Here is a 922,746-nt window from a genome sequence, read left to right as displayed (position 1 = left end):
CGCAGCCGCCGCTGACGCGCTATCTGGTGTTGCGGGGCGAGTTCCCCCGGCCGGCCATGGCGCGCGATGGCCGCGCCGCCTTGTTCATCGACCGGCTGGCCGCCGATCAGGCGGTGTACGTGAACGGGCGCGCGGTGGAGGCGGCGCCGCTCGACGGCGGCCTGGCGATCGCGCTCGACGCCGCCCAGCTGCAGGACACCAACAGCCTGGCCTATGTCGTGGCGACGCCGAAGGATGGCGTGCAGGGCATGTTCGAGCGTTCCGTCGGCACCAGCAAATGGGGCGTGCTGCGCGTCACGGCGCCGGCCGCGCCGTGGCAGCGGCGCGTGTTCAACGGCTGGGCGCAGGTGATCGTGCAATCGACCGGACAGGCCGGCGAGGCCGCCTTGACGGCCAGCGCGCCCGGCTTGGCGCCGGCGACGGTGCGCTTCCAGACCGGCCAGGGCGCCCGCTAGCGTCCGGCCGGAGGCGGCAGGGGCGCGCTACGCGGCCCGCCGCCCCGGTTTGCCGATGCCCGCGCTCAGCATGTCGAACAGCGTGCGCGACGCCGGCGGCATCGCATGCTGATGCCTGCTGATCAAGCCGAGCGTGCGGTTGACAACGGGATTGACCAGCGGCACGCCGACCACCGCGCTGTGCGCCTCGCGCGGGATCGATAGCCCGGGCACCGCCGCCACCCCCAGCCCCGATTCCACCAGCGCCAGAACGCCCGACACGTGGTTGATCTCGCACGAGATCCACGGGTGCTTTTCCACGCCCGACAGCGCCGCGTCCAGCACGCTGCGGTTGCCGCTCGACTTGGCCACCGAGATATAGCGTTCGTCGACCGTCTCCTTCCAGTTGAGTTTCTTGCGCTTGGCCAGCGGATGGTCGCGCCGCATCGCCAGCACGTAGCTTTCGACATGGATCGGCTGGAAATGGATCTCCGGATTTTCCGCGCCGGTGAAGCAGACGCCGAAGTCCGCCTCGCCGCTCAGCACCAGGTTGAGCACGTCCTGCGCGCTTTCGTCGTGCACGCGCACGCGGATTTTCGGAAAGCGCGCGCTAAAGCGCTTGAGCACGTCCGGCAGGAAGTGCCGCACGGCCGACGGCACGCACGCGAACGTGACCGTCCCGGTGCGGTGCGCGGCGAGGTCGGCGACGCCCAGCACGGCATCCTCGAGGCCGTTGAGCGAGTCGCGCACGTTCACCAGGAACATCTGGCCCACATTGGTCAGCTGCACGCGCCGGGTGGTGCGCTCGAACAGCTTGACCCCCAGCGCGTCCTCCAGTTTCTCGATCCGCCGGCTGAGCGCGGGCTGCGACAGGAACAGGTCGGTGGCGGCCTGGCGAAAGCTGTTGCGCTCGGCGACGGCGACGAAGGCCTGTAAATCATGAAGTTCGTAATTGATGCGCTGCATGCATTAATCTCCGGAAAAATTGCAATTATCAAATTATGCCATTTCAACGATGATGCGCTATCAATCAGCAGCCTCGTCAAGAAGGCATCATTCGAAAAATGGAGACACGATGCGAAATCGTTGCGCGTTCGCGCTGTTGTTGGCCGCCAGCGGCGCCTGCCTGGGGCAGGGCGGCGCGGTGTTATATGGCATAGCCGATGCCGGCGTCCGTTATGGCAAGGGCTTGACCGCCGCCAACGCGCCGATGGCCGGCGGCGCGCAGCCGTCCATCAGCAGCGGCGTCAACAACACCAGCCGCTGGGGCCTGCGCGGCCAGGAAGACCTCGGCGGCGGCTGGCAGGCGGTGTACCGCCTCGAGGGCGGGCTCAATCTGGATACCGGCAGCGCGGCCAAATCCGACAAGCTGTTCGACCGGCAGGCGTGGGTGGGCCTGAAGTCGCCGCTGGGATCGGTGTACCTGGGGCGCCAGGCGACGCTGCTGGCCGACGCCATCGCGCCGGTGGACCCGCTGGGCATCCGCTACGCCAGCTTCAATCCGAACATCAACATCACCGGCTTGAGCAACACCGCGTTCGGCGGCCATGCGTTCGGCCAGCAATATGGCAGCAGCGGCTATGCCGACAATTTCTATCGGCTCGATAACATGGTCAAGTACACCGCCAACCTGGGACCGGTGGTGGCGCGCGCGGCGTATTCGTTCGGCGAGGTGGCGGGGGCGACGTCGCCGTTGTCGACCTGGGGTGGCGCCCTGGCTTACCAGCGGGACGGGCTGGCCGTCTCCGGCGCCGTGATGCGCTTTCGCAACCGTGACAACCTCGTCCTCGATGCCGCCACGCTCGGCGCCGCCTACAAGGTGGACGCATGGCAGTTCAAGGCCAATGCCGGCGTCAACCGCGCCGACGTCGGCGTCGACCGGTCGGTGCGGCAGGGTGTGGTTTCCGCCGGTGTGAGCCGGCAATTCGCGCCCGACCTTCTGCTGACGACCGCCTGGTACAAGGTGCGCCGCTCGGCCACCGGCCATATCGACGACGGCTTCCAGCGCGCCTTCGCCTACCTGGAAAAAACGCTGTCGCCGCGCGCCACGCTGTACCTCGAATCGGACTACACGCTGTGGCAAGGCGATGCCGCCGGCGCCGCCGGGACGCGCGCCAACGACCGCCACGGCGCGGCCCTGACACTCGGCTTCATGCAAAAATTTTAACGATCGGAGAAACGACTATGCTTCCACATCATCTGGCACGGAAATCGGGCCCATTGCTGGCCGCGCTGGTTTTCCTCGCCGCCGGCGCGGCCAACGCCGCCGACATCCGCGTGGTCAGCTCGGGCGGCTTCGCCCAGGCCTATAAAAACCTGGCGCCCGAATACGAACGCGTCAGCGGCGACCATCTGCAATCCGAATGGGGACCGTCGATGGGCACCACGGCCAACGCGATCCCGGCGCGCCTGGCGCGAGGCGAGCGGATCGACGTCGTCATCATGGTGGGCGACGCGCTCGACCAGCTGATGGCGGCGGGGCGCCTGGTTCCCGGCACCAAGGTGGTGCTGGCGAACTCCCCCATCGCCTGCGCCGTGCGCCACGGCGCGGCCAAGCCCGACATCAGCACGACCGAGGGTTTGCGCAGCGCTTTCCTGACGGCGCGCAAGGTGGCCTATTCGGACAGCGCCAGCGGCGAATACATCGAGGGCAAATTGATGAAGAAGCTGGACATCGCCCAGCAGATGCAGGGCAAGGCCGCGAAAATCCCGGCCACGCCGGTCGGTGAAATCATCGCCCACGGCGAGGCCGATTTCGGCTGCCAGCAGCGCAGCGAACTGATGCCGGTCAAGGGCATCGACATCGTCGGCCTGCTGCCGCCGGAAGTGCAATTGAAGACGGAATTTTCCGCCGCGCTGGTGCGCGACGCCGGGCAGCCGGAGGCCGGACGCGCCTTGCTGCGCTTCCTGGCGTCGCCCGCCAACGCCGCCGCGATCGAGGCCACCGGCCTGGAGCCGGCGTCGACCCCGCTCCAGCACTAATTTTCATTTTTCATCGATAGGTAACCCATGGCTATTCCATCCAGCGTCCAAGCCCTCGCCGAGGCCGTGCCGCCGCGCGAACCGGCGCGCGCCCCGTCCCGCATCGCCACCGTCATCCGGGTGACGAGCGGCAATTTCATCGAAATGTACGACTTTTTCCTGTTCGGCTTTTACGCCACCTATATTTCCAAGGCGTTCTTCCCCGCCAGCAGCGAATACGCGGCGTTGATGATGACGTTCGCCACCTTCGGCGCCGGGTTCTTCATGCGGCCGCTGGGCGCGATCATCCTCGGCAGCTACATCGACCGCATCGGCCGCCGCAAGGGCCTGGTGCTGACCTTGGCGATCATGGCCTCCGGCACGGCGCTGATCGCCTTCGTGCCCGGCTACGAGACCATCGGACTGCTGGCGCCGCTGCTGGTGCTGATCGGGCGCTTGCTGCAAGGCTTTTCCGCCGGCGTGGAGCTGGGCGGCGTGTCGGTCTACCTGTCCGAGATGGCAACGCCCGGCAACAAGGGCTATTACGTCAGCTGGCAATCGGCCAGCCAGCAGGTCGCCATCATCTTCTCCGCCGCCCTCGGCTACGGGCTCAACGAGACGCTCAGCAAGGCGTTCATCGCCGACTGGGGCTGGCGCATCCCGTTCTTCATCGGTTGCTCCATCATCCCGGTGGTGTTCTACATCCGCCGCTCGCTGCAGGAGACCGAGGCCTACCTGGCGCGCAAGTCCCATCCGACGTTCCGGCAGATGCTCAAGACCATCAGCCTGAACTGGCCGCTGGTGGTCGCCGGCACCATGCTGATCGTGTTGACGACGGTCGCGTTCTATCTGATCACCGTCTACACGCCGACCTTCGGCAAGAGCGTGCTCAAGCTGAGCACCGAGGAAAGCCTGCTCGTCACCTTGTGCGTCGGCCTGTCGAACTTCATCTGGCTGCCGGTCATGGGGGCGCTGTCGGACCGCATCGGGCGCTGGCCCATCATGGCGATCTGCTCGGCGCTGACGGTGCTGACCGCGTATCCGGCCTTGTCCTGGCTGGTTGGCCATCCCAGTTTCGAGCACATGGTCGTGGTCGAGCTGTGGCTGTCCTTTCTCTACGGCAGCTACAACGGCGCCACCATCGTCGCGCTGACGGAAATCATCCCGGCCAGCGTCAGGACCACCGGCTTTTCGCTGGCCTACAGCCTGGCCACGGCGCTGTTCGGCGGCATGACGCCGCTGGTGTCGACCTTGCTTATCGAGAGTACCGGCGACAAGGCCGCGCCGGGCTACTGGATGGCCGGCGCCGGCGCCATCAGCCTGGCGGCGACGTGGCTGGTCTATCGCGGCATCGTCAAGGAGCGCCATCCGGCGGCGGCGTGAACCACAGCGGCCCGGCGCGGCGACAAAGCCGTTATGCCCACAGCCGGCCGGCGCCGCTGTCGAGGTGGGTCAGGTACAGCCGCAGGTCGAACTCGAACTGGTGGTAGTTCGGTTCCATGTAGGTGCACAGCTTGTAGAACGCCTTGTCGTGCTGCTTTTCCTTCACGTGCGCCAGCTCGTGCACGGCGATCATGCGCAAGAATTCCAGCGGCACCTCCTTGAACATGGTGGCGACGCGGATCTCGTGCTTGGCCTTGAGCTTGCCGCCCTGGACGCGCGAGATCGACGTGTGCAAGCCCAGCGCGTGGTTGATCACGTGGATCTTGCTGTCGTACTCGACCTTGTTGATCGGCTCGGCGTTGCGCAAATGCTCATCTTTCAAGCCTTGCACGTACTGGTACAGCGCCTTGTCGGTGCGCAGGTCGTGCGGTTTCTTGTAACGCTTGAGCAGCACGTCGCCTAGCTGGTTCTTGGCCAGCAACTCGGTCACTTGCTGCTGCGTTTGCTCGGAATAGGCGCTGAGGTACTTCAGGGAGGACATGGCGTGACGGCGGAGGAGATTCGAGGCGTGAATGTACCACATCCGGGCGATGGGCTGGCGATGCCCCGGGCGGCCGGACGCGGCGAGATCGGTTTTACGGGAATTGCTTGCTCAGCACGAGCTGGGCGTAGACACTGATCACCAAGTCGCGGCTGGCCGCCAGTTGCCGCAGACGCCGGTCGGCGTCCGGCCAGCGCCGCGCGCCGTCGGCCAGCGCGCGCAGGTCGGCCAGCCTGCGGTCATGGTCGCGCGCGCCGGCGCCGTCGGCAAGCCAGGCTTGCAGCCGGGCGAACGCGCCGTCGCGCCGCGCGCCCGGCGGCGCGTATTCCAGGTAGCGCAGCAGCGCATGCACGGCGATGCGTTGTAGACGGCCGCCGGCGTCGCCGGCGGCGGCGGACATGACGCCCGCGCTGTCCAGGGTGGCCAGCAAATCGTCGGCGTCCGGCGGCTCGGACGGGGACGCGTCCGGGCCTGCGTGCAGCCGTGCCATCGTCGTCGCGGCGGCGTGACGGATGGCGTCGGCCGCGGCGGCGTACGGGGCCGGCGCAGTGGCCGCGCGCGGCGCGAGGTCGGGCGTATCCGGCGCGTCGGCCGCGTCAGCGTTGTCGCCGGCGGTGAAGCCGCGCTCAAGCTGCCTGTACTCGCCGCCAAGGCTGGCAGGGCAGCGCGCCGCCGCCAGATGGGTGGCGACATAGTTGCGGAACGCCGCTTGCACTTCGCGGCGCGCGTCCGGCATGCCGTTGTAGCGGGCCAGCAGCGCCTCCATGCCGGAAGCGAGGCCCGGCCCGGTGGCGGCGAAACCGGGGTCGTTGCCCTGCGCTCGCGCGAACAGCGCGCTCAAGCCCTGCGCGAGCGCGGCCTCGTCGCGCGGCGCCAGCGGCGGCAACGCGGTGATGAATTGGACGGCCGGCGCCAGGTCCATTTCCGTCCTGGCACGGCTGACGACCTTCAGCGCGAACGCGGCGCGCGCGTAGGCCTGGGCGGGCAAGGTCGCCGACGCCAGCTCGTACACCGCGCCCGGGTCGTCGACATAGTCGGCGTCGCAGTCGGCCGCGCGCGGTCCGGGGAACGGCGACGACAGCATGCCGATGCGCTCCGGCGCGATCGCCAGCATGGCGCGCACGGCGCGGATTTGCAACGATAGCTGGTCGAGCCCGGCGGTTTGCGGCGGCAGGACGACGTCGTCGCCGCCGGCCCAGGCGCGCGCGACCCGGCCCGGCAACGGCCGCGCCGCCTGCGGCGCCAGCCGGTACGCTTGCAGGATCAGGTCGGCGGCATCGCGCGCCTCCGGCCCGGCGGCCAGCCGCAACAGGACGTCGGCCTGGAAATCGGCGGGCAGTCGCGCCGCCTGCCGGCGCAACGCATCGGCGGAGGCCAGGGGCGGCGGCGCGACAGGTCCGGCGGCGGCGAGGTAGGACAGCAGCCCGCCGGAGGAAGCGCCCGCCACAGAGCCCTGTTGCGGCGTGGCGGCGCGCTCGCCTTCGCCCGCGCCGGCCGCCCACAGCGCCGCGCCGAGCAGCACGGCGATGGTCGGGAGCGCCAGATATCGGTTCAGTGGCATGGTCTTCCTCCGGGGCCGGTCGCTTATTGATACAGCTGGGTGTTACGGCGGCCCTGCTTGATGGCGGCATTGCTGACGGCAAACGGATTGTCACTGATGATGCTGGTGAAACCACCCTTCAACAGTTCCGTCACCTGCCAGCGGTCGTCCTGGGTTTCGCGGCCGAAGTACTTCGAGTTGGACAGGTAGTCCGACAGTCGGGCGCAGCAGGTGCCGTTGCTGCGGATGTAGTAGGCGCCGTCACCCGCGTTGGCGCGGTACTCGGGGACCGGGCTGAAGCCGCCCATGGCGCGTTTCAGCCCGCTCACGTGGTTGACCAGGAAACGCGTGGGGTCGCCGCCGTTGAACGCTTGCTTGTTGCCCACTTCCAGCCACGCGTAGTTCTGCACCCTGGTCGCCTGATCGGCCCAGGCCTCGATGCGGCACTGGTACTTGTCCGCGCCCTGGTCAGCGCAGCTCGTCATGTTACCGGCGTAGCCGCTGTCGATGATCTGGTCCATATCGCCGGCGTAGACGGTCGGCGCGAACGCCACGCCCTTGGTGAACTTGATGATGTCGGCCGGATTGTGGGCGAACAGCGAGGAGCTGAACTTGAGCACCACCTGGTTTTGCATGCCGCGCGTGTTGACCATGTCGGCGATTTTCGAGACGGCGTCCGCCGTCTTGATGTCGAATACGATGACGACATGGTTGGCGCCGAACTTGACGTTGTTGAGCGCGGTCGAAACCAGCAGCGCGTTGTAATTGCTGACCTTGAAGTCGTGGTCCATGAGGCGCGAGTCGTTCAGCTGCTGGTCGTTCATGGTGCGGATGTCGGGGTTCCAGCCGGCGCCGGTGTAGATGTCGAGGCCGCCGCTGTGGCTGACCAGGCGGCCGGCGTTCTGGTCGTGGAACAGCCATGGCGTGCCGCTGGACGATTCCTTGACGTCCAGTTCGATCGCTTCGATATTGTTGTTGACGGCGTTGGTGATGGCGCAGGCCGAATTTTCCGGGCAGCCGGGGCCGACCAGGCCGCGGTGGGCGATGGTGACCACGTTGCCCCCGGCATTATGCGAGTAGGGGAACTTTAGCGCGAGCATGATGTGCTCGGGATTCCAGCTGTTGGCCAGCGCCGGCGCGGCGGCGCCGACCAGGCCCAGTCCGAGCAGCGCGGCGCTCAGGCGTTTGGCGGTCGAGAAGATAGGTGTCACGGGTGGTTCTCCTTGAAGTGAAGTGGGGACGTGCGTGCCGGGTGGTGCGCGCGCCGGGGCGCGCCAGTCCTGCCGGCTCAGGACTTGTTGTGTAGCCGCAGTTGCGGGCGGAATTCGAACATGTCGTCGAAGTAGCAGAACTCCGGCGCCTGCAGTTCGATCAGCGGCGAGCGGGCGATGAAGCTGGTGAGCATGCGCTGGCGCAACCGCGCGAATTGCTGTTGCTCGGCGTCGTTCAGCGGCGACGAGAAATAATTGAGCGTGGTGTGGAAGCGGTAGCTGTCGTGCTCGTCGTCGCGGAATTGCAGCAGCGCGGCCAGGCGGTCGCGCAGCCCCCGGATCTTGTGGTTCTCGGCGGCGTCGACCGGCTCCAGCTGGATGTTGTAGGGATTGGTCTGCAGTTCCAGTTTGCTCGGACGCATGCGCAGCGGCAGCCGGCAGCCGAGGTCGAACTGTTGCAGCTTCTTCAAAAAAGCGGCGTCGCAGGCTGCCTCGCTGGCGTCGCGCGGCAGGTCGCGCGGAAAGCGGCGCGCGCGCTGCGGATACGAGATGCCCTCGAACACCGTCGTGTGGTAGCTGGCCGGCGGCAGCGGCACCACGCGGTGCGTCAGGCCGCTGCGCATCAGCACCGTGTGCAGGTCGAGCATGGCCATGAAGGTGTCGCTGCGCCGGTCGATGTGGCAGATGATCGTGTTGCCCGGCCAGTGCGCCGGCGTGCCGTCGGCGTGGAATTTGGGCGCCTCGTCGGCCGCGCCGGGCAGGGCGGCGGCGTGCGCCGGCGGTTGCGCCAGCGCCGGCTCGGCGATGGCCAGCAAGCCGGTTTGCAACATCAGGCGCATGGCGCCGCGGCGGGGTTTGATCACATTCATAAAACCATACTTTCTTAAAAAAGCGACCGGGCGCACCCGGTCCGTGGGGCGTGGTGACGGCGCGCTACCAGCGGTAGGCCAGCGACGCCTGGTATTGGCGCGCGAACACCGGGCGGCCGTAGATGGCGGTGGCGCTTCCCTGGCCGCTCAGGCTGTCGGTGCGCGGATTGCCTTCGGTCAGGCCGGCCGAGTTGCCGGCGTTCTTGACCGACAACTGCCATTCCCACGCGCCGACCGGGATGCGCGCGCCCAGGTCGACCGTGGTGTAGGCGGGCAGGGCGGTGCTGTTGGCGTAGTCGACGTAGCGCTCGCCGATGCGGCTGGCCGTCGCGCTCAGTTCGACGAACTGGCCGGCGACGTCGAGGTTCCAGACCGGCTGCACGCTGGCCAGCAGTTTGGGTATCTGCGTCAGCTGCTTGCCGTCGTAGGCCGCGCCCGACGAGCCGGTCGCCGGGTTGGCCAGGCGCTTGGTTTTCGGCTGCTGCAACGTCAGGTTGCCGTTGACCGAGAAGCGCGGCGAGGCGCGCCAGTTCGCCTCCAGCTCCAGGCCCCTGGTTTCGGTCTCGCCGATCAGCGGCAAGGTTTCCAGGTTGCCGGTGGCCTGGTTGAGCACCAGCCCGTTGAGCGAGAGCCGGTTGAAGTGGCTGTAGAAGCCGATCGCCGAGAACGACAGCGGCCCGGCCACGCGCCAGCCGGCCTCGGCCTGGCGGATGTCGGTCACCGGCGTGGTTTGCAGCAGGTAGACGTTTTGCAGGCGCGGGAAGCGCACCGCCTTGGTCAGGCGGGCGAACAGCTGTTGCGCGTCGGCCGGCTTGTAGGCCGCGCCCAGGGTCCACGAGTTGCCGCCCAGCGTTTCGCGCTTGGCGGTGGTCGCGCCGCTCAGGCCGCCGACATTGTTGTCGGCCAGGGTGGCGGGGTCCTGCTGGTTCTGCGTCACGGTGCCGGCGTTGTCGCCGCGGTCGGTGAAGAGGGTGCGGCGCAGGCCGGCGTCCAAGGTCAGTTGCGGCAGCACCTGCCAGGCGTCGGCCAGGTAGGGCGAGAGGTAGGTGCCGGTGGCGTGGCCGGCCGCCGCGCCGTTGCCGTAGCGGACGAAGCCGTCCTCGGTGACGGCGCCGACCACCGCGCCGCCCTGGTCGTAGGCCAGCACGTCGAGCGCCTTGGCCTGCGAGCTGACCGTGGTCAGGATGACGTTGGGCAGGCGGCGCTGCGTGAAGTCGAAGTGGCTGTAGTACAGGCCGGCCGTGAGCTCGTGCTTGCCCAGCAGCGGCGTATCGATCTTCTTGCCCAGGCGCAGGTCGTCGGTGATCGTCCTGAGGCCGGTGTCGACGGCGTTGAGCTGGCTCTCCAGCACCAGGCCGCCGAGGCCGGCCGGATCGAACACCACGCGCTGGCCGTTGGCGCCGCGCTGGTTGGCCAGCACGTAGCCGAGGCGGTCGACCGAGGCGCCGAAACCGGCGCGGGCGGCGGCCAGCTTGCCGGCCAGATAGCCGTTGGCGTCCTGCGGGCTGGCGCCGGAGAACACGGCGTCGTAGCTGACGTCGGCGTGCACGGCGCCGAAGCGGTTGGCCACGCTCCAGCCGTCGCCGAGCTGCCGCTCGAAGTTGACGCTAAATTGCTTGAGGTCGGTGTGGATGCCGTCGGCCAGGTCGCGGTCGACCTTGCCGGCGACGCCGTTGTCGACCGTGCGCACCTGGTAGTGGCGGAAGTCCGACGAGTTGAGCGTGCCGGTGCCGGCGTCGAGCTGGCCGTCGAGCGACAGCGACGGCGTGCGCGGGTCGAACAGCGGGATCGCCGTATAAAAGGCGGTGCGGTCGTTGAGCACCTTGGCCTCGACGTCGAGGTGGCCGCCGTCGAGTTTGAGCGTGGCGGCGGCGCTCAGTTGGCCACCCTTGTCGGCCGTGTAGCCGGGCTCGCGCCAGCCCTTGTCGCGCCGGTAGAAGCCGCCGATGGCGTAGTTGAGGCGGTCGTTGACGGGGCCGGCCACATAACCGTCGTAGCGGGTCAGGCCGTGGCTGCCGACGGTGGCGCGCACGGTGCCCTCGGGCGTGTCGCTGCCCTTGCGGCCGATGATGTTGACGGTGGCGCCGGGGGCGTTGTTGGCGTAGATCGGCGAGGTGCCGCCGCGCACCACCTCGACCCGCTCGGTCATCAGGTCGAGCCGGTACAGCGTGTCGATGTTGAAGAACGATTCCTGCGGCTCGTCGAACATGGTCAGGCCGTCGTGCTGCAGCTGGACGTAGAACCAGCCGCCGGCCGGCAGTCCGCGCACGTAGATGTTCTGGCCGCCGCCCTGGCCGCCGGAGGCCTCGACCGACAGGCCGGGCACGCGCTTGAGCATGTCGACCGTGCTGCCGGAGGCGTCGCGCTGCAGTTGCGCCTCGCTGAAGGTGCTGATCGCGAACGGCGCGCTGAGCTTGGTACGCCCCTTGGCGGTGCCCGTGACGACGACCGACTGCATGCCGTCGGCCTGGTCGGCGGCCGCCGCCGGCGTGTCCGCCGGGGCGGCGGGGTCGGCCGGCGCGGCGGCGGCCAGCGGCGCGGCGCACGTCAGCAGGGCGGCGTAATAGAGCGGGGTTGCCCGGGGGCGGCGGGCCTGGCGAGGTTTCATGCGGTGTCTCCGGTGTATAAAATATTATTATGCGTGACGCATATTACTTCTTGATGACAAAAACACGCAAATTATTTCGGCGCGGCGGCGCGCCGGCGGTGGGGCCGCGCCATGACAAACGGCGGTGCTTCGAGTACGATGGCGGATTCGTTCAGGAATAAACTCTTGCCTTCCTTCTCACATCCCGCGCTGGCCGCATGACCGATCCGCATCCCAAAACGCTGTTGCAAAACGAGCGCAAGATCCTGAATCTGGTGCGCGTCAACGGCGCCATGCAGCGCGCCGCGCTGGCCGGCGAAACCGGACTGACGCAGCCCTGGGTGCACCGCATGACCGACCAGTTGCTGGCGCGCGGGCTGCTGGTGGCCGGCGCGCCGCCCAAGGGCGGGCGCGGCCAGCCGAGCATCACGCTGGCGCTGCGCCCGCAGGCCGCCTACGCGGTCGGCGTGGCGCTGGGCACCGACAGCGTCGACGTCTGCCTGGCCGACCTGGCCTGCCAGGTCACGGCGCAGCGGCGCATCGACAGCGTCGCGCTCGACCGCGACGCCACCTTGCGCGCGCTGGCGGCGATGATCGACGGCATGTTAGAGGAGCACGGCGTCGCGCGCGGCGACGTGATCGGCGTGGGCTTGTCGATTCCGGCGTTTTTCATCGCCGGCGGACGCCAGGTCAACGCCCCCGAGCCGCTGCGGGACTGGTCGCTGGTCGATCTCGAGCCGGTCGTCAGCGCGGCGCTGGGCTTGCCGGTGACGATCCAGAACAACGCCACCGCCGCCGCCATCGGCGAGAACCTGCTTGGCGTCGGCCGCTGGGCGCGCAGTTTTTGCTACCTCGATTTCGGCTATGGCTTCGGCTCCGGCGTCATCCTCGACGGCAAGCCGTACACGGGCCGCCACGGCAACGCCGGCGAGATCACCTTCAGCGTCCCGGGTGTCAATCCGGCCAGCCGGCCGGCGCTGCGCTATCTGCTCGAAGCGCTGCAGGCCTTATCGGTGCCGGTCGCCACGATCGCGCAGCTGAGGCAGTCGTTCGACCCGGCCTGGCCGGGCGTGGCGGCATGGATGGAAGGGGTCAAGCCGGCGCTCGACCAGATCGTCAACGTGCTGGCCGGCCTGTTCGATCCGGACGCCATCGTCTTCGGCGGCGAGCTGCCGCCGGCGCTGGGGCGGGCGCTGATCGACAACGCCAGCTTCTGGGACCGCGAGCACCGCTACGGCGTCGCGCCGCCGAGGCCCCGGCTGGTGCTGGCCGAGGGCGGACAGCACACGCAGGCGCTGGGCGCGGCCCTGGTGCCGCTGTGGGCACATTTTTATACCGAAGAATAACGCCCGTCCATGCTTGATATCCTCGCCATCACCAGTCCGATCTACATCATTGTGCTCGCCGGCTACCTCGCCACCCGCTTCGGCGTGTTCGAGCGGACCGACATGCGGGTGTTCGGCAAGTTCGTGCTCAACTTCGCGCTGCCGGCGCTGATCTTCAACGCGCTGGCCCAGCGCCATATCCGCGAGGTGCTGCACCCGGCCTACCTGCTGGCCTATCTGGGAGGCTCGTTGCTGATGATGACGATCGCCTACCTGACCGCCCGCCGGCTGGCCGGCTTGAACCGCATGCGCAGCACTTTCCTGGCGATGGGCGTGTCGTGTTCGAACAGCAGTTTCATGGGGTTTCCGATCCTGCTGTTGCTGGTCGCGCCGGTGGCCGGCGTGGCGCTGGCGCTGAACGTCATGGTCGAGAACCTGGTCATGTTGCCGCTGCTGCTGGCGATGGCGGAAAGCGCGCGCGGCGCGGGCGGCTCGTGGCGCCACGTGGTCGGGCAATCGCTCAAGCGGCTGGCGCGCAACCCGCTGGTGCTGGCGGTGACGGCCGGCCTGGTTGTCAGTCTGGCGGAGCTGCAGCTGCCGCAGCCGGTGCTGCGCAGCGTCACCTTGTTCTCGCAAGCCAGCGGCGGGGTGTCGCTGTTCGCCATCGGCGGCACGCTGGTCGGGCTGTCGCTGAGCAGCGGCTGGCAGCGGGTGCTGCCGGTGGTGGTGGGCAAGCTGGTGGGGCACCCGCTGGCCGTGCTGCTGATCCTGTCCGTGCTGCCGCTGGCGGGCGTGGCGCCGATGGAACCGGCGCTGCGCGCGGCGGCGTTGCTGATGGCGGCGATGCCGATGTTAAGCATCTATCCGATCGTCGCGCAGGCGTATGGCGAGGCCGACCGCAGCGCCACGACGCTGTTGATTTGCATGGTGGCCTCGTTCTTCACGTTGAGCGCGTGGATGTGGCTGCTGCACTAAGGGACACCACGGTTCCACGTAGGGCGGATTAGCGCAGCGTAATCGGCCATGCCTGCGTTTCGACGGCGCATGCATTGGCCGATTACGGCGTTCCGCCTAATCCGCCCTACGTGTCACAGGCATTATTTTGCGTCGATCCTGGCGCGCACCTTGGCGACATCCTTCTCCGACACCGCCGCCGCCGTATTACCCCAGCCCTGACGCAGGAAGCTCGCCAGCGCGGCCGCCTCGCCGTCGCTGAGCCGCTTGCCGAAGCCCGGCATCACCAGCACCGACGGCGCCTTGTCGGTCGACGGCGTGCGCGCGCCCGCCAGCATCACGTGCAGCAGCGCGGTCGGGTTCTCCGCGTTGACCACGCTGGCGCCGTCGAGCTCGGGGAACACCCGCGTCGCGCCCTTGCCGGTGACGAAGTGGCACGCCGAGCAATTATCCAGGTACAAGCGCTCGCCCAACGTCAGGTCGACGGCGGCCGACAGTTTCTTGACCGTGGCCTCGCGCCCCTGCGGCTTGACGGCCGCCTCGCGCGCCGGCGCCGGCGGCAGCGCCTTCAGGTACGCGGCGATGTCGTTGAGGTCGGCGGTGGTCATTTGCGAGGTGCTGTGCTGGACCACGGCGGTCATCTCGCCGGCCACCGCCGAGTTCTTGTTGCGTCCCGTTTGCAGGTAGTCGACGATGGCCGCCAGGTCCCAGCGCGGCAGGCCGCGCAGCGACGGCACCGGCCAGCCATTGAGCTCGCCGCCGGCGAGGAACTTGGCCTCGCCGCTGTTGCTGGCTTTTTCGTTGATGGCGAAGCCGCGCGGCGTGTGGCAGGTGCTGCAATGGCCCAGGCCCTCGACCAGGTAGGCGCCGTTGCGCACCTGCGGGCTCCAGCCCGGCTGCGGCTTGAACGGTTTGTTGTCGGCGAAGAAGAAGTTCCAGAACACCATGCCCCAGCGCTGGTTGAACGGGAAGCCCATCTTCGACTCCGGCGGGGCGTAGGCCGAGGCTTGAACGCCGGTCTGGAAGTAGGCGTACAGCGCCTTGATGTCCTCGTCGCTGACCTTGGCGTAGCTGGTGTACGGCATGGCGGGGTACAGGTGGGTGCCGTCGGCGCGCACGCCCTTGCGCACGGCGTCGGCGAACTGCTGCTCCGTGTACTTGCCGATGCCGTGTTCCTTGTCGGGCGTGATGTTGGTCGAGTAGAGGACGCCGAGGCCGCTGTCGATGGGCAGGCCGCCGGCGAAGGCGGGCTTGCCCGGCGCGCTGTGGCAGGCGACGCAATCGCCCACGCGCGCCAGGTAGGCGCCGCGTTGCGCCAGCGTCTGGCCCGGCGCGGCCGGTGCGGCGGCGGCCGCGTGGCCGGCGATGCCGAGTCCGATGACGGCGGCGGTCAGAAGGCAGGTCAGTGTTTTCATCGCGTGCTTGCTCATGCCTGCACCAGCGGTCCGGGATTTTTCAGGTATTGCTGTTTGATCGCCTCGGCCGCGAACAGCGTGATGGCGCCGATCAGCGCGGTAGGATTGGCCTGGAAGTTCTGCGGGAAGGCGTTGCCGCCCGGGACGAAGACGTTGTGCACGTCCCACGACTGGGTGTAGCGGTTGAGCGCCGAATCGCGCGGCGAGGTGCCTATGATGGCGCCGCCGACGTTGTGGGTGGAGACGTATTTGGTGATGTCCCAGTGCGAGTCGAGTCCGAGGAAATTCTCCGACATGGCGTCCGGCTTGAGTTCCTTGGCGATGTCGAGCACGATGCCGCGCAGGTGGCGTTGCAGCTTGAGCTCGTTCTGGCGCCAGTCGAACGTCATGCGCAGCAGCGGCTGGCCCCACGGGTCCTTGTAGTTCGGGTCCAGGTCCAGGTAGTGGCCGCGATAGGCCATGCAGCTGGTCGAGATGCTGACCTTCATCGCGCGCCCGTACCAGTCGACCATGCCGTCCTTCCAGCCCTTGCCCCAGGTCGGCGTGCCGGGCGGCAGCGCGGTGCCGATCGGCGCGCCGCTGGCCTGCGAGCTGTGGATCTTGGCGCCGCCGATGAAGCCGAGGCCGGGGCCGTCGAAGTTGCCCGGCGAAATGTCGTTGAACATCTCGCCGGTGGCGCCGGCCGTGGCGAACGGATTGAAATGCTTGTCCTTGAAAAACAAGGTGGCGTCGCCGACGCTGAGGAAGGCGTAGTTGCGCCCGATCATGCCTTGCTCGGTGACGGGGTTGTACGGCTCGCCGATGCCCGACAACAGCATCAGGCGCACGTTGGCGAACTGGAAGCTGCTGAGGATGACGATCTTGGCCGGCTGGAACACCTCGCGCTGCTGGCCGTCGATGTAGGTGACGCCTTTGGCGGTCTTCTTGTCGGCGTGCAGGTCGACGCGGATCACGTTGGCGCCGGTCTTGTAGTCGAAGTTGGGCAGGCGCTTGACCACGTCGAGGATGGTGGTCTGCGGCGACGCCTTCGAATAATTCAGGCACGGATACTTGCTGCAAAAGCCGCAGTAGTTGCACGGGGCCAGCTGGGCGCCGTACGGATTGGTCCACGGCTGGGTGACGTTGGCCGACGGGTTGGGGAAGGGGTGGTAGCCCAGTTTTTTGGCGGCGGCCGCGAACAGCGAGCTGTTGAGCGTGTCGTGCAGCGCCGGCAGTGGGAACGGGCTCGAGCGCGGGCCCTCGAACGGATCGCCGCCCGGCTGGATCTGGCCGCCCAGGTTGCCGGTGGTGCCGGACAGGCCGCAGATCTTGTCGAACTTGTCCATGTGCGGCTCGATCTCCTGCCACGTGAATGGAAAGTCTTTGATGCGCATGTCGGGATCGAGCACGCCGCGCTTGTAGGCCTGGTCGGCGTAGGTCTTGAGTTTGATGTCGGTCTGGGTCGGGCGGATCAGCACGCCCGTCCAGTGCAGGCCGGAGCCGCCGACGCCATTGCCGGGCACGAAGGCGCCCCATTTGCGCGTCGGCAGCGCCGTCTCGGCCGTGTTGTAGCGCACCGTCAGGGCGGCGTCGCGCGGCGTCACGAACACCTTGTTGCGGATCGCGTAGGCGTATTGGTCGGCCGGTTTCGGATAGGCGAAGTCTTCCGGCGGACGATCGGGGCCGCGCTCGAGCGCGCGCACCTTCAAGCCCTCCCTGGCCAGTTCGATGGCCATGATGGAGCCGGCCCAGCCGAGGCCGACGATGACGACGTCGACCTCGTCGTTAGTGATGGTTTGCATAAAGTACCTGAAGAATAAGGAGGAGGGCCGGTCAGGCGCGTTTGCCGCTCAGGCTCACCGGCCCCAGCGGATATTTGACATCGTGCACGTCGACCCACTCGGTGAAGGCCGCGCGCGCGCCGGGAAAGCCGATGGCGACCCAGGCCTTCATATCCTTGTTGCCGCCGTACATGGGGTCGGCCAGGTAGCCGTTCTTGGTGTCGTCGAGCAGCTGGCCGAAGAATTGCGACGCCTTCAGCGACGGCTCGCCCAGGGCGGCGAAATCGGCGGTGTTCTTTTCCAGCGCGGCGAGGAGGGCGTCGCGCTCGGCCGGCGCCAGTTGCTCGAACGACTTCTTGTGGACTTGCTGGCTGTATTGCTCGGCCAACTTGATGCCGAGGCGATACATCTGTTGCGGCGTGTGGTCGTGCTGGAAGCCCAGCGTGGAGGCGGCATCGTTCTTGTGCGGCCCCTGCATGTAGACGTCGGCGCCGAGGCCGGCGTGCAATTGCTGGTCGATAAAGACGGGGACGTTGGTCTCGAGCGCGCCGGGGCCCTTGCCCTCGGCGGGGATCAGGCGGTCGCAGGCGGCCATGACGAAGCGCCACTCGGCGGCGGAAAAGAACAGCGGCTGGTAGCGCTGCAGCTCGACGCCCTCGAGGCCGGCGGCGCGGGCGCGGTACAGCGGGGCGGACACGAGCGGAACGGCGGCGGCGGTCGCCATCAGCAGCGTCCGGCGCGAGAGGTTGATTTTAGGTGTGGGCATGATGGGCTATCGATGGATGGCTGGGCTCGCTACTACAAGGATGGAACTTACTACATATTTGAATATGTCACATATGAAATTAAAAGTTTCGTGCGGCAACCACACTCCGGGGTCAGGTCTAACATTGCTACACGAGCTCAGCGCTAATGCGCTTTAAAGCTCAGTTCGTGTAGCAATGTTAGACTTGACCCCCTCTTTTAGTCGGTCACGAAGAGTTCGCGGTACGCGCCGGCGTCGAAGTAGATGATCTCGCAACTGGCTTCGCCAAAGCACAGGCCGATTGCTTCGTTGCTGATCATTACCGGCGCGCAGTGACCGCCGTCGTGGCAGACCGGCGCGTAGCTGCCCGGCTTGACCAGCGACAGGCGCGGCGCGTTGGGCCCCTTATCGGTGAACGTTTTGACCACCTTGGCCGGCTGGCTGCTTGAGGCGTCCGGGACCACCACCAGGCCGTATTGGTCGTCCTGGCCTTCGTGGCTTTGGTACATGAGCAGGGCGATATCGCGATTGCCCTGCTGTTGGAAGCTGCCCGGCAGCACAGGTAGCGACAGTGCTGTCCAGCCCTGCGGCAAGGCCCGCTCGTTCAACCCGCTGGTCGCCGCGGCCAGGTCGGCGGCGCGTTCGTCGCCCACTCGCCGCACGCCGCCGGTGCAGTGTTTCTCGGGACCATGGATGCCCTCGCGCTCGAAGCAGGCCGACCAAACTTCCTGATCCGATTGCGGCAGGTTCTGCACGATATAGTCGGACGATGGACCGCGCCAGCTGCAGCCATAGCGGTCGTTGTCGCGCGCGCAGCCGCCATCGAGCGTGCGCGTGGCCGATGGCGACGGAGCGGCGGGGTTGGTGTCGGCGTGGGCGTGGGCGGCCAACGCCAGCAGGCACGCCATCAACCCGCCGTGTAGTGGACGCGTGGCGGCGCCGTCGCGCAGTGTGTGGGACATCGCTATTTCCTCCAGTGATCATTGCATTTAATGCAAGCTGGAGGTCATGGTAGGTTTTTTTGATGCGAGTGCCAATATGGAAATCATTACGATTTGGTAATGAACGCTGTGGTTGTCAGTCGCCGCCACCGCCGCAGCCACCACCACCGCAACCGCCGCCGCAGCCACCATCGCCGCCGCCGTCGGCGCCACCATCGCCGCCGCCATCGGCGGAGCCGCCGTCGCCACCACCGTCGCCACCGCCCAAGTCGGCGCCGCAGTAGACGCCGCCGGCGGCGTAACCCGTGTCGTCCTTGCGCTTGAAACCGCTGCAATCGGGCACGTAGTTAAAACCGTTGGGGATGTCCAGTTTGCTGTCCAGGGCGAACAGCAAAGGCAGCCGGCTCGGCTTGTGCGGATTGATGTTTTCCTCGTGACAGGCAAAATACCAGGTGCGGCGGATGCCGGCGTTGCCCTGATTGCGCTTGCTAAGCACGACCGCCGGCGTGTGGTGCAGCGTGCGGCCGAAAGCGCGCCGGCAGAACTGTTCGTAGGCCCGGGTGTAGAGGATGAACTCGTGCCACAGATCGTCGGCGACCTGGGATGGCATCGAGACGAACTTGCCGCCGCTCTTCAAATGCGCCAGGAAGAATTGGCGCAGCCCTTGCGATACCAACTGGCAGTCCTTGAGCGTGAGCTGCGGGTGATGCACCCGCAGCGCTTCGAACAATCCCTTGGGCAGCAGGAAATCGCGGATGTAGGCTTCGCGTTTTGCACGACGCTGGCGCTGCCAGAGGACGCCGGAAAAAGTGGCCAGCGAGATACAGGCGATGGAGACGGCGACGCTCATGTTTCAGGCCCTGTGAACGAGATGCCCGATGATTGCATAAAAGATAATTCTTTGCAAGATTGTGGCCGCGCCAGTCCGCCCCTACGTGTCGCGCGCTCGGGCGTTCTCGAAGCGGGCCCTGGTGGTGTCCTCGTCGCGCTGCCCGAAGGCGTAGTTCGATTCGAGCCACATAACGTTGATGATGGCGGCGGCCAATGCCAGGCCGACGCCTAAAATCCAGGCGAAATACCACATGCTGATTCCTTTCAATATGCCGTGTGTTGATTCTCAAGAATGTGCGCCTCGGTGACCTTGCCGCGCACCACCCGGTACACCCAGCCGGTGTAGGCGACGACGATCGGCAGCATGACCACCACCACCCAGAACATCACGGCCAGGCTCTTGTGGCTGGCCACGGCGTCCCAGGCGGTCAGGCTGCTGCCCGGCGCCAGCGACGAGGGCATGATGAACGGGAACATCGCCGCGCCGGCCGTCAAGATGATGGACGCCACCGTCAGCCCGCTGGCCAGGAACGCCGCCAGCGCCATGCGCCGCGCCGTGAACACGATCACCAGCCCGGCGCCGACGAAGGCGGCCACCGGCAACGCTTGCATCAGCGGCCAGCGCGCGTAGTTGTCCAGCCAGGCGCCGGTGGCGGCCACCACCGTTTTGGCGTTGGGCATGAAGGCGCTGTTCGCCTCCGGCATGGCGGTGATGCGGAAGCCTTCGATGCCGAGCGCGATCCAGACGCCGGCGCCGGCGAACAACAGCGTCGTCAGCGCGGCCGCGCCGACCGCCACCCGGCGGGAGCGGGCGGCGATGACGCCCTCGGTCTTCTGGCCCAGATAGGTGGCGCCGTGCATCAGCAGCATCGTCACGCTCAGCGCGCCGGCCAGCACGCCGAAGGGATTGAGCAGCGCGAGGAAGTTGCCGCTGTAGGTCAGGCGCATGGTGTCGTCGTAGCGGAACGGCACGCCCTGCAGCAGGTTGCCGAAGGCGACGCCGAAGATCAGCGGTGGCACCAGGCCGCCGACGAACAGGCACCAGTCCCAAGTGCCGCGCCAGCGCGGATCGGCGATCTTGCTGCGGTAGTCGAAGCCGACCGGACGGAAGAACAGCGCGAACAGGCACAGCATCAGCGCGATGTAGAAGCCCGAGAAGGCCGCCGCGTACACCAGTGGCCAGGCCGCGAACAGGCAGCCGCCGGCGGCGATGAACCAGGTCTGGTTGCCTTCCCACGTGGCGCCGATGGTGTTGATGATGACGCGCCGTTCGGTGTCGTTCCTGCCGAGGAAGGGCAGCGACATGCCGACGCCGAAGTCGAAGCCGTCGGTCAGCGCGAAGCCGATCAGCAGCACGCCGACGAAGCACCACCAGATGATTTTATAAGTTTCGTAGTCGAATAGCATGGTTTTTCTCTTTGAAATTGCCGCGGGTGGATGGAGCCGGGGCCCAACCCGGTGAGGCGGGGTCGTACCCGGCGGCTACGACCCCCTATGCGCCGCCGTGCGGGTTCAAGCCATTGCCGCCTTGTGCTCCCAGTGGTATTTGCCGGTGTGCAGGCTGCTCGGCCCTTGCCGCGCGAACTTGACCATCAACGTCATTTCAACCACCAGCAGCAAGGTGTAGAAGCCGATGAAGCCGGCCAGGCTGAAGTACAGGCTGCCCGCCTGCAGGCTGGATGCCGACAAGTGCGTCGGCAGGATGCCGGCGATGGTCCATGGCTGGCGGCCGTATTCGGCCACCACCCAGCCCAGCTCGGCCGCGACCCACGGCAGCGGAATGGCCGCCACCGCCAGCTTGAGCAGCCAGCGCTGCGCGGCCAGGCGCTTGCGCACCAGGAAGTAGAACGAGGCGCTGAAGATGAACAGGAACATCAGCCCCAGCGCGACCATGATGCGGAACGACCAGAACATCGGCGCCACTTTCGGCACGGTGTCGTTGGCCGCCATCCTGATTTGCGCGTCGGAGGCGTCGACGACGTTGGGCGTGTACTTCTTCAGCAGCAGGCCGTGGCCGAGGTCGTCCCGCAATGCGGCGAAGGCGGCGCGCGCCGCGGGCGACTTGTCGCCCGACTTCAGGCGCTCGAGCGCGGCATAGGCGCGCATGCCGTTGCGGATGCGCGCTTCGTTGTTTTGCTTGAGCTCCTTGATGCCGAGCACTTGCTTGTCCACCGAGCGCGTGGCGATCAGGCCCAGCGCGTACGGTATCTTGACGGCATAGTCGGTGCGCTGGGTTTGCTCATTGGGCAGGCCGAACACGGTGATGCCGGCCGGCGCCGGCTGGGTCTCCCATTCGGCCTCGATGGCCGCCAGCTTGGCCTGGTTGACCTCGCCGACGGTGTAGCCCGATTCGTCGCCCAGCACGATCACCGACAAGGTCGACAGCAGGCCGAAGCCGGCCGCGATGGCGAACGAGCGCAGCGCGAAGTTGACGTCGCGCGCCTTGAGCAGGTAGAAGGCCGAGATGCCGAGCACGAACATCGAGGCCGTCACGTAGCCGGCGGCGACGGTGTGGACGAACTTGACCTGGGCCACCGGATTGAAGATCACTTCGGTGATGCTGACCAGCTCCATGCGCATGGTCTCGAAGTTGAACTCGGCGCCGACCGGGTGGTTCATCCAGCCGTTGGCGATCAGTATCCACAGCGCCGACAGGCTGGAGCCGAGCGCGACGAGGAAGGTCACGCCCAGGTGCTGCACGCGCGAGAGCTTGTTCCAGCCGAAGAAGAACAGGCCGACGAAGGTCGATTCGAGGAAGAAGGCCATCATGCCTTCGATCGCCAGCGGCGTGCCGAAGATGTCGCCGACGTAGTGGGAGTAGTAGGCCCAATTGGTGCCGAACTGGAATTCGAGGGTGATGCCGGTGGTGACGCCCATGGCGAAGTTGATGCCGAATAGCTTGCCCCAGAACTTGGTCATGTCCTGGTAGATCTCTTTGCCGGTCATGACGTAGACCGATTCCATGATGAAGAGTATCCAGGCCAGGCCCAAGGTGAGCGGTACGAACAGGAAGTGATACATCGCGGTCGCGGCGAATTGCAGGCGCGATAAACTGACGACATCGTCGAGCGGACTCATTTTCTACTTTCGTGGGATGTTGGAGGAGGGGATGCCGGCGCCAGCAGGTGGTGTTCGACCCTGGCGGTCGGCATGCGCATGTGTTTGGCCTGCGGCGCGGAAAAGAACGCGTACCACAGGCCGTAAAGGATCAGGGCCTTGACGATGAGCGCCAGCGTGATGGCCAGCGCCAGCGGCGTGCCGTAACGTTGGCGCAGGCTCATGGCCGGTCCTTGCCGGTGGCGTCGTCTTCCTGCTGCGTGGCGCCGGACTTGTCGTCCTCGCGGTGGCCGAAGCGGAAGGTGTCGCGCACCGATTCGCCGACGTCGATCAGTTTCTTGACCTTGGAACCCATCTTCATCAGCGAGGCCAGCGTTTCCGGCGACAGCCGCTGCACGTCGTCGAACCATGAGCTGGACAGCTCGATCAGGTCGTACATCTCGCGCATGCGCTGCTGGGCTGCGCGGTCGGCCTCGTTCGACGGGGTTTCCAGCAGCGCGTCGCGCAGCATCGACAAGGTCGGTTCGATTTCGCGGCGGCGGCGTTCCTCCAGCAGGGCTTTGAAGATGTCCCAGATATCCTTGGGCGGCTCGAAGTATTCGCGGCGGTCGTTCGGTTTGTGCAGCAGCTTGACCAGGCGCCACGATTGCAGCTCCTTCAGTCCCATCGACACGTTGGAGCGGGAGAACGACAGCGATTCGGCGATCTCGTCGGCGTTCAGCGGCCGGGCGCTGACGTACAGCAGGGCGTAGATCTGGCCGACGGTGCGGTTGATGCCCCAGCGGCTACCCATTTCGCCGAAGTGCATGATGAAACGCTGGGCCAGCGGGGTGAGCGGGGCGACGTCGACAGGCGTGGGGGACATGGATCTTTCCTTTGTTTTGAATTTTCAGTAATTCCTGAAATTATAAAAGAGTTTCCTGCAAGCCGCTGGCGCCGGCCTCGTTATATAATCAGGTATATTGCGATCGACCCGTAAGGTCGGTGCCAAACGGGGAATCACGTAAGGCGGATTAGTGCAGCGTAATCCGCCATTGCATGCGTCATCGGCGGCGCAGGCAATGGCGGATTACGGCGTTCCGCCTAATCCGCCCTACGTCATCACCATAAAGGAGAAGTATGCGGGCTTTGAAGATGATCATGACGACGGTCCTGGCAACCGTTGCCGCAACGGCGTCGGCCACCGACATCACGGTGTCGGCCGCCGCCAGCCTGACCAACGCCTTCAAGGAAATCGGCGCCGCCTACGAGAAGGAACACGCCGGTGACAAGGTATTGTTCAACTTCGCCGCCTCCGACCCGCTGGTGCAGCAGATCGCCAAAGGCGCTCCTGTCGACGTGTTCGCCTCCGCCGACCAGGACGCGATGGACAAGGCCGAGTCGCTCAAACTGCTGGCCGCCGGCAGCCGCCGCGACTTCGCCACCAACACCCTGGTGCTGATCGCCCCGGCCAACAGCACGCTGGCGCTCAAAAGCGTGGCCGACCTGCGGCAAGCGGCCGTCACCCGCGTCACGATGGGCAACCCGGCCAGCGTGCCGGTCGGGCGCTACGCCAGGCAAGCGCTGGAGCAGGCCAAGCTGTGGGCGGCGGTCGAGCCGAAAGCCATCTTCGGCACCTCGGTGCGCCAGAGCCTCGATTACGTCGCCCGTGGCGAGGTCGACGCCGGCTTCGTCTACGCCACCGACGCCATCGTCCAGAAGGACAAGGTGCGGGTGATCGCCACGGTACCGACCGCGACCCCGGTCAGCTATCCGATCGCCGCGATCGCCGCCGGCCCGCAGCCGGCGGCCGGCCGCAAGTTTGTCGACTACGTTCTGTCGCCGGCCGCGCAGGCGATACTGGCGCGGCATGGCTTCGGCCGTTCGTGACGCAGGAGCGCGCGGTTGGATAGTATTTTCTCGGAGCCGGCCTGGATCGCGCTGCGCCTGTCATTGAAGGTGGCGCTGTGGGCCACGCTGATCGATCTGGTGTTGGGCGTGGCGCTGGGCTATCTGCTGGCGCGCAAGCGTTTCCCCGGCCGCGAGCTGCTCGACGCGCTGCTGACCTTGCCGATGGTGATGCCGCCGACGGTGCTCGGTTACTACCTGCTGGTGGTGATCGGCCGCGAAGGCGTGATCGGCGCCTGGTTGCGCGACAGCTTCGGCATCAACCTGATCTTCACCTGGCAGGCGGCGGTGATCGCCGCGGCCGTGGTGGCGTTTCCGCTGGTGCTCAAGGGCGCGCGCGCGGCCTTCGAGTCGGTCGACCGGCAATTGGAACAGGCCGCGCAAGTGCTGGGCGTGCCGCCGTTCGGCGTGTTTCTGCGCGTGACGCTGCCGCTGGCGTGGCGCGGCGTGCTGGGCGGCACCTTGCTGGCGTTCGCGCGCTCGATGGGCGAGTTCGGCGCGACCTTGATGGTCGCCGGCAGCATTCCCGGCAAGACGCAGACGCTGTCGATCGCCGTCTACGAGGCGGTCCAGGCCGGACAGGACGACAGCGCCAATCTGCTGGTGGTCATCACGTCGGTGGTGTGCATCACCGTGCTGATCGTTGCCAACAAGCTGACGCCGAACCGCAATCCCTTGGGGTGACCATGCAAATCAAAGTCGACATCGGCAAGACCCTGCGCTCCGGCGCCCGCATCTTCGAGCTGAGCGCGCGCTTCGAATCGGCCAGCCAGCGCGTGGTGATCCACGGGCCGTCCGGCGCCGGCAAGAGCCAGCTGCTGAAGGCGCTGGCCGGCCTGGCGACGCCGGATCACGGCCGGATCGAGCTGGCGGGGCGCCGTCTGTTCGACAGCGGCGCCGGTATCGACGTGGCGCCGCAGCGGCGGCGGGTGGCCTACCTGTTCCAGGATTACGCCTTGTTCCCGCATTTGAATGTGCGGCAGAATATCGGTTTCGGCTTGCAGCGCGGCTGGCGCAATCCGTGGTCGCGCGTCGACGGCGAGGCCATCGCTTATTGGCTGCGGGCGTTTGAACTGGAGCACGTGGCGCACCAGCTGCCGCATGAGTTGTCCGGTGGCCAGCGCCAGCGCGTGGCGTTGGCGCGCGCGCTGGCGCCCCGGCCGGACGCGCTGTTGCTGGACGAGCCGTTCGCGGCGCTGGACCACGGCCTGCGCGAGCGCATGCGCGCCGAACTCGACGCGCTGCAGCGCAAGCTGGCGATACCGATGATTTTAATCACCCACGATCCGGAGGACGTCAGCGCGTTCGGCGACCACGTGCTGCGCATGGAGCAGGGCCGCATCGTCTACGCGGAGGAGCAATGATCATGAAACCGACCATGGCATTGCAAGGCAACGTCTGGATGACCGTCGACGGCCAGAAGCTGGGCGGCCAGGAACGGGTGGCCTTGCTGGCGGCGATCGCCGCGACCGGCTCGATCACCAGCGCGGCCAAGGCGGTGGGCATGAGCTACAAAGGCGCGTGGGACGCGATCGAGGCGATGAACAATCTGGCCGGCGAGCCGCTGCTGGAGCGGGCCGCCGGCGGCAAGGGTGGCGGGGGCACACGGTTGACGCCGCGCGGCGCGCAGTTGGTGGAAAACTTCCGTAAGATTGACGAAGAGCACCGCAAGTTTGTCGCGCATCTGAGCGGGCAGTCGTCCGCGCTGGCCGACGATTTTCTACTGATACAAAGGATGAAGATGAAAACCAGCGCGCGCAACCAGTTCAGCGGCAAGGTGGTGGACTTGAAGGAGGGCGCCGTCAACGACGAGATCACGCTGGAGATCGCCGGTGGCCAGCACATCGTGGCCACCATCACGCGGGACAGCAGCGACAGCCTCAGTCTGACCGTCGGTGCCGAAGCGTTTGCGTTGATCAAGGCCTCGTCGGTGATCGTGGTGGCGGAGATGGGGACGGCGCGCTTGTCGGCCCGCAATCAGCTGGCCGGCAAGGTCGCGCGCCTGGTGCCGGGCGCCGTCAATACGGAAGTGAGCATCGAATTGCGCGGCGGCGGTGTCATCGCCGCCATCGTCACCCGCGAGAGCGGCGAGGCGCTGGCGCTGGCGGTCGGCAGCGAGGTCATCGCCGTCTTCAAGGCGTCGAGCGTCATCATCGGCACGCCGGCGTAGGATGGATGGGCGGGCCAAACCCGCCCATCCATCGATCTTAGCTGCCCGGGCCCTTGCCCTGGCGGCTGCCGCCCTTGGCCGATTGTTCCGAGCTGCCGCTGCGGGCGCCGCCCGCCGCGGCGTTTTTTTCGGCATTGGCGCGGGCGGCGGACTGGCGGCTTTCGCCACCTTTACGGCCGATCTGCGCCATGTGCTCGCGGTCGCGGCTGACCGCCTCGCCGCCTTTTTGGCCGGCCTTGCGCGCCTCTTCCGAGTCGAATTCGTGTGCCGTTCCTTTTTGGTGGGCGGCTTGTCCGCCCTTGCTGGCGATGGCGCGCTGGGTGGCTTCATCCATCGCCGCAAAGCCACGCTTGGCGGTGCCTTTCGGTTTCGGCTGGTCGTTTCCTGGGTTATTGCTGTTACTTGCCATAACTTCCTCCTGGTGGGTACTGGTGGTTCCGTCGGGTTGGGGAGCTGCGACGCTAACCGCCGCTCTGTGTGGTTAGAGGTGCAAGGTTGACGGAAGTTCCACATGCGCCGGCTCGCGGGCCGGGCTGATTAGTGGCGCAATGGGCTCGCGGCGTGGTAGCGCGACAGGTTTTCGGTGGCGCGCGCCGTCTGTTCCGAGGCTTGGTTGACGAATTCCTCGGCCACGGCGCCGGCCGTGCGGCGTACCGCCGGCAGGTGGGTGGTCGCCGTTTGCGCCATGCTCGAACCGCTGCGGCCGAGCAGATCGGCCAGGCCGCGCTGGTACGTTTGCAGCGCGGCGGCGCCCGGCATCAGCTGTGCGCCGACGGCGCCGCCCAGTTGGCTGGCGTCCCTGGCGGCCATCACGCGCTGGCAGTTGGCGCCGAATTCGGCGATCAGGTCACGTCCCAGCTGCAGGTTCAACTCGCCGAGGCTTTGCAGCGTTTCGAGCGTGCGCTGCGCCATGTCGGTGTACAGCGTGAGCATGGTTTCCAGGTGCGATTTGACTGCGGGCGTGAAAAATTGCTGGGGAAATTGCGAAGGGAAAGGGGACAGCATGGTGAGCCTCGTCGTGTGCTTTGTTTAAAAAAAACGCCGGGTTCTCGGCCCGGCGGGGGTGGTCGGCACACGGATAGACACCATTCAGGCGGAAAGGTTCCAAAATCACACTAGTTTTACTCGATGAGCCCAGCCGTGCGACAATACCGGCCTTGTTATTGTTCCGTTGATATCGAAATCTACCGTGATGGCCATGACCAAACCCGTAAATCCCGAATACATCCTGACTATTTCTTGCCTCGATCAGCGCGGCATCGTGCATCGCGTCTCGGGTTTTCTGGCCGACCACGGCTGCAACATCATCGATTCGGCGCAGTTCGGCGACAGCGAATCGCGCCTGTTCTTCATGCGCGTGCACTTCGCGCTGGAGGACCGCGCCATCGACGACGAGTTGCTGCGCGCCGACTTCGGCCTGCTGGCGGCCGACATGCAATTGACCTGGGAAATGCGCGACGCCCACTACAAGCCGCGCGTGATGCTGATGGTGTCGAAGATCGGCCATTGCCTGAACGATCTGCTGTTCCGCTACAAGAGCGGCCTGCTGCCGGTGGAGATTCCGGCGATCGTGTCGAACCACATGGATTTCTACCAGCTGGCGGCGAGCTACAATATTCCGTTCCACCACCTGCCGCTGGCCACCGGCGCGCCGCAGGAGGCGAAGCTGGCGCAGGAAGCCAAGATCATCGAGCTGATGGCGACCCACCAGATCGACCTGGTGGTGCTGGCGCGCTACATGCAGATCCTGTCGCCTGGCCTGTGCACGGCGTTGAAGGGCAAGGCGATCAATATCCACCATTCCTTCCTGCCCAGCTTCAAGGGCGCCAAGCCGTATGCGCAGGCGCACCACCGCGGCGTCAAGCTGATCGGCGCGACCGCGCACTTCGTCACCGGCGATCTGGACGAGGGTCCGATCATCGAGCAGGACGTCGAGCGGGTCGACCACTCGATGGACGCCGAGACGCTGTCGGCGATCGGCCGCGACGTCGAGTGCGTGGTGCTGGCGCGCGCCGTGAAGTGGTTCGTCGAGCACCGCATTTTGCAGAACGGCGACAAGACTGTCGTCTTCAAATAATTTATCCGAGATTGACCGATGGCCCTCAAAGCAACAATTTATAAAGCCGACCTGCAGATCGCGGACATGGACCGCAATTTCTACGAGACCCAGTCGCTGACCCTGGCGCGGCATCCGTCCGAGACCGACGAGCGCATGATGGTGCGGCTGGTGGCCTTCGCGATCCACGCCAACGAGGCGCTGACCTTCACCAAGGGCTTGTTCGACGTCGAAGAGCCGGATATCTGGCAGAAGGACTTGACCGGCGCGATCCAGCTGTGGATCGAGGTCGGCCAGCCGGACGAGAAGGTGATCCTGAAGGCCAGCGGCCGTTCGGAGCACGTGTACGTGTACAGCTACGCGGCCACCAGCCATATCTGGTGGAAGGCGCTGGCCAACAAGGTCGAGCGCTGCAAGAACCTGACCGTGATCAATTTGAACGCCGACGCCACCGAGCAACTGGCGCGGATGGCGCAGCGCTCGATGCAGCTGCAATGCACGATCCAGGACGGCCAGATCTGGCTGACCGACGGCACCACCACCGTCGAAGTGGGCCGCGAGACCTTCAAGGGCGAGCGCTGATCCTGCCTACCTGACCACGGCGCCGCCCTTCATCACCCACCGCACGCGCTCGAGCACCGTCACGTCCTTGAGCGGATCGCCGTCGACGGCGATCATGTCGGCGAACTTGCCCGCCTCGATGGTGCCGATGCGGTCGCTCCAGCCCAGCAACTCGCTGGCGTTGACGGTGGCCGTGCGGATCGCCTGCGCCGGCGTCATGCCCAGCTTGACCAACACCGCGAACTCGCGCGCGTTCAACCCGTGCGGATAGACGGCGGCATCGGTGCCGAAGGCGATCGGCACGCCGGCCTTGATGGCGCGGCCGATGTTGATGCGCGCCTGCGGCAACACCACCTTGGCCTTTTCCAATAGCGGCTTGGGCAGCTTGATCGCCTCGGCGTTCTCGATCAGCCAGTCGCCCAGATACAGCGTGGGCACCAGCCAGGTCTTGTGTTCCTTCATCAGCTTGATGCCCTCGTCGTCGATGTAGGAGCCGTGCTCGATCGAATCGACGCCGGCCAGCACCGCCAGTTTGATGCCGTCGCCGCCGTGCGCGTGGGCGGCGGCCTTGCGTCCCAGGCGGTGGGCGTCGCCGATGATGGCCTTCAATTCCTCCAGCGTGTATTGCGACGTGCGCGGATCGTCGCCGAACGACAGCACGCCGCCGGTGGCGCAGATCTTGATGACGTCCGAGCCGTACTTGATGTTGCGGCGCGTGACCTTGAGCGCCTCCTCGACGCCGTCGGCCACGCCCAGGCCGGTGATGCCGTATTGCGGCGCGTGCATGGTGTCGTCGCAGTGGCCGCCGGTGATGCCCATCGCCGGGCCGGCGGCGGCGATGCGCGGGCCGGGCACGTCGCCGTCGTTGATGGCGTCGCGCAGGCCGATGTCGGTGTAGCCGTCGGCGCCGACGTCGCGCACGGCGGTGAAGCCGGCGTTGAGCGTGACGCGGGCGTTCTTGGCGCCGGTCAGGGTCGAGCGCGGGATCGATTTGGCGACGATGGCGTAGCCGGCGTCCTGCGGATCGCCGGTCAGGTGGGTGTGGGCGTCGATCAGGCCGGGCAGCAGCGTCTTGTCGCCCAGGTCGATGACGTTGGCGCCGGGCGGGATCGCCAGCCCGCTGCCGGCGGCCGTGATGCGCTCGCCGCTGACGAGGACCACGGCGTTGTCGATCAGCGCGCCGTTGCGCACGTCGACCATGTGCGCGGCCTTGACGGCGGTGATGGCGGGCGGGGCCGCGGGAGGGGCGGCGGGCGGTGTGGAGGAAACAGCGGCGGTGCTCAACAGCATGGCGGGCAGCGCCAGGGCGCGGCGGACAGATGAGACGATGACGTTCAAGTATTTCTCCCTGTGGTTGAGGTTTGTTTGACGAGCGCCAAACCGGGCTCGCCGACTAGCGTACTCGTCAACGATGTCAAACGCTACACTTTGTCGATGAAAAGTCGCGGCGACATGTTGTACAAACAGTTGTTCGGGCATCCGGAAATGGTGCGCGACTTGCTGGCGGCATTTTTATCGGCGGAATGGGCGCGCTCGCTGGACGTGGGCGCGTTCGAGCGGGTGAACGCCAGTTACGTCAACGATCGCGGCAAGGCGCGGCACGACGATGTGGTCTGGCGGGCGCGGATTGGGAGCGACTGGATCTACGTCTACATCCTGCTGGAGTTTCAGGCGCGGCCGGACGAGTGGATGGCCTTGCGCATGCAGGTCTATGTCGGATTGCTGTGCCAGGATCTGGTCGCGCGGCACTGTTTGACGCGCGGCGGCAAGCTGCCGCCGGTGCTGCCCATCGTGCTGTACCACGGCCGCGCGGCGTGGCGCGCCAGCACCGATCTGGCCAATCTGATGCTGGCGCCGCCGGAGGGAATGGAGCAATTCCAGCCGCAACAGAAATACATGCTGATCGACCAGCACCGGAACAAAATCGCGGATCACCGCTCTAATATCGTATCCATGTTGTTTGGTTTGCTGCGTTCAAGAAGTGCTCCGGAGATGCGCACGTTGTTGAGTTCGCTTTCCGAACGGATGAAAGCACCGGAAATGCAGTTGGTGCGTGGGAGTATCGAGCGCTGGGTGCGGTCTACTTTGCAGGATGAATTTCGCGGCTCTAGTATGTTTGCGCAGACGGAGGGACCGGCGATGTTGTTTAATCGAAGATTCAAGACATTCGAAGAACTTTTCGAGTATGAAGCGCTTCAACGGGGCTGCGCGAAGGGCTTGCGAATGGCGATTGAGGAAATGCTGCAAGCGTCCATGCCGGCTGGCGGCGCTCAACCCCCTCCCGAGGTGGCCGAGCGCTTGGCCGCCGCCGACGTGCCGCAGTTAAAACGATGGCTCAAGTCGCTGGCGCGGGGCTCGAGGCCCCGCTCGCTTTTCGCCTAGATAACGCTCAATTCGGCGCCGCGCCCAGCCGCTTGATGCTGCCCGAGCCACGGATGTTCTGGCTCAGTTTCGGATCGCCGTAGTAGCCGATGTCGCCGGAGCCGGCCACGCTCAGGTTCAGCGTTTTGCTCGCCCACACGGTCGCCTCGCCCGAGCCGCCGATGCTGACCACGGTGTCGCGCGTGGCCAGCCGGCCGGCGTGCACCTCGCCCGAGCCGCCTATCGATATCTGCAGGCGCTCGGCGTTGCCGCCGACGTTGAGGTTGCCGCTGCCGCCCAGCGACACCGCCAGCGACTCGGCGCGCAGCTCGCGCACGTTGAGCTCACCCGAGCCGCCGATGTCGAACTGCATGCGTTCGACGTCGAGCTTGTCGGCCGTGACCGCGCCCGAACCGGCCACCGACACCCGCTCCAGGGTGCGCGCCATCACCACGATTTTCATGTTGCGCGTCTCCAGCGACAGGTTTTTCTTGGCCGGACGGATCCGCAGCGTACCGTTTTCCACCACCGTCTCGACCAGCGCCTGCAGGTTGTCGTCGGTCTCGACGGTGACGCCCTCGGTGTTGCCCTGGCGGATCTCGACATGGCCGCTGACGCTGGTCGTGAACGCCGTGAAGTGGCCCACCTCGCGGCTCTGCTTGACGATCTTGCCGTTGCCCTGGACACGGTCGCCGCCGATCCAGCTCAGCGGCCCGGCCAGCGCCAGGTTGGCCGGCGCGGCGACCGCCAGCATGCCGGCGGCAAGGATCAGGACGCGCAGGGTATCGCGGACGGTGGTGGTGGTCATGCTGGTCTCCCGGTAAATAATCTTGAGCTTGAATACTACGCGGCCGACGGCGCCGGCGACACCGGGCTGCGACAGAATGCACGCTGGGCGTGCTGGAATGCGCTGCGCCGGGAATCAGCCGGGGCCAGCGGCGGCAACCGGCGGGCCGGCGTGCCGCATGAGGTATCATTCGGCCTATTCCGCAAAACCCCCGCAACACGATTGCAACACTATCTGGACTCACATGCTGATCATCACCATCAAACAGGGCAAGGAAAAGAGCTTGCTGGCCGGCGACCCCTGGATCTACCCCACCGCGATCGACAAGGTCGACGGCAAGCCGCAGGAAAAAATGAAGCCCGGCTCGACGGCCATCGTACAAAGCTCGGCGCGCCAGTTCATCGGCCGCGCCGCCTACAACTCCAAGTCGCAGATCCGCGCCCGCATGTGGAGCTACAAGGAGGACGAGCCGGTCGACCACGCGATGATGAAGCGCCGCGTCAAGGCCGCCGTCGCCAAGCGCGCCGCCGCCATCCGCGCCGCCGGCCCGAACGCGCTGGTGCCGGTGATCCTGGGCGAGGACGACGGCCTGTCCGGCCTGCTGGTGCACGGCTGGGGCGGCGTCGACGGCTATCTGATCTGCCAGTTCCAGTCCGGCGGCGTCGACGCCTGGAAGGTGCCGATCGTGCAAGCCCTGTTGGCCGAGACCGGCTGCCCGAACGTCTACGAGCGTTGTGACGACCTGATCCGTAAAGGCGAGGGCCTGCCGCTGTTCTCCGGCGCGCTGGCCGGCGAGGAGCCGCCCGAACACGTACTGGTGCTTGAGGGCAATCAGCGTTACAGTATGGACTTATGCACCGGCTTCAAATATCCGAAGCTGAAGAGCTAAACCATGCCATACGCCCGGAGAGCAGAGTACAGATGGAAAATTACTTGTCGTCGCAAATACGCACGCTGACCTATATCGAGAACGAAGACCATCCGGTCTTCGGCACCCTGGTACAACAGATCCTGCACCTGCTGAACTCCAAGCTCATCTTCAGCGACATCCTGATCCATCAAAACAGCCCGCTGCTGCTGCGCCAGCCCAAGGGCCTGGTGGCGGTGACCGATTCGCCGATCACGCGCGAGGAGCTGGAAGAGTTCTTCGAGGTCGTCGAGCCGAACTGGGCCGAGCGGATCCAGGACCGCGCCTTCGACCGCGCCGTCGATCTGCACACGGCGCGCATCCGCGCCAATTGCTTCACCTTCCAGGGCAAGAAGCGGCTCGGCTGCGTGATCCGCCGCTTCCCCAAGGAACCGATGCCGCTCAGCCAGCTCGGCCTGCGCCAGCACGAGCAGAATTTCGCCAAGCTGACCAGCGGCCTGGTGTTGATTATTGGCGACACTTGCCAGGGCAAGTCGACCACCATCGCCTCGATGCTCGACGAGATCAACAAGCACCGCTCCGGCCACATCATCACGATCGAAGATCCGGTCGAGACCTTGATTCCGCAGCGCCAGTGCGTCATCACGCAGCGCGAGGTGGGGTTTGACGGCGATGTCGAGAGTTTTTATCTCGGCGCACTGGACGCGCTGCGCGAACGGCCCGACGTCATCGTCATCGGCGAGATCCGCGACGCGCAGACGGCGCAGGAGGCGCTGGCGCTGGCCGAATCCGGACCGCTGGTGCTGGCGTCGCTGCACGCGCGCTCGACCGAGCTGGGCTTGCAGAAGATGGTGCGGTTGCTGGGCAACACCGAGCCGCAGTCGCAGGCGCTGGCGCATGCCTTGCGCGGCGTGTTGTGCCAGGCGCTGCTGCCGTCGGTGGAGGGGGAGCGCTACTACCTCGCCACCGAGTGCCTGACGTCCAATCCGGAGGTGGTCGACATGATCGCCGGCGGGCAGTTGTCGGCGCTGCGCGGCTGGATGGCCAGCAAAAGCAGCGAGGGCTGCCACACGATGAACGCCTCGCTGCGCGTGCTGCTGGCGGAGGGCAAGATCGGCGTCGATGACGCGCGCAACGCCACCACCGACCGCATCGGCTTCGCCGAGCATCATTAAACGTAATCCGCCATTGCGTGAGCCGTCGAAACGCATGCATGGCGGATTACGCTGCGCTAATCCGCCCTACGTGTCTCCGTGGTTATTTGGGATGGTCGGTCGATGCGGTCATCAATCCAGCGGAATCGCGCGGTAGCGGTTGACATCATTGCTGTCGACCGGCGGCGCGTTGTTGCCCCAGGCGCTGCGCAGGTAGGACACCACCTGCGCCACCTCCGTATCGTTGAGCACGTGACTGAACGGCGGCATGCTGTACGGACGCGGATTGCCCGCCGTGCCGGGCGCGAAACCGCCATTGAGCACGATGCGGATCGGATTGACCGCCTGCTCCATCGTCAGCGCGCGGTTGCCGGCCAGCGGCGGATAGCCCGGCGGCATGCCGGCCCCACCTGCGCCATGACAATCGACGCAGTGCTTCTCATACAGCTTGGCGCCCGCCGTCAGGAACGCGGTGGCCTGCGCGCCGCCGTCGCGCTCGAACTCCGGTTTGACGCCTTGCGCCGGCAACGCGCGCAGATACACCCCCATCGCGTTGATATCGCTGTCGTCCAGATATTGCAGGCTTTCCCTGACCACCTCCGCCATCGGCCCGAACACGGTCGCGCGCGGCGAGACGCCGGTCTTGAGCAGCGCCGTGATGTGCTCGGGCCGCCAGTCGCCCAGGCCGGCCTCGGCGTCGGCGTTGAGCGACGGCGCGTACCAGCCCAGCACCGGGATCAAGCCACCCGACAGGCTGTCGCCGCTCTTGCCGCTGACCGCGCCCAGGGTGTTGCGCTGGCTATGGCAGGCGCTGCAATGCCCAAGTCCCTGCACCAGGTACGCGCCCCGGTTCCAGTCCACCGACTGCCCCGTCTCCGGCCGGAACACCGCCGGCTTGAAGTACAGCGCGCGCCACGCCGCCAGCATGAACTGCTGGTCGTAGGGGAAGCGCAACTCATGCGGCTGGTTGGCCCGGCTGACGGCCGGCACCGTTTGAAAATAAGCGTGCAGCGCGTCCGAATCGTCGCGCGTGATGCGCGTGTAATTGGTGTACGGGAAGGCGGGGTACAGCAGGCGGCCATCCTTCGATTTGCCGTTATGCAGGGCCAGCCAGAAATCGTCGGCGCTCCAGCCGCCGATGCCGGTCGCCTTGTCGGACGTGATGTTGGGCGAGATCACGCTGCCGAACGGCGTTTTGAGCGCCCGCCCGCCGGCGTATTGCTGGCCGCCACGCGTGGTGTGGCAAGCCATGCAGTCGCCGGCTCTGGCCAGGTAAGCGCCACGGGCGATTTTTTCGGCCGGCGCCAGTTTGGCGGTGATGGTCGGCGGCGGACCGGGATCGTCGCCGGTGCGCGCCAGCATGGCGAGCACGCCGGCCACCACCAGGGCCAGCGCGCCGGCCAGTGCGAGGGTGATTTTTTTCATGATGTCGTCCCCCGGCTCATTTGGCGTCGGCCGGCACGCTGCCGCAACGCAGCGGCAACGGCATGGCGATACTGGCGGCGGGCCGCGCGGCGGCGTCCGGCGGCTGTCTGCTGAGCCAGGCGGAGACGGCGGCCACGTCGGCCTCGTTCAGCTTGGCGGCGATCTCGGCCATGCAGTCGGGCGCGGCGGCGTGGCGCACGCCGTTTTTCCACGCGCCGAACTGGGCGTTGATGTAGTCGCTGGGCAGGCCGACCAGTCCGGGGATGGCTGGTTCGACGCCGTACAGCGCGCCGCCGTGGCAGCTGACGCAGGCGGGGATTTTGCGGGCCGGATCGCCTTGCCGCACCAGCGCCTCGCCGCGCGCGAGGGCGGCGGCGCCGGCGTTGGCGCCGCTGCCGGCCTGGGCGGGCGGGTAGGGCGGATGCTGGGCGGCGAAATAGTCGGCGATCTCGCGCAGGTAGGCGTCGGGCAGATGGTCGACCATATAGGTCATCATCGGATAGTTGCGGCGGCCCTCGCGGAAGTTGATCAGCTGGTTGTACAGATAGCCGGCCGGTTTGCCGGAGATGCGCGGGAAGAAGGCGTCGCCGCGCTCCTTGGCGGCATGGCAGGAAATGCAGGCGGCGACGCGCTGCGCCAAAGTGTCCGGCGGTGTGGCGGCCGCAGCGGGCAGGCTCAACGCCAGCAGCGCGCCCAATCGTGTGATGGCAGAAGTCAGCATCCAGTCCCTCGTCCTAGTCCTTGGTTTGGCCGCGGATGGCACTTGTCGGATTACGCTGCGCTAATCCGACCTACGTGTTTAACGGGCACATTCAATATGTGGGTCGTTGACCAAGTCCGCGTTCCACGTGTACCTACCGATGCCTGCGTTCCACGTAGGGCGGATTAGCGCAGCGTAATCCGCCGCCGAGCCGCCCGGGAATCCAAAGCATACCCTTGTGTTGCCAAAAAGAACAGTGGACAGAACGTCTAAGCGTCCGCTTGCGGCGGTTTCGGCGCGCGCGGCAGCTTGACCGGCCGCATCGGCGGCAGCTTGCCGCCGTTGGCGATCCAATGCCGATACACGCGCAGCGCCACCTGGGCGTCGTCGGCCGCGTACAGGATCTGCTTGTCGTTCAGGCGCGGCAGCGCCCAGTTGGTCGTGGAGATCTTCTTCGACTTTTGCAGCTTTTGGCTGAAGAACTTGGCCACCGCCGTCTTGGCGCCGAGGTCGTTGCGCTGGCCCGGCGTGCGCAGCGCCACCGACAGGTCGACCACGCCGGCGGCGCGGATCGCCAGCTTGGCGTGCAGCCGCTTGACGTCGTCGGACAGGCCGAAGCCGACCTTCAGCGGCGCCGGCGCCTCGAGCACGGCCTGCAACACCTCGAGCGTATGCGCCGCGGTGGTGCCGCCGATCTGGAACAGATAGGCCTTGTCGTCGGTGGAGAATTGAATCAGATGGGGGCCGGTCGAAGCCTCGCCCTTGATGAAGGTCGGCTTCGATTCGGTGTCGAAGCCGATGGCGTCGCTGGCCAGCAGGGCGTCGCGCGCGGCCAACGCCTGCTCGGCCGTCGTCACCAGTTGCACATCGGCGATGCGGATGCCGACGTAGGGCGGAAGCTCGGCCTCCGCCGCCGGTGACTGCCGTTCGCGATCCAACTTAACCCTTGCGCGAGAATTTCGCGGTCAGCTGGTTCAGTTTGTCGGCGCGCACGCGGGCCGCTTCCTCGGCGGCCGCGGCCTCGCGCTCGGCCTTCTTGCGTTCGGCTTCTTTCTTGAAGCGCTCCTGCAGCACCTGGGTCGCGTGGGCGCGGTGGGTGTCGGTCACCTCGGCGCCGGGCGTGCCGTCGAGGTCGTGGCGCACCTTGGCTTTTTCCATGACCTTCAGGTAACGCAGCGAGCCGGTGTGGATGCCGAGCGCCGAGCGCATGGTCTTGCGGTCCAGTTCGGGCATGATCGCCAGGATCTGCTTGTCGATACCGATCGACAGCGGCAGAAAATCGCGGAACGCCGGGAATTGGGTTTGCAGCTGTTTCAACAGGGTGCGCGGGGTCAGGGCCGCGGTGGCCGGAGCGGATGCGGCCGGCTCGGTCGCCAGAGGCTGAGGGGTAAGGCTAGTGTTCATCGACTTCGTAGGTTAAGCAAGAGGCGCCAGCATATCATGCGCCCCCCGGGATTGCAGTGCCTTTTAGGCTACCGTGCCGGTTTGCTCACACTGCGGCCAATGAGAGATGGACGACAGGTGCGGCGGCGGCCTAAAACGTGTATAATGCTTGACGCACCATTGCAGGGCGGTGCGTTTCAGTTGGTACAGGATGCGATTGGTCTGACAGGGGCGTGTGCCTTTGTTATATGGTTTCTGGATATCGGATATGGGATTTATTCATTATCCTGATGTCCCGCTATACGGCATACTTTGCCCTCTCCTCATTCTTCACTGAAAAGAGAAACAAGCCCGTCGTTGGAAGCGGGCTTTTTTTATTCCGCAGATAATCGTCAGCTAAATTACAACATTTCCATCCATGCGCACCGGTAACGGTCGGCGCGGGCTATGGCATTTTGTATTTTCTGGCGAATACGCATTGAGAGACTTTTAATGACAAAAACGCCGAAAACTTTAACGTTGTCCGTCAAGGCCGCCCGCACCAGCTCCGCGCCGCTGGTGGTGCCAAAGACGACTCTATCCTATGTGATCGATAATGCGCAAGAGGCAGCGAGCAAAGTAACGGTAGTCAAGAAAAAAACGCGCCTGAGCGCCGCCGCCGAGGCGGCCCAGGCCGAGGCGCAGGTGGCGCTCGAGTCGCCGCTCAAGACCGTCAAGGTGGCGCGCAAGGGCGCCATCTCCGGCGCCGTCGCGGCCGACGAGCCCGTCGCCGACACGGTGGTGGTCAAGGTCGCGCCGAAGTCCAAGCTGGTCAAGGCCGTCAAGGTCGCCGCTGATCCGGCGCCGGTCACCATCGTCACCGCCGGCCCGGCCGTCAGCCAGGTCACCGACGCCGCCACCCTGGCGTCGATCGACACCTCCGGCTATCTGCTGCCGAGCGTCAAGGTGCCGGGCCGCCGCGGCCGCAAGCCGTCCGAGTTCACGCCGGAAAACGATGAAGTGGCGGCGTTGAACGCCGTCGAGCGCGCCGAACTGAAGGCCGTGTCGAAGGCGCGCGAGCGCAAGGCCAAGGGCGGCGCCGCCGACATGCTGGGCATCGATTCGAAGAGCACCGCCGAGGAGCTCGAGCGCCGCCGCACCCAGATCAAGAACCTGATCAACATGGGCAAGGAGCGCGGCTTCCTGACCTACGCCGAGATCAACGACCAGCTGCCGGAAAACATCGTCGACCCGGAGGCGATCGAAGGCATCATCGCCACCTTCAACGACATGGGCATCGCCATCTACGAGCGCGCCCCGGACGCCGAATCGCTGCTGCTGACCGACAGCGTGGCCACCGTCACCTCCGACGACGAAGTGGAAGCGGCCGCCGCGACCGCGCTGTCGACGGTCGACTCCGACTTCGGCCGCACCACCGACCCGGTGCGCATGTACATGCGCGAGATGGGCGCCGTGGCGCTGCTGACGCGCGAAGGCGAGATCGAGATCGCCAAGCGTATCGAGGGCGGCCTGAAGGACATGATCCAGGCCATCTCCGCCTGCCCGACCACGATCGCCGAGATCGTCGCGCTGGCGCGCAAGATCGAAGCGGACGAGCTCAAGGTCGATGAAGTGGTGGACGGCTTCGTCGACCTGAACGAGGCCAACAACGCGCCGGCCGTCGCGGCCGCGCCGGCCGCGCCGTCGGACGACGACGAGGAAGAGGAAGAAGAAGTCGAGGAAGAAGACGGCGACGCCAACGGCGGCGCGGCCGGCTTCTCGACCGAGCAACTGGCGCAGCTGAAAAAAGCCGCGCTGGAAAAGTTCGACGTCATCTCGACCCAGTACGACAAGATGCGCAAGGCCGCCGGCGGTTACGGTTCGAAGGCGTACGTCGCCGCGCAGGAAGCCATCTCGGCCGAGCTGCTGGGCATCCGCTTCACCGCCAAGGTCGTCGAAAAGCTGTGCGACACCTTGCGCGGCCAGATGGAAGAAGTGCGCCACATCGAGCGCGCCGTGCTGGAACTGTGCGTGAACAAATGCGGCATGCCGCGCGCCCACTTCATCAAGGTGTTCCCGGGCAACGAGACGGACCTGGACTGGGTCGACGGCGAGGTCGATTCCGCCTACCCGTACAGCGCCATCCTGGGCCGCAACGTACCAGCCGTCAAAGAGCTGCAAAAGAAGATGATCGACCTGCAGGCCCGCGTGGCGCTGCCGCTGGCCGACCTGCGCAAGATCAACAAGCAGATGGCCGCCGGCGAAAAACGCGCGCGCCAGGCCAAGCGTGAAATGACGGTCGCCAACTTGCGTCTGGTGATTTCGATCGCCAAGAAGTACATCAACCGCGGCTTGCAGTTCCTCGATCTGATCCAGGAAGGCAACATCGGTCTGCTCAAGGCGGTCGACAAGTTCGAATACCGTCGCGGCTACAAGTTCTCGACGTACGCGACGTGGTGGATTCGTCAGGCCATCACCCGTTCGATCGCCGACATGGCCCGCACCATCCGCGTGCCGGTGCACATGATCGAAACGATCAACAAGATGAACCGCATCTCGCGCCAGATCATGCAGGAAACGGGCAGCGAGCCGGACCTGGCGACCCTGGCGGTCAAGATGGAAATGCCGGAAAACAAAGTGCGCGAAATCATGAAGATCGCCAAAGAGCCGATCTCGATGGAAACGCCGATGGGCGAGGACGGCGATTCGCAGCTGGGCGACTTCATCGAGGACAACACCACCCTGGCACCGCTGGACGCCGCGCTGCACGCGTCGATGCGCAACGTCATCAAGGAAGTGCTGGACTCGCTGACCCCGCGCGAAGCGAAAGTGCTGCGCATGCGTTACGGCGTCGAGATGTCGAACGACCACACCTTGGAAGAGGTGGGCAAACAATTCGACGTCACGCGCGAGCGGATACGCCAGATCGAAGCGAAGGCGATGAGCAAGCTGCGCCAGCCGTCGCGTTCGGACAAGCTGAAGACGTTCCTGACGCAAAACTAAGCGTCAAGCGGGAAAACGGAAGGGAGGCCATGCGCCTCCTTTTTTTTCGTCGTTCAATGTGGATACACGCTGGATATACGCTGGATATACCTTGGAAACACGTAGGGCGGATTAGCGCAGCGTAATCCGCCATTGCATGCGTCTCGACGGCGCATGCAATGGCGGATTACGGCGTTCCGCCTAATCCGCCCCACGTGTCAACGCGACCGCGGCCGCCTCCGCCATCGCCTGATAGCCGCGGTCGTTCGGATGCAGATGATCCCCGCTATCGAAGGCGGGCAGCAGATGCGTCGGCCGCTGCGGATCGCGCAGCACCCGGTCGAAATCAACGACCGCGTCGAACCCGCCCGCCTCGCGTATCCACGCATTGACCTCCTGCCGCTTGGCCTCGCCGAGCGCCGAATGCACGAACGGCTTGCCTACGCCGCCATACGGCGTCAAAGTGCCGCCGCAGATCCTCACGCCCCGCGCGTGCGCCTGCCGTATCAAGGTTTGCAGGCCATCGATAATCTGCCGCGCCGATACCTGCTCGGCCGGCGACGCCAGCATGTCGCCGGCGCTGATGTCGTTGAGCCCCTCGTGCAGCACGATCCAGCGCACGCCCGGCTTGTCCAGCGCGTCGCGCTCAAACCGCGCCAGCGCGCTCGGTCCGACAAACGGCTTGCTGGCGCCCTTGAGCAGCCGGTTGCCCGCGATGCCGGCGTTGACGACGGCGATCGACGACGTCGTCAAGCGCGCGGCGAGCAGGTCGGGCCAGCGCGCGTTGGCCTCCTCCTTCGAGCCGACGCCATCGGCGATCGAGTCGCCGACCACCACGACCGCCCGCGCCTTGGCGCTGGAAGCGACTTCGACGTCGGTCAGGAAGTAGCGGCTGTCGTCGGTTTCCGTGACCGCGAAGGCGAGGGCGGCGGTCACGTCGGCGCCGCGCACGATATAGGCCGTCTGCATGCCGGCGCCGTGGATGGAGGCGACGCCCGCGCCGTCGGGCAGGTACAGGCTGACCGCCAGTTCCCGCAGCGGCGCCACGTTCAGGTCGACAGCGTCGCTCAGGACGCTTTCGCCGTTGGCGATGGTGACTGTTGGGCTGCCGTTGAAGGTCAGCGCGCGATCGCTGCCCGGCTCGATCGACGCCCCGGCGGCTCGGAGCGCCACATGCACGGGTCCGATGCCGACCGGACCGGCGCCGTGCAGATTGGACAGGCGGATGCGCACGCTGTCGCCGCCGACGCTGGCGCGGACGATCTGGCGGATGGTCTGGGCTTGCAGCGCCGGCCCGGCGCTGTCGGGGGCGGCCGTCCAGGTGGTGACCCAGTTCGGCGGCGTCGCCGACATCGCCGGCTCCGGGCTCCCGGTGAGCGCGAGCAGCAGGGCCGCCGCGCAGCGTAGATATACAAGTTTCATCGATCGATCCCGTGACTGTTGGAAATGCAAGTGCCCAGTCTAAGGAAGCGGTGTCATCAGATCAACTGGCGGGGACGCATAGTAAGTATGCGGGCGCGGCATGGCGCTCACTCGGCATTGAAGTGCGTGACGCCGTGGTCGAAACGGTGCAGCACGTCGAAGACCTGATGGCGGAACCATTGATGCGCGGGATCGTGGTGATTGCGCGCATGCCACAGCAGCCAGTAGCGGTAGACGGGCGCCTCGAACGGCAGCGGGCGCCAAACGACGGGCGCCCGCGCCGCCATTTTGATGGCGATATGTTCCGGAATCGTCAGCAGCAGGTCGTTGTCGCCGACGATGCGCAGCGCCGACGAGAAAAACGGCACCGTCAGCCGCACGTCGCGGCGCAAGCCTTGCCGCGCCAGCGCCTGCTCGACGAAGCCGTCCTTGTCGCTGCCGCCGGTAATGCGCGCGTGGGGCCAGCGGGCGTAGTCGGCCAACGTGAGCGCCGGTTGCCGCGCCAGCGGATGGGTGGCGCGCATGGCGCAGACCGGCCGGTCCTCGCCCATCGCGCGCCCGTGCAGATTGTCCGGCACGGTGTCGGCGATGGTGGCCACCAGATCGACGCCTTCGTCGCTGAGCAGCCGATAGTAGCCCGGCTCCCACAGATGGAAGGCGAGGCCGGCGCGCGGCGCGTTGGCCGCGACCGCCGCGACCAGCAGCGGCAGCATATGGTCGGCCAGGTAGTCCGAGCCGGCGATCGAAAACGTGCGCGCGCAGGTGGCGGCGTCGAAGCCGGGGCCGTCGATGATCGCCTCGAGCGCCAGCAGCGTGGCCTTGAGCGGTCCGCGCATCGCCTCGGCGCGCTGGGTGAGCAGAAAGCGCTGGCCCTCGCGGATCAGCAGCGGATCGTCGAACTGGGAGCGCAGTTGCGCCAGCTGGCGGCTCAGCGCCGACTGCGTCAGCCCGAGCATGGTTGCCGCCAGCGTCAGGTTGCGGGTTTCCAGCAGCGCGTCGAGCGAGCGCAGCAGATTTAAATTCGGTGGCGGCTGCGGCATGGCTTGGAACCCCGGGGTCAAGTCTAACATTTCGACACGAGTTCAACCGTATCGTCCGTCCATGGCCGGGCCCGTGTAGAAATGGTGGACCTGACCCTGGAGCTTATTTCTGTTTCCACGGGGTTTGGCCGGCCGCGCTGGCCTTGGCGAACACTTGCTGTTCGTAGTCGAGGTAGGCGCGCAGCATCGGGCGATAGGTCGATTCGGCGATCTGTGGCGACAAGCCGTTTTGCGCGGCCAGCGTCATCGCCTTTTGCACCACGGCCTCGGCGCGCGCCGGCACTTCCACATGGGTGGGATCGGCCTTGAAGCGCGCCGCCTCGTGCACATAGCGGCCGCGCTCGGCCATCAGGCGCACGATGTCGTGGTCGATGCGGTCGATGTTGGCGCGCACTTCGTCGAGCGTCTGGCAGCAGGCGCCGTTGTCGACGGTCGGGCTGCCCCATGGCGCCGGTTTGGCCGCCGCCGCCTCCTGCGCGTGCGCCGTGGCGGCCGTCAGAAGGAAAACAGTAAGTATGCACAACCGCATGTGGCGCTCCGTTTGATATGGCGATGGGCGCGATTCTACCGGTTTTCAAAGACGGGGTCAGGTCCACCATTTCTACACGGACCGGTCCGTAAAAGGCTTTACGGAAGAGCCCGTGTAGAATTGGTGGACCTGACCCCGGAGTTTATTGCATGAACCAGCCGTGGCTGACCACCAGCGATTGCCCCGTCAGCGCGTTCGACGGGAAGCTGGCGAACAGCAGCGCCACTTCGGCGACGTCTTCCACCGTCGTGAACTTGCCGTCGACCGTGTCGGCCAGCATGACTTTTTTGATGACGTCGTCCTCGGAGATGCCCAGCGTCTTGGCTTGCTCGGGAATCTGCTTGTCCACCAGCGGCGTGCGCACGAAGCCGGGACAGATGACGTTGGCCCGCACGCCGTGCTCGGCCCCTTCCTTCGAGACCGCCTTGGCCAGGCCGATCAGCCCGTGCTTGGCGGTGACGTAGGCCGATTTGAGCTTCGACGCTTCCTTCGAGTGCACCGATCCCATGTAGATGACGCTGCCGCTGCCGGCCTTGTACATGTGCGGCAGGCAGGCCTTGGTGGTGAGGAAGGCGCCGTCGAGGTGGATCGAGAGCAATTTTTTCCATTCGTCGTAAGGGAACTCCTCGACCGGGTGGATGATCTGGATCCCGGCGTTGCTCACGAGCACGTCGATTTGCCCCCAGGCGTCGACCACAGCGGCGATGCCGGCGTTCACCTGCGCTTCGTCGGTGACGTTCATGGCCACGCCCATGGCTTGGCCGCCGCCGGCCTTGATCTCGTTGGCGGTGGCCTGGGCGGCTTCCAGATTGAGGTCGGCGATGACGATCTTGCCGCCTTCGCGCGCGTAGATCAGGGCGATTTCCTTGCCGATGCCACTGGCGGCGCCGGTGACGACGCAGACTTTGTCTTTCAGTTTCATGTGCGGACTCCTTGGGGTTGTGGGTGTGGACCAGACATTACACTCCTTTGCGGCACCACGTGTCGATGCTCCAAACGTACAGTGCCCGACCTGGCTGAAGGGAGGGTTAAGACGCGCGCCGATCCGTCCCGCGTGGCAGCGTGACCCGCACCAAGGCGCCGCCGCCGTCGACGCCGCCGACCTCCAGCGCCGCCCCCAGGCGCGCGGCGCGCTCGCGCATGCCGACCAAGCCGTAATGGCCGCGCCGTTCGCCCGCCTGCAAAATCTCCTCCGGGATGCCCTTGCCATCGTCGCGCACCAGCAAGGTCAGCGCGTCGGCGCCGAAGTTCAGTTCCACCACGATGTGGCCGGCGTCGGCGTGGCGGAAGGCGTTGCCGATCGCTTCGCGGCCGATGGCGAACAAATCGTCCTTGGTCGTCGCAGTCAGCGCGTACGGCGCGCCGCGCACCTGCAGGCGGAAGCGGGCCGGCAAGCCCTCGGCCAGGCCGTCGCCGAAACAGGCCAGCGCCTCGGCCAGCGTTTCGTCGGCGCGCGCCGCCGAGCGCAAGCCCATCACCTCGTCGCGGCCCTCGATCAGCGCCCGTTCGATGTGGCCGATGCCGCGCTCCATCGCGGCGCGCGCGGGCAGGGCGGGCGGGATCTGCTCCATCGCCGTTTGCATCATCAGCAGCGTGCCTTGCGCCTGTTGCAGGAAGGTGTCGTGCAGCGCGCGGGCGATGCGCTCGCGCTCTTCCAGGCGTTCCAGCTGGCGCGCCTCGATCAGCGCGGCCAGCTGCGCCAGCCGCCAGCGCCAAGCCAGCGCCACCAGCGCCACCAGCGCCAGTCCGCACAGCAGCTTGAACCAGACGCTTTGCACGAACGTCGGCGGCAGCTCGATGTCGAGCGTGGCGCCTTTGTTGTTCCAGACGCCGTCGCGGTTGGCGGCGATCACGCGGAAGCGGTAGCTGCCCGGTTGCAGGTTGGTGTAGAACGCTTCGCGCCGGCCCCCGGCGTTCTGCCAGTCCTGGTCGACGCCGTCGAGCCGGTAGCGGAAGGCGCCGCGCTCCGGCACCGACAAGCCGGGCGCGGTGAAGGCCAGGTGCAGGTTGTTCGCGCCCTGCGGCAGGCGCAGCGGCCGGTCGGCCGGGTAGTCTTTGCCGTTGCTCGAGACGGCGAGGAGCTCGACCGGCGGCGGCAGCGGGTCGCGGCGGATGGCGCCGGGCGTGATCAGCATGGCGCCGCCGGTGGTCGACAGCCATAATTTGCCGTCGCCGGCCCGCACCATCGACGGGAACGGGCCGCTGGGCTGGACCGTGCCGGTCAGGCCTTCTTCCTTGCCCAGCAGCTCATAGTCGACCCGGGCGCCGCCGCGCACGAAGGCGCCGAGCTGGCCGGCGCCGATACGGAAGGCGCCGTCGTGGCCGTGCAGCCAGAGCTCGCCGTCGTCGGTGGCGACGATGCCGCTGATGCCGCGCAGTTCGCGGCCGTCGGCCAGCAGCAGCGGCACGAAGCGCCGGCCGTCGTAACGCGCCGCGCCCGATTCGCCCGCGACCCACAGGTTGCCGTGGTGCTCGTAGATGCACAACACGTTGCCGATGCGCAGGCCGTGCTCGGCGCCCATCAGGGTCGCCTTGCCGCCGTCGACGACGGCGATGCGGTTGCCCTGGTAGCCTATCCATAGCCGGTCGCGGCCATCCGACAGCAGCGCCATCACCCGCAGCTTCGGCAGCGACGGGTAGGGCTGCTCCCATTTGCCGTCGCGGAAGCGGAACAACTCGTAATTCAGGTAGCTGGCCCACCAGTCGCCGCGGCGGTCGCGCGCCAGCGCGTAGATGGTCGGGCTGTCGGCCAGCGGCGCGGCCGGCGAGGGTATCGTTTGGCCGGCCTGCCAGATGCCCTGGTAAGTGCCGAGCGCGGGCCCGCCGGCGCCCGCCGCCGAGCTCCAGAAGCCGCTGTCGAGGGCGGCGTGCTGGCGGCCCTCGGCGTCCATCAGCCAGGCGCTGCTGCTGGAGTTGCTCAGCCAGACCTTGCCGTCCGCGCCGGCCGCCAATGCCGGCGTGACGATCGGCAGGTCGACCGGCAGCGGTACGGCGCGGTAGCGGCGGAAGCGATCGAGGCCGGTCGCGGTGCCGAACCAGATATTGCCGTCGCGGTCCTCGAAAAACGTTTGCGGACTGAGCCCGCTCAAGCCCTGGTCGCGCGTGAGGCGCTGGCGCGGATCGGGAAACACATCCGCCAGCACCCGCTCGACGTGGGTTTCGCTGGCCAGCCACATCGTGCCGGCGCGGTCGAACCACATGCCGCTGCCCGGCAGCTCCGGCCTGGGCGCCGTAGCGCCGGCCACCGGCGGCGCCGTCGACAGGCGGTAATTGGCGTCGGCCCCGTTCGATACCCAGACCGTGCCGTCCGGCGCGGCCGCCAGCGAGGCTAGTTCGATGCCGGCGGGACTGGCGACGCGGTAGCGCGCGTCGCCGGCGCGGCGGTAGTAGACGGCGTTGGAGGTCGACACCCATTGCGTGCCGGCGCGGTCGAACAGCACCTGCCAGACCGGCACGCGCGGATCGAAGCCCGTGTCCGGGCCGATTCGCACCCAGCGGTCGCGCGCGCGGTCGAGCCACGCCAGGCCGCGCGCGGTGGTGGCCCACAGCACGCCGTCCGGGGCGGTGGTGAAGCTGTGCGCGGCGCCGGGCGGGAAGCCGTTGTCGGCGCCGTAGTGCGCGGCCTTGCCGTCCTTGAAGACGCTGGCGCCGCCGAAGCGGTAGCCGACCCACAGGCCGCCGTCGGGCGCGGTGTGCAGCGGCAGCACGATGGTCGACAGCAGCGCGTGGCCGCCGATCCGGTCGCGGCGCTCGAAGTTGACGCCGTCGAAGCGGTACAAGCCGGTCGGGGTGGACAGCCACAACCAGCCGTCCGGCGTTTGCGTGATGGCCTGGATTTGCGCCGGCGCGCCCTGCGCGGCGCTCCACGCGGTGTGCGCGTAGTCGCCCAGCAGGCGCGCGTGGCGCGCGGCGCTGGCCGGCGCGGTCGGCGCGGCCAGCACGAGCAGCGCACACAGGGCTCCCACCATCAGCAAGCGGGCGCGCGAAAATGTCCAACTTGTGATGACTTTCATAACGACAGCATAGCGGATTCCAGATTGGAAATGAAGGTGGCGGCGCCACCTCCCAACCCGCCGCGCTTTGAGCGATACGCTCGCGCTACCGCCTAGGGGACGGACCCGCAGGGTCCGTCCCCGCTTGGCCGTGCGGGTTATGCGAGCAAAAAAACGCCCCGGGGATGAGCCGGGGCGTTGGCGCTGCAGGTTGGACGGCGCGGCTTAGCCGGTGTTGCGCAAGCCGGCGGCGACGCCGTTGATCGACAGGTGGATGCCGCGGTGGACCCGTTCGTCCGTCGCCTTGCCCGGTTCGCTGGTCAGCGAGCGGTGGCGCTTGATCAGCTCCACCTGCAAGTGGTTCAGCGGATCGAGGTAGGCGATGCGGTTCTGGATCGAACGCGCCAGCAGCGGATTGCCGGTCAGGCGTTCCGACGCGCCGGTGATGCTTTCCAGGATGGTCAAGGTGTTGGCGTGCTCCTCGGTGATGCGCTTGAAGATGCGCTCGCGCAGTTCCTTGTCCTGCACCAGTTCGGCGTAGCGCGAGGCGATCGCCAGGTCGGTCTTGGCCAGCACCATGTCCATGTTCGACAGCAAGGTGGCGAAGAACGGCCACTGCTTGAACATGGCCTGCAGCTGGGCCAGGCGTTGCGGCTTGTCGCCGTCCTCCACCCAGGCGCCGATGGCGCTGCCGAAGCCGTACCAGCCCGGCAGCAGCAGGCGGCACTGGCCCCACGAGAAGCCCCACGGGATCGCCCGCAAATCCTCGATGCGCTTGGTCGACTTGCGCGAGGCCGGACGCGAGCCGAGGTTCAGTTCGGCGATCTCGGCGATCGGCGTGGCGCTGAAGAAGTAGTCGGTGAAGCCCGGGGTTTCATAGACCAGGTTGCGGTAGGCCTTGTAGGCGCGGTCGGAGATCTCGGCCATGACGGTCTCGAACTCGCGCAGCTGGGCCAGGTGCGCGCTGTCGTCCGACTGCGGCATCAGGCTCGCCTCCAGCGTGGCGGCGACCAGCAGCTCGAGGTTGCGGCGGCCGATGTCCTTGTTGGAGAACTTCGAGGCGATGATCTCGCCCTGTTCGGTCAGGCGGATCTGGCCGTTGACGGTGCCGTGCGGCTGGGCCAGGATGGCCTCGTAGCTCGGACCGCCGCCGCGGCCGACCGTGCCGCCGCGGCCGTGGAACAGGCGCAGCTTGACGCCGGCCTTTTCGAACACCGTCACCAGGTGGGTTTCGGCCTTGTACAGTTCCCAGGTCGAGGTCAGGAAGCCGCCGTCCTTGTTCGAGTCCGAGTAGCCGAGCATGACTTCCTGGATCTGGCCCTGCTTGGCGATCAGGCCCTTGACCAGCGGCAGCGCCATGACCGCCTCCATGATGCCGGCGGCGCGCTGCAGGTCGGGGATGGTTTCGAACAGCGGGATCACCATCAGGTCCAGTTCCGCCTCGGTGCGGCCTTCACCTTCGCCGGCGGCGATGCGCAGCAGCCCCATTTCCTTCTGCAGCAACATCACTTCCAGCAGGTCGGAGACGGTCTCGGTGTGCGAGATGATGTAGTTGCGGATCGCGCGCGCGCCGTAGCGGGCGCGGATCTCGCGCGCCGCGCGCAGCACGCCCAGCTCCGAATCGGTTTCGTCGGAGTAGTCGATGTACGGCGAATACAGCAGGCGCGGTTGCGACAGCTCGCTCAGCAGCAGCGCCACCTTGGCGTCCTCGTCGAGCCCGGCGTAGGCCGGCTCGCCGCCGGCCTTGGCGAACAGCTCGGCCAGCACGCGCTCGTGGATGTCGGACGACTGCCGCATGTCCAGCGAGGCCAGGTGGAAGCCGAAGATGTCGGCCGCGCGCTTGAGCGTCGACAGGCGCGGGCGCACCAGCACCTCGCCGTGGTGGGCGGTGAGCGACTCGACCAGGGTGTGCAGGTCGGCCGAGAACTCGGCGGCGCTGGCGTACGGCTCGGCGTGGCCGACTTCCTTGCGCAGGATGTTGGTCGCGCCCAGCGCGCGGGCGGTGCTGGCCAGGCGCGCGTAGATGCCGATCAGGGCGCGGCGGTACGGCTCGTCGGCGCGGTGGTCGGAGGTGTCGGGCGACTGGTCGGCCAGCGCCTGCAGCGCCGGGGTGCAGCCGATCATCAGGGTCGAGATCGACAGCTCGGCGCCCAAGGTGTGCGCCTCCTCCAGGTAGAAGTCGAGGATGGTGGTGGCCTGGCGCGTCAGCGCGTGCTGCATGGTGCCGCCGTTGACGTTGGGGTTGCCGTCGCGGTCGCCGCCGATCCAGCTGCCCATCTGCACGTACGGGGCGTTGATCGGCTTGACTTGCGGCTCGTGGTCGTCGGCCGGCGCCTTGCCGTAATGGTGGGCGATGTCGCTCTCGATGTCGTCGTACAACCCCGGCAGTTCGCGCAGGAAGGTGGTGCGGTAGTACGACAACGCGTTTTCGATCTCGTCGGCCACGGTCAGCTTGGTGTAGCGCAGCATGCGGGTCTGCCACAAGGTGGCGATGCGCGCGCGCAGCAGGTGCATGTTGGCGGCTTTTTCCTTCGGCGTCAGCGGCAGGTCGCGCTCGGCCAGCAGGCGGGCGATGTCGTGCTCGGCGTCGAGGATGGATTTGCGCTGCACCTCGGTCGGGTGGGCCGTCAGCACCGGCGCGATCAGCGCCTGGTCGAAGAATTCGCCGACGGTCCGCTCGCTGACGCCGGCCTCCTTCAGTTTGCACAGCGCGAAGTTGACGCTGCCTTGCTGCGGGTTCGAGCCGGCCAGCAGGTGGGCGCGGCGGCGGCGGATGTGGTGCTGGTCCTCGGCGATGTTGGCCAGGTGCGAGAAGTACGAGAACGCCCGCACCACCGAGATGGTCTGTTCGCGGGTGAGGATCTTGAGCATGCCGTCCAGTTCCTTGGCGGCGCCGGCGTCGGCCTCGCGGCGGAAGCGCACGGCCGTCTGGCGGATGGTTTCCACCACGGCGAACACTTCCTCGCCCTCCTGGTCGCGCAGCACGTCGCCCAGCAGGCGGCCGAGCAGGCGGATATCTTCTTTAAGGGGCGCGTCTTTGTCTACTTCCGTAGCCGTCCCTGGTTGTTCAGCGATGTTGTCGTCGATTGCACTAGATTGTTTTGCCATGTGATAAGCCGCAAAGATGTGAAATGTCGGTGCAAAGGCTGGTAGCCCGGTTCTGCAAGAAGGTGAGCATGATAAAATTTGTGATCTTAAACATGCGCGATTTACTGGCCTGGCGCCGGTGAGCGTCAGTTACAGCGAAAGAACTGGTTTTGAAAACATCCGAAGTGGTCCAAACTCCCCCATCCAGACTGGTGATCGCGTCGCGTGAGAGCCGCCTCGCCATGTGGCAGGCGGAGCACGTGCGGGAGCGCTTGACATTATTATATCCTCAGTGCGATGTCAAAATTGTCGGAATGACGACAAGAGGTGATCAAATTCTGGATCGCACCTTGTCCAAGGTCGGCGGCAAGGGCCTGTTCGTCAAGGAACTGGAAGTAGCGATGGCCGAGGGCCGCGCCGATCTGGCCGTCCATTCGCTCAAGGACGTGCCGATGGAGCTGCCCGAGGGCTTCGCGCTGGCCGCCGTGCTGCAGCGCGAGGACCCGCGCGACGCCTTCGTGTCCAACGATTACGCCTCGCTGGCCGAGCTGCCGCCGGGCGCCATCGTCGGCACCAGCAGCCTGCGGCGCCAGGCGCTGATCGCGGCGCGCTATCCGCAACTGGTCATCAAGCCGCTGCGCGGCAACCTCGACACCCGGTTGGCCAAGCTCGATCGCGGCGACTACAGCGCCATCATCCTGGCCGCCGCCGGCCTCAAACGCCTGGGCCTGCCGCAGCGCATCCGCGCCGTGCTGGCGCCGGAGGACAGCCTGCCGGCCGCCGGACAGGGCGCGATGGCGATCGAGATCGCCGAACGCGACGACGGAATGGACCTGAAGGCGCTGCTGGCGCCGCTCAACGACGTCGCCACCGAGCAGGCCGTCCGGGCCGAGCGCAAGGTGTCGAAGGTGTTCGGCGGCAGCTGCCAGATTCCGCTGGCGGCCTACGCCACCGTCGATGACGGCCAGATGCACTTGCGCGCCATGGTCGGCACGCCGGACGGCGCGCGCGTGGCCAGCGCCGAGGTGCGCGGCCCTGCCGCCGATCCCGAGGCGCTGGGCCTGCAAGTGGCCGAGCTGCTGCGCGCGCAGGACGCGGTCGGCATCCTGGCCGCCTGCCTGAGCGACGCCGCCCAGGCCGAGGAGGCGGCGCGCTCGCGCGAACTGCAGGCCGACGGCTCGACCGGCCCGCAGCCGGTCTGACCGGGGATGAGCGGCGCCGTCGTCATCACCCGTCCGCTGGCGCAGGCGCGTCCGCTGGCCGCGCGCGTGGCCGCGCTGGGCCGCCAGGTCGAGCTATTGCCGCTGCTGGAGATCGCGCCGCTGCCCGACCAGTCCGCCCTGCGCGCCGCGCTGGAACGGCTGTGCGCGCCGGTGCCGGCCTATGCGATGGTGGCGTTCGTGTCGCCCAACGCCATCGACGCCGCCTTCGCCCATATTAATCAGTGGCCGGCCGGCGTGACGGCGGCCGTGGTGGGCGAGGGCAGCCGGCTGGCGCTGGCCGCGCACGGCGTCACGCCGGATAAATTCACCATCGTCAGCCCGGCCGACAACGGCCACAGCGACTCCGAACACCTGCTGCAAACCCTGGACCTGGCCGCGCTCAAGGACCGGCCGGTGCTGATCGTGCGCGGCGAGAGCGGGCGCGAGCTGATGGCCGACGGCCTGCGCGCGGCCGGCGCCAGGGTCGAGGTGGTGGCCGCCTACCGGCGTTCCGTGCCGCGCCTGACGCCGGCGCTGGAGGCGACGCTGCGCCGCCTGCTGGCCGGACACAACGACTGGATCATCACCAGCTCGGAGGCGCTGCGCGGGCTGTGCGCGCTGCTGCAAGAGCTCGATACAAAAAGTCCCGGCCACGCGCCGCCATCTGTTGTATCAATGCAACAACAACATTTGATCGTGCCGCACGCCCGAATTGCCGAAACTGCAAGCGATTTGGGCTTTTCCCGTCTGACGCTCAGCGGATCAGGCGACGAACGCCTGCTGGCCGCGTTACAATCACGCCTATGAACGATTTGCCTACATTACCCGATCCTGTCGCCCCGAACGCCTCGGCGTCCGCCGCCGAGTCCGCGCCATCGGCGCCGAAGCCGCCGTCCGAGCCCGGGCTGTTCGAAACGCTGCAGCAGCCGCGCATCCTGCTGGGCGGGGTGGTGGTGCTGGCCGTGCTGCTGGCGGCCCAGACCTGGTCGACCCACAACCGGATGGGCAAGCTGCGCCAGGAAATGGCGCTGCGCCTGCAAAAGGGCGACTCCAGCAACGCCGAAACCGGCAACCTGGCGCGCGCCGTGCAGGAAAGCAGCCGCGAACTGCAGATCAAGGTCGGCTTGTTGGAAAGCAAACAACTGGAGGCGCAGAGCCAGCAACTGGCGCTCGAGCAGCTGTACCAGGACTTGTCCAAGAACCGCGACGAGTGGGCGCTGACCGAGATCGAGCAAGTGCTGTCGACCGCCAGCCAGCAGCTGCAACTGGCCGGCAACGTGCCCGGCGCGCTGATCGCGCTGCAAAACGCCGACCGCAGCCTGTCGCGCTCGGACAAGCCGCAGTTCATCACGATCCGCCGCGCCATCGCCAAGGACACCGACAAGCTGAAAGCCTTGCCGAGCGTCGACTCGGTCGGCGTGGCGCTGCGGCTGGACAACGTCATCGCGCAGATCGACACCTTGCCGATGCTGTCGGACGAAAAACCGACCTTGCCGGCGCCGCCGGAGAAAAAGGTCAAGGCCAAACCGGTGCTCGACAAGCACGGCAAGCCGGTGCCGGCCGCCGAGCCGAGCGAGCCCCATCCATGGCTGCTGGCGCTGCAAAACACCTGGACCGGCTGGAGCACCGAAATGTGGACCGACGTGCGCCAGCTGATCCGCGTGCGCAGCGTCGAGACGCCGGACGCGCTGATGCTGTCGCCGACGCAGGCGTATTTCCTGCGCGAGAACCTCAAGCTGCGCCTGCTGAACGCCCGCATGGCGCTGTTGTCGCGCAATGAGGCGGCGTTCCGCGCCGACCTGATCGCCGCCCAGGAGGCGCTGGTCAAGTACTTCGACACGCGCGCCAAGAACACCCAGACGGTGCAGGCGCTGCTGCGCCAGGTGCAGACCAGTAATCTGGCGATCGAGATGCCGACCTTGTCGGACAGCCTGAACGCCGTGCGCAACTACAAAGCGAAGCCATAGTCATGCGATTATTTCTCTGGATAGTCGCCTTGATGGCCGCCGCCATCGGCATCGCCGTGACGGCGCGTTTCAACCCGGGCAACGTGGTGCTGTTCTACCCGCCGCACCGGATCGACATGTCGCTCAACTTCTTCTGCGTGCTGGCGGCGGCGCTGTTCGTGTTCCTGTACGCGGTGCTGCGGGCCTTGCGCGCCACCATGAAAATGCCGGCCAAGGTGGCCGCCTACCGCCAGCAAAAGCGCGAACGCGACGGCAACAAGGGTCTGCGCGAGGCGCTCAAGGCGCTGTTCGAAGGCCGCTTCGGCCATGCCGAAAAAGCCGCCGCGCGCGCCTCCGAACTGCCCGAGAACGCCGGCATGGCCGCGCTGATCGGCGCGCGCGCCGCGCACCGCATGCGCCAGGGCGCGCGCCGCGACCAGTGGCTCGCCAAGCTCAACGACGACAACGCCATGAAGACCGCGCGCCTGATGACGATGACCGAATTGCTGGTCGACGACCACCAGCCGGAGGCGGCGCTCGACGCCGTGCGCGAGCTCAACGCCAGCGGCACGCGCCACATCCACGCGCTGCAATGGTCGCTCAAGGCGCAGCAGCAGGCCAAGAACTGGCCGGAAGTGCTGCGCCTGGTGCGCTCGCTCGACAAGCACCGCGCGCTGCATCCGGCGCTGTCGGCGCGGCTGCGCGAGCTGGCCTACGCCGATTTATTGTCGGACCAGGGCAACGACGCCGAATCGCTGCAACGGGTCTGGGCCACGGTGCCGACCAGCGACCGGATCAAGCCGTATGTGGCCTGCCTGGCCGCCACCGCGCTGAACGCGCGCGGGCTGCACGACGAGGCGCGCCTGGTGGCCGAGGAATCGCTGGCCGCCGACTGGGACGACCGCGTGATCCGCGCCTACCGCGAGGCGGCGGCGCCGGCCGGTTCGGCCGCGCTGCTGGCGCAGATCGAGGCGTGCGAGCGATGGCTGCACGCGCGCCCGACCGACGCCGAACTGGCGCTCACGCTTGGGTCGCTGTGCCTGAAGCAAAAATTGTGGGGCAAGGCGCAGCGCTATCTGGAGCAGGCGCTGTCGGATGCATCCGATCCGCGCATGGTGCGCGAATCGCACCTGAAGCTGGCGCAGATGCACGAGGCGCTGCAGCAGCAGGAAGAGGCGGCCAACCATTACCGCCAGTGCGCGCTGGCGACCATACTTTAATATCGGCCGCCGTGGCGGGCGGATGGCGCGGCCCGGGCCGGTTCCGATCAGGAGCCGGCCTTTTTCCATTTTGCGCTGGGTACGGTCGCGTACAGATGGGGGCGGCATAAGCGCGCACGATGGGTGCACTGGCCGATGGTCGATCTCTCGACCAACCGGTCCTCCGCAGCATCCCCCACCTCAAGGAAAAACCCCATGTCGTTTCAACACGCAGTCGTCTGGCTCGACCAGACCGAAGCCCACGTCATCCATTTCACCCGCGACGACGCTGAAACCGAAGTGATCAAGACCACCTCGCAGCACCGGAAGGCCGGCGTCGTGGGCAACAACCGCGCCGAGGGAGACACCGGTTATATGGATGAGGTCATCGCCGCCATCACCGAAGCCAAGGAAATCCTGGTGGTCGGCCCCGGCCAGGAAAAGCTGGCGCTGATGCGCCACATGACCAAGAGCCACGCCGAAACGGCCGATAAAGTGGTCAGCGTGGAAACCGTCGATCATCCGAACGACGGCCAACTGCTGACCTACGCGCGCAAGTATTTCGTTAAGGCCGATTTGACGCATTGATCGGGCCGGCCGGGGCGGACCACGGCGTTACCCCCGGTGGTTTAAAAATTTCCGCACGGTAGTGCTGCGACGCACAAGCAGTCTGGACTTCGTTATAATTACGCAGTTAAACATTTGTCAGCACACACACGAGGAAACCCATGAGCTTGAATAAAGTGCCTTCCGGCCGCGATTTGCCAAACGACTTCAACGTGATCATCGAAATCCCGATGAACGCCGATCCGATCAAGTATGAAGTGGACAAGGAATCGGGCGCGATCTTCGTCGATCGCTTCATGGGCACCGCCATGCACTACCCATGCAACTACGGCTATGTGCCGAACACCCTGTCCGACGACGGCGATCCGGTCGACGTGCTGGTGATCACCCCGTTCCCGCTGATCCCGGGCGTGGTGGTGCGCTGCCGTCCGATCGGCGTGCTGAAAATGACCGACGAATCCGGTGAAGACGCCAAAGTGCTGGCCGTGCCGGTCGACAAAGTACTGTCGATCTACAGCCACTGGCAAAAGCCGGAAGACCTGAACGAACTGCGCCTGCGCCAGATCCAGCACTTCTTCGAGCACTACAAAGACCTGGAAAAAGGCAAATGGGTCAAGATCGACGGCTGGTACGGTCCGGAAGAAGCCAAACAGGAAATCCTGAACGGCGTCGCTTCGTACAACAAGGAATCGGCAGCGTAAGGCCGCCCCCCGGCCGACCCGTCAAGGCGGCCGGCAACAAAAAGCCCCATGCGGTTGCGCGCATGGGGCTTTTTTTATTGGTTCAGGCGTAGGGCGTGCCGGCCAGCGCGGCGTTCAGCCCCACCGTTCCCTGGTCGACCAGCGCCAGAAACGCCGCCCGCGCCGCCTCCGCGTCGCGCGTTTGCCGGTACACCCGGTGGCCCTGGATCAGCGCCACCGTCCAGGTCGCCGACAGCAGGCCGGCCGCCAGCTGGGCGTCCGGGTCTTCCGGCTGCCGTCCCGCGCCGGCCGCCAGCTCCACCGCCACCATCTGCCAGATCTCGTTGCGGATCGCCCGGGCCCGCGCCTTGAGCGTTTCGCTGCCCTCGATCGTCTCCACAAAGCCCTGGCTGTCGGCGGAAAACCGCAGGTAGGGACGCTGTTCCGCGACCATGCGGTGAGCCAGCAGACGCAAGGTCTCGACCGGCGGGACGCCCGCGACCCGCTCGCGCAGCGCCGCGCGCAAGGCCTCGCGACCTTCCTCGTCGCGGTCGAAGAACATGTCCTCCTTGCGCGGAAAGTGGTTGAACACGGTCATCCGTCCGACGTCGGCCGCCGCCGCGATCTCGTCCACGGTCACATGGTCGAAGCCGCGCTCCAGGAACAGGCGCGTGGCGGCGTTGGAGATGGCCTGGCGCGTGGCCAGGCGCTTGCGGAAGCGGAGGTCGGAGGGCGTTGACATGGCAGCCATCATAGCATATCGTATATGTACTGAGTACATATTGGGATTGAGTATGGATAGCTATGATGTCATCGTTGCCGGCGCCGGGCCGGTCGGTTTGTTCCTCGCCTGCGAGCTGGCGCTGGCCGGATGTTCGGTCCTGATACTGGAAAAGGCCGGGCAGCCGCAGTCGGCGCTGAAGCGGGTGCCGTTCGGGATACGCGGACTGTCCGCGCCCACCGTCGAGGCGCTGTACCGCCGCGGCTTGCTGGACCAACTGGCGGCGCCGGCCCTGCGCGCGCCGTTCGGACAGCCCGACGCGCAGTCGCGCCGGCAGGCCGGGCACTTCGCCGGGATTCCGTTTTATCTGGACGACATCGATACCTCGCGCTGGACGCGGCGCTTGCCAAGTTCCACCGCCACCAGCGTGCTGTCCGAGCTGGAGGCGCTGGAAACGGTGCTGGCCGGCCGCGCCGCGTCCCTGGGCGTGGAAATCCGGCGCGGGGTCGGCGTCACCGGCTTGCGGCAAACGGCGGACGGGGTGACGGTGGTGGCGGGCGGGCTGTCTTTCCGGGGGCGATGGCTGGTCGGCTGCGACGGCGGGCGCAGCGCGGTGCGCAAGGCGGGCGGTTTCGAGTTCGCCGGCACCGAGCCCGAATTCACCGGTTATTCGGCCGAGGTGGAACTGGCCGATGCGGACCAGCTCAAGCCCGGCCGCAACCTGACGCCGGCCGGCCTGTACTTCCAATCGCAGCCGGGTTTCCTGGTCATGCAGGAATTCGATGGCGGGTCGCACCACGGCGCCGGGCCGGTCACGCGCGAGCATTTGCAGGCGGTGCTGCGCCGGATCTCGAACACCGGCGCGACCATCCGCGCCGTGCATGCCGCCAGCACCTGGACCGACCGCGCGCGCCAGGCCACCAGTTACCGCGCCGGCCGGGTGCTGCTGGCCGGCGACGCCGCGCACATCCACGCGCCGCTGGGAGGGCAGGGCCTCAACCTGGGCATCGGCGACGCCATGAACCTGGGCTGGAAGCTGGCCGCGACCATCCGTGGACGGGCCGCGCCGGGCCTGCTGGACAGTTATCACGAGGAGCGGCACCCGGTCGGCGCGCAGGTGCTGGACTGGTCGCGCGCCCAGGTCGCGCTGATGCGGCCGGACCCGCACGCGCGCGCGCTGAGCGCGGTCATGCGCGAGCTGATCGCCACGCGCGACGGCGCCACCCACATCGCCGCCAGGGTGTGGGGTGTCGACACCGGCTATGACCTGGGCGGCGGCCACCCGTTGACCGGCCACAGCGTCCCCAACTTCGAGCTGGAGGACGGCACGCGGATAGGCGAGCTGATGCGGGATGGCCGGGGACTGCTGCTGGATTTCGACGCGGACGCGTCGCTGGCAGCGCTGGCCGGCGCCTACGCTGGCCGGCTGCGGTATGTATCGGGCCGGCCGAAGCAGGGACTGGGCCTCGGCGCGGCGCTGATACGGCCCGACGGGATGGTCGCCTGGGCCGGCGGCCCGCTGGCGGACCCGGCGCAGGCCGGGCGCGCAGCGGCGCGCTGGTTCGGCTAGCCGCGCGCGGCGGTCTCGGAGCCCTCGGAGGCCTCGGCCGCCTCGGCCTCGCGCCGCAGACGCGACATGTATTGCGGCGTGATGCCCAGGTAGGAGGCGATCGCGCGCTGCGAGATGCGCGCCTCCAGGCCGGGATACTCTTCGCGGAACGCGGCCAGCCGCTCCTGCGCCGAGGTCTCGCCGCTGCTGTAGGCCCGCTGCGCCAGGCTCTGCAAGCCGTGCATCGCCGCCTGCAGATGATAGTGCTGCAACACCTCGTGCTGGGCGCGCAGCGCGCAGCTCTGCGCCCAGTCCAACGTGAAGCCGTGGATGGTGGTCTCGGCCACCAGGAACTGCACGGCCGGCTGGCCGGTCTCGCCGTTGATCAGATCGGTCAACGTGGTGGCCGACTCGCCCTCGCGGAAAAACCGCAGCGTCATCTCGACGCCGTCACGGTTGAAGAAGCCGCTGCGCGCGACCCCGCTGGCGAGCCAATGCACCTGCGTGGCCGGCACCCCGGCATGCTGCAGGAACTCGCCTTTGCGCGCGTGGAACGGCTGGGCGATCGTCGCCAGCAGGTTGGTCACGTTGGTGTAGGACTCTTCGCTGACGTTTATCCGCTTTATCGTGGCGGCCTTGAAGCGGTTCCGTTGCTTTATAAAATCTGCATTCATGCTGTGTGTGCCACATTCCTCATAAAACCTTCCAACGGGGCATAGAGTATAGGCGCGATTGAAAATGCTGGGAAGCAAACTGGTTTCATCCCGCCGGACATAATTGTTTCAGACTATTTTAACCTGCCGATGGAATGTGGGTATCGGCCGATGGGATGAGGGCTTTTCGCGGAACCGTTTACGCCTCCACCCACTCTGACTCTGTGTGAAGCTTATTTGCTATCGGAGGAGTCATGATTGCCAAACCGATGTTGTTGCGTTCGTGGTGGATGCTGGCGCTGCGCGGCGTGCTGGCGCTGTTGTTCGGCGTGCTGGCGTTGCTGATGCCCGGTCCCACCGTGCTCAGTCTGGTGCTGCTGTTCGCCGTCTACGCGCTGCTGGCCGGCGTGGTCTACCTGGTCGGCACGGTGCGCAACCGGCGCCACGCCACCGGCGCCCACGCGCTCGACTGGTGGCTGCTGCTGGCGCTGGGCGTGGTCAGCGTGCTGGCCGGCATCCTGGCGACGATGCGGCCGGCGCTGGCGGCGCTGGTGCTGGTGCTGGTCATCGGCGTCAACGCGCTGATCACCGGCGTGCTCGACATCGTGCTGGCGGTGCGCCTGCGCAGCCACGCGCGCGGCGGCGACTGGCTGCTGCTGGCCAGCGGCGTCGCCTCGGTCATCTTCGGCACCGTGCTGATCGTGCTGCCCGGCGTCGGCGCGCTGGCGCTGGTGTGGCTGATCGGCGTGTACGCGATCGTCGCCGGCGTCCTGTACCTGGCCTTGGCGCTGCGCAGCTACGAGCGGGCGCCGAGAGCGGCGACGGTGGACCAGCCGCAAGCGGCCGCGCCGGCCGCGCAACAGGGCGCGACGGCGCCGGACGGCATCGTGACGAAGGAGGCGGCCGGCGCGAAGGCGGTGCTCACCGAGCGCCGGGTCGGCGAGCGCCGCATGACGCCGGCCGGCCAGCACTGAGTCCGCGTTCCCACGCGGCGCACTGGATACGATTACAATAAAGGTCCAAGTTCACAGAAGGAGTTACACATGGATGCAAAAGCCTCCAAGATCGATATCGGTCTTTCCGACGAAAGCCGCGCCGCCATTGCCGCCGGCCTGTCCGGCCTGCTGGCCGACAGCTACACGCTGTACCTGATGACCCACAATTTCCACTGGAACGTCAAGGGGCCGATGTTCAACAGCCTGCACCAGATGTTCATGGCGCAGTACACCGAGCAATGGACCGCGCTCGACCTGATCGCCGAGCGCATCCGCGCGCTGGGCTACCCGGCGCCGGGCACGTATTCCGAGTTCGTCAAACTGGCGACGATCAAGGAAGTCGAAGGCGTGCCGAAGGCGATGGAGATGGTGCAGCACCTGGTGACCGCCCAGGAAGCGACCGCGCGCACCGCGCGCAAGCTGCTGCCGCTGGTCGAGGGCGCCGACGACCAGCCGACCGCCGACCTGCTGGCCCAGCGCCTGGACACGCACGAAAAAACCGCATGGATGCTGCGCAGCCTGCTGGAAGAGTAAAACCGGCAAAGCCGTGTTCCGCGTTGTGCGGATTGGCGGGCCTCGCCCGCTAATCCGCTCTCCGTGTTTTAACGGAAATCACGCGCCGGCGGGCTTGAAGGGAACGTGTTCACCCAGCTCGTCGATGTACTGGTTCATCGCCGCCGTCTCCTGCGCCAGGAAATCGGCGATGGCGTCGGCGAAGCGCTCGTCGGCGATCCAGTGCGCCGACCACGTCGGCGTCGGCACCAGGCCGCGCGACATCTTGTGCTCGCCCTGCGCGCCGCCCTCGAAGCGGGCGATGCCGTGCCGGATGCAGTATTCAATCGATTGCACGTAGCAGGTTTCGAAATGCAGGCCTGACACGAACTCCTGCGTGCCCCAATAGCGGCCGTACATGATATTGCCGCCGACCAGATTCAACGCCACCGCCACCGGCTGCTCGCCGCGCCTGGCCAGCACGATCATCAGGCTGTCGGGCACCTGGTCCAGCAGGCGCTCGAAAAACTTCAAGCTCAGGTAGGGCTTGGAAAAGTGCGCCTGGTAGGTCGACACGTAGCAGCTGTAAAAGAAGCGCAGCACCTCGGGCGTGATCGCGCGGCCGGCCAGATGCTCGAAGGTGATGCCGGCCTCCTGCACGCGACGGCGGTCCTGGCGGATCTTCTTGCGCTTTTCCATTTTAAAACCGGCCAGGAAGGCGTCGAAGTCGGCGTAGCCCGGATTGTCCCAATGGAACTGCACGCCTTCGCGCAGCATGAAGCCGGCCGCCGCCAGCGCCTGCCGGTCCCGCTCGTCGGGGAACAGGATGTGCAGCGACGACGTCTCCAGCTGCCGCGCCACCTGCAGCGCCGCGCGCGCCAGCAGCGCGCGGTCCGCCGGGGTGCGCGCCAGCAGGCGGCCGCCCGTCACCGGCGTGAACGGCACCGCCGACAGCAGCTTCGGATAGTAGGGCAGGCCGTTGCGGTGGAAGGCGTCGGCCCAGGCGTGGTCGAACACGTACTCGCCACGGCTGTGCTCCTTCAGATACAGCGGCATGGCCGCGGTCAGCACGCCGTCGCGGTGCATCACCAGATAGCGCGGCGTCCAGCCCGTGTGCGCCGAGGCGCAGCGGGTCTCGTGCAGCGCATGCAGGAAGGCATAGGCCAGCGTCGGGTTGTCGCCGGCGAGGGCTTGCCATTGCGCCGGGTCCACGCTTTCCAGGGAATCGATGATCGAAAACTCTGCTTCTGACACGCTTTGCTCCAGCTCTGATGTTGGCGCCAGTCTAGCCTATCTGGCGCTGATCCGTTGGCGGCGGCGCCTGCATGGCCGTGCGATAATTGGCTTTTGTTCGTCCGTTGTGCACGCGAAAGACCTTACATGAGCTCCCATTTCCTCAATTTGTACACGCACGATTTCGCCCGCGTGGCGATCGCGGCGCCGGTGTGCCGCATCGCCGATCCGGCCTACAACGCCGGGCAGACCATCGCCCTGGCCGAACAGGCGGCCGCCCAGGGCGCGGCGCTGGTGGCGTTTCCCGAGCTGGGCCTGTCGGCCTACACCTGCGACGACCTGTTCCACCAGCGCGCCTTGCTCGACGGCTGCCTCGAGGCGCTCGACGCCATCGTCGCCGCCTCCACGCAATGGAAAATGGCGCTGGTGGTGGGCGCGCCGCTGCGGGTCGAGCACCAGCTGTACAACTGCGCGGTGGTCATCGCCAACGGCCAGATCCAGGGCGTGGTGCCGAAGAGCTACCTGCCCAACTACGGCGAATTCTACGACGCGCGCCAGTTCAGCAGCGGCGACTACGCGGTCGCCACCGAGATCGACCTGCTGGGCGAGCGCGTGCAATTCGGCTCGGGCCTGCTGTTCGAGGTGGCCGACATGCCGCTGCTCAAATTCCACGTCGAGATCTGCGAGGACGTGTGGGTGCCGATTCCGCCGTCGTCGTTCGCCGCGCTGGCCGGCGCCACGGTGCTGGTCAACCTGTCGGCGTCGAACGCGCTGGTGGGCAAGGCCGGCTACCGCAACCAGTTGGTGTCGCAGCAATCGGCGCGCTGCATCGCCGCCTATCTGTACACCTCGGCCGGCGGCGGCGAATCGACCACCGACCTGGCCTGGGACGGGCAGGGCGTCATCTGCGAGAACGGCGACATGCTGGCCGAGTCCAAGCGCTTCACCGACGAGGCCAGCCTGACCTTCGCCGACATCGACCTCGAGCGGCTGTCGCGCGAGCGCATGCGCATGAACACGTTCGCGCAATCGGTGCAGCGCCACGCGGCCGAGGTCAACAAATTCCGCACGGTGTTCTTCGAGCTCGAGATCGGGCGCGACCAACCGCTGGCGCTCAAGCGCTGCGTCGAGCGCTTCCCGTACGTGCCGGCCGACGCGCGCCGGCGCGACGAGCGCTGCAACGAGGTCTACAACATCCAGGTGCAGGCGCTGGCGCAGCGCCTGACGTCGAGCGGCATCCAGAAGGTGGTGATCGGCGTCTCCGGCGGCCTCGACTCGACGCACGCGCTGCTGGTGTGCGCGCGCGTGATGGACAAGCTCAAGCTGCCGCGCACCAACATCCTGGCGTACACGATGCCCGGCTTCGCCACCAGCGAGCGCACGTTGACGCAGGCGCACGCGCTGATGAAACTGGTGGGCTGCTCGGCGCAGGAAATCGACATCCGGCCCAGCTGCATCCAGATGCTCAAGGACTTGAACCATCCGTATTCGGCAGGGCAGGCGCAGTACGACATCACGTTCGAGAACGTCCAGGCGGGCGAGCGCACCAACCACCTGTTCCGGCTGGCCAACCACCACAACGCCATCGTCGTCGGCACGGGCGACCTGAGCGAGCTGGCGCTGGGCTGGTGCACCTACGGGGTGGGCGACCACATGTCGCACTACAACGTCAACGCCAGCGTGCCGAAGACCTTGATCTCGCACCTGGTGCGCTGGGTGGCCGAATCGGGCGTCATCGGCCGCAACGACGCCCAGGTGCTGCTCAACATCCTGGCCACCGAGATCAGTCCCGAACTGGTGCCGGGCACGGCCGAGGGCCAGCCGGAGCAGCGCACCGAAAGCACGATCGGCCCGTACGAGCTGCAGGATTTCAACCTGTACTATGTGCTGCGGTTCGGCTTCCGGCCGTCGAAGGTGGCGTACCTGTCGCTCAACGCCTGGCAGGACCGCGAGCGGGGCCGCTGGCCGGACGGCGACCACGTCACGCGCAACGAATACGACCTGGCGGCGATCAAGAAAAACCTCGGCATCTTCCTCGACCGCTTCTTCCGCACCAGCCAGTTCAAGCGCAGCTGCGTGCCGAACGCGCCCAAGGTCGGCAGTGGCGGATCGTTGTCGCCGCGGGGCGACTGGCGCGCGCCGAGCGACGCGCAAAGCGCGGTCTGGATGGCCGAATTACGCTCCATTCCGGTGCAAGACTAGATAAAAATCAGGTAAAAATGGGTAAAAGGGCGTGTTTTCGGGCGCTTTTTCAGTCGGGAGTGGACAGTCTGGAGTTGTCGATTACAATATACTTAATCGCTTGCGGAACGCCGGCTACAGATTGTTGAATTTAGATTGCCCATAAGGAGAAGTCATGAAACAGATTACCGCTGTGATTAAGCCGTTCAAACTGGACGAGGTGCGTGAAGCGCTGGCCGAGGTCAACGTCACCGGCCTGACGGTCACCGAAGTCAAGGGTTTTGGCCGCCAGAAGGGCCATACCGAACTGTATCGCGGCGCGGAATACGTCGTCGACTTCCTGCCGAAGGTCAAGGTGGAAGTGGTCGTCGACGACGGCGTGGCCGAGCAAGTGGTCGACGCCATCATCAAGGCCGCGCGCACCGGCAAGATCGGCGACGGCAAGATCTTCGTGCAGAACGTCGAGCAGGTGATCCGCATCCGCACCGGCGAGACTGGCGCCGACGCCGTGTAAGCGCTTCTCCCGCACCACATTCCAATGCCGGCCCAGCCGGCATTTTTTTTCTTTAAACTCCGGGGTCAAGTCTAACATTGCTACACGGGCTCGGCCCTAAGCCCACCACAGCCCCGTTCGTGTAGAAATGGTGGACCTGACCCTGGAGTTGACCTTGGAGGGGAGAGCAGCAATGATTAACGAAACCAACAAACGTCGCCGCATCCTGAAATCGCTGCCGGCGCTGGCGCTGGCCGGCTCCGTGCCGGGCGCCTTGGCGGCCGGCAAGCGGCAGCCGAACGTCCTGTTCATCCTGGCCGACGACCTCGGTCACGCCGACCTGGGCGTCTACGGCCAGACCGATTTCAAGACGCCGCACCTGGACAAGCTGGCCGCGCAAGGGCTGCGCTTCACGCAGGCGTACGCCAATTCGGCGGTGTGCTCGGCCACCCGCTTCGCGCTGATCACCGGCCGCTACCAGTACCGGCTGCGCGGCGGCCTCGAAGAGCCGATCCACGGCGCCTCCGACACCGTCGGGCTGCCGCCCACCCATCCGACCCTGCCGTCGCTGCTGAGGAAAAACGGCTACCGCACCGCGCTGATCGGCAAGTGGCACCTGGGCTCGCTGCCGAACTTCGGTCCGATCAAGAGCGGCTATGACAGCTTCTTCGGCAACTACGGCGGCGCCATCGATTACTTCACCCACAAGCCCGGCGTCGGCCCGACGGTGAAGGAGGATCTTTACGAGGACGAGGTGCCGGTGCACCAGATCGGCTACTACACCGATCTGCTGGGCGCGCGGGCGGTCGACTTCGTCAACAGGCAGCAGGCCGGCAAGCCGTTCCTGCTGTCGCTGCATTACACGGCGCCGCACTGGCCGTGGGAGGGCCCGGGCGACGAGGCGGTCTCGCGCGACATCGACGACATCTTCCACTACGACGGCGGCGACCTGGCCACCTACGGCCGCATGGTCGAGGCGCTGGACGCGTCGATCGGCCGCGTGCTCAAGGCGCTGCGGGACAAGGGCTTGGCCGACGACACCATCGTCATTTTCACCAGCGACAACGGCGGCGAGCGCTTCTCGAAAACGTGGCCGCTGACCGGCCAGAAGACCGAGCTGCTGGAAGGCGGCATCCGCGTGCCGGCCATCGTGCGCTGGCCCGGCAAGATCGCGGCGGGGCAGGTCACGGACCAGGTCGCCATCAGCATGGACTGGCTGCCGACCCTGCTGGCGGCGGCCGGCGGCGCGCCCGATCCGGACTATCCCACCGACGGCCGCAATCTGTTGCCGACCTTGCTGGGCCAGGCCAAGCCGGCCGAGCGCACGCTGTTGTGGCGCTACAAGGCCAACGCCCAGCGCGCCATCCGCTCCGGTAACTGGAAGTATTTGAAGATCGGCGGCAACGAGTTCCTGTTCGACGTCGTCAAGGACCAGCGCGAACGCGCCAACCTGGCCAAGCGCCATCCGGACGTGTTCGCGCAACTGAAGGCCCGGTGGGAGAGTTGGGACAAGGAAATGTTGCCAATCACCGCCGAGGTGCGCACCCACGGCGTCAGCGGTAATGTGCAGGCGGACCGGTATGGCGTTGCGCCGGCAGGGCGAATCGCCGACTAAAGTTCAGTCATCCCCGCCTCGGCGGGGATTTTTTTTTGTTAACCTATGTTTAGCTTTTGCGGTTAAACAGCGACATTTACGGAAGATTTATTTGTTCGTTGCTCGCATTAATGTTAATTTGCAATCTACCAGCACCAGTTGCGGGACATACATAAAAACACGGGAGACGGCATTGAGCACGCTACAGAACACGGCCATCGTGGTGGCCACACTCGCCCTGGCCTGCGAGGCAAGCGCACAAATCGCCCTTAATTCGAAGCAATATGAAAACGTTGTCATAGTTAGTCCGTCCTGAATAAATACTAAGCGTTGGTCCAGGCTTAGGCGGGATGGAAGCTAAAAAAACTATGACAGGAGGGCGAGATGAGCAGCAATGACACGCATGGTGGCGCGGTCCGCAGGATCGTCATCGTCGGTGGCGGCACCGCCGGCTGGATGGCGGCGGCGCCGCTGGCCCAGCGCCTGGCGCGCCACCCCACCCAGCCGTGCGAGGTGACCCTGGTGGAGTCGCCCGAGATCGGCACCATCGGCGTCGGCGAGGCCACGCTGCCCACGATCCGCGTCTACAACGAGGCGCTGGGCCTGGACTTCGCCGACTTTGTCAGCAAGACCCAGGCCAGCTTCAAGCTCGGCATCGAGTTCAAGGACTGGGGCCACGTCGGCAACCGCTTCTTCCACGCCTTCGGCGATTTCGGCCCGCCGCTGGCCGGCGTCGACGCCCACCAGCACTGGCTGCGCCTGGCGCAGGCGTTCAACAACATGCCGGACATGGAGAACTGGTCGATGCCCTCGGTCATGGCGCGCCACGGCAAGTTCATCCCGCCGAACGAGGAAACGCCCGGCGTGACCGACGCCTATTCCTACGGCTTCCATTTTGATGCCAGCCTGTACGCCGCCTACCTGCGCGACTACGCCATGGCGCGCGGCGCCCGCCGCGTCGAAGGCATGATCGTCGAGGTCGAGCAGCATCCGCAGAGCGGCTTCGTCACCGCCGTCAAGCTGGGCGACGGCCGCCGCGTCGAAGGCGACCTGTTCATCGACTGCTCGGGCTTCCGCGGCCTGCTGATCGAAGGCGCGCTCAAGGCGGGCTACGAGGACTGGAGTGCCTACCTGCCATGCAACAGCGCGCAGGCCGTGCCCTGCGCCTCGGTCGCGCAACTGACGCCCTACACCCGCTCGACCGCCAGGGAAGCCGGCTGGCTCTGGCGTATCCCGCTGCAGCACCGCACCGGCAACGGCCACGTGTACAGCAACGGCTTCACCAGCGACGATCAGGCGCGCCGCGTATTGCTCGACGGCCTGGATGGCGCCGCGCTCGACGAGCCGCGCCAGCTGCGCTTCGTCACCGGGCGGCGGCGCAAGTCCTGGGTCAAGAACGTGGTGGCGATCGGCCTGTCGGCGGGCTTCGTCGAGCCGCTGGAGTCGACCAGCATCAACCTGATCGAAATTGCCGTGCGCAAGCTGCTCGAACTGTTCCCGGACCGCGATTGCCCGCAGGCGCTGGCCGACGAGTTCAACCGCTTCATGGGCATCCGTTACGAATCGGTGCGCGACTTCATCGTCCTGCACTACAAGCTGACCCGGCGCGACGACTCGGAATTCTGGCGCTACTGCGCCAACATGGCGGTCCCCGATTCGCTGCGCCACCAGATCGCGCTGTTCCGCGAGACCGGGCGCGTGGCGATCGTCGATCGCGGCGGCTTCGCCGAGCCCTCGTTCGTGGCGATGATGATGGGCCTGGGCGTGGTGCCGAAGCGCTACGACCCGCTGGCCGACCGCGTCGACCTGCGCAAGGTGCACGGTCATTTCGCCGAACTGCGCCACCTGATCGCGCAGGCGGCGGCGGCGATGCCGGATCACGGCGCCTATGTCGCGGGCCTGGCGGGAGCCCCATCGCGGGCGGCCGCCTGACATGGATTATCTAATCATAAAACTGATGGAGGCGTGAACTTTCCAACGAGCATTTATAAAAAGACCGGTGTCTGCCTCAGCGCGCAGCACCGGAGCGTTATGACTGACTATAAAAACCACCTTTACAGGGGGAGACAAATTGAATAAGTTACAAAAAACTGCAATCGCCGCGGCGGTCGCACAGGTTGTCGTGCTGCATGCCAACCCGGCATGGGCCCAAACGGCGGATACCGCCAGCGCCGCGCCGGCCGTGGTGGTGGTGAGCGGCCAGCGCGCCGCGCTGCAATCGGCGCAAAAACTCAAACAGAATGCCGACGAGGTGGTCGATTCGATCGTCGCCGAAGACATCGGCAAGCTGCCCGACCGTTCGGTCACCGAGGTGCTGCAGCGCATCGCCGGCGTCACCATCGACCGCAACATGGCGGGCGACCCGAACCGCCAGTCGGTCGAGGGCTCCGGCGTGTCGGTGCGCGGCCTGACCTACGTGCGTTCGGAAATCAACGGCCGCGACGCGTTTTCGGCCGGTGGCGGCCGCTCGCTCGGCTTCTCCGACGTGTCCCCGGAGCTGATGGCCGGCGTCGATGTCTACAAGAATCCGTCCGCCGAGCAGGTCGAAGGCGCCATCGCCGGCCTGGTCAATCTGCGCACCGCCATGCCGTTCGACTACAAGGGCTTCAAGGGGACGGCGGGCTTCTCGGAGTCGTATTCCACGCTGCGCAAGGGCAAACCTTCGCCGACCAGCACCATCCTGCTGTCGAACCGCTGGAACACGCCATTCGGCGAAGTCGGCGCCCTGGTCAATTTCGCCAAGGCGGAGAGTCCGAGCCGTTCGGACGGCGTCGGCGTCGACCCGTACTTCCCGCACGTGAACTCCACCGATCCGGCCCTGTACGACCGCTCCAAGACGCAATGGATACCGCAGGGCGTCGGCTATCGCTCGCAGGACTTCGAACGGACCCGCCGCGGCGACTATGCGGCCCTGCAGTGGAAGCCGAACAAGGACTTGACGGCCGCGCTGACCTACTTCAAGACCCACTACAAGGAAGACCTCGACGAGCACGTGGTGGCTTCGTCCGAGGACAAGTGGTACCAGCAGGTCGCCAGCAGCAACTCGGTGTTCGACAAAAATGGCGCCTTCCAGAGCGGCACGATCTCGAACCCGACCTATGGCGGTTCGCCGTTCAACAGCTCGCAGCGCATCAACACGCGTGAATCGGCCACCCGCGACACGTCGCTCAACGTCCAATGGCGCATCACGCCGGACCTGACCTGGACCAACGACTTCCAGCACGTGCATTCGACCACCGAGGGCTTCGACGCCGACGTCTCGACCGGCTTCATCCTGCCGAACCAGACCATGGATATGACCGGCAAGGTGCCGCAGCTCGGCCTCGGTTCGGCCGCCTACATGGCCGACCCGAAAAACTACTACTGGGCCTATACCCAGGAAGCGCTGGACCGCGCCTCGGCCAACCAGAAGGCGTGGAAATCGGACGTCAAGTTCTCGTTCGACGATCCGGTGCTGCGCGACATCCGCTTCGGCGTGCGCCTGGCCAACCGCGAAGGCGAGAACCACAAGGCCCAGAAGTTCTACAACTGGTCGGCGATCACCTTCCCGTGGATGGAAGGCTGGCAGATCAACGGCGTCGCCCGCCTGAGCGATCCGCGTTTCGCCGGCGGCTCTTCGCTGCAAACGATGGACAACTTCTTCGGCGGCAAATACAACGTCCCGGCGATGCTGTTCGCGGACGAAGCGACCGTGCGCGGCTTCCCCGACCAGTGGAGCAAGATCCACGCCTACCACGACGTGCTGTGCGCCGAAAAAGGCTCGACCTGCGATCCGTGGAAAGCGGCGAGCTTCAACGACCCGGCCGCCAACAACACGCAGACCGAGAAGACCCGGGCCGCTTACACGCAACTGCGCTTCGGCTGGGATAACCTCAAGTATCCGATCGACGGCAACATCGGCATCCGCTACGTCAAGACGACGGGCACCGGCAGCGGTTACGTCTCGTTCACGCGGCCGTCCCTGCCCACCGCCGGCAACAGCGGCGTGGTCCCGACCGGCCAGGGCAACCTGATCGACATCGCCTCGTTCGCGCAACAGCAGTCGGTCAACAATTCGTACGACAACTGGCTGCCTAGCCTGAACCTGCGCATGAAGGCCAACGACCAGCTGCAGTTCCGCTTTGCGGTGGCCAAGTCGCTGTCGCGTCCGGACTTCAACCAGCTCCAGGTACAGACGACGCTCAACGCCCAGCATAGCCAGACGGTCACCCGTGACGCGGCGGGCAACACCACCGCCATCCACTTCGACGGCACCAACCTGAGCGGCACCAGCGACGGCAACCCGCTGCTCAAGCCGACCACGTCGACCAACGTCGACCTGACCGCCGAGTGGTACTTCGCCAAGGCCGGTTCGCTGACGTTCTCGGCCTTCAACAAGGACCTCAAGGACATCATCACCACGAAAAACTACAGCTACAACGCGGTCGACGTGAACGGCACGCCGCGCACGTTCGTGGTCACCGGTCCGGTCAACGGCGCCAACGGCTTCGCCCGCGGGTTCGAGCTGGCCCACCAGCAGTACTACGATTTCGTGCCCGACTGGCTGCGTGGCATCGGCAGTCAGGCAAGCTGGACTTATGTGTCGAGCGAGCGCAAGCTGAAAGAGCCGGTGTTCAATGCCTGGTGCTCGGGCAACGACGCGTCGACCAACTTCAACCTGTTCATCAACGGCTGCGATACCGATGGACGCGCGTTCGGCAAGACCCCGTTGCAGGGCCTGTCGCGCCACACGGTCAACCTGGCGCTCATGTACGAAGCGCACGGCTTGTCGATGCGCGTGGCCTACAACTGGCGCTCGCGCTATCTGCTGGGCGTGACCCAGTGGGGCAGCCGCGGCACCAACGGTTTGAACACGAATCCGGCCGCCCCGGCGGACAAGTACTTGATCCCGACGACCGTCAACGACCAGGCCTTTGGCCTGCCGTTGTACCAGGCGGCGTACGGCCAGGTGGACGCGTCGATCTTCTACGATTTCACGGACAAGTTCCGTGTCGGTCTGCTGGGGACCAACCTGACGAACACCTACACGCGTCAGATCATGGAGCAGCACGCGGGCGACTTTACCCGCCAGGTCTTCATGAGCGGCCCGCGCTACACCGTGCAAGCGACGTACGCGTTCTGATCGCGGCGTAATCCTCGATCCGCCGGCGGGGACGCTCTCCACGCCGACGATCTTTCCTCCCGCCCGGGCTTGGCCCGCGCGGGATTTTTTTTGCCCCGCACGGCCATGCGGGGTCGTACCCGGCGGGTACGACCCCTAAGCGGCGGCGCTTGCGTCTCGCCAAACGCGTGCGGGGGAGGGTTTTACGGAGCCGGCACCATGTCGACCGCGTCCCACGAATAGCCCGGGCTCAGCCAACCCGTGCTGGTGGTGCCGCTGATCGCCGTCAACGTCACCGTGTTCTGCCCGACCACGAGCGCGCTGGCCGGGATGTCGAAATTGAACGTGGTGTTGTTGCCCCGGTAGATGCCGACCGTCAGCGTGCGCGTCTTCGGCTGGGTCGACGCGGCCGGGTTGGCCGACGACCAATTGTTGACGGCGATCTTGGGCCGCCCGCCGGCCGTGGCGACGGTGATCCCGGCGCGCAAGGTGTAGTTCCTGATCTGGCCGGCCGTCAAATTAAAGCGGATCACCGTGTTGTTGTTGATGTCCTTCCACTGGTAGGCCGGGAAGCCGGTGGCCGCGTTCGACGCGCCGATCACATAGTCCGGCACCGTCCACGCGGCCATCCGCACATCCGACGGGTGCATCGTGCTGACCCTGGCGCCGTTGATGAACTCGAGCGGCGTGCCGTCCCAGTCGCCGATGCGCCACAGCGCGGCCGTGCTGCTCGGGTCGTTGGCGATGTTGATCGTGTTGAGCGTGGCCATGCCGCCGGCCGTGACGGTGACGCTGCGGCTGTCGACCGCCAGCTCGTTCTTGTAGATCGTCATCGTGTAGGTGCCGGGGATCATGCCGCGGCTGTCGAAGTGGCCGCTGGCGGCGTCGGCGTCGACCCAGTACTGCGCGGTCGCGTTGGCGAAGCCGACCGTGTAGGTGTAGCGGCTGTCGCGGTTGCCGATGCCGACCCCGGCCACGCCGCCGCGCGCGCTGGCCGGCACGTAGCCGGTCATGCCCATGCCGGCGAACCACGAGGTGTCGAGCGCGGCCGGCGCGCCGCCGCCGGTAAAGCTCATCGTATAGGTGTTGAGGATGCCGGGGCGGAAGGCCTCGGTTTGTCCCTCGCCGTAGTTGATGATGTAGGTCAGCTCCTGGTTGGTGGACGTGGCCTGGTTGATCAGGCTGCGGTAGAACGGGCCGCCCGAGTTGCCCTCGTTGTTGTCGCGCACCATCCACAGGCCGACGCCGGGGCCGGTCGCGCCGAAGTAGCGCCAATCCTTCAGGCGGATGTTGGAGTAATGCTTGGAGCGCGTCTCGCCGTTGGCCATGCCGAACACGTCGCCGGACTCGATGGCGCCGGTGTTGTTGCGGATGTCGGACGGCGTCGGCCCGTTCGGCAGCACGGCGATCGGCACGCGCACGATGAAGCGCGCCAGCCCCAAGGTGCTCGGCTCGCTGGTGAAGTAGGTGCCCATGTAGATGTTGGCCTGGCCGCGGCGCGCCAGGTAGTAATGCGTCAGGTCGCCGGCCCGGACGGTGATCTTGATGGTGTCGGCGCCGACGGTGGTGGCGCTGACGTCGACCGCCGACACGCCCGTGTACAGGTAGTCGAAGCCGGAGTTGAGCTGCGAGCCGCGCGACTGGTCCTGGTATTGCACGCCGTTGTAGACCATCGAGGCGATGTCGCCGGCCGATTGTGTGCTGACGCCGTTGTCGGTGCGGCGGATCTTGAAGACCAGTCCGGCGCCGGTGTCGACGGTGTAGAAATTGGCGTCCTCGGTCAGGCCGAACGTGGCGGCGGCGTCGGTCGCCGAGACGACGGTTTCGGCGCTGAGGCGGTTGGCGGTGGTGGTGGCGGTGTCGGCCGAGCCGCCGCCGCAACCGGCGAGCAGGGTCAGCGCCGCCGCGCCGGCGAGGGCGCGCAGTGTGGTGTGGTCCAATTGTGTCTCCCGAATGTTGTAGATGTTGTTTGGACGCGCCGGCACGCGAGTTCCATAGTCTTTTTTTGCGCAGGCGAGGTCAACAGTACGTGAGCAACAATGATGAATAAATCACACAGTTGAGCAGGATTGCGTTTCGACGGAATCGGTTTCGGGATGGGCATCCATGCTAGGGAATGTGAATTTCGCAACAATTTTCGAGCAAGCCGTGCAGTTTACCCGGGCCCTGGGGCGGGCTAGCTTGGGGCAACTAAGAAAAGGCTAGCTCTTTGCTTTAGCTGCTTTCGGCTTAGTCGGCGCTACGTCGGGCGTCACAAAGCCGATGGATCGTTTCGTCGCCGGCTCGGGCGGCGTCATCAAATCGCGGATGGCGTCAAAAACCTGCTTGAGCTGAACCCGGGTGTTGTGTTCGAAGGTGTCGTTCTTCAAAGACATTAGTTCGGCCTTGTTTTCCAACTGGTCCAAGCGTTGGGCCAGTTCCTTGTTCGATGCGATCACTTGGCGCAGGCGCACGAAGGCGCGCACGATCTCGATGTTGACGGCGATGGCCTGCGCGCTGTTCAACACGGAAGAGAGCATTGCAACGCCTTGCTCGGTGAACGCATATGGCGCATAGCGCCGACCGCCGCGTCCGACGTTTGAGATCACAGATTGTGATCTCAAAGTCTCCCATTCGCCGGCGTTGAGCTGGAACATGAAGTCATCTGGGAAACGGTTCAGGTTGCGCTTGACCGCTTGTACCAAGGCGCTCGTTGTTACGCCATAAAGAAGGGCCAGATCGGTATCGAGCATGATCTTCTGGGCGCGAACGAGCAGAATTCGGTGCTCGATGTGGACCAGCAGCGCCTGCGTCGAAGTTTGTGGCTTCGGGCTCATCATTTCGACCCTTCCGTCTTGGCCTGTGCCATGATCCTCTCCCTTTAGTATCGGCCGCGTGGTGCCGCAGCAGTTTGGACCATTGGCCGGCCGGACAGTTCGGCGAAGATGAAGATCAGCGCTAATCGGCCGGTTCGTACGAAGAAGATTTCAGCTGCGGTCAGTGGCGCCCGATGCGCAGGTCGAACTTCCACGTCACCAGCCGCAGGGTGGTGATGAAGGTGGCGCTGACCCACAGCGCGTAGTCGTCGGAGACTTTGGTGTACTGCAGGCCGATGTACATCCAGCAGCCGAAGAAGGCGCAGATGGCGTACGGCTTGCCGTCGCGGAAGACCATCGGCACCTCGTTGCAGACGATATCGCGCAGCACGCCGCCGAAGATGCCGGTGATCACGCCCATCATCGAGGCGATGAACAGCGGCATGCCGGCCGCCTGCGCTTGCGACACGCCGGCCACGGCGAACAGGCCCAGGCCGATGGCGTCGGCGATGACGATCAGGCGTTCGGACAGGATCTGGCGCAAGGTGCGCATCAGCGGCACGGCGATCAGCGCCAGCACGAAGATGAGGATCGCGTATTCCTGGTGCATGACCCAGAACAGCGGACGGCGGTCGAGCAGGATGTCGCGCAAGGTGCCGCCGCCGAACGCGGTGATGAAGGCGACGGTGAACACGCCGACCAGATCCATGCGCTTGCGGCGGGCCTCGACGAAGCCGGAGAACGCGCCCACCAGGATGGCCACGATTTCGATGACGGTGATCAGGGAAACGTGGACGGGGACGGGCTTCATGTAGGAAAACGGACGTAGTGGCGATGCCCGTAGGTTAACATGCCGCAACACTTACGTGTGAGCCACTTATGTCCCGGGGATCTTGATGCGTCGTGGAGGCACGTAGGGCGGATTAGCGCGCAGCGCGTAATCCGCCATTGATGAGCCGCCGACGGAACATGCATGGCGGATTACGCTGCGCTAATCCGCCCTACGTGTCTCCGTGGCTCGGTTATCTTTGCGGTATTAATGCCGCGCGCAGCAGCACGATCAACGCGCCTTCGCCGCCTTCGGACGGCCGCGCCTGGCAGAAGGCCACCACTTCCTCCTTCTGCACCAGCCAGCTGTGCACCATCGACTTGAGCACCGGCTCCTGGCTTTTCGAACCGAAGCCGCGCCCGTGGATCACGCACACGCAGCGGTGGTTGCGCATCGCCGACTTGCGCAGGAAGTCGCCGATGGCGTCGCGCGCGGCGTCGCGCCGCAGGCCGTGCAGATCGAGCTCGTCCTGCACCGGCCAGTGGCCCTTGCGCATCTTCTTGACGATGTCCGGGCCGACGCCCGGCGCCGCGTAGTTGAGCGCCGGGTCCTCTTCCAGATAATGATCGACTTCAAACAGGTCCGACAGCGACTCGCGCAGCACCGCCGCGTCGTCCTCCGCCTGTGTCAGCTTGCGCGCCGGCGCGGCCACCGGCCCGGCCGACTTCGGCAACGACGGCACGTAGCGGTCCGACACCGGCATGCGCTTGACGCCGCCCACGCTGGACTGGAAGATGTTGGCCTCCACCGCCTGCGTTTTCTCCCGTTTGACGCGCTCGGCCTCGGCGGCGGCGCGCGCGTCGGCCTGTTCCTTGAGCTGCTTGGCCAGGGATTTCAGGTCGGCGAAGTCTTTCAGGCCCACTGTTACTCCTGCGCTTCCAGGTAACGCTGGGCGTCCAGCGCGGCCATGCAGCCGGTGCCGGCGCTGGTGATGGCCTGGCGGTAGATGTGGTCCTGCACGTCGCCGGCGGCGAACACGCCCGGCGCGCTGGTGGCGGTGAACATGCCCTCGGTGCCGGCCTTGGTCTTGATGTAGCCGTTGTGCATCTCGAGCTGGCCTTCGAAGATGCCGGTGTTCGGCTTGTGGCCGATCGCCACGAACAGGCCGTGCACGGTGACGTCGGTGACTTCGCCGGTGTCGGTCGACTGGATCTTCAGGCCGGTGACGCCGCTGTCGTTGCCGACCACTTCGTGCAGGGTGTGGTTGTACTTGATCTCGATCTTGCCTTCGGCGACCTTGGCGTTCAGGCGGTCGATCAGGATCGGCTCGGCGCGGAACTTGTTGCGGCGGTGGATCAGGGTGACCTTGGTGGCGATGTTCGACAGGTACAGCGCTTCCTCGACGGCGGTGTTGCCGCCGCCGATGACGGCCACTTCCTGGCCGCGATAGAAGAAGCCGTCGCAGGTGGCGCAGGCGGACACGCCTTTACCCATGAAAGCTTGTTCCGACGGCAGGCCCAGGTACTGGGCCGAGGCGCCGGTGGCGATGATCAAGGTGTCGCAGGTGTATTCGTTGCTGTCGCCCTTGAGGCGGATCGGGCGCGCGGCCAGGTCGACGGTGTGGATGTGGTCGAACACGATGTCGGTGTTGAACTTTTCCGCGTGCTGCAGCAGGCGCTGCATCAGGTCCGGGCCTTGCACGCCCATCGGGTCGCCGGGCCAGTTTTCCACGTCCGTGGTGGTCATCAACTGGCCGCCTTGCTCCATGCCGGTGACCAGCATCGGGTTCAGGTTGGCGCGGGCGGCATAGACGGCGGCACTGTAGCCGGCGGGACCGGAGCCAAGGATCAATACGCGGGCGTGTTTAGGAGTGGTCATGGAGGGCTTCTTAAGTATGTTGGATTAATCCGAATTTGGGGGCGTTTAGAGTGGAGGCAAGGGCGGCTGTCGGCAGGTACGCCAGCGGTCGCCATCGCATTCACGCAGGCAATACTAGATTATAGTGCAAGCAGGCGAAGAGCATGAATCGTCGGGTCGGTTGACCCGTTCATGACGTAAAATACCGGTATATGAATATTTCCTCCCCGCTAACGTTGCAACACCTTAATACCTATGAGCAGTAAAAAAGTTCAGGAGAGGCCATCAAAAGTTGGAGCGTCCTCCTCGCCGGGCTATACCCGCACCCCGACCGAGCGCCAGCCCCTGCCGAACCGGCTGGTGCGGCTGCTGTCGGAGGCGCGCTGGCTGGCGCTGGCCGTGCTGGGCCTGTATTTCGTGCTGATACTGGCCAGCTACAACAAGATGGACCCGGGCTGGTCGCATGAAACGCTGGTGCCCAAGGTGACCAACCTGGGCGGCCGCGCCGGCGCCTGGCTGTCCGACCTGCTGCTGTACATCTTCGGCATCTCCGCCTGGTGGTGGGCGTTTTGCCTGCTGCGCCTGGTCTGGAACGGTTACCGCAAGCTGACCCAGAAATACGTGATGTCGAAGGAGGCCGATCCCGAGCACGCGCAGGAGGGCTTGATACGCGCCATCGGCTTCCTGCTGCTGTTCGCCGGCAGCGTCGGCCTGGAATACCTGCGCATGTACTCGATCCACGCCGAACTGCCGCGCGCGCCGGGCGGCGTGCTGGGCGAGCTGATCGGCCACTCGTCGCACGTGGCGTTCGGCTTCACCGGCGCGACCTTGCTGTTGCTGCTGCTGTTCGGCCTCGGTTTCAGCCTGTTCTTCCACGTGTCGTGGCTGGCGGTGGCCGAGCGCATCGGCTACGCCATCGAAACCGGCATCGAATGGTTCATCCAGCGCTACCAGTACCGCGAGGACCGCCGCCAGGGCGAAGTGGCGGCCGTCAAGCGCGAGGAGGTGGTCGTCATCGAGCGCGCCAAGCACGTCGAGAAGCACGTGGTGGCGGCGCCGGTCAAGATCGAGCCGCAAATCGTCGCCGTGGTCAAGTCCGAGCGCGTCGAGAAGGAGCGCCAGGCCGTGCTGTTCCAGGACCTCAGCGGCGACACCCAGCTGCCGGCCCTGTCGCTGCTGGACGAGGCGGCCGAGGTGCTGGAGACCGTGCCGGTCGAGACGCTGGAGTTCACCAGCCGCCTGATCGAGAAGAAGCTGTCGGACTTCGGCGTCGAGGCTAAGGTCGTGGCGGCCTATCCGGGTCCGGTGGTCACCCGTTACGAGATCGAGCCGGCCACCGGCGTCAAGGGCAGCCAGATCGTCGGCCTGGCGCGCGACCTGGCGCGCTCGCTGTCGCTGACGTCGATCCGCGTGGTCGAAACCATCCCCGGCAAGAATTACATGGCGCTCGAGCTGCCCAACGCCAAGCGCCAGATCGTGCGCCTCTCCGAGATCGTCGGCTCCAAGGTCTACAACGACAACCCGTCGCCGCTGACGGTGGCGCTGGGCAAGGACATCGCCGGCAAGGCCGTCGTCGCCGACCTGGCCAAGATGCCGCACTTGCTGGTGGCCGGTACCACCGGTTCCGGTAAGTCGGTCGGCATCAACGCCACCATCCTGTCGCTGCTGTACAAGTCCGATCCGGCCGACGTGCGCATGATCCTGATCGATCCGAAGATGCTGGAGATGTCGGTCTACGAGGGCATTCCGCACCTGCTGGCGCCGGTGGTGACCGACATGCGCCAGGCCGGCCACGCGCTCAACTGGGCGGTCAACGAGATGGAGCGCCGCTACAAGCTGATGTCCAAGCTGGGCGTGCGCAACCTGGCCGGCTACAACGCCAAGATCGCCGAGGCCAAGAAGCGCGAGGAGCACATCCCGAATCCGTTCAGCCTGACGCCGGACTCGCCGGAGCCGCTGGAAAAACTGCCGACCATCGTCATCATCATCGACGAGCTGGCCGACCTGATGATGGTCGTCGGCAAAAAGGTCGAGGAATTGATCGCCCGTATCGCGCAAAAGGCGCGCGCGGCCGGCTTGCACTTGATTCTGGCGACGCAGCGCCCATCTGTGGATGTGATCACCGGCCTGATCAAGGCCAACATCCCGACCCGGATCGCGTTCCAGGTGTCGTCCAAGATCGACTCGCGCACCATTCTCGACCAGATGGGCGCGGAAACCCTGCTGGGCATGGGCGACATGCTGTACATGCCGCCGGGCACCGGCCTGCCGGTGCGGGTGCACGGCGCCTTCGTCTCCGATGACGAGGTGCACCGCGTGGTCAAGCACCTCAAGACCACGGGCGAGCCGAACTACATCGACGGCATCCTCGAAGGCGGCACCCTGGAAGGCGAGGGCGGCGCGGCCGGCGAGGGCGCCGGCGAGGGCGGCGGCGAGGCCGATCCGATGTACGACCAGGCGGTGCAGGTGGTGTTGAAGAACCGCCGCGCGTCGATCTCGCTGGTGCAGCGCCATTTGCGCATCGGCTATAACCGCGCGGCGCGTTTGCTGGAACAGATGGAAAATAGCGGCGTCGTCTCGGCGATGCAATCGAACGGCAATCGCGACATCCTGGTCCCGGCCGCCAGTGCGGAATAACAAAGGAATAGATATCGTATGAAGTATGCAAAAAACCTCGTGATGCTGACGGCCGGCCTGCTGCTGGCGGGCGCCGCCGGCGCCACGGCGCTGGACCAGTTCAAGACCTTCGTCGCCTCGACCAAGGCGGCCAAGGGCGAGTTCACGCAGCGGCAAATCAAGAACACCAACGGCGAGGCGGCCAAGCCGTCGCAGCAGTCGAGCGGCACCTTCCTGTTCGCCCGTCCCGGCAAGTTCATCTGGACCTACGTGAAACCTTACGAGCAGGTGCTGCAGGCCGACGGCGACAAGCTCTACATCTTCGACAAGGACTTGAACCAGGTCACCACCAAGCGCCTGGGTGACGCGCTGGGCTCGTCGCCGGCGGCCATCCTGTTCGGCAGCAACGATCTGGAAAAGAACTTCACCCTGTCGGAAGCGGGCACCAGGGACGGCATGGAGTGGCTCAAGGCCGTGCCCAAGGCCAAGGACACCAGCTTCGAGCAAATCGCCATCGGCCTGCGCGACGGCTTGCCGCAGGCGATGGAGCTCAAGGATTCCTTCGGCCAGACCTCGGTGCTGACGTTCAGCAAATTCGAGAAAAATCCCGCGCTGACGGCGACGAGTTTTAAATTCGTCATGCCGAAGGGCGCGGACGTGTTCAATAATTAAAGACTCAAGCAAGCGATCGACGCCGCGGCATTGACGCCGCGGCGTTTTTCCATTTCAAGGCACTATGGCTGACCTATTTGCAACAGAACCGCGCCAGCCGCTCGCCGAAGCACTGCGGCCCAAGACGCTCGACGACGTCATCGGCCAGCATCACCTGCTGGGGCCGGGCAAGCCGCTGCGCCTGGCGTTCGAGTCGGGCCAGCCGCATTCGATGATTTTGTGGGGCCCGCCCGGCGTCGGCAAGACCACCCTGGCGCGGCTGACGGCCAACGCCTTCGAGTGCGAGTTCATCGCCTTGTCGGCGGTGTTCTCGGGCGTCAAGGACATCCGCGCCGCGATGGAGCAGGCCCAGCAGAACCTGACGATGGGCAAGCACACCATCCTGTTCGTCGACGAGATCCACCGCTTCAACAAGTCGCAGCAGGACGCGCTGTTGCCGTACGCCGAATCCGGCCTGGTCACCCTGATCGGCGCGACCACCGAGAACCCGTCGTTCGAGGTCAACTCGGCGCTGTTGTCGCGGGCCCAGGTGTACGTGCTGCAATCGTTCAGCGAGGACGAGCTCAAGCAGCTGGTCGCCAAGGCGCGCGCCAAGGTGCTGGCGCATCTGGAGTTCGACGACGCCGCCATCGACACCCTGATCGGTTACGCCGACGGCGACGGCCGCCGCCTGCTCAATCTGCTCGAGCAAACCAGTACCGCCGCCAACGCGGCCAAGACCAACAAGGTCACCAGCGAATTCATCCAGAACGCGCTGACCCTGAACGCGCGCCGCTTCGACAAGGGCGGCGACAATTTCTACGACCAGATCTCGGCGCTGCACAAGTCGGTGCGCGGCTCCAATCCGGACGCCGCGCTGTACTGGCTGTGCCGCATGCTCGACGGCGGCGCCGACGCCAAATACCTGTCGCGCCGCATCGTCCGCATGGCGTGGGAGGACATCGGCCTGGCCGACCCGCGCGCCATGCAGCTGGCCAACGACGCCGCCGCCACCTTCGAGCGGCTCGGTTCGCCGGAGGGCGAGCTGGCGCTGGGGCAGGCGGTGATCTACCTGGCGATCGCCGCCAAGAGCAACGCCGGCTACAACGCCTTCAACCAGGCGATGGCGTTCGTCAAGAAGGACAAGTCGCGCGAGGTGCCGGTGCACCTGCGCAACGCCCCGACCAAGCTGATGAAGGAACTGGGCTACGGTCACGAGTACCGCTATGCCCACGACGAGCCGCACGCCTACGCGGCCGGCGAAACCTACTTCCCGGACGATATGCGCGAGCCGGGCTGGTACCAGCCGGTGCCGCGCGGCATGGAGAGCAAGATCGCCGACAAGATGGCCTTCCTGCGCAAGCTCGATGAAGACGCCGGTAAAAGCTGATCGTCGACCCGCACGGCCATGCGGGGTCGTACCCCGTACGGGGTACGACCCCTAAGCGGCGACGCATGCGTATCGCAAAAGCGGATGGGTTAATTTTTATATTTGAGGAGCGGCATGCAGCAAATGATCGTGGTCGACGACATCGACGTGTATATCGAAGGCGGGGTGGAGGGTTCCGAGACGATCGTCATGATCCACGGCTGGCCGGACACGCACCGGCTGTGGGACGCGCAGGTCGAGGAACTGAAGGACCGTTATCGCTGCGTGCGCTTCACCTTGCCCGGCTTCGACATCACCAAGCCGCGCCGCGCGTACTCGCTGGACGCGACGATGCGCATCCTGTTGCACATCGTCGCCGCCGTCAACCAGAAGCAGAAGGTGATCCTGATGCTGCACGACTGGGGCTGCGTGTTCGGCTACGAGTTCTACATGCGCAACAAGGCGCTGGTGTCGGCGATTATCGGCGTCGACATCGGCGACGCCAATTCGCAGGCCACCGACCGCTCGCGCACGTTCGGGCAAAAGATGATGGTCAGCGGCTACCAGAACATCCTGTCGCTGGCGTGGGCGATCGGCGGGCCGATCGGCAACATGATCACCCGTGGCATGGTCAACGCGATGAAGGTGCCGGCGCCGAAGGAATACATCAGCTCGGCGATGAATTTTCCGTATTACATATTAACGGCGGGCGCGGCGGGGTCGTACCGGTCGCTGGTGCCGTTCTTCCCGAAGGTGCCGATGCTGTTCATCTACGGCACGCGCAAGCCGTTCATGTTCCACTCGACGCAGTGGCGCGACAAGCTGGCGGCGAAGGAGGGGTGCAAGGTGGTGGCGATGAGCACGGACCACTGGCCGATGGTGCGCGACCCGCAACGGTTCAACGAAGTGGTGTCGGAATGGCTGGAAAAGCCGGCCGCAAAAGAAGAAGCCGCCGGCGAGGACGCGGCGGCCTAATTCTGGACAAGACCACGGAAACACGTAGGGCGGATTAGCGCAGCGTAATCCGCCATGCATGCGTCTAGACGGCTCATGCATGGCCGATTACGGCGTTCCGCCTAATCCGCCCTACGTGCCTCCGCGTATCAGCGCAGCTTGATCGGCTTGTAGTACGGCGCGAACGGCGGCGCCGGCAGCTGCGCGTCGGCATACGCCTGACGGAAGCACTCGGCCTTGCGGTTCTCGACATCGGTGGTGCTCTTCACCACTTTGCCGGCCGCATCCAGTGTCAGCACGATCACGACCGGATACTTGGACAAGTCATGGCAATTGCCTTTCTCGTCCAGCTTTTTCGCGTTGTTATAGTTCAGCGAAACTTCCTCGTACTTGGTCGCCTTGTCGTTCGGGAACTGCTTGTTGAACTTGTCCATCTCGGCGGCGAAGTTCGGGTTGGCCGGCGGCGGCGCTTCGTTGGCTGGCGGACCGCCACCCATCGTCGAACAACCTGCCGCCAGGACCATCAACGCGCCCACGGCGCCCATCTTCAGAAACTGATTTTTCAAATTATTCTCCTCGGGCTGTATTGTTGACGCATTGTACATATTCCAAGAAGACGTGGCGCACGATTAGTTGCGTAGGTGAAATCCTACAGATGCAGGCTCGACAGCACCGTCGCGACCTTGCGCTGGAGGCCGCGCCAGCCGGGCGGCGGGGCGGTTTCGGCCGGCAGGCGCACCCTGACCACGCCGGTGCCGGCCGCCTCGATCAGCATCAGGCCGTCGTTCGGCAACTCGAACGTCTGGCCCCGGCGCAGCATGAAATCGGTGTGCTCGCCATAGGCCGTCAGCCAGGCGGTGCCCTCCAGGCACTCGATCCGTTGCCCGGCCGCGTGGGCGATGCGCAGCGGGTGGTCCTGCGTCAGACGGTATTCGGCCAGGCCTTGTTCTACGGTGATTAGTTGCGGTTTCATGGTGGCTCCTGCACGGGTGAATCATGCAGCCAGAATACTGAGCGGCGGCAGACCATAACAGATGCAGCAAATCGAAATTGTTACCATCACAGACGCGGTTTCGTTAAACTGTGATGGTCAAAATGATTGCCCGCTGTACCTGTCGGCGCGGGGTGGGGCTGGGCGACAATATCGAAATGCACATCAATTTATACGAGCAGTTGGCCAACGAGCTGGGCGGACTGATCGCCAGCCGCGTGTTCGCGCCGGGCGACCGGCTGCCGTCGATCCGCCATCTGGCGCAGCAAAAACGCCTGTCGGTCAGCACCGTCATGCAGGCGCTGCGGCTGATGGAGGATCGCGGCCTGATCGAAGCCAGACCGCAGGCCGGCTATTATGTGCGCCACCGCAGCCGCACGATGGCGGTGATGACCGACGCCGCCCATCTGCAGGAGCCGGCCTTTGTCGGCATCAACAACCTGCTGATGCGGGTGCTCAAGGCCAACGAGGAGCCGGAGGTGGTGCAACTGGGCTCGGCCTGGCCGCTCGACGAAATGTTGCCGATGAAGCGCATGCAAAAGATCGTGGCGGCCGTGGCGCGGCGCGACTCCACAATGCTGAGCACGGTCAGCTGCTACGAGACCAACCACCCCGAATTCGCGCGCCAGATCCTGCGGCGGGCGCTGGACTGGGGCCGCCTGGACCCGGGCGAGATCGTCGTCACCACCTCGTGCACCGAGGCGATCAGCCTGTGCCTGCGCGCCGTCGCCAAGGCCGGCGACACCATCGCGATCGAATCGGCCAGTTACTTCGTGCTGTTGCAGCTGATCGAATCGTTGGGCATGAAAGCGCTGGAGATTCCCACCCATCCGAAGACCGGGCCGTCGATCGACGCGCTGGAGCTGGCCATGAACGCCGGCCTGGTGCAGGCCGTGCTGTTTATCCCGAACGCCAACAATCCGCTCGGCTGCATCATGCCGGAGGCGAACAAGAAGCGCCTGGCAGGCTTGTTGTCCAAACATGGGGTGCCGATGATCGGGGACGACATCTACGGCGACCTGTGCTTCACGCCCGAGCGTCCGTGGCCGGTCAAGGCCTACGACACCAGCGGCCACGTGATGTTGTGTTCGTCTTTTTCCAAGGCGGTCAGCCCGGGCGCGCGGGTCGGCTACGTGTTGGCGGGGCGGTACGCGCAGGACGTGGCGGTGCTCAAGATGGTGTCGAGCGGCGCCACCAGCCACTTCTTCCAGGCGGTGCTGGCCGACTTCCTGACCGGTAGCGCCTACGAGAACCAGCTGCGCAAGATGCGCCGGGCGCTGTCGCAGCGCATCGCCCGCATGTCGGACGCGGTCTGCGCGTCGTTTCCGCAGCAGTGCACGGTGTCCGAGCCGCAGGGCGGCTTCGTGGTGTGGGTCAGCATGCCGGAGCAGGTCGACGCGCTGGTGCTGCACCAGCGCGCGCACGAGGCGGGGGTGGCTTGCATGCCGGGGCAGTTGTTCTCGGCTTCTGGCAAATACGGCAACTTCGTCCGGCTTAATTGCGGCAATACGTGGAGTCCGCGGGTGGAGGCCGCCGTCGGCAAGCTGGGCGGGTTGGTGCACCGTCTGGCCGACGAGGCGCCGGCGCTGCGCAGCGCCGCCTGATACGGCCATCTTTATGGGGCGCCGACGGCGCATGCATTGGCGGATTACGCTGCGCTCTCAAGTCCTCCGGCAGGAGGACGCTCGTTCGATGGGCCCCCGGGGCGGATTGGCGGGCCTCGCCCGCTAATCCGCCCTACGTGTTTCCGTGTCCATGCTGCTTCAATCGGGTATCGTTTTTTGCACTTCATGCGCTGTTTTTGGCGCTTCGTCGCATCCCGGTGGTTTCGCATACGCCCTTTAGGTACAGTACAACCATACCAAAGCGGCAGACATAAGTCGGCTGAAACCACCACCCCAGGGAGCTATCATGAACATCGCCAAAAACATGGAATTCATCTTCGTCGCCGCCGCCATCGTCGCCGGCGCCACCACCTTCGCCACCGCCGCCGACGCGCCCGCGATCATGGTCGCCGCCGACACGCGCGTCACCCAGGTCGCCACGGCCAGCGTCGACATGCCGGTCGTCACCGTCAGCGCCAAGCGCCTGACCGCCGCCGAAAAAGCCGCGCTGTAATCCGGCGGGGCTTTTACACCAGCCGGCGGGCTGTTCAAAACTCGCAAGGAAGTGGCATCCTCTTGGTACAATTGACGTTTTCGATACAAACGGCACTTGTCCCCATGATTGATATCCAACTTCTCCGCAAAGATATAGCCAACGTCGCCGCGCGCCTGGCGACCCGCAAGTACCAGCTCGACGTGGAAGCGTTCAACGTCCTCGAAGCTGAACGGAAAGCGATCCAGACGCGCACCGAAGAGCTGCAGGGCAAGCGTAACTCGCAGTCCAAGCTGATCGGTATGATGAAGGGCAAGGGCGAGGACACGACGGCGATCATGGCCGAAGTGGCCGGCCTGGGCGACGAACTGAAGGCCAACGAAACCGCGCTGTCGGCGGTGCAGGCCAAGCTGGGCGACTTCATGCAGGCGATCCCGAATCTGCCGCACGAATCGGTCCCGCAGGGCACCGACGAAACGGGCAACGTCGAAGTGCGCAAAGTCGGCACGCCGCGCAGCTTCGACTTCGAAGTGAAGGACCACGTCGACGTCGGCGCGCCGCTGGGACTGGACTTCGACGTCGCCACCAAGCTGACCGGCTCGCGCTTCTCGGTCATGAAAGGCGGCATCGCCCGTCTGCACCGCGCGCTGGCGCAGTTCATGCTCAACACCCACACCGACGAGCACGGCTACACCGAATGCTACACGCCGTACATGGTCAACGCCGACTCGCTGCGCGGCACCGGCCAGCTGCCGAAGTTCGAAGCCGACCTGTTCTCCGTCAAGAAGGGCGGCGTTGAAGGCGAGGGCGAGACTTTCTATCTGATTCCGACGTCGGAAGTATCGCTGACCAACATCGTGCGCGATGAGATCATCGCCGCCGACACCTTGCCGCTGAAGATGACGGCGCACACGCCGTGCTTCCGTTCGGAAGCGGGCAGCTACGGTCGCGACACGCGCGGCATGATCCGCCAGCACCAGTTCGACAAGGTCGAAATGGTGCAGGTGGTGCATCCGGACACCTCGTACGCCGTGCTGGACGAGATGGTCGGCCACGCCGAAACGATCTTGCAGCGTCTGGGCCTGCCGTACCGCGTGATGTCGCTGTGCACCGGCGACATGGGCTTCGGCGCCACCAAGACCTTCGATCTGGAAGTATGGCTGCCGGCGCAGAACACCTACCGCGAGATTTCGTCGCTGTCGAACTGCGAGGCGTTCCAGGCGCGCCGCATGCAGGCGCGTTTCCGCAACGCCCAGGGCAAGCCGGAGCTGGTGCATACGCTCAACGGTTCCGGCCTGGCGGTGGGGCGCACCCTGGTCGCCGTGCTGGAAAATTACCAGCAGGCCGACGGCAGCGTCGAGATCCCGGAAGTGCTGCGTCCATACATGGGCGGGCTGACGCATTTGAAAGCGTAAAAATAGTCCTTCCCTTTTTGTTGGGGGCTGCTATAATCTTGCCTTCTCGCAGCAGTGACGTGGGAAAAGGAGAGGTGGCAGAGTGGTCGAATGTACTTGACTCGAAATCAAGCGTACGTTAAATCGTACCGTGGGTTCGAATCCCACCCTCTCCGCCAGTATTTAGAAAAACCCGCTTCGGCGGGTTTTTTGTTTTGCGGAGAGGAGCGAGCGCAGCTCGCGCGTGGGATTCGAAGACTCGCGCGTACTCGCGCGAGGGCGGCCTGCGGAATGTAGGCGAATCCCACCCTCTCCGCCAGTATTTAGAAAAACCGCTGCGGCGGTTTTTTTGTGCGTCCGCCACCGGCCCGCTGGCGCTGCCCCTCAGATTTTCAAATGCCACCCCTCCGAAAAGACGATTTGCCTGGCGCGGCGCGGCAATCATAAGATTCAGGGCTGTAAATGATTCTCATTTTCAAATATGCCTGCCGGCGTTTTGTCATGAGAAATACGTTCATTCTGCCCGTCAGGATCACTGGTGCCCCGTCTTCGATCGCTTTCCTTCTTTTTCACCGCCGCCTGGCTTGCGTTGGCTGGCGCCCAGGCGGCGCAGCCGGCGCCGACGACGCCCATCGAGCGCTATACCATCGCCGACGAGCAGGGCGACTTTGGCCTGCCCACGCCGTACACCCATGCCAGCGGCGGCATGGGCTATACGCTGACCAGCCTGGTGTTCGACACGCTGGCGTGGCGCGACGCCAGTGGCGAGCTTGCGCCGGCCCTGGCGAGCGGGTGGAAGGAAAGCGCGGATCATCGCACCGTGGAGTTCACCTTGCGGCCGGACGCGCGCTGGCACGACGGCAAGCCCGTCACGGCGGCCGACGTGGTCTTCACCTTCGACTATTTGCGCCGGCATCCCCATCCGCTGTTCGACCTGGGCGCGGTCGACAGCGTGGACCAGCCGGGCGAGGGGCGCGTGCGCGTGCGCCTGAAGCGCGTCTACGCGCCCTTCATGGCGCAGCTGGCCGGCGCGGTGCCGATCCTGCCGCGGCATGTCTATGCGGGCCTGGCCGATCCGCAGCGCCTGAAGCAGGCGGACATCGTCGGCAGCGGCCCCTATCGCCTGGGCGCGTACGACAAGGCGGCCGGACGCTATCTGTTCATCGCCAACGACGACTACTACCTGGGCCGTCCCCGCGTGCGCAGCCTGGCCTTGCTGCGCATGCAGCCCGCGCTCGCCGCCGGGGCGCTCGAACGCGGCGAAGTGGACATGATCCGCGCGCTGCCGTCGCCGCTGGCCGCCGGGGTGGCCCGCTTCGCCACCGTGGTCAACGCCCCTTCCGGCCATCCGCTGCGGCTGCGCTTCAACCATGCGCGCCCGCCGTTCGACGACAAGCGCCTGCGCCAGGCGATCGCCCGCGGCATCGACCGGCAGGAATTGTTGCGCGTCGTCGAGAACGGGCAAGGCGAGGTCAGCGATGGGCGTTTCGCGCGCGGCAGCGCCTGGCAGACCGGGGCGCCGCTGGCCGCCTATGCCTACGATCCGGCGGCCGCGCGCCGCGCGCTCGCCGGCCTCGGCTACCGCGCCGCGCCCGACGGCCAGCTGCGCGACAGCGCGGGAAAGCCCTGGGCGCTCGAACTGGCGACCACGCGCAACCTGGCACGCCCCGCCAGCGTGCTCGCCGGCCAGCTGGAAAAGCTGGGGCTGCGGGTCGATGTGCGCGTCATCGATGGCGGCATTCTGGCCGCGCGCGTCGGCGCGGCCGATTTCGACCTCGCCCTCCTGAGCCAGGGCAGCAATGGCGATCCGGAAAGCATGCTGCGGCAAACCGCCGGCAACGGGCCGTTTAGCGATGGCTTCCGGCGTGCCGACCTGCTGGCGTTGCTGCAGCAACAGGTGGGCACCATGGACCCCGCCCAGCGACGCTTGCTGCTCGACCGCGCCCAAGCCATTTACGCCGACGAACTGCCGGCCTTTTTCCTCTATTCCCCACGCTGGAGCACGGCGGCCAACGCGCGCCTGCGCCCCTGGTTCACGCCGGGCGGCATCGCCGTCGGCATCTCCCTGCCGCTGAACAAATTGATGTTCGTGCGCTAGACGGGAGCCGGCGCTGAGACCCTTGACCTTCCCCCTCGCCGGCCGCCGCGCCGCCGGCTACGCGCTGGCGCTGCTGGCGCTGGTCGGCCTGGACTTCGCGCTGCCGCTGCTGATGCCCGGCGACCCGGTCACGGCCTTCCTGGGCCAGGACGCGCTGATCGAGCTGAGCGATGAGGAACGCCGCGCCCTGCTGGCGCGCTACGGCCTGGGCGACGGCCGGCCGCTGTGGCGGCTGTACCTCGGACACCTGGCGCAGTTGCTGCGGTTCGATTTCGGCTATTCGCTGCGCCATGGCATGCCGGTGGCGGACTTGCTGGCGCAGCATCTGCCGTCGACCCTGCTGCTGGTGGCCTGCGCGATGGCGCTGGCCCTGGCGCTGGGCGTGGTGCTGGGCATCGAGGCCGCGTTCGCCCGCGGCGGGCTGCCGGACCGCTTGCTGACCGGCGCCACCCTGGCGCTCGACGGCATCCCGCCGTTCGCCCTGGCGATGGGCTTGGCCATGGTGTTCGCCTACGGTCTGCAATGGTTGCCCGGCAACGGCGCCACGGCGCCGTTTTCCGTGCTGACGGGGCCGGCGGCGTGGCTGGAGCGTGCGCGCCACCTGGTGCTGCCGACCTGCGCCATTGCGCTGCCGGCCGCCGCCGGCGTGTTCCTGAGCGCACGCGCCACCGCCGTCGCCCTGCACGGGCGGCCCTTCATGGACTTCGCCCGCTCGCAGGGCGTGGGACGGTTCGCCTTGCGCTACCGCCAGCTGGCGCCGAACGTGCTCGCGGTGGTCCTGTCGCGCCTCGGCGGCCTGGCCGCGCGCCTGCTGTCGGGCGCGGTGTACGCGGAGACGGTGTTCGCCTATCCCGGCATCAACCTGGTGCTGACCGACGCCATCGTCAAGCACGACTACCCGCTGGTGCGCGGCGTGCTGCTGGCGACCGGGCTGCTGCTGTTCGCCATCAACCTGCTGGCCGATGGCCTCGCCGCGCGCCTGGCGCGGCGCGCGCCATGAATGGCTTGGTCCGCGCGGGCGCGCTGCCGCTGCTGGCATTGGCGCTGGCGCTGGCCGGCGCCGCCTGGCTGCAGCCGGCCGCCGGCGCCGCCATGGACGCCGTGCTGGCGCCGCCGGACGGCGTCCATTGGCTCGGCACCGACGACTTGGGCCGTGACGTGCTGCGGCGCCTGGCCGCCGCCGCCGCGCCCACCATCGGCATCGGCCTGGCCGTGAGCGGCGCCGGCGTCGCGCTGGCGCTGTCGCTGGCGCTGGCCGGGCTGGCCTGGCCGGCGGCCGACGCCGGCGCGCTGCGGCTGGCCGACCTGTTCAACGCCTTGCCGTCGACCCTGATCTTCATCGTCGTCGCCTCGGCCATGCGGCCGGGCGTACCGGCCTTGATCGCGATGCTGGCGGCGTTCGGCTGGGATGCCGAGTTCCGCGCGCTGCGCCTGCGCCTGCGCCAGGTGTGGCGCCAAGAGAGCCTGGACGCCGCGCGTCTGGCGGGCGCGTCCGGCGCCTACCTGCTGCGCCGCCACGCGTGGCCGGCCCTGGCCGGCCTGCTGGCGGTGCAGGCCGTCGCCCTGGTGCGCCGGGCCGTGTTCCACTACGCCGGCCTGGCCTTCCTGGGGCTGGCCGATCCGCGCCTGCCCACCTGGGGCGGCATGCTCAACGAAGCCATGCCCTATCTGGCCGACGGCGCCGCGCGCGCCTGGATCCTGTCGGCGTGGTCGTGCCTGGCCACCCTGCTGGTGGCGCTGGCGCTGCTGGGCCAGGGACTCGACCGGCGCGCGCGATGCTAGCGGCGCGCGATTTTTGCGTCGAAGCGGACGGCCGCCAGCTGCTGCGCGATCTGCGCTTCCAGGCCCGGCCCGGGGTGCCGCTGGTGATCATCGGCGAGTCGGGCGCCGGCAAGAGCACCTTGGCGCGCGCCTTGCTCGGGATGGCGCCCGGGCGGGGCAGCGGCCGCCTGTACGCCGGCGGCATCGAGCTGGTGGGCGCGGACCAGGCGGCGCTGCGGCGCTGGCGCGGCCGCTGCGCGGCGCTGGTCCCGCAGGCGGTGCACGACGCCCTCAATCCCCAGCACACCTTGCTGGAGCAGGTGGCCGCGCCGCTGCGGCGGCATCTGGGCCTGCGCCGCGGGGCGGCCGCGCTGGCGGCGGCCGACTTGCTGGCCTCGCTTGGCCTGGAGCCGGGGCTGCACGGGCGCTATCCGGCCCAATGCAGCGGCGGCCAGCTGCAGCGCGCGCTGCTGGCGGCGGCGCTGGCGCCTTCGCCGGCGCTGCTGGTGCTCGACGAGCCGACCTCCGCGCTCGACCCCGCCGCCGCCGCGCTGGTGCTCGCGCGCCTGCGCGCCGAGGCCGCGCGGCGCCAGTTGGTGGTGGTCACGCACGACCTCGACCTGGCGCGCGCGCTCGACGGCGATGTGCTGGTCTTGTACGGCGGCTGCGCGGTCGAGACCGGGCCGGCCGCGGCGGTGCTGGAGGCGCCGCGCCATCCGTACACGCGCGGCCTGCTGCGCGCCTGGCCGCGCGAGCATGGCAAGGATTTGCAGGGCATCGCCGGCGTCCACCAGGAGGGCGCGCGCGGCTGCGCGTTCGCCAACCGCTGCGGCCAGCGCATCGGCCGCTGCGGCGAGGAGGTGCCGGCGCTCGACGCCACCGGCGTCGCCTGCCTGCGCGGCGGCATCGTCACCGTGCTGGCCGCGCGCGCGCTGCACAAGCGCCTGGGCCGGCAAACGGTGCTGGCCGGCCTGGACCTGGACGTGCAGGCCGGCGAGACGGTGGTGGTGGTGGGCGCCTCGGGCGCCGGCAAGTCGACGCTGGCGCGCATCCTGGTCGGCTTGCTGGCGGCCGACGCCGGCAGCGTGCATACGGCGGCGCGCGAGGACGGCGCGGCGGCGGCCGGCGTGGCCTACGTGCCGCAGCACGCCGCCGCCTCGGTGGCCGGCCACTTCACGGTGTTCGACGCGGTGGCCGAGCCGCTGGTCATCGCCGGCGCGCCCGCGCCGCGCGCGGCGGCGCTGCGGGCGCTGGCCGACGTGCGCCTGCCGGCCACGGAAGCTTTCCTGGCGCGCCCGGCGCGCGGCCTCAGTGGCGGCGAGCTGCAGCGCCTGGCCATCGCGCGGGCGCTGATCGGCGATCCGGCCGTGCTGGTGGCCGACGAACCGACCGCCGCGCTCGACGCCTCGGTCCAGGCCAAGGTGTTGCGGCTGCTGCTGGACGTGCAGGAGGCGCGCGGCCTGGCGCTGCTGCTGATCACGCACAATATGCGCATCGCCCGCCACGTGGCCGACCGCGTGGTGCGGCTCGAGCACGGGCGCTGCGCCGCGGCGGCGCCCGGCTAGCCCAGGAAGTCGCCGACGTAGACCAGGTGTTCGAACGGCGGCTTGGCGTCTTGCGTGCTTTCGAGCACGGTGTCGAGCGTGGCGCGCAGCACCGTCTGTCGCTCGTCGGCGCCGGCGTGGGCGACGATGGCGATCGGGGTGCTGCCGGGCAGGTGGCGCGCCAGCCGTTCGACCAGCGAGGGCAGGTCGCCGCGCATGGTGAAAAACACCAGGGTCGAGCCGGTGGCGGCGAGCTTGTCGAGCGTGTCGGTGCCGCCGTAGTCGTCGCGCGTGTCGGCCGAGGCGGCCAGGATCACCGAACGGCTGCGCCGGCCGCCCGTGACGTCGCGGCCCAGCGCCGCGTTGGCGGCGTTGAAGCACGACACGCCGGGCACGACGATCGGGTTCAGGTCGGCGAACTCGGCGAGGTAGCCCGCCTGCGGCCCGAAGATCATCGCATCGCCATAGTCGAGCACGGCGACGGTCTTGCCCGCCGCCGCCGCCGCGCGGATGGTGGCGCGCGTGCGCCGTTCCATCGCCTCGACTTCCTCCTCCGGCGTGTCGCGCCGCGCCAGCGGGCTGAACAGGCCGTGGCCGGCCGGGTGCGACTCCTTGCCGCTGAGCAGTTCGGCAAACGCCTCCAGCAGGCGCGGGATGCCGAACACGATGTCGACGCCGCGCAGTATTTTTTGCGCCTTGACGGTGATGCTGTCGGGGTCGCCGATGCCGGCGCTGACGAGGTACAGGCCGCAACGCGGGCCCGCTTGGATGGTGTCGGTCATGGTTTTCTTCCCTTTACGGATGGGTGGTTGGATGGGTGGTCGGCGCTCAGAACCGGTAGTCCGCGCCCAGGCGCACGTCGCGCCCCGGCTCCGGCAGGATGTTGCCGACCCCGCCGTCGAGCGAACTGTGGCTGGCGTAGCGCTTGTCGCCGAGGTTGCGGATGGCCAGCGCCAGGCTCAGCGCGGGCAACGCCGCCGGCCGCCAGCGCAGCCCGATATCGTGCAGCACGTAGCCGGCCCGCTGCGATGCCGCCGCCGGCGCGCGGTCCAGGCGCCGCACGGCGTTCAGCGTGTAGCCGGCGCTGACGCCGGGCAGCACCGCCCAGTGGCTGTCCCAGCTGAGCCGGTCGCCCAGCGCGCCGCCCACGCGCCGCTCGGGGGCCAGCGGCCGGCCGCCGAGCGTGGTGTCGGCCAGCACCAGGGCCAGCGACGTGTCCAGGCCGTCCAGCGTCCAGCCGGCCCGCCATTCCCATCCGCGCGAGCGCAGCGTCCCGGGCAGGTTGCGGATATACGCCGGATACGCCGTCCCCGTTCCGGCCCACTCGATCAGGTCGGCGATCCGGGTGTCGAAATAGCTCACGCGCGCATGCAGGCGGTCGCCGTCGCGCAGCGCGCCGTCGGCCTCGTAGCGCAGCCCCGCCTCGCGCGTTGCCGAGCGCTCCGGCTTGAATGGCTTGCCGTCGTTGAAATTGCTGTTGCTGTCTACGCCGGTGAGAAAACCGATGGGAACGATGCCGCCGGCGCGCACCGCCTCGCCATAGCTGGCGAAGGCGCCGGCGCCGCGGCCCAGCTCCACCTCGGCGCCGGCGTGCGGCGAGGTCCGGCCGCCGCGCAGGCTGCGCGGCCCGAGCGCGCTGTCGTAGCGGTCGTGGCGCAGGCCCAGCGACAGCTGCACGGCCCGCCAGTCGACGCGCTCGCGCAGGAACAGGCCCAGGTTGCGCGTGCGCGTGGCCTTGCGCCCCGGCCCCGCGATGGCGGCGCCCAGCACGCCGTAGGTCTCGCCGTCCTCGTGCAGGAAGTCGGCGCCGGCCGTCAGGCGCTGGCGGCCGCCGGCGAAGGCCAGGGCGGCGGTGTTGCTGACGGCGCCGCCGCGTTCGGTCGTGGCCGCGCCGCGCGAGCGGCTGGGGTCGTCCAGCGCGTTCTTGTTCCGGTACAGGTTGAGCTGCCAGTCGAGCAGCGCGTTGCCGGCCGGCCGGTAGCGGTGCTCCAGGGTCGTGGTGTGGCGTTCGCCGCGCTGGTAGGTGGCCGCCGCGTCGGCCGGCGCGTAGCCGCTGTCGCTGCCGACCCGGCTGAAAAGATAGCGCCCGGTGTCGCGCTGGCGCCCGGCGCCCAGCCGCAGGCTGTGGCCGTCTTGGTCCAGCAGGCTCAGTTTGAGCAGGTAGTCGCGCTGGTGGCCGGCCGAATAGGGCACGTCGCCGCCGCCGCCGACGCGGTAGTTGTCGCGGTTGACGGCGCCGACATGGCCCAGCAGGCCCAGCCGCCCGCCCAGCAGGCCGTACACGGTGGCCGCGCCGCGCGCCGCCTGGTCGGCGCTGGCGGCGCCGGCGCGCACGGTGGCGCCGGCGCGCCGGCCGGGCGCGAGCAAGTCCTGGGCGTCGACGGTCTCAAAACGGATGCTGCCGCCAAGCGCGCCCGGGCCGCCGCCGGCGCCGGCGCCGGCCTCGATATCGACCTGTTTGAGCAGGTCCGGATCGATGCCGCCCAGCTCGCCCCGGTGCTGGTGCAGGCTGCGCCCCTGGCGCGCGCCGTCGATGCTGATGTGCAGGTTGGCGCCGTCGACGCCGCGCAGGGAGAGCCGCCGGGCGTTGCCGGCGCCGCCGCCGACGCTGACGGCCGCCTGGTTGGCGAAGATGTCGGCCACGTCCGTCGCTTGCTGGCGCTGCAGCGTTTCGCGGGTAACGCGCGTGACGGCGTCGTCCGGCGCGGCGCGCTCGATCAGCAGCACTTCGGGCAGGGTGGCCGGCGCATCCGGGGCGGGATCGGCGGCGGGCCGCGCGCACGCGGGGGAAACGATGGACAGCGCGCTGGCGCCGAACAGGAGGAGGGGAACTGCTTGTCGCATAGAAATGAAGTCTTTATCAGAAGGGAAGCCCGAGGGGGGATGCGCGGACACGGCTGCGCGCGGCGTCAGTCGAATCTGCTACAGCAGCGCTGTCCCCGGATGGCAGGTGGCGCGCGCGCCCCTCCCGGCCCCGGAATACCCGGTTGGCTTCATCTAATGTCAGGCGCCATTTTGAAAGACGCGGGCGAGGTTGGCTATTTGTTTTTGCTGAGCCCCGCCATCAGCAAAGCCGAGGCCCCCCCGGGCCCGCCTTCAATGCCCGGGGCGCTTGGCGACCAGGGTCAGGATGTCGTAGCTGGCCACCAGTTCGTCGCGCTGGTTGGTCACCTGCACATCCCACGACACCACGCCCTGGCCGACGCCCTTGTCGTCGCGCCGCTGGCGGTCGACCTTGCGCTTGCACGTCAGGCGCGCGCGGATGGTGTCGCCGATGCCGACCGGCGCGACGAAGCGCAGGTCGTCGAGGCCGTAGTTGGCCAGCACCGGGCCCGGCGCCGGCGAGACGAACAGGCCGGCGGCGGCCGACAGCACGAAATAGCCGTGCGCGATGCGCTTGCCGAATTGCGAATCGCGCGCGGCGATCTCGTCGAAGTGCATGTAGAAGTAGTCGCCCGAGATGCCGCCGAAGGCCACGATGTCGGCCTCGCTGACGGTGCGCCGGTGGGTCAGCAGCGATTCGCCCACCTGCAGCTCGTCGAAATGTTGGCGGAACGGATGGCGGTCGCTCTCGCGCACGGCCGCGCCGCGCACGTATTCGCCGGTCACCGCCGTTAGCATCGTGGGCGAGCCCTGCAGCGCGGAGCGGCGCAGGTAGTGCGACACGGCGCGCAGGCCGCCGAGCCGCTCGCCGCAGCCGGCGCGGCCCGGGCCGCCATAGGTCAGGTGCGCCGACGCCAGCGCCTCGGTGCCCGCCGCGGCCACCTCGCGCTCGAGGATCAGCACGCGCCCGTGCGAGGCGGCCAGGCGCGGCACGGCGTAGGCGGCCAGCGCCGGATCGCGCGTCGCCAGCGTGCTCGCCAGGCTGCCGCGGCCGCGCGCGGCCAGCGCCAGCGCCTCCTCGACGTCGGCGTAGGGCAGCAGCGCGCACACCGGGCCGAACGCCTCGATCTCGTGCACGGCGTTGCCGCCGCGGCACAGCAGCAGGGTCGGGGCGGCGAAGGCGCCATGGCGCACCGCGTCGTCGGTGGGGGCGTAGCCGTCCGCCTGGCCGCAGACGATCTCGCCGTCCTCGGCCAGCGCCCGCACCCGCGCGCCGAGCTCGCTGCGCTGGGCCTGCGACGCCAGCGGTCCCATGTGCACGTCGGCGGCGGCCGGATTGCCGATCACCACCGCCGCCAGGCGCTCGCGCAGGCGCGCGGTGAGCGCCTCGATGTGGGCGCGCGGCGCCATCACGCGGCGGATGGCGGCGCCGTCCTGGCCCGCCTTGACCGTCATCGAGCGCACGATGGCGTCGACCAGCAGCTCGAACTCCGGCGCGTCGGCGCCGACGTCGGGCCCCAGGATGGCGCAGTTGAGCGACGCCGCGGCGACGCTGACCTGCACCGGGCGCGCCAGCAGGTTGGGGTGATTGCGCAGCGCGCGCGCGGTGGCGTCCGAGCCGGTGAAGCTGACGGCGTCGTCGTCGCCCAGCCGCGCCACCAGCGCCTCGGCCGGGCCGATGGCCAGCTGCAACGCGCCCTGCGGCAGCAGGCCGGAGGCGTCGATCAGGCGCACCAGCGCCTCGGCCAGGTAGCTGGTGCTGGTGGCCGGCTTGACCACGCAGGGCATGGCGGCCAGGAAGCTGGCGGCGAATTTCTCCAGCAGCGACCAGACCGGCAGGTTGAACGGGTTGATATGCAGCGCGACGCCGCCGCGCGGCACCATGATGTGGGTGCCGGCCGCGGCGCCGCGCCGGCACAGCGAGACGGCCGGCGCCTCGTGCAGCACGTTGCCCGAAGGCAGGCCGCTGGCGGCGATGCCGGCGTAAGCGTTGAGCACGCCGATGCCGGCGCAGATGTCGTGCTTGCTGTCGGCGCGCGTGGCCCCGCTCAGGTAGGCGATCGTGTAGAGCTCGTCGCGGTGGCGCGCGATGTGCGTCGCCAGCGCCCGCAGGCGGGCCGCGCGCTGCTGGAAGTCGAGCGCCATCAGCGCCGGCACGCCGGTGCGGCGCGCGTAGTCGAGCGCCTGCTCGGCGTCGACCGGCTCGGCGTGGGTGTGGTAGATCAGGGCGTTGTCGACGGCGCTGCGCAGCGACAGGCCCGCCTCGGCGCCGATCCAGCGCCCGCCGATCCAGCTTTGCAGGGTGCCGACCGGGTTCATGCCAGCCCCCCGTGCGCCGATGCCGACGCCGCCGCCTCGAGCGCGTCGATGAACATGCCGGCGACGTCGAAACCGGTTTGCTGCATGATTTCGCGGAAGCAGGTCGGGCTGGTGACGTTGATCTCGGTCAAATGCGCGCCGATGACGTCGAGTCCGACCAGCAGCAGGCCGCGCGCCGCCAGCGTCGGCCCCAGCGCGTCGGCGATCTCGCGGTCGCGTTCGGTCAACGGGCGCGCCTCGCCGCGCCCGCCGGCGGCCAGGTTGCCGCGCACCTCGCCGCCCTGCGGAATGCGCGCCAGCGCGTGCGGCACCGGCTTGCCGCCGATCACCAGGATGCGCTTGTCGCCGTCGCTGATGGCGGGGATGTAGCGCTGCGCCATGATGGTGACGGCGCCGTCGCGCGTCAGCATCTCGATCGTGGCGCCCAGGTTCATGCCATCCTCGCGCACGCGGAAGATGCCGGCGCCGCCCATGCCGTCGAGCGGCTTGAAGATCACGTCGCGGTGCTCGGCGTGGAAGGCGCGCAGGCGCGACGGCTCGCGGCTGACCAGGGTCGGCGCGCAAAACCGCGAGAACTCGATGATCGCCAGTTTTTCGTTGTGCTCGCGCACGCCCGATGGCCGGTTGAACACGCGCGCGCCCTGCCGCTGCGCCACCTCCAGCAGGTAGGTGCTGTACAGGTACTCCATGTCGAACGGCGGGTCCTTGCGCATCAGCACGGCGTCGAAGGCGGACAGCGGCTGCGTCGCGGCCGCCTCGCGGTGGAACCACGCGCCGTCCTCGTCGACCAGCCGCACGCGCGCGGCGTGGGCGCTGACCACGCCGCCCTCGCACAGCAGGTGGCGCTGTTCGAAAACGTGCAGTTCGTGGCCGCGCGCGGCCGCCTCCCGCATCATCGCGTAGGTCGAATCTTTTTTGATGTTGAACAGTTCGAGGCGGTCAGCCAGGATCGCGATTTTCATCGGTGCGCCTTTCGTACAAGGGGATGGAGGGGGAAGGGGAGGGGCCGCGGCGGCGTCGCGCGCCGGGCCGCCACCGCGCTCTTCGGCACCGATGGTAGCGCAGCGCGCGCCGTTGCGCTCCTCACATATTCGGACGGCCCCCCTCAGATATTGCGTCTTGCGGGGCGGTGCCGATCGGTCTTAGCATCGTTATCGAAATGTCAGCACCCAAGCCGGCCCGGCCGGATATAACCATCACCTGAGGACACCACGATGCGCCGCTCTTTCAAGACCAATCTCGATATACGTTACCGCGACACCGATTCCATGGGCCACGTCAGCAGCCCGGTGTACTACGAGTACATGCAAACGGCCTACCTCGAATACATGCACACCATCCTGGAAATCCCCAAGACCGACAAGCTGCCGCACATCATGGTCAAGACCGGGTGCGAGTACATCGCCCAGGCGAAATACGGCGACAAGGTGCAGGTGCTGAGCCACGTCTCCAAGTTCGGCGGCAAGAGCTTCGAGATGGAGCACGTCATGCACATCGACGACGAGAACGGCGTCGTGATGGCCAAGGCTTTCTCGGTGCACGTCATGTACGACTATGACAAGCAGGCCACCCAGGCCGTGCCCGAGGCGTTCAAGCAGACCGTGCTGGCCTATCAGGGCAGCCTTTAAGATGGCGCGCACGGCATTCCCGGGGGCGGCGCTGGCCGCGCTCGGCTTGTTCGCGGGCGCCGTGGCCGCTGCCGCCGCCCCCGAGCCGGTGGCGCGCGTGGTCGCGCCGATCGACTGGCAGGCGGCCGGCCGCGCGCGCGCCGACGCGGCGCAAGCCGAGGCGGTGCTGGCGCCGCTGCGCGCCAGCGCCACCGGACTGTCGCGCGTCAGGCTGCCGGTGCTGTTGCTGCCGGCCGAGGGCGACTGGGGCGCGCCGCGCTTCCACGGCCGCGACACCACCTACGCGGCGCTGTACGCGCCGGCGCGCGCCAAGCTGGGACTGTTCGGCAGCGGCACCCAGCTGGTGGCGCCGGCCGACCTCAAGCTCGAGCACGCGGGCGGCGCCTTCGAATCGATCGGCGACGGCGCCGATTACAGCTTCACCCGCTTCGGCGCCGCCTACACGCTGCGCATCACCTGCGACGAGCCGCTCAAGGACAAGCGCTGCACCGATCCGCAGTATCTGACCGAGGCGGCGCGCGCGCTGCTGCTGGTGGCGGGAGCGGCGCAATGAGACAAGGCACAATGAAGAAGACACTATTATCGCGGCCGGTCCTGATGGCGGGCCGGGCCCTGTTGCTGGCCGGCGCGCTGGGCGCGTCGGCACTGGCCGGCGCCGACGAGCGCTTCCTGGCGCCGGGCGACTTGTTGCCCAACAGCGGCAGCGGCGTGACCAGCAACGCCGTGCTGTATCCCGGCATGCGCTTCCCGATCGAGCGGGGCGTGGCCTACGCCGGCTCGCAATTCTATGGCGTCGGCGGCCTGCGCGGCAAGGACGGCGATTCCTGCGACGACGCCAACTACAGCTATCCATGGCGCGACAATTTCTGCGAGCTGCGCAAGGACAACCTGCCGTTTTGCCAGTCCGGCGGCCACCAGGGCCAGGATCTGCGCCCGGCCACCTGCCGCGCCAACTTCCACTGGGCGGTGGCGGCCGAGGACGGCGTCATCGTGCAGATCGGGCGGTTCAGCGTGACGCTGCAGACCGCCGCCGGCACCTTGTACCGCTATGTCCACCTCAACACCGCCGACCTGGCCGTGCGCGAATTGCAGCCGGTGGCGCGCGGCGCGCGCATCGGCAGGATTTCCAACAACTGGGTCGACAAACTGCCGATCCACCTGCACTTCGACGTCAAGGACGCCGTCAAGGTGGGGCCGCAGACGGTGGTGAGTTTCGTGCCGCCGTACGCCAGCCTGGTGGAGTCGTATTTACAGCGCAACAAGACTGAGGGAGAACCACATGAGTAAGCCGATCCAAGGCCGGCGCGGCAGCAAGCGGCCGATCCTGGCCATCCTGCGCCAGGAGGCGTCGACGCCGGGCCGCGCCGGCCAGCTGCTGCGCGACAAGGGCTTCGCGCTCGACATCCGCCGCCCGGTGCGCGGCGATCCGCTGCCCGACACGCTCGACGGCCACGCCGGCGTGATCGCGTTCGGCGGCCCGATGAGCGCCAACGACGGCGACGCCCACATCCGCCGCGAGATCGAGTGGCTGTCGGTGCCGCTGGCCGAGAACCGGCCCTACCTGGGCATCTGCCTGGGCGCGCAGATGCTGGCCAAAAACCTCGGCTGCACCGTCAAGGCGGCCGAGGGCAACATCACCGAGATCGGCTGGTACCCGCTGAAGCCGACCGCCGAGGGCCAGCGCATCATGCCCAAGTGGCCGGGCATGGTGTACCACTTCCACATGGAGGGCTTCGAGCTGCCCAAGGACGCCGTGCTGCTGGCCGAGGGCGACGCCTACCGCAACCAGGCGTTCCGCTACGGCGAAAACGCCTGGGGCATCCAGTACCACCCGGAGCTGACCCTGGCCATGCAGCGGCGCTGGGCGGAGAAGGGCGCGCACCGCTTCCACCTGCCCAACGCGCAGCAGGGCGATCAGCACCTGCGCGGGCGCGTGCTGCACGACCGCGAGCTCAAGGCGTGGTTCAACGGCTTCCTCAACCGCGTGTTCACCGAAGCATGAACGGCCGGTCTCCCATCATGCAGGACGGCCTGGTGCTGAGCCTGGACCAGGTGCTGGCGCGCCAAAGCTTCAAGTGGCGCCAATATTCCCCCGGCGTGCTGGCCGCCTGCGTCGCCGACATGGACCTGGGCACCGCCCCGGCGGTGCGCACGGCGCTGGCGCAGCTGTTGCAGCGGGTCGACCTGACCTATCCGTTGCGCGACGGCCGCAAGGCCGACCGCGCCGTGGCGCGCGCCTTCGCCGCCCGCATGCACCGGCTGTACGGCTGGGCGGCCGAGGCCGACCAGGCGCTGGTGCTGCCCGACCTGGTGCAGGCCACCTTCGCCGCCGTCATGGCGTTTTCGGACCCGGGCGACGGCGTCGTCGTGCAGGTGCCGCACTACGCGCCGTTCCGCGAGGCGGTCGAGGGCACGGGCCGGCGCCTGGTCCCGCTGGCGATGCGCGCCGGCGCGGACGGCCACTATTTCGACTTCGAGGCGCTGGAGCGGGCGGTCGACGCCCGCACCCGCGTGCTGATCCTGTGCAATCCGCACAACCCGACCGGGCGCGTGGCCATCCGCGCCGAGCTCGAAGCCGTGCTGGCCTTCGCCGAGCGCCACGCGCTGGTGGTGGTGTCCGACGAGATCCACGCCGACCTGGTCTACCCGGGCGCGCGCCACCTGCCGTTCGCGTCGTTGTCGGCGGCGGCCGCCGCGCGCACCGTCACGCTCAACTCGGCCACCAAGAGCTTCAATATCGCCGGCCTGCGCTGCGCCGTCGCCCATTTCGGCACGGCGGCGCTGCAGGCGCGCTTCCACGCGCGCGTGCCGGCGCGCCTGACGGGCGCGGTCAACAACCTGGGCATCGACGCCACCGTGGCGGCCTGGAACGACGGCCAGCCCTGGCTCGACGCCGCGCTGGCGCACCTGCTGGCCATGCGCGACCACCTGGCCGAGACCTTGCGCCGCGAGCTGCCGGCGATCCGCTTCCACGTGCCGCAGGGGACCTATCTGCTGTGGATGGATTGCGCGGCGCTGGAGCTGGGGCGCCCGGCCGCCGAGTTTTTCCTGCAGCACGCGCGGGTGGCGCTGAGTCCGGGCGAAGTGTTCGACGCGGGCGCGCCGCACTGCGCGCGCCTCAACTTCGCCACCTCGCGGCCCATCCTCGACGACATCCTCGAACGCATGATCGCGGCGGTGCGCGCCCACCAGCGCCGCCCCGTGCATGCCTGATCAACCAGGCACACCCGTGCCGCCACCTGGGTAAACACCATGGAAACGCCATCGAAAAAACACAAGCCGCGCATCCTCATCGGCGTCACCGGATCGCTCGATTCGACGCTGCTGCCGAACTACCTGCGCATCATCAAGGACAACCTCGATTGCGAGCTGAGCGTGCTGATGACGCCGAACGCGACCAATTTCCTGCGGCCGGAGGCGATCGCGCTGTACGTCGACCGCGTCATCAGCGGCGAGCGGCCGCAGGATTGGCCCACCGACAAGCCGGGCAGCATCGCCGCCGGCCACGACATCATGCTGGTGCTGCCGGCCACCGCCAACACGCTGGCGGCGATCGCCAACGGCTTTTCCGGCAACCGCCTGACCACCGTGATCCTGGCGGCGACCTTTCCGGTGCTGCTGTTCCCCGTCATGGGCGGGCCGATGATGGCCAAGGCGGCGGTGCAGCGCAACCTGGCGCAGCTGCGCGAGGACGGCTACATCGTGGTCGAGCCGGTGTGGCGCGACCACTTCGATCCGCTGCTCGCGCGCATGCACGGCCACCATTCGCTGCCCGCCCCCGAGCAGGTGCTGGCGCTGCTGCGCGAACGCTTCCCGGCCAGCGGCGTGCAGCGCCTGGCGCTGACCGGCGCCGCCGCCTGACCCTTAACCCCACCTGAAAGGACACCATGTCCGTTATCCTGTACAGCCTGTGCGCCGCCGACGGCCGGCGCCATTATTCGCCCCACGTCTGGAAGATCATCATGGCGCTGCGCCACAAGGGCGTGCGCGCCGAGGTGCGGCCGGTGTCGTTCGCCGACATCGCCGCCATCGAGGATGGCTCCTTCAAGAGCGTGCCGGTGCTCAACGACAACGGCCACCTGGAGGGCGACAGCTTCGAGATCGCCGTCCACCTCGAGCGCGCCTATCCGGACGGCCCCACCCTGTTCGGCGGGCCCGGCGGCCAGGCCATGGCGCGCTTCGTCGAAAGCTTCAGCCAGGCGGTGATCCATCCGCCGGTGTCGGCCGTCGCCGCCATGGACATGCACGCGCTGATGTCGCCGGCCGACCAGGCCTATTTCCGCGCGGCGCGCGAAAAGCGCTTCGGCATGACGCTCGAGCAGGCCGCGGCCACGCGCGAGGTCGAACTGGCGGCGCTGCCGGCCAAGTTCGCGCCGCTGCGCGGGGTGCTGGCCAAACAGCCGTGGCTGGGCGGGCAGCAGCCGCTGTTCGCCGACTACATCCTGTTCGGCGTGCTGCAGTGGGCGCGCATCACCTTGCCGCACGCGCTGCTGCCGGCCGACGATCCGGTCAGCGCCTGGTTCGAGCGCTGCCTCGACCTGCATGGCGGCGTCGGCCGCTCCGTCACGCTGTCCGACCACTAGCCTTCCCGCCGGCCGCAGCCGCCGCCGGCGCTTCCCCCCACACCGACCCACGAGGTTTCACCATGCTATTCACACCGCAACACGGCGAGCTACGCCAACGCTACGCCGCCATCGGCGCCGAGATCGCCGCCGGCGCCGATGCCCGCGCCGAGGGATTCGACTTTGACGGCTGGCACCGCCTGCGCGAGGCCGGCCTGTGGCGCCTGATCGTGCCCGGCGCCGACCACGCGCAGGGCGACTGGTGGGCCTTCACGGCCGCCCTCGACGGCCTGACCTCGACCATCGGCGCGCCGGAACTGGCGCTGTCGGTGATCGCCCAGGCGGGCATGGTGCGCGGCCTGGCGCGCCACGGCAGCGAGGCGCAGCGCGACCGCTACTTCGGCGCCATCCTGCGCGGCGAGATCAGCGCCACCGGCATCGCCGAGCCGGGCACGGGCACCGACGTGCGCAGCGTCCAGAGCACGCTCAGCGCGGTGGCCGGCGGCTATGTGCTCGACGGCGGCAAATACAATATCGCGCACGCGCCGATCATGGATTTCGCGCTGATCGTGTGCCGGCTGGCGGACGGCGAGCGCAACGGCATCGCGCTGGCGCTGATCGACCGCGACAGCCCCGGCCTGCGCGCCGGCCTGGTGGACGACAAGCTGGGCAACCGCAACCTGCCCACCGGCGCGCTGCACTTCGACGCGGTGCCGGTGGCCGCCTCGCAGCTGCTCGGCGCGCCCGGACGCGGCCTGGCCACGCTGATCGACACCATCTCGCTGGGGCGCCTGTACTACGGCCTGGCGGCGGCCAATTTGATCGCCCCGCACCTGGACGAGGCGATGCGCTACGCCGCCGGCCGCACCAGCTTCGACAGCAGCATCGACCAGCACCAGCACGTGCAGCGGCGCCTGGTCGACATCCGGGTCGGCATGGAGCGTTCGCGCTGGCTGGCGTTGGGCGCGCTGTCGCAGCTGCTCGACGGCCGGCCGGAAGCGCTGATGAGCTGTTCGATCGCCAAGCTGGTCGGCTCCGACGACCTGATCGCCAGCGCGACCAGCCTGGTCAAGCTGTACGGCAGCCTCGGCTACCACAACGGCCGCGTCGCCGGCCTGCTGCGCGACGCGCTCGGCTTCGCCAGCGTCGGCGGCACCGAGGAGATGCACCGCAAAAACATCTTCAACCAGATGCAGCGCCTGGCCGGCTAGCCGCGCCGCCTGCTGGCGGTTCAGGCCGCCAGCATGCCCGCTTCGCCCAGGGCCTCGTTGATCGCCACGAACAGCGGTTCGGCGGCGCGCGAGGCCAGGTGCGCGAACAGGTTGCGCACCGACGACTGGGCGATGCACAGGATGTCGATCTCGCCCAGGCGCTGCGCCTCGAGCGCGGTCTCGCCGTGCAGCAGGCCGACCCCGAGCCGCTCGATCAGCATCGAGCGGGTGACGCTTTCGCGGTCGATGCTGATGATGCGGCGCGGGCGGAAATTGCGCGTCTTGAACAGGTGTTCGGCGGCGCCGCCGCAGCACAGGCTGGAGGGGGCGAAGATCCACGGCACGTCGGCCAGCGTGGCCCAGTCGAGCGGCACGCTGGTGTCGAACATGCCGGCCGGCGCCGCCACGTACACGGGAAAGCGCGCCACCTCGATGGTGACCAGGTCCTCGTCGGGGTTGCGCGACTCGTTGTAGAAGCCGGCGTCGAGCAGGCCGTTGCGGATGCCCGCCAGGGTGCCGTTGGAACTGCCGTGCTCGAGCGAGACCTCGACCTCCGGATGGTGTTCCGAAAAGCGCCGCACCAGGCGCCCGATGGCCTCGTTGTTGGACTGGCCGCCGACGCCGATGCGCAGCCGGCCGGCCAGGCGGCCCTTGATGTGGTTGGCCTCGTCGAGCAGCTCGCGATGGATGTTGAGCGTGCGTTCGGCCTTGGCCAGGATGCGCTGGCCGTTGCTGGTCAGGCTCATGCCGCGCGCCGTGCGTTCAAACAGGGTCAGGCCAAGATAATCTTCCATCGCCTTGACATGGGCACTGACCGCGGGCTGGCTCAGGAACAGGCGTTCGGAGGCGCGGGTGATGCTGCCTTCGCGCGCCACCGCGGCGAAGGTTTTCAGGTGATGGATTTCCATGATGGGGGTTCCATGAAGTTGAAAGACGGTTTAACTACCAAATATCCATATGCGTTTTCCACCTAAAGATTATATGCGAATATGTTAAGAGTGTGCCGATGACAATACTTTCGACGTGGTGATTATTTAACGTGCCGGCGGCGCCGCGACGCGCCGCTACAACAGGCCCAGCACGCGCCACCACAGCAGGTCCAGCGGGGTCAGCACAAGCAGGCTGAGCACGAACAGGCCCAGGCATAAACGGGTGACGGCTCCAACTTGCAAGTTGGCAGCTTGCATCGCGAAAATCAGCGGCGGCGCCTGGTACGGCAGGCACACGTTGGAAAATGCCAGCACCTGGGTCATCAACACCGTCAGCAGCGGCAGGCCGGTGGCCGCCGCCAGGTCCTTGGCCAGCGGCGTCATCGTCGCCGGCACCCCGGCCAGGTTGGTCACCAGCGAGACCGCCGTCGAGATCCACGCCAGCACGGTGACGTTCCACACCGGGGTGTCGGCGGCGAAGCGCGCGTGCCGGCCCAGGCCGCGCACCACCGCCTCGCCCAGGCCGCTTTGCGAGATCACCGCGCCCAGCCCCATCACGGCGGCCACGAACAGCAGCGAGCCGTAGTTGATTTCCTGGTTCAGGCATTTGGCCGACGTCAGGTCGGCGCCCGGCCACAGGCAGACCAGCGCGGCGGCCAGGCCGATCCAGGCCGGCGACAGGTGGTGCAGGCCGTCGGTCATCCACAGCGCCAGGCACAGGCCCAGCACCACCGCCAGCGCGCTCTCGCGCGCCGACATCGGCCCTTGCGGCGCCGGCGCGGCCGCGCGCGCCGGGTCGGCGGCGGGGAACATCCACAGGATCAGCCCGACCAGCAGCACCGACTTGAGCGCGCCCAGCACCGGGAAGTGCAGCGCCAGGTAGCCGACGTACGAGATGTGCACGCCGTACAGGTTTTCCGCCATGCCCGACAAGATCATGTTGGGCGCGTTCGACGGCAGGATCGCGAAGGTCGGCAGGAAGCTCGAAAAGCTGGCCGCCATCAGCATGCCGGTGCGGCCGTTGTGGCCCGGTCCGTAGCCGATGTGGTCGGCGACGGCGATGGTGATCGGGATCAGCAGCACCACCCGGCCCATGCCCGAGGGCATGACGAACGCCAGCGCCACGCTGAACAGCACGATGCCGGCGACGACGCCGCCGTAGCGCTTGCCCAGCATGCGCGACAGGATGGCGGCGGCGCGCTTGCCCAGGCCGGTGTGGCCGATGGCCGCGCCCATGACGGCGCCGCTGAACAGCAGCCAGAAGGTGGTCGACTGCAGGCCGGAGAACACCGTCTGCGCCGGCGCCATGCCGCCCAGCATCGCCACCAGGAAGAAGGCCAGCGCCGGCCAATACTCCGGCACCAGCGCGGTGGCCCACATGCTGATGCAAAACACCAGCAGCGCGACCACGCTCGCCATCGGCGCCGGCAGGTAGAGCGAGGCGGCCAGGCCGCTGGCGCCGGTCAGGGCGGCGATGGCGACCAGCGCGCGGGTGCGCGCGCCGGGGACGGGGAGGGCGAGGGACAGGGTCTTCAATGGACAACTCCGGAGCGGGCGGCGGCCGCATGGCCGCCGCGCCGGTGGGTGGGGGAAGCGGCCGCGGCCGGACGGCCCGGGCGGGCCGCTGGCGCGGGACTCATTGGTAGCGCCGGATGGCGATGGTGCGCATCGGCGGGCGCGCCGGCGGCGCCGCAGTCACGGCCGCGGCCGGCGGCACCGGCTGATCGAGCGCGGCCAGCAGCGCGGCCGCGCGCTGTTCGGCCGCGTCGATGCTGGCCAGCTTGACGTGGCCGTAGCCGCGGATGGTCTGCGGCAGCTCGGCCAGCGCGACGACGGCGGCCAGGTTCTGCGCCGTCAGGCGCGGCAGCAGCGCCTCGAGGCGCGCCGCGTAGTCGCCGATCAGCTGGCGCTCGCGGCGCCGCTCGGCGCTGTAGCCGAACACGTCGAGCCGGGTGCCGCGCAGGCACTTGCCCTTGGCCAGCACCGGCAGCAGCCGGCCCAGCCACGGGCCGAAGGCGCGCTTGCGCGTGCCCAGCAGCGGCGGCGCCATGTGGAAGGTCAGCGTCAGATCGCCCTCGAACTGCTGGCGCAGCTCGCGCTGGAACTGGCCGTCCGAAAACAGCCGCGCCACCTCGTATTCGTCCTTGTAGGCCAGCAGCTTGCTGTAGTTACGCGCCACCGCCAGCGACAGCGCCGGCGCCGCCGCGGCGCCCAGCACGGCGCGCTCGCGCTCGCGCACGCGGGCCACGAAGGCTTCGAAATGCGCCGCCAGCGCGGCGTTCTGGTAGCGCGCCAGCATCGCGCCGCGGCGCGCCACCAAGGCCTCGAGGCTGTCGTCCGGCGGCGCCGCCGGCGCCTCGGCCAGGCCGCGCGGCAGCGGCGCGCCGCTGGCGGCCAGGCGCCCGGCGGCGAAGGCGGTCAGGTTGGCGTCGACCGCCACGCCGTTGAGCGCGATGGCCCGTTCGAGCGCCGCCAGGCCGACCGGGATCAGGCCGCGCTGCCAGGCAAAGCCCATCAGCAGGATGTTGGCCGTGACGGTATCGCCCATCAGCTGGCGCGCCAGCGCCTGGCCGTCGCATTCGGCCACGCGTTCGGCGCCGACGGCGTGGTGCAGCTTGTCCATCAGCGCGCCGGCGTGGTGCGGCGCGTCCGGATCGCGCACCATGGCGGCGGTGGGGAAGCGGTGGGTGTTGGCGACCACCCGGGTGTGGCCGTGGCGCAGGGTCTGCAGCGCGTCGGCGCCGGCGCCCACCACCATGTCGCAAGCGAGCATGGCGTCGCTCTGGCCGACGTCGATGCGGGCCTGGTGCAGGTCGGCGCCGGCCAGGGCCAGGCGCACGAACGACAGCACGGCGCCGCCTTTTTGCGCGAAGCCCATGAAGTCGAGCACCGAGGCCTGCTTTCCCTCAAGGTGGGCGGCCATCGACACCAGCGCGCCGACCGTCACCACGCCGGTGCCGCCGACGCCCGTCACCAGCAGGTTGTAGGGGCCCTGCCAGGCGTGCGCGGCCGGCGCCGGCAGGGCGGCGGCGGCGCGCCGCAGCGCCTGCGGGTCGACCTCGGCCGCGGCCGCCTTGCGCAGGGCGCCGCCGCGCACCGAGACGAAACTGGGGCAAAAGCCGTCGGCGCACGAGTAGTCCTTGTTGCACGACGATTGGTCGATCGCGCGCTTGCGGCCGTAGTCGGTCTCGAGCGGCGTGAGCGACATGCAGTTCGAGGCGGCGCCGCAATCGCCGCAGCCTTCGCATACGGCGCTGTTGATGACCAGCCGGCGCGCCGGCTCGGGCAATTGCTTTTTCTTGCGGCGCCGGCGCAGCTCGGCCGAGCAGGTCTGGTCGTAGATCAGCACGGTGACCCCCGCGATCTCGCGCAGGCGCCGCTGCACCGCGTCGAGCTCGTCGCGCCCGTGGAAGGTGGCCGGCGGCGGGAAGCGGCCGCGCAGGCCGGCGTATTTCTCCGGCGCGTCGCTGACCACGGCGATCGCCCGGGCGCCCTCGGCGTGCACTTGCCAGGCGATGGCGTCGACCGCCAGGTTGCCGTCGATCGGCTGGCCGCCGGTCATGGCCACGGCGTCGTTGTAGAGGATCTTGTAGGTGATGTTGGCGCGCCCGGCGATGGCCTGGCGGATCGCCAGGAAGCCCGAGTGGAAATAGGTGCCGTCGCCGAGGTTCTGGAACACGTGCGGGGTGGCGCTGAACATCGAATGGGCCACCCAGTCGACGCCCTCGCCGCCCATCTGGATCAGTCCGGTGGTGTCGCGCTCCATCCACGAGGCCATGAAGTGGCAGCCGATGCCGGCCTGGGCGCGCGAGCCGGCCGGCACCTTGGTCGAGCTGTTGTGCGGGCAGCCGGAACAGAAGTACGGCAGGCGCCGCACGCCGTCGGCGGCGTTCGACAGCGGCGCGGCCGGCGCGAAGCCGGGCAGCAGGGCGCGGCGGTCGAGCCCCGGATGGTGGCGCGCCAGCCAGGCCGCCAGCACGCCGGCCACGCGCGAGGGGCGCAGTTCGCCCTGGGCCGGCAGCAGCGGCGCGCCGCCGGCGTCGAGCTTGCCCAGCACCAGCGGGCGGGCGCCGTCGGGCAGGTTGTAGAACAGGTTGCGGATCTGCTGCTCGACCACCGGCCCCTTTTCCTCGATCACCAGGATTTCCTTCAAGCCGTCCTTGAAGCGCCCCAGCCGGGTCGGCTCGAGCGGATAGCTGAGCCCGACCTTGTAGAGGCGCACGCCGGCGCGCTCGAGCGCGTCGAGCCCCAGGCCCAGGCGGCGCAGCGCCTCGAGCACGTCGAGGTGGGCCTTGCCGCAGGTGACGATGCCGATCTCGGCGGCGGGGCTGGGGCACAGCAGCCGGTCGATCGCGTTGGCGCGCGCGAACGCGTGCACGGCGGCCAGCTTGTGCGCGTGGCGCGTCTCGATGGGCAGGCCCGGCAGGTCGGGCCAGCGGTAGTGCAGGCCGCCGGCCGGCACCGTGTACTCGGGCGGCTGCTCGAAGCGGGTGCGCACCGCGTCGAGGTCGACCGTGGCGCCGCTCTCGACGGTCTCGGAGATGGCCTTGAACCCCACCCACATGCCGGAAAAGCGCGACAGCGCCCAGCCGTACAGGCCGAATTCGAGGTAGTCGGCGATGCTGGCCGGATTGACGATCGGCATGTTCCAGCCCTGCATCGCGAAATCGCTCTGGTGCGGCATCGACGACGACACGCAGCCGTGGTCGTCGCCGGCGACCACCAGCACGCCGCCGTGCGGCGAGGCGCCATACACGTTGCCGTGCTTGAGCGCGTCGCCGGCGCGGTCGACGCCGGGCCCCTTGCCGTACCACAGCGCGAAGACGCCGGCGACGGTGCGCTCGGGGTCGGTCTCGACCTGCTGGCTGCCCAGCACGGCGGTGGCGGCCAGCTCCTCGTTGATGGCCGGCAGGAAGCGGATCTGCTGCGCCTCGAGCACGCCGCGCGCGCGCCACAGCGCCTGGTCGTAGCCGCCCAGCGGCGAGCCGCGGTAGCCGCTGATGAAGCCGGCCGTGTCGAGGCCGCGCTCGCGGTCGAGCCAGCGCTGCATCAGCGGCAGGCGCACCAGCGCCTGGGTGCCGGTCAGGAACACGCGGCCGTCGCGGGCCAGCAGGTTGTCTTCCAGCGCATAGTTGCTCAGGCGTACAACGCCCGGGTCGCCCACGACCATCTTATCCATCACTTCCACCTGTATTCTCCCATTGCCATGTGTGCGTCGGTGTGCCTCGTGTACGCGGACCGTTCCGGCGCGCCGGATACGGGGGGAAGGCGGCGCGCCCGCCGTGATTGCGGCCTGGAGCGCGTCCACCAAACTTTTTCGTCTATCGATATTCGATTGTCAAGATACGGGGCCGCGCCGCACCGCGCAATTCGCAAATGCTGAGTGCAGCGCTCCACAACGCTGATGCCGGCCGGCCTCAGCGCCGCTGATCCCGGCACTCAGCATTTGCGAGTTGTGCGCAGCCGGCCCCGGGCTTATCGTTGTTGTCGAGACGGCAAGCCGAACCCTCCCTTTTTTGTGAAGGCAGCACAGTTATGAGTTCATCTTTGACGCGCCGCATGGCGCTGTTGGACGGCGCCGACGGCCTGGCGCTGCTGGCGCAGGGCCTGCGCGGTATCGAACGCGAGGCGCTGCGGGTCGACCGCCGCGGCCACTTGGCGGCCAGCGCCCACCCGCCCGCGCTCGGTTCGGCCCTGACCCATCCGACCATCACCACCGATTACGCCGAGGCCCTGATCGAACTGATCACGCCGCCCGAGCGCGACACCGCCGCCATGCTCGACGGCTACGACGCGCTGCACCGCTTCGTGTTCGGCGGGCTGGGCGACGAAATGTTGTGGAGCCATTCGATGCCGTGCCGCCTGCCGGCCGAGGAGGACATCGCGATCGCCTGGTACGGCACCTCGCACATCGGCATGCTCAAGCATGTGTACCGGCGCGGCCTGGCGCTGCGCTACGGTAAAAGCATGCAGTGCATCGCCGGCATCCACTACAACTATTCGCTGCCGCCGGAGCTGTGGGAACGGCTGCGCGCGGTCGAGGGCGACGGCGAGACGGCGATGGGCTTCCAATCCGAAAGCTACATCGCCCTGATCCGCAACTTCCGCCGCTACGGCTGGCTGCTGATGTACCTGTTCGGCGCCGCGCCGGCGCTGTCGAACCACTTCCAGGGCGGCGGCGCCTTCCCGCTCGAGCAACTGTCGGCCGACACGGTGTACCTGCCGTACGCGACCAGCCTGCGCATGAGCGACATGGGTTACCAGAACGACGCCCAGGCCGGCCTGACGCCCGACTACAACACGCTCGACAGCTATATCACCAGCCTGGCGGCGGCGATGAACCACCCCTATCTGCCGTATGTCGAACTGGGCACGCGGCGCGCCGGCGAGTGGGTGCAGATCAACACCAACCGGCTGCAGATCGAGAACGAGTATTACTCGGCGATCCGGCCCAAGCGCGTGGTCCACAGCGGCGAGCGCCCGCTGCACGCGCTGGCCCAGCGCGGGGTGCAGTACGTCGAGGTGCGCTGCCTCGACGTCGACCCGTTCGAGCCGCTCGGCATCGCCGCCGGCACCTGTCATTTCCTCGACGCCTTCCTGCTGTTTTGCGCGCTGGAGGACAGTCCGCTCACGGGCGGCGACGAGAGCCGCGAAAACACCGAGAATTTCGCCCGCACCGTCAAGGAGGGCCGCCGTCCGGGCCTGCTGCTCGAGCGCCACGGCCGCCAGGTCGGCCTGCGCGACTGGGCCGGCGAACTGCTCGAGCGGATCGCGCCGATGGCCGCGCTGCTCGACCGCGCCCGCGGCGGCGCCGAGTGCGCCACCGCGCTGGCGGCGCAGCGCGCCAAGCTGGCCGACGTGGCGCTGACGCCGTCGGCGCGCGTGCTGGAGGCGATCCGCGCCGAGCAGGGCAGTTTCGACGCCTTCGCGCTGCGCCGCAGCGAGGAGCACGCGGCGCATTTCCGCGGCCGCCCGCTGGATCCGGCGGCGCTGGCGCGCTTCACCGCCGAGGCGGCGGCCTCGCTGGCCGAGCAGCAGCGCGTCGAGCGCGCCGACAGCGGCGAGTTCGGCCAGTTCGTCCAGCGCTACCAGGCCGGCGCGCGCTACCTGCCCGTGCCCGACGAGCCGTTGGCCCCGCAGCAGCGCGTGGCCTGAGCCGACCCACTATCCACCGGAGCCCTTACGCCATGCGCATCCTCCACGCCATGCTGCGCGTCACCGACCTCGACGCCGCGCTGCACTTTTACGAGCACGCCCTGGGCATGACGCCGCAGCGGCGCCACGACTATCCCGACGCCCGCTTCACGCGCGTGGTCGTCGCCCACGGCGCGGCGCCGGCGCAGGCCGCCATCGAGCTGACGCACAACTGGGACCGCCACGGCTACACCCACGGCGACGCCTTCGGCTACCTGGCGCTGGCGGTGGACGACGCCGCCGCCGTGTGCGCCAAGGTGCGGGCCCATGGCGGCACCGTCACGCGCGAGGCCGGGCCTATGAAACACGGCAACAACGTCATCGCCTTCGTGCAGGACCCGGACGGCTACCGCATCGAACTGATCGAGGAGAGCGCGTGCTACGATTGAGGCTGGCGCCACGGCGCGGCGCCCGCCATGCATTTTCTCCGCCACGTATTTTTTTAAAAGGGAACCACTGAATGGTGCAAGTATCAAACGCAAGCAAGGCCGGCCCGGCGCCGGCGCCGCAGCGACCGGGAGCGCGCACATGAGCGCGGGCATGAGCGCGCAGGCGCTGGCCCAGGCGGCCGTGGCCGCCGCGTGCGCGCTGACCGTGGCGCTGCCGGCGGCGGCGCGGGCGGCGGACCAAAAGCCCGGCGGCGCGACCGAAATCTGTTATGGCGTGGCCAAGGCCGGCCAGAATGAATGCGCCAATACCACCTGCTTCCATTTGTGCTCCGGCATGGCCACGGTCGATCGCGACCCGGGCGAATGGATGACCGTTCCGGCCGGCACCTGCACGGCGCTGGGCGGCAAGGTGGAGGCGGCGCCGCTGGCCTGCCCGGGCGCGGCGCCGGCCCGCACCGGCCCGCCGGCCGACGTCGCCGCCGGCGACGCGCTGTACCACCGCGGCGACGCGGCGCGCGCGCTGCCGGCGTGCGCCGCCTGCCACGGACCGAAGGGCAACGCCGGCGCGGCCGACTATCCGCACCTGGCCGGGCAGAACCCGGGCTACCTGGAGGGCCAACTGCGCGCCTTCCGCGACCACACCCGCGCCAGCCCGCTGATGAACACCGCCGTCGCCGCGCTGACCGAGGCCGACATCGCCAACCTGTCGGTCTATCTGTCCCGGCAAAAGCTCGGCGCCGTCGACCCCGGCCGCACCAGCGCGGTGGTGGCCGGCGCGGCGTTCCGCGATTGCGACGCCGCGTGCCCGGAGATGGTGCCGCTGCCGGCCGGGCGCTTCGTGATGGGTTCGCCGGCCGGCGAGCGCGGACGCTTCGGCAATGAAACCCAGCATCCGGTCGAGATCGCGCGGCCGTTCGCCATCGGCCGCTTCAGCGTGACGTTCGCGCAGTTCGACGCCTGCGTCAAGGACGGCGGCTGCGACGGCTACCGTCCGGCCGACGAGGGCTGGGGGCGCGGCGACCGGCCGGCCGTCAACGTCAGCTGGAACGACGCCCAGGGCTACCTGCGCTGGCTGTCGGCCAAGAGCGGCGCGCGCTACCGCCTGCCCACCGAGGCCGAGTGGGAATACGCGGCGCGCGCCGGCACCGTCACGGCGCGCTGGTGGGGCGACGACATCACCCGCGGCGACGCCAAGTACGGCCCGGACGATTGTCCGCAGCAGAAGCATTGCGGCGGCGTGGCCTCCGGCGCCGGCAACTGGCTCACCACCGCGCCGGTGGGCAGCTTCGCGCCCAATCCGGCGGGGCTGTACGACGTGCTGGGCAATGTGTGGCAGTGGACCGCCGATTGCTGGCACAGCGACTACGAGGGCGCGCCGAAGGACGGCAGCGCCTGGGTGGAGGCCGGTTGCAAGAAGCGCGTGGCGCGTGGCGGCTCGTGGACCGACACGCCCGCCTTCGTGCGCGCGGCCACCCGCCTGGGCCTGGGCGGGGAGGGGCGGCGCGGCTGGATCGGCTTGCGCGTGGTGCGCGAGATGGACACCCCGCCCGCCGCCGCGGCGCGCTCCGGCGCGGCGCCGGCCGGCGCCCGCGGCCGGCCCTGATGCGGGCGGCGGCGCCGGCGCCGATGGTCGGCGTCGGCCTGCGCGGCGCGCATTACCGGGACTTTCTGGCGCGGCGCCAGCCGGTGGACTGGCTCGAGGTCCACAGCGAGAATTACCTGGCCGAGGGCGGCTGGGACTTGCACGTGCTCGAAACGCTGCGCGCCGACTATCCGGTCGCGCTGCACGGCGTCGGCATGGGCATCGGCTCGGTGCACGGCTTCTCGCGCGAGCACCTAGGGCGCGTCGCCGCCCTGGCGCGGCGCATCGACCCGATGCTGGTGTCGGAACACCTGTGCTGGAACGCCACGGCCGACGCCGCGCTCAACGACTTGCTGCCGTTGCCGCTGAACGGCGCCAGCCTGGAACTGGTGTGCCAGCGCGTGGCGCTGATCCAGGACGTGCTGCGCCGCCCCATCCTGCTGGAGAACGTCTCGACCCACCTGCGCTTTCCCGGCGACAGCTGGGGCGAGACCGATTTCCTGGCCCAGGTGGCGCGCCGCACCGGCTGCGGCGTGCTGCTCGATATCAATAACCTGTATGTCAATCAATGCAACCACGGCGAGGACGCGCTGGCCGCGATGGCGGCGCTGGCGCCGGGCCTGGTGGGCGAGCTGCATCTGGCCGGCCACTGCGACGACGGCGGCGTGCTGGTCGACCACCATGGCGCGCCGGTGGCCGGCGCCGTGTGGGACTTGTACCACGCCGCCGTGCGCCGCTACGGCGCGGTGCCGACGCTGGTCGAATGGGACACCAACCTGCCGCCGTTCGCCACGCTGCTCGACGAGGTGGCGCGCGCGCGGGCGCTGGCGGCAACCGTGATGGCGGCTGGCGATGACGCTTGAGGAGCTGGCGCGCCTGCAGGCGGCGTTCGGCGCGCAGATCAGCGCGCCCACGCCGGACGCGGGCGCGCTGGCGCCGTGGCTCGGCGCCGACGCCGGCGCCGACGGCCTGGCGCGCTATGGCCAGGCGCTGCGCCAGCACCACCTGCGTTCGCTGGAGCTGGTCTATCCGGTGCTGCGCGCGCTCGGCGGCGCGCCCTGGTTCGCGGCGCTGGCGCGCGCCTATGGCGCCGCCCATCCCTCGCGCAGCGCCGACCTGGCCCGTTTCGGCGCCGACCTGGCCGCGTTCCTGGACACCTGGCCGGGCGCCGCCGCGCACCGCTACTTCGCCGACGTGGCGTGGCTCGAATGGCTGCTGCACCAGGCCCATGGCGCGCCCGACGCCGCCGCCGTGACGCTCGACGATGTGCGGGCGGCCGGCGCCAGCCAGTTCGACGCCTGGCGCCTGGCGCTGCATCCGGCGGCGGCGCTGTTCCGCTCGCGCTGGCGGGCGGCGGCGATCTGGCTGGCGCACCAGGCGCCGGCGGCGCACGCCATGCCGGCCAGCGCCGAGGGCGACACGCTGGCGCTGGTGTACCGTGGCGGCTGGACGGCGCGGGTGCGCGAGCTTGACGCGGCCGAGGCCGCCGCGCTCGAGGTGCTGGCCGCCGGCGCCACGCTGGGCGAGGCGCTGGCGGCGGCGCAGGCGGCGCACGGTCCGGCCGGCGCGCCGTTCGCGCCGGCGCCGTTGCTGCTACGCTGGCTGGATGATGGCGTGCTGGTGCGCGCCGACGCTGAGATGCGGAACGCCGTAAGCGGTCATTGATGAGCCGCCGATAACGCATGCATGGCGGATTACGCTGCGCTAATCCGCCCTACGTGGTTCCGATGTCTGCTTAACTTAGCGTAGGGCGGATTAGGCGGAACGCCGTAATCGGCCATCGATGAGCCGCCGATGACGCACGCATGGCCGATTACGCTGCGCTAATCCGCCCTACAGGGGCCGATTACAGTGGCCAGCCGCCCGTGCCCCAGCCGGTGGCGTCGAGCGGATAGGCGTCGGCGGGCGCGGTCGCCGCCCGCTCCGCGCGGCCGGGTGCGACGCGCCGCGTCAACCACGACAGCAGGCGGCTCACCGCGCGCCCCCGGTCGCCGTCGCCGCCGCGCGATAGGCGGCAGCGGCGGCGAGGCCAAGGGAAAGGAGAACGGGAACGGCGGCAACGGCTACAGCTGGCATGTCGGTCTCGATCGAAGTGGCGATGCATTCATCGTAGCGCCGCGCCGGGCGCGCCACAAGGCGTGCGGCGCGCAATCTATCTGTGCGTCCGGCGCCTTGTCGCCGGGGCGCCGGCAAATCATGTTAAGGTGGGAAACCATGTCAATACCGGATCTGAACCTGCTCATCACCCTCGATGTCCTGCTGACCGAGGGCAGCGTCACGCGCGCCGCCCAGCGCTTGCGCCTGAGTCCGTCGGCCATGAGCCGCGCGCTGGCGCGCCTGCGCGAGACCACCGGCGATCCGCTGCTGGTGCGCGCCGGCCGCGAACTGGTGCCGACGCCGCGCGCGCTCGAGCTGCGCGAGCGCGTCGGCCCGCTGCTGGGGGAGGCGCTGGCCGTGCTGGCGCCGGCGCGGCAACTGGACCCGCGCCAGCTCGAGCAGACCTTCACACTGCGCGCCAGCGACGGTTTCGTGGAAAATTTCGGCCCGGCGCTGCTGGCGCACATCGGTGCCCAGGCGCCCGGGGTGCGCTTGCGCTTCGTGCAGAAAAGCGACCGCGAGAGCGTGCTGCTGCGCGAGGGCAGCGTCGACCTGGAAACCGGCGTGATCGGCGGCTTCACCAGCCCCGAGGTGCGCGCGCGCCGCCTGTTCGCCGACCGCTTCGTCGGCGTGGTGCGCCAGGGCCACGCGCTGGCGCGCGGCGAGATCGATATCGCGCGCTACGCCGCCGGCCAGCACGTGCTGGTGGCGCGGCGCGACCAGGACACCGGGCCCATGGACGAGGCGCTGGCGGCGCACGGCATGCACCGCACGATCGCCAGCATCGTCGGCGGCTTCACGGCCGCGCTGGCGCTGGCGGCCGGCTCCGACCTGATCGCCACCGTGCCGGAACGGCACACCGGCAACCTGCGCGCCGGCATGTTCAGCTTCGCGCTGCCGCTGCGCATGCCGGAGTTGACCGTGTCGCTGATGTGGCATCCGCGCATGGACGCCGATCCGGCCCACCGCTGGCTGCGCGGCTGCGTGGTCGAGGCCTGCGCCGGCCGGCCGGCCGCGGACTGAGGCCGGGGCCGGCGGCAGGTTATTGCCGCAGCGCCGGCGCGTCGGCGTCGAAGCCGCCCGCCATGGCCGTGTAGCCGCGCGCGGTGGCGATGGCGACGTCGCGGTGCGCCGTCACCAGCTGCTCCTCGGCGGCCAGCGCGATGCGTTCGGCCTCGAGCACGCCGAGCAGGCTCTCGCCGCCCTCCTGGTAGCGCACCCGCGCCAGCCGCGCGCTGTCCTGCGCCAGCTGGTGCGCCGTGCGCAGTTCGGCGTGCCGGGCGCGCAGCTGCACCCAGCGCGAAATGGCGTTGTCGGCATCCTCCAGCGCCAGCGCCAGCGCCTTGTCGAAGCCGGCCTGCGCGGCCAGCACCTCGGCGCCGGCCGCGCGCGCCCGGGCGCGGCGCGTGCCGCCGTCGAACAGCGGCAGCGACAAGGCGGCGCCGGCGTGCCAGCGCGCCGCGTCGCCGCCGTTCCAGTCGCCGGCCACGCCGGCGGCGCCGAACAGCGCGCCCAGGCTGATGCGCGGGAAGCGGTCGGCGATGGCCGCGCCCTCGCGCGCGCTGGCCGCCGCCAGCGCCTGTTCGGCGGCGCGCACGTCGGGCCGGCGCAGCAGCAGGTGGGCCGGCTCGTCGGTCAGCAGCGTGGTCGGCAGCGCCAGCGGCAGCGGCCGGTCGAGCGCCAGCAGTTCCGGCGCGTCGAGCCGCTGTCCGGTCAGGCTGGCGAGGCGGTTGCGCGCGACGCGCTCTTCCGCTTCCAGGCTGGGCAGGCGGGCGCCGGCCAGGCGCATCTGCGCCTCGGCGCGCATGCGCTCGGCCGGCGCGGCGCGCCCGGCGTCGACGCGCTCGCGCACCAGGCGCAAGGTGCCTTCCTGGTTGGCCAGCTGCTCGCGCAGGCTGGCGCGCAGTTGCTGGGCGCCGCGCAGTTCCAGATAGGCGTCCACCACCTGCGCCACGATCAGGCGCCGCACGTCGTCGCGCACGGCGGCGCTCTCGGCGGCCGAGGCGTCGGCCGCCGCCACGCTGTGGCGCACGCGGCCGAACAGGTCGAGCTCCCAGTTGAAGACCGCGGCCCATTGGACCGGCGAGGCCACGCGCGCCTGGCCGTCGCTGGTTTCGATCGCGGCCAGCCGGGAACGCCCGGCCGAGGCGTCGAGATCGAGCGAGGGCAGGCGGGCGCCGCGCGCCGCCCGCGCGAACTCGCCGGCGGCGGCCAGGCGCGCGGTGGCGATGCGCACGTCGTAGTTGTCGCGCCAGGCCCGTTGCACCAGTTGCCCGAGCCCGGCGTCGCCCAACTCCTGCCACCATAGCGCCGGCGGCGGGCCGGCGCGCAGCCCCGCGGCGCCTGCCGCGCCGGCGGCCGACGGCAGCGCCGCCGGCACCGCCTCCGGCGCGCGCTGCGCGGTGGGCGTGCCGACCGCGCAGCCGGCCAGGCCCATCAGCAGCGCCAGCAGCGGCGCGGCGCGGCGCGCGCCCGGCGCCGGGGCGGTGGTGTGCGTTATCTGTTTCAATTGCTTCATCTGCTTCAAGTGCTTCATGCGGCCTCCCCGACCGGTGCCGCGCGGAGGGCGGGCGCGGCGCGGCGCCTGCTCAGCACGGTGAAAAACAATGGTGTGAACAACAGGCCCGACAGCGTCACGCCCAGCATGCCGGCGAACACGGCCGTGCCCATCGATTGGCGCATCTCGGCGCCCGGGCCGGTCGAGAACATCAGCGGGATCGCGCCCAGCAGGAACGCCAGCGACGTCATCAGGATCGGCCGCAGCCGCGTGCGGGCCGCGCCGATGGCCGCCGCGCGGGCGTCGGCGCCGGCGGCCATCGCCTGGCGCGCGAACTCGACGATCAGGATGGCGTTCTTGGCCGCCAGGCCGATCAGCACCACGATGCTGATCTGGGTCAGCACGTTGTTGTCCAGGCCGCGCCAGGACACGCCCAGCAGCGTCGCCAGCACGCAGCTGGGCACGATCAGCACCACCGACAGCGGCAGCAGCCAGCTCTCGAACAGCGCCGCCAGCAGCAGGTACACCAGCAGCACGGCCAGGCCCAGCACCAGGCCGGTGCTGCCGCCGGCGTGTTTCTCCTGCAGCGCCAGTTCGGTCCACTCGTAGTCGAAGCCGGCCGGCAGGCGCGCCTTGAGCAGCGCCTCCATGGCGGCGATGGTCTGCCCGGTCGAGTAGCCCTGGCGCGTGTTGCCCTGGATCTCGGCGCCGGGATACAGGTTGTAGCGCGGCACGCGGAACGGCGCCGTGCCCTCGCTGAAGGTGGCCAGGCCGCCCAGCGGCACCATGGCGCCGTCGTTGGCGCGCGTCTTGAGCGCGGCCAGGTCGGCCACGCCGCGGCGGTACGGCGCGTCGGCCTGGGCGGTGACGCGCCAGACCCTGCCCATCAGGTTCATGTCGTTGACGAACACCGGCGCCATGTAGCTTTGCAAGGTCTCGTTGACCCGCTGCAGCGGCACGCCCAGGTACTCGGCCTTGGTGCGGTCGATGTCGACCTTGATCTGCGGGCTCATGGCGTTGTACGGCGTGAACGCGCCCATCACCGACGGCAGCTTGGAGGCCTCGGCGACGATGCCGCGCGCGGCCGCCTGCAGCGCCTGCGGCCCCAGGCCGGCGGTGTCGCGCAGGATCAGCTTGAAGCCGCCGCCGGTGCCGATGCCGGGCACCGACGGCGGCGGGATCACCATCACGCGCGCCGCGCTGATCGGCGCCAGCTTGCCGCGCAGCGCGCCCAGCATGGCCGGGCCGTCCAGGCCGTCGCTGGCGCGGTCGCCGAAGTCCTTGTACATGGTGAAGATGACGGCCGCGTTGGGCGCCGAGGTGAACGTGGCGCCGTCGGTGCCGACGAAGGCGGCGGTGTGGGCCACGCCCGGGTGGCTCATCAGGCGGGCGGTGGCGTCGCGCACCACCTCGCTGGTGCGCGCCAGCGTCGAGCCGGCCGGCAGCTGGATCGAGACGATCGCGTAGCCGCGGTCGAGCTGGGGCACGAAGCCGCGCGGCGTCACGTCCAGGCGCCACACGGTCAGGCCCGCCACCGCCAGGTACACCGGCAGCATCAGCCAGCGGCGCGACAGGATGCGGCCGGTCAGCCCGACGTAGCGCCCGGTCAGGCGGGCGAACCCGCCGTTGAACACGCGCATCCAGCGCGCGCCCAGGGCGTTGGGGTCGCGCCGCGGCTTGAGCAGCAGCGCCGCCAGCGCCGGCGACAGCGTCAGCGAGGTCAGCGCCGAGATCACGGTGGAGGCGGCGATGGTGACGGCGAACTGGCGGTAGAACATGCCGGAGATACCGTCGATGAAGGCGGTCGGCACGAACACGGCCACCAGCACCAGCGCGATGGCGATCAGCGCGAAGCCGACCTCGTCCATGCTGCGCTGGGCGGCGGCGACCGCGCCCAGGCCTTCCTCCATGTGCCGCTCGACGTTTTCCACCACCACGATGGCGTCGTCGACGACGATGCCGATCGCCAGCACCAGGCCGAACAGCGAGAGCGTGTTGAGCGAGTAGCCCAGCGCGCCGAGCACGGCGAAGGTGCCCACCAGCGACACCGGAATGGCCAGGATCGGGATCACGGCCGCGCGCCACGAGCCCAGGAACAGCAGCATGGCCAGGCACACCAGCAGCGCCGCCTCGAAGATGGTGTCGCGCACCTTGTCGATCGAGGCGCGGATGTACTTGGTCGGGTTGTAGTGCGCGTGGAAGGCGACGTCGCGCGGGAAGTCGGCGCGCATGCGCTCCAGTTCGGCCAGCACGCGCTCGCCGGTGGCCAGCGCGTTGGCGCCCGGCAGCAGGTTGATGCCCAGCGCGATCGCCGTGCGGTTGTCGACGAAGCCGCTTTCGGTGTAATCCTGGGCGCCCATCTCGACCCGCGCCACGTCGCGCAGGCGCACCACGCCGCCGTCGGCGGGGGCGGCGACCACGATGGATTCGAACTCGGCGACGTCGCGCAGCCGGCTTTGCGCCTGCACCTGCACCTGGTAGGCGCCGCCGTCATCGACGCCGGGCGGCTGGTTCAGGGCGCCGGCGGCGACCTGGGAGTTGGCTTGCCGCACCGCCGCGATCACGTCCGCGCCGCTCAGCCCGCGCGCGGCCACGCGCGCCGGATCGAGCCAGATGCGCATCGAGAAGTCGCGCGCGCCGCGGCTGTAGATGTCGCCCACGCCCTCGACCCGGGCCAGCTTGTCCTTGACGGCGGTGCCGATGAAGTTGGAGATGTATTGCTGGTCGCGGGTGCCCTCGGGCGAATCGAACAGCACCACCATCAGCAGGTCGGGCGAGGACTTCTTGACGGCCAGGCCGAGCCGGCGCACCGCCTCGGGCAGGCGCGATTCGGCCACCGCCACGCGGTTTTGCACCAGCGACTGGGCCTGCTCGACGTCGGTGCCGGGCTTGAACACCACGCTGATGGTGAGCTTGCCGTCGCCGACCGATTGCGACGACAGGTAGAGCATGCCGTCGACGCCGTTGATCTCCTGTTCGATCGGGGCGGCGACGGTGTCGGCGATCTCCTGCGCCGAGGCGCCCGGGTAGGTCGCCTTGACGGTCACCGTGGGCGGCACGATCTCGGGATATTCCGAGATCGGCAGGCGCAGGGCCGACACCGCGCCCACCAGGGTGACCAGGATCGAGAGCACGATGGCGAACACCGGGCGGCGGATGAAGAATTGGGAAAAACGCATGGCCGCCCCCTTATGCGCCGTTGGCGCGCGCGGCGGCCACCAGCACCTGGTCGCCCGGCTTGACCTTGGCCGCGCCGGAGACGATCACGCGCTCGCGGGCGCCGAGGCCGGACAGCACGATCTGGCGGTCGCCGCGCAGCCCGCCCAGTTCGAGCCGGCGCGGCGCCACCTTGCCCGCCTCGTCCACCACCAGCACCATTTTTTTGTTCTGGTCGCTGAGGATGGCGGCGTCGGGCACCAGCAGGCGCGTCTGCGCGTTGCCGACCGGGATGCGCACGCGCGCGAAACTGCCCGGCATGACGGCGTGGTCGGCGTTGGCCAGGCTGGCGCGCAGGCGCACCGTGCCCGAGCGGGCGCCGATCTCGTTGTCGACGAAGTCGACCGTGGCGTCGCGCACCGGACCGCCGTCGAGCGACAGTTCGACCCGGGCCGGCAGCTTGTCCTGCTGGCGCAGGCGTTGGAAGTCGGCCTCCGACAAGTCGACCACGGCGCGCGCGGGGCTGTGGGCGACGATGGTGGTGAGCACGCCGCCCTGGGCGGCGCCGCCGGCGACATAGTTGCCGACATCGACGCGGCGGTCCGAGACGGTACCGGCGATCGGCGCGCGCATGGTGGTGAAGGACAGCTCCAGTTCGGCCGCGCGCAGTTCCGCCTGGCTCAGCAGCACGGCCGCCTGCGCGCCTTCCAGTTCGCCGCGGGCGCGCTCGAGTTCCTCGGTGCTGCCGGCGCCGGTGCGCTGCAGGCGGTCGCTGCGCTCGAACTGGGCCTGGGCCAGCTTGCGGCGGGCGCCGGCCTGGGCCAGGCCGGCCTGGGCGCGGTCGCGCGCGGCCGCGAACGGCCGCGGGTCGATCACGAACAGCGGGTCGCCGGCCTTGACCTGCTGGCCGTCGCGGAAGGTGATTTGCTGCAGGTAGCCCGACACGCGCGAACGCACCTCGACCCGTTGCGACGGTTCGATGCGGCCGGTGTATTCGAGGCTGGCCTGCACCATGGAGGTTTCGGGCAGCGCCACGGAGACGGTGGCCGGGGGCGGCGGGCCGCCGGCGGCCGCCTCGGAGCGGGCGCAGCCGGACAGGGTGGCGCTGGCGGCCAGGGCCAGCAGCGATAACAGCGCCGCCGGCAGCGGCGGGATGGGACGGGGGAGCTTCATGCTTGGTCTCCAGAAGGCGAAGGGGTTTGGATCGGGGCGCGGCGGAGCGCGAAAATGGCCAGCGCGGCGGCGATCAGCGCGCTGGCCACGGCGAAGGTGGCATGCATGCCACGGATCATGGCGACGGGTGGGGCGGCGGCGATGTCGCTGGCGCCGGCGAAGTAGGCGAACACGGCACCCATCATCGAGGCGCCGGTGACCAGGCCGAGGTTGCGCGACAGATTGAGCATGCCGGACACGAGGCCGCGCTGGTCGGCGGCGATGTCGCCCATCACGGCGGTGTTGTTGGCCGCCTGGAACAGCGCGTAGCTGGCCGTGAGCAGCATGATCGGCGCGGCATAGCCGGGGATGCCCAGGGTGGCCGGCGTCAGCGCTAGCGCCAGGCAGGCCGCCACCGCGCCGCACAGGCCGGCGCCGCCCATGCGGCGGGCGCCGTAGCGGTCGACCAGCCAGCCGGACGGCACGCCGCAAAAGGCCGCCACCAGCGGCCCGGCCGCCAGCACCATGCCGGTCACGGCCGGGCCCAGGCCGAGGCCGCGGCTGAGGTAAAACGGACCGACCACCAGGGTGGCCATCATGACCGTCGCCACCAGCAGGCTGGTGGCCAGGCCGGCGCTGAGCACGGGCGCGCGCAACATGGCCAGGCGGATCAGCGGCGCCGGCGCCTTGAGCTCGACGCGCACGAACAGCGCGGCGCCGGCGCACGCGGCCAGCAGCAGCGCCACGTTGCGCGCGCCGAACTGGCCGCGCCCGAGCGTCATGGCCAGCGCGTAGGCGGCCAGCGTCACGGCCAGCAGCAGGGTGCCGCGGTGGTCGAACACGGGCCGCTTGGCGTCGGCGGCGCGCGGGTCGGCCGGCAGGAAGCGGTACACCAGCAGCAGCGCCAGCAGCGCCGGCGCGACGTTGACGAGGAAAATGGCCTGCCAGCCGAAGCTTGCGATCAGCAGGCCGCCGAGCGCGGGGCCGAGCGTGGTGCCGACCGCCGACATGGTGCCGAGCAGGCCCATGGCGCTGCCGGTGCGGGCCTTGGGCACGACGCCGCCGACAAAGGCCATGGTCAGCGCCATCATGACGGCCGCGCCCAGGCCCTGCAGCGCGCGCGCGGCGACCAGCAGCCACAGCGACGGCGCCAGCGCGCACAGCACCGAGGCGGCGGCGAACAGCGCGATGCCGGCCAGCAGCAGGCGGCGCCGGCCGACCATGTCGCCGAGGCGTCCGACGCTGACGATCAGGGCGGTGATGGCCAGCAGGTAGGCCAGCACGATCCATTGCACGTTCTGGAACGGCGCGTGAAGGGCCCGGGCCATGTCGGGCAGGCCGACGTTGGCGATGCTGGTGCCCAGCGCCGGCAGCAGCATGGACAGCGACAGGCTGGCGAGGGCGCCGCGCACGGACATGGACAGCGGGGCGCCGGCGGCGGGGGCCGGCGCGGTGTGCTGGCCGGGGGGGATGGGTTTCAATGGCAGGTTCATGGAGTGGCTTGTTTATCCGATAAGGGTGATGACATGGTACGGCGGGGTGTGACATGGCGGAAGGCGCATCATTTGCACTTTGCTCTTGCGTCAGACGCCATGTCTGGGGGCGGGCTAGGGCATTTGGTCCATCTCGAACGCCGGGCGGCTGTCGACCTGCTGGTAGCGGACGATGCGCGCGGGGATGCCGGCGACGGTGCAATGGGCGGGCACGTCGTGCAGCACCACGCTGCCGGCGGCGACCTTGCTCATGGCGCCGATTTCGATGTTGCCGAGGATTTTGGCGCCCGCGCCCAGCATCACGCCCGAGCGGATTTTCGGGTGGCGGTCGCCGTGTTCCTTGCCGGTGCCGCCCAGCGTGACGTTTTGCAGGATCGAGACGTTGTCGTCGACGACGGCGGTTTCACCGATGACGATGCCGGTGCCGTGGTCGAGCATGACGCCCGAACCGAGGCGCGCGGCGGGATGGATGTCGATGGCGAACACCATCGCCGCGTGGCTGGACAGGGCGAACGCGGCCTCCTTGCGCTCGGCCCGCCACAGGCTGTGCGCGATGCGGTAGGTCTGCAAGGCGTGAAAGCCTTTCAGGTTGAGCAGGGCGTGCAGGGCGTCGGGGCAGGCCGGATCGCGTTGCACGATCGCCTGCAGGTCGGCCGCGATGCTGGCGACGATGTCCGGCCGGGTGGCCAGGATATCCTCGAACAGCGGCCGCAGCACGGCCGGGTGGATGTCGCGCGCGCCCAGGCGCCGCGCCAGCACGGCGGCGATCAGCGCGGCGGGGCTGCGGCGCGAGAGGACGAGTTCGTCGAGCGTGGGGCGCAGCAGCGGTTCGCGGACGGCGAGCCGCGCCGCCGCCTCGCATACTTGTCCCCAGATGCCGTCGAGGGCGGGGCGATGGCTGGCCGCGCCCTCGATCCGGCGCGGCGGAGGTGCGGGTGGCTGAAGGCTGGCGAAGGTCAAGGAGGTCATGGTGGCGCCTGTCGGCATAGGAGGAGTGGAGGAAGGCGCGCGGCCTCAACACCGGCGCCGGCTGGCAACCCCCGCCCGCTTTGACGGGCCGGGCTGCTGGGATTGCGGATACACGATAAGCCGCTGCGGGCGGCGGAAGCAAATCGTAAATACTGAGCGCGCGGCTCACGATTGCTGATGCTAAGTCGCTGGCGCCGGGGGGCAGCACGGAGCCGCCCCGGTGGGGCGTGGCCGGTGATGTGTTTTGGGGCTTCCGTCTTGGTTGGTTGCCTGTTATAATCTTGCCTTCGCCGAATAGGCGGTGCAGGACCATTAGGAGAGGTGGCAGAGTGGTCGAATGTACTTGACTCGAAATCAAGCGTACGTTAAATCGTACCGTGGGTTCGAATCCCACCCTCTCCGCCAGTAATATAAAAACCCGCTTCGGCGGGTTTTTTCATTTGGCGCGTCCCCGCGCCATGGCGGACCGCCGCTATGCCCCCCCCCCCACACACGATGACGAGCCGCCCCGGGGCCGGCCCGCCTGTTTCTTTAAATAAAATAAATCTTGACAATAAAATATAGTTATCTCATGCTCCACATAATCATCCCGACGCCTCTACCGGCTGCCTGAGGCAGGAAGCGGGGGAGCTAAACCCGCCGCTTGGTTGTATGAAGATAATTCGACGTGTCTGTGTTGCCATCTTGTTGTTGCTGCCCCGGCTGATCAGCGCGGCCCCGCTCCCCGCCGTTGCGGCGGAATACCAGCTACCGGGCGCGGAACTGCAGGCCATCGTCGATGCCCCCGCCGCGCCGACCTATCTCGGCGGCCCGCTGCGCCGCGTGGTGGCCCAATTCGGGCGCGCGGCGATGCCCGACTTGAAGGTGGTGGATGAGCAGACCATCAGCCTGGCCGGCGTGACCATCAGTACCAAATTTCACGCCGGTGCCCGTACGCAATTTAGCAATTCCTTGTCGCTCCTCTCCATCGCCGACGGCAAACCCGTCGCGGTACGCGGCTTGCCCCCCGCGCCCCGCATCGCCGATGCCCGTTTTTCTCCCGACGAGCAATGGCTCGCCCTGAGCTTGTGGGAGGACGATGGCGTCAAATTATGGCTGGTGGATGTCAAGGCCGCGCGCGCCCGGCGCTTGCTGTCGCTGCCGCTGAACAGCGTGCTGAGCACCGGTTTCGCCTGGCTGGCGGGTTCCGACACCCTGCTGGTGAGCCTGGTGCCTGCGCGGCCGTCCCGCGCCGAACCGACGCCCCGCAAGAACGTTCCCGTCATGACGGAGTTTCTTGCCAACGCGGCACCGCAGCCGCGAACCGGCGCCGATCACCTCAAGAGCCTGCAGGACGCGGACGTGCTGGACTGGTACCTCGCCAGGCAGTTGGCGCGGGTCGACGTCGGCGGGCGGGTCACGAAGCTTGGCGCCCCCGACCGGTTCCTGGCCGTGGCGGCGTCGCCGGACGGCCGTTATTTGCTCGCCAGCCGGCTGCTGCGCCCGTATTCGGATGCCGTCGCCGTGGATCGCTTCCCCCGCGTTACCGAGGTGCTGGACCGGGAGGGCGCACGCGTAATTGGCTTGCACGAAAACGGCGCCTGGGAGCGTGGCGGCACCGACCGCGACGTCGTGGAAGCGGGCCCGCGCCAGTTCGGGTGGCGCGCCGACGCCCCGGCGACGCTGTATTGGGCCAGCGCGCTCGATGACGGCGACCCCGCCCGGGCCGCCGACTACCGCGACGCGGTGTACATGCGGGCGGCGCCGTTCCGCCAGCCGCCCGTTTTACTGGCGCGTCTGAAGGGCCGGCTTGCCCGGATCATGTGGGGAAGCGATGACCTGGCGGTGGCGGCCGAGCGCTGGGGGCGGCAGCGCTCGACCCGCACCTGGCGCCTGCGGCCCGGCCAGGCGGACGCCGCGCCGACGCTGATGTTTGAGGTGGCGGACGGCGATCGCTACGGCGATCCCGGCAAGCCGCTGCAGCGCACGCTGGCAAACGGCGAGCAGGTGCTGGCGACCACCGGCGACGACCAGGCGCTGGTCTTTTCGGCCGACGGCGCCGGGCCGGAGGGCGATCAGCCGCTGATCAGCCGCTACAACCTGGCGGACGGGCGCTTCACGACCCTCTGGCGCTCGCGGGCGCCGTATTATGAAAAGGTGCTGGCGTTGCTGGACCGCGATGGCCGGCGTTTCGTCACCCAGCGCGAAAGCAGCAACGAGCCGCCCAATCTGTACGTGCGCGAGGGCGACGGCGCCGCGCGCCAGCTGACGCACCACGCCAGCCCGGCGCCGTGGATGTCCGCGGTCGAATCCCGCCAGCTCGCTTATGTGCGCGCCGATGGCGTGCCGCTGTCGGCCAAGCTCTACTTGCCGCCGGGGTATCGCGCCGAGGCCGACGGCCGCCTGCCGGTGCTGGTGTGGGTCTATCCGCAGGAGTTCCGGTCCAAATCGGCGGCGGCGCAGGTCCAGGGATCGCCCTACCGCTACGCCGCGGTCGATCCCCGCGGGCCGTTGCCGATGCTGCGGCTGGGCTATGCCGTGCTGGACGGGCCAGCCATGCCGATCATCGGCGACGCCGGCGCGGCGCCGAACGATAGCTATGTCGGCCAGCTCGCGGCGTCGGCCGAGGCGGCCGTCGCCGAGATCGTCCGCATCGGGGTCGCCGACCCGCGCCGCATCGCCGTTGGCGGGCACAGCTACGGGGCCTTTACCGTCGCCAATTTGCTGGCGCACACCAAACTGTTCGCCGCCGGGGTGGGCCTGTCGGGCGCCTATAACCGCACGCTGACGCCGTTTGGCTTCCAGCTCGAGGCGCGCGCGCTGTGGCAGGCGCCGCAGGTGTACCAGGCGATGTCGCCATTCAATTACGCCGATCAAATCAACGCCCCTTTGCTGCTGGTGCACGGGCTCGATGACAGCAATCCCGCCACGCCGTATCTGCAGAGCGAACGGATGTTTTCGGCGCTCAAAGGCCTGGGCCGCACCACGCGGCTGGTCGGCTTGCCGCGCGAGGACCATCTGTACCGCGCGCGCGAATCGATCCTGCACGTGCTGTGGGAGGAGCAGCGCTGGCTGGACCGCTTTGTCAAACACGGCGGCGAAGAAAAATGACTCAAAATGGCACAGGGGCGGCATCGATGATACGCGCGCGCGCGCCGCTGCGTCTGGGCTTGGCGGGGGGAGGGACCGACGTCTCGCCCTACTGCGATCTGTACGGGGGCATGGTGCTAAACGCGACCATCGGCCGCTATGCCTACGCGGAACTGGCGCACGGCGCCGATGGCGCTTGCGTGTTGCGCTCGATCGATCAGGGGCTGCGCGTCCGCTGCGTGCCGGGTGAAACCTTCACGCCACCCGGCGGGCTGGCGCTGCACTGGGCCGTGTATAACGAAGTCATCCGTCGTTACCGCGGCGGACGGCCGATGGCCGTCGAGCTCAGCACTTTTTGCGATCTGCCGACCGGCTCCGGCCTGGGCGCCTCGTCCACCATCGTGGTCGCCATGTTAAAGGCGTTCGACGAGTTTCTCGGCCTGGGCATGAGCGCCTATGCGATCGCCGAGCTGGCGTTTTATATCGAGCGGGTCGCGTGCGGTTTTCACGGCGGCAGGCAGGATCAGTTCGCGGCGGCTTTCGGCGGCTTCAATTTCATGGAATTCGGCCCCGAGCGCGCGGCATCGATCCACCCGGTGCAGGTCCCCGACTGGATGCTGTGCGAGCTGGAGGCCTCCATTATTCTGTATTACACGGGGACCTCGCGCGTCTCGGCCGAGATCATCACCGATCAAAGCATGAACATCCGCGGCGGCGTCAAAACCGCGCTGCAGGCCAGCCATGCCTTGAAGGACGAGGCCATATCGCTGCGCGACAGCCTGCTGCGCGGCGATTTATCGGGCGTGGTCGGGTCCATGCGGACAGGCTGGGAAAACAAGAAAAAACTGTCGGCGTCCATCAGCAATCCCCGGATCGACGCCATTTATGACGCGGCGCTACAGGCCGGCGCGATGGCGGGCAAGGTGTCCGGCGCCGGCGGCGGCGGCTTCATGATGTTCCTGGCGCCGTTGGCGGCGCGTCCGCGCGTCGTCCAGGCCTTGCTGCGTTTCGGCGGGGAGATCGGCGCCTGCCGGTTCGAGCCGCGCGGCGCGCACGCCTGGCGCGTGCGGTCGGCCGCCGGCGCCTCGCTGGCGGCCGCCGCGGCGGGGCCGATATGCGCGTGACGCGGCGGTTGCGCCCGGGTTCCGCCGGCATCCGTCCGGCGCCCGCAGATTGCCTTGACTATAAATTAAATGTAATTAAAATGCAAAATCCGGTTTGCTTGATTTAAGGCACGGAAGCGCTTCGGTAATCGCCGGGCGTTAAATGTAACTCTAAGGAGCATTTATGGAAAAGATTGTCGCTGAAGAGAAGATTATCGCTGAGCTCAAACGCGAAGAAGTCGCCGAAGTCGCCGGTGGCGCGACGCTGAGCGAGAAGCTGGTCAATGTGCGCGACTGGGACGCCAGCGTCATCGAGGGCTGCTGTGGCCAGAGCTGCTGCGAGCAGAACCAGGAGATGGCCTGGGAATAAGCCCATTACCGGCTTGTCATGGAATGTTAGCTAGAAGCTAGTTGGGATTTCGTGACCTGGGCGGTCTGACATTGGTTGGCTGTTCGTGCGTGTGGAACCAGGCTTCGGTGGCAGGGCCGCCCTGTAGGTCGGCAAATTCGTGAGCGACGATTTATTCAACTTAAAGATTACTATGACCAAGAAACGTTATTGGTGGCCGCTCGCCCTGGACGATGGCCTGGAAGCGCTGCTCGCGGCCCACACCGCCGCCTTGTCCCGGCGCCAGGACGCGCTGGACCTGGAGCTGGCCGACAGCGCCGACCGCAAGCTGGTCGAGTTTCTCGCCAAGCCGGTGCACGCGATCATCGCGCGCGACGGCTTGCCCTATCTTGGACACGTCTTTGTCGGCTGGGGCAACGCCACCGTCGATGGCCATCCCTTGCTCGACCGCGTGGCCTCGTTCGTCCACCAGGACCAGCACGGCAAGCCGTACATCTACCAGTGCCATTCCGAGGGCGACTACCATCCATGGCAGACCTACGCCTACACCATGATGGCCGGCATTTCGCCCGACGCCCGGATCGGCACGTCGCCGTTCACGCTGCGCGAGGTCGCTGAAAACTCGACCGTCATCAGGACCTCGGCGATGCACGACCTGGGGCATCTGATGTACGCCTTCGCCGCCATGAAATTGCCGGCCACCATGACGTTCACCTTCGACGGCAAGCCGCTGACCTTGCCGGAACTGGTCGAGCACGCCATTCACGCCCACCACTTCGGCCCGTTCTACGTGTGCCGCAAGTTCCATCTGACCGAAGGCTTGTGCGCCATCGCCGCCGCCTATCCGGAGCTGGCCGGGTATAAAGAGGTCGCGCAGAAATTCCTCGATGGCCAGTTGGACGTGATGCTGACGTTTTCCTTGTTGCTCAGCCAGATCGAGGCGGTCGCCGCCGGCGACATGGCCATGGCCGACAGCCAGATCCCGGCCCTGCGCAAGGCCATGCTGATCGGCACGCTGATGGAAAACCATATCTATTCGGCCGGCCATGTCATCGAGCTGGCCGCGCTGAGCCTGCGCATGGGCTACCAGTTGACGCCGGCCCATATCGGCGCCATCCACCACATCCTCAACCATTTGAACGGCTGCGTGGTGCGCTCGCTGGACCGGTTCGCGCCGATGGCCGCGTTCCTGCCCATGGGCCACTACCGCCGCGCGCTGACGCTGTACCGCGCGCTGTCGGCGGTGCCGTCCGAGCGGTGGGGGGACAACGCCCTGCTGACCGGCTACCAGGCCAATTTCGACGCGTGCGCCGAGCTGGTGTGCGATGCCGCCCGCGGTCCGGTCGACGCGCTGTACACGATCGCCGCCCATGCCCCCAAAATCCGGCCGTTCTTCCAATCGGTGCTTGATGAATTTTCCCAGGGAAACTCCACCGGCATGACGCTGTACGGCGGCTTCAATCATTTCCGCCGGCTCCATCCGGACACCTGGCCGCGCCAGGTGCATTTCGAGTTCCTCGACTATGCCGACCGGGTGGGCGTCGAGCTGCATTTCGAAAATCCGGACCTGCTGCCTTTGATGGACGCGGTGTCGGCGCACCTGCCCGACTTGCAGGCGAAGTTCGCCGGGGTGCAGGTCGACGGCTTGCGGCGCACCGACCGCAGCGAGGCGAAAATCAGGCTGTACCTCACCGAGGCGCACGGGCCGGTGGCGATTTCCCGCTTCATGCACGAATTCGTCGATTACATGCAGCCCATCGTGAGCGCTGAAATGAACAATCCGGCGCACGGCATCGTGCGCACCCGTTCGGATATCCATCTCAACTGACCCGGCTTTGCCGTTTGAACAGGAACCATCCTTGCCTGCATCTTCCTCCTTCACCATGGCCGCCTGCGGGCTGGGCTCGCACGACTGGCCCAGCGTCAGCCGGACCGCGCGCTTTTACCTGGAGGCGCTGACGGCCATGGGGGCCCGGGTGCTGCACACGGCCGACGGCGGCTGGCCGCGGCAAGCCATCGATATCGGCATCAATTTCTCGGGCGGGGACGGCTGGGAGCGCGCCGCCGGCCCGCGCGATTTTCCGCTGATGTTCGCGATGCATGGCGGCTGCGTGCTCGACGCCGGTTTTTTGCGCGGCGCGCTCCCGCGCCTGACCACGCACGACGCGCTGATCGTCAATTGCCAGTCCGACGCCGACATCTTGCGCGCCATGTGCGGCCAGGCCGAGCCGCTGTTGGAGATCCTGCCGCTGCCGGTCGACACCACGCTGTTCACGCCGGAGGGCAGGGCGGCGGCGCGCGCGCAACTGGGCTTGGGCGCCGACACGTTTTGCGTCGGCATCGTGGCCAGGCTGCTGCCCCAGAAAAACATCCATGGCGCGCTGGAGCTGGTCGCCGAGCTGATCGCGCGTAATCCCGGGCGCGATGTGCGGGTCGTCATCGTCGGCAACTTCTGGATCGATTACAAGATTTTGCGCTTCGACGACCAGCCGTATTCGGCCCGGCTGCGGGCGCTGATCGAGCGCCATGGCTTGACGCAGCGCGTCAGTTACTTGCCGGCCAAGCTGTCGGACCAGGAACTGGCCGCCGCCTACCGGTCGTTCGACGTGCTGTTGCACCCGACCAACTCGATCGACGAAAATTTCGGCTACGCGCCGGTCGAGGCGATGGCCAGCGGCGTGCCGGTGGTCGGCTGCGCGTATGGCGGCCTGAAGGAGACGGTGCGCGACGGCGTCACCGGCTTCCTGGCGCCGACCTGGCTCAGCTACGGCGGCCTGCGCGAAGACCGCGGCGCGCTGCTGCGCGGGCTGGAACAGCTGCTGCGCTCGGCGACGGCGGCGCGCGCGATGTCGGCGCAGGCGCGCCGCCACGCGCTGGCGCACTACGGCACGGCGCGCGCCGCGGCGACGCTGCAGGCGAGCGTGCGGCGCTGCCTGGCGCGGCGCGACGGCGCGCCGCCGCGGGCGCTGGCGACCACGGCGGCGGCCGACATGTCGGCCTACGACCGCTTCCTGGCGCCCCGGCACGACCGCTTGTCGGACTACGCGGCGTCGATCCTGCGCTACGTCAGCCACGCTTGCCCCCGGGTCGCGCCGGGCATGGCGCTGCGGGCCTACGCCGGCTACGCGGACGACGGCGTCGCCGTCACGCTGGACAACCCGGCGTGGCCGGCGCGCTACCCGCTCAGCGCGCGCCAGCGCGACATCCTGCGCCGGGCCGGGACCGGGCGGGCGGTGGAACAGCTGGCCGGCGGCGGCGCCCAAGAGCTCGACGACATGCTGGAGCTGGGCCTGCTGGTGCCATGCGCGGCGGCGGACCGATGAGCGGCGTCGACAGCGGCCGCGCGCCGTCGGTCTCGGTCATCATCTGCTGGCGCGACCGCCTGGAACTGGGCCGCACGCTGCGGGAGAACCTGCCGCTGCTGCGCGCGCGCGACGTAGAGATCGTGGTCGTCAATTACGGCGGCCAGGCGGCGCCGCTGGACGCGCTGCTGGCCGAATCGGGCGCCGCCGTGCGCCTGGTCGAGGTGCGGGCCGAGGCCTTCAACAAGTCGCGCGCGCTCAACATCGGCATCCATTTCGCACGCGGCGACTACGTGCTGCTGCTCGACGCCGACGTCATCCTGCGCGAGTTCGATTTCGAGCGCGCCATCGCGCTGGTCGACGACGGGGCCTGGGTCACGTTGAAAAAAGTGGTCGAGTCGGAGGCGCGCGCGCGCCCGCCCGGCCGGCTCGCCCAATTCGCCAGCTGCTTCGAACTGGTGCTGGACGACGGGCGCGGCGTCCGCGTCGAGACCAAGCGCAGCTACCTGGGCGAGGGCGCCCGCTCGTGCGCCGGCATCATGCTGCTCAAGCGCGCCGACGTCATACGGATCGGCGGGTTCCACTCCGGGCTGGAAGGCTGGGGCTGGGAGGATATCGATCTGCACGTGCGTTTGAGCCTGGTGCTGCAGCGGCGGCATGCCGAGCTCGGCGAGGGCGTCCACCTCAGCCATGGAGACGAGCGCCGTTCTTACGTCGGCGCCAGCCCGGACGCCAACAACCACCGCAACCAGCAACGCTGCCTGCAGCGCTATAACGCCGGCGATTTCGCCGGAACCTATCTTGCCGATACGCAGGCGTTCGATTTCACGCACGTGGCGGCCACATGAGGAACCAGGCATGGCATTGATCTTGCGTCCGCTGCCGCTGTCGGTGCTCGACCTGGTGCCGGTGCGCATCGGGCAGTCGCTGGCCCAGTCGTTGCGCGATGTGGCGCGGCTGGCGCAAGGCGCCGAACGGCTCGGCTACCGGCGCTACTGGCTCGCCGAGCACCACAACGCGGCCGCCTTCGCCAGCGCCGCCACCGCCGTGCTGATGGGGTATGCGGCCGGGGCCACCTCGTCGATTCGCATCGGCGCGGGCGGCGTCATGCTGCCCAACCACGCCCCGCTGATGGTGGCCGAGCAATTCGGCACGCTGGCATTGCTGTATCCCGAGCGCATCGACCTCGGCGTCGGCCGCGCCAGTGGCGCGGACCCGGCCGCCGGCGCCCACCTGGCGCGCGGCGCCGCGCAAGGGGGCGCGGCGTTCTCCGCCATGCTGGGCGAGCTGGTCGATTTCCTCGCCGAGCCGTCGCCGCGCCAGGCCGTGCGCGCCGTGCCGGGGGCCGGCCTGGCGTTGCCGGTATGGATACTCGGCGCCAGCGCGGCCAGCGCCGCGTTCGCGGCCTCGCGCGGCATGCCGTTCGTGTTCGGCGGCCACCTCAAGGCGGCCGGCGCGGCGCAGGCCTTGCAAACCTACCGCCGAGAATTTCGTGCCGCCGCCGGCGGCGCCGGCCCGCGCGCCTTGCTCAGCGTGAACCTGATCGCCGCCGATTCCGACGCCGAGGCGGCCCGCTTGGGCCGTTCGCGCAAGGCGCGGCTGCGCGACATGCTGCTGGGCCGTCCGCGGCCGCTGTTCGCGCCCGAGCAGGCCGGCGCCGACGACCTTGACGGCGAGTTGCGCGGGCAGCTGGCGGCCGCCGGCGGCATCGCCATCGAGGGCGGCGCCGCCACCATCGCCGCGCAACTGGACGCGCTGATCGCCGATTGCCAGCCGGACGAACTGCTGCTGCACACGGAGATCCACGACTTCGAGGCGCGCCTGCGATCCTATGCCATCGCCGCGCGCGTCTTCGGGCACGCGTGAGGCGGCACGCCTTGCCACTATTTTATGGAATCAAAGAATGAAGATCAGTAACCCCGCCCGGCTTGACCACATGATCGGGCTGGCGCGCGCGCAGGGCTGCCCGCTGTATCTGCTGGTGATCGCGACCAAGCCCTGTTACATCAAGCTGGCCTCGCTGGTGCACGAGCTGCGCCGGCGCCAGGTGCCGGCGCTGGTCATCGACGCCGGCCACCACTACGACGCCGTGCTCACCAGCGCGGCCCAGGACTTCGACTATGTCGACGAAATCGACGTGTTCCTGGAGATCCGCGGCAGCATCCTCGGGCGCACGGCCAACCTCGCCACGCAGGCCGAGGCCTTGCACGAGCATTTGAGCGGCAAGTGCGGCAGCGTGCGCCCGGTGCCGGTGGTCTCGGGCGACACGTCCACCTCCGGCACCTTCCCGGTGTTCTGGTATCTGCAAAGCGGGATCCGCTCGATCCACGTCGAGGCGGGCCTGCGCAGCCTGACGCCGTTCGCCCCCGGCCAGAATATCGACCTGCCATCGGTGCTGGGGCAGGCGCGCGCCGCGTGGCGCGGCGCGCCCGATGAACCGTTCCCCGAACAGGTCGACTCCCGCTTGACGTCGGTGGCGTCGTCGCTGTTGCTGGCGCCGGTAGGGCGCAACCGCGACAACCTGGTGGCCGAAGGCTACGCGCCGGCGGCGATCCGGCTGTGCGGCTCGCTGAGCGCCGACGCCGTCCAATACGGCAGGGCGCGCGCGGCGGGCGGCCAGCTCGACGCGCTGTATCCCGAACTGCGGCGGCGGCGCTGGTTGCGCGTCGACCTGCACCGGCGCGAGAACATGGCGCCGCGGCGGCTCGACGCCGTGGTCGAGGCGCTGTGCGCGCTGGCGTCGCAGGGGATGCCGGTGATCTTCATCCTGACCAATCAATTCAACTTCGCCGAGCGCCGCCATCCCGAACTACGGTTCAAGCAGCGCTTGCTGGCCAGCGGCGTGCATTGCCACGACATGTGGCCATCCTACCTGGACGTGCTGGGTTTCCTGGCCTCGCCCCAGTGCCTGGCGATTTATACCGACAGTGGCGGTTTGCAGGAGGAGGCCAACATTCTGGGCGTGCCCTGCATGACCTGCCGCTATTCGACGGACCGTCCGGAAACCATTTTGGACGTCGGCACCAACCTGCTGATTCCGCCGAGCGAGCAGCGGCTGGTGTATCAGAGCATTTTGCATTGCATCGAACGGGGTGCCGACACGCTGTGGCGCGACCTTGGCCACAACCTGTACGGCAGCGACGTGGCCGTCAAGATCGTCGATCATTTGATCGACACCGTGGCGCTGCAGTAGGCGGCCCGGCCGCTGTTTTCCGTGCAACGCCTTTCCTTAGGACCGATCAAGATGAATAGAGTGCCGAAATATGTGTCGCCGCCGCTGCTGGCGCTGCTCGCCTTGTGCGGGCGGCTGCAGGCGGCGGAGCAGGGCCCGGCCGCCCCGGCGCCGGCCGCGCCGGTCCAGGCCGCGCCGGCCAGCGACGCGGCCGCCGCCGACCAGCCGATGGCCACGGTGGAGGTCAACGCCACGCTGACGGACGGGCGCCGCGAGTCGGTGGCGATGGCGCGCTCGATCGGCGCGGCCGAGCTGACCCGCTTCGGCGACGCGAGCGTGCTCGACGTGCTGCGCCGCCAACCCGGCATCGTCGTCAACGGCGTGCCCGGCAGGAAAGGCGGCGAGATCGGCATGCGCGGCCTGGGGGCCGGCTATGTGCGCCTGCTGGTCAACGGCGAGACGGCGCCGCCGAATTTTTCCCTGGATAATTTATCGCCCGACATGGTCGATCGCATCGACATCCTGCCGGTGCCCAGCGCCGAGCTGGGCATGCAGGCGATCGCCGGCACCATCAATATCCTGTTGAAAAAGACCGGCAGCAAGCGCCAGCGGCAAATGAACGCCGGACTGAACCAGGACCAGGGACGGGTCAAGCCGTTCGCGTCGGCGACATTGGGCGACACCCAGGGCAAGCTGGCGTGGCTGGTGACGGGCTCGGTGCGGCGGCAGAACGGCGACGAGCACAACCTGACCGACACCGAGGGCGTGGAAGCGGACGGCGGCGCGCTGTCGCGCATCCTGAGGCAATACAACCACGACCGCGGCTGGAGCGCCAGCCTGGCGCCGCGGGCGACCTGGAAATTCGACGCCGACGAGTCGCTCGGCGTGCAAGGCTTCATCAGCAAAACCCGTTACGACAGCAACGGCTTCGACGCCACCACCTTCGTGCGGGGGCCGGCCACCGGGTTCGCCAACGACACCTATGCCAGCCAGGGCGAGAACAGCACCGCCCGCGCCAATCTGAACTGGCTGCGCAAGCTGGGCCAGGCCAGCCGCCTGGAGCTCAAGCTGGGCGGCACCACGTCGCGCAAGCGCAGCGGCAGCCAGATCGATTTTTACGACGAGGGCCGGGTCCAGAACTTGCGCGCCGACGCCGACAGCGATGGCCGGCTGGCCTCGGTCAAGCTCAACACTACGCTGTCGGCGCGCCACGCGCTCGTCAGCGGCGCCGAGTTCCAGCGCGACGGCAGCGACGAAACGCGCGTCAACCTGATCGACGCGGTCGACCAGCTGGGCGGGACGGGATCGGCGTTCCACGTCCGCATCAAGCGTTACGCCGCGTACGCGCAAGACGAGTGGGAAGTGAGCGGCAACTGGTCGATGACGCTGGGCCTGCGCTGGGAGCAGGTGGACCTGTTGAGCGCCAGCAATGCCGGCGTGAACGTCGAAACCACGCAGAAGGTGTTGAGTCCGGTCGTGCAAAACCGCTGGCGCGTGCCCGGGTCCAAGGATCAATTCAGGCTGGGGCTGGCGCGCACCTGGCGCATGCCCGACACGGCCAGCCTGATCGCCGGGCGCACGCTGTCGAACGTGAACACGGTGACCACGCCGGACACCACCGGCAATCCGAACCTGAAACCGGAGACGGCGCTGGGCCTGGACGCGGCGTACGAGCACTACCTCGCCGGCGACGGCATGTTCAGCGCCAACGTCTTCGCGCGGCGCATCGCCGATTACAGCGTGGTGCAGGAGAGCCTGGTGGACGGGCGCTGGGTGGCGGCGCCGCGCAACGTCGGCCGCGCCTTTTCGCGCGGGATCGAGCTGGAGGGCAAGCTGAAGCTGTCGCAACTGGTCGCCGGCATGCCCGCGGTCGATCTGCGCGCCAACCTGACGCGCGTCTGGTCCACGGTCGACGCCGTGCCGGGGCCGGACAACCGGATCGGCCGCCAGGCGCCGTTGTCGGCCAACGTCGGCCTCGACTACGCCTTGCGCGGGCTGCCGTTGACGGCCGGCGCCAGCCTGGGCTATGTGAAGAACGGCACCGTGCGGCTGAGCCCCTATCAGCGGGCCTACGACGCCAATGTGCGCACGCTCGACGTCTATGCGCTGTGGAAGATCGATGCCGCGACGCGGTTGCGGCTGGGCGCCTCCAACGTGCTGCACCAGGACGCGGTCAAGGCCACCAGCTTCTCGAGCGACCAATTGACGCAGCGGCGCACCACCGTCTCGCCGACCAACGTGGTCGCCAAAATCACCCTGGAAATCAAATACTAGACGATGGCGGGCTTATATCGCGAACAGGCGCGCAGCGCGCGCCGCAGCCGGCACTACGGCCAGATGTTGCACCTGCGGCCCTACGCGTTCAAGGGCGCGCTGGCGGCGGCCGGCCTGGCGCTGGCGGCGCTGCTGGCCATGCTGTTCCTGGCCGACGCTCCGGCGGCGGCGCGCATCGGGCCGGCGGCGGTGGCCGCCGCCGGCGACGGCGACGGCGTGCTGGTGGCGCTGGCGCATGCCGATCCCGGCTTGCGCGCCGGGCAGCGCGCCACGCTGATCGTCGACGCCGCCGGCGCGCCGGCGCGCCAGCTGCAGGTCACCATCGCCGCCGTGCGCCCGGGCGCGGACGGCGGCGCCCAGTTGCGGCTGCGGATGGTTTCCGGCGAGCGCAGCCTGGGCGCGTGGATGCTGGCGCGCTGGCGGCAGCAGGGCGGCCAGCAGGGCGGCCAGCAGCGATGAGGCTGGGGCGTTTTTTGCGCGCGAACAGGCGGCGGGCGCCACGGCTGATCCTGCAGTCGGAGGCGGCCGAGTGCGGCATCAGCTGCCTGGCGATGGTGGCCGGCAGCCACGGTTACGAGATCGACCTCGGTTCGCTGCGGCGGCGGTTTTCCCCGTCGGCCAAGGGTTCGCGGCTGCCGGAGCTGATGGATATCGCCGAGCATCTGCAACTGTCGGCGCGCGCCGTCAAACTCAATCTGGCGGCGCTGGACCTGCTGGTGACGCCGGCCATCCTGCATTGGGACTTCAACCATTTCGTGGTGTTGGCCAGGGTCGAGGCCGGCCGGGTGGAAATTCTCGACCCCGCCCGCGGCCGCTACTGGCTGTCGATGGCGGAAGCGTCGGAGCATTTCACCGGCATCGCCCTCGAACTGCGGCCGCTGGCGCGGTTCGCGCCGCAAAGCGCCGTCCGCACGGTCCGCTTCAGGGAGCTGCTGGGCAAGATGCCCTCGATGGGCAAGCATGTGCTGCAGGTCGTGGGCTTGTCGGTCGCGCTCGAAATGCTCGGCGTGCTGACCCCGCTGTTCGTGCAGTGGGTGGTCGACCACGCCATCGTCACGCGCGACAAGGCGCTGGTGGTCCAGCTGGGGCAGGCGTTTTTCCTGCTGTTGCTGGCGCAGGTGCTGATGTCGGCATCGCGCTCCTGGCTCATGACCTATTTGGGAACGCACGTCAACCTGCGCCTGGGCGGCAACCTGTTTCATCACCTGATGCGCCTGCCGATCGAGTTTTTCGAGCGGCGCCACCTGGGCGATATCGTCTCCCGCTTCGACTCGTTGAACACCATCCAGCGCACGCTGACCAGCGGCTTTCTGGCGGCCATCCTGGACGGCGCCATGACGGTCATCACGCTGTCGATGATGTTCTACACCAACGCCCGGCTGTCGCTGATCGTGGTGGGCGCGGCGCTGGTCTACGTCGCGTTGCGGGTGGCGCTGTACCGGACCTACCGCGCGGCGTCGCAGGAACAAATCGTGTGCGCGGCCAGGCAGCAAAGCCACTTCCTGGAATCGGTGCGCGGCATCCAGAGCGTCAAGCTGTTCGGACAGGAACAGGCGCGCGAGGAATCGTGGCTCAACCACGCGGTGGCCACGTCCAACGCCGGTTTGCGCACGCAGCGCGCCACCTTGTTTTACCAGATGGCCAATACGCTGTTGTTCGGCGCGGAAAACATCCTGGTGGTGGTGGTCGGCGCGCAAGCGGTTATCGACGCCGATTTTTCCGTCGGCATGTTGTTCGCCTTTATCGCCTACAAGCTGCAGTTCGTCGCCCGGCTGGGCAGCCTGGTGGAAAAGGTCGCCGACTACGCCATGCTGAGCCTGCATCGCGAGCGGGTCGGCGACATCGCCCTGAGCCCGGCCGAACAGGTCGACGGCGGCACCCGCGCGCCGGCCACGCCGTGGGCGCCCACGATCGAATTGGTCAACGTCGCTTACCGCTATTCGCCGGCCGAGCCGCCGGTGTTTAGCGGCGTCAACTTGCGCATCGAGGCGGGCGAGTTCGTGGCCATCACCGGCCCCTCCGGCTGCGGCAAGACCACGCTGGTGAAGGTGATGCTGGGATTGCTGCAACCGGACCAGGGCGAGGTGTTGATCGACGGCATACCCTTGCGCGAACTGGGCTTGAAAACCTGGCGTGCAGCGATCGGCTCGGTGATGCAGGAAGACAAGCTGTTTGCCGGCTCGATCGCCGACAACATCCATTTTTTCAGCGACGGCGCCGACCACGCCGAGGTGGTGCGGGCCGCCAGGATGGCCGACATCCACGACGACATCGAGCGCATGCCGATGGGATATGAAACGCTGATCGGCGACATGGGCGGCCTGGTGTCGGGCGGACAGCGGCAACGCATCCTGATCGCGCGCGCCCTGTACCGGCGCCCGCGGCTGCTTTTCCTGGACGAGGCCACCAGCCATTTGGACGGCCAGCGCGAGCGCGCCGTCAACGCGGCGATACAGGCCATGTCGCTGACCAGGATCGTGGTCGCCCACCGCGCCGAAACCATCCGGATGGCGGCGCGCGAAATCCGTTTTCCGCTGTGACGGCGGCCATGGCGCGGCCTTGGGGAGGACCATGAAAGTACTGATACTGGCCGGTGGAACGGGAACACGGCTGCGCGCGCGCGTGCCCGACTTGCCCAAACCGATGGCGCCGATCGGCGGGCGGCCGTTTCTGGCCTATTTGCTCGACCACCTCGCGGCGGCGGGATTTGTCGACGTCACCTTGTCGGTCGGCTACATGGCGGCCGCGATACGGGAGTATTTCGGCGCCGGCTACCGTGGCGTGCGCCTGTCGTACAGCGAGGAGGCCAGCGCCCTGGGCACCGGCGGCGCCATCCGCCAGGCCCTGGCCGGCAGCGGGGACACCCCGTATCTGGTGATGAACGGCGACACCCTGGCCGACATCGACTACCGCGCGTTGATCGAGCGCCAGCGCGCCCGACCCGGCCACCTGGCGATCGCGCTGCGCCGGGTGGACGACTGCGCGCGGTACGGCGCGGCGACGGTGCGCGACCAGGTGCTGACCGGCTTTAGCGAAAAAGGCGGGACCGGCCCGGGCTTGGTCAACACCGGCAACTACATCGTCACCGAGCGGCACCTGCTGGCGGCGCCACCGTCGCCGTTCTCGTTCGAAACCGACTTCCTCCAGCCGCACTGCGGCGTGTTGCTGCCCGGCGTGGTCATCTCGGACGGCTATTTCATCGACATCGGCATACCGGCCGACTTCGACCGCGCCCAGTCGCAGATACCGTTGTGGGCCGCCGCCAGGGGCGACTAGCCGCGCTCACGGCGGCGGCGCGGTGATGCGCGCGTCGCAGGATCGGCATAGCTCGTTGAACGAGGTTTCGATGGCGTCGATATGGGCCTTGGACACCCATAATTGATCGAGCGGCGTCTCGATGAGGTTGCCGAACCTGTATTTCATCTGGTAGTCGTCGCAGCACAAAAACAGGTCGCCGGACGAGTTGATGTGTATCCAGCCATATATCCTAGCGCCGGGAACGATCCTGGTGTGCGCGCAGCCGACCACCGGCCGCGACGACTTGGGCGGTTCGACGAACGCGCCGTGCTTGGACAGCAGGCCGGCCCGGTTGGACAGGCTGTCGAGGGCGCGGATATTAAATCTCGGAAACTCGTGCTTGAACTGCAGGGAAATCTTGTCCGCCTCGCTTTTGGACGTCAGGATGCCCGCCGCGCCCAGCGAGGCCGCCTGCAGGTCGGTCACCGAATTGATTTGTATCGACAGCGGCAAGTCGGTTTGATCGTGCACGTAGCGCAGGTTGCGCATCAGGTTTTGATGCAGCCGGACGTGCATGCCGGCTTTTTTCGACCAATCCTGGGGCTCGAAGGCGGGGATGTTCAGTAAAACGGATTTGGCGACGTCGTGGTAGCGGGTCAGGATGTCGGCTTTTTCCGGCGTCAGCGGCGTGCCGTTGGACAGCAGGCTGGTGGTCATGCCATGGGTGCGGAACGCCGCCAGTATCCCCTCCAGATCCTTGTGCAGCAAGGCCTCGTTGTAATGGCAGGTGTACATCAGTTTCATGTCCGGGCTGACATGGGCCGATTCGCGCAGGCGGCGCAGGATGGTGTTGGCGTCGGCCACCGACACTTGATGCTGAAACGCCTTCGGATTGTCTTCGTATTTGACGGGGCAATACCAGCATTTCGCGTTGCATTTTCCATTCAGGTCGAACTGGCCGACGCGGATGGGCGTAGTGCTGAGCATTTCTTCGATGACTGCGCGGATGGTCATGTCTTGCGTTCTTTCGGCGATGTTGCAAAGGCGAGTGGCGCAAGGTGTTCAGCCGAGGCGGGTGATTACTGTAGCATAAACCGCAACGCTGTCAAATTTAAAACAATGCCGGCCGGTCACGGGGGCTGCGTCCCACGCTGGCGTCGCATCCTGCCCGGATCGCGTAGCATAGCGCCGCAAATGGAGGGGAAATTATGCAAGGTGTTCATATCCGTCTGTCGTGCGCGCTCAACGCGGGATTGCTGGCCGGCGTGCTGCTGGCCAGCGCCTGGCCGGCCATGGCGCAACGCGCGGCGCCGGCGCGCCACAGCGGCGCCGCCACGCCGCACGAGATGTTCGGCCCCCTGTTCGAGGCGGTGCAGGCGGCGCGCATCTATCCCGACGCCAAAACCTTCGCCGACGCCGTCGCGAAAGAAGATCCGCAAACCATCCTCGCGCGGTACCGGCGCGAACAGCCCGCCGACGGCGCCGCGCTGAAAGCCTTCGTCGAGCGCCACTTTTCGCTGCCGGCGCCGGCCACCGTCACGCTGCGCCAGCACATCGCCTCGCTGTGGCCGGTGCTGACGCGTCCGCCGCTCGATCCGCCCCGATGGTCGTCGGCGCTGGCGCTGCCGGCCAATTACGTGGTCCCCGGCGGGCGTTTCCGCGAGATTTATTATTGGGATTCCTACTTCACGATGCTGGGCCTGAAGGCCGATCACCGCGGCGACCTGGTCGATTCGATGATCGTCGATTTTAAAAGCTTGATCGAGCGCTACGGCTTCATTCCGAACGGCACCCGCAGCTATTATCTGAGCCGTTCGCAACCGCCGTTCTTCGCCGCGATGACCCAGATCAAGCCGCTGGGCGACCGCGCCGATGACGCCGGCGTGCTGGCCGCCCTCAAGACCGAGCACGCGTTCTGGATGCGCGGCAGCGGATGTTTGCCGAAGACCGGCGCCGGCGCCTGCGAGCGGGTGGCGCGCCTGGCCGATGGCACGCTGCTGAACCGCTACTGGGACGCCAAGGACACGCCGCGCGACGAAGCCCTGGGCGAGGACGCGGCCACCGCGCGCGAGGCCCGGCGTGCCGCGCCCGAGGTCTACCGCGACCTGCGCGCGGCGGCCGAGAGCGGCTGGGACTTCTCGTCGCGCTGGCTGGACGATCCCGCGCGCCTGGCCACCATCCACACCACCACGGTCATTCCGGTCGACCTCAACAGCCTGATGTACCAGCTGGAAGGGGAGATCGAACGACGCTGCAAGGCCGCCGGCGACAGCGCCTGCGCGGCGCAATTCCGGCGCGCGAAGGCTGCGCGGGCGGCCGCCGTGCAAAAATATCTGTGGCTGGCGGCCGAACAGCGGTACGCGGACTTCGACCTGCGCGACAACGCGCCGACCAAGGTGCGCAGCGCCGCCACGCTGTATCCGCTGTGGGTGGGCATGGCGACGCAGGCGCAGGCCGACGCCGTCGCCGCCGCCACCAAAACCGGGCTGCTGGCGGAAGGCGGCCTGCGCACGACGCTGGTGCGCACCGGCCAGCAGTGGGATGCGCCGAACGGCTGGGCGCCGCTGCAATGGATCGCCGTCGACGGCCTGGCCCGCTACGGCCACAAGGAGCTCGCCCACGAGATCGCCCGCCGCTGGGTCGGCACCGTGGGCCGCACCTGGGCCGAGACCGGCAAGCTGCTGGAAAAGTACGACGTCGAGGAGCGCAAGAGCGGCGGCGGTGGCGAGTATCCCACCCAGGACGGCTTCGGCTGGACCAACGGCGTCACCAGCGCGCTGCTGGAGCGCTATCCCGACCTGAACTGAGCCGGCGGCGCTATTTACCGTCGCCGCAGCACTTCTTGTACTTCTTGCCGCTGCCGCAAGGGCAGGGATCGTTGCGGCCGACCTTGACGGTCTTGACCGGCTCCGGATGGCAGTAGGCGTTGATCTGGATGACCGACCGCGTGACGGCGCGCTCCCAGTCGTCGCCTTCGCGCTGCAACGGCGCCAGCCATTCCGGATGGGCGGCCCGCAGCGGCGCCCAGCCTTCGGCGTCGAGCCGCATGCCGGTCTCGAAGCCTTCGGTCCACGCCTGCGCGCTCCAGGCGCCGCCGCATTCGTAGATCGGCTCGAAGCTGCCCGGGTCCTGCTCCATCCATTTGCGCATGTATTCGAAGTGGCGCAGCACCAGCCCGGTCGCCGCTTCGGTGCCGGCCGCGTCGCCGCCCCAGACCTTGGGCAGCCACACCGCCTGCGCCACCGGACGCGGGCCGACCACCAGCGCGGTCAGCAAGCCTTCCAGCCCGGAGACGTCCATCGCCTGCTCGCCGAGGTCTTGCAGCAGGTCGTCAAGCTGGTCGTATTCTTCGTCGCTGAGGGGTGTGGTGAGCATGGTGTGAAGGCGTTGGCTGCGGGAACCGACATTCTACCTGCTAGCGACGAACTCAAACAGGCGAGCAATTTTATTGAATTCGCAATATGATGCGTGCCAACACTAACTCATTCTGTATTCCAAGGAGTCGACATGAAAGTACGCACCATCCTGGCCGCCGCCGGCCTGAGCATCGCCACCCTGGGCGCCACCGCCGCCGCGCCCGACGCCGCGCAAGTCAAGGCCGCGCATGATCTGCTGCAGTCGATGCAGGCGGAAAAGCTGCTGCGCATGACCGCCGGCATGAGCAAATTCCCCAGCCCGGCCCAGCGCGAGCTGACCATGGCCAAGGTGGAAAAGCTGACGCCGGAGATGGTCTATACCCGCCTGTCGGCGCCGGTGTCGCGCCTGGTCAGCGCCGAGACGGCCGCCGAGATGACGCGCTACTACCAGTCCAGCTATGGCCAGAAGCTGCTCAAGGAAACCTATAACGGCGCGCCGCGCATGTACGCGGCCGATCCGACGCCGACCCCGGCCGAAAAGGCCGAGCTGAAAAAGCCGGCCTTCGTCAAAGCCAACCAGGAATTCAAGGCGGCCGAGCCGGCCATCCGCCACGAGGTGTTCGTGCTGCTGACCGAGATTAATAAAGGCAAATAAGTTTCGTTGCAAATTGAAAATTATTAAAAAATAAAGCATACTAAGTCCATAACTTTTTAAGGACTGCCGATGCTGAAGAAATTAGTTCTGGTGCTGGCGTTGTCGCCGCTGCTTGCCCACGCGGTCGATTTGCCGACCTATCCCTTCATCCACGTCGGGGGCGAGGGATTCATCATGGCGGCGCCGGACATGGGCGAGATCGACTTCGACGTCAGCGCGTTCGACGCCGATCCGGCCGCCGCCGTGGCGGTGATCCAGGCCCGCGTCGAAGAGATCCGCGCGCTGCTGACCGAGCAGTCCGGCCCGCCGGAGGGCGACAGCGCGGCCGCCATCGAGGTGCAGGACATGCGCAAGGAGATGCGCAAATCCGCCAACCCGGACGCCAACGCGCCGCCGGACTACGATATCCGCAGCGCCGTGCACATCGTCGTGCGCGACCTGACCAAATGGCGTCCCATCATGCTGGCCTTGCTGCAGAAGCCGAACATCGATCATATGTCGACCACCTTCGGCAAGAGCGACCGGCTCAAGGTCGAGCAGGAGTTGACCGCCGCCGCCATCAAGGACGCGCTGCGCCGCGCCGATGCCATGGCGGCCGGCGTCGGCAAGAAGGTGGGGGCGGTCACCGCCATGTCGTCGGGCCAGCTGCGCAACCTGACCAAGGCCGTCGGCCTGATGCCGAGCGATTACTACAACACCGAAGGCCGCGCGCAGGGCCAGACCGCCGACAAGGATTTTCTGTCGGTGACGGTGCTGCGCTGGACGCAGACGGTGGACATGATCGTCCGCATCAAATAACAGCGGCGTGGGCTTGCGACGGCCTGCGTGCGCTGCCGCACGCAGCGCGCCAATGCGGCGCTTGTGAATCCCGGCTTGTGCCCGATCTACCTGTGGAACCCACTGAGGAGGACAGAGCCATGACCGACATCGACCACGCCGTGCCGCGGCGCGCCCATTCGACACCCGACCCCGAGGTGCCGCCGCCGCAACCGGAAAAAGATCCGCCGCCCGACAACATGCCGCTGCCGGACCAGGCGCCGATCGAGGAGCCGACGCCCAAGGCGCCGCCGATCAAGACGTAGGCGGGACAGTGCGCCGGGCGGCGACCCGACAGGGCGGGGTCGTACCCGGTGGGGTACGACCCCTGCATGCCGGCGTGCGGGGTTAAGCCAGGGCCGCTTGGGGCTCCGGTCAAAGGTGCTAAGCGCGCGGCGGCTGCTTTGGCTTGCGGGGCTCGCCGTCGTGCGGCAGCGGCGGTATGCTTTTGATGGCCTCGTCGGTTTCCTTTTGACCGGGCGAGCGCTCGCCGCTGCCGATGTCGGCCTCGTCGAGCATGTGGCCGGCTTCCGCGGCGTGTTCGTCGCGGTGGGTTTTGGCAGGTTGATTCATAGCGGACTCCGTGAGTGACTGAACATTCATGCTAGCAGTTTGCCGCGCGGACCGGCGCGCGCTGGAGGCAGTGAGAATTGGTGACTATCGTTGCTCGATGGATACAAATTTATATGTTTGTGTTCAACGTCACACTGCCGTCATGAAACTGTTCCTATAATTTAGTCATGTCATCGTTTTTCGTTCACGGAGAGCATCATGGGCAATTCCTTACACAACAAAATCTACCTCGGTCGTCGTCGTAGTGTCGCGTTGAGCGCGAAGCGTGTGCAAGCCCTGATTTGCATCGCCGCCTTTGCCAGCATCGGGCTGGTGTGGCTGGCGATCCGGGCGCTGTAAGCAGTCGTCCGCCATTTTGAGGTGGGGCGCGCGTTTCGCCGCGAACGCGCTGGCGGCGCATTTTCTTGCCGTCATCCCGCCGGGCGCGTACCATGAGGGCCGCAGCAGTCTCTTATGGAAAAAATGGCAATGAAGAACGAGAAATTAACGCAGGACGAGTACAACGCGCTGGACGAGGTCAAACGCGGTATCAAGGGCGAGCGCGTCAGCGCTTGCGTCGGCCGCAACACCAAGCGCCTGGCCGGCATCAAACTATTCAGCATCGCCAAGAACGGCCGCATCTCGCTCACCGACAAGGGGGAGGAAGTCTTGTTCCTGCGCCGTTGCATCCTGGGCCTGCGCGCCATCGAGGCCGATCCGGCCAGCCCGATCGATGCCGACGTGGCCATGTTCCTCGGCAAAAAATCCCATATCGTGCCGCGCGCCGAAGGCGGCTTCGACATCAGCGACAAAGGCCGCGCCTCCTTGGCCGATATCACCAACCAAGGTTTGTGATCGAAAAAACGCTCCGCCGGAGCGTTTTTTTTGTTGTAATGTGCTAACAAACGAGCAACCCGCGTAAAGAGAGCGCGCCCCCCCGTGATGAGAGTCGATACCCTGCGGAAGTTCCGGAAGCTGTATGGCGTGCTGGTGGCCGCCGTCGCCGTCGTGTTGTTGATCGTGCTGCTGGGGATAGGCCATGTGCTCAACCAGAGCCGGCTGCGCTACTACGCCGCCGCCGACGAGACCTCGCGCAACCTCGCCATCACGCTGGAGAAATTCCTCAACTCCCATTTCCTCGAGGTGGACCTGGCGATGCGCCGCGCCGGCGTCGAGTTCCAGGCCATGCACGCGGCCGGCCATTTCGACGACCAGAAGTTCAGCGCCTACCTGCGCTCGCTCAAGGAGCGCATCCCGCAGGCCGACGCCGTGCGCGGCGCCGACGCCGCCGGCCGCGTGATCTACGGCGAACGGATCGACCTGGCCAAGCCGCAGGACTTGAGCATCCGCGAATTCTTCCAGCGCGCCAAGACCGAACAGGAGCTCATCATCGGCCTGCCGGCGCGCTCGCGCATCAGCGACGAGTGGGTGCTGCCGCTGGCCTTTCCGCTGACCCTGCCCGACGGCGGCTTCGGCGGCACCGCCTACGTGCTCATCAACAGCACCCGGCTGACCACCGCGTTCGCCGCGCTCAACATCGGCGAGCACGGCGCCATCGTGCTGCTGGATAACCGCAAGCGGGTGCTGCACCGCTATCCGGAGGCCGAGGATATGCTGTTCGGCACCACCATCAAGGTCAACGCCATCACCCAGCGCATCATGGACGGCGAACTGGACCGGGGCACCTACACCGTCGTCAGCCCGCGCGACAAGCGCGAGCGCACCTTGAGCGTGTCGCGCATCGGCGCCTACCCGGTGTACGTGGTGGTGGGGCTGGCCAGCGACGATTTCCTGGCGCCGTGGCGCAAGGAGGTGCGCAACGCCGCCATCTTCGCCACAGTGCTGCTGGTGCTGGCCGCGGCGTTGCTGATGAGCGTGCGCTTCGGCCTGCGCAAGCAGTTCCAGTCGGTCGAGCAACTGATGGAAAACAAGCAGGCGCTGCAGGATTTGTTGACGCAGCTGACGGCGTCCGAATCGCGCTGGCGCTCGCTCACCGAGGGCTTGCCGCAGATGGTGTGGACCGCCACGCCGGAGCTGCGCGTCGATTTCCTCAGCCACCACTGGGAGGAGTTCAGCGGCATCCCGCCCGAGCGGATGATGGGCGACGACAACTGGGCCAGCGTGATCCACCCGGACGACATCGCGGCGATGACGGCGGCGTGGCGCCACGCCAGCACCTACGGCAGCGAGTTCCGCTGCGACTGCCGCATGCGCCGGCGCGACGGCGCCTGGCGCGTGTTCGACAACCACGCGCTGCCGCAGAAGGACGACCACGGCGTCGTGCTGAGCTGGGTCGGCAGCAGCACCGACCGCACCGAATCGCGCGCCTCGCGCCTGGCGCTGCAGCGGGCCAAGGAGGAGGCGGTACAGGCCGGGCGCGCCAAATCGGAATTCGTCGCCAACATGAGCCACGAGATCCGCTCGCCGATGAACGCCGTGCTGGGCATGCTGCAACTGCTGCAGCAGACCGAGATGAGCGAGCGCCAGCAGGATTACACGGCCAAGGCCCACTCGGCCGCCAGCGCCTTGCTGGGGCTGCTCAACGACATCCTCGACTTTTCCAAGGTGGAGGCGGGCAAGCTGGCGCTGGACCCGCACCCGTTCCGGCTCGACAAACTGTGGCGCGACCTGGCCGTGATCCTGTCGGCCAACGTCGGCAGCAAGAACATCGAGGTGCTGTTCCGCATCGATCCGGCGCTGCCGGACCTGATCGTCGGCGACGGCCTGCGCCTGCAGCAGATCCTGCTCAACCTGGCGGGCAACGCCATCAAATTCACCGAGCGCGGCGAGGTCGTGCTGTCGGCCAATCTGCTGGCGCGCGACGGCGACCGGCTGTCGATCGGCTTCGCCATCCGCGACACCGGCATCGGCATCTCGGAGGCGCAGTGCCGGCACATCTTCGACGGCTTCTCGCAGGCCGAGGCGTCGACCGCGCGGCGCTACGGCGGCACCGGGCTGGGCCTGGCGATCAGCCAGCGGCTGGTGGCGCTGATGGGCGGCACGCTCGGCGTCGACAGCACGCCGGGCAAGGGCAGCGTGTTCGACTTCACCATCGAGTGCGAGGCGCCGCCGCAACCGGCGCGCCAAGCCGAGGCGGCGGCGCCGGTCGACGCGCTGATGCGCGGCCTGCGCTGCCTGGTGGTCGACGACAATCCGGTCGCGCGCGTGGTGCTGAGCGAAATGGCCGGCTCGTTCGGCTGGCAGGTCGACCTGGCCGCCAGCGGCCACGAGGCGCTGGCGGCCGTGGCCGGGCAGGTGGCCGGCCAGCGCGCCTACGACGTCGTGTTCATCGACTGGCGCATGCCGGCGCTCGACGGCTGGGAGACCAGCTGCCGGATCCGCAAGCTGGCGCCGTCGGGCAAGATGCCGCTGATCGTCATGGTCACCGCGCACGACCGCGAGCTGCTGGCGCAGCAGCACGAGGACTTGTCGCCGGTGCTGGACGGCTTTGTCGTCAAGCCGGTCACCGCCTCGATGCTGTTCGACGCCGTGGCCGACGCGCGCATGGAACGGCGCACGCCGCTGACCTTGGTGTCGGTGCCGTCGAAGCAGCGGCTGGCCGGTTTGCGGCTGCTGCTGGTGGACGACAACCCGGCCAACCAGCAGGTGGCCAGCGAGCTGCTGAGCAATGACGGCGCGCGCGTCGAGGTGGTCGGTTCGGGGCCGTACGCGATCGAGGCCGTCTCGCGCGGCGGGCCGCTGCCGGATCTGATCCTGATGGACATCCAGATGCCGGAGATGGACGGCTACGAGGCGACGCGGGCGATCCAGCGCTTGCTGGGGGAGGGGGCGCCGCCGATCGTCGCCATGACGGCCAACGCCATGGCCGCCGACCGCGTGGCCGCGCTGGACGCCGGCATGGTCGACCACGTCGGCAAGCCGTTCGACCTGGCGCAACTGATCGACGTCATCCTCAAGCATGTGGGGCGCGCGCCGGCGCCGGCGGACATGGGGCGGGCGCCCGCCGGCGATGCCGTCGCGCCGGTCGCCGCCGACAGCGGCGCCATGCCGCTGCCCGAGGCGGGATTGAACAGCGTCGCCGCGCTCAAGCGCATGGGCGGCTTGCAGCCGATTTATTTGATGACGCTGCGCAGTTTCGCGGTGGAGTCGGTCAAGCTGGCCGCGCAGCTGCGCGAGGCGCGCGCGGCCGGCGATGCGCAGGCGGCGCTGGCGCCGCTGCACACGCTCAAGGGCCTGGCCGGGACGGTGGGGGCGGAGCGCATGGCCGCGCTGGCGCAGCTGGCGGAGACGGCGTTGAAGGAGGGCGCGTCCGCGCGCGCGTGGGACCAGCTGGCGCTGGTGCTCGATGCCGGACCGGGGCTGCTCGGCGATATCGAGCAGGTGTTGCGTAGGGCGGATTAGGCGGAACGCCGTAATCGGCCATCGATGAGCCGCCGATGACGCACGCATTGGCCGATTACGCTCCGCTGATCCGCCCTACGAGAAGAGCAAACTATTTTTATAATCAACTAGGGAGCAAACAATGGAAAAACCAATGACGTGGTCGGCCCACGAACTGAGCATGACCGTGCTGATGACGCCGGACATGGCCAACTTTTCCGGCAACGTGCACGGCGGCACCATCCTCAAGTATCTGGACAGCGTCGCCTACGCCTGCGCCAGCCGCTATTCGGGCAGCTACGTGGTCACCCTGTCGGTCGACCAGGTGATGTTCCTGCAGCCGATCCACGTGGGCGAGCTGGTCACGTTCCTGGCGTCGATCAACTACACCGGCCGCACGTCGATGGAAGTGGGCATCCGCGTGGTGACCGAGAACATCCAGCAGCGCCTGGTGCGCCACGCCAACAGCTGCTATTTCACGATGGTGGCGGTCGACGCCGGCCGCAAGCCGGTCGAAGTGCCGGCGCTGGTGCCGGAGTCCGACGAGCAAAAGCAGCGCTGGCAGCAGGCGCTGCTGCGCAAGCAGTCGCGCCAGATGGTGCACGATGGCGCGCGCAAGGGCTGACAGCGGAAGCGCCCGATGCGCCGCTTAACAAGCGTCTTGGCTCTGCTGGCGGCCTTCGCGTCGCCGGCCTCCGCTTGCTTTTTAATCACGAGCAACAGGGAATTCGAACCAGCCGCGCCCAAGACCTTCAACTGGGACAAAGCCAAAGTGAGTTCCGCGCTGCCCGCGCCGGCGTTGAAGGTCGAGCGTCTGGACCGCTTGCCCTATATCCCGACCGATTACCGTGAGCGGCTCGACGCCTGCCGCTCGGGCAAAGTCAGCGTGCGTATCCACTGGCCTCGGGCGGCCAAGGCAAAACTTGACCAGATCGGCTTCCGGTTCAAGATGCTGACCAAGGACAGCGGGCTTGCAGTGGAAAACATGCCCGTCACAGGCGTGCGGGAAGGCGATTCGATGCGCTTCGATTTCTTGCTGTTCGAGTCCCCCTACGTGACGAACAAACCACTGGTGATGAAAATGGAGGTCTACGCAGTCAACGCGAAAAGGCAGCGTGGACCGGGGAGCGTGCTTGTATTGCGGGCGCCGATCGCGCGGCCTGCCGAGAAGTAGCATTGAGTGCACTTGCTGAGACTTGACCTGGCGTGTACTGTCTGATGCGTTAGAGTTCAAAGGCTAGCTACCGACCGATTTGTATCCGTCCCCGAAAGCTGCATATAAGATCACCATCGACTGAGAGATGAATCCCTCCCACACCCGGAGACACATTTGAACCGCGAACAGGACAACAAGGACGACACGGACGACGAAGTCGTCACCCACGGCTGGGACGCCATCGACGCTAGCCTTGCCCCGCTATACGACAACCAGAAGCCTGAACACTTCGGTACCCTGGTCAGCCATCGCCTGGGCGGATCGGACCCGCTGGACGGCATCAGCGTCTACCGCCGCGACCTGCCTGTCCCGCACTGGCATTACGTGACGTATGGCTTCACCGAGCTGTATGAGAAGGAATCGGACGACCCGGAGACCAGCGGCTACGGTTTCGAACTGACGTTCAGGCTCAAGGCGACGGATGAGGAAATGACGGCCCCCAAATGGGTGCTTGCCTTGCTGCAGAACCTTGCCCGTTATGTCTTCAAGACGGGCAATGTCTTCAACCCCGGCGACTGGATGACCGCGAACGGCCCGATCGCGCTGGATACCGGAACGAAACTGTGCTCGATGGGTTTCGTCGCCGACCCCGAGCTGCCGCCGGTCGACTCGCCGAATGGAAGGTTCGCGTTCATCCAGGTAGTCGGCTTGACGGTCGAGGAAGAACGCGCCGCGAAGCAATGGAAAACGGCGCAGCTGCTGGAAGTGCTGCTGCCCCACATGCCATTGTGGATCACGGACCTGCATCGGTCCTCACTGCTCGATACCGAGGACGTCGCGTCGCAGGTCAAAGCCGGCACGGAGCGGGATGGTTCATCGAGCGGCTTCCTGTTTACCGACGTGCTGGCGGTGCAGCAACGCAGTCGGCTGCTGCGGTCCCCAGTGGCCGAGATTACGGTGGGCGCCCGCCAGGTTCAAGAGCTAGGCGCGCTGCTCGCTTTGCGACTACCTTTCGACCGGCCTTTCCTGCTCGCCGGCCCGGACTGGCGCCTGAGCTTTGAGCCGGGGCCGCAATGCGCCTGGCAGATCGACGACAACACGATGACGGTGACGATGGACGCGGATGGCGCACGCGAGTTCGCCCAAGCCGTGCGGCCACGGGAAGGGCGGTATCGTCTGACCGGTTTGCCGTCGCTGACCTGGAACGTTCAGCCGACCCTGATTCGCGATGCGAATGGCGACGTGGTTGAGAAGATCGGGTGATCAATCGAGGCGGGCGCTCGGACGTTGGTATGCTGCCCTTTTGCGAACGTCAGTAACCGACCAACAGCAGACGTTCGCTTTTTACTTTAGCAAAGATTTTCTTGTGATGATTTTCCCGTTTGAACCTCGCTCGACTGCATATCTACGGCAGGGGCAATACTGGAGTTTTCAGCTGAGTAATGGTCACTTCGTCTGCGGCATAGTCCTGGCTCGTACCACCTCCGAAGGAAAGCTGAATCGTTCCCTGTTTCTTGGCGGACTTTTGAATTGGTCCGGCGCCTCATTGCCGGCGCCTTCAAACTTAAAGAGCACACGGGTATTACAGAACGGGTTTATGCATATCCGTGCAATCCAACGCAACGGAGGCGAAGTACAAGGTGAGCTGCATGAAACTTGGGACGTGGAGTCAGAAGTGGAATACACGGGACTCACAACGAATGGTCCTCCAATTTGGGGTTATGCCTATATTCGTGCTTTAGCTGAAAAGCATTTTGGGGATAGTACGTGGAGCGACAAGCAGTTCCAATAGAGTTAGTCGTTCATAACCACGCGCTCGCTTAGGACGCGCGGAAGGTGAGGGGACTTGTCGCGCTGCCATCTCTGCCCGGCCAAACGAGATGCCAAACAGGAGTTTCATTGCACCCGGCACTTCCAGGGTGCGCCTTAGTTGTGCCAGGGCTGGCAGGGATGGTATTTCCAAGCTCAATCCGTTGTCCGCTGTGCACGAGCCAGACATGCGTATTGGATCAGTTCTTGTCCTTATAGGTGATGCGACCGCTCAGTTTGATCGTGCCTTGGCCCGTGCTGATGTCTTCAGCGCCGGTCATGTTACCGCCGCCGCTGGCCTTGCTGAATTTCCCCGTACCGCCTGTCACTTGGAACGTGGCGCCACTGAATACGAAATTCGACCCTACGCCCGTTGGAACAAACTGACCGCTATAGTCGGCGAAGATCTGGTCGCCGGCGACAGTGAGGATGATTAACTTGCCGGCGCTGAACGTAAACAACGTGCCGCTTTGGGTGATGCAATCATTGGCGATGAATGCCACCGGGCCGGTAAGGGCGCCGTCGCCACGCCCGATGGTTACGCCGCCGAACTTGGACGGACAGCGCAGCGACGGGCCAGGAATTTCCGTCAGCATGCCGTCGATTTCAATTGGCATAGTAATGGAAGAATCTGCCATCGACGCGCCGGAAACGGCGAGCCAAAGGGCGCCGGCAGCGATGCGCAGGGGCAATTTATTCATCGAGCATCTTTCGGGGAGGAGGGGTTCCCCATCATAAAACTTCATTGTGAAAATGACAATCAGATATTGTCTTTTTGTTGTTATTCCGCTCACCTGACCGTTCTGGTAACGGCTGCTTCGGGACGACTTTTGTCCGGCAGTGACAAAGCGTGAACCTTTCGCGCTGGCTGGCCAGCTGGGGACGGGGCCTGCGGCGCGGGCAAGGTTGCCGTTGATCCAACCGCCAGCGGCGGCACTGCGGTGGAGCCAGTCGGGATCGTACCGGTTGGCGTGGCGGCGGCTGGCTTCGCCGCCGCGATCAGTTCATCACGCAGCCGGCATGCTATTTTGAAAGTCTTGTCGCCCGGACGGCGGATGAATAAGTCCTGCCACGCATTGCGCGTCGAGCGCGCGAACGATTGCGCGAACTGGTTCGGCGACACCGCGCGGCCATCGTGAATGATCTGATCGCCTTCAACGCGAGCGTAGTTGTTTTCGCCGTAACTCCACGATTTCAACACGGTGCCTTCGGGAAGGAACAGCGATTTCCATTGATAGCCGTGCATGTCCTCAGGGTCCGCGCCGGGCGCGAATCTGGCCGGGTCTTCCAGCCAGCATTCGATGGCCTTCGTGATGGCTTCCGAAATGTCTTGCGAACCGCCACGGCGGCGCAGCTTTTCTATCAGTTGGAGCAGGGTGTCGGTGGGCAGCTGCACGGTCACTGTGGTATTCATTCGATTTTCTCCCCTATTTTGTTCTGCTTTGTCATATTTAGACCGGGAAGCGCGGCGACAGTTCAATCGCGGGGAAAATAGGGAAAAACAGGGCGAAAAATCGGGCTTTTGCTACAAGGAGCTGGGCGGCCTACCCATGTGCATACTGCCAGGGGAGCGCTATGGGATTCCCGCTCCCGCGTGAGGGACGAGGGGCGGCTGTGGGGCGGAAGCCGCCCGTCATCGTGACGAACGATCTAGTCCAACTTGGCTGCGATGTGACAGTGGAGCGGGAGGCAGGACTGCCCCCCCAGCGTCGAGCGGCGTCCAGCTGAACTCACAGAACGCTCATGCACATGATCGAACTCACCGCACCATGCACGGCATCTTGTTGTCGAACTTCCAGCCAAGGATCAGGTACTGCATGGCCACGCCGTCGTCGCGCGCGCCCAGGCCCATGCCGAGGTAGAGCTGGAGGGCGGCTTCGACCGCCTCCATGTCCAGCTCGACGCCGAGGCCCGGCTTGGCCGGCACCTTGACCATGCCGCCTTCGATCTTCAAAGGCTCGCGCGTCAGGTGCTGGCCGTCCTGCCAGATCCGGTGGGTGTCGATGGCGGTGATCTTGCCCGGCGCGGCGGCCGGGCGGCTCAAGCGGAGGCCCCGCATCTGGTCGCAATGTTCTCCAAGGAAGCGATGACACGGTGCCCGAACTACCCGGTACCCATGTTCCGACCTCCGGGCCCGGCGTGGCCCGCACATTGGCGCCGCACCATAACTTCATATGCGGCGTCGGGCCGGAGGCGGCCTCGATTACTCTTTGGCGGGCACGATCCGGGGACTTTCTGGTGGTCCCAAGTAACTTGGCCGCAATCCTCCCGCGTCGATGACAAGCCGCTGCAGCACAAGGCCGGGATCGAGCGACCAGAACTTCAACGTGTGCTTGCCGGGTTGGTCAACCCGGTGCGTCGTGACGAACTTCGCTACGCCGTCCGATACGATTTGGCGCCAATAATCTTCGGACTGGTCGGCGTGCACGCGGACTTCTTCGGGAAGGCCATCGTCGACCGACACCGCGTAGCGGAAGCCAGCGCCGGGTTGGAACTTCAGCGTCGGTGACAAGACCACATGCAGTTTCACCTCGCCCGCACTGAACAGATGGACGTCGTACTCGAGCCGCATGCCGTCCTGCACGGTGAGGGCCGGCGCCGTGCTGGGCATCGGCGTCACGCCGGACAGCGTCCGACCGTAGCCAGGGATCGTCTGCCACCGCCTGCCCACCGGCGCCAGCGCGCGGGTGTAGTGTTCTGCCTCGATGGCGATCACGCCGCCCGTTTCAACGTGGCCTTCCACGGCATTGCTGCGCGCATGCACCGGCACCTTAATCACTACATTGGCCTTGTCCGGACCGCGTACGGTAAGCTCCGCCTCCGTCAGGCCGGCCGGCACGGCATCCCAGTCGACATCGATGGCAATGCGGCGATCCTTGCCCACACGGCCGGCCGGCTGGCTGATCGTCAGCCACGACTGGCTGGCGGTAATCGTGTAATCGAACGGTGCGCCGCTCCGGTTGAACAGGTCGATATGGCGGGGCTTTCGTTCGTACCGGTCGAGCGCCGGCAGAACCAGCTGGCGGATCGGGAAGACGGGCCATGCGACGGGATTGCCGTCGACCGCCACGCCCATTCGGTCTGACGGATGAATGCCGTTCGGCGCCGCCAGCTGGCCAGGTTCGGGAATGCGCAGCTCGGACACGGCCGGCATCACATCGCGGTAAGGCTGGTCCCAGTTCGTGTAGCCGAAACGCGTCTGCGACATCATGTGATTCCACTTCCCTGCGCTGACGCCATGCTGGTACTGGCTTGCCAGTTCGGCGTCGTGCCGGAACAGCCGACGCACCCGCGCCGCCATATCGTTGGTGCTGACCCGTCCCTGGCGCGCGTAGAGCTGGTTGCGGCCGGCGGACACATAGAGATCCACCGCGTTGGCGGAGGCCCGCACCGGGTACTCCACGAGCTGGAAGTAGGCGTCGCGCATGGGCGTGGGCAGCGTCTTGCCAATGCGTTGCGCTTCCTCCGCTAACAGGGTGTAGTCGGCAACCACGCGTTCGGCCTCGTCGTAGTTCACGAGGCTGTAGGTATCCGGGGCCAGCTGTTCAGGCCGGCGGCGCGCATTGTAGCGGGTGTATTTGTCGACGATGTCGGCAATCCGGTGCGCGTGCCGCGTGCCGAATTCGCGGGCGGCCCACTGGCGCAGGTAGTCCGGAAGGCGCTCGGCGGGCCAAGCCGCCGGGTCCCATGCATAGGAAAGGAAAAATTCGGTCGGCACTTCCATCGGCTTCAGGTCGCCCACGTTGACGATCCACATCCGGTTCGCACCATACTCGTTCGCCAGGTTCATCTGCTCCCACACCTTGCCGATCTGGGTCACGTTCAGCCACTTGTAGGAGCGGGGCACGCCGACGTAGTCGAAGTGATAGTACACCCCGGCGCCGCCGCGCCGCTTGCGCTCCTCGGCCGTCGGTAGCCGGCGGATATTGCCCCAGTTGTCGTCGCACCAGAGCAGCAGCATGTCGTCCGGCACGCGCATGCCTTTTTCATAGTAGTCCTGTACTTCCTTGTATAGCGCCCACAACTGCGGAACCGTATCCGGCTCGCGCTGCCATTCGTTCCGGATCAGGTCGCGCTGGTCGGCGACGATGCGTTCGAGCAGCCCCACGTTCGCGCTGTCGGACATCGGTTCGTCGCCGTCGCCACGCATGGCCATCGTGATAACGCTTTCGTAGTTCCGCGTATTGCGCAAACCGCCGGCCCAGAACTCGCGTAGCGTGTCGCCATTTCGCTGATAGTCCCAAGGGCCTTTGCCATAGCGGTGCCATTCCTGCTGGGCTCGCATCATAGGCTCATGATGCGAAGTGCCCATGACAATGCCCATCGTGTCCGCCAACTCGCCATTGCCCTTGTCGTCGTCATAGAACGACGAATACCACATCGCCGGCCACAGATAATTCGCCCGCATGCGCAACATCAGTTCAAACAGTTTCTCGTAAAACTGCCGGTTGAAGCCTCCGAAGCGTTCCTTTGCCCAGTTGGTGAGCGCCGGTGCCTCGTCGTTCAGGAAAATGCCGCGGTATTGCACGACGGGCTTTTCCGCGACGTGCGTGGCGAGCGGAATGGTGAGCGAACGGTGGCGGGGCGTCGGCACGTCGGCCCACCAGTGCCACGGCGAGACGCCGATCTGTTCGGACAGCGTATACAGGCCATAGATCGTGCCGCGCTTGTCGCTGCCTGCAATGACCAGTGCGCGCTTCACGCCCGGCATTGGATCCACGACGGCCTGGATCAGAAAACCCTCCCATTGCCCGGCGAGGGTGGCCGTATCGATTTTTCCTTCCTTCGCCAGCCGGTCGATCACTGGATGCCGGCCCAGCGTGCCCGCGATGATGATGTCGCCCGCCATGGCCACGGTGTCCGTGCGCCACGCCGGGGTGGCGCCGCTGACCTTGCCGACATCACGTTGCAAATCGCGCGCCGCGCGCAGCACGCCGGGGAAATCGCCGGGCGAAACCAGCAGTGGCGCCGCGCGTCCGTCGGCGGCAACGACCACGCCTTCGCCGCCGTCCAGTTGCACAAAGCGGCCGGTGCCCAGCGCATGGGCTGCGGTGGTAGCCATCAGCCAAGCCAATGCCGCAAGCAGCCGGGCAAGCCGGGCAGGGCTGACGGCGCGGCGCCGGATCGCCGTGGAAGTAGCCGCCCACATCACCGCACCATGCACGGCATCTTGTTATCGAACTTCCAACCCGGGATCAGGTACTGCATGGCCACGCCGTCGTCGCGCGCGCCCAGGCCCATGCCGAGGTAGAGCTGGTGGGCGGCCTCGACCGCCTCCATGTCCAGCTCGACGCCGAGGCCCGGCTTGGCCGGCACCTTGACCATGCCGCCCTCGATCTTCAACGGCTCGCGCGTCAGGTGCTGGCCGTCCTGCCAGATCCAGTGGGTGTCGATGGCGGTGATCTTGCCCGGCGCGGCGGCCGCCACGTGGGTGAACATCGCCAGCGAGACGTCGAAGTGGTTGTTCGAGTGCGAACCCCAGGTCAGGCCCCATTCGTGGCACATCTGCGCCACCCGCACCGAGCCGCGCATGGTCCAGAAGTGCGGATCGGCCAGCGGGATGTCGACCGATTGCAGCTGGACCGCGTGGCCCAGCTCGCGCCAGTCGGTGGCGATCATGTTGGTGGCGGTCAGCAGGCCGGTGGCGCGGCGGAACTCGGCCATCACTTCGCGTCCCGAGTAGCCGTTCTCGGCGCCGCACGGGTCCTCGGCGTAGGCCAGCACGTGGTGCTGGTCGCGGCACAGGCGGATCGCGTCCTTGAGCAGCCAGCCGCCGTTCGGGTCCAGCGTGATGCGCGCATCGGGGAAGCGTTCGGCCAGCGCGGTGACCGCCTCGATTTCCTCCTCGCCCCGGAACACGCCGCCCTTGAGCTTGAAGTCGTTGAAGCCGTAGCGCTGGTACGCCGCCTCGGCCAGGCGGACCACGGCCTCTGGCGTCAGCGCGGCCTCGTTGCGCAGGCGCAGCCAGTCGTCGGCGGCGTCGGCCGGCGTGTCCGCGTAGGGCAGGGCGGTGAGCTTGCGGTCGCCGACGTAGAACAGGTAGCCGAGCATTTCGACGGCGTCGCGCTGCTGGCCGTCGCCGAGCAGGGCGGCGACCGGCACGCCCAGGAACTGCCCCAGCAAATCGAGCAGCGCCGCCTCGAGCGCGGTGATGGCGTGGATCGCCACGCGCAGGTCGAACGTCTGCAGGCCGCGGCCGCCGGCGTCGCGGTCGGCGAAGGCGCGGCGCGCCTGGTTGAGCACCGCGTTGTAGTCGCCCACGGCGCGGCCGACCACCAGCTCGCGCGCGTCCTCCAGCGTCTGCCGGATCGCCTCGCCGCCGGGCACCTCGCCCACGCCGCTGCGGCCGGCGCTGTCGGTGAGGATCACCAGGTTGCGGGTGAAGTAGGGGCCGTGCGCGCCGCTCAGGTTGAGCAGCATGCTGTCGCGGCCGGCGACCGGGATGACGCGCATGGCGACCACGCGCGGGGTGTCGTGGGCGGCGGAAGTGGTTGGGGATGGGGTCTGTGACATCTTGATTCCTGTTTTAGACGTGCTGATGATTGCGCTATCATTTGATCATACCGGCCGCCATGGGAAAATTCAACACAAATTTACATCTCTGCGGGGCTTTAAGCCCTGCATAAATGATTGAAAATGATGTGCTCATGTATAATCCATTGTTATGGATAACAAAAAAACCACCAAGCCGGCCGCCGGGAAGGCCAAGCCCGCCAAGCCGGCCGGTAAAAAAGTCGCCCGCAAGACGGTCAAACCGGCCAAGCCGGCCAAACCGGCCGACCGGGCCGATCTGCGCGTGCTGCACACGCCCACGGCCGACCTGAGCGTCAGCGGCGCGACCCTGATCGACGTCGCCAAGGTGGCCGGGGTGTCGCCGATCACGGTGTCGCGCGCGTTGAACCAGCCGCACTTGGTGCGCCCCAACACGGTGGCCAAGGTGCAGGAAGCGGTGCAGCAGACCGGCTACGTGAAGAACATGATGGCCGGCGCGCTGGCGTCGAACCGCAGCAAGCTCATTTCGCTGGTGCTGCCGACCATCGCCACGCCGATCTTCGCCGACATGGTGGAGGCGGCCAGCGACCGGCTGACGCAGGCCGGCTACCAAGTGCTGCTGGGCCTGTCGCGCTACGAGGCGTGGCGCGAGGAGGTGCTGGTCGAGACCATCCTGAGCCGGCGGCCGGACGGCGTCATGCTGACCGGCACGCTGCACACCGATATCACCCGGCGCCGCCTGCAGCTGGCGCGCATTCCGGTGGTCGAGGCGTGGGACATGTCGCCGTCGCCGATCGACATGGTGGTCGGTTTCTCGCACGAGGGCGTGGGCCACGCGCTGGCGCGGCACTTGATCGAGCGCGGCTACCGGCGCATCGCCATCCTGTCGGCCGACGATCCGCGCGCCGAGCGGCGCAACCAGGGCTTGCAGGCCGAGCTGGCCAGGCTGGGCGTGGCCGTGGCGGCGGTGCAGACGATGCCGCCGCCGACCACGATGCAGCTGGGCCGAGAGGGTCTGGCGCGGCTGCTGGCGCTGGCGCCGGACATCGACGCCGTGTACTGCAGCTCGGACACGCTGGCGCACGGCTTGATGATCGAGGCGATGAGCCGCGGCTTGAAGGTGCCGGAGCAGTTGGCGGTGATCGGCTTCGGCGACTTGAGTTTCGCGGCGCACACGTATCCGCCGCTGTCGACGGTGCGGGTGGATGGGCGCAACATCGGGCTGGTGGCGGCGCAGGCGATACTCGACCGCATCGATGGCGTGGGCGGCGAGCAGACGGCGGCGTCGCGCGTGTTCGATACCGGTTTCGAGCTGATTCAGCGCGGTAGCACCTGAACACGCCGCGATACCACGGAGGCACGTAGGGCGGATTAGGCGGAACGCCGTAATCCGCCATTGCATGCGCCGTCGAAACGCGTGCATGGCGGATTACGCTGCGCTAATCCGCCCTACGTGTTTCCACGGTGTTTTCAAGGTGTCTTAATGCCCCAGGCCCGCGTTCCAGCGCAGCTTGAACACCGTCCAATGCGCCAGCAGCTTGTTCAACAGCGGCAACGCCAGCCCATGGCTGCGCGCCACCTTCTGCTGCATCGCCAGCGCCGGCGACGGCGCGCCGCCCTTGACCGCGAACAAAATCCTGTTATTCCCGGCGATGCCGCGAAACCAGCATATCCTTCCCTGGAACGCCTGCCGCAGCCGCCGCAGCATCGCCCCATAATTCGGATCGTAACTGAACACATTGGCCACCAGCACGCCGCCGGGCCGCAGCGCGCGGCGGCAATCGGCGTAGAAGGCGGCGCTGCCCAGCTCGGGCGGCAGGCCGGCGGCGTCGAAGCCGTCGACCAGCAGCACGTCGACCGTGCCGCGCAGCTGGCGCATGTGGCGCGCGGCGTCGGCCTCGATGACGCGGAAACGCGCATTGTCGCGCGGGATGGCGAATTGCTCGCGCAGCGCGATGACGTCGGCGCTCAGCTCGAGCACGGTGATGCGGCTGTGCGGCAGGTAGCGGTAGCAGAACTTGGCCAGCGAGCCGCCGCCCAGGCCGACCATGACGATGTGCTCCGGCCGCGGGTGGAACAGCACAAAACACATCATCGCGCGCGCGTAGCTGAGCACCAGCTGGTCCGGGCGCGACAGCCGCATCTCGCTCTGGATCATGCCGGGCTCAAATTCAAGCGAACGCTTGTCGCCGCGCGTGCGGACCAGGGGGAGCGGGGTGGGTGGCGTCAAGATTTGTTGTCTTGTGGATTTACGGTGGCGATTTATAGTAGCATGCCGGTCCGGCCGCGCCCGGGCTTGACCACCGTCCGGGCGGAAAAACGCCGCGATTGTGTCGCCGGAGGTCACGGCCGCCATGCTTGCATTTACAGACGGAAAAATAATAGGTACATTGACGTTAGCACCGGCCAGCCCCTTGGCTGCCATCTTGGAGAGAGACGATGTTTTTAGATCACCCTACGCTTACCGCCACCAACAGCTTAACCGAACCCGACCGTATCGAGCGGCTGACGCGGGTCTACGGTTACGTCGTCGCCTTGGCTGACGTGGCCGGCAAACCGACTTTCATCGAGAAGGTCAGCCAGCTGCACGACCACAAGGGTACGCTGATCGTGTTCTGGCACGACGCCCCGACCGAGGAGGAAAAAGTCTACTTCACCCAGGCGTGGGCCAGCAAAATGGGCGACGGCAGCACCAACGTCGAGCACGAGGTCTGACCAGCCCGCGGTCATGGACATAAAAACCCTGGTACTGGCGCTGGCGCTGGGCAATCTGAGCCTGTGCGCGGCGCTGTTCTTTTCCGAGCAGCAGGGCGGCGCCGCCGGGCGCACCGCCACCTGGTCCAGGGCCAAGCAATTCCAGGCGCTGGCCTGGGGTCTGCTGTACCTGCGCGGCACCTTGCCCGATTTCCTGACGATCCCGTTCGCCAACGCCTTGCTGTTCACCGGCTTCGCGCTGGACGCGGCCGCGCTGTGGGAGCAGGCCGGCCGCCGGGTGTGGCGCCGCTACCTGGTTCCGATGCTGGCGGCGGCCATCGTCATCTTCGTGTGCGCCTGGCTGCTCGACACGCCGGCCCCGCGGCGCATCGCCATCACCTCGGTCGTCATGGGCTTGTTCTTCGTCGCCGGCGCCGCCGCGCTGGGACGCGGCTGGTCGGCCGGGACCCTGCTGCGCCGCTATCTGGTGGTGGCCATGCTGGTGCTGGCGCTGGCCGTGGTGGCGCGCGGGCTGCTGTCGGTGGCGCTGCCGGACGGTTGGGGCTGGGTCAGCCCGGCGCTGATCCAGAGCGTCGGCATCGGCGCCCTGTATTTGATGATGCTCAGCAACGCCTTCGGCTACCTGCTGCTGGGGCGCGAACAGCTCGACGGCGAGCTGGCGCGGCTCGAGGTGCTCGACGCGCTGACCGAGGTGCCCAACCGGCGCGGCTTCTACCAGGCGCTGACGCCGTGGATGGCGCTGGCGCGCCGGCCCGGCCTGCCGACCGCGTTGATCATCCTCAACCTGGACCATTTCAAGCGCATCAACGACGACTACGGCCACGCGGTGGGCGACATGGTGCTGGTGGCGATGGTCGACGTGTGCAAGAAACAGCTGCGCGACAGCGATTTGATGGGGCGCCTGGGCGGCGGCGAGTTCGCCATCCAGCTGCCGCGCACCGCGCAGGACGACGCCATGATGGTGGCCGAGCGGATCCGCAACGCCATCGCCCTGTTGCCGGTGAAGGCCGAAAAAGCCGTCATCAACATGACCGCCAGCCTGGGCGTGACCACCATCCGCGCCGACGACAGCGCCGTGAGCCTGTTCAAGCGCGCCGACGAGGCGCTGCGCGAGGCCAAGGCGTCGGGCCGCAACCGGGTGGCCGAGGCGCAGTCGCCGGTGGGCGCGCTGGAGGCGTAGGCCGCGTCCGATAGCGCACTCAAGCGCGGGCGTCATCACGCTGTCATAATGCGGGCATATCGTGGTGGATTTTCGTAACCGTGTAAATCGTTTAGTTTGATTCCGGTCGGGTCCGGGCCAACGCAAGCCTTGGTTGCCGTTTGCACAGAGAGGCTTTCATTTATGTACGCAGCAGTAGATTTGGGTTCCAACAGTTTCCGCCTCCACGTCGGCAAGCACGACGGCGATGCGATCCGCGTGCTGAAAAGCGTGCGCGAACCGATACGCCTGGCCGCCGGGCTGGACGACAAGGGCAATTTGACGCCGGCCGCCATGCAAAGCGCGCTGGCGTGCCTGCGCAACTTCCGCGCCGTGCTCGACGGCTACAAGCTCGATGGCGTGCGCGTGGTGGCGACGTCGGCCATGCGCGTGGCGCGCAACGCGGCCGCCTTCCTGCCGCAGGCCGAACTGGCCATCGGCCACCCGATCGAGATCATCTCCGGCGAGGAGGAAGGCCGCCTGATCTACATGGGCGTGTCCAACGCGCTGGCCACGCCGGGCGAGCGGCGGCTGGTGATCGACATCGGCGGCGGCTCGACCGAGTTGATACTGGGGCGCGGCCAGGAGATCGAAAAGGTCGAGTCGTTCAGCGTCGGCACGGTCAAGCAAAGCCTGTCGTTCTTCGTCGGCGGCCGGGTCGACGCGCCGTCGTTCGAGGCGGCCATCCTGTCGGCGCGCAGCCATTTCGAGGACGCCGCGCCGCCATACCGGCCGCAGTTCTGGAAGCAGTGCTACGGCTCCTCGGGCACGGCCCGCACCATCGCCGACATCATCGTCAAGAACGGCATCGGGCGCGAGGTCAACGCCGCCACGCTGGCCGCGCTCAAACAGCGCTTCATCGAATTCGGCCATGTCAGCAAGATCGAGATGGCCGGCCTGCGCCCGGACCGCGCCGGCACCATCATCGGCGGGCTGGCGATCCTGATCGGCCTGGTGCGCGAACTCGATATCCCGGTGGTGCAGCCGATCGAGGCCGGCCTGCGCATGGGCGTGATGTGGGATTTGCACCTGCGCTCGACCAAGCGCGATCGGCGCGAGCAGTCGGTGCAGGCCTGCCTGCAGAGATTCCACGTCGACGAGCGCCGCGCCAACCGCGTGGCCGACGACGCGCTGGCCTTGTACATGCAGACCAAGCCGGCCACCGAGGAGTACACGCGCCATCTGTACTGGAGCGCGCTGCTGCACGAGGTGGGGCTGGTGGTATCGCAGACCGGCTACCACAAGCACGCCGCCTACATGATCGAGAACGCCGACCTGCCGGGCTTCACCACCCGCGAGCAGAAGGTCATGAGCCGCCTGATCCTCGCCCACAAGGGCAATCTGCGCAAGGTCGCCGAGGTGCTGGCCGAGCCGGATTTCGCCAAGGCGGTGGTGGCGCTGCGGCTGGCGGTGCTGTTCATGCACTCGCGGATCGACATCGATTTCAGCCTGATCAAGCTGCGCGTGAAGAACCGCATCGAGCTGGAGATCCGCCGCGAGTGGGTGGCCGAGCATCCGACCTTGTCGTACTGGCTGGAGAAGGAACAGGAGAACTGGGACGAAGTCGGTGTGGATTTCACCATCCGCACCAGCGGCTAGAGCACACGGGAGACGCCGATGACCGACCGCACAAAACACCACCCGGCCGCCGGCGCCTCGCTGGCGCTGGCATTGGCATTGGCGTTGCCGTTGCCGGCGCAGGGGGCCGACCAGCGCAAGGAAGTCGTCACCCTGTGCTTCGAGGCGCAGGACGTGCTGCCGTGGCGCACCGAGAAGGGCGGCGGCCTCAATTTCGCGCTGCTCAAGATGGTCGAGCAGCGGCTCGACATCCGGTTCGATTACCTGAGCATTCCATGGAAGCGCTGCCTGGCGCAGTTGAAGGCCAACGCCGTCGACGGCGCCTTCGCCGTCAGCTACAAGCCGGATCGGCGCGAACTGGGCGAGTACCCGGGCGGCGACACCCCGGACGTGAGCAAGCGCATGCACGTGGACCGCTACGTGGTGCTGCGCAAAAAAGGCAGCAAGGTCGAATGGGACGGCAAGGCCTTCCACAATCTGGACGGGCCGATCGGCTTTCAGCTGGGGTATTCGGTGGGCGACGTGCTGCGCGCGCAAAACCTGGAGGTCGACGAGGGCAGCCAGCGCGCCGTCGAACTGGCCCGCAAGCTGATCGCCGGACGGGTGGCGGCGGCCGCCGTCGGCGGCAGCGACGCCGGTGGCCTGATGCGCGGCCCGCTCAAGTCCGAGCTGGAGCAGCTGCCGATCCCGATCATCGAAAAACCGTATTTCCTGATCCTGTCGCACGCGATGGTGGCGGCGCGCCCGCAGCTGGCCGAGCGTATCTGGCGCGCCGTCGAACAGGCCCGCAACAGCGCGGCGTACAAAAAACTGGAGCAGGCCGAAGGTGGCCATCATTGATACCGGGCGCTCCGCCGCCGCCAGCGACGCCGCCGTCGACGCGGTGTTGATGCGCGGCCGGGGGCCGCTGGCGCGGTTGCGCGGCGCCTGGCGCGGCAACATCTTCCTGCGGCTCGGGTTCGGCATCTTTTTCGCGCTGGCCTTGTCGACCGCGATCTACACCACCTACGTGATGCAAACGCTGCACACCGAGGCCGAGCACAATCTGCGCGAGCGCGCCGAGCGCCTGACGGCGGTGCTGTCGCAGGCGCTGGCGCGGCCGCTGTTCGACATCAACAGCGCGGCCGTCTCCAGCGTCGTCGACGCCTCCGGGGCGACGCCGGAAGTGCTGGTGCTGCGCGTGCTGGCGCCCAACGGCGCCGAAATGGCCAGCTACGTCTCGCCGCTGCGCGAGCCGGTGGCGGCGATCCACGTGCGCCGCGACATCAGCTTCAACGACGCGCGCCGCACCTACCAGCTGGGGTCCATCGAGCTGGCCTTCTCGCGCCAGAAGATGGACCAGGACCTGCGCCGCCGCATCGTCGACACGGTGGCCGCCAACCTGCTGCTGGCGCTCGGCATCGGGCTGTCGATTTTCCTGGTCGGACGGCGCGCTGCGCGCCCGTTCGCCGACATCCAGGCCAGCCTGGAAAAGCTGGCCCACGGCGAGACCGACATCAAGCTGTCCGGCATCGGCCGCGAGGACCAGGTGGGCCGCATGTCGCACGCCGTGCTGCGCTTCCGCGACACGCTCACGCGGCTGCGCGACGCCGAGCGCGAACTGCGCGACCTGAACGCCGATCTGGAAATGCGCATCAGCGAGCGCACCCGCGAGCTGACCGAGTCGATGCTGATCGCCGGCGAGAGCGAGGCCAAGCTGCAGACCATCGTCGACACGGCGCTCGACGCGGTGGTGCGCACCAATCCGGAAGGCTCCATCGTCGGCTGGAATACCCAGGCGGAGCGGGTGTTCGGCTGGAGCCGCGCCGAGGCGCTGGGGCGTGAGCTGGACCAGACCATCATCCCGCCGCGCTTCCGCTACGACCATCACCGCGGCATGCGGCGCCATTTGGCGGGCGGCGGCGGCGGCGTGCTCGATACCCGCATCGAAGTGTTCGCGATGCGCCGCAACGGCGAGGAGTTCCCGATCGAGCTGTCGATCACCAAGGTCACCACGGACGCCGACGGCGGCTACGAGTTCTGCGCCTTCATCCGCGACATCAGCGCGCGCCGCGAGCGCGAGCAAAAGCTGGTCACCGCTAACGCGATGGCGGAGGCGGCCAACATCGCCAAGTCCGAATTCCTGGCCAATATGAGCCACGAGATCCGCACGCCGATGAGCGCCGTGCTGGGCATGGCGTATCTGGCGCTGCGCACCGAGATGACGCCCAGGCAGCACGATTACATCAGCAAGATCCACATGGCGGCGCTGTCGCTGCTGGGGATCATCAACGACATCCTCGACTTCTCCAAGATCGAGGCCGGGCGGCTGGAGCTGGAGGCGATCCCGTTCCTGCTGGACGATGTGCTGGCCCATGTCTCGAGCGTGACGGCGCAGCGCGCCGCCGACAAGCAGCTCGAATACGTGATCGACGTCGCGCCCGGCGTGCCGCGCTATCTGGTGGGCGATCCGCTGCGGCTCGGGCAGGTGCTGATCAATCTGGTCAACAACGCCGTCAAGTTCACGCCGGCCGGCTCGCTGGCGCTGCGCTGCGACGTGATCGGCGCGGCCGGCGCGGCCGGCGCGGCCGGCGACAAGGCGCGGCTGCGCTTTGCCGTGCGCGACACGGGCATCGGCATGACGCCGCAGCAGAAGGCCAAGCTGTTCCGCGCCTTCATCCAGGCCGACGGCTCGACCACGCGGCAGTACGGCGGCACCGGCCTGGGATTGTCGATCTCGCAGCAGCTGGTGCGCCTGATGGGCGGCAATATCGAGGTCGAGAGCCAGATCGAACACGGCTCGACCTTCCACTTCGAGGTGGAGCTGGCGGTGTCCGACGCGGCGGCGCTGGCGGTGCGGGCGGCGGTCTACGAGGGCCCGGTGGCCGAGTTGAAGCTGGACGCGTCGCCGCGCCGCACCGCGCGCGTGCTGCTGGCCGAGGACAGCGCGGACAACCAGGACGTCACCCGGGAGCTGCTGGCCTTGCAGGGGCTGGACGTGGAAGTGGTCGGCAACGGCAGGCTGGCGGTGGAGCGGCTGCTGGCTGCCGGGCCGCACGCCTACGATCTGGTGCTGATGGACCTGGGCATGCCGCTATTGGACGGCTACGAGGCGACGCAGCTGCTGCGCGGCGATGGCCGCTTCAATGAGCTGCCGGTGATCGCCGTGACGTCGCACGCGCTGGCCGACGTGCGCGCCCGCTGCCTGGCCAACGGCATGCAGGACTATGTCACCAAGCCGATCGACCCGCAGCGGCTATACCGGGTGCTGTCGCGCTGGCTGGGCATGTCGATGAAGGTGATTCCGCCGTTGCCGCCGCGCGCGGAGCCGCGCGCCGTCAGCGTGGAGGAGGCGCGCCGGGCGATCGGCGAGCTGCGTGGCCTGCTGGCGGAGTTCAGCGGCGAGAGCCTGGATTATTTCGAAGGCGTGCGCGCCAGCCTGGCGACGATATTGTCGCCGCAGACCATGGGGCGGCTCAGGCACCATATGGAACAGTACGAGTTTGAAGCGGCCGGCAAGTTGCTGGCGGCGGTGGCGGATAAAGACGAGGAATAAGGAGGTGCCATGAACACGAAAGCCGATGACAGGCGAACGGTGTTGATCGTAGACGATACCCCGGACAACCTGACTTTGATTGCCGGTCTGCTCAAGGACCGGTACAACACCAAGGTCGCGACCAGCGGCGCGACGGCGCTGCAGATCGTCGCCTCGGCCAAGGTGGACCTGATCCTGCTCGACATCATGATGCCGGACATGGACGGCTTCGAGACCTGCCGCCGTTTGAAGGCCGATCCCGCCAGCAGCGCCATTCCCGTGCTGTTTTTGACCGCCAAGGGGCAGGCCGAGGACGAGGTGATGGGCCACAAGGCGGGCGGCGTGGACTTCCTGCGAAAGCCGGTCAGTCCGCAGTTGCTGTTCGCCCGGGTCGCGGCACATTTGCGATAGCGCAAGCAAAATTTACGTAAATGATATATATTGTTTATATTGTTGATTAATTGGAGTAGATATGAACAAGCCCGTAAACGGTCTGGCCAACGGAAAAGCGCCAGCAACCAAAGCCGCCGCCAAGCCTGCCGCCGAGAAAATCGCCGTCAAGCCGGCCGCCAAAGCCGCCGCGAAACCTGCCGCCGCCAAGCCTGCAGCCAAAACCACCGCGGTGAAACCGGCGGCCAAGGCCGTTGCCAAACCAGCGGCCAAGCCGGCCGCCAAGCCTGCTGCGAAGCCAGCGCCCAAAGCCGTTGCCAAGCCGGCGCCCAAGGCTGCCGTCAAAGCCGCCGCCGTCAAAGCCGCTCCTAAAGCGGCGGCCACCAAAGCCGCGCCGAAAGCCGCTCCAAAAGTTGCTCCAAAATCGACGGATGCGGCTTCCAAGACGGCAGCCGCCAAGCCAGCCGCGCCGGAGGCCGCCAAGGACAAGGTCCGCAAGGAAAAGCTGGTGCGCGACAGCTTCACCATGCCTGAACAGGAATACGCGGTGCTAAGCCAGGTCAAGAAAGCCTGCCTGAAAGCCGGTTTCGAGATCAAAAAGAGCGAATTGTTGCGTATCGGCGTGGCGCTGATCAGCCAGATCGACATGGCGACTTTGCAAAAAGTGCTGTCCAGCCTGCCGCAGCTGAAAACCGGTCGTCCAAAGAAAGACTAACTTAAAAACAACACTTGTGCGCATGTCACGGAACTGACATTAAGTTGTCATTTCCTTGAAGTATTCGGCCGGTACGCTTGCTTCGTCTTCCACAGAAAGGATGAAGCATGCAAACCTCGATCATACAAGCGGACGTCCGAGCGACCTCCGGCAAGCTGGTGCTCAGTATGGCAAGCACGCCCGAAGAACTGCGTGAAGTGCAGCGCCTGCGCTACAAGGTTTTCATCGAAACGATGGGTCTGAGTTCGCTGGTGCGCGCCGATGGCCTCGACAGCGACGAATTCGATGAGCATTGCGATCACCTGATCGTGCGTGACGCCAACACGCTCAAGGTGGTGGGCACCTACCGCCTGCTGAGCGCGGCGCGCGCCCGCAAGATCGGCCGCGTCTATTCGGAGGGCGAGTTCGATCTGGGCCGCCTGAACAACCTGCGCGGCCGCATGGTCGAAGCGGGGCGTGCCTGCATCCATCCCGACTATCGTGGCGGCAGCGTCATCATGCTGCTGTGGTCCGGCCTGGCCGAATACATGCGCCGCGAGAACTGCGATTATCTGGCCGGCTGCGCCAGTATCAGCCTGGCCGACGGCGGCCACAATGCCGTCGCCGTGTTCCAGTCGCTGATCGGCCAGCACATGGCTCCTTCCGAATACCGCGTCACGCCGCACCTGCCGTTCCCGTTCTCGAAGCTGGAGGCGGCGCAGAAGCCGCAGATCCCGCCGCTGCTCAAGGGGTACCTGCGTTCGGGCGCGTGGATTTGCGGCGAACCGGCCTGGGACCCTGATTTCGAAAGCGCCGACTTGTTCCTGCTGCTGCCGCTGGCCAATCTGGATGGGCGGTATGCGCGGCACTACGGCGTGGCCAACGAGCCGCTGGCGGCGTGATGCGGCGCTGATTGTCTTCTAAGGCGCATCTGAAACACTTCTAAAACACGTAGGGCGGATTAGCGCAGCGTAATCCGCCGTGCATGCGTCTCGACGGCGCATGCAATGGCGGATTACGGCGTTCCGCCTAATCCGCCCTACGTGGATCAGTGGTATTTTCCCGCCCCGTGTAAAATAGTCCATTTACGGGGCTGCGGCAATGAAGTTGGACAGTGAACCAGAACGCGCGGGATTCCAACTGCGCTCCGCCGTGCGTCATCGCGGCACGGCGCCGCAGGACGCCTCCGACACCAGCGACAGCGTCGCCGAGGAAGCTCCGGTGGCGCTGGTGATCAATGGCATATCGCATGCCGTCATGATGGTCACGCCGCGCGAACTCCAACCCTTCGCCATGGGCTTCGTGCTGACCGAAGGCCTGGTGGCCAAAGCCGCCGACGTCTACGACATCGAAACGCGCGAACACGCGCGCAGCTTCGAGGTGGAAATCACCATCGCCCAGGAAAATTTTGTGCAGCTCAAGCAGCAGCGCCGTTCGATGGCGGGCCGCAGCGGTTGCGGCGTGTGCGGCATCGAGAGCCTGGAGCTGCTGGACCTGAAGCCGGGCCGCATCACGACGCCGGCGCTGCATGACGAGGCGTCGCTGCCGCCGGCCATCGCGCGCGCGGCGGCGCAGCTGGGCGGGCACCAGCAATTGATGCGGGCCACCGGCGGCGTGCATGCCGCCGCCTGGTGCGACGCCAGCGGCGCGGTGCTCAAGGTCTGCGAGGACGTGGGACGCCACAACGCGCTGGATAAATTAATCGGCCACCTGGCGCTGGACGGCGTGGACATGCGCGCCGGCTTCGTCTTCATGTCCAGCCGCGCGAGCTATGAGCTGGTGCGCAAGGCGGCGCGCATGAATATTCCGATGCTGGCGACGATCTCCGCCCCCAGCACGCTGGCGATCGATGTCGCCAGCGAGGCTGGGATCAAGCTGGTGAGTTTTTGCCGTCAGGATGGCTGCGTCGAGTACACCTGAGCAGCCCTATTCGGCGGCCGACTGGTCCGCCGACAGCGACAACAGCACCGGGATCGATTTCGACGTCGGCGTGCCGGCGCCGTCGGCCGTGCTGTGCAGCGGAATCAGGCCGTTCGTCTCCGGGAAGTAGGCGCCCAGGCAGCCGCGCGGAATGTCGTACTCCACCAGCACGAAACGCTCGGCGCGCCGTTCGACATGGTCGTCCCACACGCTGACGATGTCCACATACTGGCCGTTGCGCATGCCCAGCAGCGCCAGGTCGTCGCGGTTGATGAATACCACGCGGCGCAGCCCGAACACGCCGCGATAGCGGTCGTCCATGCCGTAGATGGTGGTGTTGTACTGGTCGTGCGAACGCGCCGTCATCAACACCATCAAACGCTCGCCGTGGATGGCGCGGGCGCGGTGGATCGGCGTGTCGGTGTCGACCGCGTGCACCACGAACTGCGCCTTGCCGCTGGCGGTGCGCCATTCGCGCTCGCGCGAGGCCACCTTCAGATGGAAGCCGCCCGGCTTGGCCACGCGCGCGTTGAAGTCGTAAAAGTCGTCGAACACCTTGGCGACGGCGTCGCGGATGGCGGCGTAGTCGCCGGCGTAGGCGTTCCAGTCGACTTTACCGCTGCCCAAGGTGGCGTGCGCCATGCGGGCGACGATCGCCGTCTCCGACAGCAGGTTGTCCGACGCCGGCTGGTTCATGCCGTACGACAGGTGCACCATGCTCATCGAATCCTCCACCGTCACGCCCTGCGGCACGCCGTTTTGCATATCGATCTCGGTGCGGCCCAGGGTCGGCAGGATCAGCGCTTCCTTGCCGACGATCAGATGGCTGCGATTGAGTTTGGTGGCCACGTGCACCGTCAGGTCGCAGGCGCGCAGCGCGTCGAAGGTGAGGGGCGTGTCCGGCGTCGCCATGGCGAAGTTGCCACCCATGCCGAAGAAGACTTTCACTTTCCCGTCCAGCATGGCCTGGATGCTGTCGACGACGTCGTAGCCGTGCTGGCGCGGCGGCTCGAAATCGAAGACCTTTTGCATGCGGTCGAGGAAGGCCTTGGTCGGCTTTTCCTCGATGCCCATGGTGCGGTCGCCCTGCACGTTGGAGTGGCCGCGCACCGGGCACAGACCCGCGCCCTTGCGGCCGATATTCCCGCGCATCATCATCAAATTGGACAGCATCTGGATCGTCGCCACCGCGCCCTTGTGCTGGGTCAGGCCCATGCCCCAGGTGCAGATGACGTTTTTGCCGTTGATGTAAACCTCGCTTAGCTCCTCGATCTGCGCGCGCGGCACGCCCGATTCGGCGACCAGCTGGTCCCAGCTCTGCGCGCGCAGGTCCTGCGCGAACGCCTCGAAGCCGCTGGTGTGGTCGGCGATGAAGGCGCGGTCCAGCAGGCCGGCCTGGCCGGCGGCCATGGCCTCGTCGTCGCGTTCGACCAGGCGCTTGGCCAGCGCCTTGATCAGCGCGAAGTCGCCGCCCAGCGTCGGCTGCACGAACATGGTGCTGATGGTGGTGCTCGAATTGGTCAGCATCTCGAACGCGTGCGCGGGGCTGGTGAAGCGTTCCAGCCCGCGCTCGCGCAGCGGATTGATGGAGACGATACGCGCGCCGCGCCGGGCGCAGTCGCGCAGCTCGCCGAGCATGCGCGGGTGGTTGGTGGCCGGGTTCTGGCCGAAGATCAGCAGCGTGTCGGCGTGCTCGAAATCCTCCAAGGTGACCGTGCCCTTGCCGATGCCGACGGTGCCCGGCAGGCCGCGGCTGGTCGGCTCGTGGCACATGTTGGAGCAGTCCGGGAAGTTGTTGGTGCCGTACATGCGCACGAACAGCTGGAACAGGAACGCCGCCTCGTTGCCGGTGCGGCCGGAGGTGTAGAACGCGGCCTGGTTCGGATCGGGCAGCGCCTTCAAATGGCAGGCGATCAGCGCGAAGGCGTCGTCCCAGGCGATCGGCAGGTAGGTGTCGCTGGCGCGGTCGTAGACCATCGGATCGGTCAGGCGGCCGTGCTGTTCCAGTTGGTAGTCGGACTGGCGCAGCAGCTCGGCGACCGTGTGGGCGGCGAAAAACGCCGGCTTGACGCGCTTGCTGGTGGCCTCGGCGGCGACGGCCTTGACGCCGTTCTCGCAAAACTCGAAGGTCGACGCGTGCTCGCGGTCCGGCCAGGCGCAGCCCGGGCAGTCGAAGCCGTCCGGCTGGTTTTGCTTGAGCAGCGTCTTGAAATTGCCGCCGCTGACCTTCTCGCGCACCAGGTTGATGGCCACCTGCTTGAGCGCGCCCCAGCCACCGGCCGCGTGCTGGTAGGGCTCGATGTGGCCGTCGGGTTTATCTTTTTGCATGTTGCTTTCCGGTAATATATCGTATTTCCGAGAGTATAGTGCAGAATCCCATTCTCGACAGAAAACAGATCAAGGATGGCGTTCGATGGACGACGAAGTGATGGCGGCGCTGGTGGACGTGCTCGAAACGCTGTGGCGGATCGAAGCGCGGCAGCCCGGCAAGCCGTGCTCGCTGGCGAAACTGAGCAAACAGGCCCAGCGCCCGATGAGCGTGCTGCGGCGCCAATTGCTGATGCTGGTGGAGGCGGGCTGGATAGAGCTGCGCCTGGACGAGGGCGGCATCACCGGCAGCGTGCGCTTGAGTGCCAGCGGACTGCAACTGGGCGGCGAGTTGTTCAGCTAAGGTCCAACCCGTATGCTTTTTGCGAGACGCGCGCGATACCGCTTAGGGGGCGTACCCGGACGGGTAAGACCCCGGCCGGCCGTGCGGGTTTCGCTTGCGTCCCGGTAAATAACGTCGTAGACTGTTTGTACCGTTTGGTACAACTATTGAAAGCCCACCATGACCCGACCACCTCTACCTCCCTTCACCCGCGACAGCGCGATCCAGAAAGTCCGCCTGGCCGAAGACGGCTGGAACACCCGCGACCCGCACAAAGTATCGCTGGCCTACACCGAGGACTGCCACTGGCGCAACCGCGCCGAATTCGTCACCGGCCGCGCCGGGATCGTCGCCCTGCTGACGCGCAAATGGACGCGCGAACTGGACTACCGCCTGATCAAGGAGCTGTGGGCGTTCGACGGCCACCGCATCGCGGTGCGCTTCGCCTATGAATACCACGACGATTCGGGCCAGTGGTACCGCGCCTACGGTAACGAGAACTGGGAGTTCGCCGACGACGGCTTGATGCGGCGGCGCCTGGCCAGCATCAACGAGGCGCCGATCGCGGCCGCCGAGCGCAAGTTCCACTGGGACGCGAGCGGCCCGCGCCCGGCCGACCACGCCAGCCTGAGCGAACTGGGCTTCTGACAATGGCCAGGGTGATGGGCGAGCGCGGCGACGTGGTGCCGCTGCTGGCCGAGGTGTTCCGCGCCTACGGCTACGAGGGCGCCAGCCTGGCGCGCATCAGCGAAGGCACGGGCCTGGGCAAGGGCAGCATCTATAACTTCTTCCCCGGCGGCAAAGAGGAGATGGCCGCCGCAGTGCTGGCCGACATCGACCACTGGTTCCGCGACCAGGTGTTCCAGCCGCTGCGCGCCGGCGCCGGCGCCGATCCAGGCGTGGCCGACATGTTGACGGCGGTCGGCCGCTATTTCCTATCCGGCCGCAAGGTGTGCCTGGTGGGCGTGTTCGCGCTCGGCCACGAGCGCGACCGTTTCGCGGCGAAGGTGCGGGCGTATTTCGCCGAGTGGATCGACGCGCTGGCCGTGGCGCTGGAGCGCGGCGGGCGCGCGGCGGACGTGGCGCGCGAGCTGGCCGAGGACGCCGTCGGCGCCATCCAGGGCGCGCTGGTGCTGGCGCGCGCGGCCGACGAGCCGGAATTGTTCATGCGCACGCTGGAGCGGCTGCGGCGGCGCCTGGCGTAGCGCAGGCGAACCGAATCGACGCCCGCCGGTCAAACTTGTTTTGACCGGGGCCTCGTCATGAACCCTCCGCTGACCGCCGTGCTGGCCCCCGGGCTCGCGCCCGATATCGTGTTGCGGCAGATTTACCTCAACGTGCGCGACTTCGCCATCTTCACCATCGATCCGCGCGGGCTGGTCACCAGCTGGAATATCGGCGCGCAGCTGATCTTCGGTTTCACGCCCGAGGAAATCATCGGCCACAGCATCGACACCATTTTCACGGTCGAGGACATCGTCCAGGGCCAGCCGGAGCTGGAACGGCGCACGGCGGCCGATTGCGGCCGCGCCACCGATTACCGCTGGCATGTGCGCAAGGACCGCTCGCAGTTCTGGGCCGACGGCGTGCTGACGCCGATCGCGGCGCCGCCGGACCATGGCCCGCCGCTCGGCTTTCTCAAGATCCTGCGCGACGTCACCGACCGCAAGCTGGCGCAGGACGAGATCCACCGGCTGGCGTCGATCGACGTGCTGACCGGCCTGGCCAACCGCGCCGCCTTCGACGCCCACCGCGCCGAGATGGTGGCGCTGGCCGCGCGCACCGGCCAGCTGCTGCTGTTGCTGATGATCGATCTCGACCAGTTCAAGGAGGTCAATGACCTGATGGGCCACCATGCCGGCGATCTGCTGCTGCAGCAGGTGGCGCAGCGCATCCGCGGCATCAGCCGCGAGAGCGATTTCGTCGCGCGCCTCGGCGGCGACGAATTCGCCATGCTTCAGTTGTACGCGCCGTCGCCGGCGGCCGGCGGGGCGCTGGCGGACAAGCTGCTGGAGTCGTTGCGGCAGCCCTTCGTGATCGAGGAGCGCGAGATCCGGATCAGCGCCAGCATCGGCATCGCCGTGTGCCCGGTCGACGCCACCACGCCGGACCATTTGCTGAAAAAGGCCGATCTGGCGATGTACCACGCCAAGAACGACGGCCGCAACTGCTTCCATTACTACACCGAGGAGCTCGACGAGATAGCGCACCGTAAAAACGCCGATCACAACGAACTCAAACGCGTCATCAGCGGCAGGCTGTTTTGGCTGGCGTATCAGCCGATCGTCGACGCCGTCAGCGGCCGCACGGTGGCGATGGAGGCGTTGCTGCGGTTGCCCGGCCGGTTGTCGGCGCATTCGGTCGATTATGTGATCGGGCTGGCGCAGGAGATCGGCCTGTTGCCGGACCTGGGGACCTGGGTGGTGCGGCAGGCGTGCGCGCAATTGCGGCAATGGCGCGACGAAGGGCTGCCGCCGCTGCGCGTGTGCATCAACACCTGCGCCGAGGAGTTGCGCGACGCCGATTATCAACAACACCTGGATTTGGTGCTGAGCGAATCGGGGCTGTCCGCGCAGGATATCGAGATCGAGCTGACCGAGCGCGATGCGATCGAACTGGAACGCAGCGGCAGCAATATCATTTTCCGGTTGCGCGAGCGCGGCTTCCTGCTGTCGCTCGACGACTTCGGCACCGGCTATTCCTCGCTTAGTTATCTGCGCATCCTGCCGGTGACGACGATCAAGCTCGATAAGAGCTTTTTGCACGGCGTGCCCGATAACGCGGACGCCAACGCGGTGGCCAGGACGGTCATCCAGCTGGCGCAGGATCTGCGCCTGACGGTCATCGCCGAAGGGGTGGAGAGCCCGGAGCAGGCCAGCTTCCTCCGTCAGCTGGGGTGCGGCGCGTTCCAGGGACATTTGTATTCGGCGGCGCTATCGGCCGGCGAGGCCACCGAATGGCTGCGCGCGCAGCCCCCCTGGACACCTTAGACCAATCCCATATCGCGCCCCTTGGCGCCGAAAATCCGCTCCACCTGTCCGGCGTCGAGCCCATACATGCGCGCGAACAGGCCGCCGAGCATGGCCCGGTATTCGTTCAGCACCGGATAATCGCGGTTCTGGAACAGCGTGTTCTGCTCGATCCGTATCTGCTCGCCGCGCACCTGGCCGCCGGCCACTCCGCCGCCCAGCACCCAATAGACGCTGCCATGGCCATGATCGGTGCCACGGTTGCCGTTCTCGCGGAAGGTGCGGCCGAATTCACTGACCACCACCACCACGGTATCCTTCCAGTCCGGCCCCATCTCCTTCGCGTAGGCGGCCAGGCCGCGCCCCAGCTCCTCGAAGCGGCCGGCCAGGTAGCCGGTGGCGCCGCCCTGGCCGACGTGGGTGTCCCAGCCGCCGACGTCGACGAAGCCGATGTTGTATTTGTCCTTCATCAGCTTGGCGATGCGGCGCGCCTCCAGCTCGAAGCCCTTGGCGGTGATGGCGTTGCGGTTGGCCGCGTCCATCTCGCCGATCATCTCCTTCATCACGTCGTCGCGCACCACGAAGCCGTCGCGCACCTGCCGCGCCAGCGCGGTGTCGTCGTACATCGAGGCGATCATCCTGGCCTGGCGGGCGTCGACGGCCGGTTTGCCGATCGAGCGCAGCGCCATGTTGGGCAGTTGCGCGCCGCCCTGCATGATCAGCGGCAGCTGGTCGGTGAAGGCGATGGCGCTGGCGCGGTCGGTATTGAGCGTCATCGCCAGCCTGTTCAGGAAGCCGGACCGGTAGTCGCGCGTGTGGTCCAGCGCCTGTCCCAGCTCGATGCTGTCCTGGGTCTCGAAGTGGCTGCGCGAGATATCCTCGGTGCCGGCGAACGGCACGAACGCCGCCTGGCCGGCGGTGAACAGCGGGTAGATGGTGTCGCGCAGGGCGGGGTGCAGGCCCCAGTCGGCGTTGATCGGCAGCGCCGAATTGAGCTCGTTGCCGGGCCTGGGCACGGCGATGTTGGGCCGCGCCTTGTAATAAAACTGGCTGGAGATCGGCACCAGCAGGTTGGTGGCGTCGTAGCCGCCGCGCATGAAGACGAACAGCAGCCGTGTTTTGCTGGCCGGCGCGGCCCACAGCTTGCCGGCCATCGCGGCGGCGGGCAGGGCGGCCAGGGATTTGAGCAGGGTGCGGCGTTTCATCGTGCGTCTCCTTCGTCAGCGGTGCATCAGTTCGGGCGACGACAGCAGGAAGGTGTTCCATTCCTGCGGCGACGTGGCCTGGTCGAGCACCTGGCGCGTGGGCTGGCCCAGCGTTTTTTGCAGCGTTTGGTAATACAGCGCGTTGGCCAGTTGCGGGAAGGCCGCGCGCTCGGTCGGTTGCGGGCCGTCGGTCTTGAACAGCCCCGCGTTGCCCGAGCCGATCGCCTTGGCGATCTCGAAGCGGGTGGTCATCTGGCCGGGACTGGCCCAGCCGGATTCGGTCAGCGGATAGCCGTCCGGGGTCTGGCGCCCGTACAGCGGCTCGCCCATGCGGTTAAGCCAGGACAGCATCGGGCCGGTGTTGAGGATCACCTTGTCGTCGTAGGTCAGGCGCACGGCGGAGACCACGTAATGCACCGGGTCCTTGAACTTGCGTCCCAGCGACTGCGCGAATTCGGTGGCGCCGAACAGGGTGCGCAGCACCGCCGCGATGTCGCCGTCGCTGGCGAGGAAGGTGGCGGCCATGCGCTCGACCAGCGCCGGCGGCGGCTCGTCGGCGACGAAGTACACCGCCAGCTTGCGGCTGATGAAGCGCGCCGTGGCCGGGTGGCGGCTGAGGCGATCGATCGCCTCGTCGACCTCCGCCAGGCCGCGCCCCTTGACGGTCTGGCCGAGGAATTCCTTGTTGCCGTAGTCGTGGCGGTTCGGATTGAATTCGAACAGGCCTTGGCGCAGGTACTGCGACTGCAGCTCCTGCTTCACTTTCGGTTCCGCCGCGCCCAGGTTGACGCCGACGCCGGTGAGGATGCGCGCCAGCTCCTGCACGTCGCGCTGGCTGTAGCCGCCGTCCACGCCCAGCGTGTGCAGCTCCATCAACTCGCGCGCGTAGTTCTCGTTGATGCGGTTGGCGGCGTTCTGCTCGTTGTCCAGATAGCGGATCATGGCCGGATGGCGCAGCGTCGCCGCCAGCAGGTCGCGGAACTTGCCCAGCGCGTGCGGGCGCACCGCCTTGTCCTCGTAGTCGCCGACCAGCACGCGCAGGTTGCTCTTGCCCTGGTGGACGTTGAAGTGGTTCATCCAGAACCACGTCATCTGCTCCTGCAGCTGGTTGGGCGAGTACAGGTCGCGCAGCAGCGAGCGCGCCGCCGCCTCCTTCGCCACGCGGTTCAGCTCCTGCTGGTAGGCCTGCTGGGCGGCCTTTTTGTCGTCGTCGACGCTGATTTTTTCGATGTCCTTGCGTTGCTGGTCGAGTTCCTGGATCAGTTGCGGCAGCGGTTTTTGGGTGATCGTCATGGCGTCGATCTGCGCCTGCGCGGCGGCCGGCAGCGCGGCCGGGGAGGGCCGCAGCTGCCGCTCCAGCCAGGCGTCGTAGCCCAGTTTTTCCGCCTGGTGCCAGGTGCCCTGGCTGACGCCCCAGCTGACGCGGTTCAAGGCGCCGACCATCTGCTCCGGCTTGACCGCCGTGGCCACGGGGGCGCCGCCCGGCGTGGCGCAGCCGCCCAGGATCAGCAGGGCGCCACAGGCAGCCAGGGTTCGGAGCGGCATCGGCGTGGTGGGCATGGCGCGTCTCATTGTTATCGTCATCGTCGGCATAAGGCTGTAGAGTACGCCAATCCGGCCGAACTGCTATATTCGGTGTGTGTATCGTGCTACAAAATGTTACCGTGGCGCGCGGCGCCCTCCCAAGATAATACTGAACAAGGTCATAGACAAGCCATGGTCCGACATCCGATCAGCCTTCTTTCACTGTGCGCCGCGCTGGCGGCCAGCCACGGCGCCTTCGCCGCCGTCACGCTGCAAGTGGTCTCCACGGTGCACACCGAAGCGCTCAAAGGCGTGACCAATCCGCCGGCCGATAGCCGCCAGGTGATGGAGGTGACGCTGTCCGACGACTATATCGCCGTCAAAAAGCCGAAGGTGGAATTGATCTACGATTTCAAGTCGCGCCGCTATTACGTGCTCGATACCGACAACAAGGTCTATGTCGACTACTCGCTGTACAGCATCGCCGGCTTTCGCACGATGGAGCTGAAGAACCGCGAAAACATCAACGCCATGCTGGCCAAGGCCAAGATCGATGCGCCGGCCAGCCGCCAGGTGGACCGCGAGCAGGAGCTGTCGGTGGCCGACGACGACGCCGTCAAGATCGATGAAAGCGCCGGCGACGGCACGCTCGATTTTTCCAGCGAAGGCCGCAAGCTGGCCTCGTGGAGCAAGGCCGGCGACAAGGTCGGCGCGGCCGACGCGGCGCGCTTTGCGCAGTTCCTGCGCTACACGCAGACTGGACACCCGCAGCTGCTCGCCAGGCTGGCCAGGGACGGCGTCATCCCCGGGCAGTTGACGTTCACGGTCAACACCGGCGTCGGCGTGCGCACCGTCGGCATCAGCGTTTCCAACGTCAAGAGCGCGCGGCCGCCGGCTTACGATTTGAAAGGCTACGCGCCGCGCATGGCGCAAGCGGGCGAACTGGATATCCTGCTCGACCGGATGGCGGCGCTGACGCCGCAGCAGCTGGCGGCCATGCGCGCCGCCCATCCCTGCGACACCGCGGCCGACTACCGCGACGACCACCTGCTCGATACGATGCTGGGCCGTACCGAATGCGTGCTGGCCACCGGCGCCCCCATGCTGCCGTTCACGCCGGAGCAGCTGCAGAAGATGCGCGAGGAACCATCGGTGGGGCTGATGATGGCGTCGGTGAGCCCGAAGAACAAGGAGGAGTTCGAGGGCGCGGTCAAGACGCTGGCGGAACTGCGCAAACAGGCGCCGCGCAAGGCCTACGTCCTCAAGCTGCTGGAGGCGAACAACCGCCTGCGGCTCGGCCAGCGCAACGAAAGCCTGCAGCTGTTCGGCGAAGTTTTGGAAGCCAATCCGGTGCTGGGCGGCGCGTACAAGGATCTGGGGGATTTGCTGCTGTTGACCGGCGACAGCCCGCGCGCGTGGCGCTGCTGGGATATCGGACGGGCCATCGCGCCCAAGGTGCCGAACTTCACGGCCGTAAACGACTTCGAGGCGCTGCTGTTGAAGCGGCATCCGGAATTTTTCTGATGGGGGCGGTGCGACTTGGGAGGGGTAATGCTGCGTTCAGCGGGGTTTGGGCTGACGCATTGGTGCATTATTTGGGCGCCGGTACCGCATGCCGGCGCCTGGCATGGCAAGATCAGCGGAGCTGTTCAATGCATTGAAGCGGTCGACAGATCTTTCAATTCCCGTATGCTGATATCTGACTTTTCATGCATACGCAGCAAAATCGTGGCTCCAACTGCCAACTTCCGGTGTCGGATCTTGCTGATGATGGGAGGCTGCACTTCCAAAACTCGGCACAATTCCGCGTCGTTTTTTAAGTTCATTTTTTCGATCAAAGTATCAAGCAACTTGTTCGGGACGAAGCTGGAAGGTTCCAGGGCCCGAGCACGATTCATGGCTTCGATCAGTTCCAGCTTTTTTTGCCGTACGTTCATGATTTGCTCCTCCTTTGCTCAAACGTGAAAAAAGACGTTTCCCAGCAAGGCTAGCGCCCACATTTTTGATCTGAATGTGGTACGCGACTCAACATTCTTGATAACCATGCAAGTTATTTCAGATAATACTACTTTGCGACAAAAAATGCAGGGTTTAACAAATGAATTATCTTGTTTATTGCTTAAACGGGTTGACGATTGTTGTTTCTTGTATGCAGCTTTTCGATAGTTGTAGGACTTTGTCTGTCATCCCGGCCGCGATGTGAGAGTGGGTCACCATGATGGCGCAGGCGCCGGTCGCTTTGATTTCGTGGCGCAGCAAGGTCAGGATGGCGTGGGCGGTGTCCGGATCGAGGTTGCCGGTGGGCTCGTCGGCCAGCACCAGCGCCGGGCGGTGCACCAGCGCGCGGGCGATCGCCACGCGCTGCATTTCGCCGCCGGACAGCTGGTGCGGGAAATCGTCGCCGCGCCCGCCCAGGCCGACGGCCGCTAGCATCTCGGCCGCGCGCGCGGTCGGCAGGCCGTTGAGCAGCAGCGGCAGCGCGACGTTTTGCAGCAAGGTCAGATGCGGCAGCACGTGGAAGGCCTGGAAGATGAAGCCCATGCGGGCGCGCCGCAGTTTGGTGGCGGCGTCGTCGTCGAGCCCCGACATGGCGACGCCGTCGATGACGATCGGCGACGCCGCCGGCGCGTTCGGATCGACGTCGGGCGTATCGAGGCCGGCGATCAGGTTGAGCAGCGTCGATTTGCCGACGCCGGAGTCGCCCATGATGGAGACGAACTCGCCGGCCCTGAACGTCCACGAGAGGTTGGACAGCACCGGACGGCCGCTGGCATAGGATTTGGACAGGTTGCGCAGTTCGAGCATGGGCGGGTGGGGTGGATTAGCGGGTGAGCGCGCGGCGCAGCGCGAAGCTGATGGCGTCGACCAGCGCGACCAGCAGCAGCATGGCGACGATGACGGTGGCGGCCTTCTGCATCTGGAACAGCGACAGGTGGTACTTGAGCATTTGTCCCAGGCCGCCGGCGCCGACCACGCCGAGGATGGCGGCGGCGCGGATGTTGTTCTCCCAACGGTACAAGGTGTAGGACAGCATCTGCGGCAGCGTTTGCGGCAAGGTCGCGTACAGGAAGGCGCTGGTGGCGGAGGCGCCGTTGGTGCGCAGGCTTTGCTCCGGCAGCGGCGCGGCGTTTTCCAGCGCGTCGGCGAACAGGCGGCCCAGCACGCCGGCGGTGTGCGCGGCCAGCGCCAGCGTGCCGGCGAACGGTCCGAGGCCGGCGGCGATCAGCAGGATCGCGGCCCACACCAGCTCCGGGATCGAGCGCAGCACGTTGAGCGCGCCGCGCGTCGCCGCGCGCGGGGCACGGCCGAAGCGGCCCGACGCCGGCAGCGAAAACGCCAGTCCGGCGATCACCGCCAGCAAGGTGCCGAGCGCGGACATCGACATCGTTTCAATCGCCGCCCACGCGGTCTTGGTCAGGAAGCGCGGCGACAGGTCCGGCGGCGCGAAGCCGGCCAGCAGCTCGCCCACGCTGTGGATGGCGTCGACGGTGAAGAACTCGCGCCATTTGAGCGGCAGCGCGGCGAAGCTGGCCGCCACCAGCACGGCGACGAACGCCATCAGCGTCAGCACGGTCCAGTCGCGCGCGGGCGGCTTGGGCATGTCGGGATGGGTCATCCGAGCCTCCGGCGCAGGATTTTGGAGAACAGGTCCGCCAGCGCGACCAGCGCGACGAACACCAGCAGCATGGACGACACCTCGGCGCCGGCCAGCATTTTCATCGATTCGTCCATGCGCTGACCGAGGCCGCCGGCGCCGACGAAGCCCATCACCACCGAGCCGCGGATCGCGCATTCCCAGCGGTAGACGGTGTACGACATCAGCTCCGACGCCGATTCCGGCAGCGCCCCGTACAGCAGCGCGGCCAGCCTGCCGCCGCCGTTGGCCAGCAGCGTGTCGGTGGCGTGGGAGTCGGACGACTCCAGGATCTCGGCGTAGACCTTGCCCAGCATGCCGCAGTAGGTGAGGGCGATGGCCAGCACGCCGGCGGTGGGCCCGAGGCCGATGATGCGCACGAACAGCAGCGCCCACACCAGCTCCGGCACGCTGCGCAGCAGCACCAGCAGCCAGCGCACGCCCTGGCGCAGCAGCCTGGCGGCGGGTCGCATGCGCCCCGTTCCGAGCGCGGAAATCGACAGTTTTTCGTTGATGATGAAGGTGGCGGGGATGGCGCCCAGCAGCGCCAGGGTCAGCCCGGCGGTGGCGATGGCCACGGTCTGCCAGGTCTCGCGCAGCAGCATCTGCAGGAATTCGGCGCCGTGCGCCGGCACCAGGAAGTCCGACAGGAAGCGCCCGGTGGCCGACAGGCTTTGCCAGTCCCACAGGATCCACGGTTTGAATTCGCTCACCACCAGCATCGGCCACAGGACGACGACGGCGGCGGCGCAGGCGACCAGGCGGCCGCGCCAGGCCGGATCGGCGCGCAGGTGGGGTGGAAAGACAGCCATTACAGACAAGCGCCGATACCCAGTTTGACGGCCAGCGCATCGTGGTCGGGCGGCGGCGCGCTGGCGGCTTGTTCGCCTTGATACAGCTCGTCGATCATCCGTTGCGTGACTTGCGCGCGCGGCAGGTCGAATTCGACCCGGCCATCGCGCAGCGCGACGATGCGCGGAAAGTGGCGCAGCGCCAGGTCGACCTGGTGCAGGCTGCAAATGAGCGTGGCGTTGCGCGCGGCGGCTTCCTCGCGCAGCGTGGCCAGCGTCAGTTCGGACAGCGCGGGATCGAGCGCGGACAACGGCTCGTCGACCAGCAGCGCGTCGGCCGGCGACAGCAGCAGGCGCGCCAGGCCGCAGCGCTGGCGCTCGCCGCCGGAAAGGCGGTCGACGCGCGAATACAATTTGTCGCCCAGGTTGAAGCGCGACAGCGCCTGCCACGCCGCTTCCGGGTCGGCCGGCTTGAACAGCGAGGCGAGCGCGCGCCAGACGCTCCATTGGGGCAGGCGCGCGGCCAGCACCGCCGTCACCACGCGCTGGCGCGGCGGCAGCGGCGGCGTTTGCGGCGCCAGGAACAGGCGCGCGCGCAGGCGGTGGCGCGCGGCCTCGCCCAGCGCCCACGGATCGCCGCCGAAGACTTCAAAGCCGCCTTCTGCCGGGCGCTGGGCACACGCCAGCGCCGCCAGCAAGGTGGTCTTGCCGGCGCCGGAGGGGCCGATCAGCGCCAGTTGCTCGCCCTGTCGCACGGCCAGCGAGATCGCTTGCAGGGCCGGCGCCGCGGCCGGCCCCGCGCCGAGGTGGCGCACCGTCAGGTTCCGCAAAAGGTAAGTCGACATGGATTACTTTGTACCTACGGTTCGACGCTTACTTCTTCAGCAGGCCGGCGTTTTGCGCGGCCGCTTCGATGGCGGTGTAGTTCTCGGCCTTGGTCGGGATGAACTTGGAGGCGCGCTGCAGATCCATGATGGCCTTGTCGTGCGGGTTCTTGGCATCGAGGGCCAGGAAGGCGTCGGTCAGCTTCTTCTTCAGGTCCGCGCTCATGTCGGTGCGCACGCTCCAGTTGTAGTCGTAGTAGCCGGGGGTGGTGTAGAACACGCGCACCACGTTCGGATCGACCTTCTTCTCGGCGACCAGCTTTTCCCACACCGAGATATTGAGCGCGCCGGCGTCGACCTTGCCGCCGGCGACGGCTGCAACGGTGGCGTCGTGCGCGCCGGAGAAGGCGATGCGTTTGAGGTCTGCGTCCGGATCGATTTTAGCCGCCAGCAGGAAGGAGCGCGGCATCAGGTGGCCGGAGGTCGACGATTCCGAACCGAAGCTCAGCGTGCGGCCCTTGAGGTCTTCCAGCTTGTGGATGTCTTTATTGGTGGTGATGAACACGGAGCGGAATTTTTCATCCTCGGCGCGCTGCACCAGCGGCGTGATCTGGTTCTTGCTGCGGTCCTTGGCCTGCACGAAGGTGAAGCCGCCGAACCAGACCATGTCCACTTTTTTGTTGATCAGCGCTTCGACCGACGCCGCGTAATCGGTGACGGGCGTGAATTCGACCTTCATGCCGATCTTCTTCTCGAGGTACTCGCCCAGCGGCTTGAACTTGCGTTGCAGTTCGGTCGGCGCCTCGTCCGGGATGGCGGACACGCGCAGCACGTGGTCGGCAGATTGCGCCTGGGAATGGGCGGCGACCAGCATCAGGCCTGCGGCCAGCAGGGATTTGAACGTGTGCATCGGGAAAAACTTCATGGTGTATGGACCTTTTTTATCAGATTTTTTGGTGTTCAAGCGAGGCAGTGTGATGAGCCGCACGGTTTCAAGCCACGAGGCGCTTCAAAATGGATATTCAGCTATCATAACAAAAAGTTTGTCCACGGCAGGGGAGACCGCTGGCGGGACACGCACCTTCATTCAAAGGCAGAGTCACCATGCAAACCTCCCGCCCCCACGGCAGCGACGCGGTCATCGCCGAAATCAGCGCCGGCCTGCTGGCTTCCAACGCGCACACCTCGCCCAAATACCTGTACGACGGCCTGGGCTCCAAGCTGTTCGAGGCCATTTGCGAACTGCCCGAGTACTATCCCACCCGCACCGAGGCCGGCATCTTCGCCGCCCACGGCGAGGACATGGCGCGCGACATCGGCACCGGCACCTCACTGATCGATCTGGGCGCCGGCAATTGCGCCAAGGCGGCCAGCCTGTTCCCGCTGCTGCGGCCCGCGCAGTACGTGCCGGTCGATATCTCGCGCGATTTTCTGATCGATTCGGTCACGCGCCTTCAACAGCGCTTCCCGCAGATCGACATGACGCCTTTGGGACTGGACTTTTCCAGCGGCTTCGCGCTGCCCGACAGCGTGCGCCAGCGGCGCCGTTTGTTTTTCTACCCCGGTTCGTCGATCGGTAATTTTTCGCCGGAACAGGCCAAGGTGTTCCTGCGCGGCCTGCACGCCAACGCCGGCGACGACGGCGGCCTGCTGATCGGCGTCGATCTGGTCAAGGACGGCGCGGTGCTCGACGCGGCCTACGACGACGCGATCGGCGTGACGGCGGCCTTCAACCTGAACATGCTGAGGCACGTGAACCATCTGATCGGCGCCGATTTCGACGTGCGCCAGTGGCGCCACCACGCCTTCTTCAACGCCGCCCAAAGCCGCATCGAGATGCACCTGGAGGCGCGCGACGTGTTGACGGTGCGCTGGCCGGGCGGCGAACGCCGCTTCGCGCGGGGCGAGCGCATACACACCGAGGACAGTTACAAATACACGCGGCAGTCCTTCGTCGGCCTGCTCGAGCAGGCCGGCTTTGCCACCAACCGTGTCTGGACCGATGCGGCGAACTGGTTCGCCGTCATCCATGCCCGCGCCATCCCCAACTAACAGGAAGAGACACGCCCATGGATATGCGTTTGCCGCGACAGCCGGTTTTTGCCCAACTCAGCGCCCGTTATCGCGACGTCCGCCGCCATTCGCTGCTGCTGGCCGAGCCGCTGACCGACGAAGATTGCGGCGCGCAGTCGATGCCCGACGCCAGTCCGATCAAATGGCACCTGGCGCACACCACGTGGTTCTTCGAGACCTTTATCCTGGAGCGCATGGAGGCCGGCTTCCAGCCTTTCCATCCGGCGTTCCGGGTGCTGTTCAACTCCTATTACAACGGCATCGGCGAAAAGCATCCGCGCGCCCAGCGCGGCCTGCTGACGCGTCCGGCGATGGCGCAGGTGCGCGCCTACCGGGCCGACGTCGACGCGCGCGTGGCGCGCCTGCTGGCCGGCGAGCTCGATGCGGGCCAGCGCGGCCAACTCGAGACGCTGATCGCGCTGGGGCTGGAGCACGAGCAGCAGCATCAGGAATTGATGCTCACCGACGTCAAGCACCTGCTGGCGCAAAGCGCCTTGCTGCCGGCGTATCTGGACGCGCCGGCGCCGGTGGCCGCGCTGGCGCCGCCGTTGTCCTGGCTGGGCTTCGACGGCGGCCTGACCGCGATCGGCTACGACGGCGAGGGCTTCTGCTTCGATAACGAGCTGCCGCGCCATAAACAGTACGTGGCGCCGTTCCAGCTGGCCTCGCGGCTGGTGACCAATGGCGAGTATCAGGCGTTCATCGCCGCCGGCGGCTATTTCAATGCCGCGCTGTGGCTGGCCGAGGGCTGGGATTGGGTGCGCAGCCAGAATTTGAAGTGTCCGATCTACTGGCAGCAGGACGACAACGGCGACTGGCGCGAATTCACGCTGCGCGGCGCGCGGGCGCTGGACCCGAACCTGCCGGTCACGCACCTGTCCCTGTTCGAGGCGGACGCCTACGCCCATTGGGCCGGCGCGCGCCTGCCCACCGAGGCGGAGTGGGAGTTCGCCGCCGCGCAGGCGCCCATCGAAACCGGCGAGCTGCATCCGGCCGGCGCCGGCGCCAGTGTCGGCGGCGGGCTGCTGCAGATGTTCGGCCATTGCTGGCAGTGGACCAGCAGCAGCTACTCGCCGTACCCGGGCTACCAGACCGCGCCCGGCGCGTTGGGAGAATACAACGGCAAATTCATGCTGAACCAGTATGTGCTGCGTGGCTCGTCGTGCGCCACGCCGGCCGGCCACGCGCGCGCCAGCTACCGCAACTTCTTCCCGGCCGGCGCCCGCTGGCAGTTCACGGGGATACGGCTGGCGCGGCAGGCCTGACGCGCCGCCAGCCGGCGATCATCGCCAACGCTCCCGCCACGGCGGCGGCGACGCAGATCCAGCCCAGCGCGTCGCCGATACGGGTGTATAGCGTCGGCACCGGCGCCGACACCGGCACCCGCACCAGCAGCGCGCTGCCGGGCATCTTCGCGCTGTCCCGTTGCGCCAGGATGCGGCCGTAGGCATCGCTCACCGTCAGCAGGCCTTCGCGCGCGCTGCGCACGATCGTGTAGCCGTTTTCGACGCCGCGCGTGGTCGTCATGCCGGTGGCAAGGAAGCGGTCGACGCCGAAATCCCACGCCGGCACCAGCATCACGGCCGCCGCGCGCCTGCCGTAGGCGCGGCCCAGCGAGGCGAAGTGCATGTCCTTGCAGATGGCCAGGCCGTATTTGAGGCCACCTTGCGGGCCGCCGATCGTGTGCAGGTTGTAGCCGTCGCCGGGGATGTGGTCGCGCTCCGGTGGCGCCATGTGATGTTTTTGGTAACGCTGCGCCAGCTCGCCCCGGGGCGACAGCAGCCACGCCAGATTGAGGCGTTTGTGGCCGTCGTCGATGCCGACGCCGATTTCGATCCAGACCCCCAGGCGCGCCGCCAGCCGGGCGAACCGCGCCTGCGCCAGCTGCGCCTGGGCCGGCGACATGACGGCCACTTTTTCCGGCAGCACGATGACGCTGGCGCCTTGTTGCGCAAGCTTGACGATGTGCTCCTCGTACTGGCGCCAGATCGGTTCCGAGTAGGTGGCCGTCGCTTGCAGCCCGGCGGCATTGTCCACCGCGACCAGTCCGAACACCATTTCGCTGCCCCGGCCCGGCCCTTGCGGCGCCGTTTGCAGGCGCAGCGCGCCGTAGCCCAGCGCGGCGATCGTCAGCAGCGCCGCCACGGCGCCGGCGCGGCGCACCCGTGGCGCGCGCACGCCGAAGGCCAGCGCCATCGCCAGCGCCGACGCCACCAGGCACACCACGAAGGTGACGCCGGCGGTGCCGAACAAGGCGGCGATCTGCAGCGCGGCCGGAAATTCATACTGGCTGTAGCCGATATTGCCCCAGTTTCCATCCGGGAGCAGCGCCGCCATCAGCGTATCGATGGCGGTCCACAGCACCGGGTAGGCGAAAACGGTCCACCAGCGCTGGTAACGTAACACCACGCGGCGCGCGCCCAGCACGGCCGCGTACCACGGGAGCGCCTGCGCCAGCGTGACGGCGGCCGCCGCAACGGCCGGCATCAGCGTCTGGTAGTAGGGCAGGTTGACGCTGGCGGCAATCAGCGCCGCGCAGCCGACGATCCAGCGCGCGGGCGCGGCGTTGTGGCGGTAGGCCAGTGCCAGCAAAGCCGCCGGTGCCAGCCAGGCCAGCCACCATACCGGTTCCAATCCGACCACATAACGCAGCATCAGACCTGTCACAAATGTCATAAGAACGATCTTAATTAGCATTGGCCGGTTAAGTTTCATTCGTGCGCCCCTATTCGCTTGCTATTGGTAGTGAGGTAAATGATAATTTATGCATCGTTCGATTCCACTTTTTTATCATTCTCTCATTATGCCTATTCTCATACGCCGATTAACCCCCGCAGACGCCGCAGCCTTCCAGTCATTGCGCCTTTCCGGCCTTCGTGAAACCCCGACCGCTTTCACGTCCAGCTATGAAGAGGAGTGCAATACGCCTATCCCCGTGACCGAGGCTTACTTCGAATCGGAGGCTGGCCGCAACCGTTTTGGCGCGTTCGACGGCGACCGCCTGGTCGGCATGGTCGGCGTCGGCCGCGAATCGCAGATCAAACTGCGCCACAAAGCCTATATCCGGGGTATGCAGGTCGATGTCGCCTATCGCGGCACCGGTGTGGGCCGCCAGCTGATGGAGCATGCGATGGAGTTCATCGCCACCATGGAGGGCGTGACCAAGGTGACCCTGGCCGTCACGGTCGGTAACGCGGCGGCGATCACCTTGTATGAGTCGATCGGCTTCAAGGTCTATGGGCGCGAGCACTGCGCATTGATTGTCGACGGCGTGCCGTACGACGATGTGCTGATGGATATCCAACTGTAAGCCTGGTTTTGGCGTAAAGGCCGTCAACGCTGGCGGTGTCTCCCCCTTCCATTCCGAACAAGTCACGCCGTGTCAACGGCAAAAGGACGGCCCGGCGCATGCCGGCAAGCCGTCCATCGGCGTTGTCTCGAGGCCGGGTTTCTCAACGTGTGATGGGGGGGATGCGGTGGGCGGCCGGCGGAAACGCGTGGTTTCCGCCGGCGCCGCGTTGATGCGCTGTTAGGCCGCTACCGCGCCTTGGGCTTGCGCCGCTTCGATGGTGTTCAACTGGCGGTTGACGGCGCTGAGCACCGCCTTGAACGAGGCGGTCAGGATGTTGCTGTCGGTGGCCGCGCCGAACAGGGTCGGGCCGTTGGCCAGGCGCAGTTCGACATAGCAGGCCGCCTTGGCGTTGGCGCCCGAGCCGATCGAGTGCTCGTGGTAGTCCATCAGCTTGATGTCCAGGCCGAGCGCGTCGACGAAGGCGTCGATCGGGCCGTTGCCGCCGCCCTGCAGCGCCATCGGCGCCTGGCGGTGGGTCAGGTTGATGTCGATCTGCACCGGTTCGTCGCTGCTGGTGTCTTCCACCATCTTGTGCGAGTTGTAGGCGTACGGCGCGTTTTGTTCGAAATACTCGCGGCTGAAGATGTCGTAGATGCCTTCGGCCGTGATTTCCAGGCCGGTGGCGTCGGCCACCGCCTGCACCGCGCGGCTGAATTCAATCTGCAGGCGGCGCGGCAGCACCAGGCCGTAGTCCTGCTCCAGCAGGTAGGCCATGCCGCCCTTGCCGGATTGGCTGTTGACGCGGATGACGGCGTCGTAGCTGCGTCCCAGGTCGGCCGGATCGATCGGCAGGTATGGAATCTCCCACAGCGCGCCTTCCTTCTGCTGGGCGAAGCCCTTCTTGATCGCGTCCTGGTGCGAGCCGGAGAAGGCGGTGAACACCAGGTCGCCCACGTACGGGTGGCGCGGGTGCACCGGCAGCTGGTTGCACTCTTCGACGCACTTGCGCACTTCGTCGATGTCGGAGAAGTCCAGGCCCGGGTGCACGCCCTGGGTGTACAGGTTCAGCGCCAGGGTGACCAGGTCGACGTTGCCGGTGCGTTCGCCGTTGCCGAACAGGCAGCCCTCGACGCGGTCGGCGCCGGCCATCACCGCCAGTTCGGCCGAGGCGACGGCGGTGCCGCGGTCGTTGTGCGGGTGGACGCTGATGATCAGCGAATCGCGGCGCGCCAGCTTGCGCGACATCCATTCGATCTGGTCGGCGTAGACGTTCGGCGTGCTGCATTCAACCGTCGACGGCAGGTTGATGATCATCTTCTTGTGCGGGGTCGGCTCCCAGATCGCGGTGACGGCGTCGCAGATATGCTTGGAGAAATCGAGTTCGGTGGTGGAGAACGACTCCGGCGTGTATTCGAAGCCCCAGTCGGTTTGCGGGTGCTGCTTGATCAGCTCTTTCACCAGCTTGGTGCCGGTGGTGGCGATGTTGGTGATCTCCTCGCGCGACATGCCGAAGACGACTTTGCGGAACACCGGCGCGACCGAGTTATACAGGTGGACGATGGCGCGCTTGGCGCCGGCCGCCGCCTCCACGGTGCGGCGGATCAGTTCATCGCGCGACTGGGTCAGCACGATGATGGTGACGTCGTCGGGGATGCGGTTCTCGTCGACCAGCTTGCGCACGAAGTCGAAGTCGGTCTGCGAGGCCGAAGGGAAGCCCACTTCGATTTCCTTGAGGCCGATTTTGACCAGCAGTTCGAAGAAGCGCAGTTTTTTCTCTGGGCTCATCGGCTCGATCAGCGCCTGGTTGCCGTCGCGCAGATCGGTGCTCATCCAGATCGGCGGCTTGGCGATGATGTTATTGGGCCACTGGCGGTCGGACAATTGAACTGGTGGGAAGGCGCGGTACTTCGCTGCTGGGTTCTGCAACATCATGGGGTGCTCCTGGGTCTTTTAAATTGGGGCTTGCTCGGATGCAGGCTTGGCCGGCGCTGCGTGTGGCGAAAGGCTGCAAGGCGGCCACGGAACGCTAGGCCAGGCAACCGATCGGTAGTTTTAGCGATAGCAGCGCAGGGCCAAACGCACGCGCGCCAGCCCGCGGCGCGATCGAATCGCCGGTGCGGGATGGAGCATGGGTGGCCGGGGTGAGCATCGGTGCAAACTTTCCTGGGTGTTGGAGACTTGTGCGGCTTGTGGCCGGCACGGGTGCGTTGAAAACGCGGCTGGAACGCGGATTAAGCGCGTGCTAGTAGGCGCGCCGCTAGCGATAGGCTAGCTGGCGGCAGCAGGAAAGCGGATAGGTGCAGATGCGAGGTCATAGCCCTTAATGTACGAGATCGGCCGCATGGCTGTCAAGGGAATGTTGTCGGTGATGTATTTGCTATTGTTGCATTCGGCCCGCGCTTGCCCCGTTCAGGTCATGGCCTGATGGACCAGCAGCGTGTCGGTGAACTGTTCGAAGGCGACCACCTTGCCGTCCTTGATCGTCCAGATGTGCGTCACGCGGGCGCGCATGCTCTTTTTCGTGGCGCGGTACTCGCCCTGGTAGACGCCGACGCCGATGATATGGTCGCCGGCGTCGAGCAGCGTTTCAAGTTCGAAGCGGTAGTCCTTCCAGTCCCGTCCCAGCACGCCGAAGACGTTGTCGAGCACCGCCTGCGGGCCGACCCAGGTGCCGGCGCACGGGAAACCGGCCATTTCGGTCCAGCGCACGTCGGGCGCGACGTCGGCCATCATGGCCTTGGTGTCGCCGTTGGCCGAGGCGTCGTAGTGGGCGCGGACGATGTCGAGATTGCCTTTGCTTGTGCTCATGCTTAAACCTCCTGGCGGATGGTGAAGTGCTGGCCAAGGAATTCCAGCCACGCGTCGGGCCGGCCCAGGTACGGCGCCAGTTCGATGCGCGTGAAGGCGCCGTCCCGTTCCAGCGCCATCGATGGATAGCCGGTGGCGCCGAGGCGGTTCATCAGCGCGCGGGTGGCGACCACGTGCTCCTTGGTCGCCGGGCCGGCCAGGTCGTCGCAGGCGCGCTCGAAGGCGTCGCGATCGATGCCGATGTCCGCCGCCAGATCGGCCAGCACCTGCCGTTCGGCCACGCGCCGGCCTTCGACATAGTGCGCCTTCTGCAGGCGGGCCAGCAGTTCCAGGCCCTGCGACGCCACCTGTTCGGCAGCCAGGATGGCGGTGATCGGCGGTTCGGAGTCGAGCACCGCGCCGGTGTCGTTGAGCAGGCCGTCCTTGTAGGCGGCGCCGAACGGCTGGCCGCTCAGATGGGCGATGCGCTGGTCGGCCTCGTTGACGTAGCGGCGCAGCTCGGGCGTCACCGGGCGGCGCTGGGGCCCCATCATCATGCCGCCGGCATGGGCCTCGATACGGGTGACCGCGCGCGCGGCCTCGATCAGCGGCTCGGCGCCGTAGCACCAGCCGCACATCGGATCGTAAATGTAATGCAGGGTCGATACGCTCATGGTGGTGGTTCTTTCAATGTTGGCTGATTGCGAAAGGGGAGCCACCACTGTATATGTTCGCTTTGCCCGGATAAACCCCGTCCGAATTGAAAGATTGTTGCGTGGATCGGGCATATCGATAGGCTCCGGGGAGGTGGTGCCTATGTTGATATTTTTGCCATGCTCGCCTACTATCGGCGTTTCATCGTTAAAGGATTCCCCATGTATCGATTTATTCGCGCGGCAGTGTTGATGGTGTTGATAGGCGCGGGCGCCGCGCGGGCAGCGCCGCCCAAGCCGGTCGCAACGCCGGAGGACACCGCGGCCATCAGGGCCGTGGCCACCGACTTCCAGGCGGCGCTCAAGGCGAAGGACGCGCGCAAGCTGTCATTGTTGATGCTGAACTCGAACATACTTTTCGCCTCGCCGGCGACCGACAAGCAGGTGGCCCGAATCCGCAAGGAGGTCGATCCGAACTTCGACGGCGTGCGCGCCGGCGGCTACAACGATTTTGTCCAATTCATCAAAACAGAGAAGCGGCAGATCGAAGAGAAGTTCTACGACTTGAAGATCACCCAGGACGGCGATGTGGCCTGGGTGATGTTCGACTACGAGTTCCTGTTCGACGGCGCGGTGCAGAACCACGGCGTCGAGGCCTGGCAGATGGTCAAGCGCGACGGGCTGTGGAAGATCTTTTCCGTGACCTGGACGGCGCATTACACGGACTAGGGCAAATCAGAGTAGCAGGCCGCCGGACGCCTCGATGCGCTGGCCGGTGATCCAGCCGGCGTCGCCGGTCAGCAAGGCGGCGACGACGCCGCCGATGTCGTCCGGAACCGCGTTGCGGCCCAGCGCTGTCATGCCGGCGAATTGCGTGTTGAGGGCGGCGTCATCGCGCAGCGCGCCGCCGCCGAAGTCCGTCTCCGTCGCACCCGGCGCGATCGCGTTCACGCTGATGCCGCGCGGCCCCAGTTCGAGCGCCATGTAGCGCGTCAGGACATCGACGCCGGCCTTGGCCGCCGCGTAGGCGGCGTACCCGTTAGCGGTAAAGCGCGTCAGTCCCGACGAGGTGTTGAGAATGCGGCCGCCATCGGCCACCAGCGGCAGCAGCTTCTGGGTCAGGAAGAAGGTGCCCTTCAAATGGGTGTCGATCATCAGGTCGAACTGCTGCTCGGTGGTGTCGGCCAGCGTGGCGTACACGCCGCCGCCGGCGTTGTTGACCAGGTAGTCGAAACGGTCGCGCTGCCAGACCTGCTTCAACACCTCGCGTACGTTGCCGGCGAAAGCGTCGAAGCTACCGGCCGCGCCCACGTCCAGGCGCAAGGCCACCGCGCGGCGGCCCAGGGCCTCGATCTGCTTGATGACGGCGGCGGCTTGGTCCTCGCCGTTCAGGTAGGTGAGGATCACGTCGACGCCACGGGCGGCCAGTTGCAGCGCGTGGCTGCGGCCAATTCCGCGGCTGGCGCCGGTGACGAGGGCGATGCGATTGGTGTGAGTCGTATTCATGGGATGCTCCAAAAGAGGTGAGGGAGCGGTCACTGTACCGTTTTCATATTCAATGATAAATCGCTGTAAAATAAATGGACTGTTTCTACTGGAAGAACAATTGGCATGGATCTGAGCGAGTTGAGGGTGTTTTGCCGCGTCGCCGAGTTGGCCAGCTTTACCAAGGCCGCCGAACAGCTGAACATGGCCAAGGGCAGGGTGTCGACGGTGGTGCGGGCGCTGGAGGCGGAGGTGGGCGGGCGCCTGCTACAACGCACCACGCGCAGCGTGCGGCTGACGCCCGACGGCGAGGTTTTTCTTTTACGCTGCAAGGAGCTGCTCACGGAGGCCGACCAGTTGCAGGGGATGTTCCGGCCGGCCACCGGCGAAATGCGCGGCAGGGTGCGCATCGACATGCCCAGTATGTTCGCGCAGGAGCTGGTGATGCCGCACTTGCCGGCGTTGTTGTCGGCCCATCCGCTGCTCGACCTGGGGATCAGCACCAACGATCGCCGGGTGGATATGGTGCGGGAGGGTTTTGATGCCCTCATCAGGATCGGCCCTTTGCCGGATTCGGATCTGGTCGCGCGGCCGCTTGGCATGATGGCGATGTGTAATCTGGCCAGTCCCGCGTATTTGCGTCAGCACGGCACGCCGCTGTCGCTGGCCGATCTGGCGCACCACCGCATTGTCCATTACGCCGCCAACCTGCGCAGCGAGGCGGCGGCGTTGCGCTGCGAGGTCGATGGCGCGCTGCGCGCGGTGCCGATGCGCAGCGCCTTGTCGGTCAATAGTTCGACGTATATGCAGGCCGCTTGCGTCAACGGCTTGGGCATCATGCAGGCGGCGCTGCCGACCAACCGGCGCCTGATCGATAGCGGGGACCTGGTCGAGGTGCTGCCGGGGTTCCGCCCGCCGCCGACGCAGGTGTCGCTGGTGGTCCCGCACCGCCGACACCTCGCGCCGCGTGTGGAAATGGTGTTCAACTGGCTGGTGCGGATCATCAGGCCGTCCATGCTCGAGCCGCCGGCGCCGGGCGCTGGCTGAACCGGGTCGACGCGAACCCGTCAACGCGGTATCTTGTGGACCGAGGGAGTCTGTCGGCGGTTTATATTTTTAAAGGATTGATCATGGCGACATTGGAACGGGCGATCGCGATCGCGGCGGAAGCCCACGCGGGGCAGGTCGACAAGGCCGGACAAGCATATATCCTGCACCCGTTGCGGGTGATGCTGAGGATGGCATCGGAGCATGAGCGCATGGCCGCCGTGCTGCACGACGTCGTCGAGGATACGCCGGTGTCGTTGCAGCGGCTGGCGGAGGAAGGATTTCCGCCGGAGGTTATCGCCGCCGTCGACGCGCTCACCAAGCGGGCGGGCGAATCGCGCATCGACGCCGCGCGCAGGGCCGCCGCCGACGCGGTCGCGCGCCAGGTAAAGCTGGCCGACAACGCCGAGAACATGGACTTGACGCGTATTGAGCATCCGACCGAACGCGATTTCGCGCGGCTGGAGGAGTACAAGGCCGTGCGCGAAATCCTGCTGGGGCGCGACGCCCCGCAGGATTGAATCGCCGGGCCGGGTCTCGCGCCCGGCCCGGCCTCGATCAATGGCCTTCGCCGGCGTTGAACATCGTCTTGGCGTAGATCAGCCCCAGGCCGTAGCCGCCGCCGTGGGCGATCGAGGTGGCCACCGTTTCGTTGTAGGTTTCGCCGCGCGCCCAGTCGCGCTGCAGTTCGAGCAGGTATTGGAGCGAGGTCATTGGACGGGCGCCCAGTTGCACCATGCGTTCGACGGCGCGTTCGTGCGCTTCGTCGGAGACGTCGCCGCTGGCGTCGGTGATGACGTAGACTTCAAAGCCCTGGTCGAGCGCCGACAGCGCGGGGCCGACGATGCACACCGACGTCCACAGGCCGGCCAGCACGATCTTGTCCTTGCCGATGGCGTTGACGCGGTCGGCGATGCGCGGGTCTTCCCAGGTGTTCATGGTGGTGCGGTCGATCGCGACTTCGTCGGGGAACACCGATTTGATTTCGTCGAAGATCGGGCCGGAGAACGATTTTTCGGCGACCGTGGTGAGGATGGTCGGCACCGCGAAGCCTTTGGCGGCCTTGGCAACCAGCGCGACGTTGTTGCGCAGCTGGACCGGGTCGATCGACTTGGTGGCGAACGACATCTGCGACTGGTGATCGATCATGATCAGGGTGTGGTTGGTCGGGTTCAGCAGGGTGTTGCCTGGTTGGGCGATGGCGGTTGGCATGGTGGGCTCCTAGGTAATGTTCAATGATTTCGATTGGCTGATTCGCGTTTTGTTTAGGGTTTCTCGCTGCTGGAATGAAGTATCCGCGACGGGAGGCGAAAATAAAAGCGGAAAAAATACCGGGATATGTTCGAAAAAATCGACAGTTGCTTGGAGGGGATACGGGGCCACGTAGGGCGGATTAGGCGGAACGCCGTAATCCGCCATGCATGCGTCGCCGATGGAGCTGGCATGGCGGATTACGCTGCGCTAATCCGCCCTACGTGATTTCGTGGTCGCGTGGTTCCGTGGCGAGGTGATGCCGTGGTGATGTCGTTATTCGACGCGCACCCGCGCTTCGCCGGCGGCCATGCGGCCGATGACGGCCGCTTCGCCGAAGCCTTCGCGGCGGAACAACGCCAGCACTTCTTCAACGCTGCCTTCGTCGCACGATACCAGCAGGCCGCCCGAGGTTTGCGGGTCCGTCAGCAGCATGTGCTGCGCCTGCGAGACGCCAGCGCCCAGCTGCACGTCCTTGCCGTACGCTTCCCAGTTGCGGCCCGAGGCGCCCGTGAAGTAGCCGTCGTGCGCGAGCTGTTCGACGCCCGGCAGCAGCGGAATCTTGGCCATCTCCAGATGCGCCTCCAGCTTGGCGCCGCGCGCCAGCTCCAGCAGGTGGCCCAGCAAACCGAAACCGGTGACGTCGGTCAGCGCGTGCACGCCGGCCATCTCCGACAGCGCCTTGCCCGGCTTATTGAGTTTGGTGGTGTTGGCGATCATGGCTTTGTAGCCGTCGGCGTCCAGCTTGTCCTTCTTCAGCGCGGCCGATAGCACGCCCACGCCCAGCGGTTTGCCCAGCACCAGCACGTCGCCGGCCTTGGCGTCGGCGTTGCGCTTGACCTTGGACGGGTGCACCAGGCCCAGCACCACCAGGCCGTAGATCGGCTCGACCGAGTCGATGGTGTGGCCGCCGGCGATCGGGATGCCGGCCTCCGCGCAGATCGATTCGCCGCCCTTGATGATCTGGCCGATGGTTTCGAGCGGCAGTTTGTTGATCGGCATGCCCACCAGCGCCAGGGCCATGATCGGCGTGCCGCCCATGGCGTAGACGTCGGAGATGGCGTTGGTGGCGGCGATGCGGCCGAAGTCGAACGGGTCGTCGACGATCGGCATGAAGAAGTCGGTGGTGGCGATCAGCGCCTGCTCGTCATTGAGCTTGTAGACGGCGGCGTCGTCGGCCGTCTCGATGCCGACCATCAGTTCCTTCGGCACCGGGAAGCCGCTCGAATTCTTCAGGATCTCGGACAGCACGCCGGGCGCGATTTTGCAGCCGCAGCCGCCGCCGTGGGAGAAGGAGGTCAGTTTGATAGCGTCGTTGCTCATTTGTTCATTCCTTGGTTGGGCTTGTTCGTTCATGCAGCAGATTATCCACTAACTCGAGCAGGGCTGCCCGTTCGGCGGCAGGCGCGAACAGCGGCGCGCGGGCCTCGCATTGCGCGCGCAGCAGCGCGTGGAACGCGGGGTCGGCTATGCTGCGGTCGATCAGGCGCGCCAGCGCGGCGGCGTCGCCGGGCGGGAAGTAGCCGGCGTAGTCGTCGCCCAGCATGCCGCGATTGCCGCTGATGTCGCTCGCCAGCACCGGCACGCCGGCGCTGACCGCCTCGATGATGACGTTGGCGCCGCCCTCCATGTGCGACGTCAGCGCCATCGCGTGGCTGCGCTTGAGGCGCTGGCGCGTGGCCCCGTGCGGCAGCGCGCCCAGCCAGCGGTAGCGCGGCTCCTTCGCGGCGGTGACCTCGGCGGCGGTGGCCAGCGCCGGCTCCAGCGCGCCGCCGATGTGGATCAGGCGCGCCGATGGCGCCGTCACCAGCGCGGCGGCGCGCATGAAGGTGTACGGGTCTTTTTCCGCGCGCAGGTGGCCGATCATGCAGATGTCCGCGTGGCGCCTGGCCGCCGGCGGCGCCGGCCGCAGCGTGGCGGCGGACTGGTAGATGACGCGCGTCTTGGCGTGCAGCGGCGCCGGCAGCACCTGCAGGCCGGCCGGCTGCAGCAGCACCAGCGCGTCCGCCTGCTCCAGCGCGCGCTTCGCGCTGGCGTCGGTGTGGATGTCGCGATACAGGTCGGTGCCGGTCAGTAGCAGGATCGATGGCCGCTCGGGCCAGGCCCGGGTCCAGGCGTCGAGCGACGCCGCCGAGCGGCGCGCGTGCAGCGCGATCAGCAGATCCGGTGGCGCGTCGGAGGGGGCGTCGGCGTCCGGCCAGTGCAGGTTGATCGTGACGCGGTAGCGCGTGCGCAGAAAACGCGCCCAGCGACTGGCGCTTTGCCAGTTGCCGTTGTTGGCGCGGGCCGACGCCGGGCTGACGATCCAGATATGCTGTCGTGTCACTGGTGTTTTGCTTAAAAGTCGTTACAATCGCCACATGAATTCCAGCCCATCTTCGTTCCGGAACGCCAGTCCGCAGCAATTGGCGCAGTCGCTGCGGCATGCGCGGGATTATACGCTGCTGCTGTTCGATTGCTTCGCCGCCGCCGGCATGGACGTGCCGGCGCGCGTGCCGCAACTGCGCATCGTCAATCCGCCGCTGTGGGAGCTGGGGCACATCGCCTGGTTCGCCGAATGGTTTATCCTGCGCGAGGCGACGTCCAGCCATCCGGCCGACGGCAACGGCAACTGCCTGCTGAGCCGGGGCGACGACTGGTTCGACTCCGCGCTGGTGCCGCACCGCAGCCGCTGGACGCTCGACCTGCCCGCCGCCGGCGCGCTCAAGACCTACTGCCACGAGGTGCTGGACCGGGTGCTCGACAAGCTGTCGCGCGAACCCAACACCGACGAGGCGCTGTATCCGTACCGCCTGGCGCTGGCGCACGAGGACATGCACGGCGAAGCGCTGTTCTACACGCTGCAGACGCTCGGCTTGCCGGCGCCGGTGGCCGCCGCGCCCCCGCAGGCGCTGTTCGCGCCGTCCGAGATCGGTTTTCCCGGCGGGACCATCGAGATGGGCAGCGCCGGCGGCGGCTTCGTGTTCGACAACGAGCGCGCCGCGCACGCGCGCCACGTGGCGCCGTTCGCCATCGACAGCGCCCTGGTGAGCAACGCCCAGTATGCCGATTTCGTCGCCGACGGCGGCTACGACAACCGCCAGTTCTGGAGCAACGCCGGCGCCGACTGGCTGATGCGCCAGGAGCGCTCGGCGCCGCGCTACTGGCAGCGCGACGGCGGCCAGTGGCGCACGGTGCGCTTCGGCGAGTTGTCGACGCTGGCCGGCGCCGAGCCGGTGCGCCACCTGACCTTGTACGAGGCGCAGGCCTACTGCGCCTGGGCCGGACGGCGCCTGCCGACCGAGGCGGAGTGGGAGTACGCCGCGCTGTCGGGCCATCCGGCGTTCCGCTGGGGGCAGTTGTGGGAGTGGACGTCGACGCCGTTCGAGCCGTATCCGGATTTCGCGCCGGACCGCTACCGCGAGTATTCGCAGCCGTGGTTCTCCACCCATCAGGCGCTGCGCGGGGCCTCGTTCGCGACGCAGCCGCGCATGGTCTCGGCCAAGTACCGCAACTTCTACATGCCCGAGCGGGACGACATGTTCGTCGGCCTGCGCACCTGCGCCTGGCCGGGCTGAAACCCGTGTGCTTTTGGCGGAACGCCAGCGTCGCCGCTTAGGGGTCGTACCCCGGTGGGGTACGACCCCGCCTGGCCGTGCGGGTTTCGCCGGCCGCCAAAAATAAGCCCGCCTTCCTGTGGTTGCTCTGCTATTCTTTTCTCTTTTTTTTGAAAAGGGCGCACCCCATGAAGTTCAAGCATCTCCTGATCACCGCCACCGTCTTGGGCGCCCTGGGCGTGGCGGCGCCGTCGTTCGCGGCCGACGCCAAGGCGGAAGCCAAGGTGGTCGTCATCCGCGCGGGAAAACTGGTCGACGTGGTGGCCGGCACGGTGCTCAAGGACCAGACCATCGTCATCACCGGCGAGCGCATCACCTCGGTCGGGCCGAGCGCTTCGGCCAAGCTTCCGGCCGGCGCGCAGGTGATCGATTTGTCGTCGCAGACCGTGTTGCCCGGCTTGATCGACATGCACACCCATTTGACCGCCGACGCCTACCTTGGCGGCTACAACGCGCTGGGCGTGTCCGACACGCGCGCGGCGCTGTACGGTGTGCGCGCGGCGCGCAAGACGCTGGAGGCGGGCTTCACCAGCGTGCGCAACGTGGGCGCGTCCGGCTTCGGCGACGTGGCGCTGCGCGATGCGATCGACGAGGGGGATTTCATCGGGCCGCGCATGCGCACCGCCGGTTACGCCATCGGCATCCAGGGCGGCCATTGCGACGAGAACCTGCTGCCGGCCGATAAGAACGTCGTCGGACGCGGCGTGGCCGACGGCCCGTGGCAGGCGCGCGCCAAGGTGCGCGAGATGGCCAAGTACGGCGCCGACGTGATCAAGATCTGTGCTTCGGGCGGGGTGCTGTCCAAGGGCGACGAGCCGGGCGCGCAGCAGTACACGCTCGAGGAGATGCAGGCCATCGTCGGCGAGGCGCACAAGTTGGGACGCAAGGTGGCCGCGCACGCGCATGGCGCCAGCAGCATCCGCGACGCGATTCTGGCCGGGGTGGATTCGGTCGAGCATGCGAGTTTGATCGATGACGAGGGTATCCGGCTGGCGCGCGAGAAGGGTACTTATCTGGTGATGGATATTTATAACGACGATTTCATTTTGCAGGAGGGCGAGAAGGCCGGCATGCTGCCCGAGTCGATCGCCAAGGAGAAGGTGATCGGCCAGCTGCAGCGCGATAACTTCCGCAAGGCCTACACCGGCGGCGCGAAGATGGCCTTCGGTACCGATGCCGGGGTTTATCCGCATGGCGACAACGCCAGGCAGTTCGCGTACATGATCAAGTACGGCATGACGTCGATGCAGGCGATTCAGGCCGCGACCATCAATGCGGCCGATTTGTTGGGGTGGAAGGACAAGGTTGGGTCGATCGGCGTCGGCAAGTACGCGGACATCATCGCCGTCAAGGGCGATCCAGCGCAGGACGCAACCGAGTTGACCAAGGTGTCGTTTGTGATGAAGGGTGGGGAGGTGATTCGGCGTTGAGCGGAGAAACCCGCACAGCCAACCGGGGTCGTACCCGTCGGGTACGACCCCATCGTCCCCATCGTCCGGGGTGCGGGTTTTGACGTTTAGATCAGCGATTCGGCCAAATCGGCCAGGTCGTTGGCGTAGTCGATCTCGATCAGCTCCTTGCGCGCGACGCCGCTGCGGTACGCGGCCGTGGCGATCTTCGGCGTGACGCCGCGCAGCAGCCGCGGGTCCAGCAATCCCGGCACCACGTAGTCCTTGCCGAAGCGCTCGTCGGCGCGCGCCATGTCGGCCAGCGCCACCACGCAGGCCCGTTTCATCTCCTGGTTGATGGTCGAGGCGCCGCAGTCGAGCGCCGCGCGGAACAGGTAGGGGAAGCACAGCGCGTTGTTGATCTGGTTCGGGTAGTCCGAGCGGCCGGTGGCGATGATGGCGTCCGGCGCCACTTCGCGCACCAGCTCCGGACGCAGTTCCGGCTCCGGATTGGCCAAGGTGAAGACGATCGGGTGCGCGTTCATGCGCGTGATGTCGGCCTGCGACAGCACCCCCGGGCCGGACACGCCCAGGAACACGTCGGCGCCTTCCATCACCTGCGACAGCGTCGTCGCGTCGGTGTTGCGCGCCCAGGCGGCCTTTTCGCCGTCCAATGCGCGCGCCGTGGTCAGCACGCCCTTGCTGTCGCAGACGAAGATGTTGTGCTTTTGCGCGCCCAAATCGACCAGCAGGTCGAGGCAGGCGATGGCCGCCGCGCCGGCGCCCGAGCAGACGATTTTGACGGTGGCGATGTCGCGCCCCGTCATCTCGATGGCGTTGAGCATGCCGGCGCCGACGACGATGGCGGTGCCGTGCTGGTCGTCGTGGAACACCGGGATCGACAGGCGCTCGCGCAGCTTGCGCTCGATGTAGAAGCATTCCGGCGCCTTGATGTCCTCCAGGTTGATGCCGCCGAAGGTCGGGTGCAGCGCGGCGATGATGTCGACCAGCTTGTCCGGGTCGGTCTCGTCGATCTCGATGTCGAAGGCGTCGATGCCGGCGAATTTTTTGAACAGCACCACCTTGCCCTCCATGACCGGCTTGCCGGCCAGCGCGCCGATGTTGCCCAGGCCGAGCACCGCGCTGCCGTTGGTGATGACGCCCACCAGGTTGCCCTTGGCCGTGTATTCGTAGGCCTTGGCCGGCTCGCGCTGGATCTCCACGCAAGGGGCGGCCACGCCGGGCGAATACGCCAGCGCCAGGTCTTCCTGGGTGCCGACGCTCTTGGTCACTTCGATGGCGATCTTGCCGGCCTTGCCGGCGCGGTGGTAGGCCAGTGCTTTTTGTTCGATGGTGCTCATATTGTCCTTGTTTTTTGTTGACGCTATGCGAAAAACGCCCGCACGGGCCAAAAGCCGGTGCAGGCGCATAGTGCTGGGATTCGTTAAATCATGGGTACAAGCCGCGCACCTCGCGCGCCTGTAACACGCGCGTGCACGCCAAAATGAAGGTGGCGGTGCGCAGCGTGACCTTCTTCTCTTGTGACACGGACCATACGGCGTTGAAAGCGTCCTGCATGATGCGCGTCAGGCGGGCATTGATCTCGTCCTCGCTCCAGAAGAAGCTGGAAAAATCTTGCACCCATTCAAAGTATGACACAGTTACGCCGCCGGCGTTGGCCAGCACGTCCGGCACGATCAGCACATCCTTGTCGGTCAGGATGTCGTCCGCTTCCGGCGTGGTCGGGCCGTTGGCGCCCTCCAGGATGATTTTGGTGCGGATGCGCGGCGCGTTGTCGGCCGTGATCTGCTGTTCCAGCGCGGCCGGAATCAGGATCTCCGATTCGATGTCCCAGAAGGCGTCGCGCTCGAGGAAGGCCTCGGCGCCGGGGAAGCCGGTGACGCTGCCGCATTCGGCCACGTGCTGGTGCAGGCGGGCGATGTCAAGGCCGCCCTGGTGCACCACGGTGCCGGTGTGGTCCTGCACGGCGACGACCTTGGCGCCGGCGTCGGCGAACATGGTGGCGGCGACGCCGCCGACGTTGCCGAAGCCCTGGATGGCGACGCGGGCGCCATGGATCTCGACGCCGCGCTTGATGGCGGCTTCGCGGCCGGTGACGAACACGCCGCGGCCGGTCGCCTCGCGCCGGCCCAGCGAGCCGCCCAGCGAGATCGGCTTGCCGGTGACGACGCCGGTCGACAGGTTGCCCTCGATCATGGCGTACGAGTCCATCATCCACGCCATCACTTGTTCGTTGGTGTTGACGTCGGGCGCCGGGATGTCCTTGTTGGGGCCGATGATCAGGCTGATTTCGCTGGTGTAGCGGCGCGTCAGGCGCTGCAGCTCGCCGCGCGACAGGGTTTTCGGGTCGACCCGGATGCCGCCCTTGGCGCCGCCGTACGGCACGTTGACCGCCGCGTTCTTGACCGTCATCCACGCCGACAGCGCCATCACTTCCGACAACGTCACGTCCTGGTGGAAGCGCACGCCGCCCTTGCCCGGGCCGCGCGACATGTTGTGCTGCACGCGGTAGCCTTCGTAGTGGGCGATCGAGCCGTCGTCGCGCTCGATCGGCACGTCGACGGTCAGGATGCGCTTGGGACGCTTGAGCGTTTCGACCCAGCGCGACAGGTTGCCCAGGTGCGGCGTGACGCGGTCGATCTGTTGCAGGTAGACGCCCCAGGGACCCAGGTCGTCCGGGTTGAGGTAGGAAGGCAGTGCGTGCTGTTGGTGTGCAGTGGTCATGCTCAGGCTCCGTTGGATTTGTTTTGGTGAGCGCCGCTTTTGGTGGCGATCAGGTGGAACGAATCATAGGACCGGGGCCCGGCGCCGGCCAATGCCGTGTGCGCATTCGACTATGCGTAAAACGCATAGTTACTAAAGAATTAACGAATTGGCCTCAGCGTTCGGAGACCGCGACGCGGCGTTTGCGGGGGCCGTCGTGCTGGCGTTGTTCGAGGAAATCCCACAGCCGTTCGACGATGGCCTTGCCGCGCCGCGACGGCGACGGGCGCTCGCGGTAGAGCCGGATCTCCATCTCGATCTGCCATTCGGCGCTGTCGTTGTCGGCCGGCGCCAGCAGCTTGTGTTTGAGCTCGCGCGTGACGGCCGATTCGGGCAGGAAGGCCACGCCGCGGCCCTCGAGCGCCATCATCTTGAGGCCCTCGGCCATGTCGGTCTCGTAGCGCGGCTCGAGGTGGGGCGGGGTCTTGGCGTCGCCCAGGATCAGCTCGACCATGCGGCCCAGGTAGGCGTTGTTGGTGTACGATAAAAACGGCAGCGGCGCCTTCTTGGTGCCCGGCAGCGTCAGTTCGGGCACGCGGTTCTTGTCGCTGCGGGCGTAGGGGCGCAGCGATTCGCGCCCCAGCACCAGCATGTCGTAGCGGCCCGGGTCGAGCTGCACCGGCTGGCGCGGATGGTGGTAGCACAGCAGCAGGTCGCAGCCGCCCTCGACCAGCTGCAGCACGGCGTCGTGGACGTTGAGCGCCATCAGGCGGCTGCTGATGGGGGCGAAGTCGCGCTCCAATCCCGTCAGCCATTTGGGCACGAAGGTCAGCGACAAGGTGTGCGGCACGGCCAGGTCGATGCTGGTCTGGGCGGCGGCGCGCTTGGAGCGCAGCATGTCGCGCGCGCCGTTGATCTGCGCCAGCATCTCGAGCGCCTGCTCGTAGAAGACGGTGCCGGCCGGCGTCAGGCGGGTCGGGTAGGAGGTGCGGTCGACCAGGTCGGTGCCGAGCCAGTTCTCCAGCGACTGGATGCGGCGCGAGAAGGCCGGCTGCGTGACGTGGCGCAGCGCGGCCGAGCGGCTGAAGTTATTGGTCTCGACCAGGGAGATGAAGTCTTCCAGCCATTTGGTTTCCATACGGGGTATCCCTTATTGCGCGTTGGCGATGCGGCGCATCGGCGTGAAGGCGTACGCCAGCGCCGCGCACAGCACCAGTATCATGCCACCGCCGACGAACAATTGCGACAGCGGGATTACGGTCAGCAGCCAGCCGGTGGCGCCGGCCGACAGCGGCGCCAGTCCCATGAAGATGAACATGAAGATGCTCATGGCGCGGCCCATCATGTGCGGCGGCACGCGCTGCTGGATCCAGGTGAAGACGTTGATCTGCATGAAGCCGGCCAGCACGCCGATCGCCAGCATCAGCAGCGCCGCCTGCCACGCGGCGCCGACGGCGCCCAGCGGCATGACCAGCAGGCCGACGGCGCCGTCGATCAGCACGATCAGCGTGCCGAAGCCGACGCCGATGCGGCGCGGGCGCGCGCCGCCGACGGCCGCCGCGCCCATGCCGAGCAAGGTGCCGGCGCCGTGCGCGCCCATCAGCAATCCCAGCGTGGAGGCGCCGTGCAGCGCGGCGGCCAGCACCGGCAGCGCCACCTGCATGGTGCCGCCGATGAGCAGCGAGACGGCGCCCCAGTAGATGAAGCAGGTGCGCAGCGCGACGTCGCGCCACACCATCGCCAGGCCCTCGCCGACGGCGCGCAGCACCGGCGCCGCTTGCTGTCCGGACGCCGCCGCCGGCGTTGGCGGCAGGCGCACCTTGGACAGCGTCCATGCCGACAGCAGGAAGCTGAGGCAGTCGAGGCCGAACGCCAGCGCCAGGCCGCGGGCGTCGGCCACGATCGGGCCGGCAGTGGCCGCGCCCATGCCCGGCGCGCCGCCCACCATGGCGGCCGCGCCGGCCGCGCCGCCGTGGCCGCCGTGGCCGCCGATGGCCAGCAGGCCCGCCGCCAGCAGGGGGCCGATCAGCATCGACAGCTGGCGCAATCCCATCAGCATGCCGTTGGCCGCCTGCAGCAGTTCCGGCGCGATCGCGCGCGGCATGATCGAGGTGCCCGACGGCACGCCGAACGCCTGCGCCAGGCCGATGCAGAAGGCCAGCGCGTAGATGGCCGTCAAGGTCAGGTGCGGCGTCATGACGACCGTCAGCGACAGCGCGCCGCCTAGCGCCAGCGTGTGTTGCGGCTGGTGGTCGAGCACCAGCAGCGTCAGCATGGCCAGCAGCGCGGCGTTGGCGTACTTGCTGAGCATGAGCACGCGCTGCGGCGAGTGGCGGTCGACCAGCGCGCCGCCGACCAGCATGAACACGGCGCGCGGGATGCTCATCAGCGCGATCACCAGGCCCAGCGCGACGGTGTCGCCGGTCAGCCGGAACACCAGCCAGGGCAGGGCGATCAAGGTCAGCTGGTCGCCCAGCATCGAGATGACGCCGCCGCGCAACAGCCATTTGAAGTTGTGGTCGCGCAGCAGCGCGGCGCGCGGCGGGGTGGGGGCGGACATGGCGTTTCCCGGGTCAGGAGTTGGAGGCGTTCATGCCGGCGATCAGGCCGAGCGCGTCGCTGAGGGCGGCGAACTGGTCGCGCGGGCAGTTGCGCAGCAAGTCCTTGCTGATCTGCTCGGCGACGACGACGGCGTTGCCCAGCAGTTCGCGGCCGGTGGCGGTGATGGCGGCGTAGGCGACGCGGGCGTCGCGCGGGTCTTGCTGGCGCTCGACCAGACCGATCTTCTCCAGCGGCAGCAGGGTGCGGGTGACGCCGGACGCGGTCAGCCCCTGGCGCTCGGCCAGGTCGACGCGGCGCAGCCGGCCGCCGGGCGCGCGGTTCAGGTAGTGCAGCAGCATGAAGTCGCCGAAGCTGATGCCGTGGTAGCCGCCCAGCACCTGGTCGAGCCGGCGCACCAAGGTGGCCTGCGCGCGCGCGAGGCGCAGCGCGAATTCCAGGCTGGGGCTGACGGCGGCCGGTGCCCCTTGGTCGAAGTCGTTGTTGTCCATTGCAAAATCCTTTTGTGGTTGAGTCATGTTTGATCTATCGTTGATAAATACTTGATTAAGCAAGTATAGGGATATTTTTATGCAATCGCAAGATTTTTCTTGGCTTTGGTTATGGTATCGTTTTCAACGCATCCGGCGACGGGGCCCGCGACGGCCCGCGCCCGCACAAAAAAAGCACAAAAATCATCTAAAACAGCAGGGGACATTCAATGCATATGGGGACCACCGAGATCTTTTTGATCGCGATGTTGATCATCTTTAGCGTGCCGTATCTGATCTGGCGCTTGGGCAACACCGATTACTGGGCGCCGCTGGTGGTGGTGCAGATCATCACCGGCGTGCTGCTCGGGCCCGGCGTGCTGGGGCGCGCCTATCCGGAGTACTACAGCTTCGTGTTCAATCCGCAGGTGGTGCAGGCGCTCAACGGCATCGCCTGGTGGGCGGTGATGATCTTCGTGATGATCGCCGGCATCGAGCTGGACCTGAAAAAGGCGTGGGAACACCGGCGCGAGAGCGGCATCACGGCCGGGCTGGCGCTGGGCACGCCGCTGCTGTTCGGCTGCGTGGCGGCGCTCGGCATGCTCGGCTACGCCGGCTGGACCGGCCCGAAGGCGCAGCCGTGGCAGTTCGTGCTGGGCGTGGGCATGGCGTGCGCGGTGACGGCGCTGCCGATCCTGATCTTGCTGATGGAAAAGCTGGAGATTTTGCGCCAGCCGATCGGCCAGCGCATCCTGCGCTACGCCAGCCTGGACGACATCGCCATCTGGGGCGTGCTGGCCGTCATCATGCTCGACTGGGAGCGCGTGACGCGCCAGCTGGGCTTCCTGCTGGTGTTCGCCGTCGCCACCAAGCTGTTCCGCATGATGATGGCGCGCATCCCCGAGATGGACCGCTGGTACGTGTCGCTGATCTGGCTGGCGGTGGTGGCGTTCGCGGCCGACTGGGCCGGGCTGCACTTCATGGTCGGCGCCTTCCTGGCCGGGGCCGTCATGGAGGCCGACTGGTTCGACCAGAAGCGCATGGATTTCATGCGCCAGAACATGCTGCTGGCGATCATGCCGGTGTATTTCCTCAGCGCCGGGCTGCGCACCAACTGGGGCGTGGGCGGCTCGGCCGTGTTCGTCGCGGCCGGGGTGCTGCTGGCGGTGTCCTTGTCGGGCAAGCTGATCGGCACGCACCTTGCCGGCCGGATCTTGAAGTGGGGGCCGGGCGAGGCGTCGATCATCGGCTGGCTGTTGCAGACCAAGGCGCTGATCATGATCATCTTCTCCAATATCCTGCTGGACAAGGGCGTCATCACCAACGAGACGTTCACGGCGCTGCTGTTGATGGCGATCGGCAGCACGATGCTGACGGTGCCGGTGGTGTATCCGAAATTGCGGCGCGTGGCGCAGCTGATCTTCAAAACCAGCTGATATAATGGCGGCATGAACGATACTACTCAACTCCCTCCGCTGCCCGATCGCCTGTCGATCGATCCGCGCAGCCCGCACCATGTCGCCGCCGTGTTCGAACACGACGTCGGCATCCGTTTCAACGACAAAGAGCGTCTCGACGTCGACGAGTACTGCATCAGCGAAGGCTGGATCAAGGTCCCGGCCGGCAAAAGCCTGGACCGCAAGGGCAATCCGATGCTGATCAAGCTCAAAGGCAAGGTCGAAGCGTTTTACCGTTGATCGCTTGATCGCTTGATCGTGTGAGCGACCGCCGCGGCGGTCGACGCGCAAAAAAAAGGCCGCCCGGTTGACTCCGGCGGCCTTTTTTATTTGGGCGACTGCTCGCCGCGCAGCTTGTCGAGCATCTGCAGGGTCGACGGCACCAGGTTCATGATGCCGTGGTAGGCGCAGTACTCGCAAAACGCTTCTTCCGGGCTCATCGCGTTGATGCTGCTGTCGGAGTGTCCGCGTCGGCGCAGCGCCCGCAGGCAGGCCGCATCCATATTTCTGGCGTTCATGCAATTACTCCCTTTCGAGTTTAGGTATTGAGAATCACTCCGCCCATTATAGTTTGAAAATAGTGCTATGTGGCAACTATGTTGGATTTTATTAAAAGAGCGGGGTTTTTCGCCAATATTAAGGACTCGATAACGCCGGGACGGTCTCACAGGGCCGGTTGCGCGGCGGCGGCGGCGGCCATGCCGCGCTGCAGCCGCCACACCAGCCCCAGCGCCAGCAGCGAGGTAAGCACGACCACGTAGCCGATCACGTTGAAATGCTGCAGCTTGCCGTCGGGCGCCTGGGTGACGATGTGGCCGGCCACGACCGAGGCGACGCCGCCCGACAATTGCTGGATCGACGCGCTGATGGCGTTGAAGGCGCCGCGCTGGGTGGCCGGCGGCACCGACGCGGCCATCGCCTGGAACGGGATGATGCGCGAGAAGATGCCGACGAACATGATGGCGTTGATCGCCACCAGGGCCGCCAACGGGATCTGCCCCAGGTGGGTGTAGACCACCACCACCACCATCGACAGCAGGCTGCCGAACAGGAACACCGGCCATTTGCCGCGGGCGTCGGCGGTCTTGCCGATCAGCGGGCCGGCGAAGATGGTGCACACGCCGGTGACCAGGTAGACGGTGGGCAGGTGGTGCAGGTCGATGCCGAGGTTGTTGACGATGTAGGCGCTGCTAAACGGCATCAGCATGAAGCCGCCCGTGGTCAGCAGCGCGGTGATCGAGAACGCCAGCAGGTGGCGCCGCACGGTCACCGTGTGGTACAGGTGCATCCACGGGCTGTGGGCCTGCGGCTGGCCGAGGTGGGCGTTGACCGGTTGCATTTTCCACGCCACCAGCAGGCCGCCGACCAGGCCGAAGACGGCCATCGCCAGGAAGGGCACATGCCAGTCCCACTGGTTCGACAGGTAGATGCCGATCGGCAGGCCGAGCACCTGGCTGGCGGCGAAGGCGCTCTGGATCAGGCCCATGACGCGTCCGCGCATCTGCGGCGCGAACAGGTCGGTGGCGATGGCCAGCACGATCGAGCCGATGACGCCGCCGAACAGGCCGGTGACCACGCGCGCGGCCAGCAGGCTCTCGAAGCTTTGCGCCAGGCCGCACCAGACGGTGCCGAGGATGAAGCCGGTGTAGAAGAACAGCAGCAGTTTCTTGCGGTCGTAGCGGTCGGCGAAACCGGCCGTCAGCAGGCCGGAGGCGCCGGCGCTGAAGGCGTAGGCCGACACCACCAGGCCGAACTCCATCGGCCCGATCTTCAGGGCCGGCATGATGACCGCGCCCAGCGGCGACATCAGCATGAAGTCGAGGATCACCGCGAACTGCAGGAAGGCCAGCATGGCGACGACGATTTTTTGGTACGGCGAGAACTGCGCCGCCGGGGCGGCCTTATTTTTAGTCATGGGTGCGGTCCTTGGCCGGGCCGCAGTAGCGGCCCATGCGGGTTTTAAAGAATTGCTCGCGCTCTTCCTGCGTCATCGCCTGCCAGCGCTGCCAGCGCGCCGCGCCGCCGTCCCGGTGCCGCCCGCCGAGGCCGCCGAACAGGATGCGGCACAGCACCAGCAGGCCCAGCGCCCGCCAATAATCCAGTTGCGCGCTGCCGGCGAACAGGTCGGGCATGATCCAGTTCCACAGCAGCATGACGATCCACGCCAGCAGCGCCATGGCCACCAGCAGCTTGGGGACGAGCAGCAGTTTGTATTTCATTTTAACTCTCCTTTCATTCGTTATACAGGTCTTGCAGGCGCGCGCGCAGGTGCAGCACGGCGTAGCGTTTGCGGCCCAGCAGGGTGTTGACGGAGACGCCGCTTTGCAGCGCCATGTCCTTGAAGCTCATGCCGTCGAGCTCGTGCGCGATGAACACGTCGCGCTGGTTGGGTGGCAGTTCCGCCAGCGCCTCTTGCAGCCGCGCGAGCTGCATGGCGCGGTGGTAGGCCTGCTCGGGGCCGTCGTCGGCGGAGGGCAGCAGCAGGTCGAGGCGGCAATCGTCGTCGTCGCCGCCGGCCACGTCGTCGAGCCGCACTTCTTTTTTCTTGCGGAAGCGGTCGATGATGCGGTTGCGCGCCACGCGGAACAGCCAGGCGCTGGCCTGCTCGATCGGCTCGGGCAGCAGGCTGGCCTCGACGAATTCGTGGAAGACGTCCTGCAGGATGTCCTCGGCGTCGGTCTGGTCGGCCACGCGGCGGCGGATGAAGTTGCCCAGCCGCGAACGCTCGCGCAGCACGGTCGCGGTGATGGACTGGTGGTGGTCGGTGGTGGGCGTGGTCGGCGGCGGCATGTGGATGAAGACGGGCGGCCGGCGCGGATATTGTGTGAACGACACAAATTATTGCCGGGGCGGCGGGTCTGGGCCCATTATGCCCGGTTCTGGCCGCCCGGTCGCCGCGTCTTCAGTCAATGTCGTCCATTAAGTCGCACTCGCGCCGGTTCTTGGGCAGGCGCCGCTCCAGCGTGTTGCGGGATTGGAACTCGACGTGTTCGATCAGCACCAGCGCGGCGTTCAGGGCGTTGCTCATGGTCTCGGCGGCGGTGCTCATCGCTTCGAGCGGCGTCGGCGCCGGCTTGTCGGCGCGTTTTTGCAGGCGCGAGCGCAGCAGGCCGGCGTTGTTCCAGGTTTTCTCTCCGGGGAAGCGCAGCCACATCACGCGCCAGGCGTTGCGCCCGTCGCCCGCCACTTCCTGCGCCATCTGGTGCGGCGAGACGGCCTCGTCTTGGTAAATGAGCTCGTCGCCGACCACGCGGGCGACGTGCCAGCGGTCGGCGTGGACCATGCGCGCCAGCGTGCCCTCCGGCAGGAAGAGCAATTTCCATTGATAGCCCCGGGCGGGCTGGGCCGCGCTTTGCTCGCGCTCGATCCACAGCTTGACGGCGGCGACCAGCGCCTCGGCCACCGACAGCGGGCTGCCGCTTTCACGCAGGAAGGTTTTTAGCTGGAGGAGGGTGGCCGGTGGTAGATTTCGAGTGCTTGCGGGAGCCATGCTTTTTCTCCATGAGGATTGCGGCGTTTTTGGTCTCTTTCAGTCTCTTGGACTTTGAGAAGGCGGAGGAGTTCAAAAACGACGAAAAGAGACTGAAAGAGACTGGCGGAAGCGACTCGTTTGCGTACGGTTTCCATTGCGCAATTCAGACGGAAGCTCGTGGATTTAACGTATCTTTTTATTTGGGCTGTTTCGCGCTGAGGGATCGGTCGCTAAGGGGCTCTTTTGGTCTCTTGTGCTGGCTGGCAAGCTACAAGCCCTGAAAAGACAAAAAGAGACCGAAAGAGACGGGCAAAAGAGACTCGTTCCCCGAAGGACCCGCACGCGCATGCCCACCCACCGCCGCTCCGATGGAGTGTCGCGCGGCCCCGCGGCCCCGCGGCCCCGCAGCCCCGCGGCCCCGCAGCCCCGCGGCCCCGCAGCCCTGCGGCCCTGCGGTCCCGCAGCCCGCTACTCGGCCGAGGTCACCTTGTTGGGCTCGATGTAGACCTTGCCGCCCTGGTAGTCGAACAGGATGCTCAGCTGGCGCAGGATGCCGTTGCTGATGTTGCCGGCCAAGGTGGGGCTGTTCAGCGCGCCGCCGCCCTGGGTCGACAGTTCCAGCGCCGGATCGGCGATGTGGACGCCGCCCATCTCGAACAACTTGCCGCGCGTTTTAAGCACCTCGGTGGTGCCGCCGATCACGTGCGCGGTCTGCACCTGCTCGCCGGCGCGGTATTTCTCCACCAGGCCGTGGCGGTCGACAAACGGCTTGCTCATCGTTAGAGAGAAGTCGCTACCGGTGTCGATGGTGAACTTGCCGCGCAGGCCGTCGAGCACGGCGTCGATCTGCGGCGTCTTGTCGTGGAAGGACAGCGGCGTGGCGGCGGCCGCGCCGCGGTACACGAAGCGCTCCGGGTCGTGGAAGGTCAGCTGGCGGGCGGCGTAGTCGATCAAGGTCGGCGTCAGCGACAGCCACTCGTAGCCGATGGTGCCGTCGATCGGCAGATGGTCGAGCGTGGGGCTGGTGAAGAAGGCCTGGCGCTCCAGCGTCAGGCCGGCCATGCCGACCTGTTGCACCGTGGTCAGCACGCCGCGCTCGGTCTGCTGGCCGAGGCCCGACAGCACGGCCACGCCCTGCGCCGGCAGCCGCAGGCGGCGGTACAGCTTGTCGCTGATGACGTTGCGGGCGCCGGTGTCGAGGATGAATTTGAACGGGCCCTGGCCGTTCAAGGTCAGCATCACGCAGATGTGCGCCTCGCACGGCTCGAACGGCACCGTCACCGCCGCCCGCCCGGCCGAAAAGCCCTGCATGACGGCCGGTTGCGGCAGCGAGAAGTCCATGCGCGCGGCGGGGCGGTTGAGCACGATGGTGGACACGCGCAGCGTTTCCTCGTCGGCGCCGTCCTTGGCGTCGCGCAGGCTTTCCTCGAACGGCAGCGTGACGGCGCCGACGCGGCGGAAATCGCGGTAGTCGATGGTGAAGGTTTTGCCGTCGACCACCTCCTGGCGGCGCTCGACGCGGCGCGTTTCCTCGTTGATCCAGTAGTCGAAGACGATGCCGGAGTCGAGCTCGACGCGCACGACCGCGTAGTCGACGCCGGCGTGATGGCGCGGCGCCTGCAGCGCGAGCCGGCGCGCCCGGCCGCCGCGCGCGAACCACCACGCGTACGACTGGCGTCCCAGATGCTGCTCCGGATCGCGGGCCGCGCCCTCCTGTTTTTCCAGCTTGCCCATGCGCTGGCGCCAGAAGCTCTGGCCGTCCGAGCGCGACATCAGGCGCGCCACGGCCGACCCGGGGATGCGCTGGGCGTAGCGGCCGCTGGCGAAGTCGATGTCGCTGCTGCCCGATTCGTCGTGGTCGAGGTAGGTGCGGACGAATTCGGTGTGCTGGGTTCGCACCTGGCGCCAGGCGTCGCCGCCGACGGCCTCGCGGGCCTGGGCGAGCAAGGTGGCCGCGCGGTCGGCGGCGGCGCCGTCCAGGGCGGCGAGGGCAAGGCAGGCGCAGGCGGCGAAGCGGATGAGGCGGCTAGGGTGGCTAAGGTGGCTAACGTGGATAAGCAGGCGAACTAGCAAAAATGAATCCTTCGGTGGGCGCCGCCGGCGGCGTATGCGCCGGCGCAGCGGCCATGTTAGCTGAAAACCCGGCCGCCGGGGCGGGGCGGCGGGGCCCAACGCAAAAGCGGCCACCAGATCGCTCTGGTGGCCGCTTTGATGGTCGCTTACGCGGGACTAACGGTGACGATTAACGGTCGCCGTAGCTGCGGCGGGCGCCGTCGGTGCTGCGCGGGTTGCTGCCCTTGTAGCCGCCGCCGGTGCTGCCTTCCTTGCGCGGTGCGCTCGGCTTGCTGAAGGTGCGCTGGCCCGGCTTGGCGCCGGTGCGGTTGTCGCCCGGCTTCCAGCCGCCCGGACGCGAGGTCGAACGTGCCGCCGAGGCGGTTTTCTTCGGCTCGTAGCCCTCGATGACGTTGACCGGGATCAGCTGCTTGGTGAAACGCTCGATGCGCTTGACGTTCATGCCTTCGGCGTGGTTCACCAGCGAGATCGCCAGGCCGTTGCGGCCGGCGCGGCCGGTGCGGCCGATGCGGTGCACGTAGTCTTCCGGGAACTTCGGCAGGTCGTAGTTGAACACGTGCGTGATGGTCGGCACGTCGATGCCGCGGGCGGCGACGTCAGTGGCGATCAGGATCTTGACCTGGCCGCGGCGCAGGCTGTCCAGGGTGCGGTTGCGCGCGCCCTGGTGCATGTCGCCGTGCAGCGCGGCGGCCGAGAAGCCGGCGATGTTCAAGCGGTCGGCGATGGTGTCGGCGTCGCGCTTGGTGGCGGTGAAGACGACGGCCTGGTCGAGCGAGTCGTCGCGCAGCAGGTGGTCGAGCAGGCGGTTCTTGTGCGACAGGTCGTCGACGAAGTGCACGCGCTGGGTGATGTTCTCATGCTTGTTGGCGGCGCTGAGGATCTGGATGATTTGCGGATCCTTGGTGATGCGGCGCGCCATGTTGCCGACCACGCCGTCGAGCGTGGCCGAGAACAGCATGGTTTGACGGGTCGACGGGGTGGCGTCGACGATTTTTTCGATGTCGTCGATGAAACCCATGTCGAGCATGCGGTCGGCTTCGTCGAGCACCAGGATTTCCAGTTGCGAGAAGTCGATCTTGCCCGATTCCATGTGGTCGATCAGACGGCCCGGGGTGGCCACCAGGATTTCCGGATTCTTGGCCAGCAGTTGCATCTGCTTAGGATACGGCATGCCGCCCAGGATCGACACGGCCTTCAGGCGGCGCAGGTTGACGCTGTACTTGTCGGTGTTGGAGGTCACTTGCAGGGCCAGTTCGCGGGTCGGGGTCAACACCAGCATTTTCGGCTGGGCGGCCTTGAAACGGGGACGCTCGCCGCGGGCGCGGGCCGCTTGCATTTCTTGGTTCGGGGTCTTGCCGGCGGCGGCCGGGTCGAGCTCGGACAAACGGTGCAGCGACGGCAGCATAAATGCGGCGGTCTTGCCGGAACCGGTTTGCGAGGATACCAACAAGTCCTTGCCTGCGATCGCGGCAGGGATGGCCTGCTGCTGCACCGGGGTCGGCGCGGTGTAGCCGGCGTCGGTCAGGGCTTTGATGATGGACGTGTTGAGACCTAGTGCTTCAAATGTCATGCTGTTCTTTCGTAAAAAACCTGCGTCCGTGCAAACGCCGAACGCGAAATAGCAACGCCTACCAAAACGAAATGACTCAATCAAAATCGAAAGAAATTTCGGCACAAAAGCTTTGCGCCGGGACGGTGTCAGGTGCGACACCAAAGGCGGGAGGGCTTCATAAGCGACATCAGGGTGATGCGCTAAGGCTTGCGTAGCTGCTAGTAGTACAGGCTGGTCAATCGGCGCCGCGGGGTGTCGCGGCGCGCTCACTGCAGCGCACAGGCGGTACTATACAGTAGTCAGGGCTGTCTGTACAGGTGTATCGGCCGCCAAGTGTGCACCGCAGCAAAATCATGTTACAGGTAGTCTTCCGCGTTCAGGCCCATCACGTGCGAGAAGCCGCCGTCGACGTAGGTGATCTCGCCGGTGATGCCCGAGGCCAGGTCCGACAGCATGAAAGCGGCCGTGTTGCCGACTTCCTCGATGGTGACGTTGCGGCGCAGCGGCGCGTGCGACGAGGCGAAGCCGAGCAGCTTGCCGAAGTCCTTGATGCCGGACGCGGCCAAGGTCTTGATCGGGCCGGCCGAGATGCCGTTGGCGCGGATGCCCAGCTTGCCCAGGTTCTCGGCCAGGTAGCGCACCGACGCCTCCAGCGACGCCTTGGCCAGGCCCATCGTGTTGTAGTAGGGAATGGCGCGCACGGCGCCCAGGTACGACAGGGTCAGCAGCGACGAGCCGTCCTTGAGCAGCGGCAGCGCCGCCTTGGCCATGGCCGGGAAGCTGTAGGCCGAGATGTCGTGGGCGATGCGGAAGTTCTCGCGCGTGAGGCCGTCGAGGAAGTCGCCGGCGATGGCCTCGCGCGGGGCGAAGCCGATCGCGTGCACCAGGCCGTCGAGCTGGGGCCAGCTCTGGCCCAGGTCGGCGAACAGGGCGGCGATCTGCTCGTCGCTCGAGACGTCGCAGTCGAACACCAGGGTGCTGTTGAATTCGGCGGCGAACTCGGTGATGCGGTCCTTGAAGCGCTCGCCCACGTAGGTGAACGCCAGCTCGGCGCCCTCGCGGTGGCAAGCCTTGGCGATGCCGTAGGCGATGGAACGGTTCGACAGCAAACCGGTGATGAGGATTTTTTTGCCTTGCAAGAACGCCATGATGACTCCGATTGCAACTGCGTGCCCGCGCCGGCTCGGGGAGCGCGGCGGGCGACGTCAGTGGGGGTTGTTTTTAGTGTGTGCGGCCGTTCGCCTGCCACGCAAGTGCGAGATTGTAGGACGTGTCAGCTTCGACTGCAACCTTTACGGCACACCCGCAGGGCCGGGCGGGGTCGTACCCCACCGGGTACGACCCCCGGCGGCGAAGCGGGCGTCCCGGTCGCGGCGGGCCGGGTTGGGTTTCCTCAGTTGCTGGTCTTGCGGCCCGACTTGTGCTTGGCGGCGTCGCGCGGCACGCGCGCCTTGACCAGCGACACCGGGCCGTCGTGGCCGGCCTTGGCGGCGCCGGCCCGCTTGTAGCCCGACCTGGACGCCTTGCCGCCGGCGCGCTCGGCCTCGAAGGCCATGGTGGCGTTGTCGGCCACCTCGGGCGCGATGTCCAGGTAGGCCGAGGTCGACACCTTGGGCACCAGGATCGTCGAACCGGCCTTGAGCAGCGAGCGCTGCGGGATGTCGTTGGCTTGCCGGATCACCTCCGGCGTGGTGTGGAAGCGCGACGCCAGCGCGCCGATGCTCTCGCGCGCGCTGGTGATCTTGTGCGTGGTCCAGGTCGACAATTCCTTGCCCCACTGCGCCAGGTTCAGCTGGAACTTGGCCGCGTTTTCCTTGGGCAACAAAATCTTGGTCTGGTCGTCGCCGGTGATGACCGGGCGCTTGAACTGCGGGTTGAGCGCCTTGAACTCGGCCACCGACAATTCGGCCAGCTGGGCGGCGATGGTCAGGTCGATGTCGCTGGTCTTGTCGACCGCCGTGAAATACGGCGCGTTGTCGATCAGCGGCAGTTTGACGTTGAACTGGGCCGGGTTGCCGACGATGTTCTTGACCGCCTGCAGGCGCGGCACGTATTCGCGCGTCTCGGTCGGCATCAGCTCGGCCAGGCTCTGGAAATCGGTCGGCTTGCCGGCGGCCTGGTTGCGGGCGATGGCGCGCTGCACCGAGCCCTCGCCCCAGTTGTAGGCGGCCAGCGCCAGTTGCCAGTCGCCGAACATGTCGTACAGGCGCTGCAGGTAGCTCAGCGCGGCGTCGGTGGAGGCGACGATGCCGCGGCGCTCGTCCTTGAAGGCGTCCTGCTTGAGGTTGAAGTCGCGGCCGGTGCCGGGCACGAACTGCCACATGCCGGCGGCGTTGGCGCGCGACAGCGCCTCCGGGTTGAAGGCCGACTCGATGAACGGCAGCAGCGCCAGCTCGGTGGGCATGCCGCGCTTTTCCAGTTCGCTGACGACGTGGAACAGGTAGCGCGACGCGCGCCCGGCGGTGATGGCCATGTGGTCGGGGTGGGCGCCGTACCAGCGGGTCTGCTTGGCCACCAGCTCGTTGTTGAGGTCGGGGATCGCGTAGCCGCTGCGGATGCGGCCCCACACGTCCTTCTCGCGGAAGGCGTCGTCGTCGGCCGACTTGGCCGCCTTGCCGGCGTCCTTGGCCAGCTCTTTATTGCTCTCTTTGCTGCTCTCTTTGTTGATCTTGAGGGTGGACAGGTCGAGGGCGGGGGACTTCGGCAGGGCGGGCAGGGCGGTCAGGCTGGCCGGCGGCAGGCCGGACGCCTCGTCGACGGCGTGGCTGGCGCCGGGCGCCAGCAGCGCCAGCAGGGCCGCCGCGGGCGCGGCCGATTTACGAATTCGAGGATGCATAGTTTTCCATTGTTGTCGACTGTGAAACATCGAAGCGACCATGAATAAACGAGGAGTGTACGAAGCTCGTCCTGATGAGTCAAGGATTATGTCAGGCATATGACCTTTATTTTATGCAATAGTTCCCGACAAATAAGGCCCCGTTCGCCGCAAAATGCGCGCAGTATGAGTTAGCGCAAAGAGTGCGTACAATTCCGTCTTTCAGTGCATCACCAAGGAAAGCATGATGAGTACCGCCATCGATGACGACGTGGTCGTCGCCGCCACCGTCCACTGGCTCGAGCAAGCCGTCATCGGCCTGAACCTGTGTCCGTTCGCCAAGGCCGTCCACGCCAAGGGGCAGATCCGCTACGTGGTGTCGCACGCCGACACGCCCGAGGCGCTGCTCGAGCAGCTGATGGAGGAGCTGCAACACCTGGCCGACGCCGACCCGGCCAAGGTCGACACGACGTTGCTGATCCACCCCAACGTGCTGGCCGACTTCGAGGACTACAACGAGTTCCTCGACGTGGCCGACGCCGCGCTGGAGGACATGGAGCTGGACGGCGAACTGCAGGTGGCCAGCTTCCATCCGGACTACCAGTTCGCCGACACGCACCGGAACGACATCGAGAACTACACCAACCGCTCGCCGTACCCGACCTTGCACCTGCTGCGCGAGGACAGCGTCGAGCGCGCGGTCGAAGCGTTCCCGGAAGCATCGGACATTTTCGAGAAGAACATCGCGACCTTGCGCGCGTTGGGGCACGACGCCTGGGACAAGCTGCTGGGGGTGAAGGGATGAGCGAGGGCGAACTGCCGGCGCGGCCGGACACGCCGTGCGTGGCGGTGTGTTCGACCACGTTCGACGAGGTTTGCCGGGGCTGCGGGCGCACGGTGGTGGAGGTGGCGCACTGGGTGGCCATGAGCGCCGAGCAGAAGGAGCTGGTGTGGCGGCGCATCCTGGCGCAGGGCTACCCGCGCCGTAATAAATAATGACCTAATGATCACGTAGGGCGGATTAGGCGGAACGCCGTAATCCGCCATTGCACGCGCCGCCGGTGACGCACGCAATGGCGGATTACGCTGCGCTAATCCGCCCTACGTGTCTCCGTGGTCACCTCGGCGGGGCCGCGGCCGATCAATACGTACCGATGAAATTCTTCTTGCCGATGTCAAGGCCGTTGTGGCGCAGGATGTCATAGGCGGTGGTGGCGTGGAAGAAGAAGTGCGGCAGCGCGTAATGGAACAAATACGTCTGGCCGGTGAAATGCTTGGTCTTCTCGCCGCTGCCGGTGGTGATGGCGCGTCCCTCGCTGGCGGCGATGGCGTCCTGCGGCACGCTGTCGATATAGGCGAGGGTCTTGACGATGCGGGCCTTGAGGTCGGCGAACGAGACCTCGTTGTCCTCGTACGACGGCACGTCCAGGCCGCCGAGGCGGGCGGCGGCGCCCTTGGCGAAGTCGCAGGCGATCTGGATCTGGCGGGTGAACGGCAGCATGTCCGGGAACAGGCGGAACTGCAGCAGCGCGGCCGGCTCGATCTTTTTCTCGGTGGCGTGGGCCTCGGCCTTGTCCAGGATGGCCAGCAGGCTGTTGAGGATCTGCTTGAACACGGGAACGGAGGCGGAATACATGGAGAAGGTGGTCATGGCGTGGTCCTAGGTTGAAAAGAGTCGGGATAATAGCCCGGCTGCGGGTTTTTTGCTGGGCGCGCGACTTTCCCGGCGGTTTTCCGTGCATAATTCCACTAAGTAATTTTGTTAAGCAATCGCCGTGCCCCATGCCCACACCGCGCCACCCGACCGATGACGATGCGACCCACCCCCCAGCCGCGACCGCGCTCGCCCGCGCATGACTAGCGCGTTCGGCCGCCTGCGCGCCCGGCTCGGCGCCCTGTACGGGTTGTCGATCCAAGGCGCGCTGCTGCTGGTGGTGTTCGGCGGCCTGGTGATCCCGGCCATCATCGGCAGCTACCTGCTGATCGGCGTGCACGAGCGGCAGTCGGCGCGCGTCGCGCTCGACGAGTCGCTGCAGCGCAACGCCGACATCCTGGCGCTGGGCATGCAGGAATCGCTGTGGAACATGAACGCCGAATCGGCCCACTCGCTGGTCGAATCGGTCATGCGCGACCGCTCGGTGCTGCAGGTGCAGGTGGTCGGCCAGGCCGACGCCCAGTTCATCGACGTCCACTCGCCGCGCCGCGCGGCCGGCAACGTCTACCGCGCCGAGCGCGAGATCCTGGTGCGCGGCGAGAAGATCGGCCGCATCCTGGTCGAGATGGACGACGCCCGCAGCCAGCAGGAGCTGCGCGAAAAACAACTGTCGTACGTGTTCGTGCTGGCCGCCCAGCTGACCGTGTCGCTGCTGCTGATCGTGCTGTTCCTCAATTCCCGGCTGATCAAGCCGCTGCGCAAGCTGATGGGCTTTTCCGACCGCCTCTCGCGCGGCGACTTCGAGACCCGGCTCGACCTGGCCGGCAGCGACGAGCTGGGGCGCCTGGCCAAGCAGCTCGAGCAGATGCGGGTGGCCATCAAGCGCCTGTTCGAGGACGTCGGCCAGCGCGAGGAGCGCTTCCGCACCATCGTCACGCAGGTGCCCGGCGCGGTGTTCCGCTTCCGCCCGGACGGCCCGATCGACTTCGTCTCGGACGCCATCGCCGACATCGCCGGCTACCCGGCCGCCCAGTTCATGCGCGGCACCACCGCCGCCTGGACCGACCTGATCGCCCCCGAAGACCGCAAGCGCCACCGCCGCACGATCGCCCAGGCGCTGGCCGACGGCCTGCCGTACGAGGTCGAATACCGCATCGTCGACGCCGCCGGCACCGAGCGCTGGGTGGCCGAGAACGGCCAGCCGCAGGCGCGCGGCGCCGACGGCAACTCGCCGTGGGTCGACGGCATCATCGCCGACATCAGCCAGCGCAAGCACAACGAGATGCGCATCGCCGGCCTGCTGGCCGAGCAGAGCGCCATCCTCGACAACGTCATGTTCGGCGTCATGTTCGTGCGCAACCGGCGCATCGTCTCGGTCAACCGCCGCTGCGAGGAGCTGTTCGGCTACGCGCCCGGCGCCATGGCCGGCGCCTCGACGGCGATCCTGTTCCCCGACGCCTTCGACTACGAGGCGGCCGGCGCGCGCCAGTACCCGTCGCTGGCCGAGGGCGACTACTTCAACGAGGAGCGCCACTACCGGCGCGCCGACGGCGCCATGTTCTGGTGCATGGTCAGCGGCTACGCGCTCGACCGCCACCGCCCCAACGAGGGCAGCATCTGGGTCTACGCCGACATCACCGCGCGCAAGGAGGCCGAGGACAAGCTGCGCCTGTCGGCCACCGTCATCGAGCACATCGCCGACGGCGTCGTCGTGCTCGACAAGGACGGCACCATCGTCGCCATCAACCCGGCGTTTACCCAGATCACCGGCTACGCGGAGGCCGAGGCGCTGGGCCAGCGCTATACCCTGACGCGCTCGGGGCGCCACGAGCAGCAGTTTTACGACGCCATGTGGCAGCAGCAGGTCGACACCGGCTTCTGGCGCGGCGAGCTGTGGAGCCAGCGCAAGAACGGCGAGCTGTACCTGGAATGGCTGACGGTGAGCGCGGTGCGCGACAGCCGCGGCGTCGGCACCCACTACGTCGGCGTGTTCAGCGACATCACCAAGGCCAAGGAATCGCAGGAAAAGCTCGACCACCTGGCCCACCACGACCCGCTGACGGCGCTGCCGAACCGGCTGCTGTTCCACGACCGCCTGCAGCACGCGCTGCAGCGCGCGGCGCGCGATAGCGGCCAGCTGGCGCTGCTGTTCATCGACCTCGACCGGTTTAAGAACGTCAACGACACGCTGGGCCACCACATCGGCGACGAGCTGCTCAAGCAGGTCGCCAGCGCGCTGCTCGAGCGCCTGCGCGAGGGCGACACCCTGGCGCGCCTGGGCGGCGACGAGTTCATCGTGCTGCTCGAGGACGTCGACAGCCAGTTCGGCGCCAGCCAGGTGGCCGAAAAGCTGGTGCAGATGTTCGACCAGCCGTTCATGGTGGCCGGCCACGAGTTGTTCGTCACGTGCAGCGTCGGCATCAGCGTCTATCCGGAGGACGCCACCGACCTCAACATGCTGATCCGCAACGCCGACGTCGCCATGTACCAGGCCAAGGCGCGCGGGCGCAACGGCTACAGCTTCTACGCGCCGTCGATGACGGGCGAGGGCGTCGAGCGGCTGCGCCTGGAGACCTTCCTGCGCCGCTCGATCGAGAAGGACGAGGTCTTCCTGCATTACCAACCGCAGGTGGAGATCGACAGCGGGCGCCTGGTCGGGGTCGAGGCGCTGGTGCGCTGGAACCACCCGGAGCTGGGCCTGATTCCGCCGATCCGCTTCATCCCGCTGGCCGAGGACACCGGCTTCATCAACCAACTGGGCAAGTGGGTGCTGGAGCAGGCCTGCCGCCAGATGGTGCGCTGGCAGCAGGACGGCCTGCACGTGCCCAAGATCGCCGTCAACCTGTCGGCCAAGCAGTTCGAGCGCGGCAGCATCGTCAACATGGTGGCCGACATCCTGCGCGAGACCGGGCTCGAGCCGCAGCGGCTGCAGCTGGAGGTGACCGAATCGGTGATCATGAACACCGGCGACGCCATGGTCTTCATCAACGACCTGCACTCGATCGGCGTCGGGCTGGCGATCGACGACTTCGGCACCGGCTACTCGTCGCTGGCGTACCTGAAGCAGCTGCCGGTGCAGACGCTCAAGATCGACCGCTCCTTCATCAAGGACATCTCGACCGACGCCAACGACGAGGCGATCGCCATCGCCATCATCCAGCTGGGCAAGAGCATGCACCTGTCGGTCATCGCCGAGGGCGTCGAGACCGAGGAGCAGGCCGCGTTCCTGCTGCGCCACGGCTGCCACCTGGCGCAGGGCTACTTCTACAGCAAACCGCTGGCCGCCGCCGACCTGCTGGCGCGCTGGCGGCAGTAGAGAAACCCGCACGGCCGGGCGGGGACGTACCCCACGGGGTACGTCCCCTGGGCGGCGCGGCATGCGCGTCGGCGAAGGGTAGGTGGGTCAACAACATCGGGAGAGCTTCATGTCCGCAGCAAAGAACACATCGCGCCGCCGCTTCCTGTTCGGCGGCGTGGCCGTCGCCGGCGCGCTGGTGGTTGGCTGGGGCGCGCTGCCGCCGCGCCAGCGCCTGCGCGGCGCCTTGCCGCTGCCGCTGACCGGCGGCGCGCTCGCGCTCAACGGCTGGGTCGGCGTGGCGCCGGACGGCGGCGTCACGGTCGCCATGCCGCGCAGCGAGATGGGGCAGGGCGTGCACACGGCGCTGCCGATGCTGGTGGCCGAGGAGCTCGACGTGCCGCTGGCGGCGATCCGGCTGGTGCAGGCACCGCTGGACAAGATCTTCGGCAACGTCGCCATGCTGCGCGACGGCCTGCCGTTCCACCCGGACGACGACGGCCGCCTGAAAGCGGTGGCGCAATGGACGGTCGGCAAGGTCGCGCGCGAGCTGGGGCTGGTCATCACCGGCGGCTCGTCGAGCGTCAAGGACGCGTGGGGGCCGATGCGCGAGGCCGGCGCCACCGCGCGCGCGATGCTGGTGGCCGCCGCCGCCGACCAATGGCGGGCGCGCGCCGCCGACTGCCGCACCGAGGACGGCTTCGTGATCCACGCCGACGGCCGCCGCCTGGCCTACGGCGCGCTGGCCGCGGCGGCGGCCACCGCGCGGCCGGGCGAGGTGCGCCTGAAGACGCCGCGCGAATTCCGCCTGATCGGGCGCCCGCAAGCGCGCCGCGACACGCCGTCCAAGGTCAACGGGCGCGCCGTGTTCGGCATCGACGTGCGCCCCGAGGGCCTGCTGTACGCGGCCGTGCGCATGGCGCCGGCGCTGGGCGGCGCCGTCGCCGGCGTCGACGCCAACGCGGTGCTGACCATGCCCGGCGTGCTGCGCGTGGTCGACTTCTCCGCCGCGCTCGGGCCCCATGCGGGCGCCGGCGCCGGCGTGGCGGTGGTGGCCAAGACCTGGTGGCAGGCGAAGAGCGCCGCGCAAGCGCTGCCGGTGCGCTGGACCGACGGCCCGCACGCCGGCCTGTCGAGCGCCGGCGTCTACGCCCAGTTCGCGGCCCTGCTGGACAAGCAGGCCGGCCACGCCTACCACCAGAGCGGCGACATGGACGCGGTCGAGGGCAAGGTGGCCGGCGTCGCCAAGACCGTCAGCGCCGAATACCGCGCGCCGTACCTGGCGCATGCCGCCATGGAGCCGGTCAACTGCACCGCGCAGCTGCGCGACGGCAAGGTCTACCTGTGGGCGCCGACGCAGTCGCCCGGCTTCGCGGTGCAAGCGGCGGCCGCCGCCGGCGGCGTCGACGTGGCCGACGTGGTGCTGCAGGTGACGATGCTGGGCGGCGGCTTCGGCCGCCGGCTCGACGTCGACATGGTGGCGCAGTGCGTGGCCGTGGCGCGCCAGTGCGGCGGCGCGCCGCTGCAGATGATCTGGACGCGCGAGGACGACACCACGCACGACGTCTACCGGCCGGCGGCGCTGGCGCGCTTCGTCGCCACGCTGGACGCGGCCGGCAATGTGCTCGGCTACGACAACAAGTCGGCCAGCGGCTCGGTGTCGCAGCAGTTCTTCAAGCGCAACCTGGGCCTGCCGGAGGCCGGCCCCGACAAGACCACCGCCGAGGGTGAATTCGATATGCAGTACGAGTTCGCCAACCAGCGCATCCGCCACGTGATCGTCGACAGCGCGGTGCCGCTGGGTTACTGGCGCTCGGTGGGCCACTCGCACAACGCCTTCTTCAAGGAGAGCTTCATCGACGAGCTGGCGCACGCCGCCGGCCAGGACGGCGTCGCCTTCCGGCGCGGCCTGCTCAAGCGCCACCCGCGCCACCTGGCGGTGCTCGACGCCGCCGTCGCCAGGGCCGGCGCCGCTCCGGAGGGCCGCGCGCACGGCGTCGCGCTGCACCAGTCGTTCGGCACCATCGTCGCCCAGGTGGCCGAGGTGTCGGTCGAGGGCAAGGAGATCCGCGTGCACCGGGTGGTGTGCGCGATCGACTGCGGCATCGCCGTCAACCCCAACATCATCGCCCAGCAGGCCGAATCGGGCGTCGTGTTCGGCCTGTCGGCGGCGCTGTACGGCGCGGTGACGCTCAAGGACGGCAAGGTCGAGCAGACCAACTTCCACGACTACCCGGTCGCACGCATGAACCAGGCCCCGATCGTCGAAACGATTATCATGCCGAGCGCGGAGCATCCGGAAGGGATGGGCGAACCGGCCACGCCGCCGATCGCGCCGGCGGTGGCCAACGCCGTATTCACACTAACCGGCAAGCGCCTGCGCAGCTTGCCGCTGACGTTATAGGAGGGATGGATGAGGACAGTATTAATGGTGGGGGCGTGGCTGGTGTCGGCGCTGGCCGGCGCCGCCGAGGTGACGCCAACGGGCGGCTTCAATATCGGCGCGACCGAGGTGGTCGGCTACCGCCTGAGCCAGGAGGGCGCGCCCGACGTCGAGTACTTCATCTCCAAGACCAGGGAGCCGGCGCCGCTGGTGTTGCTGATCCAGGGCTCCGGCTGCGCGCCGGTGTTCAGCGGTTTGGACACGTCGCGCCGCTCGTCCAACGTGTTCGGCTACGTCGACCTGGCGCAGCAGGGCAAATACGCCGTCATGGTGGTCAACAAGCCGTTCGCGCCGAAGCAGGCGCCGGCCGGCGGCGGCATCATCGCCTGCCCGACCGAATTCAATGAGTATTTCACGCTGGAGAACTGGGTGCGCGACCTGGGGCGCGCCTTCGACCACGCCGCGCAGCAGCCGTGGGTGCGGGCCGGCTCGGCGCTGGCGCTGGGCGTCTCCGAGGGCGCGACCGCCGCCGCCGGGCTGGCGGAAAAGGAGGGACGCGTCACCGATGTCGCCCTGATCTCCGGCAGCGGCCCATCGCAGTATTATGACTTCGTGGTCGGCGCCTACGCGGCCGGCGGCGGCGACGACGCGGTCAAGCTGCGCCTCGACGAACTGGAGGCCACGCGGCAAAAGATCGCGGCCGATCCGGACAGCGCCAAGCTGCTGGCATGGGGCCACCCGTACAAGCGCTGGACCAGTTTCTTCCGCATGTCGTCGACGCGGGCGCTGTTGAAGTCGCAGGCGCGGGTGTACCTCGTCGGCGGCATGCAGGACAAGAGCGTGCCGATCCTGTCGGGCGAGGCGATGGCCAGCGAGCTGCTGGGCGCCGGCCACGACGTGACGCTGCGGCGCATCCCCAACGCCGGGCACAACCTGCTGCCGGCCGGCGCGCCCGCCGGCAACATGTGGCCGGAATACCAGCGCATCGTCGAATGGTACGCGCGCGGCCAAGCCATGCCCTAAAACCAGTCCAGGCAATCGCCGAGCACCCGCTCGGCGAAAAACCGTTGACATCGGCGCGCGATCGTTTATGCTTACTGCATCGTTACAGTAAATCGTTACAGTGAGTTTAAGGCCCAGAAATATCGGCACGATGCGCTGGAGTAGGCAAGGGCAGGTGAAAGAAACGTAAACCACGTAGGGCGGATTAGCGCAGCGTAATCCGCCATCTATGCGCCGCCAACGGCGCAAGCACAAGAGGGGACATAACCCCCATTTTTTTGACCGGTATACTGTAACGTTACAGTAAACCGTTGCAGTGCCTAGAAGATAACTATAAGATACGGAGACAATGATGACTGGACCCATCCTGCCCGGCGCCGCGCGCTGCCGGCCCACCCCGATCGCGTCCGCCGTGGCGCTATTGCTGCTCGGCGCCTTGCCCGCGCAGGCGCAGCAGGGCGCCGACGCCCCCACCGCCCAGCCCAAGCTGGAATCGGTGGTGGTCACCGCCAACCGCCGGGTCGAAAAACTGGAAGACGTGCCCGCCTCGATCTCGGTGCTGGGCGAGGAAACCCTGCAACGCAACAACGTGCGCGAACTGGTCGACATCATCAACCTGTCGCCGGCGCTGTCGGTGTCGGTCGGCACCCAGGTCGGCACCAACAGCATCAACATGCGCGGCATCGGCACCACCTCGAACAACCTCGGCATCGAGGGCGACGTCGCCATCATGGTCGACGACATCCCCTACGCCCAAACCCAGCAGGCGTTCCGCGACATGTCCGACATGGCCCGCGTCGAGGTGCTCAAGGGCCCGCAAAGCACCTTGTTCGGCAAAAGCGCGATCGCCGGCGCGGTGGTCATGACCACCAAGCCGATCGGCGCCGGCCCGATGCAAACCAAGGTCAGCCTGTACGACACCAGCGACCACGAATACCGCGCCTCGGCCTCGCTCAGCGGCCGGCTGTCCGACACGGTCGGCCTGCGCCTGTACGCCAGCAAGACCAATTTCCCCGGCCTGCTGCACAACCTGACCAACGACACGATGCAAAACGGCTCCGGCGGCAAGACCTTCATGGCCAAGCTGCAGTGGAAGATCACGCCGGACCTGGACGTGCTGGTCACGCCGCGCTACGACCACTCGCGCGCCACCGGCAACACCGAGGCCATCACGTCGATCGGCGAGGGCGTCGGCTACCTGTACAACCGCAAATACACCGCGCTGTCGAACACCGCCGTGCTGCGCGGCATCAACGTCGGCCGCTGGAACCGCCAGATCCGCAACGACGCGCCGACCGGCCTGGACGCCACCGACCGCGCCCTCGGCGTGCGCGTCAACTACGCCTTCCCGGACGGTTCGCCGCTGGCCGGCCACGCGCTGACGTCGATCACGTCGGTCGACAACAACCTGTCCAACGACTTCCGCGACAACGACAACATCGATCTCAATTCCACCTTCTACCAGGTCGACGCCAGCGGCAAGCCGTCCGGCATCGCCGACACGCCGATGATCAACGGCACCATCGCCAGCAAGACGTCGACCCAGGAAGTCCGCCTGACGTCGCCGGACGGCGGCGCCTTCCGCTACCTGGTCGGCGTGTGGATCGCGCGCAACTCGCTGTACCGCACCTACCTGCGCGGCAACGCCTTCGTCAAGGAATCGAACTACACCAACTACGACACCAACTCGGGCAGCCTGACGCACGCGCTGTACGCCAACACCAACTGGGATTTCGCGCCCAGGCAAAGCCTGAGCGCCGGCCTGCGCTTCAACCGCGAGGCCAACGATTATCTGTTCCACACCATCGACAGCCTGTCGTCGAGCGCGCCGGACAACGTGCACACCGGCGAGCACCTGTACATCGCGCCGCAACACAAGGAAAACGCCGTCACCGGCAAACTGGGCTACACCTACCATCTGAGCGACGAGATGATGGTGTACGGCACCACCTCCACCGGCCACAAGGGCGTCGCCTACGACATGACCAGCGGCGCCAACAACGTCAACGTGTTTTCGCGCCTGCCGCTGGCGCCGGAGAAGGCCACCAGCTTCGAGGCCGGCTTCAAGGCCAACCTGTGGAACAACCGCGCCACGGTCAACGCGGCCGTGTTCCAGACCCGCTTCCGCGACTACCAGACCTCGGCCACCGAACGCTTCACCGACGGCAGCCAAGCCAGCGTGTTGTACAGCATTCCGTCGCTGCAGACGCGCGGCGTCGAGGCCGACGCCACGGTGCTGGCCACGCGCTCCCTGCTGCTCAACGCCAGCATGGCCTACACGCGCGCGGTGGTGCGCGACTGGAACCAGGGCCCGTGCTACAGCGGCGCCACCGATTGCACCATTCCCAACGAGCTGGTGCCCGGCGCGTTCCTGCGCGACGCCAGCGGCGGCATGATGCCGAACGCGCCCAAATGGAAGCTGAGCATGGGCGGCGAATACACGCTGCCGCGCCTGGCCGGCTTGCCGCTGGTGGCCGCGATCAACGCCCAATGGCGCACGCAGTCGACGGTGCAGGGCGCGATCAGCCAGGACCCGTCGCTGGTGCGGCCCGGCTATGGTATTTTCGACCTCGGCGCCTCGTTCAAGGACGTCAAGGGTGCATATAAACTGTCGATCGGCGTCAAAAACCTGTTCGACCACCATTACGAAGCCGGCAGCAGCGGCTCCTTCCTCAACTTCAAGCGGGCCGGCGGCGGCCCCGACATCCGGTCGTACGGCTGGAAGCCGGCCCGCGACGCGTTCCGCTACGCCACCATCCGTCTGGATATGGCGTTCTGAGCGCATAACACTTACAAGGACATCATGAGCGAATCCAAGATTCAGGACGTGGCGAGACTGGCCGGCGTATCGACCACCAGCGTCTCGAATTTTCTGAACAACCGCATGGGGCAGATGCGGCCCGACACCCAGCGCAAGATCCAGCAGGCGATCGAGCAGCTGGGCTACCGGCCCAACAACGCCGCCCGCCAGCTCAAGACCGGGGTCGCCTCGATGGTCGGGCTGCTGGTGCCGTCGCTGGCCAACCAGTTCTTCGGTTCGCTCGCGTGCGCGGTGGAGACGGCCGCCGCGCGCCACCACTGCCACGTGATGACCTTCAGCACCTTCCGCGATCCCGAGCGCGAGCGCGCCGTCATGGCCGACCTGCTGGCCTACGGCGCGCAGGGCATCATCACCGGCTCGGCGCTCAACGACACCGGCCACCTGGTCGGCATGACGGCGCGCTGCCCGGTGGTGGCGTTCGACATCAAGCGCTCCGACGACAGCCACGAGCGCATCACCACGATCTCGGTCGACAACGTCGCCGCCACCACCTTGGCGGTCGAGCACCTGGCGGCGCTGGGCCACCGCGCGATCGCGCTGGTGACGCCGCCGCCGTACACCCTGAACCGGCAAGACCGCGTCAAGGGCTTCGAGCAGGCGGTGGCGGCGGCCGGCATCAGCGGCGAGCTGGTGATCGCCGACGCCACCGACGCCCCGGCCGACCTGCACGGCGACACCCGCTTGTTCGAACTGGGACGCAGCGCGGCCACGCTGCTGCTGGCCGCGCGCAGCAAGCCGACGGCGGCCATCGCCATCAACGACATGATGGCGATCGGCATCGGCATCGGCCTCAAGCAGCTGGGCAAGCGGCTGCCGCAGGATTTCTCGCTGATCGGCATCGACGATATCTTCTTCTCCGCCGCCAACGACCCGCCGCTGACGACGTTGCGCCAGCCGATCCAGGCGATGGCCGACGCCGCCGTCCAGCGCATCCTGGCGCCGGGCGCGGCCAGCGCCGGCGGCGAACTGTTCGCGCCGGAGCTGATCGTGCGGGCGTCGACGGCGGCGCCACCGACGTAATCCACCACCCAACCACCCACTAGAAAGAACATCGCCATGGAACTTATCGGAAAACGCGCCCTCGTCATGGGCGGCGCCTCGGGCATTGGTAAAGCCAGCTCGCTGGCGCTGGCGCAGGCCGGCGCCGACGTCGTGCTGACCTATTGGAGCAGCGCCGACGAAGCACAGCAAGTGGTGGCGCAAATCCGCGCCCTCGGCCGCCAGGCGCAGGCGATCAAGGCCGACCTGACCGACGGCGCCGTCGCCGAGCGGGTGTTCGCCGAAGCGGAGGGCGCCATTGGCGAGATCGACATCCTGTTCGCCAACATCGGCGGCTTGATCCAGCGCTGCCGCGTGGCCGAGATGCCGCTGTCGCTGTGGAACGAGGCCATGAACCTGAACCTGACCAGCACCTTCCTGATCTGCCAGGCGGCGCTCAAGCGCATGGAGCCGCGCGGGCGCGGTGCCATCATCACCATGTCGTCGCTGGCCGCGTTCGACGGCGGCGGCCCCGGCTCGGCGCACTACGCCGCCTCCAAGGCGGCCGTCGCCACCTTCACCCGCGCGCTGGCCAAGGAGGTCGGCCCGTCGGGCGTGCGCGTCAACGGCGTCGCGCCGGGGCTGATCGCCACGCGCTTCCACGACACCTTCAACACGCCGGCCAACCGCCAGGCCATCGCCGAGCGCACGCCGGCCCGGCGCGAAGGCGCGCCCGAGGACGTGGCCAACGTCGTGGTGTTCCTGGCGTCCGAGCGCGCCGCCTTCCTGGCCGGCGAGATCGTCCAGGTCAACGGTGGCCTCGGCCTCTACTGATTTCCCTTCGGAGCAATCGATGAATGACACCTTCTCACGGCGCCGTTTCCTCGGCACCGCGGCCCTCTCCTTGCCCGCGTTTTCGTTGACGGACGCGCTGGCGCAGGACGCGCTCGAATCGCTGGGCACCATGCAGGGTAAGGCGGGCGCCGGTCCGCATCCGCTCGCAACGCTGATGAAGGCGCAGCCGGCGGCGCTGCGCCCCGAACTGCGCGGCGTCCATCCGCGCGTCTACACCACCAAGGCCGGCCTGGCGGCGTTGCGCCAGCGCGCGCAAGGGGAAGGGCGGGCGGCGTGGCGGCAGGCGCTGGCCGGCCTGACCGCGCTGCGCACCGCGCCGGCCGCCGCGCCCGCGCAAAAACGCCGCGCGCAGAACAACACCGCCATCGGCATCGTCGGCGCCGCGCTGGCCTACCAGATCGAGGGCGACGCCCAATACCTGGAGGCGGCCAAGCGCTACATGGACGCGGCGGTCAGCTACGAGGTGTGGGGCTACACCTACAGCAAACCGGACATCGACCTCGCCGCCGGCCACCTGCTGTACGGCCTGGGCGCCGGCTACGATCTGCTGTACGACGCGCTGACGGACGACGAGCGCAAACGCTATCGCGACAAACTGATACGCCAGGCGGCCATCCTCGCCAACCACTTCATGCCCAAGCCCGGCAAATCGTATTCGTACAGCCAGAACCACTGCTTCATTCCGATCGCCGGGCTGGCGGTGGCCGCCTACGCGGTATGGGACGACACGCCGGAGGCGGCCAACTGGGCGGCGCTGGCGCGCGCCATTTTTACCCGCGTGCTGGAAGTGGCGTCGCCGGACGGCTATTTTTACGAGGGCGTGGAATACTGGATCTTCTCGATGCCGTGGATTATCCACGCGCTCGACGCCTTCGCCCACGCCGCCGGCGACGACATGTACGACACGCCGGCGCTAAGCAAGGCGCACCTGTACATCGCCCATTCGATCACGCCCAACGGCCAGGACATCTACGACTTCGGCGACGCCTTCGAAGGCGCCATCACCCGCTCGCGCGTGGGCGAGGAGCCGGCCCGCACTCACCCCGGCGGCAAGCTCCATTCCAACTACAACCTGCTGTACCGGCTGGCCGCGCGCTTCAACAATGCGGACGCGCAGGGCGTGGCCGACTGGATGGCATCGCTGGGCCACGTCTGCGCCGAGGATTTCTGGACCTTGCTGTGGCGCGATCCGGCGATCAAGTCGACGCCGATGTCGGCGCTGGCGCCGCATCATCACTTCGACGACCTGGGCACGGTGTACTGGCGCAGCGACTGGACGCCCAAGGCCACCGCCTTCGCCTTCCGCGCCGGGCCGCCGGAGGGCCACCACGTCGCCGCCATCCTCGACCGGTTGCCGGACTGGCACCTGGAGATGGGCCACGCCCATCCGGACGCCGGCAGTTTCATCCTGTACGGCGGCGGCACCTATCTGACCGGCCCGATGGGTTACGCGGGCGTGCCCAAGAGCGACCTGAGTAACACCTTGCTGATCGACGGCCAGGGCCAGGCCAACGAGGGTGGCGGCCATGACGCCTTTCGCGGCTACCCGTACGCGCGGCTCGACACGATCCGCATCACCAAGGCGACCTTGGAGCGCGGCCGCGCCGACATCGTCGCCCAACTGGCCGGCGCCTACCGGCCGGAACTCGGCGTGGAAAAACTGGAGCGCCGCTTCAGCTACGCCGGCGGCGTCTGGACCGTGACCGACACGCTGCGCGCCAATAAGCCGGTGGTGCTGACGGCGCTGGTGCACGGCGACGGCGATATCACCAGGACCGGCGCGCACGGCTTCGTCGTGGCGGCAAAGCCCAAGTCGCTGAGGGTGGCCGTGGCGACGACCAACGCAAGCGCCGCGATCGCGCCGGGCGTGCTGGTGGCGGCCGGCCCGCCGGGCAATGTCGACAAGGGGCCGAGGGAGGAGCGCGGCACCGTGCTGAAGCTGTCGCTGCCGGCCGCCAGGGACGCCACCCTGACCACCACGCTGACATTTTAAGGAGGACCGCGCATGCGAATACCCGATGTCGTAACGGTGGGCGAGGCGATGACCTTGATGATCGCCCGCCAACCCGGCCCGCTGGAGCTGGTGCGCGAGTTCGAACGCGCCACCGCCGGCGCCGAGCTGAATGTGGCGGTGGGATTGAGCCGGCTGGGCTTCAAGGTCGGGTATGTGAGCCGGCTGGGGCAGGACAGCCTGGGCCGGCACCTGCGCGCCTTCATGGAGGCCGAGGGGCTGGACCTGCGCCATCTGCGCATGGATGACGACAATCCGACCGGTTTCATGCTCAAGCAGATGGTGGACGACGGCGCCGATCCGCAGGTCGAGTACTTCCGGCGCGGGTCGGCCGCCAGCCACTTGTCGACGCAGGACATGCCGGAGCAGGGCGACGACTTCCAGCGCGCGCGCGTGCTGCACCTGACCGGGATTTCGGCGGCGCTGTCGCCCGGCTGCCGCGAGCTGGTGCAGGCCATGGCACGCCAGGCGCGCGCCGACGGGCGCCTGGTCTGCTTCGATCCCAACCTGCGGCCGCGCCTGTGGCGTTCGCAGGCGGAGATGGTCGCCACCATCAACGCGCTGGCCAGCCAGGCCGACGTGGTGATGCCCGGCCTGGCCGAGGGGCGCCTGCTGACCGGCCGCCAGGGCGCCGCCGACATCGCCGCCTACTACCTCGAACGGGGCGCCGGCCGGGTGGTCGTCAAGCTCGGACCGGAGGGCGCCTACGCCGCCGACGCCGACGGTCGTGCCGACACGGTGCCCGGCCGGCCGGTGCGCGTGGTGGTCGACACGGTCGGCGCCGGCGACGGCTTCGCGGTCGGCGTCGTCAGCGCGCTGCTGGACGGATTGCCGCTGCGCGAGGCGGCCGCGCGCGGCAACGCCATCGGCGCGCGCGTGGTGCAATGTCGCGGCGATTGCGACGGCCTGCCGACGCGCGCCCAACTAGCGGCGGCCTGACACGCCCCGTACAAAAATAATGGAGACAATCGCATGACTACTATCAAAGGTTTGCGCTGGCTGGTCATCACGCTGGTGGCCATCGCCACCATCATCAACTACATCGACCGCTCGGCGCTGGCGGTGATGTGGCCCGGCATCGCGTCCGAACTGGGCATGGACAAGCGCGACTACGCCAACATCATCACCGTGTTCTTGATCGGCTACGCGGTCGGCCAGTCGCTGTTCGGCAAGCTGTTCGACGCGCTCGGCACCCGGATCGGCTTCCTGCTGTCGATCGTGGTCTGGTCCGGCGCCATCGCGCTGCATTTCGTGGCGCGCTCGGCGATGTCGTTCGGCTTGTTCCGCGTGCTGCTGGGCGTGGGCGAGGCGGGCAACTGGCCCGGCGCCACCAAGGCCATCGCCGAATGGTTCCCGGTGCGCGAGCGGGCGCTGGGGCAGGGCATCTTCGGCGCCGGCGCCTCGCTGGGCTCCGTCATCGCGCCGCCGCTGGTGGCCTTCCTGTACGCCTACGTCGGGTGGAAAACCACCTTCCTGCTGATTGGAGCGCTCGGTTTCCTGTGGATCGTGCCGTGGCTGATCGTCTACAAATCCGGCCCCGGCAGCCATCCGTGGGTCAGCGCCGGGGAACGCGAGTACATCCTCACCGGCCAGCGCCCCGGCGCCGCCGCCGCGCAAGACGACTACGTGCCGACCTTGCGCCAGCTGCTGCGCCACCGCCAGAGCTGGAGCGTGATCGCCGCGCGCTTCTTCATCGATCCCGTGTGGTGGTTGTTCGTCAGCTGGCTGCCGCTGTACCTGAACGAGCGCTTCCACTTCGACGTCAAGGAAATCGGCATGTTCGCCTGGGTGCCGTACGTCGGCGCGGCGGTGGGCGCCTTGTCCGGCGGCTGGCTGTGCGGCAACCTGCTGGCGCGCGGCTGGAGCGTCAACCGCGCACGCAAGTTCGTCATCGCACTGGGACTGGTGGTCATGGCGCCGGCGTTGCTGTTGAGCGCGGCGGCCGAGACGCCGCTGCTGGCGGTGCTGTCGATCGGCGTGATCCTGTTCGGCTTCCAGGCCGCCATCACCAACATCCAGACCTTGCCCAGCGATTTCTTCTCGGGCAAGACGGTCGGCTCGCTGGCCGGCCTCAGTGGCACCTCGGCGGTGCTGGGCGTGATCATCTGCATGCAGCTGGTGCCGGTGTTGACGACCGGTGGCAACTACACGCCGTTCTTCATCCTGGGCGCGCTGTTGCTGCCCCTGGTTTTCGTCGCGATCTGGCTGGGCGGACCGGTGGTCCGCGTGCAGCCGAAACACTAACCCGGAGACATATTCATGAAAAAATCGATCTACCTCAGATTGCTGCTGGCCGCGCTGTTGACGGTCGGCCAGGTCGGCGCCCACGCCGCCGGCGCCAAGGCCAGCGCCTCGGAAGCGGTGGAGAAACAGGACAACGGCGTGTTCCTCAAGAAGCACGAGGCCATCCTCGCGCGCGGCAAGAGCGGGCCGGTCGGCCTGCTGTTCCTGGGCGATTCCATCACCGAGCGCTGGCGCATCGCCCCGCACATATGGGAGAAGTATTACGGCGCGCACCAGCCGGCCAACTTCGGCATCGGCGGCGACCGCACGCAACACGTCATCTGGCGCATCGAGCACGGCGAGCTCGATGGCTTGTCGCCCAAGGTCACGGTGCTGATGCTGGGCACCAATAACAGCCTCGATTACACGGCGGACGAAATCGCCGCCGCCGACCGCAAGATCGTCGGCATGATACGCGCCAGGATGCCGGACACGAAGATCCTGGTGCTGGGCATCTTCCCGCGCGGCCCGCGCGAGCGCGACGGCTCGCCGGTCACCGAAAAGAGCGTCGCCGAAGCGGCCAAGCGGATGCAAACCATCGACGCCGTCAACCGCGATCTGGCGGGGCTGGACGATGGCAAGACGATCCGCTTCCTCAACATTAACCCGGTGTTCGTCGACCAGGACGGACGCATTCCGGCGGCCATCATGCCCGACCAGCTGCATCCCGGACCGGCCGGTTACCAGTTATGGGCCGACGCCATGCAACCCGTGCTGGAAGGGATGCTGAAATGAGCGCCGCCATCCGATTTGCCGCCCTGGCCTTGCTTGCCGCCGTGCTGACGCCGGCCGGCGCGCAAGCGTTCACGCCAGAAGCCACGCTGAAGCGCCTGTTCGCGCTCGAGGGCAACACGCCTTATCCGTCGCCGTACGCCGGCACACTTAATTTCAGCGCCCTCGAGTCGAAATACGCCTCGCCCAATGGCCACGGCTACCGCAACGAATTGAAGATCGTCGATAGCGCGCGGCTGAGCGCCGCCGACACGCGCGAACACTTCTCGGCCCGCGTTACGGCCACCTTGCCGAACGTCGCCAAGACCATCATCGCCCAATATCACGTCGAGGGGCTGGACACGATACTCAAGGTGTACGTGCAGGACACCGCCGACAGCAAGGGACTGGACGGCAAGACCGGCAACGGCGTGTTCGACATCCTGGTGCGCATCCTCGACACCGACGGCAAGGAGGCCACGACCGCGCTGGGCACGGTGCGTTCCGGCGAGAGCTTCGATCTCGATATCGTGTTCAACGGCGGCGAGGCGCAGGTCACCGCGCGCACGGCCAACGGCGGCACGCTCAAAACGCCGCTCACGCGCATCCGGCCCGACACGCGCAAGATCTACTTCAAGTTCGGCGACTACCTGCAGGCGCGCGACCCGGTCACCGGCGAGCACACCTCCAGCCCGGAAAAATGGGACGAATACTACCGCCAGAACCACATCGACAGCAGCCATATCCGCTTCAGCCACACCATCTTCGAACGCGACGGAGTCCAGCGATGAGCACCCCGGTCACTTCGCAAACGCTGGCGACGTTGAAAGCCATCGCCACCTCCACCATCACCACGCTGCTGTACAAGCGCGGCTTGCGCAATGTGTTCATCCAGGGTGCGCGGCCGTTGAAGCCGGGCCAACGGCTGGCCGGGCCGGCGTTCACCTTGCGCTACATCCCGGCGCGCGAGGACCTCGACGGGCTCGACGCCTTTCTCGATCCGCGCCATCCGCAGCGGGTGGCGGTGGAGGAAATCCCGGCCGGCGCGGTGCTGGTGATGGATTGCCGGGGCGACGTCACGGTGGCGGCGGCCGGCAGCATCCTGGCGACCCGCATGCAGGTGCGCGGCGTGGCCGGCATCGTCGCCGATGGCGGGCTGCGCGACGCCAGCGGCATCGCCGCGCTGGAGATCCCGGCCTGGTGCGCCGGGCCGTCGGCGCCCACCAATCTGATCCGCCATCATGCGCTCGACTTGAACGCGCCCATCGGCTGCGGCGGCGTGGCGGTCTACCCGGGCGACATCATGGTGGGCGACGACGACGGCGTGGTGTGCATCCCGTCGCACCTGGCGGAGGAGATCGCGCGCGACGCGGTGCCGATGGAGCGTTACGAGGACTTCGTGCTGGAGCGGGTACGGGCCGGCGCCAGCATCACCGGCCTGTATCCGCTCACCGAGCCGGGGAATCGGGCGCTGTTCGAGGCGTGGCTGCAGAGCCGGGCGGCGGCGGGGTGATATCGTCCGGCTTTCAATCGGCAAGTGTGACAAAGCGCGTACTTTGACGGCGCCGTGGTCGGGTATAGTTTCTTATCTGGAACAATATCCCCACTACCATGAACTTCGAGTCCCGCCGCGCGAAAGCGTTAGAACTGCTGAAATCCACCGGCATGCTGCGTAGCAACTACGAGCCGCCGGTATTGCGGGCGTTATGGAAAATCGGTTTTGAAGTTCCGCCGCCGCACTTCTTGCCGTTTTGGAAAGTGATGTTATCTGCGGCCGTGTGGTTCGGTGGCGTGTGGGGTGTGTTCATGTGGCTGGCCGTCTGGTCCGGGCAGGGTATCCCCTTGGCGATGACGCTTTGTATCGCCGCCCTGGCGGGCACCGCTTTCGGCCTGTTAATGTCGCTCTACTACGCGCACGGCCGGCGCAAGTACCGCTTGCCGGCGTGGTCTTCGCTCGACGGCAATCCGGGGCGGAAATAAGTGGCGGGGCTGGAATTCGACGCCGGTATGGGAAAACCCACCGATGGCACCGATGGGGTCAAGTCTAACATTCCAACACGATCTCGGCAATTGAGGTGTGGCGACCGCTCGTGCTACGGCACCGATGGGGTCAAGTCTAACATTCCAACACGATCTCGGCAATTGAGGTGTGGCGACTGCTCGTGCTACGGCGTTGTCTATCGCTGAGCTTGTGTTGGAATGTTAGACTTGACCCCCAATTGGGGCCGGCTCAGCCCAGCGCGTTGCGCATCAGCGTGCGCAGATTGCAGTCGTGCTGCCAGCGCGCCCGCTCCTCGCTGTTGAGCGCGAGCGCCATCAGCTCGGCGTCGCTTTGCTGGGTCTGCGACTGCACCAGCCGGTGCGCCAGGCCGCCGTCCGGCAGCATGGTGCCGAAGAAGGTGACCAGCTCGTGATGCTGGATCAGCAAGGTGGGGAAGTTCTCGACGTCCAGGTCGCCCACCACGTCGGCGTGGTCCTCGATGTCGATCCAGACGAAGAACTTGTCGGGATGGCGCGCGGCCAGCTCGTCGAACGTGGCGCGGTACGATTCGCACGTGCCGCACCACGCCGCGCACAGGCAGGCGACGATCCAGCGGTCGCCCGCCAGCGCGGCGGCAACTTGGTGGCGATTGGCGGAATTCAAGGTCAAGCTATGCATAGGATCGTCGATTGACGGCGTTCTCAGCGCCCAAAGGGGATATTCTACATGCCCGCGCGGGGTCGCGCCTGCCACCGGGCCGGGTTAAAATACGGGATGCCTATTATTCTTGCCATTGAAACCTCGTCCGAACTGGCGTCCTGCGCGCTGTTGCGGGGCGACACCGTCATCAGCCGCGTCTCGTCCGGCGTGCGTACCCATTCCCAATCGGTGCTGCCGATGATCCAGGAACTGCTGGCCGAGGCCGGCATCGCGCTCAAACAGTGCGACGCCATCGCCTTCGGCTCCGGGCCCGGCTCGTTCACCGGCGTGCGCACCGCCTGCGGCATCGCCCAGGGGCTCGCTTTCGGCGCCGATCTGCCGGTGGTGCCGGTCGTCACGCTCGACGCGATGGCGCTCGCCTGCCGCCAGCAATATGGCGCGGCCGACGTGCTGGCCGTGCTCGACGCGCGCATGGGCGAGGTCTACTGGGCGCAATACCGCTTCGAGGCCGATGCCGCCGCGCCCGCCACCGTGCTGCCGCCGGCGCTGTCGGCGCCCGATGGCGTATCGCCGCAGGGCGCGCCGGTGGCCTGCGGCAACGGCTTGTCGGCCTATGCCGAGGCGTTCCCGGCCGGCGGCCATGCCGAGGTCATGCCGCACGCCGAGCAGGTGGCGCGCTTGGCCCGCATCGCTTTCGCCGCCGGCAAGACGGTGACAGCGGCCGAGGCCCAGCCGCTGTATCTGCGTAACAAGATCGCCTACACCCAGGCCGAACGGCGCGAGATGGCCGTCGCCAAGGCGGCGGAAGGCGTGGCATGAAGCCGCTGTGGGATTTGGCGCGGCTGAATTACGAGCCGATGCGCGAGGCCGACCTGGCCGACGTGCTGGCGCTGGAGGAGAGCGTGTATCCGCATCCTTGGAGCATGAGCAATTTCGTCGATTCGCTCAACAGCAACTACGAGGCCTGGGTGTTGCGCGACCAGAACGGCGCGCTGCTCGGCTACTTCCTGCTGATGGCGATCGTCGACGAGGCGCATTTGTTGAATGTGGCGGTCGCGGCCGGGATGCAGGGACAGGGGCTCGGCCGCGTGCTGTTGAACCAGGCCGTCGCCTGCGCGCGCGGGCTGGGCATGGAATCGGTGCTGCTGGAGGTGCGGCCGTCGAACGAACGCGCGCTGAGGATTTACGAGCGCTACGGATTTAAACAAATCGGCCGGCGCAAGGGATATTACCCGGCCGCCAACCAGCAACGCGAGGACGCCATCGTTATGCGGTTCGGAATATGAGTCAGACAGCAATCCGCAGTGCAATCTTCCTGGAGGAGATGGGCGTCGGCGCGCATTGGTCCTTGCGCAATCGTCCTGCTGCCCTGGCGCCGGCAGAGGTGGTCGAGGCCGCGCCCGAGCCGGTGGCGGACGCCGAGCGGCCCGTGCCCGCTGTCGAACGGCCGGTGGCCGCGCCGCCGGTACGCGTCCAGCCCGCCGTCGAACAGCCGGTCCCGGCGCCGATGCCCGAGGCCGTGCCGCCGCCGGTCATGCCGCCGCGCGTTGCCGCCGAGGTCCCCGCCGTGCCGCGCGCCGTCGCCGAGGTTCCCGCCGCGCCGCGCGCCGACGACGATTCGACCGCCTGGTTCGACGAGGCGCCGGTGCCGGCACGCGCGGCGCCCGTCAGCGACGAGGCGATCGCCGCGATGGACTGGGCACAATTGCGCACCGCCGTCGCCAGCTGCACCCGCTGCGATCTGTGCGCGACGCGCCGCAACGCCGTCAACGGCCGCGGACCGACCGAGGCGTCGTGGATCGCGCTGGCCGCCGGTCCGTCGCGGCTGGACGAAAAAGACCAGCGTGCGGTCGCCGGCGAGGCCGGGCAACTGCTCGACAACATGCTCAAAGCGATCGCCCTCAAGCCCGATACCGATGTGTATGTGACCAACCTGGTCAAATGCCGTCCGAGCGGCGAGGACGGCGCCGACCGCCCGCCGACCATCGACGAGCTGACCGCCTGCCGGCCCTACCTGCACCGCGAGCTGGAGCTGACCGGCGCGGCCATGGCGATGACGTTCGGCCAGCACGCCGCCAGGGGGCTGATGATGGGCCCGGCCGCGCGCGGCAAGGTGATGCGCTACGGCGCCGCCGGGTTGCCGGTCGTGGCCACTTACCATCCGGACGACCTGCTGCGCCGGCCCGAGGACAAGGCCAAGGCCTGGGGCGACCTGTGCCTGGCGAAGGCGGCCCGTGACTAGGCAGCCGCCCGCGCCGCCCGACACCGCGTCCGATGGCTATCAGGCGCGTTTCGAGCGGCGTTGGGGCCACTTGACGCGGCCCCATGTGCGCGCGCTGGCCTGGCTGCTCGACGCGCCCGACCTGCTCGACGCGGCCTCGCCGCACTGGCAGGGCCGCATCGCCACCCTCGGTGAAATCACGCCGGACACCGCCGATTGGCTGGCCGCGCTGGAGCAGGACCCGATTCCGCTGGAAGCCGCGCTCGGCACGCGGCACTACTCCCGGCTTGGCCTGTACGCCGAAAAACTGATGGCCTTCTATTTCGCCGAGCACGGCAAGCTGGTCGCGCACGGCTTGCAGGTGCGCGCCAACCGCAACGACACCGTCGGCGAGTTCGACTTCCTGCTGCGCGACGGCGACGATCTGGTGCACCTGGAGTTCGCCACCAAGTTTTATCTGCTCGACGCCGACAGCGCCGGCGACGGCTTCAATGGCTTGATCGGCCCCAATCTTGCCGACACCCTGGGCGCGAAGATGCGCAAGATTTTTGATAAACAACTGTCGCTGGCACAACATCCGGCCGCGCAGCCGCTGCTGCCGCAACCGGTGGCGCGCGCGCTGGCGCTGGTCAAAGGCTGGCTGTTCTATCCCGGCGACGAGGGCGAGCGCGGCATGGCTGGCATCTCCCAGCCGCATTGCAATGGTTTCTGGATGACGATGGCGCAGGCGCGCGCGTTGCGCGGCGAGCGCTTCGTCATCATGCATCGGTTGTTGTGGCTGGCGCCGTTGAAGGCTACCCCGGACCAGGCGCTGGACAGCGACGGCTTGCTGGCTGCGCTGGACGAGCAGATGGCCAAGCTCAGTGCCCCGGTGATGGTGGCGGTGATGCGAGAGGAGGGCGGTTGGCTGGTCGAGCAGCGGCGCGGGTTTGTCGTGCCCGACGATTGGCAGGCGCGGGCGGCGCAGCGCCGCCAAGAGGGAGCATTGCCGGCGTAGGGGGATCGTCACGGTCCGTAGCCGTCGCGCGGGATAAATCGGAGCATTCTTCCGCGACCCGATTGATATAGTTTTTATAACCGTCAAAAAAACAGTTCAGCGGAGATATACTGTCCCTTTGCTGCGCGCGCAAAGGCAGGGCGCGCAGAGGACCTTGAGCCGCGAGGGCATGATGAACCTGCGTTGGGTACTCGTTGTTGCATTATCGATCGTGTCCCCAGCGCCACGCGCGGACGTCATCTCCGACTGGAACCGGCAGGCGAATGAAGCGCTGGCACTGGAGCGGCCCGGAATCGCCGGCAACCCGATTGCGATGGCCCGCACGCTGGCGATGATGCACTTAGCGATGGTCGACGCGATCGGCGCGTGCGAACCGATGTTCAAACCTTACCTTGGCGCGTTGCCGGGCGCAGCCGGCGCCTCGCCACAGGCGGCGGCCAGTTCGGCGGCGAGGACGGTGCTTGTTGCATTGCATCCAGCCCAAAGCAAGGCGATCGAGCAATATTATGCCGAAGCGTTGACGGCGGTAGCGGACGGCGACGCCAAAGCGGCGGGTCTCGAGATTGGCAGGAAGGCGGCCCAGTTGCTGCTCGCGCAGCGCGAGGACGACCGGACGTTTGACGGCGCCGATACCTATCGGCCCTTTACGGCGCCGGGCGTGTATGTCCCGACCGGTTTGCCTGTTGTGAGCAACGTGGCGGTGCGCAAGCCGTTCGTACTCAAGAGCGTCTCCCAGTTCCGGCCGGGGCCTCCACCGGCGCTGACGAGCGCGCTGTGGGCCAGGGATTTCAACGAGACCAGGGAATGGGGCGCGGCGCAAAGCCCGCTGCGCGATGCCTCCCAGACTGAAACCGCGCGATTCTGGCAGCAGCTGGGACCGCCCGCATGGAATCAGGTGGCGCGTGCGCTGTCCACCACCCGCCCGTTGCCGCTGGCCGAGAATGCACGGATTTTCGCCCTGCTGAACGCCGCTGTGTTCGATGCATATCTGGCGGTCTTCGACGCCAAGTATCACTACAACTTTTGGCGACCGATCACGGCCATCCGCAACGCGGATCGGGACAACAACGACGCGACCCAGCGCGACGCCGGCTGGAGCCCCCTGATCGACACGCCGCCCCACCCGGAATACCCGTGCGCCCACTGTACGGCTGACGGCGCGGCGGCGGTGATCTTGCGATCGGCCTTCGGCAGTGGCGCCGTGCCGCCTTTCAAGGTCACGTATCGCGGGATGCCCGACGTGAAGCGCGAGTACACCAGCCTTCGGCAGCTGCAAGATGAGGTCTCCATGGCGCGCATCTGGGGCGGTGTGCACTATCGCAACAGTAACGAAGTCGGCGAGGCACTTGGAGCGGATGTCGGCACGTATGTTTTGCAGACGATACTGGTACCCGCGCCCTCGCGTGCAATGCCCGCCGAGCGGCCGGGTAAGCAATAGACCAGGATGATATGTGGTGCAAGAATTACGGCGACGAAAAGGTGAAGTTGAGGTGATTGAATATTGTCCTGTCTGCGGGCATGGCCCAAGCCTTGTCATACAATTCGCCCGTGGCCACCTAAGTGGGTCGAAGAGGGGAAATAGGAGCGTCGATAGGCCATTGGCTGACGTTATAGCCATGGCTGTATGCCCAGCTGGAATTCAAGTTCTTGTCCGAACTCCAGACTTGCCGCCTTCCTGGGCGATCCCATCCAGGATCAGGTCGAGGCCTGCCACGAAGTCCGCGCGGTCGTCGTGGTCGCGCAATTGCGTGGCCATGCTTCGGGTAAATGGATACGCGTCGGCATCGAGTTGCGACCATTGCGTCGCCAGCGCCTCCAGGAATGTTGAACGATCCAGCGCGCGCTCCCGGCCGATGCGGGCATTGGCCGCGTTTTGCCCGGCCACGCCGACGATATAGCTGAACAGGGTGGAGGTGGCCGACCACAGCGCGCGCTCCTCCATGGCCATCGCTTGTACCTGTTGTCCGATGCCTTCCAGGATACGCACCATCGGCATGCTGCCCGGCGCGCGCGCCAGTTCCGCGCCGACCCACGGATGCGCGTCGATCGCATCGAACAGTCCAAGGCCGATGGCGCGCAGCCGTCCCTGCGGCGTCGTCGTTGTTAATGTTGCCGCCATCGCCATCGCCCGCGCCACGACGGCGTCGCAGGCGGCGTTGGCCAGATCATCCTTGTTCGCGACATGAAAATAGATGGCGCCGGCGCCTGTGCTCAGCGCCGTGGCCAGGGCGCGGAAGGTCAGGCCGCTTTCGCCCGCGCTGTCCAGCAGCGCGATGGCCGCGTCAATAATGCTTTCGCGCGTCAGCGCCGGTTCTCCGCGTTGCGCGCGGCGTGTGTTCTTGGTCATGGCAAATCTTGACATGATCGGCGGAGTATTTCAATATACAATGGAACGATGTTCCATAAATATTGATATCATAAAGGTAAGCAGATGACTTCAGCCATCACCATCATCGGCGCCGGCCTCGGCGGCCTGATGCTCGCCCGTGTGCTGCACGTGCACGGCATTGCCGCCACGGTCTACGAGGCCGATGCGTCGGCCCATGCGCGCACCCAGGGCGGCATGCTCGACATCCATGACTACAACGGCCAGCCGGCCCTCAGGGCGGCCGGGCTGTACGACCAATTCGTCGGGCTGATCCATCCGGGCGGCGAGGCGATGCGGGTGTTGAGCAAGGACGGCGCGCTCCTGTTCGCCCAAGCCGACGATGGAAGCGGCGGACGGCCGGAGGTCTTGCGTGGCGAGTTGCGCAGGCTCCTGCTCGCATCGCTGCCCGCCGGCGCCGTCCAGTGGGGCCGCAAACTGACTAGCATCGCCGCGCTTGCCGACGGCGAGCATGTGGTGACGTTTGCCGACGGCAGTCGCGTGACGACGCGCTTGCTCGTGGGCGCCGACGGGGCCTGGTCGAAGGTGCGTCAGCTGCTGACCGACGTCAAGCCGACGTACTCGGGTAAGACCTTCGTCGAAACATTCCTGTTCGACAGCGACCGCCTCTACCCGGACAGCGCACAGGCGGTTGGCGGTGGCGCGCTGTTCGCGATGGCTGGCGGCCAGGGCATCTTTGCCCACCGCGAGCCGAACGGCGTGCTGCATACCTACGCGGCCTTAAATAAACCGCAGGGATGGGCCGCTGGCATCGATTTTAGCGATCGCGGCGCGGCGCTGGCCCGCGTCGCCGCTGAATTTGAAGGGTGGGCGCCCGCGCTCACCACCCTGATCACCGGCAGTGCCACCGACCCGGTGGCGCGCGAGGTGATGTCCTTGCCTGGCGACCATCGGTGGGCGCGCACGCCTGGCGTGACGCTGGTTGGCGACGCGGCGCACCTGATGGTGCCGTCCGGCGAAGGGGCCAACCTGGCGATGTTCGATGGCGCGGAGTTGGCCAGGGCGATCGTCGCCCATCCGGGCGATATCGAGGCGGCGCTGGCAGCTTATGAGAACGACCTGTTTCCCCGCAGTGCGCTTGCCGCGGCAGAGGCGGTTGGCGTGTTTGACGCCTGTTTCGGCCCCAATGCGCCGCAGAGCTTACTAGACATGTTCGCTGGCGCAAGCGCGTGAACGGCTGTGCGGTGGGGTCAAGTCTAACATTCATACACGTGCTCAGCCGCAGTGTAAGCTGCCGAGTTCATGTACGAATGTTAGACTTGACCCCCTGCGGGGGGCGCCGTCAATGTTTGGCTTCGCCGATCAGGCTGACCGAGTCGAACTCGCGCTGGTTGGAGTTGTGCTTGCGCATGATGATGAACATCGTGCCGGCCAGGAACAGGCCGAAGATCAGGATGATGATGTCCAGGTTTAAATGGCCGCGCAGCATCAGCGAGTACGCCGCCAGCATCACCAGGATCGACAGGTTCTCGTTGAAGTTCTGCACCGCGATCGAGTGGCCGGCGCTCATCAGCACGTGGCCGCGGTGCTGCAGCAGCGCGTTCATCGGCACCAGGAAGAAGCCGCCCAGCAGACCGACCAGCACCAGCAGCGGATACGCCAGCGCCACCGAGTGGACCATGGTCATGCCCATGACGATGACGCCCATGGCGATGCCGACCGGGATCACCGTGAGCGACTTGCGCAGTGTGATCGAGCGCGCCGAAATGACCGCGCCCGCCGCCACGCCGATCGCGACCACGCCGACCAGGCTGGTCGCTTGCTCGTAGCTGAGCTTGAGCGTGCGGTTGGCCCATTCCAGCACGATGAATTGCAAGGTTTGCGCCGCGCCCCAGAACAAGGTGGTGACGGCCAGCGAGATCTGTCCCAGCTTGTCTTTCCACAGCAGGCTGTAGCAGTTGGCGAAGTCGGTCACCAGCTTGATCGGGTTGCGTTCCTGATGGCCGTAGCGGCAGCCGGTGTCGGGGATGCGGGTGTTGAAGATGGCCGCCAGGATATAGATGCCGACCACCACGCACAGCGCCGATTGGGTCGGCGTGGTGATGCCGGTGTCGATCAGCGGCAGGTCGAAGTCGAGCAGGAAGGACGAGACCCGGTGGCCCACCAGCGCGCCACCCATGACGGTGCCGAAGATGATCGACATCACGGTCAAGCCTTCGACCCAGCCGTTGGCGGCGACCAGCTTTTCGGCTGGCAGCAATTCCGTCAGGATGCCGTACTTGGCCGGCGAATAGACGGCGGCGCCGAAGCCGACGATGGCGTAGGCGAGCAACGGGTGGACATTGGCGAAAATCAGCAGGCAGCCGCCAACCTTGATCAGGTTGGAGATGAACATGACTTTGCCCTTGGGCATCGAATCTGCGAAGGCGCCGACAAAAGCGGCCAACAGCACGTAAAAGAGCGTAAATGAGAGCTTCAGCAGGGGCGTGATCCACCCCGGAGACTTCATATTTATTAGCAGGTCAATCGCAACAAAGAGCAACGCATTATCCGCCAGCGACGAAAAGAATTGCGCTGCCATGATGGTATAGAAACCACGATTCATTCTGGGATGCCTGAAAGCTTGTATTGGCTTGCTTTATACCACGCTTTGATCGGAACCCCAAGAATTGAGCAGTGCGGTTGCAGGCGCTAACGGCATGCGCACGGTAAAATACGGCTCCACTGTTTTTACCAAAGATAGCACTATGCCAAGGCCCATCGTCGCCACCATCCACATCGCATCCCTGCAGCACAACCTGGCGCGCGCCAAGGCGTGCTCCCCCGGCGCCAAGGCGTGGGGGGTGCTCAAGGCCAATGGTTACGGCCACGGCCTGGAGCGGGCGATGCGCGGCTTCGCCGATGCCGACGGCTTGGCGTTGATCGAGTTCGACAACGCGGTCCGGCTGCGCGAGATAGGCTGGAAGAAGCCGATATTGTTACTAGAGGGTTTCTTCGGTCCGGACGATTTGAACACCATGGCCGGCTACAACCTGCAGGCGGCGGTCCATTGCGACGAGCAACTGGCGTGGCTGGAGGCGGCCCAGGAGGCGCTGACGGCGCGTGGCATCAAGCTCGATCTGCACCTCAAAATGAACACGGGCATGAACCGGCTCGGCTTCATGCCGGACGTGTTCGCCGCCGCCCACGCGCGCCTGGTGGCCATTTCTTGCGTCGGCAGCATCACTTTGATGACCCACTTCGCCAACGCCGACGACGCCGCCCATCCGCTGTTGCCGATCGCCGAGCAGATCCGCCGCTTCGAGGCGGCCGCCGCCGGCCTGCCGGGCATGCGTAGTTTGTCGAACTCGGCGGGCGTGCTGCGCCAGGACGAGCTGGTCGACATCCTGCGCAACGACTGGGTGCGTCCCGGCATCATGCTGTACGGCGGCACGCCGGGCGGCAAATCGGCCGACGACTACGGCCTGCTGCCGGCCATGACCCTGAGCAGCGAGATCATCGGCGTGCAGCGCATCGCCGCCGGCGACGTGGTCGGCTACGGCAGCCGCTTCCAGGCCGAGGGGCCGATGCGGGTCGGCGTGGTCGCCTGCGGTTATGCCGACGGCTATCCGCGCCACGCGCCGGTCGACACGCCGGTGCTGGTCGACGGCGTGCGCACCCGCCTGGTCGGGCGGGTGTCGATGGACATGCTGACGGTCGATCTGACCGATTTGCCGGACGCGAAGATCGGCAGCAAGGTGACGTTGTGGGGCAAGGGCTTGCCCGTCGACGAGGTGGCCAACGCGGCCGGCACCATCGGCTATGAGCTGATGTGTGCGCTGGGGCAGCGCGTCACCGTCGTCGAGGACTGAGCATGGCCAAGGCGAAAACCAATTACACCTGCACCGAATGCGGCGCCATCGCCACCAAGTGGACCGGGCAATGCTCGTCGTGCCAGCAGTGGAACACGATGGTCGAGACGCTGATCGAGACCGGCGGCAACAACCGCTATTCGCAGCCGCAGCACATGGCGCTGGCGCAGACGGCGCCGGTGCTGTCGCTGGCCGATATCGACGCCATCGACGTGCCGCGCTTCGGCACCGGCATCGAGGAGTTCGACCGCGTGCTCGGCGGCGGGCTGGTGGCCGGCGGCGTGGTGCTGATCGGCGGCGACCCGGGCATCGGCAAGTCGACTCTGCTGCTGCAGGCGCTGGCCAACCTGTCGCATTTAAAGAAAGTTTTATATGTCAGCGGCGAGGAGTCCGGCGCCCAGATCGCGCTGCGCGCCAAGCGGCTGCAGGTCGACGCCCGCGATTTAAAACTGCAGGCCGAGATCCAGCTGGAGAAAATCCTCGGCACCCTGGCCGACCTCAAGCCCGACGTGGCGGTCATCGATTCGATCCAGACCGTGTATTCGGACGCGCTCAGTTCGGCGCCGGGATCGGTGGCGCAGGTGCGCGAATGCGCCGCCCAGCTGACCCGCGTGGCCAAGCAGACCGGCATCACCATCATCCTGGTGGGCCACGTGACGAAGGAGGGCGCGCTGGCCGGCCCGCGCGTGCTCGAGCACATCGTCGATACCGTGCTGTATTTCGAGGGCGACAACCATTCGAGCTTCCGCCTGGTGCGGGCGATCAAGAACCGCTTCGGCGCCGTCAACGAGCTGGGCGTGTTCGCCATGACCGAAAAGGGGCTCAAGGGCGTGTCGAATCCGTCGGCGCTGTTCCTGTCGCAGCATGACAACCAGGTGCCCGGCTCGTGCGTGATGGTGACGCAGGAGGGCACCCGGCCGCTGCTGGTGGAGATCCAGGCGCTGGTCGACGCCAGCCACCTGCCCAACGCGCGCCGCCTGTCGGTCGGCCTGGAGCAGAACCGGCTGGCGATGCTGCTGGCGGTCCTGCACCGCCACGCCGGCATCGCCGCCTTCGACCAGGACGTGTTCATCAACGCCGTCGGCGGCGTCAAGATCACCGAGCCGGCCGCCGACCTGGCCGTGCTGCTGGCGATTAACTCGTCGATGCGCAACAAGCCGCTGCCGCGCGGCTTCGTCGTGTTCGGCGAGGTTGGCCTGGCCGGCGAGATCCGGCCGGCGCCGCGCGGCCAGGAGCGGCTGCGCGAGGCCGCCAAGCTGGGCTTCTCGATGGCGATGATCCCGACCGCCAACGCGCCCAAGCAGCCGATCGAGGGAATGACGATCATTGCCGTCGATCGCATCGATGATGCCTTCAATAAGCTGCGCGAAATCCAATAAGGATGTATTGTTATGTGTTGTAATCAGCAAGAATGCTTAACACGTAACATTATGTAATTAAAGGAAGAATAAATTGTTAGTCGATCAACGGTCAGGGGCGCGCAAGATCGTACGCGCCAAAGCAGTCGTGGTGATGGATGGGATGCCGCCGCAGCAGGGGCGCACACTCGACCTTTGCGCCACCGGTCTGTCGCTCACGTTCGACCACAAGCTGGCGGTCGGCCACACGGGGCAGGTGACGTTCGAGCTGTTTTTGGACGGCAAGGGCCAGCTAGTCAGCTCCCGCGCCAAGGTCACGTACTGCATCTTCAGTGGCGATCACTTCAAGATCGGCTACCAGTTCGTCAACCCGGACGCCGCCACCACCAGCATCGTCAACAAGTTCATCCGCTAAGTTCCTCCGTTAGGCCGGCCCGACATACCGGGCGCGCGGCCTGATCGGCCGGTTGGCTTGCGCCTGCTCCAACGCATGCGCCAGCCAGCCGACGCATCTCCCCAACGTAAACAAGATCAACGGCGCGTCGTCCGGCAGGCCGCACGTCGCCGCCAGCAGCGGCAGCGCGAAATCGACCGTGGGCAGCTCGCCCGCCTGCGCCTCGGCCTCGGCGGCCAGCGCCGCGTGGGGTTGTGTTTTCGGCAGCATTTCCAGCAGGGCGCGGGCGCGCGGGTCGCCTTCCGGATACAGCGGGTGGCCGAAGCCGGGCAGCGGCCTCCCGCCGGCCAGCCATTGCGCGACGGCGTCGCGCGCGCCGGTCTGCCTGGCCAGCGCGAGCAGGCGGGCGAATTGCGCCGAGGCGCCGCCGTGCAGCGGACCGCTGAGCGTGGCGAGTCCGGCCAGCACGCCGGCCGCCAGCGAGGCGCCGGTTGAGACGGCGACGCGGGCGGCGAAGGTGGAGGCGTTCAGTTCGTGGTCGGCCATCAGCACCAGCGCGCGGCGGATCAGGTCTTCCTGGTTCGGGCGGCCCCAGGCGTGGGCCAGGCGGGCGCTGATGGTCAGGCCGGCGGCGCCGTCCGGCGGCGGGCCGGCGACCGTTTCGGTCAGTGTGGCCAGGATGGTGGCGGCGTCGGCGCGCAGTTCGTCCGCCGGTCGGGCCAGCGAGGGCGCATCGCTGGCGGCCAGCGTCGCCAGGCTGGACAGGCAGGCGCCGAGGAAGCTGGTTGGTGCGGCGGCGGCTGGCGGAGCATCGTGCCTGGCGGGCAGGGCGGCGCGGATCCGCGACGCGTCGCATTCCCATAACAGCGCGGCGACTTCCTCCAGCGTCGCCGACGCGGCCAGCACGGCGGCGTCCTGCCCGCGATACAGCAGCCTGCCGTCGGCCGTGGTCGAGATCGACGACGGCAGCACCGGGTCGCCCCACTGCATGGCTTGTGCGGACACGGCGTCGATCTTGCGGCGGCCGTTGGCGCGCCTTGCCATGCGCAGCACGTCGTCGCGGTGGTAGAGGCTGCGGCGCGGATCGGCGTCGTCGGCCTTGGCGCGGATCTTGCCCCGGCTGACGTTGGCGTACAGCGTTTGCGGGCGGACATTCAAGATGGTTAGGGCTTCGGCGGCCGTCATCCAGACCATTTGCGCTTCCTATGTTGACACTTCAAGTCAAGATTGACGTTGCGGCCTTGCGGGGCCTAAGCTGGTTTTCGTGGGGCGCGGGATCTGTTACGCGCCGCCGGCGGAGCTTGGCCGATTACGGCGTGCCGCCTCTCAAGGCCTACCGGCAGGTAGGCCGTGCCATCGACGTGCCCCCGGGGCGGATTGGCGGGCATTGCCCGCTAATCCGCCCTACGTGGATACGTGGATCCTTGGTTGTGGGGAGTTTTCAGGAGTTTTTATGTCTGTCTCTCGTCATATGTTGCAAGCCGTTTCGTCGGAGCTGGATTTGCCCGGCGGCGTTGTTGACGCCGTCCGTTTCGATGGCGCCGGTGCGCTGCCATCGTACTACGCCGTGACCGATCTGGCCGCGGCGTCGGTCGGCGCGGCGGGATTGGCGTTGCGCCAATTGATCGTCGCGCTTGGTGGCGATGCGGCGCCGGTGCGGGTCGACCGCCGCTTGGCGTCGCTGTGGTTCGGTTGGTCGATCCACCCGATCGGCTGGGAACGCCCGCCGCTGTGGGACGCCGTGGCCGGCGATTACGCCACCGCCGACGGCTGGATACGCCTGCACACCAACGCCGTCCATCACCGCGACGCCGCGCTGGCGGTGCTCGGTTGCGCAGTGGACCGCGAGGCCGTCGCGCGCGCCGTCGCCGGATGGCGCGGCGAGGAGTTGGAGGCTGCGGTGGTCGGCAACGGTGGCTGCGCGGCGATGATGCGCTCGGCGGCCGCGTGGGCGGCGCATCCGCAGGGCGTCGCCGTCGCCGCCGAGCCGCTGATCGCGGTGGAGGCGCGGCCGCTCGAAGGCGCCGGCGCTGGCCAGGGCTGGCCCCGCGCCGCCACCGCCGCGCGTCCGCTGGCGGGGTTGAAGGTGCTCGATTTGACACGGGTGCTGGCCGGGCCGGTCGCCACGCGCTTTCTGGCCGGCTATGGCGCCGACGTGCTGCGTATCGATCCGCCAAGCTGGAACGAGCCCGGCGCGATTCCCGAGGTGACGCTGGGCAAGCGCTGCGCGCGGCTGGATTTGCGTCAGGCGGCCGACCGCGCCGTCTTCGAGGATTTGCTGGCGCGGGCCGACGTGCTGGTGCACGGCTACCGTCCCGCCGCGCTGGAGCGGCTGGGCTACGGCGAGCAATTCCGCCGGGCGCTGAATCCCGGCTTGATCGATGTGGCGCTGGACGCCTATGGCTGGACGGGGCCGCTGGCCGACAGGCGCGGCTTCGATAGTCTGGTGCAGATGAGTTGCGGCATCGCCGAGCACGGGATGCGGATGCGGGGCGCCGGCAAGCCGGTGCCGTTGCCGGTGCAGGCGCTCGATCACGCCACCGGGTATTTGATGGCGGCGGCGGTGGTGCGGGGGGGGTTGTTCCGGGTTGCCGACGGCCGCTCGATGCGGGCGCGCTTGTCGCTGGCGCGCACCGCCGGGTTGTTGGCCGGATTCGCGCCCGAGGCCGGCGCGCAGCCGCTGGCCGCCGCCGGCGAGGCTGATCTGTCGCCGGTCATCGAGCATACCGAGTGGGGGGCGGCGCGGCGATTGTTGCCGCCGGTGCTCGTTGGCGGAGCGGCGATGGCTTGGGACCGGCCGGCGGCTTCGCTCGGTTCGTCGCCGGCGGGGTTTTGAGGGGTATGCGTGTGTTGGCGGCGGCTCGTCGATGGCGGATTACGGCGTTCCGCCTAATCCGCCCTACGTGTTTTCGTGGCTTTTTTTGCTCTGTGGTTGCGTGGCCCGGGGCGGGGATAGGCGGGTAAATCCCGTTCTGTTCGCCGTATCGACATTTCCGGCTATATTGCATACTATGTAATCATCCAGGCAGGAACTCATCATGGCGACCCCTATCAATTCCGCGACCAGCACCGCCAGCACGGCGGTCTCCAACGATATCTATAAACGCGTCGAGCAGACCATGACGTCGCAAAACAGCGCGGCGACCAAACTCAACGCCTCGCTCACGCGCGACCAGACCAAGCTGTCCGGATTGGGCCAGCTGCAAAGCGCGCTGGCCAACTTCCAGTCGCTGGCGGCCGGCCTGACCGGCGGCGGCTTGACCACCAGCGCCGCCAGCTCCGCCAAGACCGTGCTGACGGCAAGCTCCACCGGCGCGGCCAAGGCCGGCACCTACGCCATCGATGTCAAGCAGCTGGCGCAGGGCCAGTTCCTGACCAGCGAGGAATTCACCTCGGCCACCACAAAGATCGGCAGCGGCGCCACGACGACGGTGAAGATCGACTTCGGCACCGCCGGCGGCGAGAAGGGCTTTGTCGCCAACGGTACGACCGCCAGCAAAACCGTCACCATCGACAGCACCAACAACACGCTCGAAGGCATGGCTGCGGCGTTCAAGGCGGCCGGCGTGGACGTCAAGGTGGTCAAGGGTGACGACGGTAAGTTTTCATTGGGGATCGCCGGCGAGAGCGGCGCGGCCAACAGCATGCGCATCAGCGTCAGCGGCGACGCCGCGCTGAAAAGCCTGCTGGCCTACGATCCTGACGGCGCCCAAAAGCTCAAGCAAACGACGGCGGCGCAAAACGCCATCCTGACCGTGGACGGCAAGGAGCTCACCAGCGCGACCAATACGCTGGCCAAGGACCAGGGCATCGCGGGCGCCACGCTGACCTTGACCGGCACCGGCAAGTCCGACGTGACGATCAAGCAGGATTCCAGCCAGATCGGCGCCAACCTGAAGTCGTTCGTGGCCGCCTACAACGACTTGAACAAGAAGCTGCAGGCGCTGCAAAAGGGCGACCTGAAGGGCGACACCGCGCTCGGACAGGTGGTCAGCCAGATGAGCATGCTGTTGAAGACGGGCGGCGGCAGCGTCTCGGTCCCGGCCCTGGGCGCGGCCGGCGTCAGCCAGGATGCCAAGGGCAATATGGTGATCGACGACAAAAAGCTGCAGGCGGCGCTGACGGCCGATTCGTCCGCCGTGGCCAAGTTGTTCACCAACGACGGCAAGGGCATCGCCGACCTGATGTCGGCCAAGGCGTCGGCGTTCACGTCCTCGACCAGCGTGATCAGCAAGGAAACCAAGCAAATGAACACGGAAATCGCCAGCCTGAACGGCAAGCGCACGGTGCTGACCAAGGCGCTGACGGCGCAGGCCAACGCGCTGGTGGCGCTGTACACGGCGCAGGCGCAGACCGGCGCCGGCAGCGCGCTCAACGGTTCCGGCGGCGGCACCGGCACCTTGTTCGATATGCTGGGCTAAACCCGCACGGCCGGGCAGGGGACTCGGCGTCCCCGTCGTACCCCACGGGGTACGACCCCATCGCACGCGGCGGCGGATTGCCCGGGAGCCTGCGGGTTTGATTTTATAACGAACTCCTTGCGTGGAAACGGTGGATGCCCGATCATCACGGGTTGTGTATGAATCCACTTTTCGGAGGTGCTATGGCAGGGAAGTTCGTTGGCGCGGCGCTGGTCGCCGCAGGGTTGATGGCCGCCGTGGGGCAGGTAGCCGCCCAGGCGCCGGAGGAAAAAGTCCTCAACATCTATAACTGGTCCGATTACATCGCGGAAGACACGGTTAAAAACTTCGAAAAAGAAACGGGCATCAAGGTCCGTTATGATGTTTTCGACAACAACGAGATTCTCAATTCCAAACTGGTGGCCGGCAAGTCTGGGTACGACGTCGTCGTGCCGACCGCGCCGTGGGCGCGCCTGCAGATCGAGGGCAAGCTGCTGCGCAAGCTGGACAAGTCCAAGCTGCCGAACCTGAAGAACCTCGATCCGGCCATCCAGGCCAAGCTGGCCAGCATCGATCCGGCCAACGAATATCTGGTCGACTGGCTGTGGGGCTATACCACGGTCGGCATCAACGTCAACAAGGTCAAGGCGGCGCTGGGCAGCCTGCCGATGCCGGACAACGCCTGGGACCTGCTGTTCAAGCCGGAATACGTGTCGAAGCTCAAATCGTGCGGCGTGTCGTTCCTCGACTCGCCGTCCGAGGTGTTGCCGGCCGCGTTGATGTACCTGGGCAAACCGGCGTACTCGAAAAACGCCGGCGACTACGCCGAGGCCGGCAAGCTGCTGGCGGCGATCCGCCCCAGCGTTACGCTGTTCAGCTCGTCGGGCTATATCAACGACCTGGCCAACGGGGCGGTGTGCGTCTCGCTGGGCTGGTCCGGCGACATCAACATCGCCCGCCAGCGCGCCGTCGACGCCAAGAACGGCAATGTGATCGAAGCGCTGATCCCGAAGACGCCGGCGGCGCTGATGTTCGATACGATGGCGATCCCGGCCGACGCGCCGCATCCGAACAACGCGCATTTGTGGATCAATTACATACTGCGGCCGGAGGTGCACGCCAGCCTGACCAACAAGGTGTTTTACGCCAACCCGAACGCGGCCAGCCTGAAGTTCGTGCGCAAGGATATCGCTACCAACAAGACCATCTTCCTGTCCGAGGCCGACAAGCAGCGCATGGCCGCGCCGGAAGCGGTGCCGGCCGACATCCGTCGCGTTATCACCCGGACCTACACCAAGTTCAAAACCGGACGATAGGGTGTAAGCAGGGACCGTTGGCGGAGCGTGGCGGATTACGCTGCGCTAATCCGCCCTACGTGTCTCAACGGCATCGCGGCGTTTCTTGGCCACGGAGACACGTAGGGCGGATTAGGCGGCACGCCGTAATCCGCCAGGCGCCGCCGCTATCGCAACCGGCACGCCCGTAAACGAGCATCGGCGCCGATGGCGCCGAGCGGGCTTCAATGAAGCGGCATGCTATTCGTGATAGCGGTCGGTCAGTTTCTGTTTGCTGCCTGCGGTTTCCTGCACTATTTCGTAGGCAACAAGGGCGATCATTCCTCCGAAGATGCCCATGGTGAGCAAGGTAAACATCGTATCCCTCCTCTGGTTGGTACGATTAAACTTTAGCAGATCGTTGCCGATTTACAAGCTCGACAACAACGCCGCCGTCGTTATTTCACCACCAGGTCGGCCGCCATCACCGCCTTCAGATACACGCTCATCGGATTGCCCGGGTCGCGCTGCGAGAACCACCAGGCGCTGGCCTTGCGGATGTCCCATTCGAGGTCGTCCCCCGTCAGCAGCAACGACGCCACCTGGCCCAACGTGGGCTGATGCCCCACCACCAGCACCGAATCCTTGCCGCCGGGCCAGTTGGCCGCCTTCAGGATGTCGGCCGGATCGGCGCCCGGCGCCAGGTCGGTGTGGATTTTGAACTTGCGCCCCAGCGCGTCGACCGTCTGCAAGGTGCGCACCGCCGGGCTGGAGAGGATGCGGCAGCTGTCGGGCAACTGGGAAGCTAGCCATTGCCCCATGCGCCGCGCCTGCTTGACGCCCTTGGTCGTCAGCGCCCGTTCCAGATCGGACATGCCGGCGGCCGCGTCCTCGGCCTCGGCATGCCGCCATAAAATGAGATCCATGCTTTTCTCCCGACTATCATTAGAAAAAGATCCCAGTGGCGTGCCTTCCGGCCCGCCTTAGCCCTCGCCGAGCGCCGCGCCGGGCGTGCCCAGCGACTCCATCAGATATTGCTGGGCGCCGAAGGGCAGCTGCTTGCCGCGCGCCCGGCGGCGCTGGTAATGGCCGTCCGCCTCGAGCTCCCACGCGTTCAGGTTGTCCTTCAGGTACGGATTCAAGCCCTCCGACAGCACGCGCCGCTTGAGCGCCTTGTCCAGCACCGGGAACGCCACCTCGATGCGGCGGAACAGGTTGCGGCTCATCCAGTCCGCGCTGGCCAGCATCACGTCGTGCGCCAGATCGTTGCGGAAGTAATAGATGCGGCTGTGCTCGAGGAAGCGGCCGACGATCGAGCGCACCCGGATGTTCTCGGACAAGCCCGGCACGCCCGGCTTCAAGGTGCAGGCGCCGCGCACGATCAAATCGATCTTGACGCCGTCCTTGGACGCTGCGTACAGCGCGCGGATCACCGATTCGTCGACCAGCGCATTGATTTTAACAATAATACGTCCCGGCCGGCCGGCGCGCGCGATACGCGCCTCGTTGCGGATGCATTTGATGATCTCGTTCTGCAGCGCGAACGGCGCCAGCCACAAGTGCGTGAGCCGGTGCGGCTTGGTCAGGCTGGTCAGGTGGATGAACACCTCGTTGACCTCCTGGCTGATGCCGTGGTGGCAGGTCAGCAGGCCGAAGTCGGTGTAGAACTTGGTGGTCGTCGGATGGTAGTTGCCGGTGCCCAGGTGGGCGTAAAAGCGCAGCTTGTTGTCCTCGCGGCGTATCACCAGCGCCAGTTTGGCGTGGGTTTTCAGGCCGACCACGCCGTACACCACCTGCGCGCCGGCCTGCTCGAGCTTGTCGGCCCAGTTGATGTTGGCCTCCTCGTCGAAGCGCGCCTTGAGCTCGACGATGACGGTCACTTCCTTGCCCATGCGCGCGGCCGTGATCAAGGACTCCATCAAGTCCGAGTTCATGCCGGTGCGGTAAATGGTTTGCTTGATCGCCACCACGGCCGGGTCGAGCGCGGCGCTGCGGATGAAGTCGATCACCGTCTGGAACGACTGGAACGGGTGGTGCAGCAGGATGTCGTTCTTGCGCAGCGCGGCGAAGATGTCCGGGCTGCCGGGCTTTTGCGCGATGCCGGGGAAGAACGGCGGGAAGCGCAGCGCCGGATTGTCGACGTGGTCCATGATTTCGGTCAGGCGCACCAGGTTGACCGGGCCGTTGACCGCGTAAAGACGGCTCTGATGCAGGCCGAACTGGTCGAGCAGGAATTGCGACAGTTCCGGCGGGCAGTTCTTGGCCACCTCCAGCCGCACCGAGGTGCCGAACTGGCGGCCTTGCAACTCGCCCTTGAGCGCCTGGCGCAGGTTTTTGACCTCGTCCTCGTCGACCCACAGGTCGCTGTCGCGGGTGACGCGGAATTGCGAATAGGCGATCACCTCGCGTCCGGCGAACAGGTCGGAGATGTGCGCGTGGATGATCGACGACAACAGGCAGAACGACACGCCGCCGCTGTCGGACAGTTCGTCGGGCAGGCGGATCACGCGCGGCAGCACGCGCGGCGCCTTGACGATGGCGATCGCCGTGCCGCGGCCGAAGGCGTCCTTGCCGTTGAGCGAGACGATGAAATTGAGACTTTTATTGACCACCTGCGGGAACGGGTGGGCCGGGTCCAGGCCGATCGGCGTCAGCAGCGGGCGCACCTCGGTGTCGAAGTATTCCTTGACCCACGCGCGCTGGGCGTCGTTGCGCTCGTTGTGGCGCACCAGGTGGACGCCGTTGGCGGCCAGTTCGGGCAGCACCTCCTGGTTGAGGATTTCATATTGGTGCTCGACCAATATGTGGCATTCCTCGCAGATGCGCGACAGGGTGGCGACCAGGGCGGGGTGGTTGGCCAGCGAGCCGTCGACGCTGCCGGCGGCCAGCAGGCTGGCCACGCGCACCTCGAAGAACTCGTCCAGGTTGCTGCTGGCGATGCACAGGTAACGCAGGCGCTCCAATAAAGGGATGCTCTTGTCTTCGGCTTGCGCCAGCACCCGCCGGTTGAACATCAGTTGCGACAGTTCCCGGTCCAGAAACGCAGAGTTCTTATTTACTTCAGCATGCAAGTCAGGCTTCATGTCTTTTTAATCACTTTGCAGATGGTGTAATTCTAGCCTGTATTGACAGAACAATGATTGCAACAGTGTAAAGATCAAATATGACAACTCTGTGACAAAGGCTGTCATAAATGATTGTGACAGCGGCGCCGATTATGACAAGGGCGTGTAACAAACGCGGGTTTGTTCATGACATGTTAGCCGTTTTCATAGGGGGAGCGGGGCGAGAAACATGGACGGATGGATATTTTCGAGATTTTTTTGGCATGTCATAAACCTGTCATATTGGGCCGGTAGACTGCGCAGCATCCTAACCTGTCATAACAAAGGACTTGAAATGCGAATCAAACAATTGATCTCTTCCCTGGTAGTGGGCGTGTCTGCCGTCATGGCATTCTCGTCGGCCGCCAGCGCCGCCGATATGACCGGCGCCGGCGCCACCTTCCCGTACCCGATCTACGCCAAGTGGGCCGAGCAGTACAAAGCCTCCACCGGCAACGGCCTGAACTATCAGTCCGTCGGTTCCGGCGCCGGCATCAAGCAGATCAAAGCCAAGACCGTCGACTTCGGCGCGTCCGACATGCCGCTCAAGGCGGAAGACCTGGACGCCGAAGGCCTGATGCAGTTCCCGGCCATCATGGGCGGCGTGGTCACCATCGTCAACCTCGACGGCGTGACCCCGGGCCAGCTGAAAATGACCGGCCAGATCGTCGGCGACATCTACCTGGGCAAGATCACCAAATGGAACGCGCCGGAAATCGCCGCCGTCAACCCGGGCGTGAAGCTGCCGGCCGAAGACATCACCGTGGTGCACCGCGCCGACGGTTCGGGCACCTCGTTCCTGTTCACCGATTTCCTGTCGAAAACCAATGCTGAGTTCAAGACCAAGATCGGTTCCGGCACCGCCGTCAAGTGGGTGGTGGGCGTGGGCGGCAAGGGCAACGAAGGCGTCGCCGCCAACGTGCAGCGCATCAAGGGTTCGATCGGCTACGTCGAGTGGGCCTACGCCAAGAAGAACAAGATGTCGCACACCCAGCTGAAGAACAAGGACGGCAACTTCATGCAGCCTGACGACGAGTTCTTCAAGGCCGCCGCCGCCAACGCCGAGTGGACCAAGACCCCCGGCTTCGGCGTCGTGCTGACCGACCAGGCCGGTAAAAACTCGTGGCCGATCACCGGCGTGTCGTTCATCCTGATGCACAAGGTGCAGGCCGACGCCGCCAAAGGCAAGGAAGTCATCAAGTTCTTCGACTGGGCCTTCAAGAACGGCGGCAATTCGGCTGTCGAACTGGACTACGTCCCGCTGCCAGCCTCGGTGATCAAACTGGTGCAGGATTCGTGGAAAGCCAACCTGAAAGACGCTTCGGGCAAGGCCATCTACTAATCCCCAACCTCCCTTCGCCGCCGGCACCCTGCGGCGGCGAGGGGGTTAGCCTGCGGCGCCCATCCGGGAGCCGCAGGCTAGCCTACATCACGAGACTACAATATGAGCGCTGATATCACTTCCACGCCACTTCCAAAACCGGAGCAGTCGATGCACACCAGCACAGCACAGGCGACCGCTGCCGAGCAAGCTGCCATGCAAGCGATGCACCGCACCATGCGCAACCAGCGCATCCAGGATTTCTTCTTCCACAAGACCACGATGTTGTTCGCGCTGTCCGTGCTGGCGGTGCTGCTGGGCATCATCATCTCGCTGATGGTCGGCGCCTGGCCGGCCTTCAAGGAGTTCGGCCCGGCCTTCATCACCACCGTCGAATGGGACCCGGTCAACGACAAATACGGCGCGCTGATCGCCATCGTCGGCACCCTGGCCACGTCCGGCATCGCGCTGCTGATCGCCTTCCCGGTCAGCTTCGGCATCGCCTTGTTCCTCACCGAAATCTGCCCGGCCGCGCTGCGCCGCCCGCTGGGCACCGCCGTCGAGCTGCTGGCCGGCGTGCCGTCGATCATCTACGGCATGTGGGGCCTGTTCGTGTTCGCGCCGCTGTTCGGCGACCACGTGCAGCCGCTGCTCAAAGCCGTGCTGGGGCCGTTGCCCATCATCGGCCCGTTCTTCAGCGGTCCGACCATGGGCATCGGCATCCTGACCGCCGCGCTGATCCTGGCCGTGATGATCATCCCGTTCATCTCGTCGGTGATGCGCGACGTGTTCGAGATCGTGCCGTCCGTGCTGAAGGAATCGGCATACGGCCTCGGCTGCACCCGCTGGGAAGTGGTGCGCAAGATCGTGCTGCCTTACACCAAGACCGGCGTCGTCGGCGGCGTCATGCTCGGCCTGGGCCGCGCGCTGGGCGAGACGATGGCCGTCACCTTCGTCATCGGCAACGCCAACAAGCTGTCGTTCTCCTTGTTCGCCGCCGGTAACTCGATCGCCTCGACCCTGGCCAACGAGTTCGCCGAGTCCGACACCGTGCTGCACACGTCGTCGCTGTTCGCGCTGGCGCTGATCCTGTTCGTCATCACCTTTATCGTTCTGTCCGCCGCCAAACTGATGTTGGCCGGCATGTCCCGCAAGGAAGGCGTCAAATGAACCAAGCCGTCATCAACACCGCCGCCGGCACCGCCGCGCCGGTCAACAAGGTCTACCGCAAGCGTTTGCTGCAGCACCGGGTCGGCATCGCGCTGTCGGTGCTGGCCATGTCGGTCGGGCTGGCCGTGCTGGCCTGGATCCTGATCACGCTGATCATCAAGGGCTTCGGTGCGCTGAGCGTCAACATGTTCACCGAAACCACGCCGGCCCCCGGCAGCGAAGGCGGTGGCCTGGCCAACGCCATCTTCGGCAGCTTGATGATCGTCGGCCTGTCGACCTTGCTGGCCACGCCGATCGGCATCCTGGCCGGCATCTATCTGGCCGAGTACGGCGAGGAGAACAAGATCGCCGCGATCACCCGTTTCGTCACCGACATCATGCTGTCGGCGCCGTCGATCGTCATCGGCATGTTCGTCTGGGCCATGTACGTGGCCACCACCAAGCACTATTCCGGTTACGCCGGCTCGGTGGCGCTGGCGCTGATCGCCGTCCCGGTGGTGGTGCGCACCACCGACAACATGCTGCGCCTGGTGCCGAACAGCCTGCTCGAAGCGGCCTTCGCGCTCGGCGCGCCGCGCTGGAAGGTGGCCATGCTGGTGCGCCTGCGCGCCGTCAAGGCCGGCGTCATCACCGGCGTGCTGCTGGCCGTGGCCCGCATCTCCGGCGAAACCGCGCCGCTGCTGTTCACCGCGCTGAACAACCAGTTCTTCAGCAAGGACATGAACGGCCCGATGGCCAACCTGCCGGTGGTGATCTACGGCTTCGCGATGAGCCCTTACGACAACTGGCGCGAACTGGCCTGGGGCGGCGCGCTGCTGGTGACCTTTAGCGTCCTGGCGCTGAATATCGTCTCGCGCACCCTGTTCAGCCAGAAAATCCCGAACTAATCCTCGACCACTAGAAAAGCGATCGATAATGAATACGCAACTGAGCCCAGAGAACACCGCAGTCATGACCGGCAACAAACGCAAGACCATCGAAATCAGCGGCCTGAATTTCTTCTACGGTAAGACCCAGAGCCTGACCAACGTCAACCTCGACATCCACGAGCGCCAGGTGACGGCCTTCATCGGCCCGTCCGGCTGCGGCAAGTCGACCCTGCTGCGCACCCTGAACCGCATGTACGACCTGTACCCGGGCCAGCGCGCCGAAGGCTCGATCATGTACCGCGGCCGCAACATCCTGGAAGAGGGCCAGGACGTCAACATGCTGCGCGCCAAGGTCGGCATGGTGTTCCAGAAGCCGACGCCGTTCCCGATGTCGATCTACGACAACATCGCCTTCGGCGTGCGCCTGTATGAAGACCTGTCGAAGGGCGAGATGGACGAGCGCGTCGAATGGGCGCTGAAGAAGGCCGCGCTGTGGGGCGAGGTCAAGGACAAGCTGACCAAGAGCGGCCTGTCGCTGTCGGGCGGCCAGCAACAGCGCCTGTGCATCGCGCGCGGCGTGGCCGTCAAACCGGACGTGCTGCTGCTCGACGAGCCGACCTCGGCGCTGGACCCGATCTCGACCTCGAAGGTCGAGGAGCTGATCAGCGAACTGAAGCAGGACTACACGATCGCCATCGTCACCCACAACATGCAACAAGCCGCGCGTTGCTCGGACTACACCGCCTATATGTACCTGGGCGAGCTGGTGGAATTCGGCGAGACCGATCAGATCTTCATGAACCCGGCCCGCAAGGAAACCCAGGACTACATCACCGGCCGTTTCGGCTGATTGCATTTATAATATCAACCGGATACGGAGAAGAACATGATCGGTGAGCACTCATCCAAACAGTACGACAATGAATTAGAAGCCATCCGCTCCAAGGTGTTGCTGATGGGCGGCATCGTCGAGACGCAATTCCTCGACGCGATGACCTGCTTCCGCATCGGCAACCCCGAGCGCGCCGACCGCGTGATGCGCGAGGACGACACCGTCAACCAGCTGGAAGTGTCGCTCGACGACGCCTGCAGCCACCTGATCGTGCGCCGCCAGCCGGCCGCCAACGACCTGCGCACCATCATGGCGACGATCAAGGTCATCACCGACCTCGAGCGCATCGGCGACGAGGCCACCAAGATCGCCCGCACCGCCAAAGCGCTCCACGCGCGCGGCGCGGTCACCGTCAACCATTACGAAATGGTGCGCGGCATCGCCAACAACACCAGCGACATGCTGCACGACGCGCTCGACGCGTTCGCGCGCAACGATGGCAAGCAGGCCTTGCAACTGATCGCCCAGGACGCCGTGATCGACCACGAGTTCCGCTCGATCATGCGCAACCTGATCACTTTCATGATGGAAGATCCGCGCACCATCTCTGCCGCGCTCGATACGCTGTGGGTCGCCAAGGCGATCGAGCGCATCGGCGACCACGCCAAGAACATCGCCGAATACGTCATCTACGTCGTTGAAGGCAAGGATATCCGCCACACCAAGACCACGCCGCCGATTCCCGACGACGTCTCCGCGCAAACCGAGTAAAAAAAAGAAATGGCATCTGATAAAACCACAGTATTGATCGTTGAAGACGAGCCGGCGATTGTCGAACTGGTCACGTTCTCGCTGCGCGAGGCGGGCTGGAACTGCTGCGCCGTGCAAAGCGTGGGCGAGGCCTGGGACTTCATCCAGAGCCGCACCCCGCAGCTGATCCTGCTCGACTGGATGCTGCCGGACCAGACCGGCCTGCGCCTGCTGGCGCGCATCCGCTCGGACCGCCAGTTCAACGAGATCCCGGTGATCATGCTGACCGCCAAGAGCATGGAAGAGGACAAGCTGGCCGGCCTCAACAGCGGCGCCGACGACTACGTCACCAAGCCGTTCTCGCCGCGCGAGCTGCTGGCGCGCGCCAAGGCGCTGTTGCGCCGCAAGAGCCCGGAGCACGCGCAGTCGGCCATGCGCGCCGCCAACGTCATGCTCGACCCGGTCAGCTGCACCGTCTCGATGGACGAGCAGAAGATCGACATCGGCCACGCCGAATACAAGCTGCTCAAGTTCCTGCTGGCGCATCCGGAACGGGTGTTCTCGCGCAGCCAGCTGCTCGACAAGGTGTGGGGCGACCATGTCGTCATCGAGGAGCGCACCGTCGACGTCCATGTGCTGCGCCTGCGCAAGGCGCTGAAGGAAGCCGAGCATTTGATCAAGACCGTGCGTAGTGTAGGCTACATGCTTTCGGAAAAATAAGTCTCGCAAAATGAATCCTAAACTGGTGTTCTGGGTGCCGGCAGCGTTGCGCACCGTTCTGATCCTGGCGGGGTGCGCCTTGCTCGGTTGGATGTTCGGGTGGATGACCGGCCTGGTGGTCGCCCTGGTGGCGATGATGGTGATGGTGTTCGTGCAACTGTCCTATCTCTACCAGCTGAGCAACTGGATGGATGATCCCCAAAGCGCCAAGCTGCCCGACGGCTGGGGCGCGTGGACAAACATCTTCTCGCGCCTGTATCGCATGCGCCGCGACGACGAGAAGAACCAGGCCGAGCTGACCGAATGGCTGGCGCGCTTCCGCCAGGCCATGCACCTGCTGCCGGACGGCGTGGTCATCATGGACGACGTGCTGTTCCTCGAGTGGTGCAATCCGGCCGCCGAAAAGCACCTGGGCCTGACGCACGAGCGCGACAAGGGCATGCGCGTGACCAACCTGGTGCGCAATCCCGACTTCATGGATTACATCATCCTCGGCCGCTACGAGCAGCCGCTGACGATCAGCTTCCGCGAGCGCAAGCTGATCGTGCACATCATTCCGTTTGAAAACCGCCGGCAAATCCTGGTTACCCACGACGCCACCGAGACCGAGCGCATCGAGGAGATGCGCCGCGACTTCATCGCCAACGCTTCGCACGAGTTGCGCACGCCGCTGACGGTGATCGTCGGCTTCCTGGAGATCGCCGCCTCGGAGGGGCTGGACGTGGCCACGCGCTCGGCGCACCTGAAGCTGATGACCGAGCAGGGCCATCGCATGCAGCATTTGATCGAGGACATGCTGACGTTGTCGCGGCTGGAATCGGTCGATTATCCGATGCGGCCGGAGCGGGTCGATGTGCGCAAGCTGATGGAGCAGGTGCTGCGCGACGCGCGGGCGCTGTCGGCCGGCAAGCACGAGATCGCCTTGGAGCTCGACGGCCCGGATGTCATGGGCAGTTATGAGGAGTTGCACAGCGCGTTCGGCAACCTGGCCTCGAATGCCGTGCGCTACACGCCGGCCGGCGGCAAGATCAACCTGGTGTGGCGCGAGTTTGAAAGCGGCGTCAAGTTCAAGGTCGAGGATACGGGGATAGGCATCAGCCCCGAGCATATTTCGCGCTTGACGGAGCGTTTCTACCGGGTTGACAAGAGCCGCTCGCGCGAGACGCAGGGCACCGGTTTGGGGTTGGCGATCGTTAAGCATGTGCTGCTGCGCCATGGCAGCACGCTGCAGATCAAATCGGAGGCGGGCAAGGGCAGCAGCTTCATCGTGTGCCTGCCGAAGACCGCCATCGTGCAGCGGCAGCCGGAGTTGATGTTGAATTGATGGTGGCCGTCATGCGTACTATACCGGTATTTATGCGTCGGGCTGGTTTTCCGGCAGCGCGCTGACGAACGCGGGAAGCGCTTCGCAGCGCGCGGCGATGGCTGTCAGCGTGGGATAGGGCGACAGGTCGCAATCGAAACGGCGGGCGTTGTATAACTGCGGCACCAGGCAGCAGTCGGCCATCGTCGGCTGGTCGCCGTGGCAGTACAGGCCCGTCTCCGGCGCGTGCGCGACCTGGCGCTCCAGCGCTTCCAGCCCCAGCGCCACCCAGTGGCGGTACCAGTCGGTCTTCTGTTCCGGTGACACGCCCAGCTTGTCGGTCAGGTACTTCAGCACGCGCAGATTGTCGATCGGGTGGATGTCGCAGGCGATCACCTGCGACAGCGCGCGCACGCGTGCGCGGCCGCGCGCGTCGGCGGGCAGCAGCGGCGGCTGCGGGTGGGTCTCGTCCAGGTATTCGATGATGGCCAGCGACTGCGGCAGCAGCAGGTCGCCGTGTTCCAGCAGCGGCACCAGGTGCTGCGGGTTTTTCTCGCTGTAGGCTGCGCTGAACTGCTCGCCGCCGCCATTGACCAGGTGCACCGGCGCCAGCTCGGCGGCGATGCCCTTGAGCGCCAGTGCGATGCGCACCCGGTAGGCGGCGGAACTGCGAAAGTAGGTATAAAGTTTCATGGCGGTTAGCGTTTATCGGCCGCCAGCAAGGTGCCCGACGCCGCGCCAAAGCCGATGCGCGGCAAGCCGGGACGGGCGGCGCGGCCGCGCAGCACGACGCGGTCGCCGTCTTCGAGGAACACGCGCTGCTCGCCGTTGGGCAAGGTCAGCGGCTGCTTGCCGCCCGCGCTCAGTTCCAGCAGCGATCCCGCCTGCGCCGCTTCCGGGCCCGATTGGGTGCCTGAACCCAGCAGGTCGCCGGGGCGCAGCGCGCAGCCGTTCACGGTGTGGTGCGCCAGCAGTTGCGCAACGGTCCAGTACGAATGGCGGAAGTTCGACGTGGCCAGCGTGGCCGGCGCCTGGCCGGCCTGGCGCATCGCCGCCGTCTGCAATTGCACCTCCAGTTCGATATCGAAGCCGCCGCCGCCGCGCAGCGCCGGGTAGTCGAGGTAGGGCAGCGGCTGCGGGTCGGCGGCGTCGCGCCGCCAGCCGGTGCGGTAGGGCGCGAGCGCCTCGGTCGTGACGATCCACGGCGAGATCGTGGTGGCGAAGTTTTTCGACAGGAACGGCCCCAGCGGCTGGTATTCCCACGCCTGCAGGTCGCGCGCCGACCAGTCGTTGAGCAGGCACAGGCCGAACACGTGCGCCTCGGCGTCCGCCGCCGCGATCGGCTCGCCCGGGGCGTTGCCGGGGCCGACGAAGATGCCCACCTCGAGCTCGAAATCCATGCGCTTGCTGGCGCCGAACACGGGTTCGGCGTCGGTGGCGCCGCGCGTCTGGCCGAGCGGACGGCGGAACTCCTGGCCGGACACGCCGATCGTGGACGAGCGGCCGTGGTAGCCGATCGGCACCCACTTGTAGTTGGGCAGCAGCGGATTATCCGGCCGGAACAGCTTGCCGACGGCGGTGGCGTGGTGGATCGACGTGTAAAAGTCGGTGTAGTCGCCGATGGTGGCGGGCACGGCGAACTCGGCGTCGGCCTGGGCCACCAGCAGGTCGGGGCGCGCCGGCGCGTCCGCGCGCAGCAGGCGCGACAGGGCCAGGCGCAGGGCCGACCATGCTGCGGGACCGGCGGCCATCAGCGCGTTGAGGCTGTCGCGCGCGCCCAGCGCCGCCGCCTGGCGGGCCACGGCGTGGTCGGGCCGGCCGGCCAGGACGGCGTCGAGCGCGGCCAGATCGACCACCTGGTCGCCGATGGCAACGCCGCCACGAAACGGCGCGCCGCTGCCGGCGCGGCGGAACACGGCGAACGGCAGGTTCTGGATCGGGAAGTCCGATTGCGGATCGTTGGCCGATTCGACCCAGCTGGTCAGCGCGGCGTCATGGGTTTCGTTGAGGGTATGGGTCATGCGCGTGGATCCTTGAAATGTTTGTGGAAGCCCTGCCAGCACTGGTAATAATCGGGCTGCAATTGGGGCGAGGCGAGGGCGGCGGCGGTGGGATGGATCACGTCGCGCGTCTCGAACATGAACGCCATGGTGGCGTCCACCTTGTGCGGTCGCGTGGTGTCGCCTACGCTGGCTTTTTCAAACGTCGGCGCATCGGGGCCGTGGCCGCTCATGCAATTGTGCAGGCTGGCACCGCCGGGCAGGAAGCCTTGCGCCTTGGCGTCGTACTGGCCGTGGATCAGGCCCATGAATTCGCTGGCGACGTTGCGGTGGAACCACGGCGGGCGGAAGGTGTTTTCGGCGGCCAGCCAGCGCGGCGGGAAGATCACGAAGTCCAGCGTGTCCACGCCCGGCGTATCGCTGGGCGCCTGCAGCACCAGGAAGATCGACGGGTCGGGATGGTCGTAGCTGATCGAGCCGATGGTGTTGAAGTGGCGCAGGTCGTACTTGTACGGCGCATAGTTGCCGTGCCAGGCCACCACGTCCAGCGGCGAGTGGCCGATCGCCGCGCGCCACAGGTTGCCGCCGAACTTGGCCACCAGTTCGAAGTCGCCCTCGCGGTCCTCGAAGGCTGCGTGCGGCGTCAGAAAGTCGCGCGGGTTGGCCAGGCCGTTGGAGCCGATCACGCCCAGGTCGGGCAGCCGCAGCAGCGCGCCGAAATTTTCGCACAGGTAGCCGCGCGCCTGGCCGTCGGGCAGCGCGGCCCGGAAGCGCACGCCGCGCGGGATCACGGCGATTTCCTGTGGTTCCAGGTCCAGCACGCCCAGTTCGGTGGCGATGTGCAGCCGGCCTTCCTGCGGCACCAGCAGCATCTCGGCGTCCGCGTTGTAGAAATAGCGGCCTTCCATGGACCGGTTGGCGGCATACAGGTGGATGCCCACGCCGGCGTTGCCGGCCATGGTGACCCAGCCGTCGATGAAGTCGGTGGGCGCGTCGGGCATCGGCAGCGGGTCCCAGCGCAGCTGGTTCGGCGGCGTTTCCACGGCATCGTGGCGGCCCACCATGCGGCCGTTGTCGAGCCGGGTGAACGGCTGGTGCATGGCGCCCGGGCGGATGCGGTACAGCCAGCTGCGGCGGTTGTGGGCGCGCGGCGCCGTGAAGGCCGTGCCGGACAGCTGCTCGGCGTACAGGCCGTGCGGCGCGCGCTGGGGCGAGTTCTGGTGCGGCGGCAGGGCGCCGGGCACCGCTTCGGTGGCAAATTCGTTGCCAAAGCCGGACAGGTAGCCGGCGTGGGGATGATGTGGGTTCACGTTGTCTCCTTTGTGCGGGGCGCGGTATTACTGTAGACCATTAGCGTGATGAATGCGAAAATGGTGGGTATTTACGTTGGAAATAGAGGTGGGCATGGAGCTGCGTGAACTGGACTTGAACCTGCTGCTGGTGTTCCAGGAAGTATTTCGCGAGCGGCAGATTTCCGCCGCCGCGCGCCGCCTGCGCCTGACGCAGTCGGCGGTGAGCAACGCGCTGGCCCGCCTGCGCCGCGCCACCGGGGACGAGCTGTTCGTGCGCGTGGCCGCCGGCATGCAGCCGACGCCGTACGCGCAGCGCATGGCCGAACCGGTGGCCACGGCGCTGGCGCACCTGGAGCAGGCGTTGGCGCCGGCCCAGGTGTTCGAGCCGGCCACCAGCCGGCGCCGCTTCAGCATCGCCATGACGGACGTGGGCGAGGTGTATTTCATGCCGCTGCTCGTCGAGCTGTGCGGCAAGGCCGCGCCCGGCGTCGAGATCGCCTCGGTGCGCGTGGGCACGGCCGGCCTGCGGGCGGAGATGGAGGCCGGCCGCATCGACCTGGCGATCGGCGCGTTCGACGACGCGCCCGAGGCGCTGTACCAGCGCCGCCTGTTCCGCCAGGACCACGTGTGCCTGTTCCGCGCCGGGCACCCGCTGGCCGGCGCGCCGCTGACGATGAAGCGGTTGATGGAGGCGCGCCACCTGGTGGTGGCCGCGCTGGAAAGCCCCTACGACGGCATCAACACGGCGCTGCAAAAGGCCGGCATCCTCGCTGCCGCCAGCTTTTCGGTGCCGCACTTTTCGGCGGCGCCGTACATCGTCAGCACGACGGACCTGGTGGTGACGGTGCCGCAAAAGCTGGCCGAGCGGGTGGCCGCCCCGTTCGGGCTGGTGTATGTGAAGTCGCCGTTGCCGCTGGCCGCCCTGCAGACCAACGTGTTCTGGCACCGCCGCTACAACCAGGACGAGGGCAACCGCTGGCTGCGCACGCTGGTGGTGGAGGCGTTCGGCGAGTAATCAGGCGGTCGTTATTGGGTTACGTTCCCTTGCTTTGCAACGCTTTCACGCAGCTTTGCAACGCGTCCTCGAATGAATGGACGACGTGATCGGCTTGTTCGAACGTGCAATCCCGCAGATCCGGATTCTCGAACGGACTCGGTAACAACACCGCGAATTGCTTGCAATGCGGCAGGTCCTCGCGGAATCTGCGCATCGCCTGTTCCATCTTCTCGCGGTCGTTGAGCGGATCGATGCTCACCAGGCACACGATCGACACCAGCTCCGGCGACGCCTCGGGCGGCGCCGGCGCGTCCAGATCCTCCATGCTCACGCTGCGGGCGTCGATTTTCTGTTCGCGCAGCACGCGCACCAGGATTTCCGTGGCCAGCTCGTCGGCCTGGGTGCCGAGCCCGATGGTCAGCACCAGGCTGCCGGCCGGCACGTCGAACGACCCCTGCCACTCGCCGGTGGCCGAGATGCGGCTGTCGCGCAGCTGGCGGCCGATGCCCACCCCGGCCAGCGCCGACACGGTCTTCCTTTTCTTCCACCATTTCGGATTGCCGCTGAGCGCCTCGATGACGGCGATGACGGTGGTGCTGACCTTCACTTCCTCGGCCGGCGTGATGGCGTTGTCCTTCAAATCGAAATGGGCCAGGTGCAGCGCCGGCACCAGCACGCCGTCGCAGTATGCGGCCAGCGACTTGTGCTGCATGTAGCGCTTGGCGCTGGCGACGATCTCGTGGGCGTCGCCGGACAGCACGCGCTGGTAGAAATTCTGCGGCATGGTCAGCGCCGGCAATTCGCCGAACATGATCTCGAGCACCTTGAGCGCGCGGATGTAGCGGCCGGCCACCACCAGGCACAAGGTCAGCGGCGTCGACAGCACCAGGCCGACCGGGCCCCAGATCGCGCTCCAGAAGATCGCCGCCACCACCACCGACAGCGGCGACAGGCCCGTGGTGTGGCCGTACAGCTTGGGTTCGATGGTCTGGGCGACGACGATGTCGATCACCAGGAACAGGCCGAAGGTCATCAGCGCCAGCGACCAGCCGGGTTCGATGGCGGCCGCCAGCAGGGTGGCGCAGAACGCCGCCATCCAGAAGCCGACGTACGGGACGAAGCGCAGCACGGCGGCCATCGTGCCCCACAGCAGCGCCTGCGACAGGCCGATCACGCTCAGGCCGATCCAGATGGCGATGCCGGTGCAGGCGTTGACGGCGAATTGCGAGATGAAGAAGCGCGATAGCCGCTCGCCGGCGTCGTTGACGGCGACGGTGGTGGCGCGCAAATCCTCGCCGCCGGCCAGGCGGATGAAGCGGTCGCGCAAGGATTCGTGTTCCAGCAGCACGAAGATCAGCACGATGAAGACGATGCCGGCCATCTCCAGCGGCGGCCACACCGAGGCGATCACCTTGCCCAGCAGCTGCAGCGGCTTGAGCGCCGGCTCGCGCACTTCGACCGGCACCGGCGTGCGGCTCGACGCCGGCAGGCCGGGCTGCGCCTGGTCCGGCGCGCCGGGCCCATCCTGCGTGAAATGTTCGATCAACTGGCCGGCCGGGCCGCCCAGGCTGCCGATGGTGCCGCGGGTCAGGCTGTCGAGCGTTTCGATCTTGGCGGCGATGGTGTCCTGGTATTGCGGCAGGCTGGCGCCCAGGCGGCTGACCTGCGAGACGATCACCGCGCCCGTCATCAACAGCGCGGCGGCGACGATCAGCACGCCGGTCAGCACCGACGCGGTGTGGCCGAGGCCGATGCGGCGCAGCGAGCGCACGAACGGCGCGATCAGGAAGCTGAGGATGAAGGCCAGCGTGATGGGGATCAGCACGTCGCGGCCGAAGTACAGCAGGCCCAGGACGGTGGCGGTGCCGACCAGGCCGACGACGGCGTTGGGCAATGCGCGGGCGGGGAGTGAGTCTGACACCTTGTTCCTTGTGAATAGTCTGGCGGGCGCGGGCTCAACGAGCCTGCCTTTCGAGCCTAAATTAAGGGGTATCGTGTGTCAATGCCTGCTTGCTATTTTGCCGCAAGCTACTGTCGGAATCGGCTGATCACGTTGGGCGGATGACGGTGTCCCGCCCAGCGTGCTTCGGCGCTTACGTGGTGCTGCGGCGCAGGTAGTTGGCGGGGGTCGAAATCGGCAGGTCCGAGACGGTGACCGAATTGGCCAGCGCCAGCTGGTCGGCCTCGCGCAGCCTGGCGTCGGGCGCGAGCACGCGCTCGATGACTTTGGGGTTGATATTAATGCTCTGCAAAAACTCGACCGCGCTGGCCGTGCCGATATCGCGTTGCACCTCCAGCGCTTGGCGGACGATGAACTCGAGCGAGTGCCAACCCGCCGTTTCCGACGTTTCCGCCGGCCGGCTCTGACGTCTGTCGTGTTCTGGACTCATGTCGTACTCCTTGCAACGGGGGATTAGAAGGGAGGAAATTTGAATGAGACCAATTGTAGCCTATCTCCCGGCCGCGCAACACCATACCATGCGTCGATTTGCGCACGGTCGAAACTACCATCGGACTAGTCGCCGAACCATTGTTTAAGCGTGTCCCGGGCTTTCTGCACGTGCTCGTCCTTGATGTGCGCGGCGACGGCGGTGGCGGCGGCGATCAGCACGCCGATGTCGTCGGTGTAGCCCAGCGCCGGCAGCAGGTCCGGGATCGCGTCGATCGGCGAGATGAAGTAGCCGAGCGCGCCGTAGATGGTGGTCTTGGCCCACAACGGCGTGTCCGGATCGGTGGCCGAGTAGTACATCTTGAGCGCCTGTTCGAGCACTTTTTGTCCGGCGCTCCTGGCCTGCGTCTTTACCTTGTTCCAGAAGCCGGCATCGGAATAGTGCGACGCATACTCGGTCTTGGCCATATTTGTTCTCCCTGAGTTCCAACATTAAAAGCCCATGCGCAGCCAGTGTAGCCTGTCGCGCGATAAAGCTCCACATCGGCGGAACATCCGTGCGTGCGCGCAGGTCTAATATCTTTGATTTAAGGAGGGAGGACCGCATGGACACCACTTGGATAGTCGTGGCCAACGCCGGTCGCGCGCGTTTTTTCCAGCAAGAGAAGCAGAACCGGCTGGTCGAGGTCAACGACATGGTCAATCCGAAGGCGCGGCTGCGTAACTCGGAACTTGCACACGACCAGATCGATCCGCATTCAGCATCCAACAGCCGCTCTGATACGGGTGCGCCGACGCCACCCAGTGGCTGCGAACACAGCCAGTTGCCCGACGAGCACCAGACGGAGCTGCTGGCCAGGGACGTGGCGGATTTCCTGCTGACGGCCTTGCAGGCGGGATGCTACCGGCATTTGATGCTGTCGGCGTCGCCGAATTTCCTCGGCGTGCTGCGCCGGGTGCTCGACGAGCAGGTCAAGGCGACGGTCACGCTGGAGATCAACCAGGACTACACGCAGTTGAACATGCTGGAGCTGCCAGAGAAGCTGGCCGCCCACGCGGCCAGGGGCTGACTAGAGCTCGCGGCCCAGCGCCGCCTCGAACAGGCGCAGTTGCTCGCGGTCGTCGAGCAGGTAGTCGGCGCGCATGATGTCGTGGGACACGATGCGGTCCTCCAGCAAGGGATCGACCTTGGTGCGCAAGTAGGCCAGGCCGAGCGCCGTGCCTTTGCCCAGCCGCATGCCGGGATGGAAGTGCAGCCCCTGGCCGGCCGTGATGTACTCGATGGCCAGCACTTTTTGCACGTTGCCGAGGATGCGCAGCAGGTTCAAGGTGGCGGGCGTGCCCAGCGACAGGTGGTCCTCCTGCAGCGCCGAGGTGATGTAGTTGTCCAGCACCATGGGCTGTGCCAGCATCTTGTTTTCCGCCACCAGCGACGCCGCCGCGTACTGCACGATCATCAGCCCCGAATTGACGCCGCTTTCGGCGATCAGGAACGGCGGCAGGCCGCTGACGTAGGGGTTGACCAGGCGGTCGATGCGGCGCTCGGCCACGCCGCCCAGCTCGGCCACGGCGACCGACAGCGAGGTGGCCGCCATCGCCATCGCCTCGCCGTGCGGATTGGCCTGCGAAATGACGCGGTAGCTGTGGATGTCGCCGAACACCAGCGGATTGTCGTTGGCCGATTGCAGCTCGATGCCGATCAGGCGTTCCGCGTGGGCCAACTGCTCGCGCGCGGCGCCGTGGATCTGCGGCATCGATCGCAGGCTCAGCGCATCCTGGGTGCGGATGCCTTCGCCGCTTTGCAGCACCGCGCTGTCGGCCAGCAGCGCGCGCAGGTTGGCCGCCACCCGCAGCTGGCCCGGATAGGGCTTTTGCGCCATCGCCTCGGCGTCGAAGGCGCTGAGCTGGCCGCGCAGCGCCTCGAAGCTCATCGCGCCTATCATATCGGCCCAGCAGGCCAGCCGCTTGGCGTGGTCCAGCGCCAGGCACAGCAGGCCGGTCATGCAGGGCAGGCCGTTGACCAGGCTCAGGCCGTCCTTGGCGCCCAGCGCGACCGGTTGCATGCCCAGCATCGCCAGCGCCGCGCCGGCCGGCATCAGCTGGCCGCGGAAGCGCACCTCGCCCAGCCCGATCAGGGCCAGGCCGATGTGGGCCATGTGGGTCAGGTAGCCGACCGAGCCCTGCGCCGGCACCACCGGGGTCAGCCCCTCGTTGAGGAAGTCCAGCAACTGGCGCACCACCGGCGCGCTGACGCCGGAGTGGCCGCGGCTGTAGTTGACGATCTGCGCGCACATGATGGCGCGCGTTTCGACCACGCCCAGCGGCGCGCCCAGCCCGCAGGCGTGGCTCTTGAGCGTGCGGCGCGACAGCTCGCCCAGTTGGGCGCCGCTCAGCACCACCTCGGACAGCGCGCCGAGGCCGGTGTTGATGCCGTAGGCCTTGACGCCGTCGGCGACGATGCGCTCGACGATGAGCCGGGCGTTGCCGATGCGTTCCCACAAGGCGTCGCTCAGTTCCAGGCGGGCGCCGCGCGCCACCATGACCACTTGCTGGTAGGTGGCCGGGGCCGCCGCGCTCAATACCACGATGTCCGTTTGCATGGCCGTGCCCCCGTTCATGCCGGCCGCGGCGCCGCGTGGGCGCGCTTTTCGACGAATTTACGCACGTAGTCGTCGGCCGGGGCTTGCAGGATGGCGTCCGGCGTACCGACCTGCACCAGCTTGCCGTCGCGCAGGATGGCGATGTGGTCGCCCAGCTTCAACGCCTCGTCCAGATCGTGCGTGATGAAGATGATGGTCTTGTGCAGCGTCGATTGCAAGCGCAGCAACTGGTCCTGCATGTCGTCGCGGATCAAGGGGTCGAGCGCGCTGAAGGCCTCGTCCATCAGCAGGATGTCGGTGTCGGCCGCCAGCGCGCGCGCCAGGCCGACCCGCTGCCGCATGCCGCCCGACAGCTCGTCCGGATAGTTGGCCTCGTAGCCCTTCAGGCCGACCCGTTCGAGCCAGTCGCGCGCCTTGGCGTGGGCCGCCGCCTGGTCGTCGCCGCGCGTCAGCAGGGCGAAGGCGGCGTTGTCGAGCACGGTCTTGTGCGGCATCAGGCCGAAGCCCTGGAACACCATGCTGATGGTTCGGCGCCGCAGTTCGCGCAGCTCGGCGCCGGACATGGTCAGCACGTCGCGGCCGTCGATCAGGATTTCGCCCGCGCTCGGTTCGATCAGGCGGTTGAAGTGGCGCACCAAGGTCGACTTGCCCGAGCCGGACAGGCCCATGATGACGAAGATCTCGCCGGCCCGGATGTTGAGCGAGACGTCGCTCAGGCCGACGTTGCAGCCGGTGGCGGCCAGCACGGCGCCCTTGTCGCCGCCGTCGCGCAGCATCTTGAGCCCCTGTTTCCAGCGCGGCCCGAAGATCTTGCAGACGTTGCGGACTTCGATTTTATGGTCGTTCATTTGGTCCCCTTGCCGGCCAGCGCCAGACGTTGGCGGCTGTCCTTGCCGTAGCCTTGGGTGATGCGGTCCATGACGATCGCCAGGATGACGATGGCGATGCCGGCCTGCAAGCCCTTGCCGATGTTGACGGTCTGTATGCCTTCGAGCACGTCCTCGCCGAGGCCGCGCGCGCCGATCATCGAGGCGATCACTACCATGCCGAGCGCCATCATGATGGTCTGGTTCAGGCCGGCCATGATGCTGGGCCGCGCCTGCGGCAGCTGCACCTCGATCAGCAACTGCCAGCCGGTGGTGCCGAACGACGTGGCCGCCTCGACCAGCTCCTCGCCGACCTGGCGGATGCCCAGGTCGGTCAGGCGCAGCAGCGGCGGCGTGGCGTAGATGATGGTGGCCAGGATGGCCGGCACCTTGCCCAGGCCGAACAGCATCAGCACCGGCACCAGGTACACAAAGCTGGGCATGGTCTGCATCACGTCCATGACCGGCATCAGCACGTTGCGCAGCGCGTTGCTGCGGGCGCTGAGGATGCCCAGCGGGATCGCCAGCGCCACCGAGATCGAGGTGGCGACGATGACCAGCGCGAGCGTCTGGATCAGCTGGTCCCACAGCCCGAACGCGCCCACCAGCAGCAGGCACAGGGTGAAGCCAATGGCGTGCGCCAGGCGCCGCGTCGCGTGCAGGCTCAGCAGGAAGACGGCGGCTAGCACCAGCCACCAGGGCAGGGCGCGCAGCGCGCCCTCGAACGGTACCAGCACGTGGCGCAGCAGCCAGATCGAGGCGTCGTGGAAGGTGTCGCCGAACCGGCTGTTGACGGCGTCGACCGCCGTGTTGATCGGCTCGACCAGGGAAATGCTGAGCGCTTCGGGAAAGGATGACATAACTACCTCATTTAAGACTTGCGCTGATTTTGGCGGCGTTGGCGGCCGGCATCCAGGCCTGCCAGATGGCCGGTTGGCGCTGCAGGAATTGCCGCGCCAGCAAGGCCGGCTCGATCTTTTTCGCTTCGCGCTCGGCCAGCAGCGCGTTGAGCAGATCGGCCGGCATGTTCATCTTGTCGAACAGCGCCATCAACACCGGATCGGCGTCGTGGAACACGCGCGACACGCCCACCTGCAGCTTGTTGGGCGGGTTGACGGTGCCGCACGGCTTGGTGTTGTTCTGGTTGGTCAGCGTTTCCCAGCACGCTTGCGAAAACGCCGGCTCTTCCAGGCGGATGAACTTGTAGCGGCCCATCATCGCCGTCGGGCTCCAGTAGTAGAACAGCACCGGCCGGCCGCGCTGCACCGCCGAGGCGATCGCCGCGTCCAGCGCCGGGCCGGTGCCGGGGCGGAAGTTGATGTAGCTGCCGCCCAGGCCGTACGCCTTGAGCTTTTGCGTGTTGACGCCCTGGCAGGTCCAGCCGGCGGGGCAGTTGAGGAAGCGGCCCTTGTCCGGCTCCTCGTCGTCCTGGAACAGATCTTTATACTTCGGCAGGTCGGCCACCGACTTCAGGCCCGGCGCGCGCGCCTTGATGCCGCGTCGGGCGTCGCCCAGCACCAGGTATTCCGGCACGTACCAGCCTTCGACCGCGCCTTTGATGATCTCGCCCATGCCCACCACCTTGCCGGCCTTGGCCGCGTCGTTCCATGCCGTGCTGCGGCCGATCCACTCCTCGGCGAAGACCTGGATGTCGTTGCGCGACAACGCCAGTTCCATGGCGATGCTGTTGCCGGGCAGCGCATCGGTCTTGCAACCGTAACCCTGTTCCAGCACGTAGCGCATGACCTCGGTCAGCAGGCGCGCGCTTTCCCAGTTCAGGCCGGCGAAGTTGACGGTCTTGCCGCCGGCGCACCAAGTCGACGCCGCCGGGGCCCCGGCCGGCGCCGCTTGCGCGGAGCAGGCGGCGGCCAGCAGCACGGCGGCGGGGAGCTGATGAAGTCGCGTCATGAACCCCTCCCTTGAAGTTGGCGCGCGCCCGCTCAAAAGCGCGCCTTGACCCGCACGCCCACGGTGCGCGGACGCGCCATGAAGGTCGTGTCGCCGGGCTGCAGTCCGTTCGGATCGCGGGTGATGTCGACGATCTTGGTGCCGTTGTTCAAGTTGGTGCCGAACAGGCCGAACTCGTATTTGCCCGATTTGTACGACAGCGCCGCGTTGAGCATGGTCGACGACGGGATTTCCGCATAGTTGCTGCCGGTGGGCGCGAAGTCCGTGTACGAATTGCCACGGTAAGAATAGGTGGCCGAGAAGCCCACCTCGTCGTTGTCGGCCAGCGGCAGCGCGTAGTTGAAGCTGACGTTGGCGGTCAGGCGCGGCGCGTACGGCGTGCGGGTGCCGGCCGGGGCCGATTGCGCGGCCAGCGGCGTGACGATGTCGGACTTGGCCTTGGCGTCGGTGTAGGCGGCGTTGAAGCCCAGGCTCATGCGGCGCGCCAGCTTGACCATCGACTCGATCTCCAGGCCCTGGCTGCGGATCTTGCCGGCGTTCTGCGTGTAGTAGTACGAGCAGGGCAGGTAGTTGGCGACCTGCACCTTTTCCCAGTCGATCAGGAAGGCTGCCACGTTCAGGCTGACGCGCTGGTTGAGGAAGGTGTTCTTCGATCCGAGCTCGTAGCTCCACAGCTGGTCGGGGCCGAAGCTGGCCGGCGCCTGGATGCCGCACAGCACCTGCGGCACCGGCTGGTTGTTGCCGCCGTAGCGGAAGCCCTTGCCGGCCTGGGCGTACAGCAGGTGCTCCGGGTCCAGGTGGAAGGCGGCGGCGAAGCGCGGATTGCCGCCGCGCGCGCTCGATTTGCTGTGCACCACGTTGGGCGTGCCGACCGGCGTGTCGACCGTGGCCGCCGGCGTGTTGCCGTAGTAGCCGGTGAAGCGCAGGTCGAAGTCCTCCTTCTGCGTGAACAGGCGCACGCCGGCGGTCAGGTCCAGCTTGTCCCAGACGGTGTAGGTGGCCTCGGCGAACAGCGCCGCCTGGCGCGCGTGGCTATCCTGCGTGCCGGAGAACTGGTCGTCGTTGTTGAAGGCCAGGTCGTTGGCTTTGGAGCTGTAGCCGGGGAAGTCGTAGGTGGCGGCGTACAGCGCGTCCATGCCGTGGGTCGGCTCGTCCTCCCAGAAGTGGCGCTTGCCGCTTTCCAGGAACAGGCCGCCGGTCCACTTCAGCGGACCCGGCTCGGTCGAGTTCAGGCGGAATTCCTGCGCGAAATCCTGCAGCCGGTTGGCGATCGTGTAGTCGGCCTGGACCAGGTTCTGGCCGGGGAAGATGAAGGCGGTGGTGTTGTACTCGTCCGATTTGACGTACAGCGTCTTGCGGTGCACGTAGCTGGTCGACGACACCAGTTCGGCCTTGGCCATCCGGTAGTTGACGGCCAGGTTATACAGCTGCAGGTCGTCGTTGCTCTTTTGTTCCGTCAGGGCGCGGGTGGTGAACGGCGCCAGGCCGGTGAAGGCGCCGTTCAGGCCGCCCTTCATGCTGGAGGCGGTGATGCTGGCGTCCACCGTCAGGTCCGGCGAGGCTTGCAGGCGCATGGCGACGCGGCCCTGGTGGGTGGTGGTGTCGTTGGTGCGTTTGCCGTCGAGCGCGTTCTTGATGTAGCCGCTGTCCTCGCCGGTGTAGCCGGTCACGCGCAGGCCGAGCACGCCTTCCTTGACGGGCACGTTGACCATGGCGCGCACGTTGCCGTTGCCGCCGCCGTTGCCGGAGGTTTGCGAGCCGACCGCCTCGAACGAGCCGAACACCGAGTCGAGGTCGGGCTTTTGCGTGATCTGGCGGATGGTGCCGGCCATCGCGCCGGCGCCGTACAGCGTGCCCTGCGGGCCGCGCAGCACCTCGATGCGTTCGAGGTCGAGCACCTTGAGGTCGGGATTGCCGGACTTGAGCGTGACGGGCATGTCGTCCACGTACACCGCCACCAGCGAGGCGTCGGCCACCTCCGACGGCGTGATGCCGCGCACCACCAGGCCGCGCATGGTGATGTTGTTGACGCCGGGGCCTTGCTCCTGCATGTCGAGCGACGGCGCCACGCGGGCGATGTCGGCCAGGCCGCCGAGGCCGAACTTGGACAGGCTCTCCGGCTTGATGGCGGTCAGCGCCATCGGCACTTGCTGGATTTCCTCGGCGCGGGCCGAGCGCGAGGCGGTCACTTCGATGCGCTCGATCTTGTCGCCAGTGTCGGCGGCCGGGGCGGCGGCGCTGTTCGCCGCGGCCGGCGCCACCTGGGCCGACACGATCGCACTGGCCGACACCATCGCCAACGTACCCAACCCCATCAATTTTTTGCTCATGTTGATTTCCCTCTGGTCTAGCTGCATGAAATTGCACCATTACGTGGCGGGGCGCCCCATGGTGGGGCGCCACTTGCCCATCGCTCCGGCGGATTAAGGCTTATCGTTCCCATATTTGTCTATACAGGTTGGATAATGTTGTCTATACAAATAACTGGACAGCAAGCTTGTAGAGCAGGATACGTGCCAGCATTTATCGCGGCCGGGGAGGGTGGGGTACACGTGCCGGCTGGCCAAATGCCCGGGAAAGCCCGGCTGGCGCGATGTTTCAGGGGTGAAAGTAAGGTAACACGACGATCGCAATGTTGTATATACAAATTTTGCTAGCACGATGCTAGCCTGTTGTGTTTTTGCTGTCGTGTCAGCGCAGGGCGGGGTAGCTGAAGGCGGCGAAGTGGATGGCGTTGAGGGCGATGTGGAGCAAGATCGGCGCCTCGATGCGCCGCGTGAGGTGGTAGGCGTAGGCGTAGCCGACGCCGGCGACGGTGGCCAGCAGCGCGTACGCCGCGCCGCCGGGCAGGTGGACGGCGCCGAACAGCAGCGCCGAGCAGGCCATGGCGATCCACTGGCCGGAAGGCCGGCGCGCCAGGGCCGCGGCCAGGCGGTGCTGGAGGAAGCCCCGGAAGAAGGCTTCCTCCGCCACCACGGTGAAGAACAGGTTGACGGCGATGAACTGCATCGTCAGCTGCGACAGCTTGACGTCGGGGCGCACCGCGCCCATCGCCACGGCCAGGCCGAGCACCGCCACCAGCGTGGCCAGCAGCACCGGCAGGACCTGCTTGAGCACGCCGCCGAACTCGTTCCACGAGCGGGCCCGGCTGCACAGCAAGGCCAGCAGGATCAGGCCGACGGCGCCCTTGTCGAAGTTGGCGTACTGCGTGAACGGCGGCGCGCCGGGCGAGAGCGTCACCGCGTCGATGACGATCGCGTTGTTGAAGCCGGGCAGCTTGTGGACCGCCAGCGCCAGGGCCAGCACCGCCGTGACGACGCCGCAGACCACGCGCACATAGCGCTGCGGCGCGCGGGCCGTCAGATAGGCGCTGCCGGCCAGCGCCGCCAGCGCGACGATGGCCGGCGCGCGCAGCACCCCGGCGGCCATGCCGAAGGCGAGCGCGGCGACGAAGAACGCCAGCCAGGGCTGGATGGCGGCCCGGCCGAGGCTGATCGGTTTGGCCCAGGCGGCGCAGATCGCGGCCGCCAAGAGAATATAAGTTGCGAGGGTGATGTCGGAGATCATTGAACGAGGTGTTGATTTTTCGTCCAATAATATCACCTGGGCAACTTCAATCAAAACTTATAGCTGAATCCGGTCATCAGCACCGGCGTGGTCTTGCGCTTGGTCAGCGGGCTGTCGGCGGCGTCGCCGGTCAGGCGGGTGAAGCCGAGCGCCGTGTGGGTCGACCAGTTCTTGTCGATCACGTGGTCCCAGCTGACGGCGGCGCTGACCGTTTCGAACCCCGCCTTGGCGCGGTAGGCCCGGTAGCCGGAGCGCACGCTCTGGGCGTCGCTGACGCCGAAGTAGGTGCGCATGTGCTTGTTGTCGCCGTAGACCGCCGACGCCCCCAGGCCGATCTGGTCGTTGGTGCCGCTGTACAGGGGCAGCGAGGCGCCCAGCGTGTAGGTCGAACCGTTCTCGCGCTTGCCGAGCGCCTGCGTGGTGCCGAGGCTCAGGCCGACCTTGCCGAGCTGGTAGCTGGCCGTCAGCACGCCCTGCAGGCCGCCGTCGATATCGCCCATGCCCCGGAGCGCGTCGGAGCCGGCGCCGAAGGTGCGCTTGTGCTCGTCGCGCGACCCGCCGTAGCTCAGCGCGCCGCTCAGGTTGACAGGGCCGACGTCGGTTTGATAGCCGATGCCGCGCCGGGTGCTGATGAAGAAGCCGTTGGCGTAGCTGCGCTCGAGGAACGGCACCGGCACCACGTGGCTGTCGTCGCTGCCGGCGTATTCCGGCACGTAGGCCGCGCCCAGGCCGACCATCAGGCTGTCGGCGTCGGGCTTGTCGGCCGCGCGGCCGTTGCCGGCGAGGACGCAGAGGGTGGTCAGTGCGAGGGCGAGCTTGAGATGGGGGGCGTGGCGCATGGTGGTCATCCTGTCAGTGTGGTTCGGGGTCCGCCGGTGCGTGATTGCCCGGCTCGGAACGGGCTGAAGTGTGGCAACATTCACGGTCCGCCGCCATCGGCTTGGCTGAAGTATCATGTGCTGAATTCTTTGGTATCGCGTGGCGATGCCGCACCCAGGAGCCGACATGTCTTTGACCCTTTACTACCACCCGCTGGCCTCGTTCTGCCACAAGGTGCTGATCGCGCTGTATGAAAACGGCACCCAATTCGACAAACGCATCATCAACCTGGGCGAGGAGGCCGACCGCGCGGAATTGCAGGCGATGTGGCCGCCGTGCAAGTTCCCGGTGATCCGCGACCACGAGCGCAAGCGCGACGTGCCGGAGACCTCGGTCATCATCGAGTACCTGGACCGTCATTTCCCCGGCGCGCAGCCGTTGATCCCGGCGGACTGGGACGCGGCGCTCGACGTGCGCCTGTGGGACCGCTTTTTCGACAACTATGTGCAGGAGCCGATGCAAGCCATCGTCAACGGCCACCTGACCGGCCTGCAGTGCGACCAGACCAAGGAGCGCACCAAGCTCAAGACGGCCTACAAGATGATCGAAAAACGCATGGCGAGCAGGGTGTGGATGTGCGGCGACGCCTTCAGCATGGCCGACTGCGCGGCCGCGCCGGCGCTGTTCTATGCCAGCACGATCCTGCCGTTCCCGGAGGAGTACGCGCAGCTGCAGGCGTACTTCGAACGGCTGGTGATGCGGCCGTCGGTCAAGCAGGTGCTGGAGGAGTCGAAACCGTATTTCTCGCTGTATCCGTTCGTGCAGGATATCCCGGAGCGGTTTTTGTAGGCGGGGCGCGCTGCCAACCAGCACGACGGAAACAGGGGTCGTACCCGGTGGGGTACGACCCCGCGACGGAACGTCGTGCGGGGTGGTACTGGGCTGTTAGCTTTTGTTGCCCTTGTTTTCATCGCTTTGCATCGAGGCCGGCTGCTGCATCGCGCGGTTCTGCGCCGCGACGTGGGCGAATTGGCTGGCCTGGTCGAGGATTTCCTTGCCGGCGGCCTTCTGCATGCGCAGTTGCTGGTCGGTCTGGGCGGCGGCCTTTTGGGTCACCACGTCGGCCAGTTCGCTGGCGGTGCGCGCCGTCTGTGGCACGTGCTGTTGCGCCACCTGGTTGATCGTCGTTTGGAAGTCGCTGGTGATCTTCACCAGCTGCTGTTGATAGTTCTGCAGTTTCTGCGAGACCGCTTCGACCGACGGCGTCGCGTCGGCGCGCTCGTTTGGCGCCGTCAGCAATGCGGTTTGCAGCATTTGCGTGGAATCCTGCATCCAGCTGCGGCTGAACTGCAGGTTCACTTCTGCCAGTTCGCGCATCGTCTGCACCATGGCAAGCGACACATCGTTAAAATAAGCGATACGGGCTTCGATGTGATTCTTGGCTGCTGGCGATATGGTTTCCACAAACGAATTCATGTTGAGCTCCTCATTCAAATAGCGGCCAAAATGTGAGTCCACACAGGCGCTTTGGCCGGACGCCGGAAGCAGTATTTTCTCAGGTGTGCGGGAAAAATGACACACCAGAGCCTGGCGGAACTATTCGTTTAGTCCGGTCAATAAATGCTGTCGGACACTCAATCGCCGCGACCCGCGCCGGCAGTGGCGCGCGGGATCAAATACATGGTTTTTTGGCGGCCGTCGAGATAGCGGATGCCGTCGCCGTCGAAGTACGCGTCCTCTTCCAACATGATATTCACTGGCGCCGGCCAGCCGGGCAAAACCGACGCCGCGCTCAGTTCGATCGAGTACGCGGTGCGCGGGCGCAGCGCCTCGTCGCCGCTGCCGGGCACGCCGTCCTGCATGTCCCACATGCCGATGGCCGGGCCGGCCGCGTGGCCGTGATAGCCCAGCGGATGGCTGTAGATGGTCGGCGTGATGCCGGCCGCGCGCGCCTGGGCCAGCGCCCCGGCCAGCATCTGGTTGCCGGTGCGGCCCTGGCGGAACTGCGCCAGCAGGATGTCCTGCAGGCGGTTGGCCTGGGCGAACGCCCGCGCCAGCGCCGCCGGCGCCGCGTCCTCGCCCGGCTTGAGCACGTACGCGTGCTGCTGGACGTCGGTGTTCAGGCGCAGATAGGTGATGCCGATATCGACGTGCAGCAGGTCGCCCGGCACGATCAGGTTCGGGTTGGCCGGGCCCTTGCCGGCGCGCTGGATTTCCACCGACGGGTGGAACCAGGTGTCGTAACCGAGCTCGCGGATCTTCTGGCGGAACCACCACACCACGTCGTCGGTGGTGGTGACGCCGGGTGTGATGACGCGTTCGGAAAAACCCTCGTCGATGATCTTGTGGGTGGCGTTGACCAGCTGCGGATAGATCTGCATTTCGCGCTCGCTGCGGGTTTCGAGCCAGCGGATCGCCAGCGGCTCGGCCGAGACGACCCGGCGCTGCAAGTCCGCCGGCAGCGCCGCCAGCAACTCGGTGTAGTCGGTGTGGTCGATGCCGTCGGCGTGGCCGAAATGGCGCGAGGTGTTGAGCGCGATGCGCTGCGGATCGCGCGTCTTGATGATATCGACCAGCGCCGCCCACTGGTCCGGGAATCTTTTCATGTCCCAGGCGGCGGCGATGCTCTTGCCGACCGCGTAGCGCGCCACGGCCAGCTTCTCCACGGTTTTCGTCGCCGGATCGCGGTAAAACACGAGTATCGTGCGGCGGCGGGCGTTGAGCCACTCGGCCGGCAGCATGGTTTTCAGCACCGGGTCCTCGTTGTACTCGCGCGAGAGCACCACCCACATGTCGATGCCGGTCTGCTCCATCATCGCCGGCAGCAGGTTGTCCAACCGGTCGGCCAGCAGTTCGTTGACGACGGTGGCCTGGTCGCGCAGCGGCAGTACGCCGGCATGGCAGGCAGGGGAGAGCAGCAGGGCGAGGGCGATGAGATATTTTTTCATGCTGGGATGTTGACGGCAGATTACAATGAAGTCAACAATTCGGATGCAAGCCAACTAACCTGGAGGAACACAGAGTGCAGCCACCGACGATATTTTATTTGCATGGCGGGCCGGGTCTGGGCACGGCGTTCGAGCGCCAGCGCTATCCCGACGCCGACCAGGTGCACTGGTGGCAGCAGCCGTCGGCCGTCTCGTGCGCCACGCGGCCGTATCAGGACCTGCTGGCGGCGACGGTGGCCGAGTTCCGGCTCAGCGTCGACATGCTCGGCGGACCGATGACGATCATGGCCAGCTCCTTCGGCGCCCATCTGGCGCTGCACCTGGCGCGGCAGATGCCGGAGTCGATCGCCCGCATCGTGCTGCTGGCGCCGACGTTCGATCCCGAGGAAGCCGCGCTGCGGCTGGCGCGCCATGGCCTGGCGTTGCACGCGGCCGACGCCAACGCCGGCAAGCTGGTGGCGGCGCTGGCGGATTACGAGGCCGCGCCGGGGCGCGCGCGCTTCTGGGACGTGATGGGCGCCTTGTGGCTGCTGCCGAACGTGACGTCGCTGTATTTCGGCCCGAACTCGGGCGACGAGCCGCAGGTGTTCGCGTATCTGCTGCGGCAACCGGGCGTGTTCGACGGGCCGTCGTCGGTGGCGACGTCGGATGATTTTGCCGCCAATGCGCAGGTGCCGGCGCGCAGTCCGTATCAGGGGCCGGTGTCGGTGATTTTCGGCGAGTTCGATCCGATGATCGATCCGGCGCGCGATGGCGACATTTGGCGCGAGGTGTTCCCGCAGGCCGTCATCCGCACGCTGCCGACCGGGCATTTCCCGTTGCTGGAGTTGTCGCTCGAGGCGTGCCTGGAGCCGTAAATGACGCGCCTCTGGCGGCTCATAGATGGCGGATTACGGCGTTCCGCCTAATCCGCCCTACGTGTTTCCATGTTCAAACGGGCGAGCACGAACGTATGCGCCGCGGGGAGCCACGTAGGGCGGATTAGCGTAGCGTAATCCGCCATGCTCCGTCGGCGGCCCTCGAAGAGCGATCGAATCAGCGCGCCGGTGGTTTCTCCGTGGCCGGCGCGATATTCTCGTCGATATCGCTCGATGCCGAGCGCACGCGCCGATACGTCACGCCGCCGCTGTTTTCCGGTAGCGGCACGCCGGTGTAAAGCACCGCAAGTTCGGCGATGGCGGCGGTGTTGTCGCCGCCGAAGCCACTCAGCGCCGTGAAGCGCAGCCAGCGCGCGCTGACATTCCCGCCAAATTCAATCCGCTGCTGATCGTACGTGGACACCAGCGCGCCGCGTTTGAGTTCGCGCCAGTTGTCGCCGTCGTCGCTGGTTTCGATCAGGTACTCGCGCACGTCGCCTTCATGGTCGCGGTGATTCTGGCGCGGCATCAGCAACAGCCCGGAGAACGATGCCGGCGCCGGGAAGCCCAGCGTCAGCGCTTGCGGCGTGCGCGCCTGCGCTTGCGTACCGGCCGTCCAGAAGGTGTTCGGATCGCCGTCGATGGCGTAGGCGGGGTTGTTGCCGCCGTCGGCCTTTGCGCCCAGCTTCTTCATCACCTGCGTATCGAACAAGGCCTTGCGGAATTCGGCGACGCTGATCGACGTCTGCGGATTGAAGCTGTCGCTGGCCATGTAGTCGAGCACCGATTTGCGCAGCTGGCGCGCGACCACACGCTTATCCAGATCGGTTTCCAGGTCCGGACTGGCGACCATCAGCCTGCCGTCGCCGACCCTCGCCTCCAGCAGCAGGCCCAGTTTGAAGTTGCGGTTCCAGTCGTCGACCGGCTGCACGATGGGTTGCAGCGCCGGCGGCAGCCGGTCCAGATTGACCGTGCGCGTACCTTTGATCAGCTCCGACCATTGCCAATCGTTGAAACGGTCGGTGGGGAACTGTGTCAGCGCCGGATGCTTGTTGTCGATCCAGACGCCCAGCGTGCGGCTCCACGCGGGATTCATCAGGCGGTTCCAGAACACCGGCACGCTGTCGAGCGGCGGGCCGCTCCAGTCCAGGTCCGACGCCAGCGGCAGGAACAGCACTTTGCCGCCGCGCGCCAGGCGCCTCCCGGCGGCCTGCCAGCTGTGCGTGACCAGCACGTCGGCCGGTTCCGGCGCGCTGATTTTCGCGGGGTAGAGCCAGATGCTCCAGTCGTTCTCCGCCAGCGTATCGGTGGCGGCGCCGACGCCGACCTGCAGGTGATAAGCCTGCGGCGCCGCCAGCTCCGCCAACGGCAACCGGATCTGCCCGAGCGGGATGTTCTTGCCGATGCCGATGGTGCGGCGAGCGAAGTCCCCGCCGGCGGCGACGCGGCCGGTGGCGTCGATCAGCTTCCACCACGGTTGGGCATCGGTCAGCGGCGCGGCGCCGAAGTGGGCGATCTCCACCTCCGCCGTCAGCGTTTCGTCGGTGGTCCAGGTGCGCTTGAGCAGGCGCGCCAGCGGCACGGTGCGGCCGTTAAAGCGGCGGAACTCCTCGGCGGTGGCGTAGCCTTTCGGCTCCCAGAACGTGTCCAGGATGCCCACCAGCGCCGTGCCCTGGCCCAGATAGTCGTGCAGGTCGAGCAGCTGATAGCCCATCAAGCCGGGCGTGCGCAGGTTGGCCTCTATCTCCTCCTTGTAGGCCTGCACCTGGAATTTGCCCGAGGCCCAGGCGAAGTCCTTGTCGCGCGCCGCCATGCCGTGGCGGGCCAGCGAGTCGCGGAAGATCTCGTAGTTCCCGGGCCGCAGGTAGCCGCGGAATTTGTCGATGACGTCGTAGTCGGGATAGGCCGCCCACTGGCCCGTCTCGTGCGACACCACCGGCACGTTGACGCCGGCCAGCGAGGCGCCGTAGTCGCGGCCGAACCAGCCTTTTTCGCCGCGCAGCGGCTTGGGGCCGATGCGCTGCATCGACAGGAAGTCGGTGCCGTCGGCCAGGCCGGGGACTTCCTTCTCGGTGTGGCCGGTGCCGTTGGAGTACAGCCGGCGCGGATCGGCCTTGCGGTAGTGGGCGATCCAGGCGTCGAAGGCTTCCTTCCAGCGGCCTTTGGGCTCGTTGGCGGGACTGAACAGGATGAAGGACGGATGATTGCCGTAGGCCTTGATCATGCGTTCGGTTTCCTGGTACAGCATCTTGTCCATCGGCGTGCCGGGCGAGATCTCGTTCCACATGCCCGGTTCCGGCTGCAGGTACACGCCCAATTCATCGGCCGCCTGGAACGCCGCTTCCGGCGGGCAGAAGGAGTGGAAGCGTATGTGGTTGATGCCCCAGTCCTTGTTGATCTGGATGATCTTGCGCCAGTAGGCGATGTCGGTCGGCGGATAGCCGGTCAGCGGGAAGTCGCCGCCGTGGTGGGTGCCGCGCAAGAACAGCGGACGCCCGTTTAGCAGGAACTGGTTGCCCTTGGCCGCGATCTGCGCGAAGCCGAAGCTGACGTCGCGCGCGTCGGCGGCGCCCGCGCCATTGAGCTGGAGGCGGATGGTTTGCAGCGCCGGAGTGAATTCATCCCACGTCGGCGTGTTCGCCGGGAAGCGCACCTTGATGTCGACGCTGCCGCCCTGGGCGCTCCACTCCACTTTGTATGCCACGCCGTTGGCCATCAGCGTGCCGCCGCCGGCGCGGCCGCCGGCGTTGCCGATGCTGATTTTGACGCGCGCCGTTTTCGTCTTCACGTCGGGGTAGACCTGCGCGTCGTCCAACCACACCGGCGAGCTGGCGCGCAACTCGATTTTGCCGACGATGCCGTTCCAGCTCATGCCGAGGGAGTCGGAGACGCTGTGGGCGTCGGGCCGGTAGGGCATCAGCATGCGGTTGTCGACGCGCACGGAGACGCGGTGCCGGCCCGGCGCCAGCAGGCCCAGGTCGTATTCGTGTTCGGCCACCAGACTCAGATTGGAGCCGACCTTGCGCCCGTCGATCCACAAGGTCGAGCCCCAGCGCGGACGCTCCAGGAACAAGGCCACGCGCTTGCCGCGCCAGGCGGCCGGCACGTCGATGTCGCGCTGGTACCAGGCCGCGCCGAGATAGTGTTTGGGCGGCTGCGAGAGGAAGGGCACTTTGACGTTGCCGGCGGCGGTATGGGTCTTGTAGTCTTCGCGCTGGTCCCAGTTCTTATCGTAGAGCGACAGCACCCATGGCGTCTTGGCGGTGATGTCGTCGCCGTAGCCTTGCGCCTGGAGGATGCCGGGGAGGGCGATGCCGTCCTTCAGATCGCGGGTGAACCACGCCTGGTCCACGCCCTCGTCGTCGCGGTCCATGGCGAAGCGCCACTCGCCGGCGAGGTCGCGCGTCTCGCGCGTCGGCGCCGCGCGCGGCACGGCGTGCGCGCAGGCCGCGAGGCAAAGGAGGACGATGGCGAGGATGCGTGTCATGGAGTGCCTTGCAAAACGAGGGTAGCGCGATTATCAACCAATCCGAACGCGCCTTTCACTCAAAGACGTGCGCGTTTGGAGTCGTTTGGGCCTATTCAGTTACAATCTGCTGCGCCAATCCAGCCACTATACCAACTCATGCAACTACGCCGTCTTACCCTTGCCGCTTTAGCCACTTTTGCCGCAACCGCCATCATCGGCTGCAAAACCGCGCCGACCGTTGAAACCCCGGTCCAGCCGATCGCCGTGCCGGAACCGCTGCCGCCGCGAAAAATCAAGATCGGCCTGGCGCTGGGCGGCGGCGCCGCGCGCGGCTTCGCCCACATCGGCGTGATCAAGGCGCTCGAAGCGCAGGGCATCTATCCGGACCTGGTGGTCGGCACCAGCGCCGGCAGCGTGGTCGGCGCCTTGTACGCGGCCGGGAACACCGGCTTCCAGCTGCAAAAAATCGCCTTCGACATGGACGAAGCGGCGATCTCCGACTGGGCCATGCCGCTGTTCGGCAAGAGCACCGGCGTGTTGAAAGGGGAGGCGCTGCAGGCCTACGTCAACAAGGCGGTCAACAACCAGCCGATGGAAAAGCTCAAGGTGCCGTTCGGCGCGGTGGCGACGGATTTGAAGACCGGCCAGCCGATTCTTTTCCAGCGCGGGAACACCGGCATGGCGGTGCGGGCGTCGTCGGCGGTGCCGGGCGTGTTCCAGCCGGTGACGATCAGCGGGCGCTCGTACGTCGACGGCGGGCTGGTGGCGCCGGTGCCGGTGCGCTTCGCGCGTGACATGGGGGCCGACTTCGTCATCGCCGTCAACATCTCCACGCAGGCCGACGTGCAGGCCACGGTCAGCTCGGTGGACGTGATCATGCAAACCTTCAGCATCATGGGCCAGCGCATCAACCAGTATGAATTGAAGGACGCGGACATCGTCATCGCGCCGAGCCTGGGCAAAATGGCCGGCAACGACTTCGCCGGGCGCAACCAGGCGATCCTGGCGGGCGAGCAGGCCGCCGCGCTGGTGATGGCGCAGATCAAACAGAAACTCGAAGCGCGGCGCAAGCCGTAGGCTTTACAATTAGCGCTCCAATAATAAGGAAGAACCATGCAAACCAAACCATATCTGTCGCTTGCCGACGTCAAGAAAATCGCCGCCGCCGCCGAAGCCGAGGCTGTCGCCAACAAATGGGCGGTCGTGATCGCCATCGTCGATGACGGCGGCCACCTGCTGTGGCTGCAGCGCCAGGACGGCGCCGCGCCGTTGTCGTCGCACATCGCCCCGGCCAAGGCGCGCGTGTCGGCGCTGGGCCGGCGCGAATCGAAGATTTATGAAGACATGATCAACAACGGCCGCGTCTCGTTCCTGAGCGCGCCTGCGCCGCAGACCGATGGCATGCTCGAAGGCGGCGTGCCGATCATCGTTGACGGCCACATCATCGGCGCCGTCGGCGTCTCGGGCGTCAAATCGGCGGAAGACGCGCAGATCGCCAAAGCCGGCATCGCCGCGCTCGCTTAAGCTCCAGGGTCAGGTCCACCATTTCTACACGGGCTCGACACTAGGGGGGCGCCATCGGCGGCGCTTACATGGCGGATTACGCTGCGCTAATCCGCCCTACGCGAATACTCGACGGATCAGGCCGTGTAGCATTGGTGGACCTGACCCCGGAGTGGACTTTTTTGCCCCGATTTCGCTTCTCCTGCATTGCCAAGTAGGTGGGATTTGGTTATAATTCAAAGGTTTAGCCAATCTCACCTCTACCGTAGCCGACTACCACTCACTCCATATTCAATCTGACCTTCCACCCCGGCCTGCGACGGCCTTGGGTACACGACGGTCGTCTGACGTGGCGCAGCTACGGTAACTTTATCAGGAGTTACCCTTGCCGCCATTTTTTTCTGGCCCCGCCGTTCCAGCCATACTGGCCCTCGCTGACGGAACCATTTTCAAAGGTTTTTCTATCGGCGCCGCCGGCCATACCACCGGGGAAGTCGTTTTCAATACGTCCATGACCGGCTATCAGGAAATCCTGACCGATCCCAGCTATTGCCGTCAAATGGTCACCCTGACCTATCCACACATCGGCAACACCGGCGTCAATCCGGAAGACGTCGAGTCCTCGAAAGTCCACGCCGCAGGCCTGATCATCCGTGACCTGCCGTTGATCGCGTCGAACTTCCGCTCCACCCAGTCGCTGTCCGATTACCTGAAGGCCGAGAACGTCGTCGCCATCGCCGGTATCGATACCCGCAAACTGACCCGCATCCTGCGCGAAAAAGGCGCACAGTCCGGTGCCATCCTGGTCGGCACCCAGGGCAACGAGCCGTCCACCGCGCAAGCGCTGGAACTGGCCCGCTCCTTCCCAGGCCTGGCCGGCATGGACCTGGCCAAGGTTGTCTCGACCAAGACCGCCTACGAATTTACCGAAGCGGAATGGAAGCTCGGCGAAGGCTACGGCAAACTGCAGGAGCCTAAATTCCACGTGGTGGCCTACGACTACGGCGTCAAGCGCAACATCCTGCGCATGCTGGTCGAACGCGGCTGCAAGGTAACGGTGCTGCCGGCGCAAGCCACCGCCGCCGACGCGCTGGCCCTGAATCCGGACGGCGTGTTCCTGTCGAACGGTCCCGGCGACCCGGAGCCATGCGACTACGCGATCAAGGCCACCAGGGAGTTGATCGACAAGGGCATCCCCGTCTTCGGCATCTGCCTGGGCCACCAGATCATGGCATTGGCTTCCGGCGCGAAGACGCTGAAGATGAAGTTCGGCCACCACGGCGCCAACCACCCGGTGCAGGACCTCGACAGCAAGAAGGTGATGATCACCTCGCAGAACCACGGTTTCGCCGTGGACGCCGCGACGCTGCCAGCCAACACCCGCGTAACCCATAGCTCGTTGTTCGACGGCTCGCTGCAGGGCTTCGCCCGCACCGACAAGCCGGCGTTCTGCTTCCAGGGCCACCCTGAAGCCTCGCCCGGCCCGACTGACGTCGCTTACCTGTTTGACCGCTTCATCAGCATGATGGAAGCAACGGAGAAAAAATAAGATGCCTAAACGTACAGACATTAAAAGTATTTTGATTATTGGCGCTGGTCCGATCATTATCGGCCAGGCTTGCGAGTTCGATTATTCCGGCGCCCAGGCCTGCAAGGCCCTGCGCGAAGAGGGCTACAAAGTCATCCTGGTCAACAGCAATCCGGCGACCATCATGACCGACCCCGAAATGGCCGATGTCACCTACATCGAGCCGATCACGTGGCAAGTCGTCGAGAAGATCATCGCCAAGGAAAAGCCGGACGCGATCCTGCCGACCATGGGCGGCCAGACGGCGCTGAACTGCGCGCTGGACCTGCATCGCCACGGCATTCTCGACAAGTACAAGGTCGAATTGATCGGCGCCACGCCGGAAGCCATCGACAAGGCCGAGGACCGCTCCAAGTTCAAGGACGCGATGACCAAGATCGGCCTGGGCTCCGCACGCTCGGGCGTCGCGCACTCGCTGGAAGAGTCGTGGGCCGTGCAGCGCGAAGTGGGCTTCCCGACCATCATCCGTCCGTCGTTCACGATGGGCGGCAGCGGCGGCGGCATCGCCTACAACGAGGAAGAATTCGAAGCGATCTGCAAACGCGGCCTGGAAGCGTCGCCGACCAACGAGCTGCTGATCGAGGAATCGCTGCTGGGCTGGAAAGAGTACGAGATGGAAGTGGTGCGCGACAAGGCGGACAACTGCATCATCATCTGCTCGATCGAGAACCTGGACCCGATGGGCGTGCACACCGGCGATTCGATCACCGTGGCGCCGGCGCAGACGCTGACCGACAAGGAATACCAGATCATGCGCAACGCCTCGCTGGCGGTGCTGCGCGAGATCGGCGTCGACACCGGCGGCTCGAACGTGCAGTTCTCGATCAACCCGGCCGACGGCCGCATGATCGTCATCGAGATGAATCCGCGCGTGTCGCGTTCGTCGGCGCTGGCCTCCAAGGCCACCGGCTTCCCGATCGCCAAGGTCGCGGCCAAGCTGGCCGTCGGCTTCACGCTCGATGAGCTGCGCAACGAGATCACCGGCGGCGCCACCCCCGCCTCGTTCGAGCCGTCGATCGATTACGTCGTGACCAAGATCCCGCGCTTCACGTTCGAGAAATTCCCGACCGCCGACCACCACCTGACCACGCAGATGAAATCCGTCGGCGAAGTGATGGCGATCGGCCGCACCTTCCAGGAATCGTTCCAGAAGGCGCTGCGCGGCCTGGAAGTGGGCGTCGATGGCCTGAACGAGAAAACCAAGGACCGCGAGAAGATCGAAGAGGAACTGGGCGAGCCGGGTCCCGAACGTATCTGGTACGTGGGCGACGCCTTCGCCCAGGGCTTCACCTTGGACGAGGTGCACGCGCTGACCAAGATCGACCCGTGGTTCCTGATCCAGATCAAGGAGATCGTCGACCTGGAACTGTGGATGGACACGCAGAAGCTGGAGCAGCTCGACAAGAACGTGTTGTACAAGTTGAAGCAAAAAGGCTTCTCGGACCGCCGCCTGGCCTTCCTGCTGCAGACCGACGCCAAGTCGGTGCGCGCCAAGCGTCATGAGCTGAACATCCGTCCGGTGTACAAGCGGGTCGACACCTGCGCGGCCGAGTTCTCGACCAACACCGCGTACATGTACTCGACCTACGATGAAGAGTGCGAGTCCAATCCGACCGACAAGAAGAAGATCATGGTGCTGGGCGGTGGCCCGAACCGCATCGGCCAGGGCATCGAATTCGACTACTGCTGCGTGCACGCGGCGCTGGCGATGCGCGACGACGGCTACGAGACCATCATGGTCAACTGCAATCCGGAGACCGTGTCGACCGACTACGATACCTCCGACCGCCTGTACTTCGAGTCGCTGACGCTGGAGGACGTGCTGGAAATCGTCGAGCTGGAAAAGCCGGTCGGCGTGATCGTGCAGTACGGCGGCCAGACCCCGCTGAAACTGGCGCTGGACCTGGAAGCGAACGGCGTGCCGATCGTCGGCACCTCGCCGGACATGATCGACGCCGCCGAAGACCGCGAGCGTTTCCAGCAGATGCTGCACAAGCTCAATCTGCGCCAGCCGCCGAACCGCACCGCGCGCACCGAGGCCGACGCCCTGGCGCTGGCGCAGGAAATCGGCTACCCGCTGGTGGTGCGTCCTTCGTACGTGCTGGGCGGACGGGCGATGGAAATCGTCCACGAGCAGCGCGACCTGGAACGCTACATGCGCGAAGCGGTCAAGGTGTCGCACGATTCGCCGGTGCTGCTGGACCGCTTCCTCAACGACGCCATCGAGTGCGACGTCGATTGCATCTCCGACGGCGAGACCACCTTCATCGGCGGCGTGATGGAACACATCGAGCAAGCCGGCGTGCACTCGGGCGACTCGGCCTGCTCGCTGCCGCCTTACTCGCTGGCCCAGGACACCATCGATGAACTGAAGCGCCAGACCGCGCTGATGGCCAAGGGCCTGAACGTGGTCGGCCTGATGAACGTGCAGTTCGCGATCCAGAAGCAGGATGTGGACGGCGAAATGAAGGACGTGGTCTACGTGCTGGAAGTGAACCCGCGCGCCTCGCGCACGGTGCCGTTCGTGTCGAAGGCGACCGGCCTGCAGCTGGCCAAGATCGCGGCGCGCTGCATGGTCGGCCAGACCCTGGCGCAGCAGGGCATCACGACCGAGGTCGTGCCGCCTTACTTCAGCGTCAAGGAAGCCGTGTTCCCGTTCGTCAAATTCCCCGGCGTCGACACCATCCTCGGACCGGAGATGAAGTCGACCGGCGAAGTGATGGGCGTGGGCAAGACCTTCGGCGAGGCCTTCGTCAAGTCGCAGATGGGCGCCGGCGTCAAGCTGCCGAAGTCGGGCAAGGTGTTCCTGTCGGTCAAATCGTCCGACAAGCCGCGCGCCGTCAAGGTCGCGCGCGACCTGGTCGAAATCGGCTTCTCGCTGGTGGCCACCAAGGGCACCGCCGCCGTGATCTCGGCCGCTGGCATTCCGGTGACCGCCGTCAACAAGGTGGTCGAGGGCCGTCCGCACATCGTCGACATGATCAAGAACCACGAGATCGTCCTGGTGATCAACACGGTCGAGGAAAAGCGCAGCGCCATCACCGACTCGCGCGCGATCCGCACCTCGTCGCTGGCCTCGCGCGTGACGACGTACACCACCATCGCCGGCGCCGAGGCGGCGGTCGAGGGCATCCGTCATTTGGACGAACTGCAAGTGTACGATTTACAAGGGCTGCATAAAACCTTACACTAAGGCTTAGCAGTACTTTTGAACCACAGAGCTCGCGCTGCAGTTGGCGTGGCCTCTGTGGTTTTCCATTGTAAAACCAGAGTAAATAAACAACATGACTTCAGTTCCACTTACCAAGTACGGCGCCGAGCTCTTGAAAGAAGAGCTGCACCAGTTGAAGACCAAAGAACGCCGTATCGTGATCGACGCGATTGCTGAAGCGCGTTCGCATGGCGACCTGTCTGAAAACGCCGAGTACGATGCCGCCAAGGAGCGCCAGGCCTTCGTCGAAGGCCGCATCGCGGAATTGGAAGGTAAGCTGAGCGCCGCGCAAATCATCGATCCGACCACCTTGGACGCCGAGGGCCGCGTCGTGTTCGCCTCGACGGTCGACCTGGAAGACCTGGAATCGGGCGCCAAGGTGACCTACCAGATCGTCGGCCTCGACGAGGCCGATCTGAAATTGAGCAAAGTGTCGGTGACCTCGCCGATCGCCCGCGCGCTGATCGGCAAGTCCGCCGGCGACGTGGTGGAAGTGCAGGCGCCGTCCGGCCCGCGCGAATACGAAATTCTGGAAGTGCGTTACATCTGATGTTGCTTGCACGATTCCGTTTGCTGGTCGCGACGTTGTGGGCGGGCAGTCTGTGGGCGATCGGCTACCTGGCCGCCCCGACCTTGTTCGCCACCCTGGCCGACCGCGCGCTGGCCGGCACCATCGCCGCCAGCTTGTTCAGCAACCTGGCCTGGCTGTCGATCGGCTGCGCCCTGGTCATGCTGGTGCTGATCTGGGTCAGCAAGGGCACGGAGACGGCCGGCATCTTCGCCGGCTCGGCGCGCAACTCCGAGGTACGCTCGCGCAAGACCTTGCTGGCCGTGGTGCTGGTGATGCTGGGATGTACCTTGGTGTCGCACTTCGGCCTGCAGCCGATGATGGCCGCGTTGCGGGCGGCGGCGGGGCCGGGCGGGGTGATGGATGCGGCCGCCAAGAACGAATTCGGCATCCTGCACGGCATCTCCAGCGGTCTGTTTTTGGTGCAGAGCCTGCTGGCCGCGTGGCTGGTGGTGAAGCAGTAAAACTAACCCTAAGACGATGGGGTCGGACCCCCTGGGGTCCGACCCCGCGCCAACCGGGTGCGGGTTCCAGCGGGTGCCGCCGGCACCGCGATTACTTCGAGCCCAACGCGCTCTTCTTCGAGGATTTCTGCAGCGGCTTGGCGCGCTTGATGTTGCCGCCTTGCGTGACGCGTTCATTCCCTTTCAACAGCACCTTGGTCACGGACGGACGCTTGGTGCCGCTCGGGCTGGGCTTGACGATGGTCACTTCGCGCAGGCCCTTGCCGGACGTCGAACGTTCCTTCGTGGTTTCCACTTTCGGGCGGTACAGCACCAGCAGCTTGCCGATGTGCTGCACCGGCGCCGCGTCCAGTTGCTCGCAGATGGTGTCGTACATGGCGGCGCGCGCCTCGCGGTCGTCGCCGAACACGCGGACCTTGATCAGGCCGTGCGAATCGAGGCCCAGGGCGATTTCCTTGAGGACGTTGGCGGTCAATCCCGCTTCGCCGATCAGGACGATGGGCTTGAGCGCGTGAGCTTCGGCGCGCAGGGCGCTGCGCTCAACGGGTGTAAGTTTTAGCATAATAAATTTTTAGTGGTTCCCTTAAAGGCAGTATTCTACGCGAATGAAGAAGAAGAAATTAAACAAAAACTGGTTGCACGACCACATTAACGACCCTTACGTGAAATTGGCGCAAAAAGAGGGCTACCGCGCCCGCGCCGCGTTCAAGCTCAAGGAGATCGACGAGGACGAGCACCTGATCAAGCCCGACCAGGTCATCGTCGACCTCGGCTGCACACCCGGCAGCTGGGGCCAATACGTGCGCCGCAAGCTGGCCGGCAAGGACGGCGGCGGCATCAACGGCACCCTGATCGGCCTCGACATGTTGCCGATGGAGCCGATCGCCGACTTCCATTTCATCCAGGGCGATTTCCGCGAGCCGGACGTGCTGCAGCAGCTGGAGGACGTGGTGCAGGGCCGCAAAGTTGACGTTGTGTTATCGGATATGGCGCCCAACCTGTCCGGCATCGCCAGCGCCGACGCCGCGCGCATGGAACACCTGATCGATCTGGCAATAGAATTTTCACAAGCCCATTTGAAACCAAACGGCTCGCTGCTGGTCAAATGTTTTAAGGACATGGGTTTTAACGATATCGTCTTGAAATTCCGTCAAGAGTTTAAAACGGTCGTGCAGAAAAAACCGAAAGCCAGCCGCGACAAATCGTCGGAGATTTTCCTGCTCGGCCGTGGCCTGAAAAACCCCACCGACGGCATGGCGTCGGCGCAACCGTTAGATTCCGAGCAATTCCGCCCTTGATCGCCCTTGTTTTTTGCCGCGCGGGCCGCACATCCAACAAGGAAAGCGCACTTTTGTCTTGATCCGCACTGTATTTTGATCAAATAATGTGCCTTTCCGCCGGGTTTAGACCCCTGCGCACGGGTGGGCTTCTGGCACCGCCTGCTTATTACGAGTAAAATCGGGTTTCTAGCCCTAGGTTAAAAGATGCGCCCCGCATCCAAGGAGTTTTCGTGAATAACATGTTTTCCAAATCAGCCATCTGGGTAGTCGTCGTACTGCTCCTGCTCATGCTGTACAAGCAGTTCGATAGCCATGGCGTAGCAGGCGGCGCCAAACCCATCGCTTACTCCGATTTGCTGGATGACGTGAAAGCCAAGCGCATCAAGGACGTCGTGATCGAAGGCGGCAACATCACCGCCACCCGCACCGACGACACCAAGGTCCGCACCACCGCCACGATCCTCGATCGCGGCCTGGTCGGCGACCTGCGCGACAACGGCATCCGTTTCGACGTCAAGCCGCCCGAGGAGCCATCGTTCCTGCAGCAGGTGTTCGTGTCGTGGTTCCCGATGTTGCTGCTGATCGGCGTGTGGATCTTCTTCATGCGGCAGATGCAGGGCGGCGGCAAGGGCGGCGCGTTCTCCTTCGGCAAGTCGAAGGCGCGCATGATGGATGAAACCAACAACACCGTCACCTTCGCCGACGTCGCCGGCTGCGACGAAGCGAAGGAAGAAGTCAACGAGATCGTCGACTTCCTCAAGGATCCGAGCAAGTTCCAGAAACTGGGCGGCCGCATTCCACGCGGCGTGCTGATGGTCGGTCCGCCGGGCACCGGTAAAACGCTGCTGGCGCGCGCCATCGCCGGCGAAGCCAAGGTGCCGTTCTTCTCGATCTCCGGTTCGGACTTCGTCGAAATGTTCGTCGGCGTCGGCGCCAGCCGCGTGCGCGACATGTTCGAGAACGCCAAAAAGCATTCGCCTTGCATCATCTTCATCGACGAGATCGACGCGGTCGGCCGTCACCGTGGCGCCGGCATGGGCGGCGGCAACGACGAGCGCGAACAGACCTTGAACCAGCTGCTGGTGGAGATGGACGGCTTCGAGGCGTCGTCGGGCGTGATCGTGGTCGCCGCCACCAACCGCGCCGACGTGCTCGACAAGGCGCTGCTGCGTCCGGGCCGTTTCGACCGTCAAGTCTCGGTCGGCCTGCCGGACATCCGCGGCCGCGAACAGATCCTGAACGTGCACATGCGCAAAGTGCCGATCGGCACCGACGTCAAGGCCGACATCCTGGCCCGCGGCACGCCCGGCTTCTCGGGCGCCGACCTGGCCAACCTGGTCAACGAGGCCGCCCTGTTCGCCGCGCGCCGCAGCAAGCGCCTGGTCGACATGATCGACTTCGAGGATGCCAAGGACAAGATCTTCATGGGGCCGGAGCGCAAGTCGATGGTCATCCGCGAGGAAGAGCGCCGCAATACCGCGTACCACGAGTCCGGCCACGCGGTCGTCGCCAAGCTGTTGCCGAAGGCCGATCCGGTCCACAAGGTGACGATCATGCCGCGCGGCTGGGCATTGGGCCTGACCTGGCAGTTGCCGGAGCACGACAATATCTCGGGCTACAAGGACAAGATGCTCGAGGAAATCTCGATCCTGTTCGGCGGCCGCATCGCCGAGGAGATCTTCGTCGGCCAGATGTCGACCGGCGCCTCGAACGACTTCTCGCGCGCCACCAAGCTGGCCCGCTCGATGGTGACCCGCTTCGGCATGTCCGACAGCATGGGCGTGATGGTCTACGAGGACAGCCAGAACGACGGCTTCTTCGGCGGCGCGTCGAAGACGATTTCCGAGGCGACCCAGCAAATGGTCGACGCCGAGATCCGCAACATCCTGGACCAGCAGTACAAGCTGGCCCGCTCGCTGCTCGAGGCGAACCGCGAAAAGGTCGAGGTCATGACCAAGGCGCTGCTGGAATGGGAAACCATCGACGCGGACCAGATCAACGACATCATGGCCGGCCTGGAGCCGCGCGCGCCGAAAGCCGGCGTGACGATCCGCAAGCAGCCGCCGAGCGACGGTGGCACCGGCGTGACGCCGAGCGTGACCGCACCAGCCTGATTCGTGGGCCGCGCGGTCCGCTAGCAAACACTAGGGTGAGGAGCGATCCTCGCCCTTTTTCATTCCCACTTCCGTTTTCTTCATGCGCTCCACACTCCAGTTCGGCCGATTCAATTACCCGTTGCAAGGCGAGGGCGCCCGCGCCCGCGTGATGGGCATCCTTAACGTCACGCCCGATTCGTTTTCCGACGGCGGCCAACACCAGTCGCTGGAGTTCGCCATCTCGCACGCCGAGCAAATGATCGAGGGCGGCGTCGACATCATCGACGTCGGCGGCGAATCGAGCCGTCCCGGCGCGCCGCCGCTGCCGCTGGAGGACGAGCTGCGGCGCGTGATGCCGGTGCTGTATGCGCTGCGCGACCAGGGGCCGGCGATCTCGGTCGACACCTACAAGCCGCAAGTGATGCGCGAAGCGATCATCGCCGGCGTCGACATGATCAACGACATCAACGGCTTCCGCGCGCCCGGCGCGCTGGAGGCGGTGCGCGACAGCGATTGCGCGCTGTGTATCATGCACATGCAGTCCGATCCGCAACACATGCAGCTGGCCCCGTCGTACACGGACGTCGTCGCCGAGGTCATCACTTTCCTGCGAGAACGGATCGATGTCATGATCGCATCGGGAATTGATCCCCGTCGACTGTGTATCGATCCCGGCTTTGGCTTTGGGAAGACGGTGGAGCATAATTACGCCTTGTTGAGGGCCACCGGGCGCCTGATCGCCGAGCTGGACATGCCGCTGCTGGCCGGCCTGTCGCGCAAATCGATGGTCGGCGCGGTCACCGGCAAGCCGGTCGAGCGGCGCATGGCCGGCAGCGTCGGCGGCGCGCTGGCGGCGGTGGCGCACGGGGCGGCGATCGTCCGCGTGCACGACGTCGTCGAAACGGTCGACGCCCTCAAGGTGTGGCAGGCGGCACAGTAAAACCAATAATTCAATAACAATAACCGACGATAAAGAGCACACAACATGGCACGTAAATATTTTGGCACCGATGGTATCCGCGGTCTGGTGGGTGTATCGCCGATCACGCCCGACTTCGTCATGCGACTCGGCTACGCGGCCGGCAAGGTGCTGGCCGGCGCCCGCACCGGCGGCAAGCGGCCCACCGTCCTGATCGGCAAGGACACGCGCATTTCAGGCTACATGCTGGAGGCGGCGCTGGAGGCCGGCTTCTCGGCGGCCGGCGTCGACGTCATGCTGGCCGGCCCGATGCCGACCCCGGCGATCGCCTACCTGACGCGCGCGCTGCGCCTGTCGGCCGGCGTGGTGATCTCGGCGTCGCACAACCCGTTCCAGGACAACGGCATCAAATTCTTCTCGGACCAGGGCACCAAGCTGCCCGACGCGGTCGAGCTCGATATCGAAGCGGCGCTGGACATGCCGATGGACTGCGTGGCGTCGGAAAAACTGGGCCGCGCCAAGCGCCTCGACGACGCCCAGGGCCGCTACATCGAATTTTGCAAGAGCACCTTCCCGAACGAGCTGGACCTGCGCGGCCTGAAGCTGGTGGTCGACTGCGCGCACGGCGCCGCCTACAACATCGCCCCGCACGTGTTCCACGAGCTCGGCGCCGAGGTGATCGCCATCGGCAACAAGCCGGACGGCTTCAACATCAACCTCGGCCACGGCGCCACCGCGCCCGAGGCGATGGCGGCGGCGGTGCGCGCCCACGGCGCCGACCTCGGCATCGCACTGGACGGCGACGCCGACCGCCTGATCATGTGCGACGCCAACGGCCGCCTCTACAACGGCGACGAGTTGCTGTACCTGATGGTCAAGGACCGCATGGCCACCGGCCCGGTGGCCGGCGCGGTCGGCACCCTGATGACCAATATGGCGGTCGAGGTCGCGCTGAAGGAGCAGGGCGTCGGCTTCGCCCGCGCCAAGGTCGGCGACCGCTATGTGCTCGAAGTCATGCAGGACAAGGGCTGGCTGCTCGGCGGCGAAGGCTCGGGCCATCTGCTGTGTCTGGACAAGCACACCACCGGCGACGGCATCATCTCGGCGCTGCAAGTGCTGTCGGCGCTTAAGCGCGCCGGCAAGTCGCTGGAAGAGTGCACGGCGGAGCTGGTGCTGTTCCCGCAGACCCTGGTCAATGTGCGCGTGGCGCCGGGTTTCGACTGGACCAAGAACGTCGCCATGGTGGCTGAAAAGGAAAAGGTCGAGCACGAACTGGCCGGCAGCGGCCGCGTGCTGATCCGCGCGTCCGGCACGGAACCTTTGATCCGCGTGATGGTCGAAGCACGAAACGCCAAGGATGCGGATTCGATGGCGCAGCGCATCGCCGACAAGGTCGAGGCGCAACTGGCGGCGTAAATTCAGCAATGAAAGATTAAGCCGGCCCTTTCATTGACGGCGAGGGCGCCAGGCGTTAGAATGCTGTCTTCGGAGTGTAGCGCAGCCCGGTAGCGCACCTGGTTTGGGACCAGGGGGTCCAAGGTTCGAATCCTTGTACTCCGACCAAAAACACTAAACGGGTTGTCCTAGACAACCCGTTTTTCATTTCCGCGACGAGTTCTCGTCGTGTTATCTCTGCCCATAGCTCAGTTGGATAGAGCATCAGCCTTCTAAGCTGAGGGTCGCAGGTTCGATTCCTGCTGGGCAGGCCAATATCTCATATTACAGAAAATTGCTTTTCGTCATCGGGTGGACGGCTCTCTCCCCGCAGGTGGGTGAGACTGCAGTGCAGACAATTTTTGTGTTACAAGATTAGATATATAATTTTACAAAATTGTGATTTTTCATGGTAGATTGTTACTTCTTTAATTTTGAAGGAATAATCATGTTTAAGCTGGGACGTTACGCGGTTATTTTATCTCTATTGGTCGGATCCGGGCTCGCGCAAGCCACGTCGTTTTATTTTGGGGCTCATGCGGATGATGTCGAATTATTTATGGGGCGGAACGCTGCTTACGATGTCCAGTCAAACGCCAAAGTGGTCTTTGTCGTAATGACAACCGGGTCTTATGTCGGCGACGAAAATAGTTATGTCGTGCAAGGCGCGGGAGTGTACCCCGGCGTTCCCAATCCTTTGAATAATCCATACTATTTGACGCGAGAAAAAGGACATGCCGCCTCGCTAAAGTATTGGTTCGGACTGACGGGCAGAAACGCGACCTCGGATAATGTTACCAATGTCGTGATCGACGGAAAGACAATTCAGCGGACCGAGATCGGTACACCGGGCAGTAATGTTATCATGTATAACATCCGATTAGTCGACGGGTATCCGACGAAAAGTGGCTTCTATTGGTTCAGGAATCAGTCTATTCTCAATCCGAACCTAACGATATCCTCTGTTGACGGTTTGAGAACCTTCAATTGGTACGCACTGAAGACTTTTCTTCGCGCATTAATTGTGCGTGAACAAGATTCAACCGATACATGGGTGAATATTCCAGAGTTTTTTGATGGACCAGGCCCTTACGTCCACCCTGATCATGAAGACCATTACACAACTGGCCTGGCAGTTACCCACGCTCTGCAAGACTACGCAAATAGCTCTCTCACTCGATGCATCAGGACGATTCAATGGGTCGGTTATTTTGCCAGCGCTGGTAACACTCAGGTGACACCTAACATTCCCGGATTGCCGATAAATTACACTGCCTCTGAGAAGGCAACGCAATTTGCCGCCTGGGATGCGCATAACAATGCGATGGTCGCTGCTGGCGGTCCGGATACACGAAATCCAGGCCATACCGCCTATCTTTATCGGATGTATGCGTCGTCCAACGGACCATCGGGTATCACTAAGTTTGGTCCTTGTCCTTAACAGCTGAACCTTGGAACCAGTATATCCGGGAAGATCCCGGGCGACAGTTCCATGCCAGAAATTGGCGTGAATGCACCGATTTCTGGCATGTGTTGGCTTAGAAGCGGTAGCGGGCTGTCAGCTGCAACGAGCGGGGCGCGCCCGGCAGGTTCAAGTTTTTGCTGCTACCGTGCCCCGCCACAATATATGCGCGGTCAAATAGGTTCATTAAATTCAAAGTCAGATCGATACCGCGATGTCGATAATAAGCCATCGCATCCGCCGTCACGTAACTCGGCAGCGTCACGGTATTGCCCGGATTAGCGAAACGGTAACCGACGTAATTCACGCCACCGCCAACGCCGAAATGCCCTGCCAAAGCTTTACTCACCCAGAAATTCGCGCTGTGCTTAGGCGTTAATGTCGGACGTTTTCCTTGTACAGCCTGGCCATCGTCGCGCGCGATGGAGGAAATCATTTCAGCATCCAGATAAGAATAACCAACCCAGGTATTCCAGCCATTACCCAGATCCCCATTAAATGTCAGCTCCACACCTTGCGTGCGCTGAGTTCCAAGTGGCAGAAGCCGCTGCGTCAATGGATCGGTGGTTTTAATATTGGTGCGTTCCAGCCGGAATAACGATACGCCGGCCGATGCGCGGCCGTCGAATAAGTCGTATTTGGCGCCGACTTCCTTGTTCTTGGTAATCTCCGGTGCGATCTGGGCATTGGCGGTGGTTAAAGCAAAGCCCTCGCCAGATGGCTGGAACGACCGGCTGAACGACGCATAATACGATTGCACCGTGCTTGGCTGATAAACCAGCCCCGCGCGCGGACTCCACTTGCGGTCGGTGCGGCTGACATTCGGCACGCCAGCGCGCCGCTCGACATTCTCTTGTTCAAACCGGTCGTAGCGTATGCCGGCCAGCGCTTTCCATTCAGGCGCCAAGGTCACCATGTCTTGCAAATAAGCGCTGGCGATTTTGAATATGCCCAGGTTATTCGACGTCGGCGCGCCGCCGGCGGTGAAGGGCACCACCGGGTTGACCGGGTTAAACAACGACACGGTCGCCACATTGGCTTGCGAGCGCACCAGCTGGTTCTTGTTCTGCTTGCCGAATTCCACGCCGTACAGGATCTGATGCTGCATTCCGGCCAATTCGGCCAGTTGGGTCAGCTCGGTCTGGTTGGAATAGCCATCCTCGTCGCGCGCGACGTTGCCACGGGTGAGGGAGGCGGTGCGCGCCGCCTCGTTGACCGAGCCGACCAGCGTATTGTTGCGATCGAGCGTGTAGTCGTAGTGGCGGAAGGCGTTGCGGATCGACAGTTGCCGGTTGAAGCGGTGATCCAAGGTGAAACCGTAAGCTTTCACTGTCGATTCGCTGTAGTCGAAGTCTTCGGCGTTGGCGGCGCCGTAATAAGTGCTGGCCGGCACGTCGACGGCGCGTCCCTGGTAAGAGGGGATGCCGAAGTCCGTCAAGCGCTTGTCCTTCAGATATTCCGCCTGCAGCAGCAACAGCGTGTTGGCGCCGAGCTTGAATTGCACCGACGGCGCCAGCGCTTGGCGTTTGAGGAATTGCTGGTCGCGGTAGCTGTCCGACTCCTCGGCCGCGCCGGTCACGCGGAAGGCCACGCCGCTGTCGGTCAGATTGCGCGCGAGGTCGAATTCGCCGCGTTTCTGGCCCCAGCGGCCCACTTGCAGGCTGACTTCGCTGCGGTCGACGCCCGGCTTCTTGGTGATGCGGTTGATCATGCCGCCGGACGACCCGCGGCCATACAGCACCGAAGCGGGCCCCTTGATGACCTCGACCTGCTCGACATTCGACAGATCGCGGAAATACAGCGCATCGTCGCGCATTCCGTCGACAAACTGGTCGCTGATGGCGCTAAAGCCGCGTATCGTGACCTGGTCGCGCTGGCCGTCGCCGGTCGACAGGCCGATGCCGGGCACGGCCTTGAGCACGTCCTGCATCGAGCGCGCGCCCTGGTCGCGCAGCAGTTCCTGCGGCACCACGTTGATGGTTTGGGGGATATCGCGCAGCGGCGCGTCGATCTTGGTGCCGGTGGTGGAGGTGGTTGGGCGGTAGCCTTCGGCCTCGCCGCTGACGGTCACGACCGGCATGGTCTGGTCGGATACCGCGCCGGCCTGCGCCAGCGCGGTGTTGGAAAAGGAGAGGCTGGCCAGCAGCAAGGCCAGCGGGGTCTTGGTCAGTGTCATGTGAGTCCCTTGTAGTGGTTGCTGGCTGGCTACTTGGGTCGCACGACGCTTCGCTGGCTAAATAGGAATAATTATCATTACAATTATGCTCCTAAGATGCTAGCAACGCAAGAATCCACGTCAACTCACCGCGTTGCCGGCAACAAGCGCACTTCGATGCCCGAGTACATCGACGGCGCGTGATAGACCCGCTGCGTCGCCTTCTGGAAGTCCTCCGGCTTGGCTTTGGGAATATCGACAAACGTTTGCGGATTCAAATCCACCAGCGGGAACCATGAACTTTGGATCTGCACCATGATGCGGTGGCCGCGCCGGAACGTGTGGTTGACGTCGGCCATGCTGTAGTTGACCGTCTCGACCTTGCCGGGCGTGAACGGCTGCGGATTGTCGAAGCCGTTGCGGAACTTGCCGCGCAGCGGGTCGCCGCGCACCAGTTGCTGGTAGCCGGCCATGGTCAGCGTCGGCTTGGGCACGTCGGTGCGGTGTTCGTCGCCCTGGCCGCCGTTGGGATAGCTGGGCGGATATACGTCGATCAGCTTGACGACCCAGTCGGCGTCGGTGCCGGTGGTGGAGACGAACAGGCGCGGCTTGACCGGGCCGCTCAAGGTCACGTCCTCTTCCAGCACCTCGCTGCGGTAGGTCAGCACGTCCGGGCGCGTGGAGGCGAAGCGCTGGTCGCCCACCATGTATTCCTTGGGCACGCCGGTGGCGGGATAGGCGGTGTATGGCACCGGCTTGCGCGGATCGGCCACATATTCGTCGAAGGCCTGGGCGTCGCCGGCGGCCGGCTGCTTCCAGTCGAGCGTGCCGTTCGGACCGAGGTAGAGCGTGCGGGTCTGGGCCTGCGCCGGCGGCCACGCCGCGTAGTTGCGCCACACGTTGCTGCCCGTTTCAAACGCGTACACCTCCGCCGCGTTTTTGTTGGCCACGCCTTTCAGGTGCTGCTCGAAGAACGGGAATTCGATCTTGCTGCGGAAGTAATCGCCGGTTTTCGCGTCGAACTGCACGTGGCCCAGGCTTTTGCCTTCGTAGCGGTTCCAGCCGCCGTGCGCCCACGGGCCCATCACCAGGCCGCTGTAGATGCCGGGATTGTTGCGCTTGATCGAGCTATAGGTGGTCAGCGGCCCTTGCAGGTCTTCGGCGTCGTACCAGCCGCCCACCGTCAGCACGGCGGCCTTGATGTTCTTCAGGTGCGGCGCGACGTTGCGCGCTTTCCAGTAATCGTCGTAGGTCGCGTGTTCGATGTTGGGCATGAGCAGCGCGCGCTGGTTCTGCGTCATCGTGTTGGCAATGTTCGACAGCGTCAGATGCGACAGGAAAAACTCGTAGCCGTCGGCGGTGCCGTAGTCGAAGCGGGTCCAGCTTTTGGGCAGCGGCGTCGGGTTGGGCACGTCCACGAAGGCGGCGTAAAAGTCGAAGTTCGCCGCCAGCATGAAGGCGCCGCCGTGGTACGAATCGTCGTTCATGTACAGGTTGGTGACCGGTGCCTGCGGCGAGGCGGCCTTGATGGCCGGATGCGAGTCGATGATGCTGGCCGAGGTATAGAAGCCGGGATACGAGGTGCCGAGGATGCCGACCTTGCCATTGTTGTTGGGCACGTTCTTCAGCAGCCATTCGACGGTATCGTGCATGTCCTCGCTTTCGTTGCCTTCGCCTTTGGCGCGCCTGGCGTTGACGTGCGGCGTCATTTCCTGCCACTTGCCCTCGGACATGTAACGTCCGCGCACATCCTGTTGCACGAAGATATAGCCGCTCTGCTCGAACTCGGGCGACGGCCCGACCTGGTCGGGGTAGAAATCGACACCATAGTGCAGCTCGTCGTCGATATCGACGCCGGCGCTGTAGGGCGTGCGTTCCATCAGGAAGGGATAGGGCTTGCTGGCGTCCTTGGGTACATAGACGGCGGTGAACAGGCGCGCGCCGTCGCGCATCGGGATGCGGTATTCGAACTTGGTGTAGTGCTCGCGCAAATTGTATTTGGCCGGCACGTCGGCGGCGGCGTGGGCGTGGCCGCTAAGCCCGCCCAGGGCGAGTGTGTGGAGAGCGAAGGCAAGGGCGGTAAGGCGCGATTTCATGGGTTCCTTGTGATTTGAAAGACAAACATGCATTAGTGTAATGCCAGTGGATAACTTTGGCTGCGACAAATTTGCGCATCAACATATTTCTCTTTAAAAACATCAGCTTGGCGGTGGGAGGTGGTGCTTGTTAACAGCCTTATCCACAGAATTTGTTAACAACCGGGCCGGGCGGCTTATACCGAAAGTAAATTGTACATTTTGACATTTGTGTTGGCTACCGCACAGTTGACGGCAAGACAAAACTATATTCTCCGCATCACCGAATAAGGGTGTTCGGTAACTCTCATTGCTAAAATTTTAACTACTGCGGAAACTAAATGAAAATCAAAAATATCTTGCTGGCTTCGATGATCGCCGGCGCCAGCCTGTTCGGTTCGGCCGCTTTCGCTGCGAACGTGGGACAAACCATCAGCATCGACCTCGATAGCGACGGCGCTGGCGGTTACAACGCACATTTCGGCAACACCTACGGCAGCGCCGACCGCACCAACACGTTCACGGACCAGTACATGTTCGTTCTGAACAGCAATTTCGACTCGTCGACCTCGTTGACTTCCAGCTATCTGGCATCGAGCACCATCAAGGATCTGCAGATCACCGGCTTCAACCTGGTGAAATATGACCCGATGACCAGCGCCGTGCTGGGCACCTACGCCGGCAGCAACGTCACCGGCGGTGGCGCGCACCCGACCGATCGTTGGGAATTGACCGCCACCAGCCTGACCGCTGGCAGCTATTACGTTCAAGTCGACGGCCTGGTCGCCGGTACCGGCGGCGGCGCGTATGCTTCCGACCTGACCATCGCCGTGTCGGCCGTGCCGGAACCGGAAACCTTCGGCATGATGGCCGCCGGTCTGGGTCTGCTGGGCTTCATGGCGCGCCGCAAGCAAGCTCAAAAAGTTTAACCTAGGGTAGGTGTTGTGCGACGCGTCCGAGCCTACGAACTCGGACGCGTTTTTTATGGCCGCAAGCTATCGATCAGCGCCCGGCATGCGGCCGACATGCGCCGGTGCGGCGGATAAATCAGTGAGAACGGCCGGCTGCGCCCGCTGAACGCCGGCAGCACTTCGACCAACTGGCCGCCGCGCAAGCGTTCGTCGGCAACGAAGCGGTAGGTCTGGCATATGCCCATGCCTTGCTGCGCCATCGTCACCACCCCCAGCACGTCATCGGCCACGCGCATGCGCGCCGGCGCCATCCAGTCGACATCCTTGCCGTCCACCCTCAGCAGCCACGGCGACAGCCGGCCGGTGCTCGGCAGGGTGAACGGCAGGCACGCGTGAGCGGCCAGATCGTCCAGGCCCAGCGGCGTGCCGGCGCGACGCAGATAGTCGGGCGAGGCGACCAGGCAGACGTCGGCGTCGCCGAGGCGCTTGGCCGCCAGGCCGCTGTCGGCCAGTTCCCCCAGCCGTATCGCCATGTCGTAACCTTCTTCGACCAGGTCGACGTTGCGGTTGGAGATGCTCAAGTCGATCATGACTTTCGGATGCTGGTCCATGAACGGCCGCAACAGCGGCGGCAGCCGGTAGTGGCCGTAGGTCGTCGGCGCGCTGATGCGTATCGAGCCGGACAGCTCGCCGCCCTGGCCCTGAATCGCGCGCTCGGCGTCGGCGATCAGGCCGAAGGCGCTGCGCGCTTGCTCAAGATATAAGGTGCCGGCCTCGGTCACGCTCAGGCGGCGGGTGGTACGGCGCATCAGTTGCACCCCCAGCCGCGCTTCGAGCCGCGCGACGGCCCGGCTCAGCACCGAGGGCGTGGTCCCCAGCGCCACCGCCGCCGCGCTGATGGTGCCCTTGTCGACGATGGTCACAAACGCTTCCACATCGGCCATGTGATCGAATTGACGTCCCATTCACACCTTTCAAGAACAAATGATTTGAGTTTTTGATTATTTACGCACTTTACAGTCATCAATAGAGTAGCGCTACTGCAAAATACTTCACAGGAGCACTCTTATGACACCAGCCATCCGCAACGCCGCCGCCGCCGTTTTGTTCGGCCTTACCGCCGCCGGCGCCAACGCCGCCAACGTCCTCGTCGTCCTGTCGGACGCGTCGCAACTGGAATTGCGCGACAACCGCACCTTCGACACCGGCTTTTACGCCAACGAATTGATGCAGCCGGTCAAGAAGCTACTGGACGCCGGCCACACCGTCACCTTCGCCACGCCACTGGGCAAGGCGCCGTCGCTGGACCGCAATTCCGTCGACAAGAGTTACTTCAACAATAACGAGGCCAGCATGCAACAGCATCTGGCGTTGCTGGACCAGTTGCGCATCACCTCGGTCGAGCAATCGCCGGTCATCAGCCTGGCGCGGGTGGAGCAGGGGGGGTATGGCCGCTATGACGCGGTCTATGTTCCGGGCGGCCACGCGCCGATGCAAGACTTGCTGCACAGCGCGGCGCTGGGACGCTTGCTGCGCGATTTCCACGCCCGGGCCAAGCCGACCGCGCTGGTCTGCCACGGCCCGATCGCCCTGTTGTCGGCGCTGGACCAGCCGGAGCGTTTCACCGGCACGCTGGCATCGGCATCGGCATCGGCCGCGCCGGCGTGGATTTATGCCGGTTACCGGATGACCGTGATCAGCAATAGCGAGGAGGAGGCGGCCAAGCCCATGCTGAACGGCGGCACGATGAAATTCCTGCCGCAGACGGCGTTGCAGCGCGCGGGCGGTGACTACAGCAGCGCGGCCAACTGGCAAAGCAAGGTGGTGGTGGACCGGGAGTTGATCACCGGCCAGAATCCAGCGTCGGCGTCGGCTGTCGCCGACCAGTTGTTGTCGCGCTTGGCGCACTGACGACGGCGCGGCGCTTGGCCGCTCGCCGGCCCGACCATCCGCCGTCCCCTGGCCGGATGGTCGGGTCGCGGCACAAGTCAAATGCTTGTGCGAAAATCGGTCATGGCGCCGCGGCGCGCCCAACGACCGGAATTTTATGAGCGAACCTTATTTCTACCAACCATCCCAAGGCCACGGCCTGCCGCACGACCCCTTCAACGCCATCGTCGGACCGCGTCCGATCGGCTGGATCTCCTCGCGCGGCGAGCAGGGCAACCTGAATCTGGCGCCCTACAGTTTTTTCAACGCCTTCAACTACACGCCGCCGCTGATCGGCTTTTCCAGCCAGGGGCGCAAGGACACGCTGCGCAATATCGAGCAGACCGGCGAATTCGTGTGGAACCTGGCCACGCGTCCGCTGGCCGAGGCGATGAACGCCAGCTGCGCTCCGGCGCCGCCGGAGGTCGACGAGTTTGTGCTGGCGGGCCTGACGACGGCGCCGTCGCGCGTCGTCGGCGTGCCGCGCGTGGCCGAAAGTCCGGTCGCGTTCGAATGCAAATGCACGCAGATCATCCGCCTGCAAGACGCGGCGGGCGAGCCGACCAATGGCTGGCTGATCATGGGGGAGGTGGTGGGCGTGCACATCGCGCCCGAGTTGCTGCGCGACGGCGTGTATGACACGGCGGGCTCGCGCACCATTTTGCGCGGCGGCGGCCCGGCCGATTATTTCGAGATCGGTCCGGATAGCCTGTTCCGCATGCGGCGGCCGGACTATCCGTAAAACGCTGGATTAATACGTGTAGAACATTTTTTGCACGGCCTTGCTGTCGTTGGTCTTGGTCAAGGCCAGCATCAGCAGGATGCGCGCTTTTTGCGGATTGAGCGTGTCGGAGGCGACGAAGTCGAGCTCGTCGTCATTGGCTTCGCCGTTGCGGGCGACGATGCCTTGGCCGACGCGGCTCGAGCGCACGATCATCACGCCCTGCTTGCGGGCGGCGATCAGCGCGGTCTTGACCGAGGCGGCCAGGCTGCCGTCGCCGACGCCGGCGTGGATGATGCCCTTGGCGCCGGCGGCGACCAGCGCGTTGAGCGCGACCGGGCTGACGTTGGCGTAGCCGTAGACGATGTCCACTTGCGGCAGTTTGTCGAGCTTGCTAATGTCGAACTCGGCGTCGGCCGTGTGCTTGCGGGTCGAGGTGCGGTAGAAATACGGCTTGTTGCCCTGGAAGTAGCCCATCAGGCCCAGTTCGGTGGTCTTGAAGCTGTCCGGCGTCGAGGTGTTGGTCTTGGTGACGTCGCGGGCGCTGTGGATCTGGTCGGCCATGGCCACCATCACGCCTTTGCCGACGGCGTCCGGATTGGCGGCCAGCAGCACGGCGTTGTACAGGTTGATCGGGCCGTCGGCCGACAGCGCGGTGCCCGGGCGCATGGCGCCGACCAGCACCACCGGTTTTTTGCTCTTGACGACCAGGTCGAGGAAGTAAGCGGTTTCTTCCAGCGTATCGGTGCCGTGGGTGATGACGATGCCGTCGACGTCCGGCTGGGCCAGCAGCACGTTGACGCGCTTGGCCAGGGTCAGCCAGTGTTCGTTGCTCATGTTTTCGCTGGCGATCTGGAACACCTGCTCGCCCTTGACCTGGGCGACCTTGGACAGTTCCGGCACGGCTTTGATCAGGGAGTCGACGCCGACGGTGGCGGCGGTGTAGCCGACCGTGGTGGTGCTGTTGGCGCCGCTGCCGGCGATGGTGCCGCCGGTGGCCAGGATGGTGACGTTGGCAAGTTTGTCCGCTGCCTCCGCATAGCTGCCAAGCAACAAGGTGCAGGCCAGCAAGGCTTGGCAGAAGCGGGTTGAAATATTATGGTTATGTAACATGCGATCTCCTGATCAAACTATAAAGTTTGAGATAGTAACAAATACACAGTCTGTCAACAATGCAAGGTGTTGCCGCGTTACGGTTGACAGACCTGCTATATTAGGGGTGATTCAGGGAATTACAAAAGAGAAAACATTATGAGTTTAGCAATCACTCTTCGCCGGGGTGCGCTGCTGTCGGTGGCGCTGGCGCTGCTGGCCTGTGTGGCGGCCTGCGGCAAGACGGCGGCGCAAAAGCAGCAGGAGGAGGCCGCGACACTGACCACGCTGGGCGAAAAATATGTCAGGGAAAAGGTCCGCGACCCCGCTTCCGCCCAGTTCCGCAACCAGTTCATCGGCAAGGGCGGCGCGCCCTGCGGCGAGGTCAACGCCAAGGACGCGTTCGGCACGTATATCGGTTTCCAGCGCTACATCTCGGTCGCGCGCGAGCTGACCTTGCTGGCGCAGGATGTCGCCCCGGCCGAGTTCGAGGAATCGTGGCGCGAGCTGTGCCGCTAGCCGTCCACCATCACAGACCCGTCGAGGAGCACGCATGGCCCACAACCCCGGCAAAGACATGGAGATGAGCCCGCATCTGGCCTCGTCCGACATCGGCCACCGCCGCCACCAGATTTTCCCCACGCTGAGCGACCGCCAATTCGACATCCTCAGCCGTTACGGCGAGCGCCGCGCCATCGCCGCCGGCGAAGTGCTGTTCCGCCAGGGCGACCGCCACATCCCGATGTACGTGATCATCTCCGGCGCGATCGAGGTCGAACGCGCCTCGGCGCTGGGATCGACCGTCATCGGCACGCACGGCCCGGGTTCCTTCACCGGCGAGATGGGCACCTTGGCCGGGCGCGCGGCCGTCGCCACCGCGCGCGCCTTGAGCGACAGCGAGATGATCGTCATCAGCGAGGAGTCGCTCGGCACGCTGGTGGTGTCCGAGGCCGATCTGAGCGAAACCATCATGCGCGCCTACATCCTGCGGCGCGTGGCCTACATGCAGGACCAGAGCGGCGGCCTGGTGATGTTCGGCGCGCGCGACTCGGCGCCGACGCTGGCGCTGCGCCATTTCCTCACCCGTAACGGCCAGCCGTCGGCCTACTTCGATATCGACCTGCATGCCGAAACGGCCGCGCTGATGGCGCGCTTCGGCGTGACGGCCGATGACATCCCGGCGGTGGTCACGCCCACCGGCGAAGTGCTGCGCAAACCCAGCCTGCGCCAGCTGGCCGACGGCATCGGCCTGAGCTCCGACCGCATCGACGGCCGCACCTTCGACGTGGTGGTGGTCGGCGCCGGACCGGCCGGCCTGGCCGCCGCCGTGTATGCCGCCTCGGAAGGCCTGAGCGTGGCGGTGCTGGACGCCAAGGCGCCCGGCGGCCAGGCCGGTTCCAGCTCCAAGATCGAGAACTATTTCGGCTTCCCGACCGGCGTCTCCGGCCAGGCGCTGGCCGGCAGGGGATTGTCGCAGGCGCGCAAGTTCGGCGCCGAGGTGGCGGTGCCGGTCAAGGTCAGCGCGCTCGATTGCGACCAGGCGGAATTCGACCTCGCCATCGACAGCGGCGAGCGGCTGCGGGCGCGCTCCATCGTCATCGCCACCGGCGCGCGCTACCGCAAGCCGGACTTGCCGGGGCTGGAGCGCTTCGAAGGACGCGGCGTTTATTACAGCGCCTCGTTCATGGAGGCCACCTTCTGCGCCGACGAGGAAGTGGTCATCGTCGGCGGCGGCAATTCGGCCGGACAGGCGGCGGTGTTCCTGGCCGGTCATGCCAAACATGTGCACATCGTGGTGCGCGCGGACGGCCTGGCGGCCAGCATGTCGCGCTACCTGATCCAGCGCATCGAGGCGGCGCCGAATATCACCCTGCACACGCGCAAGCAGATCGTCGAGATGGTCGGCGGCGACCGGCTCGAAAGCATCGTCTGGCAAACGGCGGGCGGGGAGGCGAGGGCGTCGCCGGTGCGCCATGTGTTCCTGTTCCTGGGCGCCGAGCCCAATACCGCGTGGCTGGGCGATTGCGTGGCGCTGGACGACAAGAACTTCGTGTTGACCGGATCGGATGTGCCGCCGGAGAGCTGGCCGCTCGAGCGCGGCCGGCATTTTCTGGAGACCAGCCGGCCGCGCATCTTCGCCGTGGGCGACGTGCGCAGCGGCTCGGTCAAGCGGGTGGCGGCGGCGGTGGGCGAAGGCTCGGCGGCGGTGCAGGCGCTGCATCAGGCGCTGGCGTCGGATTTCGCCTGAGGCGCATACGTCGTCGGCGGCGCGCGAATGGCGGATTACGCTACGCTAATCCGCCCTACGTGTATCCACGGTAGCGCGCCGTATCGTGGCCACGGAGATACGTAGGGCGGATTAGGCGGAACGCCGTAATCCGCCATCTATGAGCCGTCGAAGACGCCAGCATGGACGATCATGATCACGCCTCGCGCAGGCGCTTGCTGTAGCGGGTCGCGCGCCGCACCGGCGGATGCTCGCCGGCCGGATGCGCCAGCGCCTCCATCGCGCGGTCGTAGCCGTATTGCCACTGGTCGTTCATGTGCTGCACGAAGGTGTCGTACGCCGGCGGCATCGCCAGCTCGATGCGGTTGCGGCGCCAATCCAGCTTTTGCTGCAGCTGCTGTTTGGCCAGCACCCGCGATACGTCCGACGAATCGATCCGCAAGTCCGCCAGATGGGTATTGGCATACCTTAGCCGCGCATTGCCGTTCAAGCCCAGCACCGCGCGCCAGGCCGGTATCGAGAACACCTGGTCGAACGCCTCCTTGAACTCCAGGATGACCTCCATCCCCAGCCGGCGCGCGATCTCGACCGGGAACAGATCCAGCACGCCGCCGATGTATTCATTGCCTTGATACTGGCGGCAGCGGAAGTAGATCATGTCGGCGATGGAGATGCGTGCCGCCTCGGTGATCGGCACGCCGCCGTCGACCAGCAGTTCGCGGGCCACCGCGTGCTCGCCCCAGCGCTCGTCGCTCAGCGGCGACGGCATATCGCGCAGCATGGCGGCGGCGCGCTCGCCGCAGAACACCGTCTCGGCGAACAGCTTGCGCTGGCCGCGCGGCCGGCCCACCTCCGACGCGTCGAACAGCAGCTTGCCGCCGATGATGGCGACATCGACCTCCGGCGCGCCGCTGGCCGGCGGGAAGGGCAGTTGCGGCGGGATGTCGAACAGATAATCGCCGAACAGGTCGGGGATGACCGGCACGCTCGCCGGCGACAGCTTGCGCCGGGCGGCGCGCGCCAGGGTGCCGATCAGCGCCGCGTGTCGTGTTGATTTGAGGCCGCACCAGAAGTCGTACATATCGCGCGACGCCAGCCAGGCGCGCTGCGCATCCGGGTCGGGCAGGTTGTTGATGATGGTCGCGGCGATGGCGCCGCCGCAGCTGGCCAGCAGGATGTCGGGCGCCTTGCCGGACTGCCGCAGCGCCGCGTACATGCCGATGTAAATGCCAAACCGGAAGCCGCCACCGCCCATGACCATGCAGCGTTTATACGGTTTATAGGCTTCTTGTAAAGGTTGAGTCTGTGCGTGCGTCATGGGTGGAACCATACCACAGCACAGGATTCAATCCGGCAATTTGATCTAGTCGACATCTCGATGTCGTGCCGCTTGACGCTGTCGCGAGCGAGGCGAATTATATAGAGATGGATGATTATCGATACATTGCGATAGAAGAGGCTCTTCGCGCTCTGCAAGCGGGCAACGAAACCTTGCATGCGGACGCTGTACTCGTGCGCCAGGAAGTTGCGGCCGTGCAGAGCGCCGTCAATAGGCTTGAGGGTGATGTGAACAAGCTCCAGAGCGATCTGACCAAAGTCCAGAGCGATGTAGTATCGCAACAGACCTTCGTGCTGCAGGTCCAAGCGGAGGTCACGATCTTGAATGGCAAGTTTGATTTTTTTATCGAACACTACGCTAAAAAGGTGGACGTCGAAATGGTACGCACAGAATTCTATAAAGCGATGGAGGCCCAGACGTGGCGGCTGATCACCTGGATGACCGTGGTTTGCTCTGGACTAACGGCCGCCGTGTACTTCATCGCTCGTAACGTCCATTAGGCGTCGTCCCATCACAACTGATACTCCAGCATCACGCGCAACGTGGCGGCGCTTGGCGTGTCGGTCACTCTGCGCCGCACGCCGTCGGCGTCGATGTAGTCGCGCCACACCGTCGATGTTTGCCGTAGCAGGTTGCTGCCGGCAACGCGCAGCTGTGTTCTGGCATCGATCTTCCACAGCGCGTACACATCCAACTCCCGTTTGGGACTGCTGCCCAGCCGCACCTGCGAAGCCTGCCGCACCGCGCCGCCGGCCTGGTAATTCAGATTGCCGCCCACGGTCAGCGCCGATCCCTCCAGGCGATAGTCGGCGCCCAGGTTGGCGGTGAACGGCGTTTGCGCCTCCAGCCGGTTGTCCGGCCCCGGCACATTGTCGACGCGCGACCAGTTGCGCGCCAGGTTGGTGCGCAGATCGATCGCCGGCGCCTGCCGTAGCAGGCGGCGCAACGGCAGCTTGGCCTCCAGCTCCACCCCGCGCACGCTCGCGTTACCGTCGTTGAACGGCGCCTCGACCCATGCGCCGTCCTGCTCGAACAGGCGGGTGATCGTGACATCGCGTATTCGCCGCAGATAAGCGCTGACGCTGACCAGCGCGCCGTCGCCGAGATAATGTTCATAGGCCGCGTCCAGACCCCACGCCAGCTCCGGCCGCAGGTTCGGATTGCCCTGCTCATCGGGATTGGTTGGATTATTGTTGTTGTCGTTGGTGTAGCGGCGCGGCACCAGCTTGACCAGCGGCGGCGCCTTGTAGGTGCGGGCGATGGCCAGGCGCAGCACGTCCTTGTTCGCCAGCGCATAGCGCGTTTGCAGCGACGGACTCCAGACGGCCGAACGCGCATCCAGCGCGTCGGGCGCGTTGGACGCATTGGCGCGGCTGGCGGTCTCCAGCCGCTCGTGGCGCAATCCCAGATAGAGCGAATAGTTTTTGGTCGCCTCCCATTCGTCCTGCGCGAAGAAGGCCACCCGATTGACGTTGGCGCGGTAATCAGCGTTGCTGGTGCTGGTCTGTTCGCCGTCGGCGGAGAAGATTCTTTCGTTGCGGTCCTCGCTGCGCCTGGCCCGGCTGATGTCCCAGCCCAGCGCCAGCGCGTGGCGTTCGCCGACCGGATGGCGATAGGTGCCGGTGCTCGTCACGCTGGTTTCCGACGGCCCGGAGTCGACCAGGTGCCGCGCCAGCGGTTTGCCGCCGCCATCCATGCCGTGGAAGTCGAAACTGCCGCTGCGGCGGTTGCTGCTCACGCCCAGCTTCGTTTCCAGCTTGCCGCCATGGGCCATCAGGTGGGTCCAATTGACATCGCTGCGCAGCGTGACGAAGTCCGCCACGAAGTCGGCGACATTGCGCGGGTACGCGCTGCCGTCGCCGACCAGCGCCGTCTCGTCGGCGCGGTGCTGGTTGTCGACCCGGCGCAGATTGGCAAAACTTTGCCAGCTCACCGTGTCGCCGTCGGCCAGCGTCCAGTTCAGGCGCGGGGTCAAGGTCAGCGCGTCCGTGTGGCCGGATTCGGTCTGCGGCGTACGGCGCAGCAGGACCAGGGCGCCATCCGGGTCGCGCTGCTCCTCCAAGTCGGTGGAGGGCTTTTCCTCGCGTTTGCGCGTCGCCGTCGCCGCCAGGCTGTACGAAAAACCGCCGTCCCGGTCGGACAGCTGCGCCGTCAGCGTCGGCGTGGTCGCACCGGCCTGGCGGGCGACGCTGGCGCTGAGCGAGCGCTGGCCGCGCTTGACCGCCTTTTTCAAAATGACGTTGATGGCGCCGGCCACCGCCTGGTTGCTGAATTCCGCCGTGGCGCTGCGCATGATCTCTATGCGTTCGATCATCTCCGGCGCGATCGAGTCCAGCGAGAATCCAGCGGCCACCGGTTCGCCGTTGAGCATGATCTGGGTGTAGCCGTTGCCCAGGCCGCGCATGCTGATCGCGCCGCCCTGGCCGGGCGCGCCGGAGACGCTGATGCCGGGCAGGCGCTTGAGCACATCGGCCAGGGTCTGGTCGCCCTGGCGCACCAGCTCCTCGTGGTTGATGACGATGGCGGTGGTGGTTTCGCGCTGGCGCTGGTCGGCACGGGCGCCGGTGATTTGCACTTGCAGGGGTTCGGGCGCGTCGACGGCGCCGGCGCCGGTGGCGGCGATCAGCAGCAGGCCGCCGGTGAGTCGGTGTAATGGCATGTCGAGTCCTTGAGGGCCCGGAATTTGGGCGACAGTTGGCCTTGCCGCGGCTTGAGAACCGCGGCTGGAGGCAAGCGTGATTAAAAAGGGAAGGGCTTAGTAACCTAGTTGCTGGCGTCTGACCTTCAACGCATGTTTGGTGGCATGCGCGTCGAGATCGGCGAGCACGGTCGCCGGATCGATCGGCTGGTTATGCCGACGGACTTCGAAATGCAGATGCGGTCCTGTCGCGAAGCCGGTTTCCCCGACCGCGCCGATCGGCTGGCCGGCGGCCACGCGGTCGCCCGCTTTGACGGCGACGCTGTTCAGATGCGCGTACAGCGTTTGCAGCGAGCCGGTCTCGATGACGACGACGGTGCCGTAACGGCCATTGTTTTCCGCCAGTTCGCCGGTGGCGATCACGGTGCCGGCGGCCGCCGCGTAGATCGGCGTGCCTTTTGGCGCGGCCAGGTCGACCCCGTGGTGCGGCTGGTCCGAGACGCTGCGCTGGACGCCAAAGAAGCCGGCCACGCGCATCCTGTCCAGCGGGTTGCGCCATGGGGTGAAGTCCGGCGTCGCCGCCGGCGGTTCGACGGTTTCCGCCACGGCCTTGGCTTGCCGCTCGATGTTGAACGCCAGCGCCGGCTGCAACACCGCGCCGCCGGCCAGCACCGCCGCCATCAGCACCGCCACCGTCCATGTCGCCAGGGTGGTCGGCGCTGGCGGCGAGGTTTTTTGCATCTGCAGGATGCGGGCGGCGATGGTGTCGCCATTGATGCCGCCGAACGCCACGCCGCCGCCCGACGGCATCGCCACCTGGGCCTTCCACTGCCGCAACAGCGCGGCGGCGTACAGCTTGCGTTGCTGCTGCGGGCGGCCCGCCAGCACGTGCTGGTCGCATGCCAGTTCCAGCGCCCAGGTCATTTTCGCGCCCAGCCAGCGCAGCGCGGGGTTGAACCAGAAGACCGTTTGCAGCGCGGCCGAGACGCTCAGGCACAGCGGATCGCGCACGCGCCAGTGATGCAACTCGTGCGCGACGATCATTCGCTGTTGCTCGCCGCTGAACTCCCGCAGATGGCGCGGCAGCAGCAATACCGGGCGGCGCAGGCCGATCAGCATCGGCGAGATCGCCGCGTCGGTTTCCATCACCGCCAGGCGGGATCGCGCGATCTCCGACAGGTGTGGTTCGCTGAAGGCGCCATGGGCCAGCAGTTCAAGCCGCGACAGCCGCCGCGCCGTCATCAGCAAACGATTCCACAGCGTGCGCGCGCGCAGCAGCCGGGCCAGCGCATAGGCCAGGCCGGCGGCGTACAGCGTCGCCCACAATATCGGTAGCGCCACCGCCAGCACGGACGGCGCGCCCAGCGACGAAAGGGACGGGCCGGCGACGGCGCCGTCATGGCCTGACTGGTCCGCGTCGTCATGTTGGTCCCCGCCGTCCTCCAGCGCCAGACGGATCGCCGCCGATTCCTCCGCGCCCAGCGTGACGGCCGGCGCCACGCTGATTCGTTCGCCGTGCGGCAGGAAGGGCAGCAGCGCGGCGCCGGCGACGACGATCTGCGCAGCCAGCCATACCGCGCGCCGCGCTCGCAGCGCCGGCCACACGCGCTGCGCGGCGTTGAGCAGGCAGCACGACGCCAGACCCGCCAGCGCGCAACTGACGCCGGCCAGCAGCCATTTGAACATCAACACGTACGCCGGCATCATGGCTTGGCCGCTTCGTCGTCGGGCCAATCGTGCAGCATCTGCTCCAGCCGGACCAGTTCCTGCTGGTCGACCAGCTTGCTGCCGGTGAACATGGCCACGGGCAGCGGCGCGTCCATTTCCATCACGCGGCGGCCGAAGTCGTGCGCGAAGGCGGCCAGCGTGCCGACTTTTTCCAGCCGCGCGCTGTAGACATTGATTCCGTGGAGCGTGGCCAGGCTGACCATCTGCTTTTCCAGCATGCGGTCCAGCGTCTTGCGGGTCGACGAAAACGACCACGCCAGCTCGCTGGCGGCGGCGTCGTGGATTTCACGCGCGCTCAGCGGCTGCTGCTTCCACAGCGCCTTCAATAACGTCAGCTCGCTGACGGACGGGATGGGAGTGTTTCCGGACATGGCTATACCTTTATGCGACTAATAGGGTGATTATGCGACAGTTGTCGCAATAGGTCAATGCGCGTGGATTCAATTTGTAACATTGCTTTGAATTAATTCCTAATATGCTACGATTGAGCTTTTGCTAATTGCAATTAAAGTATGGTTGACGCAGACGGCACCCGAGGTATCGCGACGCGGGTACGCGCGTGAAGGCGGCAACGGCAGTTAGCGATGCGCTATACAATGCACGTGGCCACAGCGCTCCCTGCCGTGGCCACACCAGCATTGGAAGCACATATGTATTACGGAGAGCGCTTCAACAGCATCACGCACGTGGTGGGCGCGGCGCTGGCCGCCATCGGCGGCACGCTGCTGATCGTGATGGCGGCGCGCAGCGGCGACATCTGGAAGGTTGTCAGCTTTAGCGTCTACGCCGCCACCCTGCTCGGACTGTATCTGACCTCGACCCTGTATCACAGCCTGCGCGGCCGCGCCAAAGATGTGCTGCGGCGGATGGACCACTGCGCCATCTACCTGCTCATCGCCGGCAGCTACACGCCGTTCACCTTGGTGAGCCTGCGCGGGCCGTGGGGCTGGTCGCTGTTCGGCGTGGTCTGGGGCCTGGCCATCGTCGGCATACTGCAGGAGATCTGGTTCGCCAAAGGCGCGCGCGTGCTCTCGCTGGTGATCTACGTCGCCATGGGCTGGGTCGGCGTGATCGGCGCCAGTCCGCTGATCGACGCGCTGGGCTGGGACGGTTTCATGTGGCTGGCCGCCGGCGGCGTGGTCTACACGGTGGGCATCGCCTTTTTCGTCACCGACCATAAATGGCGCTACGGGCACGGCGTCTGGCATTTGTTTGTACTGGGCGGCAGCGCATGCCATTTCGGCGCGGTGCTGCTGTACGTGGCATAACGATTTTTGAGCTGAAAACGTGGATATCAATTCCGACGATCTGAAAACTTTTATCACCGTGATCGACAGCGGCACCCTCAGCGCCGCCTCGGTCCATCTGGGCCAGACCACCTCCGGCGTGAGCCGCGCGCTGTCGCGGCTCGAGGACAAGCTGGCGACCTCGCTGCTGACCCGCACCACGCGCCGCATGGAGCTGACCGAGGAGGGCCACCTGTTCCTGGAGCGCGCGCGCGCCATCCTCGGCGCGATGGAGGAAGCCGAAGAGACCATCCGCATCCGCCGCCAAAAGCCGGCCGGCCGCTTGTGCGTGGACGCGGCCTCGCCGTTCATGCTGCATTGCGTGGTGCCGCACATGGCCGAGTTCCGCGCGCTGTATCCGGACATTCGCCTCGAATTGAGCAGCAACGACCAGATCACCGATCTGATCGAGCACCGCACCGATATCGCCATCCGCATCGGCGCGCTGACCGATTCGACCCTGCACGCGCGCGCGCTCAGTTCCAGTCCCTTGTACGTGCTGGCCAGCCCGGATTATCTGGCGCGGCACGGCACGCCGCAAAAGCCGGAGGACCTGGCCGCGCATTCGCTGATCGGTTTCGCGCAGTACGAGCAGGGTAACAGCTGGCCGCTGCGCCACGCCACCGGCAACAGCCTGCAGATCGCGCCGTCGATATCGGCCTCCAGCGGCGAGACGCTGCGCCAGCTGGCGCTGGCAGGGCAGGGGATCGTCTGCCTGGCCGATTTCATGACGCGCGCCGATCTGGACGCCGGCCGCCTGGTCAAGGTGCTCGAAGACAGCTACACCGGCTACCGCCAGCAGATCCACGCGGTTTATTATCGCAACACCCAGCTGGCGCAGCGCATCAGCTGTTTCCTGGAGTTCCTGCAGCGTAAGCTGTGAGGGCAAGCCTCGATCATGCCAGTGTGTGGCGCCGTACAGATATTGATAGCGTAGCGACGTAAACTGGCCTTGCGTGCTTGGAGCGCATCGTCAGATGAACGCTCGGCAGCAGGTTAGCCGGTAGCCTCAAGTACCGGCACCAACACAGCGTTGCTGCCTCGGGAGAAGATCATGTCGCAGACTACTCATCCATCGAAGTATCTGGTCCGGGCCTACCTTGAGCGCCGCACGCGCGACGTCAAACCGCCACCCAAGCCGGAGGAAATCCGCCGCCAGCTGGGGTGGGGCATGTTGATGTTCGAGCCCAAGGTCGGCAACGGCGGCCGGTCCTGAACGCGCAGAGCCTCATTTCGCCGTTCACCGGCTCTTTTCCGCTATTCGCCGAATAGCGGTTCCCCCGCCTTCCGTTCCCCGGTATTGTTATGTTCATACCGACTTGGGGGACAAACATGAACGCGGAAATCGCTTACCAATGGCGCAAACAACTGGTGTGGGGGCTGCTGATGATCGCCGTCGGCTGCGCCTTCCTGCTGGAACGCGCCGGCTACGTCGACTTCGACATCGACATCACCCGCCTGTGGCGCTATTGGCCATGGCTGGCCGTCATCAGCGGCATCACGCAGCTCATTCCACCGACCACGCCGAAGTACATCCTTGGGGGCCTGGGCAGCCTTTTCACCGCCGGCTGGTGGTACGTCTCCTTCAATCGCATCTGGGGCTGGGGCTTCGAGGACACGTGGCCGGCCGTGATCATCGCCTTCGGCCTCGGCCTGCTGCTGCGCCCACTGCTCGATAACATCTTCGCCTCGGCCGGGGAGAAAAAATGAGCTCCTTCGCCAAAACCGATCCGAAATCGCAGATGGTCATCGGCGTGGCCGTCATCGTCATCGGCCTGCTGTTCCTGGTCGATAACCTGGGCTGGGTCGATCTCGATTTCCGGCGCCACCTGTGGCCGATGGCGCTGATTTTCTTCGGCATCCTGAAACTGCTGCAAACCCGCACCACGTCGGGCAAGTTGATCGGCGGCGGCCTGATCGCGGCCGGCTGCTTCACCATCCTGCGCCAGACCGGCATCATCGACATCCACTGGCACTCGCTGTGGCCCGTGCTGCTGATCGTGTTCGGCGTGGTGGTGGTGTTCAAATCGGCCGAGGGGCGGTCCGCCTTCAAGCAGGGCGGCGCCGTGCCGGACAACGAGTTCGAACAGACCGAGATCAATATCACGTCGTTCATGGGCGCTTTCAAGCGCCGCATCATCACGGCCGATTTCCGCGGCGGCGAGATCACCGCGCTGATGGGCGGCTGCGACCTCGATCTGCGTCAAAGTTCGATCAACGGCGAGGCGGTGCTCAACGTGTTCTCGTTGTTCGGCGGCGTCACCATCAAGGTGCCGGTCGACTGGACCGTGGTGTTGCAGGGCACGCCGATCATGGGCGGCTTCGAGGAAAAGACCGTGCCGCCCGCCACGCAGGGGAAAGTCCTGTACGTGCGCGGCTACGCCATCATGGGTGGGCTGGAAGTGCGTAACTGAGAATGCAGGAGACTTCGTCCGGCCGGCGCGGCGCGGCCATCTACATGGTCGTGTGGGGGGGCATCGGCATCGCGCTGGGCGGCGTGATCTCGCTCTCGAGCGACACGCCGATGGCCAACGCCATGCTGTTCGCCATTCCGATCAATCTGGTGTACGCCTTCGCGGCCGGCTACTCGGCCTACTATTTGTGCCGCGCCTACCCGCTGGGCAGCCGCCGGCCGCTATCGATCGCGCTGGTGCTGATGGCCACGGCGGTGGTGTGCGGGATACTGTGGCTGCTGCTGGGCCACGCGTGGAACGGGCTGACCATGCTGCTGGGCGCCGATTGGGCCGGCATCGTCATCACCCGGCAGATGTCGGCGCTGATCGTCGGACTGGGCATCCTGTTGTACGGTTTGGCCGCCGCGCTGCACTATATGGTGATCGAATTCGTGCGCGCCAAGAACGCCGAGCAGCGCGAGCTCGAATCGCTGCTGATGGCGCAGGAGGCCGAGCTGCGCATGCTGCGCACGCAGATCGACCCGCACTTCCTGTTCAACAGCCTCAATTCGATCAGCGCGCTGACGTCGCAGGACCCGAAGGCGGCGCGCCGCATGACGCTGGAACTGGCCAGCTTCTTCCGCCAAAGCCTGGGCATGGAGGCGCATAAAAAAGTCACGCTGGGGGAGGAGATGGTGTTGATCCGTCATTTCCTGGCGATCGAGCAGGTGCGCTTCGGCCAGCGGCTGCGGGTCGAGGAGGCGCTGGAGGACGCGGCGCTGGCCTGCCTGGTGCCGCCGATGATCATCCAGCCGCTGGTGGAGAACGCCGTCAAGCACGGCATCTGCAATCTGCCGGAGGGCGGCACGATACGCGTGGGCGCGCGGCGCGCCGGATCGATGCTGCATATCCGCGTCGACAATCCGGTCGACGCGGATACGCCGGCGGCGCCAGGCAAAGGGGCCGGCACCGGCATCGGCCTGGCCAACGTCCGCCAGCGCCTGGTGGGCGCGTACAAACATGAGGCGAGCATCCACTGGGGCCGTGGCGACGACGGCTTCGGCGTCGAGATCGCGATGCCGGCGCAAACAACGGAAGGTGAGGATTAAACGTGGAGATCCGTACATGCGTATCATAATCGTCGACGATGAAATGCTGGCGCGCGCGGTGGTGCGCGAGTACCTGTCCGAGCATGCGGACGTGGAGATCGTGGCCGAATGCGCCAACGGCTTCGAAGCCGTCAAGGCGATCACCGAGCTGTCGCCCGATCTGGTGATCCTCGACATCCAGATGCCCAAGCTCGATGGCTTCGAGGTGGCCGAGCTGGCGGGCGCCAAAACCCGCTACATCTTCGCCACCGCCTTCGACCAGTATGCGATCAAGGCGTTCGAATTCCACGCGCTCGACTATCTGCTCAAGCCTTTCAGCCAGCAGCGCTTCGACCAGGCGCTGGCGCATGCGCGCGCCAACGTCGGCAAGGGCGCGCCGGATGCGGCGGTGGACAGCATGGTGCGCGAAGCGGCCGCGCGCAACAAGCCGCTGGGGCGCGTGCTGATACGCGACGGCGCCAGGGTCCACGTCATCGGCAGCGACAAGATCGATTACGTCGAAGCGCAGGACGACTACGTGCAAATCCGTTCAGAGGGCAAGTCCTACCTGAAGAACCAGCGCCTGACGGAACTGGAAGGGCAGCTCGACGGCGAACAATTCCTGCGCATCCACCGCTCCTACCTGGTCAACATCGCCCGCGTCGAGCGCATCGAGCAGGCGACCAAGGACAGTCACGTGGCGATCCTCAAGGATGGCGGCAGGCTGCCGGTGAGCCGCAGCGGCTATCAGAAAATCAGGGCGGCGCTGGGGTGACGCGGCGGTGGCCGGTTAAAACGGCTTGCTTTGTCTGTGGGCCGCGATGCTCAAGATGCTCAGGCCGAGCATGACCGTCAGCACGGCCGACGGCTCCGGCACGGCCGACACGGGCAGCACCAGCAGCGTGTCGTTGCCGGGTGCGATCACGTTGGTGGCGCTGTAGTCGTACTTGCTCAGGTAGGCCTGGGGATCGATGCTGGCGTTCCACACCGGCGTAGGCCCGGAGGCGACGTCGTCGTTGGCGACGATGATGACAGCGGCAAATGACGGCGTGCCAAGCAGCATCAGCCCATATAGCAGCAAGCAAATCATCTTCGAAATAATCTTCGGCATTTGTCATACACCTATTGTTAGTTATAAACAAAAGCGTGGTGATCCGAGCCGATTATCATACTACGAAATAATTATCATTATTTTATTTTTTTTCCATTGTGCCCTCGGCGTCAATAGTGTGCGACTATCATGTCGGGGATGCGGATTCAATCCGCCACCAGGCCGGCATCAGTTGCTGGATCTCGGGGCGGCCGAAGCGGTCGTCGATCAGGTAGACGGTGCCGCGGTCGGACTGGGTGCGGATCACGCGGCCGGCCGCCTGCACCACCTTTTGCAGGCCGGGGTAGGTGTAGGTGTAGTCGTAGCCGGCGCCGAAGATGGCCTCCATGCGCTGGCGGATTTGCTCGTTGACGGGATTGATCTGCGGTAGTCCCAGGGTGGCGACGAAGGCGCCGATCAGGCGCGCGCCGGGCAGGTCGACGCCTTCGCCGAAGGAGCCGCCCAGCACCGCGAAGCCGATGCCTTCGCTCTCGAGCGTGAAGCGGGCCAGGAATTGCGCGCGCTCGGCTTCGTCCATGCGGCGCGACTGGCGCCACACCGGCACGTCCGGGTAGGCTTCGGCGAACTGGTTGGCCGCCTTCTCCATGTAATCGAAGCTGCTGAAGAAGGCCAGGTAATTGCCGCGCTGGCGCTGGTACTGCTGGCCCATCAACGCGGCGATCGGACGCAGCGACTGCTGCCGGTGCTGATAGCGGGTCGAGATGTGGCCGGCCACGCGCACCGCCAGCTGCTCGGCCACGAACGGCGACTCGACGTCGACCCAGGCGGTGGTGTCGGGCATGCCCAGCATGTCGCCGAAGTAGTTCCATGGACTGAGCGTGGCCGAGAACAGCGCGGTGGTGTGCGTGCTTTCAAAGCGCGGCTTGAGGAAGGGCGCCGGCACGATATTGCGGATGCAGAGCACCGAGTTGGAATGGCTGGCGCGCGCGCCTTCGCTTTTCTCGATGTCGAACAGCGCGTGGTCGCCGAAGCTTTCGGCCAGCCGCGCGAACATCAGCGCCTCGAAATAGAAGTTCTGCAGGTCGGCGTCGACGTGGCTCGGATGGTCGGCCATGTAGTCGGAAATCGCGGTGGCCGCCGTCTGCAGCGCGCCCATGAATTTTTCCGGCAGCGTGGCGTAGCACTGGTACTCGGACGATTGGTCCTTCTCCAGCTGGTTCCACTGCCGGTGCACGCGGTCCAGCGGTTTTTTCAATTCCTCCGGCACCGTCTTGCGCAGCATGCGCAGGCTGGCGTGCTCCATCTCGGCCGAGTACATCTTGCGCGCGCGCGAGACCATGTTGTGCGCCTCGTCCACCAGCACGTTGACCTTCCAGTCGTTGAGCTGCGTGAGGCTGTGCAGCATGGCGCTGATGTCGAAGTAGTAGTTGTAGTCGCCGATGACGATGTCGCACCAGCGCGCCATCTCGCTGCCCAGGTAATACGGGCAGACGTCGTGCGCCAGCGCGACCGCGCGCAGCGTCTCGCGGTCCAGCGCCAGGAAGGACGCCGGCGCCGGCGCGCTGTCGGCGGCCGGCGGCAGCATCAGGTCCAGCGCCGACTGGCGGGCGGCCGGAAGGCGGTCGTAGAAGCCCTTGGCCAGCGGGCACGATTCGCCGTGGCAGGCCTTGTCCGGGTTGACGCAGGCGGTGGACTTGGCCGCCAGCTCCAGCGTGCGCAAGGGCAGCAGCGGCGCGCCTTCGCGGATGATGTCGACCGCGTCGAGCGCCATTTGCCGGCCGGAGGTTTTGGCGGCCAGGAAGAACACCTTGTCGACGCCATGTTCGGCGCTGGCCTTGAGCATCGGGAACAGGCTGCCGACGGTCTTGCCGATGCCGGTCGGCGCCTGCGCCAGCAGGCACACGCCGCGGTTGCTGGCCTTGTACATCGCCTCGGCCAGTTGCCGCTGGCCGGGGCGGAAATCGGCGTGCGGAAAGCGCATCGCCTTGAGCTGGGTGTCGCGCGCTTCGCGGTGCGCCATCTCCTTTTGCGCCCATTGCAGGAAGCGGCCGCACTGCTGTTCGAAATAGGCGCGCAGCGCCGGCGCCGTATGCTCCTCGTGCATCACGGTTTCCTTCTGGCTGCCGATGTCGAAGTAGACCAGCGCCAGATGCACCTGGCCCAGGCCCTGGCTCTCGCAGAGCAGATGGCCGTAGATCTTGACCTGCGCCCAATGCAGCTGGCGCTGGTTGTCGGGCATCTTCTTCAAGTCGCCGCGATAGGTCTTGATTTCCTCGAGCCGGTTGGCGCGGCGGTCGTAGCCGTCGGCGCGCCCGCGCACGTGCAGCGGGCCGAAGTCGCCCGACAAGGGAATCTCGGTCTCGTAGTCCTCGTCGCGGCGCGAGGTCACCAGCGCGTGGCCGGCGATGCCCTCCTGCGCGGTGGGCGAGGGCGTGAAGCGCAGATCCAGGTCGCCGGTCTTGGCGGTGAACTCGCACAACGCGCGCACGGCGACGGTGTAGGCGCCTTGGCCAGCGAGCGCGCTCATGCCGCCCATTGCAGATAGCAGACCGAGATCGGCATCTGGTGTGCGGCGCAGTATTCGATCCAGCGCAGCTGGTTGTCCTGCAGGCGGTCGCCGGGGCCTTTGACTTCGATCATGTTGTAGCGCCGCTCGGCGGGCCAGAACTGGATCAGGTCGGGGAAGCCGCTGCGGTTGGCCTTGATGTCGAGCAGGATGCGCTCGAACGCGCGCCGCAGGTGCAGCGCCGGGATGCAATCGAGCGCCAGCCCGATCAGGTCCTCGTCGAGCGCCTCCCAGTACAGGAAGGGCGACTGGATGCCGTGCTTGGCCGTGTAGTTGGCCAGGATGGTGGCGCGGTATTGATCGCCGTCGAGCTGCGCCAGGCAATGGGCGAACTGCTGCGCGCGGCGGCGCTGGAAATCGGCGCTGTGCAGGTCGGCCGGGCCGCGATGGTAGGGATGGAAGAACGCGCCCGGTATCGGACAGAACACGGCGTCCCAGCACAGCAGGCCGAACAGCGAATTGATCAGCGAATTCTCGACATAGTAGACGGGCGCGTCGTCGCGCGTCAGGTGGTCGCGCACGACGAACTCGACGTAGTTCGGCTCCTCCGGCGGCGGCAGGCTCAGATCGATGCGCAGCGCCTGCGCCAGGGTGGTCCGGGGCGGCTTGGCGTGGCCCAGCTTGCGCGCCAGGCGCGGCGCCATGCGCAGCAGCTGCTGGCGTTCGGCCTCGCTCTCGGGCGCCTGCAGCGCGACCTGCAGCAGGTCGAAGGCCTCGCGCGGCTGCTCGTCCTTTTCCAGCACGCGGATGGCGCGCGCGCGGGCGCCCGGATAGTGACAGCCGGCGTAGAGCGCGTGCGCGGCCTTCCAGTCGGCCAGCTTTTCCAGGTGCTGGGCGATGGTGAAGGTCAGCTTGTCGCGGCGGCTGCGCAGCCACTCGTTGTCTTCCGAGCACGGCGGCAGGTCGCGGATCACGTCGGCCGGATCGTCGCCGTCGACAAAGCGCTCGTGGCACTGGTGCAGCATGAGGAAATCGTCGATATCGCGGCGGCTGCGGAAACCGCGCGCGGCCGGCGAAAACGCCACCTTTTCGTACTGGTAGATGCCCAGGTCCGACAGCACGAACTCGGTCCAGTCCTGATGATAGTTGCCGAAGAAGATAAGGCGCAGGCGATCGCACAGCTGCTGCGTCAGGTTGCTGTAGGCGTGGTCGCCGGAGCCCTCATACCAGTTGGAAAAGCGGTGCTGGCCGTCGTATTGCTCGCGCAGCGCCGCGAGCTGCTCGGCCTTGCGCAACTGACGCAGGTGCGGCGTCAGCTGGAAGATCTTGCCGATCTCGGGTTTTTGCAGCAGATCGAACAACTGTTGCAGATCCAGCAGCGGATCCTCCTCGATCAGGCCCAGCGCGGCCAGCGGGCGGGCGGCCTCGTGTGTGCTACCGATTTCGGCGTACGCCAGCTTACTGGCCCGAAACAGCGTCCCCTTGCGCATGACCATCCGCACCAGCAGCGCGCGCGACGCCTGGGGCAGGGTAGGGAAGGCGGAAATGAAATCGCGTTCCTCGGCGATAAGCAGATCGTCGTAACGGTCGCCGATCCACGCCAGCACCTGGTGGAAGTTATCCAGGTAATAAAACGCGTTGTCGAGAACTTTGATCATTGCGGGGAAGCGGAAGCGAGGAGGGCGATAAACTGTATTTATATACAGTGTATCGCGTTCGGCGCCGCTTGCCCAGCAAAATCAACTCCGGGGTCAGGTCCACCATTTCTACACGAGCTGCGCCGTAATGCGGCGTACGGCAGGGCTTGTGTAGAATTGGTGGACCTGACCCTGGATTAGGCTTGCTTGGCGGCGGGGGTGTTTTTTTCCACCAGTTCGCTGGCTTTGGCGATTTGTGCTTCGACCGCCTGCACCGCCTGCTTGGTGGCCTTGGTCACCTGCTCGTAGCCGCTGAAGGCGTTGTCGATCGCCGTTTTGACGATCTGCACCGCGTTCTCCGAGCCCGGACGCACGTTCTTCGTGACGTCGTAGATCAGCGCGCTCAGATTGCTCTTGGCCTCGGCCACGTGGGCGTCGGCCGCGCGCGTGAACTCTTCGCGGATCTCGGCGATGATCACCCCCAGCTGCTGGTTGTAGGCGTTGGCGCCCGCCACGCCGGGCTGCAGCTTGGCCGCGGCCAGGCTCATCGCCGCCTTCGGATCGGCCGCTTGGCTGATTTCCTTGCCTGCGGCCAGGCCGTCCTCCAGCTGCGACTTGGCGGTGGCCATGTTCAGCGCCACCACCTGCTCGACGCCTTGCACCGCTTTGTTGGTCAGCGCGTTAAATGTTTCAAGTTGGAATTCAAACAGGGCTTTTGTCGCGTTGGCAAATTGCTCGGGATTCGTAAACATACAGTCTCCTCATGATGATGATGGTATGTAATGCCCCGGGGTGCTCCCGTGTTGTTGTGGGTCCATTATTTAGCAAGAACTAACTTTTCGCAACGGCTATCTTTGAACGGGCCGCGCGCCTTTTCCCAGCCGGGGCCGAGCGGCGTTTGCGAGCACGCCAGCTTGCCGTCGAGCTTGCTGCGCCATTCCCACCACGGCGCCGGGCCGGCGGCGAGCTCGGCGCAGCAAAGCATCAGTGTCAGCAGGGCGGCGGCGCGGGTATTGATATTTGTCATGGTTTGAGCGTACAGCAAAACGGCGCCCGTGGCGATGTGGCATCACAGCGGCGCCACCTTGGGCAGCCGCAACGTGAAGCGCGCGCCTTCGCCTTCGGTGCTGACCACGTCGATGCGCCCGCCCAGCACGCCCGTGACGATGTTGTGCGTGATGTACAGGCCCAGCCCGGAGCCGCCCGAGCCCAGCCGCGTGGTGAAGAAGGGGTCGTAGATGCGCGGCAGGTTGGCCGCCGGAATGCCGGCGCCGGTGTCGGCCACTTCGATGATGACTTCGCCATTGCCGCCGTCGCGCGCCGACAGCGCGATCGTGCCCGCCGCGCGGCCGTCGAAGCCGTGTACGACGCTGTTGTCGATCAGATGTCCCAGCGCCTGGCTCAGCGGCCCCGGATAGCTGTCCATCTCCAGCAGGTGGTCGACGTCCTCCTCCAAGGTCAGGCCGCGCTGGCGCAGGTCGGCCTCGAGCGGTTGCAGCAGTTGCGCGACCGGGTCGCCCAGCACGAAGCGCACCCGCTGCGAGCTGGCGCTGTCGACGGCGATGTGGCGGAAGCTGGCCACCAGCGCGGCCGCGCGCCGCAGGTTGCGCACCACCACCTCGTCGGCGCTGGCCGCCTCGCGCACATAGCTCTCCAGCGTCGAGCGGCGCAAGCCGTTCTCCATGTCGCGCCGCAACGCCGCCGTGCGCTCGCTCATGCTGCTGGCCATCACCAGGCTGTTGCCGATCGGCGTGTTGAGCTCGTGCGCCACGCCCGCCACCAGCGCGCCCAGCGCGGCCAGCTTGTCGCGCCGCACCAGCTCCTCCTGCGTCATGCTCAGGTTGCCGAGCGCGGTGCTCAGTTCTTCGTTGACGTGTTCGGCTTCCTCCTTGGCCTGCAGCAGTTGCCCGGTGCGCGCCGCCACCAGTTCCTCGAGGTGTTCGCGGTGCCGACGCAGCTCCTCCTCGCGGCGGGTGCGCACGATGGCGATGCCGGCGATATGGGTGGCCGCGCCGATCAGGCTCAGATCCTCGTCGCTGGGCGTGCGCACCTCGCGGTAGTACATCGCGAACGAGCCGAGCACGGTGTCGCCGTCGAGCATGATCGGCATCGACCAGCACGCGCGCAGGCCGTAGCGCGCGGCCGTCTCGCGGTAGTCGCGCCACAGCGGATCGTTCATGATGTCTGCCACCACCACCGTTTGCCGGCGGTGCATGGCGGTGCCGCACGAGCCGGCCGCCGGCCCGATCGGCTGGCCGTCGATGGTGGCCAGGTAGTCCGGCGGCAGGCTGGGGCCGGCGCCGACCTGCACGTGCACGCCGTCCGGCGCCAGCAGCAGCGCCGTGCACAGCACGTCCTCGGACTGCGATTCGATCAGCAGCATCAGGCGCTCGAGGATGTCGCCCAGCGGCGCGGCGCGGGCGATCATCTCGAGCAGGCGGTTCTTGCCGTCGCGCAGCGCTTCGGCCAGCTTGCGGCGCGTGATGTCGACCACCCGCACGTGCATCAGCCGGTGCCGCCCCGAGTCGAGCGGCACCATCCGCAGTTCGCAGCACAGCGTGCGGCCCGAGCTGTGCCACATGGTCAGCTCGTACACCTGCACGCCGCCCGCCAGCACCTGGTCGACATGCTCGCCGAACACTTGCGGCGACGGCCGGCCGTCCGGCTGCAAGGGCGGGCACAGCGACGGAAACTGCCTTTGCATCAACTCGGTCCCGGTCAGCCCGAACAGCTCGCGCGCGCGGCGGTTGACGTCCAGCACACGATGGCTGCCGCGCTGCAGCAGCAGGATCGCGTCCGGCGAACCGGACAGCATGGTGTGATAGTTGACCTCGAGCGTGGCCATGGACGGCAAATCGGCCTCGGCCGGCGCGGCGGGGATGGCCTGCAGCCGCAGCAGGATGTCCTCGGCCAGGTCGTCGGCGTTGAACGTGAGCGGCAGATAGGCGGCCGCGCCGAGCTCGGTCGCCCGCGCGCGTTCCTCCTCGCTGGGCGCGTTCGACAGCACATAGATGGGCACGTCGGCGCCGCACAGCCGTTGCAGGCGCTGGCACAGTTCCAGGCCGGCGCTGCCGGCCAACGCCGCGTCCAGCACGGTCGTGGCCACGCCGCCGCCGGCCGCGATGGTCAGCGCCTCGTCGCCGCGGCTGACGGCGCGCACGGCATAGCCGTAGCGGCCGAGCGTCTTTCCGAGGGCGACGTGGTCGTACGCCGCACTGGTGGCAATCAGTATCGTGTGCGGCTGATCGGAGGAGAACGGCTGCATCATGAGCGTGGGTCCGGTTCCGCGAGGCGGAGGTGTAACTAGTGTATTACAACATGGGCCGGACCGCCCATGGTTTATGCGGCCGCCACGGAGGCCGCCTCCTGCGCCTGTTTGATTTGTGGAAAGTTATCCTCGATCCAGTCGACCAGCGCCTCGAGCCGTTCGGCCGCCTCGCGCCCCAGCGGCGTCAGGCTGTACTCGACGTGGGGCGGCAGCACCTGTTGCGCCACCCGCAGCACCAGGCCGTCGTAGGCCAGCGCGTCGAGCGTCTGCGCCAGCATTTTCTCGCTGACGCCGCCGACCGCGCGCCGCAACTGGCTGAAGCGGTGGGTGCCGTCGAGCAGCACCACCAGCACCAGCACGCCCCAGCGGCTGGTGATATGGGCCAGCACGGCGCGCGACGGGCAGTCGGGGGCGAGCAGTTTCGCGCGTTGGCCGTCGTCGAGCGTGGCGAGGGTGGAGCGCAAGGATTTGCGGGGTTGGGGCGCGGTCATCGTGGTTTCCGTTCGGGTGGAGTGTACTTACCAAATTGTACGTACTTACATTTAGAAAGTATAGGCCTTATGATAGTCCCGACCGCGCGGAATGTCCCTGCGGAACTCAATTCAAAGGAAAAATCATGATTATTGTTACTGGTGCAACCGGCCAACTGGGCCGTCTCGTGATTGCCAGCCTGCTGAAAACCACCCCCGCCGCGCACATCGTCGCCGCCGTGCGCGACGTTGCCAAGGCCGCCGATCTGGCCGCGCAGGGGGTGCAGGTGCGCCGCGCCGACTACGACGACGCCGCCTCGCTGGACGCCGCGTTCGTCGGCGCGACCAAGGTATTGCTGATTTCGTCGAACGAGCTGGGGCAACGCGTACCGCAGCACCGCGCCGTCATCGACGCCGCCGTTCGCGCCAAGGCCGGGTTGTTCGTCTACACCAGCGTGCTGCGCGCCGATAGCAGCGAGCTGTCGCTGGCGCCCGAACACCGGGAGACGGAGGCGGCGGTGCGCGCTTCCGGCCTGACGTACAGCCTGTTGCGCAACGGCTGGTATATCGAAAACTACACCGGCGGCCTGGCTGGCGCGCTGGCGCACGGCGCGCTGGCCGGCGCGGCGGGCGAGGGCCGCATCGCCGCAGCCGCGCGCGCTGACTACGCGGACGCGGCGGCGGCCGTGTTGTCGAGCAAGGGGCCGGTCGAGCCAGTGTATGAATTGGCGGGCGACACCGCGTTCACCCTGGCCGAGCTGGCGGCGGAGCTGTCGCGCCAGTCCGGCAAGCAGGTGCCGTTCCACAATCTGCCGCAAAAAGAGTATCAAGAGATGTTGGTCGGCGTGGGGCTGCCGGCGCCGCTGGCCGAGCTGATCGCCGATTCCGACGCCGCCGCCGCCAAGGGCGCGCTGGACGACGACGGCCACGCGCTAAGCAAGTTGATCGGCCGTCCGACCATCACACTGGCCGACGCCGTCAAAGCGGCGCTGTAGGCGTTGCGGTTGCGGCCGGGAAGCCGGCCGCAGGCTATCATCTTGCGCGCCAATGAAAAAAGCTCCATCCGCCTTTCGGCTGATGGAGCTTTTTTGCGTATTCGGTAGAGTGGTGCCCACGGAGGGACTCGAACCCCCACACCTTGCGGCACATGGACCTGAACCATGCGCGTCTACCAATTCCGCCACGTGGGCACTGAACTGCTTGCTGCTTGTTACACTCTGCTGCGTGTTCTGCAACAGAGGCCCGAATCTTAAAGGAGCTGCGCCACCCCGTCAATAGCCAATTGGTGCTGAGGTGAAATTATTTCGGTTTGAAAGTCGGGGCGATTGACTGATAATCGTCCTATGAATGTCCGCCGACCCGCCCGCGCGCTGGCCCTCGCCAGCCTCCTGCTGCTGCCCCTGGCGTCCAGGGCGCAACAGGTCGTCACGCTGACCGGCGGCGAGTGGCTGCCCTATATTTCCCAAACGTTGCCCCATTACGGCCCCATCGCCCGCATCGTCACCGAGGCGTTCGCGCTCGAGGGCGTGCGCGTCAACTACACCTTCCGGCCGTGGAGCAGGGCGTTCGCCGAGGCCGCCAACGACTTGGCCAACGGCACGCTGGTCTGGAGCGTGTCCGACGACGGCAGCGAGCGGGCGCGGCGGTTTCTGCGCAGCGACGTGGTGTTCCACAGCCAGTCGGTGTTCTTCCACCTGAAGAGCTACCCGTTCCGCTGGCGTGGCGAGCAGTCGCTGGCCGACATGCGGATCGGCGGCACCGCCGGCTACGAGTACCAGTTCGACAAGGCCACGCAAAGCAGGATGGACCTGTCGGCGCCCACCGACACGCTCAACTTCCACAAGCTGCTGGCGGGGCGGTTCGACGTGTTTCCGGCCAATCTGGATGTCGGCTTGTGGATCATGCGCACCGAATTGCCGCCCGACCAGGCCGGCTTGATCGCCTGGGACCCGCGCCCCTACCACATCGCCCACTACCACCTGCTGTTAAACAAGCGCAATCCCGACAACGAGCGGTATATGGCGCTGTTCAACCGCGGCCTGAAGCGCCTGCGCGCGAGCGGGAAATACGAGTCATACCTGCGGGGCTTGAGCCCGGTGCCCAAGTGGCCGGGAGGTGACGGCGCAATGAAAAAAGCCCCCAGCGCGCCGTAAGGCTAGCTGGAGGCTTTTTTGCGGAATTCTGTGGTGCCCACGGAGGGACTCGAACCCCCACACCTTGCGGCACATGGACCTGAACCATGCGCGTCTACCAATTCCGCCACGTGGGCACTGTACTGCTTGCTACTCTTGCTTCGCTGTCGCGTGTTCTGCAACAGAGGCCAGAATCATAAGTGAGCCGCGCGCGGCAGTCAAGGGCGAAAGCCATTTTTTGCGAAAGAAATCCGGGCGCCACACCCGGCGCGGGCGGGCGGATTTCGCGCTTGCTTGTTAAGGCGCACTTTCGTAAGCTCCGGATGGATGCCGCCCCCGGCGTTCAGCTACACGGAGACAGTCGATGCACATGTTGAACAACTGGTTCGATAGCCAGGGCTTTATGCCGCACGGCCACTGCTTTTTGTGGATACCGTCCATCCTGTGGACCAGCGTCATTTCCGACGCGCTGATCGCGCTCGCCTATCTGACCATCCCCTTCACGCTGATCTACTTCATCCGCCGTCGCCGCGACATGCCGTTCAACTGGATGTTCATCGCCTTCGGCGTTTTCATCCTGGCTTGCGGGAGCACGCACATGGCCGAGATCTGGGTGGTCTGGCGCCCCGACTACGTGCCGCTGGTGATCCTCAAGGCGATCACGGCGGTCGCCTCGGTGGTGACGGCGATCGCGTTGGTGCGGCTGGTGCCGGTGGCGCTGCGCATCCCCAGCCCGGCGCAGCTGGCTGCCGTCAACGCCGAGCTGCGGCAAGCCAACAGCGACCTGCGCCTCGCGATGGAGCGGGCCGAGGTGGCGAACCGCGCCAAGAGCGCGTTCCTGGCGGCGATGAGCCACGAGCTGCGCACGCCGCTCAATGCCATACTCGGCTACGCGCAAATCCTCAAGCGCGACAAGCAATTGTCGCCGTCGCAGCAGGCTGGCGTCGGCACCATCCACCTGGGCGGCCAGCACCTGCTGGCGCTGATCAACGACGTGCTGGACCTGTCGCGCGTGGAGGCGGGCAAGATGGAATTCAACGTCAAGCCGGTGCGGCTGGGCGAGTTGCTGACCGTGGTGGCCGACATCATGCGCGTGCGGGCCGAGCAAAAGCATTTGCATTTCGAGCTGGAGCTGGTCGGCGGCTTGCCGCTGGCGATAGGCGCCGACGAGACGCGCCTGCGGCAGGTGTTGTTGAACCTGCTTGGCAACGCCGTCAAATTCACCGATCGCGGCGCCGTGCGCCTGCGGGTGTCGCCGTTGCCGGCGGCGGCCGACGCGCCGGACCTGGCCCGCCTGCGCTTCGAGGTGCTCGACGAGGGCGTCGGCATCGATCCCGCCCATCTCGACGCCATCTTCGAGCCGTTCGAGCAGGTCGGCGAGGCCGCGCGCCGCGCCGGCGGCACCGGCCTGGGGTTGGCCATCAGCCGCCAGCTGGTGCGGCAAATGGGTGGCGACCTGAAAGTCGACAGCGCGCCCGGGCGCGGCAGCCGCTTCTGGTTCGACGTGCCGGTGCCGGTGGTCGACGCGCCCGGCGCCGCCACCGACGGCGGCGATGTTCCGGCCGGCTATCTGGGGCCGCGCAAGACCTTGCTGGTGGTGGACGACGTCGCCACCAACCGCGCCTTGCTGCGCGATCTGCTGGGCACGCTGGGCTTCCGCATCGTGGAGGCCGCCAACGGCGTCGCCGCGCTGCGCCAGGCGAAGATCGAGCCGCCCGACCTGGTGCTGATGGATATGGTGATGCCGGACATGGACGGGATCGAAACGACGCGCCGCCTGCGGGCCGAGCCGGGCAGCGCCCACACGCCGGTGTTGATCATTTCGGCCAGCTCGACGCCGGAGGAGGGGCTGCGCGCGATCACCGCCGGCGCCGACGCCTTCCTCGCCAAACCGATCGACCAGCAGGCGCTGCTGGCGGAAATCGGCGCCCGGCTCAAGTTGCAGTGGATAAAATGAAGGCAATATGAGGCGGTAATGAAAAAAGCCCCCAGCGCGCCGTGAGGCTTGCTGGAGGCTTTTTTGCGGAATTCTGTGGTGCCCACGGAGGGACTCGAACCCCCACACCTTGCGGCACATGGACCTGAACCATGCGCGTCTACCAATTCCGCCACGTGGGCACTGATACTGCTGAACAACAAATGCTATTATAGCGACAGGGTGAGTTTCGCGCCAGATGAACTTTCGTTCCATACTGCGCATCAACCCGGTCTAACAATTCCCGCTTCGTCGCTGTTTTTCAACATTGTCGCTGCGAGAGACCAAGATTATAGAGCAATCCTGCGCGATGTCAAACACCAAATTCGGAATCTGTCGGAAAAATCCGGTAGCGGACGCCGGAATTAGTCAATCAGGGCGTTTCCAAGTACACTACGCCTGTCGTCGTGTCATATATATGCACCCGACGATTTTGCCAGGCCGGATTTCCTCTGAACACTGTCAATAACAACTACAGAAATACTTTTGAACCAAACTACCCACACCATTCCCAGCCGGGAGGAAATTCTCGGCATCTTCCGCAGCGCCAAGGCGCCGCTTGACCTGCTCGCAGTGGCGAAGTCGCTGAAAGTCGCGCAAGACGCACAAGCGGTGCTGTCGCGCCGGCTCAACGCCATGCAGCGCGACGGCCAGATCGTCGCCGACGACAGCGGTCACTTTTCGCTCGCCACCGACACCGGCTTCGTTGCCGGCCGCGTCAGCAGCCACCGCGACGGCTTCGGCTTCGTCATCCCGGACGAGCCGGGCGAAGACCTGTTCCTGCCCGAAAAGGAAATGCAGAAAGTGCTGCACGGCGACCGCGTGCTGGCCAAGGTCATCGGCGTCGACCGCCGCGGCCGGCCGGAAGGCACCATCGTCGAAGTCGTCCAGCGCGCCAACACCCACATCATCGGCCGCCTGCTCAACGAGAACGGCACCTGGATCGTCGCGCCGGAAGACCAGCGCATCGCCCAGGACGTGTTGATCGAAGGCTCGATCGGCAAGGCCAAATCGGGACAGGTGGTCAGCGTCGAGCTGACCGAGCAGCCGATGCGCTTCAAGCAGCCGGTCGGCAAGATCGTTGAAGTGCTGGGATCGCTCGACGATCCGGGCATGGAGATCGAAATCGCCGTGCGCAAGTTCGGCGTGCCGCACGTGTTCTCCGACGCCGCGCTCAAGCAAGCCAACAAGCTGCCCGACGTGGTGCGCGAGATCGACCTGGCCGACCGCGTCGACCTGCGCGACATCCCGCTGGTGACCATCGACGGCGAGGACGCGCGCGACTTCGACGACGCGGTCTACTGCGAACCGGTCAAGGTCGGCCGCAGCAACGCGTTCCGCCTGATCGTCGCCATCGCCGACGTCAGCCACTACGTCAAGCCGAACGACGCGCTCGACACCGACGCGCTCGAACGCAGCACCTCGGTCTACTTCCCGCGCCGCGTGATTCCGATGCTGCCGGAAAAACTGTCCAACGGCCTGTGCTCGCTGAACCCGGCGGTCGACCGCTTGACGCTGGTGTGCGACGCCGTCATCACCGCCAAGGGCGAGATCAAGGCCTACCAGTTCTATCCGGCCGTGATCCACTCGGCCGCGCGCCTGACCTACACCGAAGTGGCCGACATCCTCGGCAACACCAAGGGACCGGAGGCGGCGCGCCGCCCGGGCATCGTGCCGCACCTGCTGAACCTGTACGACGTCTACCAGGCCTTGCTCAAGGCGCGCAGCGAACGCGGCGCGATCGACTTCGAGACCACCGAGACCTACATCGTCTGCAACCCGTCGGGCAAGATCGAAAAGATCATCCCGCGCACCCGCAACGAGGCGCACAAGCTGATCGAGGAGTGCATGTTGACCGCCAACGTCTGCGCGGCCGACCTGCTGATCCGCCACAAGCATCCCGGCACCTACCGCATCCACGCCAGCCCGACGGCCGAAAAGCTCAAGCAGGTGCGCACCTTCCTCAAGCAGGTCAACCTGAGCTTGAACGGCGGCGACAAGCCGACCGCCGGCGATTACGCCGAGCTGATGCGCCAGGTCAAGGAGCGTCCGGACGCCGCGCTGCTGCAAACCATGCTGCTGCGCTCGATGCAGCAGGCGGTGTACTCGCCCGACAACATCGGCCACTTCGGCCTGGCGTACGAGGCCTACGCCCACTTCACCAGCCCGATCCGCCGCTATCCGGACTTGCTGACGCACCGCGCCATCAAGGCCATCCTGCTCGGTAAGAAATACGAGCCGAAAGTGGCCTCGACCAGCGTGCTCAACACGAACGTCTCGAACGCCACGCGCAAGCAGCAGGCCAAGGACAAGGCCGACGGCAAAGAGAAAAAAGCCGCCGGCGACCTGACCGTGTGGGACGCGCTCGGCGTGCACTGCTCGGCCAACGAGCGCCGCGCCGACGAAGCCTCGCGCGACGTCGAAGCGTGGTTGAAGTGCTACTTCATGCAGGACAAGCTGGGCGAGGAATTCACCGGCATCATCACCGGCGTGACCAGCTTCGGCATCTTCGTCCAGCTGGACCAGTTGTTCGTCGAGGGCATGGTGCACATCACCGACCTCGGCGCCGACTACTTCCAGTACGACGACGCCCGCCACGAGCTGCGCGGCGAGCGCAGCGGCAAGCGTTTCCAGCTGACCGACCGGGTCGACGTGCAAGTCGTGCGCGTCGATCTGGAATCGCGCAAGATCGATCTGCGCCTGGCCGGCGCCGACGCGCCGCCGCCACGTCCGGACAAGCCGTCCAAGGACAAGGACCGCAAGGGCAACATCAAGCCCGGTCCGACGACGTCGCAGCGCCACGAGGTGAAAACCACCGCGCCGTCGGCGCCGGCCGCCAAGCCGGCGTCGCGCTCGCGGGGCGGACGCGGCAAAACCAATGCCGCGGCGGGTGCCGCGGTAGCACCCCGAGCAGCGCAGCCTGCCTCAAAAAGTAAGAAGAAGCGATAAATAATGAAGAACAAAATGATTTTTGGTTTCCATGCGGTGACCTCGCGTTTGCGTCATGAGGCCTCATCCGTGGAAGAGATTTTCATCGACGCCACGCGCGACGACCGCCGCATGAAGGATCTGGTCGCCAACGCCAAGGCGGCCGGTGTGCGCGTCATGCCGGTCGACTCGGCGCGGCTCGACAAGATCGTCGGTACCCGCCGCCACCAGGGCGTGATCGCCTTCGCCTCGCAGCTGGCGCTGGCGCGCAACCTCGATGAACTGCTCGACGCCATCGAAGGCCCGCCGCTGTTGCTGGTGCTCGACGGCATCACCGATCCGCACAACCTGGGCGCCTGCCTGCGCGTGGCCGACGGCGTCGGCGCGCACGCGGTGATCGTGCCGAAGGACCGCGCCGTGGGCCTGAACGCCACCGCCGCCAAGGTCGCCAGCGGCGCGGCCGAGACCGTGCCGTACATCACCGTCACCAACCTGGCGCGCACCTTGCGCGACTTGAAGGACCGCGACATCTGGCTGATCGGCACCTCCGACGACGGCGAAAAAGGCCTGTACGAAGCCGACTTTACCGGCCCGACCGCGCTGGTCATGGGGTCGGAAGGCGAGGGCATGCGCCGCCTGACGCGCGAGACCTGCGACATGCTGGTCAGCATCCCGATGTTCGGCTCGGTCGAGAGCTTGAACGTCTCGGTCGCCTCCGGCGTCTGTCTGTACGAGGCGCGCCGCCAGCGCCTTGCCAAGGAAGCTTAAACAGCGTTCCCGGCAAAGCAGTTCCGGCGGCCCGCTTCGAGGGTCGCCGGGTTTTTCCTCCCGCCCCCTCCAAGTCTGCCGCTTCTTAGCAACCTCCGACCGGATGCGCTAACATGGGCTTTTCGGTTGTCATTCTGCACAACTATGTTCCACCACCTGCGACAAGACATCAACAGTATCATCGAACGCGACCCCGCCGCCCGCAACGCCTGGGAGGTGTTGACCTGCTACCCCGGCCTGCAGGCCATCGTCATGCACCGCTGGGCCAGCTGGTGCTGGCGGCACGGCCTCAAGTGGCCGGGGCGCTTCATCGCCTACCTGGCGCGCATCGTCACCGGCATCGAAATCCACCCGGGCGCGACGATCGGCCGGCGCGTCTTCATCGACCACGGCTTCGGCGTGGTCATCGGCGAGACGGCCGAAGTGGGGGACGACTGCACCATCTACCAGGGCGTGACCCTGGGCGGCACCTCGCTGCACGCCGGCAGCAAGCGCCACCCGACCTTGGAGCGCGGCGTCATCGTCGGCGCCGGCGCCAAGGTGCTGGGCGGCTTCACCGTGGGTGAATACGCCAAGGTCGGCTCGAACGCGGTGCTGCTCAAGCCGGTGCCGGCGGGCGCGACGGCGGTCGGCAACCCGGCCCACATCGTGCGCAAGGACGCGGCCGCGCCGCTCGGCGCCACCGCGCACTTGTTCGCGGCCTACGGCGTCACGCCGAACGGCGACGACCCGCTGTCGAAGGCGCTGCACGGCCTGATCAACCACGCCGTCAAACAGGAAGAGCAGATCGAGCGCATCCTGGCGGTGCTGAAGGCGGCGGGCCTGCCCTGTCAGGGAGTAGCCGAATGTGATAAATTGAATTCCGACCAATTAAACAAGCTCGTCGAATAAGGATCATGGACATGGAATCACCCGCAGGCGCAGAAGTACTGGACCCGTTTGAAATCCGCGTGTTGGCCGTGCTGGCCGAAAAAGAAGCGCTGACGCCGGACAACTACCCGCTGTCCTTGAACGCGCTGGTCAACGGCTGCAATCAACTGTCGAGCCGCGACCCGGTGATGTCGATCTCGGAGGAAACGGTGGCCGACGTCTTGCAGCGGCTGATGCAGCGCAAATACGTCAACGGCATCACGCAGGCGGGCGCGCGGGTTACCAAGTACGAGCACCGGATGCGCATCAAATGGTCGCTGGAGCAGGACAAGCTGGCGGTGCTGACGATCCTGATGCTGCGCGGGCTGCAGACGGCGGGCGAGATCCGCACCCGCACGGGACGGCTGCACGACTTCAAATCCGTGGCCGACGTCGAGCAGGCGCTGCAGTTCCTGATCGACAAATACCCGCCGCTGGTCTCGAAGCTGGCGCTGGCGCCGGGCACCAAGGAGCCGCGCTACGGCCAATTGCTGGGTGGCGAAGAGGCGCTGGCGCGGGAAGAAACCGCGGCTGGCCTGGGCGGCGCGGTCACTTCGGCCTCGTCGGGCGGCCGGGTCGCCGCGCTGGAGCAGGAGGTGCAGCAACTGCGGCGCGACTTCGACGACCTCAGCGCGCAATTTGCCGAATTCCGCAAACAGTTCGAGTAATCAACTACGGGGTCAAGTCTAACATTGCTACATGAACTCGGCTGTATGGCGCTTGGCAGGCCCAGTCACAGTCCAGCCCGTGTAGAGATATTAGACTTGACCCCCGAGTGGTCAGCCTTCTTCGCGGCGGCGGCGCATCCAGATGGCCACCGCGATCATGGCGGCGCCGGCGGCCGCGCCTATCCAGACGTTGGCGTTGCCCAGCGTCGACCAGGATTCGCCGAAGATCGTTTGCGGCACCGGCAAGCGGTGCGGAACGTGCTCCATCGCGAGGTGGGCTTCGTCAAACACCAGCCACGCTCCGGGCACCACGCTGAGCAACAAACGGCTGACGATCTTGCTGACGAACCAGGCCGAGTTGATGCCGAGATGCATGGCCTTGTCCGCCCACAGCAACAGCAGCGCCGTCGCCAGCGGCGTGCCGACCGCCCACAGGAACACCTTGGAGCGCGCCATGCTCGACACCATCAGCAACCAGCCCACCGTCGGCAACGCCCACAGCACGTACAAGGGCAGCAGGCCGAGCATCCACAGCGGCGTCAGGTACAGGTCCGGCGTGATGAACAGTTCGCCGAACACGTTGGTGCCGTGCGTTAGCAACAGGAAGGCGCCGATCAGCAGCACCACCAGCGATACCACGAAGCCGATGCCCAGCGTGATCAGCGGCGCCACGACGGCGGCCAGCAAGACCTTCGACAGCACCGTCATCGAGTCCGACACCGGCAGCGATTTCCAGAACAGCAGGCTGCGGTCGCGGCGCTCGTCGTGCAGCGCGCCGAGGCAGTAGAAGAACACCAGCACGCCGAGCACCATCAGCACCGGCGCGGACGAGGCCATGTACGCCTGCGCCATCGTTTCGACCACCTGCGTGCGCACCTTGCCCTCCAGCGTGATCGACAAAATTTGCGACGGCGAACCGTCGCCGTTGACGCTGATGTTTTTGTCGAGCGTGGCCGCAACCAGCGCCATCACCGCGACCAGCGTGGCGATGACCGCCGGCGCCCACACCAGCATGCCCTTGTGTTCCCACATTTCGCGCTTGATCAGCCATTTCATGGTTTTCATGCGTAGGTTCCTTTCATGGTGGCGACAAACAGATCGGCCACGCTCGGGGTGCGCAGCTCGCCGAAGGTCGCCAGTTGTTCGCGCGATACGCCGTCAAACAGCATGATGGATTTGCCGAACACGGTGCGCTGGGTCATCGGCTGCAGCGCGTTGGCGGCGGCGATGAACGGCGGCTCGACCATCACCTCGGTGAAGCGTTCGCCGACTTCGTCCATCGTCGCGGCCAGCGAGATCTTGCCGTCCTGGATGAACATCAAATCGGTCAGGATGTGTTCGACCTCTTCGATCTGGTGCGTGGTGATGACGATGGTCTTGTTTTCGTCGAAGTAGTCCTCCAGCAGATTCTGGTAGAACTGCTTGCGGTACAGGATGTCCAGGCCCAGGGTCGGCTCGTCGAGCACCAGCAGTTTGGCGTCGATGGCCATGACCAGCGCCAGGTGCAGCTGCACCACCATGCCCTTGGACATCGCCTTGACCTTCATTTGCGGGTTCAGCTTGGTGATGGCCAGATACTTTTCCGCCTTGCTGCGGTCGAAACGCGGATGCACGCCTTCGACGAAATCGATCGCGTCCTTGACCTTGAGCCATTTGGGCAGGATGGCGACGTCGGCGATGAAGCAGACGTCGTTCATCAGCGCGTCGCGCTGGGTGCGCGGGTCCATGCCGAGCACCGACAACTCGCCGTCGAACTGGGTCAGGCCCAGCAGGGCCTTGAGCGTGGTGGTCTTGCCCGAGCCGTTGGGGCCGATCAGGCCGACGATGCGGCCTGCTTCGACCGTGAAGGTGGCGCCGTTCAGCGCGGCCTGCTGGCCGTATTTTTTGCTGAGGTTGGTCGCGGTGATGATGGCGCTCATGCCGCACCTCCGGCCGCGGCGGGTTTGAGCAGCGATTCCGGCTCCAGGCCGAGGCGGCGGATGCGTTCGAGCATGGCCGGCCATTCCTCGCGCAGGAAGCGTTCGCGTTCGCTGGCCAGCAGTTTGTCGTGGGCGCCTTCAGTGACGTACATGCCTAATCCCCTTCTTTTTTCGACTAAGGTTTCGTCCACGAGCTCTTGGTAGGCGCGCGATACGGTAATCGGGTTGAGTTGATAATCGGCGGCGATCTGCCGTACCGAGGGCAGGGCGTCGCCGGGCTTGAGCAGGCCGTCGAGCATCATGCCGATGACCTTGTCCTTCAACTGCCGGTAGATCGGCGCGTTGTCATTCCAGCCTATCGTGGACATACATGGGTACCCCTGATGTGTGTTGATGAAGTGGTGTTGTAGTGAACTATAACACTAGGTTTTGAAAAGGCAAGGGGATTTTTTTTCGGGTGCCGCCGACGGTTCGGCGATGGCGGATTACGCTGCGCTAATCCGCCCTACGTGGTTTTAGATTGGCTTTGGGTCCTGACCTTGTCTAACAATTCGAGTGCGTTGGGGAGTGCGGCGCCCGAGGCGGTGTTGTCGAAGATGCACCAGCCGCTGCGATCTTTTAGATACGCGGCGACTTGATCCAGGTACGCTTCATCGTAAGACGAGTAATAAATTCTGGGGCTGCCGTGCAGGCGCGCGTACACGAGGTCGGTGGTGGGCACGTAAATTCCGGGCTGGCCGGCCGGCGGATCGGCGATCACGCGGGTGATGCGATGTCGCCGCAACAGCTCGGTCGCCTCGTCGCTGAACCAACTGCCGTGGCGCGCTTCGCAGGCGAGCATGCAGTCGAAGCTGTCGTGCAGGCGGGCAAAAAAATCGTCGGCCACGGCTGGCTGCAGCGTCAGGCTCGGCGGCAACTGCACCAGCACGCAGCCGAGTTTGTCGCCCAGTGTGCCGGCCTCGGCCGCGAAGCGCGCCAGCAATTCGTCGATGTCGACCAGTTTTTGATCGTGGCTGATGCTGCGCGGCAGCTTGACCGAGAAGCGGAAGTCGGCCGGCACGCTGGCGGCCCAGCGCGCGTAAGTCGTGGCCTGGTGCGGCTTGTAGAAGGACGAATTGATTTCCGCCGCGGTCAATACTGCCGCATAGCGTTGCAAGTGGCTGCCGTCGCCGGGAAAGCGCGGCGCCGATTGCCGGTCGATGCTCCAGCCGGCGCAGCCGATACGTGTGTCCAAACCCATGGCGATTAATCCCTTTTCAAAAAAAGAACGTTCGAATATTGGCCGGACCAATTTATCAATCAATCCGCTGATTATTTCAACTAACTAGCAATTTGGCACTAACCGCATATATCTGGTATATGAATTATTTATTATATGCCTGCGCTACGTAGAATACCGTACTTGACTTTCCGCAGCGTTCGCGATCTCGCACATTCAAAAAAATGACAATAGGAAATTAGTGTTTAAAATCTGAATTATTAAACAATGTTGGCATGAACGAAAACTCCGTGCTATATTGTTTTGACCGCCGAAGCCTTGGTTGCGCCCCTCCTCAATGCTATCCATCGCGATTGCATTCGTGACGGGATATTCCAATTTTCCATACGTCCCACAGGGCGTCCGGATTCAATTGGAAACGCAGCCTTAGATAACCTGTTTATATATTTTCCAATTCGATGTTATTTTATCATCGGTGGGATGACGGCTGGCGCCCCGCTGACTAATCATAGTCATTCGTTAAATCATTCATCAGCATGGATATTGATTATGAATAAACTGAAATACGATATACCGGCCGCGATCGTGGTCTTCCTGGTGGCCCTGCCGCTGTGCCTGGGTATCGCTCTGGCCTCCGGCGCGCCTCTGTTTTCGGGCATCATATCCGGCATCATCGGCGGCATCGTCGTCGGCCTGATCAGCGGCTCGCAGACCAGCGTGAGCGGCCCGGCCGCCGGTCTGGCGGCGGTGGTGCTGGCGTCGATCACCAAACTGGGAGCGTTCGAGATCCTGCTGGTGGCGATATTGATCGCCGGCGTCTTGCAGCTGGCGATGGGGATATTCCGCGCCGGCTTCATCGCCAATTATATTCCGTCGAATGTGATTAAAGGCCTGCTGGCGGCTATCGGTATTTTATTGATACTCAAGCAGATTCCGCATGCCATCGGTTACGATAAAACCGACGTCGATAATTTCTCCTTCACGCAGGGGAATGGCGAGAATACCTTTTCGGCGATCGCCAACGCGCTGAGTGTGATCACGCCGGGCGCGCTGGTTATTTCGCTGCTGTCGGTGCTGATGCTGGTTTATTGGGATAAGACGCCATTCAAAAGATTCAAGCTGTTGCCGGCGCCGTTGTTTGTGGTCGCCGTCGGCATCGTGCTGAATATCATATTCAGTAAATACGCTCCTTTCCTGGCGATTGAACCGACCCATCTGGTGGATATTCCGCCGATCGACACCAGTAATCCCGGCGCCTATTTGCATCTTCCCGATATTACCCATTTCGCCAATCGCGATGTCTGGTTCGTGGGTATCACCATCGCCATCGTGGCGTCGCTGGAAACGCTGCTCAACGTCGAGGCGGTGGACAAGCTCGATCCGCACAAGCGCGAAACGCCGCCCAACCGCGAGCTGGTGGCGCAAGGGGTGGGCAATATCTTCGCCGGCCTGCTGGGCGGCTTGCCGTTGACGTCGGTGATCGTGCGCAGCTCGGTCAATGTCCAGTCCGGTAATAAAACCAAGGCTTCCGCCGTGCTGCACGGCGTGTTCATGCTGGTCAGCGTTTTGTTGTTGAGCCCGCTGCTGAATTTGATTCCGCTGGCCGCATTGGCGGCGATCCTGATCACCACCGGCTATAAACTGGCCAAGGTGTCGCTGTTCCGCGATATGTATCAAAAAGGTTGGTCGCAATTTGTTCCGTTCGTCATTACCGTGCTGGCGATCGTGTTCACCGATTTGCTGATGGGCGTGTTGATCGGCCTGGCAGCCGGCGTGTTTTATTTGATGCGCAGTAACTTCCGCAATCCGTTTTCGATCGAGCAATATCGTCTGCACATTGGCGAAGTGATTAAAATGGAATTGCCGAACCAGGTCTCGTTCTTGAACAAGGCCACCATCAAAACCGCGCTGTGGGAAATTCCCGATGGCTCGAAAGTGTTGATCAACGCCAGCAACGCCGATTTTATCGATCATGACGTTCTGGAAACTATCCAGGATTACCGCGTGGTGGCGGCGGAGCGCGACGTGCAGCTCAATGTCATCGGCCTGCGCGAGAAGTACGCGCTGAACGACCCGATCCAGTTCGTTCCCGTGCTCGACCAGGAAACCCAGAAAAAGCTGCGTCCCCACGAGGTGCTGCAACTGCTGCGCGACGGCAATGAACGCTTCAAGGCGGGTCGCTGCTTCGAGAAATACTATCGGGACCAGGCCGACGCGACCGCCGCCGGCCAGCACCCGATGGCCGTGGTGGTGAACTGCATCGATTCGCGGACTTCGCCGGAGATCATTTTCGATGCCGGTCTGGGCGATTTGCTGACGATACGCATCGCCGGCAACGTCATCAGTCGCGAAATCATCGGTAGCCTGGAGATCGCCTCCAAGCTGGGCGCCAAACTGATCGTCGTCAAAGGCCACTCGTCTTGCGGCGCGATCGGCCTGGCGATGGCCAACGAGCATGCGCACAGCATCGGCGCGATCACCGGCAAGATCCAACTGGCCATCCACCAGTGCTCGGCCGATCATGGCGGCTTGGGCAGTAAGGAGTTGCGCGATCAGATCGCCCGCCAGAACATCGAGAACTCACTGGCCGAAGTCATCAACGGTAGCGAATACCTGCGCGGTTGTATCGAGCGCGGCGAAATGGGCCTGGTCGGCGCGTATCACGACATCGCGGCCAAGACCGTCCAGTTCGGCGATCTGGTCACCGGCGACAAGATCGACCGCTACCGCAAGTCCGATAGCGATCTCGCCGCCTGAGCCTAGTGTCGGTCATAATGTCGACGAGTTTGACTCGAAAGGACAATATGACCGACCTTAAACGCACTCTCAAGTTTGCCGCGCCGCTGCTGGCGGCACTGTTTTTCCTGGCCGCCTGCGCGTCGCTGATCGGGCCGCGCCAGATCGATTTGCCGCAGGAACGCCTGCAGCACGATCTGGACCGCAAGTTCCCCATGCGCCAGCGCCTGCTGGGCGTGTTCGAGGTGGAACTGAGCCATCCCCAACTGGCCATTCTGGCCGACAACGACCGCGTCGCGCTGACCTTCGACATGGGCGTGACGCCGCTGCTGGCGCGCCAGGTGTGGCGCGGCAACATGACGGTGTCCGGCCGCCTCAACGTCGACAGCGTCGGCAACACCATCTATCTCAGCGAGGCGCATGTCGATCGTTTCGTTGTCGATAATATGAACGAGGGTAAGCAACAGCAGCTCGCCAGCGTGGCTAATTTGCTCGGAGATAACATCATCAAGGATGTGCCGCTGCACACCTTCGACCCGGAAAAATTGCGCTATGCCGGTGTGCAATTCGTCTTGACCGGCATCGCCACGCGTCCCGGCGGACTGGTCGCCAATCTGCAGCCGGCGAAGTAATCGCGCTCGCCCCGCGGGCTTTAGCAGGTAAGATGTCTTACCCATTGGTTAAGGATGCCTGCATGCCCCAAGACATAGCCGTCGATATCGCCGTGATCCAATCGATGGCGGCGGTGCCGACGATCCTGGAGACGGTCGCGGCGCTGACCGGCCTGCGGTTTGTGTGCGTGGCGCGCGTGACCGCCGATTCGTGGACCACCTGCGCGGTGCTGGACCGGCTCGACTTTGGTCTGAAAGTGGGCGACCAGCTCGACGTCGCCACCACCCTCTGCGAGGAAGTGCGCGACACCGGCAACGCCGTGGTGATCGACCACGTCGCCAACGACGAGCGCTACCGCGACCACCATACGCCGCGCATGTACGGCTTTCAAAGTTATTTCTCGATTCCGCTGTTCCGCCCGGATGGCGGGTATTTCGGCACCTTGTGCGGACTGGACCCGGTCGCCAACGAATTGTCGACGCCCAAGGTGACGCAGACGCTCACGCTGTTCGCGCAACTGATTTCGACCCAGCTCGAGTGCGACCGCGCGCTGGCCGAAACGCGCAGCGCGCTGTCGGACGCGCAGGCCAACGGCGAGCTGCGCGAGCAGTTCATCGCCGTGCTGGGCCACGATTTGCGCACCCCGCTGAGCTCCATCGTCACCGGCGCCGACGTGCTCGGCATGCTGCAGCTGCCGCCGCAGGCCGGCAAAGTGGTCGAGCGCATCCGCCGCAGCGCGATGCGGATCGCCGGCCTGGTCGACGACGTGGTCGATTTCACGCGCGGGCGCATGGGCGGCGGCATCGCCATCGAGCTCAAGCAGGAAAGCGGGCTGAAGGCGGCGTTCGAGCAAGTCATCGCCGAGCTGCGCGGCGACCATCCGGACAGCGAGATCATCGCCGACCTGGCGCTCGACGGCCCGTTGCTGGTCGACGCCGGGCGGATGGCGCAGCTGCTGTCGAACCTGCTCAAGAACGCGCTGGTGCATGGCGAGCCCGGCCGCCCGGTGCGGGTGCGGGCGCAGCAGCAGGAGGGCGCGCTGGAAATTATCGTCGTCAACGAAGGTCCGGCCATTCCGCAGGAAACGCTCAGCCAGCTGTTCAAGCCGTTCTGGCGCGGCAAGCCCGTCTACGGCGAGAAGGGCCTCGGGCTGGGCTTGTTTATCGTCTCGGAGATCGCGCAATCCCACCACGGCGAGCTCGACGTGATCTCCAGCGACGGCACCACCTCGTTTATTTTCAAAATGAAAGACGCCGTTCGCGCCGTCTGACGGCATTTCGCGCCGTTATCGGTCGATTCGTCGCATCGGGCCCGGTCGGCGCCCGGCCGCTGGCATAGTGGTAACAACTTAACCACCACTGCGGAGCACGCCATGATTCAGCAAATTATTTCCCACACCCCCGTCTACGTCTGGGCCCTGCTGGCCTTTCTGGTCTATCGCGGGGTGCTGGCGGCCAAGGATCGGGAACTTCCTCTGGGCAAATTGTTCATTATTCCGGTCGTCATGCTGGGGCTCTCGCTGACGGCCATGAACGGCCACGGCCTGCTGGGCGCGGGCGTGTGGGGCGTGTGGCTGGCCGGCATGCTGGCGGCCGTGCTGGTCACCTGGACGGCCGGTGGCGCCGAGATTGCCGTCAACCGCGAGGCCGGCATCGTCACGCAGCGCGGCAGCTGGACGCCGCTGCTGCTGATGATCGCCATTTTCGTCACCAAGTACACGGTGGCCGTGGTGTCGGCGATGCATCCGGAGGTGCAGCGTCAGCTGCTGTTCGTGGTCGCCGTCAACGGCTTGTTTGGTGTGTTCAACGGCGTGTTCATCGGCCGCCTGCTGCGTTGCGTTGCCGCCTATGTGCGCCAGCCGGCGGCGGCGTTGGCGTAAGGACGCGCTTAATTAAGCCGAGGCCGTTTCCTTGTGGCCGACGGCAAGAGCTTCTACAATTGGCCCCATCGATGACATTGTTGGGGCGGTTTATGTATATATTTGGTATCGGCATCCACGTGCTGGTGGCGATTTTCTTCGCCATCCACGTGATCCGCAGTGGTCAGCAGATGTACTGGCTGATGATACTGTTCATGTTTCCCGGTATCGGCAGCGTGGTGTATTTCATTGCGATCTACCTGCCGAACTCGAAGTTGCAGCACGGCGCGCGCAAGGTGGTGACGGTGGCCGCCAGGACGCTCGATCCGGGCCGCGAGCTGCGCGAGGCGCGCCAGGCTTACGACTACACGCCGACCGCGCAGAACCAGATGCGCCTGGCTGGCGCATTGCTGGAGGCGGGCGACGCCGGCGAGGCGGCCAAGACCTACGAGGCGTGTTTGCAGGGGCCGTTCGCCGGCGACCTGGAGATTCGTTTCGGCGCGGCGCGCGCCACCTTGGCGTGCGGCAGGGCGGGCGACGCGGTAACGCACTTGCAAACCATTCGTGCCGGTAACGCCAATTTCAGGCCGGAGCAGGTGTCGTTGTTGCTGGCGCAGTCGCTGGCCGCGGCGGGCCGGCAGGACGAGGCGAGGGCGGAGTTCGATTACGCGCTGAGCCATCACAACAGTTTCACCACGCAGGCGGAGTGCGCGATATGGGCGGCCGGGGTGGGGGATGCGGCCAAGGCCAATCAGCTCGATCAGGAATTGCAGCGCACGATACAGCGCTGGACCAGTCATACGCGGGAATTGAACCAGCCGTTGATACGGCGCTTGAACGCGGCGATGGCGGCGGTGCGGCGTTAAACCACCGGACGTTGGATCACCGTTGATCCACGTAGGGCGGATTAGCGTAGCGTAATCCGCCAATGCATGCGCCGCCGGCGGCTCGATGGCGGATTACGGCGTGCGCCTAATCCGCCCTACGTATTTCCTAGGTGTTGGTTATTGTCGTGGCCGTGTTTAGATTACCGCGCCGCTCAGGTCGTGACGCGTGATGGCGCCGTTGCCGTCGATGGCGATCCAGCCGCCGCGCGGCGGGGTCGCGTCCGGCTCCCAGTCGGGCAGCACGTAGCGGCGCGTGGCGCCGACCCGGTGCAGCGCGGGACGGTGCGTGTGGCCGTGGATCATGATGTCCGTGCCCGTTTGCGCGAACACGTCGCCGATCGCCTGCGGCGTCACATCCATGATCTCGTACGATTTGCCGCCTTGCTCGCTGCGGCTGTTTTCACGCATGCCGGCGATGATGGCCTTGCGCTGCGCCAGCGGCATCGCCAGGAATTGCTGCTGATACGCGGGCTGCCGCACCATCGCCCGAAATTCCATGTACTTCACGTCTTCGGTGCATTGCGCGTCGCCGTGCAGCAGCACCAGGCGCTGGCCGCCGATCTCGGTCACATAGGTTTCCGGCAGCAGCGTCAATCCCGCCGCCTCGGCGAAGCCGGTGCCGACCAGGAAGTCGCGGTTGCCGCCTATCCAGTAGACGCGCGTGCCGGCGTCGACCACGCTGCGCAGCGCCGCGATGATTTGCTGGTTGAAGGCGTCGCCGATGTCGTCGTCACCGGCCCAGAATTCGAACAGGTCGCCCAACAGGTACAACTGTTGCGCGCGCCGCGCATGCCGCTCCAGGAAGTCGAAAAACGCCTCGCTGGTGGCGGGATGCGCGGGCTGCAGATGCAGATCGGAGATGAACAGCGCGAGAACGTCGCTCACGCGCTCGCCGGTCTGTGGTTGGCTCATTAGTTTCGCTTACTTATTTTGCTTACTTATTTGCTTACTTATTTGTTACTTAATTACGCGGCCAGCTCGATGCTTTCGATGATCACGTCTTCCGCCGGCACGTCGGCGAACATGCCGCTGCGGGTGGTTTTGACTTTCTTGATGGCGTCGACCACTTCGGTGCCTTCGATGACTTTACCGAACACGGCGTAGCCCCAGCCGTCCTGGCCAGGATAGTCCAGGAAGGAGTTGCCCTTGACGTTGATGAAGAACTGGGCCGAGGCCGAGTGCGGCGCCGAGGTGCGGGCCATGGCCAAGGTGTACGGTTCGTTTTTCAGGCCGTTCTTGCCTTCGTTTTCCACGGTGGCGTCGGCCGGCTTTTGCTTCATGCCTGGCTCGAAACCGCCGCCCTGGATCATGAAGCCGTCGATCACGCGGTGGAAGATGGTGTTGGTGTAGTGGCCGGCGTTCATGTAGGCCAAGAAGTTTTCTACGGACTTAGGCGCTTTTTCGTCGTTCAGTTCGACGGTCATTTTGCCCATGTTGGTGGTGATGATTACGTTGGTCATGTTGTTATCCTGTGTGGTGACGATGTGATAAATAAGATGGTTTTATGCCGCAGGCCGCTATTTTACAGTTTTGGCTGGATCGGGGTCTTCAAAATCGTCGCGGACTTGATGACGATCGGAATCACGGGGATGTTCTGGAAGATGCCCTTGTCGTCGACCAGCACGCCCTTGATCTTGTCGACCACTTCCTGGCCCTTGACCACCTTGCCGAACACGGTATAGCCGAAGCCGTCGCGGCCCGGATAGTTGAGCGCCTCGTTGTCGGCGACGTTGATGAAGAACTGCGAGGTGGCCGAGTTCGGATCGCCGGTGCGCGCCATCGCCAGCGAGTAGGTAACGTTGCTCAGGCCGTTCTGCGATTCGATCGGCACCGGCTTGTTGACCTTTTTCTGGTTCAGCTTTTCATCGAAGCCGCCGCCCTGGATCATGAAGCCGTCGATCACGCGGTGGAAGATGGTGCCTTTATAAAAGCCCGATTTGACGTAGGCGAGGAAATTTTCGACCGACTTGGGGGCTTTCTCGCGATCGAGCTCGACCACGATGTCGCCCATGGTGGTCTTGATCTCGACCTGCGGCGTGGCGCTGGCCGCCGGCGCGGCGGGCGCGGCCGCCAGCGCGGCGCCCGACAGCGCGACGCCCGCGAACATGGTCATCAGTTTGCCGAACAGCGATGTCTGCGTTTTGTACATTCTTGCTTCCCCATAGTGATTTTTGTCAATGGCGATCGGCCCGACGAGCCAAAATCCTCAGTCATATCGGGCCAATGCCGTTTTTATCAATGCTATACTAATCAATACATTCCATTCTACCTCTTGGAAGGTGGATTGAAATAACTATACCGAGGGTCTGTCGGTCTCCACGGCAAGCGATGAAATACACGGTGCGCCCGTTTGGTGCCGCGCCAGGTTCTCGTATTGCCCGGGGCCGGCACGCGCTTCTAAAAAAGAATACCCAAGAGTCCGATGAGCAATTTAAAGATTTACAACACGCTGGCGCGTGACAAGCAGACGTTCGTTCCCATGGAAGCCGGCAAGGTCCGCATGTATGTGTGCGGCATGACCATCTATGACTACTGCCACATCGGCCACGCGCGCATGATGATGGCGTTCGACGTCATGTACCGCTGGCTGATGGCCTCCGGTTACGAGGTCACGTACGCCCGCAACATCACCGACATCGACGACAAAATCATCAAGCGGGCGGTGGAAAACGGCGAGACGATCTCGCAGCTGACCAGCCGTTTCACCCGCTACATGGACGAGGACACCGGCGCGCTCGGCATCCTGCCGCCCACGCTGACGCCGCGCGCGACCGAGTACGTGCCGCAGATGCTGGCGCTGATCGAGACGCTGGAGAGCAAGGACCTGGCCTACCAGGGCACCGACGGCGACGTCAACTACGCGGTGCGCAATTTTCCGCACTACGGCCGCCTGTCGGGCAAGTCGCTCGACGACCTGCGCGCCGGCGAGCGCGTCGACATCAACACCGGCAAGCGCGATCCGCTCGACTTCGTGCTGTGGAAGGCGTCCAAGGAATCGGAGCCGGACGAGGTCAAATGGGACTCCAAATGGGGCAAGGGCCGTCCGGGCTGGCACATCGAGTGCTCGGCCATGTGCTCGGCCTTGCTGGGCGAACAGTTCGACATCCACGGCGGCGGCGCCGATTTGCAGTTCCCGCACCACGAGAACGAGATCGCCCAGTCCGAGGGCGCGTTCGGCCACGCCATGGTCAACTACTGGGTGCACAACGGCTTCGTGCGCGTCGATAACGAAAAGATGTCCAAATCGCTGGGCAACTTCTTCACGATACGCGACGTGCTGAAAAAGTACGACGCCGAGGTGATCCGCTTCTTCATCCTGCGCGCCCACTACCGCAGCCCGCTCAACTACTCCGACGCGCACCTGGACGACGCCCGCGTCGCCTTGACGCGCCTGTACACCGCGCTCGACGGCGTCGAAGGCGACGGCCTTGCGCTCGACTGGCAAGAGCCGCACGCCGCGCGCTTCGCCGAAGCCATGGACGACGACTTCAACACGCCGGTGGCATTGGCTGTGCTGTTCGACCTGGCCAGCGAGCTGAACAAATCGAAAGCGCCGGCCGTGGCGCGCCAGCTCAAGGGGCTGGCCGCTGTCATCGGCTTGCTGGCCCGCAGCTCGCAGCAATTCCTGCAGGCCGTCGTCGGCGACGCCGACAGCTCCGGCGACGTCGCCATCGCGGCCGCGATCGCCCAGCGCGCCGAAGCGAAAAAAGCCCGCAACTTCGCCGAATCGGACAAGATCCGCGCCGATCTGCTGGCCGCCGGCATCATCCTCGAAGACAAGCCTGACGGCACCACCAACTGGCGCCGCGCATAATGGTCACCGCCAAGGATAACGAGGGCGCAGCCGGCCCGCTATCGGCCGTGCCGCCGTACTGGGAAGAGGCCAAGATCGAGCTCATGAAGCGTGACCGCATCATGAAAAAGTTGATCCCGCAGTTCGGCGACCTGCACCTGGTCGGCCACGACGACCCGTTCACCACCTTGGCGCGCTCCATCGTCGGCCAGCAAGTCACGCCCAAGGTGGCCGACGCCGCCTGGCACAAGCTGCTGCTGGCCTGTCCCAAATGCACGCCGGCGCAGGTGGTCAAGGCCGGCGCCGAGCAGTTGTCGGCCTGCGGCCTGTCCAAGCGCAAGACCGAATACATCCTCGACCTGGCGGACCACTTCAAGAACAAACGCGTCCACAGCGCCCAGTGGGGCCAGATGGACGACGAGGCCGTCATCGCCGAACTGGTGCAGATACGCGGCATCGGCCGCTGGACAGCCGAGATGTTTTTGATATTTAATCTGCTGCGTCCCAACGTCCTGCCGCTGGACGACCCCGGTTTGATCCAGGGCATCAGCCAAAATTATTTCTCAGGCGAACCGGTCTCGCGCAGCGACGCGCGCGAGGTGTCGGCCAATTGGGAGCCGTGGAGAACGGTGGCGACGTGGTACTTATGGCGTAGCCTGGACCCGGTTGCTGTAGAATAAGCACTCTAATCGCTGTGCGAGGCCTTTTTGTGCGCGTCACAAGATCGCAACTGAGCCGCAGCTGAGAATAAACTCGGAGGTACAATGACCAAAACGACTTTCCTCAATTTTGAGCAACCGATTGCCGAACTCGATGGCAAAATCGAAGAACTACGATTCGTCCAGGATGATTCGGCCGTCGATATCTCAGAGGAGATCGACCGCCTGGCCAAGAAGAGCCAGCAACTGACCAAGGACATCTACGCAAAGCTGACCCCTTGGCAGGTCGCGCAAATCGCGCGTCACCCACAGCGTCCCTACACGATGGACTATGTGAACGAAATCTTCACCGACTTCCACGAACTGCACGGCGACCGCACCTACGCCGACGACCTGTCGGTGGTGGGCGGCCTGGCCCGCTTCAACGGCCAGGCCTGCATGGTCATCGGCCACCAAAAGGGCCGCGACACCAAAGAACGGGCGATGCGCAACTTCGGCATGCCCAAGCCGGAAGGCTACCGCAAGGCCATGCGCCTGATGAAGCTGGCTGAAAAATTCGGCATCCCGATCTTCACCTTCGTCGACACCCCGGGCGCCTTCCCCGGCATCGACGCCGAAGAGCGCGGCCAGTCCGAGGCGATCGGCCACAACCTGTACGTGATGGCCGAACTGAAAGTGCCGCTGATCGCCACCATCATCGGCGAAGGCGGCTCCGGCGGCGCGCTGGCGATCGCCGTCGGCGACGCCGTGCTGATGCTGCAATACTCGACCTACTCGGTGATCTCGCCGGAAGGCTGCGCCTCGATCCTGTGGAAGACCTCCGAGCGCGCCGCCGACGCCGCCGAGGCGCTGGGCCTGACCGCGCACCGCCTCAAGGCCATCGGCCTGATCGATAAGATCGTCACCGAACCGCTGGGCGGCGCCCACCGCGATCCGAAGCAGATGGCCACCTTGCTCAAGCGCGCGCTGGCCGACTCGCTGCGCCAGTTCCACGGCATGAAAACCAAGGACCTGCTGGAAGCGCGCCACGAAAAGCTGATGAGCTACGGGAAGTTCAAAGAGACCACGCCGCAGGAGTAAAAGCGCGCGGCACCGCCGAAACCCGCACACCGCCGGCCGGGGTCGGACCCCTCGGGGTCCGACCCCATCGTCTAAGGGGTAGAGCGTAGAGTAATCCACCACCGGGGGCCATCGCCCCCGGTTTTGCATTTTGGAGCAGCACTTGAAGAAGCAGCAAATCCCGACCCTGTCCTCGATTTTCGAACAAGCCGCCGACGCCGCGCTGGCGCGCGTCGCCCCCACGCCGGCAGAAGGCGAGGGCGGCCGCATCGCCATCGCCCTCAGCGGCGGCCTGGACTCGTCCGCGCTGCTGCACCTGGCGCACGCCCACGCCCGGGCCCATGGCGTGGCGCTGTACGCCTTCCACATCCACCACGGCCTGAGCGCCAACGCCGACGCCTGGCTGGCGCATTGCCAACAAGCTTGCGCCGCGCTGGGCGTCACGTTCGAGGCGCGCCGCGTCGAGCTGGTGCGCAAGGACAAGACCGGCACCGAGGAAGCGGCCCGCAAATCGCGCTACGCCGCCCTCGGCGCGTTGTGCCGCGAACACGGCGTCAAGCTGCTGTTCACCGCCCACCACCAGGACGACCAGGCCGAAACCGTGCTGCTGCAATTGCTGCGCGGTTCGGGCCCGGCCGGCCTGTCCGGCATGGACGCCGCCAACGCCGCGCCGGAACTGCTGGCCAATCCGGAGGTGGTCATGGTGCGTCCGCTGCTGCCGGCGTCGCGCAAGCAACTGGCCGCGTATGTGGCCGGGCACGGCATCGCCTACATCAACGACGAATCGAACGACGACCCGCGCTTCGCCCGCAACGCGCTGCGCCACAAGGTCATGCCGGCGCTGGCCGAAGCCTTCCCCGGCTTCCAGGAGCGCTTCGCCCGCAGCGCCCAGCACGCGCAATCGGCGCAGCGGCTGCTGACCGAGCTGGCGCAACAGGACCTGGCGATGTGTCTCGACGGCGACTGCCTCGTCATCGCCAAATTGCGCACGCTCAGCACCGACCGCAGCTACAACCTGCTGCGCCACTGGTTCGGCACGCGCAACCTGCGCATGCCCAGCGCGGCCTGGCTGTCCGAAATGCTCACGCAGCTGTTGGAGGCGCGCGACGGCGCGCAGCTGCTGGTCACGCACCCCGATTGCCACGTCCGGCGCCACCGCGACCGCCTGCACCTGACGCCCAAGCTGGCCGACCTGGAGGGCACGCGCGAGGACGAGTTCGATCAAACGCCGGGCACCGCCTTCGTCTGGAACGGCGAGGGCGAGCTGGCGTTCCCGGCCTACGGCGGCGTGCTGTACTTCGATGTCCTCGGCGCCGACGCCGGCGCCGGGCTGGACCCGGAATGGCTGCGCGGGCGGCCACTGGTCATCGAGTTCCGCAAGGGCGGCGAGCGCCTCAAGCCGGCGCACAACCGGCCGACGCGCGGCCTCAAGTACCACTACCAGGCGCTGGGCATTCCGGCGTGGGAGCGCGGCCGCCTGCCGCTGGTGCGCGCCGACAAGCAGATGTTGTTCGCCGCCGGTATCGGCATGGATTGCAACCAACTGGGCGAAGGGGCGGGGCGGATCACCTTGCGTTGGCGGTCGGCCGAGGATTAACCCGCACTGCCATGCGGGGTCGGACCCCACGGGTCCGACCCCTAAGTGGCGCGGCTGGCGTATCGCAAAAGGCCGGCGGGTTGGAACTCGCAAGCCGCGTCAAAATTTCCTTGCTTTTGCCAAATTTTGTATGTGCATATGCTTATAAGGTATGGCTTTATGAGCTTTTTGACTTGTTATTTTGCACTGCGGCATGTAGAGTTAAGGGTTCCATTTACCTTTATTTGAGCGGAAACCTCACTGTTATGGCTTTAATCGTGCACAAATACGGCGGTACGTCGATGGGTTCGACGGACCGTATCAAGAACGTCGCGCGGCGTGTCGCCAAGTGGCATGACGCCGGGCACCGCATCGTCGTCGTGCCTTCGGCCATGTCCGGCGAGACCAACCGCCTGATCGGCCTGGCCAAGGAAATCATGTCCCAGCCCGACCCACGCGAACTCGACATGATCGCCTCGACCGGCGAGCAAGTCTCGGTCGGCCTGCTGTCGATGGCGTTGCTGGCGATCGGCAAGAAAGCCGTCTCCTACGCCGGCTGGCAAGTGGCGATTAAAACCGATTCCGCCTTCACCAAGGCCCGCATCCAATCGATCGACAACGAAAAGGTCAACCGCGACCTCGACGACGGCAAGATCGTCATCATCACCGGTTTCCAGGGCGTCGACGACAACGGCAACATCTCGACCCTCGGCCGCGGCGGCTCGGACACCTCGGCGGTGGCGATCGCCGCCGCCATGAAGGCGGACGAATGCCTGATCTTCACCGACGTAGACGGCGTGTACACGACCGATCCGCGCGTGGTGTCGGAAGCGCGCCGGCTCAAGGCGATCACCTTCGAGGAAATGCTGGAACTGGCGTCGCTGGGCTCGAAAGTGCTGCAGACGCGTTCGGTGGAATTCGCCGGCAACTACCGCGTGCCGACCCGCGTGCTGTCGTCGCTGACCGACCCGATGCTCGACATCGTAGAAGAAGCCAACTCTGGCACCCTGATTTCGTTTGAGGAAGATACAAACATGGAACAAGCAGTCATCTCCGGTATCGCGTTCAACCGCGACGAGGCCAAAATCACCGTACTGGGCGTGCCGGACCGTCCGGGCGTGGCGTACCACATCCTGGGACCGGTGGCCGACGCCAATATCGAGGTCGACATGATCATACAGAATCAGTCGGTCGACGGTAAAACGGACTTCACCTTCACCGTCTCGCGCAACGACTACCAGCGCGCCGTGGACGTCCTGAACGGCACCAAGAGCGAGCTGGGCGCCGCCAGCATCACCGGCGACGCCAAGGTCTCGAAGATCTCGGTGGTCGGCGTGGGCATGCGCAGCCATGTCGGCGTCGCCTCGCAGATGTTCCGCACGCTGTCGGAAGAGGGCATCAACATCCTGATGATCTCGACCTCGGAAATCAAGATTTCGGTCCTGATCGATGAAAAGTACATGGAACTGGCCGTGCGCGCGCTGCATAAGGCGTTCGAACTGGAAAAGGCTTAATTTTTTCAAAAAATTGCTCCGGTTTCCTTGACCAGATCAGTCCCGGTCTATACCATGGCGGTCGTCTGCTCTGGTGACGTTTGGCCGGTCGGACAAGGTTGAGCAATCAACTGGGAGACGTGGCCGAGTGGCCGAAGGCACATCCCTGCTAAGGATGCATACGGCTTATACCTGTATCGTGGGTTCGAATCCCACCGTCTCCGCCAGAATCAGAAAAAAAGCCCCGGAAACGGGGCTTTTTTTTCGCCCGTCGCGGCGGCTGGCCGGCGACGACACCTCAACCGATGTTGGGGCGTACCGTGAGGATCTGGGCCAGCGTGCCGATCGGCCCCGCCTCGTCGTAAATGGTCGAACTGGTCAGGCCGATGCCGTCGACGCCGAACGACACCGAGGTGTCAAAGCCCAGCCATTCTCCGCGCGGCGTCGCGAACAGATGCGCCGTCAGGTCCAGGTTGGGGAAGACCACGGCGGTGGGTGCGGCGCGCACCGCCATGCCGTTGGCGATATCGAACAACGACGCGGCACGGGCCAGAGGGCTGACCGGTTCGTCCTCGAGCAGCGGGTGGTTGGCGCGCGCCCAGTACGCCGCCCGGCCCGGCTCCTCGGAGGCGCGATGGATGTCGATGCTGGCGATAAAGCCGCCCGGCCAGACGGTGGTGGGGTCCCAGCGCTGCATCGCGTCGCGGCCGGGGATGCGGCGCATGGTGCTCCCCGCGATGGCGCTCGTATCGTTCGGCTTGATCACCCAGGCGCGCGCCCTGAGCGCCGGGCGCCCGTTGTGCAGCATGGATGCCTCGATCAGTTCGATGGTGCGTCCCGAGCGCAGCGACTGGACCTCGGTTTGCACTTCCTCGATGGGAATGACGCCCAGGATATCGAACGCCAGCCGGCCGATCTTGAATCCATTGCCGCGGCGCGCGCAGTCCAGTTCGATCAAGTGGGTGAGCAGGCCCATCGCGGGTGCGATATGTTGTTCGTGGACGCTCCAGGCCCCGCCGGTATGCTCGGTTGCTTGAAAATTTGTATCGCTGAGGCGGGTAAAGTAGGCCATGTCGGGTATCCGTTTTCACATGCGATCCATCGCGGCCGCATCGTTGATCATATTGCTATCATAAGCCAAGGTCGTGAAAGCTGGAAAACGGACATTTGTTGGGCGTACCCTTGACCAAGCGGCTACCGATCTATATCATAACTCGCGTCCACATTGCTGCTTCACGGCAAGTGGACATAGTTGAGTGATCGACTAGGAGACGTGGCCGAGTGGCCGAAGGCACATCCCTGCTAAGGATGCATACGGCTTATACCTGTATCGTGGGTTCGAATCCCACCGTCTCCGCCAGAATCAAATAAAACAGCCTCCCCCGTGGGAGGCTTTTTTATTTGTCTGGACGGAACGGTGGAAACCGAAGCGGGCGCCATGCGTCATCGATAAATGGCGCGCCACGGTTGCCCAAAACTAGCTCTCTTGTCCCACGTCAATTGCCGGGGAGTAACCACCTCTACAATCGTCTCTGCGAAGTGTCTGGTATCGAGCCGCGATGGAACCGCAACTGCGGGAGGAGGGTCTATGAATCACCGCATCAACCTGCCGGCGCCGACCTGCCGCCGGGGCGCCCGCCGACAGCACGGCATTGCGGCCGTCGAGCTCGCGCTCATTCTGCCCGTGCTGGTGCTGATGCTGATATTTCCGCTGTATTTGGGCCGTGTGTACTGGCACTACACGGTCATCCAGCATGCCGCGCACGATGCTGCGCGTTATCTTTCAAAAGCGCCCGACACGGAGATGAGCAACGCCACGCGGGCGGTGGCGGTGGCGTCCGTGGCCGACACCATCATCGCGATGGAATTGGCCGAGCTGGCGCCCGGAGCCTATCCGTACGTGGCCCAGGTGAACTGCGACAGCGGTCCCTGCGTGGGATACTCGAGGCCGTCAAAAGTGCGCGTCAGCATCCAGCTGCTGGTGGAAGATATCTTTTTCCCTGGTTATTTGTCGCTGACGATTCCGCTGACGGTCGACGTTTCGTATCCTTACATGGGCCGATAGCGCCCTGGGCTGCGGCCACGCCGGCGGCCGCGTCGGCCGGGAAAATCTCAGGTATTCTCATCCTTTGGAAACAACCTTGTCGAACGGCAGCGCTGCCGCTCGCGTGATGGAACAAGCTGAAGGAAAATAATGCGCCTGGAATTGAAGATGCCACTGCGGCTGTTCGCTCCCTGTTTCGTCGGCCTGTTGCTGGCGAACGCCGGCCCGGCCGCCGCCGGCGACCCGCCCAAGATCGAGGTGCGCGGCAGCCAGATCCTCGGCCCCGACCAGCAGGACAGTGGCGAGGCCGACTGGCTGGCGCGCCTGAACAACTGGAAGCGCGACACCACCGGCCAACACGGGCCCTGGCTGGCCGCGATGCGCGCCTGGCGCGGCGACCAGCTCGCGAAGATCGGCTATGACGACGCCCAGTACCGGCGGCCGGCATTGCGCTGGACGCAGCGCGACTTCGTGCAAACCCAGGCGATGATGGAAGACCGCTACCTGTACGATCCGGTCACGCGGCGCTACACCGTCGGGCGCTTCCTCGACGATTTGACACAACGCTACGGCGGCATCGACAGCGTGTTGCTGTGGCCTGTGTATCCGAACATCGGCATCGACGACCGCAACCAGTGGGACATGCTGCACGACCTGCCCGGCGGGGTGGCGGGCGTGCGGCAAATGATCGAGGACTTCCACGCGCGCGGCGTCAAGGTGTTCTTTCCGACGATGCCGTGGGATACCGGCACGCGCGACCCCGACAAATCCATCCACGCGGCGACGGCGGCGCTGATGGCCGAGATCGGCGCCGACGGCATCAACGGCGACACGATGTTCGGCCTGCCGCTGGAATACCGCGCCGCCGCCGACGCCACCGGCCACGCCATCGCGCTCGAACCGGAGCTGGCGTTCAGCGACGACCGCATGCTCGCCTATAACAATCAAAGCTGGGGCTACTGGCCAACGGCGTCCGTGCCATTGGTCAGCAAATGGAAATGGCTGGAGCCGCGCCATCAGGTCCACGTGTGCGACCGCTGGGCGACCGACCGCACCACCTTGTTGCAGGACGCCTTCTTCAACGGCGTCGGCGTGCAAAGCTGGGAAAACGTCTGGGGCTGGTGGAACGGCGTCACGCCGCGCGACGGCGAGGCCCTGCGCCGCATCTCGACGATCTACCGCGCCTTCCCGGACCAGTTGGTCAGCGCCGGGTGGCGCCCGCACGTGCCCACCTTGCATTACGGCGTGTACGCCAGCGAGTTTCCGCTGCCGGGCAAGACGCTTTGGACGCTGATCAACCGCACCGACTGGCGCGTCGACCAGCGCGTCATGCGCGTCCCGCACGCCGACGGCCAGCGCTATTTCGACGTCTGGGATGGCAGGGAGATGCGGCCCACGGTCGAAAACGGCCAAGCCGAGCTGGACGTGTCGATGGCGCCGCATGGCTACGGCGCCGTGCTGCGCGTCGATGCCGGCGTCGACGTGGCCGGATTGGCGGCCACGCTGAAAACGCTCGCGCAACAGGCTGCCCGGCCGCTGCAATCGTATGCGAACGAGTGGGCGCCGCTGCCGCAGAAGATGGTGCCGATCGAGGCGACACCATTGGCGCGGGCCGCTCCGCCCGGCATGGTGAAAGTGCCCGGCGCGCTGTTCGACTTCCAGGTGCATGGCGTGGAGATCGAAGGGGAAAACAAGCCGGGCCTGGACGTGCAATATCCATGGGAGCCGGTGGCGCGCCGGCATCACGTGCAACGCGTGCCGATCAAGACCTTCTACATCGACAAGCATCCGGTGACCAACGCGCAGTTCAAGCAGTTCGTCGACGCCACCGCCTACCGTCCGGCGGACGGGCGCAACTTTCTGCGGCACTGGATCGACGGCGCGCCCAAGGCGGGCGACGAGCGGCGTCCGGTGGTGTGGGTGTCGCTCGACGACGTGCGTGCCTATCTGCGCTGGGCCGGCAAGCGCCTGCCCAACGAATGGGAATGGCAGTACGCGGCGCAAGGCGCGGACGGGCGTTTGTACCCTTGGGGGAACGACTGGAATCCGGCGATGGTGCCGGCCCCGGAGAAGGGACGCGAGCTCACCGCGCCGGAGGTTGTCGGCCAGCGTCCGCGGGCGGCCAGCCCGTTCGGGGTCGAGGATTTGGTGGGCAACGTCTGGCAATGGACCAACGAGTTCGCCGACGAGCACACGCGCGCGGCGGTGCTGCGCGGCGGCAGCTACTACCAGCCGCAAAACTCCTACTGGTACTTCCCGCAGACGTACAAGCTGAACGAACACGGAAAATATCTGTTGATGGCGCCGTCGAAGGACCGTTCGGGCACCCTGGGATTCCGCAGCGTCATGGATGCGGCGGAGTAGGGCGGATCCGGCGTTATTGGGCGCCTTCCGCTGCCGCCCACGGCATGTCGCGGTTGCTGCAAGCGCCGCTGTCGCTGGCGTTGACGGCGATCAGGCCGATGTCGATGGCCGGATCGAACAGCGTCAGCGCGCGCCGCAGGGCGTCGTCCAGCGGCATGCCGTCGGCCATCCAGCCATGCACCGTGTGCGCCAGCAGGTGCCGCACGATGTGCTCGCCGATGCCGGTGACGGCCACCGCCCCGGCCGGGCCGGCATAAAAGCCTGCGCCGATGATCGGCGTGTCGCCCACGCGCCCCAGCAACGCCGGCGCGCAACCGCCGGTCGAGCCGGCGACGGCGTAGTGGCCGCCGGCGTCGCGCACGACCGCGCCGACGGTGTCGCAGGCTTGCCCCGGCGCGACCGCCAGCGGGGTCGGATAATTCCAATGTTGCGCGAAGCTGGCGTTGTCCTCGCCATGGACCAGGCGTTCGCCGCGCCGCAGTTTTTCCAGCATCGACTGGTGCTTGCGCAGCGCCTGCGGCGTCACCGGGTCGTGGTCGCCGGCGCCGATGTGGCGGGCGAAGCGCAGCGCGCCTTCGCCGCACAGCAGCCAGTGCGGTGTGTCCGCCACGGCCGCCGCCACCTGCACCGGATGGCGCACGCGGCGCAGGCCCGCCACCGCCCCAAGCCGCCCCTGGCTGTCCATGACGGCCGCGTCCATTTCGACGGTGACGCCGTCCATGCGCAGTACCGAGCCGGTGCCGGCGTTGAATCTGGGGTCGTCCTCCAGCACGCGCACGGCCGCCACCGCCGCCTGCAACGCGCCGCTTCCATCGCGCAAGGATTGCATTCCGGCATTTGCGGCGGCGGCACAGCCATCCCGGTCGCGCGCATCGGCGCCGGCGCCGCCATGGGTGACGACAATCGGACGGGACGAGGGCGGGGTGTTCAAGGCGGTGGCGGACATCATGGCTCGCGTAATGGATCGGACCACTGATCATGCACGCGCCGCGCGGCGCACGTTGTAGGCGTTCCCCGAAAGAACAGGTAGGACATTGACGTGTGAGCTTGAGCCCGCCGAACAGCCGCGAGCGTGCGCTGTCACACGGTGGCGTTCGGGCACGGTGGCTAAAGTAGTGGCAACCCACCTCAGGAACCGCCATGGACGACCATCTTTCAACCGCACCGCCCGTTGCCAGCACCACCTATCCCGTCAATCTCACCATCAATGGCCAGCCCCGCCAGTTCGAGGTCGAGGCCTGGGTCACCTTGCTGGACTTGCTGCGCGAACGCGCCGGCCTGGCCGGCACCAAGAAAGGCTGCGACCACGGCCAGTGCGGCGCCTGCACGGTGTTGGTCGGCGGCAAGCGCATCAACGCCTGCCTGACCCTGGCCGTGATGCAAAACGGCAAGGACATCACCACCGTCGAGGGCCTGGCCGACGGCGCCCAACTGCATCCGCTGCAGCAGGCCTTCATCGCGCACGACGCCTTCCAGTGCGGCTACTGCACGCCGGGGCAGCTGTGTTCGGCCGTGGGCTTGATCAACGAGGGCCAGGCCGGCACCGCCGCCGAGGTGCGCGAGCTCATGAGCGGCAACCTGTGCCGCTGCGGCGCCTATCCCGGCATCGTTGCCGCCGTGACCGAGGTCATGGGCCTGGCCGAGCACCAGGACAATCCCGACCGGCCGTATCTGCCGGGGACGGTGCCGGCATGAATCCGATCACCTATATCGAAGCGGGCGACGTCACCGGCGCGCTGTATCACAGCCGCGACCAGGGCCGCGCCTTCATCGCCGGCGGCACCAACCTGATCGACCTGATGAAGGAGCAGGTGGCGCGGCCGCAGGCGCTGGTCGACATCAACGGCCTGGCGCTGGCCGACATCGTGGCCGGCGCGGACGGCGGCCTGCTGCTGGGCGCGACCGCCCGCAACGCCGACACCGCCTACCATCCGCTGGTGCGCGCCGGCTATCCGCTGCTGACGGCGGCGATCCTGGCCGGCGCCTCGCCGCAGATCCGCAACATGGCCAGCAACGGCGGCAACCTGCTGCAGCGCACCCGCTGCCACTATTTCTACGATCTGGCGACCGTCTGCAACAAGCGCGCGCCCGGCAGCGGCTGCGCGGCGATCGGCGGCCTGACCCGCCAGCACGCCATCCTCGGCGCCAGCGACCATTGCATCGCCACCCATCCGTCGGACATGTGCGTGGCGCTGGCCGCGCTGGAGGCGGTGGTGCACGTGGAGTCGGCCGACGGCGCGCGCCGGATCGCCTTCGCCGATTTCCACCGGCTGCCGGGCGACCATCCGGAGTTGGATACGACCTTGGCGCCGGGCGAGTTGATCACCCACATCGCGCTGCCGCCGGCGGCCAACTTCGCCGCCCACTCGGCCTACTTGAAGTTCCGCGACCGCGCCTCGTACGCGTTCGCGCTGGTGTCGGTGGCGGCCATGCTCGACGTCGGCGACGACGGCGTGGTGCGCGCCGCGCGCTTGGCGCTGGGCGGCGTGGCGCACAAGCCATGGCGCGTGCCGCTGGCCGAGGCGGCGCTGGTGGGCCGCCGCGCCGAGCCGGCGGCGTTCGCCCACGCGGCCGAGTTGCTGCTGGCCAGCGCCCAGGGGCAGGGCGGCAACGACTTCAAGATCACGATGGCGCGCCGCGCCGTGATCCGCGCGCTCGAGCAGGCGCTTGACGGCACGCATGACAATTCCCACGAATTCACCGGCAAGGAGCCAACGTGACCGATCTGATTGAAGCACTGCGCACGCCGGTGGCCGACCAAGGCACCGGCGCCGTCAACATCGGCATGGCCGTCTCGCGCGTCGACGGCCGCGACAAGGTCACCGGCCAGGCGCGCTACGCGGCCGAGCATGGCCCGGACGCGGCGGACGAGCCATTGCTGTACGGCGTGGTCGTCAGCGGCACCATCGCCAAGGGCCGGATCACGGCGATCCGCGCCGAGGCCGCGCTGGCCGTGCCGGGCGTGGTGGACGTGATCTCGCACGAGAACCGCCCGCGCATCCGCTCGTTTGACATTTTTTACAAGGACATGACGGCGCCGGGCGGTTCGCCGTTCCGCCCGCTGTACGACGACCAGGTGCTCTACAGCGGGCAGCCGGTGGCGCTGGTAGTGGCCGAGACCTTCGAGGCGGCGCGCTACGCGGCCTCGCTGGTCGACATCGATTACGCGGTCGAGCCGCACGAAACCTATCTGCTGCAGCACCGGGGCCGCGCCCACACGCCAAGCCGCCTCAAGGCCGGCTACGCGCCGCCGCCCGACACCAAAGGCCATCCGGACGAGCGCTGGGAGAGCGCCGCCGTCAAGATCGAGGGCGAGTACTACAGCGGCGTCGAGCACCACAATCCGATGGAGATGTTCGCCTCCACCGTGCTGCGCGGCGCCGACGGCCACCTGACCATCTACGACAAGACCCAAAGCTCGCAGAACAGCCGCTGGTACGTGTCGCACGTGTTCGGGCTGGCGAAGGACAAGGTCACGGTGCGCAATCCGTACGTTGGCGGCGCGTTCGGCTCGGGCCTGCGGCCGCAGTACCAGCTGCCGCTGGCGGTGATGGCCGCGCTCAAGCTGGAGCGCTCGGTGCGCGTGGTGCTCACGCGCCAGCAGATGTTCAGCTTTGGCCACCGGCCCGAGACGCAGCAGCGGGTCCGGCTGGCGGCCGAGCCGGACGGCACCTTGACCGCCATCGTCCACGAGGCGCTGGCCGAGACGTCGCGCATCGAGGATTACGTCGAGGTGGTGGTCAACTGGTCCGGCGAGTTGTACGCCTGCGAGCATATCCGGCTCGGCTACAAGCTGGTCGACCTCGACCACGCCAGCCCGATGGACATGCGCGCGCCCGGCGCCGCCCACGGCGTGCACGCGCTGGAAGTGGCGATGGACGAGCTGTCGTACGCGCTCAAGATGGACCCGCTGGCGCTGCGGCTGAAGAACTACGCCGAGGTCGATCCCAGCCACGGCCTGCCGTATTCGACCAAGGAGCTGCGCGCCTGCTACGAGCAGGGCGCCGCCCGCTTCGGCTGGGACCGGCGTCCGCTGGAGCCGGGCACGATGCGCGAGGGGCGCGAGTTGATCGGCTGGGGCATGGCCACCGGCATGTGGGACGCGATGCAGATGTTCGCCCGCGCCAGCGCGGTGCTGCACGCCAACGGCGAGCTGGTGGTCAGCAGCGCGGCCACCGACATCGGCACCGGCACCTACACGGCGATGGCCATCATCGCCGCCGACGCCATGGGCCTGCCGCTGGAGCGGGTGCGCTTCCAGCTGGGCGACTCGACCTTGCCGGTGGCGCCGATCGAGGGCGGCTCGTCGCACGTGGCCACGGTCGGCTCGGCGGTGGACGGCGTGTGCGACAAGCTCAAGGAGAAACTGTTCAAGCTGGCCAGGAAGATGGACGGCTCGCCGCTGGCCAAGGCGCGCCTGGCCGATGTCGAATTCGCCGGCGGCGGCGTGCGCCTGACAGCGCGGCCGGAGGTGGGCGTCTCCCTGACGGACATCATGGCCGCCAGCGGCGAGGCGCGCATCGAGGTAAAGTACATGATGCTGCCGAATATGCTCAAGCAGATGAAATACCAGCGCGCCACGCATTCGGCGGTGTTCGTCGAGGTGCGGGTCGATCCGGACTTCGGCACCGTGCGCGTGACGCGCGTGGTCAGCGCGGTGGCGGCCGGGCGCATCATCAACGCCAAGACGGCGCGCAGCCAGATCATCGGCGGCGTGGTGTGGGGCATCGGCCAGGCGCTGCACGAGGAAACCTTGTGCGACCACCATGAGGGGCGCTTCATGAACCACAACCTGGGCGAGTACCACGTGTCGGTCAACGCCGACATCCACGACATCGACGTCATCTTCGTGCAGGAGGACGACCGCATCGTGAGCAAGATCGGCGCCAAGGGTGTCGGCGAGATCGGCCAGGTGGGCGTCGCGGCCGCCGTCTGCAACGCCATCTACCACGCCACCGGACGCCGCGTGCGCAGCACCCCGATGACGCCCGATAAGGTTATGATGCCTTAGCGGTAACGCTGATGACGCCGTTGTGGAGGAACACATGCCGATAAAATGCATCGACGATTACGAGATCGACTATACGGCCGAACCGCTGGAGGGGTGCGACGCCTGGGGCGCCTACGTCGCGATCTTCACGCCGTCGGACAATCCCATGCACATGAACAACATTTATCCGAAGCGGCGCGTGGCCGCCGACCGCGTGCTGGCCAGCGAGGCGATCGCCGAGCAGGAGGCCGAAAAGGCGGCGATGGCCATCCTGGAGCAGCTGCGCGCCAGCTAGCCGGGCCGCCCCGGAGGATTTCATTCCCGAAGTTGGTGATTATCGCAATTGCCGTGTCATCCTTGCGCTTGGACAATGGGCGCAGGAGGATAGAACATGGCATTTGCACGATTTAACAACAGGCTGGCCGCCATCGGCGCGCTGGCCACTTTCATGCTGGCCGGTCCGGCCTGGGCCGCCGTCACCGTCGGCGCCGACGACGCCAACTTGCAGTACGTGGGCAGGGTCGATCACGCCAAGCCGGCCGCGCCGGTGATTTCCTGGCCCGGCACCAGCATCGAGGGCAATTTCACCGGCAACAGCTTCGCCGTCAAACTTGACGACCAGTTCGGCAAGAATTTCTTCGACGTCTACCTCGACGGCGACCTGGAGCGTCCGCTGCTGGTGCAGGCCGTGCAGGGCAGCAAAACCTACCAGGTCGCGCGCGACTTGGCGCCGGGCAACCACCGCTTTCTGATCACCAAGCGCTCGGAGGGCGAGGAGGGCGCCACCGTGTTCCAGGGGCTGGAGCTGGCCGACGGCGGCAAACTGCTGCCGCCGCCACCGCGCAAACAGCGCCGCATCGAGTTCTTCGGCGACTCCATTTCCAGCGGCATGGGCGACGAGTCGCCGGCCGACGGCCCCGACCACCTGGTCAAGGATAAGAACAGCTTCATGTCGTACGCCTCGATCACCGCGCGCGCGCTCGATGCCGAACTGCATCTGATCTCGCAAAGCGGCATCGGCATCATGATCAGCTGGTTCCCGTTCACGATGCCGGATTTCTACGACCAGCTGAACGCCGTCGGCAACAACGACAGCGTGTGGGATTTCAAACAGTGGACGCCGGATGTCGTCGTCATCAACCTGCTGCAGAACGACAGCTGGCTGATCGACCGCGAAAAGCGCCTGTCGCCGCTGCCCGACGACACCCAGCGGGTGGCCGCGTACCGCCGCTTCGTCGAAACGGTGCGCTCCAAGTATCCCAAGGCCTATCTGGTCTGCGCGCTGGGCAGCATGGACGCGGTGCGGCCGGGCTCCAAATGGCCGGGCTACGTGCGCACGGCCGTCGAGCAGATCCGGCAGGAGGACAAGCACGCGCGCATCGATACCTTGGTGCTGCCCTACACCGGCTTCAACGGGCACCCGAGGGTGCCGCAGCAGCGCGCCAACGCCGCGCTGCTGACCGCCCTGATCCGCGACAAAATGGGCTGGTAGGCGGACGCCCGGGGCGGGCTAGCCTTCGCCCTGGGTGACCGCGAAGTCCGGGAACGACATCACGTCCAGGCCGGCGCGCCGGCCCAGCGCGATCGCTTGTTCGGCGATGCCGTCGTCGACGATCAGCATGTAGTAGGCGTCGTGGCCGAAGTCGATGCTCAGCAGCGACAGCGCGTGCTTCGGCAGCCAGCCGGACAGCACTTTCAGGCCTTGCATGACGGTCTTGCCTTCCGAATCCCATTGCCACCGGTCGTCGATGCCGCGTGTCGCCAGTATTTCGTTGACTTGCCAGTCGATCTCGTCGCTGGCTTTCCAGTCGACCTGGATCAGCAGCCACTGGCCGCGCTGCTGACCATCCTCGCCCAGCACGCCTTCGTAAAAGTATTCCGCGACGGTCGCCTTGTCGGCGTCCGCTTCGCCGCCGTCGAACTGCGCCAGCACATTGGCGGCCAGCCGCGCGCTTTCGTCGTCGTCAAGCTGGCGGCAAACCAGGCGCACGAATTGCTCCATCGCCTCCTTGTAGGCGGCGGCCTGCCTGGCCGATTGCGGATCGGCTTCGACTGGTTCCGCCGCGTTGGACTCGGGCTGGCGGGCGAGAAAGGCGAACAGGCGTTTGAGCATGGCGGTCACTCCCGGATGATATCGACTGGCGCAGAATAGCAGAATGGCGGCCCATCTCGCGGCACGCCTGGGCCGTATATCAAAGTTACCTCGACCCATGAATAATTTGTATACGGCCCGGCTTTCGGCTGCGTGTCAAAACAATACTGGATATACTGCGCCGTGATAACTGCCGGGCTTGCACGCGCCGGCGGCGCCATTTCTTTGATCCGGTATTTTGGGGAGTTGCACGCACTATGACTAGTTTTATTTCGAGGCTATACAAGCAAACGCGGGGCTTGCCGACCATCGGTTTGCTGGCGCTGGCGGTGAGCGCGGCGGCCAGCGCCGCCACCACCAGCCTGAATCAGTCGTGGGACTTCTACCGCGACGACGCCAGGACCGCCGATAGCGTCGACAAGGTGCCGGCCGGCGGCTGGTCCAAGGTCGACCTGCCGCACACGGCGCGCCTCGAAGCGAAAATGCCGGTCAACGCCTGGCAGGGCAGCGCGTATTATAAAAAAACGTTCGACGCCACGGTGGCGCCGGGCGAGCAGGCCATCCTGCGCTTCGAAGGCGCGATGAACGTGGCCGACGTCTGGGTCAACGGCAAGCACCTGGGCACGCACCTGGGCGGCTATCTGCCGTTCTCGTACGACGTCACGCCGCACCTGAAGGCCGGCGGCGGCAACGAGCTGGTGGTGCGCATCAATAACGAGGACAACGCCGTCACCGGCCCCAAACCGCTCAAGGACCTGGACTACATCCAGTACGGCGGCATCTACCGCGACGTCACGCTGACCGTCAAGCCGGCCGTGCATATCAGCGACGAGATGCTGTCCAATACCGAGGCGGGCGGCGGCGTGTTCGTCACCTATCCGCAGGTCGATAAAAAAGCCGCCATCGTGCGCGTCAAGGCCGAGGTGTGCAACACCGCCGACGAGGCCCGCACCGCGCAACTGAGCCAGCGCCTGTTGTTCAAGAACGCCCGCGTGGCCGACGGCGCGGACAACATCGAGCTGGCGGCCGGCGAGTGCCGCCACGTCACCCAAGATTTGAAAGTGGCGCGCCCGCAATTGTGGTCGCCGAAGTCGCCGAACCTGTATGCGCTGCAGACGACGGTGTCGAGCAAAGGTGGACAGGACGTGGTCACCACCCGCGCCGGCATCCGCCGCATCGTGCTTGAAAAGGGCAAGCTGCTGGTCAACGGCGAACCGACCTTCCTGCGCGGCGTGAACCGCCACCAGGAATATCCGTACGTCGGCTACGCGCTGTCGCCGCAGGCCAATTACCGCGACGCGCTGCTGATCAAGCGCGCCGGCTTCGATTATGTGCGCCTGTCGCACTACCCGCATTCGCCGGCCTTCATGGCCGCCGCCGATGAACTGGGGCTGATGGTGCTGCCGGGGATTCCGGGCTGGCAGTACTTCAACCCCGATCCGGCGTTCTCCGCGCAAGTGCTGAAAACCTGTAGCGACATGGTGCGGCGCGACCGCAACCACCCCAGCGTGCTGGCGTGGGAATGCTCGCTCAATGAAACGCAGATGCCGGACCAGTTGATCGAAAAGCTGCACAACACCGTGCATCGCGAATATCCGGGCGACCAGGCGTATTCCGCCGGCTGGGTGCCGCAGACTTACGACGTTTATCTGCAGGCGCGCCAGCACCGGCTGGACGACAAGAAGCCTTTGCCGAACAAGGCGCTGATCGTGTCCGAATACGGCGACTGGGAATACTACGCGATGAACGCCGGCTTCAATCAAACGGCGTGGGGCGACCTGAAAGAGGCCGACCGCAGCAGCCGCCAGTTGCTGACCGATGGCGAGAAACGTCTGCTGCAGCAAGCCAAGAACCTGGCCGAGTCGCATGACGACAACTTCAAGACCGGCGCCGTGGCCGATGGTTACTGGGTGATGTTCGACTATGGCCGTGGCTACGCGCCGGACCTGGAATCGTCCGGCGTGATGAGCATCGACCGGCTGCCGAAGTTCTCGGCCGAGTTTTTCCGCTCGCAGCGTAGCGCGCAGGAGAAGTCGGCGCAGTGGGGCGGCGGCCCGATGGTCTTCATCGCCAGCCACTGGACCAGGGACTCGTCGCCGCAGGTGCGCGTGTTCAGCAACACCGACGAGGTCGAGCTGTTCTTGAACGGTAAAAGCCTGGGGCGCGTCAAGAGCGGTCCATCGAAGACGCATCCGAACCTGGCGCATCCGCCGCTGGAATTCGACGCCGGCCAGTTCCAGGCCGGCACGCTCAAAGCGGTGGCTTACCTGAAGGGCCGCAAGGTCGCCGAGCACGTCGTACAAACGCCGTCCGAGCCGGTCAAACTGGGCGTCTCGGCGGACGACCTGGCGGTCAAATCGACCGCTGGCGATGTGGTGTTCATCCGCGCCAGGCTGCTCGATGCGAATGGCACCGTGGTGCCGGAGAGCGGCAAGTCGGTCACCTTCGCCGCAGCCGACGGCTACGAGATCGTCGGCCCGGGCACGGTCACCACCGAGGCCGGCGTAGCCAGCGTGTTGGTGCGCGTGAAGGGCGGCAAGGGTGCGATCAGCGCCGAAGCGGGCGCGCTGCGCGGCAAATTATAAGGCGGTAGAAGCACAGCCACGGAGACACGTAGGGCGGATTAGCGAAGCGTAATCCGCCATGCATGCGCCGCCGGCGACCCCAAGATGGCCGATTACGGCGTTCCGCCTAATCCGCCCTACGCCCCCAGCGCCCTCGGGCCCCCCAGGTTGATGCGGGGGTTCGGAATCGGCGATAGAAGTTCGGTTTCGCGTCCGGCGACGGCCGGCGGGGGCGATAAAGTACCACTCATGGACTGCGGCAATCATGCCGCGGAACGGTAGAAGGAGTGGGTACATGATCAAGGAAATCCGGATTTTGAGCGGGCGCCATCGCGGCGCGGCGCTGCGGCTGGCGGCAGGAAGCTGGCGCATCGGCGCCGACGATACCGCCAGCGTCCATATCAGCGACTGGCGCCACGCGCCGGTGACCTTGACCATCGCCGAGGACGGCCGCATCTGCTGGAGCGGCGCCGACAGCGATACCGCCGTGCCGGTCGCCGAACACCAGACCATCGACTTCGACGACATCGCGCTGAGCATCGGCGACCCCGACCACGTCGCCGTCGCCGCTACTGCGCCGGCCGACGTGGCCGCATCGCCGGTGGCCGAGGCGGCGCCGCAGCCGTCCCGCAACGGCCTGACCCGCTGGCTGGCGCTGGGCGCGGTGGCGGTCCCCGCCGCCATGCTGAGCACCGCGTTGCTGGCGATGCAGCCGGCGCGCACCACCCCGGCGCCGCCGCAACTGGACAGCCTGCGCCGTCAGATGCCGCAGCTGTTGGCGGGCATCGGCCAGGCCGGCTTGCAAGTTAGCGAGCAGGACGGCTTGATCGTGGTGCGCGGCGTGGTGCGCAACAGCGCCGACGCGGCCGCCGTGCGCAATCTGTTGCGGCGCAACGCGCCGGACCAGGCCGTCGCCCACCTGGCGATCGTCAACGACGTGCTCGCCAGTATCACCGAATCGCTGCGCGAGTCCACCCTCAACGCCCGCTACGAAGGCGACGGCCGCTTCGTCGTCACCGGCACCACCCGCGACGGCGCCGTCGTGCGCAAGCATCTGGCGCAGCTGGCCGCCGACCTTGGGCCCGCCGTGCGCCAGCTCGACGCCCGGGTGACCGAGGTGCGCCCCGGCTGGAGCGTGGCCGACAGCGATTCGGCGCTCGACGCCGGCGGCCTGCGCTACGTGCAGTCGCTCGACGGCAGCAAACATTTTCCGGCGCCGGCCCTGGCCGACGCCCACTGACCCTAGGAGAGCGACATGTTTCCATTGCTGACCCCCGATATCGTTACCGACATGGAGCGTTTTCAGGCCTTGCTCGAGGCCGATCCAGGCGACCCGCGCTGCGCGGCGGTGGCCGGCGCGCTCGAACGCAGCGCCGACGCCTTCGCCAACTGGGCCGTCGAGGCGGACCCGATGCTGCGCAAGGACAAGCAGACCCTGTACGCGGGCCTGCTGGCGGCCAGCCAGATTTGCCAGCCGGCCCGGTAGCGAACAGTTTTATCCGTAGTACCCGCAGCACCGTAGTTTTTGTCACACCGCAGTACCCGCAGTCTCGTTGTTTAATCGACTTTAACCATTTCTCACTTTTAAGGAACATCATCATGACATTCGCAAAAGGCAGCGCCCTGGCAGGTACCTCCGCAGAAGCAGTTTCGGCAGCGGCCACCATCTCCGCCGCACAGGCTTCGGCCGCCATCACCATGGCCGCCCAGACCGAGATGGCCAAGATCCAGAACGAGATCGCGCTGAACGAAGCCCTGTGCCACGTGCAGGAAGAGTTGGGCAAGGGCGTAAAGTCGCTGGCGCAATAATGTGTCCGCCGCCGCGCCCAACGGCGCGGCACCGGCGCGGAACGCATGGACCGGCAGGTCGGCGTTCCGCACCATCCTTTGCGACCGGCGCCAGCCGGTTTTTTTACATCCTCTTTTTTGATCGGACCCCATCGTGAGCGCAGCACGCTTTGAAGCCGTCCTCCATGATTTGTGCATCAGCATGGACATCCCGGACGCCGCCGCCGTGCTGGAACACCGCTCGCTCGAGGTGGAAGGCTTCGACGTGCTGGTCGACCATGTGGAGGCCGATCCGAACGCGCTCTATCTCCATTTCAATTACGGCATCGTCAGCAGCGGGCGCACGCTCAAGGCCTTCCGGCTGCTGCTGGAGGCGAACCTGATGATCTACGCCCAGGACCAGGCCCAGCTTGGCATGGACGCGGACACCGGCGGCATCGTCATGATCGTGCGGGTGGAGTTTTGCGACGAGGTCGGCGGCGATTGGCTGACCGAGCTGTTGGCCCATTACGCCGAGCACGGGCGCTACTGGCGCGACAATATCTTCCAGCTGGACGACGACATGTTCGAGCAAGTCGCCAACGGATCGTATCTTTGGATTAAAGCTTAGCGACAGGCTGGCGGCGCGCGCCGGCCAGCAGCACGGCGATCTTGGCCAGCGCCAGGTCGCGTTGACGCGCGGTGCGCGGACGCGCCGCGTTCAGCAGCAGCACCGGCAGGAACAGGTGCAGCTGGCGCAGCGCGGGCGAACTCTGGCCGGTCGCCGGCGGCAGCAGCGCCATCAGGCGTTGCTTGACGGCGGCCAGGGTGCCGGGGCCGGAGGAGGCGCCGCCCTGGCCCAAATAAGCCTGCGTCAGGCGCAGCAGCGAGGCGGTCAGTGGAGGATTCGGCGCCGGGGCGCGCTGCAGCGCATGCAGCGCCAGCAGCGCCTGTTCGAGCCCGTGGGCGCCGGCGGCCGGATCGGCGCGCGTGGCGGCCGGCGCCAGATGCGCGCGCAGCACGGCGTCGATGGCGTCGATGGCGCCGGCGTGGCCGCTATCGTCTTGGCGCCCCGACCGCGGCCCGGCCGGCGTGGCGGCGTGATCGTCGCCGCGCCAGCCGTCGTGCCGCCGTTGCCAGGATTGTTCGCCCGCATTGCCTTGCTGCTGCCTGGCGCCGGCGCGGATCACCGGCCGCTGTTGCGGTTCGGCGCGCGCCTGCGATTCGAGCAGCAGCAATAGTTCTTCGAGCTCGCCGGCGTTGTCGTTCGCCTCGGGCGTGACGGCGCCGCGCTTGTTGCGCGCGCGCAGCCTGGCCAGCAGGGCGGCGATGTGGGCGTTGTTGAGCGGCGCCAGCACCCGGTCCGGCCGCGCGGCCTCCTCGGCGGCGGCCGACAAATGGTGATGGCCGGCGCGGCGGCCGGCCAGGCTGCGCTGGGCGGCCGCCGCGGCGGTCATGGTGGGACGATTGCTGGCCTCGATATCGGCCTGCGCCATCAACTGTTGCAGGTCGCTGGGCCCGGACTGGATTCTCATACGAACAGCGATGCCATCACGCTGCGGGCGAACTGCAGCACCGCCGACGCGCCCCACGGCGCGGCCAGCATCACCGTCACCGAGACGGCCACCAGCTTGATGCTGTGCGAAATGCTGGAATCCTGCAACGACGTGACCGCCTGCAGGAACGAGACCACCAAGCCCACCAGCGCGGCCACCAGCACCGCCGGCAGCGAGATAAGCAGGCACAGCATCATGGCGCTGGACGTCATGCGGGAGATATTGTCAAAGTCCATTTTTTTTGTTCACTTGTAAGTCAGCACCAGGCCGTGGATCAGGGTCGACCAGCCGTCCATGACCACGAACAGCAGCAGTTTGAAGGGAATGGCGACATTGCTCGGCGTGACCTGCGACAGGCCCATCGCCATCAGGATGTTGGCCACCACCAGGTCGATGATGATGAACACCAGATACAGCAAAAAGCCGATCTTGAAGGCGGCCGTCAGCTCGGTCAGCGCGAACGCCGGCGCCAGCACCACCAGGTCGTTCGGTTTGAGCTGGGCCACCTTGTCGGCCGGCCACACCTGCGCGGCCGAGCGCAGGAAGAACGCTTTTTCGCGTTCGTTGGTGTGCTTGAGGAGGAACTGGCGGAACGGGTCGCGCGCGTTGTCGAGCAGCTGCACCACGCCGTTGCCGCCGGTTTCGGCGCCATGGGCCTGCGTCTGCTTCATCGCCTCCATGCCCACCGGCGCCATCACATAGCACGAGACGATGATGGCGATGCCGTTGAGCACGGTGTTGGGCGGCACCTGCTGCACGCCGATGGCGTTGCGCAGCAGGCCCAGCACCACGACGATCTTGGTGTACGAGGTCACCACCATGGCGGCGAACGGCAGCAGCGCCAGCGCGAAGACCGCCAGGATCAGCGAGGCGAAATCAGGCGCCTGGTTCATCGGCGTTCACCATGGCGCTGATTTGAAAGCCGAGCTGCTCGCCGATGACCACCAGCGTGCCGTGGCCGAGCGTCTGGCCGCAGGCGACCATGCGCACGCGGGCGTCGGCCAGCGACAGCGGCAGTTCGAGCACCTGGCCCGGCTGCATCATGCCGATTTGTTGCAGCGGCATGGCCAGGGTGACGATTTCCAAGGTGACGGGCAGTTCCAGCGCGCCGATGTCGGTCGGCGCGTCGGCGGTGGTGGTGTGGTCCATGATTGATGATTCCAGGAAAAGGGTGGGGGTGGCGGCGAGCGTGACGACGCTGCCGGTGATGTCGGCGACGGCGCGGTAATGCAGGCCTTGCGGCGCGCCCCAGCGCAAGGTGACGCCGGGCAGCTCGTGCAGGCCGCCGCTGACGTCGGCGCGCCAGCCCAGCAGCACGTCGCCTTCGCGCAGCGACGACAGCACTTGCGTGCGGCAGCGCCGGGCGGCGAGCACGGCGCCGCCGGCCAGCGGCAGCCCGGCCAGCCAGTCCGGCAGGGGCACGGGCGGACGCGGCGCCGCTTCCAGCGCGGCCACCAGCGCGGCGTCGATGTCGGTCACCACCAGCGTGGTGTCGACGCCGCCGTCGTCGTCGTCGATGCGCAGGCGCAGCGCCAGGCCGCTGGCCAGCGCGTGGTCCATGGCGTCGCCGCTGTCGATCAGCGGCAGCAGCGCCGTCACCGACATGGCCGGCAGGCCCAATGCGTGCAGATCCTCCAGCCACGGCCGCAGCAGGGCGTCGGCCAGCGTGGCGCGCCAGCGGCCGGACGGCGCCAGCGCGGCGCATTCGAGCGCCGGGTGGCCGGCCAGGTCGATCACGCAACTCAGGTCGCCGTGGGCGCTGTGCAGCTGCAGGCTGGCGGGATGGGTCAGGGCGCCGACGCCGGGCGGCGCGGGCAGGGGCGCGAGGACGATGCCCAGCCGCGCCGCCAGCGCGGCGCCGCGGCGCTCGAACAGGCAGCGCGTGAGGCGCGCCAGCGGTGCGGCCAGCGACGCCAGACGCGCCCGCAACGGCTGGATGGATTTGCTATCTCGGGGCATGACGGTTCCTGGTTGTCGCTGCCGGCGTCACCAGCAGACGATGTCCACTTCGATTTGCGCCGGCAGCAGGGTGCTCAGACGTTGCTGTAGTTCCTTGCTGTTGTCTAAGATTACCCGCCGGGAGTCCGGCTCGGCGGTCTCAAACCGAAGCGATAGGCGACAGGACGAAAGCGTCAGGTGCAGCCGGGTGGCCGGCAGCAGCGCCGGGTCGATGGCGATTTGCAGTTGCCAGCCGCCGCTGTAGAGGATGCCGGGGCCGTTGCAGAATTGAGCGATGATGGCGGCCAGGCGGGCGTTGCGCAGGTTGGCTTGTTCGTCGCGGGCGCAGGCGCGGGCGATGCGGGTGGAGAGGGTGGCCGTGGGCGTTGCCGGCGGCAGATACGGCTCGGCCGGGTCGGGGTGGTGGGCGTTGTCCTCGGCCGCTGGCGGCTCCTGGCGGATTACGGCGTGCCGCCTAATCCGCCCTACGTGGAACTCGGGGGCTTCGGCCTCCGCGGGCGGCAGTGGCTCAGGTTCGGTGTAGCTGTTTTTGAATTGCTGGCGCAGCGCGCGCTGGCGGTTTGCGCTTGTCGGGGCGGGTTCATTGCGCGGCAGCAGGCGCACCGGCTGCGGCGGGGTGGATTTGATCGGCATTTTTTATAGCACCAGCTTGCCCAGCGGCTGCAGGTCGACGTCGCCGCCCAGCTCCTGGAACGAGTACACGTTCAACCAGCCCAGCTTGTGCTCGATCATGCGCCGCACGTAGCGCCGGATGTCCATCGACGTCACCACCGCCAGCAGCGGCGCCGGCGCCGGTCCGGCGATCTGCTCGATGCGCGTGATGATCGCTTGCACCTGGTCCGGCGGCAAGGTCAGGTAGTTGCCGGCCGGCGTGGCCTTGATCGACTGGCGGATCAGCTGTTCGACGCTGGCGTCGAGCAGGATGGCCGGCAGCTTGCGCTGGCCGGCGGTGGCGCGGTGCGCGATGAAGCGGCCCAGGTCGCCGCGCACGTATTCGCTCAGGGTCAGGATGTCCTTTTCCTTCGGGCCCCAGGCCACCAGGCTTTCGAGGATGGCGCGCATGTTGCGGATCGGGATTTGTTCCTCCAGCAGGCGCCGCAGCACGTCGGCGATGCGCTGCGTCGGCAGCGCCTTCTTGACCTCTTCCACCAGCCCGGGATAGTCGGCGCCGACCCGTTCCAGCAGCCATTGCGTCTCCTGCAGGCCGACGAACAGCTGCACGTGCGAGCGCAGCGTGTCCACCGTGTGCGCGACGATGGCGTCCTCGAGCGCGCCGGCGGCGCCCGGTTCCAGCGTCTGCGCCGGCATCGGCACGTCCTGCAGCGCCAGCTCGTACGACAGCCCGGCCAGCGCCGCGCTTTTCCACATCGCCACGCCGGGGAAGGGCAGGCCCAGTTCCTCGACCAGGCGCAGCCGGGCGGCGTCGAAGGCGCCGTTGAGAACGCCGGCGTCGAGCAGCGCGGCCAGCGCGGGCGACAGCCGCACCGCGATCTGCGGCGAGAAGTCCGGCGCCTTGTCGGCGATGGTCGGCATGCCCTGCTTGTCGTCGGGGCCGGCCAGGCGCTTGAGCGCGGGCATTTCGACGCCGTCGCCGCCGGCCGCTTTTTCGCGCCGGCGCAGCACCAGGCCGGCTGCGCCGACCGCGCCCGCCAGCAGCAGGAACATGGCCGACGGGAAGCCGGGCACGAAGGCGAACGCGCACAGCAGCGCGCTGGCGGTGTACAGCGCGCGGGCGTTGCCGGTCAGCTGGCGGGCGATCTCGGCGCCGAGCGATTGTTCGCCCTCGCCGTGCTCGTCGGCCACGCGGGTGATCATGATGCCGGCCGCCACCGAGATCAGCAGCGACGGGATCTGCGACACCATGGCGTCGCCCACCGACAGCACGGCGAAGCGGTTGGCGGCGTCGCCGGCGCTCATGCCGTGGTAGGTGACGCCGACCACGATGCCGGCCAGGATGTTGACCATGGTGATGATCAGGCCGGCGATGGCGTCGCCCTTGACGAACTTCATGGCGCCGTCCATGCCGCCGTGCAGCTGGCTCTCGGTGGCCAGCATGGCGCGCTTCTTGCGCGCGGCGTCGGGCGTGAGGTTGCCGGCGCGCAGGTCGGCGTCGATGCTCATCTGCTTGCCCGGCATGGCGTCGAGCGTGAAGCGCGCGCCCACCTCGGCCACCCGCTCCGAACCCTTGGCGATGACGATGAACTGCACCGTGGCGATGATCAGGAACACCACCAGGCCCACCACCAGGTTGCCGCCGACCACCAACTGGCCGAAGCTTTCGATGATGTGGCCGGCATCGGCGTGCAGCAGGATCGACTTGGTCGAGGCGATGTTGAGCGAGAGCCGGAACATCGTGGTAAACAGCAGCAAGGTCGGGAACGACGAGAACGACACGGCGCTGGGAATGTACATCGTCATCATCAGCAGGATCACGGAGATGGCGATGTTGAGCGCCAACAGCGAGTCGATGGCGAAGGTCGGCAGCGGCAGGATCATCAGCGCGATGACGGCCACCACCACGGCGGCGATAGCGACTTCGCCGCCCACGTCCATTTTTTTCAGAGCGATCATAGTGGTTCCACCAGGTGTGAGGATGCCGGCGGCAGGGCGCCGCCGGCGGGGGTGCCGCCGGGGTTGCCGGCGGGGTTGCCAATATCGCGCACCCATTTGAGGATCACGGCGACGGTCTCGAACAGCGCCTCGGGAATGGCGGCGTCGAGCGGCACCGTGTACAGCGCCCGCGCCAGCGGCGGGTTGCCGATGATGGGGATGGACATCTGCTGGGCCAGCCGCCGGATCTCCAGCGCCTGGTCGTCGAGGCCCTTGGCCACCACCTGCGGCAGGCCGAAGCCGTGCGGGTCGTAGCTCAGCGCCACCGCGTAGTGGGTCGGGTTGACGATCACCGCCTGCGCCTTGCGCAACTGGTCGCGCCCGACCGGCGCCGGGCCGGTGGCGATTTCCCGCGCCACGGCCTTGCGCTGGCCCTTGAGGTGCGGGTCGCCCTCGGATTCCTTGTGCTCGCGCTTGACCTCGTCCTTGCTCATGCGCTGGTCGCGCAGGAACAGCCAGCGCTGGATGCCGAAGTCGACCGCGCCGATCAGCAGGAACAGCGTGCCGCCCACCAGCAGGAAGCGGTTGAGCACCTGCCACGCCAGCTGCGCGATGTCGAGCGCCGGCTGGTAGACCACGCCGATGATCAGCGGCGCCAGCAAGGTCAGCGTCTTCCACATGACCAGGCCGATCAGCACGGCCTTGACCGTCATCTTGCCCAGGTCGATCATCGAGCGCATCGAGAAGATCCGGGTCAGGCCGGCGCCGGGGTTGACGGCGTCGAACTTCAGCTCGACCGGTTTCATCGACAAGTTGATGCCGGTCTGCATCAAGGTGCCCAGCACCGCCGCCAGCACGCTCACCGCCAGGAACGGCGCCAGCAGCGCCAGCGCGTCCAGGCCGATGCGGCGCGCGTACAGCAGCAGGTCGGCGTCCGGACGGCTGATGGCGCCGATCTCGAGCGCGCTGGCCAGCACCGCGCGCAACCGCTCGGCCAAGGTCGGGCCGGCCATGACCATCAGCGCGGCGTTCGACAGCAGCACCGCCGCGCTGACGACGTCGGTGCTTTTCGGCGATTTGCCGTCGCGCTTGGCGTCCTCCAGTTTCTTTTCACTGGGTTTTTCGGTTTTTTCGTCTGACATGGCGCCGTCGAAGGAGGGTGGAGGGGAGGTCCGGGCCGATTGTCGGCTGCCCGGCGGGCGGCGGCGCGGCGCCAAACGAAGCGCGGACGCCGGCGCCGAAGCGCGGACGCTGGCTTCGTTTGCCGGCGCGGCGGTTCGCTTTCGCGCCGGACCGGGCCGCCGCGCCCGGCTATCGTTGCCGTCAGACGTAGTGGAAGTAGCTCCCGACGACCTAACACACCAGGAAACATCATGAACGACTACAGCAAATGCGACAGGACGGTGATCACCGGCTTGATCGAGATACTGATGACCGGCATCAACCAGGGCAAGCTGGCCGAGGCCGACGCGCTGCTGGCCGCGCTGCGCGTGTTGCGGCCGCAGTTCCGCGAGCTGGACACCTTCGACGCCTGGCTGTTCATCAAGCGCCGCCAATATGTCGAGGCGACCCAGGTGCTGCGCACCTTGCACAATGGCAGCTCCGAGCTACAGAACCTGCCGATTTGCACCGCGCTGCACGCTTGCTGCCTGTACGCGTCGGGCGATCCGGCCTGGCGCATCAGCGCCAACGAAGTGTTGACGCGCAACGAGGACCCGGACGCCGTGGCGCTGGTCAACCTGATGCTCGGCAAGCCGGCCGGGGAGGAGGACGCCGCCGAAACGGCGCCGCCGCCGGTCATGGACGATGCGGCGGCCTCGTCGCATCATTATTACCTGCGCGCCTGAGGAGACCGCGATGATCGCCGCCATTCCCCCGATTCCCCCCGTCGCCCCGGCCGCCGGCGCCACCGGCGTCGCCGCCACCACAGCCACCGCCGCGCCGGTGGCGCCGCCCGAGCCGGCGCTGGTCGACCGCTTCACCGCGCTGATGCGCGAGGTCGGCCACGGCCCGGCCGGCCGCGTCCATTCGCACGGCCCGTCGCAGCTGCACCGCATGATCGACGACCAGGACCTGGCCGCCAAGGCCACCTTCGACAACGTCCATGCGCTGTCGATTAGCGGCCTGGGCAGCGGTCCGGAGGCGGCCGCGACCATCATGCAGATGCAAAGCGAGATGGCGATGCTGTCGTTCAAGCTCAACATGGTCAACACCGTGGCCGAATCCGGCAAATCGGCGGTCCAGACGCTGATGAAAAACCAATAACCCATGAGCGGCACGTACCGGGAGTTTGATGTGAAACGTCATCTGCAACGAGGCAAGGCCATCGCGCTCGCGCTGTGCCTGGCGGCGGCCTTGTCCGGCTGCGGCAAGCAACTGTTCGCGCAACTGAGCGAGGTCGACGCCAACGACATGCTGACGGTGCTGCTGCAGGCCGATATCGACGCCGCCAAAAGCTCGCCGGACGACGGCAAGAGCTGGGTCATCACCGTGGACGAGGACGATTTCGCCCGCGCCATGGAGGCGCTGCACGCGCACGGCCTGCCGCACGCCAAATACACCAACCTGGGCGAGATGTTCAAGAAGGACGGCCTGATCTCGACCCCGACCGAGGAGCGGGTGCGCTTCATCTTCGGCGTCTCGCAGGAGCTGTCGCGCACGCTCAACGACATCGACGGCGTGGCGCTGGCCCACGTCGAGATCGCGCTGCCCAACAACGACCCGCTGTCGAGCGTGGTCAAGCCGCCCAGCGCGTCGGTGTTCATCAAATACCGCGCCAACACCGACGTCGCCTCGCTGGTGCCGAGCATCAAGAACCTGGTGGTGCACAGCGTCGAAGGGCTCAGCTATGAAAACGTCAGCGTGGTGATGGTGCCCGGCGCCAGCCCGGCGCCGCTCGGCGCCAGGCCGCAACGGCTGCCGCGCGGCCTGCTGTGGGGCGGCGGCGCCGCGCTCGCGGTCGGCCTGCTGGCGCTGGCGGCCGTGCTGCTGCGCCGGCGCGGCATCGCGCTGCCCGGGCAACTGGCGGCGACGCGCTGGCTGGCGTCGCGCCGCGCCGGTCCGCGCGGAGTGGCCTGATGGCGGCCGCACTGGCATCCGCGGAGGCAAAGGGCGACGGCGCGGCGATGCTGCACGTCGACCAGCTGGCGCCGCTGCTGCTGTCCTACCAGGGCCGGCTGATGCGGCTGGCCGACGATGTCGATGCCAGCTGGCTGCGGCGCATGGAGCGCGAGGAGGGCCTGCCGGCCATCGCGGCCACCGACTCGCTGGCGCGGCGCAGCGCCGCAGTGCGCGCGCGTTTGCGCCTGCCGGTGGTGGCGCCGGACAGCTTCACGCCGCCGGCGCACCGGCTGGCGGCGCTGGACAAGCCGTCGCTGCTGCTGGTGCTGGCCGTGCGGGCGCTGTTCGCGCACCGGGTCGCGTTGAGCCTGTGCGTCGACGGCGCCGTGTTGGCGCGGCTGCGCACGCTGGTCGGCGCGCCGGCGCTGTCGGCCCTGCGCGCGGCCGGCTGTGCCGACGCGGCCGACGGCCCCCCGTGCGCGCCGCTGCCCGCGCACCCCGACTTGACGGCGTGGGCGATCGAAGGCTACTGCCACTTCGAGCGCGACGCCGTCTGGCGCAACCCCAGCCTGCGCCGGCTGGTCGAGCTGGCCCTGCCTGCCACCGCCACCGCCAGCGCCGAACGGACGGAGGCGGCGGCCACCAACGACAGCGACGCGCTGCTGGCGCTGTTACCCACATTGTTTCCGGAGTTGACATGGTTATTTGGCTGAGAGGCGACAACAGCCCGCTGGGCCTGGGCGCCGACGTGGTGCGGCGTGAGCAACTGGCGCGGGTGATCGAGCTCGACGAGGGCTGGCAGGCGATCGAACAGCGCGGCGCCGCCTTGCTCGACGAGGCCCGCGCGCGCGCCGCCGCCATCGTCGTCGCCGCCGAGCAGCGCGCCGCCGCCATCACCGCCGACGCCGAACGGCGCGCCGCCAGCAGCGCGCGCCTGGGCTACGCCGCCGGCCGCCAGCAGGCGCTCGACGAGCACCACGCGCGGATGCAGGCCTGCGCGCGCGACGACCGCGCCGCGCTGATGGCGATGCGCGAACGCTTGACCGACATCGTCTACCAGGCCGTGCAGCGCTTGCTGGCCTGCACCGCGCGCGACGGCCTGTTCCAGCGCGCCGCCGAGATGGTCGGCGCTGAGCTCGATCAGGCGTCCTTCCTGACGGTGACGGTGCACCCGGACGACGCCTACAAGGTGCGCCAGCTGTTCGCCGAGGCCGGCTCCGGCTTGCGCCCGACCATCGTCGAGGATGCCGGCGCCGGCGTCGGCGCCTGCCTGTGCGAATGGGATTCCGGCATGCTCGACGCCGGCCTGCCGGCGCAGCTGGCGGCGCTGCGCAAGTCGCTGCGCCAGGCGCTCGAGGACGCCGCAATCGATGTCCCGGACGCCGCCGGGGAGCGGGCATGAAGCACGCGCCGCTGATCGCGCTGGCCGACGCCATCGGCGCGGCCATCGCCGTCCAGCCCACCCACAGCGCGGTCGGCAAGGTGGTCGAGGTCACCGGCACCCTGCTGCGCGTGGGCGGCCTGGCCGTCAAGCTCGGCGAGCTGTGCGAGCTGCGCCAGGCCGACGGCAGCGTGTTGCAGCGCGCCGAGGTGGTCGGCTTCAACCGGCGCCAGGCGATCCTGGCGCCGTTCGGCAGCATCGAGGGCCTGTCGCGCCAGACCCGCGTGAGCGGCCAGGGCCGGCCGCTGTCGATCCAGGTCGGCCCCGGCCTGCTGGGACGCGTGGTCGACGGCCTGGGCGAGCCGATCGACGGCGCCGGGCCGCTGCGTTGCGACGAGCTGGCCAGCATCCACGCGCCGGCCCCCAACCCGATGACGCGGCGCCTGGTCGACACGCCGCTGCCGACCGGCGTGCGGGTCATCGACGCCCTCACCACCTTGGGCGAGGGCCAGCGCATGGGCGTGTTCGCGCCGGCCGGCGTCGGCAAGAGCACCTTGCTCGGCATGCTGGCGCGCGGCACCGCCGCCGACGTCAACGTGATCGTGCTGATCGGCGAGCGCGGGCGCGAGGTGCGCGAATTCATCGAACTGGTGCTGGGCCCGGCGGGCATGGCGCGCACGGTGGTGGTGTGCGCGACGTCGGACCGCTCGGCGATCGAGCGCGCCAAGGCGGCCCAGACCGGCACGGCGATCGCCGAGTATTTCCGCGACCGCGGCCTGCGGGTGCTGCTGATGATGGATTCGCTGACCCGTTTCGCCCGCGCCCAGCGCGAGATCGGCCTGGCCGCCGGCGAGCCGCCGACCCGGCGCGGCTTTCCGCCGTCGGTGTTCGCCGAGCTGCCGCGCCTGCTGGAGCGGGCCGGCATGGGCGAGCGCGGCTCGATCACGGCGCTGTACACGGTGCTGGCCGAGGACGACAGCGGCAGCGACCCGGTCACCGAGGAGGTGCGCGGCATCCTCGACGGCCACCTGGTGCTGTCGCGCACCATCGCCGCCCGCAACCAGTATCCGGCGATCGACGTGCTGGGCAGCCTGAGCCGCGTGATGAGCCAGATCGTCGATCCCGAGCACCGCGCCCAGGCCGGCCGGCTGCGGCGCCTGATGGCCAAGTACGACGAAGTCGAGCCGCTGCTGCAGATCGGCGAGTACCAGGCCGGCGCCGACCCGCTGGCCGACGAGGCCATCGCCCGCCACGACGAGATCCACGCCTTCCTGTGCCAGGAGACCGACGAGTGCGCCGATCCGGGCGACACCTTGGCGCGGCTGGCCGGGGCGGCCCGGTGAGGCCGGCCGCGCTGCGCGCCTGGCGCACCCTGCGCGACGTCAAGACGCGCGCCATCGAGCGCCTCGAGCGCACGCTGACGGCGCGCCGCGCCGCGCTGGAGGCGGCCGGCGCGGCGGCCCGCCAGCGCGACGCCGAGGCCGGCGCCTGCGAGGCGGCGCTGGCCGCCCACGCCGGCCGCCTCGACGCGCTGCTGGCCGGCGGCGCGCCGCTGACGCCCCGGCTGTACCTGGAACACGACGCCTGGCGCGCCCGCCTGGCGGGCGAACTGGCAACAGCGATTGCCGCCCAGCAAGCCGCGCAGGCTATAATCGCCGACAAACGGCGTGAACTGGCGCAGACCCGGCGCGAGATCGGCGCCGCCACGGCGCGGCGCGACGGCATCGTCGAGCGCCTGGCCGGCGCCGCCCGCGCCGCCGACGCCGCGCAGCAGGACGCGCAAGACGACGAGGCGGCCGACACCGGGCTGGCGCGGCTGCTGGCGCGGCGCGCGGCCGAGGCGCGCGCCGCCGCCGCCGAGGCCGAAGTCGAGAACAGGCGGGCGGCGTGAACGTCGACGGCGCGCTGGGCGCACTGTGGTCCGGCCACGACGGCCTGCTGGCGCTGCTGATGCTGCTGGCCCTGTGCAGCATCCGCATCCTGGTGGTGTTCGTGGTGCTGCCGGCGGCGTCGGACCAGGTGTTGCCGGGCGGCGTGCGCAACGGCGTGGTGTACGCCATCAGCCTGTTCATCGCGGCCGGCCAGCCGGCCGACACGCTGGGCCGGCTCGACGGCATGACGATGGCGATCATTGTCGGCAAGGAAATGTTTATCGGGCTGGTGATCGGCTATACGGCCTCGTCGGTATTTTGGATAGCGCAAAGCGTGGGAGTGATCATCGATAATATGGCCGGCTTCAACAATATTCAGACCAGCAACCCGCTGCGCGGCGAGCAGAGCACGCCCATCTCGAACGTGCTGATCCAGATGGCCATCGTGCTGTTCTATGTCTCCGGCGGCATGCTGTTTCTGCTGGGCGCGCTGTTCGAATCGTTCCGCTGGTGGCCGCTGACGGCCACCCTGCCGTCGCTCGACGCCATGACGCAAAGCTTCCTGATCGGCCGGGTCGACACCATCGCCAGCGCCACCGTCAAGCTGGCCGCGCCGGTGATGCTGGTGCTGGTGCTGGTCGACCTGGCCTTCGGGCTGGTGGCCAAGGCCGCCGACAAGCTCGAGCCGACCTCGCTGAGCCAGCCGGTGCGCGGCGCCATCGCGCTGTTGATGCTGGTGCTGCTGACCGGCTCGCTGGTGGAGCAGGTCAAGACCGAATTCACGTTCGCCAATTTCCAGGCCCTGGTCCAGCGCGGCACGCTGGGCGCGGCCAGCCCGGCGCCGCGCTAGGGGGACGGATGGGTCGCCGCCTGCTCCGTTCGTCCGGCGCCGCTTTGCTGTGCGGCCTGTTGCTGGCCGGCCTGCCTCTGGGCGTGGCCGCCGCCGCGCGCCCGGCCGCGCCGCCGTCCGCGGTGCACGCCGAGCTGGCGCGCATCGAGGCGCTGTTCGCCAGCGACCGCCCGGACGCCGCCGCCCGCCTGCAGGCGCTGCAGGACCATATGCCGGCCGGCGCCACCTTCGACGAGCGCCGGGCCACGCTCCACAAGCTGATCCGTTTCTACGTCGACGCCAACGACGCCCGCGCGCGCCGCTACGTCGACGAACTGGCGGCGCTCGGCGCGCGCGCCGGCGACACCGAAAGCGCGCTGTGGGCGCAGGCCTACCGGGCGCGCCTGCTGGCCACGCTGGACGACAAACCGGCCGACGGCACGCTGTTGATCGACAGCGCGCTGGCCCGGGCCGGCGACAACGTCGCCGACGACCTGGCCATCGCGCTGCACGACACGGCGGCGCTGTGCAGCGGGCGCCAGGGCGACTTCAAAAACGCCTTGCGGCACCAGATCGCGGTGCTGGGCCATGTCAAGGGCAAGGACCGCGAAGACCTGTACCAGCGGGCGATCGTCCTCAACAACATCAGCTCGCTGTACAGCGACATGGGCGACGAGCGCCAGTCGCTGGCCTACAACGACCAGGCGCGGACTGTGGCCGAGGGGCTGCACGCGCAGGACATCCTGGACACCTTGATCGTGGCGCGTTGCAACAGCTACGTCCTGCTCAAGGAGACGCGGCGGGCCGGCGAGGTTTGCCGCGAGGCGCAGGCGCGCGCGCGGGCGTCGGGCGACAAGGCGCTCGAGGCCATTGTGCTCGATCTGTTCGGCAAGCTCGCCTGGCAAGACGGGCGCTATTCGGACTGCCTCGGTTACGCCGAACGGGCGCTGGCGCTGCACAATGCCGAGCACTATCCCAAGGAGCGCGCCCAGGCGCAGGCCGACGTCGGCCTGTGCCGCATCGGCCTGGGCGCGGTGGCGCAGGGCGAGGGCGAGGTCCGCGCGGCGCTGGGGGCGTTCCGCGCCAGCAAGGACGACGCCAGCGCCGGCGCCACCCTGGCGATGCTGGGGACGGCCTACGAGCGCGCCGGCCTGTTCAAGCAGGCGTTCGAGACGTCGCGCGAACAGCGCGCGTTGCAGCAGGCCGTTTTCGACCGCGCGCTCGACCGCGCCACCCTGCAGACGCGCTCGACCCTGGAAGCGGCGCTGCGGCAAAAGGAGATCGTCGCGCTGCGGGAGACCAACCGGCTGCAGCAGGCGCAGCTGACCAACGACCGGCTGCAGCTGGCGGTCGGCCTGCTGATCGCGCTGCTGGTGGGCGTGGTCGGCTTCTTCAAGTTGCGCGACAAGGAACGCTCGCGCCGCAAGGCGCAGCAGGAGAACCACAACAAGTCGCAATTCGTGGCCGAGGCCGCGCACGACCTGCGCCAGCCGATGCAGGCCATCGGCAACCTGCTGGGCGCGGCCTCGCACGCCATCGGCCGCGGCGACGTCGACAAGAGCCGCGACCTGATCGACACGGCGCAAAAGGCCACGCACGCCATGCGCAGCTCGTTCAACGCGGTGCTCGAGCTGTCGCGGCTCGAGTGCGGCGCCATCGCGGCCGAGTACAGCAGCTTCGACTTGACCGAGCTGGTCAACGAAAGCGTGTTCGCGCTACGCCCGCTCAGCGAGCCGCGCGGCGTCGCCATCCGGCTGCGCCTGCGCCCGGGGCGGGTGCTGGCCGTGCGCAGCGACCGCCAGCTGCTGGGCCGGGTGCTGTGTAACCTGCTGTCGAACGCCATCAAGTACAGCGACCCGTCCAAGCCGGGCGGGGCGGTGGTGGTGGTCGGCGTGGTCGGCCTCGGCTGCCACTGCCGGGTCGACATCGTCGACAACGGCGTCGGCATCCCGGAGGCGTTGCAGCGCGAGGTGTTCAAGCCGTTCTTCCAGGCCGACAATCCCGGGCGCGACCGCGATCGCGGGCTGGGCCTGGGCCTGGCCATCGTCGAATCGATCCTGACCCTGCTGTCGCGCCACACCTTGCGGCTGCGCTCGCGCGCCGGCGTCGGCACCCGCTTCTCGGTCGGGGTGCCGGTGGCGGCCCACGACGAGGCCATCGCGGCGCCGCCACCGGCCAGCGCCGCCACCGACATCGAGGACGTGGCCGGCCTGTACGTGCTGTGCGTCGAGGACGACCGCCTGGTGCGGCAATCGACCGAGGCGCTGCTGCGCGAATACCGGGTGCTGTGCGAGCCGGTGGGGTCGCTGGCCGAGCTCCAGGCGCTGCTGCCCGGCCTCGAGCGCATGCCCGACCTGGTGCTGACCGATTACACCTTGTCGGGCGGGCACACGGCGCGCGACGTGGTGCGCGCCGTGGCCGCCGAGTTCGGCGAGGCGCTGCCGGTGATCGTGCTGACCGGCGAGAGCGAGTCGCTGGCGCTGGGACCCGAGCTGGAGCACGCGGTGGTGCTACGCAAGCCGGTGGCGTCGGCGGCGCTGCTGGCGCGCATCCGCGCGCTGTGCGGAGGCGGCCGTGCGTAGGCCGGCGCGCGCCCTGGCCGGCGCCGCCTTGCTGCTCGGCCTGGCGTTGGTCGGCGCCGCGCCGCGCGCCGCCGAGCCGCCGCCGACCCCGGTCTACACCGAGCTGCTGCGCATCAACACGCTGTTCCAGCACGACCGCGCCGGCGCCATCGCCGAGTTGCAGGCGCTGCACGACAACCTGCCGGCCGGCGCCACCTTCAACGACCGCAGCAAGATGCTCAACACGCTGATCAATTTCTACGTCGACAGCGGCGACGCCCGCGCGCGCGGCGTCATCGACGAGCTGGCCGCGCTGGGCGCCGGCGCCGGTGACCTGGAAAGCACACTGTGGGCGGAAAACTACCGGGCGCGCGTGCTGGCCTTGTTCGACGCCAAGCCGGCCGATGGCGCGCTGCTGGCCGAGCGCGCGCTGGCGCGGGCCGGCGGCGTCGGCTACCGCCTGGCCGGCGCGCTGCACGACACGGCCGCCATGTGCCACCAGGAACAGGGCGATTACAAAAGCGCGCTGCGGCACCAGACCACGGCGCTGGGCTTGCTGCAGGGGCATACCGAGCGCGACCTGTATCACCGCGCGGTCGCGCTCAACAACATCAGCTTGCTGTACAGCCAGATGGGCGACGAGCGCCAGGCGCTCGACTACAACCGCCAGGCGCAGACGGTGGCCGAGGGCCTGCACGCGCAGGCCATGCTGGCCACGCTGGCGCTGGGACGCTGCGGCAGCTACGCCAACCTCAAGCAGCCGGAGCAGGCCGACAAGGCCTGCCAGCAGGCGCTGGCGCTGGCGCGCGTGGTGGGCGACCGGCGGCTCGAGGCCGACGCGCTCGGCCTGCTGAGCAACGCCGCCTGGGAGGCCGGGCGCTACCCGGCCTGCCTCGGGTACGCCGAGCGCGCCAAGGCGCTGCGCTCCGGCGCGGACAACGACAGGCGGCGCGCCGACGCGCTGGCCGACATCGGCCTGTGCCACATCGGCCTGGGCGCGGTGGCGCAGGGCGAGGGCGAGATCCGCGCGGCGCTCGAGGTGTTCCGCGCCGGCAACGAGCACGCCGCCATCAACGAGACGCTGGGGACCTTGACGACGGCCTACGAGCGGGCCGGCATGTTCAAGGAGGCGTTCGCCACGCTGCGCGAACAGAGCGCGCTGCGGGAGGCCGAATCCCAGCGCGAGCTCGACCGCGCCACCTTGCAGATGCGCTCGGCGTTCGAGGCGACCGCGCGGCAAAAGGAGATCGTCTCGCTGCAGGAAAAGAACCGCCTGCAGCAGGCGCAGCTGACCAACGGCCAGCTGGAGCTGGCGGTCGGCCTGCTGATCGCGCTGCTGGTGGGCGTGGTCGGCTTCTTCAAGCTGCGCGACAAGGAGCGCTCGCGCCGCAAGGCGCAGCAGGAAAACCACAAGAAGTCGCAGTTCGTGGCCGAGGCCGCGCACGACCTGCGCCAGCCGATGCAGGCCATCGGCAACCTGCTGGGCGCGGCCTCGCACGCCATCGGCCGGGGCGACGTCGACAAGAGCCGCGACTTGATCGACACGGCGCAAAAAGCCACGCACGCCATGCGCAGCTCGTTCAACGCGGTGCTCGAGCTGTCGCGGCTCGAGTGCGGCGCCATCGCGGCCGAGTACAGCAGCTTCGACTTGACCGAGCTGGTCAACGAAAGCGTGTTCGCGCTACGCCCGCTCAGCGAGCCGCGCGGCGTCGCCATCCGGCTGCGCCTGCGTCCGGGGCGGGTGTTGGCCGTGCGCAGCGACCGCCAGCTGCTGGGCCGGGTGCTGTGCAACCTGCTGTCGAACGCCATCAAGTACAGCGACCCTTCCAAGCCGGGCGGGGCGGTGGTGGTGGTCGGCGTGGTGGGCCTCGGCTGCCACTGCCGGGTCGACATCGTCGACAACGGCGTCGGCATCCCGGAGGCGCTGCAGCGCGAGGTGTTCAAGCCGTTCTTCCAGGCCGACAACCCGGGGCGCGACCGCGATCGCGGGCTCGGCCTGGGCCTGGCCATCGTCGAATCGATCCTGGGCCTGCTGTCGCGCCACACCTTGCGGCTGCGCTCGCGCGCCGGCGTCGGCACCCGCTTCTCGGTCGGGGTGCCGGTGGCGGCCCACGACGAGGCCATCATGGCGCCGCCGCCGCCCGCCGCCACCACCGACGTCGAGGACGTGGCCGGCCTGTACGTGCTGTACGTCGAGGACGACCGCCTGGTGCGCCAATCGACCGAGGCGCTGCTGCGCGAATACCGGGTGCTGTGCGAGCCGGTGGGGTCGCTGGCCGAGCTTCAGGCGCTGCTGCCCGGCCTCGAGCGCATGCCCGACCTGGTGCTGACCGATTACACCTTGTCGGGCGGGCACACGGCGCGCGACGTGGTGCGCGCCGTGGCCGCCGAGTTCGGCGAGGCGCTGCCGGTGATCGTGCTGACCGGCGAGAGCGAGTCGCTGGCGCTCGGGCCCGAGCTGGAGCACGCGGTGGTGCTGCGCAAGCCGGTGGCGTCGGCGGCCCTGCTGGCGCAGATCCGGGCGCTATGCGGCCAGCGCTAGCGCGCCGGCTGGCCCTGGCGCTGGGCGGTGTGGCCTGCGCGCTGGCGCTGACGACGTCGGGGCCGGCGCCGGCCCCGGCCCCGGGCGCCGCCTGCGCGGCGCTGGTGGCGCGCGCCGAGGCGCTGCTGGGCCAGCGCGACCCGGCCGTGCGGCAGGTGGCGGCGCGGCTCGACGCGCTGGCCACCGCCTCGGCCGACCCGGCCTGCACGCTGTGGGCGCACTGGCTGCGGGCGCAGGTGCGGCGCTACATCGACGGCGACATCGACGCCGCGCTGCTGCTGGCCGGCCAGGTGCTCGACGAGGCCGAGCGCGCCGGCGACCAGGAGGTGGCGCTGCGGGCCCACGTCATGGTGGCCGAGATCGCCGCGATCGAGGACGATTTCGCCGGTGCGCTGGAGCACCAGCGCATCGTCCTGGAACGGCAGGGCGCCGATCCGGCGCGGCGCGCGCGCACCCTGGCGAGCATCGGCGTGACCTACGCGCGCATGGACGACAACGGCCTGGCGCTGCGTTACGACGCCGAGAGCCGGACGCTGGCCGAGCGCCAGCACTTGCGCGGCCTGCTGCTCGAGCTGGACCTGAACGATTGCCGCGTGGCGCGCCGGCTGGGCCGGGCCGGCGAGGCCCACACCTGGTGCCAGCGGGCGCTGGCGGGCGCGCGCCACGCGGGCAACCGCGACGGCGAGGCGGCCGCGCTCGACCTGCTCGCCAGCCTGGACTGGGACCGGCGCGACGACGACGCCTGCCTGCGGCACGCCGGGCTGGCGCTGGCGCTGCGCGCCGAGTTGAACGGCGGCGCGGTGCCGGACGGCTGGCTGGCCACCGCCGGCCTGTGCCACATGAGCGGCGGCGCGCTGGCGCGCGGCGAGGACGAGGTGCGGCGCGCGCTGGCGTTTTATGGACGCGCCAGGAACGAGCGCTACGTCTGCATGCTGCTGGACTGGATGGCCGACGCCTATGCCCGCGCCGGCCGCCACCAGCAGGCGCTGGCCACGCAGCGCGAACTGCTTCGCCTGTGCGAGCGGCGCGCCGCGCGCATCCGCGATGCCCGCGTGCAGCGGCGCCGCGCCGCGCTGGAGGCGCGCGGGCGCCAGCAAAACCTGGCGCTGCTGGCGAGGCAAAACCACCTGCAGGCGGCGGCGCTGCGCACCGAGCGGCTATGGCTGGCCGTGGGCCTGCTGGTGTCGGTGCTGGCGCTGGCGCTGGGGTATTTCGCGGTGCGCGAACGCGAGCGCCTGCGCCGCCAGGCGCTGCGCGACAACGTCGCCAAGACGCGCTTCGTGACGGCCGCCGCGCACGAGCTGCGCCAGCCGATCCAGGCCATCGGCAGCCTGCTGGGCGCGGCGGCGCACGCGGCCGCGCGCGGCGACGCCGGCCATACCGCCGAGCTGCTCGGCATGGCGCGCCAGGCCGGCGACGCCATGCGCGGCGCCTTCAACGCCGTGCTGGAGCTGTCGCGGCTCGAATGCGGCATGGTGGCGGCCGACGACGACGCCTTCGACCTGGCCGAGCTGGTGGCCGAGACGGTGAGCGCGCTGCGGCCGCTGAGCGAGCCGCGCGGGGTGGTGGTGCGCCAGCGGCTGCCGGCGGCGCCGGGCGCGGCGCTGGTGCGCAGCGACCGCCAGCTGCTGGGCCGGGTGCTGCGCAACCTGCTGTCGAACGCCATCAAGTTCAGCGAGCCGGGGCGGGCCGGCGGCGCGCGCGTGCTGGTGCGGGTGGCGGCGGCGGGCGGCGGCTGGCGGGTCGAGATCGTCGACAACGGCGTCGGCATCGCGCCGACGTTGCAGCGGCACGTGTTCAAGCCGTTCTTCCAGGCCGACAATCCGGGCCGGGAGCGGGGGCGCGGCATCGGCCTGGGCTTGACCATCGTCGCCTCGATCCTGACGCTGTTGCCGCGCCACCGGCTGGCGCTGCGCTCGGTGGCGGGTGCCGGCACCCGCTGCCGGCTGCTGGTGCCGCGCGCCGGCGCGCGCCAGGCCAGGGCGCTGGCGCGGCGCCCGCACCCGGGGCCCGACTGCGCCGAGCTGGCCGGGCTGTATGTGCTGCAGGTGGCCGGCGGGGCGGCCGAGCGGCGCGACGGCGCCGCCGCGCTGGAGGCGTGCGGGATGTTGTGCGACAGCGCCGCCACGCTCGCCGAGCTGGCGCGCATGCTGCCGGCGATGGAGAGGATGCCGGATTTGATCCTGAGCGACGCCGTGCTGGCCGATGGTTATGCCGACGACGTGCGGCGCGCGGTGTTTGCCGAGTTCGGCGAGGCGCCGCCGCTGATCGCCGTGTGCGCGGCCGGCACCTGGGCCAGGGAGGCGCTGCGGCAGGCGGCGCTGGACGCGGCGCCGGTGGCGGGGGCGCCGGCGCGGCCGGTGGCGTTGCTGTGCCGGCCGTTGCCGGCCAAGGTGCTGGTGGCGGCGGTGCGCTTGCATTGTGGGGCGTGAGGGTGACAGGCCATGCGCGGCGCCGTGGAACGGCCGTGGAGACACGTAGGGCGGATTAGCGGGCAATGCCCGCCAATCCGCCCCGGGGGCACATCGATGACACGGCCTACCTGCCGGTAGGCCTTGAGAGGCGGAACGCCGTAATCCGCCATCTGTGAGCCGCCGACATAGCATGCATTGGCGGATTACGCTGCGCTAATCCGCCCTACGTGTCACCGTGGTGTTGCGCGGGAAGCGGCAGGGGCGGGATGATCACCCCGCGCCGCGCTACCTCGACCAGCAGCTCGGTGCGGCGCGTGACCTGGAAGATGCGGAACAGCTTGGGTACGTAATCCTTGCGGATCGTGCCTTCCTCGACCTGCATGCGGCTGGCGATGGTCTTGTTGGGCAGCCCCTGGCACAGGTGGTACAGCACCTCCAGGCAGCGTCCCGATACGCCCAGCTCGGCCGCCGTCACGCTCGGCACCGGCGGCGCGGCCGGCGCCGGCACGCCGTCGCGCGCCATCGCCGTCACCGGGATGAAAATGCCGCCCTGGAACACGGTGTCGAGCGCGCGCTGGAACACGCCGTCGCTGCTGATGTCCTTGGGGATGTAGCCGCAGGCGCCGGCGTTGATGCATTCGAGTACCAGCGGCCGGTCCGAACGCCCCGACAGCATGATGGCGCGCGTGTCGAGCTGCGCCTCGCGCAGATATTTAAGCAGGTCGAGTCCGGTCTTGGACGACTTCAGGTCGACGTCGATGAACGCCAGCTGGTAGCTTTGCTGTTGTAGTTTGGCCACCGCCTCGTCATAGTCGGCCGCCTCGTCGATGCGGGCGTCCGGCTGGGCGATACGGATCAGTTCGCGCATGCCGGCCCGCACCAGCCCCTGGTCTTCCACCAGCAATATCGTCAATTCCGATGCACCAGTCATCCATCCTCCGTGTCAGTGGCCATTCGGCGCTGTCATCATACCACCTGTAACGTTGCTGGGATGCACGATTCAGGCCGATGGGGGATTGACTGTCCGACAATTGTCGGGTCGTTGCCGGGTCGCGCGGCGTTGTCTCCCCGACATCTGCGGGATCGTCAGCGAGGCCCCGCTCCGCCATGATCTGGGCATCCCGGCGCGGCCCCCGGCGCTGACCGGGACCGACCGCCGAATGCCTTTCCAATGCCGCTATTCCGATGAGGTGACGACCATGTTCCAGATCTACTTCGCACTCGTATCCGCTCTGTCGCAGGCCGACGAGCTGCCATCCTACGCCATGGCCATGCAGGACGGCGACTTCGACGCGGCGCTGCGCCACGCCCAGCGCGCCGCCGGCCCGGACGGCGCCGCCGGCCCCGGCGTCTCGGCCTCGGCCCCGGCCTGCCTGGCCATGGCCGACGCCGCGCTGCTGCTGGGCCACGAGGTCGACGCCGACGAACATTTCCGCCGCGCGCAAAAGCTGCTGGTGTCGCACGACGCGCTGCGCGTGCTGTCGTGCCGCAATACCGGCTGGCAGGCGCTGAGCCTGCACCGTTACAGCGCGGCGATGCAGTGCTTCGCCCGCGTTACGCAGGACGGCGCGGCGTCGGCAAGGCAAAAGGTCGAGGCCGTGCTGGGCGTGGCGCTGATCCACCATCAGCTGGGCCAGCAGGCCGCCTGCGACGAGGCGCTGGGCCACGCGCGCGCGCTGGCGGCGGACGACGACGACGCCCGCTGGGCGCTGCTGGTCGATCTGCTGGCGCTCGATTGCGCCGTGCAGCTGGCGGTGCGCTGCTCGGCCGGGCTGCGCGACCACGTGTTCTGGCAGCCGGGCGCGGCGGGCGCGGACCACCAGTTGCTGCTGGGCCGCTTCGCCGCCGCGATGGCGGCGCAGGACGCCGCGCGGCCGGCGCCGGAGCTGGCGGCCCAGCGCCACGGCTGCCTGGCGCTGCTGCTGCGCCTGGCCGACGGCGAGCGCGACGCGATGCTGGCGCTGCAGCGCCACGTCGACCAGTCGCGCCGCTGGAACTGCCTGTCGTATTCGAGCGGCGTGCATGTGGAAATCGCGCTGGCGGCCTTGGCCGGCGGCCAGCCCGACCTGGCCGAGCAGACCTTGCAGCGTGGCCAGCGGGCCGACCGCCGCGCGCTGCGCTGGAGCCTGGACCAGCGCTATTGCCAGGCCAAGATCGCCATGTTGAAGGGCGACGCCGCCGACGCGCTGCGCTTTTACGCCGGCTACACCAGCGAGGCGCTGCAATGCCTGCGCAGCGAAACCCAGGTCATCAAGGCGCTGCACGGCGTGGTGCGCGAGGCGGTCGGCCAGCCGAGCGACGACATCAGCGCGCGCCTGCCGGCCAAGTACCGCCGCGCCTACCGCTACATCGTCGACAACTACCGCAACAACGACTTGAGCACCGGCGAGATCGCCGCCCACATCGGCGTCACCGAACGGGCGCTGCAGTTGGCGTTCCGCGAGCGCCTGGGCATGTCGCCGACGGCGGTGCTGCGGCGCCTGCGGCTCGACGCCGTGCGCGCCGAGCTGATGACCGAGCAGGGCGGCGGCGAAGGCATCCTCAAGACCGCCAACCGGCTCGGGCTGAAGAGCCGCTCGTCGCTGATCCGCGGCTACCGCAAGCAGTTCAACGAGGCGCCCTCGGCCAGCGCCTGCCGCTAATCCGTTCTCCACATTCGACAGGAAACCCATGAAGATTTCGACCCCGCCGCGCCGCGTCCTGGGCCCGGTATTGCTGGCGGCCTGGCTGGCCGCCGCCGCGCCGGCCGGCGCCGCCGATCATCCGGCGCCTCCGCGCGCCGCCTCCGCCTCGCGCATCCCGTGGCAGACCGGCTCCATCAAGTACGTCGCCGACCACAAGGACGTCAAGGAGATCCTGCGCGAGCTGGCCGCCAGCCAGAACGTCATGGCCTCGATCTCGCCCCAGGTCGAGGGCAACGTCACCGGCAACTTCAGCGAGTCGCCGCAGCGCTTCCTCGACCATCTGGCGGCGTCGTTCGGCTTCGTCTGGTATTACGACGGCACCGTGCTGTACATCGCCGGCGCCAACGAGGCGCGCAGCGTCTCGATCGGCCTGTCGCACGCCAGCGCGGCCGACCTGCGCAGCGCCATCGCCCGGCTGCGCGTGGCCGATCCGCGCTTCGCCATCGTGTATGACGACCAGACCAACACGGTGCTGGTGTCGGGGCCGCCGCGCTACGTCGAGCTGGTCAGCGAGCTGGCGCGCAAGATCGACGTCGACCACCAGCAGCGCCGGGCGCTGACGGTGCGCGTGTTCCCGCTGCGCTACGCCTGGGCCGCCGACCATCCGCTCAAGGTCGGCGGGCAGCAGCTGACCATTGTCGGCGTGGCCAACATCCTGCGCAGCATGTACCAGAAAAACGCGCCGATGGCGCAGATGGCGCCGCTGGCGACGCCGGCCGTCGCCCGCGTCGGCAGCGTGGCGGCCAAGAACGAGGCGGCGCCGCAGGGCGGCCCGGCCGGCACCAGTTTCTGGAGCAGCGCGCTGCCGGGCCTGGGGGGCGCCGACAACGCGCCGCGCAAGCCGCCGCTGCCGGGCGCGGGGCAGGGCGGTTCCGCCGACGGCGCCGCGCCGTTGCCGGTGGCCGCCGCAGGGGCGGCCACCGCGCCGGTCGAGGAGGACACGCCGACGATCCAGCCCGATCCGCGCACCAACGCTGTGTTGATCCGCGATCTGCCGGAAAAGATGGCCGACTACCAGCGCCTGATCGCCGCGCTCGACACGCGGCCGCAGGTGCTCGAGATTAGCGCCAGCATCATCGACGTCACCGAGAACGGCCTGGAGCAACTGGGCGTCGACTGGCGCCTGCACAGCAGCCACCTGGACTTCGAGAGCGGCGCCGGCAACAACGCGCAGCTGGCCTTCCCCGGTTCGCTGAACCCGAACGGCTTCGCCAATCCGAACAGCACCGACGGCAGCGGCAACGCGGCCACGCCGACCGGCGCCGCGCTGACGGCGGTGCTGGGTGGCGCCGGGCGCTTCCTGATGGCCCGCGTCAACGCACTGGAGCAGGCCAGCGAGGCGCGCATCAGCGCCAGCCCCAAGGTCGCCACCTTGGACCATGTGGAGGCGGTGATGGACAACAAGACCACCTTCTACGTGCCGGTGGCCGGCTACCAGTCGTCCGATTTGTACAGCGTCTCGGCCGGCACCTCGCTGCGGGTGCTGCCGATGGTGGTGCCGCGCACCGGCGACAACGCCGACGGCGGCGACGGCCAGATCCGCCTGACCGTGCACATCGAGGATGGCCAGCTGACCGGCCAGCTGGTGGGCCAGCTGCCGGTGGTGAGCAACAGCGAGATCGACACCGAGGCCTTGATCCGCAACGGCGAGAGCCTGCTGATCGCCGGCTACTCGGTCGAGCAGAGCAGCAAGCAGAACACCGACGTGCCTTTGCTGTCGCGCCTGCCTTTGCTGGGCGGCCTGTTCCGGAACAAGCAGGACCAGAAGCAGAAGTTCCAGCGCTTGTTCCTGCTGACGCCGCGCATCATCACGCCGTTGTAGCGGCGCTTCGCCGGCGCGGCGCGGCCTTCGTTTGCGGGGCCGCCGGCGCCGGCCGCGCTGGTTAAGCTGCTTGGACCGCCGCCCGTCGACCCGGCAACCGCGTGGGGCGGATCAGCGCACGGAAAATCACTTTCACACTTGGAGCACACAGATGACCAAAACCGGCGGCACTTCCAGCATCCCGCATCGTTCCATCGACATCCACAATACCGACGTGCTGCCGGACCCGCGCAGCGCCCACACCAGTCCGGCGACATCTCCGCGCGGCGGCAAGGGCGCTTCGTCAAGCGGGGGGCAGGGCGTGTTGTCGAAATTGACGGGCTGGATGACGGGCAATCCCAAACGCGCCGGCGGCGGCAGCCCGAGGGCGAAGGGTAAGTTGCCCGAGACCAGCGGCGGCGGGGGCGGCGGCTCGGCGTCGTCGCCGCGCCGCAGCGAGTCGTCGTCATCGCACCACAGCGAGGCGTCGTCGGAGAGTTTCTACGACGCGCATAGTTCGTTCCGCAGCGACAGTTCGGACTCGTTCGTGACCGCGCCGTCGTCGCCGATCCACAGCCCGCCGCCGTCGCCACGCCACGAAACCCGGCCGCCACCGCCGCCAGCGCCGCTACGGAACGTGGCCGACGTCGCCTCCGGGTTGCGCCATCCGCATCCCATGAAGGAATCGACACAGAAATCGACCTGGTTTGGGCGCCAGCGCGTCACGCCGGGCAAAGGCATGCAGCTGCCGATCTCCGGCGAGGCGCTGGCCAAGGCGCCCGCCTCCCAGCGCGGCACGCCGGGGCAACCGGGGGTGTCCAATCCGTTGGCGAAGGGATTGTTAAACAGCGAACACCACAAGATGCAGAAGACCATGCGCAACGCGGTCACGCAGATCGCCCCCGACGTGCCGAAACCGGCCATGAACGACAGGCCGGCGGAGTCGATGGCTGCGCTGGGCGATCGCGGCGCGATGGAGGCGCACATCGCGCAGATGTTCCCCGCTGGTGGCGTGCACACCAAGCTGTCCGCCGCGCTGGAGCACGACGCCGGGGGCGCCGCTCCCACCAGCTTCCCGTACACCAACCATGTACTGGTGTCCGAGGACCTGGCGGCGGCGTGCGGCGGCGATGCCGCGCGCGCGGAGGCGGCGCTGGATGTACTGTCCTCGGGGCCGGCGATGGAGCAGATGCTGCATGCCCTGGACGCCGGCGCGTTGTCCGGCGCGTCGTTGGACGCGTTGCACACGGCAACCAAGCTGGCGTCGACCCCTGCCGGCTTCAATGCGATGATGACGATGATGCAGCCGCCGCCGGCCGCCGCCCGCCAGCCCGGCCTGCGGCGCCTGTTGACCGCCGCCGGCAAGGTCGCCAGCGAGGGCGCGGCCGCCGGCCTTGCCGATCCGCTGGCCGATTGCGGCAAGCGCGCCGCGCTCAAGGTGGCGGTGACGCCGGCCCGGGCGACGCTGGCCGAAAAGGTGCTGACCATCGAGATGCGCGTGCACAAGGCGGCGCCGCCGGCCGAGGGCGTGAGCCCGTACGCCGCCCTGTCGCCGGCCGAGAAAACCTCGGTGTTCACGTGGAAGCAGGGCTTCCACGACAGCGGCCCGGGCACCACGCTGTCGAAGGCCCAGGGCCGGCTGGCCAAGATGGGCAAGTACGTGGCGCGCGCGGCCAAGCACGAGAAAAACGCCTCGGCGTCCTTCGACCGCGCCCATCCGCTCAAGAACGGCAAGTTCATCAAGGCGCGCGCCAGGATGACCGCCGCCAGCGTGAACCAGGTGTTCGGCAAGAAGAAATCGCCGCTGTCGCCGATGCGCTCGATGGGCGTCAACAACGCCGCCCAGTTGCACCCGGACGACAACATCACCAACCTCGACGCGTACGTCGGCAGCGCGATGGGCGAGCTGCGCGCGAAACTGGCGGAAACGGCGCCGAGGGCTGGCAGCCTGGCCCACACCCTCATGGTCTCCGACCTGGCCGATCCCCGGACCGCGCTGCCGCCGGCGATCGAGCGCGCCGCGCTGATGAAATATCTGCAGGACCCCTCGGCCCAGGCGCAGCCACGGCGTCCGCTGGGCAACGCGTTCGACGCGGACGCGTTGGCGATGATCGCCGCCGGCATCGCCGCCGACCACGGCACGCCGGAGGCCGCCCCGGCCATCGCCGCCAAGCTTTCGCACTGGAACGGCCGCAGCGTGACCTTGCCCGATCTGCGGCAGTGGGGCCGCGATTGCGGCCTGGCCGAAAGCACGCCGACCGCGCATGCCGAAGGGGGCGAGGCGTTGCCGGGCCAGGCGCCGACGCTGACCCAGGAGACCGCGTTCGGCAAGGCGCTGCGCCAGGCGGCCAACGTGGTCGACCCGGCCAGCTTCCGCCCGGCCGCCATGACGGCCGACGGCGCCCACCAGTACGTGCGCACCTTCATCCAGGAGGCGTCGTGGGGCAACGTGGTCACCGCCGGCAGCGGCGGCGCCGTCGGCCTCAACGTGGCGCCGGTGACGATCGGCCTGCGCAAGCTGGCCGGCAAGATCACCGGCCTGTTCAGCGGCGGCGCGGTCCGGGGGGCGGCCGGGCCGATCGCCGACGTGCGCGGCGTGCGCAGCCACAACGCGCAAATCAGCTTCGGCACCAGCCACCACGGCGGCGAACTGTTCCTCGGCACGCAGAAGCAGGGCGCCGGCGCGCTCGGCGGCGGCTTCGGGGCCTCGATCCGCGCCGGCTTCGGCAAGATCCTCAGCGCCGGCGGCGGGGGCTCGGCCACGGTCACGCCGCTGGCCGGCGACAAGGGCTACACGCGGGGCGTGATGGTGCGCACGTCGCGCCCGGAGAACCCGGACGGCAAGACCTTCAACAGCGCGCTGGCGCGCGACGACATGGTGCGCTTCGTCGACTTCATGTTCGGCATGGCCAAGGCCGAGGGCGGCGAACACCAGGCGCCGGATCAAGCGTGGGAAAAAATCGCCAACGAATTTTTCGACAGCGACACGCTGTCGATCGGCTGGCACAACCAGTCGGCCGAAACCTTGCGCCACACGGCCACCGCATCGGCCAATGTGCGCGCGGGCGTGGTGGCGCATGACAAGCCGTTCGAATCGGTGGGCGCCGCCATCACGGGCACCATCAGCACCGACTGGGCCTCGGCCGCCAACAACAAGCGCACCGAGGAGGGCGGCGCCTTCCGCATGGTGCGCAACAACCACATGGAGCGCTTCCAGATCAACGGCCAGGTGAGCGCATCCATCACCAATCCGGCCATCCCCGTCGACAGCGGCGATCCCAGCCATCCGCCGCTGCACATCGTTCCGCCGGACGGCCCGCCGCAGATGATCGCCGACCCCGGCGAGCCGACCTCCGAGGCGCTGAACTTCGCCCCGCCGCTATTGGGCAAGCAGGCCAACTACAGCCTGGTGGACAAGGGCATGAACGTGACCTTCCGCGCCATCATCGAGGATGGCGGCCGCCTGTCGGAGACGTACACGCTGCGCGAGGTCGAGCACCGCGACGCCGGGCACTTCAAGGCCATGCTGCAAGAGCCGAGCCGCCGGGCCCAGTACGAGAAGGTGTTCGAGGCGGTGCACGGCGCCGAGCGGGCCGGGCCCGAACTGGACGCCTTCATCCAGAAGCTCGACAACTGGAAAGGTCCGGGCCAGCACTACTCGATGCGCTCGCGCATCCGCACCGACGTGCGCAAGGGTCTGGACGAGAGCGCGGCGCTGGCCACCACCATCCACCGCCGCAACCCGGACGATCCGCGGCTGGCGCAGATCTCGGCCCACATGATGGCCCAGTTGAACGACGAGCGCTCGTGGGTGCCGATGCAGATCCAGGCGTTCGAGGCGCAGGCCGCCAGCGACGTCGCCGGCCTGAACTTCGGCATCGTGGCGACCTCGAACTTCGCTGTGGCCAGCGACCGTGAGCTGTACGCGACGGCGGCGCCGCCGGACGTGATCCGGGCCTGGGCCGACATGCCACCGGCCGCCCCGGTGCATCCGGAGGGCGCCTGATGGGGCTGCGGCCGGGGGTGGCGCTGGCGCTGGCGGCCGGCTGCGCGCTGGCGCCGGCGGCGCGCGCCGACTGCTTCGACGAGGCGGCCGCCTACCAGCACGTCAACCCGGCGGTGCTGCGGGCGATCGCCTGGCAGGAGTCGCACGGACGGGGCGACGCGCTGCACCGCAACGCCAACGGCTCGCTCGACTACGGCATCATGCAGATCAACTCGATCCACCAGTCGGAGTTGCGGCGCTGGGGCATCGCCGCCGAGCAGTTGATGCAGCCGTGCGTGAGCGTGTACGTGGCGGCCTGGCACCTGCGCAAGATGATGCTCAAGTACGGCAACAACTGGGACGCGGTGGGCGCCTACCACTCCGAGACGCCGGCGCTGCGCGACAGCTACAAGGAGGCCATCCGGCGCATTGTCGCCGCGCATGGCGCGGATAAAGAATGATTTGGACAGGACGCCGCCACAATCTCACAGCGCGCCGCCGATGGCGATCGTGTTCAACACCTGGCGCACCGCCATCGCCCCCGGTTCGGTGTCGAGATACTCTATCGGTGCGACATCTTGGAAAACCAGGTTCGGGGTGCGCAACCAAATCTTCGCCGATTCCTCGTCCTCGAAGACCTCCCGCGCCATAGTCATCAGGTCCGCCAGTCTCCAGATGCGTTTCGAGGCGGCGGCGTCCAACTTAGCGCCGCGCTTGATCAAGGTATGCGCGGTGGTCTCTGGCAGCCGTGCGATGGCGCGGATACGCTGAGTGGATACATTGAAATACAGCGCGGCATCCTTGAGCAGACTTGCCGCGAAGCCTGCGCGAATGGCGTCGATGGCAAGGTTACGGTCTGCCGTCAAGTCTCGCAGGATATCTGAAAATCCATTGCGCGCTGGGTCGCGAGCGGGATCTAACGCAGGGGGAACGCTCGGGCGCGGGCCGAGCGCGGCTCGCTTGGCAGGAATTTTCGATGCCATCTCAGTGCCTCCGTTTGGAAGTCCAGAATATACGAAACGGAGTATGGCGGCAAATGTTCTGCGCTGTGGGAGCCGCTGGCGGGCCGTTGGATGCTAGCGGCAGGTTCTAAATCCCTGCTGCGCTCGTGTAACTCTAGCAAAACACGAGCGCGGCTCCGGAATCGATTGAGGCCTCCGCTGCCTTGATGAGGCGCATGCAGCTGAAGGACTCGACGCCATACTGTTTCCACTTGGGACCGTCAGGTTGAGGGGAATCCGCAGCATCCCAAACTTCATCACTTTCAGGATCAAGGTCGAGCGGAAGTTCCAACCATTCGGCCAGACGCTTGCACTCCTGTAAAAGCTGGACGGACGAACCGATCATTTCGCCGGGAACCCTCAGCTCTTCACTGGGAAAGATGACATCCTTGAAGTCGAGGGGAGCGTAAAAGCCCTCGGCATCGCTGTGCATTAGCAGGTGTTCGAAGCCGGGGGCGAGAAGGTCATAGAAGTCGGCAAGCACTGGATCTTCGGCTGAGCTATCGTCTCCCGGGCCAGGTACTTCTTGCCCAGCGGCGAGATACGCCGCCAATCGCCTTAGATAATGCAGTCCCGAGTATCCCCACATTTGACACGAAAAAATCTCCGAATCGTTGGCGATGTCCGGCTCACTGTGCGGTGGCAGACCAGCCTCCACAAGAGCCGCCGAAAGCGATTCGTAAATTTCCTGTTCTTCAAAACCGCCAACTTGAATGCTGAGTCCCAAAACAATCTCCCCGAGTTCATGCAATTATAGCCCGCCTTACATGCCATTTAACGAGCAGCGATTGGTGGCGGCGATTGGGGTCAGGCGATTGGGGTCAAGTCTAACATTACGACACGGTCTCGTCCTTGAAATAGAAACCGCCGGCGAGGTTGGCGACGTTAGCGATCAGGCCGTGTACGAATGTTAGACTTGACCCCGTAGTTGTCGTCCGTGACGGTTTCGAGGAGGGCTAGGCCGATCGATTAGCGCTCGCCCCTGAGGGTATAGACCGGCTTCTCGGTTTCTCCCTTCTCCGCCATGGTGAGAAGGCGTTGCAGTTCTTTGCGCTCGTTATCGTCCTTTGCGGATAACGCCAGGTTGCGCAGGATGGCGACATGTGCCGTCTGCAGCGCCTGCGCCGCAGGCACGGCGATGTCCGGTTTCACGCCGACGTTTTCCCAGTTGGTCTGGGTGACGAAGTTGATCATGCGCGAGCTCGGGATCGCGATAGCAATGTCCTTCCCTACGCTGTACCAGCTAATGGGATTTGAACCGCCGCCGGTGCTCTCCCCGACCACTGTCCCGCGCTTTTGCGCCTGCATGCCATACGCGAAATCCTCCGCGGCGGAGAACGTGCGCGCCGAGGTCAACACGTACACGGGCTTGTCGTAACGCTGCGCGACGGTCTGTACCATCCAGTACTGCTGCGTCGTATTGTCCGGGCGGTTGTACATGTCCATCAGGTGTCGCTCGTCGCCGAGCGGGAAGAAATGGGTCATTAGATAGGCAACGGTGACCGGGCTTCCGCCACCGTTGCGGCGCAGGTCGAGGATCAACGCATCCGTCCCGGCCATGAGCTGCATCGCCGACGTATACGCCTGGCTGACGAACTCGGGTGCTTCAAAGGAGCGCAGTTCAATGTAGCCGACGTTGCCGGGCAGGCGTTCGATTTTCTGGATCTCATAACCGCGCCGTGCGATCCGGTCGCGCCGTGCTTCCGTCCTGGCGCGCCGTGCTTCCGTCGCGGCGGGGCTGGGCACCTCAGGGGTACTGCTGAGTTCACTAAAACCTTCGGAAACCGTGGTGCCGAAATGTTTGTCGCCGCTGAATTCGCGCAAGTCCTTCGCAAATGCCTCACTGAGCGCTTGCGCGCTGGTGGCCGACGCATAGCCCCCCTTGGCATGTTTGCTTGAGATGGCGCGGCCGACCCGTTCGGCGACGGCGGGCTCGATGTAATTCGCGTTAATTGTCGCGACCAACGCCTTCACGATCGCCGCGCGATCGGACTCGGTCAGCGGGGCGACCTCGGCCGCGAAGGCGGGAATCGACAACAGCATACTCAACATCAAGCCTGCAACAAACTTCTTTCTACGCAACATACATTCCCTCCTGGTTGGACTACGAATCTGATCTGGCTTCGAGCTGTTGCAGTGCCGCCGCCAGGGCAGGCATATAGGTGCGGCTGGCGCGCAGCACACTGCCGTCGCGCAAGCGCAGCAGTGCGTCGCGGTTGGTGAGTGAGCGCAGTTCGGCGATCATGTCCAGCCGCACGATGGACGAGCGGTGCACGCGGTGGAACTGGCCCGGATCAAGCTGCATGGCCAGGTTGTGCAGGCGTTCGCGCACCAGCCAGGTTTTGCCTTTGGCATGCAGGGTGGCATAGTCACCGTCGGCCTCGATGCGTTCAACCTCCGTCACCGGCACCAGCACCGTGCGCGCTCCGACACGCACGCTGAAACTGCGTACCGCCGGCGCTGTGCTGGCCGCCGGTGCCGCGGCACGGCCTGGGCCGCGGTAAGGGAAAGCCTGCTGTGCACGATCAAGAGCTTCGTCGAATCGTTCGTCATCGACGGGCTTGAGCAGGTAATCGAGGGCGGCCAATTCAAATGCTTGCAGGGCGAATTTGTCGTAGGCGGTGAGCAGGATGGCCATCGGCCGCTGCGCCGGCGGCAGTGCGGCAAGCACTTCGAGGCCGGACTTGCCCGGCATTTCGACGTCGACGAACACCAGGTCGGGCTGCAGCGTCACGATACCCTCGTAAGCGCTGGCGCCATCACTGAATTCGCCCACCAGCTCGAAGGCGCCGCGCTGCGCCAGCCTGACTTTGACCGCTAGCCTGGCCAGCGGCTCGTCGTCGATGATGACGACGCGGATCTTCATGCTGCCGGCTCCATCGCGCGAAGTGGCATCGAGATACGCACCTGGAAGCGGTTATCCATACGCCAGCCCGCATCCACATGCTGATCCTTGCCATACAGATGGCGCAGTCGTTCCCTGACGTTGGCCAGGCCGATGCCGCTTGCCTCGTGCGCCCGCTGCTGGCCGTCGTTGCGCACGTCGATGAGAAGGCGCTCCCCGGCGCGCTCGACAAGAATGTCGAGCCGTCCCGGCGCTGACAGCGGTGCGATGCCATGGCGAATCGCATTCTCAACTAGGGGCTGCAGCACGAGGTAGGGCACGACGCTGTCCAGCAGGTCCGGGCCGGCCTTCATCGTCAGGCGCAGTCGCCCTCCAAGGCGTGCCTTTTCGGTCGCGAGATAGGCGTCGAGCAAAGCCAATTCATCGGCGAGCGAATGTTCGTGGCTGCCGTCGTGAGCCAAGGTGGCGCGCAGGAAGTCGGACAGGCAGCCAAGCATGCGGTTGGCTTCACGGTTGGACTGGGCCGACACCAGCGCGGAAATTGCGTTCAGGGAGTTGAACAGGAAGTGCGGATTCACTTGCAGACGCAGCGCGCGCAACTCGGCATCGCGTGCCGCGCTTTGCGCCTGGGCGAGATGCAAGCGAAGCTGTTGCAGCGACAGGTAATAGCCCGCCACCGCATGCACCGCGCAGAACGCGATGAGCGCCAGCCAACAGCCATCGAGCCCCCGCAGAAGTCGATCCCAGTGGTAGGCCGTTTCCAGCCCGAGCGAGATCTCAAGGCGCTGCCCCAGCACCGCGTTCAGGACCGACATCGCATAGCTGCTTGCCAGCATCACCAGGGCCATCCTCATCCAAGGCCATTCGCGGCGCCACATCGCCCTCTGCAGCAGCGTCAGCGGGATCAGCCACGCCAGGCAGGCGACGAAGAAGAGTATGCGAAAGGCGGGGATGTACCCATGTCCGTAGGAAGGCAGGCCGAGGATGACCGTGCAGGCGCAAAAGGGGAGCGCGGCCAGCACGGGAACGAGCAAAGGGGTTTCGACTTTCACGCGAGGTTTCCAGAAATGCAATTATGCAATTCTATCGCTTCAAGCGCCCATCGAATAGAAAGTAATACACGCATGGAATGTCCAGGGGTACGGAAGCCTTCACCTTAGGCGATGGCCTGGCGGCGGTCGAGTCAATTGCGGCGACCCGTGCATATCTTGCGGCCAATCGGTCGGAGCTTGGGGTAGTGGACTGGTGAGCAGACAGCGGAATCGATCGGCCTGTAAGATGGGGGCATTACCAACGCCCGTCTACGCGGCCACATTATCGAGAAAATATGCTACGTCTAATCATGGTACTTACCGTCCTTTCCTTATGCCCGCCTTCAGCCCGGGCTGCGGACGCATGGTGCGGTCCGCATCCCGAAGAAGTATTGCGCTTCAAATGGCTGCCAAAGGGTGGCGTCGAATCGCAAGCGGGCAGTGTGCAAATTGAAGACATCAAAAACGGCAAGATCATCCAGGTACTCGACAATGTGGAAAATTACCGGGCCGACAGCGAGTCGCTGACTTCCCGCGATTTCGATAACGACGGTTGTGGCGACCTGGTTGTCACCAGCGCCGTGGCGGCGATCGGCAATGAAACCAGCTCCGTCTTCCTGTACGACCGCACGCGCCGGCGCTTCGTCTTTAACAAGCAGCTATCGGACATCGGAGGAATCGATATCGATCCCCGCAACCCCAATTGCGTGACCGGTTCCTGGAAGGGCGGCGCCGACGATATGTACGCAGCGACCCATTGCTGGCGGAAGGGCAAACTCGTGCTGCAAAATGAATATTCTCAAACGACGCGGCTGGACGAGGAAGGCAATGTCGCTTGCTATGAAAAGATCGAAACGACCTACGTGCGCGGCCAAAAAAAGATCCGCAAACGCTGCACGAAGGATAGCGATTGACCATAACCGCATCGGTTACATACGATCCTTCGACACATTCAGCATCGCGACAGTCTGCTGTTGCGATCGACAGCGGATTGCGCGGCGGTAGCGCTCAAGGCCGTTGCGCGCGGTAGCTGTGCGCCAGCGCCAACGCCAGCGCCGCCGACGCCGCGCGCGCCGGCGCGGCGTCGGCGCGGTCGGTCAGCGCGATCGGCACGGCCGCGCCCACCACCACGCCGCAGGCGGCGGCGCCGGCCATGTAGCGCAGCTGCCTGGCCAGCAGGTCGCCGCTTTCGAGGTCGGGCGCGATCAGGATGTCGGCCTGGCCCGCCACCGGCGAGACGATGCCGTCGGCGCGCGCGGCGGCCGGCGAGATGGCGCTGTCGAAGCCGAGCGGGCCGTCCAGCAGCGCGCCGTCGATCTGGCCGCGGTCGGCCATCTTGCACAGCGCGGCGGCGTCGATGGTCGAGGCGATCCCCGGGTTGACCGTCTCCTGCGCCGACAGCAGCGCCACCCGCGGCCGCGCCTCGCCCAGCGCGTGCGCGACGGCGATGGCGTTGTGCACGATGTCGACCTTGTCGGCCAGCGTCGGCTGGATGTGCAGCACGCCGTCGGACACCAGCAGCGCCTTGCCGTACGTGGGCACCTCGAGCCGCAACACGTGCGACAGCCGGCGCTTGGTGCGCAGCCCGGGCACGGCCAGCACGGCGTCGATCAGCTCGGCGCTGCGCAGGCTGCCCCGCATCAGCATTTCCACCGCGCCGTCGGTCGCCAGCGCGGCGGCGCGCGCGGCCGCCGCGTGGCTGTGCGGCTCGTCGACGAGGTCGGCGCCGTCCAGCGACAGGCCTTCCTCGGCCGCGAGCGCGCGCAGGCGCGCCGCCGGCCCCACCAGCAGCGGCGTGATCCATCCCAGGCGCGCCGCCTCCAGCGCGCCGCGCAGCGATGCAATGTCGCACGGATGGACCACCGCGCAGCGCACCGGCGCCAGCGTGCGCACCTGCTGGCGCAGGCCCGCGTACGGGTCGGCCGGCGGCGCCAAGCAGAACGCCGGCAGGTGCGCGCGCGGCCGCCGCACTTTTTCGCTCGGCGCGATCACCGTCGCCACCCCGGTCAGCACCAGCGCGCCGGTCTGGTTCTTGATGTCGCAATTGAGCATCACGTGTTTTTTTGCGGTCTCCTTGGCGCCGACGGTGGCCGTCACGCGCAGCTCGTCGCCGATGCGCACCGGCTTGAGAAACTGCAGCGTCTGCGCCAGGTAGATCGTGCCGGGGCCGGGCAGCACGGTGCCGAGCAGGCGCGAGATCAGCGCCGCGCCCCACATGCCGTGCGCGACGACGCCCTTGAACAGCGTGTCGCGCGCGTAGTCGGCGTCGACGTGGGCCGGGTTGACGTCGCCGGACACGGCGGCGAAGGCGGCGATGTCCTCCTGCGACAAGGTGCGGCTCAGGCGCGCGCTCTGGCCCACGCGCAACTCGTCGAAGGTGACGTTTTCGATGAACTCTTCGGTGTCGTCGGTGTCATTCATACAGGTGTCCGGCGGTGGGGCGCGGGCCCCGATCCGCTGCAGTCTAGGCGCGGCCAACCGGGAATACTTTGATGTGGATCAATCCCGCGCCGGGCCCCCGCTCGGCATAATTGCAGTTGAACCCATGGGAGAGGTGCGTGAATATTTTACCGATGCGTGTCAAGCCGGCGTCCGAGGTGGTGCACGAACCGCCGGCGCCGGAGCCGGGCAATGAGTTGGACCTGTTCGTGCAGGCGCGCATGGCGCGCCTGACCGGCGGCGTGTCGCCGATCGCGCTGACGCTGGCGTTCCAGGATTGGCTGATGCACCTGGCCAGTGCGCCCGGCAAATGCGCCGACCTGGCGCTGCGCTGGCTGGGCGCGCTGTCGCCGTTCGCCGAACCGGTGGCGCCCGGCGCCGACGACCGCCGCTTCGCCCAGCCGGCGTGGGAACAGTGGCCGTTCAACCAGTATGTGCAGGGCTTCCTGCGCTGCCAGCAGTTCTGGTGCGACGCCACCAGCGGCGTGCGCGGCGTGGCGCCGCACCACGCCGACGTGGTGCGCTTCACCGCGCGCCAGCTGCTCGACATGTGGTCGCCGTCCAACTTCGTCGCCACCAATCCCGAGGTGCTGCGCGCCGCGCTCGACAGCGGCGGCCGCAGTTTGGCCGACGGCGCGGTCAACTGGCGACAGGACCTGTGCCGGCACTTGGCGCCGCCGTCGATGGCGGTGCCGGAGCCGTCCGGCCCGCAGTACCGGCCCGGCGTCGACGTCGCCGTCACGCCCGGCGACGTGGTGTTCCGCAACGAGTTGATCGAGCTGATCCAGTACGCGCCGCAGACCGCCACCGTCTACCGCGAGCCGCTGCTGATCGTGCCGTCGTGGATCATGAAGTACTACATCCTCGACCTGTCGCCGCGTAACTCGATGGTGGGCCACCTGGTCGGGCAGGGCCATACGGTGTTCATGATCTCGTGGCGCAATCCCGGCCCCGAGCACCGCGCGCTGGGCATGCACGATTATCTCGACCTGGGCCTGTTCGCCGCGCTCGACGAGGTGCGCCGGCGCGCCGGCGGGGTGCCGGTGCACGGCGTCGGCTACTGCCTCGGCGGCACCTTGCTGGCGATCGGCGCGGCCGCGCTGGCCAACGGCGACGCCGGCCGCCAGGGCGCGCTGGCGTCGCTGACCTTGCTCGCGGCGCAGACCGATTTCAGCGAGCCGGGCGAGCTGGGTTTGTTCATCGACGACAGCGAGCTGGCCTTCCTCGACGCGCTGATGTGGGAGCAGGGCTATCTGGACGGGGACCAGATGGCGGCGTCGTTCCAGTTGCTGCACGCGCGCGACCTGGTCTGGTCGCGCATGATGCGCGAATACCTGCTGGGCGCGCGCACCGCCTCGAACGACCTGATGGCGTGGAACGCCGACAGCACCCGGCTGCCGTTCCGCATGCACAGCGAGTACCTGCACCAGCTGTTCCTGCGCAACGACCTGGCCGAGGGCCGCTACCACGTCGACGGCCGGCCGGTGGTGCTGGACGACGTGACGGTGCCGGTGTACGCGCTGGCGACCGAACGCGACCACGTCTCGCCGTGGCGCTCGGTGTACAAGATCCATTTGCTGTGCGACGCGCCGATCGATTTCGTGCTGGCCTCGGGCGGGCACAACGCCGGCATCGTGTCCGAGCCGGGCCATCCGCGCCGCAGCTACCGGGTGCGCCCGCCGCTGGCGCCGGGCAATGGTTACCGCGGTCCCGACGCCTGGCGCGACGAGGCCGAACTGGTGGAGGGGTCGTGGTGGCCGCACTGGCAGCGCTGGCTGGCGGCCCGTTCGAGCAGCGCGCGGGTGGCGCCGCCGGCGGCCGGGCGCGCACTGGAGCCGGCGCCGGGGCGCTACGTGCTGGAAAAGTAAAAAGGCCGATGCGACTGGCGTCGGCATCGGCCCCGGTGCGCCCCGGAGGGCGGCGTGCAACTTAGTTCGGGCTGGCCTGCTCGTCGGGGAAGGCGTTGGTCGCCTTCGAACCCCACATCGCGTAGAACAGCACATACATTTCGCACAGCGCGGTCAGCAGGAAGGACATTTGCAGGCCGTAGATGTCGGCCAGCCAGCCTTGCACCACCACCAGCGCGCCGCCGGCGATGGCCATGATCAGCAGGCCTGCGCCTTCCTCGGTCAGCGGGCCGAGGCCCTTGATGCCGAGCGTGAAGATGGTCGGGAACATCACCGAGTGGAACAGGCCGACCGAGATCAGCGCCCACATGGCGACGTGGCCGGTGGTGAAGGTGGCCACCAGCATGACGATGGCGGCGCCGATGCTGGCGCCGGCCAGCACGCGCTCGGCCGAGACGGTGCGCATCAGCGCGCTGCCGATGAAGCGGCCGACCATCATGCCGCCCCACAGCACGAACAGATAGTGCGACGCCGTTTCGTGGTTCACGTTGCCGATCTCCGGCTGCGAGACGAAGTTGATGAACAGGTTGGCCACGCCGATCTCGGCGATCAGGTAGATGAAGATCGCCGGGATGCCGAACACCAGGTTGCGGTGGCGCCACAGCGAGTGCTGGGTGCGCTGTTCTTTCGAGACGCGGCTGGTGCCCGACGATTTCATTTCCGGCAGCGGGAAGCGGGCGATGACGACCGCCAGCACCACCAGCACGGCGGCGACGATCAGGTACGGCAGCTGCACCGCCTGTGCGTCGGCCAGGCGTTCGGCCTGGGTCAGCACGTGGCCGGCTTCGAGCGTGCCCGAGTTGGAGCGGCCCAGGATCAGGTAACCGCCGAACAGTGGCGCGAACGTGGTGCCGAGCGAGTTGAACGCCTGCACCAGGTTCAGGCGCGACGAAGCGGTCTGCGGCGAACCGACCACGGCGACGTAGGGATTGGCGGCCACTTGCAGCAGGGCGATGCCGCAGGCGATGACGAACAGCGCGAACAAGGTGACCGGATACGACGGCAGGCGCGCGGCCGGGATCATCATCAGCGAGCCGGCGGCCATGATGGCGAGGCCGACGACCATCGATTTCTTGTAGCCGATGCGCTCGATCAGGCGCGCGGACGGGATCGAGGCGACGAAGTAGGCGATGAACCAGACCGATTCGATCAGCGTGGTCTGTGTGTAATTCAGGTCGAAGACGCTTCTGAGGTGCGGCAATAGCGTGTTGTTAATTACCGTGATAAAACCCCAGGTAAAGAACAAGCTAGCCAGCAGCGACATCGTCGCACGGTAGCTGACAACGGGAGACGAGGTCGTCTCCATAGTGCGAGCAGATGAAATGGGCGCTGCCATGAATCTTTCCTTTCCAACAAGCGGGACGATTATGGTAGAGCCAAACCGCCTATCTTGCCAATGAATAAACGCTAACGTGCTATATCGTTTTCGATATGGCAGATATCACCAACTCGTAGTATGGGTAAAAACACCTGGCTCAGGCCTGCACCTTGTGGTCTTCGGACTGGGCTTTTTCCATGGCCTCGGGCTCGAGTTCCTCGGCCGAACGGTTGAGGTGGACGAACACGCCCCAGGCCGCCAGCAGCACGCCGACGCTGGCCACCAGCGCGGCCACGTACACCAGGCCTTGCAGGTCGTCATGCACGGCGTGGAAGGTTGCCACCAGGCCCTCGATGGCCAGCGCCACCACCACCACCACGAAAAACCGCGACAGGAAGCGCCGCACCCGGGTCGGCGCGCTGATGTCGGCGTCGCGCACCACTTCTTCCTCGATGATGGTCTCGGCGATCTGCAGCGCCACCACGGCGGCGGCCAGGATGCCGATCGCCTCGATCGCCTGCTGGGCGGCGGCCAGGCCGAGCTCGCCGGTGGCGGCGTCCCAGCCGATGCGCGCGCTGATGACGATGAGAAACAGCGCGCCGGCCGTGAACAGCAGCGCGATCAGCGCGTGGACGGCGCCAAATGCCAGCAGGAGCTTTTTCATGGGGTGCATCCTTACGATCGATAATTGCCAGATTGTAAGGTGATAGTGCCGGCCCATATGTACGCCAGGTAGCATATGGAGGCGATTACGGCCGAGGTCGTTTCCGGGGCGGTCGCAATGAGAAACGCGCCGGCCGGCCATCGGGGGATGGCCGGCCGGCGCGCCGGTTTGCTGCCGAAGAAAGTGGATTCTTCGCGTTTACTTCTGCGCTTTGCGGCGGGCGACCGCGCCCAGCAGGGCCAGGCCGCCGAGCATCATGGCGTAGGTTTCCGGCTCAGGCACTGGCAGCGCCGAGACGGTGGCGCCATACGTCGCGCCCGACAGGCCGGTGGTGCCGGTGACGTTGACGCTGTAGGTGCCGGCGGCCAGGTTGCCGATCCAGCTCAGCGTTTGCGAGCCGGCGCCGGGCACTGGCGCGCCGAAGCTGGTGCTGTTGAGCACGGCAGCGAAGTTCAGGATTTTGCCGGCGGTGACGGCAAACGTCTGAACGGCGGCGAACGAGGTGCTCGACGGGGCCAGCAGCGTGAAGGTCCAGGTATCGTCGATCGCGACGCCCGCGCCGAATTTCTCCGACGCGCCGGTGAAGGAGTCGAAACCGGACGGATCGAGCACACCCAGGTTGTGGACGGTGGCCGACGCGCTGAACGACGCGGCGGCAAGTACAGCGGTTGCTAGAACGGATTTCAATTTCATAGGTATCCTCGGCGAAGGTTGGGGGAGAGGTTGGTCGGGGGGTGTAGCTGAGATCAATAGTAGCATCGTTTCCTTTGCATTTTCAATCACACACTTATCGTTTTTATATTTATTTTCGTATATTTAAGTAACAGTTGTAAGGGCGCGTCACTTCTGTTGCAGCGCAGCAATCGACTGCCGATTTGTCATGTCATTTGAGTATATTTAGTGTGATAAAAATGATTGGTTGCGCGCGGCGCCGGCCCGTAGGATAGTGTCGCCCGGGAACTTAATACCCAGCTCACTTTTAAGAAAGATTGCTTATGTCACCTATCAAACTTGCCATCGTCGGCGTGGGCAAGATCGTCCACGACCAGCACGTGCCGGCGATCGCCGCCAATGCCGATTTCGCCCTGGTCGCCTCGGCCAGCCGCAACAACACGATTGAAGGCATTCCGGGATTCAAGTCGATCGAGGAGATGCTGGCCGCCATGCCCGAGATCGAGGCAGTCTCGCTGTGCATGCCGCCGCAGTACCGCTACGCCGCCGCCCATGTCGCGTTGACGGCGGGCAAGCACGTGTTCCTCGAAAAGCCGCCCGGCGCGACGTTGTCGGAAGTGGCCGACCTGGAGGCGCTGGCCGCCGCCAACGGCGTGTCGCTGTTTACCAGTTGGCACTCGCGCTACGCGCCGGCGGTGCAGCCGGCCAAGGCCTACCTGGCCGCCAACGCGCCTATTAATATGCACGTGGTGTGGAAAGAGGATGTGCGCCACTGGCATCCAAACCAGGACTGGATCTGGCAGGCCGGCGGCCTGGGCGTGTTCGATCCGGGCATCAACGCCTTGTCGATCGTCACCGAAATCCTGCCGGACCTGGTGTTCCTGACCAGCGCCTCGCTGGAATTCCCGGAAAACCGCGACGCGCCGATCGCCGCCGAGCTGCACTTCAAGAACGCCGCCGGCGTGCCCGTCCACGCCGAGTTCGACTGGCGCCAGACCGGCAAGCAGAGCTGGGACATCGTGGTCGCCACCGCGCGCGGCGAAGTCAAGCTCAGCGACGGCGGCGCGCGCCTGTGGATCGACGGCGCCGAACAGCCGCTCGAGAAGGAAGCCGAATACCCGTCGCTGTACCGCCGCTTCGCCGAGCTGGTCAGGACCGCCAGCTCGGATGTCGACGTCGCCCCGCTGCGCCACGTGGCCGACGCCTTCATGCTGGGCAAGCGCAAGGTCGTCGACGCCTTCCACGACTGACCGTTCCGTATTGACCATGCGACGCCACCCGCGCCCGCGGGTGGCGTTTTCATTTGCGTGTGCAGGTCGGCAATGAGACCACGCACGGCATGCTGTGGCCGCAAGGCGCGGCTGCCACCCACATGACCAACTATGCGCGCTTCGTCGCCAGCGGCTACGATGCCGTGAAGCAAATATTTCCCGGTGCGCTGGTGATCGTGCACGTGGATAACTGCCACGACAACCGCCAGTTCCGCTGGAACTTCGACGGCCTGCTGGCCAATGGCGGCAAGTTCGACGTGATCGGCGCGTCCGCGTATCCGACCACGGTCAAGGGGATCGGCTGGCGCGCGGCGACGGCGGCCTGCCTGCATACTATGAACGACCTGGCCGCCCGCTACGGCAAGCCGGTGATGCTGGCCGAGGTGGGCGTGCCGTGGAACCATCCGGAAGGCAAGGCCATCGTCGCCGACCTGATCGCCAAGGTGCGCCGGGTGGACCACGGCAAGGGCATCGGCGCGTTCTATTGGGAGCCGCAGGCTTACGACTGGAAAGGCTATCCGATGGGCGCGTTCGATCGCGGCGGCAGGCCGACCGCGATCATGGACGCGTTTTTGCCGTAATCCATAGTCGCCAACCGTATCTAATCTAACGTAGGGCGGATTAGGCGGAACGCCGTAATCCGCTATCGTTGAGCCGTTGGCGGCGCATGCATGGCGGATTACGCTGCGCTAATCCTCCCTACGTGGTTATCCTGATAGTCGGACGTTCCGTTGTTCTTTGCGCGCAATTTTTTACCGGCCTCGCTCGCTGTTTGCCCGGCTTTGATGTAGATTGACGAGTCCGACTCAATCCTCGCGCTTTCTATGTCTTTTCTCCCCAGGCGAACCTTGTCGCTTCGGCATCTGCTCATCATCCTGACCGCGATCGGACTGCTGCCCATGGCCCTGCTGGGCGTGTGGAGCATCCACGCGGCCAGCCAGTACCAGCTGCGCGAGCAGGAGCGCTCGATGCTCGACCTGGCGCGCGCGCTGTCGAGCGCGGCCGACGCCGAACTCGACGCCTCGGTCGCCATGCTCAACAGCACGGCCCGCGCGCCGTCCTTGCAGGCCGGCGACATCGAGGGCTTTTACGACGTCGCGCGCGGCTTGGCCGAGGCGCAGGCCGAGTGGCTGGGCCTGATCCTGACCGACAACGCCGGCAACGTCCTGTTCAACACGATCGCCGGGCGCGACGCGGCGCCGCCCAAGGTGGTCGATCCCGACAGCCTGCGCCGCGTGCTGGCCACGCGCCAGCCGGTGGTCGGCCGCATCCTGCGCGGCGCCAAGGGCCGCGCCGCCTTCCCCGTGCGGATCCCGGTGATCGACGACGACGGCGAACTGTACACGCTGACGGCCGTGATCCGGCCCGACCGCATCGTGCAAATGATCCAGCGCCAGAGCATGCCCGAGGGCTCGGTCATCTCCATCATCGACGCCGACGGCAAGCTGGTGGCGCGCTCGCGCAACCAGGACGGCACCGTCGGCGGCCCGCCGAGCGCCTCGCTGATGCAGCTGATCGGCAGCGCCAAGGCCGAAAACGTCGGCAGCGCCGCCACGCTCGAGGGCGAGACGGTGGTGTCGGCCTACACCACCTTGTCCCACTACGGCTGGACCGTGGTGGTGGGGCAGCCGGCGGCGCAGCTGCGCAGCGCCGCGCTGCAGCGCATGGCCGTCTACGGCGCCGGCATCCTGGCCTCGCTGGGCGCGTGCATTGGCATCGCCTCGCTGCTGTCGGCGCGCATCGTCACCACCATCAAGGGCCTGCAGACGGGCGCGGCGGCGCTGGGCACCGGCGCGCCGGTCGCCATCGTGCCGTCGCGCATCGCCGAGTTCCAGCTGATCGGCGCGGCGCTGGAGGAGGCCGAGCGCCAGCGCGCGGCGCAGGAACAGGAGCGGGCCTTGTTGATGAGCTCATTGAAGCAGGCGCTCGAGAGCCAGCAGGCGGCACTGGCGCGGGCCGGCGAGGCGGGGCGCGCCAAGGACGAGTTCCTCGCCGTGCTGGGCCACGAGTTGCGCAACCCGCTCAGTCCCATCGTCACCTCGCTCGACCTGATGGACATGCGCGACGAACCCGGCGGGCGGCGCGAACGCGCGGTGATGCGGCGCCAGACCAACCACCTGCGGCGCCTGGTCGACGACCTGCTCGACGTCTCGCGCATCACCTCGGGCAAGCTGCGCATCGACAGCCGGCAGGTCAATTTCGCCGAGGTGGTGCGGCACGCGGTGGCGGCCTCGCCGCAACCGGTGGCGCTGTCGGCGCCGGCGGCGCTGTGGGTGCGCGGCGACGACAGCCGCCTGACCCAGGTGCTCAACAATTTGCTGTCGAACGCGGCCCGCTTCGGCAGCGACGACACGCGCGTGACGCTGACGGCCGACGGCGGCATGGCGCGCCTGGTGGTGAGCGACAACGGCATCGGCATGGGGCCGGAGTTGCTGGCGCGCGTGTTCGAGCCGTTCATGCAGGCGCCGCAGACGCTGGAGCGCCGCACCGGCGGCCTCGGCCTGGGGCTGGCGATCGTGCGCAAGCTCGTCGAGCTGCACGGCGGCAGCGTCACGGCCGACAGCGCCGGCGCCGGCCAGGGCAGCCGCTTCGAGGTGGTGCTGCCGCTCAGCGAGGAGGGCGCCGCCGCGCCGGCGGCCGGGCCGTGCGCCACCTGCGCCGGGGTGCGGGTGCTGCTGGTCGACGACAACGTCGACGCCGCCACGTCGGCGGCGGCGCTGCTCGAACAGCTGGGCCACGAGGTGTGCGTGCTGCACAGCGCGGCCGAGGCGCTGGCGCGCTTCCGGCAGTACGCGCCGGCGGTGGCGATCCTCGACATCGGCCTGCCGGACATGGACGGCTACGCGCTGGCGGCGGCGCTGCGGCGCGCGCAGGGGCCGGCGCCGCTGCGGCTGGTGGCGTTGACCGGCTACGGCCAGAAGGAGGATGTCGAGCGGGCCGCCGCGGCCGGCTTCGACCTGCATCTGACCAAGCCGGCCAGCGCCGACGAGTTGCGGCGCGCCGCCACCGTCGGCGGTGGAGTGATTCGTAGGGCGGATTAGGCGGAACGCCGTGATCGGCCATCGATGCGCCGTCGGCGGCACACCCATGGCCGATTACGCTGCGCTAATCCGCCCTACGTGGTTGAGATGACTCAGCCGCCCAGCGCGCGCTCGCGCCCCACCGCGTAGCCCTGCGCGTAGTCGATGCCGATGTTGTTGACCACGTCCAGGGTGGTCGTGTCCTCGACGAACTCGGCGATCGTCTGGATGCCGATCACCTGGCCGACCTTGTGGATCGCCTCGACCATCGCCCGGTGCACCGGGTTTTGCGCGATGTCGCGGATGAACGAGCCGTCGATCTTGAGGAAATCGACCGGCAGCGATTTCAGGTAGCCGAACGACGACAGGCCGCTGCCGAAGTCGTCGAGCGAGAAGCGGCAGCCGAGCAGCTTGAGGCGCGACATCAGGTCCTGCGCCTTGGGCAGGTTGCGGATCGCCGCCGTCTCGGTGATTTCAAAGCAGATGCGCGCCGGGTCGACGTGGTTGTCGACGAACTGGTCGATGATGAACTGTTGCAGCGTGTCGTCGTTCATCGACGGCCCCGACAGGTTGACCGAGTACATCGCCGGCGCGCCGGGCGCCGCGCCGGCGTCGCCGGTGGCGGCGGCCGCGGCGCCGATGTGGCGGCACAGCGCGCCGATGACCCAGCGGTCCAGCATCGGCATCATGTGGTAGCGCTCGGCGGCGGGGATGAAGCGGTCCGGCCGGATCAGGTCGCCGGCCCCGTCCTTGAGCCGCAGCAGGATCTCCTCGTGGGCCAGGCCGCTGCCGCGCAGGCCGGCGATCGGCATCGCGTACAGCGCGAAGCCGTCGTGCTCGATGGCCTCGTTCAGGCGCGGCACCCACATCATCTCGCTGTGGCGCCGCGCCAGGGTGGCGTCGCTCTCGGAGTACACGTGGATGCGGTTGCGGCCCTCGTCCTTGGCCATGTAGCAGGCCTCGTCTGCGGCGGCCAGCACGTCGCTGACGGACTTGCTGTCGGCGCTGATCTCGACCATGCCGATGCTGGCGCCGATCTCGAAGCTGTGCTCGTCCCAGACGAAGCGGAACTCCTTGACCAGCTGGCGGATCTCCTCGGCGATCAGGCGCGCCTGGTCGAGCTGGCAATAGCCCAGCAGCACGCCCAGCTCGTCGCCGCCGAGCCGCGCCAGCACGTCGCTCTCGCGCATCTTGTCCTGCAACAGGTTGGCCAGGATCTGCAGCAGCGCGTCGCCGGCGGCGTGGCCGGCGGCGTCGTTGACCAGCTTGAAGCGGTCGAGGTCGATGTACAGCAGCGCGTGCGTGTAGCCGTCCTGCTTGGACGCGTGCAGCGCGTGGGCGATGTGCTGCTCGAACTCGCGCCGGTTGCACAGGCCGGTGAGCACGTCGTGGCTGGCGTGCCACGACAGTTGGCTCGACAGCGCGCGCTGGTGGGTGACGTCGCGGAACACCGCCACCGCGCCCAGCATCTCGCCGTCGCCCAGCCGGATCGGCGCGGCCGTGTCCTCGATGGCCAGGCGGCGGCCGTCGCGCGTGACCAGCATGGCGCGCGCCGACAGGCCCACCGCCTCGCGCTTGAGCAGGCACTTGTAGACGCTGTGCTCGAGCGGGCGGCCGTCGGCCTCGTCGACCAGCGGCAGCACCTGGCCGATGTCGCGCCCGGCCGCCGCCTCGCGCGTCCAGCCCGTCAGCCGCTCGGCCGCCCGGTTCAGATAGCGCGTCGCGCCGTAGCCGTCGGTGGTGATGACGCCGTCGCCGATGCAGTCGAGCGTGACCTCGGCCATGCGGTCGCGCTCGGCGGCCAGGCGGTCCTTTTCGACCACGGCGGTGATGTCGCGGATCAGGCCCAGCGTGCGGTCCGGCCGACCCTGCGCGTCGCACAGCACGCGCGCCTCGGCGCGCAGCCAGCGCACGGCGCCGTCGCCGAGGCGCACGCGGTAGCCGACGTGGTATTCGCCGGCGGCGTCGACGGCCTCCTGCATGGCGCGCAGCGTCGCGTCGCGGTCGGCCTCGTGCACCAGCGCCAGGAACTGGGCGAACGGCTGGGTGGTGTCGCGCGCCGGCAGGCCGATCATGGCGGCGCCGCGCGCCGACCAGCGGACCGCGCCCGCGACGACCTGGCCGTCGACGACGGTGGCGTCCCACACCGCCATGCCGGCCGCCTCGATCGCCATGCGCGACCGTATTTCGTGCTCGTCCATTTCGTGCTGGTCCATAGTAGCCTCGCTGGTTTTCCGACTCGATAAGGACGATGGTGGTCCGCCACGCGCGGCCCCGATTGAGGCAGCGCAAACGGACAGGGTATCGTATCGCGCGCGGATGGCCGCGCGCAGAGGGCCGGGGCGGAGCGCGATGGCCGCAGCGTGTGCTGGCACACACACACGCCATGATTTACCGCGGGCGGCGATTGTAAAACGCCGGCCTTCCCTTGTAAAATGTTAATAAGATAGCATTTCTCGCAAGGAGTTTTCATGTCCCAACCCAAACCCTACGATCCAAACGCGATGCTCGACACCATCCTGGCCAAACTGCAGCTGCGCAACGACGCTGCGTTATCGCGTCTGCTGGAGATCCAGGCCCCCGTGATCAGCAAGATCCGCCACCACCGCATGCCCGTCAGCGGCGCGCTGCTGGTGCGCATCCACGAGGCCACCGGCCTCAGCGTGCGCACCTTGCAGGACCTGATGGGCGACCGCCGCAGCAAGTTCCGCCTGTCGTCGGCCCAGGGCCGCGCCGGCGCGCCCGGCGGCGCGGCCCCCGACGCCGCCAGCGGCGGTGGCGAATGAGCGCGCCGGCCCCGGTCGACCCCGACGAGCTGGCGGCGCTGGGCGCGCTGTTGCGCCAGCGCGGTTACCATTTCACCACCGTCACGCCGGCCACCCACGCCCGCGTGCTGGGCCGCGCGGCGCCGGACCAGTCCGGCGCGCCCGGCCTGCGCGACGTGTTCGGCTGGAGCAAACCCTTCACGGCCGAGCAGATCGACGCCGCGATCCTGGCGCGCATGCGCGGCGCCGGCGTGCTGCTGGACGACGCCGGCACGCTGCGCAGCGCCGTGCGCGCCTCGACCATCGGCCGGCAGCTGTATTTCCACTCGGCCTATCCGACCGCCGACGCCGACGCCGTGTTCCTCGGGCCGGACACCTACCGCTTCGTGCGCGCGGCCGGCCACGCGATCGACCAGCTCGCCGGCCAGTCGGGCGCCACCGTGCGCCGCGCGGCCGACATCGGCTGCGGCGCCGGGCCGGGCGCCATCATGCTGGCGCAGCGCTTCCCCGAGGCGCAGGTGTACGCGGTCGACATCAACGCGCGGGCGCTGGCGCTGGCCGAGGTCAACCGCCGCCTGGCCGGCACCGCCAACGTCGAGTGCCGCCACAGCGACATGCTGTCCGCGCTGGACGGCGAATTCGACCTGATCATTTCCAATCCGCCGTACCTGCTCGATCCGGACCAGCGCGCCTACCGCCACGGCGGCGGGGAACTGGGCGCCGGCCTGTCGCTGCGCATCGTCGAGGCGGCCATCGCCCGGCTGGCGCCCGGCGGCACCTTGCTGCTATATACCGGCGTGGCGATCGACAACGGCGAGGACCCGTTCCTGCGCCAGGCCGGCGTGCTGCTGGAAGGCGCGCGCATGGCGTGGAAGTACGAGGAGATCGACCCCGACGTGTTCGGCGAGGAGCTCGACACCCCGGCCTACGCCGGCGTCGACCGCATCGCCGCCGTGCTGCTGGTGGCCAGAAAAGGCGGTGTTTGATGCGGGTGATGCGGCAGCGTTTGCTGCGCGGCGCCAACCTGTACAGCCCGCACCCGTGCCTGGCCGCGACCATCGCGTTCGACGACGATGGCGCCGTGCCGCCGGCCGATGCGGCCGCCGCGCTGGGGCGGCAACTGGGCGCGCCGCTGCCGCCGGCCGCCGGCGCCGACATCGGCCAACTGGTGGCGCAGGTGGCGCTGATGCTGCAGCGTTCGTGCGGCCACGCGCTTGATTTCGCCCATTCGGAACCGCTGGCGCCGGGCGCCGCGCAGCGGCGGGTCGTCATCCAGTACGCGCTCGAACACGTGGCGCAGCGGGCGCTGGCGACGGCGCTGGACATGGTCGGCGCCGCCATGCGCGGCGACGATTACGACGCGCCGGCGGCGCTGGCCGCGCTGCACGCGCTGTCGCTGGCGCTGGCGCTGCCGCCGCGCATCGCCGAACTGGCGGGCCGGGCGCGCGCGCTGGGCATCCCCGTGCTGCGCGCCAGCGAGCACGCCGATCTGGTCCAGTTCGGATGGGGCAGCCGGCAGTGGCGCTTCGTCGACGCCCCGCTGGCCGACACGCGGCTGCTGACCAACACCATCGTGCGCGACCGCCTGCTGACGCGGGCGCTGATGGTCGAGGCGAATATCGACGTCCCGGCCGGCACCACCGTCGGCCGGCTCGAGGACGCCTTGCGCGTGGGCCGCCGTTACGACTGGCAGGTGGTGGTCAAGCGGCGCCACGTGGGCGGCGACGAGCGCCAGTGGCGCTGCGCCGGCGAGGCCGAGTTGACGGCGGCGTTCGCGCTGGCGCACGCGGGCGGCGGCGACGTCGTGCTCGAAAGCTTCGAGGACGGTCCGCTGGCCGTCGTGGCGGTCGATGCCGGCGGCGCGCGCCACGCGTCGGCGCCGGTGCGCCGGCTGTGCGAAGGGGCCGCCGCCAAACTCGGCCTGGCCGAGGCGCGCGTCGGCGTCGTCGACACCAGGCTCGGGCCGCTGGTGACGGCGCTCGGCGGCGCCGCCGACGCCGGCGTCCTCGATGCCGCCGAGCGCGAACGGCTGCTGCTGGCCGAGCCCGACCAGGGCCGCATCCCGCTGATCGCCGTCACCGGCACCAACGGCAAGACCACCACCACCCTGATGATCGCCCACGCCGTGCGGCTGGCCGGGCTGCGCACCGGCACCACCACCACGCAGGGCATCTTCATCGACGAGCGCATCGTCGGCCAGGGCGACTGCACCGGCTACTGGTCGCACCGCGCGGTGCTCGGTTCGCCCGAGGTCGACTTCGCCGTGCTGGAGACGGCGCGCGGCGGCCTGCTCAAGCGCGGCCTGGCGTTCGACGCGTGCGCCGTCGGCGTCATGCTCAACGTCTCGGACGACCATCTGGGCCTCGACGGCGTGGAAACCGTCGACGACCTGGCGCGCGTCAAATCGACGGTGGTCGCGGTCGCGCGCACGGCTGTGCTCAACGCCGACGACCGCCATTGCGTGGCCGCGCTCGCGCGTCTGGCTCCCGGCGCGGCGGCGATCTTGTTTTCGATGGACGCCGCCAATCCGGCCTTGCGCGGGCATCTGGCGCGCGGCGGCGCCAGCGTCTGGCTCGAGGACGAGGCCATCATGCTGGCCGACGGCGCCGCCGCGCGGCCGGTGATCGGCGCGGCGGCCATCCCGGCCACCGTGGGCGGCCTGGCCCGCTACAACGTCGCCAACAGCCTGGCCGCCACCGCCGCCTTGCACGCGGCCGGCTTCGACCCCGCGCACATCGGGGCGGCGCTGTCGACGTTCGTGTCGGACGCTGCGACCAATCCCTTGCGCTCGAATATCTTCGCGGTGCGCGATTTCCATATCGTGCTCGATTACGCTCACAATCCGGCCGCCTACGCCGCGCTCGGCGCCATGGCGCGCGGGATGGCGGCGCGGGTGCCGGGCGCGCGCGCGATGGGCGTGGTGACGTCGCCGGGCGACCGCCGCGACGCCGACCTGCGCCGCATCGGCGAAACCTGCGCGGCCGCGTTCGACACGCTGTTCGTCTACGAATCCCTGAGCCGCGGCCGGCCGCGCGGCGAGGCCGCCGCCGTCATCGCCGACGGCGTGCGCGCCGCCGGCGGGCCCGGGCATCTCGACACGTTCGGCGGCGCGGCCGAGGCGGTGCAGGCGGCCTATCGGCTATGCGGCCACGGCGACGTGCTGGTGTTTGCCTGCGGCACGGCCGTCTCGACCCTGATCGAGGCGGTGCGCGCGATCGACCCGGACGGCGCCGCCGCGCTCGAACGGCAAGCGGCAGGCGAGGGTTCAGGCCAGGGCGGTGTCTAGCACCATCATCACGATGAAGCCGATGACCAGCGCGCAGGAGGCGGTCTTGCAATGGCCGTGGCGGTGCGCCTCGGGCACGACGTCGTGGCAGATCACATACAGCATGGCGCCGGCCGCGCTGGCCAGGCCCCACGGCAGGAAGGCGGCGCTGAGCTCCATCAGCAAGGCCGCGCAGACGGCGCCGGCCGGCTCGACCAGGCCGGACAGGGCGCCCAGCGCGGCCGAGAACACGCGGCCGTAGCCGACCGAGCGCAAGGCGATCGCCACCACCAATCCCTCGGGGATGTCCTGGATCGCGATGCCGGTTGCCAGCGTATTGGCCTTGACGGCGTCGACGCCGCCGTAGCCGACGCCGATCGCCAGGCCCTCGGGCAGGTTGTGGATCGCCACCGCGCCGACGAACAGCCAGGCGCGCGCCATCGCGGTCGGCGCGGCGTCGGCGGCGCCATCGCCCAGCACGCGCTCGGAGCGCACCAATTGGCCCAGCAACATCACCAGCAGCATGCCGATCAGGATACCGGCGCCGACCGTCAAGCTGGCGCCGACCGGCCCGGCGCCGGCCTGCTTGCTGGCGCCAATCGCCGGCAGCACCAATGAAAACGACGTCGCCGCCAGCATGATGCCGCCGCCCAGGCCGAGCGCGGCGTCGTAGCTGCGCTGCGAAAATTTTTGCGCCAACAGCACGGGCAGCGTGCCGGCCGCCGTGGCCGCCGCCGCCCACAGGCCGCCGGTCAGCGCCTGGCGCGCCGGCAAGGGCAGCGACGCCAGCGCCAGCGCCAGGTCGCGCATCAGCAACAGCGCGCCGAAGATGCCGATGAAGGCGCCGGTGGCGAGGCGCCACGGGGGCCGGGTGCCGGGTCCGAGCATACGATCAGTCCGGGGGGCTCGCGCCCGAGGTGTCAGCAAACATGGTGCTCTCCGAGTCGATATGCGATGGTATGCCGCCGGCCACGGTGCAGCTATCGGTGCGCGGCGCATACACCTGTAAGACGGTTCTCGCACGGATTTGTTTACCGCCGCGCGGCTCAATTGCTGAGTAATTCATGTCGACGCGCGTGGTAAACCGGTGGTCAAAAAACGCCAGCGCAGTCCTACTTGATGATGTCGCCTGCTCCGATACTGTCGGTTGCTGATCACGCTTACCATGATTTTCCTCGAGTTTGCTTATGCAGGATGGCAGACCGATTTGACGTTTGATCAACCATTTTTCAGGAGGAAAATCATGGCCAATTCGAACCAAAACAACGGCGGTAATCAGGGCAATCAAGGCGGCAAGGGTAACCAGCAGTCCGACCAGGGCACCAGCGGGCGCGGCTTCGCGTCGATGGATCCTGACCAGCAACGCGAGATCGCGTCCGAAGGCGGCCGCGCGGCCCACGCGGCCGGCACGGCGCACGAGTTCACGTCGGAAGAGGCGCGCCGCGCCGGCAGCATGAGCCACAAGAACGACGGCAGCCAGCAAAGCGGCACCGGCGGCTCGCGTTCCGGCGGCGGCAACGAGGAGGGTGGCCGGGGCGGCTCGGGCGGCACGCGCGGCGGCACGCCGGAGCAGCATGCCGAGGCCGGCCGCCAAAGCCATAAGAACGACCGCAAATAAGTAGGCCGGCCGGGCCGTTGTATCCATGGGCTCCGGCGGTTTGCCGGAGCCTTTTTTATTGGACCCCGGCGCCCCGGCGCAGCAGCATCTCTTCGATCTGCTCGAAGCTGACCGGCTTGACCAGGTGGGCGTCGAAACCCGCTTGCCTGGCCAGGTCGCGGTCCTTTTGCTGGCCCCAGCCGGTGACCGCCACCAGCGCCGTGTGCCGCAGCGCCGGCAGGGCGCGCAGCGCGCGCGCCAGGTCGTAGCCGTTGAGGGCCGGCAGGCCGATGTCGAGGAAGGCGAATTCCGGCACGAACGCGGCGGCGTTGTCGAGCGCGCTCTGGCCGTCGTAGGCCACCGACACCACGTGGCCGCGCGATTCCAGCAGCGCGCCCATGCTGTTGACGAAGTCGATGTTGTCGTCGGCCAGCAGGATGCGGCGGCTGCCGCCGGCCGCCGGCCGGGCCGGCGCCGACGGCGCCGCCTCGGCATGCGCCGCCGGCGCCAGCGGCAACGTCAGCACGAACTCGCTGCCGTAGCCCAGGCCCAAACTGTGCAAGCTCAGCTCGCCGCCGTGCAGCTCGGCCAGCCGCCGCGCCAGCGACAGGCCCACGCCCAGGCCGGCCGTGGTGCGCTCGAGCGTGGCGTCGGCCTGCACGAACATCTGGAACACCGCCTCGCGCATCGCCGGCGCGATGCCGATGCCGTTGTCGCGCACGTGGATGCGCACGCGCGCCGGCTCCAGTTCGACGTCGAGCGCGATGCGCCCGCCGCGCGCGGTGTACTTGGCGGCGTTGTTGAGCAGGTTCGACAGGATCTGCGTCAGCCGCGTGGCGTCGCCCTCGATCGCCACCGGGTGCGCCAGCGGCGGCGCCGTCACCACGTGGCCCTGCTGCTCGACCAGCGGGCGCACGATCTCGAGCGCGTCGTGGATCACTTGCTGCAGGTCGACCAGCTCGCGCTTGATGGCCAGCTTGCCGGTGTTGATGCGCGAGACGTCGAGCAGGTCGTCCACCAGCCGCACCATCTGGCGCAGCTGGCGCTCCATGATGGCGCGCGCGCGCTGCCCGGCGCCCAGGTCGGACGGGTTGATGCGCATGATGTCGAGCCCGGTCCTGATGGGCGCCAGCGGATTGCGCAGCTCGTGCGCCAGGGTGGCGAGGAATTCGTCCTTGCGGCGGTCGGCCAGCCGCAGCGCGCGCTCGGCGTCCTGGCGCACCGCCATCTCGCGCTCGAGCGTGCGGTTGGTCTCGAGCAGGCCGCTGGCGCTTTTCTCCACCTCGGCCAGCATGGCGTTGAAGGCGTCGACCAAGGTGCCGATCTCGCCCGGCGCCACGCCGGGCACGCGCAGGCTGAAATCGCGCCGCTCGATGACGGCGCGCGCGGCCGAGGTGACCGCCGCCAGCGGTTCGGTGATGCCGCGTTGCAGGCGCGAGGCGACCAGCGCCGCCAGCGCCAGGCTGCACAGCATGACCACGCCGAGGATCGAGCCGTACGAGGCGATCCGCTCGCCGATGCGGTAGCGCGCCTCCAGGTAGACGGTGCCGATGCGCTCGCCGTGTTCGACGATCGGGTGGTACAAGGTCAGGCTGCCGTTGATGATCTGGTGTCCCGGCGGCCCCGGCTTGTCGAGGAACACCGGCGTGTTGAGCGCGGCCTGGGTGTACGAGGCGAACAGCCGGCCGCCGCTGTTGTAGATGGCGCCGGCCAGGATCTCCGGGCGCACCTGCAGCATGGCGAGGTTCTTGCGCGCGGCCGGGGCGTCGTTGAAGTTGATCGCCGGCGCGCAGGCCAGCGCGATCAACTCGGCCTGGGTTTGCATGTCGTCGATCCACGCGCGCTGGAACGTGTTGAGGTCGTAGAACAGCATCGCGCCGGTGCACAGCAGCAGCGCGGCGGCGGTGGTGGCCAGGGCCATCGCGATCAGTCGGGCGCGCACCGTGGTCACGCGCAACCACGCCATCAGCCGCCCCCTTTGAGTACCGCGTACGCCACCGACAACAGGCGCGAGCTCAGTTTGAGCCGGCCGCGCTCGGCCGCCGCCAGCGAGACTTCGAAGCGCACCCGCTCGTCCACCAGCAAGAAGTTGATGATGCTGCCGGCCTCGATGCCGGTGGCCGATTCGGTCACGCTCAGCGCGCCGGCCGCCTGCGCCGCCTTGACCAGCGCCGCCTCGGCGCCGCCCTCGGCCGCGCCGATGAACAGCAGGTGCAGGCCGGCGGCGCTGTCGCCGTCGTGCAGCCGGCGCACGACGACGGCGTGGTTGTTGACCATGCGCCCGCTGGTCTGCCGCGTCAGTTCGCCGGCGACGTCCTCGGCGCCGGCCACGCCCACCACGTAAGGCGCGCCCGGATCGAGCGGGCCGCCGGGAAAATCGACATAGCCGAGAAATTTATACAGGTAGGCCGCCTTCACGGCGCGCTCGGCGCTGGGCAAGGCGCCCTCGGCTTCGTCCTGGACGGTGGCCAGGGCGCCCATGGCGGCGATCGGCGCGACGTCGCTCATCTGGACGGCGATGGCGGGCGCGGCCAGCGCCACGGCCAGCGCCACGGCCAGCGCGCGCGGCGGCGACAAGGGCCGTCGGCCCGGTGTGGAGAGTAGCGCTCGCATGGCCTTAGAGCTGCTTGCTTAAAGGAAAGAACGCGTTGTACCGGGCAATGCCGGGGGCGGTCAAGGCAGGCTTCATCGCAGCGGGCCATGCCACCAGTGTCCCGCCCGCGCCCCTCGCTTTGCCACGCATTGATGTTTCCTTTTATATCACGTTGGAAAATTATACTGGCGCAAGGTCGCCCCATGGGCGTTTGTGCTGAATAACAACATTGACGCCGCTTGCCGGCGCTCGTCCATGCAAGTGACCCCTTGTCCTGGACGGACGATTGACGGCCGGCTCGACCGCGTTTTACGGCCGCTCCTTTAAAATCAGCAGTGAGATTACACCACTGTATGTGTCACGAGGGAGCGTCATGCAACAAGAAGACCCATCGGCCGCCAACGCAATCGAAGCTGAGCGTTTTCGTCATTTTATCGTCAGCGTCACCGACTACGCGATTTACACGCTCTCGCCCGAAGGCGTGGTGATCACCTGGAACGCCGGCGCCCAGCGCTTCAAGGGCTACCGCGAGGACGAGATCGTCGGCCGCCATTTTTCCGTGTTCTACACGGCCGAGGAACAGGCGCGCGGCCGGCCGCTGCACGCGCTCGAGCAGGCCAAAACCGTCGGCAAGTTCGAGGACGAGGGCTGGCGCGTGCGCAAGGACGGCACGCGCTTCTGGGCCAGCGTGGTGCTCGACCCGATCCGCGACGTCGCCGGCGAGCTGCTCGGCTTCACCAAGATCACGCGCGACGTCACCGCGCAGCGCGCCGCGCAGGAGGAATTGCACGCCAGCGAGGAGCGCTTCCGGCTGCTGGTGCAGGGCGTGACCGACCACGCGATCTATATGTTGTCGCCGGAAGGCGTGGTGACCAACTGGAACGAGGGCGCGCGCCGCATCAAGGGCTATCAGGCCGAGGAGGTTGTCGGCCGCAGCTTCGCGATGTTCTACACGCCCGAGGACCAGGCCGCCGAGGCGCCGCGCGCGGCACTGGAGGCGGCGCTGGCGCAGGGGCGCTTCGAGCGCGAGGGCTGGCGCGTGCGCAAGGACGGCACGCGGTTCTGGGCCAACGTGGTGATCGAGCCGATCCGCGATCCGATGGGCAAGCTGATCGGCTTCGCCAAGGTCACGCGCGACATCACCGAGCGCCGGCTGGCCGCCGAGCAGCTCGAGCGCACCCGCGAATCGCTGGCGCAGTCGCAAAAGCTCGAGGCGATCGGCAAGCTGACCGGCGGCATCGCGCACGACTTCAACAACTTGCTCAACGTCGTCATGAACGGGCTCGACATCCTGCGCACGGTCACCGACCGCAGCGTCCAGGGCCGCGCGCTGGACGCTATGGAGCGCGCCGCGCAGCGCGGCGCCTCGCTGACGCAGCAGTTGCTGGCGTTCGCGCGCCAGCAGCCGCTGCGCCAGGAACCGCACGACATCGGCCGCGTGATCCGCTCGTTCGAGGCGGTGCTGCACCGCGCCGTGCCCAGCCGCATGCGGCTGGGGCTGCGGGTCGAGTCGGACCTGCCCAACGTGCTGATCGACCCGACCCAGTTCGAGTCGGCGCTGCTCAACCTGGTCGTCAACGCGCGCGACGCCATGCGCGACCACGGCGACGTGACGATCCACGCCGGCGCGGTGCAACTGGCCGATGGCGAGGTCGGGCAACTGGCGGCCGGCACCTATGTCCGGGTGGCCGTCACCGACGCCGGCACCGGCATGGCGCCGGAGACGGTGGCGCGCGCGGTCGAGCCGTTCTTCACCACCAAGCAGGTCGGCAAGGGCACCGGGCTGGGGTTGAGCCAGGTGTACGGGCTGGCGCAGCAATGCCAGGGCGACCTGGTGATCAAGTCGACGGAAGGCGAGGGCACCACCGTGGCGCTGTACTTCCCGGCCATCGTCGGCGAAGACGGCGCCCACAGCAAAAGCGGTCACAGCAAGGCGGAGAAGGTGCTGCTGGTCGACGACCAGCCGGACGTGCTGGAGACGGCGGTGGCGCTGTTCGGCCACCTCGGCTACGAGGTGCTGTCGGCCAACAACGGCATCGAGGCGCTGGAGACGTTGCGCGGCAATCCCGACATCGCCATCCTGTTTTCCGACGTGGTCATGCCCGGCATCGGCGGCATCGAGCTGGCGAAAATCGCCCGCCGCGAGTTCCCGGACGTGAAGGTGATCCTGGCGTCGGGCTATACCCGGTCAAGCCTGCACGATCAAAGCGCCGACCTGGACGCGTTCGACCTGATTCCCAAGCCTTACCGTCTCAGCGATCTGATCAAGACCCTCGGCGCGGTCCGGCCCCGGTAGGCGCGCCGCCGCGCCGGCGCCGGCCGTCAGGAAAGGCCGCAAACCGGCGACGATGATGTCGGCGTCCAGTCCGCTGGCCATCAGCGCGGCGGCGGCCGCCAGCACGCCGGCAAGATGGCGGCCGGCGCTATCGTGCGGCTCGTGCGGCGTGGTGTGCGGCGTAGCTTCCACCCGCGCCAGCCGCAGGCGCGATTCGCCGTCGGCCAGCATCAGCGCGCCGTCCTCCAGCAGCGCGGCGCGGCCGCCGCGCGCCAGGTGCTGGCGCAGCGCCGGGTGCGCCGGGTCGGCGCCGAAGTAAACCGTTTCGACGCCGGCGCCAATAGCGCCGTGGCGGTCGCCCGCCTCGCGCACCAGCGCGCGCGCGGCCGTGCGCGCGACCACCGCGCCGGTGCGGGCCATATCGTCCGGCGCGGCGCCGGCGCCGCCGTCGAGCAGCACGGCGACGTCGCAGCGGTCGAACGCCAGGCCGTGTTCGAGTATGCCGGCGTGCGGCGTTTCCAGCACCGCGAATTCCACCTCCGGCGCCGCCAGCACCGTGCGCGCCGGCCAGTAGCCGCCGCCGTCGCCGCGCGTGACGGCCTGGCCGTTGACGAAGGCGCCGTCGCCGCTGACGCAGCCGGTGGCGATGCCGGCCCGGCGCAGCGTGTGTTCGATCATCAGCGTGACGGCGGCGGCGCCGTCGCCGGCCACCGCGATCAGTGGGATGCGGCCGTCGTCGTCGCCGAACATCGACGCCACGATGGCCGCGCCGGCGTCGCGCGGGGTGCCGGCGCTGGGATGGACGTGCATGCGGATGCCGGGCGCGGCGTTGATCTCGATCACCGCGCCGTTCCTGCCGTCCAGCGGCACGCCGATGTCCTCGCACACCAGGTCGATGCCGGCGACGTCCAGGCCGATCTTGCGCGCGGCCCGCACGCACGTGGCGCGCGTCTGCGCCGGCAGCCGGTCCGTCACGTCCTCGGCGGTGCCGCCGCTCGACAGGTTGGCGTTGCCGCGCAAGACCACGCGGCGCCCGGCGGCCGGCACGCTATCCGCGTGCAGATCCTGCCCGGCCAGCGCGGTCTCGGCCTGGCCGTCGAGCGGGATGCGGGTCAGGATATTGCTGTGGCCTTCGCCGCGCGCCGGGTTGCGGTTTTCCGCCTCGACCAGTTGGCGCACGGTCGAGACGCCGTCGCCGGTGACGCTGGCGGGGCGGCGCAGCGCGGCGGCCACGACGCGGCCGCCGGCCACCAGCACGCGGTGGTCGGCGCCCTGGATAAAGCGTTCGACGATGATGGTGCGGCCATGCTCGCGGGCGCGCTCGAACGCCAGCGCGACCTCGTCGTCGGTGCCGCAGCGGGTGGTGACGCCGCGTCCGTGGTTGCCGTCGAGCGGCTTGACGGTGACCAGCCCGCCCAGCCGGCGGGCCGCGCGCAGCGCCTGCTCGAGCGAGCGCACGGTCGTGCCCTCGGGCACCGGCACGCCCGCCTCCCGCAGCAGCGTCTTGGTCAGTTCCTTGTCGGCGGCGATGCCGACGGCGATGTGGCCCGTGTCGCCCGTGATGCTGGCCTGCAGCCGCTTTTGCCGCGCGCCCCAGCCCAGCGTGAACATATTGGCCTCGGGGGTGATGCGGGTCGACGGAATGCCCCGGACCGTCGCCGCGCCCAAGATGGCGCCGGTGCTGGTGCCGATGGCGCGCCGCTGCGCCGTGGCCCGCAGCGCGGCCAGGCCGTCGGCCAGCTGCAGCTCCAGCGGCGGCTCCGGCGGCGGCTCCGGCGGCGGCTCCATTTCGTCCGCCAGCAGGCCGCGCAGCAGTCGCAGCGCCAGTTCGACGGCGTCGATCGCCACCTGTTCGCTCTCGTAGCCGCAGACCACGCGGTAGCGGCCGGCGGCGCCGGGTTCGGTGTGGCCGAAGCCGGTCGCCGTGCCGGCCAGGCATTGCAGCGCCATCGCCACGTCTTCGACCGCGCGGGCCGGGGCGGCGCCGTCGTCGGGCGCTTGCGGCGAGCCGCCGGGCCATTCCTCCGGCGCGCGATGCCGGGGCGGCGCCTGCAGCAGCGCCAGCAGGCGCCGGCGGCATGCGTCCACACGCCCGGCGGGCGCGTGCGCCGCCAGTTCGAGGTCCAGCACGGTGAGCAGGCAGGGCTGTGCGGAATACACGTTGGGGCCGCGCAGCACGTGTTGTTCGACGATGTTCATGATGTGCTGATCCGGTCGGTGAGGAAGTCGAGGAAGTCGGCCAGTTCCGGCGGGGCCGGCGGCGCGTCGGCGGGCAACTTGCCGTCGGCCGGCAGCCCGGGGCCGGGCGCGAAGGCGGCGCCCGACGGCAGCAGGTGCAGCGCGACGCCAACCAGCGTGGGCACGGCGCCGGCGCGCAGGTCGGCGATGTTGGAGCGGGCGTTGCGGCAGTCCAGCACCGTCACCATGCCTTCGCCGATGACCTCGATGCCGGAGCGGCCGTGGACGATCAGCGCGGTGTCCTCGTCGATGCCGGCGCCGATCAGGAACGGGGTTTGCGCGACCACGCTGAGCAGGCGGTGGATGCGGTGGCGCTGCGAAAAATGCTGGTCGATCACCACCCGGTGCACGAAGCCGAGGCCGGCGCCCAGGCGCACCGCGCCTTTTTCCGGCGCCAGCTCGGCCTTGCCTTCGGCCAGCATGTGGGTGCACATGGCCGACGCGCCGGCGCTGGTGCCGGCGATGCAGGCGCCGCGCCGGCCGTGGGCCTGGCGCATCGCCTGCTCGACCCGGGTGCCGCCGATGGCGGCGACCAGCCGCTTTTGATCGCCGCCGGTCATGAAGATGCCGCTGGCGCCGGCGACGGTGTCGGCGATGGCCGCGTCGTCGGCGTCGGCGCGGTCGGCGATGGGCACGTGGCGCACCGCGCGCGCGCCCAGGTCGCCCAGCGCGATGCGGTACATCTCCCACACCTGCTCGGGTATCTTGCTGGCCGCCGTCAGCACCACCAGCGGGCGTTCGGGGCCGCCCGCCAGCGCGATGAAGCGGCTCAGTATTTCCTTGTTATTGGTACGGTCTTCGCCGCCGCCGATGATCATCAGCGTGCCGGCCGGGGCGTCCTGGGCGTGGTGGTCGCTCATCGGCTCAGTCGATCAGCTGGCGGAACAGGCGGGTGGCCATCAGGCCGACGGCGCTATGGTGGCGCGCCGGCGTCATCAGCGATTGCAGCAGCCGCATGGCCGCCTGCTTGTTGCCCATCGCCGCCACCCGCAGCTCCAGCCGCCGCAGTTCGCCGACCTCGCCGTCGCTGTCGGCCCCGTGGTGGCGGATCACGCCGCGCACGGCGCCGCTGCGCGGGCTGTGGTGCAGGCCGAGCGTGTCGAGCGCGCGCTGGCGGGCGCGGAAGCTGGGCGTACGCGCGGCCGGCGCGCCCGGCTGGCCAGCGATCCAGTCACCCAGGATCTGCTGCTCGTAGGCGCTGAACACGCCGAACATCTCGGCCCGCTCGCTTTGGATCAGGCGCCAGAAGCGGCTGTGGTCGGCCGGCTGGCCGCGCTGTATCCAGCCGGCTTTTTCCAGCTCGCCCAGCATGGCCGGGATCTGCGCCGGATCGGACAGCCAGTCGTTGATGCCGCGCCCGCCGACGCGGCAGTAGTCCGAGTGCATGTTCTTGCCGACGACGCTCTTGGCCGCCATCACGCGCACCAGTTCCGCCTCCAGATCGAACTCGGCGATGACGGAGTTGGTGCCGGCGCCCAGGTCGTTGAGGCGGTAGCCGTCGCGCACGCGGCGCAGGAAGGCGGCGGCGTCGCCGCAGCGGGGCAGCAGTTGCTGCAGCGCCTGCACCGCCTTGAACGCGTGGCCGCTGCCGCCGTTGTCGACGGTGATGTGCAAGGTGAAGTAGTAGGGATCGATGCCCAGCTCGTTCAGTTCGTAGGCGGTGATCAGCAGATGCAGCGGCAATTGTTCGTAGCCGAGGTTGTAGCCGATGATCTCCGGCAGGAAGCGTTCGGCGTCGTAGGCCAGCGCGAGCTGGATCGCGCCCTGCACATAGTGGGTTTCATCGACGTCCTGCCACTGGTCGCAGCCGTGGCTGGCCAGCAGTTTTTTATACAGCACCACGTGGTTCTTGTCCGGCACGCCGTCGCCCAATTCCTCCAGATAGGTCTGGATCAGCGGGCGGAAGTCGGGATCGTCCCAGCGTTCGAGCATGCCGTACAGCCAGGCGCCGTCGACCAGCTTGGTCGGGGCCACATGCTTGATGAAGTACAGCGCGTGCGCCTTGGAGCCGAAATAGCGGCGCGGCGCGCCGTCGCGGCGTTGCTTCAGATAGGCGCTGTATTCGGCGCCGACCGCTACCGAGCGCTCGCCGATCCACGCTTCCATGGCGGCCGTGTCGGCGATATCGTCCGGCAGGTCGCAGCTGAGCAGGCGGGCTTGTTGCAGTTGCTGTTCCAGGAAATTGCGCGCCAGCGCGCGGTCGTTGCCGGCCGGGACGCCGTGCGACAGGGCGCGGTACACCTCGGCGGGCGGCGGCGTGGTGTCGCGGTCGAGACAGGGAGTGGCGATGCGCTCCGGCAGCGCTTGGGCGAGTGGGGACATGGTGTTCTTCCGAAAAAGTGGGACGGCAACAGGCTCGTCTATATTGTCGGTAGATTATCCCCGGCGCTGGGGCCGCGCCCAAGGGGCAAGCCCCCTGTGTTTGTGTAAGACAGAGCTTACATCGGCCCCGGCGGCCTCGATCAGGACCCGGCGGCCATGTATCACGACCCGGCGGTCTTGGCGCCGGCGCCGCGATTGGCCTCGACCCGCTCCGCCGCCTTCTTACCGGCCAGGAAGGCGTGGTCGGAGTTGTAGTACTCCCATTCGCTGTAGCGTCCCGCCAGCACGATGTCGTGCTGTTCCATCCAGGCCCGCACCGTCGCCACGTTGGCGGCGCGCGCATGGTCGTACACCACGTAGGCGTACGGCATGTCGACCTGGTTGGCGGTGAGCACGCGGTCGTCCTCGCGCATCATGCCGACCTTGATGCAATCGTCGATGCAGCGGTCGATCAGGGCCTGGCCGTCCAGCGGCAGCGGCTTCCATGGCGAGTACGAAATCTCGCAGGTGAAGCCGAAGCCGCCGGGGGCGTTGCATTCCGGGCTGGCGTTGCCCTGCACGAAGATGCGGTGGAAGATGCTGTCCTCCGGGTAGTAGATCCAGTGCTTGTCGGTGACGTCCTCGCGGGCGATGCCGATGTTGACGCAGCGGATAGAGATGTGGCGCAGCCCGGCGGCGGCCTGCTTGACCTCGGGCGGCGCGGCGTTGCCGATCAGGCGCACCAGCTCCGGCAGCGGCATCGTCGAGATCAACTGCTCGTACTGCAGGCGGCGGCCGTCGGCCAGTACCACCGTGTGCTCGTCGGGCAGGATGCTGACGGCGTCGGCGTTCAGTTCGATCTTGCCACGGATGTGCGGCACGAAGCCCGACACCAGCGCCTGGAAGCCGCCGCGCTTGGGGTAGCCGAAGCGCGCGTTGGGCCCCATCGGCTTGGCGACCGGTTCGAGCGCGCCTTCGATGATCTGGTTCAGGTCCGGCAGCGGCACCCGTCCGCCCAGCCACGAGGTTTCCATCTCGCTCAGCGGCACGGTCCACAGCTTCTTGTTGTACGGGATGGCGAAGTGGCGGGCGATGCCGGCGCCCCACACGCGGTAGATGAAGTGTTCGAAGTCCTCGCCCTGGGCCGCGCTCGACAGCGCGCTGGCGCTGCTGTTGGCGACATCGGCGGTGCCGTCGGCGCAGCAATCCTCGACCCCGGCCGTCGCGCAGCCTGGCGCGCCGTCGGTCAGGCCGTAGCGCGATTCGATGGCGCCGACGATGCATTCCTTGATGACGGCCGGCGGCAGGCCGTACAGCGCGCCCTGGAACGGATAGCGGGTGAACACCTGCTTGCTGTAGACCCAGGCCTCGCGCATCTGCCAGTGCTGGTTGTCACCGAGCAAGATATCGTACAGTTTGAGCACATACGGGTCGTTCGAGAACATGATGTGGCCGGCGTAGTCGAAGGTGAAGCCCTGGTCCTGGATCGAGCGGCACCAGCCGCCGACGCTGGCGTGGCGTTCCAGCAGCACGGTGTCGGCGCCCAGGTGGTAGGCGGCCGACAGGCCGGTCGGCCCGGCGCCGATGATCAGGCAGCCGGCGCGCTGCGTGGCCGACGCTTGCCGCATCGGGTTGACGACGGCGCTGCCGGCCGCCGCCCCGGCCGAGGCGGCCACGCCGGCGCCGTCCTGCTGGTTGAGCTTGGCGCCCATGCGCGATGGCCGCGTGTTCGCCAGCAGCGCGCGCATGTCGGCGGCGGTGGCCTCCCACGAGGTGTTGTCGACCACGGCGCGCATCTTTTCGGCCAGCGCCGCGCGCAGCACCGGCGTCATCGCCAGCGCGGCCTCGCAGGCGCCGATGAATTCCTCGTGGCCGTGGGCGACCCAGACGATGTCGCTGTACGGATCCTCGACATCCTTGATGGCGGTGCTGACGGACGGCAGCTCGGCCGCCATGTATTCGAGCACCTTGGTCGGGCTGATGTAGCGGGTCGCCTCGTTGAGCGCGAACGGCAGCAGGCACACGTCCCAGCCGGCCAGGAATTGCGGCAGGTCCTGGTACGACTGCTGGCCCAGGTAGTGGATGTTGGGGCGTTGCGGCAGCGCCGCCGGGTCGATCTTGACGACCGGCCCGACCAGCACCACTTGCCACTCCGGATGGGCGTCGGCCAGCGCGGCGATCAGGCCGGTGTCGAAGCGCTCGTCGATGACGCCGTAGTAGCCCAGCCGTGGAGCCGGGATGCCGGCGTGCAGCGGATGCCCGTCGCTACGGTCGAGCGCGCGCCGGAAGTGCGCCGCGTCGACGCTGCTGGGGAAGCAGTGGGCGTTGTGGTGGCGCCCGCGCTTGGCCTCGTACAGGCTGGGGCCGCCTGTGAAGACGAGGTCGGCGATCTTGAGCAGCGCCGTCTCGCGCTGCAGCAGCTGCTTGGGCGGGTTCTTGAAGGCCGACAGTTCGTCCATGCAATCGTAGACGACCAGGCCGGCGTGTGCCGCCGGCAGCAGCGGCAGCGCCATCGGCGTGTAGAACCAGACCACGGGGGCGTCGTCCTCACGGAAGAGCCCGGCAAGCAGCGGTTGTAGCAGCGGGATCTGGTCGTCGTGGAAACCGGGCGCGTGCACCGGCGTGTGCGGCCGGTAAACGGTGACGTTGGGCGCCGGCGTCGAGCTCTGCAGGAAGCTGTCGCCATCATGGAAAACCGGCTCCTCGACAAAGGCGATTTTGTAGTGTTTTGCCAGCCGCGACAGCAGTTGTTGCGGGCGCTGATAGACGAAGTCCCAGCGCAGATGACAAAAGACGATGATGGTTTTCATGATGTTCTCCCAGTGCCCTTGCGGGTCGTGAATTGTTAGACGACGAGGTCGCTTGTCGCCGTCGCCGGTGCCGTCAGGGCGCGCGCCGCGCAGCCTGGTGTGCCGATCCATCGTAGCAATGAACGGCCATTTTTTCTTTTCAATTCCGCTAGGAAAACCAGTTGTAAATCAGCCGCACTTTGTCGCATTTTCCGCGCCGCATCGGCTTTTCTCAGCGGAATTGAAATGCGTTACGGATCGAACATTGCTAGCATTAATTTTCGCCGTGCACATCGACGCGGCACCGACCGCGAGGGATGCGTATGAGTCAATTCGAATATCCGAGACCCCAACTGGTACGCGACGCGTGGCAGTCCCTGAACGGCGAGTGGGAGTTCGCCTTCGACCACGAGCAGCGCTTTAGCCACCCGGGCGATCCGATCGACTGGAGCGCGCGCATCGTGGTGCCGTTCGCGCCCGAGGCGAAGGCCAGCGGCATCGGCGACGAATCGTTCCACATGGCCTGCTGGTACCGCCGCACGTTCGAGCTGGCGGCGCGCGGCGCGCGCACCATGCTGCACTTCGGCGCGGTCGACTATCATGCGCGCGTGTGGGTCAACGGCGTGCTGGTGGCCGAGCACGAGGGCGGGCACACGCCGTTCCACGCCGACATCACCGACGCGCTGGCCGAGGGCCGCGCCCAGACTATCATCGTGCATGTCGAGGACGACCCTGGCGACCTGGCCAAGCCGCGCGGCAAGCAGGACTGGCAGCTCGAGCCGCATTCGATCTGGTATCCGCGCACCACCGGCATCTGGCAGACGGTGTGGCTCGAGACGCTGCCGGCCACCTACATCGGCTCGCTGCGCTGGACGCCGGTGTTCGACGGCTTCGAGATGGGCTGCGAGGTGCTCGCCGGCGGCGACATCCGCGACAACCTGGCGGTGTCGGTGCGGCTGCTGCACAACGGCGTGCTGCTGGCGGCCGACCGCTACCTGCTGGTGGGGCGCGCCGCCAACCGCAAGATCGTGCTGTCGGACCCCGGCATCGACGACTCGCGCAACGACCTGCTGTGGAGCCCCGAGCGGCCGACCCTGCTCGACGCCGAGCTGACCTTGTATTGCGGCGACGAGGTGCTCGACACGGTGCGCTCGTACACGGCGCTGCGTTCGGTGGCGATCAACCGCGACCGCTTCATGCTCAACGGCCGGCCGTATCCGCTGCGGCTGGTGCTCGACCAGGGCTACTGGCCCGACACCCTGATGACGGCGCCGTCGGACGAGGCGCTGCGGCGCGACGTCGAGCTGGCCAAGGAAATGGGCTTCAACGGCGTGCGCAAGCACCAGAAGATCGAGGACCCGCGCTACCTGTACTGGGCCGACCGTCTGGGCCTGCTGGTGTGGGAGGAGATGCCGTCGGCCTACGCCTTCAGCCCGCGCGCGATGACGCGGCTGATCAAGGAGTGGACCGAGGCGATCGAGCGCGATTACAGCCACCCGTGCGTGATCGTGTGGGTGCCGTTCAACGAATCGTGGGGCGTGCCGAACCTGACCTCGACCCAGGCGCACCGCAACGCCGTCGAGGCGCTGTACCACATGACGCGCATGCTCGACGCCACCCGGCCGGTGATCGGCAACGACGGCTGGGAGGCCTCGGCCACCGACATCCTCGGCATCCACGACTACGACGCCGACCCGGAGAAGGTGCAGCAGCGCTACGCCGTCACCGACCCGGTGCGCACCTTGTTCGACCAGCGCCGCCCGGGCGGGCGCATCCTGACCTTGGACGGCTTTCCGCACCGGGGACAACCGATCGTGCTCACCGAGTTCGGCGGCATCGCCTTCGATCCGAACGCGCCGGCCCACCACACCTGGGGCTATTCGCGCGTCGGCGACGCCGACACCTATCTGGCGCGCTACCGGGCGCTGCTCAAGGTGGTCAACGAGACGATCATGTTCAGCGGTTTTTGCTACACCCAGTTCGCCGATACTTTCCAGGAGACCAACGGCCTGCTCAACGCCGACCGCAGCCCCAAGGTGCCGCTGGCGCAGATCAGCGCGGCCACGCGCAACGTTCCCGAGTGAGGGCCGGGTGGTTTGCCGAGCACGATGCGCTGTAGTCCTACGTCATCAGCAGCATTGGGCTGACAACGGCTGACTGCGCCGGCCGTAGAATGCAGAGGTCGCGATGTGATCCGCGCGGCGTGGGGTCAACTACACAGCCAGGGAGAAGAAAATGAACTTTATCGGATGGATTATCGTTGGCGGACTGTTGGGCTGGATTGCCAGCAAAGTCATGAATACGGATGCCCAGCAGGGTATCTTCTTGAATGTCGTCGTTGGCATCATCGGCGCGTTCCTCGGCGGACTGGTGATCGCCCCGTTGCTGGGCACGGGCACCATCAACGACGGCGACTTCAGTCTCGGTTCGCTGGGGGTATCGTTCCTCGGCGCGGTGGTGCTGCTGGCGATCGCCAACCTGGTCTTCCGGGGACGAGCGCGCTAACGCCGTCAACTTATCGCTCCATCGAAACACCGCCCGCGAGGCGGTGTTTTTTTTGCGCGGCGCAAACATGCGTAAAATACCGGCCTGATCGCCAAAACGGCAGGTTTGGACATTCTGGATATGCATGAAAACAAGGTCGCCGCGCACTTTCGCGCGGACCTGGCGCGCTGGCGCCAACTGGTCGCGCCCGCCTGGCTGGCGGCGCTGACGGCCGGCAAAGCGGTGGCGGCGCCGCCGGCGGCCGGCTGGCGCCTGTTCGAAGTCGGCTGCGGCGGCGCGGCGCTGTTCGAACGCTCCCACATCCCCGGCGCCTCGTATCTCGACACCGGTGAATTCGAATCCGGTCCGCTGTGGAACAAGGTCGACGACGACGTTTTATCGAGCCTGCTGCTGTCGCACGGCGTGCGGCACGACACCACCGTCATCCTCTACGGCCGCAACAACCTGGCCGCCGCGCGGCTGGCGCACCTGCTGTTGTACGCCGGCGTGGCCGACGTGCGCCTGCTCGACGGCGGCTTCGCGCTGTGGCAGGCGGGCGGCCACCCGTGCGCGGGCGGACCGTGCGGACGCAGGCCGGAACGCGCGGTGGCCGGCTTCGCCATCGCGTTCCCGGCCCATCCCGCATACCTGATCGGCACCGGCCAGGCGCGCGCCTTGTTGACCAGGCCCGATGGCGCGCTGGTCAGCATCCGCAGCGAGGCAGAATTCCTCGGCAAGGTGTCGGGTTACAGCTACATCGCCGCGCGCGGCGACATTCCCGGCGCGCGCTGGGGCAGGGCGGGCGTCGATGGCGACGTCAACAGCATGAGCGCCTACCACCTTGCCGACGGACGCATGAAGCCGGCCGCCGGAATCGTGGAGCAATGGCGCGAGCAGGGCATCACGCAGGGCATGCGGCTGGGATTTTATTGCGGCACCGGCTGGCGCGCATCGATGGCGTTCTTTTATGCGTGGTTGATGGACTGGCCGCATATCAGCGTCTATGACGGCGGCTGGCTCGAGTGGAGCGGCGGCTGTCGCGCACTATTGGAAACACGTAGGGCGGATTAGGCGGCACGCCGTAATCCGCCATCGTTGAGCCGCCGGCGGCGCACGCATGGCGGATTACGCTGCGCTAATCCGCCCTACGTGTTTCCGTGGTTTTCCGTGTTTCCGTGGTCTTTGTGGGTGCGGCCGGTTGCCGCCGCCGAGCGCCTTGCATCTTTGTTCGATTGAGCCGGATCAAACGCGGGCCAAGTCGCGATGCTAACGTGGGGGCCTTTTCATCCGAAGCCCCATCATGCATGTTCTAGACATCACCATGTACTACGCCGCCGAGGGCGGCGGCATCAGCAGCTATCTCAATGCCAAGGCGGACTGGCTGGCTCGCAACAGCCGAGTGCGCCACACGATACTCAGTTCCAGCGTGCTCGACAATGGCCGCGCGCCGTCGGTCATCCCGCTGCCGGGCATCGCGCTGCCCGGCATCAACGGCTACCGTCTGCCGTGTTCGCTACGCGCGCCGGCCCGCATCCTCCAGCGTTGCCGGCCCGACGTGCTCGAAGTCGGCGACGCCGGCCCCTGCGCGCTGGCCGCGCTGCATGCGCGGCGCCGGCTGCAGGTGCCGCTGATCGGCTTTTACCACTCGGATCTGCACGCGCTGGTCGGCCAGCGCTTCGGCCCGCGCGCGGCGGCGCTCACCGGCAAATACCTGCGTCATGTCTACGGCCAGTTCGACCTGGTGCTGGCGCCCAGCCGGCTGATGGTGCATCGGCTGGGCCAGCTGGGCGTGGCGGGCGCCGTACACCAGCCGCTGGGCGTGGACACCACCGTGTTCCATCCGGCGCGGCGCGACGCCGGGCTGCGCGCGCGCCTGGGCCTGCCCGCCAACACCAGGCTGCTGGTCTATGCGGGCCGCTTCACGCCGCAGAAAAAACTCGGCGTGCTGATCGAAGCGGTGCGACGCCTCGGCCGTCCCTACCATTTGCTGCTGATCGGCGGCGGCGCCGCGCTGCCGGCCTCGCCCAACAGCACGATACTGCCGTTCGAGCGCGACCCGGCCCGGCTGGCGCGCCTGCTGGCCAGCTGCGATCTGCTGACCCATCCCGGCGACGGCGAAACCTTCGGCCTGATCGCGCTGGAGGCGATGGCTTGCGGGCTGCCGGTGCTGGGCACGGGCGGCGGCGTGGCCGAGTTGATCGACCCCGGCACCGGCCTGGTGGCCGAACCGGACAGCGCGGCCAGCCTGGGCGACGGCGTGGCGGCGCTGTTCCGCGCCGATATGGCGCGGCTGGGCGCCAACGCGCGCGACAAGGCGTGCGCGCATTTCGACTGGAACCGCATCATGCCGCAGCTGATGGAGCGCTACGCCGGGTTGCTGGCGTCGCGCCGGCGCGCCCAACCGGACCCGGAGGGCTGCCTTGCCGAATGAACGCAAGGCGCTGTGCGTCTCGATCCACGACGTGGCGCCGGCCACGTGGCCGCACTGCCTGCGCCTGCTGCAAGCGGTGCGCGAGGTGGCCGACATTCCCGTGACGCTGCTGGTGGTGCCGTGCTATCACGGCAGCGCTGGTCTCGACGCCGGCTACGAGGCCGCGCTCGCGGCGCTGATGGCGGACGGCCACGAGCTGGCGCTGCACGGTTACCGGCATCTGGACCACGGGCCGCCGGCGTCGGGCGTGCGGCAACGCTGGCTGCGCGGCGTCTACACCCGCAACGAAGGCGAGTTTTCCGCGCTGAGCGCGGCGCAAAGCCGGCTGCTGCTGGCGCTGGGGCTGGAGTGGTTCGGGCGGCGCGGCTGGCCGGTCGACGGTTTCGTGCCGCCGGCCTGGCTGTTGGGCGACGGCGCCTGGCTGGCGCTGCGCCAGGCGCCGTTCTCGTACACCACCACGTGGACGCATTTCCACCTGCTGTCGCCATGGCGGCGCATCTGGTCCCCGAGCCTGGTGTACACGGCGCGCAACCGTGGCGGACGGCGCTGGTCGCCCCGGCTGGCGGCGACGCAGGCGGCGTGCATGGGCGCGGCCGGGCTGGTACGCCTGAGCCTGCATCCGGCCGACGCCGCCCATCCCGAACTGCTGCGGCACGCGCAGCATTTGCTGGCGGCGCTGCTGGCGTCGCGGGCGCCGATGACCAAGTCGGCGTTCGCCCGGCTGAGCCGATCAGTTTGATGATTTTTCCATCGGGTGTGGTCATAACGGCGTGGCGCTCTCTACAATAGGAGTGATGAAAACACCTCTCAGCGCGCTTCTGCTCCTCTCGATCGCCGCCGCGCCGGCGTTCGCCACCAACTATTACGTCGCCCCCGGTGGCAGCGACAACGCGGCCGGCACGCAGTCGGCGCCTTGGGCCTCGATCGCGCACGCGCAGACCGTGGCCCAGTCGGGCGATACCGTCTATTTCCGCGGCGGCAAATACGTCTACACGGCCGGGGTCGAGGTGTGCGCCAGCCGCACGGCCATCGTCAACGCCATCACGCTCGACAAGAGCGGCGTCTCCGGCCAGCCGATCCGTTACTGGGCGTTTCCGGGCGAGACGCCGGTGTTCGATTTCTCTCAAATGAAGGACGATTGCCGGGTCAAGGGCTTCAACGTCACGGCCAGCTGGGTGCACCTGAAGGGGCTGGAGGTGACCGGCGCGCCTCAGCAGCCCGGCAACACTTTGAACCACGAGTCGTGGGGCGTGTGGAATAGTGGTAGTCACAATATCTTCGAGCTGCTCAACCTGCACCACAACATGGGGCCGGGGCTGTTCATCCAGAACGGCAACAACAACCTGGTGCTCAACAGCGACTCGCACCACAACTACGATCCGTACACGTCGAACGGCGCGGGGCAGAGCGCCGATGGCTTCGGCGCGCACATCAAGGCCAACCAGCCGGGCAATGTCTTCCGGGGCTGCCGCGCGTGGATGAACAGCGACGACGGCTTCGACCTGATCAACGCGTATTCGCCGGTGACGATCGAGAATTCGTGGGCGTGGCAGCATGGCTATCTGCCGGGGACCACCACGCCGCTGGCGGCAGGCAACGGCAACGGCATCAAGGCCGGGGGCTATGGCGGCGTGTATGTCTCCAACGGCGTCAAGCACACGGTGCGTTTCTCGGTGGCTTTTGGTAACAAGGCGGCGGGTTTCTATGCTAACCACCATCCGCTGGCGCTCGATTTCTTTAACAATACGGCGTTCAGCAATGGGGTGAATTACAGCATGCTGGGGATCGCGCCGGACGGATCGGCGGTGAATTTGGGTAATTTGCGTAACAATCTGGCGTACAAGGGAACGGCGACGGCCAATACGGCGGGGCTGGATATGGCGTTCAATTCGTGGACGGCGTCGGTGCAGATCAGCGATGGGGATTTCGAGGATGTGTCGGCCAGCGGCTGGGACGCGCCGCGTCAGGCCGATGGTAGTTTGCCGGCGCTGCGCAGTTATCATTTGAGCGCGACCAGCGATTTGATCGGCAAGGGGGTGGACGTCGGCCTGCCGTTCAAGGGTTCGGCGCCGGATCTTGGAGCGTTCGAGTCGGCGCAATAACGGGCGCGCCCTCGGTTCCACGTAGGGCGGATTAGGCGGAACGCCGTAATCCGCCATTGCATGATCCGCCGGCGACGCCCGACGGATCAATCCACCTCCTGATTAATCAACCAGCTTGGCCGCCAACTGCTGCACCTTGGCCGGATCGGCTTTCACCGCCAGCGCGATCGCGCGGCCGTAATTGGCGTCGGCCTTCTGGAAATAGGACAGCATCGCGTACTTGACGCCATCATCCTTGACCTGTCCCAGGTCGCCGGCCAGGTTGCTCACCAAATTGGCCTGCTGCTGCGCCGTCAGCGAACGATAGAAATCTCCCGCCTGCGTAAAATTGCGCGTCTTGGCGATGCGCGCCTGCTGCGTGGTCCCGCTCAGCGCCAGTTGGCTGGACTTGTACTCGGCGCTGTCGGTCAGCGGCGCGTGCTCGCTCGGCTGGTAATTCACCTCGCCTTTGCGCGCGCCGCTGTTGGCCGCGCCATCCTGGTTGTAGTTGGCGGCGGCAGTGCGTGGACGGTTGATCGGCAGTTGCAGGCCGTTGGCGCCCAGGCGGTGCAGTTGCGTGTCGGCGTACGAGAACAGGCGTCCCTGCAGCATGCGGTCCTCCGACGCTTCGATGCCCGGCACCAGGTTCGACGGCGCCATCGCCGATTGCTCGGTCTCGAGGAAGACGTTGTCCGGGTTGCGGTTCAAGGTCATCGTGCCCACTTTCACCTCCGGCACGCTGGTTGGCCAGATCTTGGTCGCGTCAAGGCCGTTGAAATCGAGCTTGGCCAGTTGTTCCGGCGACAGCACCTGCACGTACAAATCCCATTTGGGGAAGCGGCCCTCCTTGATGGCGGCGATCAGATCGCCCGTCATGTGGTTGAAGTCGCGCCCCTGGATGTCCGACGCTTCCCTGGCCGTCAGCGTTTTTTCGCCCTGCAGCGATTTCCAGTGGAACTTGACGTAGTTGACCTGGCCCTTGGCGTTGACGAATTTATACGCGTGCACGCTGTTGCCGTCCATTTCGCGGTAGCTGGCCGGCGTGCCCTGGTCCGAGTACACGCGCGTCAGCATGTGGGTCGATTCCGGCTGGTGCGAGAAGAAGTCGAAGAACCGGTTCGGATCCTGCACGTTGGTGTCCGGCGACGGTTTGAGCGAGTGCACCATGTCCGGGAACTTGATGGCGTCGCGGATGAAGAAGATCGGCAGGTTGTTGCCGACCAGGTCCCAGTTGCCTTCCTTGCTGTAAAACTTGGTGGCGAAGCCGCGCGGGTCGCGCAGCGTTTCCGGCGAGTGGTTGCCATGGATGACGCTGGAGAAGCGCACGAACACCGGCGTTTCCTCGCCCGGCTTGAACACCGCCGCGCGCGTCAGGTCGGAGATGTCCTTGCTGGCGACGAAGACGCCGTGGGCGCCGGTGCCGCGCGCGTGCACCACGCGCTCGGGCTGGCGCTCGCGGTCGAAGCGCTGCAGTTTCTGGATCAGTTGGACGTCCTGCAGCAGCACCGGGCCGTTGGGGCCGGCCGTCTGCGAATTCTGGTTGTCGCCGATGGGCGCGCCGTTGTCGCGCGTCATGATGGTGCTGTTCTGGGCGGCGGCGGCGCCGATGCCGGCCACCGCCGTCATGGCCAGTGCGGCCAGGCGGCGGACGAGCTGAGTCGATTTCATTGGGATCTCCCTTTTGATGATGATGTGAAAGTTAACCTTAACGGTTGAGTCACTATTGTCAAAATCAATTATTTATATGAAATCGATAGCTTTTTGTGTTGGTCCGGCTCCGGTAGTGATTAGTGGTTTTTTTTCCGCATCCGGCGCGCTGGACGTATCCCCCCGGCGGTGGCATGCTTGCGATGTTCCAGACCAGCAACGGAGTAGGTAATGCCGTATTCGCAGGGCGCGGTGATTTTTTCATGGTGGTCCAAAGCGCGCGCGTGGCCGGCCGTGGTGCTGGCGTGGCTGGCTGTCGGCTGCCTGTGCGCGTCCGCCGCGGCCGAGCAGATGTCGCTGCGCCAGTTCGGCCAGGCCGACAGCCTGGCCAACCAGGCGGTCACCTCGATCGTCCAGGACGGCGAAGGTTATCTGTGGGTCGGGACCGAAAACGGTTTATTCCGTTTCGACGGCGCGCGCTTCAAGCGCTATGGCAAGCGCGATGGTTTGCCGGCGCCGTTCATCACCGCGTTGGCGACCGACGCCGCCGGGCGGGTGTGGATAGGCACCGACGCCGGCGTGTGCCAGTGGCGGCGCGACGGCTGCACCCCGGTCGCGGCGCCGGACGGCGCGAGTATGGTCCTGTGGCCCGGCCAGCGCTTCGCCCGCAATGGCGGCGATGTCATGCTGGTGGTGGGCAAGCGCGACTTGCTGGAGGTGCGGCCCGGCGCCGCCCCCGGCACGTGGCAATCCCGATATTATTTCAGCGAGGCGCAACGCCGCGCGCACCCGGAGTTGGCGCAGATCGGCAGCATCGCGGCCGGTCCGGACGGCGACCTCTGGATGGGGTGTGGGCAGCAGGTGTGCCGTTACGGCGCCGGCGGCCTGACCCGCTACGGCCCGCAACAGGGCGTGCCGGCGGCGATGTGGCGCGCCATCTTCGCCGCCGGCGACGGCACGATGTGGCTGCGCAGCCAGGATTACATGCTGTCGCTGGCGCCGGGCGCCGAACGCGCGCAAGCCCATACGCCGCCGGGCGTGGCGCAGGCCACGGTCAGGCAGTATTTTCCGATGGCCCAGGACAGCGACGGCACCATCGTGTCGAACAACGACAACGGCCTGCTGCGCGGCGTGGCGGGCGGGTGGCGCGAATATGGCGCCAGCGAGGGGCTCAAGGCCGATGGCGGCATCTCCGCCATGCTCGTCGACCGCGACGGCGACTTGTGGCTGGGGCTCGCTGGGCGCGGCCTGGCGCAATGGCAGGGCTACCGGGGCATCGCCAACTGGACCACCGCGCAAGGGCTGCCCAGCGACGATATCTGGTCGTTCCACCGCGCCGGCGACGGCACGCTGTACCTGGGCACCGGGCGCGGCATGGCGATCCAGCGGCCCGGCGAGGCGCGCTTCAGCAAGGCGCCGGGCGGCTACCAGGGCGCCGATCATCAACTGGGCACGATGGCCAGGGACCGCGCCGGCAATCTGTGGAGCGGCACGTTTTCCGGTGCGCTGGTGCGCCAGGACGCCCGCACCGGCCGCAGCGTCCACGTGGCCTCGCTGCCGTTGATTTTGCGGCTGTTCGCCGACACCACCGGACGCTTGTGGATCGCCACCAATCGCGACCTGTATGTGATCGACGATCCGCAGCGCTCGTCGACGCCGCGGCTGCTCGGGGAACTGCGGCCTTTGCTGGGCAAGGAGCGGGAGAACAACGGCGTGAGCGCGGTCTGCCAGACCGGCGACGGCACGCTGTGGTTTGCCGCCGGCGAGCGGCTGCTGCGACTAGCCGGTGGCCGCTGGTCGCTGCCGAAGGTGCCGGCGCCGATCAATATGCTCAGTTGCGACGCCGGCACGGTGTGGCTGTCCGACGTCGACCACGACTCCATCTGGTACGGGCCGGCCGACGCCGGCGCCGACGCGCTGCCGCTGGCGCGGCTGCCGCTGGCGCCGACGCCGATGGCCGGCCGCGCGGTGATGTCGATGCATGTCGACCGGCGCCACTGGCTGTGGATCGGCAGCGACGCCGGCGTGGCCGTCTGGAGCGGCAAGGCCTGGCGCGTGCTCAATCAGCAGAGCGGCCTGGTTTGGAACGACAGCAACCAGTACGCGATCTTCGAGGATGCCGACGGCTCGATGTGGATCGGCACCAGCAGCGGCGCCTCGCATATCGTGCATCCGCAGGACCTGTTCGCGCCCAGGGAGCTGGCGCTGCGGATCGAGTCGGTGGACTACGACGGCCACGCGCTGGGCGTGCGCCAGGCGCAGATGATCGCCTGGAGCGGCGGGGCGCTCGAGGTGCGGCTGGCGGTGCTGTCGTTCCGGAACCACGAGGCGCTGCGCTTCCGCTACCGGCTCAAGGGACTGGAAAGCGCGTGGACGGTCACCGACACCGCGACGCTGCGCTATCCGGCGCTGGCGCCGGGGCGTTACGTGCTGCAGGTGGCCGCCGAGAACACCGTGCTGCAGGCGGCGGCCGGGCCGATCGAGCTGCCGCTGACGATCATGCCGCCATGGTGGCAAAGCGGCTGGTTTTATTCCTGTTGCGCGCTGCTGGCGCTGACCCTGGCCTGGCTGCTGTACCGCTGGCGCCTGCGCGGCATCCTGCGCCGCAGCGCCGAGATGGAGCAGCTGGTGCGCGAGCGGACCTTGGAGCTGGAGGCCTCGCGCGAGGAGCATCGTATGCGCTCGCTCAAGGACGGCCTGACCAAGGCCTGGAACCGGGTCGCGATCATGGAGATGATCGGCCAGCAAATCGCCACCACCACGCGCGCCGGCGGCAGCTTCATGGTGGTGCTGCTGGACCTGGACCACTTCAAGCGCATCAACGACACGCACGGCCACCTGGCCGGCGACGCCGTGCTCAAGGAGTTCGTGCGGCGCCTGTCGGACCGCCTGCGCGGCTCCGACGTGGTGGGACGCTACGGCGGCGAGGAGTTCATCCTGCTGCTGCCCGGCCTCTACGCCGGCGGCGGCGAGCAGCGCATCCGCGACCTGCACCGGGAAATCTGCGCCGGGCCGGTGGTGGTGGAGGAGGGCGTCGTCATCGACGTCTCCTGCAGCTTCGGCGTGGTGGCCGGGCCGCAGGAGGGCTGCACGCCGGAGTCGCTGCTCAAGCAGGCCGACCGCGCGCTGTACCGCGCCAAGGAAAACGGCAGGAACCGCATCGAGTACGCCGAGCGCGAATCGTGAGCCGGCGGGCGGCGTCCAACTTTTCATACGGGCGGCCGGCGGGCGGTCCAGCTTTCCATGCCGGCAGCGCCGCGCAACGACAATTTCCATAAAGAATTATCATTAAAATCAATGGCTTGGACGGCCATTTTGCTTGGCGACCGGCTGGCATAGCCATTGCTATCTACCCGTACCCCGCGGCGCCGCCGGGGGCTTGATACGGAGATGATAAAAGTGAAAAAAAAGCGCCCACTAACGCTGTACATCCTGATCGCCATGGTGCTGGGTGTAGCCGTCGGCTACGCGTGCCACGAGGCGTTCCCCGATAAAAAGGCCGCCGCCGACGTCGCCGGCCATATCTCGATCATCACGGACGTGTTCCTGCGGCTGATCAAGATGATCATTTCGCTGCTGGTGTTCTCGACGCTGGCCGTCGGTATCGCGCACCTGGGCGACGGCAAGGCCGCCGGCCGCATCGGCATGAAGGCCATGGCCTGGTTCGTGATCGCCTCGCTGGTGTCGCTGACCTTGGGCATGGTGTTGTCGAACCTGATGCAGCTGGGGACCCATCTGGGGCTGCCGCTGCCGCCGGCCGACGCCACCACCGGCCTGAAAACCTCGGCCTTCACGCTCAAGGAATTCGTCAGCCACATGGTGCCCAAGTCGCCGGTGGAGGCGATGGCCAACAACGAGATCCTGCAGGTGCTGGTGTTCGCGATCTTCTTCGGCGGCGCGCTGGGCGCGCTGGGGCAGTCGGCGGCCAAGCTGACCGCCGGCGTCGACCAGCTGGCGCAGGTCATGCTGCGCATCACCGGCAGCATCATGAAGCTGGCGCCGCTGGCCGTGTTCGCGGCGATGGCGTCGGTGGTCACCACCAACGGCCTGGGCATCCTGGCGACCTTCGCCAAGTTCATGGGCGGCTTCTATCTGGGCCTGTTCTGCCTGTGGAGCTTGCTGATCCTGGGCGGCTTCGCCTTCATCGGCAAACGTGTGTTCCGCCTGATCGCGCTGATTCGCGAACCGTTCCTGCTGGCGTTTTCCACCGCCAGCTCGGAGGCGGCCTATCCGAAACTGCTGGTGGCACTGGACCAATTCGGCGTGCAGCGCAAGATCTCCAGCTTCGTCATGCCGATGGGGTATTCGTTCAACCTCGATGGCTCGATGATGTACTGCACCTTCGCCGTGCTGTTCATCACGCAGGCCTATGGCATCGACCTGTCGTGGGGCACCCAGATCACCATGCTGCTGCTGTTGATGGTGACCTCCAAGGGCATCGCCGGCGTGCCGCGCGCGTCGCTGGTGGTGATCGCCGCCACGCTCAATCAATTCCACATCCCGGAGGCGGGCCTGCTGCTGTTGATGGGCATCGACCAGTTCCTCGACATGGGCCGTTCCGCCACCAACGCCGTCGGCAACGCCGTGGCCACGGCGGTCGTCGCCAAGTGGGAAGGCGCGCTCGATGAAGAGCAGGCGCCGCTGGCGGAGTCCGCGGCGGAAGGCGTGGCCAACATCCGCGCCGCGTGAGGTAAGTAAAAAAGCAGGACCACAAAAGTAAGACCACAAAAGTAAACTCAGGAGATGTATAAGATGCAAAAGAAAGTCATCGGCGCCTTGGCGCTTGGTTTGTTGTCGTCCACCGCGCTGGCGCAATCGTCGGTCACCATCTACGGGATCGCCGACGCCGGCCTGCTGGTCGAACGCGGCGCCGCCGCCGGCCAGACCAGCAAGATCGGCAGCGGCATCGCGTCCGGCTCGCGCCTCGGCATCAAGGGCAAGGAAGACCTGGGCGGCGGCATGGTGCTGGCCTTCGGTCTGGAAAACGGCAACAACCTCGATAGCGGAACGGCCGCGCAGGGCGGGCTGCTGTTCGGCCGCCAGGCCTACCTGTGTCTGACCACCCGGGCCGGCTCGTTCAGCATCGGCCGCCAGTACTCGCCGTTCTACAAGGCGTTGAACAACGTGGCCGACCCGTTCCAGACCGGCCTGGCGGGTAACTCGCAAAACATCTTCGCCAACAATTCGCGGGTCGACAACTCGGTGGAGTACATCACGCCGCAGGTGTCCGGCTTCTCGGCCGACGTGTTGTACGGCTACGGCGAAGTGGCGGGCGACGCCAGCAAGAACCGCAGCATCGCCGCCAGCGGCACCTATGAAAACGGTCCGCTGACGCTGGTGCTGGCGCACCAGCAGCGCGACAATGCGCTGGCCACCGCCAAAAGCCGCAACACCATGCTGACGGCGCGCTACCGCTTCGGCGAGATGGTCACCGCCCACGTGGCCCATGCCCGCAACAAGGACTTGCTGGAGAACGAAAGCAAGGATACGCTGCTGGGGTTCACCGTGTCGCTGCCGGTTGGTAAACTGCTGGTGTCGTACATCGATCACAACGACGACTCGGCGCTGCGCCAGGACGCGCGCCAGGGCGCGGTCGGCTATCTGTACCCGCTGTCGCGCCGCACCGACGTGTACACGGCGTATGGCCATATCAACAACCGCAACGGCGCCGCTTTCCGCGTCGGCACGGCCACCGACACCGGCACCGGCACCACCGGATTCAACCTCGGTGTGCGGCATGTGTTTTAATAGCCGGGGCTCGAACGGGGTATGATCGCGGGTTGAGGTAAATTCAGAGGGGATTATGGCGGCAGCACCATCGCAGGCGGTTCCACCATCGCGGCCAGGCCGGCGGCTATGGCGGCGACTCACGCTGTGGGTGCTGCTGCTGGTCGCCTGCCTGGCGGTGGCCGCTTTCGCCTGGCGCTGGGCCGAGAACGCCGCCATCGAGCGGCTGCGCCTGTCCGGGGCGCAGCGGCTCGATGGCTATGCCCTGAGCCTGGAGAACCTGCTGGCCAAATACGACTTCCTGCCCGGTACCCTGGAATTGAACAAGGACGTCATCGCGCTGCTGCAAAAGCCGGGCGACGACGCCCTGCGCGGGGAAGTCAACGAATACCTGGAGAAGGTCAACCGCCTCTCCAAATCCACCACCATCTATATCGTCAACCTGCAGGGCGTGACGCAGGCGGCGAGCAACTGGCGCGAGCCCGATAGCTTCGTCGGCGACGACGTCTCGTTCCGCCCCTACGTGCGCGACGCGCTGCGCCGGGAGCCGGGCGGCTTCTACGGCGTGGGCACCACGCGCGGCGAGCCGGGCTACTTTTTCGCGCACGGGATCTATCACAACGGCCGCATGCTGGGCGTGGCCACCGTCAAAGTCAATATCGAGAAGCTGGAAAAGGGCTGGGTACAGGGCGCCGACAAGGTGCTGCTGACCGACGCCCACGGCGTGGTGTTCCTGACCTCCGTGCCGGAATGGAAGTACCGTACCCTGGCGCCGCTGGAGCCGGAGGTGCGGCGCGAGCTGGAGGCGTCGCGCCAGTATTTTTCGCACGCGCTCACGCCACTGGGCATGCGCGAGACGGGCCGCACCGACGGCGGCGCCGGTATCGTCACGGTGTCCGATGCGGGGCCGCGCTTGACCATGCTTAGCCAGTCACGCTCGCTGGCGCCGCGCAAATGGCGCTTTGTCTACCTGTCCGATCTGGCCCCGGCCCGGGCCAGCGCGCGCAATGTGTTTTTGTTCGCCTGCCTGGCGCAGGCGCTGCTGGTGATGCTGGTGCTGTACACGCGCCAGCGCCGCCGCCTTGGCCGGCAGCGGCTGCGCGCGCGCGAGGATCTGCAGCGCGCCTACGACAACCTGGAGACCATGGTGGCCGAGCGCACCTCCAGCCTGCAGCAGATGACACACAACCTGAGCGAAGAGAATATCGTGCGCCGCAAGGCCGAACAAAAGCTGCGCCAGGCGCAGAGCGAGCTGGTTCAGGCGGCCAAGATGGCGGTGCTGGGCCAGATGTCGGCCGGGATCACGCATGAACTGAACCAGCCGCTGACGGCGCTGCGCACGATGGCCGACAACGCCAGGGTGTTGATCGAGCGCGATCGGCTGGACGAGGCCAAGACCAACCTGGCGACGATCTCGCAGCTGGTCGCGCGCATGGGATTGATCACAGGCCAGTTGCGCCAGTTCGCGCGCAAGGCCGACGCCAGCCCGCGCGCGGTGCCGGTGGCGGCGGCGATCACCGCCGCGCTGTTCCTGGTCGAGCGGCGGGTCGAGCGCGAACGCGTCAACTTCCGCATGTCCATGCGCGGCCAGGACGTGCATGCGTTGTGCGACAGCAACCGCCTGGAGCAGGTGCTGGTCAATCTGTTCACCAACGCGCTCGACGCCATGGCCGGCAGCGAGACGCGCGAGCTGACGGTGGCCGTCGAACGCACCGACGACCGCGTGATGATCGGCGTGGCCGACAGCGGTCCGGGCATCCCGGAAGACATCCGCGCCCATTTGTTCGAACCATTTTTCACCACCAAGCCGCAAGGGCAGGGCCTGGGACTGGGGCTGGCCATCTCCGAGCAGATCGTGCGCGAGTTCGGCGGCGTGCTGCGGGTGGAGGCCGGCGCCGGCGGCGGCGTCAGTGGCGGAGCCAAATTTATCATTGAATTGCCGCTTGCGGAGCAGGAGACTATAGATGTATGAAGCGATGAAAGTGCTGTTGGTCGAGGACGACGCCACCGTGCGCGCGGGCAGCGTGCAGGCGCTCGACCTGGCCGGGTTCCAGGTCGAGGCGTTCCACGCGGCCGAACAGGCGTTGGCGAAGATCACCCCGGGCTTCGCCGGCGTGCTGGTGACCGACGTGCGTTTGCCCGGCATGAGCGGGCTCGATCTGATGGCGGCGGTGAAGGCCATCGACGCCCAGCTGCCGGTGGTCTTGGTGACCGGCCATGGCGATATCACGATGGCGGTCAACGCCATGCGCGACGGCGCCTACGATTTCATCGCCAAGCCGTATTCGTCGGAGCAACTGTCCGAGGTGGTGCAGCGCGCGCTGGAAACGCGCCGCCTGACCCTGGAAGTGGCGGCGCTGCGCCACCGGATCGAGCATGGCGTCGGCATCGAGGCCACTTTGCTGGGCGATTCGGCGCCGATGCGCGACCTGCGCCGTTTGATCCTCGACCTGGCCGATGAACCGGCCGATGTGCTGATCTACGGCGAGACCGGCACCGGCAAGGAGATGGTGGCGCGCTGCCTGCACCAGTACAGCCGCCGCCACAAGCGTCATTTCGTCGCGCTCAATTGCGGCGCCATTCCGGAGAATATCTTCGAGAGCGAAGTGTTCGGCCACGAGCCGGGCGCCTTCACCGGCGCCGCCAAGCGGCAGGTCGGCAAAATCGAACACGCCGACGGCGGCTCGCTGTTCCTCGACGAGATCGAGAGCCTGCCGATGTCGCTGCAGGTGAAGATGCTGCGCGTGCTGCAGGAGCGGTATGTCGAGCGGCTCGGCTCCAACAGCCAGGTGCCGGTGGACGTGCGCGTGATCGCCGCCGCCAAGGACGACTTGAAGGAGCTGTCGGACCAGCAGAAATTCCGCAGCGATTTATACTATCGCCTGAACCTGATCGTGCTCAATCTGCCGCCGCTGCGCGAGCGGCGCGAGGACATTCCGCTGCTGTTCGAGCATTTCCTGCTTGGCGCGGCGGCGCGCTACAAGCGCGCGGCGCCGCCGGTTCCGGGGCCGTTGATGCAGTCGCTGATGGCGCACGACTGGCCGGGCAACGTGCGCGAACTGCGCAACATCGCCGAGCGCTTTGTGCTGGGATTGTCGAGCGGCTCCGATGGCTTGCTGTCGGCGCGCAGCCTGGCGCCGCTGCCGCTGGCAGAGCAGGTGGGCTGCTTCGAGCGCGCGGTCATCGAGCAGGAGCTGCGCAAGGCCGGCGGCAGCGTCAGCGAGGTCAGCGTGGCGCTGGCGGTGCCCAAGCAGACGCTGTACTATAAAATGCAGAAGTACGGGCTGACCTCGGACGTTTACAAGTAGGGCGGATTAGCGCAGCGTAATCCGCCATTGCGTGCGTCGCGGCGGCGCATGCAGTGGCGGATTACGGCGTTCCGCCTAATCCGCCCTACGTGCCTCCTGGGTGCCTCTAGGGTGGCTATGCCGATTTCGTCATTTTTTGTGATCGGCCGGTGCAAGACGGACGGCGCCGCCCGGCGTACATTATCGGATACGATTATCTACACAGGGTACCTATGCGCGCCTCGCCTCCGTCACATCACCGTCGATTGATCCTGCAAGGCGCCGCCAGTCTGGGGCTGATATCCGGCTGGAGCGCCAAGGCCAACACCGCCCCCGCCACCGCCGCCTCTCAGACGCCATCCTCGGCGACGGCTGTCCCGATGTCGGACGTGCGCCTGCTGCCATCCTTCTACGCCGACGCGCTGCAAGCCAACCAGTCCTACCTGCTGCGCCTCAGCGCCGACCGCTTCCTGCACAACTACCACCTGTTCGCCGGCCTGCCGGTCAAGGGGGCGATCTACGGCGGCTGGGAGTCGGACACCATCGCCGGCGAGGGCCTGGGCCACTACCTGTCCGCGCTGTCGCTGATGCACGCGCAAAGCGGGCTGCCGGCGCTTAAGCCGCGCATCGACTACATCGTCGCCGAACTGGCGCGCGTGCAGCAGGCGCAGGGCGACGGCTATGTCGGTGGCTTCATGCGCAAGCGCAAAGACGGCAAGGTCGTCGACGGCAAGGAGATCTTCCCCGAGATCATGCGCGGCGAGATCCGCTCGGCCGGCTTCGACCTGAATGGCTGCTGGGTGCCGCTGTATAACTGGCACAAGGTGTTCGCCGGCCTGTTCGACGCCCAGACCCACGCCGGCAACGCCCAGGCGCTGCGGGTGGCGACGGGATTGGCCGGCTATATCGCCAAGGTCTTCGACGCCTTGAACGACGAGCAGCTGCAGCAGGTGCTGGCCTGCGAACATGGCGGCATCAACGAGAGCTTCGCCGAACTGTACGCGCGCACCAACGACGAGCGCTGGCTGGCGGTGGCGCGCCGGCTGTACCACAACAAGGCGCTGACGCCGCTGGCCGAGGGCCGCGACGAACTGGCCAACCTGCACTCCAACACCCAGATCCCCAAGCTGATCGGCCTGGCGCGCCTGTATGAACTGAAGGGCCGCCAGAGCGACGCCGACACCGTCAAATTCTTCTGGAAGACGGTGACGGACCACCATACCTACGTCATCGGCGGCAACGGCGACCGCGAATATTTTTCGGGCCCCGACACCATCGCCGCCCACATCACCGAGCAGACCTGCGAAGCCTGCTGCAGCTACAACATGCTGAAGATGACGCGCCATCTGTACAGCTGGTCGCCGGACGCCGCCTACTTCGACTACTACGAGCGCACGCACCTGAACCACATCATGGCGCACCAGAATCCGCGCACCGGCATGTTCACCTATATGACGCCGCTGATGTCCGGCGTGGCGCGCGAGTATTCCAGCGAGGAGAACGATTTCTGGTGCTGCGTGTTGTCCGGCATGGAGAGCCACGCCAAGCACGGCGACTCGATCTATTGGGAGAACGGCGATACGCTGTTCGTCAACCTGTACATCCCGTCGCTGGTGAAGTGGCGCCAGGCGGCGGCCACGCTGGAGATGACGACGCGCTATCCGTTCGAGGGCGATATCGACATCAAGGTCAAGCGGCTGGCCGGCCAGCGTTACTACACGCTGGCCTTGCGCGTGCCCGGGTGGGCCTCCGGCCATGCCCTGCTGGTCAACGGCAAGCCGCACGCGGCCAGCCGTGACAAGGGCTATCTTCTGGTGCGGCGCCGCTGGCGCGCGGGCGACACCGTGCGTCTGACCCTGCCGCTGGAGCCGCGGCTGGAATCGGCCGCCGGCAACGACAAGGTGGTGGCGCTGCTGCGCGGGCCGATGGTGCTGGCCGCCGACCTGGGCGCGGCCGACAAACCATTCGACGGCCTGGCGCCGGCGCTGGTCGGGTCCAACATTCTGGCGTCGTTCAAGGAGGCCGACAAGGTGAAGGCGGTGTACCGCACGGTCGGCAGCGGGCGTCCCGGAGACATGAAGTTCACACCGTTCTTCTCGCAGTACGAGCGGCGCGCGGCGGTGTATTTCAATGCCTACAACGAGCAGGAATGGGCTGCCTCCGAAGTGGCGTTCCGGAAGGAGGAGGCGCGCCTGAAGGACCTGGCCGCCCGTTCGATCGACGTCATGCACCTGGGCGAGATGCAGCCGGAGCGCGACCACGACCTGCAATCGGACATCTCCAATCCGGTGTCCTACCGCGGCCGCATGGGCCGCGACGCCCGCACCGGCGGCTACTTCAGCTTCCGCATGAAGTGCGGTCCGGGACAGCTGGTGCTGCAGGCCAGCTACTGGGGCGAGGAGCGCAACCGCGATTTCCACATCAGTATCGACGGCGAGCGGGTGGCGCGCGTCAAGCTGGATGGCGACCATCCGGGCGAGTTTATCGATCGCGATTACGTGCTGCCGGAACGCCTCACCAGCGGCAAGAGCAGCATCGTGGTGCGCTTCGATCCGGAACCGGGCCACACGGCCGGCCCGGTGTTCGGCGCCCGGCTATACGTGCAGCGCTGAGGGCGCGATCGGGGCCGCCGCCGGCGCGGTTTCAATCAGACTCCGTGATTACATTAAAAATGATACGCTCGTAATATTGTTTTTATGTAATTAAATGAGGCTTTCATGAACCCACCGGCATTGCCCCAGGTGCCGGCTCCGCGCTTTCTCACCGCGCCGGGGGACTTGGGTGCACAGATTCTGGCTTTTGACTGGGCGGCCACGCCGCTGGGGGCGATCGAGGACTGGCCGCAAAGCCTGAAGACCGTCGTCAGCCTGATGCTCAGTTCCCGCCAGCCGATGTGGGTGGGCTGGGGCGAGCAGGCCACCTTCCTGTACAACGACGCCTATATCGGGGTGCTGAGCATGGCCAAGCACCCGTGGGCGCTGGGACGTCCGGCGGCCGAGGTGTGGGCCGAGATCTGGGATATCTGCGGCCCGCTGGCCGACCGCGTGTTCGCCCACGGCGAGGCCACCCTGGCCGACGACGTGCGCCTGTTCATGAGCCGTGGCGATTTTCTGGAGGAGACCTTCTACTCCTTTTCGTATAGCCCCGTGCGCGACGAATCGGGCAATGTGGCGGGGCTGTTCTGTCCCAACCTGGACGTCACCGCCAAGCACCTGAACGCGCGCCGCCTGCGCACCCTGTCCGACATGAGCACCCGCACGCTGCAGGAGAAAACCGTGCAGGGCGCCTGCGCGGCGGCGATGGCGAGTATCGCCGCCAATCCGGACGACCTGCCGTTCGCGCAGCTGTACCTGGCCCGGGATGGCGGCGGGGGCGGGGCCACGCTGGCGCAGGCCACGCACGCCGACATCCCGCGCGAGCTGTTCCCGGTCGACCAGGTCATCGCCGATTCGGCGACCCGCGTGGTGGGCCTGGCGCGGGCGCCGGCGTCCTGCCTGCCGGCCGGCCTGGCCAACCAGCCGATCCGCGAGGCCCTGGTGTTGCCGCTGGCCGGGGCCGGCGGCCAGCACGGCGCCGGCGCGCTGGTGCTGGGCGTGAGCGCCGCGCGCCGCCTCGACGCCGATTACCGGCGCTTCCTGGAGCTGGTCGCGATCCAGACCGGCAACGCGATCCGGCAGGCCCGCGCCGCCGAGGAGGAGCGTATGCACGCCGAGATGCTGACCGAGCTCGATCGCGCCAAGACGCAGTTCTTCAGCAATGTCAGCCACGAATTCCGCACGCCGCTGACCTTGTTGCTGGGGCCGATGGAGGACGCGTTGCGCGACGCCGCCGAGCCCTTGCCGGCGCGGCAGCGCACGCGCGTGGAGCTGATGCGCCGCAACGGCCTGCGGCTGCAAAAGCTGGTCAACACGCTGCTGGAGTTCTCGCGCGTGCAGGCCGGCCGCGCGCAGGCCAGCTTCGCGCCCACCGACCTGGCGGCGCTGACCGCAGATCTGGCCAGCAGCTTCCGTTCGGCCATCGAGGGCGCCGGCATGCGCCTGGTGGTCGATTGTCCGCCGCTGCCGTCGCCCGTGTATGTCGATCCCGGGTTGTGGGAGCGGATAGTCCTCAACCTGCTGTCGAACGCCTTCAAGTTCACCTTCGAAGGCACGATCGCCATCGCCCTGCGCGTGGACGGCGCGCGTGCGCGGCTGACGGTGTCCGACAGCGGCACCGGCATTCCCGCCGACCAGGTGCCGCTTCTGTTCGAACGGTTCCACCGGGTCGAGGGCGCGCGCTCGCGCACGCACGAGGGCTCGGGCATCGGGCTGGCGCTGGTGCACGACCTGGTGGCGCTGCACGGCGGCGCGATCGGCGTCGACAGCGAGCCGGGACGCGGCACCGTGTTCGCCGTCGAGATCCCGCTCGGCAGCGCGCACCTGGACCCCGCCCACGTGCGCGAGCAGGCGCTGGAGCCGTGGCGGCCGACGGCGGTGCAGTCGTACGTGGCCGAGGCGGAAGGCTGGGTACAGCCGGCCGAGGCGCCGTTCGACGCCGGCCACGGGCCGGGCGTGCGCCATGGACGCCTGCTGATCGCCGACGACAACGCCGACATGCGCGAATATCTGCGGCGGCTGCTGGGCGACGATTGGGAGGTCAACACCTGCGACAACGGCCGCGAGGCGCTGGCGGCGGTGCGGCGCCGCCTGCCCGACATCATCCTGTCCGACGTGATGATGCCGGAGCTGGACGGATTCGGCCTGCTGGCGGCGCTGCGCGACGATCCGGCCACGCGCGACATCCCGGTCATGCTGCTGTCGGCGCGGGCCGGGGAGGAGGCACGCCTCGAAGGTTTGCGGGCCGGCGCCGACGATTATCTGGTCAAGCCGTTCTCGAGCCGCGAGCTGTCCGCGCGCATCGAGGTGCTGCGCCTGCGCCGGCAAAACCGGATGGTGGAGGTGGCCGTGGCGCGGCGCACGCAAAGCATCTTCAGCCAGGCGCCGGTGGCGATCGCCATCCTGCGCGGCCCGGAGCTTGTGTTCGAACAGGCCAACGCCAGCTACCAGGAGATGTCGGGGCCGCGCGCGATGGTCGGTGTGCCGCTGCGGCAGGCCTTCCCGGAACTGGAGGGGCAGGGCATCTTCGAACTGCTCGACGGCGTGCTGGCCAGCGGACAGCCCTACGTCGGCCGCTCGGTGCCGGTGCGGTTCCGGCGCGGCCATGACGAGCAAATGTCGGACTGCTGTTTCGATTTCGTCTATCAGCCCTTGCTGGACGACGATGGCCGGACCGATGGCGTGGCCGTCGTCGCCTTCGAGGTGACCGAACTGGCCAACGCCAAGCGCGCGGCGGACGCCGCCAACCGCGCCAAGGATGAATTCCTTGCGATGCTCGGCCACGAATTGCGCAATCCGCTGGCGCCCATCGTCACGGCGCTGCAGCTGATGCGCCTGCGCGGCGACCAGCACGCGCTCAAGGAACGCGAGGTCATCGAGCGCCAGACCAGGCACCTGGTGGCGCTGGTCGACGACCTGCTGGACGTCTCGCGCGTGGCCGAGGGCAAGATCCAGTTGCGGCGCCAGTCGGTGGAGATCGCCGAGGTGGTGGCGCGCGCGATCGAGACGGCCAGCCCGTTGATCGAGGAGAAGCGCCATGTGCTCGAGCTTGACGTGCCGTCGTCCGGCCTGGCGGTGATGGCCGACCCCGGACGCTGCGCGCAGGTGCTGGCCAACCTGCTGACCAACGCCGCCAAGTACACCGAGCCGCAGGGCCGCCTGGGCCTGCGCGCCTGGCGCGAGAACGGCCACGCGGTGGTGGCCGTGCGCGACAACGGCATCGGCATCGCCCCGGACATGCTGGCGTCGATCTTCGACCTGTTCGTGCAGGAGCGGCAGGCGCTGAGCCGATCGCGCGGCGGCCTGGGATTGGGCCTGACGATCGCCAAGAGCATGATGGCGCTACACGGCGGCAGCATCAGCGCGCGCAGCGACGGCGAAGGCCTGGGCAGCACCTTCACGATCCGCATGCCGGCGCTGGATCAGGTGTTCGCGCCGCTGCGCGCGTCGCCGCCGGCGCCGGCGGCCCACGCTCCGGCGCCGCGGCCGAACGGTTCCGGGCGCACGGTGATGGTGGTCGACGACAACGAGGACGCGGCGCTGGCCGTGGGCGAGGCGCTGGAGTTGATGGGGCACACGGTGCACGTGATGTTCGGCGCCCCGCAGGCGCTCGAGCGCGAGGGGGCGCTGCGCCCGGACGTCTGCCTGCTCGATATCGGCCTGCCCGGCATGGATGGCTACGAGCTGGCGCAGCGTCTGCGCCAGCAGGCCGGCCAGCGGCCGTTGCGGCTGATCGCCGTCACCGGCTACGGCCAGGACGCCGCCCGCCGCCGCGCGGCGGAAGCGGGCTTCGACGGCCATCTGACCAAACCGGTCGACCTGGCGACGCTGGACGCGCTGCTGCGCGGGCCGGCCGAATAGCGCGCAGGGCGCCGCCGCTCACGCCATCAAGTGCGGTCCCGCCAGCGGCAGATCGTGCCAGCGTTTGCCGGTGGCGTCGGCCAGCGCGTTGCCCAGCGCGCCCGCCATCGGCCCCTGGGCCGCTTCGGCCACGCCCAGGAAGGGCGCGCCCGGGCGGTCGATCAGCACCACCTCGACCTTGGCCGGCACGTTCGAGTAGCGCATGATCGGATAGCTGGCCCAGTCGATGCTGGCGATGCCGTCCGGCCCGAACTGCAGCCGTTCGTACAGCGTCCAGCTGGCCGACTGCAGGATGCCGCCCTCGATCTGGTTGCGGATGCCGTCGGGGTTCACGCCCTGGCCGCAATCGACCGCCGCCGCCACCCGCACGATATGGACGCCGCCGGTGCTGCGCTCGACGCGGATCTCGACCGCCAGCGCGACATACGCCATCAGGTTCTTGTACTGGCCGAAGGCGAAGCCGAAGCCATGGTCGCGGCGGCGCTGGCGCTCGCGCCGTTCCCACCCGAATTTCGACGCGGCGGCGCGGATCACGTCGCGCGCGCGCGAGTCCTCCAGATGGCGCAGCCGGAACTCGACCGGATCGGCGCGGGCCGCCGCCGCCAGTTCGTCCATCATGCCCTCGATGGCGAACAGGTTGATGTGGGCGCCCAGAGAGCGCATGGCCGAGGTGCGCAGCGGCGTCACGGGCAGGAAATGATTGATCACCTTCGAGTTGGCGAACGCGTACAGCGGCACGGCGTTGCGGTCGCCGCCACCCTCGGGCATCGGCATCGGCAGCGAGGGGCTGGGCGTGAACGGCTTGGCCAGCAGTTGCGCCGGTATCAGCTTGCCGGCGTTGCCCGGGCGCTCGTTGTGCGAACCGCTCCACAATTCGTAGTGCCAGTCGCAGATCCTGCCGCCGGCGTCGAGCGACGCGCTGACCTCCGTGTTCATGGCCGGAGCGTACGGCTCCCACTGGTTTTCCTGGTCGCGCATCAGCTGCACCCGCACCGGCCGGCCGGGCATGGCGCGTGCTATCAGCGCGGCGTCGGCCGCGACGTCGTCGGCGCCATTCTGGCCGTAGCAGCCGGCGCTCTCGGTGTGGATGCAGCGCACCGCGTCGGGCGGCATGGACAGCATTTCGGCGATGGCCGCGCGCAGCGGGTAGACGCCCTGTGTGTGCGTCCACACCGTCAGCCGGCCGCCGTCCAGCAGCGCCACCGAGCATGACGGGCCTATCGAGCCGTGCAGCACATATTGTTTGGTGTAGCGGTTTTTGATGGTGGTGACGGCGGCGGAGCGGGGCGCGCGCCGGTCGTCGACCACGATGTCCTGCGCCGGCAGCGCGCGCAAGGTGGCGTGGATGGTGTCGGCGGCCGGCAGCGCCGCGCCCCTGGACCATTTGGCGCCAGCCGACAGCACGCGCATCGCCAGGATCGCCTGCCATTCGTCGGCGGCGACGACGGCCAGGTAGTCGCCGTCGACCAGCACCTTGAGCACGCCCGCCATGCGCTGCGCGGCCTTGACGTCGGCCGACAGCAGGCGCGCGCCATAGGCCGGCGGACGCACCACGCGCGCGTGCACCATGTGCGGCAGGCGCATGTCCTGCACGTAGCTGGCGCCGCCGGTCAGCTTGGCCGGGATGTCGACGCGCGGCAGCGAGGCGCCGATCACGGTGTAGGCGCCGGCGTCCTTCAGCGGCGACTTGACCCGCGCTGCGCGGTGCAGGTCGACGCCGCGCAGCGCCAGGCCGTAGTGCATGTTGCGTCCGTCCGGCGCGATGACCGTGCCGGCACGGGTTGAGAGGATATCCGGCGCCACTTTCCATTGCGCCGCCGCGCCTTGCACCACCAGCGCGCGCACCTGGGCGGCGGCGTGCAGCAGGGCGGTGCCGCTGTCGGCGATGGTGTGGCTGCCGGCGGTGTAGCCTTCGTTGGGCGTGCGGCCGGTGTCGCCGGTGATGAAGTCGATCGCGGCCGGCGCCACGTCCAGCTGTTCGGCGGCGATCTGCAGCAGCGCGGTGCGCACGCCGGTGCCCAGTTCGACCTTGCCGGTGAAAACGGTGACCCTGCCGTCGGCGGCGATCCTGATCCAGGCGTCCAGCATCGGCGTTCTTTTCAGGCTGCCGGCCAGCGCCTGGTTGGCCACCGGCGGCACGCCCATGGCGTTGAATTCGGCGCGCGCGGGCCGTGGCAGCAGCGAGAATCCCAGCACCAGGGCGCCGGCGCGCAGCGTGGCGCGGCGCAGCGGGTCGATGGTGCCGGATGCGGCCGGGCGGGCCGTCATGGCTTGGCTCCCGGCGCCTTGCGCTCCAAGGGGGCGACCCGGCGCGCGGCCGCCACTTCGCCGATGGCGGCGAGGATGCGCATGTGCGTGCCGCAGCGGCACAGGTTCGGTTCCATGTGGGCGCGGATCTGCGCGGTGCTGGGCTGCGGATTCTGCTCGAGCAGGGCTTGCGCGCGCATCACCATGCCGGCGATGCAGTAGCCGCATTGCGCCGCCTGATGCTTGATGAAGGACGCCTGCAGCGGCCCGGGATGGGCGGCGTCGCCCAGGCTTTCGATGGTGCGCACGCGCCGTCCTTCGCAGGCGGCCACCGGGGTCAGGCAGCCGAACACCGGCTGGTCGTCCAGCAGCACGGTGCAGGCGCCGCACTGGCCAAGGCCGCAGCCGAATTTGGCGCCGTTCAGTTCCAGCTGGTTGCGCAGCGCGTACAGCAGCGGCGTGGAGGGATCGATGTCGAGCGTGTGGGTGACGCCGTTGACGGTGAGGGTGCTCATGGCTGGTTCTCCTTGCGAATCTCGGTGACGCGCCGCTCGAGTTGCGGCCACGGCGCGCGCTTGCCGATGTCGGCGCGCACGTAGGCGGCGATGCTGGCGATCTGCGCGTCGTCGAGCGAGGCCGCGAACGCCGGCATGAAGGTGGCCGAGCGCGATGCCGACCAGGGCACGCCGGCCAGCACGATTTGTATCAGGTTGTCGGGACGGGGGCCGGCGACGGCGCTGCTCAGGCCCAGTGGCGGGCGGCCGCCGGCCACCATCATCGGCGCGGCCTCGCTGTGACAGCCGGCGCAGGCGCCGGCGAACAGCGTGCCGCCCTGGCGGATGCGGGCGGCGTCGGCGCCGTCCTTGGCGCCGGCCGCCGGTGGCGGCGTGGAGGGCGCGGCCGCATCCTGCAGCGACATCAGGTAGGTGGCCATCGCCTTGACGTCTTCGGGCGGCACCAGCGACAGGCTGTGGGCGACGGGCGCCATCGGGCCGGCGGCGGCGCCGTGTTCCGGCGACCAGCCATGGCGCAGATACAGCGCCAGTTGTTCGGCGCTCCATGGCTTGGGCGCGCGCAGCAGCGCGGTCAGCGCGGGCGCGTCCCAGCCGTCGATATTGCCGCCCCCGAAGGCGGGGCTGCGCTCGCCGCCGATCGGATCGAGCTTGCTGTGGCACGAGGCACAATGGCCGGCGCCATCGACCAGATAGCGGCCGCGGTTCCATTCGGCGCCACGGGCGCTGTCGTCCGGCTTCGGCCCGGGGCGCAGGTACAGCAGGTTCCAGCCCGCCAGCAATGGCCGGAAGCCGAGCGGGAAAACCAGTTGGTTGTCGGGCGCCTTGGCCTGTACCGGCGCGCGCGTCATCAAATAGGCGTAGGCGTCGCCGATGTCGGCGTCGGTCAGGCGGGTGTAGTGAATGTAGGGGAAGGCCGGGTACAGCAGATGGCCGTCGCGGGCCACGCCGCGCCGCAACGCGCGGGTGAACGCTTCCAGCGACCAGTTGCCGATGCCGGTCGCCGTGTCCGGCGTGATGTTGGTGGTGTAGATGGTGCCGAAGGGCGTGCGCAGCGGCAGGCCGCCGGCGTACGGCCGGCCGCCGGCGGCCGTGTGGCAGACCATGCAATCGCCGACGGCGACGATGCGGGCGCCGCGCGCGACGCTGGCGGTGTCGAACTGGCCGGCGGCGCGCGGCGCGACCGGGGCCAGCGCGGGTTGCACCACCCACGCCGCCGCGGCCGCGCCGGCGGCCAGCGCGGCAACGCCGGCCGCGACCCACCTCCGTGTTGTTTTCTTCATGCTCGCTCCCGATGTTGGGCATTTGTCACGACCGCCAATGTGCCACCGGGCTCTTAGCTTGTAACCTTTCGAAAGGCAGGGCAGGGCGCAAAAAGAACAAAAACCTATCTTGAGTACAGGACGCGGGCCTCCCAATTCCCACTATAATCGGCAAGATTGCCAATTTCATCATCTACAAGGACAGCATGTTCCGGGTACCGAGCACTCCCTGGTTGTCTGGGTTGTTAATCTGCGTGACGCTGTTGATCTTCGCGGTGGACACCTTCACGCCGCTGGACATGGCGGTGGCCGTGATGTACGTGGTGGTGGTGATGCTGTCGGCCAGCGTGTGGCAGCGGCGCGGCGTGCTGCTGGTCACCGGCATCTGCCTGGCGCTGACGGTCGGGTCCTATCTGCTGACGCACACGGTGGTGTTTTCCGGCGCCGCCGCCGGCCGCATGATGGTTGGCCTGCTGGCCATCGGCATCACCTCGTTCCTGACGCTACGCGGGCTGAGTGCCACCAACGCGCTGCTGGCGCGCGAACAGGCGCTGCACAGCGCCCGGGTGCAGCTGGCGCACGCCACCCGGGTGACGATGCTGGGCGAACTGGCGGCCTCCATCGCGCACGAGGTCAACCAGCCGCTGGCGGCGATCTCCACCAACGGCGAGGCCTGTCTGCGCTGGATCAACCGTCCGCAGCCCGACCTGGCCGAGGCGCGCGCCACGGTCGCCAGCATACTGGAGGCGAGCGCCCGCGCCACCGGCGTGATCAAGCGCATCCGCGCGCTGGCGCGCCGCAGCGATCCGCAGCACGCGGTGCTGGACCTGAACGCCGTGGCCGAGGAGAGCGTGGACCTGGTGCGGCGCGAACTCAACACCCATGGCGTGGCGCTGACCCTGGACCTGGCGCCCGGGTTGCCGCCGGTGTGCGGCGACCGCGTGCAGCTGCAGCAGGTGATCATCAACCTGCTGATGAACGCCACCCAGGCCATGGCCGCCGGCACGCCCGGCCGGGCGCTGCTGGTGCTGCACACGCGGCTGGCCGACGACGGCGCCGCGCAACTGAGCGTGAGCGACTCCGGCCCGGGCATCGCCGCCGACGCCGCGCCGCGCCTGTTCGAGGCCTTCTACAGCACCAAGGAGGACGGCATGGGCATGGGATTGCCGATCTGCCGTTCCATCATCGAGACCCACGGCGGCCGTATCTGGGCCGGCCAGCCGGCGCCGGATAGCGGCCTGCCCGGCGCCACCATCACCTTCTCCCTGCCAGCGTATGACCCAGACTGACTCCATCGACCCCATCGACTATGCGGAAACGCTGATCTACATCGTCGACGACGAGGCGCCGCTGCGCGCGGCCATCTCCAGCCTTTTGCGCTCGGTGGGCATGCGCGTCGGCGCGTACGCGTCGGTGGCCGAGTTCCTGGCCGGAGAGCGCGCCGACGTCACCAGCTGCCTGCTGCTCGATGTGCGGCTGGAGGGCGTCAGCGGCCTCGATTTCCAGGCCGATCTGCGGCGCGACGGCGTGGCGCTGCCGATCATCTTCATGACCGGCCATGGCGACATTCCGATGTCGGTGCGGGCCATGAAGGCCGGGGCCATCGATTTCCTGGCCAAGCCGTTCCGCGACCAGGAGCTGCTCGACGCCATCGACGCCGCGCTGCGCGCCGACCGCGCGCGGCGCCAGCGCGACGGCGCGCTGCGGGAACTGACGGCGCGCTACGACAGCCTGACGCCGCGCGAGCGCGAGATCATGGCGCTGGCGGCGCGCGGGTTGATGAACAAGCAGATCGCCGGCGAGGTGGGCACCAGCGAAATCACCGTCAAGATCCACCGTGGCAACGCGATGCGCAAAATGCAGGCCAAGACCTTCGCCGATCTGGTGCGCATGGCCGAGGCGCTGGGCCTGGCCTGAGCGCGATCCGCGCCGGCGGCGCCGGCGGTGTTCAGGCGGCCTTGAATTCGGCAGCCAGAAAATCGATGAACGCCCGCACCTTGGCGGGCAAATGCCGCCGGCTGAGGTAATAGACATACAGGTCGGCGGGCGGCAGCGTGTAGCCCGGCATGATCTCCTTCAGGCGTCCGCTGGCCAGATATTTGGCCGCGTCCCATTCCGACCGCTGCACGATGCCGTGGCCTTCCAGCGCCCAGTTCAACACGACGTCGCCGTCGTTGCTCGACACGGCGCCCCTGACCTTGACCAGTTCCTCCGTCTGTCCCTTCAGCAGTCGCCACGTCCCGTAGGCGTCGTCGTTCTGCCGATGCAGGATACAGCGGTGCAGGTGCAGCTCGCGCGGCGTGCGCGGCTCGCCGGCGGCGCTCAGGTAGGCCGGCGAAGCGCACAGGAAGCGTTTGTTCGACATCAGCTTGCGCGCGCTCAGGCGGCTGTCCGGCAGTTCGCCGAAACGGATCGCCAGGTCGTAGGCTTCCTCGACCAGGCCGATCGGCCGGTCGGTCAACTGCAGCTGCACCTCCACCTGCGGATGGTCGTGCGCGAAACGCGATACCAGCGGCGCGATCGTGGTGCGGCCGAATCCCGGCGTGGCGTTCACCCGCAGCAGGCCTTTGGGCTCGGCGCGGGCGCTCGACACCGACTCCTCCATCTCGCGGATGCTGTCGAGGATCTGGCTGGCCTGGGCCAGGTAGCTCTCGCCCTCGCCGGTGAGGCTGAGCCGGCGCGTGGTGCGGTTGATCAGCCGCACCCCCAGGCGCTGCTCGATCGTCATCAGGCGCTTGGTGACGGCCGGCGGCGTCACGCCCAGCTCGCGGGCGGTGGCCGACATGCTGCCGAGCTTGGCCAGCAGCACGAAGAACACCAGGTCGGGGGCGGTCTCAATTTTCACTTGAAGTTAATAGTGGTTTAAATTCGAGGTCATTATACCGCCGCATTCTAAGAGTAAGCTTGCTCCATACCTTTTCCATCCTGGAGACCTCCCATGAAAATCATCGACATCCGCGAAAAGACCGTCCCGATCAGTTCCCCGATCCGCAACGCCTACATCGATTTCAGCAAGATGACGTTGAGCCTGGTCGCGGTCGTGACCGACGTCGTGCGCGACGGCAAGCCGGTGATCGGCTACGGTTTCAATTCGAACGGCCGCTACGGCCAGGGCAAGCTGATGCGCGAGCGCTTCATCCCGCGCGTGCTGGAGGCCGATCCGGCCAGCCTGGTCGACGACAGCGGCGCCAATCTCGACCCGCACAAGATCTGGCAGTGCATGTTCACCAACGAGAAGCCGGGCGGGCACGGCGAGCGGTCGGTGGCGATCGGCACCATCGACATGGCGGTGTGGGACGCGGTGGCCAAGATCGAGGGCAAGCCGCTGTTCCAGCTGCTGGCCGACCGCTATGGCGACGGGACGCCGGACCGCGACATCTTCGTCTACGCCGCCGGCGGCTACTACTACCCGGGCCAGAGCCACGACAAGCTGAAGGACGAAATGCGCAGCTACATCGACCGCGGCTACACGGTGGTCAAGAAGAAGATCGGCGGCGCCTCGCTCGACGAGGACCTGCGCCGCATCGATTCGGTGCTCAGCGTGCTGCAGGACGGCCAGAAGCTGGCGGTCGACGCCAACGGCCGCTTCGACCTCGACACCGCCATCGCCTACGCCAAGGCGCTGTCGCAATACGACTTGTTCTGGTACGAGGAGCCGGGCGATCCGCTCGACTTCGAGCTGCAGGCGACGCTGCGCAACTACTATAAGAACCCGATGGCCACCGGCGAGGACCTGTTCTCGATGCAGGACGCGCGCAACCTGATCCGCTACGGCGGCATGCGCGCCGACCGCGACTGGCTACAATTCGATTGCGCGCTGAGCTACGGCCTGGTCGAGTACCTGCGCACGCTCGACATGCTGCGCGAGCACGGCTGGTCGCCGAAACGCTGCATCCCGCACGGCGGCCACCAGATGTCGCTCAACATCGCGGCCGGCCTGGGCCTGGGCGGCAACGAATCCTATCCCGACCTGTTCCAGCCCTACGGCGGCTTCCCGGACGGCGTCCAGGTCGAAAACGGCCACATCCTGCTGCCGGAGTTGCCGGGCATCGGTTTCGAAGGCAAGGCCGACCTGTATCGGGAGATGGTCAAGCTGGCCGAGTAGTGTTTACCGGCGCTAGTCCTCGATCGGGGCCAGGCCCTGGCGCATTTTTTCCCTGAGGCCGTCGAGCATTTGCTGCAGCACTTCCGGCGGATGCCCGGCCCAGTCCTCCACCTCGGCGACAATGCGGACCGGCTGGCGCGTGCGGTACGACCGGGTGGGATTGCCGGCGAAGCGCTTGTTGGTCAGGTTGGGGGCGTCCTCGAAGGGGCCGGTCGGCTCGACGATGTAGATGTGGCCGCGCTCCGCCACCCCGGCCAGCGCGGTGGCCAGCTCCGCGCCCCACACGGCCGGCTCCAGCAGGGCCGAGAAGTACACATTGTTCGAGATCCGCCCCGCCTCGAAGTTGGAGGCGTAGCCCGGCACCAGCAGCTCGCCCGGTTGCAGGCGGTATTTGGTGCCGTGGTAAAAAGGTCCTTGCACGTCGCCGCAGCTGTCGTGCGTGACCGGTTTCCAATCCGGATCGCTCATGCGCGCCCCTCCTGAAAGTGTGGTTTCGAGACTGTAACCCATCCGGCGGGGCCACGGCGCCGCACCTATACCCTCGTATGATGTCGCCATCGCCCGCGAGCCTGTATTGTTCCACCATGCGCAGGGCGGCCGCGAGGCGCCGTTCGAACATGGGAGCACCAGTGTCTGATCCGGAACCAAATTTTTGCAATATCGCCATCGTCGACGACGACGACGCGGTGCGCGTCGGCCTCAGCAGCCTGCTGCGCTCCTACGGCTACGCGGCGCAGGCCTACGACTCGGCCCAGGCGCTGCTGGGCGGCGCCGCGCTCGACCAGTGCCATTGCATCATCACCGACCTGCAGATGCCCGGCATGAGCGGCATCGAGCTGCTGGAACAGTTGCGCCGCCAAGGCAACGCGCTGCCGCTGATCTTGATGACGGCCTTTCCCGAGGAGGCGCTGCGCAAACGCGCGCTGCAGGGCGGCGCCTGCTGCTTCCTGAGCAAACCGTTCGACGCCAGCCAGCTGCTGGGCTGCCTCAGGAACGCCGCAGCTTCCGTGCCGCCGCCGGGTTGATGTTGTCGGCGCAGTCGCCGCAAAACCCGTACAGCGACAGCGAGTGCTCGTGCAGCACGAAATTGCGCTCCCTGGCCACCGCCTCCTGGCGCAGCTCGATTTCGGCGTCGAGGAATTCCTCCATCTTGCCGCAGTTGGTGCAGATCAGGTGGTCGTGGTGGCCGCCTTCATTCAGCTCGAACACCGAGGCCACCGATTCGAAGTGGCGGCGGATCAGGATGCCGGCGTCGGCGAACTGCATCAGCACCCGGTACACGGTGGCCAGCCCCATGTCGATGTTTTCGTCGTGCAGCAGGCGGTAGACGTCGTCCGCGTTCAGATGCTTGCTTTTCGATTCCTGGAACAATTGCAGGATGCGCAGACGGGGCAGGGTGGCCTTCAGGCCCAGCTTGCGCAATTCTTGAGGGATATCCATGCGCCTCTCTAATGATAATGATTCTTATTCGCACTATATCCGGATTTTATTTCTTTGGCAATGAAGTATTGACGTGCGCGCCGCCTTTTTATGTTCAGGACAAACTATAATTCCAGAACAACATTTATATTCCGGACATTGTGACTTATCCCTTTCTGCAAGGCGGCGGCCAGCTCGCGACCCTCATCGCTGCCCACGACTGGAGCGGGACCGCGCTCGGCGCGATCGACGCCTGGCCGCAGTCGCTGCGGACGACGGTGGCGCTGGTGCTGCGCTCGACCCTGCCGATCGTGCTGCTGATGCGCGAGGAGGGGGTGATGATCTACAACGACGGCTATGCGGTGTTCGCCGGCGGCCGCCATCCGATGTCGCTGGGCGCCAACGTGCGCGAGGCGTGGCCGGAGATCGCCGACTTCAACGACCATGTGATCAAGGTCGGCCTGGCCGGGCGCACGCTGGTCTACAAGGACCAGCAGCTGACCGTCAACCGCAACGGCGGGCCGGAACAGATCTGGATGAACCTGGACTACTCGCCGGTGCTCGACGAGGAGGGCACGCCGGTCGGCGTGATGGTGCTGGTGATCGAGACCACCGGCAAGGTCATGGCTGAGAACCTGCTGCGCGCCAGCGAGAACACCTTCCGCACCTTGTCGCAGACCATCCCGAGCCAGGTGTGGGCGGCCGACGCCGGCGGCGCGCTCGACTGGTTCAACGACCAGGTGTACCGCTATTCCGGCACCGAGCCGGGCCAGTTGAACGGCGAGCGCTGGGCCGACATCGTCCATCCGGACGACCTGCCGGCGGCCACCGGGGCCTGGGCCGGGTCGGTGGCGAGCGGGCGCACCTTCGAGACCGAATACCGGATCCGCCGCGCCGACGGCATCTACCGCTGGCACCTGGTGCGCGCCTTGCCGATCGTCGACGACCACGGCGTGGTGCAGCGCTGGGTCGGCACCAGCACCGACATCGAGGACCAGAAATCGACCGCCTACAAGCTGCAGCAGCAGGTGGCCGAGCGCACCGCCGAGCGCGACCGCATGTGGCGCTATTCGACCGACGTCATGCTGGTGGTCACCTTGGACGGCTGGGTGGCCGCCGTCAACCCGGCCTTCACCCGCCTGCTGGGATGGGAGGAGGCCGAGGTGGTCGGCACCTCGCTGTACAACCTGGTCCACCCCGACGACATGGCCGCCTCGCGCGCCGAGATGGCGGCGCTGGCCGAGGGCCGGCACACCTTCAAGTTCGAGAACCGCACGCTACGCAAGGGCGGCGGCCACGCCATCCTGTCGTGGACGGCGGTGCCCGACGAGCGCTTCGTGCACGCGGTGGGGCGCGACATGACGGCCGAGCGGGCGGCGGCCGACGAGATGCGGCGCACGGCGGCGGCGCTGCAGCAGTCGCAGAAGATGGAGGCGATCGGCAAGCTGACCGGCGGCGTGGCGCACGACTTCAACAATCTGCTGCAGGTCATCTCCGGCAACCTGCAGCTTCTCGGCGCCGACGTCAAGGGCAACGCGCGCGCCGAGAAGCGGCTCGACAACGCGCTGGCCGGCGTCACGCGCGGCGCCAAGCTGGCCAGCTACCTGCTGGCGTTCGGCCGGCGCCAGGCGCTCGATCCCCGGGTGGTCAAGATCGGCCGCTTCATCGCCGGCATGGAGGACATGCTGCGCCGCACCCTGGGCGAGGAGATCGAGGTCGAGACGGTGATCTCGGGCGGCCTGTGGAACACGCTGGTCGACACCGCGCAGGTGGAGAACGCGGTGCTCAACCTGTGCATCAACGCGCGCGACGCGATGGACGGCGTGGGCAAGCTGACCATCGAGGTGGGCAACGCCATGCTGGACGACCACTACGCGGCCGGCCATCCGGAGCTGGCCGCCGGCCAGTACGTGATGATCGCCATCAGCGACACCGGCAGCGGCATGAGCCCCGAGGTGCTGGCGCAGGCGTTCGACCCGTTCTTCTCGACCAAGCCGGAAGGCAAGGGCAGCGGCCTGGGATTGTCGATGGTGTACGGCTTCGCGCGCCAGTCGGGCGGCCACGTCAAGATCTACAGCGAGCCCGGTAGCGGCACCACGGTCAAGCTGTACCTGCCCCGTTCGACCGACGTCGAGGACGCGCCGGCGCCGCCGGAGATGCGCGCCGTGGTCGGCGGCCAGGAGACCATCCTGGTGGCCGAGGATGACGACGGCGTGCGCGCCACCGTGGTCGAGCTGCTCAGCGAGCTCGGTTACCGCGTGCTCAAGGCCAGCGACGCCGCCGCCGCGCTGAGCATCATCGACAGCGGCCTGCGCATCGACCTGCTGTTCACCGACGTGGTGATGCCGGGCGCGCTGCGCAGCCCCGAGCTGGCGCGCAAGGCGCGCGAGCGGCTGCCGGACATCGCCGTGCTGTTCACCTCCGGCTACACCGAAAACGCCATCGTGCACGGCGGCCGGCTCGACGCCGGCGTCGATTTGCTGGGCAAGCCGTACACCCGCGAGGCGCTGGCGCGCAAGGTGCGCCACGTGCTGGCCAACCGCCAGCACGCGGCGCGACTGGCGGCGCCGCCGGCGCCCGCCGAGGCGCAAGGGGCGCAAGGGGCCGCGCCGGCCGGCCTGCGCATCGTGCTGGTGGAGGACGAGCGCGAGCTGCGCGAGACCACCACCGAGCTGCTCGAACTGCTGGGACACGCGGTGTTGCCGGCGGCCGACGCCGGCGCCGCGCTGGCGCTGCTGCAGGGGGCGGCGGTGGACGTGATGATCACCGATATCTCGCTGCCGGATTTGTCCGGCGAGGTGCTGGCCGCGCGCGCCCGGGCGCTGCGCCCCGGCCTGCGCATCATCTTCGCCAGCGGCCAGCATCCGCGCTTCCCGCTCGAGGGCGCGCAGCTGTTGCTCAAGCCGTTCAGCGTCGACAAGCTGATGGCGATGCTGGCGGACGTGGTTTAACGGTCATTATTGATGTAATTTTATTAAAATTAAAGTGGTTTTCGGATAGATTTCTTGGTATATTGCTTTACTTCATCTAAAGTTGCCGTGTTGCAGTTTTCGTCGCGGGACACCCCGTGCGGCGATCGCGCCCCGGCCGCCTTCCCATTCTGAAGAACAGACGCCCGTCTGTGGTCGCCGGCGCCCCGCGCCCGCGTCCTGTGTACTGGCGATCGCGCCGCACAGGTAATACAGACAGGAATTACGCATGACCGATCGATTGTTGCCGTTGCCCGTGGGGCGATGCCTGACGGCGTCGCTGCTGATAGTGTGCGCGTGGCTGGCGGCGCCCGGCGCGGCCAGCGCCGACGATGGCGCGCGCGATCCGGTGATCGTGGTGTCGGCCAAAAATCCGCTGTCGTCGCTGCGCCACGAGCAGGTGGCGGCGATCTTCCTGGCGCAGACCGACCGCTTTCCCGACGGCGCCGAGGCGGTGCCGCTGGACCTGCCGCCGGCCAGCGCGCCGCGCGACGCCTTTTATCAGCGCGTCGCGGCCATGTCGCCGGCGCAGATGAAGGCCTACTGGACCAAGATGGTGTTCACCGGACGCGCGCAGCCGCCGCGCGAGCTGCGCACCAGTGCCGCCGTGCGGCGCATGGTGGCCGACAATCCGGCCATGATCGGCTACATCGAGCGCGCCGCGCTCGACGCCAGCGTCAAGGTGCTGGAGGTGGCGCCGTGACGGCGCCGGACGGCGACAGCCGGCGCGCGCGCTGGCTGCGGCGCGGGCTCGACACGCACATCTCGCTGCCGCTGTTCGCGTTGCTGCTGCTGGTGGCGATCTGGCTGCTGTCGCTGCACGAGATCGACGTCGGGCGCGCCCGCGCCCGCGAGGCGGCCGCCGACGCGCTGCGCGAGGCGCTGGGCACGTACGAGGCGCAGGTGGCGCGCGGCCTGGACGGCATCGACCAGACGCTGCGCGTGCTCAAGTACGCGGTCGAGCGGCGCGGGCCGCTGGGCGCGCTGCCCGAGCTGGGCCGCGAGGGCCTGCTGCCGTCGGGGATGGTGTTCTCGGTCGCCATCGTCGACCGCGACGGCATGACCGTCGCCAGCAGCCCGCAGGCGCTGGCCATTTCGGTCGCCGACCAGCGCTACTTCAAATTCCACCAGGAGCGTGACAGCGGCGCCACCTACGTCGGCGAGCCGACGCGCGACATCGCCAACACCGAGTGGCATCTGCACTTCACGCGCCGGCTCGAGGATGAAAAAGGCAACTTCGCCGGCGTCGTCATCGTCGAAACCGATCCGGCGTATTTCACCAGCGGCTACGAGCGTGGCCGGCTGGGCGAGCGCGGCATGCTGGGGCTGGTCGGCGCGGACGGCGTGGTGCGCGCGCTGCGCATCGGCGACAAGGTCACGTTCGGCCAGCGCCTGGAGGTGAAGGCGGCGCCGGCGCAGCCGCTGGCGCTGGCCCATCCGCTCGACGGCGTGCGCCGCTTCAGCGCCGCCAGCGAGCTGCACGGCGTGCCGCTGAAGGTGGTGGCCGGGCTCGACGAGCAGGAACAGATGGCCGGCTTCGAGCGCGAGCGCCGCGAGACCCTGTGGCAGGCCGGCGCGGCCAGCGTGGCGCTGGCGCTGGCCACCGGCTTGCTGTGGCTGTGGTCGTGGCAGGGCGCGCGCCACCGCGCCGGGGTGCGGCGCGCGCAGGAAACCTACGCGGCGGCGTCGGCGGCCAGCCTGGACGCCTTCTTCGTCATGCGCGAGGTGCGCGACGGCACGGGCGAGATCGTCGACTTCCGCATCATCGACGCCAACTGCCGCGCCGAACAGATGACCGGCGTGAGCCGCGAGCGGCTGTGCCGCACCACCTTGCTGCGCCTGGTGCCGCTGGCGCGCGGGAACGGCATGTTCGCCCACCTGGTGCACGTGACGCGGGTCGGCGGCGTGCACGAGCAGGAGTGGGAGAACAACATCCCCGAACTGAGCGCGCACTGGCTGCACCAGCAGGTGGTGCCGGTCGAGGGCGGCATCGTGGCGATCGTGCGCGACATCACCGAGCGCAAGCTGGCCGAGGAGCGCATGCAGCACCTGGCCCACCACGACACCCTGACCGGGCTGCCGAACCGCATCCGCATCACCGAGCGGCTCGAGGCGATGGTGGCCGGCGCGCGCGAACCTTCCCCCGCCGTGCTGGTGGCCTTCCTCGACCTCGACGGGTTTAAACTGGTCAACGACGGCCTGGGCCACAACGCCGGCGACGCCCTGCTCAAGGTGGTGGCCGGGCGCATGGCGGCCTGCCTGCGTCCGGGCGACACCGTGGGCCGCTTCGGCGGCGACGAGTTCGTGCTGATGCTGGGCGCGGCCGACGGCGGCGCGGCGGCGCTGCTGGAGCGGGTGCGCGAGGCGGTGCTGCAGCCGGTCAGCGTGGCCGGCCAGCAGGTGCAGGTCAGCTGCAGCATCGGCGTGGCGGTCTATCCGGACGACGGCGCCGACGCCGAGACCTTGCTGATGCACGCCGACGCGGCGATGTACCGCGCCAAGGACCTGGGCAAGAACAACTGCCAGTTTTACGCGCGCGGGATGAACGTGGCGATCGAACAGAAGCTGGTGCTGCTCGAGGGCATGCGCCAGGCGCTCGAGCTGCGCCAGTTCCGGCTGGTCTACCAGCCCAAGGTGGATTTGCGCACGGGGCGCATCTTCGGCGCCGAGGCGCTGGTGCGCTGGGAGCATCCGGAACACGGGGTGATCGGGCCGGACCGCTTCATCCCGCTGGCCGAGGAAAGCGGCATGATCGTCGCGCTGGGCGAGTGGGTGCTGCGCACGGCGTGCATGCAAAACCGCGCCTGGCAGGACGCCGGCCTGGCGCCGCTGCGTATCTCGGTCAACGTCTCGCCGCGCCAGTTCGAGGAGCGCGGCCTGGTCGAACGCGTGGCGCTGGCGCTGGCCGACAGCGACATGGCGCCGCGCTGGCTGGAGCTGGAGGTGACCGAGGGCGTGATCATGCGCGACCTGACGCAGGCGATCGAGAAGATGGGGCAGTTGCGGGCGATGGGCGTGTCGCTGTCGATCGACGATTTCGGCACCGGCTATTCGAGCCTGTCGGCGCTCAAGTCGTTTCCGATCAGCACGCTCAAGATCGACAAGTCGTTCGTGCGCGACCTGGCCCACAGCGCCGGCGACCAGGCCATCGCCAGTTCCATCATCGAGCTGGCGCACCGCCTCAAACTGCGGGTGATCGCCGAGGGCGTGGAAACCGAGCAGCAGCGCGGCTTCCTGCGCGACAACGGCTGCGACGAGATGCAGGGCTATCTGTTCAGCAAGCCGCTGCCGCCGGAGGCGCTGGCGGCGCTGCTGGCGCGCCCGGCCGGCGAGGCGCGGGCGGCGGCGCGGCGCGGCGACCAGGCGGCGCTGGCGGGCGCGCCTTCATAACAGCCAATTTATCGCGGTCAATTTATAGCGGTTGCCCCGCGCTTGCTCGGCGGCACGCACGCGCCGTCCGGGCGCGCGTTTGATGTGAAACAAGGCCGTCCGGCGGCGCGCGATCTACTCTGGTCGAGTTTCCGGAGGCCGTCATGCACACCGTCATCCTATCCGCCGTGGCGTGGTTCGCCGCGCTGTTTATCGCCACCGTCCGCCCGGTCGGGTCCGTGCGCCGCCGCGCGCGCGGCTTGCTGGCGCCGGCGCTGGCGGCGCTGGCGCTGGCCGGCTGCGCCACCTCTCCCATGCACGGGGCGCCGGCGCCGGACGACGCCGAGGTCATCCCCATCACCGACCAATTGATCGACGCCGAGCGCGGCGACGGCGCGCCCGCCGCCGCCCAGGAGTCCGACGCGCTGGCGGCGGCAGCGCCGCAGTCAACCACTTATATGCTGGGCGCCGGCGACGTGCTGTCGATCACGCTGTGGGACCATCCGGAGCTGACCGGCGCGGTCGCGCGCGACAGCGGCGTCGACGGCGTGGTGCAGGCGCCGTCGGCGGCCAGCTTCGTCATCGACCAGCAGGGCCGGCTGCGTTTTCCGTTCGCCGGCACGATGGACGTCGCCGGCCTGACGCGCGAGCAGGCCGTGGCGCTGCTGACCACGCGGCTGGCGCGCTACTTCCGCGAGCCGCGCGTCACGCTCAGCGTGCAGGCCTACCGCAGCCAGCGCGTCTACATCGACGGCGAGGTGCGCACGCCCGGCCTGCAAACCATCAACGACATCCCGATGACCTTGCTCGAGGCGCTCAACCGCGCCGGCGGCCTGCTGCCCAGCGCCGACCAGAGCCGCATCACTGTCGAACGCGCGGGGCGGCGCCACCCGGTCGACCTGATCGGCGCGCTGCGCGCCGGCCGCCACGCCGCCGCCGTGATGCTGGCCGACGGCGACGTCGTGCGGGTGCCGCCGCGCGACGAGAGCAAGGTGTTCGTCGCCGGCGAGGTGTTGCAGCCGCGCGCGCTGACCATGCACGACGGGCGCCTGAGCCTGAACGAGGCGCTCGGCGAGGTCGGCGGCATCAATCCGCAAAGCGGCGACGCCGGCCAGGTGTACGTGGTGCGGCGCACCGAGCGCGGGCCGCGCGTGTACCGGCTCGACGCCCGGCCGGCGCAGGCGCTGGCGCTGGCCGAACGCTTCGCGCTGCGCCCCAAGGACGTGGTGTACGTGGCCGCCTCGCCGCTGGCCAACTGGCACCGCGCGATCAGCCAGTTGTTCCCGGGCGAGCTGTCGTCCGCGGTCGGCGCCACCGTCAGACCATAGGCCCGCCATGCAAGACATGCCCGATCCCCATCCGACCCACGACCATCCGCCGCGGCTGCGCTCGCTGCGCGGCATCGCCGCGCCGACCCAGCTGATCGAGCGGGTCGAGCCGCCGCCGGCGTCGGACCCGGGCGCGCTGCCGTGGCGCGCGTATTTCCAGACCCTGGTGAGCCGGCGCTGGCTGATCGCCGCCGTCACCGCGCTGTGCACGCTGACGGCGCTGGCGTACGCGCTGGCCGCGCGCCCGGTCTACGAGGCCGACATGCTGCTGCATGTGGAGGAGGAAAACCCGAACGCGTCGAAGAACATCCTCAACGACGTGTCGTCGCTGTTCGAGACCAAGAAGGCGGCGATCGCCGAGATGGAGCTGCTGCGCTCGCGCCTGGTGGTGGCGCGCGCGGTCGACGCGCTGCGCCTGTACATCGACGCCCGGCCGCGCTACTTTCCGCTGGGCGGCGAGTGGATCGCGGCGCGCCGCGGCAGCCAGCTGTCCGAGCCGGGGCTGTTCGGCCGCGGCGGCTACGTGTGGGGCGGCGAAAAGATCGAGGTGGCCAGCTTCGAGGTGCCCGACGCGATGTACAACCAGGAGTTCGCCGTCACCGCGCTCGGCGCCGAGCGCTACCGGCTCAGCGACGCCAAGGGGCACCCGGTGCTCGAGGGCGTGACCGGGCAGCCGGCGCACGCGGCCGGCCCGGCCGGTCCGATCGATTTGCTGGTGGCGCGGCTGCGCGGCGCGGCCGGCGCGCGCTTCCTGCTGCGGCGCACCACCCGGCTGGCCGCGATCGAGCAGGTGCAGGCGGCGCTGGTGATCACCGAACAGGGCAAGCAGTCGGGCGTCATCGAGGTCAAGCTGCAGGGGCCCGAGCCGCACAAGGTGTACGCCACCCTGACCGAGATCGGCGGCGAATACATGCGGCAAAACCTGGCGCGCCGCACCGAGGAGGCGCAAAAGACGCTGGCCTTCCTCGACCGCCAGTTGCCGGTGCTGCGCCACCAGCTCGAAAGCGCCGAGGCCAGCTACAACGGCTACCGCAGCAGCCACGCCACCGTCAACCTCGAGCAGGAGGTGCGCATCGCGCTCGACACGCTGGCGGCCACGCGCACGCGGCGCGACACGCTGGCGCAAAAGCGCGCCGAGCTGCTGGGACGCTACACCGACGAGCATCCGCTGCTGCTGGCGCTGAACCAGCAGGCGCGCGAGACGGCCCGCGAGATCGACGAGCTCGAGGCGCGCATCAAGCAGTTGCCGCTGCTCGAGCAGGAGCAGGCGCGGCTGGCGCGCGACGTCAAGGTCGGCACCGACCTGTACACCGAGCTGCTGAACACTGCGCAGCAGTTGCGCCTGGTGGCGGTGGGGCGGATCGGCAACGTGCGCATGGTCGACATGCCGGTGGCGCCGGAGCGCGCGCTCAAGCCGAACCGGCCGCTGATCGTGGCGCTGGGCATGGTCACCGGTGTGTTCCTGGCCTCGCTGCTGGCGTTCGCCAGCAAGGCCGTGCGCGGCGGCATCGACGACCCCGAGCGCATCGAGGCGCTGCTGGGCGCGCGCACGGTGCACGCGATCATTCCCCACAGCCGCAGCCAGGACCGGTTGCGGCGCCAGGCGCGCAAGCGGGCGCCGCTGCTGCTGGCGCAGGCGGCGCCGGACGACGCCGCCGCCGAGAGCTTGCGCGCGTTCCGCGCGGCGCTGCAGTTCGTGTTGCCGCACAGCCGCAACAGCGTGGTCAGCTGCCTGGGGCCGACGCGGCGGGTGGGGGCGTCGTTCGTGTCGGTCAACCTGGCGCTGCTGATGGCGTCCGGCGGCAAGCGCACCTTGCTGATCGACGCCGACCTGCGCGGCGGCCGCCTGCACGAGTATTTCGGCATCGAACGCTCGGGCGGGCTGGCCGAGTGCCTGGCCGGCGCGCTGCAGCCGCACCAGGCGGTGCGGCACGGGGTTGCCGACCGTCTCGACTTCATTCCCTGCGGTAGCGTGCTGCCGCAGCAGACCGAGCTGCTGCAGCACCGCCACCTGGCCGGCCTGCTCGAGGCGCTGGGCGCGCGCTACGACGTGCTGCTGCTGACGGCGCCGCCGGTGCTCGAGGCGGCCGACGCGCTGGTTGTCGGCGCGCACGCGGGCGCGGTGTTCCTCGTCACGCGCGCCGGCGTGACCACCGAGGCCGAGCTCAACGCGGCCGTCAAACGGCTCAACCAGGCCGGCATCGCGCCGCACGGCGTGGTGTTCAACGACGCTTGACAGCGCGCGGCGCGGCGTGCTTTTTTTGTTGTAATAAAGTCTTGCCAGAATTTTTTTCTGAAAGCATTGAACTATAGAATTTGATTCAGATCAAACCTTCCTCATTCACTTCATGAACGAGGAACGACTGATGAAAAATTCTGTCAACTACCTGTCCCACGGGGGCAAGACCGCTGGTCTGGGCGCATGCGCTGTTCTGCTCGCCGCGTGCGGCGGCGGCAGCGGCGACCAGGCCAAGCCGGTCGCCACGGCGTCGGCGCCGGTGCTGGCGGCCAGCGTCACGTACAACGGCGCGGCCGCAAGCGCCGAGCTGTACGTGTCGACCACCGGATCGGACAGCAACGCCGGCACCCAGGCGGCGCCGTTTTTGACGATACGCAGGGCCTCGCAGGTGGCCACGCCCGGCACCATCATCCACGTCGCGCCGGGCGTCTACGGCGGCGGCTTCATCACCGCCGCCAGCGGCACGGCGGCGGCGCGCATTCAGTATGTGTCGGATAGAAAATGGGGGGCGAAAATCGTGCCGCCGTCCACATCGACGTCGGCGATCGCGTGGGACAACCGCGGCAGCTATGTCGACATCTCCGGCTTCGACGTCGACGGCAGCACGCCGCGCGGCGGCACGCTGTGGACCACCGGCATTTATACCGGCGGTTCTTTCGGTGGCGTGCGCGGCAACAATGTGCACCACATCGGACGCACCGCGTGCGCCTCGGGCGGTGGCATCGGCGCCGACAGTTATTTCAAGGGCAGCGCGCATGACGTGAGCGGCAACATGGTGCACGACATTGGCGCCAGCGGGTGCAAGAGCATGTACGGAGTCTATGTCAACAGCGTGGGCACCAACGTCAAGAACAACCTGATCTACGGCATCTCGAACGCCGGCGTGCGCCTGTGGCACGACGCCTCCGGTGTGGACGTGTCCAACAACACCATCTTCGCCTCCGACACCGGCGTGGTGGTCGGCAGCGGCGATTATTATTTCGCCACGGGGGCGGGCGACAACTCGCGCGTGACCAACAACATCGTCTACGACACCGCCTATGGCGTGGTCGAACAGGGTAACTTGGGGTCGCACAACGTATATTCAAACAACCTGATGTTCCAGCAAACGTCCAGCGCCTACCTGCTCCTCAAGGGCGTCGCGGCCGCCACCATCGCGGCCGCGCCGCAGTTCGTCAATTACGTGCGCACCGGCGGCGGCGACTACCACCTGCGCGCGACCTCGCCGGCGATCGACAAGGCGCTGGCCGCCGACGCGCCGCCGGCCGACTTCGACGGCGTCGCGCGCCCGGTCGGCGCCGGCCCCGATGTCGGCGCGTTCGAGTACACCGGAACCACCCCGACCCCGACCCCGACGCCGACACCGACCCCGACCCCGACGCCAACGCCGACCCCGACCCCGACACCGACGCCAACCACGGCCAACCACCTGTACGTGTCGACCAGCGGCTCGGACAGCAATTCCGGCGCCCAGGGTTCGCCGCTGAAAACGATCGCGCGCGCCGCCGCGCTGGCCGCGCCGGACACCACCGTGCACGTCGCGCCGGGCAACTACCCGGGCGGCTTCCTGACCAACGCCAGCGGCAACGCCAACGGCCGCATCTACTACGTGTCGACCACCAAGTGGGGCGCCAGGATCGTGCCGGCTTCCAACTCGAGCAGCAGCGTGGCCTGGGACAACCGCGGCAACTATGTCGAGATCAACGGCTTCGAGATCGACGGCAGCGCCTACCAGAGCGGCACCAAGTGGCGCAACGGCTTCTACAACGGCGGCTCCTACGATGTCATCCGCAACAACCGGGTGCACCACATCGCCCAGAACATCGCGTGCGACAGCACCGGCGGCGCGGCCATCGGCGTCGATTCGTACTACAACGGCGTCAAGGGCGACGTGGTGAACAACTTCGTCTACGACATCGGCCCGGCCGGCTGCTCGCATGTGCACGGCATCTACGTCAGCACCTCCGGCAGCGTGGTGGGCAACGTCGTCTACCGCGTCGCCCAGGGCGCGATCCACTTGTGGCACGACGCGACCAGCGTCGTCATCGCCAACAACACCGTGACCAACTCGGGCATGGGCATCATCGTCGGCGGCGGCGACTTCTACCACAGCAGCGCCGGGGCCGACAACATCCGCGTGGTCAACAACATCGTCTACGACAACCAGTACGGGATCTCCGAGCAGGGCGTGACCGGCACCCACAACAGCTACCTCAACAACCTGGTGTACCAGAACACCAACTACAACATCAGCTTGCGCAACGGCCTGGTCGCCAGCGGCACGGTGTCGGCCGATCCGCAGTTCGTCTCGTACACCCGCACGGGCACGCCGGACTTCCACCTGCGCAGCACCTCGCCCGCCAAGGGAACCGGCACCACCAGCAACGCGCCGGCCTACGACATCGAGGGCACGCCGATGCAGCCGGTCAGCATCGGCGCGTACAAGTAAGCGCCAGCCGCGTCGGCGGCAGCGGGGCCGGCCACCAGCCGGCCCCGCCCACGGCCGGTTACTAGCCGGCTTCGCCCGCCGCCGGCGCGACCAACTTGCCGCCCGTCCGTCCGCGCTTGATCAAGCGCCGCAGCCTGGCCGTTTGCGCCTCGAACGGCAGATGGAACAGGTAGGCGAGCGAGACGACGATGGCCAGCATGGCGGCGTACACCGCCATGCTGGCCGGGTCGTTGGGCGACAGCGGCGCGCCGCCGCGGTAGGCCCACAACGCCCGCAGCAGCGGCACGTGCACCACATACAAGGTGAACGAAAAACCCGCCAGAAAGGTGCCCAGCGCCACCAGCGGGCGCATCGCCGCCGGGTCGCGGCGTCCCGCGCCGCACAGGCACAACAGGAACAGGGCGCTGTACAGCACGTCGCCCGGCAAGGTGCGCGCGTCGATGTCGCCGTCCTGCCCCTTGAGCCGCATCGCCACCGCCACCGCGCCGAACACCAGCCAGCCGGCGTAGCGCTGCACGCGGCCCAGATCGAAGCGCAGCCGCGATCCGGCCGCGCCCATCAACCACACCACGAAATACAGCGTGATGGCCGGACTGAGGCAGGACGCCAGCGCCACCGCCGCCAGCGCCGCCGCCAGCCGCCGGCGCGCGCCGCCGGGGCGCAGGGCCAGCACCAGCAGCGGGAACAGCGCGTAATACCAGGTCTCGTAGGCCAGGCTCCACAAGGGGAAGTTGCCGCCGAAGACGGGCACGGCCATCGTTTGCAGGCCGGCCAGGTTGCCCAGCAGCGTGGCCAGCGACCACGGGCTGGCGTCGGCCAGCCGCGGCCGGGCGGCGTCGAGCTCGCCGGTGCCCAGGCCCAGCGCCAGCATCAGCAAGAAGGCCGGCAGCAGCACGATCCACAGCCGCGTGGCGCGGTCGATCGCGTAATCGCGCAGCGCGCGCGGCTGGCCGGCGCGATCGAGCAGGCTGCCGCCGACCAGCCAGCCGCTGAGCACGAAGAACACGATCACCGCCTGGTGCGCGAAGCCGGTGCCGAACGACAGTCCCAGATACCACAACGACGGATGCTCGAGCGTGCTCAGGCCGGGGAACACGTGCGCGCGCAGGTGGGCGGCGGCCACCTGCAGCGCCGCCAGGCCGCGCAGCAGCGAGATCAGCGGCGACTGCCAGTCGTGCGCCCCCAGCCGGCTCTCGCTCAGCAGCCGCGCGCGCGGCCAACGGCGCGGCCGCGTGGCGCCGTCCGCGCCGCCGTGGCTGATACCGCCGGGCGCCAGCAGCGCCCACACGGTGGCGGCCAGGATGCGCAGGTCGGTCAGCAGGCTGCGCTCGAGCACGTAGCGCACGTAATAGTCCAGCTTGACGGGCAGCACCTGCTGCAGGTAGGCCTGTTCCGGGTCGGGCGCGCGCCGCAGGATCTCGCCCTCGTCGCGGAAGTGGATCGCGGCCCGGTCGGTGATGCCGGGCGCGACCGACAGCACCAGCTCGCGCACGGCCGGCGGGTAGTGCGCGACGTAGCGCGGCACCTCGGGGCGCGGTCCCACCAGGCTCATCTCGCCGCGCAGCACGTTGAGCAACTGCGGCAGCTCGTCGAGCTTGTGGCGCCGCAGCACGCGCCCGGCGCGGGTGGCGCGCGGGTCGTCGGCCAGCGACAGCAGGCCGGCGTCCTCGGCCGACACGCCCATCGTGCGGAACTTGTAGATGCGGAACGGCACGCCGTGGCGGCCGACGCGCAACTGGCGGTACAGCACCGGGCCGGGCGAGCCGGCCTTGATCCACGCCGCCAGCACCAGCAGCAGCGGCGCCAGCAGCACCAAGCCGGCCAGCGCGGCGACGATGTCGAACGCGCGCTTGCTCATATCGCTTAACATAGCAGCTCCCTCAGGGTGGCGATCACGCGCGCCTGGTCGGCGTCGCGCATGCGGGTGTACAGGGGCAGGGTCAGCAGCGACCGGTAGGCCGCCTCCGCCCTGGGGAAAGACTCGGCGCGCAGGTCGTAGCGCTCGCGCCAGTACGGCTGGCGGTGCAGCGGGATGTAATGCACGCTGGTGCCGACCCCGCGCTCGGCCAGCAGCTCGATCAGGCGGTCGCGCTCGAGCGGCGCGGCGGCCGTCAGCCGCACCGGATACAGGTGCCAGGCGTGCTGGCCGCCGGCACCGGCGTCCGGCGGCAGGCGCAGCGGCAAGCCGGCCAGGCCCTCGGCGTAGCGCGCCGCCAGCAGCTGGCGGCGCGCCAGGAAGGCGCCGATCTTGCGCAGCTGCTGGCAGCCGATCGCGGCCGCGATGTCGGTCAGGTTGTATTTGTAGCCGGGCGCGACGACCTGGTAGAACCACGCCGGCCGGCGCGAGGTGTAGCGGTCGAAGGCGTCCTCGCTGATGCCGTGCAGGCGCATGACGCGCACGCGCCGCAGCAGTTCCGGGTCGCGGCACACCACCATGCCGCCCTCGCCGGTGGTGATGGTCTTGTTGGCGTAAAAGCTGAACACGGTGGCGTCGCTGTCGAGGGTGCCGACCGCGCGGCCCCGGTACAAGGTGGGGAAGGCGTGCGCGGCATCCTCGACCACGCGCAGGCCGTGGCGCCGCGCCAGCGCCAGGATGGCGTTCATGTCGCACGCCAGGCCGGCGTAGTGGACCGGCACGATGGCGCGCGTGCGCGGCGTGATGGCGGCGGCGATCGCCTCCGCGTCGATGCACAAGGTGGCGTCGTCGACGTCGACCAGCACCGGGTCGGCGCCCAGGTAGCGCACCACCTCGGCGGTGGCGGTGAAGGTCATGGTCGGCACGATCACCTCGTCGCCGGGGCCGATGCCCAGCGCCTCGAGCGCCAGGTGCAGGCCGGCGGTGGCCGAGTTGACCGCCACGGCGGTGACGCCGCCGCCGAGGAAGTCGGCGAACTCCTGCTCGAAGCGGCGGCTGACGGCGCCGGTGGTGATCCAGCCCGAGCGCAGGCACTCGAGCACGGCGGCGGCCTCCTCCTCGCCCAGGTCGGGCAGGGCGAACGGCAGGAATTCGGACGCGGCGCTGTCGGCGGGCGCCGGGTGGGCTTGCGGGCGTGATGGGGACATGGTCTCTCCTTGGTGGGGCACGGTCAGTGCGGCGCGGCGCAGGCGGCCAGGAAGCGGTCGGCCAGCAGCGCGTAGTCGAGGTGGGCGCGGGCGTAGGCGGCGCCGCGCCGGCCCAGTTCGTCGCGGCGCGCGGCCGGCAGGGCCGCCAGGCGCGCGATGGCGGCCGCCAGCGCGGCCGGGGCGGCGGGCGCGACGCTGACGCCGCAGCCGGCTTCGGCCACCGGATCGTTGGCCGCTTCGACCGCGTGGACGATGGGGCGCGCGGCCATCATGTAGTCGCCCAGCTTGTTGGGCGAGATGCCGAAGCGGTACAGCGGCTGGCGCCGCCAACCGAGGTAGGCCAGGTCGAAGCGGCGCAGCAGCGCCGGCATGTGGCGCTTGGCCAGCGGTTCGAGGAAGTGCACGTGGCGCAGCCCGGCGGCGGCGGCCTTGCGCTGCAGCGCCTGCTTGTCGGGGCCGGCCCCGGCCAGCACGAACGCCAGCGGCCGCCCGCGCAGCAGCGCGGCGGCGTCGAGCAGCGTGTCGAGCGCGTTGGCCAGGCCGTGGCTGCCCGCGTAGCCGACCACGGTGCGGCCGTCGTCGCGCAGCGCGTCGAGCAGCGCCGCGGCCGGCGCCGGCAGCGGCGCCGGCGCCCGGTCCCACTCGTCGGGGTCGACGCCGTTGGGCACCACGTGCAGCTTGTGCGGCGCCATGCCGCGCGCGGCCATGTGGTCGCCGGCGTGCGGCAGGATCGAGATGACGGTGTCGGCGTGGCGGTAGGCGTAGTCCTCGGCCGCCTGCATCAGCGCGATGAACGGGTGCCAGGCCGGCATGCCGCCCAGCTCCATCGGCGACAGCGGCCACAGGTCGTGCACCTCGAACGCCAGGCGCGCGCCGGCCAGCGCGGCGATGCGGCGCGCCGGCCAGATGTCGGCCGGGTAGGTGCTCGAGGCGATCACCAGGTCGGGCTGGAAGTTGCGCGCCAGCGCCGCCGCGCCGCGGTACAGCGCGGCGACGAAGGCGGCCATGTTGGCGGCCCGGCCCAGGCCGTTGCCGCGGTAGGCCGGCGCCGCGTGCCAGCGGTACTCGATGCCGTCGATGATCTCGTCGACCAGGCGGCGCCCGTCCATCGCCGGCGCCGTCGCGCGCAGGTGCGAGCTCGACGCGGCGGCGATGCGCACCCGGTGGCCGGCGCGCACCCAGGCGCGCGCCAGGTAGTAGGGCCGGTATTCCATGCCGTGGCGCACCGAGCCGGCGTAGTGGTTGATCAGCAGGATGTTCATCGGCGTGGCCTTCAGTGGTGGAGGGGGGCGGTGGCGTGGCGGCAATCACCAGCGCCAGGCCTCGACCAGCCGGCGCAGGTTGTGGCGGCTGGTGTCGGTCCAGTTGGTGCGCCATTGCGACGGATGGGTCAGCAGGCAGATGCGGCGGTGCGTGCCCAGCGCGGCCTGCGGCGGCAGCGGATGGAAGTATTCCGGGTGCGGGCGGTCGCTGATGTACAGGTCAAAGCTCGACAGCAATTCGTCGTCGTAGCTTTCGCAGGCGATGCCGCAGCGCGCGCGCAGCGCCGTGTCGTCGAGCAGCTCGTGGTTGATCATGCCGAGCCGGCGGTTGGCGAAGTCGCCGTGGCTGGCGACGGTGACCATCTTGATGCCGAGCCGCTGCTCGATGTGGCGGAAGTTGCGCTCGAACTGGCCGCGGATCTCGTCCATGTGCAGGCGCACCTGCGCGGCGTCCTTCAGGTGGGCCTGCTTGGCGTAGGTGGCGATCTCCTCGTAGTGGTAGCTGGCCTCGCTGCCGTAGTCCTCGATGTCGCGCATCAGGTCGAAGTCCAGCGTCGACAGGCGGAAATAATAGCTGGCGCGCACGCCGTGCTTTTGCTCGAGCGCGAACATGCGGCGCGCGGTGGCCAGGTCGGTGTCGATGTCGTGCCGGTGCACCAGCACCGGGCCGTCGCCGGCGCGGCCGCCGCGCAAGGTCGCCAGCCATGCGCGCACCGAGGTCTGCCGGTAGCCATGCTGGCGCGCCTGCCGCAGCAGCGCCTCGTAGTGGCGCAGGCGCGACGGCATCAGGTAGTCGCTGTAAAGACGGTTCAGGACGGTGCGCATGGTGGCCGCCGCTCTAGCGCAGGCTGTAGCGGGCCCGGTAGGGCGCGAAGCCGAGCATGGTCTTGAACTGCCGCAGCCCCGGCTGGGCGCCGAAGAAGGTGTCGTACATCAGGAACTCCGGGCCGCTGCCGGCGCGCAGCTCGTCGATCAGCAGGTGGACGATCTCGTTGACCATCAGGTGCATGACGCCGTCGTTGTTGCGGTAGCCGATCAGCTGCGAGAACGCGGCGAAGTTGCCGAAGCGGCCGATGTTGCAGTAGGCCACCAGCTTGCCCTGCTTGTTGAACGCGCCGAAATAGCGGTAGTGGCGCTGCGTCTCGAAGTGGGTTTTCTTTTCGCGGTAGCTGGCGTCCATCGGCCGGCCTTGCCGGCTCGGCAGGCTGACGTTGATGTCGTGGATGGCGTCGACGTGGTCGTTGCGGTCGATCTGCGCCAGCGTATAGCCGCGCCGCCGGGCCTTGTTGACGAAGGTGGCCGCGTCCGCTTTTCCGATGATGTGGTCGACGTGGTCGGACGCGCCGGCGCGGCGCAGGTCGATCAGCGCCACGCCCAGCTGCTTGTAGCCGAACACCTTGTATTTCGGGTGCGGACTGGTGAACAGGCGGTGCATGGCGCGCACGTCGTCCGGATGGAAACTGGTGTCGAAGCACAGTGTGGCCACCGGCAGCCGGGCGACGTCGAGCATCAGCTTGCATTGCTTGATGAGTGTATTGATCATGATGTCCTCACTGGATGGAATAACGGATGCGGTAGGGGCGGAAGCCCAGTTTTTTCTTGAAGTTGCGCAGCCCCGGCAGCGCGCCGAGATAGGTGTCGTACATCAGGTAGTCGAGGCGGCCGTCGTCGATCAGGCGGCAGGCGACGTCGGCCAGCAGCAGGTACATGACGCCGTCGCCGTTCTTGTAGCCGAGCAGGCGGTCGGTGGCGGCGAAGTTGCCGTAGACGCCGACGTCGACGTAGGCCACCAGCTTGCCGTGCTTGTCGAGCACGCCGTAGTGGCGCAGGCCGTCGGCGTCGTAGCGCGCGGTCCGGGCGGCGTAGGCCGGGTCCATCGGCCGTCCCTGGCGCTGGTCGAGCGAGGTGTTGATCTGGTGGATGTCGTCGATGTAGTCGTTGCGGTCGATCTCGGCGACGGTGTAGCCGCGCTCGCGCGCGCGCCGGCTGTGGTAGCCCGCGTAGTCGCGCTGGCGCAGCGCGTGCAGATACGCTTCGCCGCTGGCGTAGGCGCGCAGGTCGATCAGCGCCACGCCGATCGACTTGTGGCGCACCACGCGGTAGCGCGGATGCGGCTTGGTGAACAGGCGGTGGGTGCGCCGCACCAGCTCGGGGTCGAGCGCGCGCTCGAAGCGCAGCCGCGCGCGCGGCAGGCGGGCGATCTGGCGGGCCAGGCGCAGGGTCTCGCGCAGCCGTTCCAGCAGCTCAGAGATGTTCATAATACGCCACCAGTTTGGCCGATTCGTGGTGCCAGTTGTAGCGCGCGCGCACCGCGCGGCGGCCGTTCTCGCCCATGCGGCGGGCGATGTCGGGGTGGCTGGCGAGGTAGTCGATGGCGGCGGCGATGGCCGGCGGATCGCGCGGATCGACGCACAGGCCGCAGGCGTGGGCCTCGACCACGGCGCGCCACAGCGGAAAGTCGGAGGCGATCACCGGGATGCCGGCGGCCATGGTTTCAAACAGCGTCGCCGGCGGCGCGCCCAGCGCGGCGGGCGTGGCGTGCGGCGTGATCAGGCCGGCGCGCGAGGACGCCCGCAGTGCGCCGATGCCGGGACGGCCCAGCCGGCCCAGGGCGTCGATGCGGCGCCAGCCCGGACGCGCCAGCATGCGCGCGGCCAGCGCCGCCTCGGTGAAGTCGCCGGCCAGGCTCAGGCGCACCTGCGACTGCAGCAGCTCGCACGCGCGCACCAGCTCGACGATGCCGCGGATCGCGCTCAGCGCGCCCTCGTGGCACACCCGCACCGGCCGCTCGGCCCAGGCCAGGCCGTCGCCGCACTCGTCGGGCAGCGGGAAGTCGCCGACGCAGACGGTTGCGCGGTTGAACGGCAGGAAGGCGTCGCGGGCCGACGGCGAGGCGGCGATGACGCCGTCGAGGCGGCGGCAGGCCTGGCGCTCGAGCCGGCGCCACAGCGCCGCCAGCGCGCGCCGCGCGGCGCCGTCGGCCGCGCCCGCGCCGTCGTGCGGCGGCTCGGCGCCGGCGCCGGCATCGTAGAGCACCTTGCAGCCATGGCGCCGCAGCCGCAGCCCGGCCGGCAGCAGCGCCGGGTGGTGCAGCTGCACGATGTCGGGCCGCAGCGCCAGCGCGCGCCGGTACAGGCGCGGCGTGGCCGCCAGCAGCGCGCCCGCGCCGGCGTCGACGATGCGCACGCCGTCGCGCCATGCGTCGCCGCGGCCGTCGGCGAGCACCAGCGTGACGCGGTGGCCGCGCGCGGCCAGCGCCCGGCATTGTTTGTCGACGATACGGCGGTCGTCGCGCGCGGACGCCGCGCCCAGGTGGACAATCTCAAGCATCGCGGCCTCCGCAGCGGTAGCGGGCGTAGGCGCCAAGCGCGGCGCCGACCAGCATGTCGCAGAAATTGTGGGACAGGCCCAGTAACAGCAGGGTGGTCGCGAGCATGCTCCAGGCCAGCACGAAGCGCTGGTCGCGGCTGCCGCGCCCGCCCACCAGGTAGCCGTGCACGCCCATCTGGACCAGCGGATAGATCAGCAGCAGCAGCAGGCCGAGGAAACCGAACAGGCCCAGGTCGACCCAGGCCGACAGGATGTTGTGCGCGTAGTAGCCCGGCGGGTAGCTGGCGTAGTCGCCCAGGACCGGGTGCAGGTCGATGGTGCGCAGCGCCAGCACGGTCAGGTGGTGGCGCGCGCTGACCGACGACGAGTGCGACGGGTCGAGCAGCTCGAGCGTGCGGTTGCTGGGCACGGCGGCGATGATGGCGTCCAGGTTGAATTTGATCAGCATGAACACCAGCAGCAGCGCCGCCAGCATGATCATGCGGTGGCGCGAGGCGTGGAATTCGATCAGCGGGATCAGGAACAGCAGCGCGCCGAATTCGCTGCGGGCGGTGTTGATGTACAAGGTGGGCAGGCCCAGCGCGTACAGCGCCCAGCGCAGCGGGCGGCTGCGGGTGCAGGCCAGCGCGACGATCATCGGCATCAGGTAGGACCGCGAGAAGCCCTGGTAGGTGGCGACGCTGTCGGGATCGAGCGCGGCGCCCAGCATGGCCAGGTAGAACGCGCCGTCGACCGAATAGCTGAACACCACGGCCGACATCGCGGCCAGGCTGGCGAGCTGGGTCAGCTGGAAGCGGCGGCTGCCGAAGTCCAGCGTCTTGAAGATGATGAACAGGTTCAGCATGTACACCATGCCCAGCAGGTGGTAGCCGACCGAAGCGAGGCTGACGAAGGGCGCGTTGGCCAGGATCACGGCGGCGAAGTAGGCCAGGAAGCCGAGGAAGGCGGCGTCGACACCGTGCAGGCGGAACGCTTGCGCGTGCAGCCGGCGCAGGTAGGATAGCAGCAGCACGGGAAACATCAGCAGCGACACGGCGGCGAAGTAGCCGCCCAGGAAGGCCCGTATCAGGCCCAGTCCGAGCAGGGTCTGGTAGGCGAAGAAGCCGGCGAACAGCAGCAAGAACGCCAGCTCCGCGTAGGCCGGGCCGAACAGGCCGGTGCGCCGGGCCATGGCGCCGCTGGGCGTCCAGGGCGCCGCCGCCGCGGCGGTTGCGCCGGTGTGGTCAGCCGGCCGCATGCAGGCCTCCCGGCGGGTGCAGCTTGACGCTGTAGCGGTAGGACATGCGCAGGTACAGCAGGTACAGCAGCGAGTAGCCGACCGTGTAGGCCAGCACGTTCTGCTTGAGCGTGAGCGGGGCGGCGAAGGCGCAGGCGGTCATGATGAACAGCGCGATCTGCCAGACCATCTCGATCTTTTGCCGTCCGGCCACCAGGAACACATAGCTCAGCGGGCTGGCGAGGAAGTTGAGGAAGTACAGCGGCGCCAGGATCTGCGCCAGCTCGCCGGCGCCGCGCCAGGCCTCGCCGAACGCGAAGGCGAACAGCGCCGGCGAGGCCAGCAGCAGGATCAGCGACGGCACGCAGCCCAGCAGCAACAACACGCGCAGCGCGTGCAGGTAGGCGGGGCGGCAGTTGCCGGTGTCCTGGTACTGGCGCGCCGATTCGCGCTTGAACACCTCGTGCACCGAGGCGGCCAGCAGCGAGATCGGCGCGGCCAGCACCCGCTGCGTGAGCGCGAACAGCCCGGCGGCGAGCGCGCCGTGGCGGGCGCCGATGATCAGCAGCGGCAGCTGGCCGACGCCGGTGTTGAGCAGGTTGCCCGGCAGCGTGTAGTGCCACAGCGCGCGGTGGGTCAGCAGATAGGCGCGCTGGGCCCGCGACGGCAGCAGCCCGGACAGGCCGCCGCGCGCCAGCTGGCGCAGCCGCGCCGGCGCGGCGGCCAGCCAGGCCAGCGGACGCGCGCCCGGCCGCTGCGCGCCGGGGCGGCCCAGGGGCGGGCGCAGCAGCAGGCGCGCCGCCACCAGGCCCAGCGCCAGGCCGACCAGGTGGCCGCCCATCAGCGCGCCCGTGCCGATGCCCGTGCCGAGCAAGCCCAGTTGCGCGAGCGCGATGCCGCCGGCCGCCACGATCCTGGCCTTGGCGGCCGGCGCGAAGGCGTTGTGCGAGGCGGCGTAGGCGAGCGTGGTTTGGGTGGTGGCCGTCAGCCAGGCGCCCACGCCCACGGTCAGCGCGCCCAGCCAGGACATGCCGGTCAGGCAGCACAGCTCGAGCAGCGTGGCCGCGACCGTCAGCAACACCGCCATCCAGGTCGCCGACCAGGCCACGACGCTGAAGCACAGGTGCTGGCGGTGGCGGCGCTGGTCGAGGATCATGGCGTTTTCCAGGCGCAGCGTGGCCGGCACGGCGGCGATGGCGATCACGCCGAACCAGACGCTGAAGGCGCCCATCTGCGCCGGCGTGCACAGGCGCGTGATCAGCGGCGCGGCCAGGATCGGCAGCGCCTGCGCCGCCAGCGAGCCGCTCATCACGGTCAGTAAATGTTTCCAGAATGTGGGCAGGGTGCGCATGGCGGCCGGGTGGTTGAGGTGATGGTGGTGGGTGTGGAAACGGGCCTGTGGCGTGGGACGGCGCTAGGCGCCGGCCGCCGCCAGCACCACGGCGGCCACCCGCTCGGCGTCGGCGCTGGCCAGGTAGGGCCCCATCGGCAGGCTTAGCACATGCCGGGCCAGCAGCTCGGCCACCGGGCAGGCGGCATGGTCGAAATGGGCGTACGCCGGCTGCTGGTGGATCGGCAGCGGGTAGTGCACCGCGCTGGGGATGCCGGCCAGTTGCAGCGCGCTCTGCACGGCGGCGCGCCGCTGCGGCAGCACCGTGTACTGGGCGTAGGCGCTGTCGCGGTCCGGCGCCGGCGCGAGCGTCTCGATGCGGCCGGCGAACAGGCGGTCGTAGACGGCCGCCACCTGCCGGCGCCGCGCCAGTTCCTGCTCGAACGCGCCCAGCTTGGCCAGCACGATGGCGCACTGCAGGGTGTCCATGCGGCCGCCGACGCCGATGCGGGTGTGGCGGTAGCGCTGCGACTGGCCGTGGACGCGGATCTCGCGCATCGCCTGGGCCAGCTCGTCGTCGCTGGTGAAGATGGCGCCGCCGTCGCCGTAGCAGCCCAGCGGCTTGCTGGGGAAGAAGCTGGTGCAGCCGATGGCCGACAGGTTGCCGCTGCGCCGGCCGCGGTAGCCGGCGCCGAAGCTTTGCGCGGCGTCCTCGATGACGGGCAGGCCGTGGCGCAGCGCGACGGCGTTGATGGCGTCCATGTCGGCCGGCTGGCCGTACAGCGACACCGGCAGGATGGCGCGGGTGCGCGGGCCGATGCGGGCGGCGACCAGCGCCGGGTCGAGGTTGCCGCTGGCGCGCTCGACGTCGACGAACACCGGGCGCGCGCCCAGCAGCACGATGGCCTCGGCGGTGGCGATGAACGAGAACGGCGTGGTGATCACCTCGTCGCCGGGCTCGACGCCCAGCGCCATCAGCGAGATCAGCAGCGCCTCGGTGCCCGACGACACCGTCACGCAATGGCGCGCGCCGGTGAACGCGGCCAGCTTGTGCTCGAGCTGGGCCACCTCCGGCCCCATGATGTACTGGCCGTGGTCGAGCACGCGCTGGATGGCGTCGCCGATATCCTCGCGCAGCAGTTGGTATTGGGCTTTCAGGTCGATGAATTCCATGGTGGGCTCCGGGGCTGGGTGGTCGGGTGGCGGCGCGGGCGCGCTCAGGGCGCCGGGATCAGCGCGCACACGCCGTCGCGCACCGCGTAGGTGTCGCCGCTGTGCGGGCAGCGCGCGCGGCCCTCGCCGCGCGCCGGCAGGTCGAGCCGCTCGCCGTGGCGGCTGATCCAGCCGATCTGGCGCGCCGGCACCCCGGCCATCAGCGCGAAATCGGGGACGTCGCGGTTGACCACGGCGCCGGCGGCGACGAAGGCGTGCATGCCGATCGTCACGCCGCACACCACGGTGGCGTTGGCGCCGATGGTGGCGCCGCGGCGCACCAAGGTCGGCCGGTATTCGTCCTTGCGGGCGATGGCCGAGCGCGGGTTGTAGACGTTGGTAAACACCATGCTGGGGCCGCAGAAGACGTCGTCCTCGATGGTGACGGCGTCGTACACGGAGACGTTGTTCTGGATCTTGACGTTGTCGCCGATGACCACGTCGTTGCCGATGTAGACATTCTGGCCCAGCGAGCAGCGTCGGCCGATGCGGGCGCCGCCGCACACGTGGCTGAAGTGCCAGACGCGCGTGCCGGCGCCGATGGCGGCGCCGTCGTCGACGATGGCGCTGGGGTGTGCGGTCACATCCATATCGTTTCTCCTCGCATCATTGATCAGTAGTCGAGCGGCAGCGCCACGCGGCGGCCGTCGCGCGCCGAGCGGTAGGCGGCGATCAGCACCTCGAGCGACTTCAGGCCCTCGCGGCCGTCGGTCTCCGGCTCGGCCTCGCCGCGCAGCACCTTGAGCACGTTGTCGTAGTACAGCGGGTGGCCGAAGCCGTACACCGACGTGGTGGCGTAGCTGGCCTCGCGCACGTGCGCGTCGTCCTCGTCCGGCTCGGCGAACTCCCACTGCTGCACCTCGTTGACGGCGACGCCGCCGATGCGCGCCGTGCCGGTCTCGCCGAGGATGGTGATGCTGCCCTCGAGGTTGTGCGGATAGGCCAGCATCGTCACGTTCATCGAGCCGAGCGCGCCGTTGCGCCAGCGCAGGCTGATGACGCCGGTGTCCTCGACCTCGATGTCGCGCGCCAGGGTGGCGGTGTAGGCTTGCAGGCTCTCGACCGGGCCGACGATCCAGTCGAGCAGGTCGACGTAGTGGCTGGCCTGGTTCATGAACGCGCCGCCGTCGAACTCCCAGGTGCCGCGCCAGGCGGCGCTGTTGTAGTAGCTTTGCGGCCGGGTCCAGAACACGTTCAGGTTGACCATGTAGATGCGGCCGAAGCGCTTCTTGTCGACCGCGCGCTTGAGCAGCTGCAAGGTGGCGTTGCGGCGGTTCTGCTTGACGACGAACATGCGCACGCCGGCCGCGTCGCAGGCGCCGACCATGCGCTTGGCGTCCTCCCAGCGGGTGGCCATCGGCTTTTCGGTGATCACGTGGCGGCCGGCGGCGGCCACCTGCACCGCCTGCTCCGGGTGCAGGCCGGACGGCGTGGTGATGATCACCGCGTCGACCTCGCTGTGGGCCAGCATCCGGTCCAGCCGCGCGTACGGCATCGCGCCGGTCTGGTCGGCCGCGCGCGCCAGCGCGCCCGGATCGATGTCGCACACCGCCACCAGCTGGCAGCGGTCGGCGTGCAGCGCGAGCGCGGCGAAGTGGTTTTGCGCGATGCGGCCGCAGCCGACCAGCGCGAAGCGCATCTTGCGGTCGACGACGGCGGGGGTGAACTGGCGCATGATGGTGCTCCTTGCGGTTGGGGTGGGGGGACGGGCCGGCGGGGGCGGGGGGCGGGCCCCGTCAGGACGGCTGCGGCTGGACCGGCGCCTGCGCCTGCGCCATGCTCAACTGCGCGATGGCGCGCAGCGCGGCCTCGGCGTCGGCGGCGCGGGCGCCGGTCTGCGGCGTGAATTCGGTCATGATGGTCTTGAGCATGGCCTCGATCAGCCAGCGGTCGTTGGTGTCGCAGGTGGCCAGCAGCATGTCGAGGTACTGGTCCAGCACCGCCGGCGGCAGCGCCTGCTCCTTCATGCGCAGGATGCGCGGATGGCGGCTCGGCTCGGCGCCGTCGGCCGTCAGCAGCTCCTCCTGCAGTTTTTCGCCGGGGAACAGGCCGACGTAGCTGATCTCGATGTCGCCCTGCGGATGGCGGGCGCTCTTCTCGGTCAGCCCGGCCAGCGCGATCATGCGCCGCGCCAGGTCGACGATGCGGATCGGCTGGCCCATGTCGAGCACGAACACCTCGCCGCCCTCGGCCATCGCGCCGGCCTGGATCACCAACTGCGCCGCTTCCGGGATCAGCATGAAGTAGCGTTCCATGGCGGCGTCGGTGATGGTCAGCGGGCCGCCTTGCTGCAGCTGGCGGCGGAACAGCGGCACCACCGAGCCGGACGAGCCCAGCACGTTGCCGAAGCGGACCATGCTGAACGTGGTGCGGCGCTCGCCGTTGCTGTTCCAGGCCGCCGTCTGCGCGGCGGCCTGGAACACCAGCTCGGACAGGCGCTTGCTCGCGCCCATGATGGTGCTGGGGCGCACCGCCTTGTCGCTCGACACCAGCACGCACGTCTCGACCAGGTACTTGGCGGCGATGTTGGCCACCGCGCGCGCGCCGACCACGTTGTTGCGCAAGCCTTCGACCAGGTTGGTCTCGACCATCGTCACGTGCTTGTAGGCGGCGGCGTGGTAGATGGTGTCGATGCTGTCCTCCTGCATGATGCGCTCGAGCAGCTGCTCGTTGCACACCGAGCCCAGATGGGCGCGCACCGGCAGCTGCGGCCAGTTGGCCTGCAGCTCCTGGCGGATGGTGTACAGCGCGAACTCGGAATGGTCGAGCAGGTGCAGGCGGCGCGGCCCGAGGCCGGCGACCTGACGGCACAACTCGCTGCCGATGGAGCCGCCGGCGCCGGTCACCAGCACGCTCTTGCCGCGCACGCAGCGGCTGAACAGCGCGCTGTCGGGCTGCACCGGCGCGCGGCCCAGCAATTGCTCCAGCGGGAAGTCCGGCACGCCGCGCGCCGGCCCCTGCAGGCGCAGCGCGTGGTCGGCGAGGTCGAGCAGGCCGTGCAGGAACTTGACGCTGACGCCGGCCGTGCGCAACATGCGCAGCACGGCGCCGAGCCGCTCGCCGGAGGTGGCCGGCAGCGCGACGACGATCAGCCGGATCGACGAGGCGGCGACCACCTCGGCCAGCCGCTCGGGCGGAAACACGCGCAGGCCGCCGACGGTGCGCTGCTCGCGGCCGTATTTCTCGTCGATGAAGCACACCGGCGTGTAGCGATGGTCGCCGCGCATCGCCTGCGCCAGCCGGGCGCCGGTGTCGCCGGCGCCGTAGATGGCCACCGGCTCGCGCGCCAGCGCCGTGGCGCGGGTGTGGCGCCGCAGGAAGGCGCGCACCGCCACGCGCGAGGCCACCAGATAAAACATCGCGATCAGCCAGTAGGCCGCCAGCGCGAGCGGCGCGACCGGTTGCTGGTCGCGCCCCAGCGTGAGCGCCGATACCGCCAGCACCGCGCCGCCCAGCCCGAGGCCGGCGATGGCCAGCATGCGCTGGTCCAGATAGCGCACCACCGCCGAATACAGCTCGCTCATCGCCAGCGCCGCGACCGACATCGCCGTCAGCAGCAGCGTGACGGCCGGCGGCGCGCCGGCGCCGGCGCACAGCAGCGCCAGTTGCAGGCACAGCGGCAGCGCCACGCAGTCGGCGCCGAACATCAACAGGCTCTTGCCGCCGCGGCTGATGGCGATGAGTTTACCGCTGAGGACGCGGGCGAGCGGGACGGGTGGGTGGGTGAAATAAAGCATGGTGCGCAATACCTTCAGCGAAACAATCAGTCTGGTGGCCACCGCGATGGCGTATGGCATGCACTGATTGTCTTCTGACCAGCATATTGCGGCTTGACTGCGATCAAACGGCCGAGCGTACCGGCCCGGCCGGGCTTGACTTCGAGTTTCCTATTCCACTTAATTTTTTTGGGAAATGATTTCCGCCTTATGGCATAAGGCGCGGTTTGAATTCGTGCGATCAGAGGGGCTTGATCACATACACGCAGCGGCGCGCGCCATCGAGCATATGTTCGACGCGGCCGACCGTGCAATCGGCGCCGAGCACGCGCTGGAACAGGTCCAGTTCGGAGCGGCAGAACTGCTGGCAGCGGCGCGCGGCCGCGCAGATCGGGCAGTGGTTCTCGACCAGCAGCAAGGCGCCGTCGTCGCGCGTTTCGACTTCGGCCATATAGCCTTCGCTGCTGCGCGCGCGCACCAGCGCGGCCACGCGCTCGGGCAGCGCGCCGGCGTTGTGCAGATGCAGCCGGTACTGGCGCTCGCTGTCGGCCTCGCGCGCGGCGATCAGCTTGTCGAGGCCGGCCTCGCCGAACAGGCCGCGCACCTGGTCGATCAGCTGCACCGTCAGGTCGGCGTGGCGGTCGGGAAAGCGCGCGTGGCCGGCCTCGGTCAGCAGCCAGCGCCGCGACGGGCGGCCGCGTTTGTCGGCCACGTCCTCGTAGGTCAGCATGCCTTTTTCCTGCCATGCCTCGAGCTGGCGGCGCGCGCCCATCGACGTCAGCTCCAGCAGCGCGGCCAGCTGCTGCGCCGTTTGCGGGCCGCGCGTCTTGATCAGGAATAGCGTCTGTTCGGCGGTGTTCATTGCAGCGCCCCCTCGAACTTGTCGCGCCCGCGCATGCTGGCGTGCCAGCCGCCCATGCGCCATGCCGACCAGGTGGTCAACGCCGCGCCCAGCAGCAGGATCAGGCGCGTGTCGATCAAGGTCAGCACCGCGCCGACCAGCGCCATCAGGATATTGGCCAGGCAGAACGTGGTCGAGATCAAGCCCATCACCGCGCCCTGGCCGTGCTCGCCGAAGCGCTCGGCGCACCAGGTGGGCACGATGCCGTTGTAGAACGAGTGCGGAATGCCGAACAGCACGATGGCGGCGATGCCGACGTTGGCGTTGCCCGCCGCCAGCAAGGTGATCAGCGCGGCCGTGGCGAAGGCGAAGCGGCGCGCCCGCAGCAGCGGCTCGCCCTTGAACGGGCGGCCGGCGAAGACGGTGGTGGCGGTCATCACCGCGCATAGGCCGGCGGTGGTCCAGGCGATGCCCTGCGAGCCGTAGCCGGGCACTTCCACCAGCCACAGCGGATAGAACTCGTAGAACGCCGTCACGCCGCTGGTGTAGGCCAAGGTGACGATGAACAGGCTGCGCAGGTCCGGCTCGCGCAGCAGGTTGAGGGCGTGGCGGTCGCGCGCCACCTGCCACCACGAGGTGGTGGCGTCGGACGGCGCCTCGGCCGGCAGCGCGGCGGCCACCAGCACGGCCGTGATCAGCAGCAGCGCGACGGCGATCCAGAACGGCATGGCGACGCCCCACACCAAGGTGAAGCCGGCCAGCAGCGGGCCGGCCAGCCAGCCCAGGTAGAAGGCGCCGTTGAGCCACGACAGCGCCTTGCGGCGCAGGTCGCCGTCGAGGCGGTCGGCCAGCATCGCGCGCGCCACCGAGCCGTTGCCTTCGAGCAGGCCGGTGAAGAAGCGCGCGGCGATGAACAGCGGATACGATTCGAACAGCAGCGCGCAGGCGGTGATGGCGTGGCCGGCGGCGGCGCCGTACAAGGTCACCAGCAGCACCGGACGGCGGCCGTAGCGGTCCGACATCGGGCCCAGCAGGGCCGAGCCGATCAGCAGGCCGAGCGGGTTGATCATCAACGCCAGGCCGAACAGCAGCTTGGGCGGCAGGCCGAGGAAACTGTTTAGACCGTTTGTGACGCCCGCGGCGAACAGCGGTGGCAGGATGGGGTAGGGCAGCGCGGCGCCGATGGTCGAGAGCAGGGCCAGCAGGCAGGCGGCGCTAATTAATAGCGGTGTTTTCATGGAGTGGTGGTTTGATTGGCGTGGTGATACTTTAAGCGGTCCCGACAATTAAGTAAACGAAAATGTTTATTAATCCTTGGTGGTGGCGGGGTTGTCGGCGGAGCCTGGCGGATTACGCTGCGCTAATCCGCCCTACGTAATTCCGGATTGATTCACGGACGACGCGCCCAAGGGAGGCACGTAGGGCGGATTAGCGTAGCGTAATCCGCCATGTGTGATCCGCCGGCGGCCTATGGCTCTCTCCCGGACCGATGTATGATGGCGCCCATCCCAACCAACCCGACGCCCCATGAGAAAGTGGTACCAGGACCGCCGCGGCGGCTATTTCTTCCTGCTGCTGGGGATCGCGCTTTTGCTGATCTACGGCGCGCTGGAGTGGCGCCTGCCGAGCACCAACCGGCTCGAAACGGTGACCGGACGCGTCACCTGGAGCCACGCCAGCATGGGCGCGCTGTACTATACGGTCGACGGCGACCGGCGCCAGTTCGTGCTGCTGGAAAAAGGTGACCCCGACGGCAAGATGCGCGCCGCCGTGCGCGACGCCACGATGCTGTACCCGGTCACCGTCCGCTTCGATCCGCGCCGAACCACGCATCCCGGCTTTCTGCCCGGCGACTTCCACCCGACCTTCGGCGTCGCCGTCGGCGGCAAGGACGTCATGGGCTTCGACGCCGTGCGCGCCGCCCATCGCCGCGACAACCTGGTCGCGCTGGTCCTCGGCTTGATCTTCAGCGCCGCCGGCGCGCGCCGCCTGGTTCTGCTCAGGGGCCTGGTCGCACCCGCGCCAGCGCCGCCACGTCGCCGCCGGCGATGAGCGCCAGGTGCTCGGTGATGTGCTCGACCGGCCAGTCCCACCACGCGATCTCCCGCAAGGCCGCCGCCACGCCGGCCGGGAAACGCTCCTTGATCACCTTGGCCGGATTGCCGCCGACCACCGTGTACGGCGGCACGTCGGCCACCACCGTCGCCCGCGACGAGACGATGGCGCCGTCGCCGATGGTCACGCCCGGCATGATCAGCGCGTCGTAGCCGATCCAGACGTCGTTGCCGATCACGGTGTCGCCCTTGTACGGCAGCTCGCCCTTGGCCGGCATCACTTTCTCCCAGCCATTGCCGAAGATTTGGAACGGGTAGGTCGAGATGCCTGACAGCTTATGGTTGGCGCCGTTCATGATGAATTTGACGCCGCGCGCCAGCGCGCAGAATTTGCCGATGACGAGCTTGTCCCCGATGAAGGGGAAGTGGTACATCACGTTGCGTTCGAAATTGCCGGGGTCGTCGGGATCGTCGTAGTACGTGTAGTCGCCGACGACGATGTTGGGGTTGGTGACGATGTTCTTCAGATAGCAAACCTGCGGAAAACCGGCCATCGGATGCGGGTTGTCGGGCGAAGGGCCGTGCATAAAGCCTCCTTTAGCGCACGTCGCGCTGGCGGCGGAACGCCAGGAAGCCGGCGACGACGGTGAAGCTGGCGACGATCGCCACCACCACCCAGAAGCCGTGCGGCGCCTGCGCCAGCGGGATGCCGCCGACGTTCATGCCCAACAGGCCGGCGATGATGTTGATCGGCAGCGCCAGCACGGTCACCACCGTCAGCACGAACAGGCTGTGGTTGTTGCCCTCGTTGACCAGCGCGGCGATCTCTTCCTGGATGAGCTTGATGCGCTCCTGCAGCGAGGCCATGTCGGCCAGCACCATCGAGAATTCCTCGGTCGACTGGCGCAGCTCCTGGGCGTCGATCTCGGCCACCCAGGCCGGCGGCCTTTGCAGCAGCCGGAACAGCGCGGCCGGCTCCGGCGCCAGCAGCCGCTGCAGCCGCACCAGCACGCGCCGCAGCTGGCCCAGGCTGGCGCGCTTGGTGTTCAGTTTGCCGGCCAGCAGGTTGTCCTCGATGCCGTCGACGGTGGCGATGGCGTCGCGCACGATCTTGATCAGGGCGTCGGCCTGGTCGCGCAGCAGGTGGATCAGCAGTTCGACCGACGAGCGGATCGGCTCGCCGTTGCGCACGGCGTTGCGCAGGCCGTCGACCGCCTTGAGCGGCTTGCGCCGCGCGCTGATGACGACCTGCCGGTCGACGCTCAACCACAGGGTCGAGATGTCGGACGGTTCGAACGTGAAGTCGTGCAGCACGTCGTTGACGACGGCGATCAGGGTGTTGTCGGCCAGCTCGATGCGGGTCGAGCGCGGGCCCTCGTGCAGGCTTTCGTAGAATTCCTCGGGCAGCGCGGTGTGCTCGTGCAGCCATTTCTCGCTGGCGGTGTTGGCCAGGTTGTAGTGCAGCCAGATGAACTCGTTCGGATGGCGCGCGCGCTCGGCCAGCCATAGGCGCGCTTGATCGGTGTCCAGCGGCCGGCCCGTGCCGTCGGCCTCGCGGCCGAACACGTAGCCGCAGACCAGGCCGGATTGGTCCGACCCGTAGGACAGGGGGGCAGTCTGCATGCATCGTCTCCAGGGGAAGGGCCGGGCGCGCGACTGCCACGCGCCGGCCCGGTGGCGCTCAGACCAGCAGCGCGGCGTTCATCTCGGCGGCGTCGTTGGCCGCCTCCTTCAGCATCGACGCCAGCTTTTCCTCGTCGATGAACAGGTCGATCGCGGAATCGGAATGCGGCGGCAGCTCGCGCTGCGGCTCCTGCAGCGGCGAGCGCACCGGCGTCAGGTGGTTGGCCAGCAGCAGCGTGTCGAGCAGCGTATCGGGCGGAATCGACATGAAGCTGTCGCGCAAGCCCTCGATGGCGTCGGCCACCGGCTCGGGGATGCACAGCTTGCGCATCACCTCGCGCGTGATGATCTCCTCGCTGGCCGAGTGCCAGTTTTCCGGATCCTCCTCGAGCAGGCCGGGGAACTCGTCGGCGCGCGACAGCAGGTAGAAACCGCCCACCTCGTGCACGATGCCGGCGAACAGCGCGGTGTCCTCGTTGACGCCGGTGACATGGCGCGCGATCAGGCGCGCCAGCGCGGCGACGGCGATGGTGTGGTCCCACAGCGCCTCGGCCTTGGCGCGCAGTTTCGGATCGGTGATCTTGCTGCCGAACTGGCGCACCACCATGGCGGCGGCCAGCGCGAACAGGTTTTGGTAACCGATCCGCATGATGGCGCCGCGAACGTTGGTAATCACGGGCGCGCCGGAACGGTTGAACATCGCCGAATTGGCGATGGCCACGGTGCGCGCGGCCAGCAGCGGCTCGGCCAGCACCAGGCTGATCGCCTTGTCGACCGGGCATTCCGGATCGTCCAACGCCAATTGAACGCGGAGCGCCGCATTTACGCTGGTGGGGAACACCAGTTCGCCACGGATGGCCAGGGCCGCGATATGGCCAAATGCTTCAAGTTTATTCATGATTAAAATTATACGCACGCTACGGCCCATTCTCAACGCCATGATGACGATGTTTGGGCTTCGGGGAGCGATAGAGGCGGGGATGCGACAGTGGGGGGCTGTTCGGCGATTAACCCGCACCCCCGACCGGGGTCGTACCCGGCGGGTACGACCCCCAGGTAACTACGCTGGCGTCGGGGTGGAACGGGGGTGGGTTACGCCGATTACGCGCTGACCAACCGCGGCTGCCGCCCCGGCACCGCGCCGCTGTAGCGCGCCACCGACAAATCGTCGGCCAAAATCGCCGGCCGGCGTGCCGAAATGATATCGGACAGCAGCTGCGCCGAGCCGCACGACATGGTCCAGCCCAGCGTGCCGTGGCCGGTATTGAGGAACAGGTTGCGCAGCGCGGTGCGGCCGACGATCGGCGTGCCGTCCGGCGTCATCGGCCGCAAGCCGGTCCAGAAGCTGGCGGCGGCGGTGTCGCCCGCCCCCGGGAACAGGTCGTTGACGACCATCTCCAGCGTCTCGCGCCGGCGCGGATTGAGGCGCGTGTCGAAACCGGCGATCTCGGCCATGCCGCCGACGCGGATGCGGTCGTCGAAGCGCGTCACCGCGATCTTGTAGGTCTCGTCGAGGATGGTCGACACCGGCGCGGCGGCGGCGTCGACGATCGGCACCGTGATCGAATAGCCCTTGAGCGGATACACCGGAATGCGCACCAGGTCGCTCAGCAGCGTGGTCGAGTACGAACCGAGCGCGACCACGTACGAGTCGGCGGTCACCACTTCGGCGCCGCATTGCACGCCCTTGATGTCCTCGCCCGAGCTGATCAGTCCGGTGATGTCGACGCCGTAGCGGAACTTCACGCCCAGCTTTTCGGCCATCGCCGTCAGCCCGGTGGTGAACAATTGGCAATCGCCGGTTTCGTCGTTGGGCAGGCGCAGGCCGCCGACCAGCTTGTTTTTGTCGAGGCCCGGTTCGGCGCCGACCAGCTGTTCGCGGCTTAGCAGTTCGTACGGAACGCCGGTCTCGCGCAGCACGGCGATGTCCTTGGCGGCGTCGTCGAGCTGTTTCTGGGTGCGGAACAGCTGCGTCGTGCCTTGCTGGCGGCCCTCGTAGGCGATGCCGGTGGCCGCGCGCAGGGTCTTGAAGCAGTCGCGGCTGTATTCGGCCAGCCGCACCATGCGCTCCTTGTTGACCGCGTAGCGCTCGGTCGTGCAGTTTTGCAGCATTTGCCACATCCATTGCAGCTGGAACAGGGTGCCGTCGGGCGTGATCGACAGCGGCGCGTGGCGCTGCAGCATCCATTTCATCGCCTTGAGCGGGATGCCGGGCGCCGCCCACGGCGAGGCGTAGCCGGGCGAGATCTGGCCGGCGTTGGCGAAACTGGTTTCCAGCGCGGGACCGGGCTGGCGGTCGAGCACGGTCACGTCGTGGCCGGCCTGGGCCAGATAATAGGCGCTGGTGACGCCGATAACACCGCTCCCGAGAATGACAACGCGCATGCGAACCCCTATTATTGATGAGCCAGATATTCCACTATGGTATGCTTGTCCTTCTAGCATTTGTTACTGTATAGATTGACTTATTTAGTGGATTATCATGCGAATTCAAAAGGAATCGGTCCGCGCCCTGGACAAGCTCGACCGCAAGATCCTGCACATCCTGCAAAGCGACGGCCGCATCTCGATGAAGGACCTGAGCGAGCAGGTGGGCTTGTCGATCACGCCGGCCATCGAGCGGGTCAAGCGCATGGAGCGCGACGGCGTCATCACCGGCTACCACGCACGCATCGATCCGCCGGCGCTGGGCGCCAAGCTGCTGGTGTTTGTCGAGATCACGCTGAACCAGAAGTCCGGCCCCGTGTTCGAGCAATTCCGGCGCGAGGTGCTGCGCATTCCCGAGGTGCAGGAGTGCCACCTGGTGTCGGGCGACTTCGATTACCTGATCAAGGCGCGCATCCACGAAATGGCCGAATACCGCAAATTGCTCGGCGATATGTTGCTCAGCCTGCCCGGCGCGGCGCAGTCGAAGAGCTATGTGGTGATGGAAGAGATCAAGGAAACCCTTTTCCTGGCGACCGGGGCTGGTTAAACGGCCGGTCCGCGCGCCCCCAAGCGCGGCGCTTCAGTTAAAATCGCGGCTAGGTAATCTTATGAATCGGAGCAAGTGTGAATAGTCCGCACGGTACCCACGTCGTGAGCGTGCGCTCGCTCGATGAGCACCTGTCGTCCGACCAAAGTTTCAGTTCGGCTTACGCGCGCGCGGTCGGCGCCATCGCCGGCAACGAGGGCGGCCTGACGCTGGCGCAGTTCGCCGCCGTCACCGACATCGCCGGCGACGGCAAATCGTCGGCCGTGTTCACCGCGCTGGTGCTCAACGCCATCGAATCGGGCGTGTCCGTCGACTGGGCCTTCAACGCGCTCGCACGCAGCTGCGCCGGCATCGACCAGGCCGCGCGCGAGAACGCGCTCGCCATGGCGATGCCGTTGCTGGCCCTGCACGGCGGCGACGCCCGGCTGGTGGCGCAACGGCTGGCCAAGGCGCTGTCGGTGCGGCTGCCGGCGGAGGAGCTGGACAAGCTGCCGCAGGCCGAGCAGCGCGGCATCCTGGCCAACCTGGGCGATCAGGCGCGGCGGCTGGTGCGCGGGCGTTCGCTGGCCGACGCCGTCGCCGAGTTCGGCCGCAACGCCGGCCAGCCGGAATTGATCGAGCACGCGCGCAACTTCCAGTCCGGCGGGATCGACCACGGCCAGTTGAAGCAACTGGTGGTGGGCACCACGGCGGCGATCGCGCAGGACATCAGCGCCTACCTGGACCAGGCGCGCCTGCTGTCGATGGGCGAGGCCACGGCCGCCACCCTGGTGAGCGCGGCCAACGACCTGAAAAACCAGGTGCTGCAGCGGCTGACCTTGGTGGACCAGCGCATCGCCCACGAGCGCCGCCTGCTGGCCGAGGAGATCGACGACGCCGTGCACGACGCCGGCAACGCCATCGAGCTGGCCATCGGCGAACGGCTCAACACCGACAAATGGAAAGAGGAAGAAGTCTGGGCCAGCATCGGCCGCCAGCAGTTTGGGCAGGAGATGGAGCGGCGGCTGGACCGCATCGTGCGCCGCAAGGAGCAGGCCTTGCATTTGCTGCAGGAGGATTTGCGGCTATTCCAGTCGGCCATGCGGCTCAACCAGTCGTCGGTGTTCCAGCGGCAGCACCATTCGACCCTGGCCCGGCTGATGCCGCGCCTGCGCATCGGCACGCGGCTGGTCAACAGCGTCGACACAGCGGCCAACGTCACCTTGATGAGCGGGGCGGTGGTGGCGGCCGGCACCGGCACGGCCGCGTACCTGATCGGCGCGGCGATCGTGTTGCCGGTGGTGGCGCCGGCGGCGCCGTTCGTCGGCGGCGCGGTTTTGCTGGCCGGCGCGTTCAAATGGTTCACCGACGGCGGCAAGCGCAAGCGCACCGAAATCCGCGACAAGCGCGCCGCGTTCGAGCAGGAGCTGCGCAAGCAGTTGCAGGCGGCCGAGCAATCGTTCAGCGACCAGTTGCAGCTGGTGGCGCAGGGTTTCCATGATTCGGCGCTGCAGTTGCTGACGCCGTTGTTATTGGAGGCGGAAGCGGCCGCGCGCGTGCCCGGCATGCGCCAGCGCATTGCCGACCGCGTGATCACGCAGGCGCAGGCGGCGATCCGGCAGCTGGACGCCGAGTTGAGCTAGCGCGCAGCGCGCAAACCCGCATGCCGTTCGCGATGACGCATGCGTCACCGGGTAGGGGTCGTACCCCGTGCGGGGTACGACCCCGGTTTGCGGTGCGGGTTAAAAGCCCGCGTGGAACGACACGGCTCACCGCTGCAGATTGCTCGCGATGATGCCATCGGCCGCCGCCACCGCCTGTCCCAGCGGCTGCGCCAGCGCCCGCGTGCTGTACACCGGCGCCGGCGGCATCGCCGCGCCCAGCACCGGGCCGTCGGTCTTGCTGATGTCGACCTTGACCGTCGTCGACAAGCCGATCCGCAGCGGATGCTCGCGCAACTCCTTCGCGTCCAGCGCGATCCGCACCGGCAGCCGCTGCACCACCTTGATCCAGTTGCCGCTGGCGTTTTGCGCCGGCAGCAGCGAGAACGCGCTGCCAGTGCCGGCCGACAGTCCCACCACCTTGCCGTGGAACGCGACCTTGCCGCCATACATATCCGCCTCCACCGTGGCCGGCTGGCCGACGCGGATGTCGCGCAACTCCGATTCCTTGAAATTGGCGTCCACCCACAACTGGTCGAGCGGCACGATGGCCATCAACGTGGTGCCCGGCGTGGCGCGCGCGCCGACCTGCACGCCGCGCTTGGCGACATAGCCCGACACCGGCGCGACAATGGTGTTGCGGCGCGCCGCCAGCCACGCCTGTTCGTAGTCGGCCTTGGCCGCCAGCACCCGCGGATGCGTGGCCAGGCCGACGCCGGCCACGCCGGTCTGCGCGGCCTCCTGCTGGCGCGCCGCCACCGCCAGCGCGGCGCGGGCGTTGGCCACTGCCTGGCGCGCGTGCTCGACCTCTTCGCCGGAGACGGTGTGGTCGGCCGCCAGCGGCTGGCGCCGCGCCAGATCGTCTTCGGCGTTCTTCAGCTGCAGCTTGCGCTGGGCGACGGTGGCGTCGTATTGGGCGACGTCGGCGTAGCGTTCGCGTTGTTCGCGCACGGCGGCGCCCAGCTTGGCGGCGGCCTGCGCCAGCGCGACGTCGGCGTCGGCCGGATCGAGCTTGATCAGCGGCGCGCCCGCTTGCACCAGCTGCGTTTCGTCGGCGCCGATTTCGGTGACGTTGCCGCTGACCTGGGACGACAGGTTGACCAGGTTGCCGCCGACGTAGGCGTTGTCGGTCTCCTGGATCTTCGACAGCACGACGTGGTAATAGACGGCGTACGCGGCGCCGGCCGCGATGAACAGCAAGGTGATGCCGGCCAGGACGATGTTGCGCTTCTTGTTGCCCGGCTGCGCCGGCGTGGTGGTGGTTGTGCTCATGTTGGTCTTTCGATTATCTGGTTACGGTCGCTGGTGGCGTTTAAATCACCTGTAAATCGTAGGGCGGATTAGCGCAGCGTAATCGGCCATGCGTGCGTCGCGGCGGCGCGTGCATGGCCGATTACGGCGTGCCGCCTAATCCGCCCTACGTGTTACCGTGGCTAGTGGTGCTTCTTCGTGGTAGCCGCCGCCCAGCGCGTTGGTCAGGGCGACTTCGGCCAGTCGTTGTACCTGGCGCAGATACAGGTCGGCATCCTGCTGCTTCAACAGCGCCATGTGCGCGGCCAGCAGCGCGCCGTTGTCGGCCAGGCCGCGATCGACCCGCGCCCGCGCCGACGCCAGCTGCGCGCGGGCGGCGTCGGTGGCGCCGTTTTGCTGGACGATCTGCCGCTCGATGCCGCGCAGCTGCAGCGCGTCCTGGGCGACGTCGCGCACCGCCTCGACGACGGCCTGGTTGTATTCGGCGATGCGCTCGTCGCGCGCGGTGCGGGCGCTGTCGAGGCGCGCATCGAGCCGGCGGCTGTCGAACAGCGGCAGCGTCAGCGTCGGTCCGAGGTACAGCGTGCGGCTGGCCGCCTGCAGCAGGTTCTCGACCTTGACCGTGTCGAGGCCGACCGATCCGCTCAGGTTCAGGTCCGGGTAGAACGCCGCCTTGGCCGCGTCGATGGTGCTGAGCGAGGCTTCCAGCTTCCAGCGCGCGGCCTGCAGGTCCGGCCGGCGCGCCAGCAGTTCCATGCCCAGGCGCGCGGGCAGCGCGTGCGCCACGTCGGACGCCGGCAGTGGTTTGAGATCGGCCAGCGCCGCGCTGTCGGCGCCGAGCAGCGCGCGCAGCGCTTCGCGTTCGTGGCCGATGTCGGCGTCGAGTTGCGCCTGCTGTTTGCGGATCAGGTTGAGGTCCGCTTCGGCCGCGCGCTGGTCGTCGGCGGTGGCCAAGCCGCGGGCGATGCGCCTGGCCTTGTCCCGCACCAGTTCCTGCTGCGCGCCGGCCAGTTGCTCCAGATTGGCCATGCGCGCCCAGCCGCCCTGCAGCCGGAAGTAGCTTTGCGCGATCGACGCCGCCAGCAGCTGTTCGGCTTCGGCGTAGGCGGCGCGGTCGGCGTTGAGCGCGCCGATGGCGGCGGCCACCTGCGCGCGGTTCTTGCCCCACCAGTCGAAGTCGTAGCGCAGGTCGAGGCGCAGCGTCTCGGACGTGAACCAGGCGCCGCCGATCGGCGCCGGGAACAGGCCGGTGCCGGAATAACGCTGGCGGTTGGCGTTGGCGTAGCCCGAGACGTCGACGCCGACATCGGCCGCGCTGCGCGACAGTGCCGAGCGCGCGCTGCCGATGTGCGCCGCCGCCACCTCCAGCGTCGGGCCGGCGGCGAGCGCGCGCGCGATCAGCGCGTTCAATTGGTCGTCGTGGTAGGCGGTCCACCATTGCGCCTCCGGCCAGCCCTCGCGCGCCAGCTTGATGTCGGCCGGGAGCAGGGCGGTGGCGGCGTCGCGCCGTTGCGGCGGATGCGGATCGGGGCGGATGTGGGCGCAGCCGGCCAGCATGGCCATGGCCAGCAGCAGGGTGGGCGCGAGCCGGTTCTGTATCTTCATATGAGGTTCCTATCGTTAGTCCGCGTGGGCCGCCAGCGCCGCCTCGCCCGGGGCGGAGCTGTTGGCCGGCCGGATCAGCAGCAGCAGCGGCAGCACGCACAAGGTCAGGATCAGCATCAGCCAGAAGTCGTCGACGTAGGCGATCATCGAGGCCTGGCGCGTGATCTCGTTGTTGAGCAATGCGGCCGCCTGCGGCGTGGCGAGGTTGTCGAGCAGCGCCGGGTTGGCGGTGGTGATCTTCTCGGCCAGCGCGCTGTGCACGGTTTGCGTGTTGCGCACCAAGAGGGTCTGCACCAGCGCGATGCCGATCGAGCTGCCGATATTGCGCATCAGGCTGTAGATGGCGGTGCCCTCGGCGCGCATTTGCGGCGACAAGGTGGCGAAGGTGGCCGCGCTCAGCGGCACGAACACCAGCCCCAGTCCGAGCCCCTGGATGACGCCGGGCCAGATGATGTCGGCCCGCGACAGCACCAGCGTGTAGCGCGTCATCTGCCACAGCGAGAAGGCGGTGATGGCGAAGCCGGCGCCCAGCAGCAGGCGTAGGTCGAGCTTGCCGACCAGCCGTCCGGCCAGCATCATCGCGATCATCGTGCCCAGGCCGCTGGGAGCGGTGACCAGCCCGGCCACGGCGGCCGGGTAGCCCATCAGGCTTTGCAGCATGGTCGGCGTCAGCGCGCGCGTGGCGAACAGCACCATGCCGACGATGAAGATGAACAACAGGCCGCCGACGTAGTTGGTGTTGCGCAGCAGCCGGTAGTCGAAGAACGATTGCCCGGCCGGGCGCATCAGCGTGTGCGTGGCGAACCAGGCGAAGCTGAGCGCCAGCAGGATGGCCTCGGCCCAGGTCTCGGTGGCGGCGAACCAGTCGTTCTGCTCGCCGCGGTCGAGCAGCATCTGCAGCGCGCCGATGGCCAGGCTGAGCGTGACGAAGCCGAAGGCGTCGAAGCGCATCTTGCGCGGCGCCGGGCTGCGCAAGATGTAGCGCCAGATGCCGTAGAAGGCCATCGCGCCGACCGGCACGTTGATGAAGAACACCCAGCGCCAGTTGTAGCTGTCGGTCAGCCAGCCGCCCAGGGTGGGGCCGAGGATGGGGCCGATCATCACGCCCATACCCCACACCGCCATGGCCGAGCCGTGCTTTTCGCGCGGGTTGATGTCGAGCAGCGTGGCCTGCGACAGCGGTACCAGCGCGGCGCCGAACACGCCCTGCAGCATGCGCGCGGCGACGATCTCGGCCAGCGAGCCGGACAGGCCGCACAGCACCGAGGCGATCGTGAAGCCGGCCACGGCGGCGAGAAAGACGTTCTTCTGGCCGAAGCGGTCGCACATCCAGCCGGTCAGCGGCGTGGCGATGGCGGTGGCGACGATGAACGACGTCAGCACCCAGGTGATCTGGTCCTGCGAGGCCGACAGGCTGCCCTGCATGTGCGGCAGCGCGACGTTGGCGATGGTGCCGTCGAGCGCCTGGATGATGGTCGCCAGCATGATCGAGATGGTGATCATGCGGCGGTTGAGCGGCGCCGCCTGGCTCATGGGCGCGACTCGATCTGGGCGTGCAGCGCCTCGAGGAACTCGGTGACCACGCGCAGGGTGTCGGGATCGACGTTGCCCAGCAGTTCGCGACGCACGATGTCGGCCTCCTGCCAGACGCTCTGGTAGATGCGCCGGCCGTCCTCGGTCAGGCTCAGCAGCTTGACGCGGCGGTCGGTGTCGGACGGCGTGCGCACCATGTAGCCGGCCTTGACCAGCCGGTCGATGGTGGCGACCATGGTCGGGTCCTCGACGCCGACGCGCGCGGCCAACTGCGTCTGCGACGGCGGCGAGGTTTCCTTGGCCGTCAGCGCGATCGCCATCCAGCTGGCCTGGCTGATGCCCAGGTGCTTGAGGCGGCGGTCGATCGCCTGGCGCCAGGCGCGGGCGCTGCCGTGCAACGCGGCGGAGAAGCGTTCTTCGATAGAGGGCATATCATTTGCCTGTGAATAGTTAGGTCTCGAACTATTATTGTAGCGCGCGGCGTGTCGCCTTGCAATCGATACTTGCTTGCAAGTATGTTCGTTAGCGAACGGAAATACGGCTGAGGGCTTGGTATTATGTTTCTTGAGCAACTTCGCTCAACAGCAGTCAATAATAAATGGGGCACATCATGAAAGCCAAACTCATTGCGGCCAGCTTGCTGGCATTGTCCACCTCCGCCTTCGCGACCGATGTCGGCGTTTCGGTCACCATCGGCCAGCCGGGTTTCTACGGCCGCCTGGACATCGGCGACTATCCGCAGCCGCAAGTGATTTACCGCGAGCCGATCCTGGTGCAGCGGCCGGTGCGTTACGTCGAAAGCGCGCCGATCTACCTGCGCGTGCCGCCGGGCCACGCGAAAAACTGGTCCAAGCATTGCCGCGCTTACAACGCATGCGGACAGCGCGTGTATTTTGTTCAAGATAACTGGTATAACAACCAGTACGTGCCGGCCTATCGCAGCCGCCACGGTGGCGGCGGCTACGACGACCGCCGCGACGACCGCCGCGATGACCGCCGTGACGACCGTCGCGACGACGACCACGGGCGGGGCCATGGCCACGGCAATGGCAATGGCAATGGCCACGGTAATGGGAACGGCCACGGCAACGGGAACGGCCGCGACCGTTAAATCGACCACGCGGCGGCTGCCGCCGCTTACAGGAGAAACATTTGCATAGCAAAATAGTCATTGTGGGCGGCGGAGCGGGCGGGCTGGAGCTCGCCTGCAAACTGGGGCGCAAGCTCGGCCCGGAAGCGGTGATGCTGGTCGACAGCCGGCTCTACCATATCTGGAAACCGTCGCTGCACGAGGTGGCGGCCGGCACGCTGGACGTGCATCAGGAAGGCCTGTCCTACCAGATGCTGGCGCACGACAATGGCTTCACGTTCGTCTATGGCCCGCTGGTCGCGCTCGACGCGGCGCAGCGGATGCTGACGGTCGGCGAGATCCGCGGCGTCGAGCCGACGGACGAACTGATCCTGCCCGAACGGAGCGTCCGCTTCGATTCGCTGGTGCTGGCCGTCGGCAGCACCTCCAATTATTTCGGCGTGCCCGGCGCGGCCGAACACACGATTTCCCTCAACGCCACCGAGGACGCCGAGCGCTTCCGACTGACCTTGCTCAAGCTGCTGACCCTGGCGTCGCTGAAGAAGAGCGCGCAGCCGGACGCCGGCATCGACGTCGTCATCATCGGCGGCGGCGCCACCGGCGTCGAACTGGCGGCGGAGTTGCGCGAGGCCAGCGGGGTGTACGCGGCCTACGGCTTCCGCCAGCTGCAGGCCGAGCGCGACGTGCGCATCACCTTGCTCGAGGGCGCGCCGCGCATCCTGGCGCCGCTGCCGGAGAAGGTGTCGACGGCCGCGCTGGAGCTGCTGCATCAGCGCGCCGTCACGGTAGTCACCAATACCCGGGTGACGGCGATCTCGGCCACGCAGGTGAGCGCCGGCGACGTCGCGTACCCGGCGCAGATCGTGGTCTGGGCGGCCGGCATCAAGGCGCCCGATTTCCTCAAGGAGCTGGGTCTGCCGACCATCAAGTCGGGGCAGATCGATGTCGGGCCGGACCTCGCGGTCAAGGGTTACGACTATATTTATGCGATGGGCGATTGCGCCGCGTGCGCCGGGCCGGACGGCAAGCTGGTGCCGCCGCGCGCGCAGGCGGCGCACCAGCAGGCCGATTATCTGCTCAAGACGTTCGTGCGGCGGGAGGCCGGCAAGCCGCCGCAATCGAAGCCGTATGTGTACCGCGATTATGGTTCGCTGGTGTCGTTCGGGCAGACCACGTCGGTGGGCAGTTTGATGGGGTCGTTGAAGGGGTTGAGCTGGTTTGTCGACGGGTTTGTCGCGCGGCTGATGTATGTCAGTTTGCATTTGATGCATCACCAGGCCGTGCTGGGGACGATACGCACCGGCGTGCTGGCCGTGGCGCGCTTCCTGATCAAGCGCAGCACGCCGCTGGTGAAGTTGCATTGAGCGAGGACACGGAGGCACGTAGGGCGGATTAGCGGGCAATGCCCGCCAATCCGCCCCGGGGGCACATCGATGGCACGGCCTACCTGCCGGTAGGCCTTGAGAGGCGGAACGCCGTAATCCGCCAATGGATGCGCCGTCGAGACGCACGCATTGGCGGATTACGCTGCGCTAATCCGCCCTACGTGGTTTCGTGGTTTCGTGGTTTAGACGTGGTTTGGACGTGGTTTGGACCTGGATTTTTTTACAGCGCGTTGACCGGCTTCGGCAACACCATCGTCAGCGTGACGCCGCCGTCGGCGCCCGCCGCCAGCGTCAAGGTGCCGCCCAAATACGCGGCGCGCTCGCGCGCCATGCGCAGCCCGTACTTGCCGCCCTCATGGCCCGACCCCTTCGTGCCCGGGCCGCCCAGGCCCACGCCGTTGTCCTTGACCGTCAACATCACCTCGTCCTCGTTGTCGTCGACGATGACGTCCACCTCGGTCGCGTTGGCATGCGCGACGATGTTGCGCAGCGCTTCCTCCAGCGTGTGCAGCAGCACGATGCCGTGGCTGCGCGGACAATCGAGTTCGTCGTCGGGCAGGCTGCAGCGGGCGACGATCTTGTGCTGCTCGCCGAACTGCTCCACCAGCTCGCCCAGCGCGACGCGCACGCCGAGAAACTCCAGCTTGTCGTTCCACAATTTGAGCTGCATCTGGCGGTTGGTCTCGACGATCTGCATCAGCAGTTGCTTCATGTGCGCGGCGCGGTCCTGCAGCGCCGGCTCCTGCGGCATCTTTTGCATCAGCAGGCCCAGATGCATGGTCAGCGCCGTCAGCGACGACCCCAGGCTGTCGTGCAACTGGCGCGACAGCGAGCGCCTTTCGTTATCCCAACATGTGTGTACGTGGCCGAGCAGTTCGCTCAAATCCGCGCTGCGCAGCGCGTCCTGATGTTCTTGTGGAGCCGGTAAGGACATGGTTTTCTCTGATGTGATGTTAGCGGACCGGCGTGGCGGTGGGTAACCGCTTTTCCCCGGCAGACTTATTTTTTTTCCGATGATACCCGAGCTTCGCCAAGCGTGGCGCACCGTGGCGCGGCGGCCACGGCCGCGCGGCCTACTTGACCGGCTGCGCGGTGCAACTGCCGATCACTTCCATCAGGTGGTCGATGTCGACCGGCTTGACCAGGTGGCGGTCGAAGCCGGCGTCGAGCACGCGCCGCAGGTCCTCGGCCAGGCCGTAGCCGGTCAGCGCGATGAGCTTGATGCCGCGCGTGGCGGGGTCGGCGCGCAGCCGCCGCGCCACCTCGTAGCCGTCGATGCCGGGCAGGCCGATGTCGACCAGCGCCAGGTCGGGCAGGTGGCGCGCGGCCGCCTCCAGCCCGCGCGGGCCGTCCTCGGCGTGGCGCACCTCGTAGCCGTAGCAGCTGAGCATCATGGCCATCATCTCGCGGCCGTCGTCGTTGTCCTCGATCAGCAGCACGCTCGGCTTGCCCGCTTCGCGTTCGGCGGCCGGCGGCGGCGCCGGCGGCGCGGCCACCTGATGTTCGATGCGTGGCAGCCGGAGCGTGAAAGTGCTGCCGCCGCCCGGGCCCTTGCTTTCGGCCTCGATGCCGCCGCCGTGCAGTTCGGCCAGCCGGCGCACCAGCGACAGGCCGATACCCAGCCCGCCCTGGGCGCGGTCCAGCGTGCTGGTGCCCTGGACGAACACGTCGAACACGTGCGGCAGCAGGTCGGCCGTGATGCCGACGCCGGTGTCGCGCACGCTGAGCACGACGTCGTCGTTCTCGGTCCAGGTGCGCACCTCGATGCGCCCGCCCGGCGGCGTGTATTTGAGGGCGTTGTCGATCAGGTTGCTGGCGATCTGCTCGAGCCGGGTGGCGTCGCCGTCGACCCAGCCGGGGTCGAGGTCCTGGATCAGTTCGTAGTCGCCGCTGCGGCCGGTGGCGCGGAAGGTTTCGAGCGTGTGCGCGACCAGCGCCGACAGGTCCAGCGCGGCGCGGTTGAGCAGGATCTTGCCGGACATGGCGCGCGACAGGTCGAGCAGGTCGTCGACGATGCGGCCCAGGTGCTGGCTCTGGCGCTGGATGATCTTCTTGGCGCGCTGCACGCCATCGGCCGACACCCCGGGCAGGCCGATCAGCGAGGCGGCGCTGCTGATGGCGCTGAGCGGATTGCGCAGCTCGTGGCCCAGCATCGCCAGGAACTCGTCCTTGGCGTGGTTCTGCCGCTCGGCCACCTGGCGCTCCTCGATCTCGCGCGTGAGCCGCTTGTTGGTGGCGGTCAGCTCGGTGGTGCGCTGGCTCAGCTGGCGCGCCTGCTTTTTGAGTTCCTCGTTCTTGACCGCCAGCGCGACGAACACGGAAATCTTGGCGTACAGGATTTGCGGGATCACCGGCGTGAACAGGAAGTCGACGGCGCCGCGCTGGTAGGCCTTCAAACGGTCAAGCTCGTCGGCGAGGAAGGCGGTCACGAAGATGATGGGGATGTCGGCCGAGCGCGCGCGCTGGTGGATCGCCTCGGCCGTCTCGAAGCCGTCCATGCCGGGCATGTTGACGTCGAGCAGGATGACGGCGAAGTCGTGCATCAGCACCTGCCGCAGCGCCTCCTGTCCCGAGCGCGCCGCCAGCACTTCATAGGACTCTTGCTCGGCCCACTGGGCGAGCAAGCTGGTCAGAGCAAACAGGCTGTTCGCATCGTCGTTGACGACCAGTATCTTTGGTTTTTCTGTTTTAGGCACGGGGTCTCTGCTCATGCTGATACTGCGAAATCTTCGCGGCGGGAACGCAGCCAGAGAAGCACTCGGGGATCATAGCAATTGCCTATATGAATGTCAAAAACCCCAGCGGCAATCGAACGGATGGGGCGGCGCCACGGCGCCAATGTTTGATTCCGCACAGACCCGCCGTGGCGCCGCTGTCACAGTGCAGCTGTCACCCCCAACTAAAAAAGGACCACATCATGAATATCGATACCATCGTCGACAAGGAATATGCGGGGCTGAGCTTCCGGGCGTTGGCCGAGGCTCCCGTCAGCGCGCTGCGCGGCATCAGTCCCAAGGACGCCAAGGCGCTGGCCCAGGCGTTCGACGTCAACAGCGTGGGCGACCTGGCCAAGCTGGACTTCTTCAAATGGGCGCAGGCGATCGCCACCTTGGCCGAGCACGAGCAGGCCACGCCGGAAGAGCAGGCCAAGGAAACGCTGCTCGACGGCGGCCTGGAAATGACGTTCCCGGCCAGCGATCCGGTGTCGGTCGATTCCGGCATCACGCGCATCGAAGTCTCGCCGGACCTGGTGAACGCCAAAGCCGACCATCAGCACGCCGGCAAGGTCGACGAGAGCACCGCCGTCGGCCGCAAGGAAAAAGCCGCCGCGCATTAATCGACGGCGGCGCGCCGCGAAAAACAAGAAGGGCGGGTGTGCATCACCCGCCCTTTTTTTTCCCGCGCGGCTTTCAGGCCGGCGCCGGCGACCGGATGTGTTGCCGGGTCGGCTGGTTGCGTAAGGTTTGCGCGGTGCAGCTGCGGTTCTTGCCGGAGCGCTTGGCCTCGTACAGCGCGGCGTCGGCCATGGCGATCACCGAGGCCACCGCGTCGGCGTCGTCGGGGAAGATGCCGATGCCGATGCTGGTCGACAGCTGCAAGGTCAGGCCGTTGATGAGGTAGGGCTCGGAGACCGCCTCGATCAGCTTGCTGGCCGGCTCCTGGGTGTCGCCCAGGTGGGCGATGTTGCCCATCACGATGACGAACTCGTCGCCGCCGACGCGCGCCACGGTGTCTTCCTTGCGGGCGCAGCCGACCAGGCGCTGCGCCACCATTTTGAGGATGTCGTCGCCGGTGGCGTGGCCGTGGGTGTCGTTGATGGCCTTGAAGCCGTCCAGGTCCAGGTACATGACGGCCGCCTTGTTCTGCTGGCGCGTCGCGTGTTGCAGCACAGTGGCGATGCGGTCCTCGAGCAGGCGGCGGTTGGGCAGGCCGGTGAGCGGATCGTGCAGCGCCAGCTCCTGCTGTTGGCGGCTGTACTGCGCCAGTTCCTTGTACAGCAGGCGCACCTCGAGCATGTTGTGGATGCGCTTGTGCACCTCGAGCAGGTCGAACGGCTTGCTGATGAAGTCGCGCGCGCCGGCCTCGAGGGCGGCGATCTTGAAACTGGGCTGGGCGGTCAGGGCCAGCACCGGCAGGTAGCCGCCCTGTTCGATTTCCTTGAGGCCCTTCATGACCTGGAAGCCATTCAGGCCCGGCATTTGCAAATCAAGCAGGATCAGGTCATAGCACTGCTGTCGGTGCATCGGGCACACCTGTTCTGGCAGCATCGTCGACGCGACATTGGTATAACCGGCTTCGCGCAGGATCTCCAGCATCAGGTCGACGTTGTCGGCACTGTCATCCACCACCAGGATTTTGGCGTGCAGAATTTCATCTCGGCTCGGCATATATGTCTCTGTCTGTCTTGAAAACGGCCGGAATGGCCGGGAAAACGCCCATAATAAATCGATAATATAGCAAACCCTTGTGCTGCGGCGCACACATCTGTAACTTATTTCCGCATGGAAACAATTGTACCCCGAATCGCGGATTTTTGTAGTGTAACAAGCCTTCGGCGGATTGCTTGTAGGACAGTGCCGCGTCTCAAAGTAGGAGGAAATGTGTACTGTGTGGCAATATTGGTTACCTGTGTTTATCGCACGACATCGCCGCCGGACCTCATTGCTCAGAGGATATCACGCGTGGCGGTGCGCGGCGCCCATGGCCGCCACTTTTGAGATGAGCTCACTTGGCTCGACCGGCTTGGAGATGTGGGCCAAAAAGCCGCTCGACAGCGCGCGCACCCGGTCCTCCGAGCGGGCGAAGGCGGTCAGCGCGATGGCCGGCAGGTTGCCGCCGTGCGCCGGCCCCAGCGCGCGGATGCGGTCGAGCAGGCCGTAGCCGTCGACCTCCGGCATGCCCAGGTCGCTGACCATCAGGTCGGGCCGCGCGTGCTGCAGCAATTGCAGCGCCTCGGTGGCGGTGGCGGCCGTCAGCACGTCGGCGTTGCAGTCGTTAAGTATGCGTTTGATCAACTCGCGGGCGTCGTCTTCGTCGTCTACAACCAACACTTGCAATCCGGATAGGTCGTGCGCGGCGGCGGCGCCGGTGGCGCCGGCCGGGGCGGCCTCGTTTTTGCCGCCGCGGCGCGGCAGGCGGACCGTGAAGCAGGCGCCGAGGCCGTCGCCGGCGCTCTCGGCGCTGACGGTGCCGCCGTGCTGCTCGACCAGGTGCTTGACGATCGACAAGCCCAGTCCCAGGCCGCCGTGCTGGCGGGTGGTGGTGGCGTCGGCCTGGCGGAAGCGCTCGAACACGTGGGCGATGAAGCCGGGCGCGATGCCGATGCCGGTGTCGCGCACGAACACGGCCACCTGGTCGCCCTCGCGCCGGACGCCGACGGTGACCGTGCCGCCGTGCGGCGTGAACTTGATGGCGTTGGCCAGCAGGTTCCAGATGATTTGCTGCAGGCGGTTGGCGTCGCCGGCGACCATGCCGGCCAGCGGCTCGAACTCGGTGTGCAGGTGGATGTGCTTGGCCTGGGCGGCCGGGCGCACCGTCTCGATGGCGGCGGCGGCGATCGCCGACGGCGACAGCGGCAGCATTTCGAGCTGCACCTTGCCGGAGGCGATGCTGCTCATGTCGAGCAGATCCTCGATCAGCTGGGCCTGCGCGCGCGCGTTGCGCTCGATGGTTTGCAGGCCGCGGTGCAGGTCGGCCTGGTCGCGGCTGCCGCGCCGCAGCACCTGGGCCCAGCCCAGGATCGCCGTCAGCGGCGTGCGCAGCTCGTGCGACAGCGTGGCCAGGAATTCATCCTTCATCTGGCTGGTGCGCTCGGCCTCGGCGCGCGCTTGGCGCTCGCTGTCGAGCAGCACCTTGCGCTCCTCGGCGGCCTGCTGGGTGGCCTCGTACAGGCGGGCGTTGTCGATCGCGATGGCGGCCTGGGCGGCGACGCCGCCGATGATGCGTTCGGTGCGCTCGGAAAACATGCCCGGCTCCGGGTGGCCGAGGCACAGGCAGCCGATCACCGCGCCCGAGCTCAGCGCCACCGGCACGGCCAGGTAGCTGCGCACCGGCGGCTGGCCGTCCGCGGCCAAGTCCGGCGTGGCGCCCAGGTCGTCGCTGCGCAGCGGACCCCTGCCGGCCAGGTTGGGACCGAGCAGGGCGGCCGCGCGCGGCTCGCCGAAGCGGGCGAAGCCCTCGGGCGTGGCGCGCGCCAGCGTGTGCAGCATGACCGCCTCGCCACCGCCGCCGACGCCCTGGTGGAAGAAGGCGCCGAAGCGCGCGCCGCTGATGCTGGTGGCGGCGTCGGTGAGCTCCTGCAGCAGCGGCCGCAGGTCGCGGGTGGAGGCCAGCGTGGTGCCGGTGCGGTTGACCAGCTCGAGCACGGCGGTCTCGTCGCGCAGCGCCTCCTGGGCGCGTTTGACCTGGTCGACGTCGGTGCAGGTGCCGAACCAGCGCAGCACGCGGCCGTCGCTGCCGCGCACCGGGTTGGCGCGCGTCAGGAACCAGCGGAACTCGCCGCCGGCGCCGCGGATGGGCACCTCCAGCTCGAACGGCGCGCCGCTGGCGCGGCATTGTTCCCACAGCGCCAGCATGGCGTCGAGGCAGTCGGGGGCGTAGACGTCGCGCCAGCCGCCGCCGGCCATGTGCTCGGGCGTGGTGCCGGTGTAGTCGTACCAGCGCTGGTTGTACCAGATCATGGTGCCGTCCTGCTCGGCGATCCAGGCCAGTTGCGGCATGGAATTGGCCAGCGCGCGCAATTCGAGCTGGCTCTGGCGCAGCGCCTCGCGCGCGCTCAGCAGTTCCTGTTCGGCGCTGGGCGCGGGGATGAGCGGGGCGTCGTTGGCCACGGTGGCGCTCGGCATGACGTCGTTGGGCTCGTTGGGAAGAATCATCTATCGCTTCAGGCTGCCGCGCTGCCCGGGCCGCCGGGTGGCGGCCGCGTGCCGCCAGGCGGGCGCTTGACGTTTAACGGTGTCTTGATTGTAACGCTTTCGTCAACACCGGCACCGCACGGTTGACGCCAGCGCGCCCGCCACCGCGCGGCCGGGCGGGGCGGCGGGCCGCAAGCGGCGCGGCGCTCAGGGGCGGGCGGCGCGCGGCAGCCGGGCGATCTGGTCGAGCGCGCTCTGCAACTGTTCGATGTCGTATGGTTTTTGCAACGATCTTGCCGGAAATTCCAGATGCCGCGTCAATTCGTCGCCGTAGCCGGAGGCGAACAGCAACGCCAGCTCGGGCGCCTGCCGCAGCGCGCGGCGCGCCAGGTCGACCCCGGACATGCCCGGCAGCGAGACGTCGGTGAACAGCACGTCGAACGATTGCCGCGACAATTCCGGCAGCGCCTCCTCGCCGGAGGCGGCCGCGTGCACCTCGTGGCCGAGCGCGCGCAGCGTCTCGCACACCAGGTAGCGGGCGTCGGCGTTGTCCTCGACCACCAGCAGGCGCAGCGGACGGGCCTCGGCGGCGGCGGCCGGCGCCGCGCGCGACGGCGACAGCGCGCACAGGATGCCGGCCACGCTGTCGTTTTCGTCGCGCACCGGCGTGTAGTACAGGTCCAGCGCCAGCTGGGTGACGGCGCCGTCGCGCCACACCGGCAGGTTGTTGCCGAGGTAGCTGGCGCTGTGGCCGTCCCAGGCGCGGCCGATGGCGGCGCTGTTCCAGCTCCACGCGGCCGGCTGCATCGACGGCACGCTGGCGCCGGGCGGGCGCAGGCTGGCCAGCCCGATCAGCGCGGCGTAGGCGTCGTTGTAGACCATGACTTGTTCGCGCCCCCACATCAGCAGCATCGGCAGCGGCGTGTTGAGCAGGATGTCGACCGTCAGGCGCAGGCACGGCGGCCAGCCGTCGCGCGCGCCCAGGGCGGTGCGTGACCAGTCGGTGGAGGGGGACGGCGCGGAGTCGGTTCGATTCATACGGTGGAGGAGGCCTGTTTGTGATCTGCTATCTGTTCTTATGAAAAGGCAAAGCTGATCGAATCGTACACGGTAAAAAAAAAGCCCGCTACAGGAGCGGGCTAAATCTATTTCCTTGGAGGAGAATAGAGGAGACAGGTCAATGATGCTGCAACGCGCAATCGAATGCAAATTTTTATTGATGATGAGCGAGATCACCGTGGTGAATAAGGGGGATTTCGAGGTCTTTTTGTCCATGTTGCAGCGCATCCGGCGAGGCCTTCGGATACACTGCCGCATAGTGTCCAGAGCGGCGGGGGCCGCAAACAGGGAGGTTTACGATGGTTAGCGTGGTCCGTCACCGCAAGGTAAATATTGTTGTATTGGAGCAAAACGAGCAACTTGCCAGTCACTGCGCCGCTGGCGATATCGGCATCATTTCCGACGACGCGGGCTGGTGGGTCAAGTTCGTCGGCGAGGACGGGCAGGTCGATTGCTACGGCGACCCGTATCCGTCCTACAACGAAGCGCTGTGGGCGGCCAAGGCGGCGGCCGAATTCGGCGTCTGAGACGAAGCACTGGACAAGCGCCGGGAGTGTCCCTATAATGCTGCTTCTTTCGAACGGCACGCCGGTTGAAAGAGGTGTAGCAGAGCATGAAATGGATGGCTGTGAAGAAGTTGATTTGGCATTTAGTACGCCGAGCCAACTAAACGATAGAAAAAATCGAACTTTGCAAAACGAAATTAATGCTTTATAATGCTGCCAACGCGGCTGTAGCTCAGCTGGATAGAGTACTTGGCTACGAACCAAGGGGTCGTGGGTTCGATTCCTGCCAGCCGCACCAAAAATTCGTAAGTGGAAGGGCCTGAAGAGAAATCTTCAGGCCCTTTTGCTTTGTGGCGGGGCTCGATCCCGCGCCTAGCCCTTATAAATGCCGCAGGCGATGGTCATATCTTCATACCGTTCGACATACATCGATTTTTTCTGTATCTGTTTGGTCAGCGGGTCGGGCCACTTATAGTCCTGCCATCCCGAGCCTTTCGTTTTAGCGATTTCGATCCGATCCCGCACGATCTGCTTGCCGTCGACATCTTTCAGGTCCAGGGTGTTCTTGCCGGCCAGCTTGGCGTTATTGCCGTTTGCCAAGGTGACGCCATCGAGCGTCCCCACGGTCACATACAGGTCGCGGTCGCGGTATTGCGGGCTTTGCGCCTGTATCTCCTGGATCACTTTTTCCTTGCCCAGCTTTTTCATATCGGCGATGACCTTCTTCACCATCGCCACCGCGTCGTTGGCGCTGGCGCGCTCGGCGTCGACGGCGCCGGCGCCGCCCACGGCGAACGCCGTCATCATCACTATCGTCTGCAAAAAGCGTTTCATCGTTCTCTCCTTGAATTATCGAATCGCCGCCGTATCCCGGCGCCCGGCCGGCGGAGGGAGGGGCGTATCTCATCATAGTTGCGACCCGGTTCCGGGGAAAGATAAATAGTTGGTATGGAGAAAAACCGGAATTTCCCGGAAGGAGTGCTTCTCGAATCGGAAAAACGCTGCTATAATCTTGTTTTTCGCGGCTGTAGCTCAGCTGGATAGAGTACTTGGCTACGAACCAAGGGGTCGTGGGTTCGATTCCTGCCAGCCGCACCAAAATTCGTAAGACGAAGGGCCTGAAGAGAAATCTTCAGGCCCTTTTTCTTTGGTGCGCCCAGCATGGGCGCAACTCCTGCGGGTGCACGTCCCGCCGCGGCGTGCCGCAGATCGTCGAAAAGCTGCGCTCTGACATGCTTGGCTGGAAAGGGTACTTCAAGCTGGCGGGGACGCCGAAGCGCTGGCGAGAACTCGCCCAATGGCCGTCCCCCAGGCCGATCGCGCCGTTATCGGCGCCTTATTTCACGAAGCGCGCCAGCAGGCGGATGTAGGCCACCTGGTAACCGTTGGAGTTCTCGCTGATCGACCACGAGTTCAGCGGCCAGCCGTCGTTGAAGTCGAGGTAGGACTTCTGCGGCGGTTGGCCGTACGGCGGCGTCGGCCGGGTGGTGCCGCATTTGGGCGAGACGCCGGGGCAGCCGCCGTCCCAGTCCCACTGGTTGCCGGCCGGGCCGCCGACCAGGAAGCCCGGCGCCGGGCCGTACGGCGAGGTCCTGGCGTCGTCCCACGGGGTGCCGTCGAAGAACCAGCTGTGCCAGATCTGGTTCACCGAATTCTCGGCGCCGAAGGCGTACATATTGGTCAGATAGACCTTGCCCAGCGGGTTCACGCCGTGCAGGTAGTGCAGGTAATCGCCCGCCGCGCTGGCCACCTGCTCCGGCGTGTGGCGGCTGATGCCGTAGTAGCCCTCCTCGGCGAACAAGGTGCCGGCGTTGGCCTTGACGCTGTTGCTGGACCAGGTGTAGGCGCCGATGAAGGCGCGGTACGGGTCGGTCTGGGCGTCGACCTTGCCCCAGCCGTCGTACTCGGCGCGTCCCCACAGGTCGAGGTATTGCGAGCGGATCGCGGTGGCCACGCTGGAGGTCGCGCCGGGCAGCGAGGCGTAGTACAGCAGCGGGCGCGCGTCGCCGGCGCTAAATCCCGACAGCGACCAGTTGGCGAACATCTGCGCCTCCGTGTAGTGCGCGTCGACATAGTTGCGGTACGTGGCCTCGCCGGTGGCGGCGAACATCTTGATGGCCGTCATCAGGCGCATCGTCTTGCGGCCGTTGTCGTCGGTCTCCTGCTGGCCGACGGCCAGGCCGGCGGTCCCGCGCGAGGCGTCGTTGTTGTAGAACACGACGTTGGGGTTGGCCTGGGCCCAGTTCCAGGCCAGCCTGGCGCGCGCCAGCAGGTCCGCCGCGTAGGTGTTCAGCGCCGCGTTGTTGAGTCCGCCCAGCACCTTGGCGCCCTCGGCGAAGGCGGCCGCCGTCGCCAGCGTGGCCGCCGTGCTGGCGTCGCCGTAGTAGCTGGCGCCGGTGGCCGACGACGGCGGGCTGGCGCCGGCCAGGCCTTCGACCGACAGCACCGAGCCGTCGCTGTTCTGCGCGCGCTTGAGCCAATCGAGGCCCCACTTGGCCTCGTCGAGGATGTCCGGGATGCCGTTGTACGATTCGGGGATGTTGAAGTCGTCGGTGAACACGGTGGGGTTCTGGAGGTAGGCGTCCATCAACTCCTGCGCGTAGCCGGCCGTCCAGCTGGTGTACTTGTTCAAGTCGCCGGCGTCGTACCAGCCGCCGCGCAAGTCGCGCGCGGTGGCGGCGTTGTCGGGGTCAAGGAAGCGGCGCGCCTGCGTGTCCTGCCCGGCCTTCAGGTGGCTGGCGCCGTCGGCCCACTTGCTGCCGGCGTTGGCCGCGCTCTTGGTCTGGCCGGCGCGCTGGTAGAAGAAGGTGCGCACGGCCTGCACCAGCACGTTGCGGTAGACGTTGGCGCCGATCTCGAAGCGCATCGATTTCTGCTGGCGGTCGATGTCGACGATCTCGTAGGTGCCCGGCGCGGTGACGCCGCTGAAGTCGAAGTGCCACACCTGGTCGCCCGACGACGGGTCGACGGCCTGGCTCTTCCATTCCTGCGGCCAGCCGCTGAAGACGACGGCGCCGGTGGCCGCGTTCCTGACCTGGATCTGGCCGGGCCAATAGCTTTGGCTGCTGTCGTAGCCGGTGCGGGGCCAGCGCAGCACCGCCACTTTCCTGGCGTTGGTCAGGTAGCCGAACTGGTCGACCACGATGAACTTGCCGGCGTTCGCTTCCGGCGCCGGCCAGACGGTGAAGTTGTGTTGCTGGACCGTTTTGGCGCCGCAGCTGTTGGTCAAGGTGGCGGTGGCGGTGCAGTTGGCGGTGAGCTTGACGGTCTGCTCGCGCGACGAGCCCGAGGTGCCGCAGCCGCTCCACGACCAGCCGCCCGAGGACGGCTGCGGCCCGAGCATGACGGTGGTGCCGGTGTTGACCGAGGCCGAGGACTGCGCGCTCCACGCGCCGGCGCCGTTGATGTTGAGGAAGGGCGTGACAGCGGTCGGCTGGCACGTCTGCGCCCAGGCGGGCGCGCCAAGCGCCGCCAGCGTCAGCAGCACGCTTTTTTTAATATGCATATCATCTCCGTGGTTGTGGTGCGTTCGGGCCGGACTTGCCACCTTCCCCCCGGCCGTCGGCCGGGCGGCACGACTTCAGCGGCCGGCCGTCGTTGAAGCCGCTGTGTCTTGCAATCGAACAGTCATTGGTGTCCGGGCGCGCACGACGGACAGGTCCACCGCGCGCCCATCGCCCCCATCGCCACCGCCAGCGCCAGCGGCACCAGCGCCGTCCTCATGGCGCGCCCGGCTCCACCAGCACCGGGCCGATGACGCCCGAGGGTTGGCCCGGCTGCGCCTCGAGCAGCACGGTGAGCGTGCGCCACGGCGGTCCCTTGGCCAGCGGCAGCGACAGCGGGCCCGGGTCCGGCGCCGACTTTTCGCCCAGTTTGACGCCGTCGACCCACACCTCGGCGCGGCCGGCGATCTCGCGGAACAGCAGGCGCGCGTTGCCGTCGTTGCGGTCGCCGCGCAGGCCGAGCGGCGCGCGGTAGGTGCGCCAGCGCTGCGCCTCGGGCGCCTGCCTGAGCGGCGGCGCGCCCCAGGCCCAGCTGTTCATGTCGCTGTCGGCCAGCATCAGGTTCGGGTCGGGGCGGCCCGCCTGCGGCGGCGAGATGCGCCAGCCGCCGACCCGCACCACCGGCTGCGCCTCGGGCACGGCCGGCAGCGCCGGCACCGCCCGCACCGGCAGCACCGCCTCGGCCGCTTGCAGTCCGTCGGCGCTGGCGCGCAGCGTCAGGCCGCCCTGGCCGCCGCGGCGGCTTTGGACGATCACCTGCGCCAGGCCGTTGTAGAGGTCGCGCTCCGGGGCCTTCTCCGATGCGTGCGAGTTGGGGTCGCCGTTGCCGACGCCGATGATGGCGCCGGGGCCGGCGAGCTCGAAGCGCGCGTGCAGGTTGGCCGTCGGCACCGGACGGCCCCGGGCGTCGACCGCGCTCACCGTCACCGGCACGGCGTCGGCGCCGTCGCCGGCCAGCGCGTCGCGGTCCGGGGTGAGCACCAGGCGCGCCGGGGCGCCGCTGGTGTCGACGCCGTCGCGGCCGACCTCGGCGCCGTCGCGCAATGCCACCGCCTCCAGCCTGCCGGGCGCGTACGGCACCTCGAAGGTGGCCATGTCGTAGCGGTCGACGTCGCGCTCGCCGACGACGGCGCCGTTCAGCAGCAGGCGCGCGCGCGGCGCGTTGGTGGCCACCAGCACCTTGACCGGCTGGCCCTCGCGCCCGGCCCAGTTCCAGTGCGGCGCCACCTTGATCACGGTGCGGTCTTTGCGCCACAGGGCTTGGCGGATGAAGAACGCCGTCTTGGGGAAGGCGCACAAGTCCATGATGCCGAAGAACGAGCCGGCGCTGGGCCACTCGTGCGGGGTCGGCTCGCCGCGGTAGTCGATGCCGGTCCAGACGAAGCCGCCGGCCAGGAACGGCCGCTCGTCGATCAGCCGCCAGCTGCGCCGCTGCGTCTGGCCCCAGTTGGCCGCGTCGTCGTCGTAGCTGGCCACCAGGTGGCCGTTCCAGTCGGTGGCGTATTCGCCGCGCGACATGAAGGCCGAGGTGTCCTCGGAGCTGAGCACCGGCTTGGCCGGGAAGGTCTTGTGGAAGCGGTCGTACTCCGGCACCTGGTAGTTGATGCCGGCCACGTCGAGCGCCTGGGCGGCGTTCTTCTCGGCGAACAGGCCGGCGTTCATGGCCGCCGTCACCGGGCGCGTCGGGTCCAGCCTGCGCACCTCGGCCACCATGCGGCGGGCGATCTGGAAGCCGATCTCGCTGCCCTGCAGCGCCTCCTCGTTGAAGATCGACCACAGGATCACGCTCGGGTGGTTGCGGTCGCGCTTGACGAGCCAGGTCAGTTGCCGCAGGTAGTCCGGCGAGGGGTTGAAGTTGCGGTTCTCGTCCATCACCATCAGGCCGAGGCGGTCGGCCAGGTCCACCACCTCGGCCGCCGGCGCGTTGTGGGCGAAACGGACCGCGTTGGCGCCCATCGCCTTCATCTGGCGCATGCGGAATTCCCAGATCGCGTCGGGCACGGCGACGCCGACGCCGGCGTGGTCCTGGTGGATCGCCACGCCCTGCAGCTTGACCGCTTTGCCGTTGAGGAAGAAGCCGCGGTCGGCGTCGAAGCGGATGGTGCGGAAGCCGGTGCTCAATTCGACGCGGTCGAGCTCCTTGGCGCCGTCGCGCAGCACCGCGCGCACCCGGTACAGCGCGGGGCGCTCGAGTGTCCACAGGCGCGGGTCGCGCACCGCCAGCGTCAGCCGCGCTCCGGCCTTGCCCAGCGCCTCCGCGCGCACCGGGGCGCTGCCGCGCGCCACCTCGGCGCCGGACGGGTCGAACAGGCGCACGTCGAGCAGCGCCTTGCGCGCCGTCCCGGCGCTGCTTTCCACCTCGACCGCCACCGGCAGCGTCCAGCGGCCGTCCTTCATGACCGGGTTGGCGTGCACGCCGTCGGTGGCGATGTGCAGCGCGTCGCGCTTGACCAGCCAGGTGTGGCGGTAGATGCCGGCGCCTTCGTACCACCAGCCCTCCATCACCTCGGCGTCGACGCGCACGGCGATGGTGTTGACCTCTTCGCCGTAGCGCACATACGGGGTGATGTCGAGCGCGCGGCCGTTGTAGCCCGACCAGTTGCGGTTGACGACGATGCCGTTGACCCACACCGTGCTGTGGGTGGCGATGGCGTCGAGCTGCAGCTCCAGGTGGCGGCCGCGGTCGGACGCCGGCAACGTGAAGTAGCGCCGGTACCAGCCGATGCCGCGCGGCCGGTAGCCCTGCGATTTGTTTTGCGCGGCGTCGAACGGGCCCTCGACGGCCCAGTCGTGCGGCAGGTCGACGCGGCGCCAGTCGGAGTCGTCGTAGTCGGCGTTGGCCGGCCCGTGCGCCTCGCCGGTCTGCGCGCTGCGGTAGCTGGCGCCGTGTCCGGTGATCGACGGCAGCGGCACGTCGCCCTGCAGGAAGCGCCAGCCGGCGTCCAGCGATAGGCGTTCGGCGGCGGCGTGGCCGCAGCACGTCGCGGCGAGCGCGATCAGACAGGCCGCGAACGTGCGCAGGGGCCGTGTGTATGTCATCTTGCTTGTCTCCAGGCGGGGCTGATGGTGTTGCTAATCGTGCGGGAAATGCTATCACCGCCGATCCGCGTCCGAAACGGCCGGGCGCGCGATTGCGGAATATTGTTCGGCGCATTGGTCATTTCTATGATCCCGCCGCCGGCCGGGAACGACGGCGCGCCGGGGCGGCCCGGCGCGCCGAAAAAAATTCGCCGATTGGACTTCTTGATTTGAAATTGCCCTGCTATAATGTTGTCTTTCGCGGCTGTAGCTCAGCTGGATAGAGTACTTGGCTACGAACCAAGGGGTCGTGGGTTCGATTCCTGCCAGCCGCACCAAAATTCGTAAGACGGAGGGCCTGAAGAGAAATCTTCAGGCCTTTTTTCTTTGCGCGACGACGATCGGCCGCCCGCCGGGATCAACTCCTTGATTATCGTGTCCCCAAGGCCGCCGCGGCGGCACATTGCTATTGGCATTTTTGCCAAAATGCCCGATGATTTGACGGTTATCGGCCCAAGGAGTGTGCATGACCATCATCACGAGCATCGAAGACCTGCGCCTGCTGGCGAAGAAGCGCGTACCGCGCATGTTCTACGACTACGCCGACGCCGGCTCCTGGACCGAATCGACCTACCGCGCCAACAACGAGGACTTCGGCAAGATCAAATTCCGCCAGCGGGTGGCCGTCAATCTGGAAAACCGCACGCTGGCCAGCACCATGGTCGGCGAGCCCGTCGCCATGCCGGTCGCGCTGGCGCCCACCGGCCTGACCGGCATGCAGCACGCCGACGGCGAAATCCTGGCCGCCAAGGCCGCGGAAAAATTCGGCGTGCCGTTCACCTTGTCGACGATGAGCATCTGCTCGATCGAGGACATCGCCGCCCACACCAGCAAGCCTTTCTGGTTCCAGCTGTATGTGATGAAGGACCGTGAATTCATCAACCGCCTGATCGACCGCGCCAAGGCCGCGCGCTGCTCGGCGCTGGTGTTGACGCTCGACTTGCAGGTGCTCGGCCAGCGCCACAAGGATTTGCGCAACGGCCTGTCGGCGCCGCCCAAGCTGACCATCGCCAACATGATCAACCTGGCCACCAAGCCGCGCTGGTGCTTCGGCATGCTCGGCACCAAGCGCCGCGGCTTCGGTAACATCGTCGGCCATGCGACGTCGGTGTCGGACATGTCGTCGCTGTCGTCGTGGACCAGCCAGCAGTTCGATTTGAGCCTGTCGTGGAAGGACGTCGAGTGGATCAAGCAGCGCTGGGGCGGCAAGTTGATCATCAAGGGCATCATGGACGCGGAGGATGCGCGCCTGGCGGTCGACAGCGGCGCCGACGCGCTGATCGTCTCCAACCACGGCGGCCGCCAGCTCGATGGCGCGCAGTCGTCGATCGGCGCGCTGCCGGCCATCGTCGAGGCGGTCGGCCGGCAGATCGAAGTGCATATGGACGGCGGCATCCGCTCCGGCCAGGATATGATCAAGGCGGTGGCGCTGGGCGCGAAGGGCGTTTATATCGGGCGTCCGTTCCTGTACGGCCTGGGCGCGATGGGCGAGCAGGGCGTGAGCAAATGTCTGGAGATTATCCGCAACGAGGCCGATTTGACGATGGCCTTCTGCGGCCTGCGCGATCTGCGGGATATCGACCGCAACATACTTCTTCCCGGGACTTATTGAGAGGGCAGCCATGAAAGACCACGATCTGAATCCGAAAGTCGACGCCTACATCGGGCGTCTCAAGAACTGGGCGGACGAGGTGCGTGAGTTGCGAACGATCTGCCTCGATAGCGGACTGGCCGAGGACTTGAAGTGGGGCGTGCCGTGCTACACGCTCGATGGCCGCAACGTGGTGTTGATCCACGTGTTCAAGGAGTACTGCGCGCTGCTGTTCTTCAAGGGCGCGTTGCTGAAGGACGCGAAGGGCATCCTGGTCCGGCAGACCGCCAACGTGCAGGCGGCGCGGCAGGCGCGCTTCACCGGCGTCGAGGAAATCCGCAAGCTGAAAACCGTGTTGAAGACCTATCTTGCGGAGGCGGTGAAGGTCGAGCAATCGGGCCTGAAGGTCGAGTTTAAAAAGACCGAGGAGTTTGCGGTGCCGCAGGAGTTCCAGGCCAGGCTCGATGAGATGCTGGAGCTGAAAAGCGCGTTCGAGGCGCTGACGCCGGGACGCCGGCGCGCCTACCTGCTGCATTTCTCGTCGGCCAAGCAATCCAGCACGCGCACTTCGCGCGTGCTGAAGGCCATCCCCAATATTTTGAACGGCAAGGGTCTGGACGACTGATTATCAGCCGACCACGTTGTCGGGTTTTCCCGCTTGCCACGCTTCGATGTTGTCGATCAGTTGATCGGCCAGCACCTGCATCGCCTGCGAACTGGCCCACGCCGAATGCGGCGTGAGGATGAAATTCGGCAGCCGCAGGTTGAGTAGCACGTTGTCCTCCGGCGGCGGCTCCTTGGTCAGCACGTCGAAGCCGGCGCCGGCGATCACGCCGGTGCGCAGCGCGTCGGCCAGCGCCACCTCGTCCACCAGGCCGCCGCGCGCGGTGTTGATCAGCAGCGCCGAGCTTTTCATGCGTATCAGCTCCTTGGCGCAGATGATGTTGCGCGTCTTGTCGTTGAGCGGCAGATGCAGGCTGAGGACATCCGAGGTTTCCAGCAGCTCGTCCCACGAGACCTGCTTGACGCCGTCGTCGGTGACCGGCGAGCGGTTGAACACCACCACCTCCATGCCGAAGGCGCGCGCGATGTGCGCCACCGATTTGCCCAGGGCGCCGTAGCCGGCCAGGCCCAGGCGGCTGCCCGCCAGATCGGAGACCGGATGGCCGAACAGGCAGAATCGCTCGGACTTTTGCCACAGCCCCGCTTCGATGTCCGCGCGGTAGGCCACCAGTTGGCGGCGCAGCGCTAGGATCAGCGCGAAGGTGTGCTCCGGCAGTGTGTGCACCGCGTAGTTGCGGATGTTGGAGACGACGATGCCGCGCTCGCGGCAGGCCGCCAGGTCGACGATGTCGGTGCCGGTGGCGGCCACCGCGATCATCTTCAGGTCCGGCAGCCGCGCCAGGTCGTCGGCGCGCAGCGGCACCTTGTTGGTGATGGCGATGGTGGCGCGCGCATCGAGCAGGCGCGGCGCCGCGTCGGCCGCGCGGGTGGCCGGATATTCGGTCCATTCGTGCGCGAAGGACGGCTTGCGCACCTTGGCGATGACGCTGTCGCGGTCGAGGAAAACGATGCGGTGTGCTTCAGTCATGGAGCGACCTCGTAGGATGCGACACGCGCCGCCGGTGGTGGAGCCTTCGGCAGGCGCATGCCTGGATGATTGGAAAACAGTTCGGCGACCCATTCGACGAACACCCGCACCTTGGCCGACAGGTGGCGGTTTTGCGGGTAGACCACGTGCACCGGGATCGAGTCGGAGCTCCATTCCGGCAGCACCGCCTCGAAGGTGCCGTCTTCGAGCATCGGCTCGAGCAGGAAATTCGGCATCTGCACGATGCCCAGGCCGGCCATCCCGGCCGCCGTGTAGGCGGTGGTGTCGTTCAGGGCGATGTTGCCGGGCAGGGCCACCTGCACTCGCTCGCTGCCGCGCGTGAAATCCCAGTCGATGATTTTACCGGTCTTCGATGAGAAATAGTTGACGCACAGGTGGCGCAGCAGTTCGTCCGGGTGGGAGGGACGGCCGTAGCGGTCCAGGTAGGACGGCGTGGCGCAGGTGACGAAGTGCAGGATGCCGACGCGCCGGGCGATCAGGCTCGAATCGACCAGCTGGCCGGCGCGCACGGCGCAATCGACGCCTTCCTCGACCAGGTCGACGGCGCGGTCGCTGCAGCCCATCTCCATCTGGATATCCGGGTAACGGGTGAAAAAATCGGGCAGCGCCGGTACCAGCACGCTGCCGGCCAGGCCGGTGGGGACGTCGACCCGCAGCCGTCCGCTGGGGCTCAGGCGGGTGCGCGACAGCGATTCCTCGGCGTCGCGCACGTCCGACAGGATGCGCAGGCAGCGCTCATAATAGGCGGCGCCGTCGGCCGTGACGCTGACGTGGCGGGTGGTCCGGTGCAGCAGCTTGACCGCCAGCGACGCCTCCAGCGACTGGATCAAGGTCGACACCGTGGCCTTGGGCAGTTGCATGATCTCGGCCGCGCGCGTGAAGCCGCCGGAGTCGACCACGTTGACGAACACTTCCATCGCTTGCAGTTTATTCACTTATTCCCTCCATTGTTCGGAATCCTGAACAATCAATTCGACTTTACGCTATTTATCGGATTGTAGAACAAGTTTAAGATTGCTGTACTGCACCAAGGAAAGCATGGGCTGTTCCGGGGCAGAGGCAAGTTGTTACACCACGCAGGAAGGGGAGCATCATGAAATATCGGGACGGAATTTTTGCAACGGTTGCGATCGCGCTGACATCGGTCGCGCTGGCGGGCGTCGTCTACACCGATGTCTACTCGCAGACGGCCAAGGCCGAAGTGCGCGGCGTTCGTGCCCTGACCGAGGTGGCCAGCGGCGACGCGCTGGCCTGCGCCGACACTTCGCTGATGTCGGCCGATTCGGCCGACCTTGCCCGCACGGTGCGACAGTGACGATCAAGCCGCAGGATGACGCGCTGCCGGAGCTGTCGGATCGGCTGAAGATCCGCACTCTGGAGGTGCGCGGCGCCGAAGGCCCGCTGCCGGCACGCCTGTACACCAGCGGCGACGCCGGCGCCAAGCGCGATACGCTGACGGTGTTCTTCCACGCCGGCGGCTTCGTCGGCGGCGATCTGGAAGACGCCGACGGCTTCCTGCGCCACCTGGCCGACGACCATCCCGGCATGGCGGTGCTGGCCTCGGGCTACACGCTGGCGTGCGTGCGGCCGTTCCCGGCGGCGGTGGAAGACGCCCACGCCGTGCTGACCTGGGCCAAAAAGAACAAGGCCAAAATCGGCTGGACCGGCAAGCAGCTGATGGTGGCCGGTATCGAAGCCGGCGCCAACCTGGCGGCGGTGTGCGCGCTGATGTCGCGCGACCGCGGCGGCCCGGCGCTGGCCGGCCAGATCCTGATCATGCCGATGCTCGATCCGGGCCTGACCACCTGCTCGATGCGGGAAATGCAGCAGGCGCCCGAGTTGCTGGACGTGGCCGACGCCTGCGCGGCGGCCTACCGCGGCTACCTGCCCAATGCCGCCGACCGCACGCACCCGTACGCGTCGCCGCTGCAATCGAGCCGTTTGAAAAACCTGCCGCCCGCGCTGATCCTGTCGACCGAGGACGATCCGCTGCGCGACGAGGCCGAACAATACGGCGCCAAGCTGATTTCGTGCGGTGTCAAAACCACCGTCATCAGGATGGCGCCCCAGCCCCTGCAGGATCCGGGGGCGCGCAACGAATGCGCGTGCAAATGCGCCGCGCTGGGAGAAATCGCCAGTTTCATCACTGGCCTGGGACGGTCCGGGACGCCGCCAGCCTGATAGGGACCTCCCCATCCTTTAGCAGTATCCGTAGTCACGTCCCCACCGGCTTGCCGGCGGGGCGCTAGTACCGTGTTTTCTCGATTTTCCGTTGAGGCAGCCGGTGCCGCCATTTCTATTAAATATTTTCATATAAAAGGGATTTAAAATGAAAAACATTAAACAATTCACCGCTGTAGCCCGGCCGCTGGCCGCCGCTATGGCGTTGGCGGGACTGGCCGCTTTCGGCCTCACGGGTTGCGACGACGCCACCGGCAAGACCGAGAATCCGGCCGCCGCCGGCGGCGGTCCACCGATTTCGGCCGCCGCCGTGGTCGAGAAAACCATCACCGAGACGCAGGAGTTCTCGGGCCGCCTGGAGGCGGTCGAGCAGGTGCAGATCCGTCCGCGCGTCAGCGGCTTCATCACCGCGATCAACTTCAAGCCGGGCAGCCAGGTCAAAAAAGGCGAGGTGTTGTTCGTCATCGATGCGCGCCCGTACCAGGCCGAGGCCAACCGCGCCGAGGCGGCCGCCAATTCGGCGCGCGCCAAGGCCGAACTGGCCAAGCTGGAACTGACCCGCGCCGAAAAACTGCTGGCCGATAAAGCCATCGCCCAGCGCGAATACGACGAGCGCGCGTCGAGCCAGAAGCAGCTGGACGCCGACGCCCGCGCCGCGCAGGCCCAGTACGAGGCGGCCAAGCTCAATCTGAGCTACACCCGCGTCGAATCGCCGATCAACGGCCGCGTGTCGAAGGCGGAAATCACGCTGGGCAACCTGGTCGACGCGTCGGCCGTGCTGACCTCCGTGGTCTCGCTGGATAACATCTACGCCTCCTTCGACGGCGACGAGGACACCTACCTGCGCGTCGGCGCCGCCGCCCACAAGGGCGAACCGGCCATCGTCAAGATCGGCCTGGCCAACGAAACCGGCTTCCCGCACGAGGGCAAGCTCGAATTCGTCGACAACCAGCTCGATCCGCGCAGCGGTTCGGTGCGCATGCGCGCGACGCTGGCCAACAAGGACGGCGCGCTGGTGCCGGGCCTGTTCGCCCGCGTGCAGCTGGCCGGCACCAGCGGCGCCAAGCCGACGGTGTTGATCAACGAGCGCGCCGTCAGCACCGACCAAAGCCGCAAGTTCGTGTTCGTGGTCGGCGCCGGCAACAAGGCCGAGTACCGTGCCGTCACGCTGGGCCCCCAGGTCGACGGCATGCGCGTGGTGCGCGAAGGCCTGAAACCGGGCGAGAAGATCGTCGTCAACGGCCTGCAGCGCGTGCGTCCCGGCGCGCCGATCTCGCCGACCTTGGTGCCGATGGATTCCGATCCGCTGGCCGCCAACGTCGCCAAGCCCGAGGCCAAGCCCGAGGCCAAAAAAGATGAAAAAGTCGCCGTAGTCGCGAACAAGACCGGCACCTCCAAGGAATAAGAATATGAACATCTCTCGATTTTTTGTCGACAAGCCGATTTTCGCGGCCGTACTGTCGATCATTATCTTCGTCGGCGGCCTGATATCGATCTTCAAGCTGCCGATCTCGGAATACCCGGACGTGGTGCCGCCATCGGTGGTGGTGCGCGCGCAGTACCCGGGCGCCAATCCGAAGATCATCGCCGAAACCGTGGCCGCGCCGCTTGAGGAGCAGATCAACGGCGTCGAGAACATGCTCTACATGTCCTCGCAAAACACCTCGGACGGCGCGCTGGCGCTGACCGTCACCTTCAAGATCGGCACCAACGTCGAGCAGGCCGAAACGCAGGTGCAGAACCGCGTCCAGCGCGCGCTTCCGCGCCTGCCGGAAGAGGTGCGCCAGATCGGCGTGACGACCGTCAAGTCGTCGCCCAACCTGACCATGGTGGTCCACCTGATGTCGCCCAACGGCCGTTACGACGACCTGTATCTGCGTAACTACGCGGTGTTGAACGTCAAGGACCAACTGGCCCGCCTGCCTGGCATGGGCGAGGTGCAGCTGTTCGGCGCCGGCGACTACGCCATGCGCGTCTGGCTTGATCCGCAGAAGGTCGCCCAGCGCGGCCTGACCGCCGGCGACGTCGTCGATTCGATCCGCGAGCAGAACGTGCAAGTGGCGGCCGGTGTGATCGGCCAGGGCCCGAGCAAGGGCGCCGACTTCCAGCTGACCGTCAATACCCACGGCCGGCTGCAAAGCGAGGAAGAGTTTGGCGACATCGTCGTCAAGACCAACACCGACGGCGCCGTCACCCGGCTGCGCGACGTGGCGCGCCTGGAGATGGGTTCCAACTCCTACGCGCTGCGTTCGCTGCTGAACAATAAATCGGCCGCCGCGATTCCTATTTTCGAGGCGCCCAACGCCAACGCGCTGCAGCTGTCGGCCGATGTGCGCTCGACCATGGAACGCCTGTCGAAAGATTTCCCGGAAGGCGTCACGTACGAAATCGTATATGACCCGACCCAATTCGTGCGGGAGTCGATCCGCTCCGTGATCCACACTTTGGTCGAAGCGATCATCCTGGTGGCACTGGTGGTGATCATCTTCCTGCAAACCTGGCGCGCTTCGGTGATTCCGCTGCTGGCCGTTCCCGTCTCGGTGGTCGGTACCTTCGCCGTGATGCTGGCTTTTGGCTTCTCGATCAACACGTTGTCGCTGTTCGGCCTTGTGCTGGCCATCGGTATCGTGGTCGATGACGCGATCGTGGTGGTGGAAAACGTCGAACGTAACATCCACGACGGCCTGGCGCCGCGCGAGGCGACCATCCAGGCGATGAAAGAGGTGAGTGGTCCGATCATCGCCATCGCCCTGGTGCTGTGCGCCGTGTTCGTGCCGATCGCTTTCGTCTCCGGCCTGTCCGGCCAGTTCTACAAGCAGTTCGCGCTGACCATCGCCATTTCGACCGTGATCTCGGCATTCAGCTCGCTGACCCTGGCGCCGGCCCTGGCCGCCGCGCTGCTCAAGCCGCACGACGCACCGAAAGACGTGCTGACCCGCGGCATGGACAAGGTGTTCGGCCGCTTCTTCGGCTGGTTCAACCGCTTCTTCAACCGCGCCTCGGACAGCTATGGCAGGGGCGTGACCGGCGTGTTGAAACGCAAAGGCGGTTCGCTGGTCGTGTACGCGGTGCTGGCCGTCGCCGCCGGCTTCATGTTCAAGCTGGTGCCACCGGGCTTCGTGCCGGCGCAGGACAAGCAGTACCTGATCGGCTTCGCCCAGTTGCCCGACGCCGCCTCGCTGGACCGCACCGACGCCGTGATCCGCAAGATGTCGGACATCGCCAAGGATATCCCGGGCATCGACAACTCGATCGCCTTCCCGGGCCTGTCGATCAACGGCTTCACCAACGCGCCGAACGCCGGTATCGTCTTCGTCGGCCTGAGCGCGTTCGAGAAGCGTCACGGCAAGGAGCAGTCGGCCGAAGGCATCGCCGCCGAAATGAACAAGCGTATGGGGTCGATCGAAGGCGCGTTCGTGATGGTGCTGCCGCCGCCGCCGGTCAACGGCCTTGGCACCACCGGTGGTTTCAAGCTGATGCTGCAGGACCGCGACAACCTGGGCTACGACGCGCTGTACAAGGCGGTGCAGGCGGTGCAGGCGAAAGCGGCCACCAATCCTAAACTGGCCGGCGTGTTCTCGGGCTACCAGATCAACGTGCCGCAGCTGTTCGCGGACGTCGACCGGGTCAAGGCCAAGCAGCTGGGCATCCCGCTGCAGACGATTTACCAGACCTTGCAGATCAATCTGGGCTCGCTGTATGTGAACGACTTCAATCAGTTCGGCCGTACCTACCAGGTGCGCGTCCAGGCCGACCAGCAGTTCCGTTCGCACGCCGAGGATATCGCCCAGCTCAAGGTCCGCAACGACAAGGGCGAGATGATTCCGCTGTCGTCGCTGATGCGCGTCAAGGACACCTATGGCCCGGACCGCGTGCAACGCTACAACGCCTTCGTCGCCGCAGAAATCAACGGCGCGCCGGCCCCCGGCGTGTCGTCGGGCGAGGCGCAGGCCGAAATGACCAAGATCGTCGAAGAGGTTCTGCCTAAGGGTATCGGCTACGAATGGACGGAGTTGGTGTATCAGGACATCCTGTCCGGTAACACGATGATTTATGTGTTCCCGCTGTGCGTGCTGCTGGTGTTCCTGGTGCTGGCCGCCCAATACGAAAGCTGGACCTTGCCGCTGGCGGTGATCCTGATCGTGCCGATGTCGATCCTGTGCGCCCTGATCGGCGTCAAGCTGACCCACGGCGACAACAACGTCTTCACGCAGATCGCCTTGTTCGTGCTGGTGGGCTTGGCCTCGAAGAACGCGATTCTGATCGTGGAATTCGCCCGCGAACTGGAACACCATGGCCGCAGCATCGTCGAAGCGGCGCTGGAAGCGTGCCGCCTGCGTCTGCGTCCGATCCTGATGACGTCGATCGCGTTCATCATGGGCGTGCTGCCGCTGGTGTTCTCGAGTGGCGCCGGTTCGGAAATGCGTCATGCGATGGGTGTGGCGGTGTTTGCCGGCATGCTGGGCGTGACCTTCTTCGGCCTGTTCCTGACGCCTGTGTTCTACGTGCTGCTGCGTAAGCTGGCCGTGCGCCTGGAGAAGAAACCCGCCATCGCCGGCGACGGCGCGGTGGTCAAACTGGAAGGGACCCACTAATATGAACAAGCTGCAAATGATCGCCAAAGGCGTGGCACCCGTGTTGGCAGCGCTGCTGATGACGGCGTGCGCCGCGCCGGAATTCAAACAGCCGGCGGTGGAAGTGCCGGCCGCCTTCAAGGAATCGCAAACGCCGTCGGCCGCCGACGTCGCGGTGCCGGTGAAAACCGCCGCCGACGGCAGCACCTGGAAACAGGCGCAGGCCGCCGAGGCGCAGCCGCGCGGCGAGTGGTGGCTGGCCTTCAACGATCCGGCCCTCAATGAGCTGATCGCCGAGGCGACCCGCGCCAACGCCAACCTGTCGGTGGCGGCGGCCCGCGTCAAGCAGGCCCGCGCCATCGCCGGCGTGGCCGAGGCGGACCGCATTCCGCAAGTCGGCGTCAACGCCGGCGCCCAGCGCCAGCGCCAGTCGGCGACCTCGCTCGGCCTGCCGCAAGGCACCGATGTCGCGCCGGGCAAGCTGTTTAGCGCCAACCTGACGGCCAGCTACGAGGTCGACCTGTTCGGCCGCGTATCGTCGAACGTCAGCGCCGCCCGCAGCGACGCCGCCTCGATCGAGGCGACCTACCGCTCGGTGCTGCTGTCGGTGCAGGCGGACGTGGCGCAGACCTACTTCCGTCTGCGCGCCACCGATGCCGAACTGGAAACGCTGCAGCGCACGGTGCAGACGCGCGAGGAGGACGTCAAAGTCAACCAGCGCCGCTTCGACCTGGGCGACATCGGCGAATTCGACTTGTCGCGCTCCAAGACCGAACTGGCGACGACGCGCTCCGAATTCATCGGCCTGCAGCGTCAGCGCGTGACGACCGAGCATGCGCTGGCGGTCCTGCTGGGCAAACCGGCGGCCAGCTACACGGCCGGCGTGACGCCGCTGCTGGACACGGCGCTGCTGCCGGTGATTCCGGCCGGCCTGCCGTCGTCGCTGCTGGAGCGCCGTCCCGACATCGCCGCCGCCCAGCGCACGATGGAGGCGTCCAACGCCCGCATCGGCGTGGCCCGTTCGGCCATGTTCCCGGCGCTGACGTTGAGCGCGAGCGGTGGCGGCTCCTCGGCCGACACCGTGGCCGAAGTGTTCAAGTGGAGCAGCCGTTCGTGGGTGCTCGGCGCGCTGATGTCGATGCCGATCATCGACGGTGGCCGCAACAAGAACAACATCCTGCGCAGCGAAGCGGCGCTGGAAGAGTCGGTCGGCACCTATCGCCAGAGCGTGCTGGTGGCCTTCGCCGAGGTGGAAGACAACCTGGCGGGCCTGCGCATCCTGGCCGGCCAGACGGCGCAGATGGAAGCGGCGCTGGTGTCGGCCCGCCGTTCCGCCGATCTGGCGCAGAAGCTGTACACGGCCGGCCGTTCGAGCTACATCGATCTGCTGGACGCGCAGCGCAACCTGGCGGCGGTGGAACGCACCGCCGTGCAGCTGCGCGGCACCCGCGCCGTGACCACGGTGGCGTTGATCCGCGCGCTCGGTGGCGGCTGGGACAGCGCCAACGGCGCCGCCACCACGCCGGCGGCACCGGCGGTGGCGCAGCAATAAGCACCAGCCCCGCATGCGGTTAGCGATACGCTAGCCGCGCCACTTAGGGGTCGTACCCCGTGCGGGGTACGACCCCGCCTGGCGGTGCGGGTTAATAAATAGATCGCCCAAGTAAAAAGCGGACCCGAATCAAATCGGGTCCGCTTTTTTTACGACTTGTTTAAAACAGCGCTAAGACTTACTTGACGACTGCAGGAGCCGGGGTGGTCGCGGCGTCGTGGGCTTCGGTCTTGGCGGCCTTGGCGTGTGCCTTGGCTTTGGTTTTGGTGGCTTTAGCGTGGGCGTCGGCCTTGTCGGCTTTTTCTTCAGCCTTGGCGACGGCTACGTCTTTTTTCGCGTCGGCTTCGGCCTTGGCGGTTTTTGCGTCGGCCTTGATGTCAGCTTTGGTTTCTTTCGCTTCGGCTTTGACGGCGGCTTTGGTTTCTTTAGCTTCTGCCTTGGCAGCTGCTGGAGTGGTCGGGGTGGTGGCAGGAGTTTGTGCAAAAGCTGCGGTAGCAAACAGGCCGGCGATCAGGGTAGCGATAAGTTTGTTCATGATGAAATCCTCATTCAAGTTGATTAGGGCCGGGACAATTCCCGTGTCACTGAGCAGAAAACGCGGCCCGGACACACCCCGTTGACGGGCTTTACAATCGCTTACATGTTCGCCAACGCACAGAGCGGCCGGCGGCGCGGGGCTACGCTGGCGTTTATGAGCGCATCCCTGAAAACCTATAAAGCCAAGCGTAACTTCGCGATCACCCCCGAACCGGCCGAAGGTGGCCAGGAGGGCGGCGAGGCGCTGACGTTCGTCATTCAAAAGCATTGGGCCAGCCGCCTGCACTACGACTTCCGGCTGGAGCTCGATGGCGTGATGATGAGTTGGGCCGTGCCCAAGGGCCCCAGTTACGACACCCACGACAAGCGCATGGCCGTCCATGTGGAGGACCATCCGATCTCGTACAACGATTTCGAGGGGACGATACCGCCCAAGCAGTACGGGGCAGGCAAGGTCATCATCTGGGACAAGGGTTACTGGAAGCCGCTGGACGATCCGCGCAAGGCGCTGGCGGCCGGGAACCTGAAATTCGAACTGACCGGGCATAAGATGCACGGCAAATGGGTGCTGGTGCGGATGAAGGGCAAGGGCGAAAAGCAGGAGCCCTGGCTGCTAATTAAAGAGAAGGACGACTACGCGCGGCCCGCCGAGGAATTCAGCGTGGTCGACGAGATGCCCGACAGCGTGAAGGCGTTGCCGCTGCCGGGCGCCGCCGCCCCGCTGCCGGCCAAGGTGGCGAAGGAGCCGGCGAAGGCCAAGGCGCCCGCCAAGGCCGCCGCACCCAAGGCCGAGCTGCCGGAGACTTTGACGCCGCAACTGGCGACGCTGGTCGACGCGCCGCCGTCCTCGCCCGAGGAGTGGCTGTTCGAGATCAAGTTCGACGGCTACCGCATCCTGGCGCGGGTCGACGGCAAGGACATCCGGCTGATCACGCGCAACGGCAACGACTGGACGCACAAACTGCGCCCGCTGCACGACGCCATCGCCAAAATGAAGCTGCCCTCGGGCTGGTACGACGGCGAGATCGTCGTCCACGACGAGGAAGGGCGGCCCGACTTCGGCCTGCTGCAGAACGCCTTCGATGAAAACCATCCCGGCGAAATGGTGTACTTCATCTTCGATATACCGTTCCACGACGGCCGCGACCTGCGCGACATGCCGCTGCGGGAGCGCCGCGCGATACTTGAAAAGCTGATGGAGAAAAAAGCCACCGACTCGGTGCGCTACAGCGCCGCGCTCGACGCCACGCCGCAGGATATGATCGCCGCCGCCTGCAGCATGGGGCTGGAGGGCATCATCGGCAAGCGGCGCGACTCGGCCTACACCTCGCGCCGCAGCGGCAGCTGGATCAAGCTCAAATGCGGCCAGCGGCAGGAATTCGTCATCGGCGGCTATACCGATCCGCAAGGCTCGCGCAGCGGTTTCGGCTCGCTGCTGCTGGGGACCTACGACAAGGACGGCAAGCTGCAATACGCCGGCAACGTCGGCAGCGGCTTTAGCGGCGCGTCGCTGGCCGAGCTGAAATCGAAAATGGATGCGGTGGCGTCCGACAAAAATCCGTTCGCGCCCAACAAGGAGATCGACAAGCGGGCGCACTGGCTCAAGCCGACCCTGGTGGCGGAGGTGGCCTTCGGCGAGTGGACCCGTTCCGGCTCGATCCGTCATTCCGTGTTCAAGGGGCTGCGCAAGGATAAGAAGGCCAGCGCGATCACGCGCGAGCTGCCGACCCATATGAAGGATAAGGAGAAAACCGATATGGAGACTTCGAGCGCCGTGCAGGGCAAGCTGCCGGCTTCACTGAAGGTGACCAATCCCGATCGTGTGATCGACAAGGAAAGCGGCGCCACCAAGATCGCCTTGGTGCGCTATTACGCGCTGGTTGGGGCGCTGATGCTGCCGCATCTGAAAGGCCGGCCGGTGGCGCTGGTACGCGCGCCCGCCGGCGTGGGCGGGGAGCTGTTCTTCCAGAAGCACTCCGAAACCAATAAGCTGCCGGGGGTGAAGAGCCTCGATCCGGCGCTGGACCCGGACCATCCGCCGATGCTGGAGGTGGCGACGGAGCAGGGCTTGCTGTCGGCGGCGCAGTGGAACGTGGTGGAGCTGCACACTCAGAACGCCAACGCTTCGAACTATGAAAAGCCGAACCGGATGGTGTTCGATCTCGATCCGGGTAAGAACGTGACGTGGAAGCAGATACAGGAGGCGGCGCAGCTGATGCGCGCTTTCCTCGATCATTTGGGCTTGCCGGCGTTTTTGAAGACCAGTGGCGGCAAGGGCTTGCACGTGGTGGTGCCGGTCAAGCCGGGGTATGGCTGGGATGACGTGAAGGCGTTTTCGCAGGCGATCGTGGCGCATATGGCGCAGAATATTCCGGAGCGGTTTGTGCTGAAGAGCGGGCCGAGTAATCGGGTGGGTAGGATCTTTATTGATTATCTGCGCAATGGGCGCGGCGCTACCACTGCGTGTGCGTGGTCGGCGCGGGCGCGGCCGGGGTTGGGGATTTCGGTGCCGGTGGCGTGGGAGGAGTTGGATAAGCTGGAGGGCGGCGACCATTGGACGGTGGCCACGGTGCATACGCGGCTCGATGTGGGGAATACGCCCTGGGATGGGTATGCGAAGGCGGCCAAGGGTTTGGCGCCGGCGATGAAGATGTTGGGGTTTAAGCCGGGTTCTGGGAGCTGATTTGCGTTGTTGGCGGCTCGGGGATGGCGGATTACGGCGTTCCGCCTAATCCGCCCTACGTGGATCTGTTGTTAAGCGGCTTTGCGTGGTGACGACGATTTGGCGTTGCTCTTGGCGCGTGCGGCGGCGGTTGGAGCCTTCTTTGCCGTGCTGGTTTTGCGGCGTGGAGCCGGTGCTTCTTCCTCTTCCTCTTCGTCGGCTTTGGCGGCGCTTTTGCGCGCCGGTGTCTTGGCGCCGCCTTTGGCCGGGCGCTTGCCCAGGCTGTCCTGCAGCAGTGCAACCAGATCCACCACGTTGGATGTCTTGGCTGGCTTGTCTTCCGGCTCGGCGGCGGTGATGGTCTTGGTTTGACCGGCTTTGACCTTTTTCTTCACCAGCGCCAGTACGTCGTCCTTGTAGGTGTCGTGGTACTGCTCCGGCTTCCATTCCTCGCTCATGCCTTCGACCAGCGATAGCGCCATCTGCAGCTCCTTGTCGCTGATGCCGGCCGCCTTCGCCGTGGCCGGTGGTAGCTTGAGCTCCTCCGCGCTGCGGATCTCGGCGGCGTAGCGCAAGGTGTTGAGCACGATCTTGTCGTCGACGCAGACCAGCGCGCACAGGTGCTGCTTGGTGCGGATCACCACCGTGGCGATGCCGATCTTGCCGGCCTTGCGCAGCGTTTCGCGCAGCAGCGCGTAGACCTTTGCGCCGCCTTTCGATGGCGCCAGGTAGTACGGCTGCTCGTAGTACGTCAGCGGCACGTCGGCGGCGTCGACGAAGGCCTGGATGTCGATGGTGCCGGTGGCTTCGACGTTGGCGCGCTTGAGGTCTTCGTCCGACAGCACGACATACTCGTCCTCCTCGTACTCGTAGCCCTTGACGATGTCGTCCCAGGTGACGTCCTTGCCCGTCTTTTTGTTATAGCGTTTGTAGCCCACGGGCGAAAAGTCGCGCCGGTCGAGCATCGTCAGATCCAGCTCGTGCTCTTGCACCGCCGAATACAGCTCGACCGGAATGTGCACCAGCCCGAAGCTGATGGCGCCTTTCCATAACGCGCGGGCGGCCATGGCTTAGCCCACCGAGCCGGTCACCGGCAGCACGATGCCGCTGATATAGCTGGAGCACGACGGCGCGGCCAGGAACACGTATGCCGGCGACAGCTCCTGCGGTTGCGCGGCGCGGCGCATGTCGGTGTCCTGGCCGAACTTGGCGATCTTGTCGGGCGACTGGTCGGCCGGGTTGAGCGGCGTCCACACCGGTCCCGGCGCCACCGCGTTGACGCGGATGCCCTGGTCCAGCAAGTTGGAGGCCAGCGACATCGTGAACGCGTGGATGGCGCCCTTGGTGGTCGAGTAGTCGAGCAGGTGGCTAGAACCCTGCAGCCCCGTCACGGACCCGGTGTTGATGATGGAGGCGCCGCGCTTGAGGAAGGGCAGCACCGCCTTGGCCATGTGGAAGTAGCCGTAGACGTTGGTCTTCATCGTCATGTCGAAGCGCTCCTCGGTCAGGTCGGTGAGCTTTTCGGCGTGCTCCTGGAAGGCGGCGTTGTTGACCAGGATGTCGAGTCGGCCGAAGCGCTCGTGCGTCTGCTGGGCGGCGTCGCGGCAGAACGCGGCGTCGCGCACGTCGCCGCGCAGCAGCAGGCAGCTCTGGCCTTCGGCTTCGACGTAACGTTTGGTGTCGATCGCGTCCTGGTCTTCGTCCAGGTAGACGATGGCGACGTCGGCGCCTTCGCGCGCGTACAGCACCGCGACGGCGCGGCCGATGCCGGAATCGCCGCCGGTGATCAAGGCCACCATGCCGGCCAGCTTGCCGCTGCCGGCGTAGTCGGGCGCCAGGAACTCGGGTTTGAGCTGCATCTGCGCCTCGAGCCCCGGCTTGGCCAGGTGCTGGGACGGCATCGTGCCGGGATACTCATGTTCGGTGGTCTGCACCGGCCCCTGGCGCTGGCCCGACTGGCTGCCGGCCTTTTCCTGTTTTGCGCGTTCGTCGGCCTGGTCCTGGCGCTGCTGGATTTCCCGCTGCTGACTGGCGGTGCCCGCGTCGGCCTTGTTTTCGGTGTTTGCCATGGTTCTCTCCTTGTGCGTCGAGGGGCTAGTATTGGCGCCCGGCGCGCGGATGACAGTGCGCTCTTTCACACATGCGCGCAGATGCGGTGACGCAGCGTTTGTGGCACACTGGCAGCACTCAATTCCAAGCAAAAATAGAAATACCTAGGGGCAACAAAAAAATGACCGAGATTCCAGACCGGTCCGACCGTGTTGGCGTGTATTTCAACGCCAGCCGCGATCGGCGCGCGCACTTCCAGGCCAGCTGCGGCCCGATCTTCTCGCAGCTGGCGATCGCCGACAGCGTCGACGGCACGGCCGCCGAGGTGGCCCGCGTCGCCGTCGGTTTGCTGGTGCTCGATTTGCACGGTTACGCGCGGCCCGGCGGGCTGGCGGCCGTCGGCGGCTTGATCGTCAACCGCGGCGGCGCGCCGGTGCTGGTGCTGTGCGGGTATGAGCAAAGCGCCTGGTTGCCCGAGTTGATGGCGTACGGATCGTTCGAGTACCTGATTTGCCCGGTGCTGGACGACGATCTGCGCGACGCCGTGCGGGAGGCGTTGGCGGCGCACGACGATCCGGCCGCCGTCATGCGCCAGCGCCTGTTCGACAAGGAGCGCGAGCTGCGCGATCTGGTGGCCTTGCAGCGCAGCGTGCAGCGCGCCCTCGACGGCCTTGACGACGTCGATGCGCTGGCGGCCAAGGCTTGTCTGGCGTTGTGCGATTTTCCGGCCGTGAGCCACGCGTCGCTGCTGCACTTGAAGCCGCACGGCGATTTGCGGCTGGTGGCGCAGGCGCCGTCCGACGGCCTCGATCTGGCCGGTCTGCTGGGGCATACCGACCACCTGTTGCAATCGCCGCTGCGCGATGTGTTCCCGCCGCTGATGGCGGTGTCCACCGGGCGCATGGTGTTGCTGGACGCGCCCGAGAAGGCCGGCGATCCGGAACTGGCCATGGCGCTGCACGACCGCCACGTGCGCATGGTGCTGGCGCTGCCGCTGCGGTCCGATATCGGCCATCCGGACGCCGGGACGGTCAGTGGCGCGATCTGCCTGATGTTCGACCGCCACATCGCGCTCTCGCGCGAGCAGTTCGCCAGTTTTTCCAGCCTGGCGCAGTTTGTCAGCCTTGGACTGGGCCTGAGCGAATTGAAGCACCGGAACGACGAGCTGTCCGCCCAGCTGTCGCACCTGAGCACCGTCGACCATTTGACGGGCGCCGCCAACCGCCGCGCCGGCGAGACGACGCTGGACAACGAATTGCGCCGCGCGCGCCGCTACGGCCTGCCGCTGACGGTGATGTCGTTCGAGGTCAGTAGTTTTCGTTCGCTGAACGATTTATACGGCCATCCGCTGGGCGACGCTGCCTTGCGCCTGGCCGCCGAGACGGTCAAGCGCCGCTTGCGCGCGTCCGACCGGCTGGCGCGCATGCGCGGCCAGGAGTTCATGATCGTCGCCACGCACACGTCGCCCGCCGACGCCATGCTGCTGGCCAAAAAGCTGCGGGTGGCGCTGGCCGGGGCGGATTTGCCGGCCTGCGACAGCGTCAGCGTCAGCCTGGCCATCGCGCATGCCGGCGTGGAGGAGGGCGTCGACGACGTCCTGGACCGGCTCGACGCGGCGCTGCAACGCGCCAAACGCGCTGGGCGCAACCATATTGAATTGGCGGGATAAGCGGGATTCGAGGCGCTTTGAACATGATGAACAACATCCCAGGTCGTTTGGCGCGTAGCCTTCTGTTGCTGTTGTCGGTCGCCGCCAGTTGCAGCGCGCAGGCGGGGAACCCGATCGTCCCCGGCTGGTATGCCGATCCTGAAATCCGCATATTCGCAGGGCGCTACTGGATCTATCCGACTTATTCGGCCGACGACGGCGCGCCGCCCCGCGCCGGCAAGTTCACGCCCGAACAGCAGCGCATGCGCGCCCGCTCGGACCTGGTCTGGGCGCCGTTCCTCAAGCAGAGCTTTTTGGACGCGTTTTCCTCGCCGGACCTCGTGCATTGGACCAAACACCCGCGCGTTCTCGACGTCGAAAACGTCAGCTGGGCCGCCTACGCCGTGTGGGCGCCGTCGGCGGTCGCGCACAACGGCAAGTACTACCTGTTCTTCGGCGCCAACGACATCAAGGGCAACGGCCAGCCGGGCGGCATCGGGGTCGCGGTCAGCGAGCGGCCCGAAGGACCATTCAAGGATGCGCTGGGCAAGCCGCTGATCGGCGCGATCCATAACGGCGCCCAGCCGATCGACCAGATGGTGTTCCGGGACGACGATGGCCAGTTCTATATGTATTACGGCGGCTGGCGGCACCTGAACGTGGTCAGGCTGGCGCCGGACCTGCTGAGCGTCGTGGCGTTCGCGGATGGCACGACCTACAAGGAAATCACGCCGGATCCGGCCTATGTCGAAGGTCCGTTCATGGCCAAGCGCAACGGCACGTACTACATGATGTGGTCGGAAGGGGAATGGACCGGGCCCGATTACAGCGTGGCGTATGCGATGAGCGCCTCGTCGTACGGGCCCTTCAAGCGGATCGGCAAGATCCTCCAGCAGGACGGCCGGGTGGCCACCGGCGCCGGGCACCACTCGGTGGTCAATATTCCCGGCACCGACGACTGGTACATCGCCTATCACCGCCGGCCGCTGGGGGAGGAGGACGGCAACCACCGCCAGTTGGCCATCGAACGGCTGGAGTTCAATGACGACGGCACCATCCGGCCGGTGACGCTGACGGCGGCCGGCGTCGCGTCGCGGCCGATCGCGGCGGCGCGTTAGGCGTGCGCGCCGCCCTGGCGCTGGTTTTTTGGTCGGCCGGCCCCTGTCGGTTCGCTCGCGGTTCCGGTATCATTCGGCATGAACAAGAATTCTTTCCATCCGTTTGTCATTGGTGTCGCCGGCGGTAGCGGCAGCGGCAAGTCGACGGTGTCCCAGCAAGTGCTGGCGTCGTTTGGCGCCGATATGGTCTCGGTCGTGATGCAAGACGATTACTACCGCGACCAATCCCATCTCACCCCTGAAGTCCGTCGACAGCAGAATTACGACCATCCGCAGGCCTTCGACTGGCCGCTGCTGGTCAAACACGTCCGGGCGTTGCGCAATGGCGAAGCGATCGAAATGCCGGAGTACGACTTCACGCTCGATAATCGCTCCGACAGGACCATCCCGGTCAAGCCGGCACCGGTGATCGTCATCGAAGGCCTGTTTGCCTTGTATGACGCGGATTTGCGCAAAATGATGTCGTTGAAGATTTTCGTCGACACCGCCTCCGACGTACGCTTCATCCGCCGCTTGCAAAGGGATATCACCGAACGCGGTCGCTCGCTGGAGAGCGTCGTCGGCCAGTATCTGGAGACGGTGCGCCCGATGCACCAGCAATTCATCGAGCCCACCAAGCGGCACGCCGATGTGATTATTCCGCATGGCGCGAACGGCCCGGCGGTCGATGTGATCACCACCAAGGTGGCGAGCGTTATCGGGCAGTTGAAGCGATCCTGATTGAGGTTAATCTCCCCCGCATCGGGAAATCGCTACCGCACTGCTGAATATCGGCCAACCATTCTTTGCCATCATGGCAAGGTCAAGTCCAAGCCAATCATCCTGACCACGACGAAGGTGAGGAGGCCCAGGCCGAGGAGCGCTATCACGAAGACAGCGGCCACCTTGCCGCTCGCGCGTAGCACCGTGCCTGTCTCTTTCCCCTTCTTCCCTTGGTCGTAATGCCACTTGATGGCGAAGAACATGCCCGTGCCGAGCACGAGGGCCTTGAAGGCAACGAAGACTACAGGAATCCATTCCATCATTTTGAGTATTTCCAGGCTATTACATCTGATGCATACTAACTAAAAACAAGTTCCATACATTGAGACAAAATGTCCCAGGTGAAATCCATACAAGATGGAAATTCGGCGATCTGGTTGCCGCGATTGTCCGCGCACGGCGGGCCACGTTTTTTGCAGATCGCGGATGCGTTGCAGGCGGCGGTGGTGGATGGATCGCTGAAACCGGGTGACCGCCTACCGCCGCAGCGCCAGTTGGCGGCGCAGCTGGACGTCGACCTGACGACCATCACGCGCGCATACGACGAAGCGAGGCGCCGCAACTTGTTGGAGGGCCGCGGCGCTCGAGGCACTTACGTCGCGGCGCCGAAAGTCGAATTGACCTCGATCCTCGACCTGAGCATGAATACCCCGCCACCGCCGCATGGCGTGGACTTCGACGACATGGTGAAGCAAGGTTTGTCTCAAGTGCTGATGAGGGCAGATAATGAATTGCTGATGACTTACCACCTGGCCGGGGGCAGTGAATCCGACCGCAAGGCTGGAGCCAAGTGGCTCGAACCGATGTTTGGACATCTGGACTCTCGACAGCTTGTAGTCTGTCCGGGTGCGCAAGCGGCGATCGCCGCCTTGATCCTGGCGCTGACGCAGCCTGGTGATGTCATCCTGGCAGAGCCAACGACCTATCCCGGCTTGCGTGCGGCGGCGACCCAATTTGGCCGGAACATCATTGCGGTGGAAGCGGACCAGTACGGGATGGTGCCTGAGATGCTGGAGGACGCGTGCCGCCAGCACAAGCCTGCGCTGGTCTACCTCAATCCGACGTTACAGAACCCGACCGCCATCACCATTCCGGAACACCGGCGCAAGGAGCTCGCCAGCGTCGCGAAGCGCTGCAATGTACGCGTCATCGAGGACGATCCCTACTGGCTCCTTGCCGACGCGCCGCCACCGCCGATTGCCACGTTTGTCCCGGAACAGGTGTATTACATCTCGACCTTGTCGAAGTGCCTGACGCCCGGCTTGCGTGTCGCCTTCGTGCTGCTACGCGACCCGCACGAACGCGAACTTTTCCTGGCCGCGCTAAGATCATTTGCGCTGATGGTCGCGCCTCTGTCGGCCGCATTGGCCACCCAGTGGATACTCGACGGTTCGGCCGGCGGATTGATGCAAGGCGTACGTAACGAGGCGCGCCTGCGCCACTGTATGGCTCGCGATATTCTGGCCGGGCGGTACAACGGCGCCGGAGACGGCCTGCATGTCTGGCTCGAGTTGCCGGCGTATTGGAACTCCTCGCAGCTTGCGCGCGCGGCCGACAGCGAGGGCATCGCAGTCACGCCGGCGGAGGCATTCGCAACCGGCAGCGGAGCCGTGAACGCGATTCGCATCTCCTTGGGCAGCATCAAGGACCGTCGACGCTTACAGGCGGGTCTTCGACGGCTGTCTCATCTCCTGGCGCGGCGGCCCGAGTCGTACAGCGCTGCCGTGGTTTGACTGTCCTTCATCCGAGAGTTCGGCGAATTCGCGTCATATATTACGTTCGTAATGTATGATGTTTGGTATGGGAGTGAGGATTCGGAGCGGGATATGAAAGTCAGCAGGGAGCAGGTGGCGCTCAACCGGGAGCGCATCATCGAGACGGCGGCGCGGCTGTTCCGCCAGAAGGGCTATGACGGCATCGGCGTGGCCGATTTGATGAAAAGCGCCGGGCTGACGCATGGCGGGTTTTACGGCCACTTCGCCTCCAAGGAGGATCTGCTGGCCGAGGCCACCGCGCATGCGTTCAAGGCCTCGGTCGAGCGTTGGCGTGGCAAGGCGGCCCAGGCGCCCGAGACGGCGATGGCGAGCATCGGCGAGAGTTATTTGTCGGAGCGGCACCGCGATGAGCCGGAGCTGGGGTGTTCGATCACCTCGCTGGGCGCGGATATCGCGCGGCTCGGCCCCAAGGTGCGGCAGGCGCTGACCGAGGGGGCGAGGGGGCAGATCGCGGTGCTGGAGGAGTTGGCGCCGGGCGCCGACGCGGCGGCCAAGCGCAAACAGGCGCTGGCCACCTATGCGGCCATGGTCGGTGCGATCGTGCTGGCGCGGGCGGTGGACGACGAGGCGCTGTCTCTGGAGATTCTGGCGGCGGCGCGGGATTCGTTGCCCGTGGCGTGACGGTGCGCCACACCTCCTTATGCGTTTTTCGCATTACGTAATGTAAAAAACGAATTTGGCTCTGGACCGGCCCGGTCCGTTCGCGTACGCTGACGGTTTTCTGTTCGTGGAACGACGATGCTGCATTGGTTGAAGCACTACCGGCGCGCGCTGCTGCCTGGCGATATCAGCGCCGGCCTGGTGGTCGCCATGATGATGATCCCGCAGGGGATGGCCTATGCGCTGGTGGCCGGGCTGCCGCCCGTCGTCGGCATCTATGCCAGCATCCTGCCGCCGGTCGTCTATGCGCTGTTCGGCAGCAGCATGACGCAGTCGGTCGGGCCGATGGCCATCGTGTCGCTGATGACGGCGGCCGCCATCGGGCCGCTGGCGCCCCCCGGTTCGGCGCTGGCCGCCGTGCTGGCCGCCCAGCTGGCGATGGTGTCCGGCGTCGTGCTGCTGCTGTGCGGCGTGCTGCGCATGGGTTTCCTGGCCAATTTCTTCTCCCGTCCCGTGATGAGCGGCTTTACCGTCGGCTCGGCGATCGTCATCGCCTTCGACCAGGTTCGCACGCTGCTGGGCGCCGCGCCGCCCCATGTGCACATGCCGAGCGCGGTGCTGGGCGTCGGCTCGCTGCTGCTGCTGGTGCTGGCCAAGCAGTATCTGGCCGGCCTGCTGCGCCGCTGCGGCCTGCCGCCGGCCGTCGCCGACATCGGCGCCAAGCTGGCGCCGATGCTGGTGGTCCTGGGCGGCATCGGGCTGATGGCCACCACCGGCCTGGCCGAGATGGGCGTGCGCACCACCGGCTCGGTGCCCGCCGGTCTGCCGCGCCTGAACCTGGCCACGTCCGCCGCCCACTGGCCGCTGCTGCTGCAACCGGGCCTGCTGATCGGCTTTATCGTGTTCCTGATGTCGATGTCGGCGGCGCAGTCGCTGGCGCTCAAGCGCAACGAGAAGCTGGTCAGCAACCACGAGCTGGTGGGCCTGGGCGCGGCCAATGTCGCCAGCGCGCTGTCGGGCGGCTTTCCGGTGACGGGCAGCTTGTCGCGCTCGGCCGTCAATTTCGCCGCCGGCGCCAACACGCCGCTGGCGAGCCTGATCACGGCGGCGCTGCTGGCGTGCGCGCTGCTGGCGCCGACCGGCTGGCTGGCGCTGCTGCCGCTGCCGACGCTGGCCGCGACCATCATCGTCGCGGTGCTCGGCATGCTGGAGCTGGACATCCTGCGCACCGCCTGGCGCTACGACCGCGGCGACGCGCTGGCCTGGGGCGCGACCTGCCTGGGCGTGCTGGCGATGGGCGTGGAGGCGGGCGTGGTGGTCGGCGTGGCGCTTTCGATGGGGACCCTGATCTGGCGCGCCAGCCGGCCGCACATCGCGGTGCTGGGGCGCATCGCCGGCAGCGAGCATTTCCGCAATATCGAACGCTATCCGGCCGAGACCCGGCCGGAGCTGCTGGTGCTGCGCATCGACGCCAATCTCTTCTTCGGCAACGTCGAGGCGGTGGCCGCGCGCATCGAGTGCGAGCTGGCGACCCATCCGAGCGCGCGCCACCTGGTGCTGGTGATGACGGCGGTCAGCTCGATCGACACCACGGCGCTGTTCGCGCTGTCGGAGCTGAACCAGAGCCTCAAGCGGCGCGGCATCGGCATGCATCTGGCCGAGGTCAAGGGCCCGGTGATGGACAGGCTGCGCCACAGCGACCTGCTGCGCGACCTCAACGGCAAGCTGTTCCTCAGCACGGCGATGGCGTCCGACCACCTGCTGGCCGCCTCCAAAAACGTTGTTTAAATAATCATTATGTATATTATTTATACATTTAATTCCTGTGGGTAATAATACGCATGGACTTCCCGTCTGTTTGAAACTATGATTTAACTCCCTGGGCGCGCCCTGATGACGTCCCGCGCCCACAGACTAACTATCGACTGGTTGCCGATGCTGTACCGACTTGCCCGCCGCGCAGGCAGAATCTCGATCGCCATGTTCGTCAGCGTCACGCTGACGGCCGTGGTGACCTTGGTATTGACCACCTTCGCGCTGTACTTTTACCAGGTGGAGCGGGCCCACCGCTGGGACCAGCTGCACCAGACGCTGTCCAACAGCGCCGACGAGCTGGCGTCGGCGGTGGCGCTGCCGGCCTGGAACTTCGACGAAACCCAGATCACCACCATCATGCGCAGCGGCTTGAGCAACCGCGACCTGTACGCCAGCGCGGTGGTGCCGGCCAGCGGCAGCCGTCCGTTCATCCTGACGCGCGACCCGGCCGGGCACCTGGTCGAGGTCACGCGCGCGCCGGATAATCCGGAGCTGCTGTCGGAGCGGCGCCCCATCGTCGCCTCCGGCCGGCATATCGGCACCATCACCGTGTATGCCTCGCCGGTGCTGCTGCTCGAGCAGCTGCGCCAGCGCCGCTACTTCATCATCGGCATGATCTTCGTGCTCGACGTGACGCTGGTCCTGAGCCTGTACCTGCTGCTGTCGCAGCTCATTTTCAAACCCATCACCACCATCGAACGCTACGCCGCCAACGTCAAGGCGGGCCAGAACCCGGGCGCCTTGCCGCCGCGCGACTGGTTTTTCGGCGAGCTCAAAACCCTCAATTCGTCGATCCGCGACATGGTGCGCCTGATGGACAGCCGCTACGTGGCCATGCACGCGAGCGAGGAGCGGCTGCAGATCGCCAGCAGCGCGGCGGCCATCGGCATCTGGGACTGGAACATCGTCACCGGCCAATTGGTGTGGGACGAGCAGATGCTGCGCCTGTACGGCATGGACGAGGCCAGCGCGGCCGGCGCGGCCGCCTCGATGGACGAATGGATCGCGCGCATGCATCCGGACGACGCCATCCCGGTGCGCGCGCTGCTGGACCGGGCGCTGGCCGGCGGCGGCGACTTCGACGCCGAATTCCGCGTCACCTGGCCGGACGGCTCGCTGCACTACATGAAGGGCGAGGCGATGATCTTCCGCGACGCCGAGGGCCAGCCGGCGCGCGTGGTCGGCGTCAATTACGACATCACCGAGCACAAGGTGGCCGAGCAGGAGCTGCGCCGCCACCGCATCCACCTCGAGGACCTGGTTGCCGAGCGCACCAACGCGCTGTCGGTGGCGGTGCGCCAGGCGCAGGCGGCCAACCAGGCCAAGAGCATCTTCCTGGCCAATATGAGCCACGAGCTGCGCACGCCGCTCAATTCCGTGATCGGCTTTTCGCGCCTGATGGCCGATTCGAAGAACATGCTGCCGGAGGAGAAGCGCAACCTGGCGATCATCCACCGCTCGGGCGAGCACCTGCTCACGCTGATCAACGATATCCTCGAACTGTCCAAGATCGAGGCCGGGCGCGCGGTGCTGCAGACGGAGGTCATGAGCATCGACGAGATCCTGCAGGAGGTGATGGACATGGTCAGCATGCGCGCCGGCCAGACCGGCGTCGAGCTCGAACTCGATAGCGCCGGCGTGCCGGCCGGCGCCCGCGTCGACGGCACCAAGCTGCGCCAGGTGCTGCTCAACCTGATGTCGAACGCGGTCAAGTTCACCGGCCGCGGCAAGGTGACGTTGCGGGTGCGCGGCGCCATGCGCGAGGCCGACGGCGAGTGCCAGTGCGAGCTGGCGTTCGCGGTGATCGACGACGGCCCGGGCATTTCGCCGATCGACCAGACCCGCATTTTCGAGCCCTTCGTGCAGGCCGACGGCCCGGGCGCCAAGGAGGGCACCGGCCTGGGGCTGGCCATCTCGCGCGAGTTCGTCCAGCTGATGGGCGGGGTGCTGTCGGTGCAGTCGGTGCGCGGCGACGGCGCCACCTTCCAGTTCACGATCCGGGTGCCGGTGGAGGACGCGCAGGCGGCCGGCGACCAGCTGCTGGTGCTGGAGGCGCCCCATCGCGGGCGCCGCGCGGCTCCGGCCGACGACGGCGCCGACGGCGCGCCGCTGTCGGGCGCCGACCTGGCGCGGCTCGATCCGGCGCTGCGCGGCCAGTTGAAGGTGGCGCTGCAGGAGCTCAACCTGGCGCGCGTGGCGCTGTTGCTGCGGCCATTGCCGGCGGAATTGGGCGGCGTGGTCGCGCGCATGGAGCGCATGGTGCGGCTGCACCAGTATCCGCAGCTGTGCGCGCTGCTGGACCAGGCGGATAGCGAACTGGAGGCATAGGCCCGACAGGTATATCATAGTAGTTAGTACACGTTAGTACACGTTAGTACACGGATTCGGGATGCAACGGCAGCGGCAGCGCCGGTATCCCGCGGGCGGGCGGCGGCGAACAAGGCGAGAGAGTTTTACATGCACCGGGATTTATCGGAACAACACACCAAGGGCGAAGTGCTGATCGTGGAGGACACCCCAGCCTCGCTCAAGCTGCTCAGCGACCTGCTGACGGAGGCCGGCTATTACGTGCGCCAGGCGCCCAACGGCGAGCTGGCGCTGTGGACGGCGCAGTCGCGCCCCCCGGAGCTGATCCTGCTCGACATCCGCATGCCCGGCATCGACGGCTTCGAGGTCTGCAAGCGCCTCAAGGCGTCGCCGCAGTTGTGCAACGTGCCGGTGATCTTCCTGTCGGCGCAGCACGACACCGACGACAAGGTGCGCGGCTTCGCGCTGGGCGCGGTCGATTTCATCGCCAAACCGTTCCAGGCCGAGGAGATCCTGGCCCGCACCGACGCCCACGTGCGCCTGAGCCGTGCGCAGCACGCGCTGACGCTCGAACGCTCGCTGCTCGAGCAGCGCGTTGCCGAACGCACCGAGGAACTGGCCAAGGAGGTCGAGCAGCGCCGCGCCAGCGAGGAGTTCCTGCGGCTGGCCAGCAAGGTGTTCGAGGCGACCCAGGACGCCATCGTCGTCACCGACCGCGAGGCGCGCATCGTCGCCACCAATCCCGCCTTCACGCAGATCTCCGGCTACGAGGCGCAGGAGGTGATCGGCAAGAACGTCGTCATGCTGCACGCCGGCGAGCAGGACGCCGCCGCCTTCGAGCAGATGCTGCAGTCGGTCATGGGCACCGGCTTGTGGTCGGGCGAGATCATGGCGCGGCGCAAGAACGGCGACGTCTATCCCGGCCTGCTGAGCGCCTCGGTGGTGCGCGACGACGCCGGCCAGGTGGTCAACCACGTGGCCGTGTTCATGGACATCACCGAACGCAAGGCCGAGCAGCACCTGATCGACTTCCTGTCCAACCACGACGCGCTCACCGGGCTGCCCAACCGCCTGCTGGCGCGCCAGCGCTTCGACCAGACCCTGGGCACGGCGCGCCGCGAGGGCGGTTGCGTGGCCGTCATGTGCCTGGACCTGGACCGCTTCAAGAGCATCAACGACTCCTACGGCCACCAGGTCGGCGACAAGGCGCTGCAGGTGATCTCGCGCTTTTTGACCGACTGCGTGCGCGAGGGCGACACCGTCACCCGCCAGGGCGGCGACGAGTTCCAGATCATCGTCGCCGACGACGCCCAACTGAGCGCGACGATGCCGATGGCGCAAAAGATCCTGGCCGGCCTGCGCAAGGAGCTGGTGATCGACGGCCAGCAGCTCACCGTCACCTCCAGCATCGGCATCGCCGTCAGCCTGACCGACGGCGACAGCTTCGATGAACTGGTGCGCAACGCCGACACGGCGCTGTTCCGCGCCAAGGAGATCGGCCGCGACAACTACGCCTTCTTCACCGAGCGCATGGACGCCGAGATCCGCGACAAGCTGGCGATCCAGAGCCAGCTGCGCGGCGCCATCGCGCGCAACGAGTTCGAGGTCCACTACCAGCCGCAAATGTGCCTGAAAAACGGCGTCATGGCCGGCGCCGAGGCGCTGCTGCGCTGGAACAACGCGGTGCTGGGCCGGGTGCCGCCGAACCGCTTCATCCCGCTGGCCGAGGAGTATGGGCTGGTCAATTCGATCGGCGAGTGGGTGCTCGAGAGCGTGTGCGCGCAGATCAAGGTCTGGCAGGACCAGGGGCTGGGCGACATCAAGGTGGCGGTCAACCTGTCGGCCGGGCAGTTCGCCAACGACGCCACGGTGCCGTATGTGGAAAGCACGCTGCGCAAGTTCGGCATCGCGCCGGCCTGCCTGGGCCTGGAGATCACCGAGGGCACGGTGATGGGCGATCCGAACAAGGCGGTGGCGGCGCTGCGCAAACTCAAGGACATCGGCGTGAGCATCTCGCTCGACGACTTCGGCACCGGCTATTCCAGCCTCAGTTACCTCAAACGCTTCCCGATCGACGTGCTCAAGATCGACAAATCGTTCGTTGACGACGTCACCACCAGCGCCAACGACGCGGCCATCGCGCTGTCGGTGATCTCGCTGGCGCACAACCTGAACATGCGGGTGATCGCCGAGGGTGTCGAGACGCGCGAGCAGGTGCGCTTCCTGACCGAGCGCGGATGCGACGAGATGCAGGGATATTATTTCAGCCCGCCGCTCAACGGCGAGGCCTTCACCGCGCTGCTGCGCGAACGACGCAATCTGTTGGACATGTAATCAACCCTTCCACCACTGGAGCTCTATGGAAAAGAAGTTTGGCGCTGTCATCGTCGGCGCATGCATGGTCTTGTCGCTCAACGCCGTCGCCGCCCAGGCGCCGGCCGCCAAGGCCGGTCCCGCCGACGCGCAATTCAAAACCATCTACACGCAGGAGTGGAAGTGGCGCCTGAGCCAGAAGATGGAGGAGGGCGAGGACGACGAAAAGGGCGGCGCCACGCTGCCGCGCATCGACGCCGCCACCCAGGAAAAGCGCCTGGCCTACTGGCGCGACGTGATGAAAAAGCTCGACGGCATCCAGCAGAGCAAGCTGTCGGCAGGGGAGTTGATCAACTATCAGGTCTACAAGGCGCAGATCGGCGCGCTGATCGACGCGCAGAAGTTCCGCGAATACGAAAAGCCGCTCAACGCCGATACCGCGTTCTGGTCCAACCTGTCGGCCGCCGGGCGCGCCACGCTGACCAAGGAAAAGGAATACCGCGACTACATCAAGCAAATGTCGGACGTGCCGCGCTACTTCAACGACCAGATCGTCAACATGCGGGCCGGGATGGCGCGCGGCTTCACGCCGCCGAAGATCACGCTGGTGGGGCGCGACGGCTCGATCACTTCGGTGACCGAAGCGAAGACGGTGCAGGACAACGTGTTCTACCTGCCGTTCAAGGCCATGCCGGCGACGATGCCGGCGGCGCTGCAGGAGGAGCTGCGCGCCGAGGGCGCCAAGGCGATCGAGACCTACGTGCTGCCGTCGTATAAGAATCTGCTCAAGTTCATGCGCGAAGAGTACGTGCCGAAATCGCGCGAGGACCTGGCGGCGGAGAATCTGCCCGACGGCAAAGCGTACTACCAGTCGAAGATCGTCGAATTCACCACCACCACGATGAGCGCCGACGAGATCCACCAGATCGGCGTGAGCGAAATGGCCAAGATCCGCGGCGAGATGCTGGATGTGATCAAGCAGACCGGTTTCGAAGGCGACCTGCCGGCCTTCCTGCAGTTCCTGCGCACCGATTCGCGCTTCTACGCCAAGACGCCCGAGGAGCTGCTGATGCGCTCCGCCTGGGTGGCGAAGAAGTTCGACGGCAAGGTTGGCCAGTACTTCGGTTACCTGCCGCGCCGCCGCTTCGCCGTCATTCCGGTGCCGGACGACCAGGCGCCGTTTTACACGTCGGGCCGTGGAGGGCCGGGCGTCTATCTGGTCAACACCTACAACCTGCCGTCGCGCGCGCTGTACAGCATGCCGGCGCTGACCCTGCACGAATCGGCGCCGGGCCACGCCTTCCAGATGCCGGTGGCGATGGAGCAGAAGGGCCGTCCGGCCTTCCGCAACGCCTATATTTCGGCGTATGGCGAAGGCTGGGCGCTGTACAGCGAGCGGCTGGGCGTGGAGATGGGCATGTATGAAACCCCTTACGAGGTGTTCGGCATGCTCAGTTACCAGGCTTGGCGCGCTTCGCGCCTGGTGGTCGATACGGGCATCCACAGCAAGGGCTGGACGCGCAAACAGGCGCAGGATTATTTGAAGGCCAATACGGCGCTGTCGGAGCACGAGATCGAGACGGAGGTCGATCGCTATATCTCGTGGCCGGGACAGGCGCTGTCTTATTACCTGGGCGAGATGAGCATCATCAACGCGCGCAAGAAGGCCGAGGCGGCGCTGGGGCAGAAGTTCGACATCCGCGCCTTCCACGACACGGTGCTGCAATTGGGCTCCGTGCCGCTGCCGGTGCTCGAGGCGCGCATCGATTTGTTCATCAAGGAGGGGGGCAAGAGCCCTTATCCGAGTCTGGATTGATGGTCGCCGACGGCTCATCGATGGCGGATTACGCTACGCTAATCCGCCCTACGTGGTTCAGATGTTGGCGCATCGTGTGGCCACAGCATGTTCCGCTATCGGCCGATCCCCCGATCACGCCGCGCGATTTAACATATCGTTGGCGATCCACTCCAGCACCGACGGCCGGTGCGGCTGCCACCCCAACTGCTCGCGCGCCCGCTTGCCCCGCACGCGGCTGTTGGACCCAAGCCCGTACGACGCCATCTCATACCCCCATTCCTCCTTGGCCTGCTCCAGCGGCCAATCCTGCGGCTCGCCCAGATCGAGCGCGCGGGCCATGGCCGCCGCCATGTCGCGGAACGACGCCTCGCCACTTTCGACGAAATAAAACGCGCCGGCCTCGGTCTTCTCCAACGCCAGCAAATACAGATCGACCACGTCGTCGATATGCACGTTCGACCAGATGTTCAAACCCGGCCCGACATGGCGCACGATGCCGCTCTTGCGCGCCTGCTTGAGCAAGCGAGGCAACTGCACGCTGTCGCGCGGCAGCGCCCCGTGCCCGTAGATCAGCGTATTGCACAGCACCGCCGAGCGCACACCCTTGCCGGCGGCGGCCAGCACCAGATTGTCGATGGCGACGCGGGCCGCCTTATCCGGCGTCGGCTCGGGCAACTGGTCCTCATAATAAATGCGGTCCGTGCCCAAGCCACCCGACGCGTCGCCGACGATGCTCGAGCCGCTGGTGTGCAGGAACACCTTGCCCGAGCCGGCCAAGCCGTCGATGAAGGCTTCCACCGCCGCGCGGTTGTCGCTGCTGGCGGCGTTGATGACGGCGTCCGCCGAACGCGCCTGGGCGATCAGCAGATCGCGGTCGGCGAGCGAGCCGATAACGCCCGTCACGCCGATTTTTTGCAGTTCTGCGATCTGCTCCGGTTTGCGTACCAAGCCGACGACCTCATGCCCGGCCTTGACCAGCCCCGCCGCGATCGAACCGCCGATGAACCCTGCCGCGCCTGTGACGAATACCTTCATGTCGTGCTCCTGTCTGAATTTGGATGCTGAGAGTATGGCGGTGGACGCCATGCACACAAAGACCTTGGCGCGCAAAGCATAGTTGAGCTGGAGTCAAATAAATGATCACGTAGGGCGGATTAGCGTAGCGTAATCGGCCAATGCGTGCTCCGTTGGCGGCTCAACGATGGCGGATTACGGCGTTCCGCCTAATCCGCCCTACGTGATTGCGTGATCATTCGCACTGTGGTGGTGCGTTCTGTCCATTTTGGTGCAATAAATTTCTGCAGGGCAGTCTGCGCATCCCTTTCTGCTGGCACATAGCTTGCATAGGACAGACATTATTTATAAAACCACAAAGTCATGCCCGATTGCACCGTACCGTCCGACCTCGCCGCCAGCGCCGCGCACGCCGCCTGGCAGGCCAGTCTCACCGTCGGATTCGCGGACGCCGCCGGCACCACGCGGCTCTTTAATAATATCCACCACGGCCCGCTGCGTGTGCAGAAGGCGCTCTACCCGGAGGACGCCAAGGTGTGCCACGCCATCGTGGTCCATCCGCCCGGTGGCGTGGTGGGCGGCGACCAGCTGTCGATCGATATCGGCGTCGGCGACCGCGCGCACGCCTTCATCACCACCCCCGGCGCCGCCAAATGGTACAAGGCCAATGGCAATGTGTCGCGCCAGGCCGTCCATCTGCATTTGAACGAGGGCGCCACGCTCGAATGGCTGCCGCAGGAGACGATCTTTTTTGATACCGCTAACGTGGTGCTGGAACAGGACGTGGAACTGGCCGCCGGCGCCACCTTCATCGGCTGCGAGATCCTGTGCATGGGCCGCCGCGGCTCCGGAGAGGTGTTCAATACCGGCACCGTCACCCAGCGCAGCAGCATCCGCCGCGACGGCAAATTGATCTGGTGGGAGCAGGGCGCGATGGTCGGCGGTCGCCTCGGCAGTCCGCTGGCGCTGAACGGCCATACGGTTTGCGCCACCTTGATCGCCGCCGGCAAGGCGCTGCCGGCCGCCGTGCTGACCGAATTGCTGTCGCAAATCCGCGCCGATATCGCCGCCGACGGCGACCACGTTTTCGGCGTCACCCACACCAAGGGCGTGCTGGTGGCGCGCCATTTGGGCGACGACAGCGAAACCGCGCGCCGCCTCATGCTCACCGTGTGGCGCCGCGTGCGCCCGCTCCTGCTGGATCGCGAGGCCGTCACGCCGCGCATCTGGCAAACCTGATACTGGAACCCCGAACATGGATCTGACCCCAAGAGAAAAAGACAAGCTGTTGATTTTCACGGCCGGCATCGTGGCCGAACGCCGCCTCGCGCGCGGCCTGAAACTCAATTACCCGGAAGCGATCGCGCTGATCACCTGCGCCATCATGGAGGGCGCGCGCGACGGCAAGTCGGTGGCCCAGTTGATGGCCGACGGCACCCAGATACTGACGCGCGACCAGGTCATGGAGGGGATACCGGAAATGATCCCGGACATCCAGGTGGAAGCCACCTTCCCGGACGGCAGCAAGCTGGTGACAGTGCACAACCCGATACCCTGAGCCGCATCATGATTCACAACCCGAACCACCCCAAGACAGCTTTTTTAAGGAGCTCACTATGATACCCGGTGAATATCTGCTCACGGAGGGCGAGATCGGCCTCAATGAAGGCCGCGAAACCGAGACCGTCGTGGTGACCAACCAGGGCGACCGGCCGGTGCAGGTCGGCTCGCATTTCCATTTTTTCGAGGTGAACACGGAGCTCAAGTTCGAGCGCTGGAAGGCCTACGGCCGGCGCTTGAACATCGCCGCCGGCACCGCCGTGCGCTTCGAGCCGGGCCAGCAGCGCACCGTCGAACTGGTGAAGCTGGGCGGCGACCAGAACGTCTACGGCTTCAATGGAAAAGTGATGGGCAAGCTCGATTCCAACCCACCGAAAAGCTAATAATAAAAGGCTAACATGGCTACAATCTCGCGCCGCGCCTACTCGGAAATGTTCGGTCCCACCAAAGGGGACCGCGTCCGTCTGGCAGACACCGAACTGTTTATCGAAATCGAGCACGATTACGCCATCTACGGCGAAGAAGTCAAATTTGGCGGCGGCAAAGTGATCCGCGACGGCATGGGCCAGTCGCAGCGCGTGCGCGCCGACCCGATGGTCATGGACACCGTCATCACCAACGCGGTGATCGTCGACCACTGGGGCATCGTCAAGGCCGACATCGGCCTGAAGGACGGCATGATCGCCGCCATCGGCAAGGCCGGCAACCCGGACATCCAGCCCGGCGTGACGATGGCCATCGCCGGCGCCACCGAGATCATCGCCGGCGAAGGCATGATCGTCACCGCCGGCGGCGTCGACACCCATATCCATTTCATTTGCCCGCAGCAGATCGAGGAGGCCTTGATGAGCGGCGTGACGACGATGATCGGCGGCGGCACCGGGCCGTCGGCCGGCACCTCGGCCACCACCTGCACGCCGGGGCCGTGGCACTTGCATTCGATGCTGGGCGCGGCCGACGCCTTCCCGATGAACCTGGGCTTTCTCGGCAAAGGCAACGTCAGCCTGCCGGCGCCGCTCGAGGAGCAGGTGCGGGCCGGCGCCATCGGCCTCAAACTGCACGAGGACTGGGGCAGCACGCCGGCCGCCATCGACAACTGCCTGAGCGTGGCCGACAAGATGGACATCCAGGTGGCGATCCACAGCGACACGCTCAACGAGGGCGGCTACCTGGCCGACACGCTGGCCGCCTTCAAGGACCGCACCATCCACACCTTCCACACCGAGGGCGCGGGCGGCGGCCACGCGCCGGACATCATCGCCGCCGTCGGCGAGGGCAATGTGCTGCCGTCGTCGACCAATCCAACCCGCCCGTTCACCGTCAACACGCTCGACGAGCACCTCGACATGCTGATGGTCTGCCACCACCTCGACGCGGCGATCGCCGAGGACGTGGCCTTCGCCGAATCGCGCATCCGCCGCGAGACCATCGCGGCCGAGGACATCCTGCACGACATCGGCGCCATCTCGATGATGTCGTCCGACTCGCAGGCCATGGGCCGCGTCGGCGAGGTGGTCATGCGCACCTGGCAGACGGCGCACAAGATGAAGGTGCAGCGCGGACCGCTGGCGCCGGACTCCTCGCGCAACGACAACTTCCGCGTCAAGCGCTATATCGCCAAGTACACGATCAATCCCGCCATCACGCACGGCATCGCGCACGCGGTAGGCTCGGTGGAGGTGGGCAAGATCGCCGACCTGGTGCTGTGGAAGCCGGCCTTCTTCGGCGTCAAACCGTCGACGATACTCAAGGGCGGCATGATCGCCGCCGCGCAGATGGGCGACCCGAACGCGTCGATCCCGACGCCGCAGCCGGTGCATTACCGGATGATGTTCGGCGCCTTCGGTGGAGGGCTGAAAAAGTCGTTCACCTTCGTCTCGCAGGCGGCGTTCGACGACGGCATCGGCGACAAGCTCAAACTGAATAAAACGCTGATCGTCGCCAAGGACATGCGCGCGCTGCGCAAACACCACATGATCCACAACGGCGCCACGCCGAAGATGGAAGTCGATCCCGAAACCTACGAAGTGCGCGCCGACGGCGAGCTGCTGGTCTGCGAGGCCGCCTCCGTGCTGCCGATGGCGCAGCGTTACTTCCTGTTCTAATTACTTATGCTGACACTTCACACCAAGATTTCACCCGTGGACCACGCGGCCGCCAACATCGCGGCGCGCCTGGTGCTGCCCTACGAACTGCGCGAAAAATGCCGCCTGCGCGCCACGCTCGATACCGGCGAGGACGTCGCCGTCTTCACCGTGCGCGGCACCGTGCTGCGCGACGGCGACCTGCTGACGGGCGAGGACAAGCGCGTCGTCAAGGTGGTGGCCGCGCCGGAACCGACCTACAAGGTCACCTGCGCCGACGCGCACACCTTGCTGCGCTGCGCCTTCCACCTCGGTAACCGCCACACGCAGGCGCAGGTCGGCGACGGCTTCCTGCGCATCCGCGCCGACGCGGTGCTCAAGGAAATGCTGGCCGGCCTGGGTGCCAGGGTGGAGGAGGAGCAGGCCGCCTTCGAGCCGGAATCGGGCGCGTATGGGGGCGGGCACGCGCACCACGACGACGGAGGTCATCATCCGCTGGCGCCGATCCCGCTGCGCCAGAAGATCCACCGCCCCAGCGATCCGAAGTGAGCCGATTCTGATGCAAGCATCGGCGTTACTGAATCTGCTGCAATTCGCCAGTCCGGCCCTGCCGATCGGCGCGTACAGCTATTCGCAGGGGCTGGAGGCGGCGCTGGAAAACGGCATGGTCGCCAACGCCGAGCAGGCGCGCGCGTGGATACTGCGTCACCTGCACGAGGTGGTGGCGCAATGGGAGGCGCCGATCGCCTGGCGGTTGATGCGGGCGTGGTCGCGTCGCGACTGGGCGGCGGTGGCCGACTGGAGCGAGCGTTTCATCGCCTCGCGCGACAGCGCCGAATTCCGCGCCGAGACCATCCAGATGGGCTATTCGCTGACCAAGCTGGTGGCCGAACTGGATATCGTCGATGCCGAGATGCTGGCGCGCTTGCAGGGGGAGCCGGAAGTGGCCTTGCCGACCGCCTTCGCCTGCGCGGTGGCCGCGCTGGAGATCCCGCACGACGCCGCGCTGCTGGCGATGCTGTTCGCGTGGGCCGAAAACCAGGTGCTGGTGTGCGTCAAATCCGTGCCGCTGGGGCAGGTGGCGGGCCAGCGCATGCTGCTGTCGCTGCGGGCCGACATCGAAGCGGCCGCCCGCCATGCGCAAACCGTCGCCGACGACGACATGTGCAACTGGGCGCCGGGATTGTCGCTGCTGTCGATGAAGCACGAGGTCCAGTACAGCCGCCTTTACCGATCATGAATACTAGATAAACAATATAAAACATATGAAAACTTCAAATCCTTTACGCGTCGGCATCGGCGGCCCGGTTGGTTCCGGCAAGACGGCGCTGTGCGAAATGCTCTGCAAGGGCATGCGCGACCAGTTCGACATGGCCGTCATCACCAACGACATCTACACCAAGGAGGACATGGAGATCCTGCTGCGCGCCGACGCGCTGCCGGCCGAACGGTTGATGGGTGTGGAGACGGGCGGCTGCCCGCACACGGCGATCCGCGAGGACGCGTCGATCAACTTGGAGGCGATCGCGCGGATGCAGGCCGATTTTCCGAACCTGGACCTGATACTGGTGGAATCGGGTGGCGACAATCTGGCGGCGACGTTCAGCCCGGAGTTGTCGGACTTGACGATCTATGTGATCGATGTCGCCGGCGGCGAGAAGATTCCGCGCAAGGGTGGTCCCGGCATCACGCGTTCCGATCTGCTCATCATCAACAAGACCGACCTGGCGCCGCACGTGGGCGCCGATCTGGACGTGATGGCGCGCGACGCCAAGCAGCAGCGGGGCGCGCGCCCGTTCATCTTCACCAATCTGCGCAGCGGCGACGGCGTGGCCGCCGTCATCGATTTCATCCGCGAGCAGGGCCTGCTGGGGCAGGCCGCGCACGCCGCGTAACCACATGATCACGTAGGGCGGATTAGGCGGAACGCCGTAATCCGCCAATGCACGAGCCGTCGAAACGCATATTCAACAGGGAGATCCAATGTCAAAAAAATCCACACTCGCCATCCTGCTGGCGCTGGCCAGCAGCGCCGCCGCCGCCCACCCGCAAGCTGGTGGCGCGCACGTCCACGGCTTCCTGGACGGCTTCGCCCACCCCTTCACCGGCCTCGATCACCTGCTGGCGATGGTCGCCGTCGGCATCTGGAGCGTGCGCCAGCCGAACGCCAAATGGCTGCCGGCGACCTTCATCGGCATGGTGCTGGTCGGCGTGCTGACCGGCGTGGCCGGCCTGACGATCCCCGGCCTGGAAACCGGCATCGCGTTGACGGTGGCGACAATGGGTGTTCTGATCGCGCTGGCCGCGCGCCTGCCGGCGGCGGTGGGCGTATCGATGGTGGGCGTGTTCGCCGTCCTGCACGGCAACGCGCACGGCCACGAACTGCCGGCGGCGGCCAGCGCCTTCGGCTTGCTGCTGGTCAGCGCGGTGCTGGTCCACGGCGGCCGGATGCTGGGCCGCGTCAGCCCCGCGCTGGCGCTGAAGGTCTCCGGCGCCGCGATCGCCGCCACCGGCGTGATGCTGGCGGCGACGGTCTGAATCTAGTGGACTCTATTCGCGCGGCTCGGCGCGGCGCTCGGACAGCACGATCGGCGCCGCGTTTTGCGGATACAGTCCCAGATGTCCCTCGAAGCCGGCGCGGATGGCGGCCAGGTCGGCCTCCTGGTCGCCGGTCGGAAACACATGGTCGACCAGGCCGAGCGTCTTGTTCGGATAATCGATATACACCAGCACCAGCGGCACCTTGGCCTCCAGCGCCAGATGATAGAAGCCGCTCTTCCAGGTCGGGCGATAGGCGCGCGTGCCTTCCGGCGTGATGCCGACCCAGTACCAGTCGGCCGCGTTCATGCGCGCCGCCTGGGTTTTGATGGTGCCGCTCGGCGTGCCGCGTTCGACCGGCTCGCCCCCCAGTGCGCGGAACCACTTGCCCAGCGGTGACTTGAACAGCGTATCCTTGGCCAGCCAGCGGAACGGCAGGTCCAGCGCCCATTTGCCCAGCAGGCCGATGGGGAAGTCCCAGTTGGAGGTGTGCGGATAGATGACCATGATGCCGCGCGGACCGGGTAGGGGACGGTACAGCATGCGCCAGCCGAACAGGTTCAGGGCGCGCAGCGACAGGCGCTGCGCCAAGGTCGGCAGCGTCGCCGGTTTCAGTTCAAAATCGCTCATCCATCCCACCCCGTCGTTGTTTTATCTTATTTTCACTATTGACAGGTTGGCATAGACCTCGTCAAAAAAAGCGCGCAGGCATTCTATATTGGGGCGGGCGGCGGGGCAAGCCATTCCGGCCCGGCACAATTTGCCACGGGCCGGCACAAGTTCGATGCAATTGATGTATTGTAGCGTTCTTGATAATTCGCAAAAAAAAGGGGAACCATGATCTCGACTAAATTGACCCAACCGGTTGCCGTCATCGTTGCGGTCGCCGCCGCCTTTGCCACCGCGCCGGTTGAGGCCGCCGCACCGATGGCCAAGTTCCAGGCGCCCGGTTTTTATCGCACCACGTTGGGCGACTTCGAAGTCACCGTGCTCAACGATGGCACGCTGGACCTGCCGGTCAACAAACTGCTCAAGCAGCCGGCGGCCAAGACCGACGCGGCGCTGGCCAAGGTGTTCGAGAAGAGCCCGATCCAAACCTCGGTCAACGGTTTTCTGATCAACACCGGCAGCAAGCTGATCCTGATCGACGCCGGCGCCGCCAGCCTGTTCGGACCGACGCTGGGGCAACTGGTGGGTAATTTGAAGGCGTCCGGTTACAAGCCGGAGCAGGTCGACGAGATCTACATCACGCACATGCACAGCGACCACGTCGGCGGCCTGGCCAGCAACGAGCAGCGCGTGTTCCCGAACGCCATCGTGCGCGCGGGCAAGCTCGACGCCGATTACTATTTGAACCAGGCCAATCTGGACAAGGCGGCGCCGGAGGCGAAGGATAGTTTCCAGGGGCCGATGGTATCGATCAATCCGTACGTCAAGGCCGGCAAGTTCCAGCCCATCGTCGCCAACAGCGAGCTGGTGCCGGGGATTAAGTCGTACTTTAATGGTGGGCACACGGTGGGCCACATCACCTATGTGGTCGAGAGCAAGGGGCAGAAGCTGGTGTTGCTGGGCGATTTGCTGCATGTGCAGGGCGTGCAGTTTGACGACCCGGGCGTCGGCATCCAGTTCGACACGGACAGCACGATCGCCATCGCCGAGCGCAAGGAAGCGTTCGCGGCCGCGGCCAAGGGCGGCTATCTGATCGGCGCGGCGCACCTGTCGTTCCCGGCCCTGGGCCACGTGCGTGCGCAAGGCAAGGGTTACCAGTACGTGCCGATCAACTATACCCAGCCGCGTTGATGGTTTGATGTGTTGGCGGAGCTTGGCGGATTACGCTCCGCTAATCCGCCCTACGTGATCCCCGCCAAATCCACCGCCGGTTGAGCGACCCGGAGACACGTAGGGCGGATTAGGCGGAACGCCGTAATCGGCCATGCATGCGTCATCGACGGCGCATACATGGCCGATTACGCTGCGCTAATCCGCCCTACGTGATCCCCGGCAAATTCAGCCGCCGGGGACTCACACCAATTACGACGCCAGCGCCGGGTAGTCGGTGTAGCCGACGCCGTCCTGGCCGTAGAACGTTTCCGGCTTCCATTCGTTCAGCGGCGCCTCGGTCTGCAGCCGGCGCGGCAAGTCCGGATTCGAGATGAACGCCTTGCCGAAGGCGATGGCGTCGGCCGTGCCGGCGTCCAACAGATTCTGCGCGGTCTGCTTGTCCATGCTTTCATTGGCGATGTACACGCCGCCGAATTCCTTCTTCAGCAACGGTCCCAGGCTGTCCTCGCCCACCGCTTCGCGCGCGCAGATGAAGGCGATCTTGCGCTTGCCCAGCTCGCGCGCGACGTAGCCGAAGGTGGCCGCCGGATCGGAGTCGCCCATGTCGTGCGAGTCACGCCGCGGCGCCAGGTGCATGCCGACGCGATCGGCGCCCCATACCGCGATGCAGGCGTCGGTCACTTCCAGCATCAGGCGGGCGCGGTTTTCAATCGGGCCGCCGTAGTTGTCGGTGCGCTGGTTGGTTTTGTCTTGCAGGAACTGGTCGAGCAGGTAGCCGTTGGCGCCGTGGATCTCCACGCCGTCGAAGCCGGCCTTCTTGGCGTTTTCCGCGCCTTTCTTGTAGGCGGCGACGATGCCGGCCAACTCTTCCGTCTCCAGCGCGCGCGGCACCGGGTAGGCGCGCATCGGACGCAGCAGGCTGACGTGGCCTTCGGCGGCGATCGCGCTCGGCGCCACCGGCGCCTGGCCGTCCAGCAGCTCCGGATCGGAGATGCGGCCCACGTGCCACAGCTGGGCGAAGATCAGGCCGCCGGCCGCGTGCACCGCCGCCGTCACTTCCTTCCAGCCTTCCACCTGCTCGTCGGACCACAGGCCCGGCGTGTCGGCGTAGCCCACGCCCTGCGGGGTGACCGAGGTCGCCTCGCTCAGGATCAGGCCGGCGCTGGCGCGCTGTTCGTAGTACTTGGCCATCAGCGCGTTCGGCACGCGGGCGCCACCGATGGCGCGGGCGCGCGTCAGCGGCGCCATGATGACGCGGTTTTTCAGCGTGAGGTCGCCAATGGTGATCGGGTCGAAGAGGTTAGCCATGATGAGTTTCCTATAGTGTCATTTGGTCGATGAAGGCCTGGATGGTCGCTTCGTCGCGTTTAAAGTAGTTCCATTGACCGACCCGGTGAGACTTGATCAGGCCGGCTTTGAGCAGAATGGACAAGTGCGCCGACACCGTCGATTGCGACAGCGCCGCGCGGTGGTCGATCTGGCCCGCGCACACGCCAAAACTGTGCGGGTGCGCCTGCTCCGGAAAGTACTGTTCCGGGTCCTTCAGCCACGCCAGGATCTGGCGGCGCATCGGGTTGGCAAGGGCTTTGTGTATCGCGTCTATGTCCATCTGGGTTCACCTGGGTCAAAAATTGAATCGGCTTATGACGATATATGTATCGTATTTTTCCGATTTCAATATCGGTATCTTACGATATAAATGAAATTCGTGCTCGCGGCTGGCTAACGGCTGAAAAATCCTTTATGTTACTGGAACATTGACCGAATTCTAACGAGGCGCATATGTCTAGCCATTATCTGGATGTGGCCATCGGGTTGTCGTACACCTTTCTGGCCGTCAGCCTGCTGTGCAGCGCGACGCGCGAGGCGATCGCCTCGCTGTTCCAGACGCGCGCCAAGTTGCTGCTCGACGGCGTGCTGACGATGCTGCACGAGTCCGGCGGCAAACCGCGCGTGCGCGGCATTATCCCATCGATCAAGCGGCTGTTGCGGCTCGACACCGGCTTCGGCCTCGACAAGCTGGGCGCGGCCTCGCTGACCGCCGCCGTCATGGACCATCCGCTGATCCAGGGCATGGCGCAGCGGGGGCGCATGCCGTCGTACATCCCGTCGACCATTTTCGCGCGCGCGTTCGTGTCGACCTTGACGGCCAAATACGGCAAGGCGCAGACGGCCGCGATGCTGCTGGCGCAGGTCGGCAACGAGGGATTGGCCCGCACCTTGCTGGCGATCATGGGGGAGGGCCCGGACGACGTGGCGGCACTGGAAAACGCCGTGCGCATCTGGTACGAAACGGTGATGGAGCGCATCACCGGCTGGTACAAGCGGCGCTCGCAGCTGGTGTTGTTTTGTGTCGGCCTGTTCTACGCCACCGCGATGAACATCGACGCCATCGAACTGAGCAAACGCCTGTGGGGCGACGAGCAGGTGGCGGCCCAGCTGGCGCAGCAGGGCGCCGACGGCGTCGCCAGCGGACGGCTGAAGCCGCCGGTTCCGCCGGCCGCCGGCGCGCCGGCCGCGACGCCGCTGGAGCAGGCCGCCGTCGCCAAAAAAGAATGGCAGATGGTGGAGAAATTGCCGATCGGCTGGCCGTCCGCGCGCTTCGACGGCGCCGACGGCAAGGGTGTTCGCGCCTTCCTGGGCGCGCTCGCGTTTGCGCTGATGGGTTGGATTGTGACCGCCTTCGCCTCGTCGCTGGGGGCGCCGTTCTGGTTCGACGGCATCGGATGGCTGCTGGCGCTGCGCGGCAGCGGCGCGCGGCCGCAGACCGAGACCACGCCGGTGGTGGTGCAGACCATCACGCTGCCGAGCATGTCCGTCGCCAAGCCGCGGCTGGACTGATCGCAACGGTTTTGGGGTTAGGGTCGGCTTTCGCCGCAAAGCGGCCCTCGTCCCTCACGTAGGAGCAGGAATTCCATCGCGCTCCCCCGTAGGAGTATGCACAGGGGTGGGCCGCCCAACTCATTGTAGCAAAAGCCCGATTTTCGGCCCTGTTTTTCCCTATTTTCCCCGTGATTGGACTATCGCCGCGCTTCCCGGTCTAAATATGACAAAGCAGAACAAAATAGGGGAGAAAATCGGATGAATACCACAGTGACCGTGCAACTGCCTACCGACACCCTGCTCCAACTGATAGAAAAGCTGCGCCGCCGTGATGGCTCGCAGGACATTTCGGAAGCCATGACGAAGGCCGTCGAATGCTGGCTGGAAGACCCGGCCAGATTCGCGCCGAGCGCGGACCCTGAGGACATGCACGGCTATCAATGGAAATCGCTGTTCCTTCCCGAAGGCACCGTCTTGAAATCGTGGAGCTACGGCGAAAACAACTACGCGCGCGTTGAAGGCGATCAGATCATTCACGATGGCCGCGCGGTGTCGCCGAACCAGTTCGCCCAATCGTTCGCCCGCTCGACGCGCAATGCGTGGCAGGACTTATTTATCCGCCGTCCGGGCGACAAGACCTTCAAAATAGCGTGCCGGCTGCGCGATGAACTGATCGAGGCGGCCAAGCCGGCTGCCGCCACGCCAACCGCTACGATCCCGACTGGCCCCACCGCAGTGCCGCCGCTGCCGGTTGGATCAACGGCAATCTTGCCGGCGCCGTAGGCCCCGTTCCCAGCTGGCCAGGCAGCGCGCAACACCGATCGCGAGCCAGGATGGGACTTGCCGGAGCGCAGAAAATTCCGCTATCGGCTGGAAGACGTTGCCTATTAATTCAGCAAAATCCGAATGCAATGATCAAGGAACGTCGGCTATTCGCCGTTATGCGCCGACGCCCAAGTGATTAATTGTGACGCCTAGTCCAGCGTAACCGAGAATTCGAAAGCCCATTTCTGTCGAATACCCTGGCACATGGGCCTTAGCCAACCCGGCTAGTACCGCATGCCTTTGTTCAGGGGATTCGGTAGCGATTTCAAGCCACTCTATGAATTTGTATCCGCCATTCCTGAAGTGGTAAAACCATTCGCCATCCCAATCTGAGAGATGTCCATTTTCCGCATCCAGTGCGCGCCACTTCGGTGAAAGAGGTCCGAGACCATACATCGCAAGTCGCAGCTCGTCCCACTTCGTATCGTTCATCAATGGCTGCATGCGCCGGCTCCTTCTATTTGGCTGGGTCCGTTTCCGGCCGCTCGAGGTCAGCTATCACACCGCGAAGTGCAGCGCCAATGCGATCACCGCCGGCACCGTCTGGATCAGCAAGATGCTGCGCTTGACCGTCAAGCCACCCCAAACGCCGGCCACGGCCACGCAGCACAAGCCGAACACCGTGAAGGCCGACGCGATCGCCGGGTTCGGATGGACAAAGCCGACCACCAGCGCGGCGACCAGAAAACCGTTGTAGCAACCCTGGTTGGACATGGCCGGCCGGACGATGTCGGCTTTTTCTTTGCTCAGGCCGAAGACCTTGCGCCCGCGCGTGTCGAACAGCGCCGTCTCCAGCAGGACGATATAGATGTGTATCAGTGCCACGACGCCGGTGACGATCTGGGCCATTAAAAGCATGGTCGCTCCTTTTTTATAGTTGAGCGCTGATTATCACCGAGGCGCGGCCGGCTTGGGCATAATTTTGTTGCAACTGATATAGTTCCGGCCTTGCCGCAACACTGGAGTAGCAATGACCTGGATCATCCTCATCATCGCCGGCCTGCTGGAAGTTACCTGGGCGGTGGGACTCAAATACACGCACGGCTTCACCAAGCTGATACCGACGTTGTGGACCTTGGCCGCGATGCTCGGCAGCATAGGCATGCTGGGTCTGGCGCTGCGCACGCTGCCGCTGGGCACGGCCTACGCGATCTGGACCGGCATCGGCACCGTCGGTACCGTGATCTACGGCATCGTCGCGCTGAACGAGCCGGCCAGCGCGGTGCGGCTGGCGTGCATCGCCATGATCGTCGGCGGCATCGTCGGCCTCAAACTCAGCACCGTTTGACCGCTATCGTCAGAAGCCCGGATTGGCGCGGGCGAGGTAGTACCACTCGCTGTTGGCGCCGGCTGCGCTGTCGGGGAACAGGATGCGGCCGTCGAACTCGGCCAGCACCGGCGTGCCGTCGGCGCGCGTGCCGATCTGCTCGTCCTTGCGCACCGGGTCAAAGCTGGCCCACGCGCGGGTGAAGGTATCGTCGGCGCTGACCTTGTCGTAGACGGCGACCATGCTCAGCGCCTCCATCGCCTCGTCGGCGATCGGCGGCGGCGCGGGCGCGTCGATCAGGCCGAGGAAGGCCAGCGTGTTCAGGATGGCGCGATAGGCGACTTCGGGCGCTTGCGGGTCGGTGTGCTCGCCGCATTCGAGCGTGAGCGCGTAGCCGCCGGTGCTACGCATGTATTCGGTGGTGCCCATGCCGTAGCGCAGCACGGTTTCGAGCTGGCTGTCGCCGCGCAGGCGGCGTCGCACGCCGGCGCCGTAGGTGCGCAGCCAGCCGTCGACGAAACGGCGCACCCCGAGGCGGCGCGCCATCGCGCGTTCCTGTTGCTCGTGCTTGAACGGTTCGAGCGGGCCGTCGTTGTCACGCGGGCCGACCATGACGAACGGTTCGCCGGCGGCTTTGAACGAGTGCAGGTCGAGCAGCACGTCGTGCCGCGCAAGGAGAGGGCAGAGCCAGTTGGCGATGCGGTCCTCGAAATCCTGCGGGTGATCGTTGGGGAACAGGTTGCGGTTCAGATTGCGTTCGCCGAAGCGTTCGCCCTTGGCGTAGGCCAGTGGATTGGCGATGGGCACGAAGGTGACGGCGCCGTTGCGGATGACGAGTTGGCCGCTGTCGAGTTCGCGCAACACGCGCTGGATGGCTTGGGTGCCGCAGGTTTCGTTGCCGTGGACGGCGCCGGTGACGATCAGGCGCGTGCCGGGTTGTTGGCCGCCGTATTCGACGGATTTGAATTGCAGTTGATGGGTGGGAGTCATGCGGTATTTATACCAGCGAACCGTTGCCAGCGCCATTGGCTGGCGCTGGCGGTTAACGATTTGCTTAGTCAGGACGATTGCTGATTTGCGGATCGTGAGAAAATTCGAGTTCTGGCTTACGCTTGTCTATGAATTTAAGACTGATATTCAAGTTCATAGTCTCCGTGTTGGCATCGCTGAAAGTCAGCAGCTTGCCGCTGACGCTTACGCTGGCTGGACTTAATTGATCGTTGATCGAGGGGGTGACAGCCATTCCGGTGAAGACGATGTCATACCCACCGGTATCGAAGATCTGGTAATTAATGATAGTGTCGGTTTCAGTGATCACGGGCACAGCAGGTGCCGTCAGGACGTCATATGTACCGGGTACAGTAGTGCTAGGTTTAACCGAAACCAGAATGTTGACGAAGGACGTGGATGCCGGAAATGTACTCATGAAGTCGCTTTCTTTGGTGGGTGGGTGGAAAGATAGTGCAGATAGGCCGCATCGCGGTATGGCATCGCTTCGAGTTGCTTTTTGATGCCGCTGACTTGATCGCTCTGGTTTAGGCAGGCATGGGCTTTAACCCAAGGGGCGAGCAGTTGAAAGTCACTGGCCCCTATGACCGTCTGACGTAACATCGTGCGCACCCCTTCGCAGTGATCCAGCGCGTCGGACTGCTGCCGTTGCATTACGCTAAGATCAGCGGCGAGCAGCAACGCATCAATCGTCGCCCGACGAACAGTTATGTCGGCGGGTGATGCTGAATGGAGTTGTTTTAGTTTGTTCAGCGCTGGTTGTAAACTTTGGGAGGCGAGAACTGGCTGGCCTTGCTGCATTAGAAGCGCAGCTTTTTTTTGTTGTATTTGCGCGACCATGACCAACAAGTTGACTCTTTTGGGCTCCAGCACACTCATGTCGGTAAACACCTGCGATAGCTTCTCCAACCGGTTTAAAGACTGGGCCGGATTTTGTTTCTGGTCCGTCTCGATAACGCGTAATTCCGCAATGCGCATCTTGCGTTGCCAGGCACGGTTGCTGGGGTCTTTTTCCACCATACTTTGCGACAAAATAAGAGCCTTTTGCGCGTCGTAAGAGCTGCCTCCAAGGTCGCCAAGTGCTTGTTTAAGCTCGGATTGACGCGACCATACTCCGGTTAGCTGCTCCATCCACAGCGTATCCTCCGGGTAGGCGGCGTGGAGCGTTTCAAGAAGAGTCAGCGCGCGTTTATAAAGAGACTCGGCTTGTGCAAGTTTCCCTAATTGCATTTGGGTGCTGGCTTGCCAAGACAGGCTGTCTGCCAAATCCGCAGCTAACTGCTTATCGTCCGGGCTCTTCGCATAGGCGCGCGTTTTGAGCGCCACCGATAGTCCAAACTCCATCGCCGCGCGCTTGGTGTCACCGCGCTGCAATGCCAATGTGCCCAGGCTGTTATGCGCATACGATTGTTCTATCCAGCCGCTGACCTCGTCGGGGTGGGCAGCGGACTGACGGTCCGCATATATTAAATACTCGTCGAAATATCGCTGCGCATAGTCCCATTCCTTTTGAACAAAATGGATCTGACCCAGCCAAAAAGCGTTTTCCCCAGCACTTTTCAGTAAGGCAACGTCGATCGGTCTGGCTTGTAATTGTTGTTGCAAAATCTGGCGTCCGGCAAGTAGAGCGGTGTTCGCACCTGCAGAATCAGACCGTGCAATGCGGACCTCGGAAATCAACTGCAGTGATTTTGCACGTTGCAGCAGTGCGACATCACTGCCTGTGGCGCGCGTAGAGTCGGACAGATATGGCAGTGCACGACTGCTGACGCTGTCGAGCAAATCCAGCTTACCCAGCGGGCGCAATTTTTCGACGAACTCACCTAACATGTAGCTCATCAGCCCTTCAGCCTCGGCACGGTGCGCCTCCGCTTGCGTCTGGGCCGAGCGGGCGGCAAGTCCGAGGCCTCCGGCCAGCACCGCGAGCGTCGTCATCGCCACCATGATCCCCAGCCGCAGCCGTTCACCACGCCGCACGCCCATCAGCGAGTCATGTACGAAATCCTGTTCCTGTTGCGTGAAACTGAAACCGCTCGTCTTTAATAACTGCCGTGCTTGATTGGCTTGGGTACCGGAGGGCAGCAGCATGTCGCGCTTGCGGCCGCTGTCCTGCCAGCGTTTGGCTTGGGCGCTGATACGGCTGCGCGTCTGCAATGCCTGGCGATGCTCGTCGATCCACACGACCACGCGCGGCCAGCGGCGCAGCAGCGCTTCGTGGGCGATGCCGAATGCCGGCGCGCCGCCGTGCAAATCGCTGACAAACAAGTGGGCGTCGACCAGCGCCTGCACCAATTTGGTTTCGTCGTCGCTGCTCAACGCCGACCACGGCACGCGGCGCGAGGTGACGGTGGACTCGTCCTCGGCCACAAGCACCAGCCGCGACAATAACTGGGGCAGGGCGGCGATCTGCGCCTCGCCCAACACCGAAATCACCTGCTCGGCACGCGCGCCGATGGCGCCCTCCAGGCCGCCCATGTCGTGGTAGGCCTTGTGGCTCAACTCCCCGTCGGGACTGCGCTGACGGTACAGCTCTTGCAGACAGTATTGCAACAATGGCAATGTGTCCGGCCCGGCCTTGGCGGTGTTGATCAGCAATTCGTCCAGGCTTTCGCCGTGGGCGTCGACCGTGTAGCGCAGCTGCGCCACTTGCGCCGGGTGGCGGATGATCTGCGCGATGTCGGCGCTGCCTGGTGGCGTCAGGTCGAAGTGGCCACCGCGCAGTTTCATACTCATCAACGCGGGATAGGCCGTCAAATGCGGGTAGAAATCGTTGCGGCACGCTAAAACCAGCAGCACGCAGCCCGAGCGCGCCAATTGATCCAGCACGTTGATGAAGACGGCGCGCTCCTGCTCGCCAATATGCGGCAGGCGGAACACGGCTTCGAAACGGTCGATGAAGACCGCCAGCCGTATCGTCGCCAAGCGGTGTTGCAGTTTTTCTATCAGGCTGGGCAAATCTTGCGCCATATATAAGGCGAGGGCGGCGGCGCTGGTGTTTTCAAACAGCAGTCGGCCGTCGATTTCCGCGTCGAGCAACACGCTGGCCAGTGTTTCCAGCAGGCCGGACTGCCCCATGTCGGCGCAGTCGAGTTGCACATGGTCGCTGATCGCCAGCCCGGACTCGGCCGGTGCGGCGCCCGCCTTGAGCGCGGGAATCAGGCCGGCCTGGACCAGCGAAGTCTTGCCGGCGCCCGACGGTCCGAGCACCAGCACCATCGCGCAAGCCTCCTGCACCTGGGCCACCACCACCCGCACCAGATGGTCGACGCTGAGCTTGCGGCCGAAGAAGATCGCCGCGTGTTGTTCCTCGAACGCTTCCAGACCCCGGAACGGGGAGGCGTGCAGCCAGCTGCCGTTGCTGACGTCGTCGTCGTAGCTGAGCTCGGCCAGCAGACGGTAGCCGCGCTTACGAATAGTTTCAATATAGCGCGGTTCGGCGGCCGAGTCGTCGAGCGCCCGGCGCAGCTGGGTGATGATTTTGTGCACCGCGTTGTCGCTGGCCGGGGTGTCGCCCCAGCACGCGTCCAGCAGCGCGTCGGCCGAGACGACATCGTGCGGATGCTTGCAGAAATGTAACAAAACATCCATCGCGCGGGGCTCGAGCTGTCTGCTGAGCACACCAAAACTGAGCGTATTGGTGGCCGGCTCGACGCGCCACTGGCCAAAACGGAAGCTTTTACGGTTCACGCCAAACTTCTCCGCCCAAGAAAAAACAATCTAAATCAACGACTTGGCTACCTGAAGGTTTCCAGAAGGCCATTTGTATGTCTATTCGGTACAGTTGTTTCATGTCTGCACCTTTAGTGAATATTAACATTAGGCTGAGGAAACTATTAAACATTCTGCTCACACTGTTGTGTCTTCGCGCGGTCGGTATGCCGGCGCGGCAATGACACCCCATCGTAACGATGTTCGCGCCGAGCTGCGCCGCATCGCGGTCAGTCGCACCTTCGCAATGTCACATGGTTGCTGCGCGTTGTTGGACCAATTGGTTCGAGATTTTGATGACCAAAAGTATCAAGGGAGGGATGCCGGCGCCGGCATGAACCTTGGAACGAATCTGGCGGCCGCTGTCCAGTTGGCGCGGCTGCGCAACAAGCTGAGCGACTATTACGCGGTCGAGGGGCTGGGCAACCCCTTGCGCATCCGGGTGCCGGACGAGGGGTATCAGGTCTGCATCGATGTCGTTGAGCCAGCCGGCGAACAAATGCATTCAGATGTCAACCAGCCATCCAGGGAGGCACCATGGTTGTTCTAACCGGCGTCAGGGCGCCGTTCGAGCTCACCCAGCACGCGATACCAATTAAGCAACAAGGAATCGATTTCGCGATGCGTTATTACAGCCACCAAGCCGGCAAGAACTTGTCGCTGGCCGAGGCCAGGGCGCTGACCGACGCCGGCATTCAGATCGGCGTGGTGTGGGAGACCATCGGCGCCCATTTGCATTCGTTCAGCCGGGCGCAAGGTCTTGCCGATGGCGCCGCCGCATATCTGATGGCGCAGTCGGCCATCACACAGCCGTCGGGGTCGGCCATTTACTTCGAGGTCGATTGCGATCCGACCGCCGACGACATCGCCGGTCCGATCACGCGCTATTTCGAAGGCGTCAACCAAGCCTTCCACGCGGCGCGGCCGGGCGAGCCGCGCTATCAGATCGGCATCTATGGGTCGGCGGCGAGTTGCCGCGCGATCGTGGCCAGCGGTTTGGCGTCGCTGAGCTGGCTTTCGCCCTCGGGGGAGGCGGGCGCGGCCGATTATGCCGGCTATAACCTCAGGCAGCTTGCATCCGGCGTGCTGCCGGTGGATGATGGCAAGAAGATCCATGTCGATCTGGCCCGTAGCAACGACGGCTTGCCAACCGGATTATTCAGGGTGCTGTAGTGGCGACCATTCAATTTACCGAGATACCCACACTTAAGACCGTCAAGCCGGCCAAGACCGTCTTTTTAAACAATACCGGACAGGATCTGGTGCTCAAGTTCGTCACCGCGCCGGACTTGACGCTGCCCGCCTATACCATCAGCAACCGCATCAGCGCGGCGATCGATTGCATTTGCCTGGGGACGATCAACTATTATTCCACCCACGGCCAAAACTACGCGATCGCCGACGGCAGCACCGCCGTGCTGACGATGGCCGATCAGACGCTGGAGATGGTGATCTCGCCCTGACTTTGGAAAAACGGCGCGGCACGGTAAGATGCGGGCATGAATCCTTCGCTTATTGGCCGCGAGCATGGCCGCAACTCCGGCCTCGACACCTTGCGCGCGCTGGCGATCGTTTTGGTGTTCATGAATCACTACATGATCTTCGTCAGCTTCAGTCCGACTTTCGGCTGGATGAGCGAGATCGGCTGGACCGGCGTCGACCTGTTTTTCGCGCTGAGCGGCTATCTGATCGGCAACCAGATCTTGTCGGGCATCCGCCGGCAGCAGACCGGGCCCGAGCGGTTCTCGCTGCCGCGCTTTTACGCGCGCCGCTTCTTGCGCACCCTGCCGAATTTCTATTTCGTGCTGGCGCTGTATGCCTTGTGGCCTTATTGGCGCGGCGAGAGCGTGCTGCCGCCGCTGTGGAAGTTCCTTACCTTCACCCAAAATATACAGCTGACCCCGGGCACGGCGTTTTCGCACGCCTGGTCGCTGTGCGTGGAGGAACAGTTCTACGTGCTGTTGCCGGCGGTCGCGCTGCTGATCGCGGCCTGCCGCAAGTCCTTGCTGTGGGCCTGGGTGGCGGTGATCGGCAGCCTGCTGGCGGGGGCGGCGGTGCGCAGCTATTTGTGGACACGTTACGGCGGCGAAGGCGGTTTCCTGTATTACACCCATATCTACTACGCTTCGTGGTGCCGCTTCGACGAGCTGGTGTGCGGCGTGGCGCTGGCGCTGGTGCGGAACTATCACGCGGGCGCCTGGAAGGTCATCACGTCGCGCGGCAACTGGGTGCTGGCCGCCGGCGCGGGCATGCTGGCGCTGACCTGGTCGATGTTGCTTGAGGATCACTACGGCTATGCGATGACCGTGTTCGGCTATCCGATGCTGGGCCTGAGTTTCACCTTGCTGTTGATCGCGGCGCTGAGTCCGGGGTCGCTGCTGCAGCGCTGGCGCGTGCCGGGCGCGGCCAGCATCGCGCTGTGGTCGTATGCGATTTACCTGACGCACAAGCAGTTGTGCGTGCTGATGCGCGTGCCGTTGCGCGGCCACGGCTGGTTGCCGGACTCGTGGCAGGCGATCGCCATCATGAGCCTGGCCAGCATCGCCGTCGGCTGGTTGCTGTTCCTGCTGGTGGAAACGCCGTTCATGAAATTGCGCGACCGTTTCGTCCCGGGCAATTTCGCCGGGTCGAAGGCGGCACCAGAGGCGCTGGCCGCCTAGTTCATCTCGATGACGTCGAACGGCGATTGGGTCGAGCCGAGGAAGGCCATGACGCTGCGGGCACGCTCGCCCGGGTCGTCGTCGCGGGTGCTGGCGATGGCAGCGCGCAGGCCGGGGATGACTTCGGTGATGTGCGGGCTGTCGTAGGCGTTGACCAGCAGCGCCGCCAGTTCGCTGGCGCGGCCGCGGTTGTTGCGCATGCGCTCTTCCAGCATCGCCAGTAACGTGCGCTGCATGCGCGGCGTGGGATTGGTGATGTAGCCGAACACCAGCGGCGTGTTGCTGATCGCGTCGCACAGGCGGCTCTCGATCTGGTCAGGCTTGACGTCCGAGGCGATATCGAAATAGGCGCCGTTCCAGCGGGTGCGCTCGTACGGGTGGCCGGGCGGGAAGGAATCAGCCGTCTCGAAGCCGAGGACGTGGCTGAGATAGCGTAACCATTTGAGAAGAGTGGGCATCATGGTTGCATTTTAACGTAGGGCGGATTAGCGGGCGAGGCGCGCTAACCGCCCGGGGGCCCATCGATGAGGCGGCCCACCTGGCCGGTAGGCCTTAGAGGCCGTACGCCGTAATCCGCCATGCATGCGTTAACGCGACGCATGCATGGCGGATTACGCTGCGCTAATCCGCCCTACGTGGTTTAGATGACGCTTTCCTCACCCAGTTTGCCGGCGCGGAAGTCCTCGACGGCGGCGAAAACCTCGGCCTGCGTGTTCATCACGAACGGGCCGTATTGCGCGATCGGCTCGTTGAGCGGCTTGCCGGCGACCAGGATGAAGCGGCTGGCGTCGGTCGCATGCACATTCACGCCGTCAACGCCCGCCTTGTTGGCCAGGATCGCCATCTTGCCCGACGCTACATCCTTGTCGCCGACGCGCACCGCACCGCGATACGTGAAGATGAAGGCGTTGTGGCCTTCCGGCAGCGCTTGGCTGAACGAGGCGCCGGCCGGCAGGTCGACATCGATATAAATCGGCTCGGTCACTTCGCGTTGCACCGCGCCGGCGACGCCATGGCTGCTGCCGGCGATCACTTTCACCTTGACGCCGTTTTCGGTGCTGAAGACCGGCACCTCGTCGCCGTTGAAGTCGCGGTACCACGGCGCGCGCATCTTGTCCTTCGCCGGCAGGTTCAGCCACAGCTGGAAGCCGGACATCATGCCTTCTTCCTGCTCCGGCATTTCCGAGTGGATCACGCCGCGCCCGGCCGTCATCCATTGCACGCCGCCGTTGGTCAGCAGGCCCTCGTTGCCGCTGCTGTCCTTGTGGCGCATGCGCCCCTCCAGCATGTAGGTGACGGTTTCGAAGCCCCGGTGCGGATGGCTGGGGAAACCGGCCAGGTAGTCGCTGGCCTGGTCGCTGCCGAAATTATCCAGCATCAAAAACGGGTCCAGGCGGCGCTGCAGGTTCTGGGTCAGGACACGGTTGATCTTGACGCCGGCGCCATCCGACACGGCCTGGCCGGTGATGATGCGCTCCACGGTGCGTTCCTGTTGAACGCGATCGCTGATGACGTTGCTCATGACTTCCTCCTTTGCGGAGCGCGCCGCCGGGCGCGTTCCATCGTTTAATTTAGACCAATACCGCGTTGATGTCGGCGTCCGCCTGGGCTTGCGCCTTGGCCACCGCGTCCGGACCCATGCCCATGCCTTCGGCGTAGAAGAACTGGACGTCGGTCAGGCCGACGAAGCCCAGGAAAGTCTTCAAGTGGGCCAGCTGGACATCGTTGGGGCTGTCCTTGTGCATGCCGCCACGCGCCACGGCGACGTAGACTTTCTTGCCCGTCAGCAGGCCGACCGGGCCGGTGGCGCCGTATTTGAACGTCACGCCGGCACGGGCGATCGCGTCGAACCACGCTTTCAGTTGCACGGTGACGCCGAAGTTATACATCGGCGAGCCGATGACGATGGTGTCGGCCGCCTGCGCCTGGGCGATCAGCGCGTCGTCCAGCGCCACGCGGGCCGCTTGCTCGGCGGTGCGCTGGTCGGCGGGGGTGAACAGGGCTTGCAGAGCCGGCTCGTCGAGTACCGGATGCGGATTCGCGGCCAGGTCGCGGCGGATCAGCGTCGCGCCGGGATGGGCGGCCCGCAGCTTGGCGACAATGCTGTCGGCCAGGCGGGTCGATTCGGAACCGGTGCTGCGGGCGCTGGAGTTGATTTGCAAGATGTTCATGGTGGTTCTCCTGAATGTTGGGGTTTTGTTTGTTTTCTGCTGCGATGTAGTTACTTTAATCGGTTCAAAACCGTGGCGGAAGACGTTAGAATGGATAACATTAATCCACTGATGGAACAATCGAGGAGAATTGCGTGGAAATCGATCCTGGCGATCTGATGCTGTTTGCCCGTATCGTCGAATGCGGCAGTTTCAGCCTGGCTGCCGAGCGGGTGCAATTGCCGAAGTCGACGGTGTCCCGGCGGATATCGTTGCTGGAGGCGCATCTGGGGGAGCGGCTGCTTCAGCGCACCACGCGCAAGCTGGTGTTGACCGAGTTCGGCGCCAGCCTGCTGGAGCACGCCCGCCGGGTGGCCGACGAGACCGAGGCCGCCGGCGCGCTGGCGCAGCACCGGCAGGGCGCGCCGAGCGGATTGCTGCGGGTGTCGATGCCGGCCGACTTCGCCAACGCGGGCGTTGGCGAGATGCTGGCGCAATTCATGCACCGCTATCCGGCCATTTCGCTGGAGCTCGATCTGTCGCCGCGCCGGGTCGACCTGGTGGCGGAGAACTACGATCTGGCGATCCGCATGGGCGATCTGCCGGACGACGCCTCGCTGGCGGCGCGGCGCATCACCTTCAGTTCGCTGGCGCTGTACGCCTCGCCGAGCTATACGGGCTTGCGCGGCTTGCCGGAGCATCCAGACGATTTGTTCAAGCACGATTTGCTCAGTTTGCCGCCCAGGGTGAATGGCCTGATCCGTTGGACGCTATTGCGCGGCAAGACGCGCTGGGAGCGCGAGCTACCGGTGCGCTTGCTGGGCAACTCGCCGGAGATGATCGTGCGCATGACCGGCAATGGCGTTGGGATCGGCGTGTCGACGGAGGCGATCGCCGCGCCGTTCCTGCGGGCGGGGACGCTGGTGCGGGTGCTGCCGGAGTGGTCGTTTCCCCAGGTGACGGGGTGGGCGGTGTTCCCGGGGCGGCGGTTGATGCCGGCCAAGACCCGGGTGTTTCTGGATATGCTGGAGGCGGCGTTCGACCGTAGGGCGGATTAGCGTAGCGTAATCCGCCATGCATGCGCCGTTGGCGGCGCAAACATGGCGGATTACGGCGTTCCGCCTAATCCGCCCTACGTGCCTCCGGGATGCACTGAAACCTGAGGACAATCTAAATTACGTAGGGCGGATTAGCGTAGCGTAATCCGCCATGCACGAGCCGCCGGCGGCGCATGCATGGCGAATTACGTAAGTTAGATGATGCCAGCGTCGTGGACCGCCAATTATTTCAGGTTCGCCATCATCTCGCCCAGCCTGACCGGCCCGGCCGGCTGCCACGCCGGGTTGAAGCTCAGCGTGTCTTTCGGGAACAGCATGACCACCGTCGAACCCAGCAGGAAACGCCCCAGCTCCTCGCCTTTCTTCAGCACGATGTTTTGATCGGCATAGGTCCATTCGGTCACCTTCGGCAGGCGCGGCGGGTTGACCACGCCGTGCCACACCGTGGCCATGCTGCCGACGATGGTGGCGCCCACCAGGGTCATCACGAACGGCCCGTGGGCGGTGTCGAATACGCACACCACGCGCTCGTTGCGCGCGAACAAACCCGGAATGCCGCGCGCGGCGGCCGGGCTCACCGAGAACAACTCGCCCGGAACATAGATCATGCGCGTCAGCTTGCCGTCGCACGGCATGTGGATGCGGTGGTAGTCGCGCGGGCTCAGGTACAAGTTGGCGAAGCTGCCATGCTGGAACTTGGCGGCCAGCGCGGCGTCGCCGCCGACCAGCGCCGTGGTGCTGAACTTATGGCCCTTGGCCTGGAAGATCTGGTCGTCATCGATGGCGCCGAACTGGCTGATGCGGCCGTCGATCGGGCAGATGAAGTCGGCGTCGGCGAGCGGGCGCGCGTCCGGGCGCAGCGCGCGCGTGAAAAATTCGTTGAAGCTGGCGTAGCTGGCGATATCCGAATTGAGCGCTTCGCCCATGTTGACGTCGTATTTGCCGACAAACCAGCGTATCAGGCGCGTGGTCATGGCGCCGCCCTTGGCGCCGGCGACACGGCCGGCGAAGTTGGTCAATGCTCCCTTGGGAAGCAGATAATGGGGCAGAACGGCAAGGCGGTCGGACACGATGGCAATCCATACAAAATGACGATCGAACATTATAACGCCCCGCCAGTGGCGCCATGCCTAATCGAGTCTATTCATTTTTTCACGATGTATGTTTATGAAATTTCGTTAAACGGATACGCGTTAACTTGGATTAAGGAAACTTTCTGTCAAATCAAGGCATAATAGGCGCTTCCCCCCGGTTCCCGATCGCCACGCTATGATGCCTCCCCGCCAACGCCGTTTGACGCAGACCGCTGCGGCCGTTCTATCGCTGTGTTTTGCCGCCGGCGCCCATGCCGACGACGTCGCCGATGGGGGCGACAGCGCCACCGACGCCAAGCCGGCGGCCGTCCAGCAGGCAGCCGTGCCGATGCAGACGGTGCGGATCAAGGGCAGCGCCGCCAGCTATGACGCGCGCCGCGATGATACCGCTAGCAAGATCGTCGTCGGCAGCGAGGAAATCCAGAAATACGGCGACACCTCGGTCAACGACGTGCTCAAGCGCCTGCCCGGCATCACCGTCGGCGGCGCGGCCGGCCGTTCCGGCGGCGAGATCCGCATGCGCGGCCTGGGCGCCGGCTACACGCAGATCCTGATCAACGGCGAACGCGCGCCGGCCGGCTTTTCGATCGACAACCTGGCGCCCGACGTGATCGAGCGCATCGAGGTGCTGCGCGCGGCCAGCGCCGAGTTCAGCACCCAGTCGATCGCCGGCACCATCAATATCGTGCTGAAGAAGGCCGTCAAGGTGGCCCAGCACGAGGTGAAGATCAGCGGCGCCAAAGGCAGCAAGTTCAGCTCGCCGAGCGCCAGCTTCCAGTTGTCCGACAAACGCGACGGCATGTCCTATTCGTTCAGCGGCAACGCCTGGCGCTATATGTACAACCGCATGACGCCGTCGACCGAGACCGGCACCGACGCCGCCGGCGTGCCCAACGTCGACCGCTCCGCGACCTGGCGCGACCAGGGCCGCTCGGACGGTTTCAACCTGTCGCCGCGCATCAACTGGACGCTGGCCGGCGGCGACACGCTGACCTCGCAGACCTTCGTCAACCTGAACCGCTTCGACAGCAACAGCCACAGCCGCACCACCGTCAACGTGGACGGCGACCAGGGCCCGAGCTACGACCGCATCGACAACGTCTTCAGCAGCCACAACGGCTACGCCCGCACCGATCTGAACTGGGTGCACAAGCTGGCCGAGGGCGCCAAGCTCGATCTGAAGGCCGGCGTCAGCAAGAACCGCAACACCACCGATTCGCTGCAGTTGGGCGCCAACCGCGGCGCGCCGACCAGCTTGTACCGCACGGTGCAGGGGCACAGCGACGAATCCGGTTTCAGCACCCAGGGCAAGTATTCGGTGCCGCTGACCTTCGGCACCCAGGCCGAGGGCGCGGAAGAGGCGCCGGCCGAGCATGCGCTGGCGCTGGGCTGGGACGCCGGCGTCACCGAGCGCGACGATACCCGCGTGCAGCGCGAGCTGCCGTTGCCGGGCAGTCTGCCGCCGGACAACAATGACGAGGATTTTTCCGCCAGGGCGACCCGGCTGGCCCTGTACGGGCAGGACGAGTGGAACCTGACGCCGCGCTGGTCGGTCTACACCGGCGTGCGCTGGGAGGGGCTGCAGACGTCGATCGAGGGCGACAACCTGGAGCGCGTCAGCCAGCGTTCCAGCGTGCTCAGTCCGCTGTTCCAGACGCTGTTCAAGCTGCCCAACAAAAAGGACCAGGTGCGCGTGGCGCTGACCCGCACCTACAAGGCGCCGTCGACGGCCAGCCTGGTGCCGCGCCGCTTCACGTCGGCCAACAACAGCCGGCTGGAACCGGACCGCCGCGGCAATCCGCGCCTGAAGCCGGAAGTGGCGCTGGGCCTGGATGCGTCGTTCGAACATTACTGGGGCGACGGCGGCATGCTCAGCGCCAGCGCGTCGATCCGCCGGATCGAGGATTATATGCACCAGGGCCTGGTGCAGGAGGGCGAGCGCTGGGTGTCGACCTTGATCAACGACGGCCGCGCCGAGACGCGCGGCATCGAGCTGGAGGTCAAGTTCCCGCTGCGCGCGGTGATGGACCACGCGCCGGCGCTCGATCTGCGCGCCAGCGTCAGCCGCAACTGGTCGCAGGTGGACAGCGTGCCGGGGCCGGACAACCGCCTCGACCAGCAAGTGCCGCTGAGCGCCACCTTGGGCGTCGACTACAAAAGCCCGGACGGCATGCTCAGCACCGGCAGCAGCCTGAGCTTCCGCAACGGCGGCCTGGCGCGCCAGAGCGAGACCCAGAGCGCCTACACCTCGGTGCGGCGCGACCTCGACGTCTACGCCTTGTTCAAGCTGGACGCGCAAAACAGTTTGCGCTTTGCCGTATCGAATTTGCTGGCGCAGGATTACGTGACCGAGAGCCAGTATGCGGACGCGCGCGGCACGCTCAACCGCGCGTCGGTGGCCGACGGCGAGACCCAGTTCCGGGTGACGGTGGAACGGCGCTTCTGAGGCCGGCACCGGGGCCGGTGGTATGATTCCCGGCTGAACTTCAGGCGCGGAACACCGATGAAAATCCCCAAGAGCACGCTGGAACAATGGCAGGTGTTGCAAGCGATCGTCGAATGCGGCGGCTACGCCCAGGCGGCCGAGGCCTTGCACCGCAGCCAGTCGTCGGTCAGCTACATGGTGGCCAAGCTGCAGGAGCAACTGGGCGTCGAACTGCTGGAGATCGACGGCCGCCGCGCCCGCCTCACGCCCAACGGCAAGGCGCTGCTGAACAAGGCGCGCGAGCTGCTTGGCGGCGCCTTTCAGCTCGAACAACTGGCCGTCAGCCTGGCCGAAGGCTGGGAACCGCAGGTGAGCATCGCCGTCGACAGCCTGTTCCCGGTCGCGCTGCTGGTGCAGGTGCTGCGCGAGTTCGAGCCGTGGGCGCGGCACACGCGTGTCAACCTGGAGGAGACCGTGCTGTCCGGCTCGGAGGACGCGTTGCTGGAAAAACGCGTCGATATCGCCATCGCCGGCCGCATCCCGGCCGGCTTTCTCGGCGACGCGCTGATGGATATCGACTTCATCGCCGTCGCCCATCCCTGTCATCCGCTGCACAAGCTTGGCCGCGAGCTGGAAATGGACGACCTGACCCGCAACCTGCAAATCGTCGTGCGCGATTCGGGCACGCTGAATCCGCGCGATCACGGCTGGCTCAACACCGATCAGCGCTGGAGCGTGACCAATCCGCAAACGCGCATGGAGATGATCTGCAACGGCATCGGCTTCGGCTGGCTGGCGGAACACAAAATGCACGATCAACTGGCGCAAGGGCTGCTCAAGCCGTTGCCGCTGCGGGTGGGGCAGCGCCGCAAGATGTCGCTGTCGCTAATCGTCGCCAATCCCGAGGTGGCCGGCCCGGCGACCTGCCGTCTGGCCAATTTAATCCGCAAGGTGGTGGCCGAAGGTATCGAACCGCGGCCGCTGTGCGGTTAAGCGCTTTCTTTCGACTTTATTCCCGCCGCATTCACGCCTGATAGCCGCCACGCCGCTGGTAATGGTAACGGCGCGGCCGCGGCCGTTACGATTCTTTATTACTGGACTGTCGATCCGATTATTTGGACGGTGGCGTATCCGTGGCGATTTCGATTGCGTAGTTGTGGAAAATATTCATTTTTATCGCTATATTGGTATTTCTCACGCCAAGGTATGGAGAATCAAGGCAAAGTTATGGTAAATTGCGCTTTATAAAATTCTCACACATTGTCACATGTGGTTTTTTAGTAACTAACCAGCCCATTAGAAGGAAATAAGATGACCACTTACCAAGAATACAAAGCAAAGATCGCCGAACTCGAAAACCTGGCCGAAACCGCGCGTAAAAACGAAATCGCCAAGGCGAAAGAGCAAGTCACCGCCATCATGCGCGAGTATGGTTTGACCGTGGCCGATCTGGGCGCCGTTACCAAAGCCAAACCTGTCAAGACCCGCGCGCCGGTGCCGACCAAGTACCGCGACGATGCGACCGGCCAAACCTGGACCGGCCGCGGCCGCGCGCCAAAATGGCTCGAAGGCAAAGACAAAAACCAGTATCTGATTAAGTAAGTTTGTCGCGGTCCGGTGCGCGGGTTTATCGTCGATAAACCCGGCGCCGGATTTTCTATTGCCGGCGCCATGCCGGGGCTCGGCATTTCTGCCCGGTCTTATTCACTCGGTTAATCCCCGTGTTTCTCCGGTGGCGACGCCGCCGCGATAGGCGCGATGCGCGCTTGCACAGCGGCCGCGATGGCCTGCGAATACCGCGCCGGGTTGGCGGGACGCCTCATCGGCGTTGCTTTTGTGATGAAAGGGGCCATCGTTTTGCGCCGTCTTTTAGTTAACTTGCAAGGCATGCCTGCCGGCCCCGGCTGTTTCATGAGATGATAATGGCATGTCGTCCATTCCCTTATTCCCGCTGAATACAATCCTGTTTCCGGATGGACATTTGCCGTTGCAAGTGTTCGAAGTGCGTTATCTCGACATGATCAAGCGCTGCATCGCGCGCGGCGAAGAGTTCGGCGTCGTCTCGCTGGTGGAGGGGACCGAGATCCGCGTGCCGGACAAGCAGGAAACGCTGTCGGACGCCGGCACGATGGCGCGCATCGTCGACTGGTCGGCACCGCTGCCGGGGCTGTTGCAGATCTCGTGCATCGGCACCACGCGCTTCCAGGTCAGGTCGGCCGAACAGCTCAAGCACGGGCTGTGGATGGCGGAAGTCGACGCGGTCGCCGAGGACATGGTGGTGCCGGTGCCCACCGAGCAGCAGGATGTCGCCAACGCGCTGGGCGCGCTGATCCGGTCGTTGCAAAAGAAGCAGATCTCGACCGCCAAGATGCCGCTGGCGCCGCCGTACCGGTTGGACGAGGCCGGCTGGGTGGCGAACCGCTGGTGCGAATTGCTGCGGCTCGACCTGGAGGAAAAGCAGCGCTTGCTGCTGCAGGAGAACCCGGTGCTGCGGCTGGAGCTGATCCAGGATGTGCTCAGCGAGAACGGCCTGCTGGACTGATTTTGTTGGCTGGCTCCATCGCCCGGCGCGGCCGTGGACCTGTCGGCGCCGCGCGGCCGCTGCTACACTGCGGCATCGCCATCACCCAACCCGCCACGCCATGTATCTGCCCAGCGCCTTTGCCGAAGACCGCCTTGAAGTCCGCCATGGCTTGATGCGCGCCCATCCGCTGGCGACCCTGATCCTGGCCGACGCCGACGGCGTCACCGCCGATTTGATTCCCTTCATGCTGTACGACGGCGAGGGCGCGACGGGACTTGGGGTGCTGCGCGCGCACGTCGCCCGCGCCAACCCGCTGTGGCGCAAGCTGGAATCCGGCGCGCGCTGCCTGGTGCTGTTCCAGGGGCCGGAGAGCTATATCAGCCCGACCTGGTATGCGACCAAACGCACCACCCACAAAGTTGTCCCGACCTGGAATTACGCCGTGGTCCAGGCGCGCGGCGATGGGCGCGTGGTGGACGACGCCGCGTGGTTGCGGCGCCAGTTGGACGATCTGACCGCGTCGCAGGAGGGCCGCATGCCAGGGCCGTGGAAACCGGCCGATGCCCCGGCCGATTTTTTGGCCGCGAACATGAAAGCCATCGTCGGCATTGAGATTCCGATCGACAGTTTGGTCGGTAAATGGAAGGTCAGCCAGAATCGCCTCGAGGCCGATCGGCATGGCGTGGTGGAGGGATTGCAAGCGCAGTCGAATCCGGAGATGGCGGAATTGGTGGCCGAGCGCATAGTCAAGGAATAAGCCGGGTCGCCGGCGGCTCGGCGATGGCGGATTACGCTGCGCTAATCCGCCCTACGTGGAACAACACATCGGACACCAAACGACCACGCAACCACGTAGGGCGGATTAGGCGGAACGCCGTAATCCGCCATGATCCGCCGATAACGCCCCCGCTCAGCCGGCGTGCGCCCCGCTGGCGTCGTCCAGCGCGTGGATGCGCACCGACCACAGGACGCCGACGGCCAGCAGCACCATCGCCGCCACTTCCAACCCGCGCGGCAGCTGCTGTTTGTAGACAAAGCCATACAGCAGCGCGAACAGCGTCTCGAACAAAATCAACTGTCCCGACAACGTCAACGGCACCTTGCGGCTGGCGACATTCCACAAGTGGTTGCCGATCACCGACGCCCCCAGCGCGAGCAGGCCGTTGACGATCCAGAACAGCGTCCAGTCGCGGCCACTGGCGCGCGCGCCGGCGCCGGTGACGTCGGCATGGAACACGGCCAGCATCGGCAGCGCGATCGCCAGCGCGATCAAGCCGCTCGACACGCCGTACAAGGCCGACCACTCGCCGCTGCTGAAATGCGGGTTGCGCTTCAGGTAGCGCGCGTTGTCGACCGAATACCAGGTCCAGCACAACAGCGCGCCGACGGCGCACAGCACGCCGAGCAGCTTGTGCGCCAGCGGCGCGCCGTTGCCCGGGTCGTGCGTGAAGACGTCGACGTTGATGCAGGCGATGCCGGCGGCCACCAGCAGCAGCGGCAGCATCAACTGCTTGATCGGCACCGAGCCGTGATCCTTTTGTCCCATCAGGGTGACCGATATCGGCAGCACGCCGATGATCAGCGACGTCGCCGACACGCCGGCCAGCTGCACGCCCAGCGCGAGCAGCATGTAGTAGACGATGTTACCGGCCAGCGCGTGCTTGATCATCGCCACCACGTCGCCGCGGTCGAGGCGGCGCAGCAGCGCGGGCAGGCGGGGCAGCATCAGGGCGGCGGCGATGAGGCCATAGGCGATGTAGCGCCCGCAGGCCATCTCCAGCGCCGTGAACGACGTCAGGAAGGCCGGCACGATGAACACCATGCCCCACATCGCGCCGGCCAGCAGGCCGCATAACACGCCTTGCCACATGGTCCGCTTCCTTAGTAGAGGGTGCACAGCCACCAGACGGCGGCCAGGTTGGCGACGACGCTGCACCAGAACGCGATCTGGAACGAGGTCTTGGCGGTTTTGTGGCGCAGCCAGCGCTGCGCCAGCAGGCCGCCCGGCCAGCCGCACGCCAGCCCGGCCAGCAGCAGGGTGCGTTCCGAAATGCGCTGGCGATGCTGGACGGCGGCCGATTTGTCGACCGCGTAGGCGATGAAGCACGCGACGCTGGCGACGCCGTACACCGACGCCAGCCAAAGCAGCATCAGCGACGGCAGCGGCGCGCCGTCCGGCGTCACCGGTATCAGAAGTAGCGCAGGCCGAGGGCGGCCTTGACTTCGTCGGCGGTTTGCGCGGCCACTTCGCGCGCGCGCATCGTGCCCTCCTTGAGCATCTGCATGATGTAGCCGTGATCCTTGGCCAGCTCCTCGCGGCGCGCGCGAATCGGCGCCAGCATCTCCTGCAGCACCACTTCCAGGCGCTTCTTGACGATGGAGTCACCCAGCCCGCCGCGCACGTAATGCGCCTTCATTTCCTCCAGCTTGTCCTTTTCGGGATCGAAGGCGTCGAGGTAGATGAAGGCGACGTTGCCCTCCAGGTGGCCCGGGTCCTCGACGCGCAGGTGCAGCGGATCGGTATACACCTTTTTGACGGCGGCGGTGATCTCGACCGCCGTGGCGCCCAGGTTGATCGTGTTGCCGAGCGATTTGCTCATCTTGGCCTTGCCGTCGGTGCCCGGCAGGCGGCCGATCTCCGGCACCAGCGCCTTGCATTCGACCAGGATGTCCTTGTTGGCGATGCGGTTGAAGCGGCGCACGATCTCGTTGGTCTGTTCGATCATCGGGATCTGGTCTTCGCCGACCGGCACGAGCGAGGCCTTGAACGCCGAGATGTCGGCCGCCTGCGATGCCGGGTAGGTCAGGAAGCCGGCCGGGATGTCGCGCTCGAAGCCGCGCAGCGCGATCTCGGTCTTGACGGTCGGGTTGCGCTCGAGGCGCGCCACGGTGACCATGTTCAGGTAATAGAAGGTCAGCTCGGCCAGTTCCGGGATCTGCGACTGGATCAGGATCGTCGATTTGGCGGGATCGATGCCGACGGCCAGGTAGTCGAGCGCCACTTCGACCACGTTGCGGTGGACCTTGTTGGTGTCGTCCATGTTGTCGGTCAGCGCCTGGGCGTCGGCCAGCATGATGAACTGCTTGTAATCGTGCTGGTAGGCGACGCGGTTGCGCAGGCTGCCGACGAAGTGGCCGAGGTGCAGCGGGCCGGTCGGGCGGTCGCCGGTCAGGATCACGGTCGGGCCTTTGGCGGCGGTGGCGGAAGGCGCCGTGGCGATAACTTGGGACTGGTCAGGCAGACTCATCAGGGTTCCTTTGCGTTGCCCCGGTCCGGCGCGACGAATAAAAAACGCCACCGGATGAGGGGCGGCGTTGATAAAAATATCACATCACTATGGGTAGACAGTGGCCGCGGGCTAGCAGCGGCGCCAAGTCGAACGGGCGTGAGGTGTGGTGAAAAAAATCATGCGCGTATGGTTGCAGTTCGGCGCCGGTCTGTCAAGGTCGGCGGGGGAACCAGTCTGCGCGACGCCGGTCTAAACTGAAAAGGAGAACAATATGGCGGGTAATTTCAATTTGGTGGCGTTCATGGATACTCTCAACGAGGGCGGTTTCTCCGAAAAGCAAGCGAAAGCGCTGTCGCTGGCGCTGGTTCAATTGATGGACAGCCATTTGCTCACCCGTGACTACCTCGACCTGCGGTTGGCGGAGTTGAAAGCCGAGTTCAAGGGCGACATCGCGACTGTGGAGATTAGCATGGCGCGGCTCAAGGCGGACCTGATCCAATGGATGGTCACGATCCTGATCGTCCAGACCGGCGCCACCGCCGTGCTGTTCAAATTGCTGCACTGAGGCTGTTTCGTTGCGGAATCTGCAATCCATAAGGTAGTATTGCCCATCGTACAAGGCAATCCCTTTTTGGAGTCTCCATGCGTCTTCCCGCCGTTGCTGTATTGTCCTCGTTGTTGTCCGCCCTGATCTCTTCCGCCGCCGTCGCGCAAACGGCACCGATGGCCCCCGATATTCCCGCCAAATTCGACGCCGAGATCCCCAACGCGGACTACGTCAAGCGCGATGTGATGATACCGATGCGCGACGGCGTCAAACTCCACACCGTCATCGTCATCCCCAAGGGCGCCACGCACGCGCCCATCGTATTGAGCCGCACCCCGTACAGCGCCAGCGGCCGCGCCCAGCGCAACACCAGCCCCAGCATCGCGGCCACGGTCGGCCAGGGCGACGAGGTGATGGTCGAAGCCGGCTACATCCGCGCGTTCCAGGACGTGCGCGGCAAGTACGGCTCCGAAGGCGACTACGTCATGACGCGCCCCCTCAAAGGCCCGCTCAACGCCACCCGCACCGACCACGCGACCGACGCCTGGGACACCATCGACTGGCTGGTCAAGAACATCCCCGAGACCAACGGCAAGGTCGGCATGATCGGCTCCTCGTACGAAGGCTTCACCGTGCTGATGGCGCTGACCGATCCGCACCCGGCGCTCAAGGCGGCCGTGCCGATGAGCCCCATGGTCGACGGCTGGCGCGGCGACGACTGGTTCCACAACGGCGCCTTCCGCATGCCCAACCTGAGCTACATCGCCGGCCAGACCGGCGCCAAGGGCGGCGGCGGCCCGCTCGCCACCGGCGTCTACGACGACTACGAGGGCGTGCTGCGCGCCGGCTCGGCGGGCGACTACGCCAAGCGCTTCGGCCTCGATAAACTGAACTTCACGCGCAAGCTGTTCGAGCACCCGGCCTACGACAGCTACTGGCAGCATCAGGCGCTCGACAAGATCCTGGCCAAGCGCGCGCTCAAGGTGCCGACGATGACGGTGGTCGGCTACTGGGACCAGGAGGATATCTACGGCGCCTACGCCACCTATGCCGCCGTCGAACCGCAGGACAAGGCGAACGACAAGAACTTCCTGGTGGTCGGGCCGTGGCGCCACAGTGGCGTCAACTACGAAGGCTCGACCCTTGGCCCGCTCAAATTCACCGGCGACACCGCGCTCGAATTCCGCCGCGACGTCATGCTGCCGTTCCTCGATCAATACCTGAAGGATGGCGCGCCGGTGGCCGACACGCCGCCGGTGCTGTTCTACCAGACCGGCGTCAATCGCTGGCAGCGCCTGCAGCGGTGGCCGCTGGCCTGCGCCGACGGTTGCGCCGCCCCGCTCAAGCCGATCTATCTGAAGCCGGACTTCAAACTCGGTTTCGACCTGCCGCAGGGCGCGGACGGCGCGCAGGAGGGCGCCAACTACGACGAATACGTCGCCGACCCGGCCAAGCCGGTGCCGTTCGTCGCGCGTCCCGTGCGCATGGGCGACGCCAACGTCTGGCGTCCGTGGCTGGTGAGCGACCAGCGCGGCGTATCGGACCGCACCGATGTCCTCAGCTACGTCACCGAACCGCTCAAGGCGCCGCTGCGGATCGCCGGCGCGCCCATGGTCAATCTGTTCGCCTCGACCACCGGCACCGACGCCGACTGGGTGGTCAAGCTGATCGACGTCTACCCGGACGAGGTGCCGTCGCAGCCGGAGCTGGGCGGCTACCAGCTGGGCATCGCGATGGATATCTTCCGCGGCCGCTACCGCAACAGCCTGGAGAACCCGTCGCCGATCACCGCCAACGCCGTCGAGAAGTACCGCTTCGCGCTGCCGAACGCGAACCACGTCTTCCTGCCGGGACACCGGGTGATGGTGCAGGTCCAGAGCAGCTGGTTCCCGCTGTACGACCGCAATCCGCAAACCTATGTGCCCAATATCTTCCACGCCAAGGCGGGCGACTACCAGAAAGCGACGCTGAGGGTGTTCCACGCCGGCGCCCAGGCCAGCGCGATCGAACTGCCGGTGGTGCCGGCGCAGTGAAAGGCTAGCGCGGACGGACGTTGTCGTTCAAAATGTCCGCGCTGAAGTGGCGCAGATAGGCGTCCATGACCTGCGGTGAGCGCGACATTTTGTCCAGCGCGTCGAGCAGCGTGCGCTGGTCTTCCTTGCTCAGCGCGTGCGACACGTAGGCGCCGCTATACTTCCACGCCAGCTCGGGGATCGGTTCGACCCGCAAGCGCTCCTGCAAGCCTTGCACGCGCGGCTCGCGGCGGATGGCGCCGGACATCAGCGTCGGCCCGATGATGGTCAGGTCGACCGCCCCCGCGTGCAGCAGGCGCGCCACGGCCGTCACGTCGACCTCGCTGAACAAACGGCCCTGCTTGGCCAGCTCATTGGTCAGCGCCGTGTAGCGTTCGCCGTAGTCGAAGCCGCGCACCACCGCCACGCGCAGCTCGCGCCGTTCCAGCAGTTCCTGGGCGCTGGCGATCGGCGCGCGGTCGCCGGCCAGCGAGATGAGCATCGGGCGGTTGTGAATCATCGGCACGAAGGTGCCGTGCTTGTCGCGCTCCGGCGTGCGCGAGGCCGGCACCAGGATGTCGGCCTGGCCGATCCGGTACATCGCCACCTGGCGCGCGCGCGGCACCACGGTGAAGACAAATTTGCAGCCGGCCTTGCGCCCCAGCTCGCGCAGCAGGTCGGGGTAGATGCCTTTGACCTCATGGCCCTCGGCGATCACGCTGGCGCCGCTGGCGGATACCGGAACGGCGATGTCGCGCGAGCAGCCGGCGGTGGCGTGCGGCGCCAGCAACGCCGACACCAATGCGGCCGTCGCGGCCGCGAGCGGGAAGGATGTCATGACTTGGCCTCCATGTGATGGTTGCCGAAGTAGCGCCGCGCCACCAGGATCGCCGCCGCCTGCATCGCCGCGCAGACGAAGAAGGTGGTTCCGATGCGCCAGTCGCCGGCCGGCAGATGGCTGACTTTACCAAGGATGGCGGCGCCGATCAACGGCATGAAGATGACGCCGATGCTGCTGATCGATTGCAGCGAACCCATCAGTTCGCCCTGTTCGCCGGGCGGGGTTTGCTTGGAGATGATGGCCTGTAGCGCCGGGCCGACGGCGAACGACAGCACGTTACACAGGATCAGCACATACATCATCCAGCCGTGGGTGGCCAGTCCGTAGAACAGGTAGGTCAGGCAGCCCGAGGTCAGCCCCAGCAGCGACAGGCGCACCTCGCCGAAGCGCTTGATCAGCACCCCCAGCAGGCCGGCCTGCACCACGGCGGCGGTGACGCCGACGCAAAACAGCGCCGCGCCGTTCTGGCCCGGCGTCCAGTCGAAGCGGAACGTGGTGTAGAGCACCCAGGTCGTCTGCAGCATCATCTGCGCGCAGGTGACCAGCGCGAACGTGACGATCAGGCCGCGGATGTCCTGGCGCCGTCCCAGCCTGCCCAGCGCGGCGAAGGGGTTGATCTTGGCGATGTGGAAGGCCGAGCGGCGCGCCTGCGGCAGCGATTCCGGCACGGCGAAGTAGCCGTAGACGAAATTGGCGGCCGACAGCGCGGCGGCGACGTAGAACGGCAGATGCAGGTCGACCCCGCCCAGCAGGCCGCCCAGCATCGGCCCGCAGATGAAACCCAGGCCGAACGCCGCGCCGACCTTGCCGAAGCTCTTGGCGCGGTTGTCCGGCGTCGAGATGTCCGACGCGTAGGCCGACGCCACCGACATGCTGGCCGACGACATGCCGCCGATGATACGGCCGATGAACAGGCACGCCAGGTTCGGCGCCCACGCGGTGGTCAGGAAGTTGATGCACATGCCGGCCATCGAATACAGCAGCACCGGGCGGCGCCCGACACGGTCGCTGAAGGCGCCGAGCATCGGCATGAAGATGAATTGCATTAGCCCGAACGAGGCGCTCATGATGCCGAACCAGTAGGATTGGTCGTCGCGCGAGCCGGTGAATTCGCCCACCAGCAGCGGCAGCACCGGCACGATCAGGCCGATGCCCAGCATGTCGATGAACACGCAGATCAGGACGAAGTTCAGATTGCCCGGCGCGGCCGGTGCGGCCGCCGCCGGCGCGGCGGAATCAGGTGGGGTCATAAGCATGGAGCGGTGCGGGGATTGTGGTGCGCGGTCATGACGCGGGGTCAGGGCGCCGCCGGGCTGGCGGCCCATTCGGCGATGAAGGTGTCGCGGAAGGCCGTCAACTCGTTGAGGCGCGTTTGCGCCAGGCGGCGGCCGGCGGCGGTCTGCATTTTGCCGGGCAGCGTGGCCAGCTTGGTGTCGATGTGGTCCAGCGCATAGGCTTTTTCATCGAGTTCGCGGTGCAGCGCCATCGGATCTTCGGCGTGCGCCAGCGCGGTGCCCATGCGCCCGGCCGTGTAGAACAGGCGCGCCAGGCCGACCGCGCCAAGCGCGTCGAGGCGGTCGGCGTCCTGCACGATCTTCGCCTCGATGGTCTCGGGACGGATGCCGGCCGAAAAACTGTGGCTCTCGATGGCGTGGGCGACGGCCGCCAGCTTATTGGGCGGGAAGTCCAGTTCGGCCAGCTGGCGGCTTGCCAGCAGCGCCGCCTTGCGCGAGGCCAGGTGGCGCTCCGGATCGTTCTTGGGAAGGTTGACCAGATCGTGCAGGTAGCAGCCGGCCAGCACGATCAGCGGATCGGCCTCGGGATAGTCGTCCAGCAGCAGGTTGGCGTTGCGCCAGACGCGGTGCAGGTGGTTGGTGTCGTGCGCGCCGTCGGACCCCTGGGCGGCGCCGGCCAGCGCGACCAGGCGAGGGTGCCAGCTGCTCAGCAAGCTATTCATCGTTCTCCCATGACGTATCTGACGGTTGGTTTTTAAATCATACAGGCTGGCGCCGTAGTTGTGCAGCCGAACGCCATCGCGGATAACAATTGTTTGCTTGCCAAGTTATCACAAAACTTACCAAAAAGCTAATTTTCAAAATGCAACAGGCTTATTTGTTGCCCTGCCGCATTTTATTGATGCTATAAATCTTGACTTGAGGTAACATTGTCGGCATAACTTTAGCAATGAAGGAAACCCAATGTCCAGCAACGTCAGCCAATTGCACGGCTATGTCCCCGCCAGTGAGTATCTGGCGTTTACTCTTGGTCAAGAAGAGTATGGCATCGATATACAAAAAGTCGGCGAGATCCGCAGTTACGAGGCGCCGACCCGCATCGCCAACGCGCCCGACTTCGTCAAGGGCGTGGTCAACCTGCGCGGCTTGATCGTGCCGATCGTCGACATGCGCATCAAGTTCAATCTGGGCACGCCGACCTACGACCAGTTCACCGTCGTCATCATCCTCAACATCGGCCACCGCGTGGTGGGCATGGTGGTGGACCGCGTCTCGGACGTGACCACGCTGCTGCCGGAGCAGATCAAGCCGGCGCCGGAAATCGGCTCGGCGCTCAACACCGACCATATCGTCGGCCTGGGCACGCTCGACGAGCGCATGCTGATCCTGGTCGACATCGACAAGCTGATGTCCAGCGCGGACATGGGCCTGACCGAAAACACCGCGCTGGCCGCGTAACCGACACACCGTCAGGCCGGGCATGGCCCCGACGCTGATCCCGGGTTGCACCATTGTTTTTGATCGAGAGGGACAAGAATGAATATGTTGGAGAACATCAGCATCGGAAAACGCCTGGCGTTCGGCTTCACCGTCATCCTGGCGTTTGCGATGCTCATCACCGGCATCAGCGTCTGGCGCCTGCAGGGCGTGGCCTCGGCCACCGCCGACATGATGCAGGTGCCGCTGGCCAAGGAGCGCCTGATCGGCGACTGGTCAAGCAATATTGATAGCGCTATCCGACGCACCACCGCGATCGCGCGCAGCACCGACACCGCGCTCGGCCCGTATTTCGCCGACGAGGCCAAGGCGTCGTCGGCCAAGTCGGGCGACTACCAGAAGAAGATCGAGGCGCTGATCACCGACGCCGACGAGAAGGAGCTGTTCGCCCGCATCGGCGAGCAGCGCAAGATCTATCTGTCGTCGCGCGACCAGCTCACCAAGCTGAAGGCCGCCGGCGAGCTTGAGGCGTCCACCAAGGTCTTCGAGACCGTGTTCCGGCCCTGCACCGTGGCCTACCAGTCGCTGGTGGCCGAGCTGCTGAAAATGCAGCGCGCCAAAATCGACGCCACCGCCGCCCATATCGACGCCGTCGCCGCCAGCAGCCGCAACCTGCTGTACGTGCTGGCCGCGCTGGTGCTGGCCTTCGGCGTGGTGTGCGCGTGGCTGCTGACCACCGGGATCACCCGTCCGCTGCGCGAGGCGGTGGTGGTGGCGCGCCGCGTCGCCAGCGGCGACCTGACCGGCCATATCAACGCCGACGCCAGGGACGAAACCGGCCAGTTGCTGGCCGCGTTGAAGGACATGAACGCCAGCCTGCTGGGCATCGTCACCGAGGTACGCAGCGGCACCGACCATATCACCACCTCGTCGAGCGAAATCGCCGCCGGCAACCAGGATCTGTCGCGCCGCACCGAGCAGCAGGCCGGCGCGCTGGAGGAAACCGCATCGTCGATGGAGGAGCTGACGTCCACCGTCAAGCACAACGCCGACAACGCGCGCCAGGCCAACCAGCTGGCCGCGTCGGCGGCGCAAGTGGCCGTCAAGGGCGGCGCGGTGGTGGCGGAGGTGGTCGGCACGATGGACTCGATCAACGAGTCGTCCAAGCGCATCGTCGACATCATCTCGGTCATCGACGGCATCGCCTTCCAAACCAATATCCTGGCGCTCAACGCCGCCGTGGAAGCGGCGCGCGCCGGCGAGCAGGGACGCGGCTTCGCGGTCGTGGCGTCGGAAGTGCGCAATCTGGCGCAGCGTTCGGCGTCGGCGGCGAAGGAGATCAAGGCATTGATCGGCGACTCGGTCGACAAGGTCAACCTGGGCAGCCGGCTGGTGGCCGACGCCGGCGTCACGATGGACGAAATCGTCAGCAGCGTGCACCGCGTCAGCGACATCATCTCCGAGATCACCGCCGCCAGCGCCGAGCAAAGCGCCGGCATCAACGAGGTCAATCAGGCGATCGGTTCGATGGACGCCGTCACGCAACAGAACGCGGCGCTGGTCGAGCAGGCCGCCGCGGCGGCCGAATCGATGCAGCAGCAGGCGGCGTTGCTGGCCCAGACAGTCAGCGTGTTCAAGGTAAGCGACACGGTAAAGGCGTTCCAGCAGCGCCCCGCCAAGGCAGCGGCGCCGGCGCGCCGCACGCTGCAAATCGCCAACCGCGCGTAGGGCGGATTAGCGCAGCGTAATCGGCCATGCATGCGTCACCGCGACGCATGCATGGGCCGATCACGGCACACCATCGACGCCATCACTTTGGTCGATCGCCTGCTGCGAAAGCCGGTCCGCGTCGCCGTTACGGTGGCGCGGCACCCACCGCAAGCTCACCGTCCCCAGCATCCCAAGCAGCTCCACCACGCGCGCACGATGCGCCTCCAATCCCTTGGCACCACGTCCCGCCGCGACGGCCTGCGCACTCAAATTGACATCATTCACCACCACCTGACTATCGCCATACACCACCAGCCCGGTCGCGCCCAGCCGCGCCGCGGCCTCCAGCAACGCCTGCAGCGCCAGATACTCGGCCTCGCCGCTATTGCCATAACCGGCGCGCCGGCTGATCTCCACCCGTTCCCCGGCAGGCCCCTGCAGCAGCGCGCCGATGCCGATGCGCCCCGGATTGGGATGCGCCGACCCGTCGAACCACCCGCGCCAGCCATCCGACGGCGGCCGCATGCGGGCCTCGCGCAACGCCAGCGCCTGTGCCTTCTCCTCGGTCCTGGCGGCGCGCCGCAACTCGTCGCGCAAGCGCGCCCGCGCGCGCTCCGCCATCAGGCTGGGCAAGCCGGCCTGGCCGGCGGCGCCGGTCAACACCTGCCGCAGCGCGTCGGCCTCCGTCAGCCGCATGCGCGCCGCCAAACGACGAGCGGCCACGCGCTCGCCCTGGTAGGCGGCCGTGGCCAGCTCCTCAAACTCCGTATCGCTCACCGGCGCCACGCTCAATCGCGGCGCGGATTGTCGGGACGGCGATCGTAGCGGTTCGGCACCCCGTCGCCATCGCGGTCGTGGTCATACCGGTTCGGCACACCGTCATGATCGCGGTCGCCACGGCCGCGATAGTCGCTGTGGTGGTCGCCGCGGCCATCATGCCGGTCGTAGCGGTTGGGGATGCCGTCGTGATCGCGATCGCCGTACGGGCCGCGTTCCCAGCGGGCGTCCTGACGCTGCCAGCGGCCGTCATGCTCGATCCAGCGCGGCTGGGTATAAACGTAACCGGGACGGGCGCCGACCCAATTGCCGCCGACCCAAACATGGCGGTTGCCACGCCAGTCCCAATAACCGGGCGTCCAGATATAGCCGGCGCGCGGTGGCGGCACGACTTCATAGCGCGGCGGCGGCGGGGCGACGGTCACGTAGTCGACTTCCATCGGACGCGAGTCCACGGTGACCCAGCCACCCGGGTCCAGGCGCCAGCCGCCGCCTTCGCGTATCCATTCGGCGCGCCGGTATTGGGCGCCACGGCGCTCCGGCTCCCAGCGGCCGGCGGCCCACACGTGGCGGTAGCCGTCCCAGTTCCAGTAACCGGGCGCCCACACGTAGCCGCGCCGCGCCACCGGCACGCTCTCGAAGCGCGGTGGCGGCGGGGCGTCCCCGATGACGATGCTCAGACCGACCTGCGCGGACGCGGTGGCGGGAGCGAAGGCGGCGGCGCTCAGCGCGAGCATGGCGGCGGCGAAAACAGTGTGCGAGCGTTTGATCATGATGTTCTCCTTGTCTGCGTCGATTGCAGCACATGGGACGAACTATATCAAGCGCCAACAGGGGCGGCGCCCAATGATGCAACTTTTTACATATGACACAAACATGCGGGGATTTGTTCGCTGGCGAACAGAGGATGGTGCGGGCGAGGACTACGGGGACGTGGAGGCGGGGGCGGGGCCGGCTTCGCCTGTGACCCGGCAGGTACAGGCGAAGGGGGCGCGCGCGTTCAAATCTTGCTCGACGTGGTGGCGTCGGCGGCCAGCGTGGTCTGGTTGTCGTCGATGAGCATCTGCTTTTTCTGCTCGTCGGTCAGGCGTTTGGCGCTGACCACGACCACTTGCATGGGCTGTGCCGACGCCTGGGTGGTGACGGGATCTTGCGCCGGCACGTCGAGCGCGTAGTCGGCGGCGAAGACCAGGCCGAGGGTGACGATGAATGCGGCTTCGAAGTTTTTCAGGACGTTCATTTTGCTTCCTTTCGGTGGTTAAAAGTGTGTTTCGATGTGCTCACTTTAGGCAAAGCCCCGTCAAGGCGCCACGGGATTGCGACGAGCCGCGCTTTTCGCGGCGCGAACTGCGAATAGGCGCGACAAACCCGCAGATGGCTGCGGTTTTCGCCGCCCCTCCGCTAAGGGTGGGGAGACACCGTCCACCAGCGCGAGGGGCATATGCCGCCATTCATCAGCACTTTTCTGCAAGCTTGGGCCGACCGCCGCCGGGCCCGGCGCCGCCAGGCCAACCTGCGTGCCGGCGCCCGCCCCGGCGGCGGCCCGGGACGCCCGTCGCTGAAGTTGATACGCCCGGATACCGCTCCCGCCGCGCGCCCGGCCGGTTCGCGGCGGGCGCTCTGGATCGCGGCGGCGGCCGTCTGCGTCGCGCTCGGCGGTGGGGCGGTGATCGCCGGCCACGCCCGCCATCTGGCCTCCGCCACCGCCAGCACGCCGGAGGCGGCCAACAATGTGCGCGCCGCGAACGCCTATCAATCGGTCATGCCGGGCATCGCCTTCGAGGTGCCGTCGCGGCCGGGCATCAGCACCAGCCTCCACCCGGGCGGCGTGTTGCTGGTCGCTGCTGGTATGCAAGCGTCGCCGCCGGTGAGGGTGGACTTGTGCAGCCAGTTGCGCGGCCCGTCCGGCACCGACGCGCGCCTGCTGCCGCTGCGGATCGGCTATCGCTTCGACGATGTCAAGCGCTGGGTCGCGCGCAACCAGGAGGGCAGCGTGCAGATCTCGCTGCGCAATGTGCTGCTGGTATCCGACAGCGGCACCGGCGCCGAGGCGATGCCGGAAGTGCAGATCGAAGGCACGGCGCGCGCCGACTTCACCGATCCGCTCAGCGAACCGTTGCGATTGAAGTGGACCAGCCGCCAGGCCGGCGTGCGTTGGCTGAGCGACGCCGGCTTCGGTCAGATCGAGCAGGGCGCCAGCGGCCAGGTGGCGCTGCGCCAGCAGGGTTGGCTGCTGTGGGGCGCGTCGTCGGCCTTGCGCATCGAGCGGCGCGCCAACGTCATGTGTCCGCAGGCCGGCGAGCTGCTGGTGCGGATCTACCGGCCGGCCGGCGACACCCCGGCCGCTATCGACAACGTGCCGGGGGCCGCGCTGGTGACGGCCTTCCCGTCGCGTGGCAAGGCCGTCGGCGCGTATCTGGCGGCGGGGCGCTATCGGGTTGCCGACGCGGCCCCCGACGCCTTGGAGGACCAGGCGTTGTTCGTCGCGTTGCAGGAGCATGGCCTGGTGCGCCTGGACACGGCCGGAAACATCGAACTCGCGCCGCGCGATCTGCCGCAATGGCTGGCCGCCGACGCGCCGGCGCGCGCCGCCGAGCTGGCGAGCTGGAAGCAGGTCAAGGCCGATGCCGCCACCACCAAATTGTTCAAGCGCTTGTACCAACAGGCCGACGGCGTCTACGTGCGCCAGCAAATCGACATTTATAACAGCGAGCGCCGGCTGCTGGCGTGGCGGGTCAAGGCGCCCGACGGCATGGTGTTGGACTGGAGCGCCAGCGTCGCCGGTCCGGCGAACGCCGGTGGGGCGCCGGTGATGGTCGCCACCACCAGCCAGATGCCGGTCGCCGCCTCGCGTTTGTTCGCTTCGCTGCCGCAGGGCTGGCAGCCGTGGACGCGGGTGGCGCGCTGGCCGCGCGCGGCCGAGACGACCGGGGCCCGGCCTGTCCTGCGTCTGGCGCTGGCCCTGCCGCGCCCTGCGGCCGGCGGCGAAACGCTGCGGATGATGGTGGCGGGGCGCGTTGCCAGCGGTGGCGTGTCCGGCGCCAGCGTTCAATTGGAGGCCGCCTGCACTGGCCGCGCCTGCGCCGCCGACAGCGATGTCCAGCAGCTCACGCTCACGCTGCAGGCGGGCGCGCGGGGCGTGGCGATCGATCTGCAGCCGCTCGACTTCAACGCGCCGGAGGACCAGAAATACCGCCACTTGCGCGTCGCCGGCGGCAAGGTGGTGTGGCAGCCGCTCGCGCTGACCGAGGCCGGTGTCAATCCGGCCCGCGCCGCCGCGCCGGCGCCGGTGCGGCTGGAGGACCGCAACGGCACGCCGCTGTGGAACGACGGCGCGCCGACGCAGGCCGCCATCGATGCCGGACTGGCGCCGTTGCTGGGTATCGGTCCGGAGCATGTCAACAGCGTTGCCGGCATGCTTGCGCGCCTGCCATCGGCGGGCGCCCAGGTCGACGCCAGGCTGACGCTCGACCTGCCGTTGCAGGCGCTCGGGCAGCGTATCCTCGACTGTGTCGGCATGCGCCAGGGCGGCTGGGATGGCAAGCGCTGCACCGGCGGCCGCGCCGCGCCGGAGGGCAGGCATGCCGGTTTGGTCATCCTCGATACCGAAACCGGCGACGTGCTGGCAGCCGCCGGCGCCGGGGCGGGGGAGGTCGGCAGCGGCAACTGGGCGGAAGTGCGCGATTTCGACCGCACCAGCCCCGCGCGCAGTCCTCTGCGGCTGCCGGCGTTGCAGCACGACGGCGGCGCCCATCAAAGTCCCGGGTCCACCTTTAAAGTGGTCAGCGCGCTGGGGCTCGAGATGGCCGCCAAAACCGATCCGCAAATCGAGGCGCTGCTGGGCGGCATGCCGCTGGGCGCGATCAACCGCCTGGCCAGGGAGCGCGGTTTCGGCTTCCAGACCGACGCCGCCATTTATCCGCTCGATACCAAACTGGCGCACATCACCAACTATCGCGAGCAAAGCGTCGACCGTCGCGCACAGGAGGGCCGTCTGGGCCTGGCGCAGGCGCTCACCTACAGCCTCAATACCTGGTTCGCCTGGTCCGGCGAATTGAGCGACCATAGCTTGTTCGGCCGGCCCGACGGTGGCGCGCCCGACGTGCAGGCGCTCGACGCCGACGCCCTCGATAGCGTGCGCCCGATCGTGGCGGCCGCGCACCGGCTGGGCTTCGAGCGGGCGGTGCGCCTGGACGGCGGATTGCTGCCGGCCGACTTCAACTGGCGCAGCTGGGATGCGCTGCAAGCCACGCCCGCCCACATCGACACCATCCACACCCGCCACGAACTGCGGCAGATGGCGATCGGCCTGCGCATGCAGGTCACGCCGCTGCAAATGGCGCTGGCGTCGGCGGCGGTCGGGCAGGGCAAGGTGGTGGCGCCGCGCATGCTGCTGTCGCTCGATGGCGCGGATAGCGTGGTGCCGGCGATGAAGCCGATCGGCATCCGTCTGGACCGCATCAAGGCGGGCATGAAGGGCGTGGTCGATGTCGGCACCGGCGCCGGTGCTTTCGGCGGCGCGGCGCTGGCGGGCGTGCGTCCAGGCTTGTACGGCAAAACCGGCACCGCGCCCACCGGCGACGACACGGCCACCGTCTGGTTCACCGGCTGGCTGGAACCGGGCAGCCTGCCCGGCCAGACCCACCGCCTGGCGATGGCGGCCTTCGTCAGCCACTCGGAGCTTACCGGCGGCGCGCACGCGGCGCCGGTGGTCGCCGCGATGCTCTCCACGCTGGCGGCACAGAAGGGGGAACAGAAGGGGGAACAGAAGGGGAAATAGGCTTGTAAACGGGATAATGGAAGCGGTCCGTCTGTGGCATTATTTATAAGCGTGAGCCATAGCGCCCATTTTTGTTTTTCTATCATTTACAGGACCTTATGCGGTTGCCAGGAACCCGGTACCAGGAGCATGGCTGGGAACAGGTGCGCAAGCTGTTGGGACACTGCTCGTTGCAGGCTTTCCAGCGGCTCGATATGCACCACATGCTCGAACCAGCGCGGCACGCGGCGCTGCTGGACGCCTATACCGACGCGGCGGCGGCAGCGCTGCGCGCGGGCTCGCACTCGGGGCGCGCAGAGGCCGAGGGCAACAGCTATGGTGAAAGCGTCTACGAACTGTCGCTTGGCCTGTTGTACGAACTGCAAGCGCATCCCGGCTTTTGGCAGGCCTTCGCGGCCGCCGTCGCCGGTGAGCACGCGCGCAGCGGCGCCTTCTGGCTCGACGCGGCGGCCGATGGCGTGATGCGCAAGAAGGTCAACGACATGTACGCCTGCCTGCGCGACAAGGTCGATGCCGACAACTACATCGTCACCACCGGGCGCGAATGTTCGCCGAATAAGATCTACACGTATCGCATGCTCGACACGGCCTACCGCGAGATCGCCGGCCTGTTCGCCGCCTGGCGGGAGCATCAAGAGCAGGTCGGGGCGATACTGGGCCGCGCGCTGGAGGGCAGCCCTATCGAGGTGCGGCAGATGAAGTCCATCGGCGGCTGCAAGGCGGAATGGATCATTCGCTGGAGCGAGTCGCTGGAGCGCTTCGGCGGTGCGCCCGGCCCGCTGCACACCAAGTCCAAGCGCTTCGCCAGCCTGAAAAACAGTCCCGGCAAAATCGCCGACATGTTGACCGAGATCGGCGATTATGAGGAATTGTCGTCCAATATGGACAGCGCCGACGATTGGCAGGGCGACGCCGGCGAGGCCGCGTCGTGGCTGGAGGACTTGTGGCGAGTGAGCGGCGAGTCCGAGCTGCGCGAGGCGCAAGGCGGCGCGTTCGACGACGACCGCATACTGGCCGCCGCGCCCGACGGATGTGAGGCGGAGGAGCAGGGCGGGGCCGCCGATATCGCCGTTGAGGACGAGGACGAACCGCCGGCGCGGGAGGTGGCCGCCGTGGCGGCGGAGCGGAAGGTGGCGGAAGCGCTTTCCCTGCCCCCCCGCTACATGGAATTGGCGCGCGCCGCCCAGCAAACCGGTAGCTGGGCATTGCGGGTCCTGGGCGACGAATCGCTGCCGATTCGCCTTGCGGTGTACCACAAGCTGCTGGGCGCCGCCGACGACACGTATCCGGATGCCTGGCTGGACCCGGCCACCGGCGAGCTGCCGACGTTGCGGCAGTTGGCGGCGCTGGACGGGATTTCGATGCCGACGCTGCGCAAGCGCCGCAACGAAGCGATCGATAAGCTGCAGGCCGCCAGTGCGGCACGATGAAGGAGAACGAATTGAATTCAGCACAAGATGAGCAGGACGCCAAGGCGCTGGACGCGCGGCTGCGCGAGCGCGCGTTGCTGGCCCGCGCCGTGCCCGGCGACCGGCTGATGCTGGCCGACGCCACGCTGCTGGCGGCGCTCGACGGCAGCCGGGTGCTGACGCCGAACGAGCGCCACGCGCTGGCCTCGTCGCCGCTGACGCTGCGCCGTTTCCGTCACCTGTCGCTGGCACGCAGCGCGGCGCCCGCAGCGGCGGCCAACGACGCCCGGTGGAGCGGTAGCGCGGGCATGCTGCGCGCCGCTTCCAGCGCGGTGACGCTGGAAACGATGGTCACCGACGACAACTACTGGACGCTGCACTTTCTGCCGCGGGACGGTGGCTGGCAGGTGATCCTGTCGCTGTCGGCGCAAGCGCCTTTCGCCGCGCGGCTGCTGAGCGAACAGCCGCTGTTGCGGGTGATCGACGGCGGTGGCGCCATCGTGCTGCAAGGCCGGCTCGACGCCGACGGCGAGTGCGAACGCGCGTGGCCGTTCGACACCGAGCCGGGACCGCATTTCCAGATGTACGGCGCCCGCTTCGCCGTCGAACCGGTCGCTCCGTAGATCATGGCTTTGTTCAAACGGCGCCGCAAACAGACCACCGATACCAGTGGCCTGGGCGGGAGCCTGATCGCGCTGCGGCTCGACGACGGCGATGTCGCCCCGGCCGACAGCACGGTGGTGGTCTTCAACGCGGCCGGCCACGCGCGGCGCGCGGCGCCCGGCAGGGTGGCGTGCGAGCAGGGCGAATCGGCGTTCTGTTTTCATCCCGGGCCTTACACGGTGGACTTGATCCCCTTCGCCGCCGCGCCCGAGTTGGGCCTGCGCTTGCGCTTTGTGGTCGACGCGGACAATCCGCGCGTGACGCAGCAGCGCTTCGACCTGTATCTGTACAGTGAGACGTCGGGCCGCCTCCAACTGGCCGGTTTCGGCGCGTCGGTTGAAACGGCGTTGCAGGCGGAGCTCGCGCAGGGAGCGCTGGATCTGCCGCCGTGCACCTCGCTGGACGAGTGGCATGCGTTTCGCGCCGGCGTCAATCAGCTGATGTACACCCGTTACGGCGTGACCGTCGACGATTGCGTGCCGGTCGATCTGGGCGAACAAATCGACTTCGCCGATATCCTCAAAGCCCGCGCCAGGCGCGCGCAGGAAGCCGCGCCATCGATTCCGGACGTGGTCCACGTGCTGGACGAATCCCCGTCCGCGGCGACCGCCGCCCCGCCGCCCGCCGAACTACCGTCGCCGTCCGCCGCGCAGCGCGACGCGCAAGCCTTGCGCCGGCTGTTCCTGGAGTTGCCGGCGGTGAGCCGCGAACTGCGATTGCTGCAGCTGCCGGAGGGCCTGCCGGTCTTCGAGCGCCACCAGGCCTTGCTGCTGCGTCTTAACATGGCCAGTTTGAACGTCACCACCATGCCGGCCCTGGCCTGGGCCGCGCCGGACCAGCCGCTGACAGCGGAAGAACAGGATCGCCGCAGCCGCCAAACCCTGGTCGCCCGCGACGCGCTCGATGAGGCGTGGTCGCTGCTGGCGCGCCTGCAACTGGCCGGACACGAACAATGGCCGCCGCTGTTGGAGGAGGCGGACCGCATCTGCGCCAACCTCGAAACCGGCCTGTCGCTGCGCCGCGCGCCGCGCGCGGAACGTGCGGAGCCAACTCTATGAGTATTCTTGTGCCCGGACTGTCCATCACCGCCACGCCGGCCATCGCCGAGTGCCGCAGCATACTGGCCGACGGCCGCGTCCTCACCATCACCGCCAGCCGCCGTCCGCGCGCCAACCGCGCCGAGGTCAAATGCGGCGTGCCCGGCGCGCCGGCGATCGCCGAACGTATGCAGGAGGTGGTGCGGCTGGCGCGCCACACCGAGGCGCGTTTCGACAGCCGCGATCAGGTCGTCCTCAGCATGGACATCGCGCCGTCCGGCGCGGAGCGCGACTGGGAGCTGGCGGCGGTGCTGGCCGACCGCGCCGTGCGTGGCCTGTTCCAGCCGGTGGCGGGTGTGCAAACCGTCGCCCATGGCTGGTCCGACAGCTGGCACCTCGGCCGGATATCCGGCCGTGCCGACGGTGGCTGCGCCACCGTCGGCACGATGCAAGTCACCCACCTGGGCGCGTTGACCGGCCACGCCGACCCGTCGGCCGCCGTGTCGACAGTGCGCGCGTGGTTCCCGCTGCACAGCGGTGGCATCAACGACGAACTGGCGTGGGTCGAAGTCAGCGTGTTCCCGCTCGACGGCGAGCCGGCGGCCATCGGCACCTCGGCCGACGCCACATACACCGCCGCCGCCAACGGCGAGGAGGACACCATCGCCGCCCCGGGACTGGACCTGAGCGCGCAGCAGGATATCCGCCAGACGCTGGCCGGAGCGCGCCATTTCGACGGCAAGGGGCTGGGCCGCTGGCGCAGCGTGGTGCGCTTTGGCCAGCCACGCTTCCAGGGCGGCTCCTACCAACTGGCGCTGGTGATGGCCGACCGCCTGGCGCGCGGGCGCGAGTTCGTGCCGCGCGGGCGCGTCATCGCCACCGGCTGCTCGAGCGCCTGGCACGCCGGCCGGGTCGACACCGTGGAAGGACGCGAACCGAAACTGGAGTTAATACTAAGGCAAGTGCAGGCCGGCGACCGGGTGCTGCTGCCCAAGGCGTGGGAAGAGGGGCTGCCAGCGGGATTCGGGGCCGAATTGCGCCAAAAAGGCGCTACCTTGGCCTGTATAGACCGGATTGGCATGATTTAAGCCAAGGCTGAATCGTGCGCAAGAATGAAACCGGCTTGCCCTGCTAAAATCGGCGGATGACAGGGCGGCACGGAAGATGAATCGAAGAAGGAGTCTGACATGTTCCAAATGTTTGGTTTTGGCGGCGTTAAATGCCCGCGGTGCGAGCACAAAAACGACGACCAGTCGGGCTACTGCAAGCATTGCGGTTTGACCTTGGGCGCGCCGCGCAACGAGCCTGTCCTGCGCGACAACCGCTGGATACCCGGCGACGACGAGCTGGCCGTTTATTTCGGCGTCAGCGCCTTGTCCGGCATCTTCACCAAAACGCTGCGCGTGCCGGCCACCTCGCGCGCCTACATCCTGCAGGCCGACAAAGCCACCGAAGTGCCACAGGGCGAGTACGAGATCGAAGGCTTCTTCACCCGCCTCAATCACCTGCTGCGCAACCAGAACGCCGAAATCCTGATCACCCGCAGCGCGCCGCTGCCGGTCGAGTTTTCGTTCAGCGACCTGCAGACGGCCGAGCACCTCAAGATATCGGCGCGCTTCACCGTCGCCATCCGCATCGAAAACGTGCCGGCCTTCGCGCAGCACTTCATGACCGTGCCGGGCGTCGTCAGCACGCTGCATCTGCGCGAGTTGCTGGGGCCGTCGGTGCGCCAGCTGGCGGCCGAATTCGTCGGCGGCCGATCGATACGCGACATGGCGCACAACGCCGACCTGCGGCCGCAGCTCGACGAGCGTCTGCAGGCCGCGCTCAAACTGCGGCTGGCCGCGTATGGCCTGGCGGTGGAGCGGGTCGAGACGGCGGCGCTGCGCCACGATAAATTCGACCACAACCGCGAGCGCATCGGCACCCTGTGGCTGGTGGCCGACGAGCGCCACGTGCAGCTCGAACACGTCAAACAGCTCGACCAGATCTACGACGAGGAGGAGTGGCAGGCGATCTGGCGCGAGGAGCAGAAGATGCGCTCCGACTTCCGCCGCGCGGAACTGCGCCAGGACGCCAGCGTGAACAAGGCCGAACTGACGCTCAAGGAGAGCGAGCGCATACAGTCGCTGCGCGCGCGCGAGGTTGAACTCTACAGCCGCGTCATGGAATCGAAGACCCGCAAGGTGGCGCTGGACAAGGGCGCCGGCACCGTCCTCGCCGACCTGGAACACGAACTGGCCAAGAACAAATCGCACCGCGCCGGCGAGCAGGCCGACTGGGAGCATGTGCGCCAACTGGCGCAGATCAAGATGCGCACCGAGCTCGAAGTGCTGCAGCAAACCGCCGCCGAGCAGCGTCAATTGGCGCAGCAGCGCTTGTCGCATCAGTTGCGCCAGCAGGCGATCGAAAACCAGATCGCGCAGGCCTTATTGATCGAGGACGAATCGCACCGCCGCAACGAACTGGCCGCGTTGCGCCAGCGCGAAAAGGACGAGAAGGCGCGCGAGCTGCAAGTGGAGTCCGAGGCCCACGACGCGCGCATCCAGGGCCTGACGCTGGCCGCCGCCGCGCGCCGCCGCGAGGCCGAGCGGGTGCAGGAATGGGAGGATCAACTGGCGTTGGCGCGCCAGCGCGAGCTGCTGCGCGGCGACGCCGTCAAGGACGCCGCCAACGCCGTGCAGGTGGCCGAGATCAACCAGAAGATCGAGGAGCTCAAGCGCGCCGGCGCGCAAGCCGACTCCATCGCCCAGTACGAAAAGCTGCTGCGCACGATCGAGGCGGACGGCATCCATGCGCGCCAGAACCAGGCCAACAGCAAGCAGGCGTTGTTGGATCAGTTGGCGGTCGACGAGCAGCGCCAGATACTCAAGCAAAAGGAGCGCGAGGCCGATTGGCAGCGTGAGTTGAAAAAGCTGGAGCACGAGCGGGAGGAGAAGTTCGCGCGCTGGAAGGGCGAGTACGACGTGCTGCTGGCGCAGCAATCGCACGAGATCAAGCGCATCGAAACCATCGGCGGCTTGAGCGACACCGGCAAAGTGGCCACCGCCGCCGAGCCGAACGCGCAAGCGCTGTCGCAGATCATGAAGATGCAGATCCAGGGCGGCATGTCGGCCGAGCAGATACAGGCGCTGGCGCAGGTGGTGGCGGCCGAACATGGCATGACGCCGGCCGAGGCGTCGCAGCAGGCCTACGAGCGGGTGCTCGAGGAGCGCGCGCACCGCGACGCGGAACTGGACAAGGACCGCCGCCACCAGCTCGACCTGCTCAACGTGCAGAACGCGGCCAGCGCCAGCGCGCTCAACACGCAGAGCCAGTTGGGCATTGGCGTCGCCCGCGCCGGCGTGCCGCTGCCGGCCACGCCGAAAAGCGTGGGCTACTGCGTCAACGGCCACCCGACGCGGATAGACCACCCGCACGACAAGTTCTGCGCCCAATGCGGCGTCCCCCTAACTTAAAAAACATCGGAACGAACACCGGAAAAAACACCGGAAACACGTAGGGCGGATTAGGCGGCACGCCGTAATCCGCCAAGAGCCGCCAGCGGCCCTGGACGCAAACGCCAAACAGCAGGAACGGTTACACTTCAGTCAATGATGCAAACGGCAAGAGACAAGATCCGCGAACTGCGGGCCTTACACGATGACGGTTTGTTGAGCCTCCAAGAGTTCGACCGTCGCAAGAACGCCATCCTGGATGCGGAGTACGCGCCGCCGGGAGGCAGCGTCACGCCCGTCCAGATGCCGGTACGCCAGGGCACGGAGCTGGGCCTGATGTCCGGCCAGGAGATCGGCCCGCAGAACCGGCGCTACCGGCTCGAGCGCCTGATCGGCATGGGCGGCATGGGGCAGGTGTGGCAGGCCACCGACCTGGCCACGCACGCGGAGCTGGGCCACAGCGAAATGGTGGCGCTCAAAATCCTGCCGCCGCAGCTGACCCAAAGCGCGACCCACGCCAAGCTGCTGATCGAGGAAGCCACGCAGGCGCGCAAGCTGGCGCACGAAAATATCGTCCGCGTCTACGAGTGGGCGCAGGATCCGGCCACCTCCAGCTATTTCATCATCATGGAGTACCTGGAAGGCCAGGATCTGGATGCCTACCTGGCCGCGCAAGGGCCGCTGCCGCTGGAGGCGGTGTTCAAGCTGCTGTCGCCGGTCGGCGAGGCGCTGCAGTACGCATGGGAAAAGCACAAGCTGGTCCACCGCGACATCAAACCCGGCAACGTCTTCCTGACCCAGCGCGGCGAAATCAAACTGCTCGATTTCGGCATCGCCTCGCGCGCGCGCAGCGCTGGCAGCAGCCTCGGTTTGCAAACGCCCAACGCCGGCACCGCCGGCTATCGCGCGCCGGAGGCCGGAACCCATCAACGCCAGCCCGCGCCCAAGCTCGACGTGTACGCGGTGGCCGTGATGATCTACCAGCTGCTGGAAGGGCGCATGCCGTTCGACGACATGCGTCCCGCCGACTTCCATCCATCGCCGCCGCAGGGAGTGAACGAGCGGCAGTGGCAGGTGCTGCAAAGCGGCTTCGCCTATCAGCAGGAGCGGCGCCCGGCGTCGGTCAACGAGCTGCTGGCGCAGTTGCGCCGGGCCGCCGGGCCGACCGACGAGGAACTGGCCGCGCAAGAGCAATTGCGGGCGGCGCAGCAGGAAAAAGAGCGGCAGGAGCGGCTCGAGCGCGAACAGCTACGCAAGAAGGAGCTGGCGGCGCAGGCCGAGCAGGCCCGCCTGACGGAACAGAAGCGCCAGGCGCAGGCGGCGGAACTGGCCGCGCGCCGCGAGGCCGAGGCCAAGGCTGCGGCGCTGGAGAAAGTGCGGCTCGACCAGCAGCGCCGCGCGCTGGAGGCGAAACAGCGCGCCGAGGCGGAAGCGGCCGCGCAGGCGCGCAAGCAAACCTTGCGCGAGCAGCTGCAGGCGCGTCGCGACGCCGACGCCAAAAAAGCCCGCGACGAGCGCGAGGAGCAGCAGCGCAAGGCCGCGCAGCTGAAGGCGGAAGCGGCCTATCGCGCGGAGCAGGAACGCCACCGCAAGCAGCTGGCCGAACGCAACGCGGCGGAACTGGCCGCGTTGATGCCGACGGCGGGCAGCCCGGTGGCCGACGCCAGCGGCGTGCTGCGCGACCGCTTCATCGACGGCACCGGTGTCGGCCCCGATCTGGTGCTGATTCCCACTGGCCGCTTTCAGATGGGGTCCCACGAGCACGAACACGCGGTCGCCATCAAGGCCGGCGCGCAGAAAAACTGGCTGGACCGCGAGACGCCCCAGCACTGGGTCGGCATCGAACAGCCGATCGCGATGGGCCGCTTTCCGGTGACGGTGGGGCAGTGGCGCCAGTTCGTCCGCGCCACCGGGTGGGAATCGCAATCGGACACCGATTGGCGCGCGCCCGGTTTCGCCCAGGACGACGATCATCCGGTGATCGGCGTCAGTTGGATGGACGTGCAGTTGTATCTGCGCTGGCTGTCGGAGAAAACCGGCCAGACCTACCGTTTGCCGAGCGAGGCGGAGTGGGAGTACGCCTGCCGCGCCGGCACCAAGACCGCGTTCAGCTTCGGCGACAGCATCACCACCGACCAGGCCAACTACGACGGCAACTACACTTACAACGGCAGCGCGCGCGGCGCCTTCCGCCAGGGCACCAGCAAGGCCGGCACCTTCCCGCCCAATCCCTGGGGCTTGTTCGACATGCACGGCAATGTGTGGGAGTGGACCCAGGACGTGGTCCACGACAGCTACGTCGGCGCGCCGGTCGACGGCAGCGCGTGGGAGGAGGGCGGCGATCCGGTGCGCCGCATACTACGCGGCGGCTCGTGGCTGTACAACCCGCGCTACCTGCGGTCATCGGTGCGCAACGGCTTCTCGGCGGTGCTGGCCAACGACATCGTCGGCTTCCGGGTCGCCCGCAAACTAGTCTAACGGCTGGCGGCGGGTGTATACTGCCGCCTTCTTTGCCGTACAACCACCAGGACCCACGATGAGCGCTTTGCCCCCATGCCCGAAATGCAATTCCGAATTCACCTACGAAGATGGCACCCAGCTGGTGTGCCCGGAATGCGCGCACGAGTGGAGCGCGACCGCCGCCGACGCCGCCGATGAAGGCGCGCGCGTCTACCGCGACTCCGTCGGGAACATTCTGCAGGACGGCGATACCGTCACCGTCATCAAGGACTTGAAGCTCAAGGGCGGCGGCGGCACCGTTAAAGTCGGCACCAAGGTCAAGAACATCCGCCTGGTCGACAGCGACCACGATATCGACTGCAAGATCGACGGCTTCGGCGCGATGAGCCTGAAGACGGAATTCGTCAAGAAAGTGGTTTGACGGCTTCCCCGTTCAGGGGAGGCGGAAGTCCGCTAAACGGTGTAAATTGTGGGTTCTGACTACCGCCCACAAGGAACACGGAATGACTATCAAAGTACTGCGCGATCAATCGCTGCCGATGCGGCACATCGTCCATGTGCGCAACCACATCGTCTCGACCGACGGCTCGGTGGAGGAGGGCGGCAACGACGCCGGCCCGTCGCCGCACGACCTGTACGACGCGGCGCTGAGCGCCTGCAAGGCCCTCACGGTGGTGTGGTTCGCCAAGCGCAAGAACATCCCGCTCGAACATGTGGAAGTGAGCATGGAGCGCGACGCCAGCGAAGAGCGCCAGGGCATCTACCGCCTGGCCGCCACGCTGCACCTGACGGGCAATCTGACCGACACCCAGCGCGCGGAACTGCTGGCGGCCGCGCAGAAATGTCCGATCCACAAACTGATGACCTCCGTGACCACGGAAGTCACCACCGTTCTGGGATAAGCCGATGACGATCTCCAATCTTCTGAAGGGCCATGAAAAAGACCTGGGCGGCGGCTTCGTCGTACGCCGCTATCTGCCGTCCGCCATCAAGCAGGCGGTCGGCCCGTTCATCTTCTTCGACCATTTCGGCCCGGTCGACGTGCCGCTCGACGCCGACCATGACGTGCGTCCGCATCCGCATATCGGCCTGGCCACGGTGACCTACCTGTTCGAAGGCGCGATGGATCACCGCGACAGCATCGGCACCTTCCAGCGCATCGAGCCCGGTGCGATCAACTGGATGACGGCCGGACGCGGCATCGTGCACTCCGAGCGCACGCCGAAGGATTTGGTCGGCAAGCCGCACCGCACGCACGGCTTGCAGCTGTGGGCCGCGCTGCCGGTGGCGCATGAGGAGGACGAGCCGGGATTCTGTCACACGCCTGCCGCGGATATTCCGGAGCTGACCGTGGACGGCGCCAAGGTGCGGGTGTTGATCGGCACAGCGTTCGGCAAAACGTCGCCGGTCAAGACATTCAGCCGCACCTTGTATCTGGATGTGATGTTGAAGGCGGGGCAGGAGCTGGTCCTGGACGGGCTGCCGGAGGAAGCGGCGATTTATCCGGTGGCCGGAGAGCTGGAGATCGACGGCGCGCCGCTGGAGAAGAACAGCATGGCGCTGCTCGACGCCGGCGCCGGGCAGAGGGTCAAGGCGACGTCGGAGGCGCATTTCGTCGTGATCGGCGGCGAGCCGTTGGACGGGCGGCGGTTCATGTCGTGGAATTTTGTCTCGTCGAGCAAGGAGCGCATCGTCAAGGCCGGCGAGGATTGGGAGGCGCAGCGCATGGGCCACGTGCCGGGGGAGACCGAGTGGATACCGCTTCCGGTCAAAAAGCCGGCGGGTGGGCAGTATCTCTAAGTGATGCGCCGCTGGCGGCTCTCGGCGGATTACGCCGTTCCGGCTAATCCGCCCTACGTGTCTCCGAGGGACACCACGGAAACACGTAGGGCGGATTAGCGAAGCGTAATCCGCCATCTATGAGCCGCCAACGATGCCAGCCCGGCGTCAGCCGGCCGGAATGATACGCTCCGCCCTAAGCCGCCCGAACAAATCAAAGAACGCATCCGGCGTGCTCTGATACGCCAGAAAGCCCGCCTTACGGCTCTTGGTCATATCCGCCAGCACCTCCATCGGCCGGCCCAGGTCCGCATCGGTATGCCACCACGACGCCAGCTTGCCGACATCGGCCTCCACCAGCCCGTGCCTGGCCGCGATCTCCTTCCAGACGCGCGCCGCGTCATGCATCCTGCCCTCCAACGGCTGAACAACCCCGTCGAACGGCGCCGCCTCGACGCCGAAATACTCCGCCAGCTTGGGCCACAACCACTTCCACCGAAACACATCGCCGTTAACGACATTGAAGTCCTCATTGGCGCCGGCAACGCTGGTGGCTGCCCATTCCAGATGCGCCGCCAGCAGCCGCGCGTCGGTCATATCCGTCAACCCGTTCCACTGCGCCGCCGATCCCGGAAACACGAACGGCGCACCGGACTCCTTGCACAGCGTCGCATAAACGGCCAGGGTCAACCCCATATTCATCGCGTTGCCCACCGCGTAGCCGATCACCGTATGCGGCCGATGCACGCTCCAGCTAAAGCCGCCGCGCGCCGCCGCCGCGAACATGCGGTCTTCCTGCTCGTAGTAGAAATTCTCGACCGGCTTGCGTCCTTGCTCCTCCCGGAACGGCGTTTCCGGCACGGCGCCGGTGGCATACGCCTCGAAAGGCCCGAGATAATGCTTCAACCCCGTTACCAGCGCCGCGTGCCTCAGCGTCGCCGCCTCATGCAGCGCGTCGAGCACGTGGCCGACCATCGCGCCGTTGACGCGGATGTTTTCCTTTTCGTTGGCCTGGCGCGCCCACGCGGTGAAGAACACGTGGGTGACGGCACGCCCGGCCAGCGCCCGTTCCACCTCGTCGCGCGAGGTCAGGTCCGCGCGTATCGGCTCGACGCCGGCCGGCAGCGGCGTGCGCCCGCGCGACAGGCCAAGGACCGACCAGCCGCCGCCCAGCAGCCGCTCGGCCAGCGCGCTACCGGTCACGCCGCTGGCACCGACGATCAATGCGGTATTTGTCATGCGAAGACTCCTTCAAGTAAGCGATAAACCATGATAGCCGCGAAGGGAATTCGTATTTACGATAAGATTTCAATCAATTGATGAATTTTATTCGCGAAAAATGCACGCTTCCGACCATCTGAAAGACATCGCCTACTTCGTGGAGGCCGCCGACGCCGGCAGTTTCACCGTGGCCGCCGCCCGGCTGCGGCTCAGCAGCTCGGCCGTCAGCAAAAGCCTGGCGCGGCTGGAGGCGCGCCTTGGCGTGCGGCTGTTCGAGCGCAGCACGCGCAGCCTGCTGTTGACCGACGCCGGCCGCAAATACCACGAGACCTGCCGGCGCGTGCTGATGGAACTGGGCGAAACCGAAGCCGCGCTGGCGCAGGACGCCGAGCCGGCCGGGCGCCTGGTACTCGGCTTGCCCGCGACCTTCGGCCGCATGCGTGTGATGCCGGAGCTGCTGCGTTTTTGCGGCCAGTATCCCAATCTGCGGCCGCAGGTCAGCTTCACCGACCGCTTTGTCGACGTCCAGGAGGAGGGGCTGGATCTGGCGGTGCGCATCGGCGGCCCGGCGCACTGGCCGGCGTCGCTGGGCCACGTCCATCTGGGCGATGAGCGCTTGATTTTCTGCGCCACGCCGGCCTATCTGGCCCGGCGCGGCACGCCACACGATATCGCCGACCTGGCATCGCATGATTGCGTCGTCTATGGCCGCGCGGACGGCACCGCCAGCCCGTGGCTGTTCTCGTCCGCCGGCGGGCAGATAGAGCGCCGCACGATGGAACACAGGATCATGGCCGGCGACGGCGAGGCGCAGATGACGGCGGTGCTGGCCGACATGGGCGTGGCGCAACTGGCGACGTGGCTGGTGCGGGACCATCTGGCGTCCGGCGCGGTGGTGGAGGTGATGGCGGAGCGGGCCATCGACGGGCTGCCGCTGCACATTGTATGGCCGCTGGTGCGCCCGATGTCGCCCAAGGTCGCTGCGCTGCTGGATCAGCTGAAGGCGCAGCTGAAAATACGTTAGGCGGTATGCATGTCGCCAGCGGCGACGGTGCTGTGCATGTCGGTGCCGCCGGTGCGGATGATCCAGTGCTCCGGATACGGATCGCTGGCGAAGCGGCTGTGGCGCGGGATGCGGCTCAGTTTTTCAAGCGACACGCCCGGCGCCAGCGCGGTCTCCTTCCCGGTCAGTTGGTCGAGGTGCCAGAAGCCGCCGTCGCGGTGCAGCAGCAACGGCAGCGCGGCGGCGTGCGGCGCGGCCGCGAACGATTTGAGGGGGTAGCCCGGATGCGTCTCCGGCATCAGCACATAGAAGCATTCGGCGTTCGCGCCCTGGTCGATGCGGTGCAGGATCACGCCGTGCGGCATGGTGGCCGACACCGACAGCACGACGATGCCCTTGATGCTGGCGCTTAGCTCGATGCGCATGCCCAGGCGCAGCGTGGTCGGCTTGTGCTTGCCCGGCCAGACGCCGTCGAGCAGGATGCCGTAGCGCGACACGTCCTCGATCTCGAAGCCCTGGCCGCAGCGGCGTATCACCGCGTGGCGGCCGGACAGGCGGCGCGTCAGGCCGTTGGTGTCCTGGCCGTCGGCCGTGTAGTGGGTCAGCATGATGTCGGATTCGGGATCGACCAGTTCGAAGCGTCCCAGCACGCATTCCTCCATCGCGAACAGGCGGATCTGGCGCTGCGCGCCGCTTTCCGGCGCGGCGTTGACCATGCTGGCCGCGCGGCTGGCGTGCGGATGGACCGCGCTGGTGACGGGGATGTCGATCTCGATCAGGTCCTCGTCCCAGGCGATGGTCGAGAAGCCCAGGTCTACTTTGCCGGCCGGCGTGTTCAAGTCCAGGTGCGCGATGCCGGCGTTGCGGGCGGTGACGTCGATATCGAGGCTGTCGCCGCCTTGCGCGCTGACGCGGGCGATGGAGGCGTCGTCCGCCATCACGCGTACGTTCTTGTGGGTGCTCAGGAAGATGCGGTGGATCTCGGTCAGCGTGGCGTCGAGGCGCGGCACCAGGATGACGAAGGTGCACACCCATTTGCGGGCCGCCATGCCGGCATGTTGGCTCAGCAGGTCGATGCTGATCTGGTATTGGCCGTGCTCTTTGCCGCGCGACGAAAACTCGACGAACACCGGGCGCCATTCGCCATTGGTGGCGCGCACGAACTGCTGGCGCGCCGCGCCGTCGGGGATCAGGTCCGATTGCAGTTGCAGCGTCAGTTGCGGGGCGCAGGCGTCCGGCATGCCACGCAGTTCCATCTTCAGCGTTTGACGGCCGCCGGCGGCGCGCGGATCGAAGCCGCTGATATGCAGTTGCGGGCGCTCCGATTGGGCGCGTTGCAGCGGGCGGGCGTAGTGCGACGGCGCGCCGGCGGCTGGGGTAAGCGGAATGGCGGTGACGGTGGGGGCGGTCGGCGCGGCAGCCAGCGTCGTCGCCGGGCCAGCGGCGCGGGCGCTGCGCACGGCACTGAGCAAGTCATAGCTGGAGGGCTCGGCTTGGGCGTGACCGCCTTCGCAAGCTTGTTCTCCAGGCATGACCCAGTAGGTGCAATGCGGATGCTGGGCATTACTGCATTTTTTCATGGCGTACCGACCGATGGAATACCTGTCAGTTTATGCGGTTTACGCGCTCCGTGGCAACCAAACCCGCATCTGATCGGCATATTTTTGCCCTACAGCATATGACGCGATCAAGACGCAACACTTGGCCCGCGCCGGCGCTCAAAAATGCGGCGGGATTGATGCGGCCGGCAGTGCCGTTTCGTCAAGATTGCGCAGCCCCGGCGCCGGCGCGGGCCGCGTAAAACGCAGCACGATGGCGGTGACGTTGTCGATGTGGAGGTTGGCCGGCGGATGGTCGGCGTAATCATTGAACAACGCGTCGAGCGCGGCGCCGGCCGAGTGGCCCGGCCGGACCATCAGCGCCGGCCAGCGCGCGGTCCATGGCAGCGGGCGGCCGCACGACCAGAAGCCGTCGGTGGCTAGCAAATAGGTGGCGTCGGCGCGCACCGTCAACGCCCTGCGGTCGGCCAGATGCCCAAGGAACGGCGGCAGGTTGGCCGCGTCCAGCGGCAGCAGGTCGTCCTCCAGCACTTGCGGATTGGCGAAGGCGTTGCCGAGGATGTAGGCCTGCGATATCTGCGGCCGGTGCTCGCCGTGCACCTGCTGCCACCATTCGTCCTCGCCCAGCAGCCCATGCATGGCGAAGCAGGTCGCCGGCACGTGGTCGACCGTCAGCGGCCGTACCGTCTGCGCGGTGATCTCGTACAGGCGCGAGTCGCCGGCGTGGTACAGCATCGGCGTGCGGCCGGGCGGGATCTCCAGCAGCGTGAGCGTGGTGCCGGGACGTCGGAAGCTGTCGCTGTCGCCCGGTTGGCTGAAGCGCTGCTGGAGTTCGGCGTGCAGCCGGTCCAGGTGAGCGGACAGTTCCTCCAGCGTGCGGCACGCCGGCACGCGCAGCAGGCCGGCGGCGACGGCTTCGGCGGCCTCGCGTCCGTGACCGTGGCCGCCCATGCCGTCCATGACGGCCAGGCGCACGTGGCCGGCCGGCCAGCCCGCGATCGTGGTCGACTGGGCGGCCTGGTCGCGCAGGAACACCGCGCGGCCGCTGGCGTCGACGACCAGCAGGTTGTCCTGGTTCTCCGGCACTTGCAGTTTGCTGATGCTGGCGCTGCTGCGGGCGGCGATGTCGAGCCCGGGGCCGAAGTCCAGCATGTCGGTGATTCGTGTCATCGTGGCGGGCGCCGCGGCGCGGGATCCGAAAGGCCACAGCTTAGCCGAAAAACCGGCGCTCGCGGAAGCCGGCGCGGAACCGTGCGAGGGCGGCGGCGGAGGTGCGATGAACGGATGCGTCATTCGCCGCCCCGGCGCAGCCACAAGCTGCTGACCCAGCCGGTTTTTTGGTGGCCGTCCACGCCGGTCTTCACCTGCCACCAGTCGCCTTCGCGCGCGCCGGTGGGCGTGACGGTGGCGCCGGCCGGCACGGTGACCAGGCGCGCCGCGTGCACCCCGGCGGCGGCGCGCAGGTTCAGGTCGCGGTGTACCTGGAAGGGGCGGCCGGCGATGAGGTCCGGCGCGTTCGGCGGGTCGGGAGTGACGCTGGCCGGCGCGGGCGCCGCCGCGTTGTCCAGCGTGCCCGCCGCGACCGGCCGCGTGCCCTGGACGGCGTACAGGATCAGGCTACCGAAACCCCATGCGCCGACCACCATGATCAGCAGCGCGCGCGCGTTGGCGCGGCGCCACCACTGGCGTGGCGTCAGGTAGGCAGCCAGGAAAAGCGTAATCGCCAGTCCAGCCGCGAACGCGCAGGGCGCGTAGAGTTTTGCCGTTTCCATCGCGGCTCCTAGGCGTCGAAACGCAGCACGTAGTGGCCCGCGACCAGATGATGACCGGTCGGCAGCAGATACGGCGCGTCGCTGCCGGCATCGCCGATGCTGGCGACGAACGCCATCTTCTCGTCGAGGTGATACAGCGCCTGGGTGGCGGTCAGCCGGCCGATCTTGTAGCCATCCGGAGTCGCTTCAAAACTGAAAGCGTTGCGCGACAGGCCGATGCGGTCCGCGCTGGCGGCGTTGACGCCGTCGGCGCGCTTGATGAAGCGTGGCGAGTCGAGCAGGCGCAGGGCCGACAGCATCGGCGAATTGCGCCCGAAGGTAAAGCGCGCGCCGCCGGCCACCGCCGCGCCGACGGGCTGCGCGAGGCAGAGCAGGGCGCGATAGCGGTCGGCCATTTCCGGCGCGGCCGGCAGCAGCCGGATCGCCCGTCCATCGACCGGCGTGAAGGTGGATGGCGCGGCGATGCGCTGGCGGCCTTCGGCGGTGCAGGCATACAGTTCGTCGGCCGCGTCGACCACAAAGCTGATCACCGGCGCCGCGTCGGCGGACAAGGCCAGCGCGCGGTCGAACGGCAGCTCCATCGTCTGGGCGCCGGTGTCGCGGTAGCGGCTCAGGCGCGGCAGGGCCAGCGCCACCAGGTTCACGCGCTGCTGGGACAGCGGCGCGTAGGTGGCGTCGCTCTCGCCGGGTTTGTTGGCCGGCTTGTGGCTGACCGGCACGGCGGTCAGTTCCAGCGGCGCGCCGTCGGCGCGGCTTTGCCATACGGCCGGCCTGGCCGGGCCGGCGTGGGCGGCTGGCGCTGCAGCCCGCACCGGCGCCGGATTGATGCTGATACCCTCGCTGGCGCCGGCCTGGGTGCGCATCGGCGCGCCGGACGCGCGTTCGATCTTCAACAGCAGGCGCGGGCTGCCGCCCGGCACCTCGCGCAATGACTTGATCGTGTGGTAGCCGCTGCGCGGATCGAAGCGGCATTCGAGGGCATCCTTGGGCCGCATCTGCACCACCGGCGCCGCATCCGGGCCGTCGTTGATGATCAGGATCGCGCCTTCGGGGCCGAACGGCCAGCCGCTCGCGATCACGCTGGCCGCGCCGCCTTCGCCGCCGATCAGCGCCAGGCGCTGGTTCGGATAGATCGGGCAGACCGGATGCCAGATCGCGCTGTCGCGCGAAACGCTGACATTGAACAGGATTTTTTCATCGGCCGCCGGCAGATAGACCGCGTGGCCGAACTTGACCTCGATCTCGCCGGGCGCCAGCGCCTCGGTGCCGACCACGTCGTAGCGCACCTGGTCGCCCCCGAGCAGGTCGCCGAAGTCCTTTTGATGCAGGGCCGTCAACGTCTGCGCCAGGTCGCGCGCGCGGGCGCCGCGCGTGAGGTGGTAATCGTCGTCGACGTCCTCCTGCGGCAGCATCAGCGTCACGTGCGAGAAGCAGCGGGTGGCGGCGCGGCCCTTGTGCTCGCGCGGGCTGCGCTCGAGCAGGTCGCGCAGCAGCGGGCGCCGCGAGAACAGCGCCAGGCCGGGAGCCTGCCAGATCGCCTCGCCGTTGAAAACGTCGGGAATGCGGCCCAGGACTTCGTGTTGGACATAGATCGGCATGATTCAGTCTCCTTCTAAAGATTGCGCGCTGATCGCACTAAACGCTAGCAGGGGGCAAAGGAAAAACAGCAGATGGCTGCCGCCGGCCGACAGAAAACTCATCGGCTGGCCCATGATCGGGAAGATCGCCAGATTGGTCCCCCACGACAGCAGAAAATGCCCGAGCACGAAGGCGCCGCCGCCGCACAGCGCGAAATAGTGGAAGCGGCCGGACCAGGCCTGGCGGAAGTTGCGGGCGCTGGCGCCGGCCTGGTGGGCGCGCAGCGCGGTCAGCACGATCCCGGTCAGGAAGGCCGCCTGCACGCCCCACAGCAGCAGCGCACCGGCCAGGCCGTGGCGGTTGATGAAGAAGGTGGCGGCAAAGTCGTCCTGCACCGCCGGAATCTGGACCACGCCGCCGGCCGGCTGGCCGAGCGCGCGCAGGCCGAGCCAGTGGTCGGCCCCCAGCCAGCCGCCTTCGCCGATGGCGCGCGCGCCGAGCAGCAGTTGCTGGCCGGTGTGCGGATGTTCGGCGGGGTTCAGCCACACCAGGAAGCGGTCGGCGTAGAAGCCCCAGCGTATCAAGTCGTCGGTGCCGGCGAGGCGCAGGTAGACCACGGCGCCGACGGCGCTCAGCGTGACCGCGACCAGAGCGGCCGTCAGCAGCCGGTGGCGGGCGGCGACCGCGTAGGCCAACGCCATGGCGGTGCTCCACACCAGCAGCAGTATCAGCGGCGAGAAGTCGTCGACCTGCACCAGCGACAGTCCAAGCAGGGCGATAAACAGCAGCGCCGGCGCGATCAGCCGCAGCCAGCGCGCGCCGTGGTCGGCCGGATGCCGGGTTTCGCTGTGCCAGCCGAAGCGCAGCGCCAGGCAATGCGCGGTCAGGGTGGTCAACGCCAGCTTGGCCAGTTCCACCGGCTGCAGGTCGAACACGCCGGTTTCGTCGCCCCACAGCACCTGCGCGGCCAGCGCCGCCAGCGCGACGGCGGCGAACGTCGCCAGCGTCCACTCGATGGCGCGCTGTTGTAGATGCGCGGCGCGCCTGGCCTGGTGCCACGCCCAAACGCGCAGCAGGCCGCCAAGGCCGGCGCCTATCGCCAGCATGGCGGCGCTTTTCTGGTAGTAGCGCAGCCATGACGTTTGCGGCGCGCCGAGGCCGAGCTCCAACTGGGCCAGCAGGCCGACGGCCAGCAGCACGACGCCGGCGGCCGTCAGCAGGGCCAGACGCCCGGGAAAGGTCAGCCAAAGCAGCAGCGCGCAGGCGCCGAGCAGCATCGACAACGCGGCGCTGGGCGGCATGCCGGCGCGTTGCGAAATCAACGCGGAGACGCCGGCGATCAGCAATGTGGCGGCGCCCAGCAGCTTGGCGCCGGAAGCCGCGCGCCGCAGCCAAATGCCGTGCGAAGCCACGGCGCCCGCCGCGCTGACTGCGACGCACGCCAGGCAGACGGCGATGGCGCCCCACAGCGCGTTGGCGTGGCCGCTATTCCACAGCGAGCGCTGTTGCCACTGCCAGTTGACCGCCGCCGGCAGCTTCAAGTCCGGCACGTTGAACAGGTTGACGTGGCGGCTGGGCGTCAGCGTCAACCGGTCGCCGGCTGGCGCCAACTGAAAACGCGTGTGGCCGACGATCATCGCACCCACTCCGCGCAGCGACGCCTCCTGCCGGCGCAAATCCATCTGGACGCCTTCGGCGTGCACCAGCACCGAGGCGCGGTCGCCATCCGGATTGCCGGCCGAGAGCTCCAGGCGACCGTTGACGCGCGCCAGTTGCGCCGCTCCGGGCGTGGTCTGCGCCAGCCCAAGCCGGTTGCCGCAGTACAGATTGCCGCCGAAGGACAAAGGTCGTGCGATCGTCAGCATCGTCGGCATGGCGCGGTTCCACAGCGACAGCGCGCGGCCGGAGAGGCGCGCGTCGGGGCAGTTGGACTGCGCCAGGCCGTCACGGTACAGCACCGCGCCGTCATAGCGCCACGTGTGGCCGTCGCGGTTAAAGACGATGGCGCCCGCATCGGAGGACGTCACGTTGAATAGCGCGCCGTCGATCTGGAAGCTTTGCCCCGCACGCAGCGCCTCGCTGCCCATGCGCTGTTCGGCGCCGTCACGCAACAGGACGACTTGTTTGGACGGACTGATATTGCGCAGCATCCAACCGTCCCGCGCATCGCGGCGCAGCGACAGGTGGGCGCGGTCGGTCTGCGGCGCGGCCAGTTCCCGCTGGCCCAGCGTGATGGTCTCGCCGGGTGCCAGCGCGATGGTGATGGTGGCCGGCAGCCAGCCCGCGGGCGCGCGCAGAAGGGCCAGCGCCTGCAGGCCAAACAGCGCTCCAATCACGGCGAGGGTAGCGGCCAGGCCGACGTTCCGGGCGGCGAAGCGCGCCAGCCAGGCGGCGGCATCGATGGCGATTTCGCCGGGGCGCAGGCCGAGGGCCCATGACAGCGACGGCCCGGCGCCGTGCGGCACGCGCGGCGGCGCCTTGTGCAAACGCAGTGGAGTCGCCATCACGCCCCCTGGATATGGCGCCAGCCGTTGCTGGCGGTGGGCCGGCGCATGGCATGGATCGGATCGGACGGATTGAACGTGCCGCGCGCCGGCTTCACGCCCTGGACCGCGTTGAGCATGCGGCTGATCTGGATCGCATGGCGGGGGCGCTGGGCCGGATCGATATGCAGCAGCGCGCGCAGCAGTTCCAGCGCCGGATCGCGCGCTTCAATCGGCATGGCGAAGGCGAAGCGCGCCTCTTCGTCGGCGGTCAGCGCCTTGGGGATCGCCCCGCCATGCATCTGGCGCAGCAGGTCGGCGCCGGCGGTGTGGTGTTCGCGATAGGCCTGGCCGCAATCGGCGCAAAAGCGCAGCGGCAGGCCGCCGGTCACCATAAAGTAGAACATCGCCCCCAGCGAAAAATAGTCGCTGCGCGGGCCGGTCGCGTAGCCGCCGCCGTCGGCGGGGAAAAACTGTTCCGGCGCCTGCCAGTTGGCGGTGCCGGCATACGAGTGGGCTTGCAGGCTGCCGGCGTGGCGATTGGTGCCGAAGTCGGCCAGCTTGACGGCGTGCCGATGGCGGTCCAGCAGCACGTTTGCCGGCTTCAGGTCCAGATAGCGCCAGCCGTACTGGTGGACCTTGGCCAGCGCCTGGTTGATCTGGCCGATCCAGCTGAGCGCCAAGGGTAGTGGAACGGCGTCTTCGGCGCTCTTGAGGGCGGCCATGTGCTGACCCAGATCGGTCGCCATCAACTCCAGCGCCAGCACGGGCAAGCCCTCATGCCAGCCGCTATCGAGCAAACGCACGATATGGCGTTCGTCCCATGGTTCGAGCGACTGCAGGAACGCGATCTCGTTGTTGGCGCAGTCCACCCAGCGGTCGCGCAGGGCGGGCAGGGCGCGCGCCATCTGCTCCTGGTTGACCAACTTGAGCGCCACGTCGCCGGTGGCGCTGGGCGCACTGGCGCGCCAGATGATGCCGTAGGCCGAACCGCCGATCTGCTCGCGCAGGCGGTAGTGTCCCAATTCCAAAGCGATGATTGCGTCTGCTGTCGTCATGATTTCCCCTCGGCGCTGGCCGTCACGGCTGGCTAGCGGGGGGAGACGAAAAGCAATTTAACTCCGGGGTCAAGTCTAACATTGCTACATGAGCTTGGCAGTACGCGGTCTTACAGCACAGGCCGTGTAGCAATGTTAGACTTGACCCCCGATGATGCGGATGAAAAAAAAGCCTGTCGGTGGACAGGCTTTCTATTTTGACTACGAATTAACGGTCGTAGCGGTCGTGGTGGTGGTGGCCACGGTCCCAGCGGTCGCCGTAATAGTAGTCGCGGCGCGATTCGCGGTAGTAGGGACGGGCCGGCTCCACATACACCACCCGTGGCGGCGGCGCGTAGTAGCGCGGTGGCGGCGCGTAGTACACCGGGGCCGGTTCGTAGTAGACCGGCGCTGGCTGCGAGTAGACGCGCGTTTCGACGTAACGGCCACCGCGGTCGCCGCGATAGCGGTCGCCGGTGTTGATGCTGTTGCCGACCGCCGCGCCAACCAGGCCGCCGACGATGGCGCCGTCACGTCCACCCGCGCTGTTGCCGATCGCGGCTCCCACCACAGCGCCGGCTACCGTGTTAAACCCACGGTCGCTTGCGTAGACCGACGATGTTGCTGTCGCTGCGGCCACTAACGCTACAGCCATAAATTTTTTGCTCAACATGGTGTTCCCCTTGCTGCGGCTCCGGATCGGAATGATTCGTTAGCCATTGATGTCACTATAAATCGCCGGTGGAAAATCACCACCTGTTATACACATGCTTACAAAGGGGGAGTTTTGGTAATGGCTTGTAACAATTAGAGGCGCCGCGCTTCCCATTCGGGCCGCAGCAGGCTGAATATCTGCACGTCCTGGTAGCGGCCATTGATGAAAAAGCTCTGGCGCATCATGCCTTCGGCCGTGAAGCCGCATTTTTGCGCGACCCGGATCGAGGCCACGTTCTCCGGCGCCGACAGCAGCTCGAGCCGGTGGTACTGGTGGACGTTGAACAGGTAATCGATCAATAAACGGCACGCCTCGGTGACATATCCGCGTCCCGACAGCTTGGCGTCGAACAGGCGGTAGCCGATTTCGCGCGTGACCGGCGTGCGGCTTTTGAAGTGCGTGATGACGCCGACGATGTGGTGCAGGCTGTCCTCGATGACAAACAGTTCGCTGTCGTCGGTGACGAAGCTGTTTTGCATGAACTCCTTGCGCAGCGTTTCGGGCGACTTGAAATGGGTCGAGAAATGGTCGCCGCGCGAGGGCAGGTCGTTGACCAGCGCGATGAAGGTGTTCAGATCGGTGCTGACCAGGTGGCGCACCGTGCAAAGTCGTCCCTTGAGCATAGGCGCTTTCTTGAGGCGGTTGAAGGTTCATGGTAGTGCAACGCCGATGACAAATCAATATGGATGACAAGTGCATCACGATCGGTTATCGTTTGATTCGCTCTTGCAACCCACCCACCTTTATACAGGACCCGCATGAAATCCGCCTTCCCGATCAAACTGTCCCTGACCATCCTCGCCGGCTGCATGTTGAGCGCCGGCGCGATCGGCGCCCAGACGCTGGCCAACGATCCCGCCACCCTGGCGCGGATACGCGACAGCGCGATGCAGGAGGATTGGGCGTATGCCCGCCTGGCCGACCTGACCGACCTGGTGGGGCCGCGCCTGTCCGGGTCCGCCGGCGCGGCGGCGGCGGTCGATCAGGTGGCGGCGGCGATGCGCAAGATCGGCGCCAAGGTCACGCTGCAACCGGTCAAGGTGCCGCATTGGGTGCGCGGCGCCGAGACGGCCGAACTGGTCGACTATGCCGGGCGTCCGGCCGGCATCACGCAGAAGGTGGTGCTGACGGCGCTGGGCGGATCGGGCGCCACGCCGGCCGCCGGCCTGACCGCGCCGGTGATCGTGGTGCGCGATTTCGAGGAACTCAAGGCGCGCGCGGCCCAGGTCAAGGGCGCCATCGTGCTGTTCGACGTCGCCTTCGACCAGGAGATGGCCGAGCGTGGCCACGCCGGCCCGGCTTACGGGCGCGGCTCCAACTTCCGCGTCAACGGTCCGAAGGTGGCGGCCGAGATGGGCGCGGCGGCGGCGCTGGTGCGCTCGGTCGGCGGCGCCGACTACCGCATCGCGCACACCGGCGTGACCGGCCTGGTCGACGGCGCCCGCATTCCCGCCGCCGCCGTGACGGCCGAAGACGCGATGCTGATGACACGTTTGTCGGCGCGCGGCCCGGTCAAGATGCATCTGACGCTGACGCCGCAAACCCTGCCCGACGCCGACAGCTTCAACGTCATCGCCGACCTGCCCGGCGGCGACAAGGCCGACGAGGTGGTGATCGTCTCCGGCCACCTCGATTCGTGGGACCTGGCCACCGGCGCGCACGACGACGGCACCGGCGTGGCCGCCGCGATGGCGGTGATCGACACGCTTAATAAGTTGAACCTCAAACCGCGCCGCACGATCCGCGTGATCGCCTGGATGAACGAGGAGAACGGCACGCAGGGCGGCAAGGGTTATTTCGAGGCTAACAAGGACAAGGTTGAGCGGCACTTCGCGGCGATCGAGTCGGACAGCGGCGGCGGCCGGCCGTTTGGCGTGATCGGCAGCGTGCGGCCGTCGGTGGTCAAGTACTTCGCGCCGCTGCAAAAGGCGCTGGAGCCGATCGGCGCGTCGATGTTCGACCGCCGCGACGTCACCGGCGCGGCCGACACCAGCCCGCTGGAGCGCGCCGGCGTGCCGGTGTTCATGCCGCTGGTCGATGCCAGCAGCTATTTCAGCTACCACCACACGCCCGCCGATACGCTGGACAAGGTCAATCCGCTGGAGCTCAAGCGCCACGTGGCCGTGATGACGGGGCTGACCTGGTATCTGGCCAATATGGACGAGAGCATCGGCCGGACGCCCAAGCGCGACGATTGATCGTAGCCGAGGGCGCACCGCTGTTCCACGTAGGGCGGATTAGGCGGAACGCCGTAATCGGCCATCTTTGAGCCGCCGGCGGCGCATGCATGGCGGATTACGCTTCGCTAATCCGCCCTACGTGTTTTAGATGGACGCGTCATTCAGTGGCCATCGGTTCAGAAGGCGTTGAGCGGTATCTTCAGATAGCGCACGCCGTTTTCCTCGGCCTCGGGCAGCTGCCCGGCGCTGATGTTGACCTGGATCGCCGGCAGTATCAGCACCGGCATCTCTAGCGTCGCGTCGCGTTTGGTGCGCATCTCGACGAACTGCTGCTCCGTCACGCCCGCGCGGATGTGGATGTTCTTTTCGTTTTGCTCGGCCACTGTGACCTCCCAGCGCGCCTCGCGGCCGGCCGGCGGATAGTCGTGGCACATGAACAGGCGCGTTTGCGGCGGCAGTGCCAGCAGCTTGCGCACGGAGCGGTACAACGTGGCGGCGCAGCCGCCGGGGAAGTCGCAGCGCGCCGTGCCCACGTCCGGCATGAACATGGTGTCGCCGACAAAGACGGCGTCGCCGATCTGGTAGGCCATGTCGGCCGGCGTGTGGCCCGGCACGTGCAGCGCGCGGGCGCGCAACGCGCCGATGGCGAAGTCCTCGTCCGGCTGGAACAGGTGGTCGAAACTGCGCTCGATGCCCGGCCGCTGCGGGAAAACCCGCGCGAAGGCTTGCTGCACGACCGAGATTTCGGCGCCGATGCCGGTGCGTCCGCCCAGTTGCCGCGACAGGTAGGGCGCGGCCGACAGGTGGTCGGCGTGGGCGTGCGTCTCCAGCAGCCAGGCGGTGTTGAGCCGGTGCGCGCGCACGAAGTCGACCACCAGGTCGGCCGACGCGGTGGAGGTGCGGCCCGACTTCGGGTCGTAATCGAGCACCGAATCGATGATCGCGCAGTCGGTGCCGTCTTTTTCGTATACGACATAGGTGACGGTGCCTGTGGTCTTGTCGTGGAACGCTTGAATAAGTGGCTTCATGAGTTCATTATAATAAATATTCATAACGACCGGGAAAATCGCAGATTTTTTGACCGGAAATCCTCAGGCGTGCGCGTAGGCGTTATCTCTTATGCTAGTCTGTCTATAAACAAGGAGTCAGTCATGGATAAAATTCACTATAAAGGCTGGGAAATCATTCCAACGGCCTTGCCGACCAGCGACAACAAATGGAGCGCCAGTTGCGACATCGAACGCGCCAACGCCAACGGCGTCGAAGTGTTCGAAGGCGCGACCATGCAATTCGTCCGTGACAGCGAAGACGAGGCGATCGCCGCCGCCTGCGACGAGGCCATCCGGCAAATCGACAATATCATCGCCAATCCACTGGTGCGGCTGGCCTGACGGCAGCTTAGCATGTGGCGCGGCGTGTGATACCATAGTCGCATGACCCTGCTCAGAACCTTCATCGTATGGCTGCTGTTGCTGGCGCTCCCTTACCAGGGCTATGCGTCGGCGGCGATGACGCTGTGCGCGCCCGTCGCGCCGGCGACCGCGCACATGGTCATGCCGGCCGGTGCGCATGACCACGCGGCGATGATGGCGGCGATGCAGGATCAGAAAAAAGACGCATCGGCGCACAAGGCGAAGCACGCCCACGGCGGCATCAAATGCGGCGGCGCCGCCTGTTGTGCCGCCGGCGCGCCGTTCTTGCCGCAAGCGCTGGGCGTTCCCATGCTGCCGGCGCTGTCGTCCGCCATCCCGTTCTATTCCGAAGTCCTTCCCGCGGTCGACCTGGCCCATCCCGAACGTCCCCCTCAAGTCAATTTCGCCTGACCCCGCGACAGCTCCGTCCGCGAGCTGCGCAACGCATCCCTTTTTTAAATTAACCTGAGGTGTTGGACATGAACTGTCTGCATAAACTCGCCGGTGGCGCCAGCGTGGCGCTGCTGCTTGGCGGCTGCGCGTCGCTGTCCGGCGATGGCGGCTTCGGCGCCGCCGCCGGCGTCAGCGAACAGCGCACGGGCCTGAGCGCCAGCGTCGCCGGCCGCCTGCCGCGCAACGACGACGACGCCCGCGCGCTGGCCGCCGTCATCGAGAAAAAACTGGGGCAGCCGCTGGCTGTCGACGAAGCGGTGCATATCGCGCTGCTCAACAATCGGGGACTGCAGGCGAGCTATTGGTCGCTCGGCATCGCCGAAGCGGACCTGGTGCAGGCTGGCCGCCTGCAAAATCCCGTGTTCGATTTCAAGCGCAGCCACGGCGGCGGTGAAGTCGCCATCGAACGCACGTTGACCTTCAACCTGCTTGGCCTGATCACCGCGCCGCTGGCCGGGCGGATCGAGGGCCGCCGCTTCGAGCAGACCAAATTGCTGGTCTCGAACGAGGCGCTCAAGGTCGCCGCCGACACCCGCCGCGCTTGGGTGGAGGCGGTGGCCGCCAACCAGAGCGCCGAATACGCCGCGCAGGTCGAGCAATCGGCGCAGGCCAGCGCCGAACTGGCCGACCGCATGCGCAAGGCCGGCAACTGGAGCGCGATGGACGTGGCGCGCGAACAGGCCTACCACGCGCAAACGGTGGCCGACGTCGCCGCCGCGCGCAAGGCGGCCGTCGGCGCGCGCGAAAAGCTGACCCGCCTGATGGGGCTCGATGGCGCGCAGCTCGCGTACACGCTGCCGGAGCATCTGCCAGAGCTGCCGGCCGCGCCGCGCGAGCTGGCCGACATCGAGCGGATCGCCGTCGACGAGCGGCTGGACATCCAGGCCGCCAAACTCGATACCGAGCGCACCGCGTCGACCCTGGGCCTGACCAAGACCACGCGCTTCATCAACGTGCTCGATCTGGGCGCGGTTAGCAACAGCGAAGGCCCGACCAACACGCGCGGCTATGAGCTGACGCTGGAGATCCCGCTGTTCGACTGGGGTTCGACCCGCGTGGCGCGCGCCGAGGCGACCTATATGCAGTCGGTCAACCTGCTGGCGCAGGCGGCGCTCAACGCCCGCAGCGAGGCGCGCGAAAGCTATGCCGACTACCGCTCTTCGTACGAACTGGCGCGCCACTATCGCGATCAGGTCCTGCCGCTGCGTAAAAAAATCGCCGACGAGACGCTGCTGCGCTACAACGGCATGCTGATGAGCGTATTCGAACTGCTGGCCGACGCCCGCGAACAATCGGCCGCCGTCAACGGCTACATCGGCGCGCTGCGGGACTACTGGACCGCGCAAGCCAATCTGGAAGCCGCATTGGGTGGCCGTTTAAGCGGCCGCCTCCCAACCAACAAAGGAGTAACACCATGACCACCCGCAGATCATTCCTCAGCGGCGCGGCCCTGATCGGTGCCGGCATGGTCACCAAGGCCGGCGCGGCTTCGCTGCCGGAGGCGCCGGTGCAATCGTCGGCCGCCACCGCGCCGCCGCTGGTGCCGCCCAACGGCCGCCCTTACAATCCCGTCGTCACGCTCAACGGCTGGACCCTGCCGTGGCGGATGAAGGACGGCGTCAAGGAGTTCCACCTGGTGGCCGAACCGGTGGTGCGCGAGCTGGCGCCCGGCATGACGGCCAACCTGTGGGGCTACAACGGCCAGAGTCCAGGTCCGACCATCGAGGTGGTGGAGGGCGACCGCGTGCGCATCTTCGTCACCAACAAACTGCCCGAGCACACCAGCGTGCACTGGCACGGCCAGCTTCTGCCGAACGGCATGGACGGCGTCACCGGCTTGACGCAGCCCGGCATCCAGCCGGGTAAAACCTTCGTCTATGAATTCGTCGCGCGGCACGCCGGCACCTTCATGTACCACCCGCACGCCGACGAGATGGCGCAGATGGCGATGGGGATGATGGGCTTCTGGATCACGCATCCGAAAGACCCGCGGCAGCACGCGGTGGACCGCGATTTCGTCTTCCTGCTCAGCGCCTACGACATCGATCCGGGCAGCTACACGCCGAAGATCAACACGATGCTCGACTTTAATCTGTGGACCTTCAACAGCCGCGCCTTCCCGGGCATCGATCCGATGGTGGTGCGCAAGAACGACCGGGTGCGCATCCGCGCCGGCAACCTGACGATGACCAACCACCCGATCCACCTGCACGGCCACAGCTTCGAGGTCACGGGTACGGACGGCGGCTGGGTGCGGCCGTCGGCGCGCTGGCCGGAGGTGACCACCGACGTCGCCGTCGGCCAGATGCGGGCCATCGAGTTCATCGCCGACGCGCCGGGCGATTGGGCCTTCCACTGCCACAAATCCCACCACACGATGAACGCGATGGGGCACGGCGTGCCGACCATGATCGGGGTCGACCAAGCCGGCGTGGCCGAGAAGATCAACAAGCTGGTGCCGGGATATATGGCTATGGGCGACAAGGGCGGCTCGATGGACGGCATGCAGATGCCGCTGCCGGAGAACACGCTGCCGATGATGAGCGGGGACGGTCCGTTCGGCGGCGTCGAGATGGGGGGGATGTTCACCACGGTCAAAGTGCGCGAGGGGCTGGCGCGCAACGACTACAAGGACCCGGGCTGGTACCAGCATCCGAAGGGGACGGTGGCCTACGAGTGGCGCGGCGAGGTGCCGCCGGCGCCGCGCGCGCCGGGCGCGGCGCCGTCCAAGCCGGAGGACGCGATGAACGTCAAGCGCGACGCCAAGCACCATCATTAAACGGCGCTGGTTTTAGACCCGCACGGCGATCCACCGCGGGGTCGTACCCAATGGGGTACGACCCCTCTGGTGTGGCCCGTCGGGTTAACTGTCAACATGTGCTCGTGTAGAATTGGTGGACCTGACCCCGGAGTTGCCGTTGGCCGCATGAAAGTATCCCTTTACCCTGAACAAACAGCCTTGCTGTCGTACGTCGGCAAATGGACCTGCATCGCCGGCGCCATCGCCGCGCTGAGCGGCTCGGCCTCCGCCTTCTTCCTGTTCGCGCTCGATGCCGCCACCGGCTGGCGCGAGGCGCACCCGTGGATCGTTTGGCTGTTGCCGCTGGCCGGCTTCGCCGTCGGTTGGCTGTACCTGAAAACCGGTGCCAGTGTCGAGGCCGGCAACAACCTGCTGATCGACGAGATCCACGATCCGCAAAAGGTCGTGCCGCTGCGCATGGCGCCGCTGGTGCTGGTCGGCACCGTCGTCTCCCACCTGTTCGGCGCCTCGGTCGGCCGCGAGGGCACCGCCGTGCAGATGGGCGGAGCGCTGGCCGACCAGCTGACCTACGCGCTGCGGCTGCGCCACGCCGACCGCCGCATCGTGCTCATGGCCGGCATCAGCGCCGGTTTCGCCTCCGTCTTCGGCACGCCGCTGGCCGGCGCCATCTTCGGCATGGAGGTGCTGGCCGTCGGCCGCCTGCGCTACGACGCCATCTTCCCCTGCGTGGTCGCCGCCGTCGCCGCCGACCAGGTGGGCATGGCCTGGGGCGTGCACCACACCCATTACCCGATGGACGCGGTGGTCGCCATCGGCCTGGCCAGCGTCGCCGCCGTGCTGGTGGCCGGCATCGCGTTCGGCCTGGCCGGCATGGCCTTCGCCAAATCCACGCATGCCGCGTCGTCCTTCATGAAGCGCCATGTCCCGTATGCGCCGTTGCGGCCGATGCTCGGCGGCGCGCTCGTCGCCGTCGCCGTGTGGCTGCTCGGCAGCCGCTACATCGGCCTCGGTATCCCGGTGATCGTCGAGGCGTTCCGGCAGCCGCTGGCGCCCTGGGATTTCTTCGGCAAATTCGCTTTCACCGTGGCGTCGCTGGGCAGCGGCTTCAAAGGCGGCGAGGTGACGCCGTTGTTCTTCATCGGCGCCACGCTGGGCAACGCGCTGGCGCCCTTGCTGCACCTGCCTTTCCCGCTGCTGGCGGCGCTGGGCTTTGTCGCCGTGTTCGCGGGGGCGGCCAACACGCCGCTGGCGTCGACCATCATGGCGATCGAGTTGTTCGGGCCGCAGATCGGGCCCTTCGCGGCGCTCGCGTGCGTGGTCGCCTATCTGTTCTCGGGCCGCTGCGGCATCTACCGTTCGCAAAAGGCCGGCATGGCCAAGTACCGCGTGCCGCCGGTGCCGCGCGACCGCTTGCCGCCGCCTTCAGCCAAATGACGCCAGGCCGGCGCCCAGCCCCAGCTTGTCGATCAGGCCGCGCGCGTCGAACGGCGCCCGCACCTTGATGTCGTTGTCGAAGTAGCAGTAGACGTCGCGTTTGGCGCGCGCCGGCGCCGCCTTGTCCGAAATTAGCCGGGCGTCGTGCGGCTGTCCGCCCGTGCTCCAGGCGCGGATGCGCGCGGCCCAGCGTTCCAGCGCCGCGTCGTCGTAGCCGCTGGCGTACAGTTCCTCGGCGCCGTGCAGGCGCAGGTACATGAAGTCGGACGTCACATCCTCGTAGTACGGAAACTTGCCGGCGGTGTCGGCCACCACCAGCGCCACTTTGTATTTGCGCAGCAGCGCCACGAACGCCGGGTCGACGAAGCTGTCGTGGCGGATCTCCAGCGCGTGGCGCAGCTTGTGGTTGGCGTCGATGTCGAGCATGACCTTGCCGTTCATGCGCGGCTCGTGCCGGCGCGCCAGATGCCGCGCCTGTTCCAGGTCGCGCGGCAGCAGGCTGAAAAAATGCTCGAGCCGCTCGGCGTCGAAGCGGAAGTTGGGCGGCAGCTGCCACAGGAACGGTCCGAGTTTTTCCCGCAGCGCCAACACGCCCGAGGCCATGACGTTGGCCAGCGCCTTGTCGATGCCGTCGCCCAGGCGCAGGATGTGGGTCAGGTAGCGGTTGCCCTTGTGGCTGAAGACGAAGCCGGGCGGGGTGGCCGCGTACCAGGCGGCGTAGCTCGACGGCCGCTGCAGCGAGTAGAACGAGCCGTTGAGCTCTATCGTCGGCAGCGCGCGCGAGGCGAATTCGAGCTCGCGCGCCTGCGCCAGATCTTCCGGATAAAACACGCCGCGCCAGCCCTGGTAGCGCCAGCCCGAGATGCCGATATAGATTTTTCCCATGGCTCAATATAGCCAGATCGGCACGCGGGCGGGGCACGATTGCCTATCAGCAGGAACTGTTCGTTTCCGAACGTTGAGTGTCCGGAAATGAACGGGGACGCTGCCGATCCGTTCGTTATCGCGCCGGAAACAGCGGCCCTGCCGCTGGCGCGGACTTTGCTTATATGCATGGAACGTCGCGGACCCCAACAGGTGCCGATATTTTTAACCAACCCGGATCGATATGCATAAAAATTTAACCGTCTTGTTGTTTGCCGCGCTCGCCGTCCAGAATAGCGGGCACGCGGCCGAGATCAATATCGTCGAGCAGGCGGCGGAGGGCGGCGCGGCCATCATCGTGACGCTCGGGCTGTCGATCCTGTTCCTGGCCGTGACGGTCGAGCGCCTGATGCATTTCCGCGCCCGCGCCATCGTCCCCGAGGGACTGGTCGAACGCGTCAAGCCGCTGTGGGCGGCGCAGGATTTCGCCAGGCTTCAGCAACTGCTGGCCGAAGAGGACAGCACGCTGGCGCGCGTGATCGGCTATATGGCCGATCACCGCCAGCATGGATACGCCATCGTCAACAGCGGCGCCGGCGACATCGCCTCGATGGAATTGCGGCACCATCAGCAAAAGGCCTATGCGCTGGCGATCGTCGCCACGGTGGCGCCCATCGTCGGTTTGCTCGGCACCGTGGTCGGCATGATCGACGCCTTCCACGTGATCGCGTTTTCCGAGGGCATGGGTAATCCGGCGCTGCTGGCCGGCGGCATTTCGAAGGCCTTGATCAATACCGCCGGCGGCTTGTGCGTGGCCCTGCCGGCGCTGGCGATGCACCATTTCTTCAAGAACCGCCAGGCGTTTTTCGGGCTGGCGCTGGAAAAAAAGATCAACCACCTGATCGACGAGTGGTTCCTGCACGGCGACGCCGCGCCGCAAAACCTGCACGTGGTGTCCCATGCGCATTAACCTGGGCGAGGACGAACAGCCGGAAATCGGCTTGATCGCGCTGATCGACTGCATCTTCTTCCTGCTGATGTTCTTCATGGTGGCGACGTCGTTCAAACAGCCGGAGCAGCACAAGCCGCAAAAGGAGTTGCCGGTGACGTTGCCGATGTCGCAGGTCAGCCTGGAGCGCGACGAGGCCGGCCCGGCGCCGCTGGTGATCGGTGTCGACAAGAACGGCGAATTGTTCCTCGATGGCGAGCCGGTGTCGACCCAGGCCCTGCACGGGCGCCTGAAAATGGAGGCGGCCCGCGATCCGGCGCGCCGCGTCCGCATCGACGGCGACCAACTGGCGAAGTACCAGGACATCGTGCACGTGCTCGACCTGTGCCAGTTCGAGCGGTTGACCAACATTTCCATGCACACCCGTAGCGCGCGATGAGGATGGACCACGTTGACGAATGGGAGGTCCCGTCCCGCCTGGAGGGCGTGGGGCGGTATGGCCACGTGCTGTTCTCGCTGGCGGCGCACGCGCTGCTGATCGTGCTGCTGTATTACTTCGGTGTCCACCGGGTGCAATTGGCCCGCCAGAGCGAGCAGGTGGATCGGCAAGTGAGCGCCGGCGCCGCGCTGGCAAAGCGCTCCAGCGTTGAAAAGCGCGTGCAGGACATGGCGAAAATCAAGGACTTGTTGGACCAAAGCCGCCCCGGCGCGCCACCGTCCGACGGCGCCGGTGCTGTGGACGAGCCGGACTTCAGCGCCACGTCGCTGCCGACCCGGCCGGAGCGGTTGCTGGCGCAGGCGAGGGAGCTGTCGGCCTCCATCGCCGAGATCGAGAAAGATCTGAAAGCGGCCGAGCTGGCCAGAATCCAGAAGATTCCGCGGGAGCAGGCGCGTAAGCTGCTCGACGCGCCACCGCCGAACGCCACGCCACTGGCGAACGGCGCCCCACCGGCGGATTCCGCGCCGCCGCCGAACGGCGCGCCACGGGCGAACGCCGCGCCACCGCCGAATGGCGCACCACCGGCGAACGGCGCGCCCGGCCAATTGGCAGCGGAAATCGAGCGGCTTGAAACGGAGGCGCGCGCCGCGCTGCTGCGGCGCCAGCAGGACCTCGCCCAACGGCAGGACGGTGTGGCCGTGACCACCGACGCCTCAAGCGGCGAGCAGAGCGGAACCGCCCCGGACCAGGAGGGCGGCGGCGGCGGGGCGGGCAGGATTTTCACCGGCCCCAACGACGGACTATCAGTTGACGGCGAGCGCGGCATGGGCGCCATCGCGCGGCGGATGGCGGCCTTTATCAATCGCGACGTGGTGCTGCCGACAGGGACGGTGCGCAATTACAGCCGCCCCGGCGAGGCGATCTTCAATCCGGGGATCGGCCAGATCCCGCCGGTCGACGCGCACAGGATGACCAAGGGAGTGGGGCGCGTGCTGGGCCGGGGCGGCGAATTCGCCAATCGCGTCTACGTCAACAGCTGGTATTTGATCGGTCCCTTTGACGGCAAGCACGGCAAGGGGCTGTTCTCCAACCATCGTCATCCGCCCGAACAGGGCGTGGTGCTGGACGCCGCGTATGTCGGCAAGGGCGGCCGGCTGTTGAAGTGGCGCTATGTGAGCGCCGCCAGCTATCCGCTGGTGCCGCCGGACCCGGACGAAGATGCGGTGTACTACGGCTATACCGAGCTGATGATGGACCGCGACCAGGATCTGACGCTGTGGCTAGGCGCCGACGACGACGCCCAGGTCTGGGTCAACGATGCGCAAGTCTGGGCCGGCGGCAACATCAATAAGCTGTGGTTCTGGAACGTGTTGTACGACGTGCCCAACACCCATGCGCGGGATCTGAATATGACCGAGGGGCTGCGCAAGGTCCATTTCAGGAAGGGCCGCAACAAAATCTTCTTCAAAATGGCGAACGGGCCGACACGTTTGTTTTTCTCATTGGTGTTGACCAAATAAAGCAGGCGCGGCCACTTCCCTGGAGGTTATATTTATATTAATATCTCGCGTGGTGATTGTTAGAAAGTTAATTCAAACAGGGCGTCCAACATGAAGTCTCATTCCGCCAAGCGGTGGCTGGCCTTGGCGATGCTGCTATGTCTTTCGGCGTCGCCCGCGCGCGCCGCCGCCGACAGGGCGGCCACGGAGCCGGCGATCCCGGTGGTGGAGGTGCCCGGCACGGTGGACGACCGCGACGAGAAATCGTATCGCGACATCCTGGCCGGCATGGACGTGTTCGACAGGGACCGCGATCTGGCGCCGGGAGCGTCGCTGCGCTTCAGGGTCTGGCCGCGCCAGGCAGGCGTGTCCATGGATGGGCTGGTGCTGCAGATCGCCGGGGCGCGCACCAACATCCCGGTGTCGCTGGCGGCGGATCAGACATTTGTCGTGCCGAGGCACGCCGATGCGGTCAACGACAACGCGGTGGTCCAGTTCAACCGCAAGGCCAAGAGCCTGGCGTGGCGCGCCGACGTCCGCAGCCCCGGGGTGCCGCCGAACGCGCGCCGCCTCGGCGATTTGCTGCTCGAATGCAAAGTGGCCATGGCCGGCGACCTGCTCGCCTATGTGCATCATCCGATCAATGTGATGGTCACCAAGCTGGAGAATGCATGCCGCACGATTCCTCTGAATATGTTTTTTTTCGCCGACCGGCCCGTGTTCAGCATCACCCTGGTTGACGGCGAGCGGCGCGCCGTCATGCCCGCCGCGATGCTGCATGGTCCGACGGCGCCGATGATGCCGAGCCAGGAGGACTGGATGTTGTTGCGCGAACGCGTGTTCATGGTCAAGTTCAAGTCGCTGTACGACAAGGGCTGGTCGGATGCCACCTTGCTGCGATTCGACTATATGGACGACGAGCCATCCAGCGTGACCCAGGCGGCGCCGGCGGGCGGGCAGCCATGAGGGGACGATCGGCAATGGATAAAAGCCTGCGGCTGATCGCCTTGCTGGCACTGGCGGCGGTGGCCGGCTGCGCGTCGACCGGCAACGGCGCGGTCAAAACGCTGACCCGGGAGCGGGCCGCGAGCACCATCGTGATCGGCAGCTCGACCAGGGCGGATATCAGCGCGGCGTTCGGTGCCGCCGAGGTCACCAAGTTTTCCAATGGTTATGAAGTGTGGCTGTACCAAGTGGGGTACTCGAAAGCCGTCGACTCGGTGCCGTACGTGAATTTGCTGCTGAGTAGCGCGGACAATACCAGGGAGCTGTCGATCCTGTTTGACCAGGCCGGCGTCGTCAAGAAATACCAATTGATGGATCAGTGAGGTCGGCAGCGCTTGCCGCTGGCGAAAACCGCACTTCGAACCGGCTGCCGCCGCCGTCCCGTTCGGTGTAGCTCAGGCCGGCGTCCAGGCAGGCGCAGATGCGCCGCACCAGCCCCAGGCCGAGCCCCGTCCCGGCCGAGCCGGACTCGCCGGCCGGGGTGCGCTGGTGCGCCAGATGCGCCCGCGCCGCCGGCGGCAGGCCCGGCCCGGTGTCCTCGACCACCAGCGTCCGGTCTTCCAGGCCGACGCGCACCTCTCCCTGATCGGTGTGGATGCAGGCGTTGCGCACCAGGTTGCCGATCAGCGCGACCAGCAACTCGCGCGGCGCCTCGACCGTCAGCGCGGCGCCGCCCGCGTAGCGCAACGTCACCGGCTTGTGCGCGGTCAGCGCCTGGCAACGCGCGCACTCGGCGCCGGCCAGTTCATCGACGCGAACGGCTGTCGTTCCGAGCCGGTCCGGCGCGCGCGCCAGCAGTAGCAGCACGGCCACCGCGTCGGAGGCTTCGCGCGCGGCGCGGTCGATGCGCCCGGCGGCAAGCAGCACCGGCGGCGCGGCCGCCTGCGACAGGATGATTTCGGCGGCGCCGCGGATGACGGTGAGCGGGGTGCGCAACTCGTGGCTGACGTCGCCGGTGAAGAAACGCTCGCGGTCGAGCACGGCCGACAGCTCGGCGGTGCGCGCGGCGAACGCCCGCGCCAGCTCGCCCAGTTCGTCGGACTGGTCCAGCGCCGGCAAGGGTTCGCGGCGCGCCTCGACGGCGGCGGCCAGCGCCATGATGGGCGTGACCACGCGGCGGCCGATGAAGGCGCCGAACATCAGCGACGACAGCAGGAAGCCGGCGAAGCCGACGGCGAACATGCCATACACCAGCAGCTCGATCGCATCGTAGTCGCTGTGGTGGTCGACGACGACGAACTCGCCCTGCGTGTCGTGGCCGCTGAACACGTGGAGCCGGGCGCCGGTGAGCGCGATGCGCGAGGCGCCGCCCGGCAGTCCGCGCAGCGCCTTGGGGATCTCGGCGTCGTGGTGGAAGCTCAGTCCGGCCGGCAGTTCGACCGGCAGGTGGCCGGCATAACGCGGCGAGGCCCAGTTGGCCACTTCCGCCAGCCGCTGGTTCACCAGCCGCCCTTCGACGCGCTCGACCGCCTGGGCGGCGATCACGGCGAACGAGGCGCTGGCGATCGAGGCGAACACCAGGTAGGCGAGCACGATGCGGCGGCTGAGGGAACGGAAGGGGGGCATCACCGGTGGGCTGTGGGGGATCGATGCCGGGCCCGGCGGGCGCGACGCTCGGCAATTATGGTCATGCCGGCCGGGCGGCGCAACGCCCGGCCGGCGTATTTTTAGCGGTGTGGCGGGGCGCCGACTGTTTAACGCGCGCTTAACGCGCGGGCGGGTAGAGTTGTCGCCGGCGCGGTCAGCGTCGCCACGCCAGCAGCAGCACCCCGGCGGCGATCAGGGCGATGCCCGACCAGTCGCGGGGGGAGGGGCGCTCGCCGAGGAACGCGAAGGCGAACAGCGCCACCAGCACCAGGCTGAACTTGTCGACCGGCGCCACCTTGGAGGCCGGGCCGAGTTGCAGCGCGCGGAAGTAGCAGACCCACGACGCGCCGGTCGCCAGCGCCGACAGCACCAGGAACAGCCAGGTCCTGGCCGGCAACCGCAAGGGATTGCTCCATTTGCCGGCGTACGCCACGAACAGGCCCAGCACGATCATGACCACCAGCGTGCGGATCAGCGTCGCTAGGTCGGAGTCGACCCCCTGGATGCCGATTTTGGCGAAGATGGCCGTCAGCGCGGCGAACACCGCCGACAGCATCGCCCAGTACAACCAGCCGTTTTGCGTCGCCATGGCACACTCCATTCAAGGTTTGCGGATCAGGTCGTCCGGCGCGACTATGGCATGGTCTGTCGCCGGCCCGACGCCTTTCGGAGCGGAAACGCACGGGCCGGCGCCATGTATGGTGAAAGCCGCGTGGCCGGCGCCGTGCTGGCTTTCCATGCGGCTTGCGCTGCCATTGCCGGCCGGCCAAACGGCGCTTGATCGCGTCGGCTAATCTGGAACACAATACGGTGACATTACAACCCGACCTGTCCCATGACCGCAAGCCCGCCCAGCGCTCCCAGTCGTCCCGTTCGTGTGCGCGGCGTCCACGTGGCGCTGGCCGTGTCCGCCTCGCTGCTGTTGTGGGCCGACCGCTACAGCGATCTCGACTTGCTGGTGGCCGACTGGATGTTCGACCACGCCAGCGGCACCTTCCCATGGCGCGGCGCCTGGCTGGCCGACCGCTTCAACCACGGCATCCTCAAAAGCTGGCTACAGGTGCTGGGCGTGGCCACGCTGGCGGTGGCGGCCTGGGACTGGTGGCGCCCGCGACCGGGCTGGACGGCGTCGCGGCGCATCGGCTTGCGGGTGCTGGCGTCGGCGGCGGTGCTGGTGCCGACCGTCGTCAGTCTGCTCAAGCGCGTGAGCGCGTCGCATTGCCCCTGGGACTTGCAGCGCTACGGCGGCAGCGAGCCGTACGTGCGTCTGCTGGAGGCGGTGCCGGCGGGCGTGTCTTCCGGCCATTGCATGCCCGCCGGCCACGCCTCCGGCGCCTTGTGGCTGCTGGCCCTGGCCGTGTTCTGGCTGCCGCACCAACCGCGCAAGGCCGCCGCCGCCGGGGCCGCGATGCTGGTGTTCGGTTTCACGGTGGGCTGGATCCAGCAGTTGCGCGGCGCGCACTTCCTGACGCACACCTTGTGGTCGATCTGGATCGCCGTGCTGATCGTCGATAGCCTGTATCGGTACTTCGCACCGGTGCCCTTAAAAAAACTATAGACGACCGGTCTAATCGTTGCTATAGTGCGGTCATGAACAAGGCAACCACCACCGAATCCGTCGACGTCCGGGACCACATCCTGGCCACCGGCCAGCGCATCATGGCCGGCAAGGGCTACTCGGCGGTCGGGCTCAATGAAATATTGACCAGCGCCGGCGTGCCGAAGGGGTCGTTCTACCATTACTTCGGCTCCAAGGACGCGTTCGGCGAGGCGATGCTCGACAGCTACTTTGACGACTATCTGGCGGATCTGGATGCCACGCTGGCCCAACCCGGCCTGACCATGGCGCAGCGCCTGCTGAACTACTGGACCGTCTGGCGCGAGACACAATCGTTCTTCGATTGCCAGGGCAAATGCCTGGCGGTCAAGCTGGCCGCCGAAGTGGCGGATTTGTCGGAAGCGATGCGCCTGGCGCTGAAGCGGGGCACGTCGGGCATCGTCGAGCGGCTGGCGCGCGCCATCGAAGCCGGCGCGGCCGAAGGCTCGCTGAAGGTCGACGGCAGTGCCGACGTGGTCGCCCAAAGCCTGTATCAACTCTGGCTCGGCGCCAGCGTCATGGTGAAGATCGAGCGCGACACGGCCGCTTTCGAGACCGCGATGGCGACCACCCGCAGAATTCTCGCTCTGCCGCCCACATGAGCGGCAGATCGGTATGCATTTCCCCGGAAATGCTTTTTTTTGCCACATAAATAGACGACCGGTCTAATAGTGGCGATGTGATTTACTTTAGGAGAAACAGCATGAAAAAAGTACTGATGGTTTTGACTTCCCACGACACGCTCGGCGACACCGGCCGCAAGACCGGCTTCTGGCTGGAAGAGCTGGCCGCGCCGTACTACACCTTCAAGGATGCCGGCGTGGAGGTGGTGCTGGCCTCGCCCAAGGGCGGCCAGCCGCCGCTGGACCCGAAAAGCAACGAGCCGTCGTTCCAGACCGACTTGACGCGCCGCTTCGAGGCGGACGCCGCCGCCAATGCCCAGCTGGCCGCCACGGTGCGCCTCGATGCGGTCACGCAGGCCGATTTCGACACGGTCTTCTATCCGGGCGGCCACGGCCCGCTGTGGGATCTGGCCGAGGACCGCCACTCGATCGCGCTGATCGAATCGTTCGTCGCGGCCGGCAAGCCGGTGGGGCTGGTGTGCCACGCGCCCGGCGTGCTGCGCCACGTCAAAAACGCGGACGGTCGCCCGCTGGTCGAGGGCAAGCGGGTCACCGGCTTCACCAACACCGAAGAGGAGGGCGTGGGGCTGACCGATGTGGTGCCGTTCCTGGTCGAGGACGAGCTGAAGGCCAAGGGCGGCGTGTATTCCAAGGGCCCGGACTGGGGTTCGTATGTCGTCGGCGACGGCCTGCTGATCACCGGCCAGAATCCGGGCTCCTCGACCGAGGCGGCCGCGCTGCTGCTCCAGCGCATCGCCTGAGCGTGAGCCGCCGCCCGGCGGCTTAGCGCTGCAGGCAGGGACGCTTGGGATCGAACTGCCAGCCCGGCACCAGGAATTGCATGGCCGCCGCGTCGTCGCGCGCGCCCAGGCCCAGGTTCTTGTAGGCCTGGTGCGCCTGTTCCAGTTCGGCTTCGTCGAGCTCGATACCCAGGCCCGGCTTCGCTGGCACGTGCACCCGGCCGCCTTCGATCTTGAGCGGTTCCCTGGTCAGGCGCTGCCCGTCCTGCCAGATCCAGTGGGTGTCGATGGCGGTGACCTTGCCGGGCGCCGCCGCGCCCACATGGGTGAACATGGCGAGCGAGATGTCGAAGTGGTTGTTCGAGTGCGAGCCCCAGGTGAGGCCGAACATCTGGCACAGTTCGGCCACGCGGACCGAACCCTGCATGGTCCAGAAGTGCGGATCGGCCAGCGGAATGTCGACCGATTGCAGCGCGATCGAGTGGGCCATCTGGCGCCAGTCGGTGGCGATCATGTTGGTGGCGGTTGGCAGGCCGGTGGCGCGGCGGAATTCGGCCAGCACCTCGCGTCCCGAGAAGCCGTGCTCGGCGCCGCACGGGTCTTCGGCGTAGGCCAGGATGCCGTGCTTGTCGCGGCACACCCGCACCGCCTCCTCGAGCGACCAAGCGCCATTCGGGTCGAGCGTGATGCGCGCGTCCGGGAAGCGCTCATGCATGGCGACGATCGCCTCCATCTCGGCGTCGGCCGACAGCACGCCGCCCTTGAGCTTGAAGTCCGAGAACCCGTAGCGCGCGCGCGCCGCCTCGCACAGGCGCACCACGGCCTCCGGCGTCAGCGCTTCCTCGTTGCGCACGCGGAACCAGTCGTCGCCGGCGTCCCGTTCGTCGCGGTAGCCGAGCGTGGTTTTGTGGCGGTCGCCCACGTAGAACAGATAACCCAGCATTTCCACGGCCTGGCGCTGGATGCCTTCGCCGAGCAGTTCGGCCACGGGCACGTCCAGGAATTGTCCCAGCAAGTCCAGCAATGCCGACTCGACGGCCGTGACGGCGTGGATGGTGGTGCGCAAGTCGAAGGTCTGGTTGCCGCGCCCGCCGGCGTCGCGGTCGGCGAAGGCGGTCCGCATCGTGTTGAGCACGCTGTTGTAGCGGGACAGCGGCTGGCCGACGATGAGCTCGCGCGCGTCGTCGATGGTCTTGCGGATCATCTCGCCGCCGGGGACCTCGCCCAGGCCGGTGTTGCCCGCGCTGTCGGTGAGAATCACGATATTGCGGGTGAACCAGGGGCTGTGCGCGCCGCTCAGGTTGAGCAGCATGCTGTCCTGGCCGGCGACGGGGACGACCCGCAGCGAGGTGACGACGGGGGTATTGGTGACGGTGGTTTTCATGGGGTCTTCTTTAATGAGGGGGACGTTTATGGCTTCAAGGATTTGACCAGCTTGACGCGCTCGATGTCGCCGACGACGAACAGGTAGCAGGCCACGGCCAGCGCCGCGTTGGCGCCGACGAACAGCAGCGCGCCGGAAAACGAGCCGGTGTTCTGGACGATGTAGCCGATCACGATCGGCGTGGTGATGCCGGCGGTGTTGCCGAAGGTGTTGAACAGCGCGCCGCTCAGGCCGCCGGCCTCCTTGGGCGAGGTGTCCGACACGACGGCCCAGCCGAGCGCGCCGATGCCCTTGCCGAAGAAGGCCAGCGACATCACGGCCACGACCAGGGTGTCGGCGTCGACGTAGTTGCAGGCGATCATGCTCATCGACAACACCATGCCGATGACGATGGGCACCTTGCGCGACACCGACAGCGAGTAGCCGGCCTTGGCCAGGCGGTCCGACATCCAGCCGCCGACGATGCCGCCCAAAAAGCCCGCGACCGCCGGCAGCGAGGCCACGAAGCCGGCCTTGAGAATCGTCATGTGGCGCTCCTGCACCAGGTAGACGGGAAACCAGGTCAGGAAGAAATAGGTGAGCGTGGTGATGCAGTATTGGCCGATGTAGACGCCCAGCAGCATGCGGTTGGCCAGCAATTCCTTGATGCAGGCCAGGGTGTCCACCTGCGCCGGCCGCCCGGCGCCGCCGCGCTGCTCCAGGTCGACCAGGGCGCCGCCTTGCTGGATGTAGTGCAGTTCGCTGGCGTTGACGCGCGGATGTTCCCTCGGCCCGTAGATGGTCTTCAGCCAGATCAGCGACATCAGGATGCCGAGGCCGCCCATCACGTAGAACACGCTGTGCCAGCCGTGGGTGTGCACCAGCCACCCCATGATGGGGGCGAACAGCACGGTGGCGAAGTACTGGGCGGAATTGAAGATGGCGGCGGCCAGGCCGCGCTCGTTGGTCGGAAACCAGGCCGACGCGATGCGGCTGTTGCCGGGGAAGGAGGGCGCCTCGGCCAGCCCCACCAGCATGCGCAGCGCGAACAGCACCGCCACGGCCGCGCCGCCGGTGAAGAAGCCGGCCGCGCCGGTGAACAGCGTGAACAGCGACCACAGGAAAATGCTGAAGAAGTAGGTGATGCGGGAGCCGAAGCGGTCCAGCAGCCAGCCGCCGGGGATCTGGGCCAGCACATACGACCAGGCGAAGGCGGAAAACACAAAGCCCATCTGGACGGCGGAGAGGCCGAGTTCCTTCTTGATTTCGGGCCCGGCGATCGAGATGGTGGCGCGGTCGGCGTAATTGATGGTGGTGATCGCGAACAACATCGCGAGGATCATCCAGCGCGTGCGCGTCCGGCCTTGGGCGGCGCCCGCTGCGGCGCCGGTGTTGATTTGTTCCATATAGTCTCCGTTGATCGTCGTAGGCCGGCCGGGTGGGCCGGTGGGCGATGCACGCGCGGTCGCTGCCGTCGCTTCGTCCCTGCCTGCGCAGGTGCCGCATCGCTGTCACGATCATATGACTCGATCGATGTTCGATCAAATCAAATGCTGTATCGATCAATGCACAAATTGAATCGATGGCCGCCGGGGCATACAATAACGTGGTCGTCCATCCATCCATCGATCGAACCAGGGGTCCCATGTTTGAAATCAGCCAGTTGCGCTGCTTTGTCGCCGTCGCCGAGGAGTTGCACTTCGGGCGGGCGGCCGAGCGCCTGAACATGACGCAGCCGCCGCTGAGCCGGCAGATCCAGCTGCTCGAGCATAACGTCGGCGTGCAATTGCTCGACCGTAGCAGCCGGGTCGTGCGCCTGACCGCCGCCGGCCACGCCTTCCTGCCCGAAGCGCTGCGCATCCTGCGCATGGTCGACGAGGCCGGCCTGTTGGCGCGGCGCGTGGCCAAGGGCGAGCAGGGTAGCCTGACCATCGGTTTCACGTCGGCGTCGGGCTATACGCTGCTGCCGGAGGTGGTGCGGCGCCTGCGCGAACGCACGCCGCAACTGGCGCTGTCGCTCAAGGAACTGGTCAGCACGGCGCAGGTGGAAGCGCTCGGCGCCGGGCAGCTCGACCTGGGACTGATGCGGCCGCTGGCGCTGCACCAGGAGCTGGTGAGCCTGCCGATCGCGACGGAAGACATGCTGCTGGCGATCCCGGCGCGCGAGGCGGACTCGTATCCGCAGGCGCCGACCTTGGCCTGCCTGCACCGGCGGCCCTTCATCATGTACTCGCCGCACGAGGCGCGCCCGTTCTACCAGATGTTGACCAGCCGCTTCGAGCGCGCCAACGTGGCGCCGGACGTGGTCGAGCACATCGGCCAGGTGCACACGATGCTGGCGCTGGTGAGCGCCGGCATCGGCGCCGCCCTGGTCTCGCAATCCTGCGCCCGCCTGCAGTTCGACGGCATCGTGCTGCGCCGCATGGAGACCGAACCGGTCCATACCGTGTGCGTCTATCGGCGCGACAATGAAAATCCCATCCTGCAGATGTTCGTCCGCGACATCCTGCCGGGGTTCGACGGCGCGCGCATGGCGCGGCGGGATTGACCGGTACCGCGACCGCCGCGCTTGACGCGTGATGGCCGGTCCAGCGCTCGTAAAACCACATGTCCAGGCGATCGGCGCGCGTCAGGCGGGCTGGGTGGCGGTCAAGGCGGTCCGGCCGGCGGCGGCGATGCTGGCGGGCATGGGCGGCTCCTGGCGGGCGATGGTGGGAGGCAAGCGACAGGACCGATTCTAGAAGCGCCGGCCACGGCGCGGAATCCCGCGCTCACGCTATGCGCGGGCGGCCGGCCCGTTCCAGATCCAGCGCCAGCGTGACGACGGTCCCCAGCCGGGCGCCGGGTTCGATGCGCAGCGTGCCGCCGAGCTGCTGGGCGCGCGCCGCCATGTTGCGCATGCCCCGTCCGCCGGACCCGGGGTTGTGGGCGAGGCCGACGCCGTCGTCGGCCACGCGCAGCACCAGCCGGCCGTCGCGCACCACCAGCGACAATTCGACCCGGCGCGCGCCGGCGTGCTTGGCGACATTGGTGAGCGCCTCCTGCGCCGTGCGCAACACCTGCAGCGTGGCGTGCGGCCCCAGTTGCAAGGCGTCGTCGGGAAGCTCGACGGTCCATGCGCACTGCACGTCGATCGCCTTCAGCTCGGCGCCCCAACGGAACATGAAGTCGCCGAACGCCACCTGCAGGTCATGGTCGTCGGGCGCCAGCGCTTCGAGCGCGAGGCGCATGTCGGCGATGCACGCCCGTAACGAGGAGGCCATCTCGATGGCGTCCATGGCGCCGCGCTCGACGCGCGACAGCGACGTGAACAGCTTGGAGCCGAGGCCGTCGTGGATCTCGCGCATGATCAGCTTGCGCTCGACGGCCGCCGCGTTTTGCCGCTCCAGTTCGGCCATGCGGTCGAAGTTGGCCGTCAGCGCGCGCTCGCGGTCGGCGATGCGCGATTCGAGCGTCTCGTTGAGCTCGCGCAGCGCGCGCACGCTGAGCACGAAGCGCGCGCACAGCAGCACGCCCATCGCTACCAGCACCAGGTCGGCGCCGTAGTGCAGCAGGAAATAGCGCTGGCCCACCCAGCCCGGCGCCAACGGCGCCAGCAACGACGGCTGCCACACGATCAGATAATCATGGATGCCGGTCAGCGTCGCCACGGCCAGCGTGGCCGGCAACAGGAACGACAGCGGCGTGCGCTGGCGCATGGCGGTGACGACCGACATGACCACGATGGCGATCGCGATCGGGATCAGGCCGGCGATCCACAGCCGGTTGACCAACTCGTCGCTGTCGATGCCGCTCATCAGCCGCCAGGCGGGGCCGATGGCCCAGTAGGCCAGCAGCGCGCGCTCGCTCCAGCGGTTGTGCAGGTCGCCGAGGCGGCCGGCGAACAGCGCCAGCACCACGATGAAGCCGCCCGTGCTCGCCAGATATAGCAGACGCCACCACTGCCAGCGCTCCGGCGGCACCGCCTCGATCACGAAGGTCAGCGTGCGGATGCCCCACATCAGGGCGGCGACGCCGAACCAGCCGTACAGCAGCTCTTCCGGCAAGCGCCACCAGATCAGCAGCATGAGCATCGCGACGACCAGGCAGCCGCCGACGGTCAGCTCCGGCATCGTGTGCATCCAGAAGTAGCGCCGGTCGAACTGGGGGCGCAGCTGCGTCAGCGGCCCGACGCGGGGCGGCGCGACGTTCATGGCCGTTTCGCCGGCCACCGGGCTGGCGTGGATCGCCAGCGCGTGGCGCCCGGCGCCCAGGCTGTCGCGCGGCAGGACGAACAGGGCCGGCCGCTCCCAGCGCACGTGCAAGGCCGGGCCGCTGACGGGCAGGTCGCCGACCAGGCGGCCGTCGAGCCAGACCTGGCCGCCGCCGTACAGGTAGGGCAGCAGGACGCCCCAGAATTCCGCCGGCGCGCCGGCGACGTCGAACGTCATGCGCAACCAGGCGCCGCGGGACGGCTGGCCGCGCGACAGCGGCAGCGCCGTCTCCCGCCAGGGCGCCGAGTCCGGCGGCGGCGCGGTCTCGGCCGACTCGACCATCATCGCCCGCCCGAGTTCGACGACGGCGTCGTCGGGCGCCGGTTCCAGCGTCAGCCACGGCAGCGAGGCGGCGGCGCACGCCAGCACGGCGGCGCAGCACCGCCACCACCTCATAGCAGCCCCAGTTGCGTGGCTTCGTAGACGGCTTCGGTGCGCGAGTGCACGGCCAGTTTGCGGTAGATTTTTTTGACGTGGGCCACCACCGTGTGCGGCGAGATGCCGAGCAGTTCGCCGACCTTGTCGAAGCTCAGTCCCTTGGCCGTCAGCTTGAGCAGCTCGATTTCGCGCGGCGTCAGGATCGACGCCGGCGCGGCCGGTCCGGACGGCGCGCCGGCCGGCGCCGGCGTGCGCATGCGCGCCAGCACGCGGCGCGCGATGCTGGGCGAGATCGGCGCGCCGCCGCCGCGCAGCTCTTGGATGCCGGCGGCGATGCGCTCGGGGCCGACATCCTTCAACAGGTAGCCCGTCGCGCCGGCCTCGAGCGCGGCGAAGACGTGATCGTCGTCGCCGAACATGGTCACCACCAGCACGTCGCAGTCGGGGCAATGCCGCATCACGTGGCGGATGACGACGATGCCGTCGACGTCGGGCAAGCCCAGGTCGAGCAGCACGACGTCCGGCGTGCTGCTCGAGAGCACGGCCAGCGCCGCGGCCCCGCTCGATACCGCCGCGATCAGGTGCAGGCGCTCCTCGGCCAGCAGCGCCGCCGAGAAACGGTGCAGCAGTTCGGGTTCGTCCTCGACGATCAGCACGGATGTCGGCACGGGAGGGGGGTGCGGGGGCGCCATGAATTGATTCTAGTACAACTTTATGGCCGCGTCGATAACGTGTTCACGCGATTGCCACGTCGCCCCGGCGCGTGCATAGTGGGCATTTTTTTCGGGAGATTGCCATGACCACCACCGAGCAAGTGCTCGCCCGCGCCAGCGCCGCCACCGGCCATGCGATCCTGTACTGGATAGGGCAGGGCGGGCGCGATCCCGCCGCCGCCCTGCCGTCGAACCCGGTGCGCGTGGCGCACGAGTGGGCCGGCCTGGACCGGGCCCACCAGCAGGCGCTGGCGCCGCTGGCGCAGGCCATGGGGATCGACGTGCACGACCCGGCGCTGGTGCGCGACGCCTGCGACTGCAGCGGCTTCGTCTGCTGGGCGCTGGGCTTGGCGCGCGTCGTTCCCGGGCCCGGGGGCGACGCCTGGATCAACACGGACAGCATCTGGACCGACGCCCAGGGGCCGCAGCGCCGCTTCACGCGCATCGAGCGGGCCCGGCCCGGCGCGCTGGTGGTCTATCCCCAGCTGGGCAGCGGCGAGGACTACGGCCACGTCGCCATCGTCGTCGAGGCCGATGCGGACGGGCGCGCCACCCGCATCGTCCATTGCTCGGCCGATAACATCGAAACCGCGCCGCACGACGCCATCAAGACCACCTCGCCGGCCAAGTTCGAGGCGCAAGCCCGCAGCATCTACGCCTGGTGCCGCGACGTCGGCTGACCCGCGCGCGCCGCATCAGCCGCGCCCGGCGGTGGGTGGAAAAAAGCCGCGCGGGATCACGCGGCGGGCCGACCGCGCGCCACCCCTGCATCGCGAACAGGTCGCTGGTCAGCCAGGGCCGCTGGATCGTGCACAGGATGAATTCGAGGTCGATCGACAGGTTCTTGGCGGTGTTGCCGAACACCCGATGCAAGGTCGAGGCGGCGGAATCCTGCCAGCCGGCGCTGCTGCTCGAGGTGCTGTGGGCGCCGCCGAACGCCATGAAGCCGAGCGAGAAGCCGCCGCCGCCGCTGGCCTTCGACAGCTTGCGGCCATTGGCGTCTTGCACGATGAGCAGCTTCTGCGCCGCCTCGAGCCGGGCCTTGGCACGGCCACCTTTTAGGCCGCCCCTTCAAACGGATCGAGTCGCGCGCGGCCACCCGGCCGTGTCATATTTGATCCGGATGATGGACCGACAGAATCACAAACTGGGTAAGAAAACCTTGCATCGTGGGATTCCAGATGTCGTTATGGTCGGCCATCACATCGGCGGTGGTGCGGATGTTCATGATCGGCATCCGCTCGGGCGTCAGGCCCATGCCGGCCGGGCCCCTTGTGATGTGATGGTTGGGCGCCACTTGGGCGCAGTCGGCATCGGTGTCGCAACGGGAAAGCAGCAACGGGGCGCCCTGATCGACCAGGGCCTTTCTGTCGTTGAAGCAAAAGCTCTGGTTGACCGCGACGCTCGCCGCCCCGGCCCCGGCGCCGATCTTTTGGTCGTCCTCGCCGCGCCGGCAGTCGTTCGACAATGCCGCCTGGTGGGTGACGAAGGGAATATATTGGCCCACGGCGGTGTTGTTCAGGGCGCGCCCGGCGCCGTCGTCGTCGGCATACTTGTCGAACAGCGTGGACACGGCGCGTCCCAGCGGGAACGCGGTAGCCGTGGCCCAATCGGCCTGCGTGGTGATCAGTACCAGGTGGGGAGCTTGGGTCCGCTCGTAGTCTTGGGTGCGTGCCAGTTCAAACTGGGGCCGGAGCCGCATCGCTTCGAACGCGGGGTTGACCAGCATGGCCAGATCCCAACGTTTGACGCCCTTTTTTTTGTCGCCGTCGCCTGTGGAATCGGCGGGCGGATCGGTGGCGATCTGTTCGAGCAGGTTATGCGACAGCGCGGAATAGACGATGGCGCCGCCAAAACTATGTCCGATCACCACCAGCCTCGAACCTTTGTTGGCGCCGCGCAGCAGGGACAGTCGCACCAGCAGTTCATACACCGCGCCATTGCCGACGTTCTGCGCGGTGTTCTTGCGGTCCCAAAAAGTGAGCTGGCTGAACGGCCACGAATACCAGTGATCGCCCTTGATCGATTCGCCACGCCAGCCGACATAAATTCCCAGGACCGGCCTGGGGCGCACGCCATACGCCTTGTCGATGTCGACGGCGCGTTGCAGCACTTCGCGAAACGACGCGATATTGGCGTCGCCGGGCGCGGCGTCGTGGTGCCAGCCATGCACAAACACCACCACGATACCGTTGCTTTCGGCCGCAGATCGCGCCTGCCGGAGCGTGTCCAACATCTGGCCGCGGTTGTATGGGCGGCCAAATTCATCGTATTCGACGTAGGCCAGGCAGGCGTTTCCGGCATCGCAAACTTGCGCTGCCGCTGCCGCTGCCGCTTCCGGCGACGGGCGCGATATGCCCGGCCCCCCAGCCGGAGCGGGGGAAGGCATGGTCTGGCGTGGCGCCAACGCGGTGCGGCCCAAGGACGCCACGAGGCACAGCGCGACGACGAGAAGCAGCGCAAGCTTTTTCAATTTCGACCTCCTTTTCGCCCAGGCTCCCGGCATCGTACCGGCAGCCCGCGCGCCCGGCCATACCACGTACGCGGTATCGGCCCCGGCGGCATTTTCAGCGATACTCCATCGACTTATCCAGCTCGGCTCGAGACGACAGCGTGCGGTGTGTTGGAGAGGCGGGCGCTACTAGAGAAAGAGACTCGATGGCTTACTCAAAAGATGTCTACGTCGGCCGGTCCTACGACAACGCGTTCGGCGATCGGGGTGAAGACTGGTCGCCGGAGCTCGGCTTCGGCGCGAACCGCGCCCGAATGATCAAGCTGTACGACTATTATCGGGACGTCTACAACAAGTCGCCCGACGTCTTGCTATGGGCGGGACTGGGCCGGATGGCCGGTGCCGAGGTGGTGGCGGGGCTGGACTACCTTGCCTCCACCGAAGGCGACATCGGTCCCATTCAGAACGAACTCGTCAGCACCGCGAAGGCCATTTTTGACGACTTGGCGTGGCTGCATGAAGCGTGGATCGACGACCCCGAAGGCGCCGTCGACTTGGCGCGCGAGCATGATGCGCAGCATCCCGCGCTGCGCTCCTATGCGGAGGCGCTGATGGCGTTCAATACCGGCGACGCCGACCAGATTGTTGCTGGCAACAAGATTTTGCTTGAGATCGAACAGTTTTCGGTGGTCCAGCCCCACTACGACGTGCTGGGCAATGCGTTCACCTTCGGGTTGACCCGGACGGCCGCGGAAAACGTGCACCCCTACCATCGCAGTTTTCTCGAATCGTTTCCGACGACGGTGACCAAGGATGTGACCGTGGCGGCGGATCGATGGGAATGGATCAACCTGCCGGGTGGCATGTGGGAAAAGTGGAGCGCGGCGTCGCCGGCGGGCATGGAGGGCGGGGAGCGCTCGCGCCTCGTCAATCTGGCGTTCGATCAATTGCTGCGGCGCGACTTCGCCGTCCCCGATGGACTTCAGTTCCTTCTGCCGCCGGGTGCGCCTTAGCAGGCGGAATATGGGTGGGGGGCCGAGCCGGAATCGCTTGGCCTCGCATTCACACTGCAGGGGGCGCAAGTTCGAAACTTGCACTTCCCACCAAGAATACGTTTTATATCAAAGGCTTACACCGACGAGGTGTAGGCCTTTTTTGTTTGGTCTGAGGCCGCAGAGTGGGAGGCCCATCCTCCCACATCCCCTGTTTCGATGTTTCGTTCAGCGAACTATCGATTATGGAGTGTCCTGTTTTACTGGCTTCACGGAAATCGACAGGCTCTCGCCATCCTTAGACCATTGAACGGCAGAACTTTTCCCATAAGAAGCTAGTAAATGAGGGGTCGCTATAATCTTCGCGCCGGGTTTGTCCGACTCCAGAATTGTTAGCTCCAAATCAGTATCCTCACCCCTGTCCTTAGCCAGAATTTGCAGCATCCAGCCATTTTCGAGCGATATCACCGCTTTTCTATCGAATTCGGCGCGGACTTGATTCTCCATACTTTGTCGGTGATTGATGCCAGCGCCCCTAGGTATGTTTCGTTCGAAAGCTACATCAAGTACGAGTTTCTGCCCTCCAGCAAGCGCTGTGCTAGATATTCCAATAAGAATGAAGAACAGAGTAACTGTCATTTTTAGCATGCTGAAGCCCCTTGCAATTGTAATATTCTGAATCCACGGGTATACGGTGAACAAAAATTCTGGAGGCAATAATACACCATTCCCTTAAGTCGTTCCTTATGTCTGCGACAGGCGGTGGCATGGCCGGGATAGACAGGAGATTTTGCGGATGAACGTCCTGATCTGGCCCTCAATCATCGAGCGCCCGAGGATTTTTCTTGCGGTATTCCGCAATCAGATCCACCCCAGGGATCTCGCTGGACGGTCCTTTTGCTTCCCCGCCGCGCCAGCCGTCGGCCGTTGGATCAAAGGTGTTGATGTCGAGGGAGGGTGGTCTTGCTGGCCAGTGCAAACAGAGGCGTGGCCGGCGCGTAATAGTCAAGCAGCACTCAAAGCTTCTTAAACAGATGCCTACGATGCAGCGGAGCTTCGTTGCGGTGGAGATATTTTTAACGCAACAGATCAATTCCTTGATTATTTCAGTGACAGTGGTTTTGCCGCAAAATTACGAGGGTAGAATGATTTTTCGGTAACAAATGTGCGACGCCAGATCAGCGAGAGACAAGCAGCAAAAGCGTGTTCGACATAAGCCTCTGTTTTTATGTCTCGGCAGGCCATCCAATCCAGATCGAAAGGAATACGAACCCGTTGCAACTGACCGGCGAGATACCAGTCGCGCGCATTGATAGCACGGGTAACGCATTGTCTTATTGTGTCGATCCCGGCAGCCCGCAGAAATGGTCGCAATGCAGTTCAGGTTGGTGGACTGCCGTGCTTAAACATTAGCTACGGCAGAATATGTGTGCGAAGATTTGAAATAATGTAATGTTCGGTCCGGTCCGCGCGCCAATGTCGAAAACATTTCCTTTGAATTGGATTATGGTAGAAACTTTTATTGCGGACACTATGTCCCCCCGGTCATTCAGGGCGAATCGCAGCCACGATATCTTGGCGACGGCTTATCTAAAAGGCATAATCGGCAAACTCAATCGCGCCACCCCTACCGATTCGCCGGCGCGCCGCACCATCGATCAAACGCTCGTGCCGATGCTGGCCCAGTTGGCGACTTCCAACCTCTGCTGGCAGCCCGAGGTCGGCGCGGTCATGCAGAGAATGCGCGAAGGTAATTTGCAGGGGGCGGCTGTGCAGGCGCTGCTGGTCTTGCACTCGCTGGGTCTTTCGGGTAGTTGGGAGCTCCTACTGAGCCAGTCAACCGACTTTAGCTTCGCTGGCAATTTCTTTAGCTGCCGCGGCGCCATGACAGTCAGTGCCAGCGACAGCGAACTGCGGGTCGGCGGAGCTGAAGGACAGTTTCTGCATCTCGTGCGCCAGGGCACGCGCTGGGTTATCGCTGGGGGCGGGGCGCATACGATGTCGTACCGTCAGCCTGGCTACTGCCGCCACGCCCGTTTTGAAGGCGTGTATGTCCACGACTGGATGGAACCGGAGGTGATAGGAGAGGACGTGGTTGTTGAATGGCCGATCACGGTCAACTGCGGCGCCCGGCAGTCGCTGGTGTCTGCGGCGCTGGACACCATTGACGCAGGATTGGCGGTGCTGGCGCAGGCGGATGAGAGCTACCTCCGCTGGGTCGAAAAGTTGTTTCGCGGCGTGGCCGCCACGGCCTATCGCCACGATGACATGCGCCAGAGTGGCAGCTATCTCGACCATCCGGGGGTGTTCAATTGCGGCTTCCCTGGTCACGCTGCGGCATCGACCGCCGAGGTGATTGTGCACGAAATGAGCCACCAGAATTTCCTTCTGCTCAATTCGGTCTTCCCGCTCTGTGTGGATCACGCGGATGACCAGATCTATTCGGCGCTCAAAGGGCGCAAGCGTCCGCTGAGCCGTGTACTGTTCGCCTACCACGCGGCCGCTAACATGGCGCTGTTCTGGGATGACCTGGCCGCCAAAGGGGCGCTCAATCCGTACTACGAAACCGAGCGCCAAACCATTTACCGCCATGCGCTGTCGCTAACCGAAGGCCTCAGCCAGGCGCGCGGCCTGACCGAGGCAGGCGCTTATTACTTCAAGTTGCATAATGCGCTGTTGGGCGAGCGCGGAATTGTCGGCCATGCCGCGTAGTAACGCAGCGCTCCCCGCCCCGGAACGCGGGAGCGCGCCCGCTCAGTTGCTGCTTCAGGTCGAGACATGGCTGTGCACGATTATGGAGCACATCGCGCCGATGATGTCCAGCTCCGTCAAGGAGCGGTTGTGGCGTCAGAAGTGCCTGAATGAGTTGGCGTTCTATCTGAACTGGCGCGATCTGCGCCAGCTGCCGTACAGCGCCGAAGCGGCGCGCCTGTCGGCTTTCGTGGTAGACAATTGCAGCAGCGACTATCTGGAATGGGCGGGCCGCCGTCCCCAGCAAAGCTTGGTCCATGCGCAGACATTCGCGCATGTCGTGCGTCATGGTGGAGATGGTGCGGCGACAACGAGTCTGCTGCGGCACCTGCTGAGCGGGCGCTTCAGCTGGCATACCGAGTTGCTGGCCTGTCGCCAACTGGAGCTGCTGCTAGCCTGCCGTCACGCGGGCGCCGTAGCGCCGATCGAGGTCAATGCCGTCATCGCCGCGTCCAGCCTGGTGCTGCCTCCTTGCCCGCTACTCAGCGATACCGAAGCATTTTATTCGTTTGCGCACACGGTGTTCTTCACACATCTGCTGCAGCCAGATGCCTTACCACCGTCTGCGCAGACGGTCGCTGCGCTCGAAGGCGGCCTGTGTCGCGCGATTGCCGCCTCAGATCTGGACCTGGCGCTGGAACTGCTGCTGTGTCAAATTGTCAGCGGCACGCCGTTCGATGGTGGCGCCAGGTTAGCCTACGCCCTGCTCGTGAACGGGCTGGGCGGCGGCGTGTTGTCGGAGACCATCCGTTTTTCCCCGGCCCAGCGCGATTTTTTGGCCGAGAGGCCTGAGGAACACTGGGCAAAAGCCTTTCACCTGATGCAGTTGGCCGCACTGGTGCTAACGGCGCTGGAACAATCGCAAAGGCAGACGGATCTGTTGGCCGCTGGCGACGATAGCTTCGCCTTGGTCTATGGGCGCTGCGCGCAACACCTGCAGCGCCACCAAATCGCGGCTGGGTTGGACGAGGCGGCGCGCCTGATGCCGACGGATGCGCTCCAGCACCGCCTCGTGCGCGGGATCGATGGGCACGTGGCCTTCCTGCGCAATTCGGACGGCAGTTTTGGCCGGTATTTCGACGAGCGCCGGTTGTACAACGCCAACACCCCCGATGGACATTTCGGTGATCTGATTTTACCGGTGCAGGATGCCTGTACCCGCCACTTGGCTCGCGCGGCAACGCGCTGTATTGGCGAAGGAACCGTCTGATGATGTCCTCCATCGCACCCATTGCCGTGCCCGCCACTGACGCCGCCCTGCCGCTACAGCATCTCGGCATCGTTTTTAAGGTCACCGAACGCTGCAACCTAGCCTGCCCATACTGCTACTTCTTCTTCTCGGGCGACCAATCGTATAAGGAACACCCGGCCATCGTGCCGGATGACACCGTAGCCGGTATCATCCGCTTCATCCAGAACGCCATCGCCGAGTCGGGCGTTACCCGGGTCCACATCGGCTTTCACGGCGGCGAACCGTTGCTGCTCAAACGCGACTATTTCGCCGATGTGTGCCAGCAACTGATAGACGGCCTGGGATCGCGCTGTAAGCTCAGTCTGAGCGTGCAGACCAACGGAGTGCTCATCAATGAAGCGTGGATCAATGTGTTCGAACGTTTTTCCATGGCGGTCGGCGTCAGCTTCGATGGCGACCGCGAAACCCACAATCGCACGCGCATCACCAAAAGTGGCCGGGGGACGTATGACGAAACACTACGCGGCTGGCGCCTGCTGGAACAGGCTGAGCGCGCCGGGCGCATTCGGCGGCTGGGCGTGCTGTGCGTGATTGCCCCGGACCAATCCGGTAGTGCCACCTTCCTGCACTTCGTGCGCGAGCTGAAGGTCAAGCACCTCGACTTCCTGCTGCCCGACCTGACCCACGATTCGATCGAAGTGAGCGAACGTTTCATTGAGCGCTGTGGTGATTACCTGGTCGACGTCTGCAGAGCCTGGTTCGCACACGGCGACCAAAACGTCACCGTGCGTTTTATGCGACGCATCATGCGCATGCTGCTAGCCCGCACGATTCAAGCGCACGATCCGTTCAATGCACAACGCGCGTCCCATACGCTGCTGACAGTGTCATCGAACGGCGACATTTCTCCGGACGATGTCTTGCGCACGCTGGATTGGCGCTTCCGCGAGACTGGCTTTCACGTGGCGACCGGTACCCTGCGCGAGATACATGACGGCCCCATGTGGGGCGAGCTGCGTGCTGTTCAACAAACGCTGGCACCCCAGTGCAACGCTTGCATCTGGAACGGCGTGTGCGGAGGCGGCCTGAAGCAGCACCGCTATTCCCTGCGGCGCGGCTTCAACAATCCGTCAATCTACTGCAAGTCGCTCGCGCGCATGTACGCCTATATTTGTGCACAGCTGGCCAAGGGGGGGATACCCGTGCAGTCCATCGAGCAGCGCTTGTCTAGCCTGGCCGTTGCTCCGACCGCAGCCGCAATGAACCCAACGACTTCAGATGACTAGCCATACGATCCGGGCAGCGTCCGTGGCGCCGCCAGTCACGCGGCACGAAGTGGCGTCGGCCAGTTGTGCCCCGACGACGTGGTCGCGGTCGAAACGAGCATGACGCTGCATTACCTGGGTGCTCCCCACGTAGTTTTGCATGCCTGTTGTCGGGCATTTTATTGACTATCTAAAGGAAACTATCATGTCGGAATTCGAAAAACTGCTTCAGGAAGTGGCCGCAATGGACCAGTCGGCGCCGTTGATGGACCTGGATCGGCTCACCGAGCTAGTGGAGTCGCAGATCAGCAATGTGATTGGCGGCGGCTATTCGCAGTACTACTCCTCGCACGACAAGGACGCTTACGTCGATATCTACGATTCCGGTCACAATAAGGATGCCAGCTAAGAGCTGAGGACCGTCAATTGCGCGCTCTGGATATCTCGGCACCCAGCCTGTTCGCCCTTGCTGCTCTAATGGCGGTCGACTCCGCGCGGGAGGGCGGCCAGGCTGGAGAGCCGGATGTCACCGTGCCGGCCGGCGGCGCGCCGGCGCCGCCGGCGGCCGACCTGGCGCACAGCAAGGTGCGAAGCTCGCGTCTGGTGCTGTTCGCTCAGAATGAGTGGAAGATCCGACCGGTAAGGTCGTTGTTTCCGGGTGGCCGCCGGGAAAGCGAGCACTTGTGCACGAAGGGCTACAGCTACACGGCGTCGCCTTCGAATACCACTGTGTTGAGCCCGATCGTTGAGAGAGTACGAAGGAAGCGATATGTCTAACCTGTTTCAATCGGCCTATGCCAGTTTCTCTGCCGCCAAGCTCAAGGACGCGCAGGCCGTCTGGATCAACCACGCTTATATACATCAGCCCGAGCCCGGCGCTTGCCCGTGGCAGGCGTTTGCGGCCCGCTTCGCCTACATGATCCCGGACGGAGTGAGCTTCGACACGTTGCAGTTCGACCAAGCCGACCGCATCACGTTATTGGCCGAGCGTTATGGCGGCAGAGGCATCGCCGATAATGGCGGCGGGGTGCGCTGCGGCATCCTGGGTGAATTTCAGATTAAGGGTTTGGGTCAAAACCTACTGGTGGGCAGCGGCACCGACGTGGCCCATTCCTACGGTGGCTTACGAGCGGCGGCGGCGGTGCATGAAGCCGTGTACTCCGAGCTGCTCAACCGTATTTTACCGTATGGCACGGCCCGCGCCTGGGGCATTATCCTGACCGGCCCCGAGGCAGCCTACGGCGCCGCGCCGGCGCGCGAATGGGGGGCTTTGCTGGTGCGCGACAACGTGATACGCCCGGCCACCTTCCTGCGCGCGCCCGATTACATTGCCTCCCGTCCGGATGCGCTGTGCATGCTCTCCGATGTAGGCCGCGTGCGCCGCCTCAACCGGGAATTGAAGACCAACCTGGATGCAATTGGCGGTGTCGGGCGTTTTCTGCTTGGCTTTCTTGCCAAATGCGCCAGCCAGTTCGCTTTTGCCCGGCTGGCGCGCCTGATGCATGGTGGGGTGAGCCCATCGAATCTGTCGCTGGATGGGCGCTGGCTGGACATGACCAGCACAGTTTTCCTGCGCAGCGACCAGAACAACTCGGGTACCACGCCGGTGACTTTTTACGAAGAAATAGACACGCCGGTGCCGGTGGTCGTCGAACTCGCCAGCACCTACGCCAAGTACAACGGCTGCGAACTACAGGTCGCGCCGTTGGTGGAGTTTTACCGCGCCCGGGTGCGCGCCGAGATCGACGAGCGGATGCTGTACTTGTTCGGTCTGGACGTGGCCGGCCCGTTCGCCGCGGAGCACGGCGCCGATCTGGCGCTACTGCGCGCGGCCGGCTGGAACTTGCTGTCGTCGGCGCCGCCGGTCCGTAAGGACTGGCCGGCAGCGCTGCCGGACGATGATCCGCTCACTTTGCTGGTGGAGGGACTGTTTTTGTCATTGGTCGACCGGGTGCGCGGCATGGCAAAGATCGGCGCGGCGCTTCCGCTGTTCGACCGTTCGTATGCGCTGCCTGACGCCTTTCGGGCACTGATGGAGGCCGGTGTGGCCTCCTGCGCTCCGACCGGCATGGCCATCGTCGCCATGAAACGAGCACGTCTGCCGGAGTTTTATTTCAGGTACCGCATGGGTGACCATGTACGCGCAGTGATAGCGGGGGGCGACGTGGCGGCGGTGCGCGTCATGCTGGACAGGATCCATACCGTGGCCGGGTGGGCCTTTGACGGTTGGTTGGATGGCCGATTGACCGTCTGCCGGGGCGTTGACGCCGAGCTGTCCCTGGTAACCGGCGGCGCGTACGCGCTTGCCGTCGGTGGCGCGCAGCGGCGTTTTTGTCGCGCACGCGATGTTCGCGCCGCCTTGGCCGATGGCCCGCCTGGCGCCTGGACGGTGGAACACCACGATTTCCTGCCTTGGATAGAGCGCACCTTGGAGCTGGTGCAGACACTGGAGGAGGGCGCATGATCGAACCTGAGGTACTACTGGCGGCGCTGGAACTGAGGGCGCGCTTTTGTATGGAGACGTCGCCCGCGTGCCTGCTGTACCTGACCCGGTCCGCGCGCAAGGGTATGCTGCGCATCCTGGAAGACGCGCTCGGACGCCGGGTTGGCTATGTGGCATGGGCTTCGGTGAACAAGGAATCGCTCCGGCGCCTGCAGCGGGTGGGGCTTGGCATGCCGGCGCACTACGAATGGGATGAAGGCCGCCTGATTGTCATTGTCGATGCGGCCTTCGCACCGGGCGGCGTGCGTGTCTTGGCGCAGCCACTGTTGGATGCTTTTGCGCACCGGCGCGTGGTGGTGCTTGCACGCAGCCATGCCTTTTCTATGTACGCGCGCACCGGCGACGGCTTCCGGCACGTAGCCACACAACGCTTCGCTCGGACGGCGTCCCCGCAAGTCCTCCCTTAAACGACACAGGCGCATGATGAGTTCGACGGTGTTCTTTCATAACGGCTTTGGCGACTACGTCATAAATCGCGGCGCGCTGGCGCTGCTGGCGCACCATCTGCCGCGCCCCGTGCGCCTGATCTACGGCGACGGCCCGCATGCCTTTCTGGTGCGTGATTTGCCTTTCGACGCCTTTGAACCGGTTCAGGTGTCCGGCCCCAATGGTGGGCGTGGGCGGCGGATCGGCTCACCGCTGCGCTGCGGCGTCGACCGGTCGGACCTGCTGGTTAACTTGTCCTCTTGGGAAGGGCCGGGCATCGAACAATTGCGCGCGCGGTTGGCGCCCGCGCGCTATGTGTGGAACCCGGCATGGCGCGAGTGGCACGCAGATGGACTGAACGCGGTTGAATTGGCGTATGGAACGGTGCAGGCGGTGTGCGCGCACACTGTGCTGGCCGAGATGCGCATGCGGCCGGCGTTCGACACGCCGCTGCAGTTGGCGGTCGCTGCCTTGCTGCGCCAGTTGGCGCAGCAAGGCTACACGCGCCACCTGAGCGTGCATCTCGACAGTTCCGAGGACAAGCGGTGGCCGCTGGCCGCGCTGGGCAGCGCGGTGTGCGCGTTGCTAGCGGTCCATCCAGAGCTGTGCGTGCTGGTCGTGGGGCGCCGCGATCGACTGCCGCGCTGTGCCTGCCATGGCCGACGCATTACGTTCCTGGAGCATTTCTCCCTGCAGGCATCGATGAGCGTGGTGGCGCGCAGCGCCGCCTTTCTAGGGGTGGACTCGGTCATGATGAAGGTGGCCGACGTGTTCGGCGTGGGAGGCGCTGCCGTGTTCGCCACGCGGCGCGACGCCAGTCGCTGGGGGTATTTCTGGACGCCGGCCCGGCAAGTGGTGCTGGACGCAACCGGCGAGACTGACGTCGAAGGGCAAGTCAAGGATGGCCTGCTTGCAGCTGTCGCCCGGCAGGACCTGCCGCCCAACACCATCATCACCAACCAGTGAGTGCGACTTTGGATACTTTGACTATTTTTCGGAAAGAAGCCTTGGAACATCAGTGCGTGCGGCTGGCAGGTACGGTGTCGCTGAAGGCCGACCGCGGCACCAGCCGTGCGGCATTCGGCTACATGGCGATAGCGGTGCTGGCAATTGCGGGCTTCGCGCGCATGGAAGTGACAAGCTCAACGCCAATCTCCTGCCGCGTCACCGGAGCGCGCCAGGCGCTGATCGGACCGACGGCGTTGTACACCGGCACGGGCACCCGGCTCGAACGGGTCGAGATCGAAGCCGGGGGGCGGGTGGTCGCGGTTATCCCGCAGGCAGGGACCGCGGACCGACATGGCGGGGCAGCGGTGCCGCTCGGTCCCGGTGCCGCGGCCGGGCAGTGCAGGGCCACGGCGAGGCTGGTGCTCAGGCCGATGGAACTGATTGCCGCCAAGCTGGCTAAACACCCCTGATGGACTGGTCAATTTATGGGACGCTTGCCCTTATGAGAACAAAAAATCGACGCATCCCCATCAGCCCGACCCTGCAGAGCACGGCCACCGACTGCGGTCTTGCCTGTATGGTGATGGTGCTGCAAGCGCACGGCACGACGGTCAACCTGGAAGGACTGCGCGCGAGCGTGCAGGCGTCCTCCCAAGGCGTCTCGGTGTCGCAGCTGCTGGCGACGGCGAATACCTTCGGCCTGTTCGCGCGCGCCGTCAAGGTGGAGCTGGACGCACTGTCGGCCATGGCGCTGCCAGCTATCTTGCACTGGAATTTCAACCACTATGTGGTACTGGAACATCTCGATGGAGATACCGCCACCATCCTGGATCCCCGCAAGGGCCGCATGACCATGCCGATGGCGCAATTGTCGAAACACTTCACTGGTATCGCGGTTGAGTTCAAGAGACTGCCCACCTTCAAGGCCGTCACGCAGTTGGTCGGGGTGTCGATCTCCGACCTGTGGACACGGCTGGAAGGCTGGCGCAGCTCGGCGCTGCTGGTGGCCGCCATCTCCATCGTTATCCAGCTCGGTGTCGTGGTGGCGCCGCTGTTCATGTCGGTGATCGTCGACCAGGCCATCGCAACCCATTCCGTGAGTCTGCTACAGGCCATCCTGCTGGCCACGGCGGGGGCGCACGTGCTGGTGATCGCCGGTGAACTGATCCGGCGCCACCTGTTGCTCACGCTTGGCACCGAACTGATCGCGCAGCTGAATTTGAATTTGGTGAACCATATTCTGCGTCTACCGTATGGGTTCTTTCAGCAATCGCGCCTGAACGATGTGCTGAGCCGGATCGATTCGATTCGCGACGTCAAAGGCGCCCTGACAGAAGGGGCGATCCCGTTCGCGATCGACGGCCTGTTTTCAATCTTCATCCTCGTTTCGTTCATGTTCCTGTCGCCGGGGCTGGCGGCCATAATGCTGGTCTTCTTCACCGCCTTCGCGCTGACCCGTGCGTGGTCCTACAAAAAACTGCACTTCATGAACGAACTGGTGCAGGACCGCAACAGCGAAGAACGCTCGCAGCTCATGGATACCCTACGCGGCATCCAAACCGTGAAGGTGCTCAATGCAGAGTCGGCCCGGCTGTCGGCCTGGCGTGGTGCCAACCTGGCCGCGCTGGAGAGCGTCCAGATGCAGCAGCGCTACCAAGCGCTGCTACGCGCGTCGAACAGCGCGCTAGCGGCGCTTGAACTGGTCGTCATTACCGGGCTGGCGGCCATGCTCGCGATCGAGGGTAAGATCTCCGTGGGCCTGCTGTTTTCCATCGTCGCCCTGCGCCAGCAATTTCGCGAGCGCGCCTATCCGCTGATCGAGCGCGTGCTTGAATTCAAGCTGTTGCACGCGCGCCTGCAGCGCTTGTCGAGCATCGTCACTACCCCCAAGGAGTATGAGAACACCGCGGGCGCGTTGCCCGTCCTCGATATCGCCGACTTGTCGATCGATATACGGGACTTGCATTTCCGGTATGCGCCGCAAAGCGCCAAGCTGTTCAACGGGCTCGATCTGCAGGTGGCTGCGGGGCGCTTCGTCGCCATCAAGGGTAAGTCGGGTCTGGGCAAGTCCACTCTGATCCGTATATTGCTGGGACTGGTGACGCCCAGCACCGGGCGCATCCTCATCGGTGGCACGTTGCTGGAAGGCGTTACCATCGGCGCTTTCCGCAACGTGGCGGCCGCCGTGATGCAGGATGACCAGCTGTTCGGCGGCACCCTGTTCGACAATATCAGCGGGTTCGATCCCAACGCTTCAATAGAGCAGATCTACGACGCGGCCCGGTTGGCCTGCGTGCACGAAGAAATTCTGGCTATGCCCGCCAATTATTTCGGTCAGGTTGGCGATATGGGCGCCAGCCTGTCCGGCGGGCAGCGCCAGCGTATCCTGTTGGCGCGCGCCCTGTACCGCAAGCCTCGCATCCTGTTTCTGGACGAAGGTACGGCCAATCTGGACCTTGCCTGCGAAGCGCGGATCATTGAGCACATCCGGCAACTGGGCATTACAGTGATCTGTGTGGCGCACCGCGCGCGCGCGCTGGAAGTCGCCGATGAGGTCTACGAGTTGTGCGACGGTAAGTTGGTGCGCGAGGAAAGACCGGTGCTGGCACGGGCGGGCTAATGGAGGCTGGCTTAAGTTACGCAGAAAAAAGTGCCCGGGATTCGCTCTTCAGTCAGCGCTCACTTCGGACGTTGTGAGCCAGTTGCATGTCACCCATTCATACTGACAGTATCATCACGAGGCCCCTATCATGTCCCGTCTGTACTTTGGTCCCGTGCGGCCGCTACCTTCGTGGTATTGGGTCGGACAGGATGTGGCCGAACAGCTGCGCTGCGCTCACGACGTGCGCTACTTTTCCAGAGTCGACGATATTGCCAACGATGCCATCGTGTTCTGGGTCAAGGCGCCGCCGGATCGTCAATCGTGCGCGCGGTTGGTCGACAAGCGCGCCAGAATCATCTATCTACCGGTTGATCAGTATGCGAGCGAGGCGGATATTGCCGCGCATGCGGCGTTCCATGCTATTTGCAGGCTGGTTGTGGTTCATCTCCACACCATGCGCGCATTCTTCTCCGGCGTACCGGTCATGACGGTAGACCATTACAACAAGTACGGCATCGACTGCGCGTCGCGCTCGCCTACCAGCGGGCCGCTTTGGGTTGGCGGCTATCAGTATCTGCCATACATAGTTCTACACATGGCCCGCGAGGGAATCGATATTCCGATCGACGTACTGACGGACTACAGAACCCCGTCTGCGGTCGCTGCCGCCTGTCGACTGGGACAGCAATTGCAGCTGGAGATGGACTTCGCCATGCCGTTGCGGCTACCAGGCATGGCGATTCATGAGTGGACCGAAGCACGCCAGGCGGACATGTTGCGCGCCTGCTGTGCCGCCTTCGACTACAAGCACGTGGACGACTTCAATCAGCGCTTTAAGCCGCCAACCAAGCTGCAGAAGTACACCGCCTCCGGCATACCGGCCGCGATCAATCGCGACAGTCCTTTACATGCCCATATGCTGGCAGATGGAGTCGATCTGTGCAGCTTCGCCGATACCGCGACCTGGAGCAGCGCTGCCTACGCGCGCATGATTTCCACGTATGCGGCGCAGGTCGCGCCGCGCTTGCGCATAGAGGCTATCGCCGCGCGTTATCTGGTGTTCGCCGCGGCGGTCTGAAGGCGTATCGGCTCGGGACCGGGAGGGCGAACCGTCATGGAAAAGTATGGGTGCTCGAATTTTGTCGGCGTGATCAGTCGCACGCGGATCCCGGCACGCCGGGCCGCTACCATGAAGCTGATCTGGTCTCGCACCGAACCGGCCGACAGTTCTTCCCACCACAGTTCGTTAAAGCGCTCCATGCGCGTGCTGTGACGACGCAGGAGTACCGAGGTCTCGGCCAGACCCGCGTGTGCCGGAAAACCGTCGGCGCGGTAGCGCGCGGTCTGGCGATCGATGAGCTCTGGCGCGTCCAGTAACTTTTCCTTGCACACGCGGGCTTCCTCATAAAGACAGTCGCGGGTGCGATGGCGAAATACGGCGAGATCGCAGTCGCTCAACCAGTCGGAGCACAGCCGTGCCAGCGGTACGCGCAGCGCCACGTTGGCGTCTTGCCAAAGCGAATAGGGGGCGTCGATGTGCTGATGTGCCAGCAGCTTGATGCGGCGGGCTGTGCGCCGCGCTGATTGCGCATGAGGCCCGAGCGCGGCCTGCTCCCACACGGACGTCGGCACGGGAGCGTCGACGAAGGCCAGGAAGCGCGCGGGTGGCGCGCCACCGGTGTGCTGGTCTTCGCGCAGCGGCTCGCGCGCACCGGTCAGGCAGGTGTATACGACGACGATGGGCTTCATTGGAAGAAGTGCGCCTTGAGGGCGCTCCACCGGCGCTTCACGATGAATGCGCGGCGCTTGCCGGTCGCCCACCCGCCCGCCGTCATGCGAGGGCCTTTTGTACGTCGACCGCCAGCCCGCTCAGGTCGGACAGGCGGGTATCGGAAATACTGTTCCACACGGCGTCGTTCTGCTTGAAGAAGCTGAGCTTTTTGCGCTGTTGGGCCACGCTCTCGTGCACCTCCGGACGTGCTGTTTTGATGAGTGTGAAATAGCTCAGGCTTTGCAGGCGGTAATGGTTGTTCAGCAGCGCGAAGCGGTCAAGTTGGTCTTCGTGCAGATTAATAAAGGACGCATCGTCGACCGGACTGCCATCGGCCAGCACCTTGCGGCCGAGATGGGTGCGCGGATTGTGATGCAACATCTCGGAAATGGCGTCAGGACGCACGAACGGTTTGAGAAATGAGCGGCTGATTTGTGCCGGACCGCGCCGCGTGAAACCATGCACCACCGAGGCGGGCTGCTCGTGATGACCGGACGAACCAAAGCTCAGCCACGGAATCAGTACTGCCTCGGCATCGCCAAAGCGAGCCAGCACGGTGGGAAGCCCTTTGCCGTCGCATGAGTAGATGAACTCGTCCAGATCGAATATGCCCAGCCAGTGCGCGCGGCCGCGGATGTGTGCCAACAGTTCGGTGTAGGCGCCGATCTGATAGCCGTCACGCTCACACTCGAACAGGTGCACCGTTCCAGTCCCAAGGTACGGTGCCAGAACGTCCAGGTGTCCGTCGTCACTATTGTTGTTGATCAGATAAAAGCGCTCCACGCCAAAGCGAAGGTAATGCTCAAGCCACTCGCGCAGAACATGCGCTTCGTTACGGAATATCGCCATCACGGCCAACTGGCAGGCGTGTGGCGCGGGACGGTTGAGAGGGGAGGGCAGAACGTGCATGGGCGGGGCAGGTTAGTCGTTAGTGGCGCTGCGCCGACGGGCCAGCGGCGATATTCATTGGGCGCGGTAGCGAGTGCTGGCTGAGCGGTGCACTGGCGGCGCGCACGCGGCCCGGACGCGACCGATTTCGGCGAATTAACGAATTGAAGGAAAATTGATTCATTAGAATTAAGTGTAATCGCAAAAAAATGTCGCCGTCAAGCATGTGCGAATTTCCGCAGAAACGCCGCCATCGCAAAGACGGCGAAAATGAATCCCTGCTGGCGGGAAAAATAGGCAGGTCGGGCCGCGAAGAGAGACGTCGGGCGCCCGCCAAGAAATAAAATGAAATTGAAGGGTGTCGGCGCATGCCCACCGTTTTTAGACGTGTCGATAACAAAGGAAAATTTTGGCGTCAACCGATGCTGCCGCGCTCAGATAGATTGTCAGTATTTTTAATATGGGGAATCTCACACATTTCCACTTGATTTTATTTGTCACTCATTTTGGTGATTATTTTTTAAAAACAGTTGCCTCCCGGATTCCCATCGAAATAATATTTGGACCGCGGACGGGGCGCCAATCGGTATCCAATTGGGCGCAAGCCAAACACGTCTTGGAGGCGGGTCGGGTCTGACAACAATCATTTGTTTGATTAATCAATATTGCCCAATGCGCTAAGATTTCAATGTGCAATTTTTAACACACGCGGGCGGCCTCGTATCCTTGCCCGATCCGAGACCGCAAAGACTCTCGCCACTCCCGTTCGTATCCATATCCATGCCCATGTCTTGTCCTGTTCGCGCCGCCGGCTTACTCATCAGCGTCTGCATTAGCGCCCGCGCTGCGGAGCCTGTGAGTGTTGCAGTCGCTGCCGATCCAACACCGGCCGCTCCCGTGGCCAAGGTCGAAGTCAAGGCCAAAGTGGATGATTACGATCCCCGCCGGGATGATACGGCCGCCAAATCGGTTATCACCCAGCAAGAGATCCTTCGATATGGCGATACGAATATCTATGACGTGCTCAAGCGAGCGCCCGGCGTGACCGTTACCGGCAGCACCATCCGCATGCGGGGACTTGGCAGTGGCTATACCCAGATACTCGTCGATGGGGCGCGACCACCGCCAGGGTTCTCGATGGACGCTTTGGCGCCGGACCAGATCGAGCGCATCGAGATCATCCGCGCGGCATCGGCCGAATATTCGACGCAGGCGATCGCCGGCACGGTCAATATCGTCCTGAAGAAGGCTTCCAGCAAGTTCCAGCGGGACCTGCGGTTGAGTTCCAGCCGTTCGACAGAGCGGCGCAATGCGTTTGTCAACGCAACCCGCGCCGATCGCAGTGGCGATGTGTCCTGGGTCCTCAATGGCGCTTTCCAGCATAATTCTCAGGATGTGCCCGGCAGCCAGACCGACCGCTTCCAAACGCCCGACTCCACCGTCGTGCAATTGCGCGATTCCGAAAGCAAGTCGGCAGGCGACAATTCGACGGCGAGTATCCAGCCACGCCTGAATTGGAAGGTTGCCGCGGACGAGCAGTTGAATGTCAGTGCTAACATACAGGCTCAGCGAGGAAACAATCTTTACCAAAGCCGGAACGACAACCTGATAGGTACCTTTCCCGCCCCCGACTTTATCCAAGGGCACAGCCGTAACGACTTCAGCGGCGTGTTCGGCTCGATGGAGATTAACTGGATCACCAAGCTCTGGGGCGGGAAACTGGATGCCAAGCTGAATGCCTCCGATGGCCATTTTGATAGTGTCATCGACGTCATTTCGGCCACCGTCGACGATGCGCTCCAGTTGCGTCGCTTTCGCGACGGCCATACACGCTTCCCGAGTGTCGGCAGCAGTGGCAAATATACGCGCAGTGTCCTGGATGGGCACGCGCTGACCATGGGTTGGCAATACAGCCACGATGAGACGAAAGATACGGTCAAGCGCATCGAGGGCTATATCGGTGAGATGCCAGACCATATCAACGAATATTTCAACCCAGTCCTGAGCCGCAGGGCCGCATTCATCCAAGATGAATGGAACCTGACCGCCAACTGGTCGGCTTACCTGGGGGTACGCGATGAAGAGATCCGCACCACCAGCAAAGGAACCGGCTTAAGCCAATTCGCGTCGAGCAGCCGTGTGCTGAGTCCCATTGCACATACGCTGTATAAGTTCCCGGACCAGAGTGGTCGTCAGTTCCGGCTGGCCCTGACGCGTACTTTCAAGGCGCCGCAAACTTCGCAGCTGAGCGCGCGGCGCTGGGACGCAGATGTGAACACCCGTTTCACCCCGGACAGCAGCGGCAATCCGGCGCTGAAACCCGAACTGGCCAATGGCGTCGACCTGACTTATGAGCACTTCTGGACCCGGGGCGCGGTATTCTCGCTCGGGACTTCCATACGAAAACTGAGCAATTACATACGAAGCACGCTGTCACAGGACGCCCAGGGCCGCTGGCTGGTCCAGCCAGTCAACGATGGCAATGCTGTCGTGCGCACACTCGATATGGACGCCAAGTTTCCGCTCAAAGCCGTCTTGAGTGGAACACACATTCCAAACGTCGACTTGCGCTTCAATGTGAACCGCAACTGGTCCAAGGTGGATTCGGTGCCTGGACCGGATAATCGGATTGATGACCAGATTCCGTGGAGCGCCACCATCGGCGCCGACTACAAGGCGGATCGCATGACGATGGGTTTCAACTTTGCGTTGCGAGGTGGCGGGGGCGTGCGGATCTCGGAGGAGCAAAGCCGGCGCCTGCAAGCCCGCCGAGACCTGGACGCCTACGTGCAGTACACCATCCGCAAAGGGTTCGACGTCAAGATCTCGGTGGCCAATGCCCTGGGCGTCGATACCAGAAAGTATTCGCGCTACCAAAATGCCGATGGCGTAAGCGAGAGCTGGTCACGCACACCCTCGTCACTTGCGGTGCGCCTCAATGCCGGGATCCAGTTCTGATGCGGCGCAGGCTCACCGGGCCGGTTCCTGGGTGACGCGGGCGCGTCTCGGGCACGAAGACCTTAATACGCTGAGCCGTGCACTTTACAAGGCGTCGCGGGTGCTCAGTTTATGTCCGAACTCGGGCGGATTTAAATCGTGAAGAAGTTCTGATTTAAGTGACGACGGGAAAAATGGGAGAAGAAAAATACCTTTTGAGTCGATATGGCTTTGAAAGGGATGTCGGCATCCTACATTAATAAAATAAAAACTGTCTTCAATTTACTTTTGATCAATGTCGTGATTATTTCGTTTTGAATGAGCAGTTATTTTTTATGGTTGTAAAATTGTTCCGAAACTTCAGGCGAATGCATGATTGTACATCCGATGTGCGTGATGTTTGAGATCGCAAAGCGGTGAAAAATACCTTTCGCGAAAGTGCGCTGGTTTTAATTTGAATTAAAAAGCGATTTGACGCGCTTGCGCCCAGCGGTAGCTAAGTCGGCGAAGGATGATTTCCAATAATACTGCAAAGTGGTTTGGAATCTACGGGATCTTTTATATACCGCCGACTGGCGTGCGTGGCGCCGCAGCTGATGGCGCCCCCTGACGGTATCAATGATGGAGTATAGGATGGAAACGAGCACCTGGCGCGCTGTGATCGAGGATTGGCTGCTCAGTCATCTGGGCCGGCTTGAATTGCGGCCGCAGGAGCCGTACGAGGCGCGGTTGTTCAGGGTGAAATGCCTGAATGAAGCGGCGCTCTACCTGATCTGGCTCGATGCGTTGGAATTGGCTGCGACGGCGCAAGGCGCCCATCTGGGTGCACGCGTCACGCAGCTGTGCAGCGAGCCGCTGCTGGACTGGTGTTGTCGCTCGGCCGCGCGCAGCATGATGTGTGCGCACATCCTGGCGTATGCGCTGCGGCACCGGCCTCTTGGCGCGGCGCGCAAACTGCGCTTGCAGACGGCGATCGGCGGCCGCTTTTGCTGGCACACCGAAGTGGTGCCGTGCCGCCAGCTGGATTTGCTGCTGGCCTGCCAGTACGCGCATGTCGCACCGCCGGTTAGTGCCGAAGAGGTGTTGCGGGTGTCCAGCGTCAGGTTGCCGCCGTCAGCGATCCACAGCGACCGGAATGCTTTTTACGCGATGGCGGGCACCGTGATCTTCCGTCTTGCTGCCGGCGGCGCCATCGACTTGTCGCGAGATGAAAAGCTCGGTAGCGCAATCGAAGGGGGATTGTGCCGGGCCTTGGCCAGTTCGGACTTCGACCTCGGCGCCGAGCTTGCGATCTGCGCTTTGGCCGATCCGGTCTGCGACAGTCCTACCGTGTCGCTCCTGTTCGATGCGATTGTCGAGGAACTGGCGCGGACGGGCGTGGTGGGCAGTCAACAGCGGCCATCCGAATCGGAGGGGCGTTTCCTCACCAGATGTCCTGATGAAGAATGGGCGCGTTTCTACCATACGACCTTGGTGGCGGCCATGTTGCTGGCCTTTATGGAGCGGCGCGGCTTTGCCCGGGTCGCAGAACCGGACATGGCCGCGCGGAAACGACGCATGGGCGAGATATTGCGCTGCCTGCACGGCTACCAACTGCACAAGGCGCTGGCCGAGTTGGACGGGTTCTATCCGCAAGACAAAGTAGAGCTTGATCTGTTCGAGGAAATCTACGACTTCTTCGATTTCATTCGCACGGATGAGGGCCACTTCGGCTGTGTGACCGAAGAGCGAGAAGCCTTCGATGCACGATACCCGGGGGGCGACTTTGACGCCGAAGTGATGGCGCCCCTGGCCCGCGACGCGTCCCGATTTCTGAGCGCAAGAGAGGCGGTCTTGTCCCCGATAGCTGAAACTGAATGCTGAGCGCGAAAATGATAAATGAGATGCTGTCCCCTGCAAACGGCGCCCCCCTTGCCCAAGTACCGCTGATGGTGTTCGTCTTCAAGGTCACCGAGCGATGCAACCTTGTCTGCCCGTATTGTTATTTCTTTTTCAGTGAAGACCAGACGCATCGTGACCATCCCGCCATTGTTCCGATGGGCACGGTCGAAGGCATGCTCCGGTTCATTCACGACGCCATCGAACGGCATGGCGTGAAGACGGTGCAGATTTGTTTTCACGGCGGGGAGCCCCTGTTGCTCAAAAAGGCGTATTTCGAACGAGTCTGTAACACGCTTATTAACGAGCTCGGTGACAGATGCGAATTGCGGTTGACCGTGCAGACGAATGGTGTGTTGATCGACCGGGAGTGGGTAGAGTTGCTTGCGAAATTCAGCTTTTCCGTCGGAATGAGTTTTGACGGCGACGCGGAAGCGCACAACCGGACGCGGATTAACCGAAAGGGGCGCGGCACGTATGCCGAATCCGAGCGAGGCTGGCGGATGCTGCTGGACGCCGCCCACGCCGGTCGGATGCCCGTGCCTGGGGTGCTGTGTGTCGTCGCGCCGGGCCAGTCCGGGCGCCAGATGTTCCGCCATTTCATAGATAACTTGAACGTTCGGAATATCGATTTTCTTCTGCCGGACGTGACCCACAATTCCTTGAGCGCGACCAGGAAATTTGTGGAGCAATGCGGAGATTATCTGATCGAAGTCTGCGAAGAGTGGTTCAGCCGGGCCGACCCCGGGCTGCGCGTCCGCTTTATACGCGACATCACCAAGCCATTATTGGCGAGGCTGGATGAATCCATCCCTGCCGTGCTGCACCCGGAGGTCCGTCTTTTCACAGTCTCGTCGAATGGCGATTTAGGGCCGGATGACTCCTACCGCCCCCTTGCCATGCGCTTCCGGGATACGGGTTACAACATCGCCCGGCATCGTTACGCCGATTTGCAAACCAGCGAGTTTTACCAAGAAATGATGCAGGCGACGACGGCCTTGCCCGATGCCTGCGATGGATGTGTCTGGCGAGGCATCTGTCGTGGTGGTGAAAAAAAGCACCGTTTCTCCATCAGGAATGGCTTTGAGAATCGGTCGGTGTATTGCTCGGCACTGTACCGGTTGCACTCGTATATCTGTGCCCGGCTGGTGCAAGGAGGGATTCCCGCGGAGCGGCTGGACCAGCGCCTCCAGTATCTGGCTGAGATGAAGTCCTCCGCTTCGATGCATCATCCTGCTGCGGCGCCGTAGGACGGCATCGTGTTGCAGCGGCGCGCAAGTGAAATCGGTGTCCCAAGCCGTTGAGGATTTGTCGAGCGAGGGCGGTCATTTTGAAAACAGGGCGAATATGGGCAACTTGGTAGCACAGCACAAAAAACCAGCGCATCGGTACGCACACATCAGTGTGATTCTGAAGGTGACCGAGCGGTGCAACCTAGCGTGTCCCTATTGCTATTTCTTCTTTGGGGGCGACGAATCGTACAAGACGCACCCACCCCTGATGGGGGCCGTGACCGTAGAGCAGGTCATCCGGTTCGTCAAGGACATGAAGCAAGCGACCGGAATCAACCTGGTCCGGATCGGACTTCACGGTGGCGAACCGCTGCTGATGAAGCGGGCCGCCCTTCAGGCGATGTGCTCGGCCTTGCGCGCGGCCCTGGGGGACGAGCCTGAACTGACCCTGGTCCTGCAGACGAATGGTGTGTTGGTCGACGCGGGTTGGATCGACCTGTTTGAGGAACTGCGGATACGCGTGGGGGTTAGTTTTGACGGACCGCCCGAGGTGCACGACAAGACGCGGATTACGAAGGGCGGCGAGGGCAGTTATGCCGAATCGCTGCGCGGCTGGAACCTTTTGCGCGAGGCCGCGCTGGCGGGCCGGATTGAAGAACCTTCGATCCTGTGTGTGGTGGCCCCGAATCAGGATGGCGGCATGATTTTCCGTCATTTCGTGGAAACGATGAAGGCGAAAGCGCTGAGTTTCCTGCTGCCGGACCTGACCCATGATGCCGTCCCGCTCAATCGCGCGGTGATTGAAGGCTGCACCCGGTTTCTGCTCGGGCTGGCTGAGGCGTGGGCGAGCAGTACGGAACGGGGACTTTATGTGCGGCTCATTGATGAATTCGTTGGTCCGATTCTGAATGATGAATTGTACAAGCGTAAAGCCATGCTCTTTTCGCCCTCGCACCAGGTGTGTGTGTCGTCGAATGGGGAACTGTGCCCCGATGACGTGATCCGCACTTATTCTCCCGAGTTCGCGGAAACCGGCCTTACGGTCGATGGCCAAGGCTATGACGATGTGCTGGCGCACCCGGCCTGGCGCACATTGCAGGCTGCGCAAACAAGCTTGCCGGCCGCATGCCGGGGATGTGAATGGAGCGATATTTGCGGTGGCGGCCTGCTTCAGCACCGCTACTCGAGGAGGCGCGGGTTCGATAATCCGAGCATCTATTGCTCGTCTTTGAAAGCGCTCTACGAGTATCTGACTCGCGTGTTGGTCAACAGCGGATGTTCGCGGGACGACATGCAGGATCGCATACGGCGCCTCGCTACGAGGCACGAAGAACCGGTGGCGCAGCAAGGGTGTTGAGCTGGTGGATGAACACGATCCGGCGCCACGAAAGAATACAGGGGGCGAGCAACTCGTCGAGATGCGCGTCAGCCTGTTGTCGTTCCTGCTGCTTCGGCGGCGGGTTTATTTTGTCAAACCAAGGAGTTAGGATGTCTGACATTCTCAAAGCACTTGAAGCTGGAAAACAAGACTTTCACGCAAAAGTCGAAATCGACCGTCTCGCCGAGCTGGTCGAATCGCAGATCAGCAACGTGATCGGTGGCGGCTACAGCCAGTATGAAGCCAAACACAAAGAAGACCCGCCAAATTGATCGACTAGCAGTGCGGGGCGCGATCGATCTGCTACTACGATATTGAGTCCCGGATCATTGGTTCTGACTATCGAGAATGCGCCCCTCGCAGGCGTGTCGGGGCAACCCGACGCGCCTGCATTATCGGACATACCTCGGCACCAAACGGATATTTAGTGGACCAGCTGGCGGCAAAAATAGCGCCGTGCGCGCCCGGTTGGGAATCCTTCGCCTTCGTCATGGATTTACCCGTTCGCTGCAGGGAGGTTCATGCACGGTATTTGACCAGTTCACTTCTCATGGAGGGCTAATGACACATCCCTATCGGGCCTTTACACGCGCCCTGGAACGTGCCTGGCAGGTACCGGGCCGTTTCCTGCTGGCCTTGGCTGGCATGATCGGCATCGGTCTGATGGACCCAGCGCTGGTGCTTTACACCCGAGAGGTGGTCGACCAGTATTTCATGCGCGGCCAACAAGGTGGGCCGGCGCTCGGGATTTTGCTTTTTGCCTGTATCTACGCCTTGCGCGGGACGTTCGTGTTCGGTACCGGGCGCATCATGGCGGCCCTCGCGGCGGACGTCCTTGTGACTATTCAGAAGGACATGTTCGCGCTCAAGCGCAGGGGGGGCGGTGCCGATGGCGCCACCAGTCATCTGCTCATCGGCTTGCTCAGTGAAGCCAGGCAGTCGACCGATTTAATCGAGAAGGTGATTGTCAAGTACATCCGCAGCGGCTTTAATCTGCTGGCCTTGCTGGCCAGCCTGGCCTACCTCCAGCCCCTGGTCGCACTGATCTGTACGGCGATGCTGGTGCCAACTGCGTGGGTGTGTGCTCGGCTCGGCGCCCATTATGAGCGGGCGGCAGTGAACTATGTGCGCTCGAATCAGCAGATGCTGGCCCACTGTTCCGATGCGGCCAGCGCGGCCAGTTTGCTGGGGCGACTGTGTCTGAACCTGGAACCGCAGCACAGTGCCGCGCAAGGCCTCGCGGGAACCGTGGCCAGTCATTACCGCACGATGTATCTGCGGGCCGGGACGCTGGTGCCGTTGACCCAGATGTTTCTCGGTTTCTCGCTAGTGATGCTGATCTATCTCGTGCAGGCCGGGCTGATCGGCACGGACGCCGCCACGCTTGCGGCCATTGCGACCAATTTGTTTCTTTTGCACGCGCCCCTGCGCGACTTGGTGGAGGCGCATGCGGCCGTGTTGCGCGGCGCCGTGGGCCAGCGCTGGGTCGATACCGGGCACGGCGCGCCGGCGCGGCACAGCGCCGCGCCGGCAGGCGAGGACGGTGCGGCGGCGGTGCTGGAGGCGCGCTGGTTGGATGCGGCGGGCGGCGCGGGCCTGCTGGCCGTCGCCGCCGGTGCCATCACCGTCGTCGACGGCGTGCAAGGCATGGTCGTCATGCGCGCCTGCGAAGCGATCATGCTGGGCAGGCGGGACCCTTCCGTTGCCCTGCACTGGCGCGGCGTTGACTTGAGCGGCATGGCGGTCGACGCGGTGGCCGAGACCTGTTTTTATGCGAACAGCGCCGTGCCGTTGTACGAAGCCGACTTGGCGGCCAACGTCGCCTGCGATGCTAAACCCGATCCGGAGCGTGTCCGGTCTTCCCTGAGCGAGGCCGGTCTGGGCGAGTGGCTGGCAAGCTTGCCGGCGGGCATAGCAAGCCATATCGGCGCGCAAGGCATCCGCCTGTCGGGTGGACAGCGCCAATTGCTCGCCCTGGCCAGGGCGTTTTACTTGGGCCGGCCCGTGGTTATGCTCAACGATCCGACGAGCGCGCTCGATCCAGAGTCCGAACAACGTTTCTGCGACTCTCTGCGCAAGCTGGCCCGCAGCAGCGCCGTGCTGGTCTGCTCCCACCGCGGCGCCCTTCATGCCATCGATAACGCTCGGGAGGAGCGCCGCCATGCATATTGAACTACCTACTGCGGAGGCGCAGACCGGCGTGGCGGACCCCAACCCTGTGGCGCCGCCCCCGTGGCGCCGGTTCATCGCCACAGTCGTGCGGACGCACCGGGCTCTCCTGCTTAAAACCGGGGGACTGCTGCTCTTGGCCAGCAGCACTGACCCGATTATTCCGTGGTCCACCAAGATCCTGGTGGACGGGGCGGCGTCCGGCTTGCCGATGGCCTGGGTACCGGCCATCGTGCTGTTGGCCCTGGTCGGCAAATGCGTGGCGAGCTGTCTAGCGGTGCACAGCGTTGCCTTGCTGTCGACCGCGCTCATGATGGCGTTCCAGGCACCCTTGCTGCGCCGTCTGTTCGATACGCGCAAGGGGGGGCGCGAGGAGTCTCACCGCATGCTCGATCTCCTGACCTTTGAAATGCGTCACCTGACGGAATTCATCGATCGGTTTTCCAGTCGCTTTATCAAGAATCTGTGCACGTTTTGCTTCCTGATGGCATCGCTGGCATGGACGGCGCCCACTTACGTCTTGGCCGTTGTGGTGGCCCTGGGGCCGTTTGCCCTGATCCTGACCTGGCTCGGCGTGCGCGCATGGCATATCGGGCTCGGCCAACAGCGCGAAAGCCAGCGCCTGATCGGGCGCGTGTCCGGGTCCGACTTGCCGTACGGGCAACTGGGCGAACAGCTAGCGGCGCAAAGTTTCACGGGCATCCGGCGCCTGTCGATGCGCTACTACGACATCAATGCCTTGTCGCCCAATTTCACCCAAGCCCTGCTAGCTCTGCTGTTCGGCCTGATCATCCTTTATGCAAGCCAAGGCTATCAGCAGAACGGTTTGAGCAAGGGCGAGTTCGTCGGTTTCGTGACCACGCTGCTCATGCTCATGGGCCCGCTTAAGTACATCGCTGAGCTCACCGCCCCGATCGGCCGCGGCCTGGCCAACATATACCTGCTGCTTTTCTATGTCGGCGAGCTGCCCGACCGAGGCCAGGAGCAACACAAGCTGGCATTGGGTTTCCAGTTCGCCGGTCTGGATTACGCCATCCCGTATTCCATGCGGTCGCTGCGTGTCGAGACGATCCAGCTCTTGCCCGGCATGCATACGGCCGTGGTTGGGGCTTCGGGCGAGGGTAAGAGCACCCTGCTCGAAATCATGTTGGGTCAACGTCCGCCTGGCGCGCCCCCGGACATGCTGAATGGACCTGCGACGGGACCGGCGGACCTGCACTTGGCCGCAGCGGACCTCATGTACCTGCGCCAGGACGAAGAGGCGATCCCAACGGCTTACCTGGCTAGCCTGTCGCTGTTCACTGTGGACGAGGACCAGGACAGGGCACGCGAGGCCCTTTGCATCTTGGGGTTGCCCGCGCTTGCCGATGCCCTGACCGGACCGGAGGACCGCGCCAGGCTGACCGCGCTGTGTACCAGGCTCACGTACGCGGAGCAGCAGCGCTTGCTGATGGCCGAAGCGTATTTTTCTGATTGCTTGACTTATGTGCTGGACGAACCGCTTTCGGCGCTTGAACGTTCCGAGCGCGTGGCGCTGATCGCGAGGTTCCTGCTGCATAAGCGGGGCGCCACCGTCGTGTTCACCTCGCACGCGCTTCCGCCGCAACTTGCCGTGGACGCCGTTCTTTACGTTGCCGAAGGCCGTGTAACGCAGCGGCGTCCCGTGAACTCCGCCGCACTCAGGCCGGTACGGAAAGATCATGCGTAGCGCTCCGCATCGACAAGGAGCTCGGGCGACGGCTCGAACGACGTCCAACGCCACAGCTGACGCGGCGCGGGCACGCATTGCAGATCGATGCTGATAGCAACGGCGGCTTGGACCATCTTCGACGTTGGCGTTACTCTTGCGCAATAAATGCCGTTGACTTATGCTCGAGATGTCGAGAATGGTGGACCGGTTTGGTGAGCCCCGGTCAGCTCCAGATGAAACGGAGCCACAATCGAGCCCATGGGGGCCGCGGACCGCGACGGAAGGCGGACGTACGTCGTCTTCTCGTCGGAAGTTGGCCGCTTGCCGCCGTATTTTCCGTTTTCCGAGAAGCTTCGTTCGTCCTTCGCCGTGCCCCGGCATTGTCAACAAGGACGGATCATGTCAAATACTCCCGCTACCGAACGTCCCCCTGTCTTGATCATTGGCGGCAGCCTGGTCGGACTTTCCGCCGCAATGTGTCTCGCCTGGCGAGGGATACGGCCTGTCGGCGGCCTGGATGGCGCCGTGTTCGGTGAAGGCATACGGCAGCGTCTTCGAGAATTTCAGCTTGGCGAGGTGGTCGCAATTTGCGACCACCTCCTGTTTTTCAGCGGCGGTGAGCTGGAACAGGAAGTCGGCCGGAAATCGCTCCTGGTTGCGCTTGACCTGTTCGTTGAGTCGTTTGGTTGGCACGCCATACAGCTCGGCCAAGTCGGTGTCGATCATAATCTTCTGGCCGCGAATGAGCAGGATGCGGCTTTCGATGCGTGCCAGCGGCAGGGGCGGCGTGCTCATCGATTGGCTCCGTGAACCCTAATTTCGCGCTGTAGCTTCATGCAATTCCGGTTTGAAGCTGTGTCGTTTCTCTCACCCATGATGCGACCCTGAAGCGTAAAGCTTTAACCTAGCACTATTCGATATCCTGACCCATGTAGCTTATCAAGGCTTTGCCAACAAAAATTTGGAGGCTGAGTACGGAGTCAGTACGGAGTCCTGCGGAAGTTTCCGAGAGCTGGCGGGAGCCAGCTAACGCGGCTGTTCGCTATGAATACGGGCTTTGGAAGGCTCCCGCTGTCTCGTATTTGAGCATTCACACTGCAGGGGGCGCAAGTTGTTCCGGGAACAGTTCGAAGACGCCGGGATGGCGGCCGTCAACGGCGGCAGGTGAGCAGCAGCGTCGGGTCGCGCCACAGGCCGCACTGAAACCACAGAAGTGATTTGGATGGTTCCTCGAACAGCGGCCCCAGGGCGCCGAGCGCGCTGGTACTGTCGCGGTCTTCGGTGTCGAACACCGCCAGCGCCACCGCATCCCGCCCTTCCAGATACATCGACACCAGCAACCGGTCCACGCCCGCGCCGGGGAGCGACAACAGCGAGCAGACGATAATGGTCAACGCCGGCATGTCGGCAGCGGTGGCGACAAAACGGTTGGAGCGGCCCACCCGGGCCGCCTGCGCCGTCATGAGCAACGCGCCGGTGCCGATATCGTGCAAGTCACATGTCAGATGGTCGGCCCGGGTCAGGATGTTGCTCAGCAGGGGAAGGTCGGCCAGCACGGCGGTGTCGTCCAGCGGATTGTCGAGAAAGGACCACGGCTTGACGACCTGGCCATCTACGGTCTGTTCATTGCGGGCGCCGCCGAGCACCAGGTGTTGCAAGTTGCCCAGTTTGCGCAGCGGCTCCAGCGTGACGATCCGGTTACCGGAGCAGTTCAGGCCGTGCAAGCTGACCGCGCCGGCCAGTGGGGCCAGGCTGTCAATCGCGTTGTCAGCGATATTGAGGTCGCGCAGTCCGCCCAGGCTGGCCAGCGGCGAAATGTCAGTCAGGCGGGTTCCCGAGGCCGATAGTTGGATCACGCTGGAAAAGGTTTCCACACCGCGCAGGCTGTTGAAACTGGTCGAGTCGATCCGGATGTTCCGCAGCGGCGCTTCCAGAATGCGTGGCAAGGCCTCCAGGCTGGTGAAGCGGTTCGCCAGGCCGTCCATAATGTTGAGCTCGGTGACTTGCAGCGAGGCGCGCTCGGCTATCTGGGCATCGATGTCCGTGGCGCGGCGATCGAGCAGCTTTTCCAGCTCCGCGCCGACGAAGACGATGATCGCCATTTCGTCATACAGCAGTGCCGGATCGTGGCGCCGGTCCCACCAGCGTCCGAAGCTGGTCGAACTGCGCCGCACCAGCGTCGGCGGCTGAGGATCGTCGGCGGCGATGAACAACGCCGGTGCGATGGCGCCGGATGCCACGGCACGGCTGTGCGCCATCAGGTCGTTCAGCACCGCGCGGACGCGGTTCGCAAGAGCATCCAGCGCTTCGCGCGGGGGCACGCTGCTGAAAAACAGGTCCGCGCTGTCCGATTGCGCCAGGCCGATATCGCTGAGCATGGACCAGTAGCGCCGTTTGCGGGTCAGGCAATCGTCAAGCACGCGGCGCTTGTCGTCCGCCACCTCGGGCGGAGGGAAGGGCAGCGCCAGCGCCTCGTAGCTGAGCAGCTCGGCGGCCCAGGCCTGCGCGTGCTCGGCCACCTGTGCGGGGAAGGTGTCGATCAGCGCTCGGACCTGATCGGCGTCGATGCCGGGCAGGTGGATCTGGCTGCCGCGGCCGCCGACGATATAACTTTCGATCACCACTTCGCTGTGGGAGGAGGCGTCGGCGGTGGCGGTTTGATAGGCCGCCTTGAAGCCGCCGCCGGTTGCCAGGCCGTTATATTCCGCGTGCAGGGCGATGGCCAGCTTGCTCTGGTGTTCGGCGCTCGACGAGGTGATGCGCACCAGCACATGCATTTCGCCGCCGGTGTGCAAGGCATCGACGAAGCGTTCGCCAAAGGCGCTGAAAAACCCCGCCTCGTCGCCCGCCTGGACCAGCGGCTGGGCGCGCGCGTCGAGTGTGTAGCCGCTGCCCGAGCGCAGCGCGTTGCTGACAATGCAGGAGGCCAGGATATAGGTGGATTTGTTGTTGATCGCCTGCGATTGGGCAAACTCGACCTTGGCACCGGCGCTGAACAAGCCGTAGCGCGCGTCGACTTCGACGCTGGTATTGAGCGAGCGCTCCAAGCTGTCCTGCGTGCTGATCATCTGGAAGCGTGCCAGCACGCTCTGGGCGTCCGCCACCTGGTTTTCGCTGACACGGCCCACCTGCAGGGCCGTGCCCAGCCGGGTCAGCGTGTCGGCGCTGACACCCTGGCCGATCACGTGGCCATCGAAGGGCACGGTGATGCGCTTTTCGCCGGGTGCGGCACTCATGGCCGGTGCGGCGTCAATACCACGTAGGTCACGTTGACGCCGTCGTCCATCGTTCCTCGATAGCAGTCTTCCGCCAGGATGGGCGACGTGGTCAACACCGATGCCAGCACGCCGGCCACCGCCAGCGAAAATTCCAGTACGGCCGGCGCGCTTTCGAGCAGCGCCTCCTCCAGGGCTTGCTGGTGGGCTTCCGACAGCACCTCGTTGAGGAAGTCTTTGACCTCGGTCGAGGGAGGATTTGGCGCGCCGTTGTAAATGCTGACGTAGTAGCCATTTTGCCCGCGCGGGCTGACGGTAACCTGGGCATCGTCGCGGATCGCCTTGCCGCCGGCGGCTGTCGGAATCGGGATCAGCGTGCCGTCGGGATCGGGCGCGGATTCGAAGCGGGTGGTCTCGCTGGACGCAGGATTGGGGAGGGTCGGTTCGGGCATGGCAGCTTCCTTTGGAGGGGGGGAATGCTTGCAGGAGGATGCCATGATGCGGGCGCCGCGACGCTGCGGGAATCCCGCGTATGCGTTGCGTGATCGCGTGTTTGCGGGATAGGCCCGGGTTTTGTCGCAACAGCGACCCTTGCTCATCGGTTGCTATTTGGCGCACGCCGACGTGAAATTTCCCTGGGAGGCGGGGAGGATCCGGGACGTCCCCGGAGGTTTGCGGATGAGGTGGTGGTGCTCCGAGCCGGAATCGAACCGGCACGCCTTTCGGCGGCAGATTTTAAGTCTGCAGTGTCTACCAATTTCACCATCGGAGCGGCACAGCCCAATATTATGCCATGAACATGGCATAACTGCCATACCGGCCGGGCCGCGTCCGCTACCCGCCGCTCACGCGGCGGGCACTCCGCCGGCGGCGCGGCGCTCCCACGCCGGCAGGTTGACGCCCTTGATCAGCAGGTACAGGCAAAACGCGCTCTCGCCGATGAACGACGGCAGCAAGATGACGGGGAACAGCAAGTCCTGCAGCGGCGGGTACAGGACCATGGCGAAGCTGTTGACCAGGTAGCAGACGCCGGCCAGTTGCATCAGCAGGCCGATGGCCTTGGGGAAGTAGCCGGATTGGCGCATCAGGTGGCCGACGATCAGGCATTCGACGCCGAAGAACACCAGCGCCAGGCCGAACGCGTGGGCGTGGGCGACGATCGATTGGTAGGCCAGCAGGTGCAGCAGGCGCGGCTCGACGGTGTTCAGGTAGGCCGCGCCGGACAGCGGCGTGAGCACCGCGTGCAGGTGCAGCGCGCCGACGCTTTCGACCGCCAGCGAGACCAGGCCGAAGAACACCACCGCCAGCGCCAGGTGCTGGCTGACGGGGCGCAGCAGCACGTACCAGACCAGCGTCAGGCCGACGGCGCAGATCAGCAGCAGGTCCTGGCCGCCGACGCCGAGCCGCCACAGCCCTTCGGCCGCGAGGATGGCGCGCGCGGTCGCCTCGGGATCGCCGCCGACCACCAGTTTGCCCCGGATCAGCGATTCGCCCAGCAGGCCGATGACGATGATGACCAGATAGAGCAGGCCGCCGAGGCGGGCGCAGGACTGGATGGCGGGGGGGCGGGGTGCCGGCATGGATGCTCCTTGGATGGACGGGGTGGTTGAGCAGATTACCATGTTGTCACGAAGTAAATCTCACGCATTTCCACCACCGGCCGCGTCGCGCGCGCGCGATGATGTGGAAAACCAACGGATGAGCACGTGACAAAAATCAATCCGTGGCAAAAAAAGCGCCGCTGGCTATAATGGCGTTGCTTTACAGCAATCAAGACTCGCGTCTTTCCCCGGTGCCGCTTAGCCCACGCGCGCCGACCAGCCCCGTTATCGCGGGCGCCTCCGCAGCCCAGACTCGCTGCCTTTATATACGCCGGAACCGGCCCCGTTCGCACGACGGCGCGCGTTTCCGGTTTGGACAGCATCGTTTGCGAGGACCCGTCATGAACCGAATTTTCAGAGTCGTATGGAACGCCAGCGCCGGCGCGTGGCAGGCGAGATCCGAACTGGGCGGCGCCCGCGGCAAGCCCCGGCGCCGCCGCGCCGCGCGCGCCGCGCGCGCCGCGCTGGCGGGCCTGGCCGGGGTGGCGGCGGCGTCGGCGCTGGCGGCCGATTTGCCCACCGGCGGCGTTATCGTCGCCGGCCAGGGCGCCATCGCCGGCCAGGGCGCGACCATGACGGTCCACCAGGGCGGCGCCAAGCTGGCGATCGACTGGAATTCGTTCTCCATCGGCCAGGGCAACACGGTCAAGTTCGTGCAGCCGTCGGCCGCCGCCGTCGCGCTCAACCGCGTGCTGGGCGCCGAGGTGTCGCACATCCAGGGCGCGCTGACGTCCAACGGCCAGGTGTTCCTGCTGAACCCGAACGGCGTGCTGTTCTCGCCGACGGCCCAGGTCAACGTCGGCGCGCTGATGGCGTCGACGCTGGCCATGGGCAACCAGGATTTCGCCGACGGCAATTACCGCCTGCAGGGCGCCAGCGGCAACGCGGTCATCAACCACGGCAACATCGAGGCCGCGCCCGGCGGCGCGGTGGCGCTGGTGGCGGCGCGGGTGGTCAACACGGGCCGCATCACGGCCGAGCGCGGCGACGTGCTGCTGGGCGCCGGCGCCGACGTGCGGCTCGATCTGGGCGGGCCGGTCAAGCTGCAAGTGACGCGCGCGGCGCTCGCGGCGCTGATCGACAACAGCGGCGCCGTGCGCGCCGACGGCGGCACCGTGCTGATGAGCGCGAAGGCGGCCGGCGACCTGGTGAGCACGGTGATCAACAACACCGGGCTGGTGCAGGCGCGCACGCTGGCGACCGGCGAGCAGGGCCGGATCGTGCTGCTGGGCGACATGCACAACGGCCGGGTCGACGTCGGCGGCGCGCTCGACGCCAGCGCGCCGCACGGCGGCGACGGCGGCTTCATCGAAACCTCGGCGGCCGAGGTGGCGGCCGGGCGCGCGCTGGCCGTCAACGCCGGCGCCGCGCGCGGGCGCGGCGGCGAGTGGCTGATCGATCCGTACGACTACACGATCAACGCCACGGCGGCCGCCAACATCGGCAACGCCCTCAACCTGGGCACCAGCGTGACGCTGACCACGCAGTCGAGCAACGCCGGCTACGGCGGCGGCGGCGCCGGCAACGGCAACATCACCGTCGCCAGCGCGATCGCCAAAACCGGCGGCGGCGACGCGGCGCTGACCTTGCGCGCCGACCGCAATATTGTCGTCAACGCCGACATCGGCGCCACCGCGGGCAAGCTGGACCTGACGCTGAGCGCGGCCAACGCGGCCGGCGCCACCCTGGGCGGCGTCAACATCAACGCCAACGTCGACACCAACGGCGGCCGCATCCTGGTCGGCGGCGCCGGCGGCGCCGTGCTCAACGGCATCGGCTACGCGCTCAACCAGAGCGCCAGCCTGGGCGCGGTGGTGGTCGAACAAAACAAGACCATCGTCTCGCGCGGCGGCGACATCACCTTCAACGGCAAGTCGCTGGTGGGCTCGAACAACGGCAGCTATTCCGGCGCCACCGGCGGCGTCTACATCAAGTCCGGCGCCACCATCCTGTCGGGCACGGGCAACCTGTTCATCACCGGCGAGAGCGCCGGCGGCGTCAAGACCTTCGGCGTCGGCTTCGAGGGCAACGCCGGCACGCTCACCACCGTCGGCAGCGCGATCGGCGGCGGCGCCATGCTGCTCAACGCGGTCAACTCGACGGCCGGCTACGCCGCCGGCGTGCTCGAGCAGGGCGCCATCGGCCTGGTCGCCTACGGCAGCCGGGCGCGCGTGGCGTTCCAGGGGCCGTCCGTGGCCAGCTGGCTGGTGTTTGTCAACGGCGCGCCGCAACTGTCGGCCTACACCCAGGCGCCGCAGTTGTCCGACTGCGCCACGCCTTACCCCAACTGCGGCACGCTGGTCATTCCGGGCTCGAACAACAGCTATCTGTACGCCACCTACCGGGCGGTGAGCATGTCGACCACGCCGATCTACGTGATCCAGAGCGGCGCCGGCAGCAAGACCTACGACGGCAGCAACGTCGCCACCGGTTTGGGCTTCACCACCTTGGGCGGCCCCGCCGGCTTCTCGGTGGCGTCGCTGAGCCCGTCCGTGGTGTACACCACCAGCAGCAAGAACGCCGGCAGCTACGCCAGCCTGGCGCCCGGCGGCGCCAACCCGGCCAGCTATACGCCGGCCGGCGGCGCGACCACCTACGCGGTCGGCTATTTCAACACCGGCAGCTACACCATCGGCACCAAGGCATTGACGCCGGTGGCGGCGAGCAAGGTCTATGACGGCTCGACGGCGGCGGCGGTGACGGCCGCCGGCATCGTCGCCGGCGACAGCGTGACCTTGAGCGGCACGGGCGCGTTCGCCGGCAAGGATGTCGGCAACTACGCCGTCAGCGTGAGCAACATCGGCCTGGGCGGCGCGGACGCGGGCAACTACACCTTGGCCAGCACCTCGGCCAGCGCGGCCGCCAGCATCACGCCGCGCACGGTGGCGCTGAGCGCGGCCAAGGTCTACGACGGCACGGCCGACCTGGGCGGTTATGTGACGTTGGGCAACCTGGTCGCCGGCGAGGATTTGAGCTACTCCGGCGCCACGGCCAACAGCGCCAACGTGGCCGGCGCCAGCTATGTCAGCGGGGTGACGCTGGCCAACGGCAACGCGGGGCTGGCGGCCAACTATGTCTTGCCGTCGCTGTCGGCGGCCGGCGCGCGCAACGCGGCGTCGGTCACGCCGAAGACCTTGACGCTGACCGGCCTGGCCGCCGCCGACAAGACCTACGACGGCGATACGACGGCGTCCTTGAGCGGCGGTACGCTGCAGGGCCTGGTCGGCACGGAGACGGTGGGCTTTTCCGGCCAAATCGGGACGTTCGCCGACCGCAACGCGGGGACGGGCAAGGTGGTGAGCGTGAGCGGGGTGGTGCTTGCCGACGGCACCGGCCTGGCATCGAATTACCAGCTGGCCGCGCCGTCCGCGCTGGCCGCGTCGATTTTGCGCAAGGCGTTGCTGGTGAGCGGCACGAGCGTTGCCGATAAAACGGAAGACGGCACCACCACCGCCAGTTTGAACCACGCCGGTAGCGTGAGTGGCGTGGTCGGTGGGGACAATGTGAGCGTGGACGGCAGCCAGGCGTCGGCCGACTTCGCGCAGGCGACGGCCGGCACCGCCGTGGCGGTCAACGTCAGCGGATTGGTATTGGCCGGCAATGATGCACAGAACTACAGCATCACCGGCAACGCTACGACGAGCGGCAATATCTTAGCCGCGCCGGTGCCGGTGCCAACGCCAACGCCGACGCCAGCCCCGACGCCCGTGCCAGCGCCAACGCCGGCACCAACGCCAACGCCGGCACCAACGCCAACGCCGGCACCAACGCCAACGCCGGCACCAACGCCGACGCCAGCGCCGACACCAGCGCCAGTGCCAACGCCGACACCAGCGCCAGTGCCGACGCCAGCGCCAACGCCAACGCCAACGCCGGCGCCAACGCCAGCCCCGACGCCAACGCCAGCTCCGACGCCAACGCCAACGCCAACGCCAGCACCAGCGCCAGTGCCAACGTCGACACCGACACCGACACCGACGCCAGTGCCAACGCCGACACCGACGCCAGTGCCAGCACCAGTACCGACGCCAGCACCGGTGCCAGCACCAGTACCAGTACCGACGCCAGTACCGGCGCCAGTGCCAGTGCCAGCACCAGTACCGACGCCAGCACCAGTACCGACGCCGGCTCCAGCGCCAGCGCCGAGCCCGACGCCCGTGCCGGTAGTGATCGAGGCCCCGGCGCCGGTACCGGCACCGACTCCCGCCGTGCAAGCCTCGCCGCTACCGGTGGTGGTCGCCGCGCAGGCGGTCAACGCGGGCATGCTGAGCGGGGTGACGCCGACGCTGCCATCGCTCAGCGTCGGTGGACTCAACTACACCGCCGTCGGCGACGCCGGCGCCACGCCAACGGCGCCGCCGGGGGCTGCGGCCGGCGGCGAGCGCCTGCCGGCGACGCAGGGCCTCGGCGCCGGGCGCGACGTCAAGTTCCTGAGCGTGTTCGTGGTGTCGGGCGGCATCCAGATGCCTCCCGCCGCCGTTGGCGCGAACGCAACTGCGTCCGCGCCGGACGCCGCCAAGTGACGCTAAAATGAACCAGCCCCATCAAGCTTTGAAAGCCCACATGAGACCAGCTTTGACTCTTCTGGCGGCCGCCGCCGCCGTGATCGCCGCCGGCCCGGCCTGGGCGCAGCAGCGGCCCGACGCCGGACTATCGCTGCAGGAGAACGGCGCCCGCGCGCTGCCGCCGCCGGCGCCGGCGGCGCCGCCACCGCTGCCACCGGCCGCGGCGGCCACGCCGGTCGCGCCCGGCGGCACGACGGTGGTACTGGAGCGCGTGACCATTTCCGGCAACTCGCTGTTTTCCGAGCCGGCGCTGCTCGCGGCGCTGGGGCCGGTGGCCGGCCAGCGTTTCGACTTCGCCGGGCTGAGCGCGCTGGCCGACCGCGTCTCGAACTTTTACCGGGCGGCCGGCTATCCATTCGCAAGGGCCTATCTGCCGGCCCAGGACCTGCAGCGCGGCGCGCTGACCATCGCCGTGCTGGAGGGCCGCTACGGCGCCATCGTCGCCCACGGCGACGCCGACCTCAGCGCGGCCGGCCAGCGTTTCCTGTCGCCGCTGCGGCCGGGCGCGGTGATCGAAAGCCAGGCGCTCGAGCGCGTCACGTTGATCCTCGACGACCAGCCGGGCGTCAAGAGCACGCCGGTCGTCAAGCCGGGAACGGAGGTCGGCACCGGCGACCTGGCGGTGGAGGTGCGGCGCGCGCACCGCTACGCCGGCGAGGTCGGGTTCGACAACGACGGCAACCGCTACACGGGACGGCGCCGGGTCCACGCCAATGTCGACGTCGACAGTCCGCTGACCCTGGGCGACCAACTGGCGCTGCAGGGCATGTACACCGACGAGCACATGTGGTTTGGCTCGGCCAGCTACGCGCTGCCGCTGAACGCGTCCGGGCTGCGCGGGCGCATCGGCTACACCCGTTCGTACTACGCGCTGGCCGACAGCTTCGCCAGCCTCGACGCCACCGGCACGGCCGACGTGGCCAGCGCCGGCCTCAGTTATCCGTTGATCCGTTCGCAGCGCCGCAACCTGAGCTTGTCGGGCAGCGTCGAGCACAAGCGCCTCAACGACCGCCAGGGCGCCACCGGCAGCAGCAGCGACAAGGCCAGCGACGCCGTGCCGCTGGCGCTCAATTTCGACGCGCGCGACGCGCTGCTGCGCGGCGGCGTGACCTACGGCGCCGTCAGCTGGACGCCGGGCCGGCTGCGGCTCGACGGCGCGCTGGCGCGCATCGACGCGGCCAGCGCGCGCACGGCCGGCCGCTTCAACAAGGTCAATCTCGATCTGGCGCGGATCCAGTCGGTCGGCGAGCGCGTCGACGTGTACGGGCGGGTGTCGGCGCAGTGGGCCAGCAAGAATCTCGATTCGTCGCAGAAGTTCGGCCTGGGCGGTCGCAACGGCGTGCGCGCCTATCCGAGCGGCGAGGGCTATGGCGACAGCGGCGCGCTGGCGCAGCTCGAACTGCGCTACGCCGCCGGCGCCTGGCTGCCGTACGTGTTTGCCGACGCCGGACGCGTCAAGGCCAACCGCGAGCGCTGGAGCGACGCCGGCGCCGACACTCGCCGGCTGGGTGGCGCCGGCCTCGGCCTGCGCTACGGCGACGGCGCGCTTACCGGAACGCTGATCGTGGCCTGGCGCACCACCGGCGGCGCGCCGGTGTCCGAGCCGGGCAAGGGGCAGCCGCTGGCCTGGGTCAACCTGGCCTACCGCTTCTAGGACCTAGGGCGCCTGGTCCAGCTTCAAGGCCTTGGCGACGTCGTCCCACGCCACGTACTTGAAGTTCTGCGCTCCGTCCGGCAGGCGCTTGTAGCCGTCCTGGATCACCAGCATGCCGTGGGCGTACGGGCCGCCGAAGTTGGCCGAGCTGACCTCCAGCCCGTCCGTCTCGGAGGTGCCGTCGATGCCGGCGGCCAGGTTGTAGCCGACCCGGAAGCTGCCGCGCACGCGGTAGGGCGCCTTGGCGTCGAGCACCAGGTAGCTGTTGTCGCCCTGGCTCGAGACCACCAGGTAGTCGGCCCTGGCGCCGTGGTACAGGCCCATGCCTTCGACGTCGGCCACCAGTTGGGGGCCGACCGGCATGACCATGCTCAGCTTGGCCGGGGCGTCGGCGCGGGCCGAGACGGTCCACACGCCGCGCTTTTCCTCGCCGAGGAACAGGCGCGCGTTGCGGTCGTCGACCACGCAGCCCTCCGGCTGGCTGGCGACCTTGAAGCGGCGCAGCAGCCGGCCCGCCATGCCGTTGCCGTCGGCGCCGGCCTCGATGCGGTACTGCAGGAAGCTGCCGTCCTTGTCGTTGATGAACGCTTCCAGCCCGCCGTCGGCCGGGCGGTACAGGCACATGCCGTAGATGTCGTTGAGCCCGGTGGCGAAGGCGCCGGCCGGCGTCACCTTGCCGCCGGCGTCGATGGCGAACAGCATCACGCTGTTGTCGTCGCGCCGCGTGGCCACCGCCACGTCGAGCGCGCGGCCGCCCACCGTGACGCCCTGGCGCACGTCGACGTTGTTCAAACGGCCCACCTCCAGCAGTTGCAGCTGCTTGCCGTCCAGGTCGTACACCAGCAGTCCCTGCTTCTTGTTGGTGCCGAGGATGCGCGCGCCGGCCGGCTCGGACGGGTGGCGCCAGATGGCCGGATCGTCGGCGGCGTCGCCCTGGCGCGCCACCGGCTCGGTCTGCCCGCGCGGCACGACGATGGCCTTGGCGATGGGCTTGCTATTTACCTGGTCCTGTTTGACGGCGTCGCCGCGCCGCAGCAGTTTGCGGCCCGGCCCGCCCTCGGCCTCGGCGTTGTAGGCCCACAGGCCGACTTTCGCCTCGTCGATCAGCAATTCGTTGGTGTCGTCGTCGACGCGGCAGCGTTTGGTGTGCGGCGGCAGCGCCAGCCGGCGCACCAGCCGGCGCTGGTCGCCGTCCATCAGCCATTGCTCGGCCTGGCCGTCCTTGCCGATCATGAACACGTGGTCGATTTGCTGGGCGTCGCGGTACAGGCACGACGCCTCGATGCCGAACGGCGGCGCCGGGAACGGCGCTTGCGCCGACAAGGTGCCGGCCGCCAGATCGACCAGCACCGGCACCACGTGCTCGTTGTTGGCGTCCATCACCACGGCCAGCACGCCGCCGTTCTTCGCTTGCGCGCGCGTATCGAGTTGCTTGGCGCGCACCGGCAGCCGCGCGCGCTCGTTGCCGGCGGCGTCGAGCAGGTGCAGGCCTTGCCTGTCGATGCTGAGCCAGCCGCCGTCGGGCAGCGCCGCCAGTTCGCCGGCCTTGGCCGCCAGGCCGGGCAGGGCGGAGGCGCCGGCCGGATGCGCCAGCGCGCCGCACGCGGCCAGCGCGCCGAAGAGAATACCGTTGAAGATCGTTGTTTTCATTATTAGAACATGCTCACTTTGAGGCTGATTTTATAGGTGCGGCCGTATTGTTCGTATTGCGCGTTTTGCGCTTTGCCGCCCAGGTACACATAGTATTTTTCGTTGTTCAGGTTGGCCGCCTCAAAGCTCAGCTGCACCTGCTTGCTCAACTGGTACGACAGCGAAAAGTCGACCTGTTTCTGGGCGTCGACAACGCGGTCCTGGCCGGCGTCGAGGATGTCGTCGCCCATCTCCAGCAGGTACGGCGACTTGTAGTTGAGCGCCAGGCGCGTGCTCAGCGGGCCTTGTTCGTAGCCCAGCATCAGGTTCAGCACGCGGTCGGACTGGCCGGGCAGATTGATGCTGCGCGAGCGGAAGCGGCCGGCGTCGCTGTCGTAGCGGGCGACGTTGGCGTCCGAGCGCGTCAGGCTGCCGTTGGCGCCGACGATCAGGCGGTTGAACGGCGCCGGCAGCATGCGCAGCGGCTGGGTGTAGGCCAGTTCGATGCCCTTGACGCTGGCCTGGTCGCCGTTGGCGTACGAAACGGCCGAGGTGTAGCCGGCCCACTGGCCGCTGCCGGCCAGGTTGGTGGTGTAGGTGAAGTTCTTGATGTCCTTGTGGAACACGTAGGCCGACACGCTGCCGTCGTCGCCGAGCACGCGTTCGATGCCCAGGTCGAGGTTGGTCGACTTCAGCGGCGCCAGGTCGGGGTTGCCGATGGTGGCCTCGGTGTCGCTGGCCAGGCTCACGCCCGGCGCCAGCTGGCTGAAGTTGGCGCGCACCACCGAGTGGGTCCAGGCCGCGCGCACGCTGGTTTTCGGGTCGAGGTCGTAGCGCGCCTGCAGCGACGGCAGCCAGTTGGTGTACGAGCGCTGGCGCGTGACGGCGTCGAAGCTTTCCTCCTCCTCGTTGACGCGCGAACCGGCCGCGTCGAACTTGGTGTGCTCGGCGCGCACGCCGGCCAGCAGGTGCCAGGCGTCAAGGTCGACGCTGTTCTGCACGTAGGCGGCGTCGATGTCCTCGTGCATGCGGTAATCGTCGACGGTGGAGTCGACCAGCAGGCGGGCGTCGGCGCGCTTCAGGCCGGCCACCAGGCGGCGGATCGCGGCCGGATCGATGGCCTTGCCGATGCGGCCCAATTTGTAATCGAGCTCGTTGCCGGTGACGTAGTCGGCCAGCGCGGTGCTGGCGCCGCCGATCTGCTTGCTGCTGTACGACCACGCCTCGGTGTCGTTGCGCTTGTCGCGGCGGCCGGCCTTGGCGCCGAACTTGAGCGTCGAGCTGGCTTCGCCCAGGTCGAACTTGTGGCTCAGGTCGAAGCGCAGGTGGTGTTCCTTGTCGGTGGCGTCGCCTTGCTTGAGCGCGATCGAGTTCAGCTTGTAGTTGCCGGCCTCGTACAGGCCGGCCGGGCCGGTCAGGCGCGGGATGTCGGTGCCGCTGAAGCTGACGCCGGCGAAGTCCTTGGCGCCACGGAAGCGGGCGTCGTTGATCGACTCCGGCGCCTCGTTGTCGGCGCGGCTGGCGCCGCCGGACAGGTCGAGCTTCCAGCCGTTCCATTTTTGTTCGGTGCCCAGCACGACCGAGCTGATGGTCTGCGTGTACTTGCGCTGGCGCAGGCGGCGCTCGCCGCGCGCGCTGGCGCTCGCGCCCTCGGCCAGGCCGCCGCCGGCGATGTTGCTGATGGTCAGGCGGTCGCGCACCTCGCTGTCGCTGAAATCGCTGATGAAGCCGCGCAGGAAGTACTTGCTCAGGTTGTCGGCGTGGTAGTCGAGGTTGAGCGCGGCGGCGCGGCGCTGGCGCGTCGGCAGGTAGTCGCGCAGTTCCACGCCGGTCAGCTTGCCGTCCTTCCAGGCGCCGCCGGTTTCGACGTTGTCGGAGCCGAACTCGCGCTTTTCGTAGCTGACGCCGCCGGCCACGCCCAGCTTGCCGTTCAGGAAGCGGTCGGCGAACAGTACGCTGCCGTTGGGGCTGGTCTTGCCGATGTTCTGGTCGCGGCTGGCGCCGACGGTGGCCGACAGCAGCTTGCCCGGCAGGTCGAAGGCCGACAGCGTCTTGACCTCGACCGTGCCGCCCAGCGAGTTGGCGTCCTGGTCCGGGGTCAGCGTCTTGCTGACCGCCAGCGAGCGGATCAGGCCGGCGGGCAGCACGTCGAGCGCCACCGCGCGCCGGCCCGATTCGGGCGAGGGCACCAGCGCGCCGTTGATCGTGACCGAATTCAAGTCCGGGCCCAGGCCGCGCACGCTGACGTAGCGGCCTTCGCCCTGGTCGCGCTGCACGGACAGGCCCGGCAGGCGGGCCAGCGCCTCGGCGGCGTTCTTGTCCGGCAGGCCGCCGATGTCGTCGCTGCTGACGACGCTGACGATGTTGTCGGCCTGCTCTTGCGCGGCGATCGCGTTGCGCAGGCTGGAGCGCTGACCGGAGATCACCACGCTGTTGGCGCTGGCGGCCACGCTGGCGCCGGCGCCGTCGCTGGCTGGATTGGTTTGCGCGCTGGCGGGCGATTGCGCGGCCAGCATGGCGAGTACGCCAAGGCTGAGCGCGGAAAGGCGGCCGCCATGACCTTGATGTGCGGACTGTTTGGACGTTTTATATTGTTTGGTTTTCATTCTGTGCCGTCGGAGTAGGTGGAGGACGGGGCGGATTCTAGGTAGTCAATATGTCAATTGCGTGACAAGCGGCGGCGCCGGGACGGGAAATGCCCGCCATCGCGCTCGAATCCGGCCGAAATGAGCTGGATTGACCCGTCGGCGCGCGGCGGACTGGACCGCAGCGGGGAGCGGAGTAGGGGCATACCCCGCCGGCTCCTTGCGGGAACGAGTCTCTTTTGGCTGTCTCTTTCGGTCGGTTTTGGTCTCTTTCGGTCTCCTCGTCCCGTTTGATCGAGCTGGAGTATCAAAAAGACAGAAAGAGACCAAAAGAGACAGCCAAAAGAGACTCGTTCCCCGAAGGAGTCGCGCGGCCCTGCCCATACACCGGTGAGCCGTTTGCACCTGCGTTGGCAATTGTTGTAGCGCCGCAGTCTGTTGTCGCCGATGTCACGACGTTGTCACAATTGCCCGCTATGCTGCGGCCGCACTACCGACGCCGTCACGATGAGCCCGCCCATGCTGCAACTGCACCGTTCCACCCTGATCGCGGCCGGCCTGGCGTTGCTGGCCTGCCTGTCGCTGTACGCCACCCTTGGCGTGCCCAAATCCTTTCACGACTGGAAGTGGACCGACATCGTCAGCGAAGGCGGCACCGCCGTCATGGCCGGCAGCTGGGTATTGTTTACGTTGAGCAGCCGGCCCGGCGGCCTGGTCACGCGCCTGCTGGCCGGCGGCCTGGCGTTGATCATGCTCGGCTCCTTCGCCGATTGCATGGACGAATTCTTCGCCATCAGCAAGGCGGCGGTGTGGGACAACTGGCTGGAGGCGATGGTGCCGATCGGCATGCTGGTGGTCACGATCGGCATGTATTACTGGCGGCACGAGCAATTCCGCCTCAACGAACACCTGCAAAAGCGCGAGCGGCTGTTCCGCGACCACCGCGCGTTCGACCGCATCACGCAACTGGCCAACGCCGATTATCTGCGGCGCCAGATCCGCCACGAGCAGGCGCGCCGGCCCGGCCAGCCATGCGCGCTGGTGCTGCTGGACATCGACGGCTTCCACCTGATCAACCGCGAATTCGGCCAGCCCGAGGGCGACCGCGTGCTGCAGGCGGTCGGCCACATGCTGTTGCTCAACCTGCGCAACGACGACTTGCTGTGCAGATATGCGGGCGACCGCTTCGCGTTGCTGCTGCCCGATACCAGCATGGCGGAGGCGGCGGCGCTGGCCGGGCACCTGGCGGCGATGGTCGGCCAAATGCGCCACCATGCCAAAGGCGGGCGGGTCGGCATCAGCCTGCGCCACGCGTGCGCGAACGCCGACGCCGCGCCGGAAGTGTTGCTGGCCGAACTGAGCCGGGCGGTATCGCAACCGGCGGCGGCCTACCCCGCGGCGCCGGCGACCGCGACGGCCCCGGCATGATCGCCTACCGGCAAATCGGCGACAGCTTCATCCCGGCGCAGCATCAGCCGGCGCTGATCCTCGACTACGCCCGCAGCCGCGAGCTCGACGAGCGGGGCGACAAGGCCCTGCGCGGCACCGGCTTGCGGGGATGGGCGATGCCGGACGCCGACAGCACGCTGAGTCCGGCGCAATATCTGCAATTGCTGGCCAACGTCATGCGCGAACTCGACAGCCCCGACACCAGCTTCATGCTGGGCCAGCAGATGCTGCCCGGGCATTTCGGCGCGCTCAGCCACGCCTTGCTGCAGGCGCGCAACCTGCGCCAGGCGCTGGAGATATTGTGCGCGGGCGCGGTCCGCTTGTGTCCGTTGTTGACGCCGCGCCTGCGCGAGGAGGGCGCGCTCGCCGTGCTGTACTGGACCGACAGCTTCGGCGCGCCCAGCCAGTTGCCGGCTTTGGTCGAGATGCACATGACGGCGGTGACGGCGATGTGCCGCTGGCTGGGCGGCGAGCGTCTGCCGTGGCGCTACTGCCTCAACCGTGGCGCGCCGGCCCACGTGGAGCAGCACGAGGCGCATCTGGGCACGGACCTGCGCTTCAACTGCCACCTGGACGCGATGCTGATCCATCCGGAATGGCTGGATCGCCCCTGGCCGCGCGGCAACGCGATGGCGGCATCGGTGGCGCTCGACGGCGCGGCGGCCGAGGCGGGCGCCGACGCGCTGGCATCGGCGCCGAGCCTGCTCACGGCGCTATACGACCATTTGCTGGCCAACATCCGACTCGGGCCGACATTGGAGCTGAGCGCGGCCGCGTTCGGTGTCAGCGCGGCCACGATGAAGCGCCATTTGGCGCGCCACGGCAGCCACTTCCAGGCCGAGCTCGACCAGGTGCGCGCGCACGTCGCGATCCACCTGTTCCAGGCGCGCGGCTACGACAACGAAGCGGTGGCGCAATATCTGGGTTTCCACGACGCCACCAACTTCCGCCGCTCGTTCAAGCGCTGGACGGGGCTGACGCCAAGCGTGTTGCGCGATGGCCTGCTCGGCTTTGCGACGTAACATCCGACCCGTACCACAAAATACTACGGGTGACACGTAGGGCGGATTAGCGAAGCGTAATCCGCCATGCATGCGCCGTCGGCGGCTCAAAGATGGCCGATTACGGCGTTCCGCCCAATCCGCCCCACGTGTTTCCGTGTCTCCGTGTCTCCGTGGCTATCACGGCGTATGCACCGGCTCCTGCACGAACGCGCCCATCCCATCGCCCAGATAGAAACTCGGATGCGGCGGCTGGTTATACCCGGCGTTCTGCGCCGCGACCTGCGCCCGGTACTGCGGATTGTGCATCAAGGTCGGCAGGCGCGTGGCGGTCGGCGTGGTGGTGCTGTAAATCAACAACGCCGTATTAGCGCTGTTACGCCACACCACCTCCTCGCGCCAGTCGCCCAGCAAATCGGCGCTGAGCACCGGCGTCGCCTTGGTACTGTTATTAGACGCCGCACCCGCACCACCCGCATCCACCAGCACCGCCGAGCTGCTGCTGGCCGGATTCCACTTGCTGATCTGCGTGCCGTCGAGCGCCTCGCGCAACAAGTCGCCGTCCCACCACACGGCAAAGTTCATCTGGCTCGGCCGGTTGGAGCCGATCTGCACGCCGGTGGCGCTGCGCAGTCCGCCGCGACTGCCCCAGCACTCCTCGCCCGGATAGGCCGGATCGATGTCCATGCACACGCCGCGGCCGACGTCCGTGGCCTCGCCGCTGGTGCCCCACAGCAGCGCGCCGGTGGCCGCGTTGTGCATCTCGGTGCCGGTGCTGCCGTAGCAGCTGGGCGTCTCGTGCACCATGTACACCTGCAGCCCGGCCAGGTTCGGATTGAATTTACCCACATGCAAAGCGTCGCCGTGGCACAGGCCGGTGGAATAGAGCAACTGGCCATAGCTGTCGATGGTGGCCGCGCCGTAGACGATGTCGTCCTTGCCGTCGGCGTTGACGTCGGCCACCCCGAACCAGTGCGCGCCCTGGCCGCGCGCGGCGCTGCCGGCGACGTCGGTGTCGAACACCCAGCGGCTCGTCAGCGCGCCGTCGCGCCAGTCCCAGGCGGCGATGACGGCGCGCGTGTAATAGCCGCGCGAGAAGATCGCGCTGGGGCGCGCGCCGTCGAGGTTGGCCACGCCGCCGAGGAAGCGGTCGACCCGGTTGCCGTAGCTGTCGCCCCAGCTCGAGACGGTGCCGCGCGCCGGCAGGTAGTTGACCGTCTTCATCGCCTTGCCGGTCTGGCCGTTGAACACGGTCAGGAATTCCGGCCCGCTGAGGATGTAGCCCGAGCTGTTGCGGTGGTCGGCGGCGGCCGCGCCGATCACCACGCCGGTGCCGTCGACGGTGGCGTCGGCCGTCTTCATCATCACCTCGGCCTTGCCGTCGCCGTCGAAATCATAGGCCACCATCGTCGTGTAATGGGCGCCGGCGCGGATGTTGCGGCCCAGGTCGATGCGCCACAGCCGCGTGCCGTCCAGTTTGTAGGCGTCGACCAGGGTGTTGCCCGTGTAGCCGGACTGCGAATTGTCCTTGGCGTTGGTCGGCTGCCACTTGACGATGAGCTCGTAGCTGCCGTCGCCGTCGAGGTCGGCGGGGGTGCCGTCGTTGATCTCGTAGGTGTAGGCCACGCCGTCGGGCGTGGTGCCGCCGGCCGGGCGCTGCACCGGCACCGTCTTGTACGGCGCCGACCAGGTCGCGCCGGCCCCGAAGCCGGCCTGTTCGGCGCCGTTGACGACCGCCCGCACCGAGTACGCGGCCGACGCCGTGCCGGCCGCGTCGGTGTAGTTGAGCTGGGTGATCGGCGTGCTGTTGAGTTTGGTGCTGCCGCGATACACGTTGAACGCCACGCCGGCCGCGTCGGTGGCCAGCAGGCGCCAGCTGACGAACACGCCGCCGCCCGTCTGGATCGCCACCGCGCCGCGGTTGAGCAGCTCGATTTGCTTGCCGGGGGAGGTGACGACGGCGCCCACCTGGGCGCAACTGGCCAGGGCCACGGTGAAGAACAGGGCGGGAACTTTCGAGGAAATCATGGATTTGACCTTTAAAGTGGGAACGGCGGGGGAGGAAAAGCTAGACTAACGCAATGACATTCGCAAAACACATGTCTGGTATGCACAATGATGATTACTCATCAAGTTGAGTAATGCGTCGTATTCCCACCACCGTATCCCGCGAGCGCCGCCCGCCGCCCGTGCCCGGTAGCGACTTTTGTTGCTCGGGCTGCTCTATAATCCAAGAGTTTCCATTTCGCCACATGTGGCGCCAGGCCACCCCATGACATCCCCCAGCCCGACCCTGCCGTTCCGCGCCACCCCCGAACAAGCCTGCGACTGGCTCGCCGCCCAGGGCCACGGCGGCGCGCCATGGACCCTGGCGCGCCTGATCGACGGCGGCCTGACGCCGTATGTCTGGCTCGACTACGACCCCGCTTATCCCGACCTGTTCGGCGACGCCAACGGTGGTTACGCGGCGCCGATCTTCTTCGAGGACGACACCCGGCGCCTGGCCGCCGGCGCCGACGACGTGCTCATCACGATGACCAAGGACGCCTACAAGATCGTCGCCACATTGCCGCCGCCCGGTTTCCGCCGTGAATTGCACGAACTGCGCTTCCTCAAAAAGGACGTCGAACAGCTGGCCGCCCGCCTCAAGCGCGAGGCCGCGCCGCAGCCGGTCCAGACCGGGGGCGCGACGGAATCGCGCGACGGCGTCGTCCGCGACGCGATCCTGGCCGCCTTCGACGGCCTGGCCCGGATCGACCTGGCGCAAGCGCTCGACGACGGCATCGGCATCTTCGGCGACGACGGCGCCCGCGTCAAAGGCAGCGGCGGCAAGGGCAAGAAAACCCGCCACAACACGCTGTGGAACCCGGTCACCCTGGCGCTGGGCTTGAACGAGGTGTACCGCGTGCCCGTGCCGCGCCTCAAAAAGGCCTTCGCCAGCCACGATTTCCTGTCCCCGTGGCGGGCCCAGTGGGAACTGTCGCTGACCTTGCTCAACAAATAATTTCACCACGCTTTTATCCATCGACCCTTGCAAACGGACAATATGAGATATCTACGTTACCTACTGATGCTAGCCGCCGTCGCCCTCAGCCCGCAGGCGCCCGCCCACGCGGACGAGTCCGCCGCGCGGGAGCGGATTTCCTTCAACGCCGACTGGCGCTTCGTCAAGGGCGAGCCGGCCGGCGACGTCGGCGCCGCCGCGTTCGACGACAGCCGCTGGCGCCAGCTCGACCTGCCGCACGACTTCGGCATCGAGGGCCCGTTCAAGCAGGAATACGAGGGCGAGACCGGCAAGCTGCCGTGGTGGGGCGTGGCGTGGTACCGCAAGCACTTCACCGCCCCGGCCGGCGACGCCGGCCGCCAGGTCTTCCTCGACATCGACGGCGCCATGTCGCACGCCACCGTCTTCCTCAACGGCCAAAAGGTCGGCGGCTGGCCGTACGGCTACTCGTCGTTCCGCCTCGAGCTGACGCCGTACCTGAAGCCGGGCGCGCACAACGTGCTGGCGGTGCGCATCGACAATCCACCGGACTCGTCGCGCTGGTACCCGGGCGGCGGCATCTACCGCAACGTCTGGCTGGTCAAGACGGCGCCGCTGCACGTGGCCCACAACGGCGTCTACGTGCTGACGCCGGCCGTGAGCGCCGACGCCGCCACGGTCGAAGTGCGCGCCACCGTGGACAACCAGGGCGCCGAGGCCGAGGCCAAGGTCGCCACCGCCATCTACGCGCTCGACGCCTCCGGCCGCCGCAGCGGCGCGCCGCTGGCGCAGGCGCCGGCGTCGGCCGCCGCCAAGATCGCCGCCGGCAAGCAGGCGCTGCTGACGCAGACGCTGCAGCTGCCGCGCCCGCAATTGTGGAGCCTGCGCGCGCGCCACCGCTACGTCGCCGTCACCACCGTCACGGCCGGCGAGCGCGTGGTCGACGTCGTCGAAACGCCGTTCGGCGTGCGCACCATCGCCTTCGACGCCGCGCGCGGCTTCCTGCTCAACGGCGAGCGCGTCATGCTGCAAGGGGTCAGCCAGCACCACGACCTGGGCGCGCTGGGCGCCGCGCTGAACCTGCGCGCGCTCGAGCGCCAGTTCGAGATCCTGCAGCAGATGGGCGTCAACGCCATCCGCACCACGCACAATCCGCCGGCGCCGGAACTGCTGGAACTGGCCGACCGCATGGGCATGCTGATCATCGTCGAAGCGTTCGACGCCTGGCGCATCCCCAAGACGAGCAATGACTACGCCACCCTGTACGACGCCTGGCACGAAAAAGACTTGCGGGCGATGGTGCGGCGCGACCGCAACCACCCGAGCGTGATCGCCTGGAGCATCGGCAACGAGATCATGGAGCAGGGCCAGCCGGAAGGCTGGAAGGTCGCCGTCCACCTGGCCGACATCGTCCGCGGCGAGGACCGCACGCGGCCCACCACGGGCGGCTTCAACAAGATCAACTCCGGCTACGACGGCTTCCAGACGGCGATCGACGTGTTCGGCTACAACTACAAGCCGGCCGAATACGGCCGCCTGCACCAGAGCGCCCCGCAACTGCCGCTGTACGGCAGCGAAACGTCGTCGACGGTCAGCTCGCGCGGCGAATACTTCTTCCCCGTCAGCGACGACAAGAGCAAGGGCGCGTTCAACTTCCAGGTCAGCAGCTACGACTTGACGGCGCCGCCGTGGGCCTGGTCGCCGGACGTCGAATTCGCCGGCCTCGACAACAACCCCTTCGTCGCCGGCGAGTTCGTCTGGACCGGCTTCGACTACCTGGGCGAGCCGACGCCGTACAACGACGACGCCACCAACGTCTTCAACTTCACCGACCCGGCGCAGCAGCAAGCGGCCGCGAAGGAGCTGGCCGAACTACGCAAGATCAAGATGCCGTCGCGCAGCTCCTACTTCGGCATCGTCGACCTGGCCGGCTTCAAGAAGGACCGCTTCTATTTGTACCAGGCGCGCTGGCGGCCCGAGCTGCCGATGGCGCACCTGCTGCCGCACTGGAACTGGCCGGAGCGGGTCGGGCAGGTCACGCCGGTGCACCTGTACACGTCGGGCGACGAGGCCGAGCTGTTTCTCAACGGCCAATCGCTGGGCCGCAAGCAGCGCGGCCCGCGCGAGTACCGGCTGCGCTGGGACGACGTGGTGTACCAGCCGGGCACGTTGCGCGCGGTGGTCTACAAGCAGGGCAAGCCGTGGGCCGAAGACACGGTGCGCACCACGGGCGCCGCCGCCAAGCTGCGCCTGGCCGCCGACCGCAGCGCTTTGAGCGCCGACGGCAAGGACCTGTCGTTCGTCACGCTAACGATCACCGACAAGGACGGCCTGGCGGTACCGCGTACGCACAACAAGGTGAAGTTCGCCGTCAGCGGCCCGGCCGAGCTGATCGCCACCGACAACGGCGACGCCACCAGCCACGTCTCGTTCCAATCGGCGGAGCGGCCGGCTTACAACGGGCTGGCGCTGGCGATCGTGCGCACGCGCGCGGGGCAGGGCGGCAAGATCGTCGTCACTGCCACCAGCGAAGGCCTCGGCAGCGCGAAAGTGGAACTGAGCAGCAAGCCCTAAGCCGCCTAAACCACGTAAACCACGTAGGGCGGATTAGCGAAGCGTAATCCGCCAAGCGCCGTCGGCGGCTCATGGCGGATTACGGCGTTCCGCCTCTCAAGTCCTCCGGCAGGAGAACGCTCGTTCGATCCGCCCCACGAAGATCGCTCGCCGCCCGGTCGCAAGCGGGCCGTCGCCGTCAAGGCGCCGGCTGGTTTTTGTTGACGTCTTTTTTCTCGCGCAGGTCGTCGCCGTGCTCGCCGCCCACGCGGCCTGAAGGCTGGCCGTCGTGACCGTGCGAGCCGGGCCCAACGCCCTTATTGACTCCCTGACCGCTGTCGGCGCCCTCGGTGCCGGAATGGTCGCTGCCGCTCAGGCCGTCGGTTGCTCCCTGGCCGCCAACCGATTGCTGATGATTATCTTTGCTCATTGCCGTCCCCCAAAGTTAAGTGAGGGAACAATGCTAACCCCGCTTGCTACGGCAGCTTGTCAGCGCAACACCGCTTTGCAAGTAGGCGAAACTCTACAGAGACGGGCGGCGACAGTGAATTCCGCCCTTGCTTTTGCGACAAGCTGCGCCGTACACTGCGCTTATTGGGGACGTCACCTCTATCGCCCGCAACCATAAATAAGGAAATAAATAATGGCAGCTGCAAGACTGTGTACAGAATGTGGTGGCAACGAGCATTTTTCAAAGGAGGTCGTTCCTGGTGCCAACGGAGAGCTATTGCCTGTTGGAAGCCTCCATGGCGCCAAATATCGCATCGTTGTCTGCGGGGCTTGCGGGTTCACCCGGTGGTTTGTGGCCGAGCGTTTCCTGCCGCTCATAAAAGAGAAATTTGACGCGGAGCAGTGATTCCGCAGGTGGGGTCAAGTCTAACATTCATACACGGCCTGATGAGTAGATCGAGGCCGACTGGACGCGCCCGCAATTAAATGGAGAAAAGCAGGATATGGATCGCGAACAAGCTTGCGCGGCTTTGCCCACGCCAGCCGGCATCTTCGCCGGGTTGAACGGATATGATTGGGCGCGCAGCATCGTCGGCGAATCCGGCGGCGGCGTGTATCGGCTGCACGGCAAGAAGGACGCCCCCGACTTGTTTTTGAAGCATGGAAAAGGTGTCGTCGCCGATGACATCACCAATGAAATGGTAAGGCTGCGTTGGCTCTCCGGATATTTACCCGTGCCCGCCGTCGTTGGTTTCTCCCGTACGCCCGACGAGGCGTGGTTACTGATGACGGCGCTACCGGGGAAGACCGCGTATCAGCTGTTGGCAGCGCGTCCCGACCTGCAGCCGGCCGTGGTGGACGCGCTCGCGCTGTTCCTGCGCAGACTGCATGCGATCCCGGTGCGCGAATGTCCGTTCATGAGCGACCACGCGCACCGCCTCATAGGCGCGCGGGCCCGCATCGATGCGGGTTCGGTCGATGAGGACGATTTCGACGAGGACAGGGAAGGGTGGACCGCCGAACAGGTTTGGGACGCGATGCAAAACTTGCTGCCCCTCGCGCCCGATCCGGTCGTCACGCATGGCGATTTTTCGCTCGATAATCTGTTGATCCACGATGGCGACGTCATCGGTTGCATCGATGCCGGGCGGGTCGGCATTGCCGACCGCTACCAGGACTTGGCCATCGTTTGGAACTGCCTCGGCGAATTCGGCCCTGCGCTTCAAGCCAGATTCCTGAAGCAATACGGCGTGGCCGAGCTCGATCAACAGAAGTTGCAATTTCACCTGATGTTGGACGAGCTATTTTAAACCCGTCCGATCGCTGATTTACGCCGCGAAATCCACCGGCAACGGCGCATTCCACGCCACCAGCTTCTGCTCGCGCAACTCGTGCCAGAACGCCGCCGGGATCACCTCGGCCAGCGCCGCCCGGTCCTCGGCGATGCGTTCCGGACGGCTGGCGCCCGGTATCACCGCCGCCACCGCCGGATTGGCCAGGGAAAACTGCAACGCCGCCGCCTTGATGCCGACGCCGTGCCGCTGCGCGACCGCCTTCAATCGCTCGACCTTGGCCAGGATCTCCGGCGGCGCCTTCTGGTATTCGAAATGGGTGCCGCCCGCCAGGATCCCCGAGCTGTAGGGCCCGCCGACGACGATGTCGACATCGCGCGCCGCCGCCTGCGGCATCAGGCGCTGCAGCGAGCGCTCATGGTCGAGCAGGGTATAGCGGCCCGCCAGCAGCGAGACGTTCGGCCGCGCCTGGTCCAGCTCCATCGCCAGTTCGATCGGCTCGACCCGGTTGACGCCCAGCCCCCAGCCCTTGATCACGCCTTCCTCGCGCAGCCGCGCCAGCACGCGAAACGCACCGGTGCGGGCGATCTCATACTGCGCCAACCAGGCGTCGCCATAAAAATCCTGCGCGACGTCGTGGACGTAGACGATGTCTAGCCGGTCCGTCTTCAGCCGCTTCAGGCTGTCCTCGATCGAGCGCAGCGTGGCGTCGGCCGAGTAGTCGTTGACGATCTTGTTGCGAAGGCCAAACTCGAACAGTCCGCCTTTCTCGCCCATGTCGCGCTGCGACGGCTCTTCCAGCTCGTCGAGGATCACGCGCCCGACCTTGGTGCTGAGCACGTAGTCGTCGCGGTTGCGCTTGGCCAGGGCGTTGCCCAGGCGAATCTCGGCCAGCCCGGCGCCGTACAGCGGCGCGGCGTCGAAGTAGCGCACGCCGTGATCCCAGGCGGCATCGACCGTCGCCAGGGCTTCTTCTTCGGGGATGTTGCGGAACATGTTGCCCAGCGGCGCCGTGCCAAAGCCGAGCTTACCCTGCAGCAAATTTTTGATGGACATGGGGACTCCTGACGGTGAATGGAGGGGACCAGTATAGGTTGAAGTCCAGATGCCGTCTGTCCTCCTTAAGTCCCGACAGGCGACGCTGATATTTTTATTCATAATTTTTGTTGACGGGAATGAAGGGAATCCATATCATTTGCAAAACAAATGACAACGTTGGACATTTTGCGGAAGACAGCGATGGTCCGGCGGGGAATACTCAAGGAGACTGTGTGGCAACGATTCACGATGTGGCGGAGCGGGCCGGTGTGTCCATCAAAACCGTCTCGCGCGTACTCAACGGCGGGACCGAGGTGTCGGAGAAGACCCGCACCCGTATCGAGCAGGCCATGCGCAGCCTCGAATTCACGCCGTCGGCCGCCGCGCGCATGCTGCGTGGCCGACCGACCGGGCTGGTGGCCGTCATCGCCGAGAAGCTGACGACGACGCCCGATTCCTCCGAGATCATCAAGGGCATCCAGCTGGTGTGCGAGCAACTGGGCAAGGTCATGCTGATCGGCGAGACCGGCGGCCATGCCGACGTCGCCGACCGCCTGGTGGCCGACATGCGCGAGCGCCGGGTCGAGGCGATCCTGTTCGCCACGCCGTTCCACCGCGAGGTGATGGTCGAGCCGCTGCTGGGCAGCACGCCCACCGCGCTGGCCAACTGCTTCGAGGCGCCGGGCCGCTACACGCAGGTGATCCCGGACGACGAGGGGGGCGGCTACGCGGCCGCGCAAATCGTGCTGCAGGCCGGGCACCGCGACATCGCCTTCCTGCAGCTGATCCCGGGCATGGTGGCGACCGGATTGCGCCTGCGCGGCTTCGAGCGCGCAATGCGCGAGCACGGCGTCAGCCCGAATCCCGATTGGCTGATCCACGGCGCCGAGGCGGGGGCCGCCGACGAATTCTCGCATTTGGCCGAGGCGGTCGACCGGCTCTTCGCCAGCGACAACCGGCCCACCGCCATTTTGTGCGGTAACGACAAGATGGCCATGCGCGTCATCTTCATCCTGCAGCGCCGCGGTTTGCGGGTGCCGGCCGACGTTTCGATCGTCGGCTTCGACGATTTCCGGCTGATCTCCGAGGCGCTGGACCCGGGCCTGACCACCGTCGCGCTGCCGTACCGCGAAATCGGCGAGCTGTCCGGCCGCCATGTGCTGGAGCGGGCGTCCGAGCCTGCCGCCACGGTCCGCGTGCCGTGCCTGCCCGTCCTGCGCGGCACCGTCGGCGCGCCGTCGGCCAGCGCGGTCAAGGCGATACAGGCAATGAAGGCGATGAAGGCGGCCAAGCGATGAGGCGCGCGCTGTCCGTGCTGGTGGCCGCGCAGTTGTCGGCGGCCGCGTTGCCGGTGCTGGCCGCGCCGGTGACCATCAAACTATGGCGCCACGACACCGGCGACGTCGAAATGGCCGCCGGCAGGGCCGCCGTCGAGCGCTTCAACCGCTCGCAGGGGCAATGGAAGGTGGTGGTCGAGGCGATTCCGCAAGGCTCGTACACGGAGTCGATCACCGCCGCCTCGCTGGTCGGGCAACTGCCGTGCATCATCGCGATGGACCAGCCGACCGTGCCGAACTTCGCCTGGGCCGGCCATGTGCGCGCGCTCGACGCGCTGCTGCCGGTCGACGCCGTGGCCGGCCTGCTGGAAGGCGGACGCGGAACCTACAAGGGCCAGCTGTACAGCGTGGGCCAGTTCGATGTGGCGCTGGCGCTGTTCTCGCGCCGCTCGCGCCTGGACGCCCTGGGCGTGCGCGTGGCAACCATGGAGCGGCCCTACACGGCGGCCGAGTTCCACGACGCGCTGGCGAAGGTGAAGAAGAGCGGCCGCTATCGCTTCCCGCTGGATTTGAACGGCAGGTTCAAGGGCGAGTGGTACAGCTACGCGTTCTCGCCGTGGCTGCAAAGCGCCGGCACCGACCTGATAGACCGCGACGGTTATGTGCGCGTCGACGGTGTGCTCAATAGCGACGCGGCGATCGCCGTCGGCCGCTATTACGGCCGGCTGTTCAAGGACAAGCTGGTCGAGCGCATTCCGGCCGACGACAAGGCGTTCGAGCAGGGACGCTCGCTGTTCCATTACACGGGTTCGTGGAAGGCGCGCGAGTACAGCGAACAATTCGGCGACGATCTGGTGGTGATGCCGCCGCCCGATTTCGGCCATGGCCCAAAGATCGGCGCGGCGTCCTGGCAGTGGGGCATCACGCGCAACTGCCGGCAGCCCGAAGGCGCGGCGGCGTTCCTGGCGCACCTGATCTCGCCGGCGGAAATCGCCGCGGCATCGCGCGAAACCGGGTTGGTGCCGGTGAGCGCGGAGGGCGCGGCGCTGACCGAACATTATCGGCCGGGCGGCGACTGGCGGATCTACTTCGAGTTCGCCAAACGCTATGCGGTGTCGCGTCCGGCCAGCCCGGCGTATCCGGCGATGTCGTCGGCGTTCGAGAAGGCGATGGCCGATATCCGCAGCGGCAAGGATGCCGGCGAGGCGTTCGACGAGGCGGTGGAGGCGATGGAACACAATATCTCGCGCAACAACGGCTACGGTTACAGCCTGGCCGCGCGCAAAACGGGGGGCGGTTCATGAAAACCACGCTTGGGCGGGAAAATCCGTTCGCGGTAGCGGCGTTCGCCGCGCCGGCGCTGCTGCTGTTTGTGCTGTTCGTCGTGCTGCCGATGCTGCTGGCCGCCGGCGCCACGCTGACGAATCATCGGCTGATGTCGCCGGAGCCGACCCGCTACATCGGCCTGGAAAATTACCGGCGCCTGCTGGCGTTGAACGTCGCCGTCATCGATCCGGTGCGCGACGCGCAGGGCGCCGTCGTGCGCGACGAAGAGGGCGTGCGTTATCCGACCTGGCGCCAGGTGCGCAAGGCCAGGCCGGAGCTGGAGGGCTATCGCGAGGCGTTTCATATCGATGTGGGGCAGTCGCGCATCGTGCTGGCGGCCACCGATCCCTTGTTCTACCGGTCGCTGATCAACACGTTTTTGTTCGCGGCGCTGGTGCTGCCGCTGCAGTGCGGGGCGGCGCTCGGGCTGGCGATCCTGGTCAATCAGAAGATCCGTGGGCGGGTGTTTTTCCGCACCGTCTATTTCGCGCCGGTGGTGACCTCGATGGTGGTGGCGTCGATCGTCTGGGCGTTCATGCTCAACACCGATCGCGGCATGCTCAATGAGCTGCTGCGCGGCCTGCTGCACGATCCCAACGCGGGGCCGGACTGGCTGGGCGACAGCCACTACGCGTTGCCGGCCATCGCGCTGATGTCGGCCTGGCAGGGCGCCGGCTTCCAGATGCTGGTGTTCCTCGCCGGCCTGCAGTCGATTTCGCCGGAACTGTACGAGGCTGCCACGCTGATGGGCGCCAACGCGTGGCAGCGCTTCGTGCACGTGACCTTGCCGGGTCTGCGCAACACCATCATCTTCGTATTGGTGTCGACCACCTTGCTGGCGTTCGGCCTGTTCACGCAGGTCGATGTGATGACGTCCGGAGGCCCGCTCGATTCGACGACCACGGTGGTGTACCACGCGGTGCGCAGCGGCTTCAAGGAGCAGGACGTCGGCTACGGTTCGACGATCACGCTGGTGTTTTTTGTCATCGTGCTGGCGCTGTCGGCGCTGCAGCGGATGCTGGTGTCGAAGGGAGACGCGAAATGAATCTGAAGCTAAGCAAAACCTTGCGCGCCACCGCGCTGCTGGTCGCCATGGGCGCCATCGGCATCGTGTTCGTCGCCCCGCTGCTGTTCATGGTGGTGTCGTCGTTTAAAAACGATAACGCGATCTTCGCCGATTTGAACAGCTGGTCGGCCTACCTGCCATCGGCCACATGGTCGATGCGGAACTACCAGGCGGTGTTCGAGAAGAGCGACCTGCCTTCGTTCCTGCTCAACTCCACGCTGATCGCGGCGCTGATCGTGGTCGGCGGCATCATCATCAACAGCATGCTGGCGTTTTCGATCGCGCGCATGCGCTGGCGCGGGCGCCAGGTGGTGCTGGCGCTGGTGGTGGCGATGGTGATCGTGCCGTTTGAGGTGATCGCCATTCCTTTGCTGTCGCTGGTCGCCAAACTGCCCTGGCCGGCCATCGAGCATGGCCAGTTCGTGATGCACACCGGCTGGTTCAACAGCCTGCACGTGCAGGTGATACCGTTCCTGGCCAACGCGTTTTGCGTGTTCCTGTTCTACCAGTTCTTCCGCGATATCCCGCCGGAGCTGGACGAGGCGGCGAAGATGGACGGCGCCGGCCCGTGGACCGTGTACGCCAGGATCATCATGCCCAACAGCGGACCGGTGATCGCCACCGCCGCCATCGTGCTGTTCATCTCCGCCTGGAACCAGTATCTGTGGCCGATCATGGTGATACAGGGCGAGGCGTTCCGGCCGGTCCAGCCGGGTATACAGCAATTCTTCGGACGCACCAATTCGTGGGGGCAGATCATGGCCTACGCATCGGTGATCACTTTACCCGTGCTCGCGGTGTTCCTGGCGTTCCAGCGGCAGTTCGTCGCCTCGGTCGCCGGGACCGGCGTCAAGGGCTAACCGGGGCTAACCTGGGCTAACTTTGGACTACACATGACACTTCAACTCAACGACAAATTCATCTGGGATTTCTGGCATTTCGAGGAGGCGGGCGAACAGCATCTGTTCTTCCTGCAGGCGAACCGCTCCATCGGCAATCCCGACCTGCGCCACTGGAACGTCTCGATCGGCCACGCGGTGTCGCAAGACCTGCGCAACTGGACTTCGCTGGGCACCGCGTTCGGCCCGGCCGCCTCGCCGGCGTGGGACGACTTCACCACCTGGACCGGTTCCGTGATCAATGCCGAAGGGCGCTATCACCTGTTCTACACCGGCACCTGCCGCGCCGAAAACGGCATGCGCCAGCGCATCGGCCACGCGGTGTCCGATAGCCTGGACGGCCCTTGGGAGCGCGTCGGCAGCGGCCTGGCGCTCGATCTTGACGAGCGCTATTACGAAGAGCACGAGGAAGGGCGCTGGCACGACCGCGCCTTGCGCGATCCGTGGGTGCTGGCGGATAAAATCGACGGCCAATATCATATGTTCTACACGGCGCGCCGCAACGACGGTCCGCTGTATGAGCGCGGCGTCATCGGCCACGCGGTGTCCCCCGATCTGATGACGTGGACGGCGACGGCGCCGGTCTACGCCGGCGGCCACTACGGCCAGCTGGAAGTGCCGCAGGTGTTCGAGCGCGATGGCCGCTGGTACTGCGTGTTCTGTAATGTCGCCGCGCATTGGTCGGAAGAGATGCGCGCGGGGCACGATGGCGGCGTCTCCGGCACCCACTATCTGGTGGCGGACCATCCGCTGGGTCCTTGGCAGCCGGCGCCGGGTTTCCTCGACGGCGATATCCCGTGCCGCCGCTACGCCGGCAAGATCCTGCGCGATCCGGTGACCGGCAAGGACTGCCTGATGGCGTTCGAGGACACCGGCGCGGACGGTCAGTTCGTCGGCCGGATCTGCGATCCGATTCCGCTGCGGATGGAGAACGGCCTGTATGCGATCGACGATTCATTGGCACAGAAATGACAACGATGGACAGCGGTAAATAAAAATAGAAAGCCGGAGGAGACGAAAATGATACAACACGATGCCATCGCCAGCCTGCTGCTGGCTGCCTCGATGGCCGCCTCGCAGGCGGCGGCCGGCGACGCGCCGCCGCTGGCCCGCTGGGGGCTGGACGAGCGGACGGGCAGCCAGACCGTCGAGCAGGTGTCGGGACGCCGCGACCAGGTGAACTATGTGTTCAACCACGCGCGCTTCAAGCCCGATTCGGCGCCGCTGTGGCGGCCGGAGGCCAGTTGCATCCATCAAGGCTGTTTGCTGTTCGACGGCTATTCGACCGACGTCACGGCGCCGCCGCTGACGGACGCGCAGCTGGGGCGCGGCTTCACGCTGAGCGCCTGGGTGGCGCCGCACGCCTTCGAGTGGGGCGACGGCGGTCACTATTCGGCGTTCATCAGCCAGTTCGACGCCGAGGCCCGGCAGGGCTTTTCGTTCGGCGTGTACCGTTTCGGCACCTGGGGCATCAAGATCGGCCTTGGCGCGGTCGTCGCCGATGTCCGCGTGACCGATCGCAAGCTGCCGCGCGACAGCTGGTCGCACGTGGCGGCAAGCTACGACCCGGCCACCCGGCAAGTGGCGCTGTTTCTCAACGGCGAGCGTGTCGCGCGGAAGGCGATGCCCGCGTCCGGCCGCTTCTCCATGCCGGACCGCCCGCTGACACTAGGCAGGTACTCCCAGCCGGAACAGATCGGCGGCGTCTTCAAGCTCAATACCTTCCTGGGGCTGATGGACGAGGTGCGCATCGACGCCGGCGCATCCGACGCCAGCGCCGTCGTGGGCGTCGTCGCCGCCGATCTGGCGCCGCGCGCCGGCAAGGCCCCAAAGCTGTCGTCCGCCGATATGAACATCCCGGCGAGTACCTTCGACGGCGACCGCTATCGCCCCCGCTACCACGTGATGCCCGACGCCGGCTGGATGAACGAGCCGCACGCGCCGTTCTACTATCAAGGCCGGTATCACCTGTTCTTCCAAAAGAATCCGTTCGGTCCGTTCTGGCACCAGATTCATTGGGGGCACTGGACCAGTACGGACATGGTGCACTGGCGCGAGCTCCCCATCGCGCTGGCGCCGGAGGACGACGGCCTGGCGACCGACGGCATCTGGTCCGGCAGCGCCACCCGCGCGGCCGATGGCACGCCGGTGCTGTTCTTCACCGCCGGTAACGACAAGGCGCGGCCGAACCAGCGCACCGGCATGGCGACGCCGTGCGATGCGCGCGATCCGGACCTGGCATGCTGGAAAAAACATCCTACCCCGGTGACGCTGCAGGAGCAGGGCATGGGGCGCTTCGGCGAGTTCCGCGATCCGTTCGTGTTCCGCGACGGCGAGCGGCAACGATGGTTCCAGCTGGTCGGCTCGGCGCTGCCGGGCGGCAGCGGCACCGCGCTGGTCTACGAATCGACCGACCTGCTTCACTGGACGCCGCGCGGTCCCTTGTTCTCGATCGACGCCAAGCCTTTCCCCGACTTCGAGAAGACCTGGGAGCTGCCGGTGTTGCTGCCGGTCGGTAAAGGCATGGATGGCCGCGCGCGGCATGTGTTCCTCAACGACGTGCGGGGCCAGGCCTACTACTGGATCGGCGTGTTCGACGCCGCCAGCGCGCGCTTCAAACCCGATAGCGAGGCGCCGCGGGCGTTCGATGTCGGCCAGGGGCACTTTTCCGGGCCGAGCGGGTTTGTCGACCCCAAGACCGGACGTTCGATCGTCTTCTCGATCGCGCAGGGGGAACGCACGCTGCGCGACGAGTGGGATGCCGGCTGGGCGCACAACGGCGGCCTGCCGATAGCGCTGTCGCTCGGCGCCGATGGCGAGTTGCGCCTGGCTCCCATCGGCGAGTTGGCCGCTTTGCGCGGCCGGCAGTTGATCGATCTGCGCGACGCCGGCGTGGAGGAGGCGGCCAAGGCGCTGGCGGCGCTGCATGGCGACGGCCTGGAGATCGAACTGGAACTGGCGCCGTCGCCGCAAGCCGCCAAACGGGGGGTGAGCGTGCGCGTGGCGCCGGGCAGGTCGGAGGCTACCGATTTATATGTCGACAGCGCCGCCGGGCGCCTGGAGATCGACCGCACGCTCACCACCGAAGGCAAGTCGTACGGCGTGCAAGGCGGCGCTTTCGAGCTGGGACCGGAGCACTTGCGCATGCGCGTGTTCCTGGACCGCTCGATGGTCGAGGCGTATGTCAACGAGCGCAGGAGCCTCACCAGCCGCACCTATCCAAGCCGCGCCGACGCGGACGGACTGGCGCTGCTGGCCGCGCCCGGCGACCGCGTCGTCTCGCTCAAGGTGTGGGCGATGGGCGCCACTGTGAAAGGAAATTGAGATGGCCACAATCGCATTGCAGGGGGTGGGCAAGACCTACCCGGGAAAAGAGTCGCAGTATATTTTGCGCGGCGTGGACTTCACGATCGAGGATGGCGAATTCGTGGTGCTGGTCGGCCCCTCGGGCTGCGGCAAATCGACCTTGCTGCGCATGATCGCGGGACTGGAGGAAATCAGCACCGGCGAGATCCGCATCGACGGGGTGACGGTCAACGACACGCCGCCGGCCAAGCGGGGATTGTCGATGGTGTTCCAGAGCTATGCCTTGTACGCGCATATGAGCGTGTTCGAGAACATTGCTTTCGGCCTGCGGCTGGCGCGCGTGCCCAAGGCGGAGATCAAGCTGGCCGTGCATGCGGTGGCGAAGATGCTGCAAATGGAGCATCTGCTCGAGCGCCGTCCGCCGCAGCTGTCCGGCGGCCAGCGTCAGCGCGTGGCGATCGGCCGCGCCATCGTGCGCAAACCGCGCGCCTTCCTGTTCGACGAGCCGCTGTCCAATCTGGATGCCGCGCTGCGCGCCGACATGCGGGTGGAGATCGCCCGTTTGCACAAGCAATTGGCCGCCACCATGGTCTACGTGACGCACGACCAAGTCGAGGCGATGACGCTGGCCGACCGTATCGTCGTACTGGGCCCGGCCGGCGTGCAGCAGATCGGCGCGCCGATGCACCTGTACGACCATCCGGCCAATGTGTTCGTCGCCGGCTTTATCGGCAGCCCGAAAATGAATCTGGTGGCCGGCGCGCTGGATGCGGGTGGCCGCTTGCGGATCGGCGGCGCGGCGCTGGATTGGCAGGCACTCGCCGATGCGCGGCCGGGCGCGGTGACGGTCGGCGTGCGGCCGGAACATCTGGTGGCCGACCCGCAAGGCGCGATCGAGGGCGAGGTGATACTGGTCGAAAGGCTGGGCGCGGAGTCCTATGTGCACCTGGCCGTCGCCGGCCTGGCCAAACCGCTGATGGTGGTGGTCAAGGGTGAGCCGCCGGCGGCCAACGCGCCGTGGAGCGTGAGCCCGATGGCGGGCAGGGTGCATGTTTTCGACGGCGAGGGCTTGCGCATCGAAGCGGGCAATTTAAACAGAACAACAGCCGGCGTCGCCGGCGCGGCGGAGGCGGCATGATCGGCGAGGCTTTGTTTGATGTGTTTTCCGACGGCGGCACCGCCACCGGCGCCATCGCATGGATGCCGCCGATGACGGAGCTGTTGAAGATCAGCGACGAGGAGGAGGTGCGCGCCGACGGATAACTTCATTGTAAATCGCATGACAACGTTAGACAGCACAAAGCTTACACAGACCGCCGCGGCGCGGCGGATAATCATAAAAGGAGATGCGGCATGACTTACCCGATCAATCGTTACAACCGTTACATCGCGCGTTCGGCGGCGCTGGCGATTTGCCTGGCGCCCGCGCTGGTGTTCGCCCAGCAGCAGAGCGGCACGGCCGTCAGCGGCCAGCAGAGCGCCGACGGCGCCGATCCGTCTGCGGTCGTCATCGTCACCGGCGTGACCAAATCGACCACCAAGAAGAACGCGACCTTCTCGATCAACACCTTGACGGCGGAGGAGATCCAGCGCCTGGCGCCGATGAGCACCGCCGACATGCTGGCCAACTTCCCCGGCATCTACTCGGAAGGCGGCAGCGCCGGCGAGGCGAGTAACAACATCACCGTGCGCGGTCTGCCGGTCACCGGCGGCTACCGCTTCGCCCCGCAGCTGATCGATGGCCTGCCGGCCTACGAGGAGCCGGAAGCGCCGTTCATGAACAACGACGTCTTTATTCGCGACGACCTGATGACCGAAAGCGTGGAGCTGGTCAAGGGTGGTCCGGGCGGCATCCTGTATTCGAACGGCCTGGGTGCGACCGTCAACCACGTCACGCGCACCGGCGGCGACCACCTCGCCGGCGGCTACAAGATCGAATACGCCGACTATGGATTCATCCGCCAGGACGCCTTCGTCTCCGGTCCGCTGAGCCCCAACCTGACCGGCGCCGTCGGCGGCTTCTATCGCCGCAGCGACGGCGTGCGCGATACCGGCTACACGGCCGATCGTGGGGGCCAGGTACGCGGCAATCTGGTCTACACCAGCAACGACCGCAAGACCACGGCGCGCGTCGACGCACTGGTGATCAACGACCGCACCGCGTTTTACCAGAACCTGCCGATTTCGGTACCGCGCTTCGTCAACAGCGGCACGCCGGCCAACCCCACCAAGATCAACCAGGATACGATCGAGCCGCTGGGGATCGACTTCGCGCACGGCACCACCGCCTCGCCCTACAACCGCAAGTTCAACATGATCGGCGAGTACGGCACGCGCACGATCGACCAGGCCGATGGCATCCATCCGGATTTCAAGATGTTCACGCTGAGCGGCTCGCACGAGCTGCAGGATGGCTGGAAGCTCTCCGCCGGGCTGCGGCACACGACCGGCAGCAATGGCTTCAACGCGGTCTTCACCGGCAACGACACGGCGACGTCGACCAACTTCCTCAACGCCCGCTATCAGAACGACGTGATCTCGCCGGCGCACGGCGCGGCGCTGGCGTGCAACCTCAATAACGCCAAGCTGATTGGCTTCTTCAATGTGCCGGGCAGCCAGGCCTGCGGCGCCTTCGCCAACATCAGCCGCGAGGACTTCATCAAGCGCTACGCCAAGGCCACCGGCGTGGCGGGACGCTATCTGAACGATGGTTCGGCGGTGCCGGCGTCGGCGAATCTGAACTTCATGATTCCCTTCGTCGCCGACGTCGACGCCTCGAGCACCTCGCTCGACCTGAAGACGCAGAAGTCCTTCGAGCTCAAAGGATCGCACGATTTGACCGTGGGCGTGTACAAGAGCCGCTACAGCTACAAGCCGAACTTCCAGCAGGCGCTGTTGGTCAGCGACGTCGCCAACCAATCGCGCCCGGTCGATTTGATCGCGGTGGACGCGCAGGGCAACCAGGTCGGGCCGAGCCTGACGCAGGGCGGCGCCATCCTGCCGGGATGGGGTGGTTTTGTCAGCGATATTCGAGGCGACGGCAACGCCGCCTACCTGCTCGACCACTGGGAAACCATGGGCAAGAAGCTGAAGATCGATGCCGGCGTGCGCTGGCAGAACCTGAAGGCGGACGGCGTGCGGCGCGACCGCAACGTGATCACCGATCTGACGCCGGCCAATGTGGTCGTCGGCTCCACCCAGGATACGACGGCGGACAATGAAGTGAGCCTGCCGGGCGCTCCGCAGACGTTGAACAAGACCTATCACGGCTTCGGCTGGTCGCTCGGCGGTAACTATAGTTTCAGCAAAGCCCTTGCGGTGTATGGCCTGGCTTCGGATTCCTTCCGCCTGCCTAGCCTGGAGGACATCAACAACCTGACCACCGCCACCACCACTGTCGTCAACGGTAAGACGGTGGAGGTCAGCGCGGTCGAGCATATCCGCCAGTACGAAATGGGCCTGCGTTATCTGACGCGCGGCTTCGGCGCCTCCGTGGCGGCGTTCTATAACAAGTTCTCGCCGCGCAGCGCCGTCAACATCTACAAGGATATCCAGTCGTCGCAATGCACCAGCGCCGGCGGCGTCACGCAGATCAACTCCTGTCCCGACGTGGCGCAGCTTTACAAGCGGGGTATCCAGAACGTCGGCGCGGAAGTCGAACTGTCGTGGCGTCCGGCCGCTGTCGATGGCCTGGAATTGAAGGGCAACGTGGTGGTGCAGAACCCGAAGGTCAAGGGCGCCAGCTATACGACCACGCAGGAGGACAAGGACGCGCAGGGCGTGATCACCGGTTATCACTATGTGCAGGTCAGCGAGGACGGCCGCCGTCCGCGCCGGCTGCCGAAGGTGATGTTCAACTTCATGCCGTCGTACGACCTCAAGCCGCTGACCGACATTCCGGTCAGCCTGTACGCGCAGTACCAGTACTACGGCTCGCGCTTCTCCGAGGCGTCCGACAACAACGTGACCTTGTTCCCGTCCTACCATATCATCAACGCGGGCGCGCAATACCAGATCACCGAGCGTTTGAGCGCGCACCTGCACGTGGCCAACCTGACCAACCAGTTGTCGTTCACCGAAGGCGACCCGTTGTTCAACGACCTGTTGTCGCCGGACGGTACGCGCAACCGTGGCGTGGCCAGGCCGCTGTTCGGGCGGACTTTGCGGTTCAGTCTGACCTATATGTTCTAGGTTTGACCCGGAACGCCGTCTCCGATTGCGTCGACTCCGTGCGTTGACATACAGAGGGCGGCGTTCCCGGGACCTAGAATGGGCCGACACTATCAATTGAGGACGGTCCATGAAATCCAATACGCCTGAACCCTATCCCCATCCCGCCGGCGGATGGGGTTCGGTGAAGAAGGTCGCCACGGCCCTGCTGCACGAGCATGTGCCGCTCGAAGGCAGCAAGCTGCTGGTCCACTTGAACAAACCCGACGGCGTGGCCTGCGTCAGCTGCGCCTGGGCCAAGCCGGCCAATCCGCATCCCTTCGAGTTTTGCGAAAGCGGCGCCAAGGCCACCGCCTGGGAAGTGACCGGCAAGCGCTGCGACACCGCCTTCTTCGAACAGTACACGGTCGGCGATCTGCTGGCCTGGAGCGACCATCAACTGGAGGCGGTCGGGCGCTTGACGACGCCGTTGCGGTGGGATGCCGCCAGCGACCGCTATGTGCCGGTCGACTGGGACAGCGCGTTCGCCGAGATCGGCCGCGAACTGCAAGCGCTGGCGCCAGGCAGCGCGGTGTTCTACTGCTCCGGGCGCGCTTCGCTGGAGGCGTCGTATATGTATCAGCTGCTGGCGCGGCTCTACGGCTGCAACAACCTGCCGGACAGCTCGAACATGTGCCACGAGAGCACCTCGGTGGCGCTGCCCAAGACGATCGGCGTGCCGATCGGCACCGTGTCGCTGCAGGACTTCGAGCAGACCGACTGCATCCTGTTCTTCGGCCAGAACGTCGGCACCAACAGCCCGAGGATGCTGCACCAGTTGCAGGAGGCGCGTCGCCGTGGTGTTCCCATCATCACCTTCAATCCGCTGCGCGAGGCCGGCCTGCTGCACTTTGCCAATCCGCAGTCGCCAGCCGAGATGCTCACCGGCGCCGAGACCACCATCAGCACGCGCTATTTGCAGGTGCGGGCCGGCGGCGACAGCGCGGCCATGCTGGGCCTGTGCAAGGCGCTGATCGCGGCCGACGACGCCGCGCTGGCCGCCGGCACGCCGCGCGTGCTAGACACCGATTTCATCGCCACGCACACGGCCGGCCTGGAGGCGCTGGTCGAACGCGCCCGCAACGAAAGCTGGGCCGGGATCGAGCGCCATTCCGGCCTGGCGCGCCGCGACCTGGAGGAGGTGGCGGCGGTGTACGCCGGCGCGGGCAAAGTCATCGGCGTGTTCGGCATGGGGCTGACGCAGCACCGGCTCGGCGTGCAGAACGTGGAGATGCTGTCGAACCTGCTGCTCTTGCGCGGCAATATCGGCAAGCCCGGCGCCGGCATCTGCCCGGTGCGCGGCCATTCCAACGTGCAGGGCCAGCGCACCGTGGGCATCACGGAAAAGCCGGAACTGGCGCCGCTCGACCAGTTGGCCAAGCAGTACGGCTTCAAGCCGCCGCGCACCAAGGGCTTGAACACGGTCGAGACCTGCGAAGGCGTGATCGATGGCTCGGTGCGGGCGTTCATCGGGCTGGGAGGCAATTTCGTGCGCGCCGTGCCCGATACCGTGCGCGTGGAGGCGGCATGGTCGCGGCTGCGGCTGACGGTGCAAGTGGCGATCAAGCTGAATCGCAGCCATCTGGTGCACGGCGAGGTGTCTTATATCCTGCCTTGCCTCGGACGGCTGGAGGTGGACCGCCAGGCCGGCGGCGAGCAGGCGGTGTCGGTCGAGGACAGCACCGGCTGCATGCATGGTTCGAAGGGCAGGGCGCAGCCGGCCGGCGCGCTGCTGCGCTCGGAGCCGGCCATCATCGCCGGGCTGGCGAAGGCGACCTTGCCCGGCCATGCGGCCGTCGATTGGGACGCCTGGGTGGCCGACTACGGCGCCATCCGCGACGCGATCGCCGAGACCTACCCGGAGATTTTCCACGACTTCAACGCCCGCATGTGGACGCCGGGCGGATTCCGCCGGCCGCTGCCGGCCGCGCGGCGCGAGTGGAAGACGCCCAACGGACGCGCCAACTTCATCGCGCCGACGGTGCTCGACGCCGATCCCGACCAGCCGGAGCCGCGCGGCGACGTGCTGCGCCTGTTCACGGTTCGCAGCGACAGCCAGTTCAACACCACCATTTATAACGAGAACGATACTTTTCGCGGCATCCACGGCGGCCGGCGCGTGCTGTTGATCAGCGAGGCGGATATCGCGCGGCTGGACCTGAAGGAGGGCGAGCTGGTCGACGCCAGCGCGGTGAGCGGCGACGGCATCGCGCGCGGCGTGTCGGGGCTGAGGCTGGTGGCGTACAACGTGCCGCCCGGATGTGTGGCCGGGTATTTCCCAGAGTGCAACCCGTTGATGGCGTTGGAGCATCACGCGCTGGAGAGCATGGTGCCGGCGGCCAAATCGATCGCCATACGCATCGTCCGCGCGTCGGCGTGAGCTGTCGAACATATGGATGGCGCTGCTTGGCGTACACTCAATTCTGTTAAATATTTTTAGTGGAATTGAAAAATGCCTTTATCAGACCGCCGAAAACCCACCGCGACCGCCGATATCATCGAGGAAGCGTTGACCATCCTTCCCGACGAAGGTTTGCAGCCCGCAGCGGAATACGCCATGAGCCATGGCGTGCCGAGGCATATTGTTTACAAGGTGCTGAGCGCGCCGCCGGAGCATCAGCGCAGTTCCGAGCGCAGGAGGCGGGATGCCATTGGCGGCGCGGTGATCGCCGGGCAGGTTGGCGGCGGCGTCGTGGTTTTGTAATTCCGGGCGCTAGCGGCCTGCCGGGATGTCGGATTCCGGCATCGGCAGCGGCGCGGCGGGAGCCGACGGTTCCGGCGGCGGCATCTTGTTGGCCGGCATAGGCGGCGTGATGTAGCCCGTGTCCTGCGCGGCCTCCGTCTTCGCTTGCGGCGTGAACGGATCGGCATCCTGCTTCTTGCAGCCGGTGACGGCGGCGGCGGTGAGAACCACGGTCAAGGCGAATTTGGCCGGTACGTTGAGCTTTTTCATGGCGTGTCCTTATCGATGGGTGTGGCCCATCTTATTCACTGCAGAGCTCGGAGGCTGTCGGCCTGTGGGTCGCTTGCATGTAGGACTACGCCCCCTTTTTTGTGCGTTGCGGTTAGAATAACGCCTTCTTACCCTTACCGGCCAACTCCGACCGATGCATCGCCGCCCGATCATGCATGTGTTCCTCGCGCTTCTGCTGCTCTTTACGCAGCAGATCGGGGCGACGCACGTCTATTCGCACTGGATCGGTGTAAGCCAGTCGGACGCCGCCTTCAGCAGCGAGGAACAGGCCGAACACCGCAAACGCATCGCGGTGCACAAGGTCTGCGCCGAATGCGTCTCCGTCGCGCAGATGGCGGCGGCGGTCACCTCGCCGCCGACGACGATCGCGGTCGTCGCCCTTGGCGGCGGCGTGATCGCCACGCCGGCCACCTTATCCGCCTGCGAACGCACCGTTTGCGTCTTCCAGTCGCGCGCTCCCCCTCTGGCCTGACAGCCGAAATCCGTCCTGAATTTTGCGTCACCGTGGTCCGGCTTGGTCGGCCCCGGTGCGACCTGTCATGTTTTTAGCTAGAGGTTTACCCATGAATATCCAACGCACGCTGCTGGCCAGCGCGATCCTGTCCGCCTTGTCCACTTTGGCGCACGCGCAATCGACCGACAATAAATCCAACGACACCGCCGTTCCGCGCGTGATCGTCACCGCCACGCCTTTCGGCGATTCCGACAACGACCAGATTCTGACGCCGGCCAAGGTGCTGGCCGGCGACGAGTTGCGCGACAAGGTCGGCAGCTCGCTCGGCGAGACGCTGTCGCAGGAGCTGGGCGTGTCGGCATCGGCCTTCGGCGCCGGCGCCTCGCGCCCCATCATTCGCGGCCTGGAAGGAGCGCGCGTGAAGATGCTGGAGAACGGCATGGCGGTGTCCGACGTGTCGGGCCTGTCGAACGACCACGCGGTGGCGGCCGAGGGCGCGGTGGCGCAGCAGATCGAGATCCTGCGCGGACCGGCGGCGCTGCTGTACGGCTCGGGCGCCATCGGTGGCCTGGTCAACGTCGTCAACGAACGCATTCCCACCGCGCTGGAACCGAAGCTGACCGGCCAGATGGAGGCGCGCGCCAGCACGGTCGACGACGGCCGCAACCTGTCGGGCACCCTGGACGGCGCGGTCGGCAAGATGGCCTGGCACGTGGACGGCAACGCGCGCAACACCGACGACTACAAAATCCCCGGCAACCGGGTGCTCAACGATCCGGATTCGGTGTCCGGCCGCCTGCCGCATTCGGAGACGCGCCAGCGCAACGCCGGCGTCGGCTCGTCGTACGTCGATAGCTGGGGTTTCGTCGGCGCGTCGGTGTCGCACCTGACCAACCTGTATGGCATTCCGAGCGACGAGGGCTCGAAGATCGATCAAAAGCAGACCCGCTACGATTTCGACAGCCTGGTCAAGGCGCCGCTGCCGGGCTTTGAATCGTTCAAGTTCAAGGCCGGCTACACGGACTACGAGCACGCGGAGCTCAACGACCAGAACCAGCCGGAGGTGATCTTCAAAAACCGTTCGCTGGAAACGCGCGTCGAGCTGACGCACAAGCCGGTCGCCGGCTGGCACGGCACCTTCGGCGTGCAGACCGAGAACACGCACTTCTCGGCGCTGAGCGCGGAGGGCGGCCCGGATACGGTGCCGGTCACGCATTCGACCTCCAACGCCGCCTTCCTGGTCGAGGAGACGGAAGTGGGCGTGGTGCGCGTCAATGCCGGCGCGCGCGTGGAGCGCGTCAAGCGCAAGCCGGTCACCGGCGTCGATCGCTCGTTCGATCTGAAGTCGGCGTCGGTGGGCGGCATGTGGCCGTTCGTGCCCGGTTATGGCCTGGGCGCGACGCTGTCGTACGCGCAGCGCGCGCCGGCCACCGAGGAGCTGTATTCGTCCGGCCCGCACGACGCCACCGTCACCTTCGATATCGGTGACGCCGATTTCAACAAGGAGACCTCGCGCAATATCGAGCTGTCGCTGCAGAAGACCACGGGCCTGGTGCGCTGGAAGGCCAACCTGTTCCGCAACAAGGTCAGCGATTTCATTTATGGCCAGATCACCGGTCAGCTGGTGGATGAAGAGGGCAATCCGGGCGAGGAGCTGCGTCAGCGGATCTTCCGCCAGGCCGATGCCACCATCCAGGGCGCCGAGGCGGAGCTGGAATACAACCCGCACGGCGCCGGCTGGTCGGGACGCGTGTTCGCCGATACCACGCGCGGCAAACTCGATCAGGGCGGCAGCCTGCCGCTGCAACCGGCCACCCGCCTGGGCGCCAGCGCCGGCTACAAGATGGGGCAGTGGCGCGCCGGCCTGTCGCTGGTGCACGCGCAATCGCAGGACCGCTTGGCGACCTTCGAGAGCACCGCTACGCCAAGCTATAACCAGGTCAACGCCAATGTGTCGTACACGCAGAAGGCCGGCGCGTATGATTTGACGTGGTTCCTGCTGGCGAAGAATCTGACCAACGACGAGATCCGCGTGTCGACGTCGGTGTTGAAGGATATCTCGCCGCTGCCGGGCCGTAACGTGGTGTTCGGGGTGCGCGCGAAGTTTTAAGCGCTTGCCCCGGCGGCGTGGGCGTCAATCCCTGATGCCGATGCCGTGATTGATCGATTCGACGATCATGTTTTCCGCCGCATGCGTGATGTTCGTGTGGCGGAAAAAATTGTAGACGAAGACGCCGCTCGGCGTTCCCTTCAAATCCCCGTCGCAATAGACGCGGGCGTTCCAGTCGGCGCCGTGGCCGACGCTGTACGTGCCCAGGTAGGAGAACGCGCGGCCGTCCGTGGCGCGGATGTACGAGCCCTTGATCGGCCATTGGTCGAGCCAGTACGTTGCCAGTTGGGCCGCGTAGCGGTTGGCGTCGGCGGCGGAACCGAATGCCTCCGACGGGAAGTTCTGCTCGTACACCACCTCGCAAGCGGAGGTGGTGCCCCGGTAAATGCGGAATCGCGGCCGATACGTGCCATCGTCGGACCGCGTGGGCGTGCAGACTATGTAGTGACCGTCGCGTGCGAACGAACTTGACTCTGCCATGTGACCCTCGCTTGAAAGGAAACAAACACCGTTTGCCAGCTTGCTTGCCGCAGTGCACAAAGCAGGCTGGCGTCAACCAGTCGCGTCCCGGAACCCGGTTTTTACTGCGCGGGCTCAGTGTGGATGATGGAAGAGTAGCATAAGGATGCGTTTTTATTCAATCGCGTCATAACATAATCGCAAAAATAATATTGCGTCGCAGCATTGCGGTCGCGGCCGGTCTCGCGGAGACCCGTGCCGCGGTGTTTCAACGATGGTGTTCAAGGCCAATAGGTCGGCTTCAGCATCTCCGGCCGTCCCGTATAACCGTGCTTGCGTGCGAACGCCGCCAGCACCGGGGCCGCCTCCCGCCCGCCGAAGATCGACCACAGGAACATGCGGCCATACAGCTCGCTGCGCTCGCGCGGATCGTTTTGCATCGACGGGTCCTGGGCCAGCAGGGTTTTCAGCGCGGCGATGCTGCCGTCGTGCGCCACCATCCGGGTGCCGCCGTCCGCGCTGGTGTCGAACACCATCAGGCGAGGTTGCGACGGGTCGGCGTGCCAGCGTCGCCATTCCGGCAGCGATTCGCCACCCGGCTGGCCGTGGCGCGCGAAGTGCGTCCAGTAGCCGGCCATGGCGTCCGAGACCTCCTTGCGGCCCGGCCGATTGGCCGCCGTAAAGGAGCGGAACGGATCGAACTCGCCATCCAGGTCGCGGAACACGAACGCCACTTCCAGCACGTGCGCCGCCCCCAGCAATACCTGCGGCTGAATCAGCGGTATGGCCGGCTGCTCGTCCCAGTCGAAGCGATAGACCCACACGTCCGGGTGGCCGGAGGCGATCATCGCGCTGGCCGGTTCGAGCGCGCCGGAGGTTTGCCACAGCGCGGACATGTAGGCCGCGTGGCGCTGGTAGCGGGCGCGGTTGCGCATCACAGGCACCTTCCCGAACAGCATGCGCACGTAGTCCGGATTATTGGACATGAAGGTCTTGTACTCGTCGCGGTTGGTGCCGACGATGAACGGCACCGCGTGATAGCGGCTCCGGTCCGAGAACACCTCGGCCAGCGGCCCGGCCGGCAGCACGTAACCGTCCTGCACCACCGTTGGCGAGTCGTAGAAGTTGAGCGCACCTTGTTTGACCGGCGCCAGCAGGGCCTGCGGCGGCAGTCCGCGGACGAAGGCTTCGATGTCCGTCGCCGTCATCGACGCGACCAGCGCCTTGGCGCCGGCGCGGTCGGCGACGCGGCCGTCGCGCCGCAGCCATTCGCACAGCAGCTCGCGCGAGCTGAGGGCGTGGCCCGGTTGCGCGTCGTCGGTGTAGTTGCGCGCCTGCGCGCGCGTGTAGCTGGCCGTCAGCGGCGATTGCGCGATCGCCTTGTGGAACAGGCCTTTCGACAGCGGACTGGCGAGCAGCGTGTAGACATTGAGCCCGCCGGCCGATTCGCCGAAGATGGTGACGTTGCATGGATCGCCCCCGAAAGCGGCGATATTTTGCCGCACCCACTCCAGTGCCGCGATCAGGTCCAGCGTGCCGAAATTGCCGGAGCGGTCGGCGGGGGTGTCATCCTCCCTCGCCAGCTCCTCGAGACTGAACCAGCCGAAGATGCCCAGACGGTAGTTGGCCGATACGACCACCACCTGGTCCTGCCCCGCCAGATTGCGCAGCGTGGTGTAGGTGGCGGCGGTGCCCGACGAGTTGGCGCCGCCGTGTATCCAGAACATCACCGGCAGCGGTGCTTGCTGTGCGATCGCTTCGGCGGCGAGTCGCGGCGCGAAGATGTTGAGCGACAGGCAGTCCTCGGAGCCGGCCGGCGCTCCCCACTGATCCGGCGGCAGCTCCAGCGTGACGCCGCCCGGTTGCATCGCCGGTTGTCCGCACGATAGCGCCTCGCGCACGCCTTCCCACGGCAGCGCGGGGCGGGGCGCCTTCCAGCGCAGCGCTCCGACCGGCGGCTGCGCGTACGGCAGGCCAAGCCAGGCGTGCGTGTCGTGCAGGTCCTCGCGGCCGATGACGTCGCCCGTCACGGTGTGGCGCAGCGACGCGGCGGCGGCTGCGGGCCGCTGTCCCGGATCGGCTTTCGCGGCCGGCGGCGATGGCTGGCGCGCCGTCTTCCCCGGCATCAGGAAGTGCGCCAGCGCCGGCACCAGCACCAGCGCGCCGACCATATTCCACAGGAACATGAACGCCAGCAGGATGCCCATATCGGCCTGGAATTTGATCGACGAGAACAGCCAGGTCGCCACCGCCACCGCCAGGGTGACGCCGGTCAGTATCACCACGCGGCCGGTGAAGCGCAGCGCGTGCAGATAGGCCGCCGACAGGTTGTCGCCGGCGCGCATGCGGCTCAACATCACGCTGAGCACATACAGCGCGTAGTCGACGCCGATACCGACGCCCAGCGCGATCACCGGCAGCGTGGCCACCTTGACCCCCATGCCCAGCACCACCATCAGCACCTCGCACAGGATCGACGTGAGCACCAGCGGCAGCACCGCCACCAGCACCGCGCGCCACGAGCGGAATGTGGCGTAGCACAGCAGGATCACCGCGCCATAGACCCAGAACAGCATGTCGTGCATGGCCTTCTTGACGACGATGTTGGTGGCGGCCTCGATGCCGGCGCTGCCGGCGGCCAGCTGGAATTGCACCTCCGGCGTGTTGTTCGCGCTGGCGAAGGCTTCCACGGCGTCGACCACGCGCGTCAGCGTTTCGGCCTTGTGGTCCTTCAGGTAGACGTATAGCGACAGCAGCGAGCAGCTTTGGTTGAACAACTCGCGCGGCGCGCGGGTTTGCACCGCGCCCAGCGCGCCGGCGTTCGGAATCAAATCAAACCATTTGAAGTTGCCTTCGTTGTAGCCGGTGGTGGCCAGCTTGCTCAGCGCCGCCATCGAGTTGGTCGAATCGACGCCGGGCAGTTGCTCGAGCTGCCACGCCAGCTCGTCCACCTTGGCCAGCGTGCCGTATTGCGTGCACTGGTCGGACGGCGTCTTGATCATGACGACGAAGATGTCCGAGCTGGCGGCGTAGTTGGAGACCAGGTAGCCGTTGTCGCGGTTGTAGCGGGAGTCGGCGCGCAGCTCCGGCGCGCCGGGATCGAGATCGCCGACCTTGAGATTGAGGCTGTAGGCGAAACCGAGGCCGCCCAGCAGCACGCTGGCGGCCACGGTGACCGCCGCCCAGCGGCGCTGCGTGAAGCGGTCGAGGAAGGTCCACAGCCATGGTTTTTTTGCCGTGTCGCTGTCCGCCCGCAGGCTGCGCTCGGCCGCGCTGGCGCTGACGCCGGTGTACGACAGCAGCACCGGCAGCAGCACCAGGTTGGTGAAGATCAGCACCGCCACGCCGATGCTGGCGATGACGGCCAGGTCCTGGATCACCTTGATCTGGATGCTGACCAGGACCAGGAAGCCGACCGCATCGCACAGCAGCGCGGTCAGGCCGGCGGCGAACAGGCGGCGGAAGGTGTAGCGCGCGGCGACCACGCGGTGCGTGCCGCGTCCGACGTCCTGCATGATGCCGTTCATTTTTTGCGCGCCGTGGCTCATGCCGATGGCGAACACCAGGAACGGCACCAGGATGGAGTAGGGGTCGAGTTCATAGTGCAGCGTGGCGAGCAGGCCGCATTGCCACAGCACCGCCACCAGCGAGCACACCACCACCAGCGTGGTGCTGCGCCAGCAGCGCGTGTACCAGAACAGCACCGCGCCGCAGATGGCGATCGCCAGCACGAAGAACAGCAATACCTGTTGCAGGCCCTCGATCAGATCGCCGACGATCTTGGCGAAGCCGGTGATGTGGATCGTTACGCCTTCCTTTTCGTACTTGGCGCGGACTTGCTCCAGCTTTTCGGACAGCGCGCGGTAGTCGAGCGGTTCGCCGGTCTGCGGCACCTTGTCCATCAGCGGCACGAAGACGATGCTGGACTTGAAGTTGGATGCCACCAGTTGGCCGATTTCGCCGGAGCGTGCGACGTTGGCGCGCAGCTGATCGAGGCTGGCGGGCGAACCGTCGTAGCCGTCCGGGATCACCGTGCCGCCGTCGAGGCCATCCTCGGTCACGGCGGCCCAGCGGGTGCTCGGGGTCCACAGCGATTTCATGAACGGCCGGTCGACGCCGGGCAGCAGGAACAACTCGTCGTTGAGCCGTTGCAGGGTGTCGAGGTAGGCGCGGTCGTAGATGGTGCCGTTTTTCGCCTCCACCGCGATGCGCACTGAATTGCCCAGGCCATTCAGGTCGCTCTTGTTGGCCAGGTAGTTCGCCACGTAGGGATGGGCGCTGGGGATCATCTTCTCGAAGCTGGCATTGAGCTTGATGCGCGTGGCCTGGAAGCCCAGCACGATCGTCGCCAGCAGGCAGAGGAAAATGACCAGCGGCCGGTAGTTGAACAGCGCGCGTTCGCCAAGGTTGCCGGACGCGGTGTCGAAGTCCTCGAGTCGCCGTATGACCGGCTGTTGTTCTAAGTCGTGATCTGTATTCATGATGCTCCAACCATGTTCGTATGAGAGAAGGGGTGCGATCGGTCGGATGCGCCGCCGATGGCGCATGCATGGCCGATTACGCTGCGCTAATCCGCCCTACGTGTCTCCGCGTCACGGCACGCGCCGCAGGCCGCGTAGCCCGGCCACCACCAGCGCGCCGTCCGATGCCTGCGCCACAGCCGCCAGCGGCAGCGCGGTGCCGGCCTGCGCAGCGAACGTGCGGCCATCGTCGCGGCTTAGCAGCACGTCGCCGCCCTGGCTGACCAGTACCACCGTGCCGTCGGCCATCACCGTGCCCGCCGCCAGCGAGGTTTGCACCCCGGTCGCCACCTGGCTCCAGCTCGCGCCCTGGTCGGTGGAGCGGAACGCGTTGCCGCGCAAGCCGTATGCCAGCAGCGCTCCTCCGCGCGCCGACAGCACCCCGAAATAGCTGCCCTTGTACGGCGACGGCAGTGCGCTGAAACTGCCACCCTTGTCGGTGGAGCGCAGCAGCAGCCCCTGTTCGCCGGCCAGATAAATGGCGTCGGCGGTGCCGCGCATGCCGTACAGGTGCAGCCCTTTCGGATTGGCGACGCGGCTTTGCCACGGCTGCCAACTGGCGCCGCCGTCGCTGGTGCGCAACATCATGTTGTAGGCGCCCAGCACGTAGCCGGTGGTCGGGCTGTCGAAATACAGGTCGAGGAAAGGCTTGTCCGGTCCGTCGTCGACCAGGCGCCTGGCGTCCGCCACCGCCTTGTCCCGCTCCGGCCCGAAGGACGCCTCGGCCTCGCGCAGCACCAGCGCGGCGGCCTGGATGCCGTCGAGTTGCTTGGTCCACGTGGCACCGCCGTCGGAGGTGTGCAGCACCACGCCCTGATGGCCGACCGCCCAGCCGTTTATGCCGTCGACGAATTGCAGCGCCGTGAGGCTGACGCTGACCGGCACCGCCGCCTGGCGCCAGGACTTGCCGGCGTCGTCGGAGTACAGGATGATGCCTCGTTCGCCGGCGGCCACCAGCCGCTTGCCGGCGGCGCCGACTGCCAGCATCGCCGCGTGCAGCGCCTTGGGCGTGACCAGCGCCGGCTGGCCGAGCGCCGCCGGGGAGGTTGGCGCGGCCGGCCTGGCGTCGGTGCCGGCGTTGGCGGCACCGGCGCCGAGCGCCAACGCCAGCACCATCGTTAGCGGCGCGACGCGGCCTGGCGTGAAGAGTGGATTCGATCTGACCATCATGGGACCTTTCTGTGACGTGAAACCGGGCGCTAAATCAGCGCGAGCCTTGGTTTGCCAGTTCCTCCGGCCCGAAGTAGCTGGCCGGCAGGCGCGGGATGGCCTTGTACTGCGTTGGCATTTCGTTGGATGCCTCGTTCAGCAGGTAGGCGCCGGTTTGCACGTTGTAGGTGCCCCACATGACGTTGCCCAGCACCGCCGGCAGGTCCGGCGCCAGCAAGGTCAAGGTGTAGTTGCCGCGCCAGATCTGGCCTTGCGCGTCATAGCCGTCGACCAGGATGATCTGCCAGGTGTCTTCGTCGAGGTAGTAGCGGCGCTTGGTCACCACGTGGCGCTTGCCCGGGATGAGCGTCGCTTCCACTTCCCACACCCGGTGCAGCTCCCAGCGCACCAGATCGGGATTGAGGAACTGCGGGCCGACCAGATCGGCGATCTTGGCGCTACCCGCGCGGTTGTTGTTGTACGGGATGTACATCTCCTTTTTGCCGACCAGTTTCAGCTCGTGGTGGTCGATAGGTCCGAACAGCATGAACGCCTCGTCGAACAAGCCGATGCCCGAGGTGACCGAATCCGGCGTGTCGTACGAGACCGACGGCGCGCGGCGCACGCGGCGCTGGCCCACCAGGTACTGCCAGATGGCGCGCGGCTTGGCTTCGTTGATGCCGTCGTGGACCAGGATGCCTTCGCCCGCCTTGGAGGCCGGCGCGCGCGTGATCAGGCGGCCGAACTGGTAGATGCCGTCGAATTTATCCAGGCCGCCGTCCTTGAAGTAATAGGGGCGCATGAAGGTCTGTTCGGCTTCGGTGGCGGTGGCGCGCTTGCCGTCCGGCGTGACGATGACGGTACGCAGCGGCATGATCGCCGCCTCTCCCGTCCAGGCCAGGCGGTGGTTCATGATCGCCTCGTAACCGGTCTTCGGAATCGGGAACGGGATGCCGCCGTATGCGCCTTCCGCGCCGTAGCCGCCGTCCACCGATTTGGCGCGGGTGGCGTTCTTGAAGGTGTTTTCATAGACCCAGGCCGGGGCGCCGCCGGTGCGGTGGGTTGGATAGATGTCGAGCCGGTAGGTCGGATATTTTTTCAGCATCGCCACCGTGGCGGCGGACAGCTTGGCCGCGTACTGGTCGACGTTTTTGCCGGTGATGGCGAGCACCGGCTTTTCTGCGGCGAACGGATCGGCGCGGAAGTCGCCCGGCTTGAAGCCGGCGGGCACCTTGGCGTAGGCGCCTTCCCAGGCCGGGATGGTGCCTTCCTTGTTGGCGGCTTTTTCGGCGCCCAGCGGCGTCAATGTGGTTTGCAGCTTGGCCGCTTCGTCGGCGGTGACGGCGGCATTGGCGTGCAGGGGCAGCACGGCGGTCAGGGTCAGCGCGGCGGCGGCCAGTTTCAGGGTTGTCTTCATTTTAGTTATGTCCTTAGAAAGAGCGTTTGATGTTGAAGGAGATGTAGTCGCGGTCCTTCAATGACTGGGCGTAGCTCAGGATCGGCGTGTTGGTGGCCGGGTTGTTCTTCAGGAAGGTGCCGGTCCCGCCGAGGAACTTGACGTAGCTGATGCCGAACTTCCAGTCCTGGTGATAGGTGGCGTTGATGCCGATATTGAAGTCGCCGCCGTGCGCGGCGCCGCCGTTGAAGTTGAAGATCGCGCGCGAGCGGCCGTCGATGTTGTAGCCGACGCCGATCGGGATCGTCAGGTCCAGCCCATCGACGACCTGGTAGTAGGCCGGCTCGAAGATCATGCGGGCGGCGGTGGCGTCGCGCGTGGTGTTCGGATCGAGCGAACCCTGGAAGTCGACGCTGGTGGCGCGGTTCCACGCGATCTCGCCCAGCAGCGAGGCGCCCTGGAAGAATGGATTGGTCGGCATGACGTAGATCGCCGACAGGTTGACGTGCGCCGTGTTGCCGACCGCGTAGGCCGGGTTGCCGCTGTTGTTGGCGATGACGCCGGTGCCGCTGCGCGACAGGAAGTTGGGCGTCGGGTCGCTCACCAGCGGCGTGTTGCGGCGGATCGACGCCTCGGCGGCGACGTTCACACCCAGCAGCACCGTGCTGGCGCTGACGCCGAAGGTGCGGATGTTTTCCGCGTACACGGCTTGCACGGTGGACGGCGCGCCGGGCGGGAAGGCCGGCGCGAAGCCGAGATAGAAGTAGGGCGACTTGTCGTGGTAGCGGGCCGCGTAGAAGCCGTATTCGACGTCCGACCCGGCCGGCGCCCACTTGACCTGCATGCCGCCCTGGCCGGAGTTCTTGGCCTTCATGTCCGGTTGCGTGATGAAGGCCGGCGCGCCGCTGTTGGTGGGCGCGACCAGGAAGGCGGTGGCGCCGGCGCCGGCGGCGTCGTAGGAGCTGAGGTAGCTGCCGGCACCGGGAATCTGCGTCGGCCGCCATTCGAACTGGTAGTAGCCGCCGATGGAGACGGTCGGCGCCACCTGCAGCTGGCCCGAGACCTGGTTGACCGGCCGCAGTATCTCCTTGAACTGCGCGCCCGGTACGCTGAGCAGCTTGACCAGGTCGACCGGACCCTGGGCGTTGGCGATGCCGTTGGCGCCGAAGAACAGGCTCTCGCCGTATTGCAGCGTGTGGCGGCCGACGCGGATGGTGCCCGGCAGCTCGGCCAAGGTGCCCTTGGCGAAGACGAAGGCGTCCAGCAGTTCGGCGTTGCGGCCGTGGAGCACCTTGGTGCCGTTGGCGAAGCGGGTGGTGCTCTGGCCGTTCAGGGTGACGGCGTTGCTGGCGGCCGAGCCGTTGTCGTTGCTGCTGGTGTAGGCGCCGTCGTACCAGCCGGCGGCGCTGATGCGCATGCCGAGCGTGCGGGTGCCGGCGTCGAACTCGGACAGCCAGTCGACGCGGCTCGAGACGATCCCCTTCTTGCGGAAGTTCTGGTTGCCGTCGTCCAGATTGTAGCCGGTGAAGTCGCCCGGTCCGGCCGCCGGATAGCCGCCCGCCAGCAGGCGCGGATCGGCGTCGTTGAGGCGGTAGGCGCCGCTGTATTTGAAGGTGTTGTTCCAGCTGATCTTCAGTTCGGGATTGGCCGTCTCGAAATCGTAGGCGTGGGCGGCGGGCAGGGCGGCCGTCACTGCCATGGCCAGTATGCTCCGGCTCAGGCGTTTTTTGGTTTGCATTGCTGTCTCCTGGTTTTGGTTTTATAGGTAGTTCGAGGTACAGGTCTACTGCCGCTGACGCGCGGCCGGGCGTATCAGATAAAGGTCGAGGCCAGCCCTCCGTCGACGGGGATGTTGACGCCGCTGATCCAGCGCGATTCGTCGCTGCACAGGAAGCTGACGACGGACGCCACTTCGTCGGCATAGGCCGGGCGCTTCATGCGGTGGGCATCGCGCTGCACGCGCTCCTCGCCCAGCATCGAGACGAAGTCGCGCAGGATGGGTGTGAACACCGGTCCGGGCGCGACGCAGTTCATGCGCACCGAGTGCTCCATGAACCATTTCTGCGACTGGGCGTAGGTCCAGACGATCAGCGCCTCCTTGAAGTACTGGTAGCAGGTCTCCTCCGGCACCGGATGCTGGTCCAGCCAGGCCTGGCCGGCCGCGAAGCCTTCGGTGGCGGCCAGCTGCTTGTGCAGGTCGAGCCGCGCCTGCCATTCGGCGCCGAGGATGGAGGCGACGTTGACGATGGAGGCGCCGGCCGGCATGCGCGGCAGCAGGCCGGAGGTCAGGTAGCGCAGGCCCAGGTAATTGACCTTGGCCAGCAGCGCCGGATTGGCGGTGCCGGGCACGCCGGCGATATTGCATAGCGCGTCCACGCGCTGCGGCAGCTTGGCGATCGCCTCGTCGATGCTGCCGGTGTTGCTTAAATCGACGGCCACGAAGCCGTCCAGCGTGAGGCCAGGATCGTTGCGGTCCATGCCGATGACGGTGGCGCCCTCGAAGCGCGCCAGCCGCGCGACTTCGGCGCCGATGCCGGACGCCGCGCCGGTGACGACGATGGTCTTGTTACGTAACTTCATGCTGTCTCCTTGTCGTTATTAAAATGGGTAGCGTGGTGCTTCGGTTTTGATCGTGAGCCACTGCGTTTGCGTGAATTCGTCCCAATCGACGGTGCCGCCGTGGCGCCCGCCGTTGCCCGAGGTGCCGCCGCCGCCGAACGGCGCGTGCGCCTCCGCCACCACGGTCTGGTCGTTGATGTGCACGTGCCCGGACGGCACGCTGTCGGCGATGCGCATCGCGCGCGACAGGTTGGGCGTGATCACGCCCAGCGCCAGGCAGCCGGTGGTGGCCGAGGCCAGCGCGATGGCCTCCTCGTCGGTGTCGAAGACCGTGATCGAGGCCACGGGACCGAATAGCTCCTCCTCGAAGCAGCGCATGCCCGCGCGGGCGCCGGTCAGCACCGTGGGTTGGTAGAACTGGCGGTCGTAGGTGCCGCCGACCAGCAGCGTGGCGCCGTCGGCCACGCTGTCCTCGACGATGGAGTGCAGGCGTTGGACCTGGCGCGCGCTGATCAACGGTCCGAGCGCGACGTCACCGCCCATCGGGTCGCCCACCGGCAGGTGGCGCGCCTTGTCGGCCAGGCGCTGGATCACCGCGTCGGCGATGCCGCGCTGGAGCAGCACGCGGCCGGCGCACATGCAGATCTGGCCCTGGTGCAGGAAGGTGGCCCACGCGGCGTTGGAGGCGGCGATATCGGGATCGGCGTCGTCGAGGATGATCAGCGAGTTTTTGCCGCCCAGTTCCAGCGACATCTTCTTCAGATTGCGCCCGGCCATTTCGCCCACGCTGTGGCCCGCCGCCGTCGATCCGGTGAAGGCGATCATGCCGATGTCCGGATGGCTGCACAGGGCCTGGCCGGCATCGGCGCCGCCCGGCAGCACATGCAGCACGCCCTTGGGCAGGCCGGCGGCTTCGAAGATGCGGGCGATCAGCACGCCGCCGCTGATCGGGGTTTGCAGGTCCGGCTTGTGGACCACGGCGTTGCCGGTTGCGAGCGCCGGGGCGATCGAACGGATCGACAGGATCAACGGGAAGTTGAACGGCGAGATCACGCCGACCACGCCGTGCGGCACGCGCCGCGCGATGCTCATGGTGCCGCTGGCGGAGGCCAGCAACTGGCCCTTGGGCTGCGTCAGCATGGCGGCCGCCTCTTGCAGGTGGGCGGTGGCTTCGCGCAGTTCCAGATCGGCCTTGGGCCGGATGGCGCCGGTCTCGCGCACGATCCACGTCGACAGCTCGTTGTGATGTTCCGCGATCAGCGCGGCGGCGCGGCGGAAGATCGCGGCGCGCTCCTTGTAGTCCGATGCGGCCCAGGCTTTTTGCGCGGCGCGCGCCTGCACGCCGGCGGCCATGACGTCGGCGGCGCCGGCCAGGCCGATGCGGCCCAGCTGCTCGCCGGTGGCCGGTTCCATGAATACGTGGTTGCCGCCCTGGGAGGCGATCCACTCGCCGTTGAAGATGCGGTCGCGCCAGATGGCGGGGCTGAGGAATGCGCCGCCGGCGCCGGGAATGTCGGTCATGTCTGTCTCCTTGGTTGATTGGGTGGGGCAGGTCGGGCCGTTAGCACGCTAGTTGCATAAGGTCCGCTTGCCGCTCTTTCCTTAGCTATTACAAGTTGCGTGCCAGCGACGCGCGGTTTCGGAGTATTGCGACGCACCATGCCCGTTTCGCCGGGCTGGCAGGGGAATAGCACAGGCGCGCGTGGCGCGCCGCAGCAGAAATGTCGCGGCCCCGCCGCTTGATCAAATGATCAACCAGGAGAACTACCGATGTATGATTTGATAAAAAATGAAGAAGGCGGAGACATGAGCAAGCGTGAACGCGTTTCGCTGGCGGAGGTATCGCAGGCCACCGGCAAAATGCTGAACCGGGGCGACAGCGCCCATTTGAACGAGGGTGCGGCGCCGACCCTGGACGACATCACCCAGAGCCTGCATTTTTCGCCGGGCGATGGCCGCATCTGGCTCAATGGCCAGCGCATGCAGCTGGTGCATATGACGTCACTGGGCTCGCTGCGGCGCGAACTGCTCGAGAGTATAGGCGCGGAACGCACGCGCGGCCTGCTGACGCGGGTGGGCTATTCGGCCGGCGCGCGCGACGCGCAGCTGCTGCGCGAGCGCTGGCCCGACGCCGATCCGGCGGCGCTGTTCTCGGCCGGCCCGCGCATGCATTCGCTCGAGGGCGCGGTCAAGGTCGAGGCGCTGCACTTCGAATTCGACGTCGAACTGGGCACCTATCGCGGCGAATTCCTGTGGCACCACTCCGGCGAGGACGAGGTGCACACCGCCGATTTCGGCATCGGCACCGAGCCGGCCTGCTGGATGCAGACCGGCTACGCGATCGGCTACACCAGCGCGATGATCGGCCGCCTGACGATCTATCGCGAGATCGAATGCATGTCGATGGGGCACAAGCACTGCCGCCTGATCGGCAAGCCGGCCGACGAATGGGACAATGTCGAGGAGGACCTGCGCTTCCTGAACGCCGAGGCCTTCGTCAGCACCACGGCCTACAGTGAGCCGCTGGCGCACCAGAAGGCCGCGATACTGGAGGGCGACGACGAGCGGCCTTACGCCGACAAGGAGATGGTGGGCGTGTCGTCGGCCTTCAACGCCGCCTGCCACATGCTCAAGCGGGTGGCGCCGACGGCGGCGACGGTGCTGTTCACCGGCGAATCGGGCGTCGGCAAGGAGCTGTTCGCGTACATGCTGCACCAGATCGGCAAGCGCAAAGGCCAGCCATTCGTCGCCGTCAATTGCGCGGCGATTCCGGAGACGCTGATCGAATCGGAGTTGTTCGGGGTCGAGCGCGGCGCCTTCACCGGTGCTACGCAGTCGCGGCCCGGGCGTTTCGAGCGCGCCAGCGGCGGTACGCTGTTCCTCGACGAGATCGCGACTTTGAGCCTGGTCGCGCAGGGCAAGCTGCTGCGCGCGCTGCAGGAGGGCGAGGTGGAACGCGTGGGCGGCGTGCGCAGCATCAAGGTCGACGTGCGGGTGGTGGCGGCGACCAATGTCGATTTGCGCGAGGAGATCCGGCAGGGGCGCTTCCGCGAGGACTTGTTCTTCCGCTTGAACGTGTTCCCGATCCATTTGCCACCGCTGCGCGACCGGCGTGACGATATTCCGCTGTTGATGGGTTACTTCATGCGTCATTATGGGCAGAAGCACCAGCGGCGCTTGACGGGGTTCACCGCGCGCGCGGTCGACGCGCTGCTCAATTATCACTTTCCGGGGAATATACGGGAGCTGCAAAACCTGGTCGAGCGCGGGGTCATTTACGCCAACGAGGATGGACCGATCGATTTGCCGCACTTGTTCACGAGCGGGGAGGAGTCGCAGGCGTCGTATTTTTCGCTGGCGCAGACGGGCAGGTTGACCAGTCAGGGGGCGGTGGCGGCGCCCGTTGCCGCGGTCAGTACCGAGCTGCTGGACGTGCTGCCGGGGATGCTGGGCGAGGCGGAGGCGTGGTCGCTCGATGCGCTGGAGAGTACGCTGATACTGGCGGCCGTCAAGCGCGCCGATGGTAACCTGTCGGCCGCCGCGCGCATGCTGGGGCTTACGCGCCCGCAGCTGTCGTACCGGATGAAGAAGCTGCAGGACGCGTAATCCGCCGTGGGCCGCCGGCGGCGCTTGCATGGCGGATTACGCTGCGCTAATCCGCCCTACGTGGATCCGTGAGAACCTTAGCTATCACAGTGCGGTGATCGACTCCAGTTCGGAGCCGATCTGGCGGCAGCTTTGGTGCAGCGCTTCGATGAAACGGTTCACGCTTTGCGATTCGGGCCTGAATAACGGCGTTACCAGGTTTACCGAATACGGTACTGGATGCGAAAAGCGCCGGATCTGCAGGCCGGTCCTCGCGTACTCCAGCGCCGTCAGCGGATTGACGATCGCCACCCCCACCCCCAGGCTCACCGTCGCGCAAACCGCCGCCGCGCTGTGCGTCTCGACCACCATCCGACGCTCGACGCCATGCTCGCGAAATATGTTGTCGACCATCTTGCGATACGGGTCGCCGGCGGCCAGGTACACGAAATCGATGGCCGAAAAATCCTGCGGCGTCAGCGTGCGTTTTTCGCACAGGCGATGGCGCGGCGGCAGCACGCACACCACGTCCATCGTCAGCAGCGCTTCCATTTTCGTACCGGGCGGGATGCCCGGTTCCTCGGTCAACCCAAGATGATAGCGCTGGCTGGTCAGGGACTCCTGCAACGCCGGGCTTTCGAGCGGGGTGACGTTCAAACTCACGCCGGGGAACTTGCTGCAGAAATGCTGGCTCGCGCGCGGCAGCAGCGTGCTTGAAAAAGCCGGCAGGCAGGCGACGGCGATTTGGCCTTGGCGGAAATGGCGTAGCGCCTCGATCGCGTTGCCGATGCGCTCCAGCCCCAGATAGCTGCGCTGGACCTCGTCGAACAGCATCAGCCCATGCTCGGTCGGCACCAGTTTGCCGCCGCTGCGCTTGAACAGCGTCAGTTGCGACAGCTTCTCGAACCGGCTCAATTCCCGGCTGATGGTCGGCTGCGACGTGTGCAGGATCTCGGCCGCGCCGGTCGTGCTACCCGACGTCATCACCGCCCAAAACACCTCGACATGGCGAAAAGTGAAGCCCATGACCACTCCAGTTGAATTCAGATCACTGAACTATATCAGGAATGAATAGGGTGTGAACATATTGATATTATGTTTTTGTTGCTAAAACTTTCATACTGAACGCATTCGAATTCACACGGAAAGCGGATCAGCTTATGAGATATCGTCGATTTGGCCGGCTGGCCTGGCAGGTGTCCGATGTCGGTTACGGCATGTGGGGTGTGGCGGGCGGCGAGGGCGGATGGACCGGGTCCTCCACCAGCGCCGGCATGGAGGCGCTGCACCACGCGATCGCCCGCGGCTGTAATTTTTTCGACACGGCGTGGATCTACGGCCGTGGCGAGAGTGAGCGCATGCTGGGTAGCGCGCTGCGCGACCATCCCGGGAAGAAGCTGTATGTGGCCACCAAGGTGCCGCCGAAGAACCGGGAGTGGCCTTCGCGGCGCGGCGACCGTATCGAGGACATCTTCCCGGCGTCGCATATCCACGAATACGTCGGCCGCAGCCTGGAATGCCTCGGCACCGCTTCGATCGATCTGCTGCAGTTCCACGTGTGGGAAGACGCGTGGGCCGGCGACGAGTCCTGGCAGCGCGTGGTCGAGGACCTCAAACGCCAGGGCATGATCGGCGGCGTCGGCATCAGCGTCAATCGCTGGGAGCCCGCCAATGTGCTCGACACGCTGCGCACCGGATTGATCGATTCTGTGCAGGTGATCTACAACATCTTCGACCAGGCGCCGGAAGACGAGCTGTTTCCGCTGTGCCGCGAGCTCGATATCGGCGTCATCGCCCGGGTGCCGTTCGACGAGGGTTCGTTGACCGGCATGCTGCGCGAGTCCACCACCTGGCCCGAGGGCGACTGGCGCGCCAGCTACTTCGTCCCCGAGAACCTGGCGCCGACAGTGGCGCGGGTCGAAGCGCTGCGCACCGCGCTGCCGGCCGATGCCGACATGGCGCGCGTTGCGCTGCGCTTCATCCTCGCCAGCGAGGACGTGGCGACGGTGATCCCCGGTATGCGCTCGGTGGCCCACGTGGACGCGAACCTGGCGTGTTCCGGCGCCGTGCCGCTGGCTCCGGACCTGCTCGAGCTGCTGCGCCGGCATCGCTGGGACCGCGAGCCGACGTGGTGGTCGCAATAGCGTAGCGCCGCATTTTTGTTTCACTTCCCGCGGCGCGCCGCGCCGTCAACCGCAACCCTCAAGGACATCATCTTGAAATTCTCAGAACTCAAAGGTAAAAAAATCGGTATCTGCGCTTCGGGCGGACTGGTTAGCTTGTTCATCACGCAGCGCCTGAAGGAAGAGGGCGTGGCCTACGACCAGTTCACGGTCGATATCGGGCAGCCGGGGGAGGAGGCGCACGACTACTGCGCCGGTAACATCGACTTGATGCAGGACACCAAGGTGATCGACCTGAAAGAGGAGATCGCGCGCGTGTTTTTGCAGGCGGTGCGGGCGCAGGCGCAATATGACGGCGGCTACTGGAACACCACCGGCATCGCGCGCGCGGTGACGGTCAAGGGGCTGGTCGCGGCGCTGCGCGAGCAGCAGTGCAATGTGCTGGCCCACGGCGCGGTCCACGGCGGCAACGACGAATTCCGCTTCACGTACTACCTGAAGATGTTCGCGCCCGAAATCCTGCCGTTTTCGCCGTGGGAGGACCCGACCACTGCGGAGCGCTTCCGCAGCCGCGTGGCGATGAGCGATTTCGTCGCCGACGCCGATCAGTCCCTCATGCTCGGCAAGGCGCATCACTCGGTCGACGCCAATCTGGGCGGCGTCTCGCACGAGAACCGCGAGGTCGAGCTGTTGTCCAACCCGACCGACTCGGTGACGCCGATCATGGGCGTGCGCGTGGCCGATTCGCCGGACCAGCCGGAGCGCTGCTCGATCACCTTCAAGAACGGCCTGCCGGTGGACATCAACGGCGTCGAGGTGAGCGCCCACGGCGCCATCGCGCTGGCCAACCAGATCGCCGGCCGTAACGGCGTGCTGCTCAAGAACGTGCTGGAGAACCGCATGAACGGCACCAAGGGCCGCGGCCTGTACGAGTCGCCGGGGCTGGACCTGCTGGGCACCGCCGCGCGCCATCTGTTCCAGGCCACCGTCGACAAGGACGGCTGGGAGCTGCTGCGCTTCCTGTCGCCCTTCATCGCGCGCCAGACCTACGCCGGACGCCTGTACGATCCGGCCACGCAGACCGCCATCAATAGCGCCGAGGAGCTGACCGCGAACGCCAGCGGCGTGGTCGACATGATCTGCTTCAAGGGCAGCTACACGGTCGACCGCGTGCACGACTACGCCAAGTCGCGCTTTACCGCGCAGCAGTTCCGCTTCGCCCACGGTGGCCAGAAGTGGATCACCGAAGCGGTGGCCTGAAGCCGGAGGGAATCGACCATGACATCCACCGCACACCGTCTGTTTGTGATGTGGGCGCCACCGCGCTCCCTATCGACCGCCTTTGTCCGCGTGATGGCCGCGCGCGGCGACTTCACCATCCTGCACGAGCCGTTGTGCGATCTGGCGGCATGCGGCCACTTCGTGCATCGGCGCGCCGGCGCCGAGCCGCGCCGGCTGGACTCGGCGGCGGCCTTGTTCGAGCATGTCGAGCGTCTGCGGCGCGACGGCCCGGTCTTCATCAAGGACACCTGCGAGTACGATTACCGCGAGGTGCTCGATGGCGCCGGCTACCTGCGCGAGGCCACCCACATCTTCATGTTGCGCGAGCCGGCCAGCGTAATCAACTCGCACTATCACATCAATCCGGAGATGCGCTGCGAGGACGTGGGGTACGAGCACCTGGCGCGCGTCTACGATTTGGTGCGGATGCAGGCGGCCGCGCGGCCGCTGTTCATCGACGCCGAACGGCTGGTGCTCGATCCGGCCGGCACGGTGGAACGCTTTTGCGACAGCACCGGCCTGACGCACCTGCCCGAGTCGCTGCGGTGGGAGGGCGGCCACCTGGATATATGGGAGCGCACCAAGCGCTGGCACCTGGACGCGGCCAACAGCAACTGCATCGCGCCGATCGAGCGGCACTACGCGGTCAGGGTCGACAATCACGAGCAGCTGCGTGGCTTTTACCAGGCCAACCGGCCGTTCTACGACTACCTGTGCCAGCAAGCCGGGAGCGTGCGGGCATGAGCGGCGCCTCCTCTTTGCTCACCTGGCAGGATTTTCCGGTGGTGCGCGGCATGCGCGCCGCACGGTTGCGCCAGAGACCCTGCGTGCTGTGGTTCACCGGCTTGAGCGGCTCCGGCAAAAGCACGTTGGCGGGGCTGGTCGAAGGGACCTTGTTCAGCCAGGGCTACCTGACCTATGTCCTCGACGGCGACAACGTGCGCCACGGCTTGTGCCGCGATCTCGATTTCAGCCACCAGGCCAGGGTCGAGAACATCCGCCGCGTCGGCGAAGTGAGCAAGCTGTTCGTCGACGCCGGGATGATCGTGCTGACCGCGTTCATTTCGCCGTTTCGCAAGGACCGGGCCTTGGTGCAGGAAATGATCGGCGATGCGCAGTTCATTGAAATTTATCTCGACGCCGCGCTCGACGTCTGCGAGCGGCGCGATCCCAAGGGCTTGTACCGCAAGGCCAGGGATGGCCAGCTGCGGCATTTCACGGGCATCGATTCGCCCTACGAGGCCCCGCAGCGCGCCGACATCGTGCTCGACACCTCGACCGCGTCGCCGGCGCGGTGCGCGCAAATCATTATCGACTATTTGCAAAAAGGCGGCTGGCTGCTGCCGCAGGCGTCGATGCCACACCCCGCGGTCAACGCCGCGGTCAATTCTTAAGGAACCAGATGGACCATTTTCATTACGTGAACGGCGAGTTGCACATCGAAGGCGTGCCGGCCAGCGCGATCGCCGAGGCGCACGGTAGCCCGGTGTATGTCTACAGCGCGCAAACTTTCAAGGACCACTGCTCGGTCGTGCGCAGCGCCTTTTCCGGCCTGGAGCCGCTGATCTGCTTCTCGGTCAAAAGCTGCAGCAACCTGGCCGTGCTCAAACTGCTGGTGGAGCAGGGCTGCGGACTCGATGTCGTCAGCGGCGGCGAGTTGTACCGCGCCTTGCAGGCCGGCGCCGCGCCGGAAAAAATCGTCTTCGCCGGCGTGGGCAAGTCGCGCGAGGAGTTGACCTACGCGATCGACGCCGGCGTGTTCCTGTTCAACGCGGAGTCGGAGGGCGAACTGGCGCGCATCGACGAGGTGGCGCGGGCGGCGGGCAAACGGGTCAAGGCGGCGGTGCGCGTCAATCCGGACGTCGCCGACGCCGATACCCATGAAAAAACCTCCACCGGCGGACGCCAGACCAAGTTCGGCGTGCCGCTGCTGCGCGCCGAGGCGCTGTTCGAGCGTAACCTGTACCGCCACGTCGACGTGGTCGGCATTCACGTCCATCTGGGCTCGCCGATCGCCGCCACCGCCACCTATCTGGCGGCGATCGACAAGGTTGAACAACTGGCCGACCGCATCGAGGCCAGTGGCGGCAAGATCGAATTCATCAACATCGGCGGCGGCTTCCCTGCGCACTATCGCGCCAGCGAGGCGCGGGAGTACTGCTCGCTGGGGGAGATGGGCGCGGCGATCTGTGACCGTCTGCAGGGTCTCAAACGGCGCGGCAAGCACTTCATCATCGAACCGGGACGCTCGATCAGCGCCAACGCCGGCATCCTGCTGACGTCCGTGGAATACGTCAAGCAGGGTTGGGAGCGCAAGATCGCGATCGTCGACGCCGGCATGAACGTGCTGCTGCGCCCGACCTTGTACGGCGCCAGCCACGCGATCTGGCCGGCCAGCTTCGGCGCCTTCGACGGCCATTGGAGCGCGCTGCCGGGGCTGGGCGGGACGAACGACGGCGAGGGCTTCGACGCCATCGACATCGTCGGCCCGATCTGCGAGACCGGCGACTACTTCGCGCTGGGCCGCGCCATGCCGGCGCTTGACGGCGGCGACCTGCTGGCGATTTTTTCCTGTGGCGCCTATGGCATGAGCATGGCCAGCCAGTACAACTCGCGCGGCAGGCCGGCCGAGGTCATGGTCGAGAAGGACCGGCAGCGATTGATACGCCACCGCGAATCGTATGCGGATCTGGTCGCGCACGAGTTGTGCGGACTTTAGGATCACCGAATATTTCAATTGTCAGTCCGAGCGAACGGAGTTCACCATGTCCCAACCCTTTGCAGTGATCGTCGACGCCTATTCGACCGGCGCCGAGCTGGCGCCGAAATTCAGCGCGCGCGGCATCCCGAGCATCCACATCCAGAGCGCGGCGACCGTCCCGCCAAGCTATGTGCCCAGCTTTCAGCCGGACAGCTTCGCCGCCAGCATCGTCTATCGCAACCTGGACGACTGCGTCAGCCAGCTGGCCGCGGCGATGGGCGGCGGCCACGCCGGCTGGGTGATGGCGGGCGCGGAGACCGGTGTCGAACTGGCGGATCTGCTGGCCGCCGAGCTGGGATTGGACGGCAACCCGGTCGCCAGCTCGCGCCGCCGCCGCGACAAGTACGAGATGGCCAGCGCCTTGCGGGAAGCCGGACTGGAAGCGGCCGACAGCCTGCGCACCGATGATGTCGAGGTGCTGCTGCAATGGGCGGACGGCGGACGGCGCGGCTGGCCGATCGTCGTCAAACCGCTCGCCAGCGCCGGCAGCGACCATGTGTTTTTCTGCGTGAACGCGGGGCAGCTGCGCGCCGCCTTCGACAGCATGATCGGGAAACGCAACCGTATGGGCGCCGTCAACCGGGAGGTGCTGGCGCAGACCTTCCTGGCCGGCACGCAGTATGTGGTCAACAGCGTGTCGATCGGCGGTCGGCATTATTTTTCCGACATCTGGATCGACCGCCGCAAGACGCTGTCGGGTGCCTCCAATCTCTATGACTGCGAAGAGCTGCTGCCGGCGGTGGGGCCGCTGCAGGACAGCCTGACCGCGTACATGCGCCGGGTGCTCGACGCGCTGGAAGTGCGCAACGGCCCGGCCCATTCCGAGGTGATGATGACCGAGCGCGGTCCGGTGCTGGTCGAAACCGGCGCGCGCCTGCAGGGCAGCATGCTGGAACAACCGGTGATCGACGCGCTGGGCGCGAGCCAGGTGACCCTGGCCGTCGAGCGCTGCTGCGATCCGGAGGCGTTCACGCGGCGCCTGGCCGCGCCGTATGTCCTGAGCCGGCACGTCATGTGCGTGGCGCTGATCTCCGACCAGAGCGGCACGGTCGAGGACATCTCCGGTTTGGGTGCTATCCGCGAGTTGCCTTCGTATGCCTGCCATTTCCATACGCCGGAGGTGGGTGACCGCATCATGCGCACCACCGACCTGTTCTCGATTCCGGGCGTGGTCTATCTGACGCACGCGGACCAGAATATGCTGCGCCGCGACTATGAAACCATCCGTGGACTGGAGCGCGACCGGCGCCTGTTCGCGGTGCGCCAGGCCGAGGCGGCGTGATGGGCGCCACCGCCATCCGGCCGGCGGCCGATAAACCCGTACCGGCTGCGCCGGCGCCGATCTACCGGCCGCTGGCCGCGTTGTGCTTCGTCGCCGCGTACGCGGTGCTGGCGGCGGCCAACGGCGTTACCGCCGCCATGCTGCTTCAGGAGATCGATATCGCGGCCTTCACCTTTGTCAGCTTCCTGTGCGCCGCCCTGATGTTCTACGCGGTGCGCCGCTACCGTGAACGCAACGGGCCGTCGCAGGTGCTGGCGCTGGGACTGGGCAAGCGCGAGATCGGAGCGCTCAACGTCACCACGGGACTGAGCTGGATCCTGATGTACGTCGCCTACGCCAATATGGAGCCGGCCGTCGCCGCCACCTTAATGTGTTCGGTGGGGCCGTTCGTGGCGATCGCCTTCGAAAAGGCGGCCGCCGGTCCGGCGCGGCCGGCGCGCGCGCGCTGGGCGTTGGCCGCCGGTTTTGTGGCCGGGGGCGCGGTGCTGTTCTACGGCAGCCTGTCGGGACGCTCGGCGGTGGTCGGATTCGACCAGTCGCGCATCCTGCTGGGCGCCGCCGGGGCGATCGGCTGCGGCTACTTCATGACCGTCAGCACCGTCTACCTGAAGCGCTTGAGCGTGCGCGGCTTCCGCACCGACCAGGTGATGGCGCACCGCTTCTATTTGCTGCTGGCCGTGACGGGCGCCTACGCGCTTTGGCAACAGACTTTGTTGGACACGGTGCTGGCGCACGGCGCGCTGATCGCGGGTCTGAGCGTCATCGGCGTGGTGTTCCCGATGGTGCTGCTGCAGCGGGGGATCACGCTTGGCACGCCTTTCCTGACGATGGTGGTGATGGCCGGCGCGCCGCTGGTGAGCATCGTGCTCCAGCTATTCGATGGCCGGCTCGCCGTCTCGCCGTTGTCGCTGATCGGCGTGGGCATGACCTTTGTCGTCAGCATCGCCGCGATCCGCATCGTGCTGGCCCCCGCATCCGCACCCGCCCGCGCCCAATAGCGCATTTCTAACTTTCTTGAGGTTCTGTATGCTCAATACCGGGTTTGACTACGCACGTCCGTACCTCGCCGACAGTGTTCTCGCCGGCAGTGTTCTCGACATGGTGCGCGCCGCCGCGCAGGCGCACGGCGCCGATATCGCCGTGCGTTGCGGCGATCGCGAAATCTCCTACGCCGATCTGATGGCGGCCGCCGAAGCGAATGCCGTGATGCTGCGGGAGCGGGGCGTGGCGCGCAAGGACATCGTTCTTTGCGCGCTCGGCACCGGCATCGAACTGCCGGTGGCGTGGCTGGCGACGATGTTGCTGGGCGCCGTTATCGTCCCGATCGACATCGGCTGGCCGGCCCTGCGGCTGCGCGCCGTGGCCACCGCCACCGGGGCGGCGATCGCCATCGCCGGCGACGACGGTCATTCCGCGTTGGCTGGAGCGGGCGTGGACGCCGTCGCGATCGACCTGCGCCGGCGACTCGAGGACGGCGGCGCGGCGGTGTCGGGCGCGTACGCGGCGGGCGCGGAACTGGTGTACGGATTTTTCACCTCCGGCTCCACAGGGGTGCCCAAATGCGCGCTGAATCACCACGCGGGGCTGGCCAACCGCTTCCGCTACATGACGCGCCGTTTCGGCCGGGGCCAGGTGGTGTACCAGAACAGCGCGCCGCTGTTCGATTCGTCGATCTGGCAGATGCTCTGGCCATTGACCTGCGGTAGCGTGTCGGTGCTGCCAGAGCGGCGCGGCCGTTGGGACCTGGACGCCGTGGTGGACGACATCGCGCGCCACCGCATCACCATGACCGACTTCGTGCCGACCTTGTTCAAATTGCTGGTGCGCGGGCTCGAAAGCGGCGGCGTGGCGTGCGCCAAGCTGACCAGCCTGCGCCATGTGCTGATCGGCGGCGAGGAAATCGACGCGCCGTCGGTGCACAGCTTCCGCCGCCTGCTGCCGCAATGCCGCGTGATCAACACCTACGGCCATACCGAGGCGTCGATCGGCATGGTGTTCCACGAGGTGCGCGACGAGGATGGCCAGCACATTCCGTTGGGGCGGCCGATCGACAATACCCACGTGCGCATCGTCGACGCGTCGATGCGGGTGGTGGCCGACGGCGAACTTGGCGAGATCGTGGTCGGCGGGGTTTGCGTGGGGGCCGGCTACTTGAACCTGCCCGGATTGACCGCGCAAGCCTTTGTGGCCAATCCCTTTAACGACGTCCCTGGCGAGATGGTTTATCGCACCGGCGACATGGGCCGTGTGCGCGCCGATGGCCTGCTCGATTACGCCGGCCGGGCCGACGACCAGGTCAAGGTGCGCGGCGTGCGCATCGAACTGGGCGAACTGTCGCTGGCGATGAAGGCGTGCTTCGAGGAGGTGGGCGACGCGGTGGCGCTGATGGCGCCCACCAAACACGGCGGGCCCGAACTGGTGCTGGCCTACGCCGCGCCGGCGCGGATCGAGGCGGGCCGCTTGCGCCGCGCGCTCGCCCACCACCTGCCGATGACGCATATGCCGCAGCGGGTGTTGTGGCTGGAATCCCTGCCGGTGTCGCCAAATGGCAAACTCGATCGCAAGCGCATCATCGACATGATAGGCGCGCAAGCCCAGGTCGCGGCCTTGACCGCCACGGAGCGGGAGGAGGCGGCCGGACTGCTTGGGATGATCGTGCATCGCTTTCGCAGCGTGTTGCTGCTCAACGACGTCGGACCGGATACCGATTTCTTCGACAACGGCGGCGACTCGCTCGCGGCGGTCAATTTGTCATTGATGCTGGCGCAGTCCGGCGGCGTGACGGTGCCGGTTACGCGGCTGTACGAGTATCCGACGCCGCGCGCCTTGGCACGCTTTTTGGAGACCGGCGGCGCGGTTGCCACACGTGCGGGGCTGGATCTGCCGGAGGTCGAATACAGCAACACCGGCGCTGTCGCCGCCGTCAGTCGCCGCGTGCTGCTGACCGGCGCCACCGGTTGCATCGGCATCCACGTGCTGGAATGCCTGCTGCGTACCACGACGCTGGAAGTGTCGGTGCTGCTGCGCGGCGCCAGCAGCCAGGCCGCGCTCGAGCGCCTGGGCGCGGCCTACGGCGCGGCCCACCGTGGCCAGACGCTGCCGCGCGCGCGCATCAAGGTGCTGGTGGGGGACCTGGGCGCCCCGCAGTGGGGCTTGCCGGCGCCGGTGTGGGCGCATCAGGCGTCCGAGATCGACGAAGTGATTCATTGCGGCGCGGAGGTCAACTTCCTGCTGCCGGCGCAGCAGCTGTTCGCGCCCAATGTGCTGGGCACCGCCGCCTTGATTCAGTTTTGCCGCGAGGGCAGGGCCAAGCGCGTGCACCACGTGTCGTCGCTCGCCGCCAAGCTCAAAGCGGTGGATGTACATGGCGCTCCGCCGGCGGGAACCACCGGCTACGGCTACACCAAATACCTGGCGGACCGGCTGATCGTGCGCGCGCAGGCGCAAGGACTGGCGGCGCGCATCTACCGCGTCGACGACGTGCTGCCGTCGATCTGCGCCGGCCATGTCAATCAGCAGTCGCTGGTGCATATGCTGCTTGGCTGCTGCCTGCGGCTTGGGGTGGCGCCGGCCGGCTGCGGCGAATTGGGATTGCTGCCGGTCGACTCGTTGGCGCGGTGGCTATGCGGATTTGTCGGCACGCCTGCCAACTTCGGCACGGCGCCGGCCCTGGTCGACGTGGTGGGCGCGCAGTTCTTCCCGTTCGATACACTGGTGTGGGCCATCGCCGGCAAACTGGGACGCGAGGCGGCGCCGGTCGGCTACGACGAATTTCTGGCGCTGCTGCGCGAGGCCGACGATCCGCGCGCGGCGCTGCTGCACGATATGCTGCCCCGGGCGGGCAGCGGCCGGGTGGCGTTCTCCCAGCCGGTGGCGGATGCCGACAGACTGGCCATGTGCGCGGCCGTTCCCAACGGCCAGCAGCTGGTCGCCAATCTCGGCGACTTCGCCCTGTACATCGAGTCGCTGGCGCGCGCGCTTGACGGGCCGGCCGCATGATCGGAGCGTTGCTGACCACGGTGGCGAGCCTGTCGGCCCTGGCGGAGGTCCACGCGTCGGCGCCGGAGGCACCGGCGTACGACCCGGTGCCGGAGATGCTGGCGGCGGCGACCCCGACGCCGAGGATGCGTGGCGGCGATGCGCGTCAAAGCCCGCCGCCATTCATCGCGCCGGAGACGGCGCCCGCGCCGCCGCGCGTGCTGGCCGACAGCACGTTGCGCATCCTGCTCAGGAACTACCGCGACAGTCTGACCATCAACGGCCACGGCACCCAGCGCGGCTGGGTGCAGGGCGCCCAGGCCAATTTCGTCTCGGGCCTGAGTGGCGGCGAGACCGGCGTCGGCGTCGATGCCGCGCTTTTCGGCGCCGTCAAGCTCGATGGCGATGGCGCGTCCGGCGACATGGTGCACGTGGACCGTGATGGCGATGGCGGCGAAAAGCGCAGGGCGTGGGCGTACATGGGCGGGTACGCGGTGAAGGCCCGCCACGGCGGCATGCTGCTCAAATACGGCTTGCAGCAGGTGGAGAATGTCTTTCTGGAGTCGAAGGACAACCGCGCGCTGCCGCCGACCTTCAGGGGCGTCACGCTGAACGGGGACTTGGCGGGCGGGATCAACGTGGAGGCGGGCAGCGTGGACGCGGTCAGCCCGCGCGGCCGCACCGGGTTGGTGGGGCTGAAAACGGCGTACGGCGGCACGCCGATCTCGCGGCTTGATTATGGCGGCGTGAACCTGACGTCGGCTTCGGGCAAGCTGTCGTTATACGCGGCGCAGGCCAGGGATGTGTGGAACCAGCTGTTTGTCGCGGGGCGGCACAGCTTCGGCCCGTCGGAGGCGGCCCAATGGACCGCCAGCGCCGCCGCCTACGTCACCCGCGACCAGGGTGCGGGTTTGCAGGGGACCATCGGCGGAAAGGCCTATAGCCTGGCGCTGGCCAGGCAAATCGGGGCCTCCGAGCTGGCGGTCTCGTTCCAGCATGTGATGAGCGACCAGTATCTCGACTACGTCCAGGAGGCCAACGGACTGTATCTGGCCAACGGCATGGTGGCCGACTACAACGCGCCGCGCGAAAAGTCGCTGCAGTTGCGCTATACGGCCAATGGCGCCGACTTTTCGATGCCGGGAGCGAGCGTTATCCTTTGGGGCATTGCCGGCCGTAGCAAGTCTCCCCGTGCCGGCGTACCGGCGCCCTTTGACGCGGGGACCTGGCGCGACGCCTACTGGCGCGGCGGTGCGCCGGTGCACGGCAACCATCACGAGCTTGGGTTGAAGGCCAGCTATGTGTTCGATAGGGGCGACGTCAAGGGCATCAGCCTGGCGTTCATCGCGCTGGCGCATCGCGGCTCGGCGCATTATGTGGAACCCGGTGAGCGCGAGTACCGGTTTATTCTCAACGTGCCGCTAAAGGTTTTCTAGGACGCGCGGCTGCGGTAGCTTTGCGGGGCCAGGTCGTCTTTCGGCGCCAGCGCTTGCAGGCGTTTGTACAGCACGCGCGTTTCGAGCAGGTTCCACACGCGCAGCATCGCTTCGAGCGTGTCGAACGGCTTGGTGAGGAAATCCTTGGCGCCCAGGGACAGCGAGCGGCGCTTGGCTTCGGCGGTGGCGTCGGCGGTGATCACCAGCACCGGGCGGAAGTCGTACGGGTCGCCGCGCCGCTTCAAGCGTTCGAGCACCGCGTAGCCGTCCAGGTCCGGCATCATCAGATCGAGCACGATCAGGTCCGGGTCGAAGGCGTTGAACAGCTCGAGCGCGTTCCTGGCGTCGGTGGTGCCGACGACGTGCGTCAGGCCTTCGCCGATGAACATGTCCTCCAGCAGACGCAGATTGGCCGGCTGATCGTCGATGATCAGGATGCGCGACGCCAGGACTTCGTTTTCCATCATGGTTTTTGCTCCGTTGTGTCGAGTAAGGCGAAAAATTCGGGGATCTTGAGCGGCTTGCCCAAGTGGCGGGGACCACCCGCCGCGGCGTCGCCGGCGGCACCGCCCAGCACCACCAGCTCGCCCGGCAAGGCACGCACCGCGTCGTCGGCCAGCTCGCAGGCGACCAGCAGCAGGTCGGGCGGCGATTGCCGCGCCAGCGCGATGCCGCCGGCCTTGTCGGCGGCGGCCGTCATACGCCAGTGCGGGCGGCGTTGCATCAGCGTGGAGATCAGCATCCGCGTGCCGGCGTCGGCGTCGATGCAGATGATGCTGTGGGTGGCCGGCGCCGGCGTTGGCGTGGCCGCCACCGGCGCGGAGTTGCCGGTGGCCGCGTCGGCGGGCGCGCTGGCCACGGCGTCGGCGTCGGCGGCGGGTAGCGTCAGCGTGAAGCGGCTGCCGCCGCCGGCCTTGTCCTCAAGCCGGACGTCGCCCTGCATGGCCTGCATCAGCGCCTTCGATACCGCCAGCCCGAGGCCGGCGCCTTCGGTCTTGCCGCTTTCGGCGCCGAGGCGGTCGAACGGGGCGAACAGGCGTGTTCGCAGCGCCGGCGAGATGCCGGGACCGGTGTCGTCGATGTGGATGCTGACGATGCCGGTGGCCGGGTCGGTGCCGAAGCCGATATCGACATCGGCGCCTTGGCCGCCGTACTTGATGGCGTTCGATAGCAGGTTAAGCATCACTTGCAGCAGGCGCTGACGGTCGGCCATGACGGCGCCGGCGATGGCCGCGCTGTCGTGGCGCAGCCGCACCGCGCGTTGCTGCGCCATGGGCGCCATCAGCATCGCCGCTTCGTCGACCAGCGGCGCCAGCGCCACCGGCTCGCATGCGAGCGCCAATTTGCCCGCTTCGATGCGGCCGATGTCGAGCACCTCGTCGATCAGCGACAGCAGGTGCTGGCCGGCCTGGCGGATATGCTCGGCGTGTTCGCGCTCGCGCGGCGCCTTCAGGCCCGCCTCGAGCAGTTGGGCGTAGCCGAGGATGGCGTTCAACGGCGTGCGCAGTTCGTGGCTGGTGCGCGCCAGGAATTGGGTCTTGGCCTGGCTGGCCGCCTGCGCCGCCGACGCCCGTCCCGCCAGCAGCACGCTGGCCTGGTGCAGCCGTTCGGCCAACTGGCCCAGTTCATCGCTGGTGTCCGGCGCCGGTATCAGCGTCAGATCGCTGTTGAGCCGTTCGGCGTTTTCGGCCGCCAGCCGCACCCGCCGCACCAGGCCGACGGTGAACGTCAGCGTGGCCATCGCGCCGGCCAGGCCGGCGGCGGCGACGGCGATGGTCATCCACATGTTGCGGTTGGAGGCCTGCTGCAGCGCCAGCGCGCGCTGCTCCACCAGCGCCGCTTCGCGCCGGCTCATGACGCCGATCTCGGCGCGCAGCTGGTCGAGGATGCGTTTGCTGCTGAGCAGATGCCGTTGCAGCTCGCCGGCGCTGGCGTTGCGCTGGCCGCGCATGATCTCCAGGCTGGCCAGTTTGTCGTTGAGCAGCGGGGCGATGCGCCGCAGGCTGGCGCTTTGTTCCGGGTCGCTCACCTTGGCCTGCAGGCTGGCCAGCGTGGCCGGCAGCTGGACCACCGCGACGCCGTAGGGCGTGAGGAAGTCGTCGCGCCCCGTCAGCAGGTAGCCGCGCACGCCGGTGGCCGCCTCGGCGATCTGCGTGTGCAGGCGCTGGATGTCGGCCTGCGCCTGCATCACGCGCAGCATGTCGGCGGTGGCGGCTGCGGTTTTGCGCTCGAGCGTGTAGCTGGTGGCGGCGGAACCGAGCAACAGCGCCAGCGAGGCGGCGATGATGACGCCGCCCTTGAAGCCGAGCGACCAGTGGCGCGGATGCAGCGCGCCGGCACGGCCCGTCGTCAGGCCTCGCAGGTAACTTCGCAGTTGACCACTCATGTGCCCAGCCCCAGATCGGCCGCGCGCACCGCCGCCTGCGTGCGGTCGTTCAGATCGAGTTTGTGCAGGATGCGCTCGACGTGGACCTTGACGGTGCCGGCGGCGATGCCCAGGTGTTCGCCCATGACGGCGTTGGTCCAGCCGCTGGGCAGCAGCGCGAACACCTGCAGCTCGCGCGGCGTCAACGCCTTCAACATCTCGGCCGCTTCCGGCGCCGCCACGCGCGGCGCGTTCTGCGGCGCCGCCAGCACCGCCGCCAGCATCGTCGCCAGCGCCTGCAGCGTGAGCAGGTCGTCCGGATTGGGCAGCGGCGCCGCCTGGGCGCTGAGCAGCGCGAGCATGCCGCGATTTTTTCCGTCGAGGCACAGCGGTACCAGCACTTCCAGGCCAACCCGCTGTTCGCGGCCGATACGCAGGCCGCTGACGACGTCCTGCCGCACCAGCGGCGCACGCGGACCCGGTTGCAGCGTCGCTTGCAGCGCGGCGGCGTAGGCCAGGCGGGCGCCGACCGGCGGCACCTGTCCCTGGGCGGCCAGCACGTGCAGCGCGTCGTCCTTGAGCACCATCACCGCGCCGTCCTCCAGCGACAGGAAGGCCAGCGCCTTGGACAGGGCCGTCGACAGCGCCGACGCGCACAGTCCCTCGCTGGCCAGCGCGCTGGCCGCATCGGTCAGCAGGCGCCAGCGCGCCGCGCTGCTTTCGATCTGACGATAGCGGTTGCGGGTGGCCCGCGCGCTGTCGCCGGCGGGAGTCAGGTGGGTGATGTTGGTCATTTTGGGCGCGGCATAGGCAAATAAATCGCGATTATATGCCACCCGGCATACGCCGATACCCCCGACCAGCAGATTTTTGAATCGCCCGCCGCGCCGATACTGGCTTCATTGGCGAGCAAGAGAGTCCGCCAAACTTCCTCAACAACGAATGGAGCATACGATGAAAAAGATTCTGATTTCCCTGGCACTGGCAGCTGCGACCACCATGGCTTACGCCGATGGCGCGCCGAAGTTCTATCATGGCGTGGCGGCGGTGCCGACCAACGCGCAGGAAGCGGAGATCGCCGGCCTGTTCGTCAAGTGGAACGCCGCGCTGGCGACCGGCGACTCGACCAAGGTCGCCAGCCTTTATGCCCCGAACGCGGTGCTGGAACCGACCGTGTCGAACGAAGTGCGCTCCAACCCGGCCGCGATCAAGGACTATTTCGATAAGTTCTTGAAGCTCAAGCCGCAGGGAACGATCAACTATCGTTACATCCACATGCTCGGCGCCGATTCCGCGCTCGACACCGGCGTCTACACCTTCCGCGTGACGCAGAACGGCCAGCCGCAGGATGTGCAGGCGCGCTACACCTATGTGTATCAGAAGGTTGGCGGCGAGTGGAAGATCCTCAACCACCACTCGTCGGCGATGCCGGAGATCGCCGCCAAGTAAGCCTGCCGGCTGTTGTGAAAAAAGCCACCCGGGGTTGCGGGTGGCTTTTTGTCATTCGACCGGTTTGAGTCCGCTCCACGACACGGTGGTCGCTTCGGTCACCAGCACCGACGAACCGGATTTGATGGTCTGGGCGAAGCGGTGGATGGCGTCGCGCACCTCGTTGATCGGTTCCACGCCGCTGTAGCAAAATTCGCCCGGCGGCAGGTGGAAGCCCTTGCCGTCGTCGGCCTTGATGGCGCCGGCGATATTGTATTTGGCCAGTTCGACGGCCAGGCGGTGGTAGGTTTCGGCGTCCGGTTCGTCGAAGCCGACGCGAATGATGTAATTGACCATGTCAGTTCCTCAAAATTGGTGAGGGATCATGGCATAAAAAACGGGCCGCGGCCCATCTTTTTGACAAAGCAAAGCCCCGAACAAGCAGCAAACTTGTCGGGGCTTTTGGTCAATTAGCGGAGAAAGCATTTGACTGGGATGGATGATAGTGAGGAAAACTTAAGATTAACTTAGTTTCATGACAAAAGCCCGGGCTTTGGCGGCGTCGCCGGATGGTGTAGCATGTCGGACGGCGATTTGGCGGGGTGCAGTGGCCCCCGCCCGCCGGTATTCCGAGGATAGATATGCAAATCAAAATTAATGAAGTGCTGCGCGCTTACATCGAACCGCTCACCGAGAGCGAGTATCAGGCGTTGGAACGCAGCATCCTGGTCGAAGGCTGCCGCGACGCGCTGGTGTTGTGGGAGGACGTGCTGGTCGACGGCCATAACCGTTATCAAATATGCCAGCAGCACGGCATTCCGTTCAAGGTCACGGAGAACACCAGCTTCCGCAACCTGGACGACGTCAAGCTGTGGATGATCGATAACAATCTGGGCCGGCGCAGCATCTCCGACTACCAGCGCGGCGTTCTGGCGCTGCGCAAGAAGGAGATCGTCGCCGCCCGCGTGGCCGATCTGATGGCCGAAGCGGCCGCCGAGGACGCGCTGATCGCGCCGCCGGAAGGCGACGCGGCCAAGCCCCGGCCGGCCGCCATGCCGCTGGCGTCGCGCGAGGACATCGCCCGCGCCGCCCGTTTGAGCAGCGCCACCATCAGCCAGATCGAAAAGATCCAGAAGACGGCGACGCCGGAACTGGTCGAGGCGGTCCGCTCGGGCACGATCTCGATCAACGCCGCCGCCACCGTGGCCTCGCTGCCCGAAGCGGACCAGGTGGCGGCGGTCGCCGGCGGCAAGAAGGAGCTGCAGAAGGCGGCCAAGGAAGTGCGCGAGCTGCGCGCCGCCTCGCGTCCGGCCAAGGAGCCGAAGGAAGCGAAGGAGGGCGGCGACTACGGCCGTCCGCTGACCGAGGTGGAGGAGCTGCGCGCCGAGAACGCGTCGCTCAAGGAGAAGAACGCGGCGCTGCGGGCGGAAATCACGGCCCTGCAGTTGCGTATCTCGGAGCTGGTCGACGCCAGCTGACGTTGTTTTGCCCTTGCCCCCGCCCGGAGTCCCGTTCATGCCAAGTATGCGTTCCCTGCTGCCGTTGATGTGTTTTGTTTCGATGGGCGCGGCGGCGGCACAGGCCCCGGCGTCGCCGTACAAGGACCCGGCGGCGGAGGCCAAGCGGTGGAAGGCGTCGGCGGCGCGGGTCACCATCCTGCGCGACAAATGGGGCATCCCCCATGTCTATGGCAAGACCGACGCCGACGCGGTGTTCGGCTTGATGTACGCGCAGGCGGAGGACGATTTCCGCCGCGTCGAACGCAATTACATCAACGCCATGGGCCGGCTGGCCGAAGTGGAGGGCGAGGCCGAGCTGTATCGCGACCTGCGCATGAAGCTGTTCATCGATCCAGCCGAATTGCAGGCGCAGTACCGGCAAAGCCCCGCGTGGCTGAAGAAGCTGATGGTGGCTTTCGCCGACGGCTTGAACTACTACCTGGCCACCCATCCGGACGTCAAGCCGGCGTTGATCACGCGCTTCGAGCCGTGGATGGCGCTCAGCTTCAGCGAAGGCAGCATCGGCGGCGACATCGAGACCATCGACTTGAAGCAGCTCGAAGCCTTGTATGCCAAGGGCGCCCGCTATCCGCTGGCGCCGCCGGTGCTGCTGTCGTCGGCGCCGGCGGAGCGGGGCAGCGACCTGGATAAGGAGCCGGGCGGATCGAACGGCTTCGCCATCGCGCCCGCGCTGACCAAAAACGGCCGCGCGCTGCTGCTGATTAATCCGCACACGTCGTTCTACTTCCGTCCCGAAGTGCAGGTCCAAAGCCGGCAGGGATTGAATGCCTACGGCGCCGTCACCTGGGGGCAGTTCTTCGTCTACCAGGGTTTCAACGATCGCTTGGGCTGGATGCACACGTCCGGCGGCGGCGACGTGATCGACGAGTACATGGAGACCATCGTCGAAAAGGATGGCCGCTTCTTCTACCAGTACGGCGCCGGGCAGCGGCCGTTGAAGGCGGTCGATATCACGCTGCCCTACAAGGCCGGCGACGGCATGGCCAGCAAGGTGGTCAAGGTCTATTACAGCCATCATGGCCCGATCGTGCGGGCCAGGGACGGCAAGTGGATCGCGGTGCGCCTGATGAACGAGCCGCTGAAGGCGCTCACGCAGTCCTTCATCCGCACCAAGGCGCGCAACTACAGGGACTTCTACAAGTCGATGGAGCTGCGCACCAATTCGTCCAACAACACGGTCTACGCCGACGCCGACGGCAATATCGCCTACTTCCACGGGAATTTCGTTCCGAGGCGCGATCCGAAATTCGACTGGAAGCATCCGGTCGACGGCAGCGATCCGGCCACCGAGTGGCACGGGCTGCACACGGTCAAGGAGACCATCTCGCTGTTCAACCCCAAGAACGGCTGGATACAGAACACCAACAACTGGCCTTACACGGCGGCCGGCCCTTATAGCCCGAAGGCCAGCGACTATCCTGCCTACATGTCGATGAATCCGGAGAACCCGCGCGGCATCCATGCGGTGCGCGTGCTGGAAGACAAAAAAGACTTCACCATCGCCAGTTTGCTCGACGCTGCCTACGACACGCAGCTGCCGGCGTTCGAGCCGCTGTTGCCGCAGCTCTTCGCCGCCTACGACGCGCTGCCCGCGGACGATGCGCTCAAGGCGGCGCTGGCGCCGCAGATCGCCGCGTTGCGCGGCTGGGACATGCGCTACGCGCTGGCGTCGACGCCGACCTCGCTGGCGATCTACTGGGCGCAGGACCTGGCGGCCACGTACGGGCCGGAGGCCAAGGCCAAGGAGGTGCTGGTGCTCGACTACATCCAGGCGGCGCTGACGCCGCGCCAGCGGTTGGAGGCGCTCGAGCGCGCGTCGGCCAGGCTGACCGCCGATTTCGGCACATGGCAAACGCCGTGGGGCGAGATCAATCGTTTCCAGCGCCTGACCGGCGACATCGTGCAGCCGTTCGACGACAGCAAACCGAGTTTGCCGGTGGCGTTCGCGTCGGCCAACTGGGGCTCGCTGGCGGCCTACGGCATGACGTCGAAGCAGACCACGAAGAGGATCTACGGCGAGCGTGGCAACAGCTTCGTGGCGGCGGTGGAGTTCGGGCCGCGCATCAGCGCGCGCAGCGTGCTGGCCGGCGGGCAGAGTGGCGATCCGGCCTCGCCGCACTTCGCCGACCAGGCGGAGATGTACGCGCGCGGCGAGATGAAGCAGGTATTGTTCTACAGGGCGGACGTCGAAAACAACCTGGAGCGCCGCTACCATCCCGGCGAGTAAAAAACACTCCGGGGTCAGGTCCACCATTTCTACACGGCCTGGGCCGCAGGCGAATAAACGGCTTGCGGCGGTCCCTGTCGCGGGCCGCTTTACGCTAAATTACGGGGCTACAGCCGGGTTCGTGTAGAAATGGTGGACCTGACCCCGGAGTTGTTGTTACTGGGCATCCACAGTTTGTTCCTGCCGGACCCATTCCAGGTTGGCGATGGTGTTGTTGCGCACGTTGCCGTCCAGGTGGCGCACGCCGGTCAGTCCCTCGGGATTGGGCAGGTAGGTTTCGGCCACCAGGTGGTGCACCCAGAACTCGCCGACTCTGGCCCCGCCGCGCAGCTTCACCTTCAAGCCCTCCGGATAGATCGTCGGACGCAGCACGTTGACCTTGGCGCCGCCGGCGACCAGCACGCGGCCATCCCGCGAGACTTTGTAAAAGTCGCTGCCGGGTATGGGCTTGGCGCTGGCCACGCCTATCGAGTAGGCGCAGGCGATGATGACGACGCCGACGAGGATGATGACGAATTCCATCTGGTTTCAAGCATGATTGTTCACGTTGCGGATACTAGCACCTAAATCGCGTCGAGCGAACCGCGAATATCGGCCCTTAAATCCTCTATATCTTCGATTCCCACCGACAGCCGTATCAGGCCGTCGCCAATTCCCAACACCGCGCGCTGCGCCGGCGGGATCGTCGCGTGGGTCATCAGGGCCGGATGCTCGATCAGGCTTTCGACGCCGCCCAGGCTTTCGGCCAGCGCGAACACCTGGCAATGTTCGAGGAAGCGCCGCGCCCCGGCCAGGTCGGTGTTCAAATCGATCGAGATGATGCCGCCAAAGCCGTCCATCTGACGCTTGGCCAGCGCGTGCTGCGGGTGCGATTCGAGCCCCGGATAATAGACGCGGCGGATTTCCGGCTGCTGCTCCATCCAGCGCGCCAGCTCCAGCGCGCCGCGGCAGTGGCGTTCCATGCGGATCGCCAGCGTTTTGACCCCGCGCAGGATCAGGAAGCTGTCGAACGGGCCGGCGATGGCGCCGACGGAGTTTTGCAAAAATCCTAATTGCTCGCGCCACGGCTGCTGGTGCGCCTCGCCGCCGACGATGGCGATGCCGCCGATGACGTCCGAATGGCCGTTGAGGTACTTGGTTGCCGAATGCACCACGATGTCGAAGCCGTGTTCCAGCGGGCGCTGGACCATCGGGCTGGCGAAGGTGTTGTCGGCCACGGCGATGATGCCGCGCTCGCGGCAGATGGCGGCGATGGCTTGCAGGTCGGCCAGCTTGAGCATCGGATTGGTCGGCGTCTCGACCCACACCATTTTGGTCTCCGGCTTGAGCGCGGCCAGCAGGTTTTCCGGGTTGGTCAGGTCGACATAGGTGAAATCGTGGCCGGCGCTGCGGCGGCGCACCCGCTCGAACAGGCGGTAGGTGCCGCCGTACATGTCGTCGCCGGCGATGATGTGCGAGCCGGCGTCGGCCAGCTCGAGCACCGTCGCTATCGCCGCCAGGCCGGAGGCGAAGGCGAAGGCCTGGGCGCCGCCTTCGAGGTCGGCGACGCAGCGCTCCAGCGCCCAGCGGGTGGGATTGTGCGAGCGGCCGTAGTCCAGGCCCTTGTGCACGCCGGGGCTCTCCTGCACGTAGGTGGAGGTGGCGTAAATCGGCGGCATGATGGCGCCGGTCGACGGATCGGGCGACTGGCCGGCATGGATCACGCGCGTGGAGAGAGCGGCTTTTTTGTTCAAGATAGTGTCCTTCGGAGATGGTTGAGCAAGTCGAAGCGGGTGATCAGGCCATAGAAGATGTCGCCGTCGGCCACCACGGCGGTCAGGCCGCGATCGAGCACGGCGCGCAGCGCGTGCAGGTCGGCCGATGGATGCAGGGTCTCGAGACGGCGCGTCATCGTCGCGCCGACCGGGTTGGCGAAGCGTTCCGGTTGCGTGTCGACCGTCAGCAGCAGGTCCGATTCGTCGATGATGCCCACCAGCCGGCCGGCCGAGATCACCGGCAGCTGCGCCAGGTCGGCCGCGCGCATGCGGTTGAAGGCGATCAGCAGCGAGTCCTCGGGCGAGACGCTGACCACCTGGCCGGCGTCGTAGCGGCGTCCGATCAGGTCGCGCAGGTCGCGCTCCTGCGGGCGCCGCAGCAGGCCCTGGTCCTGCATCCAGCCGTCGTTGTAGACCTTCGACAGGTAGCGGGTGCCGGTGTCGCAGACGAAGCTGACCACCCGTTTGGGCGTGGTCTGCTCGCGGCAGTATTTGAGCGCGGCGGCCAGCAGCGTGCCGGTCGACGAGCCGCCCGGGATGCCTTCCTCGCGCAGCAGCGTGCGCGCGCTGTCGAAGCTTTGCTGGTCGGTGATGGTGTAGGCCTTGCGCACGCCGGTCATGTCGGCGATGGCGGGGATGAAGTCCTCGCCGATGCCCTCGACCGCCCACGAGCCGCTGGTGTCGGAGACGCGGCCGGTCTCGATGTATTCGGTCAGGATCGAGCCTTGCGGGTCGGCCAGCACGAATTCGACCTGCGGCGCGACGCGGCGGAAGTAGCGCGTCAGTCCCGTCAGCGTGCCGGACGAGCCGACGCCGACGACGATGGCGTCGAGGTCATGGCCGGTTTGCTCCCAGATCTCCGGCCCGGTGGTGGTTTCGTGCGCCAGCGGATTGGCCGGGTTGTTGAACTGGTCGGCGAACCAGGCACCCGGGGTTTCGGCGGCCAGCCGCGCGGCGAAGTCCTGGTAGTACTCGGGATGGCCCTTGCCGACGTCGGAGCGGGTGGTGCGCACCTCGGCGCCGAGGGCCTTCAGGTGCAGCACTTTTTCGGTCGACATCTTGTCCGGCACGACCAGCAGCACGCGGTAGCCCTTGAGCCGTCCGACCAGCGCCAGACCGAGGCCGGTGTTGCCGGCGGTGGCCTCGATGATGGTGCCGCCGGGTTGGAGGCGGCCGTCGGCCTCCGCCGCCTCGATCATCGACATGCCGATGCGGTCCTTGATCGAGCCGCCGGGGTTTTGCGATTCCAGTTTGAGGAACAGTTGGCAAGGGCCGGTGTCGAGACGGGTAATCTCGACCAGTGGCGTGTTGCCAATCAGAGTAAATAGTGCGGGGGTGCGCATAGGGTCTCCTTTGCTGCTTTTCTTGCAAGTATGCGCTTTTTTCCGCCGATGTGGGCGTCTCGTAGATGAAGGGGCTATGCGGCGACGCAAGCAATGGGCGAGCTACTGACATGGCCACGGTTTATAATCCCGCACTTCAGACAGCATTATTTTGAAGGTTGCAGTGGCAAAACTCTATTTCCGATACTCCGCGATGAACGCGGGCAAGTCCACCGCCATGTTGCAAGTGGCGCATAATTACGAAGAGCAGGGCCAGCAGGTGCGCCTGTTCACCGCCGCCATCGACAACCGCTACGGCGTGGGGCAGGTGACGTCGCGCCTGGGACCGCAGCGCCAGACCGAGGTGTTCGACGCCGACACCGACTTCCTGCTCGCAATCGACAAAAAAATCGCCTGCCTGCTGATCGACGAGGCGCAGTTCCTGTCGACCGCGCAAGTGCAGCAATTGCACCAGCTGGCGCAGGTGCGCGGCATCCCCGTCATCAGCTACGGCCTGCGCACCGATTTCCGTGGCCAGCCTTTTCCCGGCTCGGCCTATCTGCTGGCGCTGGCCGACGATATCGAAGAGCTCAAGAACATCTGCAGCTGCGGCAAGAAGGCGACGATGAACATCCGCGTCGACCAGAACGGCAAGCGCATGAAAGAGGGCGAGCAGATCAGCATCGGCGGCAACGAGAGCTACCGCCAGGCCTGCGGCCGCTGCTTTTATTCGGAATAGTCGACCCGGCATCGCCGCATCGCCAGCCTCCCGCGCTTTTTTAATGCAACTGAATTGCATCGAGATGTATAATGCAAGTCTATTGCGTTAAGAATTTACTTTGGAGTTTCTATGCTGATGGTGCGTCATTCCCGCCTGGCGATCTGCCTGGCCGCCGCTTTCCCCCTGTACGCGTTCGCTAGTGACGACGAACCGGCCGTGGTCGAGGTCACCGGCGTTCGCCAGCCTTACCGCAGCCTGTCGGCGACCGCCGCCACCAAGACCGAAACGGACCTGAGGGATCTGCCGCAAAGCGCGCGCGTGCTCACCGCCGACATGCTGCGCGACGCCGGCGTGAGCCGCTTCGCCGACGCGCTGGACCTGGGCAGCGGCATCTCGCGGCAGAACAATTTCGGCGGCGTGTGGGACAGCTACGCGGTGCGCGGCTTCACCGGCGATCCCAATTACGGCTCCGACTTCCTGGTCAACGGCTTCAGTTCCAGCCGCGGATACAACGGCTTGCGCGACGGCGCCAACGTCGACAGCATCGAGATCCTGAAAGGCCCGGCGGCGGCGCTGTATGGACGCGGGGAGCCGGGCGGCATCGTCAACATCGCCACCAGGAAGCCCCTGTTCCAGCCGTCGTACGCGCTGGAGCAATCGGTCGGCAGCCATCAAACCTACCGCACGGCGGCCGACCTGACCGGGCCTTTGAGCGAGACCGTCGCCTACCGTTTGAACGCGGCTTATGAAAAGGGCGACAGCTTCCGCGACACGCTGTCGTCGAAGCGCCATATGGTCTCGCCGTCGGTGATCTGGCGCGTGACAGACGACACCACGGTGTCCTATGAACTGGAGCAGTTCGAGCAGCAGGCCTATTTCGATCGCGGCGTGGTCGCGGTCAAGGGCGTGCTGGGATTGATTCCGAACTCGCGCTTTCTTGGCGAGGCGGCCGACGGCCCGGTCACCGTGAAATCGACCGGGCACCAGGTCTTCGTGCAGCACGACTTCAAGGATGGCTGGTCGCTGCAAAGCGGGCTGGCCTACCGTAGCAGCTCGATGAAGGGCTTCTCGACCGAGGCCTCGGCATTGCAGGCGGACGGCCGCACGCTGTGGCGCCAGCGCCGCTACCGGGATTTCTCGGCGCAGGACTGGTCGGGCCGGGTCGAGCTTCTCGGGAAGTTGAGCACCGGCGCGGTGCGCCACAATGTGCTGTTCGGCGTCGATGGTTATCGCTTTGTCGACGACCGGCTCCAATTGCGCAAGAACCCCAATGCGGCGGCCCCTTACGCGATCGACATCTACCAGCCGGTCTACGGCGGCGCGGCGCCGACCACGCTCGGGCCGTCGATCAACACCCGGGAGCAGCAGTGGTCGACGGCGTTCTACGCGCAGGACCAGATCGACCTGAACGCGCAGTGGAAGGCGCTGCTGGGCGTGCGGCGCGACGCCTACCGCCAGACCATCACCAACGCCAACCGCAACGGGCTGCAAAATCGTCAGACGCTGGACGCCACCAGCCCGCGCGTCGGCCTGGTGTACCAGCCGAACCGGCAGGTGTCGCTGTATGCGTCGGCGGGCAAATCGTTCCGGCCGAACAGCGGCATCGGCATCAACAACGAATCGTTCCCCGCCGAGAGCAGCCGCGCCTACGAAACAGGCATCAAGTTCGACAGCGCTGACGGTAAGTTAAGCAGCACGTTGACGCTGTATTCGATCAGGAAGAAGAACGTGCTGACCCTGAACCCGCTGGACACCAACTTCTCGCTGGCCGCCGGCGAGGTGGGAAGCAAGGGCGTGGAAGTGGATGTGTCGGGAGAGCTGGCGCGCGGGCTGCGGCTATCGTTCTCCTACGCCTACACCGATGCCGAAGTCCTGCGCGATAACGTGCTGGCGGTCGGCGGCGCGCTGCCGAATGTGCCCAAGCAAAGCGCCAACCTGCTGCTGGTGCGCGAGCTGACAGTGGGCGGCGCGCGCGCCTCGCTCGGCGGCGGCCTCAATTACGTTGGCGAGCGCAATGGCGACGTGGCGATCAGCAGCACCTTCCGGCTTCCATCCTATACGACGGCAAAACTGGTATCGTCCTATTCGCCGACCAGCAAGCTGCGGCTGTCGCTGGACATCGACAACCTGTTCGACAAAACGTACTACCCGAGCTCCTACCAGCAAACCTGGGTGGCGGCGGGCGAGGAGCGCCGCGTCACGTTGAAAGCGCGGTATCAATTCTAAGTCCAAGTTTAAGTGAGCCTTATGAGTGTGAATGCAAGTGCGTCGCCGCCGCCCGGCGCGCGCGTGGCCTCGATCGACGTGATGCGCGGCCTGGTGATGATGGTGATGATGCTCGACCACGTGCGCGAACGGTTTTTCCTGCGCTGGCCGGTGCCTGATCCGCTCGATATCGCCACGATCGATCCGGCCTTGTTCTTCGGCCGATTCGCGGCGCACTTCTGCGCGCCAATCTTCGTGTTCCTGACTGGCTTATCGGCCTGGCTGTACGCGCATCCGGCCGGCGGCGCGCGCCCGGCCACCGGCTTCCTGTTGAAGCGGGGACTGTTCCTGGTGGTGCTTGAAATCTTTGTGATCAATTTGGCCTGGAGCGGACGCTTTCCGCCGCCGACGATCTACCTGCAGGTGATTTGGGCGATCGGCTTGTCGATGATCGCGCTGGCGCTGCTGCATCGCCTGCCGCGCAAGGTGCTGGTGGCGATGGGATTGATCATCGTGTGCGGGCACAACCTGCTGACGCCGATCTCGTTCGAGCCGGGTAGCTGGGGTTACGTCCCCTGGACGATCCTGCACGACCGGGGTTTCCTGGTGGCCGAGGGGGCGTTGAAAATCAAGGTGAGCTACCCGCTGCTGCCGTGGATAGGCGTGATTTTGCTCGGCTATGTGGCGGGGCCGTGGTACGCCGGATCGGTGCCGCCGGCGCGCCGACGCGAGACGCTGCTGATCGCCGGCGGCGTGTCGTTGGCGCTGCTGCTGGTGCTGCGCGGCTTGAACATCTATGGCGAGACGCTCGACTGGGTTCCCGGCGAGACGGCGCTGCTGACGGTGATGTCGTTTCTGAACGTGACCAAGTATCCGCCGTCGCTGGCGTTCCTGCTAGTCACGGTGGGTGGTGGATGCCTGGTGCTGGCCTGGCTGGAGGGGCGCGACATCGGCTTGCTGCGCGTGGCCGCCGTGTTTGGCGGCGCGCCGATGTTTTACTATCTGCTGCACTTGTTCACGCTGCTGTTGCTGCAGGAGGCGGCGCTGGCGCTGTTGGGCGCCAATTACGGCGAGCGTTACGAGTTTGACAGTTACTGGATGGTCTGGCTGATGTCGGCGGCGCTGATACCGCTGATGTACTGGCCGTGCAAGGCGTTCGGCCAATTCAAGCGCCGCACCACGATGGCGTGGGTGAAGTACTTCTGATACACGTGGGGCGGATTAGCGGGCGAGGCCCGCTAATCCGCCCCGGGGGGGCCATCGATGAAGCGGCCTACCTGCGGTAGGCCTTGAGCGCGCAGCGCGTAATCCGCCATTTATGAGCCGCCGACTGAGCATGCATGGCGGATTACGCTTCGCTAATCCGCCCTACGTGGTTTAGATGGCCCCTGGATCACGCGGCCAGCGGCAGCTTGGTGACCACCGGCGTTTTGAACTCGAAACGCTTGATCTCGCCCACCATCAGCACATAGCACAGGATGGCGACGGCGGCGTTGGCGCCCACGAAGACCAGCGCGCCGGCGAACGAACCGGTCTCCTGCAGGATGTAGCCGATCACGATCGGCGTCGTGATGCCGGCCGTGTTGCCGAAGGTGTTGAACAAGGCGCCGCTCAGGCCGCCCGCTTCCTTCGGCGACGTGTCCGCCACCACCGCCCAGCCCAGCGCGCCGACGCCCTTGCCGAAGAACGCCAGCGACATCACCGTGATGACCAGCCAGTCGGTTTCAACGTAGTTGCAAATGATCATGGACATCGCCAGCAGCAGGCCGCAGACGATCGGCGTCTTGCGCGCCACCGACAGCGAGAAGCCGCGCTTGATCAGGCGGTCCGAGATCACGCCGCCCAGCACGCCGCCGAGGAAGCCGGCCACCGCCGGCAGCGCGGCGACGAAGCCGGCCTTCAAAATCGTCATGTGGCGCTCGGTAACCAGATACACCGGGAACCACGTCAGGAAGAAGTAGGTCAGCGTGTTGATGCAGTACTGGCCGATGTAGACGCCCAGCAGCATGCGGTTGCCCAGCAGCTGGCGGATCGCCGAGCCGGTGTCGAGCTTGGTGGTGGCGACCGCCTTGTCTTTGCTTTCCAGGTCGATCAGCGCGCCGCCGGCGTCGATATAGGCCAGCTCGGCCGCGTTGATGCGCGGGTGGTCCTTGGGGCCGTACACCATTTTCATCCAGATCATCGACATCACGATGCCCAGCCCGCCCATGACGTAGAACACGCTCTGCCAGCCGTAGCTGTGCACCAGCCAGCCCATCAACGGACCGAACAGCACCGTGGCGAAGTATTGGGCCGAGTTGAAGATGGCCGCCGCCGTGCCGCGTTCGGCCGTCGGGAACCACGACGAGGCCAGCCGGCTGTTGCCGGGGAAGGAGGGCGCTTCGGCCGCGCCGACCGCCAGCCGCAGGCAGAACAGGGCGGTCAGGGCGGCGGCGCCGGTCAGGAAGCCGACCGTGCCCATCAACATGGTGAACAGCGACCACAGGAAGATGCTGAAGAAATAGGTGATCTTGGTGCCGAAGCGGTCCAGCAGCCAGCCGCCCGGCAACTGCGCCAGCACGTAGGACCAGGCGAACGCGGAGAACACAAAGCCCATCTGCACGGGTGACAGCCCCAGCAGCTTCTTGATCTCGGGACCGGCGATGGCGATGGTGGCGCGGTCGGCGTAGTTGATGGTGGTCACTGCAAACAGAATGGCCAGAATAAGCCAGCGTACCCGCGTGGCTGGTGCTTGCTGCGTGGTCATGCGATCTCCTTACTGATGTTGTGTGCGCAGATCATAGCGCAGATATCAGACATCATACAACCGGATATCTGAAAAATGTATGGCGGTTATGCCCATCTGTATCGGATGCGGCTAAGTTCAAATAAATCAACAGGTTAAACGTTTTCCACTGTTGATTTTAGTTGTACGATGACGTATGGATGACATTCTGGCCGAGAGCTTGGCCGCAGCCGCCCGGCAGCGGGATGCACGCGGAATTGACGCGCGATAGCCACCGTGCGACGATGCGCCATGAGCAGCCTGTTTGAATGTAGCGTCCTTGCGCCGGCCTGGCTGTGCCACCATCGCGACCTGCTGGTTTACCTGGTGCCGTCCGTGTTGCTGGCGCTGCTGATCCGAGCCCTGTCGGCGCGGCATCCCTTCTTTTTCCTTTTCACCCTGGCCGGCACGATCTGCCACGAGCTGGCGCATTTCGTCGCGGCCAAGCTGACCGGCGCCCGGCCCGCCGCCTTCACGGTGATACCGCGCCGCGTCGGGCAGGGATGGGAGTTGGGATCGGTGCGCCTGACGCGGGTGCGCTGGTACAACGCGGCGCCTTCCGCGCTGGCGCCGTTTGTGGTGGTGCTGCTGCCGTTTGTGGTGGCGTGGTGGCGCACCCGCGGCGGACTGCAGTTCCAGTGGCTCGACGTGGCGCTGGCGTTCGCCGTGGCGCCGCAGTTCCTGGCCTTCTGGCCGTCCACCGTCGACTGGAAAATCTCGCTGCGGTCCTGGCCTTATCTGCCCATCGTTTGCGCCGGCTGGTGGGCGGCCGGCGTCATGGGTTTGACTAGTGGTGCATGGCTGCCGCATTGAGCGGCTTGACCGGCGCGTCCACCACGATCTTGCTGCGCACCTTGCGCGCGTCCTCGATCTCCAGGGTCAGCGGCACGGTGGCGCCTTCCTTCAACGGTTGCTTCAACTCCAGCAACATCAGGTGGTAGCCGCCGGGACTGAGCGCGACCGGTTTGCCGGCCGGCAGTTCCAGCGCGTTGATCTGGCGCATGCGCATCACATCGTCGACCATTTTCATCTCGTGCACCTCGACCGTGCCGGCGGCCGGCGAGCTGACGCCGACCAGCTTGGCGCCTTGCGCCGAGGTCAAGGTCATGAAGGCGCCGGTGGCCTTTTGCGCGGCGACGGTGGCGCGCACCCACGGTTCGGCCACGGTCACTTGGGCCAGGGCGGGCAGGGCGGCGAGCAGCAGCAGGGGGAGCAGTTTTTTCATTGGAATAATCCTTTCAGAAAGCCGGTTGGGCGTGGTGGTGCCATCAGTTTACGCAGATCGTCGGCGCATTGCTGGGCGGTTTGGTCGTGTTTGAAGGCGAGCCGGATCTTGCCGTCGGCGTCGAACACATAGGTGATGGCGGTGTGGTCCATCGTGTACGAGCCGCCGCTGGGGACCTTGCGATAAAAGACTTTGAAGTCGGCGGCGGCCTTGGCGGTCTGGGCGGCGTTGCCGCGCACACTGACGAAGGTCGGGTCGAAGGCGCGCATGTATTCGGCCAACAGGGGGCCGGTGTCGCGCTCCGGGTCGACGGTGGCGAAGACGATTTGCAGCTTGTTGCCGTCGGCGCCCAGCAGGCGCTTGATTTCCACGGCGCGCGACAGCGCCGTCGGACAGACGTCCGGGCATTGCGTAAAGCCGAAGAACAGCAGCACATATTTGCCTTTGAAGTCGCGCAGCGAGGCCGGTTTGCCGTCGGCGTAAAACAGCTGGTAGTCCGGCCCGATGGCGGAGCCGGTGACGTCGATGCCGTTGTAGGCCGGCGCCGCCATGCTGGCCGCGGCGGGCAGCAGGGCGAGCGAGGCCGCCAGCGTCGAGATGAAGTAACGTCGTTGCATAAATATCCTGACAGTGGTGAAACAGCGGTCGCGCGCGGGCCGCTCCCGTTGGGGAGCGTGGCACGGCGCGGTGCGGGCGAAGGTCAGGACAGCGCCGGCGGGCCGCGCGGCCTGCTGCCCGACCAGGCGGCCAGCGGCGACGGCGACAGGTAGTCGAACGAGGGATAGGCGTCGTGGCCATCGAGCCGCACGACGCGGGCCGGAGCGCAGGGCGGCGGCGCGGTGGGCGTCGCGTGGGTGGCGCAGAAGGGGCAATGCTTCATGCCGGCGTGCGGCATGTCCTGGTCGCGCTTGGCCGGGGTGGCGCTGCAAATGTCGAGCGCCAGCGGGTCGCGCAGCAGGCTCGACATCGCCTGGCCGAGCGCCGGCGTCAGCAGGTTCAGCAGGATCGCCATGCAGACGATCAGGCTGGTGCGGCGCCGGTGTTGGAAGAAGTTACCCATGCGGCAATTATAGAGGAAAACCCCCGGCGGTTTTTTATCGCGCCGAATTTGCTTGACAAGAACTTAAGGTGATCCTAAAGTGATATCACTTTGATGTCGTTCACCTAAGGAGCAATCGAGCATGAATGCTGCACACACCCGCCGCGAAATGGCGTTTTCTTCCACGAATGGCTATCTGGGCGCCGTTGCCGGCCTGGTCCTGCTGCTGGGCGCCGCGTACGTCGTTAAGATGGGGCTGGACGATGGCGGCGCGCTTTCCCGCCTCGTGTTCGGGCTGGTATTGGGGCTGGTCGGCATGCTTTGCCTGATGGGGCTGTACATGCTGCAACCGAACGAAAGCGCGATCCTCACCTTGTTCGGCAGGTACATCGGCACCGACCGCAGCGAAGGCCTGCGCTGGGCGCTCCCGTTTTACGTCAAGCGGCGCTTGTCGTTGCGGGCGCGAAATTTCAACGCGCCCACGCTGAAGGTCAACGACAAGCGCGGCAACCCGGTGGAGATCAGCGCGGCGGTGGTCTGGCGCGTGCGCGACACCGCCCAGGCCGTGTTTGAGGTCGACGATTTCGAGCGTTATGTGTCGATCCAGGCCGAGGCCGCGCTGCGCCATCTGGCGTCGCAATACGCCTACGACGAGGGGGAAGATCTGCCCGAGGGCGAAACCACGCTGCGCGGCGGCATGGACGTGGTGGCCGACGCCCTCAAATGCGAGTTGCAGGCGCGCTTCGAGGCGGCCGGCGTGGAGGCGGTCGACGCGAAGCTGACCCATCTGGCATATGCTTCCGAGATCGCCCAGGTCATGCTGCGGCGTCAGCAGGCCGAGGCGATCATCAGCGCCCGCGCCAAGATCGTGCACGGCGCCGTCAGCATGGTGGAGTCGGCGTTGAAGGGGCTGTCGGAGCGTGGCATCGTCGAGCTGGACGACGAGCGCAAGGCCGCGATGGTCAGCAACTTGCTGGTGGTGCTGTGTTCGGACAAGGAAACCCAGCCGATCGTCAACACGGGCACCCTTTACAACTAGCGGCCGAAGAGCATGGCGAGTCCTGGTAAAAAAGCCTATCCGTTGCGGATCGACCCGGCGCTGTGGGACGAGCTGCAGCGGCTGGCCGCGCGCGACTTGCGCAGCGTGAACGCGGAAATAGAATTCCTGCTGAGGGAGGGTTTGGCGCGGCGCGGTGTCAAGATCAAGGACGGCGGCGGCAAGGGCGACGGCGGGGAGGATTAAGCGTTCATCCAAACCACGTAACCACGTAACCACGTAACCACGTAGGGCGGATTAGGCGGCACGCCGTAATCCGCCATCTTTGAGCCGCTGGCGGTGCATGCATTGGCGGATTACGCTGCGCTAATCCGCCCTACGTGATTCCGGTGGATGCTGGCGTTGGCGGCATTATCGTCGGCATGCCCGAAAAAAGCCGCTACACCTTGCACGACGGCGGCCTTATCAGTTTGCACCAGTTGATACTCTTCAAACGATGGTGTCTGAAACCGCATTTGCTTGATCAAACCCAACGTCTCTCGGTCGGATACGCCAACACTTGCTCGGGTATTCCCTCAACTTTTTTGGAGATATCATGGCGATCGACGTATACCTGCAAATCGACGGCATCAAGGGCGAATCGACCGACTCTGCCCACATGGGATGGATCGAGCTTACATCTGCCCAGTGGGGTGTTACTCAGCCTAAAAGCGCTACAGCGTCGACCGGTGGTGGGCACACGGCTGAGAGGTGTGAGCACGAGAGCGTTTCCATAACCAAACTTGCGGATTTGTCCTCGCCAATTCTGATGCAGACCTGTTCATCAGGTCGAACTATTCCCAAAGCTCGACTGGAATTCATGCGCGCCGATGGACAAGGGGAGCGTGTGAAATACTATGAGGTAGAGCTCGAGAATGTGTTAATTGGTAATATCAGCCAAGTGGTGCATGGCGGCGATATCTTGCATGATTCCATTGGATTGAAATATTCCAAGATCAGGTGGAAATACAGTCAACAGAAAATCGGCGGCGGAGCTGGTGGTAACACCTCCGGCGGCTGGGATCTATCCACCAACCGGATTGCGTAGGACGCCTATCATGCTTGAAACCCAACCCAAGGATTCACGCGGATACTTCGTTCTCCCGCAAGCCCCAGAGGACGCGGGATATTACGTCTATGGCACGCCGGGCGACGGCGCTGCTCAGTACGCCAATCCCGTATGATTACCCTCATCCTGGCAGTGGAACGAAGATGGGCTGCTACCGAGAATCGCAAATTCGGTGTCGGAAACATTAGCTTGGCCGATGGCGTCAAGTTCGATCATGCGTCCCATTTGACTGGACTGGAGGTGGATATCCGTCCGATCCGGAAAGACGGGCGCCATGTTCCAGTTACTTATCTAGAGGATGCCTATGACCGGGACGCGACCTCCAAGCTGATCAATCTGTTTCGCTTCAATATGCCTGGCCAGTTGAAGATCTTTTTCAATGACACCAAGATCCCCGTCGTGTTTCCGCTAAAGAAGCATGACAATCATTTCCACGTCCAATTCAACTAATTTGCGTAGGAGGGCGGCATGAAAAAGCATCTTGCAATTTTTGTGGTGGCATCTTCGCTGTTTTTGTTGGCATATGCCGGCACCGGAAAGCCTTGGGATGGCAGGTACACATCATACAAGGGCAACTACCTGATTTATTCAAACGACCTGGACGAGAAGCAGCCGCCGACGCGACGGGATAGCAAGATGGCGTTTATGGTGGAAGGACAGATGGCGCGGGAGATGTTCGAGGTCATTGGTCCCGACCTGAAGCAAGCCTGCGGCGCTTCGTCCCGCCTGCGGATCAGGGAGAAGGGCGACGTGGAATGCACTTACGACTTGGATGCGCCATCGTCGCCGTACACCTGCCGTTTTGGACTCAATCTCGCCACCGGCAAGAGCATCCCTGGTTCCACTTGCTGAAGCGTTCATCTAAACCACGTAGGGCGGATTAGGCGGCACGCCGTAATCCGCCATCTTTGAGCCGTTGGCGGCGCATGCATTGGCGGATTACGCTGCGCTAATCCGCCCTACGTGATTCCGATCGACGCTTGCGTTAGCGGCGTTATTGTCGGGTACGCCTGCAAAAAAAGTCGTTTCGACGCGGCGGCGTTAGTTCAGCGCCAGGTATTCGCGCTTGTCGTGGCCCAGGGCGGGCGCGCCGTGGCCGCTGCCCAGATTGAAAATGCGCACCACCTGCTCGAGCTCGTGCGCCTGGTCCTGCAGCGCGTGGGCGGCGGCGGCCGCTTCCTCGACCAGCGCGGCGTTCTGCTGCGTGACCTGGTCCATCTGGGCGATCGCTTCGTGCACCTGGCCGATGCCGGCGCGCTGCTCTTCGCTGGCGCTGCTGATCTCGGCCATGATGTCGGTCACGCGGCGCACGCTGTCGACCACTTCCTGCATCGTCGTGCCGGCCTGCTCGACCTGGCGGCTGCCGACGTCGACCTTGCTGACGGAGTCGTCGATCAGCGCCTTGATTTCCTTGGCGGCGGTGGCCGAGCGCTGCGCCAGGCTGCGCACTTCCGACGCCACGACCGCGAAGCCACGTCCCTGTTCGCCGGCGCGCGCCGCTTCGACGGCCGCGTTCAGCGCCAGGATGTTGGTCTGGAAGGCGATGCCGTCAATCACCGAGATGATGTCGACGATCTTGCGCGACGACTGGTTGATCGAACCCATGGTGTCGACCACCTGCGCGACCACCTCGCCGCCCTTGGCGGCGATGCCCGAGGCGGCCAGCGCCATCTGGTTGGCCTGGGCGGCGTTGTCGGCGTTCTGCTTGACGGCGCTGCTGAGCTGCTCCATCGACGCCGCCGTCTCTTCCAGGCTCGAGGCCTGTTCCTCGGTGCGCGACGACAGGTCCAGGTTGCCACTGGCGATCTCGCCCGAGGCGGAGGTGATCTGTTCGGCGCCGGTGCGCACCTGGCCCACCACGGTCGACAGGTTGCTGCTGATGCCGTTCAACGCGCGCAGCACCAGGCCGATCTCGTCCTTGTTGTCGATCTCCAGGTGCACGTCCAGGTCGCCCTGGGCGATGCGGGTGGCGGCCTGCTCGGCGCGCGCCAGCGGACGCGACACCACCGAGCGCACCAGCAGGAACAGCACGCCGGCGAACACCAGCAGCGCGGCCAGGCCCAGCGCGGCGTAACGGTTGCGCAGCGCCGCCGCCTCGTGGGTGATCTCCTCGGTGTAGGTGCCGCCGACGATGAGCCAGTTCCAATCCTTGAAGGTCTTGAATTCCACCATTTTTTCGCGCAGCTCCTTGCCGTCGGCGTCGGGCCAGTCGTACGTCATGCTGCCTTGTTTGGCGGCCAGCATGTCCTGGATGAACAGGCGGCCGTCGGGGGTCTTGCGCTCGAACAGGTTCTCGCCCTCGCGCGTGCGGTGGATCAGCATCGTGCCCTGGGCCTTGCCCGGCGCGGCGTTCAGCACGTAGATGTAACCGGTCTGGCCGATGGTGATGGCCTTGATTTTTTCCTTGAGCATGGTCATGTTCTTGGAGATGTCGAGGCCGATGAACAGCACGCCGATGACCTTGCCGCCGGCGTCCTTGATCGGGTCGTACTGGGTGATGTACTGCTTGCCGAACAAGGTGGCCAGGCCGATGTAGCTGTTGCCGGCGCGCAGGGGGGCGTAGCTCAGGTGGGCGTGGTCGAGCTGGGTGCCGACGGCCCGTTCGCCATTTTCCTTTTTCAGCGAGGTGCTCACGCGCACGAATTCCTCGCCGTCGGCGGCGAAGATGGTGGCGATGACGCCCGTTTCGGCGGTGAACTTGTCGGGGATGGCGAAGTCCATGTTCAGCGTCTTGCCGTTGTGCAGCAGCGATGGCGTGGCCTTGCCGCCGATGTCGACCTTGGTGGCCGGGTCGAGCGAGAACTTGCCCTCGCCAAAGCCGGCGGCGAACAGGCGGGCGAAGCTGGACGCTTCGTTGGTCATGGCGTTGTTGAACACTTCGACGGTGTTGCTGATGCCGTTGAGGGAGTTGGCGACGTTGGACTTGGCGCGGTCCTTGAGCATGGCCGAGGTGCTCATGTTAATCAGGCTTAACAGGACAGCCAGGATCACGCTGATCAGCGCGAAAGTGAAAACGGTAATCTTGGTGCCCACACCCCAGTTGCGGGTATTCATAGTAAATGTGCTCATGGATCTCTAGAGAAAAAGTCTTGCTGTGTTATATAGGCGCCCGGAAGCGGGCATGCTCCGGAGGAGCGCCTGCGTGAGACGGCGTCGAACTAAAGCGCCTCACCAGTTGGAGGCGTGCGGGCGGCGCCGGGGAAAACAGGGCGCGCCGATAAACAAAATGTGCTGGACAGAATGATAGCAGAATTTTGCTGCAAAGCAATATAAATTTGCGTTCCGCCAGATTTTTCCTTTTGCAAAACAATGACTTAAATAGAATATTTGCAATGCACGCAACGCCGGCGCGGCAGCGCGCCCCGTGGTTATTGTCGGGTGGAAATCGATTTTCAGTTACTCTTAAGCTTGGGCGGGGAAACTCGGATGTCACGATGCCGCGCCGCGGCTGCTATCCTGTAGAATAAAATCGTGCGTTTTGCAGCACCCGCGCGACCGCATTACCGAATTGCGTCACCGATAAATAGATTATTACGTTCCGGAGTTAAGCCGATGAAGAAGCAAATGCTGTTGGTGGCCGTGTTAGCGGCCCTGTCAGTCCAGGCCGGCGCAGCCGCGCCGGAAAAAGCGGCAGAGACCCCACTCAAGCCCCAGGTGGGCCAGGCCCAGGCGGCCGTCTGGGCCTCGCGCGTGCTGGGCAGGTTACATTACAAGGCCGTGCCGCTGGACGACGCCATGTCCGAAAAGATCTTCGACCGTTACTTCAAGTCGCTCGATTCGGAAAAACTGTTCTTCACCCAGGCCGACATCGACCAGTACGCGATCGTGCGCACCCGCCTCGACGACGCCATCAACGGCGAAAACCTCAGCGTGCCGTTCGCCATCTTCAACCTGTACCAGCAGCGCCTGGGCGAGCGCATCGCCTACGCGCGCGAGCTGGTCAAGACCAGCAAGTTCGAGTTCAACTCCGACGAGAGCTACCAGTACGACCGCGAAAAGGCCGAGTGGACCAAGAGCGACGCCGAGGTCAAGGACCTGTGGCGCAAGCGCGTCAAGAACGAATGGCTGCGCCTCAAGCTGGCCGGCAAGGACGACAAGAGCATCCGCGAGACGCTCGACAAGCGCTATGAGAACTACCTGATCCCGTCGCGCAAGCCGACCAACGAGGACGTGTTCCAGATCTTCATGAACGCCTACGCGATGTCGATCGAGCCGCACACCAACTACCTGGGCCCGCGCGCGGCCGAGAACTTCGACATCGCCATGCGCCTGTCGCTCGAGGGCATCGGCTGCGTGCTGCAAAGCCGCGACGACTACACGGTGGTGCGCGAAGTGGTGCCGGGCAGCCCGGCCGGCCTGTCGGGCAAGATCAAGGTGGGCGACAAGATCGTCGCCGTCGGCAAGGACGACAAGGCGCCGCTGACCGAGGTGCTCGGCTGGCGCCTGGACGACGTCGTCGCGCTGATCCGCGGTCCCAAGGATTCGACCGTCAAGCTCGAGATCATCCCGGCCGACGCCGGCCCGGACGGCAAGCACGCGTTCGTGTCGCTGGTGCGCCAGAAGATCAGCATGGAAGAGCAGTCGGCCAAGAAGACCATCTACGAGGTCAAGGACGGCAACGCCAAGCGCCGCGTCGGCGTGATCTCGCTGCCGACGTTCTACCAGGACTTCGACGCGCGCCGCAAGGGCGACAAGGACTTCAAGAGCGCCACGCGCGACGTGGCCCGCCTGCTGGGCGAGCTGAAGAAGGAAAAGGTCGACAACGTGCTGATCGACCTGCGCAACAACGGCGGCGGCTCGCTCAACGAGGCGGTCGAGCTCACCGGCCTGTTTATCGACAAGGGGCCGGTGGTGCAGCAGCGCAGCGCCGACAACAAGATCGAGGTGGAAAACGACACCAACGCCGGCATGGCGTGGGACGGCCCGATGGGCGTGCTGATCAACCGTGGCTCGGCCTCGGCGTCGGAGATCTTCGCGGCGGCGATCCAGGACTACGGCCGCGGCATCATCATCGGCGAGCCCAGCTTCGGCAAGGGCACGGTGCAGACGCTGTTCGGCCTGGACCGCTTCTCGCAGAGCGAAAAGATCAAGTTCGGCGAGTTGAAGTTCACGGTGGCGCAATTCTTCCGCATCAACGGCGGCACCACGCAGCTGCGCGGGGTCACGCCGGACATCAAGCTGCCGACGATGTCCGATTCCGACAGCTTCGGCGAGTCGAGCTACGACAACGCCTTGCCATGGACCTCGATCAAGCCGGCGATCTACATCCCGGCCGGCGAGCTCAAGGAAATCGTGCCGATGCTCGACAAAAAGCATGACGCGCGCGTGGCCAAGGACAAGGACTTCCAGTACCTGGCCGAGGACATCGCGCTGGTCAAGAAGCAGCGCAAGGAGAACTCGATTTCGCTGAACGAAACGGTGCGCCGCAAGGAGCGCGAGCAGCAGGAAGCGCGCGCCAAGCTGCGCGAGGCGCGCCTGCTGGCCAACACGCCGGGCGCGGACGACCCGATCCTGGTGCCGGACCCGCGGGACGCGCTGAACAAGGCGATCTCGGCCAAGCCGGCCAGCGGCAAGGCGGCGACGGTGCCGAAGGTGGCGGCGGTCAAGGGCGCGCTGCGCAGCGACGACGGCCTGCAGGGCGCCGAGCGCTCGCTGGCGGCCGAGCTGGAAGCGGAAAAAGCGGCCAAGGCGGCCAAGGACGTGCTGCTGAACGAAGCGGTGCACATCCTGTCGGACGAGGTCAGCTTGCTCAAGACCGACACGCGCATGGCATCGCGCGTGCTGCCGTACGCGGCGGACCTGAAGTAACTCCGGGGTCAGGTCCACCATTTCTACACGGGCTGATCCTTGTGGGCCGCTGGCGGCGCTTTGGCGGATTACGGCGTGCCGCCTAATCCGCCCTACGTGGAGCGGTAGCTGTCTGATTATTGCTGTATGGATACATGTTATGCCTTTGGTGAATATCCACCATTCTGAAGATAAATTGGATATATATAGGACCCTCAGGCATCATTCTTCTGTCTCCTCTATTCTCCTCCAAGGAAATAGATTTAGCCCGCTCTCGTAGCGGGCTTTTTTTTAGGCATATAATTGCAAACTCATTAACTGAGGTAATTATGCAATTTATATTGGCCTCGCTCGGCACGGAGATGCTGATCTCGCTGGCGATGCTGTACCTGCTGCTGGGTATGGCCTCGCTCAGTGTCGGTTGGACCCTGCGCGCCAGACCGCAAAGCCAGCTGCGGTTGCAGGTCAATTCCTGGTGGTTGATCTTTCCCGTGCTGACGCTGAGCCTGCTGCTGCATCCGGTCGGCACCGTGCTGCTGGTGCTGACCATCGGCGTGCTGGCCCTGCGCGAGCTGATGCCGTTCGGCGGACCGCGCTTCGGCGCGCTGGCGGCCATCGTGCTGGCCGCCGTCATCATGGCGACCTATTTGCGGCCCCGCGCCTTCGACGTGCTGATGCCGTTGGCGCTGGCGATCCAGGCGCTGCTGTATTGGCGCCACCGCGCGCCCCACATGCTGGCCTGGCTGTTGTGGCTGACCTTGTGCTACAGCTGCGGTTTCCTGATCCACTACGATACCTTGCCGCTGGATGCCCGCCAACGCCTGTCGTGGCTGTTTTACCTGTACGCGCTGACGGCGCTCAACGACGTCGCCCAATTTATCAGTGGCACGGTCTTCGGCCGGCACCGCATCGCACCCGGCATCAGCCCGAACAAGACATGGCAGGGGCTGGCCGGCGGCGTGGCCGTCACCCTTGTGCTGTCGCTGGCGCTGGGACGCTACCTGCAATTGGCCGACGCGCGCCACCTGGCGCTGTACGCCGTGCTGCTGGCGGTCGGCGGTTTTTGCGGCGACATGATGTTTTCGGCCGCCAAGCGCGCGTATGGCGTGAAGGATTTTTCCCAGCTGATACCGGGCCACGGCGGCATCCTCGACCGCGTGGACAGCCTGGTGGTCACCGCGCCCCTGTTGTACTTCCTGATCACCCACCTCAACGAAAGTCACCCATGAAAGCTGAACGTTCATTGGCATGGAACGCGAGCGAGTCCGGTTTCGCTTGCGATGACGGCACCCGGCTGTTTTACCGGACATGGCAACCGGCCGCCCCGCGCCACGACAGCCCGCGCCGGGCGCTGGTGTTCCTGCACCGCGGCCACGAGCATTCCGGCCGCGTCTGGCCGCTGGTCGAGCAGTTCGGCTTCACGGGGGACTGGGCGTTCGCCTGGGACGCGCGCGGCCACGGCCATTCGCCCGGCGAGCGCGGCGACGCCCCCGGCTTCGACACGCTGGTCGCCGACTTCGACGCCTTCATCCGCCACATCGTCGCCACCCACGGCATCGACATCGAGAACATCTTGGTCGTGGCCAACAGCGTCGGCGCGGTGATCGCGGCGACCTGGCTGCACGATTACGCCCCGCGCGTGCGCGGCGTCATCATGGCGGCGGCCGCGTTCGAGATCAAACTGTACGTGCCGCTGGCCAAGCCGGCGCTGCGTTTCGCGCGCCGCTTCAAGCCGGAACTGTTCGTCACCAGCTACATCCGGCCGGGCATGCTGACCCATTCGCCGCAGGAAGCGGCCGCCTACGCCGCCGATCCGCTGATCGCCAAGGCGATCTCGGCCCGCGTGCTGCTGGGCTTGGCGGACACGGCCAAACGCATCGTCGAGGACGCCGCCGCCATCGATACGCCGGTGCTGATGCTGGCCGCCGGCAAGGATTTCGTCGTGAAGGAGGGCCCGCAGCAACGCTTCTACGAGCGGTTGAGTTCGCCGCTGAAGCGCTACGTGCGCCTGCCCGACGCCTTCCACGCGCTGTTCTACGAGCAGGACACGTCGGTGGCGCTGGATGAAAGCCGGCGCTTCGTCGAGGACTGCTACGCGCGCGCGCCGACCGCCGCGTCGCACTACCTGGCTGCCGACCGTGACAGCCACAGCGCACGCCGCTATGCCGCGCTCCAGGCCGGCGAAAGCTGCGGCGCGCTGACCAAGGCGTGGTTCGGCCTGCAGCGCGTGATGCTCGGGATGATGGGACCGGTCAGCGACGGCATGAAGATCGGCCTGCGGCACGGTTTCGATTCGGGCGCCTCGCTCGACTACGTCTACCGCAACCAGGAGGGCGGCCGTTTCGTGTTCGGCAAGATCATGGACCGGGGCTACCTCGACGCCGTCGGCTGGCGTGGCATCCGCCAGCGCAAACGCCAGTTGCAACAGCTGCTCGAGCAGCGCATCGCCGCCCACCAGGGCGACGCGCCGCTGCGCATCCTCGACGTCGCCGCCGGCTCCGGCCGCTACGTGCTGGAGACCGTGAAGCGCTTCCAGGACAAAAACATCGAGGTCACGTTGCGCGACTTCACCCAGCACAACCTCGACCAGGCGCGCGCGCTGGCCGGGCAGCTGCAACTGAACGCCAAGGTCGACTACCAGCTGCGCGACGCTTTCAGCCCGGACAGCTACCGCGCCGCCGAGGGGCTGTACGACATCGCGGTGGTCTCCGGCCTGTACGAGCTATTCAGCGACAACGCGCCGGTGGCCGCGTCCCTGCAAGGCATCGCCGGCGTGCTGCGCGACGGCGGTTATTTGATCTACACCGGCCAGCCGTGGCATCCGCAACTGGACATGATCGCGCTGACCTTGACCAGCCATCGCGGCACGCCGTGGCTGATGCGCCCGCGTCCGCAGGCCGAGATGGACGCGCTGGTGGCCGGCGCCGGCTACCGCAAGGTCGCCACCAGCATCGGGCTGGAGGGGATCTTCACGGTGTCGCTGGCGCGCAAGCCCGCAGCGCCTGCCGCAGCCGGTTGACGACCGTCCACGCCGACAGCACGGCCACCAGCGCCGCCACGCCGTGCAGCAGCGGCGCGGCGGCGTCGAAGCCGATCAGCAGCCCGAGCAGGCCGAACCAGAAGGCGCGGTCGCTCTTGCCCATCGGACCGTCGAAACGGCGCGCCGCGCCCACGCTCAGCGCCAGCACGCCCGCGAACTCGGCCAGCAGTCCGCCCACCACCGCCAGCAGCACCAGCGCCGGCGCCACGCCGGCCGCCAGCATGAACGGCAGGTAGAGCGCGGCGTCGGACACCTGGTCGCAAATCTCGTTGAGCAGCGTGCCGAGGCGGGTCTTTTGTCCGGTGGCGTTGGCCAGCATGCCGTCGATGGCGTTGAGCGCCATGCGCAGCAGCAGGAAGGCGGCCAGGCCGATCCACAGCCCGGCACAGCGCGGCTGCCAGGCCAGCGCCGCGCCGTAGACGACCGACAGCAGCATCGTCGCCACGGTGATCTGGTTGGGCGAGACGCGCAGGCGCACCAGCGCGCGCATCAGCGGTTGCAGCAAGCGCTGGAATTGTGGTTTCAACTGGTAGATCGAAAAACTCATTGCTGGCTGTACTCCTGATAAAGTTGGGCGATTTCGCGGCTGCGCCGGTAGCCCATGGCGCAGTGCAGGTAGACGGGACGGCCTTCGCGCGCGCAGGCGGCGATGGCCTCGACGATGGGGCGGGCCGACTGCGGGGTGGGCGTGTCCAGGTCCAGCAGCGGGAAGTGGCGGTAGTCGTGCGCGCGCAGCGCCGGCGTTTCGCTCAACTCGTTGGCCAGATCGATGACGACGCACCCGGCCGGCAAGCGCGCGGCCTCGGCGTCGGTCAGGCGGCGGCCCACCCACAATCGGCCGCCGTGGTGGATGAAGGGCGGGCGGCCGCGTTCGCGCAGCCGCACCAGTTGCCACGTCAGCCGGTAGCCGGCCAGATACGGCGCGTACAGCAGCCAGATCCAGAAAGGATGGCCGCCGCCGCGTTTGCGCAGGAAGCCGGCCGAGCGGCTGCGATAGGCGTGCGCCACCAGCAGCAGGCTGGCGCACAGGTAAAGCCACCATGCGCCGCCGAGCGCGAACCAGGCCAGCAGCGCCAAGCCCGCGAGTACGGCGTAGCAAAGGCTGACGGGCTTGCGGGTGTCGTCGGCGGACGGCACCGGCAGCAAGCGGATCGCGAGCGCGCCGAGCAGCGCTCCGGCGGCGACATCGAGCGCGTGGTGCTGGTAGGTGAATACCGTGCTGACGGCCACCAGCAGCAGCCAGCCGGCCAGCGCCGCGCGTTGCCACGCCGCGCGCGCGACCGTGCGCAGGGCCGGCCAGAAAATCACGCAATAGGCCACATGCAGCGACGGCAGCTGGTTGTAGGGCCGGTCCACCAGCGACAATTGCGCGAACAGCCAGGCGGGCAGGGCGGCGTCCACCGTCGGCCGGGTCAGCGCGAAGCGCAGCGGAAAGGCGGCGAAGACCAGGCAGGCGACGATGGTGGCGAAGGCCACGCGCCGGCCCAGCGCGGACAGTTCGCCGCGTCCGCGCACCAGCAGGAAACTGAGCGCGAACAACAGGCCCGAGGTCATGTACGGCACCACCATCCACGGCACGAAGGGCACGGCCGCTTCCCAAGCCATGGCCACGGCGCCGCCGTCGGATTGCTGCGCCCGCAAGTGGCCGAGGTAGTTGGTTGCCGGATAGCAGATGCCGAACAGCGCCGCGTTGAGCGCCAAGCGCATCCAGCGATCGCCGGCCGCCACGCCGTCGCGCGCGGCCGTTCCGGCGCCTGACGGCTGATCGCGCGCGCACGTGCCGGGGGCGGGCTGGCGATACATTGCTGAAGTGTCCTTGTTAATAACTATGTAATTGATGCATTATGTCACGCATGACGCGAGCTGAGCGATACCCCAAATATGAACGCTGCATGGTGCTGGCCGGCGGCGGTTTCCGCTTCGGCTATTACCTTGGCATGCACGCGGCGGCCGTCGACGCCGGCCGCGCGCCCGATCTGCTGCTGGCCACGTGCGGCGGCGCCGTCGCCGGCGCCATCATCGCCGGCTTGCCCGACACGGCGGCGCGCAAGGCCTGGCTCGGCTCGCGGCGGATGTATGAGTTCCTCGGCGACCTGCGCTCCAGCGAGCGCGCCACGCCCGCCAGCGCGCTGTTCAACGTGGCGCGGCGGCGCCTGGGCGGCGGCCGCGCCGCTTATCTGCCGGACCTCTTCAACGACTATCTGTTTGAGCTGCCCGAGCGGTTGCCGCTGCCCGAGGGGGGCGCCGGGCATGGCCCGGCGCTGGCCATCATCGGCGGCAAGCTGCTGTTCGGGCCGGACGAAACGGGGCGGCCGCGTGGCGGGCGTGCGATCTACAGCGTGACCTTGTTTTGCGACGAGCGCACCGCCGCGCTGGCGGCCGGGCTGCCGTCGGCGATCGGCGCGGACGGCTGGAGCGACGCCGTCACGCCCGATCTGCTGGTCGACACCGCGATGCCGGTGGCCGATGCCGCCCGCATTTCCATCGCCGACATGGTGTACTTCCGCTGCCAGACGGCGCGCGGCGCCGACTACACCGGCGGGGTGATCGACCTGTTCCCGGTGGAGCTGGCGCGCGGCCTGGCGCGGCACGTCACCATGGAAATGAAAGAAGCCTACGACGAGCTGCTGGCCATACCGGCCTTGCGTTCCGTCTTCGGTTTCGACGGCAACCGGCGGCTGCGCCACGTGCACGCGCAGCCGGTGGATGTGTGGGTGGATACCTCCGACGTCCGGCGCGCCTTGAAAGGCCGCGGCGTGCGCAAGCGCGTCGATTGGCGGCGCAACCGCGTCAGGCTGGTGGCGCCGGCCAGCTACGAGCGCTACGTGGCCGATGTCGACGCGCTGTGGCACTACGGCTATCAGCGCGCGCAAGAGGCGTACGCGCTGGCGGCGCAGGGCCGCCGGCCGGCGATGCGCAACAGCACCCGGCTTAACGAGGCGCGGCGATGACGGTCCGGCGGGTGATGATCATCGGCGGCACCAGCGGCATCGGCCTCGGGTTGGCGCGGCATTATGCGCAGCAGGGCGCGCGCGTGGCCATCTGCGGACGCCATCCGGACAAGGTCGCCGGCCTGCCGCTGATGCGGGATGGCCGCGTCACCGCGCACGCCTGCGATATCGCCGACCGCGCCGGGGTGGCGGCGGTGATCGGCGATTTCGCCGCCGGCGGACTGGATCTGCTGATCGTCAGCGCGGGCCATTACACCGACGCGGCGGCGATCGCGCGCGATCCGGCGGCCACGTTGCCGGTGTTGCGCGTCAATGTGGGCGGATTGGAGCATGCCTTCAGCGCCGCCGCCGAGGCGATGATCGCGCGCGGGCAGGGGCATCTGGTCGCGGTGGCCTCGATCGCCGGCTTGCAGCGGGACTATCCGGGCGGCTCCGTCTACAGCGCCAGCAAGCGCGCCGCCATCGCCATCTGCGACGCCTACCGCAAGGCGCTGGCGCCGTTTTCGATCGCCGTGACGGTGATCGTGCCGGGCTACGTCGACACGGCCCGCCTGCGCGAGTTGAACGGGGGTGACGCCGGCGGCAAACCGTTCCTGATGCCGGAGGACGAGGCGGTGCGGCGCATGGCCGCCGCCATCGCCAGGCGCGACGAGCGCTATGTGTTCCCGTGGCAGATGCGGGCGCTGGTGTCGCTGTTTAATGTGTTGCCGTTGGCGCTCAGGCGTCTGCGCAAGAAATAAAGATGCTATCAAAAGATGCTCAATTGCAATAATATGATGTCTAGTCAGTCAACCTCAAGCGTGGTGTCGTGTCTCCAACTCAATTCAAATTAATTCTTGCGGCGCTGGCGCTGGGCGGCGCGGCCGTCGGCGGTGGCGTTGCCTATCTGATGGTCAAGCCGTCGGCGGACAAGGGCGGCGCCGCCGCCACCGCCGTTGCGCAGGGCACGCAGCGGCAGTGGAGCGCGCGCGTCAGCACCGTCGCCGGCGACGGCTTGCCGGGCATGGGCAACGGCGCCGCACGCCGCACCCGTTTCGCCGACCCGTTCGGCGTCGTGCTCGACAAGGCCGGCAATCTGTACGTCGCCGATGGCGGCGATAACAACAACATCCGCAAGATCGGCGTGGACGGCGTCAGCACCACGCTGGCCGGGGCGGTCGAGGGCTACGCCGAGGGGCCCGGCACGGCGGCGTCGTTCAACACCCCGTCCGGCCTGGCGATCGACGCCGCCGGCAACCTGTACGTGGCCGACACCGGCAACAACGCCATCCGCAAGATCGCGCCCGACGGCACGGTGTCGACCTTGGCCGGCGACGGCCTGGCCGGCGCCGCCGATGGCCGGGGCGCGGCGGCGCGCTTCAACGGCCCGATCGGCGTGGCGGTCGACGCGGCCGGCGTCGTGTACGTGAGCGATACCTACAACGACAGCATCCGCCGGATCGCGCCCGGCGGCGACGTCACCACCATCGCCGGCGGACGCCGCGCCGGCAAGGCCGACGGCGCGGCGGCGCAGGCGCAGTTCTCCGCGCCCACCGGGCTGGCGCTGGCCGCCAACGGCGACCTCTACATCGCCGACACCGGCAACCACGCGATCCGCAAGCTCGGCAAGGACGGCGTCGTCAGCACCATCGCCGAGGCCGAGGACGACGACCAGGCATCGCTGCTGCGCTCGCCTGTCGCCTTGGCGCTGACGGCCGACGGCTATCTCTACCTGGCCAGCAACTCGCATGGCCGCCTGGCGCAGATCACGCCGGCCGGCGAGGTGCTGCCGCTGCCCGACGCCGACCATGGCGCCGAGCCGGGCTACGGTTCCGACGGCGGCGTGCGCCTGTACGCGCCGCGCGGCATCGCGGTGGCCAGGGATGGCTCGCTGTTCGTGACCGATGGCGCCACGTATCGCCTGCACCACGTGGCGCCGGCGGTGGCGGGCTCGACGGCCCCGGACGAGCCGGCGGCGCCCGTGCCGGCCCACGGCGCGACCATGCTGTGGCCGGTCAAGCCGCAGGACAGGGCGCACGAGGTGGTCGGGCTGATGGGCGAGGTGCGCGGCGACTTCAAAGGCGAGAGCCGCCACCATTTCCACGCCGGGCTGGACGTGCAGGCGGCCATCGGCACGCCGGTGCTGGCGGTCGCCGCCGGCAAGGTCACCGATCCGCGCGCCACGTGGGGCTACGGCGAGCTGTCGGAGGGCATGGCGCTCAACGGCTTGCATTACATCCATATGCGCGTGGGGCGCGACGGCCGCGACAAGGCCGTCGATCCGCGCTTCCAGGTGGTGAAGGACGACAAGGGCGTGCCCGATGCGGTGCGCGTCAAGCGCGGCACGCGGTTCGCCGTTGGCGAGACGCTGGGCACGGTCAACCGCATGGCGCACGTGCATCTGGACTACAAGCCGAACGGCGACGCGCTCAATCCGTTGAGCCTGCCGTTTATCGATCTGGAGGACACCATCGCGCCCAAGATCCAGGGCATTACGTTGCGCGACGCCGCCGGCAAGCAGCTCAAGGAGGTGGTCGAGGGGCGGGTGCTGGTGCGGCGCAGCCTGGGTGATGTGCAGATCGTGGTGGACGCGTTCGATCAGATGAACGGCGTGCAGGCGCGCCGACGGCTGGGGCTGTTCAAGCTGGGCTACCAATTGCTCAACGCGGACGGCGAGGTTATTCCCGGCATGGAGCAGCCGGTCATCACGCAGCTGTACGACAGGATTCCGCGCAACCGCGAGGCGGTCAAGTACGCGTACATGGAGGGCAGCGGCATCACGGTGCACGGCAACGCCGAGACGCGCTTTGCCTATGCGATCAACAATCGGCTGATGCATGGCAAGCTCACGCCGGGCGCGTGGCAGGTCGGCAAGCTCGGTGCAGGCAATTACACGCTGCGCATCACAGCCGAGGATTACGCGGGCAACGCCGCCGTCAAGGGGCGGGACCTGGCGATCACGATCGACTGATGCGCTGATCACGGCCGATGAAAAATCGCGCTCACGGCTGATAAATTCTGAACCACGTAGGGCGGATTAGCGAAGCGTAATCCGCCATGCACGCGTTTCGACGGCTCACGTAATGGCCGATTACGGCGTTCCGCCTAATCCGCCCTACGTGTCGCCCCGACGGTTCCGCCCGTGTAGAATTGGTGGACCTGACCCCGGAGTTTGGCGCAGGCGGCGGCGCAGGCGGTAGTTGTCGGCCGCCAGCGCGATCAGCGCGATCGTCGAGAGCGCTCCCAGCGCTTGCGCGCCCAGGTAATGCCAGAACGCCCACGCGCCGCCGGCGCACACCAGCGCCGTCAGGATCAGCAGCAGGTCGTCTTTCATCTTCGCGCTCATCGCTGCATCGCTGCGTGTTTGTGCGCCGACCTGCCGGCCACCTTCGGCCGGTAAATGCCCGGCGCGCGGTACAACTCCGCCGCCAGCCACGGCCGATGCAGGTGATGCACCCGCGCATACCACAACACGTCCGCCACGCTGGCGCCTCCGGACAGCGTACGCCCCGTCGCCACCGCCAGGCTGCCGATACACGCGCCGACATAAAAGGCGGCCGACAACGTGCCGATCATCCCCAGCTTTTCCAGCCGCGTGCCGGCGCCGATCAGCTCGGCGATGGTGATCCGCTGGCCGAACTTGTCGATGCTGGCGAGTAGCACGGTGACAGTCGTCACGGCGCTTTGCACATTGCCGAACAGGCTGTCCGGCGCGGGCAGGCCCAACGCCTCCATGTTCTCCTTGAAATACCTGTGGAAATCCGACATCGCCCCCTCCTCATTGCTGTTCTTGTCAACTTGATCTCGCTGTCGCCAGCATACGGCGCGCCGCCGCGATCCGTTTGACGCGCGTCATCGGGCGCACGTTTGCGCTTTGGCGTTGACAAAAAAAGTTAATCGGAATATATTTTCTGCAGGAATTGGAATCGTTTCCAAATCTATCCAGAAATAGTGTCCGGGCGCCGATCCGGACCGGCAAGGAGACTGTAGTGACTAGCAAAACGCCTCGTCGCGAAGGCGCCCCCACGTCCGTTTTTTGGCGGGGTGGCGCCGCGTTCGTTCTCCCTCGCCGCAACGCAAGCGCCGACACCGACCGTGCCGGCATGGAGCGGGCCGGAGCTGTGTCCGGTTCGCATTTGAGGCAGTATCGCTACGAGGAGTCATTGTGAAAAAACAGAAATTCGTTCTGTCCGCCGTCGCCACCAGCATCGCGCTGGCCTATGGCGCGCCGGTGTCGGCCAGCGTCACCAGCCCCGTCATCGGCACGCTGTTGTGGTCCGACGAGTTCAACGGCACGACGCTCAATAGCGGCGTGTGGTCGGCCGTCAACGGCAACGGTTGCCAGATCAACCTGTGCGGCTACGGCAACCAGGAGCTCGAGTACTACAGCCCGAACAACCTGTCGATCGTCAACGTGCCGTTCGAGCCGAACACGCGCGCGCTGGCGATCCAGGCGCGCAACGAGACGGTCGGCAGCAACGTCTTCACGTCCGGCAAGGTCGATACCTTCGGCAAGGTGCAGGTGCAGTACGGCATGGTCGAGGTGCGCATGTCGACGCCGCCGCTGGGCACCGGTCTGTGGCCGGCCGCATGGATGCTGGGCGTGAGCCCGCAGACGTGGCCGCGCAACGGCGAGATCGATATCATGGAGATGGGCCACAAGGCCAGCGGCCGGGCGGCGGCCGGTTCGCCGACGCCGGGCGCCGATAATTTCGTCGGCTCCAACGTCATCACGTGGCAGCAGGCCGCTTGTGTGCCGGGCAACGAGAGCTGCGCGGCGTCGACCGCGTGGCAGACCAAGAACTGGTACACGCCGACCCAGTCGCTGGCCAACCGCTTCGTCATCTACCGCTTGTATTGGACCGAGTCGCAGATGCGCTTTACCGTCATCGACAACGGCGTCGAGCGCGACATGTACCAGAATCCGCTGTCGGTCAATTCGACCGCGCTGCAGGCGCCGTTCTATCTGCTGCTGAATCTGGCCGTGGGCGGCAACTTCACCGACGCGGCCACGCCGGCGCAGGTGACGGCGCCGCTGCCGGGCACCATGTATGTCGATTACGTGCGCGTCTACCAGCTCGACGGCAAGGGCTCGGTCAAGCTGGGCAACCAGTCGGTGCCGGAGGTGGGCAAGTTCGGCGTGTTCACCGATAACACCGTGGTCAACAACAAGCTGGTGGCGGGCACGTCGTCCGATATCTATGTGTGGAACACGGCGTCGGTGTCGGGCGGCACCTTGCCGCCGTTCGAGGGCGCCAACTCGATGTCGTGGAGCTATAACACGCCCGGGCAGTGGTTCGGCGGCAGCGTGCAGTCGCGCCAGGCGCGCGACATGAGCGGTTTCCGCAACGGCACGGTCAAGCTTAAGCTCAAGATCCCGGCCAACGTCGCCTTCACCATCGGCGTGCAGGATACCTACACCAACCAGAACGCGGTGAAGTTTCCCGCCAACGCCACCACTTACGGGCTGACGCGCAACGGCGAGTGGGGCACGGCGACGATACCGGTGGCCGACCTGGCCGGCACCAAGGTGGCCTTGCAGTCGATGCTGGACTTGTTCCAGATCGCCAGCGATGGCGCTGCGTTGCCCAGCTCGGCCTTCCAGATGGCGATCGACGACATCATTTGGGATACCGGCGTGGCTACCCCAACGCCAACGCCGACACCGACGCCTACGCCGACCCCAACTCCGACGCCAACGCCCACTCCGACGCCAACGCCAACGCCAACCCCGACGCCGACCCCGACGCCCGCCGTCACCCAAACCAGCGCGACGATGCTGAAATTCGCGTGGAATTCGAGCGCCTGGGCCGACGTCCATTACACCGTCAACGGCGGCGGCCAGTTGAATGTCCGCATGGCGCAAAGCGGTGGCGTCAACAGCTACACGGCCAGCGGCCTGAAGGTCGGCGACGTGGTGCGCTACAGCTTCACCTACTGGGACACGGCGAATAACTATGCCGTCGACACCGCCCCGCAGACCTACACGATGAAGTAGGCCCGCGCCGGCTCGGCGGCCGTCACGGCGGTGGCGGCCGCTTCTCCAGCGTGCCGGCCCAGAACAGCAGCGCCGCCGCGCTGACTGTGGCGCCCAGCGCGCACACGCCGGTCCAGCCGGCGACCGCGTACACCGACGTCGCGGCGATGGCGCCGCAGCCGCTGCCGACCGCGTAAAACAGCATGTAGCAACCCACCAGCCGGCTGTGCGCTTCCGAACTCGCGCGGAAAATCATGCTCTGGTTGGTCACCTGCAGCGCTTGCACGCCCAGGTCGAGCGCCAGGATGCCGGCGATCAGCGACGCCAGCGCCATCGTCCCGGTGCTGAAGCTGAACATCGCCAGCGGCAGCCATGCCAGCAAGATCAACAGCAGCGCGCCCGCGCTGACCTTTTGTGCGTGGCCGCGGTCGGCCCAGTGGCCGGCGCGCGCGGCGGCCAGCGTGCCGGCCAGACCCACCAGCCCGAACGCGCCCACGGCCGTGTGCGAGTACTCGAACGGCGGCGCGCCGAGCGGCAGCACCAGCGCGCTCCACAGGATGCTGAACGCGGCGAACATCAACATGGCGATCGTGCCGCGCACCCGCAACACGCGGTCGCGCCGCAGCAAGGTGAGCATCGAGGCGATCAACCGCGGATAAGGCAGCGGCCGCACCGGCACGGGCAGCGCGGGCAATGTACGCCACAGCAGCGCCGCCATCGCGATCATCGCCAGGGCCGAACCGCCGTAGACGGCGCGCCAGCCGGCCAGGTCGGCGACCAAGCCGGCCAGCGCGCGCGCCAGCAGCAATCCGGCCACCACGCCGCCTTGCGCGGCGCCGACCACGCGTCCGCGCTCGGCGTCGGCCGAGGCGCTGGCCGCGTAGGCGATCAGGCCTTGCGTCATGGCCGTGCCCAGCATGCCGACGGCCAGCATGCCCGCCATCAGCGCCGCCGCGCCGCGCGCGACGCTGACGCAGGCGAGGGCGGCCGTCAACGCCAGCAATTGCGCCAGCATCAGGCGTCTGCGCGGCAGCAGGTCGCCCAGCGGCACCAACAGCAGCAGGGCCAGCACGCTGCCGGCCTGCGTGACGGTGATGACGGCGCCGATGGCGGCACGGCCGATGGCGAAGTCGGCGGCCAGCGCGTCGAGCAGCGGCTGGGCGTAGTAGACGTTGGCGACGCTGAGCCCGCTAGCGCAGGCGAACAGCGCGACCACGGCGCGGGGCATGGACTGGGATGACATGGGCTCCTCAAAGTGGTTGCAAATTAAAACTAGTTGAAGTCTAGCCATTCTGGTTTTAAAATGCAACCACGAAGTTAAGCATGTGCTTGTAAGGAGGGATCGATGCCAAAACGTAAGTCGATGCAGGACGATGCCTGTCCGGTGGCGCGCTCGCTCGATCTGGTCGGCGACCGTTGGTCGATGCTGATCGTGCGCGACGCCTTCGACGGCATCCGCCGCTTCAGCGATTTCCAGCGCAACCTGGGGGTGGCGAAGAATATTCTTTCGGACCGCCTGAGCACCCTGGTCGCGGAGGGCGTGCTGGAAGTGCAGCCGGCCTCCGACGGCACCTCGTACCAGCAATACGTGCTCACGCCCAAGGGCGCAAGCCTGTTCCCGGTGGTGGTGGCGCTGCGCCAGTGGGGCGAGCGCAATCTGTTCGCCGACGGCGAGCCGCACTCGCTGCTGGTCGACAAGGACAGCGGCGAGGCGGTGGCCGTCATGCTGCCGCGCGATCACGCCGGCCAGGTGCTGACACCGCTCAACACGGTGGTAAAGAAAATCCCGGCGCAGTGAACAAAGCCGCCGATTCCGTCGCCCTATGTAAATGCGCCCTGTGGCGTGGCGGATTGGGGTAGAATTATTTGAACGATCGTGCTTTTTGGCGGCATCCAACATGGAGACAGCATGGATTTGAATTACACGGCGGCGGATCTGGCCTTCCGCGACATGGTGCGGGCTTTTCTCGACGCCAACCTGCCAGCGGACTTGCAAAAAAAGGTGCGCAACCATTTGCGCCTGGGCCGCCGCGATTACGTGCGCTGGCACCAGATCGTCGCCAACCAGGGCTGGGCCGCGCCGTCGTGGCCGGTCGAATACGGCGGCCCCGGCTGGACGCAGACGCAGCGCCACATCTGGGAAGAGGAGTGCGGCCGCGCCGGCACGCCGCCCATCCTGCCGTTCGGCGTCAACATGGTGGCGCCGGTCATCATGGCCTTCGGTAACGACGCGCAAAAAGCCTACTATCTGCCGCGCATCCTCAATTGCGAGGACTGGTGGTGCCAGGGCTACTCCGAGCCCGGTTCCGGCTCGGACCTGGCGTCGCTCAAGACCACCGCCGAGCGCGTGGGCGACCACTACATCGTCAACGGCCAGAAGACCTGGACCACCTTGGCCCAGCATGCCGACATGATCTTCTGCCTGGTGCGCACCGATGCCACGGTGCGCAAGCAGGAGGGCATCTCGTTCCTGCTGATCGACATGGACTCGCCGGGCATCACCGTGCGCCCGATCGTCATGCTCGACGAGGACCATGAGGTCAACGAGGTCTTCTTCGACAACGTCAAGGTGCCGGTGCAGAACCTGATCGGCCAGGAAAACAAGGGCTGGACCTACGCCAAATATCTGCTGGGCCACGAGCGCACCGGCATCGCCGCCGTCGGCCGCTCCAAGCGCGAGCTGCTGTTCCTCAAGAAGATCGCGTCCGAGCACTTCAAGCACGGCAAGCCGCTGCTGCAGGACCCGGTGTTCGCCGCCAAGGTGGCCAACCTGGAGATCGAGTTGATGGCGCTGGAGACGACGGTGCTGCGCGTGATCACGCGCGAATCGCACACGCCGGGACCGGAGGCGTCGCTGCTGAAGGTGCGCGGCACCGAGATCCAGCAGATGCTGACCGAGTTGATGGTCGAGGCGCTGGGGCCGGACGCGCTGGCCTTCGACCTCGATTATCTGGAGGGGCGCGCCGACCACGCCGTCACCGGCGACGACGCCGCCGCGCCGCTGGCGGCCTACTACTTCAATTTCCGCAAGACGTCGATCTACGGCGGCACCAACGAAATACAGAAGAACATCATCACCCAGATGATCCTGGGACTGTGAGGGAACGGCATGGATTTCAATTTCAAAGAAGAGCAGTTGCAGTTCGCCGATGCCCTGCGTCGCTGGATCGACAAGGACTACGGTTTCGATGTGCGCCAGCGGATCGTGCACTCGGCCACCGGCGTCTCCGACGTCGCCTGGAACACGCTGACCGAATTGGGCATGCTGGCCTTGCCCGTGCCGGAGGCGCAGGGCGGCTTTAACGGCGACGCCGTCGACATGCTGGTGGTGATGCAGGAGCTGGGGCGCGGCCTGGTGGTGGAGCCGTACTTTTCCACCGTGTGGGGCGCGCGCTTCCTGGCGCTGGCCGGCAACCAGCACCGCCTGCTGGAGGATGTCGCCAAGGGTGAATTGAAGCTGGCCTGCGCGCTCGGCGAAAAACAGTCGCGCCACGACCTGGCCGACATCAAGACCATCGCCGGCATCAACGGCGAGGGTTACCGCATCGACGGCACCAAGACGGTGGTGATCCACGGCGGCCAGGCCGACGCCTTGATCGTCTCGGCCCGCAGCGCCGGCGCCCAGCGCGACCCCAACGGCATCAGCCTGTTCGTGGTGCGGACCGATACGCCCGGCGTGACCGTGCGCGACTACCGCACCATCGACGGCCTGCGCGCGGCGACGGTGCAGTTCAGCCATGTGGCGGTGCCGGCGACGGCGCTGCTGAGCAAGTTGGGCGGCGGCTGCGAGATGCTCGACGAGGCGGCCGATTACGGCACCGCGCTACTGTGCGCCGAGGCGCTGGGGGTGATGGACGCGCTGTTTTCCGCCACGCTCGACTATCTGAAGACGCGCAAGCAGTTCGGTACGCCGATCGGCAGCTTCCAGGCGGTGCAGCACCGCATGGCCGACATGTACATCCACCTGGAGCAGGCGCGCTCGATGGCGATGCTGGCGGCGGCGCGCATGTCCTGCGGCGACATCGAGGAGCGGCGGCGCGTGGTGTCGGCGGCCAAGGTGAGGATAGGCCACGCGGCCAAGTTCATCGGCCAGCAGGCGGTGCAGCTGCACGGCGGCATGGGCGTGACCGACGAACTGCCGGCCGCGCACCACTTCAAGCGCTTGACGACGATCGAACTGACGTTGGGCGACGTCGACCATCACCTCGAACGGTTTATCGCGCAGCGCGGTTTCGGGCAGCATTCATGATGCGCGCCGTTCGCTATTTGTTTACGGCGGCTTGCGCCGCGCTGCTGGCGCACGCCGTGGTCCACGCCGAGGAATGCGTCGAGCCGACGACCGACCCCACCAACACCTACGACGCACAGCACACCTACGACAAGCTGGCGCCCAAGTACCCGCAGATCCGCATCGCCAGCGCGGCGGTGCCGGCCGACGTGCGCCTGGTTGCGGACCAGACGTATGCGCAATACGGCACCCGCTGCCTGAAGCTCGACATGTATCTGCCGGCGTCCGCCCAGCAGGATTTGCCGGTGGTGGTGTTCGTCCATGGCGGCGGCTGGCGCTCCGGCTTCCGCTCGGAGTTCGTGCCGATGGCCTTGCGGCTGGCGCGCAACGGCTACGCGTCGGTCACCATCAGCTACCGGCTGGCGGGGGAGGCGATGTATCCGGCGGCGGTGCACGACGTGCGCGCGGCGGTGCGCTGGGTGCGCGAGCACGCCGGCGACTACGGGCTCGATCCGCGCCGCATCGCGCTGGCGGGCGGCTCGGCCGGCGGGCAGATCGCCAGCCTGGCCGGCGTGACCGGGCATCTGAACCAGTTCGATCCCGGCGCGGCGGGCAGCGACGTCTCCAGCGCCGTGCAGGCGGTGGTCAATATCGACGGCCTGTCCGATTTCACGTCGGAGGCGGCGCGGGTCAACGAGGACGATCCGAAGAAGAGCATCTCGGCGGCCGGCTATTGGTTCGGCGGGCGTTACGCCGAGAAGACGGCGTTGTGGCGCGAGGCGTCGCCGATCCAGTATGTCAATTCGAGCATGCCGCCTATCCTGTTCATCGGCAGCGCGCAGCCGCGTTTCGCCGTCGGCCGGGACGAGATGGTCGAGAAGATGACGCAGCTGCGCGTGCCCAGCAAGGTGGTGCTGCTGCCGGATACGCCGCATTCGTTCTGGATGTTCGATCCGTGGCTGCAGCCGACGGTGGATGTGACGGTGGCGTTCCTGAACGCGCAGATGCCGTCGCGCCAGGCCAAGCGGTTTTCGCGCAAGGTGGAGTAGAACCGCTACCGCCTGCGTGCCGTATGTCTGGCAATGGAACTTTTTTATTCGGGAAAACATACAAGGTGTCTGGCCGTAACCGGGCGCCTCGTATAGAAATGGCGATGCGAAGCAGTTGTCCCTGCTTGACCAGCTCGACCCGGCGGTAGCAACAGACGGTCGCGATGGCGTATAAGTTATCGGTGTTGATGTATTAGTTATTGGAGTTGATGTATTAAGATAAATTATAATTAAATTCCTCTCAATAACAGGCCAACGGTCAAACTCAACATGTCCACCTTAGCTAAGCGCGTAACCGGAACTTTACTGATGGCTTTTGCCATGTGGTCGTCCGCCAACGCCACCGTGATCACCATGAATGCAGTGGGAACCATATCCGATGGCCGTGATGAGGCGGGATTATTCAAGTCCGATGTCGATTTGGCCGGCAAGTCATATTCGATGCGGATGACGGTGGATACGTCGTCGCTGGCGGCTGACGACCTCGGCCCTGGTATCAATTCGGTGAGCGGCGTGAACCAGACAGTGAGCGTCTTTGGCGAAACCAGCGTCGGTGGGCAAAGTTATTCCTGGAAGATGGTGTATGGCGCGGCGAGCGCTTATCTGGTGAATTATTTCGCGCTTGGTTTCCCTCAGGATCAGGCCGGGCTTTTTAGCCAAGGCGTGAACTCCTTGAACGGTAATTTTATGTATGCGGGGAACGATATCGTTTCCCGTGTCCGGCCGTTCCTCAACGGCCTGGATTTTGCCCAACCGCGTGACTTCTCCTCGGTCCCCGACGCCGTCGCGTATTCCGGCTTCCTGAATAACCAGGCCGACGGCACGCAGACTTTTTTCTTTGGTACGCCGTCGACTTTGACCTGGAGCGTGAGCGCGGTTCCCGAGGCCGAAGTGCTGGCGATGATGCTCGCCGGCTTGGGCCTGATAGGATTGGTCGCGAGGAAGCGGGGCTGAGCACCCGGGGGCGAGCTGGCCGGAGGCCATCGCTGCTCCACTTAGCATAACTGGCCGTCGCCAACCGGCCAGGAGCGGTCCTTCCAGTATCGCCCTTTGTCAGTGCCGTTCACATTATTTGCCTCGAGCGTGTTCATAACTGATTATTAGATTGGCACTGACTTTATTTGTATTCAGATAGGTTTTTCGCCCAATTGCCACGATTTACCATCAAATGCTTCCCCATTCGGAACCCGTCCTTTGGCGTTATAAGTTTGAATCCAGCCAGGGTAGGAGGGCGCAGAGTGGCTCACTTCGTCAAGCTGGACCACGTCGTCATGGTCCAGCACCAGATCCATCGCCGCGAGGTTGTCGGCAAGTTGATCTGGACGTTTGACGCCAGAGATGACACTGGTGACCTGCGGCTGTGCCAGAAGCCAGGCTAGGGCGACCTGCGCAGCGCTGGTGTCGTGACGCGCCGCGATAGTCTTCAGTACGTCGATGATATCGAATGCCTTTGCTTCATCCACTGGAGGAAACTGGATTTTTGCCCGACGCGAATTCGGGTCAGTCGAGCCGGTCCGATCAAATTTGCCAGAGAGCAACCCTCCTGCCAATGGGCTCCAGCACAGCAGGCCAAGCTTCTGATCGTCGAGTGCCGGAATTAGCTCTCGCTCGATATCACGAGCCGCCAGCGAATAGAAGGATTGGATTGATGCGAACCGTGCGTAGCCGTTTCGCTCGGAAATACCTAAAGCCTTCATCAGCTGCCAGGCTGCGAAGTTAGAGCAACCGATATATCGTACCTTGCCTTGGCGAACGACATCGTCGAGCGTTCGCATCACATCGTCCAATGGGACAAGCGGATCGAAATTATGGATCTGATATAGATCGATGTGATCTGTTTGCAACCGCTTCAAGCTGCCTTCAAGGGCTTCCACGATATGCAGACGGGACTGACCAATTTGATTGGGACCGGGCCCCACGCGGCCGCTCATTTTTGTCGCTAGCACGACATCATGGCGGCGCCCTTTCAACGCCTCGCCCAACCTCTGTTCCGACGCCCCGCCCCCATACACGTCAGCCGTGTCGATAAAATTGATGCCAGCGTCGAGTGCCTGCATCACGATCTTGTCGGTTTCGTCCTGCGATAATCGCCCGATAGCGGTAGTAACCGCGTTTTCACTCCCTCCGAAAGTCATTCCTCCCAGACATAGACGTGAAACGAAAACACCAGTATTGCCAAGTTGAGCATATTTCATAGTTCCTCCAAATTGTATGGAGGTCAGCATGACACTATTTTTCAAACTGATCTATAATCGAAACAACGTTATTTCTATTAGATCGGTCGCGCATTGGATCCGCTTTCAGATGTTCTTTCTATGCTCAAAGTTCGCAGCGTTCTTTCTGCGCGCTTTGAGGGCTCCGGCTCTTGGGCAATGCGCTTTCCTGCATATCGCCACATAAAATTCGGTGCAGTGCTGGAAGGATCGTTTTGGCTGCGGTGTGAAGGGTCCTCAGCACCGATAAAATTCGAACGTGGTGACTTCTATCTGCTAACTGATGGTTTGTCATATTACGCCGCAACTGACCTTAAAAAAGAGCCGTTGGATGGTCGGCAAATCTTCGATGAGTATCTAGGAAAAGACGAAGTAGTTCGCTATGGTGATGGAGTAGGAAAGGTCGTGGTGAGCGGGGGAAGGTTTACCTTCGATGATGACACAAGCGAAGTATTGCTAAAACAGCTTCCACCGCTAATCCGTATGCCAGCAACATCACCATCCGCCACGTCACTTAAAGCAATCCTTGATCTTCTCGCCGACGAAACTGGGACAATTCGGCCGGGTTCCACAATCGCTGCGACGGGCATCGCCAACCTAGTATTAATCCACATTTTGCGGGCACACCTTGCCGCTATGCCTCTAAACACTGGCTGGCTTTGTGCGATCAGAGATAAACAAATCGGAACTGCTCTTTCGCTGATGCATGGAGATATCGCTAAACGGTGGACTGTGAATGATCTTGCAAGCGGAATTGGGATGTCACGCACTGTTTTTACCCAACGCTTCAAAAAATTAGTAGGCTTCTCGCCACTTGATTATCTGCTGCGTTGGAGAATGACAGTTGCTAGGTCGGAATTAAGGAATGGAGTGAGTCTGACGAGAGTAGCAGAAAGAGTCGGTTACAGTTCTGATACTGCATTTAATTCTGCATTCAAACGCATAACGGGGCAAAGCCCAGGAAGATTTCGTTTGAAAGCATTGGCTAATCACCCTGATCCGCAGGGCACCTAAAGGCGCAGCTGACCGAACACTTTGAGCAGCCGCTTTATGGAATTATGACTGACCGCTAAGGGGTGCGGAAGCGGTCTGTCATCGATAAAACCCCAAGTCAAACCGAACCGCCACGATTTTTCGTTGGCGTGGAGCTCATCGCGCGTCGGCGGCGCTTGGCGGATTACGCGCTTTGCGCCAAGCCGCCCCACGTGGTTTAGTTTTGGATTTATTGCTTGACCAGCTCGACCCGGCGGTTCTTCTCGCGGCCGGCGTCGGCGTCGTTCGAGGCCACCGGCGAGTACGACGCCACCCCCTTGGCGCTGAGCCGCCTGGCGTCGATCTTGTAGTCCGCCGCCAGCGCCTTGACCACCGCGTCGGCGCGTTTTTGCGACAGCTCGACGTTGTGCGCCAGCACGCCCTGGTTGTCGGTGTGGCCGACCACGTACACTTTGAGTTTCGGGTCCTGCTGCAGCAGCTTGGCCATTTCGCCCAGCGCCGCCTTCGATTCGGCTTTCACCTCGGCCTTGTCGGTGTCGAAAAAGACGCCGTACACCGCCACCTTGCCCTCGGCGGCGATGCCCTTGGCCATGTCGGCCGCGTTCAGGCTGGCCGAGACCTTGCCGCCCTCCATGGCCTTGGCCTCGACGATCTCCACATACGCGCCGCCGATCTGGTCCTGCACCGGCGCCACCACGTACACGCCCACGTGCACCAGCGAGCCGTCCGGGCGCGTGCCCTTGGCCAGCACGTAGCGGCTGTCGTTGCGGCCGTAGTTGAACGGCGACCAGCTCGCCTCCGCGCCCTTGATGAAGTTGTCGCCGACCCGCTTGTCGAGGAAGAACTGGCCGAAGTCGGGGCCGCAGGTTTCCTTGGCGCAGCTGAACAGCACCTTCAGGCCCGCCTTGTCGAGCGCGGCCTGGTAGTTGCGCATGACCTCCAGCGACGAGCGCTCCTTCGGATAGTTGTAGGCGATGCGGGTGTATTTGCCTTCGAGCTGCAGCGCGTTCTCGAACGCCGCCTTGCCGTCCTTGTTGGCCACGCGCTTGCCGGCCGGTAGCATCACTTCGTCGAATTCCTTGACGCCGTAGCCGACCAGCCTGGAGCCGTCAAAGCGCGACAGCAGCGGGTGGTCCCTGGCGCCCTTGACCGTGTCCTGGGCCGGCATCTGGCCGTGGGCCACGGGCGCAAGGCCGACGAAAACGGTGAACAGCGTGGAGGCGAAAAGTCGAGGCGTGCGCACGGGGTTTCCTTGTCGAGTGTGAATGAGCGCATCGATTCTAGGTGCTAATTGCAATAACAGCAATGAATCGTTTCTATCGTGCACGCGATACGCGCGCGTTACCACATTTCCGCCCAAATTTCCTCCCTGAAGTGTTGTAACAAACGCACTAAGGGTTTTCACGTAAGGCGCGCTTTGCCCGTTGATATGAAACTACTTTCATGTGAACATTGGCGCGCAGTTAGGATTTCATCAACCATGCTTATTTAGAAACGAGGCTGGCCACCGCTATCCCTATTGCTGTCGCACCCAATGTTCAACCAAGTAATCTATAACTAAAGAGGCAAAAAGATGAATGCATGGATACAAAGCAAAAGGAAATTTTCCGCCAAGATGATGTCCGTCGTGATGGCCGGCGCGCTGGTGGTGCCGAGCGCCAACGCGGTGACGCCGGATACGCGCATCGGTCTGAGCGGCATCTGGACCACCGCCAATATGCTCAAGGAATATATCGATTGGCGCGCTTCGGCCGGGTGGGGGGCGGTCGGCGCAACCAACCTTCTGATCACCAAGCTGATGGGCGACTCTCAAGGCGCAATGACCAAGGCGGCTTTCACCGCCATCTGCGGCACCACCGCCGCGGGATTGGTCGCCAATTGGAAGCCGCTGTCGGCTCCGACCACGGCGTCGCACATCAAGGCGATCGTCAAGGGCGGGACCACGGTTGGCGCCGCCAGCGCTTGCGGCTGGGCCTCGAAATTCGCCTTTGACACCATCAATAAAGAAATCCCGAAGGCGCAAAATTTCCTGAATAACACGGCGACCCCGGGACAGAAAAGCACTGCCGCCACTGCGACGACCAACACGCTCAACGAGCAGCTGGCGATGGAAGCGGCAATGAAGGCGATGTGGAACGCGAACTCCACGGCCAATTTTGACCTGGCACTGGCGTCGTTTAACCGGCATGGCGCGAACATGAGGGCGGGCATGGTGATCATTAATGACACCATCAAGTCTTAATGTCGTGAGCATTCGGTAGATCACATGGAGTCGCGCCGGCCGGGCTGGCGGGCTCCACTTGCAGTCATCATGAGGGTTAGCCATGAAAATGTTGTTTCAATCACGAAAGTTTCGTGGACTTGGTATTGTGGCGCTGTGCGCATTGATCGGATACGCGCTCTTTGGTGCTGGCGACGACGTCGCTGTCGTGCAAAATAAGGCTCAGGCACAATTGGAGGCCGCGCCGTCCGGCCAGCCTGCGCCTCAGGGTAAAGGGTCGCCCCTGTTTGCCATCCTGGCCCAGAATGGCAGTCGCTTTGCGAATCTGAATCCAAAAGAATATGCTTTGAAGGACTCCGATTACGGGGGGCACCCGGCCTACAATAAAGCGACGCGTTATCTGGCGTGCGCCGACTATCAGGCTTCGAAGAAAGATACCGCGCAAGACTTGGCCGAGCAAGGCGCCGGCGGCCAGTCCAACGAAGCGCTGGAATTTGCCAAGTGGTTCAATGTCTTAAAAGAAGAGCAATGTAAGAACGTCACCCAGGCCGACTTGCTGAGCGTCCCCGCCTTGATGCACACCGCCGCCCAGGCCGGCGATGTCGGGGCCCAGAGCTACGAGTTGGGCCAGGAGGTCGGGGCGCTGCGACAGGCGGCCGAGGCGCGAATGCGCGACAACCCCGGGCAGCCGCAGGATCTCGGCCAGCACGGAAAGTCGCTGCTGGCGCGGGCCAATGCGCTGGCGGAACGGGGTGACCGGGACGCGGCTTTCCTGGCGGCCCAGCTGAGCGGCTCCGATGAGTTCGGGCAAAAGGATCTCGTTGCTTCGGCCGCGTGGGCGATGGTGGGCATGCAGCAAAAAGGCGAACTGTTCAGTGCCACCAACCGGGTGTTCGAGGTCGAGACGTACGCGGAATTGAGCGCCGAACAGCGGCAGACCGCCGCGCAGTCGGCGCAAGTGCTGTTTGCGCGCTGCTGTGACAAGCGCTGAGTACCTGCCGCCGGCTGGTGCTCAGTCCAGGTCGACGCACAGGCGGTTGCGCCCGGTCTGCTTGGCGTGGTACAGGCGGGCGTCGGCGGCGCGGATGACGGCGCTGGGGTCGTGGCTGTCGAGCGGCGGCATGGCCGTCGCCAGCCCCATGCTGATCGAGACGTGCGGCGCCGTCGGCGACGCCGCGTGCGGCAGGTGGAGCTTGCGCACCTCGTCCATGATGCGCCCGGCCACCACCTTGGTGCCCTCGGCGCCCTCCTGCGGCAGCAGCAGGATGAATTCCTCGCCGCCGTAACGCGCCAGCATGTCCTGCGGGCGCGCGGCGCAGCCCTTCATCGCCGCGCTGATCTGCTGCAGGCAGGCGTCGCCGGCCTGGTGGCCGTAGTGGTCGTTGTACAGCTTGAAGTGGTCGATGTCGATCATGATCACCGACAGCGGCAGGCCGGCGCGCGCGCAGCGGCGCCATTCGGCGACCATGGTGTCGTTGAAGTGGCGCCGGTTGGCCACCCCGGTCAGGCCGTCCGTCAGGCTCAGCTCGCGCATGGCGTCGGCCTGGCGCTTGATGGTCAGCTGGCTGCGCACGCGCGCGCGCACCACGGCGATGTTGAACGGTTTGCTGATGAAGTCGACCGCGCCGGCCTCGAGCGCACGGGTCTCGTCCTCCGGCTGGCTCAGCGCGGTCACGAAGATGATCGGGATGTCCTGCAGCCGGGGCGAGCCGCGCAGCGCGCCGCACACGGCGTAACCGTCCATGCCGGGCATGACGGCGTCGAGCAGGATCAGGTCCGGTTGCTGGGCCAGCGCGATCTCCAGCGCCTTTTCGCCGTCGAGCGCGAACAACACCTCCTGTTCGTCGCGCAGCGCATGGTGCAGGATCTGGATGTTCTCCATGGCGTCGTCCACCACGAGGATGCGCCCATTCCTGGCCAGGTCGGTCCAACTCATGCACTTTCCTTTCGCTGCAACATAATCTCCACCAGTTTCCCCGCCGCGGCGAAGTCGAGCGTCTCGACCGCGTCGGCCAATGCGTCCGACTGCGCCGTCGCCGCGAGCGCGGGTCGCAGCTCCCGGAAGTACTCCAAAGCCTTCAGGTTGTTATTCTGAAGCAAACCTTGCAGCTCCGCCAGCTTTTGCGGCATATCGTGCGCGGAAGTGTTGCCTTGCGACATATCTCGCGCCTGTGCGTCGAGCGCGCGCACGCCGTCGACGACGATGGCCAGCGCCGCCGCCAGCCCGTCGAGCGCCGCTTCCAGCGGGCCGCCGGGCGGGTCGCCGCCGTCGCGCAGCGCGGCCTCGGCCGCAGCGGCCAGCCGCGCGACCTCGCCGGCGCCGAGGTTGGAGGCCACGCCGCGCAGCCGGTGCAGCGCCTGCGCCGCCGGCTGGCGCTGGCCGCCGGCCAGCAGCGCGCGCACCTCGGCGACGGTGCCGCCCTGGGAGTGCCCGAAACGCTTCAGCAGCGAGGTCAGCGCCTCGCGGTCGCCGCCCAGGCGCGCCAGCGCGGCGTCGACGTCGATGCCGGGCAGGGCGGGGGTGGCCCCGTCCGCCGCCGGCGCCGGTATAACCGCCGAATCCGCTTGTGCCGGCGGCGCGGCGGCCGGCGCCCGGCCCGTTGGCGCCGCCGGCACCACCGACGTCAGCACCGCGATCAGGTCCTCGACGTCGATCGGCTTGGCCACGTGGGCGTTCATGCCCGCTTGCTGGGCGCGGCGGCGGTCGTCCTCCATGACGTTGGCCGTCATCGCCACCACCGGCAAGCTCAGGCCGGCCGCGCGCAGCGCCGCCGTCGCGTCGTAACCGTTGAGCACGGGCATCTGCACGTCCATCAGCACCACGTCGTAACGCGCCGGCGCGGCCGCCAGCGCGTCCACCGCCAGCTGGCCGTTGCCCACCACGTCGACCCGCGCGCCGGCGTGCACCAGGATGTACTGCGCCACCTCCTGGTTGATTTCGTTGTCCTCGACCAGCAGGATGCGCATGCCGGCCAGCCGCCCGTGCAGCGGCGACGCCGCCACCGCGTCGCCGCCGTGGCCACCTTCCTGGCCGCCTTCCTGGGCGCCGCCGGCCAGCAGCGCGCCGACCCGTTCGAGCAGGCGCGCCGGGGTGACCGGCTTGGGCAGGATGCCGGCCAGTCCCAGGCTGCCGGCGCGCTCGGCCTCGGCCGCCGCCAGGTGTTCGCTGACCATCATCAGCACCGGCGGCAGCGGCAGCGCCATGCTGGCGTGCAGGTGGTCGAGCAGCGCCGGGCCGTCCATGCCGGGCATGTCGCGGTCCAGCAGCAGCAGGTGGTAGGCCCGGCCGGCGTCGTGGCGCTGGTGCAGCAGCGCCAGCGCGGCGCCGGCGTCGGCGGCGAAGGCGGCGTCCCAGCCCAGGTGGTCGCAGGCCGCCCGCAGCGCGGCGCGCACGCTGGCGCTGTCGTCGACCACCAGCAGCGAGATGCCGGCCGCCGCCGCCGGGACCGGCGGCGGCGCCGGCGCGGCCACGCACTCGAGCGGGCAGGCGAACAGGAATTCGGCGCCCTGGCCGGGCGCGCTGCGCACCTCGATCGCGCCGCCCATCATGTCGGCCAGCCGGCGGCTGATCGCCAGCCCCAGCCCGGCGCCGCCGAACTTGCGGCTGGTGCTGCTGTCGGCCTGCGAGAAGGCGTCGAAGATGCGGGCCTGCTGCTCGGCCGGGATGCCGACGCCGGTGTCGCGCACGCGGAACTCGACCAGCAGCGCGCGGTCGTGCGCGCGCATGGCCGCCGCCGGCCGCACCGACAGCACCACCTCGCCCTCGGCGGTGAACTTGACCGCGTTGCTCAGCAGGTTGAGCAGCACCTGCTGCAGCCGCATCGGATCGCCCGCCAGCGCCGTCGGCAGCAGCGGGTCGATGTCGAACACCAGCTCGATGCCCTTGTCGGCGGCGCTGCCGCTGATCAGGATGCTGATGGTGTCGAGCACATGCTGCAGCCCGAACTGCGCGTGCTCGAGCGCGAGCTGGCCGGCCTCGACGCGCGAGAAGTCCAGCACGTCGTTGACCAGGCTTAGCAGCGACTGCGTGGCCAGCTGGATCTTGTCCAGGTAGCCGCGCTCGCGCGGGCCCAGCGGCGCCTCCTGCAGCAGCCGGGCCAGGCCGATGATGGCGTTCATCGGCGTGCGGATCTCGTGGCTCATGTTGGCCAGGAACTCGCTCTTGGCGCGGCTGGCGGCCTCGGCGCGGTCGCGCGCCTGCACCAGCTCGACGTTCAATTCCTGCAGGTGCAGCTCCGTCTCCTTGAGCTCGGTCACATCCGACACCAGCACGAAAAAGCCGCGCACCTCGCCGTGCTGGCCGATGTCGGGGATGTAGTTGACCCAGGTGTGGCTGCGCTCGCCCGACGGCCAGGTCAGCTCGCCGGCGAAGCCCTGCGGCTCGCCGTGCAGCGCGGCCTGCACCTGCGGCGCGCTGGCGGCGTAGGCGCGCTCGCCGACCACCTCGTCCATGCGCGTGCCGATCATTTGCTCCGCGCCCATCCGGTGCCACTCGAGGAAGTAGCGGTTGGCGAAGCGGCAGCGCAGGCCGGCGTCCCAGTAGGCCACCATGCCGGGCAGGTTGTCGGTCACGGTGCGCACGAACTGTTCGCTGTGCGCCAGCCGTTCGACGGTGGCGCGCAGCGCCTCCCTGGCCTGCTTGCGCTCGGTGATGTCGAGCGCGATGCCCAGCACGTGGGTGGCCACGCCGCGCGCGTCGCGCAGCGCCACCTTGCGGGTGGTCAGGTAGCGCGTCTGGCCGCCGACGGTGGTGATCGGTTCCTCGGCGATCTCGGTGATCTCGCCCGGGGGCGAGGCCAGCACGCCGCGGTCGCCGGCGGCGAACAGGTCGGCCTGCTCGGCCGGGACGAAATCGTAGTCGTTCTTGCCGATCATTTCCTCGCCGCTGGCGCGCCCCAGCAACAGCGCGCCGTAGCGGTTGAACATCGCGTAGCGCAGGTCGTCGGCGCGCTTGAGGAAGATCATCGCCGGCATGTTTTCCACCACCGAACTGAACAACTGACGCGACTGCAGCAGCTCGGCCGCCACGCGCTTCTGGTCCGTCACGTCCAGCAGCAGGCTGGTGATGGCGCTGATCTGGCCGCGCTGGTCGAACTGCGGGTAGTAGCTCAGCACCCAGTGCGACAGCTGCTTGGGCTTGGCCGCCGTGCGGCCGCAGCGCTCGATGCCGGTCAGCGGCCGGCCCGTGTCGAGCACGGCGCGGTAGTCGGCCAGCACGCCCTGGCGCAGGTCGGGGTCGTCGATCATGTCGGCGATGTGGCGGCCCAGGTGGGCCGCCACATCGCGCCCGTTCTGCGCGGCCATGTAGTCGTTGATGCGGATCACCCGCAATTCATTGTCGACGTAGCTCAGGCCCACCGGCGCGGTGGCGTACAGGGTTTCGAGCTGGGCGCGCGACTTCTCCAGCTGGGCGGTGCGCTCGTCGACCAGCTTTTCCAGTTCGTGGCGGTGCGCCCGCAGGTCGCCCTCGACCGCGCGCAAGGCGTCGGCGACGGCCTGCGCCTCGCGAAAACTCATCGGTTCGACGCTGAACGGGGCGCCGCCGGCCAGCGCCTCGGCCGGCCCGACCAGGTCGCGCACCGAGCGGGCGATGCGCCCGCCGACCATCCACGCCAGCGAAAAGCCGGCCAGCATCACCAGCCCCATGGTCAGCGAGATGGTGGTCACGGCGCGCAGCAGCTCCTGCAGCGCGGTGGCCTGCGGCGTGGCGATGGCGACCGTGGCGCCGCTGGCCGGCGAGCGGCTGTAGCCCAGGTAGACCGGCGTGCCGTCGGTGTCGACGGTGGCCAGCAGCGCGTCCGGCGACTGCAGCAGCCGGGCGCGCAGGGTCGGGTCGGCCGGCTGGCCGAGCAGCTGGCGCGGTCCGCCGGCCTGGGCCACGACGGTGCCGTCGCCGTCGTACAAGGTCATGGTCTGGAACGGCTTGATCTGTTCGTCGCGCAGGATGGTCGCCAGCCGGTCCGGCTTGACCAGCACCGTGATCGCGTAGGCCAGGTGGGTGTCGGTGAACACCGGCACGTCGACCGCCAGCAGCGCGCTGCCGGCCACGTAGATGACCGACAACTGGGTGCGGGCGCGCTGGAACAGCGGCGCCAGCCGTTTGCTGTTGTTGACCTGGTTGAACGTCTCGGGCAGCGGCGCGCCCACCTGCATGACCACCATGCCGGTCTCGTCGCTCATGAGGAATTGCGACCCCGGGAACTGCGGCCCCAGCAGGCCGCCGGCCTGGACCCGCAGCGCGCCCTTGTCGATCTCGCGCACGCTGGGCGAGGTGGCCAGCGCCATGGCCGCGCCCTCGCTCTGGATCAGGTCGCGGTCGATGGCGGTGGCCACCACGCGCGCAGCCTGGCGCGTGTCCTCCATCAGGTTGGTGCGTTCGCGGCCGTAGAACTGGCGCACCACGGCGCCGAAGCCGACCGCCGCCGGCAGCGCGCAGGCCAGCACCAGCAGCGCGATCTGCGAGCGGATCGAAGGCAGGGATGAACGGGCTGGGTCTGGCATGTCGTGGGCTCCCGGGAACCGAATCTCATCATGCGAATATCACGCGCATCCGGCCTGATCCGCCCCGGAGGCGCGTAGGGCGGATTAGCGGAGAATCCGCCACGCGCCGCCAGCGATCAAAAGAACAAGGCGGTGCGCTGGATCACGCTGCCGTTGTTGGTGTACGGCGCGGTCGCGCGCACCGAGCCGGTGTTGAACTTGCCGTCGTCGAGCTTGCTGTCGACCTGCTCGGCGAACGAATCGGGCAGGTTGTCGAGCCGCACGCCGTTGCCGCCGCGCCCGCCCACCACGTCGTTGTAGATGTACACGGCGCCGCCCTGGGCGCTGGTCATGAAGTCGGTGGTGCCGTTGAACGAGCCGGTGATGAAGCCCGACAGCGCCAGGTGTTGCGGCGCCAGCTGGTATTCGGCGATCTGGCCGTCGCCGTTGCCGTTGCCGGTGGCGCCCGGCGCGTGGGTGGTGCCTTGCACGTCGTCGCCGGGCAGCGCGCGGAACTTGTCCTGGTAGGCGTTGACGGCCGCCGTCAGCGACGTCGATTGCTGGATGATATTCTTGACGCGGGCGCTGTCGATCAAGCCCTGGCCCTTCAGCACGCCGCCCAGCAGCAGGCCGATGATGACCAGCACGATGGCGATTTCAACCAGGGTAAAACCGCGTTGCCGCGTAGGGGTCGCACGCATGGGAATTCCTTTCTTCATTGCAGCTAGATGATGGGCGCTATATTACAGCAAGGTTTATGGCTTGGGACCGCCGTCCTGTTGCCTGGGTTCGCTTGATTGGTGCAAGCGGTCGAGCCGCTCCGACAAAAACTGCAGCTCGTGCGGATCGGTGATCAGGCCGTCGCGCAGCAGGCCGCCGATCAGCGTCCGCGCGGCGTCGAGCTCGTTCATATCTTCCAGCATGAACACTTCCAGTTCGCGCGCCCACGCCGGCACCTTGGGGCCGGTCGCGCGCAGCCGGATGTCGCGCGCATAGCGGCGCGCCAGCGGCAGGTCGTGCAGCCGGTGGCGCGCCACCAGCGCCGCGTGCGCCAGCCACGGCCAGCGCCGGTCCGGGTCTTCCAGGAACCGCTCGTGGACGAACTCGAGCATGAGGCGGGCGCGCGCCGGATCGCTGACCGCGCCGTACACCTCGCTGGCGGCCAGCAACGGATATTGCCCGCGCGGATCGAGCTCCAGCACGCGCCGCAGCCACAGCGCCACCTTGCCGTAGTCGAGCTCGCGCCAGGCGATGCTGACGCCGGCCTGCTCGTCGAAGCCCTGCACGTACAGCATGGCGGCCTTCGACAGCGCCACCGGCTCGCCCAGCGCGGCCAGCCGCAGCGCCGCCAGCGACGGCGCCGGCGGCAGCGCGCTTGCGCGCGCGCGCGGCGCCGGCGCGCCGGCCTGCCACAGCACTTGCGCCGCCAGCGCGGCGGCCAGCAGCGCGAGCACCGCGCGCGGCACGGCGCTTAGTGGCTTGACGGGCGCGCGCGGGCTCATATCTGCTTGCGGTACAGGTCGAACAAGCCGGCGGCGGCCATCAGCGCCACGTAGATCGCGGTCTGGGCGGCGATGGCCAGCAGGTCGGCGGCGCCGCCGTCGTGGTACACCAGCCAGTCGGCACGGGTGAAACGGTCCAGGTGCGGCAGCAGCAGCGCCAGCGCGTCGATGCCGGTCGCCAGCGCGTGCTGGCCGGGGCCGGAGGCGGTCGTGGCGGTGGCGCCGTGGCCCAGCAGTTGCAAGGTGCCGATCGTGCGCGCCAGTACATAAAAGGCGACGGCGGCGGCCAGCGCCGGCAGCACCTGGCTGAAGGTCAGCATGCACAGCAGGCTGAAGGCGGCGACGATCCAGCATTCGCACAGCAGCGACACGGCCCACAGCGCGGCCTGCGCCGGCGGCGCGAAAAACAGCGCCAGCGCGCCGAACAGCAGCGCCGGCAGCACGGCCAGCGCGGCGAAGCCGGCCAGCTTGCCCAGCAGATAGACGGCGCGCGGCAGCGGCAGCGCCATCAGCAGTTCCAGGCCCTTGTCGTTGGCTTCGCGCACCATGCTGGTGACGACGAAGGTGGCGATCAGGAACACCGCGGCCAGCCGCAGCACCGCGCCCAGCAGCGCCGCCTGCAGCTGGCGGCTTTCGGTCAGCGCCAGCGCGTTGAGGAAGCCGCTGACGGCGACGGCGCCCAGCGCCATGGCCAGCAGCAGCCACAGCAGCCGATTGCGCAGCGCTTCGAGCAGGGTGTAGCGGGCGATGGTGAGGGCGGCCAGGGTCACGGTGGGATCAAGGTGTCGGCGTCACGGCAGCTTCTGCGCCGCCACCATGCGGTTGTACAGGATGTTGGGCGAGATCCAGGCGACGATGTCGTCGAACTCGCCGCCGGCGGCGCGCGGATCGGTGCTGGCCGGACGGCTGACCAGCGCCACGCCGCCGCTTTGCAGATTGGTTTTCTCGTCGACGTTGTTGCTGCCGGCGTCGAGGATGCGGGTGTTCTGGTCGCTGGTGCCGCCGTAGCCGTTGCGCCCGAACGACAGGATGGCGGCCGGGATATCGTCGTTGTTGGTCGACGGCGCCAGTTCGCCGTCGACGCCGCGCGTGGCGATGGTGATGTCGCGCTTGGTCGAGAGCGTGAAGAAGGCCGCGCTGTCGGCGAACGCGGGGGTGACGCTGTACGCCAGCACCCGGCCCCAGCCGTCGAGCCGGCCCACGCCCAGCGCCGCCCACGGCAGGTAGCCGAAGCGCTTGTTGCAGGCGCTGCCGTTGCGGTCCTCGCGGCCGTCGGCGGCCGAGATGGCCGGGCAGGGCAGGTAGCCGTTGCGCAGCGCGAAGCCGATCAGCGCCTCCTTTGCCTCGTCCATCGCGCGCACCGTCTCGCCGACGCGGCGCTGCTCGAGCTGCGACGACAGCGGCGCCACCAGGCCGCCGATCATCAGGCCGACAACCAGCAGCACGATGGCGATTTCGACGATGGTGAAGCCGGCTTGCCGGCGGCGTGGACGCATGGGGGAGGGTGGCATCATAGTGGTCGGAACGGGTGGACGGGTCAGGGCTTGGGCGCGGTGGCGCGCACGCGGCCGCGTATCAGCGGCAGCGGCACCCAGCTGACCACGTTGCTGAAGCTGCCGCCGACGGCGCGCGGCTCGCCGGTGGCGGCGCGCGCCATGAACTCGCGCACGGCCGCCTCGTTGGCCTGCTCGTCGAGGTTGTCGGTGACGGCGCCGGCCTGCGGGATGCCGGCCAGGCTGACGCCCAGGTGCTTGCCGCTGGAAAAAATGACCGCCGGCGCGCAGCGGTCGTCGACGCGGCAGTTGGCCGAGCCGACCCGGTAGAACACGGTGCCGTCGTCGCCCCGGTCGAACACGGTTTTATCGGCCTCGACCGGCTGGTCGAGGTTGCCGTTGGCAAAATCGCGCGACACGCTGTAGCGCAGCAGCTTGTTCCAGCCGTCGCCCGGCACCACGCCCAGCGTAATCCACGGCAAAAAGCCGGTGCAGTCGGCGTCGCTGGCGCAGGGGCGCGGGTTTTCGCGGCCGTCGGTGGCCGACAGCGCCGGGCGCGGCAGGCGCCGGTGCAGGATGGCGTAACCGAGCAAGGCCTCGCGGGCCTCGGCCAGCGAGGCGCGCGTCAGCGCCTGCGGGCGCAGCTCGCCGGACGGTGGGCTGAACAGGTTCATCAGCAGCGACGACGCGCCCAGGCCCAGCACCACCAGCAACAGCAGCAGGGCGGCGCCGCGCTGGCGCCGCAGCGGGGCCGGACGCCGGCGCGCGTGCGAAGGGCGCTCACGGTTCATTGATGTCCTTGACGCGGCCATCGGCCAGGTCGTAGCGCTGGCCGGGCCGCAGCAACACCTTCTTGCCGGACGGCAGGGTGACGGTCAGCGCCTTGCTGTTGCGGTTGCTAAACTTGTTCTGCGGCCCGCTCTGCGGCACGTTGTTGAGCCACACGGTGCTGCGGCCGCTGCTGCTGCGGACCACGCCGTTCATTTCGAGTTGCTCGGGCGCGGGCGGCGGGGCTGGCGGCGCGTCGGCCGCCATGCCGGGCGGCATCATGGCGTCCGACACCGTCGGCGGCGGCATGTTGCCGGGCACGCCGAGCGGGCGAAAATCGGCCTGTGACGGCAGGGCGACGGGCGCCGCGTTGGCGGCGGCGGCGACCTTGCCGCGGTTGGCGTCGAGCGCCACGCGTTCGGCCGGCGTGTTGAACAAGCGGCCCAAGGTCGGCTGGGCGCCGGCCGCGTCACATACGGTCAACAAAAAGAGGCCCGCGAACACCGCGCACCACGGAGACACGTAGGGCGGATTAGCGCAGCGTAATCCGCCATGTATGGGTCGCCAGCGACTCATGCATTGGCGGATTACGGCGTTCCGCCTAATCCGCCCTACGTGATCACAGACATGATCATACATTTTCATGGCGTTCATGCTTTGCCCTTCTTACGCTCGACGACCGGAGTCGGCTTGGGCGCCGGCGCCATCGTAATCCAGTTCAGCGTGCAATCGGCGCCCAAGGTCGGCCCGGCCGCCGCCCCAGCCGCCACCCCGAGCCGCTTGATCGAACAATCCTGCACCGCGAAAAAACTGCGTTCATGCAAATCCGCCAGAAAATCAAACAAATCCATCTCGTGCAACAACTCCATGTGCAGCCGCATGCGGCTGCCCTGCAACTGATATTCGCCCAGGTCGAGCGCCGACTCCAGCCGCACCGGCTGCTGCGGATCGATCTCATAGCTCAGCGGCAGCAACTGGCGCTGCTCCTGCGTCTGGCGGATCGCGTCGACCCATTCCAGGCGCTTTTCCTCGCCGATCAAACCGCGCTCGCGCAACTCGATATAGCGCTGCTGGAAGTTGCGGATATCGCGCTTCTCGTTGTCGACGTGGGCGTAGCGCGAATAGGCGGTATCGCGCACCCGCTGCACGCGTTGAAGCTCCTGGTCGGCGTCCTGCTGGCCCCAGCCGGTGACCAGCACGGCCGTCATGCCGATCGTAACAGCGGCGACGGCGGTCAGCACGGCCGTGCGTATCAGCCCGAATTCGCTGATCCAGTACGGCAACGCGACGCTGGCGGCGGCCTTCTTCTTGCCGGTGACGGGGTTCGTGCTCATGGCTTCCACACCAGGTTCAGGGAGAATTTGGCGCGCGTCTCGACCGCCTGCGCGCCGGCCTTGCCGTTGAGCTTGACGGACGAGCGGGTGTCGAGCGGCGGTTTGTCGACCTCCACCGTCAGGCGCGGATGGCTGGCCAGCTGCTGCGCGAACAGATTCATCGTGTTGACGGCGTTGCGGTAGTCGTCCTGGTCGGCCATGATCTCCGCCTCCAGCAGCAGCGCCTGCGGCGGCCGTCCCGGGATGCCGGCCAGCAGCGACGACATCGGCGCCACCTGGCCGGCGCCGCCCATGCCGGCCGCTGCCGGCTGTGAACCCGCGTCGGGGCCCACCTGGGTCGCCGGCAGGTTGACCTTCCAGTCCAGCTGCAGCAGCCGGATCTGCGGCGATTGCTCGAGCGCCTCGCTGACGATGGCCACCAGTTGCAGCGGCCCCGGCCCCTGGGTCACCAGCATGCGCTCGACGTTGACGGCGGCCCGCATATTGGCGGTGGTGGTCACGCGCGGCGGCATGGCGGCCATGACGGCGCTGTAGCGCTGGTCGTACGAAGCGGCCTCCGCGGCCAGCCGGGCGGCGTCGGCCTTGGCCTGCTGCGATTGCCACAGGTTGATCCCGGCCAGCGCCACGCAGCCGGCCGCCAGCATCGCGCTGAAGCGGTACAGGTTGACGCGCGCGTTCCACAGCTTGAAGTAGCGTTGCAGCGGCCCCAGCGTGTAGTGGCTGGGCGGGCGCGTGCGCGCCAGGAACGACAGCAGCAGCGGGTCGGTCAGGCGCCCGGCCAGCCCGGCCGCCGCGCCGTCGCCGGGCTTGACGCCGAGCCGCGCGGTCACGCCCTCCAGCGTGATGAAGCGGAACGCCGTCTCGGCGCCTTCCTCGCACTGGGCCTCGAGCGCCGGAATGGCGGCGGCCGGCGCGATGACGGCCGTCTCCAGCACGTTGCCGCGCGCCATCAGCCGCACGCTGGTGAGGAATTGCTGGGTCTTGCCGGTCTCGACGCCGATGTCGACGGCGTCGCCGTCGCGGTCGATGGCGGGCGTCAGCCGCGAGAACTTCAGCTGGCCGTTCTGGAAATAGCTCTGGCGCCAGCCGGCCGACTGCTGCGTCACCAGCAGCAGGTGCTCGTCGCGCAAGGCCAGCTTGCGCACCAGCGCCTCGCTCAGCAAGGTGGTCGAGTACAGGCCGGCCAGCGGGATCTTCAGTTGTTCCAGCGCCTCGGCCCACGGCTGCACCGACGACGGATTGGTCAGCGCCGACAGCAGCACGATGTCGTCGCGCCGCCCCAGCGCCTCGCGGCCCTGCACCTCGTGGTGGCGGAACGGCGTTTCGCGGTATTGCTGCAGCAGGCGCCGCTGCATCAGCTTGGCGCCGGCGCGGCCGCCCACGTGCGGCACCTGCACGCGCTGGAAGTCCTCCTCGATCAGGTCGGCCAGCAGGTAGACCGGCGCGTGCTGGCCCTGGTCGATATAGTCCATGAAGGCGTCGACGCCGGCGCGGTCGTTGTTGAAGACGGTGCCGCCGGTCAGGCGCGCGCCGCGCCAGCAATAGGCGTGCAGTTGTTCGCTGCTGAGATAGAGTAGGTGTTTGCTCGTCACGGCAGCCTCAAGTCCTGATCTTGCTGATCGTGTCGTAAATCGGGCCCATCACCGACAGCATGATCCAGCCGACCATCACGCCGAGGATCACCGTCATGGCCGGTTCTATCATCGCCTGCACCTTCTCGATCATCTCCTTGACTTCGCGGTTGTAGAAGTAGCTGACGTTGCGCAGCGCGCCGTCGAGCGCGCCGGTGGTTTCGCCGACCTTGAGCATGCGGATCACCAGCGGCGGGAAGATGCCGGTGTTCTGGAACGCCGCCGTGATGCCCTGGCCCTCGGAGATCAGCTGGGCCGCGCGGCGCAGGCCGGCGGCGATGACGCGGTTGCCGACGATGCCCTCGGACAGGCGGATGCATTCGAGGATGGTGATGCCGGACGCGTACATCATGGCGAAGAAGGTGGCGAAGCGGGCCAGGATGATCTTGTGCAGCACCGGGCCGATCATCCAGATGCGCAGCTTGAAGCCGTCGGCCGCGTAGCGCGCCTGTTCGCTGCGCGCAAGCCAGGCGCGGCCGACGAAGAAGGCGACCAGCGGCACGGCCACCAGCACGTACCAGTAATTGATGAAAATGTTGGAGACGAAAATGAGCGCCTTGGTGTGCAGCGGCAGGGTGTTGCCCATGTTCTTGACGAACGAGGTCAGCTGCGGCACCAGGTAGATCATCAGGAAGAAGGTGACGGCGGTGACGAACACGCCGACGGCGGCCGGGTACATGACGATCTTCTTGGTCTGCGAGGCCAGCTCGTCCTGCCACTTCAGGCTTTCCGACAGGTTCTTGAAGACCTCGGCCAGCTTGCCGCTCTGCTCGCCGGCGGTGATCAGGCTGGTGAAGGTCAGGTCGAACACCTCCGGATAGGCGGCCAGCGCGGCCGACAGTTGCTGGCCGCCCTCGATGTTCTCGATCAGGCCGGTGATCATCTCGCGGAAGCGCGGGTGGTCGATGCTCTCGCGCAGGTCGTTCAAGCCTTCGAGGATGGGCACGCCGGCGCCGGTCAGCTGCTCCATGTGGAAGCAAAAGTTGATCAGGTCGCGGCGCGTGATGACGCGCTTCAACGCCACCACCTTGGCGCGCGAGACGCGGCAATCGATCAGGTCCAGGCCCATGCGGTGCAGGCGCAGCTCCAGGTCCGGCTCGTTGGCGGCGTCCATGTTACCCGGCGAGATCTGGCCGCCGGCGTCCATCGCGCGGTAGTAGTATTGGGGCATCAGTCGACCAGCCTTTCGGTCAAGTCCACCACGCGGCCGACTTCCTCCAAGGTGGTGACGCCCTCGAGCACGCGGCGCACGCCGTCGTCGATCAGGCTGTGGAAGCCGCTGTTGGCCGCCGCCGTCTTCAGCTCGCGCGACGAGGCGCGGCGCGCCACCATCTCGTCGAGCGCCGGCGTCATCTTCAGCAGTTCGATGATGGCGATGCGGCCCTTGTAGCCCTGGTGCGCGCAATGGTCGCAGCCGACCGCGCGGTACAAGGTTTGCGGTCCGGCCGTCTCCGGCAGGCCCAGCAGGCGGCGCTCGACGTCGTCGGCGAGGTGCGGCTCGCGGCAAGCGGTGCACAGTTTGCGCACCAGGCGCTGGGCGATGATGCCGATGATGTTGCCGGCCATGATGTCGGGCACGACGCCGATGTCGAGCAGGCGCGGGATGGCGCCGATCGCCGAGTTGGTGTGCAGGGTCGAATACACCTGGTGGCCCGTCATCGCCGCCGAGAAGGCCATCTCGGCGGTTTCCTTGTCGCGGATCTCGCCGACCAAGATGATGTCCGGGTCTTGCCGCATCATCGAGCGGATGCCCTCGGCAAAGCCCATCTTGGCCGATTCGTTGACCGAGGTTTGGCGGATCATGCTCATCGGGTACTCGACCGGGTCCTCCAAGGTCATGATGTTGACGCTCTCGGTGTTGATGTGGTTCAGGATCGAATACAGGGTGGTGGTCTTGCCCGAGCCGGTCGGCCCGGTCACCAGGATCACGCCGTCGGGGCGGGCGATCATCAACTTGAGCAGGCTGAGTTCGGCCTCGCCCAGGCCCAGGCCGTCGAGCGGCACCAGGCCCTTTTGCCGGTCGAGCACGCGCAGCACGAAGTTCTCGCCGTGCGTGGTCGGCTGGGCCGAGGCGCGGAAGTCGATCTGCCGGCCCGAGAACTTGATCGAGATGCGCCCGTCCTGCGGCGCGCGCGTCTCGGCGATGTTCATGTTCGACATCACTTTGAGGCGCACCGCCATCGCCGGCCAGTACGATTTGTGCAGGCTGCGGATTTGCCGCAGGATGCCGTCGATGCGGTAGCGGATGCGCAGGAACGATTGCTCCGGCTCGAAGTGGATGTCGGAGGCGCTGTTTTGCACGGCGTCGGCCAGGATGGCGTCCATCAGGCGCACCATCGGCTGGCTGTACTCGTCGGAGGTGGTGCCCAGGCTGGCGTAGTTGACCTCGCCCGTTTCGATCTCGTGCAGGATGCCGTCGATCGACAGCTCGAAGCCGTAATACTGGTCGATGGCGCGCTGGATGTCCGATTCATTGACCAGCAGCGGGCTGATGGTGATGCCCTTGACCAGCATCGCGCTGATCTGGTCGAGCGCGACGATGTTGCTGGTGTCGGACATGGCCAGGATCAGGTTGTCGGTCTGGCGCTCGTAGACGATCGGGAACACGCGGTAGCGCTTGGCCACCTCCTTGGGGATCAGCTTGAGCGCGATGGCGTCCACGACCAGGCTGGTCAGGTCGGCGCTTTGCTGGTTCAGGTTTTCCGACAGCGCCATGCGCACCGTGGCCTCGGTGACGAAGCCCAGCGTGATCAACAGTTTCCCCAACGGCTCGTTGCTGCGTTTTTGCTCGATCAGCGCGATGCGCAGCTGGTCTTCGCTGATGACGCCTTTCTGGATCAGCAGTTTGCCGAGCGGGAGTTTTGCTTGTTCTGCCATCGATAGTGGTTGGTGGTGTTCTTATTGCGCCGCCGGCGTGCCCAGCTCGTGCATGCGGATGCGCAAGGCGTTGCGGTCGAACGCGGCCGGCTTGTCCTGCGACAGCACCAGCGCGCGCTGGTAATAGGTCAGCGCCAGGCGGCCCTGGTTCAGGCGGTCCAGGCCGATGGCCAGGTTGTAGGCGTAGTCCGGATTGTCGGGCGCGGCGGTGTAGGCGCGGAAGAAGGTTTGCTGGGCCTCGGACCAGCGGTTCTGCTGCGCGTACAGGTTGCCCAGCGCGAACAGCGCCGGACCGGCCTCGGGATTGGTATTCAGGATGGCCTTGAGGCGGCCCTCGCTTTGGGCGGTGTCGCCCGAGCGCATGCCGACCAGGCCGGCGACGGCGGCCGAATCGTTGGGATCGAGCTCCAGCATGCGCAGGTAATACGAGGCCGCTTGCGCACCCTGGTTCTGGCGCGTGTGCACCATGGCCATGCCGAGCAGCGCGTCGCGGTTGTTCGGTTCCTGGCGCAGCGCGGTCTCGTATTGCCGCTGCGCGGCCGGCAGGTCGCCGTTGGTGAACGATCGATAGGCGGTTTCCACCGCCGGCGCGATCTTGGCCGGCTGCACGGCGCGGGCGACGCGGATCTCGGCGTTGTTGTCGGGCGCGGCGACCGCCGGCAGCCGCTCGGCGCGCGGGGCGCTGAGCTGGCTTTGGATGGCTTGCTGGGCGGCGGCCAGTTCCTGCTCGGTGCGGGCCAGGCGGCGTTCCAGGTCGTCGCGGCCGCCACGGTTGACGGACGGCGCCAGCATCGCGCTGCCGCTCGGATCGGCCGCCATCGGATCGGCGAAGCCGCCCGGGTTGGCGGCGCCCGGCTGGCCCGGGGCGGCGCCCGGCGTGCCCGGGGCCGCGCCGATCACCTGCACCGGCGTGGCGCCGGTGGCGCCCGGCGGCGGCATCGGCACCGGCGGCAGGCGCGAGCCGGCGCCCGGCGCCATCACCGCTTGCCAGTAATAATAACCAAAGCCGAGCACGATCAGCGTCAGGATGGCGAGCAGGCCGATCAGGCGCAGGCGTTCCGGATCCATGCCGACCGGCTCGCTGGTGGACGCGGCGGCGGCGCGGGCGCGGGCGGCGCCGCGCGGCTTGCCGGCCGCCTTGTCGTTGGCTTGTGGCTTTGCCGAGGCCGAGTTTTTCGGGCCGGCCGTTGGCTTGGCGGCGCCGTAAGTGTTTTGGCTATGCTCAGCGGCCGTGGCCGTGGCCGCCATTGGCGGCTGCGGTTGTGCGCTCGGACGTGGAGCCGGTGCCGGCGCCACCGGCGCGGACGGATCGGGCGTCAGGTCGAACGTCAGCCCGGGGCCGAGATGGTCGCTGGGCGGCGGCAACGGGCTGGGCGACGGGCGCGGCGTCAGGCTGGCGGCCGGCGCTTCGGGCGCCAGCGGTTCCAGGCTGAATTCGGCCATCGGCTCGAGGTCGAGGCTGAGTTCGCGCTTGGCGGGCGGGGTGGCGGCTGGCGCCGGTTCGGGCGTCAGCGCCAGCACCGCGTCGAATTCCTCCGACGGCTTGTCCGCCTCGTCTTCCACCGCCGAGCTTTGTTTGGCGCGCTCGGCCTTCTTCAGCGCCTGCATCAGTAAGCTCATGATCCGTTCCCGTTGGTGGTGGGGGCAGGCGGCGCTTGCGGGACCGGGTAGGGTTCGTTATCCGGCTTTTCGCCCGGCAGCAGATAGCGGTAATCCTTGTAGTCGCCGTTGACGCTGGCGTCCTTGACCACGATCGGGCGCATGAAGATCACCAGCTCGGTCTTGGTGCTTTTCTCGTTACGGTAGGAGAACAGGTCGCCGATCACCGGCACGCTGCCCAGCAGTGGAATGGAATCCTTGGCGTTGTCGACCGAGTCCTGCATCAGGCCGCCCATGACGGCGATCTGGCCGCTCGGGATCTTCATCAGCGATTCGAGCTCGCGCGCCTGGATCACCGGCACGCTGCTGTGGACGCCGGCGGTGGCCAGCGCCGGATTCGGGTCCTCGACGGTGCCGACGATGCGGGTGATGGTCGGGCGCACGTTGACGGTGACGTCGTCGTTGTCGGAAATTTGCGGCGTCACGCTCATGACGAAGCCGACCGGCACGGTCTCCAGCTTCGACTCGTAGGTGGCCGGCGAGGTCGGCGTGCCGTTGATGCCCAGCACGGCCGGCGTGACCTTGATCGAGAAGAACACGTTGTTGTCGACCACCTTGAGCAGCGCGGTCTGGTTGTTCATCACGCTGATTTTCGGGCTCGACAGCACTTTGACCTTGCCGAACGACTCCAGCAGCTCGATGGTCGCGGCGATGTTGCCCAGGCCGGTGACCGGGTTGTTGTACTTCAGCAGGAAAATGCCGGGGCCGTTGTTGGGATTGACCCCGCTCGGCAGGGCGACGCTGCCCACCTGGCCCTGGCTGATCCCGAGCCGGCCGGAGCGCGACAAGGTCGACCAGTTGATGCCTTGCTGATAATTGTTGTTGAGGCGGACCTCGATCACGGTCGCCTCGATCAACACCTGGCGCTTGGCCGCGCCCAGCACGATATCGACGAACTCGCGGATTTTCTCGTGCTGGCGGCTGGTGGCGCGCACGGCGATCAGGCCGCCCTCGGCGTTGACGATGACCGAGTTGGGGCGGGTGTTATTGGTGCGCGATTGGCCGAAGGCGCCGGTGTCGAACGCGGCCGGCGCCTGCTGCTGGCCGCCCTGCGCGTTCTGCTGCGGGGTTTGCGGCGAATTTTGTTGCACCCCGGCCAGCGGATCGACCGGGTTGTCGCTCAGGTTGGAGTTGCGCAGCATGTCGCGGATGTTCTTTTCCAGCGTGTACCAGAAATTATTGTCCGACCGGTTGTTGACCACGGTCGTCGAGTTGTTGCTGCCGTTGCTGGTCGCGCTGTTGTTGTTGGACGCCTGGGTATTGCCGCCGGTGCCGCCGGCCGAAGCGGTCGCGCCGACCGGATTGGAGGCGCTGGAACCGCCGCCGCCGCCCGTGGTCGAGATCTGCGTCGCGATGTTGACGCTGCTGCTGGTGCTGCGCGCGATGTTGACGTAGTCGATCTTGTAATTGCGCCACTCGGGCGTGTCCGGCAGCACCGACAAGGTGCCGTTGTTGATTTCATAACGCATGTCGACCTGGCGCTGGATGCGGCTCAGCAGCTGGGGCAGCGTCTGGTCCAGCGCGTTGAGCGTGACCATGCCCTCGATGCTGGGGTGGACGTCCACGTTCAGGCCGGCGTCGCGCGCCAGCGCGAACAGCAGCGACTGCACCGGCACCTTGTGCACGGTGACGCTGTAGGTCTCGACCTTGGCGGTCGGCTTGGGCGGCGGCAGCACCGCGCTTTGCCGCACCGGTTCGGGTATCGATCCGGCCGGGCGTGGCGCTTCGCTGATGTGCGCAGGCGAGGGCGGCAGCGTGCGGGTGGCGCAGGCGCCGAGTAACACACTGCACGCCACGGGGACGATGGTCAAGGCTAGTTTATTCATTGTTTCTTCCGGCCCAGGGGGAACGCAGGATGTTGTGCAAATGCAATATAGCTAGCATGATCTTACAAATTTGCCGTCACCGCAAGGACGCTCAAGCATATTGCTCCAATTAAAAGCCCCAGCAAACACCCGATTGCAACAGTGCGCAAAAAGAAAGCGCGCGGCCGGCGATTTAACAAACTCCGGCCGAACGGCGATTCCTTGATCGCCGCCCGCACGTGGCGCTTGTCGACCACGACGGCGTCGTCGGCGAAGGCGGCCAGCAGCGCCTTGTCGGCCAGGATGTTGATGCGGCGGACGATGCCCTCGGCGCTTTCGCCGATCAATCTGGCGGCGGCCGGGCTGAACACGGCCGGACCGTCGTGGCCGGCCGCGCGCAGGCGGAAGTCGAGGAACTCGCCCACCAGCGCCGGCTCCATGGCCGGCACGTGGAAGCTGTGGGTGATGCGTTCGCGCAGCTGGCGCATGCTGGCCAGTTCCAGGTGCTGGTCCAGCTCCGGCTGGCCGAACAGCACGATCTGCAGCAGCTTGCTGCGCGCCGTTTCCAGGTTGGTCAGCAGCCGGATCGCCTCCAGGGTCTCGAGCGGCATCGCCTGCGCCTCCTCGACCAGCAGCACGACTTGCTGGCCCTGGCCGTGGCGCTCGATCAGGTGCGCATGCAGGGCGCGCTGCACCTCGTCGACGCGGTAGCCGCGCGTGGGCAGGCCCAGCTCGGCGGCGATGGCGAACTGGACTTCGACCGGATTGAGGTTCGGATTGACCAGGTAGATGACCTCGATATGCGGCGGCAGCTGGCTCTCCAGCATGCGGCACAGCATGGTCTTGCCGGCGCCGACTTCGCCGGTCACCTTGATGATGCCTTCGCCGTGGCAGACCGCGTACAGCAACGCCTCGAGGATCTCGCCGCGCGTGTTGCCGGAATAGAAAAAGGCGGGATTCGGCGTGATGCCGAACGGCGATTCGCGCAGCTGGAAGTGGGCGTGGTACATGGCGCTCACGCGATGCAGGCCAGGAACGCCTGTTCCAGGCTGTCCGCGCCGTAGCGGGCGCGGCATGCGGCAGGCGTGCCGGCGAAGCGGATTTGGCCGTCGTGCAGGATGGCCATGCGGTCGCACAGCTCGTCGACGTCGGCCAGCGCGTGCGAGGTCAGGAACAGCGTGGCGCCGGCCCGGTGCAGGCCGCGCAGTTGTTCTTTTAATAACGCGCGCGCTTTGGGGTCGAGACCGCTCATCGGCTCGTCCAATATATACAGGCGCTTGCGCGCCAGCAGGCAGGCGGCCAGCCCCAGCTTTTGCGTCATGCCCTTGGAGTAGCCGCGCACGGTGCGCTTGAGCGCGTCCGGGTCCAGGTCCAGCGCGGCCATCATCGCGGCGACGGCGTTGGCGTCGTAGCGCATGCCTTGCAGGGTCAGCAGGTAGCGGATGAAGTCGGCGCCGGTCAGGTAGTAGGGTGGCGTGAAGCGTTCCGGCAGGAAGCCCAGCGGCTGGCGGCTGGCGGGGCGCCGGTGCGGCTGGCCGAAGATGTCGATGCTGCCGCCGTCGAGCGCGCAGAAATCGAGCACGCATTTAATCAGGCTGGTCTTGCCGGCGCCGTTGACGCCCACCAGGCCGAAGCATTCGCCCGCGTTGAGCGCGAGATCCACGCCGCGCAGCACGCTGGTCTGGCCGTAGCGTTGAACGACTTGCTGCAAGCGCAGGGCGGGTACGGTCATGAAAGGGAATAGTGGCCACAGGAAACGAACCGCCACTGTAGCGTATTCGTGCGAAGAAAGCGACATCCGGTGCAGATAGGCGAGCGGGGCGCTGGGTAACTGGGGTAATCTGCTCTAGAATGGCCGCAAGTTGTCGTGAGGCATTATGATCAGCCCGGACCCCCAAGCCACCCCGGGGTCGGACCCCGTGGGGTCCGACCCCACGTCGCCGGGGTGCGGGTTGAACGGGTCAAATTGGTTTTTGGGAACTAGGGAGCAAGTATGGCAAGGCCGGAGAAAGTCAGGCTGGGGGAAATTCTGGTGCAGCAAAAGCTGCTGTCGGAAGAACAGCTGGGCCTGGCGCTGACCGAGCAAAAGCGCAGCGGCCGCAAACTCGGCCGCGTGTTCATCGAGAACGGCTACGTCACCGAGGAACAGATCGCCGGCGCGCTGGCGCGCCAGCTCAACATCCCCTACTTGAACTTGAAGTTCTTCAACGTCAATCCCGAAATCGTCCGCATGCTGCCGGAGACCCAGGCGCGCCGCTTCCGCGCGCTGGTGCTCGAAGACCGGCGCGGCGTGCTGCTGGTGGGCATGTCGGACCCGACCGACCTGTTCGCGTACGACGAGATCGCCCGCATCGTCAAACAGAACATCGAACTGGCCGTCGTCAACGAGACCGAGGTGCTGGCCGTCATCGACCGCATCTACCGCCGCACCGAGGACATCTCCGATCTGGCGCGCGAGCTGGAGCAGGATCTGGGCGACGTCTCGGTCGACTTCGGCGCGCTGGCGGCCGCCAATCCGCATCTGGAAGAGGCGCCCATCGTCAAGCTGCTGCAGTCGGTGTTCGACGACGCCGCCCAGGTGCGCGCCTCCGACATCCACATCGAACCGCAGGAAGGCCGGCTGCAAATCCGTTTCCGCATCGACGGCGTGCTGCACCTGCAGACCGAAACCGATATCAAGATCGCACCGTCGCTGGCGCTGCGCCTGAAGCTGATGTCCGACCTGGACATCTCCGAAAAGCGCCTGCCGCAGGACGGCCGCTTCGCCGTGCGGGTGCGCAACCAGCGCATCGACGTGCGTATCTCGACCATGCCGACCCAGTACGGCGAGTCGGTCGTCATGCGTCTGCTGAGCCAGGGCGGCGCCCAGCTGCGGCTCGACGCCATCGGCATGCCGCGCGCGCTGGTGGAAAAGTTCCGCGCCATCATCCAGCGGCCGAACGGCCTGGTGCTGGTGACCGGACCGACCGGTAGCGGCAAGACCACCACCTTGTACTGCGCGCTGTCCGAACTCAATTCGGTCGAGAAAAAGCTCATCACCGTCGAGGACCCGGTCGAATACCGGCTGGCCGGCATCAACCAGGTGCAGGTCAACGACAAGATCGACCTGAACTTCGCGCGCGTGCTGCGCTCGGCGCTGCGGCAGGACCCGGACATCGTGCTGGTCGGCGAGATGCGCGACCAGGAAACCGCGCAGATCGGCCTGCGCGCCGCCATGACCGGCCACCTGGTGTTGTCGACCTTGCACACCAACGACGCCATGAGCACGCCGCTGCGCCTGATGGACATGGGCGTGCCGCGCTACATGGTCGGCAGTTCGCTGCAGGCGGTGCTGGCGCAGCGGCTGGTGCGCATGATCTGCGAGAGCTGCACCACGCCGTACGAGCCGACCCCGACCGAGCGCGAGTGGCTGAGCATGGAATTGAACGACAAGGTCGACAAGGCGCGCTATTTCCACGGCAAGGGTTGCTCGCATTGCAACGGCATGGGGTATCGCGGCCGCACCGGCGTCTACGAGCTGCTGGAGATGACGCGGGCCGTGGTCGACGCGGCCAACGATCCCGATCCGGCCCACTTCCTGAAGGTGGCGGCGACGCAGATGGCCGGCGAGACCTTGCGCCGGCACGCGGTGCAGCTGGTGGTGCAGGGCCGCACGACGGTGTCGGAAGCGATGCGCATCAGTAACCAGACCGAGGATTGACGTGCCGTTCTTCGCCTACAAGGCCCGCAACGCGCGCGGCGAACTGATGCAGGGCGTGCTGGAGGGCCCCGACAGCGGCGCCGTCGCCGACCAGCTGTTCAATACCGGCGTGACGCCGATCGAGATCACCGTCACGCAAAAAGCCGTCGCCACCCATGGCGAGAGCTGGCTGTCGCGGCTGCTGGAGAAGAAGGTCACGTCGATGGACGTGCAACTGTTCAGCCGCCAGCTGTACACCCTGCTCAAGTCCGGCGTGCCGATCATGCGCGGCCTGGCCGGCTTGCAGGAGTCGTCGGTGAGCAAGTCGTTCGGCAAGGTCATCAAGGATTTGCGCGAGTCGCTCGACTCGGGCCGCGAGTTGTCGGCCGCGATGCGCCGCCATCCGGAGGTGTTTTCGCCGTTCTACCTGTCGATGGTGCGGGTGGGCGAGATGACCGGCCGGCTGGAGGAAGTGTTCCTGCGATTGTTCGACCACCTGGAGTTCGACCGCGACATGCGCGAGCGCGTCAAGACGGCGACCCGCTATCCGAGTTTTGTCATCCTGGCCATGGTCATCGCGATGGTGATCGTTAATATGTTCGTCATCCCGGCGTTTGTCGGCGTGTTCAAGTCGCTGAACGCCGAGTTGCCTTTGATGACGCGGGTGCTGATCGGCACCTCCAACTTCACCGTGCGTTACTGGCCGATGATGGCGGTGGCCGCCGTCGCCGGCGTGTGGGGCTTCCGCGCCTGGATCGCCACGCAGCGCGGCTTGTATCAGTGGGATAAGTTCAAGCTGAAGATTCCGGTCGCCGGCAAGATCATCCTCAAGGCCACAATGGCGCGTTTTGCCCGCAGCTTCGCGCTGTCGAACCGCAGCGGGGTGCCGATCGTGCAAGGGTTGACGGTGGTGTCGCAGACGGTGGACAACGCCTATTTGTGCGCGCGCGTCGAGCAGATGCGCGACGGCGTCGAGCGCGGCGACAGCATCCTGCGTACGGCGGCGGCGGCGGGCGTGTTCACGCCGGTGGTGCTGCAAATGATCGCGGTGGGCGAGGAGAGCGGGTCGATCGACGATTTGATGGACGAGATCGCGCAGATGTATGAACGCGAGGTCGATTACGAGCTCAAGACGCTGTCGGCGCAGATCGAACCGATCCTGATCGTGTTCCTGGGCATCATGGTATTGGTGCTGGCGCTGGGCATCTTCCTGCCGATCTGGGACCTGGGCAAGGCCGCCTTGCATAAGTGATGCCGGAAAACGAGGCACTTGTTGATTTTTTTACCAACCTTTGTGACGCAGAAACAACGTGGCGCCAGTTTGCTGGAATTCGCCGTGGCCGTCGTGGTCGTGGGTATTTTGACCACGGTTTTGCTGGACCGGATACGCCATTATCAAGGCGAGGCGGAGGCGGCGGCGGTGCGCATGACGGTGGCGAACGTGCGGGCCGCCTTAGCAATTAAGGTCGCGCAAGGGAAATTGCCGAGTGGAACGATAGATTTAACGATTTTGGCCGAACAAAATCCGTTTGATTGGCTGAAAGATAAGCCGCCCAATTACGCCGGCGAGTACTTTTCCCCAAGCGACGCCGAGGTCGGCGCGGGAAACTGGTGCTTTGATCGAAGTGATAAATCGGTGATTTATTTGTTAAATTTCAGCAGCGCTTTTTTAGATGCCTCAACGAAACGTTTGAAATTCAAGGTAAAATTACTTCGCTTGCCCCATAGCCCCGCCAAGCCGTCAGGCGCACCCGAACCCCTCGGTGTGGCCTTTGAGCAAGTGAAAGGCTGACGCGACCCGCGTCGTCTTTTTTCAACTTATTGGACGATTTGGAGAAGTGCAAATGAACAAGGCAGCGATGAGCGCATTCCGTAAACCAGCCCAGGCGGGCTTCACGCTGATCGAGCTGATCGTCGTGATCGTGATTCTCGGTATTCTGGCGGCGACGGCGTTGCCGCGGTTTTCCAGCCTGGGCGCCGATGCGCGCGCGGCTTCCCTGAGCGCGGTGCGCGGTTCACTGTCTTCCACTGTGGCGATGGCGCGCGGGCAGTTTCTGGCTGCTTCAGCGTTGATCAATAATAACGTCTTGCCGATGGAAGGCGTCAACGTCACCCTGGTTAACGGTTACCCCGACGCTAGTGCTAACACTGCGGCGGCCGCGGGACTGACCGCCGCCGACTACACGATCACATATGGCGCTGTTGCGGCTACTGCTAACAAGCCACTTGGTCTGGCCAATAGTTTTTTAGTGCAACCCAACAGCGTAGCGAATACGACAAGCGGCCTGAACTGCTGGTTGAGATATGAGCAATCGACTGCCGCGAACACTCCACCAGTGATAACCAATAACGCCACTGCGGCGAACTGCCAATAAGCGGCATTCGTCCACATTCGGGGTAGCTTTGGCTCGCCATTTCGATCCGAGATGCCCCGCTGGCGCTACCACCCGTACGCTGGTCGCCGGCTTTACCATGGTCGAGCTGGTGACCGTGATAGTGGTCATAGGCATCCTCGGCGCGATCGGAACGGCACGGTTTTTTGATAACGATACGTTCACCGGTCGCGCCTATTCCGATCAGGCCAAGTCCGTGATCCGCTACGCCCAAAAGCTCGCCATTGCGCAGAACCGGCTCGTTTTCGTGCGCGCCACGCCGGCCAGCTTTGCGGTTTGTTTCACCCCCAACTGCGCGTCCACCGCCGAACTGGCTTTCGCGCCCGGCGGCGGCAACAGCGGCAGCGCGGCCACCCGCGCCGCCTGCACCCTGAATAACAATTACGTCGCCAACTGGCTGTGCGAAGGCACGCCCGCTGGTGTGGTGGTGACAGGTGTCGCTCCCGGCAATGTATTTTCTTTCGACCGCATGGGCCGTCCGAGCTTCGCCGCGCCGTTGACGTTGACCTTCACCAGCGGCGCCAGCGTCTACCAGTTCAAGGTGGAGAACGAGACCGGTTATGTCCATTAAACGCCAACGCGGCCTCACCATCATCGAACTGGTGATGTTCATGGTGATCATGGGCGTGGCCGCCGCCGGCATCATCGGCGTGCTCAACCTCGGGACCAAGTCCAGCGCCGATCCGCTGCGCCGCAAGCAGGCGATGCTGATCGCTGAAGCATACATGGAGGAGGTCCAGCTGGCACGCTTCACATTCTGCGTACCCGGCGACGACAAGGAGTTGGATGCAAAGAAGCAGTCGGACTGTGGCGCCCAGGTTAAGGTTGGCCCCCGGGCGGGTAGCATGACGCGCCCGTACGCCAATGTGGCCGATTACGCCACCGACTTCGACACCGCGCAACCCACCTTTGCGGTGAACGGCGTGGACCGCGACGTCAACGGCCGCGCGCTAGGCCAGGACAGGAACCTGAAAACAATGGGCAACCAACCGCTGGACGGTATCACCACGACGGTGGCGTTGAGTCTGCTCGGCGCCTCCAATCAGCTGGGGCCGGCGGCCCTGCCGATACAGTCCTCCGTCAACAATCTTGAAGCCTTGCAGATCACGGTGATAACCCGATACGGCAACGGCGCCAACGATTTTATCCGGTTGGACGGTTACCGCACGCGCTACGCGCCAAACGATTGACCGACCATGAGATTCCGGCCCCGACATCAACGAAATTCGACCCTCCACCAGCGCGGCTTCACGCTGGTGGAGGCGGTCGTGGTCATGGTCGTCACCGGCATCCTGGCCGGGACCATGGTGCTGTTCATCCGTCGGCCCGTGCAAAACTATACCGACGCCGCAGCCCGGGCGGAACTGAGCGACGCGGCCGATCTAGCGTTGCGCCGCATGGCGCGCGAACTGCGCACGGCACTGCCCAACAGTGTGCGCCTGACGGGTAGCCCGGGCAATGTGTGGTGGTTGGAGTTCATTCCGACCACCAGCGGCGGCAAGTATCTGGCGGTGGAGGACAATGCCGATCCCGCGAAGGGCACGCCGTTGAGCTTTACGGCGCCTAACGCACAGCCGTTCAACGTCATCGGCTCGATGCCGACGGTGACGATATCACCCGCCGGCGCGACTAATTTAGATAACTTCATCGTCATCTATAACCTCGGCCCCGGTTTTACCGACGCCGACGCTTACGCGCGCGGCAACCTGGCGCTGATCACGGGAGCGAACAATGGCAATCGAACGATTTCCTTCGAAAGCTACGCCATTGGCGCCGCGCGGGGAAATAACATCAATCCTTTCGCCGCATGGGTCGCCGCGCCGGCTTCCGACAAAAGACTGGCGAATACCTCGCCCGGCCAGCGTTTCCAGGTGGTGACGCGGCCGGTGATTTTCCGTTGCCAGGGTTCGGCGGACGGCAAGGGCACGTTGACCCGGTCCGTCGTCGATTTCTCCGCCACCCCGACGTTTCCGAATGCCTCGGCTGGCATTTTGATGGCAAGCAACGTGGTCGATTGCGACTTCAGTATCGGCAGCGCGGCCAACCAGCAGAGCGCGCTCGTGGGCTTGAATCTGTCCTTGGGCCGTCCCAATCCGGATGGCGGCAATGCCATCGAAACCGTCACGCTGACCCATCAAATCCACCTGGACAATATTCCATGAAGGTGCGGATGATACGCAGATCAAGCGGGGTCGCGCTGGTGACGGCCATTTTCCTGCTGGTGGTGCTGTCGGGACTGGCCGTGGCCGTGGTGTCGCTGACGACCTCGCAGCAAAGCGCCGCTACGCAGGACGAGCAGGGCGCGCGCGCGTATCAGGCCGCGCGGGCCGGCATCGAGTGGGCGCTGTTCGTCCACCTGCGGAGCGGTACGGCCAATCCGCTGGGCTGTCCGCGAGCGCAGGCGAATGGGCATACGTTTGCCTTGCCGGCCCAGAGTTTGTCGGCATTCACCGTGACGGTGACTTGCACCCAGCCGGCGGACGGTTACGGGAACGTTGGACAGGCCGACCCGACCGCGGGCGGCATCAAGATCACCGCCACCGCGTGCAATCAGCCCGGGCCCGACGGCTGCCCGAACTCTGTCGCGCCCGGACCTGATTACGTGCAGCGCGTAATCGACGCGCAGCTATAAAGAAACAAGCCACGTGACAATGTGTGTATTTTTATGGCATTACTATTAATTTGTAGCAAACAAACGGTGTAACTTGAATATAATCAACCAACTAGCGCGTAAACCTCGTGTGCTGGTAATCATTTAGGTTGCTGGTATGGGATTTTTCAAACGAAGCAAAAAAAAGGATGGTTGGCTGACCGTCACGTTCCAGCGTGACGGCGTTTGCGCTGGCCGCGTGCGGCGCGTGCGCGACGCCAAGGCGGTGGTCGAGCTGTCGTCGTTTTATCCATCCAGCGCCGGCCTGTCGGCCGAGTCGCTCGAACGCGTGCACAAGGATTTGAAGGCCGCCAACTTCAGCTTCGGCACCATGCTCAGCGGCGGCGAATACCAGATGCTGACCGTCGACGCGCCCAACGTGCCGCAGGACGAACTGAAAACGGCGGTGCGCTGGCGCTTGAAGGATATGCTCGATTTCCACGTCGACGACGCCACCATCGACGTGCTCGATATCCCGGTCGATCCAAACGCGCCGTCGCGCGCGCATTCGATGTTCGCGATCGCCGCGCGCAACGCGCTGATCCAGTCGCGCCAGGGCCTGTTCGCCGAGGCCAAGATCGACCTGAACGTGATCGACATCCCGGAGATGGCGCAGCGTAATATCTCGGCACTGCTGGAGACCGAGGGGCGCGGCCTGGCGATGCTGTCGTTCGACGCCGACGGCGGCCTGCTGACGATCACCTACAACGGCGAGCTGTATCTGTCGCGCCGCATCGACGTCACCTTGCAGCAGTTGCTGGAGCCGGACACCGACAAGCAGCAGACCTGTTTCGACAAGATCACGCTGGAGTTGCAGCGCTCGCTGGACCATTTCGACCGCCAGTTCAACTATGTCAACGTGATCAAGCTGCTGCTGGCGCCGACCGGCGCGCCGGGCTTGCACGAGTATCTGGCGGCTAATCTGTACATGCCGGTCGAGGCGATGGGGCTGGAGGACGTGTTCGACCTGAGCAAGGCGCCGGCGTTGCTGGACGTCGAGCAGCAGCAGCGTTTCTTCCTGACGTTGGGCGCGGCCCTGCGGCACGAGGAGGTGGTGCTGTGAGCCAGCAGATCAATCTGTTCAACCCGATCTTCCTCAAGCAGAAGAAGGTGTTCACGGCCTTGCCGATGGCCGAGGCGCTGGGCGTGATCGTCGCCGGCGCGCTGCTGCTGACCTGGTACGCGGGTCAGCGCGTGGCGGACCTGGAGCGTTCCGCAGAAGCCGGCAAGATTATGCTGGCCGACCGCGAGCGTCGCCTGGCCGAGGCCAACAAGCAGTTCGCGCCGCGTCAGAAGAGCGCGACCGTGGCGAGCGACCTGGCGCAGGCCGAGGTGGAGCTGAGGTCGCTGCGCCAGGTCGAATCGGTGCTGCGCGACGGCACGCTGGGCAACGCGGCCGGTTACGCCGAATATTTCCGCGCTTTTTCGCGGCAGAACGTCAACGGGCTGTGGCTGACGGGCGCGTCCATCGTCGGCGCCGGCAACGATATCGGCTTGCAAGGCCGGGCCATGCAGCCGACGCTGATCCCGGCCTACATCTCGCGCCTGAAGTCGGAACCTGTCATGCGCGGCAAGAGTTTCGCCACCCTGGATATCTCGCGGCCTGAAGTGCAGCCGCAACAGCAATCGCAACCGCTGCCGGCCGCCGCGCCGCCCGCCGGTGCCACGCCGGCCGCCGCGCCCGCGTTGGCCGCCGCGCCGGCGGCGACCCCGGCGCCGTTTGTGCAATTCAGCCTGCAGTCGACGGCGGTGGCGAGGACCGAACAATGAAGCAGCAACTGCAACAGCAATGGATCAAGCTCAGCACCAAGCTGGACGCGATGACGCTGCGCGAGCGGGCGATGGTGTTCGTGGCCGTGACGGCGGCGATCTTGTTCCTGCTCTACACGATGGCGGTCGAGCCGATGCTGGCCAAGCAAAAGGTGCTGCTGGCGCAGATCAAGCAGCAGCAAAACCAGATCGCCGGCATCGACATGGAAATCACGGCCAAGGCGCAAGGCTTCACCATCGATCCGGACGCGCAGTCGCGCGCGCAGCTGCAGGCGGCGCGCGCCGAGATCGATCGGATCGGCACCGCTTTGCTGGCGGTGCAAAAAGGACTGGTGGCGCCGGAGAAGATCGCGCCGTTGCTGGAAAACCTGCTCAGCGGCCGTGGCAAATTGCGCCTGATGGCGATGAGGACCTTGCCGGTGACGGGCATGAGCGAGACCTTCGCGCCGCCGCCCGCGCCGGCTGCCGCTGGCGCAGGCGCTGCAATGCCGGCGAATTTGCAGACGCTGTCGGCGCTGTCGACGCAGCCGCCGCCATCAACGCCCACACCGGCGCCGGTGGCGGCCGCGCCCAAGCCGCGCGAACTGCTGTACCGGCACGGCGTGGAGATCGTCTTGCAGGGTAGTTACCTTGACATGGTCGGCTACATGGCGGCGCTGGAAGCGTTGCCGGTCCAGCTGTTCTGGGGCAAAGCCAGCCTGGACGCGCAGGAGTATCCGAATTCGCGCCTGACCTTAACGCTGTACACGCTCAGTCTGGATCAGAAATGGATGAAACTATGAGCGGCGCCTTGCGACGCGCTTGCCTGGCCGGCATGCTGTCGGCGCTGGCGCTGGCGCTGGCGGCGCTGCCGGGGTTGGCGCAGACCTTGGCCGATCCGACCCAGCCGCCGCCCGAATCGCGCCTGCTGGCGCCGGGGGCCGTCGCGGCGCCCGTCGCCAGCAGCGGGCCGCAATTGCAGTCAGTGCTGATCGGCTCGCGCGGGCGCGAGGTGGCGGTGATCGACGGCCAGACCTTGCGCAAGGGCGACAAGCTCAACGGTGCGGTGCTGGTCAAGATCGGCAAGAACCAAGTGGTGTTGCAACACGGACGGTCGAAACAGGTGTTGACCTTGTTCCCCGATGCCGCTGCGGAGGCCGACGCTTCCGCTCATAAACGTTAAACGAATGCATATGCAAAAAACACTGACCATCGCCATCCTGACGACGCTGCTGCTGAACGGCTGCTCGACGCCGCCCAAGCGCGATACCTATAACAAGATCAACGCCGAGGTCGACGCGGCGCTCAAGGCCAAGCCGCCCGCCGCCGCCCAGGCCGACGCCGTGGCCAGCGCCTTGCTGCCGCCGGCCACCCAGCTGGCCGAGCAGTTGCCGAAGGCGCGCGCGGTGCTCGAGGAGCGCTTCAACGTGTCGTTCAACAACGTGCCGGTGCAGCAGTTCTTCAATTCGATCGTGGCCGGCACGCGCTACAACATGCTGATCAATCCGGAGGTGACCGGCACCATTACCGCCAACCTGAAGGATGTGACCTTGGTCGAGGCGCTCGACGCCGTGCGCGAGCTGTACGGCTACGATTACAAGATCGAAGGCACGCGCATCTACATCCGTCCGTTGACGATGCAGACCAAGATGTTCAAGGTCAATTATCTGACGGGCATCCGCAAGGGCGTGTCGAGCCTGCGCGTGTCGTCGACGTCGGTGGCCAACGCCGGCACCAGCAACAGCGGTTCGCAGAATAATTCGGGCAATAACAATTCGAATAGTTCGGGCAACAACGACAACTCGGGCAACAACGGCAACAACGGCAATCAGCCCGGCGGTGGCCAGACGCAACGGGATGCGGCCAACGTGCAAACCAGTTCCAGCAGCGACTTCTGGCTGGAGCTCAAGACGGCGCTGGAGGCGCTCATCGAGACCGGCAAGGATGGCCGCAGCGTGACCATCAGCCCGCAGTCGGGGGTGATCGTGATCCGCGCCATGCCCGACGAGCTGCGCAATGTCGACCAGTATCTGCGCGCCACCCAGTTGTCGGTCGAGCGCCAGGTGATCCTGGAGGCCAAGATCCTCGAGGTGGAGTTGAACAGCAACTTCCAGAGCGGCATCAACTGGGCCGCCTTCGGCAAGCTGAGCACCAACAGCCGCATCTCGGCCGGGCTGGTGCAGCCGGGCACGTCGTTGACGCCGCTGGGCGTGAGCGCCACCGGCTCGCTCAGCAGCAGCGGCGCCGCCGGCGCGGTCGCCGTACCCGGGTCGTCGATCGGCGCCGTGTCCGACGCGGTCGGCTCGCTGTTCGGCCTGGCCTTCCAGACCAGCAACTTCGCCGCGCTGATTTCCTTCCTCGAAGGGCAGGGCACCGTGCACGTGCTGTCGAGCCCGCGCATCGCGACCTTGAACAACCAGAAGGCGCTGCTCAAGATCGGCACCGACGAGTTCTTCGTCACCGGCGTCAGCACGACGACCACGACCAGCGGCACCGGCACCGGCGTGACCACGCCGACGGTGACGTTGCAACCGTTCTTCTCCGGTGTCGTGCTCGATGTGACGCCGCAGATCGACGATCACGGCAACATCATCTTGCACGTCCATCCATCGGTCAGCCAGGTGTCGACCGTCAACAAGGGCTTGAATCTGGGCTCGCTGGGCAACTTCACCTTGCCGCTGGCGGCGTCGGCGACGTCGGAGATGGACAGCATGGTGCGCGGCCAGGACGGCCAGGTGGTCGCCATCGGCGGCCTGATGCGCCAGGCGACGACCTCGGACCGTTCCGGCGTGCCCGGCGCCAGCGACATTCCCGTGGTCGGCGCGCTGTTCCGCGCCACCGGCGAGGTGATCCAGAAGCGAGAGCTGGTGGTGCTGATCAAGCCGACCATCGTCGAATCGAGCTCGGACTGGAACCAGGACCTGCTCGAGAGCGGGCGCCGCATCAAGGAGCTCGATCCGCGCCGCGCCCGGGAGCGCAACTGATATGTACAGCAAACACTTCGGCCTGCGCGAGGCGCCGTTCAGCATCACGCCGGACACCAGCTATTTCTTCACCAGCCCGCATTCTCAGGAGGCGCTCAACACGCTGCTGGTGGCGGCCAAGAGCGGCGAGGGCTTCATCAAGATCACCGGCGAGGTGGGCACCGGCAAGACGCTGCTGTGCCGTAAATTCATCGCCACGGTGGGGCCGGAGTTCGTCACCGCCTACATCCCCAATCCCTACCTGGAGCCGCGCACGCTGATGCTGGCGCTGGCCGACGAGCTGGAGGTGACCCTGGCGCGCGACGTCGACCAGCACCAGATGCTCAAGTCGATCACCTACCGGCTGATCGAGCTGGCGCACGCCGGCAAGCAGGTCATGCTGCTGCTCGACGAGGCACAGGCGATCCCGGTCGAAAGCCTGGAGGCGCTGCGGCTGTTGAGCAACCTGGAGACAGAAAAGCGCAAGCTGCTGCAAATCGTGCTGTTCGGCCAGCCGGAGCTGAACCAGCACCTGCAGGCCAATTCGATCCGCCAGCTGGCGCAGCGCATCACCTTCCATTACCACCTCGGCCCGCTGAGCCGGGACGACATCGAATACTATCTGGCGCACCGCCTGCGCGTGGCCGGCTACACGGGCGGGCGCCTGTTCAGCCGTGGCGCCATCTCGCGGCTGTTCCGCGCCAGCGGCGGCATTCCGCGGCTGGTCAACATCATGGCCAACAAGTCGCTGATGCTGTGCTTTGGCGAGGGCCGGCAGCAGGTGACGCGCCGTCACGTCAACCTGGCCGCGCGCGACACCAACGGCGTCGTCGGCGGCGCGCGCGCCCGCTTGCGCTGGCCGTGGCTGGCCGCCGGCGTCAGCGTGCTGGTGGCCGCGTGCGGCCTGACATGGGCGTTGACCAAATGAGCCTGATCAATAAAATGTTGCAGGACCTCGACAAGCGCGGCGGCGCCGGCGACGGCGTGGTCCATCCGCAGGAATTGAAGGCGGTGCCGCCGCCGGAACGCGAGCGCCGGCCGTTGCTGCTGGCCGGCGCCGGTGTCGCCGCCGCCGTGCTGGCCGCCGGCGGCTGGTATGGCTGGCAGTACTGGCAGGGCCATCGCGCGCCGCCGGCGCCGGCGCCGAGGGTGGTCCTCGACCAGCTTCCGCCCGGGGCCCGCCGCGCGCCGCCGCCGGCCCCGGCGGCGCAGACCGCGCCAAAGCCGATCGCCGCGCCACCGACAGCGGAAACGATCGCCACGCCGGCGCCCGCGCCGGAGCCGGCCGAGCCGGTATCGGCAGCCGCGCCGCCGGCACGGCGGCCGGCCAAGTCCATGCCGGTCGCGGCGGAATCCGGGCAGCCGCCGGCGTCCAAACCGGCGCGTTCCATGTCCGACGAGCCGGTCGCCGCCAGGCCGCGCCGCGCCGCGCCCGACGCCGATGCGCGCCGCGTGGAGCAGCCGGAAGGCGTCAGTCGGCGCGAGCAGACGCCCAAGCTGGAGTCGGACGGCGCCTACCGGCGCGCGCTGGTGGCTTTGCAGGAAGGGCGCCTGAGCGTGGCGCTGGCCGACCTGGAGCGCGCGCTGGAGATCGACCCGCGCAACGAGGCGGCGCGCCAGACCTATGTCAGCCTGCTGCTGGAAAACAAGCGCACGGACGAGGCGATCCGCCAGCTGCGCCTGTCGCTGGGCATCGATCCGCGCCAGCCCGGACTGGCGATGGTGCTGGCCCGGCTGCAGCTCGAACGCGGCGGCCCGGCGCTCGAGACGCTGATGAAAACCCTGCCATATGCCGGCGACAGGGCAGACTACCTGGCCTTCCTGGCCGGCGTGCTGCAGCGCGAGCAGCGCCACGCCGAGGCCGCGCGCTACTACCGCGACGCGCTGCAACTGGCGCCGGGCAACGGCGTCTGGTGGATGGGATTGGGCATTTCGCTGCAGGCCGACCAGCATTTGCCCGAGGCGCGCGAAGCGTTCCAGCGCGCGCGCCAGGCCAACGGGCTCACGCCCGAGCTGCAAGCGTTTATCGAGCGCCGGCTCGAACAGTTGTCGCGCTAGCCTGGCGCCGGGCGCTGGGCGTGATGCCGAATCGCGTGCGGTAGGCGCGGGAAAAGTGCGAGGCGTGCGCGAACCCGTACTTGAAGGCGATCTGGCTGATCGACAGGCCGGAAAACGCCGGATTGACGAGCGCCAGGTGGCACTGCTCAAGCCGGGTGTGCCACAGCCACGCGCTGAACGTGTGCGGCTGTCCGCTGAACAAGCGGTGGATATGCGCCGCCGAGATGTTGAGCGCCGCCGCCACGTCGCCGACCGACAGCTCGCTGTCGCCCAGGCGCGCCATGGCGAACTGCCGCAGCCGCTCCAGATGATATTGACTCAGTTTGCTGCGGGTGACGTCCGCGCGGCCCGGTTGCGTCACCGCGCAGCCGGCCAGCGTGGCGCTGAGCGCGCTGGCGGCGTGCACGCCCGCCTGGTCCGGCAGGGCGCCGTAGTCGGTGTCGAAATGGCATTCGGCCATCGCCGCCAGCAGCGCCACCTGCGGGCGGCGCCCGCTCATGGCGACGCCGACCAGGCCGTCGATGGCCGGGCACAGCGCGCGTAGCGGCGCGGCCGGAAAGCCGATGACGGTCTGGCGGAAGGCGCCGTCGAACTCGAGCCGGTAGGGCTGCGCCGTCGAATACAGCGCGATGTCGCCGGGCGCCAGCGCGCTGTCGCGGCCCAGCTGGCGCAGCCGGCTGCCGCCCTGGCGCTGGATCGCCACCAGCAGCCACTCCTTTTTTCCTCCCTCGTGCAGCGGCGTCGGGCGCCGCACCCGATACGCCTTGCCCTCCACCTGCGACACGGTCAGCGCGCCGACCGCGCGCGTCGCCAGCGCGCCGGCGAACTGCCGCGCCTGCGCGGCCGGCATGTCGAGCCAAATATCGCTTGCGGGTGACGGTGTTGCGTTGTGCATGGCGGCGCTTCCGGAGAGCTGGGATCAATCAACAAGAGACTTTGGTGTCATTATAAATTTAATAATTAGAATAATATAACAATAATAACGATCGGGGTGGTCCGCGAGTCCGACCGCCTCCCTTAAAACACATTCTTGGGTCAAACAAATGAAGACATCGAACCGCCGCATCTCCGCCGTTGCCTCATCGCGCTTCATCGCCGGCCTGGCGCCCCTGCTGTTGTCGCTGGCGGTCAACCAGGCGTATGCGCTCGACCGCAGCGTGACCGGCGCCAACGGCGCGGTCGGCGCCGCCGGCACCATCGCCACGCCGAACGGCGGCGCCGGCGGCGCGGCGCTGGACCTGACCGACACCTCGCTGACCGCCGGCGCCTTCAACCGCCTGACCTTGACCGGCGGCGCCGGCGGCACCGGTGGCGCCGGCCTGCCTGCCACCGTGCTCGATCCCGACAGCGACGATTGCCGCAACCTGGGCATTTGCCAGTATTCGCCCAGCGGCGTCGGTGGCAACGGCGGTGCCGGCGCGGGCGCGCTCGGCCGCGTGCTGGCCGGTTCCCTGACCGGCGGCGCCAGCGCCGAGGCCAAGGTCTTCGGCGGCGCCGGCGGCCAGCTGGGCACGGCCGATCCGTTCATCTTCAATGCCGACCCGAGCCTGAACATCGGCGGCGCCGGCGGCAACGCCTCGAGCTTCGCCAGCGCGTCCTCCCTGTCCGGCGCGGTGTCGGCGCGCGCCTACGCGACCGGCGGCAACGGCGGCGACGCGCTGCTGATCTTGGGGGGCGGACGCGGCGGCGACGGCGGCAAGGCCACGGCCAGCGCCTCGGGCTACTCGGCCACCGGCAATGTGTCGGTGCTGGCGCAGGCGGTTGGCGGCAATGGCGGCAACGTCAACTACACCCCCAGCCCGTCGACGGGCGGCGCCGGCGCCGCCGTCTATCTGGAGAACATGGTCAAGGGCGCGACCCGTGGCGTGCTGTCGTTGGTGCAGCATGCCGTGGGCGGCAATGGTGGCGCCGTCAACAACGCCTACGGCATGCCGGACCAGCCCAGCCAGCCGGGCAACAACGCCGGCGGCGCCGCCACATCGGTGCTGCGGGTGGCCGACAAGCAGGCCTCGGGCCTCAAGGGCACCGTCAGCGCCAAGGGCGGCAACGCCGGCGAGTACACCGACCTGGCGCAAGCGGCGGCCGGCAACGCGCGCGCCGAGCTCACTCTGACCTCGACCCGCGCCGGCGCCGCCGTCGAGGGCACGCTGTCGGCCATCGGCGGCGACGTCACCGGTTCCGTGTGGCGCGTGGCGGGCGGCGACGCCGGCAGCGCCACCGCCATCGGCAGCCTGACCGGTACGGCGGCGGTCACCGGATCGGCCGAGGCCCGCGCCGGGCAGTACGGTGGCTTGGCCGGCGCCGCCGCCACCAGCCGCTTGACCATCAGCGCCGGCGGCCTGGCCACGGGCAGCGCGCGCGCGGTGGCCGGCCAGATGGGCGGCGCCTTGCATAGCTGGGAATATCGCGACGGCGACGCCAGCGCCACGCTGGAACTGGTGGGCGCCGGCGCCAGCGGCGGCAGCTACGCCCGCGGCGCCAACGCCGACAGCAGCGTGACCGTCACCACCACTGGCGCGCGGGCGGTCAACGTCGAGTCCAGGGCGGTCGCCGGCCTGGGCGACGCCAATTCGTCGCGCGGCCACTATGGCGACGCCAGGGCCAATACCGTGGTCAACGCGGCCACCACCGGCGGCCGGGCCGACGTGACGGCCGGCGCCTACGCGTCCGGCAGCGGCGCCAGCCAAAACGCCTACGCCAACCTGCAGATCAACAGCGGCGGCAACATCGTCGGCACCGCCCAGGCTGAAGGCGGCGTGTTCAGCTACCTCTACACCACCAGCGGAATCGCCAACGCGTCCGCCAGCGGCGTCACCAGCGGCGCCCATTCGGTCACGGTCAGCGCGCTGGCGCGCAACACCTTCGTGCCGGAACCCCACCAGAACGTCTACAGCCCGGCCACCGCCAACGCCTACGGCGCCTCCGGCAGCGGCGTCGTCACCGTCGCGGCCCAGGCCCTGAGCGGCATGAACCAGAGCACCAGCCCGTACCTGTCCTCGGCCCGCGCCACGGCCGAGACGTCGTTGCGGGGCGGCGTGAGCAACGCCAGCGCCCGCGCCAGCGGCGAGCAGATGGAAGCGGTCGCCACGGCGACGGCCGTCGGCGCCGGCGGCGCCAGGGTCGGCTTTATCGCGACGTCGGCCGGCGAGTTCGCGCAGGGCGCGGCGGTGGCGTCGAACCGTTTCGACGCCGCCAGTTTCGCGTTGGCCACCGGCAGCGGCAGCGCCGGCGACAACCAGCTGCAGTCGTATGCCGCCGCCGCCCCGACCGGCGCCGCGCTCGGCTTGAGCGCGGCCACCGCCGCCGCCATGTCGGAACTGTACGGCGTCGGCATGCAGGGCGCCTCGGGCGGCTTCAACCCCGATTTGCCGTCCGCGCAGGTCGGCGCCAACAGCGGCCAGTTCCAGTTCGTCTCGGCGGTCGACCAGCATTTGCTGATCGCCTTCCTGGGCGCCGGCGGCACCGGCTTCGACACGCTCGACCTGTCGATCAGCAACCACGGCACCTTGCTGTTCAGCCAGTCGTTCACGTCGCTGAGCGACGCCAACCTGTTCTTCACCGACCGCGTGCTTGATCTGGGCCTGTTCGGCGCCGGCGCGCAGGACATCGTGGTGCGTTCGTCGCTGGCCGGCGCGGCTTATGACTATGCATTCAACTACGTGCTGGGCGGTGGCGGCCTGGGCCCGGTCGGCGGCGTCGGCGGCATCGGTGGCGGCGCGGGCGTGTCGGCCGTGCCGGAAGAGTCGAGCTGGATGATGATGATGATCGGCCTGAGCGGGCTGGTGATCGTGGCGCGGCGCCGCAAGTCGGCCGCCAAGCACGCTTGATGCAGGCGCGCATCGTCGTCGCACTGAGCAGGTAACACATCGGCCGGGGCGTCGCCCCGGCCCGCAACTACGCGCCCCGGCATCCGCCGCGGGCGCGACCTCCATTTCAAAGGCATGACATGCATTCCATCCATACTGTTGCCGCGCGCGGCCGCGCCAGGTACATCCGCGGCCTGGCGCCGCTGTTGCTCGCTGTCGCCGTCGGCAACGCCTGCGCCGCCGAATTGATCGTCGTCGGGCAGAACGGCCTTGACGGCGCCGCCGGCACCTTGCCGGGCCAGGTGGGCGGCGACGGCCGGGCCGCCGCCGCCATCGACCGCGTGCTGGCCTCCACCGACGCCTGGAACACGTTGACGCTAACCGGCGGCAACGGCGGCAACGGCGGCGAGGGCGCCGCCGCCACCGAGGTCGAGACCGAGTGGGGGCCGATGTCCTACCCGCAGGGCAAGCCCGGCGCCGGCGGCAACGGCGGCTACGCTGCCGGCACCGTCGTCACCGTGGGCGGCGCGCAGGGCGCGCAGGCGCGCTCGCGCGTGGTCGGCGGCAACGGCGGCGGCATGCCGTATTTTAATTCCAGCGACTGGCCCGCGACCGACGGGCCGCTGGCGCTCGGCGGAAACGCCAGCAGCACGGCGGTCGCCTTCGCCACCGGCGCCGGCGCCGTGGTGGCGCAGGCGGACGCGGTCGGCGGCTATGGCAGCTACAATTTCCTGGCCGGTAAAGCCGGCCTCGGCGGCACGGCCACGGCGCGCGCCAGCGGCCAGTCCGACACGGGCAAGGTGACGGTGGGCGCCAGCGTCGTCGGCGGCAGGCGCGTCGGCGCGGAGCTGGTCGACGCGGTCTCGGGCCGCACCCGGGGTGAGCTGAGCCTGTCGCAGCGCGCCGAGGGCGGCGAGAACCCCGACTTCGACGCCGGCGGCGCGCGTTCGACGCTGGCGTTGAGCGACGCCGAGGCCAGCGCGCTGAGCGCGGACGTGGCCGCCGTCGGCGGCAACGGAGGGGGCTATCGGAGCGGCGCCGGCGGCGCCGCCTACGCCGAGCTGACCCTGGCGTCGACGCGCGCCGGCGCCGCCGTGGCCGGCAACGTGTCCGCCGTGGGCGGCATCGGCTCCAACGGCGGACTGGGCGGCAACGCGGTCGCCGTCGGCACGCTTACCGGGACGGCCGACGTCACCGGTCGCGCCGTGGCGACGGGCGGCTCGGCCTCCTACGCCGGCGCGGCGGCCGGCGCGTCGGCCAGCCTGACCTTGTCCGCCGGCGGTCTGGCGCGTGGCAACGTCGCCGCGTATGGCGGCAACCTGTGGTACATCATGGGCAGCACCAACGGCGAGGCGACGGCGACGCTGACGATGGCCGGCGCCGGCGCGCAGGGCGGCGCCTACGCCGAGGGCAACGCCGCCAACAGCAATGTGAGCGTGCGCACCAGCGGCGCCCTGGCGGTGGACGTGGTGTCGACCGCGCAGATCGCCCTGGCGTACCGCAGCTTCGGCGGCGCCGCCACCGCCACCACCGACGTGCGCACCGCGCCCGGCGGCGGCCAGGCGGCAGTGAGGGCGTCCGCCTACGCCGACGGCGGCAGCGTGACCGGCGCGGCCAATGCCAACGTGCGGGTGGTGTCGGCCGGCGATATCGTCGCCATCGGCCGCGCCAAGGGCGGCTACCCGTCGATGTGCTGCTACGACGTCAGCGGCGACGCCAACAGCTCGGTCCACGCCGAGACCAGCGGCGCACACGCGGTGAGCGTCAGCGCCATCTCGGTGGCCAATATCGGCGGGTCCGACAGCGCCGTGCCGGCCTATGCCGGCTCGGGCAGCGCCACCGCCCACGGCCGTTCCGGCAGCGGCGTGGTCGACGCGCTGGCCGACGCGCGCGGCGGTTATTTCATGGGCGTGACGAGCGCCAACGCCGGCGCGGTGACCACCGACCGCGGCGGCGTCGGCAACGCCCGCGCGATCGCCATGGGGGTCGATGTGACGGCATCGGCGTCGGCGGCCGCGCTCGGCACCCGGGGCACGGCGGTCGGTTTCGCCGCCAGCGCCGCCGGACGGGAGGCACGGTCGGCTGCCGCCTACAGCTCGAGCCGGTTCTCGCAGGCGGAGTTCGCATTGCCGGCCGCCGGCGGCCAGTACGTCGTGGCCAACGCCATGGCGGCGCCGGACACGGCGGGCGCATTGACGCTGTCGCCGGCGTCGAACGTGGGCGGGATCGACAACGCGGTCGGCGCCGGCATGCACGCGATGTCCAACGCGGACACGGTCGACGAATATCACCAGGTGCTGGCGCCCCAGCAAACCAGCGGGGCCTTCCAGTTCGGCGCCGACGCCGGCGAGCATCTGCAGCTGGCGTTCCTGGCGGGCGCGGGCGGCGGCTTCGACCTGTTCGAGCTGACCATCAGCAACCACGGCGTGCAACTGTTCTCGCACGCCTTCCTCAGCGGCGCCGAGGCCGACCTGTTCTTCAACGGTTCGTTGCTGGACCTGGGGCCGCTCGCCGGCGGCATGCAGGATCTGCTGATCAGCTCGACATTGAACTACACCGGTCCGGGCGGCTACGCGTTCAATTACCTGGTCGGCACCGGGGTCGGCTTCGGTAGCGGCACCGGCGGCGGCAACGGCGCGACGGCGGTACCCGAGGCCTCGACCTGGCTGATGCTGGTGATCGGCATGGGCGGCATGCTGCTGATGGCGCGTCGCCGCGCCGGCCCGGCGGCGCGCGCATGAAGCTCGAGCGGATGGAGGAAGCCGGCTTGCGGCCGGCGCCGCCGCGCGCGTGGAGCGCGACGCACAGCTGGCTGTGCGTGCTGCTGGGGGCGCTGGCGACGGCCGCGCTGATCGCCGACGCGGCGCTGGCCTGGCGCGCCCACGCGGCGCCGCTGCTCGATCCGGGTCCGCCCGGCCGCTGGTACAGCGTGCAATTGGTCAGCGGCCAGGTCTACTACGGCGTGCTGCTGGAGGCGCGCCCCGGCTTCGTCAAGCTGGGCGATGTCTATTACACGCAGGCCTACACCCAGCCCGACGGCCAGCCGGGCAACCGCGTGGTCAACCGCGCCAAGACCGACTGGCACGGGCCATCGGCGCAGCTGATCCCGGCCGAGAAGATATTGATGATGGAAGCGGTCGGCGAGCAATCGCCGCTGGCGCGGCTGATCGCGCAGGACCAGGCGAAGAAATAGCCCAACAGGCTACGCGGCGCTGCCTATAAGTCCTGGCAACTTCTCGAAAATGCTATGATTGTGGAATGAAAACAGCAAAATCGCCACAAAAGACTCCGCCTGAGAAATCCGAGCTGGTCGATCTTGAAATTTCGCCCGAGTTGTATGCGGAACTTGAGGCCGATGCCGCCGCGCAAGGATCGAGCATTGAAGCCGAGGTGATTTATCGTCTGCGAGCGAGCTTGTTATTAGACCGCATAACTGCCCTCAAAGCCGAACTGAACGATCTCCTGCGGGATCGAAAAACGCAAGTCCCATCGCGCGACGGTTGACGAGGCCCCTGATCATTAATTGTTAGCCAAGCTTGCGCGCCGCGTACCACGCCATGCGAGGTCAGATTGGATACCTGTGGGCCGACATGCCAACTGAAATAGTCGAAATTATCGACCGTTCCAAACAAGGGGTTACGTTGCCATTCGTATGTCGTGGCGAAGACGGACGGGTGTATTACGTAAAGGGGCGGGGTGCAGGCAGAAGGAGCCTTATTTGTGAATGGATAGCGGGCTCGCTTGCGAAGGTTTTGGGTTTGCCAATTGCAGATTTTGAGCTGGTTTCGATATCGCCAGAGCTGATAAGCCTCGCGTCGCGCGACGACTTGGCCGAACTTGGAGTGGGTATTGCTTTCGGTTCCTGTCGGCGCACGATCGTCGAGCTAACGGTTTCGCATTTGTCGCAGATACCGGACGATGTTCAGCGTGACGTACTTCTCTTCGATTGGTGGATAAAAAATGGAGACAGGACCCAGTCTGAGCTCGGTGGCAATCCTAACCTTTTTTGGGACTTGGACAACAACAGCCTGCTGGTTCTCGACCACAACCAGGCATTCGATGAGCAGTTTGATCCGCGCACATTTGAAAGCCTGCATCCTTTCCGCAGTCACCTCAGTGCGGTCTTTTCCGATATGTTCGACCGCGACCGCTACGCCAGTCGTTTTGAATCGGCTATGGCGACCTGGGATGCGATCTGCGATACTGTTCCCGCGGAGTGGTGGTTTGTTGATGCCGAGCGCACGCTTCCTGTTGCGTTTGACCGGCATGCTCTCAAGCTATCGCTGCTCGGCTGCCGCAGTAGTGCTTTTTGGACCATAACATGAAAAAGATTGCTTGCTTATATGCGATTGTCCGGTTCTGTCCATTTGTTGAGACGGAAGAATTCGCCAATGTGGGCATCGTGATCATCGCGCCCGAGCACCGCATCTTTGATTTCAAGCTGATGACGAAGAAGCACGCTCGGGTGACGAATTTTTTCGAGCAGCTCGAGACCCCCACGTTCAAAGCGGCGATGCAAAACCTGAGGGAGGAGTTCGAACGGGTCGCCCGAGTTTTGCAGCAGCACGGATTCGATCGACGTCTGAAGCATAACGATGCGGACTTTGCCCGGTCGTTATTCAACGAAATAGTCAGGCCACGAGAGGCGGTAATTCAGTTTAGTAATATTCGCGGTGTCCTCATGCTTGATCCCAAGGCGAAGCTTGAGGAGCTCTACGGACATTATGTCGAGCGCGATTTTGTGACTCCCGAGTACAGGGAGCAGGTTTTGGAGCGAACGCTGCGCAGGTGGTTTTATGAGGCGGGCGTCAGTGGCCGTTTTGAGCGACTGGAGGTCGGTAACGACGAGTACCACGCTACCTTCCCCTTTGTAGAACAAAAAAGCGGACAAGTGGTGACAGCCATCAAGCCTCTTAATCTGGGGCAGGATCAGCCTAGCAAAATACTCGACCATGGCGGCGCCTGGGTATGGAAGCTGGCGCAGCTGAAGCGTAAGAACACCTTGCCCGAGCGCGTGTTGGTCACGGTCGAAGGTCCCAAGGAGGCTGAGAAGGAAGCGCGGATGAAGGCGTTTTGTGAAGTCGTCGCCGAGTTGACCGAGGCCGGGGCGCAAGTTCTTGCGTACGAACGCAAGGCCGACATTCTCGACTTCGTGGATTCCCACTAAAGCAAAGCACTACAGATGGCCAGCGCCGCTGGCTTACAGGCTGGCCTGCGCGCCCCAGATCTGCTTCATGCTGAAGCGGATCGCGGCCTGGTCCTCGCTGAGGGCCTCGGCGATGGCGTGGCGGTCGCCGGTGGCGCGGTGCTGCCCGGCCGGCGGCAGCGGGGCGCCGGCCGCGTCGCGCAGGCAGTGCACGTGCAGCGCCTCGCCGCCGGCCAGCCGATGACTGACGACGCCGATCTCGCCGCTGGCCAGGCGCACCAGGCAGCCCGGCGGAAAGTCGCCCAGCTCGCGCTGGAAGTGCTGCGCCAGCGCCGGATCGACCGGCGCGGCCTTGTCGTCCATCAGGTTGCGTAGCGCCTTATCCGGCAGCACCGAGCGCCGGTAGTTGCGCGCCGACACTTGCGCGCAATAGCGGTCCGCCAGGCTGAGCAGCTTGGCGTTGAACGTTACCCGCGGACTGGCGATGCCGGCCGGGTAGCCGCTGCCTTCATCGTTTTCGTGGTGCAGCAGCACGCACGAGATCCATTCCTCGTCCTCGACGCCGGCGCACTTGAGCAGGTCGGCGCTGTCCTCCGGATGGCGGTGCACGATGGCCATTTCCTCGTTGCTCAGGCTGTGCTTGTTCTGGAAGCTCTCGTGGTGGCGCAGCATGCCCACGTTCATCGTCAAGGCGGCGGCGGTGACGGTCAGGACGTCGGCGTCGCACTTGCCGAGGCTGCGCGACATGACGACCACCACGACCGCCGTCTCGATGCAATGGCGCACCGCGTAGCTGCCGGCGATCTGGCACAGGAAGATGCAGGCGAGCGCGATATCGGGATTCAGGTCGACCGCGCGCACCACCTCGCGGGCGATGTCGCGCAGTTCGCTTTCGGCGTCGTGCTCGTTGCGCAGGTTTTGCAGCAGGCGCTCGAGCCGCCGGTTCGACACGTTTAGCTGGTGCAGCACCGATGGCGACGCCGGGCTGTGCGCGAACGGCGGCGGCTCCGGGTGGTTGGTTTCGGCCATGATGGTAGTCCCCGATTTTATACTTTGGCCAGCCGCTCCAGCGCCAGCGCCAGCGTCTCGTCCTTTTTGGCGAAGCAGAAGCGCACGATGCCGGATTCCTTGCCCTGCTGGTAGAACGCCGACACCGGGATCGCCGCGACCTTGATCTCGGTGGTCAGCCATTCGGCGAATTCGGCCTCCGTTTGCGTCGAGATCCGGTCGTAGCGCACGCACTGGAAGTAGGTGCCGTCGGCCGGCAACACTTCGAAGCGGGTGCCGGCCAGGCCGTCGCGGAACAGGTCGCGCTTGCGCTGGTAAAACGCCGGCAATTCCAGGTACGGCTTGGGATCGGCCATGTAGCTGGCGACGCCGTGCTGCATCGGCGTGTTGACGCTGAAGACGTTGTACTGGTGCACCTTGCGGAATTCGGCCGTCAGCGCCGCCGGCGCGGCCACGTAGCCGAGCTTCCAGCCGGTGACGTGGTAGGTCTTGCCGAAGCTGGAGACGACGAAGGCGCGCGCGGCCAGCTCGGCGTGGCGGCACACCGACTCGTGGCGCTGGCCGTCGTAGACCATGTGCTCGTAGACCTCGTCCGACAGGATCAGGATGTTGGTGCCGCGCACGATGTCGGCCAGCGCGTGCATGTCGGCGCCGCGCAGCACGCTGCCGGTCGGGTTGTGCGGCGTGTTGATGACGATCATGCGGGTCTTGCCGCTGACGGCCGCCGCCACCTTGGCCCACGGCACCGCGTAGCCGGCCGCGCCCATCTCCATCTGCACGCCGACGGCCACGCCGCCGGCCAGGTTGATGGCCGGCACGTAGCTGTCGTACACCGGCTCGATGACGATCACCTCGTCGCCCGGATGCACGCTGCACAGGATGGCGGTGGTCAGCGCCTGCGTGGCGCCGGCGGTGACGGTGATGGCGCTGTCGGCGTCATAGTCGTGGCCGTACAGGGCGGCGATCTTGGCGGCGATGGCGTGGCGCAGCACCGGCGCGCCGCTCATCATCGGATACTGGTTGAAGTCGGCCAGCATGGCGTCGGTGACGGCCTGCAGCAGCGGCCGCTCGCACGGAAAATCGGGGAAGCCCTGGCCCAGGTTGACCGCGCCGGACTGCGCCGCCAGGGTCGACATGCGCGTGAACACGGTGGTGCCGACGGCCGGCAGGCGGCTGGTCAACACCGGCGTGGCGTGAAGGTCGTTACCAAGATCGTTACCAATGTCGTTGCGGCTATTCATGGCGGCTGTGTAGTGGACAGATGGCCTATTTTAGCTCAGCGGGGGCGCTTTGGTGTTGCGTAAAAAATCTATCGTTCCAGCCGCCACGCCTCCGGCAGCATGACCTTGAACATGCCGGCCTTGGCCAGCCGGCGCGCCAGTTTGAGCAGCGCCTTGTCCTTGGTGATGAGCACCTCGGCGCCGGCGTCGCGCGCCACCTCGAGGAATTTTTGATCGTCCTTGTCGGTGCAGACGGGCAGGCGCACACCGGACTCGGCCGGCGCGACCACCTTGATCAGCGCGTCGAAGCGCGCCGCCGCCAGCGGCCGGCTGGCCTCGTCGAGCGGCAGGTGGCTGTAGTGCAGCACGATGTTGTACTCGTCGCGGCAGTCGGCGCGCGTGACGGCCTCGACGGCGCCGCTTTCGAGCGCGGCCAGCAGCTCGGCCCAGCGCGGATCGTGGAACACGAACAGGTCGAGGCAGACGTTGGTGTCGATGACGATGCGCGCCGGTGCGGGTTTTGTTGGAACAGGTATCATGTGGGCAGTTGTAAAAATATGCTTATTTGGAATTTTTTGGAATCTTATGCTGATAGTGCTTTCGCCCGCAAAAAGTCTCGACCTCGAGACCCCTCCGACCACCAAGCTGCACTCCCAACCCGCTTTTCTCGACCACTCGGCGCAACTGATCGAGCGCCTGCGCGCGTTCTCGCCGGTGCAGATCGGCGAGCTGATGGATCTTTCCGACAACCTGTCGGCGCTCAACGTTGCCCGTTACGCATCGTGGAGCGCCGACACCGCCGAGGGCCGCCAGGCCGTCATGGCGTTCAACGGCGACGTCTACGGCGGGCTGGCGGCGCGCACGCTCACGCCCAAGCAGCTCGACTACGCGCAGGCGCGCATCCGCATCCTGTCCGGGCTGTACGGCATGTTGCGCCCGCTCGACCTGATCCATCCGCACAGGCTGGAGATGGGCACGCGCCTGGATACGCCGCGCGGCAAGAACCTGTACGACTTCTGGGGCGACACCATCACCCGGGCGCTCAATACGGCCGCCGGCGAGCAGGGCGCCGGGACCCTGGTCAACCTGGCGTCCGAGGAATACTTCAAGTCGGTCAAGCCCAAGCTGTTAGACGTGCCGGTGATCACGCCGCAGTTCGAGGATTGGAAGAACGGCAAGTACAAAATCATTTCGTTCTACGCCAAGCGGGCGCGCGGCTTGATGGCGCGCTACGCCGCCGTCAAGGGCATCACCGATCCGCAAAAGCTGAAGAAGTTCGACGTCGACGGTTATGCCTTCGACAAGAAGGATTCGGACGACAGCACCTGGATTTTCCGCCGCAAGGTGGCCGCGTAAAACCGTGTAAAGCCACCGGGCACCAACAAAAAACCGGGATCGCGTCCCGGTTTTTATTAACCCGCACCCCCAAAGCCGGGGTCGTACCCGTGGGGTACGACCCCTGGATGCGGTACGGGTTTAATTCCAGAGCTTCCACCAGTGCCGCTCGGCCTTCTTGCCCTCGTCGAGGAACTTGCTGGTCGGGTAGTTGAGCTTGAACACGCGCATCGTGTCGTCGCGCAGTTCCGTCATGCCCAGCTTGTCGTAGCTGCGGATCATGATGAACAGCGCCTCTTCGATCGCCGGCGAGTCGCGGTAGTCGCTCATGATGCCCATGGCGCGGTTGGCCGCGGCCAGGTAGGCGCCGCGACGGTAGTAGTAGCGCGCCACGTGCACCTCGTACGCCGCCATGGCGTTGAGCAGGTAGCGCATGCGGTCCAGCGCGTCCGGGGTATACTTGCTGTTCGGGAACTTATCCACCAGCTGCTTGAACGCCGCGTAGGCTTCGCGCGTGGCCTTCGGGTCGCGCTCGGTCGTGTCCTGGGCGTAGATGAAGTTCAGGAAGCCGATCTGGTCGTTGAAGTTGATCAGGCCGCGCAGGTAGTACATATAGTCGACATTGTTGTGGTTCGGGTGCAGCTTGATGAAGCGCTCGACCGCCGCCAGCGCCTGGGCCTGGTCCTGCGACTTGTAATAGGCGTAGGCGATCTGCATCTGCGCCTGCTGGGCGTAAGTGCCGAACGGATAGCTCGATTCGAGCTTCTCGTAGAGCTGGATCGCGCGCTCGTAGTGCGCGCCTTCGAGTTCTTCGGTCGCCTCCGAGTATAATTTCGTCGCGGTCCAACCTTTTGTCTCGTCAGCTTTCTCCGAGAAAATGCCGCAAGCGGACAAACTAAGCAGAACCAACGTTGCTGCGACTACCGATAATTTTTTTTGCATATGTTTTGCAAGAAGCTGTTTAACCAAAGTTTTACAATAGGCTGATTATAGCCGATGGGAATGCCGTGATATTAACTCCAAAGCCGAATTTGGCCGAATCCTCCTCCAATACCGAATCCGACATCGACCTGCCCGCGGAGCTCGACGTCCAGGATGGCGACTACGGCGACGACGAGGACGGCCTGGCTCCGATCGAACTGGAACTGACCCCGGAAGCGTGCGGCCAGCGCCTCGATAAAGTCATTTCGAAGCTGGTGCCGCAGTTTTCGCGCGGCCGCCTGCAGATGTGGATCGACGACGGCTTCGTCACGGTCGACGGCAAAGTGGCCAAAAGCACCAAGGATACCGTCTACGGCGACGAGAAGATCGTCATTCTGCCCCAACCAGCGCCGGAAGACGAGGCTTTTAAACCGGAAGCGATGGAACTTAACATCGTTTACGAGGATGAGCACCTGATCGTCATCAACAAGCCGGCCGGCCTGGTGGTCCATCCGGGCGCCGGCAACTGGTCCGGCACCTTGCTCAACGGCCTGCTGCACCACTGCCCGCAGCTGTCGGGCGTGCCGCGCGCCGGCATCGTCCACCGGCTCGACAAGGACACCAGCGGCCTGATGGTGGTCGGCAAGACCCTGCCGGCGCAGACCGACCTGGTCCGTCAGCTGGCCGCGCGCACCGTCAAGCGCGAGTATTTCGCTTTGGTGTGGGGCACGCCGCGCGTTAGCGGTACTATAGACGCGTCGATGGGACGCCATCCGAAGGACCGCATCAAGATGGCGGTGTCGAACAATTTCTCCGCCAAGCCGGCCATCACGCACTACCAGTTGCTGGCCAGCGGAGACCTGGAGCGCCGTCCCGTCAGCCTGGTGCAGTGCCGGCTGGAGACCGGCCGCACGCACCAGATTCGCGTGCACATGATGTCGATCGGCTTTTCGCTGGTGGGCGATGTGATGTATGGCAAGCAGCACCTGGCCAGCGCCTTCCCGCGCCAGGCCCTGCAGGCCCGCCGTCTGGGCCTGGTGCACCCGGCCACGGGCGAGCAGTGCGAGTGGCTGGTGCCGCTTGCCGAGGATTTCGCCGAGCTGATCGCCAGAGCCGGTATCGAGGAGCCTGAACAAGTTTGAACGCTATCCATCAACAATGGCTGATGCCGCGCTGGCCGGGCCTGCCGGCCAATGTCGGCACCCTTTCCACCACCCGGCGCGGCGGCGTCAGTCCGGCGCCGTACGACGACGGCATGGGCCAGGGCGGCCTGAACCTGGGCACCCACGTCGGCGACCAGCCGCACAACGTCGCCCGCAACCGCCAGATCGTCGGCGAGCTGCTGCCGTCCGAGCCGGCCTGGCTGTCGCAGGTGCACGGCACGGCGGTGGTCGATCTGGCCACGCTGGCGCCGCAACAGGTGCCGACGGCCGACGCCAGCGTCAGCAACGTGCGCGGCAAGGTGTGCGCCATCATGACGGCCGACTGCCTGCCGGTGCTGCTGTGCGACGCCGAGGGCCGCACCGTCGGCGCCGCCCACGGCGGCTGGCGCGGTCTGGCCTCCGGCGTGCTGGAGAACACGGTCGAGTCGATGCGCGCGGCCGGCGCCGGCGAGCTGATGGCGTGGATGGGGCCGGCCATCGGCGCCTACCAGTTCGAGGTCGGGCCGGAGGTCATGCAGGCGTTCCTGAACGGCGCGCACGACGACTCCGGCGTGCGCCACGTGACGGCCGCGTTTTCGCCCGTGGAGGGCAAGCCCGGCAAGCACCTGGCCGACATCTACGCGCTGGCGCGCTATCTGCTGCACCGGGCCGGCGTGGCGCAGGTGCACGGCGGCGAATACTGCACCGTCTCCAACTCGGGGCGCTTTTATTCGTACCGGCGCGACGGCATCACCGGCCGGCAGGCGTCCTTGATTTGGCTCAAATGAGGCGACGCGGCGCCGGCCTAGCCTTCGCCCTTGCCGTCGGCGGGCGCAGCCGATTCTGCGCGCGCCTCCATGGCCGCGCGCTGCTCGGCGCGGCGGCGGGCCTTGCGCCGGCCGCTGCCGGCGATATACATCAGGGTGCCCAACGGCAGCACGCAATAAAACAAAAACGTTACAATTCCCGCAACGACGGTGGGCTCGGTGAGCGCCATCAGTCCCACGACGTAAATCCAAGCAATCGCAACGATCAGCATAGACAGGTCAACATAAAGCAGTCCGGTTAAAGATATTTAAACTATTTTTAGGGAATCAAACATGAACGTGCCCGATCCTCAAGCCATTGCCAACGCCTGGATGTCGCAAATGAGCGACCCCGCCCAGTGGCAATCCTGGTTCAGCAAGCTCCCGACCGCCGACGCCAATCCGCTCGCCACCATCATGCAGGACGTCGGCGCCACCGTGCAACCGCAAGCGATGGAACAGCTGAAAAACCAGTATCTGGAAGACTTCGGCGTGCTGTGGCAGGATTTCCTGGCCGGCAAAACCCCGGCGCTGGACGACCGCCGTTTCAGCTCGTCGGCCTGGCAGGGCAATCCGATGTCGTCGTTCAACGCGGCATCATACCTGCTCAACGCCAAATTCCTGACCGCGATGGTCGACACCGTCGAAACCAGCCGCCATCAAAAACAGAAGATCCGCTTCGCCGTGCAGCAGATCGTCGACGCCATGTCGCCGGCCAACTTCCTCGCCACCAATCCGGAGGCGCAGGAAAAGCTGATCGAAACCAAGGGCGAGAGCCTGACCAAGGGCCTGGCCAACATGCTGGCCGACATGAATAAGGGCCACATCTCGCTGTCCGACGAGACCGCGTTCGAGGTCGGCCGCAACCTGGCGACGACGCCCGGCACGGTGATCTACGAGAACCCGCTGTTCCAGCTGATCCAGTACACGCCGGCGACGCCGACCGTGCACCAGCGGCCGCTGCTGATGGTGCCGCCGTGCATCAACAAATTCTACATCCTCGACCTGCAGCCGGAGAACTCGCTGGTGCGTTACGCGGTGGAGCAGGGCAACACCGTGTTCATGATCTCGTGGCGCAACGCCGACAAGTCGCTCGAGGGCGTCACCTGGGACGATTACATCGAAAAGGGCGTGATCGAGGCGATCGGCGTGGCGCGCGAGGTCGGCGGCCAGGACAAGCTCAACCTGTTCGGTTTCTGCATCGGCGGCACCTTGGTGGCGACCGCGCTGTCGGTGCTGGCCGCGCGCGGCGACAACCCGGCGGCCAGCCTGACCTTGCTGACGTCGCTGCTGGACTTCAGCGACACGGGCGTGCTCGACGTGTTCATCGACGAGACCCAGGTGTCGCTGCGCGAGCAGCAAATCAAGGCGGGCGGCCTGATGCTGGGGCGCGACCTGGCCAGCACCTTCTCCAGCTTGCGTCCGAACGACCTGGTGTGGAATTACGTGCAGTCGAACTACCTGAAGGGCAACGAGCCGCCGCCGTTCGACCTGCTGTATTGGAACTCGGACAGCACCAATCTGCCGGGGCCGATGTTCTGCTACTACCTGCGCAATATGTACCTGGAAAACCGCCTGCGCGAGCCGGGCAAGCTGGTCGTGGGGGGCACCACGGTCGACCTGTCGGCAATCGACGCGCCGGTGTTCGTCTACGGCTCGCGCGAGGATCACATCGTGCCGTGGACGTCGGCGTTCGGCTCGATGAACCTGCTCAACCCGGGCCACCCCAAGGCCAACCGCTTCGTGCTGGGCGCCTCGGGCCACATCGCCGGGGTGATCAATTCGCCGGTCAAGAACAAGCGCAGCTACTGGACCAACGACAAGCCGGCCGGGCGCGGCGTGGCCAAGCCGCATGATCCGGAGGCGTGGCTGGCCGGCGCCACCGAGACGCGCGGCAGCTGGTGGCCGGAGTGGGCCGCCTTCCTGGCCGAGCACGGCGGCAAGGATGTCAAGCCCAAGGCCAAGCCGGGCAGCGCCACGTACAAGGCCATCGAACCGGCGCCGGGACGCTACGTCAAAGTCAAAGGGTGACGCCGGCGGAGGGGGAATCGCATTGCTTTCCAGCGCATAAACTTAGTTGCGTTGCAATAAAAGCCAAAAGTTGTATGAGTTAGTGCAGGAACTGCTTTTTCCCCTCTATAATAGGGCTGGTAGGTTAGTGGGAAAGCGGACCGACGTTCGCTTTTTTCTCGAATTGTTAGAGGACGCGCTGCGGCGCAATAAACGGACTTGTGATGAGTAGTGCGAAAAAAAATGCTGAACGCCTGATCAAGAAATACCCGAACCGCCGTCTGTACGACACGCAGACCAGTTCCTACATCACGCTGACGGACGTCAAGCAGCTGGTGCTGGACAACGAGGAATTCACGGTCGTCGACGCCAAGAGCAACGAGGACCTGAGCCGCAGCATCCTGCTGCAGATCATTCTGGAAGAGGAGGCCAGCGGCGCGCCGATGTTCTCCAGCGACGTGCTGGCGCAGATCATCCGCTTCTACGGCCACGCGATGCAGGGCATGATGGGCTCCTACCTGGAAAAGAACGTCCAGGCGTTCACCGACATCCAGCGCAAGTTCACCGGCACCACCGTCGGCGGCCTGGAAGGCAAGCCGTTCAGCCCCGAGATGTGGACCCAGTTCATGAACGTCCAGGGTCCGATGATGCAGGGCATGATGAACAACTACATCGACCAGAGCAAGAGTTTGTTCGTGCAGATGCAGGAGCAGATGCAAAACCAGAGCAAGAACATCTTCGGCACGTTCCCCTTCGTTCCAGGCGTTCCGCCGACGACCGACAAGAAGTAATTTCATCACGTTCCGGCCGATCGGCCGGAAAATGGCGGAGTCGCCGGCGCCCCAAGGCGCCGGCGAACCACGGAACCACGGAACCACGGAACCACACGGAACCACACGGAACCACACGGAACCACACGGAACCACGGAACCACGTAGGGCGGATTAGCGCAGCGTAATCCGCCACCGCTCCGCCACCGCTCCGCCAGCGCTCCGCCAGCGCTCCGCCAGCGCTCCGCCAGCGCCCCATCCATTCCCCCGCCACAAAAATCCCACAATCCCGTTGACACCCCAATTTCATCGGTAGTAACATCGACAACATACAGTGGAAGCGTTTCCACCCATACCAAAAAAAGGGCGCACGACGCCCACAGGAGACAGCATGAAGAAGGCGATAAAACGGCTGGCGTCCGCACGCCCGCGGCGGCCGGACGGGCGATGAATCAAGCCGTGATCCCCGCCTTCACCAGGAAGCGTCACGGCGTATCGCTCGCCGCCTATCTGGCCCTGATCCCGATGGCGCTGACGGTGCTGCTGGCCTATCTCGGCACCATGCTGTGGACGGCACGCGTATCGGTCAGCAGCTCGCGCACCTTCCCCAACAGCGATTTCGTCGGCGCCTCGCAGTACCTGCGCCTGTTCAACAACGAGCGCTGGCTGCTATCGCTGCAAAACGTCGTCATCTACGGCGCGCTGTTCATCGCCGCCTGCCTGGTCATCGGCTTTCTGCTGGCCGTGTTCATCGACCAGAAGGTGATGGCCGAGGGCGCGCTGCGCACCATCTTCCTGTACCCGTACGCGATGTCGTTCGTGGCCACGGGGCTGGTGTGGCAGTGGATACTCAACCCGGAACTGGGCATCCAGCAGGTGCTGCGCCAGCTGGGCTTCGCCGAGGCCAGGTTCGACTGGATCGTCGACCAGGACATGGCGATCTACACCATCGTCATCGCCACCGTGTGGCAGGCGTCCGGGCTGGTGATGGCGCTGATGCTCTCCGGCCTGCGCGGCATCGACGAGGAATTGTGGAAGGCGGCGCGCATCGATGGCATCCCGCGTTGGCGCGTCTACCTGAGCATCGTGCTGCCGATGCTCGGGCCCTCGGTGTCGACCGCCTTCGTGCTGCTGTTCGTGATGGTGGTGAAGGTGTTCGATGCCGTGGTCGCGATGACGCAGGGCGGCCCGGGCACGGCCAGCGAGGTGCCGGCCAAATTCATCATGGACTATCTGTTCGGCCGCGCCAATATCGGGCTGGCCTCGGCCGCGTCGATCGTGCTGCTGGCCACCGTGCTGGCGATCGTGGTGCCGCTGTATTACGTGCGCAACCGCCGCGCCGGCAAGGGGATCTGATGGCTTATGTCGTAAAACAGGAGCAGGCCGTCGTCGCGCTGGCCGCCGTGGACGCCGCCGCCGCCAACGACAGCCATATCGGCGGCGCGCCGGCCGCGCGACCGCGCCGCCGGCCGCTGGCCTGGACGCCGGCGCGCGCCGGCGTGTACGCCTTTTTGATCGTGGCGGCGCTGTTCTTCCTGCTGCCGCTGTATGTGATGCTGGTGACGTCGGTCAAGCCGATGGAGGAGATCCGGCTCGGCACCTTGTTCGCGCTGCCGGTCAAGGCCACGCTGGAACCGTGGGCGCAAGCGTGGCGCTCGGCCTGCACCGGACTGGAATGCGAGGGCATACGCGGCGGCTTCTGGAACTCGGTCGCCATCGTCGTGCCCAGCACCGTCCTGTCGATCGCGATCGGCGCCGTCAACGGCTACGCGCTGTCGTTCTGGCGCCCGCGCGGCGCCGGTGTGCTGTTCGCGATCCTGATGATGGGCGCCTTCATTCCGGCGCAGGTGATGGTGTATCCGCTGGTGCGGGTGCTGGCGTCGGTCAATCTGTTCAGCACTTTGCCGGGCATCGTTTTGATCCACACCATCTTCGGCATGCCGGTCATGACGCTGCTGTTCCGGAACTACTACGCGGCGCTGCCGCTGGAGCTGTTCAAGGCGGCGCGCATCGACGGCGGCGGTTTCTGGCGCATCTTCCTGCAGTTGATGCTGCCGATGTCGACGCCGGTGATCGTGGTGGCCGTGATCATGCAAGTGACCGGGATCTGGAACGACTTCCTGCTTGGCCTGGTGTTCGCCGGTTCGGAGCACCTGCCGATGACGGTCCAGCTCAATAACATCATCAACACCACCACCGGCGAGCGTCTGTACAACGTCAACATGGCGGCGACGATCCTGACGTCGCTGGTGCCGCTGGCGCTGTATTTCATCTCCGGCCGCTGGTTCGTGCGCGGCATCGCCTCCGGCGCCGTCAAAGGCTAGGGCCAAGGTCAAAAGGATCAACATGTCTAATGTAGCGATACGCAATCTGCAGATTCAGTTGGGCGGCACCAAGGTCATCGAGTCGCTCGATCTCGATGTCAAGTCGGGCGAATTCGTGGTGCTGCTCGGGCCTTCGGGCTGCGGCAAATCGACGCTGTTGCACAGCATCGCGGGCCTGATCGACACCACCGGCGGCCAGATCGAAATCGGCGGCAGGGACATGACCTGGGCCGATCCCAAGGACCGCGGCATCGCGCTGGTGTTCCAGTCGTACGCGCTGTACCCGACCATGAACGTCGAGAACAATATGTCGTTCGGCCTGCGCATCGGCGGCACGCCCAAGGCGGAGATCGCGCGCCGCGTGTCGCGCGCGTCGGACATGCTGCAGCTGGGGCCTTTGTTGAAGCGCAAGCCGGCCAACCTGTCCGGCGGCCAGCGGCAGCGCGTGGCGATCGGCCGCGCCATCGTGCGCGAGGCCGGCGTGATGCTGTTCGACGAGCCGTTGTCCAACCTCGACGCCAAGCTGCGCACGGAGCTGCGGCGCGAACTCAAACAGCTGCACAAGCAGCTCGGCGCGACGATGATCTACGTCACCCACGACCAGGTCGAGGCGATGACGCTGGCGCAGCGCATGGCGGTGATGCAGGGCGGCGCGGTGCAGCAGTTCGACACCCCGGCCAACATCTACAACGCGCCGGCCAACCTGTTCGTCGCCACCTTCCTCGGCTCGCCGGGGATGAATTTGTTCCGGGGCCGGCTGGAGCGGCAAGGCGCGCGCACGCTGTTCCGCAACGATCATCTTGCAATCGATGTGAGTGATTATCAATTCGGCCAGCCGCCGGCCGGCGCGCGCGATTGCGTGCTGGGGGTGCGACCGGAGGACATCGACATCGGCGACCCCGGTGGCGCCGGCGCCGCGCGTGCGCGCGTCTCGCTGGTGGAGGCGATGGGCGCGCACCGCGTGGTGTGGCTGGACTTCCACGGCACCCAGGTGGCAGGCCTGGTGCAGGACGCGCGGGTCGTCGAGACCGACAAGGACATCGCCTTTTCGATCGGCACCGCGCGGCTGTCGCTGTTCGACGCGGCCAGCGAACAGCGGCTTTGAAGACGCTATAAATTTGCTATCGATGTGGCGCATTGTGACAGCGTGATGACAGCAATATGACAGTAAGGTTTCCGGGTGTCTCCGTGGTTTTTGGCTGGCTGCGATGCCAGCTTTTTTTTCCTTCCGGTTTAACGTTTCCTTAACGACGATTCGGGTAGACTTCGGGTTTTCATCTCCAGAAAACCAGCGTGGTCTCAAAAAAAATAATTTTATGGCATAGCTCCGCAGGCCCCCGCGGCGTTCCATGCCAGTCCCGCCGTGCGGCACATTCCACCCCTGTCGCTTCGCAAGGCGGTTCCCGTCCATGACCCACGACCTGCAAGACACTCCGTTCCTGCCATTCTCACAACCTTCCATCGACGAGGCGACCATCGCCGCCGTCGGCGACGTGCTGCGCTCGGGCTGGATCACCAGCGGCCCCAAGGTGCGCGCCTTCGAGGAGCAGCTGTCGGCCTACTTCGGCGGTCGTCCGGTACTGACTTTCAATTCGGGCACCTGCACCATGGAGATCGCGCTGCGCGTGGCCGGCATCGGCCCCGGCGACGAGGTGATCACCACGCCGATTTCGTGGCCGGCCACGGCCAACGTCATCCTCGCCGTCGGCGCGACGCCGGTGTTCGCCGACATCGATCCGGTGACCCGCAACATCGATCTCGATTTGCTGGAGGCGGCCATCACGCCGCGCACGCGCGCGCTCATTCCCGTCCATCTATCGGGCCTGCCGGTGGACATGGACCGCTTGTACGACATCGCCAAACGGCACGGCTTGCGCGTGCTCGAGGACGCGGCGCAGGCGTTCGGATCGCGCTGGCACGGCCGGCGCGTGGGCGCGTTCGGCGACCTGGTCTCTTTCAGCTTTCAAGCCAATAAAAACCTGACCACGGGCGAGGGCGGCTGCCTGGTGCTCAACGACGCGCAGGAGGCGGCGCTGGCGGCCAAGTACCGCCTGCAAGGCGTCACCCGCAGCGGCGTCGACGGCATCGACGTCGACGTCCTGGGCGGCAAATACAACATGAGCGACATCATGGCGGCCATCGGCCTGGGCCAGTTCGCCAACATCGAGGCGGTCACGGCGCACCGGCGCGCGCTGGCGCGGCACTATTTCGCGCAGTTCGGCGACGGCTTCGAGGCCGCCACCGGCGCCCAATTGCCGGTCGCCGATTTCGAAAACAGCAACTGGCACCTGTTCCAGATCGTCCTGCCCGACCGCGGTCCCGGCACGCGCGCCGACTTCATGGAGGCGCTGGCGCGCCTGCGCATCGGCACCGGCTTCCACTACGCGGCGATCCACCTGTTCAGCCTGTACCGCGAGCGCGGCTTCAGCGAGGGCATGTTCCCGGTCGCCGAGCGCGTCGGCCGCCTGACGGTGACGTTGCCGATGTTTTACGCGATGACGACGGCCGACGTCGAACGCGTGGCCGCCGCCGTCAAGACGGTGCTGGCCGCGCCGGGGACGCCGCGATGACACCCGACCTGCTGGACGCCGGCACGGCCACGCAAGCGCGGCCCGCGCGGACGGCGCCGCTGTCCGGCGGAAAGGTGCTGCACGAGTCGCGCGCGCTGGTGTGGCTGCTGCTGGGCGCGTTCATCGTGGTCACGCTGTACGCGCTCGGCGTGCGCACGCTGGTGCCGCCCGACGAGGGCCGCTACGCCGAGATGGCCCGCGAAATGTTCGCCACCGGCGACTGGATCACCACGCGCCTGAACGGCATCAAATATTTCGAGAAGCCGCCGCTGCAGACGTGGATGAACGCGCTCACGTTCAGCCTGTTCGGCCTGGGCGAATGGCAGGCGCGTCTGTGGACCGGCTTGTGCGGCATCTTCGGCGTGCTGATGACGGCCTGGGCCGGGCGCGTGGTGTTCTCGCCGCGGGTCGGCCTGTACGCCGGCCTGGTGCTCGCGTCGAGCCTGTTCTGGCTGGCCTGCAGCCAGATCAGTTCGCTCGACATGGGCCTGGCCGGGATGATGACCGCCACCCTGGCCAGCGTGCTCATCGCCCAGCGCGACGGCGCCGGCGACGGCGAGCGGCGCGCCTGGATGCTGGCCGCCTGGGCCGGCATGGCGCTGGCGGTGCTGGCCAAGGGCCTGGTCGGCATCGTGCTGCCGGGCGCCGTGCTGGTGCTCTACACGGCCGCCGCGCGCGACTGGCACGTCTGGCGCCGTCTGCACCTGGGCAAGGGCTTGCTGCTGTTCGTCGCGATCGCCGCGCCGTGGTTCATCCTGGTCGGCCTGCGCAACCCGGAGCAGCCGCATTTCTTCTTCATCCACGAACATTTCGAACGCTTCCTGACCCCCGGCCACCGGCGCGAGGGCGCGTGGTATTACTTCATCGCGCTGCTGCTGCCCGGCGTGGTGCCCTGGCTGGGCTTGTTGCCGCACAGCGTGGCCGCCGGACTGGCGCGCCAGCCGGGCCGCTTCCAGCCGCGCCTGATGCTGCTGATCTGGGCCGGGTTCATCGTGTTCTTTTTCAGCTGCTCGAGCTCCAAGCTGCCCGGTTACATCGTGCCGGTGTTCCCGGCGCTCGCCTTGCTCACGGCCGTCTGCCTGGACACGGCCGGGCGGCGCGCGCAACTGGCCGCGGCCGGCCTGCTGGCCTTGATGGGCGCGCTGTTGCTGGTGGCCGTGCCGCTGGCGCTGGCCAAAGGCCACGGCGGCGACGAGCTGCGCGCATACCAGCCCTGGCTGCTCGGCGCCGGCGTCCTGCTGCTGGGCGGCGGCGCGCTGGCGTGGCGCCACGCGTGGCGCGCGCAACGCGATTTGACGGTGTTGACGATGGCCGTGGCCGGCTTCTGCGCGATCCACCTGGTGCTGGCCGGCTTCGAGGTGTACGGCAAGGGCCGCGCCGGCGCCGACCTGCTGCCGGCGATCCGCGCCGAGCTCACGCCCAAGACCAAGCTGTACGCGGTCGGCGGCTATGAGCAGTCGATGACGTATTATCTGGAACGGACCATGATCCTGGTCGACTACGGCGACGAGTTTACGTTCGGACTGGAGCAGCAGCCCGAATTGACGCTGCGCCGCATGGACGATTTCATCGCCCAATGGCGCAACGACGCCGCCGTCGGCGTGCCCGACATGGCCATCCTCGGCCCGGCGCAGTACGACATGCTGCGCGAGCGCGGCCTGCCGATGCGGGTGGTGGCGCAGGACCGCCGCCGGCTCGCGGTCTCCAACCAATTATCGAAGGAACGGCCATGAACGTTTCCGGTGTTTCCCCCATTTCCCCAAGCGCCGGTGTGGTGCCGCCCGCCATGCAAACCATGCAAGCTGAATTATCGATCGTCATCCCGGTCTACAACGAGCAGGCGACCTTGAGCGGCCTGTTCGCGCGCCTGTATCCGGCGCTCGACGCGCTGGGCATCCGCTACGAAATCGTGTTCGTCAACGACGGCAGCCGCGACGGCTCGGTGTCGCTGCTGGCCGAGCAGTTCCGCCGGCGGCCGGACGTCACGCGGGTGGTGCTGTTCAACGGCAATTACGGCCAGCACATGGCGATCCTGGCCGGCTTCCAGTCCGCGCGCGGCCAGATCATGGTCACGCTCGACGCCGACCTGCAAAACCCGCCCGAGGAGATCGGCAAGCTGGTGGCCAAGATCCGCGAGGGCCACGATTACGTCGGCTCGATCCGGCGCGTGCGCCAGGACACGGCCTGGCGCACGCTGGCGTCGAAGGCGATGAACCGGCTGCGCGAGCGCATCACCAACATCCGCATCACCGACCAGGGCAACATGCTGCGCGCCTACAGCCGCAACGTCATCGACCTGATCAACCAGTGCGCCGAGGTCAACACCTTCGTGCCGGCGCTGGCCTACACCTTCGCGCGCAACCCGGCCGAGGTCGTGGTCGAGCATGAGGAGCGCGCGGCCGGCGAGTCCAAATATTCGCTCTACAGCCTGATCCGGCTCAACTTCGACCTGGTGACGGGCTTCTCGCTGATCCCGCTGCAGATGTTCTCGATGCTGGGCATGGCGCTGTCGGGCGCCTCCGGCATTCTGGTGCTGTGCCTGCTGGTGCGGCGGCTGCTGCTCGGCGCCGAGGCCGAAGGCGTGTTCACCTTGTTCGCGCTGGTGTTCTTCCTGATGGGCGTGATCCTGTTCGGCATCGGCCTGCTGGGCGAATACATCGGCCGCATCTACCAGCAGGTGCGCGCGCGGCCCCGCTACGTGGTGCAGGCGATCCTGGAGGAAGCGGCGCCGGAGTGCGGGCAGGCGGCGCCGGCGGGCGACGTTGCCAACCTGGTGCCGCTGGAGAAGCGCGGGGTGGGGCGGTGACGGCGCTTGGCGGGACGGCGCGCGCCGTCGTGTTCGCCTACCACGACGTCGGCGTGCGCTGCCTGAAGGTGCTGCTGGCCGGCGGCGTCGACGTCGCGCTGGTGCTCACGCACGACGACGATCCGGCCGAGAACATCTGGTACGGCTCGGTGCGGGCGCTGTGCCGCGAGCGCGGCATCGCCACGGCGGTGTATGCCGATCCGGCCGACCCGGCGCTGCTGGCGGCGGTGCGGGCGGCGCGGCCGGATTTCCTGTTCAGTTTTTATTACCGCCACATGCTGCCGGCCGCCGTGCTGGCGGTGGCGCCGGCGTTCAACATGCACGGCTCGCTGCTGCCGCAATTCCGTGGCCGCGCGCCGGTCAACTGGGCCGTGCTGCACGGCGCCGACCGCACCGGCGCCACCTTGCACGAGATGACGATCAAGCCCGACGCCGGCGCCATCGTGGCGCAGACGGCGGTGCCGATCCTGCCCGACGACACCGCCTTCGAGGTGTTCGGCAAGGTCACCGTGGCGGCCGAGCAGACCTTGTGGGGCGTGCTGCCGGCGCTGCTGGACGGCACGGCGCCGCGGCGCGACAACGACCTGCGCCAGGGCGGCTACTTCGGCGGGCGCAAGCCGGCCGACGGCCGCATCGACTGGCGCTGCGACGCGCAGACGGTCTACAACCTGCACCGCGCGGTGGCGCCGCCGTATCCGGGCGCCTACACCGAGGTGGGCGGCGTGCCGCTGACCCTGGTGCGGGCGCGGCTGGCACCAAATAGAACGAAGGACCTGGCGCCCGGGCTGCACGTGGTCGACGGCGCCATCGTCGGCGTGTGCGGCGACGGTGGCATGCTGGCCATCTCGTCGCTGAGCGCCGGCGGGGTCGAGGTCTCGGCACAAGAATTACACAACATGCTGGCCCTGGCGGCGGCGCATTCTGACATCACCAAGAAAATCTCATGAAAAAAGTCCTCATCCTCGGCGTCAACGGCTTTATCGGCCACCACCTGTCCAAGCGCATCCTCGAGACCACCGACTGGCAGGTGTACGGCATGGACATGCACACCGACCGCATCACCGGCTTGCTCGAGAACGAGGCCTACAAGTCGCGCATGCACTTCTACGAGGGCGACATCACGATCAACAAGGAGTGGATCGAATACCACGTCAAGAAATGCGACGTGATCCTGCCGCTGGTGGCGATCGCCACGCCGTCGACCTACGTCAAGCAACCGCTGCGCGTGTTCGAGCTCGATTTCGAGGCCAACCTGCCGATCGTGCGCTCGGCCGCCAAGTACGGCAAGCACCTGGTGTTCCCGTCGACGTCGGAGGTCTATGGCATGTGCCACGACGACGAGTTCGACCCGGAGCGCTCCGAACTGATTTGCGGCCCGATCAACAAGCCGCGCTGGATCTATTCCAACGCCAAGCAGTTGATGGACCGCGTGATCTGGGGCTACGGCATGGAGGGCTTGAACTTCACGCTGTTCCGGCCGTTCAACTGGATCGGCGCGGGCCTCGATTCGATCCACACCGCCAAGGAGGGCTCGTCGCGCGTGGTGACGCAGTTCTTCGGCCACATCGTGCGCGGCGAGGCGATCTCGCTGGTCGACGGCGGCGCGCAGAAACGCGCCTTCACCTACATCGACGACGGCATCGACGCGCTGGTGCGCATTATCGCCAACGCCGGCGGCGTCGCCAGCGGCAAGATCTACAACATCGGCAACCCGGCCAACAATTATTCGATCCGCGAGCTGGCCCACATGATGCTGGAGCTGGCCGCCGACTATCCCGAGTACGCGACCGCGCTCGACAAGGTGAGGATCGTCGAGACGACTTCCGGCGCCTACTACGGCGAAGGCTACCAGGACGTGCAGAACCGCGTGCCGAAGATCACCAACACCTGCGAGGAACTGGGCTGGACGCCGACCACCAACATGGCCGACGCGCTGCGCCGCATCTTCGACGCCTATCGCGGCCAGGTCGCGCAGGCGCGGGCGCTGATCGACTGATGGCGGCGACGACACCGCTGCTGACGCTCAAGATCGACGTCGACACCTTCCGCGGCACCCAACTGGGCGTGGGCAACCTGGTGCGCATGCTGGGCGCGCACCGGGCCAACGCCACGTTCCTGTTCTCGCTCGGACCGGACCACACCGGCTGGGCGCTGCGGCGCGCGCTGCGGCCCGGATTTTTCAGCAAGGTCGCGCGCACCTCGGTGGTCGAGCACTACGGCCTCAAGACGCTGATGTACGGCACCTTGCTGCCCGGTCCCGACATCGGCCGCCGTTGCGCGGACGAGCTGCGCGCGGTGCGCGATGCCGGCTTCGAATGCGGCATCCACACCTGGGACCACGTGCTGTGGCAGGACAACGTGGCCACGCGCGACGCCGCCTGGACCGAGGCCATGATGCGCAAGGCGGCGCGCCGCCACGTGGAGGTGTTCGGCGCCGAGGCGCACACCCATGGCGCGGCCGGCTGGCAGATGAACGCCGCCGCCTTCGCCGAGCACGACGCGGCCGGCTACCGCTACGCCTCCGACGGCCGCGTGCCGCTCGACGAGCGCGGCGCGCTGCGCGACCCGGCCAGCGGTCCGCACCGCCTGGTGGCGGGCGGCCGGGCCTTGCGCTGCGTGCAGTTGCCGACCACCTTGCCCACGCTCGACGAGCTGCTCGGGCGCGACATCGACGGCAAGACCATCACCGTCGACAACGTCGCTGAACATCTGCTGGCGCTGACGGCGGAGTGCCGCCGCGACCATGTCTACACGCTGCACGCCGAGCTGGAAGGGCAAAAGCTGGCGCCCGTGTTCGAGCGGCTGCTGCATGGCTGGCGCGCGCAAGGCTACCAGTTGGCCGCCATGGGCGACTACTATGAAAAAATCAAGGGCACGGATCTGCCGACCGTGCCGTTGGGCTGGGGCGAGCTGCCCGGGCGTTCCGGGCGCCTGATCATGCAGGGCGGGATGCCTTGATGCCGGACGGTCGCCCAATGCCGAGCCACACCGTGCTGGCGCAGTTCCTGCGCTTCGCCATGGTCGGCGCCTCGGGCACGGCGGTGCAGTACGCGGTGTTGTGGTTAGGCGTCGAACGCTTTGGCGTTGGCGCCGCCGCCGCGTCCGGCGCCGGCTATCTGCTGGGCGCGGTCGTCAATTATGTGCTCAACTATTTCTTCACGTTCGGCAGCCGCCACTCCCATCTGCGGGTAGCCAGCCGCTATTTCAGCTTGCTGGCGGTGGGCTGGTGCCTGAACACGGCCCTGATGTGGCTGTTGGTGCAGGAGGCGCACTGGTATTACTGGGTGGCGCAGGTGCTGACCACGGGCCTGGGATTGTTGTTCAATTTCGCCGGCAGCCGCTGGTGGGCGTTCCGGCCGTAGCGCCGCCATCCATGCTGCAAGCAACCCCGCCGGCCCCGAACCGGCATTCCCGGCGGCTTCCGCGCGCCTTGTTGCCTCCTTGATACGCCTGTTGGCCATTCCGGCGATCTGATCCACAATGTTCCGACGTACACGCAGTCTGGTGGCGGGGCCGATTTCGTAGGGCGGATTAGGCGGACCGCCGTAATCGGCCATCGATGAGCCGCCGTAACGCATGCATGGCGGATTACGCTGCGCTAATCCGCCCTACGTGGTTCCGATGCGCGTTTTAAGTCAGGAGTCGGCAGTGGAACACATCACGTCGGAATGGTCGAACTATCTCGCGCTGCGCCCGTGGCAGTTGACGTCGGCCGCGGCGGCGTTGCTGGTGCTGTTCTATAACCATGGTTTCTGGCAGGCCTTCGCGGCCGCCACCGGCGGCGCGGCGCCCGCCAACGCGATGCTGTATCTGGGGACGTTCGCGATGCTCGCGCTGGTGTTCAACGCCTTTCTCAGCGTGGCGGCCTTCCGCTACGTGCTCAAGCCGGTATTGATCGCGCTGTTCTTCGTGGCGGCGGCCACCAGTTATGTGGTCGACCGGCATGGCGCGCCGGTCGATGCGTCGGCGCTGGGCGAGGCGCCGCCGTGGACGCTCGCGCTGATGGGCGCGCTGCCGTCGCTGCTGGTGTGGGCTGTCACGGTGCGTTTTCCGTCGGTGCCGCGCGGGGCGCTGGTCAACGCCGGCGTGGCGCTGGCGTCGTTGTGCGCGGCGGGCGCGCTGTTGCTGGCGTTGTTCCAGACGCTGGCGCCGGCCGTGCGCGACCACCGCGAAATGCGTTTGCTGCTGACCCCGGCCAACGCGGTCCAGGCCGGCCGCAAGTATCTGAGGCAGGCATGGGCGCGGCCGCCGGTGGTGGCGCCGCTGGGGCGCGACGCCGTCAAGGGCCGGCTGTGGGCCGGCCACACCCGGCGCACCGTGACCGTCGTGGTGGTCGGCGAGACGGCGCGCGCGGCCAACTTCTCGCTCAACGGCTACACGCGCGACACCAATCCGTTGCTGGCGCGGCAGGCCGGCCTGGTCAACTTCAGCAACGTGCGCTCGTGCGGCACGGCCACGGCGGTGTCGGTGCCGTGCGTGTTTTCCGGCCTGCCGCGCGGCGACTATGCCAAGCGCAAGGCGCGCTCGCGCGAGGGCTTGCTCGATGTGCTGGGCCACGCCGGCCTGGGCGTGCTGTGGCGCGATAATAATTCGGGCTGCAAGGGCGTTTGCGACCGCGTCGCCTACGAGGACTTGTCGCGGCCGGCGGCGGGCGACCCCCTCTGCGACGGCGGGGAGTGCTACGACGAGCGCTTGCTGCGCGGGTTGCCGGAGCTGATACGCGAGGCCACGCGGGATTTGGTGATCGTGCTGCACCAGAAGGGCAGCCACGGTCCGGCGTACTGGAAGCGCTATCCGGCCGGTTTCGGGCGTTTCGGGCCGGTCTGCCAGAGCGACAAGCTGGCGGCATGTTCGAGCGCGGCGATCGTGGCGGCGTACGACAACAGCATCGCCTACACCGACTACTTTTTGAACAAGGCGATCGACATGCTGCGCGCCAGCGCCAGGGAAGACGGCGTCGACACGGCGCTGATGTATTTTTCCGACCACGGCGAGTCGCTGGGAGAAGAAAATTTCTATCCGCATGGCGCGCCGTACGTGTTCTCGCCGGAAAAGCAGCGGCACGTGCCGTTCATGGTGTGGCTGGACGACGGTTTTCGCGACCGCTTCAAGGTGGACCGGCGCTGCCTGGAAGCGCGGCGTGACCAGGATTTTTCGCACGACAACGTGTTCCACTCATTGTTGGGAATGTTGAACCTGAAAACCGTCGTCTACAATTCCCAACTGGACCTGTTTCATGCCTGCATGCCAGCCCGGCAGTCATAGTGGATACGTCGGAGCATGCGTCATCTAAACCACGTAGGGCGGATTAGCGCAGCGTAATCCGCCAAGCTCCGTCGGCGGCCGCAACCGCGTCGCCACCCCACCAGCGGCCAGCCGCTGCCTCAACCCCCGCACCAGCGTTTGCAGCACCGCGTCGCGCCGCTCGCGCAAATAGAAATGCCCACCCGGGAACCAATGCAGCGCGAACGCGCCGCCGGCCTCGCGCTGCCACGCCACCACGCGCTCGCCGCCGAGGTCGTCCTGGCGGCCGACCAGCACCTCCAGCGGCATCGGCAGCGGCGTGCCGGCGCGGTAGGTGAAGCTTTGGCACAGCTTGTAATCGGCACGCAGGATGTCCAGGGTCATGGCCATCAATTCCGGACTGTCGAACACTTCTTGCGGCGTGCCGCCGTGGCGCCGCATGGTGGCGATCAGCGAGGCGTCGTCGGTGCGGGCGAAACGCTCGGCATCGCGCCGCGACGGCCCGGCCGTGCCGGAGGCGAACAGCATCAGCGGCAGCGGCGCGCCGGCCAGCAACTGTCGGCGCGCCACGCCGTACGCCAGCAGGGCGCCCATGCTGTGGCCGAACAACGCGTACGGCTCGCGCATCGCGCCGGCGTGTTCCCGGCACAGTTGCGCGACCAGGGCATCGAACTCCTCGGCGCAGGGCTCGCCGATGCGGCGGCCCCGGCCCGGCAGCTCGACCGGCACCAGCTTGATCCAGTGCGGCAGCCTGGCGCGCCAGCCCAGGTACATCATGGCGCTGGCGCCCGCGTTGGGCAGGCACAGCAGATTGACCGTGCGCATGCCGCCGTCAGGCCGGGTTGGCGCCGGAGGGGGCCGCCGACCCGGGCGCTTGCAGCCCCTGAGCGGCCATCCACTCGCGCAGCGAGCGGGGACGCATGTCGGTCCACGTGCTTTCGATGTAGTCGAGCACGGTTTTCTTGTCGCCACGGACGCCTTCGACGGCGTTCCAGCCGCCGGGGACGGCTTTCCAGTGCGGCCACAGCGAGTATTGGTCTTCGTGGTTCTTGAGGACGATGAAGGTTTCGTCTTCGCGGTCAAAGCAGCTTGTCGACATGTTCGGTTTCTCCTTGAGTTGGATGGGATATTTACCAGCGGTAGCTGGCCGTCAGCGCCAGCGTGCGCGGCGCGCCGTAAGCGCAGCCGCGGCCGTAGCAGGGCGACGGCACGTAGCGCTTGTCGGCCAGGTTGTTGGCGTTGAGCGCGTACTTCCAGTTGCCCAGCTCGTAGCTGAGCACGGCGTCGAGCAGCGTGTAGGCCGGCTCCGGCGGCACGCCGAAGATGTTGCCGGGACGGTCGCCGACGTAGCGCACGCCGACGCCGGCCTTGAGCGGCGCGGCGCCCAGGCCGGCAAAGCTGTAGTGCACCCAAGCCGAGGCGGTGTTGCGCGGCACGCTGATCTGGCGCGCGCCCAGCTCGTCGGGGTTGTTGGTCTTGGTGGTCTTGGCGTCGATGTACGAGTAGGCCGCCACCAGCTCCAGGTTGCGCATCGGCGAACCCTTGGCCTCGAGCTCGACGCCGCGCGAGCGCACCGCGCCGGTCTGCACCGAATAATTGTCGGGGTCGACCGGGTCCGGGGTTTGCACGTTGGTCTGCGTCAGCTGGTACAGCGCGCCCGTCAGCAGCAGGCTGCTGTTGGCCGGCTGGAAGCGCACGCCGGCCTCGTATTGCTTGCCGCGCGTCGGCTTGAACATTTCGCCGGTGCGGCTGACGCCCTGCTCGGGCGCGAACGATTGGCTCACGCTGAGGTACGGCGAGATGCCGTTGGGGCCCAGGTAGACCACCCCGGCGCGGCCGGTGTTGGCGTTGTCGCGCTGGGTGGTGGTGTCCGGCCCGGCCAGCAGGTCGGCCTGCACCTGGCGGGTGCGGTCGTGGCGCCCGCCCAGCAGCACCACCCATTTGTCGGCGAACTTGATCTGGTCCTGCAGGTAGACGCCGGTGGCGTACTGGCGCAGGCGCCACATGTCGGTCGGCGTGGCCGTGCCGCGCGGGCCGCCGTAGACCGGCGCGTAGGCGTCGATCGGGGCGAAGGCGGTGTTGGCGCGGTCGCTGTCGTGGTGCTGGCTCAGGTAGTCGACGCCGGCCAGGATGGTGTGGGCGACGCCGCCGGTGTCGAGCTTCCAGGTCAGGTTGGTGTCGATGGTGACGGCGTTGGTGTGGTCGCTGAACTGGCGGCCGCGGCGGCGGATCGTGCGCAAGTCGTCGTTGACGCCGAGGATCTGGTAATACTTGTAGTCGAGGTCGGAGCGGAAGTAGCGCATGCCCTGGTTCAAGGTCAAGCTGTCGCTGAACGCGTGGGTGAACACGTAGCCGATGGTTTTTTGCGTGTTGTCGAAATAATTGAAGTCCGGCTCGCCCAGGTAGCGCGCGACCGGCAGTTTGCCGTTGGGGTTGTACAGCAGCGAGCCGGCGATCGGCAGGTTGCCGTTGTCGGTGACCTTGCTGTGCTGGTAGCTCGACAGCAAGGTCAGCGAGGTGGCCGCCGACGGCCGCCAGGTCAGCGCCGGCGCCACGTAGGTGCGGTCGTTGTCGCCGAAGTCGACCACGCTGTCGCCCTGGCGCGCCAGGCCGGTGAGGCGGTAGGTCCAGACGCCGGCGTCGTCGAGCGCGCCGCCGTAGTCGCCGGCCACCTGGCGGCGGCGGTCGCTGCCGACGGTCACGCTCAGTTCCTTGAGCAGGTCGGCCGACGGCCGCTTCGACACGGTGTTGATGACGCCGCCCGGGGCGCCGGTGCCGTACAGCAGCGAGGAGGCGCCCTTGAGCACCTCCACGCGCTCGAGGCCGTAAGTTTCCTGGGCGCCGTTGTAGACGTTGGGCTGGTATTTCATGCCGTCGCGCAGGATGCCGCCGGAGAACGGCTGGACCTCGAAGCCGCGGATCATGAACGATTCGGTGCTCAGCGCGCCGTAGGAACCCTGCTCGGCCGAGACGCCGGCCGTGTAGCCGAGCGCGTCCTGCAGGCTGCGCGCGCCGGTGTCCTGGATCTGGTCGGCGGTGACCACCGAGATCGCCTGGGCCACCTCGTTGAGCGGGGTGTCGGTCTTGGTGCCGACGGCGCTGCGGCCGGCCTGGTAGCCGATCACCGGGCCGGTGGCGCTCTCGCCGGCGCGCGCGCCCTGCACCTTGATCTCGCCGAGCACGCTGTCGGCGGCGGGGGCCGGGGTTTGCGCCAGCGCCTGGGCGGACAGGCCCAGCAGCGCGCATTGCAGCGCCAGGCCGAGGCGGCGGCGCGGGAAGGGGGGACGGGTGCTGCCGGTGTTGCTCACTGTATTTTTCATCGTGCGGATCTAGGGTGGAGGAAAATCATGCGGCGCGCGCCGTGGGGGCGTCGCGTCGCGGCTGGCTGGTTTGCTGGCTAATTTGTTGGCTTTGCTGGCTGTGCAAGGCGGCGCCGACGGCGGCCGCGAAAATCTCGAAGACGTGGTCGAGCTGGGCCTCGGTGATGACCAGCGGCGGCAGCATGCGCACCACGCTGCCGTTGCGCCCGCCCAGTTCGACGATCAGGCCGCGGCGCAGGCATTCGGCCTGGATGGCGGCGGCCAGCGCGCCGGCGCTGGCCGGGTGGCCCATGCTGGTGGCCGGCTGGGCCGGATCGATGATCTCGACGCCGATCATCAGGCCGCGTCCGCGCACGTCGCCGATGGCCGGGTGGTCGCGCTGCAGCTGGCGCAGCTGGCCCATGAAGCGCAGCCCGGCGCGCGCCGCGTGCGCCACCAGTTCCTCGGAGCGGATGTGGCCGATCGTGGCCGAGCCGGCCGCCATGGCCAGCTGGTTGCCGCGGAAGGTGCCGGCGTGGGCGCCCGGCTGCCATTGATCGAGCTCGCCCTTGTAGACCACCACCGACAGCGGCAGGCTGCCGCCGATGGCCTTCGACAGCACCAGCACGTCGGGCGTGATGCCGGCGTGCTCGAAGGCGAACATCGCGCCGGTGCGGCCGAAGCCGGTCTGCACCTCGTCGACGATCAGCGGCACGCCGGTGCGCGCGGTCAGTTCGCGGATGCCGCGCACCCAGGCGTCCGGCGCCGGGATCACGCCGCCTTCGCCCTGGACCGCCTCGAACACCATGCCGGCCGCGTTGGGCACGCCGCCCTCGGGATCGGTCATGACGGTTTCGATGTAGCGCAGCCCGGCCTGCAGGCCGGCCTCGCCGCCGATGCCGAACGGGCAGCGGTAATCATACGGGTAGGGCAGGAACTGCACGCCCTGCAGGCTGCCGTGGAACGGTTTTTTCGGGCCCAGGCTGCCCATCAGGGTCAGCGCGCCCTGGGTCATGCCGTGGTAGGCGCCGTGGAAGGCCAGCATGGTGCCGCGTCCGGTGGCCAGCTTGACCAGCTTCAGGGCCGCCTCGACGGCGTCGCTGCCGGTCGGGCCGCAAAACTGGATCTTGGCGCCGCGCGCGAAGTCGGCCGGCAACACCTCGAACAGGTCTTGCACGAAGCGGTCCTTGACCGGCGTGGTCAAATCCAGCGTGTGCAGCGGCAGGCCGGCGTCGAGCACGGCGCGGATGGCGGCCACCACCACGCGGTGGTTGTGGCCCAGCGCCAGGGTGCCGGCGCCGGCCAGGCAATCGATGAAGACGCGGCCTTCGGTGTCTTCGACATAGATGCCGTGGGCGCGTTTGAGCGCCAGCGGAATGCGGCGCGGATAGCTGCGCGCGTTCGATTCGGTGCGCTGCTGGCGTTCGAGCAGGGGATTGGTGGACAGCGTGTAGGGGTGTTGCAGCGCCTGGTGGCGCAGCGCCAGTTCGCGTTCGGCGGCGCCGTCGGCGGAAACGGTGGGCAAGGTCATGGACATCATGATGTCTCCGGTGGGTTGCGTTCGGACCGGCCGTTGGGGCCGTATGCAGGTATGACGAGCGGCCCGTGGGTTTGTTTAGGTCCTTTTTAACCCGCAGGGCCAACCGGGGTCGTACCCCGCATGGGGTACGACCCCTAAGTGGTGCGACCCCTAAGTGGTGCGCTGGCGTCTCGCTAAAGGCGTGCCGGGTTGGCCGGTAGGATTAAACAAAAAATGCCGCCATGCGTCTGAACAGTGGGGCGCCGCCCGGCGCCGACAGCGGATTGAGGGGATTTGGCATGCGGGAACGGTTTTCGGGGATGTGGCGCCGGCTGGCCGCCGGTGGCGCTGGCGTGGCGGCTATCGGAATGGCGGGCATGGCGGGCGCGCAGGCGGCGCCGTCGGCACCGGCCGGGGTCGAGGTGCGCCGCACCACGGACGGTATTCCGCACGTGCTGGCCAGGGACTGGCGCGGCCTCGGTTATGGTTACGGCTACGTTCAGGCGCAGGACGCGCTGTGCACGCTGGCCGAGGCGTTCGTCACCTTCGAGGGCCGGCGCTCGGCGTTTTTCGGCGCCGAGGGGCGCCCGGCGGCCAGTTCGACCTTCGGCCGGCCCACCAATATCGAGCTGGATTTCTTCTTCCGCGCCAACGCCGACGCGGCCATGGTGGACGCCACCCGCGCCCGCCAGCCGGCGGCGCTCAACGATATGATCGCCGGCTATGCCGACGGCTACAACCGCCACCTGCGCGAGGCGCGCGCGGCCGCCGGCACGGCTGGCGGCGGGGCGCTGCCGGCCTGCCTGGGCCAGCCCTGGGTGCGCGAGATCGGCGCGGCCGACGTCTACCGCCGCATGTACGCGGCCGCCATCGCCGGCGGCTACGCCCGCTTTATCGCCGAGATCGCCAGTGCGCGGCCGGGCGCGGCCGGCGAGGCGCCGCCGGCCGCGCAGGGCGGCCTGGCCGCGTTGCTGGCGCCCAGGGTGGGCGGCGAACCGGGCCTGGGCAGCAATGTGATCGCCTTGGGCCGGGAGGCCAGCGGCGGCGACGGCGCCGTGCTGTTCGGCAATCCGCACTGGTATTGGGGCGGACCGGACCGGTTTTACCAGGCGCAGCTGACCATTCCGGGCAAGATCAACGTGGCGGGCGTGTCGTTTCTCGGCATTCCGGTGATCATGCTCGGCTTCAACGAGCACGTGGCGTGGAGCCACACGGTGTCCGACGCGCGCCGCTTCGGCCTGTTCGAGCTGGCGCTCACGCCCGGCCGGCCGACCAGCTACCGCTACGAGGGCCGCGACGAGGCCATGGGCGAGCGCGACATCGCCATCGAGGTGCGCGGCGCCGACGGCGTGCTGCGCGAGCAGCGCCGCACCTTGTATACCAGTCGCTTCGGCCCGCTGATCGATCTCGGCCCGCGCAACGCCGCCTTCGGCTGGAGCGCGCGCCGGGCGCTGGCGATCCGCGACGTCAACGCCGACAACTTCCGCATCTTCCGCAACTTCTTCCACTGGGCCGGCGCCCGCTCGCTGGACGACTTCATCGCCATCCAGAAGCGCGAGGCGGCGATGCCGTGGATTAACACCGTGGCGATCGGCCGCGATGACGGCCGCGTCTGGTTCAGCGACATCGGCAATGTGCCGAACGTGCCGGACACGCTGCGCGCCGACTGCACCACCGAGCTGGGGCGGGGTTTCGCGCAGCTGGACGCCGCCGTGCCGTTCCTCGACGGCAGCCGCGCGGCCTGCGGCTGGCGTGTCGATCCGCGCGCCGTTCAGGCTGGCGCGATGGCGGTGGCCGACATGCCGGGCCTGCTGCGCGACGATTACGTCGCCAATATGAACGACAGTTACTGGCTCAGCAACCCGGCCCGGCCGATGGAGGGGTATCCGCGCACCATGGGCGGGGAACGGCTGGCGCTGTCGCCGCGCGGGCGCTACGGCCATCTGCTGGCGCAATCGCTGCTGGCGGCCGGTTCGCGCTCGGGCCTGGCCTTGAGCCTGCGCGTGAGGGATGCCACGCTCGATCCGCGTTCTTATGCCGCCGAGCAATTCAAGGATGGTTTGCTGGAGGGCGCTTGTGTGGTGGAGCCGGGGCAGCCGGCCCAGGAGGATTTGTTGGCTGGTTGCGCCGTGCTGCGCGGTTGGAATAACCGTGCCGATGCCGATGCGCCCGGTGTGTTGCTGTGGGGCGCGTTCTGGCGGCGCCTCGATGCCATGCCGGAAGCCGAGCTTTATCGCACACCGTTCGATGCCGCCGCGCCGCTGGCGACGCCGGCGGGTGTGGATGGCACCCGGCCGCGCGTGCGACAGGCGCTGGTGGCGGCGGTGCAGGATCTGCGCGCCAAGGGTTGGCAGGCGGGGGCGCCACTGGGCGGGGTGCAGTTTGTGCGGGCTGGCGACGATAAGGTCGGTGTCTACGGCGGTTGCTCGGCGGCGGGTTATTTCACCATCGCTTGCAGTCACCGCAAGGATGGTTCGCTGGATGGTTTGGCTGAGGGTAATAGTTATCTGCAGGTGGTCAGGTTTGGCACGGATGGGGTGCGAGCGCATACGATGTTGGCGCACGGCGAGCAGGAGGGCGCGCTGGCCGGCGGCGTGGGCGCGGAGCCGTTGTTGCGCTATGCGCGCAAGGATTGGCTGGCGTTCCCGTTCAGCGAGCGGGACATCGCGGCCGACCCGCAGCTCAAGCGGCAGGTGCTGCTGCCTTGATGCGCCCGATTACGTCTGAATCACGTAGGGCGGATTAGCGCAGCGTAATCCGCCATGCATGCGCCGTTGGCGGCTCATAAATGGCGGATTACGGCGTTCCGCCTAATCCGCCCTACGTGTTTTAGATATTTTAAATGGTTGCGGTGGTTTAGATGTTTTTGATGGCAGATACGCCGGGTCCAGCGGGCAGCGCCCGCAATAGCCCTCTCCAGGCAACAGGTAATACAGGCAGCACTGACGGTGCAGCGTGACCTGCCGTTCGCCGCCGTCCTCCGCCGGCACCAGCACCGTGCGCGCCCGCGTGTACAGCGGATTGCGTCCGCCGTCCGGCCTTAGCGGCTGCTCCAGCAGCGCGGCGCCGTCCCGCGCCGCCAACTTCCCCGCCGCTTCCGACAGCTCGCCCGCTTCCCTGAACAAGTTGTCCAGAAATCGTGCGACATTTCCCCATAAAATCTTTTCCGGCACCCGGCAGCGCCGCGCCAGGCGCGCGAACAGCGGCGCCAGATGCTCTGTCAGCAAGGCGTGGTAGCGTCGGTGGGCGTCGGCGCCGGGCAGGGCGGCGCCTTCGCCGGCGACATGAAACGCGACCGCCGCGCCGTGTTCGTCGAGCGTCAGCGCCATGTCGGCGGCCGCCGCCGGGAAAACATGCCCCAGCAAGGTGGCGGCCGCCGCCACCGGTGGCAACAGCGCCTCCAGATAGGCGTTGCTCCACGCCGAGGCGGCCGGTCGCATATCGTCCGTATCCAGATGCGCGGCGTGGCGGCGCACCAGCATGTCGAGCAGCGCGTCGTCGGCGATCAGCCGGGTGACGGCGACCGCGCCCTCCGGCGCCGAGCCGCAGCTCAGGGTGTCGCCGTACGGACGCCAGTCGCCCTGAAAGATTGGTTCGAGCAACGCGATCACGGCGTGCCCCGGTGAAAGAAGGTCATGCGACAATGACGAACCGGCCCGGCAAAAATTCGGTCATGCGCGGATTTGCGCGAAACCGGCGCGGGGTGAGGGGGTAGCGCTGCGGGCTCCTTGTGGTAAACCTTCGCTTTTCGCCTCTCTTTTCTTCTCTTTTCTTCTATTTAGCCCTCAAATTTGGAGAATCCGTGAAAAGCGAAGAAAAGAGAGGAAAAGAGAAGAAAAGAGAAGCCGAAAGAGAGGGTTTACCACAGTGACTCGGATACGCACACCCCACACACACATCCCTTTATCAACGGCTTTTTCGCCGCTACCCTTAAAAAACCGCGCGCCTGGTTCGTCTTTGACAGGGTGATCCACCGCTACGGGAGTGCCGTGCTTTCCTATTTGATACAACAATCGCGCCGCCTGCTGGCGGCCGCCACCCTCGCCAGTATCGTCTCGGGCGCTTGCAGCGTGCTGATGCTGGTGCAGATCAACCGCGCGCTGACCGCCGGCGACCACGACGCCCGCGTCGCGCTGGCCTGGGCCTTCGCCGGCGTTGCCGTGCTGTCGGCGCTGAGCCACGCGGTGGCCTCGGTGCTGTTCGAGCGCCTGACCCAGCGCGCCCACGCCCAGCTGCGCCATTTCATCTCGGCGCGCGTGATCGCGGCCGACTTCCGCAAGCTCGAGGAGATCGGCGCGCCGCGCGTGCAGTCGGCCTTGTCCGAGCATAGCGCCAAGGTGGCCGAGTTCTTCGTCTGCTTCCCCGCCATCCTGACCAACGCGGTGGTGGTCGGCGGCTGCATGGTCTATCTGGCGCTGCTGTCGTGGCAGATTTTCGGCGCCGCCGTGGTCGTCATCGGCCTCGGCACCTGGTGCTATCAGCTGGCGCAGCGGCGCGCCGTCACCCATCTCGATGTCGCCGCGCGCGAGCAGGACGCGCTGTTCGGCCACTTCCGCTCGCTGGTCGAGGGCGCCAAGGAGTTGCGCCTGCATCGCCGCAAGCGGCTGCGCTTCGCCGGCGAGGTGCTGGGCAAGACCATCGACAAGGTGCGCGCCGAGCGTACCCGGGGCATGTCGATGTTCGCGCTGGCGGCCAGCTGGGGCAGTTTCCTGATCTACGCCTTCATCGGCCTGGTGCTGTTTCTGCTGGTGGGCGATGGACCCGGCCAGGCCGGCGTGATGACCGGTTTCGCGCTGGTGTTCCTGTACATGGTCACGCCGCTTGAATCGCTGCTGCTTAATCTGCCGCGCGCGAACCTGGCGCGCGTGTCGGCCAGCCGCATCGACGACATCACCCGCGAGATGCCGGGCCAGGAGGCGGAGGCGCTCACCGATGTCGCCACGCCGCTGCACGGCCTGTCGCTGCAGGGCGTGTGCCACCGCTACTATCGCGAGTCCAAGGACGATATCTTCACCCTGGGGCCGATCGACCTGTCGTTCGCGCCGGGCCAGATCACCTTCCTGGTCGGCGGCAACGGCAGCGGCAAGACGTCGCTGGCCAAGCTGCTGGTCGGGCTGTATCGGCCGGAGCAGGGCGTGATCCTGCGTAACGGCGAGCCGGTGTCGGATGCCAACCGCGACCGCTACCGCCAGGGCTTCTCGGCGATCTTCTCCGACTTCCACCTGTTCGACAGCCTGCTCGACGTCGGCTCCGAGGATCTGGACCAGCGCGGCAACCGCATGCTCGAGCGTCTGCATCTGCAGCACAAGGTGCAGGTGCGCGACGGCGCGTTCACCACGCGGGCGTTGTCGCAGGGGCAGCGCAAGCGCCTGGCGCTGACGGTCGCCTGTCTGGAGGACCGGCCGTTCCTGGTGTTCGACGAGTGGGCCGCCGACCAGGACCCGCTGTTCAAGGACGTGTTCTACCGCGAGGTGCTGCCCGAGCTGCGCGCGCTGGGCAAGACCATCCTCGTCATCTCCCATGACGACCGCTACTTCGGCCTGGCCGACCGCCTGGTGCGCATGGAAAACGGCCAGCTGACGGTGGAAACCCCGGCCCAGGCGACGGGACTGGCGGCGTGAGATCGGCGACACTGCGCTCGTTCATCGCCCTGCACACATGGGTGGGGCTGACGGCCGGTTTCGCGCTGTTCATCGCTTTCTACGCCGGCGCGCTGTCGGTCTTCAACGACGAGCTGCATGTGTGGGCCACGCGCGAGGCGAGGGCGGCGCCGATGACGCCGGCGTCGCAGGCGCAGCCGCTGATGGACGCGCTGATGCGCGCCCATCCCGAGGCCGCCGAGCGCTTCACGCTGCGCTTTCCTACCCCGCACGAGCCGGCCCTGACGGCCGAGTGGGACGAGCAGCACGCCGACGGCTCCGAGACCGAGCACGTGTTCGTGCTGTCGCCGCAAGGGGAGCTGGTCGACGTGCGGGCGCCGTCCGTGCTGGCCGACCTGGTCTACCACCTGCATTACACGGCCGGCCTGCCCAAAAGCTGGGGTATTTATGTGCTGGGCACGATCTGCGTGCTGTACGGCCTGGCGCTGGTCAGCGGCGTGGTGATTTATACGCCGACCTTCTTCAAGGATTTGTTCGCGCTGCGCATCGGCAAGAACATCAAGCGCATGTGGCAGGACGCCCACAACGCGATCGGCATCCTGTCGCTGCCGTTCCACGTCATGTACGCCTGGAGCAGCGCCGTGCTGGCGCTGGGCGCGGTGCTGCTGGCGCCGTTCCAGTACATGGTGTTCGACGGCAAGCTGCAGCCGCTGATCCAGGCCGACGTCTCCGCCGGCGCGCCGCGTCCCCCGGCCGGCGTGGCCGCCACCGCGCCGCTGGCGCCGCTGTCCCAGCTGTACGCGACCGTCGAGCGCGAGGTGCCGGGCATCCGCCTGGGCGCCTTGCGCTACCGCAACGCCGGCGACATCAACGGCCAGGTCGACGCTTACGGCGAGGTCGACCAGCGCAGCGTCAGCGGCGTGGCGGCGGTGGTCATGGATGCGCGCAGCGGCGCGGTCGAGCGGGTCGTCACGCCGGGCAGCTACAGCCCCGGCACCGGCTTGCTGCGCGGCCTGTACGCGCTGCACTTCGCCAGCTTCGGCCAGTCGGCCGTCAAATGGATGTATTTCGTGCTCGGCATGGCCGGCGCCTTCCTGTTTTATAGCGGTAACCTGCTGTGGATCGAGGCGCGCCGCAAGCGCCAGGGTCCGCAGCGCCTCGACACCCGCCTGATGGCCAAGGCCACGCTGGGCGTGTGCCTCGGTTGCGTGGCCGGCATCGGCGTGGCCTTCCTGGCCAACAAGCTGGCGCCGTGGGACGACTTGGCCGCGTGGGAAACGCGCGGCTACTACGGCGTGTTCTTCCTGTGCGTGCTGTGGGCCTTCATCCGCCCGCCGGCGCGCGCGGCGCACGAGTTGTTGATGCTGTGCGCCGCCACCTGCCTGTTGCTGCCGTTCGCGCAGTGGTGGCGCGCCGGCGTCGATCCGGTGTCGGCGATCGGGCAGGGCGCCTGGGTGGTGGCCGGCGTCGACGCGGTGGCGCTGCTGGCGGCCGCGCTGTACTGGCGCCTGGGGTGCGCCGCGCTGCGCCGCGGACTGCACGGCGACCCGCAAAGCGTGTGGGCTTTGGCCGAAAGCCGCTAAATCAAGCGGACATCGGAATCACGTAGGGCGGATTAGCGCAGCGTAATCCGCCGTGCTTGCGTTTCGACGGCTCCCGCAATGGCCGATTACGGCGTTCCGCCTAATCCGCCCTACCCGGAAAACTGACCTACATCAAAAAAAACATTGCATAAAAATATAGTTTGATCCATCATACGGAATGATAATCGTTCTCATTCACGAAATGCATTCTTTGTCTGGATTACTGGTATGAATACTGGCAGCGACATTCGTCAGCAATTTATTAGTTCGAGGTCCCAACTGCACGACGCGGCGGCGCGCATTCTGGGTTGCCGCCAGCGCGCGGAGGACGTGCTGCAGGACGCCTATGTGAAACTGGCGGACGGCATCGAGGAACTGCACATCAAAAATCCGCTGGCCTACCTGTACCAGCTGGTGCGCAACCTCGCCATCGACCGCCACCGGCGCGGCGTGTTCGAGTCGCAGGTGTTTTCCCCCGAGGAGGACGGCATCCACGTCGGCGCGCCGTCGTCCTCGCCCGAAGCCCACGCCATCCACACGCAGCATTTGATGATGGTGGCGCGCGCGCTGGGGACGCTGCCCGAGCGCACCCGCAAGGCCTTCGAGCTGCACCGGCTGGCCGGCAAGACCCAGCGCGAGATCGCCGCCCAGCTGGGCATCTCGACGACCCTGGTCAACTTCATGATCAGCGACGCCATGACCTGCTGCCGCGACGCCCTCCGTGCCGGCGCCGGCGCCTGACCTGCCGCGCCGGGACTGTCGTTCGGTAAAGCGTGTTGCTATAATGCGGCACGCCCTCTACTTGAATCGAACAGGTCATGACCGCAGCCGACGCGCACTGGCAAACCGCCCTGGACTGGATAATGCTCCAGCAGCAGGGCGAACTCACATCCGAGCGCCAGGCGCAACTGGCGGCGTGGCTGCGCGCCGATCCCGCCCACCGGCAAGCCTACGACGAAGCCAACCGCGTGTGGCTGATCACCGGCCTGATTCCCCCGTCGACCTAAATTTCACCGCGCCCCGCTCGTCATTGAAGGTAATGACGAACGAGGAGCGACCATGTCTGACCTGTCTGTAGAACACCTGTCCGCCGGCGCCTTGCCGGTGCTGCTGGACCCCGCGTCCGCCCAATGCGATCTGCACGATGTGTGGCGCCAGCGGCGCGAGCACATCGACCAACTGCTGCTGCAAACGGGCGGCGTGCTGCTGCGCGGTTTCGACGTGCCGTCGGTGGCCGACTTCCAGGCCTTCGCAAAGGAGTACGGCCATCCGCTGCTCAATTACGAATTCGCGTCGACGCCGCGCAGCGCCGTCTCGTCGGGCGTGTACACGTCGACCGAGTATCCGGCGCACCAGCACATCCCGCTGCACAACGAGCAGGCCTACACGCGCGAATGGCCGATGAAGATCTGGTTCCATTGCGTGACGGCGCCGGCCAGCGGCGGCGAGACGCCGATCGCCGACAGCCGCGCCATCTACCGCGGCATGCCGCCGGCGCTGCGCCAGCGCTTCGCCGACGGCTTGTGCTACGTGCGCAATTACAGCGCCGATTTCGACCTGACCTGGCAGCAGGTGTTCCAGACCGAGAGCCGGGCCGAGGTCGAGGCCTACTGCCGCCGCTCCGCCATCGCGTGCGAGTGGAAGGACGACGGCGAGCTGCGCACCCTGCAGCGCTGCCAGGGCGTCGAACGCCATCCGGTCACCGGCGAGATGGTGTGGTTCAACCAGGCGCACCTGTTCCACGCGTCGAACCTGCAGGCCGAGGTGCGCGAGTCGCTGGAAGACATGCTGGGCGCCGACAACCTGCCGCGCAACGTGTGCTTCGCCGACGGCTCGCCGATCCCGGACGGCATGCTCGACGAGGTGCGCGCGGTGCTGGCGGCGAACACCGTGATCTTCCCGTGGCAGTCCGGCGACATCCTCATGCTCGACAACATGCTGGTGGCGCACGCGCGCACGCCGTTCTCCGGCCCGCGCAAGGTGGTGGTGGCGATGGCGCAACCGCACGGCAACCTGCCGCAGGGTTGATCCGGCGCTTCATTTTTTGCGCCGCGCGCTAAATTTCCCGCCCGCGCGCTCGTCATTCAAAGCAGACCAACCCATACATGGTGCGTGGCGCCTGCGCGCCCGCATCGGCAACAACAGAGGACGCAAAAGATGATCAACGCAACCGCAGCCCGCCACCATCCGCGCAACATGGTCGAGCACCTGCAAGAACTGGCGGCCCGGCGGCCGCGCGACACGGCGCTGATCGCGCTCGGCGCCGACGGCGAGCGTCGCTACGACTACGCCACGCTGGACCTGCTGGCGCGGGCGATGGCGGCGCGGCTGCAGGCGCGCTTCGCGCCGGGCGAGCGCGCCTTGCTGCTGCTCGACAACGACGAGCACTACCTGGTCGCCTTCTTCGGCTGCCTGTACGCCGGCCTGATCGCCGTGCCGGTGTTCCCGCCCGAATCGACGCGCGAACAGCATCTGGAACGCCTGCTGGCGATCGCCGACGACGCCGGCGCCGCCTGCATCCTCGGCAGCGCCGCCATCCTGGCGCTGCTCGGCGACGATGGCGGCGCGGCGCGCTTCGGCGCCGCCGCCGCGCTGGCGGTCGACGCGCTCGACCCGGCCGATGCGGCCGACCATGCGCTGGCCAATGCCTGGCGCGCGCACGCGCCACAGGACGCCGACATCGCCTTCCTGCAGTACACCTCCGGCTCGACGGCCGTGCCCAAGGGCGTCATGGTCAGCCACGGCAACCTGATGGCCAACGAGCGCGCCATCGAGGCCAGCATGGCGGTGACGGCCGACGACGTCTTCGTCAGCTGGCTGCCGCTGTACCACGACATGGGCCTGATCGGCGGCGCGCTGCAGCCGCTGCACCGCGGCATACCGGTGGTGTTGATGAGCCCTTCGTATTTCCTGCAGCGGCCATTGCGCTGGCTGGAGGCGGTGTCGCGCCACCGGGGCACCATCAGCGGCGGCCCCGATTTCGCCTTCCGTTTGTGCCTGGAGCGCGTCAAGCCGGCGCAGGTGGCGGGGCTGGACCTGTCCAGCTGGCGGGTGGCCTTTTCCGGCGCCGAACCGGTGCGCCACGACACGCTGCGCGACTTCATCGCCACCTTCGCGCCGGCCGGCCTGCGGCCCGGGGCCGTGTATCCGTGCTACGGCCTGGCCGAGGCGACCTTGCTGCTAAGCGGCGGCACGCCCGGCGCCGGCATGACGGCGCGGCGCTTCTCCGACGCCAGCGTGGCGGCCGGAATGCCGTTGGCTGTCGATGGCGGCGCGGGCCTGGCGCTGGTCGGCTGCGGCGCCATCGTCGCCGGCCACAGCGTCGAGATCGTGGCGCCGGAGACCTTGTCCACGCTGCCGGCCGGGCAGGTCGGCGAGATCCTGGCGGCCGGTCCCAGCATCGCGGCCGGCTACTGGCGCCGCGACGACGCCAGCGCCGAGACCTTCATCGAACACGCCGGCCGGCGCTGGCTGCGCACGGGCGACCTCGGATTCCTGCACGACGGCCAGTTGTACATCACCGGCCGCCTCAAGGACCTGATCATCCTGCGCGGCCAAAATATTTATCCGCAAGATATCGAGCGCGTCATCGAGATGGAAGTCGAGGCGGTGCGCAAGGGCAGGGTGGCCGCCTTCGCCGTGCGCGCATCCGACGGCAGCGAAGGCGTGGGCGTGTGCGCCGAGGTCTCGCGCGGCCTGCAGAAACTGGTGCCGCCGGAAGCGCTGGCCGAGGCGCTGAGCGCGGCCGCCAGCGTGGCGTGCCGCAACGCGCTCACCTTGGTGGTGCTGCTGCAACCGGGCGCGCTGCCGAAAACCTCCAGCGGCAAACTGCGGCGCGGCGCCTGCCGCCAGGGTTGGCTCGACGGCACGCTGGACGCCTATGCGATCTGGCGGGAAGGCCGCCTGCTGCAAGGTTCGGCGGCCGTCGCCGACAGCACCGCCGCCGCGCCATTGTCCCCGATTGAAACCGAACTGGCGGCGCTGTGGCGCGCGGCACTGAAGCTGGACGCGTCGGCGCCGTTGGCGCGCGATGCGCACTTCTTCAGCAAGGGCGGCAACTCGCTGGCCGCCGTGCAGGTGGCGGCGCGCGCCGGCGAACTGTGGAACATCGACGTCGCCCCACAACTGTTGTTCGAGCATCCGCTGCTGTCGGCTTGCGCATCGCGGATCGAGGCGCTGCGCGCGGCCGGCGCGCCGCGCGCGGGCGCGATCGCGGCGTTGCCGGCGGCCGCGCGTGGCGCCGGCCTGCCGCTGTCGCCCGCGCAGCAAAGGCTTTGGTTCCTGTGGCGCCTCGATCCCGCCAGCACCGCTTACCATATCGGCGGCACGCTGTCGCTGGACGGCTTGCTCGATGCCGCGAGCCTGAACGGGGCCATGTTGCAACTGGTGCGGCGCCATGAATCGCTGCGCACGCACTTCCGCGCCGGCGCCGACGGCGCGCCCGAGCAGGTGATCGCCGCCGCACCGGCCCACGCTGATTTGATCCGCCTGACGACGCGCGACGACGGCGACGCGCTGCTGTCGCAACCGTTCGACCTGGAACGGGGCCCGCTGCTGCGCGCCAGCCTGCGCCGCGACGGCGAGCAGCGCCACACGCTGGTCTTGGTGCTGCACCATATCATCGCCGACGCCTGGTCGATGCAGCGCCTGATCGAGGAACTGGCGGCCTGTTATCAGGCGCTGCGCGCCGGCGCGGCGGCCAACCTGCCGGCGCTGCCGATACAGTATGCCGACTACGCGCAGTGGCAGCGCGGCTGGCTCGAGGGCGGCGAACGGGCGCGCCAGCTGGCCTATTGGCGTGGCGCGCTGGGGACGCACCATCCGGTGCTGGATTTGCGCACCGACCGTCCGCGCGGCGCGGCGCGCGTCTACACGGCGGCGCAATTCGGCTTTGCGCTGCCGGCCGAACTGCTGGCCGGACTGCGAGCCCGCGCCCTGCAATCGGGCGGCACCTTGTTCACCGTTCTGCTGGCGGCGTTCCAGACGCTGTTGTTCCGCCAGACCGGCCAACAGGACGTGCGCGTCGGCGTGCCGGTGGCCAACCGCAACCGCCCGGAAACCGAGGGGGTGGTCGGCTTCTTCGTCAACACCCAGGTGCTGCGCAACCAGATCGGGCCGCGCATGACGCTGGCCACGGTGCTGGCGCAGGCTCGCGCGGCGGCGCTGGGCGCTCAGGCGCACCAGGAATTGCCGTTCGATGAACTGGTCGAGGCCTTGCAGCCGCAGCGCAGCCTCAGTCACAACCCGCTGTTCCAGGTGCTGTACAACCACCTGGTCGAAGACTACCGCGCGCTGGACGGCGTGGCCGGCCTGGAGATCGAAGTGCGACCGCTGGTGCAGCCCAAGGCGCAGTTCGACCTTTCGTTGGACACCGTGGAAACGCCGGACGGCCAGGTGCGGGCCGATTTCAGCTACGCGGCCGAATTGTTCGACGCCGCCACCATCGAAGCCTATGGCCGCCAATATCTGGCGCTGCTCGAGCACATCGCCGCCGCGCCCGACACGGTGGTGGCCGATGTCGACCTGGCCGGCGCGGCCGGTCGCACCCAATTGCTGGCGTGGGGCCGCAACGACGACGCGGCACTGGACACGCTCCCCGCGCATGTCCGGTTCGAACGCCAGGCCGCCGCGCAGCCGCAGGCCGAGGCCCTGTCCTGCGGTGACGAAACCCTCACCTACGGCGCCTTGAACCACCGCGCGAACCAGCTTGCGCACCGGCTGATGGCCGCCGGCGTGGCGCCGGGCGCGGTGGTCGGGGTGGCATTGGAACGATCGCTCGACATGGTGGCCGGCCTGCTGGCGATCCTCAAGACCGGCGCCGCCTATGTGCCGCTGGACCCGGACTATCCGGCGGAAAGGCTGGCCCACATGGTGCGCGACAGCGGCCTGTCGCTGCTGTTGACGCACAGCTGGCTGGAAGCGCGCCTGCCGCGCGTGGACGGCGTGGCACGGCTGGCGGTCGATACGCTGGACCTGGAAGGGCAGCCGGCGTCCAATCCCGGCGTCGCGGTTCACGGCGACAGCCTCGCCTACGTGATCTACACCTCCGGCTCCACCGGCACGCCGAAGGGCGTCGGCATCGGCCATGCGGCGCTGGCGCGGCATATCGACGTCTCGATCGGCTTCTTCGGCCTGCGCGCCGACGACCGCATGCTGCAATTCGCCACGCTCAATTTCGACGGCTTCATCGAGCAGCTGTTCCCGCCCCTGGCGGTGGGCGCCGCCGTGGTGCTGCGCGGCGCCGACCTGTGGGACAGCGCGGCCTTCCACGAGCAGTTGATCGCGCGGCGCATCAGCGTGGCAGATTTGACCACGGCCTATTGGTCGGTGCTGGCGCAGGATTTCGCCGCGCATGGCCCGCGCTCTTACGGCGCGCTGCGCCAGGTGCACGCCGGCGGCGAGGCGCTGCCGCCGGCGGCGCTGTCGGCCTGGCGCCAGGCCGGACTGGCCGACATCAAGCTGCTCAACACCTACGGGCCGACCGAGGCCACGGTGACCGCCAGCGCGCTCGATTGCGCGCCGTTCCTGACGGCGCACGCGCAACTGCCGGCGCAGATGCCGATCGGCGCGCCGCTGGCCGGACGCCGCCTGTACGTGCTCGATTCCGAGCTTGGGCTGGCGCCGCCCGGCGTGGCCGGCGAGTTGTACATCGGCGGCGCGCTGCTGGCGCGCGGCTACCTGAATCGCCCCGGCCTCAGCGCCGAGCGCTTCGTCGCCGATCCATTCGGCGCCGACGGCGCGCGGCTGTACCGCACCGGAGACCTGGTGCGCTGGCTGGCCGACGGCCAACTGGAGTATCTGGGCCGGGTCGACCATCAGGTCAAGCTGCGCGGCCTGCGCGTGGAGCTGGGCGAGATCGAGGCTTGCCTGCTGTCGCTGGCCGGCGTGCGCGCGGCGGTGGCCACCACGCAGCAAGGCGCCTCCGGCATGCTGCTGGTGGCCCACGTCGCCGCCGATCCCGGCGTCGCCCTCCAGGGCACCGCTTTGCGCACGGCGTTGGCGGCGCAGCTGCCCGACTACATGGTGCCGGCGGCCGTCATGGTGCTGCCGGCCCTGCCGCTGAACCCGAACGGCAAGGTCGATCGCCACGCGCTGCCGGCGGCCACGCCGTCGGGTGCCAGCGAGTACGCCGCGCCGCAGGGCGACGCCGAGCAGGCCTTGGCGCTGCTGTGGCAGGAAGTCCTGGGGCTTGAGCGCGTCGGCCGGCACGACAATTTCTTTGAGCTGGGCGGCCATTCGCTGGCGGCGATCCGAGTCACCGCCTTGCTGGTGCAGCGTCACGCCTGCGAGCTGCCGGTGCGGCGCTTCTTCGACGCGCCGACGCTGGAGGCGATGGCCCGGGCGCTGTCCGAGGTGGGTTTCAACGCGGCCGGCGGCGACGCCAGGGCGCAGCGACTGAACGATATGGACAGTCTTTTGAGTGAATTCGAGGGTTAAGCATGAAACGGGACGATCAACAAAGTCAACAGATAGCCAAACGCTTCGCCGCGCTGGCGCCGGAGGCGCGCCGCGCCTTCCTGGCCCGGCTGGCCGAGATGGGGCTCAATTTCGCCGAGCTGTCCATCGTCGCCGCCGATCCGGCGCAGCGTGGCGAGGCGCCGTTGTCGCCGGCCCAGCACAGCATGTGGCTGACGTGGCAACTGGACCCGGACAGCGCCGCTTACAGCATGCCCGGCCTGCTGCGCCTCCGTGGCCGACTTGACCGCGCGGCGCTGCAAGCGAGCCTGGACCATCTGGTGCTGCGCCACGAGGCGCTGCGCACGCGGTTCGACGCCGTCCCCGGCCAAGCGCCGCGGCAGGTGGTGATGGAGGCGGCGCCGCTGGCGTTGGCGTTCCACGATCTGCGCGTCTTGGCGGCGGCCGACGCGCAGGCCGAGGCCCGCCGGCTGGCGACGGCGTTCGCCGCCATGCCGTTCCGGCTCGACCGCGAGGCGCCGTTCCGCGCCGCGCTGATACAAACCGCTGACGACGAACACGCCCTGGCGCTGGCGGTGCATCACATCGCCGCCGACGGCTGGTCGCTGCAAATCCTGATCGGCGAGTTGCTGGCCTTGTACGAAAGCCACGCGGCCGGCCACGCGCCGGCGCTGGCGCCGCTGCCGATCCAGTTCGCCGACTACGCGCGCTGGCAGCACAATTGGCTGGAGGCGGGCGAACGTGAGCGCCAGCTTGAATATTGGCGCGCGCAGCTCGGCGACGGGCACGCGGCGCTGGAACTGCCGTCCGACCGGCCGCGCGGCGCCGTGGCCGGCGGGGAAGGGCGTTACCGCTTCGCCTTCGCGCCGGCGACGGCCGCCGGCCTGCGCGCGCTGGCGCGCTCGGAGGGCGCCACGCTGTACATGGTCATGCTGGCGCTGTTCAAGCTGACGCTCCACCGTTTGACCGCGCAAGACGATCTGCGGGTGGCCGCCCCGGTGGCCAATCGCCAGCGCGCCGAGACCCATGGCCTGGTCGGCTACCTGACCAATCTCCAGGTGCTGCGCACCCGCGTCGATGGCGCCGACAGCTTCCAGACCTTGCTGGCCGGCGTGCGCGAGGCGGTGCTGGGCGGCCAGGCCCACCAGGACCTGCCGTTCGACATGCTGGTCGAGGCGTTGGCGCCGCAACGCCAGCCCGGCGTGCATCCGCTGGTACAGGTCAAATGCACCGAGCAAAGCGCGTTGCCGCTGGCGGCCGATGTTGCCGGCCTGACGCTGGAACTGGAAGAACTGTCTGGTGGCGGCGCCCATTTCGACCTCGGCTTCGATTTTCTCGACGACGGCGACGCCATCGACGCGGTGCTGTCCTATCCCGACGCCCGTTTCGGCCTGCCGACCATCGCGCGTTGGGCAGAACAACTGCAGGCCTATGCGGCACAAATCGTCGAACAGCCGGGGCGTGCCATGCGCGAACTGGCCACGCCGGCGCCTTGGGCGGTGCTGGACGGCGAGGCGATGCGCCTGCCTCACGCCGACGTCCTGGCCTTATGGGCGCAACAAGTGCAAGCCGCGCCGCAGGCGGGCGCGGTGCGTTTCGAGGACACGCAGTACAGCTACGCCAAACTTGACGCGGAGGCCGATCGCCTGGCCGGCCTGCTGGCGGATGCCGGCACCGGTCCGGAAAGCCGGGTGGCGCTGCACGCGCCGCGCGGCTGCGAATTCGTGCTTGGCCTGCTGGCGGTACTCAAAAGCGGCGCCGCGTACGTGCCGCTGGACCCGCAACTGCCGGCCGACAGGCTGGCCTATCAACTGGGCGACAGCGGCGCCAGCCTGCTGCTGACCACATCGGCGCCGGCATGGTCCGGCGCTGTGCCGTGCGTGCCGTTGGCTTTCGGCGGCGAGCGGGCCGCTACGCCGGCGCCGAAACGCGCGCCGCATCCGCAACAAGCCGCATACCTGATCTACACGTCCGGCTCGACCGGCCAGCCGAAAGGCGTGGTCGTCACGCACGGCGCGCTGGCCAATTATGTGCAGGCGGTGCTGGCGCGCCTGCGGCTGCCGCCGGAGGCGCGCAGCATGGCGATGGTCTCCACCGTGGCGGCCGACCTGGGACACACCACGCTGTTCGGCGCGCTGTGCTCCGGCCGATTGCTGCACCTGATTTCCGCCGAGCGCGCGTTCGACCCGGATAGCTTCGCCGCCTATATGCGCGAGCACGCGGTCGATGTGCTCAAGATCGTGCCCGGCCACATGCAGGCGCTGTTGCAGGCCGCGCAAGCCGGCGACGCGCTGCCGCGCCACACGCTGGTGATCGGCGGCGAGAGTGCCGGCCAGGCGCTGCTCGACCGCATCCGCGTTCTGCGGCCTGCTTGCCGGGTGGTCAACCACTACGGCCCGACCGAAACCACGGTCGGCCTGCTGACCCATGCTGCCGGCGATACCGAGGCGGCGCCGCTGCCGGTCGGCCGTCCGCTGGCCAACGGCGGCGCGTGCGTCCTTGACGCCGATCTGAATCCGGTGGCGGTCGGCGTGGCCGGCGACTTGTATCTGGGCGGCGCCGGCGTGGCGCGCGGCTATCAGGGCCGCGCCGGCATGACGGCCGAGCGCTTCATTCCGCATCCGCTGCAACCGGGATTGCGCGTATACCGCAGCGGCGACCGCGCGCGCCTGCTGGCATCTGGAGAGATTGAATTCCTCGGGCGCCTCGACGACCAGGTCAAGATTCGCGGCTACCGCGTCGAACCGCGCGAGATCGCGGCGGCCTTGTTGGCGCTCGAAGGCGTGACTGCCGCCGAGGTGCTGGCCGCGCCGGACGATGAAGGCCGCCTGCGGTTGCTGGCCTATGTGGCCGCTGCCAAAGGTATCGAAGGCGCCGAGCTCGCGCGCCAACTGGGCGAGACGCTGCCCGACTACATGGTGCCGGCGATCGTCACGGTGCTGGAGCGGCTGCCGCTGACCGCCAACGGCAAGGTGGACCGCAAAGGCCTGCCCACTCCGGCGGCGCCCAAGGCCACCGGCGGCGCCGCGCCGCAAGGTGAGCTGGAACAGAAGCTGGCCTCCATCTGGGCCGAGGTGCTGAAGCTGGAACAGGTCGGCCGCGACGATAACTTCTTCACGCTGGGCGGCGATTCGATCCTGACGTTGCAGATCGTCGCGCGTGCGCGCAAGGCCGGCATCCGCTTCTCGCCGCGCCACCTGATGGAAAAGCAGACCATCGCCGCACTGGCGGCGGTCGCGCAGGCTGCCGCTCCGGTCGCCGCCGCCGCGCCACCGGCGCCGGCCGCGTTCGAGCCGACGCCGGTGCAGCGCTGGTTCTTCGACCAGCCAATGCCAGAGCGCCATCACTGGAATCAATCCGTGCTGCTGGAGCTGGACATGCCGCCGCACGACGCGCATATGCAACAGGCCCTGTGGCGGCTGGCCGAGCGCCATGCGTCGCTGCGGCTGCGCTTCGCGCCGCATGCCGACGGCTGGCGGCAGCGCTACGACGGCGGGCAGCAGCCGGCCAATTACGCGCGCATCGATCTGACCGGCGAGGCCGACATGGCAGCCGCCATCGCGCGCGAGTCGGCGACGGTGCAGGCGTCGCTGAACCTGGAGCATGGCCCGCTGATGCGCGCCGTCTGGTTCGACGCGGGCTCGCAACGGCGGGGGCGCCTGCTGCTGGTTTGCCATCACCTGGCCGTCGATGCCGTGTCCTGGCGCCTGCTGCTTGAAGATCTGCAGCACATTTACCAGAGCCTGGAGACCGGTGGCGTGCCGCCCACCGCACTGGAAGCGACCACCTTTGCCGATTGGTCGGGCGCGCTGCGCCGGTACGCGGCCACCCCGGACGTGCAAGGGCAGCTTGACTATTGGCTGGCGCAAAACGCGCCCGCGCTGCCCGTCGACCACGCGGATGGCGTCAACACCGAGGCTACGGCACGCACCATACACTTGTCGCTGGACCGCGAAACCACCACGCGGCTCTTGGGCCCCGCATGCGCGACTTACCGCAACAGGCCGGACGAATTGATGCTGGCGGCGTTGGCGCGAACCTTGTGCGCCTGGTCCGGCAACAGCAGCGTGCTGGTCGAACTGGAGGGACATGGCCGCGAGGACTTCGCCGGCGCGCCGGACGTCAGCCGCACCGCCGGCTGGTTCACCAGCCTTTATCCGGTCCGTTTGACGCCGGACGGCGACATGGCCGCCAGCGTGGGCGGCATCAAGGAACAACTGCGGCGGATTCCACAGAAGGGCATCGCATACGGCTTGCTGCGCTATCTCACCGCGCACGGCGCACTTCTGGCGCAGGTGCCCGCGCCGCAAGTAACCTTCAATTACCTGGGCCGCGTCGAGCGCGAAGCCGCTGGCGGCTGGATGTTGGCGGAAGAGGAGACCGGGCCGTCGAGGGCGGCCGCAAGCCCGCGCCGCTGCTGGTTCGACCTGACGCTGATGGTACGTGACGGCGCCCTCCGGATCGACTGGACCTATAGCGACAGCGTGCATTCCCCGGCCACCGCCGACGCCCTGGCGCGCGCCTTTGTCGGCCACATGGAAAATATCGTCGCCCATTGCGTGGGCGCGCCGCAAGCACGTTTGACGCCGTCCGACGTGCCGCTGTCGGGCCAGGACCAGGCCGCGCTTGACGCGCTGGCCTTGCCGGCATCCCGGGTGGAAGACTTGTATCCACTGTCGCCGATGCAGGCTGGTATGCTGTTCCACAGCCAGTACCAACCTGGCGGCGCGGCCTACGTCAATCAGCTCAGCGTCGAACTCAGCGGCCTGCGGGTGGCACCGTTCGCGGCCGCGTGGCGCGCGGCATTGGAGCGCCACGCCGTGCTGCGTACCGCCTTCGTGGCGAACACCGAGCCGCCGTTGCAATGGGTGGCGCGCGATGCCGCACTGCCGTTGCGCGAAGTCGATTTGCGCGCCCATGCCGATATCGCGGCCGAAATCGAACGGCTGTCGAAACACGAAATGAGCCTGGGCTTCGATCTGGCGGCCGCACCGCTGATGCGCCTACTGCTGGTGCGCACGGGCGAGGAGACCCACCAGTTCATTTGGACCTGCCATCACCTGTTGCTCGATGGCTGGAGCAGCAGCAGCCTGCTGGCCGAGGTGCTGCGAGAGTACGCCGGCGAGCCGGTCGCCGCGCCAACCGGCCGTTATCGCGACCATATCGCGTGGCTGCGCGCGCAGGACGCCAAGGCCGCCGAAACCTGGTGGCGCGGCCAGCTGGCCCGCGTCGACCAGCCGACACGCCTGGCGGATGCCATGCCGGCGCCCCTGGCCGCTGAGGGCGCGGCCTTCGGTCATCACGTGCATCTGCTGGACGCCAGCGACACCGCCGCGCTGCTGGCGGCGGCGCGCCGCGAGCACGTCACGCTGAACACCCTGGTGCAGGCGGCGTGGATATTGCTGCTGCAACGCTACACCGGTCAAGCCGCCGTGACGGTCGGGGTGACGACGGCCGGCCGCCCGGCTGAACTGGCGGACGCCGAACGGATACTCGGCCTGTTCATCAACACGCTGCCGTTGACGGCGGCGCCACCCGCCAACGGCCCGGCCGGCGAGTGGCTGCGCGCGCTGCAGGCCGACAATCTGGCCATGCGCGAGTACGAGCATACCCCGCTGGTGGAATTGCAGCGCTGGGCCGGCCATGGCGGGCAGGCGTTGTTCGACACGCTGATCGTCTTCGAGAATTTCCCGATGGACGAGGCGCTGCTGGCCGCCGCGCCGGGCGGTCTTCGCTTCGGCGCCATCGGCGGCCAGGACGACACGCATTATCCGCTGACCATCACCGCCGTCGTCACCGGCGGCGCGTCGCCGGCGCTGCGCCTGCATTACAGCTACGACGCCACGCGCTTCTCCGCGAACCAGGTCGCGGCGTTCGCGGCGCACACCGCCCATCTGCTGAACGCTCTCGCGGACAATCCCGGCCTGGCGTGCGGCGCGCTGCCGCTGTTGGCGGACGATGCGCAAGCGTCATTGCTGACGGCAGGCGAGAACGCCCGGCGCTATCCGTCGGAGGAACCGGTGCACCGCTTGATCGAACGGCAGGCGCGCCTGCGTCCGCAGGCCCCGGCGCTGGTGTATAACGACGTCACGCTCAGTCACGACGCGTTGAACCGGCGCGCCAACCGTCTGGCGCGGCAGTTGCGCGCCCTCGGCGTGGGGCCGGAACAGCGGGTCGGTCTGGCGCTGGAGCGCTCGATCGACATGGTGGTGGCGGTGCTGGCCGTGCTGAAAGCCGGCGGTGCCTACGTGCCGCTCGATCCCGCCTATCCGGCCGAGCGGCTGTCGTCGATGATGGCGGACAGCGGCATCATGCTGTTGCTGACACAAAGCGCGATCGCCGCATCGCTGCCGCCCCAACCGGGCCTGCCGGTGCTGGAAATCGGCGCCGACGCGGCGCAACCGGCGCCCGAGCTGGAATCGAACCTCGATTTGCCGGTGCATCCTGCATCCCTGGCTTACCTGATCTATACCTCCGGCTCGACCGGAAAACCCAAGGGTATCGCCGTCGCGCACCACGCGCTGGCCGAACATACCCAGGTCGCCGTCGGCTACTTCGGCCTGACGGCGGCCGACCGCATGCTGCTGTTCTCGACCATGAATTTCGACGGTTTCGTCGAGCAGCTGTTCCCGCCGCTGGCCGCCGGCGCGGCCGTGGTGCTGCGCGGCCCGGCGCTGTGGGACAGCGACACCTTCTACCGCGCGACGCTGGAACAGGGCATCACCATCGCCGATCTGAGCACCGCCTACTGGAACATGCTGGTGCAGGATTTCGCCAGCCATGGCGTACGGGATTACGGCGCGCTGCGCCAGGTCCAGGCCACCGGCGAGGCGATGCCGCCGGAGGCGCTGCAGGCGTGGCGCGCGGCCGGCCTGGGGCACGTCAAGCTGCTTAACACCTATGGCCCGACCGAGGCCACGGTCACCGCCACCGCCTTCGACTGCGCGCCTTACGTGTCCGGGCGCGAGCCATTGCCCGCGCAGATGCCGATCGGCCGGCCGCTGGCCGCGCGCCGGGCCTACGTGCTGGACGCGGAATTGCGGCTGGTGCCGCCCGGCGTGGCCGGCGAGTTGTGCCTGGGCGGCGATTTGCTGGCGCGCGCCTATGCCGGTCGCGCCGGCCTGTCGGCAGAGCGCTTCGTCGCCGATCCGTACGGTGCCGGCGGCGCGCGCCTGTACCGCACCGGTGACCTGGTGCGCTGGCGCGCGGACGGTCAACTGGAATACCTGGGACGCTTCGACCATCAAGTCAAGATACGCGGCTTCCGCATCGAGCTTGGCGAGGTCGAAGCGCAGTTGATGGCCGGTCCCGGCGTGCGCGAGGCCGTGGCGCTGGCTCTGCCTGGCGGCCGCCTGGCGGCCTATGTGACCGGCGAAAGGCTGGACGGCGCCGATCTGCGCGCGGCGCTGGCCGCCGTGCTGCCGGAGTACATGGTGCCGGCGGCGGTGGTGGTGCTGGCGGCGCTGCCGATGACGCCGGGCGGCAAGATCGACCGCAAGGCGCTGCCGGCTCCCGATTTCGGCACGGTTGCCGATCAGCCGCCGCAGGGCGAAACCGAACAAGTCCTGGCCGCGCTGTGGTGCGCGCTGCTGGGGCTCGATCGCGTGGGCCGCGACGGCCACTTCTTCGAGGCCGGCGGCCACTCGCTGCTGGCGATACAACTGTGTTCGCGGGTGCGTGCGTCGATGGGCGCCGAACTGCCGCTGCGCGCGGTGTTCGCCCATCCGCGCCTGGCCGAGATGGCGGCCTGCATTTCCGGCGCGGCCGCCGGCGACGAGCCGCTGTCGCCGGTGCCGCGCCAGGCGGCCATGCCGCTGTCGCCGGTGCAGCATCGTCTGTGGCTGGTCGACCGGCTGGCCGCGCCCGACCAGCGCAGCGGCTATAACATCGCCGCCGCGCTGCGGCTTGGCGGCGCGCTCGACGCGACGCGGTTGCGCGATGCCGTCAACGCCGTGGTGCGCCGCCATGAAGTGCTGCGCACTGTTTATCCGCAAAGCGACGACGGCGACCCGTATGCCGCCATCGCCGGCTCCCTGGAGCTGGCATTGCCGTTGATCGATCTGACGGACGACCCGCAACCGCAGGCGCGCGTGACCGGGCTGTTGGCCGAACAACGCGGCCGGCCGTTCGACCTGGCCAGCGGTCCGCTGCTGCGTATGACATTGCTGCGGCTGGGCCGCGACGAGCATGTGCTGCTCCTGTGCGTGCACCACATGGTGTTCGACGGCTGGTCCGAATCGGTGTTCCTGCGTGAGCTGGCGGCCTGCTATCGCGGGGCCGAAGCCGGTTTGCCGGCCTTGCCGGTGCAATACGCCGACTACGCGGCCTGGCACGCCGCCAAATTCGCCGGCGCGGCCGGCATTGCCGCCACGTCGTTCTGGCGCGGCTATCTGGCCGGCGCTCCCGCCTTGTCGGTGCTGCCCGGCAGGTCCGGCCCGGCGCCGCTGACGACCGCCCGCAGCGCGCTGGCGCCGTTCGTCATACCGGCGGACGTCACGCGGCGCTTGCAGGAACTGGCGCAACGCCATGGCGCCACGCTGTTCATGGTGCTGTTGGCGGCTTTCCTGCGGGTGCTGCACCGTGAGTCCGGGCAGGACGATCTGGTGGTCGGCACCGACGCTGCGGGCCGCGACCGGATCGAGCTGGAAGGCCTGATCGGCTTCTTCGTCAACGTGGTGCCGCTGCGCTCGCGCATGGCGGCGCCGGAATCGGACTTCGGCGGATGGCTGGAGGCGGTGCGCGACAGCGTTCTGCAAGCCTTCGAGCACGGCGACCTGCCGTTCGACCAGATCGTCGATGCCTGCGGCGCCGGCGCTGCCAGGGAACGAGGGCGCCATCCGCTGCTGCAAACGCTGTTCGTGCTGCAAAACACGCCATCCGCGCGCGCCGGCATCGATGGTCTGGAGATCGAAGTTTTGCCGGAGGAGGGCGCGCCGTCTAAATTTGACCTGGCCATATTCGTCTCACAAGAGCAGGGACAGGAAAGCGGACAAGCCAGCGGCGGTTTGCGCGCCGAATGGATTTACCACGCCGGCCGCCACGACGAGGCCACGGTCATGCGCGCCGCGCTGGCCTGGCGAGAGGCACTGGCCCAACTGACCGACATCGACACAAAGGAAAATATCATCATGACAAAACCCGCTCCCTCGGCCGGAAAACTTGACCGGCTGAAAAAACTCTCGGCGCCGCGCGGCGCCGCCAAGCCGGCGGTGTCCATGTCGTTTCTGCGCCCGGGTCAGGAATTCCCGGCCGTGATCGAGGCCAGGGACCCGGATCTGGACGCCGCGTCGTGGGCGCTGGAACAGCGCGACCTGGTCGAAAGCATGTTGCTGCGCCATGGCGGCATCCTGTTCCGCAATTTCGGCCTGCGCACCGCGCAGGAATTCGAGAGCTTCGCCGAGTCGATCGAACCGCAACTGCATGGAGACTACGGCGACCTGCCGAAGAAAGAGGGCGGCCGCAACATCTATCGATCGACGCCATACCCGGAACGGCAAATGATCCTGTTCCATAACGAGAGCGCGCACCTGGACCAGTGGCCACGCAAGCAGTGGTTCTTCTGCGAGCTGCCTTCGCCCGTCGGCGGCGCCACGCCGATCGTCGATTGCCGCGAGATGCTGCGCCGGCTGCCCGCCGCGCTGGTGGAGGAGTTCGAGCGCAAGCAACTGCTGTACATCCGCACCTTCAACCACCGGCTCGACGTCAGCTGGCAGGACTTCTTCAAGACCACCCAGCGCGCGGAGGTCGAGACGCGCCTGCGCCTGGCGGGTATCGACTTCGAATGGCTCGATAACGACGAACTGCAGACGCGCACCCGCTGCCCGGCGGTGATCGCCCATCCGGTGACCGGCGAGCGGGCCTTTTTCAACCAGGTGCAGCTGCACCACGTCAGCTGCCTGGAGCCGGAATTGCGGGCCGACCTGCTGACGATGGTCGGGCCGCGGCGCCTGCCGCGCCAGGTGTGCTTCGGCGATGGTTCACCGATCCCCGACGCCACCATGGAGCTGATCGGCCGCACCTACGAGGAGTGCGCTGTGCGCTTCGATTGGCGCCAGGGCGATGTGGTCATGCTCGATAACATGCTGGCCGCGCATGCACGCGATCCGTTCGAGGGGCCGCGCAAGATCGTCGTCGCCATGGGCGAGATGGTGCGCCGCTCGGACCTGGAGCAGCTTGATGCGACACCGAACACGCGAAATCCGGCGTCCGTCGCCGGCGACGCTCTTCAACAGACACAGGAAAATTAAAAGATGAACCCCACCCAGGACGAAATCCGTCATTGGCCGCTCGGCCCCGAACAACGTATGCTGCCGGACGACGGTGCCACCCACTTCGTCACCGCTCGTGCGGATGTGCGCATCGAACCGCAGCGCCTTGAACGTGCGCTGGCCGCCGTCGCCGAACGCCACCAGTCGCTGCGCTTCGCTTATCGCACTTTGGCAGGCTATCGGGGGCTGCGCCAGCAGGAGCAGGACGGCGCACCGGTAACGGTAACGACGGCCGACGCCACCTTGGCCACCGCCTCGCTGGCGGAACTGCTGGCCGTGGCGCGAAAGGACGCGCCGGACACCAATGCCGGCCAGACTATCGTCGCGACCATCATCCACACCGGCGAGTCGTCCTCTGTGATCGCGTTGAACGTGGCGGCGCTGGCGGCCGATCAGGCCAGCCTGCCGTTGTTGTGGCGCGATCTGGGTCTGGCTTACTATGGCAAGCCTGACGAGGAAGAGGTATTCCAGTATTCGCAGTATGTCGAGTGGCGTCGGGATCTGGACGATGATTCCGAAGCGGCGCAGGGCCGCGCCTATTGGGACGATTACCTGAAGCGCCATGCCGGCGCGGTCGTGCCGCAACTGTGCTATCGCGGCGAACCAGCCGTCGCCGGCTTGGATGGCGACAGCGTCGCGCGCGCCGAAATCGATGCCGACGTTCTCGCGCGGATCGAGCAGGCGGCATCGGCGCTCGGCGCCGACCTGGAGACGGCGCTGCAATTGGCCTGGTGGTTGCTGCTGGCGCGTTTGCAGGGAAGCGGCCATGTGTTGGGCGGATGGTTGCACGACTGCCGCCGCGACTACGAGGTGATGGCGGGAGCGATCGGCGTGTTCGACAAGGTGATGCCGGTCGCGATCGAAGCGAGCCCGGAATCGGGCTTCGGCGACTTGCTGCCCACGTTTACGGAAACGCTGGAAGCGCATCGCGGCGCGCAGGAATATTGCACCGCATCCGCCCCGGCTATCGGCTTCGTCTTCATGCAACCGCAGGCAGGCGCCTCCACTTGGCGCGCCGATCCACTGCCTGGTCCGGGGGCGCCGTTCGAACTGGCGCTGCGGGTTGTCCACGGTGGTCAGACGTCGGTCGCGCTGCATGCCACCGCCGCGCGCTATGCACAACAGGACGTGGCGTGCCTGCTGCAACAATACCTGGCGCTGCTCGACGGTTTGTCGCGCCAACCCGAGATGACGCTGGCCGAAGTGCCACTGCCCGCCGGCGTGGTGGGCGACGGCGCGGGCGCAGTCGATATCGGTACCGTTTCGGTCGGCGAGCGTATCGCGCAGCTGGCCGCCAGTTCCCCCGATGCGCCGGCCATCATCGACAGCGGCATGACGCTGAGCTATCTCGAATTGGACCGCAAGGCCGGCCGCGTGGCGCGGTGGATGGCCGAACAGGGTGTAGGCCGTGGCGATCTGGTGGCGCTCAACCTCGAGCGTTCGAGCGACTTCGTGGTGGCCTTGCTGGCGGCCTGGCGCCTGGGTGCCGGCTACCTGCCGCTGGATCCGCATTGGCCGTCCGGCCGCCGTGACGCGATCCTGGCCGACGCCCGTCCCGCGTTGCTGCTGCACGCCAGCGAGGCGGCGATGCTGGCCGCCAAAGCCGACTGGCCGCGCCAGTTTGGCCTGGATGGCCTGGATGGCCTGCGCGATACGCCAACGAGCATCGACGATGTGGCGCCGCGGTCGCGCAACGATGCGGCGGATGTTGCTTACGTACTGTACACCTCCGGCTCCACCGGCACGCCCAAGGGCGTGATCGTCGAACACGGCCAACTGCTTAACTACGTCGCCGGCGCGTCGCGCGCGATGGATTTGGCGGCAAGCCGGCGCTGGGCGTTGACCGGCACCGTCGCGGCCGACCTTGGCAACACCGCGTTGTTCGGCGCCTTGTACAACGGCGCCTGCCTGGTGGTGGCTGGTAGCGCCGATATGCAGGACGCGCCGTCGTTCGCTCGCTTCCTGCGTACGCATGCCATCGACGCGGTCAAGATGGTGCCGTCGCATCTGGAGGCGCTGCTCGATGGCGACGACGCCGTGTTGCCCCGATTGGTGGTGCTCGGCGGCGAGGCCGCTCCGGCGGCGCTGATCGCGCGCATGCTGCGCCTGGAGCCGGCGTGCCGCATCTACAACCATTATGGTCCGACCGAGACCACGGTGGGCGTCATGATCCACGCCGTCGACGGCGCCGCGCCTCCCGCCCCGGTACTGCCGCTCAGCGCCGTGCTGCCCAATTGCCGCATCGAGGTGCTCGACGCGCAACTGCGGCCAATGCCTGCCGGCTCGCTGGGCGAGATCTATATCGGTGGCGCGCAACTGGCACGCGGTTACCTTAACGGCGCTGGCGGCTCGGCCTTTATCGACGACCCGCGGCATCCGGGCCAACGCCTGTACCGCAGTGGCGATCTGGCCTGGCTACTGCCGAATGGCGCCGTACTGCTTGCCGGTCGCGCCGACCATCAGGTGAAAATCCGGGGCTACCGCGTCGAGCCGGCCGAAATCGAGGCCGCGCTGCTGGCCGCGCCGGCTGTGCGGCAGGGCGTCGTATTGGCCGTGCCCGACGAAGCGGGGCAGACCGGCCTGCTGGCGGTGCTCGATGACGGCGCGCAGGATGCCGAGGCGTTGATCAAGGCCCATTTGGCGGCGCGCCTGCCGACGCACATGCTGCCGGCACGTTATGTATTCGTGGCGGCGCTGCCACGGCTGGCGAATGGCAAGATCGACCGCGCCGCGTTGGCCGCGTCGGCGCCGCTGCAGCGCCGCGCGCAATTAGTGGCGCCGCGCGATGCGTTGGAATTCGTGCTGGCCGACTGCATGGCCGGCCTGCTGGGGCGCCAGGAAATCGGCGTCGACGAGGACTTCTTCGACGCCGGCGGCCACTCGCTGCTGGTGATCAAACTGACCGCGCGCATCCGCAAGCTGCTGAAGGTGGAAATCGCCCCCGGCCTGGTGTTCGACCATGCCACGGTGGAGGCGCTGGCGCGGCTGCTGCGCGCCACCAGCGCGGACGCCGCCCAACTCGACAAGCTGGCCGAGGCGCAGCGCCGGCTGGCGTTGCTGACGCCTGAACAGCGCGCGGCCTTGCTGGAGCGCTCACGCCAGGGCAAAGCGGCGTAATTAATGAACAAGAGATTGGATGAAGCGATGAGCGAGATGGACGAGGAACTGCTGGCGCTACTGCTGGACGAAGAAGATGGCGATGTGGAGTCGAAGGCCGGCATAGAGCGCCGCAGCCTTCCCGGCGCGCCGGCGCCGTTGTCCTACGGTCAGCGCCAGTTATGGCTGATGCACCAGTTGGAGCCGGGACTGACCGCCTACAATCTGGTACGTGCGTTCCGGCTCTCCGGCGAGCTTGATGTTCGGGCGCTGGAGCGCGCCTTGCAGGCACTGGTCGCGCGGCACGACGTGCTGCGCACGCGCTTCGATGTCATTGACGACGAGCCGGTGCAAGTCGTGCAAGATCAAGCGCCGCTCTCGCTGCAGTTGGAAGATTTGGATAACGGTGGCGACACCTTCGCCTTGCTGGAGCAGCGCCTGCGGGCCGCTGCGGGCATGGTGTTCGACCTCACGGCCGCGCCGTTGCTGTTCGCGCGCCTGTTCCGTACCGCGCCGGACCAGCATGTGCTGGTCATCGGCATGCACCACCTGGTCAGTGACGGTTGGTCCAATGCTGTACTGATGCGCGATCTCGCCAACGGCTACCGTCAGGCCTTGGACGGTGCGGCGGTTACGCTGCCCGCCGCGCCATTGGCTTACGCCGACTACGCCGTATGGCAGCGCGGCCGCATGCAGGCGCCGGCGCTGCTGTCCGATCTCGATTACTGGGACGACTATTTGCGCGGCGTACCGCCCCTGGCGCTGCCGGGCGACCGCGCGCGGCCGACCGAGGGCCATGCCGGCGCGCGGCTGCGCTTCACCTTGCCCGCCGCCCTGGCGCAACAGCTTCAGGCATTTTGCCGTCAGCAGGGATGCACCAGCTTTGTCGCCTGTCTCGCCGCATGGCAGGTGCTGCTGGCCCGTTACAGCGGTCAAAATGATTTCGCGGTTGGCGTGCCGAGCGCCGGTCGCGCGCGCGAGGAGTTGCATGAGCTGGTGGGCTTCTTCGTCACTACCCAGGCTTACCGCGCGCGCCTGCGGCCGGAGATGAGCTGGTCCGATCTGTGCCGGCAAGTGCGCGCCGATTCGCTGGCCGCGATGAACCACGCCGAAGCGCCGCTGGAACTGTTGCTGGAACGGCGGCGCGGCACGCTGCGCGACGATCCACGCCAGCCGTTGTTCCAGTCGATGTTCGGTCTGCAGATCATCGACGGCGCAGACACGCCAACGCTGCAAGGCTTGCAGGTCGAATTGATGGATGTGGACGACGGCAGTTCGAAACTGGATTTGTCGCTGGAGATGTTCGTCGTACGCGGCGAAGTGCAGTGCGCCATCGAGTACAGCACCGGCATGTTCGACGCCGCCACCATCGACCGCGTGCGGGACGATTACCAGCGGCTGCTGGAACTGATGGTCGACAATCCACAGCGGATGCTGGGCGAAACGGATTTCCTGTCGACCGCGCAGCACCGCCAACTGGCGGCGTGGGGCCGCAATGAACGCCGCTATCCGCCGATGGCGCCGGTGCAGCGCCGCTTCGAGGCGCAGGCCGCCGCCCGTCCCGACGCCGTGGCGCTGCTGTGCGGCGACGAGTCTCTGAGTTATGAAGAGTTGAACCGGCGAGCCAACCGTCTGGCCCATCGCCTGACGGAGCTTGGCGTGGGACCGGAAAGCCTGGTCGGCATCGCGCTGGAACGCTCGGTGGCGATGGTGGTCGGCCTGCTGGCGATCCTCAAGGCGGGCGGCGCCTACGTGCCGTTCGATCCCGATTACCCGGCCGAGCGCCTGGCCTACATGGCCCAGGACAGCGGCGTGGCGCTGCTGTTGACCGGCACGGAGCCGGCGCCGTGGGCGCCAGAGGCGACGGTGCTGCGGCTGGACGCGCTGGACCTGTCCGGCCAGCCGGAGCACAATCCGGCGCCGGCGCTGCACGACGAGAATGTGGCGTACGCGATCTACACTTCCGGCTCGACCGGCAAGCCCAAAGGGGCGGCCAACCGCCACGGCTCGCTCAACAACCGGCTGGCGTGGATGCAGGACGCCTACGGTCTCGACGCCAGCGACACGGTGCTGCAAAAGACGCCGTTCAGCTTTGACGTCTCGGTCTGGGAGTTTTTCTGGCCGCTGACCGAAGGCGCCACGCTGGCGATGGCCGAACCCGGCGAGCACAAGGACCCGGCGCTGCTGGCCGCGCGCATCGCCCGCCATCAGGTCAGCACGATCCACTTCGTGCCGTCGATGCTGCAAGCCTTCGTCGCCCATCTGGAGACCGAGGGCGGGGCGGCCTGCGCCAGCCTGCGGCGCATCGTCTGCAGCGGCGAGGCGCTGCCGGCCGAACTGCAGGCGCGCGCCTTTGCCTGCCTGCCGCAAGCGGCGCTATACAACTTGTACGGACCGACCGAGGCGGCGATCGACGTCACCCACTGGACCTGCGTCGACGACGGCGCGGCCAGTGTGCCGATCGGCGCGCCCATCGCCGCCACCGAGACCCACGTGCTGGGACCCGAGCTGCAACTGGTGCCGCGCGGCGCCGTCGGCGAGCTGTATCTGGGCGGCGCCGGCCTGGCACGCGGCTACCTGCGGCGTGGCGCACTGACGGCGGAACGCTTTGTCGCCGATCCGTTCGGCGGCGGTGGACGGCTGTACCGCACCGGGGATCTGGTGCGCTGGCGCGGCGACGGCCAGTTGGAGTACCTGGGCCGGATCGACCATCAGGTCAAGTTGCGCGGCCTGCGCATCGAATTGGGCGAGATCGAATCGCAACTGCTGGCGCAGCCGGGGGTGAAGGAGGCGGTGGTGGTGGCGCATCAGGGCGCGGGCGGCATGCGCCTGGTCGCCTATGTGGCGCCGCAAGCCGACGACGCGGCGCTGCGCCAAGCCTTATTGGCGGCGCTGCCGGATTATATGGTGCCGTCACAGATCGTGGCGCTGGCGGCGCTGCCGCTCAACGCCAACGGCAAGGTCGATCGCAAGGCGCTGCCGGCGCCGACGCAGCAGGGCGGCGACTATGCGGCCCCGCAAGGCGCGGCAGAACTGGCGCTGGCGGCGATCTGGCGCGAGGTGCTGGGCGTGGAGCAGGTCGGACGGGACGATAATTTCTTTGCCCTAGGTGGCGATTCCATCATCAGCTTGCAAATCGTCGCGCGTGCGCGCCGCGCAGGCTGGAAAATCAGTCCGCGCCACTTGTTCGAGCGCCAGAGCATCGCTCAATTGGCCTCGGTGGCGCAGACGCTCGATGCGAGCATCGCCACGTCGACCACCGCGCCGGAGCCGATCGCGGGCGCTTTCAGCCTGCTGCCGATACAGGCGGCCTTCTTCGAGCGCGCCATACCGGCACGGGATCATTGGAATCAATCCTTGCTGCTGCGAGCGGATACACGGCTTGACGCGGCGCGGCTTGAGCTGGCGCTGCAGGCCCTGCTGGCGCGCCACGCCAGCCTGCGCCTGCGCTTTACCCGTGAAACTGACGGACAATGGACGCAAGCCTACGGCGATGCGCCGAAACAGGCTTGCTTGTGGGTGCGCCAAGCCGGCGATTCCACGCAGGTGGAGGCGCTCTGCGAAGAAGCGCAGCGCAGTCTGAGTATCGCCCAGGGGCGCATGGTCAGGGCGATGTTGATCGAACTGGCCGACGGTAGCTCGCGCTTGTTGTTGGTGGTGCACCATCTGGCTATCGACGGCGTGTCGTGGCGCATCCTGCTGGAGGAACTGCAAGCGCTGTACGAGGGGCGGGAACTGCCGGCCGTCGCTGGTGCCAGCTATCAGGCATGGGTGCTGCGGCTGCAAAAATATGCGCAAGAACAGACGGGGCAACTGGCCTACTGGCGTCAGGTGTGCGCGACGCCATCCGCGCTGCCGTGCGACCGCCCGGATGGCGCCAGCACAATGCGTGAGCGGGCCAACGCCGGGTTCAGGCTGGATCGCACCGCCACCGACGCCTTGCTGAAACAGGCGCCGGCGGCCTATCGTACCCAGGTCAACGACCTGCTGTTGACGGCACTGGGACGTGCGCTCACCGCCTGGAGCGGATTATCGAGTGTGTTGGTCGACCTCGAAGGGCACGGCCGCGAGGAACTGTCCGGCGATATCGACCTGTCCGGCACCGTCGGATGGTTCACCAGCCTTTATCCGGTGGCGCTGCACGCGGACGGCGACATCGGCGCGGCGCTGAAACGCGTCAAGGAAAGCCTGCGCTCGGCGCCCGACAAGGGGCTGGGATTCGACGCTTTGCGCCATCTTGCCGATGCGCCTGTGCGCGAGGCGGTGGCCGCGTTGCCGGCGGCGCAAGTGCTGTTCAATTACCTGGGCCAGTTCGACGCCAGCTTCGATGCCGCCGCCATCTGGCGTCCGGCCGAGGAAAATGGTGGCACCAACACCGCTCCCGATGCGCCGCTCGACTATGCGCTTTCGGTCAACGGCCAGGTTTATCAAGGCGAGTTGCGGCTTGACTTCAGCTATAGCAGCGCGCGTTTTGATGCGTCGACGATCGCCGCGCTGGCGCGGTCCTGCAAACTTGAGTTGCGCGCGTTGATCGCTCATTGCTGCGGTGGCGCCTCCGGCCTGACACCGTCCGACGTGCCGTTGGCGCGGCTGGATCAGCGGGCGCTCGACGAGCTGCCGGTGCCTGCGGCGCAATTGGCGGACTTGTATCCGCTGTCACCGATGCAGCAGGGACTGTTGTTCCACAGCCTGCGCGACGATGCCGGCGCCACGTATGTCAACCAATTGCGGGTCGACGTCGCAGGTCTGGAGGTTACGCGGTTCGAGGCGGCCTGGCGCGGCGCGTTGCGGCGCCACGACGTGCTGCGCACCGGCTTCCTGACGCTGCCCGGCGCGCCGCTGCAATGGCTGGCGCACGAGCTGCCTTTGCCATTCGAATTGCATGATTGGCGTGGCCGCGACGACTTGCCGGCGGCGTTGGACACCTTGGCCGGCGCCGACCTGGCGCGCGGTTTCGATCTGGCTTGCCCGCCGTTGATGCGTTTGACGCTGGTGCGCACCGGGACCGATACCCACCATCTGATCTGGAGCGTTCACCACTTGCTGCTCGATGGCTGGAGCACTTCGATGCTGCTCGGCGAAGTGCTGCGGGAATACGACGGCGCGCGGGTGGCGGCGCCGAACGGACGTTATCGCGACTATATCTCCTGGCTTGCGGACCGCGACCAGGTGGCCAGCCAGGCTTGGTGGGACGCCCAATTGCGGCTGCTGCCGGAACCGACCTTGCTGGCCCGCGCCGTGCAGGCGCCATCGGCCATGCCAGGTCGTGAGCAGCACGTGTTCGACATGAAGGCGAACGAAACCCAGTTGTTGGCACGCTTCGCGCGCGAGCAAAGGGTGACTTTGAATACGCTGGTGCAGGCGGCCTGGATGCTGCTGTTGCAGCGCTATACCGGTCAGCAGGCGGTGGCCTTCGGCGTTACGGTATCGGGCCGGCCGGCGGAACTGGCCGGCGCCGATAACTGGGTCGGATTGTTCATCAACACCTTGCCGCTGATTGGGGCGCCGGTCGCGGAACTGGACGTGGGCGCGTGGCTGCGCCAACTGCAGGAGCAAAACCTGGCCTTGCGGGAGCATGAATACACGCCGCTGTACGAGTTGCAGCGTCGTGCCGGCCACGGCGGGCAGGCGCTGTTCGATACGATCCTGGTGTTTGAAAACTATCCGGTCGATCAGATGCTGTCGCAATCGGCGCCGGGCGGGATGCGCTTTTCGTCGGCCCGCACGCACGACGAGACCAGTTTCGCGATGGCGTTGTCGGTGGTGCAGGGCGACGGACTGCGTCTGCGCTTTTCGTATGAGCGATCGCAGTTTTCCGCGAACGCGGTAAAGGCGGTATCCGAACAGATGGCCGGTTTGTTGGCGCAGATGGCGGCCGCGCCGCAAGCGATACTCGCGGACCTGACGCTGTTTGGCGACTTGGAATTGGATCAGTTGCTGGCACTGGGCCGCAACGAGCGCCGCTATCCGCCGATGGCGCCGGTGCAGCGCCGCTTCGAGGCGCAGGCCGCCGCCCGTCCCGACGCCGTGGCGCTGCTGTGCGGCGACGAGTCTCTGAGTTATGAAGAGTTGAACCGGCGAGCCAACCGTCTGGCCCATCGCCTGACGGAGCTTGGCGTGGGACCGGAAAGCCTGGTCGGCATCGCGCTGGAACGCTCGGTGGCGATGGTGGTCGGCCTGCTGGCGATCCTCAAGGCGGGCGGCGCCTACGTGCCGTTCGATCCCGATTATCCGGCCGAGCGCCTGGCCTACATGGCCCAGGACAGCGGCGTGGCGCTGCTGTTGACCGGCACGGAGCCGGCGCCGTGGGCGCCAGAGGCGACGGTGCTGCGGCTGGACGCGCTGGACCTGTCCGGCCAGCCAGAGCACAATCCGGCGCCGGCGCTGCACGATGAAAACGTAGCGTACGCGATCTACACCTCCGGCTCGACCGGCAAGCCCAAAGGGGCGGCCAACCGCCACGGCTCGCTCAACAACCGGCTGGCGTGGATGCAGGACGCCTACGGTCTCGACGCCAGCGACACGGTGCTGCAAAAGACGCCGTTCAGCTTTGACGTCTCGGTCTGGGAGTTTTTCTGGCCGCTGACCGAAGGCGCCACGCTGGCGATGGCCGAACCCGGCGAGCACAAGGACCCTGCGCTGCTGGCCGCGCGCATCGCCCGCCATCAGGTCAGCACGATCCACTTCGTGCCGTCGATGCTGCAGGCCTTCGTCGCCCATCTGGAGACCGAGGGCGGGGCGGCCTGCGCCAGCCTGCGGCGCATCGTCTGCAGTGGCGAGGCGCTGCCGGCCGAACTGCAGGCGCGCGCCTTTGCCTGCCTGCCGCAAGCGGCCTTGTACAACCTGTACGGACCGACCGAGGCCGCGATCGACGTCACCCACTGGACCTGCGTCGACGACTGCGCGGCCAGCGTGCCGATCGGCGCGCCGATCGCCGCCACCGAAACCCACGTGCTGGGACCCGAGCTGCAACTGGTGCCGCGCGGCGCCGTCGGCGAGCTGTATCTGGGCGGTGCCGGCCTGGCGCGCGGCTACCTGCGGCGTGGCGCGCTGACGGCGGAACGCTTTGTCGCCGATCCGTTCGGCGGCGGTGGACGACTGTACCGCACCGGGGATCTGGTGCGCTGGCGCGGCGACGGCCAGTTGGAGTATCTGGGCCGGATTGATCATCAGGTCAAGTTGCGCGGGCTGCGCATCGAATTGGGCGAGATCGAATCGCAACTGCTGGCGCAGCCGGGGGTGAAGGAGGCGGTGGTGGTGGCGCATCAGGGCGCGGGCGGCATGCGCCTGGTCGCCTATGTGGCGCCGCAAGCCGATGACGCGGCGCTGCGCCAAGCCTTGTTGGCGGCGCTGCCGGATTATATGGTGCCGTCACAGATCGTGGCGCTGGCGGCGTTGCCACTCAACGCCAACGGCAAGGTCGATCGCAAGGCGCTGCCGGCGCCGACGCAGCAGGGCGGCGACTATGCGGCGCCGCAAGGCGCGGCCGAACTGGCGCTGGCGGCAATCTGGCGCGAGGTGCTGGGCGTGGAGCAGGTCGGACGGAATGAAGATTTCTTCGCATTGGGCGGCCACTCGTTGCTGGCGATCGGCATGATCGCGCGGTTGAAACAAGCCGATTTGGGCATGCTGGCCTTGCGCGACGTCTTCGAACATCCGACTTTGGCGGCGATGGCGGCCCGCCTGGCGCGACCGTCCGAAGTGGCGATCCCCTTGCTGCCGGTGCCTCGCGGTCACCACATGCCGCTGTCGCTGTCGCAGCACCGCCTTTGGCTGCTGGACCGGCTGGCCGGCACGCCGCTCAAGCGCGCGGCCTACAACATGACTTCGGCGGCGCGGCTGTCTGGCCCCTTGTCGCTGGCCGCCGTCCGTGCGGCGTTGGCGGCGATCGTCGAGCGCCACGAAGTGCTGCGGACTTCCTACATCGAGGACGATGACGGCGAACCACAGGCCGTCATCGCGGCGGCACTGCAGCTGGACGTGCCGCTGATCGATCTCGATGGCCGCCCGCAGTCGGACATCGACGCCGCGCTGGCCGAGCATGCGGGCCAGGTGTTCGACCTGGAACGCGCACCGCTGCTACGCGCCGCCTTGCTGCGTACCGGATCGGACGTGCATGTGCTGTCCTTTGTGGTGCATCACATCGTCGCCGACGGCTGGTCGATGGGCGTGCTGGTCGACGAATTTGTCGCCTTCTACCGCGCCGCGCTGGAAGGCGACGACGCCGCGCTCGCGCCTTTGCCGTTGCAGTATGCGGACTACGCGGCCTGGCAGCACCGGCGCTGGCAAGGCGAGGCGCTGGCGATCGAGGAAGGGTTCTGGCGCGACTATCTGCGCGGCGCCCCGGGCACTCCGCTTGTGAAGTGCGACAAGGTCCGTCCGGCGCAGCCAAGCCATGCCGGCGGCGCGGTGCGCGCCCAGGTGCCGGCGCCGCTCGCCGCGTCGGTGGCGGCGTTGGCCAGGGAACACCAGCTGACGCCATTCATGGTGTTGTTGGCGGCGTTCCAGCTAGTCCTTCATCGGCAATCCGGCGCTGGCGATTTCGTCATCGGCACCGACGTCGCCGGGCGCTCGCAGCGGGAATTGGAAGGTTTGATCGGTTTCTTCGTCAATGTGCTTCCGCTGCGTTCAAAGCTGTCGCCGCAGATGTGTTATGTCGACTTCCTGCGCGAGAGCGGGCGTGCCGCGCTGGACGCGTTCGAGCATCAGGAGCTGCCGTTCGACCGGGTGGTGGAGCTGGCCGGCGTGGAGCGCGACCGGCGCTGGAATCCGCTGCTGCAGGTGCTGTTCGTGTTGCAAAACGTGGTCCAGGGCCGGCTGGAGATTCCGCATATTGACATCGAAGTGCTGCGCGACCGCGACGTATCGTCCAAGTTCGACATGGCGATGTTTGTGACCCCGGCCGACGACGGCGGTTATGGCGCGAACCTGGTCTACGCCAGCGAACTATTCGAGCCTGAGTCGGCGGCCGGCCTCTCGGCCGCCTGGGTCGAGACGCTGGAGAAAATGGTTGCGGACCCGCTGGCGCCCATCAAGGCGCCTGCTTCGGCGGCGGGAAAATTGAAGAAACTCGGTATGTTGACCGGTAAGGCTTTAGCACGATGAACGACATGGATGACGACCTGCTGGCGTTGTTGTTGGACGAGGACGAGGCGGACCTCGAAGGTGGAGAAGAAGCAGGTATCCGTGCGCGCGCAATCCCCGGCGTGGCGGCGCCGCTGTCGTACGGGCAGCATCAATTATGGCTTTTGCAGCAGCTCGATCCGGGCCTGACGTCCTACAACATGGTGCGTGCCTTCGAGGTGGATGGCGAGCTGGATGCAGGCGCGCTGGAATCGTCGCTGCGGTCGCTGATCGCGCGGCACGCGGTCCTGCGCACGCGCTTTGCACAGCAGGATGGCGAGCCGGTACAGATCGTGCAGGGCGACGCCGTGTTCAATCTGGTATATGAAACGATAAACGACGCGGCGCAGTTGGAGGATAAGCTGCGGCAGGCTGCAAACCACGTGTTCGACCTGGGCGCGGCCCCGTTGCTGTTCGCGCGCCTGTACCGCCGCGCTCCGCGGCGTCACATCCTGGTGCTCGGCATGCACCACATCGTCAGCGATGGCTGGTCCAACGCCCTGCTGATGCAAGATATCGCGCAGGGCTATCGACAGGCTTTGTCCGGCGACCGGACCGCGCCCCCGGCGGCGCGCGTCGGCTATGCGGACTACGCGATCTGGCAGCGCGAAGGGATGCCTGGCGCGGAACTGCCGGCCCAACTCGATTATTGGGAGCGTTACCTGCGCGATGTGCCGGCATTGGCGCTGCCGGATGCGCCGGCGCGTGGCCCGTCCGCCGCAGGGCCGACCGGCGCGCGGCGCCGCTTCCGGGCGCCCGCCGAACTGGAGACGGCGCTGCAGGCCTTTTGCCGCAACCAGGGCTGCACCTTGTTCGTGGCGTGTCTGGCCGCCTGGCAGGTGCTGCTTGGACGCCTCGATGGACAGCGTGATTTCGCGATCGGTGTGCCGAACGCCGGTCGCGGACGCGCCGAGCTGCAGAACGTGGTCGGCTTTTTCGTCACCATGCAGGTGTATCGCGCGCGCCTGCGGCCGGAGTTGAGCTGGTCGGCGCTGTGCCGCCAGGTGCGCGGCGACGCGCTCGCCGCCTTGGGACGCGCCGATACGCCGCTGGAGCTGCTGCTCGAGCGGCGGGTGGGCGCGTCGCGCCAGCCCGGCCGCCATCCGCTGTTTCAGGTCATGTTCGGACTGGAGATGCAAGCCGACCAGCGTGGCCTGGAACTGGGCGGCCTGGATGTGAAGGCGCTGCCGCTGGACCCCGTCGGCAGCAAGGCGGAACTATCGCTCGATATCGTCGCGGGCGACGGCCAGTTGCAAGGGATATTGGAATACGATACCCGCCTGTTCGATGACGAAAGCGCCGCCGCGCTCGAAGCAGGCTATCTGCAATTGTTGCGCGCCATGGTCGCCGCGCCGGCCGCGCCGGTCGGCGAAGCTGGCCTGGCGGGACCGGAGCAACTGGCGCTGCTGCGTCGTCTCGGCGACCATCCGGGACCGGTTGGCCGCGCCGATCCGGTCACGCGCCGGTTCGAGCGCCAGGCGCGCGCCACGCCCGACGCCGACGCGTTGGTGTTCGAGGGGAATAGCTTGAGCTACGCGGAAGTGAACCGCCGCGCAAACCAGCTGGCCCACTATTTGATCACCCAGGGAGCGGGCGCCGAAACGCGGGTCGGCATCGCGCTGCCGCGCTCCGTCGAACTGGTGATCGGCGTGTTGGCGATCCTGAAAAGCGGCGCCGCCTATGTCGCGCTGGACCCCGATTATCCGGGCGAGCGGCTGGCCAGCATGGTCGACGATAGCGCCATCGCGCTGATGCTCACCACCTCCGCGCTGGCCCCGGTGTTGCCGGCGGCCGCGCGCAAGCTTGCGATCGATACGCTGGCGTTGGAAGGGCACAGCGCCGACGATCCCGAGCCGCCGCTGCGGGAAAGCCAACTGGCCTACGTGATCTACACCTCCGGATCGACCGGCCGTCCCAAAGGCATCGGCGTCGAGCACCATGCGCTGAGCGCCCACACGCAGGTGGCCATCGGCTATTTCGGCTTGTCGCCGCGCGATCGCGTGCTGCTTTTCTCGACGATCAATTTCGACGGCTTCGTCGAGCAGTTGTTTCCGCCTTTGTGCATGGGCGCGGCCGTGGTGGTTCGCGGCCCCGAACTGTGGGACAGTGGCCGCTTCTATCGGGAGGTCATGGAGCAGCGCATCAGCGTGGCCGATTTAAGCACCGCATACTGGTTCCTGCTGGCTCAGGATTTCGCCGCGCACGGGCCGCGCGACTATGGCGCGCTGCGCCAAGTGCACGCCACCGGCGAGGCGATGCCGCCCGAAGGCATGCGGGCCTGGGCCGATGCCGGCCTTGCCGGCGTCAAGCTGCTGAACAGTTACGGACCGACCGAAACCATCGTCACCGCCAGCGTTTATGATTGCCATGCCTGCGTGGCCGATGGCGCGCCGCTGCCTGCTGCGACGCCGATCGGCCGTCCGCTGGCCGGCCGCAGTTTCCATGTGCTTGACGCCGACCTGAATCCGGTGGCGCCGGGCGCTCCGGGCGAATTGTGCATCGGCGGGGCCTTGCTGGCGCGCGGCTACCTGAACCGCCCCGGTCTGTCAGCCGAGAAGTTCATCGCCGATCCTCGTGGCGCGCCGGGCGCACGCCTGTACCGGACCGGTGATCTGGTGCGCTGGCGCGCCGACGGCCAGCTGCTTTACCTTGGGCGGATCGACCAGCAGGTCAAGGTGCGGGGTTTCCGTATCGAGTTGGGCGAGGTCGAATCGCAGCTGCTGCGCCAGTCCGGCGTGCGGGAGGCGGCGGTCATCGCCGACGCCGGGCAGTTGCTGGCCTACGTGACGGCCAACCCGGGCCACGCCGGCGTGTTGGAAGAAGCGCAGCTCAGGCGCGAACTGGCGTCGGCTTTGCCCGAATATATGGTGCCGGCACGGATCGTGACGCTGGCGGCGCTGCCGCTCAGCCCCGCCGGTAAAGTGG

Annotated in this window: 764 protein-coding genes, 14 tRNA genes and 4 pseudogenes (2 of these 782 running past the window's edge); 456 read left to right on the top strand and 326 right to left on the bottom strand. The window is 66.6% G+C overall.

Going from position 1 to position 922,746, the window contains the following annotated elements; genetic code table 11:
* A protein-coding gene (gene galA, locus JOD97_RS15940; protein WP_209719608.1) for a beta-galactosidase GalA crosses the window boundary here: on the top strand, positions 1-455 show its end. 2,434 nt of this gene lie to the left of the window's left edge; 455 of the gene's 2,889 nt are visible here — the last part of the coding sequence; its start codon lies beyond the left edge, outside the window; it ends in the stop codon at positions 453-455.
* 27 nt (positions 456-482) lie between these two features.
* Here the strand turns inward: galA (JOD97_RS15940) and JOD97_RS15935 are convergent, their stop codons facing one another.
* Positions 483-1,400 carry a LysR family transcriptional regulator gene (locus JOD97_RS15935; protein WP_209719605.1) on the bottom strand — a complete coding sequence of 306 codons (918 nt, stop codon included), beginning with the start codon at positions 1,398-1,400 and terminating at the stop codon, positions 483-485.
* Positions 1,401-1,509: 109 nt separating this feature from the next.
* Here JOD97_RS15935 and JOD97_RS15930 point away from each other — a divergent pair, with 109 nt between their 5' ends.
* From JOD97_RS15930 to JOD97_RS15920, 3 genes are read left to right on the top strand one after another with little or no spacing between them, the layout of a single operon-like run.
* A complete protein-coding gene (locus JOD97_RS15930; RefSeq protein ID WP_209719603.1) occupies positions 1,510-2,601 on the top strand; it encodes a porin in 1,092 nt (363 codons plus the stop codon).
* A gap of 17 nt (positions 2,602-2,618) precedes the next feature.
* Entirely contained in the window at positions 2,619-3,416 is a 798-nt protein-coding gene (locus JOD97_RS15925; protein ID WP_209719600.1) for a substrate-binding domain-containing protein, read from the top strand.
* 27 nt (positions 3,417-3,443) lie between these two features.
* The gene (locus JOD97_RS15920; RefSeq protein WP_209719597.1) at positions 3,444-4,778 is read left to right on the top strand and encodes an MFS transporter; all 1,335 of its coding nucleotides are present in this window, start codon (positions 3,444-3,446) and stop codon (positions 4,776-4,778) included.
* A gap of 31 nt (positions 4,779-4,809) precedes the next feature.
* On the opposite strand, the gene JOD97_RS15915 is transcribed toward JOD97_RS15920, so the two are convergent.
* From JOD97_RS15915 to JOD97_RS15895, 5 genes are all read right to left on the bottom strand, one after another.
* Positions 4,810-5,319 carry a YgjP-like metallopeptidase domain-containing protein gene (locus JOD97_RS15915; RefSeq protein WP_209719595.1) on the bottom strand — a complete coding sequence of 170 codons (510 nt, stop codon included), beginning with the start codon at positions 5,317-5,319 and terminating at the stop codon, positions 4,810-4,812.
* Between the two features lie 94 nt (positions 5,320-5,413).
* Positions 5,414-6,880 carry a hypothetical protein gene (locus JOD97_RS15910; protein ID WP_209719592.1) on the bottom strand — a complete coding sequence of 489 codons (1,467 nt, stop codon included), beginning with the start codon at positions 6,878-6,880 and terminating at the stop codon, positions 5,414-5,416.
* Between the two features lie 23 nt (positions 6,881-6,903).
* Positions 6,904-8,070, bottom strand: a complete 1,167-nt coding sequence (locus JOD97_RS15905; protein ID WP_209719589.1) for a glycerophosphodiester phosphodiesterase family protein — start codon at positions 8,068-8,070, stop codon at positions 6,904-6,906.
* 77 nt (positions 8,071-8,147) lie between these two features.
* A complete protein-coding gene (locus JOD97_RS15900) occupies positions 8,148-8,939 on the bottom strand; it encodes a DUF1868 domain-containing protein (protein WP_209719586.1) in 792 nt (263 codons plus the stop codon).
* A gap of 64 nt (positions 8,940-9,003) precedes the next feature.
* On the bottom strand, positions 9,004-11,547 hold the full coding sequence (locus JOD97_RS15895) for a TonB-dependent siderophore receptor (protein WP_209719583.1): 2,544 nt from the start codon (positions 11,545-11,547) through the stop codon (positions 9,004-9,006).
* A 197-nt stretch (positions 11,548-11,744) separates the two neighbouring features.
* On the opposite strand from JOD97_RS15895, the gene JOD97_RS15890 reads away from it, so the two are divergent.
* Complete coding sequence (locus JOD97_RS15890) at positions 11,745-12,872, top strand: ROK family transcriptional regulator (RefSeq protein ID WP_209719581.1); 1,128 nt, start codon at positions 11,745-11,747, stop codon at positions 12,870-12,872.
* A gap of 9 nt (positions 12,873-12,881) precedes the next feature.
* Entirely contained in the window at positions 12,882-13,826 is a 945-nt protein-coding gene (locus JOD97_RS15885) for an AEC family transporter (RefSeq protein WP_209719579.1), read from the top strand.
* 122 nt (positions 13,827-13,948) lie between these two features.
* On the opposite strand, the gene JOD97_RS15880 is transcribed toward JOD97_RS15885, so the two are convergent.
* The 10 genes from JOD97_RS15880 to JOD97_RS15835 form a co-directional block, all read right to left on the bottom strand.
* A complete protein-coding gene (locus JOD97_RS15880) occupies positions 13,949-15,235 on the bottom strand; it encodes a cytochrome c (RefSeq protein WP_229264471.1) in 1,287 nt (428 codons plus the stop codon).
* Positions 15,232-17,001: a GMC family oxidoreductase gene (locus JOD97_RS15875; protein ID WP_209719576.1), complete on the bottom strand. Its 1,770-nt coding sequence runs from the start codon at positions 16,999-17,001 to the stop codon at positions 15,232-15,234. Before JOD97_RS15875 ends, JOD97_RS15880 begins: the two co-directional genes overlap by 4 nt.
* A 31-nt stretch (positions 17,002-17,032) precedes the next feature.
* Positions 17,033-17,746, bottom strand: coding sequence for a gluconate 2-dehydrogenase subunit 3 family protein (locus JOD97_RS15870; protein ID WP_209719572.1), 714 nt, complete (start codon positions 17,744-17,746; stop codon positions 17,033-17,035).
* Between the two features lie 197 nt (positions 17,747-17,943).
* Positions 17,944-18,687 carry a hypothetical protein gene (locus JOD97_RS15865; RefSeq protein WP_209719569.1) on the bottom strand — a complete coding sequence of 248 codons (744 nt, stop codon included), beginning with the start codon at positions 18,685-18,687 and terminating at the stop codon, positions 17,944-17,946.
* 115 nt (positions 18,688-18,802) lie between these two features.
* Entirely contained in the window at positions 18,803-19,516 is a 714-nt protein-coding gene (locus tag JOD97_RS15860) for a hypothetical protein (RefSeq protein ID WP_209719566.1), read from the bottom strand.
* Between the two features lie 81 nt (positions 19,517-19,597).
* On the bottom strand, positions 19,598-19,750 hold the full coding sequence (cydX, locus tag JOD97_RS15855; protein WP_209719563.1) for a cytochrome bd-I oxidase subunit CydX: 153 nt from the start codon (positions 19,748-19,750) through the stop codon (positions 19,598-19,600).
* 11 nt (positions 19,751-19,761) lie between these two features.
* On the bottom strand, positions 19,762-20,904 hold the full coding sequence (gene cydB / locus JOD97_RS15850; RefSeq protein ID WP_209719560.1) for a cytochrome d ubiquinol oxidase subunit II: 1,143 nt from the start codon (positions 20,902-20,904) through the stop codon (positions 19,762-19,764).
* Positions 20,905-21,009: 105 nt separating this feature from the next.
* Complete coding sequence (locus JOD97_RS15845; RefSeq protein ID WP_209719557.1) at positions 21,010-22,575, bottom strand: cytochrome ubiquinol oxidase subunit I; 1,566 nt, start codon at positions 22,573-22,575, stop codon at positions 21,010-21,012.
* A complete protein-coding gene (cydP, locus tag JOD97_RS15840) occupies positions 22,572-22,778 on the bottom strand; it encodes a cytochrome oxidase putative small subunit CydP (RefSeq protein ID WP_209719553.1) in 207 nt (68 codons plus the stop codon). Before cydP ends, JOD97_RS15845 begins: the two co-directional genes overlap by 4 nt.
* Positions 22,775-23,419, bottom strand: coding sequence for a GbsR/MarR family transcriptional regulator (locus JOD97_RS15835; protein ID WP_209719551.1), 645 nt, complete (start codon positions 23,417-23,419; stop codon positions 22,775-22,777). Before JOD97_RS15835 ends, cydP begins: the two co-directional genes overlap by 4 nt.
* A 275-nt stretch (positions 23,420-23,694) precedes the next feature.
* On the opposite strand from JOD97_RS15835, the gene modA reads away from it, so the two are divergent.
* The 4 genes from modA to JOD97_RS15815 are packed head-to-tail and all read left to right on the top strand — an operon-like array spanning position 23,695 to position 26,611.
* Entirely contained in the window at positions 23,695-24,423 is a 729-nt protein-coding gene (gene modA / locus JOD97_RS15830; protein ID WP_229264470.1) for a molybdate ABC transporter substrate-binding protein, read from the top strand.
* 15 nt (positions 24,424-24,438) lie between these two features.
* Positions 24,439-25,125, top strand: a complete 687-nt coding sequence (modB, locus tag JOD97_RS15825) for a molybdate ABC transporter permease subunit (protein WP_209719544.1) — start codon at positions 24,439-24,441, stop codon at positions 25,123-25,125.
* 2 nt (positions 25,126-25,127) lie between these two features.
* On the top strand, positions 25,128-25,805 hold the full coding sequence (locus tag JOD97_RS15820) for an ABC transporter ATP-binding protein (protein WP_209719541.1): 678 nt from the start codon (positions 25,128-25,130) through the stop codon (positions 25,803-25,805).
* A gap of 2 nt (positions 25,806-25,807) precedes the next feature.
* Positions 25,808-26,611, top strand: coding sequence for a TOBE domain-containing protein (locus JOD97_RS15815; protein WP_209719538.1), 804 nt, complete (start codon positions 25,808-25,810; stop codon positions 26,609-26,611).
* Between the two features lie 37 nt (positions 26,612-26,648).
* On the opposite strand, the gene JOD97_RS15810 is transcribed toward JOD97_RS15815, so the two are convergent.
* Positions 26,649-27,020 carry a KGG domain-containing protein gene (locus JOD97_RS15810; RefSeq protein ID WP_209719535.1) on the bottom strand — a complete coding sequence of 124 codons (372 nt, stop codon included), beginning with the start codon at positions 27,018-27,020 and terminating at the stop codon, positions 26,649-26,651.
* 128 nt (positions 27,021-27,148) lie between these two features.
* Positions 27,149-27,616 carry a phasin family protein gene (locus tag JOD97_RS15805; protein ID WP_209719532.1) on the bottom strand — a complete coding sequence of 156 codons (468 nt, stop codon included), beginning with the start codon at positions 27,614-27,616 and terminating at the stop codon, positions 27,149-27,151.
* Between the two features lie 193 nt (positions 27,617-27,809).
* Between JOD97_RS15805 and purU the strand changes: the two genes are divergently transcribed.
* Together purU and JOD97_RS15795 are read left to right on the top strand one after the other, a co-directional pair.
* Positions 27,810-28,688, top strand: a complete 879-nt coding sequence (purU, locus tag JOD97_RS15800; protein WP_209719529.1) for a formyltetrahydrofolate deformylase — start codon at positions 27,810-27,812, stop codon at positions 28,686-28,688.
* An 18-nt stretch (positions 28,689-28,706) separates the two neighbouring features.
* Positions 28,707-29,249 (top strand): YaeQ family protein, encoded by a 543-nt coding sequence (locus JOD97_RS15795; RefSeq protein WP_209719527.1) that lies wholly within the window; start codon positions 28,707-28,709, stop codon positions 29,247-29,249.
* 6 nt (positions 29,250-29,255) lie between these two features.
* On the opposite strand, the gene JOD97_RS15790 is transcribed toward JOD97_RS15795, so the two are convergent.
* A complete protein-coding gene (locus JOD97_RS15790) occupies positions 29,256-30,566 on the bottom strand; it encodes an amidohydrolase family protein (protein WP_209719523.1) in 1,311 nt (436 codons plus the stop codon).
* Positions 30,567-30,593: 27 nt separating this feature from the next.
* Between JOD97_RS15790 and JOD97_RS15785 the strand changes: the two genes are divergently transcribed.
* On the top strand, positions 30,594-31,610 hold the full coding sequence (locus JOD97_RS15785; protein ID WP_229264469.1) for an Rpn family recombination-promoting nuclease/putative transposase: 1,017 nt from the start codon (positions 30,594-30,596) through the stop codon (positions 31,608-31,610).
* Between the two features lie 7 nt (positions 31,611-31,617).
* On the opposite strand, the gene JOD97_RS15780 is transcribed toward JOD97_RS15785, so the two are convergent.
* Positions 31,618-32,397, bottom strand: coding sequence for a head GIN domain-containing protein (locus JOD97_RS15780; RefSeq protein ID WP_209719519.1), 780 nt, complete (start codon positions 32,395-32,397; stop codon positions 31,618-31,620).
* Between the two features lie 223 nt (positions 32,398-32,620).
* Here JOD97_RS15780 and JOD97_RS15775 point away from each other — a divergent pair, with 223 nt between their 5' ends.
* Complete coding sequence (locus tag JOD97_RS15775) at positions 32,621-33,265, top strand: SAM-dependent methyltransferase (protein ID WP_090320486.1); 645 nt, start codon at positions 32,621-32,623, stop codon at positions 33,263-33,265.
* Positions 33,266-33,297: 32 nt separating this feature from the next.
* Positions 33,298-34,419: a type IV pilus twitching motility protein PilT gene (locus JOD97_RS15770; protein WP_209719515.1), complete on the top strand. Its 1,122-nt coding sequence runs from the start codon at positions 33,298-33,300 to the stop codon at positions 34,417-34,419.
* A gap of 111 nt (positions 34,420-34,530) precedes the next feature.
* On the opposite strand, the gene JOD97_RS15765 is transcribed toward JOD97_RS15770, so the two are convergent.
* The 4 genes from JOD97_RS15765 to JOD97_RS15750 all read right to left on the bottom strand — a co-directional run bounded on the left by JOD97_RS15765 (position 34,531) and on the right by JOD97_RS15750 (position 37,927).
* Complete coding sequence (locus JOD97_RS15765) at positions 34,531-35,823, bottom strand: cytochrome c (RefSeq protein ID WP_209719511.1); 1,293 nt, start codon at positions 35,821-35,823, stop codon at positions 34,531-34,533.
* A gap of 16 nt (positions 35,824-35,839) precedes the next feature.
* Positions 35,840-36,544, bottom strand: a complete 705-nt coding sequence (locus JOD97_RS15760) for a cytochrome c4 (RefSeq protein WP_209719508.1) — start codon at positions 36,542-36,544, stop codon at positions 35,840-35,842.
* A gap of 248 nt (positions 36,545-36,792) precedes the next feature.
* The gene (locus JOD97_RS15755) at positions 36,793-37,461 is read right to left on the bottom strand and encodes a 3'-5' exonuclease (protein ID WP_209719505.1); all 669 of its coding nucleotides are present in this window, start codon (positions 37,459-37,461) and stop codon (positions 36,793-36,795) included.
* Position 37,462: 1 nt separating this feature from the next.
* Positions 37,463-37,927, bottom strand: coding sequence for a ProQ/FINO family protein (locus JOD97_RS15750; protein WP_209719502.1), 465 nt, complete (start codon positions 37,925-37,927; stop codon positions 37,463-37,465).
* 471 nt (positions 37,928-38,398) lie between these two features.
* Between JOD97_RS15750 and rpoD the strand changes: the two genes are divergently transcribed.
* A complete protein-coding gene (gene rpoD, locus JOD97_RS15745) occupies positions 38,399-40,888 on the top strand; it encodes an RNA polymerase sigma factor RpoD (protein ID WP_209719499.1) in 2,490 nt (829 codons plus the stop codon).
* Between the two features lie 180 nt (positions 40,889-41,068).
* Here rpoD and JOD97_RS15740 read toward each other — a convergent pair whose 3' ends face one another.
* The 6 genes from JOD97_RS15740 to ppc form a co-directional block, all read right to left on the bottom strand.
* Positions 41,069-42,289, bottom strand: coding sequence for an SGNH/GDSL hydrolase family protein (locus JOD97_RS15740; RefSeq protein ID WP_209719497.1), 1,221 nt, complete (start codon positions 42,287-42,289; stop codon positions 41,069-41,071).
* A gap of 107 nt (positions 42,290-42,396) precedes the next feature.
* Positions 42,397-43,329 carry a LysR family transcriptional regulator gene (locus JOD97_RS15735; RefSeq protein WP_209719494.1) on the bottom strand — a complete coding sequence of 311 codons (933 nt, stop codon included), beginning with the start codon at positions 43,327-43,329 and terminating at the stop codon, positions 42,397-42,399.
* 103 nt (positions 43,330-43,432) lie between these two features.
* A complete protein-coding gene (locus JOD97_RS15730) occupies positions 43,433-43,858 on the bottom strand; it encodes a chorismate mutase (RefSeq protein ID WP_209719491.1) in 426 nt (141 codons plus the stop codon).
* 142 nt (positions 43,859-44,000) lie between these two features.
* Complete coding sequence (locus JOD97_RS15725) at positions 44,001-44,780, bottom strand: 3-hydroxybutyrate dehydrogenase (protein WP_209719490.1); 780 nt, start codon at positions 44,778-44,780, stop codon at positions 44,001-44,003.
* Between the two features lie 106 nt (positions 44,781-44,886).
* On the bottom strand, positions 44,887-47,871 hold the full coding sequence (locus JOD97_RS15720) for a sensor histidine kinase (RefSeq protein WP_209719487.1): 2,985 nt from the start codon (positions 47,869-47,871) through the stop codon (positions 44,887-44,889).
* A 204-nt stretch (positions 47,872-48,075) separates the two neighbouring features.
* Positions 48,076-50,958, bottom strand: a complete 2,883-nt coding sequence (gene ppc / locus JOD97_RS15715) for a phosphoenolpyruvate carboxylase (protein ID WP_209719484.1) — start codon at positions 50,956-50,958, stop codon at positions 48,076-48,078.
* Between the two features lie 164 nt (positions 50,959-51,122).
* Between ppc and hemC the strand changes: the two genes are divergently transcribed.
* The 6 genes from hemC (at position 51,123) to ppa (ending at position 56,552) form a co-directional block, all read left to right on the top strand.
* Positions 51,123-52,139, top strand: a complete 1,017-nt coding sequence (gene hemC / locus JOD97_RS15710; protein ID WP_209720474.1) for a hydroxymethylbilane synthase — start codon at positions 51,123-51,125, stop codon at positions 52,137-52,139.
* A 6-nt stretch (positions 52,140-52,145) separates the two neighbouring features.
* Positions 52,146-52,946 (top strand): uroporphyrinogen-III synthase, encoded by an 801-nt coding sequence (locus JOD97_RS15705; RefSeq protein ID WP_209719481.1) that lies wholly within the window; start codon positions 52,146-52,148, stop codon positions 52,944-52,946.
* Positions 52,943-54,106, top strand: a complete 1,164-nt coding sequence (locus JOD97_RS15700) for a uroporphyrinogen-III C-methyltransferase (protein ID WP_209719479.1) — start codon at positions 52,943-52,945, stop codon at positions 54,104-54,106. Before JOD97_RS15705 ends, JOD97_RS15700 begins: the two co-directional genes overlap by 4 nt.
* Positions 54,107-54,108: 2 nt before the next feature.
* A complete protein-coding gene (locus JOD97_RS15695; protein ID WP_209719477.1) occupies positions 54,109-55,305 on the top strand; it encodes a heme biosynthesis protein HemY in 1,197 nt (398 codons plus the stop codon).
* A gap of 195 nt (positions 55,306-55,500) precedes the next feature.
* Positions 55,501-55,872, top strand: a complete 372-nt coding sequence (locus JOD97_RS15690; RefSeq protein ID WP_209719474.1) for a translational machinery protein — start codon at positions 55,501-55,503, stop codon at positions 55,870-55,872.
* Positions 55,873-56,012: 140 nt separating this feature from the next.
* The gene (gene ppa / locus JOD97_RS15685; protein WP_209719471.1) at positions 56,013-56,552 is read left to right on the top strand and encodes an inorganic diphosphatase; all 540 of its coding nucleotides are present in this window, start codon (positions 56,013-56,015) and stop codon (positions 56,550-56,552) included.
* 82 nt (positions 56,553-56,634) lie between these two features.
* On the opposite strand, the gene JOD97_RS15680 is transcribed toward ppa, so the two are convergent.
* On the bottom strand, positions 56,635-57,273 hold the full coding sequence (locus JOD97_RS15680; protein WP_209719468.1) for a TetR/AcrR family transcriptional regulator: 639 nt from the start codon (positions 57,271-57,273) through the stop codon (positions 56,635-56,637).
* A gap of 52 nt (positions 57,274-57,325) precedes the next feature.
* On the opposite strand from JOD97_RS15680, the gene JOD97_RS15675 reads away from it, so the two are divergent.
* The gene (locus JOD97_RS15675) at positions 57,326-58,822 is read left to right on the top strand and encodes an FAD-dependent monooxygenase (RefSeq protein ID WP_209719465.1); all 1,497 of its coding nucleotides are present in this window, start codon (positions 57,326-57,328) and stop codon (positions 58,820-58,822) included.
* Here the strand turns inward: JOD97_RS15675 and JOD97_RS15670 are convergent.
* The gene (locus tag JOD97_RS15670; protein ID WP_229264468.1) at positions 58,819-59,475 is read right to left on the bottom strand and encodes a Crp/Fnr family transcriptional regulator; all 657 of its coding nucleotides are present in this window, start codon (positions 59,473-59,475) and stop codon (positions 58,819-58,821) included. The two genes, JOD97_RS15675 and JOD97_RS15670, sit on opposite strands and share 4 nt — an antisense overlap.
* 233 nt (positions 59,476-59,708) lie before the next feature.
* Between JOD97_RS15670 and JOD97_RS15665 the strand changes: the two genes are divergently transcribed.
* Positions 59,709-60,428: an HdeD family acid-resistance protein gene (locus tag JOD97_RS15665; RefSeq protein WP_229264467.1), complete on the top strand. Its 720-nt coding sequence runs from the start codon at positions 59,709-59,711 to the stop codon at positions 60,426-60,428.
* Positions 60,429-60,497: 69 nt separating this feature from the next.
* A complete protein-coding gene (locus tag JOD97_RS15660) occupies positions 60,498-60,983 on the top strand; it encodes a Dps family protein (RefSeq protein ID WP_209719462.1) in 486 nt (161 codons plus the stop codon).
* A gap of 78 nt (positions 60,984-61,061) precedes the next feature.
* Here JOD97_RS15660 and JOD97_RS15655 read toward each other — a convergent pair whose 3' ends face one another.
* Entirely contained in the window at positions 61,062-62,195 is a 1,134-nt protein-coding gene (locus JOD97_RS15655; protein ID WP_209719459.1) for a GNAT family N-acetyltransferase, read from the bottom strand.
* A gap of 126 nt (positions 62,196-62,321) precedes the next feature.
* Between JOD97_RS15655 and JOD97_RS15650 the strand changes: the two genes are divergently transcribed.
* From JOD97_RS15650 to JOD97_RS15630, 5 genes are all read left to right on the top strand, one after another.
* Positions 62,322-64,376, top strand: coding sequence for an NAD(+) synthase (locus JOD97_RS15650; RefSeq protein WP_209719456.1), 2,055 nt, complete (start codon positions 62,322-62,324; stop codon positions 64,374-64,376).
* 154 nt (positions 64,377-64,530) lie between these two features.
* A complete protein-coding gene (locus JOD97_RS15645) occupies positions 64,531-64,869 on the top strand; it encodes a P-II family nitrogen regulator (protein WP_008447011.1) in 339 nt (112 codons plus the stop codon).
* Positions 64,870-65,041: 172 nt separating this feature from the next.
* A complete protein-coding gene (locus tag JOD97_RS15640) occupies positions 65,042-66,463 on the top strand; it encodes a sulfatase (protein ID WP_209719452.1) in 1,422 nt (473 codons plus the stop codon).
* 363 nt (positions 66,464-66,826) lie between these two features.
* A complete protein-coding gene (locus JOD97_RS15635; protein WP_209719449.1) occupies positions 66,827-68,374 on the top strand; it encodes a tryptophan halogenase family protein in 1,548 nt (515 codons plus the stop codon).
* Positions 68,375-68,513: 139 nt separating this feature from the next.
* Entirely contained in the window at positions 68,514-71,564 is a 3,051-nt protein-coding gene (locus JOD97_RS15630; RefSeq protein ID WP_209719446.1) for a TonB-dependent receptor, read from the top strand.
* A 182-nt stretch (positions 71,565-71,746) separates the two neighbouring features.
* Here JOD97_RS15630 and JOD97_RS15625 read toward each other — a convergent pair whose 3' ends face one another.
* The 5 genes from JOD97_RS15625 to trxB all read right to left on the bottom strand — a co-directional run bounded on the left by JOD97_RS15625 (position 71,747) and on the right by trxB (position 76,985).
* Positions 71,747-73,483 carry a rhamnogalacturonan lyase B N-terminal domain-containing protein gene (locus JOD97_RS15625; RefSeq protein WP_209719443.1) on the bottom strand — a complete coding sequence of 579 codons (1,737 nt, stop codon included), beginning with the start codon at positions 73,481-73,483 and terminating at the stop codon, positions 71,747-71,749.
* Between the two features lie 261 nt (positions 73,484-73,744).
* Positions 73,745-74,362, bottom strand: coding sequence for an ORF6N domain-containing protein (locus JOD97_RS15620; protein ID WP_209719440.1), 618 nt, complete (start codon positions 74,360-74,362; stop codon positions 73,745-73,747).
* A 157-nt stretch (positions 74,363-74,519) separates the two neighbouring features.
* Positions 74,520-75,149 (bottom strand): trimeric intracellular cation channel family protein, encoded by a 630-nt coding sequence (locus JOD97_RS15615; protein WP_209719437.1) that lies wholly within the window; start codon positions 75,147-75,149, stop codon positions 74,520-74,522.
* A 211-nt stretch (positions 75,150-75,360) separates the two neighbouring features.
* Entirely contained in the window at positions 75,361-76,029 is a 669-nt protein-coding gene (locus JOD97_RS15610; protein ID WP_209719434.1) for a Smr/MutS family protein, read from the bottom strand.
* A gap of 2 nt (positions 76,030-76,031) precedes the next feature.
* The gene (trxB, locus tag JOD97_RS15605; RefSeq protein WP_209719430.1) at positions 76,032-76,985 is read right to left on the bottom strand and encodes a thioredoxin-disulfide reductase; all 954 of its coding nucleotides are present in this window, start codon (positions 76,983-76,985) and stop codon (positions 76,032-76,034) included.
* A 234-nt stretch (positions 76,986-77,219) separates the two neighbouring features.
* On the opposite strand from trxB, the gene JOD97_RS15600 reads away from it, so the two are divergent.
* The 4 genes from JOD97_RS15600 (at position 77,220) to JOD97_RS15585 (ending at position 82,575) form a co-directional block, all read left to right on the top strand.
* On the top strand, positions 77,220-79,601 hold the full coding sequence (locus tag JOD97_RS15600) for a DNA translocase FtsK (RefSeq protein WP_209719427.1): 2,382 nt from the start codon (positions 77,220-77,222) through the stop codon (positions 79,599-79,601).
* Between the two features lie 18 nt (positions 79,602-79,619).
* Positions 79,620-80,252: an outer membrane lipoprotein chaperone LolA gene (gene lolA / locus JOD97_RS15595; protein ID WP_209719425.1), complete on the top strand. Its 633-nt coding sequence runs from the start codon at positions 79,620-79,622 to the stop codon at positions 80,250-80,252.
* A gap of 64 nt (positions 80,253-80,316) precedes the next feature.
* Positions 80,317-81,621 (top strand): replication-associated recombination protein A, encoded by a 1,305-nt coding sequence (locus JOD97_RS15590; RefSeq protein WP_209719422.1) that lies wholly within the window; start codon positions 80,317-80,319, stop codon positions 81,619-81,621.
* A 114-nt stretch (positions 81,622-81,735) separates the two neighbouring features.
* The gene (locus tag JOD97_RS15585; protein ID WP_209719419.1) at positions 81,736-82,575 is read left to right on the top strand and encodes an alpha/beta fold hydrolase; all 840 of its coding nucleotides are present in this window, start codon (positions 81,736-81,738) and stop codon (positions 82,573-82,575) included.
* Between the two features lie 128 nt (positions 82,576-82,703).
* Here the strand turns inward: JOD97_RS15585 and JOD97_RS15580 are convergent, their stop codons facing one another.
* Positions 82,704-83,120 (bottom strand): hypothetical protein, encoded by a 417-nt coding sequence (locus JOD97_RS15580; protein WP_229264466.1) that lies wholly within the window; start codon positions 83,118-83,120, stop codon positions 82,704-82,706.
* Between the two features lie 83 nt (positions 83,121-83,203).
* Positions 83,204-83,527, bottom strand: a complete 324-nt coding sequence (locus JOD97_RS15575; protein ID WP_209719416.1) for a DUF2917 domain-containing protein — start codon at positions 83,525-83,527, stop codon at positions 83,204-83,206.
* A 176-nt stretch (positions 83,528-83,703) separates the two neighbouring features.
* On the opposite strand from JOD97_RS15575, the gene JOD97_RS15570 reads away from it, so the two are divergent.
* From JOD97_RS15570 to JOD97_RS15535, 8 genes are all read left to right on the top strand, one after another.
* On the top strand, positions 83,704-85,149 hold the full coding sequence (locus JOD97_RS15570) for a PLP-dependent aminotransferase family protein (protein ID WP_229264465.1): 1,446 nt from the start codon (positions 83,704-83,706) through the stop codon (positions 85,147-85,149).
* Positions 85,150-85,456: 307 nt separating this feature from the next.
* Positions 85,457-85,663 carry a hypothetical protein gene (locus JOD97_RS15565; RefSeq protein WP_209719414.1) on the top strand — a complete coding sequence of 69 codons (207 nt, stop codon included), beginning with the start codon at positions 85,457-85,459 and terminating at the stop codon, positions 85,661-85,663.
* A 104-nt stretch (positions 85,664-85,767) separates the two neighbouring features.
* A complete protein-coding gene (gene serS, locus JOD97_RS15560) occupies positions 85,768-87,057 on the top strand; it encodes a serine--tRNA ligase (RefSeq protein WP_209719411.1) in 1,290 nt (429 codons plus the stop codon).
* Between the two features lie 68 nt (positions 87,058-87,125).
* Positions 87,126-87,215: transfer RNA gene (locus JOD97_RS15555), tRNA-Ser, on the top strand.
* A gap of 359 nt (positions 87,216-87,574) precedes the next feature.
* Positions 87,575-89,134, top strand: coding sequence for an ABC transporter substrate-binding protein (locus tag JOD97_RS15550; protein WP_209719408.1), 1,560 nt, complete (start codon positions 87,575-87,577; stop codon positions 89,132-89,134).
* A gap of 22 nt (positions 89,135-89,156) precedes the next feature.
* On the top strand, positions 89,157-90,134 hold the full coding sequence (locus JOD97_RS15545; RefSeq protein WP_209719405.1) for an ABC transporter permease: 978 nt from the start codon (positions 89,157-89,159) through the stop codon (positions 90,132-90,134).
* Positions 90,131-90,916: an ABC transporter permease gene (locus tag JOD97_RS15540; protein ID WP_209719402.1), complete on the top strand. Its 786-nt coding sequence runs from the start codon at positions 90,131-90,133 to the stop codon at positions 90,914-90,916. The genes JOD97_RS15545 and JOD97_RS15540 overlap by 4 nt, the downstream gene beginning before the upstream one ends.
* Positions 90,910-92,460, top strand: coding sequence for an ABC transporter ATP-binding protein (locus tag JOD97_RS15535; protein ID WP_209719400.1), 1,551 nt, complete (start codon positions 90,910-90,912; stop codon positions 92,458-92,460). The genes JOD97_RS15540 and JOD97_RS15535 overlap by 7 nt, the downstream gene beginning before the upstream one ends.
* On the opposite strand, the gene JOD97_RS15530 is transcribed toward JOD97_RS15535, so the two are convergent.
* From JOD97_RS15530 to gshB, 4 genes are all read right to left on the bottom strand, one after another.
* Complete coding sequence (locus JOD97_RS15530; RefSeq protein ID WP_209719397.1) at positions 92,457-93,221, bottom strand: SAM-dependent methyltransferase; 765 nt, start codon at positions 93,219-93,221, stop codon at positions 92,457-92,459. The two genes, JOD97_RS15535 and JOD97_RS15530, sit on opposite strands and share 4 nt — an antisense overlap.
* Positions 93,222-93,267: 46 nt before the next feature.
* Positions 93,268-95,283 (bottom strand): TonB-dependent receptor domain-containing protein, encoded by a 2,016-nt coding sequence (locus JOD97_RS15525; protein ID WP_209719394.1) that lies wholly within the window; start codon positions 95,281-95,283, stop codon positions 93,268-93,270.
* A 252-nt stretch (positions 95,284-95,535) separates the two neighbouring features.
* Entirely contained in the window at positions 95,536-97,581 is a 2,046-nt protein-coding gene (gene paaZ, locus JOD97_RS15520; RefSeq protein ID WP_209719391.1) for a phenylacetic acid degradation bifunctional protein PaaZ, read from the bottom strand.
* Positions 97,578-98,543, bottom strand: a complete 966-nt coding sequence (gshB, locus tag JOD97_RS15515) for a glutathione synthase (RefSeq protein WP_209719388.1) — start codon at positions 98,541-98,543, stop codon at positions 97,578-97,580. Before gshB ends, paaZ begins: the two co-directional genes overlap by 4 nt.
* A gap of 252 nt (positions 98,544-98,795) precedes the next feature.
* On the opposite strand from gshB, the gene JOD97_RS15510 reads away from it, so the two are divergent.
* From JOD97_RS15510 to JOD97_RS15475, 8 genes are all read left to right on the top strand, one after another.
* A complete protein-coding gene (locus tag JOD97_RS15510) occupies positions 98,796-99,209 on the top strand; it encodes a thioesterase family protein (protein ID WP_209719384.1) in 414 nt (137 codons plus the stop codon).
* 1 nt (position 99,210) lies between these two features.
* Positions 99,211-99,762: a hypothetical protein gene (locus JOD97_RS15505; RefSeq protein ID WP_209719382.1), complete on the top strand. Its 552-nt coding sequence runs from the start codon at positions 99,211-99,213 to the stop codon at positions 99,760-99,762.
* A complete protein-coding gene (locus JOD97_RS15500) occupies positions 99,759-100,496 on the top strand; it encodes a M23 family metallopeptidase (protein WP_209719379.1) in 738 nt (245 codons plus the stop codon). Before JOD97_RS15505 ends, JOD97_RS15500 begins: the two co-directional genes overlap by 4 nt.
* Positions 100,489-101,211: a glutamine amidotransferase gene (locus JOD97_RS15495; protein WP_209719376.1), complete on the top strand. Its 723-nt coding sequence runs from the start codon at positions 100,489-100,491 to the stop codon at positions 101,209-101,211. The genes JOD97_RS15500 and JOD97_RS15495 overlap by 8 nt, the downstream gene beginning before the upstream one ends.
* Complete coding sequence (locus JOD97_RS15490) at positions 101,208-102,422, top strand: MalY/PatB family protein (protein ID WP_229264464.1); 1,215 nt, start codon at positions 101,208-101,210, stop codon at positions 102,420-102,422. Before JOD97_RS15495 ends, JOD97_RS15490 begins: the two co-directional genes overlap by 4 nt.
* Positions 102,423-102,461: 39 nt before the next feature.
* Positions 102,462-103,070 (top strand): flavoprotein, encoded by a 609-nt coding sequence (locus JOD97_RS15485; protein ID WP_209719373.1) that lies wholly within the window; start codon positions 102,462-102,464, stop codon positions 103,068-103,070.
* 26 nt (positions 103,071-103,096) lie between these two features.
* Positions 103,097-103,792, top strand: a complete 696-nt coding sequence (locus JOD97_RS15480; protein ID WP_209719370.1) for a glutathione S-transferase family protein — start codon at positions 103,097-103,099, stop codon at positions 103,790-103,792.
* Between the two features lie 62 nt (positions 103,793-103,854).
* Positions 103,855-104,982: an acyl-CoA dehydrogenase family protein gene (locus tag JOD97_RS15475; RefSeq protein WP_209719367.1), complete on the top strand. Its 1,128-nt coding sequence runs from the start codon at positions 103,855-103,857 to the stop codon at positions 104,980-104,982.
* Positions 104,983-105,002: 20 nt separating this feature from the next.
* Here JOD97_RS15475 and JOD97_RS15470 read toward each other — a convergent pair whose 3' ends face one another.
* The 3 genes from JOD97_RS15470 to JOD97_RS15460 all read right to left on the bottom strand — a co-directional run bounded on the left by JOD97_RS15470 (position 105,003) and on the right by JOD97_RS15460 (position 111,081).
* Positions 105,003-105,890, bottom strand: coding sequence for a LysR family transcriptional regulator (locus JOD97_RS15470; protein WP_209719364.1), 888 nt, complete (start codon positions 105,888-105,890; stop codon positions 105,003-105,005).
* A 156-nt stretch (positions 105,891-106,046) separates the two neighbouring features.
* Positions 106,047-107,447 (bottom strand): SLC13 family permease, encoded by a 1,401-nt coding sequence (locus JOD97_RS15465; RefSeq protein ID WP_209719362.1) that lies wholly within the window; start codon positions 107,445-107,447, stop codon positions 106,047-106,049.
* Between the two features lie 100 nt (positions 107,448-107,547).
* Positions 107,548-111,081, bottom strand: coding sequence for an indolepyruvate ferredoxin oxidoreductase family protein (locus JOD97_RS15460; protein WP_209720458.1), 3,534 nt, complete (start codon positions 111,079-111,081; stop codon positions 107,548-107,550).
* 365 nt (positions 111,082-111,446) lie between these two features.
* Between JOD97_RS15460 and gshA the strand changes: the two genes are divergently transcribed.
* From gshA to JOD97_RS15435, 5 genes are all read left to right on the top strand, one after another.
* On the top strand, positions 111,447-113,066 hold the full coding sequence (gene gshA, locus JOD97_RS15455; RefSeq protein WP_209719359.1) for a glutamate--cysteine ligase: 1,620 nt from the start codon (positions 111,447-111,449) through the stop codon (positions 113,064-113,066).
* A 32-nt stretch (positions 113,067-113,098) separates the two neighbouring features.
* On the top strand, positions 113,099-113,494 hold the full coding sequence (gene gloA / locus JOD97_RS15450; protein WP_209719355.1) for a lactoylglutathione lyase: 396 nt from the start codon (positions 113,099-113,101) through the stop codon (positions 113,492-113,494).
* A 139-nt stretch (positions 113,495-113,633) separates the two neighbouring features.
* Positions 113,634-115,097, top strand: a complete 1,464-nt coding sequence (locus tag JOD97_RS15445; RefSeq protein ID WP_209719352.1) for an SUMF1/EgtB/PvdO family nonheme iron enzyme — start codon at positions 113,634-113,636, stop codon at positions 115,095-115,097.
* The gene (locus JOD97_RS15440; protein WP_209719349.1) at positions 115,097-115,939 is read left to right on the top strand and encodes a DUF692 domain-containing protein; all 843 of its coding nucleotides are present in this window, start codon (positions 115,097-115,099) and stop codon (positions 115,937-115,939) included. The genes JOD97_RS15445 and JOD97_RS15440 overlap by 1 nt, the downstream gene beginning before the upstream one ends.
* A complete protein-coding gene (locus JOD97_RS15435; RefSeq protein ID WP_209719346.1) occupies positions 115,929-116,741 on the top strand; it encodes a putative DNA-binding domain-containing protein in 813 nt (270 codons plus the stop codon). Before JOD97_RS15440 ends, JOD97_RS15435 begins: the two co-directional genes overlap by 11 nt.
* Positions 116,742-116,922: 181 nt before the next feature.
* On the opposite strand, the gene JOD97_RS32995 is transcribed toward JOD97_RS15435, so the two are convergent.
* Positions 116,923-117,051 (bottom strand): hypothetical protein, encoded by a 129-nt coding sequence (locus JOD97_RS32995; protein WP_255585456.1) that lies wholly within the window; start codon positions 117,049-117,051, stop codon positions 116,923-116,925.
* A gap of 239 nt (positions 117,052-117,290) precedes the next feature.
* Here JOD97_RS32995 and JOD97_RS15430 point away from each other — a divergent pair, with 239 nt between their 5' ends.
* On the top strand, positions 117,291-118,196 hold the full coding sequence (locus JOD97_RS15430; protein WP_209719343.1) for a LysR family transcriptional regulator: 906 nt from the start codon (positions 117,291-117,293) through the stop codon (positions 118,194-118,196).
* Positions 118,197-118,215: 19 nt separating this feature from the next.
* Here JOD97_RS15430 and JOD97_RS15425 read toward each other — a convergent pair whose 3' ends face one another.
* From JOD97_RS15425 to cysE (JOD97_RS15405), 5 genes are all read right to left on the bottom strand, one after another.
* The gene (locus JOD97_RS15425; protein WP_209719340.1) at positions 118,216-119,709 is read right to left on the bottom strand and encodes an efflux transporter outer membrane subunit; all 1,494 of its coding nucleotides are present in this window, start codon (positions 119,707-119,709) and stop codon (positions 118,216-118,218) included.
* A complete protein-coding gene (locus JOD97_RS15420; RefSeq protein ID WP_209719338.1) occupies positions 119,706-122,849 on the bottom strand; it encodes an efflux RND transporter permease subunit in 3,144 nt (1,047 codons plus the stop codon). Before JOD97_RS15420 ends, JOD97_RS15425 begins: the two co-directional genes overlap by 4 nt.
* A gap of 10 nt (positions 122,850-122,859) precedes the next feature.
* A complete protein-coding gene (locus tag JOD97_RS15415) occupies positions 122,860-123,999 on the bottom strand; it encodes an efflux RND transporter periplasmic adaptor subunit (protein ID WP_209719336.1) in 1,140 nt (379 codons plus the stop codon).
* The gene (locus JOD97_RS15410; RefSeq protein WP_209719333.1) at positions 123,996-125,471 is read right to left on the bottom strand and encodes an MFS transporter; all 1,476 of its coding nucleotides are present in this window, start codon (positions 125,469-125,471) and stop codon (positions 123,996-123,998) included. Before JOD97_RS15410 ends, JOD97_RS15415 begins: the two co-directional genes overlap by 4 nt.
* Before the next feature lie 114 nt (positions 125,472-125,585).
* Positions 125,586-126,440 (bottom strand): serine O-acetyltransferase, encoded by an 855-nt coding sequence (gene cysE / locus JOD97_RS15405; RefSeq protein WP_209719331.1) that lies wholly within the window; start codon positions 126,438-126,440, stop codon positions 125,586-125,588.
* 315 nt (positions 126,441-126,755) lie between these two features.
* Here cysE (JOD97_RS15405) and JOD97_RS15400 point away from each other — a divergent pair.
* The 13 genes from JOD97_RS15400 (at position 126,756) to JOD97_RS15340 (ending at position 142,985) form a co-directional block, all read left to right on the top strand.
* Positions 126,756-126,845 (top strand) — tRNA-Ser (locus JOD97_RS15400).
* Between the two features lie 279 nt (positions 126,846-127,124).
* On the top strand, positions 127,125-129,530 hold the full coding sequence (locus tag JOD97_RS15395) for a S9 family peptidase (RefSeq protein ID WP_209719328.1): 2,406 nt from the start codon (positions 127,125-127,127) through the stop codon (positions 129,528-129,530).
* Entirely contained in the window at positions 129,527-130,633 is a 1,107-nt protein-coding gene (locus JOD97_RS15390; RefSeq protein ID WP_209719325.1) for a dehydrogenase, read from the top strand. Before JOD97_RS15395 ends, JOD97_RS15390 begins: the two co-directional genes overlap by 4 nt.
* Before the next feature lie 163 nt (positions 130,634-130,796).
* Positions 130,797-130,982: a hypothetical protein gene (locus JOD97_RS15385; RefSeq protein ID WP_209719322.1), complete on the top strand. Its 186-nt coding sequence runs from the start codon at positions 130,797-130,799 to the stop codon at positions 130,980-130,982.
* Positions 130,983-131,154: 172 nt separating this feature from the next.
* On the top strand, positions 131,155-132,789 hold the full coding sequence (locus JOD97_RS15380; protein ID WP_209719320.1) for a hypothetical protein: 1,635 nt from the start codon (positions 131,155-131,157) through the stop codon (positions 132,787-132,789).
* A 31-nt stretch (positions 132,790-132,820) separates the two neighbouring features.
* The gene (locus JOD97_RS15375; protein WP_209719317.1) at positions 132,821-134,284 is read left to right on the top strand and encodes a glycosyltransferase family 4 protein; all 1,464 of its coding nucleotides are present in this window, start codon (positions 132,821-132,823) and stop codon (positions 134,282-134,284) included.
* Complete coding sequence (locus tag JOD97_RS15370; RefSeq protein WP_209719313.1) at positions 134,281-135,111, top strand: glycosyltransferase family 2 protein; 831 nt, start codon at positions 134,281-134,283, stop codon at positions 135,109-135,111. Before JOD97_RS15375 ends, JOD97_RS15370 begins: the two co-directional genes overlap by 4 nt.
* Positions 135,112-135,121: 10 nt before the next feature.
* The gene (locus tag JOD97_RS15365; RefSeq protein ID WP_209719310.1) at positions 135,122-136,129 is read left to right on the top strand and encodes an MsnO8 family LLM class oxidoreductase; all 1,008 of its coding nucleotides are present in this window, start codon (positions 135,122-135,124) and stop codon (positions 136,127-136,129) included.
* A gap of 37 nt (positions 136,130-136,166) precedes the next feature.
* Complete coding sequence (locus tag JOD97_RS15360) at positions 136,167-137,456, top strand: UDP-N-acetylglucosamine 2-epimerase (protein WP_209719307.1); 1,290 nt, start codon at positions 136,167-136,169, stop codon at positions 137,454-137,456.
* Positions 137,457-137,507: 51 nt separating this feature from the next.
* Positions 137,508-139,709, top strand: coding sequence for a TonB-dependent siderophore receptor (locus JOD97_RS15355; RefSeq protein WP_209719303.1), 2,202 nt, complete (start codon positions 137,508-137,510; stop codon positions 139,707-139,709).
* A 3-nt stretch (positions 139,710-139,712) separates the two neighbouring features.
* Complete coding sequence (locus tag JOD97_RS15350; protein WP_209719301.1) at positions 139,713-140,168, top strand: hypothetical protein; 456 nt, start codon at positions 139,713-139,715, stop codon at positions 140,166-140,168.
* A 14-nt stretch (positions 140,169-140,182) separates the two neighbouring features.
* On the top strand, positions 140,183-142,249 hold the full coding sequence (locus JOD97_RS15345) for a peptidase domain-containing ABC transporter (protein ID WP_229264463.1): 2,067 nt from the start codon (positions 140,183-140,185) through the stop codon (positions 142,247-142,249).
* Positions 142,250-142,280: 31 nt separating this feature from the next.
* Positions 142,281-142,985, top strand: coding sequence for a nucleotidyltransferase family protein (locus JOD97_RS15340; protein WP_209719295.1), 705 nt, complete (start codon positions 142,281-142,283; stop codon positions 142,983-142,985).
* A gap of 6 nt (positions 142,986-142,991) precedes the next feature.
* On the opposite strand, the gene JOD97_RS15335 is transcribed toward JOD97_RS15340, so the two are convergent.
* Positions 142,992-143,960: a radical SAM/SPASM domain-containing protein gene (locus JOD97_RS15335; protein WP_209719292.1), complete on the bottom strand. Its 969-nt coding sequence runs from the start codon at positions 143,958-143,960 to the stop codon at positions 142,992-142,994.
* A 194-nt stretch (positions 143,961-144,154) separates the two neighbouring features.
* On the opposite strand from JOD97_RS15335, the gene treA reads away from it, so the two are divergent.
* Positions 144,155-145,753, top strand: a complete 1,599-nt coding sequence (gene treA / locus JOD97_RS15330) for an alpha,alpha-trehalase TreA (protein WP_209719289.1) — start codon at positions 144,155-144,157, stop codon at positions 145,751-145,753.
* 10 nt (positions 145,754-145,763) lie between these two features.
* On the opposite strand, the gene JOD97_RS15325 is transcribed toward treA, so the two are convergent.
* Positions 145,764-146,321: a UPF0149 family protein gene (locus tag JOD97_RS15325; protein ID WP_209719286.1), complete on the bottom strand. Its 558-nt coding sequence runs from the start codon at positions 146,319-146,321 to the stop codon at positions 145,764-145,766.
* 132 nt (positions 146,322-146,453) lie between these two features.
* On the opposite strand from JOD97_RS15325, the gene JOD97_RS15320 reads away from it, so the two are divergent.
* The 3 genes from JOD97_RS15320 to JOD97_RS15310 all read left to right on the top strand — a co-directional run bounded on the left by JOD97_RS15320 (position 146,454) and on the right by JOD97_RS15310 (position 148,039).
* A complete protein-coding gene (locus JOD97_RS15320; protein WP_209719283.1) occupies positions 146,454-146,957 on the top strand; it encodes a hypothetical protein in 504 nt (167 codons plus the stop codon).
* Positions 146,958-147,026: 69 nt separating this feature from the next.
* A complete protein-coding gene (locus tag JOD97_RS15315; protein ID WP_209719280.1) occupies positions 147,027-147,755 on the top strand; it encodes an SIMPL domain-containing protein in 729 nt (242 codons plus the stop codon).
* Positions 147,756-147,874: 119 nt separating this feature from the next.
* Positions 147,875-148,039, top strand: a complete 165-nt coding sequence (locus tag JOD97_RS15310; RefSeq protein ID WP_209720549.1) for a hypothetical protein — start codon at positions 147,875-147,877, stop codon at positions 148,037-148,039.
* Between the two features lie 118 nt (positions 148,040-148,157).
* Here JOD97_RS15310 and JOD97_RS15305 read toward each other — a convergent pair whose 3' ends face one another.
* Positions 148,158-148,346 carry a hypothetical protein gene (locus JOD97_RS15305; RefSeq protein WP_209720546.1) on the bottom strand — a complete coding sequence of 63 codons (189 nt, stop codon included), beginning with the start codon at positions 148,344-148,346 and terminating at the stop codon, positions 148,158-148,160.
* A gap of 198 nt (positions 148,347-148,544) precedes the next feature.
* On the opposite strand from JOD97_RS15305, the gene JOD97_RS15300 reads away from it, so the two are divergent.
* From JOD97_RS15300 to JOD97_RS15270, 7 genes are all read left to right on the top strand, one after another.
* Positions 148,545-148,685, top strand: coding sequence for a hypothetical protein (locus tag JOD97_RS15300; protein ID WP_209719277.1), 141 nt, complete (start codon positions 148,545-148,547; stop codon positions 148,683-148,685).
* A gap of 129 nt (positions 148,686-148,814) precedes the next feature.
* Positions 148,815-149,180: a hypothetical protein gene (locus JOD97_RS15295; RefSeq protein ID WP_209720455.1), complete on the top strand. Its 366-nt coding sequence runs from the start codon at positions 148,815-148,817 to the stop codon at positions 149,178-149,180.
* 87 nt (positions 149,181-149,267) lie between these two features.
* Positions 149,268-152,687 carry a response regulator gene (locus JOD97_RS15290; protein ID WP_209719274.1) on the top strand — a complete coding sequence of 1,140 codons (3,420 nt, stop codon included), beginning with the start codon at positions 149,268-149,270 and terminating at the stop codon, positions 152,685-152,687.
* 121 nt (positions 152,688-152,808) lie between these two features.
* Complete coding sequence (locus JOD97_RS15285; RefSeq protein WP_229264462.1) at positions 152,809-153,291, top strand: acyl-CoA thioesterase; 483 nt, start codon at positions 152,809-152,811, stop codon at positions 153,289-153,291.
* A gap of 15 nt (positions 153,292-153,306) precedes the next feature.
* A complete protein-coding gene (locus JOD97_RS15280) occupies positions 153,307-153,840 on the top strand; it encodes a hypothetical protein (RefSeq protein WP_209719271.1) in 534 nt (177 codons plus the stop codon).
* 156 nt (positions 153,841-153,996) lie between these two features.
* Positions 153,997-155,085: a suppressor of fused domain protein gene (locus JOD97_RS15275; protein ID WP_209719268.1), complete on the top strand. Its 1,089-nt coding sequence runs from the start codon at positions 153,997-153,999 to the stop codon at positions 155,083-155,085.
* A complete protein-coding gene (locus tag JOD97_RS15270) occupies positions 155,057-155,614 on the top strand; it encodes a hypothetical protein (RefSeq protein WP_209719265.1) in 558 nt (185 codons plus the stop codon). Before JOD97_RS15275 ends, JOD97_RS15270 begins: the two co-directional genes overlap by 29 nt.
* A gap of 217 nt (positions 155,615-155,831) precedes the next feature.
* Here the strand turns inward: JOD97_RS15270 and JOD97_RS15265 are convergent, their stop codons facing one another.
* The 5 genes and pseudogenes from JOD97_RS15265 to gudD (JOD97_RS15245) all read right to left on the bottom strand — a co-directional run bounded on the left by JOD97_RS15265 (position 155,832) and on the right by gudD (JOD97_RS15245) (position 162,144).
* Positions 155,832-156,332: a hypothetical protein gene (locus JOD97_RS15265; protein WP_209719262.1), complete on the bottom strand. Its 501-nt coding sequence runs from the start codon at positions 156,330-156,332 to the stop codon at positions 155,832-155,834.
* An 89-nt stretch (positions 156,333-156,421) separates the two neighbouring features.
* The gene (locus JOD97_RS15260) at positions 156,422-157,045 is read right to left on the bottom strand and encodes a ribbon-helix-helix domain-containing protein (protein WP_209719259.1); all 624 of its coding nucleotides are present in this window, start codon (positions 157,043-157,045) and stop codon (positions 156,422-156,424) included.
* 345 nt (positions 157,046-157,390) lie between these two features.
* Positions 157,391-157,663: pseudogene (locus JOD97_RS15255) on the bottom strand (enolase C-terminal domain-like protein); the annotation flags it as partial.
* 171 nt (positions 157,664-157,834) lie between these two features.
* On the bottom strand, positions 157,835-160,693 hold the full coding sequence (locus JOD97_RS15250; RefSeq protein WP_209719256.1) for a glycosyl hydrolase 115 family protein: 2,859 nt from the start codon (positions 160,691-160,693) through the stop codon (positions 157,835-157,837).
* An 86-nt stretch (positions 160,694-160,779) separates the two neighbouring features.
* Complete coding sequence (gene gudD, locus JOD97_RS15245; protein WP_209719253.1) at positions 160,780-162,144, bottom strand: glucarate dehydratase; 1,365 nt, start codon at positions 162,142-162,144, stop codon at positions 160,780-160,782.
* A 151-nt stretch (positions 162,145-162,295) separates the two neighbouring features.
* Between gudD (JOD97_RS15245) and JOD97_RS15240 the strand changes: the two genes are divergently transcribed.
* The gene (locus JOD97_RS15240; protein ID WP_209719250.1) at positions 162,296-163,459 is read left to right on the top strand and encodes a LacI family DNA-binding transcriptional regulator; all 1,164 of its coding nucleotides are present in this window, start codon (positions 162,296-162,298) and stop codon (positions 163,457-163,459) included.
* Between the two features lie 144 nt (positions 163,460-163,603).
* Here JOD97_RS15240 and JOD97_RS15235 read toward each other — a convergent pair whose 3' ends face one another.
* Positions 163,604-164,281 (bottom strand): fused MFS/spermidine synthase, encoded by a 678-nt coding sequence (locus JOD97_RS15235; protein ID WP_209720450.1) that lies wholly within the window; start codon positions 164,279-164,281, stop codon positions 163,604-163,606.
* Between the two features lie 281 nt (positions 164,282-164,562).
* Between JOD97_RS15235 and JOD97_RS15230 the strand changes: the two genes are divergently transcribed.
* The 9 genes from JOD97_RS15230 (at position 164,563) to fdhD (ending at position 174,132) form a co-directional block, all read left to right on the top strand.
* A complete protein-coding gene (locus JOD97_RS15230) occupies positions 164,563-164,838 on the top strand; it encodes a hypothetical protein (RefSeq protein ID WP_209719247.1) in 276 nt (91 codons plus the stop codon).
* A gap of 13 nt (positions 164,839-164,851) precedes the next feature.
* The gene (locus JOD97_RS15225) at positions 164,852-166,018 is read left to right on the top strand and encodes a diguanylate cyclase (RefSeq protein ID WP_209719244.1); all 1,167 of its coding nucleotides are present in this window, start codon (positions 164,852-164,854) and stop codon (positions 166,016-166,018) included.
* A 162-nt stretch (positions 166,019-166,180) separates the two neighbouring features.
* Entirely contained in the window at positions 166,181-167,635 is a 1,455-nt protein-coding gene (locus tag JOD97_RS15220; protein ID WP_209719241.1) for a Ppx/GppA phosphatase family protein, read from the top strand.
* A gap of 18 nt (positions 167,636-167,653) precedes the next feature.
* Complete coding sequence (locus JOD97_RS15215; protein ID WP_209719238.1) at positions 167,654-168,454, top strand: transporter substrate-binding domain-containing protein; 801 nt, start codon at positions 167,654-167,656, stop codon at positions 168,452-168,454.
* Positions 168,441-171,149 carry an ATP-binding protein gene (locus JOD97_RS15210; RefSeq protein ID WP_373999867.1) on the top strand — a complete coding sequence of 903 codons (2,709 nt, stop codon included), beginning with the start codon at positions 168,441-168,443 and terminating at the stop codon, positions 171,147-171,149. The genes JOD97_RS15215 and JOD97_RS15210 overlap by 14 nt, the downstream gene beginning before the upstream one ends.
* Before the next feature lie 9 nt (positions 171,150-171,158).
* Positions 171,159-171,539, top strand: a complete 381-nt coding sequence (locus tag JOD97_RS15205) for a response regulator (RefSeq protein ID WP_209719235.1) — start codon at positions 171,159-171,161, stop codon at positions 171,537-171,539.
* A gap of 61 nt (positions 171,540-171,600) precedes the next feature.
* The gene (locus tag JOD97_RS15200; protein ID WP_209719231.1) at positions 171,601-172,233 is read left to right on the top strand and encodes a hypothetical protein; all 633 of its coding nucleotides are present in this window, start codon (positions 171,601-171,603) and stop codon (positions 172,231-172,233) included.
* 107 nt (positions 172,234-172,340) lie between these two features.
* The gene (locus tag JOD97_RS15195; protein WP_209719228.1) at positions 172,341-173,114 is read left to right on the top strand and encodes a GNAT family N-acetyltransferase; all 774 of its coding nucleotides are present in this window, start codon (positions 172,341-172,343) and stop codon (positions 173,112-173,114) included.
* A 199-nt stretch (positions 173,115-173,313) separates the two neighbouring features.
* The gene (fdhD, locus tag JOD97_RS15190) at positions 173,314-174,132 is read left to right on the top strand and encodes a formate dehydrogenase accessory sulfurtransferase FdhD (protein ID WP_209719226.1); all 819 of its coding nucleotides are present in this window, start codon (positions 173,314-173,316) and stop codon (positions 174,130-174,132) included.
* 6 nt (positions 174,133-174,138) lie between these two features.
* Here fdhD and JOD97_RS15185 read toward each other — a convergent pair whose 3' ends face one another.
* Complete coding sequence (locus JOD97_RS15185) at positions 174,139-176,460, bottom strand: FdhF/YdeP family oxidoreductase (RefSeq protein ID WP_209719223.1); 2,322 nt, start codon at positions 176,458-176,460, stop codon at positions 174,139-174,141.
* 85 nt (positions 176,461-176,545) lie between these two features.
* Between JOD97_RS15185 and JOD97_RS15180 the strand changes: the two genes are divergently transcribed.
* From JOD97_RS15180 to JOD97_RS15165, 4 genes are all read left to right on the top strand, one after another.
* Positions 176,546-176,803, top strand: a complete 258-nt coding sequence (locus JOD97_RS15180) for an ArsR family transcriptional regulator (protein ID WP_209719219.1) — start codon at positions 176,546-176,548, stop codon at positions 176,801-176,803.
* A gap of 159 nt (positions 176,804-176,962) precedes the next feature.
* A complete protein-coding gene (locus tag JOD97_RS15175; RefSeq protein WP_209719216.1) occupies positions 176,963-177,430 on the top strand; it encodes a nuclear transport factor 2 family protein in 468 nt (155 codons plus the stop codon).
* 2 nt (positions 177,431-177,432) lie between these two features.
* Positions 177,433-177,987, top strand: a complete 555-nt coding sequence (locus JOD97_RS15170; RefSeq protein ID WP_229264460.1) for a TetR/AcrR family transcriptional regulator — start codon at positions 177,433-177,435, stop codon at positions 177,985-177,987.
* 57 nt (positions 177,988-178,044) lie between these two features.
* Positions 178,045-179,772 carry a bifunctional diguanylate cyclase/phosphodiesterase gene (locus JOD97_RS15165; RefSeq protein ID WP_209719213.1) on the top strand — a complete coding sequence of 576 codons (1,728 nt, stop codon included), beginning with the start codon at positions 178,045-178,047 and terminating at the stop codon, positions 179,770-179,772.
* Here JOD97_RS15165 and JOD97_RS15160 read toward each other — a convergent pair.
* Together JOD97_RS15160 and JOD97_RS15155 are read right to left on the bottom strand one after the other, a co-directional pair.
* On the bottom strand, positions 179,769-180,956 hold the full coding sequence (locus JOD97_RS15160; RefSeq protein WP_209719210.1) for a DUF1501 domain-containing protein: 1,188 nt from the start codon (positions 180,954-180,956) through the stop codon (positions 179,769-179,771). The two genes, JOD97_RS15165 and JOD97_RS15160, sit on opposite strands and share 4 nt — an antisense overlap.
* Before the next feature lie 15 nt (positions 180,957-180,971).
* Positions 180,972-182,516 carry a DUF1800 domain-containing protein gene (locus JOD97_RS15155; RefSeq protein WP_209719207.1) on the bottom strand — a complete coding sequence of 515 codons (1,545 nt, stop codon included), beginning with the start codon at positions 182,514-182,516 and terminating at the stop codon, positions 180,972-180,974.
* Positions 182,517-182,672: 156 nt separating this feature from the next.
* Here JOD97_RS15155 and JOD97_RS15150 point away from each other — a divergent pair, with 156 nt between their 5' ends.
* Positions 182,673-184,004, top strand: coding sequence for a hypothetical protein (locus JOD97_RS15150; protein WP_209719204.1), 1,332 nt, complete (start codon positions 182,673-182,675; stop codon positions 184,002-184,004).
* Between the two features lie 125 nt (positions 184,005-184,129).
* On the opposite strand, the gene JOD97_RS15145 is transcribed toward JOD97_RS15150, so the two are convergent.
* The 6 genes from JOD97_RS15145 to JOD97_RS15120 form a co-directional block, all read right to left on the bottom strand.
* Positions 184,130-184,417 carry a hypothetical protein gene (locus JOD97_RS15145; protein ID WP_008447145.1) on the bottom strand — a complete coding sequence of 96 codons (288 nt, stop codon included), beginning with the start codon at positions 184,415-184,417 and terminating at the stop codon, positions 184,130-184,132.
* A gap of 175 nt (positions 184,418-184,592) precedes the next feature.
* Positions 184,593-185,285: an ABC transporter ATP-binding protein gene (locus JOD97_RS15140; protein ID WP_209719201.1), complete on the bottom strand. Its 693-nt coding sequence runs from the start codon at positions 185,283-185,285 to the stop codon at positions 184,593-184,595.
* A gap of 16 nt (positions 185,286-185,301) precedes the next feature.
* Positions 185,302-186,096, bottom strand: a complete 795-nt coding sequence (gene phnE / locus JOD97_RS15135; RefSeq protein WP_209719198.1) for a phosphonate ABC transporter, permease protein PhnE — start codon at positions 186,094-186,096, stop codon at positions 185,302-185,304.
* Positions 186,093-186,926, bottom strand: a complete 834-nt coding sequence (locus JOD97_RS15130) for an ABC transporter permease (RefSeq protein ID WP_209719194.1) — start codon at positions 186,924-186,926, stop codon at positions 186,093-186,095. The genes phnE and JOD97_RS15130 overlap by 4 nt, the downstream gene beginning before the upstream one ends.
* Positions 186,926-187,750 carry a phosphonate ABC transporter ATP-binding protein gene (locus JOD97_RS15125; RefSeq protein ID WP_209719191.1) on the bottom strand — a complete coding sequence of 275 codons (825 nt, stop codon included), beginning with the start codon at positions 187,748-187,750 and terminating at the stop codon, positions 186,926-186,928. The genes JOD97_RS15130 and JOD97_RS15125 overlap by 1 nt, the downstream gene beginning before the upstream one ends.
* A 28-nt stretch (positions 187,751-187,778) precedes the next feature.
* Entirely contained in the window at positions 187,779-188,654 is an 876-nt protein-coding gene (locus JOD97_RS15120; protein ID WP_209719188.1) for a putative selenate ABC transporter substrate-binding protein, read from the bottom strand.
* A 179-nt stretch (positions 188,655-188,833) separates the two neighbouring features.
* On the opposite strand from JOD97_RS15120, the gene egtD reads away from it, so the two are divergent.
* Both egtD and egtB read left to right on the top strand, forming a co-directional pair.
* On the top strand, positions 188,834-189,781 hold the full coding sequence (gene egtD / locus JOD97_RS15115) for an L-histidine N(alpha)-methyltransferase (RefSeq protein WP_209719185.1): 948 nt from the start codon (positions 188,834-188,836) through the stop codon (positions 189,779-189,781).
* A gap of 17 nt (positions 189,782-189,798) precedes the next feature.
* Complete coding sequence (gene egtB, locus JOD97_RS15110) at positions 189,799-191,067, top strand: ergothioneine biosynthesis protein EgtB (protein ID WP_209719181.1); 1,269 nt, start codon at positions 189,799-189,801, stop codon at positions 191,065-191,067.
* Here the strand turns inward: egtB and JOD97_RS15105 are convergent.
* Positions 191,036-192,478, bottom strand: coding sequence for a nitrilase-related carbon-nitrogen hydrolase (locus JOD97_RS15105; RefSeq protein WP_209719178.1), 1,443 nt, complete (start codon positions 192,476-192,478; stop codon positions 191,036-191,038). The two genes, egtB and JOD97_RS15105, sit on opposite strands and share 32 nt — an antisense overlap.
* 88 nt (positions 192,479-192,566) lie before the next feature.
* On the opposite strand from JOD97_RS15105, the gene JOD97_RS15100 reads away from it, so the two are divergent.
* Positions 192,567-193,112: a GNAT family N-acetyltransferase gene (locus tag JOD97_RS15100; RefSeq protein WP_308937243.1), complete on the top strand. Its 546-nt coding sequence runs from the start codon at positions 192,567-192,569 to the stop codon at positions 193,110-193,112.
* Positions 193,113-193,331: 219 nt separating this feature from the next.
* Here JOD97_RS15100 and leuA read toward each other — a convergent pair whose 3' ends face one another.
* From leuA to JOD97_RS15085, 3 genes are all read right to left on the bottom strand, one after another.
* Positions 193,332-195,026, bottom strand: coding sequence for a 2-isopropylmalate synthase (leuA, locus tag JOD97_RS15095; RefSeq protein ID WP_209719175.1), 1,695 nt, complete (start codon positions 195,024-195,026; stop codon positions 193,332-193,334).
* Between the two features lie 477 nt (positions 195,027-195,503).
* Positions 195,504-195,902 carry a nuclear transport factor 2 family protein gene (locus JOD97_RS15090; protein ID WP_209719173.1) on the bottom strand — a complete coding sequence of 133 codons (399 nt, stop codon included), beginning with the start codon at positions 195,900-195,902 and terminating at the stop codon, positions 195,504-195,506.
* Between the two features lie 2 nt (positions 195,903-195,904).
* A complete protein-coding gene (locus JOD97_RS15085; RefSeq protein ID WP_209719170.1) occupies positions 195,905-196,555 on the bottom strand; it encodes a DsbA family protein in 651 nt (216 codons plus the stop codon).
* Between the two features lie 201 nt (positions 196,556-196,756).
* On the opposite strand from JOD97_RS15085, the gene JOD97_RS15080 reads away from it, so the two are divergent.
* Positions 196,757-197,263, top strand: coding sequence for a nuclear transport factor 2 family protein (locus JOD97_RS15080; RefSeq protein ID WP_209719167.1), 507 nt, complete (start codon positions 196,757-196,759; stop codon positions 197,261-197,263).
* Positions 197,264-197,269: 6 nt separating this feature from the next.
* Here the strand turns inward: JOD97_RS15080 and JOD97_RS15075 are convergent, their stop codons facing one another.
* Positions 197,270-198,040, bottom strand: coding sequence for an SDR family NAD(P)-dependent oxidoreductase (locus tag JOD97_RS15075; RefSeq protein WP_209719164.1), 771 nt, complete (start codon positions 198,038-198,040; stop codon positions 197,270-197,272).
* Between the two features lie 105 nt (positions 198,041-198,145).
* Between JOD97_RS15075 and JOD97_RS15070 the strand changes: the two genes are divergently transcribed.
* Positions 198,146-199,066, top strand: a complete 921-nt coding sequence (locus tag JOD97_RS15070; protein ID WP_209719161.1) for a LysR family transcriptional regulator — start codon at positions 198,146-198,148, stop codon at positions 199,064-199,066.
* Positions 199,067-199,149: 83 nt separating this feature from the next.
* A complete protein-coding gene (locus JOD97_RS15065; RefSeq protein WP_209719158.1) occupies positions 199,150-199,587 on the top strand; it encodes an HD domain-containing protein in 438 nt (145 codons plus the stop codon).
* Positions 199,588-199,624: 37 nt separating this feature from the next.
* Here JOD97_RS15065 and JOD97_RS15060 read toward each other — a convergent pair whose 3' ends face one another.
* The 3 genes from JOD97_RS15060 to senB form a co-directional block, all read right to left on the bottom strand.
* On the bottom strand, positions 199,625-200,278 hold the full coding sequence (locus JOD97_RS15060) for a hydrolase (protein ID WP_209719155.1): 654 nt from the start codon (positions 200,276-200,278) through the stop codon (positions 199,625-199,627).
* Positions 200,279-200,593: 315 nt separating this feature from the next.
* Complete coding sequence (selD, locus tag JOD97_RS15055) at positions 200,594-201,640, bottom strand: selenide, water dikinase SelD (RefSeq protein ID WP_209719152.1); 1,047 nt, start codon at positions 201,638-201,640, stop codon at positions 200,594-200,596.
* A gap of 4 nt (positions 201,641-201,644) precedes the next feature.
* Positions 201,645-202,643, bottom strand: coding sequence for a selenoneine biosynthesis selenosugar synthase SenB (gene senB, locus JOD97_RS15050; protein ID WP_209719149.1), 999 nt, complete (start codon positions 202,641-202,643; stop codon positions 201,645-201,647).
* Between the two features lie 34 nt (positions 202,644-202,677).
* On the opposite strand from senB, the gene senA reads away from it, so the two are divergent.
* Positions 202,678-203,874, top strand: a complete 1,197-nt coding sequence (senA, locus tag JOD97_RS15045) for a selenoneine synthase SenA (RefSeq protein ID WP_209719146.1) — start codon at positions 202,678-202,680, stop codon at positions 203,872-203,874.
* 167 nt (positions 203,875-204,041) lie between these two features.
* Positions 204,042-205,343, top strand: a complete 1,302-nt coding sequence (locus tag JOD97_RS15040; RefSeq protein ID WP_209719141.1) for an amidohydrolase family protein — start codon at positions 204,042-204,044, stop codon at positions 205,341-205,343.
* Between the two features lie 86 nt (positions 205,344-205,429).
* Here the strand turns inward: JOD97_RS15040 and JOD97_RS15035 are convergent, their stop codons facing one another.
* From JOD97_RS15035 to JOD97_RS15015, 5 genes are all read right to left on the bottom strand, one after another.
* Positions 205,430-206,662 carry a malic enzyme-like NAD(P)-binding protein gene (locus tag JOD97_RS15035; protein ID WP_209719138.1) on the bottom strand — a complete coding sequence of 411 codons (1,233 nt, stop codon included), beginning with the start codon at positions 206,660-206,662 and terminating at the stop codon, positions 205,430-205,432.
* Positions 206,663-206,750: 88 nt separating this feature from the next.
* On the bottom strand, positions 206,751-208,046 hold the full coding sequence (locus JOD97_RS15030) for a Glu/Leu/Phe/Val dehydrogenase (RefSeq protein ID WP_209719135.1): 1,296 nt from the start codon (positions 208,044-208,046) through the stop codon (positions 206,751-206,753).
* Between the two features lie 154 nt (positions 208,047-208,200).
* Positions 208,201-209,163, bottom strand: a complete 963-nt coding sequence (locus JOD97_RS15025) for a LysR substrate-binding domain-containing protein (protein WP_209719132.1) — start codon at positions 209,161-209,163, stop codon at positions 208,201-208,203.
* A 12-nt stretch (positions 209,164-209,175) separates the two neighbouring features.
* Positions 209,176-210,585, bottom strand: a complete 1,410-nt coding sequence (locus JOD97_RS15020; RefSeq protein WP_209719129.1) for an MFS transporter — start codon at positions 210,583-210,585, stop codon at positions 209,176-209,178.
* A gap of 13 nt (positions 210,586-210,598) precedes the next feature.
* Positions 210,599-211,075: a MarR family winged helix-turn-helix transcriptional regulator gene (locus JOD97_RS15015; protein WP_209719126.1), complete on the bottom strand. Its 477-nt coding sequence runs from the start codon at positions 211,073-211,075 to the stop codon at positions 210,599-210,601.
* A gap of 209 nt (positions 211,076-211,284) precedes the next feature.
* Between JOD97_RS15015 and JOD97_RS15010 the strand changes: the two genes are divergently transcribed.
* Together JOD97_RS15010 and JOD97_RS15005 are read left to right on the top strand one after the other, a co-directional pair.
* Complete coding sequence (locus JOD97_RS15010; protein WP_209719123.1) at positions 211,285-212,490, top strand: cation:proton antiporter; 1,206 nt, start codon at positions 211,285-211,287, stop codon at positions 212,488-212,490.
* A 12-nt stretch (positions 212,491-212,502) separates the two neighbouring features.
* Positions 212,503-212,751 (top strand): DUF3297 family protein, encoded by a 249-nt coding sequence (locus tag JOD97_RS15005; protein ID WP_090320741.1) that lies wholly within the window; start codon positions 212,503-212,505, stop codon positions 212,749-212,751.
* 86 nt (positions 212,752-212,837) lie between these two features.
* Here the strand turns inward: JOD97_RS15005 and JOD97_RS15000 are convergent, their stop codons facing one another.
* The 9 genes from JOD97_RS15000 to JOD97_RS14960 all read right to left on the bottom strand — a co-directional run bounded on the left by JOD97_RS15000 (position 212,838) and on the right by JOD97_RS14960 (position 222,444).
* A complete protein-coding gene (locus JOD97_RS15000) occupies positions 212,838-213,029 on the bottom strand; it encodes a hypothetical protein (protein ID WP_209720543.1) in 192 nt (63 codons plus the stop codon).
* A gap of 146 nt (positions 213,030-213,175) precedes the next feature.
* On the bottom strand, positions 213,176-214,426 hold the full coding sequence (locus JOD97_RS14995; protein ID WP_209719120.1) for an MFS transporter: 1,251 nt from the start codon (positions 214,424-214,426) through the stop codon (positions 213,176-213,178).
* On the bottom strand, positions 214,419-214,730 hold the full coding sequence (locus JOD97_RS14990) for a hypothetical protein (protein ID WP_209719117.1): 312 nt from the start codon (positions 214,728-214,730) through the stop codon (positions 214,419-214,421). The genes JOD97_RS14995 and JOD97_RS14990 overlap by 8 nt, the downstream gene beginning before the upstream one ends.
* Before the next feature lie 13 nt (positions 214,731-214,743).
* Positions 214,744-215,301: an RNA polymerase sigma factor gene (locus JOD97_RS14985; RefSeq protein ID WP_209720438.1), complete on the bottom strand. Its 558-nt coding sequence runs from the start codon at positions 215,299-215,301 to the stop codon at positions 214,744-214,746.
* A gap of 112 nt (positions 215,302-215,413) precedes the next feature.
* Positions 215,414-216,001: a hypothetical protein gene (locus JOD97_RS14980; protein WP_209719114.1), complete on the bottom strand. Its 588-nt coding sequence runs from the start codon at positions 215,999-216,001 to the stop codon at positions 215,414-215,416.
* A gap of 450 nt (positions 216,002-216,451) precedes the next feature.
* Positions 216,452-218,056: an aspartyl protease family protein gene (locus JOD97_RS14975; protein ID WP_229264459.1), complete on the bottom strand. Its 1,605-nt coding sequence runs from the start codon at positions 218,054-218,056 to the stop codon at positions 216,452-216,454.
* A gap of 169 nt (positions 218,057-218,225) precedes the next feature.
* Entirely contained in the window at positions 218,226-219,626 is a 1,401-nt protein-coding gene (locus JOD97_RS14970) for a DEAD/DEAH box helicase (protein ID WP_209719111.1), read from the bottom strand.
* A 338-nt stretch (positions 219,627-219,964) separates the two neighbouring features.
* Positions 219,965-220,756 carry an enoyl-ACP reductase FabI gene (gene fabI / locus JOD97_RS14965; protein WP_209719108.1) on the bottom strand — a complete coding sequence of 264 codons (792 nt, stop codon included), beginning with the start codon at positions 220,754-220,756 and terminating at the stop codon, positions 219,965-219,967.
* A gap of 245 nt (positions 220,757-221,001) precedes the next feature.
* The gene (locus JOD97_RS14960; protein WP_209719105.1) at positions 221,002-222,444 is read right to left on the bottom strand and encodes a transglycosylase SLT domain-containing protein; all 1,443 of its coding nucleotides are present in this window, start codon (positions 222,442-222,444) and stop codon (positions 221,002-221,004) included.
* Between the two features lie 223 nt (positions 222,445-222,667).
* On the opposite strand from JOD97_RS14960, the gene JOD97_RS14955 reads away from it, so the two are divergent.
* A complete protein-coding gene (locus JOD97_RS14955) occupies positions 222,668-223,228 on the top strand; it encodes a DUF1415 domain-containing protein (RefSeq protein WP_373999865.1) in 561 nt (186 codons plus the stop codon).
* Complete coding sequence (locus tag JOD97_RS14950; protein ID WP_209719102.1) at positions 223,225-223,419, top strand: DUF1289 domain-containing protein; 195 nt, start codon at positions 223,225-223,227, stop codon at positions 223,417-223,419. The genes JOD97_RS14955 and JOD97_RS14950 overlap by 4 nt, the downstream gene beginning before the upstream one ends.
* Positions 223,420-223,564: 145 nt before the next feature.
* On the opposite strand, the gene JOD97_RS14945 is transcribed toward JOD97_RS14950, so the two are convergent.
* Entirely contained in the window at positions 223,565-224,074 is a 510-nt protein-coding gene (locus JOD97_RS14945; protein WP_209719099.1) for a DUF1993 family protein, read from the bottom strand.
* A 202-nt stretch (positions 224,075-224,276) separates the two neighbouring features.
* On the opposite strand from JOD97_RS14945, the gene JOD97_RS14940 reads away from it, so the two are divergent.
* The 13 genes from JOD97_RS14940 to JOD97_RS14880 all read left to right on the top strand — a co-directional run bounded on the left by JOD97_RS14940 (position 224,277) and on the right by JOD97_RS14880 (position 242,396).
* Complete coding sequence (locus JOD97_RS14940; protein ID WP_209719096.1) at positions 224,277-227,393, top strand: EAL domain-containing protein; 3,117 nt, start codon at positions 224,277-224,279, stop codon at positions 227,391-227,393.
* Positions 227,394-227,502: 109 nt separating this feature from the next.
* Positions 227,503-229,776: a xanthine dehydrogenase family protein molybdopterin-binding subunit gene (locus tag JOD97_RS14935; protein ID WP_209719094.1), complete on the top strand. Its 2,274-nt coding sequence runs from the start codon at positions 227,503-227,505 to the stop codon at positions 229,774-229,776.
* Between the two features lie 9 nt (positions 229,777-229,785).
* Complete coding sequence (locus JOD97_RS14930) at positions 229,786-230,778, top strand: S9 family peptidase (protein ID WP_209719091.1); 993 nt, start codon at positions 229,786-229,788, stop codon at positions 230,776-230,778.
* A gap of 331 nt (positions 230,779-231,109) precedes the next feature.
* Positions 231,110-233,536: a TonB-dependent receptor gene (locus tag JOD97_RS14925; RefSeq protein WP_209719087.1), complete on the top strand. Its 2,427-nt coding sequence runs from the start codon at positions 231,110-231,112 to the stop codon at positions 233,534-233,536.
* A gap of 24 nt (positions 233,537-233,560) precedes the next feature.
* Complete coding sequence (locus JOD97_RS14920) at positions 233,561-234,598, top strand: LacI family DNA-binding transcriptional regulator (RefSeq protein ID WP_209719084.1); 1,038 nt, start codon at positions 233,561-233,563, stop codon at positions 234,596-234,598.
* A 36-nt stretch (positions 234,599-234,634) separates the two neighbouring features.
* Positions 234,635-235,390, top strand: coding sequence for an SDR family NAD(P)-dependent oxidoreductase (locus JOD97_RS14915; RefSeq protein ID WP_209719081.1), 756 nt, complete (start codon positions 234,635-234,637; stop codon positions 235,388-235,390).
* A 19-nt stretch (positions 235,391-235,409) separates the two neighbouring features.
* Positions 235,410-237,404: a DUF4962 domain-containing protein gene (locus tag JOD97_RS14910; RefSeq protein WP_209719079.1), complete on the top strand. Its 1,995-nt coding sequence runs from the start codon at positions 235,410-235,412 to the stop codon at positions 237,402-237,404.
* A gap of 12 nt (positions 237,405-237,416) precedes the next feature.
* Positions 237,417-238,361, top strand: a complete 945-nt coding sequence (locus JOD97_RS14905; RefSeq protein WP_209719076.1) for a sugar kinase — start codon at positions 237,417-237,419, stop codon at positions 238,359-238,361.
* 33 nt (positions 238,362-238,394) lie between these two features.
* A complete protein-coding gene (locus JOD97_RS14900; RefSeq protein ID WP_209719073.1) occupies positions 238,395-239,666 on the top strand; it encodes an MFS transporter in 1,272 nt (423 codons plus the stop codon).
* A 15-nt stretch (positions 239,667-239,681) separates the two neighbouring features.
* Positions 239,682-240,440, top strand: coding sequence for a GDSL-type esterase/lipase family protein (locus JOD97_RS14895; RefSeq protein WP_209719070.1), 759 nt, complete (start codon positions 239,682-239,684; stop codon positions 240,438-240,440).
* Entirely contained in the window at positions 240,437-241,207 is a 771-nt protein-coding gene (locus JOD97_RS14890) for a polysaccharide lyase family 7 protein (RefSeq protein WP_209719067.1), read from the top strand. The genes JOD97_RS14895 and JOD97_RS14890 overlap by 4 nt, the downstream gene beginning before the upstream one ends.
* Positions 241,204-241,929: a ribonuclease activity regulator RraA gene (locus JOD97_RS14885; RefSeq protein WP_209719063.1), complete on the top strand. Its 726-nt coding sequence runs from the start codon at positions 241,204-241,206 to the stop codon at positions 241,927-241,929. Before JOD97_RS14890 ends, JOD97_RS14885 begins: the two co-directional genes overlap by 4 nt.
* 98 nt (positions 241,930-242,027) lie before the next feature.
* Positions 242,028-242,396 (top strand): DUF6404 family protein, encoded by a 369-nt coding sequence (locus JOD97_RS14880; protein ID WP_209719060.1) that lies wholly within the window; start codon positions 242,028-242,030, stop codon positions 242,394-242,396.
* A 250-nt stretch (positions 242,397-242,646) separates the two neighbouring features.
* Here the strand turns inward: JOD97_RS14880 and JOD97_RS14875 are convergent, their stop codons facing one another.
* Positions 242,647-243,075 carry a thioredoxin family protein gene (locus JOD97_RS14875; protein ID WP_209719058.1) on the bottom strand — a complete coding sequence of 143 codons (429 nt, stop codon included), beginning with the start codon at positions 243,073-243,075 and terminating at the stop codon, positions 242,647-242,649.
* 96 nt (positions 243,076-243,171) lie between these two features.
* Here JOD97_RS14875 and tsaB point away from each other — a divergent pair, with 96 nt between their 5' ends.
* The 5 genes from tsaB (at position 243,172) to JOD97_RS14850 (ending at position 247,713) form a co-directional block, all read left to right on the top strand.
* The gene (gene tsaB, locus JOD97_RS14870; RefSeq protein ID WP_209719055.1) at positions 243,172-243,876 is read left to right on the top strand and encodes a tRNA (adenosine(37)-N6)-threonylcarbamoyltransferase complex dimerization subunit type 1 TsaB; all 705 of its coding nucleotides are present in this window, start codon (positions 243,172-243,174) and stop codon (positions 243,874-243,876) included.
* A complete protein-coding gene (gene rimI, locus JOD97_RS14865) occupies positions 243,873-244,343 on the top strand; it encodes a ribosomal protein S18-alanine N-acetyltransferase (RefSeq protein ID WP_209719052.1) in 471 nt (156 codons plus the stop codon). The genes tsaB and rimI overlap by 4 nt, the downstream gene beginning before the upstream one ends.
* The gene (locus JOD97_RS14860) at positions 244,340-245,299 is read left to right on the top strand and encodes a uracil-DNA glycosylase (RefSeq protein WP_209719049.1); all 960 of its coding nucleotides are present in this window, start codon (positions 244,340-244,342) and stop codon (positions 245,297-245,299) included. The genes rimI and JOD97_RS14860 overlap by 4 nt, the downstream gene beginning before the upstream one ends.
* Complete coding sequence (locus JOD97_RS14855) at positions 245,292-246,275, top strand: DUF1853 family protein (RefSeq protein WP_209719046.1); 984 nt, start codon at positions 245,292-245,294, stop codon at positions 246,273-246,275. The genes JOD97_RS14860 and JOD97_RS14855 overlap by 8 nt, the downstream gene beginning before the upstream one ends.
* A gap of 169 nt (positions 246,276-246,444) precedes the next feature.
* Positions 246,445-247,713, top strand: a complete 1,269-nt coding sequence (locus JOD97_RS14850) for a vanadium-dependent haloperoxidase (RefSeq protein ID WP_209719043.1) — start codon at positions 246,445-246,447, stop codon at positions 247,711-247,713.
* A gap of 201 nt (positions 247,714-247,914) precedes the next feature.
* Here JOD97_RS14850 and JOD97_RS14845 read toward each other — a convergent pair whose 3' ends face one another.
* Complete coding sequence (locus JOD97_RS14845) at positions 247,915-248,622, bottom strand: TetR/AcrR family transcriptional regulator (RefSeq protein WP_209719040.1); 708 nt, start codon at positions 248,620-248,622, stop codon at positions 247,915-247,917.
* A gap of 84 nt (positions 248,623-248,706) precedes the next feature.
* On the opposite strand from JOD97_RS14845, the gene JOD97_RS14840 reads away from it, so the two are divergent.
* Positions 248,707-249,834, top strand: a complete 1,128-nt coding sequence (locus JOD97_RS14840; RefSeq protein ID WP_209719037.1) for an NAD(P)/FAD-dependent oxidoreductase — start codon at positions 248,707-248,709, stop codon at positions 249,832-249,834.
* Positions 249,835-249,943: 109 nt separating this feature from the next.
* On the opposite strand, the gene lplT is transcribed toward JOD97_RS14840, so the two are convergent.
* Entirely contained in the window at positions 249,944-251,206 is a 1,263-nt protein-coding gene (lplT, locus tag JOD97_RS14835) for a lysophospholipid transporter LplT (RefSeq protein ID WP_209719034.1), read from the bottom strand.
* Between the two features lie 142 nt (positions 251,207-251,348).
* Here lplT and alr point away from each other — a divergent pair, with 142 nt between their 5' ends.
* The 3 genes from alr (at position 251,349) to JOD97_RS14820 (ending at position 254,225) form a co-directional block, all read left to right on the top strand.
* Positions 251,349-252,452: an alanine racemase gene (gene alr, locus JOD97_RS14830; protein WP_209719030.1), complete on the top strand. Its 1,104-nt coding sequence runs from the start codon at positions 251,349-251,351 to the stop codon at positions 252,450-252,452.
* A 2-nt stretch (positions 252,453-252,454) separates the two neighbouring features.
* Positions 252,455-253,831, top strand: a complete 1,377-nt coding sequence (gene radA, locus JOD97_RS14825; protein ID WP_209719027.1) for a DNA repair protein RadA — start codon at positions 252,455-252,457, stop codon at positions 253,829-253,831.
* 73 nt (positions 253,832-253,904) lie between these two features.
* Complete coding sequence (locus JOD97_RS14820) at positions 253,905-254,225, top strand: PilZ domain-containing protein (RefSeq protein ID WP_209719024.1); 321 nt, start codon at positions 253,905-253,907, stop codon at positions 254,223-254,225.
* Between the two features lie 9 nt (positions 254,226-254,234).
* Here JOD97_RS14820 and JOD97_RS14815 read toward each other — a convergent pair whose 3' ends face one another.
* Positions 254,235-255,398, bottom strand: a complete 1,164-nt coding sequence (locus JOD97_RS14815) for a citrate synthase family protein (RefSeq protein WP_209719021.1) — start codon at positions 255,396-255,398, stop codon at positions 254,235-254,237.
* 259 nt (positions 255,399-255,657) lie between these two features.
* On the opposite strand from JOD97_RS14815, the gene JOD97_RS14810 reads away from it, so the two are divergent.
* The 3 genes from JOD97_RS14810 (at position 255,658) to JOD97_RS14800 (ending at position 259,920) form a co-directional block, all read left to right on the top strand.
* On the top strand, positions 255,658-257,040 hold the full coding sequence (locus JOD97_RS14810) for a CoA transferase (RefSeq protein ID WP_373999863.1): 1,383 nt from the start codon (positions 255,658-255,660) through the stop codon (positions 257,038-257,040).
* Between the two features lie 202 nt (positions 257,041-257,242).
* Positions 257,243-258,625: a flagellar filament capping protein FliD gene (gene fliD / locus JOD97_RS14805; protein ID WP_209719018.1), complete on the top strand. Its 1,383-nt coding sequence runs from the start codon at positions 257,243-257,245 to the stop codon at positions 258,623-258,625.
* A 182-nt stretch (positions 258,626-258,807) separates the two neighbouring features.
* Complete coding sequence (locus JOD97_RS14800) at positions 258,808-259,920, top strand: polyamine ABC transporter substrate-binding protein (RefSeq protein ID WP_209719015.1); 1,113 nt, start codon at positions 258,808-258,810, stop codon at positions 259,918-259,920.
* 416 nt (positions 259,921-260,336) lie between these two features.
* Here the strand turns inward: JOD97_RS14800 and sixA are convergent, their stop codons facing one another.
* Both sixA and ppk1 read right to left on the bottom strand, forming a co-directional pair.
* The gene (gene sixA / locus JOD97_RS14795) at positions 260,337-260,804 is read right to left on the bottom strand and encodes a phosphohistidine phosphatase SixA (protein WP_209719012.1); all 468 of its coding nucleotides are present in this window, start codon (positions 260,802-260,804) and stop codon (positions 260,337-260,339) included.
* 57 nt (positions 260,805-260,861) lie between these two features.
* The gene (gene ppk1 / locus JOD97_RS14790; protein ID WP_209719009.1) at positions 260,862-262,961 is read right to left on the bottom strand and encodes a polyphosphate kinase 1; all 2,100 of its coding nucleotides are present in this window, start codon (positions 262,959-262,961) and stop codon (positions 260,862-260,864) included.
* Between the two features lie 316 nt (positions 262,962-263,277).
* Between ppk1 and pstS the strand changes: the two genes are divergently transcribed.
* The 7 genes from pstS (at position 263,278) to phoR (ending at position 269,968) form a co-directional block, all read left to right on the top strand.
* Positions 263,278-264,324 (top strand): phosphate ABC transporter substrate-binding protein PstS, encoded by a 1,047-nt coding sequence (pstS, locus tag JOD97_RS14785; RefSeq protein WP_209719006.1) that lies wholly within the window; start codon positions 263,278-263,280, stop codon positions 264,322-264,324.
* Positions 264,325-264,474: 150 nt separating this feature from the next.
* On the top strand, positions 264,475-265,473 hold the full coding sequence (gene pstC / locus JOD97_RS14780) for a phosphate ABC transporter permease subunit PstC (RefSeq protein ID WP_209719002.1): 999 nt from the start codon (positions 264,475-264,477) through the stop codon (positions 265,471-265,473).
* Complete coding sequence (pstA, locus tag JOD97_RS14775) at positions 265,470-266,360, top strand: phosphate ABC transporter permease PstA (protein ID WP_209718999.1); 891 nt, start codon at positions 265,470-265,472, stop codon at positions 266,358-266,360. Before pstC ends, pstA begins: the two co-directional genes overlap by 4 nt.
* A 28-nt stretch (positions 266,361-266,388) precedes the next feature.
* The gene (gene pstB, locus JOD97_RS14770) at positions 266,389-267,192 is read left to right on the top strand and encodes a phosphate ABC transporter ATP-binding protein PstB (RefSeq protein ID WP_209718996.1); all 804 of its coding nucleotides are present in this window, start codon (positions 266,389-266,391) and stop codon (positions 267,190-267,192) included.
* Between the two features lie 36 nt (positions 267,193-267,228).
* Complete coding sequence (gene phoU, locus JOD97_RS14765) at positions 267,229-267,945, top strand: phosphate signaling complex protein PhoU (RefSeq protein ID WP_209718993.1); 717 nt, start codon at positions 267,229-267,231, stop codon at positions 267,943-267,945.
* A gap of 9 nt (positions 267,946-267,954) precedes the next feature.
* Positions 267,955-268,644 (top strand): response regulator, encoded by a 690-nt coding sequence (locus tag JOD97_RS14760; protein WP_209718990.1) that lies wholly within the window; start codon positions 267,955-267,957, stop codon positions 268,642-268,644.
* A gap of 10 nt (positions 268,645-268,654) precedes the next feature.
* A complete protein-coding gene (phoR, locus tag JOD97_RS14755) occupies positions 268,655-269,968 on the top strand; it encodes a phosphate regulon sensor histidine kinase PhoR (protein WP_209718987.1) in 1,314 nt (437 codons plus the stop codon).
* A gap of 30 nt (positions 269,969-269,998) precedes the next feature.
* Here the strand turns inward: phoR and maiA are convergent, their stop codons facing one another.
* From maiA to hmgA, 3 genes are read right to left on the bottom strand one after another with little or no spacing between them, the layout of a single operon-like run.
* Positions 269,999-270,640, bottom strand: coding sequence for a maleylacetoacetate isomerase (gene maiA, locus JOD97_RS14750; RefSeq protein WP_209718984.1), 642 nt, complete (start codon positions 270,638-270,640; stop codon positions 269,999-270,001).
* Between the two features lie 5 nt (positions 270,641-270,645).
* Positions 270,646-271,968, bottom strand: a complete 1,323-nt coding sequence (gene fahA, locus JOD97_RS14745; protein ID WP_209718981.1) for a fumarylacetoacetase — start codon at positions 271,966-271,968, stop codon at positions 270,646-270,648.
* A complete protein-coding gene (gene hmgA / locus JOD97_RS14740) occupies positions 271,965-273,257 on the bottom strand; it encodes a homogentisate 1,2-dioxygenase (protein WP_209718978.1) in 1,293 nt (430 codons plus the stop codon). Before hmgA ends, fahA begins: the two co-directional genes overlap by 4 nt.
* Positions 273,258-273,351: 94 nt before the next feature.
* Between hmgA and JOD97_RS14735 the strand changes: the two genes are divergently transcribed.
* The gene (locus tag JOD97_RS14735; RefSeq protein WP_209718976.1) at positions 273,352-274,254 is read left to right on the top strand and encodes a LysR family transcriptional regulator; all 903 of its coding nucleotides are present in this window, start codon (positions 273,352-273,354) and stop codon (positions 274,252-274,254) included.
* A 19-nt stretch (positions 274,255-274,273) separates the two neighbouring features.
* Here the strand turns inward: JOD97_RS14735 and JOD97_RS14730 are convergent, their stop codons facing one another.
* From JOD97_RS14730 to JOD97_RS14720, 3 genes are all read right to left on the bottom strand, one after another.
* Entirely contained in the window at positions 274,274-276,157 is a 1,884-nt protein-coding gene (locus JOD97_RS14730) for an AI-2E family transporter (protein ID WP_373999862.1), read from the bottom strand.
* Between the two features lie 172 nt (positions 276,158-276,329).
* Positions 276,330-276,626, bottom strand: coding sequence for a hypothetical protein (locus JOD97_RS14725; RefSeq protein ID WP_209718973.1), 297 nt, complete (start codon positions 276,624-276,626; stop codon positions 276,330-276,332).
* Between the two features lie 125 nt (positions 276,627-276,751).
* Positions 276,752-277,093, bottom strand: coding sequence for a YkvA family protein (locus tag JOD97_RS14720; RefSeq protein ID WP_209718971.1), 342 nt, complete (start codon positions 277,091-277,093; stop codon positions 276,752-276,754).
* Between the two features lie 137 nt (positions 277,094-277,230).
* Here JOD97_RS14720 and JOD97_RS14715 point away from each other — a divergent pair, with 137 nt between their 5' ends.
* A complete protein-coding gene (locus JOD97_RS14715) occupies positions 277,231-277,695 on the top strand; it encodes a host attachment protein (protein ID WP_209718968.1) in 465 nt (154 codons plus the stop codon).
* On the opposite strand, the gene hutH is transcribed toward JOD97_RS14715, so the two are convergent.
* From hutH to JOD97_RS14680, 7 genes are all read right to left on the bottom strand, one after another.
* Positions 277,696-279,225: a histidine ammonia-lyase gene (gene hutH / locus JOD97_RS14710; protein ID WP_229264457.1), complete on the bottom strand. Its 1,530-nt coding sequence runs from the start codon at positions 279,223-279,225 to the stop codon at positions 277,696-277,698.
* 14 nt (positions 279,226-279,239) lie between these two features.
* Positions 279,240-280,073, bottom strand: coding sequence for a glycine betaine/L-proline ABC transporter ATP-binding protein (locus JOD97_RS14705; RefSeq protein WP_209718965.1), 834 nt, complete (start codon positions 280,071-280,073; stop codon positions 279,240-279,242).
* Positions 280,070-280,951 (bottom strand): proline/glycine betaine ABC transporter permease, encoded by an 882-nt coding sequence (locus JOD97_RS14700; protein WP_209718962.1) that lies wholly within the window; start codon positions 280,949-280,951, stop codon positions 280,070-280,072. Before JOD97_RS14700 ends, JOD97_RS14705 begins: the two co-directional genes overlap by 4 nt.
* Before the next feature lie 7 nt (positions 280,952-280,958).
* A complete protein-coding gene (locus tag JOD97_RS14695; RefSeq protein WP_209718960.1) occupies positions 280,959-281,999 on the bottom strand; it encodes an ABC transporter substrate-binding protein in 1,041 nt (346 codons plus the stop codon).
* 32 nt (positions 282,000-282,031) lie between these two features.
* Positions 282,032-284,329 carry a TonB-dependent receptor gene (locus tag JOD97_RS14690; RefSeq protein WP_209718957.1) on the bottom strand — a complete coding sequence of 766 codons (2,298 nt, stop codon included), beginning with the start codon at positions 284,327-284,329 and terminating at the stop codon, positions 282,032-282,034.
* Between the two features lie 361 nt (positions 284,330-284,690).
* On the bottom strand, positions 284,691-285,566 hold the full coding sequence (locus tag JOD97_RS14685; RefSeq protein ID WP_209718954.1) for a CPBP family intramembrane glutamic endopeptidase: 876 nt from the start codon (positions 285,564-285,566) through the stop codon (positions 284,691-284,693).
* 50 nt (positions 285,567-285,616) lie between these two features.
* The gene (locus JOD97_RS14680) at positions 285,617-286,405 is read right to left on the bottom strand and encodes a MipA/OmpV family protein (protein ID WP_209718952.1); all 789 of its coding nucleotides are present in this window, start codon (positions 286,403-286,405) and stop codon (positions 285,617-285,619) included.
* Between the two features lie 166 nt (positions 286,406-286,571).
* On the opposite strand from JOD97_RS14680, the gene JOD97_RS14675 reads away from it, so the two are divergent.
* Complete coding sequence (locus tag JOD97_RS14675; RefSeq protein WP_209718949.1) at positions 286,572-287,234, top strand: glutathione S-transferase family protein; 663 nt, start codon at positions 286,572-286,574, stop codon at positions 287,232-287,234.
* Positions 287,235-287,330: 96 nt separating this feature from the next.
* Here the strand turns inward: JOD97_RS14675 and JOD97_RS14670 are convergent, their stop codons facing one another.
* Positions 287,331-287,861: a phasin family protein gene (locus tag JOD97_RS14670; protein WP_209718946.1), complete on the bottom strand. Its 531-nt coding sequence runs from the start codon at positions 287,859-287,861 to the stop codon at positions 287,331-287,333.
* A gap of 158 nt (positions 287,862-288,019) precedes the next feature.
* Positions 288,020-289,333, bottom strand: coding sequence for a M24 family metallopeptidase (locus JOD97_RS14665; protein WP_209718944.1), 1,314 nt, complete (start codon positions 289,331-289,333; stop codon positions 288,020-288,022).
* Positions 289,334-289,407: 74 nt separating this feature from the next.
* On the opposite strand from JOD97_RS14665, the gene JOD97_RS14660 reads away from it, so the two are divergent.
* Positions 289,408-290,190 carry an alpha/beta fold hydrolase gene (locus tag JOD97_RS14660; protein WP_373999861.1) on the top strand — a complete coding sequence of 261 codons (783 nt, stop codon included), beginning with the start codon at positions 289,408-289,410 and terminating at the stop codon, positions 290,188-290,190.
* Between the two features lie 178 nt (positions 290,191-290,368).
* Here JOD97_RS14660 and JOD97_RS14655 read toward each other — a convergent pair whose 3' ends face one another.
* On the bottom strand, positions 290,369-293,677 hold the full coding sequence (locus JOD97_RS14655; protein WP_209718942.1) for a discoidin domain-containing protein: 3,309 nt from the start codon (positions 293,675-293,677) through the stop codon (positions 290,369-290,371).
* Between the two features lie 138 nt (positions 293,678-293,815).
* Here JOD97_RS14655 and JOD97_RS14650 point away from each other — a divergent pair, with 138 nt between their 5' ends.
* The 6 genes from JOD97_RS14650 to JOD97_RS14625 all read left to right on the top strand — a co-directional run bounded on the left by JOD97_RS14650 (position 293,816) and on the right by JOD97_RS14625 (position 300,993).
* Positions 293,816-294,736 (top strand): patatin-like phospholipase family protein, encoded by a 921-nt coding sequence (locus JOD97_RS14650; RefSeq protein WP_209718939.1) that lies wholly within the window; start codon positions 293,816-293,818, stop codon positions 294,734-294,736.
* A 36-nt stretch (positions 294,737-294,772) separates the two neighbouring features.
* On the top strand, positions 294,773-295,183 hold the full coding sequence (locus JOD97_RS14645) for a heme-binding protein (protein ID WP_209718936.1): 411 nt from the start codon (positions 294,773-294,775) through the stop codon (positions 295,181-295,183).
* A 364-nt stretch (positions 295,184-295,547) separates the two neighbouring features.
* Positions 295,548-296,711 carry a glutamine-hydrolyzing carbamoyl-phosphate synthase small subunit gene (gene carA, locus JOD97_RS14640; RefSeq protein ID WP_209718933.1) on the top strand — a complete coding sequence of 388 codons (1,164 nt, stop codon included), beginning with the start codon at positions 295,548-295,550 and terminating at the stop codon, positions 296,709-296,711.
* 1 nt (position 296,712) lies between these two features.
* Complete coding sequence (gene carB, locus JOD97_RS14635; protein WP_209718930.1) at positions 296,713-299,943, top strand: carbamoyl-phosphate synthase large subunit; 3,231 nt, start codon at positions 296,713-296,715, stop codon at positions 299,941-299,943.
* Between the two features lie 91 nt (positions 299,944-300,034).
* The gene (gene greA, locus JOD97_RS14630) at positions 300,035-300,511 is read left to right on the top strand and encodes a transcription elongation factor GreA (protein ID WP_090320927.1); all 477 of its coding nucleotides are present in this window, start codon (positions 300,035-300,037) and stop codon (positions 300,509-300,511) included.
* A complete protein-coding gene (locus tag JOD97_RS14625) occupies positions 300,511-300,993 on the top strand; it encodes a DUF4149 domain-containing protein (protein WP_209718926.1) in 483 nt (160 codons plus the stop codon). Before greA ends, JOD97_RS14625 begins: the two co-directional genes overlap by 1 nt.
* Before the next feature lie 91 nt (positions 300,994-301,084).
* Here the strand turns inward: JOD97_RS14625 and JOD97_RS14620 are convergent, their stop codons facing one another.
* Entirely contained in the window at positions 301,085-301,555 is a 471-nt protein-coding gene (locus JOD97_RS14620) for a YhbY family RNA-binding protein (protein WP_209718923.1), read from the bottom strand.
* 43 nt (positions 301,556-301,598) lie between these two features.
* On the opposite strand from JOD97_RS14620, the gene JOD97_RS14615 reads away from it, so the two are divergent.
* From JOD97_RS14615 to JOD97_RS14585, 7 genes are all read left to right on the top strand, one after another.
* Entirely contained in the window at positions 301,599-302,291 is a 693-nt protein-coding gene (locus JOD97_RS14615) for an RlmE family RNA methyltransferase (RefSeq protein ID WP_209718920.1), read from the top strand.
* 212 nt (positions 302,292-302,503) lie between these two features.
* Positions 302,504-304,387 (top strand): ATP-dependent zinc metalloprotease FtsH, encoded by a 1,884-nt coding sequence (ftsH, locus tag JOD97_RS14610; protein ID WP_209718916.1) that lies wholly within the window; start codon positions 302,504-302,506, stop codon positions 304,385-304,387.
* Between the two features lie 82 nt (positions 304,388-304,469).
* The gene (gene folP, locus JOD97_RS14605) at positions 304,470-305,309 is read left to right on the top strand and encodes a dihydropteroate synthase (protein WP_209718913.1); all 840 of its coding nucleotides are present in this window, start codon (positions 304,470-304,472) and stop codon (positions 305,307-305,309) included.
* A 45-nt stretch (positions 305,310-305,354) separates the two neighbouring features.
* Entirely contained in the window at positions 305,355-306,704 is a 1,350-nt protein-coding gene (gene glmM, locus JOD97_RS14600) for a phosphoglucosamine mutase (protein WP_209718910.1), read from the top strand.
* Between the two features lie 70 nt (positions 306,705-306,774).
* A tRNA-Pro gene (locus JOD97_RS14595) sits at positions 306,775-306,851 on the top strand.
* A 69-nt stretch (positions 306,852-306,920) separates the two neighbouring features.
* A tRNA-Arg gene (locus tag JOD97_RS14590) sits at positions 306,921-306,997 on the top strand.
* A 173-nt stretch (positions 306,998-307,170) separates the two neighbouring features.
* Positions 307,171-308,163, top strand: a complete 993-nt coding sequence (locus tag JOD97_RS14585; RefSeq protein ID WP_209718907.1) for a PIG-L family deacetylase — start codon at positions 307,171-307,173, stop codon at positions 308,161-308,163.
* A 97-nt stretch (positions 308,164-308,260) separates the two neighbouring features.
* On the opposite strand, the gene JOD97_RS14580 is transcribed toward JOD97_RS14585, so the two are convergent.
* A complete protein-coding gene (locus JOD97_RS14580) occupies positions 308,261-310,360 on the bottom strand; it encodes a TonB-dependent siderophore receptor (protein WP_209718903.1) in 2,100 nt (699 codons plus the stop codon).
* Positions 310,361-310,485: 125 nt separating this feature from the next.
* Positions 310,486-312,435 (bottom strand): CocE/NonD family hydrolase, encoded by a 1,950-nt coding sequence (locus tag JOD97_RS14575; RefSeq protein ID WP_209718900.1) that lies wholly within the window; start codon positions 312,433-312,435, stop codon positions 310,486-310,488.
* 320 nt (positions 312,436-312,755) lie between these two features.
* On the opposite strand from JOD97_RS14575, the gene JOD97_RS14570 reads away from it, so the two are divergent.
* Positions 312,756-313,343 carry an FxDxF family PEP-CTERM protein gene (locus JOD97_RS14570; RefSeq protein WP_209718897.1) on the top strand — a complete coding sequence of 196 codons (588 nt, stop codon included), beginning with the start codon at positions 312,756-312,758 and terminating at the stop codon, positions 313,341-313,343.
* 53 nt (positions 313,344-313,396) lie between these two features.
* On the opposite strand, the gene JOD97_RS14565 is transcribed toward JOD97_RS14570, so the two are convergent.
* Positions 313,397-314,290 carry a LysR family transcriptional regulator gene (locus tag JOD97_RS14565; RefSeq protein ID WP_209718894.1) on the bottom strand — a complete coding sequence of 298 codons (894 nt, stop codon included), beginning with the start codon at positions 314,288-314,290 and terminating at the stop codon, positions 313,397-313,399.
* 103 nt (positions 314,291-314,393) lie between these two features.
* Here JOD97_RS14565 and JOD97_RS14560 point away from each other — a divergent pair, with 103 nt between their 5' ends.
* Together JOD97_RS14560 and JOD97_RS14555 are read left to right on the top strand one after the other, a co-directional pair.
* Positions 314,394-315,236 (top strand): type 1 glutamine amidotransferase domain-containing protein, encoded by an 843-nt coding sequence (locus JOD97_RS14560; RefSeq protein WP_209718891.1) that lies wholly within the window; start codon positions 314,394-314,396, stop codon positions 315,234-315,236.
* A gap of 136 nt (positions 315,237-315,372) precedes the next feature.
* Entirely contained in the window at positions 315,373-315,996 is a 624-nt protein-coding gene (locus tag JOD97_RS14555) for a flavin reductase family protein (RefSeq protein WP_209718888.1), read from the top strand.
* 9 nt (positions 315,997-316,005) lie between these two features.
* Here JOD97_RS14555 and JOD97_RS14550 read toward each other — a convergent pair whose 3' ends face one another.
* Positions 316,006-317,088: a type II asparaginase gene (locus JOD97_RS14550; protein ID WP_209718884.1), complete on the bottom strand. Its 1,083-nt coding sequence runs from the start codon at positions 317,086-317,088 to the stop codon at positions 316,006-316,008.
* Between the two features lie 138 nt (positions 317,089-317,226).
* Here JOD97_RS14550 and JOD97_RS14545 point away from each other — a divergent pair, with 138 nt between their 5' ends.
* Both JOD97_RS14545 and JOD97_RS14540 read left to right on the top strand, forming a co-directional pair.
* Positions 317,227-317,586 (top strand): hypothetical protein, encoded by a 360-nt coding sequence (locus tag JOD97_RS14545; protein WP_209718881.1) that lies wholly within the window; start codon positions 317,227-317,229, stop codon positions 317,584-317,586.
* A gap of 34 nt (positions 317,587-317,620) precedes the next feature.
* Complete coding sequence (locus tag JOD97_RS14540; RefSeq protein ID WP_229264455.1) at positions 317,621-319,315, top strand: FAD-dependent oxidoreductase; 1,695 nt, start codon at positions 317,621-317,623, stop codon at positions 319,313-319,315.
* A gap of 175 nt (positions 319,316-319,490) precedes the next feature.
* Here the strand turns inward: JOD97_RS14540 and JOD97_RS14535 are convergent, their stop codons facing one another.
* Positions 319,491-320,612 (bottom strand): patatin-like phospholipase family protein, encoded by a 1,122-nt coding sequence (locus JOD97_RS14535; RefSeq protein WP_229264454.1) that lies wholly within the window; start codon positions 320,610-320,612, stop codon positions 319,491-319,493.
* A gap of 107 nt (positions 320,613-320,719) precedes the next feature.
* On the opposite strand from JOD97_RS14535, the gene JOD97_RS14530 reads away from it, so the two are divergent.
* Positions 320,720-321,133, top strand: coding sequence for a hypothetical protein (locus tag JOD97_RS14530; protein ID WP_209718876.1), 414 nt, complete (start codon positions 320,720-320,722; stop codon positions 321,131-321,133).
* Between the two features lie 11 nt (positions 321,134-321,144).
* Here JOD97_RS14530 and JOD97_RS14525 read toward each other — a convergent pair whose 3' ends face one another.
* The 3 genes from JOD97_RS14525 to JOD97_RS14515 form a co-directional block, all read right to left on the bottom strand.
* Complete coding sequence (locus JOD97_RS14525; protein ID WP_209718874.1) at positions 321,145-323,292, bottom strand: TonB-dependent siderophore receptor; 2,148 nt, start codon at positions 323,290-323,292, stop codon at positions 321,145-321,147.
* 96 nt (positions 323,293-323,388) lie between these two features.
* Positions 323,389-324,978, bottom strand: a complete 1,590-nt coding sequence (locus JOD97_RS14520) for a M23/M56 family metallopeptidase (protein ID WP_209718871.1) — start codon at positions 324,976-324,978, stop codon at positions 323,389-323,391.
* The gene (locus JOD97_RS14515; protein ID WP_209718866.1) at positions 324,975-325,370 is read right to left on the bottom strand and encodes a BlaI/MecI/CopY family transcriptional regulator; all 396 of its coding nucleotides are present in this window, start codon (positions 325,368-325,370) and stop codon (positions 324,975-324,977) included. Before JOD97_RS14515 ends, JOD97_RS14520 begins: the two co-directional genes overlap by 4 nt.
* A gap of 279 nt (positions 325,371-325,649) precedes the next feature.
* On the opposite strand from JOD97_RS14515, the gene JOD97_RS14510 reads away from it, so the two are divergent.
* The 7 genes from JOD97_RS14510 (at position 325,650) to JOD97_RS14480 (ending at position 330,541) form a co-directional block, all read left to right on the top strand.
* Complete coding sequence (locus tag JOD97_RS14510; RefSeq protein WP_209718863.1) at positions 325,650-326,267, top strand: hemolysin III family protein; 618 nt, start codon at positions 325,650-325,652, stop codon at positions 326,265-326,267.
* A gap of 19 nt (positions 326,268-326,286) precedes the next feature.
* A complete protein-coding gene (locus JOD97_RS14505) occupies positions 326,287-327,168 on the top strand; it encodes a LysR family transcriptional regulator (protein WP_209718860.1) in 882 nt (293 codons plus the stop codon).
* Positions 327,169-327,339: 171 nt separating this feature from the next.
* Positions 327,340-327,501 carry a hypothetical protein gene (locus JOD97_RS14500; RefSeq protein ID WP_209718857.1) on the top strand — a complete coding sequence of 54 codons (162 nt, stop codon included), beginning with the start codon at positions 327,340-327,342 and terminating at the stop codon, positions 327,499-327,501.
* A gap of 116 nt (positions 327,502-327,617) precedes the next feature.
* Positions 327,618-327,995: a LiaI-LiaF-like domain-containing protein gene (locus JOD97_RS14495; protein WP_209718853.1), complete on the top strand. Its 378-nt coding sequence runs from the start codon at positions 327,618-327,620 to the stop codon at positions 327,993-327,995.
* Positions 327,992-328,699, top strand: a complete 708-nt coding sequence (locus tag JOD97_RS14490; protein WP_209718850.1) for a LiaI-LiaF-like domain-containing protein — start codon at positions 327,992-327,994, stop codon at positions 328,697-328,699. The genes JOD97_RS14495 and JOD97_RS14490 overlap by 4 nt, the downstream gene beginning before the upstream one ends.
* Positions 328,700-328,701: 2 nt before the next feature.
* Positions 328,702-329,787, top strand: coding sequence for a sensor histidine kinase (locus JOD97_RS14485; RefSeq protein WP_209718847.1), 1,086 nt, complete (start codon positions 328,702-328,704; stop codon positions 329,785-329,787).
* A gap of 16 nt (positions 329,788-329,803) precedes the next feature.
* Positions 329,804-330,541, top strand: coding sequence for a LytTR family DNA-binding domain-containing protein (locus tag JOD97_RS14480; RefSeq protein WP_209718844.1), 738 nt, complete (start codon positions 329,804-329,806; stop codon positions 330,539-330,541).
* 15 nt (positions 330,542-330,556) lie between these two features.
* Here JOD97_RS14480 and JOD97_RS14475 read toward each other — a convergent pair whose 3' ends face one another.
* The 7 genes from JOD97_RS14475 to JOD97_RS14445 form a co-directional block, all read right to left on the bottom strand.
* Entirely contained in the window at positions 330,557-330,877 is a 321-nt protein-coding gene (locus tag JOD97_RS14475; protein ID WP_209718841.1) for a hypothetical protein, read from the bottom strand.
* Between the two features lie 127 nt (positions 330,878-331,004).
* Positions 331,005-333,353 carry an ATP-dependent DNA helicase gene (locus tag JOD97_RS14470; RefSeq protein ID WP_209718839.1) on the bottom strand — a complete coding sequence of 783 codons (2,349 nt, stop codon included), beginning with the start codon at positions 333,351-333,353 and terminating at the stop codon, positions 331,005-331,007.
* The gene (locus tag JOD97_RS14465) at positions 333,341-334,981 is read right to left on the bottom strand and encodes a VRR-NUC domain-containing protein (protein ID WP_209718836.1); all 1,641 of its coding nucleotides are present in this window, start codon (positions 334,979-334,981) and stop codon (positions 333,341-333,343) included. Before JOD97_RS14465 ends, JOD97_RS14470 begins: the two co-directional genes overlap by 13 nt.
* A gap of 176 nt (positions 334,982-335,157) precedes the next feature.
* Positions 335,158-335,712 carry a phasin family protein gene (locus JOD97_RS14460; RefSeq protein WP_209718833.1) on the bottom strand — a complete coding sequence of 185 codons (555 nt, stop codon included), beginning with the start codon at positions 335,710-335,712 and terminating at the stop codon, positions 335,158-335,160.
* A 65-nt stretch (positions 335,713-335,777) separates the two neighbouring features.
* Positions 335,778-336,005, bottom strand: a complete 228-nt coding sequence (locus tag JOD97_RS14455) for a hypothetical protein (RefSeq protein ID WP_229264542.1) — start codon at positions 336,003-336,005, stop codon at positions 335,778-335,780.
* A 24-nt stretch (positions 336,006-336,029) separates the two neighbouring features.
* The gene (locus JOD97_RS14450; RefSeq protein WP_209718830.1) at positions 336,030-338,228 is read right to left on the bottom strand and encodes an ATP-binding protein; all 2,199 of its coding nucleotides are present in this window, start codon (positions 338,226-338,228) and stop codon (positions 336,030-336,032) included.
* Positions 338,229-338,299: 71 nt separating this feature from the next.
* On the bottom strand, positions 338,300-338,719 hold the full coding sequence (locus JOD97_RS14445; protein WP_209718827.1) for a helix-turn-helix domain-containing protein: 420 nt from the start codon (positions 338,717-338,719) through the stop codon (positions 338,300-338,302).
* A gap of 125 nt (positions 338,720-338,844) precedes the next feature.
* Between JOD97_RS14445 and JOD97_RS14440 the strand changes: the two genes are divergently transcribed.
* Positions 338,845-339,693, top strand: a complete 849-nt coding sequence (locus JOD97_RS14440; RefSeq protein ID WP_209718825.1) for an NmrA family NAD(P)-binding protein — start codon at positions 338,845-338,847, stop codon at positions 339,691-339,693.
* 110 nt (positions 339,694-339,803) lie between these two features.
* On the opposite strand, the gene JOD97_RS14435 is transcribed toward JOD97_RS14440, so the two are convergent.
* A tRNA-Leu gene (locus tag JOD97_RS14435) sits at positions 339,804-339,888 on the bottom strand.
* A gap of 153 nt (positions 339,889-340,041) precedes the next feature.
* Between JOD97_RS14435 and JOD97_RS14430 the strand changes: the two genes are divergently transcribed.
* The gene (locus JOD97_RS14430) at positions 340,042-340,851 is read left to right on the top strand and encodes an ABC transporter substrate-binding protein (RefSeq protein WP_209718822.1); all 810 of its coding nucleotides are present in this window, start codon (positions 340,042-340,044) and stop codon (positions 340,849-340,851) included.
* Between the two features lie 31 nt (positions 340,852-340,882).
* Here the strand turns inward: JOD97_RS14430 and JOD97_RS14425 are convergent.
* A tRNA-Leu gene (locus tag JOD97_RS14425) sits at positions 340,883-340,967 on the bottom strand.
* A gap of 227 nt (positions 340,968-341,194) precedes the next feature.
* Here JOD97_RS14425 and JOD97_RS14420 point away from each other — a divergent pair.
* Positions 341,195-342,787 (top strand): ATP-binding protein, encoded by a 1,593-nt coding sequence (locus JOD97_RS14420; protein WP_209718819.1) that lies wholly within the window; start codon positions 341,195-341,197, stop codon positions 342,785-342,787.
* Positions 342,788-342,863: 76 nt separating this feature from the next.
* Here the strand turns inward: JOD97_RS14420 and JOD97_RS14415 are convergent.
* Positions 342,864-342,948: transfer RNA gene (locus JOD97_RS14415), tRNA-Leu, on the bottom strand.
* A 343-nt stretch (positions 342,949-343,291) separates the two neighbouring features.
* Between JOD97_RS14415 and rnr the strand changes: the two genes are divergently transcribed.
* The 4 genes from rnr (at position 343,292) to JOD97_RS14395 (ending at position 348,078) form a co-directional block, all read left to right on the top strand.
* Positions 343,292-345,754 carry a ribonuclease R gene (gene rnr / locus JOD97_RS14410; protein ID WP_209718816.1) on the top strand — a complete coding sequence of 821 codons (2,463 nt, stop codon included), beginning with the start codon at positions 343,292-343,294 and terminating at the stop codon, positions 345,752-345,754.
* Between the two features lie 3 nt (positions 345,755-345,757).
* A complete protein-coding gene (gene rlmB, locus JOD97_RS14405) occupies positions 345,758-346,501 on the top strand; it encodes a 23S rRNA (guanosine(2251)-2'-O)-methyltransferase RlmB (RefSeq protein WP_209718812.1) in 744 nt (247 codons plus the stop codon).
* A 144-nt stretch (positions 346,502-346,645) separates the two neighbouring features.
* Positions 346,646-347,392: a serine O-acetyltransferase gene (gene cysE / locus JOD97_RS14400; RefSeq protein ID WP_209718809.1), complete on the top strand. Its 747-nt coding sequence runs from the start codon at positions 346,646-346,648 to the stop codon at positions 347,390-347,392.
* Between the two features lie 11 nt (positions 347,393-347,403).
* Positions 347,404-348,078: a YceH family protein gene (locus JOD97_RS14395; protein ID WP_209718806.1), complete on the top strand. Its 675-nt coding sequence runs from the start codon at positions 347,404-347,406 to the stop codon at positions 348,076-348,078.
* Positions 348,079-348,189: 111 nt separating this feature from the next.
* On the opposite strand, the gene JOD97_RS14390 is transcribed toward JOD97_RS14395, so the two are convergent.
* The 4 genes from JOD97_RS14390 to JOD97_RS14375 all read right to left on the bottom strand — a co-directional run bounded on the left by JOD97_RS14390 (position 348,190) and on the right by JOD97_RS14375 (position 351,237).
* Positions 348,190-349,143, bottom strand: coding sequence for a hypothetical protein (locus tag JOD97_RS14390; RefSeq protein ID WP_209718804.1), 954 nt, complete (start codon positions 349,141-349,143; stop codon positions 348,190-348,192).
* Positions 349,140-349,997, bottom strand: a complete 858-nt coding sequence (locus tag JOD97_RS14385; RefSeq protein ID WP_209718800.1) for an ABC transporter ATP-binding protein — start codon at positions 349,995-349,997, stop codon at positions 349,140-349,142. The genes JOD97_RS14390 and JOD97_RS14385 overlap by 4 nt, the downstream gene beginning before the upstream one ends.
* Complete coding sequence (locus JOD97_RS14380) at positions 349,994-350,365, bottom strand: GntR family transcriptional regulator (protein WP_209718796.1); 372 nt, start codon at positions 350,363-350,365, stop codon at positions 349,994-349,996. Before JOD97_RS14380 ends, JOD97_RS14385 begins: the two co-directional genes overlap by 4 nt.
* A 137-nt stretch (positions 350,366-350,502) precedes the next feature.
* On the bottom strand, positions 350,503-351,237 hold the full coding sequence (locus JOD97_RS14375) for a DUF72 domain-containing protein (protein WP_209718793.1): 735 nt from the start codon (positions 351,235-351,237) through the stop codon (positions 350,503-350,505).
* A gap of 282 nt (positions 351,238-351,519) precedes the next feature.
* On the opposite strand from JOD97_RS14375, the gene JOD97_RS14370 reads away from it, so the two are divergent.
* From JOD97_RS14370 to JOD97_RS14350, 5 genes and pseudogenes are all read left to right on the top strand, one after another.
* Complete coding sequence (locus JOD97_RS14370) at positions 351,520-353,973, top strand: bifunctional SulP family inorganic anion transporter/carbonic anhydrase (protein ID WP_209718792.1); 2,454 nt, start codon at positions 351,520-351,522, stop codon at positions 353,971-353,973.
* A 47-nt stretch (positions 353,974-354,020) separates the two neighbouring features.
* Positions 354,021-354,584, top strand: a complete 564-nt coding sequence (locus tag JOD97_RS14365; RefSeq protein WP_209718789.1) for a DUF1439 domain-containing protein — start codon at positions 354,021-354,023, stop codon at positions 354,582-354,584.
* A gap of 62 nt (positions 354,585-354,646) precedes the next feature.
* Positions 354,647-355,834, top strand: a complete 1,188-nt coding sequence (locus JOD97_RS14360) for an ATP-binding protein (protein WP_209718786.1) — start codon at positions 354,647-354,649, stop codon at positions 355,832-355,834.
* A 99-nt stretch (positions 355,835-355,933) separates the two neighbouring features.
* Positions 355,934-356,443 (top strand): annotated as a pseudogene (locus tag JOD97_RS14355) (DUF6622 family protein); the annotation flags it as partial.
* A 92-nt stretch (positions 356,444-356,535) separates the two neighbouring features.
* Positions 356,536-357,288, top strand: coding sequence for a tetratricopeptide repeat protein (locus JOD97_RS14350; RefSeq protein WP_209718780.1), 753 nt, complete (start codon positions 356,536-356,538; stop codon positions 357,286-357,288).
* Between the two features lie 156 nt (positions 357,289-357,444).
* On the opposite strand, the gene JOD97_RS14345 is transcribed toward JOD97_RS14350, so the two are convergent.
* The 3 genes from JOD97_RS14345 to JOD97_RS14335 form a co-directional block, all read right to left on the bottom strand.
* Positions 357,445-358,221, bottom strand: coding sequence for a UDP-2,3-diacylglucosamine diphosphatase (locus JOD97_RS14345; protein ID WP_209718776.1), 777 nt, complete (start codon positions 358,219-358,221; stop codon positions 357,445-357,447).
* A gap of 53 nt (positions 358,222-358,274) precedes the next feature.
* Positions 358,275-358,769: a peptidylprolyl isomerase gene (locus JOD97_RS14340; protein WP_209718773.1), complete on the bottom strand. Its 495-nt coding sequence runs from the start codon at positions 358,767-358,769 to the stop codon at positions 358,275-358,277.
* A gap of 62 nt (positions 358,770-358,831) precedes the next feature.
* Positions 358,832-359,458, bottom strand: a complete 627-nt coding sequence (locus JOD97_RS14335) for a peptidylprolyl isomerase (protein ID WP_209718769.1) — start codon at positions 359,456-359,458, stop codon at positions 358,832-358,834.
* A 273-nt stretch (positions 359,459-359,731) separates the two neighbouring features.
* On the opposite strand from JOD97_RS14335, the gene cysS reads away from it, so the two are divergent.
* The 6 genes from cysS to JOD97_RS14305 all read left to right on the top strand — a co-directional run bounded on the left by cysS (position 359,732) and on the right by JOD97_RS14305 (position 366,116).
* Entirely contained in the window at positions 359,732-361,123 is a 1,392-nt protein-coding gene (gene cysS / locus JOD97_RS14330) for a cysteine--tRNA ligase (protein ID WP_209718767.1), read from the top strand.
* Complete coding sequence (locus JOD97_RS14325) at positions 361,123-361,782, top strand: DNA-3-methyladenine glycosylase (protein WP_209718764.1); 660 nt, start codon at positions 361,123-361,125, stop codon at positions 361,780-361,782. Before cysS ends, JOD97_RS14325 begins: the two co-directional genes overlap by 1 nt.
* 84 nt (positions 361,783-361,866) lie before the next feature.
* Complete coding sequence (locus tag JOD97_RS14320) at positions 361,867-362,841, top strand: acetyl-CoA carboxylase carboxyltransferase subunit alpha (RefSeq protein ID WP_209718761.1); 975 nt, start codon at positions 361,867-361,869, stop codon at positions 362,839-362,841.
* Positions 362,842-362,983: 142 nt separating this feature from the next.
* Complete coding sequence (gene tilS, locus JOD97_RS14315) at positions 362,984-364,417, top strand: tRNA lysidine(34) synthetase TilS (RefSeq protein WP_209718758.1); 1,434 nt, start codon at positions 362,984-362,986, stop codon at positions 364,415-364,417.
* A 245-nt stretch (positions 364,418-364,662) separates the two neighbouring features.
* A complete protein-coding gene (locus tag JOD97_RS14310; protein ID WP_209718755.1) occupies positions 364,663-365,910 on the top strand; it encodes an aspartate kinase in 1,248 nt (415 codons plus the stop codon).
* Positions 365,911-366,023: 113 nt separating this feature from the next.
* Positions 366,024-366,116 (top strand) — tRNA-Ser (locus tag JOD97_RS14305).
* Positions 366,117-366,187: 71 nt separating this feature from the next.
* Here the strand turns inward: JOD97_RS14305 and JOD97_RS14300 are convergent.
* The gene (locus JOD97_RS14300) at positions 366,188-366,961 is read right to left on the bottom strand and encodes a thioesterase family protein (protein ID WP_209718752.1); all 774 of its coding nucleotides are present in this window, start codon (positions 366,959-366,961) and stop codon (positions 366,188-366,190) included.
* A 195-nt stretch (positions 366,962-367,156) separates the two neighbouring features.
* Between JOD97_RS14300 and JOD97_RS14295 the strand changes: the two genes are divergently transcribed.
* The 3 genes from JOD97_RS14295 (at position 367,157) to JOD97_RS14285 (ending at position 370,297) form a co-directional block, all read left to right on the top strand.
* A tRNA-Ser gene (locus tag JOD97_RS14295) sits at positions 367,157-367,249 on the top strand.
* 228 nt (positions 367,250-367,477) lie between these two features.
* Entirely contained in the window at positions 367,478-367,954 is a 477-nt protein-coding gene (locus JOD97_RS14290; protein WP_209718751.1) for a TadE/TadG family type IV pilus assembly protein, read from the top strand.
* Between the two features lie 129 nt (positions 367,955-368,083).
* Positions 368,084-370,297: an SUMF1/EgtB/PvdO family nonheme iron enzyme gene (locus JOD97_RS14285; RefSeq protein WP_229264453.1), complete on the top strand. Its 2,214-nt coding sequence runs from the start codon at positions 368,084-368,086 to the stop codon at positions 370,295-370,297.
* A 13-nt stretch (positions 370,298-370,310) separates the two neighbouring features.
* Here the strand turns inward: JOD97_RS14285 and JOD97_RS14280 are convergent, their stop codons facing one another.
* Complete coding sequence (locus JOD97_RS14280) at positions 370,311-371,246, bottom strand: isoaspartyl peptidase/L-asparaginase (protein ID WP_229264452.1); 936 nt, start codon at positions 371,244-371,246, stop codon at positions 370,311-370,313.
* A 191-nt stretch (positions 371,247-371,437) separates the two neighbouring features.
* Between JOD97_RS14280 and JOD97_RS14275 the strand changes: the two genes are divergently transcribed.
* From JOD97_RS14275 to JOD97_RS14255, 5 genes are all read left to right on the top strand, one after another.
* Complete coding sequence (locus tag JOD97_RS14275) at positions 371,438-371,992, top strand: (2Fe-2S)-binding protein (protein WP_209718748.1); 555 nt, start codon at positions 371,438-371,440, stop codon at positions 371,990-371,992.
* A complete protein-coding gene (locus tag JOD97_RS14270; RefSeq protein WP_209718745.1) occupies positions 371,989-373,017 on the top strand; it encodes a xanthine dehydrogenase family protein subunit M in 1,029 nt (342 codons plus the stop codon). The genes JOD97_RS14275 and JOD97_RS14270 overlap by 4 nt, the downstream gene beginning before the upstream one ends.
* 65 nt (positions 373,018-373,082) lie before the next feature.
* Entirely contained in the window at positions 373,083-375,308 is a 2,226-nt protein-coding gene (locus JOD97_RS14265) for a xanthine dehydrogenase family protein molybdopterin-binding subunit (protein ID WP_209720412.1), read from the top strand.
* Between the two features lie 34 nt (positions 375,309-375,342).
* Positions 375,343-375,582 (top strand): hypothetical protein, encoded by a 240-nt coding sequence (locus JOD97_RS14260; protein ID WP_209718742.1) that lies wholly within the window; start codon positions 375,343-375,345, stop codon positions 375,580-375,582.
* Between the two features lie 96 nt (positions 375,583-375,678).
* On the top strand, positions 375,679-376,779 hold the full coding sequence (locus JOD97_RS14255; RefSeq protein WP_229264451.1) for an SGNH/GDSL hydrolase family protein: 1,101 nt from the start codon (positions 375,679-375,681) through the stop codon (positions 376,777-376,779).
* Between the two features lie 18 nt (positions 376,780-376,797).
* Here JOD97_RS14255 and JOD97_RS14250 read toward each other — a convergent pair whose 3' ends face one another.
* Positions 376,798-377,400 carry a hypothetical protein gene (locus JOD97_RS14250; protein WP_209718739.1) on the bottom strand — a complete coding sequence of 201 codons (603 nt, stop codon included), beginning with the start codon at positions 377,398-377,400 and terminating at the stop codon, positions 376,798-376,800.
* 236 nt (positions 377,401-377,636) lie between these two features.
* On the opposite strand from JOD97_RS14250, the gene JOD97_RS14245 reads away from it, so the two are divergent.
* From JOD97_RS14245 to JOD97_RS14225, 5 genes are all read left to right on the top strand, one after another.
* Complete coding sequence (locus tag JOD97_RS14245) at positions 377,637-379,964, top strand: glycoside hydrolase family 2 TIM barrel-domain containing protein (protein ID WP_209718737.1); 2,328 nt, start codon at positions 377,637-377,639, stop codon at positions 379,962-379,964.
* A gap of 274 nt (positions 379,965-380,238) precedes the next feature.
* Positions 380,239-381,183: a hypothetical protein gene (locus tag JOD97_RS14240; RefSeq protein WP_209718734.1), complete on the top strand. Its 945-nt coding sequence runs from the start codon at positions 380,239-380,241 to the stop codon at positions 381,181-381,183.
* A gap of 15 nt (positions 381,184-381,198) precedes the next feature.
* Positions 381,199-381,429: a hypothetical protein gene (locus tag JOD97_RS14235; RefSeq protein ID WP_209718731.1), complete on the top strand. Its 231-nt coding sequence runs from the start codon at positions 381,199-381,201 to the stop codon at positions 381,427-381,429.
* Positions 381,430-381,542: 113 nt separating this feature from the next.
* Positions 381,543-381,752 (top strand): hypothetical protein, encoded by a 210-nt coding sequence (locus tag JOD97_RS14230; RefSeq protein WP_209718728.1) that lies wholly within the window; start codon positions 381,543-381,545, stop codon positions 381,750-381,752.
* 133 nt (positions 381,753-381,885) lie between these two features.
* Positions 381,886-382,341 (top strand): CesT family type III secretion system chaperone, encoded by a 456-nt coding sequence (locus JOD97_RS14225; RefSeq protein WP_209718724.1) that lies wholly within the window; start codon positions 381,886-381,888, stop codon positions 382,339-382,341.
* On the opposite strand, the gene JOD97_RS14220 is transcribed toward JOD97_RS14225, so the two are convergent.
* From JOD97_RS14220 to sctU, 7 genes are read right to left on the bottom strand one after another with little or no spacing between them, the layout of a single operon-like run.
* Positions 382,331-383,245, bottom strand: a complete 915-nt coding sequence (locus tag JOD97_RS14220; protein WP_209718722.1) for a hypothetical protein — start codon at positions 383,243-383,245, stop codon at positions 382,331-382,333. The two genes, JOD97_RS14225 and JOD97_RS14220, sit on opposite strands and share 11 nt — an antisense overlap.
* A complete protein-coding gene (sctS, locus tag JOD97_RS14215; protein ID WP_209718720.1) occupies positions 383,242-383,502 on the bottom strand; it encodes a type III secretion system export apparatus subunit SctS in 261 nt (86 codons plus the stop codon). Before sctS ends, JOD97_RS14220 begins: the two co-directional genes overlap by 4 nt.
* 9 nt (positions 383,503-383,511) lie before the next feature.
* Entirely contained in the window at positions 383,512-384,159 is a 648-nt protein-coding gene (sctR, locus tag JOD97_RS14210) for a type III secretion system export apparatus subunit SctR (protein WP_209718718.1), read from the bottom strand.
* A complete protein-coding gene (gene sctQ / locus JOD97_RS14205; protein ID WP_209718716.1) occupies positions 384,143-385,225 on the bottom strand; it encodes a type III secretion system cytoplasmic ring protein SctQ in 1,083 nt (360 codons plus the stop codon). The genes sctR and sctQ overlap by 17 nt, the downstream gene beginning before the upstream one ends.
* Positions 385,226-385,252: 27 nt before the next feature.
* Entirely contained in the window at positions 385,253-385,858 is a 606-nt protein-coding gene (gene sctP, locus JOD97_RS14200) for a type III secretion system protein SctP (protein ID WP_209718714.1), read from the bottom strand.
* A gap of 3 nt (positions 385,859-385,861) precedes the next feature.
* Positions 385,862-387,793 carry an FHIPEP family type III secretion protein gene (locus tag JOD97_RS14195; RefSeq protein WP_209720407.1) on the bottom strand — a complete coding sequence of 644 codons (1,932 nt, stop codon included), beginning with the start codon at positions 387,791-387,793 and terminating at the stop codon, positions 385,862-385,864.
* Complete coding sequence (gene sctU, locus JOD97_RS14190; RefSeq protein WP_209718712.1) at positions 387,793-388,917, bottom strand: type III secretion system export apparatus subunit SctU; 1,125 nt, start codon at positions 388,915-388,917, stop codon at positions 387,793-387,795. The genes JOD97_RS14195 and sctU overlap by 1 nt, the downstream gene beginning before the upstream one ends.
* Positions 388,918-389,148: 231 nt before the next feature.
* Between sctU and JOD97_RS14185 the strand changes: the two genes are divergently transcribed.
* From JOD97_RS14185 to JOD97_RS14135, 11 genes are read left to right on the top strand one after another with little or no spacing between them, the layout of a single operon-like run.
* The gene (locus JOD97_RS14185) at positions 389,149-389,622 is read left to right on the top strand and encodes an HrpB1 family type III secretion system apparatus protein (RefSeq protein ID WP_209718710.1); all 474 of its coding nucleotides are present in this window, start codon (positions 389,149-389,151) and stop codon (positions 389,620-389,622) included.
* Between the two features lie 10 nt (positions 389,623-389,632).
* On the top strand, positions 389,633-390,040 hold the full coding sequence (locus tag JOD97_RS14180; protein ID WP_209718708.1) for a hypothetical protein: 408 nt from the start codon (positions 389,633-389,635) through the stop codon (positions 390,038-390,040).
* 30 nt (positions 390,041-390,070) lie between these two features.
* Positions 390,071-390,853, top strand: a complete 783-nt coding sequence (sctJ, locus tag JOD97_RS14175) for a type III secretion system inner membrane ring lipoprotein SctJ (protein ID WP_373999857.1) — start codon at positions 390,071-390,073, stop codon at positions 390,851-390,853.
* Positions 390,853-391,548, top strand: a complete 696-nt coding sequence (locus JOD97_RS14170; protein ID WP_209718706.1) for a type III secretion protein HrpB4 — start codon at positions 390,853-390,855, stop codon at positions 391,546-391,548. Before sctJ ends, JOD97_RS14170 begins: the two co-directional genes overlap by 1 nt.
* The gene (gene sctL / locus JOD97_RS14165; protein ID WP_209718705.1) at positions 391,533-392,237 is read left to right on the top strand and encodes a type III secretion system stator protein SctL; all 705 of its coding nucleotides are present in this window, start codon (positions 391,533-391,535) and stop codon (positions 392,235-392,237) included. Before JOD97_RS14170 ends, sctL begins: the two co-directional genes overlap by 16 nt.
* Complete coding sequence (gene sctN, locus JOD97_RS14160) at positions 392,234-393,559, top strand: type III secretion system ATPase SctN (protein WP_209718704.1); 1,326 nt, start codon at positions 392,234-392,236, stop codon at positions 393,557-393,559. The genes sctL and sctN overlap by 4 nt, the downstream gene beginning before the upstream one ends.
* Positions 393,556-394,107: a hypothetical protein gene (locus JOD97_RS14155; protein ID WP_209718703.1), complete on the top strand. Its 552-nt coding sequence runs from the start codon at positions 393,556-393,558 to the stop codon at positions 394,105-394,107. Before sctN ends, JOD97_RS14155 begins: the two co-directional genes overlap by 4 nt.
* Positions 394,104-394,937 (top strand): type III secretion system export apparatus subunit SctT, encoded by an 834-nt coding sequence (gene sctT, locus JOD97_RS14150; RefSeq protein WP_373999856.1) that lies wholly within the window; start codon positions 394,104-394,106, stop codon positions 394,935-394,937. The genes JOD97_RS14155 and sctT overlap by 4 nt, the downstream gene beginning before the upstream one ends.
* An 8-nt stretch (positions 394,938-394,945) precedes the next feature.
* The gene (locus JOD97_RS14145) at positions 394,946-397,498 is read left to right on the top strand and encodes a hybrid sensor histidine kinase/response regulator (RefSeq protein ID WP_209718702.1); all 2,553 of its coding nucleotides are present in this window, start codon (positions 394,946-394,948) and stop codon (positions 397,496-397,498) included.
* The gene (locus JOD97_RS14140; RefSeq protein WP_209718701.1) at positions 397,491-400,019 is read left to right on the top strand and encodes an ATP-binding protein; all 2,529 of its coding nucleotides are present in this window, start codon (positions 397,491-397,493) and stop codon (positions 400,017-400,019) included. Before JOD97_RS14145 ends, JOD97_RS14140 begins: the two co-directional genes overlap by 8 nt.
* Entirely contained in the window at positions 400,004-402,451 is a 2,448-nt protein-coding gene (locus JOD97_RS14135) for a HAMP domain-containing sensor histidine kinase (RefSeq protein WP_209718700.1), read from the top strand. The genes JOD97_RS14140 and JOD97_RS14135 overlap by 16 nt, the downstream gene beginning before the upstream one ends.
* 205 nt (positions 402,452-402,656) lie before the next feature.
* Here JOD97_RS14135 and JOD97_RS14130 read toward each other — a convergent pair whose 3' ends face one another.
* Positions 402,657-403,364 carry a response regulator transcription factor gene (locus JOD97_RS14130; RefSeq protein WP_209718699.1) on the bottom strand — a complete coding sequence of 236 codons (708 nt, stop codon included), beginning with the start codon at positions 403,362-403,364 and terminating at the stop codon, positions 402,657-402,659.
* A gap of 268 nt (positions 403,365-403,632) precedes the next feature.
* On the opposite strand from JOD97_RS14130, the gene JOD97_RS14125 reads away from it, so the two are divergent.
* From JOD97_RS14125 to JOD97_RS14110, 4 genes are all read left to right on the top strand, one after another.
* Positions 403,633-405,075 (top strand): helix-turn-helix transcriptional regulator, encoded by a 1,443-nt coding sequence (locus JOD97_RS14125; RefSeq protein ID WP_209718696.1) that lies wholly within the window; start codon positions 403,633-403,635, stop codon positions 405,073-405,075.
* 28 nt (positions 405,076-405,103) lie between these two features.
* A complete protein-coding gene (gene sctC / locus JOD97_RS14120; RefSeq protein WP_209718693.1) occupies positions 405,104-406,939 on the top strand; it encodes a type III secretion system outer membrane ring subunit SctC in 1,836 nt (611 codons plus the stop codon).
* A gap of 151 nt (positions 406,940-407,090) precedes the next feature.
* Positions 407,091-410,924: a hypothetical protein gene (locus JOD97_RS14115; protein ID WP_209718690.1), complete on the top strand. Its 3,834-nt coding sequence runs from the start codon at positions 407,091-407,093 to the stop codon at positions 410,922-410,924.
* On the top strand, positions 410,924-411,364 hold the full coding sequence (locus JOD97_RS14110) for a lytic transglycosylase domain-containing protein (RefSeq protein WP_209718687.1): 441 nt from the start codon (positions 410,924-410,926) through the stop codon (positions 411,362-411,364). Before JOD97_RS14115 ends, JOD97_RS14110 begins: the two co-directional genes overlap by 1 nt.
* Before the next feature lie 24 nt (positions 411,365-411,388).
* Here JOD97_RS14110 and JOD97_RS14105 read toward each other — a convergent pair whose 3' ends face one another.
* The 5 genes from JOD97_RS14105 to JOD97_RS14085 all read right to left on the bottom strand — a co-directional run bounded on the left by JOD97_RS14105 (position 411,389) and on the right by JOD97_RS14085 (position 415,801).
* Positions 411,389-411,886, bottom strand: coding sequence for an antitoxin Xre/MbcA/ParS toxin-binding domain-containing protein (locus JOD97_RS14105; protein WP_209718685.1), 498 nt, complete (start codon positions 411,884-411,886; stop codon positions 411,389-411,391).
* 133 nt (positions 411,887-412,019) lie between these two features.
* Positions 412,020-412,655: a hypothetical protein gene (locus JOD97_RS14100; protein WP_209718682.1), complete on the bottom strand. Its 636-nt coding sequence runs from the start codon at positions 412,653-412,655 to the stop codon at positions 412,020-412,022.
* A 218-nt stretch (positions 412,656-412,873) separates the two neighbouring features.
* A complete protein-coding gene (locus JOD97_RS14095) occupies positions 412,874-413,989 on the bottom strand; it encodes a S41 family peptidase (RefSeq protein WP_209718679.1) in 1,116 nt (371 codons plus the stop codon).
* Positions 413,990-414,008: 19 nt separating this feature from the next.
* On the bottom strand, positions 414,009-414,770 hold the full coding sequence (locus tag JOD97_RS14090; RefSeq protein ID WP_209718676.1) for a LytTR family DNA-binding domain-containing protein: 762 nt from the start codon (positions 414,768-414,770) through the stop codon (positions 414,009-414,011).
* A complete protein-coding gene (locus tag JOD97_RS14085) occupies positions 414,767-415,801 on the bottom strand; it encodes a sensor histidine kinase (RefSeq protein WP_373999854.1) in 1,035 nt (344 codons plus the stop codon). Before JOD97_RS14085 ends, JOD97_RS14090 begins: the two co-directional genes overlap by 4 nt.
* A 275-nt stretch (positions 415,802-416,076) precedes the next feature.
* Between JOD97_RS14085 and JOD97_RS14080 the strand changes: the two genes are divergently transcribed.
* Positions 416,077-416,694, top strand: a complete 618-nt coding sequence (locus tag JOD97_RS14080) for a hypothetical protein (RefSeq protein ID WP_209718673.1) — start codon at positions 416,077-416,079, stop codon at positions 416,692-416,694.
* Between the two features lie 94 nt (positions 416,695-416,788).
* Here JOD97_RS14080 and JOD97_RS14075 read toward each other — a convergent pair whose 3' ends face one another.
* Entirely contained in the window at positions 416,789-418,201 is a 1,413-nt protein-coding gene (locus JOD97_RS14075; RefSeq protein WP_209718668.1) for a bifunctional enoyl-CoA hydratase/phosphate acetyltransferase, read from the bottom strand.
* 152 nt (positions 418,202-418,353) lie between these two features.
* Here JOD97_RS14075 and JOD97_RS14070 point away from each other — a divergent pair, with 152 nt between their 5' ends.
* Complete coding sequence (locus tag JOD97_RS14070) at positions 418,354-420,087, top strand: alpha/beta hydrolase (protein ID WP_209720398.1); 1,734 nt, start codon at positions 418,354-418,356, stop codon at positions 420,085-420,087.
* A gap of 61 nt (positions 420,088-420,148) precedes the next feature.
* Here the strand turns inward: JOD97_RS14070 and JOD97_RS14065 are convergent, their stop codons facing one another.
* From JOD97_RS14065 to JOD97_RS14055, 3 genes are all read right to left on the bottom strand, one after another.
* Positions 420,149-421,390, bottom strand: coding sequence for a sugar MFS transporter (locus JOD97_RS14065; protein ID WP_209720395.1), 1,242 nt, complete (start codon positions 421,388-421,390; stop codon positions 420,149-420,151).
* 211 nt (positions 421,391-421,601) lie between these two features.
* Positions 421,602-422,108 (bottom strand): hypothetical protein, encoded by a 507-nt coding sequence (locus JOD97_RS14060; protein ID WP_209718665.1) that lies wholly within the window; start codon positions 422,106-422,108, stop codon positions 421,602-421,604.
* 198 nt (positions 422,109-422,306) lie between these two features.
* Positions 422,307-422,801 (bottom strand): FxDxF family PEP-CTERM protein, encoded by a 495-nt coding sequence (locus tag JOD97_RS14055; RefSeq protein ID WP_209718663.1) that lies wholly within the window; start codon positions 422,799-422,801, stop codon positions 422,307-422,309.
* 302 nt (positions 422,802-423,103) lie between these two features.
* On the opposite strand from JOD97_RS14055, the gene JOD97_RS14050 reads away from it, so the two are divergent.
* The 3 genes from JOD97_RS14050 (at position 423,104) to JOD97_RS14040 (ending at position 427,092) form a co-directional block, all read left to right on the top strand.
* Complete coding sequence (locus JOD97_RS14050; protein ID WP_209718660.1) at positions 423,104-424,030, top strand: Gfo/Idh/MocA family protein; 927 nt, start codon at positions 423,104-423,106, stop codon at positions 424,028-424,030.
* A gap of 59 nt (positions 424,031-424,089) precedes the next feature.
* Positions 424,090-424,632 (top strand): glycosyl hydrolase 53 family protein, encoded by a 543-nt coding sequence (locus JOD97_RS14045; protein WP_373999877.1) that lies wholly within the window; start codon positions 424,090-424,092, stop codon positions 424,630-424,632.
* Positions 424,633-424,899: 267 nt separating this feature from the next.
* Positions 424,900-427,092, top strand: coding sequence for an ATP-binding protein (locus tag JOD97_RS14040; RefSeq protein ID WP_229264447.1), 2,193 nt, complete (start codon positions 424,900-424,902; stop codon positions 427,090-427,092).
* Positions 427,093-427,184: 92 nt separating this feature from the next.
* Here the strand turns inward: JOD97_RS14040 and JOD97_RS14035 are convergent, their stop codons facing one another.
* Positions 427,185-429,287 carry an EAL domain-containing protein gene (locus JOD97_RS14035; protein ID WP_229264446.1) on the bottom strand — a complete coding sequence of 701 codons (2,103 nt, stop codon included), beginning with the start codon at positions 429,285-429,287 and terminating at the stop codon, positions 427,185-427,187.
* 255 nt (positions 429,288-429,542) lie between these two features.
* On the opposite strand from JOD97_RS14035, the gene JOD97_RS14030 reads away from it, so the two are divergent.
* Genes JOD97_RS14030 through JOD97_RS14020 form a run of 3 tightly spaced genes read left to right on the top strand, consistent with a single transcriptional unit; the run spans position 429,543 to position 433,122 of the window.
* A complete protein-coding gene (locus JOD97_RS14030; RefSeq protein WP_209718654.1) occupies positions 429,543-429,857 on the top strand; it encodes a hypothetical protein in 315 nt (104 codons plus the stop codon).
* A complete protein-coding gene (locus JOD97_RS14025; RefSeq protein ID WP_209718651.1) occupies positions 429,854-430,822 on the top strand; it encodes a class I SAM-dependent methyltransferase in 969 nt (322 codons plus the stop codon). The genes JOD97_RS14030 and JOD97_RS14025 overlap by 4 nt, the downstream gene beginning before the upstream one ends.
* Before the next feature lie 8 nt (positions 430,823-430,830).
* Positions 430,831-433,122, top strand: coding sequence for a Mur ligase family protein (locus JOD97_RS14020; protein WP_209718648.1), 2,292 nt, complete (start codon positions 430,831-430,833; stop codon positions 433,120-433,122).
* Here JOD97_RS14020 and JOD97_RS14015 read toward each other — a convergent pair.
* The gene (locus JOD97_RS14015; protein WP_209718644.1) at positions 433,102-433,989 is read right to left on the bottom strand and encodes a ZIP family metal transporter; all 888 of its coding nucleotides are present in this window, start codon (positions 433,987-433,989) and stop codon (positions 433,102-433,104) included. The two genes, JOD97_RS14020 and JOD97_RS14015, sit on opposite strands and share 21 nt — an antisense overlap.
* A gap of 355 nt (positions 433,990-434,344) precedes the next feature.
* Between JOD97_RS14015 and JOD97_RS14010 the strand changes: the two genes are divergently transcribed.
* On the top strand, positions 434,345-434,719 hold the full coding sequence (locus JOD97_RS14010) for a KGG domain-containing protein (RefSeq protein ID WP_209718641.1): 375 nt from the start codon (positions 434,345-434,347) through the stop codon (positions 434,717-434,719).
* Between the two features lie 55 nt (positions 434,720-434,774).
* Here JOD97_RS14010 and JOD97_RS14005 read toward each other — a convergent pair whose 3' ends face one another.
* On the bottom strand, positions 434,775-436,664 hold the full coding sequence (locus tag JOD97_RS14005; RefSeq protein ID WP_209718639.1) for an ATP-binding protein: 1,890 nt from the start codon (positions 436,662-436,664) through the stop codon (positions 434,775-434,777).
* Positions 436,664-437,311: a YfiR family protein gene (locus tag JOD97_RS14000; protein ID WP_209718636.1), complete on the bottom strand. Its 648-nt coding sequence runs from the start codon at positions 437,309-437,311 to the stop codon at positions 436,664-436,666. Before JOD97_RS14000 ends, JOD97_RS14005 begins: the two co-directional genes overlap by 1 nt.
* Positions 437,312-437,664: 353 nt before the next feature.
* Between JOD97_RS14000 and JOD97_RS13995 the strand changes: the two genes are divergently transcribed.
* Entirely contained in the window at positions 437,665-439,587 is a 1,923-nt protein-coding gene (locus JOD97_RS13995) for a PAS domain-containing sensor histidine kinase (RefSeq protein ID WP_209718633.1), read from the top strand.
* Here JOD97_RS13995 and JOD97_RS13990 read toward each other — a convergent pair.
* From JOD97_RS13990 to JOD97_RS13975, 4 genes are all read right to left on the bottom strand, one after another.
* A complete protein-coding gene (locus JOD97_RS13990) occupies positions 439,480-441,765 on the bottom strand; it encodes a cyanophycin synthetase (RefSeq protein ID WP_209718630.1) in 2,286 nt (761 codons plus the stop codon). The two genes, JOD97_RS13995 and JOD97_RS13990, sit on opposite strands and share 108 nt — an antisense overlap.
* Positions 441,762-442,664, bottom strand: coding sequence for a cyanophycinase (locus JOD97_RS13985; protein ID WP_229264445.1), 903 nt, complete (start codon positions 442,662-442,664; stop codon positions 441,762-441,764). Before JOD97_RS13985 ends, JOD97_RS13990 begins: the two co-directional genes overlap by 4 nt.
* Before the next feature lie 4 nt (positions 442,665-442,668).
* Positions 442,669-444,126: an iron-containing redox enzyme family protein gene (locus JOD97_RS13980; protein ID WP_209718627.1), complete on the bottom strand. Its 1,458-nt coding sequence runs from the start codon at positions 444,124-444,126 to the stop codon at positions 442,669-442,671.
* Between the two features lie 161 nt (positions 444,127-444,287).
* Positions 444,288-446,915: an NAD(P)-binding protein gene (locus JOD97_RS13975; RefSeq protein ID WP_209718624.1), complete on the bottom strand. Its 2,628-nt coding sequence runs from the start codon at positions 446,913-446,915 to the stop codon at positions 444,288-444,290.
* Positions 446,916-447,217: 302 nt separating this feature from the next.
* On the opposite strand from JOD97_RS13975, the gene JOD97_RS13970 reads away from it, so the two are divergent.
* The 6 genes from JOD97_RS13970 (at position 447,218) to JOD97_RS13945 (ending at position 453,911) form a co-directional block, all read left to right on the top strand.
* Positions 447,218-448,978, top strand: a complete 1,761-nt coding sequence (locus JOD97_RS13970) for a glycoside hydrolase family 2 protein (RefSeq protein ID WP_209718621.1) — start codon at positions 447,218-447,220, stop codon at positions 448,976-448,978.
* A gap of 151 nt (positions 448,979-449,129) precedes the next feature.
* Positions 449,130-449,399, top strand: a complete 270-nt coding sequence (locus JOD97_RS13965; protein ID WP_209718618.1) for a GlsB/YeaQ/YmgE family stress response membrane protein — start codon at positions 449,130-449,132, stop codon at positions 449,397-449,399.
* A gap of 120 nt (positions 449,400-449,519) precedes the next feature.
* The gene (locus JOD97_RS13960) at positions 449,520-450,449 is read left to right on the top strand and encodes a sulfurtransferase (protein ID WP_209718616.1); all 930 of its coding nucleotides are present in this window, start codon (positions 449,520-449,522) and stop codon (positions 450,447-450,449) included.
* Positions 450,450-450,678: 229 nt separating this feature from the next.
* Entirely contained in the window at positions 450,679-451,809 is a 1,131-nt protein-coding gene (locus tag JOD97_RS13955; protein WP_209718613.1) for a glycosyltransferase, read from the top strand.
* The gene (locus JOD97_RS13950) at positions 451,799-452,548 is read left to right on the top strand and encodes a DUF2334 domain-containing protein (RefSeq protein WP_209718608.1); all 750 of its coding nucleotides are present in this window, start codon (positions 451,799-451,801) and stop codon (positions 452,546-452,548) included. The genes JOD97_RS13955 and JOD97_RS13950 overlap by 11 nt, the downstream gene beginning before the upstream one ends.
* A 55-nt stretch (positions 452,549-452,603) precedes the next feature.
* Entirely contained in the window at positions 452,604-453,911 is a 1,308-nt protein-coding gene (locus tag JOD97_RS13945; protein ID WP_229264444.1) for a right-handed parallel beta-helix repeat-containing protein, read from the top strand.
* 102 nt (positions 453,912-454,013) lie between these two features.
* Here the strand turns inward: JOD97_RS13945 and JOD97_RS13940 are convergent, their stop codons facing one another.
* Positions 454,014-455,558, bottom strand: a complete 1,545-nt coding sequence (locus JOD97_RS13940; RefSeq protein WP_209718605.1) for a catalase — start codon at positions 455,556-455,558, stop codon at positions 454,014-454,016.
* A 210-nt stretch (positions 455,559-455,768) separates the two neighbouring features.
* Here JOD97_RS13940 and JOD97_RS13935 point away from each other — a divergent pair, with 210 nt between their 5' ends.
* The 7 genes from JOD97_RS13935 (at position 455,769) to JOD97_RS13905 (ending at position 471,006) form a co-directional block, all read left to right on the top strand.
* The gene (locus JOD97_RS13935) at positions 455,769-458,723 is read left to right on the top strand and encodes a ligand-binding sensor domain-containing diguanylate cyclase (RefSeq protein WP_209718602.1); all 2,955 of its coding nucleotides are present in this window, start codon (positions 455,769-455,771) and stop codon (positions 458,721-458,723) included.
* A 213-nt stretch (positions 458,724-458,936) separates the two neighbouring features.
* On the top strand, positions 458,937-460,226 hold the full coding sequence (locus JOD97_RS13930; RefSeq protein ID WP_209718599.1) for a dicarboxylate/amino acid:cation symporter: 1,290 nt from the start codon (positions 458,937-458,939) through the stop codon (positions 460,224-460,226).
* Between the two features lie 63 nt (positions 460,227-460,289).
* On the top strand, positions 460,290-461,285 hold the full coding sequence (locus JOD97_RS13925; protein ID WP_209718596.1) for a porin: 996 nt from the start codon (positions 460,290-460,292) through the stop codon (positions 461,283-461,285).
* 55 nt (positions 461,286-461,340) lie between these two features.
* On the top strand, positions 461,341-463,236 hold the full coding sequence (locus JOD97_RS13920) for an ATP-binding protein (protein WP_209718593.1): 1,896 nt from the start codon (positions 461,341-461,343) through the stop codon (positions 463,234-463,236).
* Positions 463,229-464,572, top strand: coding sequence for a sigma-54 dependent transcriptional regulator (locus tag JOD97_RS13915; protein WP_209718590.1), 1,344 nt, complete (start codon positions 463,229-463,231; stop codon positions 464,570-464,572). The genes JOD97_RS13920 and JOD97_RS13915 overlap by 8 nt, the downstream gene beginning before the upstream one ends.
* 212 nt (positions 464,573-464,784) lie before the next feature.
* Positions 464,785-467,163 carry a beta-L-arabinofuranosidase domain-containing protein gene (locus JOD97_RS13910; RefSeq protein ID WP_229264443.1) on the top strand — a complete coding sequence of 793 codons (2,379 nt, stop codon included), beginning with the start codon at positions 464,785-464,787 and terminating at the stop codon, positions 467,161-467,163.
* A gap of 105 nt (positions 467,164-467,268) precedes the next feature.
* On the top strand, positions 467,269-471,006 hold the full coding sequence (locus JOD97_RS13905; RefSeq protein WP_209718587.1) for an ATP-binding protein: 3,738 nt from the start codon (positions 467,269-467,271) through the stop codon (positions 471,004-471,006).
* Between the two features lie 18 nt (positions 471,007-471,024).
* Here the strand turns inward: JOD97_RS13905 and JOD97_RS13900 are convergent, their stop codons facing one another.
* From JOD97_RS13900 to JOD97_RS13890, 3 genes are read right to left on the bottom strand one after another with little or no spacing between them, the layout of a single operon-like run.
* Positions 471,025-473,274, bottom strand: coding sequence for a molybdopterin cofactor-binding domain-containing protein (locus JOD97_RS13900; RefSeq protein ID WP_209718584.1), 2,250 nt, complete (start codon positions 473,272-473,274; stop codon positions 471,025-471,027).
* Positions 473,271-473,768 carry a (2Fe-2S)-binding protein gene (locus JOD97_RS13895; protein ID WP_209718548.1) on the bottom strand — a complete coding sequence of 166 codons (498 nt, stop codon included), beginning with the start codon at positions 473,766-473,768 and terminating at the stop codon, positions 473,271-473,273. The genes JOD97_RS13900 and JOD97_RS13895 overlap by 4 nt, the downstream gene beginning before the upstream one ends.
* Entirely contained in the window at positions 473,765-475,048 is a 1,284-nt protein-coding gene (locus JOD97_RS13890; RefSeq protein ID WP_209718545.1) for a cytochrome c, read from the bottom strand. The genes JOD97_RS13895 and JOD97_RS13890 overlap by 4 nt, the downstream gene beginning before the upstream one ends.
* Positions 475,049-475,260: 212 nt before the next feature.
* Between JOD97_RS13890 and JOD97_RS13885 the strand changes: the two genes are divergently transcribed.
* Both JOD97_RS13885 and JOD97_RS13880 read left to right on the top strand, forming a co-directional pair.
* The gene (locus tag JOD97_RS13885; RefSeq protein ID WP_229264442.1) at positions 475,261-476,316 is read left to right on the top strand and encodes a sensor histidine kinase; all 1,056 of its coding nucleotides are present in this window, start codon (positions 475,261-475,263) and stop codon (positions 476,314-476,316) included.
* Positions 476,303-476,944: a response regulator transcription factor gene (locus tag JOD97_RS13880; protein ID WP_209718538.1), complete on the top strand. Its 642-nt coding sequence runs from the start codon at positions 476,303-476,305 to the stop codon at positions 476,942-476,944. The genes JOD97_RS13885 and JOD97_RS13880 overlap by 14 nt, the downstream gene beginning before the upstream one ends.
* A 31-nt stretch (positions 476,945-476,975) precedes the next feature.
* Here the strand turns inward: JOD97_RS13880 and JOD97_RS13875 are convergent, their stop codons facing one another.
* The gene (locus tag JOD97_RS13875; protein WP_209718535.1) at positions 476,976-477,872 is read right to left on the bottom strand and encodes a LysR family transcriptional regulator; all 897 of its coding nucleotides are present in this window, start codon (positions 477,870-477,872) and stop codon (positions 476,976-476,978) included.
* A 93-nt stretch (positions 477,873-477,965) separates the two neighbouring features.
* On the opposite strand from JOD97_RS13875, the gene JOD97_RS13870 reads away from it, so the two are divergent.
* Positions 477,966-479,132, top strand: coding sequence for a mandelate racemase/muconate lactonizing enzyme family protein (locus JOD97_RS13870; RefSeq protein ID WP_209718532.1), 1,167 nt, complete (start codon positions 477,966-477,968; stop codon positions 479,130-479,132).
* Positions 479,133-479,144: 12 nt separating this feature from the next.
* Here the strand turns inward: JOD97_RS13870 and arr are convergent, their stop codons facing one another.
* Positions 479,145-479,600, bottom strand: coding sequence for an NAD(+)--rifampin ADP-ribosyltransferase (gene arr, locus JOD97_RS13865; protein ID WP_209718529.1), 456 nt, complete (start codon positions 479,598-479,600; stop codon positions 479,145-479,147).
* Positions 479,601-479,761: 161 nt separating this feature from the next.
* On the opposite strand from arr, the gene JOD97_RS13860 reads away from it, so the two are divergent.
* Entirely contained in the window at positions 479,762-480,157 is a 396-nt protein-coding gene (locus JOD97_RS13860; RefSeq protein WP_209718526.1) for a response regulator, read from the top strand.
* Here the strand turns inward: JOD97_RS13860 and fur are convergent.
* Positions 480,120-480,572, bottom strand: a complete 453-nt coding sequence (gene fur, locus JOD97_RS13855) for a ferric iron uptake transcriptional regulator (protein ID WP_209718523.1) — start codon at positions 480,570-480,572, stop codon at positions 480,120-480,122. The two genes, JOD97_RS13860 and fur, sit on opposite strands and share 38 nt — an antisense overlap.
* Positions 480,573-480,712: 140 nt before the next feature.
* Between fur and JOD97_RS13850 the strand changes: the two genes are divergently transcribed.
* The 6 genes from JOD97_RS13850 (at position 480,713) to JOD97_RS13825 (ending at position 492,905) form a co-directional block, all read left to right on the top strand.
* Positions 480,713-483,502 (top strand): PAS domain-containing protein, encoded by a 2,790-nt coding sequence (locus JOD97_RS13850; RefSeq protein WP_209718520.1) that lies wholly within the window; start codon positions 480,713-480,715, stop codon positions 483,500-483,502.
* Positions 483,503-483,749: 247 nt separating this feature from the next.
* Positions 483,750-484,223, top strand: coding sequence for a phosphate ABC transporter substrate-binding protein (locus tag JOD97_RS13845; RefSeq protein ID WP_229264441.1), 474 nt, complete (start codon positions 483,750-483,752; stop codon positions 484,221-484,223).
* Positions 484,220-486,910 carry an EAL domain-containing protein gene (locus JOD97_RS13840; protein WP_209718518.1) on the top strand — a complete coding sequence of 897 codons (2,691 nt, stop codon included), beginning with the start codon at positions 484,220-484,222 and terminating at the stop codon, positions 486,908-486,910. The genes JOD97_RS13845 and JOD97_RS13840 overlap by 4 nt, the downstream gene beginning before the upstream one ends.
* A gap of 143 nt (positions 486,911-487,053) precedes the next feature.
* Positions 487,054-488,217 (top strand): polysaccharide biosynthesis/export family protein, encoded by a 1,164-nt coding sequence (locus JOD97_RS13835; protein WP_229264440.1) that lies wholly within the window; start codon positions 487,054-487,056, stop codon positions 488,215-488,217.
* A gap of 7 nt (positions 488,218-488,224) precedes the next feature.
* Positions 488,225-490,453, top strand: a complete 2,229-nt coding sequence (locus tag JOD97_RS13830) for a GNVR domain-containing protein (protein ID WP_229264439.1) — start codon at positions 488,225-488,227, stop codon at positions 490,451-490,453.
* A 130-nt stretch (positions 490,454-490,583) separates the two neighbouring features.
* Complete coding sequence (locus tag JOD97_RS13825; protein ID WP_209718516.1) at positions 490,584-492,905, top strand: DUF1565 domain-containing protein; 2,322 nt, start codon at positions 490,584-490,586, stop codon at positions 492,903-492,905.
* Between the two features lie 61 nt (positions 492,906-492,966).
* Here the strand turns inward: JOD97_RS13825 and JOD97_RS33170 are convergent, their stop codons facing one another.
* The 15 genes from JOD97_RS33170 to JOD97_RS13750 form a co-directional block, all read right to left on the bottom strand.
* The gene (locus JOD97_RS33170; protein WP_209718514.1) at positions 492,967-494,775 is read right to left on the bottom strand and encodes a sugar transferase; all 1,809 of its coding nucleotides are present in this window, start codon (positions 494,773-494,775) and stop codon (positions 492,967-492,969) included.
* Positions 494,769-495,968 (bottom strand): DegT/DnrJ/EryC1/StrS aminotransferase family protein, encoded by a 1,200-nt coding sequence (locus JOD97_RS13815; RefSeq protein WP_209718512.1) that lies wholly within the window; start codon positions 495,966-495,968, stop codon positions 494,769-494,771. The genes JOD97_RS33170 and JOD97_RS13815 overlap by 7 nt, the downstream gene beginning before the upstream one ends.
* Positions 495,969-495,991: 23 nt before the next feature.
* Positions 495,992-497,230 (bottom strand): glycosyltransferase family 4 protein, encoded by a 1,239-nt coding sequence (locus JOD97_RS13810; protein WP_209718510.1) that lies wholly within the window; start codon positions 497,228-497,230, stop codon positions 495,992-495,994.
* A 45-nt stretch (positions 497,231-497,275) separates the two neighbouring features.
* Positions 497,276-498,055 (bottom strand): hypothetical protein, encoded by a 780-nt coding sequence (locus JOD97_RS13805; protein ID WP_209718508.1) that lies wholly within the window; start codon positions 498,053-498,055, stop codon positions 497,276-497,278.
* A gap of 13 nt (positions 498,056-498,068) precedes the next feature.
* Entirely contained in the window at positions 498,069-498,773 is a 705-nt protein-coding gene (locus JOD97_RS13800) for a hypothetical protein (protein WP_209718504.1), read from the bottom strand.
* A gap of 7 nt (positions 498,774-498,780) precedes the next feature.
* Positions 498,781-499,488 carry a hypothetical protein gene (locus JOD97_RS13795; RefSeq protein ID WP_209718501.1) on the bottom strand — a complete coding sequence of 236 codons (708 nt, stop codon included), beginning with the start codon at positions 499,486-499,488 and terminating at the stop codon, positions 498,781-498,783.
* Positions 499,475-500,560, bottom strand: a complete 1,086-nt coding sequence (locus JOD97_RS13790; protein ID WP_209718498.1) for a glycosyltransferase — start codon at positions 500,558-500,560, stop codon at positions 499,475-499,477. The genes JOD97_RS13795 and JOD97_RS13790 overlap by 14 nt, the downstream gene beginning before the upstream one ends.
* Positions 500,553-501,797: a hypothetical protein gene (locus tag JOD97_RS13785; RefSeq protein ID WP_209718495.1), complete on the bottom strand. Its 1,245-nt coding sequence runs from the start codon at positions 501,795-501,797 to the stop codon at positions 500,553-500,555. The genes JOD97_RS13790 and JOD97_RS13785 overlap by 8 nt, the downstream gene beginning before the upstream one ends.
* Entirely contained in the window at positions 501,784-503,127 is a 1,344-nt protein-coding gene (locus JOD97_RS13780; protein ID WP_209718491.1) for a lipopolysaccharide biosynthesis protein, read from the bottom strand. Before JOD97_RS13780 ends, JOD97_RS13785 begins: the two co-directional genes overlap by 14 nt.
* 63 nt (positions 503,128-503,190) lie before the next feature.
* Positions 503,191-504,279, bottom strand: coding sequence for a DegT/DnrJ/EryC1/StrS aminotransferase family protein (locus tag JOD97_RS13775; RefSeq protein WP_209718488.1), 1,089 nt, complete (start codon positions 504,277-504,279; stop codon positions 503,191-503,193).
* A 44-nt stretch (positions 504,280-504,323) separates the two neighbouring features.
* A complete protein-coding gene (locus JOD97_RS13770) occupies positions 504,324-504,908 on the bottom strand; it encodes an acyltransferase (protein WP_209718483.1) in 585 nt (194 codons plus the stop codon).
* A 23-nt stretch (positions 504,909-504,931) separates the two neighbouring features.
* Positions 504,932-505,993: a Gfo/Idh/MocA family protein gene (locus tag JOD97_RS13765; protein WP_209718481.1), complete on the bottom strand. Its 1,062-nt coding sequence runs from the start codon at positions 505,991-505,993 to the stop codon at positions 504,932-504,934.
* A gap of 61 nt (positions 505,994-506,054) precedes the next feature.
* Complete coding sequence (locus JOD97_RS13760; protein ID WP_209718479.1) at positions 506,055-508,115, bottom strand: nucleoside-diphosphate sugar epimerase/dehydratase; 2,061 nt, start codon at positions 508,113-508,115, stop codon at positions 506,055-506,057.
* 160 nt (positions 508,116-508,275) lie between these two features.
* Positions 508,276-508,896, bottom strand: a complete 621-nt coding sequence (locus tag JOD97_RS13755) for a metalloregulator ArsR/SmtB family transcription factor (protein WP_209718476.1) — start codon at positions 508,894-508,896, stop codon at positions 508,276-508,278.
* On the bottom strand, positions 508,893-510,113 hold the full coding sequence (locus tag JOD97_RS13750) for an MFS transporter (RefSeq protein WP_209718473.1): 1,221 nt from the start codon (positions 510,111-510,113) through the stop codon (positions 508,893-508,895). The genes JOD97_RS13755 and JOD97_RS13750 overlap by 4 nt, the downstream gene beginning before the upstream one ends.
* 289 nt (positions 510,114-510,402) lie before the next feature.
* On the opposite strand from JOD97_RS13750, the gene JOD97_RS13745 reads away from it, so the two are divergent.
* The gene (locus tag JOD97_RS13745) at positions 510,403-510,927 is read left to right on the top strand and encodes a hypothetical protein (RefSeq protein ID WP_209718469.1); all 525 of its coding nucleotides are present in this window, start codon (positions 510,403-510,405) and stop codon (positions 510,925-510,927) included.
* Here JOD97_RS13745 and JOD97_RS13740 read toward each other — a convergent pair.
* The 4 genes from JOD97_RS13740 to JOD97_RS13725 all read right to left on the bottom strand — a co-directional run bounded on the left by JOD97_RS13740 (position 510,875) and on the right by JOD97_RS13725 (position 514,937).
* Positions 510,875-511,516, bottom strand: coding sequence for a Vat family streptogramin A O-acetyltransferase (locus JOD97_RS13740; protein WP_209718466.1), 642 nt, complete (start codon positions 511,514-511,516; stop codon positions 510,875-510,877). The genes JOD97_RS13745 and JOD97_RS13740 overlap by 53 nt on opposite strands.
* A gap of 10 nt (positions 511,517-511,526) precedes the next feature.
* Positions 511,527-512,552, bottom strand: a complete 1,026-nt coding sequence (locus JOD97_RS13735) for a transporter (protein WP_209718463.1) — start codon at positions 512,550-512,552, stop codon at positions 511,527-511,529.
* A gap of 58 nt (positions 512,553-512,610) precedes the next feature.
* The gene (locus tag JOD97_RS13730; protein ID WP_209718459.1) at positions 512,611-513,450 is read right to left on the bottom strand and encodes an HDOD domain-containing protein; all 840 of its coding nucleotides are present in this window, start codon (positions 513,448-513,450) and stop codon (positions 512,611-512,613) included.
* Between the two features lie 203 nt (positions 513,451-513,653).
* Positions 513,654-514,937, bottom strand: a complete 1,284-nt coding sequence (locus JOD97_RS13725; RefSeq protein WP_209718457.1) for a D-amino acid dehydrogenase — start codon at positions 514,935-514,937, stop codon at positions 513,654-513,656.
* Between the two features lie 97 nt (positions 514,938-515,034).
* On the opposite strand from JOD97_RS13725, the gene JOD97_RS13720 reads away from it, so the two are divergent.
* Entirely contained in the window at positions 515,035-515,526 is a 492-nt protein-coding gene (locus JOD97_RS13720; RefSeq protein WP_209718454.1) for an Lrp/AsnC ligand binding domain-containing protein, read from the top strand.
* Positions 515,527-515,603: 77 nt separating this feature from the next.
* Positions 515,604-517,148, top strand: a complete 1,545-nt coding sequence (locus JOD97_RS13715; RefSeq protein WP_209718451.1) for a hypothetical protein — start codon at positions 515,604-515,606, stop codon at positions 517,146-517,148.
* A gap of 126 nt (positions 517,149-517,274) precedes the next feature.
* Here the strand turns inward: JOD97_RS13715 and JOD97_RS13710 are convergent, their stop codons facing one another.
* The 4 genes from JOD97_RS13710 to JOD97_RS13695 form a co-directional block, all read right to left on the bottom strand.
* Positions 517,275-518,438 carry an efflux RND transporter periplasmic adaptor subunit gene (locus JOD97_RS13710; protein ID WP_209718449.1) on the bottom strand — a complete coding sequence of 388 codons (1,164 nt, stop codon included), beginning with the start codon at positions 518,436-518,438 and terminating at the stop codon, positions 517,275-517,277.
* A 135-nt stretch (positions 518,439-518,573) separates the two neighbouring features.
* Positions 518,574-520,022, bottom strand: a complete 1,449-nt coding sequence (locus tag JOD97_RS13705; RefSeq protein ID WP_209718446.1) for an efflux transporter outer membrane subunit — start codon at positions 520,020-520,022, stop codon at positions 518,574-518,576.
* A 15-nt stretch (positions 520,023-520,037) separates the two neighbouring features.
* Entirely contained in the window at positions 520,038-521,555 is a 1,518-nt protein-coding gene (locus JOD97_RS13700) for an MDR family MFS transporter (protein WP_209718443.1), read from the bottom strand.
* Positions 521,552-521,986 (bottom strand): MarR family winged helix-turn-helix transcriptional regulator, encoded by a 435-nt coding sequence (locus JOD97_RS13695; RefSeq protein ID WP_209718439.1) that lies wholly within the window; start codon positions 521,984-521,986, stop codon positions 521,552-521,554. Before JOD97_RS13695 ends, JOD97_RS13700 begins: the two co-directional genes overlap by 4 nt.
* Positions 521,987-522,165: 179 nt before the next feature.
* Here JOD97_RS13695 and JOD97_RS13690 point away from each other — a divergent pair, with 179 nt between their 5' ends.
* Together JOD97_RS13690 and JOD97_RS13685 are read left to right on the top strand one after the other, a co-directional pair.
* Positions 522,166-522,666, top strand: a complete 501-nt coding sequence (locus JOD97_RS13690) for a hypothetical protein (RefSeq protein WP_209718437.1) — start codon at positions 522,166-522,168, stop codon at positions 522,664-522,666.
* 41 nt (positions 522,667-522,707) lie between these two features.
* A complete protein-coding gene (locus tag JOD97_RS13685; protein WP_209718435.1) occupies positions 522,708-524,009 on the top strand; it encodes an NAD(P)/FAD-dependent oxidoreductase in 1,302 nt (433 codons plus the stop codon).
* A gap of 241 nt (positions 524,010-524,250) precedes the next feature.
* On the opposite strand, the gene JOD97_RS13680 is transcribed toward JOD97_RS13685, so the two are convergent.
* The gene (locus JOD97_RS13680) at positions 524,251-524,964 is read right to left on the bottom strand and encodes a sensor histidine kinase (protein ID WP_209718432.1); all 714 of its coding nucleotides are present in this window, start codon (positions 524,962-524,964) and stop codon (positions 524,251-524,253) included.
* Between the two features lie 139 nt (positions 524,965-525,103).
* Entirely contained in the window at positions 525,104-526,726 is a 1,623-nt protein-coding gene (locus tag JOD97_RS13675; protein WP_209718430.1) for a response regulator, read from the bottom strand.
* A 221-nt stretch (positions 526,727-526,947) separates the two neighbouring features.
* Here JOD97_RS13675 and JOD97_RS13670 point away from each other — a divergent pair, with 221 nt between their 5' ends.
* Positions 526,948-527,367 (top strand): hypothetical protein, encoded by a 420-nt coding sequence (locus tag JOD97_RS13670; protein ID WP_209718427.1) that lies wholly within the window; start codon positions 526,948-526,950, stop codon positions 527,365-527,367.
* 73 nt (positions 527,368-527,440) lie between these two features.
* Here JOD97_RS13670 and JOD97_RS13665 read toward each other — a convergent pair whose 3' ends face one another.
* From JOD97_RS13665 to JOD97_RS13655, 3 genes are all read right to left on the bottom strand, one after another.
* On the bottom strand, positions 527,441-528,418 hold the full coding sequence (locus JOD97_RS13665; RefSeq protein WP_209718424.1) for a diguanylate cyclase domain-containing protein: 978 nt from the start codon (positions 528,416-528,418) through the stop codon (positions 527,441-527,443).
* 288 nt (positions 528,419-528,706) lie between these two features.
* Positions 528,707-530,905, bottom strand: coding sequence for an ATP-binding protein (locus JOD97_RS13660; RefSeq protein ID WP_209718421.1), 2,199 nt, complete (start codon positions 530,903-530,905; stop codon positions 528,707-528,709).
* A 186-nt stretch (positions 530,906-531,091) separates the two neighbouring features.
* Entirely contained in the window at positions 531,092-531,922 is an 831-nt protein-coding gene (locus JOD97_RS13655; protein ID WP_209718418.1) for a response regulator, read from the bottom strand.
* A 320-nt stretch (positions 531,923-532,242) separates the two neighbouring features.
* On the opposite strand from JOD97_RS13655, the gene JOD97_RS13650 reads away from it, so the two are divergent.
* The 3 genes from JOD97_RS13650 to JOD97_RS13640 all read left to right on the top strand — a co-directional run bounded on the left by JOD97_RS13650 (position 532,243) and on the right by JOD97_RS13640 (position 532,747).
* A complete protein-coding gene (locus JOD97_RS13650) occupies positions 532,243-532,470 on the top strand; it encodes a hypothetical protein (RefSeq protein WP_209718415.1) in 228 nt (75 codons plus the stop codon).
* Between the two features lie 37 nt (positions 532,471-532,507).
* A complete protein-coding gene (locus tag JOD97_RS13645) occupies positions 532,508-532,660 on the top strand; it encodes a hypothetical protein (RefSeq protein WP_209718412.1) in 153 nt (50 codons plus the stop codon).
* A 10-nt stretch (positions 532,661-532,670) separates the two neighbouring features.
* Positions 532,671-532,747: transfer RNA gene (locus JOD97_RS13640), tRNA-Arg, on the top strand.
* A gap of 74 nt (positions 532,748-532,821) precedes the next feature.
* Here JOD97_RS13640 and JOD97_RS13635 read toward each other — a convergent pair.
* Positions 532,822-533,283: a cache domain-containing protein gene (locus tag JOD97_RS13635; RefSeq protein ID WP_229264438.1), complete on the bottom strand. Its 462-nt coding sequence runs from the start codon at positions 533,281-533,283 to the stop codon at positions 532,822-532,824.
* A gap of 187 nt (positions 533,284-533,470) precedes the next feature.
* On the opposite strand from JOD97_RS13635, the gene JOD97_RS13630 reads away from it, so the two are divergent.
* Positions 533,471-533,547 (top strand) — tRNA-Arg (locus JOD97_RS13630).
* Between the two features lie 238 nt (positions 533,548-533,785).
* Here JOD97_RS13630 and JOD97_RS13625 read toward each other — a convergent pair.
* Both JOD97_RS13625 and galA (JOD97_RS13620) read right to left on the bottom strand, forming a co-directional pair.
* Positions 533,786-535,954 carry a glycoside hydrolase family 9 protein gene (locus JOD97_RS13625; RefSeq protein WP_209718409.1) on the bottom strand — a complete coding sequence of 723 codons (2,169 nt, stop codon included), beginning with the start codon at positions 535,952-535,954 and terminating at the stop codon, positions 533,786-533,788.
* A gap of 214 nt (positions 535,955-536,168) precedes the next feature.
* The gene (gene galA / locus JOD97_RS13620) at positions 536,169-538,991 is read right to left on the bottom strand and encodes a beta-galactosidase GalA (protein WP_209718405.1); all 2,823 of its coding nucleotides are present in this window, start codon (positions 538,989-538,991) and stop codon (positions 536,169-536,171) included.
* 24 nt (positions 538,992-539,015) lie between these two features.
* Here galA (JOD97_RS13620) and JOD97_RS13615 point away from each other — a divergent pair, with 24 nt between their 5' ends.
* The 4 genes from JOD97_RS13615 to JOD97_RS13600 all read left to right on the top strand — a co-directional run bounded on the left by JOD97_RS13615 (position 539,016) and on the right by JOD97_RS13600 (position 541,246).
* On the top strand, positions 539,016-539,204 hold the full coding sequence (locus JOD97_RS13615) for a hypothetical protein (RefSeq protein WP_209718402.1): 189 nt from the start codon (positions 539,016-539,018) through the stop codon (positions 539,202-539,204).
* Between the two features lie 27 nt (positions 539,205-539,231).
* Positions 539,232-539,308, top strand: a tRNA-Arg gene (locus JOD97_RS13610).
* A gap of 188 nt (positions 539,309-539,496) precedes the next feature.
* Positions 539,497-540,642 (top strand): alpha-hydroxy acid oxidase, encoded by a 1,146-nt coding sequence (locus JOD97_RS13605; RefSeq protein ID WP_209718400.1) that lies wholly within the window; start codon positions 539,497-539,499, stop codon positions 540,640-540,642.
* A 10-nt stretch (positions 540,643-540,652) separates the two neighbouring features.
* Positions 540,653-541,246: a YdeI family protein gene (locus JOD97_RS13600; protein ID WP_229264437.1), complete on the top strand. Its 594-nt coding sequence runs from the start codon at positions 540,653-540,655 to the stop codon at positions 541,244-541,246.
* A 3-nt stretch (positions 541,247-541,249) separates the two neighbouring features.
* On the opposite strand, the gene JOD97_RS13595 is transcribed toward JOD97_RS13600, so the two are convergent.
* Together JOD97_RS13595 and JOD97_RS13590 are read right to left on the bottom strand one after the other, a co-directional pair.
* Complete coding sequence (locus tag JOD97_RS13595; RefSeq protein WP_209718397.1) at positions 541,250-542,212, bottom strand: D-2-hydroxyacid dehydrogenase; 963 nt, start codon at positions 542,210-542,212, stop codon at positions 541,250-541,252.
* Positions 542,209-543,168, bottom strand: a complete 960-nt coding sequence (locus tag JOD97_RS13590; RefSeq protein ID WP_209718393.1) for a LysR family transcriptional regulator — start codon at positions 543,166-543,168, stop codon at positions 542,209-542,211. Before JOD97_RS13590 ends, JOD97_RS13595 begins: the two co-directional genes overlap by 4 nt.
* Before the next feature lie 158 nt (positions 543,169-543,326).
* On the opposite strand from JOD97_RS13590, the gene JOD97_RS13585 reads away from it, so the two are divergent.
* The 5 genes from JOD97_RS13585 (at position 543,327) to JOD97_RS13565 (ending at position 550,540) form a co-directional block, all read left to right on the top strand.
* The gene (locus JOD97_RS13585) at positions 543,327-543,548 is read left to right on the top strand and encodes a hypothetical protein (RefSeq protein WP_209718390.1); all 222 of its coding nucleotides are present in this window, start codon (positions 543,327-543,329) and stop codon (positions 543,546-543,548) included.
* Positions 543,545-544,414: an alpha/beta hydrolase gene (locus JOD97_RS13580; protein WP_373999850.1), complete on the top strand. Its 870-nt coding sequence runs from the start codon at positions 543,545-543,547 to the stop codon at positions 544,412-544,414. The genes JOD97_RS13585 and JOD97_RS13580 overlap by 4 nt, the downstream gene beginning before the upstream one ends.
* Before the next feature lie 148 nt (positions 544,415-544,562).
* Positions 544,563-545,819: an efflux RND transporter periplasmic adaptor subunit gene (locus tag JOD97_RS13575; protein WP_209718387.1), complete on the top strand. Its 1,257-nt coding sequence runs from the start codon at positions 544,563-544,565 to the stop codon at positions 545,817-545,819.
* Between the two features lie 4 nt (positions 545,820-545,823).
* Positions 545,824-549,009, top strand: a complete 3,186-nt coding sequence (locus JOD97_RS13570) for an efflux RND transporter permease subunit (protein ID WP_209718384.1) — start codon at positions 545,824-545,826, stop codon at positions 549,007-549,009.
* A 1-nt stretch (position 549,010) separates the two neighbouring features.
* A complete protein-coding gene (locus JOD97_RS13565; RefSeq protein ID WP_209718380.1) occupies positions 549,011-550,540 on the top strand; it encodes an efflux transporter outer membrane subunit in 1,530 nt (509 codons plus the stop codon).
* Positions 550,541-550,718: 178 nt separating this feature from the next.
* Here the strand turns inward: JOD97_RS13565 and JOD97_RS13560 are convergent, their stop codons facing one another.
* The gene (locus JOD97_RS13560; protein WP_209718377.1) at positions 550,719-551,075 is read right to left on the bottom strand and encodes a hypothetical protein; all 357 of its coding nucleotides are present in this window, start codon (positions 551,073-551,075) and stop codon (positions 550,719-550,721) included.
* Positions 551,076-551,231: 156 nt separating this feature from the next.
* Between JOD97_RS13560 and ligD the strand changes: the two genes are divergently transcribed.
* Entirely contained in the window at positions 551,232-553,760 is a 2,529-nt protein-coding gene (gene ligD / locus JOD97_RS13555; protein WP_209718374.1) for a DNA ligase D, read from the top strand.
* Positions 553,761-553,831: 71 nt separating this feature from the next.
* Here the strand turns inward: ligD and JOD97_RS13550 are convergent, their stop codons facing one another.
* Both JOD97_RS13550 and JOD97_RS13545 read right to left on the bottom strand, forming a co-directional pair.
* On the bottom strand, positions 553,832-554,806 hold the full coding sequence (locus JOD97_RS13550; protein WP_209718371.1) for a Ku protein: 975 nt from the start codon (positions 554,804-554,806) through the stop codon (positions 553,832-553,834).
* A gap of 3 nt (positions 554,807-554,809) precedes the next feature.
* Entirely contained in the window at positions 554,810-555,808 is a 999-nt protein-coding gene (locus JOD97_RS13545) for an SDR family oxidoreductase (protein WP_209718368.1), read from the bottom strand.
* A 161-nt stretch (positions 555,809-555,969) separates the two neighbouring features.
* Between JOD97_RS13545 and JOD97_RS13540 the strand changes: the two genes are divergently transcribed.
* The 3 genes from JOD97_RS13540 (at position 555,970) to udk (ending at position 559,274) form a co-directional block, all read left to right on the top strand.
* Positions 555,970-557,457, top strand: a complete 1,488-nt coding sequence (locus JOD97_RS13540; RefSeq protein ID WP_229264436.1) for a GGDEF domain-containing protein — start codon at positions 555,970-555,972, stop codon at positions 557,455-557,457.
* Between the two features lie 23 nt (positions 557,458-557,480).
* Positions 557,481-558,554 carry a glycoside hydrolase family 43 protein gene (locus JOD97_RS13535; RefSeq protein ID WP_229264435.1) on the top strand — a complete coding sequence of 358 codons (1,074 nt, stop codon included), beginning with the start codon at positions 557,481-557,483 and terminating at the stop codon, positions 558,552-558,554.
* A gap of 78 nt (positions 558,555-558,632) precedes the next feature.
* Positions 558,633-559,274 (top strand): uridine kinase, encoded by a 642-nt coding sequence (gene udk, locus JOD97_RS13530; protein WP_209718365.1) that lies wholly within the window; start codon positions 558,633-558,635, stop codon positions 559,272-559,274.
* A gap of 71 nt (positions 559,275-559,345) precedes the next feature.
* Here the strand turns inward: udk and JOD97_RS13525 are convergent, their stop codons facing one another.
* On the bottom strand, positions 559,346-559,579 hold the full coding sequence (locus JOD97_RS13525) for a hypothetical protein (protein ID WP_209718362.1): 234 nt from the start codon (positions 559,577-559,579) through the stop codon (positions 559,346-559,348).
* A gap of 69 nt (positions 559,580-559,648) precedes the next feature.
* Between JOD97_RS13525 and JOD97_RS13520 the strand changes: the two genes are divergently transcribed.
* The 6 genes from JOD97_RS13520 (at position 559,649) to JOD97_RS13495 (ending at position 569,942) form a co-directional block, all read left to right on the top strand.
* Positions 559,649-561,049, top strand: a complete 1,401-nt coding sequence (locus JOD97_RS13520; RefSeq protein WP_209718360.1) for a PLP-dependent aminotransferase family protein — start codon at positions 559,649-559,651, stop codon at positions 561,047-561,049.
* Positions 561,050-561,142: 93 nt separating this feature from the next.
* On the top strand, positions 561,143-561,712 hold the full coding sequence (locus tag JOD97_RS13515; RefSeq protein WP_209718358.1) for a TetR/AcrR family transcriptional regulator: 570 nt from the start codon (positions 561,143-561,145) through the stop codon (positions 561,710-561,712).
* A gap of 117 nt (positions 561,713-561,829) precedes the next feature.
* Positions 561,830-563,479 (top strand): SulP family inorganic anion transporter, encoded by a 1,650-nt coding sequence (locus JOD97_RS13510; RefSeq protein ID WP_209718355.1) that lies wholly within the window; start codon positions 561,830-561,832, stop codon positions 563,477-563,479.
* A 105-nt stretch (positions 563,480-563,584) separates the two neighbouring features.
* The gene (locus JOD97_RS13505; RefSeq protein ID WP_229264434.1) at positions 563,585-565,834 is read left to right on the top strand and encodes a HAMP domain-containing sensor histidine kinase; all 2,250 of its coding nucleotides are present in this window, start codon (positions 563,585-563,587) and stop codon (positions 565,832-565,834) included.
* A gap of 129 nt (positions 565,835-565,963) precedes the next feature.
* On the top strand, positions 565,964-568,147 hold the full coding sequence (locus tag JOD97_RS13500; protein WP_209718352.1) for a GGDEF domain-containing response regulator: 2,184 nt from the start codon (positions 565,964-565,966) through the stop codon (positions 568,145-568,147).
* A gap of 25 nt (positions 568,148-568,172) precedes the next feature.
* Positions 568,173-569,942 (top strand): DUF885 family protein, encoded by a 1,770-nt coding sequence (locus tag JOD97_RS13495; protein WP_209718349.1) that lies wholly within the window; start codon positions 568,173-568,175, stop codon positions 569,940-569,942.
* Between the two features lie 114 nt (positions 569,943-570,056).
* On the opposite strand, the gene JOD97_RS13490 is transcribed toward JOD97_RS13495, so the two are convergent.
* Positions 570,057-570,959, bottom strand: a complete 903-nt coding sequence (locus JOD97_RS13490; protein WP_209718347.1) for an NAD-dependent epimerase/dehydratase family protein — start codon at positions 570,957-570,959, stop codon at positions 570,057-570,059.
* A gap of 342 nt (positions 570,960-571,301) precedes the next feature.
* Here JOD97_RS13490 and JOD97_RS13485 point away from each other — a divergent pair, with 342 nt between their 5' ends.
* From JOD97_RS13485 to JOD97_RS13450, 8 genes are all read left to right on the top strand, one after another.
* Entirely contained in the window at positions 571,302-572,177 is an 876-nt protein-coding gene (locus JOD97_RS13485) for an urease accessory protein UreD (RefSeq protein ID WP_209718344.1), read from the top strand.
* Positions 572,178-572,193: 16 nt separating this feature from the next.
* Entirely contained in the window at positions 572,194-572,496 is a 303-nt protein-coding gene (locus tag JOD97_RS13480; RefSeq protein WP_209718341.1) for an urease subunit gamma, read from the top strand.
* A gap of 58 nt (positions 572,497-572,554) precedes the next feature.
* Positions 572,555-572,881, top strand: coding sequence for an urease subunit beta (locus JOD97_RS13475; RefSeq protein WP_209718338.1), 327 nt, complete (start codon positions 572,555-572,557; stop codon positions 572,879-572,881).
* Between the two features lie 15 nt (positions 572,882-572,896).
* A complete protein-coding gene (gene ureC, locus JOD97_RS13470; protein WP_209718335.1) occupies positions 572,897-574,603 on the top strand; it encodes an urease subunit alpha in 1,707 nt (568 codons plus the stop codon).
* Positions 574,604-574,609: 6 nt separating this feature from the next.
* On the top strand, positions 574,610-575,131 hold the full coding sequence (ureE, locus tag JOD97_RS13465) for an urease accessory protein UreE (RefSeq protein ID WP_209718332.1): 522 nt from the start codon (positions 574,610-574,612) through the stop codon (positions 575,129-575,131).
* Positions 575,132-575,141: 10 nt separating this feature from the next.
* Positions 575,142-575,822, top strand: a complete 681-nt coding sequence (locus JOD97_RS13460; protein WP_209718329.1) for an urease accessory protein UreF — start codon at positions 575,142-575,144, stop codon at positions 575,820-575,822.
* A gap of 25 nt (positions 575,823-575,847) precedes the next feature.
* Positions 575,848-576,477, top strand: coding sequence for an urease accessory protein UreG (gene ureG / locus JOD97_RS13455; protein ID WP_209718326.1), 630 nt, complete (start codon positions 575,848-575,850; stop codon positions 576,475-576,477).
* Between the two features lie 88 nt (positions 576,478-576,565).
* On the top strand, positions 576,566-577,120 hold the full coding sequence (locus JOD97_RS13450; RefSeq protein WP_209718323.1) for a HupE/UreJ family protein: 555 nt from the start codon (positions 576,566-576,568) through the stop codon (positions 577,118-577,120).
* Positions 577,121-577,132: 12 nt separating this feature from the next.
* Here JOD97_RS13450 and JOD97_RS13445 read toward each other — a convergent pair whose 3' ends face one another.
* Positions 577,133-577,750 carry a 1-acyl-sn-glycerol-3-phosphate acyltransferase gene (locus JOD97_RS13445; RefSeq protein ID WP_209718318.1) on the bottom strand — a complete coding sequence of 206 codons (618 nt, stop codon included), beginning with the start codon at positions 577,748-577,750 and terminating at the stop codon, positions 577,133-577,135.
* 207 nt (positions 577,751-577,957) lie between these two features.
* On the opposite strand from JOD97_RS13445, the gene JOD97_RS13440 reads away from it, so the two are divergent.
* Entirely contained in the window at positions 577,958-578,920 is a 963-nt protein-coding gene (locus JOD97_RS13440; RefSeq protein ID WP_209718315.1) for an MBL fold metallo-hydrolase, read from the top strand.
* Positions 578,921-579,151: 231 nt separating this feature from the next.
* Here JOD97_RS13440 and JOD97_RS13435 read toward each other — a convergent pair whose 3' ends face one another.
* Positions 579,152-580,210: an alkene reductase gene (locus JOD97_RS13435; RefSeq protein WP_209718312.1), complete on the bottom strand. Its 1,059-nt coding sequence runs from the start codon at positions 580,208-580,210 to the stop codon at positions 579,152-579,154.
* Positions 580,211-580,220: 10 nt separating this feature from the next.
* Positions 580,221-580,511 carry a helix-turn-helix transcriptional regulator gene (locus JOD97_RS13430; RefSeq protein WP_209718309.1) on the bottom strand — a complete coding sequence of 97 codons (291 nt, stop codon included), beginning with the start codon at positions 580,509-580,511 and terminating at the stop codon, positions 580,221-580,223.
* A 173-nt stretch (positions 580,512-580,684) separates the two neighbouring features.
* On the opposite strand from JOD97_RS13430, the gene JOD97_RS13425 reads away from it, so the two are divergent.
* Together JOD97_RS13425 and JOD97_RS13420 are read left to right on the top strand one after the other, a co-directional pair.
* A complete protein-coding gene (locus tag JOD97_RS13425; RefSeq protein ID WP_209718307.1) occupies positions 580,685-581,743 on the top strand; it encodes a hypothetical protein in 1,059 nt (352 codons plus the stop codon).
* A 240-nt stretch (positions 581,744-581,983) separates the two neighbouring features.
* Positions 581,984-582,508 carry a hypothetical protein gene (locus tag JOD97_RS13420; protein WP_229264433.1) on the top strand — a complete coding sequence of 175 codons (525 nt, stop codon included), beginning with the start codon at positions 581,984-581,986 and terminating at the stop codon, positions 582,506-582,508.
* Positions 582,509-582,664: 156 nt separating this feature from the next.
* On the opposite strand, the gene JOD97_RS13415 is transcribed toward JOD97_RS13420, so the two are convergent.
* Both JOD97_RS13415 and JOD97_RS13410 read right to left on the bottom strand, forming a co-directional pair.
* Positions 582,665-582,994, bottom strand: coding sequence for a DUF6678 family protein (locus JOD97_RS13415; protein ID WP_209718304.1), 330 nt, complete (start codon positions 582,992-582,994; stop codon positions 582,665-582,667).
* 54 nt (positions 582,995-583,048) lie between these two features.
* The gene (locus tag JOD97_RS13410) at positions 583,049-583,408 is read right to left on the bottom strand and encodes a DUF1304 domain-containing protein (RefSeq protein WP_209718302.1); all 360 of its coding nucleotides are present in this window, start codon (positions 583,406-583,408) and stop codon (positions 583,049-583,051) included.
* A gap of 112 nt (positions 583,409-583,520) precedes the next feature.
* Here JOD97_RS13410 and sugE point away from each other — a divergent pair, with 112 nt between their 5' ends.
* Positions 583,521-583,838 carry a quaternary ammonium compound efflux SMR transporter SugE gene (gene sugE / locus JOD97_RS13405; RefSeq protein WP_209718299.1) on the top strand — a complete coding sequence of 106 codons (318 nt, stop codon included), beginning with the start codon at positions 583,521-583,523 and terminating at the stop codon, positions 583,836-583,838.
* 9 nt (positions 583,839-583,847) lie between these two features.
* Here the strand turns inward: sugE and JOD97_RS13400 are convergent, their stop codons facing one another.
* The 3 genes from JOD97_RS13400 to JOD97_RS13390 all read right to left on the bottom strand — a co-directional run bounded on the left by JOD97_RS13400 (position 583,848) and on the right by JOD97_RS13390 (position 588,512).
* The gene (locus JOD97_RS13400; protein ID WP_209718296.1) at positions 583,848-584,807 is read right to left on the bottom strand and encodes a succinylglutamate desuccinylase/aspartoacylase family protein; all 960 of its coding nucleotides are present in this window, start codon (positions 584,805-584,807) and stop codon (positions 583,848-583,850) included.
* A 64-nt stretch (positions 584,808-584,871) separates the two neighbouring features.
* A complete protein-coding gene (locus JOD97_RS13395) occupies positions 584,872-585,243 on the bottom strand; it encodes a hypothetical protein (RefSeq protein WP_209718294.1) in 372 nt (123 codons plus the stop codon).
* Positions 585,240-588,512, bottom strand: coding sequence for a winged helix-turn-helix domain-containing protein (locus tag JOD97_RS13390; RefSeq protein WP_209718291.1), 3,273 nt, complete (start codon positions 588,510-588,512; stop codon positions 585,240-585,242). The genes JOD97_RS13395 and JOD97_RS13390 overlap by 4 nt, the downstream gene beginning before the upstream one ends.
* Before the next feature lie 202 nt (positions 588,513-588,714).
* Here JOD97_RS13390 and JOD97_RS13385 point away from each other — a divergent pair, with 202 nt between their 5' ends.
* The 4 genes from JOD97_RS13385 to JOD97_RS13370 are packed head-to-tail and all read left to right on the top strand — an operon-like array spanning position 588,715 to position 591,193.
* Positions 588,715-589,083: a hypothetical protein gene (locus tag JOD97_RS13385; protein ID WP_209718288.1), complete on the top strand. Its 369-nt coding sequence runs from the start codon at positions 588,715-588,717 to the stop codon at positions 589,081-589,083.
* Positions 589,071-589,706, top strand: coding sequence for a DUF1906 domain-containing protein (locus JOD97_RS13380; protein WP_209718285.1), 636 nt, complete (start codon positions 589,071-589,073; stop codon positions 589,704-589,706). The genes JOD97_RS13385 and JOD97_RS13380 overlap by 13 nt, the downstream gene beginning before the upstream one ends.
* Complete coding sequence (locus tag JOD97_RS13375; RefSeq protein ID WP_209718282.1) at positions 589,706-589,996, top strand: hypothetical protein; 291 nt, start codon at positions 589,706-589,708, stop codon at positions 589,994-589,996. The genes JOD97_RS13380 and JOD97_RS13375 overlap by 1 nt, the downstream gene beginning before the upstream one ends.
* A gap of 36 nt (positions 589,997-590,032) precedes the next feature.
* Positions 590,033-591,193 (top strand): acyltransferase, encoded by a 1,161-nt coding sequence (locus JOD97_RS13370; protein ID WP_209718278.1) that lies wholly within the window; start codon positions 590,033-590,035, stop codon positions 591,191-591,193.
* Here JOD97_RS13370 and JOD97_RS13365 read toward each other — a convergent pair.
* The 3 genes from JOD97_RS13365 to JOD97_RS13355 all read right to left on the bottom strand — a co-directional run bounded on the left by JOD97_RS13365 (position 591,190) and on the right by JOD97_RS13355 (position 593,364).
* Positions 591,190-591,654: a hypothetical protein gene (locus tag JOD97_RS13365; protein ID WP_209718276.1), complete on the bottom strand. Its 465-nt coding sequence runs from the start codon at positions 591,652-591,654 to the stop codon at positions 591,190-591,192. The two genes, JOD97_RS13370 and JOD97_RS13365, sit on opposite strands and share 4 nt — an antisense overlap.
* A 179-nt stretch (positions 591,655-591,833) precedes the next feature.
* Positions 591,834-592,715 carry a pirin family protein gene (locus tag JOD97_RS13360; protein ID WP_209718273.1) on the bottom strand — a complete coding sequence of 294 codons (882 nt, stop codon included), beginning with the start codon at positions 592,713-592,715 and terminating at the stop codon, positions 591,834-591,836.
* 49 nt (positions 592,716-592,764) lie between these two features.
* Entirely contained in the window at positions 592,765-593,364 is a 600-nt protein-coding gene (locus tag JOD97_RS13355) for an FMN-dependent NADH-azoreductase (protein ID WP_209718270.1), read from the bottom strand.
* A gap of 134 nt (positions 593,365-593,498) precedes the next feature.
* On the opposite strand from JOD97_RS13355, the gene JOD97_RS13350 reads away from it, so the two are divergent.
* A complete protein-coding gene (locus tag JOD97_RS13350; RefSeq protein ID WP_209718267.1) occupies positions 593,499-594,401 on the top strand; it encodes a LysR family transcriptional regulator in 903 nt (300 codons plus the stop codon).
* A gap of 224 nt (positions 594,402-594,625) precedes the next feature.
* Here the strand turns inward: JOD97_RS13350 and asd are convergent, their stop codons facing one another.
* The gene (asd, locus tag JOD97_RS13345) at positions 594,626-595,471 is read right to left on the bottom strand and encodes an archaetidylserine decarboxylase (protein ID WP_209718264.1); all 846 of its coding nucleotides are present in this window, start codon (positions 595,469-595,471) and stop codon (positions 594,626-594,628) included.
* 223 nt (positions 595,472-595,694) lie between these two features.
* Here asd and JOD97_RS13340 point away from each other — a divergent pair, with 223 nt between their 5' ends.
* From JOD97_RS13340 to JOD97_RS13320, 5 genes are all read left to right on the top strand, one after another.
* Positions 595,695-597,941 (top strand): TonB-dependent siderophore receptor, encoded by a 2,247-nt coding sequence (locus JOD97_RS13340; RefSeq protein WP_229264431.1) that lies wholly within the window; start codon positions 595,695-595,697, stop codon positions 597,939-597,941.
* A gap of 57 nt (positions 597,942-597,998) precedes the next feature.
* Positions 597,999-598,913, top strand: a complete 915-nt coding sequence (locus JOD97_RS13335) for a LysR family transcriptional regulator (RefSeq protein ID WP_209718261.1) — start codon at positions 597,999-598,001, stop codon at positions 598,911-598,913.
* 318 nt (positions 598,914-599,231) lie between these two features.
* On the top strand, positions 599,232-599,522 hold the full coding sequence (locus tag JOD97_RS13330; RefSeq protein ID WP_209718258.1) for an H-NS family nucleoid-associated regulatory protein: 291 nt from the start codon (positions 599,232-599,234) through the stop codon (positions 599,520-599,522).
* Between the two features lie 325 nt (positions 599,523-599,847).
* On the top strand, positions 599,848-600,462 hold the full coding sequence (locus JOD97_RS13325) for an LON peptidase substrate-binding domain-containing protein (protein WP_209718255.1): 615 nt from the start codon (positions 599,848-599,850) through the stop codon (positions 600,460-600,462).
* Between the two features lie 100 nt (positions 600,463-600,562).
* Entirely contained in the window at positions 600,563-601,201 is a 639-nt protein-coding gene (locus JOD97_RS13320) for an FMN-binding negative transcriptional regulator (protein ID WP_209718252.1), read from the top strand.
* A 153-nt stretch (positions 601,202-601,354) separates the two neighbouring features.
* Here the strand turns inward: JOD97_RS13320 and JOD97_RS13315 are convergent, their stop codons facing one another.
* From JOD97_RS13315 to trpS, 3 genes are read right to left on the bottom strand one after another with little or no spacing between them, the layout of a single operon-like run.
* Positions 601,355-602,314, bottom strand: a complete 960-nt coding sequence (locus JOD97_RS13315) for a DMT family transporter (protein ID WP_209718249.1) — start codon at positions 602,312-602,314, stop codon at positions 601,355-601,357.
* 11 nt (positions 602,315-602,325) lie between these two features.
* A complete protein-coding gene (locus tag JOD97_RS13310) occupies positions 602,326-602,628 on the bottom strand; it encodes a DUF1294 domain-containing protein (RefSeq protein ID WP_209718246.1) in 303 nt (100 codons plus the stop codon).
* A gap of 5 nt (positions 602,629-602,633) precedes the next feature.
* Positions 602,634-603,692: a tryptophan--tRNA ligase gene (gene trpS / locus JOD97_RS13305; protein ID WP_209718244.1), complete on the bottom strand. Its 1,059-nt coding sequence runs from the start codon at positions 603,690-603,692 to the stop codon at positions 602,634-602,636.
* Between the two features lie 283 nt (positions 603,693-603,975).
* On the opposite strand from trpS, the gene JOD97_RS13300 reads away from it, so the two are divergent.
* Entirely contained in the window at positions 603,976-604,239 is a 264-nt protein-coding gene (locus tag JOD97_RS13300; protein ID WP_209718241.1) for a hypothetical protein, read from the top strand.
* Positions 604,240-604,316: 77 nt separating this feature from the next.
* Positions 604,317-606,254, top strand: a complete 1,938-nt coding sequence (locus JOD97_RS13295; RefSeq protein ID WP_209718238.1) for a CocE/NonD family hydrolase — start codon at positions 604,317-604,319, stop codon at positions 606,252-606,254.
* A 4-nt stretch (positions 606,255-606,258) separates the two neighbouring features.
* On the opposite strand, the gene JOD97_RS13290 is transcribed toward JOD97_RS13295, so the two are convergent.
* The 3 genes from JOD97_RS13290 to JOD97_RS13280 are packed head-to-tail and all read right to left on the bottom strand — an operon-like array spanning position 606,259 to position 609,031.
* Positions 606,259-607,071: an ABC transporter substrate-binding protein gene (locus JOD97_RS13290; RefSeq protein ID WP_209718235.1), complete on the bottom strand. Its 813-nt coding sequence runs from the start codon at positions 607,069-607,071 to the stop codon at positions 606,259-606,261.
* Complete coding sequence (locus JOD97_RS13285) at positions 607,068-608,324, bottom strand: MFS transporter (protein ID WP_209718232.1); 1,257 nt, start codon at positions 608,322-608,324, stop codon at positions 607,068-607,070. The genes JOD97_RS13290 and JOD97_RS13285 overlap by 4 nt, the downstream gene beginning before the upstream one ends.
* A gap of 47 nt (positions 608,325-608,371) precedes the next feature.
* The gene (locus tag JOD97_RS13280; RefSeq protein ID WP_209718229.1) at positions 608,372-609,031 is read right to left on the bottom strand and encodes an HD domain-containing protein; all 660 of its coding nucleotides are present in this window, start codon (positions 609,029-609,031) and stop codon (positions 608,372-608,374) included.
* A 241-nt stretch (positions 609,032-609,272) separates the two neighbouring features.
* Between JOD97_RS13280 and JOD97_RS13275 the strand changes: the two genes are divergently transcribed.
* Both JOD97_RS13275 and JOD97_RS13270 read left to right on the top strand, forming a co-directional pair.
* Entirely contained in the window at positions 609,273-609,767 is a 495-nt protein-coding gene (locus JOD97_RS13275) for a chemotaxis protein CheW (protein ID WP_209718226.1), read from the top strand.
* 78 nt (positions 609,768-609,845) lie between these two features.
* On the top strand, positions 609,846-611,474 hold the full coding sequence (locus tag JOD97_RS13270) for a methyl-accepting chemotaxis protein (protein ID WP_209718223.1): 1,629 nt from the start codon (positions 609,846-609,848) through the stop codon (positions 611,472-611,474).
* Positions 611,475-611,534: 60 nt separating this feature from the next.
* Here the strand turns inward: JOD97_RS13270 and JOD97_RS13265 are convergent, their stop codons facing one another.
* From JOD97_RS13265 to JOD97_RS13250, 3 genes are all read right to left on the bottom strand, one after another.
* On the bottom strand, positions 611,535-612,233 hold the full coding sequence (locus JOD97_RS13265) for a ribonuclease HI family protein (RefSeq protein ID WP_209718220.1): 699 nt from the start codon (positions 612,231-612,233) through the stop codon (positions 611,535-611,537).
* A gap of 11 nt (positions 612,234-612,244) precedes the next feature.
* Positions 612,245-613,006, bottom strand: coding sequence for a hypothetical protein (locus tag JOD97_RS33260; protein ID WP_373999846.1), 762 nt, complete (start codon positions 613,004-613,006; stop codon positions 612,245-612,247).
* 227 nt (positions 613,007-613,233) lie between these two features.
* On the bottom strand, positions 613,234-613,473 hold the full coding sequence (locus JOD97_RS13250; protein ID WP_209718217.1) for a hypothetical protein: 240 nt from the start codon (positions 613,471-613,473) through the stop codon (positions 613,234-613,236).
* Positions 613,474-613,674: 201 nt separating this feature from the next.
* On the opposite strand from JOD97_RS13250, the gene JOD97_RS13245 reads away from it, so the two are divergent.
* The 10 genes from JOD97_RS13245 (at position 613,675) to JOD97_RS13200 (ending at position 627,819) form a co-directional block, all read left to right on the top strand.
* Positions 613,675-617,013: a penicillin-binding transpeptidase domain-containing protein gene (locus tag JOD97_RS13245; RefSeq protein ID WP_209718214.1), complete on the top strand. Its 3,339-nt coding sequence runs from the start codon at positions 613,675-613,677 to the stop codon at positions 617,011-617,013.
* 98 nt (positions 617,014-617,111) lie between these two features.
* Positions 617,112-618,443, top strand: coding sequence for a hypothetical protein (locus tag JOD97_RS13240; protein WP_209718211.1), 1,332 nt, complete (start codon positions 617,112-617,114; stop codon positions 618,441-618,443).
* An 11-nt stretch (positions 618,444-618,454) separates the two neighbouring features.
* The gene (locus tag JOD97_RS13235; RefSeq protein WP_308937241.1) at positions 618,455-619,045 is read left to right on the top strand and encodes a hypothetical protein; all 591 of its coding nucleotides are present in this window, start codon (positions 618,455-618,457) and stop codon (positions 619,043-619,045) included.
* A 3-nt stretch (positions 619,046-619,048) separates the two neighbouring features.
* Entirely contained in the window at positions 619,049-620,143 is a 1,095-nt protein-coding gene (locus JOD97_RS13230; protein WP_209718205.1) for a hypothetical protein, read from the top strand.
* Positions 620,140-621,210, top strand: coding sequence for a hypothetical protein (locus tag JOD97_RS13225; RefSeq protein WP_209718202.1), 1,071 nt, complete (start codon positions 620,140-620,142; stop codon positions 621,208-621,210). Before JOD97_RS13230 ends, JOD97_RS13225 begins: the two co-directional genes overlap by 4 nt.
* Positions 621,211-621,309: 99 nt before the next feature.
* Positions 621,310-623,580, top strand: coding sequence for a hypothetical protein (locus JOD97_RS13220; RefSeq protein WP_209718199.1), 2,271 nt, complete (start codon positions 621,310-621,312; stop codon positions 623,578-623,580).
* 135 nt (positions 623,581-623,715) lie between these two features.
* Positions 623,716-626,037: a bifunctional serine/threonine-protein kinase/formylglycine-generating enzyme family protein gene (locus JOD97_RS13215; RefSeq protein WP_209718196.1), complete on the top strand. Its 2,322-nt coding sequence runs from the start codon at positions 623,716-623,718 to the stop codon at positions 626,035-626,037.
* Between the two features lie 58 nt (positions 626,038-626,095).
* The gene (locus tag JOD97_RS13210) at positions 626,096-626,440 is read left to right on the top strand and encodes a zinc ribbon domain-containing protein YjdM (RefSeq protein ID WP_209718194.1); all 345 of its coding nucleotides are present in this window, start codon (positions 626,096-626,098) and stop codon (positions 626,438-626,440) included.
* A gap of 82 nt (positions 626,441-626,522) precedes the next feature.
* Entirely contained in the window at positions 626,523-626,921 is a 399-nt protein-coding gene (locus JOD97_RS13205; protein WP_209718191.1) for an OsmC family protein, read from the top strand.
* A 4-nt stretch (positions 626,922-626,925) separates the two neighbouring features.
* Complete coding sequence (locus tag JOD97_RS13200) at positions 626,926-627,819, top strand: pirin family protein (protein ID WP_209718187.1); 894 nt, start codon at positions 626,926-626,928, stop codon at positions 627,817-627,819.
* Positions 627,820-627,966: 147 nt separating this feature from the next.
* Here JOD97_RS13200 and JOD97_RS13195 read toward each other — a convergent pair whose 3' ends face one another.
* A complete protein-coding gene (locus JOD97_RS13195; protein ID WP_209718184.1) occupies positions 627,967-629,037 on the bottom strand; it encodes an SDR family oxidoreductase in 1,071 nt (356 codons plus the stop codon).
* Positions 629,038-629,137: 100 nt separating this feature from the next.
* Between JOD97_RS13195 and JOD97_RS13190 the strand changes: the two genes are divergently transcribed.
* Positions 629,138-630,043, top strand: coding sequence for a LysR family transcriptional regulator (locus JOD97_RS13190; RefSeq protein WP_209718181.1), 906 nt, complete (start codon positions 629,138-629,140; stop codon positions 630,041-630,043).
* Here JOD97_RS13190 and JOD97_RS13185 read toward each other — a convergent pair.
* The 8 genes from JOD97_RS13185 to JOD97_RS13150 form a co-directional block, all read right to left on the bottom strand.
* Entirely contained in the window at positions 630,040-631,602 is a 1,563-nt protein-coding gene (locus JOD97_RS13185) for an FHA domain-containing protein (RefSeq protein WP_229264430.1), read from the bottom strand. The genes JOD97_RS13190 and JOD97_RS13185 overlap by 4 nt on opposite strands.
* Before the next feature lie 138 nt (positions 631,603-631,740).
* The gene (locus tag JOD97_RS13180) at positions 631,741-632,751 is read right to left on the bottom strand and encodes a protein phosphatase (RefSeq protein ID WP_209718178.1); all 1,011 of its coding nucleotides are present in this window, start codon (positions 632,749-632,751) and stop codon (positions 631,741-631,743) included.
* A gap of 119 nt (positions 632,752-632,870) precedes the next feature.
* Entirely contained in the window at positions 632,871-633,353 is a 483-nt protein-coding gene (locus JOD97_RS13175; RefSeq protein WP_209718175.1) for an SH3 domain-containing protein, read from the bottom strand.
* Positions 633,354-633,361: 8 nt separating this feature from the next.
* Positions 633,362-634,951: a hypothetical protein gene (locus JOD97_RS13170; protein ID WP_209718172.1), complete on the bottom strand. Its 1,590-nt coding sequence runs from the start codon at positions 634,949-634,951 to the stop codon at positions 633,362-633,364.
* Between the two features lie 3 nt (positions 634,952-634,954).
* Positions 634,955-637,435, bottom strand: a complete 2,481-nt coding sequence (locus JOD97_RS13165) for an FtsW/RodA/SpoVE family cell cycle protein (RefSeq protein WP_209718170.1) — start codon at positions 637,433-637,435, stop codon at positions 634,955-634,957.
* Positions 637,435-638,472: a serine/threonine-protein kinase gene (locus tag JOD97_RS13160; protein ID WP_209718168.1), complete on the bottom strand. Its 1,038-nt coding sequence runs from the start codon at positions 638,470-638,472 to the stop codon at positions 637,435-637,437. Before JOD97_RS13160 ends, JOD97_RS13165 begins: the two co-directional genes overlap by 1 nt.
* Before the next feature lie 208 nt (positions 638,473-638,680).
* Positions 638,681-639,091, bottom strand: coding sequence for a glycine zipper 2TM domain-containing protein (locus JOD97_RS13155; RefSeq protein WP_373999876.1), 411 nt, complete (start codon positions 639,089-639,091; stop codon positions 638,681-638,683).
* A 167-nt stretch (positions 639,092-639,258) separates the two neighbouring features.
* Positions 639,259-639,789, bottom strand: a complete 531-nt coding sequence (locus JOD97_RS13150) for a GNAT family N-acetyltransferase (protein WP_209718163.1) — start codon at positions 639,787-639,789, stop codon at positions 639,259-639,261.
* A gap of 135 nt (positions 639,790-639,924) precedes the next feature.
* Between JOD97_RS13150 and JOD97_RS13145 the strand changes: the two genes are divergently transcribed.
* Positions 639,925-641,364: a M20/M25/M40 family metallo-hydrolase gene (locus JOD97_RS13145; protein WP_209718159.1), complete on the top strand. Its 1,440-nt coding sequence runs from the start codon at positions 639,925-639,927 to the stop codon at positions 641,362-641,364.
* A gap of 158 nt (positions 641,365-641,522) precedes the next feature.
* Here the strand turns inward: JOD97_RS13145 and JOD97_RS13140 are convergent, their stop codons facing one another.
* Entirely contained in the window at positions 641,523-642,374 is an 852-nt protein-coding gene (locus tag JOD97_RS13140) for an MBL fold metallo-hydrolase (RefSeq protein ID WP_209718157.1), read from the bottom strand.
* 123 nt (positions 642,375-642,497) lie between these two features.
* Between JOD97_RS13140 and JOD97_RS13135 the strand changes: the two genes are divergently transcribed.
* The 5 genes from JOD97_RS13135 to JOD97_RS13115 all read left to right on the top strand — a co-directional run bounded on the left by JOD97_RS13135 (position 642,498) and on the right by JOD97_RS13115 (position 647,406).
* Entirely contained in the window at positions 642,498-642,737 is a 240-nt protein-coding gene (locus tag JOD97_RS13135; protein WP_090321653.1) for a hypothetical protein, read from the top strand.
* Between the two features lie 42 nt (positions 642,738-642,779).
* Positions 642,780-643,169 (top strand): hypothetical protein, encoded by a 390-nt coding sequence (locus tag JOD97_RS13130; protein ID WP_209718154.1) that lies wholly within the window; start codon positions 642,780-642,782, stop codon positions 643,167-643,169.
* 68 nt (positions 643,170-643,237) lie between these two features.
* A complete protein-coding gene (locus tag JOD97_RS13125; RefSeq protein WP_209718151.1) occupies positions 643,238-644,629 on the top strand; it encodes a TolC family protein in 1,392 nt (463 codons plus the stop codon).
* Positions 644,626-645,990, top strand: coding sequence for a multicopper oxidase family protein (locus JOD97_RS13120; protein WP_209718148.1), 1,365 nt, complete (start codon positions 644,626-644,628; stop codon positions 645,988-645,990). Before JOD97_RS13125 ends, JOD97_RS13120 begins: the two co-directional genes overlap by 4 nt.
* A 147-nt stretch (positions 645,991-646,137) precedes the next feature.
* Entirely contained in the window at positions 646,138-647,406 is a 1,269-nt protein-coding gene (locus tag JOD97_RS13115) for a voltage-gated chloride channel family protein (RefSeq protein WP_209718145.1), read from the top strand.
* Here the strand turns inward: JOD97_RS13115 and JOD97_RS13110 are convergent.
* Positions 647,395-648,291, bottom strand: a complete 897-nt coding sequence (locus JOD97_RS13110) for a DUF72 domain-containing protein (protein WP_209718142.1) — start codon at positions 648,289-648,291, stop codon at positions 647,395-647,397. The two genes, JOD97_RS13115 and JOD97_RS13110, sit on opposite strands and share 12 nt — an antisense overlap.
* 223 nt (positions 648,292-648,514) lie before the next feature.
* Here JOD97_RS13110 and JOD97_RS13105 point away from each other — a divergent pair, with 223 nt between their 5' ends.
* From JOD97_RS13105 to JOD97_RS13085, 5 genes are all read left to right on the top strand, one after another.
* Positions 648,515-649,240: a MotA/TolQ/ExbB proton channel family protein gene (locus tag JOD97_RS13105; protein WP_209718140.1), complete on the top strand. Its 726-nt coding sequence runs from the start codon at positions 648,515-648,517 to the stop codon at positions 649,238-649,240.
* Complete coding sequence (locus tag JOD97_RS13100; protein WP_209718137.1) at positions 649,230-649,658, top strand: biopolymer transporter ExbD; 429 nt, start codon at positions 649,230-649,232, stop codon at positions 649,656-649,658. Before JOD97_RS13105 ends, JOD97_RS13100 begins: the two co-directional genes overlap by 11 nt.
* Before the next feature lie 2 nt (positions 649,659-649,660).
* The gene (locus JOD97_RS13095; RefSeq protein ID WP_209718134.1) at positions 649,661-651,178 is read left to right on the top strand and encodes a hypothetical protein; all 1,518 of its coding nucleotides are present in this window, start codon (positions 649,661-649,663) and stop codon (positions 651,176-651,178) included.
* 90 nt (positions 651,179-651,268) lie between these two features.
* Positions 651,269-652,123 carry a hypothetical protein gene (locus JOD97_RS13090; protein ID WP_209718132.1) on the top strand — a complete coding sequence of 285 codons (855 nt, stop codon included), beginning with the start codon at positions 651,269-651,271 and terminating at the stop codon, positions 652,121-652,123.
* Positions 652,124-652,137: 14 nt separating this feature from the next.
* Complete coding sequence (locus tag JOD97_RS13085) at positions 652,138-652,485, top strand: hypothetical protein (RefSeq protein WP_209718129.1); 348 nt, start codon at positions 652,138-652,140, stop codon at positions 652,483-652,485.
* Here the strand turns inward: JOD97_RS13085 and JOD97_RS13080 are convergent.
* Together JOD97_RS13080 and JOD97_RS13075 are read right to left on the bottom strand one after the other, a co-directional pair.
* Positions 652,457-653,728, bottom strand: a complete 1,272-nt coding sequence (locus tag JOD97_RS13080) for an ATP-binding protein (protein WP_209718128.1) — start codon at positions 653,726-653,728, stop codon at positions 652,457-652,459. The two genes, JOD97_RS13085 and JOD97_RS13080, sit on opposite strands and share 29 nt — an antisense overlap.
* A 175-nt stretch (positions 653,729-653,903) precedes the next feature.
* Complete coding sequence (locus tag JOD97_RS13075; protein WP_209718126.1) at positions 653,904-654,338, bottom strand: EamA family transporter; 435 nt, start codon at positions 654,336-654,338, stop codon at positions 653,904-653,906.
* Between the two features lie 246 nt (positions 654,339-654,584).
* On the opposite strand from JOD97_RS13075, the gene JOD97_RS13070 reads away from it, so the two are divergent.
* The 3 genes from JOD97_RS13070 to JOD97_RS13060 all read left to right on the top strand — a co-directional run bounded on the left by JOD97_RS13070 (position 654,585) and on the right by JOD97_RS13060 (position 656,730).
* Positions 654,585-655,307: a phosphatase PAP2 family protein gene (locus JOD97_RS13070; protein ID WP_209718123.1), complete on the top strand. Its 723-nt coding sequence runs from the start codon at positions 654,585-654,587 to the stop codon at positions 655,305-655,307.
* A gap of 32 nt (positions 655,308-655,339) precedes the next feature.
* Positions 655,340-655,948 (top strand): TetR/AcrR family transcriptional regulator, encoded by a 609-nt coding sequence (locus tag JOD97_RS13065; RefSeq protein WP_209718121.1) that lies wholly within the window; start codon positions 655,340-655,342, stop codon positions 655,946-655,948.
* Positions 655,949-656,049: 101 nt separating this feature from the next.
* Positions 656,050-656,730, top strand: a complete 681-nt coding sequence (locus JOD97_RS13060) for a type 1 glutamine amidotransferase domain-containing protein (RefSeq protein ID WP_209718118.1) — start codon at positions 656,050-656,052, stop codon at positions 656,728-656,730.
* Positions 656,731-656,752: 22 nt separating this feature from the next.
* Here the strand turns inward: JOD97_RS13060 and gudD (JOD97_RS13055) are convergent, their stop codons facing one another.
* Both gudD (JOD97_RS13055) and JOD97_RS13050 read right to left on the bottom strand, forming a co-directional pair.
* Positions 656,753-658,093, bottom strand: a complete 1,341-nt coding sequence (gudD, locus tag JOD97_RS13055; RefSeq protein WP_209718115.1) for a glucarate dehydratase — start codon at positions 658,091-658,093, stop codon at positions 656,753-656,755.
* A 26-nt stretch (positions 658,094-658,119) separates the two neighbouring features.
* Entirely contained in the window at positions 658,120-659,478 is a 1,359-nt protein-coding gene (locus tag JOD97_RS13050; protein ID WP_209718112.1) for an MFS transporter, read from the bottom strand.
* A 239-nt stretch (positions 659,479-659,717) separates the two neighbouring features.
* On the opposite strand from JOD97_RS13050, the gene JOD97_RS13045 reads away from it, so the two are divergent.
* Complete coding sequence (locus JOD97_RS13045) at positions 659,718-660,620, top strand: LysR substrate-binding domain-containing protein (protein WP_209718109.1); 903 nt, start codon at positions 659,718-659,720, stop codon at positions 660,618-660,620.
* Between the two features lie 223 nt (positions 660,621-660,843).
* On the opposite strand, the gene JOD97_RS13040 is transcribed toward JOD97_RS13045, so the two are convergent.
* Both JOD97_RS13040 and JOD97_RS13035 read right to left on the bottom strand, forming a co-directional pair.
* Entirely contained in the window at positions 660,844-662,721 is a 1,878-nt protein-coding gene (locus tag JOD97_RS13040) for a sensor histidine kinase (protein ID WP_209718106.1), read from the bottom strand.
* A complete protein-coding gene (locus JOD97_RS13035; RefSeq protein WP_229264428.1) occupies positions 662,718-663,395 on the bottom strand; it encodes a response regulator transcription factor in 678 nt (225 codons plus the stop codon). Before JOD97_RS13035 ends, JOD97_RS13040 begins: the two co-directional genes overlap by 4 nt.
* Before the next feature lie 104 nt (positions 663,396-663,499).
* Between JOD97_RS13035 and JOD97_RS13030 the strand changes: the two genes are divergently transcribed.
* The gene (locus JOD97_RS13030; protein ID WP_209718103.1) at positions 663,500-664,096 is read left to right on the top strand and encodes a CHAP domain-containing protein; all 597 of its coding nucleotides are present in this window, start codon (positions 663,500-663,502) and stop codon (positions 664,094-664,096) included.
* Here JOD97_RS13030 and JOD97_RS13025 read toward each other — a convergent pair.
* Together JOD97_RS13025 and JOD97_RS13020 are read right to left on the bottom strand one after the other, a co-directional pair.
* Entirely contained in the window at positions 664,023-664,424 is a 402-nt protein-coding gene (locus JOD97_RS13025) for a hypothetical protein (RefSeq protein WP_209718101.1), read from the bottom strand. The two genes, JOD97_RS13030 and JOD97_RS13025, sit on opposite strands and share 74 nt — an antisense overlap.
* 100 nt (positions 664,425-664,524) lie before the next feature.
* Positions 664,525-665,889 carry an alpha/beta hydrolase gene (locus tag JOD97_RS13020; protein WP_209718098.1) on the bottom strand — a complete coding sequence of 455 codons (1,365 nt, stop codon included), beginning with the start codon at positions 665,887-665,889 and terminating at the stop codon, positions 664,525-664,527.
* A gap of 185 nt (positions 665,890-666,074) precedes the next feature.
* Between JOD97_RS13020 and JOD97_RS13015 the strand changes: the two genes are divergently transcribed.
* Positions 666,075-666,881, top strand: a complete 807-nt coding sequence (locus JOD97_RS13015; protein ID WP_209718096.1) for a hypothetical protein — start codon at positions 666,075-666,077, stop codon at positions 666,879-666,881.
* Positions 666,882-666,898: 17 nt separating this feature from the next.
* Positions 666,899-666,974: transfer RNA gene (locus JOD97_RS13010), tRNA-Val, on the top strand.
* A 129-nt stretch (positions 666,975-667,103) separates the two neighbouring features.
* Here JOD97_RS13010 and JOD97_RS13005 read toward each other — a convergent pair.
* Positions 667,104-667,508: a hypothetical protein gene (locus tag JOD97_RS13005; protein ID WP_209718094.1), complete on the bottom strand. Its 405-nt coding sequence runs from the start codon at positions 667,506-667,508 to the stop codon at positions 667,104-667,106.
* Between the two features lie 453 nt (positions 667,509-667,961).
* A complete protein-coding gene (locus JOD97_RS13000) occupies positions 667,962-668,234 on the bottom strand; it encodes a hypothetical protein (RefSeq protein ID WP_209718092.1) in 273 nt (90 codons plus the stop codon).
* Between the two features lie 201 nt (positions 668,235-668,435).
* Here JOD97_RS13000 and JOD97_RS12995 point away from each other — a divergent pair, with 201 nt between their 5' ends.
* From JOD97_RS12995 to JOD97_RS12945, 11 genes are all read left to right on the top strand, one after another.
* Positions 668,436-669,572 (top strand): HEXXH motif-containing putative peptide modification protein, encoded by a 1,137-nt coding sequence (locus JOD97_RS12995; RefSeq protein WP_209718090.1) that lies wholly within the window; start codon positions 668,436-668,438, stop codon positions 669,570-669,572.
* Entirely contained in the window at positions 669,562-670,821 is a 1,260-nt protein-coding gene (locus JOD97_RS12990) for a hypothetical protein (protein WP_209718086.1), read from the top strand. The genes JOD97_RS12995 and JOD97_RS12990 overlap by 11 nt, the downstream gene beginning before the upstream one ends.
* Positions 670,821-672,089, top strand: a complete 1,269-nt coding sequence (locus JOD97_RS12985; RefSeq protein ID WP_209718084.1) for a radical SAM protein — start codon at positions 670,821-670,823, stop codon at positions 672,087-672,089. Before JOD97_RS12990 ends, JOD97_RS12985 begins: the two co-directional genes overlap by 1 nt.
* Positions 672,090-672,273: 184 nt before the next feature.
* Positions 672,274-672,477: a hypothetical protein gene (locus tag JOD97_RS12980; protein ID WP_209718082.1), complete on the top strand. Its 204-nt coding sequence runs from the start codon at positions 672,274-672,276 to the stop codon at positions 672,475-672,477.
* A 17-nt stretch (positions 672,478-672,494) separates the two neighbouring features.
* Positions 672,495-672,845, top strand: coding sequence for a hypothetical protein (locus JOD97_RS12975; RefSeq protein ID WP_209718080.1), 351 nt, complete (start codon positions 672,495-672,497; stop codon positions 672,843-672,845).
* On the top strand, positions 672,838-674,532 hold the full coding sequence (locus tag JOD97_RS12970) for a hypothetical protein (protein ID WP_209718078.1): 1,695 nt from the start codon (positions 672,838-672,840) through the stop codon (positions 674,530-674,532). Before JOD97_RS12975 ends, JOD97_RS12970 begins: the two co-directional genes overlap by 8 nt.
* Positions 674,529-674,978 carry a hypothetical protein gene (locus tag JOD97_RS12965; RefSeq protein WP_209718076.1) on the top strand — a complete coding sequence of 150 codons (450 nt, stop codon included), beginning with the start codon at positions 674,529-674,531 and terminating at the stop codon, positions 674,976-674,978. The genes JOD97_RS12970 and JOD97_RS12965 overlap by 4 nt, the downstream gene beginning before the upstream one ends.
* A 13-nt stretch (positions 674,979-674,991) precedes the next feature.
* Positions 674,992-675,963, top strand: a complete 972-nt coding sequence (locus tag JOD97_RS12960; RefSeq protein WP_209718074.1) for a hypothetical protein — start codon at positions 674,992-674,994, stop codon at positions 675,961-675,963.
* 8 nt (positions 675,964-675,971) lie between these two features.
* Complete coding sequence (locus JOD97_RS12955) at positions 675,972-676,415, top strand: hypothetical protein (RefSeq protein WP_209718072.1); 444 nt, start codon at positions 675,972-675,974, stop codon at positions 676,413-676,415.
* 32 nt (positions 676,416-676,447) lie between these two features.
* Positions 676,448-678,565, top strand: a complete 2,118-nt coding sequence (locus JOD97_RS12950; RefSeq protein ID WP_209718070.1) for a peptidase domain-containing ABC transporter — start codon at positions 676,448-676,450, stop codon at positions 678,563-678,565.
* A 130-nt stretch (positions 678,566-678,695) separates the two neighbouring features.
* Complete coding sequence (locus JOD97_RS12945; protein ID WP_209718067.1) at positions 678,696-679,625, top strand: hypothetical protein; 930 nt, start codon at positions 678,696-678,698, stop codon at positions 679,623-679,625.
* Here the strand turns inward: JOD97_RS12945 and JOD97_RS12940 are convergent.
* On the bottom strand, positions 679,598-680,296 hold the full coding sequence (locus tag JOD97_RS12940; protein ID WP_209718064.1) for a glycosyltransferase domain-containing protein: 699 nt from the start codon (positions 680,294-680,296) through the stop codon (positions 679,598-679,600). The two genes, JOD97_RS12945 and JOD97_RS12940, sit on opposite strands and share 28 nt — an antisense overlap.
* 82 nt (positions 680,297-680,378) lie before the next feature.
* On the bottom strand, positions 680,379-681,227 hold the full coding sequence (locus tag JOD97_RS12935; protein WP_209718061.1) for a glycosyltransferase family 2 protein: 849 nt from the start codon (positions 681,225-681,227) through the stop codon (positions 680,379-680,381).
* Positions 681,228-682,061: 834 nt separating this feature from the next.
* Between JOD97_RS12935 and JOD97_RS12930 the strand changes: the two genes are divergently transcribed.
* The 7 genes from JOD97_RS12930 to JOD97_RS12900 all read left to right on the top strand — a co-directional run bounded on the left by JOD97_RS12930 (position 682,062) and on the right by JOD97_RS12900 (position 692,508).
* Positions 682,062-684,164: a TonB-dependent receptor domain-containing protein gene (locus JOD97_RS12930; protein ID WP_209718057.1), complete on the top strand. Its 2,103-nt coding sequence runs from the start codon at positions 682,062-682,064 to the stop codon at positions 684,162-684,164.
* A gap of 612 nt (positions 684,165-684,776) precedes the next feature.
* A complete protein-coding gene (locus JOD97_RS12925) occupies positions 684,777-686,006 on the top strand; it encodes a hypothetical protein (protein ID WP_209718054.1) in 1,230 nt (409 codons plus the stop codon).
* Positions 686,000-687,271, top strand: coding sequence for a radical SAM protein (locus tag JOD97_RS12920; RefSeq protein ID WP_209718051.1), 1,272 nt, complete (start codon positions 686,000-686,002; stop codon positions 687,269-687,271). The genes JOD97_RS12925 and JOD97_RS12920 overlap by 7 nt, the downstream gene beginning before the upstream one ends.
* 28 nt (positions 687,272-687,299) lie before the next feature.
* Positions 687,300-688,610, top strand: a complete 1,311-nt coding sequence (locus JOD97_RS12915) for a radical SAM protein (protein ID WP_209718048.1) — start codon at positions 687,300-687,302, stop codon at positions 688,608-688,610.
* 131 nt (positions 688,611-688,741) lie between these two features.
* Complete coding sequence (locus JOD97_RS12910) at positions 688,742-688,903, top strand: hypothetical protein (RefSeq protein ID WP_209718045.1); 162 nt, start codon at positions 688,742-688,744, stop codon at positions 688,901-688,903.
* A 289-nt stretch (positions 688,904-689,192) separates the two neighbouring features.
* Positions 689,193-690,803 (top strand): hypothetical protein, encoded by a 1,611-nt coding sequence (locus JOD97_RS12905; protein WP_209718042.1) that lies wholly within the window; start codon positions 689,193-689,195, stop codon positions 690,801-690,803.
* Positions 690,793-692,508 carry an ATP-binding cassette domain-containing protein gene (locus tag JOD97_RS12900; protein WP_209718039.1) on the top strand — a complete coding sequence of 572 codons (1,716 nt, stop codon included), beginning with the start codon at positions 690,793-690,795 and terminating at the stop codon, positions 692,506-692,508. Before JOD97_RS12905 ends, JOD97_RS12900 begins: the two co-directional genes overlap by 11 nt.
* Before the next feature lie 384 nt (positions 692,509-692,892).
* Here JOD97_RS12900 and JOD97_RS12895 read toward each other — a convergent pair whose 3' ends face one another.
* The 5 genes from JOD97_RS12895 to JOD97_RS12875 form a co-directional block, all read right to left on the bottom strand.
* Positions 692,893-693,285, bottom strand: a complete 393-nt coding sequence (locus JOD97_RS12895) for an ORF6N domain-containing protein (protein ID WP_229264427.1) — start codon at positions 693,283-693,285, stop codon at positions 692,893-692,895.
* 356 nt (positions 693,286-693,641) lie between these two features.
* A complete protein-coding gene (locus tag JOD97_RS12890) occupies positions 693,642-695,726 on the bottom strand; it encodes a leucine-rich repeat domain-containing protein (RefSeq protein WP_209718036.1) in 2,085 nt (694 codons plus the stop codon).
* Complete coding sequence (locus JOD97_RS12885) at positions 695,723-696,157, bottom strand: hypothetical protein (protein ID WP_209718033.1); 435 nt, start codon at positions 696,155-696,157, stop codon at positions 695,723-695,725. The genes JOD97_RS12890 and JOD97_RS12885 overlap by 4 nt, the downstream gene beginning before the upstream one ends.
* 235 nt (positions 696,158-696,392) lie before the next feature.
* Positions 696,393-696,477: transfer RNA gene (locus JOD97_RS12880), tRNA-Leu, on the bottom strand.
* A gap of 73 nt (positions 696,478-696,550) precedes the next feature.
* Positions 696,551-697,285, bottom strand: a complete 735-nt coding sequence (locus JOD97_RS12875) for a DUF4386 domain-containing protein (RefSeq protein ID WP_209718030.1) — start codon at positions 697,283-697,285, stop codon at positions 696,551-696,553.
* Between the two features lie 362 nt (positions 697,286-697,647).
* Between JOD97_RS12875 and JOD97_RS12870 the strand changes: the two genes are divergently transcribed.
* Entirely contained in the window at positions 697,648-701,829 is a 4,182-nt protein-coding gene (locus tag JOD97_RS12870; protein WP_209718028.1) for a YDG domain-containing protein, read from the top strand.
* A 40-nt stretch (positions 701,830-701,869) separates the two neighbouring features.
* Entirely contained in the window at positions 701,870-703,525 is a 1,656-nt protein-coding gene (locus tag JOD97_RS12865; RefSeq protein WP_209718025.1) for a ShlB/FhaC/HecB family hemolysin secretion/activation protein, read from the top strand.
* Positions 703,526-703,528: 3 nt separating this feature from the next.
* Here the strand turns inward: JOD97_RS12865 and JOD97_RS12860 are convergent, their stop codons facing one another.
* Together JOD97_RS12860 and JOD97_RS12855 are read right to left on the bottom strand one after the other, a co-directional pair.
* Positions 703,529-705,175: a phytase gene (locus tag JOD97_RS12860; RefSeq protein ID WP_209718021.1), complete on the bottom strand. Its 1,647-nt coding sequence runs from the start codon at positions 705,173-705,175 to the stop codon at positions 703,529-703,531.
* A 2-nt stretch (positions 705,176-705,177) separates the two neighbouring features.
* Positions 705,178-707,670, bottom strand: coding sequence for a TonB-dependent receptor (locus JOD97_RS12855; protein WP_229264426.1), 2,493 nt, complete (start codon positions 707,668-707,670; stop codon positions 705,178-705,180).
* 588 nt (positions 707,671-708,258) lie between these two features.
* On the opposite strand from JOD97_RS12855, the gene JOD97_RS12850 reads away from it, so the two are divergent.
* Together JOD97_RS12850 and JOD97_RS12845 are read left to right on the top strand one after the other, a co-directional pair.
* Entirely contained in the window at positions 708,259-709,167 is a 909-nt protein-coding gene (locus tag JOD97_RS12850) for a GGDEF domain-containing protein (RefSeq protein ID WP_209718015.1), read from the top strand.
* On the top strand, positions 709,164-710,210 hold the full coding sequence (locus tag JOD97_RS12845; RefSeq protein WP_209718012.1) for an AraC family transcriptional regulator: 1,047 nt from the start codon (positions 709,164-709,166) through the stop codon (positions 710,208-710,210). Before JOD97_RS12850 ends, JOD97_RS12845 begins: the two co-directional genes overlap by 4 nt.
* A 159-nt stretch (positions 710,211-710,369) precedes the next feature.
* On the opposite strand, the gene JOD97_RS12840 is transcribed toward JOD97_RS12845, so the two are convergent.
* Positions 710,370-712,217, bottom strand: a complete 1,848-nt coding sequence (locus JOD97_RS12840; RefSeq protein ID WP_209718009.1) for a rhamnogalacturonan lyase — start codon at positions 712,215-712,217, stop codon at positions 710,370-710,372.
* A 244-nt stretch (positions 712,218-712,461) separates the two neighbouring features.
* Here JOD97_RS12840 and JOD97_RS12835 point away from each other — a divergent pair, with 244 nt between their 5' ends.
* Both JOD97_RS12835 and galB read left to right on the top strand, forming a co-directional pair.
* Complete coding sequence (locus JOD97_RS12835) at positions 712,462-713,193, top strand: hypothetical protein (protein ID WP_209718007.1); 732 nt, start codon at positions 712,462-712,464, stop codon at positions 713,191-713,193.
* Between the two features lie 66 nt (positions 713,194-713,259).
* Positions 713,260-715,746 (top strand): beta-galactosidase GalB, encoded by a 2,487-nt coding sequence (galB, locus tag JOD97_RS12830; RefSeq protein ID WP_209718004.1) that lies wholly within the window; start codon positions 713,260-713,262, stop codon positions 715,744-715,746.
* Positions 715,747-715,924: 178 nt separating this feature from the next.
* Here the strand turns inward: galB and JOD97_RS12825 are convergent, their stop codons facing one another.
* The gene (locus JOD97_RS12825) at positions 715,925-716,155 is read right to left on the bottom strand and encodes a hypothetical protein (RefSeq protein ID WP_209718001.1); all 231 of its coding nucleotides are present in this window, start codon (positions 716,153-716,155) and stop codon (positions 715,925-715,927) included.
* A gap of 213 nt (positions 716,156-716,368) precedes the next feature.
* Between JOD97_RS12825 and JOD97_RS12820 the strand changes: the two genes are divergently transcribed.
* A complete protein-coding gene (locus JOD97_RS12820) occupies positions 716,369-716,581 on the top strand; it encodes a hypothetical protein (protein ID WP_209717998.1) in 213 nt (70 codons plus the stop codon).
* 97 nt (positions 716,582-716,678) lie between these two features.
* The gene (locus JOD97_RS12815; protein ID WP_209717995.1) at positions 716,679-717,485 is read left to right on the top strand and encodes an APH(3')-I family aminoglycoside O-phosphotransferase; all 807 of its coding nucleotides are present in this window, start codon (positions 716,679-716,681) and stop codon (positions 717,483-717,485) included.
* Positions 717,486-717,503: 18 nt separating this feature from the next.
* Here JOD97_RS12815 and JOD97_RS12810 read toward each other — a convergent pair whose 3' ends face one another.
* On the bottom strand, positions 717,504-718,523 hold the full coding sequence (locus JOD97_RS12810; protein ID WP_209717992.1) for an aldo/keto reductase: 1,020 nt from the start codon (positions 718,521-718,523) through the stop codon (positions 717,504-717,506).
* A 215-nt stretch (positions 718,524-718,738) separates the two neighbouring features.
* On the opposite strand from JOD97_RS12810, the gene JOD97_RS12805 reads away from it, so the two are divergent.
* From JOD97_RS12805 to JOD97_RS12760, 11 genes are all read left to right on the top strand, one after another.
* The gene (locus JOD97_RS12805; protein WP_209717989.1) at positions 718,739-719,803 is read left to right on the top strand and encodes a LacI family DNA-binding transcriptional regulator; all 1,065 of its coding nucleotides are present in this window, start codon (positions 718,739-718,741) and stop codon (positions 719,801-719,803) included.
* On the top strand, positions 719,800-721,086 hold the full coding sequence (locus JOD97_RS12800; protein WP_209717986.1) for an extracellular solute-binding protein: 1,287 nt from the start codon (positions 719,800-719,802) through the stop codon (positions 721,084-721,086). Before JOD97_RS12805 ends, JOD97_RS12800 begins: the two co-directional genes overlap by 4 nt.
* Complete coding sequence (locus JOD97_RS12795; RefSeq protein ID WP_209717983.1) at positions 721,083-722,153, top strand: carbohydrate ABC transporter permease; 1,071 nt, start codon at positions 721,083-721,085, stop codon at positions 722,151-722,153. The genes JOD97_RS12800 and JOD97_RS12795 overlap by 4 nt, the downstream gene beginning before the upstream one ends.
* Complete coding sequence (locus JOD97_RS12790) at positions 722,150-723,034, top strand: carbohydrate ABC transporter permease (RefSeq protein ID WP_209717981.1); 885 nt, start codon at positions 722,150-722,152, stop codon at positions 723,032-723,034. The genes JOD97_RS12795 and JOD97_RS12790 overlap by 4 nt, the downstream gene beginning before the upstream one ends.
* Before the next feature lie 33 nt (positions 723,035-723,067).
* Positions 723,068-724,045, top strand: a complete 978-nt coding sequence (locus JOD97_RS12785; RefSeq protein WP_209717978.1) for a family 43 glycosylhydrolase — start codon at positions 723,068-723,070, stop codon at positions 724,043-724,045.
* Between the two features lie 48 nt (positions 724,046-724,093).
* A complete protein-coding gene (locus JOD97_RS12780; RefSeq protein WP_209717976.1) occupies positions 724,094-726,397 on the top strand; it encodes a GH32 C-terminal domain-containing protein in 2,304 nt (767 codons plus the stop codon).
* 1 nt (position 726,398) lies between these two features.
* Complete coding sequence (locus JOD97_RS12775; protein WP_209717973.1) at positions 726,399-727,517, top strand: ABC transporter ATP-binding protein; 1,119 nt, start codon at positions 726,399-726,401, stop codon at positions 727,515-727,517.
* Positions 727,514-727,642, top strand: coding sequence for a hypothetical protein (locus tag JOD97_RS32990; protein WP_255585347.1), 129 nt, complete (start codon positions 727,514-727,516; stop codon positions 727,640-727,642). Before JOD97_RS12775 ends, JOD97_RS32990 begins: the two co-directional genes overlap by 4 nt.
* Before the next feature lie 90 nt (positions 727,643-727,732).
* Positions 727,733-730,570 (top strand): TonB-dependent receptor, encoded by a 2,838-nt coding sequence (locus JOD97_RS12770; RefSeq protein WP_209717971.1) that lies wholly within the window; start codon positions 727,733-727,735, stop codon positions 730,568-730,570.
* A 109-nt stretch (positions 730,571-730,679) separates the two neighbouring features.
* Positions 730,680-732,968 carry an FdhF/YdeP family oxidoreductase gene (locus tag JOD97_RS12765; protein WP_209717968.1) on the top strand — a complete coding sequence of 763 codons (2,289 nt, stop codon included), beginning with the start codon at positions 730,680-730,682 and terminating at the stop codon, positions 732,966-732,968.
* A 72-nt stretch (positions 732,969-733,040) separates the two neighbouring features.
* Positions 733,041-733,292, top strand: coding sequence for a hypothetical protein (locus JOD97_RS12760; RefSeq protein WP_209717966.1), 252 nt, complete (start codon positions 733,041-733,043; stop codon positions 733,290-733,292).
* Positions 733,293-733,301: 9 nt separating this feature from the next.
* Here the strand turns inward: JOD97_RS12760 and JOD97_RS12755 are convergent, their stop codons facing one another.
* A complete protein-coding gene (locus JOD97_RS12755) occupies positions 733,302-733,541 on the bottom strand; it encodes a hypothetical protein (RefSeq protein WP_209717964.1) in 240 nt (79 codons plus the stop codon).
* A 172-nt stretch (positions 733,542-733,713) separates the two neighbouring features.
* Between JOD97_RS12755 and JOD97_RS12750 the strand changes: the two genes are divergently transcribed.
* Positions 733,714-734,034 (top strand): hypothetical protein, encoded by a 321-nt coding sequence (locus tag JOD97_RS12750; RefSeq protein ID WP_209717961.1) that lies wholly within the window; start codon positions 733,714-733,716, stop codon positions 734,032-734,034.
* A gap of 91 nt (positions 734,035-734,125) precedes the next feature.
* Positions 734,126-736,126, top strand: a complete 2,001-nt coding sequence (locus JOD97_RS12745; RefSeq protein ID WP_209717958.1) for a TonB-dependent receptor — start codon at positions 734,126-734,128, stop codon at positions 736,124-736,126.
* 24 nt (positions 736,127-736,150) lie between these two features.
* Here the strand turns inward: JOD97_RS12745 and JOD97_RS12740 are convergent, their stop codons facing one another.
* From JOD97_RS12740 to JOD97_RS12710, 9 genes and pseudogenes are all read right to left on the bottom strand, one after another.
* Complete coding sequence (locus JOD97_RS12740) at positions 736,151-736,606, bottom strand: hypothetical protein (RefSeq protein ID WP_209717956.1); 456 nt, start codon at positions 736,604-736,606, stop codon at positions 736,151-736,153.
* A 260-nt stretch (positions 736,607-736,866) separates the two neighbouring features.
* Positions 736,867-737,481, bottom strand: coding sequence for a carboxylesterase family protein (locus tag JOD97_RS33255; protein WP_373999875.1), 615 nt, complete (start codon positions 737,479-737,481; stop codon positions 736,867-736,869).
* An 84-nt stretch (positions 737,482-737,565) separates the two neighbouring features.
* Positions 737,566-738,609 (bottom strand): annotated as a pseudogene (locus JOD97_RS33250) (carboxylesterase family protein); the annotation flags it as partial.
* A gap of 18 nt (positions 738,610-738,627) precedes the next feature.
* Positions 738,628-741,066: pseudogene (locus JOD97_RS32680) on the bottom strand (RND family transporter); the annotation flags it as partial.
* 111 nt (positions 741,067-741,177) lie between these two features.
* A complete protein-coding gene (locus JOD97_RS12730; protein ID WP_209717951.1) occupies positions 741,178-742,275 on the bottom strand; it encodes a YCF48-related protein in 1,098 nt (365 codons plus the stop codon).
* Positions 742,276-742,309: 34 nt separating this feature from the next.
* Positions 742,310-743,671 carry a DUF1329 domain-containing protein gene (locus tag JOD97_RS12725; protein WP_209717949.1) on the bottom strand — a complete coding sequence of 454 codons (1,362 nt, stop codon included), beginning with the start codon at positions 743,669-743,671 and terminating at the stop codon, positions 742,310-742,312.
* Between the two features lie 13 nt (positions 743,672-743,684).
* The gene (locus tag JOD97_RS12720; protein ID WP_209717947.1) at positions 743,685-745,388 is read right to left on the bottom strand and encodes a DUF1302 domain-containing protein; all 1,704 of its coding nucleotides are present in this window, start codon (positions 745,386-745,388) and stop codon (positions 743,685-743,687) included.
* Between the two features lie 74 nt (positions 745,389-745,462).
* Entirely contained in the window at positions 745,463-746,230 is a 768-nt protein-coding gene (locus JOD97_RS12715) for a coniferyl-alcohol dehydrogenase (protein WP_209717945.1), read from the bottom strand.
* 18 nt (positions 746,231-746,248) lie between these two features.
* On the bottom strand, positions 746,249-747,730 hold the full coding sequence (locus JOD97_RS12710) for a benzaldehyde dehydrogenase (RefSeq protein ID WP_209717943.1): 1,482 nt from the start codon (positions 747,728-747,730) through the stop codon (positions 746,249-746,251).
* A 285-nt stretch (positions 747,731-748,015) separates the two neighbouring features.
* Here JOD97_RS12710 and JOD97_RS12705 point away from each other — a divergent pair, with 285 nt between their 5' ends.
* The gene (locus JOD97_RS12705) at positions 748,016-749,815 is read left to right on the top strand and encodes a sigma-54-dependent Fis family transcriptional regulator (protein WP_209717941.1); all 1,800 of its coding nucleotides are present in this window, start codon (positions 748,016-748,018) and stop codon (positions 749,813-749,815) included.
* An 84-nt stretch (positions 749,816-749,899) separates the two neighbouring features.
* Here JOD97_RS12705 and JOD97_RS12700 read toward each other — a convergent pair whose 3' ends face one another.
* Positions 749,900-750,820 carry a LysR family transcriptional regulator gene (locus JOD97_RS12700; protein ID WP_209717938.1) on the bottom strand — a complete coding sequence of 307 codons (921 nt, stop codon included), beginning with the start codon at positions 750,818-750,820 and terminating at the stop codon, positions 749,900-749,902.
* A gap of 134 nt (positions 750,821-750,954) precedes the next feature.
* Here JOD97_RS12700 and JOD97_RS12695 point away from each other — a divergent pair, with 134 nt between their 5' ends.
* The 9 genes from JOD97_RS12695 to JOD97_RS12655 all read left to right on the top strand — a co-directional run bounded on the left by JOD97_RS12695 (position 750,955) and on the right by JOD97_RS12655 (position 762,655).
* The gene (locus tag JOD97_RS12695; RefSeq protein WP_209717935.1) at positions 750,955-751,938 is read left to right on the top strand and encodes an aldo/keto reductase; all 984 of its coding nucleotides are present in this window, start codon (positions 750,955-750,957) and stop codon (positions 751,936-751,938) included.
* Positions 751,939-752,010: 72 nt separating this feature from the next.
* Positions 752,011-753,177, top strand: a complete 1,167-nt coding sequence (locus JOD97_RS12690; RefSeq protein WP_209717932.1) for an argininosuccinate synthase domain-containing protein — start codon at positions 752,011-752,013, stop codon at positions 753,175-753,177.
* A gap of 18 nt (positions 753,178-753,195) precedes the next feature.
* A complete protein-coding gene (locus JOD97_RS12685) occupies positions 753,196-753,942 on the top strand; it encodes a hypothetical protein (RefSeq protein WP_209717929.1) in 747 nt (248 codons plus the stop codon).
* Positions 753,939-754,592, top strand: coding sequence for an adenylyl-sulfate kinase (cysC, locus tag JOD97_RS12680; RefSeq protein ID WP_209717926.1), 654 nt, complete (start codon positions 753,939-753,941; stop codon positions 754,590-754,592). The genes JOD97_RS12685 and cysC overlap by 4 nt, the downstream gene beginning before the upstream one ends.
* Positions 754,593-754,600: 8 nt before the next feature.
* The gene (gene lysA / locus JOD97_RS12675; RefSeq protein WP_209717923.1) at positions 754,601-755,917 is read left to right on the top strand and encodes a diaminopimelate decarboxylase; all 1,317 of its coding nucleotides are present in this window, start codon (positions 754,601-754,603) and stop codon (positions 755,915-755,917) included.
* A gap of 46 nt (positions 755,918-755,963) precedes the next feature.
* Positions 755,964-757,241, top strand: a complete 1,278-nt coding sequence (locus tag JOD97_RS12670; RefSeq protein WP_209717920.1) for an ATP-grasp domain-containing protein — start codon at positions 755,964-755,966, stop codon at positions 757,239-757,241.
* Complete coding sequence (locus tag JOD97_RS12665; protein WP_209717917.1) at positions 757,241-758,239, top strand: hypothetical protein; 999 nt, start codon at positions 757,241-757,243, stop codon at positions 758,237-758,239. Before JOD97_RS12670 ends, JOD97_RS12665 begins: the two co-directional genes overlap by 1 nt.
* A 28-nt stretch (positions 758,240-758,267) precedes the next feature.
* Positions 758,268-761,240 carry an amino acid adenylation domain-containing protein gene (locus JOD97_RS12660; RefSeq protein ID WP_209717914.1) on the top strand — a complete coding sequence of 991 codons (2,973 nt, stop codon included), beginning with the start codon at positions 758,268-758,270 and terminating at the stop codon, positions 761,238-761,240.
* Complete coding sequence (locus JOD97_RS12655; protein WP_209717911.1) at positions 761,237-762,655, top strand: OprD family outer membrane porin; 1,419 nt, start codon at positions 761,237-761,239, stop codon at positions 762,653-762,655. The genes JOD97_RS12660 and JOD97_RS12655 overlap by 4 nt, the downstream gene beginning before the upstream one ends.
* Here JOD97_RS12655 and JOD97_RS12650 read toward each other — a convergent pair.
* The 3 genes from JOD97_RS12650 to JOD97_RS12640 are packed head-to-tail and all read right to left on the bottom strand — an operon-like array spanning position 762,652 to position 765,814.
* Entirely contained in the window at positions 762,652-763,122 is a 471-nt protein-coding gene (locus JOD97_RS12650) for a response regulator (RefSeq protein WP_209717908.1), read from the bottom strand. The two genes, JOD97_RS12655 and JOD97_RS12650, sit on opposite strands and share 4 nt — an antisense overlap.
* Positions 763,119-765,041, bottom strand: a complete 1,923-nt coding sequence (locus JOD97_RS12645) for an ATP-binding protein (protein ID WP_209717905.1) — start codon at positions 765,039-765,041, stop codon at positions 763,119-763,121. Before JOD97_RS12645 ends, JOD97_RS12650 begins: the two co-directional genes overlap by 4 nt.
* On the bottom strand, positions 765,038-765,814 hold the full coding sequence (locus JOD97_RS12640) for a LuxR C-terminal-related transcriptional regulator (protein WP_209717902.1): 777 nt from the start codon (positions 765,812-765,814) through the stop codon (positions 765,038-765,040). The genes JOD97_RS12645 and JOD97_RS12640 overlap by 4 nt, the downstream gene beginning before the upstream one ends.
* A 160-nt stretch (positions 765,815-765,974) precedes the next feature.
* Here JOD97_RS12640 and JOD97_RS12635 point away from each other — a divergent pair, with 160 nt between their 5' ends.
* Positions 765,975-766,469 (top strand): SgcJ/EcaC family oxidoreductase, encoded by a 495-nt coding sequence (locus JOD97_RS12635; protein WP_209717899.1) that lies wholly within the window; start codon positions 765,975-765,977, stop codon positions 766,467-766,469.
* 51 nt (positions 766,470-766,520) lie between these two features.
* On the opposite strand, the gene JOD97_RS12630 is transcribed toward JOD97_RS12635, so the two are convergent.
* Positions 766,521-766,805, bottom strand: a complete 285-nt coding sequence (locus tag JOD97_RS12630) for a hypothetical protein (RefSeq protein WP_209717896.1) — start codon at positions 766,803-766,805, stop codon at positions 766,521-766,523.
* A 284-nt stretch (positions 766,806-767,089) separates the two neighbouring features.
* Here JOD97_RS12630 and JOD97_RS12625 point away from each other — a divergent pair, with 284 nt between their 5' ends.
* Together JOD97_RS12625 and JOD97_RS12620 are read left to right on the top strand one after the other, a co-directional pair.
* Positions 767,090-767,926, top strand: a complete 837-nt coding sequence (locus tag JOD97_RS12625; RefSeq protein ID WP_209717893.1) for a hypothetical protein — start codon at positions 767,090-767,092, stop codon at positions 767,924-767,926.
* A 37-nt stretch (positions 767,927-767,963) separates the two neighbouring features.
* Positions 767,964-770,195 carry a penicillin acylase family protein gene (locus JOD97_RS12620; protein ID WP_229264424.1) on the top strand — a complete coding sequence of 744 codons (2,232 nt, stop codon included), beginning with the start codon at positions 767,964-767,966 and terminating at the stop codon, positions 770,193-770,195.
* Between the two features lie 156 nt (positions 770,196-770,351).
* On the opposite strand, the gene JOD97_RS12615 is transcribed toward JOD97_RS12620, so the two are convergent.
* From JOD97_RS12615 to JOD97_RS12605, 3 genes are read right to left on the bottom strand one after another with little or no spacing between them, the layout of a single operon-like run.
* Positions 770,352-770,717, bottom strand: coding sequence for an HNH endonuclease (locus JOD97_RS12615; RefSeq protein ID WP_209717889.1), 366 nt, complete (start codon positions 770,715-770,717; stop codon positions 770,352-770,354).
* Positions 770,718-770,758: 41 nt separating this feature from the next.
* On the bottom strand, positions 770,759-771,928 hold the full coding sequence (locus tag JOD97_RS12610) for a PLP-dependent aspartate aminotransferase family protein (RefSeq protein ID WP_229264423.1): 1,170 nt from the start codon (positions 771,926-771,928) through the stop codon (positions 770,759-770,761).
* Complete coding sequence (locus JOD97_RS12605; protein WP_209717886.1) at positions 771,925-773,292, bottom strand: cystathionine beta-synthase; 1,368 nt, start codon at positions 773,290-773,292, stop codon at positions 771,925-771,927. The genes JOD97_RS12610 and JOD97_RS12605 overlap by 4 nt, the downstream gene beginning before the upstream one ends.
* Before the next feature lie 163 nt (positions 773,293-773,455).
* Between JOD97_RS12605 and JOD97_RS12600 the strand changes: the two genes are divergently transcribed.
* The 3 genes from JOD97_RS12600 (at position 773,456) to JOD97_RS12590 (ending at position 777,403) form a co-directional block, all read left to right on the top strand.
* On the top strand, positions 773,456-774,010 hold the full coding sequence (locus tag JOD97_RS12600; RefSeq protein ID WP_209717883.1) for a thymidine kinase: 555 nt from the start codon (positions 773,456-773,458) through the stop codon (positions 774,008-774,010).
* Between the two features lie 117 nt (positions 774,011-774,127).
* Entirely contained in the window at positions 774,128-776,218 is a 2,091-nt protein-coding gene (locus JOD97_RS12595; protein ID WP_308937239.1) for a TonB-dependent siderophore receptor, read from the top strand.
* Positions 776,219-776,239: 21 nt separating this feature from the next.
* Positions 776,240-777,403, top strand: coding sequence for a DUF1624 domain-containing protein (locus tag JOD97_RS12590; protein ID WP_209717877.1), 1,164 nt, complete (start codon positions 776,240-776,242; stop codon positions 777,401-777,403).
* 187 nt (positions 777,404-777,590) lie between these two features.
* Here the strand turns inward: JOD97_RS12590 and JOD97_RS12585 are convergent, their stop codons facing one another.
* The gene (locus tag JOD97_RS12585) at positions 777,591-778,943 is read right to left on the bottom strand and encodes an MFS transporter (protein ID WP_209717875.1); all 1,353 of its coding nucleotides are present in this window, start codon (positions 778,941-778,943) and stop codon (positions 777,591-777,593) included.
* Between the two features lie 270 nt (positions 778,944-779,213).
* Here JOD97_RS12585 and JOD97_RS12580 point away from each other — a divergent pair, with 270 nt between their 5' ends.
* A complete protein-coding gene (locus JOD97_RS12580; RefSeq protein ID WP_209717872.1) occupies positions 779,214-779,774 on the top strand; it encodes a hypothetical protein in 561 nt (186 codons plus the stop codon).
* Here JOD97_RS12580 and JOD97_RS12575 read toward each other — a convergent pair.
* From JOD97_RS12575 to JOD97_RS12565, 3 genes are all read right to left on the bottom strand, one after another.
* Complete coding sequence (locus JOD97_RS12575; protein WP_209717869.1) at positions 779,749-780,186, bottom strand: copper chaperone PCu(A)C; 438 nt, start codon at positions 780,184-780,186, stop codon at positions 779,749-779,751. The genes JOD97_RS12580 and JOD97_RS12575 overlap by 26 nt on opposite strands.
* Positions 780,183-780,803: an SCO family protein gene (locus tag JOD97_RS12570; protein ID WP_209717867.1), complete on the bottom strand. Its 621-nt coding sequence runs from the start codon at positions 780,801-780,803 to the stop codon at positions 780,183-780,185. Before JOD97_RS12570 ends, JOD97_RS12575 begins: the two co-directional genes overlap by 4 nt.
* 83 nt (positions 780,804-780,886) lie before the next feature.
* On the bottom strand, positions 780,887-781,246 hold the full coding sequence (locus JOD97_RS12565; protein WP_209717865.1) for a DUF2946 family protein: 360 nt from the start codon (positions 781,244-781,246) through the stop codon (positions 780,887-780,889).
* Between the two features lie 121 nt (positions 781,247-781,367).
* Here JOD97_RS12565 and JOD97_RS12560 point away from each other — a divergent pair, with 121 nt between their 5' ends.
* The 5 genes from JOD97_RS12560 (at position 781,368) to JOD97_RS12540 (ending at position 784,182) form a co-directional block, all read left to right on the top strand.
* Complete coding sequence (locus JOD97_RS12560) at positions 781,368-782,264, top strand: SPFH domain-containing protein (protein ID WP_209717863.1); 897 nt, start codon at positions 781,368-781,370, stop codon at positions 782,262-782,264.
* Between the two features lie 12 nt (positions 782,265-782,276).
* Complete coding sequence (locus JOD97_RS12555; RefSeq protein WP_209717861.1) at positions 782,277-782,468, top strand: hypothetical protein; 192 nt, start codon at positions 782,277-782,279, stop codon at positions 782,466-782,468.
* Between the two features lie 349 nt (positions 782,469-782,817).
* On the top strand, positions 782,818-783,309 hold the full coding sequence (locus JOD97_RS12550) for a type VI secretion system tube protein Hcp (RefSeq protein WP_209717859.1): 492 nt from the start codon (positions 782,818-782,820) through the stop codon (positions 783,307-783,309).
* A 132-nt stretch (positions 783,310-783,441) separates the two neighbouring features.
* Positions 783,442-783,780: a hypothetical protein gene (locus tag JOD97_RS12545; protein WP_209717856.1), complete on the top strand. Its 339-nt coding sequence runs from the start codon at positions 783,442-783,444 to the stop codon at positions 783,778-783,780.
* Between the two features lie 18 nt (positions 783,781-783,798).
* On the top strand, positions 783,799-784,182 hold the full coding sequence (locus tag JOD97_RS12540) for a hypothetical protein (RefSeq protein WP_229264421.1): 384 nt from the start codon (positions 783,799-783,801) through the stop codon (positions 784,180-784,182).
* Positions 784,183-784,371: 189 nt separating this feature from the next.
* Here JOD97_RS12540 and JOD97_RS12535 read toward each other — a convergent pair whose 3' ends face one another.
* Complete coding sequence (locus JOD97_RS12535) at positions 784,372-786,399, bottom strand: methyl-accepting chemotaxis protein (RefSeq protein ID WP_209717853.1); 2,028 nt, start codon at positions 786,397-786,399, stop codon at positions 784,372-784,374.
* Between the two features lie 483 nt (positions 786,400-786,882).
* Between JOD97_RS12535 and JOD97_RS12530 the strand changes: the two genes are divergently transcribed.
* The 3 genes from JOD97_RS12530 (at position 786,883) to JOD97_RS12520 (ending at position 792,136) form a co-directional block, all read left to right on the top strand.
* Entirely contained in the window at positions 786,883-789,138 is a 2,256-nt protein-coding gene (locus JOD97_RS12530) for a carboxy terminal-processing peptidase (RefSeq protein ID WP_209717850.1), read from the top strand.
* A 308-nt stretch (positions 789,139-789,446) separates the two neighbouring features.
* A complete protein-coding gene (locus JOD97_RS12525; RefSeq protein WP_209717847.1) occupies positions 789,447-790,346 on the top strand; it encodes a phosphatidate cytidylyltransferase in 900 nt (299 codons plus the stop codon).
* Entirely contained in the window at positions 790,343-792,136 is a 1,794-nt protein-coding gene (locus JOD97_RS12520; protein ID WP_209717844.1) for a bifunctional alpha/beta hydrolase/class I SAM-dependent methyltransferase, read from the top strand. The genes JOD97_RS12525 and JOD97_RS12520 overlap by 4 nt, the downstream gene beginning before the upstream one ends.
* Here the strand turns inward: JOD97_RS12520 and JOD97_RS12515 are convergent.
* Together JOD97_RS12515 and JOD97_RS12510 are read right to left on the bottom strand one after the other, a co-directional pair.
* A complete protein-coding gene (locus JOD97_RS12515) occupies positions 792,087-792,704 on the bottom strand; it encodes a CDP-alcohol phosphatidyltransferase family protein (RefSeq protein ID WP_209717840.1) in 618 nt (205 codons plus the stop codon). The genes JOD97_RS12520 and JOD97_RS12515 overlap by 50 nt on opposite strands.
* Positions 792,701-793,960 carry a phosphatase PAP2 family protein gene (locus tag JOD97_RS12510; protein WP_209717836.1) on the bottom strand — a complete coding sequence of 420 codons (1,260 nt, stop codon included), beginning with the start codon at positions 793,958-793,960 and terminating at the stop codon, positions 792,701-792,703. The genes JOD97_RS12515 and JOD97_RS12510 overlap by 4 nt, the downstream gene beginning before the upstream one ends.
* A gap of 89 nt (positions 793,961-794,049) precedes the next feature.
* On the opposite strand from JOD97_RS12510, the gene JOD97_RS12505 reads away from it, so the two are divergent.
* The 3 genes from JOD97_RS12505 to JOD97_RS12495 all read left to right on the top strand — a co-directional run bounded on the left by JOD97_RS12505 (position 794,050) and on the right by JOD97_RS12495 (position 798,058).
* On the top strand, positions 794,050-795,108 hold the full coding sequence (locus JOD97_RS12505; RefSeq protein WP_229264420.1) for a patatin-like phospholipase family protein: 1,059 nt from the start codon (positions 794,050-794,052) through the stop codon (positions 795,106-795,108).
* Complete coding sequence (locus JOD97_RS12500) at positions 795,105-795,848, top strand: SDR family oxidoreductase (RefSeq protein ID WP_209717831.1); 744 nt, start codon at positions 795,105-795,107, stop codon at positions 795,846-795,848. The genes JOD97_RS12505 and JOD97_RS12500 overlap by 4 nt, the downstream gene beginning before the upstream one ends.
* Positions 795,849-795,916: 68 nt before the next feature.
* A complete protein-coding gene (locus tag JOD97_RS12495; RefSeq protein ID WP_373999844.1) occupies positions 795,917-798,058 on the top strand; it encodes a gluconolaconase in 2,142 nt (713 codons plus the stop codon).
* Between the two features lie 144 nt (positions 798,059-798,202).
* Here the strand turns inward: JOD97_RS12495 and JOD97_RS12490 are convergent, their stop codons facing one another.
* Positions 798,203-798,421, bottom strand: coding sequence for a hypothetical protein (locus JOD97_RS12490; RefSeq protein ID WP_209717826.1), 219 nt, complete (start codon positions 798,419-798,421; stop codon positions 798,203-798,205).
* An 8-nt stretch (positions 798,422-798,429) separates the two neighbouring features.
* Entirely contained in the window at positions 798,430-798,855 is a 426-nt protein-coding gene (locus JOD97_RS12485; RefSeq protein ID WP_209717823.1) for a hypothetical protein, read from the bottom strand.
* Between the two features lie 397 nt (positions 798,856-799,252).
* Here JOD97_RS12485 and JOD97_RS12480 point away from each other — a divergent pair, with 397 nt between their 5' ends.
* Complete coding sequence (locus JOD97_RS12480; protein ID WP_209717820.1) at positions 799,253-801,085, top strand: glycoside hydrolase family 16 protein; 1,833 nt, start codon at positions 799,253-799,255, stop codon at positions 801,083-801,085.
* A 22-nt stretch (positions 801,086-801,107) separates the two neighbouring features.
* Here the strand turns inward: JOD97_RS12480 and JOD97_RS12475 are convergent, their stop codons facing one another.
* Positions 801,108-802,307 (bottom strand): MFS transporter, encoded by a 1,200-nt coding sequence (locus tag JOD97_RS12475; protein WP_209717817.1) that lies wholly within the window; start codon positions 802,305-802,307, stop codon positions 801,108-801,110.
* Positions 802,308-802,409: 102 nt separating this feature from the next.
* Here JOD97_RS12475 and JOD97_RS12470 point away from each other — a divergent pair, with 102 nt between their 5' ends.
* From JOD97_RS12470 to JOD97_RS12450, 5 genes are all read left to right on the top strand, one after another.
* Positions 802,410-802,862: a helix-turn-helix domain-containing protein gene (locus JOD97_RS12470; RefSeq protein ID WP_209717814.1), complete on the top strand. Its 453-nt coding sequence runs from the start codon at positions 802,410-802,412 to the stop codon at positions 802,860-802,862.
* A gap of 111 nt (positions 802,863-802,973) precedes the next feature.
* Positions 802,974-804,164 (top strand): acyl-CoA dehydrogenase family protein, encoded by a 1,191-nt coding sequence (locus JOD97_RS12465; RefSeq protein WP_209717811.1) that lies wholly within the window; start codon positions 802,974-802,976, stop codon positions 804,162-804,164.
* 9 nt (positions 804,165-804,173) lie between these two features.
* Positions 804,174-805,313, top strand: coding sequence for an acyl-CoA dehydrogenase family protein (locus JOD97_RS12460; protein WP_209717808.1), 1,140 nt, complete (start codon positions 804,174-804,176; stop codon positions 805,311-805,313).
* Positions 805,310-806,341, top strand: a complete 1,032-nt coding sequence (locus JOD97_RS12455) for an alpha/beta hydrolase (RefSeq protein WP_229264419.1) — start codon at positions 805,310-805,312, stop codon at positions 806,339-806,341. Before JOD97_RS12460 ends, JOD97_RS12455 begins: the two co-directional genes overlap by 4 nt.
* Before the next feature lie 309 nt (positions 806,342-806,650).
* The gene (locus JOD97_RS12450; RefSeq protein WP_209717806.1) at positions 806,651-807,295 is read left to right on the top strand and encodes a PEP-CTERM sorting domain-containing protein; all 645 of its coding nucleotides are present in this window, start codon (positions 806,651-806,653) and stop codon (positions 807,293-807,295) included.
* A gap of 173 nt (positions 807,296-807,468) precedes the next feature.
* Here the strand turns inward: JOD97_RS12450 and JOD97_RS12445 are convergent, their stop codons facing one another.
* Positions 807,469-808,536 carry an aldo/keto reductase gene (locus JOD97_RS12445; RefSeq protein ID WP_209717803.1) on the bottom strand — a complete coding sequence of 356 codons (1,068 nt, stop codon included), beginning with the start codon at positions 808,534-808,536 and terminating at the stop codon, positions 807,469-807,471.
* A gap of 93 nt (positions 808,537-808,629) precedes the next feature.
* Here JOD97_RS12445 and JOD97_RS12440 point away from each other — a divergent pair, with 93 nt between their 5' ends.
* Positions 808,630-809,568 (top strand): AraC family transcriptional regulator, encoded by a 939-nt coding sequence (locus JOD97_RS12440; RefSeq protein WP_209717801.1) that lies wholly within the window; start codon positions 808,630-808,632, stop codon positions 809,566-809,568.
* A 208-nt stretch (positions 809,569-809,776) separates the two neighbouring features.
* Here the strand turns inward: JOD97_RS12440 and JOD97_RS12435 are convergent, their stop codons facing one another.
* The gene (locus tag JOD97_RS12435) at positions 809,777-810,790 is read right to left on the bottom strand and encodes an OmpA family protein (RefSeq protein ID WP_373999842.1); all 1,014 of its coding nucleotides are present in this window, start codon (positions 810,788-810,790) and stop codon (positions 809,777-809,779) included.
* A gap of 330 nt (positions 810,791-811,120) precedes the next feature.
* On the opposite strand from JOD97_RS12435, the gene JOD97_RS12430 reads away from it, so the two are divergent.
* Both JOD97_RS12430 and JOD97_RS12425 read left to right on the top strand, forming a co-directional pair.
* Positions 811,121-811,789 (top strand): hypothetical protein, encoded by a 669-nt coding sequence (locus JOD97_RS12430; protein ID WP_209717798.1) that lies wholly within the window; start codon positions 811,121-811,123, stop codon positions 811,787-811,789.
* Between the two features lie 82 nt (positions 811,790-811,871).
* Positions 811,872-812,759, top strand: coding sequence for a hypothetical protein (locus JOD97_RS12425; RefSeq protein WP_209717795.1), 888 nt, complete (start codon positions 811,872-811,874; stop codon positions 812,757-812,759).
* A 21-nt stretch (positions 812,760-812,780) separates the two neighbouring features.
* Here the strand turns inward: JOD97_RS12425 and JOD97_RS12420 are convergent, their stop codons facing one another.
* The 16 genes from JOD97_RS12420 to JOD97_RS12345 all read right to left on the bottom strand — a co-directional run bounded on the left by JOD97_RS12420 (position 812,781) and on the right by JOD97_RS12345 (position 833,049).
* Positions 812,781-813,704: a diguanylate cyclase domain-containing protein gene (locus JOD97_RS12420; RefSeq protein ID WP_209717792.1), complete on the bottom strand. Its 924-nt coding sequence runs from the start codon at positions 813,702-813,704 to the stop codon at positions 812,781-812,783.
* The gene (locus tag JOD97_RS33120) at positions 813,701-818,269 is read right to left on the bottom strand and encodes a PAS domain-containing protein (protein ID WP_209717789.1); all 4,569 of its coding nucleotides are present in this window, start codon (positions 818,267-818,269) and stop codon (positions 813,701-813,703) included. Before JOD97_RS33120 ends, JOD97_RS12420 begins: the two co-directional genes overlap by 4 nt.
* Positions 818,270-818,385: 116 nt before the next feature.
* Entirely contained in the window at positions 818,386-818,949 is a 564-nt protein-coding gene (locus JOD97_RS12410; protein ID WP_209717786.1) for a prepilin-type N-terminal cleavage/methylation domain-containing protein, read from the bottom strand.
* Positions 818,950-819,003: 54 nt separating this feature from the next.
* Entirely contained in the window at positions 819,004-819,750 is a 747-nt protein-coding gene (locus JOD97_RS12405) for a hypothetical protein (protein WP_209717783.1), read from the bottom strand.
* Positions 819,747-820,520: an ABC transporter permease gene (locus tag JOD97_RS12400; protein ID WP_209717780.1), complete on the bottom strand. Its 774-nt coding sequence runs from the start codon at positions 820,518-820,520 to the stop codon at positions 819,747-819,749. Before JOD97_RS12400 ends, JOD97_RS12405 begins: the two co-directional genes overlap by 4 nt.
* A gap of 21 nt (positions 820,521-820,541) precedes the next feature.
* Entirely contained in the window at positions 820,542-821,246 is a 705-nt protein-coding gene (locus tag JOD97_RS12395; RefSeq protein ID WP_229264417.1) for a type II secretion system protein, read from the bottom strand.
* Positions 821,247-821,287: 41 nt separating this feature from the next.
* A complete protein-coding gene (locus tag JOD97_RS12390; protein WP_209717777.1) occupies positions 821,288-822,034 on the bottom strand; it encodes a hypothetical protein in 747 nt (248 codons plus the stop codon).
* A complete protein-coding gene (locus tag JOD97_RS12385; protein WP_209717774.1) occupies positions 822,024-822,497 on the bottom strand; it encodes a hypothetical protein in 474 nt (157 codons plus the stop codon). Before JOD97_RS12385 ends, JOD97_RS12390 begins: the two co-directional genes overlap by 11 nt.
* A gap of 164 nt (positions 822,498-822,661) precedes the next feature.
* Positions 822,662-823,345 (bottom strand): hypothetical protein, encoded by a 684-nt coding sequence (locus JOD97_RS12380; protein ID WP_209717771.1) that lies wholly within the window; start codon positions 823,343-823,345, stop codon positions 822,662-822,664.
* Positions 823,342-824,937 carry a hypothetical protein gene (locus JOD97_RS12375; protein ID WP_209717769.1) on the bottom strand — a complete coding sequence of 532 codons (1,596 nt, stop codon included), beginning with the start codon at positions 824,935-824,937 and terminating at the stop codon, positions 823,342-823,344. Before JOD97_RS12375 ends, JOD97_RS12380 begins: the two co-directional genes overlap by 4 nt.
* Before the next feature lie 7 nt (positions 824,938-824,944).
* Positions 824,945-826,147, bottom strand: coding sequence for a type II secretion system F family protein (locus JOD97_RS12370; RefSeq protein ID WP_209717766.1), 1,203 nt, complete (start codon positions 826,145-826,147; stop codon positions 824,945-824,947).
* Positions 826,147-827,853: a GspE/PulE family protein gene (locus JOD97_RS12365; protein WP_209717764.1), complete on the bottom strand. Its 1,707-nt coding sequence runs from the start codon at positions 827,851-827,853 to the stop codon at positions 826,147-826,149. Before JOD97_RS12365 ends, JOD97_RS12370 begins: the two co-directional genes overlap by 1 nt.
* Before the next feature lie 21 nt (positions 827,854-827,874).
* Entirely contained in the window at positions 827,875-829,473 is a 1,599-nt protein-coding gene (locus tag JOD97_RS12360) for a lipopolysaccharide assembly protein LapB (protein WP_229264416.1), read from the bottom strand.
* Positions 829,470-831,338 carry a pilus (MSHA type) biogenesis protein MshL gene (gene mshL / locus JOD97_RS12355; RefSeq protein ID WP_209717762.1) on the bottom strand — a complete coding sequence of 623 codons (1,869 nt, stop codon included), beginning with the start codon at positions 831,336-831,338 and terminating at the stop codon, positions 829,470-829,472. Before mshL (JOD97_RS12355) ends, JOD97_RS12360 begins: the two co-directional genes overlap by 4 nt.
* A gap of 62 nt (positions 831,339-831,400) precedes the next feature.
* Positions 831,401-832,327, bottom strand: a complete 927-nt coding sequence (locus tag JOD97_RS12350) for an ExeA family protein (protein ID WP_209720310.1) — start codon at positions 832,325-832,327, stop codon at positions 831,401-831,403.
* Positions 832,328-832,332: 5 nt separating this feature from the next.
* Entirely contained in the window at positions 832,333-833,049 is a 717-nt protein-coding gene (locus tag JOD97_RS12345) for an ABC transporter ATP-binding protein (RefSeq protein ID WP_209717760.1), read from the bottom strand.
* Between the two features lie 261 nt (positions 833,050-833,310).
* Here JOD97_RS12345 and JOD97_RS12340 point away from each other — a divergent pair, with 261 nt between their 5' ends.
* The 15 genes from JOD97_RS12340 (at position 833,311) to JOD97_RS12270 (ending at position 846,809) form a co-directional block, all read left to right on the top strand.
* Complete coding sequence (locus JOD97_RS12340; protein WP_209717758.1) at positions 833,311-835,017, top strand: GspE/PulE family protein; 1,707 nt, start codon at positions 833,311-833,313, stop codon at positions 835,015-835,017.
* A gap of 1 nt (position 835,018) precedes the next feature.
* On the top strand, positions 835,019-836,248 hold the full coding sequence (locus JOD97_RS12335) for a type II secretion system F family protein (protein WP_209717755.1): 1,230 nt from the start codon (positions 835,019-835,021) through the stop codon (positions 836,246-836,248).
* A gap of 18 nt (positions 836,249-836,266) precedes the next feature.
* Positions 836,267-836,788 carry a type II secretion system protein gene (locus JOD97_RS12330; protein WP_209717753.1) on the top strand — a complete coding sequence of 174 codons (522 nt, stop codon included), beginning with the start codon at positions 836,267-836,269 and terminating at the stop codon, positions 836,786-836,788.
* Positions 836,789-836,840: 52 nt separating this feature from the next.
* A complete protein-coding gene (locus JOD97_RS33115; RefSeq protein ID WP_304511216.1) occupies positions 836,841-837,371 on the top strand; it encodes a Tfp pilus assembly protein FimT/FimU in 531 nt (176 codons plus the stop codon).
* Between the two features lie 28 nt (positions 837,372-837,399).
* Positions 837,400-837,960 (top strand): Tfp pilus assembly protein FimT/FimU, encoded by a 561-nt coding sequence (locus JOD97_RS12320; RefSeq protein ID WP_255585312.1) that lies wholly within the window; start codon positions 837,400-837,402, stop codon positions 837,958-837,960.
* A complete protein-coding gene (locus JOD97_RS12315; RefSeq protein WP_209717750.1) occupies positions 837,950-838,579 on the top strand; it encodes a prepilin-type N-terminal cleavage/methylation domain-containing protein in 630 nt (209 codons plus the stop codon). Before JOD97_RS12320 ends, JOD97_RS12315 begins: the two co-directional genes overlap by 11 nt.
* A 6-nt stretch (positions 838,580-838,585) precedes the next feature.
* The gene (locus tag JOD97_RS12310) at positions 838,586-839,551 is read left to right on the top strand and encodes a prepilin-type N-terminal cleavage/methylation domain-containing protein (protein WP_229264415.1); all 966 of its coding nucleotides are present in this window, start codon (positions 838,586-838,588) and stop codon (positions 839,549-839,551) included.
* Between the two features lie 8 nt (positions 839,552-839,559).
* On the top strand, positions 839,560-840,021 hold the full coding sequence (locus tag JOD97_RS12305) for a pilus assembly PilX N-terminal domain-containing protein (protein WP_229264414.1): 462 nt from the start codon (positions 839,560-839,562) through the stop codon (positions 840,019-840,021).
* Between the two features lie 136 nt (positions 840,022-840,157).
* The gene (pilM, locus tag JOD97_RS12300; protein ID WP_209717747.1) at positions 840,158-841,102 is read left to right on the top strand and encodes a type IV pilus biogenesis protein PilM; all 945 of its coding nucleotides are present in this window, start codon (positions 840,158-840,160) and stop codon (positions 841,100-841,102) included.
* On the top strand, positions 841,099-841,809 hold the full coding sequence (locus JOD97_RS12295; RefSeq protein ID WP_209717746.1) for an MSHA biogenesis protein MshI: 711 nt from the start codon (positions 841,099-841,101) through the stop codon (positions 841,807-841,809). Before pilM ends, JOD97_RS12295 begins: the two co-directional genes overlap by 4 nt.
* Positions 841,806-842,591, top strand: a complete 786-nt coding sequence (locus JOD97_RS12290) for a hypothetical protein (protein ID WP_209717745.1) — start codon at positions 841,806-841,808, stop codon at positions 842,589-842,591. The genes JOD97_RS12295 and JOD97_RS12290 overlap by 4 nt, the downstream gene beginning before the upstream one ends.
* Positions 842,576-842,971: an MSHA biogenesis protein MshK gene (locus JOD97_RS12285; protein ID WP_229264413.1), complete on the top strand. Its 396-nt coding sequence runs from the start codon at positions 842,576-842,578 to the stop codon at positions 842,969-842,971. The genes JOD97_RS12290 and JOD97_RS12285 overlap by 16 nt, the downstream gene beginning before the upstream one ends.
* 10 nt (positions 842,972-842,981) lie before the next feature.
* Complete coding sequence (gene mshL / locus JOD97_RS12280; protein ID WP_209717744.1) at positions 842,982-844,772, top strand: pilus (MSHA type) biogenesis protein MshL; 1,791 nt, start codon at positions 842,982-842,984, stop codon at positions 844,770-844,772.
* Between the two features lies 1 nt (position 844,773).
* A complete protein-coding gene (locus tag JOD97_RS12275) occupies positions 844,774-845,679 on the top strand; it encodes an ExeA family protein (protein WP_209717743.1) in 906 nt (301 codons plus the stop codon).
* On the top strand, positions 845,676-846,809 hold the full coding sequence (locus JOD97_RS12270; protein ID WP_229264412.1) for a tetratricopeptide repeat protein: 1,134 nt from the start codon (positions 845,676-845,678) through the stop codon (positions 846,807-846,809). Before JOD97_RS12275 ends, JOD97_RS12270 begins: the two co-directional genes overlap by 4 nt.
* Here JOD97_RS12270 and JOD97_RS12265 read toward each other — a convergent pair.
* Positions 846,775-847,704, bottom strand: coding sequence for a helix-turn-helix domain-containing protein (locus JOD97_RS12265; protein ID WP_209717742.1), 930 nt, complete (start codon positions 847,702-847,704; stop codon positions 846,775-846,777). The two genes, JOD97_RS12270 and JOD97_RS12265, sit on opposite strands and share 35 nt — an antisense overlap.
* Before the next feature lie 148 nt (positions 847,705-847,852).
* Between JOD97_RS12265 and JOD97_RS33110 the strand changes: the two genes are divergently transcribed.
* The 6 genes from JOD97_RS33110 to JOD97_RS12235 all read left to right on the top strand — a co-directional run bounded on the left by JOD97_RS33110 (position 847,853) and on the right by JOD97_RS12235 (position 855,782).
* Positions 847,853-850,636, top strand: a complete 2,784-nt coding sequence (locus JOD97_RS33110) for a hypothetical protein (RefSeq protein ID WP_209717740.1) — start codon at positions 847,853-847,855, stop codon at positions 850,634-850,636.
* Between the two features lie 119 nt (positions 850,637-850,755).
* On the top strand, positions 850,756-853,356 hold the full coding sequence (locus JOD97_RS12255; RefSeq protein ID WP_209717739.1) for a hypothetical protein: 2,601 nt from the start codon (positions 850,756-850,758) through the stop codon (positions 853,354-853,356).
* Positions 853,353-853,808, top strand: coding sequence for a hypothetical protein (locus tag JOD97_RS12250; RefSeq protein ID WP_209717738.1), 456 nt, complete (start codon positions 853,353-853,355; stop codon positions 853,806-853,808). The genes JOD97_RS12255 and JOD97_RS12250 overlap by 4 nt, the downstream gene beginning before the upstream one ends.
* 65 nt (positions 853,809-853,873) lie before the next feature.
* The gene (locus tag JOD97_RS12245; RefSeq protein WP_209717736.1) at positions 853,874-854,119 is read left to right on the top strand and encodes a hypothetical protein; all 246 of its coding nucleotides are present in this window, start codon (positions 853,874-853,876) and stop codon (positions 854,117-854,119) included.
* Positions 854,120-854,205: 86 nt separating this feature from the next.
* Positions 854,206-854,940 (top strand): HipA family kinase, encoded by a 735-nt coding sequence (locus JOD97_RS12240; RefSeq protein ID WP_209717732.1) that lies wholly within the window; start codon positions 854,206-854,208, stop codon positions 854,938-854,940.
* On the top strand, positions 854,937-855,782 hold the full coding sequence (locus tag JOD97_RS12235; RefSeq protein WP_209717729.1) for a DUF3037 domain-containing protein: 846 nt from the start codon (positions 854,937-854,939) through the stop codon (positions 855,780-855,782). The genes JOD97_RS12240 and JOD97_RS12235 overlap by 4 nt, the downstream gene beginning before the upstream one ends.
* Positions 855,783-855,815: 33 nt before the next feature.
* Here the strand turns inward: JOD97_RS12235 and JOD97_RS12230 are convergent, their stop codons facing one another.
* The 3 genes from JOD97_RS12230 to JOD97_RS12220 all read right to left on the bottom strand — a co-directional run bounded on the left by JOD97_RS12230 (position 855,816) and on the right by JOD97_RS12220 (position 858,528).
* Complete coding sequence (locus tag JOD97_RS12230) at positions 855,816-856,790, bottom strand: HD-GYP domain-containing protein (RefSeq protein ID WP_209717726.1); 975 nt, start codon at positions 856,788-856,790, stop codon at positions 855,816-855,818.
* A 17-nt stretch (positions 856,791-856,807) separates the two neighbouring features.
* Positions 856,808-858,010 carry a pyridoxal phosphate-dependent aminotransferase gene (locus JOD97_RS12225; protein WP_209717723.1) on the bottom strand — a complete coding sequence of 401 codons (1,203 nt, stop codon included), beginning with the start codon at positions 858,008-858,010 and terminating at the stop codon, positions 856,808-856,810.
* Positions 858,011-858,078: 68 nt separating this feature from the next.
* Positions 858,079-858,528, bottom strand: coding sequence for a putative toxin-antitoxin system toxin component, PIN family (locus tag JOD97_RS12220; RefSeq protein WP_209717720.1), 450 nt, complete (start codon positions 858,526-858,528; stop codon positions 858,079-858,081).
* 46 nt (positions 858,529-858,574) lie between these two features.
* Between JOD97_RS12220 and yaaA the strand changes: the two genes are divergently transcribed.
* Complete coding sequence (yaaA, locus tag JOD97_RS12215) at positions 858,575-859,345, top strand: peroxide stress protein YaaA (protein ID WP_209717717.1); 771 nt, start codon at positions 858,575-858,577, stop codon at positions 859,343-859,345.
* A gap of 120 nt (positions 859,346-859,465) precedes the next feature.
* Here yaaA and JOD97_RS12210 read toward each other — a convergent pair whose 3' ends face one another.
* Positions 859,466-860,266: an outer membrane protein assembly factor BamD gene (locus JOD97_RS12210; protein ID WP_209717715.1), complete on the bottom strand. Its 801-nt coding sequence runs from the start codon at positions 860,264-860,266 to the stop codon at positions 859,466-859,468.
* A 65-nt stretch (positions 860,267-860,331) separates the two neighbouring features.
* Here JOD97_RS12210 and JOD97_RS12205 point away from each other — a divergent pair, with 65 nt between their 5' ends.
* Positions 860,332-861,387 carry an RluA family pseudouridine synthase gene (locus JOD97_RS12205; protein WP_209717712.1) on the top strand — a complete coding sequence of 352 codons (1,056 nt, stop codon included), beginning with the start codon at positions 860,332-860,334 and terminating at the stop codon, positions 861,385-861,387.
* Positions 861,388-861,410: 23 nt separating this feature from the next.
* Positions 861,411-862,175 (top strand): peptidoglycan editing factor PgeF, encoded by a 765-nt coding sequence (gene pgeF / locus JOD97_RS12200; RefSeq protein ID WP_209720285.1) that lies wholly within the window; start codon positions 861,411-861,413, stop codon positions 862,173-862,175.
* 17 nt (positions 862,176-862,192) lie between these two features.
* Here pgeF and JOD97_RS12195 read toward each other — a convergent pair whose 3' ends face one another.
* The gene (locus tag JOD97_RS12195) at positions 862,193-862,426 is read right to left on the bottom strand and encodes a hypothetical protein (protein ID WP_209717708.1); all 234 of its coding nucleotides are present in this window, start codon (positions 862,424-862,426) and stop codon (positions 862,193-862,195) included.
* A gap of 61 nt (positions 862,427-862,487) precedes the next feature.
* Here JOD97_RS12195 and phaC point away from each other — a divergent pair, with 61 nt between their 5' ends.
* The 13 genes from phaC to JOD97_RS12130 all read left to right on the top strand — a co-directional run bounded on the left by phaC (position 862,488) and on the right by JOD97_RS12130 (position 877,938).
* On the top strand, positions 862,488-864,224 hold the full coding sequence (phaC, locus tag JOD97_RS12190; RefSeq protein WP_209717705.1) for a class I poly(R)-hydroxyalkanoic acid synthase: 1,737 nt from the start codon (positions 862,488-862,490) through the stop codon (positions 864,222-864,224).
* A 203-nt stretch (positions 864,225-864,427) separates the two neighbouring features.
* A complete protein-coding gene (gene phaR, locus JOD97_RS12185) occupies positions 864,428-864,994 on the top strand; it encodes a polyhydroxyalkanoate synthesis repressor PhaR (protein WP_209717702.1) in 567 nt (188 codons plus the stop codon).
* Positions 864,995-865,420: 426 nt separating this feature from the next.
* Positions 865,421-866,329, top strand: a complete 909-nt coding sequence (locus tag JOD97_RS12180; protein ID WP_209717697.1) for a carbohydrate ABC transporter permease — start codon at positions 865,421-865,423, stop codon at positions 866,327-866,329.
* On the top strand, positions 866,329-867,297 hold the full coding sequence (locus JOD97_RS12175) for a carbohydrate ABC transporter permease (RefSeq protein WP_229264409.1): 969 nt from the start codon (positions 866,329-866,331) through the stop codon (positions 867,295-867,297). Before JOD97_RS12180 ends, JOD97_RS12175 begins: the two co-directional genes overlap by 1 nt.
* Positions 867,298-867,319: 22 nt before the next feature.
* Positions 867,320-868,402, top strand: coding sequence for an ABC transporter ATP-binding protein (locus JOD97_RS12170; RefSeq protein ID WP_209717695.1), 1,083 nt, complete (start codon positions 867,320-867,322; stop codon positions 868,400-868,402).
* A 304-nt stretch (positions 868,403-868,706) separates the two neighbouring features.
* Positions 868,707-869,867 carry a DegT/DnrJ/EryC1/StrS aminotransferase family protein gene (locus tag JOD97_RS12165; RefSeq protein WP_209717692.1) on the top strand — a complete coding sequence of 387 codons (1,161 nt, stop codon included), beginning with the start codon at positions 868,707-868,709 and terminating at the stop codon, positions 869,865-869,867.
* Positions 869,864-871,600 carry a glycosyltransferase family 39 protein gene (locus JOD97_RS12160; protein ID WP_209717689.1) on the top strand — a complete coding sequence of 579 codons (1,737 nt, stop codon included), beginning with the start codon at positions 869,864-869,866 and terminating at the stop codon, positions 871,598-871,600. The genes JOD97_RS12165 and JOD97_RS12160 overlap by 4 nt, the downstream gene beginning before the upstream one ends.
* A gap of 62 nt (positions 871,601-871,662) precedes the next feature.
* Positions 871,663-872,673: a glycosyltransferase gene (locus tag JOD97_RS12155; RefSeq protein ID WP_209720279.1), complete on the top strand. Its 1,011-nt coding sequence runs from the start codon at positions 871,663-871,665 to the stop codon at positions 872,671-872,673.
* The gene (locus JOD97_RS12150; protein WP_209717687.1) at positions 872,670-873,620 is read left to right on the top strand and encodes a formyltransferase; all 951 of its coding nucleotides are present in this window, start codon (positions 872,670-872,672) and stop codon (positions 873,618-873,620) included. The genes JOD97_RS12155 and JOD97_RS12150 overlap by 4 nt, the downstream gene beginning before the upstream one ends.
* Positions 873,617-874,669, top strand: a complete 1,053-nt coding sequence (locus tag JOD97_RS12145; RefSeq protein ID WP_209717684.1) for a bifunctional UDP-4-keto-pentose/UDP-xylose synthase — start codon at positions 873,617-873,619, stop codon at positions 874,667-874,669. Before JOD97_RS12150 ends, JOD97_RS12145 begins: the two co-directional genes overlap by 4 nt.
* On the top strand, positions 874,669-875,631 hold the full coding sequence (locus tag JOD97_RS12140; protein ID WP_209717681.1) for a xylanase: 963 nt from the start codon (positions 874,669-874,671) through the stop codon (positions 875,629-875,631). Before JOD97_RS12145 ends, JOD97_RS12140 begins: the two co-directional genes overlap by 1 nt.
* A 17-nt stretch (positions 875,632-875,648) precedes the next feature.
* Entirely contained in the window at positions 875,649-876,035 is a 387-nt protein-coding gene (locus tag JOD97_RS12135; protein ID WP_209717678.1) for a GtrA family protein, read from the top strand.
* 286 nt (positions 876,036-876,321) lie between these two features.
* Complete coding sequence (locus tag JOD97_RS12130; protein WP_373999841.1) at positions 876,322-877,938, top strand: phosphoethanolamine transferase; 1,617 nt, start codon at positions 876,322-876,324, stop codon at positions 877,936-877,938.
* Positions 877,939-877,962: 24 nt separating this feature from the next.
* Here JOD97_RS12130 and JOD97_RS12125 read toward each other — a convergent pair whose 3' ends face one another.
* The 4 genes from JOD97_RS12125 to JOD97_RS12110 are packed head-to-tail and all read right to left on the bottom strand — an operon-like array spanning position 877,963 to position 882,756.
* Positions 877,963-878,742 (bottom strand): thioesterase II family protein, encoded by a 780-nt coding sequence (locus tag JOD97_RS12125; protein ID WP_209717672.1) that lies wholly within the window; start codon positions 878,740-878,742, stop codon positions 877,963-877,965.
* Positions 878,743-878,749: 7 nt separating this feature from the next.
* A complete protein-coding gene (locus JOD97_RS12120) occupies positions 878,750-879,016 on the bottom strand; it encodes an MbtH family NRPS accessory protein (RefSeq protein WP_209717669.1) in 267 nt (88 codons plus the stop codon).
* 31 nt (positions 879,017-879,047) lie between these two features.
* Positions 879,048-881,237, bottom strand: coding sequence for a TonB-dependent siderophore receptor (locus JOD97_RS12115; protein WP_209717666.1), 2,190 nt, complete (start codon positions 881,235-881,237; stop codon positions 879,048-879,050).
* Positions 881,238-881,262: 25 nt separating this feature from the next.
* Positions 881,263-882,756, bottom strand: a complete 1,494-nt coding sequence (locus JOD97_RS12110) for a diaminobutyrate--2-oxoglutarate transaminase (protein ID WP_229264408.1) — start codon at positions 882,754-882,756, stop codon at positions 881,263-881,265.
* A 332-nt stretch (positions 882,757-883,088) separates the two neighbouring features.
* Between JOD97_RS12110 and JOD97_RS12105 the strand changes: the two genes are divergently transcribed.
* On the top strand, positions 883,089-885,443 hold the full coding sequence (locus JOD97_RS12105; protein WP_373999839.1) for a penicillin acylase family protein: 2,355 nt from the start codon (positions 883,089-883,091) through the stop codon (positions 885,441-885,443).
* A 102-nt stretch (positions 885,444-885,545) separates the two neighbouring features.
* Here JOD97_RS12105 and fhuF read toward each other — a convergent pair whose 3' ends face one another.
* Positions 885,546-886,346: a siderophore-iron reductase FhuF gene (gene fhuF, locus JOD97_RS12100; protein ID WP_209717663.1), complete on the bottom strand. Its 801-nt coding sequence runs from the start codon at positions 886,344-886,346 to the stop codon at positions 885,546-885,548.
* 378 nt (positions 886,347-886,724) lie between these two features.
* On the opposite strand from fhuF, the gene JOD97_RS12095 reads away from it, so the two are divergent.
* The 10 genes from JOD97_RS12095 to JOD97_RS12050 all read left to right on the top strand — a co-directional run.
* On the top strand, positions 886,725-888,356 hold the full coding sequence (locus tag JOD97_RS12095; RefSeq protein WP_209717660.1) for a cyclic peptide export ABC transporter: 1,632 nt from the start codon (positions 886,725-886,727) through the stop codon (positions 888,354-888,356).
* Complete coding sequence (locus tag JOD97_RS12090; protein WP_209717657.1) at positions 888,353-889,918, top strand: PepSY-associated TM helix domain-containing protein; 1,566 nt, start codon at positions 888,353-888,355, stop codon at positions 889,916-889,918. Before JOD97_RS12095 ends, JOD97_RS12090 begins: the two co-directional genes overlap by 4 nt.
* Before the next feature lie 228 nt (positions 889,919-890,146).
* Entirely contained in the window at positions 890,147-890,659 is a 513-nt protein-coding gene (locus tag JOD97_RS12085; protein ID WP_209717652.1) for an RNA polymerase factor sigma-70, read from the top strand.
* A 77-nt stretch (positions 890,660-890,736) separates the two neighbouring features.
* The gene (locus JOD97_RS12080) at positions 890,737-890,925 is read left to right on the top strand and encodes a FecR/PupR family sigma factor regulator (protein WP_209717649.1); all 189 of its coding nucleotides are present in this window, start codon (positions 890,737-890,739) and stop codon (positions 890,923-890,925) included.
* A 52-nt stretch (positions 890,926-890,977) separates the two neighbouring features.
* Positions 890,978-891,946, top strand: coding sequence for a TauD/TfdA family dioxygenase (locus JOD97_RS12075; RefSeq protein ID WP_209717647.1), 969 nt, complete (start codon positions 890,978-890,980; stop codon positions 891,944-891,946).
* A 129-nt stretch (positions 891,947-892,075) separates the two neighbouring features.
* A complete protein-coding gene (locus tag JOD97_RS12070) occupies positions 892,076-897,355 on the top strand; it encodes a non-ribosomal peptide synthetase (protein WP_209717644.1) in 5,280 nt (1,759 codons plus the stop codon).
* 2 nt (positions 897,356-897,357) lie between these two features.
* Positions 897,358-907,581: a non-ribosomal peptide synthetase gene (locus JOD97_RS12065; RefSeq protein ID WP_209717641.1), complete on the top strand. Its 10,224-nt coding sequence runs from the start codon at positions 897,358-897,360 to the stop codon at positions 907,579-907,581.
* A 3-nt stretch (positions 907,582-907,584) separates the two neighbouring features.
* Complete coding sequence (locus tag JOD97_RS12060) at positions 907,585-910,719, top strand: non-ribosomal peptide synthetase (RefSeq protein WP_209717638.1); 3,135 nt, start codon at positions 907,585-907,587, stop codon at positions 910,717-910,719.
* 3 nt (positions 910,720-910,722) lie between these two features.
* Positions 910,723-919,803, top strand: a complete 9,081-nt coding sequence (locus JOD97_RS12055; RefSeq protein ID WP_209717635.1) for a non-ribosomal peptide synthetase — start codon at positions 910,723-910,725, stop codon at positions 919,801-919,803.
* Positions 919,800-922,746, top strand: partial view of a non-ribosomal peptide synthetase gene (locus JOD97_RS12050; protein WP_209717632.1) — the 5' portion only. Its footprint extends 1,094 nt past the window's final position; 2,947 of the gene's 4,041 nt are visible here — the first part of the coding sequence; its start codon is at positions 919,800-919,802; the stop codon falls past the right edge of the window. The genes JOD97_RS12055 and JOD97_RS12050 overlap by 4 nt, the downstream gene beginning before the upstream one ends.

Source organism: Duganella sp. 1411 (genome assembly GCF_017833525.1).
Taxonomy (GTDB): Bacteria; Pseudomonadota; Gammaproteobacteria; order Burkholderiales; family Burkholderiaceae_D; genus Rugamonas.
This window is presented reverse-complemented; position numbering and strand designations above follow the sequence as displayed.

Excerpts from the sequence above, each read along its gene's own strand:
- JOD97_RS15935 (WP_209719605.1), bottom strand. The coding sequence starts at position 1,400 with ATGCAGCGCATCAATTACGAACTTCATGATTTACAGGCCTTCGTCGCC.
- JOD97_RS15930 (WP_209719603.1), top strand. The coding sequence starts at position 1,510 with ATGCGAAATCGTTGCGCGTTCGCGCTGTTGTTGGCCGCCAGCGGCGCC.
- JOD97_RS15925 (WP_209719600.1), top strand. The coding sequence starts at position 2,619 with ATGCTTCCACATCATCTGGCACGGAAATCGGGCCCATTGCTGGCCGCG.
- JOD97_RS15920 (WP_209719597.1), top strand. The coding sequence starts at position 3,444 with ATGGCTATTCCATCCAGCGTCCAAGCCCTCGCCGAGGCCGTGCCGCCG.
- JOD97_RS15915 (WP_209719595.1), bottom strand. The coding sequence starts at position 5,319 with ATGTCCTCCCTGAAGTACCTCAGCGCCTATTCCGAGCAAACGCAGCAG.
- JOD97_RS15910 (WP_209719592.1), bottom strand. The coding sequence starts at position 6,880 with ATGCCACTGAACCGATATCTGGCGCTCCCGACCATCGCCGTGCTGCTC.
- JOD97_RS15900 (WP_209719586.1), bottom strand. The coding sequence starts at position 8,939 with ATGAATGTGATCAAACCCCGCCGCGGCGCCATGCGCCTGATGTTGCAA.
- JOD97_RS15895 (WP_209719583.1), bottom strand. The coding sequence starts at position 11,547 with ATGAAACCTCGCCAGGCCCGCCGCCCCCGGGCAACCCCGCTCTATTAC.
- JOD97_RS15890 (WP_209719581.1), top strand. The coding sequence starts at position 11,745 with ATGACCGATCCGCATCCCAAAACGCTGTTGCAAAACGAGCGCAAGATC.
- JOD97_RS15885 (WP_209719579.1), top strand. The coding sequence starts at position 12,882 with ATGCTTGATATCCTCGCCATCACCAGTCCGATCTACATCATTGTGCTC.
- JOD97_RS15880 (WP_229264471.1), bottom strand. The coding sequence starts at position 15,235 with ATGAGCAAGCACGCGATGAAAACACTGACCTGCCTTCTGACCGCCGCC.
- JOD97_RS15875 (WP_209719576.1), bottom strand. The coding sequence starts at position 17,001 with ATGCAAACCATCACTAACGACGAGGTCGACGTCGTCATCGTCGGCCTC.
- JOD97_RS15870 (WP_209719572.1), bottom strand. The coding sequence starts at position 17,746 with ATGCCCACACCTAAAATCAACCTCTCGCGCCGGACGCTGCTGATGGCG.
- JOD97_RS15865 (WP_209719569.1), bottom strand. The coding sequence starts at position 18,687 with ATGTCCCACACACTGCGCGACGGCGCCGCCACGCGTCCACTACACGGC.
- JOD97_RS15860 (WP_209719566.1), bottom strand. The coding sequence starts at position 19,516 with ATGAGCGTCGCCGTCTCCATCGCCTGTATCTCGCTGGCCACTTTTTCC.
- cydX (WP_209719563.1), bottom strand. The coding sequence starts at position 19,750 with ATGTGGTATTTCGCCTGGATTTTAGGCGTCGGCCTGGCATTGGCCGCC.
- cydB (WP_209719560.1), bottom strand. The coding sequence starts at position 20,904 with ATGCTATTCGACTACGAAACTTATAAAATCATCTGGTGGTGCTTCGTC.
- JOD97_RS15845 (WP_209719557.1), bottom strand. The coding sequence starts at position 22,575 with ATGAGTCCGCTCGACGATGTCGTCAGTTTATCGCGCCTGCAATTCGCC.
- cydP (WP_209719553.1), bottom strand. The coding sequence starts at position 22,778 with ATGAGCCTGCGCCAACGTTACGGCACGCCGCTGGCGCTGGCCATCACG.
- JOD97_RS15835 (WP_209719551.1), bottom strand. The coding sequence starts at position 23,419 with ATGTCCCCCACGCCTGTCGACGTCGCCCCGCTCACCCCGCTGGCCCAG.
- modA (WP_229264470.1), top strand. The coding sequence starts at position 23,695 with ATGACGACGGTCCTGGCAACCGTTGCCGCAACGGCGTCGGCCACCGAC.
- JOD97_RS15820 (WP_209719541.1), top strand. The coding sequence starts at position 25,128 with ATGCAAATCAAAGTCGACATCGGCAAGACCCTGCGCTCCGGCGCCCGC.
- JOD97_RS15815 (WP_209719538.1), top strand. The coding sequence starts at position 25,808 with ATGAAACCGACCATGGCATTGCAAGGCAACGTCTGGATGACCGTCGAC.
- JOD97_RS15810 (WP_209719535.1), bottom strand. The coding sequence starts at position 27,020 with ATGGCAAGTAACAGCAATAACCCAGGAAACGACCAGCCGAAACCGAAA.
- JOD97_RS15805 (WP_209719532.1), bottom strand. The coding sequence starts at position 27,616 with ATGCTGTCCCCTTTCCCTTCGCAATTTCCCCAGCAATTTTTCACGCCC.
- purU (WP_209719529.1), top strand. The coding sequence starts at position 27,810 with ATGACCAAACCCGTAAATCCCGAATACATCCTGACTATTTCTTGCCTC.
- JOD97_RS15795 (WP_209719527.1), top strand. The coding sequence starts at position 28,707 with ATGGCCCTCAAAGCAACAATTTATAAAGCCGACCTGCAGATCGCGGAC.
- JOD97_RS15780 (WP_209719519.1), bottom strand. The coding sequence starts at position 32,397 with ATGACCACCACCACCGTCCGCGATACCCTGCGCGTCCTGATCCTTGCC.
- JOD97_RS15775 (WP_090320486.1), top strand. The coding sequence starts at position 32,621 with ATGCTGATCATCACCATCAAACAGGGCAAGGAAAAGAGCTTGCTGGCC.
- JOD97_RS15770 (WP_209719515.1), top strand. The coding sequence starts at position 33,298 with ATGGAAAATTACTTGTCGTCGCAAATACGCACGCTGACCTATATCGAG.
- JOD97_RS15765 (WP_209719511.1), bottom strand. The coding sequence starts at position 35,823 with ATGAAAAAAATCACCCTCGCACTGGCCGGCGCGCTGGCCCTGGTGGTG.
- JOD97_RS15760 (WP_209719508.1), bottom strand. The coding sequence starts at position 36,544 with ATGCTGACTTCTGCCATCACACGATTGGGCGCGCTGCTGGCGTTGAGC.
- JOD97_RS15750 (WP_209719502.1), bottom strand. The coding sequence starts at position 37,927 with ATGAACACTAGCCTTACCCCTCAGCCTCTGGCGACCGAGCCGGCCGCA.
- rpoD (WP_209719499.1), top strand. The coding sequence starts at position 38,399 with ATGACAAAAACGCCGAAAACTTTAACGTTGTCCGTCAAGGCCGCCCGC.
- JOD97_RS15740 (WP_209719497.1), bottom strand. The coding sequence starts at position 42,289 with ATGAAACTTGTATATCTACGCTGCGCGGCGGCCCTGCTGCTCGCGCTC.
- JOD97_RS15735 (WP_209719494.1), bottom strand. The coding sequence starts at position 43,329 with ATGCCGCAGCCGCCACCGAATTTAAATCTGCTGCGCTCGCTCGACGCG.
- JOD97_RS15730 (WP_209719491.1), bottom strand. The coding sequence starts at position 43,858 with ATGCGGTTGTGCATACTTACTGTTTTCCTTCTGACGGCCGCCACGGCG.
- JOD97_RS15725 (WP_209719490.1), bottom strand. The coding sequence starts at position 44,780 with ATGAAACTGAAAGACAAAGTCTGCGTCGTCACCGGCGCCGCCAGTGGC.
- JOD97_RS15720 (WP_209719487.1), bottom strand. The coding sequence starts at position 47,871 with ATGAAAGTCATCACAAGTTGGACATTTTCGCGCGCCCGCTTGCTGATG.
- ppc (WP_209719484.1), bottom strand. The coding sequence starts at position 50,958 with ATGGCAAAACAATCTAGTGCAATCGACGACAACATCGCTGAACAACCA.
- JOD97_RS15705 (WP_209719481.1), top strand. The coding sequence starts at position 52,146 with ATGAGCGGCGCCGTCGTCATCACCCGTCCGCTGGCGCAGGCGCGTCCG.
- JOD97_RS15700 (WP_209719479.1), top strand. The coding sequence starts at position 52,943 with ATGAACGATTTGCCTACATTACCCGATCCTGTCGCCCCGAACGCCTCG.
- JOD97_RS15695 (WP_209719477.1), top strand. The coding sequence starts at position 54,109 with ATGCGATTATTTCTCTGGATAGTCGCCTTGATGGCCGCCGCCATCGGC.
- JOD97_RS15690 (WP_209719474.1), top strand. The coding sequence starts at position 55,501 with ATGTCGTTTCAACACGCAGTCGTCTGGCTCGACCAGACCGAAGCCCAC.
- ppa (WP_209719471.1), top strand. The coding sequence starts at position 56,013 with ATGAGCTTGAATAAAGTGCCTTCCGGCCGCGATTTGCCAAACGACTTC.
- JOD97_RS15680 (WP_209719468.1), bottom strand. The coding sequence starts at position 57,273 with ATGTCAACGCCCTCCGACCTCCGCTTCCGCAAGCGCCTGGCCACGCGC.
- JOD97_RS15675 (WP_209719465.1), top strand. The coding sequence starts at position 57,326 with ATGGATAGCTATGATGTCATCGTTGCCGGCGCCGGGCCGGTCGGTTTG.
- JOD97_RS15670 (WP_229264468.1), bottom strand. The coding sequence starts at position 59,475 with ATGAATGCAGATTTTATAAAGCAACGGAACCGCTTCAAGGCCGCCACG.
- JOD97_RS15665 (WP_229264467.1), top strand. The coding sequence starts at position 59,709 with ATGATTGCCAAACCGATGTTGTTGCGTTCGTGGTGGATGCTGGCGCTG.
- JOD97_RS15660 (WP_209719462.1), top strand. The coding sequence starts at position 60,498 with ATGGATGCAAAAGCCTCCAAGATCGATATCGGTCTTTCCGACGAAAGC.
- JOD97_RS15650 (WP_209719456.1), top strand. The coding sequence starts at position 62,322 with ATGAGCTCCCATTTCCTCAATTTGTACACGCACGATTTCGCCCGCGTG.
- JOD97_RS15645 (WP_008447011.1), top strand. The coding sequence starts at position 64,531 with ATGAAACAGATTACCGCTGTGATTAAGCCGTTCAAACTGGACGAGGTG.
- JOD97_RS15640 (WP_209719452.1), top strand. The coding sequence starts at position 65,042 with ATGATTAACGAAACCAACAAACGTCGCCGCATCCTGAAATCGCTGCCG.
- JOD97_RS15635 (WP_209719449.1), top strand. The coding sequence starts at position 66,827 with ATGAGCAGCAATGACACGCATGGTGGCGCGGTCCGCAGGATCGTCATC.
- JOD97_RS15620 (WP_209719440.1), bottom strand. The coding sequence starts at position 74,362 with ATGATGAGCCCGAAGCCACAAACTTCGACGCAGGCGCTGCTGGTCCAC.
- JOD97_RS15615 (WP_209719437.1), bottom strand. The coding sequence starts at position 75,149 with ATGAAGCCCGTCCCCGTCCACGTTTCCCTGATCACCGTCATCGAAATC.
- trxB (WP_209719430.1), bottom strand. The coding sequence starts at position 76,985 with ATGACCACTCCTAAACACGCCCGCGTATTGATCCTTGGCTCCGGTCCC.
- JOD97_RS15600 (WP_209719427.1), top strand. The coding sequence starts at position 77,220 with ATGAGCAGTAAAAAAGTTCAGGAGAGGCCATCAAAAGTTGGAGCGTCC.
- lolA (WP_209719425.1), top strand. The coding sequence starts at position 79,620 with ATGAAGTATGCAAAAAACCTCGTGATGCTGACGGCCGGCCTGCTGCTG.
- JOD97_RS15590 (WP_209719422.1), top strand. The coding sequence starts at position 80,317 with ATGGCTGACCTATTTGCAACAGAACCGCGCCAGCCGCTCGCCGAAGCA.
- JOD97_RS15585 (WP_209719419.1), top strand. The coding sequence starts at position 81,736 with ATGCAGCAAATGATCGTGGTCGACGACATCGACGTGTATATCGAAGGC.
- JOD97_RS15575 (WP_209719416.1), bottom strand. The coding sequence starts at position 83,527 with ATGAAACCGCAACTAATCACCGTAGAACAAGGCCTGGCCGAATACCGT.
- JOD97_RS15570 (WP_229264465.1), top strand. The coding sequence starts at position 83,704 with ATGCACATCAATTTATACGAGCAGTTGGCCAACGAGCTGGGCGGACTG.
- JOD97_RS15565 (WP_209719414.1), top strand. The coding sequence starts at position 85,457 with ATGAACATCGCCAAAAACATGGAATTCATCTTCGTCGCCGCCGCCATC.
- serS (WP_209719411.1), top strand. The coding sequence starts at position 85,768 with ATGATTGATATCCAACTTCTCCGCAAAGATATAGCCAACGTCGCCGCG.
- JOD97_RS15540 (WP_209719402.1), top strand. The coding sequence starts at position 90,131 with ATGAATGGCTTGGTCCGCGCGGGCGCGCTGCCGCTGCTGGCATTGGCG.
- JOD97_RS15535 (WP_209719400.1), top strand. The coding sequence starts at position 90,910 with ATGCTAGCGGCGCGCGATTTTTGCGTCGAAGCGGACGGCCGCCAGCTG.
- JOD97_RS15530 (WP_209719397.1), bottom strand. The coding sequence starts at position 93,221 with ATGACCGACACCATCCAAGCGGGCCCGCGTTGCGGCCTGTACCTCGTC.
- JOD97_RS15525 (WP_209719394.1), bottom strand. The coding sequence starts at position 95,283 with ATGCGACAAGCAGTTCCCCTCCTCCTGTTCGGCGCCAGCGCGCTGTCC.
- paaZ (WP_209719391.1), bottom strand. The coding sequence starts at position 97,581 with ATGAACCCGGTCGGCACCCTGCAAAGCTGGATCGGCGGGCGCTGGATC.
- gshB (WP_209719388.1), bottom strand. The coding sequence starts at position 98,543 with ATGAAAATCGCGATCCTGGCTGACCGCCTCGAACTGTTCAACATCAAA.
- JOD97_RS15510 (WP_209719384.1), top strand. The coding sequence starts at position 98,796 with ATGCGCCGCTCTTTCAAGACCAATCTCGATATACGTTACCGCGACACC.
- JOD97_RS15505 (WP_209719382.1), top strand. The coding sequence starts at position 99,211 with ATGGCGCGCACGGCATTCCCGGGGGCGGCGCTGGCCGCGCTCGGCTTG.
- JOD97_RS15500 (WP_209719379.1), top strand. The coding sequence starts at position 99,759 with ATGAGACAAGGCACAATGAAGAAGACACTATTATCGCGGCCGGTCCTG.
- JOD97_RS15495 (WP_209719376.1), top strand. The coding sequence starts at position 100,489 with ATGAGTAAGCCGATCCAAGGCCGGCGCGGCAGCAAGCGGCCGATCCTG.
- JOD97_RS15490 (WP_229264464.1), top strand. The coding sequence starts at position 101,208 with ATGAACGGCCGGTCTCCCATCATGCAGGACGGCCTGGTGCTGAGCCTG.
- JOD97_RS15485 (WP_209719373.1), top strand. The coding sequence starts at position 102,462 with ATGGAAACGCCATCGAAAAAACACAAGCCGCGCATCCTCATCGGCGTC.
- JOD97_RS15480 (WP_209719370.1), top strand. The coding sequence starts at position 103,097 with ATGTCCGTTATCCTGTACAGCCTGTGCGCCGCCGACGGCCGGCGCCAT.
- JOD97_RS15475 (WP_209719367.1), top strand. The coding sequence starts at position 103,855 with ATGCTATTCACACCGCAACACGGCGAGCTACGCCAACGCTACGCCGCC.
- JOD97_RS15470 (WP_209719364.1), bottom strand. The coding sequence starts at position 105,890 with ATGGAAATCCATCACCTGAAAACCTTCGCCGCGGTGGCGCGCGAAGGC.
- JOD97_RS15460 (WP_209720458.1), bottom strand. The coding sequence starts at position 111,081 with ATGGTCGTGGGCGACCCGGGCGTTGTACGCCTGAGCAACTATGCGCTG.
- gshA (WP_209719359.1), top strand. The coding sequence starts at position 111,447 with ATGAGTTCATCTTTGACGCGCCGCATGGCGCTGTTGGACGGCGCCGAC.
- gloA (WP_209719355.1), top strand. The coding sequence starts at position 113,099 with ATGCGCATCCTCCACGCCATGCTGCGCGTCACCGACCTCGACGCCGCG.
- JOD97_RS15445 (WP_209719352.1), top strand. The coding sequence starts at position 113,634 with ATGAGCGCGGGCATGAGCGCGCAGGCGCTGGCCCAGGCGGCCGTGGCC.
- JOD97_RS15440 (WP_209719349.1), top strand. The coding sequence starts at position 115,097 with ATGCGGGCGGCGGCGCCGGCGCCGATGGTCGGCGTCGGCCTGCGCGGC.
- JOD97_RS15435 (WP_209719346.1), top strand. The coding sequence starts at position 115,929 with ATGACGCTTGAGGAGCTGGCGCGCCTGCAGGCGGCGTTCGGCGCGCAG.
- JOD97_RS15430 (WP_209719343.1), top strand. The coding sequence starts at position 117,291 with ATGTCAATACCGGATCTGAACCTGCTCATCACCCTCGATGTCCTGCTG.
- JOD97_RS15425 (WP_209719340.1), bottom strand. The coding sequence starts at position 119,709 with ATGAAGCACTTGAAGCAGATGAAGCAATTGAAACAGATAACGCACACC.
- JOD97_RS15420 (WP_209719338.1), bottom strand. The coding sequence starts at position 122,849 with ATGCGTTTTTCCCAATTCTTCATCCGCCGCCCGGTGTTCGCCATCGTG.
- JOD97_RS15415 (WP_209719336.1), bottom strand. The coding sequence starts at position 123,999 with ATGAAGCTCCCCCGTCCCATCCCGCCGCTGCCGGCGGCGCTGTTATCG.
- JOD97_RS15410 (WP_209719333.1), bottom strand. The coding sequence starts at position 125,471 with ATGAACCTGCCATTGAAACCCATCCCCCCCGGCCAGCACACCGCGCCG.
- cysE (WP_209719331.1), bottom strand. The coding sequence starts at position 126,440 with ATGACCTCCTTGACCTTCGCCAGCCTTCAGCCACCCGCACCTCCGCCG.
- JOD97_RS15390 (WP_209719325.1), top strand. The coding sequence starts at position 129,527 with ATGACTCAAAATGGCACAGGGGCGGCATCGATGATACGCGCGCGCGCG.
- JOD97_RS15385 (WP_209719322.1), top strand. The coding sequence starts at position 130,797 with ATGGAAAAGATTGTCGCTGAAGAGAAGATTATCGCTGAGCTCAAACGC.
- JOD97_RS15380 (WP_209719320.1), top strand. The coding sequence starts at position 131,155 with ATGACCAAGAAACGTTATTGGTGGCCGCTCGCCCTGGACGATGGCCTG.
- JOD97_RS15370 (WP_209719313.1), top strand. The coding sequence starts at position 134,281 with ATGAGCGGCGTCGACAGCGGCCGCGCGCCGTCGGTCTCGGTCATCATC.
- JOD97_RS15365 (WP_209719310.1), top strand. The coding sequence starts at position 135,122 with ATGGCATTGATCTTGCGTCCGCTGCCGCTGTCGGTGCTCGACCTGGTG.
- JOD97_RS15360 (WP_209719307.1), top strand. The coding sequence starts at position 136,167 with ATGAAGATCAGTAACCCCGCCCGGCTTGACCACATGATCGGGCTGGCG.
- JOD97_RS15355 (WP_209719303.1), top strand. The coding sequence starts at position 137,508 with ATGAATAGAGTGCCGAAATATGTGTCGCCGCCGCTGCTGGCGCTGCTC.
- JOD97_RS15350 (WP_209719301.1), top strand. The coding sequence starts at position 139,713 with ATGGCGGGCTTATATCGCGAACAGGCGCGCAGCGCGCGCCGCAGCCGG.
- JOD97_RS15340 (WP_209719295.1), top strand. The coding sequence starts at position 142,281 with ATGAAAGTACTGATACTGGCCGGTGGAACGGGAACACGGCTGCGCGCG.
- JOD97_RS15335 (WP_209719292.1), bottom strand. The coding sequence starts at position 143,960 with ATGACCATCCGCGCAGTCATCGAAGAAATGCTCAGCACTACGCCCATC.
- treA (WP_209719289.1), top strand. The coding sequence starts at position 144,155 with ATGCAAGGTGTTCATATCCGTCTGTCGTGCGCGCTCAACGCGGGATTG.
- JOD97_RS15325 (WP_209719286.1), bottom strand. The coding sequence starts at position 146,321 with ATGCTCACCACACCCCTCAGCGACGAAGAATACGACCAGCTTGACGAC.
- JOD97_RS15320 (WP_209719283.1), top strand. The coding sequence starts at position 146,454 with ATGAAAGTACGCACCATCCTGGCCGCCGCCGGCCTGAGCATCGCCACC.
- JOD97_RS15315 (WP_209719280.1), top strand. The coding sequence starts at position 147,027 with ATGCTGAAGAAATTAGTTCTGGTGCTGGCGTTGTCGCCGCTGCTTGCC.
- JOD97_RS15310 (WP_209720549.1), top strand. The coding sequence starts at position 147,875 with ATGACCGACATCGACCACGCCGTGCCGCGGCGCGCCCATTCGACACCC.
- JOD97_RS15305 (WP_209720546.1), bottom strand. The coding sequence starts at position 148,346 with ATGAATCAACCTGCCAAAACCCACCGCGACGAACACGCCGCGGAAGCC.
- JOD97_RS15300 (WP_209719277.1), top strand. The coding sequence starts at position 148,545 with ATGGGCAATTCCTTACACAACAAAATCTACCTCGGTCGTCGTCGTAGT.
- JOD97_RS15295 (WP_209720455.1), top strand. The coding sequence starts at position 148,815 with ATGAAGAACGAGAAATTAACGCAGGACGAGTACAACGCGCTGGACGAG.
- JOD97_RS15290 (WP_209719274.1), top strand. The coding sequence starts at position 149,268 with ATGAGAGTCGATACCCTGCGGAAGTTCCGGAAGCTGTATGGCGTGCTG.
- JOD97_RS15285 (WP_229264462.1), top strand. The coding sequence starts at position 152,809 with ATGGAAAAACCAATGACGTGGTCGGCCCACGAACTGAGCATGACCGTG.
- JOD97_RS15280 (WP_209719271.1), top strand. The coding sequence starts at position 153,307 with ATGCGCCGCTTAACAAGCGTCTTGGCTCTGCTGGCGGCCTTCGCGTCG.
- JOD97_RS15270 (WP_209719265.1), top strand. The coding sequence starts at position 155,057 with ATGGCGACGTGGTTGAGAAGATCGGGTGATCAATCGAGGCGGGCGCTC.
- JOD97_RS15265 (WP_209719262.1), bottom strand. The coding sequence starts at position 156,332 with ATGAATAAATTGCCCCTGCGCATCGCTGCCGGCGCCCTTTGGCTCGCC.
- JOD97_RS15260 (WP_209719259.1), bottom strand. The coding sequence starts at position 157,045 with ATGAATACCACAGTGACCGTGCAGCTGCCCACCGACACCCTGCTCCAA.
- JOD97_RS15250 (WP_209719256.1), bottom strand. The coding sequence starts at position 160,693 with ATGGCTACCACCGCAGCCCATGCGCTGGGCACCGGCCGCTTTGTGCAA.
- gudD (WP_209719253.1), bottom strand. The coding sequence starts at position 162,144 with ATGTCACAGACCCCATCCCCAACCACTTCCGCCGCCCACGACACCCCG.
- JOD97_RS15240 (WP_209719250.1), top strand. The coding sequence starts at position 162,296 with ATGGATAACAAAAAAACCACCAAGCCGGCCGCCGGGAAGGCCAAGCCC.
- JOD97_RS15235 (WP_209720450.1), bottom strand. The coding sequence starts at position 164,281 with ATGATCCAGAGCGAGATGCGGCTGTCGCGCCCGGACCAGCTGGTGCTC.
- JOD97_RS15230 (WP_209719247.1), top strand. The coding sequence starts at position 164,563 with ATGTTTTTAGATCACCCTACGCTTACCGCCACCAACAGCTTAACCGAA.
- JOD97_RS15225 (WP_209719244.1), top strand. The coding sequence starts at position 164,852 with ATGGACATAAAAACCCTGGTACTGGCGCTGGCGCTGGGCAATCTGAGC.
- JOD97_RS15220 (WP_209719241.1), top strand. The coding sequence starts at position 166,181 with ATGTACGCAGCAGTAGATTTGGGTTCCAACAGTTTCCGCCTCCACGTC.
- JOD97_RS15215 (WP_209719238.1), top strand. The coding sequence starts at position 167,654 with ATGACCGACCGCACAAAACACCACCCGGCCGCCGGCGCCTCGCTGGCG.
- JOD97_RS15205 (WP_209719235.1), top strand. The coding sequence starts at position 171,159 with ATGAACACGAAAGCCGATGACAGGCGAACGGTGTTGATCGTAGACGAT.
- JOD97_RS15200 (WP_209719231.1), top strand. The coding sequence starts at position 171,601 with ATGAACAAGCCCGTAAACGGTCTGGCCAACGGAAAAGCGCCAGCAACC.
- JOD97_RS15195 (WP_209719228.1), top strand. The coding sequence starts at position 172,341 with ATGCAAACCTCGATCATACAAGCGGACGTCCGAGCGACCTCCGGCAAG.
- fdhD (WP_209719226.1), top strand. The coding sequence starts at position 173,314 with ATGAAGTTGGACAGTGAACCAGAACGCGCGGGATTCCAACTGCGCTCC.
- JOD97_RS15185 (WP_209719223.1), bottom strand. The coding sequence starts at position 176,460 with ATGCAAAAAGATAAACCCGACGGCCACATCGAGCCCTACCAGCACGCG.
- JOD97_RS15180 (WP_209719219.1), top strand. The coding sequence starts at position 176,546 with ATGGACGACGAAGTGATGGCGGCGCTGGTGGACGTGCTCGAAACGCTG.
- JOD97_RS15175 (WP_209719216.1), top strand. The coding sequence starts at position 176,963 with ATGACCCGACCACCTCTACCTCCCTTCACCCGCGACAGCGCGATCCAG.
- JOD97_RS15170 (WP_229264460.1), top strand. The coding sequence starts at position 177,433 with ATGGCCAGGGTGATGGGCGAGCGCGGCGACGTGGTGCCGCTGCTGGCC.
- JOD97_RS15165 (WP_209719213.1), top strand. The coding sequence starts at position 178,045 with ATGAACCCTCCGCTGACCGCCGTGCTGGCCCCCGGGCTCGCGCCCGAT.
- JOD97_RS15160 (WP_209719210.1), bottom strand. The coding sequence starts at position 180,956 with ATGAAACGCCGCACCCTGCTCAAATCCCTGGCCGCCCTGCCCGCCGCC.
- JOD97_RS15155 (WP_209719207.1), bottom strand. The coding sequence starts at position 182,516 with ATGCCCACCACGCCGATGCCGCTCCGAACCCTGGCTGCCTGTGGCGCC.
- JOD97_RS15150 (WP_209719204.1), top strand. The coding sequence starts at position 182,673 with ATGGTCCGACATCCGATCAGCCTTCTTTCACTGTGCGCCGCGCTGGCG.
- JOD97_RS15145 (WP_008447145.1), bottom strand. The coding sequence starts at position 184,417 with ATGAACGTACGGCAAAAAAAGCTGGAACTGATCGAAGCCATGAATCGT.
- JOD97_RS15140 (WP_209719201.1), bottom strand. The coding sequence starts at position 185,285 with ATGCTCGAACTGCGCAACCTGTCCAAATCCTATGCCAGCGGCCGTCCG.
- phnE (WP_209719198.1), bottom strand. The coding sequence starts at position 186,096 with ATGACCCATCCCGACATGCCCAAGCCGCCCGCGCGCGACTGGACCGTG.
- JOD97_RS15130 (WP_209719194.1), bottom strand. The coding sequence starts at position 186,926 with ATGGCTGTCTTTCCACCCCACCTGCGCGCCGATCCGGCCTGGCGCGGC.
- JOD97_RS15125 (WP_209719191.1), bottom strand. The coding sequence starts at position 187,750 with ATGTCGACTTACCTTTTGCGGAACCTGACGGTGCGCCACCTCGGCGCG.
- JOD97_RS15120 (WP_209719188.1), bottom strand. The coding sequence starts at position 188,654 with ATGAAGTTTTTCCCGATGCACACGTTCAAATCCCTGCTGGCCGCAGGC.
- egtD (WP_209719185.1), top strand. The coding sequence starts at position 188,834 with ATGCAAACCTCCCGCCCCCACGGCAGCGACGCGGTCATCGCCGAAATC.
- egtB (WP_209719181.1), top strand. The coding sequence starts at position 189,799 with ATGGATATGCGTTTGCCGCGACAGCCGGTTTTTGCCCAACTCAGCGCC.
- JOD97_RS15105 (WP_209719178.1), bottom strand. The coding sequence starts at position 192,478 with ATGACATTTGTGACAGGTCTGATGCTGCGTTATGTGGTCGGATTGGAA.
- JOD97_RS15100 (WP_308937243.1), top strand. The coding sequence starts at position 192,567 with ATGCATCGTTCGATTCCACTTTTTTATCATTCTCTCATTATGCCTATT.
- leuA (WP_209719175.1), bottom strand. The coding sequence starts at position 195,026 with ATGATGTTGCAGAACCCAGCAGCGAAGTACCGCGCCTTCCCACCAGTT.
- JOD97_RS15090 (WP_209719173.1), bottom strand. The coding sequence starts at position 195,902 with ATGAGCACAAGCAAAGGCAATCTCGACATCGTCCGCGCCCACTACGAC.
- JOD97_RS15085 (WP_209719170.1), bottom strand. The coding sequence starts at position 196,555 with ATGAGCGTATCGACCCTGCATTACATTTACGATCCGATGTGCGGCTGG.
- JOD97_RS15080 (WP_209719167.1), top strand. The coding sequence starts at position 196,757 with ATGTATCGATTTATTCGCGCGGCAGTGTTGATGGTGTTGATAGGCGCG.
- JOD97_RS15075 (WP_209719164.1), bottom strand. The coding sequence starts at position 198,040 with ATGAATACGACTCACACCAATCGCATCGCCCTCGTCACCGGCGCCAGC.
- JOD97_RS15070 (WP_209719161.1), top strand. The coding sequence starts at position 198,146 with ATGGATCTGAGCGAGTTGAGGGTGTTTTGCCGCGTCGCCGAGTTGGCC.
- JOD97_RS15065 (WP_209719158.1), top strand. The coding sequence starts at position 199,150 with ATGGCGACATTGGAACGGGCGATCGCGATCGCGGCGGAAGCCCACGCG.
- JOD97_RS15060 (WP_209719155.1), bottom strand. The coding sequence starts at position 200,278 with ATGCCAACCGCCATCGCCCAACCAGGCAACACCCTGCTGAACCCGACC.
- selD (WP_209719152.1), bottom strand. The coding sequence starts at position 201,640 with ATGAGCAACGACGCTATCAAACTGACCTCCTTCTCCCACGGCGGCGGC.
- senA (WP_209719146.1), top strand. The coding sequence starts at position 202,678 with ATGAATTCCAGCCCATCTTCGTTCCGGAACGCCAGTCCGCAGCAATTG.
- JOD97_RS15040 (WP_209719141.1), top strand. The coding sequence starts at position 204,042 with ATGAAGTTCAAGCATCTCCTGATCACCGCCACCGTCTTGGGCGCCCTG.
- JOD97_RS15035 (WP_209719138.1), bottom strand. The coding sequence starts at position 206,662 with ATGAGCACCATCGAACAAAAAGCACTGGCCTACCACCGCGCCGGCAAG.
- JOD97_RS15030 (WP_209719135.1), bottom strand. The coding sequence starts at position 208,046 with ATGACCACTGCACACCAACAGCACGCACTGCCTTCCTACCTCAACCCG.
- JOD97_RS15025 (WP_209719132.1), bottom strand. The coding sequence starts at position 209,163 with ATGGAAACCAAATGGCTGGAAGACTTCATCTCCCTGGTCGAGACCAAT.
- JOD97_RS15020 (WP_209719129.1), bottom strand. The coding sequence starts at position 210,585 with ATGTCCGCCCCCACCCCGCCGCGCGCCGCGCTGCTGCGCGACCACAAC.
- JOD97_RS15015 (WP_209719126.1), bottom strand. The coding sequence starts at position 211,075 with ATGGACAACAACGACTTCGACCAAGGGGCACCGGCCGCCGTCAGCCCC.
- JOD97_RS15010 (WP_209719123.1), top strand. The coding sequence starts at position 211,285 with ATGCATATGGGGACCACCGAGATCTTTTTGATCGCGATGTTGATCATC.
- JOD97_RS15005 (WP_090320741.1), top strand. The coding sequence starts at position 212,503 with ATGAACGATACTACTCAACTCCCTCCGCTGCCCGATCGCCTGTCGATC.
- JOD97_RS15000 (WP_209720543.1), bottom strand. The coding sequence starts at position 213,029 with ATGAACGCCAGAAATATGGATGCGGCCTGCCTGCGGGCGCTGCGCCGA.
- JOD97_RS14995 (WP_209719120.1), bottom strand. The coding sequence starts at position 214,426 with ATGACTAAAAATAAGGCCGCCCCGGCGGCGCAGTTCTCGCCGTACCAA.
- JOD97_RS14990 (WP_209719117.1), bottom strand. The coding sequence starts at position 214,730 with ATGAAATACAAACTGCTGCTCGTCCCCAAGCTGCTGGTGGCCATGGCG.
- JOD97_RS14985 (WP_209720438.1), bottom strand. The coding sequence starts at position 215,301 with ATGCCGCCGCCGACCACGCCCACCACCGACCACCACCAGTCCATCACC.
- JOD97_RS14980 (WP_209719114.1), bottom strand. The coding sequence starts at position 216,001 with ATGGCTCCCGCAAGCACTCGAAATCTACCACCGGCCACCCTCCTCCAG.
- JOD97_RS14970 (WP_209719111.1), bottom strand. The coding sequence starts at position 219,626 with ATGACATTTGAAGCACTAGGTCTCAACACGTCCATCATCAAAGCCCTG.
- fabI (WP_209719108.1), bottom strand. The coding sequence starts at position 220,756 with ATGGCGTTCTTGCAAGGCAAAAAAATCCTCATCACCGGTTTGCTGTCG.
- JOD97_RS14960 (WP_209719105.1), bottom strand. The coding sequence starts at position 222,444 with ATGCATCCTCGAATTCGTAAATCGGCCGCGCCCGCGGCGGCCCTGCTG.
- JOD97_RS14955 (WP_373999865.1), top strand. The coding sequence starts at position 222,668 with ATGATGAGTACCGCCATCGATGACGACGTGGTCGTCGCCGCCACCGTC.
- JOD97_RS14950 (WP_209719102.1), top strand. The coding sequence starts at position 223,225 with ATGAGCGAGGGCGAACTGCCGGCGCGGCCGGACACGCCGTGCGTGGCG.
- JOD97_RS14945 (WP_209719099.1), bottom strand. The coding sequence starts at position 224,074 with ATGACCACCTTCTCCATGTATTCCGCCTCCGTTCCCGTGTTCAAGCAG.
- JOD97_RS14940 (WP_209719096.1), top strand. The coding sequence starts at position 224,277 with ATGACTAGCGCGTTCGGCCGCCTGCGCGCCCGGCTCGGCGCCCTGTAC.
- JOD97_RS14935 (WP_209719094.1), top strand. The coding sequence starts at position 227,503 with ATGTCCGCAGCAAAGAACACATCGCGCCGCCGCTTCCTGTTCGGCGGC.
- JOD97_RS14930 (WP_209719091.1), top strand. The coding sequence starts at position 229,786 with ATGAGGACAGTATTAATGGTGGGGGCGTGGCTGGTGTCGGCGCTGGCC.
- JOD97_RS14925 (WP_209719087.1), top strand. The coding sequence starts at position 231,110 with ATGACTGGACCCATCCTGCCCGGCGCCGCGCGCTGCCGGCCCACCCCG.
- JOD97_RS14920 (WP_209719084.1), top strand. The coding sequence starts at position 233,561 with ATGAGCGAATCCAAGATTCAGGACGTGGCGAGACTGGCCGGCGTATCG.
- JOD97_RS14915 (WP_209719081.1), top strand. The coding sequence starts at position 234,635 with ATGGAACTTATCGGAAAACGCGCCCTCGTCATGGGCGGCGCCTCGGGC.
- JOD97_RS14910 (WP_209719079.1), top strand. The coding sequence starts at position 235,410 with ATGAATGACACCTTCTCACGGCGCCGTTTCCTCGGCACCGCGGCCCTC.
- JOD97_RS14905 (WP_209719076.1), top strand. The coding sequence starts at position 237,417 with ATGCGAATACCCGATGTCGTAACGGTGGGCGAGGCGATGACCTTGATG.
- JOD97_RS14900 (WP_209719073.1), top strand. The coding sequence starts at position 238,395 with ATGACTACTATCAAAGGTTTGCGCTGGCTGGTCATCACGCTGGTGGCC.
- JOD97_RS14895 (WP_209719070.1), top strand. The coding sequence starts at position 239,682 with ATGAAAAAATCGATCTACCTCAGATTGCTGCTGGCCGCGCTGTTGACG.
- JOD97_RS14890 (WP_209719067.1), top strand. The coding sequence starts at position 240,437 with ATGAGCGCCGCCATCCGATTTGCCGCCCTGGCCTTGCTTGCCGCCGTG.
- JOD97_RS14885 (WP_209719063.1), top strand. The coding sequence starts at position 241,204 with ATGAGCACCCCGGTCACTTCGCAAACGCTGGCGACGTTGAAAGCCATC.
- JOD97_RS14880 (WP_209719060.1), top strand. The coding sequence starts at position 242,028 with ATGAACTTCGAGTCCCGCCGCGCGAAAGCGTTAGAACTGCTGAAATCC.
- JOD97_RS14875 (WP_209719058.1), bottom strand. The coding sequence starts at position 243,075 with ATGCATAGCTTGACCTTGAATTCCGCCAATCGCCACCAAGTTGCCGCC.
- tsaB (WP_209719055.1), top strand. The coding sequence starts at position 243,172 with ATGCCTATTATTCTTGCCATTGAAACCTCGTCCGAACTGGCGTCCTGC.
- rimI (WP_209719052.1), top strand. The coding sequence starts at position 243,873 with ATGAAGCCGCTGTGGGATTTGGCGCGGCTGAATTACGAGCCGATGCGC.
- JOD97_RS14860 (WP_209719049.1), top strand. The coding sequence starts at position 244,340 with ATGAGTCAGACAGCAATCCGCAGTGCAATCTTCCTGGAGGAGATGGGC.
- JOD97_RS14850 (WP_209719043.1), top strand. The coding sequence starts at position 246,445 with ATGATGAACCTGCGTTGGGTACTCGTTGTTGCATTATCGATCGTGTCC.
- JOD97_RS14845 (WP_209719040.1), bottom strand. The coding sequence starts at position 248,622 with ATGACCAAGAACACACGCCGCGCGCAACGCGGAGAACCGGCGCTGACG.
- JOD97_RS14840 (WP_209719037.1), top strand. The coding sequence starts at position 248,707 with ATGACTTCAGCCATCACCATCATCGGCGCCGGCCTCGGCGGCCTGATG.
- lplT (WP_209719034.1), bottom strand. The coding sequence starts at position 251,206 with ATGAATCGTGGTTTCTATACCATCATGGCAGCGCAATTCTTTTCGTCG.
- alr (WP_209719030.1), top strand. The coding sequence starts at position 251,349 with ATGCCAAGGCCCATCGTCGCCACCATCCACATCGCATCCCTGCAGCAC.
- radA (WP_209719027.1), top strand. The coding sequence starts at position 252,455 with ATGGCCAAGGCGAAAACCAATTACACCTGCACCGAATGCGGCGCCATC.
- JOD97_RS14815 (WP_209719021.1), bottom strand. The coding sequence starts at position 255,398 with ATGGTCTGGATGACGGCCGCCGAAGCCCTAACCATCTTGAATGTCCGC.
- JOD97_RS14810 (WP_373999863.1), top strand. The coding sequence starts at position 255,658 with ATGTCTGTCTCTCGTCATATGTTGCAAGCCGTTTCGTCGGAGCTGGAT.
- fliD (WP_209719018.1), top strand. The coding sequence starts at position 257,243 with ATGGCGACCCCTATCAATTCCGCGACCAGCACCGCCAGCACGGCGGTC.
- JOD97_RS14800 (WP_209719015.1), top strand. The coding sequence starts at position 258,808 with ATGGCAGGGAAGTTCGTTGGCGCGGCGCTGGTCGCCGCAGGGTTGATG.
- sixA (WP_209719012.1), bottom strand. The coding sequence starts at position 260,804 with ATGGATCTCATTTTATGGCGGCATGCCGAGGCCGAGGACGCGGCCGCC.
- ppk1 (WP_209719009.1), bottom strand. The coding sequence starts at position 262,961 with ATGAAGCCTGACTTGCATGCTGAAGTAAATAAGAACTCTGCGTTTCTG.
- pstS (WP_209719006.1), top strand. The coding sequence starts at position 263,278 with ATGCGAATCAAACAATTGATCTCTTCCCTGGTAGTGGGCGTGTCTGCC.
- pstC (WP_209719002.1), top strand. The coding sequence starts at position 264,475 with ATGCACACCAGCACAGCACAGGCGACCGCTGCCGAGCAAGCTGCCATG.
- pstA (WP_209718999.1), top strand. The coding sequence starts at position 265,470 with ATGAACCAAGCCGTCATCAACACCGCCGCCGGCACCGCCGCGCCGGTC.
- pstB (WP_209718996.1), top strand. The coding sequence starts at position 266,389 with ATGAATACGCAACTGAGCCCAGAGAACACCGCAGTCATGACCGGCAAC.
- phoU (WP_209718993.1), top strand. The coding sequence starts at position 267,229 with ATGATCGGTGAGCACTCATCCAAACAGTACGACAATGAATTAGAAGCC.
- JOD97_RS14760 (WP_209718990.1), top strand. The coding sequence starts at position 267,955 with ATGGCATCTGATAAAACCACAGTATTGATCGTTGAAGACGAGCCGGCG.
- phoR (WP_209718987.1), top strand. The coding sequence starts at position 268,655 with ATGAATCCTAAACTGGTGTTCTGGGTGCCGGCAGCGTTGCGCACCGTT.
- maiA (WP_209718984.1), bottom strand. The coding sequence starts at position 270,640 with ATGAAACTTTATACCTACTTTCGCAGTTCCGCCGCCTACCGGGTGCGC.
- fahA (WP_209718981.1), bottom strand. The coding sequence starts at position 271,968 with ATGACCCATACCCTCAACGAAACCCATGACGCCGCGCTGACCAGCTGG.
- JOD97_RS14735 (WP_209718976.1), top strand. The coding sequence starts at position 273,352 with ATGGAGCTGCGTGAACTGGACTTGAACCTGCTGCTGGTGTTCCAGGAA.
- JOD97_RS14725 (WP_209718973.1), bottom strand. The coding sequence starts at position 276,626 with ATGAGTCCAGAACACGACAGACGTCAGAGCCGGCCGGCGGAAACGTCG.
- JOD97_RS14720 (WP_209718971.1), bottom strand. The coding sequence starts at position 277,093 with ATGGCCAAGACCGAGTATGCGTCGCACTATTCCGATGCCGGCTTCTGG.
- JOD97_RS14715 (WP_209718968.1), top strand. The coding sequence starts at position 277,231 with ATGGACACCACTTGGATAGTCGTGGCCAACGCCGGTCGCGCGCGTTTT.
- hutH (WP_229264457.1), bottom strand. The coding sequence starts at position 279,225 with ATGCAAACGGACATCGTGGTATTGAGCGCGGCGGCCCCGGCCACCTAC.
- JOD97_RS14705 (WP_209718965.1), bottom strand. The coding sequence starts at position 280,073 with ATGAACGACCATAAAATCGAAGTCCGCAACGTCTGCAAGATCTTCGGG.
- JOD97_RS14700 (WP_209718962.1), bottom strand. The coding sequence starts at position 280,951 with ATGTCATCCTTTCCCGAAGCGCTCAGCATTTCCCTGGTCGAGCCGATC.
- JOD97_RS14695 (WP_209718960.1), bottom strand. The coding sequence starts at position 281,999 with ATGACGCGACTTCATCAGCTCCCCGCCGCCGTGCTGCTGGCCGCCGCC.
- JOD97_RS14690 (WP_209718957.1), bottom strand. The coding sequence starts at position 284,329 with ATGAGCAAAAAATTGATGGGGTTGGGTACGTTGGCGATGGTGTCGGCC.
- JOD97_RS14685 (WP_209718954.1), bottom strand. The coding sequence starts at position 285,566 with ATGATCTCCGACATCACCCTCGCAACTTATATTCTCTTGGCGGCCGCG.
- JOD97_RS14680 (WP_209718952.1), bottom strand. The coding sequence starts at position 286,405 with ATGCGCCACGCCCCCCATCTCAAGCTCGCCCTCGCACTGACCACCCTC.
- JOD97_RS14675 (WP_209718949.1), top strand. The coding sequence starts at position 286,572 with ATGTCTTTGACCCTTTACTACCACCCGCTGGCCTCGTTCTGCCACAAG.
- JOD97_RS14670 (WP_209718946.1), bottom strand. The coding sequence starts at position 287,861 with ATGAATTCGTTTGTGGAAACCATATCGCCAGCAGCCAAGAATCACATC.
- JOD97_RS14665 (WP_209718944.1), bottom strand. The coding sequence starts at position 289,333 with ATGAAAAAATATCTCATCGCCCTCGCCCTGCTGCTCTCCCCTGCCTGC.
- JOD97_RS14655 (WP_209718942.1), bottom strand. The coding sequence starts at position 293,677 with ATGACACGCATCCTCGCCATCGTCCTCCTTTGCCTCGCGGCCTGCGCG.
- JOD97_RS14650 (WP_209718939.1), top strand. The coding sequence starts at position 293,816 with ATGCAACTACGCCGTCTTACCCTTGCCGCTTTAGCCACTTTTGCCGCA.
- JOD97_RS14645 (WP_209718936.1), top strand. The coding sequence starts at position 294,773 with ATGCAAACCAAACCATATCTGTCGCTTGCCGACGTCAAGAAAATCGCC.
- carB (WP_209718930.1), top strand. The coding sequence starts at position 296,713 with ATGCCTAAACGTACAGACATTAAAAGTATTTTGATTATTGGCGCTGGT.
- greA (WP_090320927.1), top strand. The coding sequence starts at position 300,035 with ATGACTTCAGTTCCACTTACCAAGTACGGCGCCGAGCTCTTGAAAGAA.
- JOD97_RS14625 (WP_209718926.1), top strand. The coding sequence starts at position 300,511 with ATGTTGCTTGCACGATTCCGTTTGCTGGTCGCGACGTTGTGGGCGGGC.
- JOD97_RS14620 (WP_209718923.1), bottom strand. The coding sequence starts at position 301,555 with ATGCTAAAACTTACACCCGTTGAGCGCAGCGCCCTGCGCGCCGAAGCT.
- JOD97_RS14615 (WP_209718920.1), top strand. The coding sequence starts at position 301,599 with ATGAAGAAGAAGAAATTAAACAAAAACTGGTTGCACGACCACATTAAC.
- folP (WP_209718913.1), top strand. The coding sequence starts at position 304,470 with ATGCGCTCCACACTCCAGTTCGGCCGATTCAATTACCCGTTGCAAGGC.
- glmM (WP_209718910.1), top strand. The coding sequence starts at position 305,355 with ATGGCACGTAAATATTTTGGCACCGATGGTATCCGCGGTCTGGTGGGT.
- JOD97_RS14585 (WP_209718907.1), top strand. The coding sequence starts at position 307,171 with ATGTTTAAGCTGGGACGTTACGCGGTTATTTTATCTCTATTGGTCGGA.
- JOD97_RS14580 (WP_209718903.1), bottom strand. The coding sequence starts at position 310,360 with ATGACACTGACCAAGACCCCGCTGGCCTTGCTGCTGGCCAGCCTCTCC.
- JOD97_RS14575 (WP_209718900.1), bottom strand. The coding sequence starts at position 312,435 with ATGAAATCGCGCCTTACCGCCCTTGCCTTCGCTCTCCACACACTCGCC.
- JOD97_RS14570 (WP_209718897.1), top strand. The coding sequence starts at position 312,756 with ATGAAAATCAAAAATATCTTGCTGGCTTCGATGATCGCCGGCGCCAGC.
- JOD97_RS14565 (WP_209718894.1), bottom strand. The coding sequence starts at position 314,290 with ATGGGACGTCAATTCGATCACATGGCCGATGTGGAAGCGTTTGTGACC.
- JOD97_RS14560 (WP_209718891.1), top strand. The coding sequence starts at position 314,394 with ATGACACCAGCCATCCGCAACGCCGCCGCCGCCGTTTTGTTCGGCCTT.
- JOD97_RS14555 (WP_209718888.1), top strand. The coding sequence starts at position 315,373 with ATGAGCGAACCTTATTTCTACCAACCATCCCAAGGCCACGGCCTGCCG.
- JOD97_RS14550 (WP_209718884.1), bottom strand. The coding sequence starts at position 317,088 with ATGTTACATAACCATAATATTTCAACCCGCTTCTGCCAAGCCTTGCTG.
- JOD97_RS14545 (WP_209718881.1), top strand. The coding sequence starts at position 317,227 with ATGAGTTTAGCAATCACTCTTCGCCGGGGTGCGCTGCTGTCGGTGGCG.
- JOD97_RS14540 (WP_229264455.1), top strand. The coding sequence starts at position 317,621 with ATGGCCCACAACCCCGGCAAAGACATGGAGATGAGCCCGCATCTGGCC.
- JOD97_RS14535 (WP_229264454.1), bottom strand. The coding sequence starts at position 320,612 with ATGACGCACGCACAGACTCAACCTTTACAAGAAGCCTATAAACCGTAT.
- JOD97_RS14530 (WP_209718876.1), top strand. The coding sequence starts at position 320,720 with ATGGATGATTATCGATACATTGCGATAGAAGAGGCTCTTCGCGCTCTG.
- JOD97_RS14525 (WP_209718874.1), bottom strand. The coding sequence starts at position 323,292 with ATGCCATTACACCGACTCACCGGCGGCCTGCTGCTGATCGCCGCCACC.
- JOD97_RS14520 (WP_209718871.1), bottom strand. The coding sequence starts at position 324,978 with ATGATGCCGGCGTACGTGTTGATGTTCAAATGGCTGCTGGCCGGCGTC.
- JOD97_RS14515 (WP_209718866.1), bottom strand. The coding sequence starts at position 325,370 with ATGTCCGGAAACACTCCCATCCCGTCCGTCAGCGAGCTGACGTTATTG.
- JOD97_RS14510 (WP_209718863.1), top strand. The coding sequence starts at position 325,650 with ATGTATTACGGAGAGCGCTTCAACAGCATCACGCACGTGGTGGGCGCG.
- JOD97_RS14500 (WP_209718857.1), top strand. The coding sequence starts at position 327,340 with ATGTCGCAGACTACTCATCCATCGAAGTATCTGGTCCGGGCCTACCTT.
- JOD97_RS14495 (WP_209718853.1), top strand. The coding sequence starts at position 327,618 with ATGAACGCGGAAATCGCTTACCAATGGCGCAAACAACTGGTGTGGGGG.
- JOD97_RS14490 (WP_209718850.1), top strand. The coding sequence starts at position 327,992 with ATGAGCTCCTTCGCCAAAACCGATCCGAAATCGCAGATGGTCATCGGC.
- JOD97_RS14485 (WP_209718847.1), top strand. The coding sequence starts at position 328,702 with ATGCAGGAGACTTCGTCCGGCCGGCGCGGCGCGGCCATCTACATGGTC.
- JOD97_RS14480 (WP_209718844.1), top strand. The coding sequence starts at position 329,804 with ATGCGTATCATAATCGTCGACGATGAAATGCTGGCGCGCGCGGTGGTG.
- JOD97_RS14475 (WP_209718841.1), bottom strand. The coding sequence starts at position 330,877 with ATGCCGAAGATTATTTCGAAGATGATTTGCTTGCTGCTATATGGGCTG.
- JOD97_RS14470 (WP_209718839.1), bottom strand. The coding sequence starts at position 333,353 with ATGGGCGGCATGAGCGCGCTCGCTGGCCAAGGCGCCTACACCGTCGCC.
- JOD97_RS14465 (WP_209718836.1), bottom strand. The coding sequence starts at position 334,981 with ATGATCAAAGTTCTCGACAACGCGTTTTATTACCTGGATAACTTCCAC.
- JOD97_RS14460 (WP_209718833.1), bottom strand. The coding sequence starts at position 335,712 with ATGTTTACGAATCCCGAGCAATTTGCCAACGCGACAAAAGCCCTGTTT.
- JOD97_RS14450 (WP_209718830.1), bottom strand. The coding sequence starts at position 338,228 with ATGATGCAGCCGTTCTCCTCCGATCAGCCGCACACGATACTGATTGCC.
- JOD97_RS14445 (WP_209718827.1), bottom strand. The coding sequence starts at position 338,719 with ATGACCGCGCCCCAACCCCGCAAATCCTTGCGCTCCACCCTCGCCACG.
- JOD97_RS14440 (WP_209718825.1), top strand. The coding sequence starts at position 338,845 with ATGATTATTGTTACTGGTGCAACCGGCCAACTGGGCCGTCTCGTGATT.
- JOD97_RS14430 (WP_209718822.1), top strand. The coding sequence starts at position 340,042 with ATGAATGTCCGCCGACCCGCCCGCGCGCTGGCCCTCGCCAGCCTCCTG.
- JOD97_RS14420 (WP_209718819.1), top strand. The coding sequence starts at position 341,195 with ATGCACATGTTGAACAACTGGTTCGATAGCCAGGGCTTTATGCCGCAC.
- rlmB (WP_209718812.1), top strand. The coding sequence starts at position 345,758 with ATGAAGAACAAAATGATTTTTGGTTTCCATGCGGTGACCTCGCGTTTG.
- cysE (WP_209718809.1), top strand. The coding sequence starts at position 346,646 with ATGTTCCACCACCTGCGACAAGACATCAACAGTATCATCGAACGCGAC.
- JOD97_RS14395 (WP_209718806.1), top strand. The coding sequence starts at position 347,404 with ATGGAATCACCCGCAGGCGCAGAAGTACTGGACCCGTTTGAAATCCGC.
- JOD97_RS14390 (WP_209718804.1), bottom strand. The coding sequence starts at position 349,143 with ATGAAAACCATGAAATGGCTGATCAAGCGCGAAATGTGGGAACACAAG.
- JOD97_RS14385 (WP_209718800.1), bottom strand. The coding sequence starts at position 349,997 with ATGAGCGCCATCATCACCGCGACCAACCTCAGCAAAAAATACGGCCAG.
- JOD97_RS14380 (WP_209718796.1), bottom strand. The coding sequence starts at position 350,365 with ATGTCCACGATAGGCTGGAATGACAACGCGCCGATCTACCGGCAGTTG.
- JOD97_RS14375 (WP_209718793.1), bottom strand. The coding sequence starts at position 351,237 with ATGGGTTTGGACACACGTATCGGCTGCGCCGGCTGGAGCATCGACCGG.
- JOD97_RS14365 (WP_209718789.1), top strand. The coding sequence starts at position 354,021 with ATGACCGACCTTAAACGCACTCTCAAGTTTGCCGCGCCGCTGCTGGCG.
- JOD97_RS14360 (WP_209718786.1), top strand. The coding sequence starts at position 354,647 with ATGCCCCAAGACATAGCCGTCGATATCGCCGTGATCCAATCGATGGCG.
- JOD97_RS14350 (WP_209718780.1), top strand. The coding sequence starts at position 356,536 with ATGTATATATTTGGTATCGGCATCCACGTGCTGGTGGCGATTTTCTTC.
- JOD97_RS14345 (WP_209718776.1), bottom strand. The coding sequence starts at position 358,221 with ATGAGCCAACCACAGACCGGCGAGCGCGTGAGCGACGTTCTCGCGCTG.
- JOD97_RS14340 (WP_209718773.1), bottom strand. The coding sequence starts at position 358,769 with ATGACCAACGTAATCATCACCACCAACATGGGCAAAATGACCGTCGAA.
- JOD97_RS14335 (WP_209718769.1), bottom strand. The coding sequence starts at position 359,458 with ATGTACAAAACGCAGACATCGCTGTTCGGCAAACTGATGACCATGTTC.
- cysS (WP_209718767.1), top strand. The coding sequence starts at position 359,732 with ATGAGCAATTTAAAGATTTACAACACGCTGGCGCGTGACAAGCAGACG.
- JOD97_RS14325 (WP_209718764.1), top strand. The coding sequence starts at position 361,123 with ATGGTCACCGCCAAGGATAACGAGGGCGCAGCCGGCCCGCTATCGGCC.
- JOD97_RS14320 (WP_209718761.1), top strand. The coding sequence starts at position 361,867 with ATGACCAAAACGACTTTCCTCAATTTTGAGCAACCGATTGCCGAACTC.
- JOD97_RS14310 (WP_209718755.1), top strand. The coding sequence starts at position 364,663 with ATGGCTTTAATCGTGCACAAATACGGCGGTACGTCGATGGGTTCGACG.
- JOD97_RS14300 (WP_209718752.1), bottom strand. The coding sequence starts at position 366,961 with ATGGCCTACTTTACCCGCCTCAGCGATACAAATTTTCAAGCAACCGAG.
- JOD97_RS14290 (WP_209718751.1), top strand. The coding sequence starts at position 367,478 with ATGAATCACCGCATCAACCTGCCGGCGCCGACCTGCCGCCGGGGCGCC.
- JOD97_RS14285 (WP_229264453.1), top strand. The coding sequence starts at position 368,084 with ATGCGCCTGGAATTGAAGATGCCACTGCGGCTGTTCGCTCCCTGTTTC.
- JOD97_RS14280 (WP_229264452.1), bottom strand. The coding sequence starts at position 371,246 with ATGATGTCCGCCACCGCCTTGAACACCCCGCCCTCGTCCCGTCCGATT.
- JOD97_RS14275 (WP_209718748.1), top strand. The coding sequence starts at position 371,438 with ATGGACGACCATCTTTCAACCGCACCGCCCGTTGCCAGCACCACCTAT.
- JOD97_RS14270 (WP_209718745.1), top strand. The coding sequence starts at position 371,989 with ATGAATCCGATCACCTATATCGAAGCGGGCGACGTCACCGGCGCGCTG.
- JOD97_RS14265 (WP_209720412.1), top strand. The coding sequence starts at position 373,083 with ATGGCCGTCTCGCGCGTCGACGGCCGCGACAAGGTCACCGGCCAGGCG.
- JOD97_RS14260 (WP_209718742.1), top strand. The coding sequence starts at position 375,343 with ATGCCGATAAAATGCATCGACGATTACGAGATCGACTATACGGCCGAA.
- JOD97_RS14255 (WP_229264451.1), top strand. The coding sequence starts at position 375,679 with ATGGCATTTGCACGATTTAACAACAGGCTGGCCGCCATCGGCGCGCTG.
- JOD97_RS14250 (WP_209718739.1), bottom strand. The coding sequence starts at position 377,400 with ATGCTCAAACGCCTGTTCGCCTTTCTCGCCCGCCAGCCCGAGTCCAAC.
- JOD97_RS14245 (WP_209718737.1), top strand. The coding sequence starts at position 377,637 with ATGACTAGTTTTATTTCGAGGCTATACAAGCAAACGCGGGGCTTGCCG.
- JOD97_RS14240 (WP_209718734.1), top strand. The coding sequence starts at position 380,239 with ATGATCAAGGAAATCCGGATTTTGAGCGGGCGCCATCGCGGCGCGGCG.
- JOD97_RS14235 (WP_209718731.1), top strand. The coding sequence starts at position 381,199 with ATGTTTCCATTGCTGACCCCCGATATCGTTACCGACATGGAGCGTTTT.
- JOD97_RS14230 (WP_209718728.1), top strand. The coding sequence starts at position 381,543 with ATGACATTCGCAAAAGGCAGCGCCCTGGCAGGTACCTCCGCAGAAGCA.
- JOD97_RS14220 (WP_209718722.1), bottom strand. The coding sequence starts at position 383,245 with ATGAGAATCCAGTCCGGGCCCAGCGACCTGCAACAGTTGATGGCGCAG.
- sctS (WP_209718720.1), bottom strand. The coding sequence starts at position 383,502 with ATGGACTTTGACAATATCTCCCGCATGACGTCCAGCGCCATGATGCTG.
- sctR (WP_209718718.1), bottom strand. The coding sequence starts at position 384,159 with ATGAACCAGGCGCCTGATTTCGCCTCGCTGATCCTGGCGGTCTTCGCG.
- sctQ (WP_209718716.1), bottom strand. The coding sequence starts at position 385,225 with ATGCCCCGAGATAGCAAATCCATCCAGCCGTTGCGGGCGCGTCTGGCG.
- sctP (WP_209718714.1), bottom strand. The coding sequence starts at position 385,858 with ATGCCGATCAAATCCACCCCGCCGCAGCCGGTGCGCCTGCTGCCGCGC.
- sctU (WP_209718712.1), bottom strand. The coding sequence starts at position 388,917 with ATGTCAGACGAAAAAACCGAAAAACCCAGTGAAAAGAAACTGGAGGAC.
- JOD97_RS14185 (WP_209718710.1), top strand. The coding sequence starts at position 389,149 with ATGAACGACTACAGCAAATGCGACAGGACGGTGATCACCGGCTTGATC.
- JOD97_RS14180 (WP_209718708.1), top strand. The coding sequence starts at position 389,633 with ATGATCGCCGCCATTCCCCCGATTCCCCCCGTCGCCCCGGCCGCCGGC.
- JOD97_RS14170 (WP_209718706.1), top strand. The coding sequence starts at position 390,853 with ATGGCGGCCGCACTGGCATCCGCGGAGGCAAAGGGCGACGGCGCGGCG.
- sctL (WP_209718705.1), top strand. The coding sequence starts at position 391,533 with ATGGTTATTTGGCTGAGAGGCGACAACAGCCCGCTGGGCCTGGGCGCC.
- sctN (WP_209718704.1), top strand. The coding sequence starts at position 392,234 with ATGAAGCACGCGCCGCTGATCGCGCTGGCCGACGCCATCGGCGCGGCC.
- JOD97_RS14145 (WP_209718702.1), top strand. The coding sequence starts at position 394,946 with ATGGGTCGCCGCCTGCTCCGTTCGTCCGGCGCCGCTTTGCTGTGCGGC.
- JOD97_RS14135 (WP_209718700.1), top strand. The coding sequence starts at position 400,004 with ATGCGGCCAGCGCTAGCGCGCCGGCTGGCCCTGGCGCTGGGCGGTGTG.
- JOD97_RS14130 (WP_209718699.1), bottom strand. The coding sequence starts at position 403,364 with ATGACTGGTGCATCGGAATTGACGATATTGCTGGTGGAAGACCAGGGG.
- JOD97_RS14125 (WP_209718696.1), top strand. The coding sequence starts at position 403,633 with ATGTTCCAGATCTACTTCGCACTCGTATCCGCTCTGTCGCAGGCCGAC.
- sctC (WP_209718693.1), top strand. The coding sequence starts at position 405,104 with ATGAAGATTTCGACCCCGCCGCGCCGCGTCCTGGGCCCGGTATTGCTG.
- JOD97_RS14115 (WP_209718690.1), top strand. The coding sequence starts at position 407,091 with ATGACCAAAACCGGCGGCACTTCCAGCATCCCGCATCGTTCCATCGAC.
- JOD97_RS14110 (WP_209718687.1), top strand. The coding sequence starts at position 410,924 with ATGGGGCTGCGGCCGGGGGTGGCGCTGGCGCTGGCGGCCGGCTGCGCG.
- JOD97_RS14105 (WP_209718685.1), bottom strand. The coding sequence starts at position 411,886 with ATGGCATCGAAAATTCCTGCCAAGCGAGCCGCGCTCGGCCCGCGCCCG.
- JOD97_RS14095 (WP_209718679.1), bottom strand. The coding sequence starts at position 413,989 with ATGTTGCGTAGAAAGAAGTTTGTTGCAGGCTTGATGTTGAGTATGCTG.
- JOD97_RS14090 (WP_209718676.1), bottom strand. The coding sequence starts at position 414,770 with ATGAAGATCCGCGTCGTCATCATCGACGACGAGCCGCTGGCCAGGCTA.
- JOD97_RS14080 (WP_209718673.1), top strand. The coding sequence starts at position 416,077 with ATGCTACGTCTAATCATGGTACTTACCGTCCTTTCCTTATGCCCGCCT.
- JOD97_RS14075 (WP_209718668.1), bottom strand. The coding sequence starts at position 418,201 with ATGAATGACACCGACGACACCGAAGAGTTCATCGAAAACGTCACCTTC.
- JOD97_RS14070 (WP_209720398.1), top strand. The coding sequence starts at position 418,354 with ATGCGTGTCAAGCCGGCGTCCGAGGTGGTGCACGAACCGCCGGCGCCG.
- JOD97_RS14065 (WP_209720395.1), bottom strand. The coding sequence starts at position 421,390 with ATGTCGCTGCTGGCTAGCTTGTTCTTTACCTGGGGTTTTATCACGGTA.
- JOD97_RS14060 (WP_209718665.1), bottom strand. The coding sequence starts at position 422,108 with ATGAAAAAGCTCCTGCTGGCATTTGGCGCCGTCCACGCGCTGATCGCG.
- JOD97_RS14055 (WP_209718663.1), bottom strand. The coding sequence starts at position 422,801 with ATGAAATTGAAATCCGTTCTAGCAACCGCTGTACTTGCCGCCGCGTCG.
- JOD97_RS14050 (WP_209718660.1), top strand. The coding sequence starts at position 423,104 with ATGTCACCTATCAAACTTGCCATCGTCGGCGTGGGCAAGATCGTCCAC.
- JOD97_RS14035 (WP_229264446.1), bottom strand. The coding sequence starts at position 429,287 with ATGGACCAGCACGAAATGGACGAGCACGAAATACGGTCGCGCATGGCG.
- JOD97_RS14030 (WP_209718654.1), top strand. The coding sequence starts at position 429,543 with ATGTCCCAACCCAAACCCTACGATCCAAACGCGATGCTCGACACCATC.
- JOD97_RS14025 (WP_209718651.1), top strand. The coding sequence starts at position 429,854 with ATGAGCGCGCCGGCCCCGGTCGACCCCGACGAGCTGGCGGCGCTGGGC.
- JOD97_RS14020 (WP_209718648.1), top strand. The coding sequence starts at position 430,831 with ATGCGGCAGCGTTTGCTGCGCGGCGCCAACCTGTACAGCCCGCACCCG.
- JOD97_RS14015 (WP_209718644.1), bottom strand. The coding sequence starts at position 433,989 with ATGCTCGGACCCGGCACCCGGCCCCCGTGGCGCCTCGCCACCGGCGCC.
- JOD97_RS14010 (WP_209718641.1), top strand. The coding sequence starts at position 434,345 with ATGGCCAATTCGAACCAAAACAACGGCGGTAATCAGGGCAATCAAGGC.
- JOD97_RS14005 (WP_209718639.1), bottom strand. The coding sequence starts at position 436,664 with ATGGCGTGGTTGCGCGTGACCACGGTGCGCGCCCGACTGATCGCGATG.
- JOD97_RS14000 (WP_209718636.1), bottom strand. The coding sequence starts at position 437,311 with ATGCGAGCGCTACTCTCCACACCGGGCCGACGGCCCTTGTCGCCGCCG.
- JOD97_RS13995 (WP_209718633.1), top strand. The coding sequence starts at position 437,665 with ATGCAACAAGAAGACCCATCGGCCGCCAACGCAATCGAAGCTGAGCGT.
- JOD97_RS13990 (WP_209718630.1), bottom strand. The coding sequence starts at position 441,765 with ATGAACATCGTCGAACAACACGTGCTGCGCGGCCCCAACGTGTATTCC.
- JOD97_RS13985 (WP_229264445.1), bottom strand. The coding sequence starts at position 442,664 with ATGAGCGACCACCACGCCCAGGACGCCCCGGCCGGCACGCTGATGATC.
- JOD97_RS13980 (WP_209718627.1), bottom strand. The coding sequence starts at position 444,126 with ATGTCCCCACTCGCCCAAGCGCTGCCGGAGCGCATCGCCACTCCCTGT.
- JOD97_RS13975 (WP_209718624.1), bottom strand. The coding sequence starts at position 446,915 with ATGAAAACCATCATCGTCTTTTGTCATCTGCGCTGGGACTTCGTCTAT.
- JOD97_RS13970 (WP_209718621.1), top strand. The coding sequence starts at position 447,218 with ATGAGTCAATTCGAATATCCGAGACCCCAACTGGTACGCGACGCGTGG.
- JOD97_RS13965 (WP_209718618.1), top strand. The coding sequence starts at position 449,130 with ATGAACTTTATCGGATGGATTATCGTTGGCGGACTGTTGGGCTGGATT.
- JOD97_RS13960 (WP_209718616.1), top strand. The coding sequence starts at position 449,520 with ATGCATGAAAACAAGGTCGCCGCGCACTTTCGCGCGGACCTGGCGCGC.
- JOD97_RS13955 (WP_209718613.1), top strand. The coding sequence starts at position 450,679 with ATGCATGTTCTAGACATCACCATGTACTACGCCGCCGAGGGCGGCGGC.
- JOD97_RS13945 (WP_229264444.1), top strand. The coding sequence starts at position 452,604 with ATGAAAACACCTCTCAGCGCGCTTCTGCTCCTCTCGATCGCCGCCGCG.
- JOD97_RS13940 (WP_209718605.1), bottom strand. The coding sequence starts at position 455,558 with ATGAAATCGACTCAGCTCGTCCGCCGCCTGGCCGCACTGGCCATGACG.
- JOD97_RS13935 (WP_209718602.1), top strand. The coding sequence starts at position 455,769 with ATGCCGTATTCGCAGGGCGCGGTGATTTTTTCATGGTGGTCCAAAGCG.
- JOD97_RS13925 (WP_209718596.1), top strand. The coding sequence starts at position 460,290 with ATGCAAAAGAAAGTCATCGGCGCCTTGGCGCTTGGTTTGTTGTCGTCC.
- JOD97_RS13920 (WP_209718593.1), top strand. The coding sequence starts at position 461,341 with ATGGCGGCAGCACCATCGCAGGCGGTTCCACCATCGCGGCCAGGCCGG.
- JOD97_RS13915 (WP_209718590.1), top strand. The coding sequence starts at position 463,229 with ATGTATGAAGCGATGAAAGTGCTGTTGGTCGAGGACGACGCCACCGTG.
- JOD97_RS13910 (WP_229264443.1), top strand. The coding sequence starts at position 464,785 with ATGCGCGCCTCGCCTCCGTCACATCACCGTCGATTGATCCTGCAAGGC.
- JOD97_RS13905 (WP_209718587.1), top strand. The coding sequence starts at position 467,269 with ATGAACCCACCGGCATTGCCCCAGGTGCCGGCTCCGCGCTTTCTCACC.
- JOD97_RS13900 (WP_209718584.1), bottom strand. The coding sequence starts at position 473,274 with ATGACGGCCCGCCCGGCCGCATCCGGCACCATCGACCCGCTGCGCCGC.
- JOD97_RS13895 (WP_209718548.1), bottom strand. The coding sequence starts at position 473,768 with ATGAGCACCCTCACCGTCAACGGCGTCACCCACACGCTCGACATCGAT.
- JOD97_RS13890 (WP_209718545.1), bottom strand. The coding sequence starts at position 475,048 with ATGAAGAAAACAACACGGAGGTGGGTCGCGGCCGGCGTTGCCGCGCTG.
- JOD97_RS13880 (WP_209718538.1), top strand. The coding sequence starts at position 476,303 with ATGACCCAGACTGACTCCATCGACCCCATCGACTATGCGGAAACGCTG.
- JOD97_RS13870 (WP_209718532.1), top strand. The coding sequence starts at position 477,966 with ATGAAAATCATCGACATCCGCGAAAAGACCGTCCCGATCAGTTCCCCG.
- arr (WP_209718529.1), bottom strand. The coding sequence starts at position 479,600 with ATGAGCGATCCGGATTGGAAACCGGTCACGCACGACAGCTGCGGCGAC.
- fur (WP_209718523.1), bottom strand. The coding sequence starts at position 480,572 with ATGGATATCCCTCAAGAATTGCGCAAGCTGGGCCTGAAGGCCACCCTG.
- JOD97_RS13845 (WP_229264441.1), top strand. The coding sequence starts at position 483,750 with ATGACCGATCGATTGTTGCCGTTGCCCGTGGGGCGATGCCTGACGGCG.
- JOD97_RS13835 (WP_229264440.1), top strand. The coding sequence starts at position 487,054 with ATGCACACCGTCATCCTATCCGCCGTGGCGTGGTTCGCCGCGCTGTTT.
- JOD97_RS13830 (WP_229264439.1), top strand. The coding sequence starts at position 488,225 with ATGCAAGACATGCCCGATCCCCATCCGACCCACGACCATCCGCCGCGG.
- JOD97_RS13825 (WP_209718516.1), top strand. The coding sequence starts at position 490,584 with ATGAAAAATTCTGTCAACTACCTGTCCCACGGGGGCAAGACCGCTGGT.
- JOD97_RS33170 (WP_209718514.1), bottom strand. The coding sequence starts at position 494,775 with ATGTTAAGCGATATGAGCAAGCGCGCGTTCGACATCGTCGCCGCGCTG.
- JOD97_RS13815 (WP_209718512.1), bottom strand. The coding sequence starts at position 495,968 with ATGTCCCCATCACGCCCGCAAGCCCACCCGGCGCCCGCCGACAGCGCC.
- JOD97_RS13810 (WP_209718510.1), bottom strand. The coding sequence starts at position 497,230 with ATGAACATCCTGCTGATCAACCACTACGCCGGCTCGGTGCGCCACGGC.
- JOD97_RS13805 (WP_209718508.1), bottom strand. The coding sequence starts at position 498,055 with ATGCGCACCGTCCTGAACCGTCTTTACAGCGACTACCTGATGCCGTCG.
- JOD97_RS13800 (WP_209718504.1), bottom strand. The coding sequence starts at position 498,773 with ATGATCAATACACTCATCAAGCAATGCAAGCTGATGCTCGACGTCGCC.
- JOD97_RS13795 (WP_209718501.1), bottom strand. The coding sequence starts at position 499,488 with ATGAACATCTCTGAGCTGCTGGAACGGCTGCGCGAGACCCTGCGCCTG.
- JOD97_RS13790 (WP_209718498.1), bottom strand. The coding sequence starts at position 500,560 with ATGCTTGAGATTGTCCACCTGGGCGCGGCGTCCGCGCGCGACGACCGC.
- JOD97_RS13785 (WP_209718495.1), bottom strand. The coding sequence starts at position 501,797 with ATGCGGCCGGCTGACCACACCGGCGCAACCGCCGCGGCGGCGGCGCCC.
- JOD97_RS13780 (WP_209718491.1), bottom strand. The coding sequence starts at position 503,127 with ATGCGCACCCTGCCCACATTCTGGAAACATTTACTGACCGTGATGAGC.
- JOD97_RS13775 (WP_209718488.1), bottom strand. The coding sequence starts at position 504,279 with ATGGAATTCATCGACCTGAAAGCCCAATACCAACTGCTGCGCGAGGAT.
- JOD97_RS13770 (WP_209718483.1), bottom strand. The coding sequence starts at position 504,908 with ATGGATGTGACCGCACACCCCAGCGCCATCGTCGACGACGGCGCCGCC.
- JOD97_RS13765 (WP_209718481.1), bottom strand. The coding sequence starts at position 505,993 with ATGCGCCAGTTCACCCCCGCCGTCGTCGACCGCAAGATGCGCTTCGCG.
- JOD97_RS13760 (WP_209718479.1), bottom strand. The coding sequence starts at position 508,115 with ATGCCATACGCCATCGCGGTGGCCACCAGACTGATTGTTTCGCTGAAG.
- JOD97_RS13755 (WP_209718476.1), bottom strand. The coding sequence starts at position 508,896 with ATGAACACCGCCGAACAGACGCTATTCCTGATCAAGACGCGCGGCCCG.
- JOD97_RS13750 (WP_209718473.1), bottom strand. The coding sequence starts at position 510,113 with ATGAAAACACCGCTATTAATTAGCGCCGCCTGCCTGCTGGCCCTGCTC.
- JOD97_RS13745 (WP_209718469.1), top strand. The coding sequence starts at position 510,403 with ATGAGAAAGTGGTACCAGGACCGCCGCGGCGGCTATTTCTTCCTGCTG.
- JOD97_RS13740 (WP_209718466.1), bottom strand. The coding sequence starts at position 511,516 with ATGCACGGCCCTTCGCCCGACAACCCGCATCCGATGGCCGGTTTTCCG.
- JOD97_RS13735 (WP_209718463.1), bottom strand. The coding sequence starts at position 512,552 with ATGCAGACTGCCCCCCTGTCCTACGGGTCGGACCAATCCGGCCTGGTC.
- JOD97_RS13730 (WP_209718459.1), bottom strand. The coding sequence starts at position 513,450 with ATGAATAAACTTGAAGCATTTGGCCATATCGCGGCCCTGGCCATCCGT.
- JOD97_RS13725 (WP_209718457.1), bottom strand. The coding sequence starts at position 514,937 with ATGCGCGTTGTCATTCTCGGGAGCGGTGTTATCGGCGTCACCAGCGCC.
- JOD97_RS13720 (WP_209718454.1), top strand. The coding sequence starts at position 515,035 with ATGCGAATTCAAAAGGAATCGGTCCGCGCCCTGGACAAGCTCGACCGC.
- JOD97_RS13710 (WP_209718449.1), bottom strand. The coding sequence starts at position 518,438 with ATGAGCACAACCACCACCACGCCGGCGCAGCCGGGCAACAAGAAGCGC.
- JOD97_RS13705 (WP_209718446.1), bottom strand. The coding sequence starts at position 520,022 with ATGAAGATACAGAACCGGCTCGCGCCCACCCTGCTGCTGGCCATGGCC.
- JOD97_RS13700 (WP_209718443.1), bottom strand. The coding sequence starts at position 521,555 with ATGAGCCAGGCGGCGCCGCTCAACCGCCGCATGATCACCATCTCGATC.
- JOD97_RS13695 (WP_209718439.1), bottom strand. The coding sequence starts at position 521,986 with ATGCCCTCTATCGAAGAACGCTTCTCCGCCGCGTTGCACGGCAGCGCC.
- JOD97_RS13690 (WP_209718437.1), top strand. The coding sequence starts at position 522,166 with ATGAAAGCCAAACTCATTGCGGCCAGCTTGCTGGCATTGTCCACCTCC.
- JOD97_RS13680 (WP_209718432.1), bottom strand. The coding sequence starts at position 524,964 with ATGTCCTTACCGGCTCCACAAGAACATCAGGACGCGCTGCGCAGCGCG.
- JOD97_RS13670 (WP_209718427.1), top strand. The coding sequence starts at position 526,948 with ATGAATATCGATACCATCGTCGACAAGGAATATGCGGGGCTGAGCTTC.
- JOD97_RS13665 (WP_209718424.1), bottom strand. The coding sequence starts at position 528,418 with ATGCCGAGCCGAGATGAAATTCTGCACGCCAAAATCCTGGTGGTGGAT.
- JOD97_RS13660 (WP_209718421.1), bottom strand. The coding sequence starts at position 530,905 with ATGATTCTTCCCAACGAGCCCAACGACGTCATGCCGAGCGCCACCGTG.
- JOD97_RS13655 (WP_209718418.1), bottom strand. The coding sequence starts at position 531,922 with ATGAATCGAACCGACTCCGCGCCGTCCCCCTCCACCGACTGGTCACGC.
- JOD97_RS13650 (WP_209718415.1), top strand. The coding sequence starts at position 532,243 with ATGGTTAGCGTGGTCCGTCACCGCAAGGTAAATATTGTTGTATTGGAG.
- JOD97_RS13645 (WP_209718412.1), top strand. The coding sequence starts at position 532,508 with ATGCTGCTTCTTTCGAACGGCACGCCGGTTGAAAGAGGTGTAGCAGAG.
- JOD97_RS13635 (WP_229264438.1), bottom strand. The coding sequence starts at position 533,283 with ATGAAACGCTTTTTGCAGACGATAGTGATGATGACGGCGTTCGCCGTG.
- JOD97_RS13625 (WP_209718409.1), bottom strand. The coding sequence starts at position 535,954 with ATGCATATTAAAAAAAGCGTGCTGCTGACGCTGGCGGCGCTTGGCGCG.
- galA (WP_209718405.1), bottom strand. The coding sequence starts at position 538,991 with ATGACATACACACGGCCCCTGCGCACGTTCGCGGCCTGTCTGATCGCG.
- JOD97_RS13615 (WP_209718402.1), top strand. The coding sequence starts at position 539,016 with ATGGTGTTGCTAATCGTGCGGGAAATGCTATCACCGCCGATCCGCGTC.
- JOD97_RS13605 (WP_209718400.1), top strand. The coding sequence starts at position 539,497 with ATGACCATCATCACGAGCATCGAAGACCTGCGCCTGCTGGCGAAGAAG.
- JOD97_RS13600 (WP_229264437.1), top strand. The coding sequence starts at position 540,653 with ATGAAAGACCACGATCTGAATCCGAAAGTCGACGCCTACATCGGGCGT.
- JOD97_RS13595 (WP_209718397.1), bottom strand. The coding sequence starts at position 542,212 with ATGACTGAAGCACACCGCATCGTTTTCCTCGACCGCGACAGCGTCATC.
- JOD97_RS13585 (WP_209718390.1), top strand. The coding sequence starts at position 543,327 with ATGAAATATCGGGACGGAATTTTTGCAACGGTTGCGATCGCGCTGACA.
- JOD97_RS13575 (WP_209718387.1), top strand. The coding sequence starts at position 544,563 with ATGAAAAACATTAAACAATTCACCGCTGTAGCCCGGCCGCTGGCCGCC.
- JOD97_RS13570 (WP_209718384.1), top strand. The coding sequence starts at position 545,824 with ATGAACATCTCTCGATTTTTTGTCGACAAGCCGATTTTCGCGGCCGTA.
- JOD97_RS13565 (WP_209718380.1), top strand. The coding sequence starts at position 549,011 with ATGAACAAGCTGCAAATGATCGCCAAAGGCGTGGCACCCGTGTTGGCA.
- JOD97_RS13560 (WP_209718377.1), bottom strand. The coding sequence starts at position 551,075 with ATGAACAAACTTATCGCTACCCTGATCGCCGGCCTGTTTGCTACCGCA.
- ligD (WP_209718374.1), top strand. The coding sequence starts at position 551,232 with ATGAGCGCATCCCTGAAAACCTATAAAGCCAAGCGTAACTTCGCGATC.
- JOD97_RS13550 (WP_209718371.1), bottom strand. The coding sequence starts at position 554,806 with ATGGCCGCCCGCGCGTTATGGAAAGGCGCCATCAGCTTCGGGCTGGTG.
- JOD97_RS13545 (WP_209718368.1), bottom strand. The coding sequence starts at position 555,808 with ATGGCAAACACCGAAAACAAGGCCGACGCGGGCACCGCCAGTCAGCAG.
- JOD97_RS13540 (WP_229264436.1), top strand. The coding sequence starts at position 555,970 with ATGACCGAGATTCCAGACCGGTCCGACCGTGTTGGCGTGTATTTCAAC.
- JOD97_RS13535 (WP_229264435.1), top strand. The coding sequence starts at position 557,481 with ATGATGAACAACATCCCAGGTCGTTTGGCGCGTAGCCTTCTGTTGCTG.
- udk (WP_209718365.1), top strand. The coding sequence starts at position 558,633 with ATGAACAAGAATTCTTTCCATCCGTTTGTCATTGGTGTCGCCGGCGGT.
- JOD97_RS13525 (WP_209718362.1), bottom strand. The coding sequence starts at position 559,579 with ATGATGGAATGGATTCCTGTAGTCTTCGTTGCCTTCAAGGCCCTCGTG.
- JOD97_RS13520 (WP_209718360.1), top strand. The coding sequence starts at position 559,649 with ATGTCCCAGGTGAAATCCATACAAGATGGAAATTCGGCGATCTGGTTG.
- JOD97_RS13515 (WP_209718358.1), top strand. The coding sequence starts at position 561,143 with ATGAAAGTCAGCAGGGAGCAGGTGGCGCTCAACCGGGAGCGCATCATC.
- JOD97_RS13510 (WP_209718355.1), top strand. The coding sequence starts at position 561,830 with ATGCTGCATTGGTTGAAGCACTACCGGCGCGCGCTGCTGCCTGGCGAT.
- JOD97_RS13505 (WP_229264434.1), top strand. The coding sequence starts at position 563,585 with ATGACGTCCCGCGCCCACAGACTAACTATCGACTGGTTGCCGATGCTG.
- JOD97_RS13500 (WP_209718352.1), top strand. The coding sequence starts at position 565,964 with ATGCACCGGGATTTATCGGAACAACACACCAAGGGCGAAGTGCTGATC.
- JOD97_RS13495 (WP_209718349.1), top strand. The coding sequence starts at position 568,173 with ATGGAAAAGAAGTTTGGCGCTGTCATCGTCGGCGCATGCATGGTCTTG.
- JOD97_RS13490 (WP_209718347.1), bottom strand. The coding sequence starts at position 570,959 with ATGAAGGTATTCGTCACAGGCGCGGCAGGGTTCATCGGCGGTTCGATC.
- JOD97_RS13485 (WP_209718344.1), top strand. The coding sequence starts at position 571,302 with ATGCCCGATTGCACCGTACCGTCCGACCTCGCCGCCAGCGCCGCGCAC.
- JOD97_RS13480 (WP_209718341.1), top strand. The coding sequence starts at position 572,194 with ATGGATCTGACCCCAAGAGAAAAAGACAAGCTGTTGATTTTCACGGCC.
- JOD97_RS13475 (WP_209718338.1), top strand. The coding sequence starts at position 572,555 with ATGATACCCGGTGAATATCTGCTCACGGAGGGCGAGATCGGCCTCAAT.
- ureC (WP_209718335.1), top strand. The coding sequence starts at position 572,897 with ATGGCTACAATCTCGCGCCGCGCCTACTCGGAAATGTTCGGTCCCACC.
- ureE (WP_209718332.1), top strand. The coding sequence starts at position 574,610 with ATGCTGACACTTCACACCAAGATTTCACCCGTGGACCACGCGGCCGCC.
- JOD97_RS13460 (WP_209718329.1), top strand. The coding sequence starts at position 575,142 with ATGCAAGCATCGGCGTTACTGAATCTGCTGCAATTCGCCAGTCCGGCC.
- ureG (WP_209718326.1), top strand. The coding sequence starts at position 575,848 with ATGAAAACTTCAAATCCTTTACGCGTCGGCATCGGCGGCCCGGTTGGT.
- JOD97_RS13450 (WP_209718323.1), top strand. The coding sequence starts at position 576,566 with ATGTCAAAAAAATCCACACTCGCCATCCTGCTGGCGCTGGCCAGCAGC.
- JOD97_RS13445 (WP_209718318.1), bottom strand. The coding sequence starts at position 577,750 with ATGAGCGATTTTGAACTGAAACCGGCGACGCTGCCGACCTTGGCGCAG.
- JOD97_RS13440 (WP_209718315.1), top strand. The coding sequence starts at position 577,958 with ATGATCTCGACTAAATTGACCCAACCGGTTGCCGTCATCGTTGCGGTC.
- JOD97_RS13435 (WP_209718312.1), bottom strand. The coding sequence starts at position 580,210 with ATGGCTAACCTCTTCGACCCGATCACCATTGGCGACCTCACGCTGAAA.
- JOD97_RS13430 (WP_209718309.1), bottom strand. The coding sequence starts at position 580,511 with ATGGACATAGACGCGATACACAAAGCCCTTGCCAACCCGATGCGCCGC.
- JOD97_RS13425 (WP_209718307.1), top strand. The coding sequence starts at position 580,685 with ATGTCTAGCCATTATCTGGATGTGGCCATCGGGTTGTCGTACACCTTT.
- JOD97_RS13420 (WP_229264433.1), top strand. The coding sequence starts at position 581,984 with ATGAATACCACAGTGACCGTGCAACTGCCTACCGACACCCTGCTCCAA.
- JOD97_RS13415 (WP_209718304.1), bottom strand. The coding sequence starts at position 582,994 with ATGCAGCCATTGATGAACGATACGAAGTGGGACGAGCTGCGACTTGCG.
- JOD97_RS13410 (WP_209718302.1), bottom strand. The coding sequence starts at position 583,408 with ATGCTTTTAATGGCCCAGATCGTCACCGGCGTCGTGGCACTGATACAC.
- sugE (WP_209718299.1), top strand. The coding sequence starts at position 583,521 with ATGACCTGGATCATCCTCATCATCGCCGGCCTGCTGGAAGTTACCTGG.
- JOD97_RS13400 (WP_209718296.1), bottom strand. The coding sequence starts at position 584,807 with ATGACTCCCACCCATCAACTGCAATTCAAATCCGTCGAATACGGCGGC.
- JOD97_RS13395 (WP_209718294.1), bottom strand. The coding sequence starts at position 585,243 with ATGAGTACATTTCCGGCATCCACGTCCTTCGTCAACATTCTGGTTTCG.
- JOD97_RS13385 (WP_209718288.1), top strand. The coding sequence starts at position 588,715 with ATGACACCCCATCGTAACGATGTTCGCGCCGAGCTGCGCCGCATCGCG.
- JOD97_RS13380 (WP_209718285.1), top strand. The coding sequence starts at position 589,071 with ATGGTTGTTCTAACCGGCGTCAGGGCGCCGTTCGAGCTCACCCAGCAC.
- JOD97_RS13370 (WP_209718278.1), top strand. The coding sequence starts at position 590,033 with ATGAATCCTTCGCTTATTGGCCGCGAGCATGGCCGCAACTCCGGCCTC.
- JOD97_RS13365 (WP_209718276.1), bottom strand. The coding sequence starts at position 591,654 with ATGATGCCCACTCTTCTCAAATGGTTACGCTATCTCAGCCACGTCCTC.
- JOD97_RS13360 (WP_209718273.1), bottom strand. The coding sequence starts at position 592,715 with ATGAGCAACGTCATCAGCGATCGCGTTCAACAGGAACGCACCGTGGAG.
- JOD97_RS13355 (WP_209718270.1), bottom strand. The coding sequence starts at position 593,364 with ATGAACATCTTGCAAATCAACTCCAGCGCCCGCAGCACCGGTTCCGAA.
- JOD97_RS13335 (WP_209718261.1), top strand. The coding sequence starts at position 597,999 with ATGAAAATCCCCAAGAGCACGCTGGAACAATGGCAGGTGTTGCAAGCG.
- JOD97_RS13330 (WP_209718258.1), top strand. The coding sequence starts at position 599,232 with ATGACCACTTACCAAGAATACAAAGCAAAGATCGCCGAACTCGAAAAC.
- JOD97_RS13325 (WP_209718255.1), top strand. The coding sequence starts at position 599,848 with ATGTCGTCCATTCCCTTATTCCCGCTGAATACAATCCTGTTTCCGGAT.
- JOD97_RS13320 (WP_209718252.1), top strand. The coding sequence starts at position 600,563 with ATGTATCTGCCCAGCGCCTTTGCCGAAGACCGCCTTGAAGTCCGCCAT.
- JOD97_RS13315 (WP_209718249.1), bottom strand. The coding sequence starts at position 602,314 with ATGTGGCAAGGCGTGTTATGCGGCCTGCTGGCCGGCGCGATGTGGGGC.
- trpS (WP_209718244.1), bottom strand. The coding sequence starts at position 603,692 with ATGAGTCTGCCTGACCAGTCCCAAGTTATCGCCACGGCGCCTTCCGCC.
- JOD97_RS13300 (WP_209718241.1), top strand. The coding sequence starts at position 603,976 with ATGGATACTCTCAACGAGGGCGGTTTCTCCGAAAAGCAAGCGAAAGCG.
- JOD97_RS13295 (WP_209718238.1), top strand. The coding sequence starts at position 604,317 with ATGCGTCTTCCCGCCGTTGCTGTATTGTCCTCGTTGTTGTCCGCCCTG.
- JOD97_RS13290 (WP_209718235.1), bottom strand. The coding sequence starts at position 607,071 with ATGACATCCTTCCCGCTCGCGGCCGCGACGGCCGCATTGGTGTCGGCG.
- JOD97_RS13285 (WP_209718232.1), bottom strand. The coding sequence starts at position 608,324 with ATGACCCCACCTGATTCCGCCGCGCCGGCGGCGGCCGCACCGGCCGCG.
- JOD97_RS13280 (WP_209718229.1), bottom strand. The coding sequence starts at position 609,031 with ATGAATAGCTTGCTGAGCAGCTGGCACCCTCGCCTGGTCGCGCTGGCC.
- JOD97_RS13275 (WP_209718226.1), top strand. The coding sequence starts at position 609,273 with ATGTCCAGCAACGTCAGCCAATTGCACGGCTATGTCCCCGCCAGTGAG.
- JOD97_RS13270 (WP_209718223.1), top strand. The coding sequence starts at position 609,846 with ATGAATATGTTGGAGAACATCAGCATCGGAAAACGCCTGGCGTTCGGC.
- JOD97_RS33260 (WP_373999846.1), bottom strand. The coding sequence starts at position 613,006 with ATGATCAAACGCTCGCACACTGTTTTCGCCGCCGCCATGCTCGCGCTG.
- JOD97_RS13250 (WP_209718217.1), bottom strand. The coding sequence starts at position 613,473 with ATGAACGTCCTGAAAAACTTCGAAGCCGCATTCATCGTCACCCTCGGC.
- JOD97_RS13245 (WP_209718214.1), top strand. The coding sequence starts at position 613,675 with ATGCCGCCATTCATCAGCACTTTTCTGCAAGCTTGGGCCGACCGCCGC.
- JOD97_RS13240 (WP_209718211.1), top strand. The coding sequence starts at position 617,112 with ATGCGGTTGCCAGGAACCCGGTACCAGGAGCATGGCTGGGAACAGGTG.
- JOD97_RS13230 (WP_209718205.1), top strand. The coding sequence starts at position 619,049 with ATGGCTTTGTTCAAACGGCGCCGCAAACAGACCACCGATACCAGTGGC.
- JOD97_RS13225 (WP_209718202.1), top strand. The coding sequence starts at position 620,140 with ATGAGTATTCTTGTGCCCGGACTGTCCATCACCGCCACGCCGGCCATC.
- JOD97_RS13220 (WP_209718199.1), top strand. The coding sequence starts at position 621,310 with ATGTTCCAAATGTTTGGTTTTGGCGGCGTTAAATGCCCGCGGTGCGAG.
- JOD97_RS13215 (WP_209718196.1), top strand. The coding sequence starts at position 623,716 with ATGATGCAAACGGCAAGAGACAAGATCCGCGAACTGCGGGCCTTACAC.
- JOD97_RS13210 (WP_209718194.1), top strand. The coding sequence starts at position 626,096 with ATGAGCGCTTTGCCCCCATGCCCGAAATGCAATTCCGAATTCACCTAC.
- JOD97_RS13205 (WP_209718191.1), top strand. The coding sequence starts at position 626,523 with ATGACTATCAAAGTACTGCGCGATCAATCGCTGCCGATGCGGCACATC.
- JOD97_RS13200 (WP_209718187.1), top strand. The coding sequence starts at position 626,926 with ATGACGATCTCCAATCTTCTGAAGGGCCATGAAAAAGACCTGGGCGGC.
- JOD97_RS13195 (WP_209718184.1), bottom strand. The coding sequence starts at position 629,037 with ATGACAAATACCGCATTGATCGTCGGTGCCAGCGGCGTGACCGGTAGC.
- JOD97_RS13190 (WP_209718181.1), top strand. The coding sequence starts at position 629,138 with ATGCACGCTTCCGACCATCTGAAAGACATCGCCTACTTCGTGGAGGCC.
- JOD97_RS13185 (WP_229264430.1), bottom strand. The coding sequence starts at position 631,602 with ATGAAAAAATGCAGTAATGCCCAGCATCCGCATTGCACCTACTGGGTC.
- JOD97_RS13180 (WP_209718178.1), bottom strand. The coding sequence starts at position 632,751 with ATGACACGAATCACCGACATGCTGGACTTCGGCCCCGGGCTCGACATC.
- JOD97_RS13175 (WP_209718175.1), bottom strand. The coding sequence starts at position 633,353 with ATGGAAACGGCAAAACTCTACGCGCCCTGCGCGTTCGCGGCTGGACTG.
- JOD97_RS13170 (WP_209718172.1), bottom strand. The coding sequence starts at position 634,951 with ATGCCGATCTATGTCCAACACGAAGTCCTGGGCCGCATTCCCGACGTT.
- JOD97_RS13165 (WP_209718170.1), bottom strand. The coding sequence starts at position 637,435 with ATGGCGACTCCACTGCGTTTGCACAAGGCGCCGCCGCGCGTGCCGCAC.
- JOD97_RS13160 (WP_209718168.1), bottom strand. The coding sequence starts at position 638,472 with ATGACGACAGCAGACGCAATCATCGCTTTGGAATTGGGACACTACCGC.
- JOD97_RS13150 (WP_209718163.1), bottom strand. The coding sequence starts at position 639,789 with ATGCTCAAGGGACGACTTTGCACGGTGCGCCACCTGGTCAGCACCGAT.
- JOD97_RS13145 (WP_209718159.1), top strand. The coding sequence starts at position 639,925 with ATGAAATCCGCCTTCCCGATCAAACTGTCCCTGACCATCCTCGCCGGC.
- JOD97_RS13140 (WP_209718157.1), bottom strand. The coding sequence starts at position 642,374 with ATGAAGCCACTTATTCAAGCGTTCCACGACAAGACCACAGGCACCGTC.
- JOD97_RS13135 (WP_090321653.1), top strand. The coding sequence starts at position 642,498 with ATGGATAAAATTCACTATAAAGGCTGGGAAATCATTCCAACGGCCTTG.
- JOD97_RS13130 (WP_209718154.1), top strand. The coding sequence starts at position 642,780 with ATGACCCTGCTCAGAACCTTCATCGTATGGCTGCTGTTGCTGGCGCTC.
- JOD97_RS13125 (WP_209718151.1), top strand. The coding sequence starts at position 643,238 with ATGAACTGTCTGCATAAACTCGCCGGTGGCGCCAGCGTGGCGCTGCTG.
- JOD97_RS13120 (WP_209718148.1), top strand. The coding sequence starts at position 644,626 with ATGACCACCCGCAGATCATTCCTCAGCGGCGCGGCCCTGATCGGTGCC.
- JOD97_RS13115 (WP_209718145.1), top strand. The coding sequence starts at position 646,138 with ATGAAAGTATCCCTTTACCCTGAACAAACAGCCTTGCTGTCGTACGTC.
- JOD97_RS13110 (WP_209718142.1), bottom strand. The coding sequence starts at position 648,291 with ATGGGAAAAATCTATATCGGCATCTCGGGCTGGCGCTACCAGGGCTGG.
- JOD97_RS13105 (WP_209718140.1), top strand. The coding sequence starts at position 648,515 with ATGCATAAAAATTTAACCGTCTTGTTGTTTGCCGCGCTCGCCGTCCAG.
- JOD97_RS13100 (WP_209718137.1), top strand. The coding sequence starts at position 649,230 with ATGCGCATTAACCTGGGCGAGGACGAACAGCCGGAAATCGGCTTGATC.
- JOD97_RS13095 (WP_209718134.1), top strand. The coding sequence starts at position 649,661 with ATGGACCACGTTGACGAATGGGAGGTCCCGTCCCGCCTGGAGGGCGTG.
- JOD97_RS13090 (WP_209718132.1), top strand. The coding sequence starts at position 651,269 with ATGAAGTCTCATTCCGCCAAGCGGTGGCTGGCCTTGGCGATGCTGCTA.
- JOD97_RS13085 (WP_209718129.1), top strand. The coding sequence starts at position 652,138 with ATGGATAAAAGCCTGCGGCTGATCGCCTTGCTGGCACTGGCGGCGGTG.
- JOD97_RS13080 (WP_209718128.1), bottom strand. The coding sequence starts at position 653,728 with ATGCCCCCCTTCCGTTCCCTCAGCCGCCGCATCGTGCTCGCCTACCTG.
- JOD97_RS13075 (WP_209718126.1), bottom strand. The coding sequence starts at position 654,338 with ATGGCGACGCAAAACGGCTGGTTGTACTGGGCGATGCTGTCGGCGGTG.
- JOD97_RS13070 (WP_209718123.1), top strand. The coding sequence starts at position 654,585 with ATGACCGCAAGCCCGCCCAGCGCTCCCAGTCGTCCCGTTCGTGTGCGC.
- JOD97_RS13065 (WP_209718121.1), top strand. The coding sequence starts at position 655,340 with ATGAACAAGGCAACCACCACCGAATCCGTCGACGTCCGGGACCACATC.
- JOD97_RS13060 (WP_209718118.1), top strand. The coding sequence starts at position 656,050 with ATGAAAAAAGTACTGATGGTTTTGACTTCCCACGACACGCTCGGCGAC.
- gudD (WP_209718115.1), bottom strand. The coding sequence starts at position 658,093 with ATGAAAACCACCGTCACCAATACCCCCGTCGTCACCTCGCTGCGGGTC.
- JOD97_RS13050 (WP_209718112.1), bottom strand. The coding sequence starts at position 659,478 with ATGGAACAAATCAACACCGGCGCCGCAGCGGGCGCCGCCCAAGGCCGG.
- JOD97_RS13045 (WP_209718109.1), top strand. The coding sequence starts at position 659,718 with ATGTTTGAAATCAGCCAGTTGCGCTGCTTTGTCGCCGTCGCCGAGGAG.
- JOD97_RS13040 (WP_209718106.1), bottom strand. The coding sequence starts at position 662,721 with ATGAGGTGGTGGCGGTGCTGCGCCGCCGTGCTGGCGTGCGCCGCCGCC.
- JOD97_RS13035 (WP_229264428.1), bottom strand. The coding sequence starts at position 663,395 with ATGGCGCCCCCGCACCCCCCTCCCGTGCCGACATCCGTGCTGATCGTC.
- JOD97_RS13030 (WP_209718103.1), top strand. The coding sequence starts at position 663,500 with ATGACCACCACCGAGCAAGTGCTCGCCCGCGCCAGCGCCGCCACCGGC.
- JOD97_RS13015 (WP_209718096.1), top strand. The coding sequence starts at position 666,075 with ATGGCTTACTCAAAAGATGTCTACGTCGGCCGGTCCTACGACAACGCG.
- JOD97_RS13005 (WP_209718094.1), bottom strand. The coding sequence starts at position 667,508 with ATGCTAAAAATGACAGTTACTCTGTTCTTCATTCTTATTGGAATATCT.
- JOD97_RS12990 (WP_209718086.1), top strand. The coding sequence starts at position 669,562 with ATGCCGCGTAGTAACGCAGCGCTCCCCGCCCCGGAACGCGGGAGCGCG.
- JOD97_RS12985 (WP_209718084.1), top strand. The coding sequence starts at position 670,821 with ATGATGTCCTCCATCGCACCCATTGCCGTGCCCGCCACTGACGCCGCC.
- JOD97_RS12980 (WP_209718082.1), top strand. The coding sequence starts at position 672,274 with ATGTCGGAATTCGAAAAACTGCTTCAGGAAGTGGCCGCAATGGACCAG.
- JOD97_RS12970 (WP_209718078.1), top strand. The coding sequence starts at position 672,838 with ATGTCTAACCTGTTTCAATCGGCCTATGCCAGTTTCTCTGCCGCCAAG.
- JOD97_RS12965 (WP_209718076.1), top strand. The coding sequence starts at position 674,529 with ATGATCGAACCTGAGGTACTACTGGCGGCGCTGGAACTGAGGGCGCGC.
- JOD97_RS12960 (WP_209718074.1), top strand. The coding sequence starts at position 674,992 with ATGATGAGTTCGACGGTGTTCTTTCATAACGGCTTTGGCGACTACGTC.
- JOD97_RS12950 (WP_209718070.1), top strand. The coding sequence starts at position 676,448 with ATGAGAACAAAAAATCGACGCATCCCCATCAGCCCGACCCTGCAGAGC.
- JOD97_RS12945 (WP_209718067.1), top strand. The coding sequence starts at position 678,696 with ATGTCCCGTCTGTACTTTGGTCCCGTGCGGCCGCTACCTTCGTGGTAT.
- JOD97_RS12940 (WP_209718064.1), bottom strand. The coding sequence starts at position 680,296 with ATGAAGCCCATCGTCGTCGTATACACCTGCCTGACCGGTGCGCGCGAG.
- JOD97_RS12935 (WP_209718061.1), bottom strand. The coding sequence starts at position 681,227 with ATGCACGTTCTGCCCTCCCCTCTCAACCGTCCCGCGCCACACGCCTGC.
- JOD97_RS12925 (WP_209718054.1), top strand. The coding sequence starts at position 684,777 with ATGGAAACGAGCACCTGGCGCGCTGTGATCGAGGATTGGCTGCTCAGT.
- JOD97_RS12920 (WP_209718051.1), top strand. The coding sequence starts at position 686,000 with ATGCTGAGCGCGAAAATGATAAATGAGATGCTGTCCCCTGCAAACGGC.
- JOD97_RS12910 (WP_209718045.1), top strand. The coding sequence starts at position 688,742 with ATGTCTGACATTCTCAAAGCACTTGAAGCTGGAAAACAAGACTTTCAC.
- JOD97_RS12905 (WP_209718042.1), top strand. The coding sequence starts at position 689,193 with ATGACACATCCCTATCGGGCCTTTACACGCGCCCTGGAACGTGCCTGG.
- JOD97_RS12900 (WP_209718039.1), top strand. The coding sequence starts at position 690,793 with ATGCATATTGAACTACCTACTGCGGAGGCGCAGACCGGCGTGGCGGAC.
- JOD97_RS12895 (WP_229264427.1), bottom strand. The coding sequence starts at position 693,285 with ATGAGCACGCCGCCCCTGCCGCTGGCACGCATCGAAAGCCGCATCCTG.
- JOD97_RS12890 (WP_209718036.1), bottom strand. The coding sequence starts at position 695,726 with ATGAGTGCCGCACCCGGCGAAAAGCGCATCACCGTGCCCTTCGATGGC.
- JOD97_RS12885 (WP_209718033.1), bottom strand. The coding sequence starts at position 696,157 with ATGCCCGAACCGACCCTCCCCAATCCTGCGTCCAGCGAGACCACCCGC.
- JOD97_RS12875 (WP_209718030.1), bottom strand. The coding sequence starts at position 697,285 with ATGCCGGCACCCCGCCCCCCCGCCATCCAGTCCTGCGCCCGCCTCGGC.
- JOD97_RS12870 (WP_209718028.1), top strand. The coding sequence starts at position 697,648 with ATGAACCGAATTTTCAGAGTCGTATGGAACGCCAGCGCCGGCGCGTGG.
- JOD97_RS12865 (WP_209718025.1), top strand. The coding sequence starts at position 701,870 with ATGAGACCAGCTTTGACTCTTCTGGCGGCCGCCGCCGCCGTGATCGCC.
- JOD97_RS12860 (WP_209718021.1), bottom strand. The coding sequence starts at position 705,175 with ATGAAAACAACGATCTTCAACGGTATTCTCTTCGGCGCGCTGGCCGCG.
- JOD97_RS12855 (WP_229264426.1), bottom strand. The coding sequence starts at position 707,670 with ATGCTGGCCGCGCAATCGCCCGCCAGCGCGCAAACCAATCCAGCCAGC.
- JOD97_RS12850 (WP_209718015.1), top strand. The coding sequence starts at position 708,259 with ATGCTGCAACTGCACCGTTCCACCCTGATCGCGGCCGGCCTGGCGTTG.
- JOD97_RS12845 (WP_209718012.1), top strand. The coding sequence starts at position 709,164 with ATGATCGCCTACCGGCAAATCGGCGACAGCTTCATCCCGGCGCAGCAT.
- JOD97_RS12840 (WP_209718009.1), bottom strand. The coding sequence starts at position 712,217 with ATGATTTCCTCGAAAGTTCCCGCCCTGTTCTTCACCGTGGCCCTGGCC.
- JOD97_RS12835 (WP_209718007.1), top strand. The coding sequence starts at position 712,462 with ATGACATCCCCCAGCCCGACCCTGCCGTTCCGCGCCACCCCCGAACAA.
- galB (WP_209718004.1), top strand. The coding sequence starts at position 713,260 with ATGCTAGCCGCCGTCGCCCTCAGCCCGCAGGCGCCCGCCCACGCGGAC.
- JOD97_RS12825 (WP_209718001.1), bottom strand. The coding sequence starts at position 716,155 with ATGAGCAAAGATAATCATCAGCAATCGGTTGGCGGCCAGGGAGCAACC.
- JOD97_RS12820 (WP_209717998.1), top strand. The coding sequence starts at position 716,369 with ATGGCAGCTGCAAGACTGTGTACAGAATGTGGTGGCAACGAGCATTTT.
- JOD97_RS12815 (WP_209717995.1), top strand. The coding sequence starts at position 716,679 with ATGGATCGCGAACAAGCTTGCGCGGCTTTGCCCACGCCAGCCGGCATC.
- JOD97_RS12810 (WP_209717992.1), bottom strand. The coding sequence starts at position 718,523 with ATGTCCATCAAAAATTTGCTGCAGGGTAAGCTCGGCTTTGGCACGGCG.
- JOD97_RS12800 (WP_209717986.1), top strand. The coding sequence starts at position 719,800 with ATGAGGCGCGCGCTGTCCGTGCTGGTGGCCGCGCAGTTGTCGGCGGCC.
- JOD97_RS12795 (WP_209717983.1), top strand. The coding sequence starts at position 721,083 with ATGAAAACCACGCTTGGGCGGGAAAATCCGTTCGCGGTAGCGGCGTTC.
- JOD97_RS12790 (WP_209717981.1), top strand. The coding sequence starts at position 722,150 with ATGAATCTGAAGCTAAGCAAAACCTTGCGCGCCACCGCGCTGCTGGTC.
- JOD97_RS12785 (WP_209717978.1), top strand. The coding sequence starts at position 723,068 with ATGACACTTCAACTCAACGACAAATTCATCTGGGATTTCTGGCATTTC.
- JOD97_RS12780 (WP_209717976.1), top strand. The coding sequence starts at position 724,094 with ATGATACAACACGATGCCATCGCCAGCCTGCTGCTGGCTGCCTCGATG.
- JOD97_RS12775 (WP_209717973.1), top strand. The coding sequence starts at position 726,399 with ATGGCCACAATCGCATTGCAGGGGGTGGGCAAGACCTACCCGGGAAAA.
- JOD97_RS32990 (WP_255585347.1), top strand. The coding sequence starts at position 727,514 with ATGATCGGCGAGGCTTTGTTTGATGTGTTTTCCGACGGCGGCACCGCC.
- JOD97_RS12770 (WP_209717971.1), top strand. The coding sequence starts at position 727,733 with ATGACTTACCCGATCAATCGTTACAACCGTTACATCGCGCGTTCGGCG.
- JOD97_RS12765 (WP_209717968.1), top strand. The coding sequence starts at position 730,680 with ATGAAATCCAATACGCCTGAACCCTATCCCCATCCCGCCGGCGGATGG.
- JOD97_RS12760 (WP_209717966.1), top strand. The coding sequence starts at position 733,041 with ATGCCTTTATCAGACCGCCGAAAACCCACCGCGACCGCCGATATCATC.
- JOD97_RS12755 (WP_209717964.1), bottom strand. The coding sequence starts at position 733,541 with ATGAAAAAGCTCAACGTACCGGCCAAATTCGCCTTGACCGTGGTTCTC.
- JOD97_RS12750 (WP_209717961.1), top strand. The coding sequence starts at position 733,714 with ATGCATGTGTTCCTCGCGCTTCTGCTGCTCTTTACGCAGCAGATCGGG.
- JOD97_RS12745 (WP_209717958.1), top strand. The coding sequence starts at position 734,126 with ATGAATATCCAACGCACGCTGCTGGCCAGCGCGATCCTGTCCGCCTTG.
- JOD97_RS12740 (WP_209717956.1), bottom strand. The coding sequence starts at position 736,606 with ATGGCAGAGTCAAGTTCGTTCGCACGCGACGGTCACTACATAGTCTGC.
- JOD97_RS33255 (WP_373999875.1), bottom strand. The coding sequence starts at position 737,481 with ATGTCCGCGCTGTGGCAAACCTCCGGCGCGCTCGAACCGGCCAGCGCG.
- JOD97_RS12730 (WP_209717951.1), bottom strand. The coding sequence starts at position 742,275 with ATGATGGTCAGATCGAATCCACTCTTCACGCCAGGCCGCGTCGCGCCG.
- JOD97_RS12725 (WP_209717949.1), bottom strand. The coding sequence starts at position 743,671 with ATGAAGACAACCCTGAAACTGGCCGCCGCCGCGCTGACCCTGACCGCC.
- JOD97_RS12720 (WP_209717947.1), bottom strand. The coding sequence starts at position 745,388 with ATGCAAACCAAAAAACGCCTGAGCCGGAGCATACTGGCCATGGCAGTG.
- JOD97_RS12715 (WP_209717945.1), bottom strand. The coding sequence starts at position 746,230 with ATGAAGTTACGTAACAAGACCATCGTCGTCACCGGCGCGGCGTCCGGC.
- JOD97_RS12710 (WP_209717943.1), bottom strand. The coding sequence starts at position 747,730 with ATGACCGACATTCCCGGCGCCGGCGGCGCATTCCTCAGCCCCGCCATC.
- JOD97_RS12705 (WP_209717941.1), top strand. The coding sequence starts at position 748,016 with ATGAGCAAGCGTGAACGCGTTTCGCTGGCGGAGGTATCGCAGGCCACC.
- JOD97_RS12700 (WP_209717938.1), bottom strand. The coding sequence starts at position 750,820 with ATGGGCTTCACTTTTCGCCATGTCGAGGTGTTTTGGGCGGTGATGACG.
- JOD97_RS12695 (WP_209717935.1), top strand. The coding sequence starts at position 750,955 with ATGAGATATCGTCGATTTGGCCGGCTGGCCTGGCAGGTGTCCGATGTC.
- JOD97_RS12685 (WP_209717929.1), top strand. The coding sequence starts at position 753,196 with ATGACATCCACCGCACACCGTCTGTTTGTGATGTGGGCGCCACCGCGC.
- cysC (WP_209717926.1), top strand. The coding sequence starts at position 753,939 with ATGAGCGGCGCCTCCTCTTTGCTCACCTGGCAGGATTTTCCGGTGGTG.
- lysA (WP_209717923.1), top strand. The coding sequence starts at position 754,601 with ATGGACCATTTTCATTACGTGAACGGCGAGTTGCACATCGAAGGCGTG.
- JOD97_RS12670 (WP_209717920.1), top strand. The coding sequence starts at position 755,964 with ATGTCCCAACCCTTTGCAGTGATCGTCGACGCCTATTCGACCGGCGCC.
- JOD97_RS12665 (WP_209717917.1), top strand. The coding sequence starts at position 757,241 with ATGGGCGCCACCGCCATCCGGCCGGCGGCCGATAAACCCGTACCGGCT.
- JOD97_RS12660 (WP_209717914.1), top strand. The coding sequence starts at position 758,268 with ATGCTCAATACCGGGTTTGACTACGCACGTCCGTACCTCGCCGACAGT.
- JOD97_RS12655 (WP_209717911.1), top strand. The coding sequence starts at position 761,237 with ATGATCGGAGCGTTGCTGACCACGGTGGCGAGCCTGTCGGCCCTGGCG.
- JOD97_RS12650 (WP_209717908.1), bottom strand. The coding sequence starts at position 763,122 with ATGATGGAAAACGAAGTCCTGGCGTCGCGCATCCTGATCATCGACGAT.
- JOD97_RS12645 (WP_209717905.1), bottom strand. The coding sequence starts at position 765,041 with ATGAGTGGTCAACTGCGAAGTTACCTGCGAGGCCTGACGACGGGCCGT.
- JOD97_RS12640 (WP_209717902.1), bottom strand. The coding sequence starts at position 765,814 with ATGACCAACATCACCCACCTGACTCCCGCCGGCGACAGCGCGCGGGCC.
- JOD97_RS12635 (WP_209717899.1), top strand. The coding sequence starts at position 765,975 with ATGAAAAAGATTCTGATTTCCCTGGCACTGGCAGCTGCGACCACCATG.
- JOD97_RS12630 (WP_209717896.1), bottom strand. The coding sequence starts at position 766,805 with ATGGTCAATTACATCATTCGCGTCGGCTTCGACGAACCGGACGCCGAA.
- JOD97_RS12625 (WP_209717893.1), top strand. The coding sequence starts at position 767,090 with ATGCAAATCAAAATTAATGAAGTGCTGCGCGCTTACATCGAACCGCTC.
- JOD97_RS12620 (WP_229264424.1), top strand. The coding sequence starts at position 767,964 with ATGCCAAGTATGCGTTCCCTGCTGCCGTTGATGTGTTTTGTTTCGATG.
- JOD97_RS12615 (WP_209717889.1), bottom strand. The coding sequence starts at position 770,717 with ATGGAATTCGTCATCATCCTCGTCGGCGTCGTCATCATCGCCTGCGCC.
- JOD97_RS12605 (WP_209717886.1), bottom strand. The coding sequence starts at position 773,292 with ATGCGCACCCCCGCACTATTTACTCTGATTGGCAACACGCCACTGGTC.
- JOD97_RS12595 (WP_308937239.1), top strand. The coding sequence starts at position 774,128 with ATGGTGCGTCATTCCCGCCTGGCGATCTGCCTGGCCGCCGCTTTCCCC.
- JOD97_RS12590 (WP_209717877.1), top strand. The coding sequence starts at position 776,240 with ATGAGTGTGAATGCAAGTGCGTCGCCGCCGCCCGGCGCGCGCGTGGCC.
- JOD97_RS12585 (WP_209717875.1), bottom strand. The coding sequence starts at position 778,943 with ATGACCACGCAGCAAGCACCAGCCACGCGGGTACGCTGGCTTATTCTG.
- JOD97_RS12580 (WP_209717872.1), top strand. The coding sequence starts at position 779,214 with ATGAGCAGCCTGTTTGAATGTAGCGTCCTTGCGCCGGCCTGGCTGTGC.
- JOD97_RS12575 (WP_209717869.1), bottom strand. The coding sequence starts at position 780,186 with ATGAAAAAACTGCTCCCCCTGCTGCTGCTCGCCGCCCTGCCCGCCCTG.
- JOD97_RS12570 (WP_209717867.1), bottom strand. The coding sequence starts at position 780,803 with ATGCAACGACGTTACTTCATCTCGACGCTGGCGGCCTCGCTCGCCCTG.
- JOD97_RS12565 (WP_209717865.1), bottom strand. The coding sequence starts at position 781,246 with ATGGGTAACTTCTTCCAACACCGGCGCCGCACCAGCCTGATCGTCTGC.
- JOD97_RS12560 (WP_209717863.1), top strand. The coding sequence starts at position 781,368 with ATGAATGCTGCACACACCCGCCGCGAAATGGCGTTTTCTTCCACGAAT.
- JOD97_RS12555 (WP_209717861.1), top strand. The coding sequence starts at position 782,277 with ATGGCGAGTCCTGGTAAAAAAGCCTATCCGTTGCGGATCGACCCGGCG.
- JOD97_RS12550 (WP_209717859.1), top strand. The coding sequence starts at position 782,818 with ATGGCGATCGACGTATACCTGCAAATCGACGGCATCAAGGGCGAATCG.
- JOD97_RS12545 (WP_209717856.1), top strand. The coding sequence starts at position 783,442 with ATGATTACCCTCATCCTGGCAGTGGAACGAAGATGGGCTGCTACCGAG.
- JOD97_RS12540 (WP_229264421.1), top strand. The coding sequence starts at position 783,799 with ATGAAAAAGCATCTTGCAATTTTTGTGGTGGCATCTTCGCTGTTTTTG.
- JOD97_RS12535 (WP_209717853.1), bottom strand. The coding sequence starts at position 786,399 with ATGAGCACATTTACTATGAATACCCGCAACTGGGGTGTGGGCACCAAG.
- JOD97_RS12530 (WP_209717850.1), top strand. The coding sequence starts at position 786,883 with ATGAAGAAGCAAATGCTGTTGGTGGCCGTGTTAGCGGCCCTGTCAGTC.
- JOD97_RS12525 (WP_209717847.1), top strand. The coding sequence starts at position 789,447 with ATGCAATTTATATTGGCCTCGCTCGGCACGGAGATGCTGATCTCGCTG.
- JOD97_RS12520 (WP_209717844.1), top strand. The coding sequence starts at position 790,343 with ATGAAAGCTGAACGTTCATTGGCATGGAACGCGAGCGAGTCCGGTTTC.
- JOD97_RS12515 (WP_209717840.1), bottom strand. The coding sequence starts at position 792,704 with ATGAGTTTTTCGATCTACCAGTTGAAACCACAATTCCAGCGCTTGCTG.
- JOD97_RS12510 (WP_209717836.1), bottom strand. The coding sequence starts at position 793,960 with ATGTATCGCCAGCCCGCCCCCGGCACGTGCGCGCGCGATCAGCCGTCA.
- JOD97_RS12505 (WP_229264420.1), top strand. The coding sequence starts at position 794,050 with ATGGTGCTGGCCGGCGGCGGTTTCCGCTTCGGCTATTACCTTGGCATG.
- JOD97_RS12500 (WP_209717831.1), top strand. The coding sequence starts at position 795,105 with ATGACGGTCCGGCGGGTGATGATCATCGGCGGCACCAGCGGCATCGGC.
- JOD97_RS12490 (WP_209717826.1), bottom strand. The coding sequence starts at position 798,421 with ATGAAAGACGACCTGCTGCTGATCCTGACGGCGCTGGTGTGCGCCGGC.
- JOD97_RS12485 (WP_209717823.1), bottom strand. The coding sequence starts at position 798,855 with ATGTCGGATTTCCACAGGTATTTCAAGGAGAACATGGAGGCGTTGGGC.
- JOD97_RS12475 (WP_209717817.1), bottom strand. The coding sequence starts at position 802,307 with ATGTCATCCCAGTCCATGCCCCGCGCCGTGGTCGCGCTGTTCGCCTGC.
- JOD97_RS12470 (WP_209717814.1), top strand. The coding sequence starts at position 802,410 with ATGCCAAAACGTAAGTCGATGCAGGACGATGCCTGTCCGGTGGCGCGC.
- JOD97_RS12465 (WP_209717811.1), top strand. The coding sequence starts at position 802,974 with ATGGATTTGAATTACACGGCGGCGGATCTGGCCTTCCGCGACATGGTG.
- JOD97_RS12460 (WP_209717808.1), top strand. The coding sequence starts at position 804,174 with ATGGATTTCAATTTCAAAGAAGAGCAGTTGCAGTTCGCCGATGCCCTG.
- JOD97_RS12455 (WP_229264419.1), top strand. The coding sequence starts at position 805,310 with ATGATGCGCGCCGTTCGCTATTTGTTTACGGCGGCTTGCGCCGCGCTG.
- JOD97_RS12450 (WP_209717806.1), top strand. The coding sequence starts at position 806,651 with ATGGCTTTTGCCATGTGGTCGTCCGCCAACGCCACCGTGATCACCATG.
- JOD97_RS12445 (WP_209717803.1), bottom strand. The coding sequence starts at position 808,536 with ATGAAATATGCTCAACTTGGCAATACTGGTGTTTTCGTTTCACGTCTA.
- JOD97_RS12430 (WP_209717798.1), top strand. The coding sequence starts at position 811,121 with ATGAATGCATGGATACAAAGCAAAAGGAAATTTTCCGCCAAGATGATG.
- JOD97_RS12425 (WP_209717795.1), top strand. The coding sequence starts at position 811,872 with ATGAAAATGTTGTTTCAATCACGAAAGTTTCGTGGACTTGGTATTGTG.
- JOD97_RS12420 (WP_209717792.1), bottom strand. The coding sequence starts at position 813,704 with ATGAGTTGGACCGACCTGGCCAGGAATGGGCGCATCCTCGTGGTGGAC.
- JOD97_RS33120 (WP_209717789.1), bottom strand. The coding sequence starts at position 818,269 with ATGCCAGACCCAGCCCGTTCATCCCTGCCTTCGATCCGCTCGCAGATC.
- JOD97_RS12410 (WP_209717786.1), bottom strand. The coding sequence starts at position 818,949 with ATGCGTGCGACCCCTACGCGGCAACGCGGTTTTACCCTGGTTGAAATC.
- JOD97_RS12405 (WP_209717783.1), bottom strand. The coding sequence starts at position 819,750 with ATGAGCCCGCGCGCGCCCGTCAAGCCACTAAGCGCCGTGCCGCGCGCG.
- JOD97_RS12395 (WP_229264417.1), bottom strand. The coding sequence starts at position 821,246 with ATGCGTCCACGCCGCCGGCAAGCCGGCTTCACCATCGTCGAAATCGCC.
- JOD97_RS12390 (WP_209717777.1), bottom strand. The coding sequence starts at position 822,034 with ATGAACCGTGAGCGCCCTTCGCACGCGCGCCGGCGTCCGGCCCCGCTG.
- JOD97_RS12380 (WP_209717771.1), bottom strand. The coding sequence starts at position 823,345 with ATGAGCACGAACCCCGTCACCGGCAAGAAGAAGGCCGCCGCCAGCGTC.
- JOD97_RS12370 (WP_209717766.1), bottom strand. The coding sequence starts at position 826,147 with ATGCCCCAATACTACTACCGCGCGATGGACGCCGGCGGCCAGATCTCG.
- JOD97_RS12365 (WP_209717764.1), bottom strand. The coding sequence starts at position 827,853 with ATGGCAGAACAAGCAAAACTCCCGCTCGGCAAACTGCTGATCCAGAAA.
- JOD97_RS12360 (WP_229264416.1), bottom strand. The coding sequence starts at position 829,473 with ATGAGCTTACTGATGCAGGCGCTGAAGAAGGCCGAGCGCGCCAAACAA.
- mshL (WP_209717762.1), bottom strand. The coding sequence starts at position 831,338 with ATGAATAAACTAGCCTTGACCATCGTCCCCGTGGCGTGCAGTGTGTTA.
- JOD97_RS12350 (WP_209720310.1), bottom strand. The coding sequence starts at position 832,327 with ATGTACCACGCCCACTTCCAGCTGCGCGAATCGCCGTTCGGCATCACG.
- JOD97_RS12345 (WP_209717760.1), bottom strand. The coding sequence starts at position 833,049 with ATGACCGTACCCGCCCTGCGCTTGCAGCAAGTCGTTCAACGCTACGGC.
- JOD97_RS12340 (WP_209717758.1), top strand. The coding sequence starts at position 833,311 with ATGGCAAGGCCGGAGAAAGTCAGGCTGGGGGAAATTCTGGTGCAGCAA.
- JOD97_RS33115 (WP_304511216.1), top strand. The coding sequence starts at position 836,841 with ATGAACAAGGCAGCGATGAGCGCATTCCGTAAACCAGCCCAGGCGGGC.
- JOD97_RS12315 (WP_209717750.1), top strand. The coding sequence starts at position 837,950 with ATGTCCATTAAACGCCAACGCGGCCTCACCATCATCGAACTGGTGATG.
- JOD97_RS12310 (WP_229264415.1), top strand. The coding sequence starts at position 838,586 with ATGAGATTCCGGCCCCGACATCAACGAAATTCGACCCTCCACCAGCGC.
- JOD97_RS12305 (WP_229264414.1), top strand. The coding sequence starts at position 839,560 with ATGATACGCAGATCAAGCGGGGTCGCGCTGGTGACGGCCATTTTCCTG.
- pilM (WP_209717747.1), top strand. The coding sequence starts at position 840,158 with ATGGGATTTTTCAAACGAAGCAAAAAAAAGGATGGTTGGCTGACCGTC.
- JOD97_RS12290 (WP_209717745.1), top strand. The coding sequence starts at position 841,806 with ATGAAGCAGCAACTGCAACAGCAATGGATCAAGCTCAGCACCAAGCTG.
- JOD97_RS12285 (WP_229264413.1), top strand. The coding sequence starts at position 842,576 with ATGGATGAAACTATGAGCGGCGCCTTGCGACGCGCTTGCCTGGCCGGC.
- mshL (WP_209717744.1), top strand. The coding sequence starts at position 842,982 with ATGCAAAAAACACTGACCATCGCCATCCTGACGACGCTGCTGCTGAAC.
- JOD97_RS12275 (WP_209717743.1), top strand. The coding sequence starts at position 844,774 with ATGTACAGCAAACACTTCGGCCTGCGCGAGGCGCCGTTCAGCATCACG.
- JOD97_RS12270 (WP_229264412.1), top strand. The coding sequence starts at position 845,676 with ATGAGCCTGATCAATAAAATGTTGCAGGACCTCGACAAGCGCGGCGGC.
- JOD97_RS12265 (WP_209717742.1), bottom strand. The coding sequence starts at position 847,704 with ATGCACAACGCAACACCGTCACCCGCAAGCGATATTTGGCTCGACATG.
- JOD97_RS33110 (WP_209717740.1), top strand. The coding sequence starts at position 847,853 with ATGAAGACATCGAACCGCCGCATCTCCGCCGTTGCCTCATCGCGCTTC.
- JOD97_RS12255 (WP_209717739.1), top strand. The coding sequence starts at position 850,756 with ATGCATTCCATCCATACTGTTGCCGCGCGCGGCCGCGCCAGGTACATC.
- JOD97_RS12250 (WP_209717738.1), top strand. The coding sequence starts at position 853,353 with ATGAAGCTCGAGCGGATGGAGGAAGCCGGCTTGCGGCCGGCGCCGCCG.
- JOD97_RS12245 (WP_209717736.1), top strand. The coding sequence starts at position 853,874 with ATGAAAACAGCAAAATCGCCACAAAAGACTCCGCCTGAGAAATCCGAG.
- JOD97_RS12240 (WP_209717732.1), top strand. The coding sequence starts at position 854,206 with ATGCCAACTGAAATAGTCGAAATTATCGACCGTTCCAAACAAGGGGTT.
- JOD97_RS12235 (WP_209717729.1), top strand. The coding sequence starts at position 854,937 with ATGAAAAAGATTGCTTGCTTATATGCGATTGTCCGGTTCTGTCCATTT.
- JOD97_RS12230 (WP_209717726.1), bottom strand. The coding sequence starts at position 856,790 with ATGGCCGAAACCAACCACCCGGAGCCGCCGCCGTTCGCGCACAGCCCG.
- JOD97_RS12225 (WP_209717723.1), bottom strand. The coding sequence starts at position 858,010 with ATGAATAGCCGCAACGACATTGGTAACGATCTTGGTAACGACCTTCAC.
- JOD97_RS12220 (WP_209717720.1), bottom strand. The coding sequence starts at position 858,528 with ATGATACCTGTTCCAACAAAACCCGCACCGGCGCGCATCGTCATCGAC.
- yaaA (WP_209717717.1), top strand. The coding sequence starts at position 858,575 with ATGCTGATAGTGCTTTCGCCCGCAAAAAGTCTCGACCTCGAGACCCCT.
- JOD97_RS12210 (WP_209717715.1), bottom strand. The coding sequence starts at position 860,266 with ATGCAAAAAAAATTATCGGTAGTCGCAGCAACGTTGGTTCTGCTTAGT.
- pgeF (WP_209720285.1), top strand. The coding sequence starts at position 861,411 with ATGCCGCGCTGGCCGGGCCTGCCGGCCAATGTCGGCACCCTTTCCACC.
- JOD97_RS12195 (WP_209717708.1), bottom strand. The coding sequence starts at position 862,426 with ATGCTGATCGTTGCGATTGCTTGGATTTACGTCGTGGGACTGATGGCG.
- phaC (WP_209717705.1), top strand. The coding sequence starts at position 862,488 with ATGAACGTGCCCGATCCTCAAGCCATTGCCAACGCCTGGATGTCGCAA.
- phaR (WP_209717702.1), top strand. The coding sequence starts at position 864,428 with ATGAGTAGTGCGAAAAAAAATGCTGAACGCCTGATCAAGAAATACCCG.
- JOD97_RS12180 (WP_209717697.1), top strand. The coding sequence starts at position 865,421 with ATGAATCAAGCCGTGATCCCCGCCTTCACCAGGAAGCGTCACGGCGTA.
- JOD97_RS12175 (WP_229264409.1), top strand. The coding sequence starts at position 866,329 with ATGGCTTATGTCGTAAAACAGGAGCAGGCCGTCGTCGCGCTGGCCGCC.
- JOD97_RS12170 (WP_209717695.1), top strand. The coding sequence starts at position 867,320 with ATGTCTAATGTAGCGATACGCAATCTGCAGATTCAGTTGGGCGGCACC.
- JOD97_RS12165 (WP_209717692.1), top strand. The coding sequence starts at position 868,707 with ATGACCCACGACCTGCAAGACACTCCGTTCCTGCCATTCTCACAACCT.
- JOD97_RS12160 (WP_209717689.1), top strand. The coding sequence starts at position 869,864 with ATGACACCCGACCTGCTGGACGCCGGCACGGCCACGCAAGCGCGGCCC.
- JOD97_RS12155 (WP_209720279.1), top strand. The coding sequence starts at position 871,663 with ATGCAAGCTGAATTATCGATCGTCATCCCGGTCTACAACGAGCAGGCG.
- JOD97_RS12145 (WP_209717684.1), top strand. The coding sequence starts at position 873,617 with ATGAAAAAAGTCCTCATCCTCGGCGTCAACGGCTTTATCGGCCACCAC.
- JOD97_RS12140 (WP_209717681.1), top strand. The coding sequence starts at position 874,669 with ATGGCGGCGACGACACCGCTGCTGACGCTCAAGATCGACGTCGACACC.
- JOD97_RS12135 (WP_209717678.1), top strand. The coding sequence starts at position 875,649 with ATGCCGAGCCACACCGTGCTGGCGCAGTTCCTGCGCTTCGCCATGGTC.
- JOD97_RS12125 (WP_209717672.1), bottom strand. The coding sequence starts at position 878,742 with ATGCGCACGGTCAATCTGCTGTGCCTGCCCAACGCGGGCGCCAGCGCC.
- JOD97_RS12120 (WP_209717669.1), bottom strand. The coding sequence starts at position 879,016 with ATGTCGACAAGCTGCTTTGACCGCGAAGACGAAACCTTCATCGTCCTC.
- JOD97_RS12115 (WP_209717666.1), bottom strand. The coding sequence starts at position 881,237 with ATGAAAAATACAGTGAGCAACACCGGCAGCACCCGTCCCCCCTTCCCG.
- JOD97_RS12110 (WP_229264408.1), bottom strand. The coding sequence starts at position 882,756 with ATGATGTCCATGACCTTGCCCACCGTTTCCGCCGACGGCGCCGCCGAA.
- JOD97_RS12085 (WP_209717652.1), top strand. The coding sequence starts at position 890,147 with ATGAATACTGGCAGCGACATTCGTCAGCAATTTATTAGTTCGAGGTCC.
- JOD97_RS12080 (WP_209717649.1), top strand. The coding sequence starts at position 890,737 with ATGACCGCAGCCGACGCGCACTGGCAAACCGCCCTGGACTGGATAATG.
- JOD97_RS12075 (WP_209717647.1), top strand. The coding sequence starts at position 890,978 with ATGTCTGACCTGTCTGTAGAACACCTGTCCGCCGGCGCCTTGCCGGTG.
- JOD97_RS12070 (WP_209717644.1), top strand. The coding sequence starts at position 892,076 with ATGATCAACGCAACCGCAGCCCGCCACCATCCGCGCAACATGGTCGAG.
- JOD97_RS12065 (WP_209717641.1), top strand. The coding sequence starts at position 897,358 with ATGAAACGGGACGATCAACAAAGTCAACAGATAGCCAAACGCTTCGCC.
- JOD97_RS12060 (WP_209717638.1), top strand. The coding sequence starts at position 907,585 with ATGAACCCCACCCAGGACGAAATCCGTCATTGGCCGCTCGGCCCCGAA.
- JOD97_RS12055 (WP_209717635.1), top strand. The coding sequence starts at position 910,723 with ATGAACAAGAGATTGGATGAAGCGATGAGCGAGATGGACGAGGAACTG.